Genomic DNA, 916,820 nt, shown 5'->3' on the forward strand with positions numbered 1-916,820 from the left:
GCACCACCTTGACGTGCTTCGACACTTCCTGGCTGAGCAGGTAGAACGCCACGCAGTCGTGGCTGACCATCGGCTCGCTCATCGCGGCGATCGCGCCGTCGAGCGCGGGCAGCATGCGATCGGTGCCGATGCGGATCTGGTGGTGGTCGGTGGCGAACCTGTCGGCGATGATGTCGGAGTAGTGGAACTCGTCGCCTTTGACCCCGCCCACCGACTCGAAGCCGATCGAGAAAGTCTTGAGGCCCTGCTGCCCGGCTTCGGCGAGCAGCCCGACGATGAGGCTGGAGTCGACACCGCCCGACAGGAGACAGCCCACCGGCACGTCGGCGACCAGGCGGCGTTTGACGGCGAGCCGCAGCGACTCCAGAACCGCGTCCTCCCAGTCCTGTTCGGACCAGCCGGAGCGTTCCTCGGCGCGGCTGAAGTCCGGCTCCCAGTAGGTGGTGGTGGTGCGCGTGCCGTCCGGCTCGATCGCCACCAGCGAGGCCGGCGGCACCTTGCTGATACCGCGCAGGATGGTGCGGGGCGGCGGCACCACCGAGTGGAACGTCAGGTAGTGGTGCAGCGCCACCTGGTCGATGCGGGTGTCGATACCGCCGCCGGCCAGCAACGCGGGCAGTGACGACGCGAACCGGATCCGGTGGGAGTCCTCGGTGATGTAGAGCGGCTTGATGCCGAGACGGTCGCGGCCCAGCAGCACCCGCCCGCTGTCACGCTCGACGATGGCGAAGGCGAACATCCCCTTGAGATGGTCGACGAACCGGTCCCCCCAGTGGTGGTAACCCTTGAGCAGGACCTCGGTGTCGCTGTGGGAGAAGAAGCGGTAACCGTGGCCGTGGAGTTCGTCGCGCAATTCTTCGTAGTTGTAGATGCAGCCGTTCCAGGCGACCGACAGCCCGAGTTCGGAGTCGACCATCGGCTGCGCGCCCGCCTCGGAGAGATCGATGATCTTCAGGCGTCGGTGCCCGAGTGCGACCCTGCCCTGCGACCACACCCCTGCGGCGTCCGGCCCGCGGGGCACCATGCAGGCGGCCATCGCCGCGACAGCGCTGATATCTGGGGTTCTTCCGTCGAGGCGTACCTCGCCGGTGGCTCCACACACCTGTTCGACCCTACTCCAGTGTCGGCGGTTCCTCGATCTGACTTCGCGGCCACGCTACAGGCCCCGGAGCGCAGGTCTGATACCCGGACATCCCCTGTTGAAACCCCGCGAATCGGTGACCCCGGCTGAGAGGCGCGGCGCACCCGGGGTGGGTCCGACGGCAGCGACGGCGCGCACCATCGGCAATAATCGGTGTCCTATTGGTCTGGCGTCCTACCTTTGAACGTGGCATTTTGGGGGAACCGTGGGGGAACGGCCGCAGCCGACACCCGCGCCAATGGTCGGGTGACCGTCGGGTTCGGCACGAAGAGAGCGGGAGTACTGATGAGCGTTCGGGCGAAGAGGCGGCAGCACTGATGGGCGGCGCACCGGGGATGCTGTCGAAGGCAGACCTCGAACGCAGGGTCGCGGACGGGGAGATCGACACGGTGATCGTCGCGTTCTGCGACATGCAGGGCCGACTCACGGGCAAGCGGATCTCGTCGCGACTGTTCGTCGAGGAGGTCGCCGAGCACGGCGCCGAGTGCTGCAACTACCTGCTGGCCGTCGATGTCGACATGAACACCGTCGACGGGTATGCGATCTCCAGTTGGGAAACGGGCTACGGCGACATGGTGATGACGCCGGACTTCAGCACGCTGCGGCTGCTGCCGTGGCTGCCGGGGACGGCGTTGGTGATGGCGGATCTGTCGTGGACCGACGGCAGACCGGTCACGCAGGCGCCGCGCACCATCCTGCAGCGTCAACTCGACCGCCTCGCCGAACGCGGCATGGGTGCGATCGCGGCCACCGAGCTCGAGTTCATGGTGTTCGACACGCCCTACCGCGAGGCCTTCAAGACCGACTACGCCGGGCTGGTGCCGGCCACCGACTACAACATCGACTACGCCATGCTGGCGTCGACCCGGATGGAGCCGCTGCTGCGCGACATCCGTCTCGGGATGGAGGGCGCCGGGCTCTACTGCGAGGGGGTCAAGGGGGAGTGCAACCTCGGGCAGCAGGAGATCGGATTCCGCTACGACGAGGCGCTGGTGGTCTGCGACAACCACACCATCTACAAGAACGGCGCCAAGGAGATCGCCGACCAGCATGGCAAGAGCTTGACGTTCATGGCGAAATACGATGAGCGCGAGGGCAACAGCTGCCACATCCACATTTCCTTCCGCGGCATCGAGGACGGTGTCGCCAGCGTCCCGGTGTTCTCCGATCCCGACGACGAGCTCGGCATGTCCAAGATGTTCCGCAGCTTCGTCGCCGGCCAGCTGGCCACGCTGCGGGAGATGACGCTGTTCTACGCGCCGAACATCAACTCCTACAAGCGGTATGTCGACGGCAGCTTCGCGCCGACCGCGGTCGCCTGGGGAATCGACAACCGCACCTGTGCATTGCGGGTGGTCGGCCACGGCCAGGGCATGCGGATGGAATGTCGGGCCCCGGGCGGTGACGTCAACCAGTACCTGGCTGTCGCGGCGCTGATCGCCGGCGGACTTCACGGCATCGACCAGGAGCTCGAACTGCCGGATGCGGTGCAAGGCAACGCCTACACCAGTGGCGCCGAGCGGCTTCCGACGACGATGACCGAAGCGGTGGAGCTGCTGGACAATTCGCGGATCGCGCGGGATGCGTTCGGTGACGACGTCGTCGACCACTACCTCAACTACGCCCGCGTGGAGCTCAAGGCGTTCAACGCCGCGGTGACGGATTGGGAGAGGGTGCGTGGCTTCGAACGGCTTTGACGTCGGCACCGATCGGCCGGTCATCGGGCTGACCACGTATCTGCAGCCCGCCCAGACCGGAGTATGGGACGTGCGTGCCAGTTTCCTGCCGGCCATCTACTTCGAGGGGGTCGGGTTGGCCGGCGGCATCTCGGTGCTGCTGCCGCCGCAGCCGGTGGACGCGGGTATCGCCGAGCGCGTGCTCGACGGTATCGACGGCCTGATCGTCACCGGCGGGCGCGACGTCGACCCGGCGGCCTACGGCAGCCCCCGGCATCCCGCCACCGACGAGCCCGTCGCCGACAGCCGCACCCGGGACGCCTTCGAGTTCGCCCTGGTCGAGGGGGCGCTGCGCCGGGGTCTGCCGGTTCTCGGCATCTGCCGGGGAGCACAGGTGCTCAACGTCGCGCTCGGCGGCACGTTGCACCAGCACCTGCCCGACGTGCTGGGACACGCCCACCACCAGCAGGGCAACGCGGTGTTCAGCACCTCGACGATCGTGACGGTGCCCGGGACGCGGGTCGCCTCGCTCGTCGGAGACAGCACCGACGCCCAGTGCTACCACCACCAGTCCATCGACAGGATCGGTGACGGCCTGATCGTCAGCGCCTCCGACGCCGACGGCGTGATCGAAGCCGTCGAGGTCGACCCGCGGCGGTACCCGCACAGCTGGGCGGTGGCGGTGCAGTGGCATCCCGAGGAGCGCCTCGATGACCTTCGGCTGTTCGCGGGGCTGGTGGCCGCCGCGACGTCCTACGCAACCCACAAGATCCGGAAAGTGAGCCTATGACCGCCAGCGATGTGATCAACCCCGCGACCGAGGAGGTGCTGCGCACCGTCGAGCAGACCGACGAGTCCGGGGTCGATGACGCGGTGGCCCGAGCCGTCGCCGCCCAGCGGGACTGGGCGGGGCGGGCCCCCGCCGACCGCGCCGCGGCCCTGCGGGCGTTCGCGGCCGTGGTGGACGCGCACGTCGAGGAACTGGCCGCTCTCGAGGTCGCCAACTCCGGGCACCCGATCGGTAACGCACGGTGGGAGGCCGGGCACGTCCGCGATGTCCTGCAGTACTACTCCGCGACGCCGGAGCGGCTGTCCGGCAAGCAGATCCCCGTTGCGGGTGGACTCAACGTCACGTTCAACGAGCCTCTGGGGGTTGTCGGGGTGATCACCCCGTGGAACTTCCCGATGACGATTGCGTCATGGGGGTTCGCCCCGGCGCTGGCAGCCGGCAACGCCGTGCTGGTCAAACCCGCGGAGTGGACCCCGCTGACGACGATCCGGCTCGGCGAACTGGCCCTCGACGCCGGGTTGCCCCCCGGTCTGTTCCAGGTGCTGCCCGGCAAGGGATCGGTGGTCGGGGAGCGCTTCGTCAGCCACCCCGATGTCCGCAAGATCGTGTTCACCGGATCGACCGAGGTCGGTACCCGGGTGATGGCAGGTGCCGCCGCACAGGTCAAACGGGTCACCCTGGAGTTGGGCGGCAAGAGCGCCAACATCGTCTTCGACGACTGTGATCTGGAGCAGGCCGCGGCCACCGCACCCTACGGGGTCTTCGACAACGCCGGCCAGGATTGTTGTGCCCGCAGTCGGATCCTGGTGCAGCGCAACGTGTACGACCGATTCATGGAGTTGCTGGAGCCCGCGGTCAAGGGTGTCGTGGTGGGTGATCCACGTGAGGGTGGCACCGAGATGGGTCCGCTGGTGTCCGAGGCGCACCGGAACTCGGTGGCGGGGTTCGTCGGCGAGGACGCGCCCATCGTGTTCCAGGGTTCCGCACCGACAGGTCCGGGATTCTGGTTCCCGCCGACGGTGCTGACACCGCCGCGCAACGACCGCACCGTCACCGAGGAGATCTTCGGTCCGGTGGTCACGGTGTTGCCGTTCGACGACGAAGCCGATGCCATCGCACTGGCCAACGACACCGTCTACGGACTGTCGGGGTCGATCTGGACCGACAACCTGTCGCGGGCTTTGCGGGTGTCGCGCGCCGTCGAGGCCGGCAATCTCTCAGTCAACTCGCACTCGTCGGTGCGGTACAACACGCCGTTCGGCGGCTTCAAGCAGTCCGGGCTGGGCCGTGAGCTCGGTCCTGACGCGCCGCTGTCGTTCACCGAGACCAAGAATGTGTTCATTTCGGTCCAAGCCGACGAGGAAGGTGCCTGATGGATCTGACCGAGCGACTGAAGGACAAGGTCGCCGTGATCACGGGCGGCGCCAGCGGCATCGGTCTGGCGACTGCGAAGCGGATGCAGTCCGAAGGCGCGATCGTTGTGATCGGGGACGTCGACCCGGCCACCGGCCAGAGCGTCGCGAACGACCTCAACGTGACCTTTGTGCAGGTCGATGTCTCGGACCAGGTCGCGGTCGACCACCTGTTCGACACCGCGGTCCAGGTCCACGGTGGCGTCGACATCGCGTTCAACAACGCGGGCATCAGTCCGCCGGAGGACGACCTGATCGAGAACACCAGCGTCGACGCGTGGGACCGGGTGCAGGACATCAACCTGAAGTCGGTGTTCTTCTGCTGCAAGGCCGCACTGCGGCATATGGTCCCGCAGCAGAAGGGGGCGATCGTCAACACCGCGTCGTTCGTCGCCGTGATGGGCTCGGCGACGTCCCAGATCTCCTACACCGCGTCCAAGGGCGGGGTCCTGGCGATGTCGCGGGAACTCGGTGTGCAGTACGCGCGTCAGGGGATCCGCGTCAACGCGCTGTGCCCCGGACCGGTGAACACGCCGCTACTCAAAGAACTGTTCGCCAAGGATCCCGAACGCGCCGCCCGCAGGTTGGTGCACGTGCCGGTGGGCCGGTTCGCCGAACCCGAGGAACTCGCCGCCGCGGTGGCCTTCCTCGCCAGCGACGATGCGTCGTTCATCACCGGGTCGTCGTTCCTCGTCGACGGCGGCATCAGCTCGGCCTACGTCACGCCGTTGTAGGGCGGCGTTCACCGATGTCGGCAGCACCGGACGCGAGCGACAGAGCTGGATCCCCCGAGGGAGCTGATGCCAGTGACGCGTTGCTGCGCCCGGTGCGGCCGCTCAACGCGTTCGAGGACACCGTCGAGAGGTTGCTGCAGACGATCCGGCTGGGGGTGCTGCACCCGGGTGAATCGCTGCCGCCGGAACGGGAGCTGGCCGCCCGGCTCGGTGTCAGCCGCGACACCGTCCGCGAGGCGATCAAGTCGCTGGCCGACGCCGGGTACCTGGTGTCCCGCCGTGGGCGTTACGGCGGGACCTTCCTGGCCGACGCGCTGCCGGCGCCCAGCGCCGAGGAGGTCCGGTTCACCCGCGCCGACATCGATGACGCGCTGAAACTGCGGGAGGTGCTCGAGGTGGGCGCCGCGCGGTTGGCGGCGGGCCGGACGCTGACCGCCACCGAGCGGGAGGCGCTGTGGAACCGGCTTTCCGATGTCCGCGGGTCCGAGCCCGAGGCGTACCGGCGGCTGGACTCCCGGCTGCACCTGGCGATAGCCGAGGCGGCCGGAGTGCCGTCCCTGATGCCGCTGGTCGCCCAGAACCGGATGCGGCTCAACGAACTGCTCGACCGGATCCCGCTGCTGGCACGCAATATCGAACACTCCGACGAACAGCACGAGGCGATCGTGATGGCGATCCTGGCCGGTGATGCCGAGAGCGCGGCGCAGACGATGACCGCGCACGTCTGGGCCTCGGCGGCGCTGCTGCACGGCTTCCTCGACTGAATGCCGCTGCGCGAGGGTGCGCGTCTGCACCTCGACACGCCGTGAATGCCGGCATTCTCCGCACGCTCGCCGAGGACTACATTTGGCGGTGTGGAGGATCCGTCGGTGATCGAGCTGGCGTCGTCGGCACTGTCCGACGTCGACACGGCCGGCTGGGCCCAACGTTTCGACCTGCTGTCCGACCCGCATCGCCTGGAGATCCTGCTGAGCCTGCACCGGGCGCCGGGAATCTGCGTCAGCGATCTCGCGGCTGCGCTGGGGCGTTCGGAGAACGCGGTGTCGCAGGCGCTGCGAGTGCTGCGCACGCAGGGCTGGGTGGCGAGCACCCGCAGCGGCCGCTCGGTCAGCTACCGGTTGGCCGACGACATCGTCCACGATCTGCTGCACTGGATCGGCGCCAGGCATGCCGGTCACGGTCACCGCTGACCGTTCGGGCAGGGTGAAAGCTGTTCATCTGCTCAGCTAGACAGGTGATCAGATGGCGGAATAGGCTCGTCGGGTGATCGTCCACCACCACGCCATGCACATGAGCGACGGCATCGTCGACGCCCCGACGTCGGTGGCGTTCGGCGCGATCGCGGTGATCACGCTGGCGATCTGCGTCTGGAAGGCGCGCACCGAACTCGACGAGCGCACCGTGCCGCTGGCCGGTCTGGTGGCGGCCTTCATCTTCGCCGTCCAGATGGTCAACTTCCCGATCCTGCCCGGCGTCAGCGGCCACCTGCTCGGTGGCGCGCTGGCGGCCATCCTCGTCGGGCCCTATACCGGTGCGCTGTGCATCGCGATCGTGTTGGTGGTGCAGTCCCTGCTGTTCGCCGACGGTGGCGTCACCGCTCTGGGGATGAACATCGTGAACATGGCGGTCATCGGGGTGGCGGCCGGGTACGGCCTGGCGGTGGCGCTGTACGCAGTGGTGCGCCGCCGGTCCGCCGAACCGTCGGTGCGCACCATCGGGGTCGTCGCGTTCGTCGCCGCACTCGTCGGAACCGTCTGCGCAGCAATGGGATTCGTCCTCGAATACTCGATCGGTGGAGCCGCCCCGGCGTCCATGGGCACCGTCACCGGCTACATGTTCCTCACTCACGTCCTGATCGGTCTCGGTGAAGGCGCCATCACCGCCGTCACCGTGATGGCGGTGGCGCGGGCGCGTCCCGACCTCGTCTACCTGATGCGGCGCCAGCGAGCGGAGGTTCCGGTATGACGCAACGCAGATGGTTCTGGGTGGCGTTCGCTGCGGCCACCCTGCTGATCGCCGGGGTGGTCTCCTACTTCGCGAGCTCGAGCCCCGACGGCCTGGACTCGACGACGTTGCGCGGCTGCGAGGTGGTCGAGACCAGTGTCGGCAAAGAGTTGACCGGGGACTGCATCGCCCGCCACGCCGGCGAGCACGACCTCGCCGACTCGCCCTTGGCTGATTACGCGCTCGGCGGTCGCGAGGGCACCGGCGGCGTCGCCGGTGTCATCGGCGTGCTCGTCACCGTGGGGATCGCCGGTGGCGGCTTCTGGCTGATCGCGCGCACCCGCCGCAGCACCAGCGAACCGGGCGTGTCCGAGCCGAGCAGGCGATAGGCGTGGGCGCCGGAGCCCACCCGCTGTACCGGCACGGCACCTCGGCGGTGCACCGGGCGCCGGCCGAGGTCAAGATCGTCTGCCTGCTGGTTTTCGTGCTGGCGGTTGTCGCGACTCCTCGGGAGATGTTCTGGCCGTACGCGGTGTTTGCGCTGATCGTGGTCGCCGTGTGGCAGCTGGCCCGGATCCCACTGCGTTGGATCCTGCCCCGGATGCTGATCGAGGCGCCGTTTCTGGTGCTGGCGCTGCTGCTGCCGTTCGCCGAGGGCGGCGAGCGGGTCGAGGTGGCGGGAATGCAACTGTCGGTGACCGGGCTGTACGCGGCATGGGGCATCGTCGTCAAGGGCACCCTGGGTGTGGCTGCTGCGCTGACGCTGGCCGCCACCACGGCCGCGGCCGAGTTGCCCGCAGCGCTTAGCCGACTCGGCGTGCCCGCGATGGTCACCTCGGTGCTGGTGCTGATGATCCGCTACATCGACCTGCTCGCCGCCGAGGCGAGCCGGATGCGGATGGCCCGGATCTCGCGGGGAGACTCACCGCGTGCCCTGCACCAGGCGCGTGCCATCGCCACCGGTATCGGCGCGCTGTTCCTGCGATCCTACGAGCGGGGAGAACGGGTGTATCACTCGATGCTGTCGCGAGGCTTCGACGGTGGAGTTCCGGACCTCGCGGTGATCGGTGCGCCGCCCCGGGCGGTACCGGGCCAGTGGGTGTCCACGATGATCCCGGCCGCCGCCGCGGTGACGGTGTCGGTGGCGGCATGGGTGCTCCGATGACGCCGGCCGCGGTACAGGTCGATGCCCTGCGCCACGTCTACCCGGACGGTCATGTGGCCCTCGACGGTGTCGACCTCACCGTGGCGGCGGGTGAACGCGTCGCGGTGCTCGGGCCCAACGGTGCAGGTAAGACCACGCTGATGCTTCACCTCAACGGGGTGCTCACCGCCTCCTCGGGGTCGGTGCGCATCGGCGGAACCCCGGTGAACCGCAAGAACCTGCACGACATCCGCCAGCGCGTCGGCCTGGTGTTCCAGGACCCCGACGATCAGCTGTTCATGCCGACCGTCGCCCAGGACGTCGCGTTCGGCCCTGCCAACTTCGGTCTGCGGGGCCGGCAACTCGCCGACCGCGTGGCACGGGCACTGGCCACCGTGTCCCTGACCGAGGAGGCCGATCGCAACCCCACCCACCTGTCGGCGGGACAGCGCCGCCGTGCCGCACTGGCGACGGTGCTGGCGTGCGATCCGCAGATCCTGGTCCTCGACGAACCGTCGGCCAACCTCGATCCGGTGGCCAGACGTGAACTGGCCGAGACTCTTTCGGCGCTGGAGTCCACGATGCTGATCGTCACCCACGACCTGCCCTACGCGGCTCAGCTGTGCAACCGTGCGGTCGTGGTGGACCACGGGGTGGTGGTCGCCGACGGCGCCATCAACGAGATCCTGGCCGACGAGACGTTGCTGGCCGCACACCGTCTCGAGCTGCCGTGGGGCTTCACGGTCCGTCACTGAATTGCTTTCCGCCGGAACTGTATTCCAGGCGGGAAATCGCGAGAAGGGCCCTGCTGGAATACCGTTCCGGCGACGGGCAGTCAGTGACGCCGTGGTGGGGGCCAGGGAGGCTCCCCACACAGCGCCAGCAGGGCGTTCTCGACCACTTCGGGCAGCGCAGGATGAATCCAGTACTGGCCGCGCGCCATGTCCTGCGCCGGCAGGTCGAAAGCCATCGCCTGGATGATCGGCTGGATGATCGACGACGCCTGGTGCCCCATGATGTGCGCGCCGAGCAGCAGTCCGGAGTCGTCGTCGACGATCAGCTTGGCGAACCCGGTGGCGTCCTCCATCGCCCAGCCGTAGCCGACGTCGCTGTAGTCCTGCACCTTGGACAGGATGCGGTAGCCCGCCGCGCGTGCCTCGTTCTCGGTCAGCCCGACGCAGGCGATCTGTGGCTCGGTGAACACCGCCGAGGGGACGTTCTGGTGTGTGGCCCGCATCAGATTGTCGGTGTCGTCCCAGTCCTGCAGCAAGTTCTGCTTGACCACCCGAGCTTCGTGATTGGCGACGTGCTTGAGCTGATAGGGCGAGCTGACATCACCGAGAGCGAAGACGTTTCGCGCGGTGGTGCGCTGGAATTCGTCGACCACGACCAGCCCGTCCTCCACTTTGACACCGGCGTGGTGCGCTTCGAGTTGATCACCGTTGGGGACCCGGCCGGTGGCCACCAGCAGCGTGTCAGCGTGCAGCGTCGAACCGTCATCGAGGGTCAGGGTGACCCCGGTGTCGTCAGAAGTGCCGTGCACGATGTTGCGGCGACTGCGGATCTCCCACTTTCTGCTCGCGATGTCGGTGAACCGCTCGCACACGGTGTCGTCGCAGTGGCTCAGCATCGTGGTACCGCGCAGCACGATCGTCACCTTGGTCCCCAGCGACGAGAAGATGTGGGCGAACTCGGCGGCCACAAAACCACCGCCCACGATGACGAGGTGCTCGGGCAGGTCCGAGATCCGCATGATGGTGTCGCTGGTGTGATATTCGACGCCGCAGTCGGCGATGGCCGGCGGCACCGTCGCCCGCGCGCCCGCGGCGATCACCACCTGATCCGCGCTGAACTCGTCGCCGTCGTCGGTGCGCAACCGATAACCGCCCCCGGGGGTCGGCGCGGCGAAGCGGGTGTGGCTGGCGAACACCTCCACGTTCGGTGAGGAGCGCCGGTACTGTTCACCCCCGCTGGCCAGGGGGTCGATGCGGCCGAACACCCTCGAGACGATGTCTGGCCAGCGGACGCTGTCCACATGTGCGTCGACACCGAAACGGCTCGATTCACGCGCTTGGTGCGCCACGCCCGCGGTGTAGACGAACATCTTGGTCGGCAGGCACCCGACGTTGAGGCAGGTGCCGCCGAAGACGCCCTTCTCGCAGATGGCCACCCGCTTGTCGAGGTAGCGCTCGTCGAGGATCGAGTTACCCGAACCGGTGCCGATGATTGCGATATCGAAGTCAGCCATGCCCGTCAGGTCTCCTCGAATGGTGTTGGTGGCGCCGGATTCTCGGCGCGGTGGTCGGTCAGGTACCAGTGCAGCCAGCGGTCCAGCTCGGCGTAGGCCAGGTGCCTGGACTCGGGCACCGACAGGAATACGTCGTGCTTGGCGTCGACGATCGGCACGATCGAGGTGCGGTGGCCGATGCAGCCCGCCCACCGGGCGATCTGCGCGACATCGAGAACAGCGTCACCACGCTGGATCGCGGCCGGGTCGCTGACTTCCCGCACACTGCGATCCGAACGCAGGATCAGGTTCGGCACGCCGACGTCCAGACCGCGGTGCAGCCTGGCCTGCCCGCGTCTGATCGCGTGGATCCAGCCCACGGTGACCGGAAAACCACCAACCGGTTTCCAGCTCAGGTTGTAGTCGAAGTCACCGTCGTAGTCGCGGTGCAGCGTGGTGCCGTAGCCACCCTCGGTGGGCCGACGGACCACTGCCCGCTTGCGCAGTCGCCCCAGGGCCAGCAGCGCCGCCGAGGTGGGCGCTGTCCGAAGGACCGGGTGCCCCTGCAGATCCAGCCAGGGGCTGTTGAGGATCAGCCCCGACACGCCTTTTGCCGGTGCCGCGGCCGCACGGCGACGATCCAGCCACAGCGACACCACCAGACCGCCCGCCGAGTGTCCGTAGACCAGCACCGGAGCGTCAGACTCCGCAGCGATGGTGTCCAGCGCCTGCTCCAGTTCGGCGTCATAGCGGGCCAGGTTCGTGGTGAAGTGCGGAGTCTGGCCCTCCCGGTGGGATCGCCCGCATTTGTGCAGGTCGAGCGCATAGGACGCAAAGCCGTGGGACGCGAAATGATCGGCCAGCTCGGTGTTGAAGAAGTAGTCGGTGAACCCGTGCACCATCAGCACCGCCCGCGCCGCCGAGGGATTCGGCTCCCCACGCCGCACCAGCGTCGCTTCCAGTTCGCCTTCCCCGTCCGGATCGGGGCCGAGGGCGAAAGTCCGCTGCCAGTATCCGGCCAGCACGTCGGGCTCCCATCCAGACACGACAGCCACCTTATGTCGAAACCGACCGCCCGAGAGCAGTGCGGGCAGTGGTCGCCCCGCTGGCGGCATCCGTGTCGGGATAACCTGAACCCTGGTAAGCCGTGAGGGGACGGGCCACGACCACGAAGGACCGACAAGACAGTGTCTGAACCACAGAAGACCGACGTCCTGCTGGTAGGAGCGGGCATCATGAGCGCCACGCTCAGCGCGCTGCTGCGTTTGGTGGAGCCGAACTGGTCGATGACGTTGGTGGAACGCCTCGACGGCGCGGCCGCAGAGAGCAGCGATCCGTGGAACAACGCCGGCACGGGCCACTCGGCCTTGTGTGAGTTGAACTACACCCCGGCCCGGCCCGACGGGTCGATCGACATCACCAAGGCCGTCCACGTCAACGAGCAGTTCCAGGTGTCCCGGCAGTTCTGGTCCTACGCCGTCGAGAACGGCGTGCTGCCGGACGTACGCAGCTTCCTCAACCCGATTCCGCACGTCAGCTTCGTCTCGGGCGAGGACAACGTCGATTACCTCAGGCGGCGCTACGAGGCGCTCGTCGGCAACCCGCTGTTCGCCTCGATGGAGTTCATCAACGACCGCGACGAGTTCACCCGGCGGCTGCCGTTGATGGCCGAGAAGCGCGACTTCTCCGAGCCTGTCGCGCTGAACTGGACGCAGGACGGTACCGATGTGGACTTCGGTTCGCTGTCGCGACAGCTGATCGGCTTCGGCGCCCAGCAGGGGATGGACACGCTGTTCGGCCACGAGGTCCGCAACCTGAGCCAGAACTCCGATGGTTCGTGGACGGCCAAGGTGGTCAACCGGCGCACCGGTGCGACACGGCAGTTCAACGCCAAGTTCGTCTTCGTCGGCGCGGGCGGCAACGCGCTGCCGCTGCTGCAGAAGGCCGGCATCAAGGAGGCCAAGGGCTTCGGCGGCTTCCCGGTCGGTGGGCAGTGGCTTCGTACCGGCAATCCTGAGCTGACGGCCAAGCATCAGGCCAAGGTGTACGGTCTGCCCCCGCTGGGCGCCCCGCCGATGTCGGTCCCGCACCTCGACACCCGGGTGATCAGCGACAAATCCTGGCTGCTGTTCGGTCCGTTCGCCGGCTGGTCGCCGAAGTTCCTCAAGCAGGGCAAGGTCACCGACCTGCCGCTCTCGGTCAAGCCGGACAACCTGGTCTCGATGCTGGGTGTCGGGCTCACCGAGATGGGGCTGTTGAAGTACCTGATCGGCCAGCTGCTGCTCAGCGAATCGGCCCGGGTGGAGAATCTGCGTGACTTCGCGCCCAGCGCAAAGGATTCCGACTGGGAGCTCGACATCGCCGGACAGCGCGTCCAGGTGATCCGGAAAGCGAAGGGCAAGGGTGGTGTGCTCGAGTTCGGCACCACGGTGCTCACGGCCGCCGACGGCAGCATCGCCGGGTTGCTCGGCGCGTCGCCGGGCGCGTCGACCGCGGTGCCCGCGATGTTCGACGTGATGCAGCGTTGCTTCGGCGACCGCTACCAGAGCTGGCTGCCCAAGCTCAAGGAGATGGTCCCGTCGCTCGGTACCGAACTGTCCGGCGAGCCTGCGCTGTTCGAGGAGGTGTGGGCGCACGGCACCAAGGTGCTCAAGCTGGACAAGCCGGCCAGTGCCGTTCCGGCCGTCGCAGGCGACGGGGCCAGCGCGGGCACCGAGCATTCCCCGACCGCAGCGACCGCATGACGGTGACCGCCGAATGACGGTGGCGCTGCGGCGCAGCTGGGCCAAGGATCTGGATGCCGCAACGCTGTATGAATTGCTCAAGCTGCGCGTTGAAGTGTTCGTCGTCGAGCAGGCCACCCCGTACCCCGAGTTGGACGGCCGTGATCTGCTGGCCGAGACGCGGCATTTCTGGCTGGAAAGTCCTGAAGGAGTAGTGATCTCGACGTTGCGGCTGATGGAGGAGCATCCCGGCGGCCACAAGGCGTTCCGGATCGGGCGGGTCTGCACCAAACGCGCCGACCGCGGCCACGGCCACACCGCCCGGCTGTTGCAGGCCGCGCTGGCGGAGGTGGGTGACCACCCGTGTCACATCAACGCGCAAACCTACCTCGAGGAGATGTACGGCAGGCACGGGTTCGTGCGCGAGGGTGAGGAGTTCCTCGACGACGGGATCCCGCATGTGGCGATGGTGAAGCCATGACCAGTTCCCCACAGACAGAGGCGATCTACCCGTTCAGTGCGGTCGTGGGCCACGACCGTCTGCGGCTGGCGCTGGTGTTGTGCGCGGTGCGGCCCGACATCGGGGGAGTGCTGATCCGCGGCGAGAAGGGCACTGCGAAGTCGACCGCCGTGCGAGGTCTGGCGCAGGTGCTCACCGAGGCGTTCGAGGCGTCCGGCGATTTCGGCGGCCAACTCGTCGAGTTGCCGATCGGTGCCACCGAGGACCGTGTCGTGGGATCGCTGGACCTGCAGAAGGTGTTGAGGGACGGCGAACACGCGTTCTCGCCGGGCCTGCTGGCGCGCGCTCACGGCGGCGTGCTGTACGTCGACGAGGTCAACCTTTTGCACGACCATCTGGTCGACGTCCTGCTCGATGCCGCCGCGATGGGACGGGTGCACATCGAACGCGACGGCGTCTCGCACAGCCACGAGGCGCGCTTCGTGCTGATCGGCACGATGAACCCCGAGGAGGGGGAGTTGCGTCCGCAGCTCCTGGACCGGTTCGGGCTCACCGTGGACGTGGCGGCCTCGCGTGACGTGGACGTGCGGGCCGAGGTGATCCGAGCGCGGCTGGCCTATGAGGCCGACCCGTCGGGGTTCGCCGAACAGCACGCCGCAGCCGATACCGAGATTGCTGCGCGCATCGCAAAGGCCCGGGCACTGCTGCCCCATGTGGTGTTGCCTGACAACGAATTACGCCGGATCGCCGCGCTGTGTGCGGCCTTCGACGTCGACGGGATGCGTGCTGATCTGGTGGTGGCGCGCACGGCTGTGGCGCACGCCGCGTGGCGGGCCGCGGCGAGCGAAGCGCCGGGGGATGGCACGGCGGCGAGCGAAGCGACGGGGGAGATCACGGCGGCGAGCGAAGCGACGGGGGATGTCACCGTCGACGCGCAGGACATCCGGGTGGCCGCCGAACTCGCGCTGCCACACCGGCGTCGACGCGATCCGTTTGATGATCCGGGTCTGGATCCGGGCCGCTTGGACGACGCGATGGAACAGGCGGGCGAGTCCGCAGACGATGCGCCCGCGTCCGATCCTGATCCGGAGCCGGACCCGCCTGGCGGTGGGGAAGCGCTCCCCGACGGCGACGGGCAGTCCTCACCCCAGGGTCCGACGTCGTCGAACAGCTCGAACTCCAGTGCTCCGCCCTCGGTGCCTGATTCGAGTGCTCCGCCCTCGGTGCCCAATTCGAGTGCTCCGCCCTCGGAAGCCTTCCGGACCAAGGCCCTCGTCGTACCCGGCGTCGGCGAAGGCGCACCCGGACGGCGGTCCCGTGCCCGCAACCGCACCGGCACCGTGGTGTCGGCAGCGCACGACACCGACGCCGGGCACGGACTGCATGTGTTCGCCACGCTACTGGCGGCAGCGGGACGCCAGGCGGCGCCCGGGCGACTGCGCCCGGCGGCCGGGGACGTCCGGCGCGCGGTGCGGGAAGGACGCGAAGGCAACCTGGTGATCTTCGTCGTCGACGCGTCGGGTTCGATGGCCGCCCGAGATCGCATGTCGGCGGTCGGCGGAGCCACCCTGTCCCTGCTCCGGGACGCCTATCAGCGTAGGGACAAGGTGGCGGTGATCACCTTCCGGCAACAGGACGCCCAGGTGTTGCTACCGCCGACGTCGTCGGTGCACATCGCCAGCCGCAGATTGGCCAGGTTCGACACCGGGGGCCGGACCCCGCTGGCGCAGGGCCTGCTGGCGGCCCGCGACATGGTGGTGCGCGAGCGGGCCCGCGACCGTGCCCGCCGCAGCCTCGTGGTGGTCCTCACCGACGGCCGGGCAACGGGCGGACCGGACCCGGTCGGCCGGGCCCGGATCGCGGCGGCGCGACTGGTCGCCGAAGGTGCCGCTGCCGTCGTCGTCGACTGCGAGACGTCCTATATCCGACTGGATTTGGCCGTCGATCTGGCCCGGCACCTGAAGGCCCCGTCGGTGCGGCTCGATCAGCTGCGGGCCGACAACCTGACGGCGCTGGTGAAGGTGCAGGCCGACAGGGGCGCGGCATGAAGTATCAGAAGGGATGACGGGATGCCTCAGGGTCAGCCACTGACGGTGCCCCGCGACGGTCTGACCACCCGGGCGCGGCGCAACGCGCAACTGCTCGCCGTGCACACCGGTCCGGGGAAGGGCAAGTCCACCGCCGCGTTCGGCATGGCGCTGCGGGCCTGGAATCAGGGCTTCGACATCGCGGTATTCCAGTTCGTCAAGAGCGCGAAGTGGAAGGTCGGGGAGGAATCGGCGCTGCGCGAACTGGGCCGCGTCCACGACGAGCGCGGGGTCGGTGGTCCGGTCGAATGGCACAAGATGGGCGCCGGCTGGTCCTGGTCCCGCAAGACCGGCACCGAGGACGACCACGCCGCCGCAGCCGCCGACGGGTGGGCCGAGATCGCCCGCCGACTGGGCGAGCAGCGCCACGACTTCTATGTGCTCGACGAGTTCACCTATCCACTGAAGTGGGGGTGGGTCGACGTCGACGAGGTGGTCGAGGTGCTGCGGTCCCGTCAGGGAATCCAACACGTGGTGATCACCGGCCGCGACGCGCCCCCGGCCCTGCTCGACGCCGCGGACCTGGTCACCGAGATGACCAAGGTGAAGCACCCGATGGATGCCGGCCGCAAGGGTCAGAAGGGCATCGAGTGGTGAACGCGTGGTGAGCACGCCGGCGGTGGTGATCGCGGCGCCGGCATCGGGCAGCGGGAAGACGACCGTGGCCACCGGGCTGATGGGGGCGCTGCGCCAGGCGGGTCGCCGGGTCGCGCCGTTCAAGGTCGGCCCGGACTTCATCGACCCGGGGTACCACGCTCTGGCCGCCGGCCGGCCCGGACGCAACCTCGACCCGGTGCTCGTCGGTGACCCGCTCATCGGTCCGCTCTACCGGCACGGCAGCGACGACGCAGACATCGCCGTCGTCGAGGGCGTCATGGGCCTGTTCGACGGACGCATCAGTGACGCCGCCGACGCCGGCGGCGTCGCGCGAGGCTCCACCGCCCACGTCGCTTCGTTGCTCGGCGCACCGGTGGTGCTCGTCGTCGACGCCCGCGGCCAGAGCCACAGCGTGGCGGCGTTGTTGCACGGCTTTGCGACCTTCGATCACACCGTCCGCCTGGCCGGGGTGATCCTCAACCGCGTCGGGTCGGCGCGCCACGACCAGGTGCTGCGCCAGGCGTGTGCACAGGCCGGGGTGACGGTGCTGGGGTCGATCCCGCGCGCCGACGAGCTGGCCGTGCCGTCGCGCCACCTCGGTCTGGTCACCGCCGTCGAGCACGGCCGCCGCGCCGGCGACGCTGTCGATGCGATGACCTCGCTGGTCGCCCGCCACGTCGACCTGGACGCGGTGGCGGCCATCGCGGCCAGCAGGGTCACCGGCGAGCCGTGGACGCCGCCGCAGACCGAGCCGGAGAACGAACCGGTGATCGTCGCGCTGGCGGCGGGCAAGGCATTCACCTTCGGCTACACCGAACACGGTGAACTGCTGCGCGCGGCGGGGGCGCACGTCGTGGAGTTCGACCCGCTGCACGATCCCCTGCCCTCGGGCGCATCCGCGCTGGTGCTTCCCGGTGGATTCCCCGAGCAGTTCGGCACCGAGTTGTCGGCCAACGATCTGGTCCGCGGGCAGATCAACAGGCTCGCCGCCGCCGGCGCCCCGGTACACGCCGAATGCGCAGGGCTGACCTATCTCGTCGACGACCTCGACGGGCACCCGATGTGCGCAGTGCTGCCGGGCTCGGCGGTGTTCACCCAGACCCTGACACTCGGGTACCGCGACGCGGTCGCGGTCGCCGACTCCTCGCTGCACGCCGTCGGGGACCGGGTGGTGGGCCACGAATTCCACCGGACCACCGTGCGCTTCGCCGGCAACCCCGATCCGGCGTGGCGCTACCGGGGCCGGGCGGGCAAAGCAGTCGAGGACGGCGTGGTCCAGGGCGGAGTGCATGCCGGCTACCTGCACACCCATCCCGCCGCCCACCCGCAGGCGATCACCCGCTTCGTCGCCGCGGCCTCGACATCTAGGCTCGCCGGGTGGTGAGCACGCGTGGGCAACTCCCGGACGACGGCCAGGGGGAGAGCCAGGAGACTTCCCAGAACGCCTACCTGGTCGGTCTGCGGCTGACGGGCAAGAAGGTCGTCGTGGTGGGCGGGGGAACGGTGGCGCAGCGGCGCCTGCCCCTGTTGGTCTCCAGCGGCGCCGACGTGCACGTCATCACCATCGCCGCCACCCCGGCTGTCGAGGCTCTCGACGGGATCACGTTGACGATGCGGCCGTTTCGTGACGGCGACCTTGACGGCGCGTGGTACGCCATCGCGGCCACCGACGATCCGGTCGTCAACGCGGCGGTCGTCGCCGAAGCCGAGCGGCGGCACCTCTTCTGCGTGCGTGCGGACGTGGCGCGCGAGGGCACGGCGGTCACGCCCGCGTCCTTCGAGTACGAGGGGCTGGCGGTGGGCGTGCTGGCCGGCGGTGAGCACCGGCGCTCGGCGGCCATCCGCTCGGCGATCCACGAGGCGCTGCAGCAGGGACTGATCGCGGCGGACACCTCGGCGGCGCCCGGCGCCGTCCCCGGCAGCGTGGCGCTGGTGGGCGGCGGTCCGGGAGACGCGGAGCTGATCACCGTGCGGGGGCGGCGCCTGCTGGCGCACGCCGACGTCGTCGTCGCCGACCGTCTCGCGCCGCAGGAACTGCTGGCCGAGCTGGCGCCCGAGGTGGAGGTGATCGATGCCGCGAAGATCCCCTACGGCCGGGCGATGGCGCAGGACGCGATCAACGACGTGCTCATCGACCGGGCCAAGGCGGGTAAGTTCGTCGTCCGGCTCAAAGGCGGTGACCCGTTCGTGTTCGCCCGCGGATACGAAGAGGTCATCGCGTGCTCGGAGGCGGGCATCCCGGTCACCGTCGTTCCTGGTGTGACCAGTGCCATAGCGGTTCCCGCGCTCGCCGGCGTTCCCGTGACCCACCGGGGCATCACCCATGAGTTCGTGGTGGTCAGTGGGCATCTCGCGCCCGACCATCCCGAATCGTTAGTGAATTGGGATGCGCTGGCCGCGATGAGCGGCACGATTGTGCTGCTGATGGCCGTCGAGCGGATCGAACTGTTCGCCAGCGTGCTTCTTGCGGGCGGCCGACCAGCGCAGACGCCGGTGCTGGTGGTGCAGCACGGCACCACGTCGGCGCAACGAACGCTGCGCGCCACGCTCGCCGACGCGCCGGAGCGGATCCGGTCGGAAGGCATCCGGCCTCCCGCGATCATCGTGATCGGGTCCGTCGCGGGCTTCGCTGGCTAAAGGATTCTTAAGAGTACTGTAAGGTAACTCGTTATGACGGCTCTCAATGACGCAGAGCGTGCCGCCATGCGACGTGATGCCGAGGGGAAGGGGCGACGGGTTTCAAAACGCGCCCATAACCGAGCAGCGCCCGACGCGCTCCCAGGATCCGGCACCGGTGACGGCGCCCCGCCGCGGTACGGCAAGACCCCCGCCTGGCTCCCCTCGCGCCGGTTCTTCGCTGCGGTCATCGCCATCGGCGGTATGCAGCTGCTGGCCACGATGGACAGCACGATCGCGATCGTCGCGCTGCCGAAGATCCAGGACGAACTCAGCCTGTCCGACGCCGGCCGCAGCTGGGTCATCACCGCCTACGTGCTGACGTTCGGCGGCTTGATGCTGCTCGGTGGCCGCCTCGGTGACACCATCGGCCGCAAGCGCACCTTCATCGTCGGCGTCGCGCTGTTCACCATCGCCTCGATCCTGTGCGGCATCGCCTGGGACGAGGCCACCCTGGTGGTCGCCCGGCTGTTGCAGGGCGTCGGCGCCGCCATCGCCTCACCCACGGGTCTTGCGCTGATCGCGACGACGTTCCCGAAGGGGCCGGCGCGTAATGCCGCCACAGCGGTCTTCGCCGCGATGACGGGCGTGGGCTCGGTGATGGGTCTGGTGATCGGCGGGGCTTTGACCGAGGTGTCCTGGCGGCTGGCCTTCCTGGTCAACGTGCCCATCGGCCTGCTCGTGATCTACCTGGCCCGCAAGACGCTGCGGGAGACCAACAAGGAGCGGCTCAAGCTCGACGCCGCAGGCGCGCTGCTGGCCACCCTGGGCTGCACGGCCGCGGTGTTCGCCTTCTCGATGGGACCTGAACAGGGCTGGCTGTCGGCGGTGACGCTCGGCTCCGGCGCCGCGGCGCTGGCCTGTATGGCCGCATTCCTCTATGTCGAACGCACAGCGGAGAACCCGGTGGTGCCGTTCGAGTTGTTCCACGACCGCAACCGGGTGGCCACGTTCGCCGCGATCTTCCTCGCCGGCGGTGTGATGTTCACGTTGACCGTCCTGATCGGCCTGTACGTGCAGGACATCATGGGCTACAGCGCACTGCGGGCGGGCATCGGCTTCATCCCGTTCGTCATCGCGCTCGGCATCGGCTTGGGCCTGTCGTCTGCGCTGGTGTCGAAGTTCCCGCCGCGGCTGCTGGTGATCGCCGGCGGCGTGCTGGTGCTGGCCGCGATGCTGTATGGCTCCACGCTCGACGCGGGCATCCCGTACTTCCCGAACCTGGTGCTCCCGATCACGGTCGGCGGCTTCGGTATCGGCATGATCGTGGTGCCTCTGACCGTGTCGGCCATCGCCGGTGTCGGGTTCGACCAGATCGGGCCGGTGTCGGCGATCGCGCTGATGCTGCAGAGCCTCGGCGGGCCGGTCGTACTGGCGATCATCCAGGCCGTCATCACGTCGCGCACGCTGTATCTGGGCGGCACCAACGGCCCGGTGAAGGACATGACCGCCGCCCAGCTGCACGCGCTGGACCAGGGCTACTCCTACGGCTTGCTGTGGGTGGCTGCGGTGGCGGTGATCGTCGGCGGGGCCGCGCTGTTCATCGGGTACACCGCCGAACAGGTGGCACACGCGCAGGAAGTCAAGGACGCGATCGACGCCGGAGAGCTCTAGCTGCGGATTCGGCGCGCTGGGCGACCGTGACGGTGCGCCGGCGCGCCCGATTCACCCGCATCAGTAAGGTTGTCCGCTGTGATCACCCGCATGTCCGAGCTGTTCCTGCGCACGCTGCGAGACGACCCCGCCGACGCCGAGGTGCCGAGCCACAAGTTGCTCATCAGGGCCGGCTACGTGCGTCCGGTCGCTCCCGGCCTGTACAGCTGGCTGCCGCTGGGGCTGCGGGTGCTGCGCAAGATCGAATCCGTCGTCCGCAGCGAGATGAACGCCATCGGCGGACAGGAGATCCTGTTCCCGGCGCTGTTGCCGCGCGGTCCGTACGAGACGTCGAACCGGTGGACCGAGTACGGCGACGGTGTCTTCCGGCTGAAGGACCGCCGCGGCAACGACTACATGCTCGGCCCCACGCACGAGGAGTTCTTCACGCTGACCGTCAAGGGCGAGTACTCGTCCTACAAGGACTTCCCGCTGCGGCTCTACCAGATCCAGACGAAGTACCGCGACGAAGCGCGGCCACGCGCGGGAATCCTGCGCGGCCGCGAGTTCATCATGAAGGACTCGTACTCGTTCGACGTCGACGACGAGGGGCTCGAGAACGCCTATTACGCCCATCGCGACGCCTATCAGCGGATCTTCGAGCGCCTGGCGGTGCGCTACGTGATCGTGTCGGCGGTGTCGGGCGCAATGGGCGGCAGTGCCTCCGAGGAGTTCCTGGCAGAAAGCGACGTGGGGGAGGACACCTACGTCCGCTGTCCCGAATCCGGCTACGCCGCCAACGTCGAAGCGGTGATCACCGCCAGGCCGGATTCCATCCCGTTCGACGGGCTGCCCGAGCCGGTGGAGTACGACACCGGTGACACGCCGACGATCGCGACGCTCGTCGAGTGGGCCAACGGCGCGGGCCTCGGCCGCGACGTCACGGCCGCGGACACGCTCAAGAACGTGCTCCTCAAGGTGCGCCAGCCCGGCGGGGAATGGGAGCTGCTCGCCGTCGGCGTGCCCGGTGACCGCGACGTCGACGACAAGCGCCTCGGCGCCGCACTGGAACCGGCGGAGTACTCGATGCTCGACGACGCCGATTTCGCCAAGTATCCGTTTCTGGTCAAGGGTTACATCGGCCCGAAGGGGCTGCTGGCCAACGGTGTTCGTTACCTGGTGGACCCGCGGATCGTCGACGGGACATCCTGGATCACCGGTGCCGACAAGCCGGGTCGCCACGTGGTCGGGCTGGTCGCCGGGCGCGACTTCACCCCCGACGGCACCATCGAGGCCGCCGAGGTGCGCGAGGGTGACCCCTCACCCGACGGCGCGGGCACCCTGGTGGCGGCGCGGGGCATCGAGATCGGACACGTGTTCCAGCTCGGTCGCAAGTACACCGATGCGTTCACCGCCGACGTGCTCGGTGAGGACGGCAAGCCGGTGCGCCTGACGATGGGCAGCTACGGCGTCGGGGTGTCCCGGTTGGCGGCGGTGATCGCCGAACAGCACCACGACGAGCTCGGGCTGCGCTGGCCTTCGTCGGTCGCGCCGTTCGACGTGCACGTGGTCATCGCCAACAAGGACGCCGACGCGCGCACCGGGGCCACCCAACTCGCCGCCGACCTCGACGGCCGGGGCCTCGAGGTGCTGCTCGACGACCGGAAGTCCTCACCTGGGGTGAAGTTCAAGGACGCGGAACTGCTCGGGGTGCCGTGGATCGTGGTGGTGGGCCGCGGCTGGGCCGACGGGGTGGTCGAGTTGCGCGACCGGTTCACCGGTGACAAACGCGAGGTCCCGGTTGATGCGGCGGTCGGCGACATCGTCGCCGCCGTCACGGCGCCCCGCGGATAGCGGGAGCTACTCGGTTCCGCCGGGGAACGCAACGGTGGTCGCGGTGTCGCCGCGGATGCGCCGCCAGCGTGCCGCGGTGACCGCACACTCGGTCAGCGCCGTGACGCCGAAGGCCCGCACCGTCTCATCGGTCGCCTGTTCCACGACGGCCCGCCAGGCGGTGGCCGCGTCCTGCTCCATCGTCACCGCGAGATTGGCGGCGTCGGCGGGCGTGTCGACCTCCATCGGCATCGAGTACCCGGCCGCCGGCAGCGGGGGAGCCACCTCTCGTTCCTCGAGGATCGTGATGGCCGCCTCGCGCCTGGTCCGATGCTCATCCATCGCATCGGCCACCAGGTAGTTGCGGTCGAACGTGGAGTGCGCCGACACCAACCCGTAGCCGTAGATGGTGGCGTGCTCGGTGGCGACCGCGTCGAACAGCGCGCCCTCGGCGGCATCGTCCGGCCGTGTCGGCAGTGCGGGCTCGGAGGTCGGTGAGGTCGGTGAGGTCACGGTGCCCCGCCGATCGGTGTCAACGCCACGCTGAAAGCTGCCGTGCACGCAGCGCAGATCGACGCGAGCAGCCCGGCGCGATAGCCGGACAGCGCGGCGGCGGCCTGTGCGGCACTGTCGGCCGACACCCGCAGCGCGCCGATCACGTCCTCGACGGTGGGCTCGGGCAGCACGGTGGACGACGCTGACGCCGACGTCGTCGTCGTGGTGGTGACACTCGTGGTCGGGGCGTGGCCCGTCATCCGGACGATCTCCTCACCGAGCGCTTCGGCGTGTGCCGCCCGCTCGGCGGCGACCTCGGTCAGCGCGTCCGCGACGGAGCCACGCGCGGTCGCGGCGACCTCGGTGGCCAGCCGGCTGTCGGCCCGGGCGCGGTCCAGCGCGGTGGTGAGTTCGTCCAGATCCGGTGGGGGTGGGGCGGTGCCGCAGGCCACCGACGTCGTCGTGGTCGCCGCGAACAGGGCCAGAGCCGCCGCACCGGCCAGCACGCGTCGTCGGCTGACGATCGGCGGACGGCTCGGCACGAGCAACATCCTGCCATTGCCGGGGCGGCGGCTTGGGGGCGTCATCGGTGTCGCATCGATTTACGTCATTCGGGTCGAGGACGCTGGCGTATCGTGGAGTGTCGGGTCCGGGGACCGTGTTCACACGAAACCCCTGCGAACCGTGTCCGGACAACTCAAGACGAGGAGCTCACCGTGGCGGAGCGGTCTACGGCACTGCCGTCGCAACGACAGGTGATCGAACTGCTCGACGGGGAGTTCGCGCGCACCGGATTCGACATCGAGGACGTGGTGATCGACACCGCCGCGCGTCCGCCCCGGATCACGGTGATCGCCGACGGTGACGACGGCCTGGACCTGGACGCGGTGGCCGAACTGTCCCGGGCGGCCTCGGCGTTGCTCGACGAACTGGACACCGCGCCCTACGTACTCGAGGTCACCTCGCCGGGCGTGGAGCGCCCGCTGACCACAGAGAAGCATTTCCGCCGGGCTCGCGGCCGCAAGGTGGAACTGACGCTGTCCGACGGATCGACGCTGACGGGACGGCTGGGCGCGGTCCGCGGATCCACCGTCGACCTCGTGTTGCGCGAACGCGCCCGCGGGGAGTTCGTCGTCCGCGACATCGCTCTCGGCACCATCACCAACGCTGTTGTCCAGGTGGAGTTCTCGCCGCCGAATCCGCACGAGCTGGAACTGGCGGGCCAATCCGGAAAGGAGGCCTCAACGTGAACATCGACATGGCGGCCCTGCACGCCATCGAGGCCGACAAGGGAATCACCGTCGACGTCGTGGTCGACACCATCAAGTCGGCACTGCTGACCGCATACCGGCACACCGAAGGTCATCAGGCCGACGCGCGGATCGACATCGACCGCAAGACCGGCATCGTCAAGGTGATGGCCCGCGAGACCGACGCCGACGGCAACCTTCTGCACGAATGGGATGACACCCCTGAGGGTTTCGGCCGCATCGCGGCCACCACCGCACGCCAGGTGATCCTGCAGCGGCTCCGCGACGCCGAGAACGAGAAGAACTACGGCGAGTTCGCGGCCCGCGAGGGCGACATCGTCGCCGGGGTCATCCAGCGCGACTCGCGGGCGAACGCCCGCGGCCTGGTGGTCGTCCGGATGGGCAGCGAGACCAAGGGATCCGAAGGCGTCATCCCCGCCGCCGAACAGGTTCCCGGCGAACGCTACGAGCACGGGGACCGGTTGCGCTGCTACGTCGTCGGGGTGTCCCGCGGTGCCCGGGAACCACTCATCACCTTGTCGCGCACCCATCCCAATCTGGTACGCAAGCTGTTCTCGCTGGAGGTCCCCGAGATCGCCGACGGTTCGGTGGAGATCATCGCGGTGGCCCGGGAGGCCGGCCACCGCTCCAAGATCGCCGTCACGTCCCGGATGCCGGGCCTCAACGCCAAGGGCGCCTGCATCGGCCCGATGGGGCAGCGGGTGCGCAACGTGATGAGTGAGCTGTCCGGCGAGAAGATCGACATCATCGACTTCGACGAGGACCCTGCCCGATTCGTGGCCAACGCCCTGTCGCCGGCCAAGGTCGTCTCGGTGTCGGTCATCGACGAGGCTGCACGCGCCGCCCGGGTGATCGTTCCGGACTTCCAGCTGTCACTGGCGATCGGCAAGGAAGGGCAGAACGCCCGCCTGGCGGCCAGGCTGACCGGTTGGCGCATCGACATCCGCAGCGACGACGACGCGTCGGTGGACCCGGCCGCCCGTCCGCCGGGTCGGCCCCAGCCCAATCCGGGCGCTGCGCACGGGGCCGTGGGCGAGCGCTGACGCGCCGCGCCCGCCGGCTTTCGGTACCGATTTTCTTTTCGGTGCTGCGGTGACGGTAGACTCAGCTGTGATCCAGCGCGAGACATCGGCTCGGATGCAGAAAAACACCGTCGAACCTCCGGGTGGACCAGTGCGGACCTGCATCGGATGCCGAAAACGAGAGCTGGCCGTCGAATTGCTTCGAGTTGTTGCTGTCGATGGCGGGGATGGCCCTGGGAATGACGCCAGTGCCGTGACCGTTGACGCAGCAGGAACGCTCCCGGGGCGTGGTGCGTGGCTGCATCCCGACCCCGAGTGTCTTCAAGCGGCAGTTCGTCGGCGGGCGTTCGGCCGAGCGTTGCGGATCACCGGTACACCGGACATCACCGCGGTGACCGAGCGTTTCCCGGACTCGGGGGCACTCGATCCACGGCGGCAACAGGACAGGTAGCGAAGAACATGAGCACACCGTGAAGTCTCGATGACCATGCGTCATAGCTAAACCGAGGCGCGGCGCCCACCACCGCTGTCGCCTCCCAGACAGGAGATGTAGTGGCAGGTAAGGCCCGCGTGCACGAGTTGGCTAAAGAACTCGGTGTCACCAGCAAGGAAGTTCTCGCCCGACTGAACGAACAGGGCGAATTCGTCAAATCGGCGTCGTCGACGGTCGAGGCGCCCGTCGCCCGCCGGCTGCGTGAGTCGTTCGGCGGCTCGAAACCCGCAGCCGAAAAGGTCAAGAGCGACGGCAACGGTTCCGCCGTCAAGCCCGCTGCGCCCAAGCCGGCAGCACCCAAACCGGCTGCGCCGCCGGCCGCCCAGGAGCCCGCCGCGCCGCCGGCCCCCGCAGCGCCACCCGAGGCGCCCCCGGCACCGCCCACACCTGCTGCGCCCGCAGCCTCCGCGTCGCCGGCCCCGCCGACGCCCGGTCCGGCGCCGACCCCGGGCCCGCGTCCCGGTCCGGTGCCCGGCGGAGCCCCCAAGCCCGCACCGCGCACCCCGCGCGTCGGCAACAACCCGTTCTCATCGCAACAGCCGGTCGAGCGGCCGGCACCGCGACCCCAGGCCCCTCGGCCAGGAGCCGGCCCCGGCGGTCCGCGCCCCGGCGGCGGCCCGCGTCCGGGAGCAACCCCCGGCAACATGCCGCCCCGGCCGGCAGGTGCCCGGCCGACCCCGGGCGGCGGCCCACGACCCGGCAGCGGTCCACGACCCGGACCCGGCGCCCGCGGACCCGGAGCTGGTGGTCCCGGCGGTCGTCCCGGTGGTGGCGGCGGCGGTAACTACCGCGGCGGCGGCCCCGGCGGTGGCGGCGGCGCACCCGCAGGAGGCGGCGGTTTTCGCGGCCGTCCCGGCGGTGGCGGTCGTCCCGGTCAGCGCGGCGGAGCCGCAGGTGCGTTCGGTCGTCCCGGCGGGGCCCCCAAGCGGGGCCGCAAGTCGAAGCGGGCAAAACGCGCCGAGTACGAGAACATGCAGGCACCGGTCGTCGGCGGCGTGCGGTTGCCACACGGCAATGGTGAGACCATCCGGCTGGCCCGTGGCGCATCGCTGATGGACTTCGCCGAGAAGATCGACGCCAACCCGGCCTCGCTGGTTCAGGCGCTGTTCAACCTCGGTGAGATGGTCACCGCCACCCAGTCGGTGGGCGACGACACCCTGGAGTTGCTCGGCAACGAGATGAACTACAAGGTCCAGGTCGTCTCACCAGAGGACGAGGACCGCGAACTGCTGCAGTCCTTCGACCTCACCTACGGCGAGGACGAGGGCGGCGAGGAGGACCTCGAGTTCCGCCCGCCGGTGGTCACCGTCATGGGTCACGTCGACCACGGCAAGACCCGGCTGCTGGACACGATCCGCGACGCCACCGTCCGCGAGGGCGAGGCCGGCGGCATCACCCAGCACATCGGCGCCTACCAGGTGCTCACCGAGCTGGACGGCAGCGAGCGGCTGATCACCTTCATCGACACCCCGGGTCACGAGGCGTTCACCGCCATGCGTGCCCGCGGTGCGAAGGCCACCGACATCGCGATCCTGGTGGTCGCCGCCGACGACGGCGTCATGCCGCAGACGGTGGAGGCGATCAACCACGCGCAGGCAGCCGATGTGCCGATCGTCGTCGCCGTCAACAAGATCGACGTGGAAGGTGCCGACCCGGCCAAGATCCGCGGCCAGCTCACCGAGTACGGCCTGGTGGCCGAGGACTTCGGTGGCGACACGATGTTCGTCGACATCTCGGCCAAGCAGGGCACCAACATCGACGCCCTGCTGGAAGCGGTGATCCTGACCGCCGACGCGGCCCTGGACCTGCGCGCCAACCCGGACATGGAGGCCCAGGGTGTGGCCATCGAGGCACACCTGGACCGCGGCCGCGGACCCGTCGCCACCGTGCTGATCCAGCGCGGCACCCTGCGGGTCGGCGACTCGATCGTCGCCGGCGACGCGTACGGCCGGGTTCGACGGATGGTCGACGAGCACGGCGAGGATGTCGCGGAGGCGCTGCCGTCGCGGCCGGTGCAGGTCGTCGGCTTCACCTCGGTGCCCGGCGCGGGCGACAACCTGTTGGTGGTCGACGAAGACCGCATCGCCCGGCAGATCGCCGACCGGCGCAGTGCGCGCAAGCGCAACGCGCTGGCTGCCCGCAGCCGCAAGCGGATCAGCCTCGACGATCTGGACGCAGCGCTGAAGGAAACCAGCCAGCTGAACCTGATCCTCAAGGGCGACAACTCGGGCACCGTGGAGGCGCTCGAGGAGGCCTTGCTCGGGATCGAGATCGACGACGAGGTGGAGCTGCGCGTCATCGACCGCGGTGTCGGTGGCGTCACCGAGACCAACGTCAACCTGGCGTCGGCGTCGAACGCCATCATCATCGGGTTCAACGTGCGCGCCGAGGGCAAGGCCACGGAACTGGCCAACCGCGAGGGCGTCGACATCCGGTACTACTCGGTGATCTACCAGGCGATCGACGAGATCCAGAGCGCGCTCAAGGGCATGCTCAAGCCGGTCTACGAGGAGAAGGAGCTCGGCCGCGCCGAGATCCGGGCGATCTTCCGGTCGTCGAAGGTCGGCAACATCGCCGGCTGCCTCGTCCAGTCGGGCATCATGCGGCGTAACGCCAAGGCGCGCTTGTTGCGCGACAACACCGTGGTCGCCGAGACCGTCACGATCTCGTCGCTCAAGCGGGAGAAGGACGACGCCACCGAGGTGCGCGAGGGTTACGAATGCGGTCTGACGCTGACGTACTCCGACATCAAGGAGGGCGACGTCATCGAAGCCTACGAGCTCGTGGAGAAGGCCCGTGACTAGGAGGCGAGCACCATGGTCGACGTAGGACGGGCGCGCCGGCTGTCCAAGCGCATCGGCACGGTTGTCGCCACGGCCATCGAGTTCGAGATCAAGGATCCCCCGTTGGCCTTCGTGACCGTCACGGACACGAAGGTCACGGGAGACCTGCACGACGCCACCGTGTATTACACGGTGCGCGGCGAGACGCTGGCCGACGAACCCGACTACGCTGCCGCGGCGGCGGCGCTGGAGCGCGCCAAGGGCACGCTGCGCAGCAAGGTCGGAGCCGCGACCGGGGTGCGCTTCACGCCGACGCTGGCGTTTGTGCTCGACAAGGTGCCGGAAACCTCCGCGCACATGGAGGAACTGCTGGCGCGCGCGCGGGCGGCAGATGAGGATTTGGCGAGAGTTCGGCAAGGAGCCAAGCACGCCGGCGACGCGGACCCGTACCGTGTAACCGGGGTGGAGGACACGGCAGACCTGGGGCCGGACTCTGAGGACACGGGTGACCGCAACAGAGACAGTGACCGCAACAGAGACGGCGACTGACGCGCTGGTGACCGGTGCGCGCGTCGACGCGCGCGGCGCAGCTGAACTGCTGGCGGCGGTCGGTTCCGTCAGCGTGGTCTGTCACGTCTTCCCCGACGCCGACACCATCGGGGCGGGGCTGGCGTTGGCGCTGGTGCTCGACCACGCGGGCAAGGATGTCGCGGTCAGCTTCGCCGAGCCGGCCCAGTTGCCCGAGTCGCTGCAGTCGCTGCCCGGCGGCCATCTGCTGGTGGCGCCCGAGGCGCTGAGTCCGGACGCCGACCTGGTGATCACCGTGGACATCCCCAGCGTGAACCGGCTCGGCGCGTTGCGTGATCACGCCGCGCCCGGGCGTCAGGTGCTGGTCATCGACCACCACGCCTCCAACCAGATGTTCGGCACCGCGAACTACGTCGACCCGTCGGCCGACTCGACCACCATGCTGGTGGCCGACCTGCTGGACGCCTGGGACAAGCCGATCGACCCGGATGTCGCGCACTGCCTGTACGCGGGACTGACCACCGACACCGGCTCGTTCCGGTGGGCCAGTGCCCGCGCGCACCGGCTGGCCGCACGTCTGGTCGAGCTGGGCGTCGACAACGCGGCCATCAGCCGCACCCTGCTCGACACCCACCCGTTCGCGTGGTTGCCCATGCTGTCCCGGGTGCTGGGATCGGCGCGGCTGGTGGCCGACGCTGCCGGCGGTCGCGGTCTGGTGTACGCCGTCGTTCCCCACGGTGAGTGGGCCGGCGCCAGACCGGAAGAGGTGGAGAGCATCGTCGACATCGTGCGAACCACCGAGCAGGCCGAGGTCGCGGCGGTGTTCAAGGAGATCGAGCCGGGCAACTGGTCGGTGTCGATGCGCTCGAAGTCGATGGACCTCGCATCGGTCGCCAGCGCATTCGGCGGCGGCGGTCACCGTCTCGCCGCCGGTTACTCGGCCGTCGGACCCGCCGACGACGTGGTGTCGGCGCTCGTCAGTTCCCTTGGCTGATCCCGTCAGCGGCTCCGTCACCGGTGCGCACGGAGAACCTGTGCCGGCGGCGACCGGCCGTCGCATCGCTGCCCTGGCTTTCCCGGCGCTGGGTGTGCTCGCCGCCGAACCTCTCTACCTGCTGTTCGACCTGGCCATCATCGGGCGCCTCGGCGCGGTCGATCTGGCCGGTCTGGCCATCGGCGCGCTGGTCATGGGTGTGCTGAGCTCTCAACTGACGTTCCTGTCCTACGGCACCACGGCACGCGCCGCGCGGTTCTACGGGGTCGGTGACCGGGCCGCCGCCGTCGGGGAGGGAGTGCAGGCGACGTGGCTGGCCCTCGGCATCGGCACCACCATCGTGGTCGCCGTTCAGGTGGGCGCGGAACCGTTGGTTTCGGTGCTGGCCGGCGGGTCCGGCGGCGGCGAGATCGCCGCGGCGGCGCTGCCCTGGGTCCGCATCGCCAGCCTGGCGGTGCCCGCCATCCTGGTCGCCGCCGCGGGCAACGGCTGGATGCGCGGCGTGCAGGACACCGTGCGCCCGCTGCGCTTCGTGGTATTCGGGTTCGCGGTCTCGGCGGTGCTGTGCCCGCTGCTGGTGTACGGCTGGCTCGGTGCCCCGGAACTCGGGCTCGCCGGATCGGCGGTGGCCAACCTGATCGGCCAGTGGCTGGCCGCCGGGCTGTTCTTCAGGGCACTGTTCGTCGAGAAGGCCCCGCTGCGGCTGCAACCGCCGGTGCTGCGCGCCCAGGTGGTGATGGGCCGCGACCTGGTGCTGCGGACCCTGGCGTTTCAGGCGTGCTTCGTCTCCGCCGGTGCGGTGGCCGCCCGGTTCGGCGCGGCCGCCGTGGCAGCCCATCAGGTCGTGCTGCAGCTGTGGAGTTTCCTTGCCCTGGTGCTCGATTCGTTGGCCATCGCGGCGCAGTCACTGGTCGGTGCGGCCCTCGGAGCGGGGCAGTTGGCACACGCGAAGTCGGTGGCGTGGCGGGTGACGATCTTCTCCACCGTCTCCGGCCTCGCCCTGGCGGCGATGTTCGCGCTGGGCTCCTCGACGCTGCCCGGGGTCTTCACCGACGACCGGTCGGTGCTCGACGAGATCGGCGTGCCTTGGTGGTTCCTGGTGGCTCAGTTGCCGGTCGCCGGAATCGTCTTCGCGATCGACGGGGTGCTGCTGGGGGCGGGGGACGCCAGGTTCATGCGTAACGCGACACTGGTCAGCGCCCTGGTCGGCTTCCTGCCGTTGATCTGGTTGTCGCTGGCCTACGGGTGGGGCCTGCTGGGAATCTGGGCGGGACTGAGCACCTTCATGGTGCTGCGCCTGGTCTTCGTCGGCTGGCGGGTGCTCTCCGGGCGCTGGCTGGTGCCCGGCACCGGCTGAGTCCCCCGAGCGTCAGGGCCTCGTGCCGCGCACCACCCAGACGTCTCGGCGGCCGACGCGGTCACCGCGCACCTGCACGTCGACCAGGCCTGCGGTGCGGCACAGCTCCGCAAAGGACTGCGCCTGCTCGGCGGTCCAGCCATGGCTGGCGAACCCGGTGGCGTTCGGCGGCGACTGGCGTTCGACGGCAAGCAACCGGCCGCCGGATGTGAGCACGCGGTGCGCCTCGGCGAGTGCCCGGGTGACGTCCTGCCAGTGGTGCACCGTGGCCAGCGACCACACGACCGTCGCCGAGGCGTCAGGTACCGGCAGGGCCTCCGCGGTGCCCTCGGCCCACGTGATGTCGGTAGCTGCGCGGGTGACCACCCTGGCCAGCCGCAACATCGACGTCGCCGGGTCGACGCCGGTGACCGCTGCGCCGCGGCGCGCGGCCGTCCTGGCCGCCGTTCCGGGACCGCAGCCGATGTCGACGACGCGGTCGGTGGCGCTGACCTGGGCGAGGTCGGCGGCCAGTCGGGCGTTGCCGCGGCCCGTGAGCAGGAAGATCACCCCGAACAGCGTCCCGGTGACACCGGTGAAGCCGGGGTGATCGCCATGGTGGTTGACCGCCGGAGTAGTCGAATCATCGCTCATGGAATAGACCTTGCCCGTTCAAGGCGGGTTGAAGTCAAATGGCGTGATGGACGTGATTTCGATCGGCGAAGCCGCGTCGCGGTTGCAGATGACGCCGTCGGCGTTGCGGTACTACGACGACCGCGGCCTGGTGCGCCCGCGGTCGAGGCGATCCGGCAGACGGATGTACGGGCTCGAGGAGCTGCGCCGGCTGGCGTTCCTCAAGATCGTGCACCGGCTGGGCCTGCCGCTGGACACCGCGGCCGCCGTGCTCGACGACCCGAGTGAGCAGTGGCGCGACACAGTTCGCCGGCAGATCGACGAACTCGACCGGGTGATCGCGCAGGCGCGCGCCGCGCAGCAGTTCCTCACCCACGCGTTGCACTGTCCGGCCGAGCACCCGGCCCGGCAGTGCGCCACCATGACCGGGGCCCTGGACCGACTGCTCGACGGCATGAGCGTGGAACAGCTTGCCGCCGAGCACACCCCGGACGAATGAGCGGGTGCGCCTGCGCCTCAGCGCACCTGTGAGCGGCCGCGTTCGATGACCGAGCTGCGGCTGGCGGCGATGTCGTCGCCGGACGCGCTGCTCATCCATGCGCGGGCGGCGTCGGCCTCCAACCACAGCGCCGCGCCGTTCTGGGCGTCGTCGATGTGGTGGTAGGAGGCCAGCAGCGCCCGGACCGCCCGCTGGTTGTTGCCGACGATCGAGGTGGCGATCTGGCGGGCGGTGTCGAGCAGGTCGCCGTGCGGCACCACCTGGGTGACGAGTCCGGCGCGCAGCGCATCCTCGGCAGACAGATAGTCGCCGGTCATGCTCATCCGCCGGGCCATCCCGACGCCCACCTTCTGCGGCAACCGCACCGACAGCCCCCAGGTGGGCAGCAGGCCGACCCGGGCGTGGGTGTCGGCGAAGCGGGCCGCCTCCGAAGCGATCAGGATGTCGCAGTAGAGCGCGATCTCCAGACCGCCGGTCACCGCCGCCCCGTTGATGGCGCCGATGACGGGTTTGGTCATCGCCGGCCATTTGGGTGAGATGTCGGGAAGGTCGGTGGTGTCGCCGAGTTCCTTGAGGTCCAGGCCGGCGCAGAAGACCGGGTCTGCTCCGGTGACGATGACGACGTCGACGGTGTCGTCGGCCTGGGCCTCGCGCAGCGCGCCGAAAAGCCGGGTGCGCAAGGCCGACGACAGCGCGTTACGGGCACCGGGTCGATTCAGCGTCAGCGTCCGGATCCGGTCGCGGGTGTCGACCAGCAGGATGTCGGTGCCGGGGTCTGCGGGGGTGCTCATCCGCTCACCGTATCGGCCGCGGCGTTCGGGCCTATCGTGGAGGTCATGTGTCGAAACATCACCGAGCTCCGTGGGCTGGAGCCGGCCGCGACAGCCGAGGAGATCGAAGCCGCGGCGCGCCAGTACATCCGCAAGGTCAGCGGTATCACCCGGCCCTCGGGAGCCAACGTCGAGGCGTTCGAGTCTGCCGTCGCCGAGGTCACGGCCACCACGGCGCGGCTCCTCGCCGACCTGCAGCCGCGCCGGCAACCGCCGAAAACCGTTCCGCCGCTTCGTCGTCCCGAGGTGCGCGCCCGCCTCGGGCTCGGATGACTGCCACGCTGACCACTCTGGCCCTCAAGGAATGGAGCGCTGTCGTGCACGCGCTGCTCGAGGGCAGGCAGACGGTGCTGCTGCGCAAGGGCGGCATCGGCGAGAAGCGTTTCGAGGTTGCGGCGTCGCGGTTCCTGCTGTTCCCGACGGTGGCGCACAGCCACGCTGAGCGGGTGCGCCCCGAGCACCGGGAGTTCCTCGGGCCCGCCGCGGCGGACAGCACCGAGGACGAGGTGGTGCTGCGAGCGGGGGCCCGGGTCGTGGCCGCGGTCGAGGTCGGTCAACCGGACAGGCTGGACGACATTGCGCCGCTGCACATCTGGACGGCCGACTCGGTGCGCGCCGACCGCCTCGACTTCAGGCCGCGGCACCGGCTGACGGTGCTGGTCGTCTCCGCGGCGCCGCTGGCCGAGCCGGTCCGGCTGGTGCGAACCCCGGACTACCGCGGCTGCTCGAGTTGGGTGCAGCTGCCGGTAGATCCCGAATGGGGCGCGCCGGTGCACGACGACGCGGCGCTGGACGAGATCGCCACCCGGGTGCGTCGTTCAGTCGGCTGAGGGTGGCCGCTTTCCGGCGGGCAGGATCAGCCGCGAGGAGGCGCCGAGATGCACGGTATGCCGCGCCGTGGCCAGTCTGGTCCCGGTGGCCGCGGATTCGCCGGTGCCGAGGTTGCGCAGAAAGCGTGGGTGCGAGCCGCCGGCGATGAGCACGCGGATGCGGGAGCCGGCTGGAAACGTCCGGGCGAGGGCGTCGAGTTCGATGCGCACGGTGCCGGAATCGGGGGCTGCGGCGAGGTATCCGTCGCTGACGTTGCGTGAGCCGCCGTGCTCGTCGACCTGACTGATCCGCACGAACAGGTCGTTGTACGGGTTGGCGCAGGTGTGTTCGAGCTCCAGCACCGGCGTCCCGACCACGTACAGATCGTCCGGCAGCGGGTCACCGGTGAACGTCAGGACGTCGGCGCGGCGTGCCAATGACGTGTCGTCGCGGTAACCGCCCACCGGGGACAGCAGTCGGCCACCGACGGTGGGTGTCGGGTCGGCGGGGTTGTAGACGAACGTCGCGGTGTCCGGGGCGGGCGCAGCGCCGGACAGGGCGCCGCCCGGCTGCAGGTACAGCACCTGTTCGGGCATCGGCGGCGGCCAGTCGGCCAGTTCGAGCCAGCCCCGGCCGTCGAGGTGGATGCGTACCGGTGCCTGCCGCTGTTCGGGCGCACCGGCCAGGTGGGTGTCGAGCCAGTCCAGCGATTCGCGGATCGCGGACGGGGCGGCCTTGGTCATCATGTGTCCGTGTGTCCACGGACCGATCGTCATCGCGGTGGTGACGCCGCGGGCACGGAGTCGTCGGTACTGCTCGAGGGTCTGCTCGAGGAACAGGTCCTGCCAGCCGGACAGCAGCAGCACCGGGATCTCGGCCCGGTCCAGCGCGTCGCCCAGGTGCAATCTGGTCCAGAACGGATCGTCGGCCTGCGGGTGTTCCAGCCACGACTCGAACCATGGGGCGCCGTCGCCGAGGAGCGTGCGGCTGGACTCTGCGAGCGGCAGGCCCAGCGCGGCCTTGCTCACCAACCGCTGCGCCCGGGCCTGGTGCAGCAGCACACGCAACCGCTGCGGGTCCTCCTGGCGGGCGACCAGATCGCTCCAGCCGAGGAAGTCGTTGAGGCCGAAAGATCCTTCGCCCCAGCGGGGCCCGCTGACATCGTGCGGGCCGACGGTGATCACCGCCGCCGTCATCTCGGGCGGCGGATCGGCGAGCAGCGCCCACTGGGTGAACCCGAGGTACGACAGCCCCAACGTGGCGAATGTGCCGGTGAACCAGGGCTGGGTGCGCAGCCAGGCGACCGTGTCGGCGCCGTCGTCGATCTCGTGCACCATCGGGCTGAATTCGCCGCCGGAGCCGAATGTTCCGCGCACGCTCTGGACGAGCACGTGATAGCCACGCGCGGCGTACACCGAGCCGTACAGTGCAGCGAAGGGCCAGCCGCGGCCGTACGGTCCGCGGACCAGCAGCGTGCCTGCAGGCGTGTCGGTCTGCGGCGCGTAGTGGTCGGCGATCAGGTCGACGCCGTCGCGCATCGGAACCCGCAGCCCGCGGTCCACGACGACGTCGGTGCTCGGCGCGGGCAGGCGCAGCAGCTTGCTCAGCGCGCTCCCGGGGAACTTCGGACGACTCCGCGGCTGCGGGGCCGTGGTCGAGGCTTCAGCGGTTCGGCTCACCTCCGACACGCTACGCAAGCGGGGACTCGCCCTGTTCGATCGCGTGCACGACCTTGGTCATCAGCCAGCCGATCGCCCGGGTGGCGTCTTCGGCGTCGACACCCCACGCGCCCACCAGTTGCTCGTAGGCGGGCACGTTCCACAACACGTCGAGCAGTCCGGCGACCGTGCGCCGTTCGGCGTCGGTGAACTGGGGAGCCGATGTGGACACCGCTCTGCGCAGCGCTTCGCGACGACGCTCGTCGACCGTGACGAACGCCGGATCGCGGGTGGTCTGAACCGACTGACGAACCGAGAAGCGTTGCAGTGACGCAAAAACGCGGGCCGTCATCTCCTCGAGATCGCCGAGGCCGACGTCGTCGTAGCAGACGCCGGCGTCCTCCTCGAGCCGGTGCATGACGGCGTCGTGCAGATGGCGCTCGGTGGGGAAGTGGCGGTAGACGGTGCGTTCGCTGACGCCGGCGCGCGCGGCCACGGCCCGGAACGTCAGTTCCCGCCAATCCCAGCTCTCGAACTCGTGCACCAAGTCGGCGGCCGCGGACACGATGTGCTCGCGGGTCTGCGCGGCCTTCTGCTCGCGGGCGCGGTTGTCATAGCGGCGGCGGGAGGCCGTCGGGGCCATCATTGACGACTCACTCATATTGATGACAGTGTACTGTCACCAATCTGATGTGGAGGTGCCGCCAGTGCCAACACCGGGCGAGTTGCTTGCCGCAGCGGTCGAACGAACCGGACTCGACGATTTCGGTGACGACTCGTTTCGCGAGGGCCTGGAGATCCTGACCGGCGCGCTGTCCCGCGAGGCCCGCCTCAACGCACGCGGCCAAGCGTTCGTCTACGGCCGCATCGGCCTGCACCTGTGCCAACGGTTGCAGGTCGAGGACTGGTACCGCCGCCATCCCGAGATCGGCGACCAACCGATCGTCGCGCCGCTGTTCGGCCTCGGCCTGCCCCGCACCGGCTCGACGGCCCTGTCGTTTCTGCTGGCGCGGGACCCGCACATTCGCTACCTGCGCAGCTGGGAGGCCGCCCAACCCTGCCCCCCGCCGTCCACCGTGCCCGGCGACGACCCGCGGATACCGCCGGAGTTGCGCCCGGCGGTCGCCGGCAGCAGACATCACGTCCCCCACGACATCCAGGGCCCGGCGGAGTGCCTGGACCTGATGGCGCTGGACTTCAAATCGCAGATCTTCCAGGCGTTCGCGCAGGTGCCCACCTACTCCGAGTGGTTGCTCGAGCGTGCCGACTTCACCTCGACGTACCTCTACCAGCGTCGGGTACTGCGGCTGCTGCAGTGGGGCCGGCCGACCCGCCCATGGCGGCTGAAGTCACCGGCCCACCTGCTCTCTGTGCACTCCCTCGGCCGGGTCTTCCCGGACGCGCGCTTCGTGATGACCCATCGTGACCCGACCGACGTGCTGGTGTCGGTGGCCGACGTGTACGCCGACATCGTCGGCGGGTTCAGCGACGACGTCGACCACCGCTACCTCGGTGAGCTCAACGTCATCCAGTGGTCCACGGGCGTCGACCGGACCCTCGCCTTCCGGAGGGCAGGCCGCGACGATCGCTTCTACGACATCGACTTCCGTGCGATGCAGGATGATCCGATCGGTCAGGTGCGCGGTCTGTACGACTGGCTCGGCGAACCGGTGACCGAGGAGTTCGAGAACGGGATGCGGGAGTGGTGGGACGACAACGCCCAGAAGCGCGAACCGCACCCGAAGGCCGAGCCGCAGGTGTTCGGCCTGGACCTGCCCACGATCCGGCCCCGATTCGCCCGGTACGTGGACACCTACTTGGGGAGCTCGGATGCCGATTGACCTCACCGGCGGGATCGACCCCGGACGCGAGTATGTGTTCGCCCGCAGGCCCGACAACCCGGAGATGCGGGACTCGGTCAGTTTCTGGGTGCTCGACGACCGCGGCGAGCTGGGCCTGCCGCGGATCGGCATCGAGGCGGTCGCGTCGAACTGGGACGCGCACCAGATCCAGGTCAACGTCGCCTTCGCCGACGGCCGGGTGTACCGCCTCCGTGACGACGCGGCCAGCAGATCGCCGTTCGGCGCCGGCGGCGCACCCACCGTGTTGGGTGCCGGTCCACTGGTCTTCACCTGCGTCGCACCGTTCGACGAGTGGACGGTGAAGTTCGACGGCCGGGCGGTGCAGACGTCGTCGGCGGAGCTGGTCGCCGGACGCAAGACCGATCCCTCGGTCGACCTGAGCTTCGAGGTCGAGGCCACGATGGCGGTGCCGCCCTGGGTGCAGGGCACCCTGCAGGCCGACGCGGGTTCACAGCTGGCGACGTCGATCGTCGGCGACATGATGGGCGGCCCGCGCTACGAGCAACTGTTCCGGGCCACCGGATCGATGGAGGTGGCCGGGCGCCGGCAGGACTTCTCCGGCAGCGGACTGCGGATCCGTCGCCAGGGTGTCCGCCGGCTCGAGGGCTTCTGGGGCCACTGCTGGCAGTCGGCTCTTTTCGGCAGCGGCCGGGCGTTCGGCTACATCGCGTATCCGCCCCGTCCCGACTCCGCGCGTGTCGGTCTGCGGCACTCCGCGCCGACGTTCAACGAGGGGTACCTGTTCGACGGCCACGGTGACCTGATCGCGGCGCGGGTCGTGCAGGCGCCGTGGCTGACCCGACTGCAGCCCACCGGCGAAGACGTCTCGGTGGTGCTGGAAACCGAACGGGGCACCGTGCGGATCGCGGGGGAGACGGTGCTCTCGACGCACGACATCACCGACCCGGCCGAGGTGCCACCCGAGGCGCTGGCCAAGATGGCGAACTGGACGTTTCCGGCGCTGCAACAGGCCGGGGTGCGCTACCGCTGGGACGGCGAAGAGGCGATCGGCATGCTCGAACGGTCCAGCCCGATGGACCGGATCATCCGCGATTGAACTGCGGTCAGTAGATGTAGAACGGGCTGAGCTCGTGGGCCTTCTGCAGGTTGGTCTGCATGCAGTCCGGGTCGGGCTCGGAGTACACGGGCGCGTAGAACAGCGACTGCTGGATGACGCCGTAGCTGGTCTGGAACGCGACCATGCAGGTGATCCAGTTGCGGTTGTTCCAGTCCGTGGGCTTCATGATCCAGTACTGGGCCGCCCGGTGGCCGTTGATGTCGAGTTCGACGGCGTCGGCGGGCAGGGTCTGTTCATAGGTGCGCCACACGAACGCCTCGACCGCCATCTGGTAGTTGCCGGCGTCGTAGCGGCAGCGCAGGCTGTCTTCCGGGGTCGGCGGGGTGAACGCCAGACCGACCCGCTGGATGACGTCGAGCGGGATGTCGCGGCAGGGGTCGAACGGATCGGGATCCACCACCTCGACGACGGGCGACTTGATGGTGGTGGACATGTTGGTCAGCGGCGCACCGGTGGCTCTGAGCTCCACCCGTTCGGCTGTGAGCGGGGCGGCCGGGTTTGCCTGCCAGACCACCACAACCGCCGCGACCAGCGCACACAGCGCCGAGAGCAGCCGCAGCTTGGCGACCATCGCACCCCCTGATCTCGTGGCGGTGGACTCCGCCGGTTCGGTCCGACCCTGCCGGGAGTGTAGCGGGCGCGGTGGCCCGCCGGAACGGAAACCTAGAACAGGTTCTAGTTGCCGGGAAGTCCCCCACGGCGGGGCACCAGTAGGCTGACCTGTTGTGACCAGTGACGACCGACGGCCGACTTTGTGGGCCGTCAGTGACCTGCATACCGGCCACACCGGCAACAAGCCGGTGACCGAGTCACTGCACCCGGCCTCGCCCGACGACTGGTTGATCGTGGCCGGCGACGTGGCCGAGCGCACCGACGAGATCCGCTGGGCACTGGATCTGCTGCGCAAGCGGTTCGCGAAGGTGATCTGGATACCGGGCAACCACGAGCTGTGGACCACCTCGCGGGACCCGATGCAGATCTTCGGCAAGGCCCGCTACGACTACCTGGTCGACATGTGCGACGAGATGGGGATCGTGACCCCCGAGCACCCGTACCCGGTGTGGACCGAGGAGGGTGGCCCGGCGACCATCGTGCCGATGTTCCTGCTGTACGACTACTCGTTCCTGCCGCAGGGCGCGGGCACCAAAGCCGAGGGTCTGGCGATCGCCAAGGAGCGCAACATCGTCGGGACCGACGAGTACCTGTTGTCGGCGGAGCCGTACTCGACGCGCGACGCGTGGTGCCGGGACCGCGTCGCCTACACCCGAAAGCGGCTCGAGGAACTGGACTGGATGATGCCGACCGTCCAGGTCAACCACTTCCCGATGGTGCGCGAACCCTGCGAGGCGATGTTCTACCCCGAGTTCTCGCTGTGGTGCGGAACCACCGCGACCGCCGACTGGCACACCCGCTACAACGCCGTCTGCTCGGTCTACGGACACCTGCACATCCCACGCACCACCTGGTACGACGGGGTCCGGTTCGAGGAGGTCTCGGTCGGCTACCCGCGGGAGTGGCGGCGCCGCAGGCCTTTTCGCTGGCTACGCCAGATCCTGCCCGACCCGAAATACACCCCGGGCTACCTCAACGAGTTCGGCGGGCACTTCCAGATCACCCAGGAGATGCGCGAGCACGCCGAGAAGATGCAGCAGCGGATCAGGAGCGGCCGGGAATGATCTCGGCGACCCTGCTCGCCGGGGTGCTGCCCGGCTCACTGGACGCGTTGGCGGCCGCGGAGCTGTACACCGATCCCACGGAGCTCGCGCCGCTGCCCGAAGAGGAACCGCTGATCGCGCGGTCGGTGGCCAAGCGGCGCAACGAGTTCATCACCGTGCGGTACTGCGCGCGCCAGGCGCTCGTCGACCTCGGGATGGAGCCGGTGCCGATCCTGAAGGGCGACAAGGGCGAACCATGCTGGCCCGCGGGCATCGTCGGCAGCCTGACGCACTGTGAGGGGTTCCGCGGGGCCGCCGTGGGGCGTCGTGAGGCCGTCCGCACGGTCGGTATCGACGCCGAGCCGCACGACGTACTGCCCAACGGCGTACTCGACGCGATCAGCCTGCCGGTCGAACGGCACGAGCTGCAGGCCATGCCCACCGGCGTGCACTGGGACCGGGTGCTGTTCTGCGCCAAGGAGGCGACGTACAAGGCGTGGTTCCCGCTGACCCACCGGTGGCTGGGCTTCGAGGACGCCCACATCCGATTCGACGTCGACGGGTCGGGGCATGCCGGAACGTTCACCTCACAGATCCTGATCGACCCGGCCGCCGAGTCGGGTCCACCCCTGACCTCGTTGGCCGGGCGGTGGTCGGTGCGCAACGGCATCGCGTTGACGGCGATCGTGCTGTGAACCTCGGTGGCCTCGTCGTGGTGGACAAGCCCGGCGGGCTCACGAGCCACGACGTGGTGGGCCGGTGCCGGCGGATCTTCAGCACCCGCAGGGTCGGGCACGCGGGCACGCTCGACCCGATGGCGACCGGCGTGCTGGTGGTCGGGGTGGAGCGCGCGACCAAGATCCTCGGGCTGCTGACGGCGACCGACAAGTCGTACTCCGCGACGCTGCGGCTGGGGCAGACCACGTCCACCGAGGACGCCGAAGGCGAACTGCTGCAGTCGGTGTCGGCGGCCGATGTGACCGACGCGCAGATCGAGACTGCGGTCGCAGCGCTGCGGGGCGACATCGACCAGATCCCGTCGGCGGTCAGCGCGATCAAGGTCGACGGCAAGCGCGCCTACCAACTGGTGCGCGACGGCCACACCGTGGAGCTGAAGCCGCGCCGGGTGCGGATCGACCGCTTCGACGTGCTCGGCGTGCGGCGCAGTACCGACCCCTCCGGTGTCGTCGATGTCGACGTCGAGGTGGACTGTTCCAGCGGCACCTACATCCGCGCGCTGGCCCGCGATGTCGGTGCCGCCCTCGGCGTCGGCGGGCATCTCACCGCGCTGCGTCGGACGCGTGTCGGTGCGTTCGGCCTCGACCAGGCACGCACCCTCCAACAGCTCGCCGAGGCTCCGCAACTGTCCTACGGCATCGACGAGGCCTGCCTGCAGGCGTTTGCGCGCCGCGACCTCACCGACGCCGAGGCCGAGGACGCGCGCCACGGACGCCCGCTGCCGCCGGCCGGCCTCGACGAGGTGTACGCCGCGACCGCGCCGGACGGCAGCGTCATCGCGTTGCTGCAGGACGGGGAAACCCGCACGAAGTCCGTCGTGGTGGTGCGTCCGGCGACGCTGTAGGCGTTTCGCCGCCGAACGCACGGTTTATGACGGAATCAGGGGGCGGTTTCCATCAGAAACCGTGCTTTCGCGACGGGATTCAGGCGTACAGCGTCTCGAACTGTTCGATCGATTTCTCGATGTCGCCTTTGACCGCGCGGACCGCGGCGGTGCCGATCGGACCGAACAGCGGGGCCCCGCCGAGGTCCATCCGTACCGTGAACGTGCAGCCGTCGCCGGTGGAGGCGACCTTCATCGACAGCTTGTACCGGGTGCCGCCCACGCCTTCGCCGCTGATCTCCAGGGCCGACGGCGGGTCGAACCTGCGCACCGTCCAGGTCACGCGGTTGCGCATCCCCTTGGCTCCGGCCACCCCGACCACCGTCGTGCCCACGTCGAGCTCTTCGGGCAGCTCCGAGCGCCATCCCTGGTGCATGGTCATCCAGTCGCCGAGCGTGTCCAGGTTGGAAGCGTGCTGCCAGGCCTGCTGCGCCGGCATCGGCAGGGACCGCGACAATTCGAGTTTCGCCATGACCGCAGAGCTTAAGCCGTCCCATGGTCAGGACCCGACGAACAGATGGCTACTCGCCGCGCTCCACCAGGGGACCACCGGGGGCGTTGTGCGGATTCGGGGTGAACCGGACGTCGGGAATCATTTCGCTCGGGTTCCGTCCCCATGCCTGCTCCAGGGCCCGCAGCGAGCCTGACAGGGCGGTGCCGGAGAGCCAGCCGTTGTCGAGCGCGCTCAGAGTCAGATCCACGGTGATCGAGGCGTTGATGTAGTCGCCCCTGACCACCTTGCCGATGTTGTCGATCGGGAACGGGTTGGTCACAAGGAAACTCAACGTCTCGACGAGCAGCGGAGCCGAACGTGCGAGCTCGCGAAGCGGACGACGTAACGATTCGAGATTGGCATGGATATCGTCGTTGATCCCCTTCAGACTCGATGTCGCAGCGGCACTGAGCCTGCCCAGCGCGGTGATGGCCTCGCCGATACTGTCCCGGCTGTCAGCGAAATATTCCACCAGCGGCGGAATCTGGGTCAGTACGGTGTCAAGGGTGCTGGCTCGGTTGGCCATGATCGACAACAAGTCGTTGGTCGAGTCGATCGCGCGGGTCACATCGGCTCGCTGCCGGTCGAGCTCGGCGGTGAAAGTGTCCAGTCTGCCGAGGAACTCGCGAATCCGGTCGGCCCGGCCGGTCAGCGCCGCGTTGACTTCGGTTTGGATGGTCTCAAGGTTGTGAATGCCACCGCCGGTGAGGATCGTGGAGATCGCCGCCAGGGTTCGCTCCGTCGTAGGGAACGCCGTTGCGCGGGGCAGCGGAATGGTGTCGCCGTCGCGCAACGGCGTGGGCGACGGGCGCGCGGGGGGCGTCAGTTCGAGGTGCTGGGTGCCGAGAAGCGTGGTCTGCCCGATCGTGGCCGACGCATTGACGGGAAGCATGACATCGGGTTCAAGGTCGACTGTCACGGTGGCGACCCAGTTGATGAGTTCGATCCCGCGGATTCGTCCGACGTAGACGTCGGCAACCCTGACGCGACTGTTGACGTTGAGGGCCAGTGTGTCGGGCATCTGGACATACACCGTCACATGACTGCTGCGGGTACCCGGCCCGCCAGGAAGCGGCACTCCCGCGATTCCCTGCCACGATCCGCAGGCCGACAGGGTGACGGCGACGGCGGCAAGGGCCATCCAGCGTGATAACCACACGATGGAAACATAGACATATGTCGTCTTTTTGTCTAGGTTGTTCGTGATGCCAGGCTGAGAGTCGGGTCACGCGCTGCGCGACAGTTGCAGACAGTCCAGAATGTATTGCGCAGATGGCCGCGAGGCCCCAACGTGGGTGTGGCGCGCGGTTTAATCATCGGACCTAGTAGGCGTTTCACCACCTATTTCGTCTCGTCCATAAGGTTCGTCGCTGCCACTGGGAACGGCCCGGACATCTCCCGAAACTGGCCCTTGACCACAGGCGGACGCTACTTTAGCGTCAATTACATTCACTTCAGTATGACAATTTCGCCCCGACGGAGGATCAATGCCGAACCCTGTCCGCCCACCCCAACCGACGGAACCTCCGGCGAAAGGGGCCACTGCCGCCTCCCACCCGCCCGGAACGATGCTGCAGGCGGTGCGGTACGGGGGTATGGCCCTGGCCCTGGCCTTGGCCGCTGCGTTGACCACCGGCTACGGGGTCGCCGCGGCCGATTCGTCGACCTCGCAAAGTTCCGGCACCTCTCAGGCGGCGTCGGACGCGAAGCACCGTGACACCGATGCCGGCGGCGGTGACCGAAACGATGCCTCCGATGCCTCCGATGCCTCCGATGCCTCCGATGACTCCGATGGCTCCACGGCCTCGGCGGGGAGTGCGCGGGCGAACCCGGCCAGTCGCGAAGACGATGACGGATCGGACGAGTCGGCGGAGCATGAGGCCGACACCGATGGTCTGGAAGCTGAGGCCGAGGTGTCAGGGAACGCCAGCACCAAGTCAGCTCAGTCGGATTCCGTCGTCACCGAGGTCGTCACCGACGTCGGATCCGACGAGGAGCAGCGGGGCGTCGCGGACGTCGAGGAGTCGCAACAGACGACCGAGGCAGTGGCGCCCACAGGGACTGAAGCGTCGGTCGACGAGGTGGTGCTGAACCCTGCATCGTCCGCGCCGACGGAGTCCTGGACCTCCAGCGAAACGCACAGGGACGTGCCCGCGATCGGAGTGTCGTCCCTCGCTCCCGAGCCGACCCGACAGCCGGCCGAGTCGCCGGTCGCCTGGACGCTCCTCGCATGGGTGCGGCGCAATTTTTTCAACCAGGCACCGGTCGTCCACTACAACCCGTCGAGCAATGTCCAGAGTTCGCTGGGAGTCGTCACCGGTAGCCTCGGCGCAACGGATCCCGAGGGGGACACGCTCAAGTACATGATCACGAGCAAGCCGCAACACGGCACGGTAGTCGTCGATCAGGCCGCCGGAACGTTCACCTACACACCGAATCTCGAGTACGCGCAAGCAGGCGGAACGGACGTATTCGTGGTGCGTGTCACCGACGGCAAGCTGAACCTTCTACATTTCCTGCGGCCCGACTTCGGCATCCCGCGGGTGAAGGTCGGCGTCGACGTAGCATCGATACTTCCCAGCGCCGACCGGTTCATCGTTCCGCTGCCCGATTCCGTGGACCAACCGCAGAATCCTGTGTATACGGCCGACGGCAAAGCGATCGTCTTCAGGGCCACTCCGGCTGGGGCCTCGCGTTCGGAGATCTACCGCGTCAACCCTGACGGGACCGCACCGCAGTGCTTGACCTGCGGTCTGGCGCCGGAACTCACCACTAACCTGTCGAAGCCTTTTGTGTTCGACGATGGCAATAGGATCCTCCTGAGTTCGGGAACTCAATCCGATACCGGCGGGGAGACTGCCGACCACTACGTGCTCGAATGTTCGGGCGGAGTCAATACCTGTGGTTCCGGGACAATGTTGGTCAAGATCACGGTACCTACCAATGTCCCGGCGAATGTTGTTGTCATTCAGAGGCAGCGGGAACTTCGCGTAGCTCCCGATGGACTGCATGTCGGGTTCACCCAACTCCTCGGTTCCGGCACAGTAGCCCAGTTGGTGTCCAGCGTGGGCAGGCTGGAACGCACCGAGACCGAATACCTCATCGTCGACGCGCACGTCGTCTATGTGGGAGGTGAGCTGAAGAACTTCACCTCGGATGGCAAGGGTGTGATTGTCACCGACTTCTCCGGCAGGTACGAGGCGGGTAACGCCGACAACGTCCTGGTGAATCTCAGCGAAGGAACCGTCGCCCGGCTTACCGCGAACCTCGACTATGACGAATCGGTTGACGTGTCCCCGAATGGGCAGTGGTTGGCCGTCGGAAGTTCACGGACGCTGGACTACCTGACACCGATGTCGCAGGTCGTACGGCCGACATTCGTGCCCGCCTACGTGGTCTTCCCGACGTTCCAGGCCAAGAAGGGCTCACTCAACCAAGCCTGGGTCGTTTCTCGTGACGACGAGTTGGCAGGCGAGAACGGCATTTATCTCGGTGACACGACAGGACTGTACAACTCGGTGCCGGTCGCGAACTGGAGTCCCGACGGCGCCCAGATCGCGTTCTGGGAGCGCAGCAAGACAGACCCGGCCGATACTCGACTGGTGCTCGCCACGCTGCGCAACATCGACGGGGGGACGCGAGCCCTCGACGTATCCACACCTGACGTGTCGGCATGGGCGACCCCGCTGTCGTCGGTGAGCGTCAAGGCCACCCCGACGGAGCCGTCCCGCCCCGGCAAGGTTGGTGGCAGCGCGGTGGTGACATCAGTCAAGGCGGGCAACATCACCACCATGACCGTGGTCTATACCGACTTCGAGGACGAGCAGGGCTTCATCCTCAACGGGACGGAGACGACCGTCGCCAATGCCACGTTGACGAACATCACCTACAACGCGCACATCGTGGTGACTGGCAGTGACGGAAGTGAGCGCGGCTACCTGACGGCCGAGAACGTCAAGATCGTCAACCAACTGAGCATGACCGGGGTGATCGAATCCTCGGTCGACGGTAACCAACTGGTGATGGGAACACCAGTGGTGTGAGCGGATGACTCCAGGCGACCTGCTGCACGAGTTGGCCTGTTCCAGCTAGGTCAGTGACGGCGCAGCCCGGACCACGGTAGCGGTGCGCCTGTGCAGGTTCGACGCCATCGTCGGTGTCATGCACAGGTGAAGGTATGTGCGGCACCGAACCTCCGCGGCCTACCTCGCCGGTCCTCCATCGATCGGTGTGATCAGCGGGTACTCTGAACCGACTTGCGGGTCTGGGACTGGGGAAAGGCGCTTCTGGATGGCAACGGGAGTCGAGCGCACCACCGGGCGGCGCACTCAAGCCGAGCGCACTGCCGCGATGCGCACCCGACTCCTCGACGCCACAGTCGAGTGTCTGGTCACATACGGGTACGCGGGGACGACCACCCCGCGGATCGCCGATATCGCCGGCGTGACCCGTGGTGCTCAAGTCCACCACTTCCGGTCCAAGGAAGATCTGGTGGTGGCTGCCGTCGAACATCTTGCCCAGCAGCGCGTTCAGGTAGCCATCCGCCGACAGGGCAAGGTCTTCAGCAGTCCCGACCCGGTCGCCACCGTGCTCGACTTCCTCTGGGAGGCACATCAGGGGGACATGTTCGTGGCCACGATCGAGTTGTGGGTGGCCTCCAGGACCGATGATGTCCTGGCCGAACAGGTTCGGCGGGTCGAGCCATTGGTCAACAGCACGCTGATCACCGCCATCGCCCAGCTCCTGCCGGAGCATGCCGCTCAGCGTGCTGTCCGCAACGCGATCTACACCGCCATGGATGCACTCCGCGGAATTCTGGTCATCAGTTTCGTCGATCGCGACGGCACGGAGGCGCGTCGACGCTGGGATCGAGCGTGCGAGTACCTCGCCGGGGCGCTCTCGGCGGCCTTGCGCAGCGCCGAGACCGAGTAACGCAACTCAACATCCACATCTGCTCTCCGCCCACTCTTGTATTGCCGCTTGTATAAATACAGTCCGGCAGGTATGTTTGTTTTCGGCGGACGGTCGCCCGAGAGGAGATGTGGTGGCGAACAGGGTCTTTGTAATCGGCGTCGGAATGACGAAGTTCGAGAAGCCCGGCAGTCGAAAAGGTTGGGACTACCCCGACATGGCGCGCGAGGCCGGAACCAAGGCGCTAGACGACGCCGGCGTCAACTTCTGCCAGGTCGAGGAGGCCTATGTGGGCTACGTCTATGGCGAGTCGACATCGGGGCAGCGCGCTGTCTACGAATTGGGCATGACCGGCATCCCGGTGGTCAACGTCAACAACAACTGCTCGACCGGTTCGACCGCGCTCTACCTGGCTGCCAAAGCCATTCGGGGTGGTCTGGTCGACTGCGCACTGGCATTGGGATTCGAGAAGATGCAACCCGGTTCGTTGGGATCGACATATGACGACCGTGCGCAGCCGATGGAGAAACACTTCCTCGCCCTGGCCGAGATATCGGAGGTGCTGTTTCCGCCCGCGCCGTGGATGTTCGGCGCGGCGGGACGGGAGCACATGAAGGAATTCGGCTCGACTGCAGAGCATTTCGCCAAGATCGGGCTCAAGAACCACAAGCATTCGGTGAACAACCCGTACGCTCAGTTCCAGGACGAATACAGTCTCGACGACATTCTGGGGTCACGGATGATCTATGACCCACTGACAAAGCTGCAGTGCTCCCCGACCTCCGATGGATCGGGGGCGGCGGTGCTGGCCTCCGAGGAATTTGTCGACAGGAACGGACTGTCCGAACACGCGGTGGAGATCGTCGGGCAGGCGATGACCACCGACTTCGTGAACAGTTTCGACGGCACCTGTAAGGCGCTTATCGGACATCACATGAATGCTGCTGCAGCACGAAGTGTTTACGACCAATCCGGCCTCGGGCCGGAGGACTTCCAGGTGATCGAATTGCACGACTGTTTCTCGGCCAACGAGCTGTTGCTCTACGAGGCACTGGGCCTCTGCGGTGAAGGCGAAGCGCCGAAGCTGATCGACACCGGCGACACGACCTACGGCGGCAGGTGGGTGGTCAATCCGTCAGGTGGACTGATCTCGAAGGGACATCCGCTCGGTGCCACCGGGCTCGCTCAGTGTGCCGAGTTGACCTGGCAACTGCGCGGAGACGCCGACAAGCGCCAGGTCGGCAACGTCACTGCGGCGCTGCAGCACAACATCGGTCTCGGCGGCGCCGCGGTCGTCACCGCATACCAGCGCGCCGAACGTTAACGCAACCAACAACATCCATCGAAAGGAAAATCATGGGACACATCGAGGCCACCCGCGAACTGAGCGCCGAGCCCGAGGAGCTGTGGGCGATCATCTCCGACCCGCAGACATGGGACAAATGGTTCACGGTGCATGACAAATGGATCGAGGAACCGCCGGCCACGCTGACGCCGGGAGCGCGTCTGATCGCCAAGATCGTGATGCTCAACATGGCGAACAAGATCGAATGGTCGGTCAAGTCTGTCGACGGCCCCACCGAGCTGGCGTTGGGCGGCACCGGAATGGCAGGTGTCAAGGCTGACTTCGTGTTCACCATCGAAGCGCTGGAGCGCGGATCGAGGTTCACCGTCAGCGGTGACTTCGAGGGGGCGTTGGTCAAGGGTGCCCTCGCCAAGGCTGTTGAGAAAGACGGGATGCGCCAGTTGGACAAGACACTCACCCAGCTCGATGAGCTCGCGTCGGCGACGGTGTGACGGTGACCGACACTGTTGCCGAGCTGGCTGAGCCGCTCGCATTCGATGACAGCGGTCTGGACACCTGGACCGAGGACGACCACTTCGAGGTGACGCGCGAGCGTATCGCCGAATATGCCGCGGCCACCAACGATCCGATCGCGGCGCACCGGGCGGGTGACGTCGCTCCGCCGGTGTTCGCGATCGTGCCGGTCTTCGAGTCGATGATGATGCCGACTGTCGACGTGCTGCCCGTCGAACTCGTGCCGCGGGTAGTTCACGGTGAGCAGGACTTCTTCTTCCACCGTCCCATCCGTCCTGGCGACAAGCTGGTGTCCAGGGGCAAGATGATCGGCTACGAGGGTCTGGAGAACGGCACCCGCGCGGCGATCCTCGTCGAGTGTCGAACCGAGGACGGCGAACTGGTCAACGAGCAGTACGTCACCTGTTTTGTCCGAGGCTTCGACGCGGGTAAGAAGATCGGTGACCTCAGCCCCTCGCACAAGTTCGATGATCGTCTGCGCAGCCGGAATCCGGTCGCGGAGGTCCTCCAGCATGTCGACACCGATCAGACCCTCCGCTATTCGCCGGCCTCGGGGGATCCGATGCCGATTCATCTCGACGAAGAGGTGGCTCTCGACGCCGGCCTTCCCGGGATCATCGCCCACGGTCTGTGCACCATGGCGTTCACCTCGTGGGCGGTGCTCACCGAGGTCGCCGGCTCCGATGTCGGCCGGCTCAAGCGACTTGCGGTGCGCTTCTCCCGGATGGTCATCCCCGGCGACGATCTGCACACCCGGATCTGGCGGAGTGGATCGGCGAACGGCACCACGACCTACGCCTTCGAAACGACCCGCGGAGCGGGCGGCACCGAGAAAGCGATCACCGACGGCCTGGCCGAGATCGCCGACTGATCACACACTGTCAAAGGAGACATCGACCAATGGGAATTCTTGAAGGACGGGTGGCCGTCATCACCGGCGCCGGGCGGGGAATCGGGCGCGAACACGCGCTGTTGTTCGCGAGCCAGGGTGCGGCGGTGGTGGTCAACGACCTCGGCGGGAGCAACGACGGCGACGGCGCGGATGCTGGACCCGCCCACGAGGTGGTCGCCGAGATCACTGCAAACGGGGGACGTGCGGTGGCCAACACAGACAACATCGCCGACTGGGCGGGCGCTCAGGGTTTGGTACAGCAGGCCGTCGAGGAGTACGGCCGGCTCGACGTGCTGGTCAACAATGCCGGGATCCTGCGTGACGCGTTCATCGCAGGCATGGCCGAGTCGCAGTGGGACTCGGTGATCAACGTGCACCTCAAGGGGCACTTCGCCATGCTGCACCACGCGGCCGAGTACTGGAAGGTCCAGTCCAAAGCAGGTGAGCAGCCCTCGGCGGCTGTGATCAACACGGCTTCCGGCTCCGGACTGACGATTCCCAATGCGGGCCAGGCGAATTACGGTGCCGCCAAGGCGGGTATCGCGGCGTTGACGTTGATCGCCGCCGAGGAACTGGAACGTTACGGCGTCCGGGTCAACGCGATCGCGCCGATCGCCCGCACCCGACTCACGTTGGCGACGCCGGGGATGGGCGCGTTGATGGGTGAGCCGACCGACGGCGAACTCGATCTGTTCGCGCCGGCGAACATCTCGCCGCTCGTCGCGTATCTCGCCAGCGGTAAGTGCCCGGTCACCGGTCAGGTGTATGCCGTTCAGGGCGGGGCGATTTCCCTGCTGAAGGGCTGGCATGATGTCGAGACGATCGAGACCGACGAGGTCTGGGAAATCGACGACATCGCCACCCGGCTGCCGGGAGCTTAGCGATGTTCGAATGGTCGGACACCGACATCATCATGCGTGACGCCGTGCGCGAGTTCATCGCGAAGGAGATCCGGCCGCACCTCGACGGACTGGAGAGCGGCGAGTTGACGCCCTATCCGATCGCGCGAAAGTTGTTCAGCGAGTTCGGGCTCGATGTGATGGCCGCCGAGGCGGTCAAGTCCATGCTGGACAAACAGCGAGCGCGCCAGGAAGGCGGCAGCGCCGGCGCCGACAGCGAGAAGAAGAGCAGTGGTCTGGGGGACATCGGCCCGCAGGCGTCGATGGCGGCTGTGCTGGTCTCCGAGATCGCCGGAGTCAGCATCGGACTGCTGTCGACCATCGGGGTGAGTCTGGGCCTGGGTGCGGCCACCATCATGAGTCGGGGAACCCTCGCGCAGAAGGAACGGTGGCTGCCCGACATCATGACCCTCGACAAGATTGCCGCCTGGGCGATCACCGAACCCGACGCCGGCTCCGATGCTTTCGGTGGGATGAAGACCACTGTGCGCCGGGACGGGGACGACTACATCCTCAATGGGCAGAAGACCTTCATCACCAACGGACCGTTCGCCGACGTGATCGTCGTCTACGCCAAGTTGGCGGATGGGGCCACGGGTGACATCGACCCGCGCCGGCGACCCGTGCTGACCTTCGTCCTGGACTCGGGGATGACCGGGCTGGTCCAGGGCAAACCGTTCAAGAAAATGGGGATGATGTCCTCACCGACCGGTGAGTTGTTCTTCGACAATCTCCGGATCACTCCCGACCGGCTGTTGGGTGAGACAGAACAGCACGACGGCGGTGACGGGCGCGACAGTGCGCGCGCCAATTTCGCCGCCGAACGGCTCGGAATCGCCCTGATGTCATTGGGCATCATCAACGAGTGTCACAGGCTCTGCCTGGACTACGCCAAGACCCGCACGTTGTGGGGCAAGAACATCGGCCAGTTCCAGCTGGTCCAGCTCAAGCTGGCGAAGATGGAAGTCGCCCGGATGAACGTCCAGAACATGGTGTTCCAAACCTTGGAGCGGCTCGGCGATGGCCGGTTGCCCAGTCTGGCCGAGGCGTCGGCGATCAAGCTGTACTCGTCGGATGCCGCGACCGAGGTCGCAATGGACGCCGTGCAACTGTTCGGTGGCAACGGCTACATGGCGGAGTACCGCGTCGAGCAGTTGGCGCGGGATGCCAAGTCGCTGATGATCTATGCGGGGAGCAACGAGATCCAGGTCACCCACATCGCCAAAGGCCTGTTGGCCGGATGATCACCGAGACCCGGTCCCGCTTCGGCGGGACCGGGACCCGAGTGCTCGCCGTGCCGGGCAGCGGACCAATTATCGTCTGCCTGCACGGGTATGCCGACTCCGCAGACACCTGGCGCCCGGTGCTGCAACGGCTCGCCACCGCGGGCCGGCGCGCCCTCGCTGTCGATATGCCTGGGTTCGGCCGGGCAGGTGCGCGTGCTCCCGGGCCGCTGGTCGAGCAGTTCGACGCCTTCGCCGGCGCCCTGCTCGACGACGTCGGTCCCGCAGTGCTGATGGGTAACTCGTTGGGGGCTGCGACGGCCGTTCGCGCGGCCACCCGCCGTCCCGAGCGGGTGGCCGCCCTCGTCGCGCTCGACGATCCGCTCAATGCTCGGCACTGGCTGGCACGGCTGGCCCGGACCCGGCCGCTGCCCGTGCAGCTGTGGAACGGGGTCGGCAGGATTCCGGTGCCCGCACCGGCGGTGAAGTGGGCCACCCAGGTTGCCGCCAAACGCGTGCTGTACGGGCCCGGCGCGGCCGTCGACCCGGTTGTGCTCGGCCACTGGGCGGACTCGCTGTCCGGGCCGTCCGCGCTGGCGACGCTGGGACGCTATGCATTCCAGTACGCGGTGGAGACTGCGGGCGGCCATCGCGGGATCCGGGTGACATGCCCGACCCTGATCGTGCACGGCGCATGCGACCGAATCATTCCCGTGCAGGCCAGTCGTACGCTTCACCGCCAGATTCCGGGCAGCGACCTGGTGGTGTTGCCGAGATCCGGGCACTGTCCACAGCTGGACGATCCGGACGAAGTCGTCCGGCTGACGCTGCGACTGATGGAGGGGATCGACTGATGATCGACCGTGAAACCCTGCGCCGGGCACAGCACATGATTGCGGCTGGGGTCGTCCTGGTTCGGCGCGGGATGGTCGACCCGCGTGAACCGCATCATGCGATCAGGGCCGCACGGGCGCTGCGGCGTTACGGAGCATTCGGCGGGCTGACCACCTATACCGCCGAGAAGTACGGGGATTCACCGGCCGTTACCGACGACACGGGCACGCTGACTTATCGCGAGCTGGAGGAGCGCTCCAATGCGCTCGCGCGGGCCCTGCTCGCGGAGGCCGGCCCGAATCCGGTGGTCGCGTTGCTGCGCCGGGGCAGCGTCGACTTCGTGCTGGGTCTCGCGGCCGCCAACAAGGCCGGGGCACGGGCGGTTCTGCTGAACACCGGCTTCGCCGCACCACAACTGGCTGATGTCTGCACGAGGGAAGGCGTCACCGCCATCCTGGCCGACGCGGAGTTCGCCGACGACCTCACCGCGCTGGCCCCGCACGTTCGTCGGCTGATCGACGGCGAGATCTCGGAGTCGGCGGCGAGTCTGTCGATCGAACCCGTTGCGCCGCCCCGACAACCCGGTGGTCTGGTCCTGCTGACCAGCGGCACCACCGGCACACCGAAAGGGGCTCCGCGAAGCCGAATCAGTCCGCTGCAGTCCGCGCAGCTGCTCGACCGGATCCCGTGGCCACGCGCCAGCACGTACTGCGTGGCGGCTCCCTTGTTCCATGCCACCGGTCTGGCGACCTGTTCGGTGGGTTTGGCGCTCGGGAATCGGGTGGTGCTGAGTCGGCGCTTCGATCCCCGCGCCACGACGGCTGCCGTCGATCGGTACGGTGCGGAAGCGCTCATCCTGGTGCCGACGATGCTGACGCGCATTCTCGACTTCGTCGCCGAGGGTGGTGACTCCGTTGACCTCTCGTCGCTCAAGGTGATTTTCGCCGCGGGCTCGTCGCTGTCACCCCAGCTGTGTCGGCGGACCGCGGACAGATTCGGCGACGTGCTCTACAACTTGTACGGCTCGACCGAGGTTGCCACCGCCGCCGTCGCGACCCCAGACGAACTCAGACGGGCGCCCGGCACCGTCGGACGGCCCCCGGTCGGGTGCAGCATCGCCGCCTACGACGATCAGGACCGGCCGATCACCCGTGCTGGTGCGGTCGGGACGATCTACGTGTCGAGCGGGCTGAGTTTCGCCGGATACTCCGATGGCGGACAGAAGAAGTCGGTCGACGGATTGTTGTCCAGCGGTGACACCGGACATTTCGACATTGACGGATTGTGGTTCATCGACGGCCGTGACGACGACATGGTCGTCTCGGGCGGGGAGAACGTGTTCCCGCTCGAGGTCGAGAACCTGCTGACCGAACTGCCCGGCGTGCTGGAGGCGGCCGTGATCGGCATGGATGACCCCGATTTCGGAAAGCGCTTACGCGCCTTCGTGGTGACCAAGACCGACGCGGACATCGACGCCGATCGAATCCGGGCGGCGGTGCGTTCGCGGCTGGCGCGGCACAAGGTCCCGCGCGATGTGATCTTTCTCGATGCCCTGCCTCGCAACGAAACCGGGAAGGTTCTCAAGACCGCTTTGGCCGATATGGATGGGTGCTGAGGTGGCGCCTCACTGGCACGAGAAATGCACGTGCGTACCTCTCAGGTCCATCCCGATCCTCGAGTCCGAGGGAAGTCCGCGGTACCAGCATCAGGGTGTGCAGCAACCGCGTCACATGCTCGCTGAGTGCCGCACGGGACGTTTCGTCGAGATCGTGGAGTCCCAGCGAGGTATCAATGAGCGCGGAACCCATGTCAAGCGTGTCGCGGCTGTCAGTGATCACGAAGGGCAGCAGTATCTCCGGGTTGATCCGCAGAATCGCGCTGAGCGGCCCGTGCTGCCGCAGCGACCGGTAAGCCTGCGCGAACCCGTGTACGAGTCGTTCGTCGGCATCTTCGTAATCGGAAGCCGCGCGCGTCACAGCGTCGGTGAGGCGGGCGAGGTCCTCGGCCACCGCGGCGGCGAGAAGCGCATCGCGGCCGGGAAAGTATGTGTACAGGGTCGCCCTGCCCACCTTCGCACGGCGGGCTACCTCGTCCATGGAGAGCTTGCGCAGGCCGGTCAGTTCGGCCAGGTCCCGGACCGCGTCGACGATCCTCGTCCGCGCGTCTGGGCTCTCTGCGGGATCGGCTCGCGGTCGGCTCATGTGCACAGATTAGGTCCGCTCGCGATCCGGCCGGATCGTGCCCCGTCGGCAGGAGGCCCACGCCCGTGACATCGAAGAACAACCTGGCCGGCCGCGTCGTCGCCATCACCGGCGGTGCGCGAGGCATCGGAGAGGCCACCGCGCGGGCCTTCGTCGGCGCGGGGGCCAAGGTGGTCATCGGCGACCTCGACGAGGACCTGGCGCGACAAACGGCGGCCCGGATCGGGTGCGTGGCCGCCCGTGTCGACGTCGCCGACGACGTCAGCGTCGAGAAGTTCCTCGCCACAGTCGAAGGCCACGTCGGTGCGCTGGACGTGCTGGTGAACAACGCAGGCATCATGCCCGTCACGCCGATACTCGACGAGTCGGCCGAATCGGTCCAGCGCCAGCTCGCGGTCAACGTCGCCGGCGTCATCTACGGCACTCAGCACGCCGCGCGCCGGATGGCGGCCCGCCGCCGCGGCCACATCGTCAACGTCGCGTCGGCGGCGGGCAGGATGGGATTCGGCGGAGTCGCAACCTACAGCGCCAGCAAGTTCGCGGTGGTCGGGTTCACCGAGGCCGTTGCTCTCGAGCTGCGGCTCAGCGGCGTCGACTTCACGTGCGTGCTGCCCGGCGTCGTGAACACCGAACTGACCAGCGGGCTGCGCGACCACTGGCTGCTGCGGTCGTGTGAACCCGAGAAGGTCGCCGCGGCCGTCTTGTCGGCGGTGCAGCGCGGCAGGCGCACCGTCTATGTGCCCGCACAGCTACGGGCGGTGTCGTTGGCCTACGGGTTGCTCCCGAGCTCTGCGCGTACCCGGGTCATGGCCACCCTGGGGGCAGACCATCAGTTGCTCGACGCCGATTCCGGTGCCCGCAGCGGCTACGAACACCGCATCGAGGCCGATTAGCCGTCCCGCACCCCAGGTTCGCGACTGTCATCTTTTACATTCACTTCCGAACGTAAAATTGCCGCTTACCCTGCCCTCGACATTCTGCGCGGACGGTGCCGCGATCGCTGCATTTCAGCTGCTGTATGACCTTAGAAGAGGGCCGCGTTTCCCGGAACTGAATCATCGCGACGTCGGGCGTTGCGATGATTGCGCAGCAACCGCCATTGACTAGATACAGCGCGAACAGTATGTTAATTGCGATCTATGTCACACAATCCACGCAGAGTGACTGAGGCCTCTCGGGAGGCCCCTGCCGGCTCATCTAAAAGGATCGGACCCAAAGACCATGGTTGAGTGCCCAGAACCCGCCGCCGTGAATTCGGACCCCTCGGAGGAGCCGGCGCTAGGGGTTCCTGCCACATCCACATCCACATCCCCGTCCGGGGTCGGCAGCCCTGTTCCGAGTGTGAACGTCGCGCAGTTGGGCAAGCGGGCGGCTCAGGTCGGTGGACTGGCGGTCGCGGCCTACGTCATGACAGCCGTGGCCGCAGGCCATGGCGTGGCCGCGGCCGATACCGGAATGTCCGGTGATGCGGGCAACGCCGGTTCCGTCGCTTCTTCGGCACAGCGTGACACCACAGCAGCACGCGACGGCGATGCGACGTCCTCATCGGCGAAGGATCGAGCCGATGCCGCTCGATCCGAGCGACGGAAATCCGACGCCGATTCAGCGAACAGCCGCGAGGCCGACGCGTCGGCATCGCAGGACGCCAATGAGGCCGAGGCCGCCACCGACGGCGAGTTCGACGACGCGTCCACGATCAACACAGATGACGGCCCCGCCGAAGAATCGGAGACCGATGTCGACCCGTCCGACCAGGGATCGTCGACAGATCCCGGCACCGACTCTGCGGACATGTCGACGGGCGTCGTCGACGATGATCCCACGGACACGGCGACCAGCGCCGCTGTCGGGCCCACAGATGACGGCTCGGCCCAAGAATCGGAGACCGATGTCGACCCGTCCGACCAGGGATTGTCGACGGATCCCGGCATCGACTCTGCGGACATGTCGACGGGCGTCGTCGACGATGATCCCACCGACACGGTGACCGTGCCCGACACGGAAACGATCGAGTTGCAGCCTGCAAGCGCCGCGTACGTGTCGACGGTCGGTACGGCGTCCAGCGCCGCCGTCGGTCCCAGTCCCGCCTCGCTGCCACATGCACCTCTGCAAACCGCAGCGGATTGGACCCTCCTCGGTTGGATGCGACGGACGTTCTTCAACCGGCCGCCGACCGTTGAGTACGACATCAGTCTCAACGCCCAAGATATGAGCAACGGCGTTATCATCGGGAACATCGGCGCGGTGGATCCGGACGGAGATCAGTTGTCCTACAAGCTGATTGCAGGGTCGCCGTACGGGACTGTGGTCATCGACCAACTCACCGGGGATTTCACTTTCACGCCTACCTTGTCGTTCGCGCGCGCCGGAGGTACGACTGCGTTCACCGTGCGGGTCAGCGACAACCGGTTTCATCTGCTGTCCTATCTGTTCTCGCCGGACCGCGGCAGTCCAATAGCGCGGATCGCTGTCCCCGTCGTGTCCGTGGCCGACCCCGCGTCATCACCAGCCCTGGAAGCGTTCGAAGTTGAGAAGGTGATCGAGTTCGAACTCCCGGACGGAGTCAAAGTCACCGGTGCGGATCTCAGCCCGGACGGCGAACAGATCATCCTCGAGGTAGAGGTCGCCGACGGCAGCACGCAGATTGCCGTGACCAATCTCGATGGCGGCGACTACCAATGCCTTTCCTGCGGTTTGGTCCCCAATGCCACCAAAATCAAGGCGCTATACGACAACCAGAGAATCTGGTTCGCAAGCACGAACGGACAGCAGTCCGCCGACGACCCGCTCGGGGGAGCCGGAGCGATCACCTACATGGTGCTTGAGTGCGGGACGTCGCTCCACTCATGTGGTCAGCCCACGGTCAAAAAAGTGACGTTCCCGTCGGACCGAGGGCTGCGGCGTCTGCTGCCCACTCAAAATCGAGAGGCCAAACCCGACCCGTACGGCGAGTACGTGACGTGGACCGAGGTCTCGTTCTTCACCGGCCCGCGGATGAGTATCGCGAAGCTGGTACCCACCGACGGAGGCTACGAACTCGTCGAGCAACGGGTCTTCAGCCCACAGTGGTACGAGGACACGAACTACGCCGTGGACTTCGCCAACGCCACGCGCTTCTACGAGGGAGCGAGTTGGAATGCTGGCGGGCGCTACCTGAAGTATCAGACCACCAGCGACGGACTGAACTACGACATCTATCTGTTGGACACGGCCACAGGTGAACGCCGCCAGCTCACCACCGACCTCGACTACAACGAGTCCGGTGCTATGTCTCCGGATGGCATGTCGATGTACTTCAGTTCGGCGCGCGGCCTGGATCGCATGGATGTGTTCACCGCCTTGGTGCGTCCGTCGCTGCTCGACGTGGTGGCATTCCCGCAGATCGGGCGGGTCAGCTTGTGGAACAACCGGCGTTCCATGAACGAGCCCTGGTTGATGAACCTCGAGGCAGGCCAACAGGTGGGCGGCTATTCGGGTCAGCCGATCATCATCGACCCAGACTGGACGATCCGTGGGTGGAGCTGGTTCCCCGATTCCACCCGCGCCCTGATCAACGAGCAGCAGCGCCCAGACACAGTGACAGCTGGAGCGCCCGACACTCCATGGCGCATCAGCATCATCAGCTTTCCCTCCCGGACGGCAACGACCCCGCTCCCGCCGGTGCACCAAGACCCCGAGGCGATCGCCACGTGGTCGGTGCCTGTCAAGGATTACAAGCCGATGATCGGCCGCACGGAAACCCGAGTCCTCAAGGGGACGCACTCCGGAACGGCGACGCTTCGATACAGCGGCATCTTCGCCCTCGGCACCTACTCCGTGACCTACAAGGACTATTCGGACGATGGCAAGACCTTCATCAACGGCACCGAGAAGGTCAAGATCAAGAACCCGATGGGCAACTCCGTCTGGAGCGCCGATCTGACCAGCACCGGTGAACGTACCGGCTACCTCACCGGCAAGATCAATATCGGCAAGAGCAACGAGTTTTCGGGCGAGGTGTCCTCCGAGATCAATGGCGTCACGTACAGCGGAATCCCCACCCAAACTGACTCCCCGGTTATCGGCCAGCCCCAGCTCGCGATTTCGTCGTCCGGCGACCGGGTCCAAGTGACGGCCACTGTGGCCGAGGATGGGCAGCCCCGACCCGTCCGCGGGGTAGCGGTGACCGTTGGTTCTGTGACGACGACCACCGACGAGCAGGGGTACGCCCAGATCGCGTTATCCCCCGGCGACACCATCACTGCTGTCGCCGGCGGCTTCCAGACGGCCAGTCAGCAGGTGCCGTCCCTGTGATTGCAGGCTCGCCGTAGGGCACGGGCGTCGAATGTTTCCGGGGTGAATCGCCACCATCCGCTCGCGCCTGGCCCGCTCGACGAACTGCCCGCTACGCGACGACCCAGATCGCCTGCGCTGCAGGGCTTCCCAGGTCCACGGTGGTCTGGCTGTCGTCATCGACGGCGGGATCGCCCGGGTTCTGCACGGTCACCGAGATCATCCCGGCGAAGTCGCGGCGGGCCACCACCCGCAACCGGGAGTCCAGGCTGATCCCGACGGTGTCGAAGTACCGCAGCATCTCCGGGTCGGCATCGGAGATCCGCGCGACCGTGCCCGCGTCACCGTCCTCACACACCGACAGCTGACGGGCGGGCGGGGTGGGAACCTGACCGTCGGCCGCCGGGATCGGGTCACCGTGCGGGTCCCGGGTCGGGTAACCCAGCTTGGCGTCGATCCGGTCGAGCATCCGGTCGGAGACGGCGTGCTCGAGCACCTCGGCCTCGTCGTGCACCTCATCCCAGCCGTAGCCGAGTTCGCGCACCAGGAACGTCTCCATCAGCCTGTGGCGGCGGACCATCGCCAGCGCAGCTCGCCGTCCGGCGTCGGTCAGGGTGACGGCCCCGTACTTCTCGTGATCCACCAGGCCCTGGTCGGCGAGCTTGCGCACCGATTCCGAGGCGGTGCTGGCCGACACCCCGAGGCGTTCGGCCAGCAACTTCGTGCTGACTTTCTCGTGCGACCACTCCTGAGCGGTCCAGATGACCTTCAGATAGTCCTGCGCCACCGTCGTCAGGTCGCGGGGATCGCTGGCCGCGCTTGCAGGACTCACAAGCACAAAGTTTAGGCAATCATCACCTGATCTGGTGGTGCTGATGGTCTGGGGTTGCGGTCGGGTCGTAGGCTAACGGCGTGCAGCGCTGGCGGGGGCAGGACGAAATCCCCACCGACTGGGGCCGATGTGTGGTCACCATCGGCGTGTTCGACGGTGTCCATCGTGGTCACCAGGAGTTGATCAGCCGTGCGGTGAAGGCGGGGCGGTCGCGGGGGATCCCGACGGTTCTGATGACGTTCGACCCGCACCCGATGGAGGTCGTGTTCCCGGGCAGCCACCCGGCACAGCTGACCACGCTGACCCGGCGGGCCGAGCTGGTCGAGGAGATGGGCATCGACGTCTTCCTGGTCGTGCCGTTCACCGCCGACTTCATGAAGCTCACCCCGGAGCGCTACATCCACGAATTGCTGGTGGAGCGGTTGCACGTGGTCGAGGTCGTGGTCGGGGAGAACTTCACGTTCGGCAAGAAGGCGGCAGGCAACGTCGATCTGCTCCGCAAGGCGGGGGAGCGGTTCGGATTCGCCGTGGATTCGGTCTCCCTGGTCGCCGAACACCACCGCGACGAGACCGTCACCTTCTCGTCGACCTACATCCGGTCCTGTGTCGACGCCGGTGACATGGTCGCGGCAGCCGAGGGGCTGGGACGGCCGCACCGGGTCGAGGGCGTCGTCGTCCGTGGGGACGGCCGCGGCAAGGTGCTCGGTTTCCCGACCGCCAACGTCGCCCCGCCGATGTACTCGGCGATCCCGGCGGACGGCGTGTACGCAGCCTGGTTCACCGTTCTCGGCCACGGTCCCGTCGTCGGCACCGTGACCCCCGGCGAGCGGTATCAGGCCGCGGTGTCCGTCGGCACCAACCCGACCTTCTCCGGCCGCACCCGCACCGTCGAGGCCTTCGTGCTCGACACCGCCGCCGACCTGTACGGCCAGCACGTCGCCGTGGACTTCGTCGCCCGGCTGCGCGGACAGGAGCGGTTCGATTCGGTGACCGATCTGGTGGCGGCGATGGGTGCCGACACCGAACGCGCGCGCACCATCCTGTCCGCCCGGTAGCGATTGGCGGCGCGCCTGTCGGCGCTGCTAAGCTCCGTGCCGACCTGGCGTGTGCTGCAGTTCGCGGTGGCTGCGCCTGTCGGGGATCCTCACGGATCCACCGGCATCTTGATCGCGGACCGAGTTTGATGGAGTTGTATTCGTGGCGCTCACTGCCGAACAGAAAAAAGACATCCTGGGCCAGTACGGCCTGCATGACACCGACACCGGTTCCCCCGAGGCGCAGGTCGCGCTGCTGACCAAGCGGATCATCGACCTGACCGAGCACCTCAAGATGCACAAGCACGATCACCACTCGCGTCGCGGGCTGCTGTTGCTGGTCGGCCGCCGCCGCAGGCTCCTCAAGTACGTCGCTCAGGTCGATGTCGAGCGCTACCGCTCGTTGATCGAGCGTCTCGGTCTGCGTCGCTGACGCAGCACCCCACCCGCAGTGCGGTGACCGCGTCGGCATGTCCGGCAGCGGCCCCGGATTAGGGATTACTCGCACCCCGGGATGTACGATGGGTGCGTTCGCCAGTCGGCGTGTCCGAGTGGCACAGACGGCATGGCACGAACAAGTGGGTGTGGTCTTCGCGATCCGCGTGTACCGCCCCCGCGTGACACGACAGGTACCGCCCGATCGCGCGGTCTTCGGTAGTGGCTGCCGGATGTACTCCGGCCGCTTCGATCGACGGCCGTCGACGCATCCGAGCCGGTCTCGGGGTCTCCTGAGGTTGTCTGCAACTGACGCATTCAACGCGCAGTGTTCACGCGAAACAGCTGAATGATGACCAGAGAGGCCATACGGACGTCTATGTCTGTAGTTGAGATTGAAGACGGCGTGTTCGAATCCACCGCCGTGATCGACAACGGGAGCTTCGGCACCCGCACCATCCGCTTCGAGACCGGCCGGTTGGCCCAGCAGGCCGCCGGCGCCGTGGTCGCCTACCTCGATGACGAGACCATGCTGCTGTCGGCCACCACCGCCAGCAAGAACCCGAAGGACCACTTCGACTTCTTCCCGCTCACGATCGACGTCGAGGAGCGGATGTACGCCGCGGGCCGCATCCCGGGCTCGTTCTTCCGCCGCGAGGGCCGCCCGTCCACCGACGCGATCCTGACCTGCCGCCTCATCGACCGGCCGTTGCGCCCGACCTTCGTCTCGGGGCTGCGCAACGAGATCCAGGTCGTCGTGACGGTGATGAGCCTCGACCCCAAGGACCTCTACGACGTGCTGGCGATCAACGCCGCGTCCGCGTCCACCCAGATCTCCGGCCTGCCGTTCGCCGGCCCGGTCGGCGGGGTGCGCGTCGCGCTCGTCGACGGCACCTGGGTGGCGTTCCCGACCGTCGAGCAGCTCGAGAACGCCGTCTTCGACATGGTCGTCGCGGGCCGCAAGGTCGGCGACGACCCGAACGACACCGCGATCATGATGGTCGAGGCCGAAGCCACCGACAAGGTCATCGAGCTCATCGGCAACGGCGCCGTGGCCCCCACCGAGACCGTCGTCGCCGAGGGCCTCGAGGCGGCCAAGCCGTTCATCGCCGCGCTGTGCACCGCGCAGCAGGAGCTGGCCACCGCCGCGGGCAAAGAGACCCGTGAGTACCCGGTGTTCCCGGAGTACCAGGACGACGTGTTCTACGCGGTGTCCTCGGTGGCGACCGACGAGCTGTCCAAGGCGCTGACCATCGCCGGCAAGGACGAGCGCAACAACCGCACCGACGAGATCAAGGTCGAGGTGCTCGAGCGGCTCGCCGACACCTATGCCGGTCGCGAGAAGGAGATCGGTGCGGCGTACCGCTCCCTGACCAAGAAGTTGGTCCGGCAGCGCATCCTGACCGATCACTTCCGCATCGACGGCCGCGGTGTCACCGACATCCGGGCGCTCTCGGCCGAGGTGGCCGTGGTCCCGCGGGCTCACGGCAGCGCGCTCTTCGAGCGGGGCGAGACCCAGATCCTGGGGGTCACCACGCTGGACATGGTCAAGCTGGCGCAGCAGATCGACTCGCTGGGGCCGGAGACGTCCAAGCGCTACATGCATCACTACAACTTCCCGCCGTACTCGACCGGTGAGACCGGTCGCGTCGGCTCGCCCAAGCGTCGCGAGATCGGTCACGGCGCCCTGGCCGAGCGCGCGCTGGTGCCGGTGCTGCCGAGCGTCGAGGAGTTCCCGTACGCGATCCGTCAGGTGTCGGAGGCGTTGAGCTCGAACGGTTCGACGTCGATGGGCTCGGTCTGCGCGTCGACCATGTCGCTGCTCAACGCCGGTGTTCCGTTGAAGGCGCCGGTCGCCGGTATCGCGATGGGCCTGGTGTCCGACGATGTCGAGGTCGACGGAAAAACCGAGCGACGCTTCGTCACCCTCACCGACATCCTCGGCGCCGAGGACGCCTTCGGCGACATGGACTTCAAGTGCGCAGGCACCAAGGAGTTCGTCACCGCCCTGCAGCTCGACACCAAGCTCGACGGGATCCCCTCCCAGGTGCTGGCCGGCGCCCTGGCCCAGGCCAAGGACGCCCGGATCACGATCCTCGAGGTGATGGCCGAGGCCATCGACGCGCCGGACGAGATGAGCCCGTACGCACCGCGGATCACCACGATCAAGGTGCCGATCGACAAGATCGGCGAGGTCATCGGGCCCAAGGGCAAGATGATCAACTCGATCACCGAGGAGACCGGCGCTTCGATCTCCATCGAGGACGACGGCACGGTGTTCGTGGGCGCCTCCAACGGCGAGGCCGCCCAGGCCGCGATCGACAAGATCAACGCGATCGCGAACCCGCAGCTGCCCAAGGTCGGGGAGCGCTTCCTCGGAACAGTGGTCAAGACCACCGACTTCGGTGCGTTCGTGTCACTGCTGCCGGGACGCGACGGCTTGGTGCACATCTCCAAGCTGGGCCGCGGCAAGCGGGTCAACAAGGTCGAGGACGTCGCCAAGGTGGGCGACAAGATGCGGGTGGAGATCGCCGACATCGACAACCGCGGCAAGATCTCGCTGGTCCTCGTCGCCGAGAGCGATGCGTCCGACGCACCCGCCGATATCCCGGTTGATGCAGCGACCGCCAGCAGCTAACTCGGGGGCGCTGCGCCGGGGGCGCCGCAACGACGACTCATCCCTGACCGTGCGCCGCACGGATCTGCCCGGTGGCCTGCGAGTGGTCACCGAGCGCATCCCGCACGTGCACTCGGCGTCGGTCGGGGTCTGGGTCGGCGTCGGCTCCCGCGACGAGGGCCGCAGTGTCGCCGGTGCCGCGCACTTCCTGGAGCACCTGTTGTTCAAGGCGACGCCGACACGGACCGCGGTGCAGATCGCCCAGGCGGTCGACGCCGTCGGCGGTGAGCTCAACGCGTTCACCTCCAAAGAGCACACCTGCTACTACGCGCACGTGCTCGACTCGGACCTGGAGCTGGCCGTCGACCTGGTAGCCGATGTGGTGCTGCGGGGCCGGTGCTTCGCCGAGGACGTCGACGTCGAGCGCGACGTCGTGCTCGAAGAGATCGCCATGCGGGACGACGATCCGGAGGACACGCTCGGCGACCTGTTCCTGACCGCGATGTTCGGCGAGCACCCGGTGGGCCGTCCGGTGATCGGCAGCGTGGAGTCCATCTCCACGATGACTCGCGCGCAGCTGCACTCGTTCCATGTCCGCCGCTACACGCCGGACCGGATGGTCGTCGCGGTCGCCGGGAACATCGAACACGACGAGGTCGTCGCGCTGGTCCGGGAGCACTTCGGCCCGCGGCTGGTGCGCGGCCGGTCCCCGCTGGCGCCGCGCAAGGGGTCCGGACGGGTCCCTGGCCGCCCGTCGCTGCAACTGGTGGGCCGGGAGGCCGAACAGACCCATCTGTCCCTCGGGGTACGGACCCCAGGACGGCACTGGGATCACCGCTGGGCCCTGTCGGTGCTCAACACCGCACTCGGCGGCGGGTTGAGTTCGCGTCTGTTCCAACAGATTCGGGAGACCCGCGGGCTGGCGTACTCGGTGTACTCGACCGTGGACACGTTCGCCGACAGCGGTGCGCTGTCGATCTACGCCGGGTGTCTGCCTGACAGGTTCGACGAGGTCGTGCGGGTGACGACCGACGTGCTGGCCGAGGTCGCCCGTGACGGGATCACGGCCGATGAATGCCGAATCGCCAAGGGATCGATGCGCGGTGGGTTGGTGCTGGGCTTGGAGGACTCAGGCTCTCGGATGAACCGGATCGGCCGCAGCGAGCTCAACTACGGCCATCACCGCAGCATCGCCCACACGTTGGAGCAGATCGACGCGGTCACCCTCGAGGACGTCAATGCCGTTGCGCGACTTCTGCTCACGCGCCCATTCGGCGCCGCGGTCCTCGGTCCGGTCAAAGGCAAGAGGTCGCTGCCCAAGCCGCTGCAGACGATCCCGCGCTGATCCGTCGGCAACGAAAGCGGCATGATGGGACGATGGACGCACCCGACCTCTGGCGTGCCAAAGGCGGTTCGGAGCATCTCTTGTTCGACATGGGTGCCGGGCTCGGAGTCTGCAACGTAATCGGTTTGGGTGACCCCGATGTCCACCTGGTCGACGGACGGTGGACGATGTTCCTCGGCGGATTCACCACCGGTTTCACGGTGCGGATCTTCACCGCCCGGCTGCCGACCGGGCATGAACTCGACAGCAACGCGTGGTCGCTGAGCACTGTGCCCGGCCACCGGCGGTGGGCCCGGTCCCTCTTCCGCCCGCCGCGATTCGGCGCCTGGGACAGCCACGGAACACACACTCCCTCCTATGTTCTCGGGCGCGACAGCGTCGGAAACCCGCTCGAACGGATCTACTACGCAGGCCGTGGCACTTGGCACAATGGTGGCCCGCGCAGCAGATACTCGATCGGTGTCGCCGAACGTCGGGACGGCATCTGGCGGCGTCGGGACCAGCCGGTGCTCGTCGGTACGGCTGAGCTGCGCAGCGTCTTCGAGCCTCTGGTCCGCTACGAGGACGGGCTGTGGCGGCTGTGGTTTCAGTGGGCTCCGCACGAGGTGGGAAGGGGCGAACAGCCTGAGTACCGGTTGTGCTACACCGAGAGCCGCGACGGCCTTGCCGGGTGGAGTACGCCGGTGGTGGTCTTCGACAGCGACGAGGGGTACTTCGACAATGCCGTGCACGCCGGCCGCTCCGGCGTCGACATGCTGCTGGCTCGTGGATCGAACCTCTACGGGACCGAACCGTTTCCAGCACAGGGTCTTTGGTGGGTGCGTAGCACGTCGCACAGCGGGGCGCGGAAGAGCTGGACTGAGCGTCCGGTGCAGCTTCTGGACGCTCAGTCGGATCCACCCGCTTGGCTCGAGCGCGGGGCGTTCGGCCCTGACTTCCGTTTCGGACGTCGACCTGAAGACGCAACCACGATGTATGTGTTCACGAGTGGAACCGCCCCTGCTCCGCGTTGGTGGCCGACTGCGCATCGTAGGCTTCTGCGTGGCCGGCTCCCACCTGTACCCGCGCCGTTCTCGCTCGGCGTGGGCAGGTTGACGATTCCGAATGCCAGAGAGGTATGGCAGTGAACCCGACTGTATCCAGACGGCACCTTCTGCTCGGCGGCGCGTCCCTGGCCGCGTTGGCAGCATGTTCGAGTCCGGCCGCGCCGGCCGATCCTGTCGACCCCAACCCGCCGGTGCCACCGACCGATGAGCGCATCGAAGCGTTCGAGCGGCAGCACAACGTCGTCGTCGGTCTCTCGGCTGTCGAGCTGCCGAGCGGCCGGTGGCTGGCGCACCGCGGTAAGGAACGCTTCGCCATGTGTTCGACGTTCAAGGCCTACGCCGCAGGCGCTGTGCTGCAGCGGGCCGACCGGGCTGAGCTCGCGCTCAACGAGGCCGTCAACATCGAACCGGCCGACATCATCACCCACTCACCGGTCACCGGGACACGGGTCGGCGCGACCATGACGCTGGCCGAGCTGTGCCAGGCGACGCTGCAACAGAGCGACAACGCCGCGGCGAACCTGCTGTTGCGGGTGCTGGGCGGCCCGGCGGCGATCACCACGTTCGCGCGCAGCATCGGCGACGACCAGTCCCGGCTGGACCGCTGGGAGACCGAGCTCAACTCCGCCGTTCCCGGCGACCCGCGGGACACCACCACGCCGTTCGCGGTGGGGGCCGGATACCGCAACCTGCTCACCGACGACGTGCTGTCGACCGACGGACGCCGCCGACTCGAGGACTGGATGTTGGCCAACCAGACCTCGAGCATGCGGTCCGGCTTACCCGCCCGATGGACCAGCGCTGACAAGACCGGCAGCGGTGGCTACGGCACCACCAACGACGTCGGGATCGCCTACGGACCCGAGGGGCAGCGGCTGCTGCTGGCGATCATGACGAGGTCGGCGGCCGACGACCCGGACGCGCCGAACCAGCGTCCGCTGATCGGTGAGCTGGCCGCCCTCGCGGTGGCCGACCTATACCAGCGGCAGTGAGTCGTCGCGCCGCAGCACGAAGAAGTACGGCGCCCGGATGCCGCGCAGATCCATCGCGCCCAGGACGGTTTCGGATCCGGCGGAGTCGTCGAGCAGCCGGAACACGTCGTTGATCGGCAGCTGGTCGTAGATCATGGTCGCGGTGTCCACGTCGCGGTAGCGCGTTGTGCGCAGCCGGGCCTTGGGTCCGCGTGCCGCAAGGGCGGGCTTGAGCGTGGTGATCGCCCCCGCGAAGTTCTGTCGCTTCAGGGCCGGGATCTTGGTGGCCAGGCCGAGGCCGCCGAACGCCAGCGCGGGGTTCAGCGCCCACAGCGCGGCGCCGTCGCCGGTGGGGAACAGCAGCGGGTGAACGGTTTCGGAGTCGAGAAACGCTTTGCCCCACCACCCGCTGGCGGCGAGCATGCCGTCGAGCGGATGGCCGGTGGGCAACTCGGCGCCGTGCCACTGACCGATCATGAACTCCGGTGCGACGGTGGGGCAGGAGTCGAACAGGGCCAGCGCATCGGCGGTGGTGGTCGGGGCGTTGGGAAGGACGTCGGTGAGCGAAAGCATGCCCACACGTTACTTGACAGCTGTCAAGTCAGGCACACTGTATCGGTGCGACCCGACGGCCCCTGTCCCTGCGGAACCTGCGATCCCTTCGGCCGGTGCTGCCTGCCGCTGCACATCGGCGAGCGGCCCGCGCAAACGGCCGAACAGCTGATGCGGTCCCGCTACAGCGCCTACGTCGTCGGCGACACCGAGTACGTGTGGCGGACGTGGCATCCGCGCACCCGTCCGGAAGACATCGGGCACGGCGCGGTGACGTGGTCGCGGCTCGAGATCGCCACCGTCGCCGGTGGCGGCGAGGGCGACGAACTGGGCGAGGTGGAGTTCCGTGCCCACCATCAACACGGCGTCATGCACGAACGGTCGCGGTTCGCCCGGCGCGCCGGGCGGTGGTTCTACGTCGACGGGGACGTGAGCGACTAGCGGACCGACGTCAGTATCCGAGGGCCGTTTTCGGTGATGGCGATGGTGTGTTCGGAGTGCGCGGTGTTCGAGCCGTCCGCCGATCGCAGGGTCCAGCCGTCGCCATCGATCACCAGACGATCACTGCCGCGCGCCCACCACGGTTCCAGGGCCAGCGTCAAGCCCGGCCGCAGCAGCAGGCCGCGTCCACGCCGGCCGCGATTGGAGACATGGGGATCCTCGTGCATGGTGCGGCCCAACCCGTGGCCGCCGAACTCGGCGTTGACCCGGAACCCGGCCTCGGTGGCGACCTCGCCGATCGCGGCGGAGATGTCACCGAGGCGACCGCCCGGCACCGCGGCGGAGATGCCCGCGTCGAGGGCACGTCGCGTCGACTCGATCAGCGCGGTATCGGCGGCCCCGTCACCTTCTCCGGCAGCGTCACCCACGACGACGGTAACCGCGGAGTCGGCCACCCAACCGTCGATCGACACCGCGAAGTCCAGGCTCAACACGTCACCATCGCGCAGCACGTAGTCGTGCGGCATGCCGTGCAGCACAGCATCGTTGACCGACAGGCAGATGACGTTGCGGAACGGCCCGCGACCGAACGACGGGGCGTAGTCCCAGTAGCACGATGTCGCGCCGCGGTCGTCGACCAGTGCGCGGGCCCGGTGCTCGAGCTGCATCAGGTTCACTCCCGGCTGCGCCTGGGCCGACAACGTCGCCAGCGTCTCCGCGACGAATTCACCGGTCACCGCCATCTTGTTGATCTCCGCGGCAGTCTTGAGCTCGATCACGCCTGGTCTCCGTTCACCCGTCGGTATTTTTATACCGTTGCCACGGTACCAGCGCCGGTATTTGTATACCGACTATGCTGGCGGCATGGTGCGTGTACCTCTGAGTCCGGAACAGGTGCGAGCCGGGCAGCGTCTCGGCGCGCTGATCAGAACAGCCCGAGCCGGTCGCGATCCCGAGGTGATCGCACGGGACGCCGGGATCTCCCCCGAGACACTGCGCAAGATCGAGGTCGGCCGGATGCCGAGCCCGAGCTTCGGGACGGTGGTCGGGCTGTGCGGTGCCCTCGGACTTCCCGTGCAGGAGGCCGTGGATGCCTGGGGCGGAGCCGACGACCGGCCGGTGGCCATCTAGGCCGTCGGTCAGGCCAGCAGGCCCGCCGGATCGGTGTACGGCAGCTCGAGGTCGGTGGCCACCTGCTCGGACAACAGCGCCCCCTCGTGGGTCGAGAGTCCTTTCGCCAGAGCGCTATCGGCGCGGCAGGCGCTCTTCCAGCCCTTGTCGGCGAGCTTGAGGACGTACGGCATGGTGGCGTTGGTCAGCGCAAAGGTCGACGTCCGCGGCACCGCGCCCGGCATGTTGGCCACGCAGTAGAAGACGGTGTCGTGCACCGGGAACGTCGGGTCGTCGTGGGTGGTCGGGCGTGAATCCTCGAAGCAGCCGCCCTGGTCGATGGCGATGTCGACCAACACTGCACCCGACTTCATTTGAGCGACAGTCGAATTGGTGACCAGCTTGGGCGCCTTCGCGCCAGGCACCAGGACGGCGCCGATCACGAGATCGGCCGCCTTGACCGCATCGTCGAGGTCGAGCGTCGACGAGTAGCGGGTCTCGATGGCGCCGCCGTACTCGGCGTCGATCTTGCGCAGCGTGTTGACATTCAGGTCGAACACCGTGACGTGGGCGCCCATACCCCAGGCCACCGCCGCGGCGTTGTCGCCCGCCATCCCGCCGCCGATGACGACGACCTTGGCCGGGGCGACGCCGGGGACGCCGCCCATCAGCACCCCGCGACCGCCCTTGGTGCGCATCAGGTGGTAGGCGCCGACCTGCGCGGACAACCGGCCGGCCACCTCGGACATCGGCGCGAGGAGAGGGAGTGCCACCGACCCGTCCGATCCGGTGGTCTGCACGGTCTCGTAGGCGATCGAGGTGGTCCCGGAGGCCAGCAGTGCGTCGGTGCACGGCCTGGATGCGGCCAGATGCAGGTAGGTGAACAGCGTTTGTCCCTTGCGCATCCGCGAGTACTCGGCCTCGATCGGCTCCTTGACCTTGAGCAGCAGCTCTGCCTCGGCCCATACCTCGTCGGCTTCGGTGACGAGCTGCGCTCCCGCGCGCTTGAAGTCTGCGTCCGAGATCGCCGATCCGTCGCCGGCACCGGACTCGATGAGGACCTCATGACCGCGGCGGACCAGCTCGGCGACCCCCGACGGGGTGATCGCCACGCGAAACTCGTTGTTCTTGATCTCGGTCGGGATGCCGACACGCATGATCGCTCCTCAAAGTATTGGTTGTTGGTGCTAATTGTGAAGAACTGCCGGGGTCTGTGCAATAAAGTCGACTATCTTTCGATACTCTTCGCTCGTGAGTGAATATTCATCACAGCCTGCCGATCGGCAGCCGCGGTCCCCGAAGGATGTTCGGCCGGCCGTGATCGATGACGTCGACCGGCGGATCCTGACTGCGCTGCACGCCGACGCCCGCATGTCCAACAGCGCGCTGGCCGAGCTGGTCGGTATCGCCGCGTCGACCTGCCACGGCCGGGTGCGCCGGCTGCAGGAGTCCGGCGTGATCCGGGGCTTCTACGCGGACATCGACCCGGCCGCCATCGGTCTGACCCTGCAGGCGATGATCTCGGTCAGCCTGCAATTCAACGCGCGAAGCAAGATCCGCAACTTCATCCAGCACATCCGCCGGATGCCCCAGGTGATGGACGTGTATTTCCTGGCAGGCGCCGACGACTTCATCCTGCACGTGGCCGCGCGCGACACCGACGACCTGCGGTCGTTCGTCGTGGAGAACCTCAACGCCGACGCCGATGTCGCAGGCACGCAGACATCGTTGATCTTCGAGCACCTTCGGGGGGCGTCGCCGTTGTGACGCGTTGTCAGCCGACCAGTTCGGGGTGGAACGTCGTGACCATCCGCCGGATCCCGTCACGCCAATCGACAGTGGTGCCGCCGGTGAGCTCACGCATTCTGGTGGAGTCGGTGGGTCCGCCGCGCAGGGCCTGGGCGCTGTCCTCGAACACGGGTTCTCGGCCGACCATCGAACCGATGTATCGGGCCCACTCCTGCAGGCTGACTTCCTGTTCGCCGCACCAGTTGACGGTGGTGGCCGGTACCGACGCGGCGTCGAGCAGCTTGGGCAGCGTGGCGATGATGTCGTCCTCGTGGATGGGGTTGTAGCGCGCCGGCCCGCCAGGTGGAACGGGGATCGGGACCCCGTTCAGCAGCATCTCCATGTGGTAGAACGGCCAGCCGCCGTGGTCGCCGTAGGGCACGTTGAGGCGCGCGATGACCGTCGGCACGCCGAGGGCTCGCGCCATCGACCGGGCCACCACCTCACCGGCGATCTTGGAGATGGAGTAGGTGGGGAACAACGACTTGTGGTTGTCGCCGAGCGCGGTGGACTCGGTGCGCGGTTCGTCGTCCGGCGGGTCGTACACCGCCGCCGACGAGCACTGCAGGAACGCTTTTGCATCGGAACAGTGCGCCATCAGCAGGCCGACGGATTCCGCGTTGGCCCCGAGGTCCTTGTCCCAGCGCCCGCTCTTGGCCACCGCCAGGTTCAGCACATAGTCGAAATCGCGGGGAATGCCGGAGAAGTCACCGGCAGCCAGATTGACCGTCTCGCAACGCACCCCGGACTTCTCCAGCTCTTCGCGGGCGGCGGCATCGGTGAAGCGGGCGATGCCCCACACCTCGTTGTCGGCCACCAGCGCTTTCGCGACGGGGGTTGCCACCTGGCCCGACGCGCCGGTGATCAGGATCTTGTAGCCGCGCATGGGGTGGCGCTACGCAGCTGTCAACGTGACGTTGTACAGGTTGACCGCCACGTCGCCGGGCAGGATGTCGACGAACGTCGGGGCGTCGCGCAGTGCGCCGCCGGTGGCGATGATGTTGGCAGGAAATGTTCCGGCACAGGGGAAGTTGCTGCATCGTAACCAGTACCCCGGAGCGCTCTGATAGGGCTGCATGCTCGGTGACTGGTCGACGCGGTAGCGCCCGGGCGGGATGAACGTCGTCGCCCAGCCCTCGCGCGGTTGGGTGCTGACGCCGAAGACGCCGTTGCTTCCGTAGCTCACCGGTGCCGCCCCGGCGGGTGCGACCAGGATGCCCGCCGACGCCAACGCGCCTGCAGCGGCCAGTGCCGAGACGATGCTGTTCATACCCAGAAGCGTAGAGGTGTCGTCGCGGATCTTTGCCGTCTTCGGGGGAGAGGTATCTCGCGAGGCCCACAGTGCGGTCTGGCGCGCACGTTAGGGTTAGGCCATGCGAGTCGGAGTGCTGGGCGCCCACGGCAAGGTCGGCGCGACCATGGTGCAGGCAGTGCAGGATGCAGACGATCTCACATTCTCTGCAGGGGTGGACGCCGACCAATCGCTGTCGGTGCTGGTGGAGGCCGACACCGAGGTGGTCATCGATTTCACTCATCCCAGCGTGGTGATGGACAACCTGAAGTTCCTGATCGACAACGGTATCCACGCCGTCATCGGCACCACCGGCTTCACCGATGAGCGCATCGCCGAGGTGAAGGGCTGGTTGACGGCCAAGCCCGAGGTGGCGGTGCTGATCGCGCCGAACTTTGCGATCGGCGCGGTGTTGTCCATGCACTTCGCGCAGCAGGCAGCGCGGTTCTTCGAGTCCGTAGAGGTCATCGAGCTGCATCATCCGCACAAGGCCGATGCCCCGTCCGGGACGGCCGCCCGTACCGCGAAGCTCATCGCCGCAGCACGAAAAGGCCTGCCGCCCAACCCCGATGCCACCAGCACCGGTTTGGACGGCGCGCGTGGGGCCGACGTCGACGGCGTCCCGGTCCACTCGGTACGCCTCGCCGGGCTCGTCGCACATCAGGAAGTTTTGTTCGGCACGCAGGGTGAGACGTTGACGATCAGGCACGACAGCATGGACCGGACGTCGTTCGTGCCGGGAGTGCTGTTGGCCGTGCGAAAGATCCGCGAGTTCCCCGGGCTGACGGTGGGTCTCGAGCCCCTTCTCGATCTGACATGAGTGACGGAGCGCGCGCGCTACGCATCCAGCTGCTGATCGCGTTCATGTGCGTTGCGCTCGTCGTGTACTTCGTGATGCTCGGTCGCGCCGCGTTCGTGTTCATCTCCTCTGGGCGGCCTGCGGCGATCGGGCTGGGCGTGGCGATCCTGATCCTGCCGGTCATCGGCAGTTGGGTGATGGTGGCGACGTTGCGGGCCGGGCTGGCGCACCAGCGCTTGGCACGACTGGCGCGAGACGAGGGGATGGAACTCGACGTCAGCGAACTGCCCCGCAGGCCGTCCGGCCGTATCCAGCGAGACGCCGCAGACGCTCTTTTCGCGACGGTGCGCGACGAACTGGAATCCGACCCCGACAACTGGCGGCGCTGGTATCGATTGGCACGCGCGTACGACTATGCCGGTGATCGCACCCGGGCCCGGGAAGCGATGAAGAGGGCTGTCGAGATGGAGGCATCGTGAGCAAGACGCTCCTGATCGTTCACCACACACCGTCACCGCATTGCCACGAGATGTTCGAGTCTGTGCTCGCCGGTGCGACCGACCCTGACATCGACGGCGTGGAGGTCATCCGTCGACCCGCCCTGACGGTCTCGCCCGCCGAGTTGCTGGAGGCTGACGGCTACGTTCTGGGCTCTCCAGCCAACCTGGGCTACATCAGTGGCGCTCTCAAGCACGCCTTCGATCAGTCCTACTACCAGCTGCTCGATTCCACCCGCGGCCGACCATTCGGTCTGTATCTGCACGGCAACGAGGGCACCGAGGGCGCCGAGCGCGCGGTTTCGTCCATCACCAACGGGCTGGGGTGGGCACAGGCCGCGCAGACGGTCATCGTGGCAGGCAAGCCTGACAAGTCTGACCTGGAAGCGTGCTGGGAACTCGGCGCGAGCGTCGCTGCGCAATTGATGGGATAGACCATCCCACCGGAATGTGGCTTGTGTTTCGATCGAGGGTGGGTTCAGTTGAACTGATGGGAGAAGTCGACATGGCGGTCCTGGTGAACGCCGATAACTTCGTGCGAGCGGAGACGCACCGGATGTTCGGGGACATCCAGCGCGACGCGGGCGGGGTCGGACGTTTCCGGCATAAGCGGGTACCGGCGCCGATCGACGAGCAGACCGTCATCCGGTTGAACCGGGACACGCTCTACAGCTTCGCGATCGTCGATCTGGCGAAGCCGGCCTGGCTCTCATTGCCCGAGTGCGGAGGCCGATACATGTCGGCAATGGTGGTGAACGAAAATCACTTCATCAATGTGATCCTTCATTCTCCGGTCCGTCACCAGTTGACCCGAGAGTGCTGTGGGTCGCGTTACGCATTGGTGGCGGTCCGTACTCTGGTCGACCCGCGCGATCCCAGCGACGTTGCCGCGGTCGGTGCTCTTCAGGACCGGATCTCCCTGGAGTCGAATTCGTCGGAGGCATTCACCGGTCCGGAGTACGACACCGTCACTCTCGACAAGACGCGCGCCGCCCTGCTCAGCTTGGCGAGCGGCTTGACGGGCTTTGAGCGTGCATTCGGCAGGTCGGAAGACGTCGATCCGATTCGCCACCTGATCGGCACTGCCGCTGGATGGGGTGGCCTCCCGACGTCGGAGGCAGCCTACGTCGGCGTCGACCCCGGCGTGGCGCCTGGCGATTACGAGCTGACGTTCAAGGACGTTCCGGTCGACGCGTTCTGGTCTGTCTCGGTGTACAACGCCGACGGCTTCTTCGAGCCGAATCCTCATGGGCTCTACTCCGTCAACAGTGTCACCGGGGCACCGAACGAGGACGGGTCGATCACCGTGTACTTCAGCGCCGGGTCCGGGGCGGCTGACATGCCGAACTGCATCATCACACCGCCAGGTTGGAACTATCTGATTCGGCTCTACCGCCCACGCGCGGAGTTCTTCAGCGGAGCATGGACGGCGCCTTCGCTGCGGCCGATCACCGGATCTGGGTCGACCAGCTGAGACGAAGGCTCGGCCCCCTGGCCGCAGCGACAGATTGACGGAGGGAAACACATGCCGGGAATCGCCGAACTCGCCCTGGGCGCCGCGCCGATCGCCGGGGGCGCGTTGCTCGGAGCGGCCGCGGGCAACATCAAGCCGCCCGACATGCGCGGACTGATCAGCAAGGATCTCGATCTGCTCGCCCGCATCCCAGCGGAGCAGGAGGACCGCCGGGCCAGGCTGCAGCGCAGCATCGATCAGCGCATCGACGACCTCATCGCCGCGACCGACAAGAGCAGGCAACTGCGCGAAGCGGCGTCGAGCTACACGGGGCTCGGCGGCTGGCGCGACGTCATGGTGCTGGTGGCCACCCTGTTGTTCACGGTCATCTGGTGGCACATCGACCACAGTCGATCGAACTGGATGTTGATGTTCATCGTGCTCGTGGCACTGAACATCGTCGTTGCGGGCTACGTGCTGCGCGACGTCCGCAACGCGTTCCGCCGCAAACGCCCCGGCGGCTCAGGCGCGCACTCGCCTGCGTCCTGAGGTTCTCCGGGGCCGGGTCCGTCACCGCGGCAGGTGCGCAGCAAAAAACGTGGTCGTCGCGTCCCAGTGGCGCCGCGCCGCCGCCTCGTCGTACGGAGCGTTGTCCGGCACCGCGAACCCGTGCAACGCGGGGTAGAACTCGATCGTGTGCTCGACCCCTGCCGCGGTGAGCGCCTGGTCCAGGGTCTCGCCGTCCTCGGCGGTGAACGACCGGTCGTCCTGAGCGGCCCCCACATAAACCGCCGCCCGCATCCGGTCGGCGAGCAGGTGCGGGCTCCCGGGATCGTCGGCTGCGAGCCCGCCGCCGTGGAAGGACATCGCCGCCGCGACCCGCTCGGGAACACTGCCGGCGACCACCAGGGAGGTGCGGCCGCCCATGCAGTACCCGGTGGTTCCGAACGACGTTCCGCTGACCTCAGGCCGCGCCGACAGATAATCGAAGAACGCCGTTGCGTCGGCCACCATCCTGTCGGTGGTCACCGTGGAGATCATCGCGAACAACCGCGCGCGTTCGGCCTGGTCCTCGAACACCGTGGCCATGCTGAACGGCGCCCACTCACCCTCGCGGTAGTAGACGTCCGGCACCAGCACGGCGTATCCATGACCGGCGAGTTCGTCGGCCATCGCGGAAAAGGTGGGGCGCACGCCTCCCGCGTCGGGGTACATGACGACGCCGGGCCAGGGCCCGTTCCCGTCGGGGGTGTGTAGGGAGACAGGGCAGGAGCCGTCGGCGGTCGCCACGGCATCGTTGATCGTCGGCATGGTTGTAGTTCTACTCCGGCCGGGCCACGTAAGCTGGGCGCGTGCCGATCGCCACCCCGTATGAGGATCTGTTGCGCCGGGTGCTCGACACCGGGATCCCGAAGTCCGACCGCACCGGCACCGGGACCCGCAGCCTGTTCGGTCACCAGCTGCGCTACGACCTCGGGGCCGGGTTTCCGCTGATCACCACGAAGAAGGTGCATACCAAGTCGATCGTCTACGAGCTGCTGTGGTTCCTGCGCGGTGACTCGAACGTCCGGTGGCTGCAAGAACGCGGTGTCACGATCTGGGACGAATGGGCGTCCCCCACAGGAGATCTCGGCCCGGTGTACGGCGTCCAGTGGCGGTCCTGGCCGACGCCGTCGGGTGCCCACATCGACCAGATCAGCGCAGCTCTGGAACTGCTGAAGTCCGACCCCGACTCGCGACGCAACATCGTCTCGGCGTGGAACGTCGGAGAGATACCGCAGATGGCGCTGCCGCCGTGCCACGCGTTCTTTCAGTTCTACGTGGCACAGGGCCAACTGAGCTGTCAGCTCTACCAACGCAGCGCCGACCTGTTCCTGGGGGTGCCGTTCAACATCGCCAGCTATGCGCTGCTGACCCACATGATGGCCGCGCAGGCCGGCCTCGGTGTCGGCGAGTTCATCTGGACCGGAGGAGACTGTCACATCTATGACAACCACGTCGAGCAGGTCACCGAGCAACTGTCGCGGACTCCGCGTCCCTACCCGGAACTCGTTCTGGCGCATCGGGATTCGATCTTCGACTACACCTACGACGATATCGTCGTGAAGAACTACGACCCACATCCGGCGATCAAGGCACCGGTGGCGGTATGAGGACTGCTCGCAGGTCCGAATCATGGAGGACTGCTCGCAGGTCCGAATCATGAGGACTGCTCGCGGGTCCGGATCATGACGGCGACCCTCAACCTGATCTGGGCGCAGTCCAGCTCCGGGGTCATCGGCCGGGACAACACCGTTCCGTGGCGGGTGCCCGAGGACCTGGTCCGCTTCAAAGAGCTCACCATGGGCCACACCGTCATCATGGGCAGGCTGACCTGGGAGTCACTGCCGACAACTGTGCGCCCGTTGCCCGGCCGCAAGAACATCGTGGTGACACGGCAGCCCGGTTACCTGGCCGAAGGGGCGCAAGTCGTCGGCTCCCTCGAGGACGCGCCGCTCGACGACGCCTGGGTGATCGGTGGTTCGCAGATCTACGGTCTGGCGCTGCCGCTGGCGAGCCGATGTGAAATCACCGAGGTCGACCTCGATCTGCACAGGCAGGACGACGACGCGTTGGCGCCGGTCCTCGACGAGTCCTGGGCCGGCACCGAAGGGCCCTGGCAGGACAGCTCCTCGGGGTTGCGTTACCGGTTCTACAGTTATCACCGCATCCCCGAGTCGTAGCCGCGACGTCGCATTCTGTCGGTGCGGTAGGCGACGATGTCGTGATGGCTTCCTCTGCCCCCGCTCGCGGGGCGACGCTGACCGCCGCCCAGGCACGCCGGATCGCCGTCACCGCGCAGGGATTCACCGAACCCAAGCCGGGTGGCCCGGTCACCCGGGCGCACCTGCGCAGGCTGACCGACCGCATCCAGGTGCTGCAGCTGGACTCGGTGTCGGTGGCGGTACGAGCGCACTACGCACCCGTTTTCAGCCGGCTCGGTCCCTACGACCGTCAGGTGCTGGACCGGGCGGCGTGGAGTCACTCGGCGCGCTCACCGCGGCTGCTCGTCGAGTACTGGGCGCACGAGGCCGCGCTGATGTCGGTCGACGACTGGCCGCTGCTGCGCTGGCGCATGCGGGAGTACCGCCATGGCCGGTGGGGAACCGAGATCGTCAAGCGCAACGCCCGGCTCGCCGACGACATCGTGGCCGCGGTCGCGGCCCTGGGTCCGTCGACCGCCGCTCAGATCGAGGCGCACCTCGAGTCCGCACCCCGCGGGCGCAAGGGGCCGTGGTGGGATCGCAGCGACACCAAGTGGGTGGCCGAGGCGCTGTGGTCGGCAGGGGTGCTGACGACGGCGACCAGGGTCGGGTTCGCCCGTCACTACGATCTCACCGAACGGGTGCTGCCTGCCGAGGTGGTGGCACGGGACGTCGACGAAGCCGACGCCATCCGGGAGCTGACGCTGCGGGCGGCCACCGCGCTCGGCATCGGCACCGAAGCCGACCTGCGCGACTACTTCCGGCTCGCCGCCCGGCAGGTGAAGCCGGCCATCGCGGATCTGCTGGCCTGCGGGGAGATCGAGCGGGTCGACGTCGCGGGCTGGGCGGCGCCGGCCTATCTGCGCGCCGGCCAGATCATCCCGCGCAAGGACCGGGGGACGGCACTGCTGTGCCCGTTCGACCCGCTGATCTTCTTCCGTCCCAGGATCGAGCGGCTGTTCGGGTTCCATTACCGCATCGAGATCTACACGCCGGCTCCCCGGCGTCAGTTCGGCTACTACGTGTGGCCGTTGATGGTCGACGGGCAGCTCGTCGGCCGGGTCGACCTCAAAGCCGACCGGATCACCAGCACCCTCCACGTCGGCGGCGCGTTCGCCGAGGACGGGCACCGGCATTCGCAGGTCGCCGCGGCGCTGGCGGGGGAGCTGCGTGCGATGGCGAGCTGGCTCGGGCTCGACGACGTCAGCGTCGGTGAGCGCGGCGACCTCGTGACGGAGTTGCGCCGCAGTCTTGGTTAAGTGGTGCCCGTAGGGAAAGGATGGTGCCCATGGACTTTCTCCGCACGCCCGACGAGCGCTTCGAACAGCTGCCGGATTTTCCCTTCGCGCCGCACTATGTCGAGCTGGGCGCAGACCTCGCGGGATTGCGGATGCACTACCTCGACGAGGGGCCGCCGGACGGGGAGGTGGTGTTGTTGCTCCACGGCGAGCCGTCCTGGAGCTATCTGTACCGGAAAATGATCCCGGTCCTCGTCGACGCCGGGTTGCGCGCCGTCGCGATCGACCTCGTCGGGTTCGGCCGCAGCGACAAACCGACCCTCCGGGAAAGCTACACCTACCAAGCGCATGTCGACTGGACCTGGGCGGCCATCGAGGCCATCGGCCTGACCGACATGACGTTGGTCTGCCAGGACTGGGGTGGACTCATCGGCCTGCGCCTGGTGGGCGAGCACCCGGACCGGTTCGCCAGAGTCGTGGCCGCCAACACCGTGCTGCCCACGGGAGATCAGCCTCCCGGTGAGGCGTTCCTGGCATGGCGACGGTTCAGCCAGGAGAGCCCGGAGTTCCCCGTCGGCAAGATCATCAACAACGCCTGTGTGTCGAATGTGCCCGCAGACGTGATGGCGGCCTACGACGCGCCGTTCCCCGACGATTCCTACAAGGCCGGCGCACGGCACTTCCCGATGCTGGTACCGACCAGCCCCGACGATCCCGCGTCTGCGGCGAACCGGGCCGCCTGGGAGTCGCTGCGCCGTTTCGACCGGCCTTTCCTGTGTGCGTTCTCCGACTCCGACCCGATCACCCGTGATGCCGCACCGATGCTGCGCAAGCTCGTCCCGGGAGCCGCCGGGCAGCCCCTGGTGACGATCGAGCAGGCCGGCCACTTCCTGCAGGAGGACAAAGGCCGCGAGCTCGCCGAAGTCGTGGTGGATTTCGTCAACGCCAACCCGCGTTAGGCGATGCAGGTCGGGCTTCCGAGATGACGCAGCGCTGATTCGCGGGCACACTTCGGTATGGTTGCGCTGACGTGGACGCGCGCCGGTCAGGAATGTGCACGTTCGGACGGGGTCGCTGATGGGCTGGTGGCAGACCGACCAGTTCGACTGGTTCACCATCTATCTGCGTGACCGCGGGCTGCAGTTGCGGTGGCGTCTTGCCGTCTTCGTCTTCACGGTGTTCCTGGGTGCGGTTCCCCTGTTGCTGCTCGCCAGCCCTGCCGGGCCGGACACCGCCCTGCGGAGGGGCTTCGCGATCGCCGCTGCGGTCTCGGCGTTCGCGGTATCGACGTTGTGGTTGCTGCGCTGGCCGTCCCGCACCCAGTCGCTGATTTACAACGCTGTCTGCTCGGGTTGCATCGCCGCAGGCTGCCTCGTGGTACCGGACCCGTACGGCGGGTTGATGGGATGCACGCTCTTCGCGGCCGTCGGTGGGTTCCTGGCCTACTTCCACGCCTTGGCACATGTGCTCGCGAACTTTGTGGTGGCCATGGGCTGTGCCGCCATCACCGCCACCAGGATGTTCGTCGACACCGGGGACGGCGTTCTGGTGGTCGCGTCGTTTCTGCTCGTGATCGGTCTGAACATCGGGGTTCCGTTCGGGATCTACTCGGTGGTGCACACGTTGCGAGTGGATCTGAGGAACTCCGACCGCGATCCGTTGACCGGACTGCTGAACAGGCGCTCGTTCTACAACGCGGTCCAGGAGCTCCTGGTGGCAGTGCAGGGTACGGCAGGCCTGCACCTCAACGTCACGATGGTCGACCTCGACGACTTCAAGAAGCTCAACGACACCAGGGGGCATGCAGTCGGCGATCAGGCGCTGGTCGGTGTCGGCGTCGTTCTTGCCGAGAACTGCAGTCGAGGCGCGGTTCTCGGCCGGCTGGGCGGCGAGGAGTTCGTCATCGCCGACACCGCCACCGCTGCGGAGCATGCCGCGGCGGCCGAACGCATCCGCGCCGGCATTGCCGCGACGCCCTACCGGATCACCGCCAGCCTCGGAACCTGCAGCGCGGCTCTGCCCGTGGATGTCTCGGACAGCGTCGCCGACTTCATCGAGCAGCTGATCCGGGTGGCTGACGAGACGATGTACCGGTCGAAACGTGCCGGCGGCAACCGGTCCCAACGCCGTTATCTCGATCAGGCCGAATGCCCCTAATTCAGTGGAATGACGTTGTCACCCTTGGTTTCCTGATACTGCGTCGACAGCGCATCGTAGCGGCCGCGGATGACGTGGCGCTGCTCGCGCAGTCGGGTGCGTAGCGGTTCGGGCTCGCCGTCGATCAGGTCGCCGATCGCGTATGCCGTCCAGTACTCATTGGTGCGGCGGTACCCGCCGGGGTCCAGGCCGAACACCTCCTTGAGGATCGCGAGGTCGTGGGGGATCGCGAAGCTGTCCCGAGAATCCTCGTGACTGTAGAAGTAGTAGTAGTTGTCGAAGCCCGCCCAGGTGATGGCCGACATGCACAGCGTGCAGGGCTCGTGGGTGGTCAGGAACACCAGATCGCGCGTCGACGGCCGCGCCGGCAGCTCGTAGAACTGCCGCAGCGTGTTGATCTCACCGTGCCAGAGCGGATTGTCGGTTTCGTCGTTGGTGCCCGCGATGACCAGTGAGAGGTCCGATTTGTGCAACAGCGCCGCGCCGAACACCTTGTTGCCGTCGGCGACGGCGCGCTCGGTGAGCGGAAGGACGTCGTGTTCGATGACGTCGAGCAGTCGGGAGGTGAGCGTCACGGCCATGGCCAACACTAACGCGGTCGGTCGTCACCCGCCGCCGACGAACCCGTCCTGTAGCACGGCGAACGCGCGGTCGAAAAGCGCGACCAGATCCTCGTCGTCCCCGGCCGCCCACGCCGAGATCGCCACGGTCATGGCCCCCAACACGGCGGCGGCCTGCACGGTGACGGCGTAGTTCGGGGCGGCCAAACCCGCTCGGCGTGCCAGAGCTCGCGCGATGAGGTCCCGAGTCTGTTCCTGGGCCAACAGGTTCCGGCTCCGCAGTGCCGGAGTGTCGAGCACCAGCCGGGTCCGGATCAGCAACGCGTCCCGGTCGGTCGCCAAGATCGCGCGCAATCCTTCGCGTAACGCGGCCCCGACGGCGGCCAGCGGCGGTTCTCCGGGTGGGCGCGTCGCGATGAACTCTTCGAGCAGCGGATCGTATTCGTCGTACTCGACCACTGCTTCCTTCTGCGGGAAGTGCCGGAAGAACGTCATGTGCGAGACGCCTGCCGAGGCGGCGATCTCGTCGACAGTGGTTGCATCGAAGCCTTTTTCGGCGAAGAGCGCAAGTGCGTGGTCCTGGATGAGGCGACGGGTCCGCGCTTTCTTGCGGGCGTGCCAGGTCGTCTCGGTCACGACACCGGCGTCCGCTCCCCGAGTGCCTCATCGAGCCACGCCTCGAGGGCCCCGTGACTGGTTCCACGCCACGCCAGGTGTCCGTCCGGCCGAATCAGGAGGGTGTCCTTTTGTCCGTGGAGTGCAGCAACCTCGCCCAGGCGGGCCTTCGCCACCTCGGCGATGCTCCGGTCACCCAGCACAGCCCACCCGGGACCGAGCACCTGATAGAGCCGAACCGCACGGCCGTCGTCGGTGAGGCAGGCGCGGTCACGCACCCGGTCACCGGCCCGGAGTCCCGGCAGCAGCCGCAGATGTCCGGCGCCGAGCGGCCCGCGCCGGTAGGAGACCTGCAACTGCGAACTCTTGTCGGTCATGAACTGCTGGATGGGGCGACGATTGAGCAAGGGCACGGCCACCCGGTTGCGCAGCAGTCGCGACAGGCGCCCTTGGCCCACCACGATCCGCGTGACCCCACTGGTCGAGGTGAGCACATCCTCGGCCACGGGTCGCCGCTCGGCGGCGTAGGTGTCGAGCAGCCGGTCGGCAGCGCGGCCCGAGATGACGAGGCCAGTTTGAATGCGAGGTTCTCGGCGTCACCTATCCCGGTGTTCATCCCCTGACCGCCGAACGGGCTGTGGATGTGGGCGGCGTCGCCCGCGAGCAACACCCGGCCGGTGCGGTAGCTGTCGGCGAGCCTGCGGTGGATGCGGAACGTCGACGTCCATTCCGTCGAGCGCACCGTCGCTCCGGCTTCCTCTGCGAGGTGGCGTGCCAGGGTCTCGACGATCTCGTCCTGGGTTTGATTCTCGTGACCCTCGGGCGCCAGGGCCATCAGCCGCCAGAGGTCCTCGCCGGGCAGCGGGAACGCGGCCAGCATGGTGTCGGCGCGCATCCAGGTCTGCACGCCGTCACGCGGCCGGTCGAGGTCGGCGTGGACGTCGGCAAGCAGGAAACGCTCGATGATCGGTACCCCCGGGAAGCCCACGGCCATGCACCGTCGGATCACGCTGTGGGCACCGTCGGCGCCGACCACCCAGGCAGCGTCGACGTCGGAGCCGTCCTCGAGGTGCACGGTGGCGCCATTCGACGACGCGGTGACACCGCACACCGCCCGGCCCCATTCGACGGTCGTCCCCAGGGCGGTGAGGCGCTCGCGCAACGCACCCTCGATGTCGGCCTGCGAGATCAACAGCGCGCGAGGTCCGCCGAGACGGGTGGACAGGCCGACGGGAAAGCTCGCCAGAGCCCGACCGTCGACATTGACGGTCACCCGTCGAATCGGCAGGCCACGGTCGGGGATGCCGCCGAGTGCGCAGAGTCGGTCGAGGACTTCGACGCCGCGGGGTTGCAGGCCAAGGGCGCGCGAGGTGACAGCGGCGTGTGGCGCCTTGTCGAGCACCCGTACCGCGATCCCGGCAGAGCGAAGGGCGCAGGCGAGGGTCAGGCCGGTGGGGCCGGCCCCCACCACGACGACGTCGGTGTGCACGCTCGCCTCCCGGATGTTAGTAGCTAACATGTTACTCACTAACACACAGTTGTCCAGCGAACCCCGGTGCGGTCCGCCGAATCGGCGTCGTCGCCGGATAGGGTTGGGCCCGTGGCCGAGATCGCGCCGCTGCGTGTGCAGCTGATCGCCAAGACGGAGTTCTCGGCACCGGAGGACGTGCCGTGGGACACCGACGCCGACGGCGGCGCCGCGTTGGTGGAATTCGCCGGCCGCGCCTGTTATCAGAGCTGGTCGAAGCCCAATCCCCGCACCGCCACCAATGCGTCCTATCTGCGTCACATCATCGACGTCGGGCACTTCTCGGTGCTCGAGCACGCGTCGGTGTCGTTCTACATCACCGGCATCTCGCGCTCCTGCACCCACGAGCTCATCCGGCACCGGCACTTCTCCTACTCGCAGCTGTCCCAGCGTTTTGTGCCCGAGCACGAGTCGCAGGTGGTGGCACCACCGGGAATCGAGAACGACCCGGAGCTGGAGGAGATCTTCACCGCCGCCGCCGATGCCGGCCGCGCCGCCTACGCCGAGCTTCTCAGCCGCCTGGAGGCCAAGCTGATCGGCGACCAGCCCGCCGGCGGCGCTGCGGTGCTACGACGCAAACAGGCCCGTCAGGCGGCCCGCGCGGTCCTGCCCAACGCCACCGAGACACGCATCGTGGTCACCGGCAACTACCGGGCGTGGCGGCACTTCATCGCGATGCGGGCCAGCGAGCACGCTGACGTGGAGATCCGACGGTTGGCGATCGAGTGCCTCCGCCAACTCGTCGGTGTCGCCCCCCAGGTGTTCTCCGACTTCGAGATCACGGTGCTCGCCGATGGCACAGAGGTCGCGACCAGCCCGCTGGCAACCGAGGTGTGAGCCGACAATGCAGTCGTGGCGCGGCGAGCCGAGGAGGTAATCTTGGTGCCCGTGAGTACCAGCGGTTTCGACGCCAGCGCCCGATTGGGCACCCTGTTGACCGCGATGGTTACTCCGTTCAAGCCCGACGGTTCGCTGGACACCGACACCGCCGCCCGGCTGGCCACCCGGCTGGTCGACGAAGGCTGTGACGGACTGGTGGTCTCCGGCACCACCGGAGAGTCGCCTACCACCACCGACGACGAGAAGGTCAGGCTGCTGCGCACCGTGCTCGACGCCGTCGGTGACCGCGCGCGGGTCGTCGCCGGAGCCGGCACCTACGACACCGCCCACAGCGTGCGCCTGGCCAAGGCGTACGCCGCCGAAGGCGCACACGGCCTGCTCGTGGTCACGCCGTACTACTCGCGACCGCCGCAGTCGGGTCTGATCGCCCACTTCACCACCGTCGCCGACGCGACCGAGCTGCCGATGATCCTCTACGACATCCCGGCGCGCTCCGTGGTCCCCATCATGTGGGACACCATGCGCACCCTGGCCGAGCACCCCAACATCGTCGCGATCAAGGACGCCAAGGGCGATCTGCACGGCGCCGCTTCGATCATCGCCGAGACCGGGCTGGCCTACTACTCCGGTGACGACGCGCTGAACCTACCCTGGCTGGCGATGGGCGCGGTCGGGTTCGTCAGCGTGTGGGGCCACGTCGCGGCCAGTCAGCTACGGGACATGTTGACGGCCTTCACCTCCGGTGACATCGCGACCGCCCGCAAGATCAGCGTCACGCTGGCGCCGCTGAACACCGCCCAGACCAGGTTGGGCGGGGTCACGCTGTCGAAGGCGGGTCTGCGACTGCTCGGCTTCGACGCCGGTGAGCCGCGCCTGCCCCAGATGCCCGCCGACGACCAGCAGATGGCAGCACTGGCCGTCGACATGCGCGCCGCGGCGGTGTTGCGGTAGTGGACACCGAGCTCGCTGCGCCGGAGCCGCTGGCCGCCGGAGGTCTGCGGGTGACCGCCCTGGGCGGCATCAACGAAATCGGCCGCAACATGACCGTTTTCGAGCACCTCGGGCGGTTGCTGATCGTCGACTGCGGGGTGTTGTTCCCCAATCATGACGAACCCGGCGTCGACCTGATCCTGCCCGACATGCGCCACATCGAGCACCGGCTCGACGACGTGGAAGCGCTGGTGGTGACACACGGGCATGAAGACCACATCGGTGCGATCCCGTTTCTGCTCAAGCTGCGGCCCGACATCCCGGTTGTCGGTTCGAAATTCACGCTCGCCCTGATCGGCGCGAAATGCCGCGAGCACCGCATCAAGCCGGTGTTCGTGGAGGTGGCCGAGGGGCAGCGCTCCACCCACGGGGTGTTCGAGTGCCAGTACTTCGCAGTGAACCACTCCGTCCCCGGATGCCTGGCCATCGGAATCCACACCGGCGCAGGCACGGTGCTGCACACCGGTGACATCAAACTCGACCAACTGCCGCTCGACGGCAGGCCGACGGACCTGCCCGGGATGTCGCGGCTCGGCGATGCCGGGGTGGACCTGTTCCTCTGCGATTCGACGAACTCGGAGATCCCCGGTGTCGGGCCCTCGGAGAGCGAGGTCGGACCCGCACTGCACCGTCTGATCCGCGGCGCCGAGGGCCGGGTGATCGTGGCGTGCTTCGCATCGAACGTCGATCGGGTGCAGCAGATCATCGACGCCGCAGTGGCATTGGGACGCCGGGTGGCCTTCGTCGGCAGGTCGATGGTGCGCAACATGGGCATCGCCCGCGAACTCGGCTACATCACCGTCGCCGACGACGACGTCCTCGACATCGCCGCCGCGGAGATGATGCCGGCCGACCGGGTGGTGCTCATCACGACCGGTACGCAGGGCGAGCCGATGGCCGCACTGTCGCGGATGTCGCGCGGCGAGCACCGCAGCATCACCCTGACCGCCGGCGATCTCATCATCCTGTCGTCCTCGCTGATCCCCGGCAACGAGGAGGCGGTGTTCGGCGTGATGGACGCGCTGGCCAAGATCGGCGCTCGCGTCGTCACCAACCAGCACGCGCGCGTGCATGTTTCGGGCCACGCCTATGCCGGCGAGCTGTTGTTCCTCTACAACGGCGTCCGGCCACGCAACGTGATGCCCGTGCACGGCACCTGGCGAATGCTGCGCGCCAACGCGGCCCTGGCCGCTCGCGCAGGGGTGCCGGAGGACAACATCGTGCTGGCCGAGAACGGCGTCAGCGTCGACCTGGTGTCCGGCAGGGTGAGCATCGCCGGCGCGGTGCCCGTCGGCAAGGTATTTGTCGACGGACTCGTCACCGGGGACGTCGGTGATGCCACGTTGGGGGAACGGCTGATCCTGTCCTCGGGGTTCATCGCGGTGACCGTCGTCGTGCACCGCGGCACCGGCAAGCCCGCGGGCCCGGCGCACCTGATGTCGAGAGGCTTCTCCGAAGACCCGAAGGCGCTGGAACCTGCGGTCCGCAAGGTCGAGGCCGAACTCGGCAACCTGGCCTCGCAGAACATCACCGACCCGCCCCGGATCGCGCAGGCGGTCCGTCGCGCTGTCGGCAAGTGGGTGGGGGAGACCTACCGGCGGCAGCCGATGATCGTGCCGACCGTCATCGAGATCTAGGCCGCCTGGAGCCGGTAGCCGACACCCCGCAGCGCGACGATCCAGTCCGGGCCCAGTTTTCCTCGCAGGTAACGGATGTACACGTCCACCACGTTGGAGCGGGCATTGTCGGCACCCCACACCTGGCGGCGTATCCGTTCGCGGGTGAGGATCTCTCCGGGATGCCGGAGGAACATCTCGGCCAGCGCGCATTCGGTCACCGAGAGGTCGACGAAGTAGTCGCCGACATAGGCGCGTCGGGTCTTCAGGTCGAGCCGCAGCTTTCCGAACGTCAGAAGCGGGTGATCAACCGGCCGTGGGGGATTGAGCCTCCGCCGCACCTGGCCGAGCAGCTCCTCGAATCGGAACGGCTTGCCCACATAGGCGTCGGCCCCGGCGTGCAGCGTCGCCGCCGTGGCGGCGACGTCGGTCCGCGAGGTGAGCATCACGATGGGAAGTGATCGCCCCTCGGCCCGCAACAGGCGCACGATCTCGAAGCCGCCGCACCCCGGCAGTTCGGCGGCGAGCACCATCAGATCGAATCTGCCGCTGCGGGCACCCGAACAGGCCGCCCTGCCGTCGGTGGCCACCTGCACTGAGAAGCCCTGAGCAGTAAGGCCTTTCTGAATAACTGAACGAACTCGAGGGTCACTCTCGGCGATCAGTATCGTAGCCATCGTGATCCCCCACCCCGCATCCTCCCCGATTCCCTGGACGACTCCAGGGTCGTCTGTGACGGGCCGGCCGGTAAGAGTCGAGGGGACGCGTCTGGGAGGGTCTAAAGTCCCCGATCGGGCAGTGCCTTGTTCTCACCGCTCGGCGAGCACCGACCACTCGATGCTCGATGCCGCCACCGAGCGCTGCGTAGGACGGATGTAGGTGTCGCGGAAGTAGCTCGGCCCGGCCTGCTCGACCAACCGCCAGCCGCAGTCGGCCAGCAGTTCACCGACCTCCTCAGGCACCAACCCCGATTTCCACACCTGCCGGCGTCCCCGGAACCGGCGGTACACCGCGTCGGCCCCGTACAACCGGGTGCCGTCGATGAAGTCCTGGCGGATGTAGGTGAAGATGAGCCGGCTGCCGGGCGCCGCGGCGCCGAGCTGTCGCAGGGTGGCGCGTACCGCCTCCGGGGTGAGGTACTGCGTGACGCCCTCCCAGATGAAGAACGTGCGCCCGTCGGGTTGGTAGCCGTGCGCCTGCAGCGCCGGCAGCAGCGCGTCCCGCTCGAAGTCGACCGGCACCAGATGTACTGACGGGGGCGTCGCGCCGAGTGCCCGGTGCACGACCGCGGTCTTTCGGTCCACGTTGACCGGCTGATCGACCTCGAACACCGGCAGGTCGCTGTGCCGGGCGATCCGATAGGCCCGGGTGTCCAGGCCGGCCCCGAGGACGACGACGGTGTCGAACTCGATCACCGGGTCGGAGAGGCGCTCGTCGATGTAGCGCTTCCGGCAGGCGATGCTCGCCCACAGCCCGGGACCGGACCGGTTCGACGCGGCGACGGCGGCTCGCCGCACCGCACCGAACCGGGTCAGCCTCACCAGCAGGCGCAGCCGCGCGGGCAGAAAGGACGCCGCCAGATCGTCGTCGACCAGGCGGCGCTCCGGCGGCTCCTGCTGCTCGATGGCCGACAGCACGATCGGCCCGACAGCCGTCTGCGCTGCCGGATTCCGCGGCTGCCTCATCGTCTCAACGCTTGTTCACGTACCCCGCGTCGACCGGCAGTGTGACGCCGGTGACGTAGCGGGCGGCGTCCGACACCAGCCAGAACACCGCGTTGGCGATGTCCTCAGGTTCCAGTGCCTGCACCGGCAGCGCATTACCCATGTCCGGCCCGCCCTGACTGTCCTGCGCCACCCCTTCGAGCCACGACCGGGTGAAGTCGTTGTCGATCATCGGGGTGTTGACGCCCGCCGGATGCACCGAGTTCACCCGAATACTGTACTGCGCAAGGAAATTCGCGTACAACCGCATGATGCCGACCATGCCGTGTTTTGCGGCCGCATAGCCCACGGAGCCGCCGACCGGCGCCCCGATCCCGACCAGGCCGGCCACCGAACTGATGAACACGATCGAGCCGCCGTTGCCGAACTTGATCATCGGCTTCATGGCCACGTCGACGGTGTTGTACACGCCGGTCAGGTTGACGTCGATGACGTCCTGCCATGCGTCGGCGGCCGCCATCGGAGCGATTCCCGCATTGGCGACCACGATGTCGAGGCGGTTGCCGAGCTTCTCGGTCCCCTCCCGAAGCGCGGTCTTGACGGCATCGCGGTCCCGGACGTCGGCCTGGCTGGCCACGATGCGCGCCCCCGTCTCCTCGACGAGCTCGACGGTGGCGGCCAGGTCGTCGGGAGTCGCCAACGGGTAGGGCACCGAGTCGATCTGGGCACAGAGGTCGACGGCGATGATGTCGGCGCCTTCCGACGCCAGCTTGACCGCATGCGCCCGCCCCTGGCCCCGCGCGGCACCGGTGATGAACGCGACCTTGCCTGTGAGTTCAGCCATGGTGCCCCGTCAAGGCCGCAGCCGGCCCTTGGCCGGGTCTCCGGCGACGACGGGTTGCAGCATCTTGATGTCCGGCGCGCCGTCGAGGTGTTCACCGATCGTTCCGAACAGTGTCGCCACCGCCGGTGCCGTGCTGTGTGCCGTCAGCGCGTCGCTGTCGGCCCACTGCTCGACGAACACGAAGGTGCCGTCGGCTTCGTGCAGCGAATACAGGTCGCAGCCGGGCTCGCTGTGCACCGCTTCGATGGCCTGTTTACAGGCGTCCCGCACGGTGTCCACGGATTCGGGCTTGGCTTTCATGGTGGCGACGACGACTATCGGCATTGGGGCGGCTCCTCGATCTCGACACTGAGTTGGACAGGTGTCCACCCTATTACGCAGGCGTCCGAACCGGCGGTATCGGTGTGTGCTGCAGCCCCTCTGCCAGGATTTCCGCCACCCAGGGGAATCGACACCAATCCGTGACCCGTGTGGCAGATGGTGCATATGAGGCGCTTGGGACTAGGCTTGGGGGCATGGCGAGTAAGACCGCGGCCCGATCTGCTGCCCGTCCGACCAGGTCAAAGACCAGTTCGCGGGGTGGGTCGCGGCCGGCGTCGCCGCGTCGTGCCCCCGTCCGTCGCAAGCCGTCAGCGGTCTCGGCCGCAGGCACCGCGGTGGGTCGCGGCGCCCGCGCCGGCTGGCTGATGCTGGCCAGGGGAGCGGGCAGCACGGCCCGCTCGGTGGGCCGGGCGCGGGATCTGGAACCCGGACACCGCCGTGACGGGGTCGCGCTCGCTCTGCTGGGCCTCGCCGTCGTCGTCGCCGCCAGTTCGTGGTTCGACGCAGCGCGCCCCGTCGGCGAGTGGATCGATACGTTCGTGAGGGTTCTCATCGGTGCAGCCGTGGTGCTGGTCCCGATCGCTCTGGCCGCGCTGGGGGTCGGTCTGATGCGCACCGAGCCCGATCCGGAATCGCGGCCGAGATTGATCCTCGGCACCGCGATGATCGTGTTGCCGGCCCTGGGCCTGTGGCACCTGTGGTCGGGTTCACCGCAGGCCCCGGCCGCCCGTGAGGATGCCGCCGGCTTCTTCGGCTTCGCGATCGGCGGCCCGCTCTCCGAAGGCCTGACACCGTGGATCGCCGCTCCGCTGCTGTTCCTCGGCGTGCTGTTCGGGCTGCTGCTGGTGACCGGGACGACGATCCGCGAGGTGCCCGAGACGGTGCGCGCGATGTTCCCGACCCGGTGGCGCAGTGAGTACGAGGACGACTACGACTACGACGACGACGGCTACGAGTCAGACAGCGGCTACGAGTCAGACAGCGCCGAGTCCGAGGATTTCTCCGACGGCTATTACGACGACCCGGAAGGTTACCGGCAGGACGAGGCCCCTTCGTGGCCGTCGGCGCAGTCACCGGCACCGCTGGCGCTGACTGCTGGGCCGGCCGGCACGCCGATGGACAACTATCCGATCGACGACGACGCCCCCACCACCCCCGAACCGGCCGCGAGGACGCGCAAGAAGAAGGCGCCGAAGCCCCCGGAGATGCAGCTGGACCGGGTGGTGGACGGGCCGTACGCGCTGCCGTCGCTGAGCCTGCTCACCGCGGGTGACCCGCCGAAGGTGCGCAGCACCGCCAACGACAAGATGATCGAGGTCATCGGCTCGGTACTGACCCAGTTCAAGGTCGACGCCGCGGTCACCGGATGCACACGCGGGCCGACGGTGACCCGGTACGAGGTGGAACTCGGGCCCGGCGTCAAGGTCGAGAAGATCACCGCGCTGCAGAAGAACATCGCCTACGCGGTGGCCACCGAGAGCGTGCGCATGCTGGCGCCGATCCCGGGAAAGTCGGCCGTCGGCATCGAGGTGCCCAACACCGACCGTGAAATGGTGCGCCTCGCCGACGTGCTCACCGCTCCGTCCACCCGTCGTGACCACCACCCGCTGGTGATCGGGCTCGGCAAGGACATCGAGGGCGATTTCATCTCGGCCAACCTGGCCAAGATGCCGCACCTGCTGGTGGCCGGTTCGACCGGTTCGGGCAAGTCGAGCTTCGTCAACTCGATGCTGGTGTCGCTGCTCGCCCGCGCGACCCCGGAAGAGGTCAGGATGATCCTGATCGACCCGAAGATGGTGGAACTGACGCCCTACGAAGGCATTCCGCACCTCATCACGCCGATCGTCACGCAGCCGAAGAAGGCCGCCGCCGCGCTCGCCTGGCTGGTCGAGGAGATGGAGCAGCGGTACCAGGACATGCAGGCCAACCGGGTCCGCCACATCGACGACTTCAACAAGAACGTGCGATCCGGCGTCATCACCACCCCGCTGGGCAGTGAGCGCGTCTACAAGCCGTACCCGTACATCGTCGCGATCGTCGACGAACTCGCCGACCTGATGATGACCGCGCCCCGCGACGTCGAGGACGCCATCGTGCGCATCACCCAGAAGGCGCGCGCGGCGGGCATCCATCTGATCCTGGCGACCCAGCGTCCGTCGGTCGACGTCGTCACCGGCCTGATCAAGACGAACGTGCCGTCGCGGCTGGCGTTCGCGACGTCGTCGCTGACCGACAGCCGAGTGATCCTCGATCAGCAGGGCGCCGAGAAGCTGATCGGGATGGGCGACGGGCTGTTCCTGCCGATGGGCGCCAACAAGCCGATCCGGTTCCAGGGTGCCTACATCAGCGACGACGAGATCTACGCCGTCGTCGCCGCGTGCAAGGACCAGGCCGAACCCGAGTACACCGAAGGTGTCACCACCGCCAAGCCCGCCGGAGAGCGCACCGACGTCGACCCCGACATCGGTGATGACATGGACGTGTTCCTGCAGGCGGTCGAGTTGGTGGTGTCCAGCCAGTTCGGCTCGACCTCGATGCTGCAGCGCAAGCTGCGGGTCGGGTTCGCCAAGGCGGGCCGATTGATGGACCTGATGGAGACGCGCAACATCGTCGGTCCGTCGGAGGGGTCCAAGGCCCGCGAGGTGTTGGTCAAGCCCGACGAGCTCGCCGGCACGCTGGCCCTGATCCGCGGCGGAAGCGACGCCACCGGCACCGACGACGCCCCCGACTTCTAGCGCCGGAACGGTATTCCAGCAGCGAAATGCCGAGTCGGGCCCGCCCTGGAATACCGTTCCGGCGGGGGTGGGCTCACAGCGTCAACAGCATCCGGGTGTTGCCGAGGATGTTCGGTTTGACGTAGGAGAGGTCCAGGAACTCCGCGACACCCGTGTCGTAAGAGCGGCGCATCTCGTCGTAGACCTCCGCGGTGACCGGCGTGCCGTCGATCTCGGTGAACCCGTGCCTGCCGAAGAACTCGACCTCGAAGGTGAGCACGAAGATCCGCTCCAGCCGCAGTTCGGCGGCCACGGCGAGCAGTCGGTCGACGATCGCGTGGCCCACACCGCGGCCCCTGACCTTGGGGTGCACCGCTACGGTGCGCACCTCGCCGAGGTCGGACCACAGCACGTGCAGGGCCCCGCACCCGATCAGCTCGTCCTGCAATTCGGCGACCCAGAACTCCTGCACCGATTCGTACAGATTCACCAGGTTCTTCTCCAGCAGGATCCTGCCGGCATAGATGTCGACGAGGGTCTTGATGGCGGGCACATCCGAGGTTCGGGCACGCCGCACGACGAGTTGACCGGTGGACTCATCCGGACCTGCGCTCACACACCGAAGAGTATCGGTTCCGGCAACCAGTATTCTGTGGCGGTGCCGGGCCAACCACATACCGACCCTGTGGTTCCGCGCGCTCGGGTCGCGAACCTCGCAAATGCCCTCACCGGGGTCCGGATGGCGCTGGTGCCGGTGTTCCTGGTGGCCCTCTTCGTCGGCGATGGTCACGAAACATATTGGCGGGTGGTTGCATTCGTGGTGTTTGCGGTCGCGGTCATCACCGACCGGCTCGACGGGGCACTGGCCCGCAGCTATGGCATGGTCACCGAATTCGGCACGCTGGCCGACCCGATCGCCGACAAGGCCCTGATCGGTGCCGCGCTCATCGGGCTGTCCATGCTCGGTGACCTGCCGTGGTGGGTGACCGTGGTGATCCTGTCCCGCGAGCTCGCCGTGACGTTGCTCCGGCTGGCGGTGCTGCGGCGCGGCATCATCCCGGCGAGCAGGGGCGGCAAGCTCAAGACACTGCTGCAAGCCGTCGCCATCGGTCTGTTCGTGCTGCCGCTGTCCGATGGCTGGCTGACCGGAGCCTGGGTGCTGATGCTGGCCGCCGTGGTGCTCACCGTGATCACCGGCATCGACTACTTCGTCTCGGCGTACCGGGATTCACGGGCACGACCCGCTGGTCACTGACGCCGCGCGCGCACCGGCGATTGCCGGTGCGTTTCGGGAACCATCCCGGTGACACCGAGCGTTGGGCTAGGTAGCCAAGCAGGACGCCAGCCAAGCGAACAGGAGAACGCGATGACGGCATTGCTGCGCGAAGTGATCGGCGACGTGCTGCGGCGCTCCCGGGTCGAGCAGGGACGCACCCTGCGTGAGGTGTCGGATTCGGCGCGCGTCAGCCTCGGCTACCTCTCCGAGGTGGAGCGCGGGCGCAAGGAAGCATCAAGCGAGCTGATCAGCGCGATCTGCGGCGCGCTGGACGTCCCCCTTTCCCGGGTGCTGTCGGAGGCCGGCGACGAGCTGGCGCTCGAGGAGTCCCGCGCCGAGGTCAGCACGGTCGCCGCGTCACCGGAACCGACCCGGGCCGCAGGCATCGACGTCACCACCAAGGTGGTCATCCCGCAGGTCGTGTCGATGGCGGTGGCCTGACGCCGGTGACCTGACCGATCAGGTGCGCAAAAGACCCGCAGGGGTGTGGTGATCTGCGCGGAACCGATAAGTTGGGTGCTGGGCACTTTCACCGCACAGCTGACACAGTTGCACATACACACAGACATCCAGAGACAAAGGCGGAGCGAACCGATGGCCAATCCGTTCAGCAAGGCATGGCGCTACCTGATGGCGCTGTTCAGCTCGAAGGTCGACGAGTACGCCGATCCCAAGGTGCAGATCCAGCAGGCGATCGAAGAAGCCCAGCGCCAGCACCAGGGCCTGACGCAGCAGGCGGCCCAGGTGATCGGGAACCAGCGTCAACTGGAGATGCGGCTCAACCGCCAGCTCGCCGACATCGAGAAGCTGCAGGTCAACGTCCGTCAGGCGTTGACGTTGGCCGACCAGGCGACCGCGGCAGGCGATGCCGCCAAGGCCACCGAGTACACCAACGCCGCCGAGGCGTTCGCGGCGCAGCTGGTGACCTCCGAGCAGAGCGTCGAGGATCTCAAGGGTCTGCACGACCAGGCACTGCAGGCGGCCGGCCAGGCCAAGAAGGCCGTCGAGCAAAACGCCATGATGCTGCAGCAGAAGATCGCCGAGCGCACCAAACTGCTCAGCCAGCTCGAGCAGGCGAAGATGCAGGAGCAGGTCAGCTCGTCGCTGCGGTCGATGAGCGAGCTCGCGGCTCCCGGAAACACGCCGAGCCTCGACGAGGTGCGCGACAAGATCGAACGGCGCTACGCCAACGCGATCGGCTCCGCCGAGCTGGCGCAGAACTCGGTGCAGGGCCGGATGATGGAGGTGCAGTCGGCCAGCGTGCAGATGGCGGGTCATTCCCGGCTGGAGCAGATCCGCGCGTCGATGCGTGGTGAGCAGCTGCCCGCCGGCACCCCAGCCACTCCCGCGTCACCCGCCCAGAACCCGGCCACCCCGGCCACCACCTCCGACCCGACACCGGAAAACCCGCTGTCACAATGACTGTGACGAAAACTGCCGAGTGAAAAGATGACTGCACGCACCAGCAGACCGCAGGCCTGGCGTTCGATGGCGCAACGTGGTGTCGACACCGCCGCGGAGTGGTCGGACCTGCTGGCCGACAAACTCAACGCCGCAGCCGACCCGCGGGCGAAGTTGCTGCGCAAGCGGCGCTGGGCGTTGCGGCTCGGGGTGTTCCTCACGGTCTCGGCACTGTTCTGGGTGGCGGTGACGGCGCTGCTGGCGTCGTGGAGCACGCCGGTGTGGGCGCTGTTCATCCCGGCACCGATCGCCGTCGGTGCAGCGTTCCTGGCGACCCTGGCGTTCCTGCGCTACCGCTGGTTGCGAGGCGAACCACTGCCGGCGCAGCGGAACCGGACAGCACGCCGGCTGCCGCCCTGGGGGTCGGCCGCGCGGCCGCCGATGGCGGCCCTGGCAGCTTCCGAACGTGGGTTGGCCTCGCTGCTCGGAGTGCTGGAGCGGGGCCGGATGCTGCCCGCCGACGAGCTGCGCGAGATCCGGCTGGCTGCCGAGCAGACGGTGGCGACGATGGCGGCCACCGCAGGCGAGGTGGTGTCGATGGAACGGGCCATCAGCTCGTCGCCGCAGTCGCGTGCCCACCTCGCACCCACCATCGCCGCGTTCCGGACCCAACTCGATCGCGGCGCACATCAGTACAACGAGATGGTCTCCGCAGCAGCGCAACTGGTGTCGGCCGCGAACTCGGGGTCGATGTCGAGCTCGCCGATGTCGCAGCGCCGTTACCGGGACGAGCTGGTCTCGGCGACGGACCGGCTGTCGGGCTGGGCGCAGGCGTTCGACGAGCTGGGACGGCTCAGAGGGGCCTGAGCGGCGGGGCTCAGAAGGTGGGCCGCAGTGACGGAAACACCGCGGCGACCACGGCCCGCAACGGAGCCTTGACCAGGGCATCGAAGAAGTCGAAGTAGTCGCGCCACAGCGTGATCTTGCCGTCGTGCACCTCGAAGGTGCCGCACACCCAGAACTGCAGCCGCAGTGGCCCGATGATCAGCGCGTCGGTGCGCTCGGTCAGTACCACGCTGCCGTTGCAGGCGATCCGGTGGAACTTCACCGCGAAACCCGCCTTGCCCTGACCACTGCGCAGCAACTTCATCACCCGGGCACGACCGCGGATCGACGGCAGGCCGACGTTCTGCCAGATCAGCTCCGGCGCCGCCAGCGACTCCACGACGTCGAAGTCCTCGTCGGCCAGCGCGAACAGGAACGTTTCCACGGTGTGTGCGTTGGCTGCTGTTGTCGTGTACGGCGTCGTCAGTACCTCGTCAGTCATCGTCTGAGCCTAACGGCGGATGCTGTGGCAGGGTAGCCCGCATGCGCGTCGCGGTGGTCGCTGGACCCGATCCGGGACATGCCTTTCCGGCCATCGCGCTGTGCCTGCGGTTCCTGGCAGCCGGCGACGTCCCGACCCTGTTGACCGGCCGGAAATGGCTGGACGTGGCCCGTGCTGAGGGAATCGACGCGGTCGAACTCGGCGGGCTGGATCCCACGTCCGGTGACGACGATGCCGATGACGGTGCGAAGATCCATCAACGGGCGGCCCGGATGGCGGTGCTGAACACCCAGCGCATCGCCGATCTGGCGCCGGAGGTGGTGATCTCCGATTCGATCACCACCTGCGGTGGGCTGGCCGCCGACCTGCTCGGTCTGCCCTGGATCGAGTTGAACACCCACCCGCTGTACCGACCCTCGAAAGGGCTGCCGCCGCTGGGCAGCGGGCTGGCCCCCGGCACCGGTGTGCGCGGCCGGATGCGCGACACGGTACTGCGGGCGCTGAGCGCACGCTCATGGCGCGCCGGTCTGCGCCAGCGCTCGGCGGCGCGGGTCGGGATCGGGCTGCCCGCCCACGATCCCGGCCCGCTGCGGCGCCTGATCGCCACCCTGCCTGCCCTGGAGGTGCCCCGCCCGGACTGGCCCGACGAGGCGGTCGTCGTGGGCCCGCTGCATTTCGAGCCGACGACGTCGGTGCTTCCCCTGCCCCCCGGCGATGGACCCGTGGTGGTGGTGGCCCCCTCCACGGCCACCACCGGAGCGAAGGGACTGACCGAACTGGCCCTGGAGACACTGATACCGGCGCAGGTGCTGCCGGCGGGAGCGCGGGTGGCGGTGTCGCGGCTCGAGGGCCCCGAGGGGGACCTCCCACCGTGGGCGGTGGTAGGTCTCGGCCGACAGGACGAACTGCTGTCGGCGGCGGACCTGCTGATCTGCGGTGGCGGCCACGGAACCGTCGCCAAAGCACTGCTCGCCGGCGTGCCGATGGTGATCGTGCCCGGCGGTGGCGACCAGTGGGAGATCGCCAATCGTGTTGTACGCCAGGGGAGTGCGCAGCTCATCCGGCCGCTGACCGAGGCTGCGCTGGCTGCCGCGACTCGCGAGGTGCTCGCCACGCCGCGCTACCGCGAGGCCGCCCGCGAGGCCGGTGCCACCGCCGCGCAGGTCGCCGATCCGGTACGGGTGTGCCATGAAGCAGTGCAGGCGTCAGCGTAAGTTGGTCGTGTGCGGCTGACGGAATTCTCAGAGCTCGTCGAGCACCAGTTCGGTGCGGCGCGGGCCTCGTCGCTGTTGCTCGACCACGTGCTGACGAGCCTGGGTGGCCGCACCGGCGCGCAGGCCATCGAGGACGGAATCGACCCGCGCGAGGTGTGGCGGGCGTTGTGTGCCGACTTCGACGTGCCCCGCGATCAGTGGTGAGTCACCCGGCGCGGCCGGACCATGACGTCTCCTCACCGCCCGCCGCGGCGACACGGCTGGCTGCTGTGCGGCTACCCGTGTGACCGACGTCACAAACCGTGTCGCGCGGACTGTGCCGCTGACAGCGCGGCGTTGGCCAGCGTCAGCGTCGCACTGGTGGCCGCTTCGAGATCGGCGACCTCGTCGGCGGTCAGTGCCCCACAGATCCAGTCCCAGTGCGCCGCCACCGTCTGCCCGGGCATCGGTGCCGGCGCCAACGACGCACCGTCGCGGCGCCACCGCACCCGCTCGGCCACGGGCCCACCGAGGCCGAGCGCGCCGGCGGTGAAGATCAGCGGACGCGACACGATCACGGCGTGCTCGTCGTCCACGGTCTCGACGACGCCCCAGCGGATCCGGCAATCCTGCATCACCTTCACCGGTGTGCGGGGGTCACGATGCAGAAAGCGCGCCCACGGGTAGACCACGAACACGTGAAAACTGTGATTGGCCAGGGCATTCTGCGGCGACACGGCATCGAGCAGGCCGGTGACCTGACCGGTGAACGCCGTCCGCAACGTGGCCAGTAGCGCTTCCGCGTCGACTGCGGCCAGCAACGGCCCGCCCACCCAGTAACTGCGCACGATCTGCTCATCGAGCGGGTCGTGCTGACCCACTGCCGCGGCGAGGGCATCGAGATAGGGCCAGGCGCCGTCGAACTCGCGGGCGTAGTCGGCCAGGTCGGTGGCGCCGGGGCCGGACAGCGCAACGGTATCCGGCGGCCCGCAGTACCCGAGTTCGTTGGGCGGGAACGCATACCTGGCGAACATCGCGTGACCGGGATGATTCCGGTGGCTGCCCGCCGCCATTCAGCAGATCCGCGGAAGTTGTTCGCCGACGGGCAGATCCACCACCCGGGTGCCGCCCAGCGCGGTACGCGCCACCACCATGCCCGGGTGCTCGGCGACGCAGCCGCCGATCACCGCGGCGCGCCCCCCGAACGGATGGCCGTGCATTGCGGCGAGCACCCCGTCAGCATCCTCGGGGGAGACGAAGGCGATCAGCTTGCCCTCGTTGGCGACGTAGAGCGGATCGAGCCCCAGCAGCCCGCAGGCATCGCGCACGTCGCCGGGAATGGGGAAAGACCGCTCGTCAAGCGAGATCCCGACACCCGCAGCCCTGGCGATCTCGTTCAGCGTCGCCCCGACACCGCCCCTGGTGGGGTCGCGCAGCGTGTGGATGTCGGCGCCGGTGTCGATCATCGCCGCCACCAACCCATGCAGCGGGGCGCTGTCGCTGGCGACGGTGGTCGCGAACTCGAGGCCCTCCCGGCAGCTCATCACCGCCACGCCGTGCACGCCGATGTCACCGCTGACGATCACCACATCGCCGGGACGGGCCCGCTGCGCACGGATGTCGGCACGGCGGTCCACCAGGCCGATGCCCGCGGTGTTGATGTACACGCCGTCACCGTGGCCGGAGTCGACGACCTTGGTGTCACCGGTGACCAACTTCACCCCGGCCGCCAAGGCGGCGGTGCCGACGGCGTGTGCGACGCGGGCGAGTTCGGCCAGCGGCGTGCCCTCCTCGAGGATGAACGCGGTCGACAGCGCGACCGGCTGCGCACCGGCCATCGCCAGATCGTTGACCGTGCCGTTGACGGCCAGATCACCGATGCTGCCGCCGGGGAAGAACAGCGGTTTGACCACATAGGAGTCGGTCGAGAACGCCAGCCTTTCGGCGCCCACCTGCAGCACCGCGGAATCACCCATCTGGGCGTCGGCCGCCGAACCGAACGCCGGCAGGAACAGGTGCTCGATCAGCTCGGCGGACATCGCCCCGCCGCCGCCGTGCCCCATCAGGATGTTGGGTGCGTCGCGCAGCGGCGCGGGACACACCCAGGCCTCCATGTCGATGGTCGCCGGCTCGGCGGCCGAGACTTCGGAGTTCGCCTCAGGCATGCGTCACCTCCAGCCGCCGGTAGAGGTAGTAGGCGGCGCAGGCACCCTCGGACGAGACCATGGTGGCGCCGAGCGGATTGCGCGGAGTGCACAGCGTGCCGAAGGCCGAGCACTCGTGCGGTTTGATCAAGCCCTGCAACACCTCTCCGGAACGGCAGACCGCGGACTCCTCGGTGTGGATGTCGGTCACCGCGAACCGGTGCTCGGCGTCGAAGTCGCGGTAGTCGGCCGACAGGCGCCAGCCGCTCGAGGGGATTGTCCCGATACCGCGCCAGGACCGGTCGGTCACCTCGAACACGTCCCACAGCATCGCCCGTGCCGCGGCGTTGCCTTCCGGGCGCACCGCACGCGGGTACGCGTTCTCCAACTCGTGGCGACCCGATTCCAGTTGCAGCACGGTGCGCCGGATACCTTCGAGGATGTCCAGCGGCTCGAAGCCGGTCACCACGATGGGGATGGCGTACTTGTCGCACAACGGCGGGTACTCCTCGGTCCCCATGACCGAGCAGACATGGCCGGCGGCCAGGAACGCCTGCACCCGGCAGGTGGGAGACTCCATGATCGCGGCGATGGCCGGCGGCACCAGGACGTGCGAGACCAGTAGTGAGAAGTTCTCGATGCCAAGCCGTTTGGCCTGGTACACCGTCATCGCGTTGGCGGGCGCGGTGGTCTCGAAACCGATTCCGAAGAACACCACCTGTTTGTCCGGATTGTCCTTGGCGATGGTGAGCGCGTCCAGCGGCGAATACACCACCCGCACATCGCCACCCTCGCTCTTGATCCGGAACAGGTCCTTCCCGCTGCCCGGGACCCGCAGCATGTCTCCGAACGAGCAGAAGACGACATCGGGCCGGGAAGCGATCTCCAACGCCTTGTCGATGATCTCCAGCGGTGTCACACACACCGGGCAACCCGGCCCGTGGATCATCTCGATCTCGTCGGGCAGCAGTTGGTCGATACCGTGGCGGATGATCGAATGCGTCTGTCCGCCACAGACTTCCATGATCGCCCAGCGTCTGGTGGTCGCCGCCCGGATCTGATCGATCAACTTGCCCGCCAGTTCGGGATCACTGAACTCGTCCAGGTACTTCATCGTGTCTCCTCGGGATCGGTCAGCCCTGCCTGCTGCGCGGCCAGTTCGAACCCGTCACCGAACTCCTCGTCGAGCACCCCGAGACGTTCGAACTCGGCCAGCGTCTGGATCGCCGATTCCTCGTCGAGACGCTGAATCGCGAAACCGACATGCACCACCACGTATTCGCCCACCTGGGCGTCGGGTATGTACTGCAGGCAGACGTCCTTCTGGACACCGCCGAAGTCGACGACCGACATCAGCGTGCCGTCGCGGTCCTCCATCCGCAGAATCTTCCCGGGTACCGCCAGACACATGAGCTGCCCTGCCTTTCCTACTACCCCGAGTTCCCGACCATCAACTGACCCAGCGCGATGCCGCCGTCGTTCGGGGGAACCCGGCGGTGGGTGATGACCTCGAAACCGTTTTCGCGGAGCGCCGTGAACGTCACCGCGGCCAGCAGCGCGTTCTGGAACACCCCGCCCGACAGTGCGACCGTGTTGGTGGCGCCCGCGTATTCGGTGGCGAGATCCACGATCAGCCGGCCGACCGCGGCGTGGAACCGGGCGCCGATCACGCCCGCAGGTACACCGTCGCACACATCGTCGACGACCGCGCGCAGCAAGGGTGCGGGATCGATCTGTGCCGGTGCCGTGGCGAGGTCGACGTGGAAGCGGTACCGAAGCGCGCCGGGGTCTGCGGCGCGGGACAGCCCCTCCAGTTCGATGGCCGCCTGCGCTTCGTAGTCCACCACCTGGCGCACACCGGCGAGCGCGGAGACCGCGTCGAAAAGCCTTCCCATGCTGGAGGTCGCTGCGCATCCCAACCCGGTCTCGAGTTGGTGCCTCAACACCCCGCGCTCTTCCGGCGGGCAGGCGTTCACCGGCGGTAGTTCCTCGGCCCACGCCACCCCCGCAGCCCACAGGTGCGCCAGCGCCATCCGGTAGGGCCGCAGCACGCTGACGTCGCCACCGGGCAGGGGAACGTACTTGAGGTGGGCCATCCGCCGGAAGCCTTTGTAGTCGGCGAGCAACACCTCACCGCCCCAGATCGCCCCGTCCGGACCGTATCCGGTCCCATCGAACGCGAAGCCGAGCACCTCCTGCACCCCGTCGAGACCGTGTTCGGCCATCACCGCGGCGACATGAGCATGGTGATGCTGCACCGAGCGCACCGGCCGGCTGGCGGCGTTGCGGTGGGCCCACGCCGTCGAGCGGTACCGCGGGTGCGCGTCGGCGACGACGATCTGCGGGCGCACCCCCGTCAACGTGCTCAGGTGCGCCGCCGCGGCGTCGAAGGCAGACAGTGTGGCCACATCGTCCATGTCACCGATGTGCTGACTCAGCCACGCGTACCGACCGTCGGCAAGGCCCATGGTGTTCTTCAGGTCCGCACCGACCGCCAGCGTCGGCGGGACGGACACCGGCAGGGCGACCGGCAGCGGAGCGTACCCGCGTGACCGGCGGATCGGGATCTCCATACCGCCGCCCAGCGGCCGCACCACGGAATCGTCGCAGGGCACCAGGATCGGCCGGTCATGCATCAGCCAGCCGTCGGTGAGATGCGAGAGTCGTTGCACCGCATCGTCATCGCGATAACAGATCGGTTCACCGCCGAGGTTGCCCGACGTCATCACCAAAGCCAGCGGACCCGGCCCGTCACCGGGCAGCCCCAGCAGCAGCGTGTGCACCGGCGTGTAGGCCAGCATCACACCGAGGTCGGGGTTGTGCGGCGCCACCGACTCGGCGACGGGAGCCGACGGTGACCGGGCCATCAGCACGATCGGTCGCTGCGGACCCGCCAACAGTCGTTCGGCGTCCTCATCGAGCACGCAGAGCCTGCCTGCCGCTGCCACGTCGGCGACCATCACCGCAAAAGGCTTGTCGCCGCGGCGTTTGCGCCGGCGCAGCTCCGACACCGCAGTGTCGTTCGCGGCGTCGCAGGCCAGGTGGTAGCCCCCGATGCCCTTGACGGCAAGGATGCCGCCGTCGCGCAGCAGCTGCCGGGCGCGGCGCAGCCCGTCCTCGGCTGCGCTGCGGCGGCCCTGCGCGTCGAGGTAGGACAGGGTCGGGCCACAGTGCGGGCAGCACACCGGTTGGGCGTGGAACCGACGGTCGGCTGGATCGGCGTATTCGGCCGCGCAGTCCGCGCACATCGGAAAGGCCGCCATCGTGGTGGTCGCGCGGTCGTAGGGGACCGCGGCGATGATCGTGAACCGCGGACCGCAGTTGGTGCAGTTGACGAACGCGTGCCGGTAGCGGCGGTCGGCCGGATCGTGTTGTTCGGCCTCGCAATCGGCACACATGGCCACGTCGGGGGAGACCAGGGTGCGCCCGCCGTCCGAGCGGGAGGTGTCCTCGATCCGGAAGCCGGTGCCGCCGACCGCGGGAATGTCGCGAACCTCGACCGCGTCGATGACCGCGAGCGGCGGCGGCTCTGCCCGCAACCGGTCCAGGAAACCGTCGATGTCTGCGGGTTCGCCTTCCACCTCGATGACGGCGCCCGCACTGTCGTTGCGCACGGAGCCGGACAGGCCGGCCGCCGCGGCACTGGTGTAGACGAACGGCCGGAAGCCGACACCCTGGACCACACCGTGCACGCAGATTCGTCGCCGGCACCGACTGCTCATGGCGGATCCTCGGCCCCGCTGCCCATCAACTTCAGCCCGGTCAGCGCGGCGGCGGCGCCGGCCTCGTCGGTCTTCTCGACGACGAAGCCCATGTGGATGACCACCCAGTCACCGGCGGAGAACGTCTCCTCGGGCAGCATGCCGATGTTGACCTTGCGTGGCTCGCCCGCAACGTCGACGAGGGCGAGTTGTCCGCCGTATCCGTCGAGCATGTGGATGACCCGTCCCGGGATCCCCAGGCACACCGGTCAGCCCCCCCGCGCCGCGAGGCGCGCCGGCAGCCCGGCGAGCACCTCTTCGACGGCCCGCACCGCGTCCGGAACGGCGGCAGCGACCACGTCGGAGAGGCCGATGCCCTCGTCGATGCAACCGACCTCACAACCGATCACCACCGTGTAGGGCGGGCTGCCGCCGAGCGCGTTCAGGCTGGCGAACACGGCCGCCGGATCCATCGCGTGGGCGTCCATGCCGGTTGCCGCCGAAAGAGTGTCATGGTCAGCCTCGAAGACGTGCAGGGTGCCGGGCGCGCCGCGGTCGGGCAACGCGTCGACGAGCACCAGGGCGTCGTACCCGTCGAGCAGATCGTAGGCCAGATGCATGCCCCGGATCCCGTAGTCCGTCGCGCGGACGGCCGGGTCGGTGAAGCGCGGTGCCCCACGGCGAAGCACCTCCGGCCCGAATCCGTCGTCGGAGCAGAAGATGTTGCCGATACCGGCCACCAGGGTGATAGACGTGATGACTCCGCTCCGCTACATCCGGCGCATCTTCAGGTAGCGCTGCGCGTCGGGTATCGACCGAACGCCGAGCGTCACCGCCAGTACAACTACCACCGCGACCACCGCCGTGGCGGTCCAACCGACTACCTCCATGTCGAACTCCTTTCCGGGATGAGATCCTGAGCGTCGAGAGGTTCGACCTCGTCAGGTGCGAAATACAGGTAGCGGCCATACCATTCGTGCAGGTCTGCCGCCGGGTCGTCCTCGATCACCACGCCGACGTGGGTCTCACCGTCGACGGTCTCGTGCACCGAGGTCACCCGGGCGACCTTGTCCGCGTAGAACAGATCCTGGGCGTCGGCGCGACGGGTGGGCCGCAGCCGCACCCGGCTGCCGCAACTGACACGGACGCCGTCCACCAGCACGGCGTCCACTCCGGGGTTCACCGCGTTGTCCGCCAACGGGTCCCACCAGTCGACGCCGTCGGGGATCTGGGGGATGAGGCCTGCATCCCCGGCTGTGGCGTGCGGATCACGCAGCACGCCATGCAGGTTGAGCAAGGCCTCGGGGGACATCGTGTCGCAACGGTCGATGATCGCGGCGGCCCGCGGGTCGGTGGCTCGGGCCTGGTCCTTTTCCTGGTCGGTCATCGTCATGATGCGCAAGGTGAGGATCTCGTCGATCTCGGTGGAGTCGTAGAGCGCCCCGTCGCTCTGTTCGGCGATCTCCGGGTGGTCGTAGAGGATGATCGGTGAGATCAGCATCAGGTCACGCGCGCCGGCCGGGCCGGCCAGCACCGGGAAGCAGCGGTGGCGCCGGCAGCGCGCCACCGCGTCGGCGGCATCCGGTGGCGGTTCGAGCAGCGAGACGAACTGCCCGCCCTGTACTTCGGTCAGCGCGTGGGTGCCGATCAGCGACGCGGCGATCGCGTCGTCCTTGTCGGTGGCGGACGGGGCGAGGTTGTGGATCGTCACGCTCACCCTGGTCAATCCGCCGTCCGGCTCGGCGGTCAGGGTGAGTTCGGCACGTAGTTCGCGCCGGGTGCGCACCAGGCGACCGGCCTCCACGTTCTCGACGTCGGTGCCCGCGGGGATCACCAGCGGAAGTCGCAGGGTGCCGTCGATGTCACCGAGAAGGATCGGACCGAACGGGATCTCGTGTTCGATCGCCTCGTCCCACCGCAGCCAGGATCGGTCACCGGCGATCAGCTCGTCGACGGCCTCGAAACCACCGTCGTCGGTGGCGCGTTCGACTGCGCGGTGCTGCAACTGCAGGAAGCGCACCACCACCGACAATGCCGCCGCGCCGCCCGGCTGGATCAGCACATCAGCCGACAGCGTGCTGTTCTCGCCGATGCCGCGCTGTTCGGCGTCCTGCGGACCGAGGACTCCGAACTGCCAGCGGGACTGGTTCTTGGCCGACGTCGCGCGGTACGGATAGAGCAGGTACCCCTCGTAGAGCACGGCGTCGGCGACGGCGCGGGCCCGCACCCAGTCGGCGCTCATCGCACGTCCTCGCTAGCCCGCGACAGCAGCGCCATGATCGCCTCGTCGTGGGACAGCAGTGCGTGCGCAGACCGGTAGTCGGCGAGCGCGTCGACGGTGTCGCGGTCCAGTCGCAGCCAACCGGTGTTCGGGAAGTGCTGGTCGATCAGCTCCCGCCACACCGACACCGGCATGTGGTGGCGGTCTTCCCGGTCCCACGGCACCTGTAGGACCGAGAAGCCACGGCTTCCCTGAACAAAAACGGTGCCGCTGAACAGGAACTGCAGCGGCACCGTTCCGTCCCGAAGGGCATGCAGGTACTTCGCGGAGGACACTTCGAAGTCGTAGGTACACGGCAGCGGCAGATCGACCTGGGTCGCCCCGGTGAACCCGGGCACCATGGCGGTGGTGTGCTGCCACAGGAACGTGTGCTGAGTGGTGGCCCATCGGTCGCGGGTGCCGAAGAGATCGGCCAGGCCGTGGGCCTCCTCGTCGGAGTAGCTGCGCCGCAGCGGATCTATCCGAACCTGGCAGCGCAGCGCGATCGCGTGGATCGGTTCGTCGCCGATCGCGGCGATGCCGACCCGGGCGGTGAGGACAGGTGTGACCGCGTACGGTTCCGGCGCCACGTCGAGCACCGCAAACGTCACCTCCGTCCCCGTCACGGGGTGACCACCTTGCTGCGGGCCGCCACGGTGGCGAAGAACTCCTCCATGTAGCCGCGCGCCTGCTGGCCACCGTCGAAGCCGCGCCACAGCATCCGCAGCCGGCCGACGAACTCGTAGCACGCGTCGATCGGCAGCAGATGGCAGACCGGCGGTGCGGTGTCCTGGTCGGGGACCCGGACAAGCAGCGCCTCGGTGTCGTCGGCCAGGAGGCCGACCCGCGCGTCGGCGGCGCGAAGGTCGTTCCAGGACTCCAGATCCAGCTCGGACTCGGTGGCCCCGGCCGGGCCGGGGTAGAACGCGACGGTGCGGTCGAGGTGGGAGTTGCGGAAGAAGAACGCGACCCCGACCGGAATCTGCAGTGCCTCCCACCGGCGGCGGTCCAGCGCGAATTCGGGGAACGCCAGGTAGCGGTCGGGCACCGCACGGTACCGCAGCGTCGCCTGCTGGTCGGTGAACAGCAGATAGCACCCGCGGCAGACGCACATCAGTTGGCGGCCCTCGACATTGACCACGTGCTGGTGTTCGTCGGCGATGCGTTCGGCGCACATCTCACAGCACTCGCCGGCGGCGGGCGGCGCCGTGCGGCTCCCGCGGATGCGGGCCAACACGTCGTAGGCGCTTGCCGAGCTCATCAGGCCACACTCTCGGCCGAGGAGCGGGGCAGCGCCATCGACAGCACGCCGTCACGCACCAGCACCGGAACCGGATCCAGATGGGCCGCGCCGCCGGAGCTGCCGTCGATCGAGGCCCCGGCGTGCACGACGTCGAAGTGCGCACGGCAGCTGGGGCATCGCAACACGACATCGGTGGAGGCCATTCGGCGGTGCAACACCGCGCCCGCCAAGGACGCACCACAACCACCGCAGCGGTCCCGGTAGGCGTACACGTCGTCGCCGACACGGCAGGCCAGCACGGTCGTGTCCGCGACCCGGAAACCGCCCACCTCACCGGGTGACAGTTCGGCCAGTTCGGGGACCGCATGCCAGGTGGCGGGTGCGTGCCCGGCGGCGTGCACCCGGTCCAGCAGCGACTGCGCGGGGATGACGGGTGCGGACGACGCGGTGTCTGTCTGCAACTGCTGGGCGACGACCTCGATCGAGGACACCTCCGGTGCGGCGGCGCGCACCGCGTCCTCGACGGCCAACTCGAGTGTGACGGCCGACGACGGGCAGCTCTTGCAGCTGCCGGAGAACTGCAGCCGGACCGTCTGATCTCCCGGGGTACCACCGACGTCGAGCAGGTGCACGTCGCCGCCGTGCGACCCGAGGTATGGCCGCACGGTGTCCAGGGCGTCGCTGATCCGGCGCTCGACCGAATGCGGATGCAGACCGTGTACCAACAACAGGCTGGCGACCAGGTCGTCGGCGACGAGATCGTCGGCCAGCTCGGGGCAGGCCTGCGCCGCGTGCCCCATCAACCGCGCCAGCGCCGCGCCGTACAGGTCGGTGACCTCCCGCACGAGGTGCTCGGCGCGTTCCCGGGCGGCAGCACCGCCCGCTGCGCTGGCGTCGAGCAGCGCCTGTATTCGATCGCCCGCCGTGCGCCACTGCGCCTCTACCACGGATTCGTCCACGGGTGACGGTCCCGACGGGCCCATACGTCATTCCCCGGTGACCGACTGAGTCGGGGAGTGGAGCAGGTCCAGGCTCTTGCCGTCGCCCAGATACATGTGCACCCCGCACGGCAGACACGGATCGAAGCTGCGCACCGTGCGCATGATGTCGATGCCCTTGAAGTTCTCCCGGCTGTTCTCCTCGAAGATCGGCTGCCCCTGCACCGCGTCCTCGTACGGACCTGGGGTGCCGTAACTGTCGCGTGGATTGGCGTTCCACGGTGTCGGCGGGTACGGGTGGTAGTTCGCGATCTTTCCGTCGCGGATCACCATGTGGTGCGACAACACCCCCCGCACCGCCTCGGTGAAGCCGCAGCCGATGCCCTCCTCGGGCACCTCGAACTTCTCCCACGTCTTGGTGCGTCCGGCGCGGATCTCGACGAGCGCCTTCTCGGCGAAGTGCAGCGCGCTGGCTGCGGCGTAGGCCTGGAAGTAGGTGCGGGCCCGATTGCGTTCCAGTGTGTTGCTGCCGTAATGCGGGATCTTCCATTCGAACTCGACGGGCCCCATCAGCGCGGTCTTCGGCAGGTTGATCTGCACGCTGTGGCCGGTGGATTTCACGTAGCCGATGTCGACGAGTCCGGCCAGCGCGGTGGACCACAGCCGGGCCAGCGGGCCGCCGCCGGTGTCGAGCGCCAGGTGATCCTTGCCGTCGAACCAGCGCGGAGACATCACCCAGCTGTAGTTGTCGTCGAAGTCCCGCTTCTGCGGTTTGGGGTTGGTGTGCTGGTTCCACGGGTGGCGCCGATCCACCGGATTGCCCAGCGGGTCGGTCTTGACGAACATCTCCTGGTCTTCCCAGTCGTCGTAATACGAACTGCCCAGCAGGATCCGGATACCGAGGTTGATGTCCACCAGCGACGTGGTGACCAGCTTGCCGTCGACCACCACCCCGGGGGTGACGAACATCTTGCGGCCCCAGTTCTCCATGTCCTTGTAGGCGAAGTTGCAGTGTTCGGGATCCTGGAACGAGCCCCAGCAGCCGAGCAGCGTGCGCCGCAGGCCCACCTGGTCGTATCCGGGCAGCGCCTCGTAGAAGAAGTCGAACAGGTCGTCGTGCATCGGCACGACCTTCTTCATGAACTCGACGTAGCGCATCAACCGGGTCATGTAGTCGGTCATCAGCTGGATCGTCGCAACCGTGCCGACGCCACCGGGGTAGAGCGTGGAGGGATGTACGTGCCGCCCCTCCATCAGGCAGAACATCTCCCTGGTCCAACGGCTGACCTGCAGCGCCTCCCGGTAGAAGTCTCCGGTGAACGGGTTGAGCGCGCGCATGATGTCGGCGATGGTCCGGTAGCCGTGCATGTCGGCATGCGGGGACTGGGTGTTCTCCGCCTTGGCCAGCACACTCGGGTTGGTCTCGGCGACCATCTTCTCGCAGTAGTCGACCCCCACCAGGTTCTCCTGGAAGATGTTGTGGTCGAACATGTATTCCGCGGCTTCGCCGAGGTTGACGATCCATTCGGCGACGTGCGGCGGCTGTACCCCGTACGCCATGTTCTGCGCGTAACAGGAGCAGGTGGCGTGGTTGTCGCCGCAGATCCCGCAGATGCGACTGGTGATGAAATGGGCGTCGCGCGGGTCCTTGCCCTTCATGAAGATGGAGTAGCCGCGGAAGATCGACGATGTGCTGTGGCACTCGACGACCTCCCGGTTCTCGAAATCGATCTTGGTGTAGATGCCCAGGCTGCCGACGATCCTGGTGATGGGATCCCACGCCATCTCCACCAGTTGGCCGGGATCGCGCTTCACATGGGACGGCTCGGGGATGATGGTGGTCATCGAGATCTGCTTCTTTCGTCTAGAGGCGCTGCACGAGAAGAGGGTTCGACACCCGGCGCCGCCGAGGACGCCCGGGGCGCGGCCGCTACCAGGTGCGAGTCGCTCCGCTTTCGAGTTTCGGCCCGGGGTGGCGCCACTTGGGCTCTTTGTCCACCGTTTTGCCGGTGATCTGGCGCAGGCTGCGGATGACCGAGCCGTACAGGCCGGATGCCGCCGTCGACACCTTGCCGCCGGGCGGCTCGTCCATGAAGGGCATGAACTTGTCCGGGAAGCCGGGCATGGTGCACCCGATGCAGATCCCGCCCACGTTCGGACAGCCGCCGATGCCGTTGATCCAGCCGCGTTTGGGCACGTTGCACTTGACGACCGGACCCCAGCAGCCAAGCTTCACAATGCATTTCGGCGAGCCGTATTCGGTGGCGAAGTCGCCCTGTTCGTAGTAGCCGGCGCGGTCGCACCCCTCATGAACAGTCTGACCGAACAGCCACTGCGGCCGGAGTGCCTCGTCCAGCGGGATCATCGGTGCCTGGTCGGTCGCCATGTACAGCAGGTACGTCAGGGTCTCCGAAAGGTTGTCCGGGTGAATCGGACAGCCGGGCACGCACACGATGGGGATGCCGGCCTTGCTCTTCCAGTCCCATCCGAGATAGTCGGGGACCCCCATGGCTCCGGTCGGATTGCCCGCCATCGCATGGATTCCGCCGTAGGTGGCGCAGGTGCCGACGGCGACGATCGCGGTCGCCTTGGGTGCGAGCCGGTCGAGCCACTCGCTGGTCGTCATCGGCTGTCCCGTCGCCGGGTCGTTGCCGAAACCGCACCAGTATCCTTCGTCGTGAAGCTGCTCGTTGGGGATCGATCCCTCGACGACCAACACGAACGGTTCCAGTTCGCCTCTGTCTGCTTTGAAGAACCATTCGAGGAAGTCGTCAGCACCTCCGTTCGGGCCACACTCGAAATCGATGAGTGGCCAGTGCACGGCGATCTTGGGTAGCCCGGGGAGGGCGCCCAGGGCGATCTCCTCGATGCTGGGTTGGGTGGCGGCAGTCAACGCCACAGAATCGCCGTCGCAACTCAATCCGGCATTGATCCACAGCACGTGGATCAGTGCCTCTTCCGCTTTGACTGCAGCCTCTGTCGGCATGTGTCACAGCTTTCCGAGCTCCGGGCTGGGGAGCCCTGCGCCAAAGGAGTCGACCCTCGGCCCGCTTGTGTGGCGCTAACTCTTGGGTCTACTCCGGCGAGTTTGTCTTGTCAACGGAATGCAGTGACATCTGCCCGGTTTGGGGTCGGTTCGCCAATAGTCCGACCCAGGCGTACCAGTCGGCGACACCAGCACCTGTGGTCGCGGACAGCGGCAGAATATTGACGCCGGGGTTCAGCGACCGCGCATAGCCGGCGCACGCCTCGAGATCGAAGTCCACATACGGCAGCAGGTCTGTTTTGTTGACGACGACCAATCCCGCGGCGGCGAACATGTGGGGGTACTTCAGCGGCTTGTCCGCGCCCTCGGTCACCGAGATCACGACGACCTTGCTGTTCTCCCCGAGGTCGAACATCGCGGGGCAGACGAGATTACCCACGTTCTCGATGAACAACAGCGAACCGGGTTCCGGGTCGAGGGTGTCGAGGGCGCGCCGCACCATGTCGGCGTCCAGGTGGCAGCCCGCCCCGGTGTTGATCTGGACCGCACGGGCGCCGGCGTCCCGGATCCGGTTCGCGTCGAGCAGCGTCTCCTGGTCACCCTCGATGACCGCAATCGGGCGTTGTCCCCCGAGATCGCGGATTGTGCGTTCGAGCAGGGTGGTCTTTCCCGCGCCGGGCGAGCTCGTCATGTTGAGCGCGAGGATGTCGCGGTCGGCCAACCGCCGGCGATTCTCCTCGGCGACCAGATCGTTCTTCGCCAGGACCTTCTGCTCGAGGGTGATCGTCTCGGTGTGGACGTGGTCGTGCGGATGGTCATGGTCGTGCGGATGGTCATGCGGATGGTGGTGGCCGGCCAACGTGATGACGGCCTCGTCTGCGCCGCAGCCACAGGTAGCGCACATGGTCAGCTCACTTCCATCGACAGGATCCGCAGGTCCCGGCCTTCGAGCACCTCGACGTCGGCACTGCCGCAGGGGCACAACAGGATCGGATCGCTCAGTTCGAAACGGGTGGCACAGCTTCGGCACTGCGCGGCCCCGGGCCGGACGTCGACCTCGAGGATGGCGCCGTCGGCGACGGTTCCCTCGACCGCGAGGCCGAAACAGAACTCCATCGCCTCCGGCACGATCGCGCACAGTGCGCCGACTTCGAGTTTGACGCTGTGGACGCGTCGCCCGGCGGCGTGCTCGCATACTGCCTCGACGACGCTCTGCGTGATCGCCATTTCGTGCATGTCACCCCGTTCTGGCCGGGTGAACCCACGATAGGCCGGTCTCCGGCCGGGTGTCCACGAATCGGCCCATGGCCCGTCAAGCGCTACGCGGCCCACCGCTCGCCAGCACCCGGCGCAGGAAGTCGATCTGGTCGGTCTTGACCTGCGGGTCTGAGTAGATGTCGAAGTGGTCGTAGGGGTACCGGCGCAGTTCGCCGAGTGGCGCCCGGTGCGCGGCCTTCGCCGTGGGACCCGGTGGCGTGGTGGTGTCGTTGTCACAGACGCACACCAGCAGTGGCATCCGGAGCCGCGAGGTCTTGCGCCCGGGCCGGTAGAACGGGAAATGCAGCATCAGTCGTGTTGCGAACGCGTTGCGCCACAGTGAATCCCCGCCCACGATGGCTTCATAGCCGGGCTTGGTGCCGGGGGAGGTCATGGCGGCGACGGTGCCCGGGTCGCCAACGGCGGGCGCCAGCCGGGGAGGGCGCCCGCGCCAGGCGCCCAGTTGATCCCGCACCGCGGCGACGGTGAGCGCCGCCGAGGTTCGTGGCGGCACCTGCCGCAGGGCGGCGATGGAGTCTGTGAAAGGAGCCTGCGAGATCACCGCTGCGATCCGGGGATCGTCGGCGGCGACGGCCAGCACATGGCCACCGCTGAACGACGATCCCCACACCACGATCCGATCCGGGTCCATGCCGTCCTGACGGCGCGCCCATTCGACGACGGCGTGGTAGTCCTGCTGCTGGCGGTGGATGTCGAGCAGCTGGCGAGGCTGGCCGGTCGAGGCGCCGAAGTGCCGGTAGTCGAACAGCACCACGACGTACCCGGCGTCACGGAACGCCTCGGCGTACGGAGGCAGCCCGTCGTCGCGGGTGCCGCAGAAACCGTGGGCCATGACGATGCAGGGGGATCGGCCCTGGTCTTGCGGCCGGTAGAGGTAGGCGGCGAGCTGCTCGCCGCGGCTAGGGATCCGGACGTCCTGTGCTGCCGTCATGCCGACAACGTAGTCCGTCGGCGTGTCTGCTTGAATCGAACACCTGTTCGTCTACTGTGGGGAGCGTTCGACGCAGTGACTTGTCGGTGCCCTGATCTAACGTCACGGCCAACCGACCGAGAACCGGTCAACAACGACTACCGGAAGAGGTATCACCATGGCGCAAGCGCCCGACCGCGAGAAGGCCCTCGAGCTGGCTCTCGCCCAAATCGAGAAGAGTCACGGCAAGGGTTCGGTGATGCGGCTCGGCGACGAGGTCCGCCAGCCGATATCGGTCATTCCGACGGGGTCGATCGCGCTCGACGTCGCACTGGGCATCGGTGGACTGCCGCGCGGCCGGGTCATCGAGATCTACGGACCGGAGTCCTCCGGTAAGACCACCGTGGCGCTGCACGCTGTCGCCAATGCGCAGGCCGCGGGCGGGATCGCGGCGTTCATCGACGCCGAGCACGCGCTTGATCCCGATTACGCCAAGAAGCTGGGCGTCGACACAGACGCTCTGCTGGTGTCCCAGCCGGACACCGGTGAGCAGGCGCTGGAGATCGCCGACATGCTCATCCGGTCCGGCGCCCTGGACATCCTGGTCATCGACTCCGTCGCCGCACTGGTTCCGCGGGCCGAGATCGAGGGTGAGATGGGCGACAGTCACGTCGGTCTGCAGGCTCGGCTGATGAGCCAGGCGCTCCGCAAGATCACCGGAGCGCTGAGCAACTCGGGTACCACCGCCATCTTCATCAACCAGCTCCGCGAGAAGATCGGAGTGATGTTCGGGAGTCCCGAAACGACCACGGGCGGAAAGGCTTTGAAGTTCTATTCGTCCGTACGCCTGGACGTGCGCCGTATCGAGACCCTCAAGGACGGCACCGATGCGGTCGGCAACCGCACCCGGGTCAAGATCGTCAAGAACAAGGTGTCGCCGCCGTTCAAGCAGGCCGAGTTCGACATCCTCTACGGCAAGGGCATCTCCAAGGAGGGCTCGCTCATCGACATGGGGGTCGAGCAGGGCTTCATCCGCAAGTCCGGGTCGTGGTTCACCTATGAGGGTGAGCAACTTGGCCAGGGCAAGGAAAACGCCCGCAACTTCATGATCGAGAACCCCGAGATCGCCGCCGAGATCGAGAAGAAGATCAAGGAGAAGCTCGGCATCGGCGCCGTGGTGACTGACGATGCAGTGGCTGATGACGCGCTTCCCACCCCCGTCGACTTCTGAGTCGCCGGCAGAGTCGCCGTCACGGGAAGAGCAGGCCAGGTCGCTGTGCCTGCGCCTGCTCACCGTGCGGGCACGTACCCGGGCCGAGTTGGCCGGGCAGCTGCAGAAGCGGGGTTATCCCGACGACGTGAGTGCGCAGGTGCTCGACAGGCTGGCCGACGTGGGGCTGGTCGATGACGAGGACTTCGCCGAGCAGTGGGTGCGTTCCCGGCGGATCAACGCCGGCAAGGGCAAGCGGGCGTTGGCTGCCGAGTTGCGCACCAAGGGCGTCGACAACGAGGTGATCACCGCCGCGCTGGCCGGCATCGACGCGGGCGCCGAGCGGACCCGTGCCGAGGAACTGGTGCGGGACAAGCTGCGGCGGGAAAAGCTCGGCGACCCCGAGGACAGGGATGCGGAGAACAAGGTGATACGCCGGCTTGTCGGGATGCTCGCTCGTCGTGGATACGGGCAGTCGATGGCCGTGGACGTGGTGACCGCGGAATTGGCGAACGAGAGGGAACGTCGCAGGGTGTAGTGCCGCCTAACCGGCATGGACGCTACGCGCAGCGGTGCCGATATCGGATGTCAGACTCCGAGTGAGTATCAACCGCACCGCGATCACGGCGACGGTGGACGCGATTGCCGCCCAGGACAGGTCGGCGCTCAACCGCAGCAGCCCTGCGGCGACGAACAGGTCCACCATCGCGCGCAGCGCGACCAACGGTCGGCCGAACACCGCCAGGGCCCCGAAGCCGAGCAGGATTCCGGCAAGAGCAAGGCACCAGGACGCGGTGATGATCGGGCTCATCGAGCCGGGGGTGGTTCCGTGGTCGGGCGCGGAGACCCGGAACGTGACCGGGCCAGCTCGATTTCGCGCTGCTCCTGGGCGATCTCACGGTTGAGGAAGTAGTTCAGGATCGTCCGGATGGCCGCGATCGCCGCCAGCTTGCCGATCTCCTCGAACGACGGCGAGATCGCTGTCCGCAGCACGTCGGCGGCCAGCTGGAATTCCAGGCCCAGCACCAGGAACCGGGCCAGCGACAGCCGCACCGCCGAGAACTGGTTGATGTCACGCCGTGCCAGCGCGATGGCGAACTTCGTGATGGCGACGATCGCCCCGATCATGATGACGATCGCGCCGCAGCCCTCGATGAGGCGCACCATCAGGTCGACCATGTCGCGCAGCGCCGACTCGGGCAGCACCTCGAACGCGTGGAAAGACTGGATCATCGCAGGTTCGGGTGCACACGGCGAGGGTCACTCGACCTTCGCACCGGGCACGCCCTCCTGTTCGATCTCATCGGGGTCGAGCGCCGCGCCGCCACGCCGCGCTCTTCGCATGCGCTTCTCCAGCCAGGTCGCGAACCACGACAAGGCGAAGTTGACGCTGATCATCAGCACGGCGATGACGATCAACGCCGGAATGTAGTTGCCGTAGGACGAACCGACGACGGTGCCCTGGCGCACCATCTCGACGAACGTGATCTGGTAGCCGATCGCGGTGTCCTTGAGGACCACCACCAGTTGCGAGATCAGCACCGGCAGCATCGACGTGACCGCCTGGGGGAGCAGGATCGCCCGCATCGTCTGCCCGGACGTCAACCCCAGCGCCGAGGCCGCCTCACCCTGCCCGCGGGGCAGCGCGCGCACCCCGGCGCGGACGATCTCGGCGATGACGGCACCGTTGTAGAGCGTCAGGCCGGTGATGACGCCGGCCAGAGCCAGGTACTGGGACTGGAAGACGCCGTAGAACGCGTACAGGAAGTAGGCGAAGATCATCATGATCAGCACCGGCACCGCGCGGAAGAACTCGACGAACACCGACGATGCCCAGCGGATGCCGGTGTGCTTCGACATCCGGCCGACGCCGAGCAGGAAGCCCAACACCAGCGCCAGAGCGATCGATACCGCCGCCGCCGTGAGCGTGCCCCGGACCCCCGGCAGGACGTAGGTGGTCCACAGGTTGGCCGTCAGGAACGGTTCCCACTTCGCGGCGGTGAGCTGCCCGTTGGCGTTCAGCCGCGTGTACACGGCCCACGCCACCGCGAGGACGATGACCGCGGTGACCGCACTGATGATGTGATTGCGCACCCGGGCGCGCGGTCCGGGTGCATCGAAGAGAACCGACGCGCCGCTCACCGTGTCCATCCGTTCGTCGCTGCAGCGCCCATCATGCCTGCGACACCGCCATCCGTTTGCCCAGCCAGCCGAAGAACAACCCCAACGGCAGCGTCAGGATGACGAACCCGAGCGCGAAGATCCCGCCGACCACCAGCACCGCCGCGGTGTTCTCGATCATTTCCTTCATCAGCAACGCCGCCTCGGCCACGCCGATGGCCGACGCGATCGTGGTGTTCTTCGTCAGGGCGATCAACACCGACCCCATCGGGATGATGACAGCGCGGAAAGCCTGCGGCAGCAACACGATCGACAGGTTCTGCCCGAAGGTCAGGCCAAGGGACCTGGCGGCCTCGGCCTGACCGAGCGGCACCGTGTTGACCCCGGAACGAACGGTCTCACACACGAACGCCGCGGTGTAGACGGTCAACCCGAGCATCGCCAGCCGGAAGCTGCTGTCCTCGATGAACGTCGGCGACTGCCGGCCGGCCAGCGTGACGCCCAGCGTCTGCGCCAACCCGAACGAGCAGAACAGGATGATCAGCGTCAGTGGGGTGTTTCGCACGGTGTTGACGTAAGTCGTGCCGATCCAATTGAGCATCGGCACCGGCGCCAGCCGCATCGCGGCCAGCACCGTGCCGATGACCAGCGCACCGATCGCGGAGAACACCGTCAGCTGGATCGTCGTCCAGAACGCGCCGAAGATCTCTTCGCGATACTCGGTGAAAACCTCCACTGAAGAATCCCCTGGTTACCCAGCCGACCTCAGTTGTCGAGCGGCGGCGGAGCCGGCGCGGTGATGCCCGCGGGGCCGAGGTTCTTGTCGAACGCCTCTTTCCAGGCGCCGCTTTCCTCCATTTTCGTCAACGCGTCGTTGATCTGGGTGCGCATCTCGGCGTCGTCCTTCTTCAGGCCGATGCCGTAGCGCTCCTCGGAGAACTGCTCACCGACGATCTTGAAGGCGCCGGGCGACTGTGCGGCGTATCCGGCGAGGATCACCTCGTCGGTCGTCACGGCGTCCACCGCGCCGTTCTTGAGGGCCTCGATGCAGGCCGAGTAGGTGTCGTACTGCTGCAGCTGCACGCCCGGGTACTCGTCCTTGATCTTCTGCGCCGGCGTCGAGCCCGACACCGAGCAGAGAATCTTGTTGTTCTCCAGCGACGCCGCCCCGGTGATGTCGTTGCTGTCCGACCGCACCAGCAGGCTCTGCCCGGTGATCAGGTAGGGACCGGCGAACGCGACCTTCTCCTTGCGGGAGTCGGTGATCGAGTAGGTGGCGGCGATGAAGTCGACCTGACCGTTCTGGATCAGGTTCTCCCGCTGCGCCGACGGGGCTTCCTTCCATTCGATCTGCTCGGGGGTGTAGCCCAGCTCGCCGGCGACGTAGGTCGCCACGTCGACGTCGAAGCCGCTCATCGTGCCGTCGGGGTTCTGCATGCCGAGACCGGGCTGGTCGAACTTGGTGCCGATGACGATGTTGTCGCTGTCACCGCCGCCACCGCCACCGCACGCGGTCGCGACCAGCGGGAGTGTGACCGCGAGTGCGACTGCGCCCAAGACTCGCTTGGACAGTGATATCTGAGACATGGCAACCATTCTCGGTGTTCCTTTCGCCGGGGCGGATGGTGTTGAAGCGGTGGTCAGTGGTGCAGGATCTTGCCGAGGAAGTCCTTGGCACGTTCGGTCTCGGGGTGGTCGAAGAACTGCACGGGCTCTGCGTCCTCCAGGATCGCGCCGTCGGACATGAACACCACGCGGTTGGCGGCCCGTCGTGCGAATCCCATCTCGTGGGTGACGACAAGCATCGTCATCCCCTCGGTGGCCAGCGCGACCATCACCGACAGCACCTCGTTGATCATCTCCGGATCCAGCGCACTGGTCGGCTCGTCGAACAGCATCACCTTCGGGTCCATCGCCAGCGAGCGGGCGATCGCGACCCGCTGCTGCTGACCGCCGGACAGCTGAGCCGGGTACTTGTCGGCCTGGTTGGCGATCCCGACCCGCTCGAGCAGGCTCATGGCCTTCTCTCGTGCCGCGGCCTTGGGCGTCTTGCGGACCTTCATCGGTGCCAGCATCACGTTCTCGACAATTGTCTTGTGCGCGAACAGGTTGAACGACTGGAACACCATGCCGACATCGGACCGCAACTGCGCCAGCTTGCGGCCCTCGTCCGGCAGCACTGTGCCGTCGATGGCGATGGTGCCCGAATCGATGGTCTCCAAACGGTTGATGGTTCGGCACAACGTGGACTTGCCGGAGCCGGACGGCCCCAGCACGACGACGACCTGCCCTTTGGCCACCTCGAGGTTGATGTCCTGCAGGACGTGGAGCTCGCCGAAATGCTTGTTGACCGACTTCATCGAGATCATCGGCACAGCAGGGGCGCTCTCCATGGGTGCTGACCTTACCCAGGGAATGCTCAGCTTGCCCGGAACTCGGCAATCCGCCCGGATCGCCGCGGGTGGGCGCGCGTCCCCGCGGCGGTTCAGCGTGCCGATGGCCGGCCGTAGGATGGGGCCGTGACTTCCACGGTGACGCAGCTGGCGAACGGGGCCCTTCCTGATCGCCGTACCGGTCGCGCCACTCGCACCTACCAGGTGCGAACCTATGGCTGCCAGATGAACGTGCACGACTCGGAACGGCTCGCCGGGCTGCTCGAAGCGGCCGGGTACCGGCGCGCCGACGACGGCATCGACGCCGACGTCGTGGTGTTCAACACCTGCGCGGTCCGCGAGAACGCCGACAACAAGCTGTACGGCAACCTGAGCCATCTCGCGCCCCGCAAGCAGGCTGACCCGCACATGCAGATCGCTGTCGGCGGATGCCTGGCCCAGAAGGACCGGGACACGGTGCTGCGCAAAGCCCCGTATGTGGACGTCGTGTTCGGCACCCACAACATCGGTTCGCTGCCCGCTCTGCTGGACCGTGCCCGGCACAACCGGGTGGCGCAGGTCGAAATCGAAGAGTCGCTGCGCGAATTCCCCTCGGCGCTTCCCGCCAGTCGCGAATCCTGTTATGCCGCATGGGTTTCGATCTCGGTCGGCTGCAACAACACCTGTACGTTCTGCATCGTCCCGGCGCTGCGGGGCAGAGAAGTCGACCGCCGGCCCGATGACGTGCTCGCCGAAGTGCAATCCCTGGTCGACCAGGGTGTGCTGGAGATCACGCTGCTGGGCCAGAATGTCAACGCCTACGGTGTGTCGTTCGCCGACCCGGGCCAACCCCGTGACCGGGGCGCGTTCGCCAAGTTGCTGCGCGCCTGTGGACGGATCGACGGACTGGAGCGGGTTCGCTTCACCTCGCCGCACCCGGCGGAATTCACCGACGACGTCATCGAGGCGATGGCCGAGACGCCCAACGTGTGCCCGACCCTGCACATGCCGCTGCAGTCGGGTTCGGACACCGTGCTGCGGGCGATGCGGCGGTCCTACCGCGCAGAGAAGTACCTGGGCATCATCGAACGGGTCCGGTCCGCGATCCCCCATGCGGCGATCACCACCGACGTGATCGTCGGATTTCCCGGTGAGACCGAAGCGGATTTCCAGGCCACGCTCGACGTGGTGGCCGCGGCGCGGTTCTCCAGTGCGTTCACCTTCCAGTACTCCAAGCGGCCCGGCACCCCCGCCGCCGATCTCGAGGGGCAGATCCCCAAAGACGTTGTCTCCGAGCGCTATCAACGACTGATCGAACTGCAGGAGCGGATCTCGCTGGAGGAGAACACCGCTCAGATCGGCCGGACCGTCGAGGTGCTGGTGGCCACCGGCGAGGGCCGTAAAGACGCCAGCACCGCCCGGATGTCGGGCCGGGCGCGCGACGGAAGGCTGGTGCACTTCGCCGCGGGCGACGTGGCCCGGGTCCGTCCGGGCGACATCGTCGTCACCACGGTCACCGGCGCCGCCCCGCACCATCTGATCGCCGACGCCGGTGTGATCGAGTATCGCCGCACCCGGGCGGGTGACGCCCATGCCGCGGGGGAGAAGCCCCGCACCGGAACCGGGCTCGGGATGCCCGGTGTCGGTCCGCCCGCCGCCACGGCCACGACGACCGGATGTGCACGATGAGCGCAGAACCCCGAGGCGGACCCGAGTTCGAGGCCTTCAAGGGTGACCTTGAAGCCGCCGAGCGGCGAGTCGCACGCGAGATCGATCCCGGTGCCCGGGCATTGGTCATCGCCGTGCTGGTGTTCATCCTGATGGTGACGATGTTGCTGCCGCACACCGGAGGCGCCAGGGGACTCGACGCGCTGATCGGGTCCGACGCGGCCGTCAGCGACGGCGTCGCGTTGCCGTCGCGGGTGTTCACGTGGTTCGTGCTGGTCTTCGGCGTCGGTTTCTCGATGCTGGCGTTGGTGGCCCGCCGGTGGGCGCTGGCATGGGTCGCGCTGGCCGGGTCGACGGTCGCGTCCTTCGTGGGCCTGCTGGCGGTGTGGTCGCGTCAGACCGCGCCCGAGCCGTACCCCGGCCCCGGGATCGGACTGGTCGTGGCGTGGCTGGCCGTGATCGTGCTCGCCTACAACTGGGCACGGGTGGTGTTGACCCGCACAGCGCTGCAGCTGGCTACCGAAGAGGATCGCCGCCGGATGGCCGCCGACCGTCAGAACCGGGGCCTGCTCGACGACTTCGGCGGCGACGGGCAGGCCGGCCCAGAGAACCCGGACCGCGGCTAGCGCTTCTTGGTCAGCGCGTCAGCGGCCGCGTCGGCCCACTGCCGCCACTGCTCGGCGCTGGCCCTGGCCTGCTCGGCATCCTTGCTGCGGCCGGCGGCCGCGGCCTTCTCCGCCTGGCGTTCGAACTGCTCGGCACGTACCCGGAACTGGTCTGCCCGCGCCTGTGCCTCGGGGTCCACGCCGCCGGTCGGGGTGTCACGAATCTTCTTCTCCACCGCGCGCAACCGCCGCTCCAGGTCTGCGCTGCGTTCCCGCGGAACCTTGCCGATGGCGTCCCACTTGTCCCCGATGGCACGCAGCGCTGCCCGCGCCGCGTCCGGGTCCGAACTGTCGAGCTTCTCCGCCTCGGCGAGCAACGCCTCCTTGGCCGCGGCGTTGGCGCGGAATTCGGCGTCGCGTTCGGCGTTGGCCGCATTGCGGGCGGAGAAGAACTTGTCCTGGGCGGACTTGAACCGGTGCCACAACGCGTCGTCGACGTCCTTGGCGGCACGACCCGCCGCTTTCCACTCGGTGAGCAGCTCGCGGAAGGTCGCCGACGTCGGACCCCAGTCGGTGGAGTCGCACAGTTCCTCCGCGCGCACGCACAGCGCTTCCTTGGCCTGCTTGGCGCCGACGCGCTCCCGGTCCAGTTCGGCGAAGTGCGAACCACGGCGGCGATTGAACGTCTCGCGGGCCGTCGAGTAGCGCTTCCACAACGCGTCGTCGGTCTTTCGGTCCAGGCCGGTGATGGTCTTCCACTCGTCGAGGATGGCCCGCAACCGGTCGCCGGTGGCTTTCCACTGCACCGAGTTGGCCGCGAGCTCCTCTGCCTCGGCGGCCAGCGCCTCTTTCCGGGCGGTGTGCTCGGCACGGGCCTGTTCGCGTCTGGCCTTCTCCTGGGCCGTGGCGCTCTCGGCGTGCTCGACGATCGCCTGCAGCCGCGCGGCCAGGGAGTCGACGTCACCCAGCACGTGGGCCTCCGGAAGGCTCTCTGCGAGGGTGGTCGCGGCAGAGCGGATCTTGCGGGCCTCGCCGGATCCCGACGCCAGCCGCTGCTCCAGGAGCATCACCTCGGTGTGCAGATCATCGAAGCGGCGACCGAAATGCTCGTAGGCGGCTTCGGTGTCACCGGCCTGCCAGGACCCGATCCTGCGCTCGCCCGCAGCGGTGAGCAGCCACACCGTGCCGTCGGGGTCGACCCGTCCGAAGCGGTGGGGATCGCTTGCCGGGACCGGGCTGACCGTCGTGACTTTGGGCGGGGCGACCGGCCCCGGCCGTATCGCACCAGGCCGGGGGCCCATCGAGCCCGGTCCCGGCCGGACAGGCCCCGGCTTGGGTTTGGGGGCGTCGTGCTCGAACTCCTGGGAACCGCCCGGCTCGGTGATCGTCATATCCGTTACCTCGTGCCCTCCGCGCGGACACCCGCGCACCTGCCGCGCTACGCGGCGCCTACCAGCTGACTCAGCGTCGGAGCCCTCGAAGTCTCCAAAGCGTCCGAAGCCTCCGAAGCGTCCTAAGCGTCCGAAGCCATTGAAACAGGTCATCAGGCGCTGCGCCCATGGCTTGGCGTGCCAGGTCTCTAGGCTCGGGACGAAAACCCGGGAGGTGGTGGATGGCCAAGGCGGATATCGCTGCACTGCTGGCCCTGGCCGCCGCTTTCTTCATCGCGGTCGGTGATGTCATCCATCAGCGCTCCGCGCACGAGGTGACCGATCAGAACGTCGGCCACCTCACGCTGTTCTTGACCCTGCTGCGCGACCGCCGATGGTGGTTGGGCAGTGGCGTGGCCGGCGCCGGGTTCGCGCTGCAAGCCGCGGCACTGGGGCTGGGCTCGGTGCTGTTGGTGCAGGCCGTGCTGGTGACCGCGCTGTTGTTCGCGTTGCCGATCAGCGCCCGGCAGTCACACCGGCGGGTCACCCGGTGGGAATGGGTGTGGGCGGTGCTGCTCGCCGGCTCGGTGATCGTCATCGTGACCGTCGGCAATCCGACCGCCGGCGACTCGCGCGCCTCACTGGAGACCTGGCTCGGCGTGGCCGCTGTACTCGGGCCGGTGCTGGCGTTGTGCCTGCTGGGCGCCAGGCTGTGGTCCGGCCCGGCCAGCGCGGTGCTGCTCGCCGTGGTGTCCGGGGCGTTGTGGGGGTTGTTCGCGGTGCTGACCAAGTCCGTGGTGGACCGCCTCGACGTGACCAGCTGGACCGGTGTCGAGGCGCTGCTGCTCACCCCCGAGCTCTACGCGTGGGCCCTGGTGGCGGTGGCGGGCACCGCCATGCAGCAGGCGTCGTTCCGGGCCGGGGCGCTGACCGCGTCGTTGCCGACGATGACGGTCACCGAGCCGATCGTCGCGTGCGTGCTCGGCGTCGTGGTGCTCGGCGAGACGCTGCGGCCGGGCGAGGCGGGGTGGTTCACCCTCGTCGTCGCGGTGGCGGTGATGGTGGCCGCCACTGCCGCTCTGGCCCGCGGCGAAGCCGCCACCCGGGAACCCGTCTGACCCGGGTGGCCGTCGGTCTGACCGGTTGACTGTCAGGCCGAGGGCTAGGTTTGACGGCGTGCTGAGCACTATCGCGATCGTGCCGTCGGCGCCGGTGATGGTTCCGCAACTCGCCGGGTCGGCCGCCTCCGAGACCGCGGACCTGCGTGCCGCCGCACTGTCGGCGGCGGCGGCGCTGCCGCCGCGGTGGCTGGGGATCGGCGCCGCATCGTCGGACCGGGTCGCCGGTCCCGAGTCGGCCGGGACGTTCGCCGGTTACGGCGTCGATGTCCGGGTGGGGCTGTCGCCCGAGGCCGTCGCCCTCGGCGCCGCGCCCGCCCGGTTGCCGCTGTGCGCGTTGATCGCCGGCTGGCTGCGCGGACTCGCCGCCCCGGCGGCCAGTGCCCAGGTGCGCGCCTACGACAGCGGTCACGATCTCGATACCGCGCTGGACTTCGGCAGGCAGCTGCGCACGGAACTCGACAGCACCGCCGATCCCATCGGAGTGCTCGTGGTCGCCGACGGCGCGAACACGCTGAGCCCACCCGCGCCCGGCGGCTACCAGCCGGACTCGATACCGGTGCAGGCCGTCCTCGACGAGGCCCTGGCCGCGGGTGACTGTGCCGCGCTGACCCGGCTGCCCGAGCGCATCGTCGGCCGCATCGCCTACCAGGTACTGGCCGGGCTCACCGAGCCGGCGCCCGCGTCGGCGAAAGAGCTCTACCGCGGAGCGCCGTACGGTGTCGGCTACTTCGTCGGCCTCTGGCACCCGTGACCGCCCCGCGCCCACTGGCGATCGTGGGCCCGACCGGCACCGGCAAGTCAGACCTGGCACTGGCCATCGCCGAGGCGCTCGGTGCCGAGATCGCCGCCGAAGTGGTGAACGCCGACGCGATGCAGCTGTACCGCGGGATGGACATCGGCACCGCGAAGCTGACGGTCGCCCAACGGCGGGGCATTCCGCATCATCAACTCGACGTGCTCGATGTCGTCGAGACCGCGACCGTCGCCCGCTATCAGCAGGACGCGGCCGCCGACATCGAGGCGATCGCCGCGCGCGGCGCCCTTCCGATCGTGGTCGGAGGGTCGATGCTCTACATCCAGTCCCTGCTCGACGAGTGGACGTTTCCGGCCACCGATCCGTACGTGCGGGCGCGGTGGGAGCGGCGCCTCGCCGAGGTCGGGGTGGCTCAACTGCATCGCGAACTGTCCGGGGTGGACGCGGCAGCGGCCGAGGCGATCCTTCCCACCGACGGCCGCCGCATCGTGCGCGCGCTGGAGGTCGTGGAGCTCACCGGCGAACCGTTCGCGGCGTCGGCCCCCCGGATCGGCGCCCCCCGGTGGAATGCCGCCATCATCGGGCTGGATTGGGACACCGAGGTTCTCGATCAGCGTCTGGCACACCGGACCGACAAGATGTTCGCCGACGGCCTGGTCGACGAGGTCACCTCGCTGCTCGGCCGGGGTCTGCGCGACGGTGTCACCGCGTCCCGGGCGCTCGGCTACGCACAGGTCATCGCGGACCTCGACGCAGGCGGTGACGGCTCCGCGGCCCGGGAGCCGACGTTCGTCGGCACCCGTCGCTACGTGCGCAGGCAGCGGTCGTGGTTCCGCCGCGACCACCGCATCACCTGGCTGGACGGCGCCGCCCCCGGAAACCTCGACCGGGCGCTGCAGCGGTGGCGCGACGTATCCTGAGCTGGTGAAGTTCGCCAAGGGGCACGGCACGGAGAACGACTTCGTGCTGATTCCCGACCTGCAGGCCGCGATCGAGTTGACGCCGGTCGCGGTCGCTGCGCTCTGTGACCGCAGGCGCGGGCTCGGCGCCGACGGGGTGTTACGCGTCACCGTCGCGGGTGCCGCATGCGAGGCGGGGGTGCTCGACGAGCTGCCCGAGGGCGTGGCGGCCGAGGACTGGTTCATGGACTACCGCAACGCTGACGGGTCGATCGCGCAGATGTGTGGCAACGGGGTGCGGGTCTTCGCCCACTACCTGCGGGCCGAGGGCCTGGAGTCCCGGCGGGAGTTCGTCGTGGGCTCGCGGGCCGGTGCCCGCCCGGTCGAACTGCACGCCGCCGATGCGATCCGGGCCGACGTCACCGTCGACATGGGCAAGGCCACCGCGCTCGGCAACGGTTCGGCGGTGGTCGGCGGGCGCCGCTTTAACGGCCTGGCCGTCGACGTCGGCAACCCCCACCTCGCCTGCGTCGATGACTCGCTGACCGATGCCGACCTCGCCGCACTGGACGTCGCCGGCCCCGTGACCTTCGACACCGCGCAGTTCCCGGAGGGGGTCAATGTCGAGGTGCTGACCGCCCCGGCCGACGGTGCGGTGACCATGCGGGTGCACGAACGAGGGGTGGGAGAAACACGATCCTGCGGCACGGGAACCGTCGCCGCGGCCTACGCCGCTCTGCAGCACCAGGGCCTGTCGACCGGCACCCTGCGGATACGCCTCCCCGGAGGCGAAGTCACGGTGACCGTCACCGAGGGCGCCAGCTACCTACGGGGTCCCTCGGTCCTGGTCGCCGCCGGCGAACTGTCCGACACGTGGTGGCGAGCGCAGTAATTCAGATGCACGAACACACCCAAAAGGGGCAACATCTCCAAGTACATGACTGAACCCACGATCCCAAGCTCCGGTGAGCTCGCCCTGGAAGACCGGGTGGCGCTGCGCCGGGTAGCCGGGCTGTCCACCGAACTCGCCGACGTCACCGAGGTCGAGTACCGCCAGCTGCGACTGGAGCGCGTGGTGCTGGTCGGGGTGTGGACCGACGGCACCGCCGCGGACGCCGACGCCAGCCTCGCGGAGCTGGCCGCGTTGGCCGAGACGGCAGGTTCGGAGGTGCTCGAAGGTCTCATCCAGCGTCGCGACAAACCGGACCCGTCGACCTACATCGGGTCCGGCAAGGCCGCTGAACTGCGCGAGGTGGTGCTGGCGACCGGTGCCGACACCGTCATCTGCGACGGTGAGCTCAGCCCGGCGCAGTTGAACGCGCTGGAGAAGGCGGTGAAGGTCAAGGTCATCGACCGCACCGCGCTGATCCTGGACATCTTCGCCCAGCACGCAACGAGCCGCGAAGGCAAGGCGCAGGTCGCCTACGCGCAGATGGAGTACATGCTCCCGCGACTGCGAGGCTGGGGTGAGTCGATGTCCCGTCAGGGTGGCGGCGCCGGCGGCAGCGGCGGCGGTGTCGGAACCCGCGGACCGGGTGAGACGAAGATCGAAACCGACCGCCGCCGGATCCGCGAGCGAATGGCCAAGCTGCGCAGGGAAATCCGCGACATGAAGCAGGTTCGCGATACGCAGCGCAGCCGTCGGCTCGGCAGTGACAAGCCCTCGGTGGCCATCGTCGGTTACACCAACGCCGGAAAGTCCAGTGTGCTCAACGCGTTGACCGGGGCCGGTGTGCTGGTCGAGAACGCGTTGTTCGCCACCCTCGAGCCGACTACTCGCCGTGGCGAATTCGCCGACGGTCGGGAGATCGTGCTCACCGACACCGTGGGCTTCGTCCGTCATCTGCCCACCCAGCTCGTCGAGGCGTTCCGGTCGACCCTCGAGGAGGTCGTCGACGCAGATCTGCTCGTCCACGTCGTCGACGGCTCCGACGTCAACCCGCTGGCGCAGGTCAACGCGGTGCGGCAGGTCGTCAACGATGTGGTGGCCGATCGTGACGGTCAGATGGCTCCAGAGTTGTTGGTGGTCAACAAGATCGATGCAGCCGGGGACTTGGCGCTGGCGAAGTTGCGGCGGGCCCTGCCTGACGCGGTGTTCGTCTCTGCCCGCACCGGTGAAGGATTGGACCGCCTGCGGGCCCGGATGGCGGAGATGGTGGCGCCCCGCGATGTAGTGATTGATGTCACAATCCCTTACAGCCGAGGAGATCTCGTCAACCGGGTGCACGCCGACGGGCGCGTCGATGCCATGGAGCACACTGCTTCTGGCACCAGGATCAAGGCGCGGGTGCCGATCGCGCTGGCGGCCGGGCTCGCCGAGTTCCCGACGTTCTGACCGCCACAGATGCGTATGTGGTTGGTGGTGCGGTAGGCTCGTCGTGAACGTCGGCTGCGGACAGCTCATCACCATCTCTTCGAGCACACCGCCCGCTCCTGGAAACGCTGACGACCGACTACCCACTACGGCGAAACCGCCACTGTGTGCGCACTTCCGCTGGACGGTTCCCGTCGCGGTTGCCCGGGCACACGCTGCCCGAACAGGCCGGAAAGGCACACACACATGACCCCCCAATCCTTTGCTGACCTCGGCGTGCCCGCATCGCTGGTACAGGCACTCACCGAGCGCGGCATCACAGAACCGTTCCCGATCCAAGCCGCCACCCTGCCCGATGCACTCGCCGGACGCGACGTGCTCGGCCGCGGAAAGACCGGCAGCGGCAAGACGCTGGCGTTCTCGCTGCCGCTGGTGGCGACGCTGACCGGGCGCCGCAGTCAACCCTCGCGGCCCACCGGGCTGATCCTGGCTCCCACCCGGGAACTCGCCACCCAGATCACCGCCGTGCTGCAGCCGCTGGCCGCCGCGTCCGGCCTGCGCGTCACGACGATCTTCGGCGGTGTGTCGCAGAGCAAGCAGGTCAGTGCGCTGCGCTCCGGTGTCGACATCGTGGTGGCATGCCCCGGCCGCCTCGAGGATCTGATGCGGCAGAAGCTGATCCGTCTCGACGACGTCCGCACCACGGTGCTCGACGAGGCCGATCACATGGCCGATCTCGGCTTCCTCCCCGGCGTCACGCGCATCCTGGCGGCGACTCCCGCAGGCGGCCAGCGGCTGCTGTTCTCCGCGACGCTGGACAACGGCGTCGACAAGCTGGTGAAACGATTCCTGAGCAATCCGGTGATGCACTCGGTCGAGGAGGCCGACGAAGTGCCCGCCGTGATGACCCACCACGTGTTTCACGTTGGGGGAGCACAGCAGAAGAAGGATCTCGTGCACCGGCTGGCCTCCGGGACCGGACGCCGGATCCTGTTCATGCGCACCAAGCACCAGGCGCGCAAGCTGGCCAAGCAGCTCACCGAATCGGGGGTTCCCTCGGTGGACCTGCATGGCAACCTCTCGCAGCCGGCGCGGGACCGCAACCTGGCGGCCTTCACCACCGGCACCGCGCGCGTACTGGTCGCCACCGATATCGCCGCCCGTGGTGTCCACGTCGACGGGGTCGAACTCGTCGTGCACGTCGACCCGCCGATGGAACACAAGGCCTACCTGCACAGGTCGGGACGCACCGCTCGGGCGGGCAGCGACGGCGACGTCGTCACCGTCGTGCTACCCGAGCAGCGCAGGGACACCCAGCAGCTGCTGCGTCGCGCAGGTATCACCGTGCGGCCTCAGGAAGTCACCGCCGACTCCGATCCAGTGCACGCGCTGGTCGGTGAGATCGCACCACTGCGTGCGGCGCCGAAAGTGGTTGCCCCGGTAGCCAGAGCTGCCGGACCGAAGCCCGACCGTGGCCCCGACCACCGCCGCGGTACGCCCGCCCGGGGCGCGCACGGCAACCGGCGACGCGGTACCCGCGGCGCCGGTGCGCGGGGGCGTGCTCAGACGACGTCCTGACCCGCGGGTCACCGGATGACCGGTGGCTCCTCGGTGCGGCCGGGCCCCGGCTCCGAGCCGACCACGACGGACGCTCTGCGGCCCGTTCGGCGTCGGCCAACCATCCGGTTGGATGGGGTACGTTGGCGGTAACAGCCCGTACCAACCACGGAGGGATTCCCCATGGGCGTCGTCGCCTACGACCGCACGCTGTTCGAGCCCGAACACGAACTGTTCCGCGAGTCCTTCCGCGGTTTCCTGGAACGTCATGTCGCGCCGTTCCACGAGGAGTGGGAAAAGGACAAGATCGTGGACCGGGGTGTCTGGCTGGAGGCCGGCAAGCAGGGCTTTCTGGGCATGGCGGTGCCCGAGGAGTACGGCGGCGGGGGCGTTTCGGACTTCCGGTACAACACCGTCATCACCGAGGAGGTGACCGCGGGGCGGTTCAGCGGGCTGGGATTCAGCCTGCACAACGACGTCGTCGCCCCGTATCTGACCAGGCTGTGCGCCGAGGAGCAGAAGCAGCGCTGGCTACCCGGGTTCTGCACCGGAGAGTTGATCTCCGCGATCGCGATGACCGAGCCGGGCACCGGAAGTGACCTGCAGGGCATCAAGACCAGAGCGGTCAAGGACGGCGACCACTACATCCTCAACGGCGCCAAGACCTTCATCACCAACGGCATCCACGCCGACCTGGTGATCGTGGTGGCCCAGACCGACCCCGACAAGGGCGCGCTGGGGTTCTCGCTGCTGATGGTCGAGCGCGGGATGGAGGGCTTCGAGCGGGGCCGTCATCTGGACAAACTCGGCCTCGACGCCCAGGACACCGCTGAGTTGTCGTTCACCGACGTCAAGGTGCCTGCGGAGAATCTGCTCGGGGAAGAAGGCCAGGGTTTTGTCTACCTGATGCAGAACCTCCCGCAGGAGCGGATCTCGATCGCCATCATGGCGGCCGCGGCGATGGAGGCGGTACTCGGTCAGACGGTCGAGTACGCCAAGGAGCGCAAGGCCTTCGGCAAGCCGATCGGCAGCTTCCAGAACAGCCGTTTCGTGCTGGCCGAGCTGGCAACCGAAGCCACGGTGGTGCGGATGATGGTCGACGAGTACATCCGCCTTCACCTCGACGATCGACTGACTGCTGAGCAGGCCGCGATGGCCAAGTGGTATTCCACCGAGAAGCAGGTGCATTTGATCGACCGGTGCCTGCAATTGCACGGCGGCTACGGATATATGCGGGAATATCCGGTGGCGCGCGCCTATCTGGATGCGCGGGTTCAGACCATTTACGGGGGAACCTCCGAGATCATGAAGGAGATCATCGGGCGCAGCCTCGGGGTATGAATACCGGCATCCGAAGTGGTCCGGCGATAGTGCGCAACTGCATATTCTTTTTGTTGAACCGGCGAGGGTCCTTGGTAATCGGCGTCCGCTGACGCAAAGTGAACGGACGCGGTACTTTCGCAGGACTTTTTGAAGCACGGCTTCGAGGGTCTTGCTGAGCACCTGTCGCCGACCGCGGGGAGGATGAATGATCCGGCAGCCCATGCTGCGCATACGTGTGGTCGGTCGCGCAGCGATCGGGTTGTTGGGGGTCGCCACGGCGCTCCTACTCGCGCCCGCCGCGCTGGCACAGCCCGAGGTCGAGGCCGGCGACGCGATCACCGCAGCCTGGCAGGCCAACGGTGGCGACGCCGGCCCGCTGGGGCCGAAGTCGGGCGACGTGTACCCAGCCGGTGAAGGCTTCGTGCAGAACTTCGCGTCCGGCAAGATGTTCTTCACCCCCGATACCGGCGCCCACTTCATGCAGGGCGCGATCCTGGAGAAGTACGAATCGCTGGGCGGGCCCGCCGACAGCGACCTGGGCTTCCCCGAGATCGACGAAGGCCCGGGCCGGGCGGCCGGCAGCCGCAACAGCACGTTCAGTGCCCCCGACAATCCGGTGATCTTCTGGACACCGGAGACGGGCGCGCGGGTGGTCCGTGGTGCGGTCAACGCGGCATGGGACGAGCTGGGTGGGTCGTCGGGGGTACTCGGTGTGCCCGCCGAAGACGCGACTTACGACGGTGCAGTCGTCACACAGCGGTTCACCGGCGGCGAGATCTCCTATGACGCCCGCGCCAAGACGTTCACCACGGTGCCGCCTGAACTGGCCGACCAGCTGACGGATCTCGACATCCCCGACGATCCGGTGTCGGCGATCAACGCCGCCCGCCGCGCGGCCGGGGGGCCGCTGGGTCCGCTGGGTGCCGCCGAGGGTGAACCGTATCCGATCGGTGCGGACGGCTTCGGTCAGGACTTCGTCAACGGCAAGATCTTCTACAGCCCCGCCACCGGCGCGAACGTGGTGACCGGTCAGGTGCTGGCCAAGTACGAGAGTGTCGGCGGCCCGGAAGGCGACCTCGGCTTCCCGGTAACCAGCGAGGTGGACGGCGGCGTGGCCCCGGCGAGCCGGATGAGCACATTCGCCGCCGAGGACGAACCGGTGATCTTCTGGACGCCGGACCACGGCGCGGTGATCGTCCGCGGCCCGATGAAGGCTGCCTGGGAGGAGCTCGGCGGCGCCACCGGCGAACTCGGCCCGCCCGTGGCAGACCAGACCCAGAACGGGCAGGTCATCACCCAGCGCTTCGGCCAGGGCGCTGTCTCCTGGAACACCGAGACCAGATCGTTCAGCACCGAACCGGGTAATCTCGCGTCGCAGTTGACCGACATCTCGGTGTCCCAACAGCAGGCGCCGCTGGCACCTCCGCAGGCAGCCGACACCGGCGAGGCCACGTTCCGGTGGACATGGTGGTGGTTGCTGGCCGTTGTGCCGCTGCTGCTGCTGGCGGGTCTGGTGGCCCTCGTCGTGGTCCGGAAGCGACGTCGCGACGACGACGACGACATCTTCGGGCCCGGTGCCGGATCGGTTTCCGACGACGACGGGGACTTCGAACCTGCCCGGTCGGGCGGTGACTACCAGGACGAGGTCGGCCGGGAGGACACGCTGTTCGGTGACCGATATGCCCGTGAAGGCCTCGGCTCGCTGTCGTCAGGTGTCCCTGCCGCATCGGCCCCGTCCGACGACTTCCCCTCGGGGCCGCTGAGTTTCTGGGGCGCACCTGTGGGAGCGCCGCGTGAGGCCGAAGGCGAGGCCGGGCAGTCGGACGTCGGGCAGGAAGACCCCGACTCCGTGGACACCGCGCCGACCCGCGTTCCGGACGCCGCCGAGGTCTTGCCGGAGACCGCGCCGTACGACGAGTCGCCGGAGACCGCGCCGTACGACGAGCCCCCGGAAGCAGCGCCGTACGACGAGCCCCCGGAAGCAGCGCCGTACGACGAGCCGCCGGTGGTGGCCGACCGGGAACCGTTGGTCGCGTTCGACCGGGAACCGTTGGTCGCGTTCGACCGTGATCCGATGACCGACACCGGTCGCCACGCGCGGATCGACTTCGACGAACCTGCCCCGGCCGCAACCGCGTTGCACCTGCCCCTCGACGATCCGAACGAGATCCCTGAGGGCTATCCGATCAAGGCAGACACCGAGTCGGGCCTGTACTGGGCGCCCGGCAGCGACGACTACGACGAGGCGCCGGCCGAGATCTGGTTCGCCAGTGAGGAAATGGCCCGGACCAACGGATTCGTCCGGGGGGACTAGGCAGGCCTCAGATCTTGCGGATGACGGTGACGACCTTGCCCAGCACGGCAGCATCGTTACCGGGGATCGGGTCGAACGCCGGGTTGTGCGGCATCAGCCACACCTGACCCTTGGTGCGCTTGAGCGTCTTCACGGTGGCCTCGCCGTCGATCATCGCGGCGACGATGTCGCCGTTTTCGGCGTCGCTCTGTTGCCGGACGACCACCCAGTCGCCATCGCAGATCGCGGCGTCGACCATGGATTCGCCGACCACCTTCAGCAGGAACAGCGAGCCCTCGCCGACCAGTTCGCGCGGGAGCGGGAACACGTCCTCGACGGCTTCCTCGGCCAGGATGGGACCGCCGGCCGCGATCCGTCCGAGAACGGGCACGAAGGTGGGCTCGGGCAATGCGTCGGACCCTGACACGTCGGTGGTCACGATCGGCGGGGCGCTGTCTTCGGGGCTGCGCACGTCTACTGCGCGGGGGCGGTTGGCATCGCGCCGCAGGAAGCCCTTGCGCTCGAGGGTGCGCAGCTGGTGGGCGACCGAAGAGGTCGACGTCAGCCCGACCGCGTCGCCGATCTCCCTGATACTCGGTGGGTAACCGCGAGTGGTCACCGACGCGCGGATGACGTCGAGAATCGTTCGCTGCCGCTCGGTCAGTCCCGCTTCACGTGGCCGGAGCTCGCTCGCGCCGGCCGAGCTGTCGCTGCTGTCATCGGTCATGAGCCCGAATGTAACCTGGACCGCCGCGATAATCAAACATGTGTTCGAGGCGTGTCGTCGGCCCGCGTGCCCCCGTTCCCGGTGCCGGAAGCGAGCCGGCGGACATGTCGGTGGGGTGCGTTAGCGTTCGCAACAGTTCGATCACGTGTTCTATTCATCGAACACATGATCGACTATGGTTCGAACACAAGAGCGAAGGCCACCCGATCGAAAGGGCAGACAGATGACGATCCTCCACACTCGTGAGGCCTGCAACGACCTCGATGCCGAAAGTGCCGTCCGCGGCGGGTGCCGTGCGGTGCAGGGCGCCGTCGTCGAGAGGCCGCGGGTCCGGCCGGGCACCGCGTCGCGCAGGCCGGGTTCCCCGGGTGCCCGGCGGTCAACGCCGTCGCTGCGGCCCGGCGGGGCGCCGTTGCGCTACCGCGGTACCGGGGTGCTCGTCTCGCGGGCCTCCCATCGGCGGCGGCCGATCACCCCCGCGACCACTGTGGTGCTGGCGTTGATCGCCGGTGTGATCACGATCTGGCTGGGCCTGGTGGCCCAGTCGGGCGGTGTGGTGGGCAGCGATGCCGTGATTCCGGGCAGGCTGGCGGTGGTTCAGGTGCACACCGGGGAGTCGCTGCAACAGGTCGCGCAGCGCGTGGCGCCCGATGCCCCGGTCAACGAGGTCGTCGACCGGATCCGCGAACTGAACGAACTCGACTCGGTGACGCTCGCCGCCGGGCAGACGCTGATCGCGCCGGTCGCGTGATCCGCGGCAGCTCCGAATGCTCTGTCGCTCAAGTGCACTGAGGAGCCGTCTCGTGAAGTATGCCCCAATCGGTCCGCCCTCGGGCCGGCCACGGATCACGCAGGTACGCTCAAAGGCGTTCGAAGCGGTTGTCCGTCGGTGCGGCGAAGGAGCGGTGATGCACTGTCCGTTCTGCCGTAATCCCGATTCCAGGGTCGTCGATTCCCGCGAGACCGACGAAGGGCAGGCGATTCGCCGGCGCAGGTCGTGCCCCGAGTGTGGGCGCCGGTTCACCACCGTCGAGACCGCCGTGCTCGCGGTGGTCAAGCGCAGCGGCGTGACCGAGCCGTTCAGTCGGGAAAAAGTCATCAAAGGTGTGCGCCGAGCCTGTCAGGGTCGCCAAGTCGACGACGACGCACTCAACCTGCTGGCACAGCAGGTCGAGGACGCGGTGAGAGCGACGGGCTCGCCGGAGGTGCCCAGTCATGAGGTCGGCCTTGCCATTCTCGGCCCGTTGCGCGACCTCGACGAGGTGGCCTATCTGAGATTCGCCTCGGTCTATCGGTCGTTCTCGTCTGCCGAGGATTTCGAGCGGGAGATCGAGGCATTGCGTGCGCATCGAAACGTGGCCGCGCATGGCCAACCCGCTCAGTCGATCTGACGTATCCCGTCGTCGGCGACCCGTCCGGCGACCTGCACCCAGCCTTCCGCGCTCCACGTGGTGTGGATGATCGAGCCCTGGCCCTGAAGGATGGTCAGGTCGCGATTGAGGTACTCGGTGATGCGGACCGCGGCCGCGCCGGTCGCCTCGTCCTCACGCACCCCGAGTCTGGGGGCGAACATCCTCGCTCTGATCGTGCTCGAGGGCTCGTCCAGCCAGGTCCACAGGTAGTGCTCGACCTCGTCGCCGTAGTCGTCGGGGTCGGCCGCGGACAGGTCGTCGACCGTGGCGAGGTCGTAGATCGAGAAGTCCGGTGCCCACTCGGCGCGGGCACTGACCGAGGTCAGGTCGTCGGTGTAGGCCACCTGCACGATCCCGGCCGGCACCTGCAGGGTCCGTACAGGTGTGCCCCTGGTCTTGAGCCACCAGGATGCGCCCACGGTGGGGTGGCCGGCGAACGGGAGTTCGGTGGTGGGGGTGTAGATGTGCGCGTGCGCGGTGCTTCTGCCCGCATCGGGAAGGGAGACGAAGATGGTTTCGCTGTAGCCCAATTCGGTCGCGATGCGTTGCCGGTCAGCCGGGTCCACCGCGGCCGAGTCCACCACGCCGAGCGGGTTGCCGAACCGGCCCTGCTGGTCGGTGAACACCCGCAGCACTGTGACGTCGATGGCCATGTTGCCGATGCTACGTGCTGGCAACCGTGACGAACCGGTGATCTGTCGTCGCGAAGGTCAGGTGGCGCTGCGTTCGTCGACACCCATTGCGTCCAGCACCGCCACCCGGGTGTCCACCGAACCCGAGATCGCGCCCTCGGTGATGCCTGCCCGCAGCAGACCGCGAAGGTAATCCTGGTCGTAGACGGCGGGTTCGGTGGAATCGATGAACTTCTGCACGACCTCGACGAAACGGTCCGGGTCGTCGTGGAACGGGAAATGCCCTGAACCCTCGAAGATCTCCAGCTGTGAACCCGGCATCGCGGCATGTGCCATCTCGGCGTGGCTGACGGGGATGACCGAATCGCTTCTACCCCAGATCAGCTGCACCGGAACCGATTGCGTCAGGTAGCAGCGATCGAGCATGGTCACCACCTGACCGCGCCAATCAACCACCGCGCGCAGCGTACGGGCGAAGGCCGAGGATGCGGTGGGCTCGGGCAGGTCGGCCAGGATGCGCAGCATGTTGGGGATGTCGCGGCCCATCCCGGTGGACCCGAACAGGGTGCCGCTGGCGCGGCCGACGAGCTGCAAGGCGGGCAGCACCATCGGAAGCCGCAGCAATGCCAGCGCCTCACTGCCCATGGGCAGCGACGCGATCCGCAGCGCGATGTTCACCTCCTTGGTGACGCCACCGGCCCCGACCAGGATCAATCGGTCCACCAGCTGCGGGAACTGGTAGGCGAACTGCATCGCCACGCCGCCGCCGAGTGAGTGACCGATCACCGTGACGCTGTCGATGTCGAGCACGCTGAGCAGGTCCCGCATGCCGTTGGCGTAAGCGGCCACGGAGTAGTCCGCCCGAGGTTTGTCGGATTTTCCGTGGCCGAGGAGATCGGGGGCGATGACGGTGTACCGCTGCGCGAGCTTGGCCTGCACAGTGCTCCAGGTGGTGGAGTTGTCACCGATGCCGTGGATCAGAAGAATCGCCGGACCGGACCCGGCCATCCGGAACGCCCTGCGGTAGCCGTGGATGGTCCGGTAGTGCAACGCCGGGGTGCACTCCCGTACGGGGCGCAGGTTGGGTTTGCGGTCTGTCACAGCGCAAACCCGCTGATGACGGTCATGTCGCCCACTTCGTCGTCGGGACCGATGGCAGCTACCTCGGCTAGGGACTACCGGTGGGATCGTCCCCGTCTTTCCTGTCATTCTCACCGGTCTGCTGGGCGAGGAATCGCTCGAACTCGGCGCCGAGTTCATCCCCGCTGGGCAAATCCTCGTCGTGCGCCAGAAGAGACCGGTTCTCCTGGGCGGCAACGAATGCATCGTACTGGCGCTCCAGCGCCTCCACCACCTGAGCGACCTCCGGGCTGGCGGCGACCTGCTCATTGATCTTGTCGTGGACCTCGGCGGCTGCCTGGGACAGCGCGGCCGTCGGGATCTGCAGCGAACCACTTCTGGCAACCTCCGCCAGCAGCGTCTCCGCAGCAGCGGGATAGTCGGTCTGCGCCAGGTAGTGGGGGATGTGCACGGTGTACCCGACGACCTCGTGTCCGTGCTGAGCCATCCGGAACTCCAACAGGCTCGACACGCTGCCGGGGACCTGGACCTCGCCGACCCAGGGTTGGTGGCCGGCGATCAGCTCCTTGTCGTTGGAGTGCGCGGTCATCGTGATAGGCCGGGTGTGTGGAACCGCCATCGGGATCGCGCCCAGCCCGATCACCCGGCGCACCCCCAGCCGCTCGGACAACAGCCGCACGGCGGTGATGAAGCGCTCCCAACGCAGGTCCGGTTCGAGGCCGGCGAGCAGCAGGAACGGCGTCCCCACGCTGTCGTGCAGCGCGTAGAGATTCAGTTCCGGCTCGTCGTAGTGGGTGAAGTGGTCGGTCTTGAACGTCATCAGTGGCCGCCGGGACCGGTAGTCGAGCAGTTCGTCGATCGCAAACGACGCCACCAACTCGGTGTCGAGCGTGTCCTTGAGGTGTTCGGCAGCCAGCTTGATCGCCCGGCCGGCGTCGGAGAATCCCTCCAGTGCATGGATCAGCACCGGTCCGCGGCCGTCGGCGGCCGCGAGCTGGGGGGCGGGGAACTCGAGCTCGTACATGCCCGTCTGCTCAGGTTGGTACTGCTGACCTGGATTGTCTGTGTTCTCGGCCATCTCTTGCCTCCTTGCCACTGTGGTCGCGACAGTGGGTGTCGTTCGCACTGTGTCCTACCAGTGTCGTCCTACCAGTGTCCCGCACGTGGGGTTCCCCGCCACGGCGGTATACCCCCGTCATCCTTTTGTTCGAACGCGCTCACACCGATGTGACATTCCGCATCCCGGTGGACGGGGCCGGCCCGGCTCAGGATCGGAACTGGTGCAGAGCACGTAGCTTGTTCATCACGTCCAGTGCCGCGACCTTGTAGGCCTCGGAGAACGTCGGATAGTTGAACACGGCATCGACGAGGTATTCGACGGTGCCGCCGCAGCCCATCACGGCCTGGCCGATGTGCACCATCTCGGTGGCGTTGGTGCCGAAGATGTGGACCCCGAGCAGGCGCAGATCCTCGGTGGAGACCAGCAGCTTGAGCATGCCGTAGGAGTCGCCGGCGATCTGGCCGCGAGCCAACTCGCGGTACCGGGAGACACCGACCTCGTAGGGCACCGACCCCTTGGTGAGGTCCACCTCGGTCGCCCCGACGTAGGACACCTCGGGGATGGAGTAGATCCCGATCGGCTGGAGTTCGGTCATGCCTTTGCAGGGCTCGCCGAACGCGTGGTAGGCGGCCAGTCGGCCCTGGTCCATGGACGTCGCCGCCAGGGCCGGGAAACCGATGACGTCGCCGACGGCGTAGATGTGGTCGACCTTGGTCTGATAGTTGTCGTCGACGAAGATGCGACCGCGGTCGTCGGCCTCCAGGCCGGCGTTCGGGAGGTCCAGGTGGTCGGTCTGGCCCTGCCGGCCCGCCGAGTACATGACGGTCTCGGCGGGGATCTGCTTGCCGCTGGCCAGCGTCGTCACCGTGCCCGCAGATCCGACGTCGACGGCGGTGACCTCCTCGCCGAAGCGGAACGTGACGGCCAGGTCGCGCAGGTGGAACTTGAGCGCCTCGATGATCTCGGGATCGCAGAACTCCAGCATGTTGTCACGCTTCTCGACGACGGTGACCTTGGTGCCCAGCGCCGCGAACATCGAGGCGTACTCGATTCCGATGACTCCGGCCCCGACCACGACCATCGAGCCGGGGATGGACTTCAGGTCGAGAATCCCGTCGGAGTCCAGCACGCGGTTCTCGTCGAACTCCACGCCGAGCGGGCGGGCTGGTTTGGTGCCCGTGGCGATGACGACGTAGCGGCCGCTGACGGTGACACGTTCGGCGCGTCCGGGGTCGTCGACATGGATGGTGTGCGCGTCGATGAACCGGGCGTGACCGACGTAGAGCTCGATGCGGTTGCGCATCAGCTGCGAGCGCACGACGTCGATCTCCCTGCCGATGACGTGCTGGGTGCGCGCCAGGAGGTCGGCGGGGGTGATCTTCTCCTTGACGCGGTAGCTGGCGCCGTAGAGCTCGCGCTGGCTCATGCCGGTGAGGTAGACGACGGCCTCACGCAGCGTCTTCGACGGAATGGTGCCGGTGTTGACGCACACCCCGCCGAGCATCAGCCCGCGCTCGACAACGGCGACCGACTTGCCGAGCTTCGCCGCCGCGATGGCCGCCTTCTGCCCTCCCGGGCCGGACCCGATGACGACGAGATCGTATTCCTGCGTGGAACCCATGGCACAAGATCTACGCCGGTTACCGCCGTCTCGCATGTCGGCCGGCGTCAACTCCAGGTGAACTCTCACCGCTCGGGCGAACACCGATCCCCAATCGCGATTCCATCCACAGTTCGGGTCCGCCACACCGTCGACAGCGCCTCGCCGTCGGCAGGTGTTGCCAGGTTTGCGGTATGTCCACAACACATCGCCCCGATAACCCGCTCGACCGACCCGGCGCCCTGATTGCGGCGTTGCCCGCTGTCCTCGGGTTCGTCCCCGAGAGATCGCTGGTGCTGGTGACCGCTGCCCACGGTGAGATGGGCGCGGTGATACGCGCCGAACTCTCCGAAGGCGCGGACTGCTCGCTGGGGCACCTCGCGGAATTGGCGGCCGCCTCGCGAGCGGAGATCGCGATCGCGGTGATCGTCGACGACGAGGGCGCCGCCTGCCGGATGTGCGCCGACGAGTACCGGGAGTTGGCCCACGAACTGGCCGTCGAGCTCGCGAGATGGAACGTCGAACTGTCCGCCGTGCACGTTGTCGACAAGGTCGCCGCCGGTGGCCGGTGGTACTGCGCGGACGGGTGCGGCAGCACAGGAGTGGTCGAGGACCCGGCGGCATCACCCATCGCCGTGGCTGCCGTGCTGGACGGTCGGCGTCTGTACGCCCGCCGCTCGGAGTTGGTCGCCGTGGTCGCCCAGGTCGATCCCGAACGCAGCGCGACACTCGCCCTGGCCATCGACGCGGCCGGCGAGGTGGACCCCGATCGCCCGGACTCGCAGGCGAGAAGCGACATCGAGCACGCTCTGGCCTGCGCCGATCAACTCACCGAGGGCCGCCCGTTGGCCGATGGGCAGCTCACGCGGCTGGGCTTGGCGCTGACCGATCCGCGGGTGCGCGACACCCTTTATGCACTGGCCGTCGGAGACCATGCGGGCGCGGCCGAATCGTTGTGGGCCGACCTCGCCCGGCTGCTGCCCGAACCGTGGCGAGCCGAAGCGCTGGTACTGCTGGCGTTTTCGGCCTATGCGCGGGGGGACGGGCCGCTCGCCGGGATCTCACTGGATGCCGCGCTGGCGTGCTCGCCGAAGCACCGGATGGCCGGCATGCTCGACCAGGCTCTGCAGTCGGGGATGCGGCCAGAACAGATACGCGAACTGGCCCGCACCGGCTACCGCCTGGCCAAGCAGCTCGGAGTGCAGCTGCCGCCTAAGCGGCTCTTCGGCCGGCGGGCGGGCTAGCTTGCGTACCGGGTCAGACCTTCTCGACTTTCACCGTGTGGGCCATCTCATGCGGGAGTTCGACTTGCTCGTGCCCTGGGATGACGATCATCACGCCGCCGTGGTTGTTGACCTCGACCGTCACGCGGGCGTTGGGCACCACACCGGCGTCCTTCAGCCGCGCGATCAACTCGGCGTCGCCCTGGACATGTTCGGTCAGCTGCCGCACCACTACCGCCACGGGCATCCCGGCGGGCAACTCGGTCAGCCGAACCAGGCTGATGGTCTCGTTGATCAGGTCATCGCCGACACCGAGCTCCGACAGCCCCGGGATCGGGTTGCCGAACGGGGACGTGGTGGGGTTGTTGAGCACCTGGACCAGCCGGCGCTCGACGTCCTCGCTCATCACGTGCTCCCACCGGCACGCCTCGGCATGGACTTCTTCCCAGGGCAGTCCGATGACATCGACCAGTAGCCGCTCGGCAAGACGGTGCTTACGCATCACCGCGACCGCCAGACCGCGACCCTTGTCGGTCAGCTCCAGGTGGCGGTCGCCGGCGACGTGCAGCAGTCCGTCGCGCTCCATCCGCGACACGGTCTGGCTGACGGTGGGTCCACTCTGATCGAGACGTTCCGCGATCCGCGCACGCAGCGGGATGACGCCCTCTTCCTCGAGGTCGTAAATGGTTCGCAGGTACATCTCGGTGGTATCGACCAGATCGTTCATTCGCACACCCTCCGTCTGAGCCGAGTCTACCGGTCGACCCGCTGAACAGCGGTGCTTCATATGGCGACACGGGGTTGGACAACAGCGACGCCAGAAAGCCCGCCGAAAATTCCGGCGGGCTTTCCTCGTGGTCTTGCTAGGTGGTCCTGCTAGCTGGCGTAGGAGCGCAGCCTGTCTGCTCGCTCTCCGTTGCGCAGCTTGGCCATCACCTCGCGCTCGATCTGGCGCACCCGTTCGCGGGAGAGCCCAAACAACTTGCCGATCTGATCCAGCGTGCGGGGCTGGCCGTCGTCGAGGCCGAACCGCAGCCGGATGACCTGCTGTTCGCGCTCATCCAACGTCGTGAGCACGTACCGGATGTCGGTGTGCAGCAATTCGGAGATCACGGCGTTCTCCGCGGACATCGCCTCGGCGTCTTCGATGAAGTCGCCCAACGGAGCCTCTTCGTCGCTGCCGACGGGCATGTCCAGGCTCACCGGATCACGGCTGTGCGAAAGCAGATCGGCGATCTTCTCCGCGGGGATGCCCGATTCCTCGGCCAGCTCCTCGTCGGTGGCATCGCGACCCAGGTTCTGGTGCATTTCGCGCTTGATCCTGGCGAGCTTGTTGACCTGCTCGACGAGATGAACCGGGAGGCGGATGGTGCGGCTCTGATCGGCCATGCCCCGGGTGATCGCCTGGCGGATCCACCACGTGGCGTAGGTCGAGAACTTGAACCCCTTGGCGTAGTCGAACTTCTCCATCGCGCGGATCAGCCCGAGGTTGCCCTCCTGGATGAGGTCGAGCAGCGGCATGCCGCGACCGGTGTAGCGCTTGGCCAGCGAGACGACCAGACGCAGGTTGGCTTCGAGCAGGTGCCGCCGCGCCGCCTCGCCATCGCGCACCACCGCCGCAAGGTCGCGCTTGCGGCTGTCGCCGAGCCGCTTGCGGGTGTCGAGTAGGTGCTGCGCGTACAGGCCCGCCTCGATCCGCTTGGCGAGTTCGACCTCGTCGGCCGCATTGAGCAGCGCGGTCTTGCCGATGCCGTTCAAGTAAACGCGCACCAGATCTGCGGCTGGGCTCTGGGCATCCAGATCTTGGTCGAAGCGACTGCTGGTGGCATTTGCCATTACGGCCTCCTGATCGGGTCGAACTTTCAAGAGCTACAACGCTCTGTGAGTTCAAAGAGTTCCCAACCTCACCGCGACTCACACCTGCTGAGCTGCGGTTTTCACCGCTTCACCTGAGAATGTGCTGAGAAGTGAACCCGGCGGTGCTCAGCGGGGAACGTCGCGGTGGAGATCGTCGGCTTCGTACCCGGAGTGCTCGGTCTCGGCGTGTGGCCACACCGACGCCGGTCCCTCGAGCGAGGGGCGCTCGGCAGTCGGGAACAGCGGGATGCGGCGCTTCGAGTCGTACCGCCGGGGTTCCTCGGCGCGTCGCGGCGGACGGTCGTTGGCGATCAGCACCGCCATCCACGGCAGCGGGATCGACAGGACGATGATCCCCAGCGAGATCAGGCCGTTGTGCCAGATGCCGTAAGCCGCCGCGGCGAGAATCAGGGCAGGGATACGGAACGACATCAGGGTGAGGTACTTGCGTACCCGGGCGCGGTGCTGTTCCTCGTGAGCGAGTGCGGCCCGGGTGATCAACACGGGCCGGCCGTCGTCGTCGAAACTCAGCTCTTGGCCTTGTTTCATGACTCCACTGTTGCACATCGGCGCCCGGTGTGCCGGTGACGTTTCTTACCGATCTGTGGCGAGGCAGAATGGTGACATGCAAACCCAGACCATCGAGCGCACCGACACCGACGAACGCGTCGACGACGGGACTGACGACGACACTCCCAAGGTCTTCCACTACGTCAAGAAGGACAAGATCGCCGAAAGCGCCGTGATGGGCACACACGTCGTCGCACTGTGCGGCGAGGTGTTCCCGGTGACCCGCTCGGCGAAGCCCGGTTCGCCGGTATGCCCGGACTGCAAGCAGATCTACGAGCAGCTCAAGAAGTAGCGGCGTCGCCCTTGGCGACCGCCGCGGGCGCGTCGCCTGTGGGTGTGTCGATCTGTTCGGGGACGTCGTCCGGTTGCGCGGTCGGTGCGCCGCTGAAGGCACTGGCTTTGGCTTCCAGCCACCACCGCAGACGTTTGGCGTGGGTCGGCTGAGCCGGCCATTCCTCCTCGATGGCCGCGTTGAGTTCCGCGCCGAACATGACGGCGAAACCGAGGAAGAACGCGAACAACAGGAATGCGATCGGGGTTGCCAGCGCCCCGTAGGTGTAGCCGGTGCTGGTGATCCAGGTCAGGTAGACCCTTAGCGCCCACGTCGCCACCAGGAACACCACCGCGGCCAGCACGGAGCCGTACACCAGCCGATGCGACGGCAGTGGCTTGGGCAGTGATACCCGGTAGAGCAGGTTCACCGCGACCACAAGCGCCAGGAACAGCACCGGGTAGTAGCCGTACCGCAGGAAGTGGTCCCAGCTGTCGGGGATGAACTCGGCGATCTTGCGCGGGCCCAGCGCCAGGAACGGGGCCGTCACGATGGCCCCGACCAACATCACCACATACAGGCCCAGTGCGTAGAACCGTTGCCGCACGGGATGTCGGAGCGGCGTCTGGCCGTGGGCCTCGGTGATCGAGTCGACGAACGCCGAGATGGCCGACGAGCCCGCCCACAGCGAGATGACGAACCCGAGCGAGACGACCTCGCCCCGGGCGCCCCTGATGATGTCGCGCACCGTCGGCTCGATGATCTCGGTGACCACGTTGGGCGAGAAGAACCGCCCGGCGGTACTGACCAGTTGGCTCTGGATCATCGGCAGGGTGTCCGGACCGAACATCGGAGCGACATAGGCCAAACTGCCCAACATTCCCAGCAGCAGCGGCGGCAGTGACAGCGCGCACCAGAAGGCAGCCTGCGCTGACTCCGCGAAAATCGAGTCGTCCCAACTTTTTGCCAAAGTCCGGCCGGCGATGTGCCGGAAGTGGTGGCGTGACGGCCTCGGCCGGTCGGGTGGCAATGCTGACTGGTCACTCATGACCAGTCCAGCATCGCCGATGTGCCGCTACGGCTCCAACTGGCTTACTTCCAGGACCGCCGCCAGCTCGACCAACTTGGCCTCGTGTTCGTTGGCATGGTGTTGGCAGAACAGCAACTCGGCGCCCGACGGAAGCTTCGCCCGTACGCGGGCCGCGGCGCCACAACGGTCGCAGCGGTCAGCCTTGGTCAATGCGGGACTGGTCAGCGTTGCGGTCATGGCACCTCCATAGGATGTGGCGACGTTCTTCTACTCTGTCAGACGCTTGGGGTTCCGGCCTTGTTCCCCGGGGGTTTACGGGTGTGTCGTGTCTCACGGATGTATGTGTTGCGACAGATAGGGGCTGACGGTATGACCGACGACCTCGTCCATCTGTGCTCTGCGCCGCAGTGGGACGCGGCCCGCCGGTCGGGAGAACTACGGCCCGATTCGCTGGACGCGGTGGGCTTTGTGCACCTGTCGACACCGGATCAGGTCCATCTGCCCGCCAACCGTCTCTACACCGGCCGGACAGACCTGCTGCTGCTGCGCATCGACGCCGCACGTCTCTCCTCTCCGGTCCGCTGGGAACCCGGGGCTCCCAGCGATCCCGCGGGGATGGTGTTCCCGCATTTGTACGGCCCCTTACCGGTAGCAGCTGTGATAAGCGTCACGTCCTACCCGTGCGGGCCCGATGGTTCGTTCCCGCCACGCGGGTCCTGAAAACCAGCGTGATCGATCGCTCTGTGACGCACCAGTTTTGGTCACTGGTTTGCGGGTTCTTGTCGGCACGGAGTGCGGAACCCACATCGGTGGTCGGATTGTGACTCAATACACTGACCACTCGTGGGCATACTGTTCGGCTTCGCACCGTGGATCGTTTACTGGATTCTCGTCGGCAACGTTCCCTTCGTCACCGCGGTGCTCGTCGCGTTTGCGATGGCCGTAGCGGCACTCGTGGTCTCCAGGCTCGGTGGGTCCCCTGGGCGGACGCTGGAGATCGGTGCTGTCGCAACGTTTTTCCTGCTGACGGTGCTTACGTTCACGGTGAGCCAGGACTTCATGGAACGGTGGATACAGCCGCTGAGTACCGCCGGGATCTTCGTGGTGGCGTTGGTCAGCGTGCTGATCGGCAAGCCGTTCGTCCGCGAGTTCGCCGTCGTCGGTCAGCCCAAGGAAGTGATCGACAGCGAGCCCTTCGCCCGCATCACCTCGCTGCTGACCTGGATCTGGATCGCGGCGTTCGGTGGCATGGCGCTGTCGTCGGCGATCCCGCCGATCGTGCAGGGCGATGCGACGATCCTGGACACCCGCACGCCGCTGTCGTTCGTCTGCTACTGGGTGGTGCCGTTCACGTTGCTGGGGGTGGCGGCTCTGCTGACGCGGGTGCTGCCGGACCGGATGGTGCCGGCGGCGGACGAAGTGGTCCGCAAGACCACCTTCGTCGCGTTCGCCGAGGCGGAGATCGATCAGCTGATCTACCTCGCCACCGAGCACGCCAACCGCGAAGTCGGCGCGGGCAAGGAGGCCTACGACATCCGGATCGGCAGCAAAGGCATTCCGCTTGTCGGAGACGAGACGCGCGAATCCTGGCCCTCCTCGTACAAGGTGCGCGAGCGCAGGCGCTGACCCGCCACGGGCCGCCCGGTTGCGGTCCGGCATTGTCACCGGTCTTTGCGATATTCGCAGCGTTCCGGACGTCGTTGTGGGGTGGACGGCCGTGGCCGCGAAGCCGGCCGTTCGCCGATCCGGCTCAGCTACCGGGACTTCCGGGTCCAAGTGCGGCCTCAGCTAATTCAAGGCGCAACACGGTACACCATTCGGGCAGGGTAATTGACTGAGGTGCCGATTTGCTGTGTTAGATTCCGGCGAATCCGGAGACCGAGCAGACCAGGGGGAACTGCGCATGGCTCAACGCCGCCGCACCGCAGACGATGTGACCGACCGCAGCGCTGGCGCAGGCCGGGGAGCCACCGCCCACCGCTGGGTCGCAGCCGGTGCAGGGGGCGTGGCCGCAGTCGGTATCGGGGTGTTGCTGTCCACCCAGGCGGGGACGCCGGCGGCCCCGGTCCGCGCCGTCGAGCTGGCTTCCTTCGATGCGTTGTTGGTGCCCCAGACGCCGGTGTCCGACGAGCTGTGGTGGACAGTGTCGGGCGCGCCGGGCAGCCAGCGCACGTCGAGCGGGGCGGACTCCCGGTCGGCGGTGGTCCCGATGATCGGCGAGGGTGGCTGGCTCGTCGGCGACGGCATCGACGCTGCCGCCGACTGTGCAGGCGCTGCCTGCAACGGCGGAAACGGCGGGCTGCTGTGGGGCAGCGGTGGTGACGGGGCCAACGGCGGCCGGGGCGGCAACGCCGGGTTGTTCGGCGGCGACGGGGGCCGCGGTGGTGACGGCGCGCTGCCCGGGCAGGCCGGCGGGAACGGCGGTAGCGCCGGATTGCTCGCCGGTGACGGGGGCGACGGTGGCCACGGAGCAGACGGTGCCGAGGGCATCGCGGGCGGGAGCGGCGGAGCCGGCGGTGCAGCGGGCTTGCTGTTCGGCGACGGCGGTGCCGGTGGCGACGGCGGCAACGGCGGCAAAGGACTCGACGGCAGCAATCCGGCCGCCAGCGGCAGCGCCGCGACCGGCAACCCGAGCTTCCTGGGGCAGACGGGGCTGCTGCACTCCAACAACGTCGTCGACGGCATGCTCATCGGCCGAATGGGTGGCCGCGGAGCCGACGGCGCGGCCGGCACGAACCAGTCCGGTGGTCAGGGCGGCCAAGGCCAGGGGGTGACCCCGTGGTTCGCCGCTCTACACGACTTCAGCGTCAGCGGCGCGGGCGGCGACGGTGGTGATGGCGCAGGCGGTGGGCTCGGCGGCGACGGCGGCGACGCCGGTCTCGCCCAGGGTTTCTCGCCCACCGTCGCGGTGTTCGGGTCCAACGGTGGTGCCGGCGGCAACGGCGGCATCGGCGCCCGTGGCGGCGACGGCGGAGATGGCGGGGACGTCAAGGTCGGTCCGACCCTGGGCTTCGGCGGGCCCGGCGGTGCGGGCGGCGCCGGTGGCGCGGGAGCGGCCGGCGCACTCGGCACCAGCGGTGGGGACGGCGGTGCAGGTGGCCGCAGCGGACGGCTCACCGGCAGCGGCGGAGCCGGCGGTTCCGGGGGAGCGGGCGGCACCGGCGGTGACGGCGCGGTCGGTGGTGACGGTGGCACCGGCGGTGACGGTGGCGCCGACATCTCCGATCCCGGCAGCGGGACGGTGAAACCAGGTCAAGGGGGTCGCGGCGGATTCGGCGGCGACGGGGGCGACGGTGGTGATGGTGGCCCCGGCGGCGCCGCCGGTACGGGTGGCGCCGGGAGCGCCGAGGGGCCGGCTGGTCGCGACGGTGAGCGGGGAGCGACCGGCGGCGGGGGTTCGGGCGGCTTCGGCGGCAGTGGCGGCAACGGTGGTGCAGCCGGCGACGGCGCTTCGGGTGATCGCGGAACCGCGGGCGGTTCGGGCAGCGGGCCGGCGGGCAGCAGCGGCGGTGCCGGCGGACAGGGTGGCAGCGGCGGCAACGGAAGCCGCGGTTCCGCCGACAGCTCCGACTGAACCGGGCTGGCTCAGACGGGCTGCCTCAGATGGGCTGCCTCGACGATCGATGTCGGGTCGCGGTCCTCACCACGCGATCGAGCCGGAAACCGGCCTGTGCCAACAACTTTGCGCATTCTCCCTGCGTGCGTGCGTGCGTGCGTTCGTTGCGCAGGATCGTCAGCGCCGTCTCGTCGTGCCAGTCGTGGATGACGCTCTCGAGGACATAGGCGTCGCCGCCGTCGGGCACGCCCGACATGAACGGTCTGCCTAGTCGAGGTAGTCGCGCAGCACCTGGGAGCGGCTGGGGTGGCGCAACTTCGACATGGTCTTCGACTCGATCTGCCGGATGCGCTCGCGCGTCACCCCGTAGACCTGGCCGATCTCGTCGAGGGTGCGCGGTTGTCCGTCGGTCAGGCCGAAGCGCAGCCGGACCACGCCCGCCTCGCGTTCGGACAGCGTCTCCAGCACCGACTGCAGCTGATCCTGCAGCAGCGTGAACGACACGGCATCCACGGCCACCACGGCTTCGCTGTCCTCGATGAAGTCGCCGAGCTGTGAATCGCCCTCGTCGCCGATGGTCTGGTCCAGAGAGATGGGCTCACGCGCGTACTGCTGGATCTCCAGCACCTTCTCCGGCGTGATGTCCATTTCCTTGGCGAGTTCCTCGGGCGTGGGCTCACGACCGAGATCCTGCAGGAGTTCACGCTGGATGCGGCCGAGCTTGTTGATGACCTCGACCATGTGCACCGGGATGCGGATGGTGCGGGCCTGATCGGCCATGGCCCGGGTGATCGCCTGGCGGATCCACCACGTCGCGTAGGTGGAGAACTTGTAACCCTTGGTGTAGTCGAACTTCTCCACCGCGCGGATCAGGCCCAGGTTGCCCTCCTGGATGAGGTCCAGGAAAGCCATCCCGCGACCGGTGTAGCGCTTGGCCAGCGACACCACCAGGCGCAGGTTCGCTTCGAGTAGATGGTTCTTGGCGCGGTCGCCATCGCGGCAGATCCACTGGTAGTCCCGGCGCTGTGCCGTCGTCAGCTTCTCGCCGCGCTCGGCGAACTCGGTCATCAGCTGCGTGCAGTAAAGCCCCGCCTCGATGCGCTTGGCGAGCTCGACCTCTTCCTCGGCGTTGAGCAGCGCGACCTTGCCGATCTGCTTGAGGTAGGCGCGTACCGAATCGGCCGAGGCCGTCAGCTCGGCGTCTTTGCGGGCCTGCCGCAGCGCCTCGGATTCCTCTTCGTCCCAGACGAAATCGCCGGAGGCCTTGTCCTTCTCCGTGGGCTCGGCGATCCCGTCGTCCTCGGCGTCGTCGACCTTGGCGGCCTTGCCGGCCGCCTTGGGCGCGGCCTTCGTGACGACGTCGGCGTCGTCGGACGCCTCGTCGGTGTCGGGTTCGTCATCGGAGGCGTCGTCGTCGACGACGATGTCCTCGAGGTCGATGTCGGTCTCGTCGACCTCGAGCTCGTCGCCGGGCTCGACGACCGCGTCCTCGGTGCTGTCGGAGTCGACCAGGTCTCCGTCGACGCCCTCTGCTGCGGGGGCGGTCGACTTCTTGGCGCGGCCACGGGAGGCCGGCGCGTCGCCCTTGGCCGCACGCGGCTTGGTCGTCTTGGCCGCAGCGCCCTTCGCGGCCTTCTTGGCGGGCGCGGACCCGTTCGCCGACTTCGCCGGCGCGGCCTTTTTGGCGGGGGTCTTGGCGGCGGTGCGCTTCACCGGCTCATCGGTTGCCGGGCTTGCCTTTGTCGCTGCCACGTACACCCTTTCGGTCGTGCTGGTTCCGGCGCGCACACGTGCGCCACCGAAAAGTGTCGGCTATGTCGAATGTCGGCGTTGATCTCAACTCGGGATGCTTCGCCGCTACTCGGTAGGCGGCCGCCGTCGACCATTGTAACGACAGTGTGGGTCGGCGCTGCGCCGAGCGGCAAATTTGACGCCGCCACACCGGGTTCCAGCGGGGTTACTTGTGAGTAGCGGTGACGTCGGTCTCGGCCGCCATCGCGGCACCGACGATGCCCGCGGTGTTCTGCAGTGCCGCCGCGACCACCGGGGTCCGGTTCTCGAGCAGCGGAATCCATTTGTGGGCCTTGCGGCTGATGCCGCCGCCGGCGATGAACAGGTCCGGCCAGATCGCGTTCTCGATCACCACCAGCACTTTCGTGACTTCTTCCGTCCAACGCTGGTACGACCATTCCTTGCGGTCCTTGACCGAACTGGCGGCGCGGTGCTCGGCCTCCTTGCCGCCGACCTCGAGGTGGCCGAATTCGGTGTTGGGCAGCAGCACGCCGTTGTGTATGACCGCCGAGCCGATCCCGGTGCCGAACGTCAGCAGCACGATGACTCCCGTGTTGTCCCGGCCGGCACCGAATTTCTCTTCGGCGAGTCCGGCCGCGTCGGCGTCGTTGAGCACCGTCACCGACCGCCCGCCCAACGCCCCGCCGATGACCTCGCGGGCGTCGGCGCCGATCCAGGCCTTGTCGACGTTGGCGGCGGTCCGCACGATCCCGTCGGTCACCACCCCGGGATACGTCACCCCCAGCGGTCCCTGCCAGTCGAAATGCGCGACGACCTCGGCGATGGTCTCGGCGACGGCCGTTGGCGTCGCCGGCTGGGGGGTGAGTACCTTGAACCGCTCACCGATCAGGGACCCCGTGTCCAGGTCGACGATGCCGCCCTTGACGCCGCTGCCGCCGACGTCGACGCCGAAACCGCGGCGAGCCCCGGAACCGGATTCGGTACCGGCTGGACCGGAGGATTGAGTGGCGGTCATGCGAGCTCCTCTGCGCGGGTGCGCTTGACACACTATCGGCTCGCCTATCGGGACGCGGGTCGGTCCTGCATCCCGAATCGTCTGCGGTCGCCGGGTGTGTTGCGATGGGTGGGTGACCGAGGACACCGCCCCTGTGCAGCTTCGTTCGTTGGCCGAGCAGTTGGCGTCGGAGGCGGCGGCGTTCGTCAGGAAGCGCCGCGTGGAGGTTTTCGGCGCTGGTGGCGGCGGTGCGTCGGCGGCGCATGCGGTGCGCTCGAAGAGCACGGCGACCGACCCGGTCACCGTCGTCGACACCGAGACCGAACGGCTGCTGCGGGGCCGGCTGGCCGAACTGCGCCCGGGGGAACGCATCCTCGGCGAGGAGGAGGGCGGGCCCACCGGTGGGGCGGACGGGGAGCTGACCTGGGTGCTCGACCCCATCGACGGCACGGTGAACTTCCTGTACGGGATCGAGGCGTATGCGGTGTCGGTCGGTGTGCAGCGCGGCGGCGCCTCGGTGGCCGGGGCGGTCGCGGACGTCGCGGCCGGCGCGGTGTACTCGGCGGCGCTGGGACACGGTGCCCGACTGCGCCGTGACGGGGTGGTGACCGAGCTGCGCTGCAGTGCGGTGACCGAACTGCCGATGGCGCTGGTGGGCACGGGCTTCGGCTACCGGCCCGAAGTCCGCCGCCGGCAGGGCCAGATCGTCGCCGAGCTGCTGCCGCAGGTGCGTGACCTGCGCCGGATCGGTTCGTGCGCGTTGGACCTGTGCATGGTGGCCGCGGGCAGGCTCGACGCCTACTACGAAGACGGTGTCCATGTGTGGGACTGGGCGGCGGGGGCGCTGATCGCCGGCGAGGCGGGGGCAGATGTGCGGTTGCCGTCGTCGCTCGACGGCCCCGGATTCGTGGTGACCGCGGCTCCGGGGATCAGCGCGGCGTTGGACGCTGCGCTGGCGGGCTGCGGCGCGTTGTAGGTCGCGATCGCGACCCCTCACTCACGGGTGGGCCCGCTCAACACGCTCCGGTGTGGATCTTGGACAGCAGTGCCGGGTCGGCGGGCTGGGTCGCTTCGGGCAGCAGGCTGGCGAGCACGGCGTCGATGTCGTCACCGCGGCTCAACTCGGTGAAGTCGGTGCCCAGAGCGAGGTCGACGGTGTCGTCGGTGCGCTCATCCTGGAACAACTCGGTGCAGGGCGCCACCAGCCAGACCGCGGCCGCAGCGGCCCGCCCGGACGGGCCGAACCGGATCTGGCCCTGGCAGGCCAGCCGTGCCGTCTCGTATATCGGGTCGTTGTCGGCCTCGGGATCGGCGAACCCGAGGTCACGCAGCGCTCCCGCGACCTCGGCTGCCTGCCCGCCCTGCCCGCTGGCGTTGAGCACCCGGACGTTGGTGTCGGCGAGCTTGGCGGGGGTGACATCGGTCATCTCGGTGCGGGGAACCTGTTCGCCGAGTCGGGGTGTGAACGCGTCCGGATCGGCAGGCGTGGGCGGCGGATTGCAGACTGCTGCCTCGCGGACGTCCGGTGGCCGCGACAGCGCGATCATCCACACGAGGGCGGTCACGACAGCCAGGGATGCGAACAGCACGATCCCGGGCAGGAAGCTGCGGCGGCGAAAAGGCCGTCCGTGCTTGTCGAACGCCGTTCCGTCGGTGATATGCGCGACCACGTTGTGCACTCTAAGCGCAGCCGTCCGCGGCGCTCCGACCGGCGCGGATGAAGATGTGATGCATATCACATTAGAACCGGAGGCAATCCGGGCACGAATCATTTGGCGGATGCGTTCGACGCTGGTACAAAGCACTGCTGCACTAGCTCCACGGAGGGGACACAGATGGCCACTGACTACGACGCCCCACGGCGCACCGAGACCGATGACGTTTCCGAGGACTCACTCGAAGAACTGAAGGCTCGGCGCAACGAGGCCCAGTCGGCGGTGGTCGACGTCGATGAATCCGAGTCCGCCGAATCGTTCGAACTGCCCGGCGCCGATCTGTCCGGCGAAGAGCTGTCGGTGCGGGTGATCCCGAAGCAGGCCGACGAGTTCACCTGCTCGAGCTGCTTCCTGGTCCATCACCGCAGCCGGCTGGCCAGCGAGAAGAACGGCCAGATGATCTGCACGGACTGCGGCGCCTGAGGTCAGGAGGCCAGTGCGGCGAGCACCTTGTCCGGGTGCCGGGCACTGATCAACCAGTACGGGGTGGGGTCGTCGGGATCGTCGAGGACCAGCAGGGCCATCGGACCGATCCACGCCCGGTGCACGACGTAGGCGGCCGGGTCCAATTGGCGGCCCAGCGCCGCCGACTTGGCCGAGCGGGGCACCTCGGCGGAGCGCGCGACGACGCTCACCGGCAGGTGGGCGCCGCCGATCCACAGTTCGGTCTCTCCGTCACCGCTGGTGACGCGCAACTCGGTCCTGCCGAGCCACAACAGCACGACGACTGCGACCGGCAGCAGCACCGCGAACGGCAGCCAGTTGGGCAGCGCCTTGACCCCCTGGTTGACCTCCAGCGCGATCAGCGCGGCCAGGCCCAGGCCGGGCAGCCACCACCACCACGGGACCCACAGGCGTTCGCGGTAGCGAACGGTTTGCGTGGTGGCGCGCGTGTCGGACACGCGGCCAAGAGTAATCTCTGACGTCGTGTCCACCTCTCTGGCGGTACTGCGACTGGATCGCGACCTGCCGCTGCCCAGCCGCGCCCACGACGGTGACGCGGGAGTCGATCTCTACAGTGCCCAGGACATCGAACTCGGGCCCGGTGAGCGGGCTCTCGTGCCGACAGGCGTCGCGGTGGCGATACCGTTCGGCATGGTCGGGCTGGTGCATCCGCGTTCGGGCCTGGCTGCCCGCGTAGGGCTTTCGATCGTCAACAGTCCCGGCACCGTCGACGCGGGCTACCGTGGCGAGGTGAAGGTCTCGCTGATCAACCTCGACCCCCGGACCCCGATCGTCGTCCGTCGTGGAGATCGGATAGCCCAGTTGCTGGTGCAGCGAGTGGAACTGCCCGAACTGATCGAGGTGACGTCGTTCGACGAGGCCGGCTTGGCCGACACAACCCGTGGTGACGGTGGCCACGGTTCCTCCGGCGGACATGCGAGTTTGTGAAATGGCATTGAAGAGACAACGTAACGACAGCTCCGACGCCCCTGAGGGCACGGCCGCCGATGCCGGCGAGGAGCTCGAAGGCCCGTTCGACATCGACGACTTCGACGATCCGGCGGTCGCGGCGGTGGCCCGGCTCGACCTGGGCTCGGTTTTGATCCCGATGCCCGAGGCCGGCCAGGTGCAGGTCGAGCTCGGCAACACCGGCGTGCCCAGCGCCGTCTGGGTGGTGACCCCCAACGGCCGCTTCACGATCGCGGCGTACGCGGCGCCCAAGTCCACCGGCCTGTGGCGGGAGGTCGCCTCGGAGCTGGCTGACTCGCTGCGCAAAGACGTCCCCAAGGTCAGCATCGAGGACGGTCCGTGGGGTCGCGAGGTCGTCGGAGTGGGCGCCGAGAATGCCGGTGTGGTGCGCTTCATCGGTGTGGACGGCTACCGCTGGATGATCAGATGTGTCGTCAGCGGCCCCCACGAACGGATCGCCGCGCTGGCCCAGCAGGCACGGGATGCGTTGGCCGACACGGTCGTTCGCCGCGGGGACACGCCAATGCCGGTCCGCACCCCGTTGCCGATACAGCTGCCGGACGCCATGGCGGCGCAGCTGCGCGCCGCCACCGAACAGGCCGCTGCGCAGCAGGCGGCGGCGTCGGGCCAGCCCCAACCCCAGCAACAGCAGCCGCCCGAAGAACAACAGCCGCCCGAAGAACAACAGCCGGAGGCCCGGCGCGGCACCCAGGGGTCGGCGATGCAGCAACTGCGCACCACCATCACCGGCACCGGGGGATAGCCCGGACCACTCCGCGCCGGAACGGTATTCCAGCAGGTCAGCATTCGCTTTTTCGCGCCTGGAATGCAGTTCCGGCGGCTTACGGGGCTCGTCTGGGTCGGGCCGGATCGTCGGCGTCCCGCAGCGCGGCCAGACACTGCGCTCCCAGGACGCCGGGATCGGTCCCGATCTCGTCGAGGGTCACGGTGCGCAGCGCCGCACGCGGGGCCGCCGACACCCATTCGATACCGACCTCCAGCGGATGCACTTGGTCATCGTCGGCCGACACCACCCCCATCGGCGCGGTGAGTGCCTCGAGATCGCCGACGGTCGGCGCGACATATCGGGCCGCCGCCTCCATCGCCTCGGGCAGCGCGGGCCACTGCCCGACCCATGATCGGGTCAACTCCCCGGCCAGCCACGCCGGGCTCGACGCCTGCATCTGCGCGGTGGCCGACACCAGGCCGTCGCGCCGCAACACCTCCGCGGAGTAGCGGGCCGCCAGCGCGGCGGGCGCTCCGTCGGGCACGCCGGTCCACGCCGGCAGCGCGGCCAGCACCGCAACCACCCGGCCGGGATGGGACAACGCCCACGCCGCCGCGACGGCGGCGCCGATCGACACACCGCCCACCGCAATCGGCTGCTGACCGGCCGCCCGCGCCGCGCTGTCGAGTTCGTCGCGGTACCCGTCGAGCAGTCGGCGCGGCTGCGGCGGCGGGGTCACGACAACCGCCCCGACCTCGTGAAGCGAAGGGGAAAAAGCCCGGTAGACGAAGTCGTCGTCGGAGCCTGTGCCAGGAAGCAGAACGGTGGTGACACCGCGCAGATCGACCGCCATCACATGATCGTGCCCGCTGCCGGAATCCCCGGCGTGGCGGGGCCGGGCCCACGTGGCAAATCGGAAGCAAGAGGTCTACCGTGGCGTTTGATTGGGTGTACCACAATCGATCGACAAGGTCAGGAGAAGCCATGGCCACGGCCGAGGGGTATCTGCGGCGGCTCACCCGTCGGTTGACCGAGGACCCCGAACAGCTCGACGTGCAGGAGCTCAGCGACGAAGCCGCGAGCACCGGCGCGCAGAAGGCGATCGACTGTCACCGCGGCCAAGAGGTGACCATGGTCGGCACGCTGCGCAGCGTCGAATGCAACGGCAAGAGCTGTGCGGGCGGCGTCAAGGCCGAACTGTTCGACGGCACCGACTCGGTGATGCTGGTGTGGCTCGGGCAGCGCCGCATCCCCGGCATCGAGTCCGGGCGCACCCTCAAGGTGCATGGCCGGGTCGGCAAACTGGACAACGGTTCCAAGGCGATCTACAACCCCCACTACGAGATCCAGAAGTGAGCGCCCCCGGTACCGAACCGGGCGAGGCCTCAGCACCGCGGGGAGCGGCCGTCCTCGCACAGATGGGCGGCGTCAGCGGGCTGATCTACTCGTCGCTGCCGGTGGTGGTGTTCGTCCCGGTGTCCTCGGCGTTCGGGCTGATGCCCGCCATCGGCGCCGCCCTGGGGGTCGCGACGCTGATCCTCGGATGGCGGCTGTTCCGCCGGGACTCGGTGCAACCCGCGATCTCGGGTTTCTTCGCGGTCGGCGTCAGCGCCCTGATCGCCTACCTCGTCGGGGCCTCCAAGGGGTATTTCCTGCTCGGCATCTGGATGTCGCTGTTCTGGGCCGTCGTGTTCACCACGTCCGTCGTCATCCGCAGGCCTGTGGTCGGCTACATCTGGGGGTGGGTCAACACCCACGACCGGCGGTGGCGCGACGTACCCCGAGCGGTGCGCGCCTTCGATGCCGCGACGCTGGTGTGGGTGGTGGTGTTCACCTCACGGTTCGTGGTGCAGAACCATCTCTACGACGCCGACCAGACGGGCTGGCTGGGGGTGGCCCGGATCTCGATGGGCTGGCCGCTGACGGCCGTGGCAGCGCTGGTGACCTACCTGGCGATCAGAGCCGCCCAACGCGCGCTGCACGAGCACGACACCACCGACGACCTCGACACGGCGTCCGAACCCGACGACTCGGTGCAGAAGCCGCGCTGAAGCTCACCGCAGCCGCGGGTGCAGGAGCAGTTCGCGCAGTTCGTCCTCCACTTCGGCGACCGCGACGAACAGCAGTTCGTCGCCGCCCTCGAGCGGCTCGTCGCCTTCGGGGACGATGACGCGCGGACCCCGCAGGATCGTCACCAGTGCCACATCGCGGGGCAGCTCGAGACGCTTGACCGGCTTGCCGCCCCAGGGGGTGTCGTCGGGCAGCGTGATCTCGACCAGATTGGCCTGGCCCTTGCTGAACTCCATCAGCCGGACCAGATCGCCGACCGACACCGCTTCCTCGACCAGTGAGGCCAACATCCGCGGGGTGGACACCGCGACGTCGACGCCCCACGCCTCGTCGAAGAGCCATTCGTTGCGGGGGTCGTTGACCCGGGCCACCACCCGGGCAACGGCGAACTCGGTCTTGGACAGCAGGCTGACGACGACGTTGGCCTTGTCGTCGCCGGTGGCGGCGATCACCACGTCGAATTCCTCGAGCTTGACCGATTCCAGCAGGCTGAGCTCACACGCGTCACCCAGGCGCCAGTGCGCGGCCGGGATGGCGTCGACGTCGATGTGATCGGGGTTGCGCTCGAGCAGCGTGACCTCGTGGGATTCGACGAGTTCCCGCGCGATGGAGCGCCCGACGGCACCCGCCCCGGCGATGGCGACCTTCATGCGTTGTCCGAATCCTCGCTCGGGGGCAGTGCCGCGATGGCCAGCGCCTCGGCGATGTGCCCGGAGACGGCGGCCAGGTACACCTGGTCGCCGGCCTGGATGACGGTCTTGGCCTCGGGCAGCAACCCGGCGCCGAAGCGGATAATGAACGACACCCGGCCCGCGGTGGCGGCTTCCAGTTCGGTGACCCGGTGCCCCATCCAGCCCTCGTGCAGGGCCAGCTCGGTGACCCCGACGTTGCCGGTGGGGTCCCGCCACTTGGTGGTCTCGGTCTCGCGGGTGAGGACGTTCAGCAGCCGGTCGGTGGTCCAGGGCACGGTGGCGACGGTGGGGATGCCGAGCCGTTCGTAGACCGCGGCGCGCTTGGCGTCGTAGATGCGGGCCACGACGCGGGCGACGCCGAACGTCTCACGGGCCACCCGTGCGGAGATGATGTTCGAGTTGTCGCCCGACGACACCGCCGCGAAGGCGGCAGCGTCCTCGATGCCCGCGCGCAGCAACACGTCACGGTCGAAGCCCATGCCGAGCACCCGTTGTCCGGAGAAGTCGGGGGAGAGCCGGTGAAAAGCCGTGCCGTCCCGGTCGATCACGGCGACGTCGTGGCCGATACGGGCCAGGCTGTCCGCAAGGGATGCGCCCACCCGGCCACATCCCATGACCACTACACGCACCTGACGGTCCCTTCCGGCCGGAGCCAGCTGTGGCTCACCCAAACTGCTGTTGCAGACCTGCGCACTCCGAACGCTACCGCGATCGTCGTGTGGGCCTACTCTTGGCTCTCGTGTCCAAGCTTTCTACCGCCGCACGGCGGCTGGTGCTGGGCCGGCCCTTCCGCAGCGACAACCTGTCGCACACCCTGCTGCCCAAGCGGATAGCACTGCCGGTCTTCGCCTCCGATGCGTTGTCCTCTGTGGCATACGCACCCGAGGAGATCTTCCTGGTGCTGTCGGTGGCGGGGCTGGCCGCCTACTCGATGGCGCCCTGGATCGGCCTCGCGGTGGCGGCGGTGATGTTCATCGTGATCGCCAGCTACCGGCAGAATGTGCACGCCTACCCGTCGGGTGGTGGCGACTACGAGGTCGCCAACACCAACCTCGGGCCCACGGCAGGACTCACCGTGGCCAGCGCGCTGCTGGTGGATTACGTACTGACCGTCGCGGTGTCGATGTCGTCGGCGATGTCGAACATCGGCTCGGCGGTGCCGTTCGTCAACGAGCACAAGGTGTGGTTCGCGGTCGCCGCGATCCTGCTGCTGGCCTCGCTGAACCTGCGCGGAGTGCGGGAGTCGGGGACCGCTTTCGCGATTCCCACCTATGCGTTCATGATCGGCATGTACACGATGCTGGTCTGGGGGTTCTTCCAGGTCTACGCACTCGACGAGCCGTTGCGTGCCGAATCTGCCGAGTTCGAGTTGACCTCCGAGCACGGCGACATCCTCGGCTTCGCGCTGGTGTTCCTGGTCGCGAGGGCGTTCTCGTCGGGCAGTGCCGCTCTGACCGGCGTCGAAGCGATCAGCAACGGCGTTCCGGCGTTCCGCAAGCCGAAGTCGCGCAACGCCGCGACCACCCTGCTGGGGCTGGGCATCATCGCGATCACCATGTTCATGGGCGTCATCATGCTGGCCAAGGCGACCGGCGTGCAGATCGCGGAACGGCCCGGCGAACAGCTCGTCGGCGCGCCTGAAGACTACGAGCAGAAGACGCTGGTGGTGCAGCTGGCCGACGCGGTGTTCCACAGCTCCCCGGTCGGGCTGTTCCTGATCGCCGGTGTCACCGCACTGATCCTGGTGCTTGCGGCCAACACCGCGTTCAACGGATTTCCGGTACTCGGCTCGATTCTCGCGCAGGACCGGTTCCTGCCCCGTCAGCTGCACACCCGGGGCGACCGGCTGGCGTTCTCCAACGGAATCCTGTTCCTGGCCTTCGGTGCCATCGCCTTCGTGGTGGCGTTCCAGGCTCAGGTCACCGCCCTGATCCAGCTGTACATCGTCGGGGTGTTCGTGTCGTTCACGTTGAGTCAGATGGGCATGATGCGGCATTGGACCCGGCTGCTGCGCACCGAGACCGACGCTGATGCCCGCGGCCGGATGAAGCGCTCCCGCGCCATCAACACCGTGGGCTTCCTCTGCACCGGCACCGTGCTGATCATCGTCGTCGCCACCAAGTTCCTGGCGGGTGCCTGGATCGCGATCCTGGCGATGGGTTCGCTGTTCGCCATCATGAAACTCATCCACAAGCACTACGCGTCGGTGAGTCGCGAGCTCGAACTGCGCGCCGCCGAGGCCGAGGACATCGTGCTGCCCAGCCGCAACCACGCGATCGTCCTGGTGTCCAACGTGCATCTGCCGACGCTGCGCGCGCTGGCCTACGCCCGCGCCACCCGTCCCGACCTGGTGGAGGCCATCACCGTCAGCGTCGACGACGCCGAGACACGCGCACTGGTGCACAAGTGGGAGCAAAGCGACATCAGCGTGCCGCTGAAGGTGATCGCGTCCCCGTACCGGGAGATCACCCGCCCGGTGCTCGAATACGTCAAGCGGGTCAGCAAGGACTCGCCGCGCACCGTGGTCACCGTCTTCATCCCCGAGTACGTGGTCGGCCACTGGTGGGAACAGTTGCTGCACAACCAGAGTGCGTTGCGACTGAAGGGCAGATTGCTGTTCGAGCCCAACGTCATGGTGACCTCGGTCCCGTGGCAGCTGACGTCGTCGGAGCGGTTGAAGAAGCTGGAACCGCAGTCGGCCCCAGGCGATGCGCGCAAGGGGTTCCTGGATTGAGCATCGATTCCGCTCCCACCGAACTCACGCTGACCACCGGGGCTGCGGCCAACGGCGGCAGCTGCGTGGCGCGCCACGACGGCAGGGTGGTCTTCGTGCGGTACGCGCTGCCGTCGGAGAAGGTCAGGGCCCGGGTGACGGGCGGTGCCGGCGCCCACGGGTCCTACTGGAACGCCGACGTCGTCGAGGTGCTCGAGCCGTCGGCCGACCGGATCGAGTCGCTGTGTCCGATCGCCGGGGTGGGCGCCGCGGGATGCTGCGACCTCGCGTTCGCCGACCCGGCCGCCGCGCGTCGGCTCAAGGGTGCGGTGGTGGCCAACCAGCTTGCGCGCCTCGGCGGGTACCACTGGCGCGACGAAGACGATGCCGCTGCGTCGCCGGTGGGTGAGCTCGGTGCCACGGGATGGCGGACCCGGGTGCGGCTGGGCACCTCGGCAGACGGCCGGGCGGGCTTTCACCGCTATCACAGCGCCGAATTGGTGCACCGGCTCGACTGCGCGCAGCTGCCGCCGGGCATGCTCGCAGGGATCGCCGAGACCCGGTGGCCCGCGGGTTCGGGGGTCCATGTCGCGGTTGACGACGAGGCCGCCCGCCACGTGGTGGTGTCCGGCTCGCGGGGTGCGCGCAAGACCACGACGGTGGCCGAGGGTGGCTACGAGGCGGTGCAGCGGGTCGGTGGGCGCAGCTGGCGGGTGCCGGTGACGGCGTTCTGGCAGGCGCACCGCGACGCACCGAACCTTTACAGTTCGGTAGTCGCCGACTGGGCCGCGATGGAGCCGGGGATGACGGCGTGGGATCTCTACGGTGGCGCAGGCGTTTTCGCGGCGGCGCTGGCCGACAGGGTCGGGGACACCGGCCGGGTGCTCACCGTCGACACGTCGCGGGGTGCCTCCCGCGCGGCGCGTGCCGCACTCGCCGACCTGAGCTGGGTGGAGGTGCTCACCGACTCCGTGCGGCGGGCACTGACCGGGCAGCGCAGCCGCGCCGACGTCGCGGTGCTGGACCCGCCGCGCGCCGGGGCAGGGCGCGACGTGATCGATCTGCTGGCAGCGGCCGAGGTGCCGCGCATCATCCATATCGGTTGTGAAGCAGCATCTTTCGCGCGGGACATCGGGCTCTACCGGGGGCACGGGTACGCCGTGGAGAAGCTGGAGGTCTTCGACTCGTTCCCGCTCACCCACCACGTCGAGTGCATCGCGGTGCTCACCCGGTGAGTCGCCGCCGCTACGGATCGTCCGCTTCGAGTCCGTCGACTGCCTGCTGCATTCGTTCCAGCACCTCGCGCATCTCCTCGATGGCTTCTTTGAGCTCGGCTGCCGACGTTGCAGGCTCTCCGGGGCCGGGTGTCGGCACCGCCGCCGGTGGTGCTGCTTCCGGCGCGGGCAGATCTCGTGGTGGCGTGGCCGACGGCGGGGGGGCTGACGCGGCGTCGCCGCCGGGCGCGGTGGCCACCCGGCCGGTGCCTGGCCCGAACACCTGGTCGAGCGCCTCGGCCAACGTCGGTCCGTAGCCCACCCGGACACCGCCGTCTCCGGGTTCGCGGAAGCTGACCAGCACCCGGGAGAGTTGCGGGAAGGTCGAGCTGTTCGGGTTGGTCGAGATGCGTTCCGTGTACAGCGGTTCCACATACAGCACGCCGCCGTCGGCGATCGGCAGGGTCAACAGATTGCCGTAGTGGATCCGGTTCGATCGTTCGAGCAGTGTGCGCTCCGAGGCCACCCTGGTATCGGAGATCATCGAGTTCTGGATCTGTTGCGGTCCCTGGGTCAGGGTGTCGGTCGGCAGACGCAGCACGGTGAGCTTGCCGTAGTCTTCGGGGTCGGAATGGGCCGAGATGTACGCGGACAGGAACTCCCGGTTGTAGCCCACCATCGCTGTAGCGAGTCGGAAGGACGGCTCGGCCGTCTGCTCATCCCCGACGAGTATGTAGAACGGTGGTTGGGCCGGGTTCGCGTCATCGGTCGGATCGCTCGGCACCGACCAGAACGCGTTGGTGGTGAAGAACTCTCGCGGCTCGTTGACGTGGTATTTGGCCAACAGCTCGCGCTGGATCCTGAAGAGATCCTCGGGATAGCGGAAGTGGGCGCGCAGTTCATCGGAGATTTCGTCTTCGGCTTTGACGCTCCCGGGCAGCGAACGCATCCACGCGGCCAGAACCGGATCGTCGGTATCGAACTGGTAGAGCGTCACGGTGCCGTCATAGGCGTCGACGGTCGCCTTGACCGAATTGCGGGCGTACGAGACCTCTGCGCCCGCGCGTACCACGCCGCTGTCGGTAATGGCCGGGGCCTCGAGTGCCATCCGCTGGGCGTAGGGGTAGGAGTCGAGGGTTGTGTACGCGTCGATGATCCACAGGACTCGGCCGTCGACCACGGCGGGATAGGCGTTGCCGTCGGTGGTGAGCCACGGCGCCACGCGCTGCACCCGTTCTTTCGGGTCACGGTGGAACAACACTTTGGACTCCGAGCCGATCGCCCGGGAGAACAGGATGTTGCGTTCGGCGAACCTCGCCGCGAACACGCTGCGATTCAACCAGTTGCCGATCGAAACTCCGCCGGCGCCGGTGTAGGTGTAGGTGGAGGTATCGGTGTCGTACTCGCGCGGTGGTGAGTCCGGAGCCCCGCCGACGATGGCGTAGTCGGGGTCGGTTCTGGCGATGACCTCACCGAAGTAGATCCGGGGTTGGTCCACGGGAATGACCTGGTCGCCCGATGCCTGCGTGGCGATGTCGCTCACCGCATAGATCGGGTAACCGCTGTTGGTTTCGGATGCCTCGGCGGCATCGCGCACGGCGGCGTTGACCCGGTTCGCCGGGGCGGCGACAAATCCGTTGCCGTGCGTGTAGACGGTATGACGATTGATCCAGTCGGTCTGGTTGCCGGTCAAGCTGTCCGGAGAGAGTTCACGAACCCCGACGATGTAGTCCTGCAACTGACCGTCGATGCGGTACCGGTCGATGTCGAGAATGTCAGGGAAGCTGTAGAAGTTCTTGAGTTGTTGCTGCTGGGTGAACGTCCGCGACAGGATGTCGGGGTCGAGTAAACGCGTTTGGGCGATGGTGGTCCGGTCTGCCGGCACTTCCTGCGGGGGCTTGGTGCCGATGCCTGGATAGGCCCGGTACTCGACGGCGTCCCCATCGAGCCGGAACGCCTGTCGGGTGGCGTCGATGTTGCGCTGGATGTAGGGCCGTTCGACGTCGGCTGCATTGGGACGCACCGAGAACTGTTCCATAAGCATCGGCCACACGCCGCCGACGAGTATGGACGACAGCACCAGCAGTGCCGTGGCCATCGCGGGTATCCGCATGTCGCGCAGAAAGACAACGGCGAAGAACGAGGCGGCGCACAGCACGGCGATGGCCAACAGCACGAGGCGTGCGGGGAGTACCGCGTGGATGTCGGTATAACCCGCGCCCGTGAACGTCGGTTCCTTTCGGCCGCCGGTCAGCAGTTCGTAGCGATCGAACCAGTAGGCCACCGCCTTGAGCAGCACCACGAGGCCGGCGAGCACAGCGACCTGGATGCGCGCGGACTGGGTGAGCGTTCCCTTGCCCTCCGCCACGCGGAAGCCCCCGAACAGGTATTGGGTGACCAGGTTCGCGACGAGTGCCAACACCGAGGCGACGAGCATCCAGCTCAGCACCGACCGATAGAGCGGCAGATCGAAGACGAAGAAACCGATGTCGTGGCCGAATTCCGGGTCGACGATGCCGAATGCGCCGCCGTGCAGAAACAACTGCACAGTCGCCCAGTTCAGCTGCGCGATCAGCCCACACAGCAGGCCCAGACCGCCGGCGATGCCGAGGGTGACCAATATCGGCCGAGTCATCAGGGCGGTGCGGTACGGCGTCAGCGGATCCTGAGGCTTGCGCTCGGGGACAAACACCGGGCGCGAGCGGTAGGCCAATACGATGGCGATCGCCACGCAGCCGCCGACCAACACCGCCACGGCCGCGAAGGTGGCCAGCTTGGTGAGCAGCACGGTCAGCCACACTGATCGGAAACCGACCTCCCCGAACCACAGCCAGTCGACGTAGAGGTCGAGAACCGGTGGGCCGACCAGAAGCAGAACAAGAATCACAGCGGCCGCGATCGCCCAGATTCGACCGCGTTTGGAAAGCTGCGGTAACTGGCCGGGCGACGGTGTCGTCATCTCCACGCTCCGAATCGCATCGGATGCCGTCGATCCGGGCGTCCCGCGGCATCGTTGCGGTCAGGCTCCCGGTAGCTCACCGACTGCACGGAACCCGGCTCGGAGAGTACGTGGGTGGGAGATGACTTACATTGATCGTAATAGGTGTGCCGGGAAGTCTGGTCGGCGCGTTTTTGTCGAGCCTTGAGCACAGAGGGGTCCCTACCATGCCTGCCGACCGTGTCCCGCCAGTGAACAAACCGGCGCTCTTTGCGCGCGGTTCCTGGTCGGAGACCAGTCGCGTCACCACCATCCTGCGCAAGGAGACCGTCGGTGGCGTCATCCTGCTGGTGGCCGCGGGCGCGGCGCTCATCTGGGCGAACACCCCGTGGTCGGAGAGCTACTTCGCGCTGCGGGACCTCGAGATCGGCGGTGAGCCGTTCGGCCTGCATCTGAACCTCACCGTCGGTGCGTGGGCGGCGGACGGGTTGCTGGCGATCTTCTTCCTCGTGGTCGGGCTGGAACTCAAACGCGAGTTCGTCGCCGGGGACCTGCGCGACCCCAGTCGCGCCGCGTTGCCGATCGCCGCGGCAGTCGGCGGCATGGTGGTGCCCGCCCTGATCTTCGTCCTGGTCAACCTCAACACCGGAGACGGCGCGCTGCGGGGCTGGGCGATTCCGACTGCGACCGACATCGCGTTCGCGGTGGCCGTGCTGGCGGTCATCTCGACGCACCTGCCCTCGGCGTTGCGCACGTTCCTGCTGACCCTCGCCGTCGTCGACGACCTGCTGGCGATCACCGTCATCGCCGTGTTCTACACCGTGGACATCAACGCGGTCGCCCTCGCGCTGGCACTGGTGCCGCTGGCACTGTTCACGGTCTGTGTGCAGCGCGGGGTGCAGGCGTGGTGGGTGCTGATCCCGCTCGCCCTCCTCACCTGGGTACTGGTGCACGAGTCCGGCGTGCACGCCACGGTGGCAGGCGTGCTGCTCGGCTTCGCGGTGCCGGTGCGGCGGTCGGCGCGGCGGCGCGGCGTCGAGGTCGAGTCCGGGATGGCCGAGTACTTCGAGCACCGCATCCGTCCGGTCTCGGCAGGGATCGCGATCCCGGTGTTCGCGTTCTTCGCAGCCGGCGTGAGCATCGGCGGCCTGAGCGGACTCACCAGCGCCCTCAGCGATCCGATCGCGCTCGGCATCGTGCTGGGTCTGGTGATCGGAAAACCAGTCGGCATCCTGGGCGTCACCCGGGTGATGGCCTCGGTGACCCGCGCGACGCTGGACGCCTCGTTGCGCTGGGTGGATGTGCTCGGCATGTCGATGCTCGCCGGCATCGGGTTCACCGTGTCGCTGCTGATCGGCGATCTGGCATACGGACTGGGGTCCGATCGTGACGAATTGGTGAAGGTCGGCGTGTTGTGTGGGTCACTGCTGGCAGCGATGCTCGCTGCTGTCGTGCTTCTCACCAGGAACCGCGCCTACCGGCGCATTCACGTCCAGGAGACCGCCGACGCCGATCAGGACGGAGTGCCCGACATCTACCAATCTCGGCAGGACTGAAGGTGCCGGCCGTGCGTAGACTGGCCGAATGCTTGAACAGATCCGCGGTCCCGCTGATCTGCAGCACCTGACGCAGGCGCAGCTGGACGAACTGGCCCGAGAGATCCGCGACTTCCTGATCCACAAGGTCGCGGCCACCGGCGGGCACCTGGGACCGAACCTCGGCGTCGTGGAGTTGACGTTGGCGCTGCATCGCGTCTTCGATTCCCCTCACGACCCGATCCTGTTCGACACCGGTCATCAGGCCTATGTGCACAAGATGCTCACGGGCCGCGCCCGGGACTTCGACACGCTGCGCAAGAAGGACGGCCTGTCGGGTTACCCGTCGCGGACCGAGAGCGAGCACGACTGGGTGGAGTCCAGCCACGCCAGTTCCTCGCTGTCCTACGCCGACGGCTTGGCCAAGGCGTTCGAGCTGAACGGGCACCGAAACCGCCACGTCGTCGCCGTGGTCGGTGACGGGGCGCTGACCGGCGGCATGTGCTGGGAGGCGCTCAACAACATCGCGGCTTCGGGCCGGCCGGTGGTCATCGTCGTCAACGACAACGGCCGCAGCTACGCGCCCACCATCGGCGGCTTCGCCGAGCACCTCGCCGGTCTTCGGTTGCAGCCCGGCTATGAGCGGGCGCTCGAAGAGGGCCGCAAGGCGGTGCGCGGTCTGCCGATGATCGGCGAGTTCTGCTACCAGTGCATGCACAGCGTCAAGGCGGGCATCAAGGACGCGTTGTCGCCCCAGGTGATGTTCACCGATCTGGGCCTCAAGTACGTCGGCCCGATCGACGGTCACGACGAGCACGCGGTGGAGAGCGCGCTGCGCCATGCCCGCGGTTTCAACGCCCCGGTTGTCGTGCACGTCGTCACCCGCAAGGGCATGGGTTACCCGCCGGCCGAGAACGACGAAGACGATCAGATGCACTCGTGCGGTGTCATCGACCCGGAGACCGGTCTGGCCACGACGGTTCCCGGCCCCGGCTGGACCTCCACGTTCGCCGAGGCGTTGATCCGACTGGCGACCAAGCGTCGCGACGTCGTGGCGATCACCGCCGCCATGCCCGGGCCCACCGGGCTCAGTGCGTTCCGGGACCGGTTCCCGGACCGGTTCTTCGACGTCGGTATCGCCGAGCAGCACGCGGTGACGTCGGCCGCCGGGTTGGCGATGGGTGGCATGCATCCGGTGGTCGCGATCTACTCGACGTTCCTCAACCGGGCGTTCGACCAGATCATGATGGACGTCGCACTGCACAAGCTCCCGGTGACGATGGTGCTGGACCGGTCCGGGGTCACCGGACCCGATGGTGCCAGCCACAACGGCATGTGGGACCTGTCGATCCTGGGCATCGTGCCAGGGATGCGGGTCGCAGCGCCCCGCGACGGCGCCCGGTTGCGCGAGGAACTCGCCGAGGCGCTCGACATCGACGATGGTCCCACCGCGATTCGCTTCCCGAAAGGCGATGTAGGCGAAGATGTTCCGGCGGTCGAACGACGTGGCGGAGTCGACGTGCTGGCGGTACCGGCCGACGGTCTGTCCGACGACGTGCTCCTCGTGGCCGTCGGGCCGTTCGCGAAGATGGCGCTCGGGATCGCCGAACTGCTGCGCAACCAGGGCATCGGCGTGACCGTCGCCGATCCGCGGTGGGTGCTGCCGGTGCCCGCCGAAATCGCCGCGCTGGCGGCCGACCACAAGCTGGTGGTGACCCTCGAGGACAACGGTGTGCACGGCGGGGTCGGCTCGGCCGTGTCGGGTGCGCTGCGGCGGGCCGAGGTGGACGTTCCGTGCCGCGACGCCGCACTGCCCCAGCAGTTCTTCGACCATGCGTCCCGCGGAGAGGTCCTCGCGGCCGTCGGCCTCACCGAACGCAACATCGCCCGCCAGATCACCGGGTGGGTGGCTGCGTTGGGCACCTCGGTCAGTGAGCGGGAGATCAGCCAGCAGCTCGACTGACCCAGCAGTTCGACTGACGCGGCCTTACCCACCCTGTCGGTCTGGGATGCGGTGGGCCGGTGCGGTTGCCGGCGTCGCAGTTGCGGTGACCGGCGCGTCCGAGGAGCGCCGAGCGCGACCATCGATCACGATGGTGATGGGAAGTTGACGCGCCGCCAGGTTGACCGCATAGAGTATCCAATATCAGCTGAAAGCGAGAGCCGATGCCACCGCGCACCGCCGCCAAGCGCTCCGAACCCGAGGGCGCAGATCGAGCCATTCCCGCCGGGTACTCCGGTGACGCCGTCCGGGGACGACGATCGGACTTCGTGCGGCCCAAAACCGCTCAGCAGGCGGTGGCCGAGGCGCTGCGGCACGACATCACCACCGGCAAGCTGGCCCCGGGGAGCTGGATCGTCCAGGAAGCCGTCGCCGAGCAGTTCGGCATGTCGCGCATTCCGATCCGGGAAGCGCTCAAGACTCTCGAGGCCGAGGAGTACATCACCTACGTGCCGCACAGCGGCTATCGGGTCACCAAGCTCAGCCTCGACGACCTCGTCGAGGTGTTCACGCTGCGGACCATCCTCGAGGAGGCGCTGATCCGCGACGCGATGCCGGGTGTAACCGACGAAATCGTCGACGAAATGCGTTCGTGCAACGCAGAAATGGACGCCGCGCAGGCTGCCGGTGACCCGATCGCGGTCGGGGTGGCCAACCGCCAGTTCCACTTTCTGACCTTTCACGCCAGCTCGATGGCACGCACCAAGCGCATCGTGACGCAGCTGTGGAACACCGCCGACGCCTACCGGCCGCTGTACCTTCCCCTGCTCGACATGCCGAAGGTCTGCAAAGAGCACACGCTGATGATCAATGCGATGGCCGAGCGCGACGTCGAACGCATGGTGAAGCTCAACCACGAGCACCGGGCGCACGCCCTGGCGCCGATCCACCAGATCTTCGACGAGGAATCCACCGCCTCGGCATGACTGTGGTCGACAGATTGCTCGCGCTGGGGATGGTGATTCCGGAGCCACCGTCCCCGAAGGGTGCGTATTTCCCCAGCCGCCGCTGCGGTGATCAGCTGTGGGTATCAGGCGCCACGGCCCGCAGGGAGGGCGCGCCGGCGCTGCGCGGCATCGTCGGCGCCGACGTCGACACAGAGCAGGCCCGCGAGCAGGCCGAGCTGGCCGCGCTGAACCTGCTCGGGGCGATCGACGCGGCCGTCGGCCTCGACGCGGTGACCGCGGTCGTGCAGTTGCGCGGATACGTCCGCGCAGTGCCTGATTTCGACACCCACCCCGCGGTGATCGACGGAGCCTCCCGGGTGCTGCTCGAGGGCTTCGGCGAGGAGGTGGGGGCGCACGCACGCACCGCCATCGGTGTCGCCTCGCTGCCCGGGGGTGCCTGCGTGGAACTCGATCTGGTGGTCAGCGTCGCTGCGGGCGAGCGCTGAGACGATCCAGCCACCGACCGATCGCCAGGCCGAGTGCGACACCGGCGAACCCGTTGAGCAGCAAGGTGATCCACTCGGGCCCGGGAGCGCGGTCGCAAGCCCGCGGCCGACCCGGCGCGACCACCGGAGCGGGCCGGTCCTCGCCGACGATCGTGGCGTTGAGCTGGTCGACGAACTGTCCGATGATGCGGTTGCTCACCGGCACGATCGCACCCTTGCCGAACTGGGCGATGCGGCCGCCGAGCTCGAGGTCGGTGGTCACGGTGACCACCGACCGGGTGCCGTCGTCGCGGGCCACCAGCCGGACGGTGGCCTCGGTCGACCCGTTTCCTCTGCGGTCGCGGGCGTTGCCCCGCACGATCATCTCCCTGGCGGCGTCGTCCTGTCGCACCAGGGTCGCCGTGCCCGCCAACGTCATTCCGATGGGGCCGACCTTGACGGCGACGTGTGCGTGGAAATCGTCGCCGTCGCGGTGGTCGAGTGCTGCACCCGGAATGCACCCCACCACCGTGGGGATGTCGGTGAGTACCGCCCACGTGGCGTGCAGCGGTGCATCGACCGCGAACTCGTTGACGAGTTGCATTGCTGTCTCCCGGGCGGTCAGCGGTTGTGGATCGAATGTCCTCACCATACGATTGGATACGATATACATCAATCGTCGACATGGCCCGAGGAGGCTGCTGGATGCTGAGCATGGGCGTAGGACTGTTTCCCACCGAACCGACGGCAGCGATGTGCTCCTACGTCCGACTCTGCGAGGACCTCGGGTATGACAACGTCTGGTTCGGTGACTCCCAGAACATCTGGCGTGAGTCGTCGACCGTGATGGGTGCGGCCGCGGTCGGGACCGAGCGCATCGTGTTCGGCACCGGGGTGACCAACGCGGTCACCCGCCATCCGTCGCTGCTCGCCTCGACCTGGGCGACCCTTGCCGAGTTCACCGGCGGTCGGGTCGCTCTCGGGATCGGCACGGGCGACTCCTCGCTGCGCACGATGGGCCTCAAGCCGCTCAAGCTCGCCGAACTCGAGCGCTCGATCGAGGACCTGCGGGCGCTGCTGCGCGGGGACAAGGTCGCCGAGGCGTCCAGTGGCGCCGAGTACCACCTGAACTACCTGAGCGGTCCGCTCCACGTACCGGTCTACATCGCCGCGTCCGCACCCAAGATCCTGGAGATGTCGGGACGCATCGCCGACGGGGTGATCGTGTTGGTCGGCACCGCACCGCACTTCATCGAGGCGGCGCTGCAGACAATCGAGCGCGGCGCCAAGAGCAGCGGCCGAACTCTCGCCGATCTGCACATCGTGCTGTGGACGCCGACTGCGATCGGTGACGACAGCACCGAGGCGCGCGACCTGGTGCGCGCGCACGTCTCGCGCGTCGCGATCCGCCCGTTGCCCGCCAAGGTCGACCCCGCCCTGGAGAAGGCCATCGACCGGATCCGAGAGCAGTACAACTACTACGAGCACATGAACCCCGAGGCCGCGCACGCCGATCTGGTGCCCGATGAGCTCGTCGATCTGTTCGCGCTGGCAGGCACGGCGACCGAGTGTGCGCAGCGGCTGAAGGAAATCGAGTCGCTGGGCGTCGACCAGGTCTCGATCGTGCCGTTCGTCAGGCCGGGGCAGAGCCGCGAGGGCACCATCCGCACCTTCGCCGACATCGTCCGCGGTCGCCTGGCGTGACGGTGCCCGGCGTGCCGAACCCGTCCGCACATCCCGCGCCGGGCAGCGCCGTGCCGGGGGCGCCGCCGGCGTTGAAGCGGTCACTGACACCTGCCGATGGCGTGGTCGATGCCCTGTCCGATGCCGATGCCGATGCCAGCAGGGCTGCCGAAACCGCTGCACCGCAAAGCAATTCAGGACGGATCGCTGGTTCCGGGCTACACGCCGCGGCGGCGATGGCCGGGGTGGCGGTGGGACTGGAGATCGCCGGGATCATTTCACGTCGACGTAACAACTAGCGGTTGACGCAGATCACACCGCTTCCTATAGTTGGATCCAATATCCACTCAACGCCCGGAGGCTTTTCTGATGTCAAGGTTCCCGAAGGTCATCGGCGCACTCGCCGCCGCATCCGCGCTTCTCGTCAGTGCCACCGCGTGTGCCGACGAGTCCTCGGGGCCCACTGAGGGCGGTGGCGCCACCACCGACACGTTGAGCATCTCCGCGACCGGCGTGGACAGCCTGCCATTCATGGCGATCCTGCAGGCGGGGATCAACAAGAAGTGGTTCGAGGAGGAGGGGTTGAAGGTCGACCTCTACTCCGGCGGCGGGGGTGGCAACACCCTGCGCGTCGTCACCAGCGGCGACGCCGACATGGCGATCGCCGGGAACAGCTCGGTGATCCTGGCTGCGCAGCAACCGGATTCGAACCTCACGGTGATCGCCCCATGGTTCCAGATCAACGATTTCTCCTGGATCAGCCCGCCCGGTCGGACCATCGAGGGCGCCACGCTCGGCTTCAGCTCGGCAGGGTCGTCGACGGAGCTGTTGGTCAAGGGCCTCGAGCAGGAACTCGGGCAGGGCGTCAAGGCGCAGGCCGTGGGCGGAATGGGCGACAACTGGACCGCCGCCCGGGCCAATCAGATCACCGCGGGGTGGGCGATGCAGCCCTTCATCGCCGAGAAGCAGGCCACCGAGAACGCCGAGATCCTGGTGAATGCCCGCGATGTGCTCGGTGACCTGCCCGCAGACCTGGTCGCGGTCAACTCCAGCTACGCCGAGGCCAACCCGGAGAACATCAGGACGTTCTTCCGGGTGGCCGACCGGCTCAACGAGTGGGTGGTGTCCAACCCGGACGAAGCCGGCGCCGAGATCGGGCCGCTGGTGGGCGTTTCGCCCGAGGTGATGCAGACCGCGCTCAAGAACAGCCCGGACCTGGCCAAGGGATACTCGCTCAAGGTCGACACCGAGGGCCTGACCAATCTCTCCGAGCTCATGGTCGCCGCCGGCCAGATCGACGAGCCTGTCGACTGGGCCACCGTGCTCGACCAGCAGTACCTTCCCGAGGACGACCGGGCGAGCTTCTGAGCACACGCCACGAACCGTCCCAACCCAGCGACGAGAGGTAGCGTCTTGGACCCGCAAGGCATCGAGATGACCGGCGTGGCAGTGGTTTTTGACACGGCAGCGCGCCGGATCACCGCGGTCACCGGCATCGACCAGACCGTGCCGCACTCGAGCTTCGTCTCGATCGTCGGGCCCAGCGGGTGTGGCAAGTCGACCCTGCTGGCGGTGGTCGCCGGGCTGCAGAAGGCCACTGCCGGCACGGTCAGCGTGGCGGGTCGGCCCGTCACCGGACCCGACCCCAAGATCGGCATGGTGTTCCAGGAGGACTCGACGTTGCCGTGGCGCACCGTCGAGGAGAACGTTGCGTTCGCCATGGAGATGATCGGGACCCCGAAGCCGGAACGGCGCAGACGGACCACCGAGGCCATCGAACTCGTCGGGCTCGGGGGATTCGAGAAGTCCTACCCGTCCCAGCTCTCCGGTGGAATGCGCCAACGTGTCGCGCTGGCGCGGACGCTGGCGGTGCAGCCCGAGGTGGTGCTCATGGACGAGCCGTTTGCGGCGCTCGATCAGCAGACCCGGCTGTTTCTCGGTGCCGAGGTGCGTCAGATCTGGGCCAGGACCAAGCAGACCATCATGTTCGTCACCCACGACATCTCCGAGGCGATCCTACTGTCGCAGCAGGTGTGGGTGATGTCCTACCGGCCCGGCACCATCATCGACGTCGTCGACATCGATCTGCCGGACGAGCGTGACGCAGGTGTGGTGTCCACCCCGCGTTTCAACGAACTGCACAACCGGGTCTGGGGCTCGCTGCAGGCCGAATCGATGCGCGGGTTCCAGCAGCAGGAGACGGCGAAGAAGTGACCGCCGCGTCCACGAAGTCCTTCGCAGCAGCCGACGACCTGCCCACCGAGACGGTGTCGTCGTCCGGGGAGCCGCCGCGGCCACCCCGGCGTGGGCACCGGTTCGGCACGCTGGCACTCAGCGCCGGCTCGACGCTCGCGCTCATCCTGCTGTTCATCGCTCTCACCGAGATCGGCTCGCGCGCCGGGTGGTGGAACGACCATGTGCTGCCCGCCCCGTCGGTCATCTTCGCAGAACTCGGCGGCCTTCTCACCGAACCGCAGTTCTGGCTGGATGCCCGCCGCACCGGCATCGAGGTCGCGGCAGCGATCCTGTTCGGCTGCCTGCTGGGGTTCGCCGCCGGACTGCTGTTCTGGAAGATCCCGCTGCTGGGCCGGGTGTTCGAGCCCTACCTGGTGTCGTTCTACGCCGTGCCTCTTGTGCTGTTCTATCCGGTGATGATCGTGCTCGTCGGCATCAACGCGATGTCGGTGATCATCCTGGCCACGATCATGGCGGCCATCCCGATGGCGCTCAACACCGCCGTCGGACTGAACCAGATGCCGCCGGTGTACATGAAACTCGCCCGCTCGTTGCGCACTTCGCCGCAGCAGACGCTGTTCGCCATCGCCATTCCCGCCGCCGGACCGTACATCGTCGCCGGCCTGCGACTCGCGGTCGTGTACGCGCTCATCGGCACCATCGCGATGGAGTTCACCACCGCGCAGGCCGGACTCGGGTACCGCATCCGCTATCTGTACGAGATCTTCGACAACATCGCGATGTTCGCCTACATCGTCGTCGTGCTGCTGCTGTCATGTCTGCTGACGGTCGCGCTCGCGGCGGTCGAGCGGGTGCTGTTGCGTGGGAGGAACGCATGACTGCCACACTCCCGGTCGAGCCCGACACCGAACACGCTGCGCCGAGCCGGTTCTCGGCGCGCAACATCCTGGGCAACCAGTTCGTGGGCGCCAGCCTGCTCGCCGTGCTGGTGGCCATCGCCTGGGAGGTGGTGTCCGGTTTGACGTTTGTCATCCCGTCACCGGTGCAGACCCTGACCGTGCTGTTCGAGAATCTCTCCGACCCTGCCTATCTGTTCGACCTGCGGGTGACCGCGCAGGCGGTGGCGATGGCGTTTGTCGTCGGCACGGCCGTCGGCGGCGGGATCGGTCTGCTGCTGGGCCTGTCGAGCAAGCTGCGCCTGATCTTCGAGCCTTTGATCATCATGCTCAACGGCATCCCGAAGATCGTGCTGTACCCGGTGCTGCTGCCGATCTTCACCCTGTCAGGGTCCAAGGTCGTGATGGGTGTGCTGTTCGCGCTGTTCCCGGTGCTGATCAATGTGTCTACGGGCGTGCAGGAAATTCCGAAGGTGTACTGGAAGCTCGCGCGCTCGGTCCGCGCCAACGCGTGGCAGACGCTGGTGCACGTCATCTTCCCGGCCATCAGGCGGCCGCTGCTCACCGGAATCCGGCTGGCCGTCAGCCTCGCGGTCGTCGGCGTGGTGCTCTCGGAGTTCTTCGCGACCCGCCGCGGACTGGGCCGGGTGGTGCTGCAGGCCTACGGCCACGGTGACTATCCGTCGATGGTGGCGACCATCATGCTGCTGATCACGATCTCGTTCGGCATCTCGATCGCGTTGTGGCAGTGGGAGAAGCGAATCCATTGACCGCCGACGCATCGAAGCCGGGTACCGGCCGGGAATGGGTCGGTAGCTCGGTGCGGCGGCGGGAGGACGACCGCATGCTCGGCGGGAACGGCAGGTTCCTTGCCGACCATGCCGCCGGCGCACAGCACGTCGTGTTCATCCGGTCCGCGCAGGCCCATGCCAGGATCACCGGTGTCGACACCTCCGCCGCCGACGGGATGTCCGGCGTGTACGGCATCTTCGGCGCCGCCGATCTCGGCCTGGAGGGCGCTCCGATCCCGCTGCTGACCACCCCGGATCCCGGTTTCACCGCGGCCACCGCGCTGGTGCTCGCCGAGCAGCGGCTGCCGATCCTCGCCTCGGACCGGGTGCACTACGTGGGTCAGCCGATCGCGGTCGTCGTCGCCGAGAACCGCTACATCGCCGAGGACGCCGCCGAGAACGTCGTCGTGTCCTATGAGCCGCTGCCGCCGGTGACCGACGCACTGGCCGCACTCGAGCCGACCAGCGCCACGCTGTTCGAGCACCTGCCCGACAACCAGGCGGCCGCCCTCGAATACGACTTCGGGGACCCGGGCCACGCGTTCCAGAACGCCGACCACGTCGTCGAGGGAACCTACCGGATGGAACGTCATGGTGCGGTGCCGCTCGAATGCCGCGGTGTACTGGCCCAATTCAACGACCACGAGGACCGGGTGGAGGTGCACACCTCGACCCAGGTCCCGCACATGGTGCGCAACGCGATCTGTGCCGTCACCGGCTGGGGCCGCGACGCGGTCAAGATCAGCGTGCCCGACGTCGGGGGCGGCTTCGGCACCAAGGCCAACGTCTACGGCGAGGAGATCGTGCTCGCCGTGCTGGCCGGGCACACCGGTCGGCGGCTGATCTGGGTCGAGGACCGTCAGGAGCACCTGGTGGCCAGCGCTCAGGCCAGAGACCAGCTTCACCGGGCGCGGCTGGCGGTCGATGCCGACGGCCGGATCCTGGCGTGGGACGTCGACTTTGTCGTGGACATCGGGGCGGGCAGCCTGTGGGTCGCAGGCATCATCGCCAACACCGCGGTCCACCTGATGGGGCCCTACCGGGTTCCCGCCGTGCACGTTCGTGGCCGTGCTGCCTTGACGAACAAGACCCTGGTGGCGCAGTACCGCGGCGCGGGCAGGCCCGAGGCCACGTTCTCGCTGGAGCGCAGCCTCGACGCCGCGGCCGCGGCGGTCGGCATCTCCTGCGCGGAGATCCGCAGACGCAACCTGCTGACGGCCGACGACATGCCCTACCACCGGCCGCTCCCGTACCGCGACGGAGTGCCGATCGCCTACGACGGCGGCGATTACCTGGCCTGCCTGGAGTCGGTGATCGGCGTGCTGCCGCGGTCAGAGCTCGACGTGTGTGCCGTCGAACACCCCGATCACCGCATCGGTTACGGCCTGTCCTGCTACCTGGAGGCCACCGGCCGCGGACCCCACGAAACGGCGCGGGTGCGGCTGCTGCCGTCCGGCCGCGTCGAGGTGACCGCCGGCGCGGCATCGGCAGGCCAAGGCCACGAAACCGTGTTCGCGCAGGTTGCCGCCGACGCCCTGGGCATACCGCTGGGACAGGTGCGCTACGTCGCCGCCGACACCGAACGGCTGCCCGAGGGGGTCGGCACGTTCGCCAGTCGCTCGGCCGTTCTGGCCGGGTCGGCGGTGCACCAGGCCTGCGGCGAGCTGGTAGACCTCGCGTCGCGCCGGGCCGCGGAGCTGATGGGGGTCGAGTCCGTCGCCTACCGCGCCGGCCGCTTCACGGCGGGGGACCGGGCCGTCGGCTGGGACGATCTGGCCGCGGCCGGACGGGTGGGGGGTGCGCGCGAGCGCGGTGCGCCGCTCGACGTCACGACCGTCTACCGGGTGGCCACCGTGACGTGGACGATGGGCGTGCATGCGGTGATCCTCGGGGTGCACCGCCGTACCGGAATCGTGAAGGTGTTGCGCTATGCGGTGTCTCACGAGGGCGGCCGCGAGATCAACCCGCGCATCGTCGAAGGCCAGATCGTCGGCGGTGTAGCCCAGGGTATCGGCGGGGCGCTGTTCGAGGCGTGGCGGTACTCGCCGGCGGGTGAGCCGATGTCGACGACGTTCGCGGCCTACCACCTGCCGCTGACCACCGACATGCCGGAGGTGACCGTGACCCACCTGCACGTCGACACCCCGACCAATCCGCTCGGCGTCCGCGGGGCGGGGGAGAGCGGCACCATCGCGGTGTACTCCGCGGTGGCCGCCGCCGTCGACGACGCGCTGGGAAACGGCTTCCACGTGACCAGCACCCCCGTCGCCACGGGTGAGCTTTGCCGGGCACTGGCGGGAGTGGGAGCGTGAAGCCCGCCGAATTCGGCTACCACCGACCCGATTCGGTGGCAGAGGCGCTCACGCTGTTGGCCGAGGATCCCGAGGCCAAGCTCCTGGCAGGCGGTCAGTCCCTGCTGACGCTGATGAACCTGCGCCTGGCCCGACCTTCAGCGGTCATCGACATCGGCCGGCTCACCGAGTTGAGCAGGATCTTCGACGACACCGAAGACCTTGTGCTGGGCGCCCTGGTCACCCACCGCACCGTCGAGGTGGACCCGTTGGTCACCGCGCGCGCGCCGATGCTTTCCGACGCGGCGCGCCACATCGGACACGTCGGGATCCGTAACCGCGGGACCCTCGGCGGGTCGGTGGCACATGCCGATCCTGCGGCCGAGATGCCGCTGGCCACACTGGTTCTCGGTGCCACCTTCCATGTGGAATCGGCGTCAGCGGGACGCCGACAGGTCACCGCCGACGAGATGTTCGTGTCGTTCTTCACCAACTCGCTGGCCCCCGACGAGATGCTCACCTGGATCTCGGTGCCGGCGATCAGGCCCGACCAGGGCTGGGGTTTTGTCGAATACGCGCACCAGCACGGAGATTACGGTCTGGCCGGAGCGGGTTGTCTGCTCACGCTGGATCCGGACGGCAGGGTCGCGGGCCTGCGTGCCGGGGTGCTCAGCGTGGCGGACCGGCCACTGTTGTTCGTCGGCGACGATGCCGTCGGGCAGCTCCCGTCGGAAGGTTTGTGGCAGGAGTTGGCCGGTGGCTGGGCGGCTCGGATCGAACCGACCGCAGACGACGTCGACTACGCGCGCAGGCTCTGCGCGGCCGCTCTGGAGGAGGCGCTCACGGATGCCGCTCGACGCGCCCGCGCGCAGTCAGGGGGATCCGATGCCGAATGATGCGACGACGGTGACGGTCTCGGTCACGGTGAACGGTACCCTGATCAGCAGGACGGTGCCCGCACGGCTGACCCTGGCCGACTTCCTCCGCGACGAGCTGGGCCTGACCGGCACACACCTGGGATGCGAACACGGGGTGTGCGGCGCGTGCTCGGTGTTCGTCGAGGGCCGGTCGGCGCGTGCCTGTCTGATGCTGGCGGTCCAGGCGGACGGCTTGCGGGTCGACACCGTCGAGGGGCTGGATCAGTTCGAGGAGGCCGCGCGGCTCAGGCAGGCGTTCTCCGAGCGCGGCGGGTTGCAGTGCGGCTTCTGTACGCCGGGATTCCTGGTCTCTGCTGTCGAACTGCTGCGCGATCCGGACGCAGAGAAGCCGCTGACTGCGGACTCGGTCCGAGAGGCGTTGTCCGGCAACATCTGCCGCTGTACCGGATACCAGGGAATCGTGGCCGCGGTGCTGGACGCGGTAGGCGCACCCGCGGACGGTGCGGACGGTGCGGACGGTGCGGACTCCTGACGGCGCGCCGGCGGTGTCCACGTCGGCGCGCCGCCGGCGTGCCACCCGGATGCTGCAGCCCGTTGGCGCGCCCCGGTGGGGAATGGCTGCGTGGCTGGCGCTCGGGCTCGGCGCGATTCTCGGCGCCACCACGGCACTCGGTCATGCCGAGTGGGGCTCGGCAGTGGGCCTGGGGTTGGTGCTGACGGCGGTTCCGTCGCTGCCGCTGACGTGGCGTCCGGCCCTGTCCACGATGGTGATCCGCGGGTGCGCGGTGCTGATCGGCGCCCTGGTGGCGATGCTGACGACCGGACACCCCGCGGTGCTCGCTGTGGCGACGGTGGCGACCGCGGTATGTGGGGCCGCGCTCGCGCGCGTGGGTCCGACCGCCGGGCTGGCTGTGGTGCTGATCGCCGTCGACCTGCCCGCGACGTCGGTGGGATACGACCCGGGCCGGGTCGCTGCGACGCTGGCGCCCTACGCGATCGGCGTGCTGGTCGTGCTCATCGCGTGGGGCGGGTGGTTCGGGTGCGCCGCGGCCCTGCGGCGGGCCCGCGGTGAATCGCCGGTCGCCGAGACAGCGGCGACGGCCTGGCGGGAACCGTGGCCGCACGTTCTGCGGGTCGGTGTGGCGGTGGCTGCGGCTGTCGCGCTGGCCGGCCTGTTACCCGAGGATCTGGTCGGCGGACACTGGCTCGTCACGAGTGTGATCCTGACCGTGCAGCCCACCGCCGGCGGGACCGGAATGCGCCTGGCCCAGCGGCTCTCGGGCAACACGGTGGGCGCTCTGATCGCCGCGGTGCTGCTCGGTGCCCACCCGTCCATCCCCGTCGTCGCGGCGCTGACCGTCGTCCTCTTCACGCTCGCGATGGCGTTGCGCCCGGTCAACTACACCTGGTGGGCGGTCACCGGTCCGCCGGTGCTGTTGGTGATCAGCGAGTATCCCGAACTGTTCCCCTGGTACGAGGGAGGCGTGCGCCTGGCGATGAATCTGGCCGGCGCGGCGATCGTGCTGGTGGTGGTGTTCGGCGTTCCGGCATTGACCCGCATCGCTTCTCGCAGCGGGAGGGGCGATTTCACCGAACACGATCAGTCGGATAGTGTATACAAAATCCAATCAGGGAGGTCTCAGTGACGACGCTGCTCGTGGAGGACATCGGCCTCCTTGTGCCCGGCGACTTCACGGTCGCACCGGTCCGCGACACCACCCTGCTCGTGGAGGACGGGGTGATCGCCGGGATCGGTGTGGACGTGGCGGCGCCCGACCAGGTGCTCTCGGCGGGCGGGCTGACCGTGATCCCCGGGCTGGTCGACGGTCACATCCATCCGACCTTCGGGGAGTGGACCCCGGCCCAGAACGCCGTCGGCTGGATCGGCAACTATCTGCACGGCGGCACCACGTCGATGGTGTCCGCCGGCGAATTGCATATTCCCGGGCTGAGTTTCGACGCGCTGACCCCGGAACTCGTCCTCAGCATCGCGATCACCTCGAAGCACACCACCGGACGGATGCGGCCGTCGGGGGTCAAGGTCAACGCCGGCACGGTGCTGCTGGTGCCGGGGATGTCCGAGGAGCACTTCGACCGGGCCCACCGGGAGGGCATCGATCAGCTGAAGTTCATCTTCTACGACTGGAATCGCCTGGGCGACGGTGAGGCGCAGCGGTACGTGCAGTGGGCTCACGAGCGCGGGATGACCGTCAAGCTGCACTCCGGCGGGGTCTCGCGGTCCGGTTCGAGCCGGGTCGCCGGCGCCGACGTCGTGATCGCGGTCGAGCCGGACGTGGTCGGCCACATCTCCGGCGGCCCGATCCCCCCTCCCGACGCCGACATCTCCGCCATCATCGCCGGCTTGCCCGACACCTACGTGGAGGTCTGCAGTTCCAACAACTACCGGGCCACCACCGTTGTCGTCGACGAACTCACCCGGCGGGGCCGGCTCGACCGGTTGACCCTCGGCACCGACACCCCCGGCGGGACCGGTGTGATCCCGCGCGGCATGTTGCGCAACATCTGCTACCTGGCGTCGGTCTGCGGCGTCGATGCGGCGACGGCCGTGGCCGCGGCCACCGGGCAGACCGCACGCGCGCACCGGCTCGACACCGGTGTGATCGCCGAGGGCATGCCGGCGGATCTACTTGTCCTGGGCCCGATCACGGGCTCGACCGCCACCGACGCGCTGGAGTCCTTCGCGCTGGGTGATCTGCCGGGTATTGCCACGGTGCTGGTCGACGGGGTTCCACTCGTCGCCACCCGCAGCGAGCAGACGCCGCCCCCGAGCCGTTCGGTGACCTGGCGGGGCGCTGACCCGCGACCGGCACCCGCCCGACCGGCCCCGGTCGGCGCTCACGCCTCCGGATGCTGCTGACCCACCCCCGACGACGTCAGGAGACGCCATGTCCCGCCAGCCCGCCCCGCACACCGGACCGATCACCCCGGATGTGCTACTGCGAGTCGACAGCCTGCTCGACGACGAGGAACGCCAGATCCGCGACACCGTGCGCGCTCTGGTGAAGAGCCGCATCGCCCCGGACATCGCGACCTGGTACGAGGACGGTGAGCTGCCCGTGCGGGAACTGGCCGCCGAACTCGGAGACCTCGGGTTGCTCGGGATGCACCTGCAGGGCTACGGATGTGCCGGAACCTCGGCGGTCGCCTACGGGCTGGCCTGTCTGGAGCTCGAGGCCGGTGACTCCGGCATCCGCTCGCTGGTCAGCGTGCAGGGTTCGTTGGCGATGTTCGCGTTGCACGCCTACGGCAGCGAGGAACAGAAGCAGCAGTGGCTGCCCGACATGGCGGCAGGACGCAAGATCGGCTGCTTCGGCCTCACCGAACCCGACTTCGGCTCAAACCCGGCCGGAATGCGTGCCCGCGCAACCCGGTCCGGAGATGACTGGATTCTCAACGGCACCAAGATGTGGATCACCAACGGGTCGGTCGCCGACGTGGCGATCGTGTGGGCGCGCACCGACGACGGTGTGCGCGGATTCGCCGTTCCCACCGACGCTCCCGGCTTCACCGCGCACACCATCAAGTCGAAGATGTCGCTGCGTGCGTCGGTGACCAGTGAGCTCGTGCTGGAGGACGTGCGACTGCCCGACAGCGCGCGACTGCCCGGCGCCACCAGCCTGCGGGCACCGCTGAGCTGCCTCAGCGAGGCGCGGTTCGGCATCGTGTTCGGAGCGGTGGGCGCCGCCAGGGACTGCCTGGAGACCGCTCTGACCTACTCCCGGTCCCGCATGCAGTTCGACCGTCCGATCGGGGGCTTTCAGCTGACCCAGCAGAAGCTCGCCGACATGACGCTCGAGTACGGCAAGGCATTGCTGCTTGCGTTGCACCTCGGCCGCGCCAAAGACGCCGACGGATTGCGGCCCGAAGAGGTCAGCCTGGGCAAGCTCAACAATGTCCGGGAGGCCATCACGATCGCCCGCACAGCCCGCACGATCCTGGGCGCCAGCGGCATCACCGGCGAGTACCCGGTGATGCGCCACGCGAACAACCTGGAATCGGTGTTGACCTACGAAGGCACCAGTGAGATGCATACGCTGATGATCGGGCAGGCCCTCACGGGCACTGCCGCGTTCCGCTGACATCGGGGAGTTGCCATGGCCGAACCGATCGACGAACACTTCACCGCGGCTGTCTCGTCGCTGACGGCGCCGTCTGTTTCCGACGTCGCTGTCTTACAAGGGGTCTCGGCGCAGGACTGCCTCGACATCTTCGATGCGCAGCTCGGTAGCCGGCACCTGGACCTCGCCGCGCGTTGGCTTCGGTCGCGCAACTTGGGCTTCTACACCATCGGATCGGCCGGACACGAGAGCAACGCCGCCGTCGCCGCTGCCCTGCGGGTCACCGATCCGGCGTTGCTGCACTACCGCTCCGGAGGTTTCTTCCTGGCCCGAGCGCGGCAGGGCAGCGGTGGCGACGTGCTGCGGGATGTGCTTCTCGGCATGGTCGCCGCCACGGAGGAACCGATCTCCGGGGGCCGGCACAAGGTCTTCGGTAGGCACGACCTCAACGTCATCCCGCAGACATCGACCATCGCGTCGCACCTGCCCCGGGCTGTCGGCGTCGCGTTCTCGATCGCCCGCGCCCGCAAGCTGGGAGTCGAATGCCCGTGGCCGGCTGACGCGTTGGCGGTGTGCAGCTTCGGAGACGCATCGGCGAACCACTCCACGGCGGTCGGGGCGATCAACACCGCGCTGCACAGCTCCTACCAGGGTATGCCGATGCCGCTGCTGTTGTTGTGCGAGGACAACGGCATCGGGATCAGCGTCAAGTCGCCCCAGGGGTGGATCGCGCGCACCTACGGCGACCGTGCCGGCCTGCGCTACTTCGCCGCCGACGGCACGGACCTGCCCTCGGTGCTGACAACAGCGGCCGAGGCGGCCGAATACGTCCGGGTGCAACGCCGTCCGGCGTTCCTGCACCTGCGCACCGTGCGGCTGATGGGGCACGCGGGTTCGGATTTCGAGCGCGGCTATCGCAAACCCGACGAAATCACCGCCGACTACGACCGCGACCCGGTGCTGTGTACCGCACGCCTTCTCGTCGGCGCGGGTGTGCTGACCCCGTCGGAGGTCCTGGAGCGCTACGAGGCCAAGCGTGCCGAAGTTCTCGCGCTGGCAGGCGAGGTCGCCGAACTCGCCCAACTCGACAACGCCCATGCGGTGATGTCTCCGCTGCGCCGTACCCTCGACGAGGCCACCGCGGCGACCCAGACGGCGCCCGTTCCGGGCGCCACCGCCGACGGCACGGCGCTGACCGTCGCCCAGGCCATCAACCGCGGTCTGCTCGACGTGCTGACGAACCATCCCCAGGCACTGGTGTTCGGCGAGGATGTCGGCCGCAAGGGCGGCGTGTACGGCGTCACCCGCGGCCTGCAGGCCAAGATCGGGACGGCGCGGGTGTTCGACACGCTGCTCGACGAGCAGGCGATCCTGGGTCTGGCGTTGGGCGCCGGGGTGTCCGGACTGCTACCGATTCCCGAGATCCAGTATCTCGCGTATCTGCACAATGCCGCCGACCAGATCCGCGGCGAGGGAGCCACGCTGCAGTTCTTCTCCGATCGGCAGTACCGCAACCCGATGGTGGTGCGCATCGCGGGCTACGGATACCAGAAGGGCTTCGGCGGGCACTTCCACAACGACAACTCGATCACCGCCATCCGGGACCTGCCCGGCGTGGTCATCGCCTCACCGGCGCGCCCCGACGACGCCGCCGCGATGATGCGGTCCTGCGTCGCCGCCGCGCAGTCCTCGGGAATCGTGTGCTTGTTCATCGAGCCCATCGCGCTGTATCACACCCGCGATCTCTACGACGACGGCGACGAACTCTGGCTGGCACCGGATTCCGGCGCGATGGTGCCGCTCGGTCGGGCCCGGACCCACGGCGACGGCCGGGATCTGACGATCCTGACGTTCGGCAACGGGCTGCGGATGAGCCTGCGGGTGGCACGTCGCCTTCTCGCCCTCGACATCAGGGCACGCGTGGTCGACCTGCGCTGGCTGGCCCCCCTCCCGTTGCAGGACATCCTGGCCGAAGCCGACGCGACGGGGCGGGTGCTCGTCGTCGACGAGACGCGCGAGAGCGGCGGTGTCGGTGAAGGGATCGTGACCACACTGGTCGACCATGGGTACCGCGGTGCGCTGGCGCGGGTCGCCGGCTACGACAGCTTCATCCCGCTCGGCGATGCCGCACTGGAGGTGTTGCTGTCGGAGGAGACCATCGAGGCCGCGGCGATCAAGCTGGTGCGGACAGCGCCTCGGTGAGCACCGGCACCGCCAGTTCGCGTTGCCACTGCCGGGCGTTGCACTCCCGCAGGAACACGTCGACCGCGGCCGCGATGTCGTCGGCGCCTTCCCAGTCCCAGCACAGTCGCCGCACGGTATCGGGAGACAGCACATTCTCCGCGGGAACGGAAATCCGTTGTGCCAGTTCGGTCAGACCAGATCTCGCCGCCTCCAGCCGGGCGGCCGCCTCCGGCTTGCGCCGCGCCCACCGCGATGCCGGCGGCGGGCCGTTGGATGCTTCAGAGGTGCTGGGCAGATCGGTGGTGACGCGGGCGCGGGCCAGCGCCTCCAGCCACATCTGGGCGCTGCGCCGCTGTTTGGGCCCGCCGAACACCGGCAGCGCGGTCAGTTTCTCCACGCTGTCCGGATTCACCGTCGCGGCGTTGATGATCGCGCTGTCGGGCAGGATGCGCCCCGGGGCAATGTCTCGGCGGCGGGCGACCTGGTCCCGGGCGGTCCAGAGCTCCCGCACCGCGGCCAGGGTGCGGGCGTCGCGGACCTTGTGGATCCCCGACGTGCGCCGCCACCGGTCGCGCCGGGTGGGGGTGGCTTCGAAGGTCCGCAGGAACTCGAATTCCTGTCTGGCCCAATCAGATTTGCCCTGCTCGGAGAGCACCGCCGCGATCGCGTCCCGCAACTCGACGAGGACCTCGACGTCCAGCGCCGCGTAGTTGAGCCAGTCGGCGGGCAGCGGCCGCTTCGACCAGTCCGCGGCGCCGTGACCCTTGGTCAGCTGCAGGCCGAGTAACCGCTGCACCATCGCAGCTAGGTTCACCCGGTCGTAGTTGGCGAGCCGGCCGGCGAGTTCGGTGTCGAACAGCGTGGTCGGACGCATCCCGATCTCGGCGAGGCACGGCAGGTCCTGATCGGCGGCGTGCAGAATCCACTCGTCGGTGGCCAGCACCTCGGCCACCGGCGCCATCACCGCGACAGGGTCCCCGCCGTGCATGACCGGGTCGATCAGGACGGTGCCCGACCCGGCCCGGCGGATCTGCACCAGATAGGCGCGGTTGGAGTAGCGGAAACCCGACGCGCGTTCGGCGTCCACGGCGAACGGTCCGGTGCCGGCGGCCAAAGCTCTTGCTGCCCTGGCGATTTCATCGCGGCTGACCGATACCTCAGGGACGCCGTCCCGCGGTGCCAGCAGCGGCGTGGCGTCGGGCTCGGCCTGTTCGGCGTCGCCGGACACCTCTGATGCTCGGGGTTCCGCGGGGGAACCGACAGTCTCGGGTTCGGACATGTGCTCAGGCGCGGGTGCGGGAGCCCAGATCGGTCACCCCGTCGGGCGGCAGACCGGCGGCGTGCTCGAGGACCTCGCAGAAGGCTTCCACGTGGGGACCGAGTTCCAGCGTCGTCGCGGTCCAGGAGGCGCGCAGCTCGAGCTGATGGGCGCGGGGTGGCCCGGAGATGTCTCCGTAGCGCACCGAGGTGGTGGCGGTGACGGTGCCGCCCAGCGCCGTGACGTGCTCGGCCCGCTCTCCGAGTGCGTCGACCAGCCAGCTCCAGGCGACTTCGGGCAGCAACGGGTCGACGGCTTCACTGGAGTCCAGATCGGCCTGGATGTAGGCGACCAGGCGCATGGTGCCGTCCCACGCCTCCGCGCCTTCGGGGTCGTGCAGCAGAATCAGCCGGCCGAAGGCGTCGCCCTCGGAGCGTTCCGGGATGATCGCGGTCTCGGCGTGCCTGACCTCGGCGCCCAGCGCGTAGCTGAACGGCGCCAGCCGCTGAGGCGGCCGGATCGGGCCCAGCTCGATCTCCGGTCGCACGGTGGTGGCGTTCATCGCCGCCACCGCTTCACGGAACTGAGCCGGTTCGGCGGTGGTCACGGCGTCTGACGGTAGTCCATTTGTCCAGCTCTTGGTGCAGGCGCGCCGATCAGGAACCGGACAGGCCATGGCAGCATGGGTGTCGATGAACACGCGCCGCGAGCTGCCTGAATCGCCCTACCTGGCCGCCGTCGCAGGCCGCAAACCCCACCGGGTGCCGGTGTGGATGATGCGGCAGGCGGGGCGGTCACTGCCGGAGTACCGGGCGCTTCGCGCCGAGAACACGATGATGCAGGCCTGTTTCGATGCCGACCTGATCACCGAGATCACGCTGCAACCGGTGCGCAGGCACGGCGTCGACGCCGCGATCCTGTTCTCCGACATCGTGGTGCCGCTGCGGGCCGCCGGGATCGCACTCGACATCGTCCCCGATGTCGGACCGGTGATCGAGCACCCCATCCGTACCCGTGCCGACGTCCGCACCGTCGCTCCGCTGGACTCCCAGCAGGTGGCCCCGGTGGCCACGGCGATCGGCCAGCTGACCGCCGCGCTCGGCGACGTGCCGCTGATCGGCTTCGCCGGCGCCCCGTTCACCCTGGCGTCCTATCTCGTCGAAGGCGGTCCGAGCCGCAACCACGAGCACACCAAGGCGATGATGCTGGGCGAGTCCTCGACCTGGCATGCACTGATGACGGCGCTGACCGACGTGACGATCGCGTTCCTGCGAACCCAGCTCGACGCCGGCGTGGACGCCATCCAGGTGTTCGACTCCTGGGCCGGCACGCTGTCGCTGGCCGACTACCGCTCCTACGTGCTGCCGCACAGCACGCGGGTGTTCGAGTCACTGGCCGGATACGGCGTGCCGATGACGCACTTCGGCGTCGGTACCGCCGAGCTGCTGGGCGCGATGTCGGAGGCGGTCTCCGGGCGGGGAGTGCCCGCGGTGGTCGGGGTGGACTGGCGGACATCGCTGACCGATGCCGCCGCCCGGGTGCAGCGGGGCTGCGCGCTGCAGGGGAATCTCGACCCGGTGGTGCTGATGGCGGGCTGGCCGGTGGTGCAGCGCGCCGTACGCGCCGTCGTCGAGGACGGAAGGCGCGCAGTGGACGCCGGCGCCGTCGGGCACGTGTTCAACCTGGGCCACGGTGTGCTGCCCGCTACCGATCCCGAGGTGATCACCGACGCCGTTGCACTGGTGCACGAGCTGTGATGTCGACCAGGCATCGCCAGTACTGCGTTGTCGGGGGCGGCATCTCGGGTCTCGTCGCGGCATACCGGCTGCGGGTGGCTGTCGGGCCGGACGCGGCTATCACGGTGTTCGATCCCGCCGACCGGCTCGGCGGTGTGCTGCGCACCGAGCGGATCGGCGGCCAACCGGTCGACGTCGGCGCCGAGGCGTTTGTGGCGCGCAGGCCGGAAGTGCCCGCGCTGCTGGCCGAGTTGGGGCTTGCGGGCAAACAGATCACCACCACCGGTGCGCGCCCGCTGCTCTACAGCCAGGGCCGACTGCATCCACTGCCCACCGACACCGTCAACGGCATCCCGTCCCGTCCCGAGGCACTGTCCGGTCTGGTCGACGACGCCACGATCAGGTGGATGCTCGACGAACCCCGGCGCCCTTTCAGCTGGCGTCCCGGCGCCGACCCGGCGGTGGCCGACCTCGTCGGCGAACGCTTCGGCGAGCAGGTGGTGGTCCGCTCGGTCGATCCTCTGCTGACCGGGGTGTACTCCGGTTCGTCGGCGACCATCGGCATCCGCGCGGCGGCCCCGACGGTCGCCGCGGCGCTGGATCGTGGCGCCCGCTGCTTGACCGACGCCGTGCGCACCGCGCTGCCCCCACCGCTGACCGGGTCGGTGTTCGGCGCGGTGGACGGGGGTTACACGGTGCTGATCGACGAGCTGGTGCGCCGCTCCGGGCTGCGCTGGGCTCAGGTGGCCGTCGGCAGCGTGGACCGCGCGTCGGGCCGATGGGAACTGACCGACGACGAAGGCACCCGATGGCCCGCCGACGCGGTGGTGCTCGCGGTGCCCGCGCCGCGGCTTGCGGCGCTGGTGTCCGAGCTCGCCCCGCGCAGCGCGGCGGCTGCGCGCAGCATCCCGGTGGCCTCGGCGGCGGTGGTGGCGCTGGCGTTGCCGGGCGGAACGCCGCTGCCCGAGCAGTCCGGAGTACTGGTCGCCGGCCCGGGGCGGTTGCGCGCCAAGGCCGTGACGCTGTCGTCGCGCAAGTGGGGGCGGCGCGGGAACTTCGAGATGGTGCGGCTGTCGTTCGGACGGTTCGGTGACGCCGCCGAAACCCACGCTGCGCGTGCCATCGGTGACGAGGAGTTGCTGACATGGTCCGGGCAGGACCTCGACACGCTGTTCGGCATCTCGGTCGAGCCGGTCGAACACCGGGTGGCCCGCTGGATCGACGCGATGCCGCAGTACGGGCCGGGCCACGCCGACGTCGTCGCCGAACTGCGTGCCGGCCTGCCCCCCGGGCTGGCGGTGGCCGGCGCGTACCTGGACGGGATCGGGGTGCCTGCCTGTGTGGCGGCCGCGACGCGGGCGGTGGCCGGGCTGGTGGTCGCCGGAGGCTGAGCGACGCGGGATGTGACCGGGGGCGAGCGAAGCGACGGGGGATGTGACCGGGGGCGAGCGAAGCGACGGGGGATGTGACCGGGGGCGAGCGAAGCGACGGGGAGTGTGCCCGTGGCACGATGGGCGCATGGCCAAGCTCGACTACGACACCCTCAACTCCACCATCCGCTACCTGATGTTCTCGGTGTTCTCCGTGCGGCCGGGCGCGCTGGCCTACGACGACGACGCACGGGCGGCCGTGGTGGACGAGACCGCCACGTTCCTCAAGCAACAAGAGGACAACGGCGTGGTGGTGCGCGGTCTCTACGACGTCGCCGGGATGCGCGCCGACGCGGACTTCATGATGTGGACGCACGCCGAGAACGTGGAGGCGTTGCAGGCGACGTACTCGGATTTCCGGCGCACCACCGCGCTCGGGCGTGCGTCGACGCCGGTGTGGAGCAATGTCGCGCTGCACCGGCCGGCCGAGTTCAACAAGAGTCACATCCCGGCGTTCCTGGCCGGTGAGGAGCCGGGTGCCTACATCTGCGTCTACCCGTTCGTCCGGTCACTGGAGTGGTATCTGCTGCCCGACGACGAGCGGCGCCGCATGCTGTCCGAGCACGGGATGGCAGCGCGCGGCTACAAGGACGTGCGGGCCAACACGGTGCCCGCGTTCGCGTTGGGTGACTACGAGTGGCTGCTGGCATTCGAGGCCCCGGAGCTCCACCGGATCGTCGACCTGATGCGCGACCTGCGTGCCACCGACGCTCGCCGGCACGTGCGCGAGGAGACACCGTTCTACACCGGGCCGCGGGTGTCGGTGGAGAAACTGGTCACCGCGCTGCCGTGACTATTTGCTGAGAAGCGGCCACCGCGGCCGTTGACCAATGGTTAGGCTAGCCTGCCGCCTGCCTGTTGTTCCCGCTGTCTGGCCCTCTTCGACGCGTAACCGCTCTATGACGTTGACGTCAAAAAATGCCCTGGCCGCTGTGCAGGTTGCTAGCATCGTCCGGTGCCGAACCCCAGACCGGTGGTGGCAGCCCTCTTCGCCGTGGGTGCCGGCTTCTCCGTGTTGCAACTGACCAGCTGGAGCACTCACCCGACGGTCCGGTTCGGCGCCGATCTGGTGATGTCGGCGTTCGCGCTGTTCGCCGTGGGATGTGCGTTGGCAGCCGCCCGGCGGGCGCAGGGCAGGCGCCGCACAGCATGGATCTGCATGGGCGTGGGTGCCGGTGGCTTCGCCGCCGGCCAACTGGTCTGGGGCTACATCGGCCTGGTTCACGGGACGCTGCAATTCCAGTCGGTCGCCGACGTGGGGTACGCCCTGCTGCCGGTCGGCGCCGGTTTGGCGCTGCTGTTCTTCCTGGGCGACCACCCACGGTCGATGAGGCTGCGGGTGCTGCTCGACGGCGTGATCGTGGCCGGTGCCCTCTTCGGAGCGATGTGGGTGACACTCCTGGACAGCATCTACACGGTCAGGGTGCAGGACGCATTGTCGATGGCGCTGACGCTTGCCTATCCCGTCGCCGGGATCGCGCTGGTCACCATCGCGCTGCTGTTGCTGGTCCGCGTGCCGTCCGAGGACCGGTCGATGATGGTGATGCTCACGCTGGGCCTGGTGTTGATCATGATCGCGGACACCGCGTACGCGTATGTGACAGCAGTGGAAGGCCAGTACTACGAAGCGATCTCGCTCGGGTACGCCTGGGGTTTCCTGGCCATCGCGGGAGCGGCGATGCTCGACGGGCGGACACGGCCGATGTCGGTACGGGCCCGGCCGCGGGTACCGTCGCGCGCATCGATGTCGTTGCCGTTCGTGCCCGTCACGATCGCCGTGGCGTTGTGTGCTCCGGTCCTGGTCCCGACGCTGGGCGCGCTGTACATCGTGGGGATCATCACGGTGTTCGCGGTGATGATCCGTCAGCTCCTGCTTCTCACCGAGAACCGCCGCCTGCTGGCAGAGGTTTCGGACCAGTTGATGCGCGACCCGCTGACCGGGCTGGCCAACAGGACCCTGTTCCAGGATCGGCTGGAGCACGCGATGCACCTGCACCGCAGTGAGCGCCTCTCGGTAGGGGTGCTGCTGATCGACCTCGACGACTTCAAGCTGGTCAACGACAGCCTGGGGCATCCGGCGGGAGACGCCATGCTGGTCCGGGTGGGGGAGCGGCTGGCCGCGACGGTGCGGGCCGGCGACACCGTCGCCCGTCTGGGCGGCGATGAGTTCGCGGTGCTGATGGAAGGTGATGCTGCGGCGACCCGGGAGGCGGCGCAGCATGTCGTGCACGCCTTCGACCGGTCCTTCGACATCGACGGGCAGGACCTTCTGGTGCGACCCAGCGTCGGGTTGGCGGTGGCAGGATTCACCGACGCGGCGCTCACGGCCGACGAACTGCTCAAGCGGGCCGATGTCGCGATGTACACGGCCAAACGATCCCGGTCCAGGCAACTCGTCGCGTACGCGCCGGACATGGAACTGCACCGTGGCCTCGAGTGTGTTTCGCCGGCGGCCGACCCGCAGCGAAACGGTGCGGTCGGGGGAGGCTCGGCGCGGCTGCTCGGCGAGTTGCGGCACGCCATCGAACACCGAGGTCTGAGCGCGGTGTACCAACCGAAGTTCGAGGTTCGCACCGGGCGGATCGTGGGGGCAGAGGCGCTGGTCCGCTGGCCGCACCCGCGGTACGGGCTACTCGTTCCGGACGAGTTTCTTCCGCTGGTACGTGAGCACGGCCTGATGGAATCGGTGACGTCGGTGATGCTGGACCTCGCGCTGGACGACGCGGCCGAGTGGTACGCCAACGGCGTCGGGGTGCCCGTCGCTGTGAACGTGTTCGCCCCGTCCATCAGCGACACCGATCTGCCGGCGCAGATCATGCGGGCGCTGGAACGTACCGGGCTGTCGCCCGACACACTGACCGTCGAGATCACCGAGGACGTGCTGCTCGAGAACATGGCCGAGACCCGCTCGGTGTTCGCCAAGCTGCGGGACTGCGGAATCCGCATCGCGATCGACGACTTCGGCAGCGGTTACTCGGCACTGTGGTACCTGCGCGAGTTCCCGATTGACGAGGTCAAGCTCGACCGGGAGTTCATCACGCCCATCCTGACCCAGCCGACGTCGGCGGCGATCGTGCGAGCCGTAATCGACCTGGCCCACGTGCTGGGGGTGACGCCGGTCGCCGAGGGGGTCGAGGACGCCGAGACCGCAGCCGAGTTGCTCGCCTACGGCTGCGACATCGCCCAGGGTTTCCACTACAGCCGGCCGCTGGACCCCGAGGCGATGTTGGCGCTGTTGCGGTCCACGCGGCAGGCATGCGACACGGGGGAGCCCGTGTGCGCCGACGACTACCCGGCTGAGGGCTTCAGGCGCAAAGAGATCGAGTTGATGCAGTAGCGCTGGTCGGTCGGTGTCGGGTAGCCCTCACCTTCGAAGACGTGTCCGAGGTGGCTGTGACAGTTGGCGCACACCACCTCGACGCGGTGCATGCCCAACGAGTCGTCGGAGCGCAGGATCACCGCGTCGGTATCGGCCGGGTCGAAGAAAGAGGGCCAGCCGCAATGGGATTCGAACTTCTCGGTGCTGCGGAACAGTTCGGCGCCGCATGCGCGGCACTCGTAGACACCTTCGGTCTTGGTGTCGGTGTACTCGCCGGTGAAGGGTCGCTCGGTGCCAGCCCGGCGCAGCACCGCGAACTCCTCCGGGTTGAGTCGCTCGCGCCACTGGTCGTCGCTCAGCACCAGTTTGGGGCCTGTCGCTGTCATGGCTCCGAGGTTACCCGCCGGGTCTGGCCCCGGTGGGGGTGAGCGGGGTGACCCATTGCGGGTCGATGCCGTCGTCGAGTCGGTCGTCATCCCTGGCATCGAGATAGCGGAACAGCAGCACCACGAACACCACGATCGACAGCAACGACCAGCCGTAGGTGATCTTCAGGTATTCCAGCGCGCGTCCGGTCGTCGGCCAGTGTCCGAGCAGCCAGCGGTCCATCGTGGTGAAACCGTAGATCGCCAACCAGGCCACCCAGCTGCGGATCGCCGAGTTCGGCAGTACCACGGTCATCAGGAACGGGAACAGCATCATCGAGTAGTAGCCCTGGCCCAGTGAGAGCACCAGCCACGACGTCAGCAGCAGCACGCCCGACGAGGTCAGCATCCAGAACAGCGGATCGCGGGTGCGGTAGTACCGGTACAGCAGCCACAGCGACGCCGCGCCGAGCACGGCGAAGGCCACGCGCAGCAGCATGATCAGCCACATCGGCAGCCCGTAGTACACCCCGTTGCCCAGGATCGAGCTGTTGAAGTAGTCGCGGGTGGACATGATGTACGGCAGCGTGCGGGTGACAAAGCTCATCGGGTCGCTGATCAGCGGCCAGGCCGCGGCATTGAATACGGCCGGGACGGCGAACGCGGTCACCAAAGCCCGCCACTGTCGGTTGAGCAGCGGTAGCAACAGCAGTGGCGCCAGCAGCGGTTTGACCACCAACGTCAACCCAATGGCCACGCCGGCCCACCATTCGTGGCTCCGGTTCTTGTCGAGCAGCCACCGGAAGAACAGCACCTCCAGCAACAGGATCGGCCCGTTGATGTTCGCGAAAACCAGGGTGTTGGTGACGTTCTCGGTGCAGAACATCGCCAGCAACAACGCCGGCGCGGCCACCGAGGCGAGGGTGTAGTTGAACAGCCGCAGCAGAAAATAGGCCGCGAGCACGATGGCGAGCGTGTTGAAGAAGATGAACCAGTACCGCGACGCCTCGACCGGCAGATAACCGAACGGCGCCATGATCAGTGTGCCGCCGGGCGGGTAGAGGTAGTGCGGGTCGACGTGGTTGAAGTTCTCGTTGTAGATGTCCAGGCCGAGCTTGAAGTTCACCACCGCCCGGTAGACGGGCGCGAAGTCGTCGGTGATGTAGCCGTTGGTGGCGAGCACGAAGCTGCGGTGGATGACCGACAGGATCGCCAGCGGCCACAGGATCGACCGCAGCACCGACGCGGTGCTCGGGGGAGAGGTGCGGGGCCGGAACGGGCCCATTACAAGATCACGCACGTGCGCACCGTACCCGACGATCCGGGGCGCCCCGCGGCGACATGGCCTACGTCAGGCCGGGCAGTACGTGTCGGTCGGTGGCAACTCGCCCGAATCGAGGTAGGCGATCACCGGGGGCAGCGCGCACGGCGTGTAGATGCTGGCGCCGTGGCCGATGCCCTGCCACATGACCCTCCGGTTGGACGATCCGGCGTTGATCGCGGTGGCCGCGACGGCGGCGACGCCTTCGTTGCCGACGATGGGATTGTTCTGCACGCCGAGCAGCAGTGTCGGGATCTCGAGACCTGTCGGTTCGGCCGGTGCGCTGCCGCTGGGCCAGTTCAGGCACTTCACCATGTCCAACGCGCCGACCCTGCCGAACTGTGGATACAGGTCGTCCCAGGCGACGACGAGTTCACGAACCCGGTCGGGGGTGGGCCGGTTGAGGGCGTCACTGCACTTGTTGACGAACTGGCCGTCGGTCTGGCGCAGCGACTCCGCCTGGTTGATCAGATCGTTCAGTCTGCTGGTATTGCCGGAGCGGGCGTCGGCGATCGCCAGGGCCAGTTCGTTTCCGGCATCCACCCTCTCGCCCTGCGGATAGCCCAGCGCCGTGGAGATGGCGGCGGCGACGCCGGCCACCGAGGCGCCCCCGGGACCGCGGCCCTGCGCCGCCGATTCCAGCACCGCGTCGACGGCGGCCTTGGGGTCGGCGCCCAACGGGCAGCCCGCAGCGGCGCACTGGGTGGCCCACGCATCGAGGGCGGCCTGCTCGCCCTTCACCCGCTGCTCGGTGGCGGCCTCGGCGGCGATCCCGAGAGGCAGTGGCGAATCCAGGACGAGCCGGGCCACCTTGTTCGGGTGTGATCCCGCGTAGGCCAGCGCCACCTGGGCGCCGTTGCCGACGCCGAGCAGCGCCAACGCGGGCACGTCCCAGGTGGTGCGCAGGCGTTCGAGGTCTTCGGCGGCGTGCGCGTTGTCGTAGGCCGAATCGCCGGGAGCGATGGTGTCGGTGCAGTTCGTGGTGGCTGTGACGGTGACCGCGCGGAGGTTGGCCACCGGGTCGTCACCGGTCTGGAACTGGGCCTGCTCGAACATCTCCTGGCGGTCGTAGAGGTCGCGGCAATCCAGCGCGCCGGACATGCCGATGCCGCGGCGGTCCACCGACACGATCGGGTTGCCGGCCAGCACATCGGTACCCGCCCGGGACAGCCACACCGGAAGCTGAACCGACGACGGCAGATCCGATCCGGTGGTCATCACCAGCGGTCCGGCGTCGGCGGGCGTCTGTGCGGATCTGGCGCGCACCACCCCGATGCTGACGGTCCCAGTGGCCCCGTTAATGGGGTCGAGGTCGGCGTCGTAGCTGGCGCACTCCAGCGAGACGCCGGGGACCGGGTCGAGCTCGGCGTCGCTGAACAGCCGCGACGTGCATTCCCGCCACGACAGCTCGTTCTTCGGGGCTTCGATTCCCGGCGGCCCGTCCGACGGCGGGGCGGGCGGGGCCTGCCCCTGGGGGCCGGCCCCGGAGTCGGTGGCGTAGCGCGGGTTTGCCGCGAGGCCGGGTGAGCAGCCTGCCAGTACGAGTGACACCACCGAGACCACCACCGCAAGCACGGAGCCTCGAGTGCCCGGGGCACGCAGCAGACGACGCATGCCGACCACAGTACTGACCGGTATCACTGAGCTGCGCCGGAGCGCGCCGGTCCGGACCGGCTGTAGCGCAGGTAGAGATAGCCGTCGTCGTCGGTGAGCGCATGGCGCAGCCGCATCGCGGTGTGTACCTCTGCGGGCCCGGTCACGATGCGCTGCGACGCGCCACCGACGAGCACCGGGGCCACCGTCAGGCACATCTCGTCGAGTACCTCCTCGGCGGTGAACATGCCCAAAACCCCGGGGCCACCCTCGGTCAGCACGCGCCTCAGCCCCCGCTCGGCCAGCAGCGCGAGTGCGGTGCGCAGATCCACCGAGTCGGGCCGGTCGCCGGAGGCGTCGAGGACCTCGGCGAGCCCACCGAGGCGCGTTTCGGTGTCGGAGACCGCGTCGGTGCTGGTCAGGATCAGCGGCGTCACCTCGGTGTGCCGCAGCAATCGCGCGTCGTGCTCCAGGTGTCCAGACCGGGTCAGCACCGCGATCGGCGGCACCTCGGCCTGGCCGCGGTCGCGCCGGGACTGCCGCTGCGACGCGCTGAGCTGCACCCCCGCGTAATTCTCCACCCGCGCGGTGGACGCACCGACCACGATCACGTCGGCGACCGCGCGCAGTGCCACGAACACCGCCCGGTCACCGGCCGCGCCCAGCGCCCCGGACTTGCCGTCGCTGGTCGCGCCGCCGTCGAGGGAGGCGATCATGTTGCCCCGCACCCAGTACGACCGCAGGTCGGACGGGTAGGCGTAGAGCTGCGCGAGTCCACCCGGGCCGAGCTCGTCGATCCGGCCCAGCACTGTGAACTGCGTCCCGTCACCGTCGCCGGACATACGAAGAATCACAGCACGCCGTTAAGGTGCCTGCATGCACGGGTCCAGCGATGTGGGGCGTCTGGTCGATCGACGGCCCAGTGTCACCCCGGAGCGGCTGATCGCCCAGCTGATCCCGCCGCCCACCTTCGCCGACGTCAGCTTCGACAGCTACAAGCCGGATCCGGCCGAGCCTTCCCAGGCTGCGGCGGTGCAGGCGTGCAGGCGGTTTTGCGAGCAGGCGGTGCAGCGGCGGGCCGGCAAGAAGAAGCTGTTCGGCAAACGTGAGGTGCTGCCCGGGGCGGGGGTGTATCTCGACGGGGGATTCGGTGTCGGTAAGACCCACCTGCTGGCGTCGTCCTACTACGCGGTGTCCGGTCCTGCGGAGTTCAAGCGGGCCTTCGCCACGTTCGGCGAGCTCACGCAGCTGGCCGGGGTGTTCGGGTTCGTCGAGTGCATCGACCTGCTCTCCGACTATGTGCTGGTCTGCATCGACGAGTTCGAGCTCGACGACCCCGGCAACACCACGTTGATCTCGAGGTTGTTGTCGGCGCTCGTCGAACGTGGTGTGTCGATCGCGGCCACCTCCAACACGCTGCCGGAACAGTTGGGGGAGGGCCGGTTCGCCGCCCAGGACTTCCTGCGGGAGATCAACACGCTGGCAGCGATGTTCACCACCGTGCGCATCGAGGGTCCGGACTACCGCCATCGTGACCTTCCGCCGGCGCCGGAGCCGCTGAGTGACGCCGAGGTCGCCGAGCGGGCGGCGACGGTTCCCGGTGCGACGCTCGACGAGTTCGACGCGCTGTGCGCGCATCTGGCCACCATGCACCCGTCGCGTTATCTGTCGCTGATCGAAGGGGTCTCGGAGGTGTTCATCACCGGCGTTCGCCCCATCGACGACCAGAGCGTCGCGTTGCGGTTGGTGTCGCTGACCGACCGGCTCTATGACGCCGGAATCCCGGTGGTGGCCTCAGGTGCCAAGCTGGACACCGTGTTCAGCACCGAGATGCTGGCCGGCGGGTTCCGCAAGAAGTATCTGCGCGCCACGTCACGGCTGTTGGCGCTGACCGCCGCCGGTCAGGCCGGGCGGACCATCACGTAGTCCTGCTCGACGGCGGTGCCCAGCCGAAAGGACTTGGTCCCGCAGACCGTGAACCCGTGTTTGGCATAGAAGCGTTGGGCGCGCCGGTTCTGCTGGTTGACGCCGAGCCACACCCCCGCCGCAGCCAGTGTCTCGGCCTTCGCCAGCGCCGCCGACATCAACGCGGCGGACACTCCCACCCCGTGGGAGTCGGGCAGCACGTACATCTTCGACAGCTCGACCGCCGGGCGTAGCGTGACCGCGCGCAGCACGTCGGGGTCGTCGGGCACACCGCGAATCATCATGGCGTAGCCCACGATCCGCCCGGCCGAGGTGGCGGTGAGCAGCACCCGGTCGGGGTCGGCCAGGTAGTCGCCGAAGCGTGCCGGGCTCAGGTTCCCGGCGACGAAGGCCGCGATGTCGTCCGCGGTGGCCGACGGGGGGCAGGCGAGCGGGAAGGTGCGGGCGGCGACGTCGGCGAGTTCGGCCAGCCGCGATGAGGTGGCCGACTCGATCTCAACGGTCAAGCGTCAGGCCACGTTCCACTGCGCCAGTCGGGTGCCGGTGATCTTGTCCAGCAGCACGACATTGGACACCAGGTCGCGGTAGCAGTCCCACCACACCCCGCCGGTGAACGTCTGGCCCACCCGGGCGTTCTGCATGCCGAACTGCAGGGCATCGGGGGAGTCGCTGTTGCGCGGCTCGTAGGCGTCGGCGGTCGGGGTCACCCCGCGGAACTGGTAGGTGATGGCCATCGCGTAGGGCGTGGGCACCTGCACCGGCGTGATCGTGATGTCGGCGCGGTAGACCTGGTAGCGCGGCGCCCGCGGCGGATAGCCGAAGCCCGGGGGTACCGGCGAGGGCAGGATATTGTTGACGGTGACATCGGCGACCAGGCCCTCGAACTCGACGCGCAGTGGCTCACCCAGTCGCCCGATCGGGATCTTGGCCGCCGACGCCGACGGTGCCAGCACAGTTCCGAGCGCTGCCATGGTGGCGATCAGCAGCACAAGCCAGCGACGCATGTTGTGGGTCCCCTCGTAGGCGTGCTTCGCATGATCGCACACCCGGCGACGGGGGTGGTGGCGGTTCGCGGTCAGGACACCTTGCCTCGGGTGTTGCCTCGGGTGGCTGAGATCAGTTCGTGGTGAACGCTTCCAGGGCAGCGAGCAGTTCACGTTCGAAGCGTTCCCAGTCGATGGCGATGCCGTGCAGCGTGCCGTCCTCGTCTTCTTCCTCGTGGAGCGCCAGCAGCAGGTGCTCGGTGCCGACGTAGTTGTGGCCGAGCCGCAGGGCCTGGCGGAACGTCAGCTCGAGCGCCTTTCTGGCGCGCGCGTCGAACGGGATCAGGGCCGGGACCTCGGCCACTCGCGGTGGCAGGGTGATCGCGGCTGCGGCCGTGGCGAGGTCGATTCCCTGCCCGGCGATCAGGCGTGCTGCCAGACCGGTCGGGTCGGCGAACAGGCCGAGCACCAGATGTGCAGGCTGGATCTCGGGGTTGCCGGCGGCGTGAGCCTTGTTCTGCGCCTCGACGATGACGTTTCGGGCCCGGGGGGTGAACCGGCTGAAGCCGTCGTTGGGATCCATCGCCGCGGCGTTGGTGGGGGTCTTCGGGACGAAACGCTTCTGGGCCGCCTGCTTGGTGACGCCCATGCACCGGCCGATCTCGGTCCACGACGCGCCCGATCTACGGGCCTGGTCGACGAAGTGGCCGATGAGGTGGTCGGCAACGTCGCCCAGGGCCTCGGCGGCCAGAACGGCGTCGGTCAGCTGTTCGAGGGGTTCGGCGTGGACGTTCCTGATGACCTCGATGAGGTCGTCGAGGCGGACGGGATTGCGGATCTTGGCGGCATCACTCATGCGTCAACTCTAGGTTGACGGATGGCTTCGGTCAACCATCGGTTGACGGTCAGCCGCGGGGGTAGCCCCGCCGGGCAGTTCGGTCGAGAATCCCCAAGGTGGCGCGTAGCGCACCTTCGGACACGACAGGGAAGATGTCGGCGTCGCGCCAGTGCTGGTCGATGTCGGACCAGTCGTAGAACGAGGTCACCAGGGTGCCTTCCTCGGCCGGCTGAAGGCGGTAGCCGTAGACGTGGCCGATCTGCGGTTTGATCTGACCCAGGATCGTCCACGCGATCAACGTGTCCTGCTCGTACGCGCTGATCTGCACCGTCACGTCATAACGACCCAACGGAAAGTCGTTGAGGGCCTCGCGGTCCATGTGCACCACGAAGGTGTCACCGACAGCGCGAACGGGTTGACCGTCGGCGTCCTGCAACATGCCGGTCGCGTCGATCGCGACGTGGCCGTGCGGGTCGCACAGGACAGCGAAGATCTCGGCGGCGGGGGCGGGGATGGTGCGTGACACCTCGATGCGGTCGGTCATGGTCCCGATCGTGTCAGGCCGGGCAGTGGTATCGATCACTTGGGGGTTTCGCTGTGCGCGAAGTCTGGGAACTCGACACCTCGATGAGGCCGGACAGCCGAGGGACCACAACCACGCAACCGCGGTTGCTGCGCCGGGCGTTGGATTTCATTCACGACAACGCGCAGTACGAGATCACGATTCGCGACATCGCGTCGGCGAGCGACGTGACCCCGCGTGCCCTGCAGTACGCGTTCCGAGAGCATCTGGGCACAACACCACTGGAGTATCTGCGGCGGGTCCGGCTGGAACGGGCCCACCGCGAGCTGCAGTCGGCCGATCCGGCTCTCGACACCGTGACCTCCATCGCGGGCCGGTGCGGGTTCAGTCATCCCGGTCGGTTCAGCAGCGCCTACAAGCAGGTTTTCGGTACCGAGCCCAGCCGTACGCTGCGCAGTTGCTGAGCGTCAGAGCGGGGTGAAGCCGGCGCTGGTGAGGATTCCGGGCTGCCAGCCCTGAGCGCCGACGCACAGCAACGGCCGGCCGTCGGGGGCCTGCGCGGCGGCTTGGGGCTTAGGGCACCGCGCACCGATTTCCTGGACACCGTGCAGTTCGTACGCGATCTGCCAGAACCCGGTGTACACCGGCGGCCACTGGTTGGGGATCCAGCGGCACTGCAACGCTTCGCCGCCCTTACCCCGGCCGAAGGTGAACCGTTCCATGTTGGTGCAGGGCGCGGTGAGTCGGGCGTCGTAGATCATGCCGGGGACGTCGGTGGCGTACCGGCCCGGATTGTCGGGGTACATCGGACCCGGCTCGGCTACCGCTGTCGGCGCTGAGCACACGGCGGCAGCGGCGACGGCGGTCGCCGCGAGAATCTCGCGAATCATGTCCTACCCCTGGGTTGTCTGAACCATGCTGGCGTACCGCGAACATTAGCGCTTGCCGCGGGGTCGTCGTCAGGTTTCCAGAGCAGCAAACACGATCTCGGCCCGCCACCCGGGGGGTTGGTGGCGGGCCGAGCTTATCGGGGTTGTCTGTTGTGCTGATAGCGAAGTTACGACCCGAAGCTGAGAACGACCTAATAGATAGATCACTACTTGGAAACAGATCCCAGCGGCCGCTATCCGGTCGGTAGCGGAGCGCCGGCGTCCGCGACGTCTGATTCCGACCCGACGACCGACGCCGCGGCGGCCGGACTGAATCGAGGCTGGAATGCTGCAGGAGTCGACGTGAAGTCGTAGGGGCCGCGCATGGCCTGTACCGGGCGGCAGTAGGCACACAGGCCGACCCCGAACCTGGGATAACCGCAGGCGGGGCAGATGCCGAGGGTGTCCGTGTCGATCTTGTCCTGCATGGTCGTATCGCTTTCGTGCACGTTGCTGACGGAAAGATTGTGACCGAACGGTTACCCGCATACTGCGGTATTAACCCCGTCGTCAAGGGGGATTTCTGCCGGGACGTCAGTTCTTTTTGTCACCTTTGCCGTTGTTGCCCTTGTTCCCGTTGCCCCTCTTGTCGCGGTTGCCCAAGCCGGGAGGCTGCACCCCCGCATCGGACGGTTGAACGACCGGTGTCGGCGCCGACGGGGGAGCCAGGGTGTTCGCGGTCGGCTGTGGTGGAGGCGGTGTGCTCGGTGGTGCGGGCGCCGGCTCGGAGGTGGTGCTCTCGCTGACGGGCTGGGCGGGGACGGTGGTCGGTGAATCCAGCGCCACCGCCAAGGCTGTCACTGCCAACGCGGCGACGACGCCTGTTGCGGCGAGAACCCGCTTCGTCTTCCGGTTCCGGTGGACGTCACCGGGCAGTGGCTGACCAGGATGCATCGGTACAGCGAATGCCGTTGCCGTGGAGGATGGTTCGAGAACCTTGGTGGCGGGCCGGGGTGCTCCGCCCGAACCGGCGGGCGGCACCGGTACCCGGCCGTGCAGGGCGGCACGCATGTCGTCGGCGGTGGCGAAGCGCAGGCCGGGCTCGCGGGACATGCTGCGTTCGATGAGCGCTGCCAGTTGCGGGTCGACATCGGGGCGCGCTGCGCGAAGCGGCGGTGGAGTGTCGTAGAGGATCGCCTTGGCCAGGGCGCCGACGTTCTCGTCGCGGCCGAACGGGTGCCGACCGGTGAGAGCTTCGTAGCCCACGACACCGACCGCATACAGATCGTCGGCCACCGAAGCGGGCGCCCCAGAAAGCCTCTCGGGGCTCAGGTACGCCATGGTCCCGATGATCTGACCCGTCATGGTGTACGCCGCCCCACCGGTTTTCGCGATGCCGAAATCGGCCAGTTTGTATCCGTCGCCGTCGGCGGCGCGAAGGATGTTGCCCGGTTTGATGTCGCGGTGCAGTATCTGCTGGGCGTGCGCCGCGGCCATCGCGCCGAGGATGTTGTCGAGCATCAACCGCACCCTGGCCGGCGGCAGCGGTCCGTGCGCGATCTCGTCGGCGAGGGTCGCGCCGGGCAGCCGTTCCATGACGATGAACGGGGTGCCGTCGTCCTCACCGCTGTCATGGACCGCGACGATGTTCGGATGGTTCAGCGAGGCTGCAGCCAGGGCCTCGGCGAGGAACCGGTCCCGGTTGTCGGGCTGGGCGTCCAGACCCGGATGCAGCAGCTTCACCGCGACCGGACGGTCGAGCCTGGTGTCCCAGCCGTCGTGGACCTCGGCCATCCCGCCACGTCCCAGCATTCCGCGTAGGTCGTAGCGGTCCACCAACAGCCGTCCCTCTGGCACGGAAGGAGAATAGCCCCGGGGCTGGGCCGCTAACCCTGCGCCGGTGATGCAGCTATCGGACGGCGAGCGCTACGGCGTATTCGGCAGCCCAGCCGGGCTGGATGAGCTCGAGCGCTTCGAGGAGCAGAAACCCCGGCCGGAAGGCGTAGGCCGGGTGACGTTCCATCGCCGAGAGGTGCTCCACCTGGTCTGCGGTGAGGTGCTGGGCCAGCGAACGCCAGCCGTCGCGCAGGTCGCCGGCGCTCAGAGGTGGGGTGAAAGGCATGGCGCGTGTCCTTCGGTGAGATGGATCTCCACCTTGGCATCTGCCACCGACAAAACAGCCGCGCCGCTACTCGCAGGCGACACCGTCGTCGTCCCCGTCCAGTCCCGAGCGGTACCCCGGCTGGCCGACCAGCAGGGGAGCGGCGCCCGCGGCGCGCGCGTCAGCGCAGGTGTCGTAGTGGGTGCCGGCCGGTCGCGTGGCAGCAGGCGCGGTGTGGGCCGGCGTCGATGTGGTGTCACCAAAACAGGGCGGGCCCCACAGGCCACGGCCGGCAGCTCTGGCTTCGCTTTCCGCAGCCTGGATCGTGTCATGTCGACTGACGGGGTTGCCGCCGTAGACGTAGGACCGGGCGGTGCCGGCGCGCGCTGCCTCGACCGAATAGTCCCATCCGTCGCCTCGGACCAGGTAAGCCAACGTGCGGCCGTAGCTGTCGGTCCGGTCTTGTGTCGGGTCGAGTTCCAGCGCGACGCGCTGCCCGAGCAGAGTCGCTCTCGCGAACTCCGTCGCTTCCGGGCCCCAGCACCCGACGGTGTAGCCGGGCTTGCTCGTCTCGGGTGTGTCGATGCCGAGGACCCGCACGCGGAGGCGGCCGCGGTTGTCATCACGGATGTCGATGGTGTCGCCGTCGACGACCCGGAGCACGTCGGCTGTGGTGTTGACCGGATCGGCGGACGCCGTCGCCGGCGCGAGAAACCCTGAAACCGCGAGCACCATCGTGGCGAAAGGAAGGAAACGAAGGAGTTTTCTCAAAGTGTTCTCCACTATGAGGTGGGGCCGCGACCGTTGCCACTGCCGCCGGCCGGTCGCAAACCCAGGAATTGGTGCAGGGTATGAAAGTCGAGTGACTGTGGCGAGCCAACTGTAGTTTGTGGCGAGTGCTACGGAACCATCGCTACCTCGCATCAGTACCTTCCCGATGACGGTGATGGACTGACCGTCGGAGTGCTGTTTAACGTCGGCACGCACCATGTTCCGTTCTCACCCGACGAACTTTGACTTGGATAGCCACGTTCCGAGGGGGCGGGTCGGCACCACCTGGGTTCGGAGCAAGGAAACGCGCCCCATGGTGTCAGTTCCTCATGCGCGCGAGGCCTCACCGTTGATGTCGGCCATTCCAGCGCATGTCGGTTCGGGAAGATGTGTCGCACTCTGAAAACCCCACCGCAGTGCGTGCGCCAAACTGCTCACGTACTCCTGTTCGAGGGCGTCGTTGTGCTGGCGTTTGATCCAGGAAGGATGCTTTGCGCAAAGTAGATAAGGCCCTCTGGGTCGCCTACCAGTTGGAACGCCGAAAGGCCACGGCGATACCCGCGCAGAGGGATAAAAAAATGACAGAACACGTTGGGCATCTTTACCGAGACCGATAACCAGTCGCGGACGAACGAGCTCAAGCTCACGATGCAGATACGAGGAGCAATTCACGATCTCGTGGTCGTGCGACCTTCGGTTCTTGGGTGGGTGACAATGCACCACGTTGCTGATAAAGGTTTCATCCTTGGCGCGGCCCGCGAGTCGCAGAATCTGGTTCAGCAGACTTCCGCTTCCTTCAAAGAACGGCTCCTGCGGCTTCATGCACTGCTTGCAGAGGCTTTGTCCAATGATCATGACCGGTGAATGCAGATCGCCCCAGCCGGGCGCCGCCTGGGTTACACCTGCCTTGTTCATGCCGTCGCAACGCCGACAAGCTCGAATCTCGTTGTCTAGCAGGTTTTTTCGCTGACGACGAGAATCATCGTCGCCCTCCAAGGTCGTCATCCGCTTGTGGCTCCTCCTCGATTTTCTGCGGGCATCGAATACACCATGGCATGGCTGGCCCCGCGGGTGTAGCGGATCGTTGGCACTCGCCCGCCGCGGATGTGCATCCGGCCTGAATCTCATAGCGCTGCAGCGGTAGGACACCCGCAACAGCTCGTGGCATTCGGCTTGAGGCGGTGGTCGTCGATTGCGCGAATTACTCCAGCGGGGTCGCCGTGGTGTCGAACAGGTAGACCGCCACGACACTCGCACTTCCGGGTATGTCGAGAATTGTCGGCACGCCCGATTGGGTGATCGTGGTGTCGACAACATGTTCGGTCCCGGTCATGTCGCAGATCACGCTGTCGCATTGTTTGAGGAAGCCCGAGCCATTCACGCCTTCTACGCGGTACCGGCCTGGCGCTATCACTTGGGTGAGTCCTCCGCGCGCCTGACCGACCGCATAGGCACCGTTGGGACCGTACTGGAACGCGACCGGAGTCGCCGGTTCCGCCGTGGGGGACGGTGACGACCCTCCTGGCGCTGGGGCTGCGGACTCCGTCACGGTCACGGTCACGGTAGCCGGTGCAGTTACCGTCACCGTCGAGGCGAGCGGGTGGGAACCCGTTCCGGTACATCCCGCCACGGCCACGGCCATTGCTGCCAGGGCAGCGGTCGCAATCTTCTTCATCAATGTTCTTCCCTCTCCGAGAACCTTTGGGAGCGCGGAAGACCAAGGACGGGCTAGTCCGCGAGGTACAGCGAGTAGTGTCCCGGCCCGGTCTCATAGCAGTACGAGTAGCCGTAACCGGAGGCGTTCGCCTGTCGAGCCGCAGCCTTGCACGCCACCTGGTTCGTCCCGAAGTCGATGTAGTCCGCGTGCGCAACTCCCGCTCCCAATATCGAGGCCGCCAGCAATGCGGTCGTCGCCAGCACGGCTTTCATCGTCATGTCACTTCCCCCTCGCTCGTCAAGGATGCGGAACCGGCAGACTTGCAGGTCCGCACCAATCGTCCTAACTCTCTGTGAACAATCCGCTCAGAATCAAGTTGATCAACAGAGCACTGTTGATCACTCGGGAGTCGTCGTGGAATCCGACGGCGAAGAACTCGGGTTCGACGGCGTACGGGCTGGGCCAGTTCTTGGACACGACGTGGGACGATGTCGGTGGCGCGTTCACTTCCGATCCGGCGCAGCAACTCGACTACGTGTTCCGGTACCTCAAGCAGCGGTACAACGGATCACCGCTGGAGGCGTTGAACTTCCACGACCAGAACAACTGGTACGACGTCGGTGGCTGGCTGCCGAAGGGTGTCAGTTTGGCGATCAACAACACCGGTGATCGCGAGCCGGTGCTGACCCATGATCAGGGCAAAGCTGTGCAGGCGATGGCCAAGCAGGTCACCAAGCCGCAGCCGACACCGCGCCCGCAGGTGCCGGACGCGCAGACCAAGATCCCGCAGCAGCAGCCGCGGGTGCCGATGAAGCAGCTGCCAGCGCCGATCGCTCAGGAGCCGCCGACCGGGCCGCCGCCCCCGGTGGCTCAACAGCCTCCGCAACCCGCACAGTCGGGCCCCGCGATCGGGCCTGGCGCCGCAGGCGGACAGCCGCCGCTCGGCATCGTGGCCCCGCCGTCCGGTCTCGATCACACGCTGCCGTGGATCAACCAGGGCATCGCGTCGACAGCCTCTGTCGCGGGCAACCTCGCCGCCACCGCGGCATCCATGGGCGCCGGCGCCGCCGGAGCGGGACCGCTCGGCGGCATTGCGGCATCGATGATCGCCGGCGGCGCCCAACAGATCGGCAAGGTCGCCACGAACGTCGCCAACGTCGTCTCGAGCGCACTCGTCGGCTCAGTACCCGGTTTGTTCACCGACACCCCGTCGGGGCAGGTGATGCGCGCCGAGCAGAACCGGCCATCCACCGCCACAGTGCGCGGCGGCGACACCTAAACGTGACCGGTTGTGAGCCCGCGGTGATCAGCAGAGAGACCAGATGCACCAAAGCCTGGAGCGGCAAGCACGATTGGCGACCACCCGCGGATGATGAGCAACCAGACAGGCGCGCGGCAGCGTCAAACCCACAACGAGAAGGGGCAAGGGCGCACCATCACGGCAGTGACACTCTGCCCAGTACGCACCTGCGCCAGCCGTGCGCCGACACCGCTGCACCCTGCTGGAGTTAAATGCGCAGCCGTGCACAACAACATCCTGATTATCCTGTTCGTCACCAGCGCCGCGATGGAGATCGTTGGCATCCTCGCGACCGGCAAGAGCTTCATCCGCGACGTCCCCGACCACCCCGGCGTCAAGCACATCCACATCCCATCAGGCTGGCAGGCAGTGCGTGGCCCGGGCATCATCGTGCTCGGCATCCTCGTTGGTTGCGCGGGCAACATCGTGGCGCTGCTCAACTAGTCAGTGAACCGGACGTCGAGCGGAACGACGACCCACTCCGTCTCGGCCGCACCCTCAAGGCGGAACGTGTAGACGTATCGGCCCGGCACATCATGCTGCGCCATCGGCTGGAGCGTCAGCGCGACAAACATCGTGCCCACCGGGACCGGCTTCTCCAGCTTGAGGGCAGGCTTCGCCTCCTGGCCGTTCGGTGCGAGCACGTCCATGAACATCGTGAAGTGCTTTCCGGCGTCGTCACCCGCGACGTCGCACACCAGCACAAGCCACGATTCGTCGACGGGTAGCCGCACCGACGACCAGCCTGCGTTGCGGATGTCCATGCCCCCGCTGGGCGACGGCTCGACGTGGTCACAGAAGAACGCACCGCGAAGCCGCACGGCCCCAACGCTACCGCGCCAAAGGGGAGGGGCGGGAGGCCCCCGGCGGGGGTCTGCGGCCTGCCGCAACGCACTGGTGATACGCCAGGCGTAGGTATGAACGCAGGGGTGATAACGGCTGGCGGAATGCCGTCGAGGACCGGGACGCCGGCCACGCTCATCGCTTCCGAGGCGGACTCATGACCGCCGCAGAGTCCGGCCTGATTCGCGCCGGCGGATTCGTGGTCCTGTCCGGTTCGGCGCTGCGAGCGGCGCGAGACTGTGCCCTGATCGCCGTCAAACACCGCAAGCTGTCCGGCGTTCCGTATCAGACCTACGAGGCCTTGGCGTGCGAATTCGCCGCTGCGACGGCCGCAGCCGGTCACTCGGACGTCCGTTCGCCGGCCGTCAGCAAGGCTGTCGCCGTGAACCAACCAACCGTGCCGCTCGCCGACGCAGCTGAACGCCTGGGCATCTCGGACCGGCAAGCTCGCCGACTGGCGCCGCAACTCGGCGGCCGCAGGATCGCCGGCCGCTGGTTTGTCGACGAACTCGCCCTCCGCGAACACCTCGGCGGCCAACAGTGAACCGGCAAGAGCACGCCCGAATCATCGCCTCGCTGACCGACGACGAACTGAAAGAACTCACCGAACGGGCAGCGAAGCTGCCCGCACCGGAAGAGGGCGAAGTCGAACGGCAGTTCCTCCAAGCCCTCTCCGAATCTGCGCACCCGCGCGAGTGGATGGCCGAACTCGCCAACCTATTCGGCTCAGCCGAGCCCGAAAACGACGGAACCAACCCCACCGACGATTCACCCGACGCGACCCTCACCGACGAGGAAAGCGCCGCAGCGTTCCTGCGCGGCATCGCAAACCGATCCACCCAACCCCGTCGAAACCCATAGTCCCCGAGAGGAACCCACACCCATGCAAATCACGCCCCGCTTCTACGTCACGCAAATCCGCAACGCCGCCCACACCATCGGCGTGCCACTACCGCCGACCCTCACCAAGCAACTCGACCAAGCCGACGCGCTCGTCCACGCCGCCGAAACGATGGTCGGTATCAGCGGCGACCTCAACAGCGCCATCCTCGACGCCCTCGAAGCTGGCCGCGACTACCACAACGACCCGGCCGTGCAACGCAACGCACTCGACCGCATGATCGCCAACTTCCAGTCCCACGGCGTCACTGAAGCCGCCCAGGCCCGCGCAATGAGCCGACGCCGAGCCGCCCTCGTCGAGCACGCCGACGACATCCTCGCGGCGTGGGCAGACGCCATCGAACGGCATTCAGCTGCCCTCGCCGCAGCCGCGGCCAAACTGCCGACCCACGACCTCGCCGACACCGCGACGATCATCGCCGCCGGACTCGACGCCGTCCAACATTGGAACGACGCGCAGCACGCCATCAGGTCTGGGTCGCCGCCGCGTCAGGGTTCGCCGCGTTCGCCGCCGCTGCCCGCGTCGACACCGGGCAGCGGTATCTCATCTTCACCGATTCCGATGCCGCCACCGTCAAGCCCACGGTGGCGACCGGACGCCACGTCGACGCCTGGACCCTCGCATGCCACGGCGTGCCGCTCCATCTCGCCACCCTCGAAACCTTCACCGCACGCGTAGCTGCACACCAAAACGACGACCAGGACGTCGACGTCGCCTAGCAGTGACGGACGCAGCGATGCACCACACAGACACCTCGCGGCCAGTGCGCGCAGAACCATTCCCGGCGCTCCGCCGCAGCGCCAGGCCGCGACGACCAAACCCAACCCACGCATGAGCCGCTCAGCACCCAGGGGGGGTGACCCTACCCCCGGTACCTCGCCGCCCCCCGAGGCATAGGCACCGCCCCCTCCGCCTCATTTTTTTCACACGCGAGCAGAAGGAATTTCCGACTTGACCGAACGCAGATTGCGCGCCGTGACGCCGGATGAGAAGGCGCCGGCGAAGCGGACTCCGCGGAAGGCCGCGCCGATGTCGGTTGTCGATGCTGCAAGGAGTGGTGATCGTCGAAAGCTGCTCGTCGCGTTGCAGTATCGGATCGCGAAGGCCATCGACGATCCGAAGACCGCGGGTCCGGCGTTCGCGGCATTGATCAAGCAGCAGCGCGATATCGCGGCCGAAATTCACGCGATCGACCTCGCTGCCGCGGGGAGCATGTCGAGAACAAGTCCGGAGTCAGTGGTTGCGACGACGCCCGACGAGCCGTGGGACGAGTCGCAGATCTAAGCGAGTGTTGTGGGGGCAGTCGGCAGGCCGGTAGACGGCGGCGCAACCGCCAACTGCATGCCTAACTCCTAGTCGCGGTGGAGGTCCCCTACAGGAGGACCACACGCGACTAGGATCCGCAGACGAATTCATTCAACCCCATGAAAAGGCAGTCTTGATGCCCGACGAAATCGTTACCGCCTTCGAAGCGGGGAAGAGGCGGGCTGGAAACGCTAGCGTGTTCGAGGCACCGCCCGCGCACGAGCGTGGGAAGCAAATGGTTCGGGAGGCTAGAGAGCCTCAAGATTATCTAGCAGCTGCCGAGCAACTCGGGTTCGCCTACCAAATCGCCGGGAACTACGGATTCACTGGAGAGCAATTCGACATCCTCGACGTCATGGGCTCGATCTATGCGCGTTACCCCTCAATGGATGGGGATGCAGCGAGCGTTGAGGCATCAAAATGGATGCGGCGCGCTGGACGCGGGTTTGTCGACATCGGTGAGATGGGCAGTGCCGCTATCCCCTTCACAAACGCAGCCGTGGCGTTGCTAGAGAAATCAAGTATTACGGAGAGCGAGTTCAGACTCATTAAGAGTCTAATTGACTTGGGATTCGAACATAAGCAGCCCGGTTCCGTCGATTGGGGCTACTCGGAAGCCGCACTCGGCATGTATTATGATCGGCTCAAATCTTCATCTACGTCTGACAGAATCGCCAATCTCGAAGCATCAAAGGACGCGTACGACCGGGCCGCACAGATCTTTCAAACTTATGGCGAAACTGTGTCAGTCGCCTCTCAGTCAATGATATCTCGCGTAGAGATGAATCTATATCGGGAGCGTCTAAACAAAAAGATCGCAGATGCGCTTCTAGAGCACGTAACTGAACTACCTGTAGCAGCGCAAAGATGGGCGCCAGAAATGCCCAATATGATCGCCGACAGCATTCGGAAGAATCCGACAAGTTATGGTTATGAAACTGTTCCGGACTGGCTTCTGGAGCTTACAGATTCCTCGCCAGCCGAAGAAGACGCTGACATGTTGAGAGCGGCGCGTGACAGGCTATTGTTGGCGGTTGAAGGTGATAATGAGTCGGACTATACGGCGCGGTTGGGCTGTCGCTGGCAAGCGGCAGAAATCGATGTAAATCTGCTGCCAGCCGGCGAGGCTTATCAAAATATGCTTAACCTGATTACCGACTATGCAAGCGAATTCACCCCGGAGCAACTGATACGCCGCGGATCCTACGTTACAGGCATGGCTCGATACGTCGGAGAACAACCCCCTGTCGACTTATTGCTTGCTATCGCCGATGCGTTCGGAGAGATCAGCAGGCAACGTGACGCAAAGCGGCTTGAAATGTTCCTGCGCGAGAATCCTGCGCATATGCGCTTCGTTGCGTGCGACCTTTGTGAACACGGATTGTGGGACAGCGCTATCTCCGTGATCGAGAACTCGCGCGTGCTTCTTTACTCGACGCACGCACAAGAGTCGCGCGAGTGCGACCTCCCGTCAACTGAGCCAACTGACCCACCATCATGGGTGTACGTCATGCATTCTCCTAAGGGAACATACGTAATCGTCGGACCGGAGGACCAGCGAGGATCGGCGTCCGGCGTCTTTGTCGAAGACATCGATGGCGCCACGCTCTCGGACTTACATTTTTCCTTCGCCGATGAGTCAGTCGGTCTGATGCACGCCCAAGTCGGTGGAATGCCGAACCATTTGACAGCCGCGACGGCGAGAGCCTTTGAAATTTTAGCGCCGCTTTCCGCGGCAATACAAAGCATGATTCCTGAAAACCGGGGAGTATGTCTCATTCTTGGTGGACTATACGTGACGCTACCTGTGAGCGCGGCGCTATGTGTTGACGACTCGGTACACTACCCCTTCGTTGTAGTCGTTCCGAGCAGAACGCACACCGTTTCTCGGCGGTACTCACTGCCTCTAGACACCGAATTCTCCGCAACCGCAATGAGTGTTCAGACTACGTCTTGGATTCCAGATATGCCCGTTCTTACGTACCCCGATTCCGAGATCAACTCGTTGGACCACTTCCTGTCCACCGCTGGCGCTCAGGTATCGGTGGTCAATCAGGCCAGCGTCGCTGATTTCGCCGCCGCTCTCCCGCAGAGTAATCTTATTCATTTTTCTGGTCATTCAATTGCAACGGTATTCGAGCCCGAGTTCGCGTCTATGCTGTTTGAGGATGGCCCATGGGCCGTTACATTCATTCTGGCGCACAAACCAATACGCAATCTTCTTCTTGCGACGATAAGTTCGTGCCAGTCGGGTCACCAATCCACTACTGTGTTGGCGGATGAATTCTTAGGAATAAATACCGCTCTTCTGTATCGTGGCTGTCGAATCACGTTAAGCACTTTATGGCCGATATTCGATGTAGTGTCATACATCGTAACCAGCCGTTTTTATTCAGAATTAACGCATGAGGCTGAAGTGCACATCGAATCCTTATTCGAGTCATTGTCAAGGACGCAAATATGGGTGCGTACGTCGACTGCAGGCGAGATATCCGATTTTCTGAGGACGAATGGTCTAGACGTCCCTGCCATGCTGGAGAATTCTTCGGCAGAGGCTATCCTCTTCGACCATCCGCGAGTCTGGGCGGCCTATTATCTCTCGTCCCGATGCCTTTGATCTGCTACCGGACAAGCACATAACCACCAGTCTGGCGCCGACTGTCAGTTCCGGTCGAAAAGTGAGCATGTAGTTCCGGTTGAAAAGTGAGCACTTCACCTTTCGATTGGAGAGTGATCACTGTGGAGGATTGGGCGGAGATTCGCCGGCTGTATCGGTCGGAGAAGCTGTCGCAGGCTGCGATCGCGCGGCGGCTGTCCTTGTCGCGAAACACCGTGGCCAAAGCGCTGCAGGCGGATGTACCACCGCGCTATGAGCGAGCGCCGGTGCAGACCTCGGCCTGGGCACAGATCGAACCGGCGGTGCGTGCACTGCTCACCGACTTTCCGACGATGCCGGCGACGGTGATCGCCGAGAGGGTCGGCTGGATTGGTGGGCATTCCTGGTTCGCCGAGAACGTGACCAGGATCCGCCCCGAGTACGCGCCGCCCGATCCGTGCGATCGGTTGGTCCATCTGGCCGGCGAGCAGGTCCAGTGCGACCTGTGGTTCCCCGGCCAGCTGGTTCCCGATCACGCCGGTGTGTTGCGGTCGTTTCCGGTGCTCGTGATGGTCGCTGCCCACTCGCGGTTCATCGCCGCGATGATGATTCCGTCGCGGGTCACCGGGGATCTGCTGGCCGGGATGTGGCAGCTCATCGCCCGCGATATCGGCGGTGTGCCGCGGAGCCTGTTGTGGGACAACGAGTCCGGGATCGGTCAACGCCGCCGCCTAGCTCAAGGGGGTGGCCGGGTTCTGTGGGGTGCTGGGCACCCGGCTGATTCAGGCCCGACCCTATGACCCCGAAACCAAGGGGGGTGGTGGAGCGGGCCAACGGCTATTTGGATACCTCGTTTCTGCCCGGGCGCACCTTCGCCTCGCCAGAGGATTTCAACGCTCAGCTGCACGACTGGCTGAGCTCGTATGCCAACCGGCGCATCCACGCGGGCACCCGGATGATCCCCGCGGATGCACTGGTCGCGGACCGGGTAGCGATGGCCGGCCTGCCGCCAGTGGCCCCGGTGACCGGCACGACGGTGACCACGCGGCTGGGCCGCGACTACTACGTCAGCCTCGGCGGCAACGCCTACTCGGTGCATCCGGAGGTGATCGGCCGGATGATCACCGTGCGGGCCAGTCTGGACCGAATCATCGCACTGTGCGGTGATCGCGTGGTCGCTGATCATGAACGACTCTGGGGAACAGCAGGATTAGTATCTGAGCCGGAACATGTGGCCGCTGCGGCGGTGCTACGCGAGCAGTTCCGCACCCGCCCGGCTGCCGGCGCTCATCTGGATGTCAGCGTCGAAGTCGCCGATCTGAGTGCCTACGACGCGATCTTCGGAACCGGGGAGGTCGCCTGATGGCCACCACGAAACGCACCCCAGCTCCAGGTGAGGCCGACAAACTGATCGCTCATCAGGCCCGGCTATTGAAGGCCCCACGGATCGCCACGCACTATCACCGACTCGCCGAGCAAGGCCGTGCGTCGAACTGGTCACTCGAGGACTATCTCGGGCAGTGCTGGCGGTGGAGTCCAATGCCCGTGCTGAATCCGGTGCCCGACAGAGGATCCGATACGCGGGTTTCCCGGCGATCAAGACGATCACTGATTTCGACTTCACCGCCCAACCCGCTGTGGACCGCGCGCAGATCGCTCGACTGGAGGGCGGAGGCTGGCTGGCCGAAGCCCGCAACATCGTCCTGCTGGGCCGCCGGGCACCGGCAAAACCCACCTGGCGACTGCCCTGGCGATCGCTGCGGCACACGCTGGACATCGGGTCGCTTTCGCCCCGGCCACCGGCTGGATCACCCGCCTTGCCGAAGCGCATCGCATCGACCGCCTCGACGCCGAACTGCGCAAGATCTCCCGATACGGACTCATCGTCATCGACGAGGTCGGCTACATCCCATTCGACACCGAGGCCGCCAACCTGTTCTTCCAACTGGTCTCGACGCGATACGAGAAATCCTCGATCATCCTGACCTCTAACCTGCCGTTTTCGAGGTGGGGACAGGTCTTTGGTGAAGCCACCATCGCCTCGGCAATGATCGACCGGATCGTCCACCACGCCGATGTCATCGCCCTCAAAGGCGCCAGCTACCGCATCAAACACACCCCGATCGAGTCACTGCCCTCCGTAGAAGTCGATCGTCAGGCAGACTCAACCCCGTAAACCTGCTCACTTTTCGACCGGAGCAGGCTGCTCAGGATTCGACCGGAGCCGACACCGACGATGCGCTATCTTAATGACCGTGCGTTGGTATGCTCGTCCCGACGGCGAGAGCCACCAGCTGAGGGTCACTCCGAGACTGTGGTCGATGGAAAAGTCTGATCATCCAAATCAGATTCAGCTGCGAGCATTCCTCGACGACGCCGCTCTGCTCTTATCCTCGTCTGCAATCGGTGGCCCTTGCGCACTCCGACTTGATGTGGGACTGCCGGCGGCTGTGGATCTCCTGGACAAGAGGGATCTCGACAACTATGCGAAGCCTTTGGCTACTCGCCTCAGTAACGATCGTCTGGTGTCGATTTGGTGTACCAAGCAACACGCTGAGCGATCATTCGTGAGACTCGAAGCTGCCAAAGCGCGACCCTTGCCGCCTACCGACCTTCTAGTTGTGACAACGACAGCGTCATGGGACGGTCACGCCGCGCAAGAGCAGATCGCTGAGGCGACCGCGGATCGAGCACAGTTGCCAGAGGGTCCAGTCAGGCTAGATCTGTCGTTTGTTGTCGGCCCAAGCAGGAACTGGTTGAACCTGTGGAAGCCGACGATCGACTCACTCGGCGCGCTACTTGGGAACGATCATCCATTCCGCCCATGGAACCCGCGGGACGGCAGGGTCACCGAGTTGGCTATGCACCGAAGCGTCGACCCCTCTCTCGGATATAACGTCACAATCGGCGTATCGGCGACACCCGCCTAATATGCGTGATTCAAGGTGAGTGTTATTCGCGAGTCTATCGCCAGAAGCGGTAGACCCTTCCGCGTGGGCGGCATGGGGCAATTGCTCAACTCCAGGTTCTAAGTGCAGCGCGGCAACCACCGATAAATGTTCCAGCTACCAGAATGCTTCTCCACTGCCGTGACGGTCGCTCGCGGTTCGGCACCCTCTGTCAGGGACTAAGGCAACTTCATTGATCCGTCAACCCCTGTCCACGATGTACCGCTTAATAATGCGGAGCAACGACTTTCGGTTGCTCTGCTTGGCAAGCACTTTCGTCGATATCTATCCAGGCGTACGCGTTGACGCCCGGATTTGCAATCAACTTTGGTGAGAATTTGCAGTCAAAGCCATGAATGTGCCCTGTAATCAAGCGAATAGCGTCCTTCAGAATCTCGAAGTCGACAACAACTGGTAGTGATCGCACGATGCCCAGTCGCCAAGGTTCGTCTCCAGCTTTGACGGCCACTGCCTGTATCGCATGTCTGTCGTCTGGCGTGTCGATGTAGGTCTGGAGCGTGTCGAGTCGGTACTGCTCGATATCTGCAGGAGGGTCCGCTCCGGACAACGGTCGGACTTGCCAGTCTCCGAAGATTTTCAGCAGGTCTGGAGACTCTTTGAACCGAGGGTCATCGACTTCACATTCAACCTTGATGCTGTTGAAGAGGTCGCACGTCTGATCGAGCGCCCGACGTTGCCGCCTCCTGAGTAGTCCAACGTCTCCCCTCAATACGGCGCCGAGCTGTTCCAAGAGTTGAGACATCATTGCTATCGCTTGATTCCGTTGTGCGAGCGCTGCGGAGTGCTCCGTCCCAGGAAGTGGAACGGCCAGATACGCGAAACGCGGCAATATTCGCGTCGCAGTGCCCGCAACCTTGACCGTCCGTTCCTGCCCAACAGTTAAAAGCTCGAGCGCTTTCTGGTTTAACCCAGTTCGGCGTTTGGCAATCTCGTCGGGAACTGCACCGAGTTGTGTGCCTGGCGGAATGATTGGCTGGAGCAGGCGGCCGTCCACAACGTAGGTCATAAGGTCTTGCGCACTGCCGTAGAACTCACGATTCGCTTTGATCTGGAGCTCGCGCAACCATTCGTCCCGACCTCGTCTGACGGTCAATAAGTGCGTCGCGATCGCAACGACTAAGCCCGAGACAAGGCCGGTGATGCCGAGAGGCGCTAGTTGGTCGACCCAGGCGGGCATGCCGGATGCGGCGTCGCTCACGCTGTTCGTGGTTGCGTTGATGTCTAGACCAGCAAAGTCAGAGTTCCCCATCGGATGACGAGGCTACGGCAGGCAGACGCCAATGTCCGGACCAAACAACGATGCCCAGGCGAGTTAAGCGGATCCGGTTGGGCACGTATTGGGCATGCAGCCCCGGCCGAATGTTAAAAATAGCCTTTGATCTCTAGTAATGCTGGTGCGCGATACTGGGATTGAACCAGTTTCATTGGAGGGCCGGTGTGGAACTGTCTGACCAGCCAAGAAAGCCTCTGAACTGGCGACACGTCCGACAGTAACGCTGGAGCTAAGCGGAAGCAAGTGCCGTCTGATGTAGTTTCTTATTGCGCGTTTATTGCGCGGATCGGAGACGACAGTGACGCAGAGCAAGGCGCGACAGCGCCGCAAGTTCGGTCGCATCCGCCAATTCCACTCCGGTCGCTGGCAAGCCAGCTACACCGGCCCCGACGCCAACGTCTACATCGCGCCAAAGACATTCGACGGCAAGGTCGACGCTGAGGCATGGCTCACCGACCGACGGCGGGAGATCGACCGTGAGTTGTGGTCACCCGCCAGCGGCCAGGAGGACAGGCCCAGCGCGCCGTTTGGTGAGTACGCCGAGGGCTGGCTGAAGCAACGGGGCATCAAGGACCGCACCCGCGAGCACTACCGGAAGCTGCTCGACAACCACATCCTCGAGACGTTCGGCGGTGTCGAGCTGCGCGACATCACTCCAAGTGCCGTGCGCCGTTGGTACGCCACAACGGCGGTCGGCACGCCGACGATGAGGGCGCACGCCTACTCCCTGCTGAGGGCGATCATGCAGACCGCCCTGGCCGACGATCTGGTCGACAGCAACCCGTGCCGGATCTCTGGCGCTTCATCCTCTCGGCGAGTGCACAAGATCCGGCCCGCCACCCTTGCCGAACTCGAGATCATCACGAAGGCGATGCCCGACGCCTATCAAGCGTTCATCCTCATGGCCGCCTGGTTGGCGATGCGATTCGGTGAAATCACCGAGTTGCGCCGCAAGGATGTCGACCTCCGCGACGAGGTGGTCCGCGTCCGCCGCGCGGTCGTGCGCGCTGGTGACGACTTCAAGGTGACCACCCCGAAAAGCGATGCAGGCGTCCGCGACATCTCCATACCACCGCACCTGGTGCCGGTCATCGAGGACCATCTCGACACCTACGTCGGCAAGGGCCAAGCAGCACTACTGTTCCCATCGGTCGGAGACCCCGAGCGGCACCTAGCGCCGTCGGCGCTGTACCGAATGTTCTACAAGGCTCGGAAGGCGGCGGGCCGAGACGACTTGCGGGTGCACGACCTCAGACATTCGGGCGCCGTCCTCGCCGCGTCGACAGGTGCCACACTCGCGGAACTGATGGGCAGACTGGGGCATTCGTCCCCGCAGGCGGCTCTCCGTTATCAGCATGTCGCCGGCGGCCGCGACAAGCAGATCGCAGCCCTATTGTCGAAGATTGCCGCAGGCGAGAAGTGAACGAAGAACAGTGGGAGCGGGAGTGCGCTGCGCAGACCTCTTACCTGGCGGCCCAGCTCCGAGCCTTGGACAAGCGACCCATTCAGCGCCGAAAAGCTTTTGTAGAGCATGAGATACGTTGCGCTGGGTGCGGCGATCCAGTTGTTCAAGTCCTAGCATTGGATCCGTACCGAGTACTTCGGTATCGCTCTGTAGAACTCAGCCGCGAATCGCTTCCCGCCGATATGAATCCGCGGGCACGGGCGGAGGCGATGGCAAGGCGGAAGCGTTCAATCAGGCTCGACCGTGACTGGCTTTTCTTTCCCATCGCAGAGGGAGACGCTGAACCCGGTAGGCAGCTCGTCCAAGGCTCTTGCCGCTGTCGTGGGCAGCACAATTTCACGCTCGCCGGGATCCTCCAGCGCGAAGGCAACCGGTCTACATCACGCCCGACACGCCACTAACGCTGGAGTAGGGCGGAATCGAGCGGAAGCACGTTACGATGGGTGTTGGTCATATGCCGCAGAGACGGCGGACGCTCGCAAATTAGGACGGGCCAGCGAGCCAGTTCCCGAAGGGGACGGCTCCGTAATGACCAAATCAGGAACGATTAGCGCCCGTCGTTGGGCATCGATTCAAGAGTCCGCTGAACACCTCGGTGTCACCGATCGGACCATCAGACAGATGATTGCCGACGGGCGCCTCCGCGGCTATCGCTCAGGCGGTCGGCTCATCCGCCTTGACCTCAACGAGGTCGACGCCGCGATGCAGCCATTCGGCGGCGCGGCATGAAGACAAAAAGAAACGGCCCCGCCACCAACGGAGCCGCTCCCAGAGACCTCAACACCTCTGACAGAGATCTTACGCGCCTGCTCGGGCTTCAACGTCACGAACCGCTGACGCCCGAAGATCGTGCCGACCTGGACCTGATCATCGCTGCGGCTGAGCGTGGATTCCGGCTTTCGACGCGTTGCCTGGATTGTGGGCACTGGATCACCGCGCCCAGCAGCGTGCGCCGGCACCGCGGCCCCGTGTGCGCCTCGAGGGCGGTGGGTAAGTGAACATGTCGGCGATCGCCATCGAGTACGCCGTCAACGGGTGGGCAGTATTCCCACTTCGCGGTAAGGCCCCGGCGTACAAGCAGATTCACCCTGAAGGGCTGGAACGGCAGACCTGTAAGGGCCAGTGCGGCCGCATCGGTCACGGTCTCTACGACGCGACGACTGACGCCGAGCGGGTCGCTGAGTTGTGGTCGGGCCGCTACGGCGACTGCAACATAGGCGCCCGAGTCCCGGAATCCATGTTCGTCCTCGACGTCGATGATCTCGACGGCCTAGCCGAACTCGAGTCGTCCTACGGCGTGCTTCCGGCGACTCTGACAACGATCTCCGGTCGGGCCGCTGGCGGACGACATCTGTACTTCCGCCGCCCGCAGGGCAAGCTCTCGCATCGGCGACTGCCCAAGGGGCTGGAGATCAAGACCTCAACGGGCTACACCGTGCAAGCACCATCGATCCACCCCGACACCGGTACGCGGTACGAACGCATCGATGCCCCGGTGGCTGCGCCGCCGAGCTGGCTCGTGGCGCTTTTGCGCCCGCTCGTCCCGGCCAACATATGCCAAACGAAACCGCTCTACGGCCTTCGTGGCGGCCCTTCAATCGCCGACGAGTTCGCGGTAAAAGCATCCTGGGCGACGATCCTGGGGGTACACGGCTGGCAGTGCCTCGATGCTGACCCTGACGGCGACGGCGCGCGTTGGCTGCATCCCGCGGCCACATCAAAATGCTCGGCGACGATCCGCAATGGATGCCTGTTCGTCTACTCGCCGAACACGGCTTTCGACGTCACCGAACCCGGAAACCCAAGCGGATACACCAAGTTCCGCGCCTACGCAGTGCTGGACCACGGCGGCGATATGCGCGCCGCCGCGCGGGCATTGCAGGGGGTACGCCAGTGATCGACGCGACTGAAGTCGAACCAATGCCCGAACCTGACGGTGCTGAACTGCTCGATGACATCGACGGTTTTCTATCCCGGTTTGTCGTGTACCCCGGAGAATGCGAACGCCGGGCACACACTCTGTGGATCGGCCACACCCACCTCATGGACTGTTGGGAATCCACACCACGAATCGCGTTCCTGAGCCCCGAGCCGGGAAGCGGTAAGTCTCGCGCCCTTGAAGTCACCGAGCCGCTGGTGCCTCGACCCGTCCACGCCGTCAACACCACATCGGCCTACCTGTTTCGCAAAGTGTCTGACGATGGCGGGTTACCCACGATCTTGTACTACGAGATCGACACCGTGTTCGGCCCCAAAGCCAAAGAGAACGAGGACATCCGCGGCCTGCTCAACGCCGGACACCGAAAAGGCGCCGTAGCGGGCCGCTGCGTGGTGCGCGGCAAGATCATCGAAACCGAAGAACTGCCGGCCTATTGCGCCGTCGCGTTGGCCGGCCTCGACGACATGCCCGACACCTTGATGACTCGTAGCGTAATCGTCAGGATGCAGCGCCGCGCACCCGGCGAGAAGGTCGAACCGTGGCGGCTGCGCGTCAACGGACCCGAAGCCGAGACGCTTCGGCAACGCCTCGAGGCATGGTCGGCCACGGTCGCACCCAGGGCCGTCGGCAGCTGGCCCACCATGCCTGCGGGCATCCAGGACCGTCCCGCAGACGTGTGGGAAGCGCTGCTCGCGGTCGGCGATCTGGCCGGAGGGCACTGGCCAGACACTGCCCGGCGTAGCGCTGTAGCGCTTGTAGCGGCATCCATGCGGAAGGCACCCACGATCGGTGTGCTGCTTCTCAAAGACCTCCTGACCATCTTCAAAAAGCACGAACAGCCCTACATCGGTAGCGGATCCGTACTTACAGAGTTGAACGAGGTGGAGGAGTCCCCGTGGGCGTCGTTCAAGAAGAACGGTGACCCCATCGACGCCCGCGCCCTGGCGCGCCATCTTCGCAGGTACGGCATTGAATCCCACGATCAACGCATCGGTGACGGCAAGGTCCAGAAGGTCTATTTCCGCGCCGAGTTCGAGCAAGCCTGGGCCAGGTATCTGCCCGACGACGAACCCGGGGACGAACAGCCTCTAGGTGACCCGCCCCATGAATCCGCTACATCCGCTACAGCGGCGACATTGCAGGTCACCGCCCACGCACCGTTGGTCACCGGACCCGGCCGCTGCACGGAGTGCGGCTTTCACACCGAAACGCAGGGCCACCACGATCGCTGCCAGGCAGGTGCGGCATGAAGCGCGCCGTCATCCGGCAGCGCCGCACCCTCGCCGACGGACGCCGACTCGTCCAAGTCGCCTGTCCCATCTGCGGAGTTCGCCACTGGCTGCCCGCCGACACCACAACCCACCAATGCCCGCGCCGCCCCGGCGTGTTCGCCCTCAACCCCGAAGGAAAAAACCGATGACCATCCAACCCCACCACTCCCGACTCGCTCGACGACATCGACCTCCTCACAGCGTCGGCCACCGAGATCCTGCGACGCCGCATCGACGAGATCGACCGCGAACGCGGCCACCAACCCGAGTTCCTCGCGATGGCCCGCGAGGACGCCGACACAGCGCGAGAAGAGGCGCTGGTCGCTGAGCCGTGGGCCGACTGCTGGAAAGCTCTGCCGATGACCGACGCGGACACCGGCGAACTCACCGGGATGATGGCGATACCCACGATCGACGGGAAAGAGCTGTGGGGCGCCCGGGCGGCGTTCGACTTCCTCGATGCCGGCGATGACCGGGAAGCGGTCGAGGAAGTGTTGAGCCGCTACTTCTCGGCACTCGACGGCAACATCGAGCACCTGTTCTTCGTGTTCTCTGCAGCGTTGTGCACGATCGCCGAGCACGTCATGCCGCCCATGCTCGACAAACTGGAACAGGAAGCGTCTGACTATCGCTCACGGATCCTGCTCGCCGACGCCGCTGCCAACGCCTGGCGCACACGGGCTTCTGACGACCTGCGTGGCCGAGATGACCACGAAGGTGAGGACTCGTGACATGAACCTGTCTGAAGACGAAACCCAGGCGGCGCTGTACTGCGTCACCGAACTTGTCGACCGCCGACGTCGCGCCGGTGTGCCCGTCCCGAACTGGATGACCAAGCTGGGAATGCGGCTCAAACTCGCCAGCCTCATGTCCCCCAGCGGACATGAAAGCGGTTGCAGTGAAACAGAATCAGAGGCAGACAGATTGATCGGCACAAGCGAGGCAGCGACCATCCTGCAGATGACAGAACGACACACCCGGCGGATCGCCTCCGATCTCGACGGCGAATACATCGCCGGCCGCCTGGTCTTCAACCTATTCACAGTCACCGAATACGCCCAGGAGAAGCGGAATGGCCGATCTGGCAGAAGCATTCGAGCAGCATCTTAAAAGCCTCTCGGATCAGGAATGGGAAGCCCTCACCGAGAGGGTCCGCCCCAAAAGCAATCCATCGAAGGGGGCCGGCGGTAGAGCCGAAGCCCAACGCCGCTCCGCACGAAAGGCGACAGCACGATGACCACGAAAACCATGCAAGCGCGCCTCGATGCGCTCGAACTCGAACTACTCCCCAAGGACTACTTCACAGCCCAAGAAGTCGCAGCACAAGCACACCAGCGGTTGAGCACCCTGCCCGGCCCGCCCGCAGCCGACCCTGCCCTCGCACCCCTGGCCACCGGGATGATCAGCGACGAATGGCTGGACCAGGTCGTTGCGCAGAAGACAGCCACGCCGCTCTGGGAGATACGCAGAGGCGCACTGCTTTCAGTCCTCAAAGAGGCCAACGGCCGCTCTGAGTACCTCTACAATGAAAACCGAGACCACTTTCTCGCCGCGCTACACGAGGAGCTGCAGACCTTCCTCGGCCATGCCGAGAAGGTGGTCGACGACCTCGGTGACTGCGCCACCGCAGCAGAGGCCATCGCCAACGACCGCACTGCGCAATGGAAACGCCTCACCGAACTCACCAACGACTACGCCGTACTGCGTGAACACCAGATGCGCCACGTTGACCCCAGAACACGCTTCGACTGCGCACCCCCCGACGGCGGCGAGGACCACGCATCCGATCTCTACCTCAAGAACCTCGACGACATCTGGCCGCTGTGGAAAACCCCCGGGGTCGAGACAGCGCGATTCGTCCACGTCAACGGAACCAAACCCCGCTTCGAACCATGGCCGTCCGACCCCACGCAACAGCTGCGCTGGCTCGTCACCTCAGCAGCCGAACCGTGGATCCCGACCAGCAGCGAACTGACACAACACCTCAAGGACCGACAGGACCGCGCCAACCCAATCGCCAAAGTCCGCTCCGGACGCCCCGACCTGCCAGCACCGAGACAGACATTCAACGGCAGCTTCCTCGGCGGACGCTGACCACCCGACAACCAACGAGAGGTCAACTCAATGCCCGACACCTTCGACACCGACCCCGACATACTGCCGCCGCTCACCAAAGCCATCCGCGCCACCTGGCCCGGAGCAACCGGAGCGACCGCAGCAGTGGGCGCAGTCCCGAACACCAGGGCGATCCGGGCGATCCTCGACGCCGTCCACAGCCTCGAGAACCGCGTCATCGACCTCGAAACTCCCTGAAGCCAAGCGACGGCTAGGCGTCAAACCCGACTAGGAAGGGGCAAGGACATGCCACGACGACGACCCGCAACACGTGCCGACCATGTACCTGCGCCGGCCGTCGCTTACCAACCGGGGACACCCTCCCCCCGGGGGTGCCCGACTAGACCCCGGGTCAGGTCGCTCGCGTTGTGCTCGGGTCTGGGGTTTTTCGACCTGCACGCTGACCCGACCTCTCAGTTGGGGGGTTTCCGCAGGTGAAAATGCATTTTTGGTGTCCAGTGGTGCCGTGCGGGTGGTGCGGGAAACGGGTAGGGAATCGGGCTTCAGGGCCGCAGCGGCGGTGGTGCTCGAATGCGTGTCGGATGAAGTCCTACCGGGCGCACAACCGAGGACGGGTACCGCCACGCGCCACGTGGGCAGCGAGCAATACCGCGTGATGCCGGGTCTATGGTGAGCCGCGTCGTATTCTGCTTGGCGTGGCTGATTCCGTGACTTACGACGAGTCTCCGCGACCACGCGTGCTGCTTCATGGATTCGACGACGATTCGATCGTGGAAGGTCTCGCACCGACCGTTGCGCATCTCGATGCGAATGGGTTGAAGAAGTTCCGTCCAGATAGTTGGGATGCCATCGTCTCTGTCGACACACCCAACGGGCGGGCCGGGCATCTCAGAGTGCTGCAGTTCGGCGGAGCGCCACTATGTTTCAACGATCAACGACGACGCCTCCGGTTGGAACGGACTGTGGGATTCGAAGTCATACTGACGGAGGCTGTCCCGGAGTCGCTGCGAGATGAGCTTAAAGAGGTGGTCAGGTTTGTGCGCGCGGCCCCCCTTCCGCGAGACGTCATCCAAGCAGAGACGGACGCGACTGAATACTTCATCCCGCTTATCACAGACGCTGATGGTCGGGCATTCGCGGCGATCTACAAGCCCGCCGGTCCGATCCCTGTCGTCGAGGAAGTTATCTACCTCCCCGGCGGATTCGCGCCAAGTCGGAGGTGGGTCGCTCTGGCCTTCGAGCGGTGGTCTGAGTCATCTGTAGACGCGTTCCCCGCGGTCGCGGATTGGACTCAACGATCGGAGTGGATGACAACTGATGAGCGAGCCGCACTTGGTGTTGTGGACGATGCTCAGCGCGAGCTCATCCATACCACCGCACGTCTTGAATCGGAATTGGCTGATGCCCGCAAGCTACTGGAAAGCCGGCATGCTGACGCTGATCGCAATGAGCGGCGACTGCTGACCGCTACAGGTGATGACTTGGTGGACGCTGTAGCGGAGGCGTTGCGGCAGCTAGGGTTTGAGGTCGACGACCGCGATGCTCAAGGTGCAAGGCATAAGCTGGAGGATCTGCGAGTGGTGGACGGCGGTTGGCTCGCTCTCGCTGAGGTGAAAGGCTATAACAAGGGCGGATCGACGAGTGATCTACTGAAGTTAAGCCGCTTCGTCCGGACCTACTTCAAGGAGGCTCAGCGCTTTCCGGACGCGAAATGGTATGTCGTTAATCAGCATCGCGTGCGTGATCCGTCGGGTAGACCGGAACTACTCCGTGGCCAGGACGGTGACGTCGAGGAGTTCAGTGCTGATGATGGCTTGGTGCTTGACACCCGTGAATTGTTCACGCTTTTACAGGCGTGTGCGGATGGTCGCATTGATCGGTCAGACGCCCGCGAGTTGCTGAAGTGTGCCCGCGGACGGTTCCAGGCGCCGGCTGTGTAGTGAACAGCTCTGTTGTGGATCTGCGAGAAGATGATCCCGAATCGGGAGATGGAGCAGCGTGATCCGCCCGCTCTAATGCTGCTGCCGCAGCGTTTCTTGGGTAGGCGATGGGCCGGTGAAACAACTTGTACGCCTAGTCTCGGTCCCGTGCCCGTTTCAGGATCGTTCTCCGAACTGCGTCAGGATGGCAAAGCGTATCGAGCAGGTATAGGTAGGGCAGGAACACAAGGTCGTCGGGCATCTCGCCGGTGTGATGCGCAAGCAGACGCTCGGCGACGACGTCTTTCTCGTTTTGAGGTTGCCGAAGCCCACCAAAGCCGTGGGTGGCGTTGCGGTAGAGCTTCAGCAGCATGGCCACGGCTCTCGGTGGCTCCCGATGATGTCCCTGGCCGCTGCCCGGGATTCGTACAACAACGTTCTTGTCGCCCCGCTGTTCACGAAAGAAGAACCCGTCCCGCACTCCGCCAAGAGCTTCAACGGCCCTATCCGCCAGAGGCATCAGCAGCGTGGCAACCACATCCGGCATCTTGCTCCGCACCCGGTCGGCAGTGTCCTTTGCGTGGTCGTACCTGCAGAGCCTGTCGAAATCGCAGTCGATGATTCTGTCCGCGAAGCTATCTAACAGTGTGTTCATGAGGGCGCGCTGCGCAGCATAGTTGCGACTCAGAGTTTGTATCGCGGTAGTAAGTTCGAAGACCTGGCCGAAAGTAAGCAACCAATGTTGGTGTTCGTAGGGGTCGTAGATTCCCTGCTTATTGCTGAAAGTCGTTGGATCGCAGAGATACCCGAACATTTGATTGAGACGGTTAGTCCACCAAGTGATAGCGACTCTGCACGTCTCGGGGGACAGCTCAACTTTCGAGACAGGCTCGTCTCTACCCTCGGCCGGCAGTAACTGCATTGGTTCCATTGGTGTGTGGCGGTATCCTGCGATCCCAGTTCCCAGATTGAAGAGGATCGTCGCTGGGGGGCGCCCGGCGGGGATGCACCAGAATCCCGGAGCGAGGCAGCCGAGCAGCGGGCCGAAGTAGTGGGACGCACTGATGATGCCGTGGAACCATTTTGTCGATGATGCGAAGTAGCCGCCCTCGTCGCCGAGGCCGGCGATTGTGTTAACGGCATCAGTATCTTGGTCGAACCGAAACAGGATGGCAGGAAGCCGGACTCGATGAACGAGCAGGTCTGTTGCGATCAGCAAGTGCGCCGACAGACCAGCGAACAAGAGTTCGTTGGTTGCGCCGACGGCGGCTGTACTGAGCATTGCGCAAGCCTGCTCGACTGCTTCGATCAGTTCCTTGTGAGTCGAACATTTCAGAACGCTGGCCTGGATGCTGTGAAAATGCGCGGCGATGTCTGATTCTCCAGACATGCGCTCGGCAAGTTGTCTGTCCATCTCGGCGAACCTTGCGACGGTCTCGGGGTCGTCGAGATGGGGGGAGGATATCGGCATGTTATTCAGGTGGTCGAAGCGGTTGCTGAACTCGGTGTCGTCGGCTAGGAGGTGATGGCTGATGAATAGCTTGTCGTTGTTCGGCCAGACCTTCCATCGATTGTTACCGAGCGGTCGGCCGTGCAGGCCAAGATAGTCAAGGAAGCCGCGGGGATCCCCGCCGAAGAGCACGCCCGGAAGGACGAGCTCAACCTCTTCCCTTGGCATGTACCCGACTATCCGCCGCTGATGATGTTGCCGCCGGCGCCGCCGAGGGCGCCGAGGGCGACTTGAGAGAAGGCTCCGCTGAGCCACAACGCGGCCCGCTTCAGGTTGTTGCGGTCCTCAGGGTCGCGCGCCTCGTCTTCGCCAGCGTTTTCTAGCGCAGCTACAAGCCGTTCGAGGAGGTTTTCGGGAGTCGGCCACGCACCGGCGACTCGAAGGGCTTCACCAGTTGGCGCCCCGACGTACCAGAATTCACCGTTAGCTTGGACCTGTTTTCCGGCCTCTTGGAGGAAAGGCTGGGCATACAGCGCTCGCAAGGCACGCTGGACATCGGCCTTGGGCATACGCGTTAGGCGGTAGACGTAGTCCACGTCGATGTTGGCCTCCCCGGTCGCCATGAAGATCCTCACGACGGCCTTCAGGACCGGAAGGTCGCGGGTTGTCCAGATGTCGTCCATAGGGGCAGTATCTCCAGGCCGCGTTGTGCGGCGCAGGAAGAACGTACAACAAGCTGAGGTCCTGCCGGGCGCAGCACTTCCTGCGATTCATCCCGGAATCTGACACATTACAGATATTCTGTTATTGTTGGCGAACATAAAGGGGATGCTGTTATGTCTGAACTGCCGGGGAAGAACCCTTACAGGCCTGGTGCGGCAACCGCACCACTGCACCTCGCTGGACGTGATCACCAAATCAACAGATTCAAGAAAATCCTCGGCGGCGCTCCCGAACTTCCAGCCAATCTCCGTCTCACGGGGCTGCGGGGTGTCGGCAAGTCGGTGCTACTGAAGGAGTTGGAAACCACCGCGCAGGGCCAGAACTGGGCGGTGGCTCGACGACAGCTGGAGCCTCGGCACAACACTGAAAGTGAGTTGCGCGATCTAATCGTGGCGGTTGCGTCCGCAACCGAACGGAAGATGTCGCGAACTCGGGCCTTGCGCGCCAAAGTGACCGACGCATGGACCGCGAGCAGGGGGCTTCTGAATGTGACGGTTGAGGACGTCACTTTCAGCCTCGCTGGCGCAAGCAGTGCCGAAACCGAGCTCGCACAGGTTCTATTCAAGACAGTTGAAGCCGCCGTGAAGACAGGTCATGAAGGTTTCGCCCTACTGTTGGATGAGGCTCAAGTAGTCAGAGATGACAAAGACCGCGACGGCGAACATCCACTTTCGATGCTCGTAGCGACCGTCAACGTCATTCAAGAGGCCGGGTTGCCGATCTCGTTGGTGCTCTGCGGCCTGCCTACGCTGCGAGCGAACCTTCAGCGGGCACGGACCTACTCAGAACGAATGTTCAAAGGTGAACATATCGGGGCTCTCGATGGTAATCCCGGACCCGCTCGCGATGCGTTCGTGGTGCCATTGGACGGCACCGTAATCTCGGCAGATGAGGCACTTATCTCGCGGGTGCTCGAAGAAGTCGAGGGATATCCGTTCTTTATCCAGCTATGGGGTGCGGAGTTATGGGAGGCGGCGGCCGCCGCCAGAACCAACCGGTTCACCACTGACATGCTCGCCGCCATTGAGGATGGAATCTATGAGCGCTTAGACGAGGAGTTCTATGTGGGTAGGGTTGAGACCCTAACCCCAGCCGAGCAGGACTTGCTCATGCAATCCGCGAGATGCTCGTACCCGCCATTAAAAACCTCAGATCTTCGGGGCATTAGCTCGAAGAGTGACGCAAACATCAATGTTCTGATGGGCCGTCTGACTGAACAGGGCGTGCTTTATCGAATTCAGAAGGGGCAGTACGAGTACACCGCGCCGAAGTTCGCGGAGTACCTGCGGAGACGCGTCGACGCACTGGGCAAGTAGGCCAACCGGCAACGGCGGGAACACCGTGGCTGAGCAGCATTTCCAAGGCCGTCCCCGTTGTTTCTCGGGTCGTGGATCTGGTGACGGCGGCACATGCACCGGCGGCAAGTGGCAAGTCCCTGCTCGATGGGTGTTCGCTGACGCGATCGATCCCTGAGGCGGTTGTGGCACGCCCATGGTGCCGAAACAGGGCGATGCAAGTGCGCCCGGACCAGTCGTGAGGCCCTTGCTTATTGGGTGCGGAAGGTGCGGAAGGACACGTGGTGGGTGTCCTCGAGCCCGTACCCTCTGCACGATGGGGGAACGATCTCGCTGGAGGAAAGCCGCGCTGATCGCGGCGCCTTTCTTGGTCGTCGGGGCGTGCGTAGCGGCGTTCATACCGCGCGCCGATCCTGACCCGATTGTCGAGGACGGCACCTACGAGGTTGGATGCTTCGGCTGCGAGGTGTCTGCCGGCACATGGGAGACAGTTGGCGAGCACCGCTCCAATGGGATGTGTCTCTGGATCAAGCGCAGCAGCCCGCAGGTGTCGCGGAGTAACGAGCTCGACCGCGGCCAGGTGGAGCCCGGACGGCGGGCGACGGTGGAGTTGAGGAGCGGCGAATGGTTCACGACGATGGGGTGCCGACCGTGGGAGCGGGTCTCGTAGCGGGACGAGAACGGGCCCCCGACCACCCCGTGAGGGCGGCCGGGGCGGATGGGGCATGGCCGGTGGACATCAGGTGAGGCGCGGCCCTAGCGGCCCTAGGCGGGCTTGCGGTACCTGGAGCATTCTTCGTTCCAGCAGAACGGCCCCTCGCGGGTGAGCTCCCGGCCCCGTGGGCTGATCTGCGATTGAAAACTGTGTCAGTTCCGGTCGAAAAGTGAGCAGGTAGTTCCGGTTGAAAAGTGAGCACTTCACCTTTCGATTGGAGAGTGATCACTGTGGAGGATTGGGCGGAGATTCGCCGGCTGTATCGGTCGGAGAAGCTGTCGCAGGCTGCGATCGCGCGGCGGCTGTCCTTGTCGCGAAACACCGTGGCCAAAGCGCTGCAGGCGGATGTACCACCGCGCTATGAGCGAGCGCCGGTGCAGACCTCGGCCTGGGCACAGATCGAACCGGCGGTGCGTGCACTGCTCACCGACTTTCCGACGATGCCGGCGACGGTGATCGCCGAGAGGGTCGGCTGGATTGGTGGGCATTCCTGGTTCGCCGAGAACGTGACCAGGATCCGCCCCGAGTACGCGCCGCCCGATCCGTGCGATCGGTTGGTCCATCTGGCCGGCGAGCAGGTCCAGTGCGACCTGTGGTTCCCCGGCCAGCTGGTTCCCGATCACGCCGGTGTGTTGCGGTCGTTTCCGGTGCTCGTGATGGTCGCTGCCCACTCGCGGTTCATCGCCGCGATGATGATTCCGTCGCGGGTCACCGGGGATCTGCTGGCCGGGATGTGGCAGCTCATCGCCCGCGATATCGGCGGTGTGCCGCGGAGCCTGTTGTGGGACAACGAGTCCGGGATCGGTCAACGCCGCCGCCTAGCTCAAGGGGTGGCCGGGTTCTGTGGGGTGCTGGGCACCCGGCTGATTCAGGCCCGACCCTATGACCCCGAAACCAAGGGGGTGGTGGAGCGGGCCAACGGCTATTTGGATACCTCGTTTCTGCCCGGGCGCACCTTCGCCTCGCCAGAGGATTTCAACGCTCAGCTGCACGACTGGCTGAGCTCGTATGCCAACCGGCGCATCCACGCGGGCACCCGGATGATCCCCGCGGATGCACTGGTCGCGGACCGGGTAGCGATGGCCGGCCTGCCGCCAGTGGCCCCGGTGACCGGCACGACGGTGACCACGCGGCTGGGCCGCGACTACTACGTCAGCCTCGGCGGCAACGCCTACTCGGTGCATCCGGAGGTGATCGGCCGGATGATCACCGTGCGGGCCAGTCTGGACCGAATCATCGCACTGTGCGGTGATCGCGTGGTCGCTGATCATGAACGACTCTGGGGAACAGCAGGATTAGTATCTGAGCCGGAACATGTGGCCGCTGCGGCGGTGCTACGCGAGCAGTTCCGCACCCGCCCGGCTGCCGGCGCTCATCTGGATGTCAGCGTCGAAGTCGCCGATCTGAGTGCCTACGACGCGATCTTCGGAACCGGGGAGGTCGCCTGATGGCCACCACGAAACGCACCCCAGCTCCAGGTGAGGCCGACAAACTGATCGCTCATCAGGCCCGGCTATTGAAGGCCCCACGGATCGCCACGCACTATCACCGACTCGCCGAGCAAGGCCGTGCGTCGAACTGGTCACTCGAGGACTATCTCGGGGCAGTGCTGGCGGTGGAGTCCAATGCCCGTGCTGAATCCGGTGCCCGACAGAGGATCCGATACGCGGGTTTCCCGGCGATCAAGACGATCACTGATTTCGACTTCACCGCCCAACCCGCTGTGGACCGCGCGCAGATCGCTCGACTGGAGGGCGGAGGCTGGCTGGCCGAAGCCCGCAACATCGTCCTGCTGGGCCCGCCGGGCACCGGCAAAACCCACCTGGCGACTGCCCTGGCGATCGCTGCGGCACACGCTGGACATCGGGTCGCTTTCGCCCCGGCCACCGGCTGGATCACCCGCCTTGCCGAAGCGCATCGCATCGACCGCCTCGACGCCGAACTGCGCAAGATCTCCCGATACGGACTCATCGTCATCGACGAGGTCGGCTACATCCCATTCGACACCGAGGCCGCCAACCTGTTCTTCCAACTGGTCTCGACGCGATACGAGAAATCCTCGATCATCCTGACCTCTAACCTGCCGTTTTCGAGGTGGGGACAGGTCTTTGGTGAAGCCACCATCGCCTCGGCAATGATCGACCGGATCGTCCACCACGCCGATGTCATCGCCCTCAAAGGCGCCAGCTACCGCATCAAACACACCCCGATCGAGTCACTGCCCTCCGTAGAAGTCGATCGTCAGGCAGACTCAACCCCGTAAACCTGCTCACTTTTCGACCGGAGCAGGCTGCTCAGGATTCGACCGGAGCCGACAAACTGATCGGCTCTTTGCACGCGCTGCAAATGTCGCCGGTCTCGTAGTACTTCTCTCCCAGGCTCATGGGTTGACGCTATAGAGGGAGATCGACGACTGTCGTCGATCTCGGCGAGTTGGGCTCGGCCCGCTACCCGAGGGGACTGGGTGACGGGCCGAGCGGAGCAAAGGGTCCCATTTCAAATGCGAGCCCTGATTACGTCGAGGCCAACTCGCCAGGAGGAGGACTCGGGCGCACCAATTTCAGTACCGGCGCCAGTGGGCGGTCCTGAAGCATGCCCGCCGCATATCGGCCGAGAACGCCGACGACCGCCGCGACAAGGGGTTCGGGCCACGTCTCGACGGGGTAGGCGTCGAGCTGGTCCGCGAGGACGCTGCGTAGCCGCCAGAGTTCCGCTTCATCTGCGGTGCTCATCGGGCCACCCGCATGATTCGGTCGAGGTGTTCGCGTAGCGCGGTGACGTCGGCCGCGGTCATCTGGTCGACGGCACTGGACACCTCGAGTAGCTGGGTGAGCAGTTGGGTTCGGTTCTCTTTGAGTAGCCAGTCGTGGCGCACTCGCAGGCAGTTGATGCACCACCCGTCTTCGGTCCACCACAAGCCGGTCTCGACGTCGAGGTTCTCATGTTGGGTTTGCTCCGGGTCGGTCATCTGCGTGGGCGCCACGCCCTCGCTCGGAGTCGCGCCTGGGCGAGGTGAGTCGGGCAGCGGGACCATCTCGCCGCACATCGCCGGGAACTGCTTTTGGCCGGCTGCGCGTGCTTGGTCCTCGGCCGACTTCCACCACTTGTGAGTCACGAAGGGGTTGCGCGGGAACTGCGCGAAGTACTCTTCGCGGAGCCGCTCGCGGTCTGGCGGATACTGGCCGTTCCATTGGCCGCCGAGGGCGTAACGCTGGTATTCCTCGGCAAAGTCGCGCAGGTAATCCTCTTCGTGCTCTATGAGCGCGTGTCGGGTTCTGGTGCCGCAGTGCGAGCACTTGAGCGTGCCGGTGTGGAACCAGCCTCGCGGGTCGGAGAACAAGCCGCCGCCCCTGTTCTCGTCAGTCGGACCGAGGGAATAGTTCTTGCTGACGGTGCGAAGTTGTCCGCACGTGCAGCAGAGAGCCTGTTGACGCGGAGTCTCCGGAAGTGGATGCACCATCCGAATGCGCCGCGAGTGCGGATGGTCCAGCGCGTGCCCGCGGCCCCGGTGGCTTCGGCAGGGCTGGCCGGGGTCGGCGTGACAGAACGGGCAGCGGTGGTTGAGGGCGGGGTGAGGTTCGGTGGCTTGCGTTATTTGATTCCCCTCTGCGGTTGCGTCCTGCACCGGGGCCTCTATTGCGCGTTTGTTGCGCAGAGACGACGAAGGCCCGGTGAAAACCGGGCCTGACCTCGCCAAACAATGGTGCGCGATACTGGGATTGAACCAGTGACCTCTTCCGTGTCAGGGAAGCGCTCTCCCGCTGAGCTAATCGCGCCGGTACATACTCGGAGGTGGAGACGGGAATCGAACCCGTGTGCACGGCTTTGCAGGCCGTTGCCTCACCACTCGGCCACTCCACCGCTGGGTTGATGCCACTGCACCTTCGAGCGGATGACGGGATTCGAACCCGCGACCCTCACCTTGGCAAGGTGATGCGCTACCAACTGCGCTACATCCGCGCGCCACGGGCGAGATCGTCGCCCGTCGCGAAGCAGAACGATAGTCCACCCGGTCAGGGGTACACAAATCCCTTGCTCTCCCGCGCGTTGGCGGTCAGAACAGCGTGTAGGCCTGCTGCGACAACGTGAATCCGTGGCCGTCGGAATTCGAGCACCGCATGCCCGACGGTTCGCTGTTGCAGCTCATGCCGCCCCCGGCCTGGAACTGGCCGTATTCCAGGGCAGGGCCACTGCCCAGCGCGGTGTCCCCGGCACAGACGAAACTGGCGGGGCCATAGGGGCCGAGGGAGATGCCCTGCCCGTAGTCGGTGAAGTCCGGGCAGTCGGCCGGGCGTGGAGGAGGCGACCAGTCCCGGGTGGCGATGTCACAGCGGAGCAGGTCCTCGGCCATGATGCAGCCGATGTTGCCGCTCGGGGAGGTGAACCCCACGACCTCGGCCGACGCGGCTGGGGCGCTGAACAATGCGGCTGCCGTCGCTGCGGCGAGCACCAGTGGTTTCATCGGTCGTTGCTCCTGCCAGAAGGACTGAGTCCGAATTGAGTTGCGACGCTTGCCGTAGTGCGCCCGCTTCTCGGACACTACCGGTGAAATGCCTGATAGGCGCGGTGTTGCCGGAGATTGCCACCCGACGGATTCCGGGTTCGAGGGCACTGCGTGTTAGTCTTCTGCCTCGTTCGATTCGTTCGAGTTCCGGTCTCGTAGCTCAGTGGGAGAGCGTCCGCCTCACACGCGGAAGGTCGCTGGTTCGATACCAGCCGGGACCACCACCGGTCGCCGCAGCCCGATGGTCGATTTCTGTCGGCGAACCGTAATTCACCGCCCAGCCCCGAACGGCTCGAGTAGCTGATCGACGGGGGCGTGGTCATCGGTCAGAACCTGCGTCGATCCGATCCAGTCGTGCATCTCGACACCGGCGACCGTCGTCCACCCGATGGCCTGCGCGTCGAGCGCGTCCATGATGGCCTGCAGGTCGATTGCTCGGTCGGCGGCTACCACCACGAAGTTGCCGCCGCGCGCCGAAGTCGGGTCCGCGCTCAGATCGGCGGGTTCGCCCAGCACCGCGACATGGTCGAATACCTCTGTCGCAGTAGCAACTTCGGCGCGGACGAACCCCAGTTCGGCGTGATCGATCAGGTTGGCCACGTAAAGACCGCGGTGGGTGAGCACCCGCCGTACCTCGGTCAACGCCTCCATCGTGGTCAGATGCCAGGGCACACTGACGCCACCGAACGCGTCGCCGACGATCAGGTCTCGGCTGCCGGAATCGAGTCGCTCGAGGCCGCGTCGGCCGTCTTCGACGCGGATGTTGATCCCGGTGCCCGCCAAGTCGCCGAATTCGTCGCGGTCGAGCCTGACCACTCCGCCGTCGATCTCCGAGACCAGGCTGTGGGTTCCGGGCCGGACACTGGCGAGGTAGCGAGGAAAGGTGAGTCCGCCGCCGCCGATGTGGTACGCCGCGAGCGGTCCCCGATCCGGGAATGTCGCCTCGACCGCCGCGGCGATGGCGCGGACGTAGTCGAACTCCAAGACGGTGGGATCGGCGGTGTCGACGTAGGAGTGGCGTAGCCCGTCGAGCATCAGGATGCGTCCGCTGTCCCGGTCCGGGTCGGCGACGACCTGGGCGCAGTGGTACTTGGTTTCGGCGTCGCAGCCCCCCGGTGCGACGGTGCTGGCGAGCGCGCCGATCAGCAACGCAACGACCAACGCGGCGGCTCGGGACCGGACCCACCCCTTCGTCCGCCACTCGACTGCGGCGGCACCGGTCACCAGCAGGACTCCCAGGCCCACCAGGATGGCGCTGACCGGCAGGCGCGAGATCAACACGAATCCGGTGATCACGGTGCCGGCGATGGCGCCCACCGTGCCCACTCCCGACAGCTTGCCGACAACCGTCCCGGTCTCGGCGAGGTTGGACAGCCGGATTTTTGTCACCACCGGCGTGACCGCCGAAAGCAAGGCGCCCGGCGCCAGAATGGCCAGGGAGGCAACCAGGATGAGCAGCGGCGGTGCCCACTCTGCCGCCATCCGCACCAGCGCCGGGCTGAGCGCCACGACGACCCCCGAGACACCCAGTGCCGGCGCGATGAGCCGGCGCGGATCGACACTGTCGGCGAACCGTCCGCCGGCCCATGAACCGAGGGCGATCGCGGCCAGCGCGATGCCGATCACCAGGGTGCTCGTCTCGAGCGTGAGGCCGAGGTAAGGAGCCAGCAGTCGCAGCGCGGCGATCTCGACGACCAGCACCGCCGCCGACGACGCGAACACCAGCACCGCCGCGGTACGGGGCCCCATGATGATCACCGGGGCCGCAGCGGGCGGTGCCGGGACCTGCTCCTCGAAAGGCGACGGCGGCGGTTCTGTCACGTGCTCAATCCTGCCAAGGGGACCGCGGCGCCTCGACAGGTGGCAGCTGGAACGCTCAGCTGTCCGGGACGTTGAACACCAGGCAGAACGTGTGTCCGGCGGGGTCGCGGAACACCCGGAAGTCTTCCTCGCCCTCGGCGCCGGCCACCCGGGTCGCACCCAGCGCAAGCACGTCGCGTTCGGCCTGATCGACGTCGTCGACCTCGATGTCGAGATGAAACTGTTGAGAGCCGCGCGGGTCCGGGAACGTCGGCGGCTCGTGGTCGGGTGAGAGCTGAAACGCCAGTCGGTGACCGGCCGGATCGTCGAGCGTCACCCAGGTTTCGTCCTCGGCGGTCACGCTGCCGCCTATCACCTCGACCCAGAACTCGGCGAGCCCCCTGGGGTCGGTGCAGTCGACGACAACGGTGCGCAACGTTCCGATCATGACCTCCACATTGCCGGGAATGCGGACCGCGAAACAGCCCTCGGCGCGCGCAAGCTCCTGCTCTCCGGTGCCTCCCGAACCCGAACCGCAATTAGCATGGGCCGGTCGTCGGCAGCAGAACCGGCTGGGCTGCGAGACCTTGGTCTGCCGAGATGAGGAGGGCCCATGACCGGAACGTCGAACAGGCGCGAGTTCCTGCGCGGCGGTCTGATCGCACTGGCCGGCTTGGGCGCGGTGGCGTGCGCGGATCGGTTGCCTGCCCGATCGGCAGGGCGGGAGCCGCAGTTCACCGAGTACTACCGGGTGTTCACGGATGTCGAGTACGCCACCCCGGTCGGACGGGCCCACCTGCTGGATGTGTACGTGCCGTTGGAGGCCGCATCTGCGGTGCCCGTGGTGATCTTCCAGATGGGATCGGCCTTCGAGAACGACGACGTCAAAGGAACCGCCGTCCCCGACGACGCTGACGGCATCGCGGACACCCGGGCGAGAGGCATGATCGACGCACCGCAGCTGGCGGTCGAGTGGGCGCCGCAGGGATACGCGGTCGTCGGCTTGAACGTGCGCAGCAGTAGCCAGGCGAATTTCCCCGCGCAGGTGCACGACGTCAAGGCGGCGATCAGATTTCTGCGGGCCCACGCCGCCGAATTCGGCCTGGACCCCGACCGCTTCGCCACAATGGGCAACAGCAGCGGGGGATGGGTGGCGACGATGGCTGCACTGACCTCGGGGGTCGCCGAACTCGAGGGTGACCTCGGTTATCCGGAGCAGTCGAGCGCGGTCAGCGCGGTGATCGATCTGTTCGGCCCGACCGACTTTCTCCAGATGGACGCCCACCGAACGCCCGACGGGCAGGTCCACGACGCCGCGGATTCGCCTGAGTCTGTGTTGATGGGCTTCCCCATTCAGTCCGATCCGCTCGCGGTCGAGAAGGCCAACCCCGCAACCTATGTGCGCGTCGACAGCCCGCCGGCGTTCATCACCCACGGCGCCGCGGACCCGTTGGTGCCCGCCAATCAGTCCGAGATCCTGTTCGAGGCCTACGCCGGTGCCGGGGCGACCGCGACCTTGGTGCAGCTGCCCGGGGTCGGGCACACCGATGCCCATCTGTTCGACCGGGACTACTCACCGGGCCGGGTGGTCCAGCACACCACCGGCGGCATCACGACCAGTGGCACCGAACCCGCTCCGACTTTCGACGCGCTGCGCGACTTCCTGGCCACGCACCTCGGCAGCTGACCGAGCGCCGCCGTCACCACCACCCGGTCGCCACGGCCATCTGGCGACCGAGCTCGTCGGCCAGGGTGCGCATATAGGTGGCGGACAGGTGGTGGGCGTCGTGATACACCAGGATGTTTCCCTCGACGACCCGGCACTGTTCGGCGTTGCACACCGCATCGCTGAGATCGAGAGGATGTAGCAGCGGATACTGCGCGGTCAGCGCCAGGGTCGGGTTGACCTCGGCCAGACCGGCAGAGCGCGGCACACCGCAGCTGACGGCGGTGCCGCCGCGCGACAGGCAATCGGCCGGGTCGCGGAGCCTGCCGTTGCGGATCAGCCACGGGGTGTCCCGGATGCCGAGAATGCGGATTCCATTGGCAGAGAGCATGTCCCAGATACCCAGGTAGCCCTCGGGAACCACATCGCCCGGGCCGTCGAGGTTGGGCCGCGTTGTGGTCGTGAACACGAAGTCGGGCCGGTCGGCGATCAGCTTGGCCGTCGCCTTCTTGCTCCAGTGGTGGCACTGCGGATACGGCTTGTCGGAGATGGCGATCGTCGGCGCCAGCTCCGTGGTCAGCGCACATCCCATCTTCAGATAGGTGACCACCCGGAAATGGTGCCGGACTCCCAGCAGGTCCAGGGCGGTGATCCAGTGCTCGGCGTGCGAGCCGCCGGCCAGCGCGATGGTGCGGGTGGCGTCCGGGTCGCCGTAGATGCAGTTGACGATTGCGGGGTTGAGGAAGTCGCTGATGCATCCGTCGGTCGTGCTTGCCGGCACGTCGTCGTCGGCTTCCAGCGCGGTGGGCCGCATCGGCAGATCGGGAACCCTCACCCCGTCGATCAGAGCCCGCGCTCCCGGATAGTCCCGCACCGGCAGGTTCGCGAGTTCGTGTCCGTTCGCCCGCTGCAGGACGACGTGTTCCCGCCAGCCGAACGAGGTCACCGTCAGGGCCACCGCCACCAGGGCCACCGCCGACCCGAGGGCCAGCGTCGGCCGCAGCAGCCGACCCCACAGTGGCGTCGCCAGATCCGGCGTTGCGGTCTGCGAGCGTGGATAGCGGAGCGGATTCTCGACGAACTGGGTGGTCAGATACGCCAGCAGAGCGGAAACGCCCAGCACGGCAAGCCCTTCGAGGAACCCCACACCGTTTCTGCCGGTGTGCACCAGCCAGAAGATCAGCACCGGCCAATGCCAGAGGTACAACGAGTACGCGACTGCGCCCAGCATCAGGAACGGACGCGCGGACAGTATCCGCAACGGCAGTACCGGCGCCCCGGTGCGAGCCGAACCCGCGGCGATCACCAACAGCGTCGCTCCGACCGGAACCAGCGCCCACGGACCGGGGAACTGTTGGGCTCCGTCGATCAACGCGCCGCAGGACAGGATCGCCGCGATCCCGGCCGTCGCTGCCGCCGTGCGCGCCCACAACGGCAGCCTCAGCTGTGACAGGAACATCGCGGCGAGCACCCCGACCAGCAGTTCCCATGCCCGGGCGAAGCTGTTGTAGTAGGCCGCGGCCTGGTTCTCGGAACCGATGATGATGGCGAAGACGAACGACGCTACGGTCAGGGCGCCCAGGAGAACTGCCAGCACGGGTTTGAGGCGTGCACCGAGCATCGGTCGCAACGCGTAGCTGAGCAGCAGCGTCAGCGCCAGCACAGCGATGTAGAACTGCCCTTGCACCGACATCGACCAGATGTGCTGCAGCGGGCTGATGGCCTCACCCGCGCGCAGATAGTCCGAGGACGAGATCGCCAGATACCAGTTCTGGTAGTACCCGAGGCTGGCCAGGCTCTGGTCGGCGAAGGCCTCCCAGCGAGTCTCCGGCTGTAGGACAACCGTCAGCACAGCCGACACACCGAGGACGACGACGAGCGCGGGAAGCAGGCGTCGGGCCAGGCGGCGGATATGCGGCACCGGCGACAACGACGACCCGGGCGCCAGCGCGCTGCGCAGCACCATGCCCCCGAAGAAATACCCGGACAACACCAGAAAGACGTCGACACCGCCGGATACCCGCCCGAACCAGACGTGGAACACCGCCACCAGCGCGATCGCCAGACCCCGGAGCCCGTCGAGATCGTCGCGGCGGCCACCGGCAGGCGTCGCCGGCTGCGGGGCGGCCGTCACGGGGGACGCCACCGCTTCGCGCACCATGCCGGACACGCTCACCGCCTCACTGACCAGGGACTACATGACTATGGCCTGGACACACCCGGCTCACGTGGTCAGTAATTTACCCAGAGGGGGCGGCTGATGCCGCCTCGGCCGCATCTGCCGGCAACGCGGGGTGCAGCCCCACCTCCTGGGTTTTCACCACGAAGTACACCGTCTGACCTGGCTGAAGGTCCAGGTCGGCGGCCGATGCCGCGGTGACGTCCGCGGCCAACCCGGTGCCGCCGTCGGGCTGATCGGCACCGCGAACCCGGACGGTCGTGCCATGGACGTCGAGTTCGGCGATCGTCACCGCAAGGGCGTTGCGGGGGCTGCCGTGCGGCAGGGAAAGGTGCACCGCCACCGCGCTCGGCCGGAACAGCGCGATGGCCGCGGTGCCCGGGGTGACGGTGCCGCTTCCGGAGATGTCGGTGCCCCAGGCGGTGCGCAGCGCGCCCGACCGGGACATCACGCCGGGGATCAGGTTGATGCCTGCGATGCGGGCGCCGAAGTCGCTGCGGGGTGCGGACAACACCCTGCGGACCGGTCCGGCCTCGACCACCCGTCCGTCCTCGACGACGGCGACTTTGTCGGCGATGGCGAGGGCGTCGAGCAGGTCGTGGGTGACGATGATTGCGGTGCGGCGGCCGTCGCGCAGGACCTCGCGCAGTAGCCGCCGCAACGCCGGAGCCGCGGTGACGTCGAGGGCCGCCATCGGTTCGTCGAGCAGGAGCAGTCGCGGGTCGGCCGCCAGGGCGCGGGCCACCGCGACACGTTGCGCCTGACCTCCCGACAGCTGCGCGGGCCGCCGGCCGGCCAGATCGACGGCGTCGACGGCCTCCAGCCAGTGCTGCACCGCACGCCTTGTGGCCGAACGGGACGCACCACGGCAGCGCAGCGGATAACCGACGTTGGCGGCGACGCTCATGTGCGGGAACAGCATCGCTTGTTGCGAGAGCATGGTGACCCCGCGGGAGTGGGCGGGCACGAAGGTCCCGGTGCTGGTGTCGGTCACCACGGTGCCGTCGAGTTCGATCCGACCCCGATCGGGCCGCAGCAGGCCGGCGATCATCAGCAGCAGGGTGGACTTGCCGACACCGTTGGGGCCCAACACCGCGAGCACCTCACCGTCATCGAGCACCAGGTCGAAATCGACGCCCCGCTGCTGCAGGCCGGCCCGGACGTGCACGCCGCTCACAGCGACCCCGTCAGCCGGCGACCGGCCGACGCGAGGACGATGATTGCGGCCACCGCGATCAGCAGCAGCGACAGCGCGACGGCAGCGTCGGCGTCGGTCTCGCGTTGCAGGTAGATCTCGAGAGGCAGCGTCCGGGTGACGCCCTGCAGTGAGCCGGCGAATGTCAGCGTCGCCCCGAATTCACCGAGTGAGCGGGCGAATGCCAGTACTGCGCCCGACGCCAGCCCGGGGAGCACCAGCGGCAGCGTCACAGTGCGCAACACCGTGGTGGGGCGGGCCCCCAGCGTGGCGGCGATGTTGTCGTAGCCCGAACCTGCCGAGCGCAGCGCCCCTTCCAGGCTGACGACCAGGAAAGGCAGCGACACGAAGGACTGGGCCAGCACCACCGCGGTGGTGGAGAAGGCGATCTGGATGCCGAGGACTTCCAGGTGCTGCCCGATCAGGCCCTGCCGGCCGAAGGTGTACAGCAGGGCGATGCCGCCGACCACCGGCGGCAGCACCAGCGGCAGCAGCACCAGGGCGCGCAGTACCGACTGGCCGCGGAATCGGCCACGGGCCAACACAAGCGCCATCGGAACTCCGACGAGTACACACAGCACGGTGCTCGCTGTCGCCGTCTTCAAGCTCAGAATCAGTGCGGCCCTAGAGGATTCGGACGTGATCAACGGGATGAAGTGCTCCCAGTCGATCGTGAGCAGAATGGCGACCAACGGCGTGATCACGAACAACGCGCCGGCCAGCGCGGGCGCATAGATCCAGGCCGGGAGTCCGACCTGGACCAGGCCGTCTGTCTGGCGGGCCGTGCTCACGGTACGGCGAATCCCGCCGCTCCCAGGACCTCCCGACCGTGCGGGCCGGTCACCAGGTCGATGAAGTCCTGCGCCGCTTGCGGGCGGGACGATCCGGTGAGCAGCGCGATCGGATAGTGGTTCACCGCGTTCGCGGACTCGGGGAACGGGACCGAGGTCACCATCTCGCCGGCACCGGCGGCGTCGGTGACATACACCAGTCCCGCGTCCGCCTGGCCGGAGGTGATCTTGCCCAACACGTCGGTGACGGAGGATTCCTCACTCACCGGCGACAGGGTCACCCCCGTGGCATCCTCGGCCCTCTCGGCCGCCGCCCCACACGGCACCTGTGGCGCGCATACCACCAGCTGTGTTCCCGGCCTGGCCAGATCAGCGAAAGTGCTTATACCGGAGGGGTTCCCGGGCGGTGTGACGATGGTCAGCGTGTTGGCGGCGAAGGCCGCGGGATCGCCTTCCACCAGGCCCGCATCGACCGCCTTGGTCATGTTGTCGGTGTCGGCGGAGGCGAACACGTCCGCAGGAGCGCCCTGGACGAGCTGTGCGACGAGGTCGGAGGAACCGGCGAAGTTGAACGTCACCGTCGTCGCGGGGTTCTCGGTTTCGAATCGACTGCCCAGCTCGGTGAACGGGGATTTCAATGACGCCGCGGCGAAGACGACGATCTCGTCGGAGGTTCCGCTCGGCGACGACGAGCAACCCACTCCGGTGGCCGCTGCGCACAGCGCCGCGGCCACCCCGACGACAACCCTCACGATCCGCCCGCCGGTGTCTCGATGATCACCGTGGTCGCTTTGACAACCGCCTCCGCGACGACGCCGGGCTCGAGGCCGAGCTGGGTTGCCGACTCGGAGCTCATCAGGGACACGACGGTGAACGGACCGCACTGCATCTGCACTTCGGCCATCACCCGGTCCGCGGTCACCTTCGTGACCAGGCCCACGAATCGGTTGCGCGCGGAGCTGCCGACGCCGAGGAGGTCGGGGAGCGGTGACGCGTGCTCGCGGGCGAACCCGGCCAGCACGTCGCCGGCGATCACCTTGCGGCCGGCTTCGTCTTTCTGCGCGGTCAGGTCGCCGGAGTCGATCCAGCGCCGCACAGTGTCGTCGCTGACCCCGAGCAGCGCAGCGGCCTCCTTGATCCGGATTGCCGGCACCATCGCGCGTTCCTTCCGTAAACACGTACAGAATGAGTCATTCTATCCGTATCCGCGGAACTTCCGAGCTCGGGTCTAATCGTCGTCGTCCAGCACCGAGAACGGCTCGGTCGGGGTCTCGACCACCATCAGCTGCGCGGCCGACTCCGACGGCACCACGTTGCGGGTCAGGGCCTGCAGGGCGCGTTCGGTACCCACGTCGCGGCCGGCCTGCTCGGAGAGCAACCAGCGCACCTCCAGCAGGTCGCAATACGCCTGGATCGGCGTCCCGGTACCGCCGACCGCCGCATGCGCGCGGTGCATGGTCGGCGTGGCCACCTCCATCACCCACAACTGCCCGGCGGTGCGTTGGTCCACGTCGTGACCGGCCTCGCGGCAGAGCTGGCTCTGGTAGGCCTGCAGATCACCGAGAAGGATGCGCGCCTGCCCTTCGCCGACGTCGAGACCGGTCAGCCGCTGCAGCTGCGTGGCGTGGTAGCGGCGGTCGCCGACCGCCACGTGCAGCCGGACCTGGTCGGCGGCCCCGGTCGGGTCATCGGCGACCGGTTGCATCGACACCTCGTCGACGGCGAAACCGAGCTCGTTGAGTTTGCGGATGGTTCCCTCCACCCGGTACCGGTCGGCGAAACCGAAGGTCGGCTCGGAGTGCAGCAGCTCCCACAGCCGCTGATAGCGCGTCCTGATGTCGAGCGCTTCGTTGATGAATCCCGGTTCCAGCTCCGGCTTTTCGAGCTTTGCCGCCACATCCAACAGGCCGGCCGCGACGTTCTCCACGGTGATGTCGACGTCGTGCGTGCGCTGCCCGTCGGACAGCCGGGGATGCACCTCGCTGGTCTCGGCGTCGACGAGGAACGCCTGCAGCACCTGGCCGTCGCGGGAGAACAGCGTGTTGGCCAGCGAACAATCGCCCCAGAAAACCCCGTGGCGGTGGAGTTCGACGAGCAGCGTGGCCATGGCGTCGAACAACCGAGCCCGGTGTTTGGGTGCGTCGGCGGGCAACCGCATGAACAGCCGCCGGTACTGCCATGATCCGACCAGGTAGCGGGTCAGCAGGATCGCGGTGTCGAAGTCCGGCTGGAACACCAGCCCCGCGGGCCGCACGGAGTTCAGGGACATCTCCTCGAGGCGGCGCAACACGTCGTACTCGCGTGCCGCTATCCGCGGGGGGAGCTCCTTGAGCGCCCACAACTCGCCGTCGGAGTCGACGAACTTGACCAGGTGCCTGCTCGGTCCCACCGCGATCTCGCGCAGTGGGACCTCCGGTGCCTTCCAATCCGCCAGAGGACGGTCCCACGGCAGCGCGAGCAGTCCCGGACATGGTGCCCGAAGTCGCAGCTCGGGAGCCGCCATCGCAGTTGAGGCTCCGTAGCTCAGCCGTTGGAGGCTGCGTGCCGCCCGCGCGACTCGGACTCGGGCTCCTCGCGTGAGCGCTCGGGGGTGACCCGGGTGAGGTTGTCTCCGGTCTGCGGGTCGAACAGGTGCAGCCGTTCGACGTCGAGCCACAGAGTGGCCTTGTCGCCCGAACGCACCCGGCTCAGCGGGTCCAACTCCACACAGATCTGCGTGCGCAGTTGCTCGCTGTCGAGCTCGCTGGCGAGTTCGGCGAGCTGCCCGGAGATCTCCGCGGTGGCCTCGAAGGGCACGAACGCGTACTGCTCGTTGCCCAGCCATTCGGTCACGTCGATCTCGACATCAAAAGTGACTCCGCGCGAGCGCTTGTCGGTGTCGACGAACTCGGCATCCTCGAACGCGCCGGGACGGATCCCGGCGATGTAGACCTTCCCGTCCTCGACGACCCCGCGCCACTCGTCACGCAGCGGGATCCTCGCGAACGGCAACTCGATCTCGTTGCCCTCCACCTTCGCGGGCACGAAGTTCATCGGGGGAGAACCGATGAAGCCGGCGACGAAGAGGTTGACCGGCTGGTCGTAGAGTTCGCGCGGGCTGGCGACCTGTTGCATGATGCCCTTTTTCAGCACCGCGACCCGGTCGCCGAGAGTCATGGCCTCGGTCTGGTCGTGGGTGACGTACACCGTTGTGACACCGAGGCGGCGCTGCAGCCGCAGGATCTCGGTGCGCATCTGGCCGCGCAGTTTGGCATCGAGGTTGCTCAACGGCTCGTCGAAGAGGAACGCGTCGGCCTGGCGGACGATCGCCCGTCCCATCGCCACCCGCTGGCGCTGGCCGCCGGACAGATTGGCCGGCTTTCGATCGAGGTGCTCACCGAGTTCGAGGGTGTCGGCTGCTTCAGTGACCAGCTTGCGGATCTCGTCGTCGGAATGCTTGCCGGACAGCCGGAGTGGGAACGCGATGTTCTCGAAGACCGTCAGGTGCGGGTAGAGCGCGTAGTTCTGGAACACCATCGCCAGGTTGCGGTCGCGTGGGGCCTTGTCGTTGACACGGGTGTCGCCGATCAGCATGTCGCCGGAGGTGATGTCCTCCAGGCCCACGATCATCCGCAGCAGCGTGGACTTCCCGCATCCGGACGGCCCGACGAGGATCACGAACTCGCCGTCGGCGATGTCGAGGCTGACGTCGTTGACGGCCGGGAAGCCGTCGTCGTACTTCTTGACGATGTTGCGCATCGTGATTGCTGCCATGGGTTATCCCTTCACTGCTCCGGAAGTCAGGCCGGCGACGATGCGCCGTTGGAAGACGAGGACCAAGATGACGACGGGGATCGTGACGATCACCGACGCGGCCATGATGTAGGGCACCGGCGACTCGAAGTACGACGCACCCTGGAAGAACGCCAACGCCGCCGGCACCGTGCGGGCGCTGTCGGTCGATGTCAGCGAGATGGCGAACAGAAAGTCGTTCCAGCAGAAGAAGAACGTCAGGATCGCCGTGGTGAACACCCCCGGCGCCGCCAACGGCACGATCACCTTGCGGAAGGCCTGCCACGAGGTGGCGCCGTCCACCTGCGCGGCATGTTCCATCTCCCAGGGGATCTGGCGGAAGAACGCCGACATCGTCCATATCGACAGCGGCAGCGCGAAGGTCAGATACGGGATGATCAGACCCAGCCAGGTGTCGTAGATCCCGAGTCCGCGCCACATGTCGAACAGCGGGCCCACCAGAGCTGCCTGCGGGAACATCGCGATGCCCAGGGCCAGCGACAGCAACACCTTCTTGCCCCGGAAGTCCAGACGCGCAATGGCATATGCCGCGAACATCGCGATGACGACCGAGATGAGCGTGGCGATGACCGCGATGCCGATCGAGTTGATCAGCGCCCTGGTGAACAGCGGGTTGCTGAAGATCTGGGCGAAATTGTCGAGGGTGAATGTGCTGGGCAGGAAGGTCGGATTGCCCGAGACGATGTCCGAGGGTGGCTTGAAGGCCAGGCTGATCATCCACAGCATCGGCGCGAAGCTGTAGATGACGATGACGATGCCTGCGATCGTCCACCACTTGGTGCTCTTGGTCACTGGTCACCCCTGACTTGCGAGAGGTCGGTTTTGAAGATCTTGATGAAGATCCAGGCGATGAGCACCACCGACAGGAACAACAGCACCGAGACGGCCGACCCCATACCGAGATTCACCAACGTGACGTTCTGCCGGTAGGCCAGGAACGAGATCGTCTCGGTGTTGTTCGCGCCCGCGGTCATCACGTAGGGGTTGTCGAAGATCCGCCACGCGTCCAGGGTGCGGAACAGCAGCGCCACCATGATCGCGGCCTTCATGTTCGGCAGCGTGATCTTCCACAGGCGCTGCCATGCGGTGGCGCCGTCGACCTTGGCGGCCTCCTGCATGTCCTCGGGGACCTGCACCAGGCCGGCCAGCAGCAGCAGCGAGATGAACGGTGTGGTCTTCCAGATCTCCGAGAGGCAGATGACGAAGATGGCCGACCACCGGTCGCCGAACCAGTCGAATTCCGACAGGTTCAACCACTGGTTGACGAACCCGGAGTCGATGGCGAAGGCGTAGCGCCAGATGAACGCCGACACGACGGTGACGATGCCGTACGGGATGAGGATCGCCGTGCGCAGCGGTCCTCGGCCCCGGACGATGCGCAGCATCACGAAGGCGAACCAGAACCCGAGCACGAGTTCCACGGCCACCGTGACCACCGTGATGGCCAGCGTGGTGACGAAGTCGTTCCACCACAGCGGGTCGGTGAGGATCACCAGGTAGTTGCTCAACCCGACGAAGCTGCGGCCGCCAGGATCGGTGAGGCGGAAGTTGTACAGCGACAACACCAGTGCGTAACCCAGCGGATACGCGGTGACCAGCAGCATCACCACATACGACGGAAGGGTCAGGTAGAAGCCGAGCCGGCGCTCACCCTTGACACGCTCGCTGGCAGCGCCCTTGCCGGGATCCTTCTGGATCGGGGCATCCTGAACGGCCGTCACAGCAGCCGCCTCCCCGCCAGCACGTCAGCCATGAACTCGTCTGTCCTTTCCGGTGTTTCAGCCGTCACCGAGGCCGGCGGGTGCCACGTTTTCTGAATTGCGCCCGAGATGTCGGTGTAGAACGGCGTCTGGGGCCGGGGCCCGCCCTCGGCGATGGATTCGCGGATCAGGTCGGCGTTGGCGTACTCGGCGCGGATGTCCGGGTTGTCGTACGAAGCCGCATACGGCGACGGCTCGCTCTCGTCGAGCATGTACTGGGTGGCCTTGGGCTCAGCGTTGATGCATTCGACCAGAGCCAGCGCCAGATCCGGGTGCTCGGTGAACGCGCCGATACCGAGGTTTGCGCCGCCCAGTGGCGGGGCGCTGGGGCGGTCGGGAGACACCCTGGGGTACCGGGTCCAGCCGATGTCGTCGACCACCTCTTGTGGCAGCGTGCCCTCCTCGGCCGCGCTGCGAGCCGCGGCCAGGACGTAGGGCCAGTTGACCATGAACATGCCCTGTTCGGACTGGAAGTTGGCTCGGGCCTGTTCCTCCGACGCATTCGACAGGTCGGCGGGAGCCGCGGGAGACCGTCCCAGGTTGCCGACGATCTCGGCGGCTTTCTCTCCGGCCGGGCTGGCCAGCGAGGGCTTGGCGTCGCGGCCGGCCTCGACGTCCTCCAACAGCGCACCGCCGCCGGAGAGCACCAGCGCGTTGATCAACACCGTGTAACCCTCGTAGCGCTGCGCCTGAACGGCGACCTTCTTCTGTTGGCCTACAGCTGCTTTGACCATCTCGTCCCACGTGAACGTCGGTGAGGCGGGATCGACCCCGGCGGCCGCCGCGGCAGACTTGCGGTACCAGAGCAGTTGGGCGTTGGACTTGTAGGGCGCCCCGTAGAGCGTGTCCTTCCACATACCCGTCTCGATGGGGGCGGGCAGCATTCCCGCGGTGAGCCGGCTGGCCTCTTCACCGGTGTACGGACGAAGGAAGCCGGCGTTGGCGAATTCGGCGGTGAACACCACGTCCATGCTCACCAGATCAATGGAGGAATCACCGGCGGCCAGGCGGCGAACCATCTGCTCGCGCTGGGCGGTGGCGGTGCTGGGCAGCGACTCGATACTCACCTGGTAGGCGCCCCCTGAGGCGTCCGCGCATTCCTGGGCTCGCGCCACGGAGCCACCGTTGTCGGGCAGGATGTACCACGTCAATGTCGGCGGGCCTCCCTGACTGCCGCACCCGGACAACAGTGTTGCCGCCACCAAAGGCGCGCTGGCCAGGGCGGTTGCCCGGCGGCGTCGCCCCCGGGCGAACTGAATTCTCTTCATCACGTCCTCGTCCAAGAAGCCTGCAACGACGCCCGAGTCCGGATGAGGGCCAGGGCAGCACATTCGGTACGCGAAGAGTGTGTCACAGTTCACAACGTTGAGGGGACAGTGGTCTCAGCGCGGCGGGGCGGTGGATCCGCGGACGACCAGCCGGGTAGGGAGCGTCGTCACCTCCGCAGGCGCCTGCACGGCGTCGGGATCGAGGTGTGCGAGCACCTGACGCGCTGCGATCTGCCCCTGTTGGCAGACCGGTTGCGCGACCGTTGTCAGGTCGCTCAGGTCGGCGGACGGGTGGTCGTCGACCCCGATCACCGAGATTTGGTGCGGGACAGAGATTCCTGATCTCCGCAGGGTGCGCAGCGCGCCCAGCGCGATCTCGTCGGAGTGGCAGAAGACCGCGGAGGGCAGCTCCGGGCCGCTCAGCAGGGTTTCCATGCCCCGCGCGCCGCCGTCGATACCCCATTCCACGGTCACCACGGTCGAGTCGCCCAAGCCTGCCTCGCTGACCATCCGGTGAAATCCGCGGATCCGGGCCTCGTTGGTGGCCCAGGGGATTCCCTCGTTGTCACCGGCCTGGATCATCGCGATGTCGCGGTGGCCGATGCGCAGCAGATGCCCGACGGCTTGTTGTGCGGCCAGCTCGTCGTCGATGCCGACCCACGGCTGACCGTCGCGGGGGTGGTGCCCGCCGACGAACACCGTGGGAAGTCCGAGCTGGGTGAGCCGGGACCGCTCGCGGGTGGTCAACGGGACGGAGACGACGACCACCGCGTCGACCTTGCGGCGCAACGGAAGCGCTTCGAAGAACCGGTGGCGCGCCGGATGATCGGGCAGCGCGCAAAGCACCAGATCCACCCCCACCGCGTCGAATTCGCCGGCGATCCCGGCGAGCACGGTCGAGTAGAACCACGCGTCGACACGGGGGACCACGACGCCGACGCGGCCCGTGGGCCCGCCCGACAGCCGTGACGCTTCGGGCGAGACCACATAGGCCAGTTCGCGCGCCGCCGTGAGGATTCGCTCCCGGGTGGCGGGGGAGACGCCGCTCTCGCCCCGCAGCGCACGCGACACCGACGCGATCGAGACGCCCGACCGCTGTGCGACGTCGGTCATGTTGACCGCTTGTTTCGGGATCATCGAACCCGACGATAGCGCAACGTAAGTACTTACGTACTCGCAATACGGATTGACAATATGCGTGTCTATCGGGACTCTGGGGACGTAAACGCTTACGCAATGAACCCGAGGAGAACCGTGCCCGTCGCAGCCCCGTCGTGGTGGCAGACCGCCGTCGTCTACCAGGTCTACATCCGCAGCTTCGCCGACGGCAACGGCGACGGCATCGGCGATGTCGCCGGGATGCGCGCTCGGCTGCCCTACCTGTCGCAGTTGGGTGTCGACGCCATCTGGATCAATCCCTGGTATCCCTCACCGATGGCCGACGCGGGCTACGACGTCGCCGACTACCGCGACATCGAACCTTCCTACGGCACATTGGACGAGGCGCAGGCACTGATCGCCGAGGCGCACGCGCTGGGGCTGCGGGTGCTGCTCGACATCGTGCCCAACCACACCTCCGATGAGCATGCATGGTTCCGCGCTGCGCTCGCCGATGAACCCGGCGCCCGGCAGCGCTACCACTTTCGGCCCGGTCGGGGTACCGCCGGCGATCTGCCGCCCAACAACTGGCAGAGCGTGTTCGGGGGGCCGGCGTGGACAAGAATCGGTGACGACTCGGGCTCCCTGTGGTACCTGCATCTGTTTGCGCCCGGCCAGCCCGACCTCAACTGGGACAACGACGAGGTTCGTCGCGAATTCGAGGACATCCTGGCGTTCTGGTTCGACCGCGGCGTCGACGGCTTCCGCATCGACGTGGCGCACGGCCTGGTCAAAGAAGCGGGGCTGCCCGACGAGGGTGGCGTCGCCGACACCTCGCAGACCCTCGTCGAGCACCGCGAGGGACATCCCGCCTGGGACCAGGACGGCGTGCACGAGGTCTACCGGGGATGGCGGTCGGTGGCCGAACGCTATTCGCCGGAGCGGATCTTCATCGCCGAAGCCTGGGTTCCCAGCAATGAGCGGCTGGCCCGTTACCTGCGGCCCGACGAGCTGCACACCGCCTTCCAGTTCGACTTCCTGCGCGCGCCGTGGCGGGCCGAGTTGCTACGTGCTGTGGTCGACGACGCCATCGCCGCCGCGGCCACGGTCGGTGCCCCGCCGACCTGGGTGCTGTCCAACCACGATGTGACCCGAACGGTGACGCGGTTCTCCCGCTCGCAGCCCACCCACCTGGTCGGAGCGGACTGGGAGCGCGGGCGGTGGGGTGATGAGGATCCTGACCACGTCCTGGGGCGCAGACGTGCCCGCGCGGCGGCCCTGCTGCAGCTTGCACTGCCCGGCACCGCGTATGTGTACCAGGGTGAAGAGCTGGCGCTCGAGGAGATCGAGGACCTGCCCGACGAGGTGCGCCAGGATCCGACCTGGGCCCAGTCCGGTTTCACCGACGTCGGCCGTGACGGGTGCCGAATCCCGTTGCCGTGGACCGCGACATCGGTGCCGTACGGATTCGCGACCGCCGAGGGCGCCGCGACGTGGCTGCCGCAGCCGGCGCACTGGGCAGAGCACAGCGTCGAGGCGCAGGACCGTGATCCTGACTCCACGCTCAACCTGTACCGCGCGGGACTGCGGTTGCGCCACTCGCTGTGGCGCGATGCCGGCGACGTCAAGTGGCTGGACGTCGCCCCACAGGTGGCGGCGTTCGAACGTGGCGGCACCCAGTGCTGGGTCAACACCGGTGACACCGACGCCCGGTTGCCGGAGGTGGCAACGGTGGTGCTGTCGTCAGCGCCGGGCGTCGACCGAGTGTTGCCCCCGGACACGGCCGTGTGGCTGACGTTTGCCGAGCCCCGCCGATAGGGGGCTGATGAGAGGTCTTTGTGCCCTCTTGCTGACTGCCTCGGTGGCGCACCCTGGATGCACACCAACTTCGAAGGGGTGGCGCGATGAGCGGTCACTTTGCCGACCTCGACACCATCCGGTCTGCGTTGTCGCTGGCAGGCCGTGCTCCGTCGGTGCACAACTCCCAGCCCTGGCAATGGCGGCTGGGTCATGACAGCCTGCACCTGTACGCGAACCGCGAACTGCTGCTGCCCCACACCGATCCCGATGCCCGGGATCTCATGCTCAGCTGCGGAGCTGCGTTGAATCACTGCGTGGTGGCGTTGGCCGCACTGGGCTGGCAGACCAAAGTTCATCGATTTCCCCGCCCGGACGAGTCCGACCACCTCGCCGCCCTGCAGATGCACCCCTATCCACCCGCCGACCTCGACGTGGCGCTGGCTGCGGCGATTCCGCGCCGGCGCACCGACCGGCGCCACTACAGTCCCTGGCCGGTACCACGGGGTGACGTCGCGCTGATGGGTGCGCGGGCGGCCCGGGCCGGGGTGACACTGCGTCGGGTCGATGATCTCGACGGACTCAAGAGGGTGGTGAACCAGGCCGCGTTCCAGCACGGCACCGACAAGGAGTACCTTGCCGAATTGGCCACCTGGAGTGGTCGTTACGCCTCGACGGCCGGGGTGCCCGCAAAAAGTGTGCCTGGATCCGACGGAACCGGACCGATTCCGACGCGGACGTTCGCCGGCGGTGTGCTGGAACAGGTCCCGAACACCGATCCCGAGGACGAACACGCCGTCGTCGTTGCGCTCGGCACGGTTGACGACGAACCGTTGTCCCGGCTGCGTGCCGGTGAGGCGACCAGTATTGTGCTGCTGACGGCCACGGCGCTGGGTTTGGCGAGCTGCCCGATCACCGAGCCGTTGGAGATCGCCGCGACCCGGGAAGTGCTGCGCAGCGACGTCTTCGGCGCCGAAGGACATCCACAGATGCTGCTTCGGATCGGGTGGGCTCCGGTCAACGCTGATCCGTTGCCTGCGACGCCGCGCCGTGCACTGTCGGATGTCGTTGTGCGGCTTGATGGCTCGCCGCTGCCGTGAGCCGGTGATCTCTCAGGCGGGCCCCCCGGAACCCGGGTGGTGCTGCCGGTCGAGCCTGGACACGAACACCGCCGCCTGGGTGCGACGTTCCATCCCGAGTTTGGCCAACAGTCGGGAGACGTAGTTCTTGACCGTCTTCTCCGCGAGGAACATCCGCGCAGCGATCTGTTTGTTGGTCAGACCCTCACCGAGCAGGTCGAGAAGCACCCGCTCCTGGTCGGTCAGACCGGAAAGAGGATCGGAGCGGTCACCCTCCCCGCGGAGCCTGGCCATCAACGCGGCCGCCGCGCGGTTGTCGAGAAGGGATCGTCCGGCGCCGACTTCCTTGATCGCCTTCGCCAGTTCCATTCCCTTGATGTCTTTGACCACATACCCGCTGGCCCCGGCCAGGATCGCATCGAGCATGGCTTCATCCGACGTGAACGAGGTGAGCATCAGGCAGCGTAGTTCGGGCAGCCGGGAGAGCAGATCGCGGCACAGTTCGATGCCGTTGCCGTCAGGGAGACGAACGTCGAGAACGGCGACGTCGGGTTGCAGCGCCGGGATCCGTGTCAGCGCTTCACCCACCGAACCGGCTTCACCGACGACATCGAGTTCGGGGTCGCTGTTGAGCAGGTCGATCAGGCCGCGCCTGACGACTTCGTGGTCGTCGACCAGGAAAACGGTCACCATGTTGCGATGTCACACCTCTCCGGGCACTGTTCACAGTGCGTTGTGCGGTTCACAGACCAGTATCGAGCAGTCGCTGTCTCGTAGCGCGGCATTGCCGGGCGGACCGACGAGCGCAGCCACGCCACCCGCTCGTCCGCGACCGGCGACCACGAGTTGGATCGAGTCGGCGTGTGCGGCGAGGTAATCCAAGATATCGCCACGGCTGGGTACCGACGTGATGTCCAGATCGGGGTAGCGGTGCTGCCATTCGGCCAACCGCCGCTGGGACCGGGAGTCGGAAACGCCCCCGACGGGCGCCAGGACCCGGACTGCAGCCTGGCGCCGCCGTGCTTCATCGAGGCCACGCTGCAGCACCGTGTCGCCCTCGGCCGCGTCGCCGATCTCGATGACCACCGCGCGGTCGGTGGCGCTGTCGTGGGGACGATGCGTCCGCACGATCGCCACCGGGCAGCGGGCGGCAGCCGACAGCGCTGCCGCGGTGGACCCGATGCGCCCGCGGGTGGCGTGCTTGAGGCCCCGCGCCCCCACACACAGCAGCACCGCGGATTGTGCCGCTCCCAGCAGCGCCTCGACCGGTCGCCCCTCGAGGATTTCCATGTCGACCTTGACAGGACGCTCGGTCGCCTCGACCGCAGCAAGGGCCGAGCGCACCGCGGCCTCGGCCGTCGCGACTCGGTGGGCTTGTTCGTGCACATCGATGGTCATCTGCTCGGTCGGTTCGATCACGTGGACCAATCGCAACGGAACACCGAGCGCGATCGCTTCGTCGGTCGCCCACAGGGCGGCCTCGACCGCAGCCGCGGAGCCGTCGACGCCGACCACGACACCGGATGTTCGGCTCTGATCCATCACTCTGGCCCCCTGCGCAATTGAAGTACCTGTTCAACCGGGCGGCGCGGAGTCGGGGGAGGTGTGGCGTCCAACGACGGCGCGAGGCCCACCCGCACAAGTGCTTGCGGGATGCCGCCGCCCGGGAGGAGTGAGGCGATGATGTCGCGACCCGTCGGGACCTCGGTGATGTGGCTGAAGGTGCACGTGGACAACCCCGCTGCCGCAGCATCCAGCAGGACTGCGGAAAGCACTTCACCACAGTGCAATACGCTCCTGCTGGAGTCTTCCTCGGTCGAAATCGCCAGGATCTTCGACTGGTCGTGGTCGACCTCGGTGCGGCGCTCGGCCTGCACGACAACGGGAAACGTTCTTCCGACATCGACGCGGTCGCTTTCGGCCGCCGAGACCAGAGAACTCCGCGGGATGCCCTCATCGGTCACGAAACCGGCAGTCCACCAGGACAACTCGGAATGGTATTCGGCGTCGTGGATACGCAGTGCCTCGACCAGATCGGAGGCCTCGGCCACCGAGCTGCGGAACTCGTCGGCAACGACGTCCACCCGGACCCCACCGCGTGCCGTGTGCTCCTCGAAAGTGCCTGCCAGGTCATCCCAGCCCGGCGGCGGACCCAGCGGGAGCCGGTCGCTGCGCCTCAGCAGGATCGCATCGGCTCGGCGCCTGTGCTGGTCCGAGACCGCGGCTGGGGTGAACTCGATCGTCGCGAGGTGTAGGGGGTCGGCCGGGTCGGGAAAGCGTTGCACCGCAGCCTCCCAACCGGAAGCGGACATCGCCACGCGGAAATGATCAAGAACGGCGCCGCAGCTGATGAGGGCTTCTCGGCCGGTCGAGTCGGCCGACCGGACCAGGCGGGCCGGGTCGGCGAACAGTTCGACGGTGTTGTCGGTGGCAATCCAGCGCCACGGCTGACTGTTGTGCAGTGAAGGTGCCCTGCAGGCCAGCTGCAGCGCGTCGACGATCACCTCGCAGCGAGGGTGTGTCGCGGGCATCGGGCCTCCGTTCGGTGCACTGCCAGCATTGCCCGAACTCAGCTGGACCCGACAGGGCCAATAGTCCTCAACCGGCGGGCGATCAGGCATCAGCGCCTGTGATGCTCAGCTGCCCGGCAACACCACTGCGTGCGCTCGGCCGACTAGTCCACCGATGACTGCGCGTCCTCGACCAGGTTGGTGGCGACCTTGATCAACGGCACGTTCGAATCCTGTGACAGCTTGCGCAACAGCTCGAACGCCTGGACGGCGTTCACGCCGTAGCGCTCCATGACCATGCCCTTGGCCTGGCCGATGATGTCGCGGCTGGACAACGCCCGGCGGAACTGCTCGTCGCGTCGCGCCGAGTTCCATGCCACCGACGAGTGCGCTGCAAAGACCCGGCCCAGGTCACGCGAGTCGGCGGTGAAGGCGCCGGGTTGCTCGGAGAAGACGTTCAATGCGCCGACCGTCTCACCTGCGATGAACATCTGAAACGCCATGATCGACCGAATGGGGGTCTCGGCCAACGCATCACGGCGGTACTTCGGGAAGCGTTCATCGGTCTCGAGGTCGACAACGTGGATGATCTTCTCGTCCCACGCCGCCGTCAGGCAGGGGCCCTCCTGATGGCGTTCCTGGATCTTGTCGAGAAGCAGCGGCCAGTGGTGCGATGCCGCCGGGGTGTCGACCTTCTTGACACTGCGGGTGAGGGTGATCCCGGCGTACTGCGCACCTGGGATCTCCACGGCGGCATGTTCGGCCAGCTCTGCCACCACGGTGTCGGAATCGGTGTCTGGCCTGCTGTGCAGCCCCTGCACCAGCTCAGCGACACGCAGATGCGCAGCCTCCAACCCGGCTTTATCGTTCACCGTCACCGTCCGTTTGGTATCGAGCCGCCTTATCGGTGTTCAGGATACCTGTGACCACCGCAAATGGCCCCATGCATGACGATTTCGAGTCTGTGACCGCGCGGGGGCCGATCACAGGGCGCGGAGGTAGCGATCGGTGACCCGGCGCTGCACCAGCGAGGTGACCGGGGAGCCCAACCGGCTCCACCACGTCGCATGCCGCGAGAACGCGATCACCTCGGCGATGACGGTGTCGGTGGCCGGGTCGTAGCGGACCAGGAACAGTTCCTCACCGGATTCAGCGTGGCCGGGAAGCGTCCCGTAGGCGAAACCGCGGCGGTCGGGCTCGTCGACGACGTAGACGACCCGGCACGGCGCGACAACCGGTCCGAGGTGGACCAGCACCTCGGCGCCGACTGCGGCGACCGGCGCCGTCGCCTCCACCCGCAGCCCCGCGCCGCGCAGCATGCCCCAGCGCATCCCCCGGGCGGCGGCCTCGGCGAATCGGTCCCGGCCGCGACCGATCACCGACGACTTGTGCAGGTGGTGGTATCCGGACGGCATCGGACCCGCGGTCGCCCCGACCTCGGCGTAGGTCAGCGGCTTGCCGGCCAGGGCGCTCAGTTTCACAGATGTCAGCTTGTCACCGTCGGCGTAGCGTCGTCCCCGTGACTCGACCTTCTCCCTCGGCGACCTCACTGTGAACCGACGCCGAATTCGACACGTTGAGCAAAGCCGGGGCAGCCGACACATGAGCCAACCAATACGGTAAGCGGGTGAGCGCCCACGAATCCGTCGATGTGCACGCAGGTGGGGGATTCAATCCGCCGGAACCCACCCGTGGTGGGGGACCGGACTACGGGCGATTAGTCGAGGCCGTGCGTTCGCTGCAGGACCATGCGCGCGCTGCCGACGCGCCCGACGAGGTGATCACCGAAGCCGCCGACCTGCTCGAGAAGGCCTCGCAGCTGCTCGCGCCATACGACGCCGACGAATGGTCGTCCCCGTCGGGACGCCGGATGGACCTGCCCAACCGCGGCAACATCCTGCAGGTGCCGACGGAGTTGCACGTCACCGACGACGGCCGGGTCGCAGGCACCGCCCTGTTCCGCCGCTACTACCTCGGTCGCAACGGAGCCGCCCATGGTGGCGCCGTCGCGTTGCTGTTCGATTCGCTGCTCGGATTCACCGCGTTCAAACTCAGCCGCAGCCGCGCGCAGCGCACCGCGTTCCTGCACGTCGACTACCGCAACATCGCCCCGGTGGAAAAGCAGCTCCGGGTCGACGCCGGCATCGACTCGATGGAGGGTCGCAAGATCTTCGTCTCCGGCCGGATCCTCGACGGAGACGACGTGGTCGCCGAAGCGCACGCCCTGTTCGTCACGTTGAAAGCCGGTCAGCCGTGAGCGACGGGCGGCTGGTGCTGCTGACCCGGCGGTGGGCGCGCTGGCGCGACGGTCTGCGGGAACGGCGCGTCGCCGACCTGGTTTACCGCGTCACAGTCGGGGTGGTCGGTCTACTGGTCCTCGCCGTCGGCATCATCGCGATCCCTTACCCCGGCCCGGGCTGGGCGATCGTGTTCGTCGGCCTGGCGATCCTGGCCACCGAGTTCGACTGGGCACGCAGACTGCTGGCCTACGCCCGCACCCGCTACGACGCCACGATGGACTGGTTCAAACGCCAAGGCCTGTGGGTGAAGGTGCTGGGTGCGGTGTTCACTTTCGCGATCACTGTGCTGACGTTGTGGGTCATCGGTGCGCTCGACTGGGCAGGGGAATTGGTGAACATCGAGCACAAGTGGCTGGATAGTCCTATTGGTATCGGGGTGTGAGGGTAGGCCCCGATAGCATGGTCGCGGTCAGCGGCCCGACCGCCGCCCGACACACCACCGATTTTCTCGAGAGTTTGGAGAGCCCGCGATGAGCGCCCCCGCCAGCACCGCCCCAGCAGCCCCGATCCGGGTCGCTGCCGGGACGACCGCAGGGCAGGCGGTACGTGACGCCGGCTTGCCGGCCAGGGGAGCGTCCGACGCCGTGGTCGTCGTGCGCGATGCCGACGGGCGACTGCGCGACCTGTCGTGGGTGCCCGACGTCGAGGTCGAGGTCACACCCGTGGCGGCCGACACCGAGGACGGACGAAGCGTCATCCGCCATTCGGCCGCCCACGTCCTCGCCCAGGCGGTGCAGGCGCTGTTCCCCGACGCCCGGCTCGGCATCGGTCCCCCGATCACCGACGGGTTCTATTACGACTTCGAGGTCGCCGAACCGTTCACCCCGGAGGATCTCGAGGCGCTCGAGAAGCGGATGCGCCAGATCGTCAAGGACGGCCAGCTGTTCTCGCGGCGGGTGTACGAGTCCAAGGACGCCGCCCGCGAAGAGCTCGCCGGCGAGCCGTACAAGCTCGAACTCATCGACGACAAGTCCGGTGACCCCGACGTCATGGAGGTCGGTGGGGACGAGCTGACTGCTTACGACAATCTCAATCCCCGTACCCGCGAACGGGTTTGGGGTGACCTGTGCCGCGGCCCGCACATCCCCACCACCCGCTACATCCCGGCGTTCAAGTTGACCCGCAGTTCGGCCGCCTACTGGCGTGGCGATCAGGACAACGCGAGCCTGCAGCGCATCTACGGCACGGCGTGGGAGTCGCAGGAAGCACTCGACCGGCACCTCGAACTGCTCGAGGAGGCTCAGCGTCGCGATCACCGCCGCCTCGGTGCGGAGCTCGACCTGTTCAGCTTTCCCGACGAGATCGGATCGGGTCTTCCGGTCTTCCACCCCAAGGGCGGCATCGTGCGGCGCGAGCTGGAGGACTATTCCCGCCGCAAGCACATCGAGGCCGGGTACGAGTTCGTCAACACCCCACACATCACCAAGGCGCAGCTGTTCCACACCTCCGGGCACCTCGACTGGTACGCGGACGGGATGTTCCCGCCGATGCACATCGATGCCGAGCTCAACGATGACGGCACTGTCCGCAAGCCCGGACAGGACTACTACCTCAAGCCGATGAACTGCCCGATGCACTGTCTGATATTCCGGGCGCGGGGCCGGTCGTATCGCGAGCTTCCGTTGCGCGCCTTCGAGTTCGGCGCGGTCTACCGGTACGAGAAGTCGGGTGTGGTGCACGGCCTGACCCGGGTGCGTGGGCTGACGATGGACGATGCGCACATCTTCTGCACCCGCGATCAGATGCGCGGCGAGCTCGCCTCGCTGCTGCAGTTCATCCTCGACCTGCTCAGCGACTACGGCCTGCAGGATTTCTACCTGGAGCTCTCCACGAAGGACCCGAAGAAGTTCGTCGGCTCCGATGAGATCTGGGAAGAGGCCACCAACACCCTCGCGCAGGTGGCCGCCGAGTCCGGTCTGGAACTGGTTCCCGATCCGGGCGGTGCGGCCTTCTACGGCCCGAAGATCTCGGTGCAGGCCCGCGACGCGCTCGGCCGCAGTTGGCAGATGTCGACCATCCAACTGGACTTCAACTTCCCCGAGCGCTTCGAACTCGAGTACACCGCCGCGGACGGCAGCCGGCAACGTCCGGTGATGATCCATCGCGCGCTGTTCGGCTCCATCGAGCGGTTCTTCGGCATCCTCACCGAGCACTATGCGGGCGCGTTCCCGGCCTGGCTGGCGCCGGTGCAGGTGGTGGCCATCCCGGTCGCCGACGGCCACGTCGACTACCTCGACGACGTGGTGACCAGGCTGCGCAAGCACGGCATCCGTGCCGAGGTCGACGCCAGCGACGATCGGATGGCCAAGAAGATCGTCAACCACACCAATCAGAAGGTGCCGTTCATGCTGCTCGCGGGCGACCGCGATGTGGAAGCGGGCGCGGTGTCGTTCCGGTTCGGTGACCGCACGCAGATCAACGCAGTTCCGTGCGACGTCGCGATCGCGGCCATCGTCGACTGGGTGGCGCGCCGGGAGAACGCCACGCCCACCGCGGAACTCGTCGTCCTCGGCTCGGACGGCCCTGTTGCAGGCGAGGGGTGACGTGGATCCGGAGGACACGATCGTAGACCGCGGCGTCGGCGACCCGGACCACCTGCAGCGGCTGTGGACGCCACACCGGATGTCCTACATCGCCGAGGCGCCGATGAAGACCGGTCGCGCCACCACCACCGAGCCGTTCAGCGACATCCCCACGATGTCCGACGAGGACGGCCTGGTCGTGGCCCGGGGCGAGCTGGTCTACGCCGTGCTCAATCTGTACCCGTACAACCCTGGTCATCTGATGGTGGTGCCCTACCGCCGGGTGTCCGAGCTCGAGGATCTCACCGTCGAGGAGGGCGCCGAGCTGATGGCTTTCGCGCAGAAGGCGATCCGGGTCATCAAGGCGGTTTCGCAGCCCCACGGGTTCAACGTCGGCCTCAACCTCGGTCACTCGGCGGGCGGCAGCCTGGCCGAGCACCTGCACATGCATGTGGTTCCGCGGTGGGGCGGTGACGCCAACTTCATCACGATCATCGGGGATTCCAAGGTCATCCCGCAGTTGCTGCGGGACACCCGCCAGCTGTTGGCCACCGAGTGGGAAAACCAGCGGTGAGTGACTTCTACCTGATGACCCGCGCGGCGTACGCGAAGCTGTCGCGGCCGGTGGCCAAAGGGGCGCTGCGCCTGGGGTTGACGCCCGACAGCGTGACCATCCTCGGCACCGCGGGTGCGGTGCTGGGCGCGCTCACGCTGTTCCCGATCGGGCAGCTGTTCGCGGGTGCGTTCGTCGTCGCGTTCTTCGTCCTCGCCGACATGCTCGACGGGGCGATGGCCCGCGAACGTGGTGGCGGCACCCGCTTCGGGTCGGTCCTCGACGCCACCTGCGACCGGATCAGCGACGGCGCGGTGTTCTGCGGGTTGCTCTGGTGGGCGGCGTTCGGACTCGAGAATGCCGCGCTGGTGGTCGCCACGATGATCTGCCTGGTGTCGTCGCAGGTGATCTCCTACATCAAGGCCCGCGCGGAAGCCAGCGGGCTGACCGGCGACGGCGGCATCATCGAGCGACCCGAGCGGCTGGTGATCATCCTGCTCGGTGCCTGGCTGTCCGATCTGCCGTTCGTCCCGCTGCCGTGGGTGCTCGACGCCGCGATGTGGGCGCTGGCGGTGGCCAGCGTGGTGACGGTCGGGCAACGGTTGCACAGCGTGCGGACCTCGACGGGGGCGATGGATCGGCTCACGGTCACCGACAGCGGTGAGAAACCCGAGTCCGGGGAACAATGACGAAGCACCCGGCCGGTGCCAACACCGATCGCGGCGCCTTTCTCAGCCCCCCCGGCTCCTGGGGTGGCCATCTCGCCGACTGGGGTTATGCGACCGGGTGGCGGTTGGTCCGCGCGGCTCCGGAGGTCGTGGCGCGCAATGCGTTCGGTTTCGGCGCCCAACTCGCGGCGCGTAACGGCGGTCCCGACCAGTTGCGCAGGAACCTGGCCCGGGTGATCGGGGCGGCTCCCGAGCAGGTGCCGGATGCGCTGATCCGTGCTTCGCTCGCCTCTTACGCCCGATACTGGCGGGAGGCGTTCCGATTGCCGTCGATGGATCACGCAAAACTGGGCGCACAACTGAGTGTCCAGGGCATCGACCTGCTGTGGACGGCGTTGGAGCAGGGCCGCGGGGCGGTGCTGGCGCTGCCACACAGCGGCAACTGGGACATGGCCGGGGTGTGGCTGGTGCAGAACCACGGCACCTTCGCCACCGTCGCCGAGCGCCTCAAGCCCGAATCGCTCTACCACCGCTTCCTGGCCTACCGGGAGCGGTTGGGATTCGAAGTGGTGCCGTTGTCGGGAGGCGAGAGGCCGCCCTTCGAGGTGCTCTGTGACCGGCTCCGCGACAACGGCGTGGTGTGCCTGATGGCCGACCGTGACATGACCCGCACCGGAGTGCAGGTGAACTTCTTCGGTGAGGCGAGCCGGCTGCCCGCAGGCCCGGCCAGGCTGGCCGTCCAGACCGGGGCGGCGCTGTTTCCGGTGCACTGCTGGTTCGAGGGCCAGGGCTGGGGCATGCGGGTCTACCCGGAGGTGAACACTTCGTCGGGCGACCTGGTGGCCATCACCCAGGCGTTGGCGGACCGGTTCGCCGTGAACATCGCCGCGCACCCGGCCGATTGGCACATGATGCAGCCGCAGTGGGTCGCCGACCTGTCGGAGGAGCGCAGGGCCCGGTTGGAGGCCACCTGATGCGCATCGGCATGGTCTGCCCGTACTCGTTCGATGTCCCCGGCGGCGTGCAATCGCACGTGCTGCAGCTCGCCGAGGTGATGCACCGCCGCGGCCACGACGTCAGCGTGCTGGCGCCGGCCTCGGCCGGCGTGCACGGCTCCCTTCCGGACTACGTGGTGTCCGGGGGCAGGGCCATCCCGATCCGCTACAACGGGTCGGTGGCCCGACTGCGTTTCGGACCGGCCACCCATCGCAGGGTCAAGAAATGGCTCCAGCAGGGGGAGTTCGACGTCCTGCACCTGCACGAGCCGAACGCCCCCAGCCTGTCGATGTTGGCGCTCAACATTGCCGAGGGGCCGATCGTCGCGACATTTCACACCTCGACGACGAAGTCACTGACGCTGTCGGTGTTCGAGCCGTTCCTCCGGCCGATGCACGAGAAGATCGTCGGCCGGATCGCAGTCTCGGATCTGGCTCGGCGCTGGCAGATGGAAGCTCTGGGCAGCGACGCCGTGGAGATTCCGAACGGAGTGGATGTCGGGTCGTTCGCGACGGCGCCACGGCTGCCGGGATACCCGCGTGCCGGCAAGACCGTGCTGTTCCTGGGGCGTTTTGATGAACCCCGCAAGGGGATGGCGGTGCTGCTCGGTGCGCTGCCCGCGCTCGTCGAGCGGTTCGCCGACATCGAGATCCTCGTGGTGGGCCGAGGCGACGAGGCCGAGCTGCGCGCCGCGGCGGGCCCGCTGGCCGATCGGCTGCGGTTCCTGGGCCAGGTCGACGATGCCGGCAAGGCCTCGGCGATGCGCAGCGCAGACGTGTACTGCGCACCCAACACCGGCGGGGAGAGCTTCGGCATCGTCCTGGTGGAGGCGATGGCCGCCGGGACCGCAGTCGTGGCCAGTGACCTCGACGCGTTCCGGCGGGTACTCGCGGACGGCGAGGCTGGGCGGTTGGTCCCTGTCGACGACCCTGCCGGGCTGGCCGCCGGGCTGATCGAGGTTCTCGCCGATGACGTCGTCCGGCAGCGCTACATCGACTTCGCAGCGGTGTCGGTGCAGCGCTACGACTGGTCGGTCGTCGGCGAGCAGATCATGCGGGTCTACGAGACGGTCGCAGGATCGGGCACGAAGGTGCAGGTGGCGGGTAATCGAGAAGCCACGGGGAGAACAACTTGATTCCGTGGGTCACCGCGGTCCTGATCGCTGTGCTGGTCGCGGCCGTTCTGGTGGTGGGTGTCTGGGCGTTCCAGACCGCAAACCGTCTCGACAGGTTGCACGTGCGCTACGACCTGTCGTGGCAGGCACTCGACGGGGCGCTGGCCCGCAGAGCGGTGGTGGCACGAGCGGTCGCCGTCGACGCCTACGGCCGGGGACCGGAAGGCAGGCGCCTGGCTGCGCTTGCGGACGCCGCCGAGAGGGCGCCGCGGTCAGGCAGGGAAACGGCCGAAAACGAGCTGTCCTGGGCGCTGGCCCAGGTTGATCCGGCGTGGCTGCCTGTGGCGTTGATCGCCGAGCTGGCCGACGCGGAGGCGCGCGTGCTGCTGGCGCGCCGCTTCCACAACGACGCCGTCCGCGACACGCTGGCCCTGCGCGAACGCCCCGCCGTCCGCATTCTGCGGCTCGGTGGGACCGCCGCATTGCCAACCTATTTCGAGATCTCCGAGGGCGGCGAGGTGTCGCCCCGTGAGACGGTGCCTGCGAACCGGCGGACATCTGCACGTGTGGTGCTGCTCGACGATGACGGCTCCGTGCTGCTGCTGCGCGGCTCCGATCCTGCGGTCCCCGCCAGTGCCGCGTCGGCCCCCCGGTGGTGGTTCACCATCGGAGGCGCTGCCCAGGTCGGGGAGTCGCTGGCGCAGACGGCGGCCCGCGAACTCGAGGAGGAGACCGGGCTGAAGGTGACCGCCGAGGATCTGGTCGGTCCGGTGTGGCGTCGCGACGCCGTCATCGACTTCAACGGCTCGGTGATCCGCAGTGAGGAGATCTACTTCGTCCACCGGACGAGGCGGTTCGAGCCGTCCGAATCGGGGCGCTCCGGCCTGGAGCGGACCTACATCACCGACCACCGGTGGTGCGATGCGACAATGATCGACGAACTGGTCGCCGGTGGTGAGACGGTGTACCCGCTGCAGTTGGGCGAGCTCCTGGGCGAGGCGAATGCGCTGGCCGACGCATCGGACGTGGCGACCGAGAGGCCGTTGCGGCCGATCCGGTGACGGCGGCTCGTCACGGCGGCGTACACCGGATCAATGGATTTGCCGCCGCCCTTAGACTGGATCAGTAGCGATTGAAGGAGATCACGGTGGAATCCGAAATGCCTGGGGAAGGCCTGGGGGCACCGCCCGCCCGCGGGACTGCGCGGGTCAAGCGCGGTATGGCCGAGATGCTCAAGGGTGGCGTCATCATGGACGTCGTCACCCCGGAGCAGGCCCGCATCGCCGAGTCCGCCGGTGCGGTGGCCGTGATGGCGCTGGAGCGCGTCCCCGCCGACATCAGGACGCAGGGCGGGGTGTCGCGGATGAGCGACCCCGACATGATCGAGAGCATCATCGATGCGGTCACCATCCCGGTGATGGCCAAGGCGCGTATCGGTCATTTCGTGGAGGCGCAGATCCTGCAGAGCCTGGGCGTCGACTACGTCGACGAGTCCGAGGTGCTGACGCCCGCCGACTACGCCAACCACATCGACAAGTGGAAGTTCACCGTGCCGTTCGTGTGCGGGGCCACCAACCTGGGCGAGGCGCTGCGGCGCATCACCGAAGGCGCGGCGATGATCCGTTCCAAGGGTGAGGCCGGCACCGGCGACGTCTCCAACGCCACCACCCACATGCGCAAGATCGGTGGCGAGATCCGTCGTCTCACGTCGCTGTCCGAAGACGAACTATACGTCGCCGCAAAGGAATTGCAGGCACCCTTTGACCTGGTGGTCGAAGTCGCCCGGGCCGGCAAGCTGCCGGTCACACTGTTCACCGCGGGTGGCATCGCCACCCCGGCGGACGCGGCGATGATGATGCAGCTCGGCGCGGAAGGCGTGTTCGTCGGCTCGGGCATCTTCAAGTCCGGCGACCCGGCGCAGCGCGCGGCTGCGATCGTCAAGGCCACCACGTTCCACGACGATCCCGACGTGCTGGCGAAGGTGTCCCGTGGGCTGGGGGAGGCCATGGTCGGCATCAACGTGGAGGGCATCGCAGCCCCGCATCGGCTCGCCGAACGCGGCTGGTAGAACTCAACGGTGGCGATCGAAGAGATCCTCGATCTGGAGAAGATCGAGGTCAACATCTATCGCGGCGGCGTTTTCAGCCCGGAGTCCGGTTTCCTGCAGCGCACGTTCGGCGGCCATGTCGCGGGCCAGTCGCTGGTCTCCGCGGTGCGCACCGTCGACCCGAAGTTCCAGGTGCACTCCCTGCACGGGTACTTCCTGCGCGCCGGTGACGCCCGGTCGCCGTCGGTGTACACCGTCGAGCGGATCCGCGATGGCGGCTCCTTCTGCACCCGCCGGGTGACCGCGATCCAGCACGGCGAGACCATTTTCTCGATGTCGGCGTCGTTCCAGACCGACCAGAGCGGCATCGAGCATCAGAACACGATGCCCGCCGCTCCACCGCCCGACGACATCCCTGACTTCAAGTCCGCCAGCAAGGTGTTCGACGACGCCAGTTTCCGCCAGTTCGACGAATGGGACGTGCGGATCGTGCCCCGCGAACTCCTCGGGGTACGTGAGGGCAAAGCCTCTCAACAGCAGGTGTGGTTCCGGCACCGCGACCCGTTGCCGGACGACCATGTCCTGCACATCTGCGCGCTGGCCTACATGAGCGACCTGACGCTGCTCGGCTCGGCTCAGGTCAACCACCCCGAGGAGCGAAAGCACCTGATGGTGGCGTCGCTGGACCACGCGATGTGGTTCATGCGCGCGTTCCGCGCCGACGAGTGGCTGCTCTACGACCAGTCGTCCCCATCGGCCTGCGGTGGGCGGTCGTTGACCCAGGGCAAGATCTACAACCAGTACGGCGAGATGGTTGCGGCGGTGATGCAGGAGGGGTTGACCCGCTACCCCCGCGATTTCACGCCGGGACGCGGGTGAGCACTCGAATCGGTGTGCTCGCGTTGCAGGGCGACACCCGTGAGCACCTCGCGGCGTTGCGGGCCGCCGGAGCCGACGCGGTCACGGTGCGCCGGGGCGGTGAACTCGACTCGGTGGAGGCGCTGGTGATTCCGGGCGGTGAGTCCACCACGATGAGCCACCTGCTGCGCGAGTTCGAACTCCTCGACCCGTTGCGGGCCCGACTGGCCGACGGCATGCCCGCCTACGGATCGTGTGCCGGGATGATCCTGCTCGCCAGCGAGATCCTCGACGCCGGGGTGGCCGGCCGGGACGCCGTACCCCTGAAGGCGATAGATATGACGGTGCGCCGCAACGCTTTCGGTCGTCAGGTTGACTCGTTCGAGGACGATATCGCCTTCGACGGGCTCGACGGGCCGGTGCACGCGGTGTTCATCCGGGCGCCGTGGGTCGAACGTGTCGGATCCGAGGTGCAGGTGCTGGCACGCGCCGCCGACCATGTCGTGGCGGTGCGGCAGGGGCGCACCCTCGCCACGGCGTTTCATCCAGAGGTCACCGGTGACGGCCGGGTGCATGCGCTGTTCGTCGACATGGTCACCGGCCGCGCCTGAGGCGCGAAATCAGCGGATCGGCAGGCCGGTGATGGCACGCCCCATGACCAGGCGCTGGATCTCGCTGGTCCCCTCGAAGATGGTGAAGATCTTGGCGTCACGGTGCATCCGCTCGACGGGGTACTCGCGGGTGTAGCCGTTTCCGCCGAGGATCTGGATCGCTTCGTCGGTGACGTAGACCGCCGTCTCGCTGGCCACCAGTTTGGCCATCGAACCTTCAGCGGAGGTGAACTCCTTGCCGTTGCGGGCCATCCACGCGGCGCGGTAGACCAGCAGTCGGGCAGCGTCGACGCGGGCCTTCATGTCGGCGAGCTTGAACGCCACCCCTTGGAAGTCGCCGATCTTGCGCCCGAACTGCTCACGCTCGCAGGCGTAGTCGCGGGCGTACTCGTAGGCGGCCCGGGCCACCCCAACCGCCATCGCGCCGACGGTGGGCCGGGTGCGCTCGAAGGTCGCCATCGCCGCCTGGCCGGCCGCCTTCTTGCCCTCGCGCACCTTGGCGATCCGCTCGTCGAACTTCTCCTTGCCGCCGACGATCAGCCGGCCGGGGATGCGGACGTCCTCGAGCACCACCTCGGCGGTGTGAGAGGCGCGGATGCCGTGCTTGAGGAACTTCTGGCCCTGGCTCAGCCCCGGGGTTGCCGGCGGGATGATGAACGACGCCTGGCCCCGGGTGCCCAACTCCGGATGTACCGACGCGACCACGACGTGGACGTTGGCGATGCCACCGTTGGTGGCCCACGTCTTGGTTCCGTTGAGCACCCACTCGTCGGTGGCCTCGTCGTAGCGGGCCCGGGTCAGGATCGCGCCGACGTCGGATCCGGCGCCGGGCTCCGACGAACAGAACGCGGCGACCTCGGGTTCATCGATGCTGCCGAACATCTGTGGCACCCATTCGCCGACCTGCTCCGGGGTTCCGTTCGCGGCCAGCGAGGCTGCGGCGAGCCCGGTGCCCAGGATGGCCAGCGCAATGCCGGCGTCTCCCCAGAACATCTCCTCGAACACGACGATCAAGCCCAGGCCGGAAGGCTCGGCGACCTGCTCGGCGAACAGGTCCATGGAGTACAGCCCGACCTTGGCCGCCTCCTGGATGATCGGCCACGGCGTCTCTTCGCGTTCGTCCCACTCCGCTGCCGCGGGACGGACCACGTCGGCGGCGAACTCGTGCACCCAATCGCGGACGTGGGTCAGGTCGGGGGACAGCTCCAGGGAGAACGTCATGGGCAAGAATCTTACTTCGCAGTAAGTTCGTTGCCTGTGGACTGTGACCGAAGGAACACCGCGGGCTTTCACTCGAGGACCGGAAGCAGCAGCCGTGACGATGAGCGAACAGTGTTCAGGCTGCTAGTCCCGACACTCGCGTGCCGGAAGTTCATGATCGCCGGAGTGGCCGGATCCTGGTCGTCGCTGGTCAGCACCAGACGCACCCGGTGGCCGGCGGCGAACCGGCGGGCATTGGCCACCAAAGGGATTCGATAGGTGAGTGGTTCGCCGACCGGGACTGCGACGGCCTCAGTGCAAGGCAGCACGGGAGCGCCGTCCCGACTCGCCGCCTCGTCGACAGTTCGCAGGCTCGCGCGCAGCCAGCCGGCGGTGACATCGGTGACCTCGCCGTCGGGCGCCACATCTTGCAGCGTGGCCATCCACGCGGTGTCCATCGCGGTTGCCGACGCCACCAGGCGGACCTCGATGCCGCCGGCCACATCGAGGTCGGCGGGCAGTGCCGCAGAGGTCCACGTGAGCATGGACGGTGGATCGATCGGGCTGGCCTTCGCACGGTTGAGTCCGGAGCCGAGCGTCAGGTACTCGCGCTCCCCGGGCCGGCCCTCTTCTTCGGAGAGTTCGCCGTCGGCGCGCAACGCCAGTTGGCGGTGGGTGGACGCAGGCGGCCAGGAATCGGCGCTGCGCCAGTCGTCGACGCCGGGCAGCACATACCGGACCGGCGGACCGTCCATGATCCCGGTGTCGACGCCCTTGAGCCAGTGGTCGTACCAGGCGAGCGCCTCGGTGTGCAGACTTTCCCACGGCCAGGTGAGGCCGAACTTGCCCAGTAACGCCATCCGCACATTCGGGTTGTCCGCCAGGGCATTCCACGCAGTGAACGTCGAAGGGAGATGCAGGGGCACATTCTCCCAATCGCAACCGAGGTAGACCGGGATGTCGATGTTCTTCAACAGCGGCAGCAGGTTGCGGGCCTCCCACCACTCGTCGCGCAGCGGGCGTCTGACCATCGTCTCCAGCCACAGGTCGTCCCAGGGGTGCGGACTGTGCGGAAGCTTGAGCAGCTCACGCATCATCGTGACGGCGCCTTCACCGTTCATGGTGGCGAACTTGCGGTGCACCCGGGGGGTGTTGAGGATTCGGCGGGCCACCGCGATCACCGGGTTGCGCCGCCAGAAGGTGTCGCTGCGGTCCGATGTCAGCCCCATCATCGCCAGGAACGGGGTGACGAACGACGTACTGGCCAGGCCGTGGTGCGAAGCCGCCTCGTAGAGATCCGCCGTCACCGCGAGGGGGAAGATGGCTTTGAGATGGGGTGGCCGCTCGACGGCGGCCTCCAGTTGCGCCATGGCGAAGTAGCTGATGCCGATCATGCCCACGTTGCCGTCGCACCACGGTTGCGATGCTGCCCACTCGATCAGGTCGTACATGTCGCGGCGTTCCTGTGGGTCGAAGAATCCGAAAGTGCCACCGGAGCCGCCGGTGCCACGGACGTTGGCGATCACATGGACATATCCGCGCGGAACCCAGAAGTCGGTGGCGCCGGCCTCGATGAACCCGGCGGGCGCCCCGAGATCCTGCATCTGGCGGGGGTAGGGCGACGCTGCGATCAACGCCGGGTATCTGCCGTGCGAATCGGGGCAGTGGACGTCGGCGAGCAGGGCCACCCCGTCACGCATCGGCACTGCGGCGTTGTTGATGTGACGGATCCCGTACCGGGGCCGGCTGAGATTCCGAAACTCACGACCTGTCGTCTGCGGGCCGTTGAGCACACGTTCGTGGTTGGACATAGTTTCACGGTACGATGAAACTAGTTTCAACGCAACGTGAGATTCACGCTAGGATGAAACATGTGCCGAAGAAGTCGATTAACCCGGGTCCGCGGGACGACCGCGGTGTGCTGGCCGCGCAGATCCTGAACACAGCCCGCGCGGCTTTCGCCGAGACCGGATGGGCGGGGACCACGTTGCGTGCCGTCGCCCGCGGCGCCGACGTAGATCCAGCGCTGGTCTACCACTATTACGGGTCCAAGGAGCGCTTGCTCGATGCCGCGACGACGCCGCCGCCAAAGTGGCTGGACGACGTGGCCAAGACCTGGGCGACACCGGTGGGCGGGTTGGGTGGCGCGCTGCTCCGCGCCATGTTCGCCGCCTGGGCGGATGACGAGGTGGGCCCGGTGTTGCGCGCAGTGCTGCAGACGGCCGCACACGAGCAGACCACCCGGGAGAAGCTACGGCTGATCGTCGAGCGAAGCCTGATGGGCGTTTCTGAGATAGGCGTCGACGAGCGCGATCGGCTGGTGCGCAGCGGACTCATCTCGTCACAGATCATGGGCCTGGCGATGATGCGCTACGTGTGGAAGATAGAGCCCGTCGCATCGATGACCGAGGACGAGATCGTCGCCGCTGTTGCCCCGAACCTCCAGCGCTACATCCAGGGCGACATCTCGGCGCGGGTGTGACTACGCCCCAGCGGCGTCGACGTAGACTCGTCGGGTTGCCACCGACTGAGACGAGCGAGGTAGTAGCTGCATGAGCGGCCATTCCAAGTGGGCCACCACCAAGCACAAGAAGGCCGTCGTCGACGCGCGCCGCGGGAAGATGTTCGCGAAGCTGATCAAGAACATCGAGGTCGCCGCCCGGGTCGGCGGTGGCGACCCGGCAGGCAACCCGACGCTCTACGACGCCATCCAGAAGGCCAAGAAGAGTTCGGTGCCCAACGACAACATCGAACGCGCCCGCAAGCGGGGCAGCGGTGAGGAAGCCGGCGGCTCGGACTGGCAGAACATCACCTACGAGGGCTACGGACCCAACGGCGTCGCTGTCCTGGTGGAGTGCCTGACCGACAACCGCAACCGCGCCGCGGGTGAAGTCCGGGTCGCGATGACCCGCAACGGCGGGAACATGGCAGACCCCGGTTCGGTGGCCTACCTGTTCTCCCGTAAGGGCGTCATCACGCTGGAGAAGAACGGCCTCACCGAGGACGACGTGCTCACCGCGGTGCTCGAAGCCGGCGCCGAGGATGTCACCGATCTCGGCGACAGCTTCGAGATCATCTCGGAGCCAACCGATCTGGTTGCCGTTCGAACTGCGTTGCAGGAAGCCGGAATCGATTACGACTCCGCCGAGGCGAGCTTTCAGCCCTCGGTGACCGTGCCCGTCGACCTCGAGGCTGCCCGCAAGGTGTTCAAGCTCGTCGACGCGCTGGAGGACAGCGACGACGTGCAGGACGTCTACACCAACATCGACATTCCCGACGACGTCGCCGCCGCGCTCGACGAGGACTGACAGCCCGGCGCGATCGGAAGCAGCGGCCCATGGCGAAGGTGAGAGACCTCGACGGCGCGGGGTGGACGGTGCGTCGCTGGTGGTGGCGGACGCTCCCATGGGAGACCGGCTTCGCGACCCTCGACATGGTTCTGCTTCTGATCGCGCTGCCGCTGATGGTGATGTGGCCGTTCTGGCTGATGGCCAAGTGGCTGGGGGTCCCGTGGACCATCGTCGTCGAATGCGACGGCGTCGAGGTCGACCGCGAACGGGTGCGCGGCTGGCGTGGTTCCAGACAGCGCATCAGCGAACTGGTCGAGTGGGCCCGGGCACAAGGGGAGGCCGACGATGGCGGCCGATGGGACGTGCAGCATACGGCCGTCGAGCTTCGTTGACTGCCGACCTCGGCGCAGCGGGACCGCCGGTTCTGTGGCCCGCGGGCCCGGCGAGCGCCGACTCACCGCGGAAGTCGCTCGTACCGCCCGACGGTGACCATAGACCCTAGGGCCCGCGGCCAACCTGCCGCACAGTGGCACCTATGGCCGTTGCCGATACCGAACCACTAGTCATCGATTCGATGATGCCGACCTACGACACCGCGATTGCCGAGCATCTGGTGGTCGCGGCGGACCCAGCGCAGACCTTCACGGCTGCCAAGGACCTCGATCTGCTCACCGTGCATTCGCCACTGCTGGACGTGTCGATGTGGCTTCGGGCCCTGCCGGCCCGCATCACCGGAAAGGCCGCGCCGCGAATGCCCGAACTCTTGATCAGGGAGGACATGGGGCTGCCCGGGTGGACGTTCCTCGGTGAACAGCCGAATCGCGAGATCGCCTTCGGCGCAGTCGGCAAATTCTGGCAGCCCACGATCGAATGGCGAGATGTCGCCGTTGCCGACTTCGCGGGCTTCAACGAACCCGGCTGGGGCAAGATCGCTGCGAACCTCTCCGTCCGGCCCTATGGCACCGCCACGCTGCTCAGCTACGAATGTCGCACGCTGACGACCGATTTCGCGTCGCGCCGGCGGTTCCTTCGCTACTGGCGACTGGTCCGGCCGTTTGTCGGGCACATCATGCGGGCCACGCTGGGACAGATTGCCGCCGACGCCGTTGCGTCCGCGGCGACAGGTGTATCAGCGGTGAGCCGCGACCGATGAGCCGCATTCTTGTCGCGTACGGATCACAACGCGGCGGCACCGCCGGTCTGGCCGCCATGATCGGTGATGCATTGACCGACGCCGGCCACCAAGTCGTGGTGTCCCCGGCGAGCGAGATCGCCACCCTCGAGGGCGCAGATGTGGTGATCGTCGCCGGGGCGCTGTACGCAAACCGGTGGCACCGCGACGCCAGGCGTTTCGTGCGGCGGAATCGCGCTGCACTCAGCGATTTGCCGGTGTGGCTGGTCAGCAGTGGACCCCTGGATGATACTGCGGCACAAGGCGACATCGCGCCGACTCGACAGGTCCGAAAACTCATGGCCCGCGTCGGCGCCCGTGGGCACGTGACGTTCGGCGGTCGTCTCAGCCCGGACGCGAAGGGATTCCCTGCGAGCGCAATGGCGAAGGCCAGCGCTGGCGATTGGCGTGACGCCGCACAGGTGCGTGAATGGGTGGCGTCGATCGCCGGGCACCTGGACGTCGCCCGCCGCTCGATCTGAGATCGGCGCGTGTCCCTGCCCGGGGTCGTCGGCGGCAGCCGCTAAGCTCTCGAACAGATGTTCTGACGAAGGGGCTGACGTGCGGGTGATGGGAGTCGACCCCGGGCTGACGAGGTGCGGCCTGTCGGTCATCCAGAGCGGCAAGGGCCGTCAGGTGATCGCGCTCGATGTGGACGTGGTGCGCACCCCGGCCGAGCACCCGCTGGCGCACCGTCTGCTCACCATCAGCGACGCCGTCGAACACTGGATGGACACCCACCGACCCGACGTGATCGCCGTCGAGCGGGTGTTCGCGCACCAGAACGCCTCCACCGCGATGGGCACCGCCCAGGCCGCCGGGGTGATCGCGCTGGCCGCGGCCCGGCGCGACATCGACGTGCACTTCCACACACCCAGTGAGGTCAAGGCTGCGGTCACCGGCAACGGACGGGCCGGCAAAGCACAGGTCACCGAGATGGTCACCAGAATCCTCACCCTGCAGCAGAAGCCGACGCCTGCGGACGCCGCCGACGCACTGGCGCTGGCGATCTGCCATTGCTGGCGGGCCCCGATGATCGCCAGGATGGCCGAGGCGGAGGCGATGGCGGCCGAGCAGCGCCGCAAGTACCAGGCCACGCTGAAAGCCGCCAAGGGTCACGCGAAACCGGTGCGGATGTCTCGGAGCGGTACATGATCGCCGCGGTGCGAGGCGAAGTCCTCGATATCGCCCTCGACCACGCCGTCATCGAAGCCGCCGGTGTCGGCTACAAGGTGATGGCGACCCCCGCGACGCTGGCCGGTCTGCGCCGCGGCGCCGAGGCCCGGCTGATCACCGCGATGATCGTCCGCGAGGACTCGATGACGCTGTACGGCTTCGCCGACGCCGATGCCCGCAATCTGTTCCTCACCCTGATCGGGGTTTCCGGCATCGGCCCGAGCATTGCGCTCGGAGCCCTCGCGATGTACGACGGCCCCACCTTGAGGCAGGCGATCGGCGACGGTGACGTCACCGCGCTGACCCGAATCCCCAAGGTGGGCAAGAAGACTGCTGAGCTGCTGGTGCTGACGCTGCGGGACAAGGTGGGGGTGGTGGCGTCGACGGGCCCCGCCACGGCCGGCGGCCACACCGTGCGCGGGCCGGTCGTCGAGGCACTGGTCGGGCTCGGGTTCGCGGTCAAGCAGGCCGAGGAGGCCACCGACAAGGTGCTCGCCGACGACCCCGACGCCAACCAGTCGAGCGCACTGCGCTCGGCGCTGTCCATGCTGGGTAGGAAGTGATGGGCCGGTTCGACGAGGAAGACCACGAGGACACCAGCGACCGCGAGGTGTCCGCCGCGCTGACGGTCGGCGAGGGTGACATCGACGCCAGCCTGCGGCCCCGATCGCTCGGTGAGTTCATCGGCCAGCCCCGGGTCCGCGAGCAGCTGCAGCTGGTGCTCGAGGGAGCCAAGAACCGTGGCGGCACCCCCGACCACATTCTGCTGTCCGGGCCGCCCGGTCTGGGCAAGACGTCGCTGGCGATGATCATCGCCGCCGAGCTGGGCACCTCGCTACGCGTCACGTCCGGACCTGCGCTGGAGCGTGCCGGGGATCTGGCGGCGATGCTGTCCAACCTCGTCGAGCACGACGTGTTGTTCATCGACGAGATCCACCGGATCGCCCGGCCCGCCGAGGAGATGCTCTACCTGGCGATGGAGGACTTCCGCGTCGACGTCGTCGTCGGCAAAGGCCCCGGCGCCACGTCGATTCCGTTGGAGGTCGCGCCGTTCACCCTGGTCGGCGCCACCACCCGGTCGGGCGCGCTGACCGGCCCGCTGCGTGACCGCTTCGGGTTCACCGCGCACATGGATTTCTACGAGCCGGCCGAGCTCGAGCGGGTGCTGGCCCGCTCGGCAGGCATCCTCGGTATCGAGTTGGGTGCCGACGCGGCATCCGAGATCGCCCGCCGGTCCCGCGGTACGCCCCGCATCGCCAACCGGTTGTTACGCAGGGTCCGCGACTACGCCGAAGTGCGCGCTGACGGCGTCATCACCCGGGACATCGCCAAGTACGCGCTGGCGGTCTACGACGTCGACGAACTCGGCCTGGACCGGCTGGACCGCGCGGTGCTCTCGGCGCTGACGCGCAGCTTCGCCGGCGGCCCGGTCGGAGTGTCGACGCTCGCCGTGGCGGTAGGGGAGGAAGCCGCGACCGTCGAGGAGGTGTGCGAGCCGTTTCTGGTACGGGCCGGCATGATCGCGCGCACGCCGCGCGGCCGCGTCGCCACCGCCCAGGCCTGGACGCACCTGGGAATGACACCGCCCAGCGGAGCCACCGGGCTGGGCCAGGCCGGGCTGTTCGAATGACAGGACCGAGTCGGGAGATCGAGCGATGTTGACCGGTGGCTTGATCGCGGCGGTGCTCGCGGCGTTGCTCCACGTCTACATTTTTGTGCTGGAGTCGTCCCCCTAGGAAGCTGGGGGCACCCCCAGACGTGGACGACGCCTCGAACCCGCGCGGTTTTCGGTACGACCGAGGAAGAGGCCCAGGCCACCAAGCTGCTGGCCTTCAACCAGGGCTTCTACAACCTGTTCCTGGCGATCGTCACCGTGGTGGGGGTGACAATCGTCGTCGGCGGCTCCCAGTCAGTGGGCATCGCGCTCGTGTTCGCGGGAGTGGGTTCGATGCTGGCCGCCGCCGTGGTGTTGCTCGCTTCGTCGCCGGACAAGGCGCGCGCCGCCGTGAACCAGGGGTTGTTGCCACTCGTCGCCATTGTGCAACTGGTGGTGGGAGTGGCGTTGTAGCCGGGTGCACCGGCCCGTTGGTCTCAAACCGGTAAATCCACGCCGTATCGGGGTTATCTGCGTTCGCTGTCGGGTACCCGTCCTCCACTCAAGAGGAGGAATCATGATCGGATCGAAGCATCCGGACAGTCCCCGGGGCGGCCGGATGAAGATTGCCCGTAGCCGCGGCGCGGCCAGCGGGTTCTTGCTGATACTGCTGGGTGCCTGGGGTGCGCTGATCCCGTTCGTGGGTCCGTACTTCGACTTCGCGTTCAGTCCGGACCGGCCGTGGGCGTGGACCACCGGCCGAGGCTGGCTCGAGGTTTTGCCGGGTGTGGTGGTCGTGGTCGGCGGACTGATCCTGTTGGCGTCCCGCAACCGCGCGACCGCGATGCTCGGTAGCTGGCTGGCTGTCGCCGGCGGTGCGTGGTTCGTGGTGGGTCGTGCGCTGGCAGGTCCACTCGGGCTGGGCGACGTCGGCACGCCGGTCGCCGCGGCCGAGACCAAGCAGGTGTGGCTCGAGTTGACGTACTTCTACGGACTCGGCGCGCTCGTCGTGTTCCTGGGTGCGCTCGGGCTCGGCCGCCTGTCGGTGCGCAGCGTCCGCGACGTCGAATACGCCCAACGGCCACTGGAGTCGCCCGACCACGGTGTGTCGACCGACCCTGCAGTCGGCACCCACACCGGCCCGCAGGACGTGGCGGCCGAAGACGCATCAGGCGGTGCCGTCACCTCGGGTCACAGGGCCGACCACAAGGCCACCGGCGAAGGCGGCCGCAGCTGGCGCAACATGTTCCGCCGCGGCGACCGCAGTGACCGCACGCTGAGTCACCACTAACGCGCTGCCATCGAGGTTCCCGGCCGCACTTCCGAGAGGGTGCGGCGGGGGAGCCTCGAGGCGGTGCGCTCCCGCGGTGTCAGCGGATGTCGGCGAGGATGCCCGCGATCACGTCGATGCCCTCGAGCAGCAGTTCGTCGCTGATCGTCAACGGGGGCAAAAACCGCAGCACGTTGCCGAACGTCCCACACGACAGCACGATCACCCCGGCACGGTGCGCCGACGCGCACAGCTTCTTGGTCAGCTCCGCGTCGGGTTCGGTGGTGCCCGGCTCGACCAGTTCGACGGCGATCATCGCACCACGCCCGCGGACGTCGCCGATGCGCTCGTCCTCGGCCTGCATCCGGCCCAGCTTGTCCTTCATCAGCGTCTCGATCTCGGCCGCGCGCTGCACCAGGCCCTCGGCCTCGATGGTCTCGATCGTCGCCAGTGCGGCCGCACATGCCACCGGGTTACCGCCGTAGGTCCCGCCCAGGCCGCTGACGTGCGGTGCATCCATGATCTCGGCCCGCCCGGTGACCGCCGACAGGGGCATCCCGTCGGCGATACCCTTCGCGGAGACGATCAGGTCGGGCACTATGCCTTCGTGTTCGCAAGCGAACATCGCGCCGGAGCGCGCGAACCCGCTCTGCACTTCGTCGACGATGAACACCACGTCGTTGGCGCGGCACCAATCCAGCACGGCCTGCAGGAAGCCGTCGGCGGGGACGATGAAGCCACCTTCACCCTGGATCGGTTCGATGATCACCGCGGCGAGGTTCTCGGCACCGACCTGCTTGTCGATGACATTGATCGCCCGCTTGGCGGCGAGTTCGCCGTCGGTGGCCATCTCCTTGCCGAACTCGGCGTCGCGGAACGGGTAGGACATGGGGGCGCGGTAGATCTCCGGCGCGAACGGGCCGAACCCGTGCTTGTAGGGCATCGACTTCGCCGTGAGCGCCATCGTCAGGTTGGTCCGGCCGTGGTAGGCGTGGTCGAACGAGACGACGGCCTGCCTGCCGGTGTAGGTCCTGGCGATCTTGATTGCGTTCTCGACGGCCTCCGAACCGGAGTTGAAGAGCGCCGACCGCTTCTCGCCGGTACCAGGGGTGAGCCGGTTGAGTGCCTCGGCGACGGCGACGTACCCCTCGTACGGGGTCACCATGAAACAGGTGTGGGTGAACTTGCCCACCTGGTCACGAACGGCCTCGACGACCCGGGGTGAGGAGTTGCCGATGGTGGTGACCGCGATTCCCGAGCCGAGGTCGATGAGCCGGTTGCCGTCGACGTCCTCGACGATGCCGCCGAACGCCCGCGCCGCGTACACGGGCATGGTGTTGGCCACTCCGCGCGCGACCGCGGCGCTCTTTCGGGCGATCAGCTCGGTCGACAGCGGGCCCGGGATCTCGGTGGCGAGGTGGCGGCTCTGCTCGAGGGTGCTCAACTGGAAACCTCCTGGGTGCCCGTACGGAAACGGAAGAATTGGACTGCCGCGGTGGGTTCGAGCCTAGTCGCAAGGTGCTTGGATCCGTCGAGAACCAACACTGCTCGTACCGGGAAGATCAGTGACACGGCACCGCGGCAACGGATTTCGTCGCACTGTCGCCTGGGATCGCTCCCGCCGGCCACCGGCGACCCGGCTGCGGGGGCGCCGAAGCCGACCCGGGGACGTGGGCGCGGTCGGCCGCAATGGCACACTGGTCAACAGCTTCTTCATAGATGCGGCCCCCACCCGCGGGTTCGGGAGCCGTGACCGCGAGACCGATACGAAAGACACGGCTGCCATGGATCTGGTCATCTTCCTCCCACTGCTCATCGTCATGGGCGCGTTCATGTACTTCGCGTCGCGCCGCCAGAAGAAGGCCATGCAGGCCACCATCGACCTGCACAACTCGCTGGAGGTCGGTGACCGCATCCACACCACCTCGGGCCTGCAGGGGACCATCACCGCCCTCGGCGACGAGTACGTCGACCTGGAGATCGCTCCCGGCGTCGTCACCACCTGGATGAAGCTGGCCGTGCGGGACCGCATCGTCGACGGAGCCGACGAGGTCGACGACGTCGAGGATGACGACTTCGACGAGGCCACCGAGATCACCGAGAGCCGGAACACCAAGACTGACAGCTGACACTCAGCGCCAGCACGTAGTCTTTGTGAGCCTCTGCGCCCTGCGCGGTACCTGACGAACTGATCTCTAGGAGACCCTTACACGTGGCATCGTCCTCGACGCCGGTGCACCCTGCCCGCTACCTGGCTGTGTTCCTGGTGCTGGTCATCGGCGCCTACCTGCTGGTGTTCTTCACCGGGAACAAGGAGCCGGACCCCAAGCTCGGTATCGATCTGCAGGGCGGCACCCGGGTCACGCTCACTGCGCGCACCCCGGACGGCTCACCGCCCACCCAGGATGCGCTGAACCAGGCACAACAGATCATCAGCGCCCGCGTCGACGGCCTGGGCGTGTCGGGTTCGGAAGTGATCATCGACGGCCAGAACCTCGTGATCACCGTGCCCGGCAACGACGGCAGCGAAGCCCGCAGCCTCGGGCAGACGGCGCGGCTGTACATCCGGCCGGTGATCCATGCCATCCCGGCCGAGGGCGCCGGACCGCCGCAGGAAGCACCCCTGCCCGGCATGCCACCGCCGGGCGCGGTCCCGGGTATGCCACCCGGCGCGGTCCCGGGCATGCCACCCGGAGGGGCCCCGGGCGCGCCTCCGGGCGCTGCACCGGGAGCACCCCCTGCCGAAGCGCCCCCGACGCCGCAGCCCCGTCCGTTCCCCGCGCAACCGGCACCGAGCCCGTCACCCGGGCCAGAGCCGGCCCCGGGCCCGGAACCCGGGCCACTGCAGAACGACGACGCGCCGCTGGCCGAACGGATCCAGGACGAGAAGCAGCTGAGGCAGAGCTCCGAGCAGGCGATCCAGATCCTGGCCATGCAGTTCCAGGCGACCCGCTGCGGTGAAGAGGATGTCCTCTCGGGCAATGACGACCCCAATCTGCCGTTGGTGACCTGCTCGGTCGACGGTGACGAGGTCTATCTGCTGGACAGCTCCATCATCAGCGGCGAGGGGATCGCCGACGCCACTTCCGGACTGGACCAGCAGCGTGGCGAGAACGTCGTCGACGTGGAGTTCAAGAGTGATGCCGGAGACGTGTGGGCCGAGTTCACCGCGGCCAACGTCGGCACCCAGACCGCGTTCGTGCTGGACTCGCAGGTGGTCAGTGCCCCCCAGATCCAGGAGGCCATACCGGGCGGCCGCACCCAGATCACCGGGCAGTTCACCGCTGATTCGGCGCGGGAACTGGCCAACGTGCTGAAGTACGGTTCGCTGCCGCTGTCGTTCGAGTCCTCGGAGGCCGAGACCGTGTCCGCCACCCTGGGCCTGTCTTCACTTCGGGCGGGACTGATCGCCGGCGCGGTCGGTCTGGCTGCGGTGCTGCTGTACTCGCTGCTCTACTACCGTGCGCTGGGTCTGCTCGTCGCGCTGTCTCTGGTGGCGTCGGGCGCGATGGTCTTCGCGATCCTGGTGTTGCTCGGCAGATGGATCAACTACACCTTGGACCTGGCCGGCATCGCGGGTCTGATCATCGGCATCGGGATGACGGCCGACTCGTTCGTGGTGTTCTTCGAGCGAATAAAGGACGAGATACGCGAGGGCCGCTCCTTCCGGTCCGCGGTTCCGCGAGGCTGGGCCAGGGCGCGCAAGACGATCCTGTCCGGCAACGCCGTCACGTTCCTGGCCGCTGCAGTGCTCTACTTCCTGGCAGTCGGCCAGGTGAAGGGCTTCGCGTTCACCTTGGGACTGACCACGATCCTCGACGTCGTCGTCGTGTTCCTGGTGACGTGGCCGCTGGCCTATCTCGCGTCCAAGTCCACGACGATGGCCAAGCCGTCCCTGAACGGATTGGGAGCCGTCCAGCAGATCGCACGCGAACGCCGAGCGGCGGCACACGCCGCGGGACGGGGATAGCAGATGGCGGCACGGCACAACCGCGGTGAGACGGCCACATCGAACGCAGTCGAGGCACCGGACCCCGAGTTCGCAGTGGGCGACGTCCCCAAGCACGGCTTCTTCGTCCGGCTCTACACGGGTACCGGCGCGTTCGAGGTCATGGGCCGGCGCAAGTTCTGGTACGCCGTCACCGCTGTCATCGTCGCCATCTCTCTCGGGGCGATCCTGTTGCGGGGCTTCACCTTCGGTATCGACTTCGAGGGTGGTACCAAGGTTTCGCTGCCGCGTGGTGACGGGCAGGCCACCACACAGCAGGTCGAGCAGGTCTTCAGCGAGACGATCGGCAAGGCACCCGAGTCGGTGGTGGTGGTCGGCAGCGGTGGAACGGCGACATTCCAGATCCGCTCGGAGACTCTGAGCAACGAGGAGACCGAGGAACTGCGCACCGCGCTGTTCGAGCAGTTCCAGCCGCGGGGCGCCGACGGTGAGCCGAGCAGGCAGGCGATCAGCGATTCAGCGGTCTCGGAGACCTGGGGCGGCCAGATCACCCAGAAAGCCCTCATCGCTCTGGTCGTGTTCCTCGTCCTGGCGGCCATCTACATCGCCGTGCGCTACGAGCGCTACATGGCGATCGCCGCGCTGACCACCCTGGTGTTCGACCTGCTGGTCACCGCCGGCGTCTACGCGCTCGTCGGATTCGAGGTCACCCCGGCCACCGTGATCGGGTTGCTGACGATCCTGGGGTTCTCGCTCTACGACACCGTCATCGTGTTCGACAAGGTCGAGGAGAACACCCAGGGCTTCGAGCACACGACCAGACGCACCTTCGCAGAACAAGCCAACCTGGCGGTCAACCAGACGTTCATGCGGTCGATCAACACCAGCCTCATCTCGGTGCTGCCGATCGTGGCACTGATGGTCATCGCGGTGTGGCTGCTGGGTGTCGGCACCCTGATGGACCTCGCTCTGGTCCAGTTCGTCGGTGTGATCGTCGGAACCTACTCGTCGATCTTCTTCGCCACCCCGCTTCTGGTGAGCCTGCGCGAACGTACCGAAGTGGTGCGCAAGCACAACACGAAGGTCTTCAACCGGCGCCAGACCGCGGCGGCGAAGTCGGCCGACGCCGAATCGCACACCGATGGCGCGGACGAGCGCACCGACGCCGAGCCGGCATCGGTCGCGGCCCCGGCCGTGCCCGCGCCACTGCCGCCGGACAAGCCGGCGCCGGGTGCCCGCCCCGTCCGGCCCACCTCCAGCAGGACCGGACGACCGTCGGGTAAGCGAAGCCCCGGAAAGCGTTAGGGGCGGTAGGTCCGATGACCCACCGCCCCCGCCCGCGTCGCACGACACTGCTGTCCGCGGTACTGGCAGTGGTGGGTGCCCTGGGGCTCACGTCGTGCTCGGAGAGCCCCGCGGATTCCATCGACTACGTCGTCGACGGGAAGCTGACCACCTACAACACCAACACCGTCGCCGGCGCGGCGTCCGGCGGTCCTGCGGCCTTCGCCCGGGTGCTGACGGGGTTCAACTACCACGGCCCGGACGGCCAGGTGGTCGGTGACCACGATTTCGGCAGCATCTCGGTGGTGGGCCGGACACCACTGATCCTCGACTACGAGATCAAGGCCGAGGCGGTGTACTCCGACGGGAAACCCATCACCTGCGATGACATGGTGCTGGCATGGGCGTCGCAGTCGGGAAGGTTCCCCTGGTTCGACGCGGCCAACCGGGCCGGCTACACCGACATCGCCTCCATCGACTGTGCGCCGGGGCAGAAGAAGGCGCGGGTGTCCTTCGCGCAGGACCGTCCGTTCACCGACTACGGTCAGCTGTTCGCCGCGACATCGCTGATGCCGTCACACGTCATCGCCGACGAACTCGGTCTCGGCGACGGCGGGGTGACCACGGCGTTGCTCAACAACGACGGGCCGGTCGTCGAGCGCATCGCCCAGGCCTGGAACACCACCTGGGACCTGGCCCCTGACCTGGACCTGGATCGTTTCCCGTCGTCGGGGCCCTACAAGCTGGAATCGGTGACGGCAGAAGGCGGCGTGGTGCTGGTCGCCAACGACCAGTGGTGGGGTGCCCCACCGATCACCGGCAGGGTCACCGTGTGGCCCCGCAGCGCCGATCTGCAGGACCGGGTGAACGAGGGCGCCTACGACGTCGTCGACATCACCGCCGGATCGTCGGGCACGCTGAACCTTCCGGACGACTACGAGCGGACCGATGCGCCGTCGGCGGGCGTCGAACAGCTGATCTTCGCCCCGCAGGGCCCGCTGGCCGCGGTTCCCGCGCGCCGGGCCCTTGCGTTGTGCACCCCCAGAGACGTCATCGCCCGCACCGCGTCGGTGCCGGTCTTCGACTCGCGCCTCAACGCCGCAACCGAAGATGCCTACGGGGTGGCCGAGACCCCGCCGGAGGCCGGGCAGTTCGTCGCCGCGAATCCCGACGCCGCCCGCGACGCACTGGGCGGTCAGCCCCTGATGGTGCGCATCGGCTACCAGACACCGAACGCCCGACTGGCCGCAATGGTGGGGTCCATCGCGAACGCGTGTGCGCCGGCGGGGATCACCGTCGAGGACGTCGCAGACGAGGAGATCGGACCGCTGTCATTGCGCGACAACGAGATCGATGTGCTGATTGCGAGCGTCGGCGGAGCGGCGGGCAGTGGCTCGTCGGGGTCTTCGATCATGGACGCCTACAGCCTGCACAGCGGCAACGGGAACAACCTGCCCCGCTACACCAACGAGCGCATCGACGGGATCATCTCGACGGTGGCTGTGATCTCCGACCCCAAGGAGCTCGCCCGGCTGCTCGGCGAGGGAGGTCAGATCCTGTGGACCGACATGCCGACCCTGCCGCTGTACCGTCAGCAGCGGACACTGCTGACGTCGACACAGATGTATGCGGTGAGTAGCAATCCGACGCGATGGGGTGCGGGGTGGAACATGGACCGATGGCAACTGAGCCAGTGAGTACCACAGGGGTGGCGCAGGTCATCGCCTCGCTGCTGCGTGAAGTGCCCGACTTTCCCGAGCCGGGTATCCAGTTCAAGGATCTGACCCCGGTGCTCGCCGATGCCGGCGGTCTCGCCGAGGTCAGCCGAGCGATCGCCGAGCTCGCCCGCGGCGCGGACCTGGTGGCCGGTGTGGATGCCCGCGGATTCCTGCTCGGCGGCGCGGTCGCCCTCGAGCTGGGCATCGGCGTGCTGGCGGTTCGAAAGGGCGGCAAGCTGCCGCCGCCGGTGCTGACCGAGACCTACAGCCTGGAGTACGGCACCGCGACGCTCGAGGTTCCAGCCGAGGGAATCGAGTTGGCGGGACGCAAGATCATGGTGATCGACGACGTGCTCGCGACCGGCGGGACACTGACCGCCACCAACCGGTTGCTCACCGCCGCAGGAGCGGAGGTGATCGGGGCGGTGGTGATGTTGGAGCTCGCCGCCCTGGGGGGTCGTGCGGTGCTGGAGCCGTTGCCGGTCACCAGCCTCTACACCGTCTGAGCGGATATCCTGCGGAGAGCACAGCATCGGAGGTGAGCATGGCCAGCGAGGACCCCCGCCCGCCCCAGGCCGCGCAACCGCCGGCCGGCGTGGGTGTGCAGAGCCCCGAGACCCAGCCGATGGAGCTGCCCAAGGCCGATCCGTCGAAGGTGCCGACCAGTGCCTCACGGCGGGTACGGGCCAGGTTGGCGCGCCGGATGACTTCCCAGCGCAGCACCGTCAACCCGGTGCTCGAGCCCCTGGTCGCCCTGCACCGCGAGATCTACCCGAAGGCGGACCTCACCCTGCTGCAACGGGCCTACGAGGTTGCCGAGCAGCGCCACGCCGACCAATTACGCAAATCCGGGGATCCGTACATCACCCATCCGCTGGCCGTCGCCAACATCTTGGCCGAGCTCGAGATGGACACCACCACGCTGATCGCGGCGCTGCTGCACGACACCGTCGAAGACACCGGCTACACGCTGGAGGCGCTCACCGAGGAGTTCGGCACCGAGGTCGGCCACCTCGTCGACGGCGTCACCAAGTTGGACAGAGTGACGCTGGGCAACGCGGCCGAGGGCGAGACCATCCGCAAGATGATCATCGCGATGGCGCGCGACCCGCGGGTATTGGTGATCAAGGTTGCCGACCGGCTGCACAACATGCGCACCATGCGATTCCTGCCCCCGGAGAAGCAGGCCCGCAAAGCCCGCGAGACGCTGGAAGTGATTGCGCCACTGGCGCACCGGCTGGGCATGGCGACGGTGAAATGGGAACTCGAGGATCTTTCGTTCGCAATTCTGCATCCGAAGAAGTACGAGGAGATCGTGCGCCTGGTCGCCGGCAGGGCGCCGTCGCGCGACATCTATCTGGCCAAGGTGCGGGCCGAGATCAACGCCAGGCTGACCGCATCGAAGATCAGCGCGGTGGTGGAGGGCCGGCCCAAGCACTACTGGTCGATCTACCAGAAGATGATCGTCAAAGGGCGCGACTTCGACGACATCCACGATCTGGTGGGCGTGCGCATCCTGTGCGACGAGATCCGGGACTGTTACGCCGCCGTCGGCGTGGTGCACTCGCTGTGGCAGCCGATGGCGGGGCGCTTCAAGGACTACATCGCCCAGCCCCGTTACGGGGTGTACCAGTCGCTGCACACCACCGTCGTGGGGCCTGAGGGTAAGCCGCTGGAGGTGCAGATCCGCACCCGCGATATGCACCGCACCGCCGAGTACGGCATCGCTGCGCACTGGCGCTACAAAGAGGTCAAGGGACGCAACGGGTTGCCGACCGGCCACGCCGCCGCCGAGATCGACGACATGGCCTGGATGCGTCAGCTGCTCGACTGGCAGCGGGAGGCGGCCGACCCCGGGGAGTTCCTCGAGTCGCTGCGCTACGACCTTGCGGTGCAGGAGATCTTCGTCTTCACCCCGAAGGGCGATGTGGTCACCCTGCCCGCCGGTTCCACGCCGGTGGACTTCGCCTACGCAGTGCACACCGAGGTCGGGCACCGCTGTATCGGCGCCCGGGTGAACGGCCGGCTGGTGGCGTTGGAGCGCAAGCTCGAAAACGGGGAACTGGTCGAGATCTTCACGTCCAAAGCGCCCAACGCGGGCCCGTCGCGCGACTGGCAGATGTTCGTGGTGTCGCCGCGGGCCAAGGCCAAGATCCGGCAGTGGTTCGCCAAGGAGCGCCGCGAGGAAGCGCTGGAAGCCGGCAAGGACGCGATCGCCCGGGAGGTGCGCCGCGGCGGACTTCCGTTGCAGCGGTTGATGACCGGCGAATCCATGGGCGCGTTGGCGCGGGAGCTGCGCTATCTCGACGTCTCCGCCCTCTACACCGCGGTCGGCGAGGGGCACGTCTCGGCGCGACATGTGGTCCAGCGACTCGTCGCCCAGCTCGGTGGTGACGACGAAGCCGCCGACGAATTGGCAGAACGCTCCACGCCGGCGACCATGCCGATGCGGCAGCGCAGCACCGACGATGTCGGGGTCGCGGTGCCCGGAGCGCCGGGGGTGCTGACCAAGCTCGCCAAGTGTTGTACGCCGGTGCCGGGCGACAACATCATGGGGTTCGTGACCCGCGGTGGGGGAGTCAGCGTGCACCGCACCGATTGCACCAATGCCACGTCGCTGCAAGACCAGTCAGAGCGCATCATCGACGTGCAGTGGGCACCGTCTCCGTCGTCGGTGTTCCTGGTGGCGATCCAGGTGGAGGCGCTCGACCGGCACCGGTTGCTCTCGGATGTCACCCGGGTGCTGGCAGACGAGAAGGTCAACATCTTGTCGGCGTCGGTGACGACGTCCAACGACCGGGTGGCGATCAGTCGGTTCACCTTCGAGATGGGCGACCCCAAGCACCTCGGTCACGTACTCAACGTGGTCCGCAACGTCGAGGGCGTCTACGACGTCTACCGCGTCACCTCGGCGGCCTGAGGGGCCCGATTTCCCGCACGTCGTCATCGAGGTCCTTCCCATGCCCGGCCTCGGAAAGCACAGACACCAATGCAAAGCGATTCACCGGCGAGACGCCTCGCCTCAAGAGAGCCGGTGGTGCGTCGGGTGCTGAGCGTGATAACCCGGCCTGCCCGGCCCAGTAAAAGGGGTTGGACGCGGGCTAGTTGATGTTGTCGACGATTTGTTTGGCGATGTCGACGAGTTTGGTGTTGGAGTCTTGTGAGAGGCGGGTGAGCAGTTCGAATGCTCGGACGGCATCGACATTGAACTGGTTCATGAGGATGCCCTTGGCCTGCCCGATGAGGTCGCGTGAGGCAAGTGCGCTGCGAAACTGGGCGTTCCGGCGAAACATGCTCCACGCCAACGCGGTATGGGTGGCGAAGATGATGCCGAGCTCGATGGATTCCTGCTCGAACGCGCGAGGATGTTCCGAGTAGAAGTTGAGCGCAGCCAGAATGTCGTCGTTGACGAAAACTTCGAAGGCGAGCACCGATCGCACTGGAGTCTCGGCAAGTGCGTCAATGCAGTAGAGGGGCCAACGTTGCTCGGTTTTCAGGTCGTCGATGCGGACGGTGTGGTGCTCCCAGGCCGCCGAGAGGCACGGGCCTTCCTGGTGACGCTGCTGAATTTCATCAAGCGTCTTCGCGTACGGATGGGTGGCCGCTGCAGTGCTGATTCCCTGGGTACGGCTAGCCACGGTCATCCCCACGAATTGCGTGCCGGGGACGTGGCTGGCGGCTTTGGCGACAAGCTCTTCCAGCCCCGATGCCATCGGGGACTCGCTGCGCTGCTGCTCACCGACCAACGCGGCGAGTTGAGCAACGATTTCGTTGTGCTCAACCTCTGACATGAACACAACTTCCCCCTCGGCGGCGAACTGCATCAGACACTACAGTCCGAGCGCGCTGATGGTCCGAAGACGGAATCCGACGATCAAGGCTCCACATTCTCTCGGTTGCGGCTTTCCTTTTCGGTGGCGGCGTGGTGATGGGTCTCAGCAGTGTCCTGGTGGCGGGTGCCTTGGCCTCCGCTGGCTTGGGGCGGCCCCATTCGTGGCCCTGGGCCACTCTGTCGTGTAATTCGGCGGCGTCTGCAGCGTCGTAAGAACGTGGCGTGTCGGCGCACAAAGGGTCGTCTGATTCGTGGGTCGCGCCGTGCGCTGGCGGTGAGACGCCGACATCTCAGCAGATCATCGCCTCGTTCTCGCGGCCGAAGCGGACCCGCGTTTGGGCGGGGATCGATGCACTGTCGTGATTGTCGTCGCGGCCACGGACCGCCAGCAGTCGCGCCCACCGGGCCTGTACCTGCTCGCGATGAGCGTGCGTGGGGACAGCGTCGGCGGTGGTGTCGGTGCTGGCCTCGGCCACGAGCGCCCGGGCGAGGTCTTTGGCCGCGATGCCGGTTTCGTCGACTGCGGCGCGGAATTCGTTGTCGGCGGCGGTGTGCGAGCATCCCCGCAGACCCATCAACAGGCCGACTGCGACCGCGGTCTGCTGGCGCGCTTCGAGATCCTCGACGAGGCCCTCGATGATCGAGCGCTGCTCGAGGACGACCTCGGGGAGATCCTCGCCGCCGCCAGTTCCACACTCGGTGGGCGGCAACTGATCGGCGGCGTACTCCTCGTCGCGACGACTGCCGGTGATGAACTCATCGATGGCGGCGGCGACCTCGGCGGGCGCTTCGACGTGCGGGAAGTGACCCAGACGCGGCAGGACGGTCAAGGTGCTGTTCGGGCGTGCCTCATGAACCGCGTGGCCGTGGTCGACGGGGATGATGGGATCCTGATCGCCCCAGATCACCAAGGTGGGGGTCTCGGCGCGTAGCCGCAGTCGGCTCAGCGCGCTGACCGACTGGCCGCGGTAGTCGACCACCGAGCGCAAGGTGCGCAGGAAGGCCGACCGGGTGGGCGGATCGGAGAGCGAACTGTAGGCCTGCCAGCTCTGCTCGGCTTGTGGCGAACCCAGCCGTGTCGCGCGCAGCCATGAACGGATTCGGTTTCCGATCGCGAGGACCACATTCGGTGCGATGAGGGGTAGCACGAACTCCGCACCCGGCGCGGAGAGCAGCCGCAGGATCCAGCCCACGTCGGGTCCCAGGCCGCCGCTGCTGACCAGGACGAGGCGTTGGCAGTATTCGGGGTGTTGGTAGAGGAACTGCATCGCGACTCCACCGCCCAGCGAATGCCCGACCAGCGTGACCCGGCTGATGTCCAGCTCGTCGAGCAGGTCTCGTAGGCCTGCGGCGAAGGCGCCCAACGAGTAGTCGCTGCGGGGCTTGTCGGAGCGTCCGTGGCCGAGCAGGTCCGGGGCGATCACCCGGTAGCGGTGCGCGAGCAGGGGAATGATTTGCTGCCAGGAGTCGGAGCTTCCGGCCATGCCGTGCAGCAGTACGACGACCTCACCGCTACCGGCTTCCCGGTAAGCGATCCGCTCACCGTGCATCTCGACATACTCGAAGTCGGTCCTGGAAGTTGCGTAGGTCATTGTGAGTGGGTTACCTCCGCAGACGTGCTGAAACGCATCCGGTGCGGCGATCACGTCACACCGACCCCATGACGCCCTGTTTCCGGCTCCCGACATCGGGTATTCGAGGATCGAGCCTTCGGCCCGTCGAGCCTTCGGGCCAAGAGTTGCTGGTCGGTGGGCTCGGGGATGGACTCATGATGAGATTTGAGCTTTGCGTTCCCAACGTGCGATTCGGGCGTTGACGATGCCGGCGATCGAGGAGCAGTTGCTCGCCGCGATGGGTGGGCAACGGGGTGTCGGGGCCGCCGATCGGCTCTGTGAGGCCTGCGTGGGGCTGTTGGACATCGACGCGGCGGCGGTGTCGCTGGTGTTCAGCGGCACCAATATCGGCACCTTGGGCGCCAGCGGTCCGGCGGCACGGATGTACGACGAGGAGCAGTTCACCCACGGCGAGGGACCGTGCTTGGACGCGGTGGCCCACAAGGCGCCGGTGGTCGTCGTCGATCTCGCCGATCCCGCCGAAATCCGGTGGCCCGCCTACGGTTCCGCGATGCTGGCCCGCCAGATCCGCGGGGTGTACGCGATGCCGATCACGGTAGCCGGCCAGTGCGTCGGCGCCCTGGACCTATTCCAGACCACGCCCACCATGCTGACAGCCGAACAGATCGCCGGAGTCACCGTGGCCGCCGAACTGGCTCAAATGCCGATGCTGGACCTGCTCGAGCAGAACCAGCACGACGCCGCCGCCACACCGGGCAGCGCCGCCTGGGACGAACTGAACACTCTGACCCGTGCGGAGGTCAGCCAGGCCACCGGCATGCTGATGGCACAACTCAACATTTCGGCCCCCGTGGCGCTGGTGCGGCTGCGGGCACACGCTTACGCCAGCGGCCGCAGCGCCACCGAAATCGCCCGCGACATCCTGGAACGCCGCCTGCGACTGGACCCACACTGATGCGCCACCACCGCGTCACCGCCGTAGGCGAGGCGACGGGCGCAGGAGGGACACACCCATGAGCGACACAGATCGGGAAACCCGCGTCCTGGACGCGGTGGTCTCGCTGGTGGACAGCCTGCTCGACGACTTCGACGTCGTGGAACTGCTCACCGACCTCACCGAACGCTGCACCCCGCTGCTCGACGTCGAGGCGGCCGGCCTCCTGCTGGCCGACCCACGCCACCACCTGCACTTGATGGCCGCGACCTCCGAGCGCTCCCGCGAGCTGGAGTTGCTCCAACTCCAAGCCGACGAAGGCCCCTGCCTGGATTGCTACGCCACCGGCCAACCCGTCACCGTGGCCGACATTTCGGAGGAACGCGAGCGTTGGCCGCAGTTCGTGCCCGCCGCCACCGACGCCGGATACGCCTCCGTGCACGCCGTCCCCCTGCGCGCCGCCGGCACCGTACTCGGCGCACTCGGATTGTTCGGAACCCAACCTGGCGACCTCAACGACGCCGACCTACTGGTCGCCCAAACCCTGGCCCACGTCGCCTGCGTGGCCATCCTGCAAGACCACGCCCCCACCCCCACCACGGTCCTGCCACAACTACGCGCGGCGCTGGCCAGCCGGATCGTCGTCGAGCAGGCCAAAGGCTACCTGCGCGAACACTTCGACATCTCCGTCGAAGACGCCTTCACCCTGCTACGCCACCACGCCCGATCCCACGGCGAGCACCTCACCGAGACCGCCCGCAACCTGATCAGCGACACCGAAGCCCGGTCGCCCATCCTCGCAGCCATGGAGAGCGTCCCTGCGCAACATTCTCACTGACCCGCGACCGCAACGCCTGACGCGGCCGGTGTTCTTTGCTTCGAGCGCGGGTCACTGCCGATGTGGGTCAACTGGTTCAGGCAGCTAGGGCGGTGTTGACCGAGGAAGTGTCGCGCTCTGATGGAGGTGTCGCCGGCGGCCAGGTCAGTCCAGGGCGATCGACTCGACGTTGACGTCAAGCTTCGGCGGGCCGTCCGGGCCGCCGTCGATCGTCCCTTCGGCCGCAACCTTGTCCAACGTCTGCAGGCCGGTCTCGTCGATGGTGCCGAACACGGTGTAGTTCGGCGGCAGCTGCGAATCGCCGAACACCAGGAAGAACTGGCTGCCGTTGGTGCCCGGACCCGCGTTGGCCATGGCCAGGGTGCCCCGCGGGTAGACCACAGGCTGCATCAAGGCCGGATCGTCGGGCTGGTACTGATTGGTCGGGTACTCGTTGGCGAACTGGTATCCGGGACCGCCGGTGCCCGCGCCTGTGGGGTCGCCACACTGCAGAACCTTCAGTGATTCGCTGGTCGTCAGCCGGTGGCACGGGGTGTCGTCGAACCAACCCTGCTGGGCCAGGCTGGCGAAGCTGTTGACTGTGCACGGGGCCTTGCCGTTGTCGAGTTGCAGTCCGATGTTGCCCTGGTTGGTCGCCATGCTGGCGCTGACCTGTGCGGGCTCGGTCGGCACCCGGCCGGCGCGCGGCGCGTCGTTGGGCTTGCTGGCCTCCTCCGCGGACTGCGGATACTGGCAGTCGCTTCCCAGGCCCTCGGGCGGCTGGAACGGGGGCAGCCCACCGGCCTGTGCCGGCTCGGGCGCGTCCAGCGGCGACGCCTCCGAGGTGGTCGCGGTGGTGCCGGACGTCGACGCGGTCTGCTGACCGGAATCGCGGTTGGTCAGGACGATGGTCGCCACCACGGCGCCGATCACCACGACCGCGGCCGCGGCCGAGCCGATGATCGTGTACATACGGCGTTTGCGTTCGTTCTCCGCCCGTCGCTCGAGTTGTCGTTCGAGCTTGCGCTTGGCTGTCTCACGCCGTTGTTCGTTCGTCGGCACCGCCGGTTCCTCCTCGCGTTCGATCCGGTCGGCACCGAGTGTGCCAGCTGTTGTCCACGACGGGCGCCGCGACCCTCGTGAACAGCGACGGGAACCGGCCATGGGAAGCTGGAACAGTGTTGATCACCGGATTCCCGGCGGGCGTGTTGGCGTGCAACTGTTACGTGCTCGCCCCCAAGGCCGGCGCCGACGCCGTCGTCGTGGATCCCGGTCAGCGGGCGATGGGGCCACTGCGCCGGATTCTGGACGAGAACCGCCTCACCCCGGCGGCGGTGTTGCTGACCCACGGCCACATCGACCACATGTGGTCGGCGCAGAAGGTGGGCGACACGTACGGCTGCCCTGTCTACATACATCCGGAGGATCGATTCATGCTCACCGACCCGATCAAGGGTTTCGGGCCGCGGATCGCGCAGATGGCCTTCGGCGCCATGTTCCGCGAGCCCAGACAGGTGATCGAACTCGATCGCGACGGCGACAAGATCGAACTGGGCGGCGTCACGGTGGCGGTGGACCACACCCCGGGACACACCCGGGGTTCTGTCGTGTTCCGGGTCGACGGTGGTGTCGGCGCGGGTCCGGGCGCGGCGGCCTTCACCGGCGACACGCTGTTTCGCCAGTCGGTGGGCCGCACCGACCTGCCCGGCGGCAGCGGTCGTGATCTGCTGGCATCGATCGTGACAAAACTGCTGGTGCTCGACGATGACACCCTGGTATTACCGGGGCACGGCGAGCGCACCACCATCGGCGACGAACGTCGTGCCAACCCGTTTCTCGAAGGTTTGAATCCGTGACTGACCGTGGTCCTTCTGTCTCCTTTCAGGCGCCCAAGGGCGTTCCCGACTATGTGCCGCCGGAGTCGGCGGAGTTCGTCGCTGTGCGTGGCGGCCTGCTCGCCGCGGCCCGGCGGGCCGGGTACGGCGACATCGAGTTGCCCATCTTCGAGGACACCGCGCTGTTCGCGCGGGGTGTGGGGGAGTCCACCGACGTGGTCTCCAAGGAGATGTACACCTTCGCCGACCGTGGCGAGCGTTCGGTCACGCTGCGACCCGAGGGAACTGCGGGCGTCATGCGCGCGGTGATCGAGCACGGTCTGGATCGCGGGCAGCTGCCGGTCAAACTCTGCTACGCGGGCCCGTTCTTCCGCTACGAACGTCCCCAGGCCGGCCGGTACCGCCAGCTGCAACAGGTCGGTGTGGAGGCGATCGGTGTCGACGACCCCGCCCTGGACGCGGAGGTCATCGCCGTCGCCGACGCCGGTTTCCGCTCGCTCGGACTGGACGGGTTCCGATTGGAGCTCACCTCCCTCGGCGACGACAGTTGCCGCCCGCAGTACCGGGAACTGTTGCAGGACTTCCTGTTCGGGTTGGACCTGGACGAAGAGACGCGGCGGCGTGCCGAGATCAACCCGCTGCGGGTGCTCGACGACAAACGCCCGAAGATGCAGGAGCTGACCGCCGACGCCCCGGTGATGATCGACCACCTTTCCGATGCGGCCAAGCAGCACTTCGAGACGGTGCTGGCGCACCTGGACGCGTTGGCGGTGCCGTACGTGATCAACCCGCGGATGGTGCGCGGGCTGGACTACTACACCAAGACGACGTTCGAGTTCGTGCACGATGGTCTGGGAGCGCAGTCCGGTATCGGCGGCGGCGGCCGCTACGACGGTCTGATGCAGCAGCTGGGCGGCCGGGACCTGTCCGGCATCGGGTTCGGCCTCGGTGTCGACCGGACGGTGTTGGCGCTGCGCGCAGAGGGAAAGAAGGTCGGTTCGGCCGGTCGGGTCGACGTGTACTGCGTGCCGTTGGGGGAGCGGGCCAAGCTCGAGCTGGCGGTTCTGGCGGCGGCACTGCGCGGGGCCGGCGTGTGCGTCGACATGGCCTACGGCGACCGGGGACTCAAGGGAGCCATGCGTGCCGCCGACCGGTCAGGCGCGTCGCTGGCTTTGGTCGCCGGTGACCGCGACATCGAGGCGGGCACCGTCGGCGTGAAGAACCTGGCCAACGGCCAACAGGAGGATATCGCCGCGGATGCCGTTGTGGCCGAACTGCTTCCGCGCCTCACCTGACCTTCATTTCGGCGAGCGCGCGGGTCTGTACGTAGACGCGCCGGGTACTGCCGTGCAAAACGTCGCGCTCACCGACGGTGACGGTGCTGTCAGCGCGACGTCGTGAATCTGCGTGCCACCGCGCCCTGCGCCCCCGCGGCGACGAGGGTGAGCGCTCCGACGGCGCCGAGCGTGATCGTCCACATCCGGCGGTCCTCGAGGTCCTTTTCACACAGCCGGACGTAGTTCGGGTCCACGAGCACCTCGCCGAAGACCGGGACGTTCGCCTCACTGGCGTCGTCATTGGCGCGGGCGGCGGACAGGTCGGGAGCGATCGCGCTACCGCACCTGACGACTTCGCCTTCGCCTGCGGTCACCGACACGGGAACAACCAGGCCCACGATCCCGACGAGCAGAGCCACGGCGCCCGCGGCCACGATTATCAGTCGCACCTTCATGCGGACACTGGTACCCGCAGTCGGCACCTTGATACCCGGACGGCCCTGATCACCGGATTTGTGCTTTTTGACGGTATGGCCCGGCGGCGCTCGGGTACTTCTCGGCATGAGCACCAGACGGTTGGCTGTCGCCATGGGGGCCATGGCCTTGGTCGCCGCGGGCTGCGCGAGCGGCTACGAAGCGCTGGGCACCCGCACCGCGCAGGTGTCGATCAACGGCACCGAGGTCGCCGAGAACCCACGGATCCGATGCGAGCAGGTCCAATGGGTCTGGTTCATCAAATCGCTGGAGGAGACGCCGGGCTTCAGTGCCCAGGTACGGACCGGCGAGACGGTGGTCGCCCGGTTGGTGCGCATCGAAGACCTCGGCGGTTTCACCGGAAGTTCCTGGAATGCCGACATCACCGGTCCCGCCATCCCCGTCGGTGTCGAGGCCGATGCCGAGGTGGCCGACGGAGCGTTCACCATTTCGGGGACCGCCACAGGGTTCTACCAGGATGACCCCGCGGAATCCGCGACCGCCGAATTCGAGATCCGGACGGACTGCTGAGGGAGATCACTGCGACTGGATGGGACACGCTTCCACCGGTACCGGCAATGTCACGTCGCCGGCTTGCTCGAAGCGGAACGTGACGTCGGTGTTGGTGGCCGGCCTGAGATCCGGGTCCAGTCGATCCAGTAACACCGCCGGCCGGCTCGCCTCGTCATTGCCCGGCTCCACCTTCGGCTCGCCGAAGCTGACGGTGGACTTGGGCGGAATCTCCACGGCGCCGACGATGCGGGCCTGCTCGGCGGCGCTCGTCGACAAACCGAGGAGCCGCTCGGTCTCCGCCGGACGGTTGTTCGTGACGGTGAAGCGCATCGCGCCCCCGGCGTTGAGTTGGATCTCGCAGTAGCCGGGAACGTACGTCGGCACTATGTAGGCGTTCTCCACGCTCGTGTTCTCGGTGTGCGAGCCCGAACCGCGGTTGGATGAATCCAGCACGACGTCCTCACCGCACCCGCTGACACCGATGGCCAACGCCGGTGCCGCTGCCAACGCGGTTCCGCTTCTCCAAAACTGTGACGCCCTCATTGTCTCCCTTCGTGGCGGCGTGACGCGGTACGCACTCGCCCGCCTGCCCGCTGTGTCTGGCTGCCGAGAACCCATGGTTCGCACGACAGGTTCCCCACCGTGCGTCGTTGATACCCGCTGCAGATGGCAACGTCGGTTGCCTACCCCGGCAACCTAAGAGCCGGTTGTGGGATTCGTGCAGATCGGATGAGCTTCGCGGGTCTCGTGACGTCCGTGACCGGGCAGTTATTGCGATTAGGCAACGATTGTGGCCCGGTCAGGTTTTTGCACCTCATCGGGGTAGGCGGACTGCAGACCGATCCACCGCACGGAAGAGCCGCCACCACATTTCTTCCGCGCCGCCGAAGGAGGCCACCATGGACGTCGCGGAGCGCAACTGTGTGAAGACCGGAGATCCCGACCCCCGAGACCCCGACTGGTCTGCCGTCGAGGACCTGTTCGAGCGGCTGGCGGCATGCTCCACGCCCGGCGAGCGCTGTCGGTGGCGCCAGCGGATCATCACGGAGTGTCTGCCGCTTGCCGACCACATCGCCTACCGCTTCGTCGGTCGTGGTGAACCTTCAGACGACCTCATCCAGGTCGCCCGGATCGGCCTGGTCAAGAGCGTGGATCGGTACGTGCCCGCCAAGGGGCGCTTCATGGCCTTCGCGGTGCCGACGATTCGCGGCGAGGTGCGACGGCACTTTCGCGACGGCACGTGGTCGATGCGGGTGCCCCGCAAGGTGCAGGAGACTCAGCTCAGGATGCGCCACGCGGTCGACACACTCTCACAGCGGTTGAACCGCTCACCGACGAACCCCGAAGTGGCTCGAGAGCTCGGCGTGGACGACGAGGATGTGGCCCAATCCCATTCCGCACATTGGGCGTACCGCCCGCTGTCGCTGGATGCGCCCCGTCCGGCGGATGACAGTTCGGAGCCGACCGGTATCGGCGCGACGCACGGGGTGGACGATCCAGGCTACGAAACGGTGGAGAACCTCATGGTGCTTCGCGAGGCCATCGCCGAACTGGACCCGCGGCGCCGGGCCATTCTCGGGATGCGGTTCTTCCAGGGGCTGACCCAACGCGAGATCGCCTTGCGCCTCGACATTTCTCAGGTGCAGGTATCGAGGCTGCTCGACGGAACGTTGACCCGGCTTCGGGACCGGATGGACGACGGCGTCGCCGCGCCGGCCGCGGAGGCCGCGTGAATCATCAGCTCGCCAACAGCCCGGCCGCCGTCGGCTCTGACCGCCGTGTCGCAAAGTAGTTGAGCGGCATGTGGTTCGACGAATGGGCCGATGTCGCCAGGGTGCTGCTCGTCGGTGCCGCCGCCTACGTCACGCTGATCGTGGTGCTACGGATCTCCGGGAAGCGCACGCTGGCCAAACTCAACGCGTTCGATCTGGTGGTGACGGTGGCGGTCGGTTCGACGCTGGCCACGATCCTGTTGAACTCGGATGTGTCCTTCGCAGAAGGGGCCGCGGCATTCGCGTTGCTGGCAGCGCTGCAGTTCCTGGCGGCGACGGTGTCGTCCCGGGTGAAGGCCGGTCGTTCGGTGTTGACAGCGCGGCCGACGGTCCTCGTGTCACAGGGCGTCCTACTCGACGGCGCATTGCGCCGTCAACGGGTCAGTGTCGACGAGATCCACCAGGCGATCCGGTCCTCCGGACAAGGCGACATCAGCCAGATCGCCGCCGTGGTGCTGGAGACCGACGGTTCCCTGAGCGTCATCGGCGGCGACAAGATCGGCGACTGGTCGGCGTTGGAAGGGCTGTCGGACATCCCCGCGCCGCCACAGCGCTGAGGCCACGTCGACGTCTCAGGTGGGCGCCCAGCGGCGATCCAGTGCCTCCCGGACATGGTGGGCCAGTTGCTCCAACATGCGGCGGTCGACGCGATCGACATCCTGCTCGGCGGCCGCCCTCTCCAGACGCAGGAGTCGATCGGCGATCGCCTGCCGGTGTGCGGGCAGCACCACCACCCAGGCGAGTTCACGCAGCATCGACAGCAACCTCGCCAGCACCGCGGGATCGGACGCGCCGTAGAGCTGCGGCTGGTCGCAGACCAGGTCGAGCAGGTCGGGTAGGTCAGGCCGGGCCACCACCACACGCGGTACGTCGTCGTCGTCCCGTAGGGTCCGGCGTCCCAGGCGGTAACCGGCGAGCTCGCACAATGTCGCGCTGCACGAATTCAGCCCGTGCACCGCGGTGGTCGGGTCGTTGATCCCCGGACTGAGCGCGCGCACGACCACGTCGACCAACTGGCGGAGCCCGTAGGCGATGTCCTGGGTGGCGGTGCGCTCGATACCGGTGCTCAGCGCGCCGGCCACCCGCTTGCGTACCGCGTCCAACTGCTCTTCGTCGAGCGAGCCGGTCGCCGACCAGCAGAACGCCACCGGAACCCCCGCCAGGACGTCGGACCCGACCGGGCGGTCGAGCCAGATGACCGCGTCGTTGTCGACCGCCGCCGCCAGCAGCGCCTGCTCGTCGACCTCGACGAGGAATCCCGACGAGCGCGCGGTGATCAGCCCCGCCCCCGGGGGCGGGGACGGCGCCGATGCGTGGTCCGGGTGTTCGTCCAGTGGGTCGAGCACCCGGTGGGTGGTGTCCTTGATGTCGGCGCAGACGTGCTCGAGCATCGTCTCGATCCGGATCTGGCGGACCAGATGACCGAGAAAGAGGACCAGCGCCAGCACGCTCGCCATCGCCAGCAGGTAGGCCAGCGTGACGGCGATCTGGGGGACGAACTCCGCACCCCCCTCGCTGTCGTTGCGGACGGTACGCAGAACTGTGAGCGCGTAGACGAACGTTGCGAGGAACAACGCGAGCGTGCGCTGAACGAACCGATCCGATGCGAACGTCCGCAGCAGCCGTGGCGTGTACTGACTGCTCGCCAGCTGCAGCGTCACCACCGTCAACGAGAACGTCAGCGATGTCACGGTGATCAGCGACGTGGCGACCGCCCCGAGAACCTCCCGCGCCGCGTCTGCGCCGCCGCCGAAGATGTAGTCCGCCAACCGCGGCGGCATGCTGTCGTCGAGCGCACCGTCGAGTTCTGGTACGGCGATTCCGGCAAGGAACGCGAGCACCACGCCCAGGGCGGGCACCGGCCACAGCCGGCTTCGCCAGCCCTCGACGAATGCCGTACGCCGCTGCCGTACAGCCTCGACGATGCTGCCCCCGCCGCCGCCGTTGCCGCTCATCGGCGTCGACGTTCGACGATGTCCAGACGGGTCATCGGCGTCGCGGTGCGTGCCGATTCCGGGCAACTTTGATACGCATAGGGTGATCCAAGTACCCGAGACACCCAGCGGCATACCTTTTGGCGGAGTTCGTGCGCCGCTGTGGCCCTTGCCCCGACACCAGCATGGGAGTCTTTGACACGTGGAACTCGACATAGTGCTGGCCGCGGTCGGCGTGCTCGGGGTCGTGGTCGCGACGATGTCGGCGAAGATGCGCAGCCTGCCGATCTCGGAGCCTCTGCTCGGCCTGGTCGCCGGTATCGTGCTGGGACCGCAGGTCGTTGGCGTGTTGACGATGCCCACGCTGGCAGCCGAGCAGTCGCTGCTCCACGAGGTCAGCCGAGTACTGCTTGCGATTTCGGTGATGGCGGTCGCGTTGCGCTATCCGTTCGGCGAGATCCGGCGGCACATTCGCCCGGTGCTGATCCTGCTGCTGCTCGTTCTGCCGGTGATGGCCATGGTGTCGGCGGGGCTGGGGTGGGCGATCCTCGGCATGCCGCTGGCGGCTGCCGCACTGTTCGGGGCGGCGATCAGTCCGACCGACCCGGTGCTGTCATCGAGTGTGGTCACCGGCGAGGCCGCCGAGCGTGTCCTACCGGCCCGTGATCGCCAACTGCTTTCCGTCGAATCGGGCTCCAACGACGGCCTGGCGCTGCCTCTTGTTCTGGTGGCGGTCACGATGGCCGGTGCGCTCACGCCGGGTGGTGCGCTCCTCGAATCGGCATGGCAGGTGGGCGGCGGCGTGGTACTCGGCGTGGGGATCGGCTGGCTGGGTGGGCACGCACTCCGGCTGGGAGCGCGTCATGGCGCCACCGCCAGCGCGCCGGCGTTGTTCTTCACCGTGGTGCTGGCTTTGGGCATCCTCGGAGCCGCCGGTCTGCTGCACCTGGACGGCATCCTCGCTGTGTTCGTCGGCGGTGTCGCGTTCAACATTGTCGGCACCGGCCGCGAGCGGGCCTCCGAGGACTCCGTCGACGAGGCGATCAACCGGTTTGCGGTGCTGCCGTTGTTCGTCCTGTTCGGCGTTGCGTTGCCCTGGCAGCAGTGGGTCGAACTCGGGTGGCAGGGCGTGGCGTTGTTGCTCGCGGTGCTGTTGCTGCGCCGCATCCCGATCGTGCTGCTGATGAAGAGGCCGCTGAAGCTGCGGCCTCCTGACGCGCTGTATCTGGGTTGGTTCGGCCCCGTCGGGGTGGCGGCGTTGTTCTACCTGACGATGGAGGCGGAGCGGCTCGGGGCGAACGAGCAGGTGCTGGCTGCCGGGTCACTTGTCCTGGCGGGCAGCACGATTGCCTTCGGTCTCACCGGCGTGTTCGGCCGCGAACTCTATCGTCGTGCGACGGCTCAGACAGATTCGCTCGATCGGTGACGCACGGCCCACCATTGAGCCACGACGATCGCGCCGGCGACGGCGACCGTGATGCCGAGCGTGAGTGGATCGGTGCGGAACTTCATCACCACGAACGGCGCGAGCACCAGTAGGTCGAGCCCGATGGCCACCGCCGGCACCCAGATCTTGGCATCGACCTCGTCCTTGAGGTGGCGGATGATTCCCCAGTGGATGGCGATGTCCATCGACAGGTACAGCAACGCCCCGAGGGAAGCGATCTGGCTCAGGTCGAAGGCCGCCGCGGTCACGATGGCCAGCGCCGCCGTGATGAGCAGGGACTGTCTGTTCACCGAGCCCGGCAGGGCGGGAACCTGGCCCATCTGACGAAGCATGTCGTAGAGCCGGGAGACGGCGAAGAGGCTGGCGACCAAACCGGACAGGGTGGCGACGACGGCGATCGCGACGGTCAGCCACACTCCCCACCGCCCGAACAGCGGTGCGGCGGCCTCGGCGAGCGCGTAGTCCCGCGCCGCGATGATCTCCGATACCGACAGGCTGCCGGCCACCGCCACCGCCAGCAGCAGGTAGATCGCCGTGCACAACGCGATGGCGATCACGATCGAGCGGGCGATGTTTCGCCGCGGGTCGCGGACATCGTCGCCCTGGTTGGTGATCGTGGTGAACCCCTTGTAGGCGAGGATGCACAACGCGGTGCCGGCCAGGAACCCGATCCAGCCATGGTCGGGCGGCGGCTGTCCGTCCCCACCGGTGAAAAGTCGGGAGAACGCGGAGACCCCGGTCGCGGCGATGCCGGCGACGGCCAGGACGGCGATGCCGACGAGCTTGATCAGAGCGGTCGCGGTGGCAGAGGTTTCCACCAACTGGTTGCCCACAAGATTGACCGTGGTCGCAGCCACGATTGCCGTGACCGCGAGGACGGGTACCCACACCGCCGAGCCCTGCAGCCCGAACGGCTGCAGAAGGTAGGTGCCGAACGTACGCGCGAGCAGACTCTCGGCGAGCACCATCGACACGTACATGAACAACGAGAACGTCCCGGCGATCACCCCCGGCCCGTAGGCGGCCTTGAGCAGCATCGCGATCCCGCCGGACGAGGGATTCTCGCTCGAGTACCGGGTGTAGGAGTACGCACTGAACGCCACCACCACCGCAGCAGCGAGGAAGGCCCAGGGCACCCAGGAGCCGGCGAGCTCGGCGACCTGGCCGACCAGCGCGAAAATGCCTGCGCCGATCATCACACCGGTTCCGAGGGCGACCGAACCGGTCAGAGACAACTTCTTGGCCGGACCGTCGGTCACTTCGTGAGCCTGTCCAGTGTCCGCATGTAGGGTTCACGCTCGGCCGCCGTCAGCGGGGGAGCGAAGGCGACGACGATCGTGTCCGTCCGGTACAGGCCGCGCGGCGCGGCATGACGTGCGGCGTCTTCGGCCGTCGGGAACGTCTTGATCCTGAGGGTGTCGGTGACGACGGACTGAAAGCAGCCGACGGCCCGGCATTCCGTGGCCGTGTCGTCGAGCGGATTGGGCACCGCCAGACCAGCGTCGGCCAGCGCATTGACCATGCTGCGCGCCGTCCACGATGTGCTGTCCCGATGGGCCAGCGGGCCGGCGGTTGTGCTGGACGGCGGCGTGGTCGATCCGGCGGGTGCGGTTGGCTCCGGTGCGGACGGTACGCATCCGGCGGCGGTGAGAGCCCCGGCGGTGAGCCACACGGCAGCCACGGACGGCGACCGGCCGCGGCGCCCGCCTCGCCGTTGTGTCGGCCGTGGTCTCGCTGCCGTCGGTCTGATGATCGGCCGCTCCTCCTCGCACGTTCGGGGGCATCCTCTCCATCGCGCCGTACCCGGGAAACGCAGAGCACAAACCCTGAACGTCGACCTTGCCGAATTCGGACGCGAGCGTGCGCATTTGCACAGAATTCAGCGGCGTGTCGCGTGCAGACATGCGCGCTCGCGGAGAAGGGAAGAGGCTAGATGGCCATGGCGGCGCGCACGTCGTCCTCGGACGACGAACCGCCGGTGCCGCTGGAGGTGACCCGGCCGGCCTCGATGATGTAGTACTGCTGCGAGGACTCCAGCGCGAAGCCGATGTGCTGTTCGACCAGCAGTACACCGAGGTCCCCGCGCGCGGTCAGCGCGGTGATGGCTTCCTCGATCTCGCCGACCACCGACGGCTGAATACCTTCGGTCGGCTCGTCGAGAATGAGGCATTTCGGCGTCGTGATCAGCGCACGCGCGATCGCGAGCTGTTGGCGCTGACCGCCGGAGAGCAGGCCGGCGCGCCGGGTCAGCAGCTCCTTGAGGGCGGGGAACAGATCGAGTTGCTCGTCGATCAGCGCCTTTCCGTTCTTGCGCCCGTCGGCGACCACCTGGAGATTCTCGGCTGTGGTCAGCTGCCCGAACGACTGCTGGCCCTGCGGGACATAGGCCAGCCCGCGGGCCACCCGTGCGGACGGGCGCAGTTTGGTGATGTCCTGATCTTCGAACAGCACCTTGCCCGAAGTGCACTTGAGCAGGCCCACCGCTGCGCGAAGCAGTGTCGTCTTTCCCGCACCGTTGTGCCCCATCACCGCGGCTACCCCATCGGTGGGCACCTCGATGCTCACTCCGTGGATGACCTCGGAGCGGCCGTACCCACTGTGCACGTCGACCAGTTGCAGCATCTAGGAAACCTCCGTCTGTTCACCGGTCTGGCCGCGGGCTGCTTCGGCGCCGGCGGCGGCCGTTCCCAGGTAGACCTCTTGGACCTTCGGGTTTGCCTGCACCTCCGCGACTGACCCCTCGGCGATGACCTGCCCCCGCGCCAGGACCGTCACCGAGGTGGCGAACGCCCGCATGAAGTCCATGTCATGCTCGACGACCACGACGGTGCGTTCAGCACCGATGCGGCGCAACAGGTTTCCCGTCTCCTCCCGCTCTTCGTGGCTCATACCGGCGACGGGCTCGTCGAGCAGCAGCACGTCGGCGTTCTGCACCAGCAGCATGCCGATCTCCAGCCACTGCTTCTGGCCGTGGGCCAGCACGCCCGCGGGTTTGTCGGCCAGCGCGCTGAGCCCGGTCGTGTCCAGGGCCTGTTCGATCACGGGCAGCACACCGTGGCGCCGCCGCAGCAGCGTCCACGGTGACCGGCCGGCGCCGGCGGCGATGTCGAGGTTCTGGAGCACGGTCAGTTGCTCGAACACGCTCGCGGTCTGGAATGTGCGGCCCACGCCGCGACGCGCGATCTGGTGGACCTTCTTCCCCAGCAGTTCCACCCCGGACTTGCTGACCGAACCGGAGGCGCCCACCAGCCCGGTGATGGCGTCGATCACCGTGGTCTTACCGGCCCCGTTGGGCCCGATCAGGAACCGCAGATCGCCTTGGAAGAGCGTGAGGTCGACGTCGCTGACTGCTTTGAATCCGTCGAAATCGACTGTCAGACCGCGTACTTCGAGGTACTGGGTGCCCATGCCGACATTGCCGCCGGCTTTCGGTCCGCGTTCGGGAGAGATGGCCTCGGCTTCGGTCATGGGGCGGCTCCCACCTTTTCTGCGTCGGGTTCCTTCTCGGGTTCGGTGGCGACGCTGTCCTTGGCCTTGCGTCGCCGCCTGAACAGCACCGCCAGACCCGCGAAACCGGCGGGGAAGAACCCGACGACGACGATGAACAACAGGCCCTGCGCGTAGGTCCACTCCGACGGAAACCGTTCGGAGAACAGGGTTTGCGCCCAAGCCACCCCGATGGCTCCCAGCACGGGACCCAGCAGTGTGGTGCGTCCTCCGATGGCGACACCGATGAGGAACGCAATGGAGGGCAGGATGCCGACCTGCGACGGGGCGATGAAGCCGACGATCGGCGCGAACAGGGCACCGGCGATGCTGGCGAACAGTGCGGCGACGGTGTAGGCCACCACCTTGATGTTGGCGGGGTCGTATCCGAGGAAGCGCACCCGTTCCTCGCCGTCGCGCACTGCGACGAGCAGCTCACCGTAGCGGCTCTGCATCAGCTGGCGCACCACGGCCACCACGATCAGCAGGACCGCGGCTGCGATGAAGTACAGCATCCGCCGGTTCGCCGGGTCGCTGAGTGTGAAGCCGAAGAACGTGCGGAACCGGTTGAGGCCGTTGCTTCCTCCGAGGCTGGTCTGGCCGACCAGCAGGATGGCCAGCGCCGCAGCCAGCGCCTGCGACAGTATCGCGAAGTAGGCGCCCTTGACCCGGCGTTTGAACACGCCGAACCCCAGTGCCGCGGCGATCGCCGCCGGAACCAGCACGATGGCGAGCAGGGTGAACGCCGGAGAGGCGAAAGGCGCCCAGTAGCCGGGGAGTTCGCGTACGCCGGCGATCTGCATGAAGTCGGGCACATCGTTGCCGAACACCTGCGCGTCGGCGATCTTGAGGTGCATGCCCATCATGTAGCCGCCGAGGCCGAAGAAGACGCCCTGGCCCAGAACCAGCATGCCGCCCCGGCCCCATGCCAGGCCGATGCCGACCGCGACGATCGCGAAGCACAGGAACTTGCCGAGCAGGCTGAGCCGGAATTCGGAGAACACCACCGGTGCCACCCCGAACAGCAGTACCGCGGCGATCCCGAAGCCCGCCCAGGTCTGCCAGCGTCCGATGAGGGTCCTCACACCAGACTCCTTGTCCTGACGGTGAACAGGCCCTGCGGACGGGCCTGCAGGAAGATCACGATGATCACGAAGACGATGACCTTGGCCAGCGACGCGGTGGTGTTGAACTCGATGAACGAGTTCAGGAAGCCCAGCGTGAAGGCCGCGATCACGGTGCCCTTGATCTGGCCCAGTCCGCCCACCACGACCACCAGGAACGCGTCGATCAGGTAGCTCTGACCGATCGTCGGGCTGGTGGAGCCGATGAGCGTCAACGCCACGCCTGCCACAGCGGCCAGCCCGGATCCGATGAAGAACGTCGTGATGTCTGTCTTGCGCGACGAGATGCCACTGGTTTCAGCAAGATCGCGGTTCTGCACGACGGCGCGGATCCGCCGGCCCATCGGGCTGGTCTTGAGCACGGTGGCCAGCACCGCGACGCAGACGACGGCGAGCACCAGGATGAAGATGCGGGTCTTGGGCACGACGGCACCGAGGATGTCCACGCCGCCCGACAGCCATTCCGGGGCCACCACATTGACTGCGGGTGCTCCGAAGATGTCACGCGCCACCTGCTGCAGGATCAGCCCGACGCCGAAGGTCACCAGCAAGGTGTCCAGGGGGCGGGCGTACATCCGCTGGATCAGTGTGACCTCCAGCAGAGCGCCCATCGCGCCACCGATGAAGAAGCCGAGGACCAGCGAGATCAACAGCGAGGCACCGGCACTCGACACCACCTGCTGTATCACGTACGCGGTGTAGCAGCCCGCCATGATGAACTCGCCGTGCGCCATGTTGATGACGCCCATCTGGCCGAACGTCAGCGACAACCCCAGTGCGGCCAGCAACAGGATCGAGCCGAGGCTCAATCCTGTTGCCAGCTGCCCGATCAGGACATCCATATCAGCCGGAGAGGCCGGCGGCCCACGGGTAGGACTCCAGGAACGGATCCGGCTCGATCGGGCCGGGGGACTCCCAGATGGTGTAGATCAGGCCGTCGGGGCGGATCTCCCCGATGCGGGCGGTCTTGGTGATGTGGTTGTTCTCACCGTCGATCGTGACCAGGCCCTCCGGTGCGTCGAACGTGACCCCGCCCGCGTTTTCCTGCACCGCCGCGACGTCGAACGACTGGGCCTTCTCCACGGTGTTCTTCCACAGGTAGACCGAAACGTAGGCTGCCTCCATCGGATCCGAGGTCGGCTTGTCGGCGCCGAACTTGGCCTTGTAGGCCGCGACGAACTCGTTGTTCACCGGTGTGTCGATGGTCTGGTAGTAGTCCCAGGCCGTCAGCTGACCCTCGATGTTCTGCACACCGATGCCGCCGACCTCTTCCTCGGCGATGGACACCGACACCACCGGCATGTCCTGCGGGGTCAGGCCGACATTGCGGTACTCCCGGAAGAACGCCACGTTGGAGTCGCCGTTGAGGGTGTTGAACACCGCGTCGGCGTCGGCGCTGCGGACCTTGTTGACGATCGTGGAGAAGTCGGTCGAGCCCAGGGGGGTGTAGTCCTCGCCCTTGATCTCCATGCCATTGGCCTCGGCGTATGCCTTGATGATCCGGTTGGCGGTCTGCGGGAAGACGTAGTCGCTGCCGACCAGGTACAGCGACTGGACGCCCTGCTCCTTGAGGTAGTCCAGGGCCGGCACGATCTGCTGGTTGGTGGTCGCACCGGTGTAGAAGATGTTGGGGGAGGACTCCAGGCCCTCGTACTGCACGGGGTAGTAGAGAAGTGAGTTGGCGCTCTCGAACACCGGCAGCATCGCCTTGCGGCTCGACGACGTCCAGCCCCCGAACACGGCGGCCACACAATCGCTGCTGATCAGCTTCTCGGCCTTCTCGGCGAACACCGTCGGCTCGGACGCGCCGTCCTCGGCGACCACCTGGATCTGCTTGCCCATCACCCCGCCGTCGGCGTTGATCTGCTCGACCGCCAGATCGATGGCGTTGCGGACGGTCACCTCGGAGATCGCCATGGTGCCCGACAGCGAGTTCAGCGCTCCCACCTTGATGGTGTCACCGGAGGTGTCCACACAGGATTCTGCATTTGCTGAATCGGTTTCACTTGCCCTGCTGCCGCAGCCTGCCAACAGCAGGCTGGCTACCGCTACGACACTTCCTGCGGTGAGTGCGGATCGTCTGAAGGAAGTGCGTCGGGGGTTTTCCATGAACGGCCTTTCTTGCTGTCGACAGCGTTCATTCGCTGATGAGGCGTCGAGTCGGAGTAGCTTCGGGACACAGTTCGCGCCGAGGCGACCACACCGAGCGGGTGTCGAATCGGGACGTTAGAACGCCTGTGTTTCTGAGAAATGTCTGCGTGTGACGAACAAATTAACGTGCGGACAATCCGGCACTTGGTTTGCCGTTAACCCAGCCCGGCGTCGGAGGACTGTCCTGTGCGTAACGATCCGGTACCGTCCGGCGATGTGACCATCATGCGAACAGCCACAGCCAAAGTAGGGGCGGCGCTCGGGGTGTCACTGATGGCGGCGGCCGCATCCATTGCGGTCGGCCCGGTGACGGCGAGTGCGCAGCCCGACGGTCAGCAGGTCCGGTACACGCTCACCTCGGCGGGCGCCTACGAGTTCGACCTGTTCTATCTGACGTCTCAACCGCCGAGCATGGAGGCCTTCAACGCCGACGCCTACGCGTTCGCCAAGCGCGAGAAGGTCAACCTCGCCCCCGGCGTGCCGTGGGTGTTCGAGACCACGATGGCGGATCCGCAGTGGGCGATTCTGACCGTGAGCAGCACCACCCGCGGTGGACAGGCCGCGCCGAACGCGCACTGCGACATCGCGGTCGATGGTCAGGTGCTCGTCGCGCACGACGACCCCTACAACGTGCGGTGCCAGCTGTCGAAGTGGTAGCCCTGCGGCTACCGCGCATTCAGCCCTGACAGGGCCGGCGGCAGCGGGTCCCGGTGCAGCACTCCCAGACGTTGGGTGGCCCGGGTGAGCGCGACATACAACTCGGCCGCGCCGCGTGGTCCGTCGGCGAGGATCCGTTCCGGCTCCACCACCAACACGGCGTCGAACTCCAGACCTTTGGCTTCCGCGGGGGTGACGGTGCCCGGCACACCGGGTGGCCCGATCACGATGCTGGTGCCTTCCCGGGCTGCTTCTTCTGCGGTGAACTCGTTGATGGCAGTGCCCAGTTCGCTCTCCTCGACCTGACGCGACCATGGCTGGACGCCTGTTGCGCGAACCGAGTCCGGCGGCCTGACCCCCGGTGCGAACTCGGCGAGAACCGCGGCGGCGACGTTCATGATCTCCGCGGGGGTGCGGTAGTTCGTCGACAGCGGCCGGTAGATCCAACGGCCGGGCACATAGGGCTCGAGCATGGTGTCCCATGACGTGGCGCCTGCGGCCGACCGGCGTTGCGCCAGATCGCCCACCACGGTGAAAGACCTGCTCGGGCAACGTCGCATCAGCACCCGCCAGTCCATCTCGGAGAGTTCCTGGGCTTCGTCGACCACGACGTGCCGGTAGGTCCAGTCCCGATCCGCGGCGGCCCGCTCGTCGAGTTCACGGTTGTCGCGCTCGGTGAAGCGGTCGGCGAGGTCCTCGGCGTAGAGCATGTCGGTGGCCAGCAACTGGTCCTCGTCCTCCATGAGATCTTCCCGGCTGACCATGAGTTCCAGCACGCCTTCGGCGAACTCGGCCTCGGCCCGACGTTCTCGCTCGGCCGCCTGATCGGCGGTCTTGTCGCGACCCAGCAGGTCCACCAGTTCATCGAGCAGCGGCACGTCCGAGACCGTCCAGCGCTCGCCCTGCGCGCGAAACAGCGCGGGGTCGGCGCCTGCGGCCCGTAGCCGCTCGTGCGACGAGTAGAGCTCGCCGAGAAGGGTTTCCGGCGTCAGCGTCGGCCAGAGTTGGTCGAGCGCCGCCGCGAACCCGGCGTGGTCGCCGAGCTCGTCGACCAGTTCGGCCCGCAGATGTTCCCATGCGGCACGGTCCTCACGGGTCAGCCACCCCCGGCCGATCTTGGCGATCGCCCGTTCGGTGAGCACCCATGTGATGACGTCGGTGAAGACCGCGCGGGCGTCGTTGTGGGGCTGCTTGCTCGCGCGGGCCTCCTGGATGGCCCACTCGGCGGTCTCGGCGTCGATACGCACCGAGGTGTCGGCCAGTTCGATCGGAAGAGGGCTCTCGGGGACCCGTTGCCGGTCGGCGATCGCCGCGTCGAGCACGTCGAGCATCGTGCGCGAACCCTTGAGCCGTGCGGCCTCGGGTGGATCCTCGTCCGTCGCCCGCAGGCCGGGCACCAGGTCGCCGACGGTCAGGAACACCACATTGGATTCGCCCAGCGACGGCAGGACCCGCCCGACGTGGTTGAGGAAGGCCGGGTTGGGTCCGATCACGAGTACGCCGTGGTGCTCGATCCGTTGGCGCTGGGTGTAGAGCAGGTACGCCACCCGGTGCAGCGCGACGACGGTCTTGCCGGTCCCGGGGCCGCCTTCGATCACCAGCACCCCCTGATGGTCGAGGCGGATGATCTCGTCCTGCTCGGCCTGGATGGTCGCGACGATGTCGCGCATCCCGTCACCGCGGGGCGCGTTGACGGCGGCGAGCAGGGCGGCGTCGCCCGAGCCGCCGCGCTCACCGTCACCGGGACGGCCGAGGGTCTCGTCGGTGTAGTCGAGGACCAGCCGCCCGCGGGTGTGGAACTGCCTGCGGCGGCGCATGTTCTCCGGGGAGGCGCCGGTGGCGACGTAGAACGCGCGGGCCGCCGGCGCCCGCCAGTCCAGCAGCAGGGTGTCGTAGTCGTTCTCCTCGTCGAGGAGGCCGATCCGGCCGATGTACAGCCGTTCCCCCGCGAGGCTGTCCAACCGGCCGAAGCACAGCCCGCTGTCGGCCACATCCAGCCGGGACATCTGCCTGGCCAGCGCGCGGACCTCGGCATCGCGTTCCACCAGCGTCTGCCCGCTGCCGCGCAACACCGACTTGTAGCGGTGTCCCACCCGCGCGCGCTCGGCGTCGAGCCGCTCGTAGAGCCCGGCGATGTAGCGCTTCTCGGACGCCAGTTCGGCGGCGTGGTCCTGAAGGTCTGTGTGTTCCTGAGTCGACATGTGCCCCTCAACCTACGGAAGGCGCGACTGCTCCTTCTCCTACGACCATCCTCCTTGACGCGTAATCGAACGTGTGTTCGCATAGGGTATGCGATGGGATCGTCAGGGCGTCAGCGTGGACGACGGTGCACTGCCAGGACTGCAGCGCATCGGCTTCGTCCGCAGGGTACGCACTCCTCAGTTCGAGAACATCACCTTCCACGAGGTGCTGTGCAAGTCGGCGTTGAACAAGGTCCCGGGAACGGCTGACCACCTGCCCTTCGAGTACACCGTCAATGGGTACCGCGGTTGCTCACATGCGTGCCGGTACTGCTTCGCCCGGCCCACCCACGAGTACCTGGAATTCGACTGCGGTCGCGACTTCGACACCCAGGTGGTGGTGAAGACCAACGTCGCCGAGGTGCTGCGCCGCGAGCTCCATCGACCGTCGTGGGGGAGGGAAACCGTTGCGCTGGGGACGAATACGGATCCCTACCAGCGGGCCGAGGGCCGCTACGCGTTGATGCCCGGGATCATCGCTGCGCTGGCCGACTCCGGAACGCCGTTTTCGATCTTGACCAAGGGCACGTTGCTGCGCCGGGACCTGCCGCTGCTGACCGAGGCGGCCCGCCGGGTCCGCGTCGGCGTGGCGGTGTCGCTGGCCGTGGGTGATCCGGAACTGCACAGCCGGGTCGAGGCGGGTACCCCGTCGCCCCAGGCGCGCCTCGGGCTGATCTCGGCGGTGCGGGCGGCAGGCCTCGACTGTCACGTCATGGTGGCGCCGGTGTTGCCATGTCTGACCGATTCGACCGAGCACCTCGATGACCTGCTCGGCCGCATCGCCGCGGCCGGCGCCACCAGCGCGACGGTGTTCGGACTGCATCTGCGAGGGTCGACCCGCGGGTGGTTCATGGACTGGTTGGGGCGGACCTACCCCGAGTTGGTCGGCGAGTATCGCCGGTTGTATCGGCGCGGCGCCTACCTGCCGCCGGAGTATCGCCACGAGCTCGGAACCCGGGTCTCCCCGCTGCTCACCAAGCACCGGTTGATGCGCGGCCCACAGCGCAGCGCACCGGCACGGGCAGTGCCCGCACCGGTGGTGGCTGCACAGCAGACGTTGTTTTGACGGCCCCTGCAGGGCCGTTGGATGCGTACCGGTGATCAGGTCGCGGCGGCGACGCTGAACGGTTGCTCGGTCCGGGCGGCGAGATATTCCGGGCGGGGGCTGTCCGCCCGGAACGGGGCGCACAGCCGGTTCTCCACCGAGTTGAACACCAGGAAGATGTTGGATCGCGGGAACGGCGTGATGTTGGACGCCGACCCGTGCATCATGTTCGAGTCGAACCACAGGGCGTTGCCTGCGGGGCCGGTCACCTGGTCGATCCCGAACTGGTCGGCGGCTGCGGTCAACGTCGCCCGATCGGGCACCCCGATCTCCTGCTTGACCAGCGACGCCTGGTGGTGGTTCTGGGGCGTCTCACCGACACACGGGTAGAACGTCTTGTGCGATCCCGGCATGACCATCAGAGCCCCGTTGTAGGTGAAGTTCTCGGTCAGCGCGATGGAGCAGGACACCGCACGCATCAGCGGCATGCCGTCTTCTGCGTGCCAGGTCTCGAAGTCGGAGTGCCAGTAGAAGCCGCCGCCGGTGAATCCGGGCATCAGGTTGATCCGTGCCTGGTGCAGGTAGACGTCGCTACCCAGTAGTTGGCGCGCCACGGGCAGCACGGTGTCGAGCGTGACCACTTCGGCGATCAGGTCGCTGAGCAGATGCGGCTGGAAGACCGAACGGATGCCGCCGGAGGACTCACGGATGATCCGCGGGTCGCTGTCGTCGGCGCGTGCCCCGATCTGCTGGAGTTCGTCACGAACCGGCGGTAGCCAGTTCTCCTCGACGGTCCGGGGCCGCACCAGGTACCCGTTGGCGGTCATCGAAGTCAGGTCCGCGTCGGTGAGCGGCCCGTCGGACTCCTGGCCCCACACCGTCGGCTCGCGTCGTGCGATCGGCTCGACGGCATGCGGCAGCCGGGTGGGGTAGTGGTCGTGGCAGCGGTCGGTGCCGTCGGCGCTCATCGGATCGCCGCCGCGGGTGGGTAGGCTCCGCTCTCGTCATGCACCTCCTGCCCTGTGACGGGCGGATTGAACACGCACAGCATGCGCAACTGGGTGTGGCAGCTGACGCGGTGCCGCTCGTGGCCGTTGAGCAGGTACATCGATCCGGGAGCCAGCGGATGCTCCTCGCCGGTCTCGTGGTTGGTGAGGGTGCCGGTGCCTTCGACCACCCACACGGCCTCGACGTGATGCTGGTAGTGGAACTCACTCACCGAGCCGGGCTCGATGGTGGTCTCGTGGAACGAGAATCCGACGCCGTCATCGGCGAGGATGATCCGTTTGGACCGCCAGTGCTTGGCCGACACGTCACGTTCGGTGCCGGTTATCTCGGCGGTGGTACGCACGATCAAAGTCGCGTCTCCTTTCGGTCAGGTAGAGGGTGGGTCAGGACAGGGTCGCTGCGACCGATTCTGCCAGGATGTCGATGCCCTTATCCAGATCTTCCACCGTCGTGGTCAGCGGCGGGAGCAACTTGACCACCTCGTCACGGGGGCCACTCGTCTCCATCGTCACGCCGCGGTCGAACGCCGCCCGGCACACCTCGCCGGCCTGGGAGGCTTCGGCGAACTTGAGCCCTTGGGCCATCCCGCGCCCGCGGGCGCTGACACCTTCGTGGGTCTGCGCGATGGCCTCGAGGCGATCCCTGACATGCCGACCCTTGGACTCTGTTTCATCTGCGAAAGAGTCTGAGGCCCAGTAGGTCTCGAGCGCCTTGGTGGCGGTGATGAATGCCGGGTTGTGGCCACGGAAGGTTCCGTTGTGTTCACCGGGCGTCCAGACGTCCAGTTCGCGCCGGAACAGCGTCAGCGCCATCGGCAGGCCGTAGCCACTGATCGACTTGGACAGCGTCACGATGTCCGGCACGATGCCGGCTTCCTCGAAGCTGAAGAACCGTCCGGTGCGTCCGCACCCCATCTGCACGTCGTCGACGATGAGCAGGATGTCTCGGCGTCGGCACAGTTCGGCCAGTGCTTGCAGCCACTCAGCGCGGGCCACGTTCAGGCCACCCTCGCCCTGCACCGTTTCGACGATGACGGCCGCAGGGTGGTTGAGCCCACCGCCGGAATCGTCGAGCACCCGCTCGAACCAGTGGAAGTCCTCTGTCGCTCCGCCGAAGTAGTTGTCGTAGGGCATCGGGGTCGAATGGACCAGCGGGATGCCGGCGCCGGCGCGCTTCATCGAGTTCCCGGTCACCGACAGTGCTCCCAGGGTCATGCCGTGGAAAGCGTTGGTGAAGTTGATGATCGACTCGCGGCCGGTCACCTTCCTGGCCAGCTTCAGGGCGGCTTCGACGGAGTTCGCCCCGGTGGGGCCTGGGAACTGCACCTTGTAGTCGAGGCCGCGTGGCCGCAGGATCAGCCGCTCGAACGTCTCGAGGAAGTCGGTCTTCGCCGAGGTCGCCATGTCGAGAGAGTGCACGATCATGTCACTGGCGAGGTAGTCGAGCAGAGGCTGCTTGAGGGCAGGGTTGTTGTGGCCGTAGTTCAGGGCCCCTGCGCCGGCGAAGAAGTCCAGATAGCGCCGGCCGGCGATGTCGGTCAGCCAGGAGCCTTGCGCGACCGCCATCGTGGTGGGCCAGCTGCGGCAGTAGCTGCGCACCTCGGATTCCACCGAGTGGTACACCTCGGGGAGGTCGGCATCGGTCATGGGTGGGTTGAGCTCTGAGATCGACATAAGTCCCTTCACAGATCTGAGTTGTCGAGATTCGCGGTGATCGGACCGATCTGCAGGATCGGTTCGGCTTCGTGCGCCTGATCGGCATCGAGATGCTCGGCCAGGAATCGTTCGTGTTCGCTCATCGGCACACCGTGCCGTCGGGCGAAGGCACCGAACAACGCGCGCGAGGCTGTGTTACTGGGAGCGACTGTCGCCTCCACAGTGACGGGGTGACCATGGCGGTCTGCGCGGACCCATCGGGTCAGCGTGTCGAGCATCGTGCCCGCCAGGCCGGCACCCTGCGCGGATGCGGCTACGGCTACCTGCCAGACGAACAGCACTTCCGGCCTGGTCGGCGGATGGTAGCCGGTGATCAACCCGCACAGCTCACCGTCGCGGTCCGCCACGATACATGTGTCGGCGAAATCGGTGGCCATCAACAGGTATGCGTAGGTGGAGTTGAGATCGAGAACCCCGGTCTCGGCGACCAGACGGTGCATCGCGATCGCGTCCGCGTCGGTCGGACGACGCAGATACCGCTGCCATGAATCAGGCTGTCCGGCTGAGTTGTTCACACCGCTTGGGCGCGCATTCGGACTTTTCAGTCCAGCGCGCGGCGCACGCACATCCACTTGGTTTTGTTCACCACCGAACAAGTATCGAGTTTCGTCAGTCACGTCATCGGTGGTTCGACCGTATTTCAGCAAATGGGCAGAAGCAAGCAGCGGCAACGCCGAACTCGGTGGTCGAGAGGTCGCCGCCAGGGGTCTCACCTGCCCTGATGCCGGTCCGGACGCGACGATCTATGGTTTCGGTGCTGTTACCGAATTGTTATCGACCGTTGTGCCGCGAGCCGGGCGCAAGTCCGACATTGCCTGCCGCGCAACGCTTGTCCGAACCATTAGCGAACTTATGTCGACTATGACCCGGATCACATCCCCGGGCAAACACAGAGCCGTCGCTGTGAGTTGCGCTACGGCAGATGCCGGTGGTCCGGTTCAGGTGACGGCTACTGGCGGCCGCGTTTGACCTGATTGAAGGGAACGCCCCGGTCGGCCGCGGGCTCCCGGGGAAAGCCGAGGATGCGTTCGCCGATGACGTTGCGGGCCATCTCCGAACTACCGCCGCCCAACGACCCCGTCTGCCGGGACAGGTAACGGACGCCGACGCTGTCCATGAGGCCTGCGAGGTCCCCGCCTTCGTCGACCACACCGGCAGTGCCGGCGATGGCCAACGCCGTGTCGATCTCCAGTTCGGTGGTTTCGGCGTGGAAGAGCCGGATCAACGTGCCCGCGTTCGGCGGTAGCGAGCCCTCCGCGATGGACTGCGCCACGTGGGCGATGAGCTGCTCCTTGACCGCGCGGCGCACCAACGCACGACCCGCGAGGTCCTGGACCCGCTGATCGTCGGCCTGTCCGGTGATCTCGGCCAGTTCGACATGGTCGGGTGGCATCTCATGGGCGTTCTCTGCGCCGGATCCGCTGGCGAACTCCGACCCGCCCCCGACCGCGCGGCGCTCGTGAAAGAGCTGCCGAGAGGCCACTTCCCAGCCCTTGTTGACTTCACCGACAACTGCGTCGTCACCGAGTTCGAGTCCGTCGAAGAACTCCTCGCAGAACTCTTCGGAACCGTTGACCTCTTTGATCCGGCGCATCGTGATACCGGGGGAGTTCAGCGGCACCAGGAACATCGTCAGTCCCTCGTGCTTGGGCAGGTTCCAGTCGGTACGGGCCAGCAGCAAGCCGTAGTCGCCGGCGAACGCGCTGGTGCTCCACGTCTTGGCACCGTTGACCACCCACTTGCCGTCACGGCGGTCGGCGCGGGTGATGACGCCGGCGAGATCGGATCCGCCGCTGGGCTCGCTGAGTAGTTGCACCAGGATCTCGTCGCCGCGGATGGCGGCCGAGATGCGGTCGCGCTTCTGCGCCTCGCTACCCATGTCGAGGATCGTCGCGGCGCAAATCGTGAACGTGGGCACATTGAGGATCAGCGGCATCTCGTAGCAGCGGCACTCGGCATCGAAGGCCTTCTGGTAGGAGTAGTCCAGGCCGAGCCCGCCGTACTCCCGCGGGAAGCAGATCCCGGCGAAACCGCCCTCGTACAGCCGCTTCTGCAACTCCTTTGCGCGTTCCCAGGATTCGGCCTCGGCGCGCACCGCGAACGGTGGATGGTCGGGGTCGATGCGCGGCATGTTCGCTGCGAGCCAGGTGCGGGCGCGGGCCGCGAAGTCGGCGACCGATTCGCTGGTCCCGGTCGAGAGTGCGGTTTCGGTCATGCTGAGGGCTCCATTCGTTGCTGCTCCTCGCGGCTGCGGTTGGCGCTGGTGAGTGCGAACACCGCACGGTGATGGTCCTCGGGCGACCCGAACATCGCCCGGTACAACGCGACTCGGCGCAGGTAGAGATGCAGGTCGTGTTCCCAGGTCACGCCGATCCCGCCGTGTAGTTGGACGCAGTCCTGCAGCATCGCCGGAGCACGATCTGCGACATAGGCTTTCGCGACGCTGACCAGCATCTGGGCCTCCGGCGAGCGTGCCGCGACCGCGGAGACCGCCCCCTTGGTGGTGGCCCGACACGCCTCGAACCACATCTTCATATCGGCGGCCCGGTGTTTGAGGGCCTGGTAGGACGCCAGCGGGCGGCCGAAACTGTGGCGGTCGAACAGCCACTGATTGGTCATCGTGAGGACGGCGTCGAGGATCCCTACGATCTCTGCGCACTGCAGCATCAGCGCGACCTGGCGTTGCCGCTCGATGATTGCCGGAGTCTGTTCGGCACCACCCACCACTGCCGACTCGTCGACCTGGACACCGTCGAGTTGCACTCGCGCGTAACGTTTCACCATGTCGATCGAAGCCTGCGGCGCGACCGTCACCCCGGCGGCGTCGGTCGGCACCAGGAACTGTCTGACCCGGCCCTCGCATTCGGCGACCACCAGTACCGCGCCGCTCTCGGCTCCGGCTTCGACGCGGTCCTTGACGCCGTCGATCCGATAACCCGCCCCGGTGCGGGTTGCGGTGGTGGCGACGTGCGCTGGGGCGAAGCCCCGCGTGGGCTCGTACACCGCCCAGGAGGCCACGGTGTCTCCCGACACCAGGGCCTCGATCGCTGCTTCGTGTCCGCTCGGCGCCTCGATCAGGCCGGCGAGGACGATGCTGACCGGATGCAGCGGCCCCGGTGCGACGGTGTGCCCGATCTGCTCGGCGACCATGGCGAGGTCGGCGACCCCGTCGCCCGAGACGCTGCCGCCACCGAGTTCCTCGGGCACCAGCAGGCTCGTCCAGCCCAGTTCGGCTGCCCGCCGCCACCATTCGTCCTGGAACGAGACGCCGGAGGCATGCAGGCCACGCACATGGGTCAGCGATGCCTGCTTCTCCAGGAAGGTCGCAGTGGTGGAGGCGAACAGCATCTGTTCCGGGTTGGCGACCGTCATGTCTGTTCCTCGCAATTTCGTGGGCGGATGTCAGGTCAGGACGAGGGCGGGAACGTCGGGCTTGTAGACCTTCTTGTTCTCGACCTTGAACAGATCGACCATGTTGCCGCCCATCACCTTTCGGACGCCTTCTTCGTCGAGCCCATGGGCCACGAGATCATCGACCAGGTTGATCGGGTCGGCGAGGCCCTCCGGATGTGGCCAGTCCGAGCCGAAGATCACGCGGTCGATGCCGCACAGGTCGGCCATCTGCTTGAAATTGTCCTCCCAGAACGGTGCGACGTACACGCAACGTTTGAACGCCTGGATCGGGTCCTCCGGGAACTCGTTGGGCATCTTCATGAAGACGTCCTTGAACTGGTAGAACAGGTAAGGCACCCATGACGCGCCGTTCTCGACCGAGAGGATGCGCAGGTCGGGGTTGCGGGTCAACGCGCCGTGGCACACCAGCGCGGCCATCGTGTCCTCGATGGGCCGCTTGCCCATGGCGACCATCCGGAACGAGGTCGGCTTGAACGGCTTGAACTCGTCACCGGGCTCCCAGTCGTTGAGGTACTCGGCGTAGCCGCTGTCCGAGGCGTGCATCGACACCGGGATGCCGGCCTTGACGCAGGCGTCCCAGAAGGGGTCGAACTCGGGCAGGCCGAACGAACGGCTGCCCCGGTAACCAGGCACCGGCGCCGGCCGGACCAGCACGGTCTTGGCCCCGCGCTCGACACACCATTCGAGTTCCTCGATCGCGCGGTCGACGATGGACAGGTTGATCACCGGGGTGGAGAAGATCCGGTCCTGGTAGTTGAATTGCCAGGTCTCATACATCCACCGGTTCAACCCGTGGACGATGTCGAGAATCGCTTCGGGGTCGTCCTTGAGACGCTCCTCGACCAGGCTGGCCAGCGTCGGGAACATCAGGGTGTAGTCCAGGCCGAGCGCGTCGAGCACCTCGAGGCGGGCCTCGGGATTGCGGAAGGCCGGGATGGCCTTCATCGGCTTGCCCATCACCTCGCGGTAACTCTTGCCCCCGCTGCCGTGCCGGAAGTACTCCTCCTGTGCACCCGGGCGCGCGACGACCTCGAAGGTCGGGTTGGGGATGTAGTCACTGATCGTGTTGCGGACGACGATTTTGGTCCGCCCATGGACATCGATGTAGTCGATGATGCCCTTGCGGTGATCGGGCAGAAACTCGGTCAACGCCTCTTTGGGCTCGTAGAAGTGGTTGTCGGCGTCGAACACCGGATAGTCGAGATTGCGAGACGGCATGATGCGGGCTCCTGACATGGCGTGTATGCGAGAACCGGTAATGACATTACCGGTCCGTGGTAACGACATTACCACGCTCGGATGTAACGGTGCCAGTAGTGCTGTGGCGTTGTTATTGCAGTTCAGAGGGCCGGCGCGTCAGGCTGCGGAGGCAGAAGGTGTGCAGGTGGCCGCCGTCGATCGGGATGCCGTTCAGCTCGGCGCCCAGGTCGCGCAACCGTAGTGCGCCCAGCACCGTCTGCATCATGATCGCGGCGTCGGTGTCGACATCGAGGTCGACGCGGAACACCCCCTCGGCGATGCCGCGGCGCAGGATGTCGGCGAACAATGTGTGCAGCGGTGACAGCACCTTGGCGAACTCCCGGGGCCGGGTCTCCAGCAGGTGGTCGTTGTAGTAGGTCAGACCCCGGTTGATGCTGTCCTGGGTGGTGGATTCGGCAGGAGCACTGATGCGCTCGATCAGCCGCCGCAACGCGTCGGCACTCGACAGCGCATCGGTCTCGGCGCGCCACTGCAGGGTCGCATCGGCCATGATCTTCTCCACCAATGCCAACAACAGTTCGTCTTTGGTGGCGAAGTGCTGGTAGAAGGCCCGCAGGGAGGTCTTCGAACGTTCGACCACCTCCAGGACGGTGAAGTCGGTGCGGCCGGTCTCGCCGAGGATCGCCAGCGCCGAACCCATGAAGCGGGTGGCGCGGGATTCGGAGTTCGCCGCCATCGTTCACCGCCCTCCTGCTCGCCGTCAGCTGATGGTAATGACGTTACCGCTATCGGCGAACCTCGGTTACTGTTCCCACGACCGTTACTTCAGGGGAGGCCCACCGACAATGACAACTGATTCGGCAGACGCGCAGTGGACAGTGCAGGAACTGCTCGATCTCTTCGACGCCGCACCGGGCTCGGAGGGCACGTTCACCGCGCAGACCGGCCCCGCCGGTGAGGACGAACGGCAGGTGGTCGAGGGCACCCAGGTGCTCGCACAGTCGATTGTGGCTGCTGCCAAGCGGTTTCCGGAGAAGTCGGTGCGGTCGGTGTACTCGGTGTTCGCCCGTGCCGTCATGGTCGGCGCCGGGCCGGTGGAGCTCGATGTCGACGTCGTCAGCGAAGGCCGTTCCACCGCAACGGCGGTCGTGACCGCCAGGCAGAACGGCAAGCGTTGCATCACCACGACGGTGCTCGCAGACGTCCCCACCGACGACGTCATCCGGCACCACCTGCCCCGGCCCGACGTGGCCCCGCCCGAGAAGGCGAACGTGTCTGCGATGCCGATGGTCGGCCGCGAGCTGCGACTGGTCGACGTCGAGGATGTGAACAGTCCCGACGAGGTCGGGCCACCCGAGTTGTACGCCTGGCTGCACTACGACCCGATTCCGGCGCGCGACGACCTGGCAAAGGCGCTGATCGCCTATTTCACCGGCCACCTCGGCATCTCCACGACCATGAGAGCGCACGCCGGCATCGGAACCAGTCAGGCGCACCTGACGGTCTCGACAGCTCCCATGACGGTGTCGGTCAGCTTCCACGAGCCGGTGCGCTGGGACGACTGGTTGCTTTATACCCACGAGAGCACCCAGGTGGGCGCAGGAATGTCCTATGTACGCGGGGCAGTGCACACCCGGGAAGGCGCGCTGATCGCGTCGTTCACCCAGGATGCGCTGATCCGCCCGCTGCGCAGGACCGACACCTCCATCAAGGAGCAGTCGCGTCTCTGACGGGTGCCGGCGGTCAGGCGGCCAGCGACGAACGCAGCACGTCGAGCGGTAGACCACCCAGATCCAGTGCCCGGCTGTGGAACTCCTTGAGTGGGACACCTCTGGCCTGTGTCTCGGTACGCAGCTGCTGCCAGATGCGCTGTCCGATCGCGTACGACGGGGCCTGACCCGGCCAGCCGAGATAGCGGTCGAGTTCGAATCGCAGATTCTCGTCGGCCATCGCACTGTGCGATTTCAGGAACGTCCACGCCCGCTCGGCATCCCAGATTCCGCCGTCCGGGGCGGTCAGGCCACAATGCACACCGATGTCGATGACCACCCGTGCGGCCCGGAACCGTTGGGCATCAAGCATTCCCATTCTGTTCCCGGCATCGTCGAGCCACCCGAGTTCGGCCATCAGCCGTTCGGCGTAGAGCGCCCACCCCTCACCGTGCCCGGACACCCAACACCCCAGCCTGCGCCACCGGTTCAGTTGATCGGCCAGCACCACCGCCCGACCGATCTGCAGATGGTGGCCGGGGACACCTTCGTGGAACACCGTGGTCGTCTCCTGCCATGTGTGGAACGTGTCGACACCGTGCGGGACCGACCACCACATCCGGCCGGGGCGGGACAGGTCCTCCGACGGCCCGGTGTAGTAGATGCCGCCGGTGTGCGTCGGGGCGATCCGGCACTCCAAATTGCGCAGCGGTTCGGCGATGTCGAAGTGGCGATCGGCCAACGACTCGACGACACGGTCCGAGAGGTCCTGCATCCACTGCCGCAAGGCTTCGGTGCCGTGTACGGCATAGCGTGGCTCGCTGTCGAGCCGCCGCAGCGCTTCCTCCGCCGAGGCACCGGGATAAAGCCGGTCGGCCGTCGAATCCTGTTCGGCCACAATGCTTTCCAGCTGCTCGAGACCCCACTGGTAGGACTCGTCCAGGTCGACGGCGGCGCCGAGGAAAGACCGCGACAGCACCCGGTAGGCGTCTCGCCCGCACGCATCCGTCTCCCGGGAGTAGGGGCCGACATCCTCGCGCAACACCTTGGCCAGCGAGGCGTAGGCATCGGCGGCGTCCTCGGCGGCCTGGTGCAATTCGGCGCGCAGCACCTCGTTGCCCGGAGCGGCATCGGCGACCATCGAGACGAACAAGCGCTGGATCTGCCCGGATTGCTCGATCCCACGGCGCACTTGGCGGGCGGCGGGGGCATGCCCAGCCGCCGCGGCTGCGCGCAGCGATTCGGCGTACCCGGCGACGCGTTGCGGAATCCGCGACAGCCTGCGGTTGATCACCGTCCAGTCGTCCTCGGTGTCGGTGGCCATCAGGTCGAACACATCGCGCATCGTCTGCAGCGGTGAGTCGATGACGTTGAGTTCGCCGAGGTCGAGCCGGGCGTCGTGGATGTCGAGCAACACCCCGAGCCGTTCCCGCATCGCCGCGGCAGTGACCACGTCGACGTCGTCGACCGGGTGCGCGGCATCGAGTTCCCGCAGCGCCAACCGGGCCGCCTCGGCACGTGCGGTGACTCCGTCGGGGGAGTAGTCGGTGATCTCGTCGTCGTGGCCGGCGATGCCTGATTCGGTTGCCGCGCAGGGGTCCAGGGCCGCCGATGTCTCGAGGTAGCGCTCGGCGACGCTGTCGACGGCGGTGGCGGTCCTAGCCAAGGTTGTTGGTGGCGAACGTGTCACACTTGGCGGGCTCTCCGGTCTGATATCCGACGGTGAACCACTTCTGCCGCTGTTCGGAGGAGCCGTGGGTCCATGATTCCGGAGTGACCCGACCGGTGGCGGCCTCCTGGATGCGGTCGTCCCCGACGGCTGATGCGGCCGACAGCGCGTCGGCGATGTCGCTGTCGCTCAACGGTTTCAGGAATGTCACGTCGGTACCCTCCTGCTTGGTGATCGCGGCGTAGTGCGCCCACACGCCCGCGTAACAATCGGCTTGCAATTCGGTGCGGACGCCGCCGCCGGTGGGCCCTTCGGGGTCCTGCTGGGCACGACCGAGCGTGCCCTGGAGATTCTGCACGTGATGGCCGAACTCGTGGGCGACCACGTATTCCTGGGCGAACGGTCCACCGCTGGAACCGAACTGGCTGACCAAGGTGTCGAAGAACCCGGTGTCGAAGTAGGCGGTCTGGTCGACAGGGCAGTAAAACGGTCCCATCGCGCTGCTCGCGGAGCCACAACCCTCGGTCTGGACACCGTCGGTGAAGATCTCGACGCTCGGCCGCCTGTACCCGGGCATCAATTGCGCCCACACCCCGTCGAGCGAGTTCCCGGTCGCCACCACGCGGCACTGCACGATGTTGTTGGCGTCTTCGCCCGTGCGGCACTGGCTGAGATCGAACCCGGGTGTCTCGACCCCCTGGGTGTCCATCTGTTGTGGCGGGACCACAGTGCTGGGATCAACGCCCAGGAACAGCGCGACCACGACGATCAGCAATCCGCCCAACCCACCGCCGACGGCAATGCCCCGGCCGGGTCCGCGACCGCCGCTGCTGCTGGACGTGGTGCTGGTATCGATCCGCATGCCTTCGTTGAAGGTCATCGCACTACCTCTTTTCAACGCCGGGCGCGCCCGGCCCCAAGTCGGGTCAAGCTTCGCACACTACGATTTGTCGCGTGGCAGTCGTTGCCGGACAAGGCGCCGTGATCAAGACCGCATCAGGGGATCTGCGCGGCGACACCGAGGGAAGCATCGGTGTCTGGCGTGGCGTGCCCTACGCCGCCCAGCCGGTCGGGCAACGTCGATTCCTGGGCCCGGGTCCTCTCGAGCCGTGGTCGGGGGTCCGTGACGCACTCGAGCACGGCCCCTTGCCACCGCAGACGAAATCATTTGTCGGCGGCGGCCGCGACGACCCCAAGGTGCGCGACGAAGCCTGCCTCACCCTGACCGTGTGGTCGCCGGACACCACGGGTTCGCTGCCGGTGATGGTGTGGATCCCCGGCGGGGCATTCGTCTACGGCGCAGGCCAGTTCCAGCTGTACAACGGGTCGAGGCTGGCCGCCAACGGCAACGTCGTCGTCGTCAACGTCACCTACCGGATCGGGGTGTTCGGCGGGTTCGAGCTCGGGGACCTCGGTGAGGGATTCGACGACAACCTGGCGCTGCGCGACCAGATCGCGGCGCTGCGCTGGGTGCGCGACAACATCGCCGCGTTCGGTGGGGATCCCGACCAGGTCACGGTGTTCGGTGAATCCGCAGGCGCGACGTCGGTGCTGGCATTGCTGGCCAGCCCGATGGCGACCGGACTGTTCCACCGCGCGATAGCCCAGAGTCCGGCGTTGCCGCTGATCGCCGACCGGGAGCTGCGCGCGGCCCGCGCCCATGAGTTCCTGGCCCGTCTCGGGGTGCGCGTCTCCGAGGTCAAGGGACTACCGCAGCGGCAACTTCGCCGGGCCGCGGGCGCACTGCAACTGAAGAGCGCGTCGACGACACCGACATTGGCCTACGGGTTGACGCACGGCACGGATCTGCTGCCCCGCCACCCGCTCGACGCCGCGCGAAGTGGCCACCTGGCCCGGATGCCGTTGATCATCGGCACCAACAGCCACGAGGCCTCGATGTTCGCCTGGACCAAGCCGCCGATGCTGCCCACCACGCAGGCGTCGGTGGACGCGTACTTCGCCCGCGTCGCCCCCGAAGCCAAAGAGCTTGTTTTGCAGGCATATCCGACGTTTCCCCGGCGGCGCGCCCTGATCGACCTGGGATCCGACGTGATGTTCGGCGGACCGGCCTGGTCGTTCGCCGACGCATACAGTGCGCATGCCCCCACCCGCATGTACCGCTTCGACCACTTCGGCATGAGCCTGCGCATGCTGGGCCTCGGCGCCACCCACGGCAGCGAGATCGTGCACGTCCAGCACAGCTACGCGTCCTTCGTCGGCCGCAAACTGCATCCACTCGCCCGGCGACTGCAGCCTTCGGTTGGACGCCGGATGCAGCGTGCCTGGCTGGACTTCGCCCACGCCGACGGGATCGACGAGGCGGACTGGCCGCTCTACGAGACCGGACGCCGACGCACCCGGCTCATCCTGACCGCCCGGGATGTCGTCGCCGAGGATCCCGACGCAGTCCGGCGGACGGCGTGGGCGCTCGTCTACTAGGACCTGGAAAACCGCTCGTCGGTATAACGGCGGAGGTTGTGCAAGAACCGCTGGAACATCCAGCCCATCACGGGCTGTCCGGCGAACAGGCCGAGCCGGCCGGCCAGGCCCCGGGGCTTCATCGCCATGATCCAGGTCAGGTGACAGCCGTCGGCCGTCGGCACCACGCGGTAGTCCTCGGCGAAGGCCGCCACCGCATCGGTTGTCGCTTCGTTGAATCGAAACGCCATCCGCGTGAACGGTTCCCAGGCCAGGAACTCCTCGTCGCCGGTGATGCCACCGCGCATGTCGACCGTGCGGGTGGTGCCCACCCCGCGAGGTTCGGGACTGGTCCACGTCACGTCGGTGATGACCGTCGCCCACTGCGGCCACGAGGTCTCGTCGGCGAGGACCTCGAACAGCTGCTCCGGCGTGACGGCCAAGTCGACGGTGCTGACGAAGCGATACGGAGCGCGATCGACAAAATCCAGGTCGACGCGTTCACAGGGGTGACGCTGAGCCATCGGACCGGGCCTTTCGTCGCTGCACCGCTTACCGGACAGATCACGATAGCTGTCTGGTCAGGCCTGCGGACGTCGCCCCTTAGACTGAGCAGTCGTTTGAGAACCCCGACTCGAGGAGTACTTCGTGCTGCGCACCCGCACCGCCGGATCGTTGCGCGCCGCCGACGCCGCCCAGACTGTGACGCTGGCCGGTTGGGTGGCGCGCCGTCGCGACCACGGCGGCGTCATCTTCATCGACCTCCGCGACTCTTCGGGGGTGGCGCAGGTGGTGTTCCGCGAGGGTTTGGAGGAGGGACAGGTGCTGGCGCAGGCGCACCGGCTGCGCTCGGAGTTCTGCGTCACGGTCACCGGCGTCGTGGAGGTCCGGCCGGAGGGCAACGCCAACCCCGAGATCGCCACCGGTGACGTCGAGGTCAACGCCACCACGCTGACGGTCCTGAGCGAGAGCGCCCCGCTGCCGTTTCAGCTCGACGAGACCGCAGGTGAGGAGGCGCGGCTGAAATACCGGTACCTCGATCTGCGCCGCGAGGGGCCGGGGCAGGCGATTCGGCTGCGCTCCAAGGTCAATGCCGCCGCGCGGGGCGTGCTCGCCGCACACGACTTCGTCGAGATCGAGACCCCGACGCTGACCCGCTCCACCCCGGAGGGCGCCCGCGATTTCCTGGTGCCCGCCCGGCTGCAGCCAGGGTCGTTCTACGCGCTGCCGCAGAGCCCGCAGCTGTTCAAGCAGCTGCTCATGGTCGCAGGCATGGAGCGCTACTACCAGATCGCGCGGTGCTACCGCGACGAGGACTTCCGCGCCGACCGCCAGCCTGAGTTCACCCAGCTGGACATGGAGATGAGCTTCGTCGACGCCGATGACGTGATCGCGGTGTCGGAGGAAGTGCTGCGGGCGGTGTGGTCGACGATCGGCTACGACCTGCCGCTGCCGTTGCCGCGGATCAGCTACGCCGAGGCGATGCGCCGGTTCGGTTCGGACAAACCCGACCTGCGATTCGGACTGGAGCTCGTGGAGTGCGCCGAGTACTTCGCCGACACCCCGTTCCGGGTGTTCCAGGCTCCCTATGTCGGCGCGGTGGTGATGCCGGGCGGGGCCTCGCAGCCGCGCCGGACCCTCGACGGCTGGCAGGAGTTCGCCAAGCAGCGCGGGCACAAGGGGCTGGCCTACGTGCTGATCGGTGACGACGGAGAGCTGGGCGGACCTGTCGCCAAGAACCTCTCCGACGCCGAGCGTGACGGACTGGCCGCACACGTCGGCGCCAAACCGGGGGACTGCGTGTTCTTCGCCGCCGGGTCGGCCAAGTCGGCACGGGCACTGCTGGGGGCCACCCGCATCGAGATCGCCAAGCGCCTCGACCTGATCGACCCGACCGCCTGGGCCTTCACCTGGGTGATCGACTGGCCGCTGTTCGAAGCGGCCGACGACGCGACCGCGGCAGGGGACGTGGCCGTGGGGTCGGGGGCATGGACGGCCAGCCACCACGCGTTCACCGCGCCGGCGCCAGAGTCGGAGGCGACGTTCGACACCGATCCCGGCTCCGCGCTCGCCGACGCCTACGACATCGTCTGCAACGGCAACGAGATCGGTGGCGGCTCGCTGCGCATCCACCGCCGCGATGTCCAGGAACGGGTGTTCGCGATGATGGGCATCAGCAAGGACGAAGCCGAGGAGAAATTCGGATTCCTGTTGGATGCCTTCACCTTCGGTGCGCCACCGCACGGCGGCATCGCCTTCGGCTGGGACCGGATCGTGGCGCTGCTGGCGGGGCTGGACTCGATCAGGGAGGTGATCGCGTTCCCGAAGAGCGGCGGCGGGGTGGATCCGCTGACCGACGCGCCTGCGCCGATCACCGCACAGCAGCGCAAGGAATCCGGAATAGATGCCAAGCCGGAAAAGCTGGAGAAGTCATGACCGAACCGGACAAGGACAAGCTCGTCGCGGACACCGCGGCGCTCGACGACTTCAACCGCGCCATCGTCGAGGAGTTCCGCGCCAACGGCGGTAAGGTCGGCGGCCCGTTCGAAGGTGCCACTCTTCTGCTGCTGCACACCACCGGCGCCAAGACGGGCAAGACCCGTCTTTCGCCGCTGGCCTACCTCACCGTCGACGAGAAGATGCTGATCATCGGGTCGTACGCGGGTGCGCCGAAGGATCCCGCCTGGGTGCACAATCTGCGCGCCAATCCGCGGGCGTACATCGAGGTGGGCACCGACGCTTACGACGTGGACGTGCGCGAGCTTCCTGCCGACGAGCGCGACGCCACCTACCCGAAGATCATCGAGCTGGCGCCGGTGTTCGCCGAGTATCAGGCAAAGACGGCACGGGCCATCCCACTGTTCGAACTGACCCGAACCTAGCCCGCCCAACCGCCGGAACGGTATTCCAGCAGGGCGTCTCTCGACTTTTCGCTGCTGGAATACCGTTCCGGCGAGGGTCTGGGTATAGGACCGGAGACCCAGAGTATTGTGAACGCCATGACAGTGCTGCAGGGCCGCCTGGTCGACCGGGACGCCTGGTCGGCGGTGGGCCAGTGTCCGATCGAGAAGACCATCGAACTGCTCGGTGCCAAGTCGGCGATGCTCATCCTGCGCGAGGCCTATTACGGCACCACCCGCTTCGACGACTTCTGGCGCCGCGTCGGCGTCACCAAGGCTGCGGCCTCCGCGCGCCTGTCCGATCTGGTCGAGGCAGGCCTACTGGAGCGGCGACCATATCGCGAACCGGGCCAGCGAAGCCGCGACGAATACGTGCTCACCCCGGCCGGAGTGGACTTCATGCCGGTGGTGTGGGCGATGTTCGACTGGGGCCAGCGGCATCTGCCTGCGCCGGCGCCGCTTCGGCTCACGCACGAGGGCTGTGGAGCCGACACTGCCGTGGTGCTGCGCTGTGAGGAGGGCCACGTGGTGCCGCTCGATGGACTCGGGGTCCGGATCCGCCGGTAGGGTTCGGTTCAACCGGCGGGCTTCACAGACGTGACGCGACCTGCATCGCCGTCCCGGTTGTGATGGGATTTGACGTTATGGGTATCAAGGTGGCGCTGGAGCACCGCACCAGCTACACGTTCGACCGCCTCATCGAGGTCTATCCACACGTGGTCCGCCTGCGCCCAGCGCCGCACTCACGTACCCCCATCGAGGCCTACTCATTGCAGGTCGAGCCCGCCGACCACTTCGTCAACTGGCAGCAGGACGCATTCGGCAACTTCATGGCCCGGTTGGTCTTCCCGACCCGCACGCGCAGCCTGACCATCACCGTCGGGTTGATCGCCGACCTGAAGGTGATCAACCCGTTCGACTTCTTCATCGAGGATTACGCCGAGTGCGTCGGCTTCGAGTACCCCAAGGCGCTGGCCGAGGATCTCAAGCCCTACCTCCGGCCGGTCGACGAGCACGGCGAGGCGTCCGGGCCGGGTGACCTCGCCGAGGCGTGGGTGCACAATTTCTCTGTCGCCCGCGGCACCCGGACGATCGATTTCCTGGTCGCGCTCAACCGGGCGGTGAACGCCGATGTCGGCTACAGCGTCCGGATGGAACCGGGCGTGCAGACACCGGATTTCACGTTGCGGACGGGGATCGGGTCATGCCGGGACTCGGCGTGGCTGCTGGTGTCGATCCTGCGCCAGATGGGTCTGGCGGCCAGATTTGTCTCCGGGTACCTGGTCCAGCTGACTTCCGACGTGGAAGCGCTGGACGGGCCGTCGGGCCCGGCAGCGGACTTCACCGATCTGCACGCCTGGACCGAGGTGTACATCCCGGGCGCCGGGTGGATCGGCCTGGATCCCACCTCGGGCCTGTTCGCCGGCGAGGGTCACATCCCGTTGTCGGCCACGCCGCATCCCGAGTCGGCGGCACCCATCACCGGCTCGACCGAACCGTGCGAGACCACGCTGGAGTTCACCAACGTGGTCACGCGGGTGCACGAGGATCCGCGTGTCACGCTGCCCTACAACGACGAGTCATGGGCGCAGATCCAAGCTCTCGGGGCACGGGTCGACGACCGCCTGGCCGCCGGTGACGTCCGGCTCACCGTGGGCGGCGAACCCACCTTCGTCTCGATCGACAATCAGGTCGACCCGGAGTGGACCACCGACGCGGACGGTCCGCACAAGCGCGAACGAGCCTCGGCCCTGGCGGCGCGGCTGAAGGCGTTGTGGGCGCCCCAGGGGCTGGTGCAGCGCAGTCAGGGCAAGTGGTACCCGGGAGAGCTGCTGCCGCGCTGGCAGATCGGGCTGTTCTGGCGCACCGACGGAAAACCACTGTGGACCGACGAAGCGCTGCTGGCCGACCCGTGGGCCGAACAGCCGCAGGCTCCCTCGCTCGATCCCGACACGGCCCGGCAACTCCTCGCCGCCATCGCCGAAGGGCTGGGGCTGCCCGACAGCCAGGTCCGCCCGGCGTTCGAGGACCCGCTGAGCAGACTGGCGGATGCGGTGCGCCAACCCGAGGGGGACCCGGTCGCCGGGGAGGACGACCTGGCCTCCGACAGCCCGCGGGCCCGCGCGGCACTGTTGGCTCGTCTCGAGTCCGCGGTCACCGAACCCGCGGCGTACGTACTCCCGTTGCATCGCCTCGAAGACGGGTCGGCCTGGGCCAGCGCCGACTGGAGGTTGCGTCGGGGGCGCATCGTGCTGCTCGACGGTGATTCGCCCGCGGGCCTGCGGCTGCCACTGAAGTCCATCAGCTGGGAACCGCCGCCGGTGACCTTCGACGCCGATCCGATGGAGTCCCGGCCGCCGCTGCGGGACCCCGCCGCCGAGACCGAGGACGACGCGGCGGTGGTCGAGGATGCCGACCCGATGCCGACCACCGCCCTGGTCGGCGAGGTCCGCGAAGGCGTCCTGTATGTGTTCCTGCCGCCCACCGAGGAACTGGACGACTTCGTCGACCTGATCCATCGGATCGAGGCCGCCGCGGCCAAGGTCGGCTCCCCGCTGGTGGTCGAGGGATACGGTCCGCCGACAGATGTCCGGCTGCAGTCGATGTCGGTCACGCCGGACCCGGGCGTCATTGAGGTCAATGTGGCGCCGACGTCCAGCTTCGCCGAGCAGCGCGAGCAACTGGAAGGGCTGTACGCCCAGGCTCGTCTGGCACGCCTGTCCACCGAGGCCTTCGACGTCGACGGCACCCACGGCGGCACCGGGGGAGGCAACCACATCACCCTCGGCGGTATCACCCCCGCCGATTCGCCGCTGCTGCGGCGTCCCGATCTGCTGGTCTCGCTGCTGACGTACTGGCAGCGTCATCCGTCACTGTCGTACCTGTTCGCCGGCAGGTTCATCGGCACGACATCGCAGGCGCCGCGCGTCGACGAGGGCCGCCCGGACTCGATCTACGAACTCGAGATCGCCTTCGCCGAGATCGCGCGGCTGTCAAAATCCGAAGGTGGTCCGAGGCAGGATCATGGTCGCTCCGCAAGCGTCCCTCCGGATCATGGTCGCTCCGCAAGCTCCGCTCCGTGGATTCCCGACAGGGCCCTGCGCCATCTTCTCACCGACATCACCGGCAACACCCATCGTGCCGAGTTCTGCATCGACAAGCTCTACAGCCCGGACAGTCCCCGCGGCAGGCTCGGACTTCTCGAGCTGCGCGGGTTCGAGATGCCGCCGCACTACCAGATGGCCATGGTGCAGTCGCTGCTGGTGCGATCTCTGGTCGCCTGGTTCTGGGACGAGCCGCTACGCGCCCCGCTGATCCGCCACGGCGCCAACCTGCACGGCCGGTACCTGTTGCCGCACTTCCTGATTCAAGACATCGCGGAGGTGGCCGCGGACCTGCGGGCCCACGGCATCGATTTCGACACCAGCTGGCTGGATCCGTTCACCGAGTTCCGGTTCCCGCGCATCGGGACCGCGGTGTTCGGGGGCGTGGAGATCGAGTTGCGCGGCGCCATCGAGCCGTGGAACGTGCTGGGCGAGGAGTCCACGGCGGGCGGCACCACCCGCTACGTCGACTCCTCGGTCGAACGGATCCAGGTCCGGCTGATCGGCGCCGACCGACAGCGCTACATCGTCACCGTCAACGGCCACCCGATCCCGATGCTGGCCACCGACAACCCCGACGTCCAGGTAGGTGGGGTGCGTTATCGAGCCTGGCAGCCGCCCAGCGCGCTGCACCCGACGATCACCGTCGATGGGCCGCTACGGTTCGAACTCGTCGATTCCGCATCCGGGGTGTCCCGGGGCGGCTGCACCTACCACGTCTCCCACCCGGGTGGACGGGCGTACGACGCCCCGCCGGTCAACGCCGTCGAGGCCGAGTCGCGGCGTGGTCGCCGCTTCGAGGCGAGTGGTTTCACGCCGGGCAAGGCCGACCTGACCGGTCTGCGGGAGAAGCAGGCACGTCAGTCGACCGACGTGGGCGCGCCGGGGATCTTGGATCTGCGGCGAGTGCGTACCGTGCTGCAGTAATGGCACTTCCCGCAACAGGTCCGGCACCCCGGTCGGGCGCCGGGTCCCTCGACTTCGACAACCCGCTGGCGCCCTACCGCACCATGCGGGCCCAGCCGGCACTGTTCGACGTCCAGCCGACCCTGCGGGACCCGGGACCCGGTTACGACGAATTCGTTGACGAGGCAGGCGAGGTCCGGCCCGCCTGGCAGGAACTCGCGGACTGTCTGAACGAGCGTGGCCGCGGCGGACTCGACCGACTGCGGGCCGTGGTGCGCAGCCTGGTGGACAACGACGGCATCACCTTCATCCAGGTCGATCACAACGGCGAGGCGATCACCAACGGAGACGGCACGGCGGTGCCCGGGCCCTGGCAGCTCGACGCACTGCCGCTGGTGATCTCCGCCGCGGACTGGGACACACTCGAAGCCGGGCTGGTGCAGCGTTCGAGGCTGCTGGATGCCGTCCTGACCGACCTGTACGGGGAGCGGCGCTCGGTCACCAGCGGCGTGCTGCCACCCCAGCTGTTGTTCGCCCATCCCGGCTATGTGCGGGCCGCCCGAGGCATCGAGGTACCGGGCCGCCACCAGCTTTTCCTGCACGGATGTGACATCAGCCGGTCCTCGTCGGGCGAGTTCCTGGTCAACGCCGACTGGACGCAGGCGCCCTCCGGGGCCGGGTATGCGCTCGCGGACCGGCGTGTTGTCGCGCACGCCATCCCGGACCTCTACGAACAGATCGGGCCGCGCCCGGCCTCGCCGTGGGCCCAGGCGCTGCGGCTGGCCCTGGTCGACGCCGCCCCCGAATCGGCCGAGGAGCCGGTGGTGGTGGTGCTGAGCCCGGGCATCTTCTCCGAGACCGCGTTCGACCAGGCCTACCTCGCCAGTGTGCTGGGCTTCCCGCTTGTCGAGAGCGCCGACCTGGTGGTCCGCGAGGGCAAACTGTGGATGCGGTCCATGGGCACGCTGAACCGGGTGGACGTGGTGCTGCGCCGGGTCGACGCCGACTTCGTCGATCCCCTGGACCTGCGTGCGGATTCCCGGCTCGGGGTGGTGGGACTGGTCGAGGTGCTGCGCCGGGGCGCGGTGACGGTGGTCAACACCATCGGAAGTGGGGTGCTGGAAAGCCCTGGGCTACTTCGATTCCTGCCCGAACTGGCCGAGGAGTTGCTAGGCGAGACGCCGCTGCTGCAAACCGCGCCTGTCTACTGGGGCGGCATCGACGTGGAGCGCTCCCACCTGCTGACCAACCTGTCCTCCCTGTTGATCCGACCGGTCACCGGGGGCGAACCCATCGTCGGCCCGGAACTGTCGGCGGCGCAGCTCGAGGAGCTGGCGGCCCGCATCGAAGCCGACCCATGGCAGTGGACCGGGCAGGAGCTACCGCAGTTCTCCTCGGCCCCTTCCGATTACCGCCCCGGCGGGCTGTCGTCTGCCAGCGTCGGGATGCGGTTGTTCACGGTGGCTCAGCACAGCGGCTACGCGCCGATGATCGGTGGTCTGGGCTATCTGCTGGCATCGGGGTCCGCCGCCTACCGCCTCAACACCGTTGCGGCCAAGGATATCTGGGTTCGTACCCCGACGCGGGTGACGGCGGAGGTGGCGACGGCACCGCAGGTCGAGGTGCCCGAGGAGACCGTGGTCGCCGAGCTGCCGTCGTTGGTCACCTCGAGTCCGACGCATGCGATCAGTTCGCCCCGTGTGCTGTCGGATCTGTTCTGGATCGGCCGGTACGCCGAGCGCGCGGAGAACATGGCCCGGCTGCTGACGGTCACCCGCGAGCGCTATCACGAGTATCGCTATCGGCGCGCGCTGGCCGGCAGCGAATGTGTGCCGGTGTTGCTTACGGCACTGGGCCGGATCACCGGGACTGATACCGGCGCCAGCGGGGACTATGCCGAGTTGGTGGCGACGGCGCCGACCACGCTGTGGTCACTGACCGCCGATCGCTACCGCCCCGGTTCGCTCGCCCAGTCCGTGGAGCGTCTCAGTCTGGCCGCCCGGGCGGTCCGGGACCAGATGTCCAACGACACCTGGATGGTGCTCTCCGCCCTCGAGCGCGCGCTGCTGCACAGCCCCGAGACCCCGCCGGATTCTCGCGCCGAGGGTGATGCGTTCCTGTCGTCGACGAACACCCTGACGCTGGCGGGCATGCTCGCGCTCTCCGGGGTGGTCGCCGAATCGATGGTGCACGACGTCGGTTGGACGATGATGGACATCGGCAAACGGATCGAGCGCGGGCTTGCACTCACCGCGCTGCTGCGGGCCACGCTGACCAAAGCCCGGCTACCCGATGCAGAGCAGACGATCACCGAGTCGACCCTGATCGCGTGCGAATCGCTGGTGATCTACCGCAGGCGCAATCCCGGCACGGTCAGCATCGCCGGGGTCGCCGAACTGGTGTTGTTCGACGCGGACAACCCGCGATCGCTGGTCTACCAGCTGGAGCGGCTGCGCACCGACCTCAAAGCGCTGCCCGGCGCATCGGGGTCGTCACGGCCGGAACGGATGGTCGACGAGATCGCCACCCGGCTGCGCCGCATCGAGCCGGCCGAGCTGGAGGAGGTCACCTCCGAGGGGGCACGCGACGAACTCGAGGGACTCCTCACCGGGATCCATCGTGACCTGCGTGAGTTGTCGGGCGTCATCACCGCCACCCACCTGTCGCTGCCCGGCGGCATGCAGCCGCTGTGGGGTCCCGACGCTCGACGGGTGATGCCGTGACCGCGTTCCCGGACGGTCCCACCGCATCGGTGACGAGCCGGTGCTACGAGGTCACCCACCGCACCGAGTATCGATACTCCGATGTGGTCACCAGTTCCTACGGCCGGGGCTTTCTCATCCCACGGGACTCGGCGCGCCAGCGATGCCTGTTCCACGAGTTGGTGATCGAACCGGAGGCCGCCGACAGCTCCACCAGCCGTGACGCGTACGGCAACCTGAGTGCGTACTTCCATGTCATCGAGCGGCACCGCAAACTCCGTATCACCAGCCGTTCGGTCGTCGAGGTCGACGCGCCGCCACCGGACCTCTACCAGGGCCCGTCGGCGGTGGCGCCCTGGGAGATCGCCCGCCCGGTCGGCACCGACGGGGCACTGGCCACCGAGTTCACGCTGGACCTGCAACCCCCGGAGATCACCGAGGAACTGCGCGCCTACGCGGCACCGAGTTTCACGGCCGGTCGGCCGCTGATCGAGGTGCTGCGCGACCTGACGTCGCGGATCTACACGGACTTCACCTATCGGTCGGGATCGACGACGGTGTCCACCAAGGTGAGCGAGGTTTTGGCGGCCCGAGAAGGGGTATGTCAGGACTTCGCGCGGCTCGCGATCGCCTGCCTGCGTGCCAACGGTCTGGCCGCCAGCTACGTCTCCGGTTATCTGGCGACCGACCCTCCGCCCGGGAAGGAACGCATGGTGGGTATCGACGCGACACACGCCTGGGCATCGGTGTGGACGCCTCAGAACCTGTGGCTCGGCCTGGACCCGACGAACAATCAGATGGTTGACGAGCGCTACGTCACAGTGGGGTTCGGTCGTGACTACGCCGACGTGCCCCCGCTGCGCGGAATCATCTACACCGACTCGGAGCGCAGCGTCATCGACGTCGCCGTCGACGTGGCGCCCTGCACCGGGGGAGTGCTCGATGCGTGACTTCAACTGTCCCAACTGTGGTCAGCGGCTGTCCTTCGAGAACTCGGTGTGCCTGAATTGTAAGAGTTCGCTTGGGTTTTCGCTCGACGATATGGCGCTTCTGGTCATCGCCCCGCCCGCCGAGAGCGAGCACGCCGGCGCGGTCGACGAGAGTCAGTACCGGCTGTGCGCGAATCTGCATCTGGCCGAGTGCAACTGGCTCGTGGAGAAAGGGCCGGTCGCCAGGCTCTGCGCGTCCTGCGCGCTGACCCGCACCCGGCCCAACGACGCCGACACCGTGGCACTGGCGTCGTTCGCTGCCGCTGAGAAGGCCAAGCGCAGACTGATCGCCGAGCTCCACGAGTTGAAGCTGCCGATCGTCGGCCGCGACCAGGATCCCGAGTACGGGCTGGCGTTCGACCTGCTGTCCAGCCACTTCGAGAAGGTCTTCACCGGCCACGACAACGGCGTCATCACACTCGATCTCGCCGAGGGCGACGATGTCCACCGCGAACAGCTGCGCATCTCGATGGACGAGCCGTACCGCACGCTGCTCGGCCACTTCCGCCACGAGATCGGGCATTACTACCAGTATCGGCTCATCGGGACCTCGCCTGACTACCTGCAGCGCTACCACGAGCTGTTCGGCGATCCCAACGCCGACTACCAGGCTGCGCTCGACCGGCATTACAGCCAGGGGGCACCCGCCGGCTGGGAGAACGACTTCGTCTCCTCCTATGCGACGATGCACCCGGCTGAGGACTGGGCCGAGACGTTCGCCCACTATCTGCACATCCGTGACACCCTCGACACCGCGGCCGCGTTCGGGATGGCCGCCGCCAGTGCCACCTTCGAACGCAAAGTGCTCGGGCCCAGTGGGTTCGACACCATGATCGAGATGTGGCTGCCGCTGGCGTGGGCGCTGAACATGGTGAACCGCTCGATGGGCAAGGACGACCTCTATCCGTTCGTGCTGCCCCCGGCGGTGCTGGAGAAGATGCGGTTCATCCACACCGTCATCGACGAGATCACCTCCAGCCCCGCCAAACTCGCCGAGGTCGGCGCGCCGGTGCAGGACCAGGGCCAGCAGCTGAGTTAGGCGTCGAGGGCCGGTGCCCATGGCGGCGATCAGGTCTTCGGTCGTCGAGTCATCATAGAAGGGATAGCCCTTTTTCGCCGACCCGGTTGGCAGTCAGCTTGTCGGACAACCTGTCACGACGACTCAACGGCATGGGCGATCTCCGGCTCCACCAGCGTGATGGTCCCCGCGGCGCCGTCGACGCGCACTCGGGCTCCGGTGTGCAGTCGTGTCAGCACGTCGGCGATCCCGGCCACCGCGGGGATACCGTACTCCCGGGCCACCAGCGCACCGTGTGACACCACCCCGCCGACCTCCATCACCAAGGCCCCGGCGAGCAGGAACAGCGGGGTCCAGCCGGGATCGGTGCTGGCCGCGACGATCACCTCGCCCGCCTGCAGGTTCGCACCCACCGGCGAGTCCAGCACGCGGACAGTGCCTTCATGAATCCCTGGCGACAGAGGGGTGCCGATCAGCACCTGCGAGCTCGGGGAGGGCCGCGCTGCGGCCGACCCGTAGACCACCTCCCCGTCACTGGTCAGTACGCGCGGGACCAGGCGACGGCCCAGCTCGCGCTGGAACGTGCGACGGTTGCTCCGGGTGAGTGCGCGGACGTCGCGCGGCTGACCGGCCAGGGCGGCGCGCACGTCGGCACCGTCGAGGAAGAACACGTCGTCGACGTCATCGAGCAGGCCCCGGTCGACCAATGTGACAGCACACCGTTGCAGGGTGCGCCGGCCGAGGGCCATCGCGCGCACCATGTCGAACTTGGGTCGCTCACGAAGCCCGCCGAGCTCACGGTGGCGGCCGAGCAAGCTTCTCAACACCGCGGCACGCAGCGGGCCCTTCGTCCGGCGGACGTCGGAAACCAGTGTCGCGGCAGCTGTGGCGGCCTGCTCCGCGCCGGTCTCGAAGGTGTCCAGCGCACCAGAATGCAGATATCCGTCGATGAGCTCCATCACGTACGTCGGGTCGTCGGAGAGCCGGGGCAGACCCAGATCGATCTCGCGATCCGGGGCGCGATGTCCGAAGGTGGTCAGGAACTCGACCATTCCTGGGCTGGTCGCGCTCGGCTCGACGCCGGCGGCGGCGTGTTCGCGCGCCATTGCGGCGAGCGCGGCACCCATGGCAATTGTCGGGTCGTGCGGCAGCCACCGCAGCAGCGGCTCGAACCCCTGCGTCGAACCCAGCCAGCGACGCACCAAGTGCTCGATGACGGCTCGTGTCAACCACTCGCCGTACGCAGCGGCCAGCTCGCCCAACAACATGTCACACGTCGCCGCAGGCAGACTGCGTTCGACGAAGTCCAGCTGTTCAGTGGGCGACGACAGGCCGTCGGCGTGCCGCTCCAGACGCTCCAGTACCTCGTCTGCGCCCGCGATCAGGCGGCGACGCGAGCGGGCCGGAACGGCTACCGAGGCCACCACACCCGACAGCATGGACGGGATCCACACGACGAGCCCGCGCGGAAGGGCCGACCTGCCCGAAGGCGCCAGACGATCGCGGTTCTGCGACAACCACTTCCGCAATGCCGCACTCCCGGTCGGATCCTTCAGCCCGAAGTTGGCCACCATCCGCGCCGCCAACCGGGGCCGCTGCAGGACGGGTGTGGCGTCGAGGAACACCCGGTACGCCACGATCGGCAGCCAGTCGGGTGGGCGGTCGATCTCCCGGGGACGTCGACCCGAGGCCCAGAACCGGAACCAGCCGCTGACCATCGCCCGGAAGAACGTGTTACCCGCCGGGGTCATCGGCTCGGCGATGCCCTGGGCGAACAGCATGACCGGCACATACACCCGCAGACCGGACCCGGTGACAGGTGGCACAGGGAACAGCGACGTGATCGGCCGGGATTGCAGCAGCCAGAAGCGTTCGCCGTGCATGGCCCACTCGACATCCTGTGGCACTCCGAAGATCCGGGCCGCACGCAACCCCAGATCGACCAGGGTGTCGAGTTGTTCGGGTGTGAGCAGCGCGCGTCGTGGGCCCGATATCATCCGGCGGGTGGGCGCGTCGACGATCCAGCGGTCCGGCGTTGTTGCGCCGCTCACCACCGCATCACCGAGCCCGGCTGCAGCCTCGATAACCACGCGATCGCGCCGCCCCGACATCGGATCCGCGGTGAACAGCACGCCGGCCACCTCGGCGGGCACCATGGGCTGCACCACGACCGCAACCGAGAGGTTCTCGTGTCCGATGCCCTGGTGGTCCCGGTAGGCGATCGCGCGTGGGGTCCACAGTGACGACCAACATCGGCGCACTGCTTCGCATAGGGCTTCCGCGCCAACGATATTCAGTTCCGTGTCCTGTTGGCCGGCGAAGCTGGCCTCGGGCAGGTCCTCGGCTGTCGCCGATGAGCGGACGGCCACCGGCGGCCGACCGAGCGCGTTATGGGCGGCCACGATCTCAGCGCGCAGCCCGTCAGACATCGGCACGGATTCGAAAGCCCGGCGCAGACGCGTGGACGCTGCGGCGACGGCATCCGGGTCGGTGTCCAGGTCGGCCATCTCCCGCCGGATCAGGGTGTCGAGCTGATGGTCACGGACGAACTTGCGGTAGGCCGCGGTCAGCACCACAAAGCCCGGTGGTACTCGCAGACCGGCCTGCAGCAGCACGGCGAGGTTGGCGCCCTTGCCGCCGGTACGACCGGGATCGGTCGCCTCGGAATCGGTCAGCTGGCAGATCATCGCGGCGGTCATGGTTGGCGAACGTACCGATCTCGCGCCTCAGCGCGCCAGAGCCGAAAGACCCTGGCTCGTCATTATCTTTCGCCCATCAGTCTCTGCATCACCCGGTGGGCACCGATGACCACTTTGGCCCGATCCGGATCGTTGCGCCGTGCCACGTCGTCGGCATTGCAGCCGGCGATGAACACCGGACCTTGGGGGAGTTGTTCGAGTCCCTCCTTCGCGACGTCGGCCGGATCGGCGACACGCATCCCGGGCACATCGAAGTTCAGTCCGACGCGCTCCATCGCCGGGGTGCGGGTCACCCCGAGGACCAGCTCCAGCACGTGGACGCCGTAGTCGCGCAACTCGAGCCACAGCCCTTCTGCGAAGATTCGCCCGAACGCCTTCACCCCGCCGTAGACGGTATGCCTGTCGGAGCCGAGGTAGCCCGCCATCGACCCGACCATCAGAATTCCGCCGCGACGGCGGTCGCGCATCAAGCGCCCGTAGTGCTGCACCAGCGCCAGCATGGTCCCCACGTTCAGATCGAGCACGCTCCCGAAGTCGGCCAGGTCGCCGTCGAGGAAGCGTTGGCTGCACGTGTTGGCGCCCGCGTTGTAGATCAACAGTCCGACTTCGAGATCCGAGGTCTCGTCGATGATGCGGTCCACCGCGGCGGGGTCGGTGAGGTCGAGAGCCAACTCCCGCACTTCGACACCCTGGGTGCGACAGTCGGCCGCGGTCTGCTGCAGCGGTCCCGACTTGCGGGCGATCAGCACCAGATTCAGCCCCGCGCCGGCCAGCAACCGGGCGAACTCCGCGCCGACACCTTCCGATCCGCCGGCTATCACTGCCCAGGGGCCGTAGCGGGTCAGTTCGGTGCGCACTGAAGACGGTGAATTCACCAGGTCATCCTGCCACTGGCCTACCGGCCGGACGCCGCGGATCGGTCGGCACGCAGGAACGCCCGCCCGCGCGGGGATAACCGGTAGCCGACGTCGAGGCTAACCGTCAGCCCCAGGCTCTTGAGCTGCCGAACCCGGCGCTTGAAGCGCGGCACGTCGATCCCGAGCGTCGCCGCCAGATCGGGAGCCCGACGCGCCTCGTTGGCGGCGATGAGCTCCAGATAGGCCCGCGTCCACGGCTCGGTGGCGGCGTCCCAACGGTCCAAGCGGGCCGCGATCTGCGCGACGTCGTAGTCGGTGAGCGTCTCGGTGGCCGCCAGGTCCGGACGCTCGTCCGGAGCGAGGTAGGACACGTCGATCACATAGGTGTGCGCGGCTGGGCGGCGGTCGAGTTCTGCCTGCGCGGTCTTGGCGTCCGGGTAGCCGGCGGCGCGTGCCTGGGCGGCGGAAACCCGGTAGCTCCCGGGGTGTTCGGTGACCCTGTCGACGCGGATCGTTCCGACCTGGGTGCGCTGGGTGCCGCCCGGCTTGGCGCGCGGCGCATCCCAACGGCGCAGCACCATGGTGATGCTGCCGTCCGCGATTCCTTCCGCGGTGGCACGATTCAGCAACACACGGCGATGCTAGGCCTGCGGCCGTCCGCTCAGAAGACGATGGTCTGATTGCCGTGGCGGATGATTCGGTCTTCGCAGTGCCACAGCACCGCACGTGACAACACCGCACGTTCCACGTCGGCACCGAGGCGAATCAGGTCACCGACGTGGTGGCGGTGGTCCACTCGCACTACGTCCTGCTCGATGATCGGGCCCTCGTCGAGCGTTTCCGTGACGTAGTGGGCGGTCGCGCCGACCAGCTTGACGCCGCGCTCTTTGGCGCGCCGGTAGGGAGCCGCGCCGATGAAGGCGGGCAGGAACGAGTGATGGATGTTGATCAATGGGCAGCCGACGGCTTCCAGGAACGGGGGACTGAGGATCTGCATGTAGCGGGCAAGCACGATCAGGTCGACGTTGCCACTGAGCAGATCGAGCTGACGTTGCTCGGAGCGTGCCCGAACGTCCTGGGAGGCAGGAACGTGGAAGAACGGCACCCCGAACGCGGCCGTCTGATCAGCCAGGTCGGGATGGTTGGAGATCACCATCTCGATCGACATGTCGAGTTCACCGCGACGGTTTCGCCACAGCAGGTCCAGCAGGCAGTGGTCCTCCTTCGACACCATGATCGCCACCCGCTTGGGTGTGGACGCCTGGGTGAGCGCAAAGTCCATACCGAACCGCACGGCTACCCGCGCAGCGAACTCATGTGACAACGCGTCGCACGCGGCGGGCAACCCGGGTAAGTGAAATATGGTGCGCTGCACGAACGTTCCGCCGGACTGCTCGGTCGAATGCTGATCCAGGGAGATGATGTTGGCCCCGGCCAGGGCCAGGAACTCGCTGGTGGCAGCCACCAGTCCCGGACGGTCGCCGCAACGCAACAACAACCGGCCGACATCGGTCCTTACATCGCCACCACCTGATGGTTCCATGTCCGTCGCCTCCGGTCGTCGAATGTCCACCCCTGCAACGCCACTCGGGGGCGCCGGCACAAGCCGACGCCCCCGAGTGTGCCGAACGGCAGGGGCCTCTCACCGGCCCCTGCCGACCGATCTGTTAAGACGAAGCGCCATCGGCCCCATCAGCGCCGCTGGTACCGCCGGCGCCGCTGGAACCGGTTCCTCCGGTGCCGCCGGTGCTCCCGGTGCTCCCGGTGCTGCCGCTCGCGCCGGTGCTTCCGGTTGCGCCGGTGCTGCCGTCGTCGCCGTCCGTGCCGTCGGCCCCGTTGTGGGCGCCGTACCCGGCGTCACCACCGGTGCCGGCTGCTCCGCCTGAGCCACCCTCGCCGCCGAGGCCACCGTCCGCGCCGTCGCCGCCGAGGCCACCGTCGCCGCCGAGGCCGCCTTCGCCGCCTTCGCCGCCGGGGCCGCCGGTTGCGCCCGATCCCCCGGTTCCACCGGTGCCGCCTTCGCCGGTGCCGCCTTCGCCGGTCCCTGCGCCGCCGGCGCCGCCGACTCCGCCGTTGCCGCCGTCGTCGCCGTCACCACCGGTTCCGCCGGTGCCACCGGTTCCGCCGGTGCCACCGTCACCACCGGCCTCGCCTGTTCCGCCGGTGCCGCCTGTTCCGCCGGTGCCGCCTGTTCCGCCGACGCCACCACCGCCGAACAGTCCGCCGGTGCCGCCGTTACCGCCGGCGCCTGCCGGAGTGCCCGCACCACCTGTGCCCCCGACACCAGTGGCGTCTGAGCCATCGGTCCCGGTTCCGCCGGTTCCGCCGGTTCCGCCGGCCTCACCCGCAGCGCCGATTCCGCCGTCGCCGCCGTCGCCGCCGTCGCCGCCGGACCCGACGCCGTTGGTGCTCACGCCTGCGCCACCCGCGCCGCCGGCTCCACCGTCGGTGACGCCTGTTCCGCCGTTGCCGCCGTCACCGCCGTCACCGCCGACGGCCACTCCGTCGATTCCGGTGGTCGATGATGCGCCGCCGGCACCGCCCGCTCCACCGTTGGCGCCCGGGGTGCCGTCGCCACCTGCCGCGCCGGTACCGCCGGTCGCCAGGAGTGCGTCACCTGCGACAGCGCCGCCGGCACCGCCTGCTCCGCCGGGGTTGCCGTCAGATCCGGGAAGTCCGTTGCCACCGGTGACCGTGTCTGCGGCACCTGCGAGGCCCTCCGCGCCGGCCGGTCCGCCCGCGGCCGGGTTGACCCCGTTCGCGCCCGTGGAACCATTTTCCCCGGTCGCTCCCGTCTCGCCGTCGACAGCGGTGCCGGTGCCGGTCTCGCCTGTCGTGCCAAGCGTCCCGTTGCCGCCGTTTCCGCCGTTTCCGCCGTGGCCGACGAGTGCGAACGTCCCGGCATTGCCGCCGTTTCCGCCTGCCGCGGAGGTGCCGCCGTCGCCGCCGTTGCCGCCGTTGCCGAAGAACAAGCCGCCCTGGCCGCCGCTACCGCCTATCTGGCCCGCGGCGCCGGAACCACCGACACCGCCGTAGCCGATCCACAGCCCGCCGTTGCCGCCGTTGGCTCCTGAGCCCAGAGCGCCGTCCTCACCGTTGGAGACGAAGATGTTGACAATCGGGATGTAGCCGAAGACGCCGATGAGGTCATAGAACGGTGCATTGACGGCCCACGTGTGGCCGGGGTCGCACGGGCAGTCTTCGACAATGGCCAAGGCCAGTGCATTTGACGTGAGCGCGAGGGTGTTTCCTGCCCCGAGAAGCCCGACACCTGGCACGCATCCCGCAACAGCGGGGTCGCACTGGCTGGACAACGGTGCCAGTGGCGCGGGGAGGGTCGGCGCGGCCGCTGCGGTACCCGCCGAACCGAGCGCAAAAACCGCGCCTGCTCCGGCTGCTGCAATTCCCGTGGCACATGGGTACACGAAATTTCTCATGTCGAGCTCCTGTCAATTTCTGCTGATCGGGCGTGTGCCCGGATGAATCGGTGGGTGGAACTGGTGACAATTTGTTGATTCGTGACTCCGGGTGCGCCCCCCTCGAAGCACGCCCAGCGAAATGATTGCCCCCCACGTCGTCAAGGGAGAGCGACGTAAAGCTGAATGGTCGATCGGTGCCTCAAAAGCGCATGAAAGGGCAGCGATTGACGATGAAAGCGATAGACGATAAATGCAACGGTGGGCAATTACGACGTAGACGCGGCCGAAATGCCGTGCGAACTTCGTGTGTCATGCGGAGTGTATGAAGGTCCGCACCGTGCTTGGCGACTTCACGTCGCCGTCGCCCCCTTGCGAGCTGAAGACCATCCCTTAGGCCCCAGCCAGATCGAAAAGATCCTCGAGGAGGATCCGTGTATGAACGGACAGTAGGCTTTGCTGGAGGATGTGTCAAGCATCACGTCACGCCTCGCGAGCGAATCCTCGTGGGTGCGCCCGCCGCGCGATTTCCCGGCGTGCCGGCGAGCTGGCCATTGCTGCGGTGTCGCGGAAAAGCTTGACGCCGACCGCCTGATCGAGCAACCGTCGACTGGGTCACCCGGGTGGCCGGCGCCGGTGCGCCCCGGGGTCCGTGGGGGCGATAGATGCCTGCGCGACTGGGTATCTTAAGTGCTGTAAGAGTTGCCTTTTCGACGATGGACGAAAATTGCGAGTGCTCACTGGCGTCTGCGGTGAGGCCCCGACCTCCGGCGACGGTTGACGCATCCGTCACCGGGAGCGATTTCCAGCAACGAACGGTCCGCGCCCGGCGTGGACGCTCGGTTTCGCCCATTTCCGAACCGCTCGCCTGGCACGCCTCAGCAATATCGAAATCTGGTCCGTCACCGAAGTGACATATTTGCCAGATGGCCGTCGTGGTTTTGGTCCCAGTCGCCGTGCTCATGTACGGAAGGGGGCGAGTCGCAGGCGTCGCGGCCATCTCTGTCCTCAAGCCACACAATGAGAAAGCCAGACAGTTTGGGCCGTTGGGGCCCCGGCTCGGACATGCCGGATATTCGTCGCAGAATGCCGTCTGTTTCACCTGCCATCCAAATGAGTTGCGGAGGACATCCCGGGAGGCAGTTCACAAGCAACACGCGGGGACGGTGGTCGCTGCCGGCGGCGCTCTTCCCTACGATCACCGGGTGGCTGATCGCTATGGATCCGACATCCTGGCCGACAATCCGCATCGCGCCCGGCGGCCCCGGTCCACCGAGCAACCGGTGGAGATCGGCATGGTGGTCGAGGACGCGCAGACGGGCTTCGTCGGTGCCGTGGTGCATGTCGAGTACGGCCGAATGCAACTCGAGGACCGGCACGGCCGTACCAAACCGTTTCCGGTCGGACCCGGATACCTGATCGACGGCAAGCCGGTCATCCTCACCGCTCCCAAAAGGCCGATCCCGACGGAGCCGGCCCGCACCGCGTCGGGCTCCGTTGCGGTGGCCGGCGCACGGGCGAAGGTTGCACTGGCCAGCCGCATCTATGTCGAAGGCCGCCACGACGCGGAGTTGGTCGAGCAGGTGTGGGGCGAGGATCTGCGGATCGAGGGCGTGGTGGTCGAGTACCTCGGCGGCGTCGACGACCTGGCCGGCATCGTCTCCGACTTCCGCCCGGGGCCCGGGCGGCGCCTGGGGGTGTTGGTCGACCATCTGGTCGCAGGAAGCAAGGAAGCGCGGATCGCCGACGCCGTCCGCCGCGGTCCGGGCGGGCCCCACACGCTTGTGGTGGGCCATCCCTTCATCGACATCTGGCAGGCGGTCAAACCGGCCCGGCTGGGGATCGCGGCGTGGCCGACGATCCCGAAGGGCCAGGACTGGAAGCACGGCATCTGTACGGCGCTGAACTGGCCCCACCGCGACCAGACCGACATCGCCGCGGCCTGGCGGCGGATTCGCGGCCGGGTGCGGGACTGGACCGACCTGGAGCCGGAGTTGATCGGCCGGGTGGAGGAGCTGATCGACTTCGTGACCCAACCCGCGCAGTGAGGCCGTGGTAAGCAGAAGGCGTGTCCGACAGCCTGTTCGATGTGCCCGGCCGGGAGACGGACGGCGGCGCCGCTGACGCAATCGGGGGCGGGGCGTCGTCGCCGCTGGCGGTGCGGATGCGTCCGGCCTCGCTCGACGAGGTGGTCGGACAGGAGCACCTGCTGAAGCCGAACTCTCCGCTGCGCCGGTTGGTCGAGGGTTCCGGCGCGGCGTCGGTGATCCTGTACGGCCCCCCGGGGACCGGCAAGACGACGCTGGCCTCGTTGATCTCGCAGGCGACCGGCCGGCGTTTCGAGGCGCTCTCGGCGCTGTCCGCGGGGGTCAAAGAGGTCCGTGCGGTCATCGAGACGGCCCGGCTCGGCGCCGTCCGGGGTGGCCAGACGGTGCTGTTCATCGACGAGGTGCACCGGTTCTCCAAGACCCAGCAGGACGCGCTGTTGTCCGCGGTGGAGAACCGGGTGGTGTTGCTCGTCGCCGCCACCACCGAGAACCCGTCGTTCTCCGTGGTGGCTCCGCTGCTGAGTCGCTCGTTGATTCTGCAGTTGCAGCCGCTGACCGCCGAGGACATCGCCACGGTGATCCGCCGTGCCATCGACGACGAGCGCGGCCTCGGCGGGCGGGTCCGGGTCGCCGACGACGCGGTCGACCTGCTGGTGCAGCTGTCCGCGGGTGATGCGCGCCGAGCGCTGACCGCGCTGGAGGTCGCCGCTGAAACAGGTGACGAGGTGACTGTCGACATCATCGAGCAGTCATTGGACCGGGCGGCGGTGCGCTACGACCGCGACGGCGATCAGCACTACGACGTCGTCAGCGCGTTCATCAAGTCGATCCGGGGTTCCGACGTCGACGCAGCGCTGCACTATCTGGCGCGCATGCTGGTGGCGGGGGAGGACCCGCGGTTCGTGGCCCGGCGCCTGGTGATCCTCGCGAGCGAGGACATCGGGATGGCTGATCCGTCGGCGCTGCAGACCGCCGTCGCTGCCGCACACACCGTGCAGTTGATCGGCATGCCGGAAGCGCAACTGACGCTGGCGCACGCCACTGTGCATTTGGCGACGGCGCCCAAGTCCAACGCCGTGACGACGGCGCTCGGTGCGGCCATGGCCGATATCCGGGCGGGCAAGGCGGGTCTGGTGCCCGCCCATCTACGCGACGGGCACTACTCGGGCGCCTCGAAGCTCGGCAACGCCATCGGGTACCGGTACTCGCACGACGTCCCCGACGGGGTGGTGGCACAGCAGTACCCGCCGGACGAGTTGGTGGGGGTTGACTACTACCGGCCCACCGCGCGTGGCGTCGAGCGGGAGATCTCCACCAGGCTGGAGAAGCTGCGCGCCATCATCCGTCGCAGCCGCTGACCGCAGAATTCAGGCAGGGACTCGCGGGCTCCGCAGAGATCGAAACCCGACTTTTGCAGGCGCGCACCCGCACTTTCCCTGCAAAAGTCGGCTCTGGACGGATCGACCCCTTGACGCGCGATGGCGGCTGACCTACTTTGTTGATCAATCTATTGGTTGATCAAATAGGAGGTTGATTATTGGCGAGTGATGGAAACGCCGAGGTCCGGCTCGATCGGGCCTTCACGGCGCTCGCAGATCCCGTTCGCCGCGCGATGGTCGCGCGGCTGTCGCGAGGGCCTGCGACGGTCAACGAGCTGGCCGCGCCGTTTTCCATCACCAAGCAGGCGGTGTCCAAGCACATCCAGGTGCTCGAGCACGCGGGTCTGGTCACCCGGTCCAGAGACGCCCAGCGTCGACCGGTTCATCTCGAGGCAGCTGCCCTCGAGGAGCTGACCTCGTGGATCGACCGCTACCGACTGGACGCCGAACGCAACTACCGCCGGCTGGACGCGCTGCTCGCGCAGCTTCCGCCGGAGACCGACATGAAAGGGAAGGCACGATGACAAACGCACTCGACCTGGTGGCACCGGTGGACACCCTGGCCATGGAGTTCACCCGGGACTTCGACGCGCCCGTGGCCGCGCTGTTCCGTGCCCACGCCGAACCGGAGCTGGTGAAGCGCTGGCTCGGTCCGCACGGTCTGGAGATGAACATCACGGAGTGGGACTTCAGAAGCCACGGCGGCTACCGCTACTCCCACGCAGACGAAAACGGCGAGTACGCCTTCAACGGCACGTTTCACACCGTGCGCGCGAACGAATTCATCTTGCAGACCTTCGAATTCGACGGCGCGCCCGACATGGTCAACATCGAGTACCTGTGGTTCGAGGACCTCGGCGGCGGGCGTTCCCGGCTGCGCGGTCGCTCGATCTGCCCCAACGTCGAAGCCCGCGACGCGTTGCTGTCATCCGGCATGGAGGGTGGCATGACCGACGGATACGAGAAACTCGACCGGTTGCTGGCAGACCTCTGACGTACAAAGTGATCCCGGCCGGTCGGGGCTCCAGCCGGGATCACGTGGGGGTGCTCGGTGACGTCAGCGGGGAATGCCGGAACGTCGACCGCCGCCGACGCCGCTGCTACGGCGACCCATGAGTGCGGCCACCAGCGCCACACCGATCACGGCGACGACGACCTGGACGAACAGTTCGAGCCAGTCCACGCCGCTGGTTGCCGTGGGGATGCCGAGTGCTCCGGCCAGTGCGGTGCCGATCAGCGCCGAGACGATACCGACCGCGATCGTCAGCAGGATGCCGATCTTCTGCTTGCCCGGGAGCACCAGTCGGGCGAGAGCACCGACAACTGCGCCGATCAAGATTGCGGTGATGATGCCGGTGACGGTCATGTTCTCCTCCGAGGGTTCGATTGCGGCAGAAGTACCCTCGCCGGATCGGCGATAAACGCGCGCGTCAATCAGTGGATCGGCTCGTAGGCTGAAACCGATGAAAACCGAAGTGCTCGACATCGACACCACCGACCGCCGCATCGTCGATCTGACCGCCGCGGTGCAGACGTTCTGCGCATCCCAGGACCAGGGCTCCGGCGGATTGTGCAACGTGTTCGTCCCGCACGCGACAGCGGGCCTGGCGATCATCGAGACGGGCGCCGGCTCCGACGACGATCTCATCGACGCGCTGCATCGGCTGCTGCCCCGTGACGACCGGTATCGGCATGCACACGGGTCCCCGGGGCACGGCGCCGACCACGTGCTCCCCGGCCTGGTGTCTCCGTCGGTGACGGTGCCGGTGGCCGACGGAGAGCCGTTGCTGGGCACCTGGCAGAGCATCGTGCTGGTGGATCTGAACTCCGACAACCCGCGTCGCTCAGTGCGGCTGAGCTTCGTCAAGGCTGCTTCCTGAAGGCGTAGCCGGGGCGACCGGTACTGTGGGGCGTCGAGTATTCGCAGGTGACGGCCAATCAGCTGGTCGGCTCCACTGACTAGGACTGAGGACAGCAGCACGTGCAGACACACGAGATCAGGAAGCGGTTCCTTGATCATTTCGTGAAGGCGGGCCATACCGAAGTGCCCAGCGCTTCGGTGATCCTCGACGATCCCAACCTGTTGTTCGTCAATGCCGGCATGGTCCAGTTCGTCCCGTTTTTCCTCGGCCAGCGCACGCCGCCGTGGGACCGTGCGACCAGCGTGCAGAAGTGCATCCGCACCCCGGACATCGACGAGGTGGGCATCACCACCCGGCACAACACCTTCTTCCAGATGGCGGGCAACTTCTCGTTCGGCGACTACTTCAAGGCCGGCGCCATCGAGTTGGCGTGGACGTTGTTGACCAACCCGGTGGATCAGGGTGGCTACGGCTTCGACCCCGAACGGCTCTGGGCGACCGTCTATCTGGACGATGACGAGGCGGCTGCGCTGTGGCAGGACATCGCCGGGTTGCCGCCGGCCCGGATCCAGCGCCGGGGGATGGCCGACAACTACTGGTCGATGGGGATCCCCGGACCGTGCGGTCCGTCGTCGGAGATCTACTACGACCGCGGGCCTGAGTACGGAATCGAGGGTGGTCCGGAGGCCAACGAGGACCGCTACATCGAGATCTGGAACCTCGTGTTCATGCAGAACGAACGGGGCGAGGGCACCTCCAAGGACAACTTCGAGATCCTCGGCCCGCTGCCGCGCAAGAACATCGACACCGGGATGGGCATCGAGCGGGTTGCCTGTCTGCTCCAGGGTGTGGACAACGTCTACGAGACCGATCTGCTCCGCCCGGCCATCGATCTGATGGCTGACCGCGCGCCCCGGGGATACAGCCAGGGCAACCACGGTGACGACGTGCGCTACCGGATCATCGCCGACCACAGCCGCACCGCCGCGATCATCATCAGCGACGGCGTCAGCCCCGGCAACGAGGGCCGTGGTTACGTGCTGCGCCGGTTGTTGCGGCGCATCATCCGCGCCGCGAAACTCCTCGGTGTCGACGATCCCGTGATGGCCGACCTGATGACGGTGGTACGCGACGCGATGGGTCCGGCGTATCCGGAACTGGTCAGCGACTTCGACCGCGTCCAGCGCATCGCAGTGGCCGAGGAAACCGCCTTCAACCGCACGCTGGCCTCGGGCTCGCGGCTGTTCGACGACGCCGCGCGGGCCACGAAGGCTTCGGGTACCGACGTGCTGTCGGGCACCGACGCGTTCACCCTGCACGACACCTACGGCTTCCCGATCGAACTGACCCTGGAGATGGCGGCCGAGGCCGATCTGCGGGTCGACGAGGAGGGCTTCCGCGGCCTGATGGCCGAGCAACGCCGCCGGGCCAAGGCAGACGCCGCAGCGCGCAAGCAGGCGCACGCCGATTTGTCGGCCTACCGCGACCTGGTTGACGCCGGCCCCACGCAGTTCACCGGCTTCGACGAATTATCCACCGAAGCAAGGATTCTCGGGATATTCGTCGATGGCAAGCGGGTGCCGGTGGTGGCGCACGAGCCAGGCACCTCGGAGTCGCGGGTCGAGTTCGTTCTCGATCGCACGCCGTTCTACGCCGAATCGGGCGGCCAGATCGCCGATGAGGGCAGCATCGGCGGGACCGGCGCCTCGGAGACGGCGCGCGCAGCCGTCACCGACGTCCAGAAGATCGCCAAAACGCTGTGGGCGCATCGCGTCACCGTTGAGTCCGGCGAGTTCGTCGAGGGTGACACCATCGTTGCCGCCGTTGATCCCCGCTGGCGTCATGGGGCGACCCAAGGGCACTCCGGGACGCACATGGTGCACGCTGCCCTGCGACAGGTGCTGGGCCCCAACGCCGTCCAGGCCGGCTCCTTGAATCGTCCCGGCTATCTGCGTTTCGACTTCAACTGGCAGGGTGCGCTGACCGAACAGCAGCGCACCCAGATAGAAGAGGTCACCAACGAGGCCGTCGAGGCCGACTTCGAGGTGCACAGCTTCATCACCGATCTGGAGCGGGCCAAGGCAATGGGTGCGATGGCACTGTTCGGTGAGGCCTATCCCGACGAGGTCCGGGTCGTCGAGATCGGCGGGCCGTTCTCGTTGGAACTGTGCGGCGGAACCCATGTCCGCAACTCCGCGCAGATCGGGCCGGTCACGATCCTCGGCGAGTCGTCGGTCGGGTCCGGTGTCCGGCGCGTCGAGGCCTACGTCGGTCTCGATTCGTTCCGCCATCTGGCCAAGGAGCGCGCGCTGATGGCGGGTCTGGCGTCGACGTTGAAGGTGCCCTCGGACGAGGTGCCTGGTCGGGTCGCCAACCTGGTGGAGCGGTTGCGCGCCGCGGAGAAGGAACTCGACCGGCTGCGGATGGCCAACGCGCGCGCCGCGGCGGCGAATGCGGCCGCCGGCGCCGAGGAGATCGGTAAGGTCCGGGTCGTGGCGCAGCGGATGGCCGGCGGGATGTCGGCGGGTGACCTGCGTTCACTCGTCGGTGACGTCCGCGGCAAGCTCGGAAGCGGTCCGGCGGTGGTTGCGCTGCTGGCTGAGGGTGACGACGACGCCGTGCCGTACGTGGTGGCGGTCAATCCCGCGGCGCAGGATCTCGGACTACGGGCCGACGACCTCGTCAAACAGCTGGGTGCAGCGGTCAACGGACGCGGCGGGGGCAAAGCAGATCTCGCGCAGGGATCCGGTAAGGGGGCAGCGGGTATCGACGCGGCCCTGGCGGCGGTACGTGCAGAGATCGCCCGGAGATAGCCTGGTGGATCACCCCGACGACCCCGAACACCAGGACCGTCTGCCGGACCGGCCGGGGGACCCGAACTCGTCCCCGGATCCGGGGCGCGGCCGGCGCATCGGTATCGACGTCGGCAGCGTCCGCATCGGGGTGGCGGTCAGCGACCCCGACGCCATCCTGGCGACCCCGGTGGAGACGATCGCCCGGGACCGTCGCTCAGGCAAGCACCTGCGACGGCTGAGACGGCTGGTCGACGACCATCAGGCGGTGGAGGTGGTCGTGGGTCTGCCGCGCACGCTGGCCGACCGTGCCGGCTCGTCGGCACGAGACGCCGTCGAGCTCGCTGATCGGCTGGCCGACCAGATCTCGCCGGTTCCGGTGCGGCTGGCCGACGAGCGCTTCACCACGGTGACTGCGCAACGCTCGTTGCGGGAGGCCGGGGTGCGCGCCAAGGGGCAACGATCGATGATCGATCAGGTTGCGGCGGTGGGGATTCTGCAGAACTGGTTGGACCAGCGGCGGGCGGCGCTGACCGCACACGGAGAGGTCGGGGATGGTTGACGATTGGCCAAGCGAACGTGCCGAGCCCGTCGCGGTGGGCCCGCCGCGGCGTCGGCGCACCCGCCGGGACCGCATGCAGGAAGCCCGGACGCTGCGCAGACGGCGGGTCGGTGCGGCGGCGGCGCTGGTGATGCTCGTGGTGGTGGTGGTCGTCGCGGTGTTCCTCGGATCCAGGATGTGGAACTCGCTGTTCGGCGGCTCGAGCGGCGACTACGCCGGTGACGGCGTCAACGACGTGGTGATCCAGGTGAACGAGGGTGACTCGACCACCGCGATCGGCAACACGTTGCAGGAGCAGAACGTCGTGGCGACGTCCGAGGCGTTTGTCAGCGCGGCGTCGGGCAATGACGCCATCTCGGCCATCCAGCCGGGTTTCTACAAGGTCCGCACCGAGATCCCGGCGGCCAGTGCCGTCGACCGCCTCGCCGATCCGGCGAACCGGGTCGGCAGGCTGGTCATCCCGGAAGGCCGCCAGCTCGACGACATCCGCGACGTCGGGACCGACGCGGTCACCGACGGCATTCTCACCTTGATCTCCGATGCCTCGTGCGTGGATCTCGACGGTGACCGAACCTGCGTATCGGCCGACGACCTGCGGAACGTCGCCGGTACCGCGGCACCGTCCGCGCTTGCGGTGCCCGGATGGGCGATGAGCACGGTCGACGCCCTGGGTTCCGATCACCGGCGGCTCGAGGGGCTGATCGCTCCCGGCACCTGGAACATCGACCCGTCGGCCGAGCCGCAGGACATCATGGCCACGCTGATCGCCGCCAGCGCGGGGCAGTACGAACAGAGCGGGTTGCTCGATACCGCGGCCACGCTGAACATCTCGCCGTACGAGGTGCTCACGGTCGCGTCGCTGGTGCAGCGCGAGGCCCTGCCGCAGGACTTCTCAAAGGTGGCCCGGGTGATCTACAACCGGCTTGCCGAACAGCGCACGTTGGAGTTCGACTCGACGGTGAACTACCCGCTGGACCGCGTCGAGGTGGCGACCACCGACGGGGACCGCGGACGTGCGACCCCGTGGAACACCTATGTCCGGCCGGGACTTCCGATCACCCCGATCTGCTCACCGGGTCTGCCCGCCCTCGTTGCCGCCGAGCAGCCCGAACCGGGGGACTGGTTGTACTTCGTGACGGTCGACATGCAGGGCACGACGTTGTTCACCCGCGAGTACGAGCAGCATCTGGCCAACATCGAAGTGGCGATCAGCAACGGCGTCCTCGACTCGGCGCGATGAGCAGACAGCGGCGATGAGCGCTTGCGCGATGAGCAGACAGGACCAGTGAGCGCACGGCGGGCTGCCGTGCTCGGTTCCCCGATTGCGCATTCGCGTTCCCCGTTGCTGCATCTGGCGGCGTACCGGGCGCTGGGCCTGGACGGCTGGACCTACGACCGCATCGAGTGCACCGGTGAGCAACTGCCCGGCGTGGTGGGCGGATTCGGTCCGGAATGGGTCGGGGTGTCGGTGACGATGCCGGGCAAGTTCGCCGCGCTGCGGTTCGCCGACGACGCCACCGCCCGCGCGAGGATGGTCGGGTCGGCCAACACCCTGGTGCGCGCACCGGCGGGCTGGCACGCCGACAACACCGACGTCGACGGGGTGGTGGGCGCGCTGGCCGGCGTGCCCTCGTCCGACCGCGCGATGGTGGTGGGTTCCGGCGGCACCGCACCCGCGGTGATCGTCGGCCTCGTCGAGCTCGGCGCGCGACACATCACGGTGGCCGCACGCAACGCCGGGAAGGCGGCCCCGCTGGTCGAACTCGCGATCCGCTGCGGCGTTCGGGCGCACTGGTGTGATGTCGGCGACGCGCAGTTGGCGGACATCGTCGCCGGCGTGGACGTCGTGGTGAACACCGTCCCGGCCGACGCGGCGGCGCACTATGCCGCGGCGCTGTCGCGGACCCCGGTGTTGCTCGACGCGATCTACGACCCGTGGCCGACCCCGCTGGCCGTGGCGGTCCGGGCGGCCGGCGGCCAGGTGATCAGCGGACTGCAGATGCTGCTGCATCAGGCGTTCACCCAGGTTGAGCAATTCACCGGGCTACCCGCGCCCAAGGAGGCGATGCGGGCTGCGCTCGATGCCGCGACCTGAGCCTTTTGGTGCATCTGACCGTCCGGCGGCGGTCCTAGCCTGGACAGGTGGGGCAGGCCTTGAAGGCGCTCGCTGTCGCCGGTGTGGCGGGCTGGTTGGTGGCGCTGAGTTGTTTCGACGTCCGGCAGCGCAGACTTCCCAATGCGCTCACACTGCCCGGCGCGGCGACGATTCTCGTCGCGGCCTCGCTCGCCGGTCACGGTGTGGACGCTGCTGCAGGGGCGGCGGCGATGTTCGCCGTCTACGCCGCGGTGCATCTGGTGGCGCCACAGGCGATGGGTGCTGGCGACGTGAAGCTCTCGATCGGGCTCGGCGCCCTCACCGGGTCGTTCGGTGTCGACGTGTGGCTGGTGGCCGCCCTCGGGGCGTCCGTTCTGACCGTTCTGCTGGGGGTGGCCGCGCTGGTCCGCGGTGACCGCTCGCCGCTGCCGCACGGGCCGTCGATGTGTGTAGCTGCGGGGGCGGCGGTGACCCTCGCCCTGCTGTAGCCCTCGCGCAGTTTCGGGACGGTGACGCCGCCGTGCGAAAATGGGACGCGTGTTGCGATGGACTACAGCAGGCGAATCCCACGGCCGCGCGTTGGTGGCCATGGTCGAGGGCATGGTCGCCGGCGTTTCGGTGACCTCGCAGGACATTGCCGCACAGTTGGCGCGGCGCCGGCTGGGCTACGGTCGCGGCGCGCGGATGAAGTTCGAGCAGGACCAGATCACCCTGCTCGCCGGGCTGCGTCACGGCCTCACCCTCGGCGGGCCGATCGCCATCGAGATCGGCAACACCGAATGGCCGAAGTGGGAGACGGTGATGGCGCCCGATCCCGTCGACCCCGCCGTGCTGGCCGACAGCGCCGCCCGCAACGCGCCGTTGACCAGGCCACGCCCCGGACACGCCGACTACGCGGGCATGCTCAAGTACGGCTTCGACGACGCCCGTCCGGTGCTGGAACGTGCCAGCGCCCGCGAGACCGCCGCCCGGGTGGCTGCGGGTACCGTCGCCCGCGCGTTCCTCAAGCAGGCCCTCGGCGTCGAGGTGCTCTCACACGTCATCTCCATCGGTGCGTCCCAGCCCTACGACGGTGCGCCGCCGCAGGCAGCCGACCTGGCTGCGATCGACGACAGCCCGGTGCGCGCGTTCGACGAAACCAGCGAGGCATCGATGATCGCCGAGATCGAGGCCGCGAAAAAAGACGGCGACACCCTCGGCGGCGTGGTCGAGGTGGTGGTCCACGGCTTGCCCGTCGGACTGGGTTCGTTCACCAGCGGCGACAACCGCCTCGACAGTCAGTTGGCAGGCGCGGTCATGGGCATCCAGGCGATCAAGGGCGTCGAGATCGGCGACGGCTTCGAGACCGCGCGTCGGCGCGGCAGCGTCGCCCACGACGAGATGTACCCCGGCGCGGACGGCGTGATGCGGTCGACCAACCGCGCCGGCGGCCTCGAGGGCGGCATGACCAACGGCCAGCCCGTGCGGGTGCGTGCGGCGATGAAGCCGATCTCCACCGTGCCCCGCGCGCTGGCCACCGTCGACATGGCGACCGGCGACGAAGCGGTCGCCATCCACCAGCGCTCGGACGTGTGTGCGGTACCGGCGGCCGGCGTCGTCGTCGAGACGATGGTCGCCCTGGTGCTGGCTCGCGCCGCGCTGGAGAAGTTCGGCGGTGACTCGCTGGCGGAGACGCGCGCCAACATCGAGACCTACCTGCGGGCGTTGGCCGATCGCGAACCGACAGTGGCCGTGCGGGCATCGGGCTGATGGCCCCCAAAGTGGTTCTGATCGGGCTTCCCGGGTCGGGTAAGTCCACCATCGGCCGTCGTCTGGCCAAGACGTTGGACGTCGCGTTGCTCGACACCGATGCGGCGATCGAGGAGACCACCGGGCGCACCATCGCCGACATCTTCGGTACCGACGGGGAGGCGGAGTTCCGCCGCATCGAAGAGCGTGTCATCCGCGAGGCCCTGGCCACCCATGACGGCGTGCTGTCGCTGGGCGGCGGCGCCGTGACCACCGCGGGCGTCCGCGAAGCACTGTCCGGGCACACCGTGATCTATCTGGAGATCAGTGCCGCGGAGGGGGTGCGCCGCACCGGGGGGACCACCGTGCGGCCGTTGTTGGCCGGCCCGGATCGCAGCGAGAAGTTCAAAGCGCTGATGGCAGAACGTGTTCCGCTCTACCGGCAGGTGGCCACGTTGCGGGTGAACACCAACCACCGGAACCCGGGTGCGGTGGTGCGCTTCATCGTCGCCAAACTGGACAACCCGGACTCTCCCAAGCCCAAACCCGATCGTCGTCGCCGGCGTCCGTCATGGCGGCGCGCGCCGCTGTCGTTGAGCACGCCGCCGTCGACGGAGGCACCGCCGAGTCCCGCGGCTGTCGCTGCCAGAAAGGCCGGCGGCTCCTCCTGTTCCAGAAAGGACGTTGAGTGACTGAGCCGGTGACGGACCCCGTGATTGTTCACGTACGTACAGATCCGCCGTATCCGGTTCTCATCGGGACGGGTCTTCTCGGCGACCTCGCGCGGATCCTCGACGGCCGGCACAAGGTGGCGATCCTGCATCAGCCGGTGCTGGCGCAGACCGCCGAGGTAATCCGGGAGCACTTGTCGGACAAGGGGATCGATGCACACCGGATCGAGATCCCCGACGCCGAGGCCGGCAAGGAGTTGCCGGTGCTCGGGTTCATCTGGGAAGTGCTCGGACGGATCGGTGTCGGCCGCAAGGACGCCATCGTCAGCCTGGGCGGCGGGGCAGCCACCGACGTCGCCGGTTTCGCCGCGGCGACGTGGCTGCGCGGCATCGACGTCGTGCACATCCCGACCACCCTGCTCGGCATGGTCGACGCCGCGGTGGGAGGCAAGACCGGGATCAACACCGACGCGGGCAAGAACCTGGTGGGCGCCTTCCACCAGCCGGCGGCGGTTCTCATCGACCTGGCCACACTGGAAACGCTGCCACGCAACGAGATCGTGGCCGGGATGGCGGAGATCGTGAAGGCCGGTTTCATCGCCGACCCGACGATCCTCGACCTCATCGAGGCGGACCCGGAGCTCGCCGTCGATCCCAACGGCGCGGTGCTGCCGGAGTTGATCAGACGCGCGGTGGCGGTCAAGGCGGAGGTGGTCGCGGCCGACGAGAAGGAATCGCAACTGCGCGAGATCCTCAACTACGGGCACACCCTGGCCCATGCCATCGAGCGCCGCGAGCGTTACCAGTGGCGGCATGGCGCCGCGGTATCGGTGGGTCTGGTGTTCGCCGCTGAACTGGGCCGGCTGGCCGGGCGGCTCGACGACGCGACCGCCGAGCGGCACCGCGCCATTCTCGGCTCGCTCGGGCTGCCGGTCTCCTACGACGCCGACGCGCTTCCGCAGCTGTTGGAGGCGATGGTCGGCGACAAGAAGACCCGTGCCGGGGTGCTGCGCTTTGTGGTGCTCGACGGCCTGGCCAAGCCGGGGCGGCTGGAAGGCCCCGATCCCTCGTTGCTGGCCGCCGCCTACGCCGAGGTCGCCCGGACTTAGTCGCGCTTGTCGACGGGCCGGGTCTCGTCGTCGGCGACGGCGACCGGCGACGTCTGCTGATCGGCCTCGGTCGCGGTGGACTGGGGCCGGTAGTCGGCGTCGGCGCGGTCGTCGCGCACGGCGGCGAACACATCGGTGTCGGCGCGGTCATCGTCGCTCTCCCGGCGTCGCCCCTGCTGCGGAGCTTTGCGGTCGACCAGCCAGTGGCCGAGTGCGACGCCGATGATGGCGCAGATGAACACCAGCAGCGCCGTGAACGCCGCAAAGGTCGTCACCTCGTTGATCAGGCCCTCGACGTACAGGTTCTGGTAGAACACGCCGATGAACCAGGCCACCGCACCGCTGACCACACCCGCGAACAGCCCGGCCAGCAGCCACGTCATCGCGAGGTCTGGGCGCCGGTCGGGATCGGGATTGGCACGGGCATCGGAACGCCCGTCGGCATAGCCCCATATCAGCGCGACTACGGCGAACAGGACGACCAGCGTCAGGCTGATCAATCCCGCCTTGGTCTCCCACGCGTTGATCATCGCTCCCTGGAGTAACCGAACGATCACCATCAGGGCGGCGAACACCAGTCCGCGCAGCAACCACTTACTCATGAGGCATCACCTTAGCGAGTAGCGTCACCGCCTGTGACTATTTCTCAGCGCCGCGACCGGTTGCGTCAGCGTCTGGCGGCTGCGGAACTGGACGCCCTTCTGGTGTCGAACCTGGTCAACGTCCGATATCTGTCGGGATTCACCGGTTCGAACGCCGCCCTGCTGATCCTCGCCGAGGACGAAACGCCGGTACTGGCCACCGATGGGCGCTACCGCACCCAGGCTGCTCAGCAGGCACCCGATGCCGAAGTGGTCATCGAGCGGGCGTGTGGTCCGCATCTGGTCGGCCGGGCGGCCGAGTCGGGCACGGTGCGCACGGTGGGCTTCGAAAGCCACGTGGTGACCGTCGACGGGTTCACAGCACTGACCCGCGCGGCCGGCGAGCGCTGTGAGCTGGTCAGCGCCGCGGGGATGGTGGAGAGTCTGCGCGAAGTCAAGGACGCCGGCGAGATCGCGTTGCTCCGGTTGGCGTGCGAGGCGGCGGACGCGGCGCTGAAGGACCTGGTGGAGCAGGGTGGCCTGCGTCCGGGACGCACCGAGAAGGATGTCCGGCGCGATCTGGAGGCGTTGATGCTCGACCACGGCGCCGACGGCGCGTCGTTCGAGACGATCGTCGCGACCGGGCCGAACTCGGCGATCCCGCATCACCGCCCGACCGACGCCGTGCTGGCAGCCGGCGACTTCGTCAAGATCGACTTCGGCGCGCTGGTGTGCGGTTACCACTCGGACATGACGCGTACGTTCGTGCTTTCTCCCATCGCCCAGTGGCAACACGACATCTACGACCTGGTCCTCGCCGCGCAGCGGGCCGGGCGGGAGGCGCTGGCCCCCGGGGTTGCGCTCAGCGCCGTCGACGCGGCATCACGGTCGGTCATCAGTGATGCCGGGTACGCCGAGAACTTCGGGCACGGCCTCGGCCACGGAGTCGGGCTGCAGATCCACGAAGCGCCGGGAATCAACGCCTCGGCCGCCGGTACACTGCTTGCTGGCTCCGCCGTGACCGTGGAGCCAGGTGTCTATCTGCCCGACCGTGGCGGTGTCCGAATCGAGGACACGTTGGTCGTGGGCAGTGACTCCCATAAGACCCCCGCCTTGCTGACCCGGTTCCCCAAGGAACTGGCGATCCTCTGATAGCTAGGAGAACAACCCACCGTGGCATCGACCGCAGACTTCAAGAACGGGCTCGTCCTGCAGATCGACGGCCAGCTCTGGCAGATCGTCGAGTTCCAGCACGTGAAGCCGGGCAAGGGCCCGGCCTTCGTGCGGACCAAGCTGAAGAACGTGATCTCGGGCAAGGTCGTCGACAAGACCTACAACGCCGGGGTGAAGGTGGAGACGGCCACGGTGGACCGCCGGGACGCGACCTACCTGTACCGCGACGGCTCTGACTTCGTGTTCATGGACAGTGAGGACTTCGAGCAGCATTCACTGTCCGAGTCGCTCGTCGGCCGGGCCGCCGGGTTCCTGCTGGAGAGCATGCCGGTGCAGATCGCTTTCCACGACGGTGTGGCGCTGTACCTCGAGCTGCCGGTGACGGTCGAGGTCTCGGTCGCCTCCACCGAGCCGGGCCTGCAGGGCGACCGGTCCAGTGCCGGCACCAAGCCGGCAACTCTGGAGACCGGCGCCGAAATCCAGGTCCCGCTGTTCGTCAACACCGGTGACAAGCTCAAAGTGGATACGCGGGACGGTAATTATCTGGGAAGGGTCAATGCCTGACCGGAAGGGCGACCGGGGCCGGCACCAGGCCCGTAAACGCGCCGTAGACCTGCTGTTCGAGGCCGAAGCACGTGGGATCACCCCCGCGGAGGTCGCCGAGTCGCGAAATGCGTTGGCGCTGAGTCAGTCCGACGAAGTTTCGCCGCTCAACCCGTACACGGTGACGGTAGCGCGCGGTGTGACCGAACACATGGCGCACGTCGACGACCTAATTTCGGCGCACCTTCAGGGCTGGTCCCTGGAACGACTGCCTGCGGTTGATCGAGCGATTCTGCGCGTCGCGGTGTGGGAGTTGCTGCACGCCGAGGACGTCCCCGAACCGGTGGCGGTCGACGAGGCCGTCGAGCTGGCCAAGCAACTGTCCACCGATGACTCACCCGGTTTCGTCAACGGCCTGCTCGGGCAGGTCATGCTGGTGACGCCGCAGATTCGAGCCGCCGCCGCCGCGGTGCAGGGCGGCCGAGAAGGCAGTCTCGGGTCCTGAGAGATGGCGACTCCGCAGGACTGGGCTCCCTACACCAGCGTCAGCGAGGCGGCGAGGGTGTATCTGCGCGACCCTGACCTGGCGTTGGATCAGTTGCGTTCTGTCGTCGAATCGGCTGCGATCAGGTCGTTTGTCATGTCGCGCGGGTTCACCGAGAAGGTGTGGGGTGAGGCGCTGTGGCAGGAGGTGCTCGCCACCGACGGACACCGACTGATCATGTGGCGTGCTGACGACGACGTGTCCGGTCCGCGCGACGCGGGTGAGCCGCACCGAATCCTGATGGCGTCGGTGCGGTCGATCCTGTTGTCCACACTGACCGATCAGGTGTTGTCCACCGAATACGAGGTGCTCGGCGACGGCACCCGGCGCCTGTCCGAGGTGAAGCTGCGGATCTACACCCAGTTGGTCACCAGGACGCGGCAGAAGTCGGCGACCGATGCCGACATCTATTGTGAGTCTTTCCGTTTCGTGAAGTCGGTCGACAACGGAGGTCTGGCGCAGATGCAGCGACTACTCCAATTCGGCAGGGTGCTGTCCCGCTCGATGTAGTCAGTACTCCGGCAGTGTGATGGAATCCGCGCTGCCGAACCAAAGCCGGGCGGCGATCGGGCGAAACGGCCAACGCTGCATCCATTTCATCACTGCGGCGTTGGCGGCGATGTCCCTCTCGGTCATCGGGGCGAAACGATCCATGGTGTTGGGCAGGTCCTGACAGGTGTCGACATAAGGCCGCATCACTGTCTGGTACCTGCCGAGTGCTGCGTCAATGCCCTCCCTGTCGAGGTCCTCGGCTGCGCCGAGCTCGCCTGCCAGCACGTACGCACCGACGAGCGCTAGGCTGGTGCCCATGCCGGATAGCGGGGATGCGCAGTAGCCGGCGTCACCCACCAGTGCCACCCGCCCTGCAGACCAGGCAGGCATGTGCACCTGTGCGAACGAGTCGAAGTAGAAGTCGTCGGCTGCTTGCGCCGCCGCCAGCAGCGAGTCGCACTGCCACCCCTTGCCTGCAAACCGTTCGACCAGGATTGCTCGTTGGGCATCGGTGTCGCGTCGGTCGTAGGTCAACGGCTCCGACTGGAATGCCAGACCTGCCTTGGCGATCCGCGGATCGTGTGACGGTCGCATGGAAGCGTTGAGGCCGCCGGGAGCTTGGTAGAGCAGGTACCACCCGTCCAGTCCCACGGTGTCAGGTGCAGAGAACCACGCGTTGTAGCCGCCGATCGGCCTGATGAAATGTTCCTCCGGCCCGAATGCCAACTGCCGCACCCCGGAATGGGGACCGTCGGCACCGACCACCAGATCTGCGACGAGGTGCGACCCGTCGGACATGGTGACGTTCACCCCGTCAGGGTTCTGCGTGAGGTCGGAAATTCTTGTGCTGAAACGGTAGTCGGCGTGCTTTCTGGTGGCCTGGAACAGGCCTGACACGAGGTCGCCGCGCAGGATCTCGAGCTTGGATACCAGACCGCGGCCTCCGAACGCCGTCACCGACATCTCGGCACGTCGGCTGCCATCCGATCGCACCCACGCGGCGCCACGTTGGTCCAGTGCATGGGACTGCATGACGCCCATCAGTCCCATCTTCTCGATGACATCCCCGCCTGCCCCACGCAGGTCCACGGTCTGACCGCCCGGTCGAATTCCCGGTGCGATCTCCGTGACGACGACGCGATAGCCGTTTCGGGTCAGCCAGAAAGCAAGCGACGGTCCGGCTATACCGGCGCCGCTGACGAGCACTAGCGGGGCGGCCATACTCCGAAATTAGTGCGCCGGTCGAACTCCCGTCGGCACTACGTGATTATGCGGCGTCGAAGGTGACGAGGTCGATGCTGAGTTGGCCTTCGAGGAGGCTGATTCGGCGTCGGAGCGGTGGTCCGGGTAGTGGTGGGGCGGTGGACTGGTAGACCGCTCCGGTGGGGGTGCGGTATTCGGCGCGGTGCTCCCCATCAGCCTCGGTGGTGGTTACTTGCCAGCCGGGGGCTTCTTTGGCGTAGTTGCAGGCCTCGCAGTCACCGAGGCCGTTGCGGGCGCTGGTGGGGCCGCCGTCGCGGGCCGGGGTGGCGTGGTCGCAGTGCCGGATCGGGGCATCGCAGTACGGGGTCCGGCATGTCTGATCCCGCAACTGCAGGAACCGTGCCAACGCTTTGGGGAAGATCCTGGCCCGCGATTCCATCGCCACCAACTGCCCGGATTTGGGATGCCGGTAGAGCCGGCGCAGCGTGGCTTTGATCTTGGTGTCGGTGGCGGCGTCGCCGGTCAGCCCGGCCGGGATCGGACCGAACCCCGCCAGCCACGCCGGCTGTTCATCGTCGCCGGCCAGGGTGGTGTCAGCCATCACCATGTTCAACGCCACCGGCACCGGCTGCGCCGCGGGACGCCCGGTGATGCGTTGGTAGGCGGTGTCGGCCATCACCTGCCCCCGCGACCGCCCATCGAAGGTGGTGTCGGCTTCGCGCTTCAGGGTCGCGTACATCGCGACGCCTTGTGCTACGGGTAGCAGGAACGTCACGTAGGTCATGGTGTCCGGGGCCGGGCGGATCCACACGCTGCGGTCGGCGGCGGCTTTGGCCGCCCGCGCCACCACCGCCGCGGCGTCCAGGCGGGCGGCGATCCTCTTGGCCTCGGCCTCGACCCGGCCATTACCCCAACCGACCAGACGCGCGGCGTCGGCGCACAGTTCGGCGTCCAACACCCGGCGATGCTCAACGCTCAAACAGGGGGAGTGTTTGACGATCAGGGTGGCCCGCCATTCCGAGAGGATCCCGGTTTCCAGCGCCGCCAACGTGTGGGGCATCTCGTGCACCAGCGCCTGGGCGAACCCGAGATGGCGGTTCCCGCACGTCGGGGACTCCCGACGCGCCAACGCCACCTCCGACGCCAGGCCTCTGCGCCGGCGTGCCGGCACCGTAGCGGCCTGTTCCGCGGCGCGGCGTTTGGCCGCCCACAACGCCGTCACCCGCGCCTGCGCCGCCGCGGCCACACTTTTCAGCTTCTCCAGCTGCTCGACCTGCGCCCGCAGCTCAGCCTCACCGGCCCCGGATCCACATAGAACACACGTTCGAACACACACCCAAACTAAGCCACCCCACCGACATGGCCAGCGCTACAAGTCGAGTGCCTCGTAGGTCCGTCGGACGAACTTCGGTTGGGCGCTCTGCAGTTTCGCCAGCGAGGTGTTGCCGGCGATCGCGGCGGCGGCATCAACGGTCAGGTTGGGCAGATTCTGGATGAGATACACCAGGATGACATCCGCTGACGGATCGGCCTGCCACCACGTTCCATAGGCCCCCGGCCAGGAGAAGCTCCCCAACCCGCCCGGCCCGAACAACTGACGGGACTTCGCAGGATCGGTCACCACCGACAGGTTGAGGCCGAAGCCGCGGCCGATCCAGAACGGCGCGCCCAGGAAATCCTGGCGCTTCTGCTCATCGGTGAGCCGGTCTGTCCGCATCGACCGCACCGATTCCTCCGACAGGACCCGGACGCCGTCGAATGTGCCACCGGCAAGCAGCATCTGGGCGAAGCGCAGGTAGTCGTCCGCGGTGGACCAGAGTCCTGCGCCACCGGTGCAGAACGGCGGATCGACGATGGGTGCAGGCCCCATCACGTCGTGGCGCAGGGTGTTGTCGCTGTCGAGGCTGTACATCGTGGCGGCCCGGCGGCGCCCGGCGGACCCGACACTGAAACCGGTGTCCGACATCCCCAGCGGCCCCAGGATCCGTTCGTCGAGCACCTCGCTGAGCGGTTTCCCTTCGATCCGCGACAGTGCGATACCCAGGACGTCGGTGGCGTGGCTGTAGGTGAGCCGCTCGCCCGGCTGATGGGCGAGGGGAAGCACGGCGAGCTCTGCCAGCCAACGATCCTGATCCTGGCGGGTGGGCAGCTTGCGGTAAGCGTCCGCGAGCGGTCCGAGCACCGAGAACATGTACGCCAACCCGCTGCGATGCGTCATCAGGTCCTCGACGGTGATGTGGCGCTGGGCCGGCACGGTGCGGTCCAGCGGACCGCGGGGTTCCGCCAGCACCCTCATGTTCTCGAGCTCCGGCAGCCACGTCGCCACCCGATCGGTCAGCGCCAACTTGCCCTGCTCGATCAGCGACATCGCCGCGGCCACCGTCACGGGCTTGGTCATCGAGGCGATCCGGAAGATGGTGTCGCGCTGCATCGGCAGTCGGGCGTCGACGTCCCGGTAGCCCAGTTCGTTGACCTGCAACACCTCGCCGGCGTGCCAGACCAGCGTGACAGCACCCGCCAGCAGACCCGCGTCGATCGCTTCGACGATGGAGGCGTTGTTGCGGTCGAGGTTCATCGCGTCAGATTAAGTCAGCGGCACAGCCTCCGAGGAACGTGGCTCTGTCGCCCACCCTCTCCGCGGGTGCTAGGCTGCCCGCAGTTTTCGACATCCTTTAACGATCCGTCCCGTGAGGCGGAGAAGGAGGTCCGGCTCCCCGTGGGCTCGCCAGATCAGACCGGCTCTACCGACCGGGAGTTGATGTCCGCAGCGGACGTCAGCCGAACCATCGCCCGCATCGCCCACCAGATCATCGAGAAGACCGCACTCGACGGATCCGACGGCCCCCGCGTCATCCTGCTGGGAATCCCGACCCGCGGCGTGACGCTGGCCACCCGGCTCGCGCGCAACATCGCCGAGTTCAGCGGAGTCGACGTCGCCCACGGAGCCCTGGACACCACGCTCTACCGCGATGACCTGATGAGCAAGCCTCCCCGGGCGTTGGCGACCACGTCGATTCCCGAACGCGGCATCGACGGTGCGCTGGTGGTGCTCGTCGACGACGTGCTCTACACGGGCCGGTCGGTGCGCTCGGCGCTGGACGCCCTGCGCGACCTGGGTCGCCCCAAGGCAGTGCAACTGGCGGTGCTGGTGGACCGCGGCCACCGCGAGCTTCCTATCCGGGCCGACTACGTCGGAAAGAACGTGCCCACCTCGCGCGCCGAGAATGTCAAAGTCCGCCTCACCGAAGACGACGGGCACGACGGCGTCCGGATTGCACCCTACGGAGGTCCCGCGCGGTGAAACACCTTCTGGCAGCGGCCGACCTCAGCCGCGACGACGCCACCGCGATCCTCGACAACGCCGACCGGTTCCGCGAGGCGCTGCTCGGACGCGAGGTCAAGAAACTGCCCACCCTGCGGGGACGCACCATCATCACGATGTTCTACGAGAACTCCACCCGCACCCGGGTGTCGTTCGAGGTGGCCGGAAAGTGGATGAGCGCCGATGTCATCAACGTCAGCTCGTCGGGATCGTCTGCGGCCAAAGGGGAGTCGCTGCGCGACACCGCGCTGACGCTGCGGGCCGCCGGCGCCGATGCGCTGATCATCCGGCATCCGGCCTCCGGCGCCGCACAGCAGCTCGCCGCATGGACACTCGACGAGGATGGCGGGCCGGCTGTCATCAACGCCGGTGACGGCACGCACGAACACCCCACCCAGGCGTTGCTCGACGCGTTGACGATCCGGCAACGGCTGGGAACCATCGACGGCAAACGGGTGGTGATCGTCGGCGACGTCCTGCACAGCCGGGTGGCCCGATCCAACGTCGCACTACTGCACACCCTCGGCGCGGAGGTGGTGCTCGTCGCACCGCCCACGTTGTTGCCCGTCGGTGTAGAGGGCTGGCCGGTGACGGTGTCACACGAACTCGACGCCGAACTCCCGCTCGCCGATGCGATGCTGATGCTCCGGGTGCAGGCCGAGCGGATGAACGGCGGGTTCTTCCCGTCCGCACGTGAGTACTCGGTGCGCTACGGCCTGTCCGAGAAGCGCCAGGCCCAGCTGGCCGAACACGCCGTGGTTCTGCATCCGGGTCCGATGCTGCGCGGTATGGAGATCGCGCACTCGGTGGCCGACTCGTCGCAATCGGCCGTGCTGCAACAGGTCTCCAACGGCGTACACATCCGGATGGCGGTGTTGTTCCACCTGCTCGTCGGTGCGGAAGAGGAAGCGATCAGCGCATGACAGTCCTGCTCAGAGGCGTGCGCCCGTACGGCGAGGGCGACGGTGTCGACGTGCTCGTCGACCACGGCCAGATCGAGGCCATCGGCGCCGGTGTGGCAGTCCCCGACGGCGCCGAGATCATCGACGCCGACGGCCAGATCCTGCTGCCGGGGTTCGTGGACCTGCACACCCATCTGCGCGAACCCGGTCGCGAATACGCCGAGGACATCGAAACCGGTTCCGCTGCAGCTGCTCTGGGCGGATACACCGCGGTGTTCGCGATGGCCAACACCGATCCGGTCGCCGATTCCGCGGTGGTGACCGACCACGTGTGGCACCGCGGTCAGCAGGTGGGCCTGGTCGACGTGCACCCGGTCGGCGCGGTGACCGTCGGCCTCGAGGGCAAACAGCTGACCGAGATGGGGCTGATGTCCGCCGGTGTCGGGCGGGTCAGGATGTTCTCCGACGACGGCCTGTGTGTGGACGACCCGCTGGTGATGCGCCGCGCGCTGGAGTATGCGACGGGCCTCGGAGTGCTGATCGCCCAGCACGCCGAGGAGCCACGCCTGACCCGCGGTGCGGTCGCCCACGAGGGTCCGAACGCCGCCCGCCTCGGTCTGGCGGGATGGCCGCGCGCCGCAGAGGAGTCGATCGTCGTCCGCGACGCGCTGCTGGCCCGCGATGCGGGAGCCCGGGTGCACATCTGCCACGCGTCGACCGCGGGCACCGTCGAGCTGGTGAGGTGGGCCAAAGAGCAGGGGATATCGATCACCGCCGAGGTCACGCCGCATCATCTGCTCCTCGACGACACCCGGCTGTACACCTACGACGGCAGCAACCGGGTTAACCCGCCGCTGCGCGAGGCCAGCGACGCCGTCGCACTGCGCCGAGCCCTTGCCGACGGTGTGATCGATTGTGTGGCCACTGATCACGCACCGCACGCCGCTCACGAGAAATGCTGTGAGTTCGCCAATGCCCGCCCTGGCATGCTGGGCCTGCAGACAGCGCTGTCGGTGGTGGTCGAGACGATGGTGGCGCCGGGGATGCTGACGTGGCGCGACGTCGCCCGCGTGATGAGCGAGGGTCCGGCACGCATCGTCGGGCTTCCCGATCAGGGACGACCGTTGGAAGTGGGGGAGCCGGCGAACCTGACCGTGGTCGATCCCGGGGCGAAGTGGACGGTGCGGGGTCCGGAGTTGGCCAGCCGCTCGGACAACACACCGTACGAGGACATGGAGTTGCCGGGGGTGGTGACGGTGACGATGCTGCGCGGCAAGCTCACCGCGCGCGATGGAAAGAGCCCGGTGTGAACACCCCGACACTGGTCGCCTCGCTGGTGATGGCCGGGGTGGTGGCGCTTCTGATCGCGGTGCTGATCCAGGCGATGATCCGCGGGTGGCGACGCCGGGTCGAGCGTCAGGCCAAGATCGTGGGCACGCTGCCGGCGCTGCCCGACACCGTCGGTCCGGTGGTCGTCGCGGCCACCAAGGGGCTCTACGTCGGCAGCACGCTGGCCCCGCACTGGAACGACCGGGTTGCCGCCGGAGATCTCGGATTCCGGGCGAAGTCCGTTCTGACCCGCTACCCCGAAGGGATCATGTTGCAGCGCACCGGCGCCGGCCCCATCTGGATCCCCGACGACGCGATCGTCGACATCCGCACCGAGAAGTATCTGGCGGGCAAGGCGCTAACCCATGACGGGATCCTGGCGATCCGCTGGCGGTTGCCGTCGGGCGTCGAGATCGACACCGGCTTCCGCGCCGACGACCGTCGCGACTACACGAAATGGCTTCCGGAGGAGGTCGCATGACCGCACACAAAGCATTCCTCGTGCTCGAGGACGGCCGGATCTTCACCGGCACCGAGTTCGGGGCGACCGGCCAGACGCTGGGGGAGGCCGTGTTCTCCACAGGTATGTCGGGCTACCAGGAGACGTTGACCGACCCCAGCTACCACCGCCAGATCGTGGTGGCGACCGCGCCTCAGATCGGCAACACCGGATGGAACCTCGAGGACGGCGAAAGTCGCGGCGACAAGATCTGGGTGGCCGGCTACGCGGTGCGTGATCCGTCACCGCGGGCGTCGAACTGGCGCGCGACCGGAACGCTCGAGGACGAACTGGTGCGACAGGGCATCGTCGGCATCGCGGGAATCGACACCCGCGCGGTGGTGCGCCACCTGCGCAGTCGCGGGTCGATGAAGGCGGGAGTATTCAGCGGGGCCGCGCTCGCCGACGCCGAGGAGTTGTTGGCGCGGGTACGCAATCAGGCCGCGATGCTCGGCGCTGATCTGGCCGGCGAGGTCAGCACCGACGGCAGCTACGTCGTCGAACCCGATGGGCCACATCGGTTCACCGTCGCCGCTCTGGATCTCGGCATCAAGACGAACACCCCCCGCAACCTCACCAAGCGGGGAGTCCGCAGTCACGTGCTGCCGTCGTCGGTGAGCTTCAGCGAGATCGCCGCGCTGCGCCCCGACGGCGTGTTCCTGTCCAACGGCCCGGGCGACCCGGCCACCGCAGACCACGTGGTCGCGGTGACCCAGGAGGTGCTCGACGCCGGGATCCCGCTGTTCGGCATCTGCTTCGGCAACCAGATCCTGGGCCGCGCGCTGGGCCGCTCCACCTACAAGATGACGTTCGGACACCGGGGGATCAACATCCCGGTGATGGATCACGCCACGGGACGGGTGGCGATCACCGCCCAGAACCACGGCTTCGCCCTGGAGGGAGAGGCCGGCGAGGAGTTCGACACGCAGTTCGGACGCGCGATGGTCAGCCACACCTGTGCCAACGACGGTGTGGTGGAAGGAATCAAATTGGTCAGCGGGCGGGCGTTCTCGGTGCAGTACCACCCCGAGGCAGCCGCGGGTCCACGCGACGCCGAGTACCTGTTCGATCAGTTCGTCGACCTGATGGCGGGGGAGAAATGACGCCCGAGCCGCGCCGGAACTGTATTCCAGCAGGCGTCTTCTCGCACGTTCGCTGCTGGAATGCAGTTCCGGCGATCAGTAGGAGTAAGTAGATGCCGCGTCGCACAGATCTCAACCACGTCCTGGTGATCGGCTCCGGACCGATCATCATCGGACAGGCCTGCGAGTTCGACTACTCGGGCACCCAGGCCTGCCGGGTGCTGCGGGCCGAGGGCCTGCAGGTCAGCCTCGTCAACTCCAACCCCGCGACGATCATGACGGATCCGGAGTTCGCCGACCACACCTACGTCGAGCCCATCACCGCCGACTTCGTCGAGCGGGTGATCGCCCAGCAGGCCGAGCGCGGCAACAAGATCGACGCGCTGCTGGCCACCCTCGGCGGACAGACCGCGCTCAACACCGCTGTCAAGCTCTACGAGAACGGCACTCTCGACAAGTACGACGTCGAGCTGATCGGCGCGGACTTCGAGGCCATCCAGCGCGGTGAGGACCGGCAGAAGTTCAAAGACATCGTCAGCAAGGTCGGAGGCGAATCCGCCCGCAGCCGGGTCTGTTTCACGATGGACGAGGTGCGTGAGACCGTCAAGGACCTCGGCCTGCCGGTGGTGGTGCGGCCGAGCTTCACGATGGGTGGGCTCGGATCGGGCATGGCCTACTCCGCAGAAGACGTCGACCGGATGGCAGGCGAAGGTCTGACCGCATCGCCGTCGGCGAACGTCTTGATCGAGGAGTCAATCTACGGGTGGAAGGAATACGAGCTCGAGCTGATGCGCGACGGCCGCGACAACGTCGTCGTGGTGTGTTCGATCGAGAACGTCGATCCGATGGGCGTGCACACCGGCGACTCGGTGACCGTCGCCCCGGCGATGACACTGACCGACCGTGAGTACCAGACCATGCGCACGCTGGGCATCGACATCCTGCGTGAGGTCGGTGTGGACACGGGCGGCTGCAACATCCAGTTCGCGGTCAACCCCGTCGACGGCCGGCTCATCGTCATCGAGATGAACCCCAGGGTGTCGCGCTCGAGTGCGCTGGCGTCCAAGGCCACCGGATTCCCGATCGCCAAGATCGCCGCCAAGCTGGCGATCGGCTACACGCTCGACGAGATCGTCAACGACATCACCAAGGAGACCCCCGCCTGCTTCGAGCCGACGCTGGACTACGTCGTGGTCAAGGCGCCGCGGTTCGCCTTCGAGAAGTTCCCCGGTGCCGACGCGACGCTGACCACCACCATGAAATCGGTCGGCGAGGCGATGTCGTTGGGCCGCAACTTCGTCGAGGCGCTCGGCAAGGTGATGCGCTCGCTGGAGACGAAGCGGACCGGCTTCTGGACAGGTCCCGACCCCGAGGGGGGCGTCGCCGACGTCCTGGAGCGGCTGCGCACCCCCACCGACGGCCGGCTCTATGACATCGAATACGCGCTGCGGCTGGGGGCCACCGTGGAGCAGGTGGCGCAGGCCTCCGGTGTGGACCCATGGTTCGTCGAGCAGATCGCCGGCCTGATCGCGTTGCGCGCCGAGGTGATCGACGCGCCGGTTCTGGAGGCCGAGCTGCTGCGCCGCTGCAAGTACCACGGTCTGTCTGATCGCCAGATCGCCGCACTGAGACCGGAGTTGGCAGGGGAGATGGGGGTGCGGTCGCTGCGCGGCCGACTGGGCATCCACCCGGTGTTCAAGACCGTCGACACCTGCGCCGCCGAGTTCGAAGCCAAGACCCCATACCACTACAGCAGCTACGAACTGGATCCCGCCGCAGAAACCGAGGTCGCGCCGCAGGCCGAGCGGCCGAAGGTCCTCATCCTCGGATCCGGCCCCAACCGCATCGGGCAGGGCATCGAGTTCGACTACAGCTGTGTGCATGCGGCGACGACGCTGAGCCATGTCGGTTTCGAGACGGTGATGATCAACTGCAATCCCGAGACGGTGTCCACCGACTACGACACCGCAGACCGGCTCTACTTCGAACCGTTGACCTTCGAAGACGTCCTGGAGATCTACCACGCCGAGCAGGCGTCGGGCCGCGGCGGACCGGGCGTGGTCGGTGTCATCGTGCAACTCGGAGGCCAGACTCCACTGGGTTTGGCCGAACGCCTCGAAAAGGCCGGGGTGCCGATCGTCGGCACCAAGCCCGAAGCCATCGATCTGGCCGAAGACCGTGGCCGGTTCGGCGAGGTGCTCACCAATGCCGGTCTGCCGGCGCCGAAGTTCGGCATGGCGACGAGCTTCGACCAGGCCCGCAAGATCGCCGCCGACATCGGCTACCCGGTGCTGGTCCGGCCGTCCTACGTCCTCGGCGGGCGCGGCATGGAGATCGTCTACGACGAAGAGACCCTCGAGGGCTACATCACCCGCGCCACCGAACTGTCCCCCGAACATCCCGTGCTGGTCGACCGCTTCCTGGAGGACGCGATCGAGATCGATGTGGATGCACTGTGCGACGGCAGCGAGGTCTACATCGGTGGCGTCATGGAGCACATCGAGGAAGCCGGCATCCATTCCGGCGACTCCGCCTGTGCGCTTCCGCCGGTGACGCTGGGCCGCAGCGACATCGACGCGGTGCGACGCGCCACCGAGGCCATCGCGTTCGGTGTCGGGGTGGTGGGCCTGCTCAACGTGCAGTACGCGCTCAAGGACGACGTGCTCTACGTGCTGGAGGCCAACCCGCGGGCGAGTCGTACCGTGCCGTTCGTCTCGAAAGCCACCGCCGTCCCGCTGGCCAAGGCCTGCGCCCGGGTGATGCTCGGCGCCACCATCGCCCAGCTGCGCGAGGAAGGGCTGCTCGCCCGCACCGGCGACGGTGGCAACACTCCGCGCAACGCTCCGGTCGCGGTGAAAGAGGCCGTCCTGCCGTTCCATCGGTTCCGCAAGGCCGACGGCAGCCAGATCGACTCACTGCTGGGCCCGGAGATGAAGTCCACCGGCGAGGTGATGGGCATCGACCGCGATTTCGGCAGCGCCTTCGCCAAGAGCCAGACCGCGGCCTACGGTTCGCTGCCGGTCAGCGGCACGGTGTTCGTCTCGGTGGCCAACCGCGACAAGCGTTCCCTGGTGTTCCCCGTCAAGCGCCTCGCCGATCTCGGATTCCGGGTACTGGCCACCGCGGGAACCGCGGAAATGCTGCGGCGCAACGGTATTCCGTGTGGTGAAGTGCGCAAGCACTTCGAAGAGCCGAGCCCGGACCGGCCCGCTCTCTCGGCGGTCGACGCGATCCGCGCCGGTGAGATCGACATGGTGATCAACACCCCGTACGGCAACTCCGGGCCCCGCATCGACGGTTACGAGATCCGTTCGGCCGCGGTGTCGATGAACATCCCCTGCGTGACGACTGTGCAGGGGGCCTCGGCGGCGGTCCAGGGCATCGAGGCCGGCATCCGTGGCGACATCGGTGTGATGTCGCTGCAGGAACTGCACAGCACGTTGGGGTCGTGACGATGGGCGGGTTCGGTGACCGCCTGTCGGCTGCGATGTCGCAACGGGGTCCGTTGTGCCTGGGGATCGACCCCCACCCGGAATTGCTGAGTGCGTGGGGGCTCGGAGCGGACGCCGAGGGCCTGGCGCGGTTCAGCGACATCTGTGTCGCCGCGTTCGAGGGCTTCGCCGTCGTCAAGCCGCAGGTGGCCTTCTTCGAGGCGTACGGGTCGGCGGGCTACACCGTTCTGGAGCACACCATCGCCGAGCTGCGGCAGCGTGGTGTGCTGGTGCTCGCCGACGCCAAGCGCGGAGACATCGGTACCACCATGGCCGCCTACGCGAAGGCCTGGGCAGGAGACTCGCCGCTGGCGGTCGACGCGGTGACCGCCTCGCCGTATCTGGGCTTCGGGTCGCTGCAGCCGCTGCTGGACACGGCGCTCGAGCGCGACCGAGGGGTGTTCGTGCTGGCCGCGACATCCAACCCGGAGGGCGCCTCGGTGCAGCGGGCATGGGAGCCCGGGGCCGCGGGTCGCACGGTGGCCCAATCCATAGTCGACGCCGCGGCGGCGATCAACGGCGCGGGGCGGTTCGGACCGGTCGGTGTGGTCGTCGGAGCGATGTTGACCGACCCGCCCGAAGTCGGCGGGCTCCACGGCCCCGTGCTGGTGCCAGGGGTGGGCGCCCAGGGCGGCCGGCCCGACGCGCTCGCGGGGTTCGCGGGGGCGCTGCCGGGGCAGTTGCTGCCCGCGGTGTCCCGGGAAGTGCTGCGGGCCGGACCGGACATCGCCACGCTGCGTACAGCGGCGCAGCGGATGCGCGACGCCGTCGCCTACCTCAGCCCTTGACCGGCGCACTCGCCGCGACACGCCCGAGACGCGGTGACCAGCGAAAATTTCTCTGTGCGGCGACTCCCGCGGGGTGCTGCGCCGGCCCGTTACGGTCCTGGCGAACCGCGATCGGCGGCCACGCTCGGCCAATACCCTTGATATGCAGGGATTTCAGCCGAATTCGCGGCTGTCGGGACGCTTCAGCGATGCTTCGGCCCGCAGGGGGCGGCTGCGCGTCAGCGCCCTACACGCTGGGCTTTTGGGCTGGCTACCGGGGGGTGGGGTTAGCTTTCGTCAGCCCGCGTGGGTACGGTCGTGCACGCTGGCTGGTTCTCGGACCAGCCGAGACAAAACAGATGATGGTGAGAGACGGAGGAACCCGTGGCCCTTCCCCAGTTGACCGACGAACAGCGCGCGGCAGCGTTGGAGAAGGCTGCTGCCGCTCGTCGAGCGCGTGCCGAACTCAAGGACCGGCTCAAGCGTGGCGGCACCAACCTCAAGCAGGTTCTCAAGGACGCCGAGACCGATGAGGTCTTGGGCAAGATGAAGGTCTCCGCGCTGCTGGAGGCCCTGCCCAAGGTCGGCAAGGTCAAGGCCCAGGAGATCATGACCGAGCTCGAGATCGCCCCGACCCGCCGGTTGCGCGGCCTGGGTGATCGTCAGCGCAAGGCCCTGCTGGAAAAGTTCGACTTCACGTCCTAGGCGATCAGTGAACGCCGGCCGAGGGGCCGGACGGTGCCGATGAGTGCCCGCGCGAAAAAGCTCGCGCGATGACACGCGTCGTCGTGCTGTCCGGTCCCTCCGCCGTCGGGAAGTCCACAGTGGTGCGCTGTCTGCGCGAGCGGCTTCCCGACCTGTATTTCAGCGTCTCGGTCACCACCAGGGCGCCACGCCCCGGTGAAGTCGACGGGGTGGACTACTTTTTTGTCACCGACCAGCAGTTCCAGCACCTCGTCGACGAGGATGCCCTGCTCGAATGGGCCGACATCCACGGCGGGCTGCACCGCTCCGGGACGCCCGCGGCGCCTGTCAGGGCTGCCGCCGCGGCCGGCCGGCCGGTCCTGATCGAGGTCGATCTGGCCGGGGCCAGGGCCGTCAAACGGGCCATGCCGGAGGCCACCACGGTGTTTCTGGCCCCGCCCAGCTGGGAGGTGCTGGAGAGCCGGCTGTCCCAGCGCGGGACCGAATCGCCTGAAGTGCGGGCCCGCAGATTGCAGACCGCCAGGACGGAGCTGGCCGCCCAGGGGGACTTCGACGAGGTCGTCGTCAACGGTCAATTGGAATCTGCCTGCGCGGAATTGGTATCCTTGCTGGTGGCCCACACGCCGGTGCCGCGCGATCAAGCCTGATCGCCGCCCAGCACACGTCAGATCTGCATCAACTCAGAACCGCCAGGAGACCTTCTTCGTGAGCACCCCGCACGCCGACACGCGGCTGGCAGCCGTGGACATCGATCCGTCTGCCGCCAGCGCCTACGACACGCCGCTGGGCATTACCAACCCGCCCATCGACGAGTTGCTGGATCGCGCGTCGAGCAAGTACGCGCTGGTGATCTACGCCGCTAAACGCGCACGTCAGATCAACGATTACTACAACCAGCTCGGTGACGGGATCCTCGAGTACGTCGGCCCGCTGGTCGAGCCCGGTCTGCAGGAGAAGCCGCTGTCGATCGCGATGCGGGAGATCCACGGCGACCTGCTGGAGCACACCGAGGGCGCCGAGTAGGCGGGACACCGCCGGTGCAGCGCAAGCGGATCATCGTCGGCGTCGCCGGCGGGATCGCCGCTTACAAGGCGGCCACGGTCGTGCGTCAGCTCACCGAGGCCGGCCATTCGGTCCGGGTCGTTCCGACCGACTCCGCGTTGCGGTTCATCGGTGCCGCCACCTTCGAGGCGCTGTCGGGTAACCCCGTTCACACCGGCGTCTTCGAGGACGTCCACGAGGTGCCCCATGTCCGCTTCGGCCAGTCGGCCGACCTGGTCGTGGTCGCCCCGGCCACTGCGGACCTGTTGGCCCGGGCCGTCGCGGGACGCGCCGACGATCTGCTGACCGCCACCCTGCTGACGGCACGCTGCCCGGTGCTCTTCGCGCCTGCGATGCACACCGAGATGTGGTTACATCCCGCGACCTGCGAAAATGTGGCCACGCTGCGCAGGCGCGGGGCGATCGTGATGGAACCGGCCTCGGGCCGGCTGACGGGAGCCGACACCGGCGCGGGCCGACTCCCCGAGGCCGAGGAGATCAGTACGCTCGCCCATCTGCTCCTCGACCGGGGCGACGCGCTGCCCTACGACCTGGCCGGCGTCAAGGTCCTGGTGACCGCCGGCGGCACCCGCGAACCGATCGACCCGGTCCGCTTCATCGGCAACCGCAGTTCGGGCAAACAGGGTTATGCGATGGCCCGGGTGATGGCCCAGCGTGGTGCCGAGGTGACGCTGATCGCCGGAAACACGGCCGGCCTCATCGATCCGGCCGGCGTCGACGTGGTCCATGTCGGTTCGGCGGTCCAACTGCGAGACGCCGTCTCCAAGCGCGCCCCCGACGTCAACGTCCTGGTCATGGCCGCCGCCGTCGCCGACTTCCGGCCCGCGCACCTGGCGACCAGCAAGATCAAGAAGGGCCCGGACGCTGCGGGCGACCCCACGATCGAGCTGGTTCGCAACGACGACGTCCTGGCCGGGGCAGTGCGCGCCCGCACCGACGGCCAGTTGCCCCACATGAGGGCCATCGTCGGGTTCGCCGCGGAGACGGGCGACGAGAACGGCGACGTGCTCTTCCACGCCCGCGCCAAACTCAAGCGCAAGGGCTGCGACCTGCTGGTGGTCAACGCAGTCGGCGACAACCGCGCCTTCGAGGTCGATCACAACGACGGCTGGTTGCTGTCGGCGGACGGCGCCGAGGCGGCGTTGGAGCACGGTTCGAAGACATTGATCGCCAGCCGTATTGTGGACGCGATCGCGGCATTCCTGCGCACCGGCAGGGGGTAGGCCGGGCACGAGGTCGCAGTACGTGCTTGGGTGCAGGAGGCAACGCGATGGAGCGCAACGGGCGGGACCATCGCCACGACATACAAGAAGGGATCGACCGTGAGTGAAGCTCGGCTGTTTACCAGTGAGTCGGTGACCGAGGGGCACCCCGACAAGATCTGTGACGCCATCAGCGACTCGGTGCTGGACGCACTGCTCGCCGACGACCCCAGGTCGCGCGTCGCGGTCGAGACGCTGGTGACGACCGGGCAGGTGCACGTCGTCGGTGAGGTGACCACGACCGCCAAGAACGCCTTCGCCGACATCACCGACACGGTGCGTGAGCGGATCCTCGAGATCGGCTACGACAGCTCCGACAAGGGTTTCGACGGTGCGACCTGCGGCGTCAACATCGGCATCGGCAAGCAGTCGCCCGACATCGCCCAGGGCGTGGACACCGCGCACGAGACCCGCGTCGGCGGCGGCTCGGATCCACTGGACCTGCAGGGCGCCGGCGACCAGGGTCTGATGTTCGGTTATGCCATCGCCGAAACGCCGGAACTGATGCCGCTGCCGATCGCGCTCGCGCACCGGCTGTCCCGCAAGCTGACCGAGGTCCGCAAGGACGGCACCCTGGCCTACCTGCGTCCTGACGGCAAGACCCAGGTGACGGTCCAGTACGACGGCAACAAGCCGGTGCGGCTGGATACCGTGGTGCTGTCCACCCAGCACGCCGACGGCATAGACCTGGACGAACAGCTGTCCCCGGAGATCAAGCGGCACGTGATCGATGCCGTGCTCGCCGAGCTGGGCCACGACACCATGGACACCACGGCGCCGCGACTGCTGGTCAATCCGACCGGCAAGTTCGTGCTCGGGGGTCCGATGGGAGATGCCGGGCTGACCGGCCGCAAGATCATCGTCGACACCTACGGCGGCTGGGCCCGGCACGGTGGCGGCGCCTTCTCCGGCAAGGATCCGTCCAAGGTGGACCGTTCGGCGGCCTACGCGATGCGCTGGGTGGCCAAGAACGTCGTCGCAGCCGGCCTCGCAGAGCGTGTCGAGGTTCAGGTCGCTTACGCGATCGGCAAGGCTGCACCAGTCGGCCTGTTCGTCGAGACCTTCGGCTCCGAAACCGTGGACCCGGTCAAGATCGAGAAGGCCATCGGCGAGGTCTTCGACCTGCGGCCCGGAGCCATCGTGCGCGATCTGGATCTGCTGCGTCCCATCTACGCACCGACGGCGGCGTACGGCCACTTCGGCCGCACCGACATCGAGTTGCCGTGGGAGCAGCTGAACAAGGTCGACGACCTCAAGAGCGCGGTCTAGGCCGAGCGACCCGAGAAGGCGTCCTTCGGGACGTCAGTATCCTGCTGGGGAAATGGCGAGAGATCACACGGTCGGCACGACACGCATCAGTCGTGGCCTGAAGATGGCTCTTCGCGGGCGGCGTGACCCGGCGCCGCTCGCGGGTCAGCGCAGCCGTAGCCAGAACACGATGGGTGACCTGCACACCCGCAAGGTCCTCGACCTCACCATCCGGCTGGCCGAGGTGATGCTGTCGTCCGGCTCGGGTACCGCGGACGTGGTCGCGACCGCTCAGGACGTCGCGAGGGCCTACCGGCTCACCGACTGCGTCGTCGACATCTTCGTCACCACGGTGTTCGTCTCGGCACTGCCGACCGCCGACAGTCCGCCGATCACCATCGTGCGGTCGGTGAACGCCCGCTCGACCGACTACACACGGGTGGCCGAACTCGACCGGCTGGTCGGCCGGATCACCACGGGCGGCGTGACGGTCGACGAGGCGCACGAGGCGATGGACGAGCTGTCGGAACGGCCACATCCGTATCCGCGCTGGGTGGCCACCGCCGGCTGGGCGGGTTTTGCCCTCGGCATCGCGATGCTGTTCGGCGGCAACTGGCTCACCTGCCTGCTGGCCGCGCTCACCGCGGCGACGATCGACCGGGCGGGCCGGTTGTTGAACAGGATCGGTACCCCGTTCTTCTTCCAGCACGTGGTGGGCGCGATGATCGCGACCCTGGTCGCGGTGGCGGCCTACTACTTCGCCGGCCAGGGGCCCACCGCGCTCGTCGCGACCGGGATCGTGATGTTGCTGGCGGGGATGACGCTGGTCGGCGCGATGCAGGACGCGGTGACCGGCTACATGCTCACCGCCGTCACCCGGCTCACCGAGGCGATGTTCCTGACCGCGGGAATCGTCGTGGGGATCCTGGCCGGCCTACAGGTCGCGGAGCTGCTCGGCGTCGTGATCGAGCTGCACGTCGACGCCACCGAGACGTTCATCATGCCGAACCGGCCGCTTCCCATCGCCCTGGCGGTGGTCGGCGCAGGGCTGGCGGGAGCCTCCCTGACCGTGGCGAGCTACGCCCCGTGGCGGTCGGTGGTCACTGCGGGGCTCACCGCCGCGCTCGCCGAGCTCGTGCTGATCGGTCTGGGCACCGCAGGTTTCGGCCAGGTGGTGGCCAGCGGCATCGCCGCGGTGGGTGTCGGCGTGATCGCGACGCTGATCTCGATTCGCCGTCAGTCGCCGGCGCTGGTGACCGCCACCGCAGGCATCATGCCGATGCTGCCCGGCCTCGCCGTCTTCCGGGCGGTGTTCTACCTCGCGGTCGACGAGGAGTTCACCGACGGCATGAGACAGCTGATCGCCGCGGCCGCAGTGGCACTGGCCCTGGGCTCGGGTGTGGTGCTCGGTGAGTTCATCGGCTCGCCGCTGCGCTACCGAGCGGGCCGGATCGGCGAGTTCCTGCGTGTCGAAGGCCCGCCCGGGTTGCGCCGAGCCGTCGGTGCCGTGGTCGCGCTCCAGCCGGCCGATTCGGCTGCACCGACACGATCGGGCAGCCAGCATGCGTCCAGCATCGCGCTGGAGCCGGCGCTGGGGGAGGACACCGAAGCCGACGCCGACGACGGCGGTGAGTCGGACAGCCAGATCGAAAGCCGGGAAATCTAGGACACGAACCGGTAGTCGTGATCGGGAAGAAAGCCAGGCTCAGCTGGTGATGGTGCGGGCAATGACGTTGCCCGCGAATTCGATTTCGTCATCTCCGACATCCAAGTGCGTCACCGCGCGCAGCATCCCTGGCCGTGGGACGGCTGAGACCAGGACACCCTCGGCTGCGAGTTGGCTGCGAAGCGCTTCTGGCGTCCAACCGATGGCGTGTGTGTCCAGCAGAACCACATTGGTTTCGACACGACCGCTCACCATGCCGGTGCCCTGCAGGATATCGGCGAGCCGTTGCGCCCGGTGGTGATCATCCGCCAGGCGCCGCACGTGATGATCCAGTGCGTACAGACCCGCCGCCGCTAGCATTCCTGATTGGCGCATCGCGCCGCCGAGGCGCTGTTTGAGACGCCGCGCGTCGCGAACGGCGGCGGCGGGGAGCGCCAGTAGTGCCCCCATCGGGCATCCCAGTCCCTTCGAAAGGCAGAGGGTCACGGAATCCGAGCCTGCCGCGATTCGAGCAGGAGGCACATCGCTGTACAACGCCGCGTTGAGCAGTCGGGCACCGTCCAGGTGGGCGCGGATTCCACGGCGGGCTGCAGTCGCGAGCATCTGGTCCAACCGCTCGAGTGGCCATACCCGGCCGCCAGCATTGCTGTGACTGTTCTCCACTGAAACGACTGCGGTGCGGGGTGTCTCGGCTCCGCCCTCGGCAATAGCGGCCGTCAGTTGGATGTCGTCGAACGTACCGTCAACAGTGCTGATCGGCTGGAGCATGAGGCCGGCGAGGGCGGCGGGGCCTCCGGCCTCACTTTTGATCAGGTGCGCGTCGGCCGAAGCGACGACGGCGTCGCCTGGTCGCGCCCATAGCTGCAGGGCGATTTGGTTTGCCATCGTCGCCGACGGTACGAACACCGCGGCCTGCGTGCCGAGCAGGTCGGCGACGCGGCCTTCCAGCTCGGTCGTCGTCGGGTCCTCGCCTTTCTGCTCGTCCCCGACCACCGCGCTGGCAATTGCGGCACGCATGCCGTCGGTAGGTTGAGTGACCGTGTCGGTGCGTAGGTCAATCACCGGGAAGTCGCCACCGTGTCGGAAAGGCCGTGTACTCGTCGGTACGGTCTGATCACCTCTACAGCGAAGAGCTCGAGTTGCTCAAACCACTCCTCGACAGTATCGACACAGAAGGTTGTGCAGGCCAGATGGTCGGCCCCCATCTCCGCGAGCCGTTCGACACGCTCGTAGACGGCGTCATAGCCGCCGATGAGGTTGTTATGCAGAGATTTCGCCGGATCGCGGCCGTCGAACGCCAGCGATCGACGATGCTGCACCATGCCTGTTGACACGTAACGGCGTTCAGTAGCCTCGTGGTTACGGCCGATCAGGCACGACAGCTGCGGCGCCACAGTCAGCGAATTGGCATCACGCCCGGCGGCCTCGGCGCGTTCGCGAAGCGTTCGAATCCACTCGGCCAACTCGTCGAACGGTCGCCAACCCGGGATCCATCCCGTCCCATATCGGATGGCGCGATCGATACCGCGAAGCTGATGGCCACCCACCAGCACCTGAACCTCGCCGTCATACCCCTTGGGCGCCAGCTCGAGTGACTCCACCGCGTAGTGCTGCCCGTGATGGCTGACCGTCGGTTCGCGCATCAAACGGCGCAGTAGGGTTAGGCCCTCCTCAAGCATCTCCCCACGGTGTGCGCCCACGAGATCGGGCCGCGCGGCCGCATACTCCTCGGGGTAAGCACCGATTCCCACGCCGAGTAACAGTCGGCCTTTACTGATCTGGTCGAGGGTAGCCGCCTGGCGGGCCAGTGTGACGATATCCCGCATCGGCAACACCAGCACCGCGGTGCCGACTTGCACCCGCTGTGTGACCGCTGCCGCGGCGGTGAGAACGGTGAGCACTTCGTAGAAGTTCGGCGTCGCCCCGTGATTTTGACGGACATAGTTCTGTGGGGCGTAATGATCGTTTCCCCACACTGAGTCGTAGCCGAGCTCTTCTGCCCGGCAGGCGGCCTCGATGAAGTGCCGTGGCTCGAAGAACGGGATCGGGTTGATCAGGCCCTCCATTCCGGTCGGCATTCCAACTCCGAATTTCATCTTCGCGACACCTCCGATTGTTGTTGCGCCAACTCCGCGAGTCCGGCTACATCGTCGACCTGGTGCGCGGTGATGCCTTCGTTGATCTTGCTTCCCAGTGATTTCAGCCCAGTCGACGACGCCACGAGGACGACCTCATCGGATCGCCGCCGAGTGCCGTCACGAATATGGCGTGTCAGCGCCGCCAGCCCGGCGGCTGCAGCGGTCTCGAGTAGCACGCCCTCGGTGCATGCCGCGAGGCGCGCCGCGTCGGCGAGTTCGTCTTCGCTGACGGTGTGGACCGCGCCGCCGCTGTCTCGGATCGCCTGCAGCGCCTGAAAGGTGCTCTGCGCAGCGGAGATCGAAGTTGCTGACGTTGGGTGGTCGATTTCGGCGAGTGGCACGGTGTCGGACCCCGATGCGAGGGCGGCGGACACGCTGCCGTATATCTCACCGCCGCAATGTTCGGGAACCCCGGCGGCCAGGCCCATCTCGACCAACTCGGCGAACGCTCGACGGCTCCCGGCCACTGCGTCGCCGTAGCAGATCGGAAAGTACATCGCATCGGGCGCACTGCGGCCCAGTTGTTCCCATGTCTCATAGGCGATCGGCTTGTATCCGTCGATGGCGTATGGGTTGTTGCCGACGGGTGGGTCGGAGTAGTTCGACATCGGGTACCAGCCGTACTGTTCGACCGCCTCACCGACCAGGCGCCATCGATCGCGCTTGGTATCGGCTATCGCGATGTGCGCTCCGTAGCCGGCCACGAAAGCGGCCATCAATGGGTCTACCCCCCGCGCAAACACGACCACGCCGGTCAGTCCGGCTCGTCGCGCATGTGCTGCGGTCGCCGCGGCCGCATTCCCCGTTGAGGCTGTCACCAGCACGCCGATGCCGAGTGACCGTGCGTGGTGTGCCGCGATCGCCGCCGCCCGGTCTTTGAACGACCAGGTCAATCCGCGGGACTCATCCTTGATCCAGAGCCGATCCAGCCCAATCGCCGCCGCCAGACGTGGCGCGGGCAACAACGGGCTCGGCGCGGTGGCCGCGGCCGCCGAGTCGTCGGGTTCGATTGGCAACAGGGCGCGGTAGCGCGCGATTCCGCCCAGCGGTCCGGTCAGATCAGCGATGAAGCGTTCCCCCGCGGCGGTCAGGTCGTAGTCAGTTCTCAGGTTGGCTGCGACGCCGACTGCCCGGCACCGTTCACAGCCGCGGCCGTGTGGCGCCGGGTCGCCCTCGGCGCCACAGCGGATGCAGACGAGTGGCAAGCGTCCGGAGATCACAGTGTCTCGAAGGTTCTGGGCAGCTGGCTGAGCGCCCGCCAGCCCGCGTCGGTCACCACCACCATGTCCTCGATTTGGACTCCGCCGAAACCGAATTCGTAGTAAGGCGTTTCGACGCAGAGCACCATCCCCTCTTCGATGACGTGCGGGTCTCCGGGCGCCAGCAGCGGCGCGTCGTAGCCGCCGACGAGTCCGATGCCGTGTCCGACGTGTGTGCGGTCATAGTGGGGGATGCCGGCGCGTCGTGTCTCGGCCACAGCCGCCGCGAACACATCGGCGGTGCGGACCCCGGGGCGCAGCATCTCCAGCGCCGCAGATTGGCCGGCGATCACGGCGTTGGCGTAGCTCCGCGATTTCTCCGAGGTTTCGCCGAGGCCGAAACATCGCGACAGATCGGACTGGTACCCGCCGTAGATGGCCCCGACGTCGAAGCGAAGGATGTCCCCGGGCGCCAACGCTGAGCCGGGCAGGTTCGCGTTCCCGAAGACCGTCGCGGTGCCCACGGACACCGAGTCGACTCGAAGCAACCCGCCTTCTCGCGCGACCGCCACCCGGTACTCGGTGGCCAACTCGGCCTGGGTGATGCCGGGCGCCGCGATCGCGACGGTGGCCAGGATCGCCGACTCAGCGATCCTGGCGGCTTCCTGAAGCCTGGACACCTCCAGCTCGGTCTTACGCATTCGCAGTCGGGGCAACACGGCCGTCGCGTCGCACACTTCGTGGTCCCTCAAGGCTGCGGTCACGGCGGGCTCGTTCGCCGGCGCCACGTCCATACCGATCTTGGCCCTCTGCAGGTCGAGGTCGGCCGCAGTTCTGGCGATCATCGCGGTCCTGTCGAGTTCGGGTCTGCGATTGCGGTGGGCGGACGCGACAAGGAGCTGGGCCTCATCGAGGTGCGCACCGGTTGCTTCTTCCCGGAAGAAGTCCCCCCAGGCGTGGTGCGCGAGCCCGGGCGCCAGGTCTTCGATGAGGTAGTCGAGCTCGGCCGCGGGCGTCAGCAGAACCGGTCGCGCCGGGTCGTCGCGGCGCACCACTGCGACGCTACGACCGGGCTTGCCGAACCTGGTCAGATAGCGGACATTCGCCGCAGTTGTGGCCACCAGTGCGTCCAGTCCGGCCTCGGAGAGAGCGGCGGATAGGCGGTTGGGGTCGTAGAGGAGCCCGGTCACTGCGCCGTCTCCGGACCGCTCAACCGGCGCCTTAGCTCGGTGAGGGTCTGAGCCAACAGCGCCAGTGCCTCGCGCAGCGACTGACCGGGCGCTCGCAACAACCAGAATCCGATATCGGTCACTTCGACCTCGTCGAGCACGGCGGACACCCTGTCCACCAATTGGTCCGGGGTTCCCGCCCAGCAGAAGGTGTCGATCATGCTGTCGGGCACAAGATCTGCCACTGCCTCCAGTGCGTCATAGTTGCGTGTCGCAATGATCTCCTCGAGCTCTTCGGGTACCGAAAGTCCGGCGTCGGTGACGAATCGGCGGTCAGGGAAACTCATCCACAGCAGCTTGGCCACCATCAGGCGGCATCCTTCGCGGGCACGTTCGGCGTCGGTGTGGACACAGGTGTCCACGCGTGCCATGGTGCGCAGTGCGGCGTCCCCTCGGCCGTGCGCGGCAGCGCCGCGCAGAACGTGGGACAGCGACCGAGCCAGCCCAGCAGGACTTGCCTGGCTGGCGATCATCACGCCCTCCGCAGCGCCTCCGGCCATCTCCAGCATGCGCCGCCCCCGACTGGCGATCCATAGCGGGAGATGTTGGTCAGGAACAATTTTCAAGTTCGCCGCACGCAGTGTGAAGGCCGCGGTTTGTCGTGTCACCGTTTCTCCGGCGAGCAGGCCGGCGATCGACTCGTAGGCGGCGCGGGTGGTTTCCGTCACTGCCGAACGGGACAAGCCCATCATCGGCAGCCCCGATCCGCCGGCGCCGACCGCCAGCGTGACGCGCCCGTCGGCGAGCTCGCTGACGGTGGCGAGCGTTTGGGCGGTGAGGGCCGGATTGGCCGCGTAGCCATCGGCGACCGCGCCGCCGAGAGTGATCGAAGTGGTCCGCGTCGCCGACACCGTCATCCGCACGAACATGTCGCGAAAGAACCGCTCGTTGGAATGCCAGAGTGCGTCAAAACCCATCCGTTCGGCTTCGGCGGCCAGGTCGCCCCAGTCGCTCATGTGGACGTCGGCAACCGAATGTGAGGGGAACCCGAGATGAAAGCCGGTCATCGGGCGCTCGCAGCCTTTGTCCGCCAACGGAAGACTCGGCGGGACACGGTGCGGAAGACCAGCAGCTCAACGAGGACCATGACCACGGTGAAGCCCAGCGTCCAGGCGATCACCGCTGCGGGACGGTTGTAGGAGAAGTAGTACTCGATGCGTTCGCCGATACCCGATCCGGCGGACAGCGCCTCTACCAGCACCACCAGTTTCCAGCCCATCGCGAAACCGAATCGGGCCGCCGACAGCAAGGCCGGCGCCAGCTGCGGCAGTATCACGTGCCGGAATCGCGTGACAGACCCGAGGCGGTAGACCGTCGCCATCTGGAAGAGCCCCGAGTCCAAGGCTTTGCTGCCGTCGTAGACGAACGTCACCATGAACGGGGTGACGGCCAGAGTGAGCGCGACCAGAGTGGCCAGCTCACCCAGTCCCAGCCACAGCGTCGAGAACAGAATCGTCACCGGGCCCGGTAGGGCCAGCCCGATGAACACGACGGGGTGGGCCAAGGCTTCGACATAGCGGTTGCGGGCCATCGTCACTCCGATGGACAACGCGATGGCGAACCCGGTGGTCCAGGCGATCAGGATGCGACGCAGGGTGGTCAGCATCGATTCGTAGAAGTCCGGTGACGCCACCGCCGCTGCGAACTCCTCGACGACCGCGGCTGGGGAGGGCAGATGTGGCAGCAAACGTCCCGCGCACAGCCACCAGATCAGCAGACCGATGCCGACGGCCACCAACTCTGGCGGTGGTCGGCGGAACCCGGCCGGTGGCGCCGTGCGGTCGGCGGTCTCGGTGCGATGCAGCACGCTGGTCACGCCGCACTCCCGGAGTTGTCGTCGGTGGTCCAGTACTGCAGCACAGAGTCGATCATGTTGCCCTCCACCTGGGCGATGGCCGCGGACTCGTAGCGGCGGGGGCGAGGGATGTCGATCGTGACCCGTTCGAGCACCCGTCCTGGGCCCGGCGCCATGACGTAGACGTGGTCGGCCAGGAACACCGCCTCGCGGATGGAGTGCGTGATGAAGATGAACGTCTGGCCGGCCTTGGCCCACAGTTCGAGCAGTTTGCCCCGCAGCGAGCGGCCGGTGACTTCGTCCAGCGCCGAGAACGGCTCGTCCAGCAGCACGCAGGCAGGTTCGATGGCAAGTGCGCGCGCGATCGCGACACGTTGTCGTTGTCCGCCGGAAAGGCTCCCGGGCCAGTTCTCGGCGAACTGCCCGATCTCACACAGGTCGAGGTATCGATCGGTGCGTTCTCGCCACTCTGCGCGGGGGACATCGGCTGCTTTCAACGCCAACTCGATGTTCTTTCGGACGCTCCGCCAGGGCAGCAGGCGAGGATCCTGGAACAGGTAGCCCAGGCGCGGCCTCGGGACCTGCTGGTCGACGCCATCGACCACCAGCGGTGTGCCGTCGATCGTCACGGTGCCCACCGTCGGCGTGGCGAGACCAGAAAGAATGTTCAGCAGAGTCGATTTCCCGCAACCGCTGGGGCCGACGATGCAGGCGAACTCGCCGTTGGCGACGCGCAGGCTGACATTCGACAGGGCGGGTACGGCGCTGCCGGGGTAGGAGTACGACAGATCGGTGATGGTCAGAAAATCGGTCATGAGGCTGAAAGACGCTCCTTTGGAGGGCTTGTCATGATCGCCGGCCCTCACGTCGAGGTGGCGGTCGGCTGTGCGCGTAGGGATCGACGAGTGGGCGCACGCCACCGGAAGACTCGTCGTTCGATCGGACGCAGGATCAAATACTCGACCGTGGTGATCATCACGATGAAGAACAGCGTCCAGACTATGAGCCGGTCGAGCTCGAAGTACCCGTAGGCGCGCTTGTACTCTGCGCCGACGCCGATCTGCTGGGAGAACAGTTCGGCGATGACGACGATCTTCCAGCCCAGCGCGTGGACATTTCGGAATGCGCTGAATAGATACGGCGCCATTTCGGGCAGGGCGAGGTGGCGGATGCGGTCGAGCGGCCCGAAGCCGTAGATCTGTGACATCTCGGTCAGCCGGGGGTCCAACGCCTTGACGCCCTCGTTGAGGCTGACGACTACGAAGGGGAACACCACGATCGCCACGGACATGCAGACGCCGAACTCGGCGAGCCCGAACACCATCAGGCTCAACAGCGCCACCACCATGCTGGGAGCGGTGATGGTGACGTAGACGGCGGGACCGAAGAACCTGTTCCACCAGGAGCTGATCTGCATGAGCAGCGCAACCACCACGGCAGCGGTGTAGCCCATCGCCAACCCCAGAATGAGTCGGCGCAGCGTCGCCCACAGATCCTCGTAGGTGGCCGCCTCGCCTAGCAACAGGCCGGCGGTCTGCACTGTTTGAGTTGGTGACGGGAGGAAATCGGTCGCCTCCCAGAACAACTGCCAGGCCATGAGCAGCACCGCGGCCGCTGACAGCATCAGCAACGCCCGCGGTGCCGGCTGCAGCGGTCGATCAGCAGAAGTCATCGGTAGCTACTCTTCGGAACCGGGCAGCCGGGTGACGGCGCCCTCCGGCGCCGAGGTGAGTCCGCCCAGGCCCGCCGCTGCGGCCTTCTCGATGAACATCTCCGCCGCCGCGACGTCCTCCTCGGTCCAGCGTTTGGTGAAGTACTCGCTGGTCTCGATGAGTTCTTCGAACCCTGCTGCGACGTCTTCGCTTTCGATGCCGATGAGATCGCCGAGCTCACCCGTGGTGACTCGGGTGGGGTCGGCGGTGATCCAGTCATAGGCGTCGTTCCACGCGTTCTGGACACCCGCGGCGAGTTCGGGATTCTCGTCGATCCAGCTGTCGCGGGCCATCGCGGTGAGGTTCCACGACCGGCCGCCGGCCGCTGTCTCCCATTCCTGCCACCCCGGGCCCCACACCGGACGCATTCCGTATTCCTTGGCCGCGATGATGGTGTTCGGCTCGGCGGTGAAGACAGCTTCGAGGTCGCCGCGATCGAGTAGTCGCAGGAGGGCGGCCTCCTGCGTGAGCTGCAGATCATACTGCTCTTCGATGTCGAGCTCGGAGAACTCCTCGAGCATCACCAGCGCCGCGGTCATGCCGCCTGAGTCGAGACCGTCGTGCCCGACGCGCATGCCGATCAGGTCCTGCTCGGTTTGGTACGGAGAGTCGCCGCGCACGACAAGGGCGACGTCCTGCACCGCCATCGGAAAGTACGTGGTGACGTCATTGCCCTGGCTGCGCAACAGCGCGGCGGTGAGTGGGTCCCCATCGAACGACACATCGGCGTCGCCCTGGAGGAAGAACTGCGCAGAGGCGTCGCTGGACACCTCGAAGTTCTCCGCGGTGAAGCCGTTGGCCTCGTCGAACCCCTGGTCCTTGATGATCTTGAGCGCCATCGAGCTCAACCCGCCCTCGAGTCCTTGTAGCCGGACGACGGGGGCACCCTGGTCGGGTGGCGCCGGTTCGCTCGAACTGCAGGAGGAGAGGACGAGCCCGGTCGCCACGCCGGCGGCGAGGGCGATCGTTAGACGGCGACTGAGATGGCGGGATGTCATGGTGTGTGCCTCCGAAAGGTAGGACATGAGGTCTCATATATGAAACCTCATGTTTGAGGCATCAGGTGTTTCTGTGCGGTAAATTGTTTTCACGCCCATGCACGCTTCGAGAGGGAGTCCGCGGTGTCATCGTCCTCACTGCCGAAATCCGTCGTGAACAAGACGCTGGGCGTTCCGGCGCTCGGCCCGAGTCCAATTCGCACCGCTTACACCACGGTGACCGACCGTCTACGCAAGGCCATCATCTCGGGCGAGCTGCCCGGCGGGACACGGCTGGTTCAGACCGAACTCGCGCAGAGCCTGTCGGTCAGCGTGACCCCGGTTCGAGAGGCGTTGCGCAACTTGATGTCTGAAGGCTTGGTCGACTACAGCCCCTTTCACGGCGCCACCGTGCACCGCACGTCACGCGCCGAGTTGGAGGACATATACGAGTTGAGATCAGTGCTCATTCCGCTGGCGGTACGAGAAGGCATCAACAACATCACGGCTGAGGAGCTGGACACGGCCGAGGAACTGGCCCGCCGAATGGAAGCCGAGGCCGACCCGATTGCGTGGGTCGAGCTAAATAGGGAGTTCCACAAGGTGTTCTATGTTGCAAGCCAACGGCCAAAGGTCTACGAGTTGTTGGTCACGCTCGCCGATTTGTCGTCGCTTTACGTCGGGCTGTCGATCAGTGGCGACGCCGAGCGTAGAGCTCGCGGGGACGACGACCACGCCAAAATTATCAGGACCTACCGCGCGGGGGATGTGAAGGCCGCGACCGAGATCACTCTGGTGCACAATCTGGACACCCTCGAGGTGGCCCGGGCGATGCTGGACGAAGCGTCTGGTGGACGATCCGACAAAGCTGCGGAGATCTAGGACAGGAACCGGTAGTCGTCGATCGGGAAGCGGCGGCTGCGCCAATAGGCCTCGACCGTGCTCGTGGGCCGCAGCGGAACGTCGCCGTGCTGGTCGAAGTAGTAGCTGTTGGCCAACCGGCAGCTGTCCTGCCAGAAGATCTGACGATGCCGCTTGCGCATCATCTCGGCGAAATAGCGGTCGTTGGCCTCCGGGCGCACTTCCACCCGGGTGGCCTGTCGTCGGCGCGCGGTGTCGAGGCACCTGACGATGTGGTGGGTCTGTGCCTCGATCAGCGCGAAGTACGACGAGCCGACGTAGCCGTACGGGCCGAAGACGGTGAAGAAGTTCGGGAACCCCGGGACGCTCACCCCTTCGTAGGCCTGCAGTCGGTGCTCTTCCCAGAACCGACTCAGCGAGCGTCCCCCCGGGCCGGTCACCGGGAAGGTGGGCCCCGAGGGTTTGTCGTCGAGTGCCGAGAACACCTTGAAGCCCGTCGCCAGAATCAGCACGTCGACCTCGTGCAGGTTGCCGTCGGCGGTGGCGACACCCGACCCGGTGATCTTGTCGATGGGCTCGGTCACCAGGTCGACGTTCTCGCGGTTGAACGTCGACAGGTAGGTGTTGTGGAAGCCGGGGCGCTTGCAGCCCACCGCATAGCGGGGCGTCAGTTTGTCCCTGACGGCCGGGTCGGCGACCTGCTTGCGCAGGTAGGCCCTGCCCACCGCGTCCATCCGCTGCGCCAGCGGGTTCACGGTGAAGTACTGTGCGGCCAGCGGGAACGTGAACTCCACGTAGGCCTGGCTGAGCAGCCGCTGCAGGGTCCTGCCGAGCGGCAGCCGCATCATCCGCCGCGCCGCGCCGGGCAACGGGACGTCGAACTTCGGGAAACACCAGATCGGTGTGCGCTGAAACACCGTCAGGCGCTCGACGATCGGCGCGATCTCGGGTATCACCTGCACCGCGGAGGCGCCGGTACCGATGACGGCGACGCGTTTGCCCGCCAGCGCCTGGTCGTGATCCCAGCGCGCGGTGTGCACGGTCGCTCCGGCGAACGAGTCGACGCCGGGGATGTCAGGCGAGTTGGGGACGGTCAACACTCCGCTGGCGTTGACGAGAAATCGGGCGGTGACGGTCTCGGCCGTCGCGGCGCCTTCGAGCCGGATGCGCCAGAACCCTTGTGAATCATCAAAATCTGCGCTCAGCACCTTGGTGCCGAAGCGGATCTTCGGCCGCAGACCGTACTTGTCCACGCAGTGTGCAGCGTAGGATTGCAGCTCGTCCCCGGGTGCGTAGGTGCGCGACCACGAGTTGCTCTGCTCGAACGAGAACTGATACGAGAACGACGGAATGTCCACGGCAATACCGGGATAGGTGTTCCAGTACCAGGTGCCGCCGGGACCGTCGCCGGCCTCGGCGATGAGGTAGTCACCCATCCCCGACCGGTCCAGTCCGATCGCCGTCCCGATGCCGGAGAACCCGGCACCGACGATCAGGACCTCGTGGTCGGGCGACATGGACTCACACTAGCGCGGCCCGCAGCGCGCGGAGGCCGCGTTCGGCAGCCTCCGTGGCCGCCGGCACCACACCGGCGTAGGCGACGTATCCGTGCACCAGAGACTCCGCGTGGTGCAGTTCGACAGGAACTCCCGCCTCGGCGAGCAGTTCGGCGTACCGGATCCCGTCGTCGCGCAGCGGGTCATGGCCGGCCACCGCGATGTAGGCCCCCGGAAGTCCCGACAGGTCGCCTCGCGCAGGTACGAGCGTGGCCGGCGGTTCGCTCAAGTCGGCGTCACCGACGTACCAGCGGGTGAAGCCCTTGCACGCCGCCAGGGACAGGATGGGCGCGTCGGCGTTCTCGGTGAACGACGACAGTGAGGTGTCGAACGTCGTGGAGGGATACCAGAGCAGCTGAAACCGCAACGGGGTACCTGCATCTCGCGCCAATTGCGCGACCACGGCGGTGAGGTTTCCACCGGCGGAGTCGCCCGCCGCGGCCACCCGGGCGGGATCGACGCCGAGCTGTCCGGCATGCGAGAACACCCACCGGGTAACCGCCCACACGTCGTCGACGGCGGCGGGGTAAGGATGCTCGGGTGCCAGTCGGTAGTCGACAGACACCACCACTGCCTCGGTGGCGGCCGCGTGCAGCCGGGCTGTGCCGTCGTAGGTGTCCAGATCGCCGACCGACCAGCCGCCGCCGTGGATGAAGACCACCGCGGGCAGCACCGCTTTGTCTGACGGCGGACGGTAGACGCGTACGGCGATCGGTCCGGCCGGCCCGTCGACGCTGCGGTCCTCGGCTGTCACCTCGGGATGCAGCGGCGTGCGGGGGAGTTCAGCGAAGCGCCGGCGGGCCTCCTGCGGACCGCCGTCGGTCGTCAGCTGGAACGGAACAGCCTCGAGCACCTTCTGCAGGACGTCATCCACGGACATGGAAAACACCGTACGCAGCCGGTCGCGGGCAGCTGAGGTAGGACCCCATGACGGTGCCCTGTCCCGGACAATGGAGCAGCGGGAACGGAATTTCCAGAGGAAGAGGGACTGCGGTGAGGATGCTGCGACGCCATCGTGGGTCGGCCGACGGACGGGCTGCTGGGCGACCGATCTCGCTCGCGCCGCTGACGGTTCTGGAGCTCAGTCCTCCCGAGCTGGTCGCCTGTGCCGCCGAGGCGGGCTATGACGGCGTCGGGCTGCGGCTCATCCGCGCAACCGCCGAGGAGCCGGTCCGGCCGACCATCGGCCGCACACCGATGATCCGGGAAACGCGCCGGCGCTTGGACGACACCGGGCTGTTCGTGCTCGACATCGAGGTGCTGCGGTTGCGCCCCGACACCCGCGTGCGCGACGATTTCGGCCCGTTCCTGGAGACCGGGGCGTACCTCGGTGCCTCACAGGTTCTGGTGACGGGCAACGATCCCGACCATTCGCGGCTGGGCGACAATCTCGCCCAGCTGGCTCACCTGGCCCGCGACTTCGGTGTGGTCCCCAACCTCGAGCCGATGCCGTGGACCGAGGTACGTGACCTCGACGAGGCAGCGAGGATCCTGCAGCGCTGCGCCGGTAGCGGGGCCGGGGTCCTCGTGGACGCCATTCACGCCGGGGTCCTCGTGGACGCCATTCACTACGACCGCGCGCTGACCACCACCGCCGATCTCGCGGCGCTGCCCCCGGAATGGGTGCACTACGTCCAGATCTGCGATGGGGTGCTGCCTCGCCCGACATCGGTGGAAGAGTTGCGCTTTCAGGGCCGCAATGCCCGCCTGCTGCCCGGGGAAGGTGGCATCGACATCGTGGCCATGCTGCAGGCGCTGCCGTGCGTCCCGGTCAGCGTCGAGGCGCCGGTCCGATGGCGAGCGCCGGCGGGGGTGCGGGCCCGGGCGGCGTTGCGTGCGGCCCGCGACGTCGTTTCGCGGGCGGACGCCGGGCGACTACGTTTGTCGGCGTGACCTCGCGTTTGGTCGAGAATTCGGTACAGCATCGCCGTGGGCCGGTGCGCACAGCGGTCGGTGTTGTCGGTCTGGCTGCCGCGGCAGGTGCGGGCATCGGGGTGGCGGCGCACTTCTTCGGTCCGGTCAGCACGGTGGTGACTCTGCTGGCCTCGTTCAGCCCGTTGTTCGCGGTGCTGGCGGCGTTGTCCGCGGTGCTGTTGGCCGTTGCCCGGCATCGGGTTGCGGCCGCGGCGGCGCTGCTGGTGGCGGTCGTCGGCGTGGCCGCACAACTGCCGCTCTACCTCGGCGATGCGCCGTCGGAGACGACGCCGGGGCCGCAGCTGCGGTTGTTGCAGGCCAACATTCGGCTAGGTGAAGCCGACCCGCACGCACTGGCCGCACGGGTACGCCGTGACCACGTCGACGTACTGACCGTCGCGGAACTGACGGAGGCCGCCGTCGGCCGGTTGGCGGCCGCAGGGCTGGAGCGCACGCTGCCGTTCACCTATCTGCGGCCACGCGAAGGCGGTGGGGGAGAGGGCATCTACTCACGACACCCGCTGTCGGAGCGGCGAATGCTGCCCGGGCTGCGCCACACCAACCTGCGCGCCACCGTCGACCTGCCCGGTGCCGAACCCGTCGCCGTGTACGCGCTGCATCCGTTGCCGCCCTATCCCGAGCCGGCCTGGCGCTGGGCGGTCGAGCTCGACCGGATCGGTGCGATTCTGGCCGCCGAGGGTCTTCCGTTGGTCGTCGGTGCCGACTTCAACTCGACCTACGATCACGAGCGGTTCCGCAATCTGCTCCGCGCAGGTGAGCGGGACGGGGCACCGCTGCTCGACGCGGCCGAGTATCTGGGATCGGGCATCGTCGCCACCTATCCGGCGGACCGGGGGTTCCCCGCTGTGCTGGCGATCGACCGGATCCTGACCCGCGGCGGCACGCCGACGTCCTTCGAGCGTGTCGACCTACCGGGGTCCGACCACCACGGTGTGCTGTCGGACGTATTGCTGACACCGGCGGATCAGCGCTGAACCCTGGCCTCGGCGACAAGATCGACGACGCGGCCGACATGGGGCGCCCGGACCACCGAGTCGTGGTCGCAGTTGACCCGACGGACGGTGAGTTCCCCGGGGAGCACCAGCGGCCACACCCGCTCGTCGTCCCGGTTGAAGCTGCTGAGTACCAACAGCGTTCGTCCGCCGTAGGGACGTGGTCGGTGCAGGCGGCCCACCCGGACACCGACTTCGCGCAGCGCTTCGGTCTTCCGCTCGGGGGTGTTCTCCACCAGGCCCGCCACCGGCAGCAGCAGCCGTCGCCGCCACAGCCGGCCGCGACTCATCGCGGGTTCTTCCAACAGGGCCGACGCGATCACCCCGGGTAGGGTCTTGCGTGCGTGGCGCACCGTTCTGGTCGGAAGAAACGGATCAAGCATCGCGACCAGTTCGACGTCGTGGCCCATCGCCTCGAGGCGGTTGGCCACGTCGATCGCGATGAAAGCCCCCAGCGAGTGACCGATGAGCGTGTACGGGCCCTGCGGTTGCAGCTTGAACAGATCGCGCAGGTGTCGTCGAGCGGCGCGGGCCACCGTCCAGTCGGGGAAACCACGGTTCTCCAGTCCGTGGGCCTGGAACGCGACGACCGCGGCGGCTGCGTGGACACGATGGGCGAAGGCAGCGAAAGACAGCGCCGACGCTCCTGCGCCCGCGAAGCAGAACAGGGTCTCGGTGGTGGATCCGGTCGGCGGTCGCAACAGCACTGTCGTCGACGCGATCTCACCCGTCGGGTCTGTCGTGCGTCCTTCGCGGCGGGCACCGACGATCTCGGCGAACTGAGCCACCGTCGGAGCGCCTGCAAGATCCGCCGTGGTGAGGCGCAGGCCGTGACCGCCGCCGAGTTGGCCGAGCATCTGCTGGACATTGAGCGAATCCCCGCCGAGTGCGTAGAAGTTCTCGGTGCGCCCGACTTCGTCGAGACGCAGCACGTTGGCCCACACCGCGGCGATCTGGGTCTCCAGCCCCGGCATGGCAGGTTCGATGGCTCCGCGGGTCGGGACGGGCAAAGCCAGGCGGTCGACCTTGCCGCGTTCGTTTCGCGGAAGAGCTTCGAGCATCACGATGTTGGTGGGCACCATCCATGCGGGCAGCCGGGTGTGCAGTTGTGCTCGGAGATCTGCGACGGCGGGGCTGCGTTCTCCCGGCGCCGGTGCGACATATGCGGTCAGGACCCGGGTTTCGGCGACCGCGTCCGCGACCACCAGCGCTTCGCGTATTCCCGGGCATTCCAGCAACGTTGCCTCCACCTCGGCCGGTTCGACCAGGTAGCCGCGGATCTTGACCGCCGCGTCCATCCTCCCGAGGATCGTCAGGACGCCGTCGGCGGTGATCCGTGCGCGGTCATTGGTGACGAAAGTCCGGCTGCCGTCCGGGTTCTCGACGAAGCCCGTGGTAGCGGCGCCGGGGTCGAGGTAGCCGGCGGCCAGATACGGCGAGGTGACCGTCAGGCGTCCGTGCCCGTCGATGTCGAGGGTTTTGTGAGGTGTCGCCACGCCGGCGGGAACGACTCCCGCCGGAATGTCATCGCCGGGCCGGATGTCGTGGTGGGCGATCCCGAGCGTTTCCGATGAGCCGGCCCAGTTCGTCAGCACCGCGTTCGGCGCCACGACACGGGCGCGCCGGATGACGTTGCCGTACAGCGGCTCTCCGGTGGTGACGATGCGCCGTAAGCTGTCCAGCACCCGGGTGCCGGCGACCTCGGTCAGTGACTGCAGGAACGATGGGGTGCACATCACGATGTCGGCCTCGGTGATCCGCGAAAGCGCGACGTCGGGAGTGCAGTTGCGCGGTTCGATGACGATGACCTCGGCGCCCGACAGCAGTGAGCCGATGAGCACGTTGAGACCGGCGGCGAAGCTCACCGGCATGCAGAGCGCCACCCTGCGGCCCGCGGTGATCCCGAATCGGTCGCGGTGCAACACCCAGTCGCACAACCAGGTCCCGTTGACATGCAGCACCGCTTTCGGTTCACCCGACGAACCGGAGGTGAACTGGATGCTGGTGATCGCCTGGACGTCCGGGACCGGCATCGGCGCTCGGCCGTCGACCCCGCCGGCGGGCGGATCCGGCAGGTCCTCGGTGACGACGGTGTCGACATGGTAGCCGCGCTCGGCGAGTGCGCCGACGATGTGTGCGACGCGGTCCCGGGGGAGGCCGGTGTCGAGCGGCACCAGCGGCGCGCCGGCAGCGAAGCAGCCGAGCATCACAGCTGCGGTATCCGGGTCGAGGTCGCGGATCAGCGCTACCGGCGCTTCCGGGCGTGGCCGGTTGTGCAGTGCAGCAGTCCACTTCGAGGCAGCACGGGCGAGGTCTCGGTAGCTGACGGAGTCGTTCTCGGTGCGCAGGGCAACGTGGTCGGCGCGCTGTTCGGCGACCTCGGCGAACCGTTCGCTGACCGAGCGATGTCGGACGGAGTCGTCGACGACGGGAGCCTGCCGCGTGGTTGTTGCCGTCCCGGCATTGACGGGCTCCGGGCGGGGGGTGCTCACGGCGCTACGGAGCAGTGCGACCGTCGGGCCCACCAGGATGAGCGTGCACATCATCTCGGCCGCGAGGTAGGTGTAGCCGACGGCGTTGATTCCCCAGTGGGGCAGGGTCACGATGACGCCGGCCACCACGACGATTCCGAGCATGACCTGTGCGGTCACCGCGAGGCGGAGCCTGCGCCGGAGCCGGGCCAGTGCCGTGTAGATCGTCATCAACGCCACCGAGGGCAGGGTGAAGGCCATGATGCGGATCAGCGTCGTACCGTGCTCGGCGTAGTCCGGCCCCAGAATGCTGAGGATGAGCGGCGCGGCGACGAGCAGGGCCAGGCACCCGGCCACCGCGGCACCCCCGCAGAGTAGTACGAATCGCATTGTGCACGAACGCAGATCGGCGCCCGGTGTGGACGCGGTTGCGACGAACGGCGCGGCGGTGGCACCGATCAGGATTCCGAGCGTGTTGACCACCAGCCAGCACATCGAGAAGTAGGCGTTCATCTCGGTGCCAAGCTGCGCAACCACGATCAGCGGCACCAGCAGCGGCACCGTGACGTGGACGGCGTTGATGGCATACGAACTCGCGAAGAACTGGAAAAGATCCCGCCGCGGCGGCAGATCGGGGGGTCCCTCGCGGCGCGCAATCTCACGCCTGATGACCACGACCGCGATGATCGCGGTGATGACGGCGGCGGGCGCCACCCAGGACCAGACGATGGCGGTGCCGGTGGCCAGCGGGATCAACGCGGCCACCGCGACCAGCTTCGCTGTGGACTGCCCGATGTTCTTCGTGGCGATGGTGCGCGGCCGACCCAGGCCGATCAGGATCTGGTCCTGCAACGCGTAGAACGCCAGCACCGCGACAAAAAGCGGGAACAGAAGCGCCTCAACCCAATTCGAGAACAGCTGGGAGCGGGGCCCGACGACCACGAACACCGTCCCGAACAACAGTGCGGTACACGCGGCGAACCCGATTCCGCGGCGCACCAGATGCGAGGTGTCGGCACCGGCCAGGGGCAGAAAGCGCTCGTAGAGGCTGCCGAGGCTGAAGTTGGCGAGGATCGCGATGAGGGAGGCCGAGGAGATGATCGCCGATGCGCGGCCGACCTCGGCGGTGTCGTAGCCACGTGCGGCCACGGTCCAGAATACGAATCCGAGAATCCCGGTGGCGGCACTCGAGGTCATGACGGCGGCGATGTCGATTCCGAGCGCGCCGCCCTGTAGGCGTCGGGGGGCTGGCCCTGCCGTGCTCGTCCGGGTGGCGCTCACCGCGGCGCCCGTACCGGCGCCGTCAAGGGCGGTGGCAGGGCCTGTGGTCGGCATGTCGCGTGAGTTCCTAGGGGAGGGTCGGGCCCGCCATGAGCGCGGTTGAGTGGGGTCGTCGGCGACCGCTCGGATGACGATACTAACCACACCAGAATTTGGTTAGGCTACCCATAGTTGTGATGCTGGTCATAGCCGGCGGCGTAGGCGACATAGCCTGCCCTAACTTCGCTATGGTCGCATCTGATTCCCAGCAGGCGCACTCATAGCAAATTGCTGCCACCACGCCTATGACGTCGCACGCGCGTCTGAAAACGTCTAGACAAGGAGCTTGTGACTTGACGGAGATTGTTCCCGACTCCGGTGTGCGCAACAGAAGCGATATCAGCAAATTCCTTCACGACATCGACGGTGACGCTGTGGGCACCTCGTCCGGGCAGGGTGCCGAGGGTGTGGATGCCGAGACCTCGACTGCCGATCACACCGACCGGCCCACGGTCAGCGTGGTGCTGCCCGCCCGCAACGAGGCGCTCAACCTGCCCTATGTCGCGCAGCGGATGCCGCCCGTCGACGAGATCGTGGTCATCGACGGCGGGTCGGTGGACGGCACCGCCGATGTGGCGCGCAAACTGTGGCCCGAGGCCACCGTGATCGAGCAGACCCGGGCCGGCAAAGGCAATGCGTTGGCCTGTGGGTTCCGTGCAGCCACCGGAGACATCGTGGTCATGATCGACGGGGACGGCTCCACCGACCCGGCGGAGATACCGATGTTCGTCGAGGCGCTCGTCGCCGGTGCGGACCTCGCCAAGGGCAGCCGATTCTCCCGCGGTGGTGGCAGCGACGACATCACACAGTTCCGTAGGGCCGGCAACAAGGGGCTGAACTGGCTGGTGAACCGGCTGTTCCACACCGAGTTCAGCGATCTGTGCTACGGCTACAACGCGTTCTGGCGACGGAACCTCGACTGCCTGGACCTACCCGCGATCGAACTGGCGGACCCTCAGTGGGGTGACGGGTTCGAGATCGAGACCGTGATCAACGTTCGTGCGGCACGCAGTGGATGGTTGATCCGCGAGGTGAGCAGTTTCGAGGGCAAGCGGCTCTACGGACGCAGCAATCTCAACGCGGTCACCGATGGAATCCGGGTGCTGCGCACCATAAACCGTGAACGACGTCAGCGCCACGCAGGTCGCGCGGCTGCCACCGTCGGCGGGTTGCGGTGACCGTCCAGCACACCACGCTCGACGATGCAGTCACCACCGCGGTCTCGGTCAGCGTGGTGATCTGCTGCTACACCATGGGGCGCCGGCAGAATCTGGACGCCGCCACCGCCGCGGTGCTGACCCAACTGCGCCCCGGCGACGAGTTGATCGTCGTCGTCGACGGAAACGATCTTCTGTACCATGATCTGCTGTCCACTCACGGGCAACAGATGACGGTCCTGCAGAACGCGTTTCGCCGCGGTCTGTCGGGTGCCCGGAACACCGCCCTGAAGCGGGCTTCTCGCGAGGTGGTCGTGTTCCTCGACGACGACGCCGTGCTCCATCCTGCGGCCCTCGACGGGGTCAGAACGGCCTTCGCCGACTCCGGGGTCACGGCGCTGGGCGGCGCCGTCCATCCGCAGTGGCACTCGGGTGGTGAACCCCCGTGGTTCCCACCGGAATTCCGGTGGGTGGTCGGATGCGACTACCGGGGACTGGCGTCGGACGGGGCGGCGATCCGCAACCCGATCGGGGCGGCGATGGCGGTTCGGCGCCGCGACCTGGACGGCATCGGCGGCTTCTCCGACCGGCTCGGACGTGTCGGGGCCCTGCCCACGGGCTGTGAAGAGACCCTGATGGGCATCGAGTTGAGCAGGCGCAACCCGCGGGCGCGCATCATCCGGCACGCCGCATTTGCTGTGTCACATGCGGTGCCCAGTGACCGAACGACGTTGTCCTACTTCGTCCGTCGGTGCTTCAATGAAGGCCGGAGCAAAGCGATCCTGACTCGGCTGTGCGGTAGGCAGGCGTCGCTGCGCAGCGAACGTGCTTACACGACCAGGACGCTTCCCGCGGGAATCTGGCATGCCCGCAGGCGTCCGTCGCGGATGCTGGCGCTCGGTGCGGGGCTGCTCGTCACCACCACCGGGTATCTCGTGGGTCTGGTCCAGACGACAAAACAGGGGGATGTTCGATGGTCAGAGTCCTCGGCTACCTGAAGGATGCCCGGGTCACCGGGTGGGTGTCGTTGACGACCCTGGTGTTCTTCGCTGCCGAATGGGTGGTTTCGGCGACGTGGCGCGGTTACTACGGATATCGCGAAGACCTGCTGGGTCCGCTCGGGGTGGCCTTCTGCGGGCCGCAGGGAAACTGGCCGTGCAGCGAGCTCTACCGGGTGATGAACGTCGCCCTGGTGCTGACCGGTCTGGCGATCGTCTTCGTGGCCGCGAGCCTGCTCGTGCAGCGCGTGACCGAACGCGGCCACGCGACCCTGCTGATGGTCGCCGGGTTCGGGCTGGCGGCCTCCGGGATGATCACCCATCAGGTGAGTTATACCTGGAGCCTCACAGCCACCACGGTTTTCACCACCCTGGGCTCGGTCAGTGTGCTGTTCATCGCGATGGGGTCGACAACCGAGATGTCGGCCGAACGGCGGGGCGTGGCCGTGATCGCCGGGATCGTCAGCCTCGTCGGCTACTTCAGCTACATCGATGGGCACGACTTCTTCGGGGCGGGCGGGGCGCAGCGGATGGCCGTCTACGGGATCCTGGCGGCCGTGATCACCCTGGGCACTGCCGGGTTGCGATCGGCGCCGGTTCAGAATGCCGAGACCCCGGAGCTCGTGGAGGAGAAGCGGTGATGCGCGGGCCATCTCGACCCCGCTGGCTTCGCGCCGCCGGCGCGGTCGGCGTTCTGGTGCTGTGTGGTTGTTCGCTGCCGCTGACGGTGGGCCACGCCGAGCCGACCGGACCACGTGTCGTATTCGCCGACGAGTTCGACGGACCCGCAGGCACGCCGCCGTCGTCGTCCTGGCGGATCCAGACCGGCGGCGGTGGCTGGGGCAACAACGAACTACAGGTATACACCGACAGCACGGACAACGTCAGCCTCGACGGCGCAGGCAACCTCGCGATCACCGCGCGCGGTGTGGCGCTGGATCAGATCACGTCGGCCCGGATCACCACTCAGGGCAGCGTGGAGTTCACCTCGGGGCGCGCCGAGGCGCGAATCGCACTTCCGGCGGGGGCCGGTCTACATCCGGCATTCTGGTTGCTCGGCAGCGACATCGACCGGGCCGGCTGGCCCGCTGCCGGCGAGATCGATGTCATCGAGACGCTCAACGACGCCGCCGAATACCACACCGGTGTCCACGCGCCTCGGCAGGGAACACCACGGGGGCAGGAGGTTTCCGCGTCCGGTCCGGCTCCCTTCCCACTGGCCGGTCAGTTCCACACGTACTGGATCGAACGATCACCCGGGCGGATCGTCACCGGGATCGACGACCTGACGTTGTTCACGGTCACGCCTGCGGATCTCGCGGCGGACAGCACCTGGGTGTTCGACGCCCCGTTCTTTCTGCTGCTGAACCTCGCGGTGGGCGGTTCGTGGCCGGGCCCACCGGATGAGTCCACGCCGAACCCCTCGACGATGCTGGTGGACTGGGTGAGAGTGACCGCCTCATGACGCAACTCACCGTCCTCGACCCGGCCATGCCACCGCATTCACAGCCCACCTGGCCGCATGCCCGCTGGATCGGCATGCTCGACCTCGACGACTCTGTGCACGACGCCGACGACGAGCTGGAATTCGTCGCCCGGCACGCGGAGGGCTATCGGGACGCGCGAGTGCTGGTGCGCCGACAACGGCAGCCGATCGCATTCGTCGACGCCCCCGTCGTCGACGGTCGGATATCGATGCGGGTGCCGCCGCTCGACGAGGTGGACGCCCCCGGGGCGCCGGCCGTGTCACCGCCGATATCGGTGGTGGTATGCACTCGGGATCGCCCGGACCAGCTCGCGGACGCACTGCAATCCGTTCTGGCGCTGGACTATCCGGACTTCGAAGTGGTGGTCGTGGACAACGCGGCACGTACCGACGCCGCCGCGAAGGTGGTCGAGCGCATCGCCGATCCGCGCGTTCGGCTGGTGGCCGAGCCGATTCCTGGTCTGTCCACTGCCCGCAACACCGGGTTACGGGCCGCTCGCCACCGTTTGGTCGCGTTCACCGACGATGACGTCGTCGTCGACCGGCACTGGCTTTTTGGCATTGTCGGCGGCTTTGCGCGCTCACCGCGCGTGTCGTGCGTGTCGGGTCTGGTTCCCAGCGGCGAGTTGCGTACGGCCGCACAGGCTTACTTCGACAAGCGGGTCTCCTGGGCGGTGTCGCTGCGGCCGCGCCTGTATGACGTGGCTGCGCCGCCGCCCGATCAGCCGCTGTTCCCTTTCCAGATCGGGCGGTTCGGCACGGGAGCGAACTTCGCGGTCAAACGGGACCGCATCCTCGAGCTCGGCGGCTTCGACGAGGCGCTCGGAGCGGGCACTGCGGCGCAGGGCGGCGAGGACCTGGACATCTTCTTCCGCGTCCTCACCAGCGGTGACCTCTTGGCGACCGAACCCTCGGCGATCGTCTGGCATCGCCATCGAAGCGACAACGAGGCCCTGCTGTCCCAGGCGCGGGGCTACGGTCTGGGACTGGGCGCGTGGTTGACCAAGGTGGGTCTGGACGCTGCCCACCGACGGCTGGCGGCCACGGTGATCGGGAAGCTGGTTGTCGGGATGGTCCGGCGGCAGTCTCGGACGTCCCTGCGCACCGACGTGGGCTACGGCGCGATCATGACCTCGCTGACCCTTGTCCGCCCGGACGTGCCGGTATCGGTGGGCCGCACCGAGGTGCTCGCTGTGCTCGGCGGCCCCAGGGCGTTGTGGCGTGGCAGAAGGCGAAGTGCGAAACCCCGTCCGATGGCCGACAGGCGATGACCGCAACACTGGAAGCGGCGGTCGGTGGCGTTCCCCCCGAGACCGCCGGGGCGGCACCGGCGCGCCGCCTGCTACCGGTGGGCTCGGTGCGGATGGCCGACCTCGCCGGCGCGGGGGCGGCTGCCGGCGTGATCGCGTTGCTGGACCTCCCTGCCGGCCTTCGGGCGGTCAGCTTGGCACTGTTCATCGCCGTCGGACCCGGTGCGGCGGTGCTGACCTGGGTTCGTATCCCGCGGCGGGCACTTCTGGGCACCGTGCCGGTGCTGGGTACCGCGATCGTCACCCTCATCACCATCACCGCGATGTGGTCCTACCGGTGGAGTCCACCCGACATGCTCTGGGTGCAGGTGGTGGCGGTCGCCGCCAGCAGCGCACTCTGGTACTACCACAGCGGTACCAGCCCGCTCGACGCGCCGCGGCAGTGGCGTCGGCGCACCGTTGTCGCGTCGACGCCCTTGCCGCGCAAGGGCTTTGTCCGGCGGCATCTGTCGCTGTTGCTGAGCGGCTCGGCGGTGGCGCTGTGGGTCGCGGCGGTCCCCGGTCTGCCCGGGGTCGACGCGAGCTATTACGGCCTGTTGTTCTCCGGCGCCGGACCACTGCTGGCCGGGTGCATCGTGCTGTGCACCTGGGCGCTGTTGGTCGCGGTCCGCGACCGGCTGCTGCTGCCAACGGCGGTGGCGATCGCCGCGGCGATCGTGGTCGCCCGGGTCACGACCTTCGTCGCTACCGAGGTGCCGCTCTACGACTGGACCTACAAGCACCTGGCAGTCGTCGACTACGTGATGGTGCACGGCCGGATCGCACCCGACGGCACCGACATCTACACGCAGTGGTCGGCGTTCTTCGTGTTCTGGGCGTGGTTCTGTGAGGTCACCGGTGTGGCGCCGATGGCTGTGGCGCATGTGTTTGCGCCGGTGACGCACGTGCTCATCGCCCTGATCGTCTACACCGCTGCCCGGGTCCTCGGACGGTCCCGGCGCACGGCGCTGACCGCGGCGTTCATCGCCGAGATCACGAACTGGGTCGGGCAGGACTACTTCTCCCCGCAGGCCTGGTCACTGGTCCTGGCTTTCGGCATGCTCGTCCTGCTGCTGACGTCACCGCGCAGTCCGGCCTGCGGAGTGTTGAGCATCCTGGTCTTCGCGGCGATGGTGCCCACCCACCAGTTGACGCCGTTCTGGGCACTGGCCGCGGCGTTTCTGCTGTGCCTGTTCAAGAGAGCCCGACCGCGGTGGGCGGCGGTGGCGATGGCGGCGATCGCCATCAGCTACCTGCTGCTGAACCTCGAAGCGGTGTTGCCGTACGGACTGCTCTCCGGTGGCAGCCCGATCAGCAACGCCGCGAGCAATGTTCTGACGTCCGGGTTGCCCGCCAAGGATTTCACCTCCGCGGTGGTGCGGACGCTGTCGGTCGTGGTCGTGCTCACCGCCTTCGGGTGTGCCGTCTGGTCGTGGCGCCGCAACCGGCCGGCGTTCGTGGCGTCGGTGCTGGCGTTCAGTTCGTTCGGCCTGCTGCTGGGGCAGAGCTACGGCGGCGAGGCCATTTTCCGGGTCTACCTGTACTCGCTGCTCGGCTGTGCGCTGCTGATCGCTCCGGCGGTGGTCGGCGCTGTCGACCGACTGCGGGGACGGGGCCGGCGGATGCTCTGGCCCGGCGTCGCCGTGCTCGGTATGACGGGCGTGTCGGTGGCCGGTCTGCACGGCTATGTCGCGTTGTGGCCCATGGTCTTCGAGACCCGTGCGCAGGTCGAACTGATGGACCGCATCACCGACGGAGCCGACGTGCGCACCCGTCTGGTGACGCTGCGACTGGGAGGGATGCCGACCCGGATCAACGCCAGCTACGCGGAGGTCACCCGGTACAACCACTACTTCGACTCGACCATCGGTTTCGATCTGTGGGACTACCGGGATCCGAACCTGCCGGAACTGAAAGCGTCGTTCCCCACACCCGAGGATTTGAAGACGCTCGACGACTACGCGCAGTACGACGCCTTCCGGGCCTACGTGTTGTTCAGCGAACAATCCAACAAGGCAGTGCGGTACTACGGTGATTTCCGTCCCGAGGCCGTCGAGATCATGCAGGACGCGCTGCGAAGGTCGCCGAACTGGACGGTGTTCTATGAAGACGGTGACACCGTGGTGTTCCGGACCGCCCACGACTGGGATGTGCCGCCGCAGACCACCGCCGACGGCAGTGGCTGAGGTTCACCTTGCCTTGCGGGGTGAGATCAGCGAACGTGCCTGCTGTGCAACCGAATCGAGCGCAGCGCCGACCCGCCGGGCGTCGAAGAGCGAATCGTGAAATGCCGCCGTCAGCCACACCGCACCTGCTGCGGTGGACGTCGTGACGGTCATCCCTGACGGCTCGGCCGGGTCGCTGGCGACCAGGATCCGGGCCGCGGTCGGTTCGCTGAACAGCCACCCGGTGCGCGGGACGTCGCCGATGCTGGAGTGCAGCAACCGCAACCGGGGTCGAGGGGGCGCCAGCCATTCGGGGTGGTGCCCGGCGCGTAACGCGGCCCGGGCCTTCAGCGTGCTCACCACGAGGTTGGCCACGGGCCGCGCCATTCGGTTGGCTGCCACCATCTCGGCATGCAATCCGCGCGGGCCGGCTCGGTGATCGAGGGTGAACTCCAGGCCCGCCGAGAAGGTCGCCAGGGTGCTGTGCCCCGTGGGCAGGTACGGGCGGACATCGAAGGGAACGGTCACCGTCGGATCGACGTCGAATCCGGCATCGGTGAACGCCTGGTGCAGCGCGCAGGTGTAGACGGCGAACATGCTGACACCGGGCAGTACCGAATCGCGCAGGCGGCGCAATTCGGCGACGGTGTCCGCCGGAATCTGCCCGACGTATGTCGCGGGACGCGGCAGGATCCCGCTTGGTTCCGGCGAGCCGGAGCCGGCCGGCACCGCCGCGGTGCCACGTCGATACTGCCGCCACAGCGGCCAGAGGCGTTGCGGCCCAAGGCCGAATGCTCTCAGGACGGCTTCCGGCAGCGGAGGTACCCGATGTCGATAGGCGGCCCAAACAGCCGGGTCGGCGGGATCCACGCTTCCCAGGAGCACTGCGATGAGCATGTCCAACAGGGGTACCTCGCCCAGCCCGTGGCTGAAGTCGATGGCCAGATGGTCGCCGGCGGCCAACACCCGGATGCCGTCGCCCGGGCATTGCCGCAGGGGCGTCAGCAGCGTGACGGGGTCCGATGCGGCCGCACGAACGGTGGAGCTGACGGCATCACCGACGCTGTTGGGGGCGTATCGCCAGCGGGTGCTGGTGGTCGAGGGACGCAACCCCACCCGCGTCACCGGACCGACGGCGGCCATCGCCGCAAACCGCGCGATGAGCTCCTTTGTGGGCGGTATCCGCACGGGTCCGACGATCACCGCGGACCGGCGGTGGCTGTGCGCCACGTCGAGCGTCGCGACCCGAACGGTGTCCGGCTGCCGGCGGCGCAGGGCTTGAACCATTTGCCTCAAGAACCTATCAGAGCGCCATATTCGCAGGTGTCGACGAATCTGCCGAAGGGGGACAAGGACAATCGCGCGAGGACGCGACCCGATTTAGTAGGTTCTGACCATGACCACCACCGACCGCGGCAGCACCGTCGCCGCGCAGTCGCGTACCCGGGTGCTGTGGTCGGCCGGGGTGGCCGTGGCGGCCGGCTACGGGCTGTTCCTGATCGTCACGGCCGTCCGACTCCCGGCGGGCGCCGAGCTCACCGGCCAGTTCGGCCTGCAACCCGCGGTCAAGGCCCTGACCGCGGTACTGCTGGCAGGCGCCGCGCTCGGCCATCCCGTCACGCGGGAACGTCGGTGGCTGGTGGGTGCGCTGCTCTTCTCGGCTGCGGGTGACTTCCTGCTCGCGATGCCATGGTGGGCGCCCTCGTTCGTACTGGGTCTGGCGGCATTCCTGGTCGCCCACCTGTGCTTCCTGGCGGCGCTGCTGCCGCTGGTCGCCCCGACACCTGCCCGCATCGTCGCGGTGGCGCTGGTGGCCGTGGCCTGCGTCGCGCTGCTGGTGTGGTTCTGGCCGCGGCTGCTCGCCGAGGGCATGGCGGTGCCGGTGACCCTGTACATCGCGGTGCTGGGCGCCATGGTGGGCGCCGCGCTGCTCGCCGACCTGCCGACACCGTGGACGGCGCTGGGTGCGGTGTGCTTCGCGGTGTCGGACGCGATGATCGGCATCAGCAAGTTCGTGCTGGCGCCGGAGAACACCGAGGCGCTGGCGGTGCCGATCTGGTGGGCGTACGCCACCTCGCTGCTGTTGATCACCGCGGGATTGCTCTTCGGTCGTGCGTCAGGACCGTCTGCTAGACCTGCGGGGTGACGACTACCCGGCATGTCGCCGAGCACGAACCGGTCGCTCGGGTGTTGCCGATGCTCTCGGTGCCCCACCTGGACCGCGAGTTCGACTATCTGGTGTCGGCCGACCAGTCCGACGACGCACAGCCGGGAGTGCGCGTACGGGTCCGCTTCCACGGCCGGCTGGTCGACGCGTTTGTGCTCGAGAGACGTTCGGAGACCGACCATGTCGGCAAGCTCGGCTGGCTGGACAAGGTGGTCTCGGCCGAGCGTGTGCTCACCCACGAGGTCCGCCGGCTGGTCGACGCGGTCGCCGCCCGCTACGCGGGCACCCGGGCCGACGTGTTGCGGTTGGCCGTGCCGCCGCGGCACGCCAACGTGGAGAAGAAGCCGCCGGCTCACCTCGAGCACTTCGTCACCCCGGAGCCCGACACCGCGGGCTGGTCTGCCTACAGCGGGGGTGCGCAGTTCATCGCCGCACTGCAGGACAGCCGCGCGGCGCGAGCCGTCTGGCAGGCCCTTCCCGGCGAGTCGTGGTCACATCGGCTGGCCGAGGCCGCGGCGGTGACCGTGGGCACCGGTCGCGGCGTGCTCGCGGTGGTACCCGATCAGCGCGACGTCGATCTGCTCCACACCGCCGCGGTCGCCGAGGTCGAGGAGTCCCGGGTGGTCGCGCTGTCAGCGGGGCTGGGCCCGGCGGAACGTTACCGGCGCTGGTTGTCGGTGCTGCGCGGTGACGCGCGGCTGGTCATCGGCACCCGCAGCGCGGTCTTCGCCCCGGTGGCGGATCTCGGGCTGGTGATCATGTGGGACGACGGTGACGATTCGCTGGCCGAGCCGCGGGCGCCCTATCCGCACAGCCGCGAGGTCGCGATGCTGCGCGCTCACCAGGTCCGCTGCGCTGCATTGCTCGGTGGGTACGCACGCACCGCTGAAGCGCAGGCGCTGGTGCGCAGCGGGTGGGCACACGACCTCGCGGCGCCCAGGCAGGGGCTGCGGGCACGGGCGCCGCGGGTGGTCGCGCTGGAAGACAGCGCCTACGCGCAGGAACGAGATCCGGCCGCACGCACCGCGCGGCTCCCCTCGGTGGCACTGGATGCGGCGCGCACGTCCCTCGCCGCCGGTTCACCGGTGCTGGTGCAGGTTCCCCGGCGCGGTTACGTGCCTGCGCTGGCGTGTGGACGGTGCCGAACCATCGCCAGATGCCGGCACTGCACCGGTCCGCTGTCGTTGCCCGGTCGCGACGCCCCTGGTGCGGTCTGCCGGTGGTGCGGCCGTGAAGAACTGGCGCTGCGCTGCGCCCGGTGCGGTTCCGAGGCGGTTCGGGCCGTCGTCGTCGGAGCCCGCCGAACCGCCGAGGAACTGGGGCGGGCGTTCCCGGGGACTTCGGTCGTCACCTCCGGGGGTGACGCCGTGGTCGAGTCGGTGGCGGCCGGGCCGGCCCTGGTGGTCGCGACACCGGGCGTCGAGCCGGCTGCGACCGGCGGGTACGGCGCAGCGTTGCTGCTCGACGGTTGGGCGCTGCTCGGAAGACAGGATCTGCGCGCCGCCGAGGACACGTTGCGGCGGTGGATGGCGGCAGCGGCGCTGGTACGCAGCCGCGTCGAGGGCGGTGTCGTCGTGGTCGTCGCGGAGTCGGCGCTGCCGACGGTGCAGGCCCTGATCCGGTGGGATCCGATCGGCCACGCCCAAACCGAACTCGACTCCCGCGCCGAGGTCGGCCTGCCCCCGGCCGTGCACATCGCCGCGGTGGATGGGACCCCTGCGGCGGTGACGTCACTGCTGGATGCGGCCGAACTGTCGGAACCCGGTGAGCGGATCGGGCCGGTGGATCTGCCGATCGGAGCTCGCAGACCGCCGGGGGTGCCGGCCGACCTGCCGGTCAGCAGGATGTTGGTACGGGTGCCGCGCGACGGTGGGTTGGCGCTGGCTGCTGCGCTGCGGCGGGCCAGTGCGGTCCAGAGCGCGCGCCACGATCAGGAGCCCGTCCGCGTACAGATCGACCCGCTGCACATAGGGTGATCTTGACTACACCCGACAGGAGGCGGCATGGGGCGTCTGCTCAGGTGGCTGATCCCGGTGCTGCTCGTCGGGTTCGGGTTGTTCTGGCCGGTGATCTTCCAGGGCGGAACCGACTCCGGCGCGGCCCCTTACGACCCGGTGGTGATCACCGACTACGACGTCGACATCGCGGTGGACACCGCTGGCGACATGACTGCGGTGGAGACCATCACCACCGAGTTCCCCGGCGGACGCCACGGCATCTTCCGGTACTGGGACGTCGCCAACCAGAACGACCCGCGGGTGCGGCAGAAGCCGATGGTCAACTCCGTGCTGCTCGACGGCGAGCGGGTGCCGTACCAGATGCTGTGGGAGGACGGCCAGCGGTTCCGGGTGGCCAAGATCGGCGATCCGGACCGCACCCTGAGCGCCGGCACCCACGTCTTCGAGATCCGCTACACCATCCCCGGCGTCCTCGACCCCGGTGACACCGGCGCCGACAAGCAGTTTGCCCAGACCGTCGGCAGCACCGCCGAGTCGGACGCGGAAGCCTCGGTCTTCTTCTGGAACGTCATCGCCCCGTCCTGGAACAACCGCATCGAACGCGCCGACATCACCGTCACCCTCCCCACAGCGGTCGGCACGGCCCAGTGTTCGGTCGGCCTCGGTATCGGTCGGGCCTGCGACGACCTCACCGTCAGCGGCAACACCGTGACCCTGTCGGCCACCGCGCTCCCGCCCCGGACCCCGGTCACGCTGCGCGCCGGCGTAGACCTGCCGGCGCCCGAACGGCAGAACCTGCCGTGGCCGCACGCCTGGGACGAGGTTCTGGGCCAGTCGGTCGGCGGGGTGATCTGGGTGGGTGTGCTGACCGTGCTGTTCGGGCTCGGCGGGCTGGGCTGGTACCGGATGACGCTGGAACGCTCACCGGGCTTCCCGCTGCAGTACGCGCCCCCACCGGGGCTGGGTCCGGTGCAGATCGAGTACATCCGCACCGAGGCGATCCCCAAGAACGGTCTCACCGCGACGTTGTTCTACCTTGCCGAGCGCAGGCTGATCAGCCTGGAGCAGGTCAACGACAAGCACTGGAAGGTCCGCGGTATCGGTCAACCCGGCCAATGGGCGGGCATGGACCCGGTCAGCCTGGCGGTCGCCAAGCGGCTGAAGGTGACGAAGCCGGGAACGGTGTTCGAGGCGAAGAAGACGGTCAAGTCGGGGGAGCGGCTCAGCAAGGCCAAGGCTGACATGACCAAAGCGGTGCAGAAGTGGGCCACCGTCAACCGGCTGATGGTCAAGCGCAACAGAGAACTCTGGGTGCGCGTCGCCAACGCCGTAGCCTTCGTCCTGATGATCTGCGCATGCTTCTTGTGGGGCTTCCCGGCGACCATGTGGGCGTTGCCGTTCGCGGCGTTCTTCGTGCTCTCGGCGGGATCGTGGAATCCCGGCGTCGGCACCAGGCGCACCGCTGCGGGCCGGGAGCTGTGGTCGCGTGCAGGCGGATTCCACCGCATGCTGGCCACCGACTCGGCCGAGGCCAGGTTCGACTTCGGCGCAAGGAGAGACCTGTACACCGCCTACGTGCCGTTCGCCGTCGCCGCGGGAGCCGCCGCACTGTGGGCCAAGAAGTACGAGGCGTACACCGGTAGCGCTGCGCCGCAACCGGATTGGTACAGCTCGTCGTCCTCGTCGACGGGCTGGGGGCTCAGTGGAGGGTCCGGTGGTCCGGACTTCGACAGTTTCGAATCGGCCCTGTCCTCCTCGATCGGCGCCTACACCGCCTCTCAGTCGTCCTCTTCGTCGGGCGGCGGCGGTTCCAGCGGCGGCGGGGGCGGCGGCGGAGGCGGCGGAGGTGGTGGATCGTGGTGACGTTCCTGTTGGTAGTGGCGCTGATCGTGGCGGTGCTCGTCCTCCTCGGATTCGTGTTGGGCTACAACAAAATTCGTGCCGCAGACGTCCGGGTCGCCGAGGCGCTGTCGGGTATCGACGTCGAGCTCACCCGACGGGCCTCGCTGATTCCCAGCTTGGTGCACACCGTGCAGACGTTCGCCACCCACGAGAAGGGCCTGCTGGAGCACGTCACCAACGCCCGTGCTGCGTTGGCCGCGGCGACGACGGGCAACTCCGTGGCACAGCGCAGCGCCGCCGAGACGGAGCTCGACAGCGCCCTGGTGCCGCTGCTTGCGCTGGGGCAGAGTTACCCGCAGCTCAACTCGTCGCAGAACTTCCTCGACCTCCAGCAGAACCTGGCGGACACCGAGAACAAGCTGGCTTTCGCCCGGCAGTACTACAACGACGCGGTCGCCACCCTGAACCGCTCACTGAGCACCATCCCGTGGATGTTCGTCGCCCCGCTCACCGGGGTCGGCGAGCGGGAGTACTACCAGACGCCTCGATAGGCCCGCGACGGCGTCCCTACACTGGCTCGGTGCGCGTTGTCTTCGCCGGTACCCCCGACCCCGCTCTTCCGTCCCTGCGTCGGCTCATCGACTCGCCACGGCACGAGGTGGTCGCTGTGCTGACCCGGCCGGACGCCGCCGCGGGGCGGCGCGGACGCCCGGCGCCGTCGCCGGTGGCGCAACTCGCGCTCGACGCCGGCATCGCGGTGCTGCGACCCGCGCGCCCCAACACCGCCGAGTTCGTCGCCGAACTTGCCGAGTTGGCGCCGGACTGCTGCGCGGTGGTGGCCTACGGCGCGCTGCTCGGTGACGACCTGCTCGCCGTGCCCGCCCGCGGCTGGATCAACCTGCACTTCTCGTTGCTGCCTGCGTGGCGCGGTGCGGCCCCGGTCCAGGCGGCGATCGCCGCGGGCGACTCGGTGACCGGTGCCACCACGTTCCAGATCGAACGCAGCCTGGACTCGGGGCCGGTGTACGGGGTGGTCACCGAGACGATCCGGCCCACCGACACCGCCGGGGCCCTGTTGGACCGGCTGTCGGTCTCAGGTGCAGCCCTGCTGGAGTCGACCCTCGACGGGATCGCCGACGGCATCCTGACCGCGGTGCCGCAGCCCTCCGAGGGCGTCACCGTCGCACCCAAGATCACCGTCGACGAGGCCCGGATCCGCTGGGAGCTGCCCGCTCATGTCGTCGAGCGTCGGATCCGCGCCGTCACCCCCCAGCCCGGTGCCTGGACCATGATCGGTGATCTGCGGGTCAAGGTGGCGCCGGTGTCAGTTGTTCACGACGAGCCGGAACCGTTGCAGCCGGGGCAGATTCGGGTGACCCGTGACGGTGTGCGGGTGGGCACCGGATCGACGCCGGTGCAGCTGGAGCGGATCCAGCCGCCCGGCAAGAAGTTGATGCCGGCAGCGGACTGGGCCCGCGGTGCCCGCCTGGACGAGAGCGAACACGCTCGGTGACCGGGCCAGGCAAGCGGCGCCCGGCACGGCGCCAAGAGCTCGACCCGGCCCGCCGGGCGGCCTTCGACGTGTTGCGAGCCGTCTCCGAGCAGGACGCCTACGCCAACCTGGCGCTGCCGGCCACGCTGCGGGAACGCGGCCTGCACGGCCGGGACGCCGCGTTCGCGACCGAGCTGACCTACGGCACCTGCCGCACCAGGGGCCTGCTGGACGCGGTGATCGCGCACGCCGCGGGTCGCCCCATCGACAGGATCGATCCGGTGTTGCTCGATCTACTTCGGTTGGGCTCCTACCAGTTGCTGCGCACCCGGGTCGAACAGCATGCCGCGGTGTCGACGACCGTGGAACAGGCCGGTATCGAATTCGACACCGCGCGCGCAGGTTTCGTCAACGGGGTGCTGCGGACGATCGCCCGCAGGGACGAGGGCAGCTGGGTCGACGAGCTCGCCCCGTCGATGTCGGCCGATCCGGTGGGCCATCTGGCGTTCGTGCATGCCCATCCGCGCTGGATCGCACAGGCTTTCGCGGATGCTCTGGGCAAAGACGCCGGAGAGCTGGCCGAGCTGCTGGCCAGCGACGACGCGCGCCCCGAGGTGCATCTCGCGGCCAGGCCCACGGCGCTGACCGCAGCAGAGCTGGCAGCGCAGGTGCACGGCACGGTCGGTCGGTATTCGCCCTACGCGGTGCATCTCAGCGGTGGGGACCCGGGGTTGCTCGCCGCGGTGCGCGACGGGGTGGCGCTGGTGCAGGACGAGGGCAGTCAGCTGGTGGCGAGGGCGTTGACGCTGGCGCCACTGGACGGCGCCGACGGTGGCCGGTGGCTGGATCTGTGTGCGGGACCGGGGGGCAAGACGGCGCTGCTGGCCGCGATGGGGCAGGCGGCCGGTGTCGAGGGCGTCCGGGTCACCGCGGTGGAACCGGCGCCGCGGCGCGCTGATCTGGTCGAGGAGAACACCCGGGGTCTGCCGGTCGACGTGGTCCGCGTCGACGGCCGCGAGCCGGGCTTTGCGCCGGGCTTCGACCGGGTGCTCGTCGATGCTCCCTGCACCGGTCTGGGAGCGCTGCGGCGGCGTCCCGAAGCCCGCTGGCGCCGCCAACCCGGCGATGTCCCCGCGCTGGGCCGACTGCAACGCGAGCTGCTGGCCTCGGCGATCCGGCTGACCCGGCCCGGCGGCGTGGTGCTCTACGCGACGTGTTCGCCGCACCTGGCCGAAACGGTCGGGGTGGTCGCCGACGCCCTGCGCCGACACCCGGTGCACGCACTCGACGCCAGGCCGCTGTTCGACCCGGCCGAAAACCTGGGGACCGGCCCCTACGTCCAGCTCTGGCCACACCGGCACGGAACCGACGCGATGTTCACGGCCGCGCTGCAAGTAGGCTGACGTCCATGTCTGCCGTGCCGTCAGCCCCGCTGATCGCCCCGTCGATTCTGGCCGCCGACTTCGCCAGGCTGGCCGAGGAAACCGCGGCGGTGCGCGGCGCCGACTGGCTGCACGTGGACGTCATGGACAACCATTTCGTGCCGAACCTGACGCTCGGTCTTCCCGTGGTGGAGTCGCTGCTGAAGGTCACCGACATTCCGATGGACTGTCACCTGATGATCGACGACCCGCAGCGGTGGGCGCCGCCCTATGCGGAGGCCGGCGCGTACAACGTGACCTTTCACGCCGAGGCCACCGACGATCCCTGCGCAGTGGCCCGGGATATCCGGGCCGCGGGCGCCAAGGCAGGGCTGGCGATCAAGCCGGGCACCCCGGTGGAGCCGTACCTGGAGATCCTCCGGGATTTCGACACCGCGCTGATCATGTCCGTGGAACCGGGTTTCGGCGGTCAGAAGTTCATCTCCGAGGTGCTGCCGAAAGTCGGAACACTGCGCCGCCTCGTCGACGCGGGCGAACTGACGGTCATCGTCGAGATCGACGGCGGCGTGAACGACGACACCATCGAAGAGGCCGCCGAGGCCGGGGTCGACTGCTTCGTCGCCGGCTCGGCGGTCTACAGCGCCGAGGACCCCGCTGCCGCGGTGGCGGCGCTGCGCAGCCGGGCCGCGGCCGCATCCAAACATCTGACGCTATGAACCTCGACGCCGCGATGCGGGCGGCCATCGAGCAGGCCGACCGGGTCAAGGGGCGTACCTATCCGAATCCGCCTGTGGGCGCGGTGATCCTGGACAGTGAGGGCGAGGTGGCCGGTGTCGGGGCCACGTCGCCGGCCGGTGGACCCCACGCCGAGGTGCTGGCGCTGCGCCGCGCCGGTCGGCGGGCGATCGGCGGGACCGCAGTGGTCACCCTGGAGCCCTGCAACCACGTAGGGCGCACCCCGCCGTGCGTCGACGCCCTTGTCGAAGCGCAGGTTTCGTCGGTGGTCTACGCCGTAGCGGACCCGAACCCGATTGCCGCAGGCGGCGCCGGCCGGCTTGCCGAAGCCGGCATAGAGGTCACCGCCGGAGTGTTGTCCGAGTCCGTCGCGGGCGGACCGCTGCGGGAATGGTTGCACAAGCAGCGCACCGGATTACCGCACGTCACATGGAAATTCGCCACCAGCGTCGACGGCCGCAGTGCCGCTGCCGACGGGACGAGCCAGTGGATCACCAGCGAGTCCGCCCGCGCCGACGTGCACCGCAGGCGGGCCGCCGCCGACGCGATCCTGGTCGGCACCGGCACCGTGTTCGTCGACGACCCGAAGCTGACCGCCCGGCTTCCCGACGGCAACCTGGCCGACAACCAGCCGTTGCGGGTGGTGGTCGGGATGCGCGAGATATCGCCGGATGCTCAGGTTCTCAACGACGACACCCGGACGATGGTGATCCGCACCCGCGACCCGCACGAGGTTCTCAAGGCGCTGGCCGACCGCACCGACGTCCTGCTCGAAGGCGGCCCGACGCTGGCGGGCGCCTTCCTGCGCGCAGGTCTGATCGATCGCATTCTGGCCTACGTGGCGCCGATCCTGCTGGGGGGACCGATCACCGCCGTCGACGACGTCGGCGTGCTCAGCATCGCCCATGCCCAGCGCTGGCGCTTCGACGGGATGCAGCCCCTGGGGCCGGACGTGCTGCTCAGCCTCACGCCCACCTAGCAGCTGCTACGAGGCGGCGAAGACGTCCACAAGGGTGTCGCAGAAGGCCGGCAGATCGTCGGGATTGCGGCTGGACACCAGCGTGCTGGGTCCGTTGGTGCAGGTGACCACCTCCTCGTCCACCCAGTTGGCGCCGGCGTTGCGCAGATCGGTCTGCAGGCTCGGCCACGACGTGATCGACCTGTCGCGGACCGCGTCGGCCTCGATCAGGGTCCACGGACCGTGGCAGATCACCGCGATCGGTTTGCCCGCTCCGAGAAATCCTTTGATCAGATTCACCGACGCGGGGTGCGTACGCAGGTTGTCGGGGTTGGCCACCCCGCCTGGCAGCACCAGGCCGGCGTAGTCGCCCACCGCCGCGTCCTGCGCGGCCTTGTCCGCGTCGAAGGTGTCGGCGGCGGTCAGGTGGTTGAAAGCCTGGATCTTGCCCGCTTCGGTCGAGATCAGCTCCGGCAGACCCCCGGCCTGCTCGACCGCCTTCCACGGCTCGGTCAGCTCCACCTGTTCGACGCCCTCGGTGGCGACCAGGAACGCAATCCGCTTGTTGTCCAATCGTTTCCCTGTTGGTTCCGTCATGTTCATCCCTCTCCTCAGTGTCGGGTTTCACACCCGATACCCGGGGCGGTGGACGGTCAATCAGGGCGATCCACTCGTAAACTGGCCACAACGCCGTCAAGACGGGGCGGGAATATCGCGCTTTCACCGGTGAGTTGCGCAAGGTGAGCACGAACAAAGGACAACGAGCATGACTGCACTGCAGGACTGGCTCCGCATCAGCCCGGTCGACCCCCGCGACATCAAGGCCGTCATCCGTGACACCTGGCGGCAGCTGACGTCAGGGGAGTCCGGGCCGGCGGATGAGCCTCAGCTGATGGGCCGCGGGCTCGAGCGCTGCTGAGGGTGGCCCGTGATCTCCGGTTCACCGGGGTCGGGTTCCTCGGCGTGCTCGTCGCGGGCGCTGATCAGCAGACCCAGCACCGCGCCGACCACACACACGATCGCGGTGATCGAGAAGATCTCGGCGTACTGCAGCACGTAGGCCTCCCGTACCCGGGCGGCCTCGGCGCTCAGCCGTTCGGCGAGGGTGTTGCCCCCGGTGCTGGGGGGCAGGCCGGCCAGATGCTGGTTGAACCGGTACAGGCCCCAGGCGCTCAGCGCCGCGATACCGATGAGCATGCCGATCATCCGGGCGACCACCACCGCCGCCGAGGCGATGCCGTGCTGAGCGGCCGGAACCACGCGTAGCGTCGCCGAGGTGAGCGGACCGATCACCAGGCCCAGCCCGAAACCGGCGATGGCCAGGTCGGTGTCCAGCGTGGGCAGCGTGACGAATCCGAGGTCGTGGCGCGCCGCCAGCAGATCGACGGGCCACTTGGAGATCAGCAGGTAGCCCCCGGCGGCGATGAGCAGGCCGGCGAACGCGATGATCCGGTCGCCGACCCGGGTGGCCAGCCAGCCTCCGAGCAGTGCGCCGATGGGCAGCGCGATCAGGAACCGCAGCAGCAGGAACGCTGCCTCGTTTTGGTCCTGGCCGAGGACTCCCTGACCGAACAGTTCGACGTTGACCAGCGTGACCATCAACGCAGCCCCAGCCGTCAGCGACGCGCCCAGCGCTGCCAGGAACGGCCGGAAGTGCACCCCGGCCGGTTCCAGCAGGCGGGTGCGGGCGAACTTCTCCCAGACGAAGAATCCGACGGTTGCCACCGCCGCGGCGATCAGCACCGGCGGGCCCCAGCTCGGCAGCACGTTCCTGCCGTCGGGTGCGGGGTTGTACAGCCCGATCACCGCCAGTCCCAGCGCTACGGCCAGCAGCAGGCCGCCGACCACGTCGACCTTCTGGGGGTCCTCGCTCTTCTGGCGTCCGGGCAGGCTGAAGTGGATCATCACCATCGCGATCGCGGCCAACGGCACGTTGACCCAGAAGACCGACTGCCAGTGGCCGAACAGCCACACCAGGGTGATGCCGTAGATCGGGCCGAGCACGCTACCGAGTTCCTGGGCGGCGCCGACACCGCCGAGGACGGCCGCCCGGTTACGCGCCGCCCACAGGTCGGCCGCCAGCGCCAGGGTCACGGGAAGCAGCGCGCCGCTGGCGGTGCCCTGCACGATGCGGCCCAGGACCAAGATCGTCAGATCGGTGGACAGTGCGGTGATCACCGATCCGAGAGCGAAACCGGCCAGGCTGACCTGGATCAGCGTCTTGCGGCCGAAACGGTCCGACGCCCGGCCCAGCAGCGGCATCGCGGCGATGTAACCGAGCAGGTAGCCGGTGATGATCGGGGTGACCCGCTGGATCTGATTCACGCCGATGCCGACGTCGCGCATGATGTCGGTCATGATCGTGACGACGACGTAGGTGTCGAGGGCACCGAGCACCACTGCGAGGCTGCCCGCGCTGATCGCGATGCGGCGGCTGGTCCGGCCCGACTTCACGGCCGGCCCGGTGGCCGGGGGCGAAGCGTGCATCACACCGCGGGTTTGTCGACGGTGACCGGCTCGCCCCACTTCGACAGCGTCATCGTGACGCTGTTACCCGGGCTCGGTTCCAGCCGGGCCTGCATCAGCTCGTTGTCGCCGTCCTCGGCGATCCAGGCCGTGCCGGGCACCGGGCCGGTCGCGGCGATCTGCGGGGCGATCTTGTTGACGGCGTCGGCGGTGACGTTGCCCGTGATGCGCACCGTGTCGACGCCCTCGATGGTCTCGCGACCGTCGGACCGGGCCTCCGAGAAATTGGCCAGCACGTTGGCCAGCCCGGCGTCAGGACTGAGGATGGCCGCGACGTCGTAGATGTCGGACGCGGGCCCGAAATTCGACAGGCTGCCCCCCGAGGTGATCGCGGCATAGAGGTCACCGTCGGAGACCACGAACTGGACACCCTCGAGCCGCTGGCCCAGGAAGATGATGTCGGCGGTGCCCTTGGCGGCGACCGCCGGCGTCTGCGTGAGATCGCCCACCAGGGATTCGACCGGCAGTTCGGCAATCTGGCCCTGCACCGAGAGCTCGAGGTGCGCGCTGGTCTGGCCCTTGGTGGTTTCGCTGGACTCCTGCAGCAGGGTGGCGGCGTCGGGCAGTTCGGTGCCGGAATCCTCCGACGATGAGCCGGAGCACCCGGCAACGAGGGCGACGATGGCCACGAGCGCGGCGAGTATCACCAGAAGGCGGGTCTGCATGCCAGCATCGTAGTGGGTACCGGCGTGTGGACGTGCCGCCCGGCCCCGTGGTGTGAGGGCAATCATGGCTTCCGAGCTGCACTTTCAGTACATCTCGATGAACCGATCACCGGACGGGCCTCTAGGCTTGCATCGTGTTCACCGGAATCGTCGAAGAGTTGGGCGAAGTCGTCGGCAGGGACAACCTCGGCGACTCCGCACGGCTGGTCATCCGTGGTCCGATCGTGACGTCCGACGCCGGGCACGGGGACTCCATCGCGGTCAACGGCGTGTGTCTGACCGTCGTCGACGTTCTGGCCGACGGTTCGTTCTCGGCCGACGTGATGGATGAGACGCTCAACCGGTCGAGCCTGCGCGGCATCGATGTCGGGTCGCGGGTGAACCTGGAGCGGGCCGCGGCGCTCAGCAGCAGGCTGGGCGGCCACATCGTGCAGGGTCACGTCGACGGGACCGGTCACGTCCTGTCGCGTTCCCCGTCGGAGCACTGGACCGTGGTGCGAATCGCGCTACCTGCCGAGCTGTCCCGCTACGTCGTGCAGAAGGGATCGATCACCGTCGACGGCGTGTCCCTGACGGTGTCCGGGCTGGGGGACGACTGGTTCGAGATTTCGCTGATTCCGACGACGTTGGATCTGACGACTCTCGGGCGGGCGGAGGTCGGAGCCCCGGTGAACCTCGAGGTCGACGTCATCGCCAAATACGTCGAGCGATTGCTGGCGGCAAAAGACGGCTCCACCAGAGACTAAGGGCCCATTTCGTGTCATTTCCGGTAAGCGCACCGGTGCAGGTCTAACATATTTGGTGTGCCCGCTGACTCCGCTGTGGACCTTGCTGGACTCCTGCCGTCCTGGCGGCTCGCATTGCAGGCCGATCGCAAGAGCAAGCAGACCGTCGAGGCGTACGTGACTGGCGTGCGGCTGTTCCTGGAGTGGTGCGCCAGCAACGGCCACCCGGCTGTTCTGGACCGCCCCACGGTGCGCTCGTGGGTCACGGCGATGCTCGACGGGGGAGCGGCACCGGCCACCGCCAGGACCCGTCAGATGGCGCTGAAGCGGTACTCGGCCTGGCTGCTGGAGGAGGGCGAGACTGACGTCGATCCGATTCGCGACCTCAAGCCGCCGAAGCTCGACACCAAGGTGGTGCAGGGCCTGACCGACGAGCAGTGCGCCGCGCTGGTCAAAGCGTGCCAAGGCAAGGAGTTCGTCGACCGGCGGGACGAGGCGGTGGCCCGCCTGCTCATCGAGACTGGTATGCGGGCCGGTGAGGTCCTGGGCTTGACGGTCGAGGACGTCGACGTCCAACGCGGCCTAGCTGTCGTCCGTCGCGGCAAGGGAGGCAAGGGGCGCATCGTGCCGTTCGGACCGCAGGTGGCTCGCAGCATCGACCGATACCTCCGCCTGCGCCGGACGCACCGCCTGGCCCACACAGACGCCCTGTGGCTCGGAGGGGGTGGTCAGCAATTCCGGTACCACGGGCTGGACACCACCATGAAGCGCCGCGCTGCTGCCGCCGGTATGCCGCACTTCAATCTGCACAGGTTGAGGAACACTGCCGCCGCCAGGTGGTTGGCCGCAGGCGGCTCCGAGAACGGTCTAATGGCCGTCGCCGGGTGGTCCTCCCGGCAGATGCTCGATCGGTACACGCGGGCCTCGGCCTCCGACCGCGCCGCTGCCGAGTCGCGAAAACTCGATCTGGGCAACCTCGGCGTCTGACCGACACGCCCGACAGCAAGACACGCCGAGCCTTCATTACGGAGTGTTATGACCCTGCGGCACAACGCTTGTGGCGCACAGCGTTGTCGCGCTAGTCTCCGAAAGAACCGAGCGCCCTATGCGCACGGTGGAGTTCTAGGCCGGAGGCGGCGAGTGCCGCTGACTACATGTCTGGGACTGGCAACGGTTTGACCCCACAGTGAGGGGCCGACTGCTGCCAGATGCACATCTGCACCACACCCGTGGTGCCCGTGTTCCTGGAGATGTCCCGATGTCCTACGACCCCACCAGTTGGAAGTCCGAGCGCGCCCGCCTGGCCCACCAGGTGCGCATGGGTGCACCCAAGTCCGAGATCACCGAGGCAAGGCGCAACTATCGCGCTCTGCGCCTGGCCGACCACATCGAGAAGTGGTTGGCCGCAGATCCGCCACTGAACGATGAGCAGCGCACCCGCATCGCCGAGTTGCTGACTGCTGGCGGTGCTCGGTGAGTGGCCTTACCCCCGCCGAGCGCACTATGCGGGCACAGCTTGGTGCTCATGCACAGTGGGCGCGCACCGAGGACCGCACGGCTCGCACCGCAGCCGCACGCAGCGGGTTTTATAAGCGGTTCGAGTCACAGGTCGATCCCGACGGGGTGCTGGCACCTGAAGAGCGCGCCAAGAGGGCCGAGAACGCCCGGAAGGCCTACATGCTCAAGCTCAGCATGGCCAGCGCTAGGTCGCGCCGCCGTCGCGCCGGAGGTGCCCAGTGAGTACACGGCGCCCGATGACCCAGCACGCCCCCGACGCCCCCGACGGCCACGACGTGATCAGCCCCGGCGTGCGTCTCGGCGCACCATTGCACCCTCTTCATGTCGGAGGGCTGGTGGATGACTGAGATTGTAGAACGCCCCGGTGATGTCACCGAGGCGCTCCAAGAGGCCGGGAAGCCTGATAGTGAGCATACCCCCACCCGGTATCTTTTTGCCGAGCTGCTGACGGTGCTGGGTCACGCCGATGACTACCGCCACGACCAAGTCGCTGTGTGCTGGGATCGCCCAGGCCGAAAGCCCTTCACCTCAGAACTGCACACCGTCGAGACCGCACCCAGGTTCGTCGAACAACTGTTGGCTCAGACCGGCGGCACGGTGAACGTCTGGTTCGGGGTCAACCCGGTCAACTCTCATGTGACCCGTGGTCGCGGCACCGTCAAGGACATCGCTCGAATCGCCGCGCTGTATGCCGATGTCGACGTCAAGCCGGGTGCCTGCCCGGACCTCGAAACCGGCTATGGCGTGATCGAGGACCTGTCTGTCGTTCTCGGACATCGACCGGCAGCGATCATCCACAGTGGGCACGGGCTGCAGCCCATTTGGCCGGTGGACCGGGAGTCCGCCGAGAAGTTGACCAACCCGGAATCACAGAAGTTGGCCCGCCGATTCGGGCGTCTCGTCGCCGACATCGCCGACAAGCGGCATGTGGCGCTCGACAACGTGAGTGACCTGACCCGCGTGCTGCGGGTCCCAGACACGATGAACGTCAAGGACCCGGAGCACCCTGCGCCCACGCGGTGTGAAGCCGACACCGGCACGGCGCTGACGGCAGAGGACATCGCGCAGGCCCTCGACGAGTACGGGTTGCCCGAGATCCAATCGGACGCCGCGTTCACCGGCGCGATGATCAGTGCACCCGACGGGTGGGAGTTCGGCGACTCTGATTGTCAGTACGTAGTGAACATGGTGGTGCCGTGGGGTGAGGAGTCCGACAAGCCAAGAGGCGGACGGCACCAGTGGGCCATGAACAAGGCCGTACGCCTGGCGGCTGCGCACCGGCTGGGTTGCATTACCGAAGACGGCTTGCGTGCGTCCGTGGAGCACCTGGCCCAGTGTCTGGAGCACTGGTGCAACACCGTCGGTGACCCCCGAGATCTGCAACCCGACGAGATCGACGGCGCGTACCGGTGGGCCACGGAGAAGGTGTCCACGCTCACCGACGAGCAGACCCGCAAGGAACTCGGCAACCACGAGCACCAGAGCAACGACGTCGACACCGCAGCACCTGCCGACAGGGCGCCTCTCCTCTACACGGATGTCGCTGGCTTGCTCGACGGTGGTCTGCCCGAGGCACCGCGCCCCGGGGTTCTCAAGCGTGTCGACGGGGTGCCGCTGTTTTACCGGGGTGAGGTCAACATCCTGTTCGGCGACCCTGAGCACGGTAAGACATGGGTGGGTCTGGCCGCATGCGCTCAGGTGCTGCAAGCCGGAGGCCGCGTCTTGGTGGCCGACCTCGACCACAACGGTGCCCCGGCGATCATCAGCCGCCTCCTGCTGCTGGGTGCGCCCGTCGAGGCCCTGCGAGATCCTGAACAATTCCGGCACTGCGCACCGGTCGAGGTGGCCCGTGTCATGCAGATGGTCGACGATTGCACAGCGTGGTGCCCCGAGGTCATCCTCGTCGACTCCACCGGCGAGCTGCTGCCGATGTTTAGTGCCTCCAGTGACAACGGTGACGACTTCACCAGGGTGCACAACAGGGTGTTGCAGCCGCTGGCCGCGACCGGCGGGGCTGTGCTGCTGGTCGACCACCTCGCCAAGGGCAAGGAGTCGCGTGACATCGGCCCCGGCGGCACCATGGCGAAGCGCCGCACCGTCGGTGGGCTGTCCCTGCGCGTAGTACGGGAACACCCCTACACCAAGACCGGCGGGGGCAGGTCCCGGCTGCTAGTGAACAAGGACCGCCACGGCGGAGTCCGGGATCACTGCACAGCGGCACGGCCCAGGGACAACGGCGAGCAGCTCGCAGGGACGTTCACCCTCGACCCCACGGACGGGGATGTGGCGCGGTGGCGCATCACCCCGGAGTCGGACTCCGCGACGACCGGGGAGTTCCGGCCCACCGGGTTGATGGAGAAGGCCAGCCGGGTGATCGAGGCACACCCCGGCGAGCTGACCCGCGACAAGATCGCCAAGCAGGCCGGTGGACGCAAACGGCACTCCCTGAACGCGATCGACCTCCTAGTGTCCGAGGGCTTCGTGACCAAGAGCTCGGACAGGTACCCCCGGTACACCACGCTTCGTCCTTACCTGCAGTCGGAGGACCCCAACTCCGAGCAACACCTCGAACTCGGCGATCGGCTCCGCCGTCATGCCGACGGGGAGGTGCAAGGCGATGACTGAAACCCCTTGTCGTTCCCCGTTCCCGAGTCGTTCCCGGTCGTTCCCAGGAACGCCCAAACCCAGTCGTTCCCTCGTTCCCCCCCCCTATAGGGGGAACGACTATGGGGAACGGCTGCGGAACTACTCAACCAAGGATCAACGGGAACGGCTTATGCCCACGCCCGTGGGCTGTGGGCGAGAGTCAGATCAGCCCTGCGCCCAGGAGGTGCTGCGATGAGCTGGCTGCTGTTCTCCGTCCTATACCTCGGCGGGATGTCCATTCCCGCCGTCTGGCACGTCTTTCTACGAAGAGGAGGTCAATGAGTTGACCGACGAGATCCACCTGCCACCGACCGATGTGGTTGCACCAGCCCAGGCATCACGCCTGAGGTGGCCCAGTGGTTGCACGAGAACACCGGCAAGCCGATCACGGTGCACTGGCCCGGCGAGGTCATCGAGTTGCTCGACACCACACGCCAGACCGTTTACGCAGCCCGCGCGGCTTGATGGCGCACCGTGTTGTGGCCTACCGCACACGCCCTGTTCTACGGCAGCGCCGTCACCTAGTGGGTGCGCTATAGCCTTCGCCGCACTGAAAAAGTCAACTCCAAACTCCGGTTGGGGCTGCAGATCCTTTGGCGAGCCGTATTCCGATCTCGGAGAACCGGCGAAGTGTCCTACCGAACCGGTACCGTCTGGGCTTGGGCGCCCACGAGGAGGAACATGCAGCGCATGGGCGCAAACCCGGTCTTACGGCAGCGATGACTGTGGCTCGGTCGTCCAGGTAGTGTGTCAACGCCGCTGAGCGCGCTCGCAACACAAGGGGACTCGCAATACCAGGGGAACTGACGATGAAGAAGCTTTTGATCTCGACGCTGGCGGCTCTCGGGGTCGCGCTGGCGGGTGCGCCGGTGGCCGGGGCGAGTGAAAACGCCTTCGTGAAAGCGATCGACTCGCTCGACCACTACGCCATCGAGTGCGCTGGTTGCGCCAAGGATGCTCTCGACGTCGGGTACCGGGTGTGTCAGGCCTTCGACGCCGGTGGTGACACTGCCGCGATCCAGGAGGTTCTGAACTCCTACAACGGGGACGACTCACCGAATCGGCATTACTACGCCACTCTGTTCGCGCAGTACTCGGCTTACGAGCTGTGTCCCCAGCACAACGGAGAGATCGGGACGATCTGATGACCGACTCCGAGATCCTCGCCAAGTGGCGGACCAAGAACCAGAACCCTTACCTCTCTCTGAGCACCGCCAAGGCGCTGGAGAAGCTGGAGCGCCGGTTCGGCCACCTGAAAATTCAGCCACAGGGTGCAGAAAGGCCCCGCTCAGGGATAGGGCCGTCCCGTTCGGGCATTTGATCAAGCCATGACACCCACCGGCCTGCCCTGTCCCAGCAGACGCCCCGGCCCTCACGAGGGCGACGCTACGAGTTTCGAGGGGCCTTTGCGGCTCTACTCGTACCAGCTGCCGCCCTTTTCGTTGGGGCCTTCTTCGCCGGTGACTTCTTGGAAGGTCTCTTGGCTGGCTGCGAGAGGGACTCGCCACGCTTGGGCAGCTCGACGCCGACCAGCTTGGCGGCGCGCTCGCCGACCGCGCGGGTCTGGGTCGCCACGTTGCCCAGCGCCTCCTGGGTTAGGTCGGTGTATCCCTCGACCCGGCTTGCGGCCTCTTCCAGCGCGGGCTGGGTGCGCAGGTGCTCCAACGCGGCCTCGCCCCGCTCGATGAGCTTGTTGTAGGTGGTCTGCGCGGCGTCTGCGTAGCCCTCGGCGAACCTGCGCAGCTCTTCAGAGGTGAGCCGGCGACGGATGTCGTCGACCTGCGTCGGCAGTTCTTCCTGCAGCTTGTTGATGCGGGCGCGGCTCGCCTCGGCGCGGGCCTCGGCGTCGGTGCGGGCGTCGCCGGCACGCTCACGCAGCGTCGCGACGATCTCGTTGACACGCTCCAGGGCAAGGTCGGCAGCACCGACGGCGGCGAGCAGCGGGGCCTTGAGGTCGTCAATGCCGAGCTTGTCGTCTCTAGCTGAGATCCGCGTGCGGATAGATGATGCTGATGACGGGCGTGACGCTGCCTGGTTGGCCATGGCGCTGAGTTGCGCTGCCGATTGCGCGTTGACCTGGGCCATCCAGTCGTCGTGCTTCCCTTCGGCCAACTTCTGTGAAGATAGGGCGAGGTGCTGCAACGACGCACCCGCAGGTGAGGTCATGTCGACTTTGCTCACTACCAGTCCACCACCTCTAAGTATCCCCTGCTCAAGGACTGTCCGGTCTTTCGTGACCTTTGCCACCAGTCGTCCCAATACCCCCGTAATTCATGATAGCTCTGTAAGCGAGGGTCTCCGTCTGGATACTTGACGATGCCATAGGCATCTAGCCGAAGTAGCCGCCCGACATCAGGATGTATCTGGCGTGCCCATTTTTTGCCCGGATTTGTCCAGTCACGGATGGCTGCAGGATCGGGGGTACTTGCTGCGCCGTCGATGAGTGCAGTGAAGTCAATATCTCCGGGCTGGTCTTTATCGGAGACGAAACTCCCGCCGACCCAGTAGGCCGACACCACCAAACCGCGCTTGGCCTGCTGGCGCCGGTAGATGTCCAGGTCCTCAACCAGCTCCTCGCGGAATCGATTCCCCCTCACAAACTTTCTCTCGAATTGCCGCCGGGTGCACGTGTAGCGAGCTGGTGGCAGTACCGAATATCCGTCTGGGCCTGGTTGAAGCGACGGCAACGGAGGTCGCCGAGACCTTCTGGGCATCGCCATGCGGCCATTATCTCTGGTCAGTCGGCGGTTGACGGGCCTTCTGTCTACGTTGGGTCATGCTCAAGCAATTTTCTCCGCAGAGTCCAGGTAGCGGTACACCGTGGCGCGGGAGACGCCCAGCATCTTGGCGATGTCGGTGGCGTTGATGCCCTTCTCCCGAAGGCTGCGCGCCTTGGCCGCGTCGGCGTCGTCGACCTTGCGGGGACGGCCACCTTTGCGTCCGTTCGCGGCTGCGGCGACAAGGCCGGCGCGAGTGCGCTCGATGATCGTGTCGCGTTCCAGCTGGGCGAACGCGGCCATGATCGTCAGCATCGCCTTACCCATCGGGCCGTCAGTGTGAAGGCCCTCGGTCAGGCTGCGGAAGCCGACGCCGCGAGCGGTCAACTCCTCGACGACGGCGAGTACGTGCTGGGTATTACGCCCGAGCCTGTCGAGCTTCCAGACCGTGAGGACATCCCCTTCGCGGAGGTGGTCCAGGCATGCGTCAAGCTGCACGCGGCTCGACGTCGAGCCACTCACTCCGTGGTCGGTAAAGACGCGAGCTGCCCCAGCATCGCGGAGCGCGTCGAGTTGAAGCTGGGGGTCCTGGTCGGTGGTGCTGACCCGCGCGTACCCGATGATCGCCATTCCCGCCCCTGTCTCACAATCCCGTAATGCACTGGGTTATGAGAATACTGGTTATGAGACGGGTTTTCAAGACAGTGAACCGCACGTTGCGCCTGGGGCTGCCCGATCCCGCAAGCGAGTCGTCGCGGTCTCATCAACCCATCGTTTTCGAGACAGTGAGATCGTCGTCAAGTTAAGGCCCAGAACCAGCCCGTGAAGGCGGGGTTGCCAATGTCGATCCATTTGCACTCTGTGAGACCCAGAGTTCCGCGCACAATAGCGCCGGGGGCGTTACACCGGTACCCCGCTGACGGACCCGAAGGATCAATCTCCGAGGGTGGCGTCGGCGGCCTTGGCGTGTAGTCGGGATTGGGGATGTCATCTGGTGTGAGTGACCACTGGTAACCGTCTGTGTACTGCATCCGCGCACAGTAGTAGGGGGTACCACTCGGCCCGGTGCCGATGCCGTTCGGGTCGTCACACCATTCGCCGAGGGCACCCGCCGGTGGATACTCTGGTGCTGATGGCGTCGTCGGCTGCGGGGGACGGGGCGGGCTGCTTGTTGAGCTGACCGGTGGCGGCGCAGAGGTCATGGGCGTCGTTGTCGGCGCGGTCGACACGGTTATCGCCACACTGGATGTGGTGCTGGGATCGGCTACCCGATCACCTTGATTCGCCCAGGGTCGCCACAAGGTCACACCAACAGTCAGAAGCCCGAGGACGATAACGACGGCCACGGCAGCCCACACGAGCGAGTAGCGTCGCCCGCCCGGCGGGGCGACCGGTTCAACCGCGACGGAAGACTCTTGAGTGGGTGCTGTCGGGGATGCCCCAGGGCCGGCGACGGTCGCCGTCGCGAACTCGCGGGCGAAGTCCTGACAGCAGGCGAACCGATCATCGCGACTCTTGGCCAACGCGGCAGCCAGAACTGGATCGAGCGAAGCAAGTTCGGGTCGTATGTTGGCGAGGGCAGGCGCTGGTGCGTTGAGGTGGCGGCTGATGACCACTGCTGGGTTCGAATTCGGGAAGAGTTGCGATCCGGTCAGCAGGTTGTAAGTCGTCGCCGCCAGAGCGTATTGATCAGCCCGACCGTCCATTGGCTCACCCATGAGCTGTTCCGGAGAGGCGTAGGCGACCGTGCCCACGGTCATATTGGTTGTCGTGATGCCGCTGGTGTCATCGAGCGGACGAGCGATACCGAAGTCGGCGAGGAAGACCGTCGGCTCATCGGTGTCGAGGTCGGCGACAATGATGTTGGCAGGCTTGACGTCGCGGTGCAGCAGGCCCTTTTTGTGAGCGTAGTCCAGCGCGCTGGCAACAGCAGTCGTGATGCGCATGACGAGGTCGGTCGGCATGCCTGCCGGATACTTCTGTTCCAGAAGGTGGCCCGCGTCAGTTCCGTCGATGTAGTCCATCGCGATCCAAAGCTGACCGTCGTGTTCACCCCGGTCATGAATCGCGACGATGTGGGGATGCCGCAGACCGGCAGCTAGGTCAGCCTCGCGGATGAACCGTTCTCGAAAGGAAAGATCGCTGGATACATCGTGGCGGAGGATCTTCAGCGCCTCCTGGCGGGGCAGGCGCGGGTGCTGGACCAGGTAAACCTCACCCATTCCGCCGGAGCCGAGCAACCGCAGAACCCGGTACCCGGCGAACGTGTTCCCGATCCGCAGCGGCATGGCGAGATGTTAGCTGCTGCGCTGGACACACTCCGGCCTGTTCTGGCTGCAGCGGCCCGCCGAGTACCCCACTTCGGTACCGTCACGTCATGTCATCGGCGACGACCGCCTCTGAGGATTTCCGTAGTGTTGTCCTTCGTGGCCGCAACGTGGCCTCCTTCAAGTTCGCGTTGGCGAAGTCAGTCCTGTCGTTGGCCGAGGTGGGTAAGACCTCAGCGCCATTGGAGGAATTGGCGGTTCCCTTCAGCCAGGAGTTGTGCGCGCACATCAAGGATGTGGACACACAGTCCACGTCGTCCGGGAGCCGGTTCCTCGATGCTTGCCGTCACTACAACCAGGGCATCATCAACCACGACGAACTCGTCACCACCACGGCGCTGCTCGGTTTCGGTGATGTCATCAACGCCTTCCACAAGGTAGGGGACGGGGATGTCGGCACCCGTTTCTTTTACGACGAGCGCAAGCAGTCCCTGCGCGGTATTCGGTTCACCGACGAGCTGCTCTCCCTGGCCTCTGACGCCGATGCGAAGGAGCCGTTGGAGGCCGAGGCGGAGTCCCGATGGCGGTTGGTCGAGAGCACCTGGCACGAGAAGCGATCGACCGGCTCGACGCTGCGGGTGGTCTACGACCGGCCCTCTGAGATGATCGTGCGCGGCATGCTGGGCCACCGCAGGTCGATCACCTGGGTGCGTCCAGGCCTGAGCGGATACCAGTCCAGTGCCTGCTTCTACTGCGGTGCGCCGGTGACACCCCTTCTGGGCCTTGAACACTCCGCCGACGTGGACCACTTCTTCCCGCACTCGCTGATGGCGCGGGGCGTGTTCATCGACCTCGACGACGTCTGGAACCTGGTCCTGGCGTGCTCTGCATGCAACCGAGGACCGGCGGGCAAGTTCCACCGGCTCGCGCACGGCGACTTCCTCGAACGACTGTGGAGGCGCAACGAGACGCTGATCTCCAGTCATCATCCGCTGCGCGAGGCGGTGATCGCGGTGACCGGCAAGACACCAGAGGCCCGGCTCGCCTTCCTGCGGTCTGTCCAGACCCGCGCCACCGAGCACGCCCGAGCAGACTGGAGGCCACCACCGTGACGGACGGCAAGCTTGTTCGCGACCGGATACCAGAGATTATTCGTGAGTCCGGCAGGCATGCAGATGTCCGGTACGTTTCGGGCAACGACCGGTTGGCCGCCCTAGCAGCGAAGCTGCGGGAGGAGGCAGCCGAAGCCGCTGGCGCAGTCGCCGACCGTAACGCGCTCGTTGACGAGCTGGCCGACGTCACTGAGGTGATCTCTGCGCTCATGTCCCTGCACGACATCGCGCAGCAAGAGGTGATCGACGCGGCAGCGCGGAAGGCAGCGTCTCGTGGCCGGTTCGATACCGGTGCCTGGCTTGTCAGCGCGATTCCAGCAGCGATCCGCCGGTACAGCACCGCCGACGTCGACGCCCAGCGCGTGCAGTGGATTCCCGACCGATGGACCGCCACGTTCACAGGTCATGAGCACGCCCACGCCGACCTGCGAGCGCATTCAGAGGAGGCGGGCGGCATCGCCCGAGACTTCATCCATAGCCATGCTGGAGGCGACCCGGTCGAGCTGTTCCTGATGGCGATGGCCTGGGGCTACCGACCGAAGGACTACGGCCCCGCACGCACGCAGGCCGTGCTGCGGGCCGACGGTGCCGAGGAGAAGATCGCGGCGATCGTGCAGGCGACGCGAGACGACGGCGCAGCGGCTGGCTGGCGGGCACTGCTGGTCACGCACAAGATCACCGGTTTCAACATGGCTTTCGGCACCAAGCTGCTCTACTTCGCCGGGTACACCACCGAGCACAGACCGCGCCCTCTCGTCCTGGACGCACGTGTGCGTGCCGCGCTTCAGAATCTCGCTCCTGGCACAGTGCCCGCACGAGGACTGGTGCGCGAAGCCGACTACATCCGCTACCTCAACCTCGCAGAAGAGTGGGCATCTGACCCGGCGTGGCAGCAGGCTCCCGATGTCGTGGAGTTCGGCCTGTTCGCCGGGTGACTCCGCTTCAGTCTCGATACCCGACCGAGATTTGCCACTCGCAGGCGTAGTCGCGCTCAACGATCTCGCGAATGACTTCAGTGCCGTGCTGATGCTCCGCGAGGCGGGTCCCAATCCCAGCCGGGCAGTTCCTCCAGCCGTTCGGTGCGCTCGGGGCTGAGCTGCGCCCGGCGTCTTTTGATCCGCGAGGAAATCGATGTCTGACAATTCCCACAAAACTCAACGCTGACCCAGATGGCGGTTAATGACGATTCACCGAGTACCTCAGATGCTCGACTGAATGCGCGTTAGCCCTGATCAGGGGTTTGCGATGGATTGCCAGTACCCCGAATAGCCACTCCTCGCCGGATCTGGGTGTCAGCATTTGCGGCTTCTCTACAGGGCGAAATCCCATTGCTCCTGTCTGGCCGGCCCTACGCGCGCCCAGTGAACATCGAAAGGCCTGCAGAGGCCGAGGAGGCTCCCCGGTGCTCCGACTGCGACGCGCCTTTCGTCTGGGGCGCATCTGTGCCGTGGGTGGCGCTGTGCCTCTGCGAGTTCAGAAACCTCTGATGGCTCCGGTCAGGCACTGTCCAATTGGTCAGGGCAGTAAATCATTACTGCGGCAGCCGTTGCCTGACCAACCGTCTGCCGGTCGTTCGCATCTTGGTACTTCTCGTAAAGCGGTATGTAAGCATCCGATTGTCTGCCGCCGGATCGCAGCACGCTGCAGAAGTATTCTCCGATTTGGATGACTGCTTCTGCGTCGTCGTTCCCCGAGAGTTGCCCGCCGAGAGTCATGTAGTACTGAAGAAAGGCCTCGTCCTCGTCGTCTATGGCCTTCGCTGAAGGTGTGCCGAGCGACATGGAAAGCAACAGGCCAGCCGCAACCACGATTCTGGTCATCATTAACGCATCGTGCCAGACCGTGTGAATGATTACCCGTTGTTGGCAACCTGCAGAGCAGACGCCATTCGCGTGGCGAGGCAGGAGGCGACTTTCCGGCATCAACGGTGTCGACGACAGCTCGTGCTGCCGGGCACTCGGTGACAGAGGGCTACTACTGCGCATAGCTTGCGGAGAGAGGGACGGCCTACTTGATGTCAGCTTCCTCGACGGGCACCAACATCAGCACCCTGGTTGTCTTCCCGGTCGTCGTGTCAGTGACCGCGAACCTCCAGGTGTCCTCGCCGAGGGCTTCACGGGGGATCGGTTCACCGTTGCGCGTCAGCTGATACGTCGGGCCAGTGAATGTGCGATTGGGGACCGGAGTGGAGCCAAAGCCCCGCTCGCTGACATGCATCAGCAGAACGTCGCCAGAGTCGGCCTTCTGAGCAATGTCGTCGCCTGAGTCGATCTCCGTGACCCCGACGATCTTGAAGCCGTACCCCGACCCTGTGTGATCTCCACCCACCGTTGCCCTCCCCGTGCGTCTGCTCCGGCAAGAACGCTACGTGGCATCCCTGAGAACCAGCCGGGCCGACATACCCGTCCGGCCCTCCGGCAGGTTGACGAGGCTTTTGCAGGGTCTGACCTTAGGCTCGAACTGTGCCCACGGAAGTCGTCGTCGCGATAATCGCGGTGTGCGGCGTGGTCCTGACCCAGGTGGTCACCTACGCAATCAGCCGCCAGAACGCCAATGATCTGCGGGCGAACATCGACCGCGAAGTCGACATCATCGGCAAGCTGCAACCAACCTCCGACGAGGCCAAGAAGCTGGAAGCTCACGTCAGGGCCAGCATCGGCAAGCTCATCCACCGCGACGAGCGCCGCGAGCAGCTCGTCGACATTATCTGGACCTTCGCGCCACTGTTCCTGGTCAGTAGCATGCTGTTGGGCCTGCAATGGTGGCGACAGCGCGGTGTGCCGGAGGTGATTGGCCCTGGTGTGGCCGTCGTGTACTACGGACTGTTCGCGTTCTGGGTGCTGTTGGCGCTGCGATACCTCTGGCAATCCGCCCGCTTGATTTACTCGCTCGCCAAGATTTTGTTCGGATACATGCGCTTGTCGTGGACGTGGGTTCGGATCAGCCGCATGTGGATACGCTCGGTCTTCCTGAAGCGCAGGAACCGCAAGACGAAGGAGCGACTTGGAGCTGTCATCGACATCGCCCAGGATCTGCTCGACACCTTGGACGAATATCCCGACACTGGCGACGAGGGTATGCGGGCAGCAAGAGAGCAGGCAGGAGAGAAAGCAGCGCGCCGACTCGCCGATGTAGGCATCACGCTCAAGTCGAGGCCGATCCCGCACTACTGAGCCCATTCGCGTAGCTCACCACCCTCAGTGAGAGTTATGGCGGCACCCACACCAACACGGAGTGCAGCAGCGCTGCCGCCACAAACCACGCCAGCAGCCTCACGGTGTGACTCCTCTCATTAACGAGGCACGGAGGTGGCCTCACCCCTTCCGAAACGCTCGGAGCCAAAATTGCGGCGTCTTCGGTTGCGGCTCGCCTAGACCAGCTCGACGAGGCCGGTCGTGGACCGTCGCCACCGGTTGCCGCTGGCGTCGGTGAACTGCACCTTGGCGACGACATGCGAAGGGGAAACGTTCGGGTTGCTGTAGTTCCCCTCGCCATCGAGACCGCCACCCGCGAGTAGCTCCTCTGCGGTGACGTTCTCCGGTGGAAAAGAGACGGGGAGTCCCCCAGGCGCACGTTCAGGCTTGACTATTGGGACCACTGCACCCGGCAGGCCGACGAGTGTCATACTCTGCGCCCCTGGCCCCCCAACGTATTCTGCCGACTCCAGCGCCACATCCAGAATTGGCTGCTGTCCGTTGTCCTCGACGTGGACGATGAAGTAAGGGGGGTTGTTGTGTTGCCCTGGATACGGCCCATCCACCTCTAGTAAGACCAGACGCGCCTGGGCGCGGTCGGTGGCGAGCTGTTCGGCCTGCCGGTCAGTGCGGGCGCGGGTGGCGATAAACAGCGCCGCGAACGTGGCACCCACCGTAGCGATAGCCGACAGCGAGGCAGTCCACCCCGCGCCCGTATCGAACCGCTGGAGGATGAACGCGCCCACGCCTATCCCGACGACCCATAGGACGGCCTTCGCGCCCGAGAACACCAGTCTGTGCACGTACCGAGATTACGAACCCTATAGAACCAAGGCGACCGCGCCGCGCCGGGTGGCGAGGCTCTTGATGGCTTCGTACTTGAGGAGCAGGCCCACAGCTTCATTTCAGAGGTTGTGTCGGTGCGCAGCCATAGCATCGGAGCATGGGCGACTGGGGTCTGGCGGTGATCGCGCTGAGTGTGTCTGTTGTGTCGGTAGTTGTCGCAGTGTGTTCTGTGGTCTACGCCCGCCGGTCGGCCAGTGCCTCGGTCCGGTCTGCGGATGCAGCAACGCGGTCGGCGGACGTCGCCGAACAGGCTGAGATCCATCGACAACACGGCTGGCGCATCGAGGCCTCTGCGAATGACTCGGTCAAGTCATTTGCATTGCGTAACGTCGGCACGATCAACGCGCGCAACGTGACCCTTGAGGGAAACTTCTTTCAGGTGAGGTTCCGTCGGATTGATGAGTATGACGACGGACCCGTGCACATAGCGGCTGGACAGGCCCGACTGTTGGAGATGAGGCATTCTTTCAGCCGCAGCGGCGGCGAGGTTCACATCACCTGGATACCTGATCTGCCAGATGCAGAGCCGATGACGTGGACTGAGGTGCCACCGGCGGCCCCCGCTGCTGAGCGTCCACGCGCAATACGAGCGCGGCGAGATCTGCCTGGTCCCCCTCGGGTTCAGTAAATGGCCGCCCCCGCCGGTACACGCATCAAGCCGACCGACTCGATCTCGCTCAGGTCGAAGATATCTCGCGCTCTTGGGTCAACGCCGACCAGCATCGCAGCAGTACAAGCGCACCGCTTGCTCGCCTCTAATCGCCAAGTATGTCGAGCGGCTGCTGGGCGCCCGGGATGGCAATCCCAGCGGGTAGACCTCCCGCAAGACATCCCGGCAAGCGGATCGAGCTCCTCGCGGGCACCGTCCGCAACGCCACTGAGTGCGCACCTGTCACACTTTGCTCGTTTCGCAACACGCCGAATGTAGCAACGCGTCAGAAAGCCTCGCCAATCAATTGACGATGACGTAATCTCCTTGCCTGGCGGGGGTGACCAGGCAAGGAGTTCGTTGTGGCCAAGCATCGTAAGGTCTCAGCTAAGCAAAACAATCAGGCTAAGCGCTTAGCGGTCGTTGCGTTTCTGGGTCTGGTGGTCGCCTCGCCCGGGCTCGCGGTCGCGTCCGCCGAAGCCACCGAAGGCGCGTCTGCGTCGTCCGGTGCCGATTCCGGCACGAAGCCCGATGCGGGTCCGAAGGCTGATCGGGACGCTGAGGGCGACGATGCAGGCGGTGAAGATGCAGGCGGTGAAGATGCAGGCGTCGACCAGGACGTCGACGGTGACGAGGACGTCGACGGTGACGAGGACGTCGACGGTGACGAGGACGCCGACGGTGACGAGGACGAGGACGACACCGATGAGGCCGACGAACCAACCGATCCGGAATCCGCCGGAGAGGAGACGGTCGACGGGGACGACACCGATCCCGAGCCGACACCGGATCCCGAGACTGCCACCCAGACGGCCGCGCTGAGAAGTAACGACCCGAGCCTGGTGGCGGACGAGCAAACCGCGTCGACCTCCGTCGTCATCGAGCCGGAAGCGAAGACTCCAGATAGTGATGAGCCTGCGGCGGAGGCGCCGAGCACGCTGATGGTCACCACTGCCGATGTGCCTGCAGAAGAGGACACGAAGTCGCCGTGGGACTTCCTGCCCGAGTATCCGGAGATCGCGGGCGTCACCAAGACCGAGGTGGCCGCTGTCGTCTTCATCGCCGCGGCGGCCGCCACCGTGGTGTCCATTCCGATCGCGCCGCTGTTGACGATCCCGCTGCTGCTCGTCACCGTTGCCGCCTGGACACGGTTCGAGGAGCTCGGCACCAACCATCACGCACCCACCGCAGAGGTGGTCGGCACCGTCCGGGCTCTCGGCCTGGTCACCGGCACGCTGATCGGCGACGACGAAGACGGTGACCCGGTCAACATCACCTTGGCGACCGGGCCGGCGAACGGCAACGTGGAGATCATCGGCAGCCCGTTGCTGGGGGGCTTCCAGTACCTCTACACCGCGAACAACCCGCTCACCCTCGGGGAGATCGACGACTCGTTCACCATCACGATCGACGACAAGGGAGGCTGGCGCAACCACCCGCTGGGGATGCACACGGTCACGATGACGATCGACGTGAAGTCGGGTGCGGTGATCAACAGCTTCCCGGTTTTCACCCAGCAGGCGACCATCGTCAGCGTCGACCCCGACACCCAGCAGATGCAGGGCACCTTCGCTGCCACCGATCCTGACGGCACGCCGCTGACGTTCACCGGTCTCGCCGTGTCGTCGCTGTTGGGGACGACCGTCCAGGTCAGCTCCGACGAGGACGGCAACGGCACCTTCACCTACACCCCGTCGGATGCCGCCATTCAGGCTGCGGCGCTCGACATACTCGGCGTCGGCGATCTGATCACGATCACCGCAACCGATGCCAACGGCGGCTTCGCGATCAGCACGGTCACCGTTCACCTCGTCCCCCCGAACAGCCCGCCCCTCGTCGTCCCCGTCGGGACGGCGATCCCCGACATCGTCAGCGGAGTCGCAACCGGATCCGTGCTCGGCACCGATCCCGACGGCGACGACCTGCACTACAGCGTGACCGGGTACGGGGGAGGCCAGTCGGCCATCCTCGGCAGCGGCAGCATGGTGGTCGTCGACTCCGACGGCAAGTGGACCTACATCCCGTCGCTGGACGGTGGCGATCCGATCCTGGGGATCATCGACGACAGCTTCAGGATCTATGTGACCGACGGCCGCGGCGGAGAAGCCTCCACCCTCATCGGCCTGATCACCCACGAGCTCAACATCGACTACGACAACACCGTCGTCAGCGGGGGAGTGACTGGTGGGCTGTCGATCCCGTCTGCGATGTCCGGTCTGCTCACCTACAGCCTGGGGGCAGGTGCCCCTGCAGGCGTCACCGTCAACCCCGACGGCACGTACGCCTACACCGGCACCTCGCAGACGAGTTTCTCGATCGTGGGCACCAACACCGACGGTGCGTCGTTGACCGTGGCCAATGTCACAGTCACGCCCAACCAGGCGCCGACGCTGACCACCAAGGGTCTGAACATCACACTCACCCCCGGGAAGACCGAGGTCTGGACCGGCGTGACCGTCAATGACCCCGACGGTGACAGCCTGACCTGGACCTACTCTGCGTCGAACGGGTCCGTCAGCTTCTCCCTACCGGTCGACATCACCGACCCCATCAGCGGTTCCAGGACCAGCAGTCGGACCGTGACCTACAAGTCGAACGGTGGCAGTGACGGCAGTGCTTGGCCGATCCAACTGCCCTCCAACGGCCCCTCTGACACGATCTACCTCACGGTCACCGACTCGAAGGGGCTGTCGACGACGTTCACGCTGTCCTATCCGGCGTGAGGGGCCACTGTCCCCGTTCCATCGTCACCCAAACCGCCGGGCAATAACCGGTCTCCACTTGTGGTTCATACTGAGAGGCACTGACGACAGGGTTCCGCGCCGGGACCGGCAAGGGTGGTGGAGATGACGAGGCTTGATTCGGTCGAGCGGGCGGTGGCCGATATCGCCGCAGGCAAGGCCGTGGTCGTCATCGACGACGAGGACCGGGAGAACGAAGGCGATCTGATCTTCGCCGCCGAGAAGGCCACTCCCGAACTCGTCGCGTTCATGGTCCGCTACACGTCCGGGTATCTGTGCGTTCCGCTCGACGGCGACATCTGCGACCGGCTCGGCCTGCTGCCGATGTACGCGGTCAACCAGGACAAGCACGGCACCGCCTACACCGTCACCGTGGACGCGAAACTCGGTGTCGGGACCGGCATCTCGGCCTCGGACCGGGCGACCACCATGAGGCTGCTGGCCGATCCGACCAGTGTCGTCGACGACTTCACCAAACCCGGGCACGTGGTCCCGCTGCGCGCCAAGGACGGCGGGGTGCTGCGTCGTCCCGGCCACACCGAGGCGGCCGTCGACCTGGCCCGGCTCGCCGGACTGCAGCCTGCCGGCGCGATCTGCGAGATCGTCAGCCAGAAGGACGAGGGCGACATGGCGCAGACCGATGAGCTGCGCATCTTCGCCGACGAACACGACTTGGCCCTCATCTCGATCGCCGACCTGATCGAGTGGCGGCGCAAGCACGAAAAGCACATCGAGCGGGTCGCCGAGGCCCGCATCCCGACCCGCCACGGTGAGTTCCGGGCCGTCGGATACACCAGCATCTACGACGAGGTCGAGCACGTCGCGTTGGTCCGTGGCGACATCGCCGGCCCCCACGGGGACGGTCACGACGTGCTGGTGCGGGTGCACTCCGAGTGCCTGACCGGTGACGTGTTCGGCTCCCGCCGTTGCGACTGCGGGCCACAGCTCGACGCCGCGCTGGCCATGGTGGCCCGCGAAGGTCGCGGGGTGGTGCTCTACATGCGAGGCCACGAGGGCCGGGGGATCGGCCTGATGCACAAGCTGCAGGCCTACCAGCTCCAGGATGCCGGTGACGACACCGTCGACGCCAACCTCAAGCTGGGGCTGCCGGCCGACGCCCGCGACTACGGGATAGGTGCCCAGATACTCGTCGACCTCGGCGTGCGGTCGATGCGTCTGCTGACCAACAACCCAGCCAAGCGCGTCGGGCTGGACGGGTACGGCCTGCACATCATCGAGCGGGTGCCACTGCCGGTGCGGGCCAACGCCGAGAACATCCGATACCTGATGACCAAGCGCGACCGGATGGGCCATGACCTGGTCGGTCTGGAGGACTTCGACGAGGCACTGCCCGGAGAGTTCGGTGGCGCAGTATGAGCACCCACAGTGGAGGGGCGAAATGAGTCCTGCGGCCGGCGTCCCGGACCTCCCCGAGCTCGACGCCTCTGACATCACGTTGGGCATCGTCGCCAGCACCTGGCACGAGACGATCTGCGACGCGCTCCTCGAGGGTGCGCGAAGAACGGCGGCAGGCGCGGGGATCGCAGACCCGACGATCGTGCGGGTGCTCGGCGCCATCGAGATACCGGTGGTGGCGCAGGCGTTGGCCGCGACCCATGACGCCGTGGTGGCGCTCGGCGTGGTGATCCGCGGGGAGACACCACATTTCGACTACGTCTGCGATGCCGTCACGACCGGGCTGACGCGGGTGTCGCTGGACGCGTCCACACCCGTCGCCAACGGAGTGCTCACCACCAACACCGAACACCAGGCGCTCGACCGCGCAGGGCTGCCGACATCGGCCGAGGACAAGGGCGCCCAGGCCGCCGCGGCCGCACTGTCGACGGCGCTCACGCTGCGCCGGCTGAGCTCGTGAACACTGCCGGCAAGGACACCTGGGACGTCCAGGTCAAGCCACACCTGACACCGATCTTCGCCTACGGCGCGGCGCTGGTGATCCTGGCCGCCCACGTTGTTGTCGGGGTGCTGCTCAAGGCGTCGTCCACCGGGGTGATCTTCCGCACCGCCGACCAGGTGGCCATCGCGATGGTCGGCGCGGTCATCGCGGCCTTCGTGTGTCTGCTCGCGCGGCCTCGGCTGCGGATCGGACCCTCCGGGGTTGCGGTGCGAAACCTCTTCGGATACAAGCTGTTCCCCTGGAGTGAAGTCAGAGGCGTGTCGTTTCACCCAGGTGCGCGCTGGGCGCGGCTCGATCTCCCCGACGACGAGTACATGGCGGTGATGGCCATCCAGGCCGTCGACAAGCGAAGAGCCGTCGAGTCGATGGAGCGGGTGCGTACCGCGCTGCGTCGCTACCAGCCCGACATCAATTCGACCCACCCATGACCACGCCCTCGCGACGCGGGTCGGCGCCACCGATCCAGCCGGACGTGCCGCGGACGAGGGCGGACAGCCCGCTGGACTGATCGCCGACGTCCACCTGGTGGCCGAGTTCGCGCAGCCCGCGTACCAACGGATCGTGGTCACCGTCGTCCGAGGCGTCGATCGACGGGTGCTCGCCGCCGACGTTCGTCTTCGGGGAGTTGGCCGCGCCGAAGTCGACCGAGGAGACCGCCTGCTGCGGATCCAGGCCCCAGTCCAGGATGCCCACAACGGTTTTCACGACGAACTGGATGATCGTAGCCCCGCCGGGCGAGCCGGTGACGGCGTACAGCCGACCGCGGGCACCGGCGGCGCCCGGTTCGAAGATCAGTGTCGGCGCCATCGTGCTGCGGGGGCGTTTGCCCGGCTGCAGGCGGTTGGCCACCGGCACCCCGTCCGGGCCGACCGGCTCTGCGGAGAAATCGGTCAGCTGGTTGTTCAGCAGGAATCCGTCGACCATGTGGAACGCGCCGAACGCCGACTCGATGGTCGTCGTGAACGACGCCGCATTGCCCTGCCGGTCGACCACGCTGATGTGGCTGGTGCCGTGCTCCGGCGGTGCCGGCACGGGGGCGATGGGGGGCCCGAACTCGCCAGGCTGCGCCGTGCCCATCGTGCGGTCCGGCGAGATCAGCGCCGCGCGTCCCACCAGGTAGTCGCTGCCCAGCAACGTGGCGGGGGACCCTCCGGGAAGCGGCACGAAGTCCGTGTCGGCGACATAGCGGTCCCGGTCGGCGTAGGCGAGTCGCTCGGCTTCGGAGATCAGGTGCACGCCCATCACAGTGGGCCGGCCACCGTTGAGGTCGACGTCGGTTGGTTTGTGCTGGTCCATCGGGAAGTGCTCGAGCATCCCCAGGGTCGCGGCAACGGCGATGCCGCCGGAGGACGGGGGCGGCATGCCGCAGATCTGTTTGCCTCGGTAGCCCGTGCACAGCGGTTCGCGCATCTTCGTTCGGTAACCGGCCAGATCCTCGACGGTGATCAGGCCCGGGGTGCGTCCCCCCGAGGTGTCGGCCACCGCGGCGACGATGTTGCGGGCGATCTCGCCGGTGTAGAACGCTTCCGGGTCGGAGGCGATGGCGCCCAACGTTTTTGCATACGCCGGATTGGTCAGGACGCTCTGCGCGGATTTCGGGGAGCCGTCGGGTTCCAGGAAGTACGCTGCGGCGTCCGCGTCGAGCCGCAGCTGCGGTGCGGCATCGGCGATGGCGGCCGCGAGCCGGGGGCTGATGTCGAAGCCGTCGTCGGCCAGCGCCACGGCGGGAGTGAACAGGTCGCGCCACGGTGTCTCGCCGTGTTCGGCATGCACGTCGGCCAACATCCGCACGACGCCGGGCACGCCGATGGAGCGGCCGGAGGCGCGGGTATCAGGTTGCGGGTCCGTCTTGTCGGCTTCGGAGACCCACCGCAGATAGTTCTCGGTCGCCGCGGCCGGGGCCACCTCACGTCCGTCATAGGCCTGCACGGCACCACCGGCGGCGTCGTAGTAGAGCAGGAACCCGCCCCCGCCGAGTCCTGAGGACTGCGGTTCGACCAGCCCGAGGACCGCTTGCGCGGTGACGATCGCATCCGCGGCGGTGCCGCCGTCCCGCAGCACCTGACACGCGGCCTGCGTGGCGAGCGGGTTCGCGGTGGCCACCGCGAAGCCGGTGGCGGCGACGGTGGTCATGTCCGTGCGGTATCCCGTGGCGGTCTCGGGTGCTGCCGTGGTGTCCCGGTTGCCGGGCTCCGTCGACGACTCCGCCCGCGGTGCCGGGGTGCCGTTGGCGACGATGTCACACGGACCTGCCGGGGGCGGGGCGGCGCTCTGGTCGCCTGCGCATCCGGCAAGCACCAGCACCACCGCCAGCAGCGGCCACCCCACCCGTCGCGCGGACCAGAACCGCATCATTCGACGGTAGTCGATCGGCCGCGTCGGGACACCGCAGTAACCTGGGTTGCGTGCCCGATCCAGCGACGTACCGACCCGCTCCTGGATCGATTCCCGTCCAACCGGGTGTCTACAGGTTCCGGGATCCGCACGGCCGGGTCATCTATGTCGGCAAGGCCAAGAGCCTGCGCAGCCGGCTCAACTCCTATTTCGCCGACATCGGCGGCTTGGCTCCGCGCACCCGGCAGATGGTGCGCACCGCGGCGGGTGTCGAGTGGACGGTTGTCAACACCGAAGTGGAGGCGCTGCAACTCGAGTACAACTGGATCAAGGAGTTCGACCCGCGGTTCAACATCCGGTACCGCGACGACAAGTCCTATCCGGTGCTGGCGGTGACCCTCAACGAGGAGTATCCCCGGCTGATGGTCTACCGCGGCCCGCGGCGCAAGGGCGTGCGGTACTTCGGCCCGTACTCGCACGCCTGGGCCATCCGCGAAACCCTGGACCTGCTCACCCGGGTGTTCCCGGCCCGTACCTGCTCGGCGGGAGTGTTCAAGCGGCACACCCAGATTGACCGCCCATGTCTTCTCGGCTACATCGACAAGTGTTCGGCGCCGTGCATCGGCCGCGTCAGCGCGCAGGAGCACCGGCGGATCGTCCTGGACTTCTGCGACTTCCTCGCGGGCAAAACCGACCGGTTGGTCCGTGAGATGGAACAGCAGATGAACGCCGCGGCCGCGGATCTGGACTTCGAGCGCGCCGCCAGGCTGCGCGACAACATCTCCGCGATGCGGCGGGCACTCGAGAAGCAGGCGGTGGTGTTGGGTGACGGCACCGACGCCGACGTCGTCGCGTTCGCCGACGACGAGTTGGAGGCGGCGGTCCAGGTGTTCCACGTGCGGGGCGGACGGGTCCGCGGGCAACGCGGATGGATCATCGAAAAGTCCGGGGAACCGGGCGAATCCACTCCGGAATACCTGGTCGAACAATTCGTGACGCAGTTCTACGGAGACCAGGCCGAGCTCAGTGGTGCCGGCGCCGCCGGAACAGACGAAGCCACCAATCCGGTGCCGCGCCAGGTTCTGGTCCCGGTGCTGCCGGGCAACTCCGAGGAGCTGGAGACCTGGTTGTGTCAGCTGCGGGGGTCGCGGGTGTCGCTGCGGGTGCCGCAGCGCGGGGACAAACGGGCCCTGGCCGAGACGGTGCGGCGCAACGCGCAGGACGCGCTGGCGCAGCACAAACTCAAGCGTGCCGGTGACTTCACCGCGAGAAGTGCTGCGCTGCAGAGCATTCAGGAAGCTCTCGGTCTGGAAGACGCGCCGTTGCGCATCGAGTGTGTCGACATCAGCCACGTACAGGGCACCGACGTGGTCGCGTCGCTGGTGGTGTTCGAGGACGGGCTGCCCCGCAAATCCGACTACCGGCACTACGCGATCCGCGACGCCGCAGGCGATGGCCGGTCCGACGACGTGGCCTCGATCGCCGAGGTGACCCGCCGGCGGTTCCACCGTCATCTGCGTGATGTCCAGGAGCGCGCCGACGATCAGCTGGAAAACGATCCTCGCACGAGCGCCCGTCCGTCCAGGTTCGCGTACCCGCCGAACCTTTTTGTCGTCGACGGTGGTGCCCCCCAGGTGAACGCGGCCGCCGCAGTTCTCGAAGAGTTGGGCATCACAGACGTCGCGGTGATCGGGTTGGCGAAGCGGCTGGAGGAGGTGTGGGTGCCGTCCCACGACGCATCACCGCAGGAGCCCGTCATCTTCTCCCGCAACAGCGACGGGCTGTATCTGCTGCAACGGGTGCGTGACGAAGCCCACCGGTTCGCGATCACCTACCACCGCAGCAAGCGGTCCAAGCGGATGACGGCCTCGGCGCTGGATTCGGTGCGGGGTCTGGGTCAGCACCGCCGGAAGGCGCTGGTCACCCATTTCGGGTCGCTTGCCAGGCTGAAACAGGCGAGCGTCGAGGAGATCACCGCGGTCCCGGGCATCGGTGAGACAACAGCGCGGGCGGTGCTGGACGCGCTGGGCGGGGTCGGCCCGGAGGCCGTTTCGGAGGCGCCCGCGGCGGTTATCGGCAATGATCAGGACAGCAGGGCATCGGGATGACAGAGCAGGGAATGCACGAGGAACTGCATGACGGCGGCAACCCGGAAGACGCCGAGCCGGGTATCGACGTGGTGCTCGTCACGGGCCTCTCGGGCGCCGGTCGGGGCACTGCGGCAAAGGTGCTCGAGGATCTCGGCTGGTACGTCGCCGACAACCTGCCGCCCGAACTGATCGCGCGGATGGTCGAGCTGGGGCTGGCCGCGGGATCGCGCATCACCCAGCTCGCCGTGGTGATGGATGTGCGGTCGCGGGGCTTCACCGGCGATCTCGACTGGGTGCGCTCCGACCTGGCGACCCGCAACATCACCCCGCGGGTGCTCTTCCTGGATTCCTCCGACGACATCCTGGTGCGCAGGTACGAGCAGAACCGCCGCAGTCATCCGTTGCAGGGCAACCAGACACTCGCCGAGGGCATCGCCGCGGAACGGTCGATGCTGGCTCCGGTGCGGGCCGCCGCCGACCTGGTGATCGACACCTCGGCGTTGTCGGTGCCCGCTCTGCGGGAGAGCATCGAACGCGCCTTCGGTGGCGAGACCGTCGACCACACCAACGTCACCGTGGAGTCCTTCGGCTACAAGTACGGCCTGCCCATGGACGCCGACACCGTGATGGACGTCCGGTTCCTGCCCAACCCGCACTGGGTCGACAACCTGCGGCCGCACTCCGGCCAGCACTCCGACGTCCGGGACTACGTACTTGGCCAACCCGGCGCCGTGGAGTTCCTCGACTCCTACCATCAGCTGTTGGACGTCGTGATCGACGGCTACCGGCGGGAGGGGAAGCGCTACATGACCGTCGCCATCGGCTGTACCGGCGGCAAGCATCGCAGCGTGGCGATGGCCGAGGCGCTGGCAGCCCGGCTGGAGCGCGGCGCGGCGTTGACGGTGCGGGTACTGCACCGGGATCTGGGGCGCGAATGAGGTTCCCCGCACGCGAGGAGGACAGATGAGTTTCTCCGCACGCGAGGAGGACAGATGAGTCCCCGCATCGTCGCTCTGGGCGGCGGACACGGGCTCTATGCCACGCTGTCGGCGGCACGCCGGATCAGCCCGCACGTCACCGCTGTGGTCACCGTCGCCGACGACGGTGGTTCGTCCGGCCGGTTGCGCAACGAGCTGGGTGTGGTGCCGCCGGGTGATCTGCGAATGGCGTTGGCGGCGTTGGCTTCCGACAGTCCGCAGGGCACTTTGTGGGCGACGATCATCCAGCACAGGTTCGGCGGCAGCGGCGCCCTGGCCGGCCATCCGATCGGCAACCTGATCCTGGCCGGACTGCACGAGGTCCTCGCCGACCCGGTGGCGGCGCTCGACGAACTGGGCCGGGTGCTCGGCGTCAAGGGCCGGGTGTTGCCGATGTGCCCGGTGGGGCTCGAAATCGAGGCCGACGTGGTGGGTCTGGAGTCCGACCCCCGCATCGGCCGCGCGATCCGGGGCCAGGTGGCGATCGCCACGACCGTGGGCAAGGTGCGCCGGGTCCGGCTGCTGCCCGGCGACCCGCCGGCGACGAGGCAGGCCGTCGACGCGATCATGCACGCCGACCTGGTCGTGCTCGGGCCGGGTTCGTGGTTCACCAGCGTGATTCCGCACGTGCTGGTGCCGCAGTTGGCGGCGGCGCTGCGAGCGACGCCCGCCCGCCGCGCCCTGGTGCTCAACCTGGTGGCCGAGCCGGGGGAGACGGCGGGGTTCTCGGTGGAGCGCCACATCCACGTGCTGGCCCAGCATGCGCCGGACTTCACCGTGCACGACATCATCGTCGATTCCGCCAGCGTGCCCAGCGACCGCGAGCGGGACCAGTTGCGCCGCACCGCCACCATCCTCGACGCCCACGTTGAGTTTGCTGCCGTTTCCAGACCTGGTACACCTTTACATGACCCGGCGAGGTTGGCCGCGGCGCTCGAGGGGGTACGCAGGCGCGGCATGGCACCAACCGACACAGCCCAGGCGCCCCAGCAGCCGACTGTGCCCGCACCGACAGTGAACGGACCGAGAGGTGACGACCCGTGGCGATGACAGCCGAGGTCAAGGACGAGCTCAGCCGGTTGGTGGTCAATTCGGTGAGTGCACGCCGGGCCGAGGTGGCCTCACTGCTGCGGTTCGCCGGTGGGCTGCACATCGTGTCCGGGCGGGTGGTCGTGGAGGCCGAGGTCGACCTGGGCATCATCGCCCGCAGGCTGCGCAAGGACATCTACGACCTGTACGGCTACAACGCGGTGGTGCACGTGCTGTCCGCGAGCGGTATCCGCAAGAGCACCCGGTATGTGGTGCGGGTCGCCAAGGACGGGGAAGCGCTGGCCAGGCAAACCGGTCTGCTCGACCTGCGCGGCCGGCCGGTGCGCGGGCTGCCCGCCCAGGTCGTCGGCGGAAGCGTCGCCGACGCCGAGGCTGCTTGGCGGGGCGCGTTTTTGGCGCACGGATCGCTCACCGAGCCTGGGCGGTCGTCGGCGCTGGAGGTCAGCTGCCCCGGCCCGGAGGCCGCCCTGGCGCTCGTGGGTGCGGCCCGGCGGCTGGGGGTCGGCGCGAAGGCACGCGAGGTGCGCGGCAGCGACCGTGTCGTGGTTCGAGACGGCGAGGCCATCGGCGCATTGCTCACCCGGATGGGTGCGCAGGACACCCGGCTCACCTGGGAGGAGCGCCGGATGCGCCGCGAGGTGCGGGCGACGGCGAACCGGTTGGCCAACTTCGACGACGCCAACCTGCGGCGGTCCGCGCGGGCCGCGGTGGCTGCGGCCGCCCGCGTGGAACGTGCGCTGGAGATCCTCGGCGATACGGTGCCCGACCATCTCGCCGCCGCGGGCAGTCTGCGCGTGGCGCACCGGCAGGCGTCCCTGGAGGAGCTCGGCCGCCTTGCCGAGCCCCCGATGACCAAAGACGCTGTGGCGGGGAGGATTCGGCGGCTGCTGTCGATGGCCGACCGCAAGGCCAAGCAGGACGGTGTCCCCGACACCGAGTCGGCGGTGACCCCGGACCTGCTGGAAGACGCCTGACATGAGGGTGGGTGTGGCCTATCCGGACCCGCCGTTCAACGCGATGCCGGGCGACACCGGCCTGGACATCGAGCTGATGGCCGAACTCGCCCGCGCGCTCGGTGAGTCCGTCGAGTTCGTCGGCTACGAGGGTGCGGATTTCGACGGGATCTTCGCGCGTCTGGAAGCCGGCGACTACGACTGCGTCGCCGCGGGCACCACCGTGACACCGGCCCGCGAAGCCAGGGCGGGGTTTCTCCCGCCGTATCTGATCTCCGGGCAGGCCCTGGCCGTCGACACCGGCCGGCTGCCACAGGTGCACTCGATCGACGACCTCGACGGCCTGACGATCGGGGTGCAGCGCGGCAACACCAGCGAGCCGATCGCCGAGCGCCTCGTCGCCGAGGGTAAGGCCGCGCGGGTGCGGGTCTACGAATACGGCGACATCGAGGCGGCGGTGCGTGGCCTGGGCAACGGCGAATGTGATGCGGTGATGAAGCTGGCTCCGGTGCTGACCGAGCTCGTCAAGTCGCTGCCCGGTGTCGACGTGGTGCAGCAAGGCCTTTCGGTGGAGCACATCGCGATCGCGGTGGCGCCCGCCGACCAGGCGCTCGCGGGCAGGCTGCGGGTCGCCCAGGCCGAGCTCGAAGAGGACGGCACGCTGCAGCGGATTCGACGCAAATGGCTGGGAAGCCCGTATGTCGACCAGAGCCTGGGATCGCTCTGAGACGTCGGGGACAGGCCGCGCGCAGCGGGAAGGGCACCGACTAGGCTGAACGCCGAGCGATGCCGAAGAGTTCAGTGACGAAACAAGAGGAGAAAGACGTGACGATCCGGGTAGGCGTGAACGGCTTCGGCCGCATCGGACGCAACTTCTTCCGCGCGCTGGATGCGCAGAAGGCCGAAGGAAAGAACAGCGACATCGAGATCGTGGCTGTCAACGACCTCACCGACAACGCCACGCTCGCCCACCTGCTGAAGTTCGACTCGATCCTGGGCCGACTGCCCTACGACGTCAGCCTCGAGGGCGAGGACACCATCGTCATCGGCGACACCAAGATCAAGGCGCTCGAGGTCAAGGAGGGCCCGTCCGCCCTTCCCTGGGGTGACCTGGGAGTCGACGTCGTCGTCGAGTCGACCGGCATCTTCACCGCCCGCGCCAAAGCGCAGGGCCACCTCGACGCGGGCGCCAAGAAGGTCATCATCTCCGCGCCCGCCAGCGACGAGGACATCACGATCGTGCTCGGCGTCAACGACGAGAAGTACGACGGCAGCCAGAACATCATCTCCAACGCGTCGTGCACCACGAACTGCCTGGGCCCGATGGCCAAGGTGCTCCAGGACGAGTTCGGCATCGTCAAGGGTCTGATGACGACGATCCACGCCTACACCCAGGACCAGAACCTGCAGGACGGTCCGCACAAGGATCTGCGCCGGGCCCGTGCGGCGGCGCTCAACATCGTGCCCACCTCGACCGGCGCGGCCAAGGCGATCGGTCTGGTGATGCCGGAACTCAAGGGCAAGCTGGACGGATACGCGCTGCGGGTGCCGATCCCCACCGGTTCGGTCACCGACCTCACCGTCGAGCTGGCGAAGGCCGCTTCGGCTGACGAGATCAACGCCGCGATGAAGGCGGCCGCCGACGGCAGGCTCAAGGGCATCCTGAAGTACTACGACGCGCCGATCGTGTCCAGCGACATCGTCACCGATCCGCACAGCTCGATCTTCGACTCGGGTCTGACCAAGGTCATCGACGACCAGGCCAAGGTCGTCTCCTGGTACGACAACGAGTGGGGCTACTCCAACCGGCTGGTCGACCTGGTCGGCCTGGTCGGCAAGTCGCTTTGAGGGCGAGCGAAGCGACGGGAAAGTAGGTAGACAGCGATGGGCATCAAGTCGCTCGACGACCTTCTCTCAGAGGGAGTGACAGGGCGGGGCGTGCTGGTGCGCTCCGACCTCAACGTCCCGCTCGATGATGGCTCGATCACCGACCCCGGCCGCATCATCGCATCGGTTCCGACGCTGAAGGCGCTCAGCGACGCCGGGGCGAAGGTCGTCGTGACCGCGCATCTGGGCAGGCCGAAGGGTGAGCCGGACCCCAAGTTCTCCCTGGCCCCGGTCGCTGCGGCGCTGGGCGAGAGGCTGGGCCGGCACGTCCAGCTCGCCGGTGACGTCGTCGGGTCCGATGCGCTCGCCCGCGCCGAGGGGCTCACCGACGGTGACATCCTGCTGCTGGAGAACATCCGTTTCGACGGCAGGGAGACCAGCAAGGACGACGCCGAACGCCTCTCGCTGGCCAGGGCGCTCGTCGAGCTGGTGGGTGAGGACGGTGCGTTCGTCTCCGACGGTTTCGGTGTCGTGCACCGCAAGCAGGCCTCGGTGTACGACGTCGCCACGTTGTTGCCGCACTACGCGGGCACCCTGGTCGCGGCCGAGGTCAAGGTTCTCGAGCAGCTGACCAGTTCCACAGAGAAGCCGTACGCGGTGGTTCTCGGCGGATCCAAGGTTTCCGACAAGATCGCCGTCATCGAGAACCTGGCCACCAAGGCCGACAGCCTGGTCATCGGTGGCGGTATGTGCTTCACATTCCTTGCCGCACAGGGACTCTCAGTCGGTAGCTCGCTGCTCGAAGAGAGCATGGTCGACACCTGCCGCAAGCTGCTGGACACCTACGGCGACGTGCTGCACCTGCCGGTCGACATCGTCGTTGCGGAGAAGTTCGCAGCCGATTCCCCGGCTGAGACCGTGGCCGCAGACAAGATCCCGGACGGCAAGATGGGACTGGACGTCGGACCGGAGTCGGTGAAACGGTTCACCGCGCTGCTGTCCAACGCCAAAACCATCTTCTGGAACGGTCCGATGGGGGTCTTCGAGTTCCCGGCGTTCGCGGCCGGCACCAAGGGGGTGGCCGAAGCCATCGTCGCCGCCACCGGCAAAGGCGCCTTCAGCGTCGTCGGCGGTGGGGACTCGGCAGCCGCCGTGCGCCAGCTGGGCCTGCCCGAGGACGGCTTTTCCCACATTTCCACCGGTGGCGGCGCCTCGCTGGAATACCTTGAGGGCAAAGAGCTGCCCGGCATCCAGATCCTGTCGGACTGAACTAGGAGACTCTCGTGTCGCGTAAGCCGTTGATCGCCGGCAACTGGAAGATGAACCTCAACCATTTCGAGGCGATCGCGCTGGTGCAGAAGATCGCTTTCTCGTTGCCGGACAAGTACTTCGACAAAGTCGATGTCACCGTGATCCCGCCGTTCACCGATCTGCGCAGCGTCCAGACGCTTGTCGACGGAGACAAACTGCGGCTCACCTACGGCGCGCAGGACCTCTCGCAGCATGACTCGGGCGCCTACACCGGTGAGATCAGCGGCGCGTTTCTGGCCAAGCTCGGCTGCACGTTCGCCGTGGTCGGGCACTCCGAGCGGCGGACCTACCACAACGAGGACGACGCGCTGGTCGCGGCGAAGGCGGCGGCCGCGTTCAAGCACGGGTTGACGCCGATCATCTGCATCGGTGAGCACCTCGACATCCGGGAAGCCGGCAACCATGTCGAGTACAACCTCGGTCAGCTGCGCGGCTCGCTGGCCGGGTTGTCGGCCGACCAGATCGCCGAGGCTGTCATCGCCTATGAACCGGTGTGGGCGATCGGCACCGGACGGGTGGCCAGTGCGGCCGACGCGCAGGAGGTGTGTGAAGCGATTCGCACCGAACTCGCCGCGCTGGCGTCTGTCGACGTCGCTGCCGGGGTGCGGATCCTCTACGGCGGTTCGGTCAACGTCAAGAACGTCGGTGAGATCGTCGGTCAGGCCGACGTCGACGGTGCGCTGGTCGGTGGGGCGTCGCTGGACGGTGAGCAGTTCGCGACTCTGTCCGCCATCGCGGCGGGCGGCCCCCTTCCCTAACCCGCAGCCCTGGGGCACATCCCGCGCCCTGTAGTCTGGCGGCCATGGAATTGGCCCTGCAGATCATCCTGGTCGTGACCAGTGTGCTGGTCGTGCTCCTGGTACTGCTGCACCGCGCCAAAGGTGGCGGTCTGTCCAGCCTGTTCGGCGGCGGCGTGCAGTCCAGCCTGTCCGGCTCCACAGTGGTCGAGAAGAACCTGGACCGGTTGACGCTGTTCGTCACCGGTATCTGGGTGGTGTCCATCGTCGGCACAGCTCTCCAGATCAAGTACGGCTAGGTCTCGACGTCGCCGGCGCCCCACCCTGCACGCCGGCAACTCGCCGCCGATACTGGACGCATGACTGAGGTTTCTGACCCGACGTCCGACGCTGCCCTGGAACCCATCGGAGCCGTGCAGCGGACCAAGGTGGGCCGGGAAGCCACCGAGCCGATGCGTGAGGACATCCGGCTTCTCGGTGCCATCCTGGGCGACACTGTGCGCGAGCAGAACGGTGACCAGGTTTTTGATCTCGTCGAGCGGGCCCGCGTCGAATCCTTCCGGGTGCGCAGATCCGAGATCGACCGTGCCGAGATGGCCAAGCTGTTCGACGGTGTTGATGTCCATCGGGCCATCCCCGTCATCCGCGCGTTCACACATTTCGCACTGCTGGCCAACGTGGCCGAGGACATCCACCGCGAGCGCCGCAGAGCGGTCCACGAGGCTGCTGGAGCGCCACCGCAGAACAGCAGCCTGGCCGCCACCTATCTGAAACTCGACTCGGCCGAACTCGACGCGGGAACCGTTGCCGACGCGCTCGTCGGTGCACTGGTCTCGCCGGTCATCACCGCCCATCCCACCGAGACTCGGCGGCGTACGGTGTTCGACACCCAGCACCGCATCACCGAGTTGATGCGGCTGCGCCTGCACGGCCATGCCACCACCGAGGACGGCCGGGACGTCGAGCGTGAACTGCGGCGACACATTCTCACGCTCTGGCAGACCGCGTTGATCAGGCTGTCCCGGCTGAAGATCCAGGACGAGATCGAAACGGGACTTCGCTACTATCCGGCCGCCTTCTTCGAGGTGATACCGCAGGTCAACGCCGAGGTCCGGGCCGCGTTCCAGGCCCGCTGGCCGGGTGGCGAACTGCTGGAGGCGCCGATCCTGCGCCCGGGGTCGTGGATCGGCGGCGACCGCGACGGCAATCCGAACGTCACGGCCGAAGTCGTCCGGCTGGCGACCGGCCGTGCCGCCTACACCGCGCTCGCGCATTACTTCGTCGAGCTGACCGCGCTCGAGGAGGAGTTGTCGATGTCGTCGCGGCTGGTGCACATCAGCGACGCGGTGGCCGCACTCGCCGAGGCCTGTCACGAACCAGCCCGCGCCGACGAGCCCTACCGGCGGGCGCTGCGGGTGATCCACGCCCGCCTGACCGCGACGGCGCAACAGATACTCGACCGCCAGCCCGAGCACGAACTCGACCTCGGCATGCAGGCCTACCGCACGCCCGCGGAGCTGCTGGCCGACCTCGATGCCGTCGACAATTCGCTTCGCGGCAACGGCAGCGCCGTTCTCGCCGATGATCGGTTGGCTCGGCTTCGAGAGGCGGTGCGGGTCTTCGGGTTTCATCTGTCCGGCCTGGATCTGCGGCAGAACTCGGACGTGCACGAGGAGGTCGTCGCCGAGCTGCTGTCGTGGGCCGGGGTGCACGCCGACTATGCCTCGCTGAGTGAATCCGAACGCGTCGAGCTGCTCGTCGGGGAGTTGTCCACCCGTCGGCCGTTGACCGGTCCCGACGCCGAGCTGTCCGAGCTCGCGCGCAAAGAACTCGACATCATCGCCGCGGCCGCACGGGCCGTCCACGTCTTCGGGTCCCAGGCCGTGCCGAACTACATCATCTCGATGTGCCAGTCGGTGTCGGACATGCTCGAAGCGGCGCTGCTGCTCAAAGAGACCGGGCTGCTGGACGCATCCGCTGAGCGCCCCTACGCACCTGTCGGGATCGTTCCGCTGTTCGAGACCATCGATGACCTCCAGCGGGGATCCTCGATTCTGGAAGCGGCACTTGATCTTCCGTTGTACCGAGCGGTCGTCACCGCACGCGGTGACAGCCAGGAGGTGATGCTCGGCTATTCGGATTCCAACAAGGACGGCGGCTACCTGGCCGCGAACTGGGCGTTGTACCGCGCCGAGCTGGACCTGGTGGAGTCGGCGCGCAAGACCGGGATCCGGCTGCGGTTGTTCCACGGTCGTGGTGGCACGGTCGGGCGCGGTGGTGGCCCGAGCTACGACGCAATCCTCGCGCAGCCGCCGGGCGCGGTGAAGGGCTCGCTGCGGCTCACCGAGCAGGGCGAGGTGATCGCCGCGAAGTACGCGGAGCCCCGGATCGCGCGCCGCAATCTCGAGACCCTGCTGGCCGCGACCCTGGAAGCCACCCTGCTCGACACCGAGGGTCTGGGGGAGCTGGCCGAACCGGCGTACGAGGTGCTCGACGACCTGGCGGGGCGCGCGCAACGGGCCTACGGCGAGCTGGTGCACGAGACGCCGGGGTTCGTCGACTACTTCAAGGCGTCGACACCGGTCAGCGAGATCGGGGCGCTCAACATCGGCAGCAGGCCGGCGTCGCGCAAGCCGACCACGTCGATCTCGGATCTGCGGGCCATCCCGTGGGTGCTGGCGTGGAGCCAGTCGCGAGTGATGCTGCCCGGTTGGTACGGCACCGGCACCGCCTTCGAGGAGTGGATCGCCGACGGCGACGACGGTGAAGCCCGGCTCGAGGTGCTGCAGGACCTGTACCGACGCTGGCCGTTCTTCGCGACGGTGCTGTCGAACCTGGCGCAGGTGCTGGCCAAATCGGACCTCGGGTTGGCTGCGCACTACGCCGAACTGGTGGAGGACGAAGCGCTTCGGAGACGGGTGTTCGACAAGATCGCCGACGAGCATGAGCGCACGATCCGGATGCACAAGCTGATCACCGGGCACGACGATCTCCTGGCCGACAACCCGGCGCTGGCCAGGTCGGTGTTCAACCGGTTCCCGTACCTGGAACCGCTGAACCATCTGCAGGTCGAACTGCTGCGTCGCTACCGCTCAGGCGACGAGGACGAGCTGGTTCAGCGTGGCATCCTGCTCACCATGAGCGGGCTGGCCACCGCGTTGCGCAACAGCGGGTAGCGATCACAGACCGGCGCTGCGGCGGACCTTGTTCACCGCGCCGCGGACCGCCTGTTCGGTGGCCGCCAGCGGGAAGATGACCGACTCCCCGATACCGACGATCCGCTCGACCCGAACGACGATGCCTTCCATCCGGTCGACCACCGCGTTCAGCCGGGGCGCCAGTTCGTTGATTCGGCTGATGGTGTCGTTGAACCGCTCCAGGGTGGCGTCGAGGTTGCCGGTGGACTTGTTCAAATCTTCGAGGGTCTCGGCCAGGCCTTCGAGGATGGTGTCGACCTGCTCGACGGTGACGTCGGCGTTCAGCGCCGCCTGGGCGAGCTTCCTGATCCGCTCGCCACCGGTCCGGACTGCTGGTCTGCCACCTTTGTCTGCCATGTCGGCCAGTATGACGCGTGCCATCGGAGAGTCCGATATGTTCCCCCATGATGACGGCTCGCAGGGTTGCGCTGTTCGCGACGTGCTTCAACGAGGTGATGTGGCCAGAGACGCCCAAAGCAGTTGTGCGGCTGCTGCGCAGACTCGGCTGCGACGTCGACTTCCCGGCCGGACAGACGTGTTGCGGGCAGATGTTCACCAACACCGGCTACGCCGAGGAGGCCATCCCCGCGGTGCGCAACTTCGCCGCCACATTCGCCGGGTACGACGCCGTCGTCGCACCGTCGGGTTCCTGTGTCGGGTCGGTGCGCCACCAGCACGGCGCCGTCGCGCGGCGCGCGGGCGACGCGCGACTGCAGGCCGCCGTCGCGGAGTTGTCACCGCGGGTCTACGAGCTCTCGGAGTTCCTGGTCGACGTCCTGGGCGTGACCGATGTCGGCGCCTACTTCCCGCACCGGGTGACCTACCATCCGACCTGTCATTCGCTGCGGATGCTGCGGGTCGGTGACCGTCCGCTGCGGCTGCTGAGAGCGGTGCGCGGGATCGACCTCGTCGACCTGCCGGGTGCCGAGCAGTGCTGCGGCTTCGGCGGTACCTTCGCGATGAAGAACGCCGACACCTCGGTGGCGATGGGCGCCGACAAAGCCAGAGCGGCACTCGATACCGGAGCGGAAGTCCTTGTCGGCGGCGACAACTCGTGCCTCGCTCACATCGGTGGGGTGCTGTCGCGGCAGCGCAGCGGAATGAGGGTCATGCACCTGGCCGAGATCCTCGTCAACACCGGGGGTGCGGCGTGAGCGACCGGCCGCACGTCGGGGTCACCGAGGCGTTTCTGGGTCTTCCGCAGTTCCAGACCGCGGCGAGGACGGCGCTGGCCGATCCGGTGCTGCGCCGCAACCTCGCGCACGCCACCGGCACCATCCGTGCCAAACGCGCCGCGGCCGTCGACGAGCTCGACAACTGGGAGGAGCTGCGGCTCGCCGCGGAAGCCATCAAGGACGCGGCGCTGCACCGCCTCGACGAGCACCTACAGGCGTTCGAGGCAAATGCCACCGCCGCCGGGGCAACCGTGCACTGGGCCCGGGACGCCGAGGAGGCCAACCGCATCGTCGTCGATCTGGTGCGGGCGCAGGGGGCCGCCGAGGTCGTCAAGGTCAAGTCGATGGCCACCCAGGAGATCGAACTCAACGAGGCGTTGGCCGCCGCCGGGATCGCTGCGTGGGAGACCGATCTGGCCGAGCTCATCGTGCAACTCGGTGACGACTGGCCCAGCCACATCCTGGTGCCGGCGATCCACCGCAACCGGGGCGAGGTACGGGAGATCTTTCTGCGGGAGATGGGCAAAGTCGGCCGTGCGGCACCGGACGACCTGACCGACGAGCCGCGGCGCCTTGCCGAAGCGGCCAGGCTGCACCTGCGGGAGAAGTTCCTGCGGGCCCGGGTGGCGGTGTCGGGCGCCAACTTCGCGATCGCCGATACCGGCAGCCTGGTGGTGGTCGAATCCGAGGGCAACGGCCGGATGTGCCTGACGCTGCCGGAAACGCTGATCTCGGTTGTCGGCATCGAGAAGGTGCTGCCGTCGTGGCGCGATCTCGAGGTGTTCCTCCAAGTGCTGCCCCGCAGCAGTACCGGTGAACGGGAGAACCCCTACACGTCGGTGTGGACCGGTCCGGTCGCCGGCGACGGCCCGCAGAACGTCCACATCGTCCTGCTGGACAACGGCCGGACCCGGGTGCTGGCCGACCCGCAGGGTCGCGCTGCGCTGCGCTGCATCCGCTGCTCGGCCTGCCTGAACGTGTGCCCGGTCTACGAGCGCACCGGTGGCCACGCCTACGGCTCGGTGTACCCCGGTCCGATCGGGGCGGTGCTCACCCCACAGTTGCGCGGCACCGGCAGCGACATCGACAAGTCACTACCGTTCGCCTCCAGCCTGTGTGGGGCCTGCTTCGACGTCTGCCCGGTGCGTATCGACATCCCGTCGATGCTGGTGCACCTTCGGACCCGGGTGGTCGACGAACGCCGCGGGGGAGTGCCGTCCGGTGAGCAGCTTGTGATGACCGCGGCGAGCTGGACGTTCGCCGGACACCGACGGTGGGCAGCTATGGGCAGGGCGGTGACGATGGCCGGTAAAGCGTTGCGCAGCAAGCGCTCAGGCGGCAGACAGGTCCTGCGCCGACTGCCGTGGCCGGTGGGTGCCTGGTCGGAGGCACGCGACGCGCCGATACCGCCGGCGGAGTCTTTCCGCAGCTGGTGGCAGCGAACCGGCGGCGGCGATGAGTGAGGCGCGCGCCGAGATCCTCGGGCGGGTCCGGGCGGCGCTGGCCGACCGTCCCGCGGCGCAAAAGGTGCCGTGGACCTACGGGCAGGCTGTCGGCACCGGTGGCATCGATATCGTCGCCCGATTCGTGGACCGCGTCGCCGACTACCGTGCGCAGGTGGAGCGGGTCGACGAGTCAGGTACCGGCGCGGCGATCGCGGCGGCGGTGCGGGGGTTCGAGCGGGTGGTCGCCGATCCGGCAGTGCAGGATGCCTGGCCGGGCGCCGCCGAGTGGATCGTCGACGACGGACTCGGTGCCTACGACCTCGACCGGGTTGATGCGGTGGTGACCACCGCGACGGTCGCGATCGCGAACACCGGCACGATCATCCTCGACCACGGAGCGGGTCAGGGGCGGCGGGCGCTGAGCCTGGTTCCCGATGTCCATGTGTGTGTCGTACATGCCGGTCAGATAGTCGACGACGTTCCCAAAGCGGTTGCCCAGCTAGTCAACTCGGGACTACATACCCGACCGTTGACGTGGATCAGTGGCCCCAGCGCGACCAGTGACATCGAACTCGACCGCGTCGAGGGTGTCCACGGTCCCCGCACACTGCATGTTTTGGTCGTCGACTAGATGGAACCGACCAGGCGTCGAAAACGTGTGACTTACAGGCCGTCTCGACAATGTGAACCCGATCCCCGGGCAGTCGGCACAGGCTTGGCAGCGCGCGTCACACAGTGCGCCGCCGGTGGGATGTGGTGCCGTCGGTAGCCGCTCGAGTCAGATCTGCCCGGGCATCCCGGTGCCCACGGTCGGCATTGTGGGCATCGGTGCGATTGCAGGGGCTGCAGGCATTGCCGGCGGTGCGATCGGCGCCATGGGTGGCGGTGCGATGGGTGCCATGGGTGGCGGTGCGATGGGTGCCATGGGTGGCGGTGCGATCGGGGGCGCCGCCGGCGGAGGCGGCAACATCGGGGCCGCGGGCGGCGGCGGAGGCGGGGGTGGAGGCGTTGGCAGGCCGTACGGGCCTCCTGCGCACACCGGGTTGGTGGGCTGGGTGATGCAGCCGGGATCTGCAGGTCCGGTGGGAATGTCGTACGGGCCGCCCAGGCACGGGGCGACCGTGGGCATCGCGGCGCATCTGGGGTCATCCGGGCTTGTCGGAAGGCCGGAGTCGGGGCCCGGGGGAGGCGGCGGTGTTGCGGCCGCCGGAACGGTGACACCCGCCGCGGCCAAGCCTACGAGTGCTGCCGCCACCGCGGTTCCCGTGATCGCACCGCGGACCCTCGAAGCCATGTGCCGACTCATCTCTCGCTCCCCAGGTAGGAATGCTGCTCACCATGCATTGCCATTTGCTGTCATGGCGTGTCGTCGCCGATCTTCGCATGATCCATTCCTCTTCGAGGACGATTTTGACGAAAGTCATTCGCAACGAGGCATCGGCTCAGCTGAGAAGTTCTCCCAGCTAGCAGCACCTTCGGCGCGGCGCTCGCTACGGACCCCGAATGAGTGCGAAGCTCTTCGGGACGCCTCGCTGCGACGGTGAGCGAATATTCGGCTAATTGTCGCCAATATCTATTTGATTGCCCGCCGGCCAATTCACCCATTCGCCGGAATTGCATTCCAGCAGGCTCGTACTCGCAACATTTCTGCTGGAATGCAGTTCCGGCGCAAGGTGGTCAGAGCTTCGACGCGGCTTCCTCGTCGAGCAGCCACACGGTGGCCTCGCGCCCCACCGCGCCCGCCGAAGGGACGTCGACGGGATCAGCGCCGCCGACCGCCGCGGCCACCGCGTCGGCCTTCCCGGCTCCGGACACCACCAGCCAGACCTCCCTGGAGCGCTTCACCGCCGGCAGCGTCAACGTGATCCGGCGCGGAGGTGGCTTGGGGGAGTCCGTCACGCCGACGACCAGTCGCTCGGTCTCCCGCACCGCCGCGGTGTCGGGGAACAGTGAGTTGATGTGGCCCTCGCCGCCCATGCCCAACAGGTGGACGTCGAACTCGGGCCCTGCTTCGAAGCTCTCGTCCAGCAGTTGGGCGTATCCCTGTGCGGCCGCGTCGAGATCATCACCGAACTCACCGTCAGTGGCCGCCATCGCGTGCACGTTCGTGGCCGGGATACCGACCTGATCGAGTAGCGCTTCGCGAGCCTGCTTGTCGTTACGCTCGTCGTCATCGGCTGGGACGAAACGTTCGTCGCCCCAGTACACGTGCACCTTGTCCCAGTCGATCTCGTTGCTGCGCTCGCCGACACGTCTGAGCAGCGCAATGCCGGTCCCGCCGCCGGTCAGCACGATCGCCGCCACACCACGCGCGGCGATCGCCTCAGTGATCGCACCGACCAGGCGATCACCGGCCGCGGCCACCAACTCGGCACTGTCGGAGTAGGTTTCGATGATCGGCTTCATACGTACTGCACCTTGTCCATTCCGGCCAGCGCCTCGTGGTAGATCTCATCGGCATCGAGTCGGCGCATGTCTTCAGCCAGACACTCCCGGGTCTCTCTGCGGGCCAACGGAACCAGCGTGTCCGGTTTACCTGTGCGGGTGATGGTCGCGGTGATGCCCTCCTGTGGGCGACTGAGCGTGATGGTCTCACTGGAACGAGCCAGTTCGACTTTGAGATCGCCGACGGCACGACGCACCTGCCCGTCGATACGGCTTGCCAACCAGCCGGCCAGGATATCGAGTGCGGGTTCGGTCTTGAGCCCCGAAACCAGCGCCGAGACGACCGGCTCGTGCGGTGCCTGATCCAGCGCCGAGGTCAGCAGTGCCCGCCAGTAGGTGATTCGGCTCCAAGCCAGGTCGGTGTCTCCCGCTGTGTAACCCCCGAGACGGCTCTTGATCGCCTCCAACGGGTCTGGACCGTTCGTCGCATCCGTGATGCGTCGAATCGCCAACTTGCCCAACGGATCTTCGGCGGGAACGGGGGGAGCGACGTCAGGCCACCACGTCACCACCGGGGTGTCGGGCAGCAGGAACGGTGTGACCACACTGCTGGCGTGGCGGGCCAGCGGGCCGGACAGACGCAGTACGACGACCTCGTTGGCGCCGGCATCCCTTCCGACCCGCAGCTGAGCATCGAGCCGGGCTTCGTTGGCGAGCCGGTCGCCGGGAGTCACCACGATCACCCGGCAGGGATGCTCACGGCTGGCCGCGTTGGCCGCTTCGATCGAATCCTCCAGCAGCGCTTCGGTATCCGGTGCGATCACCAAGGTCAGAACCCGCCCGAGCGTGATGGCACCGCCCTCCTCGCGGAGCGCCACGATCTTCTTGTTGATGACATCGGTGGTGCTGTCCGGCAGGTCGACGATCATAGTCCTCTGTTCCTCGCGCAAGCCCTCGTCACGGCCTTCTCCATTCGCGGCCGGACCGCTGCAACATCTCGAACGCCGATTCGGGACCCCAGGTGCCGGACTCGTAGGTGTCGGGTGTGCCGTGGGACTCCCAGTACTCCAGCGCCGGATCCAAGATCTTCCAGGCCAACTCGACTTCCGCGTTGACCGGGAACAACGACGGCTCACCCAGCAGCACATCGAGGATCAACCGCTCGTAGGCCTCCGGTGAATCCTCGGCGAACGCCGAGCCATAGGAGAAGTCCATGCTGACATCGCGGACCTCCATTTTGTTGCCCGGGATCTTGGAGCCGAACCGCAACGTGATGCCCTCGTCGGGCTGTACCCGGATCACCAAGGCATTCTTGCCGAGTTCTTCGGTCATGGTGGCGTCGAACGGCAGATGCGGTGCACGTTTGAAGATCAAAGCGATCTCGGTCACCCTGCGGCCCAAGCGCTTACCGGTGCGCAGGTAGAACGGCACACCCGCCCAGCGCCGAGTGTCCACATCCACTGTGATCGCGGCGAACGTCTCTGTCGTCGAGGTCTTGGAGAAGCCCTCTTCGTCGAGCAGGCCGATCACCTTCGCTCCGCCCTGCCAGCCTGCGGCGTACTGGCCCCGCGAGGTGTTGAGATCCAGTGGCTCGGCCAGCTGGGTCGCCGAGAGCACCTTGATCTTCTCGGCCTGCAACTCCGACGGATGAAAGCTGACCGGTTCTTCCATGGCGGTGAGCGCCAGCAGCTGGAGGAGATGGTTCTGGATCACGTCACGTGCTGCGCCGACGCCGTCGTAGTAGCCGCCGCGGCCGCCCAGCCCGATGTCCTCGGCCATCGTGATCTGCACATGGTCGACGTAGTGGGCGTTCCAGATCGGCTCGAACATCTGGTTCGCGAAACGCAGCGCCAGGATGTTCTGGACGGTCTCCTTGCCCAGGTAGTGGTCGATGCGGAACACCGACGACTCGGGAAAGACGCTGTTGACCAAGTTGTTCAGATCCTCGGCGCTCGACAGGTCGTGGCCGAAGGGCTTCTCGATGATCACCCGGCTCCAGCACCCGTCCGGCTTCTCGGCGAGCCCGGACCTGGAGAGCTGCTCGAGCACTTGGGGGAACGCCTTCGGCGGGATGGACAGGTAGAACGCGTGGTTGCCTCCGGTGCCCCGCTCTGCGTCCAGCGTGCGCAGGGTTTCGCTCAGCTGATCGAACGCACTGTCGTCATCGAACGTGCCCTGGACGAACCGGAAGCCCTCGGCCAGCCGGTCCCAGACTTCTTGGCGAAACGGGGTGCGCGCATGCTGTTTCACAGCGTCGTAGACGACCTTGGCGAAATCCTCGTCGGCCCAATCGCGTCGGGCGAAGCCGATGAGCGAAAAGCTCGGTGACAGCAGACCACGGTTCGCCAGATCGTAGATCGCGGGCATCAGCTTCTTGCGCGCGAGATCGCCCGTGACGCCGAAGATCACCACCCCGCAGGGGCCGGCGATCCGCGGCATGCGCTTGTCGCGCTTGTCCCGCAACGGGTTGTGCCACGGCTGGCTCATAGCTGGCCGGTCACTTCTTTTCGTCGAGCTGGCCCTGGGTGGCGTCGAGCAGTTCCTGCCACGACTTCTCGAACTTCTCCACGCCCTCGTTCTCGAGCGCCAGGAACACGTCGGTGAGGTCGATCCCGACCGCGGCGAGCTTGTCGAACACCTGCTGCGACTCGGCCGCGCGCCCGGTGACCGTGTCCCCGGTGACGACCCCGTGGTCGGCAACGGCGTCCATGGTTTTCTCCGGCATCGTGTTGACGGTGTTGGGCGCGACCAACTCGGTCACGTACAGGGTGTCCGAGTAGTCCGGGTTCTTGACTCCGGTGGATGCCCACAGCGGCCGCTGGACCCGTGCCCCCTTGGACTTCAGCGCCTCGAAACGGTCGCCACCGAGGAATACCTCCTCGTAGGCGGCGTAGGCGAGTCGCGCGTTGGCGACGCCCGCCTTGCCGCGCAGCGCCACCGCGTCGTCGCTGCCGATGTCCTCGAGTCGCTTGTCGATCTCGGTGTCGACGCGGGAGACGAAGAAGGACGCCACGGAGTGAATTCGCGAGAGGTCGTGGCCGGCGGCCGCCGCACCCTCCAGCCCGGCGAGGTAGGCATCCATCACGGCACGGTGGCGCTCTACGGAGAAGATCAGGGTCACGTTGACCGAGATGCCCTCGGCGATCACCGCGGTGATGGCGGGCAGGCCGGCCTCGGTGGCGGGGATCTTGATCAGCAGGTTGGGCCGGTCCACGATCTTCCACAGCTCGACGGCCTGCAGGATCGTCTTGTCGGAATCGTGGGCGAGTCGCGGGTCGACCTCGATGGACACCCGGCCGTCCACGCCGTCGGACAGTTCGTACTGCTTGGCGAGCACGTCGCAGGCGTTGCGAACGTCGTCGGTGGTCACCGTCCGGATGGTGGCGTCGACGTCGGCGCCCCGGTCGGCGAGCTCTTTGACCTGCGCGTCGTAGGCGTTGCCCTTGGACAGCGCTGCCTGGAAGATCGACGGGTTGGTCGTTACGCCGACCACCGACTTGGTGTCGATCAGTTCCTGCAGGTTGCCGGTCTGGAGCCGGTCACGGGACAGATCGTCCAGCCACACCGATACGCCTGCGGCGGCGAGAGCGGCCAGGTTCGGGTTCTGAGTCATGTCATTTCCTTAGTTAGTTGGCGATGGTGCGCTCCGCGGCGGCCACCACTGCCTCCGGGGTGAAGCCGAACTCGCGGAACAGGGTCTTGTCGTCGGCGGATTCGCCGTAGTGCTCGATGGAGATGATCTCGCCGGTGTCGCCGACGAGCTTGTACCAGCTCTGCGCGACGGCGGCTTCGATGGCCACCCGCGCCGACACGGTGGGCGGCAGCACGCTGTCGCGGTATTCCTTGGGCTGCGATTCGAACCACTCGATGCACGGCATCGAGACGACGTAGGTCGAGATGTTCTTGCCCTCCAGTATCTTTCGGGCCTCGACCGCCACCTGCAGTTCCGAACCGGTGGCGATCAGGATGACGTCGGCATCCTCGGCGGGTTTGCCTCCGCCGAGTACGTAGCCGCCCCGGGCCACGCCGTCGGCGCTGGTGCCGTCGAGTACGGGTACCCCTTGCCTGGTCAGAATGAACCCGACCGGACCGCTGCCGTTGCCGCGCGCGATGATGCTGCGCCACGCGTAGGCGGTCTCGTTGGGGTCACCCGGGCGGACCACCGACAGGTTCGGGATCGCCCGTAGCGCGGCGAGGTGCTCGATCGGTTGGTGGGTGGGCCCGTCCTCGCCGAGACCGATCGAGTCGTGGGTCCAGATGTAGATGGTGTCGATGTCCATCAGCGACGCCAACCGCACCGCGGGCCGCATGTAATCGGAGAACTGCAGGAACGTGCCGCCGAAGGCCCTGGTCGGCCCGTGCAGCACGATGCCCGACAGGATGGCGCCCATGGCGTGCTCGCGGACACCGAAATGCAGCACCCGCCCGAACCAGTCCGCGGTGAAGTCGTCAGTGGAGATCGAGGGCGGCCCAAAGGATTTCACACCCTTGATGGTGGTGTTGTTGCTGCCCGCGAGGTCGGCTGACCCGCCCCACAATTCGGGCAGTTTCGGCGCCACGTCGTTGAGCACCTGCCCGAATGCCGCGCGGGTCGCGACGGCTTTTGATCCCGGCTCCCAGTAGGTCAGGTCCGAGTCCCAGCCGTCGGGGAGCTCCTGGGCCAGCAGCCGGTCCAGCAGCTTCTTGCGCTCGGGCTCGCGTTCGGCCCAGGCGTCGAACTCGGGCTGCCACTTCTCGTGTGCCTCGCGGCCACGGTCGACCAGCTTGCGGGTGTGCTCGATGACTTCGTCGCGCACCTCGAACTTCTTGTTGGGATCGAAGCCGAGAACCTTCTTGGTGGCCGCCACCTCGTCGTCGCCCAATGCGGAGCCGTGCACTCCGCCGGTGTTCATCTTCGTCGGCGCGGGATAACCGATGATCGTGCGCACGGCGATGAACGACGGCTTGTCGGTCACCGCGCGGGCGGCCTCGATGGCTTCTTCGATTCCGGCGACGTTCTCCCCGCCCTCGATCTCCTGGACATGCCAGCCGTAGGCCCGATAGCGCGCCGCGACGTCCTCGGAGAGCGCGATGTTGGTGTCGTGCTCGATGGAGATCTGGTTCTTGTCGTAGAAGACGATCAGGTTGCCGAGCTGCTGGGTGCCTGCCAGCGACGAGGCCTCGCTGGTGATGCCTTCCTCGATGTCACCGTCGGAGGCGATGACGTAGATGTGGTGGTCGAACGGGCTGGTGCCCGGTGCGGCATCCGGGTCGAACAACCCCCGCTCGTAGCGTGCTGCCATGGCCATCCCGACCGCCGAGGCCAGGCCCTGGCCGAGCGGGCCGGTGGTGATCTCCACGCCCCTGGTGTGCCGGAACTCCGGGTGGCCCGGGGTCTTCGACTTGAACGTCCGCAGCGACTCGATGTCGGAGAGTTCGAGACCGAAGCCGCCCAGATACAGCTGGATGTACAGCGTGAGGCTGGAATGGCCGCACGACAGGATGAACCGGTCGCGGCCGAGCCAGTGCACGTCGCTCGGGTCATGGCGCATCTGCCGCTGGAAGAGGGTGTAGGCCAGCGGGGCCAGGCTCATCGCGGTGCCCGGGTGGCCGCTGCCGACCTTCTGGACAGCGTCCGCGGCCAGCACGCGGACGGTGTCGACCGACTGGGTGTCCAGATCGGTCCAGTCATCCGGGTGGTTCGGTCGGGTGAGGGAAGCGATCTCTTCCGTCGTGGTCACGAGGCGCACTCCTTGGATAGGCGGGGGCGTGTCGGTCCGCATCAACCACCCTAATGGGGAACGGCGTGCCGACGCAGAGGTCATCCCGGTCTGTGCGAACCGACCCTGCAATTACGGGGATCGGCACCCGCGGTCTACCATCGTGTGTAGTAGACGCCCGTGGCGTGGCACGCTGTTCTGTTGAGGAGTTGGTTGCGTGAGGATTCGCGAAGGCCACCTCGTCAGTGACTCCACCGAGGGGGCAGCGGGATCCTCGCACCGATTCCGCACCACGCTGCTCGGCTATCTCGCGCTGACGAAGCCCCGGGTGATCGAGCTGCTGCTGGTCACCACCATCCCGGCCATGCTTCTCGCCGGACGGGGCACCGTCGACCCGTTGCTGATCGTGAACACCCTGTTCGGCGGACTGCTGGCGGCCGCGGGTGCCAACACCCTGAACTGTGTCGCCGACGCCGACATCGACAAGATGATGAAGCGCACCGAGCGCCGGCCGCTGGCGCGTGCCACGGTGCCCCGGGGCCACGCCCTGGTGTTCGGCTTGGCGCTGTCCGTCGCCTCGTTCTTCTGGTTGTGGTGGACGACGAACCTGCTCTCAGCGCATCTGGCGGGCGCCACCATCGCGTTCTACGTGCTCGTCTACACGCTGTTGTTGAAGCGCCGCACCTCGCAGAACGTGGTGTGGGGTGGAGCGGCCGGTTGCATGCCGGTGATGATCGGCTGGTCCGCCGTGACGGGCACGATCCAGTGGCCGGCCCTGGTGATGTTCCTCATCATCTTCTTCTGGACGCCGCCACACACCTGGGCCCTGGCCATGCGCTACAAGGAGGACTACCGGGCGGCCGGCGTGCCGATGCTGCCCGCGGTGGCCACCGAGCAGCAGGTCACCAAGCAGATCCTGATCTACACCTGGCTGACCGTCGTTGCGACCCTGGTGCTGGCCCTGGCCACCGGCTGGCTGTACGCCGCGGTGGCGATCGTGGCGGGCACCTGGTTCCTGGTGATGGCACACCAGCTGTACTCCGGTGTGCGGCGCGGTGAGGCGGTCAAGCCGCTGAGACTGTTCCTGCAGTCGAACAATTACCTCGCCGTGGTGTTCCTGGCGCTCGCGGTCGATTCCGCCCTGGCGTTGCCGACCCTGTTCACGGTCTAATCCCGGTCCCAGGCACTCCGACGGCCCATTTTCGTTCGGCCGCGGTGCTTCTTCTCCGCGATCCGTCGTTCCTTCGAACCCCTCGTGGGTTTGGTGGGCCGGCGCACCGGCGGGGGCGCGGCCGCTGCGGCGCGCAGGACACGGGCCATGCGCTCGCGCGCGGCGACGCGGTTCTGGAGTTGGGCGCGATGCTCGCTGGCCGTCACGACCAGCACGCCGTCGATGAGACGGCTACCCAGCCTGGCGAGCATCCGGTCGCGCAACCACTCCGGCACCGAGGACGAGCGGGCGAGGTCCAACGACAGTTCTACCCGGCTGTCGGTGGTGTTCACACCTTGTCCGCCGGGCCCGGAGGATCTGGAGAAGCGTTCGCTCAGATCGGACGCGGGCACCACCAGGGTGCGCGTCACGATCAGATCCTCGGCCACTCTGAAAGGGTAGAACCCAGCCGCTCAGGCCCGGCGGATTCAGGGGATCAGCACCACGGATCCGACGGTCTGGCGGCCCTGCAGATCACGATGGGCCTGTTCCGCGTCGCGCAGGGCGTAGCGGTTACTGACGGTGACGGTCAGGGTGCCGTCGGAGATCGCGGTGAGGAGTTCGCCGGCCCGCCAGGAGAACTCGTCTGGAGTCCGGGTGTGGTGTGCCAGGTTCGGGCGGGTCAGGAACACCGACCCGGCGGCGTTGAGCCGCTGGGGGTCGAACGGCGGAACCGGTCCGCTGGCCGCGCCGAACAAAGCCAGCGTGCCGCGCACGGCGAGGCTGGCCAGGCTCGCCTCGAACGTCGAGGCGCCCACCCCGTCATAGACCGCGGCGACACCGTTGCCGTCGGTGAGCCCGCGGATCCGGTCACCGAAATCCCGCGGGTCGTCCGGGTAGTCCAGCACCTCGACCGCGCCGGCCTGCCGGGACAGCTCGGCCTTGTCGGGCGTCGACACCGTGGTGATCACCGAGGCGGCGAGACTGGTCGCCCACTGGGTGAGGATGAGTCCGACGCCGCCGGCGCCGGCATGCATCAGCACCGTGTCACCCTGTTGCACCGGGTACGTCGACTTGATCAGATAGTGCGCGGTCATGCCCTTGAGTAGCGCCGACGCCGCCACATCGGGCGCCACACCGTCGGGCACATAGGCAACAAAATCTGCAGGCGCCAAGCAATATTCGGCGTAAGTCCCGAGTCCCTGGGCGGTCACCACCCGGTCGCCGACGGTCAGCGCCGCCACGTCGTCACCGACGGCTTCGATGGTTCCGCAGACCTCGATGCCCACGATGAACGGCACGTCCCTCGGGTAGAGGCCCGAGCGGAAGTAGGTGTCGATGAAGTTGACACCGACCGCCTCGGCCTTGATCAGCACCTGGCCGGGGCCGGGTGAAGGCAGCGACCTCTCGACGTAGGACAAGACTTCCGGCCCACCGGTCTGGGCGACTTCAATGGCGTACATGTCCACCATCTTGCCTGCTCGGTAAAGTCGATCGGGTCATGAAGCCCGCCCGCCCCGACGTCTTCCACCCGAGGATCGTGCTCGCCGGCTGTCCGGCGCTGCCCGACGGCGACGGCGACGACGCCGACCTGGTGCGGGCGCTTCGAGATCGCGGACTGCATGCCCGCTGGTTGTCCTGGGACGACCCGGCCGCCGTCGACGCCGATCTGGTGATCCTGCGCGCCACGTGGGACTACACCGAAAGACTCGACGAGTTCCTGGCCTGGACCAGGCGAGTGCCCCGACTGCTGAACGGGCCCGCGGTGGTCGCGTGGAACACCGACAAGCGCTACCTGGCCGACCTCGCCGCTGCCGGGGTGCCGACGGTTCCCGGCGACTTCTTCGCGCCGGGGGAGCAGGTACGCATCCCGCACGGGGAAGTGGTCGTCAAACCGTCCGTGGGCGCGGGTTCTGTTGGTGCTCTGCGCTTCTCGGACCCGAACCAAGCCGTCGAACATGCCGCCGCACTACAGGCCGCCGGTCAGGGTGTCCTGGTGCAGCCCTATGACCCGCGGGTCGGCGACGGTGAGACGGCGCTGGTGTTTCTCCGCGGTGTGCAGTCCCACGCATTCACCAAGGGGCCGATCCTGCCACCGCCGGGGCACGCGCCGCTGCTGGACGCCTCGGGAACCTTCGCCGAGGAACGGCTCGGTCGTGCCGACCCGGACTTCGAGCTCTGGGACGTCGGCCATGCAGCGCTGGCGGCCGCGGCCACCCATCTGGGGATCGATCCCACCGCCCTGCTCTACGCCCGCGTCGACGTCCTCGGCGGCGCGGACGCGCCCACCGTGCTCGAACTGGAGCTGGTCGAGCCGTCCCTGGGTTGGTGCCAACTCGGCCAGACCGAGCGGCGGCTTCGGCAGCGGCAGTTCGCCCTCGGGGTCGAGTCAGCTCTCGACGAGTTCGGACTCGGTCCGTTCTCGCATCGACGCCCATAGCGCCGCGGTGGCCGCCGTGCAGGCGGCCGCTCCGGCCACGTGCACTGCCACCAACGCGGCGGGCACACCGGTGAGGAACTGCACCGTGCCGAGGGCGCCCTGGGCCACCACCAGGACCACCAGCACGCTCAGCCTGGTCAGCACCGGCCGGGGAGCACGCACTGCCAGCAGCGCGAAGCCCAAGCCGACCAGCAGTGACAGGTATGCCACCAACAGCGACGAGTGCATGTGCACCAGCGTGGTGATCTCCACTTGCAGCCGTGGCACCGGCCTTTCGAGGCTCTTGTCCCCGGCGTGCGGACCCGCCCCGGTGACCATGGTGCCCGTCACCAGGACTGCAGCCAGCGCCAGCCCGGACAGCACGGTCAACTGACGCAGCGGTTTCACCACCCGGGCCACCGGCACTGCGCGGTCGGGCTGACCCACCTTGACGTACAGCAGCGTGGCCACCCAGACCATCGTCATCGAGGCCAGCAGGTGGATGGCCACCGTCCACCACAACAGCCCGGTCAACACGGTGATCCCGCCGATCACCGCCTGCACCACCGTCGAAACCGGCATCAGCCAGGCGTAGACCAGCACCTCGCGACGGCGGCGGGCCCGGGTGAGCACGATCACCGCCGCGGCGGCGGTGAGCACCACGAGGAAAGTCAGCAGCCGGTTGCCGAACTCGACGGCCTGGTGAAGGCCGGGCACCTCGGCGTGTGGCACCGGGGTGAAGCTGCCGGGGAAGCATTGCGGCCAGGTCGGACAGCCGAGCCCGGAGGCGGTGACGCGGACGATCGCCCCGGTCACGGCGATGCCGCCCTGGGTGAGGATCACTGCCGCCGCGACGAAGCGCTGAACGCGCAGGCTCGGTTCGGGAAGCAGGTCGACGAGCCCGACGAAAAGCTTGGGCAGAGTACGTCCGGCGGGCACGCTCTGATGGTAGAGCCTTGGGAACTACATTCCGTAGTAGGGGCGTACCACCGGGGTCAGCACCTCGTCGACGAGTTGCACCACCAATTCGTCGGTGATGGGGTCTCCGGTGATCAACAGGCGGTGCCAGAGCACGCTCTGACCGAGTTCGCGAACCACCTCGACGGGACAGTCCGGCCGGACCTCGCCGCGCTCGACGGCCCGGGTCAGCAGCGCGGTCATCTGGTCCTTGCGCCAGCCCATGACGTCGGTGCGAAACGTCGATTCCAGGTCCGGATCAGCCGTCACCGCCATGACCACCGACCGCATCAGCGCAGCCCGTTCACCGGTGAACAACGCTGCCCATGCGCGCAGCACTGCGAGCATGTCACCGCGGAAGCTGCCGGTGTCGGGACTCGGGATCGCCGACGCCGCGATGCCGAGCAGGGTGTCCCGAATCAGTGCCCGGCGATCGGGCCAGCGCCGGTACAGCACGGGCTTGCTGGTGTGGGCGGCCGCTGCCACGGCCTCCATCGTCACCCCCTCGGGGCCACGCTCGCTCAGCAGCTGCAACACCGCCGAGCGGATCGCGTCCTCGAGCTGCGCACCCCGTCGTCGAGTCACCAGCCACCCTCTCAGATAGAAACGCTTGCGTATCTTATGTTCGGGACGTACGGTCAACCATATAAGAAACTAAATCGTATCTTGGAGGTTGACATGCCATTGCCCGTGCTGCATCCGCTGCGAACGGTCGACACCGCGCGGGTCGCATACTATGAACTCCCGCACCGCCGTCGACGAATCACCATCGACCACCGTCCGCTACGGGGGGTGACACCGGGACTGCTGCTCGATTGGTTCACCCACCTCGGCGGGACGATGACCTACGGCGGGCAGACCGTCGAACGCTACCTCGCATGGCACCCGATCGACCACATCCGCTGGGAGTTGGCGCGCCCGGCGCCCACTGGCGGCGCCGCCGAGGGCGCGCGGTTCCACATAGTCGAAGCGTTCGGTGCCAAGCCTGAATTCACTTCCGACGAGATCGCCCGAGTCGAGAAACTCGACGAGACCGGCATTCGGCTTGTGCTCCGTGTCGCGGGGATTCCGGTCTTCCAACTGGAGCACGCCTGGTCGGCGGGGGATGACGGCGCACACTACGTCTCCGTGATGGATCTCGGTACCCGCTCACCGATGTTGGGTCCAGTGAACCGCCTGATTCGCAGTCGATTCGACGACGACATGGCCCACGCCTGGGTGAAACACAACATCGAGGAAGTCGGACAACTGGAATACCTGCTGCCGCTACTGGACTCGTCAGGTGAAGCGGAACCAGCGCAGCGCGCACAACGCGGCGACGGCACCCCATGCCGCGAGCACGGCGAGGCCGAACCAGTCCATTGACAGCAGCATCGCGCGCGACAGCGCCTCGGTGAGGGCACCCGAGGGCGTCAGCCGCGCCACCCACTGCACGGCGGTGGGCACCATGCCGCCCTCCAAGGTGAGCGCTCCGAGCCCGGCGAACACGAACCAGAGCAGGTTGGCGACCGCGAGCACGATCTCCGCGCGCAAGGTGCCGCCCAGCAGGAGGCCCAGCGCGGCGAAGACGACGGTGCCCATCGCGATGATCGCGGCGCCCAACGCCAGCCCGGCGATCGGTGGCCGCCAGCCCAGCGCCACGCCGATGACGCCGAACAGGATCGCCTGCAGGAACACCACGGCGACGACGGCCAGGGATTTTCCGGCGATGATCCCCCACACGGGCAGAGCCGTGGCGCCGAGCCTCTTCAGCGCGCCGTAGCGGCGGTCGAAGGCCACCGCGATCGCCTGCCCGGTGAACGCGGTCGAGATGACCGCCAGCGCCATGATCGCGGGAACGAAGGTGGCAGCCCGGTCGTCCCCGAACGAGCCCAGCGGCAGCAGGGTGAGGCCCACCAGCAACGTGATCGGGATGAACATCGTCAACAGCAGCTGTTCGCCGTTGCGCAACAGCAAGCGCAGTTCCAGCCCGAACTGTGCGTTGAGCATCTGCGGCACCGCCGCCGGCCGGGGGTCGGGGGTGAACGTCCCCGGAGCGAACCGATTGGTCTCGATCGTCATTTCCGTAGCTCCCGGCCGGTGAGTTCCAAGAACACGTCCTCGAGGCTGCGCTGCTCGACGCGCATGTGGGTGGCCAGCACATCCAGACGGGCACACCACGCGGTCACGGTGGCCAGCACCTGAGGATCGATGTGGCCTTCGACGAGGTACTCACCCGGCGAGGTCTCGACGGCCCGGTAACTCTCCGGCAGCGCCGCGACGAGCAGGCTCAGATCCAGCATCCGCGGTGCCCGGAACCTGAGCTGGTTCTCCGCGCCGTTGCGCATGAGCTCGGCCGGGGTGCCGGTGGCGACAGCGACGCCGCGGTCGATGATCAGTATCCGGTCGGCCAGCTCCTCGGCCTCGGGCAGCTGGTGTGTGGTCAGCACCACCGTCACCCCGTCGCGGCGGAGTGCATCGATCAACTCCCACACCACGATTCGTGCGTGCGCGTCCATGCCCGCGGTCGGCTCGTCGAGGAACACCAGTTCGGGACGGCCTACGACGGCGCAGGCCAGCGACAGTCGCTGCTGCTGGCCGCCGGACAGCCGACGGTAGGTGGTGCGGGCGGACTCGGTCAGCCCGAGGGTGTCGAGAAGCCACTGCGGGTCCAGTGGATCGGCGGCGTAGGACGCCACCAGGTTCAACATCTCTGCAGCCCGGGCCGCCGGATAGGCACCCCCGCCCTGCAGCATCACACCGATACGCGCCCGCAGCTCGGCGTTGTCGGCGACGGGATCCAGACCGAGGATCTCGATCCGGCCTTCGTCGGGCTTGAGGAAGCCCTCGCACATCTCCACCGTGGTCGTCTTGCCGGCGCCGTTCGGGCCGAGCAGCGCAAGGATCTCGGCGGTCTGGACGTCGAGGTCGAGCTCGGAGACGGCGGTCGTCGGTCCGTACCGCTTGCTGACGCCGCTCAGCAGCACGGGGACAGCACCGGAGCGGGAGGTCACGAAGACTCAGCGTAGGCGTCGGACTTGGCAGTCGGTGGCTCCGGTGGTGGCGGCGGCTCCTGGGGCGGCTCGGGAATGGGCCGCCAGGGCAGCCGGCGGTAGGTCAGCGCGATCAGCACGAGCACGATCGCGGCGCTCGCGAGCGTCGCCATCACGATCTGGAACAGCGCGAACCGATCGCCGTTCGCGGTGGGGCCGAAGATCCCGACCACCAGGGTGGCGGCGATCGCGGTGGCCCGGAAGCCGGGCCGGGTCGCCCAGGCGGCCAGCGGAATGATCGCCCAGAGCAGGTACCACGGCTGCACGACGGGGAAGAGCAGCACGGTGGCGCCCAGAGCGACGCCGAGACCGCCGACCGGGTGCAACCGGCCGCGCAGCACGGCGAACAGCAACCAGGTGACGATCACCGCGATCAGGCTCACACCGATCAGACGGGTCAGCGCCAGCACCGCGGTGGTGTGGTCTCCGAGGCCGAGGAGGATTCCCACCTGGCCGGTACCCAGCGCCAGCAGCGTCGGCGGCGACATCCAGCTCCGGACGACGTTGGCGGTGCCGAGGGTGAACAGCCACCCGAACCCGAGCCCGCTCGCCCAGCCGATCACCGCCATCACCGCCAGCGACAGCGCGGTCAGCGACCCCCCCGCGATGAAGAACGCCTTCACGGTGCCGCCCCACCGATGCGCCAGCGCCATCGCGACGAAGCCCAGGGCCAGCAGCGACGGCAGCTTCACCTGCGACGACATCGTGATCAGCACGGCACCGGCGAGCAGCATGGCCATCGGGTACCAGCGCGCCCACTGCCGGGAGCTGCGCGGCCAGGTCCACGGCCGCGGGATCAGCGGTGCCGCCGCATCGATGCCGCGCAGCGCGAACTCGGTGCCCGCCAGCATCAACCCCAACATCAACGCCTCGTTGTGGATGCCGGCGACCAGGTGCATGAACAGCAGCGGATTGGCCGGCCCCAGCCAGAGGGCGCTCACCTCGGCGACCCCGCAGCGGCGGGCCAGCCGTGGCGTCGCCCACACGATCAGCCCGACGCCGAGCAACACCACAAGCCGGTGGAAGAGCACAGCCTCGACGATGTTCTCGCCGGTCAGAGCGGAGATACCGCGTCCTATCCACAGGAACAGCGGCCCGTACGGCGCCGGTGTCTCCCGCCACAGGCTGGGCACCGACAGCGTGAAGAAGTGGTCCAGGCCCAACCCGGTGGCCGGACCGACGCGGTACGGGTCGTCACCCTGTAGCGAGATCTGGCTCTGGGCGAGGTAGGAGTAGACGTCCTTGCTGTACATCGGCGGCGCGATGAGCAGCGGCAGCGCCCACAGCAGCAGCGTGCGGTCGAGGTCGCTGCGGGTCATCTTGCGCTTGCCGAGCGCGAACCGGCCCAACATCAGCCAGGCCAGGGTCATCATCACCGCACCGGTGGTCGTCATCGTCAGCGAGACGGTCTGGATTCGGGAGGGCAGGTTGAGCAGCCGGACGCCGAACGTCGGGTCCTGGACCACGGGGCGGGCGCCCGCGCCGAGGGCACCGATCGCCATCAGCACCGTGCCCGTCGCCCCGAACAGCCGGGTCCGGCGCAGGGCGATAAGCTCAGGGTCGATCAGGGGGCTGCCGACGGTTCGCTCGTCACCGTGCCAGCCGGCGATCGAGGTGCTGAGGGAGCGTAGGCGGGCAGCCACGAACGCAGCGTAGCGGTCGGATATTCCCGGCAGCCCGTGGCAAGTCGGTGTGAGCATTGCAACAGCCCCTGATAAGGGTGCCCTTGCTAGACCCGATTTCGGAATTGCGTCACACTGGTGTTGTGAAAATCCGTTCGCAGGTGACACGCGCGACTGCATTGCAGTCGGCGTCATCGCACGCTGCCGACGGGGACTCGCACGGCGACACCAGGGGCGCCATCATCCGGCTCCTGCTGGAATCCGGTCCGACCACCGCGAGCAGCATCGGGGAGCACCTGGGATTGTCCGCGGCGGGGGTGCGCAGACACCTCGATGCGCTCATCGACGCGGGGGAAGCCCAGGCCCACGCCGCGGCGGCGTGGCAGCAGGAGGGGCGCGGCCGCCCGGCCAAGCGCTATCAGCTCACCGCCGCGGGCCGCGCCAAGCTCGAGCACACCTACGACGACCTCGCCTCCGCCGCCATGCGCCAACTGCGCGAACTCGGCGGTGACGAGGCCATCCGGACCTTCGCCCGCAGGCGCATCGACGCCATCCTCGCCGATGTCCCACCGGTGGCCGGCACGGCTTCCGGCGACGGCGTCGAGGGCGCCGCAGACCGGATCGCCGACGCGCTGACCGTTGCCGGGTATGCCACCACCACCACCCGGGTGGGCGGCCCGGCTCAGGGTGTGCAGATCTGTCAGCACCACTGTCCGGTGTCGCACGTCGCCGAGGAGTTCCCCGAGCTGTGCGAGGCCGAACAGCAGGCGATGGCCGAGGTGCTGGGTACCCATGTGCAGCGGCTGGCGACCATTGTCAACGGCGACTGCGCATGCACCACCCACGTCCCCCTCGGCCCGGTCAAGGCGTGACGGGGCTGTAAGCGCAAACCGAAGCACCTCCGGCACGCAGCCCGAGCCGGAGCCACAACTAGAGCAAAAGGAGTGTGTCGTAGTGACACTCACACCGGAGGCCAAGACCACACCGGCGACTCCACTGACCCAGGAAGAGACCATTGCCTCCCTGGGTAAGTACGGCTACGGCTGGGCGGACTCCGACGTCGCCGGAGCCGCCGCGCAGCGAGGGCTGTCCGAAGCGGTGGTGCGCGACATCTCGGCGAAGAAGAGCGAGCCCGAGTGGATGCTCGACATCCGCCTCAAGGCGCTGCGCACCTTCGGCAAGAAGCCGATGCCGAACTGGGGTTCTGACCTCGAGGGCATCGACTTCGACAACATCAAGTACTTCGTCCGTTCCAGCGAGAAGCAGGCTGCCACTTGGGACGACCTGCCCGCCGACATCAAGAACACCTACGACAAGCTCGGCATCCCCGAGGCGGAGAAGCAGCGCCTGGTGTCCGGCGTCGCCGCGCAGTACGAGTCGGAGGTCGTCTACCACTCGATCCGCGAGGATCTGGAGGCTCAGGGCGTGCTCTTCCTGGACACCGACACCGCGCTGAAGGAACACCCGGAGATCTTCAAGCAGTACTTCGGCACGGTGATCCCCGCCGGTGACAACAAGTTCTCGGCGCTGAACACCGCGGTGTGGTCGGGCGGTTCGTTCATCTACGTACCGAAGGGCGTGCACGTCGACATCCCGCTGCAGGCGTACTTCCGGATCAACACCGAGAACATGGGTCAGTTCGAGCGGACGCTGATCATCGTCGACGAAGACGCCTACGTGCACTACGTCGAGGGGTGCACCGCGCCGATCTACAAGAGCGACTCGCTGCACTCGGCGGTCGTCGAGATCATCGTCAAGCCCGGTGGCCGGTGCCGCTACACGACCATCCAGAACTGGTCGAACAACGTCTACAACCTGGTCACCAAGCGGGCCCGCGCCGAAGCCGGCGCCACCATGGAATGGGTCGACGGCAACATCGGCTCCAAGGTCACCATGAAGTACCCCGCGGTCTGGATGACCGGTGAGTACGCCAAGGGTGAGGTCCTGTCGGTGGCTTTCGCCGGCGAAGGTCAGCACCAGGACACCGGCGCCAAAATGCTGCACCTGGCGCCGCACACCTCGAGCAACATCGTGTCCAAGTCGGTGGCGCGCGGCGGCGGCCGGGCCTCATACCGTGGCCTGGTGCAGGTCAACAAGGGAGCGCACGGATCGAAGTCCAGCGTGAAATGTGATGCGCTGCTGGTCGATACGATCAGCCGTAGCGACACCTACCCGTACGTCGACATCCGCGAGGACGACGTGACGATGGGCCACGAGGCGACGGTGTCGAAAGTCAGCGAGGATCAGCTGTTCTACCTGATGAGTCGCGGCATGACCGAAGACGAAGCGATGGCGATGGTGGTGCGCGGGTTCGTCGAGCCGATCGCCAAGGAACTGCCGATGGAATACGCGCTGGAGCTCAACCGGCTGATCGAGCTTCAGATGGAAGGCGCCGTCGGGTGACCCAGAATCTCACCGACACCGTCGAAGGCGGCAACAGGAAGGGGTCGACGCTCGCCGGCGCCAACAAGGGCGAGCTGTTCGCCTCGTTCGACGTCGATGCGTTCGAGGTTCCGGGCGGTCGCGACGAGCTGTGGCGGTTCACCCCGCTCAAGCGGCTACGGGGCCTGCACGACGGGTCCGCCGGATCGAACGGGCGGCCCACCGCGACCGCGCAGATCGAGGTCAGCGAGCGTGCGGGTGTCACGGTGGAATCCGTGAGTCGCGGCGACGAACGACTCGGCCAGGCCGGCACACCCGCCGACCGTGTTGCCGCTCAAGCGTTCTCGTCGTTCACATCGGCGACCGTGGTGACCGTGGCGCGTGACACCGAGGTTGCCGAACCCATCGAGATCACCGTCACCGGCCCCGGCGAGGGTGAGGTGGCCTACGGGCATCTGCAGATCCGGGTCGAAGAACTTGCCCGGGCCATCGTCGTCGTCGACCTGCGCGGCAGTGGAACCTACGCCGACAATGTCGAGATCATCGTCGGCGACTCCGCCGGCCTGGGTGTCATCTGGATCGCGGACTGGGCCGATGACATGGTCCACGTCAGCGCCCACCACGCCCGGTTGGGCAAGGACGCCGTGCTCGGACACGTCAACGTGACGCTCGGTGGCGAGGTCGTCCGCACCTCGGCGACGGTGCGTTTCACCGCACCCGGCGGCGACGCTCAGATGCTCGGCACCTATTTCGCCGACGACGGCCAGTTCTTCGAATCGCGCCTATTGGTCGACCATGCGCAGCCGAACTGCAAGTCCGACGTGCTCTACAAGGGTGCGTTGCAGGGTGACCCGGACTCGACCAAGCCGGACGCGCACACGGTGTGGATCGGTGACGTCCTGATCCGCGCCGAGGCCACCAACACCGACACCTTCGAGGTCAACCGCAACCTGGTGCTCACCGACGGGGCGCGGGCCGACTCGGTGCCCAATCTGGAGATCGAGACCGGCGAGATCATCGGAGCCGGACATGCGAGTGCCACCGGCCGTTTCGACGACGAGCAGTTGTTCTATCTGCGTGCCCGCGGTATCCCGGAGGCACAGGCCCGCCGCTTGGTGGTGCGCGGGTTCTTCAACGAGATCATCGCCAAGATCGCCGTGCCTGCGGTGCGGGAGCGACTCACCGAAGCAATCGAAAAAGAACTAGCAATCACTGAATCGAGAAGTTCGTAGCCATGACCACATTGGAAATCAAGGACCTCCACGTCTCCGTCATCTCGGCCGACGACGGGGACATCCCGATCCTCAAGGGTGTCGACCTCACCGTGAAGTCAGGGGAGACCCATGCGGTCATGGGCCCCAACGGATCCGGCAAGTCGACACTCTCATACGCCATCGCGGGCCATCCGAAGTACACGGTCACCTCCGGGTCGATCACCCTGGACGGCCAGGACGTGCTGGAGATGAGCATCGACGAACGAGCCCGCGCCGGACTGTTCCTGGCGATGCAGTACCCCATCGAGGTGCCCGGCGTCTCGATGTCGAACTTCCTGCGCACCGCGGCAACCGCGGTGCGCGGCGAGGCTCCCAAGTTGCGGCACTGGGTCAAAGAGGTCAAGGGCGCGATGGGCGAGCTCGACATCGACCCTTCCTTCAGCGAGCGCAGCGTCAACGAGGGTTTCTCCGGTGGTGAGAAGAAGCGCCACGAGATTTTGCAGCTCGGGCTGCTCAAGCCGAAGATCGCGATTCTCGACGAGACCGATTCCGGTCTGGACGTCGACGCGCTGCGGGTGGTCAGCGAGGGCGTCAACCGTTATGCGCAGTCCGAGAACGGCGGCGTGTTGCTGATCACCCACTACACCCGGATCCTGCGCTACATCCAGCCCCAGTTCGTGCATGTGTTCATCGGCGGTCGGATCGTGCAGTCCGGTGGACCGGAACTGGCCGACGAGCTGGAGGAGAACGGCTACGAACGCTTCACGCAGGCTGCATCGGCCTCCTAGGAGGTGTCAGAGATGACGACATCGTTCGACCGCCCGCTGGACGTGGAGAGGATCACCCGGATACGGGCGGACTTTCCGATCCTGCAACGGGTGATGCGCGGCGGATGTCAGCTGGCGTATCTGGATTCCGGGGCGACCTCGCAGCGTCCCGTCCAGGTTCTCGACGCCGAACGCGAGTTTCTGCTCCATTCGAACGGTGCAGTGCACCGCGGTGCTCATCAGCTGATGGAGGAGGCCACCGACGCCTACGAGCAGGGGCGCGACGATGTGGCGGCGTTCGTGGGCGCCGACTCCGATGAGTTGGTGTTCACCAAGAACGCCACCGAGGCCATCAACCTCGTCTCCTACGCCATCGGCGACGACCGTTTCGCCTCCGCGATCGGTCCGGGCGACGTCGTCGTCACGACCGAGTTGGAGCATCACGCGAACCTGATCCCGTGGCAGGAGCTCTGCCGACGCACGGGTGCCGAGCTGCGCTGGTACAGCGTGATTCCCGACGGACCGGATGCCGGCCGTATCGACCTGGACTCCCTCGTGCTCGACGAGCGGGTGAAACTCGTTGCGTTCAGCCATCATTCGAATGTGACCGGCGCGGTGCTGCCGGTGGCCGAGCTGGTGCGGCGGGCGAAGGCGGTCGGTGCGCTGACCCTGCTCGACGCCTGCCAGTCGGTGCCCCATCAGCCGGTGGATCTGCATGCCCTCGATGTCGACTTCGCCGCGTTCTCCGGCCACAAGATGCTGGGTCCCACCGGTATCGGTGTGCTCTACGGCCGCGGTGAACTGCTCAACGCGCTGCCACCGTTTCTGACCGGCGGCTCGATGATCGAGACGGTGACCATGGAGGACACCACCTACGCGCCGGCTCCTCAGCGGTTCGAGGCGGGCACGCCGATGACTTCACAGGTGGTGGGGCTCGGAGCGGCCGCGCGGTATCTGCAGGACATCGGGATGGCCGCGGTCGAGCAGCACGAGGCCGAGTTGGTCGCCGCCGCGTTGGCCGGGCTGTCGGGTATCGCCGGCGTGCGGACCATCGGCCCCGCCTCCATGGAGGATCGGGGTTCGCCGGTGTCGTTCGTGGTCGACGGTGTCCATGCGCACGACGTGGGTCAGGTTCTCGACGACGACGGTGTGGCGGTGCGCGTCGGCCACCACTGCGCCTGGCCGCTGCATCGCCGGTTCGGCATCGCTGCGACGGCGCGGGCATCCTTTGCGGTGTACAACACCCTCGACGAGGTGGACCGGCTGGTGTCGGGCGTGCGTCGGGCTGTCGAGTTCTTCGGGAACTGACGATGCGGCTGGAACAGATCTACCAGGAAGTGATCCTGGACCATTACAAGCGTCCGCACCACCGCGGTCTGCGGGAGCCTTACGGCGCCGAGGTGCATCACGTCAATCCCACCTGCGGGGACGAGGTCACGCTCCGGGTGGCGTTGTCGGAGGACGGAGAGACGGTCCACGACATCTCCTACGACGGTCAGGGCTGCTCGATCAGCCAGGCGTCGACCTCGGTGCTGACCGAGCAGGTCATCGGACAGACCGTCGGGGACGCGCTCAAGACGGTGGCTGCATTCTCCGAGATGGTGTCGTCGCGCGGCCGGATCGAGGGTGACGAGGACGTGCTGGGCGACGGTGTGGCGTTCGCCGGCGTCGCGAAGTACCCGGCGCGGGTCAAGTGTGCGTTACTGGGATGGACAGCGTTCAAGGCCGCGTTGGCGGAGGCCAGCGAATCAGACGGGGCGCTGGCGGAGGCCAGCGAATCAGACGGGGCGCTGGCGCAGGCGCGCGTGTCAGACAGTCGTGAGGAGATTTTATGAGTGATACGGCAGTACCAAATGACGAACTGCTCGCCGATATCGAGGAGGCCATGCGCGACGTCGTCGACCCCGAACTCGGGATCAACGTCGTCGACCTCGGCCTCGTGTACGGGGTGGGCGTCGAGGACGGGGACGCCGGTCGGGTCGCGCTGATAGATATGACCCTCACCTCGGCTGCGTGTCCCCTGACCGATGTCATCGAGGATCAGTCGCGCAGTGCACTGGTCGGTGCCGGCCTGGTGAACGAGATCAAGATCAACTGGGTGTGGAATCCGCCGTGGGGTCCGGACAAGATCACCGACGACGGACGCGAACAGCTTCGGGCGCTGGGCTTCACCGTCTGACCACGCTTGCGGCCGCGGTGATTATTCCGTTGGCCTGATCGTCGGCACAACCACGGGCGGCGCGCTTCGGCGCGCCGCTTTTTGCCCATGCCGCTTCCGGCAATCGGCCGCGGCCGAAGCGTCTCGCCACCGTTGCGCGAAAGCTGTTCGCCTGCGGTGCCCTTGTCCCTGGCTGCTATAGCCATGCGTGCTGTCAGCTAACTCATGGCGCTACGCTGACATGTGCAATTGGTGCCGAGTGTGTCACCAGTGTGGTGTCCGAATACCGAACTCCACTTTCTCTTTTTTGGGAAAGCAAGCACATTTGATGTTGATTCGATAGCGTTTGCTGCACACGCCTCGCTACCAGCGGAGAGGAGACGGCGATCCCCCGAAGACACTGATAGTGAACGATAGACAGGCGGTCAAGCTCATTGGCCGACCAAGAATTGTATTCGCTCTTCTGTGCCGCTGAGGCGGTGGCGTATTCATGCTCGCTTCTCCTTTTGATTACCTGCCGAAGAAATGGATGTGGTGATGGGTAATAGGCGGTGCAATCGATCACGAGCAGCAGTCGGCAAATCCTGGTTGGCCGGAGGCCTGATGGCGGCCGGCCTGGGGGCGGCTGTGGTCACCGGTGCCGCGACCGCGGCAGCCGGTCCCGCGGATCCGGGTGCGACAGGGTCAACCAGCTCGTCGGACAGCGACACAGCGGGTTCCGGCGCCACACGCGTGACCGATGCATCGACGACAAGCGATGGGGCAACGGCTGATTCGCGTCGGAACCGGGCGGACAAGCGGGCCGACAAACGGGCGGACCCAGGGGACGCGCCGTCCGACGACAGGTCCGAGGCCGATGCCGAGGCAGCGGACAAGGAAGCCGAGGCAGCGGACAAGGAAGCCGAGGCAGCGGACAAGGAAGCCGAGGCAGAGGCCGAGGACGCCGGCACGGAGGAGGAACCCGGCACCCAGGCCGTGGACTCCGATGATGTGGACACCGAGGTCGTCGACATCGCGGATTCGGCCGCCGAAGACGCCGAGGGTTCCGCCGACGTCGCCGCTCCTGCGTTGGTCCGCAAGGACACCGACGACACCGACGACACCGAGGTCACCGACGATCGTGGCGCCGACGAGGACAGCGACGCGGCAGCCAGTGCCGAACCCGACACAACCATGGACAAGATCGCCGCGGTCACCGTTGCGCCGGAAGCTCCAGAAGCGTTCACCGCTGCTGCGGTCGAGACCGATGCGGCATTGATCGCCGCGGCGACGAGCACCAAAGTGACCTTCAAGTCGATGATGCGCGACTGGCTGTACTCCATCGGAATCCGCAGCGCCAAGCTGGGCATCGACGACGGCGGTGCGCAGGTGCCGGGGTTCATCGCGAACTGGTGGCTCGGGGTACGCGCGCGGATCTACCGCGACGTGGTCATCCCGGCACCACCAGAGCCAACAGAGCCGTCAGAGCCGGACCAGCCCACGCTGTGGGAGACCAACTTCACCGACATGGACGAGGCGTTGCGGTACTGGGGTCTGCAGACCGGGCGGTGGGGACAGCCTGCGGGCGAGAACCAGTACTACACCGACGGCGACAACGTCTACATCGACGCCGACGGCAACCTCGTCATCGAAGCCCGCAGGGAGCCCACCCCGGATGGGCTCGGCGCGCCGCACAACTACACCTCGGCGCGCGTGGTGACCTTCGGCAAGCAGTCCATCGGCGTGGGGACCCGCGTCGTGGCCCGTATCCAGATGCCGGTCACCCAGGGCACGCTGCCGGCGTTCTGGTCGGTCGGCCTCGAACCGGGCCACGAATACGACTGGCCCCGCCAGGGGGAGATCGACATCGTCGAGATCCCGGGGTTGGGCACCCCGGCAGCCCGCAGAGGATGGACCGGCAACATCCACGGACCGTCGGATGCGGACAACACCGTCGACGTCAAGCTGCACCACGTCGGCGCGGACCTCGGGGTGGACCTGTCACAGGACTTCCACGAGTACGGCATGGACTGGTACTCCGACCGCATCGTCTGGCATGTCGACGGTGTAGAGGTCGGAAGGGTCACCCAGGCCCAGTACGAGGCACTCGGGGGCGACTGGACACCGTTCTCCGGCGCCTGGGACCACTATCTGATCCTCAACGTCGCCGTCGGCAATCCCTGGACCGGCGATCCTGACCCGTCGGCACCCTTCCAGGCTCAGATGAAAGTCGACTGGGTGAAGACCTACACGTTGTAGCGAGCGCTGGACGGGTACATGCTGGGAACAGAGCCCAAGAACCCGACGTTAGGAATGACGTGGCTACCCAAGACCTGACTGCTGAACAGTTCAACGACACCATCAATGACAACGAAATCGTGCTCGTCGATTTCTGGGCGTCGTGGTGCGGGCCGTGCAAGCAGTTCGCGCCGACCTTCTCGGCGTCGTCGGACAAACACCCCGATGTGGTGTACGCCAAGGTGGATACCGAGGCCGAGCAGCAGCTGGCCGCTGCCGCCGACATCCGCTCGATCCCGACCTTGATGGCGTTCAAGAAGGGCAAGCTGGTGTTCAACCAGGCCGGCGCCCTGCCGCCGGCAGCGCTGGAGGATCTGGTCCAGAAGGTCAAGGAATTCGACGTCGACGCCGCGATGGCAGCCCAGGACGACGGTGAGGCGCCCGGTCAGCAGTAGCGCCTGACCCGACGCCCGATACCGTGCAGGCGTGACCGAAGATACGCCTGCGCAGTTCGTCCTGGTAGACCGTCCGCGCCCACATATCGCGCTGGTCACGCTCAACCGGCCCGAGCGGATGAACTCGATGGCCTTCGACGTCATGGTCCCGCTCAAAAAGGTCCTCGACGAGCTCAACTCCGACAACACGGTGCGCGCGATCGTGCTGACCGGCGCGGGGCGCGGGTTCTCTTCGGGGGCCGATCACAAGTCGGCCGGGTCGGTGCCCCATGTCGACGGCCTGACCCGACCGACCTTCGCGCTGCGCTCGATGGAGGTTCTCGACGACGTCATCCTGGCGTTGCGCAAGATGCACCAACCGGTCATCGCGGCGGTGAACGGCGCGGCCATCGGTGGGGGACTGTGCCTGGCACTGGCCTGCGACATCCGTGTCGCGGCCAGCGGCGCCTACTTCCGCGCGGCAGGCATCAACAACGGGCTGACCGCCAGCGAACTGGGCCTGTCGTTCCTGTTGCCGCGCGCGATCGGCACCTCGCGGGCCTTCGAGATGATGCTGACCGGGCGCGATGTCACCGCCGAAGAAGCCGAGCGGAGTGGGTTGGTGTCGCGCGCGGTTCCCGAGTCCGAGCTTCTCGAGGTGTGCTTCGACATGGCGGCGCGGATCGCGTCGTTCTCGAGGCCGGGAATCGAGTTGACCAAACGCACACTGTGGAGTGGACTGGACGCCACTAGCCTGGAAGGGCACATGCAGGCCGAGGGTCTGGGACAGCTGTACCTTCGTCTGCTCACCAGCAACTTCGAGGAAGCGGTCGCCGCGCGTGCCCAGCGGCGCGCCCCCGCCTTCACCGACGACAAGTAAGTAGGGACATCAGCGTGATCACCGCAACGGACCTCGAGGTCCGCGCCGGGGCGCGCACCCTGCTCTCGGTCGACGGGGCGGCGCTGCGTATCCAGCCCGGCGACCGTATCGGTCTGGTCGGTCGCAACGGGGCCGGCAAGACCACCACCATGCGCATTCTGGCCGGGGAGGGCGAGCCCTACGCAGGGACCGTCACCCGGGTCGGAGAGGTCGGCTACCTGCCGCAGGACCCCCGCGAAGGTGACCTCGACATGCTGGCCCGCGACCGGGTGCTGTCGGCGCGCGGTCTGGACACCCTGCTCACCGATCTGGAGAAGCAGCAGGTGCTGATGGCCGAGGTGGCCGACGACGACGCCCGTGACAAGGCGATCAAGCGCTACGGAGTACTCGAAGAGCGGTTTGCCGCCCTGGGTGGGTACGCCGCGGAGAGTGAAGCCGGCCGGATCTGCGCCAGCCTCGGCCTGCCCGAGCGCATTCTGACCCAGCCGCTGCGCACGCTGTCGGGTGGCCAACGTCGCCGCGTCGAGCTCAGCCGCATCCTGTTCGCCGCGTCGGACACCGGCTCTGGATCGGACACGACGTTGCTCCTCGACGAGCCCACCAACCACCTCGATGCCGACTCCATCGGGTGGTTGCGCACCTTCCTGCAGAACCACACAGGTGGCCTCGTGGTGATCAGCCACGACGTGGACCTGCTCGCCGACGTCGTGAACCGGGTGTGGTTCCTCGATGCGGTGCGTGGTGAGGCCGACGTCTACAACATGGGTTGGCAGAAGTACCTGGATGCCCGTGCCACCGACGAGCAACGCCGGCGTCGGGAACGTGCCAACGCCGAGAAGAAGGCGTCGGCGCTGCGCACCCAGGCGGCCAAGATGGGCGCCAAGGCCACCAAAGCCGTTGCCGCGCAGAACATGCTGAAGCGGGCCGAGCGGATGATCGCCGAGCTCGACGACGAGCGGGTGGCCGACAAGGTCGCCAGAATCAGGTTCCCCACGCCTGCGGTGTGCGGTCGAACCCCGTTGGTGGCCAAGGGTCTGACCAAGGTATTCGGCTCCCTGGAGGTGTTCACGGGCGTCGACCTGGCGATCGACAAGGGATCTCGGGTGGTCATCCTCGGACTCAACGGTGCGGGTAAAACCACGCTGCTGCGAATCCTTGCGGGAACCGAGTTGCCCGATGCGGGGGTGATCGAGCCCGGGCATGGCCTCAAGCTCGGCTACTTCGCGCAGGAACACGACACGATCGACGGGTCGGCCTCGGTCTGGGAGAACATCCGCCATGCCGCCCCGGACACCGGTGAGCAGGACCTCCGCGGCCTGTTGGGTGCGTTCATGTTCAGCGGCGCGCAACTCGACCAGCCCGCAGGCACCCTCTCGGGCGGCGAGAAGACACGATTGGCGCTGGCCGGTCTGGTCGCCTCGACGGCAAACGTGTTGCTGCTCGACGAGCCGACGAACAACCTCGATCCGGCGTCGCGCGAACAGGTCCTCGACGCACTGCGCAGCTACCGGGGCGCGGTGGTGCTGGTGACCCACGACCCCGGGGCCGCCGAGGCGCTGGACCCGCAGCGGGTGGTGCTGCTGCCCGACGGCACCGAGGACTTCTGGTCCGACGAATACCGCGACCTGATCGAGCTCGCCTGATCTTTCGCGTGTCAACAGTTCCCGCGCCGGGTATGCCTAGGCATCAACCGCGGGGAGGCGCCGATGAAGCAGGACAGCAAGACCAGGGAACAGTTGATCAGCGAGCTCCGCCACGAATACGAGCGCGGCGCGAGTATCCGGTCACTGGTGGCATCAACCGGCCGTTCGTACGGCTCGATTCACAGCATGCTGCGCGAATCCGGCACCGCCATGCGCAGCCGCGGCGGCCCCAACCATCGCGGCCGCCGGTGACGGTTCACCGTTGCCGGACCGAGTCCTCGACCAGATCCAGCACGGCGCCGAGCCTCTCGGGATCGTCGCCGGAGGCCAGTCGCGCCACCAGCCCGTCGAGCACCAACTCGAGGTAGGTGCGCAGCACCTCGGCGGGTACGTCGTCACGCAGCCGGCCCGCCTGCTTCTGGCGCCGTAGCCGCTCGGTGGTGGCCGCCGACAGTTCGGCGGAGCGTTCCGCCCAGCCCCGGCTGAAGGCAGGGTCGTTGCGCAGCTTGCGTGCGATCTCCAGCCGGGTGGCCAGCCAGTCGAACTGTTCCGGCGCGGCGAGCATCTCCCGCATCACCTGGATCAGGCCCTCCCGCGTCGCCACCTCGGCCATCCGCTCGGCGTCCTCGCGGGCCAGTTCGAAGAACAGCGTGTCCTTGTCGCGGAAGTGATGGAAGATCGCGCCGCGCGACAGCCCGATCGTCTGCTCGAGTCGTCGGACTGTCGCCCGGTCGTAACCGTGCTCGGCGAAGCACCGCCGGGCACCGTCGAGAATCTGACGACGACGTGCCGCCAGGTGGTCGTCGGTTACCCGGGGCACCTGCTACGACTTCAGCATGTTGCGCAGCACGTACTGCAGGATGCCGCCGTTGCGGTAGTAGTCCGCCTCGCCGGGGGTGTCGATGCGGACCACGGCGTCGAACTCGACCTCTCCACCGTCCTGCTTGGTGGCCTTCACGTGCACCGTCCTAGGGGTCTGGCCCTCGTTGAGGTCCTCGATCCCGGTGATGTCGAAGGTCTCCGTGCCGTCCAGCTTCAGCGAGGCCGCCGACTCTCCCTCGGGGAACTGCAGCGGGATCACACCCATGCCGATCAGGTTGGAGCGGTGGATGCGCTCGAACGACTCGGTGATCACGGCCCGGACGCCGAGAAGGCTGGTGCCCTTGGCCGCCCAGTCGCGCGACGAGCCCGACCCGTACTCCTTGCCGCCCAGCACCACCAGCGGGATGTTCTCGGCAGCGTAGTTCTGCGCAGCGTCGTAGATGAACGCCTGCTCGCCGTCCTTGGTGAAGTCCCGTGTGTAACCGCCGGACACGTCGTCGAGCAACTCGTTCTTGAGCCGGATGTTGGCGAACGTGCCGCGAATCATCACCTCGTGGTTGCCGCGCCGCGAACCGTAGGAGTTGTAGTCCTTGCGGTCCACCCCGTGCTCGTCGAGATACTGTGCCGCCGGAGTGCCCGGCTTGATGCTGCCGGCGGGGGAGATGTGGTCGGTGGTCACCGAATCACCCAGCAGGGCAAGCACTCTGGCGCCGCTGATGTCGGTGACCGGAGCCGGTTCGGCAGGCATGCCGTCGAAGTACGGTGGCTTGCGTACATACGTGGAGTCCTCGGCCCACTCGAAGGTGTCGCCGGACGGGGTCGGCAGGTTGCGCCACCGGTCGTCGCCCTTGAACACGTCGGCGTAGTTCTTGGTGAACATCTCCTGGTTGATCGCCGAGGCGATGGTGTCGGAGATCTCCTTCTGCGTCGGCCAGATGTCCTTCAGGTGGACGTCGTTGCCGGTCTCGTCCTTGCCCAGCGGGTCGGCCTCGAAGTCGAAATCCATGCTGCCCGCCAGCGCGTAGGCGATCACCAACGGCGGCGACGCCAGGTAGTTCATCTTCACGTCGGGGTTGATACGGCCCTCGAAATTGCGGTTGCCGGACAGCACCGCGGTCACCGACAGGTCGTTGTCGTTGATCGCCTGGCTGATCTCGTCCGACAGCGGTCCGCTGTTGCCGATGCACGTGGTGCAGCCGTAACCGACCAGGTAGAAGCCGAGCTTCTCCAGGTAGGGCCACAGCCCGGCCTTGTTGTAGTAGTCGGTGACGACCTGGGATCCGGGCGCCATCGTGGTCTTGACCCAGGGCTTCGACGTCAGGCCTTTCTCCACGGCCTTCTTGGCCAGCAGCGCCGCGCCGATCATCACCTCGGGGTTGGAGGTGTTGGTGCAGGACGTGATCGCGGCGATCGCCACGGCGCCGTGGTCGATCACGAAATCGCCGCGGTCGTCGGAGTGCACCTTGATCGGGTTGGTGGGTCGGCCTTCCGCGCCTGCGGCGGCGGAATGTAGTGGCGGGGTTCCGCCGTTGGTGAAGGACAGCGACACCGGGTCGCTGCTGGGGAACGTCTCGTCGACGGCTTCGTCGAGCTTCGAGTACTCCGCCTGCCCCGCCTCGTCACCGACGTAGTTGTGAATGTCCTTGCGGAACGCCGACTTCGCGTCGTCGAGCGCGATGCGGTCCTGGGGACGCTTCGGACCGGCGATCGACGGCACCACGTCGGACAGGTCGAGCTCGATGTACTCGGAGAACTCGGGCTCGCGGCTCGGGTCGTGCCACATGCCCTGGGCCTTGGCATACGCCTCCACCAGCGCCAGCTGCTCCTCGCTGCGGCCCGTCATCCGCAGGTAGTCGATGGTGACCTCGTCGATCGGGAAAATTGCTGCGGTGGAACCGAATTCGGGGCTCATGTTGCCGAGAGTGGCGCGGTTGGCCAGCGGCACCTCGGACACACCCTCGCCGTAGAACTCGACGAACTTGCCGACCACGCCGTGCTTGCGCAGCATCTCGGTCACGGTGAGCACCACATCGGTGGCGGTGACGCCGGCGCGGCGCTCGCCGGAGAGCTTGAAGCCGACGACGCGCGGGATCAGCATCGACACGGGCTGTCCCAGCATCGCGGCCTCGGCCTCGATCCCGCCGACGCCCCAGCCCAGCACGCCGAGTCCGTTCTCCATGGTGGTATGAGAGTCGGTGCCCACGCAGGTGTCGGGGTAGGCGACCCCGTCGCGGTTCATCACGACCGACGCGAGGTACTCGATGTTGACCTGGTGCACGATGCCGGTTCCCGGCGGCACGACCTTGAAGTCGTCGAAGGCGCCCTGACCCCACCGCAGGAACTGGTAGCGCTCACCGTTTCGCTCGTACTCGATCTCGACGTTGCGCTCGAACGCGTTGGCGGTGCCGAACAGGTCGGCGATCACCGAATGGTCGATGACCAGGTCGGCCGGCGCCAGCGGATTGACCTTCTGCGGGTCCCCGCCGAGATCGCCGACGGCCTCGCGCATCGTGGCCAGGTCGACGATGCAGGGCACCCCGGTGAAGTCCTGCATGATCACCCGTGCCGGGGTGAACTGGATCTCGACGCTGGGGTCGGCCGACGGGTCCCAGTTCGCGATGGCCTCGATGTGCTCCTTGGTGATGTTGGCGCCGTCCTCGGTCCGCAACAAGTTCTCGGCGAGCACCTTGAGGCTGTAGGGGAGCTTCTCGGTGCCCGGGACCGCGTCGAGGCGGTAGATGTCGTACTTCTGGTCTCCGACCTCGAGCGTGTCGTGCGCGCCGAACGAGTTCAGGGATGAATTCTTGCTGCTCACATCAACTCCCGCTTTGGATCATCGCCGCGACGGGCTGTGTCAGCGGCGCTTGTAATCGTAACAGTACGCTTGTCCTACAAGGCAAGAAGGGTGTTTCGGTCGTCCGGCTCCAGTCTTGTACCCACGCGCGCGTGGTGCCACCCGGATGCCATGACCAAATCCGCAGGGTCGTGTCGCCGTCGCGACCGGCGGACGGTCGCGTACGGTGCTGCTGTGACCGGACCGCACTCGATTCCGCTCTGGGTCCCGCATCTGCCGGCGTACATCCCGCCGGAGGTGGACATGGAGCGGGTGCAGGCCGACGTGGCCGACGACGGGGTCAGCGTGCCCCCCGGGGATGAGCCCGACGTGCCCGCGTTGCGACAGGTCGTCGCCGACGCGCGCAGCGAGGGCATCGACCTCAAGATCGTCGTGATCGACCTCAACCCGCCGATCGACACCCCGCTTCGTGACATCGCGACCGAAGTCGGTACGGCCAACCCCGGCTCGACGGTGCTCGCGCTCAGTCCGTCCTTCGCCGGGACCTACAGTCCGGAGTTCGATCGGGTGACGCTGGAAGCCGGTCAGGACGTCGCGAAGACCGGCGACGCCGTGCAATCTTCGAAGAACTTTGTCGGCGAGTTGACCGACTCCCACTTTCCTTGGACACCATTCACGATTGTCCTTGTTCTGGCAGTTGTAATGGCCGTTGTAGCTACCCGAATACTGCAGATCCGTGGCAAACGGCAGTCGGAGTCGGGCGCAGCATCCACCAGCTCTGATTAAGGGTTGACAACACTCACGCAAATTCAAACGTCACTGTTTGATAACACCAATTGCAATTACATTGTTGTAATTTGTTACTAAAGTTTCTTTAGCGTCAGATGTGACGTACGGTGCAATCGGTGCCTGATGTTGCGGATGTGGTTGATGTGACTTCTCTGTCCGAGGCGCCCGAAAATGTGCCGACACGCTCGCGTGGAGCCTTAGGAGACCTGAGTCGAATGAGACGCATCCCTGGCGGCGCCTCCGCTACGCGGTTGTGCGCGGTGGCCCTGGCCTCCGGCATGGTCCTGACGACCCCCGGACTGGCCCAGGCGCAGCCTGCCAACCCGGACAGCCTTTCGACGTTGGTGACCGCCGTCGCCGACGTCAACCAGCAACTGCAGGATCTCGGTGCCGCGATCCAGACCCAGCAGGAGAGCGTCAACAAGGCGATCCTGGATGTGAAGACGGCGCGGGACGACGCCGCGGCCGCCCAGCAGGAGGTCGAGGCCAGCGCTCAGCGCGTCGCGGACGCCAACACCGCGATCGAGGCCGCCCAGCAGCGGTTCGACAAGTTCGCCGCCGCGATGTACGTCAGTGGCCCGTCGGGTTCGTATCTGAACGCGGCAGACCCCGTCGACATCCTCAACACCGCCGCCGCCGGTCAGACACTGTCCATCAGTTCCAAGCAGGTGATGGCCAACCTGCAGCGGGCGCGTACCGAGCAGGTCAACAAGGAGTCGGCAGCCAGGCAGGCCAAGCAACAGGCCGACGACGCGGTCAAGGCCGCCGAGTCCAGCCAGCAGACCGCGGTGACCGCACTGACCGACGTCCAGCAGACCTTCAAGGCCCAGCAGGTCGAGCTCGACCGGCTCGCCGCCGAGCGGGCGACGGCCCAGGCCAAGTTGAAGGAGGCGCGCGCGGTGGCCGCTCCCACCGGCCGGGCCACCGCAGGTGCCGAGGCGCCTGCGGCCGCGCCCAGCGGCAAGCCCGACCCGGGTCGTGCCGCTGCGGACTGGGACGTCGACCCCAGCACCGGAAACCGCGAGACCGCCTGGGACATGACCCTGCCCCAGATCCCGAGCGCCTTCGTCAGCGGCGACCCGATCCAGATCATCAACGCGGTGATCAAGATCATCACGACGTCGCTGGAGGTCACCGCCAGCCTCGGCCGCAAGTTCCTGCAGAGCATCGGGTTGCTGCCGACCGAGACCGGCATCACCAACGGCGCCATCCCGGCGGTGGCCGGTCCGCAGGCCACCGAGTTGGTGATCCGACGCGGCATGTCACAGCTGGGGGTGCCCTACTCGTGGGGCGGCGGCAACGCCGCAGGACCCAGCCGCGGCATCGACCGGGGCGCAGGCACCGTCGGGTTCGACTGCTCGGGGCTGATGCTCTACATGTTCGCCGGTGTCGGCATCAAGCTCGACCACTACTCGGGCTCGCAGTACAACGCCGGCCGCAAGATCCCGTCGTCGCAGATGCGCCGCGGGGACATGATCTTCTACGGGCCCAACGCCAGCCAGCACGTGGCGATGTACCTCGGCAACGGGCAGATGCTCGAGGCGCCCTACACCGGATCGGTGGTCAAGGTCTCGCCGGTGCGCACCAGCGGCATGACCCCGTACGTCACCCGAATGATCGAGTGGTGATCACACTGCGCCGCCTGGTTCTCGTCCTGCTCACCGCCGGCGCGTTGCTGTTGGCGCCGGTCGCCCCGGCGTCCGCGCAGCCCGCGGCCGGCCAGTGGGATCCGACGCTGCCCAAGATCCTCAGCGCGGGAGCGCCGGGTGATCCGTTGTCCATCGCCAACGCGTCGCTCGCCGCGACCGCACAGGCCACCCAGGTCACGATGAACCTGGGCCGCAAGTTCCTGCAGAGCATCGGTCTGGCGCCCGCGGACGCGCCTGCCGGCGTCGCGCCGGGAATGGTGCGGGGTCCGGCAGCCGTCGAGTACGTCATCCGCCGCGGCGGCTCCCAGATCGGCACTCCGTACTCCTGGGGTGGCGGCAAGCCGAACGGACCGAGCACCGGCGTCGACTCCGGGGCCAACACCGTCGGCTACGACTGCTCCGGTTTCACCCAGTTCTCCTTCGCCGGGGTCGGGGTGCTGATCCCCAAGTACTCCGGAGACCAGTACAACGCCGGCCGCAAGGTCCCGGTGAACCAGGCCAAGCGCGGAGATCTGCTGTTCTGGGGTCCCGGTGGCACCCAGCACGTGGCCATCTACCTCGGTGGCGGCAAGATGCTCGAATCGGCGAGCAGCGTGGGCAGCGTGAGTGTGAACCCGCTGCGCACCGCGGGACTGCAGCCGTATGCCGTCCGCGTCATCGAATCCTGAGTGTGGCCTGAGTTAAACCTGAGCACCACTGGTGAATACCGGCGCGCAGCGCCTCTCACCCCGGGCAGCGTCGACGGATACAGAAGCAACTGGAATAGTTGACGACGAGCGCGCGGCCACAACCGGCCGGCGCCGCACAGACCACCATGTACTGCGCATGTGGAAGGAACGTTGATGACCTCACCGAGTGGGCCGCCTCAGGGCGCTGGAGGATATCCCGGGCAGGCGCCGGCACAGGGCTACTCCGCGGGTGCTCACGCCGCTCCGAACTCCAACGGTGGGCTGCAACACGAGGTGCACACCCTCGAGCGGGCGATCTTCGAGGTGAAGCGGATCATCGTCGGCCAGGACCTGCTGGTCGAGCGGATGCTGGTCGGGCTGCTGGCCAAGGGCCATGTGCTACTCGAAGGCGTGCCCGGCGTGGCCAAGACACTGGCGGTCGAGACGTTCGCCAAGGTGGTCGGCGGCACCTTCGCCCGTATCCAGTTCACCCCTGACCTGGTGCCCACCGACATCGTCGGCACCCGGATCTACCGTGCGGGCAAGGAGGAGTTCGACATCGAACTCGGCCCGGTGGTGGTCAACTTCCTGCTCGCCGACGAGATCAACCGCGCCCCGGCCAAGGTGCAGTCCGCACTGCTGGAGGTGATGGCCGAGCGCAAGATCTCGATCGGCGGCAAGACCTTCCCGCTGCCCAGCCCCTTCCTCGTGATGGCGACCCAGAACCCGATCGAGCAGGAAGGCGTCTACCAGCTACCCGAGGCGCAGCGCGACCGCTTCCTGTTCAAGCTCAACGTCGACTACCCGTCGCCGGAGGAAGAGCGCGAGATCATCTACCGGATGGGCGTCAAGCCGCCGGAGGCCAAGGCGATCCTGTCCACCCAGGACCTGCTGCGCCTGCAGGACGTCGCTGCGAACACGTTCGTCCACCACGCGCTGGTCGACTACGTCGTCCGTATCGTCACCGCCACCCGCGAGCCGGAGAAGTTCGGCATGCCCGACGCCAAGGCCTGGATCGCCTACGGCGCGTCACCCCGTGCCTCGCTGGGCATCATCGCCGCGTCCCGCGCGCTGGCGCTGATCCGCGGGCGCGACTACGTGATACCGCAGGACGTCGTCGAGGTCATCCCGGATGTGCTGCGGCACCGCCTGGTGCTGACCTACGACGCGCTCGCCGACGAGGTCTCCTCCGACACGGTCGTCAACCGCATCATGCAGACAGTCGCGCTGCCCCAGGTGAACGCCATCCCGCAGCAGGGTCATTCGGTCCCACCCGGGGTCCCGGCTGCGGCAGCCGCAGCCGGCGGCCGCTGACCCGGTAAGCGGCCCACTAAGTGACGTCTCCTCCCGATTCTCCAGGCGCCAAACCCTCCGGTCGCAGCGTCGATCTGCCCTCGCTGCAGCGCGGCGAGATCCGCGACCCGGCTTTGACGGCAGCGTTGCGCAAGCTCGAGCTGACCGTCCGGCGAAAGCTCGACGGGGTGCTGCACGGTGACCACCTCGGGCTGCTGCCCGGCCCGGGTTCCGAACCGGGGGAGTCGCGGATCTACCAGCCCGGCGATGACGTCCGCCGGATGGATTGGTCGGTGACGGCGCGCACCCAGGCGCCGCACGTGCGTCAGATGATCGCCGACCGCGAGTTGGAGACCTGGCTCGTCGTCGACGTGTCGGCCAGCCTGGACTTCGGCACCGCCGGTTGTGAGAAGCGCGACCTCGCCGTCGCGGCCGCGGCGTCGATCGCGTTCCTCAACAGCGGCGGCGGCAACAGGCTGGGCGCGATCATCTCCAACGGCGAGACCACCCGCCGGGTGGCCGCGCTGTCCGGCCGGGTGCACGAGCAGGAACTGCTGCGCGCGATCGCCACCACGCCGCGGGCGCCGGTCGGGGTCCGCGGCGATCTGGCCGCGGCGATCGACGCGCTGCGCAGGCCCGAGCGGCGCCGCGGCATGGTGGTGATCATCAGTGACTTCCTCGGTCCGGTCGACTGGATGCGCCCGCTGCGGGCCATCGCCGGCCGCCACGAGGTACTCGGCATCGAGGTCCTCGACCCCCGCGACGTCGAGTTGCCGGCCGTCGGCGATGTCGTCCTGCAGGACACCGAGACCGGGCGCACCCGCGAGTTCACCATCGACGAGCAGCTGCGGACCGACTTCGAGCAGGCCGCCGCCGCACACCGTGCCGAGGTGGCGCGCACGCTCCGGCGCTGCGGTGCGCCGTTGCTGTGCCTGCGCACCGACCGGGACTGGATCTCCGATGTGGTCAGGTTCGTCGCCGGTAGGCGGCGCGGCGCACTGGCCGGTCGATGAACAGCGCACCGACACGCGCGGTCACAAAAGAAACAACGAAATGACAAGTAGCACATGACTTTACCGTTCTTCGGGCCGATGTCGCTGTCCGGCTTCGAGCACCCGTGGTTCTTCCTGTTCTTCCTGGTGATCATCGGGCTGATCGCGCTCTACGTGGTCGTGCAGCTGTCCCGACACAGGCGGGTACTGCGGTTCGCGAACATGGAGCTGCTGGAAAGCGTGGCGCCGAAGCGGCCGAGTCGATGGCGCCACCTCCCTGCGACGCTGCTGATCCTGGCGTTGGTGTCGTTCACCGTCGCCATGTCCGGCCCGACACACGACGTCCGCATCCCGCGCAACCGTGCCGTGGTGATGCTGGTCGTCGACGTGTCACAGTCGATGCGTGCCACCGACGTCGCGCCCAACCGGTTGGCTGCCGCGCAGGAGGCGGCCAAGCAGTTCGCCGACCAGCTCACCCCTGGCATCAACCTCGGACTGATCTCCTATGCCGGCACCGCGACCGTGCTCGTCTCGCCGACCACCAACAGGGAGGCGACCAAGAACGCGATCGACAAGCTGCAGCTCGCCGACCGGACCGCGACCGGCGAGGGCATCTTCACGGCGCTGCAGGCGGTCGCCACGGTCGGGGCGGTCATCGGGGGTGGGGACGAACCCCCACCGGCGCGCATCGTGCTGATGTCCGACGGCAAGGAGACCGTGCCGTCCAACCCGGACAACCCCAAGGGTGCCTACACCGCGGCCCGGACCGCCGACGATCAGGGTGTGCCGATCTCGACGGTGTCCTTCGGGACGCCCTACGGCTATGTCGAGATCAACGACCAGCGTCAGCCGGTCCCGGTGGACGACGAGATGCTCAAGAGGATCGCCGACCTCTCCGGAGGAGAGGCGTTCACGGCATCGAGCCTCGAGCAGCTCAAGGAGGTGTTCACCAACCTTCAGGAGCAGATCGGCTACGAGACGATCAAGGGTGACGCCAGCGTGGGTTGGCTGCGGCTCGGTGCGTTGGTGCTCGCCGCGTCGGCCCTGGCCGCGTTGCTGATCAACCGGCGCCTACCCGACTAGAAATATCCCTGTGTCGCTGCTCCCACCTGCCGTATGGCGATTTCTTGTGAACGAGCGCCAGGCATTAGGTTGGCGGGCATGACTGCGGACGCTGCCACCGAAGAACCCGCCGACACCGCCGCTGAAACCACCGGCGCCCGCCCCGCATTCGTCGCCCGTTCGGTCCTGGTGACCGGCGGAAACCGGGGTATCGGCCTGGCGATCGCGCAGCGCCTCGCCGCCGACGGCCACAAGGTGGCCGTCACCCATCGTGGATCGGGGGCGCCCGACGGGCTGTTCGGTGTGCAGTGCGACGTCACCGACAGCGAGGCCGTCGACCGCGCCTTCAAAGAGGTCGAGGAGCATCAGGGGCCGGTCGAGGTGCTGGTGTCCAACGCCGGCATCTCCCAGGACGCCTTCCTGATCCGGATGACCGAGGAGCGCTTCGAGAACGTCATCGATGCCAACCTCACCGGGGCGTTCCGGGTGGCCCAGCGAGCGTCGCGCAGCATGCAGCGCAAACGTTTCGGCCGGATCATCTTCATCGGTTCGGTGTCCGGGATGTGGGGCATCGGCAACCAGGCCAACTATGCGGCCGCCAAGGCAGGCCTGATCGGTATGGCCCGCTCGATCTCGCGGGAGCTTTCCAAGGCCGGTGTCACCGCCAACGTCGTCGCGCCCGGCTATATCGACACCGAGATGACGCGCGCTCTCGACGAGCGGATCCAGGAGGGTGCGTTGGACTTCATCCCGGCGAAGCGCGTCGGCACCGCCGAGGAAGTCGCCGGCGCGGTCAGCTTCCTCGCGTCGGAGGACGCGAGCTACATCGCCGGTGCGGTGATCCCCGTCGACGGCGGCATGGGTATGGGCCACTAGAGCAGAACAGACAAGGTCTCTTCACCAGACAAGGACTCTCCACCAGACAAGGACTCTTCACAGTGAAACTTCTTCAAGGCAAGCGGATCCTCGTCACGGGGATCATCACCGATTCGTCGATCGCGTTCCACATCGCCAAGGTCGCCCAGGAAGCCGGCGCCGAGCTGGTGCTCACCGGGTTCGACCGGATGAAGCTGATCCAGCGCATCGCGGACCGGTTACCCAATCCGGCGCCGCTGCTGGAACTCGACGTCCAGAACGACAAACATCTCGACACCCTGGCGGACCGGGTGAGCGAGGTGATCGGTGAGGGCAACAAACTCGACGGGGTGGTGCACTCCATCGGGTTCATGCCGCAGACCGGGATGGGCATCAACCCGTTCTTCGACGCGCCTTACGAGGATGTCGCCAAAGGCATCCACATCTCGGCCTACTCCTACGCGTCGCTGGCCAAGGCGGTGTTGCCCATCATGAGCCCCGGTGGCGGCATCGTCGGCATGGACTTCGACCCCACCCGCGCGATGCCTGCATACAACTGGATGACGGTGGCCAAGAGCGCGCTGGAATCGGTCAACCGATTCGTCGCACGCGAGGCCGGACAGGTTGGGGTGCGATCGAATCTTGTTGCGGCAGGCCCGATCCGGACCCTGGCCATGAGTGCGATCGTCGGCGGCGCCCTCGGCGACGAGGCCGGGGCGCAGATGCAGCTCCTCGAAGAGGGGTGGGATCAGCGCGCGCCGCTGGGCTGGAACATGAAAGACCCGACACCGGTGGCCAAAACGGTGTGTGCCCTGCTGTCGGACTGGCTGCCGGCCACCACGGGCACCATCATCTTCGCCGACGGAGGGGCGAGCACCCAGCTCCTGTGATGGACTTTGACGCGCTGCTGCTGCTGTCGTTCGGTGGTCCGGAGGGGCCCGACCAGGTCATGCCGTTCCTCGAGAACGTCACCCGGGGCCGGGGCATCCCCCGGGAACGGCTGGCTGCTGTCGCCGAGCACTACCTGCACTTCGGTGGGGTGTCGCCGATCAACGGAATCAACCGCGAGCTGATCGTCGCGATCGAGGCGGAGCTGGCCCGCCGCGGGCTGGAGCTGCCCGTCTACTTCGGCAACCGCAACTGGGAGCCCTACGTCGAGGACACAGTCGCGCAGATGCGCGACAACGGCATTCGGCGTGCCGCGGTGTTCTCGACATCGGCCTGGGGCGGCTACTCCGGCTGCACGCAATACCAGGAAGACATCGCGCGCGCCCGGGCGTCGGCCGGTTCCGACGCACCTGAGTTGACCAAACTTCGCCAGTACTTCGATCACCCGCTGCTCGTCGAGATGTTCGCCGACGCCATCCGCGACGCCGCGGCGACCCTGCCCGAGGCGGTGCGCGCCGACGCCCGGCTCGTCTTCACCGCGCATTCGATCCCGTTGCGGGCTGCCTCGCGCTGCGGACCAGACCTTTACGAACGCCAGGTCGCCCACACCAGCGCGTTGGTCGCGGCAGCCGCGGGATACCCCGACTACGACCAGGTCTGGCAGTCTCGATCCGGACCGCCGCAGGTGCCATGGCTGGAACCCGACGTCGGTGACCACCTCGCCTCGCTGGCGCACACCGGCACCGAGGCGGTGATCGTCTGCCCGGTCGGTTTTGTCGCCGACCACATCGAGGTGGTCTGGGATCTCGACAGTGAACTCGCCGAACAGGCAGCCGACGCGGGGATCGCCTTCGCGCGGGCGACGACGCCGAACGCGCAGCCCCGGTTCGCGCGACTGGTGGTCGACCTGATGGACGAGATGCGTCTGGACCGGCCTGCGGCCAGGGCCCGGGGAAGCATCGGGGAGCGCGAGGTGCCGGGTTACGGGTGCAGCGTCAACGGCGCCCTGTGCACCCCGGCGTGCTCGGCCGAGCGCTAGTCGCGCCAGGCGGATCGAAGGATCGACGCGACCGCGGCCAGTCGAGCCGACCGGACCACCGAGGACAGCGGACGTAACGCATCGCTGGCGAGTTGGACCTCCGAGGAGCTCTGCAATCCGCTCGGGATCAGTCCGGCGCTGACGGCGATGATCGCGTCGACATGAGCCGCGTTCTCGAGAACCCGCACCGCCCGCGTGGGCGCATGGTCGGGGATCCGATGTGCCTGGGTGGATTCCAGCACCTGCTCGACCATCCTGCGCGGGTCGGCGACATCACCGCCCGGGGCTTCGGCGCGCAGCGCGCCGAGCGCATCGGCCGCCGCGCGCACCGCGTCGCGCAGTGCGTACTCCGCCGTGCCGAGGTCGAGGTCCTCGGGTAGCGGCAGCGCGGGCAGCGAGTACACCGTCCACGACAGCGCAGACAGTTCGGGTTCGAATTCGTACTCCTCGCCGTCGGGGGTGTCCGGGTACTCCAGGTCCGGGACCAGCCCGATCGCCGACTCCGGTGATCCGACCATGATCGCCTCACCGGCGGTGATGGCGTCGCGGCCGAACTGGGTGCCCGGCGGCAGCCCGCGGACGTCGCCGGGGACCGGCAACGCGAGCACGATCGAGGGCGGTGTCCCCGCCGGCCGTGCCGCCGTGCGCATCGTCTGCAGCAGAGACACCGCCCCCGCATCATCGAGATCGGGCCACGACAGGCCGGTGCGTTCGGCGGCCACCGAGTCATATGCTGTCACCGAATGCTTTGATGTCCATTGGGATAACGCATCCAGGACATCATCGGGCGCGGCGGCACCGGCGAGCCAGGCATTGGCCCACACCGACAGCGAAACACTGGGACACCACATGATGCAGGCAGTGTAGTTGTTGGGTCTGGTTGTTACCTGCTGACACCGTCGGCGCCGCGCTAGGCTCGTGTCATGCCCGTTCCGCTGATCTGGCTGATCGCAGCACTGGCCCTCGCCGGAGCCGAGGCGCTCACCGGTGATCTGTTCCTGCTCATGCTCAGCGGTGGGGCACTGGCCGCAGCCGGCTCCAGTTGGCTGCTCGCGTGGCCGGTCTGGGCCGACGGTCTGGTGTTCCTGCTGGTGTCGGTCCTGCTGCTGGTGGGGGTCCGCCCGGCGATCAAGCGGCGGGTGCAGTCGGGCAAGGGTCTTCTGGATCCCGCCAAAGCGCTGGAGGGCAAGAGCGCGCTGGTGCTCGACCGGGTGGCGCGCCACGAAGGTCAGGTCAAGCTTGACGGCGAGATCTGGACGGCGCGGCCCCACGTCGAGACCGACGTCTACGAAGCCGGTGACCAGGTGACCGTCGTGCAGATCGACGGGGCCACTGCGGTCGTCGCCAAGATCGTCTAGAGAAGGAGTCCGTTGTGGACGGTGCTGTCGCAGGGTTGGTCCTGCTGGCCGTTTTGGTGGTGTTCGCCGTGATCGTCGTGGCGAAATCGGTGGCGCTGGTACCCCAGGCCGAGGCCGCGGTGATCGAACGTCTGGGCCGCTACAGCAAGACAGTGTCGGGGCAGCTGACGCTGCTGTTGCCCTTCATCGACAAAATCCGGGCGCGGGTCGACCTGCGCGAGCGGGTGGTGTCGTTCCCCCCGCAGCCGGTGATCACCGAGGACAACCTGACCGTGAACATCGACACGGTCGTCTATTTCCAGGTCACCAACCCGCAGGCGGCGGTCTACCAGATCAGCAACTACATCGTCGGCGTCGAGCAACTGACCACCACCACACTGCGCAACGTGGTGGGCGGTATGACCCTGGAACAGACTCTGACCTCCCGTGACTCGATCAACGGCCAGTTGCGCGGGGTGCTCGACGAGGCCACCAACCGATGGGGTCTGCGGGTGGCCCGCGTCGAGCTACGCAGCATCGACCCGCCGCCGTCGATCCAGGACTCGATGGAGAAGCAGATGCGCGCCGACCGGGAGAAGCGCGCAATGATCCTGACCGCCGAGGGCCACCGGGAAGCGTCCATCAAGCAGGCGGAAGGGCAGAAGCAGTCCCAGATCCTGGCGGCCGAAGGTGCCAAGCAGGCCGCGATCCTCACCGCCGAAGCCGACCGGCAATCGCGCATGTTGCGGGCCCAGGGTGAGCGTGCCGCCTCCTACCTGCAGGCCCAAGGCGAGGCCAAGGCGATCGAGAAGACCTTCGCCGCCATCAAGGCCGGCCGCCCCACCCCGGAGCTGCTGGCCTACCAGTACCTGCAGACGTTGCCGCAGATGGCCCAAGGCGAGGCGAACAAGGTGTGGCTGGTGCCCAGCGATTTCGGTACCGCGCTGCAGGGTTTCACCAAGCTGCTGGGCGCACCGGGCGAGGACGGGGTGTTCCGCTACACGCCGTCGCCGGTCGAGGAGAACCTGCCGAAGCCGGAGGACGACTCGGCAGAGGTGGCCGACTGGTTCAACACCCAGACCGATCCGGAGATCGCCCAGGCCGTCGCCGAGGCGGTGGCCGAGGCACGCACCCCGGTGGCCGGTCTCGACGGGCCACGCCAGTATCCGCCGCTCACGCAGCAGTCGCAGCCGGACGTGACCGACTACTCCCGACAACAGGCACCGCCGCCCCGTCAAGGCAGCTCGGATCAATGAGTGCGCTGACCTCCACACGGACGTATGCGGTGCTGGCGGCAGTTCAGGCCGGCGACGCCGTCGCGTGTGCCGTGCCCATCGCGCCGATCGAGAAGGCGTTCGACGATGTGGGCCTGGCGCCGGAGCTGCGCCCGATCATCCCGTTCGTGAAGGCGGCTGCTGCCGTCGGCCTGGTATCGGTGTACCGGTTTCCGGCGCTGGCCCGTCTGACGACGTTCATGCTGACGGTCTATTTCGTGCTGGCCGTGGGGTCCCACATCAGGGCCAGGGACTGGAGCCCCGGGATGGCGGCGGCGTCGTCGTTCCTCGCGCTGTACGCCACGATGACGGCGAAGGGCCCCTCGGTCAGCCGGCGCTGATCGCCGGCTCGGTCGGTTCGACCGGCTCGTCGGGCCGGACCTCGGGTCCGCGGTTGCGGCGGTCTGTCCGGATTTCGTAGATCAGCCCGGCGACGCCGATGCTCGCGGTGCACAACGAGACCACGAACAGCAGGGGACTGACGTTGCCGGTGAGGGCGTCACCGAGGATGACGACGGCCGCAGTGCCAGGTAGCAGACCCGCCGACGTCGCCAGCGTGTAGGGCACCGCGCGTACCGCCGATGAGCCGGCCGCGTAGTTCAGCACGGAGAACGGGACGACCGGGATCATCCGGACCGACAACACCGTCGGCCAGCCGCGGTCGGCGAGCCTGCTGTTCACCGCCTCCAGGCGTGGGTGGGTCACCAATCTGTCCAGCTGCCAGCCTGCCGCCCGCACGAGCAGCAGTGCGATGACCGCGCTGACGGTGCTCGCGAGCACGGCCAACGGCACCCCCAGATACGGGCCGAACAGCAGACCCGCCGACAGTGTGAACACGGTGCGCGGGAACGGGAACACCGTGACGACGATGTGCGCGCCCAGGAAGGCCAGCGGGAACCACGGACCCACCGAAGTGGCCCAGTCCCGCAGTTGCACGGCGGTCGGCAGCGGCACCAGCGCCGCGATTGCGACGAGGATCACAATCGCGGTGAGGATGGCGGCGAACCGGCGAGGAGGAAACGTCCTCAGCGTGGTGAGCACCGCCGCACGGACGGTGCGCAGCGTGCTGACGACGGAGTTCACGTCTTCCAAGAGTACGGGGCGAGGCGTCGAACCGGCGCTCGGACAGGCCCTGCGCCCGTCTTCCCCGGCCGGACCGGGGCACGCCGGCGTGATGCCCATCATTTAGCCTGATGGCTGTGCAGAAACCCAGCGCCGGCACTGCCGGGGGCGTAGTGGATTCCGATCTCGACCGATGGCGGTCCGCCGTGGCGGGTGTGCTGGCGAAGACAACACGGCGTGATCCTGCCGATCTGCCCGCCGAACCGGAGCGGCTGCTGGACTCGCCCACCTACGACGGGTTCCCGATCCGGCCGCTGTACACCAGCGCCGACGAGCTGACCGAGCCGGAACTGCCGGGCCGGTGGCCGTTTGTCCGCGGTGGCGACGCGCTGCGCGACGTGAAGTCCGGCTGGAAGGTCGCCGAGGTCTTCCCCGCCGACAGTGCCACCACGGATGCCACCGTGGACGCCACCGCAGACAACGGCAACGGCTCGCTGCTGCTCGGGCTGACCGAGGGGGTGAGCGCGCTGGTGCTGCGCGTCGGTGAGGTCGACGGCGTTGTCCGTCCTGCAGACCTGGACCGGTTGCTCGACGGTGTCTTTCTCGACCTCGTCCCCGTGGTGCTCGACGTCACCGGCGACGGGCCGACCTACCGCGCCGCGGCCGACGCGCTCCTGGACCTGCTGACCGGACTCGACGACGACCAGCGGTCCCGGTTGTCGGTGGATCTCGGCGCCGACCCGCTCACCGCGATATGGGCCGGCCGGCCGGCGCCCGGCCTCGACGACGTGATCGCGACCGCGGAGAAGGTCGCCGGGTACGACGGGCACGTGCGGACCATCACGGTGGACGGTCCGGTCTTCCACAACCTCGGTGCCAATGCCTCGTGGGAGCTCGGTGCGGCCGTCGCCGCCGGGGTGGCCTATCTGCGAGAGCTGGTCGACGCGGGTCTGTCCGCGGCCACAGCGTTGCGCCAGATCAGCTTCCGGTTCGCCGCCGATGACGACCAGTTCACCACCATCGCGAAACTGCGTGCCGCCCGGCAACTCTGGGCGCGGGTCGCCGACGTCGTCGGGGAGCCGCACGCCGGTGCGGCGACCGTGCATGCGAGCACGTCGTTGGCGATGATGGCGCAGCGGGATCCCTGGGTGAACATGTTGCGCACCACGGTCGCGGCCTTCTCGGCGGGCGTCGGCGGGGCCGACACCGTGCTGGTGCACCCGTTCGATGTGGCGATCCCCGGTGGGTTTCCCGGCACCGCGCGCAGCTTCGCGCGGCGCATCGCCCGCAACACGCAGCTGCTGCTGCTCGAGGAGTCCCACATCGGCCGGGTGCTCGACCCCGCGGGCGGATCGTGGTTCGTCGAGGATCTCACCGCCCGGCTCGCCGAGCAGGCCTGGGCACACTTCCAGGAGATCGAGGCCCAGGGCGGTTTCGCGTCAGCCGGTGAACACCTCACCGGGCGCATCGCGGAGATCGCCGAGCGTCGGGCCGGGGACATCTCGCACCGGCGCACGGCGCTGACCGGCGTCAACGAATACCCGAACCTGGCGGAAGTTCCGCTGCCGCAGGGTGATCCGCTGCCCTCGGTGCGGCGGTACGCCGAAGGGTTCGAAGCGTTGCGGAACCGCTCGGACGTCCACCTCGAGAAGACCGGCGCCCGCCCGAGCGTGCTGCTGCTACCGGTGGGACCGCTGGCCGAGCACAACATCCGAACGACTTTCATCTCGAATCTGCTGGCCTCCGGGGGAATCGAGGCGGTCAACCCCGGGCCGCTGGAGGCCGCCGGTGTCGACCAGGCGGTGCGGGATGTCGACGGCGCCGAGATCGCCGTCATCTGCGGCACCGACCGCCGGTACGCGAACGAGGCGTCGGCGGTGGTCGAGGCCGCACGGCAGGCCGGCGTGCGCCACCTACTGCTGGCCGGACCGGAGAAGGCGGTCGCAGACGCCGACTCGAAACCCGACGGCTACCTGACCGCGAAGATCGATGCGGTCGCGACGCTCTCGGACCTGCTGACCCGATTGGGGGCATGACATGACCGCATCTGATGTCGCCGGCAACCCGGCTCCGGTATCCGATGTCGCCGGCAACCCGGCTCCGGTATCCGATGTCGCCGCCATCGGCAGCTTCGCCGACGTCCCGCTGCACGGTGAGCGCACGCCGACGGCGCCGACGTCGGCCGATGTCGCCGAACAGGTTTCGGCTGCCGCCGCGGCGCACGGGTACACCGCCGATCAGCTCGACTGGGCCACCCCGGAGGGCATCGACGTCAAACCGGTGTACATCGCCGCCGATCGCGACGAGATCGTGGGACAGGGCTATCCGCTGGGCAGCCTGCCCGGGGAGCCGCCGTTCGTGCGCGGCCCCTACCCGACGATGTACGTCAACCAGCCCTGGACGATCCGGCAGTACGCCGGGTTCTCCACCGCCGCGGAATCCAACGCGTTCTACCGCCGCAACCTGGCCGCTGGGCAGAAGGGCCTGTCGGTGGCCTTCGATCTGGCGACCCACCGGGGCTACGACTCGGATCACCCACGGGTGGCCGGGGACGTCGGCATGGCGGGCGTGGCGATCGACTCCATTCTCGACATGCGCCAGCTGTTCGACGGGATCGACCTGTCGGCGGTGAGCGTGTCCATGACGATGAACGGTGCGGTGCTGCCGATTCTGGCGTTGTACGTCGCGGCCGCCGAGGAGCAGGGCGTGCCGCCGGAGAAGTTGGCCGGGACCATCCAGAACGACATCCTCAAAGAGTTCATGGTCCGCAACACCTACATCTATCCGCCGAAGCCGTCGATGCGGATCATCTCCGACATCTTCGGCTACACCAGCGTGAAGATGCCCAAGTACAACTCGATCTCGATCTCCGGCTACCACATCCAGGAGGCCGGTGCTACTGCGGACCTCGAGCTCGGCTACACGCTGGCCGACGGGGTCGAGTACCTCAAGGCAGGGCTGGACGCCGGGCTGGACATCGACAAGTTCGCGCCGCGGCTGTCCTTCTTCTGGGGCATCGGCATGAACTTCTTCATGGAGGTCGCCAAGCTGCGTGCGGGCCGGCTGCTGTGGAGCGAGCTCGTCGCGCAGTTCGACCCCAAGAACCCCAAATCGCGGTCGCTACGCACGCATTCGCAGACCTCCGGTTGGTCGCTGACCGCACAGGACGCGTTCAACAACGTCGCACGGACCTGTGTCGAAGCGATGGCTGCCACCCAGGGCCACACCCAGTCGCTGCACACCAACGCGCTTGACGAGGCGCTGGCACTGCCGACCGACTTCTCAGCGCGCATCGCACGCAACACCCAGCTGCTGCTGCAGCAGGAGTCCGGAACCACGCGGCCCATCGACCCGTGGGGCGGCTCGTACTACGTCGAGTGGCTGACCCATCAGCTGGCGACACGTGCCCGCGCACACATCGAGGAGGTCGCCGCGCACGGCGGCATGGCCCAGGCCATCGACGCCGGAATTCCCAAGCTGCGCATCGAGGAAGCCGCCGCGCGCACCCAGGCGCGCATCGACTCCGGTCAGCAGACGGTGATCGGCGTGAACCGTTACCAGGTCGACGAGGATCACGAGATCGAGGTCCTCAAGGTCGAGAACAGCCGGGTCCGGGCCGAGCAGATCGCCAAGCTCGAACGGCTGCGCGCTGATCGCGACGACACCGCGACGCAGGCCGCGCTGGCCGAACTGACCCGGGCGGCAGGTGAGACCGGCGTCTCGGGAGCCGATGGGCTGGGCAACAACCTGTTGGCCCTGGCGATCGACGCGGCGCGGGCCAAGGCGACGGTCGGGGAGATCTCCGCCGCGCTGGAGAAGGTCTACGGCAGGCACCAGGCCGAGATCCGGACCATCGCCGGGGTGTACCGAGACGAGGTGGGCATGGCCAGCAATGTCAGCAGCGCCACCGAGCTGGTGGAGAAGTTCGCCGAGGCCGACGGCCGCCGGCCCCGCATCCTGGTCGCCAAGATGGGGCAGGACGGCCACGACCGCGGGCAGAAAGTGATCGCGACGGCGTTCGCCGACATCGGCTTCGACGTCGACGTGGGCTCGTTGTTCTCCACGCCCGACGAGGTGGCGCGCCAGGCTGCCGACAACGACGTGCACGTCGTCGGGGTGTCCTCGCTGGCGGCCGGCCACCTGACCCTGGTCCCCGCACTGCGGGATGCGCTCGCCGAGGTGGGCAGACCGGACATCATGATCGTGGTCGGGGGAGTGATCCCGCCCGGCGACTTCGACGAGCTCTATGCAGCGGGAGCCACGGCCATCTTCCCCCCGGGCACCGTCATCGCCGACGCGGCGATCGGCTTGCTGGGCAAGTTGGCCGAACGCCTCGGCTACACGCTGAACTAGATGAGCCCATCCGCCGGTGAGCTGGCCGCGGCAGTCCGCGAGGGTGACCGCTCGGCGTTGGCCAGGGCGATCACCCTGGTCGAGTCCACCCGCGCCGATCACCGCCAGAAGGCGCAGGAGTTGCTCCTGGAGCTGATGCCGCAAGCGGGCAGTGCCGTGCACGTGGGCATCACCGGTGTGCCCGGGGTGGGCAAGTCGACCAGCATCGAGGCGCTCGGCATGTACCTGATCGAGCAGGGGCACCGGGTCGCGGTTCTGGCGGTGGACCCGTCGTCGACCCGCACCGGCGGCTCGATCCTGGGCGACAAGACCCGGATGGCGCGCCTGGCGGTACACGACGACGCCTACATCCGGCCGTCGCCGACGTCCGGAACACTCGGCGGTGTCGCCAAGGCGACCCGCGAGACCATCGTGTTGCTGGAGGCCGCAGGCTATGACGTCATCCTCGTCGAGACGGTGGGCGTCGGCCAGTCCGAGGTGGCGGTTGCCAACATGGTGGACACGTTCGTGTTCCTCACGCTGGCCCGCACGGGCGATCAACTGCAGGGAATCAAGAAGGGCGTGCTCGAACTCGCCGACATCGTCGTCGTCAACAAGGCAGACGGTGAACACGCCGTGGAGGCCAAGGCTGCAGCCCGGGAGCTCGCCGGCGCTATCCGCCTGATCTACCCTCGCGAAACACTCTGGCGCCCACCGGTCCTGACCTTGAGCGCGCTGCACGGCACCGGGCTGACCGAGCTCTGGGACACGGTGCTCAAGCACCGTGAGGTGCTCACCGAAGCGGGCGAGTTCGACGCCCGGCGGCGGCAACAGCAGGTGGATTGGACCTGGTCGATGGTGCGTGACACGGTGCTGGATCGGGTGCTGTCGAGCCCGGGAGTACGCCGGATCCGGGCCGATGTCGAGCGCCAGGTGCGCGACGGCGAGCTCACTCCGGCGCTTGCTGCACAGCAGATCATCGACGCCGCCGAGCAGCCACCGGCTCCCCGGAATTAACGAATCGATAACTCCTGGGTTCTTTGCCGCGCAGCGGGGTAAATTCAATATTGTGACGGCCGTCAACAGCCGGGAGCGCAGCGCGGCGTTCCCCGAAGGGTCCGACGGCGCTGCCCTGCCACGAGGCGTGCAGGGCGCGGCGGACCCGAATTTCGGTTGCGCGGTGCGGGCGTTCTCACAGTTGTTCCCGTGGCGGCGCCTCGGCGGCGGGGCGTTGGCCGTCTATCTCGACGGCGAACCGGTCGTCGACGTGTGGACCGGCTGGTCCGACCGCCAGGGCACCCGGCACTGGGACGCCGACACCGGCACGATGGTCTTCTCCGCCACCAAGGGGGTGGCCGCCACAGTCATCCACCGGCTCGCCGACCGCGGCCTCGTCGACTACGACGCGCCCGTCGCCGACCACTGGCCCGAGTTCGGCGCGAACGGCAAGTCGAAGATCACGGTCCGCGACGCACTGCGGCACCGGGCCGGCCTTTCCCAGCTCAACGGGGCGGTGAAGGGTGATCTGGTCGATCATCTGCGGATGGAGGAGCGGCTGGCCGCGGCCCCGGTCAGTTGGCTGCACGGCAGGCCCGCCTACCACGCGCTGACCTTCGGCTGGCTGCTGTCCGGGCTGGCGCGCGCGATCACCGGCAAGGGGATGCGCGAGCTGATGCGGACCGAGGTCGCGGCACCCCTGAACACCGACGGGCTGCACCTGGGCCGCCCGCCCGCGCACGCGCCGACGCACGCCGCGCAGATCATCGGTCCGCAGAGCGCGCTGCAGAACCCGATCTTCAACCTGGTCGCCCCCCGACTGGCCGCGCTGCCCATCTCCGGCGGATTCGGCGCGATGTACTTCCCGGGCGTGAAGGCGTTCGTCCAGGGCGACATCCCGATGCTCGACAGCGAGATCCCCGCGGCGAACGGCGTGGCCACCGCTCGTGCGCTGGCCCGCATGTACGGAGCCATCGCCAACGGCGGCCGCATCGACGGGGTGCAGTACCTGTCCCGCGAAACCGCCGCCGCACTCGTCGGCCGGCCGAGCCTGCGACCCGACCACACCATGGTGCTGCCGCTGGCGTTTCACCTGGGGTATCACAGCCTGCCGTTCCCGGGAGTGCTTCCCGGGTTCGGTCATGTCGGGCTCGGCGGCTCGCTGGGATGGGCCGACCCGGAGTCCGGTCTGGCGTTCGGTTTTGTGCACAACCGGCTGCTCACCCCACTCGTGGTCGCGGACCAGGCCGGGTTTGTGGCAACCGCGGCGCTGCTCCGCCGCGGGGCGGCCCAGGCCCGTAAGAACGGCTACCGTCCGGTGCGGGAGTTCGGGGCGCCGTTCGCCGACCAGACCCGGACGGCGGTCTGACTCAGCTGGTGGCGCGGGTGAACCACTTCGTCTTGATCCGCCACGAATACGCCGACGTCAGCGCGAAGCCGGCGCCGCAGGCGCAGGCGAATATCCACACCAGGGTGCTGCCCTGGACGGTCTGCAAAGGCGTGACGAACGCGGTGACGATGCGCACCACGCAGGCCGCGATGCCCATGCCGCACGCGAACAGGTAGATGTTCGCGATCTGTCGCGAGCGCGGATCGACACGCAGGATCAGCAGCGCGCGCGAGCCGTATACAAGCAGGTAGATCAGCATGCCGCACAGCATCAGCCAGTAGACGTTCAGCCAGATGTCGGTGGGCACGTCGAAGAAGTCAGGGCGGTAGATCGCTGCGCCGTTGCCCAACCAGAAGGCCGCCAGCAGCAGCGGTATGCACACCGTGGCGGGCCGTTCGACGAATTGCTTGAACCGTCGGTGCATCGCGTGGTCCTGTTCGAGCCTGCCCAACGCGTTGTACACGACAGCCGACGCCGCGACGATGTAGGCGTCGTGGCCGAGGTAGTCCTCGAGGTTCCATTTGCCGGTCAACGAGTGAAGCCAGACGCCCAGGGTTTCAGAGGCCAGCGGTGACATCAGCAGCACCGCGAGGCCCTGCAACGCGATGTTGAGGGTGGCGGCCACCTCCCACCGGCAGGACCAGGTGACACGACGGATCCACAGGCTCCACAGAATGCACAGGAGCGTGATCGCGATGAGTGTCGCCAAACCCATTTCCGGACCTGCTCAGAGGGGCGGCGCGTCGAGGCGGGGGGCCAGCTCGGAGAGCTTCGGTCGCTGCCGGACGGCTGGTTTGGTCGTAGTGTTTTGAAGGGTCGTAGTGTTTTGAAGGGTCGTAGTGTTTTGAAGGGTCGCCACTGCCGAGTCGGCTGACTCGGCGGCCCTGACGTAGTTCCACACTTCCTGGCGACTCATCAGGCCGAACTGGATCTGCAGGTCGGGGTAGCTCAGCGCGAAGCGGTCGGCCACCCGCCGTAGCTCCTCGGCGTTCGGGTAGTCGCTTTCCTTGATCCGCCGGTAATAGGTGCTGCTGGAGACGCCGAGCGCGTCGAAGAGATCCTTCGCGTCGATCTCCCCGTCGAGGAGGTAATCGAGCAGGGCTTTGAGCTGTCTGCCGTTCTCGTCGGTGCGTGGCACGAGAACACAATAAACCGAATTCCCGGGCCGGGGCAGCCCCTGCGGGCAAACAGATGACACCGCCTTAATTGACACAGTCGTCACGGTTTTGGGAGTGGTCTCCCAATTCTGGGACATTCGCGCTACGGTGAGCGACATGGTCGCTCCTTACATGGCCGACGAGGTCAGCCCCTTGGTCACCACTGTTGCGGCACCTCTCGAGGTGTTCGATCATCCCGTCATCGAGGGACATGCCCCGCGATTCGAGATTTTGAGAATGACACCGACGAGCGAATTCGCAGACGAGGTCGACGGCGCCGCGGAATGGCTCGGTATACCGGTGGAGGAAATCCTGCTCGCCGCGCTCGGCCGAGCGCTCGGCCGGACCCGCGGCGAAGGGGAGGTGGCTGTCGACGTCGTCACCGGTCCGGCACCTACGCACCGCGCGGTGTGGCTGATCTGTTCGGACGCCGCACCGATGGGGCCCACGGAGATGTTGCAGGGTGCCCACACCGCACTGGCCGCGGCAGCAGGCAGGGCGGCCATCCGGTGCGAGGTCCTGCTCGATGTCACCGCCGAGGCGACCGACTCCGGCGGCGGCCACGCCCTCGGACTGCACGTGCACCGCGCCGGTGGAGCGTTGCACCTCGACTGGCGCTACGACACCACCAGATTCGACGCATACAGCATCGAAGAGGTGGCCGAACAGTTTCCGCTCGCATTGATCGAGATCACCTCCGACGCCGCGGCGCCGTTGTGAATCGCCGGTGATTCCGCAGGCCCGCTAGACTGTGGGCCACCAGCGTCGATCCGGCCATCACCGGGGAGCTTTCGGAAGAACGGCGCGCCGCGCTCAGTAGAACCGAACGGGTGGGCCCGTGATCGCCTCCGTTGAGCGGCGCACCCCGGGTGCGCAAGCGGGGTGGTACCGCGGCGCTCGCGCACCGGCGCGACGTCGTCCCCGTGCCTGAACCATCGGCACAGGAGACGTACGCACGTGACCGCCTACCCGAAGCCGGCCGCCGGAGCGCCCAGATTCCCGGCGCTGGAAACCGACGTGCTCGAGTACTGGGCGAACGACAACACCTTCCGCGCAAGCATCGAACGTCGCGACGACGCGCCGGAGTACGTCTTCTACGACGGCCCGCCGTTCGCCAACGGGCTTCCGCACTACGGGCACCTGCTCACCGGATACGTCAAGGACATCGTGCCGCGGTACCGCACCATGCGCGGCTACAAGGTCGAACGCCGCTTCGGCTGGGACACCCACGGCCTGCCCGCAGAGCTCGAGGTGCAGCGCCAACTCGGTATCACCGACAAGGCCCAGATCGAGCAGATGGGCATCGAGAAGTTCAACGACGCCTGCCGCGCGTCGGTGCTCAAGTACACCGGCGAGTGGCGGTCCTATGTGACCCGCCAGGCGCGCTGGGTCGATTTCGACAACGACTACAAGACACTCGATCTCGGCTTCATGGAGTCGGTGATCTGGGCCTTCAAGCAGCTGTGGGACAAGGGTCTGGCCTATGAGGGCAACCGGGTGTTGCCGTACTGCTGGAACGACGAGACGCCGTTGTCGAGCCACGAGCTGCGGATGGACGACGACGTCTACCAGAGCCGCCAGGACCCGGCGCTCACGGTGGGCTTCCGGGTGGCGGGAGGGCCGCGGGAGGACCTCCTGGGTGCCTACCTGCTGGTATGGACGACGACACCGTGGACGCTGCCGTCCAACCAGGCCGTGGCCGTCAACCCCGACGTCGACTACGTCGTCGTCGAAGCGCCCGACGGACGGCGGTACGTGCTGGCGGCGGCCCGCCTCGGCGCCTACGCCCGCGAGCTCGGCGACGAGCCGCAGGTCGTGGCCACCGTGTCCGGCCGGGACCTCATCGACGTGCACTACGTCCCCCCGTTTCCGTACTTCATGAACTCGGCCAACGCGTTTCGGGTACTGCCCGCCGACTTCGTCAGCACCGAGGACGGCACCGGGGTGGTTCACATGGCGCCGGCCTACGGCGAGGACGACATGGCCACCGCGCTGACCGCCGACATCGAGGCGGTCACTCCCGTCGACGCCAAGGGGCGGTTCGACAACACCGTGCCCGACTACGCCGGACAGCATGTGTTCGACGCGAACCCGCAGATCATCCGAGATCTGAAGAACGGCACCGGGCCCGCGGCGCACAACGGCGCGGTGCTGCTGCGTCATGACACCTACGAGCACTCCTACCCCCACTGCTGGCGGTGCCGGAACCCGCTGATCTACCGGGCGGTGTCCTCGTGGTTCATCAAGGTCTCCCAGATCCGCGACCGGATGGTCGAACTCAACGCAGAGATCACCTGGTACCCCGAGCACGTCAAGGACGGGCAGTTCGGCAAGTGGCTGGCTGGTGCCCGCGACTGGTCGATCTCGCGAAACCGGTACTGGGGCACTCCGATTCCGGTGTGGATGTCCGACGATCCGGCCCACCCGAGGATCGACGTCTACGGCAGCCTCGACGAACTCGAGCGCGACTTCGGGGTACGCCCGACCAACCTGCATCGGCCCTACATCGACGAGTTGACCCGGCCCAACCCCGACGACCCGAGCGGGCGCTCGACGATGCGCCGCATCGAGGACGTCCTCGACGTCTGGTTCGACTCCGGGTCGATGCCGTATGCGCAGGTGCACTACCCGTTCGAGAACCAGGACTGGTTCGACACGCACTTTCCCGGCGACTTCATCGTCGAATACATCGGTCAGACCCGCGGCTGGTTCTACACCCTGCACATTCTGTCCACGGCGCTGTTCGACAAGCCCGCGTTCCGGACCTGTGTCGCGCACGGCATCGTGCTCGGCAACGACGGCCAGAAGATGAGCAAGTCGCTGCGCAACTACCCCGACGTCACCGAGGTGTTCGACCGCGACGGCTCCGATGCGATGCGCTGGTTCCTGATGGCGTCGCCGATCCTGCGGGGTGGCAATCTCATCGTCACCGAACAGGGCATCCGCGAAGGTGTCCGCCAGGTGCTGCTGCCGCTGTGGAACGCCTACACCTTCCTGGCGCTCTACGCGCCCGAGAAGGGCAGCTGGCGTACCGATTCCACGCATGTGCTGGACCGCTACATCCTGGCCAAGCTGGCCGCGCTGCGCGACGAGCTGACCGCGTCTTTGGACGTCTGCGACATCTCGGTGGCCTGCGACCAGCTGCGTCAGTTCACCGAGGCGCTCACGAACTGGTACGTGCGGCGTTCGCGTGCGCGGTTCTGGGAAGAGGACCGCGATGCGATCGACACGCTGCACACCGTCCTCGAGGTGACCAGCAGGTTGGCCGCCCCGCTTCTGCCGCTGATCTCCGAGGTGATCTGGCGGGGACTCACCGCAGAGCGGTCGGTGCACCTGACGGACTGGCCGGAGGCCGACGCGCTGCCTGCCGACCCGCAACTGGTCGCCGACATGGATCTGGTGCGGGAGGTGGCCTCGACCGGATCGTCACTGCGCAAGGCCAAGAAGCTGCGTGTCCGGTTGCCGCTGCCGAAACTGACTGTGGCGGTGCAGGACCCGCGCCGGCTCGAGCCGTACCGGGACCTGATCGCCGACGAGCTCAACGTGAAGTCGGTCGAGCTCACCGATGACATCGCCGCGCACGGCCGGTTCGAGCTCGCGGTCAATGCCCGCGCCGCCGGTCCGCGCATCGGCAAGGATGTGCAGGCTGCCATCAAGGCGGTCAAGGCAGGGGAGGGCGTGCTCAGAAGCGACGGCACTCTGGAGGCCGGGCCCGCGGTCCTGCTCCCCGAGGAGTTCAGCTCCAAATTGGTCGCGGCGGACCCGGACTGGACGGCGGCGCTACCCGATGGAGCCGGTCTGGTGGTGCTGGACGGCGCCGTGACCCCGGAGCTGGAAGCAGAGGGCTGGGCCAAGGACCGCATCCGCGAGCTGCAGGAGTTGCGGAAATCCAGCGGTTTCGACGTGTCCGACCGGATCTCGGTGGTGCTCTCGGTGCCTGGGGAGCAAGAGGATTGGGCGCGAACCCACCGAGACCTCATCGCGCACGAGATCCTGGCGACGAGCTTCGAGTTCGGTGAACCTGACGGATTCACCGAGATCGGCGATGGCGTCCGGGTGGCGATCGCCAAGGCATGATCTGACGCTGAGCGTGAATCCAAGGTTGTGATCACGCCGCGATTGCGACCGTGAGTTCACTGTCGCGGTCTACGGGGCGTCAACTTCGGTGACGCGGGCACCCTGTCCGGCGAAGACGACGACGTCACCGGAGCGCAGTTGCCTGCCGCGGCGGGTTTCGACGTCGCCGTTGACGCTGACCAGACCGTCGGCGATCACCGACTTGGCGTCGGCGCCGGAGTCGATGAGGCCCGCCAGCTTGAGGAACTGTCCGAGGCGGATCGAGGCATCCCGGATCGGGACGTCGGAAGCCTCGGCGTCCGGGTGTGCCATGCAGGTGAGGCTATCGCGCACCGCATAGCATCGACAGCTGTGGGCGCGCGATGGGTGCTGCACCTGGACATGGATGCGTTTTTCGCGTCGGTGGAGCAGCTGACCCGGCCCACTCTGCGGGGGCGGCCGGTGCTGGTGGGCGGGCTCGGCGGCCGCGGTGTGGTGGCCGGCGCCAGCTACGAGTCGCGGGTCTACGGCGCCAGGTCGGCGATGCCGATGCACCAGGCGCGCCGTCTCGTCGGGGCGGGCGCCGTGGTGCTGCCGCCGCGCGGGGTCGTGTACGGGCTGGCCAGCCGCCGTGTCTTCGAGACGGTGCGCACCATGGTGCCGGTGCTCGAGCAGCTGTCGTTCGACGAGGCGTTCGGGGAGCCGACCGAGCTGGCCGGCGCTCCGAGCGCCGAGGTGGCGTCGTTCTGCGAGGCGCTGCGTGCCGAAGTGACCGCCGTGACCGGTCTGGTCGCATCCGTCGGCGCGGGCTCGGGTAAGCAGATCGCCAAGATCGCCTCCGGTCTGGCCAAACCCGACGGCATCACCGTGGTGGCCCGCGACGAGGAACACGCGTTGCTCGACGGGCTGCCCGTACGCAAGCTCTGGGGCATCGGGCCGGTGGCGGAGGAGAAACTGCACCGGCTCGGCATCGAGACCATCGGCGGTTTCTCGGCGCTGTCGGACGCCGAGGTCGCGAACATCCTCGGACCGACGGTCGGCCCGGCGCTGCACCGGCTGGCGCGCGGCATCGACGACCGGCCGGTCGCCGAGAACGCCCCGGCGAAACAGATCAGCGCCGAGTCGACCTTTCCCGAGGATCTGACCACGCTCGACCAGCTCCGCGACGCGGCGGTGCCGATCGGTGAGCACGCCCACCGCCGGCTGCTCAAAGACGGCCGGGGTGCGCGCACCGTCACCGTCAAGCTGAAGAAGTCCGACATGAGCACGCTGACCAGGTCGGCGACCCTTCCGTACGCGACCACCGACGCCGCGACACTGAACGCCACCGCGCGACGACTGCTCCTCGACCCGGTCGAGATCGGCCCGATCCGCCTTGTCGGAGTTGGGTTTTCCGGCCTGTCCGAGGTCCAGCAGGAGTCGCTGTTCCCCGATCTGGAGTTGATGGCAACCGAGGAGATCGCCCGTATCGGTCTGCCGGAGCCGCTCGCCGAAGCCGGACCGACGGCGCCGGCGTGGCGGGTCGGCGACGACGTCGCACACACCGACTTCGGGCACGGCTGGGTCCAGGGCGCCGGACACGGCGTAGTGACCGTGCGCTTCGAGACGCGCAGCTCCGGCCCCGGGCAGGCGCGCACCTTCGCCGGCGACGACCCCGCGCTGACCCGCGCCAACCCGGTGGACAGCCTGGACTGGCCGGATTTCCTCGCCGAACTCAACCGGTCCCAGAGCGCGACCTGACGCCTCGCGAGCCGGTCAGCCCCAACGCTGGAAGACCGCCGGAGCCGGTGAGCCGGCGGCGAGCGCGGCCATCAGCAGCACCCGTGCCTGCGGCGGCCCGAGCCGCGGCACCACGAACGCCCCGGCGTCGGCCAGCGCGCGTCCCGGTCCGTAGCCGGGGCTGACCCGCCCACCGGGAACTCGGGTCGACACCGCGACCGCGACGCCGTCGCGGCAGTGCCGCCGCACCCCGTCGATCAGCGCGGCGCCGGCATTGCCGGAACCCAGGGCCTGCAGCACGATGCCGCGGGCGCCGGCCGCCACGCACGCGTCGAGTGCGGCGGTGTCGGCCCCGGGATAGGCCGCGACGATGTCCACCCGCGGCGCGTCCGCGGCCGTCAGGGCGCCGAGGAACGGGCGGTCCTTGACCGGACCGAGAACGCGCCCGGCGAAAGCCTGTGATTCGCCGGTGGCGACCTTGCGCAGACCCAGCGGCTCGAACACGGTGCCCGCGAAACTCACCACCGCGCCCACCCCGCGGCCCTGCTGACCGGCGGCGACGGCGAGCGCGTCGCGCAGGTTGGCCGGGCCGTCGGCGTCGGGTGCATCGGCACTGCGCTGGGCACCGGTCAGCACCACCGGCGCCTCCCCGCCGTAGGTGAGGTCGAGCCACAACGCGGTCTCCTCCATCGTGTCCGTGCCGTGGGTGACCACGATCCCGTCCGCATGATGGGTGGCCGCGGCCGACCGGATCGCCGCGCCCATCCGGTCCCAGTCCGGCGGGGTCAGCTGCGAGCTGTCCACCGACATGGCGTCGATGACCTCGACGTCGAGCCCTTCGGTGAGGTCGGCTCCGGTGAGGGTGGGGCGAAGTACGGCGTCGGCGTCCGCACTGGTCGAGATCGTCCCACCGGTGGCTATGACGACGAGGCGAGGCATGGGTGGAATTGTTCACCACCGGCTCTTTGCGATGATGGTGGGCGTGACTGATGAATCATCGAGTGCGGCCGAGCCGGTGGCCGGCGACGAGCCGGCTCAGCCGTCTGCACCACGGCGGCTGCGCCTGCTGCTCTCCGTGGCGGCCGTGGTGCTCGTGTTGGACATCGTCACCAAGGTGCTGGCCGTGCGGCTGCTGACGCCCGGGCAACCGGTGTCGATCATCGGTGACACCGTCACGTGGACGTTGGTGCGCAATTCGGGTGCGGCGTTCTCGATGGCCACCGGCTACACGTGGGTGCTGACCCTGGTCGCCACCGGTGTGGTCTTCGGGATCATCTGGATGGGACGCAGGCTGGTGTCCCCGTGGTGGGCGATCGGCCTCGGGATGATCCTCGGTGGCGCGATGGGCAATCTCGTCGACCGTTTCTTCCGGTCGCCCGGACCGCTGCGCGGCCACGTTGTCGACTTCCTGTCCATCGGATGGTGGCCGGTGTTCAACGTCGCCGACCCCGCGGTGGTGGGCGGGGCGATCTTGCTGGTGGTGTTGTCACTGTTCGGGTTCGACTTCGACACCATCGGGAGGCGCCAGCCGGAAACCGAGTCCGAAGACTGATGACCACACGTTCCATGCCGGTCCCGGAAGGGCTGGCGGGCATGCGGGTGGACGCGGGCCTGGCCCGGCTGCTCGGGCTGTCGCGTACCGCGGCGGCAGCGCTGGCCGAGGAGGGCGACGTCGAACTCGACGGCGCCCCGGCGGGCAAGTCGGACAAGCTGACCGCAGGGGCCTGGCTCGAGGTTCGACTGCCCGCGCCGCCCGCGCCGGTGGAGAACACCCCGGTCGACATCGAGGGGATGTCGATCCTGTACTCCGACGACGACATCGTGGCGGTCGACAAGCCGCCGGGAGTGGCCGCGCACGCCACCGTCGGCTGGCACGGACCCACCGTGCTGGGCGGTCTGGCGGCCGCCGGCTTCCGCATCAGCACCTCGGGCATCCACGAGCGCCAGGGCATCGTGCACCGGTTGGACGTCGGCACGTCGGGGGTCATGGTCGTCGCCCTGTCCGAGCGGGCGTACACCGTGCTCAAACGGGCGTTCAAACAGCGCACCGTCGAGAAGCGGTACCACGCCCTGGTGCAGGGGCACCCCGATCCGTCCAGCGGCACCATCGACGCACCGATCGGCCGCCACCGCGGCCACGACTGGAAGTTCGCGGTCGTCGACGGGGGCCGGCACAGTGTCACCCACTACGACACGCTGGAGGCGCACCAGGCTGCGAGCCTGCTCGACGTCCACCTCGAGACCGGGCGAACCCACCAGATCCGGGTGCACTTCGCCGCACTGCACCACCCGTGCTGCGGTGACCTCACCTACGGTGCGGACCCGAACCTGGCCAGGAAGCTGGCGCTGGAACGGCAGTGGCTGCACGCCAGATCGCTGGCGTTCGTGCATCCGGCCGACGGCCGCCGCGTCGAGATCACCAGCCCGTACCCGGCCGACCTGCAGCACGCGCTGGACATCCTGCGCAATCACGACCTGTGAGATCCGGGCTGCTGTTCGGCGTCGGCGCCTACGGCATGTGGGGGCTGTTCCCGGCTTTCTTCCCGCTGTTGAAACCTGCCGGCGCGGTCGAAGTGCTGGCCCACCGGATCATCTGGAGTTTCGTCCTGATGCTCGTGGTGGTCGCCGTGGTCCGCCGGCTGGGTGATCTCAAGGCGATCACCGGACGGAACTGGCTGCTGTTGACGGCGGCCGCAGCCCTCATCTCGGTCAACTGGGTGATCTACGTCTACGCGGTGAACAACGGTCACGTCGTCGACGCCGCGCTCGGATACTTCATCAACCCGCTGGTGTCGATCGCACTGGGGCTGCTGATCTTCCGGGAGAGGCTGAACCGCTGGCAGCTGAGCGCGCTGGCAATCGCGGTCGTCGCGGTGGTGGTGCTGACGGTCAACGTGGGGGCGCCGCCGGTGATCGGTCTCGGTCTTGCGTTGTCCTTCGGCCTCTACGGCGCGGTGAAGAAGCTGGTGCCCACCGACCCCAGGGTCAGCGTCGGCGTCGAAGCCGCGATAGCCGCGCCGTTCGCGGTGGCGTACGTGGCCTACCTGCAGGTCACGGGTCAGGGAACGTTCACCGGCCACGGTGCCGGGCATGCCGGGTTGATGGTGCTCGCGGGCGTGCTCACGGCGCTGCCGCTGTTGCTGTTCGCCGCCGCCGCGCAGCGGCTCGCGATGGTTTCGCTGGGTCTGTTGTTCTACATGACCCCCGCGATGCAGCTGTCGTGGGGCGTGCTGGTCGGCCACGAACCGATGCCGCCCGCGCGCTGGTTCGGGTTCGCGTTGATCTGGGTGGCGCTGGCGGTGTTCACCGTCGATGCGGTGCGCCGCGCGCGTGTCGTGCGGCGGTCCGCTGAGCCGTCCTCGGTGTGATATTTGCGAAAGTATCGATTGACCGGTTACCAGCTATGCAATAGCGTTTGCTCGTGGAGCCCGGACCCCTGACCCCGCCCCGAACGCGGGGCCGCGGCCGTCCGGTGGGCTCGGACTCTGAGGCCACGCGGGTGCAGATCCTCGATGCCGCCCGTGCGGTCATCGCCGAGCGTGGCTACCACGCGGCGACGTTCCAGCAGATCGCGCTGCGCGCCGGCGTGAGCAGGCCGACCCTTCACTACTATTTCGCCACCCGCGACGAGGTGTACGAGATCCTGCTCCGCGACGCCTACACGCGGGTCGCGGAATGTGCCGTGGCCGCTCAGGGGGAGAGCGGGCTGCAGAATCAGTTGACGGTGTTCATCGAGCAGATGCAGCGGTTGGTCCTGCCCGATGCCGCGGCGATGCAGTTCCTGGTGACCGCCCGGCTCGAACACCACCGCGGCCGGCCCCGCACCGACGCGGCCGACGCCGTGGTCGCCTCGGTGCACGGCTTCTACCACTCGATAGTGATGCAGGCGATCGCGCACGGCGAGCTGGCAGCCGATTCCGATCCGCGCGCGGTCGCGGACATGCTGGCGGCGCTGTTCTGGGGGATGGGCTTCTACGCCGGCTTCGTCGACGCCACCGGGGCCACCGAGATTGCCAGGCAACTGCTCCGGATGTTCGAAACCGGGTTGCTGGACCAGCGGGTCGGCGCGCCGGTGCAAGCCTGATCCGAACAACGCGAGACACGCACTGCGACACGCCGCGCGCTGTCGGTGGCCGGTCATAGACTGGCCACCCTATGAGCGGTTCAGACTGGCGGTCCTCAGGGTCTTTTGTTCACCTGCACAACCACACCGAGTACTCGATGCTGGACGGCGCCGCGAAGATCAGCCCGATGCTGGCCGAGGCGCAGCGGCTGCAGATGCCCGCGGTGGGGATGACCGATCACGGAAACATGTTCGGCGCCAGCGAGTTCTACAACAAGGCGACCGAGGTCGGGATCAAGCCGATCATCGGCGTGGAGGCCTACATCGCCCCCGCGTCACGATTCGACACAAAGCGTGTGCTGTGGGGCGACCCGAGCCAGAAGGGTGACGACGTCTCGGGCAGTGGCGCCTACACCCACATGACGATGGTCGCGGAGAACGCCACCGGGTTGCGCAACCTGTTCAAGTTGTCGTCGCTGGCATCGTTCGAGGGTCAGCTCGGTAAGTGGTCACGGATGGACGCCGAGGTGATCGCCGAGCACGCCGAGGGGATCATCGCCACCACCGGCTGTCCCTCGGGTGAGGTGCAGACCCGCCTGCGGCTGGGCCACGAGCGCGAGGCGCTGGAGGCCGCGGCGAAGTGGCGGGACATCTTCGGCCCGGAGAACTTCTTCCTGGAGCTGATGGACCACGGCCTGTCCATCGAGACCCGGGTCCGCGAGGGGCTGCTCGAGGTCGGCCGCAAGCTGAACATCCCGCCGCTGGCCACAAACGACTGCCACTACGTGACCCGCGACGCGTCGCACAACCACGAGGCGCTGCTGTGCATCCAGACCGGCAAGACGTTGTCGGATCCGGCCCGTTTCAAGTTCGACGGCGACGGATACTTCCTCAAGTCCGCCGCCGAGATGCGCGCGCTGTGGGATGACCAGGTGCCCGGTGCCTGCGACTCGACCCTGCTGATCGCCGAGCGGGTGCAGCCCTATACCGAGGTGTGGCAGCCGGTCGACCGGATGCCGGTGTTCCCGGTGCCCGAGGGGCACACTCAGGAGACCTGGTTGCGCCACGAGGTTGCGGCCGGGTTGCAGCGCAGGTTCCCCGGCGCGGTGCCGCAGGAGTACACCGACCGCGCCGACTACGAGATCAAGGTCATCTGCGAGAAGGGCTACCCGTCCTACTTCCTGATCGTCGCCGACCTGATCGGCTATGCCCGTTCGGTGGACATCCGGGTGGGCCCGGGCCGCGGGTCGGCTGCCGGATCGCTGGTCGCGTACGCGATGGGAATCACCAACATCGATCCGATCCCGTACGGGCTGCTGTTCGAGCGGTTCCTCAACCCCGAGCGGGTGTCGATGCCAGACATCGACATCGACTTCGACGACCGGCGCCGCGGCGAGATGCTGCGGTACGCCGCCAACCGGTGGGGCAGCGACCGGGTGGCCCAGGTCATCACGTTCGGCACCATCAAAACCAAGGCGGCGCTGAAGGATTCGGCCAGGGTGCACTACGGCCAGCCCGGCTTCGCCATCGCCGACCGGATCACCAAGGCGCTGCCGCCGCCCATCATGGCCAAGGACATCCCGCTGTCGGGGATCACCGATCCGGCCCACGAGCGGTACAAGGAAGCCGCCGAGGTCCGGGCGCTGATCGACACCGACCCGGACGTGCGGACCATCTACGAGACCGCGCGGGGCCTCGAGGGTCTGGTCCGCAACGCGGGTGTGCACGCCTGTGCGGTGATCATGAGCTCCGAACCGCTCATCGACGCGATCCCGCTGTGGCGCCGCCCGCAGGACGGTGCGGTGATCACCGGCTGGGACTACCCGTCGTGTGAGGCCATCGGCCTGCTCAAGATGGACTTCCTCGGCCTGCGGAACCTGACGATCATCGGCGACGCGATCGAGAACATCAAAGCCAATCGCGGCATCGATCTGGACCTGGACACCGTCCCGCTGGACGACCCCGCGGCTTACGAACTGCTCGGGCGCGGTGACACCCTCGGAGTTTTCCAGCTCGACGGCGGACCGATGCGCGACCTGTTGCGTCGTATGCAGCCCACCGGCTTCGAGGACGTCGTCGCCGTCATCGCGTTGTACCGTCCCGGGCCGATGGGGATGAACGCCCACAACGACTACGCCGACCGTAAGAACGGGCGGCAGGCCATCAAGCCGATCCACCCGGAGCTCGAAGAGCCGCTGCGCGAGATCCTGTCCGAGACCTACGGCCTGATCGTCTACCAAGAGCAGATCATGCGGATCGCGCAGAAGGTTGCCGGCTACTCGCTGGCCCGAGCCGACATTCTGCGCAAGGCCATGGGCAAGAAGAAGCGGGAGGTTCTCGAGAAGGAGTTCGAGGGCTTCTCCGAGGGCATGAAGGCCAACGGATTCTCGGCGGCCGCCGTCAAGGCGTTGTGGGACACGGTGCTCCCGTTCGCCGACTACGCGTTCAACAAGTCGCACGCCGCCGGCTACGGGCTGGTGTCGTACTGGACGGCCTACCTCAAGGCCAACTATCCCGCCGAATACATGGCGGGGCTGCTCACGTCGGTCGGCGACGACAAGGACAAGGCCGCGGTCTACCTGGCCGACTGCCGGCGGCTCGGCATCACGGTGCTACCGCCTGACGTCAACGAGTCGGCGCAGAACTTCGCCTCCGTGGGAACCGACATCCGCTTCGGGCTCGGCGCGGTCCGCAACGTCGGCGCGAACGTCGTGGCGTCGCTGATCAACACCCGCAACGAGAAGGGCAAGTTCACCGACTTCTCCGACTACCTCAACAAGATCGACATCGGGCCGTGCAACAAGAAGGTGACCGAATCGCTGGTCAAGGCCGGGGCGTTCGATTCGCTGGGCCACCCCCGCAAGGGCTTGTTCCTGGTGCACACCGACGCCGTCGACTCGGTGCTCGGGACAAAGAAGGCCGAGGCGATGGGGCAGTTCGACCTGTTCGGAGGGGCCGACTCCGGCGCTGGGGACTCGGTGTTCACGATCAAGGTGCCCGACGAGGAGTGGGACGACAAGCACAAACTCGCGCTCGAGCGCGAGATGCTGGGCCTCTACGTGTCAGGTCACCCGCTCAACGGGATCGCTCATCTGCTCGCCGCCCAGGTCGACACCGCCATCCCGGCCATCCTGGACGGGGACGTCGCCAACGACACGCAGGTCCGGATCGGTGGGATTCTCGCGTCGGTGAACCGCCGGGTCAACAAGAACGGGCTGCCGTGGGCCTCGGCTCAGCTGGAAGACCTCACCGGCGGTATCGAGGTGCTGTTCTTCCCGCAGACCTACTCGATGTTCGGTGCCGAGATCGCCGACGATGTCGTAGTGCTGGTCGGCGCCAAGGTGGCGATTCGCGATGACCGAATCTCGCTGATCGCCAATGAGCTTGTCGTTCCTGACTTCTCGACCGCCCAGGCGAATCGTCCGGTCGCGGTGAGCCTGCCCACCCGGCAGTGCACGGTCGACAAGGTCAGCGCGCTCAAGCAGGTGTTGGCACGTCATCCGGGCACCGCACAGGTGCATCTGCGACTGATCAGCGGGGAGCGCACCACGACCCTGGAGCTGGATCAGTCGCTGCGGGTCACCCCGTCCTCGGCATTGATGGGCGACCTGAAGGCGCTGTTGGGCCCCGGCTGCCTGGGCGGTTGATCGGGCGGATCACCGAGACGTCGACTCGGACGATCGCGCTGTCCGGCCACAATGTGCGGCTGCGGATCCGCCGCAGCTTCTCGCGCAGCGACAGGTTCCGGTGCACGTTGGTCACTCCGGGGACCTTCAGCATCGGCACGGTGTTCCACTGCCAGCCGTAGCGCCGGCGCAGGGCGCTGTTCGCCGATTCAGCGTCGTCGCCGGAGAGCAGTGTGGCCCGACCTCGCATGGTGGGGCTGCCTTCGAGTACCCGGCCGCGGTGGTCGCAGGCGGTGAGTTCGACGTCGGGTCGAGCGAGAAGCCGGCGAGTCTTCGGGCCGATCTTTGTGCGGAACACCAACGACGAGCCGTCGAGGCAAAACCAGATCGGGGTGTCGACGGCCGTGCCGTCTCGACGGTAGGACCGCAGGAGGAGGTATCTGGCTTCGGATAAGGCGTCGACGGTGTCCACGAGGATCAGCGAACCACTTAGAGTTGACTTCAAGTCAAGGGTTCGAGGTGTAATGAAGGCTCACACGATCGGGGACATCGCGCGCCGGGCGAGAATCGCGCCGACGACGTTGCGCTATTACGAGAAACTCGGCCTGATCACGCCGTCGGCGCGGGTTGGTGGTCAACGCCGTTACGACGATTCCGTGCTGACGCGCCTCGAAGTCATCCGGTTGTGCAAGTCCGCGGGATTCACCTTGGCCGAGATCCAGGTCCTCTATGCCGACGAGATGCCGGGGCGACCCGCCAGTCGGGCGTTGGCCGAGGCGAAGCTGATCGAGATCGACGCGCGTATGGCGGAGTTGGCCATGGCGAGGAAGACCGTCGAGTGGGGGATGCGCTGCACGTGTCCGTCTATCGACGCATGCACATGCGGAGTTCACCGACCCGAGCCCGGTTGATCTCGACGCTCAGCGTGAGGAGCCGGCCAACCCCAGGACGAGCCAAACCAACGTGCCGACGCCTGCGCCGCTGAGGACCGCGGTGGCGGCGGTGGTGGTCGCCACCATGACCACCGCGAACACCAGCAGACCGACCAGCAGGGCCAGCACCTTGTAGGCGGGCCACGGCACCCCGGCAACCGACACCGTCGAGGCCGGATGCGTCACGGCCTCGCGGAACTGTTCGGCGGTGGTCATAAAAATGACGATAGCTCGTACGAAAGGTTTCGGCTAGCCGAAATCCCGATTGTGGACGAGCGATTTGGCTAGTCCGGCTAGCTGTCGGACGTGCCGGCTGAATCCGTTTTTGCTGCGGTGCGCTGCGGTGGCACCATTGTGCGGTGTCCGCTGAGCTGAGCCAGAGCCTTCGCATCGATCCCGAGGCGCCGTTGCGTGCCTCGGATGTCGACGAGGCAGCCCGGCGAATTTCCAGCGTGGTGTCCCGCACGCCGTTGCAGCTCAGCGATCGGTTGTCGGCACTGACCGGTGCGCAGGTCTACCTGAAGCGCGAGGACCTGCAGGAAGTGCGCTCGTACAAGCTGCGGGGTGCCTACAACCTGTTGATGCAGCTGAGTCCCGAAGAGAAGGCCGCCGGGGTGGTGTGCTCGTCCGCCGGCAACCATGCCCAGGGTTTCGCCCTGGCATGCCGGTCGATGGGGGTGCACGGGCGCGTTTACGTTCCGGCCAAGACGCCGAAGCAGAAGCGCAACCGGATCCGCTATCACGGCGGCGACTACATCGAGCTGATCGTGGGCGGCAAGACCTACGACATGGCGGCCGAGGCTGCCCGCGAGGACGTCGCGCGCACCGGCGCGACGCTGGTACCGCCGTACGACGATCTCCGCACGATGGCCGGCCAGGGAACGATCGCGGTCGAGGTCCTCGACCAACTCGGCGGCGAGCCGGACCTGATGATCGTGCCGGTCGGCGGGGGCGGGTGCATCAGCGGGATCACCACCTACCTGGCGGAGCGGACGACCACGACCTCGGTCCTCGGGGTGGAGCCGGCCGGTGCAGCGGCGCTGGTGGCCGCGCTGGCCAGCGGAACGCCGGTGACACTCGAGCACGTCGACCAGTTCGTCGACGGGGCGGCCGTCGCCCGGGTGGGGACGCTGCCGTTCGCCGCGCTGTCGGCGGCCGGGGACATGGTGTCCATCACCACCGTCGACGAGGGTGCGGTGTGCACCGCGATGCTCGACCTGTACCAGAACGAAGGCATCATCGCCGAACCGGCGGGCGCGCTGTCGGTGGCGGCGCTGCTCGACGCCGACATCCAGCCGGGCTCGACGGTGGTCTGCCTGATCTCCGGCGGCAACAACGACGTGTCCCGCTACGGCGAGGTCCTCGAGCGCTCCCTGGTGCACCTGGGGCTCAAGCATTACTTCCTGGTCGATTTCCCGCAGGAGCCCGGCGCGCTGCGCCGGTTCCTCGATGAGGTGCTCGGCCCGAACGACGACATCACGTTGTTCGAGTACGTCAAGCGCAACAACCGCGAGACCGGCGAGGCGCTCGTCGGTATCGAGATGGGGTCGGCGTCGGATCTGGAGGGGCTGATCGCGCGGATGCAGACCTCGGAGTGCCACGTCGAACTGCTCGAGCCGGGTTCGCCCACGTACCGCTATCTGACCTGATGGCGGCCGGTTGCCCATACTGCGGCGTGGATGACTGTGAGACGAAGTTCCACGCATGCCTGGACCGGGACTTCTCCGACCCGGAATACGGTGTGGTGCACCATCTGACGGTCAGTACATACATGCTGCAACACGGTCGCTACACCGATGAAAATGTGCACGCCATGGCTGAATTCGTCCTGGCCTACCTCGACGAACCCCCGAACCAACACGCCCGCAGTGAGATTCGGCAGCGTTCTGATGGTTCGCGCCGCATCATCCGGCGCGGCGAGGAGTCCCGGTCGCTTGTCCTGCGCTGCCAGGACTCGATCGGCGACGTCGATTTGTCGACACCGGAGAACTATCGGACCTCGGTTCGCCGCTGGGCAGAGGCGGTGGCCCGGGCCGCGCGGGGGCCGTCGCGGGTGTCGGACTAACCGGGTCTGCGGACGATCGCGACAGAATGGCCGGCAAGCCGGGTGCGGTCGCCGCCGGTCTCCGGTTCCTCCCAGGCCAGCACTACCTCGCCGGTGACGGGAACGTCCACCGGCAGGTCGCCGAGATTGCATGCGATGGTGAAGTTGCCGCGGTGCATGACGATCCACCGCCGATCTTCGTCGTAGGTGATCTTCAGGTGATCCAGCCAGGGATCGCCGAAGTCGGACTCGCTGCGGCGCAACGCGATCAGGCTGCGATAGAAGGAGAGCAGCCGGGCGTGCTCACCGTCGCCGACCTCGTCCCAGTTCAGCTTCGAGCGCTCGAACGTCGCCGGGTCCTGTGGGTCGGGGATCTCGTCGGCGTCCCAGCCGTGCTCGGCGAACTCCTTCTTGCGGCCCTCCGCTGTTGCCCGGGCCAGCTCGGGTTCGGGATGGGAGCTGAAGAACTGGAACGGCGACGACGATGCCCACTCCTCACCCATGAACAGCATCGCCGTGTAGGGGGAGCCGAGCGCGAGTGCCGCCTTGACCGCGAGCTGGCCGGTGGTCAGGTTCTGCGACGGCCGGTCACCGATCGCACGGTTGCCCACCTGGTCGTGGGTCAGCGTGTAGGCCAGCAGGCGGGTGGCCGGGATCGTCGCGGTGTCCAGTGGCCGTCCGTGCCGACGGTGCCGGAACGACGAGTAGGTGCCCGCGTGGAAGTAGCCGTGCTGGAGGGTTTGTGCGAGCGTCTCGAGGGTGCCGAAGTCGCCGTAGTAGCCCTGTCGTTCACCGGAGACAGCGGAGTGGATCGCGTGGTGGATGTCGTCGTCCCACTGGGCGGTCATGCCGAGACCACCCTGGTCGCGCGGCGTGATCAGCCTCGGATCGTTCATGTCGCTCTCGGCGATCAGCGACAGCGGCCGCCCCACTTCGGCTGCCAGCGCATCGGTCTCGGCCGACAGCTCCTCGAGTATGTGGATGGCCGTGGTGTCCACCAGGGCGTGAACCGCGTCCAGCCGCAGCCCGTCGGCGTGGAAGTCACGCATCCAGCGCAGCGCACAATCGAGGATGTAGCGGCGCACCGGGTCGGCGTCGGCGTCGGCGATGTTGATCGACTCGCCCCAGGGGTTGCTGCCCGTCGACAGATAGGGCCCGAACTCGGGCAGGTAGTTCCCCGACGGGCCGAGGTGGTTGAACACCGCGTCGATCAGCACACCGAGCCCGCGGGCGTGGCAGGCGTCGATCAACCGGATCAGTGCGTCGGGGCCACCGTAGGGTTCGTGCACCGCGTACCAGAGGACCCCGTCGTAGCCCCAGCCGTGCGTTCCACCGAACGCATTGACGGGCATCAGCTCGACGAAGTCGACGCCGAGATCGAGCAGGTGTTCCAGCTTCTCGATCGCCGAATCGAATGTCCCCTCGGCGGTGAACGTCCCGACGTGCAGCTCGTAGATCACCGCGCCCTCGATGGAGCGCCCTTGCCACCCGTCGTCGGTCCACGCCTCAGGCGAGGGATGCCACAGCTGCGAACGTTCGTGCACGCCTTCGGGCTGGCGCGGCGACCGAGGATCGGGCAACACTTTGGGGCCGTCGCCGACGACGAATCCGTAGCGGGCGTCGGCAGCGACGTCGGCAACCGCGTGCCACCAGCCGTCGTGGGTGCGCGTCATCGGGTGCAGCGCACCGTCGACGTCGAGGCGGACCCTGTCTGGTCGCGGCGCCCAGACGGTGAACTCGTGCTCAGCCATCGGCGCGCACCAACAATGCCACCGGCAGTGCGCCGAACAGCTCACCCGCCGGAATCTCGCCGGCGTGTGTCGAGCCGCTCAGGAGATCGTTCCAGTGTCCGTCGGGAAGCGCCAAGGTGGTCTCACCCCAACCGTTGTCGGCCAACCGGACCGTCCAGCGGCTGACGGCGACCAGCACGTCCTCACCGCGCAGGAACGCCACGATGTGTTCGGCGGCTTCGCCGTCAGCCGGCACCGGGCGGTACCCGCCGGACAGAAAGGTGTCGGGTCGTTGCTGTCGCAACTGCAACGCCGCGCGCACCACCCGCATCTTGGGATGCGAGTCGGCCGCCATCTCGTCGCGGCGCAGCGAGTAGTCGACCGGGCGTCGATTGTCGGGATCGACCAGGCTGTCCTCCCAGAGCTCGGTGCCCTGGTAGACGTCCGGAATGCCGGGCGCGGTCAGCGCGACGAGCTTCTGGCCCAGCGCATCTGTGCGGGCATGCTCGTCCAGTCTGGCCAGGGTTGCGGTCAGCTCCGCCGCGACCGGTCCGTCCAGCACCGCGTCCAGCCAGTCGTGCACGGCAGCCTCGAACTCCACGTCGGGCTCGTTCCACGTCGTGTGCAGCGCGGCTTCCCGGATGGCCTTCTCCGCGTAGCCGTGAAGGCGTTGGCGCAGTTCGGTGCTCACGGTTCCGTCTGTAGGCCAGACACCGTAGATGTTCTGCCACAGGAACAGTCCGGTGAGCGGGTCGGGGGATGGGGTCGTCCGTTCCCAGCCCTGGATCAGCTCGCTCCACAGCGAGGGAACCTGCGACAGTACCCCGATGCGTGCGCGCACGTCCTCGCCGCGTTTGGTGTCGTGGGTGGTCAAGGTGGTCATCGCGTGCGGCCACAGCGCTGCGCGGTCCGCGGCGCGCCGGTGGAATTCCGCGGCACTGACGCCGAAGTACTCCGGTTCGCCGCCTACCTCGTTGAGCGACACCAGCCTGGCGTCGCGGTAGAAGAGGCAGTCCTCCATCGCCTTCGCGGTGGCCGCTCCACACAGCTGCTGCAGTCGCACGCCCACCTCCGGGTTGCGGGTCGTGGCGGCCATCAAGAGCGCGAGCGGGTCGGCGAGTTCCGGCTGGGCCGAGGCGGTCTCGGCGACGGCGACCGGCAGTACCGACGTGAGCGTCAGGTAATCCGAGCGGTAGACGCCGATGTTGCTCAGCAGGGCGGCCACCGCGTCGGGGAGCAGGTCGTGGTCACGTCCGGTGGCGGCGACGACCGCCCGGCGCAGTCGCCGCAACTCGCTGGCCAGCGTTTCGGTGACGGCTTTCACCTTGAGTCCGCGGGCGGTTTCGGCAGCCGCCGCATGGTCGCCGCCTGCTGAATCCACCAGGGCAGTCAGCGCTTCGGCACCGGACGGGTCCACGAACAGCCCACCCGCTTCGCGCAGCGCGTCGTACCCGGTGGTGCCTGCTACGGGCAGGCTGGGATCCAGCGGCTCGTCGACCGCGAGGATCTTCTCGACGACGATCCAGGCCTGCGGCCCCGCAACTTCTCGCAACCAGGTCAAATAGCCTGCAGGATCGGACAACCCGTCCGGATGGTCGATGCGGATGCCGTCGACGAGGTTCTCGGCGAACCACCGGCGCACCTCGGCGTGGGTGGCGTCGAAGACCGCGCGGTCCTCTTGGCGCAGACCTGCCAGCGAGGTGATCGAGAAGAAGCGCCGATAGCCGCAGGATCCGTTGCGCCAGCCGATCAGCTTGTAGTGCTGGCGATCGTGGACCTCGGCGCCGGTGCCCTCTCCGGTGCCGGGCCAGATCGGGTACTCCAGGTCGCCGAGTCGGAGCACCTCGCCGTCGACCACCAGGTCGGCGACGTCGTCGTCAGAACCCAGGACCGGCAACACGATTCGGCCGTCGGGGTCCAACGTCCAGTCGATGTCGAAGTACGAGCTGAAGGCCGACTCCCTGCCGTAGGTCAGCACGTCCCACCACCACCGGTTCTGCCGGGGCACGTCGACGCCGACATGGTTGGGCACGATATCAACAATGAGGCCGATCTTCCGACTGTGCGCAGCGTCGGCGAGCCGTTGCAGACCTTCTGCGCCGCCGAGTTCGGCCGACACGGTGGTGGGGTCGGTGACGTCGTAGCCGTGGCTGGATCCCTCGGCCGCGGTGAGGATGGGTGACAGGTAGAGGTGGGAGACACCGAGTTCGGCCAAGTAGTCGACGAGGTTCTCCGCGTCGGCGAAAGTGAACGCTTCCCCGCTGGCGGGGCCGCGCATCTGCAACCGGTACGTCGACAGGATTCGCATCTGTCAGGCGGTCTTTCGCAGGACGAGCAGGGAACGCGGTTGCACCGAGATCTTCTCTCCCGCGGCAACCACCAGTTCGGTGCTACCCGTCGGGTCGGCGGTGTCCAGGTCGGCCGTCCACTGCTGCGCATAGTAATCGGCCCGCGGTGCGACGAAGTCTTCCACTTCGTCATGAGAGTTGAAGCACAGCAGGAAGGAGTCGTCGGCGACGCGCTCGCCGCGCTCGTTGGGGGCCGGGATGGCCTGCCCGTTGAGGAACACCGCCACGCACTGTCCGAGTCCGGCCTCCCAGTCCTCTGCGGCCATCTCGTTGCCGGCCGGGGTGAGCCAGGCGATGTCCCTGGCCTGGGTACCGGTGCGGATAGGTTTGCCCTCGAAGAAGCGCCGGCGCCGGAACACCGGGTGGTCCCTGCGGAACCTGACCACCTTGCGGGTGAACTCCAGCAGGTCTGCGTTGGTCTCGCACAACGACCAGTCCATCCAGGACAGCTCGGAGTCCTGGCAGTAGACGTTGTTGTTGCCCCGCTGGGTTCGGCCGATCTCGTCACCGTGCGCGATCATCGGGGTGCCCTGCGACAGCATCAGCGTGCCCATGATGTTGCGCATCTGCTTGGCCCGCAGATCGAGGATCGACCGGTCCTGCGTGGGCCCCTCCACGCCGCAGTTCCAGGACCGGTTGTGGCTCTCACCGTCTCGGTTGTCCTCGCCGTTGGCCTCGTTGTGCTTCTCGTTGTAGGACACCAGGTCGTTGAGGGTGAAGCCATCGTGGCAGGTGACGAAGTTGATGCTGGCGCTGGGCCGTCGACCCGTCGCCTCATAGAGGTCCGACGACCCGGTCAGCCGGGATGCGAACTCACCCAGGGTTGCGGGCTCGCCCCGCCAGTAATCACGCACAGTGTCGCGATACTTCCCGTTCCATTCGGTCCACAAACCTGGGAAGTTCCCGACCTGGTAGCCGCCCTCGCCGATGTCCCAGGGCTCGGCGATCAACTTGACCTGGCTCACCACCGGATCCTGCTGGACGAGATCGAAGAACGCCGACAGTCGGTCCACGTCGTAGAACTCCCGAGCCAGGGTCGCGGCCAGGTCGAACCGGAACCCGTCGACGTGCATGTCGAGCACCCAGTACCGCAGCGAATCCATGATCAGTTGCAGCGTGTGCGGATGACGTGCGTTGAGACTGTTGCCGGTGCCGGTGAAGTCCTTGTAGTACCGGTTGTCGCCGTCGAGCAACCGGTAGTAGGCAGCGTTGTCGATGCCGCGGAAGTTGATGGTCGGCCCGAGATGGTTGCCCTCTGCGGTGTGGTTGTAGACCACGTCCAGGATCACCTCGATGCCCGCCTCGTGGAAGGCGCGCACCATCGTCTTGAACTCGGCCACCGCGCCGCCGGCATGCTTGTTCGCGGCGTACTGGTGATGGGGGGCGAAGAAGCCGAAGGTGTTGTAGCCCCAGTAGTTCCGCAGACCCAGCTGGAGCAGTCGATGATCGTGCAGGAACTGGTGCACCGGCATCAACTCGATCGCGGTGACGTTCAGCGATTTCAGGTGGTCGATGATCGCGGGGTGTGCCAGCCCGGCGTAGGTTCCGCGCAGTTCCTCGGGAACGCCCGGGTGCGCCTGCGTCATCCCTTTGACGTGCGCCTCGTAGATGACGGTCTCGTGGTAGGGCGTGCGGGGAGCGCGGTCGGACCCCCACTGGAAGAACGGGTTGATAACCACACTGGTCATGGTGTGCCCGAGCGAGTTGACCCGCGGCGGCTCACCCCCGCTGGCCAGGTCGTCGGCCCGCAGATCGTAGGAGAACAGCGCCTGGGTGAACTCGAATTCGCCGTGAAAAGACTTGCCGTACGGATCGAGTAGCAACTTGCTCGGGTCGCAGCGATGCCCGGACGACGGACTCCACGGGCCGTGTACGCGGTAGCCGTAACGCTGCCCCGGGGTCACCGTCGGTAGGTAGCAGTGCCACACGTAGCCGTCGACCTCCTCCAGGTCGATCCGGTGCTCGCGGCCGTCCTTGCCGATCAGGCACAGTTCCACCCGGTCGGCGACCTCGGAGAACAGCGAGAAGTTGGTGCCCGCGCCGTCATAAGTGGCGCCGAGGGGATAGGAGGAACCTGGCCAGACGGTCGGTGTGGACGCCGGTCCGGAGGGTGGCATCAGGCCCGCCACCAGCCGGTGACGGTGGCGATCTGGCGGCCCAACTCACCGGTCATGGTGCGCATGTAGGTGCTCGAGATGTGGTGAGAGTCGTGATACATCAGCACATTTCCCTCCACGGCTCGGCAATGATCGGGGCGACACACCGCGTTACTCATGTCGAGCGGATTGAGTAGCGGAAACTCCGCCACGTAGTCCAGTGTCGGGTTGTGATCCGACAGTACTTCGGATCGTCCGATCCCGCACGATGTCGCGTCGCCGCCGTCGGCCAGACAGTCTGCGGGGAAGAACGGCTCCCCGTCCCGCACCAGCCACGGTGTGTCCCGCATCGCGAGGATGGGAATGTCGTTCTCGGACAATGTCTCCCAGATTCCCAGGTAGCTGGACGGCATGACGTCGCCGGGCTTGGTGTTCCACGGGCGGGTCGAGGTCGTGAAGACGTAGTCGGGCTTGTCCGCGATGAGCATCGGCATCACCCGCTTGTTCCATTCACGGCACCGCGGGTACTCCCGGTTGTCGCCCATCACCAGCGGCCTCTCCGCCGTCGTCAGCGGGCAGCCCATCTTCAGGTAGGTGACGACCTTGAAGTGGTGTTGCCTGCCCAGCAGATCCAGCGCGGTGATCCAGTGTTCGGCATGTGAACCGCCCGCCAGGGCGATGGTGCGCGACGCGTTCTCGTCTCCGTAGGTGCAGTTGATCACGCTTGCGTTCTCGAAGTCGCTGATACATCCGTCGATGGTGGTTTGCGGTATGTCGTCGTCGGCCTCGAGCACCGTCGGGCGCATCGGCAGCTTGGGCACCCTGGCGTTGTCGACCAGCGCGCGTGCGCCGGGATAGTCGCGCAGCGAGAGGCCGGCGAGCTCGCCACCGTTCGCGCGCAGTACGGTCACGTGCTCGCGCCAGGTGAACGACATCGCGGTCAGCGCCACCCCGAGCAGCGCGACGACGGACCCGAGCACGATCGTCGGCCGACGCAGCCGGCGCAGGGCCACCGAGGACTTCGGCGGTGCGGCAGCAGGTGCGACCGCTGAGGAACTGCGGGTGCGTAGCGGCTCCTCGACGTAACGCATTGTCAGCCAGGCCAACAGGGCTGAAACCGACAGCACTGCCGCGCCCTCGAGGAAGTTCACACCCGTACCACCGGTGTAGGCCAGGTAGAAGATGAGCAACGGCCAGTGCCAGAGATACAGCGAGTAGGCCATGCTGCCCAACGTCAGGAACGGCGCCGACGCGAGCAACCGGTTGGGCGCGGGCAGTCGGCCGCGGGTGTGCGGATCGGCGTGCCGGTTCGCCGCGGACAGGATGAACAGCAGCGTGGCGCCCACCGGGACCAACGCCCACGGCCCGGGGAACTCTTTGACGCCGTCGATCAGCGCGCCGCACGACAGGATCGCCGCGAGCGCCACCACGGCGGCCACCGTGCGCAACCACATGGGGCAGCGCACGTGCGGAACCAATGCTCCCACCAGTGCGCCCAGCAGGAGCTCCCAGGCACGCGCGAAACTGCTGTAGTACGCCGTGGCCTGGTCGGTGTTGTGCGCGATGATCGCGTACACGAACGAGGCGATGGTCAGTGCGGTGAGCAACACCACGAAAGTCGCCCGCATGTGCCTGCCCAGTACGCGCCGGAACAAGAAGGCGGACAACAGGATCAGGACCAGGAACGAGATGTAGAACTGGCCCTGCACTGACATCGACCAGATGTGCTGCAGCGGGCTGACCGCCTCGCCGGCACGCAGGTAGTCCGACGCGGAGCGGGCGAGTTCCCAGTTCTGGTAATACCCCAGGCTGGCCAGGCTCTGATCGGCGAATGTCTCCCAGCGTGTCTCCGGCTGGATCAGCACGGTCAGCACCGCTGAGGCGGCCAGCACCACGACCAGGGCGGGCAGCAGTCGGCGGACCAACCGGGTGACCTCCCGGACCGGCCGCAAAGCCACCCCCGGGGTCAGTGCGCCGCGCAGCAACCGGCCGCCGAAGAAGAACCCGGACAGGACCAGGAAGACGTCGACGCCGCCGGACACCCGCCCGAACCACACGTGGAACACCGCCACCAGCGCGATCGCGATACCGCGCAGCCCGTCGAGGTCGTGGCGATAGAAGCCGGAAGTCTGCGCCACCGTACGGGGCACCGCGGCAGGCGGGATCACTCCCGGAGCGGTCGCGGGCGCCGGCCGGGCGGGGGCGAGGGTCATCATGGTCGACGGTTAATCTACCGAAGGTGCCTGCGATGACGCCCGCCGAGATCAGCGCTGTTGATGCCGCCCACATCTGGCATCCCTACAGCCCCATCGGGGCCGACGCACTGGCTCCGACGGTGGCGGTGGGTGCGCGCGGCGCCTGGCTGACCCTGATCCACGAGAACAGACCTGTTGAGGTGCTCGACGCGATGGCGTCGTGGTGGACCGCGGTGCACGGCCACGGTCATCCGGTTCTCGACGCCGCGATCACCCGGCAACTCGCGACGATGAACCACGTGATGTTCGGCGGGCTCACCCACGAGCCGGCCGCCCGGCTGGCAGAGCTGCTGGTGGAGGTCACGCCAGAGGGGCTGGAGACGGTGTTCTTCAGCGACTCCGGCTCGGTGTCGGTCGAGGTCGCGGTCAAGATGGCGCTTCAGTTCTGGCGCAGCACCGGGCGCGGGGACAAGCGACGGCTGATGACGTGGCGCGGCGGCTATCACGGTGACACCTTCACACCGATGAGTGTGTGCGATCCGCAGGGCGGCATGCACGAACTGTGGACCGGGCAGAACTCGCTGCTGGCAGACCAGGTGTTCGCCCCGCCGGTGCCGTCGGCCTACGACCCCGATTACAGCGCCGCCTTTTCCCGGCAGCTCGCCGAGCACGCCGACGAACTCGCGGCGGTCATCGTCGAGCCGGTGGTGCAGGGCGCCGGCGGTATGCGATTCCACGACCCGCGCTATCTGGTCGACCTGCGACGGGCCTGTGACGAGCACGGCGTGCTGCTCATCTTCGACGAGATCGCCACCGGATTCGGCCGTACCGGGGTGATGTTCGCTGCCGACCACGCCGGTGTCTGCCCTGACATCATGTGTGTCGGCAAGGCTCTCACCGGCGGTTACCTGACCCTGGCCGCGACGCTGTGCACACGGCTGGTCGCCGACACGATCAGCTCCAACCCGCCGGGGGCGCTGATGCACGGTCCGACGTTCATGGCCAACGCACTGGCATGCGCGGTGAGCGTCGCCTCGGTGGAGTTGTTGATGTCCGGCGACTGGCAGTCGCAGGTCCGCGCGATCGAGACGGGGCTGACCGACGGACTGTCCGAGGCGGCGATGCTGCCCAACGTCGTCGACGTCCGGGTCCTCGGCGCGATCGGGGTGCTCGAGTTGGACCGGCAGGTGGACCTGCGCATCGCCACCCCGGCCGCCATCGAGCACGGCGTGTGGCTGCGGCCGTTCCGCAACCTCGTCTATGTGATGCCGCCGTATATCTGCAGCACCGCCGAGGTCGACCAGATCACCTCGGCGATGGTCGGTGTCGCGCGTGCTCTAACCTGAACGGTGTTCAAGAGTGCTGAGCGAGCCCGAGGAGCGCCTGTGACCCGCGTCGGTCTGTCCCCGCTGGCCTGGCTCGACGAGGTCGAGACGCGGCGCCGTGCGGCCGGGTTGCGACGCTCTTTGCGCGCGCGGCCTCCAGTCGGCGCCGAGCTGGACCTGGCCTCCAACGACTACCTGGGCCTCTCCCAGCACCCTCGGGTGCTCGACGGCGGCGTGGCCGCGCTGCGCACCTGGGGCGCCGGGTCGACCGGGTCCCGGTTGGTCACCGGCAACACCGAACTCCACGAGAGCTTCGAGAACGCGCTGGCGGAGTTCGTCGGCGCGGCCTCGGCCCTGGTGTTCTCCTCCGGGTACACCGCCAACCTCGGAGCGGTGGTGGCGTTGTCGGGACCGGGGTCATTGCTGGTGTCCGATGCGCTGTCCCACGCCTCTCTGGTGGACGCGTGCCGGTTGTCGCGGGCCCGGGTCGTGGTCACCCCGCACGCCGACGTGTCCGCGGTGGACGCCGCGTTGGCCGAACGCACCGAGGAGCGCGCGGTCGTGGTGACCGACTCCGTCTTCTCCGCCGACGGCGTGCTGGCGCCGCTGCGGGCGCTGCACGAGGTGTGCCGGCGCCGCGGAGCGCTGCTGATCGTCGACGAAGCCCACGGCTTGGGGGTGCGCGGCGACGGTGGCCGTGGCCTGCTCCATGAGCAGGGCCTGGCCGGCGCCCCGGACGTGGTGATGACGACGACGCTGTCCAAGGCCCTCGGCAGCCAGGGTGGCGTGGTGCTGGGTCCCGTGGCTGTTCGCGACCACCTGATCGATGCTGCCCGGCCGTTCATCTTCGACACCGGGCTGGCACCCGCAGCCGTCGGCGCCGCACACGCCGCGCTGCAGGTGCTCGTCGACGAGCCGTGGCGTGCGCAGCGGGTGCTCGACCACGCCGCCGCGCTGGCGTCGGTGTGCGGCGTCGGCGAGGTTCCGCCCTCGGCCGTGGTGTCGGTGATCCTCGGCGAGCCGGAGGTCGCGCTGGCCGCCGCCGCCGCCTGCCTGGAGCGCGGAGTGCGGGTCGGGTGCTTCCGGCCCCCCACAGTGCCCGCGGGCACCTCCCGGTTGCGATTGACCGCTCGCGCCTCCCTGACCGACGAGGAGATGGTGTTGGCGCGCGCCGTGCTCACCGACGTGCTGTCACCGACGTGAGCGTCCTCGTCGTCACCGGAACCGGGACCGGCGTCGGCAAGACCATCGCCACCGCGGCTCTGGCCTGCCACGCCAGGTCCGCCGGTGTCGACGTCGCGGTGTGCAAGCCGGTGCAGACCGGAACCGAAGACGGCGACGACGATCTCGCCGAGGTGGCCCGTCTGTCCGGGGTGCTCGAATTACATTCTCTGGCAAAGTTTCCCGAGCCGCTGGCACCGCAGGCCGCTGCTGCGCGGGTCGGCTCGGCACTACCGAGCAGAACGTCGCTCGTCGACATGGTCACCGCCGTCGACCGGCCGGGCAGGCTCACCCTCGTCGAAGGTGCGGGTGGTCTGCTGGTCCAGATCGGTGCCGACGGGGTGACGCTGCGCGACATCGCGGCCGATCTCGGCGCGCCGGTTCTGACGGTGGTCGCTCCGGGTCTCGGCACCCTCAATCACACCGCGCTGACGCTGGAGGCCCTGGCGGCCAGGCGGATCGTCGTCGCGGGCCTGGTGATCGGTGCGTGGCCGGCCGAGCCGGGCGTGGCCGAGGTGGGCAACAGAGACGAGCTGGCAGGGCTGGCGCCGGTGCGCGCCGTGCTGCCCGACGGCGCCGGGTCGATGACGGCGCAGCGATTCGAGTCCGTCAGCGCGGCGGCGTTCGACCGATCGTGGGTCCGGAGCCTGGTCGGCTGATGGTGCACTCGGTGGAGATGTTGTTCGACGCCGAGACCGAGGCGGCAGTCGAGCGCATCTGGCACGACATGATGGCGCTCGGCATTCGCAGCCAGGCCGCCCACCGGTCGCCCAGCAACCGCCCCCACATCACCGTCACCGTCGCCGAACAGATGGCCGACACCGTCGACGCCGCCTTGCGACCGGCCCTGGCCCGGTTGCCGTTGGAGTGCCGGATCGGGGCGCCGATGGTGTTCGGCGTCCGCTCGATCACGCTGGTCCGCCTCGTGGTGCCCTCTGCCGAACTACTGGACCTGCAGGCGGACGTCCACCGGATCTGTCTTGCGCACATGCCGGACGGTCCTCTTGCGCACACCGAACCGGGACAGTGGACACCACACGTCACGCTGGCGCGGCGGATGCCGCCAGATCAGTTGCCGCAGGCGTTGGCGTTACCGGTGGGCGCCGAGATCCGCGGTCGCATCACGGGGTTGCGGCACTGGGACGGCAACACGAAGGTCGTGCACCCGATCGGCTGACCGGTCACACGTCGGCGCGGCTGTGTGCGGCGATCCCGTCGACGAGCAGGCTCAGGCCGAACGCGAACCGGGCGCTGGGGTTCTGGGTCCAGACGGTCGAGGAGACGTCGGCACCCGCTGCGTCCCACTGCATCCGGGACTGCTCGTCGGCGGTGAAGCCGAGCACGTAGTAGACGACGGAGCGGGCGGCCAGCTCCGCGTTCGCCGATGTCACACCGGCTTCGGCCGCGGCGGCGCCGAGCTCGGCGAGAACGTCGCCCATCACCTCCGACTGGCCGGCGGCGAAACTGGCCGACACCAGCTCGGCGGCGTCGGTGTGTGACAGCAATGCATCGCGGAGCCGGCCGCAGATGCCGACGATGCGGGCACTCCAGTCGCCCGGCTCCCCGCGCACCGGCTCCAGGATGCGGTCGGCCACCGCCCCGAGGAGCTGCTGCTTGTTGGCGAAGTGCCAGTACAGGGCACCGGGGGTGACGGCCAGCTCGCGGGCCAGCCGCCGCATCGAAAGGTCGGCGATGCCGTAGTCGTCCAGCAGCGCCGTCGCCGCGTCGACCACGTCACGTTTGTGGAGCTGCACACCGGTACCCTAACCTGAACGGTGTTCAAGTGGGCGACAGATAGGGCTGGCGAGTGAGCGACATTCTGGCAGTGGCACGCGAGCAGGTGCTGGAACGGGGCGAAGGCCTCGATCAGGACCAGACCCTGCAGGTGCTCCAACTGGCGGATGAGCGTCTCGACGACCTGCTGGCGCTGGCCCACGAGGTGCGGATGGCGTGGTGCGGTCCGGACGTCGAGGTCGAGGGCATCATCAGCCTGAAGACCGGCGGCTGCCCCGAGGACTGTCACTTCTGTTCGCAGTCAGGGCTTTTCGCATCTCCGGTGCGCAGCGCATGGCTCGACATCCCGAGCCTGGTCGAAGCGGCCAAGCAGACGGCCAAGACGGGCGCCACCGAGTTCTGCATCGTCGCCGCGGTACGCGGTCCCGACGAGCGGTTGCTGGCGCAGGTCGCCGCCGGCATCGAGGCGATCCGCAACGAGGTCGACATCCAGATCGCCTGCTCGCTCGGCATGTTGACCCAGGATCAGGTCGAGGCGCTCGCGGCGATGGGCGTGCACCGGTACAACCACAACCTCGAGACCGCGCGGTCGTTCTTCACCAATGTCGTGACCACCCATTCATGGGAAGAGCGTTGGGGCACGCTGCAGATGGTCCGCGAGGCCGGCATGGAGGTGTGCTGCGGAGGCATCCTAGGCATGGGGGAGACGCTGGAGCAGCGTGCGGAGTTCGCCGCCAACCTCGCCGAGCTCGACCCGCACGAGGTGCCGCTGAACTTCCTCAACCCGCGTCCGGGCACCCCGTTCGGCGACCTCGACGTGCTGCCCGCCTCCGAGGCCCTCAAGGCGGTGGCCGCGTTCCGGCTGGCGCTGCCGCGCACGATGCTGCGCTTCGCCGGGGGCCGGGAGATCACGCTGGGTGACCTCGGGGCCAAGAAGGGCATTCTGGGCGGCATCAACGCCGTCATCGTCGGCAACTATCTGACGACGTTGGGCCGGCCCGCCGAAGCGGATCTGGAGCTGCTCGACGACCTGCAGATGCCGATCAAGGCGCTCAACGCCAGCCTGTGATGGACACCGTCGTTTCACCCGAGGGCGAGCTGCCGGCTCCGGTCGGTGCAGGCGTTTACAACGTGTACACGGGTGAACCCGCAGGCAGCGTCGTGCCGACCACGGCGCAGTTGGGGCTGGAGCCGCCCCGCTTCTGTGCCGAATGCGGCCGCCGGATGATCGTTCAGGTGCGTCCGGACGGCTGGTGGGCGAAGTGCTCGCGGCACGGCCTGGTCGATTCCAAGGATCTGGAGCTCTACCGGTGACCCTCCCGAGCCCGGAGCCGAGGGTGTCGCGGACGCGTGCCGCGCTGACCGTCGTGGTCGGTGCCGTGGCGGCAGGTGCCCTTGTGGGCGGCTTGTGGGCGTGGCTGGCGCCGCCGATCCACGGCGTGGTGGCGCTGACCCGCTCCGGTGAGCGGATCACCGCGTCCCTGGGCAGCGAGTCGGACCATTGGTTCACCGCGGCGTTCATGTTCGTCGGAATGCTCGCGGTGGTGGCTGTGCTCGGGGCGGTGCTGTTGTGGCAGTGGCGCGCTCACCGCGGACCGGTGATGGCGGCGGCGCTGACGGTCGGTGGTGTGGCCGCCGCGGTGGTGGCAGCGGCGGTCGGGGCGTCGCTGGCGCGCCTGCGGTATGGGGTCGTCGACGTAGCAGCGGCACCGGTGTCCGAGGAGAGCCGGGTGCACTACGTCGTCGAAGCCCCGGCGGTGTTCTTCGGCCATTCTGCACTTCAGATCGCGGCTACGGTGCTGCTCCCCGCCGCGGTCGCGGCGCTGGTGTATCTGCTTGGCGTCACCGCGACCCCGCGCGACGACCTGGGTGCCTGGCCGCCGGTGGAGTACCCGCTGCCGACTACCGGTCGAATCGGGACAGGGGCTGACGTTCCACCCGTCGCCCCGTCAGCACCTTGGCCGTGATCACGCCGAGGGTGAGCATCCCGCGGTAGGTCGACGGGTTGAGCAGCGTCGGCCACTTCGTGCGGGCGATGTGCGCACGCAGCGGCCGTCCGGCGAAGCGGTCTCGCAACCAGCGCAGCGTCATCGGCGCGGACATCGGGTGCAGCAGCATGTGCTCGCTGAACATGTCGCGGTGGTAGGTGACGCGGGCGCCGCCGCGGGTGTAGGTCTCGATCAATTCGTCGATGTCGTCGACGGAGATGATCCGGTCATGGACGGCCTGCACGATGAGCACCGGTGTCTTGGGGGTGGCGGTGCCGAGTTTGATGCGGTCGAAGACATTCTGGACCTCCGGCGTCAACAGGATCTCCTCGAGCGGCCGGTCGACCAGATCGGCCATGTCCTTTCCGGCGAGCCGGAGCAGGGCATGCGCCGTGGTCATCTTCTCGATCCGCGCGAGCATCGCCTTGCCTTCGTCGGTGGCGTGCTCGGAGATGATGCGGTCCAGGTCGGGGTAGATGTGGGTCAGCGCCGCGACGACCATCGCCGGCAGTCCTGAATACACACTGCCGTTGAGACGCTTGAACGTATGACCGAGGTCGCCGACCGGCGAGCCCAGCACCGCGCCGACGACGTTGAGCTCCGGGGCGTAGCTGTCCTGCACCTCGGCGGCCCACGCAGAGGCCAACCCACCTCCGGAGTAGCCCCACAGCCCCACGGGCGCCCCGGGTGCCAGCCCCAGCGGCTCGTGGTTGATCGCCGCGCGCACCCCGTCCAGCACGTGATAGCCGGGTTCGTGGGGAGCTCCCCAGCTACCGGCGGTGCCTTCGTGGTCGGGGACCGAGACGGCCCAGCCCTCGGCGAGCGCCGCAGCCACCAGCAGGAACTCGAACTGTGCCAGTGAGCCGATCGCCTTGGCGCCCCTGCGCAGGGCGTAGGACGGAAAGCACCGCCCCGCCACCGCGTCGATGGCGCACTGATACGACACGATCGGCAGAGGGCCGTCCATGGCCCGTTCGGTGGGGACCACCACGGTCGTGACCGTGGTCTGCGGCTCGCCGTTGAGGTCGGTGGTGCGGTACAGCAGCTGGGTCGCGTGGAATTTCTGCGGGATGAAGCCGAGAAAAGCGACCTCGACGTCGCGGGACCGCAGCACCGTTCCTGGCCGGGCGTGTTCGTAACCGGCCGGCGGCCGGTAGAACGAGTCGTAGGCGGGAACGACCGGGCGCGCCTTGGGCTGAATGGGTTCATGGGGAGCCTGGCCGATCCACTGCGCTCCGGTGGACCGCGCCACGCTGCCGAGTTCCATCCAGGCATTGTTGCTTAAGAACGTGTTAAGAAGCCAGCCGACTCACCCCGGGGGCCGTAATGCCGCGAATTCGTCGGTGACCCGGTAGCGCGAGTCGGTGAACCGGTACAGCGCCGCCGGCCGGCCACCGCTGCGGCCCGATCGCGCGGTGGTGCCGGTCCTGGTGATGACGCGACGACGCTCGAGCACCCGCTGCAAGTTGGTGGCGTCGACTGGGTGGCCGAGCGCGGCGCTGTAGATGTCCCGCAGCGTCGAGAGAGCGAATTCCGCTGGGGCGAGAGCGAATCCGATGTTGGTGTAGGAGAGTTTGGCGACCAGACGGGTGCGGGCGTGCTCGACCATCGGGCCGTGGTCGAACGCCATCGGCGGCAGATCGCCGACCGGGTGCCATCGCGTGTCGGCGGGCAGCTCAGGGGTAGCGGGGGAGGGCACCAGACCGAGGAACGTGGACGCGATGGTCCGCCGGTGCGGCACCCGGTCCGGGTCGGAGAACACCGCGAGTTGCTCGAGGTGCGCCAGTTCACGTAGGTCCACCTTCTCGGCGAGCTGACGCCGGACCGAGCTCGTCATGTCCTCGTCGTCGCCGAGCCGCCCCCCGGGAAGGGACCATTTTCCGCGCTCCGGGCTCAGTGCGCGCTGCCACAACAGCACGTGAAGTGCGGGTTTGTGTCCGGCGCCGGACGCCTGGCCCTGTCGGACCTGGAACACCGCGGCCAACACCTCGTGGTCGGTGCTAGTATGAACCATGTTTTCGATTATAAGTCGAAAACCTCGGCGAAGTGAAGGAGGCGACGATGACGGTGACCGAACAGTTGTCCGCTGACCATCTGATGAGCCAGATCGTCGACGGGCCGGGGGGTTTCTCCGGCGTCGACGGCGACGCGCAATGGGCCGCCGAGGTGCGCCGTCTCGTGGAGCTTCGCGGTGCCACCCTGCTGGCGCACAACTACCAGCTGCCTGCCATCCAGGACGTCGCCGACCACGTCGGCGACTCGCTGGCGCTGTCGCGCATCGCCGCCGAGGCGCCCGAGGACACGATCGTGTTCTGTGGAGTGCACTTCATGGCAGAGACCGCGAAGATCCTCTCGCCGGCAAAAACCGTACTGATTCCCGACCAGCGGGCAGGTTGCTCGCTGGCCGACTCGATCACCGCCGACGAGCTGCGCGCGTGGAAGGCCGAGTATCCGGACGCCGTCGTCGTCTCCTATGTCAACACCACCGCCGCGGTGAAGGCCGAGACCGACATCTGCTGCACGTCGTCCAACGCCGTCGATGTGGTGGCCTCGATCCCGGCCGACCGCGATGTGCTGTTCTGCCCCGACCAGTTCCTCGGCGCGCACGTGCGTCGGGTCACCGGCCGGAAGAACCTGCACATCTGGGCGGGTGAGTGTCACGTGCACGCCGGCATCAACGGTGATGAACTCGCCGATCAGGCCCGCACCCATCCCGACGCCGAACTGTTCGTGCATCCGGAGTGTGGTTGCGCCACGTCGGCGCTCTATCTTGCCGGCGAAGGCTCCTTCCCCCAGGACCGGGTCAAGATCCTGTCCACGGGCGGAATGCTCGACGCGGCCCGGGAAACGGGCGCCCGTCAGGTTCTGGTGGCCACCGAGGTCGGGATGCTGCACCAACTGCGCCGGGCAGCGCCGGACGTCGATTTCCGGGCGGTCAACGAGCGGGCCTCGTGCAAGTACATGAAGATGATCACCCCGGCGGCGCTGTTGCGGTGTCTGGTGGAAGGCGCCGACGAGGTCGACGTGGACGTGGATGTCGCGGCGGCCGCGCGTCTGAGCGTGCAGCGGATGATCGAGATCGGTCAGCCCGGCGGTGGCGGGGAATGACCGCCGGGTGCGGCGGGGCCGGTCTGTGGAGGCAGCGCGCCGACGTCGTCGTCATCGGCACCGGTGTCGCGGGCCTCGCCGCCGCACTGGCGGCGCATCGCCATGGGCGCAGGGTGGTGGTGCTGAGCAAGGGCGGTGACACCGCCACGTTCTACGCCCAGGGCGGCATCGCCGTCGTGCTGCCCGACGCCTGCTACGGCAACGGTGACTCCATCGACGCCCACGTCGCCGACACCCTGGCCGCCGGCGGCGGGCTCTGCGATCCGGAAGCCGTTCGTTCGATCGTCGCCGACGGCCACCGTGCGGTATCCGACTTGGTCTCGGACGGTGCATGTTTCGACGAATCGGCACCGGGTCGGTGGGCGTTGACCCGAGAGGGTGGGCACTCCCGCCGACGCATCATCCACTCGGGAGGAGATGCGACGGGAGCCGAGGTGCAGCGCGCGCTGAACAACGCGGCGGCCACCCTCGACATCCGCAGGAACCATGTCGCCGTGGAGCTACTGGTGGAGTCGGGCGCCGTGACGGGGGTGCTGGTGCTCAGCGACGACGGCCCCGGCGTCATCCACGCCCCGTCGGTCATCCTCGCGACCGGGGGACTGGGGCACCTCTATGAAGCGACCACCAACCCGGTGGGATCGACCGGCGACGGGGTGGCGCTGGCGATGTCCGCCGGCCTGGCTGTCGGTGACCTCGAGTTCATCCAATTCCACCCGACCATGCTCTTCGACGGGCGCGGCAGTGGCCGCCGTCCCCTGATCACCGAGGCGCTCCGCGGCGAAGGCGCGAAACTGGTAGACGCCCGCGGACATTCGATCACCGAAGGGGTGCACCCGATGGGAGATCTGGCACCCCGGGATGTGGTCGCGGCGGCGATCGAGACCCGGCTGACCGAGTCCGGGGATCGGTGCGTTTACCTCGATGCCCGCCATGTCACGGACGTCTCGACGCGGTTCCCCACCGTGACCGCGGCCTGCCTGGCGGCCGGCATCGACCCAGAGCGCCAACCGATCCCGGTCGTTCCGGGTGCCCACTACAGCTGCGGCGGTGTCCTGACCGATGTCTCCGGACACACCGAGATCGCCGGACTGTTCGCCGCGGGCGAGGCGGCGCGCACCGGGATGCACGGTGCCAACCGACTGGCGTCCAACAGCCTGCTCGAAGGCCTGGTGGTCGGCGGCCGTGCCGGTGCTGCCGCAGCCCGCCATGCTCAGGTCGCCGGCGTGGGTCGGGTGGTGACCCCGGAACTGCCGGTGCGCTCCGTCGTGGCCCGCGCCGACCTGCAGCGGGCCATGACCCGCCACGCCTCCGTCGTCCGCAACGGGGATGGGTTGAGACGGTTGCTCGACCTGTTGGCGGCGGCCACACCGCGGGTCATCAAGTCGCGCAATGACTTCGAAGAAGCAGCGCTGACGGCCGTCGCGGGGGCGGTGGCCACCGCGGCGTCGGCCCGTACCGAATCGCGTGGCTGTCATCACCGCTCGGATTTCCCCGACACCGATCCGGCGCAGGCGTCCAGCGTGCTGCGCGGCGGTGCGGTCGGCAGGCTCGCGCAGGCGGCGGTGAGTTGCTGATGGCGCTCACCGAGGACGAGCTCACCGAGGCCCGCGCTGTCATCACCCGCGCGCTGGAGGAGGACCTGCGCTACGGGCCGGATGTCACCACTGTTGCCACGGTGCCTGCCGACGCGTGGACCACAGCGTCGGTGGTGGCCAGGGAACCGGGCGTGATCGCAGGCTCGGAGCTGGCGCTGATGGTGTTCGACGAAGTGCTCGGCGCCGGCAGCTACCGGGTCAAACACCGGGTGCCGGACGGTACCCGGCTGGACGCCGGCGGCGCGGCGCTGACCGTGCACGCCCCGACGCGAGGCCTGCTCACCGCTGAGCGCACGATGCTGAACCTGGTGTGTCACCTGTCCGGTATCGCGACCACCACCGCGGCGTGGGTGGACGCGGTATCCGGAACGGGCGCCCAGATCAGGGACACCCGCAAGACCCTGCCCGGTCTGCGGGCCCTGCAGAAGTACGCGGTGCGGGTCGGCGGCGGCGTCAACCACCGCATGGGGCTAGGTGACGCGGCGCTGATCAAGGACAACCATGTGGCCGCGGCCGGGTCGGTGGTGGCCGCCCTGCGCCAGGTCCGCGCCGCTGCCCCGGATCTGCCCTGTGAGGTGGAGGTCGACTCGCTGGAAGAACTCGACGAAGTGCTCGCCGAAGGTGTGGAGCTGGTGCTGCTGGACAACTTCCCGGTGTGGCAGACCCAGATCGCGGCGCAACGGCGCGCTGCGCGATCCCCGGACACGAAACTGGAGTCCTCGGGCGGGCTGTCGCTACCGAACGCCGCGGACTACGCGGGAACAGGGGTGGACTACCTCGCGGTGGGGGCGCTCACGCACTCAGTGCAGGTGCTCGACCTGGGGTTGGATCTATAGCGTGACCGATCCGTCGCCACGGAGCGGCCTGCTCTACACGGCTTTGGTGCTGGCCTTTCTGTCCCTGGGTGTCGCAGCGGTCGCGCTGCTGCGCCCCATCGACACGCGGCCGGACTACACCGACGCGCAGCGCAGCGAGGCCGAGACTGCGATCTGTGCGGCCTTCCAGACCGTCCGCGCGGGGGTGCAGACCAACACCAACCTCGAGCCGCCGGGCGGCGCTGACGACATCGGCGGTGCGCTCGCGGTCGCCGCCAACGCCCGGGTGGCGCTCTACGACGGCGGCCAGTACCTGCTCGCCCGTCTGGACCCGGCCACCCCCGACGAACTCGCCGACCAGATCCGGCGGTTCGGCAACCAGCTGATGGACATCGGCGCCGCCGCGACCGCGGGGGTGCCCAACACCGATCCGGCGCAATCCCGCCGACTCGAGGATGCCGAGGCCACCAGCGCTGTCATCAACGCGCTGTGCCGGTAGCGGTCAGCCGAGAAGGTCGAACCGCCGATCAGGCAGTGGCCGGTCCCCGCCGCAGCAGCGCCAGCACCACGGCCGCCGTCGCGAACAGGCCGGAGAACACCCGATTGAGCGCCGTCTGCTGCCTTGGAGTTCGTAGCCACGCCAGCAGGCGCACCGACAGCGCGGCGTAACACCCCATCACGACCAGGTCGACGGCGACCATCGTGACCCCGATGGCGAGGTACTGGGGCACCAGCGGCGCCGTAGGCACCACGAACTGCGGCATCACCGCCAGAAAGAACAGCAGCCCTTTCGGGTTCGTGGCATTCACCAGAAACCCTCGCGCCAGCAGCGACGTGCGCCCGCCGTCGGCGGCTCGGTGCACCCGGGCGTCGAGGTCGAGTGCGGCGCTGCGCCACTGCCGGACCGCCAGGTAGGCCAGATATGCCACACCCAGCCACTTGATGACGGTGAAGGCCAGTATCGAATTCATCACTGCTGCGCCCAACCCGACTGCGACGAGCGTCAGCTGGAGCATGAGCCCCGCTTCGAGGCCGACGATGCTCCAGTACCCCCTCCTGACTCCGTGCGTCAGGCCGGTGGCCATCGACTGGATGGCGCCGGCGCCCGGCGACACCGCGATCACGATGGCGGCGCCGAAGAACGCCAGCCACATCTGCCAGGCCATGCCGTGGAGTGTGTCAGGTGGAGTCAAGCGATCTCGGCGACGAAGACCCCCGAGCGTTTGGCAAGGCCCTGGGCGATCCGGGGCAGCGAAGGGTCGACAGTGCCTGCAGGGAGCACCCGCGGGTCGACCAGGTGCAGGGTCTTCTTGCCGATCTGGATGTCTGCTTCGCCCGCGGCCAGCACATTCTTGACCCAGTTGGTCTTGCCATGCGCCAAACCGATCGCCAGAACCTGTCCTTTTCGGTACGGCGTGACGATCGTCTCGTAGTCCTTGCCTGACGTACGGCCACGGTGCTTGATCACAGCGAGGCCGGGCATCCGCCTGGAGAGCGGTCGAAGTAGCGGGTTGATGTACTTGATCTGCAGGTTCTCCAACCAGGGCGGGAAGATCATTGGTACGCCCGGTGCGTTGTTGGGGTGCTCACGCTTGGTGGGTCGATCGGACATGACGCCTCCGATACCGATTTGTGCTGCTCTGGGACAATGGTCAGCGTGAATGTATCCCCAGGGCTCATGCGGCGCATCGATCTGCGTGGGACCACGCTGCCGGTGGCCCGACTCCGGGGTGCCCTGCCACGCGGCGGCGTCGACGTCGACAGCGTCGTTCCCAAGGTCAGGCCCATCGTCGATGCGGTCGTGCAGCGGGGTGCCGTGGCGGCCCTGGAATACGGTGCGTCCTTCGACGGGGTCCGGCCCCCGCAGGTCCGGGTGCCCGCCGAGCAGCTCACCGCGGCGCTGGCCGAGCTGGACTCCGATGTCCGGACCGCGCTCGAGGTGGCCATACACCGGGCCCGGGCAGTGCACGCCGACCAGCGCCGCACCGACACCACCACCACGCTGGCGCCCGGGGCCACCGTGACCGAACGTTGGGTGCCCGTCGAGCGGGTCGGTCTGTACGTTCCCGGCGGAAACGCCGTCTATCCGTCCAGCGTCGTGATGAACGTGGTGCCCGCGCAGACGGCCGGGGTGGAGTCGCTGGTGATCGCCAGCCCGCCACAGGCGGCGAATACCGGATCCTTCGAAGGTCTGCCGCACCCGACGATCCTGGCGGCCGCCGCGCTGCTCGGGGTCGAGGAGGTGTGGGCGGTCGGTGGCGCGCAAGCCGTCGCGCTGCTCGCCTACGGCGGCACCGACACCGACGGCGTCAGCGGGGCAAGCGGAGCGCCGGGAAATGGCACCGAGCTCGCCCCAGTGGACATGATCACCGGACCCGGCAACATCTACGTCACCGCGGCCAAGCGGATCTGCCGGTCGCAGGTCGGCATCGATGCCGAAGCCGGCCCGACCGAGATCGCGATACTGGCCGACCACACCGCCGACCCGGTGCACGTCGCGGCGGATCTGATCAGTCAGGCCGAGCACGACGAGATGGCCGCCAGCGTTCTGGTCACCGACAGCACCGAACTGGCCGATGCCACCGACGCCGAGCTCGCCCGCCAGCTGGAGACCACCGTGCACCGCGAGCGGGTGACGGTCGCGCTGAGCGGGCAGCAGTCGGCGGTGGTTCTGGTCGACGACATCGACAGCGGGGTACGCACCGTCAATGCCTACGCCGCCGAGCATCTGGAGATCCAGACCGCCGACGCAGCCGACGTCGCGAACCGGATCCGTTCCGCCGGAGCGATTTTTGTCGGCGCCTGGTCACCGGTGAGCCTGGGGGACTACTGCGCGGGGTCCAACCACGTGCTGCCCACCGCCGGGTGCGCCAGACACTCCAGCGGTCTGTCGGTGCAGACGTTCCTGCGTGGGATCCACGTCGTGGACTACACGGAGGCGGCGCTCAAGGACGTCGCAGGCCATGTGGTCACCCTGGCCAACGCCGAGAACCTGCCCAGCCACGGTGAGGCCGTGCGGCGGAGGTTCGAGCGGTGATGGCCGAGATCACGCTGGACGACCTGCCGTTGCGCGACGATCTACGCGGCAAATCGCCCTACGGCGCACCGCAGTTGGCCGTCCCCGTTCGGCTGAACACCAACGAGAACCCCCACCCGCCGACACCGGCGTTGATCGACGACGTCGCCGACTCGGTCCGCGCGATCGCCGGCGAATTGCACCGCTATCCCGACCGCGATGCGGTGGCGCTGCGTACCGACCTCGCCGGCTACCTCAGTGCCCAGACCGGGACCGCGGTGGGCGTCGAGAATGTTTGGGCGGCAAACGGTTCCAACGAGATCCTGCAACAGCTGTTGCAGGCGTTCGGAGGTCCGGGCCGCAGCGCGATCGGCTTCGTGCCGTCCTACTCGATGCACCCGATCATCTCCGACGGCACTCAGACTGCCTGGCTGGTGGCCCACCGCGGCGACCATTTCAGCCTCGATCCCGGAGTGGCCGCGCGGGCGATCAAGGAGCACAACCCCGACATCGTGTTCGTCGCCAGTCCCAACAACCCGTCGGGGCAGAGCGTCTCCACCGATGATCTGCGCCAACTGCTCGACGCCATGAACGGCGGCGTCATGATCGTCGACGAGGCCTACGGCGAGTTCTCCTCCCAGCCCAGCGCCGTCGGCCTCCTCGACGAATATCCGGCCAGGCTCGTCGTCACCCGCACCATGAGCAAGGCGTTCGCCTTCGCCGGGGGCCGGCTCGGGTACCTGATCGCGGCGCCGGCCGTCATCGACGCGATGCTGCTGGTGCGGTTGCCCTACCACCTGTCGTCGGTGACCCAGGCCGCGGCCCGCGCGGCGCTGCGCCACGCCGACGACACGCTGGGAAGCGTCGCGACGCTGATCGCCGAACGCCACCGGGTGTCGGAGGCGTTGACCGCCATGGGTTTCCGGGTGATCCCAAGCGACGCGAACTTCGTGCTGTTCGGCGAGTTCGCCGACGCACCCGCCACCTGGCAGCGTTACCTCGACGACGGCGTGCTGATCCGCGACGTCGGGATCCCCGGATACCTGCGCACCACCATCGGTCTGGCCCACGAGAACGACGCGCTGCTGGCCGCCAGCGCCCGAATAGGAGCACCGTGACACACCCCGAACCCGTCCGCGCCACCCGTCGCGCCAGGGTCGAACGCAAGACCAGAGAATCCGACATCGTCGTCGAACTCGACCTCGACGGCACCGGCAAGGTCAGCGTCGAGACCGGGGTGCCGTTCTTCGACCACATGCTCACGTCGCTGGGCAGCCACGCCAGCTTCGACCTGATGATCAAGGCCGTCGGTGACATCGAGATCGAGGGCCACCACACCATCGAGGACACCGCCATCGTGCTGGGTCAGGCCCTCGGGCAGGCCTTGGGCGACAAGACGGGGATTCGCCGCTTCGGCGACGCGTTCATCCCGATGGACGAGACGCTGGCTCACGCCGCCGTCGACGTCTCCGGGCGGCCCTACTTCGTGCACACCGGTGAACCGGAGTACATGGTGGAGTTCACCATCGCCGGATCCAGCGCGCCGTATCACACCGTGGTGAACCGGCACGTGTTCGAATCGCTGGCCTTCAACGCACGGATCGCGCTGCACGTGCGAACGCTGTACGGACGCGACCCGCACCACATCACCGAGGCCCAGTACAAGGCGGTGGCCCGCGCGCTACGCCAGGCGGTCGAGTACGACGCCCGCGTTTCGGGTGTGCCATCGACCAAAGGCACGCTGTGACAAAAAAACTCGTCGTACTGGACTACGGATCGGGCAACCTGCGTTCGGCGCAACGGGCGTTGCAGCGTGTCGGTGCCGACGTCGAGGTGTCCGCCGACCCGTCGGCGGCGATGGACGCCGACGCCCTCGTGGTGCCCGGCGTGGGAGCCTTCGAGTCGTGCATGACGGGGCTGCGCAAGATCGGCGGCGAGAAGATCATCGCCGACCGCCTGGCAGCCGGACGCCCGGTGCTCGGGGTGTGCGTCGGCATGCAGATCCTGTTCGCGCGCGGCGTCGAGTTCGGCATCGAGACCACCGGCTGCGGACAGTGGCCCGGCGCGGTCGTCCGGCTCGACGCCCCGGTGATCCCGCACATGGGATGGAACGTCGTCGATGCCCCCACCGGCAGTGTGCTGTTCGACGGGATGGACGCCGACACCCGCTTCTACTTCGTGCATTCCTACGCCGCGCAGCTGTGGGAAGGCGATCCCGACGCGCTGCTGACCTGGGCGACCCACGAGGTGTCGTTCCTGGCTGCGGTCGAGAACGGCCCGTTGTCGGCCACCCAGTTCCACCCCGAGAAGAGCGGTGACGCCGGTGCCCATCTGCTGTCGAACTGGATGAAGGCGCTAAATTGACCAGCGTGAACGCCACGGTGAATGCGACCACCCCCACGCTGATCCTGCTGCCCGCCGTCGACGTGGTCGACGGACGTGCGGTGCGTCTGGTGCAGGGCCAGGCCGGCAGTGAGACCGAGTACGGCTCGGCGCTCGACGCCGCGATGACCTGGCAGCGCGACGGCGCCGAGTGGATCCACCTGGTGGACCTCGACGCTGCGTTCGGCCGGGGGTCCAACCGCGAGCTGCTCGCCGAGGTGGTCGGCAGGCTGGACGTGGCGGTCGAGCTGTCCGGGGGTATCCGCGACGACGAGTCGCTGGCGGCGGCGCTGGCCACCGGTTGCGCGCGCGTCAACCTGGGTACGGCGGCGCTGGAGAACCCGCAGTGGTGTGCCAAGGTCGTCGCAGAGCACGGCGAACGCGTGGCGGTCGGGCTCGATGTCAAGATCGCAGCAGGGGAGCACCGGCTGCGTGGTCGTGGCTGGGAGACCGACGGCGGCGATCTGTGGCCGGTGCTGGAACGTCTTGACCGCGAGGGATGTTCACGCTTCGTCGTCACCGATGTCACCAAGGACGGCACGTTGAACGGACCGAATCTGGACCTGCTGGCCAAGGTCACCGAGCGCACCGACGCGCCCGTCATCGCCTCCGGCGGGGTGTCGAGCTTGGACGATCTGCGCGCGATCGCCACCCTAACCGGCCGCGGAGTGGAGGGCGCCATCGTCGGGAAGGCCCTGTACGCAGGAAGATTCACGTTGCCGCAGGCGCTGGCCGCGGTCAACACGTGACCGTGGACCTGGCCCCGCTGCTCGCCACTGCGGCCGAGGTGCTCGATGCCGCGTCGACGCAGTTCATCGCGGGCCACCGCGCCGACTCCGCCGTCGCCAAGAAGGGCAACGACTTCGCCACCGAGGTGGATCTCGCCATCGAACGCCGGGTGGTTGCCGAGCTGACCCGGTTGACCGGCATCGGGGTGCACGGCGAGGAGTTCGGCGGTGAACCGCTGGATTCGGAGTTGGTGTGGGTGCTCGACCCGATCGACGGGACGTTCAACTACGCAGCCGGGCTGCCGACGGCGGCGATGCTGTTGGGTCTGCTCGCCGACGGCGAGCCGGTGTTGGGGCTGACCTGGTTGCCGTTCACCTCGCAGCGCTACACCGCCATGGTCGGGGAACCGGTGCGCTGCAACGGCGAGGTGCTGCAGTCGCTTGCGCCTTCGGAACTTTCGGACTCGGTGGTGGCCATCGGCACCTTCAACATCGACTCGCGCGGTCGTTACCCGGGCCGGTACCGGATGGCGGTCCTGGAGGGGCTGAGCCGCGAGTGCTCGCGACTGCGGATGCACGGCGCGACGGGAATCGACCTGGCCTACGTCGCGGCCGGCGTCCTTGGCGGTGCAATCAGTTTCGGCCATCACGTCTGGGACCACGCCGCCGGGGTGGCGCTGGTGCGGGCCGCCGGCGGTGTCGTCACCGACCTCGCCGGCCGGCCGTGGACGGTGTCCTCGCCATCGGCGCTGATGGCCGCGCCGGGCGTGCACGAGCAGATGCTGGAGATCGTGCGAGCCGTCGGGGAGCCGGAGGACTACGCGTGAGGGCCGCCAGTGACGTTGCCACCCGGGTGATTCCGTGCCTCGACGTCGACGACGGACGTGTGGTCAAGGGAGTCAACTTCGAAAACTTGCGTGATGCAGGTGATCCCGTCGAGCTCGCTGCCGCCTACGACGCCGAGGGCGCCGACGAGTTGACGTTCCTCGACGTGACGGCCTCCTCGTCGGGCCGGGCCACCATGCTCGAGGTGGTCAGACGCACCGCCGAGCAGGTGTTCATCCCCCTCACCGTCGGGGGTGGGGTCAGAGCGGTCGAAGACGTCGATGTCCTGCTGCGGGCCGGGGCCGACAAGGTCGCCGTCAACACCGCGGCGATCGCGCGGCCGGAGTTGTTGTCGGAGCTCTCCCGGCAGTTCGGCTCGCAGTGCATCGTGCTGTCGGTGGACGCCCGCACGGTCCCGATGGACCAGAAGGGCGCGGTGCCCACAACGTCGGGCTGGGAGGTGACCACCCACGGGGGGCGCCGCGGCACCGGCATCGACGCGATCGAATGGGCGGCGCGTGGCGCCGAACTCGGCGTCGGCGAGATCCTGCTCAACTCGATGGACTTCGATGGCACCAAGGCCGGTTTCGACCTGAAGATGCTGCGTGCGGTGCGCGGGGCGGTGTCGGTTCCGGTGATCGCCAGCGGCGGAGCCGGCGCGGTGGAACATTTTGCACCCGCTGTTGTTGCAGGTGCCGACGCCGTGCTGGCCGCCAGCGTGTTCCACTTCCGGGAACTGACCATCGGCCAGGTGAAGGCGGCGATGGCGGCGGAAGGGATCGTGGTGCGGTGACTCTGGACCCGGCAGTCTCGAAGCGGCTCAAGCGCACCGCCGATGGCCTGTTCACCGCGGTGGTGCAGGAGCGCGGCACCGGTCAGGTGCTGATGGTGGCGTGGATGGACGATGACGCGCTGGCCCGCACGCTGGAAACCCGCGAGGCCACCTACTTTTCGCGGTCCCGCGGAGAACAGTGGATCAAGGGCGCGACGTCAGGTCACACCCAGCATGTGCACTCGGCGCGGCTGGACTGCGACGGAGACACTGTGTTGCTCGAGGTGGATCAGGTCGGCGGCGCCTGCCACACCGGTGACCACACCTGCTTCGACGCGGATCTGCTGCTGGGGCCGCAGGATCAGGCGGACTGACGCTGCCGCAGCACCTCGAGCGCCTTGTCGGCGTGGGTGTCCATGCTGAACTCGCTGGCGATGACCGCGAGCACGGTGCGGTCGGTGTCGATGACGAACGTGGTGCGCTTCACCGGCATCAGCTTGCCCAGCAGGCCCCGTTTCACCCCGAACTGCGTGGCCACCACCCCGTCGGTGTCCGACAGCAGCGGGTAGTCGAAGCTCTGCTGCTCGGCGAACTTGGCCTGCTTGTCGACGGCGTCGGCGCTGATGCCCACCCGGCTGGCGCCCACCGCGGCGAACTCGGCCGCCAGGTCGCGGAAGTGGCAGGCCTCCTTGGTGCATCCCGGCGTCATCGCCGCAGGATAGAAGAACAACACGATCGGTCCGCTCGCCAGCAGTTCGGTCAGCGTCCTCGTCGTCCCTGTCTGGTCGGGTAGTTCGAAGTCGGACACCTGGTCACCCTGCTTGATGCGGTCCATGGTTCCTACCGTACGTCTGGGAGGATGACACCGTGCAGACGACCGCCCACCTCGTGACGACCTCGCGTGAGGACTTCCGAGCGCTGGCCGCCGAACACCGGGTGGTCCCGGTGACGCGCAAGGTGCTCGCCGACAGCGAGACACCGCTGTCGGCCTACCGCAAGCTCGCTGCGAACCGTCCCGGGACGTTCCTGCTCGAGTCGGCGGAGAACGGTCGGTCGTGGTCGCGCTGGTCTTTCATCGGTGCCGGCGCCCCGTCGGCGCTGACCGTCCGCGACGGCGAGGCAGCGTGGCTGGGTGTCACCCCGAAGGACGCGCCCTCGGGAGGCGATCCGCTGGATGCGCTGCGCCAGACGCTGACGCTGCTGGAGACCGCGGCGCTGCCCGGACTGCCGCCGTTGTCGTCCGGCCTGGTCGGCTTCTTCGCCTACGACCTGGTGCGCCGGCTCGAGCGACTCCCCGAGCTGACCGTCGATGACCTGGGCCTGCCCGACATGTTGCTGCTGCTGGCAACCGACGTCGCCGCGGTCGACCACCACGAGGGCACGATCACGCTGATCGCCAACGCCGTCAACTGGAACGGCACCGACGAACGCGTCGACTGGGCCTACGACGACGCGGTGGCCCGGCTCGAGGTGATGACCGCCGCGCTGGCCGAACCGCTCAAATCGACGGTGGCCACGTTCAGCAGGCCCGCGCCGCAACATCGCTCGCAACGCACCGTCGAGGAGTACACCGAGATCGTCGACAAGCTCGTCGGCGACATCGAGGCAGGCGAAGCCTTTCAGGTGGTGCCGTCACAGCGGTTCGAGATGACGACTCCCGCGGATCCTCTCGATGTCTACCGGATGCTTCGGGTCACCAACCCCAGCCCGTACATGTACCTGCTCAACGTTCCCGATCATGATGGGGGACTGGACTTCTCGATCGTCGGGTCGAGTCCCGAGGCGCTCGTCACCGTCAAGGAAGGGCGCGCGACGACCCATCCGATCGCCGGTACCCGGTGGCGCGGGGACAGCGAGGAGGAGGACCTGCTGCTGGAGAAGGAGCTGCTGTCCGACGAGAAGGAGCGCGCCGAGCACCTGATGCTCGTCGACCTCGGCCGCAACGATCTGGGACGGGTCTGCACGCCCGGGACGGTGCGGGTGGAGGACTACAGCCACATCGAGCGCTACAGCCACGTGATGCACCTGGTGTCGACGGTGACCGGGCTGCTCGCCGACGGCAGGACCGCCTTGGACGCCGTGACGGCGTGTTTCCCGGCCGGCACGCTGTCAGGCGCGCCCAAGGTGCGGGCGATGGAACTCATCGAGGAGGTCGAGAAGACCCGTCGCGGCCTCTACGGCGGCGTACTGGGCTACCTCGACTTCGCCGGCAACGCCGACTTCGCGATCGCGATCCGCACCGCACTGATGCGTGACGGCACGGCCTACGTGCAGGCCGGCGGTGGTGTCGTCGCCGATTCCAACGGTCCCTACGAATACACCGAGGCTGCCAACAAGGCGCGCGCGGTGCTCAGTGCGATCGCCGCCGCCGAGACGCTGAGCGAGCCGTGATCCGGGTCGCGCAGCTGTCCCTGGTGCTCGCCGCGGTGGGCCTGTGGGTGGCGTCGCGGCTGACGTGGGTCCAGATCACCTCGTTCGACGGTCTCGGGCATCCCAGAACCGCCGATCTGTCCGGGGCGGTGTGGTCCACGGCGCTGATCCCGCTGGCCCTGCTGGTCGCCGCGGCCGGGGTGGCCGCGCTGGCCGTCCGCGGGTGGCCGTTGCGGGTGCTGGCGGTGTTGGTGGCGGCGGCCAGCGCCGGAATGGGCTATCTGGCGATCAGCCTGTGGGTCGTCGCCGACGTGGCGGTTCGTGCCGCTCAGCTGGCGGAGGTGCCGGTGGCGGACCTTCTCGGCACCCAGCGGCACTACGGCGGTGCCGTCGTGACGCTGGTCGCCGGGGCGCTGTCGCTCCTCGGATCCGTGCTGCTCATGCGGTCGGCGTCCGGGGCGCGAACCGAGCCGGCGCGTTACACGCGCCGTCCGGCCGCCCGGGCCGATGAGCCGGCGGCTGCGATGTCGGAGCGGATGCTCTGGGACGCCCTCGACGAGGGCTCCGATCCGACCCGGGACCCGGCTGATCCGGACAACAAGGGGCGGTGATCGACAGTGGCGTGGTGGCGACTACCCTTCGTTAGGAATCAGATGGCAGTCAGGGGAAGGGAAGCGACACCTATGGGTTCGGCGTCCGTGCTCGACTCCATCCTCGAAGGAGTCCGTGCCGACGTTGCTGCCCGTGAGGCGGCCGTCAGCCTGGCCGAAGTCAAGGAGCAGGCGAAGGGCGCGCGCAAGCCGCTCGACGTGATGGCTGCCCTGCGCGCCCCGGGCATCGGGGTGATCGCCGAGGTGAAGAGGGCCAGCCCGTCGCGCGGTGATCTTGCTCCGATCGGTGACCCCGCGGAGCTCGCCCGAGCCTATGAGGACGGCGGCGCCCGGGTGATCAGCGTGCTGACCGAAGAGCGCCGGTTCAACGGGTCGCTCGACGATCTGGACGCGGTGCGTGCCACGGTGTCGATTCCCGTGTTGCGCAAGGACTTCATCATCCGGCCGTACCAGATCCACGAGGCACGCGCGCACGGCGCGGACATGCTTCTGCTGATCGTCGCGGCGCTCGAGCAGCCGGTACTGGTGTCGCTGCTCGAGCGCACCGAATCGTTGGGCATGACCGCATTGGTCGAGGTGCACACCGAAGAGGAGGCGGACCGGGCGTTGCAGGCCGGCGCCTCCGTGATCGGTGTGAACGCCCGCGACCTGAAGACGCTCGAGGTCGACCGGGACTGCTTCGGCAGGATTGCGCCCGGCCTGCCCAGCAATGTCATCCGGATCGCCGAGTCGGGGGTACGTGGCACCGCGGACCTGCTCGCCTACGCCGGTGCCGGCGCCGACGCAGTTCTTGTCGGCGAAGGGCTGGTCACCAGTGGTGACCCGCGGAGCGCTGTCGCCGACCTCGTCACCGCCGGTACGCATCCGTCGTGCCCGAAAACCTCGCGTTAAGTGGCTGAGAACGCCGGCCCCGAACTGCCGCGCGCCAGTGCGGCCGTGGCCGAACCCACCACCCACGACCCGGACGCCCGGGGGCACTTCGGTGCCTACGGCGGAAGGTACGTCCCCGAGGCGTTGATGGCCGTCATCGAGGAGGTGACCGCCGCCTATGAGAAGGCGCGCGGTGACCAGACCTTTCTCGATGAGCTCGATCGCCTCCAGCGGCATTACACCGGACGGCCGTCACCGGTGTACGAAGCAGAACGCCTCAGCGAGCACGCGGGCGGCGCCCGGATCTTCTTGAAGCGAGAAGACCTCAACCACACCGGTTCTCACAAGATCAACAACGTGCTCGGGCAGGCTCTGCTCGCCAAGCAGATGGGCAAGTCCAGGGTCATCGCTGAGACCGGAGCCGGTCAGCACGGGGTCGCCACGGCGACCGCCTGCGCGCTGATGGGCCTGGAGTGCGTGATCTACATGGGTGCGGTCGACACCGCGCGGCAGGCGCTCAACGTGGCCCGGATGCGGCTGCTGGGTGCGTCGGTGGTGCCGGTCGAGTCGGGGTCCAAGACCCTCAAAGACGCGATCAACGAGACGTTCCGGGACTGGGTCACCAACGCCGACGACACCTACTACTGCTTCGGCACCGCGGCCGGCCCGCATCCGTTCCCGATGATGGTGCGCGACTTCCAGCGGGTGATCGGACTCGAGGCCCGGGCACAGATGCTCGATCAGGCGGGTCGGCTGCCCGACGCGGTGGTCGCGTGTGTGGGCGGCGGATCCAACGCGATCGGGATCTTCCATGCATTCCTCGACGACCCCGCGGTCCGGCTGATCGGCTACGAAGCGGCCGGCGACGGCGTCGAGACCGGCCGTCACGCGGCGACGTTCACCGGTGGGTCGCCGGGAGCGTTCCAGGGGTCGTACTCGTATCTGTTGCAGGACGAGGACGGTCAGACCATCGAATCACATTCGATTTCTGCCGGTTTGGACTATCCGGGTGTCGGCCCCGAGCACGCGTTGCTCAAAGATGTAGGTCGAGCGCGATACGAACCGATCACCGACACCGAGGCGATGGACGCGCTGTCGTTGCTGAGCCGGGCAGAGGGGATCATCCCGGCCATCGAGTCGGCGCACGCTGTCGCCGGAGCGTTGAAGCTGGGCTCTGAACTCGGTGCCGGGTCACTCATTCTGGTGAACCTGTCCGGACGTGGGGACAAGGACGTCGAGACGGCGGCCAAGTGGTTCGGGCTGCTCGAAGGTGGAACCTGATGAGTCGGCTGGCCAGCCTCTTCGACGCGTGTCGCGATGAGAACCGGTCCGCCCTGATCGGGTATCTGCCCACCGGTTTTCCCGATGTGGAGACCTCCATCTCGGCGATGACTGCGCTGGTCGAGTCCGGATGCGATCTGATCGAGGTCGGCGTCGCCTATTCCGACCCGGGTATGGACGGACCCACCATCGCCGCGGCGACAGAGGCGGCGTTGAGCGGTGGGGTCAAGGTGCGCGACGCACTCACTGCGGTCGAGGCGATCAGCAACGCCGGTGGCCGCGCGGTGGTGATGACGTATTGGAATCTGGTGTTGCGCAAGGGAGTGGACACCTTCGCCCGCGATCTGGCGTCGGCCGGAGGGCTCGGGATGATCACGCCTGACCTGATCCCCGACGAGGCCGAGGAGTGGATCGCGGCATCGGAGGCGCACGACCTGGACAGGATTTTCCTGGTGGCGCCGTCGTCGACGCCGCAGCGGCTGGCCGAGACGGTGCAGGCTTCCCGCGGGTTCGTCTACGCGGCTTCGACGATGGGTGTCACCGGCGCACGTGACGCGGTGTCGAACACCGCCCCCGAACTGGTCTCCCGCGTCAAAGCGATCTCGGACATCCCGGTCGGTGTCGGTCTCGGTGTGCGCTCCCGTGAGCAGGCCGCCGAGATCGGCGCCTATGCCGACGGGGTCATCGTCGGTTCGGCGCTGGTGTCCGCCCTCAAAGACGGGATCCCGGCACTGCGGTCCTTGACCGAGGAACTCGCTGACGGCGTGCGCCAGAGGATCACCGCGTGACCACGACGGTCCTCGCCTACATACCGAGTCCGTCTCAGGGGGTCTGGCAACTCGGGCCGCTGCCGCTGCGCGCCTACGCGCTGTTCATCATCGCCGGGATCATCGCCGCGTTGGTGATCGGCGACCGGCGTTGGGTGGCCAGGGGAGGCGAACCAGGGGTCATCTACGACGTCGCGTTGTGGGCGGTGCCGTTCGGTCTGATCGGTGGCCGGGTGTACCACGTGCTCACCGACTGGAGTACTTACTTCGGACCCGACGGAGCAGGTTTCAGTGCCGCGCTGCGGATATGGGATGGCGGCCTCGGTATCTGGGGCGCAGTCGCCTTCGGTGCGTTCGGCGCCTGGATCGCCTGCAGGCTGCGCGGGATACCGCTGCCTGCGTTCGGCGACGCGATCGCGCCGGGAATCATTCTCGCCCAAGGGATCGGGCGGCTGGGCAACTACTTCAACCAGGAACTCTACGGTCGGCCGACGACGCTACCGTGGGGTTTGGAGATCTACGAGCGACGCAACGCCAACGGCGTGCTCGATTCCCTGAACGGGGTGTCGACGGGCGAGCTCATCGCGGTTGTCCATCCGACGTTCCTGTACGAACTGCTGTGGAATCTGCTGGTCTTCGCGGCGCTGATCATCATCGACCGCAGGTTCAGGATCGGACACGGCCGGCTGTTCGCGATGTATGTCGCGGGGTACTGCGTGGGCCGGTTCTGTGTCGAACTGATGCGCAGCGACCCCGCCACATTGATCGCGGGTGTTCGCGTCAATTCGTTCACTGCGACGTTCGTTTTCATCGGCGCGGTCGTGTACATCATGGCTGCGCCCAAGGGCCGCGAAGATCCTGCGACGCTGCTGGGTAAACCGCGCGGGAAAGCCGACGAAGACACCGTTGCCGAGGACTTGGTCAAGGATGTCGCCGTCGCGGCGTCCACGACCGGCGTCGTCGCTGCGGCCAAGGTCGCTGCCGAGGAGGACGAAGAGCCGACTGCCGAGGACGCTTCGGAAGCTCATGAAGTCGCCGCCGAGGGCGAGACTGACGCCGGTGCGGACGTTGAGGGCGACGCTGAAGAGTCCGAGACTGTGTCCGACGAGTCGGTGGGTGAGGCTGTTGGTGGTGTGGGTTCCGTTGAGGGTGACGAGGCCAGCGAGGCTGCCGAGGGTGCTTCGGAGGCTCATGAGGCTGCGGTCGAGGGTGAGATTGAGGCGGAGGCGCTAGCTGCCGAGGTCGACGCTGAGGAGTCCGAGGCCGACGCGGACGTTGAAGAGTCCGAAGGTGATGGCGCCGAGGCGGTTGCCGAGGACGAGGCCGACGCTGAAGAGCCTGAGGCTGAGCCCGCGTCTGATGTCCCGGTGGGTGAGGCTGTTGGTGGTGTGGGTTCGGTTGAGGGCGACGAGGCTGGTGAGGCTGCCGAGGGTGCGTCGGAGGCTCATGAGGCTGCGGTCGAGGGTGAGATTGAGGCGGAGGCGCTAGCTGCCGAGGTCGACGCTGAGGAGTCCGAGGCCGACGCGGACGCTGAAGAGTCCGAAGGTGATGGCGCCGAGGCGGTTGTCGAGGACGAGGCCGACGCTCAAGAGCCTGAGGCTGAAGAGTCCGAGACTGTGTCCGACGAGTCGGTGACCGCGGCTGTTGGTGGTGTGGGTTCGGTCGAGGGCGACGAGGCCAGCGAGGCTGCCGAGGGCGCTTCGGAGGCTCATGAGGCTGCGGTCGAGGGTGAGATTGAGGCAGAGGCGTTAGCTGCCGAGGCTGATGCCGAAGAGTCCGAGGCCGATCCGGACTCGGCCGTCGCTGAAGAGCCCGAGCCTGATGTCCCGGTGACTGCGGCTGTTGGTGGTGTGGGTTCGGTTGAGGGTGACGAGGCCAGCGAGGCTGCCGAGGGTGCTTCGGAGGCTCATGAGGCTGCGGTCGAGGGTGAGATGGAGGCGGAGGCGCTAGCGCTAGCTGCCGAGGTCGACGCGGACGCTGAAGAGTACGAAGGTGATGGCGCCGAGGCGGCCGAGGCGGTTGCCGAGGACGAAGCCGACGCTGAAGAGCCCGATTCTGATGGCCCGGTGACTGCGGCTGTTGGTGGTGTGGGTTCGGTTGAGGGTGACGAGGCTGCCGAGGGTGCTTCGGATGCTGCAGAGGCTGCGGTCGAGGGTGAGGCTGACGCCGAGGCATTTGTCGCTGAGGTCGACGCCGAAGAGTCCGAGGCCGACGCGGACGCTGAAGAGTCCGAAGGCGATGGCGCCGAGGACGAAGCCGACGCTGACGAGGCCGACGCCGAAGAGCCCGAGGCGGATGCCGAGTCAGTGATCGAAGACGGTGATGGCATTGCGGTCGAGGGCGCTTCTGTAGCTGAGGCACTGGAAGCCGAACCTGACGCAGACGAGGAAGCGGCCGAGGACTCCGGCGAGGCGGCTGTCGACGATGTCGAGGACGCCCCGGATTCACCCGACCCAGACCAGCTCGCAGCGGAAGGCGCTTCTGTTGCAGAGGCGTTGGCAGCTGATGTTGAGCCCGAACCCGACGACGGCGACGCCGATACTGCCAGTAGATCCGGTTCGCCGACCAGCTTCGAGACTGCTTCTGGCAGTAACTATCGCCCGTCGGGTGGCAGAGTCCGCCAGTGGATGCGTCGACGCAGGAATCGCTGAGTCACGGCATTGCTGGGGAAATGGCGATGATCCCCAAGGCGTAAAGGGTTGCAGCGGTTCGTGACACGGGAATCTGTCACATGGCGGTGGCATAATCGAATGTATGTTCGAGTCCACCGAAGCTCCAGAACTCATCGACGTGATGGGTTCGGCGCTGCGCAGGGAGTCGGCCGCTGTAGCTGAGCGTTTGGCCGCAGTCGCTGCGTTGTTGCGGCGCCGTCGTGAGGAATATGTGGAGGCGGAGCTCTGGCTCACCGATGTGGTCGAGGCGGTGGCCGCCGAGGTTTCGGCCGCGCAGAACATCAGCCGATCGAGAGCGAGAAGTCAGGTGCAGATGGCGGAGCATCTGCATCAACGGCTACCGCGTGTCGCCGAATTGTTCGCGCGCGGAGATATCGATCTGCGAATGGTGCACACGGTAATCAACCGAACCGACAACGTCGAGGACGACGTGATAGCCGTCGTCGACGACGCATTGGCGCAGCGGGTGAGCAAGTGGATGCGGTTGTCGACTCGCAAGCTGCGCGACCGGCTCGATTTATGGGTGGCGAAATTCGACCCGGCGGCCGTACGCGTGCCGCCGGTTGCCAAGGACAACCGGTATTTCGACATCGAGCCGCATATCCCGGGCCTGGCTTTCGCGGGTGGCGTACTCAACGCACTGGACGCGGCCGCCCTGGACCAACTCGTCATCGAGATTGCCGGCACGGTATGCGCCGATGATCCGCGGACTATTTCGCAGCGGCGCTCTGATGCTTGTGGTGCGATCGGGCGCAGAGAGTCGACGCTGAAATGCCAGTGCGGATCCCCGGCCTGCCCGGCCGTGCAGACCCGCGAGAAAGCGACCCAGCTTGCCATCCACGTCCTCGCTGAGCAGGCCACTCTCGACGGGACCAGCGACAATCCTGGTTATCTGTCAGGCTTCGGGATCCTGCCCGCCGAAGAGGTGCGTGAAGCCGCCAAATCGAAGGCAGCTGTATTCAAACCGGTGTGTCTGCCCGGCGCGGACCGGGAAGCGGGATATCGCCCGTCAGCTCGGTTGAAGGACTATCTGCAGTGGCGTGACCTCACGTGCCGATTTCCGGGCTGCGATGCGCCGGTCGCGCGGTGCGACGTGGACCATACGAAGCCTTGGCCGTTCGGCGTCACGCATGCATCAGGGTGTAAGCATTATTGCCGGACGCATCATCTGATCAAGACCTTCTATACCGGTGAGAACGGCTGGAGTGACGAGCAACGTCCTGACGGCACCATCGAGCTCAGGGCACCGACCGGACACGTCTACACCACCGAAGCCCACGGCGGCCAGCTGTTTCCCGCCCTGGCGGTGCCCACAGCTTCGCTGCCAGAGGTCGAAGTCCCCGAGCAGTCGGCCAACAGGTCAGCGATGATGCCGAGGCGCATCAGAACCCGCGAACAGGACCGCAGGGACCGCATCAGCCGCGAGCGTCGACAACGCGTCGAAATCGATGCCGAGCAAGAACGCCAGCACCAGGCGTGGCTCGCCGCCACTTACGAACCGCCACCCTTCTGAGCGGCGAGCGGTTCTGGCATGCTGTTGTCATGACGGAGCCCCAGTTCAGTGGCAATGACGGTGGCAACTCGTATCCACCACCGCCGCAGCAGCCGGGTTATCCACCGCCGGGCCAGTACCCGCCGCCGGCAGGGCAGTACCCGTATCCCTATATGGACCCGGGCGCGCCCTACGGCCGCCATCCGATGACTGGTGAACCGCTGTCGGAGAAGTCCAAGGTGGTCGCCGGGCTGCTGCAACTGCTGGGGCTGCTCGGTCTGGTCGGCATCGGCCGGATCTACCTCGGCTACACGGGCTTCGGCATCGCCCAGCTCGTCGTCGGACTGATCACCTGCGGTATCGGTGCGGTCATCTGGGGGATCATCGACGCCATTCTGATCCTCACCGACAAGGTGCGGGATCCGGACGGACGACCCCTGCGTGATGGCACCTAGCAGCACGTCCAACCCCACCAGGGTCTACACCGCGCTCGGCACCGGCGCAGTGGCGGCCGGCGGCCTCGCGTATGTGGGCCTCGGTGATCCGCACAGCACGAGTTTTGTGTTCCCGCCCTGCCCCTTCAAAGCGCTGACCGGATTGAACTGCCCGGCATGCGGTGGGCTCCGGATGACCCACGACCTGCTGCACGGCGATCTGGCCACCGCGTTCGTCGACAACGCTTTCCTGCTCATCGGCCTGCCGATGCTGTTGGTCTGGGTGCTGGTGCGCCGGAGTCGCGGAAAACCAGCGCTGAACGTTCCCACGTTCGTTGTGATCATCGCCGCAGCGGTGACGTGGACCGTCGTACGCAATCTCCCTGGGTTTCCGCTGGTCCCGACAGTTCTCGACGGGTAGCCACCGCGCTGCGCTGATACACTCGATCAACGGGCCGGTGCAGTCCCTGACCAGGAATTTCAGGACTGCGGAGGCCCATGTCCATGCTGTTTTCGGCATTGCCCGAACCCCAAGGCTTGTACGACCCCGACAACGAGTCGGACTCCTGTGGTGTCGCGATGGTGACCGACATCCGGGGGCGGCGGTCACATTCCATCGTGACCGACGGCCTGGTTGCCCTGGAACATCTCGAGCACCGCGGAGCGGCAGGGGCCGAACCCAATAGCGGTGACGGTGCCGGCATCCTCATCCAGCTCCCGGTCGATCTGCTTCGCGAGGTCGTCGAGTTCGAACTCCCGGCTCCCGCCGCCGACGGCGCGAATACCTTCGCTGCCGGGATCTGCTTCCTCCCCCAGGAACCCGGTGCTCGCACCGCCGCCCGCGACATGGTCGAAACCATCGCCGCAGAGGAGGGTCTCGAGGTTCTGGGATGGCGCGACGTTCCTGTCGACCCCGACGGTGCCGAAGTCGGCGTCACCGCACTGGGCTGCATGCCGCACATGTCGCAGCTCTTCGTCTCTGCACCCGAACACAAGCTCGGCGGCGTCGACCTCGACCGCCGGGTGTTTCCGATGCGAAAGCGTGCCGAGCGCAACGGCGTGTACTTCCCGTCGCTGTCGAGTCGCACCATGGTCTACAAGGGCATGCTCACGACGATGCAACTGCCCCAGTACTTTCCGGACCTTCGTGACGAGCGCTGTGTCAGTGCGATAGCGATCGTGCACAGCCGCTTCTCGACGAACACCTTTCCGTCCTGGCCGCTGGCTCACCCGTTCCGGTTTGTCGCCCACAACGGTGAGATCAACACGGTGCGCGGCAACCGCAACCGGATGCACGCCCGCGAGGCCATGCTGGGCAGCGCACGCATTCCCGGTGACCTGGGCAGACTTTCGCCGATCTGCACACCCGAGGCGTCCGACTCGGCGTCCTTCGACGAGGTTCTCGAGCTGCTGCATCTCGGCGGCCGCAGCCTTCCCCACGCCGTACTGATGATGATCCCCGAGGCGTGGGAGAACAACACCGCAATGGACCCCGCCGAGCGGGCGTTCTGGCAGTTCCACGCCTCGCTGATGGAACCGTGGGACGGCCCCGCCTGCGTCACGTTCACCGACGGGACGTTGGTCGGGGCGGTTCTGGACCGCAACGGATTGCGGCCGGGACGCTGGTGGCGCACCCTCGACGACCGGATCATCCTGGCCAGCGAGAGCGGTGTGCTCGACGTGCCTTCCGCTCAGGTCGTGGCGAAGGGACGTCTGCAGCCGGGCAAGATGTTCCTGATCGACACTGAGGCGGGACGCATCGTCTCCGACGACGAGGTCAAAGAGCAGCTCGCCGCGGCCGAGCCGTACGGGGAATGGCTGCACGCCGGGCTGCTCGACCTCAAGACGTTGCCCGAGCGAGCCCGGGTTGCACCCAACCATGAGTCGGTGGTTCGCCGACAGGTCGCCTTCGGCTACACCGAGGAAGACCTGAGGATTCTGCTCGCGCCGATGGCGGCGTCGGGGACCGAGCCCCTGGGGTCGATGGGGACCGACACCCCGACCGCGGTGCTGTCGCAACGCTCCAAGCAGCTCTATGACTACTTCGTCGAGCTGTTCGCCCAGGTGACCAACCCTCCGCTGGATGCCATCCGCGAAGAAGTGGTCACCTCGATGTCACGGGTCATGGGGCCCGAGCACAACCTGCTCGAACCGGCGGCGGCTTCCTGTCGCCAGATCGTCCTGCGCTGGCCGGTCCTCGACAACGACGAACTCAACAAGATCGTCCACATCAATCACGACGGAGAACAGCCGGGCCTGCGCACCGCGGTCCTGCGGGCTCTCTACGACGTCGAACGCGGTGGCGAGGGCCTTGCTGAAGCCATCGAGGACCTGAGGCTGCGGGCCTGCGATGCCATCGCCAAAGGTGCTCGGACACTGGTGATCTCAGACCGGGACTCGGACCACACCAAGGCCCCGATTCCCTCGTTGCTCGCTGTGTCGGCTGTGCACCACCACCTGGTGCGCACCAAACAGCGCACCATGGTCGCCCTCGTCGTGGAGACCGGCGACGCCCGCGAGGTCCACCACATCGCGATGCTGATCGGCTTCGGCGCCGCAGCGGTCAACCCGTATCTGGCCTTCGAGTCCATCGAAGACCTCATCCGTGAGGGCGAACTCACCGGCATCGAAGTCGCCACCGCGGTGCGCAACTACCTCAAGGCGCTCGGCAAGGGTGTCATGAAGGTGATGAGCAAGATGGGCATCTCCACGGTCGCCTCATACACCGGCGCGCAAGCGTTCGAGGCAGTGGGGATCGACAAAGCCGTCATCAGCGAGTACTTCAGCGGCACGCCTTCTCAACTCGGCGGCGTCGGCCTCGACGTCATCGCCGAAGAGGTCAAACTGCGTCATCGCCGTGCCTATCCGGAGAACCCCACCGAGCGGGTGCACCGGCGGCTGGAGGTCGGAGGCGAGTACGCATTCCGGCGCGAGGGTGAACTGCACCTCTTCACACCTGAAGTGGTTTTCCTGCTTCAACATTCGACGCGCACCGGCCGCTACGAGGTCTTCCAGAACTACTCCGACGAGGTGAACCGGTTGGCGCGGGAAGGCGGCGCGCTGCGGGGGCTGTTCGAGTTCCGGAATGACCTTCGCCCACCCGTGCCGTTGGAGGAGGTCGAGCCGGTCGAATCCATCGTCAGCAGGTTCAACACCGGGGCGATGAGCTACGGCTCGATCTCCGCCGAGGCCCACGAGACGATGGCCGTCGCGATGAACAAGCTCGGCGGCCGGTCCAACAGCGGGGAGGGCGGCGAGGACGTCGACCGCCTGTACGACCCGACGCGCCGTAGCGCGGTCAAACAGGTCGCCTCCGGTCGCTTCGGAGTGACCAGCGACTACCTCGTCAACGCCTCCGACATCCAGATCAAGATGGCTCAGGGTGCCAAACCCGGTGAGGGCGGGCAACTCCCGGGCTACAAGGTGTACCCCAACATCGCCAAGACCCGGCACTCCACCCCGGGCGTCGGGCTCATCTCGCCACCGCCGCACCACGACATCTATTCGATCGAGGACCTCGCTCAGCTGATCCACGACCTGAAGAACGCGAACTCCGAGGCCCGCATCCACGTCAAGCTGGTCAGCTCGGTGGGTGTGGGCACTGTCGCGGCCGGGGTGTCCAAAGCGCACGCCGACGTGGTCCTGATCTCCGGTTATGACGGCGGCACCGGTGCGGCCCCCCTGACCAGCCTCAAACACGCTGGAGCGCCATGGGAGATCGGGCTGGCCGACACCCAGCAGACCCTGGTCCTCAACGGCCTCCGCGACCGGATCACCGTGCAGTGCGACGGCGGCATGCGCACCGCACGGGACGTGATCGTGGCGGCTCTGCTGGGCGCCGAGGAGTTCGGCTTCGCGACCGCGCCACTGGTGGTCGCCGGGTGCATCATGATGCGGGTGTGCCACCTGGACACCTGCCCGGTCGGTGTCGCCACGCAGAACCCGGAACTGAGGGCGCGGTTCAACGGCAAGCCGGAGTTCGTGGAGAACCTCTTCCGGTTCATCGCCGAGGACATCCGAAAGTACCTGGCCGAACTGGGTTTCCGCAGCATCGACGAAGCGGTGGGACACGCTGAGGTTCTCGACACCGCCCTGGGCGTGGCGCACTGGAAGAGCAAGGGCCTGGATCTGACCCCGATCTTCGCGGTCCCCTCGGACGCTGACGGTGCCCGGTTGACGCAGCGCAGGAGGGTGCGGGACCAGGATCACGGCCTCGACCACGCTCTGGACCGCACGCTGATCCAGCTCGCCGAAGGGGCACTCGAGGATGCGCATCCGATGCGGCTGGATCTGCCGGTCCGCAATGTCAACCGCACGGTGGGGACGCTGCTCGGCAGTGAGGTCACCCGGCGGTACGGGGCCCAGGGGCTCCCGGACGACACCATCCACGTGACCCTCACCGGCTCGGCCGGTCAGTCCCTGGGTGCGTTCCTGCCGCCGGGGATCACCCTCGAGCTCATCGGTGACGCCAACGACTATGTGGGTAAAGGGCTCTCGGGCGGGAAGGTGATCGTCAAACCCCAGGATGACGTGCTGTTCCTGCCGGAGGACAACGTCATCGCCGGCAACACCCTGCTCTACGGCGCGACCTCGGGGGAGGTGTACCTACGTGGGCAGGTCGGCGAACGGTTCGGCGCCCGCAACTCCGGAGCGCTGGCTGTCGTCGAAGGTGTCGGTGACCACGCCTGCGAGTACATGACAGGTGGTCGCGTCGTGGTGCTCGGCCGGGTCGGCCGGAACATGGCCGCGGGTATGTCGGGTGGGATCGCGTTCGTCCTGGGCATCAACCCCAAGCGGGTGAACACCGACATGGTGGAGCTGCAACGCCTCGACCCGGAGGACCTGGTGTGGTTGCGTGCGGTGATCGCGCAGCACGCGTGCTACACGGGCAGCACGGTGGCGGCGTCGGTGCTGTCGGACTGGCCAAGGCGCAGTGCACAATTCACCAAAGTCATGCCGCGCGACTACCAGCGCGTGCTGCAGGCGACCCGGATGGCGAAAGCCGAGGGCCGCGACGTCGACGCTGCGATCATGGAGGCGAGCCGTGGCTGATCCACATGGATTTCTCGAGGTGCACCGGGTCGAGGCGACCAAACGTCCGGTCGACGAGCGGGTCGGTGACTGGCGCGAGGTCTACGAACAGCAGGATCCCCACCAGCGGGCCGGCGAGGTGTCCCAGCAGGCCCGTCGCTGCATGGACTGCGGTATCCCGTTCTGCCACTCCGGTACGGCGGGGTGCCCGCTGGGCAACCTGATCCCCGAATGGAACGACCTGGTCCGGCGGGGCCGCTGGGACGCGGCCAGCGACCGACTGCACGCCACCAACAACTTCCCGGAGTTCACCGGCCGGTTGTGTCCCGCCCCGTGCGAAGCCGCGTGTGTGCTGTCGATCGCCGAAGAGCAGACCGGCGGCAGCGTGACGATCAAACGGATCGAGCAGACGATCGCCGATCAGGCGTGGATGGACGGCATCATCGCGCCGCAGCCGGCGGCGATCTCCACCGGCAAGCGTGTCGCGGTCGTCGGCTCCGGTCCCGCCGGTCTCGCCGCAGCTCAGCAGCTCACCCGGGCCGGGCATGACGTCACGGTCTACGAGCGGGACGACCGGATCGGCGGGCTGATGCGCTACGGCATCCCCGAGTACAAGCTCGAGAAGGCCACCCTCAACCAGCGTCTGGCCCAGATGCGCGCGGAGGGAACACGTTTCGTCACCGACTGTGAGGTGGGTGTGGACCTGCCCATCGAGCAGCTGCGCGCCCAGCACGACGCCGTGGTGCTGGCGATCGGAGCGCTGCGGGCCCGGGACAACGACGTCGAGGGACGCGACCTGGCCGGTGTGCACCTGGCGATGGAGCATCTGGTGCCCGCCAACAAAGAGTGTGAGGGCGACGGTGAAAGCGAGGTCTCCGCAGCGGGCAAACACGTCGTGATCATCGGCGGCGGCGACACCGGCGCGGACTGCCTGGGCACCGCGCACCGGCAGGGCGCCGCATCGGTGACCCAGCTGGACTACAACCCCGAACCGCCGGAGCTGCGGGACGACTCGAGGTCACCGTGGCCGACCTGGCCGATCGTGCTGCGGACCCGTCTGTCGCCGGCCCACGCCGAAGGCGGCGACCGTCGCTACCAGGTGGCGGTTCAACGGTTCCTCGGCGATGAGCAGGGCAACGTCCGGGCGGTGGAGATCGCCGAGGTCAAGGTCGAGCGCGACGAGACCGGACGACGCCACATCGTGCCGGTCGGCGACTCACTGGAGATCCCGTGTGAGCTGGCACTGCTGGCCATCGGGTTCGACGGTGTCGAGCACATGCCGCTGTTGGAGGGTCTCGGGCTGGAGCTCAACCGCCGCGGTGCGCTGCCGTGCGGGCAGGACTGGCAGACAGACGCCCCCGGCGTGTTCGTGTGCGGGGACGCCCACCGCGGCGCGTCGCTGATCGTGTGGGCGATCGCGGAGGGCCGAAGCGCCGCGCACGCCGTCGACAGCTACCTGATGGGGGAGTCGGACCTTCCTGCGCCGGTCAGGCCCGGTGCGCTACCGCTGGCCGTCGTCTGAATCGATCAACGACTATGCTCAACAGCCGTGAATAGACGCGGAAAGATCGTCTGTACGCTGGGCCCCGCCACCGCCTCCGAGGAGGCGGTCAAGAAGCTCGTGGAGTCCGGGATGGACGTCGCCAGACTGAACTTCAGCCACGGTGACTACAGCGACCATGAGGCCAACTACAAGCGGGTCCGGACTGCCTCCGATGTGACCGGACACGCCGTCGGGATCCTCGCCGACCTGCAAGGACCGAAGATCCGGCTGGGCCGATTCGCCGATGGGCCGGTCGTGTGGGCCAACGGCGAGACGGTGCGGATCACCGTCGAGGACTTCGAAGGCAACCACGACCGGGTGTCGACGACCTACAAGCGCCTGGCCCAGGACGCCAGCCCGGGTGACCGGGTCTTGGTCGATGACGGCAACGTCGGTCTGGTCGTGGAGCACATCGACGGCAACGACGTGGTCTGCTCGGTCACCGAGGGCGGCAAGGTCAGCAACAACAAGGGCATGTCGCTGCCCGGGATGAGCGTCTCGGCCCCGGCACTGTCGGAGAAGGACATCGAAGACCTGGAGTTCGCGGTGCGACTCGGTGTCGACCTGGTGGCGCTGTCGTTCGTGCGTTCGCCCGCCGACGTCGAACTGGTCCACGAGGTGATGGACCGGGTCGGCCGGCGGGTCCCGGTGATCGCCAAGCTCGAGAAGCCGGAAGCCATCGACAACCTCGAGGCGATCGTTCTGGCCTTCGACGCGATCATGGTCGCTCGCGGTGATCTGGGTGTGGAACTCCCGTTGGAGGAAGTTCCCCTCGTGCAGAAGCGTGCCATCCAGATGGCCAGGGAGAACGCGAAACCCGTCATCGTGGCCACCCAGATGCTGGAGTCGATGATCGAGAACTCCCGTCCCACCCGGGCCGAAGCGTCCGACGTCGCCAACGCCGTGCTCGACGGCGCCGACGCGGTGATGCTCTCGGGTGAGACCTCGGTGGGCAAGTTCCCGTTCGAGACCGTCAAGACGATGGCCCGGATCATCAGCGCGGTCGAGGACAACTCGGTGGCGGCGCCACCACTGACCCACGTGCCGCGCACCAAGCGCGGGGTGATCTCCTACGCCGCCCGCGACATCGGCGAACGCCTCGATGCCAAAGCGCTGGTCGCCTTCACCCAATCCGGTGACACGGTTCGTCGGCTGGCCCGGCTGCACACGCCGCTGCCGGTGCTGGCGTTCACCGCGCTGCCCGAGGTGCGCAGCCAGCTGGCGCTGACCTGGGGCACCGAAACATTCATCGTTCCGCACATCGAGACCACCGACGGCATGATCCGTCAGGTCGACAAATCGATGCTGGAGATGGACCGCTACCGGCGCGGGGACCTGGTGGTCATCGTCGCGGGCGCTCCGCCGGGCACAGTAGGCTCCACGAATCTGATCCATGTGCACCGGATCGGGGAGGACGACGTCTAGACACAGGGGGTAGTGCGTGCAGGAGTCCGAGCCGGCCGCTGATTTCGACGAGCTGCTGGCGATACTGCACCTGCAACGACTCGACGACGACACCTTCACCGGCGCCCATCCGAGCAAGAACCCCATCCGCACCTTCGGCGGTCAGATGATGGCGCAGGCGTTCGTCGCCGCCGGCCGCACCCTTGCCCACCCGCTGACGCCCAGCGCGCTGTCCGCGCATTTCATCGCAGGCGGCGACCCCACGCTCGACCTGGAGTTCCATGTCGTGCGGCTGCGCGACGAACGCCGTTTCGCCAACCGGCGCGTCGACGTCATGCAGAAGGGGCAGTTGCTGACCACCGCGCTGGTGTCCTACCTGGCCGGTGGCCGCGGTCTCGAACACGGTGCCGAAGTACCGTCGCCGGAGGATCCCGACGAACTGCCGCCGATCGACGAGTTGCTGCGCGGTTACGAGGATGTGGTGCCGCACTTCGCGAACGCGCTGCGCCCCATCGAGTGGCGCTACACCAACGACCCGGCCTGGGTGATGCGTGACAAGGGTGACCGGCTGACCTACAACCGGGTCTGGATGAAGGCCCGCGGCGTGATGCCCGACGATCCGGTGTTGCACGGCGCCGCGCTGGTGTACTCGTCGGACACCACGGTGCTCGACTCGATCATCACCACCCACGGATTGTCGTGGGGTCATGACCGCATCTTCGCCGTCACCACCAACCACTCGGTGTGGTTTCACCGGCCGCTGCGGTTCGACGACTGGGTGCTCTACTCGACGAGGTCACCGGTGGCTTCGGACTCCCGCGGTCTGGGGACCGGCCACTTCTACGACCGCTCCGGTCAGCCGCTGGCCACCGTCGTGCAGGAGGGAATCGTGAAGTACTTCCCGCCCAGGTCGAGTGCGCGACCTACGGCGTCGGGGTGACCGTGACGGAGAACTGGTCCTCCACCCGCTGGGTGAATTCGTTGGCGCAGTCGTCGATGGCCTGCTGATCGGAACCGGCCCGGGTCACACAGTCGATGTAGTCACCGCCGCCGACCTCGTTGAAGCCCCACACAGCGAAGGCGATCGCGGCGATGGACACCAGGATGCTCAGCGCGCCCAGGACGATCCCGGCGACCGCGATGCCGCCGTTGGTGGCCTCGCCGCGCTTGACCCGGCCCCGGCCCAGGAACCCGAGGATGATCGCCACGACTCCGAGGACGATGCCGCCGAAGACGGTGAACAGGCTGACGATCGCGACCACGAGTGACGCCACACCGAGGCCGTTCTTCGGCGCCGACGGGGCAGGTGGGGGATAGCCGCCGTACGAGCCGTAGGGCGGTGGCGGCGGGTAGCCGCCCGGGTACGCGCCGTACTGCGGAGGTGGAGGCGGCGGTTCGCTCATGCCGGTGAGATTACCCGTTGAGCAGCGAGGTCGACGGTGGTACAGACGGCTTCGCCGGGCAGGCGCTCGGGCAGGCAGTGGGTGGCCACGACCACGGTGCGGTCCGCGGGGAACATCGCTCCGGGAGTGAGGAGGTCGACCAGGATCTGGTCGGCATCGGAGCTGTCGAGGTGCTCGGTGGGTTCGTCCAGGAGCACGGTCGGCGCCGTCGACAGCAGCGCCCGCGCCAGCAGCAGCCGCCGACGTTGCCCCGCGGACACTGCCGCCGCGCCCCCGACGAGGACTGTGGACAACCCGTCGGGCAGCCCCTGCAACCACGTCCCGAGTCCGCTTTTGTGCAGTGCATCGCGTAGTTCTTCGTCGGAGGCGTCGCCGCGGGCGACGAGCAGGTTGTCGCGCACCGTGGTGGCGAACAGGTGCGCGTCCTCGGCGAAGAACACGCCCAGCGGGACGGTGCCGGGCAGCAGCCCCGCCGTCTGCATCAGCAGCGTGGTTTTGCCGCATCCGCTCGGTCCGACCACAGCGACCCGGGAGCCGGGCGTCAGCTCCAACGGCGCCACCACCGGGCGGCGACCGTCATCGGCGGGTCCCTGCAGTGCCAGCAGTCGCTGGGCCGCGATGCGTGCCCGGGTCAGCGCCATGGCCGCGCCGGGCAGCGCCGCAGTGGCTTCGAACGCCGACAGCGGCAGCAGCATCAGGATCGCGACGGTGGTCGGGGCCACAGCGTTCGACAGCCCGATGCCGGCGACCAGCGCACCGATCACGCTGACCCCGACTGCGGCGGTGGGCGCCGCAGCGGCTACCGCGGCGGGAGCGGCGGCACGGTCGATGGCGCGTCCCCACCGGCGTTGCTCGTCAGCGGACTCGGCGAGGACTCCGGCGAGCCGGCCGCTCACCCGCAACTCGGGGGCGTGCTCGAGGGCGAGCATCGCCGCGGTGTCCCGCCGCGCGTGATGCTCGACCGCCACCCTCTCGGCCGCCGCGGCGGCCCGCGCGGCCACCGCCGGCGCGAGTACCCCTGCGATCACCAGGCAGCCGCCCAGCACCACGGCCGCGCCCGCCGAGATCACGGCGATCACCCCGACGGCCGCCACACCGAGAACGGCGGCGACGCAGATCGGCACCACGGCGCGCACCAGCACGTCGGACAGGTCGTCGACGTTGGAACCGACCCGCGCCACCAGGTCACCGCTGTGCCGTCGCATGACGGCGTCCACCGGGCCGCCGGCGAGCCGGCTGAAGAGCTGCTCACGCGCGGTGCCCGCGGCGCGCAGGGCGGTGTCATGGGACGCCAGCCGCTCGCAGTAGCCCAGCACGCCACGCGAGATGCCCAGCGCGCGCACCGCCACCACGGCGACCGTCAGATGCAGCACCGGCGGCATCTCCCACGCCCTGGTGATCAGCCATGCGGCCACCCCGGCCAGCGCCAGCGCGCTGCCCAGCGATCCCACCCCGAACGCGACGGCCATCAGCACCCGGGGCAGTCGCGGCCGCAGCAGGGTCCAGGCCCGGGCCTCAAGACGCGACACGGACGGCTCCCAGGTCGATGACGTCGTCGCCGATCGCCAGCACCGGTTCGCGGTGCCCGACGACGACCACGGTGGCGCCGCCGGCAGCCCGTCGGGTGATGGCGCGCAGCACCCGATCCTCGGTCGGCGCGTCGAGGTGAGCGGTGGGTTCGTCGAGGAGCAGCACCGGTGCCGTGGAGCCGAGCACCCGAGCCAGCCCGAGCCGCTGCCGCTGGCCCAACGACAGCCCGACGCCTCCGCGTCCGATCACCGTCTGCAGCCCGTCGGGGAGTCCGGCAACGACGTCGTCGAAGCACGCCGCCCGGCAGGCCGCCATCAAATCGGGCAGCGGGCCGAACAGTTCCAGGTTCTCCCGCACGGTCCCGGGGATCAGCACAGGCCGCTGGGCCAGCCACCCGATCTCCGACCACCATCGCTGCAGATCCAGGTCGGCTACGTCAACACCGTTGACCCGCACGCCTCGCGCGGGTTCCAGCCCGAGGATCCCCTGCAGCAGCGTGGTCTTGCCGATTCCGTTCGGGCCGGTCAGCACCGTGACCCGCCCGGGCAGCGCCGCCCGATCGTCGATCTGCACCGTCACCGGCTCTACCACCACCTGCTTGCCCGCAGGCGCCGGGGCGGCCGTGTCGATGAACTCAAATGCGGCCTCCACCGCGGTTTTTCCGTCCTGAGACGAGTGGAACGCCGCACCGACGCGGCGCAGCGGCCAGAACACTTCCGGCGCGAGCAGCAGCGCAGTCAGGCCGGCCACCAAGGTCATGTCGCCGTACACCAGTCGCATGCCGACGCTGACCGCCACCAGCGCCACCCCGAGCGTCGCGAGCAGTTCGAGCACCAGCGCTGAGAGGAACGCGATCCGCATCGTCGCCATCGCCGAACGCCGATGCGCCTCACCCAGTTCGGCGATGCGGGCCACCGACCCCTGCGCGCGACCGAGCGCGCGCAGCGTGGGCAGACCGGCCACCAGGTCGAGAAGGCGGGACTGCAGCGTCGACATCGCGGTCAGCGCCGCCGCGGACCTCTCTGCGGTCGCCAGGCCGATCAGCACCATGAAGATCGGGATCAGCGGCAGCGCGATCAGCACGATCACCGCCGACTGCCAGTCGTACAGTGCGATCACCGCGGCGGTGGCCGGTGTCAGGATCGCGGCGAGGAACAGCGACGGCAGATATGTCGTGAAATACAACCGCAATCCGTCCAGCCCGCGGGTCACAACGACGGCGGCGTCGTCACGGCGGCGCGCGAGCTCACGCGGCGGCAGGGCGGTGGCGATGGTCAGCACCTGGTCGGTCAGATCGGCGATCACCGAGCTGGCGCCGCGCTGCGCGAGCCGGCCCTGCACCCACTGGACCAGGGTGCGAACCGTCCACAGCGCCGACAGGACGACGATGGGGCCGAGGTGCTGGTCGAGCTCACGGGAGGCGGGGTCGGTGATGACCCGGGCGACGATGCCGGCGAGCACCACCGCCGACGAAATGGTGCACGCCGCGGTCAGCACGCCGCACACCGTGGTGGCGACCAGGAAGCGACGCATCGCGCCAGAGACCCGCCACAGCCGCGGGTCGATAGGGGCTCGCGTGTTCTCTGTCAGGACCGGCGCCTCGACAATCCGATGGAGGCCGGTATGCCGTCGGCGCTGATCCGCTTGCGGAACACCCAGTAAGACCATGCCTGGTAACCGATCACCAGGGGGAGCAGGGCCAGCGACGCCCAGGTCATGATGCGCAGCGTGTACGGGGTCGATGAACCGTTCTCGATGGTGACGTTCCAGTCAGGGTCCAGCGTCGAGGGCAACAGGTTCGGGTACATCGAACCGAAGATCAGCACCGCCACCGCGGCGATGACGAGCACCATCGACGCGAAGGCCCAGCCTTCCCTGGTGCCGCGCCACACCAGGGCCACCGACGCCAGCAACGCCAGCACCGCCACCCCCAGCGCCAGCCACGTCCACGACTTCCCGTAGTCGAGCTGGGTCCACAGCCCGAACGCGCCGGCGAGCACGATCGCCGGGATGGACAACCCGCGGCCGAACCGCAAGGCATCGTCGCGAAGGACGCCGGAGGTCTTCAGCGCGATGAACACCGATCCGTAGAACGCGAACAACGAGGCGGTGGCGAGTCCGCCGAGTAGCGTGTACGGGGTGAGCACGTCACCGACACCGGCGAGGGACTGTCCGTCGGCGTCGATGGGAAGGCCGCGCAACAGGATCGCGAACGCCACCCCCCACAGGATGGCAGGCAGCCACGAACCCAGTGCGATGCCGATGTCAGCCCACCGCCGCCACTGCGGATCGTTGATCTTGCCGCGCCACTCGATTCCGACGATCCGCAAGATCATGCCGAAAAGGATTGCCAGCAAAGGAAGATATAGCGCCGAGAACAGCGTGGCGTACCAGTTGGGGAACGCTGCGAACATCGCGGCGCCGGCGGTGATCAGCCACACTTCGTTGGCGTCCCAGACGGGTCCGATGGTGTTTAGTACCGCGCGCCGGCGGTCGTCGGGTTCACCTTCTCCGCTCGAGCCCAGGGGTGCCATCAACATGCCCACCCCGAAGTCGAATCCCTCGAGCACCAGGAAGCCGAGGAACATCACGGCGATCAGATAGAACCACAGTTCGTGAAGTGGCACGGATCTCTCCTAGTAGGCGAACGACAACGGCGCGACGTCGTCCTTGTCGGGCGGTGTCGGCGGGGCGGGCTCTGAGTCGTGCTCCTGCGGGCCTTCGGTGACGTATCGACGCATCAGGTAGAACCACACCACCGCCAGCGCGCCGTAGAGCAGCGTGAAGAGCCCGAGCGAGAACAGCACTGTTCCGGCGGCGTTGTTGGACACGCCTTCCTGCACCGTCATTCGCACCATCTGGTCGCCCGTCGGGTTGGGCACCACCACCCACGGCTGCCGGCCCATCTCGGTGAAGATCCAGCCCGCGGAGCTCGCGAGGAACGGTGTCGGGATGGTGAGGATGCCCATCGTGCCGTACCACCGCTGGTCGGGTATCCGGCCCCGCCGGGTGAGCCACAGCGTCAACAGCGCGAACGCCACGGGAACCAGCAGTAGTCCGATCATCGCCCGGAACGCCCAGTAGGTGACGAACAGGTTGGGCCGGTAGTTCCCCGGTCCGAATTTCTGCTCTGCCTGCTGCTGGAGGTCCTCGACTCCTTCCAGGGTGACCCCCGAGAATTTGCTCTCGGCCAGGAACGGCAGTACGTAGGGCACCTCGATGACTCGGGTGATGCTGTCGCAGTTGTTGTGCGTGCCCACGGTCAGGATCGAGAAATCGGGGTCGGTTTCGGTGTGGCACAACGATTCCGCGGACGCCATCTTCATCGGTTGCTGAACGAACATCAGTTTGCCCTGCACGTCTCCGGTGGCCAGCAGGCTGATCGCGGCGAACAACGCGACGACGCTGCCGAGGATCGCCGCAGGGCGGTACATGGTTTGCGCCTCGACCCCCTCTCCGGCGCGGGAGCGGACCATCAGCCACGCGCAGACCCCCGCCACGAACGCGCCGGCGGTCAGCAGCGAAGCCCCGATGACGTGGAGGAACGCCCAGATCGCGGTGTTGTTGGTCAGCAGTGCACCGAAGTCGACGAGCTCGGCCCGACCGGACTCCGGATTGAATCTGGCGCCGACGGGATGCTGCATGAACGAGTTCGCGGCGATGATGAAGAACGCCGACGCGTTGACGCCGAACGCGACGATCCAGATGCATGCCAGGTGCACCAGCCGCGGAAGCCGGCTCCACCCGAAAATCCACAACCCGATGAAGGTGGACTCGAAGAAGAACGCGATCAGACCTTCGAAGGCCAGTGGCGCTCCGAAGATGTCACCGACGAACCGGGAGTACTCGCTCCAGTTCATGCCGAACTGGAACTCCTGCACGATGCCGGTGGCCACCCCGATCGCAAAGTTGATCAGGAACAGTTTCCCGAAGAACCGGGTCAAGCGATACCAGGCCGGGTTTCCGGTCGCCACCCACACGGTCTGCATGACCGCGATGAGAGGAGCCAGCCCGATCGTGAGCGGAACGAAGATGAAGTGATAGACGGTGGTGATACCGAACTGCCATCGAGACACGTCCAGTGCGTCCATGCGCCACTCCCAGGGCTCTACCGATCCACCTACTACATCTACGACAGAGTGTAGTAGCTATTCCGGCCAGGGGCGCTAGGGGCTTTTGGCCTCTTTATTCAGGCGATGAAGCCGCAACTTCTTCTTTCGGTTCCATCGGCCCGTCCGGTCGGTCCGACCCGGTCATCTTCTTGCTCGCCGCGCGGATGCCGAAGGCCGAGACCACCTCGAACACGCCGATCACGATGAGCCAGATGCCGACGACCATGGTCAGCGTCGCCAGCGACTCGAACGGCGAGGCCAGCAGGATCACCCCGGCGATCAGACTGATCACGCCGATGAAGACCTCCCACCAACGGCCGGGGAGAGTGGGATCGCTGATCGCCGACACCGCGGTCGCCACGCCACGGAAGATGAAGCCGATTCCGATCCAGATGGCCAGCAGCAGGATCGATTCCTGCAGGCTGCGGAAGCACAGGACCGCCAGGATGAGTGCCGCTGCGCCACTGACGAACAGCAGCACCCGGCCGCCGGCCGACACGTGGAGGCTGAACGCGAAGAACACCTGCGTGATACCGGTGATCAACAGGTAGGCGCCGAAGAAGATGGCAGCGACGACGATGGTGATGCCGGGCCAGGCCAGCACCATCACACCGAGGATTACGGCGAGCACCCCGGAAAACAGTGTGTTCTTCCACAGATGCTGCAACATGCTTGGGGGAGCGGCGGTTTCCATGCGCGAAGTGTCGCATACCGCCAGGGGGCCCCAGCCTGATTTCGCAGTACGGCTGTGATGTCTCAATGCGGTCGTTAATGTCTCGTTACCGGCGCTGCGCGTCGGGTCATCGGTCGTTAACGTCCTTGGCTGGGAAATGCGCGGGGACCCAGGCGCATGACGCTGACGACCCGAAGTAGAAAGTAGAGGCAACCGTGTTGGGTGAAATCCAAGACCGCCGGCCCAGGTTCTGGCGTATCGCGGCGGTGTTCGCCGCCACCGGCGCCCTGGCCCTTTCGGGTTGTTCGAGCAGCTCCGACACCAGCGATCCGTCGTCGCCGACCGAAGCCCCACAGGCCGAGACCGTCGACGCGATCGCACAGACCGTCCCCGAGGACATCCGGTCGGCGGGCACGCTGATCATCGGGGTGAACATCCCCTACGCCCCGAACGAGTTCAAGGATCCCGACGGCAAGATCGTCGGATTCGACGTCGACCTGATGAACGCGATTGCTGGCACCCTGGGGCTGACCCCGGAATACCGCGAGGCCGACTTCGCCAAGATCATCCCTTCCATCCAGGGCGGCACGTTCGACGTCGGGATGTCGTCGTTCACCGACAGCAAGGAGCGCGAGGAGCAGGTCGACTTCGTCACCTACTTCTCCGCGGGCACCCTGTGGGCGCAGCCCGTAGGTGGTGGCATCGATCCGGAGAACGCGTGCGGCAAGCGGGTCGCGGTGCAGGCCACGACGGTCCAGGAGACCGACGAACTGCCCGCCCGCAGCCAGAAGTGCACCGACGAAGGCCAGCCGCCGATCGAGATCGTCCCGTTCGACAGCCAGGATGCCGCCACCAACGCCGTGGTCCTCGGTCAGGCCGACGCGATGTCGGCGGATTCGCCGGTGACGCTGTATGCGATCAAACAGACCAACGGCAAGCTGGAGCAGGCCGGCGAGGTCTTCGATTCGGCGCCCTACGGGTGGCCGGTGGAGAAGGGCTCTCCGCTTGCCCAGTCGCTGTTGCAGGCGCTCGAGCATCTGATCGAGACCGGCACCTACGAGGAGATCGCGGCCAACTGGGGTCTCGAGGAGGGCATGATCGACAAGCCGGTCATCAACGGCGCGGTCTCCTGACCCGCCCGGGACCAGACACATGACCGATGTCGGCAAGCCGCCGGAAGCCATCGATGCCGTCCCGTTGCGTCACCCCTGGCGGTGGGTGGCGGCGGGCGTCATCATCGTGCTGGTCGGGCTGTTCCTGTACGGAGCCGCGACCAACCCGGCCTACGGGTGGTCGACCTACTCCGAGTACCTGTTCAACGAGCGGGTCCTGCTCGGGGTGTTCAACACCCTTCAGCTGACCGTCTACTCGATGGTGATCGGCATCGTCCTCGGGGTGGCGCTGACCGTGATGCGGCTGTCGTCCAACCCGGTGCTGGGCGCGGTGTCGTGGGTCTTCCTGTGGATCTTCCGCGGCACCCCGGTGTACGTGCAGTTGGCGTTCTGGGGGCTGTTCCCGACGATCTACCAGAACCTCCAGCTCGGGGTGCCGTTCGGGCCGTCGCTGTTCCAGTTCGACCTGCAGGCGCTGTCCATTCCGTTCGCGCTGGCGATCGTGGGACTGGCGCTGAACGAAGCCGCCTACATGGCCGAGATCATCCGTGCGGGCATCACCTCGGTGCCGGAAGGGCAGATGGAAGCGTCCACGGCGCTGGGCATGTCCTGGAGCATGGCGATGCGGCGCACGGTGCTGCCCCAGGCGATGCGGGTGATCATCCCGCCGACCGGAAACGAGGTCATCAGCCTGCTCAAGACCACGTCGCTGGTCACCGCGGTGCCGTACTCGTTCGACCTGTACAGCATCGCCACCCGGGAGATCGCCGCGCGGACCTTCGAGCCGGTACCACTTCTCATGGTGGCGGCCACCTGGTACCTCATCATCACCAGCGTTCTGATGGTCGGACAGTTCTACCTGGAACGGCACTTCTCCCGGGGTGCGTCCCGCAAGCTGACCACCAAGCAACTCGACGCGCTGGCCAAAGCGCAAGGAGGTGATGGCATGTGACCGCATCCGAATCGTCGAGGCCGATGGTCAAGGCCGAAGTCGTCTGCAAGGACTTCGGTGCCCTCAAGGTGCTCAAGGGCATCACACTCGAAGTGCAGAAAGGGCAGGTGCTGGTGTTGGTGGGACCCTCCGGGTCCGGCAAGTCCACCTTCCTGCGCTGCATCAACCACCTCGAAACCGTCACCGCGGGAAGGCTTTACGTCGACGGCGACCTGGTCGGATACCGGGAGCGCGGTGACAAGCTGTACGAGATGAAGCCGGGCGACGTCGCCAAACAGCGCCGTGAGGTCGGAATGGTGTTCCAGCACTTCAACCTGTTCCCGCACCGCACGGCGCTGGGCAACATCGTTGAGGCGCCCGTCCGTGTCAAGGGCGTCAAGAGGAGCGTCGCGGTGAAGCGGGGCAAGGACCTGCTGGAGCAGGTGGGGATGGCCGACAAGGCGGACGCCTACCCCGCGCAGTTGTCGGGCGGTCAGCAGCAGCGGGTGGCGATCGCGCGCGCTCTGGCGATGGATCCGAAGCTGATGCTGTTCGACGAACCCACTTCGGCGCTGGATCCCGAACTCGTTGGCGAGGTGCTGGCGGTGATGAAAACCCTCGCCTCCGAGGGTATGACGATGATGGTGGTCACCCACGAGATGGGCTTCGCGCGCGAGGTCGCCGACGAGGTGGTGTTCATGGACGCCGGCGTCGTGGTCGAGCGTGGGGACCCCGTCGAGATCATGGCCAACCCGCAACACGAACGGACGAAAGCGTTTCTCTCCAAGGTGATGTGACGCCTGACCCGGCCACACCGCTGTGGCGGGCCGCGCAGGTGTTCCGACTGCTCAGTTGCTTCTACGCGCTGGGCTTTCATCTTCTGAGCAGCCCGGACCTGGAGCATCCGGCGGCGGGTTGGGTGCTGTTCGCGGGGCTGATCGGGTTCAGCATCGCGTCCGCCGCCGCCTATCTAGAGGGCTTCGGGCGCCGTCCCGCTTGGGTGCTCACCGAGATCACCGTCGTGGTGGCGCTCATCTTGACGACCGAACTCGTCGCCTCCGATCAGTGGGTGGCGGACAACCAGTCCTTGCCGACGACACTGTGGGCGACCAACGCCACCATCTCCGCTGCGATCCAGTTCGGTCCGATCGGCGGGATGTTCACCGGTCTGCTGGTGATGGCGGCCAGCGCGGCGTTGAAGGGATACGTCCACATCGACCTGAGCCGAAACGCCACGATAGTCATCGAACTGGCGGTCGGACTGGCGGTCGGGATGGCGGCTCAGACAGCCCGGCGTGCGCATGCCGACCTGGAGCGTGCCGCCCGGCTTTCGGCGTCGCTCGAGGAGCGGGAACGGCTGTCCAGGCAGGTTCACGACGGCGCCATCCAGGTGCTGGCGTTGGTGGCGCGCCGGGGGCGGGAGATCGGCGGTGAGACTGCCCGACTGGCCGAGTTGGCCGGTGAGCAGGAACGTGCCCTGCGCCGACTGGTCAGTGCACGGGAAGCCGGACCGCCGGACGCGGCGACCTCGGACCTCGGGGCGCTGCTGCGCCGCCGGGCCTCCGACCGGGTGTCGGTCAGTGTGCCTGCCGATCCCGTTCTGCTCGACTCCGCGGTGGCGGACGAACTGTTCGCCGCGGTGTGCAACGCGCTCGACAACGCCGAGTTGCACGCCGGGCCGGCCGCCCACACGTACGTTCTCCTGGAGGACCTCGGTGATTCGGTGACGGTCAGCGTGCGCGACGACGGCGTCGGCATACCTGCCGACCGCCTCCAGGAAGCTGTCGACCAGGGCCGGGTCGGGATCGCGAAATCGATTGTGGGACGTATGAACTGGTTGGGTGGCCGGGCCGAGCTGAACACCGGTCCCGGATCCGGGACCGAATGGGAGTTGACAGTGCCGCGGAGTTCCCGGTGAGCGGGGGTGCGACGACAGTCATGGTCGTCGACGACCACCCGATCTGGCGGGACGCGGTCGCCAGGGACCTCGCCGCCGACGGTTTCGACGTGGTGGCGACCGCAGACGGGGTGGCCTCGGCGAAACGGCGCGCGGCGGTGGTAAGGCCGGAAGTGGTGGTGATGGACATGCGGTTGGCCGACGGCGACGGTGCACAGGCGACGGCCGAAGTGCTCGCGGTGTCCCCGTCCTCACACATCCTGGTGCTCTCGGCGTCCGATGAGCGTGACGACGTCCTCGAGGCCGTGAAGGCGGGTGCCCTCGGGTATCTGGTGAAGAGCGCCTCCAAGCAGGAGCTCGCCGACGCGGTCCGGGCCACCGCTGCCGGGCGGGCTGTTTTCACCCCCGGGCTGGCCGGCCTCGTGCTGGGCGAGTATCGCCGGATCGCCAGGGACTCCGCCGGATCGGCCGAGCCGGCGGTGCCGACCCTCACCGAGCGCGAGACCGAGGTGCTGCGCTACGTCGCCAAAGGGCTGACCGCCAAGCAGATCGCATCCCGGCTGTCGCTGAGTCACCGCACGGTGGAGAACCATGTCCAGGCCACGTTCCGCAAGCTGCAGATCGGCAACCGGGTGGAGTTGGCGCGCTACGCGATCGAACACGGCCTCGACGAGTAGCAGAGTAGTTGTACTCATCCGTAGTCGGGTTCCCGCTGCGACGATGACGGCATGACCGAACCGCACGCCGCTGTGATCAACCGGCTCTCCGGGGAGTTCGCCGCGATGTCCCACCAGTTCGCCAGGGTGTCCGCCGATCTCGCCGCGCTGGATCGGATTCTCGCCGGGGGCCCGGCGGTCCCGGCGCCGCCGGCGCAGTACCGGCCCCGCTACCAAGCGCCTGTGCCGCCCTTGCCACCCCCGCCGCCCATGCCACCCCCGCCGCCCAGGCCGCCGCAGCCGCCACGGGAGCGTTCGCAGGGCTGGATCGGCAAGCTGCTCGCGGTCGCCGGCGTCGCGGTCACGCTGGTCGGCGTCGTGCTGCTGTTGGTGCTCGCGGCGCAGGCCGGGATCCTGCGCCCCGAGTTCCGGGTCGCTGCCGGAGCCATGCTGGCGGCGGGCCTGGTCGGCGCGGCATGGTGGCTGGACTCCCGGCCCGGTGGGCGCGTCGGGGCGATCGCGCTGGCCGCCACCGGCATCGCCGCGGCGTACATGGATGTCATCGCCGTCACGACGATCTACGGCTGGGTCTCCGCGCCGGCGGGACTCGTCCTCGCCGTGGTGATCGCCGGCGGCGGTCTGGCCCTGGCACGCCGGTGGGATTCCGAACATCTCGGCCTGCTGGTGGTGGTGCCCTTGATCGGTCTGGCGCCCGTCGTCACCGACGGTGTCACCCTTCTGCTCATCGGGTTCATGCTCGCCCTGTCCGCGGTGTCGGTGCCGGCGCAACTGGGTAGGGACTGGATCTGGTTGCACGTCGCACGGATCGCCGCCATGGTCTTGCCCCTTTTGGCGGCGCTCGGAGCGCGCGCCTTCGACTCGGGTGAGGACCTGTCGCTGGCTGCGGCGTGCGCGATCGCGGCGGTGGTGAGCCTCGGCGCTGCGTTGATCCTGCTTCCGGGTACGGCCAACCGCACAGCGATGGCGTTGCTGACCGTGGCCGGGGTGACACCGGTGTTGGGTGTGGTCCTCGCGGTGGACCACGTCATCGCGGCGTTGATGGCCGGTGCGTTGTCGGCGGCACTGCTGGCGATCGTGCTTGTCGGGGAACGCTTTCCGGGGGTGCCCGGTGTGGTGCGGCGGGTGTTCTCCGCGACGTCCGCGGTCGCCGCTCTGATCGCCGTCACCGTGGCGTTCGACGGCCCGGTCGCCGCCCCGGTGCTGCTGGCGATGGCCGTGGTGGTGGCGGTGGCGGGGCGCAGTGACCATGTGGCGCGTTGGGCGGCGACCGGCTTCGCGATCGTCGGCGCCGCACTGCAGTCCGGGTACGCGCCGCCGAGCGCGCTGCTCGAGCCGACCGTGCTCGCCACCGCCTCGGCCATTTCGACGTTGGTCTCCAGCATCCTGCTGGCCGCGTGCGCGGTGGTGATCGTGTGGTCGTGGAGAACCACGGCGCACGCGCTGTGGGTCGGTGCCGTCGTGGTGATCGTCTATGCCGTCACGTTGTTCACCGTCACCGCAGGCACCCTGGTCGGCGGTGACGACGACCTCGGCTTCTACGCCGGCCACATGGCGGCGACCATCTGCTGGATCGTGATGGCGGCGGGGTTGTTCGGTTACGCCGCTCGCCGGCCGCGCACCGAGCGCTCGGTGCCGATCGCCGGGGGATTGGGGCTGGTTGCCGCCGCGATGGCGAAGCTGTTCCTGTTCGACCTGGGCACCCTGGACGGCATCTTCCGGGTCGCGGTGTTCATCGTCGTCGGGCTGATTCTGCTGGGCATGGGTGCGGGCTACGCCCGCCTGCTGGAGAAACAGGACCACGCTATGACGCAGATCACCCCATAGATTGGATCGATTCCAGATTATGGTTCGTTGGGTTGAGTATGGCTACAACAACGAACGTGCGTAGGACAGAGGCCGAGATCGCGGGCTTCCAGGCTTCACCGGAACTCAGCGCCGCGCTGCAGCAGGTGCTGGTCGACCTCATCGAGCTGCACCTGCAGGGTAAGCAGGCGCACTGGAACGTCGTCGGCACCAACTTCCGCGACCTGCACCTCCAGCTCGACGAGGTCGTCGACTTCGCCCGTGAAGCCAGCGACACCGTCGCCGAACGGATGCGGGCACTGGACTCGGTGCCGGACGGTCGGTCGGACACCGTGGCGGCGAGCACCTCGTTGCCGGAGTTTCCCGCCTACGAGCGGAGCACCGGCGAGGTCGTCGACCTGATCACCGGTCGCGTTTATGCGGCGGTGGACACGCTGCGGTCGGTCCACGACACGGTGGACGCCGAGGATCCGAGCACTGCGGACATCCTGCACCAGCTCATCGACGGACTGGAGAAGTTGGCGTGGCTGCTGAAGTCGGAGAACCGGAAGGTGTGACGACCTGGGCCCGGTGGCCGACCAGGTACCAGGTGCGCATCATGCCCTTGCCCTTGATGTCGACGTGGCCGCGCTCCTCGAGCACAAACGAGTCGTGCAGCCGCTCATAGACGTTGTCGGGCACCTGGATTCGTCCTTCGACGTCGGTGGTCTCCATGCGGGCCGCGACGTTCACCGCGTCGCCCCACACGTCGTAGAAGAATTTCCTGGCGCCGACGACGCCGGCGACGACGGGCCCTGCGGCCATGCCGATGCGTAGCGGTACGTCGCGGCCCTGGGCGTCCTTGAGGTCGGCGACGGCGTGGGCCATGTCCAGCGCCAGCGATGCCAGCGCCTCCAGGTGGTCAGCGCGGGGGATGGGCACGCCGCTGACCACCATGTAGGAATCGCCGCTGGTCTTTACCTTCTCCAGGCCGTGCTGGTCGACGAGTGCGTCCAGGTCGGTATAGAGCCGGTCGAGGAACCGGACGAGCTCCGCGGGCGCGGTGTCGCTGGCGCGTTTGGTGTAGCCGGCGATGTCGGCGAACAGAATCGACGCGTCGTCGTACTTGTCGGCGATGACGGTGCGCGACGGATCCTTCAACCGGGCGGCGATCGTCGCGGGCAGGATGTTGGCCAGCAGCTGTTCGGAGCGCTGGTATTCGGCTTCCATCGCCGCTTCCGCCCGTTCGATCTCGCGCAGCGTGTACCAGATGGTGGCGATGATCATCACTGCCGAAGTGGCCACCGCGGTGATGAACCCGGCGGTCAACGTCCACGGTGGTCCCAGCCCCCGGTTGTGCGGCACGGTCAGCTCCAGCGCGACCGTCATCGCCACCCCGATGGCGGCGATCACCGCGGTCAGCACGATGCGCTCGATGCCGAGGATCAGCACCGCCAGTGATGCGGCGACCAGGGTGTAGAACTGCAGTCCCGAGCCGGTCCCGATGGTGAAGCAGATGAAGCCGACCGATACGTAGGCGAACCCGACGAACGTCAGGGGTGCGACCAGCTCGCCGAAGCGGCACAGTCGCGGGATCGCCAGGAAGACCAGGCCGCAGAACAGGTTGACGGCCCCCAGCCACCACAGCGCTCCGCCCATGGCCAGCTGGAACACCCCGAAACCGATCGAGACCGCGGCCGCGATCCAGCCGGCGATCTTGAGCACCCGCAGCCGGCGCCCGATCCGGTCGTCGCGGTGGTGGCTCGGAGACCAGGCGCTGTTGCCCAGCGCCACGTCGGGGACACATACGGGTCGCACCTTGACCACTGCCGGAGCCTATCGCCCGACGGCCTTTGACCTGTGCGTTTTGCGGTGCCCTCGGTGAGATTCGAACTCACACTGCACGGGTTTTGAAATGGTGTTTTCAGTAAAACCCCAGGTCGTGGGTGTTTGGTGCCAATGGTGGCGAGTGGTGGACGGGGGAGTGTTTTGGCTGATCAAAGCACTCATTGTCCGTTTGTCACCGGTGGTCGCTAGGTGGCGCAGCGTAGTGCCGTGCGGACTGTGTGCGGACTGGCGCTGACTCTGTGCGGACTGGGTTAGGCGGGCGCAGGGTACACGCGATGTACGTTAAAACTGTTGCAGCACAACGTATCTAGCCGTTGACGGGCCTCGCTGCGGGCTGTACCGTTCCGCCCAATGACGCACACACTGGCCATCAACCATCCGGCACTGACGGAGCTTCGCGCGTCCACCCGCACAACCACAAACGAGGCGCTCGCCCGCGCTATCGGCGTAGACACGTCCACGGTGTCGCGTGTCCTCGCCGGTACGGCAGCACCCGGTCCCAGGTTCATCGCGGGTGTGCTGCTGACGTTCGGCACTGCCCGTTTCTCCGACGTGTTCACTATTCGCAACGCGGTGGACTAGCGATTGAGTGGCGCGGGTCCGGGTGGAGGCCAGTCAACCCCACCCGGACCCTAAAGTCCACGCCGTTGGCTGTTCCTTGCAGCAACCACGCGGGCCCAAGCCGCTAAGAAGTGCCGGTAAATAAAGAAACCCGGCAGCGGCCCGCCTGTTCGTTCCGCTATCGGGCGCGTTCCCGATATCGGTTAAGGACGTGAAGCTCCGACGTGCTCCACTGCGCTGCGTGATTAGCGGAGTACGTGACGCGGAACGGTCCCATTGTCTGTTCGTCTGTGATCTGCGACGGGTCCGCGATAAGCCGCGCTGACGCGGTCAAGATGACAGCCCTCAAGTCGGCGGTCGGAACGCCATCGACGAAGCCCCGCCCGCGTGTGTAGCTGGCCGCGAGCGCCGCGACGACGTTGAGTACAGCCGTGGCCTGCCCAGCGTCAATGTCGCGCCCCACCAACGCCGTCAAATCACTAGCTGTCGGCGCGGCCACGACTACGGTCCAGCCGGAACCGTCAGCAGTGTTACAGCCTTGGGCTGCAACAGTGCCGTGTCGAAACGGCTCACGACGCGGATGCCGACGCTGTCGTAGTCGCCCCACGTCTCCGTCAGAATCTTGACCTCGGAGTCAACGTCGCGGGCCACGATGACCTTGGAGAAGTCAACGACGGCAACGGTGTCCGCTGGCACGTTGTTCGTGATGATGACAGGCAGGCCGAACAGGTTGTACCGGCTGGCCGCGTACGCCGCTGCGGGATCGAACAGGTAACGCGCATCGGTGCTGCCCACCTTGAGCTTGCGAAACTGCGTGAACGTCGCACTTCGCATCGCAAGGTGAGAAGGCTGAACATAGTTGCCGAGGGCGGTGTCGATACCGTCGATCAGTGAATCGGGGTCCGTGAGGTCCAGGTCGCCGGTCGCGATACCCGAAGCCTTGAGGATGCCCTCAACGCTGTCAGAGGTGCCCACGCCGTTCCACAGAGCTGCGTCGAGCGCGTTCGCAATGTCGGTGATCAGACGGGTACGCAACGTCGCCTCAAGCGCCACGACAGACTGCCGAAGAAGCTCATTGGACACCCGGACGAGGACCTTAAGGCCCTTAAGCGCTGACGGTAGAAGCGTGACCTCGTCAAAGGTCACGTCGCCGTCGCTGATCTGCCCACCGGCTGCCACGAAAGCGGCGGTCGCGCCACCAGAGATGCGCGGCACCCGCAGCGGGTTCGGGGTATCCACGATCTGCGGACCAGCCGCCAAGAAAGTTGAAGCCTGCTCCAAAGGTCCGACCAGAATGTCGGCAACCTCGTTAGTGAGCAGCGTGCCATTACCGCTAGGAATTTCAATAGCCATATTCTTTTGTCCTTATTCAATTGTTTATTAAGTTGTGTTTAGAATACTCGTCACCGGGACGGGTTTTGATCAATTGCGCACCTGGCGCGTTTAGCCGCTTACCGCTTCAAGCTGATAAACGACCACCCCAAAATCGTGACCTGTCAAAGGGTGGCAACCGTCCCACAACGCTGGACTAACCACCGTGAATGTCTGCCCGTCCGTCCGGGTTACGCGGTCACTCTTGCGGAGGTCCACACCCTTAACGGCGTACAGCTCCGCGCTGCCCTTGCTGGACTCTGCGCGCTGGTTTCGGGTCCGGGACCACGTTCCCCACGACAGCGCACCTGAGATTGAGTGTGTGCCCGTGGTTTCCCGGTTGCCCAAGCTGTTGGTACTGCCACGGGTCACGGTGAGGGTTTCCCCAATCATCGTGCACTCTTAAGCAATCTCAACAGGCTGACGCCGGTTTCAGCGCCACCACGGGCACCCTGCCCGGCGTCACCTTTAACGACGCGCTTAGCCATGTAAGGCCGGTCGCTAAGCAGCGCATCGAGCGCTGCACTTAGCTTGCTGTCGTCGTCCAGGTGCCCGGCGTCGAATGCGAGATCGTCGGGGTTCTCCAACCGTGCTGTTGCCGTGACCAGTTCGCGGTGGAGACGCCTAGCCAATGTCTCGGCGCGTTGCTCAGCAGCCTTCACGTGCTCTCGGAATCCCGCTGATTCTTTACGCAATTCCTCAACATATTCGCGAGGGAATGTGTCACTGCCGGAACCATCGGCTTTGTCGTCTGGCTGCGATTCTGCCGCACCATTAACTGTTTCGACGGGCACCGTATCCGGCTGGTCTAATTCGTTGGAGTCTGCGCCATCTAGGCCAGAATTATCGTCACTCATTTTAAGCAGCCTCTCGATTATTCAATGCAGCAGTCGCGGCGTTTCCGGCCTCAGTAGCTTGGCGTCCGTAGAAGATGCCCATAGGGGATTCGTTTTGTTCCTCGCTGGTGCGGCTAGCCGATTCCCGGGCAATCTCGTCTTCGGCGTAACCCAACCGCCGCAATGCGCCCGACCTACTCAAGATGCCCGCCTGCACCAACTTGGTGACCGCGTCCGCTTCGGCAGCGACAGACGTGCTCGACGGGTCACGCCACAGCACGGACACGTTCACCGACGCCACGTCAACGCCGTCGCGGATCGCGACCATCAGCCGGGCTACCTGCTCCCAACTCCTACCGAACACGGCCTGGCGCTGCTCTGCGCGTGCCGTCAACGCCGACTCGCTGGCGCGGATCGCCTCGCTACTCGACGGGTTCTCGGTCGTGATGCCCACCATGTGCGCCGGAAGCGCAGACACGGCCATGATCTGCTGTAGCCAGATACGGGACGCTGCCTCGTAGCCCTTGAGGTCAGCGCCGGGAAGCTGCCCGAACTTCGCCTGATCGTTCTCGCTGAGCATGGCCCGGTTGCCCTCCGGAATCGGGTTAACCGTCTCCATCACCGGCTGGCCGTCTCCGTCCAGAACAGGAACATTGTTCCCGTCCAGCTTGGGAACCTCGATTAGCTCAATACCGGTCGCCCAACGCCGTGGTCGCGCCGTGAACTCCTGCGCTACAGCCAAACCCGCCAACGTCGAGTTGAGCCCGTCCACCAGCGGAACCAAGTCCTCAATCTCTGACCGGCCACAGCCAAGAATCCGGGCCGCATTACAGAAGCTCACGACCGGGACCACCTGCAACGGGTGCTCGATGACCTCCACAAGCTCAAACCCCGACGACGCCGTACCCGCCGTACGGGCCTTCCAATGCTCGATACGGTCACGGGTATAGACCACCGCGAACGTCTCCGTCTTGGAGCGCCAGCGCTTAACCGCCGATTCGATCTCACGGGTCGCCGGGTCGCGGATGACCGCCACCTGCTGCGGCGACTCCACAGTCACCAGAGGCGAACCGTCCTGACGCGCCCACACAATCGCGTAGGCATCGCCGAACGTCAAAGCTTCACGATGCAGAATCGTGCCCATCTGGTCCAGATCGTTAGCCACCCAGTCGGCCCACACGTCCGCACCCTTAAAGCCGGTCACCCTTAGCCGTTCGGCAAGCGATGTGACTGCCAGTCCGGGAATGTTCGACACGATCCGGTTAAGTGCCGGTAGAGCGATACGCGCCTCGGGGCTGAGGTAAGCAAGCTTCTGTTTGCCGCTGGCGTATTGATCCAGTTCAGCGTAACGATGCTGCGGACCATCCAGCGTCTGTAGTAGCTCCACAAGTAGGTCAGAACTCATATTTAGTTGTCTCTCTTAAGGTTCAGGCGAACGAAACGGTTCGCTTACGCGGTTTCTGTTGCGTAGCAAGCCATGTCGCCCGGCTATGCGCCATCATCAACGCTGTTGCAAGATCAATCTTTGGAGCATGCTTAGACCGTGAAGCCTTAGCAAGCCTTAGACCTTTGTCGGTTTCCAGCACAGTCGCCGCCAAGACGTGCCGCCTAAGGTCCGAGTCACCCGAGTGCGTGAAACGTGCATTCACGCCGCCGCTGTGCAGATCGTTGGTTGCCGCTGTCTGACGTGCTGGTGACTGCCGGAACTCCACCATTGGCAGCCCCTCCGACTCCAACACCTGAGCGCTACGGGTCCACAGGTACGGATCGAACGCCACTTCCCGGACCCGCCACCGCATAGCGGCATCCCGGATTACCTGTTCCACGTCGAGCACGGGCACCCGCCAACTGTCATCGCCGGCTGGCTTCTCCCACACCGCGAGTTTGTCGAAATGGGGTGTCGCAGCCACCGTGCCGACAACTAGCGCCGTCGAGTCATCGCTGAGGCTGCCGTCCAGGGCGATAACCACATCCACACCGTCAGCAATAGTTTGTCCGCTGCACAGCCCGTCCCACGTATCGGCGCCATAAAGTGCGTTTTCGACCGGACCCACGAACTGACACAACCTCGCCCTACGGAAATGCGCTTCAGTCATCTTTGGCGGCAACAGTGCCCGCATGGCGTCGCGGTGCAAATAGTCATCAAGCGCCGGGTTCGCCAGTTCCCAACAGTGCTCACACGACGCCGGGTGATCCTCAAATCCTGCTGCGCCGAACTCCCTGTAGACCTGGCTGGTGTCCTCCGGGTGCGCAAGGGAGTAAGCCCGTAGCCGGGTTAGCACGTTGTCCTCGTTAGGTCCGGGTGTCCCGATGCCGATAAGCGTCGAGCGCTCGCGCTTGCCCTGCGCCAGGGCGATAACTTCCCATGTTTCCGGAGCAACGCGACCAATCTCGTCAACGATTGCCAGCGAGTAGTCCAGCCCCTCAAGGCTGGCCGGTGAGGCCGGAAGACAGGTGAACGATGCGCCGCGCGACGGCACGACAAGACGGTCCTTGAACGCCTGCACCCGGCTACCGAGGTGGTCGTTCAGTTCCACCATTCGGGCCGCAACACCGAACACGATGCCTGCCTGACGTTCATCGACCGCCGCAACGATCACCGTCGCGCCTTCGCCACCGGTAATCAGTTCATACAGACCGAGCGCGGCGACAAGGGTTGATTTGCCTTGCCCGCGTGGCAGGCACCACCCGGCTACGCGGGGCTGCGGTTCAGCGTCCAGCACTGTGCCGATCAGTTCACGCTGCCACGGACGTAGCACCAGCGGGACCACGCGCCGCGACTCACGGACCATGAGGAATTTTTTGCAGAACGCGGCGAATGCCGCTGAGCCGCCCGACCGTGGCCGAAACGGCAACCCACTGTCATCGACGGCCCGTTTGGGACCAGCTTTCACGTTAAACTCCCGTCGATGACTAATTGGCAGATGTATGCAGTTTTAGTAGCAGCTATCACCACTGCCTTCGGCTTCGGCTACTTTCTACACGGTGCTCGCGCGCCAATACGAGAACGCCAACGCGAACTACGGAAGCAATTCCGTGATGTTCTCCATGACCTGTCAAACCAATTTAATTCTTACCATTGGAGCGGCGAAGCCGACCCCCTCGTACTTCAACAAGCCTCCGGCAAACTAGAAATTATCCGAAATGAAGGCCTTGTATCTCCAAGTGACCGACATATTGAATACCTGCACACTGTTGTCAATGGTTTGGCGCTTTCATTCCGAGACGATAAGCAGTTGAATGAAATGCTGGGCAAGTTATTGATTGAACAAGAGGATCCAACGGAGGTGATCGTTCGGATGCGGGCAGGCCAAAGGCAGGCATTCGAAGAATTAGCGACGATGGTGAAGGAATACCGCCGCGCCACCACTAAAATGGATAATGGAAGTAAATTAATATATTTTCGGTACAGGTTTATCCCACCATATTTGCAGTGGAAATTTTGGCAAAATTGGCAAAATTGGCAAAATTGGCGAGACTGGCGAGACTGGCGAGACTGGCGAGAGTAATGGCCTTCGCGCTGGTAGTACGAGAGGAGGGCCGAGCCGCCTCGGGGTTTGCCCCCCGGTTTGGCTAGGCCGTCTTGTCGAGCAACCTTAGGTATTGACGACCACGACTGGTCAGCCTGTATGCAGTCTTTAAGTCGCCTTCGCTGTAGTCCTGAAACGGCGGGTCTTGGATATCGAACTGAGTTCCATCGTGTCCTTCGATCAAACCTGCTCGACCTATCGCGCCTAAAGCGTTCGCCGTCTCAAGGGTGTACTTGCTCTGAATGTCAACGCGGAACGGTTCCGGAGTTGCAAACCTACGTAAGACTTCCTGCTGCTTAGGGGTCAGGTGGTTTGAGACAAGGAACTCGACGGCACGAATATCGCGTTGTTGCTCGTCTAGTTCGTCCTTTATCTCACGCATCGTCAGGCCGCCGCCCGGAAACGTCACGCTCTCGAACGTTCTCCAGAACCACGGAAGCGCGCCGATGGCGAAAAGAACTACCACCCAGACATCGACGGACCAACCGTTGTGTTTGAGTTGGAGCACCAGTAACAAGCCCGCGACGAGGGTTATTAAGGTCAGCGCAACCCCTTCGAAGGTGGACTTAGGTTTCATCGGCTCCCCCCGAGTATCTCATCAATCTTAGGGCGGGACTGACCGCGAGCGGTGCAAGCGGCGTTGGCGCGCGCCTAACGTGGCGAGAACTTGCTGGCGCTCTTGATCAGTGCATCTTTCGCCTCGGGCAGCGTTGCACAGCCGGCAGAGCACCCGGCAATTCGGTTCGTCGCGCGCTAGGTCGGGCCGCTCACTTAGCGGGATGATGTGATCCACGGTTAAATCCGTTGTCGCTAAGCATTTCTCGCAGAATGGGCTAAGTCGTCTTAGCTTCTGGCTTAGCTTGCGCCATCGCCAATCAGTGGCGGTTCTTCCCTTACGTCCGGGTGTTGCCGGTCGCTTAGGTTGGCAGTCGCCGCACCTGCTGCCCTTAGGTATTAACGTTGAGCACCCTAAGCATGGGCGCTGCATTACCAGTCGCGTGGCGGTCGGCCAGCAACATAGTCGGCGTGGCCGATCAGTAGCTTGCCCACCTTTTCGGCGAGGTCCAACGGCATTGCCAGCGTGAACCGCTCATCGCCTTCGATGGCGTGCAGCGCGATGTGGGTGATTGTCTCGTCGCTGTCGGCGGCCTGGCGTCCAAAGCTGAACTCGTAGTGATCAGCGGCAATCGTCGTCTCAGTCATTGTGGTCCTGTTCTAGTTGTTCTGCCGCATCGACCAGCGCATTTGATATCGCTAAGGCGTCGGCTGCGGTGAAGTTGATTGTGTGTTCGCGTCCCTTGCCGGATGCTCGACCGAGCTTGATCCGGTTGTCCTCGGTTCTGATTCGGTACTGGGGGCCGCGCCCGCTGGCTGGCGGTATCCATACCGGCGTCACCGGGGTTCCCACCGGGCTTGTGCCGGTGTCACCGCGCGTGAATTGACTTCGGTTAGCGCGTCGGTAAGGGCTGTCCTTAGTTCATGTGCCTGTTCTGTGTTTAGGTGCGCTGTTTGTCCGTCTACCGTGATTGTGTATCCGGTTGTTCGGCGCAGGATTGCTACGGCCATTGTTCCCCCTTCAACGACTAATGCCCGGACCACTCCGGTGCAGAAAAGTGGTCCGGGCATCGCCGGTATGTGTCGCCCTACAGTTCGTAGGCTGGCAAGCCGTCGCGTTCGCGAACGTCATTAGCGAGCATCATCAACAGCTTCGCCATTGTCGCTGCGTCGGTTGCCGATAGCGGCAGCGTGAACTGACCGCGCCTGTCGTGTGCCTGAATGCCGATCATCGGCAGGTCGGGATCGTCCTCGACGCGGCCAGCAACGACCCGCAGGTATGTCGGCTGAATGGTGTACGCAGGCAACGTGTTTAGTGCCATGCGCGCCTCTCTCTCTTGGTTGTGAACCGCCTAAGCGGCGGCGCGTTTGCTCTCAACTGGCTTCCAGCCGACAACTGAATCGGACCCGGTAAACCGTGGCTCGTCATATCGGCTGGCTGACCACGGGAACGGGCCAGAACCCCTCAAACGGGGCTTGAGGTTAGTTGGTCGTAGCAGCTTCGCGTCTGCGGCGGCGACATACTCGGCGTCAACAATCCACGCCAGGTTGTCGGCTGCGCAGTTCTGCATATCGCCGTCGATGTGCCGTACGCAGACGCCCCGAAGAGGGACGTAGCCGGGCCGTGGATGAAACGCCAACAAGGCTGCTTGCGGCAACCCCAGGAACTCAACCGCCACAATTTCGTCCACAAATACCTCGCCGTGTTGCCCGTAGGCGGGCGGTATTGGCCCAGCGTAATTGTCGCCCAGGTCGATGACCGGCATCGATCCCGTTGGCGTCTTACGACGGCGGTGTTTGAATAGATCGGCGATAGTGTTGACTTGCCACCCCTTCGCGCCCCTCACGTCTTTGCGTTCTTTGGTTTTTGTGAGTGTTTCTGTGGTGACGTTCGTCGGTAAAGTGCCCTTTAGATTTAGCATATCTTACGACCCCCCGGAATTGCGCATCGTTTTTCTGCGTGATATAGCGAACTGCGGGAATGCTCGCATTGTTGCCATTTCGGTCGTCAACTAAGCTGCGAACTTAGATTCGAACCACGCCTCAATGTCGGTGCGTTTCCACACACGCCGACGCCCAACCTTTGCCGATACCGGCAGCGCGCCCATACGCTCCCAATATCTCACCGTGTCGATGCTCCGACCGCTGTACTTGGCGATGTCGGCAGCGTTCATAAATGCACAATTTTCGGACATGAATTACCCTTTGTGGTTCCGGCTGGCGCAAAATTGATCCCCCCACCGGGTTTGGGATACCGGGCACGTAAGACTGTGCAATCGGGCGGAGCGTAGTCCGTGGAACGCTCTATGCCACCGGTGAAAAATACATTACCACCAGTGGACGCGTATTCACGCTTTATGCAGAACGGCAGGTCTTGCGTATGCGCAGCCGATTTAAATGAATGGTCGAATCAACCAGCAACAATAGCAACGCCGCCGCGTTGCGTATGTGCATATATTCACTTACTTCGCTGGCTGCGTAGCCTTATCCATCGCCGCCGCCAACCGGTCCCAGTCGCCGTCGAGCATGTGGCTGTAGATATTCGCGGTAGTCGAGACGTTCCGGTGTCCCAACAGCTTGGACGCGGTGACCACACTCCCGGTCTCGCTGATCGTCAGTGAGCCTGCGGTGTGGCGCAAGGTGTGCGGCGTGACGCCCTCAAGTCCAAGCTTCGCCGTGGCGCGGTCGAATCGGATACGGAACCACCCAACCGACATAGCGCCGCCATCCGGACCGGGGAACAGAAACTCGGACGGGTCACGCCCCTTGATCAGCGCGGCAAGCTCGCCGGTCAGCGCCGTCGTCAGAATCGGCACGCTGCGCTTCTGGTGAGTCTTGGTGTCACCCTCTACGCGGCCCTGGCCGCGTACACCGGTTATCGACTTGTCAACCATGATGCGCCGCTTACCGGTGTCAACGTCGGCCACTCGGAGCGCCGCGCACTCACCGAACCGCAAGCCCGCATACGCCAGCAGCCGCACCATCGTGGCGAGAGCTTCTGGCGTGGTTCGCGCAGCCTCGGTGTCGCTGCGGTGCCTGACGGTCGCCTCGGCGTTCGCCGTCTCGTCGGCGAGCTGGCGCACCTGGTCATGACTAAGGGCTGTGCCCTTACTCTGCGGCTTACTTGGCAGCACGATGGCATCGGCGGGATTCGCCGCTATGTACTTCGACCGGATCGCGTAGGTGAGCACCTGGTGTATCACCTGGTGAGCCTGGATCACGCGGGCGGGGGAGAGTCCAGCGTTTTCGGCGTCATGCCTCTTATGTCTGCGCGCTGCCGGGTCGGTGGACAACCACGTAACCCATGCCTGTAGCCGTTCGTGGTCGATATCGCGGAGCGGTTCGTCTCGCCATTTCGGCAGGATCACCACGTCGAGCAAGCCCCGGTAGCCCGCGACAGTCTTAGGTGCGCGCTTAGCCGCTTCCTTAGTTCTTAGCCACGCCTCGGCCATTACGCCGAACGTCACCGCTGACCGCTGCGGATCGGCGTACGTGCCGGTGTTGATTGCCGTCTTTTGTGCATCTGCGTGCTTATCGGCGTCGGCACGTCGGTCGAACGTCTTCGTGCTTTCCTTGCCGTCCTGGTCAACCCACCGGGCAAGCCAGCGCTTGCCTTGGCCGTGACGAACAGTGCAGACCGTGTTGCCGGTGCCGGGTGTCTTGGTGTGTTTGGCGTCCGTGCACCACACCGGGCCTGCGGACTGGTCCGCAGGCCAAAACACCTGCTCGCCGCGTCGTGCTGTCCGGTGCCAGCGATCCTCAACACCTGCGCGAACACTGCGTTTGGCCGTCGTCATGGTCCGCATCCTAATGGCTTCCTGCGGACTGTGTGCGGACTGTGTGCCGTTGCGGGCTGGTCGGGTGAATCGCCTACCTGCTCTGACCTGGTATTTCTGGTGCCCTCGGTGAGATTCGAACTCACACTGTACGGGTTTTGAATCCGTTTCCTCTGCCAGTTGGGATACGAGGGCATCGGCGCTCTCGCCGGAAAGGGCAAGTTCACGCGGCCTCCCACCATAGAGGATGGCCCCGCGGTCGCCCATCCGGCCCGCGACGTCCACAATGTGATCCATGACCGGGTCACAGACAGGCTCACCTGTCCCAGCCGTCAAACCGCACCGAGTGCTTGTCGCCGAGGACGAGGCTCTCATCCGGATGGACTTGGCCGAGATGCTGCGCGAAGAAGGCTACGAGATCGTCGGTGAGGCCGGCGACGGGCAGGAGGCCGTCGACCTGGCCGAGTCGCTGCGGCCCGACCTTGTGATCATGGACGTCAAGATGCCGCGCCGCGACGGTATCGACGCCGCGTCCGAGATCGCCGCCAAGCGGATCGCCCCGATCGTCATCCTCACGGCGTTCAGCCAGCGGGAGCTCGTCGAACGCGCCCGTGACGCCGGCGCGATGGCCTATCTGGTCAAGCCGTTCAACATCAGCGACCTCATTCCGGCCATCGAGGTGGCCGTCAGCCGATTCGGCGAGATCGCGGAGTTGGAGAAGGAAGTCGCGAACCTGTCCGATCGCCTGGAGACGCGCAAGCTCGTCGAGCGCGCCAAGGGCCTGCTGCAGGCAAAACAGGCCATGACCGAGCCAGAGGCCTTCAAGTGGATCCAGCGGGCCGCGATGGATCGGCGCACCACGATGAAGCGGGTCGCCGAGGTGGTTCTGGAGACGCTGGAACCCGAGTCGCCCTGAAATTCACCCGCTCGTACTACGGGGGAGTTAACTTGTTCTCCGTGAGGTCACGAATTGGTCACGAGGGCTTGCAGGGATCTCACGTCCCGCCGGCAGCCGATAGCGTCGTGCCAGCGCCTTGCAGGCGCTGGCAATAGTCGGCAAATGACATATTCAGGAGCATTCTCGATGACACATCGAACTCTCGCTCGTGCCTTCGCCATCGTGGGGATCGCGTCGCTCGCGTTGACCGCCTGCTCGAGCGATTCGGGGGAGGACACCTCTGCTGCCGGCGAGGAGACGACAACCGAGGAATCCGCCGAGGTGGTCTCCACCGACTGCGAGCCCCCCCAGGCCACCCCGGGGGCGGCACCGGTCACCACGCCGCTGAAGATCGGCACCCTGCTGCCCGAGACCGGCACCCTGGCGTTCCTCGGCCCGCCCGAAGTCGCCGGCGTCCAGGTCGCCGTCACCGAGGTCAACGATGCCGGCGGCGTGCTCGACCAGCCGGTCCAGCTGATCACCGGAGACTCCGGGGACACCACGACCGACACCGCCAACGTCACGGTGGACCGCCAGCTCGCCGACGGGGTCAGCGCCATCATCGGCGCCGCGTCGTCCGCGGTGTCGCTGAAGGTGATCGACAAGATCTCCAGCGCCGGGGTGGTGCAGTTCTCTCCGGCCAACACCTCCGACCAGTTCGTCTGCTACCCCGACAAGGGCATGTACTTCCGCACCGCGCCGACCGATGTGCTGCAGGCACAGGCGCTGTCGCAGTTGATCACCCAGGACGGCGCACAGCGGGTGGTGATCATGGCGCTCAACGATCCGTACGGCACCGGTCTGGCCGCCAACACGGTCGAGGACCTCGAGGCAGCGGGCATTCCGTCGGACCAGATCAAGACGATCGTCTACGACCCCAACGCCCAGTCCTTCAACGCCGAGGTCGACCAGGCCAATGAGTTCAGCCCCGACGCGGTGGCGGTGATCGGCTTCGAGGAGAGCGCCAAGATCCTGAGCCGGATGCACGAGGTCGGCATCGGACCGTCGGACGGAATGCTGGTGTACGGCACCGACGGCAACATGGGCAACGCCCTCGGCGAGGGCGTCGCCCCGGGCCTGCTCGCGGGCATGAAGGGCACGACACCGCTGACCGACATCGGTCCTGATTTCGAGAACCGGCTCAAGGCAGCTGATCCCGCGCTCATCGACTTCAACTACGCCGGTGAGTCCTACGATGCGGTGGTGATCACGGCGCTGGCCGCCGAGCAGGCCCAGTCCACGGCGGGTGTCGACATCGCGGCCAACATCATCGGGGTGACGCGCGACGGCGTGAAGTGCACGACGTTCGCCGACTGCCGGGACCGGATCCGGGCAGGTGAGGACATCGACTACGACGGTGTGACAGGCGAATTGGCGTTCGGTCCCGCGGGGGAACCGTCCGTCGGCTCGTACGGCAGCCTGGAGTTCGGACCGGACAACACGCTGCAGACCACGGACTACATCATCGTCAACGAGGCCTGAGCGTCCTTGGCCGGCAGCCCGAGTCAGGTCTCGCGGTTGCCGGCCAGGGTGCCCAGGTAGAGCTCGATGACCTTGGGATCGTTCATCAGGTTGCTGCCGGTGTCGGTGTAGGCGTTGGTGCCCTGGTCCAGCACGTATCCGCGGTCGCAGATCTGCAGGCAGCGCCGCGCGTTCTGCTCGACCATGATGATCGAGACCCCGGCGGCGTTGATCTGCTTGCAGCGGATGAACACCTCGTCCTGAAACATCGGTGACAGCCCCGCCGAGGGCTCGTCCAGCAGCAGCACCGTCGGTTCCATCATCAGCGCTCGGCCGATCGCCACCATCTGGCGCTCGCCGCCGGACAGTGCGCCGGCCTTGACCTTCCGCCGCTGTCCCAGCAGCGGGAAGAGCTCGCTGACGACCTCGAACCGTTCGGCGAACTTCGACCGGCGCAGATAGATGCCCATCTCCATGTTCTCCTCGATCGTCAATGAGGGGAACACGTTCCGGTTCTGGGGCACGTAACCCAGCCCCTTGGTCACCAGCACGTGGGCAAGCGCCGAGGTGATGTTGTCGCCACGAAGGGTCACCGATCCCGACCGCACCGGGATGAGGCCGAACAGCGCCTTGAGGAGCGTGGACTTGCCCGCTCCGTTGGGGCCGATGATGCCGACGATCTCGCCGTCGCGCAGAAAGAAGTCGCAGCCGCGCAAGATGTCGACCTCGGGGACGTAACCGGCCACCAGGCGGTCGGCCCGCAGCAGTGAGCCCTCCGCCAGGCGTGCGTGCTCCTCGGGCGTAGCTGCCAGCTCGGCCGGCGACAACTCGGTCTGTCGGTCCGCTGCCTCGCTCATCGCTTCTCACCGTCGTTGTCGATTTCGGCCAGGACCGCCTGCTCGAGGTGCTGCGCCAATTCCGCGGTCGCGCCGACGGGGTTGCCGTGCTCGTCGAATTCGAGGGCCTGATCGTGGTGGCTGCCGAGATAGGCGTCGACCACCGCGGAGTTGTCGGCCAATGCGTCCGGTGGTGACTCGGCGATGATCGAGCCCTGGGCCATCACCACCACCCAGTCACTGATGTCGCGGATCACGTCCATGTCGTGTTCGACGAAGATCACCGTCATCCCTTCCTCGCGAAGGGATTTCACGTGTTCGAGCAGGCTCTGGGTCAGCACCGGGTTGACCCCGGCCATCGGTTCGTCGAGCATCACGACCTTGGGGTCGCTCATCAGAGCCCGCGCCATCTCCAGCAGCTTGCGCTGTCCGCCCGACAGCGAGCCGGCCATGTCCTCGGCCTTGGTGTCCAGCTTGAACCGGTGCAACATCTCGTACGCACGTTCGGTGATCTGCGCCTCCTGGCCACGCCAGGTCATCGGCAGCAGCGACGACAGGATCCGTTCGCCGATCTGGTGCTGCGCGCCGAGCCTGACGTTGTCGAGCACCGACATCCGCGCCAGCGCCTTGGTGAGCTGGAACGTCCGCACCACCCCGCGGCGCGCCACCTGGTGGGGGTGCATCTTCCCGAGGTTTTCGCCGTCGATCTTCCAGCTGCCGGTGTCGGGCCGGTCGAATCCGGTGAGCAGGTTGAACAGCGTCGTCTTGCCCGCCCCGTTCGGCCCGATCAGCCCGGTGATGGCGCCGCGCTGCACCTCCAGATGGTCGACGTCGACGGCTTTGAGGCCGCCGAAAGACCGGGAGACGCCGTCCACCACCAGGATCGGGTCGGGTTTGGGGGATCCCGGTTCGGCCGGGGTCGCGGCGAACAGGGCGGCACGCTCGGCGGCGGGCACGGGCGACTCATCGGCCATCGAACTGCAACTCCCGTTTTCGTCCCAGCAGTCCCTGCGGCCGGAACACCATCAGCACGGCGATCAGGATCCCCAGCAGGATGAAACGGGTGGCGCCGACCTGCGCATCGGTCAACGGCAGCAGCGGATCCGGGCCCGCGATCGCCTGGCGCAGCACGGCGTCCGGCACCGCGAGCAGGAACCAGAACAGCATCGCGCCCACCACCGGACCGAACACCGTGGCGGCACCGCCGAGCAGCAGCGCCCCGAACGCGTAGAAGGTCTGCGCTGTCGAGTAGAAGTCGGGGTGGATCGACTTGGTCTGCAGCGCATTGAAGACCCCGCCCATGCCGCCGATCACGCCGCCGAGTACCAGGGCCTGCAGCTTGTAGACGAACACGTTCTTGCCGAGTGCCCGGGCGGCGTCCTCGTCCTCGCGGATGGCGCGCAGCACCCGGCCCCAGGGGCTGTGGGAGAGCAGGTACACGAAGAAGCACAGCACCAACACCAGCGTCCAGCCCACCAGCATCGCCCAGACGTCATCGCCGACGAAGTTCACACCGAGGATCGAGTACTGCTTGCTGGAGTCGAACGGGCTGAACCGGGTGAACGGGTCGGCGAAACCGTACAGCCCGTTCGTCGACCCGGTCACCGAGTCCGACGCCGTCGACCGGAATATCAGTCGCAGCACCTCCGCGGCGGCGATGGTTGCGATGGCGAGATAATCGGCGCGTAGGCGCAGCGTCGGAATGCCCAGCACGATCGCCAGGGCACCGGCCGCCAGCAGCCCGACGAGTATCCCCACCCAGAGGGGCTGCTGGTAGGTGACGGTCATGATGCCGACGCCGTACCCGCCGAGCAAGGCGAAGCCGATCTGTCCGAAGTTCAACAGACCGGTATAGCCGAAGTGCAGGTTGAGGCCGATGGCGAGCAGCGCGTAGAAGATCGCCGACGGTCCGATCAGCTGCGCGAACGATGCCTGCAGGGCAGAGACGAGATCCATGGATCACCCGATCCTTTCCCGCGAGCCCAGGATTCCCTGTGGCCGCGCGACGAGGATGAGGATGAGGATGAGCAGGCCCCCGATGTACTTGAGGTCGGGGTTGATCACCAGGGTCGACAGCTGCACCAGCAGACCGACGATGAGGCATCCCAGCAGCGCGCCGTAGGCGGTGCCGAGGCCACCGAGGATGATTCCGGCGAACATCAGCAGCAGCAGCTTGAATCCCATCTCCCATTGAGCCCGTCCACCGAGCTCTGAGAGTGCGAGCAGAATTCCGCCGAGGGCGGCCAGGCCGCCGCCCAGGCACCACACGAACACGATCACCCGCTCGACGTTGATCCCGGACGCCGCGGCGAGATCTTTGTTGTCCGAGACCGCCCGCATCGCCTTGCCGATAGGGGTCTTCTGCAGCATCACGGCCACGGCTACCAGGACCACCACACTGATCGCCATGGTCAGCAGGTTGGTGTCGGTGATTGCGATCGGGCCCCACTGGCGCTCAGCACTGACGGTCGAATCGGCGAACGGCTGGGTTCGGTCGGAGAACAGCGCCAGCACCAGGTAGCGAAGGGTGATCGCCAGCCCGATGGACACGACCAGCTGCGGGATCAGGCCCACCCGCCGCCGTCTCAGCGGATGCCAGATGCCGGCGTTGTTCAGCCATCCCACACCGATACCGGCGATGATGCCCAGTACCGCCGCACCGACCAGCGGAACGCCGAAGGTGACATTGAACATCCAGGTGAACACCGCGCCGAGGGTGACGAGCTCACCGTGGGCGAAGTTGGTGAGCCCGGTGGTGCCGAAGATCAGGCTGAGCCCGATGGCGGCGACGGCGATGACCAGACCGAATCGCAGGCCGTCGATGGTGAGCCGGATGACGCGCTCGTAGAGCGGCGTCTCCATCGAGGTGCGGACCTCGCCGAAGATGAACACCACCGCGTTCGTACGACCTGCGATGACGTCGCGGGTCACCGCGCTCTGCACGCTGACGCCGTCCGGCAGACTCTCGGGGTCGACCTCGAAGGTGTAGGTGCCGACCGGGAGTTCGACGTTCCAGCGTCCACTGTCGTCCGACGTCGCGGTGTCGGCTTCCTCGCCTGCCTCGTTGATGATCCGTACCACTGCGCCGGCCACCGGTTCGCCTGCGTCGACGAGTCGTCCTGCGACCGGCGCGGTCTCGGTGTCCTGGGCCGCGGCGACGCCGGCACCCAGGAACGCGCCCAACACGACGAAGACGACCAAGAGCAGGCCCCGTGAGGCGACACGAGCACACCGGCCCACTAAGGCAACTCCTCCGTCGCTGGAAAATCGCTCGATTCGTTTCGGGCGACTGTATAGCGTCCGTGAGCATGTGGCCGGGTTCTGGATGTCCGGCGCGTATCGATTGTGTTTCCAGGCTCGATCAGGTTGGCGGGATTTTGATGACAGATGTCACTGCTGCCACTGTTGAGCCCGTTCGTTCGGCGGAATGCTTCCAGTCATGACGCTGCTGATCGTGTTCGGAGCGATGCTCGTCCTGCTGACGATTGCGGCACTGGCGGGCAAGGTCCCCGACACCCACCGCGAGGTCACCCAACACGGCGACTTCGAGTTCTGAACGCCGGGATTCCGTCCGCCGGGCCGACACCCGCAGGTTGGGTTATCCCCACCCACCTCCGTGTCGCGTTGCTATGTTCTACCCGGGGCCACGGCCCATGCCGCGGTGGTCCGGGGAGGAGAGTACGTGCGCTGTCGAGGGGTACGTGGCGCCCTTGCGCTCGGTTCGGCAGCGTTGATGGCACTCGGGTCCACCGCCTGCGGCGGATCGCCTTCCGTGCCGGGGACGTCGCCGGAAGACCTGACCATTGAGGCGCAGGTCCAGATCGATCGCACCGGTGCAGCTGTCGAGGAGATCGACCGCCCTGATCCGGCCAGTCCGGCCGGCGACGGCAACGCCGTCTGTCCGCCGCTGTCGATCGCGATGGCAGGAGAACTCGGCGGACCCGACCCGGCGATGGGCACCGGGGTCATGAACGGCATCCAGCTGGCCGTCGACCAGCACAACGAGGCCAACCCCGCATGTCAGGTTCAGCTGAAACCCTTTGACACCGAAGGGGACCCGGCCAAGGGTGCCGAGGTGGCCGGCCAGATCGTCGATGACGCCTACACCGTCGGGGTGGTGGGGCCGGTGACTTCCGGTGAGGCGCTGTCCGCTGGTGCGGAGTTCGATCGCGCCGGCCTGGTCGCGGTGACCCCGTCGGCCACCAGCCCGGCGTTGAGCGAACAGGGCTGGCGGACATTCTTTCGCGGGGTGGCCGGTGACGAGGTGCAGGGACCCGCGGTCGCCGACTACATGACCGGCACCCTCGGCCACCGCAAGGTGTGCGTCGTCGACGACGGTTCCGACTACGGCCTCGGGCTCGCTTCGATGGTGCGCGAAACCCTTGGCGCCATGGCTGATTCGGCATGCAACATCGCGGTGAGGCCCGACGACGCCAACTTTTCCGACATCGTCACCCAGATCACCTCTGCGGCTCCGGATTCGGTGTTCTTCGCCGGCTACTACTCGCAGGCCGCGGCGCTCGTCGCGCAGCTGCGTGACGGCGGGTTCGGGGGTGCCTTCGTGGGCGCCGACGGCGTGAAGAACGCGGCGTTCGTCGAAGAGGCGGGTTCAGCGGCGAGCGGCGCGGTGTTGTCCTGCCCGTGCAGCCCCGCTCCGCCCGACTTCGTCGACGAGTACAGCCGCGCGTTCGACGAGCGGCCGGCCGCCTACAGCGTGGAGGCCTACGACCTGGGCACGATTCTGCTCAAGGGGATCGATTCCGGGGCGATCACCCGTCCGGCACTGCTGCAGTTCGTCCGGGACTACGACGGGCAGGGAATTGCCCGCCGCTACCGGTGGACTGCCACCGGTGAGCTGGAGAACGCGCTGATCTGGATCTACCGGGTGGTCGAATAGCCTTGTGCGCCAATACTTCCGGGTGAATCTCCTAGCGCGCGACGATCACCGAGGAGCCATGGCCGAACAGGCCCTGGTTGGCGGTGATGCCGACCTTGGCGTCCTCCACCTGACGCCCCGTGGCCTGGCCCTTGAGTTGCCAGGACAGCTCGCAGACCTGCGCGATGGCCTGGGCGGGGATCGCCTCGCCGAAGGAGGCCAGACCGCCTGAGGCGTTGACCGGGATCCGGCCGCCGATGGTCGTCGCACCACTGCGCAGCAGGCCCTCAGCCTCACCCTTGGCGCACAGCCCGAGGTGCTCGTACCAGTCGAGTTCGAGCGCGGTGGACAGATCGTAGACCTCGGCCAGACTCAGATCCTCGGGCCCGAGGCCGGCTTCGGCATAGGCCGCGTCGAGGATCTGGTCCTTGAACACCCGCTCGGGCGCCGAGACCACCGCGGTGGAGTCGGTGGCGATGTCGGGCAGTTCGGGCAGGTGCTGGGGGTATCGGGGGGATTGCAGGCTGACCGCGCGTACTGACGGCACGCCGGCCACGTTTCCGAGGTGCTTCTCCGCGAACGACCTGCTGGCCACGATCAGCGCGGCGGCGCCGTCGGAGGTCGCGCAGATGTCGAGCAGGCGCAGCGGATCGGACACCACGGGGGAGGCCAGCACGTCGGCGATGGAGGCTTCCTTGCGGTAGCGGGCGTTGGGGTTGTTGAGGCCGTGGCGCGCGTTTTTGACCTTCACCTGCGCGAAGTCCTCGAGGGTGGCGCCGTAGAGATCCATGCGGCGGCGGGCGAGCATCGCGAAGTACACCGTGTTCGTCGCGCCGATGAGGTGGAAGCGCTGCCAGTCGGGGTCGTTGCGGCGCTCACCGCCGACCGGCGCGAAGAAGCCCTTCGGGGTGGTGTCGGCGCCGATGACCAGCGCCACGTCGCAGAAGCCGGCGAGAATCTGCGCGCGGGCGCTCTGCAGGGCCTGCGAGCCGCTGGCGCACGCTGCGTAGCTCGAAGTGACGGGGACGCCGTTCCAGCCCAGCTTCTGGGCGAACGTGGCGCCGGCAACAAAGCCCGGGTAGCCGTTGCGGATGGTGTCGGCGCCGGCGACCAGCTGGATCTGGCGCCAGTCCAGCCCGGCTTCGGCCAGCGCAGCCCGCGCTGCGACCATGCCGTACTCGGTGAAATCACGCCCCCACTTGCCCCAGGGGTGCATACCCGCGCCCAGGATGTACAGCGGTTCCGGCGCGGCGTTCATGCGATTCTCCAGGCGTAGACGATCCGCTCGACGCCGTCGTCGTCGACGTAGAGGGTCATGGTGGTCAGTTCCATCTCCATGCCGACTTTCAGGTCGGCGGCCAAGGTGCCTTCGACGACCTTGCCGAGCACGATCAGGCCTTCGTCGGCCAGCTCGACGGCCGCCACCGCGAACGGTTCGAACGGATCCGGGGACGGGTACGGCGGGGGCGGGGCGTACCGATTCTCGGTGTAGCTCCATAGCCGGCCGCGACGCGACAGCGGCACCTGTGCGAGCTCGTCACCGTCACACGCAGGGTTGGGACAATTGTTGGCACGTGGCGGGAACACATAGGTCCCACACTGACCGCACTTGCCGCCGATCAGGTGGGGAACACCTGTCCCGTCGGTGGCGAACCACCCCTCGACCGCGGGCTGCACCGAGACTTCAGAAGCTGACACGCGGTCAGCGTACCCAGTCCGACCGCAGAACTGAAACATGTTCCAGTTCCATCGCGGGGTAGCCGCGGCGTGGCGCTATGCCGCCGAGTCGATCAGGATGCCAAGCAGCCCGGCAGCGTTGTCGCGCATCAGGTTGTGGGAGCCCTCGAGTTCGTGGACACGCCAGTGCGGGTCATCGCGCACCCGTTCGTAGGACCGGCGAAGCGGTGATTCTCCAGGCCACCCGAGCGCGTAGGCGAAGTCCCGGTGCCGGAATCTGTTGATGGCGCCGTCCAAGCGGATCGGCTGCAGCAGCGACGCCAGCGGATGGGCTGTGGCACGCGGGTCGAAGAAAGCCATCGGACGCACGCCGTACCCGGTGTCGTCGACGTCGAGATACCACCGCCGCATCTCTTCATCGACGATGTCCCAGCATGATTCGCCATCCCGCGGGACGACTGCGTCGATGTACACCAGTGAGTCGATGCGCTCGGGCATCCGATCCGCCACCGCGGTGACCACCATTCCGCCGTAGCTGTGTCCTGCCAGGACGGCGTTCGTGACGCGGTGCGCGCTCAACTCGGCCAGCACGTCGGCGATGTGCGTCTCGAGGTTCACCCCGGCATGGCTGAGATGAGACCGTTCGGCGATCCCCGTCAGGGTGGGTTGTAGCACCCGGTGCCCGCGGGCCCGGAGGTCGTCGGCGAGATCGTCGAAGCACCAGCCACCGTGGCAGGCACCGGGGATGAGGACGAAGTCGGTCATGTCTTCACGGTGGCCGTGCCCCGCGCATAAGTCCAATAGCAATTTGCGAGTGGTCCCATAACCTCTGGTTATGGAAAGACGTCAGCTGGAGTATTTCGTCGCGGTCGCCGAGGAACGCAGCTTCACCCGGGCTGCGCACCGCGAACGGGTGGCCCAGCCGGCCGTCAGCGCGCAGATCCAGCGCCTGGAGCGCACGGTCGGGCAGGCGCTGCTGCACCGCTCGGCCGGCCAGGTGCGGCTGACCTCGGCCGGGGAGGTACTGCTGCCGCATGCCCGGGCGGCGCTGGCCGCGTTGCGCGACGGGCAGTCGGCGGTCGACGAGGTGACGGGCCTGCTTCGGGGCGTGGTGTCCATCGGCACGGTGACCGCGCACCCGGTCGACATCGCCCGGTTGATGGCCGAGTTCAACGCTGATCATCCGGCGATCGAGATGACCGTGGTCGCCGACACCTCCGATGTGCTCGTCGACAAGCTCGCCGACGGCCGGTTGGACGCCGCCATCGTCTCCATCGGCGTCGACGAGAGCCCGCCCGGACTGGAGTACCAGGTGATCACCGACGAGGCCATCGAAGCGGCGGTGGCCCCGCGGCACGTGTTGGCCCGGCGTAAGACGCTGCGGTTGGCCGAGTTGAGCGATCACCGGCTCATCTCGCTGCCCGTCGGCACCGGGTTGCGCTCCAGGCTCGACGCTGCCTGCGCCGCAGCGGGATTTCGCCCGCACATAGCGTTCGAGGCCACCAGCCCGGTCGAACTGGTCGAGATGGCCCGGTACGGACTGGGAGTGGCGATTCTGCCGCAGTCGATGGCCCGGGACCGGACAGACCTGCACGCGATGCATCTGGCACCCGAACTCCGGGGACGACTGGTCTGGGCGTGGCGGCGAGACCTGACGAGCCCGGCGGCACGTCGGTTGTGTGAACGGGCCCGAGGGATGATCACCTCCGGGGTAGTCGCGGCCCCGGTGTCGTAGGCGGTGCCTAGAGTGAACCCGTGAGCCCAGCCAAAACCGCATCGGACCGGAAGGCCGGCGCTGAAGTCGCCGATCAGGCCGGCGCAAAACCGACTCTGATGCTTCTGGACGGCAACTCGCTGGCTTTCCGCGCGTTCTACGCGCTGCCCGCCGAGAACTTCAAGACCCAGGGCGGGCTCACCACCAACGCGGTCTACGGCTTCACCGCGATGCTGATCAACCTGCTTCGCGACGAACAGCCCAGCCACATCGCGGCGGCGTTCGACGTGTCCCGGCAGACGTTCCGGCTGGAGAAGTACCCCGAATACAAGGCAGGCCGGTCCGCGACGCCTGACGAGTTCCGCGGCCAGATCGACATCACCAAGGAAGTGCTGGGCGCGCTGGGCATCACGGTGCTCGCGGAGGCCGGATTCGAGGCCGACGACGTGATCGCCACGTTGGCCACTCAGGCCGAGGACGAGGGCTACCGGGTGCTGGTGGTCACCGGTGACCGCGACTCGTTGCAGTTGGTCAGCGACGACGTGACCGTGCTCTACCCGCGCAAGGGTGTCAGCGAGCTGACCCGGTTCACTCCCGAGGCCGTCGTGGAGAAGTACGGACTCACCCCGCAGCAGTATCCCGACTTCGCGGCGCTGCGCGGGGACCCGAGCGACAATCTGCCGGGCATTCCCGGGGTGGGGGAGAAGACCGCGACCAAGTGGATCGCCGAATACGGTTCGCTGCAGGCACTTGTCGACAACGTCGACAAGGTCAAGGGCAAGGTCGGCGATGCGCTGCGCGCCCATGTGCCCAGCGTCGTGCTGAACCGAGAGCTCACCGATCTGGTCAAGAACGTGCCGTTGGCGCAGACACCGGACACGCTGCGAATGCAGCCGTGGGACCGCGACCACATCCACCGACTGTTCGACGATCTCGAGTTCCGGGTGCTGCGCGACCGACTCTTCGACACCCTGGCCTCGACGGACCCCGAGGTCGAGGACGGGTTCGAGGTGCGCGGTGGCGCGCTGGAGCCGGGAACGCTGGCGGGGTGGCTGGCCGAGCACAGTCACGGACAGCGATTCGGGCTGGCCGTGGTGGGCAACCACCTCGCGTTCGACAGCGATGCGACCGCAGTGGCGATCGTCGCCGCCGACGGCGACGGGCGCTATGTCGACACCTCGGCACTGGACCCCGACGACGAGGCTGCGCTGGCGTCGTGGTTGACCGACGCCGGTGCGCCCAAGGCGCTGCACGAGGCCAAGCTCGCGATGCACGACGTGCAGGGCCGGGGCTGGACCCTCGCCGGTGTCACCTCGGACACGGCGCTGGCCGCCTACCTGGTTCGTCCCGGTCAGCGCAGCTTCGCCCTCGACGACCTGTCGCTGCGTTATCTCAAGCGTGAGCTCCGAGCCGACAACCCTGAGCAACAACAGCTTTCGTTGCTCGATGACAGTGACGGGGTCGACGACCAGGCAGTGCAGACATTGTTGTTGCGGGCCGGAGCGGTCAAAGACCTCGCCGACGCCCTCGACGAGGAACTGGCCCGTATCGACTCCTCGGCGCTGCTGGAGAGCATGGAGTTGCCGGTCCAGCGGGTGCTCGCCCAGTTGGAGGGCGTGGGCATCGCCGTGGATCTCGACCGGCTCTCGGAGCTGCAGAGCGAGTTCGCCGGCCAGATCCGCGATGCCGCGGAGGCGGCGTACGCGGTGATCGGCAAGCAGATCAACCTCGGATCCCCCAAGCAGCTCCAGGTGGTGCTGTTCGACGAGCTGGAGATGCCGAAGACCAAGCGCACCAAGACCGGCTACACGACGGATGCTGACGCGCTGCAGTCGCTGTTCGACAAGACCGGGCACCCCTTCCTGCAGCATCTGCTCACCCACCGCGACGCCACCCGGCTGAAGGTGACCGTCGACGGACTGATCGGGTCGACGGCCGCGGACGGCCGGATCCATACGACGTTCAACCAGACGATCGCCGCGACCGGCCGGCTGTCGTCCACGGAACCGAACCTGCAGAACATCCCGATCCGCACCGAAGCGGGCCGGCGGATCCGCGACGCGTTTGTCGTCGGCAACGGATACACCGAACTCATGACGGCTGACTACAGCCAGATCGAGATGCGCATCATGGCGCATCTGTCGCAGGACGAGGGCCTGATCGAGGCATTTAACACCGGTGAGGACCTGCACTCGTTCGTCGCGTCCCGAGCCTTCTCCGTGCCCATCGACGAAGTCACGGCCGAGCTCCGGCGGCGGGTCAAGGCGATGTCGTACGGGTTGGCTTACGGGCTGAGCGCGTACGGGCTGGCTGCCCAGCTGAAGATCTCCACCGAAGAAGCCAAAATCCAGATGGAGCAGTACTTCGACAGGTTCGGCGGGGTCCGCGATTACCTTCGCGACGTCGTCGACCAGGCGCGCAAGGACGGCTACACATCGACGGTGTTCGGCCGCCGGCGGTATCTGCCGGAGCTGGACAGCAGCAACCGCAACGTGCGCGAGGCAGCCGAGCGCGCGGCGCTCAACGCGCCGATCCAGGGCAGCGCGGCCGACATCATCAAGGTCGCGATGATCAATGTCGACCGCGCGATCAGCGACGCCGGACTGGAGTCGCGAATGCTGTTGCAGGTGCACGACGAGTTGCTGTTCGAGGTCGCCGACGGCGAGCGGGAGACCCTCGACGCGCTGGTGCGCGAGCACATGGGCGGCGCCTATCCGCTCAACGTGCCCCTCGAGGTGTCGGTGGGATACGGCCGCAGCTGGGACGCCGCGGCGCACTGAGCATGCCCGACACGCCACTGCCAGAGGAGCAGGTCCGGTTCGTCGCCCGGTTGGGAGCCGCCATGGGCGCTGCCAACTATCCGGTCACCCTGGTGCGGCAAATGCTGGAGCGGGTGTCGTCGAATTACGGGGCCCGCAACGACTTCATCGCGCTTCCCAACCACGTCCAGGTGGTGGGGCACGCCGGTGGCTCCGGGTCGATCGTGAAGGCAGCCCACCTCGACCGGGACCTCCGCTTCGATCAGATGTTTCCGCTGGCGCCGTTGATCGCCGATGCGATGGCGGGCCGGGTGAGCCCGGCCCGAGGCGAGGCCAGACTGGACGCCGTCCTGGACAAGAAGCCGCCACGCCGGGCATGGGCGTCGGTGCTCGGATATGCGGTCCAGAGCGTGGGCTTTGCGCTGCTGCTGGAACCGACGCCGTTGAACGTGTTGGTCGCCGGTGGTCTCGGGGTGGTCGTGGGGTTGTTCTGGACGACTGGGCAGCGAGTGCCGGGCCTGGCCCCGTTGGTGCCAGTGCTCAGCGCCTTCGTCGTCACCGCGGTCTGCATTATCGGCGCCCGCGAGCTCGGCATGGACCACGTCGGGTTACGCGCCTTGATCCCGCCGCTGGCGATGTTCCTTCCTGGTGCGGCGATCACGCTGGCGGTCATCGAGCTCACCGCCCGCGACGTCATCTCCGGGTCCAGCCGGCTGATCGCGGGGTTCGTCCAGATCGCCCAGCTGGCCTTCGGCATCCTGATCGCCTCACAGATGCTGCAGACCGATGACACCCAGTTGACCTCGGACGCGATCAACAAGATCGGGCCGTGGGCGCCGTGGCTCGGCGTCGCCGTCTACTCCGCAGGGGTGATGCTGTTCCTCGCGCCGCCTCGCTCGTTCCTGCCATGGCTGCTACTGATCACCTATCTCGGCTACTCCGCCCAGTATCTCGGTGACCTGCTCCTGGGCAGCTACGTCAGCGGATTCTGCGGTGGTGTGGTTCTCACCTTCGCTGCCCTGGCGATGACGCGACTGCGCGGGTCGCCGCCGGCCATCACGATGATCCTGCCGGGTTTCTGGTTGTTGGTGCCCGGATCGATGGGGCTGATCGGTATCACGGAGTTGTTCGGAGCGGACGGAGACTCGGCTCTGCCCGCCACACTGATCTCGATGGTCTCGGTGTCGTTGGGCATGCAAGCCGGGCTGGTGCTCTGGCAGCTGGTCCGGCAGCGCAGCCGACCCGCTTCCGCCTTCAGGAGCTGAGCGATCCCTTGCGACCCCCGACCACGGCGCCCGACGCCGCCAGCACCGCGATACCCACATAGTCGACGAGGTGTTGAGACGTTGGCTGGGATCTAGGGACCCGGTGCACGGTAACCCGCCATCCGGGCCAGCGCGGGTGAGGTAGCTCGCGCGGCGTACACCGCGTGGGTCTCCTCGGCCATCATCGCCGCCACGCGCTGGTCACCGAAGCCGCGGTCGATGCGATCCCGCACGAACGCCAGCTCAACGACCTGGTGAGCGAACGTCTTGACCGATTCGCCCGCTGTTGTCCCGCCGAACCTGGTGGCCTCGGCGACGGCCAGCTTGCGGGTGCGGATGGATCCCAGCCAGCTCGCCTCGTTGGCGGTGACCACCCCCGCGGCCACCATGCCTGGCAGTTTGGCGGCGACGATGCGCTGTTCGCGGCGCCTGCTGCGGACGGCCAGCGCGATGGCCAGGCCGAAAACCGGCATCATCCAGAACACATAAACACCGAAGTACGCTCCTGCGCCCAGCAACGTGGACCCGTTCCACATCGCGTGCAGGATCACCGCCCCGGCGTAGCCGCCCAGGATGCAGCCTGTTCTGGCGATACCGCTGCGCTGGTGCATGGCGTACCACACACCGATCGCAAACAGAGTGGTGAACAGCGAGTGCGCGAACGGCGACATGACCAGTCGCAGCGCGGCGGTGACCAGCGAATCGGCCAGCGACTCGCCGTTGGCGATGTAGAGGATGTCCTCCAGCCAGGCGAAACCCGCCCCGACGAGCCCTGCGTACACCAGGCAGTCGGTCAGCGAGTTCATCTCGCGGCGACGGGCACCGGTCATCATGAGCAGCAGGAACAAGCCCTTTGCCGCCTCTTCGGTCAGCGGGGCGCCGACAACGAGGGTGAGCGGGCTGACCCCCTCCGACTGCCCGCTGTCCGCGCCGGCGTTGAGCCAGGCCTCCAGGAATATCTGCAGCACAGCGGCGATGACCACCGCCGCCGACGTGCCCCAGACGAACGCGAATACCAGCAGTCTCGGCGGTTCGGGCTCCCACCGGTCCAGCCACAGGTAGGCCAGGACGACCACCGTCATCGCGATGCTGGACAGCACGAATCCGACCGCGGTACCGAGCGGATTGAGCGCGGTCAGCGCAATGACAATGAGACCGGCGACGGTGCCGAGGGCGATGATCGCCCCTAGCGGCGCGCCGACCTGGCGGATACGACCTCCGTACGGCGCAGGAATCCGGTGGGGCGGCCCCGGTGCGCCGGTGTGAGACACCTCAGCAGGGTAGCCGCTTGCGGAACCGGGTTTGTCCTGCATGTGCCCCGTCGAGTAACCTCGACATGCACCTGTGTGCGCATTCGTCGCGGGTGCAAGCCAAGAAACAAAAAACTGTCCCTACGATCACCCTGTCCGGAGCAACCCACCACATGCCAAGTCCCTCCGTCACCTCGCCGCAAGTAGCCGTCAACGACATCGGCTCGGCTGAGGATTTTCTCGCCGCCATCGACAAGACCATCAAATACTTCAACGATGGCGACATCGTCGAAGGGACCATCGTCAAGGTCGACCGCGACGAAGTCTTGCTCGACATCGGCTACAAGACCGAAGGCGTCATCCCTTCCCGCGAGCTGTCCATCAAGCACGACGTCGACCCCAATGAGGTTGTGTCCGTCGGCGACGAGGTCGAAGCTCTGGTCCTCACCAAGGAGGACAAGGAAGGCCGCCTGATCCTGTCCAAGAAGCGCGCTCAGTACGAGCGCGCCTGGGGCACCATCGAGGAGCTCAAGGAGAAGGACGAGGCCGTCAAGGGCACCGTCATCGAGGTCGTCAAGGGCGGCCTGATCCTCGACATCGGCCTGCGCGGCTTCCTGCCCGCGTCGTTGGTCGAGATGCGCCGCGTCCGGGATCTGCAGCCGTACATCGGCAAGGAGATCGAGGCCAAGATCATCGAGCTCGACAAGAACCGCAACAACGTGGTCCTCTCGCGTCGCGCGTGGCTCGAGCAGACGCAGTCCGAGGTGCGCAGCGAGTTCCTCAACCAGCTCACCAAGGGCGCCATCCGCAAGGGCGTGGTGTCCTCGATCGTCAACTTCGGCGCGTTCGTCGATCTCGGCGGTGTCGACGGTCTGGTGCACGTCTCCGAGCTGTCCTGGAAGCACATCGACCACCCGTCCGAGGTGGTTCAGGTCGGCGACGAGGTCACCGTCGAGGTCCTCGACGTCGACATGGACCGCGAGCGGGTTTCGTTGTCGCTCAAGGCGACTCAGGAAGACCCGTGGCGCCACTTCGCCCGCACCCACGCGATCGGTCAGATCGTGCCGGGCAAGGTCACCAAGCTGGTCCCGTTCGGCGCTTTCGTCCGTGTCGAGGAGGGCATCGAGGGTCTGGTGCACATCTCGGAGCTCTCCGAGCGTCACGTCGAGGTCCCGGACCAGGTGGTCCAGGTCGGCGACGACGCGATGGTCAAGGTCATCGACATCGACCTGGAGCGTCGCCGGATCTCGCTGAGCCTCAAGCAGGCCAACGAGGACTACACCGACGAGTTCGAGGCGTGGAAGTACGGCATGGCCGACAGCTACGACGACGCGGGCAACTACATCTTCCCCGAGGGCTTCGACGCCGACACCAACGAGTGGCTCGAAGGCTTCGAGAAGCAACGTGACGAGTGGGAGGCGCGGTACGCCGAGGCCGAGCGCCGCCACAAGATGCACACCGCGCAGATGGAGAAGTTCGCCGCGGCAGAAGCAGAAGAGGCGGCACGGCCGGCCTCTGCTGCCAACGGTTCGTCGCGTTCGGAGGAGCCGTCGGGCGGTGGCGGGTCGCTCGCCAGCGATGCCCAACTGGCTGCTCTGCGCGAGAAGCTCGCTGGCAACGCCTAGTTCGCAACGCTAGTTCACAACGACCGACGGCCCCGGCTCATCACGAGCCGGGGCCGTCGTCGTCGGGTCGGCCTGACAGACTGGTGCCGTGCTGCGAATTGGATTGACCGGTGGAATCGGGGCAGGAAAGTCCACAGTGTCCGCAACGTTCAGCGAACTCGGGGCGATCGTCGTCGACGGTGACGTCATCGCCCGCGAGGTCGTCGAACCCGGCACCGAGGGGTTGGCGAGTCTGGTCGAGGCGTTCGGCGACGACATCTTGTCGCCGGACGGTGCGCTGAACCGCCCCGCACTGGCCGCGATCGCGTTCAGCGACGAGGAGAAGCGCGCCACGCTGAACGGAATCGTGCATCCTCTTGTGGCCCATCGACGTTCGGAGTTGATCGCGGCGGCAGACGATGAAGCTGTGATCGTCGAGGACATCCCGCTGCTCGTCGAATCGCAGATGGCGCCGATGTTCCCGCTGGTCATCATCGTCCACGCGGACGTCGACCTGCGGGTGCAACGCCTGATCGAGCACCGCGGTTTCACAGAGGAGGATGCTCGCGCGCGCATCGCCGCTCAGGCCGACGAGCAACAGCGCCGCGCAGTCGCAGATGTGTGGCTGGACAACTCCGGGACCGCCGCAGAACTCGTCGAGCAGGCACGGGCGTTGTGGCGTGCGCGGATCCGGCCATTCGCGGACAACCTGCATGCGGGACGGCGGGCGCGCGCCGAGCCGCGTCTGGTGCCCGCAGATCCGCAGTGGCCGGCCCAGGCCCAGCGGGCGGTGGCGCGGCTGAAGACCGCGTGCGGCCACCGGGCGTCGCGGATAGACCACATCGGCTCCACTGCGATCGCGGGCCTGGACGCCAAGGACGTCATCGACATCCAGGTCACCGTCTCCTCGCTCGAGGTCGCCGACGAACTCGCCGACGCGCTACTCGGAGCCGGCTACCCGGTAACGTCCGTCACACACGACGTCGGCAAGCCCGACGCCCGCAGCACCGTGGCGGAGTTCGATCACCGCGACGACGAATCACTGTGGCGGAAACGACTGTTCGGCTCTGCCGATCCGGGGCGACCGACCAATGTTCACGTGCGGGTGGACGGCTGGCCCGGTCAGCAGTTCGCGCTGTTGTTCGTGGACTGGTTGACGGCCGATCCGCAGGCGCGGTCGGACTACCTGGCGGTCAAGCGCAGGGCCGCAGAACAGCGGCACGCCGACACCGGTGCGTACGCCGATGCGAAGGAACCGTGGTTCCTCGACGCGTACCGCAGGGCATGGCAGTGGGCTGACGACACGGGGTGGCGGCCCGGAGCTTAGGCCGGTGGGAGCTCAGCCTCGACCGGCGGAGCGGGCACTGTGGGGTCGACGGGGGCGATGTCGTCGATCCCGCCCACCGGTGCTTGACAGGTCAGCGAGCCGTAGTCCGGGTCGTCGCGCTGCGGGGTCACCCTCGGCGCGATGAAGTCGTCGGCCTGGGCGACCACAGCGTTGTCGACGAGGATCTCGCAGTGCAGATTCGCCGAGTACGGCCAGTCGATCGACAGCCGCAGATTCGCGGTCTTCGACTCAGGAAGCACAGTGTTGACCTCGAACACCCGGCCGGGAACCATCGTCGGGGTGGCGAGCTGCAGCTGGTCGCCCTCGGCCCGGTAGGTCACCGTCGCTCCTCGCGACACCCCGTCCACCCGCGCGCGGTAGGTGATGTTGTGCAGCACCTCCGGGGCCGGTGCGGACTCGACCTCGGTGGGGGTCTGCGGTGTCGGCTGGGCCCCTGCCGTAGCTGGAGACCACTGCGCGCAGGCTCCGGCCACTGCGACGGCTGCCACTGTCAGCAGGCTGCGCTTGGCGACGCTCATGTCCCCCGACATTACCGCCGTCGACTCCGGGGGAGCACGTGCACTGTCGTTGTCATCATCAAGATCATCGTATTGATGCGCCGGCCCGTTACCGCCGGGGCCGCGGTCAGCGCTGTTGACAGTGCGGACACCAGAGGCTGGCACGCCCACCGATCCGGGTACGTCGCAGCCTGGTGCCACACCGCGGGCAGCTCGGGTCCGGGTCGTTTCTGACGCCGGTCAGCCAGCGAGGCAGGCCAGGCACACAACCATGGCGCACAGCGGCGTCCAGTACCCGCTTCATCGCCTGGTGCAGGCGACGCAGGGCGCCGTCGTCGAGTTCGCGCACCGGCAGTGACGGCGCCACCCGGGCCCGCCAGCAGATCTCGTCGACGAGCAGGTTGCCGAGACCGGCGATCACCGACTGGTCCATCAGCGTGGATTTCACCGATCCCCGGCGGTGCGCCAGCAGCCCACGGAACCCGCGTAGGTCCACAGCGAGGGCGTCGGGTCCCTGTTCGCCCAACACCGACGCCATCTCGTCGGGCCCGCGCGCCAGCCAGACGCCGCGCAGCTTGCGCTGGTCGGCGTAGTGCAACGCGCCCCGGTCCAGCCGGACTACCAACCGGTCGTAGCGGTCCCGTCCACCGTCGTGGACGAAGTGTGGACGTCCCGTCATGCCGCTGTGCACGAGCAACGTCGGCCCATCGGTCGGCAGGATCAGCCACTTGCCGTGCCGGTCCGGCGCGCCGAAGCGCTGGCCGGACAGCGCCTTGGCCAGTGACCTCGCCGTGGTGTTCCGCAGCACTCCGGCGTCGGCGACGTCGACTCCGCGCACCCGGCGGCCGGGTAGCGACAAGGCCAGGTCGCGGCGAAATCCCTCGACGTCAGGCAGCTCAGGCATGCCACTCCGCGAGCATCATGCACCTGGTTTACCCGGGCGGCAGGACGCCTATTCTGCTCGCCATGTCAGGTCGATGCCGATGCCGGCCAGCCAGCGATGGAGGTCGTAGTCGTGGCCGGCGAGCGCGTCGACCGTGGCGACGGCGGTGCGAATCGCCTGCTCGCCGGTCTCCGGGGTGAGCAGGCCGTGCCGGACGGCGGTGATCAGTTCGTCGACGTCGTCGAGCGTAACCGCGACGCCGCTGCGGACCACCAGGTCCAGGTAGTGGTCCTCGCTGCGCCACTGGTCGGGCCCCGGGGTGTAGCGGCCCACGTCGAGGTAGAAGTCCTGGTCCCGTTCGTGGCCCGGGTTGAAGTGGAAAACCGTCGCGCGCAGATCGAGTGCGGGCAGCAGCCAGGACTCGATGTAGTGGAACTGGGCACGCCCCGGGGTGGGCCGGGCCATGTACAGGCCCCACGGCCGGACCGTATAGCGGTCCACCGACCGCACGACACCTTTCGGATCGGTGTTGGTGCGGGCCGGGATGTCGAAGATCTCGTGCTTGGGAGGATGGATGCTGCTCAGGATAAGCCGGGGTCGACGGTCGGGAAAGGCCGACGCCGTAGGGTTGTCTCGTGGAGTTGCTGCTCGGAATCGACATGGGGACGGGAAGCACCAAGGGCGTCCTCGTGGACACGACGGGCACGGTCATCGCCTCGCAGACCATCCCGCACGGGATCGACCTGCCCCGCCCGGGGTGGGCCGAGGTGGATCCCGACGCTGTGTGGTGGCGAGAGATCTGCGCCATCAGCGCGGCGCTGGTGGCCCAGGTACCTGCCGGCGCGAGGCTGGCCGGCATGTGTGTCAGCGGGGTGGGACCTTGTCTGCTGTTGTGTGACGCCGACCTACGCCCGTTGCGGCCGGCGATCCTGTATGGAATCGATACCCGCGCCCATGCCGAGATCGACTCGCTGACAGCGGAACTGGGCGAGCAGACGATCTTGGATCGGGCAGGGACGCTACTGTCGAGCCAGGCGGTGGGGCCCAAGATCGAGTGGGTGCGAACCCGAGAGCCGCGGGTGTTCGAGGCGGCAGCGAGGTGGTACGGCTCGAACTCCTATATCGCCGCCAAGCTGACCGGTGAGTACGTGATGGACCATCACACCGCCAGCCAGTGCGCCCCGCTCTACTCCACCCGCGATTTCGACTGGAATCACGACTGGGCGCTGCGAATCTGCGGACATCTTCCGCTTCCGCGGCTTGTCTGGCCCAGTGAGATCGTCGGCCGGGTCACCGCTGATGCCGCACGCGAAACCGGCCTGCCATTCGGTTTGCCGGTGGCCGCGGGCACCGTCGATGCCTACGCCGAGGCTTTCTCGGTGGGTGTCCGCCGACCGGGCGACCAGATGCTGATGTACGGCTCCACGATGTTCTTGGTCCAGGTGATCGACGAGTACCACAGCGACCCGACGTTGTGGACCACCGCAGGCGTGGAGCCCCGCAGCCTGGCCCTGGCCGCCGGCACCTCGACTGCCGGCAGCCTGATCGGCTGGCTCCAAAAGCTCACCGGCGGGGCATCTCTGGAAGAGCTGACCGCTGAGGCGTTGCGGGTGCCCGCCGGTAGCGAGGGCCTGCTGATGCTGCCCTACCTGGCGGGCGAACGGACGCCGGTTTTCGACCCGAAAGCCCGCGGGCTCTTGGCCGGTCTGACGTTGCGCCACGGCAGAGGGCATCTGTTCCGCGCGGCGTATGAGGGAATAGCGTTCGGGATCCGGCAGATCCTCGAACGGTTCGACGACGCGCATTCCGGAGTGCGCACGGTCGCCGTGGGCGGCGGGCTGAAGAGTCCGGTGTGGGCGCAGGTGGTCAGCGACGTGACGGGACGATCACAGCTGGTGCCCGAGCAGGCGATCGGGGCCAGCTACGGCGACGCCCTGTTGGCTGCAATCGGTGTCGGCTTGGTGCCCGCCGACACGGACTGGGCCGAGATCACGCGCGAGATCAAGCCTGATCCGCGCAATCAGGCCGTGTACGAGCAGCTGTACGGAACGTGGGCAGAGCTGTACCCGGTCACCCGCGAGCAGATGCACCGCCTGGTGGAGGTCGATCCTGGCTGACCTCGGTCAGCCCATCGTGTAGCCGCCGTCGATGGCGATCTCCACGCCATTGATCATGCTGGCCGCCTCCGAAGCCAGAAAGACCACCGCGTCGGACACTTCATGCGGAACGGCGAAGCGGCCCAACGGTATTCGATTAATCATCGGAGCTGACTTGATGGGGTCACCCCACACGCGCTGGCCCATCTCGGTCAATACCACGGTCGGACACACCGAGTTGGCGCGGACGCCGTGCGGGCCGAGCTCGCGGGCCAGGACTTTGGTCGCCATCACCAGGCCCGCCTTCGACGCGCAGTACGCGTAGTGGTCCGGCAGCGGTGCCAGCGCTGCCGCCGACGCCACGGTGACGATTGCGCCGCCGGTACCCTGGGCGACCATCTGCGCGCCGACCTGTGCCGCCAGCAGTGCCGGCGCGCGGAGGTTGACCGCGATCGTGGCGTCGAACAACTCCGGGTGGGTTTCGACCGCCGGTTCGGGGTGGGAAACGCCGGCGTTGTTGACCAGGATATCGAGACCATCGAACGCCGCGCGAGCCATCCCAGCAAGGATGGAGGCGCCATCGGGATCGGCCAGATCGACTGCAGCTGAACGCACTTCAGTACCGAACTCGTCACGCAACGCGTCCCCCGCGCGCGCCAGCTCGCCTTCATCCCGGCCACTGAGCACCAGACGGGCACCGGCGGATGCGAACGCGTGCGCGATGTCGGCGCCGATGCCCTTCGTGGCGCCGGTGATCAGCGCGCGCTTGCCGTCCAGTCGTTGTGCGCCGGCGTATCTGGTTGCGACGGCGTTGGTCACGAAACCTCCTTGGCCGAATCGATCTCGGTGAGCAGTGCTTCCGCGGTGGCGGGATCGGTCACCAGCCTGTTGAAGTACCCGCCGCGGGCGCCGGCGGTGATGGAGCTGATCTTCTCCCGGCCGACCGCGACGGCGATCGTCACCGGTATGTGTCGCAGCATGTCGAGCTCGACCGCGATCAGGCGCTCCGCGCCATCGAAGGGGACGGGCTCCCCGTCACGGTCGTAAAAGCGTGAACAGACGTCGCCCACCGCGGCCCGCAGCGACGTGGAACCCGTCGGCACGAACTGAGGGATGTCAGAGCGGGTCAGGGGCGGAGCGCCGACTCCCATGAGCGCACACCGGGCATGCGGCCATTGGTGCACCACCCGTTGGATGCTCGGGTCTTCGAACAGCGACCGGTAGAGCCCGGGTCCAGGGAGCGCGGGAGCGAACAGATAGTTCGCCCGACCGCCGACGCGGTTGGCGACGAGTCGGGTGATCTCGTTGGTCTGGTACCACTCGTAGGGCTGATCGTTGCCGCCCACGGTCGGCGCCACCACCACTCCCGGCAGCGGGGTCAGCTCGTGTTGGGCGAGCTCGTAGACGGTCCGGCCGGAGGACACCAACAGCACATCGCCTGGCAGCAGGCCGGCTTCGCTGAGCGCGCGCCCGGTCACGGGAGCCAGCGCCCGCCCCATCACATCGATCACGGTGCGGCCCGGCCCGGGCACCGGCAACGGCGCCGACAGGTAGACCGTGTGAAGGTTGAGCGCGCGCGCAAGCCGATCCGCCAACTCGGTGGGGCGGGCCTCGGTGGGGGGCACCACCTCGATGCGCACGATGCCCTGCCGCTTGGCCTCAGCCAACAGCCGACTCACCGTGGCCCGACTGGTCCCCAACTGCTCGGCGACCTCGGCCTGGGTGGCGTCGTCCTCGTAGTACAGCCGAGAAGCCGCGTACAGCAACGGCGGTGGAAAGTGGCTGCCCTCCGGGTCGGCCGCGGCGACACCGTCAGCGGTAGCTGCGGTGGGGGTGGGCTCGGCCGACCGGGGCATGCAGAGAGTATGGCATTGAACATCTGTTCTGGAAAGAATCCAGTTGCACATTCGTTCTGGACAATTGTGCATAGGCTTCGATACTGTGACAGCGACCACACATGGAGGTATGCGCATGAGCGCCCGTATTCCGGAGAAAATGCAGGCTGTCGTCTGTCATGGGCCGCACGACTATCGACTCGAGGAAGTGGCCGTGCCCCGGCGGGGCCCCGGTGAGGCCCTGATCAGAGTCGAGGCGGTCGGAATCTGCGCAAGCGACCTGAAGTGCTATCACGGGGCCGCGAAGTTCTGGGGCGACGAAAATCGGCCGGCGTGGGCCGAGACGATGGTCATCCCGGGCCACGAATTCGTCGGCAGAGTCGTCGATCTCGACGACGAGGCAGCCGCCCGCTGGGGGATCACCGTCGGTGACCGAGTGGTCTCTGAGCAGATCGTTCCTTGCTGGGAGTGCCGGTTCTGCAAGCGCGGTCAATACCACATGTGCCAGCCGCACGACCTGTACGGATTCAAGCGCCGCACTCCGGGCGCAATGGCCAGCTACATGGTCTATCCAGCAGAAGCGCTGGTACACAAAGTATCCGGCGATGTAGCCCCACAGCACGCCGCATTCGCCGAGCCGCTGTCATGTTCATTGCACGCGGTGGAGCGCGCACAGATCACCTTCGAGGACACCGTTGTGGTGGCCGGATGCGGTCCGATCGGGCTGGGCATGGTGGCCGGTGCCCGCGCCAAGAACCCCATGCACGTCATCGCGCTGGACCTGGCGCCTGACAAGCTCGAGCTGGCCAAGGGGTGCGGTGCAGACATCACCATCAACATCGCCGAGCAGGACGCGCTCACGATCGTCAAGGACCTCACCGGCGGATACGGCGCCGACGTGTACCTGGAGGGGACCGGCCATCCGTCCGCCGTTCCGCAGGGACTCAACCTGTTACGCAAGCTGGGCCGCTACGTCGAGTACGGCGTTTTCGGAAGCGATGTCACGGTGGACTGGAGCATCATCAGCGACGACAAGGAACTCGACGTGCTGGGCGCGCACCTGGGTCCGTACTGCTGGCCGGCTGCGATCAAAATGATCGAATCGGGTGTGCTGCCGATGGACCAGATCTGCACCCACCAACTTCCGCTCGCCGATTTTCAGAAGGGGCTGGACCTGGTGGCCAGCGGCAAAGAATCGGTCAAGGTCTCACTGATCCCCGCGTGAACGAAGGGCAGCAGATGAAATTCTCGAATGCAGCACGCGGGCAGCAGTTCTCGCGAAGGAAAATGCTCACCGCGATGGGTGTCGCCGGTGCCGCGGCGGCCAGCGTTCCGGTGTTGAGCTCGTGCGGTGTCGGCGGCGGCAAGAGCGCACCCAACGGCGCCAACGCCGTCACCGGAAGCTTCGACTGGCGCAAGGCCGAGGGATCTACGATCAACATCCTGCAGACGCCCCACCCCTACCAGCTCTCGTACCAGCCGCTGCTCGAAGAGTTCACCGAGCTCACCGGCATCAATGTCAACATCGATCTGGTTCCCGAGGCCGATTACTTCACCAAGCTCAACACCGAGTTGGCCGGAGGGTCCGGCAAACACGACGCATTCATGCTCGGCGCGTACTTCATCTGGCAATACGGGCCACCGGGGTGGATCGAGGATCTCGACCCCTGGCTGCGCAACAGCGCAGCGACCAGCGCGGAGTACGACTTCGAGGACATCTTCGAAGGGTTGCGCACATCCACCCGGTGGGATTTCACGCTGGGTGAGCCGCTGGGCACGGGCGGTCAATGGGCCATCCCGTGGGGCTTCGAGAACAACGTGGTGGCCTACAACAAACGGGTTTTCGACGAGCGGGGCATCACCAGGCTGCCGGACAATCTCGACGACTTCATCCAGTTGGCCGTCGATCTGACCGACCGTTCGGCCAACCGCTACGGCATCTCCACCCGCGGGTCGAAATCGTGGGCCACGATCCACCCCGGCTTCATGACGCAGTACACCCGCGAGGGCGCGGTCGACTACACCTGGAACGGCTCCGAACTGGTGGCCGAGATGGACAGCGACAAGGCGATCGAGTTCACCAAGAAGTGGATCGAGATGCAACACCAGGCAGGGCCCACGTCTTGGACGACCTACGACTATCCCAATGCCACCGGCGATCTCGGCGACGGCACCGCGATGATGGTGTTCGACGCCGACAGCGCCACATACCCGAAGAACAAGCCGGGTGCGAGCAAAGAGGCCGGCAATCTGGCTTGGTATGCCGGACCAGCCGGACCTGACGGCAACTACAAGACAAACTTGTGGACGTGGAGTTGGGCGATGAGCGCCAACTCCCGCAACAAGCTGCCGGCGTGGTTGTTCATCCAGTGGGCGACCGGCAAGGAGTCGATGAACAAAGCCGTCGAGGGCGGCACGTACGCCGACCCGGTCCGGCAGTCGGTGTTCGACACCACGTTCAAACGTGTCGCCGCCGACCAGTTCGGCTACCTGGAGGCTTTCGAGACCGTCATCGCCGAGTCGAAGATCCAGTTCACCCCGCAGAAGAAGTTCTTCGACACCACTCAGAACTGGGCGGTGGCGCTGCAGGACATCTACGGCGGCGATGATGCGGCTACGCGGCTGCGCAGCCTCGCCAAAACCAACACGTCCAAGGTCAATCTCTAGGAGCCGAGGAACTCATGACAACTCAGACTTCCAAGGCCCCGTCGGCGTCTTCCGACCGACCGCCCCCCGCCCGCCCGGCCGAGCTGCCCCAGGTTCCGACCTGGCGGCGCAAGCTCCGGCCCTACCTACTGTCGGTGCCCGCGGTCGTGATCGTGATCGGCATCCTGTATCCGTTCGCGGTCGGTGCGTACTACGCCTTTCTGAACTACGCGGCAGTCAACCCGGATCCGCATCTGGTCTGGTTCGACAACTTCGCTTCAGTCCTGGGCGACCAGGTGTTCTGGAAGAGCGTTCAAGTCACCACCACCTTCGCCGTGGCGGCGACGTTCATCGAAACGGTGCTGGGCGTCGGCCTGGCCCTGCTGCTCAACCGGTCCTCGATCATCGGCAAGATCTTCGAGAAGGTGCTCATCCTGCCGCTGATGATCGCACCGGTCATCGCGGGCGTGATCTGGAAGCTGATGTTCAACCCGCAATTCGGCGTGCTCAATCATGTACTGGGACTGGGCAACACATTCGACTGGTTGTCCGCGAGCAACGCACTGTTCTCGGTCATCCTGGTCGACATCTGGATCTTCACGCCGTTCGTCGCGATCCTGGTGCTCGCCGGGATGCGATCGTTGCCCCGTGAGCCGTTCGAGGCGTCGGAAGTCGATGGTGCTGGGTGGTTTTATATGTTCCGCAAGCTGATGCTGCCGATGCTGTGGCCCTACATCCTCGTCGCCGTCATCTTCCGGTTCATGGACAACCTCAAGGTCTTCGACCACATCTATGTGCTGACCGCCGGCGGGCCGGGGGTGGCCACCCGGACGTTGCAGATCGGCGCTTTCGAGGACTCGATCATCAACCTGGACTACTCGCGCGGCAGCACGTACATGCTGCTGCTGTGGGTCATCGTGTTCATCACGGCGCGCTACCTGGTGAGCGTGCTCGGAAAAGCGCAGCGCCGCGCTGCCGGAGCGGAGTCGTAGATCATGGCAATGAAGCTGTCCCGCCCCGAGCTCCAGCCCGGGCAGAAGCGGTGGTCCATCGGCGCGGTCGCCGCCGACGTCGGCCTGGTGTTCTGGTTCCTCTTCTCGCTGTTCCCGATCTTCTGGATGCTGATGCTGGCCCTGAAGAACGCGGAGCAGCAGACCACCACCTATTTCTCGTTCAGCCCCACGTGGTCCAACTTCGCCACCGTGCTCTCCGAGCGGGGCACCCAGATGACGAGCGTCGATTTCAAGGCCTCGCTACTGACCAGCCTGCTCAATTGTGGTGGTGCGGTGCTGGTATCGCTGATCATCGGCATCCCGGCCGCCTACGCGGCGGGTCGCTGGCAGTACAAGGGTTCCAACGACCTGATGTTCACCATCCTGTCGTTCCGCTTCGCGCCCGAACTCATGGTCATCGTGCCGCTGTTCGTGATCTACAACCAGATCGGGCTGTTCGACACCAAGGTCGGGATGATCTGGGTGCTGCAGCTGGTCACCATGCCGCTGGTGGTGTGGATCCTGCGGTCCTACTTCCAGGATCTGCCGGAGGACCTCGAGCAGGCGGCGCTGCTCGACGGCTACACCCGCCGTCGGGCGTTCTTGATGGTTGCGCTGCCGATCGTGCGGCCGGGCATCGCCGCTGCGGCGTTGCTGGCGTTCATCTTCGCCTGGAACAACTACGTCTTCCCGCTCATCCTGGCCGACAGCAACGCCGGCACGGTGACCGTCGCCATCACCAAGTTCCTCGGCGGCGGCGGGCAGGCGTATTACAACCTCACGGCCGCCGCGGCGCTGATCGCGGCGCTGCCACCACTCGTCCTCGCACTGACCATCCAGCGGTACCTGGTGCGGGGCCTGTCATTCGGGGCGGTGAAGGCCTGATGGCCACAGTAACGATTTCCAACGTCACCAAGACCTATGGCCCGGCGTCGAAGGGGGTGACGGCGGTAGACGACCTCTCACTGGAGATCGCCGACGGCGAGTTCTTCGTCATCCTGGGCCCCAGCGGTGCCGGCAAGACCACCACGTTGAAATCCATCGCCGGTTTGGTCGACATCGACTCTGGCGCGGTGTCGATCGGTGGCGTCGACATGACGGGGGTGGAGCCCTACCACCGCAACGTCGCGATGGCGTTCGAGAGCTATGCGCTCTACCCGCAGAAGACGGTCGCCGAGAACCTCGCATCTCCGCTGAAATCCGGTCGCAGCGGGAAGTACTCGGCTGCCGCACAGGCCGAACGCATCGATCAGGTCACCACCACCCTCGGTATCAACGCACTGAAGAACCGGCTCCCGCGGGAATTGTCCAACGGACAGCGTCAGCGGGTGGCGCTGGGCCGGGTCCTGGTACGCCCGGCCGATGTGTACCTCCTCGATGAGCCGTTGAGTCACCTCGATGCCAAGCTGCGCGCAGCGATGCGCGCCGAACTCAAACAACTCGGTGCGATGTCGAACACCACCACCGTCTACGTGACTCACGACTATCAGGAAGCACTGGCGCTGGGTGACCGCATCGCTGTTATGCGGGAAGGCCGGTTGATGCAGATCGGCGCACCCGACGAGATCTGGCGCCGACCGGCCGACACCTTCGTCGCGCGTTCACTCGGTCAGCCCGAGATCAACCTTCTCGATGGCGTGGTCGACGACGGCCGGATTCGCCTGGGCGATGGCTCGCTGGACGTCCCGCTGCCTGCAGGGGTGCCGTGCACCAGGGGCGACCAGGTTCGAGTCGGGCTGCGTCCCAGCGACATCCATGTCACCAGCAGGGAAGGATCACTGCGCGGCCGGGTTCTGCTCGCCGAACGACTCGGCCGCGACATCGAATTGACCGTCGACATCGCAGGTGCGCAGCTCATCGTGCTCACCTCGGGCCGGCACGGCGTGGGCGAAGGCGACGACGTGACCATGCGCATCGCCGAAGCCGATGTGCACGTGTTCACGCCGGGCGACGGCGACACCCCCCGGCTCGGTGACCAGACCTTGGAGGCAGTGCAGTGAGCGTTACCATCGACAAGACCGCCCAGCGCCTGACCCTGCATGATCTGGTCAAGACGTACGCGTCGCGAAGCCGTGACAGCGTTACGGCGGTCAAGGGCATCAACCTGGAGATCGAACCGGGCGAGCTGATCGCCCTGCTGGGGCCGTCGGGCTGCGGCAAGACCACCACACTGCGCATGATCGCCGGACTGGAGACCGTCACCAGCGGTTCGATCAAGATCGGCGATCGGGAAGTGTCTCAGCTGCCCGCGGCCAAGCGCGGAATCGGGGTCGGCTTCGAGAGCTACGCGCTGTATCCGCCGATGTCGGTCCGCGACAATCTGCTGTACGGCTTGAAGGCCCGCAAGGTCAGGGGCGCCGAGAAGATGGTCGAGGCGATCTGCGAGCGGCTGGAGATGAACGATCTGCTCAACCTGCGCCCAGCGGCGCTGTCGAGCGGCCAGAAACAGCGGGTCGCGCTGGCGCGAGCACTGGTCCGCAACCCACCGGTGTTGTTGCTCGACGAGCCGCTCAGCCACCTGGATGCCTCGGCGCGCAACCGGGTACGCCGCGAACTCAAGGTGCTCCAGCGCGAGTTCGGCTACACCACCATCGTGGTCACCCACGACCAAGTCGAAGCGCTGTCGCTGGCCGACCGGCTGGCCGTCATGGACGGTGGTGTGGTCCAGCAGTTCGGCACTCCGGACGAGGTTTTCGACGATCCGGCGAATCTGTTCGTCGCCGGGTTCGTCGGTGAGCCGGCGATCAACGTGCTGCCCGGCACCGTCCGGGTCCACGATGGCCGCGCGCGCGTCGAGATCGGCTCCGCCGCCGGCCTTTTCGAGACATCGGTCACCGGTGTGGCCGACGGGACCCGGGTGACGGTAGGGGTGCGACCGCAGGACTGCACGTTGTCGGCAAACGCCGGTGGCGACGGAGTGGCCGTGACGGTGGCGTACTTCGAGCATCTGCTGGAGTTCGGGTTGGCGACCGGCACGGTGCCCGGGATAGAAGAGGGCGTCGTGGTACAGACCCCCGCAGAGCAGGACTATCAGCCCGAGCAGCAGGTGACGGTGACCGCGTCGGCCGAGCGGGTGTATCTGTTCGACACCGACACCGGAGAGCGGCTGCGATGACCAAGCTCTACAACGATCCGGCCCGCTTCACCGAGGACATGCTGGCCGGCTTCCTGGACGCCAACGAAGGGTATGTCGCCGGGGTGCCCGGAGGCGTCGTCCGTGCCCACCGCACCCGGCCGGGCAAGGTGGCCGTCGTCATCGGCGGCGGGTCGGGTCACTATCCCGCGTTCTGCGGCACGGTCGGTTTCGGCTTCGCCGACGGAGCGGTCGTCGGCAACATCTTCACCTCGCCCTCGGCGGAGGAGGCGGCTTCGGTCGCCAGAGCAGCCCACGGCGATGCCGGCGTGTTGCTCACCACCGGCAACTACGCCGGCGACGTGATGAACTTCGGGCTCGCGGTGACGCAGCTGCGCAGCGAGGGGATCGAAGCCCACTACTTCGCGGTGACCGACGACATCGCCAGCGCTCCCCGAGGCGAGGAGTCGAAACGACGCGGTATCGCCGGCGATTTCACCGTGTTCAAATGTGCTAGCGCCGCGGCGGAGGACGGTCTCGACCTTGCGGGAGTCGTCCGGGTCGCAGAATCGGCGAACGCCGCGACGCGCACGCTCGGGGTCGCGTTCGACGGGTGCACGATGCCCGGGGCGGACCACCCGCTGTTCACCGTTGCCCAGGGCATGATGGGCGTCGGTCTGGGCATTCACGGCGAGCCCGGGGTTGCCGACGAGCCGATGCCGTCCGCGGCCGCGCTGGCGCAGAAGCTGGTCGACGGGGTACTCGCCGACCGGCCGACGTCGAAGTCCACGCGGATCGCGGCGATCCTGAACGGCCTGGGCCGCACCAAATACGAAGAACTGTTCGTCGTGTGGGGGACGGTCGCCACGCTGCTGCGTGAGCGCGGCTACGAGATCGTCGAGCCCGAGGTCGGTGAGCTGGTCACCAGCCTCGACATGGCCGGGTGCTCGCTGACGGTGATGTGGCTCGACGACGAGTTGGAGCGGTACTGGACCTCACCCGCCGACACGCCCGCCTACCGCAAGGGTGCTGCCACGCAGACCGGCGCGGACGCCGCAGCTGAGCTGCGGACGGCCGACCAGTTGCGCCCCGACGTGACGTCGCAGGCTCGCGCGGAGTTGGCCGACGACGACGGACGCCGAGGCGGTCGGTTGGTCGCGCGTGCGCTGCAGGCGATGGCTGCGATGCTCGCCGACGCCGAGGACGAGCTGGGTCGCATCGACGCCGTCGCCGGTGACGGCGACCACGGCAGGGGCATGGTGAAGGGCTCGACCGCGGCGGCGGAGGCTGCGGCGCGAGCGGCGGGGACCGGTGCGGGCCAGGGCTCCGTCCTGGTCGCCGCGGGTAAGGAGTGGGCGGCCAAGGCCGGCGGAACGTCAGGAGTGCTCTGGGGTGCGCTGTTGTCCGCGGTCGGCACCCGACTGGGTGACATCGGCCGCCCCGGCTCCGCGGCCGTGGCGGCGGGAATGCGCGACGGTTACGACGCGCTGGTCGAACTCGGCGGGGCCGCTCCGGGAGACAAGACGATGCTCGATGCGTGTCTGCCCTTCGTCGAGGACCTGCAGCGGCGGGTGGCCGCGGGGGAACAGTGGCAGGACGCATGGCAGGCCGCGACGGACGTCGCCGCAGAGGCGGCACGGGCGACCGCCGACCTGCGACCCAAGGTGGGACGGGCGCGACCGCTGGCCGAGCGCAGCGTCGGCACACCGGATGCCGGCGCGACCTCGCTGGCGATGTGCCTGCGCACGGTCGCACAGACATTCACATCGACGACATCGACCGCGAAGGGAAAGTGATCGCCATGCCGTCCGGCCTGCGGATCGTCGTCGGAGCTGACGACGCCGGGTACGAATACAAGGAAGCGCTCAAAGGTGACCTGCTCGCCGACGAGCGGGTCGTCGACGTCGCCGATGTCGGGGTCGGCTCGGAGGACAACACGGCGTATCCCCACGTCGCGGTAGCTGCGGCGCGGATGGTCGCCGAGGGAAAGGCCGACCGCGCCCTGCTGGTGTGCGGCACCGGTCTCGGGGTCGCGATCAGCGCCAACAAGGTGCCCGGTGTCCGCGCGGTCACCGCACACGACGGCTTCTCGGTGGAGCGGTCGGTGTTGTCGAACAACGCCCAGGTGCTGTGCTTCGGGCAACGGGTGATCGGCCTGGAGCTGGCACGCCGCCTCGCCCGCGAATGGCTCGGCTACGAGTTCGACCCGCAGAGCGCGTCGGCAGGCAAGGTCGACGCCATCGATGCCTACGAATCGGCTGCGGCTGCCCGATGACGGACCGGCGGGCCGTTAGATGTCGGTGCCAGGTTCTACCCTGGTGGTATGGCTTTCGCGACTGAACATCCGGTGCTGGCGCACTCGGAGCATCGCCCCGTCGATGCCATTGTGCGTGCAGGCGGCAAGTTCCAGGTCGTCAGTGAGTTCGAACCTGCCGGAGACCAGCCCGCCGCCATCGACGATCTCGAGCGTCGGCTGAAGTCGGGCGAACGCGACGTGGTGTTGCTCGGCGCCACCGGCACCGGTAAATCGGCCACCACGGCTTGGCTCATCGAGCGGCTGCAGCGTCCGACGCTGGTGATGGCACCGAACAAGACGCTGGCCGCGCAGCTGGCGAATGAACTACGGGACATGTTGCCGCACAATGCCGTCGAGTACTTCGTGTCCTACTACGACTACTACCAGCCTGAGGCGTACATCGCCCAGACCGACACCTACATCGAGAAGGACAGCTCGATCAACGACGACGTCGAGCGGCTGCGGCACTCGGCCACGTCGAGCCTGCTGTCCCGGCGTGACGTGGTGGTGGTGGCGTCGGTGTCGTGCATCTACGGCCTCGGCACCCCGCAGTCCTACCTGGATCGGTCGGTGGAGCTCAACGTCGGGGACGAGGTGCCGCGCGACTCGCTGCTGCGGCTGCTGGTCGACGTGCAGTACAACCGCAACGACATGGCGTTCACCCGGGGGTCGTTCCGGGTACGCGGTGACACCGTCGAGATCATCCCGTCCTACGAGGAACTCGCGGTGCGCATCGAGTACTTCGGCGACGAGATCGAGGCGCTGTACTACATGCATCCGTTGACCGGTGACGTCGTCCGCAAGGTCGACTCGTTGCGGGTCTTTCCGGCCACCCACTACGTCGCCGGTCCCGAGCGGATGGCCCAGGCGATCTCGTCGATCGAGAAGGAGCTGGAGGAACGCCTGGCAGAACTCGAGGGGCAGGGCAAACTGCTCGAGGCGCAACGGCTGCGGATGCGGACCAACTACGACGTCGAGATGATGCGCCAGGTCGGGTTCTGTTCGGGCATCGAGAACTACTCGCGGCACATCGACGGGCGCGGTCCAGGCACCGCTCCGGCGACCTTGATCGACTACTTCCCCGAAGACTTCCTGATGGTCATCGATGAGTCCCACGTCACGGTGCCGCAGATCGGCGGCATGTACGAGGGCGACATGTCGCGCAAACGGAACCTGGTGGACTTCGGCTTCCGGCTTCCTTCGGCGGTCGACAACCGACCGCTGACCTGGGAAGAGTTCGCCGACCGGATCGGGCAGACCGTTTATCTCTCGGCCACCCCGGGTCCCTACGAGATGAGCCAGTCGGGCGGCGAGTTCGTCGAACAGGTCATTCGCCCCACCGGACTGGTCGATCCGCAGATCGTGGTCAAACCGACCAAGGGGCAGATCGACGACCTGATCGGCGAGATCCGAAAGCGCACCGCGGCCGACGAACGCGTGCTGGTGACCACGTTGACCAAGAAGATGGCCGAGGACCTGACGGATTATCTGTTGGAGATGGGCATCCGGGTGCGTTACCTGCACTCCGAGGTGGACACGCTGCGCCGCGTCGAACTGTTGCGGCAACTGCGGCTGGGGGAGTACGACGTGCTTGTCGGCATCAACCTGCTCCGCGAGGGTCTCGACCTGCCCGAGGTGTCGCTCGTCTCGATCCTGGATGCCGACAAGGAAGGCTTCCTTCGTTCGGCACGCAGTCTGATCCAGACGATCGGCAGGGCGGCGCGCAACGTGTCCGGCGAGGTCCACATGTACGCCGACAAGATCACCGACTCGATGCGGGAGGCTATCGACGAGACGGACCGCCGCCGTGCCAAGCAGATCGCGTACAACGTCGAGCACGGCCTCGACCCGACACCGTTGCGCAAGAAGATCGCCGACATCCTCGATCAGGTGTATCGCGAAGCCGATGACACTGAAACCATCGACGTCGGCGGGTCGGGCCGCAACGCGTCCCGGGGCAGGCGTGCTCAAGGTGCGCCCGGCCGTGCGGTCAGCGCGGGGGTCTTCGAGGGCCGCGACACATCGAGCATGCCGCGTGCCGAGTTGGCCGATCTGATCAAGGATCTCACCGAGCAGATGATCACCGCGGCCCGCGATCTGCAGTTCGAACTCGCTGCGCGCTTCCGCGACGAGATCGCCGACCTGAAGAAGGAACTCCGAGGGATGGACGCCGCCGGCCTGAAGTGACTTGATCTCAACTGCTGTTGAGGTCCTACGGTTTGGTTCGTGACCGACACCGCGGCCGAAGCCGCCGGCAGCTGGCGTGAGCTCCTGGGGCCGAGGTATCTGGGCGCCTCCGCGGTGCTGGCCGGCGGGGTCGCGCTGTACGCGACCAACGAGTTCCTCACCATCAGCCTGATGCCCAGCGCTGTCGCCGACATCGGTGGTGCACGGTTCTACGCCTGGGTGACGACGGTGTATCTGGTGGGTTCGGTGATGGCCGCGACGACGGTGCATCCGGTGCTGATGCGGTTGGGCCCGCGGTGGGCGTATCTGTTGAGCCTCAGCGTGTTCGGGGCAGGCAGCCTCGTCTGCGCCGCCGCTCCGGGCATGGAGGTGCTGCTCGTCGGCAGGACCGTCCAGGGCGCGGCCGGGGGCTTGCTCGCCGGATTGGGATACGCGGTGATCAACACCGCACTGCCGAGTGCGCTGTGGACCAAGGCGTCCGCTCTGGTATCCGCGATGTGGGGTGTCGGGACGCTGGTGGGCCCCGCGGCAGGGGGCCTGTTCGCCCAATATGGTTCGTGGCGTTGGGCGTTCGGCGCTCTGCTGGTGGTGACCACGACGATGTCGGCCTTGGTGCCGGTCGCGCTGCCGAGCGGCCGTGACCCAGCGGGGGCGGCCGCTTCGGGGCGGATCAGGATCCCGGTGTGGTCGCTGCTGCTGCTCGGCGCGGCCGCACTGCTGGTCAGTGTGGCGGGCATACCGCACGACCCGCGAGCCACGGCGACGCTGGTGGTGGCGGGGTTCGCACTGGTCGGATTGTTCGTGGTGGTCGACCGCAGGCTGACCGTGTCCGTCCTGCCTCCCAGCACGTTCGGCAGGGGACCGTTGAAGTGGATCTACCTCACGTTGGGCGTGCTGATGGCCGCCACGATGGTGGACATGTATGTGCCGTTGTTCGGTCAGAGGCTCGCGCACCTGACACCGGTTGCAGCGGGGTTTCTCAGCGCCGGGCTGGCCCTCGGCTGGACGTTCGCCGAGATCACCAGCGCCTCCCTCGGCCGGCAACGTGTCATCGTCCGCACCGTCGCGATCGCCCCGGTGGTGATGGCCACCGGTCTGATGCTCAGCGCATTGACTCAGCGTGAGAATGCCTCGCCGATCCTGGTCGCGGTGTGGGCGGCCGGTCTGGTGGTCAGCGGCGCCGGCATAGGGATCGCGTGGCCGCATCTGTCCGCGTGGGCGATGAGCAAGGTCGACGACCCCGCCGAGGGCCCGGCGGCCGCCGCGGCCATCAACATCGTGCAGGTGATCTCCGCAGCGTTCGGCGCCGCGTTGGCCGGGGTCGTCGTCAATCTCACAGACTCCGGTGACGCCGGCGCCGCCCGCTGGCTGTTCGCCTCCTTCGCCGCGCTGGCGGCGCTGGCCGTGGTGGCGTCGACCCGGAGTGGACGATCTACGGAGCCCACCGCCGGGCCGCTGAGGTCGCTGGCATGATGTGGCTTCCAGATCTCGGCAGGGAGGCGCAGTGATGAGTAGCGACGTCGCGGACGGCGATCTGGTCGCAGGGGTACCCCGGCGACGAATCGTGATCGCCTCGATGGTGGGCACCACCATCGAGTTCTACGACTTCTACATCTACGCCACCGCAGCCGTGTCGGTGTTTCCGCACCTGTTCTTCCCGAAGAGCGATTCGACGACTGCGTTGCTGGCCTCACTGGCCACCTTCGGGCTCGCGTTCGTCGCACGCCCGGTGGGCTCGGTCGTGTTCGGGCATTTCGGAGATCGCGTGGGACGTAAGGCAACCCTGGTCGGCTCGCTGTTGCTGATGGGCATCGCGACGTTCGCGATCGGACTGCTGCCCACCTACGCCCAGGTGGGGATCGTCGCCCCGGCGCTACTGGCGGTCCTGCGTTTCTCCCAGGGACTTGCGCTCGGCGGTGAGTGGAGCGGCGCAGCGCTGCTGGCCACCGAGACGGCCAGGCCCGGCAAGCGAGGCTGGGCGGCGATGTGGCCGCAACTCGGAGCACCGTTCGGCTTCCTGCTGGCGAACGGTCTGTTCCTGGCGCTCATCTTCTGGCTCGGCCACCGCACCGCGGAGCCCGACCTGGACGGGGCATTCATGACCTGGGGCTGGCGCATCCCGTTCCTGTTGAGCGCGGTGATGGTGGCCATCGGCCTGTACGTGCGCCTGCGGCTGATGGAGACGCCGGTGTTCACCCGCGCGGTGGAACGGGGCGAGAAGGTCAAAAGCCCGCTGGCCGAAGTCTTCCGCTCGAGCTGGCGTCAGCTGATCATCGGCACCTTCGTGATGCTGGCGACGTACACCATGTTCTACATCGTGACGACGTGGGCGCTGAGCTTCGGCACCGGGAAACGACCGCCGGAGGGCTCCGGACTCGGATTCGGCTACGTCGACTTCCTACAACTGCAGCTGATCGCCGTGCTGTTCTTCGCGGGCATGCTGCCGCTGTCGGGTTGGCTCGCCGACCGCGTGGGCCGTCGCCGTCTGCTGTTGGTCGTCACGGCGGGAATCATGGCCTACGGCGCGCTGTTCGCCCCGCTGCTGGGCTCCGGCGACACGTCGTACGGCACCATGCTGGTCTTCTTGATCATCGGGATGACGTTGATGGGCTTCACCTTCGGGCCGATGAGTGCGGTGCTGCCCGAGTTGTTCCCGACCAACGTGCGGTACACGGGGTCGGGGATCTCCTACAACGTCGCGAGCATCCTCGGTGCTGCGGTGGCACCGTTCATCGCCACCTGGCTCGCGACGCAGTACGGCGTGGGCTGGGTCGGCCTCTACCTTTTTGTCGCGGCGACGTTGAGCCTCATCGCGATCCTGGTCATGCGGGAGGGCAAGGACGCGTCGCTGGATACCGAACCTCGAGATGATGCGCTGCGCTAGGGATTATCGGCACAGCGCGTCAATTATCTCGAAATTGCGACACAGATCGGCAACTGTTGGATCACCGTTGCATTGCCGCCGGGTGCACATTTGCTGGAATGTGTCAACGTTGTCGCGTGCGAACGCCACGGGTAGTCCGTTTCCTCAGTGTCGCGGTGGTAACCGCCTCCATTCTGAGTCTCTCCGCCGTCAACGCTCCCGTAGCTGCATCGGATTCATGCCCTGACGTCGAGGTGGTGTTCGCGCGCGGAACGAGCGACCGGGCCGGCGTCGGCTTTGTCGGAAAAGCGTTCATCGACTCGCTGAAATGGAAGCTGCTGGGCAAGCGCGTCTCCACCTACGCGGTCGACTACCCCGCCAGCTGGAACTTCTCGAAGTCCACGTCGGCCGGTGCGCTGGACGCCAACAAGCACGTGCAGTACGTGGCAGGGATCTGCCCGAACACCAAGATCGTGCTCGGCGGGATGTCCCAGGGTGCGGGCGTGATCGACCTCATCACCATTGGCGACCGGACGATCTGGTTCTTCAAACCTGCGCCGCTTCCCGACACCATGGTCGATCACGTCGCCGCCATCGCGGTGTTCGGCAATCCGTCCCGTGACGTGCCCACGCTCGGCCCGCTCACCGAGATCAGCCCGCTCTACGGGCACAAGACCATCGACCAATGCGCCACCGGCGACCCGTATTGCTCCCGGGGCATCAACTTCTTCGCGCACTTCGCGTATCCATGGAATGGAATGGTCAGCGAGGCAGCAGAATTCGTCGCCGGCAGGATTCTCAACAATGAGACCTGAGCCTTGCGGTTTTCAGGGAAGCGGCTCTGAGCGCTCGCCGCGGTGCTCGCGGTCACGTCCCACCTCTGAAGGTGATGTTGGCGGTGCTGACGTGCCCGGATCCTGGGCGAATACCGCCCCGGTGTGGTGATTCGCACCCATGTTCGCCTGATGCCGGGTTAGGGTCTGTGGCGTTGCAGCTGACACTGGGAGGATATCGATGAGCGCCTATCAAACCGTTGTGGTCGGCACGGACGGGTCGGATTCGTCGTTGCGTGCCGTGGACCGCGCCGGTCAGATCGCCGCCGGTGCCAACGCGAAGGTCATCGTCGCGACGGCCTACTTCCCGCAGAGCGAGGATCAGCGAGCGGCTGACGTGCTCAAGGACGAGGGCTACAAGATGTCGGGCAATGCCCCGATCTACGCGATCCTGCGTGAGGCGCGGGACCGTGCCAAGGCCGCGGGTGCGGTGAACATCGAAGAGAAGGCCGTCGTCGGTGCGCCGGTCGACGCACTGGTGGACCTCGCCGAAGAGGTGGGCGCGGACCTACTGGTGGTGGGCAACGTCGGGCTGAGCACCATCGCCGGTCGTCTCCTGGGCTCGGTGCCCGCCAACGTCGCACGGCGGTCCAAGACCGACGTGCTGATCGTGCACACCTCCTGACCGGAGCCTTTTGAACGGACACCCCGGGCCGGCGTCGAGCCGACCCGGGGCTTCGCGGCGCGTCAGGTGTTGGATGCCTTCGCGATGCTCGCGATCGCCGCGTCGAGCGTGGCGTTGAACTCCTCGTCGCTCTGCTGTGCGGTCAGGCCCTCGGTGAGGGCGCGGGAGAAGCTCGCGATCACGCCGTGGTTCCTGGAAAGCTTGTCGCAGGCGTCGTCGCGGCTGTAGCCACCGGACAGTGCGACGACGCGCAGCACCTTCGGATGGTCGACCAGCTCGCGATACAGGTTGTCGACGTCGGGGAGGGTCAGCTTGAGCATGACCACCTGATCGTCGGCGAGGCCGTCGACGCCATTGAGCAGGGCCGCCTTGAGCTGTTCCTCGGCCTTGCCCTTCTCCGGGCTGTGGATGTCCACCTCGGGCTCGATGATCGGTACCAGCCCGGCTGCCAGGATCTGGCGGCCGACCTCGAACTGCTGGTCGACGACGGCGGCCAGACCTGCTCCTGGGAGCTTGATCACAGACCGCATCTTGGTGCCGAACACGCCCTTGTCGCGAGCGCGGGCCAGCAACTCGTCGAGGCCTGGGATCGGTTTCATCACCTGCGCGCCGTCCTCCTCGGCGGCGAGGCCCTTGTCGACCTTCAGGAACGGCACGACCTGCTTGACGTTCCACAGGTAGTCCGAGGTCGAGCGCCCGTCGATCTCGCGGTCCATCGTGTCCTCGAACAGAATGGCGCCGAGGACCCGGTCGCCGGTGAAGCTCGGGCTGGTGATGATGCGGGTGCGCATCTCATGCACCAGGTCGAACATCTGCTCGTCGTTCGAGTACGCGTCCTCGGCGATGCCGTAGAGCTTCAACGCCTTGGGTGTGCTGCCGCCGCTCTGATCCAACGCCGCGATGAACCCGCCACCGCTCTGGACCTTGCTGAACTGATCGTTGTTCATGTTCTCTTTCGTGTCTCCCATGTCTTCCGGTTGTCCGTCTCTCCCGCTACCAACCACGCTCGCGCCATTCACCCAGATGCGGGCGTTCGGTCCCGAGCGTCGTGTCATCGCCGTGCCCTGGGTACACGACGGTCTGATCATCGAAGACGTCGAACACCTTGCTGGACACATCGTCCAGCAGCTGCTCGAAGTCACCTTCTTTCCAGGTCTTGCCGACGCCGCCGGGAAACAGGCAGTCACCGGTGAACAGGTGTACCCGATGATCGGTGGCGGGCCCGCTCAGCGCCAGCGCCACCGAACCGGGGGTGTGCCCGCGCAGGTGGATGACGTCGAATGTGAGTTCGCCGACCTTGACGGTGTCGCCGTCCGAGAGCAGCACGTCGGGGGTGACCGGAAGGGGTTCGGCGTCCAACGGATGCGCGGCGGTCGGGGCGTGGGTGGCGCCGGCGACCTCCGCGAGCCCCATCCAATGATCCTGGTGCTGATGGCTGGTGACGATCAGCGACAGCTTGGGCGCGTACCGCTCGATCAGTTCCAGCAGGATCGCGGCGTCGTTGGCGGCATCGATGAGTAGTGTCTCGCCGGTCTGGGAACAGGTGATGAGGTAGGCGTTGTTGTCCATGGTTCCGACGGACACCTTGATGATGAAGGCGCCGGGAAGGGTGCGGCGGGCTGCCGTCTGAGGTTCGACGTGGCCCGTGTAGTTGTCGTCGACGACGGTCATGGTGACTCACGTTACTTCCCGGCTCCTGCCGCCTGACGGGGGCTTGGCCAGCTTTGTCGGAGGGGCCGCATAGCATGAATCCGTGCGACGTCTGCCGGGCTGTGTCAGGCCGGGAACCGGGTATGCGCGAGTAGATCGTTGGGAAGGACGGAGTTGGCTGACCGCCTGATCGTCAAGGGTGCCCGAGAGCACAATCTGCGTGGCGTCGACCTCGACTTGCCGCGCGACGCGATAATCGTGTTCACCGGACTGTCGGGATCCGGCAAGTCGTCGTTGGCGTTCGACACTATCTTCGCCGAGGGGCAGCGCCGGTACGTCGAGTCGCTGTCGGCCTACGCCCGGCAATTCCTCGGGCAGATGGACAAACCGGACGTCGACTTCATCGAGGGCCTTTCGCCCGCGGTGTCGATCGACCAGAAATCCACGAACCGCAATCCGCGCTCGACGGTGGGCACCATCACCGAGGTTTACGACTACCTGCGTCTGCTCTACGCCCGCGCGGGCACCCCACACTGCCCGGTGTGCGGCGAGCGCATCGCCCGCCAGACGCCCCAGCAGATCGTCGACCAGGTCCTCGCGATGGACGAAGGGCTGCGGTTCCAGGTGCTGGCCCCGGTGGTCCGCACCCGTAAGGGAGAGTTCGTCGACCTCTTCGACAAGCTCAACACGCAGGGCTACAGCAGGGTGCGGGTCGACGGGGTGGTGCACTCGCTGTCCGATCCGCCGAAGCTGAAGAAGCAGGAGAAGCACGACATCGAGGTGGTCGTCGACCGGTTGACGGTCAAGGCGAGCGCCAAGCAGCGTCTCACCGACTCGGTGGAGACCGCACTGAACCTGGCTGACGGCATCCTCGTGCTGGAGTTCGTCGACAGAGAAGACAACCACCCGCACCGGGAGCAGAGGTTCTCGGAAAAACTTGCCTGTCCGAACGGGCACCCGCTGGCCGTCGACGATCTGGAGCCCCGGTCGTTCTCGTTCAACTCGCCCTACGGTGCGTGCCCGGAGTGCGTCGGACTGGGCAACAAGAAGGAGGTCGATCCGGACCTCGTGGTGCCCGACCCCGACCTCACCCTGGCCGAGGGTGCCATCGCCCCCTGGTCGATGGGGCAGACCGCCGAGTACTTCACCCGGATGCTGTCCGGCCTGGGCGACCAACTCGGATTTGATGTCGACACCCCGTGGAAGAAGCTGCCCGCCAAGGCGCGCCGGGCGATTCTCGAAGGCTGTGACGAGCAGGTCCACGTGCGGTACAAGAACCGCTACGGCCGGACCCGCTCCTATTACGCGGACTTCGAGGGCGTCATGGCGTTTCTGCACCGCCGCATGGAGCAGACCGACTCCGAGCAGATGAAAGAGCGCCTCGAGGGCTTCATGCGCGACGTGCCCTGCCCGGAATGTGAGGGCACCAGGCTCAAGCCGGAGATCCTCGCGGTGACGATGACCGCCGGGGATTTCGGCGCGAAGTCGATCGCTGAGGTCGCCGAACTGTCGATCGCGGAGTGCGCGCAGTTCCTCAATGCACTGACCCTGGGAACCAGAGAGCAGGCCATCGCCGGGCAGGTGCTCAAAGAGATCCAGTCGCGGCTGGGATTCCTGCTCGACGTCGGGTTGGACTATCTGTCGTTGTCGCGCGCGGCGGCGACGCTGTCCGGCGGTGAGGCGCAACGCATCCGGCTGGCCACCCAGATCGGTTCCGGCCTGGTCGGGGTGCTCTACGTGCTCGACGAACCCTCGATCGGCCTGCACCAGCGAGACAATCGGCGGCTGATCGACACCCTGGTGCGGTTGCGGGATCTCGGCAACACCCTCATCGTCGTCGAACACGATCTCGACACCATCGCCCACGCCGATTGGGTTGTCGACATCGGTCCGGCAGCCGGGGAACACGGCGGCCAGATCGTGCACAGCGGTCCCTATGAGGATCTGCTGAAGAACCCGAATTCGATCACCGGCGCCTATCTTTCGGGTAAGGAGCAGATCGAGGTCCCGGTCCTGCGCCGGCTCGCCGATACCAAGCGCCAGCTCACGGTCGTCGGTGCGCGCGAGCACAACCTGCGCCAGATCGACGTGTCCTTCCCCCTCGGGGTGCTGACCTCGGTGACCGGTGTCTCCGGGTCGGGTAAGTCGACGCTGGTCAACGACATCCTGGCCTCTGTGCTGGCGAACAAGCTCAACGGGGCCCGGCAGGTGCCGGGCCGGCACACCCGGGTGACCGGTCTCGACAAGGTCGACAAGCTGGTCCGTGTGGACCAGTCACCGATCGGCCGGACGCCGCGGTCCAACCCGGCCACCTACACCGGGGTGTTCGACAAGATCCGCACCCTGTTCGCGGCGACCACCGAAGCCAAGGTCCGCGGCTATCAGCCCGGGCGGTTCTCCTTCAACGTCAAGGGCGGGCGGTGCGAAGCCTGCTCGGGTGACGGCACCATCAAGATCGAGATGAACTTCCTGCCCGACGTGTATGTGCCGTGCGAGGTGTGCCACGGCGCCCGCTACAACCGCGAAACCCTCGAGGTGCACTACAAGGGCAAGACGATCGCCGAGGTGCTCGACATGTCCATCGAGGAGGCGGCCGAGTTCTTCGCCCCGATCACCTCCATCCACCGGTACCTCAAGACGCTGGTCGATGTCGGCCTGGGCTACGTGCGGCTGGGTCAGCCGGCACCGACACTGTCGGGTGGTGAGGCGCAGCGCGTCAAGCTGGCCTCGGAGTTGCAGAAACGTTCGACCGGCCGCACGGTCTACATCCTCGACGAGCCCACCACCGGTCTGCACTTCGAGGACATCCGCAAGCTGCTGATGGTCATCAACGGCCTTGTCGACAAAGGCAACACGGTCATCGTCATCGAGCACAACCTGGACGTCATCAAGACCTCGGACTGGATCATCGACATGGGGCCAGATGGTGGATCGGGTGGCGGCACCGTGGTGGCGACGGGCACACCCGAAGACGTCGCCACCAACGTCGACAGCTACACCGGTCATTTCCTGGCCGAATCGTTGGGCGTGGCGCGGCCCAAGCCGCGTAAGGCCCGGCGCAAGGTCAGCGCGTAGCATCGCGAGCGACGGTGCCTGTGCCGGTGATGATTCGGCCGACCACGGCCGATGACATCGACGCCATCGGTGCGATCTACGCGGAGTACGTGGACTCCGGTGTCGCGACGTTCGAACTCGTTGCTCCCGACCGGGAAGAACTGCTGCGCAGGTTCGGCGCGGTCGCCTCTGCCGGATTGCCTTACCTGACAGCGGTTCTCGACGGTGAGGTCGCCGGCTACGCGTACTGCGCACCCTGGAAGACGCGTCCGGCCTACCGGCATACCGTCGAGGACTCGGTGTATGTGGCGCCTCATGCTGTCGGCAGGGGAGTCGGTGGCGCGCTTCTGGACGCCGTGCTCGACGCGTGCCGCCAAGAAGGCATCAGACAGGTCATCGCCGTCATCGTCGATCACGATGCGGATGCGTCGCTGGCGCTTCACCGTCAGCGTGGTTTCACCGACGCCGGGCGCCTCTCGGCGGTCGGGTTCAAGCACGGCAAGTGGCTCGACACCCTTCTGCTGCAGCGCAGCCTAGACAGCCCGGCAGGCCGGTGATGGGAACCGGGGCCTGACCCGCACCCCGTCCAGCCAGTCGGTGAGCGCGTCGGCGCGCGCGGACAGCTCCCGGGCGGCCCGGCGCCCGACATCCTCGAGCAGCACCAGCTCCACGCGACCGTCGCCGTCCTGTCGCCACGCACCCACCACGCGGCCGTCGACCCACACGGTGGGGCCTGCGTTGCCATTGCGGTCGAACACCCGGCCACGGTGCGGTCCTAGGTACCAGTCCCGGTCGAACCAGCCCATGGGCGTGACGTCGAGGCCGGGCAGCAGCGCACACCACGGCGCCACCTCGGGTTCGGGCTCGTCGTCTCCGGGCAGTACAAAACCCGGTGTGCCGTCCATGTCGACCTCGACGGCATCGAGGTCGCGCAGCGCCTGGCGTGCCCAGCCGAGGGTGTTGCCGAACCACCACTTGACGTCGGTGACGGTCGCCGGTCCGAATGCGTACAACCACCGTCGGACCAGTTCGGCCCGCGCGGTCTCCGGTGCGACGGCTGGCGTGGGCGCCAACCAGTCACCGGCCGCCACCCAGCGCGGTCGCGACGTGGTCCACCCACCGTCGTTGGGGCCGCGGACGATGTCGCCGCGAGCCGAGAGCAGCGTCAGCACCCTCGGTGCCAGGTGTCCCTCGCCGCCCCAGGTCCTGCCGGGGGCCGGGTCATACCTGCCGGTCAGCTCGGGCAGCGCCTCCCGCAGCTGCTTCGCGGTGCAGGGACCGTTGCGCCGCAGGTGCCCGAGCACGGCTACGGAGGCGGCATCCAGCCAGGCCTCCCCGTCGGCGGCCACTGCCGCCCCCTCGACGTCGGCGACGAGGCGGCGACGCTCGTTGGCCGCCACCCGGTCACTGGCTGCCGACTGCACGGACGGCAGATCCTGGGGGCACACCACCCACAGGGTGCGTCGCATCGCCAGATGCTTGACCAACGTGCGGTCGTCGTACAGTGCCGCGCGGATGGCGTCCACCGAACAGTCCGGAACCCTGGCCCACAGTGACAGATACGGTGTCGCCGGGTCGGTGGCGTGCAGCCCCACCAGCGTGCCGGTCAGCGTCTCTGCGGAGACCGCGCCCAGACCGCCGGCCAGTTGGTGACGCCTGGCGAGCCGGGCGCGCCGTTCGGCGACGGTGAAAGTCCTCATCGATGACGAAACCTACCGCCGGGGTCTGACTAGTGGGCGTCGTCGTCGCGGTCGGTGGCCATGGACTGGCGGATCTGAGCGAGTCGCTCTGCGGCGGCCTTCTGGCGCGCGTCGTACTGGTCCTCGAGACTGCGGCCCTCCGGGGTCTCCGCTGCGAGCTCCGCCGATCCGATGGATGTCGAGAACCGGGTCTCGATCTTCTCGCGGACCGACTCGAACGTCGGCACACCGTCGGCGGTGTAACCGGTGTCGACCGGTTCGGTGCTGGGTTCGTCCGGCATGCGCCCCAACCTACTCCGAGGCGGTCTGACGCGGTTTGGCCAGCGGGAAAGGCAGGGTCTCGCGGATGCTTCGGCCGGTGATCAGCATGACGACGCGGTCCACGCCCATGCCCAGGCCGCCGGTTGGCGGCATGGCGTACTCCATGGCCTGCAGGAAGTCCTCGTCGAGTTCCATCGCCTCGGGGTCGCCGCCGGAGGCCAGCAGTGACTGCTCCTGCAGTCGGCGGCGTTGCTCGACCGGGTCGGTCAGCTCGCTGTAGGCGGTGCCGAGTTCGACCCCCCAGGCGACCAGATCCCAACGCTCGGCCACCCCGGCGATGCTGCGGTGCGGCCGTGTCAACGGGGACACCGACGTCGGGAAGTCCTTGTAGAACGTGGGTTCGGTGGTGCGGTCCTCGACCAGGCGCTCGTAGAGCTCGAGCACCACTGCGCCGGTATCCCAGTGCGTGAGGTACGGAATCCCGGCGGCGTCACACATCCGCCGAAGCGTGCCGAGATCGGTGTCCGGCCCTACCTCCTCACCCAGCGCCTCCGACACCGCGCCGTGCACGGTCTTGACCGCCCACTGGCCGGAGATGTCGACCTGCTCGAAGGATGTCCCGCCTGCGTTGTTGAGGCGGGGCCGCAGGAACACCTGCGCCCCGTTGGCGGCCTGGGCGGCGTTCTGGATCAGCTCCCGGCAACCGTCGATCCACACGGTGTAGTCGGCGTGTGCCTGGTATGCCTCCAGCAGCGTGAATTCGGGGTTGTGGCTGAAGTCGACACCCTCGTTGCGGAAGGCGCGCCCCAGCTCGAACACCCGCTCCACGCCGCCCACGCACAACCGCTTCAGGTACAGCTCGGGGGCGATGCGCAGATACAGGTCGAGGTCGTAGGCGTTGATGTGGGTGAGGAACGGCCTTGCATTGGCGCCGCCGTGGATCTGCTGCAGAATCGGGGTCTCGACTTCCAGGAAGTCTTTGGCGACAAGGGTTTCGCGGATCGCGTGCAGGACCGCGCTGCGCGCCTTGACGAGCTCGCGGGCCTCGGTGTTGACGGCGAGATCGACATAGCGGGCCCGCACCCCCGCTTCCTGGTCGGTCAGCCCCTTCCATTTGTCGGGCAGCGGCCGAAGGCACTTGCCGTTGAGGCGCCACCGGGTCACCAGCACCGACCAGGTGCCGGAACGGCTGCGTCCCATGGTTCCCGACACTTCGATGAGGTCGCCCAGATCGATCGTGCGGGTGACGTCGACGGTGCTGCCCTCGGCGAGCGTCGAGTTGTCGAACAGCAACTGGGTCTCCCCGGACCAGTCCCGTAACTGGGCGAACAGCACGCCGCCGTAGTCGCGCAACCGCAGTACCCGGCCCGCCACCGTCACCGCGGCGCCGTCCCGGGAGGCCAGCGCCTGCCCGACGGTGTGGCTGGGCGGGCGGCCCACCGGGTAGGCGTCGACGCCGGCGTCCTCCAGGGACCGCAATTTGGCCATCCGCACCCGGACCTGCTCGGGCAACCGGGGCCGGTCGTCGTCGGCAGGCAGATCGGTCTGCAGGCTGGCATCGGGCGCGGTGCCGTCGCTGTGCAGCAAGCCGGTGTCCACCAGCACCCCGGGGGCCGTGATGTGGTGACCGGTGTGGGGTTGCTCGTGGCGTCGCGAAAAGGGCAGTGTCAGAAAGCCTTCCGCGATCACCGAGGCCACACCGACGCGGGGCACCAGCCGGGCGTCGTCGTAACAGGCGAACCGCGGTACCCACTCGGGCCGGTACTTCATGTTCGACCGGTACAGCGTCTCCAGTTGCCACCACCGGGAGAAGAACACCAGCAGCCAACGCCACAACCGCGCCACGGGTCCCGCGCCCAGCTGGGCTCCCTGCTCGAAGGCGGAGCGGAACATTGCGAAGTTCAACGAGACCCGGGTGACGCCGATGTCCTCGGACTGCATGCACAGCTCGCTGACCATCAATTCGATTGTGCCGTTGGGGGATCGGGGTGAACGTCGCATGAGGTCCAGGGATGCTCCGTTGCTGCCCCACGGCACCAGCGACAGCATCGCGACCACCTGATCGTTCTGGACGGCCTCGACCAGCAGGCAGTCCCCGTCGGCGGGGTCACCGAGGCGGCCCAGAGCCATCGAGAAGCCGCGTTCGTCGTCGGTGTCGCGCCATTCATCCGCGCGCGTGATCACCTGAGCCATCTCGTCGGCGTCGATGTCGCGGTGTCTGCGGATCCGCACGCCGGCCCCGGCGCGCCGGGCGCGGGTCACCGCTTGGCGCACCGCCCGCATGTCGGGTCCGGACAGCCGGAAGTCGTCGGGGTGCAGGATGGCCTCGTCGCCGAGCTGCAGGGCGTTGAGGCCTGCAGCTCGGAAAGCCTGCGCCGCCGTCGAGCTGGCCCCCATCACGCCGGGCGCCCATCCGTAGGCCTGACACAGCGCCAACCAGGCTTCGATGGCCTGCGGCCAGGCTTTCGGATCGCCGACGGGATCGCCGCTGGCCAGGCACACGCCAACCTCCACGCGGTAGGTGATGGCGGCTCGGCCGTTCGGGGCGTACACCACCGCCTTGTCGCGGCGGGTGGCGAAGTATCCGAGCGAGTCGTTCTTGCCGTACAGCTCGAGCAGTCCGCGGATGGCCGACTCGTCCTCGCCGGTGAGCGCGTTGTCGGCACGCTGCGACTGGAACAGTACGATCGCCGCCGCCATCAACGCGAGCGCACCGAACAGGCCGAGCGCTGCGTTGACCAACCCGTGCGGCTGCTGCCCGTCGAACGCGGCGGCGTCGAGGCCGGCGAAGGCGACGACACGGTTGGCGGCGTAGAGCAGCCGGTAGCCGCGTTCGAGTGTGCCGGGGAACAGTTCCAGCAGAAGCCAGCCGACCAGGATGCCCAGCCCCATGCCCACGAAGAGCGTTGCGGCCGCCTTGATCAACGCCCCGCGCCTGACCCTGGCCCAGAACTGGCCCCGGGCCAGCACGAGGAAGGCGATGGCGGCGACGTGGAAGACGAGGCCGATGATCTCGCCGAGCTCTTCGAGGACCGACTCGTCACCGGTGACCAGGTCACCGATGTTCACCACGATGGCGGCGACCATGTAGAGCACCAGGATCCACCAGGCGATGCGTTTGCGGGCTGCGAGCGCGGCGGCCAGCAGTGCCAGCACGAACGCCCACGCGAAGCTGGTGTCCGGGAAGTTGAAGATGTAGTCGTTGACGAACTCCCGCGGCGCCCTGATCACCGACCGGACCAGCGGCGAGATGCTGGCCAGCAGGGACAGCGTGGCGATGACGCCGACTATCCAGCCGGCCGCGGCCGGTACCCAGCCGAACCCGGACGTGGCACGGACCCTCGTGGGGGTCGTTGAGGTCATAGGGCGCGAGGATATTCGCTCGTCAGGCGACCCGTGCGGATGTTCGGCCACCTCGAGTGGCGTTACCAGACCGGGCCGGTGTACTTCTCTCCCGGACCGTGTCCGGGCTCCTCGGGTGCGGCACTGGCCTCGCGGAACGCCAACTGCAGTGTTTTGAGCCCGTCGCGCACCGGTCCGGCGTGCGGCCCCAGGTACTCGGCCGACGCCGTGACCAGCCCGGCCAATGCGGTGATCAGCCGGCGGGCTTCGTCGAGGTCGCGGTGGGGGCTCTCGTCCGGATCCGCCTCCGACAGACCCAGCTTCTCGGCGGCCGCGCTCATCAGCATCACCGCGGCGCGGGTGACGACCTCGACCGCGGGGATATCGGCGAGATCGCGTGCCGGCGGGACGGCCTCTGCAGCGCGTGTTGGATCATCGGTCATGCCTGCTAGACTTGCACGCGCGACCGTCCCGGCTGACGCCAGGGACAGTAAGTGGAGTCCCACTCCCACCGCTGGCCACCGATGCATTCGAAGGTACAGCGGTCCGGTCACAGATGTCATCGACGTCTGTGCTGGTCGGCACTGGGCCCTGCGATGAGCAGGGCTTATCTGTTCTTCGGGGCAGAGTGTCGCGGCGTGGGGGGCTCCTGAGGACAACTAGGAGGCCCCATCAGCACTGAGACCCGCGTCAACGAGCGCATCCGCGTACCTGAAGTTCGCCTGATCGGACCGGGCGGTGAACAGGTAGGCATCGTGCGCATCGAAGATGCACTCCGCGTCGCCGCGGACGCCGATCTCGATCTCGTCGAAGTAGCACCGGACGCCAAGCCGCCAGTCTGCAAGATCATGGACTACGGCAAGTTCAAGTACGAGACGGCCCAGAAGGCACGCGAGTCTCGCAAGAACCAGCAGCAGACCGTCGTCAAGGAACAGAAGCTGCGTCCCAAGATCGACCCGCACGACTACGAAACCAAAAAGGGTCACGTGATCCGCTTCCTGGAGGCGGGCTCGAAGGTCAAGGTGACGATCATGTTCCGCGGACGTGAGCAGTCACGGCCCGAACTGGGCTACCGGCTCCTGCAACGCCTGGGCGCCGACGTCGCCGATTACGGCTTCGTCGAGACGTCCGCCAAGCAGGACGGTCGCAACATGACGATGGTGCTGGCACCGCACCGCGGCGCGAAGACTCGCGCCAAGGCGGCGCAGGATGCGGACGGCCCGGCCCGACGGCCCGGCGAAGCGCAATCCACCGCCAACCCAGACACCACCCAGCAGAACTGAGGAATCATGCCCAAGGCCAAGACCCACAGCGGCGCTTCCAAGCGTTTCCGCCGTACCGGAACAGGCAAGATCGTGCGCCAGAAGGCCAACCGTAGGCACCTGCTCGAGCACAAGTCGAGCAAGCGCACCCGGCGGCTCGAGGGCCGCACCGAGGTGGCCGCCAATGACAAGAAGCGCATCGCGAAGCTGCTGAACGGCTGACATTTTCGGCCAAGCCTGAACGACCCGAATGAGATAGGAAGACCCAATGGCACGCGTGAAGCGCGCAGTCAACGCGCAAAAGAAGCGGCGCACGATCCTCAAGGCCTCCAAGGGATACCGCGGCCAGCGGTCCCGGCTGTACCGGAAGGCCAAAGAGCAGCAGCTGCACTCGCTGACCTATGCCTACCGTGACCGCAAGGCGCGCAAGGGGGATTTCCGCAAGCTGTGGATCACCCGCATCAATGCGGCTGCTCGCGTCAACGGCATCACCTACAACCGACTGATCCAGGGGCTCAAGGCCGCCGGAGTCGAGGTCGACCGCAAGAACCTCGCGGAGCTCGCAGTCAGCGACGCGGCCGCTTTCACCGCCCTGGTGGAGGTCGCCAAGGCTGCGTTGCCCGCCGATGTGAATGCGCCGTCATCTGACGCAGGCGAGGCTGCCTGACCCTCACCGAGCGTTCCGCCCGAGTGACGGCCGCAGCTAAGCTGCACCGTCACGTCGGACGCCGCCGCGCCGCACGCTTCCTCGCCGAGGGATCCAACCTCGTCGAGGCCGCGTTGCGGCGCGGAGTCGTTTCAGAGGTGTTCGCCACCGAGAGCGCCGCTGCCCGATTCAGTGCTCTCCTTGCCGGCGCGCCGGTCCACGTGGTCACCGACAAAGCCGCAAAACTCCTGTCGGACACGGTGACTCCGGTCGGCCTGGTTGCGGTGTGCTCGATGCCCGACACCGGACTCGACGACGTGCTCGGGTTGGACCCGACACTGGTCGCGGTGCCGGTCGGAATCTCCGAACCCGGCAACGCCGGGACGTTGATCCGCGTCGCCGACGCGATGGGCGCCGATGCCGTCGTGCTCGCCGGTGACAGTGTCGATCCCTACAACGGCAAGTGCCTGCGCGCATCGGCCGGCAGCATCTTCTCGATTCCGGTGGTGAGCGCCCCCGATGCCGCAGGCGTGGTCACGCGGTTGAAGGATGCCGGGATGCAGGTGCTGGCGACAGCGCTCGACGGTCAGCTCAGCCTCGACGACGCCGACCTGTCCGGACCGACGGCGTGGCTGTTCGGCCCAGAGGCCCACGGGCTATCACCGCAGATCGTCGACCTGGCGACGGCCGGAGTGCGAATTCCGATGTCCGGCAGCGCCGAAAGCCTCAACGTCGCCGCGGCCGCGGCGATCTGTTTGTACGAGAGCGCACGCGCGGCCCGGCGGCGATAGACGGACCGAGCCGTTGCTCGGAGCCGGCTGCTACGGGTTGGACTTGAGGAGCCGTTCGGACACGGTGAGCATCAGCTTCCTGGGCGTGACCCGGTATCCGGAGGCCAACAGCCTGTTGCGCCAACCGGAAACCACGGTCGGGGAGGAGCCGTCGAGGGCGGCGAAAGCGGTGTCGACGACCTGCTCGGAGGTCTGCCGTCCGTCGGTGAGGAAATCCTCGCCGGTGCGTGCGAAGAACTCGGTCTCCGTCGCTCCCGGGCAGAGCGCGAGCACCCTGACCCCAGTGCCCTTGGACTCCTGCCAGAGGGCTTCGGTGTAGGAGAGCACAAAAGCCTTCGTCGCACCGTAGACGGCCATCCCGGGGGTGGGCTGGAAACCTGCGGTCGAGGCCACGTTGAGCACCACTCCGTGCCGCCGTTGTGTCATCGGCGGCAGGAAGCGCGCGGTCAGGTCGACCAGGGTGCCGCAGTTCAATTGGATCTGGCCGGCATTGGATTCGGGATCCTGGTCGACGAAATCGCCGTGCAGGCCGACGCCTGCGTTGTTGACGAGGACGTCGACGGTCCGGCCGAGTTCGCGCACGCTGTTCTGAAGTTCGGCCCCTGACCCCGGGACCGCCAGGTCGGCGGCTATGACATCGACGACGATGCCGGGATGCGCGGCGACGAGCACGTCGCGCAGTCCTGCCAGTCTGTCTGCCCGCCGCGCGACCAGTATCAGGTTCGCGCCGCGGCGTGCGAACTGAACGGCGAATTCCTCACCGATCCCGCCGCTGGAGCCGGTGATCAGTGCGGTGTTGTTGCTGAAGTCCACCGGTCGCTCCTGGGCTAGTAGGCGTGAGTCGAGGCTAGTCGCTCAGCAGACCCCTGGCTACGTGCGTGATCTGCACCTCATTGCTGCCTGCGTAGATCATCAGCGACTTGGCGTCACGGGCGAGTTGTTCGACTCGGTACTCGGTCATGTAGCCGTTGCCGCCGAACACCTGCACCGCCTCCATTGCGACGTCGGTCGCCGCCTGCGAGCAGTACCACTTGATCGCCGAGGCCTCGGCGAGTGAGATGGCGGTTCCCGTCTGTGCGGCCTCGATGACCCGGAACAGCATGTTGCGCACGTTCATTCGTGCGACCTCCATGGTGGCGAGCTTGAGTTGGATCAGCTGGAACTGGCCGATCTCCTTGCCCCACAGGGTTCGGGTCTTCGCGTAGTCGACGCACAACCGCAGACACTCCTCGATCACGCCGAGCGCCATCGCCGCCACGCCGATGCGCTCGGCGGAGAAGTTCGACCGGGCGCTGTCGCGACCTGAATCGCCGGTGTCGTCGCCTTCGGTCTCGCCGAGCAGGCGGTCACGGCCGAGCCGGACGTCGTTGAAGAACAGTTCCCCGGTGCGCGATGAGTGAATGCCCATCTTGCGGAACGGTTTCGATTGCACGAAGCCGTCCATGCCGCGATCGAGGACAAACGTCAGCACTTTGCGGTTGCGCGGGTTTGAGGTGGACGAGCGCTCGCGCGAGGACCCGGATCCTGCGTCGCCTTCATTCAGCTTCGCGTACACCACCACGACATCGGCATCGGGACCATTGGTGATGAACGTCTTCTGGCCGTTGAGGATGTAGCCGTCTCCGTCCCGGACCACATAGGACTTCATGCCGCCGAACGCGTCGGAACCGGAGTCGGGTTCAGTGATTGCCCAAGCTCCCACCTTGTCGTAGGTGACCAGGTCGGGGAGCCAGCGCTCCTGCTGGGCCAGTGTCCCGCGCCCCATGATGGTCGGCACGGTGAGGCCCAGGCTGACGCCCATCCCGGTGACGACTCCCATCGACACCCGGCACAACTCACTGACCACCACGAAGCCCATGCCCGCTGAGCCGCCGTCGCCGCCGAACATGCCTGCGGAGGCGGGCTTGTCCGTCGCGGCACCTCCTCCGTCCCGCAACCGGGCAAGGCGCTTGTCCAGCGAATCGCGCGCCATGTCGGCGATGCCGAACGTCGCGAATAGCTTGCGGATGATGGGGTAGGGCTCCATCTCGCCGCTCTCGAGCGCGTCGACGTGGGGGCGGATTTCCTTGTCGACGAATTCGCGCACGGCGTCGCGCACGGCGATGTCGACGTCAGACCATTCGAGCATGTGTTCAGGCTGCCTTACCGCGGCCACGTGCAGGTCGGATGCCGGCCAGGGAAAAGGTGGTGTGCACGAGTGAGCCGACTCGGTCGAGCAACGACTTCTGCGGGGGAACGTAATGCACGGGCCTGTCCCGGTGGTCCCGTGGGGGCGCCATGAATGCCGGCGCCTCGACCAGCGGAGCATCCGCCGGCGCCCGGCCCTGGGCGCGACGGTAGGCGGCGACAGCCCGTGGATGCAGCCGCACCTCGTCAGGCACCGCGACGAACGCGAGCTCGACCATCTTGCCGAACAGCCGCAGCAGGACCTCGTCGCCGGCGGTCCAGCGCATTCCCGCCCGTTCGCGCACTGCGGGATCAAACAGTCCCGCCGCGATCCAACGTTGCGCCCCGACCATCGGCTTGAACATCTGATCCCACAACGGTGTCGGCATCAGCACGAATCTGGGCTTGGGGATACGGATGGAGAAGATGTCCATCGTGGCCTGGTTCATCTCGAGCTCGTCACGGCAGGTGCGGTCCCAGTAGTCCTGGAACGCTTCCCAGGATTCGGGGACCGGGCGCATGCTCATCCCGTACATGCGATACCACTGCACGTGCTCGTCGAACAGCTGACACTTCTCGGCCTCGGTCAGCCCGCCGCAGAAATACTCCGCGGTCTTGATGATCAGCATGAAGAACGTCGCGTGGGCCCAGTAGAACGTCTCGGGATCAAGTGCGTGATAACGCCTTCCGGCGGCGTCGACACCCTTGATCGTCTTGTGGTAGCTCTTGATCTGCGCTCCGGTCTGCGCCGCCCGGTCGCCGTCGTAGACCACGCCCATGATCGGGTACACCGAGCGGGCAACGCGCTGCAGCGGTTCGCGCAGCAGGATCGAATGGTCCTCCACGCCGGCGCCGAGGTCCGGGTACATGTTCTGGATCGCGCCTATCCAGACGCCGAGCATGCCTGTCCGGACGTCACCGAAGTACTTCCACGTCAGCGAATCAGGGCCCAGGGGGGTGCCGTCTGCCGTCGTCGCCATCGCCATTGATCGCACCTCATCACGATAGGCGTGACAACAATCGTTGTCTACGACTCTCCGGCGTGGCCGCCACAGTGTTACGGACGCGGCACCGCGCTGCCACACTGTCGTGACCTGCCGGTTTATGAGCGTGTCCGGGCTCGATTAGGGTAGGCGGTGTGGACGAGGACCCGCCGGGTGAACGCGACGGCGGACGCTCGTCAGGGCCGATCGGCTGGCTCAGGGACGCCAACCACAGTGCGAACATCATCTCGTTGCTCAGGCGCGCCCGCCGCGCACTGCCCGGCGACCCCGAGTTCGGTGATCCGTTGTCCGTCGACGGGGTCGGCGGGCCGCGGGCTGCAGCCCGGGCCGCCGGCCGCATCCTGGAGCGCGAAGCGGTGTCCCGTGAGGTGAGTCTCGGCGCCCTCCAGGTCTGGCAGGCACTGACCGAACGGGTCTCGGGCCGTCCCGCCAACGCGGAGGTGACGTTGGTGTTCACCGATCTGGTCGGCTTCTCGGCGTTCTCGCTCAGCGCCGGCGACGGTGCCACGCTCAAACTGTTGCGTCGTGTCGCCCAGGTGGTCGAGCCGCCGCTTCTCGAGTCGGGCGGCCACATCGTCAAACGCATGGGCGACGGGATCATGGCGGTGTTCGCCGATCCCACCACCGCGGTGCGCGCGACGCTCGCCGCTCGCGAGGCACTCAAATCCGTTGAGGTGGAGGGCTACACACCACGAATGCGGGTGGGAGTCCACACCGGACGTCCACAGCGCCTCGGGTCGGACTGGCTCGGCATCGATGTGAACCTGGCCGCGCGGGTAATGGAACGTGCCACCAGAGGCGAGCTCATCATCTCGGAGGCGACGCTGCAGCGGATCCCGCCCGAGGAGTTCGACAGCCTCGGGGTGACGGCGAAGAAGCTGCGCAAACAGGTCTTCGCACCCAAACAAGAGGGGGTGCCCGCCGACTTCGCCATGTACCGGTTGCGCGCCCGCCGGGTGCCGCCCGGCGAAGCTCACGACGACTGACCGCCCGTCGGCGCATAGCGACAACGACGAAGGGGCACCTCCTGGTGGGGGTGCCCCTTTCTTTGTCTGTTGGGTTACTTGATGTCGATGAAGACGACGTTGCCGGTGGTTTGGAGGACCTTGTCGTCGCCTTGGGCGTCCCAGACGTATTCGCGGATGGGTTGGCCTTGGCGGATGGAGACGATCTCGGCGTTGTCGAGGGCGGTGGAGCCTTGGCGGTTGACGATGACGCGGTTGCCGTCGGCTTCGAGTGCGGCGATGGTGTCGGTGGCGCTGGTTCCCGACGGGGCGGCTTTGGGGGGCCAGGGTCCGGCGGCGGCGGGTCCGGCCAGTCCGATGATGGTGGCGGTGAATCCGGCGGCGATGGCGGTGATGGTGGTGGCGGCGGTGAGGTTTTTCATGGTCTCTGCTTGTCCCTGTGTGTTGGGTCGCAGCCGTGGAGCGAATCTCGCGGTTTCGACGTTCTGTGTTGCCTTCTTTTTGTGGTTCTGATGGCTTAAACCGGCAGGTCAGGGGTTTAATTCCGGTGGCAGGAATTGAACGGCCGCTGGCAGGAACCGGCGCCTGATTGCCCGCCGGGACTGCGTTTCGCGCGGGAATCTCGGGAGGGGCCGTGCTGGAATACCGTTCCGGCGCCGGTGGGTGGGTAGTTGGCGTGCTGTTAGGTGATGCGTGGGGGCAGTACCACGGTGTCGCCGGTGACGTCGATGGTGACCTTGCCGCGCAGTGCATAGGAGCGTCTGTTCTCCAGGAGTTCGTGCGCTTCGCCGGTTCGGGCGAGCGGAAGGGTTGCGCCGATGACCGGTTTGACCAGGCCGCGTTCGACGAGGGTGGTGAGTGCGTCGAGCTTTCCGCGGTTTTGTCGGGTGAAGACGAAGTGGTAGGCGGCGTTTTTTCCCCATGCTTCGATGAGGTTTTGCGGTTGGGTGATGTCGACGATGCTGACTACGCGTCCGGCATCGGCCAGTGTCAGCGGGCTTCGGGTGAGCGTGTCGCCGCCGATGGTGTCGAAGACGACATCGACGCCGTTGCCTTGGGTCAGCTCGGCTACCGCGTCGATGTAGTCGGTCGTGGTGTAGTCGATTGCGGCATCGGCTCCCAGGGAGCGCATGAATTCATGGTCGGCGGGTTTGGCGGTGGTGATCACGCGTGCGCCGATTGCGTTGGCGATCTGGATGGCGATGGTGCCGACGCCGCCTGTGCCGCCATGGATGAGGATCGTCTCGCCGACGGTGAGTTGAGCTCGGCTCACCAGGGCTTCCCAGACTGTTCCGCCGACCAGGGTCAGGCTCGCTGCTTCGAGGTGACTGAGGTTCTGCGGTTTGCGGCCGACGAGTTCGACGTCGGCGATGTGTTGCTCGGCGTAGGAGCCGGGGCCGCCGAAGATCCGGGGGGTGTAGTACACCTCATCGCCGGGGCGGAACTCGGTGACGTGGGATCCGATTTCCTCGATCACCCCGGAGATGTCATGGCCGATGATCGCCGGCAAGGCCACCAGATCGGCGTAGTCTCCGCGGCGGATCTGATAGTCCAGCGGGTTGACCGCGCTGGCATGCACGCGCACCCGCACCTGACGGGGTCCGACCTGCCCAACGGCGACATCGCGTAACTCGAAGGCATCGACCCCTCCGAAACGGGCCAGTACAACAGCTTTCATCAAATCAGTCATCTCGTTCACAGCTTTCTCTTCAAGTTCCAGGATGCGCAACGGCGCCGAGCGGTTCTTCTCTCAGTGTTGCGCGCACCATCCACCCACTCCAGTGGCGGTGATACCAATATCTGCGAGGAGGGTGGCACGCCCGTCGCGCGGCGCTCGCGCCGACCCGGCGGTACGCATTGGGGTGAGGTCACGGCGTGTTTCATCGCAATCTGCCGTCGTGATCACCGGTGTGGGGGTGCATGTTCGGCGGGGATGACGCCGAATCGGCCGGCCTGATAATCCTCGTAGGCGCGGACGACCTCCTCGCGGGTGCTCATCACAAAGGGCCCGGACTGAACCACGGGTTCTCGGATCGGCTGACCGCCGAGCAGCAGGACCTCCAGGTTCGGCTCCGCGGCGGGTTGGCTCTGCTGGGCGGCAAGGGTCAGTGCGTCCCCGGCGCCGTAGACGGCGAGTTGACCTTTTCGGATGGGTTGCGCGGTTGCACCAACGGTGCCGTTGCCGGCGAGCACGTAGGCCAGCGAGTTGAAATCGGCCTGCCACGGCAATTCCATTCGCGCACCGGGACTTACGGTGGCGTGCACGACGGCGATGGGTGTGTAGGTCGTGCCCGGACCGGTGTAACCGGCGATGTCGCCGGCGATGACCCGAAGTAGTGCGCCGCCGTCGGCCGAGGACAACAGCCGAGCTTGCTTAGCGCGGATGTCTTGGTATCGAGGTGTGACGAACTTGTTGGCGCGGGGCAGATTCACCCACAGCTGGACACCGTGAAACATCCCGCCGGAGAGGACCAATTGCTCCGGTGGCTTCTCGATGTGCAGGATTCCCTTACCCGCGGTCATCCATTGGGTATCGCCGTTGGTAATCGTTCCACCGCCGCCATGCGAGTCACTGTGCTCGAAGGTGCCATCGATGATGTAGGTGACGGTCTCGAAGCCTCGGTGGGGATGCCACGGGGTGCCCATGGGCTCACCCGGCGCCCAATCGATCTCGCCCATCTGATCCATATGGATGAACGGGTCCAAGTCGGTGTGCGACACCCCAGCGAAAGCGCGTCGCACCGGGAACCCGTCTCCCTCGAATCCGGCCGGTGCGGTGGTGACCGATCGCACCGGCCGTTGGGTGTAGGTGGCTGGATTCGGTACGGGGACGCGGGGCAAAGTGAGCGTGTCCGCGGTGATCGCCGGCATGTTTGTTCCTCTCAGTTGGTGTGAAGGCGTGGAAATCGAGACGGAGTCAGCGACCAGCGCGGCTGCGACTGCGACTGCGAGCGCTGAACTCATTTCGGCAGTGTGGAAGACGGTGCGACGAGAACGTGTCAGGCCACAACCCGATGCTCATCCCGGAAGTACCCGCGGTCAGCGGCGACGCCAGCCAACAGGACGCGCAGCTGGGATCGACCGCGGTGGATCCGTGACATGACGGTGCCCAGCGGCGTGCTCATGATCGCGCTGATCTCCTTGTAGGCAAGTCCCTCGACGTCGGCGTAGTACACCGCCATCCGAAACTCTTCGGGCAAGGCATCCAGTGCGTTCCTGACGTCGTCGTCGGGCAATGACTCCAAGACCTCGACCTCGGCGGAACGCAGGGCTGTTGGTGAACGTTCCACGTCGGCGGCCAGCTGCCAGTCGTGGATCGTGTCGGCGGGCACCTCATCGGGCCGGCGCATCCGCTTGCGGTACCGGTTGATGTGGGTGTTGGCCTGGATGCGAAAGAGCCACGCTTTGAGATTTGTCCCCTGCTGAAAGGTCCTGAAACCGGTGTACGCCCGCACCATGGTCTCCTGCACCAGGTCTTCTGCGTCGGCGCGCTGTTGGGTCATTCGCATGGCCCCACCAAAAAGCTTGTCCAAGAGCGGGATTGCGTCACGCTCGAAACGCGCCGCCACTTCAGCGTCGGTTTCGTCCGGGACCGGGTTGGGGTGGCCGTTGATGGTTGGAGGTACAGCGGGTTCGAGGTTGATCATGGCGGTCTCCTAGTGCTGTTCGGTAAGTGTGAGCAGCGGCATTGCGAGGGCGGGCGCGAGGTGATTCTGGAGTGCCACGACGGCTCGCAACGGTCGCAGATGGATCGACAGCGAGGCGACCTTGCCTTCGGCGTTGATGCCGATCAGATCCACGCCGTCGATCTCGGTGGTGCCGATCTTGATATTAGTTACAACTGCGAAATGCCCATCGCCTGCGATGATTTCGGTGACGATGAACTCGTCGAAGACATCGAGGAGCTGAGCCACGACATGCGCGACCTTCTCGCGGCCGACGACTGGCTCAACGGCGATCGGGCTCTCGAGAATCACATATTCGGCAAGTTCAGCTGCTGCGCTCGTGGCATCGCGTGCCTGCACAGCTGCCAAGAACGCCGATAGTCCTGCAGGAATCTCATCCATGGTGATCGACTTCCGTTGTTTCCAGGTTTTGCTGGAGATGTGTGTGCTGCGGATCGAGTCGGCGGAACCGGCTTTCTCCGTGCCACAAGGTTCGCAGCGCCGAGGGCGCCTTCGCGTCGGTGAAAGTCCCTTACGTAGTTCTCGGCCGCTACCGTTGTGGCGAACGATGTCACCAGCGGGTCGCAGCCGAGCCATCGGCGTGCGCACGAAGCCGTGTGGGGATCTACAACGCTCGACCGGAACACGATGTCCGCTCGACAAGAGTTCCAGCTGTCAGCGCACTCCCTGGAACACGATTTCAAGAATGGCGTCGATGTATCCGGGTTCGAGTGGCATCGAATGAAACAGCCGGTACTCGACGACTCCGTACAGCAGGTCGCGCAGAGTCTGCCAGTCGGCGTCGGCGCGCATCTCGCCGCGCTGCATTGCCAGGGCGGTCCGGGCGCCGAAGTCCGCAATGTTGGGTTCGATGATCTGGTCGAAGAGGGTGCGCAGGAGGTCGGGGTCGGACTGGCCGGCGGCGATCAGACCCCGATATGCAGGTCCGAAGCCGGTGGTTGTGATCACCTCCAGGATCCCTGTCAGCTGGGTCCGGATGTCGGCGACGATGTCGCCGGTGTCGGGGATTGCCACGACGGTGCCGAGGCGCTCGGTCGCAGCTTCGAGTATCACCGCACCTTTGGAGGGCCACCAGCGGTAGATCGTCTGCTTGCTCACGCCTGCCTGCCTGGCGATCGCCTCGATGGAGATGTTGTCGTACCCGAGCTCGCCGATCATCGAGATGGACGCGTCGAGGATGGCCCGACGCGATTGTTCGTTGCGGCTTGCTGGCATGCCGGACACCGTAGGAGACAGGCGCCTACGAAGCAATACGGTCCGGTTCGTATTGACGGGAAGCGGACCGTCTCGTATCGTTTCCGGTGGCTGGTGCGGCGCTCCTGGCCAAAGCCTTGGAACGCTCGGATCAGCACGGATAGGCGCCTCCGCAGGAAAGGAAGCCTCCCGTGTCCGTCGAACTGATCGATTCAGAAGACGCTCGGCTCATGCTTCTCGGGGTCGACGCGTCGCCGGTCCTGACCCGAGCGCTGGTCGAGCATCGACCTTCCGCGACGGAGGCCCCGCGTTGACGATGGTGGAGCTGCCGCCGGCACGGGTGGAGGAGGGACTCGGCCGAGCCCGGACTCAGCAGAAAGCCGCCGACCTGCTAGGGCGACGCGCAGAGCGTGACGCGATCGGCCAACTCCTCGCCGAGGCGCCGGCGGGACGCAGCGGGGTGGTCGTGGTGCGCGGGGAAGCGGGCATCGGAAAGTCTGCGCTGCTGCAACACGCCCGCGACACCGCGGCCTCATTGGGAATCCGGGTGGGATCCTCGGTCGGCGTGGAGTCGGAGACGCAGTTCGCATTTGCCGGCTTGCACCAGCTGTGTGCGCCGCTACTCGACCGCACAGAGACGCTGCCAGACCCGCAGCAGGCCGCACTCAGCGTGGCGTTGGGCCGTCAGGGCGGCGCCGCACCGGACCGCTTCCTGGTCGGGCTGGCCGTCCTCAACCTCCTCGCCGAGAAGGGGCCGCTGCTGTTGCTCGTCGACGACGCCCAGTGGCTGGATCAGGCGTCGGCGCAGGTTCTTGCGTTTGTGGCGCGGCGGGTGGTGGCCGAACGGCTGGTGCTGATGTTCGCGGTGCGCGACCCCTGCGAAACCGGTGGAAACCCCCTGGTCGGCTTGCCCGAAGTGCGACTGGCCGGACTGGGCGAGGCCGATGCTCGGGCGTTGTTGACCACGGCTGTTCGCGCACCGCTCGATCGTGGGGTCCGCGACCGGATCGTCGCCGAGGCACGCGGTAACCCGTTGGCGCTGCTGGAGCTGCCCAGCAGCGCGCAGTTGGCCGGTGGGTTCGAACTCCCCGACGTCATGAGCGTCCCGCGCCGCATCGAGGACAACTTTCAGCGGCGCTCGGCAAGCCTGCCGACTGAGACGCAGCAGCTGATGTTGGTGGCTGCCTCGGAGCCGACCGGCGATGTGGCGCTGCTGTGGCGCGCGGCCAACCATCTGGGGATCTCGCCTGAGGCCGCCGTGCCCGCGGAAACCGCAGGACTGCTTGAGATTGACACCCGAGTTCGGTTTCGCCATCCACTGGTGCGCTCAGCGGTCTACCGTGCCGCCACGTCCCCGGAGCACCGTCGGGCCCACCACGCCCTGGCCGCTGCCACCGATCCGCAAGCCGACCCGGATCGCCGCGCTTGGCACCGCGCGCAGTCGGTGCTGGGCACTGACGAAGAGGCCGCCGCGGAACTGGAGCGTTCGGCTGATCGCGCGCTGGCCCGCGGCGGGTTCGCCGCCGCGGCTGCGTTCCTTCGACACGCGACCGATCTGACGCCCGGCCCTGCTCATCGGGCGAGACGGGCACTGGATGCCGCCAACGCCAAGCACTGTGCCGGTGCGCCCGAGGCTGCCCTGGAACTGCTGGAGAGTGTGGACGCCGCGCAACTGGATGCGCTGCAACGCGCCCGCCTGGAACTGCTCCGAGCCCAAATCACATTCCACCTGACCCAAGGCAGCGAGGTGCCGGGGATGCTGTTGCGCGCCGCTCAGATGTTGGCTCCGCTGGATCCCTCGCTCGCTCGTGAGACCTACCTGCAGGCCTTCGACGCTGCCACCTTCACCGGGAGCCCGGGTATCGACCCGGGCCTGCCGGAGATTGCCGAAGCTGTCATGGCCGCACCGGCGCCGCCGGGGCCGCCAGGACCGGCGGATCTGCTGCTCGGCGGGTTGGTGGCCGTTCATACCCATGGATTCGAAGCCGGTGCGCCCGTCCTCAGGCAGGCTCTGGAAGCGTTCCGCGAGCACGTGTTCCCGGTCGAGACCGCCCAAGCCGGCGACGCCGGGAACTGGCTGTGGCTGGCGACGCGGACCGCTATCGGGCTGTTCGAGGACGAGCTGGTCATCGTGTTGTCCGACCGCTACGTGCGACTCGCGCGCGAAGCCGGCGCCCTCGCCACGCTGCCGGCTGCGCTGGTCGTCTCGGCGTGTGCGCGGGTCTACACCGGTGAGCTTGCTCTCGCCGCCGAGTTGGCGGACGAGGCCGCGGCGCTATCACATGCGTCGGGTGCGCTGCCTACGAGCATCGCGCACACGTACGTGGGTGCGTGGCGTGGGGTTGATGTGGAGGCCACCGACCGGGACGACACCGGTGACGTCGAGGCGAAAGAACGCCCGCGGGGTATCGAAGCCACGGTGTCCATGTGTGCGATGGCGGTGCTCCACAATGGCCGCGGTAACTATCCGGCAGCGCAGAAAGCCGCTTCTCAAGCATGTGACACGGACGAACCGTCGATCAGGTGGCAGGCGCTCCACGAGCTCGTCGAGTCGGCGGCCCGCGCCGGCGATCCGGAAACGGCTTCTCGCGCAACGGAAGAGCTCAGCATGAGAGCCCAGGTCAGCGGTACCGAATGGGCGCTCGGTGTCGCTGCGCGCTCACGTGCGCTGACCTGCACCGGATCCGACGCAGAAGAGCACTATCGCGAAGCGATCGAGCGGCTGGGAAATTGCCGCATGGGCGCGTTCCTGGCCCGCACCCACCTCGTCTTCGGCGAGTGGCTACGCCGGGAAGGCCGCCGCAGCGACGCACGCGAACAACTCCGCACCGCGCACGCGTTCCTGTCGGAGATGGGCGCAGAGCCGTTCGCCGCCCGGGCCGCCCGCGAACTGCGTGCCACCGGCGAGCATCCACGCAAGCGAACCGCTCAACCCACCGACGGGCTCACCGCGCAAGAACTGACCATCGCACGACTCGTTGCGACCGGGGCGACCTCCCGCGAGGTCGGTGCGCAACTCTTCCTGAGTCCACGCACCATCGAAGCCCACCTGCGAAACATCTTCCGCAAACTCGGCATCACCTCCCGCAGACAACTCAAAGAGCTGCCCCTGCCCTGACCGGAGAGATCGGGATATGCTCTCACCGAGCACCCCGAGAAACGCTGTCCAACAGAGACTCTCGGTGCAATACCGGCATCGTGCAGGTCCATCTCAGTTCATACCAGGAAAAACACAACATTCATTCGGTGCTTGTTGTGGACTCGAGGAGGTTCGATGACTCTGACGCTGAGCGAAGCTCGACGGATGTGGCAGTTGGATCGACGCCGAACGTCGCGTTGTACCGGCTGCGTGTCGTCAGTGGATAGCTGACTGCGCCGTCTCGAATGACAAAAGGGGCGCCCCGGGGGGAGGGGCGCCCCTTTTGTGGTTTCGGGGGTTACTTGATGTCGATGAAGACGACGTTGCCGGTGGTTTGGAGGACCTTGTCGTCGCCTTGGGCGTCCCAGACGTATTCGCGGATGGGTTGGCCTTGGCGGATGGAGATGATCTCGGCGTTGTCGAGGGCGGTGGAGCCTTGGCGGTTGACGATGACGCGGTTGCCGTCGGCTTCGAGTGCGGCGATGGTGTCGGTGGCGCTGGTTCCCGACGGGCGGCTTTGGGGCCAGGGTCCGGCGGCGGCGGGTCCGGCCAGTCCGATGATGGTGGCGGTGAATCCGGCGGCGATGGCGGTGATGGTGGTGGCGGCGGTGAGGTTTTTCATGGTCTCTGCTTGTCCCTGTGTGTTGGGTCGCAGCCGTGGAGCGAATCTCGCGGTTTCGACGTTCTGTGTTGCCTTCTTTTTGTGGTTCTGATGGCTTAAACCGGCAGGTCAGGGGTTTAATTCCGGTGGCAGGAATTGAACGGCCGCTGGCAGGAACCGGCGCCTGATTGCCCGCCGGGACTGCGTTTCGCGCGGGGAATCTCGGGAGGGGCCGTGCTGGAATACCGTTCCGGCGCCGGTGGGTGGGTAGTTGGCGTGCTGTTAGGTGATGCGTGGGGGCAGTACCACGGTGTCGCCGGTGACGTCGATGGTGACCTTGCCGCGCAGTGCATAGGAGCGTCTGTTCTCCAGGAGTTCGTGCGCTTCGCCGGTTCGGGCGAGCGGAAGGGTTGCGCCGATGACCGGTTTGACCAGGCCGCGTTCGACGAGGGTGGTGAGTGCGTCGAGCTTTCCGCGGTTTTGTCGGGTGAAGACGAAGTGGTAGGCGGCGTTTTTTCCCCATGCTTCGATGAGGTTTTGCGGTTGGGTGATGTCGACGATGCTGACTACGCGTCCGGCATCGGCCAGTGTCAGCGGGCTTCGGGTGAGCGTGTCGCCGCCGATGGTGTCGAAGACGACATCGACGCCGTTGCCTTGGGTCAGCTCGGCTACCGCGTCGATGTAGTCGGTCGTGGTGTAGTCGATTGCGGCATCGGCTCCCAGGGAGCGCATGAATTCATGGTCGGCGGGTTTGGCGGTGGTGATCACGCGTGCGCCGATTGCGTTGGCGATCTGGATGGCGATGGTGCCGACGCCGCCTGTGCCGCCATGGATGAGGATCGTCTCGCCGACGGTGAGTTGAGCTCGGCTCACCAGGGCTTCCCAGACTGTTCCGCCGACCAGGGTCAGGCTCGCTGCTTCGAGGTGACTGAGGTTCTGCGGTTTGCGGCCGACGAGTTCGACGTCGGCGATGTGTTGCTCGGCGTAGGAGCCGGGGCCGCCGAAGATCCGGGGGGTGTAGTACACCTCATCGCCGGGGCGGAACTCGGTGACGTGGGATCCGATTTCCTCGATCACCCCGGAGATGTCATGGCCGATGATCGCCGGCAAGGCCACCAGATCGGCGTAGTCTCCGCGGCGGATCTGATAGTCCAGCGGGTTGACCGCGCTGGCATGCACGCGCACCCGCACCTGACGGGGTCCGACCTGCCCAACGGCGACATCGCGTAACTCGAAGGCATCGACCCCTCCGAAACGGGCCAGTACAACAGCTTTCATCAAATCAGTCATCTCGTTCACAGCTTTCTCTTCAAGTTCCAGGATGCGCAACGGCGCCAAGCGTGTGGCGGTGGGTCTCGTGACGCCGGTGCTGGCGTCGGCGGACAGCTGACTGCGGCGTCTCGAATGACACAGGGGCGCCCCGGGGGGCGCCCCTGTTGTGTCTGGGGTGGGCTACTTGACGTCGACGAAGACCACGTTGCCGGTGGTTTCGAGGACCTTGTCGTCGCCCTGGGCGTCCCAGACGTATTCGCGGATGGGCTGGCCTTGGCGGATGGAGACGATCTCGGCGTCATCTAGGGCGGTGGAGCCCTGGCGGTTGACGATGACGCGGTTACCGTCGGCCTCGAGTGCGGCGATGGTGTCGGTGGCGCTGGCTCCGGAGGGGGCGGCTTTGGGGGGCCACGGTCCGGCGGCGGCGGGTCCGGCCAGCCCGATGACGGCGGCGCTGAATCCGGCAGCGATGGCGGTGATGGTGGTGGCGGCGGCGAGGTTCTTCATTGTTCTCTTCTCTCCCTCTGTGTTGCTGATTTGTTGGTTCTGATGGCGTAAACCAGCAGCTCAGAGGTTTAATTCCGGTGGCAGAATATGAACGACCGCTGGCAGAAATCGACGCCCTGACACCCCGGCGGGGTGTCAGCAGGGAGTCAGCGGAACTCGTCGGCGGAGGCTTCGATCCAATCGGACCGCCAGGACTCCGGCGGATCCTCGAGCAGCTCGCCGGGCATCAGCCAGTCGTAGATCTCGGCGTAGGTGCGAGAACGCTGACCCTCGACGCGACGGTTGAGCATCGCGGGAGACAGCTCGTGGAATCCGGCCAACCCCATGGACGCCACGATCTGAGCGGCACTGGCCACGGTGGCGCGTTGGAAGTTGAACACTCGCATGGTTTTATCGGGGACATCGAGTGCTCTGGTGCGCGCCGGGTCTTGGGTGGCCACCCCGGTCGGGCAGTGGTTGGTGTTGCATTTGAGCGCCTGGATGCAGCCGACCGCGAACATCATCGCCCGCGCCGACAACGTGAAGTCAGCGCCCTGGCAGACACGACTGACGATGTCGACGCCGCTGGCCACCTTGCCCGACGCCCCAACCTTGATCTGGCCCCGCAGCCCGGTGCCCACCAGGCTGTTGTGCACCAGCATCAGCCCCTCGGTCAAGGGCATGCCGACGTGGTCCTCGAATTCCTGTGGCGCCGAGCCGGTTCCGCCTTCAGACCCGTCGACGATCACGAAGTCCGGCGCGATCCCCGTGGCGAGAATGCCCTTGCAGACCGACAGGAACTCCGAGCGTGCGCCGACACAGAGTTTGAATCCCACCGGCTTGCCGCCCGAGAGTCTGCGCAGCGTCGCGAGGAACTCCGCGAACTCGACCGGGGTGCGGAACGCGCTGTGCGCAGGTGGCGAGATCACCGTTCGTCCCACCGGGACGCCGCGGGTGGCGGCGATCTCCGCGCTGACCTTCGCGCCCGGCAGTACTCCACCCAGACCCGGTTTGGCTCCCTGCGACAGCTTCACCGATACCGCTTTGACCGAGGGAAGCCGCGCCTTCTCGGCAAAAGCCGCCGGGTCGAAGTGGCCGTCGTCGTCTCGGCATCCGAAGTACCCGGAGCCGATCTCCCAGATCAAGTCGCCGCCGCGCAGGTGATACGGGCTGATCCCACCCTCACCGGTGTCGTGGGCGAACCCGCCGCGTGCGGCTCCCGCGTTGAGTGCCTCGATGGCGTTGGCGGACAACGCCCCGAAGCTCATGGCCGATACGTTCAGCAGCGCGATGTCATAGGGCAGGGTGCAGTGCGCCCCGCCCAGCCGGACGCGTGGATCCAGGTCATCGGCGAACCGCGCCCGCAGTGAGTGGCGCAGGAACTCATAGCCGATGGCGTTCACGTCGCGCTCGGTGCCGAAAGGCTCATCACCCTTGGTGCCCGCGGCCCGTTCGTAAACCATGTCGCGGGTCTCCCGGTCGAACGGCGAGGCCTCGGTGTTCGACTCGATGAAGTACTGGCGGATCTGTGGCCGGACCGCCTCCATCAGCGGGCGGGCGCGTCCGAGGATCGGATAGAGGCGGAATACGGTGTGCCTCGTCTGCAGCAGATCCCACGTACCCAGCGCGGCCACCGCCAGCAGAATCACCGCGGGCACGGCCCACCATCCGTCACGGGTGGCTGTCAACGAGATGGCCGTGATCGCGAGCATCCACACGCCGCCGACGATGAGGGGCCGGATCAGCACGGCGTGAGGGTATCGCGCCGGCCGACAAACGCACGCGAAGTACGCCGAAGCCATCGCCTATGATCGCCGGGTGGCTGAGCAGCCAGTAGACCTATCAGACGATGCGCTGGCCGACGCGGTCAGCGCGGCCAGGCATGCCTTCGACCAGGCGGCCGACCTGGATGCGCTTGCGCGCGCCAAAACCGAGCACCTCGGCGACCGGTCGCCGATCGCCCTGGCGCGCCAGGCCCTGGGGTCCCTGCCCAAAGCCGACCGCGCCGACGCCGGCAAACGGGTCAACGTGGTCAGGGCCGATGTCCAGCGCGGTTACGACGAGCGTCTGGCGGTACTGCGCGCCGAGCGCGACGCCTCCGTTCTGGTCGCCGAGAGAATCGACGTCACGTTGCCGTCGACCCGGCAGCCGATCGGCGCGCGGCACCCCATCACGATCCTCGCCGAGCGGATTGCCGACACCTTCGTCGCGATGGGCTGGGAGTTGGCCGAAGGCCCCGAGGTCGAGACCGAGCAGTTCAACTTCGATGCGCTGAACTTCCCGCCGGACCATCCGGCCCGCAGCGAGCAGGACACGTTCCACGTGGCGCCGGACGGCTCGCGACAGGTGTTGCGTACCCACACCTCACCTGTGCAGATCCGGGCACTGCTGGAGCGGGAGCTGCCCGTCTACATCATCTCGATCGGGCGCACCTTCCGCACCGATGAACTCGATGCCACCCACACCCCGGTCTTCCACCAGATCGAGGGCCTGGCCGTGGACAAGAACCTCACGATGGCCAACCTGCGCGGCACGCTCGACGCCTTTGCACGCTCGGAGTTCGGACCCCAGGGCCGCACCCGGTTCCGGCCCCACTTCTTCCCGTTCACCGAGCCGTCGGCCGAGGTCGACATCTGGTTCCCGAACAAGAGGGGCGGACCCGGCTGGGTGGAATGGGGCGGCTGCGGCATGGTGAACCCGAATGTGTTGCGCGCCTGCGGCATCGACCCTGAGGTGTACTCGGGATTCGCCTTCGGTATGGGTCTGGAGCGGACCTTGCAGTTCCGCAACGGCATCCCCGACATGCGGGACATGGTCGAAGGTGACGTGCGCTTCTCGCTGCCGTTCGGGGTGGGAGCCTGATGCGCCTTCCCTACAGCTGGCTGCGCGAAGTCGTCCAGGCCGGCACGCCGGGTTGGGACGTGTCCGCGGAGGAACTCGAACACGCGCTGATCCGCATCGGCCACGAGGTCGAGGAGATCATCCCGGTCGGCCCTGTCAGCGGACCGCTGACGGTGGGCCGGGTGGCCGTGATCGAGGAACTCACCGAGTTCAAGAAGCCGATCCGCGCGGTCAAGGTCGATGTCGGTGCCCAGAACGTCGCGGGTGAGCCACGCGACATCGTCTGTGGTGCCACCAACTTCGCCGTCGGCGACCTGGTCGTGGTGGCCCTGCCGGGAACCGTGCTTCCCGGCGACTTCACCATCACCGCGCGCACGACCTACGGCCGCACCTCCGACGGGATGATCTGCTCGTCGTCGGAGCTGAACCTGGGCGCTGACCATTCCGGGATCCTGGTTCTGCCGCCGGGTACCGCCGAGCCGGGCACACCCGCTGCCGAGGTGCTCGGGTTGGACGACGTGGTGTTCAACCTGGCGATAACCCCGGACCGCGGCTACTGCCTGTCGGTGCGGGGATTGGCACGAGAGATCGCCAACGCCTACGACCTCGACTACGCCGACCCGGCCAATGTCCCGCCGCTGCCTGTCGACGGCGAGGCGCTACCGGTGACGATCGAGCCCGGCACCGGCGTGCTGCGTTTCGGGTTGCGGCCCGTGACCGGCATCGACCCGCAGGCGGTGTCGCCGTGGTGGATTCAGCGTCGCCTGCTGCTCAGTGGCATCCGGGCGATCTCGCCCGCGGTGGATGTCACGAACTACGTGATGCTGGAGCTGGGTCACCCCATGCATGCGCACGACCGCGGCCTGATCACCGGCGGGTTCCGGGTGCGTTTCGCCACCCCGGGGGAGACGGTCGTCACCCTCGACGACGTCGAACGTCGCCTGGACCCCGCCGACGTGTTGATTGTCGACGACGCCGCCACAGCCGCCATCGGCGGCGTGATGGGTGCCGGCACCACCGAGGTCCGCGAAACCACCACCGACGTCCTGCTGGAAGCCGCCGTGTGGGATCCAGCCGCGGTGTCGCGCACCCAGCGGCGTCTGCACCTGCACAGTGAGGCCGGCCGCCGCTACGAACGCACCGTCGACCCCGCCGTGTCCGTGGCGGCACTGGACCGCTGCGCCGCACTGCTCGCCGAGATCGCAGGCGGGACGGTGGAACCCACACTCACCGACTGGCGAGGCGACCCGCCCGCCGACGACTGGTCGCACCCGCCGGTGAGCATGGCCGTCGACCTCCCCGACCGCACCGCGGGGGTGGCGTACCCCGCCGGTGCCGCGCAGAAGAGGTTGACCCAGGTCGGTGCCGACGTCGTCCTCGACGGCGACCGACTCACGGCCAAGCCGCCGAGCTGGCGCCCCGACATCCGTCAGCCCGCCGACCTGGTCGAGGAAGTGATGCGGCTGGAAGGGCTCGATGTCATCCCGTCGGTGCTGCCGCCGGCGCCGGCCGGGCGCGGTCTCACCCCGGACCAGAAGCGCCGCCGGGCGATCGGGAAGTCGTTGGCGCTCAACGGCTACGTCGAGATCCTGCCCACGCCGTTCCTCGGCGGTGACGTCTTCGATCAGTGGGGTCTGCCCGCCGACGACGAGCGCCGCCGCACCACCCGGGTGCTCAACCCGCTGGAGTCCGATCGCCCCGAGCTGGCCACCACGTTGTTGCCCGGGCTGCTCGAGGCGTTGGCGCGCAACGTGTCCAGGGGTGCGACCGACGTGGCGCTGTTCGGTGTCGCACAGGTGGTCATCCCCACCTCGGACACCCGTGCCGTCGAACGCATTCCGAACGATCGCCGTCCCACCGATGACGAGATCGCGGATCTCGACGCGTCGCTGCCCCGGCAACCGCGGCATGTCGCCGCGGTGCTCGCCGGCCTACGCGAGCCCGCGGGTCCGTGGGGTCCGGGCCGCCCGGTGCACCCCTCCGATGCGTTCGAGGCGGTGCGCATCATCGGCCGGGCCTGCGGGGTGGAGTTGACGTTGCGACCGGCCCAACACTTGCCGTGGCACCCCGGTCGCTGTGCGGAGGTGGTCCTCGGCAACCAAGAGGATGCCGTGGTCGTCGGCCACGCCGGCCAGCTGCATCCCGCGGTGATAGAACGCTGCGGTCTGCCGAAGGGCACCTGCGCGCTCGAGCTGGACCTGGACATGGTGCCGATCACCGACACGCTGCCGGCGCCGTTGGTGTCACCGTTCCCCGCGGTGTTCCAGGACGTCGCGCTCGTCGTCGACGACGACGTCGCGGCCCAGAGTGTCGTCGACGCAGTGCGCGCGGGCGGGGGCCGCCTGCTCGAGGACGTCCGGCTGTTCGACGTCTACACCGGCCCGCAGATCGGCGAGGGACGAAAATCGCTGGCACTGGCGCTGCGGTTCCGCGCGCCCGATCGCACCCTCACCGAGGAGGAGGCCAGCGCCGCACGCGACGCGGCGGTGGCAGAGGCGGCGGCCCGGGTCAACGCCGTTCTACGGTCCTGACCTCGGGTGATCATCCGTGACGAACGCGAAACCGATATCGGGGCCATTCGCGCTCTGACCACTGCGGCTTTCGCCGATGTGCCGCAGAGTCGTCAGACCGAAGCTGCCATCATCGACGCGCTGCGGGCAGCAGGGGCTCTCACCCTCTCGCTGGTGGCGGTCGATGAGAGCGACCAGGTCGTCGGCCACGTGGCGGTGTCGCCGATCTCCCTGAACGGCGACACCAACTGTGGCTGGTACGGCGGCGGCCCGCTGTCGGTGCGGCCCGAATTTCAGCGCAGCGGCATCGGCACCGCGCTGGTGCGGGCCGCGTTCGACCGACTGCGCGAGATCGGGGCGCGGGGTTGCGTGGTGGTGGGCGATCCCGATTACTACCGTAGGTTCGGGTTCACCAACGACGTGTCGTCGTTGGTGGTGCCTGAGGTGCCGCCCGAGAACGTCCTGACGCTGTCCCTGCACGACGACATCCCCACCGGGACGGCGGCGTTTCACCCGGCCTTCGCCGCCCAGGATTAATGAGTTTGCAACTTTCTGCATAATCATGCACCATCGCTGCATGACATCCGTCGCCGTCGCCGGTGCCAGTGGCTATGCCGGGGGAGAGATCCTTCGGCTGCTCCTCGGGCACCCCGCCTATGACTCCGGCCGGTTGACGATCGGGGCACTCACCGCGGCCGCCAGCGCAGGCACCGCGCTGGGCGAGCACCACCCGCACCTGCTGCCGCTGGCATCGCGGACGCTGGAGCCCACCGAACTCGACGTGCTCGCCGGGCACGACGTCGTGTTCCTGGCGTTGCCGCACGGACATTCGGCGGTACTGGCCGAGCAACTGGGACCGGACACCTTGATCATCGACTGCGGTGCCGACTTCCGGCTCAGCGACTCCGCCGACTGGGAGCGGTTCTACGGCTCCGAGCATGCCGGCAGCTGGCCCTACGGCCTGCCGGAACTGCCCGGCGGGCGGGACCGGTTGCGGGACGCCAAGCGCATCGCCGTGCCCGGCTGCTACCCGACCGCCGCACTGCTCGCGCTGTGGCCTGCCCTCGCCGCGAACCTGATCGAACCTGCGGTCACCGTCGTCGCCGTCAGCGGTACCTCCGGTGCAGGCAGGGCCGCCAAGGTGGATCTGCTCGGCGCGGAGGTCATCGGATCGGCACGCGCGTACAACATCGGTGGCAAGCACCGGCACACCCCCGAGATCGCCCAGGGGCTGCGTGCGCTGACCGAAGGCGAGGTCACCGTGTCGTTCACCCCGGTACTGATCCCCACGTCACGAGGCATCCTGGCCACCTGCACCGCGCGTACCTCCGCACCGGTCTCGGAGCTGCGGGCCGCGTACGAAAAGGCGTACGACGACGAGCCCTTCGTCTACCTGCTGCCGGACGGCCAATTGCCGAAGACCGGCTCGGTGATCGGCAGCAATGCCGCACAACTCGCGGTCGCGGTCGACGAGGACGCGTCGACCTTCGTCGCGATCGCCGCCATCGACAATCTCGTGAAAGGCACCGGTGGAGCAGCCGTGCAGTCGATGAACCTCGCCCTGGGATGGGCCGAGACCGACGGACTGTCGACGGTGGGGGTGGCGCCGTGACCCGGCTGCTGCGCACCCAGGGCGTGACGGCGCCGGCCGGATTCCGCGCGACCGGAATCGCCGCCGGCCTGAAGGCCTCCGGTGCGCTGGATCTAGCGCTGGTGTTCAACGAGGGCCCCGACCACTCCGCGGCGGGGGTGTTCACCCGTAACAAGGTGAAAGCCGCGCCGGTGCTGTGGTCTCAGCAGGTGCTGACCACGGGCCGGCTGCGGGCGGTGGTCCTGAACTCCGGTGGCGCCAACGCCTGCACCGGCCCCGCGGGTTTCCAGGACACCCACGCCACCGCCGAGGCCGTGGCCGCCGCGCTGTCGGACTGGGGCACCGAAACCGGTGCGATCGAGGTCGCCGTCTGCTCGACCGGGCTCATCGGTGACAGGCTGCCGATGGAGAAGGTGCTGGCCGGAGTCGAAGAGATCGTGCATGAGATGGCAGGCGGCCTCAGCGGCGGCGAAGAGGCCGCTCGTGCCATCATGACAACCGACACGGTACCCAAACAGGTTGCGCTGCATCATCAGGACAAATGGACCGTGGGCGGGATGGCCAAGGGTGCCGGCATGCTGGCCCCGTCACTGGCCACCATGCTCAGCGTCATCACCACCGACGCCGTCGCCGACAGCGCCGGGCTGCAGCGTGCGTTGAAGCGCGCCGCCTCCCGCACGTTCGACCGACTCGACATCGACGGGAGCTGCTCCACGAACGACACCGTGCTGCTGCTGTCTTCCGGTGCCAGCGAGATCACGCCCAGCCAGGACGAACTCGACGACGCCGTGCTGGCTGTCTGTGACGACCTGTGCGCCCAGCTGCAGGCCGATGCTGAGGGCGTCACCAAGCGCATCGTCATCGCCGTCACCGGTGCGGCCACCGAGGACGACGCGCTCACGGCGGCGCGGGTGGTGGCCCGCGACAGCCTGGTCAAGACCGCGCTTTTCGGGTCCGACGCCAACTGGGGACGGGTGCTGGCCGCGGTCGGGATGGCACCGGTGGAGCTCGACCCCGAGCGGATCACCGTGTCGTTCAACGGCTTCCCGGTCTGCGTCGACGGGGTCGGCGCACCGGGGGCGCGTGAGGTCGACCTGTCGGGCGACGACATCACGGTCACCGTCGCCCTGGGCGTCGGATCGGCGTCCGCCGAGGTCCGTACCACCGACCTCTCGCACGCCTACGTCGAAGAGAACTCGGCCTACAGCTCATGAGCCCCACGACCGCCGAGCAGGCTGCGGTGCTCGCCGGGGCACTGCCTTGGCTCAAGGCGCTGCACGACAAGATTGTCGTGGTGAAGTACGGCGGCAACGCGATGACCGACGACACGCTCAAGGTGGCGTTCGCGGCCGACATGGTATTCCTGCGGAACTGCGGTATCCACCCGGTCGTGGTGCACGGTGGCGGGCCGCAGATCAGCGCCATGCTCAAAAAGCTGGGCATCGCAGGCGATTTCAGAGGCGGGTTCCGCGTCACCACCCCCGAGGTGCTCGACGTGGCCCGGATGGTGCTCTTCGGCCAGGTGGGCCGGGAGCTGGTGAACCTGATCAACGCGCACGGCCCCTACGCCGTCGGCATCACCGGTGAGGACGCGCAACTGTTCACCGCGGTGCGCCGCACCGTGCTGGTGGACGGCGTCGCCACCGACATCGGTCTCGTCGGCGACGTCGCGCGGGTCAACACCGACGCCGTGCTGGACCTCATCGACGCCGGCCGTATCCCCGTGGTGTCGACGATCGCCCCCGACACCGACGGCGTGGTCTACAACGTCAACGCCGACACCGCGGCGGCAGCATTGGCCGAGGCGCTCGGCGCCGAGAAACTGTTGATGCTCACCGACGTCGAGGGCCTCTACACCAACTGGCCCGATCGTGGCTCACTGGTCAGCGAGATCGACGTCGCGGCACTGACACAACTACTTCCCACCCTGGAGGAGGGCATGGTGCCCAAGATCGAAGCCTGCCTGCGCGCAGTCGGTGGCGGCGTCCCGAGCGCACATGTCATCGACGGCCGCGTCGAGCACTGCGTGCTGGTCGAGTTGTTCACCGACGGGGGAGCCGGCACGAAGGTGGTCGGCACGTGACCGCGGGGACCCCGCTGCTGGACCGGTGGTCGGCGGTGATGATGAACAACTACGGCACCCCGCCGCTGGCGCTGGCCAGTGGCGACGGCGCCGTGGTCACCGATGTGGACGGCAGGTCCTACGTCGACCTGCTGGGTGGCATCGCCGTCAACGTCCTCGGTCACGGCCATCCCGCGGTCATCGAGGCGGTCACCCGCCAGATGAGCACGCTGGGGCACACGTCCAACTTGTACGCCACCGAACCGGGGGTGGCGCTGGCCGAAGCGCTCGTCGGGCTCCTCGGTGCTCCGGCCCGGGCGTTCTTCTGCAATTCCGGCACCGAGGCCAACGAGGTCGCATTCAAGATCACCCGGCTGACCGGCCGGACCAAACTCGTTGCCGCGCAAGGCGCATTTCACGGCCGCACGATGGGCTCGCTGGCTCTGACCGGTCAGCCGTCCAAACAGGCGCCGTTCGCCCCGCTGCCAGGAGACGTCACCCACGTGCCCTACGGAGACGTCGAGGCGCTTGCCGGTGCTGTCGACGGCGACACCGCCGCGGTGTTCCTCGAGCCGATCATGGGGGAGGGCGGCGTCGTCGTGCCCCCCGCCGGTTACCTGGCGGCGGCCCGCGACATCACCGCCGCGCACGGTGCGCTGCTGGTGCTCGACGAGGTGCAGACCGGGATCGGCCGCACCGGGGCATTTTTCGCCCATCAGCACGACGGGATCACACCCGACGTCGTGACCCTTGCCAAGGGGCTCGGCGGAGGGCTGCCGATCGGCGCCTGCCTGGCGGTCGGCGCGACGGCCGAACTGCTCACCCCTGGCCTGCACGGCAGCACGTTCGGGGGCAATCCGGTCTGCACCGCCGCCGCGTTGGCGGTCCTGAGGGTGCTCGCCGACGAGCGACTGGTCGAACGCGCCGACGTCCTGGGCAAGACCATCAGTCACGGCACAGAAGCGTTGGGCCATCCTCTGATCGACCATGTCCGCGGTCGCGGCCTGCTGCTCGGCATCGTGCTCACCGCCGAGGCGGCCAAATCCGTCGAGAGCGCCGCGCGCGAGGCAGGCTTCCTGGTCAACGCGGCGGCACCCGACGTCGTCAGGCTGGCGCCGCCGCTGGTGATCACCGACGCCCAGGTCGACGGTTTCCTTGACGCGCTTCCCGCCGTCCTGGATCAGGCAGGCACTGAGTTGGAGGGCAAATGACCCGGCACTTCCTGCGCGACGACGACCTGACCCCCGAGGAGCAGGCGGAGGTCCTGGCGCTGGCCGCGGAGCTGAAGGAATCTCCCTTCTCCCGTCGCCCGCTGGAAGGGCCCCGCGGCGTGGCGGTGATCTTCGAGAAGAACTCGACACGCACCCGATTCTCGTTCGAGGTCGGCATCGCGCAGCTCGGCGGGCACGCCGTGGTGGTCGACGGTCGCAGCACCCAGCTGGGCCGGGAGGAGACGTTGGAGGACACCGGGCAGGTGCTCTCCCGCTACGTCGACGCCATCGTGTGGCGGACCTTCGCCCAGGAGCGGCTCACCGCGATGGGTACCGGATCGACCGTGCCCATCGTCAACGCGCTGTCCGACGAGTTCCATCCGTGCCAGGTGCTGGCCGATCTGCAGACGCTGGCCGAACGCAAGGGTGCACTGAAAGGGTTGCAGCTGGCCTACTTCGGTGACGGCGCCAACAACATGGCGCACTCGCTGATGCTGGGCGGCGTCACGGCCGGCGTTCACGTCACGATCGCCGCCCCACGCGGCTTCGAGCCGCACCCGATGTTCGTCGCCGCGGCCGAGGCGCGGGCCGTGCAGACCGGCGCCACCGTCACGCTCATCGACGACCCGGTGCGGGCGGCGACGGGTGCCGACGTGCTAGTGACCGACACCTGGACCTCGATGGGCCAGGAGAACGACGGGCTCGACCGGGTCCGCCCGTTCCGGCCGTTCCAGCTCAATGCCGGGCTTCTCGGACATGCCGACTCGGAAGCCATTGTGCTGCACTGCCTCCCGGCGCACCGCGGACACGAGATCACCGACGAGGTGATCGACGGACCGCAGAGCGCGGTGTGGGACGAGGCGGAGAACCGGTTGCACGCCCAGAAGGCGCTGCTGGTGTGGTTGCTCGAGGCGTCGCCGTGACCAGCGCTGCGACCCGTGCTGGGCGGCAGGCCAGGATCGTCGCGCTGTTGTCGGCGTGCTCGGTGCACAGTCAGACCGAGCTGGCGGCGCTGCTGGCCGACGAGGGGATCGACGTCACGCAGGCGACGTTGTCGCGTGACCTCGAGGAACTCGGCGCGGTCAAGCTGCGGGGCGCCGACGGCGGCGTGGGTGTCTACGTCGTCCCCGAGGACGGCAGCCCGGTGCGCGGCGTCACCGGTGGCACCGAACGGGTGTCGCGGCTGCTCGTCGACCTGTTGGTGTCCACCGACGCCAGCGCCAACCTCGCCGTGCTGCGCACACCCCCGGGCGCCGCGCACTACCTTGCCAGCGCCATCGACCGGGCGGCACTACCGTACGTGGTCGGCACGATCGCGGGCGACGACACCATCCTGGTGGTTGCCCGGGAACCGATGACCGGCGCCGAACTCGCCGCCACGTTCGAGAACATTTCCCGAGCCTGAAGTAACTGAAGAAGGAGTTTGTTATGTCCGAGCGCGTCATCCTGGCGTATTCCGGCGGTCTGGACACCTCGGTGGCGATCAGCTGGATCGGCAAGGAGACTGGTCGCGAGGTGGTTGCGGTCGCCATCGACCTCGGGCAGGGCGGCGAGGACATGAACGTCGTGCGGCAGCGCGCCCTGGATTGTGGTGCCGTGGAGGCGGTGGTGGTCGACGCGCGGGACGAATTCGCCGAGCAGTACTGCCTGCCGGCGATCCAGTCCAACGCCCTCTACATGGACCGTTATCCGCTGGTGTCGGCGTTGAGCCGGCCGTTGATCGTCAAGCACCTGGTGACCGCCGCCCGCGAGCACGGTGGCGGCATCGTGGCGCACGGCTGCACCGGTAAGGGCAACGACCAGGTGCGCTTCGAGGTCGGGTTCGCCTCGCTGGCACCCGATCTGGAGGTTCTCGCCCCGGTCCGCGACTACGCGTGGACCCGGGAGAAGGCGATCGCCTTCGCCGAGGAGAACGCCATCCCGATCAACGTCTCCAAACGCTCACCGTTCTCCATCGACCAGAACGTGTGGGGCCGGGCGGTGGAGACCGGTTTCCTCGAACACCTCTGGAACGCGCCGACCAAGGACGTCTACGACTACACCGAGGATCCGACCGTCAACTGGAGCAGCCCGGACGAGGTGGTCGTCGGGTTCGACAAGGGTGTGCCGGTGTCCATAGACGGGCGCGCGGTGTCGGTCCTGGAGGCCATCGAGGAACTCAACCGCCGCGGGGGAGCGCAGGGAGTCGGCCGGCTCGACGTGGTGGAAGACCGGCTCGTCGGGATCAAGAGCCGCGAGATCTACGAGGCCCCGGGTGCCATGGTGCTGATCACCGCCCACACCGAACTCGAACACGTCACGCTGGAGCGCGAACTCGGCCGGTTCAAGCGCAACACCGATCAGAAGTGGGGCGAACTGGTATACGACGGCCTGTGGTATTCGCCGCTGAAGACCGCGCTGGAGTCGTTCGTCGCCCACACCCAGGAGCATGTCTCCGGTGAGATCCGGCTGGTGCTGCACGGCGGGCACATCGCGGTGAACGGGCGCCGCAGCGCGGAATCCCTCTACGACTTCAACCTGGCCACCTACGACGAGGGTGACACCTTCGACCAGTCCTCGGCCAAGGGCTTCGTGCACGTGCACGGATTGTCGTCGAGTCTGTCCGCCCGCCGGGACCTGGCCCAGTGACCGCGAGCGCGCGTGTTTGCACGGCAACACGCCGCAGACTGCGTACAAAACTGCACGCTCGGGCGGCATTGAGGACGTGCTCATGAGCACCAACGAGGGCTCACTCTGGGGTGGCCGGTTCGCCGACGGCCCCTCGGATGCTCTTGCCGCACTGAGCAAGTCGACACACTTCGACTGGGTGTTGGCCCCGTACGACGTCGTGGCGTCCAAAGCGCATGCCCGGGTGCTGTTCCGGGCCGGGCTGCTCACCGAGGAGCAACGCGATGCGCTGCTGCTCGGGTTGGACAGCCTGGGGTCTGATGTCGCGGACGGCAGCTTCGGCCCCCTGGTCAGCGACGAGGACGTGCACGGGGCGCTGGAGCGCGGGCTCATCGACCGGGTCGGCGCGGAGCTCGGCGGCAGGCTGCGTGCCGGCCGTTCGCGAAACGATCAGGTAGCCACGCTGTTTCGGCTCTGGCTTCGCGACGCGATCCGGCGGGTGGCCGACGGCGTGCTCGAGGTGGTGTCGGCGCTGGCGACGCAGGCCGCCGCACATCCGACGGCGATCCTGCCCGGCAAGACCCATCTGCAGTCCGCCCAGCCGATCCTGCTGGCCCATCACCTGCTGGCGCACGCCCACCCGCTGCTGCGCGACGTCGACAGGTTCGTCGACTTCGACAAGCGCGCCGCAGTGTCGCCCTACGGGTCCGGCGCTCTGGCCGGCTCCTCACTGGGCCTGGATCCCGACGCGATCGCCGAGGAACTCGGTTTCGACACCGCCGCGGAGAACTCCGTCGACGCCACCGCCTCGCGCGACTTCGCCGCCGAGGCGGCGTTCGTGCTGACCATGATCGGCGTCGACCTGTCCCGGCTGGCCGAGGACATCATCCTCTGGAGCACCACGGAATTCGGCTACGTGACGCTGCACGATGCGTGGTCGACGGGCAGCTCGATCATGCCGCAGAAGAAGAACCCCGACATCGCCGAGCTGGCCCGCGGCAAGTCGGGCCGGTTGATCGGCAACCTGACCGGGCTACTGGCCACGCTCAAGGCCCAGCCGCTGGCCTACAACCGCGATCTGCAAGAGGACAAGGAACCGTTGTTCGACTCGGTGGCGCAGCTGGAGATGCTGCTGCCCGCCATGGCCGGTCTGGTGGCCACCCTGCGCTTCGACACCGATCGGATGGTCGAACTGGCCCCGCAGGGTTACACCCTGGCCACCGACGTCGCCGAATGGCTGGTACGGCGCGGAGTCCCGTTCCGGGTGGCGCACGAAGCCGCAGGTGCCGCCGTGCGGGCCGCTGAGACCCGCGGCGTCGGCCTGGAGGAACTCGCCGACACCGAGCTGGCCGGCATCCATCACGAGCTGACCCCCGATGTCCGCGAGGTCCTCACGGTCGAGGGCTCGGTGAACTCCCGCGACGCCCACGGGGGCACCGCACCCGTCCAGGTCGCCAAGCAACTCGGCGCGGTGCGTGACGCCGCCGACAGGTTGCGGATCAGGCTTCGGCGATAGCGGACGTCACACGTCCTCGGCTGCGGCCAGCCAGTCCTCTTCCAGCGAATCCTTGCGCGCGAGCAACTCGTTGAGCTCGGCGTTGAGTTCGCCGGCGCGGACGTGGTCGGCGGCCGCGTCGGCCATCGAGTCGTGCAGCGACGCGATCCGGTCGTCGAGCTTGGCCAGCTGGTTCTCGATCCGCGCCATCTCCTTGCCCAGCCGGCGATCCCGCGCTGCCGCGGTCTCACCGCGTGCCGGCGCTGGTTTCGAGGACGTCGGGTTGTCGGCCGCGGCTCGGTCGGCGAGGTACTGCTCGATGCCGCCCGGCAACAGGTCGCAGCGCCCCCCGCCGGTCAGCGCGTACGTCACGTCGCTGACCCGTTCCAGGAAGTACCGGTCATGGGTGACGACGATCAACGTGCCCGGCCAGCCGTCCAGGTAGTCCTCGATGACGGTGAGGGTGTCGATGTCCAGGTCGTTGGTGGGTTCGTCGAGCAGCAGCACGTTGGGTTCGTCGAGCAACAAGCGCAGGAACTGCAGCCGGCGGCGCTCACCGCCGGACAATTCGGCGATGCGGGCGATCAGCTTGTCACCGACGAAGCCGAAATCCTTCAGCAGCGTGTCCGCGCTGATCTCCCGGCCGCCGGCCAGTTCGGCGATGCGGCGGTGATCGGCGACGGCGTCGATCACTCGCTGTCCGCCGTCGATCTCACCCAGCGCCTGGCTGAGATAGCCGATCCGCAGCGTCAGGCCCCGCTTGACGGTTCCGGCGGTCGGCGCCATCTCGCCGGCGAGAAGTCGCAGCACCGACGTCTTCCCGCTGCCGTTGACGCCCACCAGTCCGATGCGCGCCCCCGGTCCGATCGACCAGTCGATGCCGTCGAGCAGGGTGCGCGGTGGGTCACCCACCTCGAGGCGGACCCGGTGCAGGTCGAACACGTCTTTGCCAAGCCCGGCCGTGGCAAAGCGCTGCAGCACCAGCGAGTCCCGCGGCGGCGGTTCGTTGGCGATCAGCTCGTTGGCCGCCTGGATGCGGAACTTCGGCTTCGAGGTCCGTGCCGGCGGTCCCCGCCGCAACCACGCCAACTCCTTGCGCATCAGGTTCTGGCGCCGGGCCTCGGTGCCGGCCGCCACCCGCATGCGCTCGGAACGAGCCAGCACGTAGGCGGCGTATCCGCCGTCGTAGGCGTCGACGACGCCGTCGTGGACCTCCCAGGTTTTGCTGCACACCGCGTCGAGGAACCAGCGGTCGTGGCTGACCACGATCAGCGCCCGGGACGGCTGGGATCGCAGGTGACCGGCCAGCCAGCCGATCACCTCGACGTCGAGATGGTTGGTGGGCTCGTCGAGAATCAGCACGTCGTGGCCGGCCAGTAGCACTTCCGCCAGCGCCACGCGGCGTCGCTCACCGCCGGAGAGGCCGGCCACCTCGGCGTCGAGGGCGATCTCGGCCAGCAGGTTCTCGACAACAGCGCGGGTGTCCGCGTCGGCCGCCCAGACGTGATCGGGGCGGCCACCTGCAACCACCCCCCGCACGGTGGCGCCCGCGGGAAAGTCGTCGGCCTGGCGCAGGTAGCCGACCGACAGACCGGAGGTGTGGGTGACCCGGCCCGAGTCGGGATCGCCGACACCGGTCAGCACTTTGAGCAGCGTGGTCTTGCCGTCGCCGTTTCGGCCGACCACACCGATCGCGTCACCCTCCTCGACGCCCAGGCTGACTGCGTCGAGCAATGTGCGGGTGCCGTAGCCGACCGTGGCCCGTTCGAGGTTGATCAGGTTTGCCATCAGCCGCCGATGATATGCGGCACCGACACATTGCTTTGCACTTGCGGTTGCGGAGCGTTAACCCACAGTTCGGAATACTCATCTAGACATCTAGATGCCAGCCGAAACGGCCAATAGATGGGATACCGATGTCTGCACGCCGCGTGATCGCAAGTGCCATGGCCCTGCTGACCGCTGCGGCGGTAGGGGCGGGTTGCAGCAGTGGTGACACCGCGCAACCCGACCAGCCGCCCACGTTACGACTCGCGGTCACCGATCTGCAGGGCCTCGAGGAACTGCAGCGCGAGTTCGGGGCCTTCGAGGAAGAGTTCGAGAAGCAGTCCGGGATGGAGCTGGACTTCTTCGCGGTCAACGACCGCACCGCCGCCGCGGCCGCGCTGGCCGCCGACCGTGTCGATGTGGTTTTCACCGGCCCGGCCGAGTACGTCGTCATCCACGAGAAGACCGGCGCCGAACCGATCATCGCGATCGAACGGGACGGCTACCGGTCCAGCATCTACACGCGCGCCGACAGCGGCATCACGAGTCTGGACCAGTTGCGGGGCGGCACGATCGCGATGAGTGACGTGGGATCCACCAGCGGCCACCTCGGCCCGTCACAGATACTCGTCGACGCCGGCTTGGACCCCACCACCGAACTCGAGGTCCTCACTGTCGGCGATGCCGTGCACCAATCGCTTGTGCGTGGTGACGTCGATGCCGTCGGCGTCGGCTACCACGACTACGAGGAGTTCATGGCGTCCGAGGAGGATCCCACCCAGTACCGGGTGCTGGCCGAGGGGCCGGTGCTGCCACCCGACCTGCTGATGGCGCGTGAAGGTCTCGACGAGGAGACGGTTTCCACCATCCGGGACACCTTCACCGAACATTTCGACACCCTGTTGCCCGCCATGCTGGAAGGCAAGGACAACGCGAAATACGAGAACGCCAAGCTGGTTTCGGTGACTGATGCGGACTACGACGAAGTACGTTCGATGTACCAGGCTGTCGGTGTCAACGACTTCTCCGACTTTCTCGGCGACTGAGATGGCAGCTCCAGCCGGAGTCTCTGCCGACGCAGCCAGCTCCCGCAGTCGCTCGGAGGCGACCACTGCGATCGACGTCACCAACCTCACGGTTCGCTACCGGCGCAACTCCGCCGCCGCGCTGTCAGGGGTCGACCTGCGCGTGCCCGACGGCCAGACCGTTGCGCTCATCGGGACGAACGGTGCCGGGAAATCCACGTTGCTGCGCTGTCTCGTCAGGCTCATCGAGCCGGCAGAGGGCACCATAACCATCACCGGAAGGCCGGTCACCGGCGCCTCCCGGCGGGCGCTGCGCAGCATTCGTCAAGATGTCGGGTTCGTGTTCCAGCGGTTTCAGCTCATCCCGCGTCTGAGTGTCTTCCACAATGTGGTGCACGGTGCGATGGGACGCCGCAGCTCCCGGTGTGCCTGGCCGCTGACCAGCCCCGACGATGTCCGTAGTGAGGCCATGGAGTCACTGCGCCGGGTAGGGCTCGACGGCTACGCCGATCGCCGGGCCGAAACCCTCAGCGGGGGACAGCAGCAGCGGGTGGCCATCGCCCGCATGCTGATGCAGCGCCCGCAGTTGATCCTTGCCGACGAACCGGTGGCCAGCCTGGATCCAGTTTCGGCGAAGTCCGTCCTGGACTTGTTGGCATCGGTGGCGGCCGAACGGGGTGTCACCGTGGTGATGGCGTTGCACCAAGTCCAGTTGGCCCTCGAATACGCCGACCGAGTGGTGGGATTGCACGACGGCGTAATGGAGTTCGACAACGCTGCGGCCGATTGTGATGCAGCACAGCTGGATGCCGTCTACCGGGCGGCGCCACGGTGACCAAGACCGCCGGGACGCTGCGGGCCGGTGTGCCGCGGCGAGTCGGCCGGCCCAGCCTGATGACCCTGGTCATCCTGCTGGTGGTCGGCGGGCTGTTGGCCCACGGCTGGACCCAGGGCGTTGCGGTCCGTCCCGATTCCCTGATCTCCGGTGTGCTGCGACTGGGGGAGTTCGGCGATGATGCGATCCCCCCCGACGTGAGTCGCCTCGCACCCATCCTGAAGTCGCTGCTCGTGACCGTCGAAATGGCCCTGCTGGGGACCTTCATCGGGGTCGTTCTCAGCCTGCCTGTGGCCGTGTTCGCGGCACGGAACACGACCCCGCACTGGTCGTTTTACGCAGTGAGCCGAGCGGTGGTGACGGTGAGCCGGACCATTCCCGACCTCGTCTGGGGCCTGATCTTCGTGATCGCCGTCGGGTTGGGACCAGAGGCGGGCGTGCTGGCCATCGCGGTCGACGTGATGGGATTCTGTGGACGGTTCTTCGCCGAGAGCATCGAGGACATCGAGCCGGGTCGTATCGAGGGGCTCCGGGCAGTGGGGGCGTCCCGTTTCGGGATCCTGGTGGGCGGCGTGTTCCCGGCATGCCTGCCCTCGTTCGTCACGACGTCGATGTTCGCGCTGGAGTCTTCGGCACGCTCGTCGGTGGTGCTCGGACTGGTGGGAGCAGGGGGCATCGGCATCGAGCTGGCCACCTCGATGACTCTGCTGCGGTACGACGAGGCGGCCACCATCATCCTGTCGATCCTGGTGGTTGTTGTTGCATTCGAACGGGTTTCGGCTGCCATTCGGCGGCGCGTCCTGGGTGGAGTAGAGGTGTAGATGAGTAGTCTCACAGAAGTGATAAACCGGTTCTCCGACCGTCCTGTCTACCGGCAACTCAGTGATCTGCTGGAGGCTCGACTGGTCGAGCAAGGGCGTCCTGGCGACCGCCTGCCGAGCGAGTCGGAGTTGTCGCAGCAGTTCGACGTCAACCGTCTGACAGTTCGACGGGCGCTCAATGAACTCAGCCAACGTGGGCTGATCGAAACAGTGCACGGCAGGGGGTCGTTCGTCGCCACGCCACTGGTTCGGTACAGCATCTCGGCCGGCCGCGACGCCAGCCTCACTCGAACGATGCGAGAACTCGGCCACGACGTCGCCATCCGGCTGCTGTCGGCAGACAGGGTCGGTTCCCAGGCTCTGCAAACCGCATTGAGCTCCACGGGTGACGTGTGGGTGTTCAGGACCCTGAGAATGGTCGACGGTCAACCGTGGTCGTACTCAGAGACTTCCATCGACGTAGAACGTTTCCCTGGCTTGGCCCAGGACTGGACCGGGGAGACCTCACTGTTCGAATTCCTGCTCGACACCCATGGGGTACGAATGCGCCGCGCGCACCGCAGTTTCGCTGCAGGGCTTGCTGATCCGGTCGAGGCCGAACTTCTCCAGATCCGGGTCGGCGCTCCGGTACTGGAGATGAAGGGTCTCAACATCGATCAGAACGGTGACCCGGTCGCCCTCGTCGCGCACCGTTTCCGGGGAGATCGGGTTCAGCTGACCGTGGATCTGCCATGACGCCCGAACAGCGATACGAGGCGCTCGCAGCCGCCGACGCCCGGGCACTCGAGGCGCTCGCCGATCGCATCCTCGCCGCCGGGGTCCAGGTGTCGGTGGCCGACGGTCCGGAGTCGGTGAGCGCTCCGGTGCGAGTCTGCATGCCCGGGTCTCAGGGCAACACCGTGGTTCTCGGCCATGTTGCGCTGACCCGCTGCAGCGTGGTGGTGAATGGGACCCGGGGCGACGGCATCCGTCCCGGCTGCGACTTCCCCGGAGCGGTGGCCGCCGCGGTATGCGACGCCGAGAGTGAACGGGGTGGCGCACTGACGACCGACGTCACCGAACTGTGCATGGCCACCCGTCGTGAGGTAGCCGACCGCCGGAGCGAATGGGCCGATCTGGTCGCGATGACCAGGCTGGACGTTCCGTGAGCTGGGACACGGTCCATGACGCCCGCACGGTCTTCCTGGCATGTATGCAGGCATTGTGTTCACCTGGCACTGCCGTAGCCATCCCGGGTACCCCCGGACTCGCCGGGGATACCGGCCTCGACGGTGCCGCAGCCATCCTCCTGGCGCTGCTGGATGAAGGTCTGACACTGGGGGTTTCAGGATCAGCGGCAGCACATCGCACGGCTGCGAGAGTGTGCGAGCTCACCGGGGCCACCCGCACGGACATCGATCGAGCGGACTGGGTACTCGTCGAGGGCCCCGCAGCCGAGGCGATCGCGCTTGCCCCGCGCGGAACCGCGTTCGCCCCGCAGGCCGGTGCCACGATCGTGATCGCCGCGGCGGGAGAGCCGCTGCCGATGTCGGTCGTCGGTCCTGGAGTGCAGGGCGTCGCCCGAACGGCGGTGGCACTCGACGCCCTGGCCGCACGGGCGTTCACCGCGGCGAACGCTGACTCACCGTGTGGCGTCGATCTTCTCGTGGTCAACGGCAGCCAAGTCACCGGCCTGCCTCGAAGTGTGAGGGTGAGGACCGACTGATGTACGCCAGCATGCAGGAGAATCCCGCCCTCGACGCAGCGCGCCGTCTCGCCCGCCGAGCCTCTCTGCCGACGGGCGATGGACTGAACATCACCCTTCTCGAAGAGCAGGTGTGCGCGGAGGCAGGACTTTGGGAAACTGCGGTGGCCCGGCGCGCACTCGGACAATCCCGAGGTGACACCGCCCACGCCGTGTCGATGCTACGAGTCTGGGCCGCAACCCAACCGCACGTGCCGGCGCTGCCCGTTGATGCGGGGGAAGTCGTGGTGCTCAGACGGCTGAGCTCAGCGTATCCGCAGATATCTGGTGGTCAGTGGCTCGGCTTGGCCCCCGATCTTGTTTCGCGGCAACTACATTGGTCCGACCCCCCGGCTGAGGAGACCCCGGAGCCCGTGGCCGAGCGGACCGCTGAGGTGCCGACGCACGCAGGAACCCCACGCGTCCGAGATCTGATCGAGGCCGCCCGCATGGTGGCAGAACCGGCCGAGGGAGACGGCGACGACCCGGCGCGAACCGTCCTGACTCCGCCGTTGTCCCGAGTGAACCGGATGGCCATGCTGGCGCGCGGCGAGACCGGCGCACTGGTTGCGCTGGCCGCGCTGATTTTGGGACGGCGACAGGAGGCGGTCATGGTCGAGCTGCGGGTAGCAGTCGCGGCTGTCCGGACACCACATCCGCGGACGGGACGACCGTGCCTGATCGCCGAGGTTCCGATCACCGAGGTCGAGGTCGTCGTCGATGCCGATGTCGACGGCAGGCCCGGACTCGCCATGGGTTGGGGCGCGACACTGGGAACCGTGGAACGACGGGCGATCTCGCTGGCTCTGCTCGATGCCGCGATGCGAGCGGACGGTGAGCTGGACGAGGTGTTGCCCCTGGACGAGCAGACCGTCGTGGCGGCCGCGGACGGCCCAGCCACCGCAGGCTTCGTAGAACACGTCCGGCTGCCGCACTATGCCACTTTTGCGGCATACATCTCAGGTGTGACGGGGTGACGACGTGACTCGCGATTTCCCACCAAGCGTTGCGGGCCTTGCGGCTGCGCACGGGCGGCCGGAGGCTTATGCCTATCTCGATGAGGGCACCAAACGCAATGTGCGCCGGGCCATCCTGAAGGCGCTCGCGATTCCTGGCTGGCAGGTCCCGTTCGCGTCCCGCGAGATGCCGGTGGCGCGGGGCTGGGGCAGCGGCGGGCTGCAGGTGACGCTTTCGGTGGTCGGACCGACCGATGTCGTTAAGGTCATCGACCAGGGCGACGACCACTCGATGAATGCGGTCGGGATGCGCCATCTGATCAGTACCACCGCACAGTGCGCGGAAACCACCAGCACCTCGGCGGCGACCATCATCCAGAGTCGTCACCGCATTCCCGAACTGCCCCTGCGCGGCGACCAGCTACTGGTGCTGCAGGTACCGCACCCCGAACCGCTACGCCGGGTGGTTGCCGACGACATCACCGCACTGCGTCACCATTCCGAGCGCGACTACACCCCCGCCTGGCTTGATCTCTACGATGCCCAAGCCCGGCTCGGCGGTCCCCGTACGGCCGCGGATCACCCGGTGCTGGTGGCGGGGTCACAGCTGATGAGTCCCAGCCCGGTGCCACGTCACGACGTGCTGCGGATGAACCACCGTCCACACCCCATCCTCCTGGGCGCAGGTCGCCGAGCCCGGCTCACGGCGCTACCGCCCTACACCTCGGTGGAGCCGTTGGCGTTCGCCGACATCCCGATCGAGCCGGAAGCTGCCGGTGGACCATGCGGCCGCTGCGGCAGTGTGGAGACGTTCCGTGTTCCCGGCGAATCTGGCTGGTGCTGCAGTGATGTGGATGGCTGCGAGGCGCGCAGGTCGGCGTGCGGCCGATGACCTCACACGCCGTCGAGACCCAGCCGCAGATGCGCCCGCTACTGCCGCCCGAACCGCTCGTTTCCGTCCGTGCTGTCACGCGTCGCTTCGGCAGCGGGTGTCTACGTTGCGTAGAACTCACCGGGGAGGTCTCCGGCACCAACGTCTGCCGTGAGTGCGGTTCCGTGGTGGCCGTCCACGACGCGTCGTTCGATGTGGGCCCGCGCGAGGTCCTCGGCGTCGTCGGCGAATCCGGATCCGGCAAGACCACGCTGCTGAGGTGCCTTCACCGCGATGTGGTCCCCGAGACGGGGACGATACTGGTCGCTGGGCAGCCGGCCGACCGCTCCACGGTGATGATGGTGCACCAGAATGCGCTCGCTGCAGGGTTGCATCCACACCTGGCGGCGGAGTCGAACGTCGCCGACCGGCTCCTGGGAAATGGTGAGCGCCACTTTGACGAGGTTCGCCGGCGGGTGGGCGGGCTACTCAACGAACTCGGATTGCATTCCGGCCGGCACACCGATGCACTGCGAACGTTCTCCGGCGGAATGCAACAGCGCGTTCAACTCGCGCGCGCCCTGGTCGACCCGCCGCAGTTGTTGCTTCTCGACGAACCCACGACGGGGTTGGACCCCTCGGTGCAGGCGGATCTGCTCGACGTGTTCCAGCGGGTCACCGAGGCGCTCACCTCCGCCACCGTCGTGGTGTCACATGATCTCGCGGCGGTCCGGGTCCTGGCTTCGCGCATCCTCGTCCTACACCACGGACGCATTGTCGAAGAGGGCATCTCCGAACAGGTGTTGGAAGACCCGCAGCACCCCTACACGCAGCTACTCGTGTCATCGAGGCTGACATGACGCCGACAGCCGACGTGCCCGAGGTCGTCGCACACGGGGTGACGAAGCGCTTCGGGTCGGCTCATCAGGTGCTCGGCGGCATCGAGTTGACGGCGCTCGCGGGCACCATGACGGTCGTGCTGGGTGCGCCCGGCGCCGGCAAGTCGACGCTCATTCGATGCTTGGCCGGTGTGTACCTCCCAGATGCCGGCGGGGTGACCTATCGCGTCGGCTCCGAGGCGGTCGACCTCGCCAAAGCGGACGCCCGAACCGTGGCCTCGATGCGAGCGCACCACATCGCGTCGTTCGACGAACTGATGGCTGCGGCGCCGCGTTTGCCTGCCGCGGAAGCGGCCGCCCGTGCCGCGCGGTCTGATCGCGCGGCGACCATCGGGACGTTCACCCGATTTCGAGTGGACGACCTGGCGTCGGTGCCCATCGGACGACTCAGACCCGCGGACCGACTCACTGTCGCGCTGATGGCGACGTTGAGTACCGACCGGCCGTTCGTGCTCCTCGACTCACCGGAGAGGTTCGCAGACCCAAAGGTGTTGACGGGCTGGCTGCGATGCCTCACCGACCGCGGAGTCGCTGTCGTAGCGACAGGCACGCCGGACAGCACGCTCGCCGCGGCCGCCTCGGCCGTCGGCCAACTATCGGAAGGAAGAATCGAATGGCACAGACGGTGATCGACGGGGTGACACTCGTTCCCGGCGGCGGCAGACCGGTGATTCCCCATGCCGCGGTGGTGCTCGACGCCGATGGCGTGGTCGTCGAGATCGGCGAAGCCGGCACGCCCGGCGACCTTCTGCTGGTGCCCGGCGCTGTCGACCTGCATCTGGACAACCTCGTTCAGCGCCGCCGGCCGCGGGCCACGGTGTCGCTGGATCACGAGGCGGTCATCTCGGTGCTCGACGCCGAGTGTGCCGCTGCAGGCATTGCGACCGTGTGCATCGCAGCCAGGTGCGAAGACTCGCCCCGCAAGGGCATCTCCATCGACGATGCGGCCGTTCTTGCCGCCGTGCTGGAATCACTCGGGCCGGTCCTCTGCTGTGACTGGCGGATTCATGCCCGCGTGGAACTCACCGATGACGCCGGCGTCGAGTCGCTGGAGACGGTGTTGTCGAAATCCTCTCGAGTGTCCCTGATCTCGATGATCGAAACATCGGCGCAGCGAAGCAGATTCGGGTCCCTGGCCGAGACCCGCGCGTTCTACGCCCAGGACTGGGGGATATCCGAAACTGAAGTGGAGGACGTGTTCAACGTCGACCCGGCGGCGCTGTCGCTGACCGCTGAACGCCGTGCGGCGGTGGCCTCGCTGGCCACCGAGCGAGGTATCGCGTTGGCCAGTCACGACGACCGGACCCCGGAACACGTCCAGCAGGCTTTCGACCTCGGTGCCCGCGTGGCGGAGTTCCCGCTGACGATGGAAGCGGCGCGACATGCACATGAACTGGCAATGCACGTCGTCCTGGGTGCGCCCAACGCGATCCGTGGCCGGTCGACTTCGTCGGGCAACATTCTGGCCGGTGCTGCTGTCGCCGCCGGCGTCTGCGACGTGCTGTGCTCTGACTACCTGCCGTCATCGCTGCAGACCGCACCCCATGTGCTGGCCGATCAGGGAGACGCGCCATTGGCTACGGCCATCGATCTGATCTCCGGGAATCCGGCAGCGGTTCTGGGGTTGGCGCCGGTAGCGATCGAGGTCGGCCGTCCTTTGACCGCATCACTGCGGCAGTTCCAGCCCGGCCGCGGTGATGCCACCTCGCACGTCGGCGTGGCTTTGTGGCGTGCGGGCAGATTGGTGTTCGGCCGCGATTCCCACCAGTTCGGGATCGCCTTGACCACCGCCTAGCGGGCGCTGACCCACCCCGCCGATCGCGGCGGACCGTGATCACCGCTGTGTCATGATGACCTCGGCAACGGTGGTGTTGGAATCCGTGGGAGGGAAGTTCGGCGTGGTGGACCTCTCGGCGATCACCGGGCCTGTGGGGCGTCTTGTGGCCACCGCGCAGAACGGTCTCGAGGTACTGCGCTACGGCGGGCTGGAGACCGGCGCGGTTCCGTCGCCATTCCAGATCATCGAGAGCGTCCCGATGTACCGGTTGCGGCGCTACTTCCCGCCCGACAGCCGTCCGGGTGCCAAGCCCGCCGGACCTCCGGTGCTGATGGTGCACCCGATGATGATGTCGGCCGACATGTGGGACGTCACCCGCGACGAGGGCGCGGTCGGGATCCTGCACAAGGCCGGGGTCGACCCGTGGGTCATCGACTTCGGCTCGCCGGACAAGATCGAGGGCGGTATGCAGCGCAACCTCGCCGACCACGTCGTGGCGCTCAGCGAGGCCATCGACACGATCAAGCTGGTGACCGGCCGCGACGTCCACCTTGCCGGCTATTCGCAGGGCGGGATGTTCGCCTATCAGACCGCCGCCTACCGCAGGTCCAAGGACCTGGCCAGCATCATCGGATTCGGCTCGCCCGTCGACACCCTCGCCGCGTTGCCGATGAACCTGCCCGCGAGCCTCGCACCGGCCGCCGCGGACTTCATGGCCGATCACGTCTTCAGCCGCATCGACATCCCCGGCTGGCTGGCGCGCACCGGGTTCCAGATGCTCGACCCGATCAAGACCGCCCAGTCGCGGCTGGACTTCCTGCGTCAGCTGCACGACAGGGAAGCCCTGCTGCCGCGCGAGCAGCAGCGCCGCTTCCTGGCATCCGAAGGATGGATCGCCTGGTCGGGTCCGGCCATCTCCGAACTGCTCAAGCAGTTCATCGCCCACAACCGGATGATGACCGGCGGCTTCTCCATCCACGGTGACCTGGTGACGTTGTCCGACATCGATTGTCCGGTGCTCGCGGTCATCGGAGAGGTCGACGACATCGGCCAACCGGCTTCGGTGCGCGGCATCAAACGGGCCGCCCCGCAGGCCGACGTGTACGAATTCCTGATTCGTGCAGGCCATTTCGGCCTGGTAGTCGGTTCGAAGGCGGCGACCCAGACCTGGCCCGCCGTCGCCGCGTGGGTGCGTTGGCTCGACGGCGGCGGCGAGATGCCCGAGGGTGTGTCGCCGATGCCGCTGCAGCCGGCGGAGAACACCGAGAGCGGCGTGTCGTTGACCTCACGGGTGGCGCACAGCACCGCCGCCGCCACCGAGATGGCGTTCAGTCTGGCCCGCTCGGCGGCCGGTGCACTGGTTGCCGCGAACAAATCGGCACGCACGCTCGCCGTGGAGACCGCTCGCACGTTGCCCCGGCTGGCGCGACTGGGTCAGGTCAACGATCACACCAGGATCTCGTTGGGCCGCATCATGTCCGAGCAGGCGCGGGACGCACCCCAGGGGGAGGCGCTGCTGTTCGACGGCCGGGTGCACACCTATGAGGCGGTCGACCGGCGGATCAACAACGTCGTGCGGGGCCTGATCGGGGTGGGGGTACGGCAGGGCGCCCGCGTCGGTGTGTTGATGGAGACCCGGCCCAGCGCGCTGGTGGCCATCGCGGCCCTGTCTCGGCTGGGCGCGGTCGCGGTGCTGATGCCGCCAGACGCCGATCTGGCGACGGCGGCCCGCCTCGGGGCGGTCTCGGAGATCATCACCGACCCGAGCAACCTCGACGCCGCACGGGCTCTGCACATGCGCGTGCTGGTGCTGGGCGGCGGTGAAGCCCGGGACCTGCACCTCGCTGACGACGCCGACGTCGTGGACATGGAGAAGATCGACCCGGACCAGGTGGACCTGCCGGGCTGGTATCGACCCAACCCGGGCCTGGCGCGCGACCTGGCGTTCATCGGGTTCAGCACCATCAGCGGTGAACTGATCGCCCGCCAGATCACCAACTACCGGTGGGCGCTGTCGGCGTTCGGCACCGCCTCGGCCGCCAACCTCGGCCGCAGCGACACCGTCTACTGCCTCACGCCGCTGCACCACCAGTCGGGGCTGCTGGTCAGCCTCGGGGGTGCGGTCGTCGGTGGCGCCCGTGTCGCGTTGTCGCGCGGTCCGTGCCCGGAACGGTTCCTGCAGGAGATCCGTCAGTACGGCGTGACCGTGGTGTCATACACCTGGGCAATGCTGCGGGAGGTCATCGACGATCCGGCGTTCTCTCTGACCGGCTCCCATTCGGTCCGGCTGTTCATCGGGTCCGGAATGCCCGCGGGCCTGTGGAAGCGCGTGGTGGAGGTGTTCGGCCCCGCACAGGTCGTCGAGTTCTTCGCTACCACCGACGGCCAGGCCGTGCTGGCCAACGTCGCTGGCGCCAAGATCGGCAGCAAAGGCCGGCCGCTGCCCGGCGGCGGCGAGATCGCGCTGGCCGCCTACGACCCCGAGGACAACCTGATCCTCGAAGACGACCGGGGGTTCGTCCGACTGGCCGAAACCGACGAGGTCGGCGTTCTGCTGGCGCACCCCCGCGGCCCGGTCGATCCGCTGGCCTCGGTCAAACGGGGGGTGTTCGCGCCTGCCGACACCTGGGTGTCCACCGAGTATCTGTTCCGCCGTGACGAGGACGGGGACTACTGGCTCGTCGACAACCGTGACGCGGTCATCCACACCGCTCGCGGACCGGTGTTCGCCGCGACGGTCAACGACGCGGTCGGTCGGCTCGGTTCGGTCGACATGGCCGTCACCTACGGTGTCGACGCCGGTGAGCTGCTCGCGGTGACGGCGCTTGCGCTGCGGCCCGGTGGCAGTGTGCCCTCGGCAGACCTGTCAGAGGCGCTGGCCGAACTGCCGGTGGGCGAGGCACCGGACATCGTGCACGTGGCCCCGGAGATGACGCTGTCGGCGACGTACCGTCCGCTGGCCGGCCCGCTGCGACAGCAGGGCATCCCGAAGGCCTCGCGTAACGCCTGGTACCGCGACCCCGATACCCATCGGTACAAGCGGTTGACCGCTGCGGTGCGAAGCGAGATCGTCGGCAGTCAGGAGTGATGCCCGGCGGCGGTCGCACTGTTAGGCTCGCGCTGGCTGTTTTTCCACGAGGAGGATCGATGTCACCACGAATCTGGCGCCGCTCGACGGCGACCGCGCTGGTAGGCGCAGCGCTGGTCGGCGGCCTCATTTCGGGTGTCGCTGCTCCGGTCGCGGGCGCCCAGCCCGCCCAACCTGCCGAGCCGACCACCGAGAACAGGGCGCCGGTGTCGCCCGACCAGATCCTGATGATGATCTCCCAGGAGTATCAGACGGGCTCCGGCGGCGGCCAAGTGTCCAAGCTGATCGAGCAGGTGATCACGCTGCGATCGCGCGGGATTCGACCCTCGATCTCCAGCACCCGGGCGCTGGCGGCGGGCCTCGAGGCGCGGCCCAACCAGAAACCTCTGATCGACGCGCTGCAGGCGACGCTGGTCGACCAGCGCAAGCAGTTCTCCCGGCAGGGCGTGCAGGCGCCCGCCCCGGGCGCGCCGCCGGTGGCCACGCCGGGTAGCCCGCATGCGCCGATGGGGCCGAGTTGGGGTGGGGGCAACCCGATGATCCGAGACGACGCACCGATCTTCCCGATGCCCGGTCGCTGAGAGTTGGACGCCCAACTCCTCTCGATCCTGGTCTGCCCCGCCGATCGGGGCCCGCTCCTGTATGTCGACGGGCAGCTCTACAACCCGCGTCTGCGACGCAGCTACCGCATCGACGACGGCATCCCTGTCCTCCTCGTCGATGAGGCGGTCACAGTCGACGACGACGAGCATCACCGGCTGCTCGCTGCGGCCGGGTCGTCTTAGGCCAGATTCGGCAGGTCGCCGGTCAGGTACCTCTGGAGGTTCGGCGCGACGGTGTCGACGACCTGTTGCACCGGAAGCGATTTGAACGGCTCGAGCTCCAGGATGTATCGGGCCATCACGATGCCGACCAACTGCGACGCCACGAACTGCACCCGGATCCGCCCACTCCCCGGTGGATCGTCGACGCGGCTACCCACCTCGGCGGTGATCACGTCCTGCAGGAAAGCCCGGAACAGTGAGACATCGGAGACGTTGCTCCCGGCCAGTATCGACCGCAGGGTGGCGATGAAGCCCTTGCCCAGCTCAGAGTCCCAGATCGGTAGCAGCAACGACGGCAGCACCCGGCCAATCTGCTCGACGGGCACCTCACGCAACGGTCCGATGATCGTCATCGGGTCGATCGGGATCTGGATCGCCGCGGCGAACAGCTGGGTCTTGGTACCGAAGTAGTGGTGCACCAGCGCCGGATCCACGCCCGCACCGGCAGCAATGGCCCGGATCGAGGTGTTGTCGATTCCGTTGCGCGCGAACAGGTCACGTGCGCTCGAGAGAATACGATCGCGGGTGTCCGAGGCGCCAGGTGGCCGCCCGGGACGCTTACGCTCCGGATTGGTCGTCAATCTGTCTAGGGTGTCCTTCGCCGTAGGGTCGCAGCGGCCAGGCCGAGGGAGAGCACCGCGAACCCGATGACCACCACGATGTCTCGCATGGCGACCGACGTAAGCTCCGGGTGTGCACCGACCTCCTGTAGCGCCTCAAGAGCGTAGCTGGCCGGGAGCACGTTGCTGATCCACTGCAGCCATTCGGGGAGTTGCCCACGCGGGACGATGATCCCGCACAGCAGCAGTTGGGGCGCGATGACCAGTGGCATGAACTGGACGGCCTGGAACTCGGTGCGCGCGAATGCACTGCACAGCAGGCCGAGTCCGACACCGAGGACGGCGTTGGCGATCGCGATCAGGAACACCCACGCGGGACTGCCTGCGGTGTCGAGTCCGAGAAACCAGAACGACACCACACACGCCAGGGTGGCCTGCGCGGCCGCGGCGACGGAGAACGCGGTGCCGTAGGCCGCAAGCAGGCCGAGCCGACGCAGCGGGGTCGTCAGGATTCGTTCGAGAGTTCCGGACACCCGTTCCCGCTGCATCGTGATCGAGGTGATCAGGAACATCACGATCAGCGGGAACACCCCGAGCATGATCAGGCAGGCGGAGTTGAACGGCGACGGCTCACCGGGCCGGCGAGGCACGTCGGCGAACATGAAATACAGCAGCGTGATGATCAGGCTCGGGACCAACAGGATCATCGCGACGCTGCGGTGGTCGCCGGCGAGCTGACGCAGGATCCGGGTGGTCGTCGCGAGATAGCCGCGCGGGTTCAGCGCGCTCAGGCTGCTCCTGCTGCGGTGCCGCGCCGGATGATGGACAGAAACGCTTCCTCCAGTGACTGGCATCCTGTGTCCTCTCGCAGTCGGGCCGGTGAGCTCTGGACCAGTACCTGCCCGTCACGCATGAGCAGCAGGTCCTCACAGTGGTCGGCCTCGTCCATGACGTGACTGGACACCAGCAGCGTGGTGCCGTCGCGCGCCAGCCGATCGAACCGCTCCCAGAGGTCAGCCCGCAGGACCGGGTCCAGCCCGACGGTCGGTTCGTCGAGGACCAACAGGTCGGGGTGGGCGACCAGGGCGCATGCCAGTGAGACCCGGGTGCGCTGACCGCCCGACAGGTTGCCGGCCATGGCTTTGCGGTGGTCCTCCAGCCCGACGGCGGAGATCGCGTCGTCGACGTCGTGGGCGCCGGAGCCGCAGGGCGCGGCGAAGTAGCGGACGTTGTCCAGGACCCGCAGATCCGAGTAGATCGTCGGGTTCTGGGTGACGTAGCCGACGCGCTGGCGTAGGTCCGCGGACCCCGCCGGGCTGCCCAGCACCGTCACCGATCCGGCTGCGACGATCTGGGTGCCGACGATGCTGCGCATCAGCGTCGTCTTTCCGCAGCCCGACGGGCCCAGCACACCCGTGATCACCCCGCGCGCCACTTTCACGCTGACGTCGTCGAGTGCCACACGGCCACCACGGACGACCCGCAGATCCCTGATGTCGACAGCGTCGGGGGGCGCGCCGCCCAGTAATTCATCGTCCGATGAAGTCATCATCAAATGAATATGCGCTGTGGTCGAAGAGGTGTCAATACCGGTCCGTAAAGTGACGGCGATGGCAGTCGAGCGTCTGGCGGTCGACCCGCTGGCAGCCGCGCACCTGCTGCTGGGTTCGGTGCTCTTCGGCCGCCAGGTCAGCGCGGTGATCGTCGAGGTGGAGGCGTACGGGGGACCGGCAGACGGCCCTTGGCCCGACGCCGCAGCGCACTCGTTCCGGGGCCCGGGGCCGCGCAACGCGGTGATGTTCGGCCCGCCGGGATCGCTCTACACCTACCGCAGTCACGGCATCCACGTGTGCGCCAACGTGGTCTGCGCGACGGACGGGGTCGCCGGTGCGGTGCTGCTACGAGCTGCGGTGATCCAGTCCGGTGCCGAGACCGCCCGCGTCCGGCGGGGGGAGCGGGTGAGTGCGCCCGGGTTGGCGCGCGGCCCGGGCAACCTGTGCTCGGCACTCGGGATCACCATGGAGGACAACGGGACCGACCTCTGTGATCCGCACGCTGAGGTCCGGCTCGAGCTGGGTGAGGGGCAGACCGGCATGACGGGGCCCAGGGTCGGCGTCAGCAAGGCCGCCGACAGACCGTGGCGGATGTGGCTGGCAGGACACCCGGAGGTGTCGGCGTATCGGCGCAGCCCTCGGGCACCGGCTCCCGGCCGGAGTGACTAGTACGGAAGGATCAGAACCCGTGACTTCTGCGGCTTCCATCCTCGACGAACTGGAATGGCGTGAGCTCGTCGCGCAGTCCACCGACCGTGCGGCACTGGCTACAGCGCTGGCCGACGGCCCGGTGACGGTGTACTCCGGTTTCGACCCGACCGCGCCGAGCCTGCACGCCGGACATCTGATCCCGCTGCTGACGCTGCGGCGCTTCCAGCGGGCCGGTCACCGACCCATCGTGCTCGCCGGCGGGGCCACCGGGATGATCGGGGATCCGCGCGACGTGGGCGAACGCACTCTGCAGACCGCCGACACCGTCGCCGAGTGGTCGGGACGCATCCGCGGTCAGTTGGAGCGCTTCGTGGAGTTCGACGACTCGCCCACCGGGGCCGTGGTCGCCAACAATCTGGCCTGGACGGGTGAACTGTCCGCGATCGAGTTCCTCCGAGACATCGGCAAGCATTTCTCGGTGAACGTCATGCTCGACCGGGACACGGTGCGGCGCAGGCTCGACGGCGAGGGGATCTCCTACACCGAGTTCAGTTACATGCTGCTGCAGGCCAACGATTTTGTGGAGTTGCACCAGCGCTACGGGTGCACGCTGCAGATCGGCGGGTCCGATCAGTGGGGCAACATCATCGCCGGTGTGCGACTGGTCCGGCAGAAGGCCGGCGCCACGGCGCACGCGTTGACCACGCCGCTGGTGACCGACTCCGAGGGCAAGAAGTTCGGCAAGTCCACCGGCGGCGGCAGCCTGTGGCTGGACCCCGACATGACCAGCCCGTACGCCTGGTACCAGTACTTCATCAACACCGCGGACGCGGACGTGATCCCGTACCTGCGCTGGTTCACCTTCCTGTCCGCCGACGAGATCGCCGAACTCGAGCAGGCTACTGCCGATCGCCCGCACGAACGGGCGGCCCAACGGCGGCTCGCCCGGGAACTCACCGACCTCGTGCACGGCGATGCGGCGACGGCGGCGGTGGAACACGCCAGCCAGGCTCTGTTCGGCCGCGGGGAACTCGGCCAACTCGACCAGGCCACGCTGTCCGCAGCGCTGCGCGAGGCGTCAGTGGCCGAGTTCGTCGCCGGTGGTCCGGCCACCATCACCGATCTTCTGGTCGCCAGTGGACTGTCGGCGAGCAAGGGCGCCGCGCGGCGGACCATCGCCGAGGGTGGTGTTTCGGTCAACAACGTGAAGATCGCCACAGACGACTGGGTTCCGCAGCAGTCGGACTTCCTGCACGGCAAGTGGCTGGTGCTGCGCCGGGGCAAGCGGAATATCGCCGGCGTCGAGCGCGTTGAATGACTCACCGCACCGAAAGCTGTGGTCACAGGCTTGAGCAGTCGTCCGGGAACAATCCCGGGCGCAGCGTCGTTGAGCTTGTTCAGGAGTCGACGCACCACACGGTGCGCGCGCAGGGGCGAGGTTGAAAAACACGCCCTAGCAGGCCATTTGACTCTCAGTTTTCCCTCACGTAACTTGTTGAAGTCGTCGCAGCGCGGGCCCAGCCCGCAGAGCGCGACGGCCTCCCAGAGGGAAAGCACCACTTCGGTGGTTTCCTGACCGTCCGCACTACCAGAACGCGGCTTTAGCCGCGGGTTCGGTGGCGCGGCTGGGCGGGTGTGTTGTTTGAGAACTCAATAGTGTGTTTGGTGGTTTTTGTTTGTTTTTTGGTCATGCCTGCATTTTCCCGTTTGGGGGTGTGACTGTTTTTTGGATGCCAGTTTTTGGTGTCTGTTTGTTAGGTCAGGCTTGTTCTGATTCGGATTCTGCTTGTGCCTGTGGGTGCGAGAGGGTTTTGTTTGGAGAGTTTGATTCTGGCTCAGGACGAACGCTGGCGGCGTGCTTAACACATGCAAGTCGAACGGAAAGGCCCTTCGGGGTACTCGAGTGGCGAACGGGTGAGTAACACGTGGGTGATCTGCCCTGCACTTTGGGATAAGCCTGGGAAACTGGGTCTAATACCGAATATTTCCTGCTGGTTGCATGACTGGTGGGGGAAAGCTTTTGCGGTGTGGGATGGGCCCGCGGCCTATCAGCTTGTTGGTGAGGTTATGGCTTACCAAGGCGACGACGGGTAGCCGGCCTGAGAGGGTGACCGGCCACACTGGGACTGAGATACGGCCCAGACTCCTACGGGAGGCAGCAGTGGGGAATATTGCACAATGGGCGCAAGCCTGATGCAGCGACGCCGCGTGAGGGATGACGGCCTTCGGGTTGTAAACCTCTTTCAGTAGGGACGAAGCGAAAGTGACGGTACCTGCAGAAGAAGGACCGGCCAACTACGTGCCAGCAGCCGCGGTAATACGTAGGGTCCGAGCGTTGTCCGGAATTACTGGGCGTAAAGAGCTCGTAGGTGGTTTGTCGCGTTGTTCGTGAAAACTCACAGCTTAACTGTGGGCGTGCGGGCGATACGGGCAGACTGGAGTACTGCAGGGGAGACTGGAATTCCTGGTGTAGCGGTGGAATGCGCAGATATCAGGAGGAACACCGGTGGCGAAGGCGGGTCTCTGGGCAGTAACTGACGCTGAGGAGCGAAAGCGTGGGGAGCGAACAGGATTAGATACCCTGGTAGTCCACGCCGTAAACGGTGGGTACTAGGTGTGGGTTTCCTTCCTTGGGATCCGTGCCGTAGCTAACGCATTAAGTACCCCGCCTGGGGAGTACGGCCGCAAGGCTAAAACTCAAAGAAATTGACGGGGGCCCGCACAAGCGGCGGAGCATGTGGATTAATTCGATGCAACGCGAAGAACCTTACCTGGGTTTGACATGCACAGGACGCCGGCAGAGATGTCGGTTCCCTTGTGGCCTGTGTGCAGGTGGTGCATGGCTGTCGTCAGCTCGTGTCGTGAGATGTTGGGTTAAGTCCCGCAACGAGCGCAACCCTTGTCTCATGTTGCCAGCACGTAATGGTGGGGACTCGTGAGAGACTGCCGGGGTCAACTCGGAGGAAGGTGGGGATGACGTCAAGTCATCATGCCCCTTATGTCCAGGGCTTCACACATGCTACAATGGCCGGTACAAAGGGCTGCGATGCCGTGAGGTGGAGCGAATCCTTTCAAAGCCGGTCTCAGTTCGGATCGGGGTCTGCAACTCGACCCCGTGAAGTCGGAGTCGCTAGTAATCGCAGATCAGCAACGCTGCGGTGAATACGTTCCCGGGCCTTGTACACACCGCCCGTCACGTCATGAAAGTCGGTAACACCCGAAGCCGGTGGCCTAACCCCTTGTGGGAGGGAGCCGTCGAAGGTGGGATCGGCGATTGGGACGAAGTCGTAACAAGGTAGCCGTACCGGAAGGTGCGGCTGGATCACCTCCTTTCTAAGGAGCACCACAAGACTCAGTGCCCGCCCACATCGTGTGGGGGTTCGGGATTGTCTGGGCGATTCTGTGGATGGCCCTTCGCCTGTAGTGGGTGGGGGTCTGGTGCATAAAGTTAGACAACAAGCAACTGACCAGGTCGGGAGGATCCTTTCGGGGGTTCGATTCCTGGTCGAGAATGACTGCCGGACACACTATTGGGCTTTGAGACAACAAGCCCGCGGGTCTGCCTCTGTTGAGGGGTGGATGCCGGCCTTTGCTTCCCGGGTTTGTTCGGGGGTGGGGGTTCTTGTTGTTGCCCTGCTTTGGTGGTGGGGTGTGGTGTTTGATTTGTGGATAGTGGTTGCGAGCATCAAGAGGCACAGCCTTTTTGGGGTTGTGTTCTTGGATGTAATGCAAATTTTTCTGATACCCGCACATGGTGTCTGCTCTTTCGGGGGTGGGTGTGGTGTGTGGGTGATGACTCATTTTTTTGGTTTTGTGTTGTAAGTGTTTAAGGGCGCATGGTGGATGCCTTGGCACTGAGAGCCGATGAAGGACGTGGGAGGCTGCGATATGCCTCGGGAGCTGCCAACCGAGCGTGGATCCGAGGATGTCCGAATGGGGAAACCCGGCGCGAGTGATGTCGTGTCACCCGTACCTGAATACATAGGGTGCGGGGGGGAACGCGGGGAAGTGAAACATCTCAGTACCCGTAGGAAGAGAAAACAAAAGTGATTCCGTGAGTAGTGGCGAGCGAAAGCGGAGGATGGCTAAACCGTGTGCATGTGATACCCGGCGGGGGTTGTGTGTGCGGTGTTGTGGGGTCTGTGTTCTTTCCTCCGCCGAGGAGAGCAGCAGTTATAAAATAGTGTGTTAGTCGAAGTGGCCTGGGATGGTCTGCCGTAGTGGGTGAGAGCCCCGTAGGCGAAAACACGTTATCTGCTGTCACAGGTTCCCCGAGTAGCAGCGGGCCCGTGGAATCTGCTGTGAATCTGCCGGGACCACCCGGTAAGCCTGAATACTTCTCAGTGACCGATAGCGGATTAGTACCGTGAGGGAATGGTGAAAAGTACCCCGGGAGGGGAGTGAAATAGTACCTGAAACCGTGCGCTTACAATCCGTCAGAGCCCTCCTTCGTGGTGGGGTGATGGCGTGCCTTTTGAAGAATGAGCCTGCGAGTCAGGGACATGTCGCGAGGTTAACCCGTGTGGGGTAGCCGTAGCGAAAGCGAGTCTGAATAGGGCGTATCCACACAACAGTGTGTGGTGTAGTGGTGTGTTCTGGACCCGAAGCGGAGTGATCTACCCATGGCCAGGGTGAAGCAGCAGTAAGATGTTGTGGAGGCCCGAACCCACTTAGGTTGAAGACTGAGGGGATGAGCTGTGGGTAGGGGTGAAAGGCCAATCAAACTCCGTGATAGCTGGTTCTCCCCGAAATGCATTTAGGTGCAGCGTCGCAGTGTTCGTGTCGGAGGTAGAGCTACTGGATGGCCGATGGGCCTCACAAGGTTACTGACGTCAGCCAAACTCCGAATGCCGACACGGTGTAATGCGGCAGTGAGACGGCGGGGGATAAGCTCCGTGCGTCGAGAGGGAAACAGCCCAGATCGCCGGCTAAGGCCCCTAAGCGTGTGCTAAGTGGAAAAGGATGTGCAGTCGCAGAGACAACCAGGAGGTTGGCTTAGAAGCAGCCACCCTTGAAAGAGTGCGTAATAGCTCACTGGTCAAGTGATTGTGCGCCGATAATGTAGCGGGGCTCAAGCACACCGCCGAAGCCGCGGCAGCACACTTGTTGTGCTGGGTAGGGGAGCGTCCTGCATCCGGTGAAGCCACAGAGTGATCTAGTGGTGGAGGGTGTGGGAGTGAGAATGCAGGCATGAGTAGCGATTAGGCAAGTGAGAACCTTGCCCGCCGAAAGACCAAGGGTTCCTGGGCCAGGCCAGTCCGCCCAGGGTGAGTCGGGACCTAAGGCGAGGCCGACAGGCGTAGTCGATGGACAACGGGTTGATATTCCCGTACCCGTGTGTGGGCGTCCCTGATGAATCTGTTCTGCTAACCGCCCAAATGGTGGATCACCAATCCCTTTCGAGGGTGCGGGGTTCGCCGGCTGCGCGGGACCCGGATGGGTAGTAGTCAAGCGATGGGGTGACGCAGGAAGGTAGCCGTACCAGTCAGTGGTAATACTGGGGTAAGCCTGTAGGGAGGAACCTAGGTAAATCCGGGTTTCACATATCCTGAGAGGTGATGCATAGCCGATTGAGGCGAATTCGGTGATCCTATGCTGTCGAGAAAAGCCTCTAGCGAGCACACACGGCCCGTACCCCAAACCAACACAGGTGGTCAGGTAGAGAATACCAAGGCGTACGAGTGAACTATGGTTAAGGAACTCGGCAAAATGCCCCCGTAACTTCGGGAGAAGGGGGACCCCCGTACCGTCAACACCCTTTGCGGTGGGCAGCGGTGGGGGGTGGCACAAACCAGTGAGAAGCGACTGTTTACTAAAAACACAGGTCCGTGCGAAGTCGCAAGACGATGTATACGGACTGACGCCTGCCCGGTGCTGGAAGGTTAAGAGGACCCGTTAACCCTTCGGGGTGAAGCGGAGAATTTAAGCCCCAGTAAACGGCGGTGGTAACTATAACCATCCTAAGGTAGCGAAATTCCTTGTCGGGTAAGTTCCGACCTGCACGAATGGCGTAACGACTTCTCAACTGTCTCAACCATAGACTCGGCGAAATTGCATTACGAGTAAAGATGCTCGTTACGCGCGGCAGGACGAAAAGACCCCGGACCTTCACTACAACTTGGTATTGGTGCTCGATACGGTTTGTGTAGGATAGGTGGGAGACTGTGAAGCGGCCACGCCAGTGGTTGTGGAGTCGTTGTTGAAATACCACTCTGATCGTATTGGGCTTCTAACCTCGAACCGTCTATCCGGTTCAGGGACAGTGCCTGGCGGGTAGTTTAACTGGGGCGGTTGCCTCCTAAAAAGTAACGGAGGCGCCCAAAGGTTCCCTCAACCTGGACGGCAATCAGGTGTTGAGTGTAAGTGCACAAGGGAGCTTGACTGCGAGACGTACATGTCAAGCAGGGACGAAAGTCGGGACTAGTGATCCGGCACCCCGAGTGGAAGGGTGTCGCTCAACGGATAAAAGGTACCCGGGGATAACAGGCTGATCTTCCCCAAGAGTCCATATCGACGGGATGGTTTGGCACCTCGATGTCGGCTCGTCGCATCCTGGGGCTGGAGCAGGTCCCAAGGGTTGGGCTGTTCGCCCATTAAAGCGGCACGCGAGCTGGGTTTAGAACGTCGTGAGACAGTTCGGTCTCTATCCGCCGCGCGCGTCAGAAGCTTGAGGAAACCTGTCCCTAGTACGAGAGGACCGGGACGGACGAACCTCTGGTACACCAGTTGTCCCACCAGGGGCACCGCTGGATAGCCACGTTCGGACAGGATAACCGCTGAAAGCATCTAAGCGGGAAACCCCCTCCAAGACCAGGCTTCTCACCCATTCAGTGGGATAAGGCCCCCCGCAGACCACGGGATCGATAGACCAGACCTAGAAACCTAGCAATAGGCGCAGGGAACTGGCACTAACCGGCCGAAAACTTACAACAACAACAAAACCTCGCAACCACACCACGAATGCCCCAAACACGCATTCACACCCCACCACCAAATAACACCTCCACCCCACAACACGGGGTGGCACTCAAAAACGAGTGAAAATAAAGTTACGGCGGTCCATAGCGGCAGGGAAACGCCCGGTCCCATCCCGAACCCGGAAGCTAAGCCTGCCAGCGCCGATGATACTACCCACACGGGTGGAAAAGTAGGACACCGCCGAACACACATTAAAGCCCTTTGCCCCCCAAACACAATTGGGGGGCAAAGGCATTTCTATCGATAATCACCATCCTGGATCTGGTCGATTTCAAGTCGCGATTTGAGATTGCCGAGCCCGACATCGGCGCGCCTGCCCATCACCCATCTGGCGAGGGGCAACGCTGTGTTGCGGGCCAGGGCGGTCCCATTGCGGCTCCACATGCTCCACCGGACTTCACATGAACTCGGTTCGACTTCACTGAATTCCATCTCCATGCGTGGCAGTAACAACGGCAGGTCACCTTCCGTGGCCACCCTGTGAGGGACGTTGATATCGACCACGCGGATCGCCACCCTCCGCTTGCCCCTCAGTGGCATGGCGACAGTTTCCAGATACTGCTTGCCCCGAGTCGGGAACGGCAGGTCGTCGTCCGCGGCGATGCCGATCACGCCAGGAAACCAGTCGCCGAAGTTCTCTAGATCCGCCGCATAGTCAAATGCCTTCGCGCGCGAGCACCCAATAGTGACGACAGAATTGGCCAGCAGATACATCCCGCCTCCTCGTTGATGTCCAACCGCGGAAGGTTAGGCTGTAGACCTAGGTCAACAGTCAAGCGGTCAAACCTCTATGCAGATCAGCGAACTAGAAGAATGCACCGGCGTGAGTCGTCATGCCCTGCGCTATTACGAACGTCGCGGGCTTCTCGGCGAGGTACCCCGCACCCATGGCAACTATCGGGAGTATCCGGAATCCCTAGTCCAGCAGATCAAGCTGCTGCGCAGCATGCAGTCTCTGGGGTTCTCCCTGACCGAGATCCGGCAAGTGCTCGACGGACTGCGCGCCCACGACATCGACTGCGCCGACGGCGCCCGATTGCTGGCTGCCAAACGTATGCGCGTTCGAGAGCAGATCGCCGGTCTGACAGAAGTCAGTCGAATACTGCTGCAGGAACAGAAGCGCCTGGAAGACACCGCGCGCCGGCATGGGAAGTACGTCCAATAGGTGTCCCGCTACGCTTATGCCTGCACGCATCAATGCGAGCAGCCAAATAGGAAAGGGCCTACGTGCCGCAGGACACCCAGGGCGGTCGCGGCGAACGGCGCACTCAGCGCGACTCGAGCGCCGGCGGCCAGCGACCGGGCCGTGATCAGCGATCGGCGCCGCGCGTCTCCGGACCGCAGCGCGCCCGTCGTGCCCAACCCCGACCGACAGCTGATTCGGCCCGCGACGCCGGGCCGCCGATTCCCGCCGAGATCGACGCCAAACAACTCTCGCCGGAGATCCGCGGTGAGCTCACCACGCTCGACCGCGGGACTGCAGACGTCATCGCCCGTCACCTGGTGGCCGCCGGCGAACTCCTCGACGACGATCCCGAAGCCGCACTCGAACACGCCCGCGCCGCCCGGGCACGCGCCGGCCGGATCGCCGCGATCCGCGAGGCGGTCGGCATCGCGGCCTACCACTGCGGCGACTGGGCACAAGCACTGGCAGAACTGCGGGCAGCACGCAGAATGGGCAGCCGTTCGCCGCTGCTGGCCCTGATCGCCGACTGTGAGCGCGGTATCGGTCGACCCGAACGCGCGATAGAGCTCGCCCGCGGCGCGGAAGCCACCGAACTCAGCGGCGACGACGCCGACGAACTACGGATCGTGGTGGCCGGCGCCCGCTCCGACATGGGCCAGCACGAGCAGGCGCTGGCCATTCTGGCCTCGCCGGCGCTGGATCCGTCGCAGACCGGCCAGACCGCTGCCCGGCTGTTCTACACCTACGCCGAGACGCTGCTGACCCTCGGCCGTGCGCAGGAGGCGTTGGAATGGTTCCTCAACGCTGCCCGGGCCGACGTCGAAGGGGTCACTGACGCCGAAGAGCGGATCACGGAGCTGTCCTGAGGTGAGTACTCTTGCGCAGCAGCATGATTGCCTGCTGCTTGACCTCGACGGCACGGTGTTCCGCGGTCACCAGCCGACGCCGGGTGCAGTGGAGACCCTGGCTGTTGTCGAGTCGCGGATCCTGTATGTCACCAACAACGCCTCCCGCGGCGCCGCTCAGGTCGCCGAGCACCTTCGCGAACTGGGTTTCACCGCGGAACCCGACGATGTCGTCACCAGCGCCCAGAGTGCCGCACGCATGCTGGCCGACCAGCTGCCGGGCGGGGCGAAGGTTCTGATCGTCGGTACCGAAGCGCTGGCTGCCGAGGTCACCGATGTAGGCCTGGCGCCGGTGCGGCAGTGGTCGGACGACCCGGTGGCCGTGGTCCAGGGGCACTCCCCGGAGACCGCCTGGGCCGACCTCGCCGAGGCAGGACTGGCGATCAGATCCGGGGCTCTGTGGATCGCCGCCAACGTGGACAAGACGCTGCCCTCGGAGCGCGGCCTGCTGCCGGGCAACGGCTCGATGGTGGCTGCGCTGCGCACCGCCACCGACCGGGAACCCCAGGTCGCCGGCAAGCCGGCGCCGGCACTGATGGCAGATGCCCTGTCCCGCGGCGATTTTGACACCCCACTGGTGATCGGTGACCGTCTCGACACCGACATCGCCGGTGCCATCGCCGCGAAACTGCCCAGCCTGATGGTGATGTGCGGGGTGAACACCGCCAAGGACGCGATCTGGGCGATCCCGGAGCAGCGACCAGACTACATCGCCGAAGACCTCCGGGCCCTCACCGGGGACTCCGCCATGTTGCGCGTCGGGCCGCACCCGGGATGGCACGTCGATATCGACACCGGCACGGTCACGGTGCGGGCCACCGACCAGGATCCCGGCGATGCGCTATCGGTGATCCGGGTGATCGCCGATGCCGTCTGGAAAGCCGACACCGGCCGCCCGACGACGATCTCGGCCGGTGACGACACGGCGCGACTGGCCCTGCAGCGCTGGTCGCTGGCCCCGGCTGCCGACGGCAGCGGTGCGCTAGCGTGAACACCGACATGACCGACGATCCCGACGCGATTCGCGCCCAGGTGGCCGAACTCCTGGGCGAGCAGGCGGAGGTGGGCGAAGCCGACCTCGACGCCGTTGCTGCGCGCCTGGAGGAGGCGCACGAACTGCTGCTGCAGGCGTTGGAATCGGTCGAGAAGGGCTGATCCGCGTGACGCGGCGCGCTCGTGTGGACGCCGAGCTGGTACGACGCGGTCTGGCCCGCTCGCGCCAGCAGGCCGCGGAACTGATCGGCGCGGGCCGCGTCAGCATCGACGGGATGCCCGCGGCCAAGCCGGCGACGTCCATCGCGTTGAGCGCCAACCTGACCGTCGTGGACCTCGGCGAGCAGTCGTGGGTGTCCCGCGGAGCACACAAGCTGCTCGGGGCCCTCGAGGCCTTCGGTATCCCGGTCGACGGTCGGCGGTGTCTGGACGCGGGCGCATCGACCGGCGGGTTCACCGAGGTGCTGCTCGACCGCGGGGCCGCTGAGGTGGTCGCCGTCGACGTCGGTTACGGGCAGCTCGCCTGGGCGCTGCGTACCGATCCGAGGGTGACGGTGATGGAACGCACCAACGTACGTGACCTCACCGCCGACACGATCGGTGGGCCGGTGGACTTGATCGTCGCCGACCTGTCGTTCATCTCCCTGGCGACCGTGCTTCCGGCGCTGACTGCATGTGCCTCCCCGGGCGCCGATATCGTTCCCATGGTGAAGCCACAGTTCGAGGTCGGTAAGTCCCGGGTGGGCGCCGGCGGGGTGGTGGCGGACCCGGCGCTGCGCGCCGACGCGGTGCGCTCGGTGGCACGCCGCGCCGCCGAACTGCGCTGGCACGCCGTCGCCGTCGCCGCCAGCCCGTTGCCCGGGCCCGCCGGCAACGTGGAGTATTTCCTGCACCTGCGTGCCGAAACCGACCGAGCGCTGCCGGCGGATTCGCTTGACGGCGCGATTCGGCAGGCCGTCGAAGAGGGGCCGCAATGACGCACGAACGTACCATTCTGCTTGTCGTGCACACCGGCCGCGAGGAAGCCACCGAGGTGGCGCGCCGCGTCGAGAAGGTGCTGGGCGACAACGGAATCGCGCTGCGAGTACTCTCCGCCGAGGCGGTCGACCGCGGCCCCGTCCACCTCGCGCCCGACGACCTGCGGGCCCTCGGGGTGGAGATCGAGGTCGTCGACGCCGACCCACTGGCCGCCGAAGGCTGCGAACTGGTGCTCGTGCTCGGTGGCGACGGTACGTTCCTGCGGGCCGCCGACCTCGCCCGCAACGTCGAGATTCCGGTGCTCGGGGTGAACCTGGGCAGGATCGGCTTCCTCGCCGAGGCCGAAGCGGACTCCATCGACTCGGTTCTCGAACGCGTCATCGCACGCGACTACGTCGTCGAGGACCGTATGACGCTGGACGTGGCGATCCGGGTCGGGGGAGAACTCCTCGACCGCGGCTGGGCCCTCAACGAAGCCAGCCTGGAGAAGGGCCCGCGGCTGGGGGTGCTCGGCGTTGTCCTCGAGGTGGACAGGCGACCGGTCTCGGCGTTCGGGTGCGACGGCGTGCTGGTGTCCACCCCGACCGGGTCGACGGCGTATGCGTTCTCGGCCGGTGGCCCGGTGCTGTGGCCAGACCTGGAAGCGATCCTGGTGGTACCCAACAACGCCCACGCGCTGTTCGCCCGGCCGATGGTGACCAGCCCGGAGGCCTCGATTGCGATCGAGATCGAGGCGGACGGCCACGATGCGTTGGTGTTCTGCGACGGCCGACGGGAGATGGTGCTGCCGGCAGGGGGCAGGCTCGAGGTGACCCGCTGCGGCACGCCGCTGCGCTGGGCGCGGCTGGACAGCGCGCCCTTCACCGATCGGCTGGTGCGCAAATTCAGGTTGCCGGTCACCGGGTGGCGCGGACCGTAGTGCTATCCGAGATCCATATCGAGTCGCTGGGCGCCATCAGCGCTGCGACCGCCGAGTTCGACGGCGGGCTGACCGTGCTCACCGGCGAAACCGGTGCGGGCAAGACCATGGTGGTGAGCGGGCTGCATCTGCTCGGCGGTGCCCGCGCCGACCCCACGAAGGTGCGCTCGGGCGCGGCCCGCGCGGTGGTGGAGGGCCGGTTCGTCACCGACGACCTCGGCGAGGCGGTGACCACCAAGGTCGACGAGATCCTGGACTCCTCCGGGGCCGAGCGCGACGACGACCGCAGCGTCATCGCCGCCCGTTCGGTCAGCCGCGACGGGCCGTCGAGGGCGTATCTCGGCGGCCGCAGCGTGCCGGCCAAGTCGCTGAGCGGATTCACCAATGAGTTGTTGACGCTGCACGGCCAGAACGATCAGCTGCGGCTGATGCGGCCCGACCAGCAGCGCGCCGCGCTGGACCGCTACGCCGACGTCACCCGGCAACTGCACCGGTATCGCGCCGTTCGTGACCAGTGGCTCGCCGCCAGACGCGACCTCGACGACCGCCGCCGCCGCGCCCGCGAGCTGACCCAGGAGGCCGACCGGCTGCACTTCGCGCTGAACGAGATCGACGTCGTGGCCCCCCAGCCCGGCGAGGACGACGCCCTGGTCGGTGACATCCGCCGGCTGTCGGAACTGGACTCGTTGCGCGAGGCGGTGCAGACGGCCCACGCGGCGCTGTCCGGCGCAGTCGACGAGGGGCCGGCCGATGGCTTCTCCGCCGCGGCCGCGGTCGGGCAGGCGCGCACGGTGCTGGAGGGCACCGACGACGCCGCGTTGGCGGCGCTGTCCGAACAACTCGGCGCGGCCCTGACGGTGCTCGTCGACGTCTCCGCCGAGCTCAGCCACTTCCTGTCCGAATTGCCCACTGACGCAAGCTCGTTGGAGACCAAGCTGGCGCGGCAGGCCGAGCTGCGGACGTTGACGCGCAAGTACGCCGCCGACATCGACGGCGTGCTGGCCTGGGCGCGGGAGTCGCGGGAGCAGCTGGCCCAGCTCGACGTGTCCGAAGAGACCCTCGCAGAGCTGGAGCGCCGCGTCGACGGGCTGCAGGCCAAGGTCGTCGACGCCGCCCAGGAGCTGACGAAGGTCCGGGTCAAGGCAGCCAAGGGGCTGTCCAAGGCCGTCACCGCGGAGCTGGCCGGGCTGGCGATGGTCGGTGCGGACTTCACCATCACCGTCGGCCCGCTCGAAGCGCGTGTCGACGACACCGCCCCGCTACCGCTGCCGTCGGGCACCACCGTGCACGCCGGCCGCGACGGTGTGGACGCCGTCGAGTTCGGTTTCGCCGCGCACCGCGGCACCGACCTGCTGCCGCTGAACAAGAGCGCCTCCGGCGGTGAGCTCTCCCGGGTGATGCTGGCGCTCGAGGTGGTGCTGGCCGCCTCGACCGAGGGCACCACGATGGTCTTCGACGAGGTCGACGCCGGCGTCGGCGGGCGGGCCGCCGTCCAGATCGGCCGGCGGCTGGCCCGGCTGGCCCGCACCCACCAGGTCATCGTCGTGACCCACCTGCCCCAGGTCGCCGCCTACGCCGACGTGCATCTGGTCGTCGAGGGTGACGTCGGCACCAAGGGCGACCGCGCAAAATCCAGCGGGGTGCGCCGCCTCGACGACGACAGTCGCGTCGCCGAACTGGCCCGGATGCTGGCCGGGCTGGGGGAGTCCGACAGTGGCCGAGCGCACGCCCGCGAGCTTCTCGACGCCGCCCGGGGAGAGCGCGAGCAGGTCTCCTAGCCGTGTGACGGATGTGAAAAGAAGTAACTAATGGGGCTGGTGTTACGGCGCGCCTCCAACGCATAACTGGCCTTCCTGGACAGAATCCCCCCATGAAGATGTCTGCGTTGCTGTCCCGTAATGCCAGCTCACGGCCGGGGATCACCGGCACCGCCCGAGTTGACCGTGACATCGACCGGCTGCTGCGGCGCGTCTCACCCGGCGACATCGTCGTCATCGACGCCCAGGATCTGGATCGGATCACCGCGGACGCGCTCGTCGAGGCGAACGTCGCAGCAGTGGTCAACGCCTCGGCGTCGATCTCGGGCCGCTACCCCAACCTCGGACCCGAGGTGCTCGTCGTCAACGGCATCATGCTGGTCGACAACACCGGCCCGGAGGTCTTCAAGAAGGTCAAGGACGGCGCCCGCATCCGGATCAACGAGGGCGGCGTGTACTCCGGTGACCGCCGCCTGATCCTCGGCACCGAACGCACCGACGCCGAGATCCACGAGCTGATGCAGGAAGCCAAGGGCGGCCTGGTCGCGCACCTGGAAGCCTTCGCAGGCAACACCATCGAGTTCATCCGCAGCGAGAGCCCGCTGCTGATCGACGGCATCGGCATCCCCGACATCGACGTCGACATGAACGGCAGGCACGTGGTGATCGTCGCCGAGGAGGACCACGCCGCGGCCGACCTCAAGGCGCTCAAGCCCTTCATCAAGGAGTATCAGCCGGTGCTCGTCGGTGTCGGGACCGGCGCCGACATCCTGCGCAAGGCGGGCTACCGCCCGCAGCTGATCGTGGGGGACCCGGACAAGATCAGCACCGAGGTACTGCGCTGCGGCGCTCAGGTGGTGTTGCCCGCCGATGCCGACGGGCACGCCGCAGGACTGGAGCGGATCCAGGATCTCGGCGTGGGCGCGATGACCTTCCCCGCCGCCGGCTCGGCGGCCGATCTGTCGCTGCTGCTGTGTGACCACCACGGCGCCTCGCTGATCGTCACCGTCGGACACACCGCCAGCATCGAGGAGTTCTTCGACCGGACCCGGCAGCGCAGCAACCCCTCGACGTTTTTGACCCGACTGAAGGTCGGCGAGAAGCTGGTCGATGCCAAAGCCGTTGCCACGCTGTACCGGAGCAGGGTGTCCGGCGGCGCGATCGCGTTGCTGGTGCTGGCCATGCTGATCGCGGTGATCGCCGCGCTGTGGGTGTCACGTGCCGACGCCGCGGTGCTGGAGTGGCTGGCCGAGTACTGGAACCGGGCCATGCTCTGGGTGCAGGGCCTGGTCTCCTAGAGGTGATGACGTGATCTCCCTGCGTTCGCATGCGATCTCGCTGGCCGCGGTCTTCCTGGCGCTGGCCATCGGCGTGGCCCTCGGCTCGGGGCTGCTGTCCAACACGGTGCTGTCCGGGTTGCGCGCCGACAAGAGCGAGATGCAAACCCAGATCGACTCGCTGACCGAGGACAAGAACGCTCTGAACGAAAAGCTCAGTGCAGCTGAGGATTTCGACGCGCAGATGGCGCCGCGCATCCTGCGCGACAGCCTCGCAGAGAAGTCGGTGGTCCTGTTCCGTACCCCCGACGCCGCCGACGGTGACGTCGAGGCGCTGACCCGGCTGGTGGAGCAGGCCGGCGGCCGGGTGACCGGCGACATCGGACTGACCCAGGAATTCGTCGACGCCAACTCCGCGGAGAAACTGCTCTCGGTGGTCAACTCGCCCATCGTTCCCGCCGGGGCGCAGTTGAGCACGGGGTCCGTCGACCAGGGCTCGCAGGCGGGTGACCTGCTGGGCATCGCGCTGCTGGACAATCCGGACCCGGCGGTGCCGGCGGTCGACGACGCGTCGCGCGACACCGTGCTGGCCGCGCTGCGCGACACCGGCTTCGTGACCTACGGCACCCAGCGCATCGGCGCCGCCGACACCGCGCTCGTGGTCACCGGCGGAGCGCTCGCCGACGATGCGGGCAACCAGGGCGCCACCGTCGCCCGGTTGGCCGCGGGGCTTGCCCCGCACGGCGCGGGTACCGTTCTGGTCGGACGTGACGGTTCGGCGTCCGGAACCGCCGCCGTTGCGGTGACCAGGTCAGACGCCGCGCTCAACAGCGCTGTCAGCACCGTCGACGACGTCGACCGCGAACCCGGCCGGATCACCGCGGTGCTCGCACTGAGCGACCTGATCAATGGTGGGAACCCGGGCCAGTTCGGTACCGGGCCGGGCGCGAGCGCCGTCACCGTCGCGCCGTAGCACCGCGCGGCGCCGCCCCGCGTGTCAGCGACGGCTTGTCGGTGTCGGTGTTAGGGTGAGATTCCGTGGGTCGGCAGGCCCCTCATCGGACTCGATCTTCATCTGGGTCCCACCGAAACTAAGCCCTGCCCATCGTCACGGAGGTTGCTCTTGCCAGGCCGGATGAATCAGCTACGCAAGCACCCGCAGACCGCCACCAAACACATCTTCGTGACCGGTGGTGTGGTGTCGTCGCTCGGTAAGGGCCTCACGGCGTCCAGCCTCGGTCAGTTGCTGACCGCGCGCGGGCTGCAGGTGACGATGCAGAAACTCGACCCCTATCTCAACGTCGACCCCGGCACCATGAACCCGTTCCAACACGGGGAGGTCTTCGTCACCGAAGACGGCGCCGAGACCGACCTCGACGTCGGGCACTACGAACGCTTCCTCGACCGCAACCTGTCCGGCTTCGCCAATGTCACTACGGGCCAGGTGTATTCGACGGTGATCGCCAAGGAGCGGCGCGGGGAGTACCTCGGCGACACCGTTCAGGTCATTCCGCACATCACCGACGAGATCAAGCGGCGAGTCCTGGCGATGGCCGAACACGACAGCCAGGGAAACCGGCCCGACGTGGTGATCACCGAGATCGGCGGAACCGTCGGTGACATCGAGTCGCTGCCCTTCCTGGAGGCTGCCCGCCAGGTGCGTCACGAGGTGGGCCGGGAAAACTGCTTCTTCCTGCACTGCTCGCTGGTGCCCTACATGGCGCCCTCCGGGGAACTCAAGACCAAGCCGACCCAGCACTCGGTGGCCGCGCTGCGCAGCATCGGCATCACGCCCGATGCGCTGATCCTGCGGTGTGACCGCGACGTGCCGGAACCGCTGAAGATCAAGATCGCGCTGATGTGCGACGTCGACATCGACGGCGTCATCTCCACTCCCGACGCCCCGTCGATCTATGACATTCCCAAGGTGCTGCACCGCGAGGAACTCGACGCCTACGTGGTAAGGCGGCTCAATCTGCCGTTCCGCGACGTGGACTGGACCCAGTGGAACGACCTGCTGCGCCGGGTGCACGAACCACGGGAATCGGTCCGCATCGCGCTGGTGGGCAAGTACATCGACCTGTCCGACGCCTATCTGTCGGTGGCCGAGGCGCTGCGGGCCGGCGGGTTCGCCCACCATGCCAAGGTGGAATTGCGGTGGATCGCCTCCGACGACTGCGAAATCGACGGGGAGGCCGCCGCCGCGCTGGCCGACGTCGACGGCGTTCTGATCCCGGGCGGCTTCGGCATCCGCGGTATCGAGGGCAAGATCGGCGCCATCCGCTACGCACGCAAGCGTGGCCTGCCGGTGCTCGGCCTGTGCCTGGGCCTGCAGTGCATCGTGATCGAGGCGGCCCGGTCGGTCGGCATCACCGACGCCAACTCCGCCGAGTTCGAGCCCGCGACACTCGACCCGGTGATCTCCACGATGGCCGACCAGCGGGAAGTGGTCGCCGGCGAGGCCGACCTGGGGGGCACCATGCGGCTGGGTGCCTACCCCGCCCACCTGCAGCCGGATTCCATCGTGGCGCGGGCCTACGAGGCGACCGAGGTCTCCGAACGGCACCGGCACCGCTACGAGGTCAACAACCTCTATCGGGACCGTATCGCCGAGAGCGGGTTGCGGTTCTCGGGGACCTCCCCCGACGGCTACCTCGTCGAGTTCGTCGAGTACCCGCCCGAGGTGCATCCGTTCATCGTGGGCACCCAGGCGCACCCGGAGCTCAAGAGCCGGCCCACCCGGCCGCATCCGCTGTTCGCGGCGTTCATCGGCGCCTCGCTGGCGTACAAGAACGAGGAGCGGTTGCCGGTCGAGATTCCGGAGCGTGCGGAGGCGCCGGCCAACGGCGCCGAGCACGCCCTCGAAGACGTCCCGGCCCGTGGCTGACGACGACTGCGGCGACAACAGCAGCAGTCACGAGTTCTCCGTCGCTGCGTCGGAAACGCTGTACGTCGGGAAGATCTTCGCGCTGCGCGCCGACGAAGTCCGGATGCCCGGCGGCAACACCGCCCGCCGGGAGATCGTCGAGCACTTCGGGGCGGTGGCCGTCGTCGCGATCGACGACGACGGCCGGATCGTGCTCGTCTACCAGTACCGGCACGCGTTCGGCAGGAGGCTGTGGGAACTGCCGGCCGGGCTGCTCGACCTGGGTGGCGAACCCCCGCACGAGACGGCGGCGCGCGAACTGGCCGAGGAGGCCGGCCTGGCTGCCCAGACCTGGCACACGCTGGTCGACCTGGATTCCGCACCGGGCTTCAGCGACGAGAGCGTGCGGGTGTTCCTGGCCACCGGGCTCAGCGATGTGGACCGCTCGCAAGTGCACGACGAAGAAGCCGACCTGACGGTGGAGCGTCTCGCGCTCGGCGACGCCGTGACGAAGGTCTACTCCGGTGAGATCGTCAACTCGATTTCGGTCGCCGGGATCCTGGCCGCCCATGCGATGCCGCCCGTGGACCGCCTGCGCCCGGTCGACGCGCCCTGGACCGACCGGCCCGCCGCGTTCGCACGCCGGAAGGGGCACGGGTGACCACCCACTCGCTGTCCTTCGGTTCGGCCCTCGACGAACAGTTCCGCGGATACCTCGACCACCTGGCGATCGAGCGGGGGGTGGCGGCGAACACGCTGAGTTCCTACCGCAGGGATCTGCGGCGGTACGCCGAACACCTCGACTCCCGGGGGATCGATGATCTGGCGAGCGTGGCGGAGATCGACGTCAGCGAGTTCCTGGTGGCTCTGCGCCGCGGTGACCCGGACAACGGGGTGGTGCCGTTGTCGGCGGTTTCGGCCGCGAGGGCACTGATCGCGGTGCGCGGCCTGCACCGATTCGCCGCCGCCGAGGGAATCGCTGCGATCGACGTCGCCCGCGAGGTGAAACCGCCGACGCCCAGCCGTCGGCTTCCCAAGAGCCTGAGCATCGACGAGGTGCTGGCCCTGCTCGACGGCGCCGGCGGCGACAGCGAAACCGACGGTCCGCTGACGCTGCGTAACCGTGCGCTGCTGGAACTGCTGTACTCGACCGGCGCGAGGATCTCCGAGGCGGTGGGCCTCGACCTCGACGACGTCGACACCCATGCCCGCTCGGTGCTGCTGCGCGGCAAGGGAGGCAAACAGCGCCTGATCCCGATCGGCCGCCCGGCGGTCGCCGCGCTGGACGCCTATCTGGTGCGTGGGCGCCCGGAACTCGCCAGCCGCGGCAGGGGCACGGCAGGTATCTTCCTCAACGCCCGCGGCGGGCGGTTGTCGCGGCAGAGCGCCTGGCAGGTGCTTCAGGACTCCGCCGAACGCGCGGGCATCACCGCGACGGTGTCCCCGCACGTGCTGCGGCACTCCTTCGCCACCCACCTGCTCGACGGTGGTGCCGACGTCCGCGTCGTGCAGGAACTGCTCGGCCATGCGTCGGTGACCACGACGCAGATCTACACCATGGTCACCGTGAACGCGCTGCGCGAAGTATGGGCGGGCGCCCATCCGCGAGCCCGCTGACCGCGGTTCAGCCCAGATACTCCGACTCGAGCACCAGGTCGGGCATCAGGGACTGATATTCGAGGTGGGTCTTGTGCTCGACGGTGTTCCACAGCGTTCCCTGATGTTCGCGCATGTAGGCGCGGTACTTCGGCGCCCCGGGCAGCCCGACGTTGTCGGCGACCACGATCGATCCCCGGTGCAGCCATCCGCGGTCGAGCACGCTGCGCAGATCCGACAGGTAGGCACGCTTGTCGTGGTCGATGAACAGCAGATCCAGACTGCCCGGCGTGAAGCCGTGTTCGCCGGCCAGGCTGTCCAGGGTGCGGCCGCCGTCCCCGAGCGTGCCGACGACGCAGCTGACCCGCTCGGCGACGCCCGCGTGCGCCCAGATGCGCCGTGCCACTTCGGCGTTGGCGGCAGAGAACTCGATCGAGCAGATGCGCGCCGACGGTGCGGACCGGGCGATGCGCAACGCGCTGTAACCGCAGTAGGTGCCCAGTTCCAGCACCAGGTTCGCGCCCGCGCGCCGCACCGCGGCGTCGAGCAGTCGGCCCTTCTCGTCGCCGATGTTGACCAGCATCGCCTTCTCGTAGGCGAACCGGTCGATCGCGGCCAGGACGTCGTCGACGTCGCCGCGGGCGGCGTGGGCCTCCACGTAGTCGGCGCAGGCGGCCTCGCGGCCGTCCCCGATCTGACCGGTGCGGAGGAACGACGGCATCCCCAACGCGAGGCGCCACGTCGACCACCGCAGGAAGGGCAATCGTCGTTTGAGGCTCATCACATCAGCCTAGGCAGCCGTCGCGGACATCCGATAGCAGTCTTGCCTGCGGGTCTGCCTCATCAGCACGAAGCTCACCGTTAAACTTGCCCGGATGTCCGCCAAGCCGCTGCGTTGCCCGACCAGCCCAGGTCCGGCATGACCGACGACGCGGACGGCGCGGTCGCCGAGCCGACACCGGGTCTGACCGGCCGGCTGCCGCGGCCGACCCCCGAGCCCACTCCGCGAAGCACCCACGGACCGGCCAAGGTCGTGGCGATGTGCAATCAGAAGGGCGGCGTCGGCAAGACCACCTCCACGATCAACCTGGGCGCCGCCCTCGCTGAGTACGGCCGTCGGGTGCTGCTGGTCGATCTCGATCCGCAGGGCGCGCTGTCGGCAGGGCTCGGGGTGCCGCACTACGAGCTCGACAACACCGTGCACAACCTGCTGGTGGAGCCGCGGGTGTCGATCGACGAGGTGCTGCTGAGCACCCGGGTACCCGGGCTGGACCTGGTGCCCAGCAACATCGACCTGTCAGCGGCCGAGATCCAGCTGGTCAACGAGGTGGGCCGGGAACAGTCCCTGGCGCGCGCGCTGTATCCGGTGCTGGACCGCTACGACTACGTGCTGATCGACTGCCAGCCGTCGCTGGGCCTGCTCACCGTCAACGGCCTCGCCTGCAGTGACGGGGTGATCATCCCCACCGAATGCGAGTACTTCTCGCTGCGCGGTCTGGCCCTGCTGACCGACACCGTCGAGAAGGTGCACGACCGGCTCAACCCGAAGCTGTCGATCAGCGGGATCCTGATCACCCGCTATGACCCCCGCACCGTGAACTCCCGCGAGGTGATGGCCCGGGTGGTGGAGCGGTTCGGCGATCTGGTCTTCGACACCGTCATCACCCGGACCGTGCGGTTCCCGGAGACCAGCGTCGCCGGTGAACCCATCACCACCTGGGCGCCGAAATCGGCTGGTGCCGAAGCGTATCGAGCGCTGGCACGTGAGGTCATCGACCGGTTCGGCGCGTGAGCGAGACACCGCCCACCGAACAGACCGAGGATTCAGGCTCCGCCCCGGCCGGCTTCCAGGTCCGGCTGAGCAACTTCGAGGGTCCGTTCGACCTGCTGCTGCAGCTGATCTTCGGCCATCGGCTCGATGTCACCGAAGTGGCGCTGCACCAGGTCACCGATGAGTTCATCGCCTACACCAAGGCGATCGGCCCGACCCTCGGGCTCGACGAGACGACGTCGTTCCTGGTGGTCGCGGCGACCCTGCTGGACCTCAAGGCCGCGCGGTTGCTGCCCGCAGGCGAAGTCCACGACGAAGAGGATCTGGCGCTGCTCGAGGTACGCGACCTGTTGTTCGCCAGGTTGCTGCAGTACCGGGCGTTCAAGCACGTCGCAGTGATGTTCGCCGAATTGGAGGCCGCGGCACTGCGCAGCTATCCGCGGGCGGTGGCGCTGGAGGACCGCTACGAAGACCTGCTACCCGAGGTGATGCTCGGTGTGGACGCGGAACGGTTCGCGCAGATCGCAGCGACGGCGTTCACGCCGCGGCCGGTGCCCACGGTGGGCACCGACCACCTGCACCAGGTGTCGGTTTCGGTGCCTGAGCAGGCAGCCAACTTGATGTCGCTGCTGCAGAGCCGGGGCGTCGGCGAGTGGGCGTCGTTCTCCGACCTGGTAGCTGACTGCGAGGTGCCGATGGAGATCGTCGGCCGGTTCCTGGCGCTGCTCGAACTGTACCGAGCCAGGGCGGTAGCATTCGACCAATCAGAACCGCTTGGTGTGCTCCAGATTTCGTGGACCGGAGAGCAGCCGAGCAGCCCACAACTGGCGACCGCCGACGCGGGATAGACAAGACAGATGGCAGACGAAACCTCAGATCCTTCGGCCGAGCATGTGCTCGACACCGAACCCGACAGCACCGAACCCGACAGCACCGAACCCGACAGCACCGAACTCGATGAAGCCGAACTCGGCTCGGTGCTCGAAGCGTTGCTGCTCGTCGTCGACACCCCGGTCTCCGTCGACGCGCTGGCTTCGGCGACCGATCAGCCTGCGTCCCGGGTGGCCGATACCTTGCACGCGATGGCCCGTGAGCTCACCGCCCGCGACAGCGGCATCGAACTGCGCGAAGCCGGCGGGGGATGGCGGATGTACACCCGCGCGAAGTTCGCGCCGTACGTCGAGCGGCTGCTGCTCGACGGGGCCCGCTCGAAGCTGACCCGCGCGGCGCTGGAGACGCTGGCCGTCGTCGCCTACCGGCAACCGGTCACCCGGGCCCGGGTCAGCGCGGTACGCGGGGTCAACGTCGACGCGGTGATGCGCACGCTGCTGGCCCGTGGGCTGGTCACCGAGGCCGGGACCGACGCCGATTCCGGTGCCGCCGCATTCGCCACGACGGAACTGTTCCTGGAACGGCTCGGACTAAGCTCGCTGGCCGACCTTCCCGATATCGCACCGCTGCTGCCCGACGTCGACGTCATCGACGATCTCAGCGAAAACCTCAGTGACGAGCCACGTTTCATGAAACTCAACGGCGCTCCCAGTCACGGGGCAGCGGTTTCCTTCGACGTGGACCGGGAGTGATGATGGCCGACGACGACGGCGTGCGTCTCCAGAAAGTGTTGTCCCAGGCGGGAATTGCTTCCCGACGTGTCGCGGAGCGGATGATCCGCGACGGCCGGGTCGAGGTGGACGACAGGGTGGTCACCGAGATGGGCACCCGGGTGGACCCGGGCCTGTCGGTGATCCGGGTCGACGGCGTCAGGATCACCGTCGACGACACGTTGGTGCACCTGGCCATCAACAAACCCGTCGGCATGCACTCCACGATGTCCGACGATCGCGGCCGCCCCTGCGTCGGCGACCTGGTGGAGCACCGGGTGCGGGGCAACAAGAAGCTGTTCCACGTCGGACGGTTGGACGCGGACACCGAAGGGCTGCTGCTGCTGACCAACGAAGGTGAGCTCGCGCACCGGCTGATGCACCCGTCGTACGAGGTGCCCAAGACCTACCTGGCGACCGTCACCGGCTCGGTGCCGCGCGGTCTGGGGAACAAGCTGCGCGACGGGATCGAGCTGGACGACGGCCCGGTGCGGGTCGACGATTTCGCGGTGGTCGACGCGGTGCCGGGCAAGTCGCTGGTGCGGGTGACGTTGCACGAGGGCCGCAAGCGCATCGTGCGCCGGCTGCTGGCCGAAGTGGGTTACCCGGTGGTGGAACTGGTCCGCACCGACATCGGCCCGGTCACGCTCGGCGATCAGCGGCCGGGCAGCATCCGGGTGTTGACGCAGAAGGAGATCGGCGAACTGTACAAGGCGGTGGGCCTGTGAGCCGGGCACTGGTGATAGCGATCGACGGTCCGGCTGGAACCGGAAAGTCGTCGGTGGCAAGGGGTTTGGCGCAGTCGCTGCGGGCCAGATACCTGGACACCGGCGCGATGTACCGGATCGTCACGCTCGCGGTGCTGCGGGGCGGCATCGACCTCGGCGACGCGGCGGCCATCGCGGCGGCCGCCGACGGTATCGAGCTGGCGGTGGGCCACGATCCGGGCCAGGACCGCTCGTATCTGGCGGGCGAGGACGTCTCCGCGGAGATCCGCGGTGACGCCGTGACCAGGGCGGTGTCCGCGGTATCGGCGGTGCCCGCGGTGCGCACCCGACTGGTCGCCCTGCAGCGCGCGCTGGCACAGGGGCCGGACAACGTCGTCGTCGAGGGACGCGACATCGGCACCGTCGTGCTGCCCGACGCCGACGTGAAGATCTTCCTGACCGCCTCACCCGAGGAACGGGCCCGTCGCCGCAACGACCAGAACGTCGCCGCCGGGTTGCCCGGCGACTACGACGGGGTGCTCGCCGACGTCAAACGGCGTGACCACCTGGACAGCTCGCGCGACGTGTCGCCGCTGCGCGCGGCCGAGGATGCGCTTGTCGTCGACACCAGCCACATGAACCAGGCCGAGGTGATCGCTCATCTGACGGACCTCATCCACGAGAAAGCCGGGGTTCACCCATGAGTGACGGATCCGACGACACCTGGGTCGACGAGAGCGACTGGGAACTGGGGGCCGAAGAGGTCGCCGAAGCTCTCGAGGAGGCGGCCTCGCCGCCGCCGGTGGTCGCGGTCGTCGGACGGCCCAACGTCGGGAAGTCCACGCTGGTCAACCGGATCCTGGGGCGTCGCGAAGCGGTGGTGCAGGACGTTCCCGGGGTGACCCGCGACCGGGTTTCCTACGACGCACTGTGGTCCGGGCAGCGGTTCGTGGTCCAAGACACCGGCGGTTGGGAGCCCGACGCGAAGGGGCTGCAGCAGCTCGTCGCCGATCAGGCCTCGGTGGCGATGCGCACCGCGGACGCGATCATCCTCGTCGTCGATTCCATCGTCGGCGCCACTGCGGCCGACGAGGCCGCCGCCAAGTTGCTGCAGCGCTCCGGCAAGCCGGTGTTCCTGGCCGCGAACAAGGTCGACACCGATCGCGGCGAAGCCGATGCTGCCGCGCTGTGGTCGTTGGGGCTGGGGGAGCCGCATTCGGTCAGCGCGATGCACGGCCGTGGCGTCGCCGACCTGTTGGACGTTGTCGTCGCGGCGCTGCCGACCGTCTCCGAGGTCGGCGGCGGTGGTGGCGGGCCGAGGCGGGTGGCGTTGGTCGGCAAGCCGAACGTCGGCAAGTCCTCGCTGCTCAACCGGCTCTCCGGCGACGAGCGGTCGGTGGTGCATGACGTCGCGGGCACCACGGTGGACCCGGTCGACTCGCTGATCGAAATGGACGGAAAGCTGTGGCGCTTCGTCGACACGGCGGGTCTGCGACGCAAGGTCGGCCAGGCCAGCGGCCATGAGTTCTACGCCTCGGTGCGGACTCACGGCGCGATCGACTCCGCCGAGGTGGTGATCGTGCTCGTCGATGCCTCACAGCCGCTGACCGAGCAGGACCAGCGGGTGCTGAGCATGGTCACCGAGGCCGGGCGGGCGTTGGTGCTCGCGTTCAACAAGTGGGATCTGGTCGACGAGGACCGCCGGTTCCTGTTGGACCGCGAGATCGACCTGCAGCTGTCGCAGCTGCAGTGGGCGCCCCGGGTCAACATCTCGGCCAAGACGGGCCGGGCGGTGCAGAAGCTGGTGCCGGCGCTGGAGACCGCGCTGGCGTCGTGGGACTCCCGCATCTCCACCGGGCCGCTCAATACGTTCTTCAAGGAGATCGTCGCCGCCACCCCACCGCCGGTTCGCGGTGGCAAGCAACCGCGGATCCTGTTCGCCACCCAGGCCACCGCGCGTCCGCCGACGTTCGTCCTTTTCACCACCGGGTTCCTGGAGGCGGGATACCGGCGCTTCCTGGAACGCAAGCTGCGCGAGACGTTCGGCTTCGAGGGCAGCCCCATCCGGATCAACGTCCGGGTCCGGGAGAAGAGGGGCGCTCGGACCCGCACCCGGTGACCCCGGCGCACCTGATTCGCTTGTCTAAGGTGATCGGGTGCCCGTCGTCGACATGGTCCTGATCGCACTGGCGGGTGTGGGAGCCGGCGCCATCAACGCCATCGTCGGATCCGGCACGTTGATCACGTTCCCCACGCTGGTGGCGCTGGGCTTTCCGCCGGTGACGGCCACGATGTCCAACGCCGTCGGGCTGGTCGCCGGTGGGGTGTCCGGCACGTGGGGTTACCGCCGCGAACTGCGCGGTCAGCGCAGCAGGCTGGTCTGGCAGCTCCCGGCGTCGATCGCCGGTGCCGGGGTCGGTGCGTGGCTGCTGCTGCATCTGCCGGAGAAGGTCTTCATCCAGGTTGTGCCGGTGCTGTTGATCGCGGCGCTGGCGCTGGTGGTGGTCGGCCCGCGGATCCAGGCGTGGGCACGCCACCGGGCCGAGGCGGCCGGGCGGTCGGTGGATCACGTGTCGGCGGGTCGGATGACCGCGCTGGTGGCCGCGACGTTCGCCGTCGGGGTGTACGGCGGGTATTTCACCGCAGCCCAGGGCATCATGCTGATCGCCGCGATGGGAGCGCTGCTGCCCGAGGACGTGCAGCGGATGAACGCCGCCAAGAACCTGCTGTCGCTGGTGGTCAACATCGTGGCTGCGGTGGCCTACACCGTGGTGGCGTTCGACCGGATCAGCTGGGCCGCGGCCGGGCTGATCGCGGTGGGGTCGCTGGTCGGCGGTTTCGTCGGCGCGCACTACGGTCGCCGGCTCTCGCCGAACGTGCTGCGGGCCGTGATCGTGGTGGTGGGATTGATTGGGCTGTACCGGTTGTTGACCGTGTAGTCTGTCCCAGGTCTGGTGATCTCTGGAGTGAGGAATGTCGATGGCTCAACTGGTGCATATCGCGCCGGCGCCGTCTGACGTGTCCGCGCTGGAGCCCTTCTGGCCGTCCCGCAGGTTGATGGCCTTCGACGAGTGGTGTTGTCCGCGTCCCTGACGCGCACCCATCCGTCCGTTGCGGTCACCTCGTGGTGACCACATTCTCCGAAGGCAGCCATGCGTTCGCTTCTCATGTTCACGCTCGTCGGCGCGGGAGCGCAGCTCGTCGACGGCGCACTCGGTATGGCGTTCGGTGTCACCGCGACGACGCTGCTGGTGCTCTCCAGCGTCGGCGCGGCACAGGCCAGCGCCGCGGTGCACCTCGCCGAGGTCGGCACGACGTTCGCGTCGGGGTTGTCGCACTGGAAGTTCAAGAACATCGACTGGGTTCTGGTCGCCAAGCTGGGCGCGCCGGGAGCGGTGGGCGCGTTCGTCGGGGCGACTGTGCTGTCGTCGCTGTCCACCGAGCACGCCGCACCGCTGATGGCCGCGATCCTGGTGGCGATCGGCACTTATGTGCTGCTGCGATTCTCGTTGCGCACCCCGCTGACGTTCGGGACGCGGGGCACCAGCCACAGCACCAAGTTCCTGGCCCCGCTGGGCCTGTTCGGCGGGTTCATCGACGCCTCCGGTGGCGGAGGCTGGGGCCCGGTGACGACGAGCACGCTGCTGTCGCAGGGCAAGACCGCGCCGCGGACCGTGATCGGCTCGGTGAGCGCCTCGGAGTTCCTGGTATCGGTGGCGGCCTCGCTGGGCTTCCTGATCGGGCTGCGTCAGGAGTTCCTGCAGAACTGGCCGGTGGTGGTGGGCCTGATGGTCGGCGGCGTGATCGCCGCGCCGTTCGCCGCCTGGCTGGTCAGCCGCGTCAGCCCCGCGCTGTTGGGCAGCGCCGTGGGCGGTGTGATCGTGCTGACCAACAGCCAGAAGCTGGTGCACTTCTTCGACATCCACTGGCCGTGGTCGACGGTCATCTACTCGCTGATCGTGGTCGTGTGGGTGTCGCTGGTCATCTACGCCTGGCGGGTCTCGCGGGCACCGCGGTTCGTGCCCGAGAACGGCGACGTCGCCGCAGGCGAGACCGACTCAGAAACGGTCACGCGCTGATTCCTGCTCGACGACCGCCTCGAGGTCGTTCAGTCGTTCCATGGACGAGACCACCCGGCGGGTGCGGTGGTTGCGGGCCAGCAGGTCGCGGTGACGGTGGCTGAACGCCCAGTAGCCGGCGGTGAAGGGGCACGCATCGTCGCCGAGGCGCTTCTTCGGGTCGAAGTCGCAGTCACCGCAGTGGTCGCTCATCTTGTTGATGTACGCCCCGCCTGAGGTGTAGGGCTTGGTGGCCAGCAGGCCGCCGTCGGCGTGCTGGCTCATCCCGACCACGTTGGTGGGCATCACCCAGCGGAAGCCGTCGACGTACGCGGTGGCGAACCAGTCGGTGAGCTCGTCGGGACGGTAGCCGCGTTGCAGGGCGTGGCTGCCGAGCACCATGAGCCGCTGGATGTGATGGGTCCAGCCACGGTCGCGGACGCCGGCGAGGGCGTGGCGCAGGCACTGCGCGGTCACTGCGTCGGCGTCCAGATCGGTCCACCAGGCCGGCAGCGGTGTGCGGGCATTCAGTTCGTTGTTTCCTGAGGTGTAGTCCGGGCCGAAATGCCAGTAGAGATGCCACATGTATTCGCGCCAGCCGAGGATCTGCCGGATGAAGCCCTCGACCGCGGCCAACGGCGCCGTCTTGTCGCGGTAGGCGCGCTCGGCCGCGTCGACGGCGTCCAGCGGGTGCAGCACCCCGAGGTTGAACGGGACCGACAACAGCGAATGCGCCATCGCCCAGTCGTCGCCCATGATGGCGTCCTCATACCGGCCGAACACCGGCAGACGATGGTCGATGAAGCGGGTCAGTGCCCGTTTGGCCTCGGTGGGGGTGACGGCGAACAGTCGCGGCCCGTCGGCGCCGACGGTGTTGAGGTCCATCCGGTCGAGGTCGCGGCGGACCGCGTCGTCGATATCGTCCTCGCGGGGCTTGTAGGGGGCGGGGACGTCGAGGGTCTTCTGCTTCTTCGGTGGGGGTTCGCGGTTGTCCTCGTCGTAGTTCCACCGGTTGCCGACGGGGTCTTTGCCCTCCATCAGGACGTCGAACCGGCGGCGCTGGTCGCGGTAGAAGTCCTCCATCCGGAAGTGGGTGCGGTCACCGGCCCAGTCCCGGAAGTCCTTCCGCGGGAGGGCAAATGTCGCGGTGGGGAGAACGTCGGCGACAAGACCGTCCTTGCGAAGCCGGTGGACGAACTTCTCCGCGGCGTGCGACGTCGGTTCGTGGACGAGGACCGGCCGGTGGAACCGGCGCAGCGCGTCGGTATAGGTGTCGGCGTTGATCAGGGTCGCGCGGTCGCCGAGGTCGCGGTGCGCGTGCCGCAGCGCCGACAGCACCAGGTGAAGTTTCTGGCGGTGGTAGCGGCGCTTGGTCAGCGCCGAGGTGGCCTCGACCAGCAGCACCTCGCGGTGGGCATGCTCGCCGCCGTGGACCGCCGGACCGAGTTGGTCGGCGAACAGCCACAGGGGAGTGTCGTCGCTCATCACCCCGAGGGTAGGCGTGGGCCACGACACCGGCCCCGCGGTTGGGATCCGGGTGATGGCCTGAGGTAGGCTTTCGACCGCCTGCCGGCGATCCCGGCGGCACCACGGGCTGTGGCGCAGCTTGGTAGCGCACTTGACTGGGGGTCAAGTGGTCGCAGGTTCAAATCCTGTCAGCCCGACCAAGAGAAGGTCTTTGACCTGCTCTTATCTGAAGCGTGAAGATCGAACGGAGATTCGACACGTCGAAATTTGTCACAAATTGTCACAGGTTCGGTTCGGTGTCACCAAACGCAGGTTCGATCACTCGCAGTGCGCAGTCTCCAGCAACGTGCACTGCCATTCAGCTCTAGCAAGCAACTCGTCGAACGTCACGATCTCAGGTTCGTACAAATTGCGACGATACAGCTCGAACGATTCGTACTTTGGCCTGTGAACACCGTTCGTCCACGTAGTTGGTCTAACGAACCCGCGATGAGGAACGAGCGGGGTCGAACCACGTAGGTATGTTCTCCTGTCTCGAATCCGTCGGTATCTCGCTCCGCCAAGCGGCCTTGGATGTCCCGAGTTGCGAGATGCACCGTCTGTTGAAGCTGGACAATGCCGCCGGTCAGTTCCGCCGACGGCGACCAGCATCCCGACCGATATTCCGTGTGAACGAGCGCCGTTCGGTGATGCTTGATTTCGGCGAAAATCATCGAGCGTATTCGGCCGTTCGTGCGCATCAGAGCGTCCGATCGCTTTCCCGGACCGCCAATCGAAGAGCCGGTAACGACTTGCTCTAAGCGCTCAGGACTCCACTGTGTCATTAGCTGACCGGCCAAGTTTGCGCCTAACAGCCATGGCTCTGCCTCAAAGAGTCTCTGCCACACCTTCTCTTGGCTGCCATGCGCTGCGGCGGCCTGATCGAAGTAATCCTCATCCTCAAGGAGTTTTCGGAATTCGCCGACGACTTCGCGTCGCCGCGAGATCGCGATTACGTCTTCGGCGCTTGTGTCGAGCTCAATTAGCCGACGGACGGACTCTGGGTCCCTACCGTATAGCGCAGCCATAGCTTCAGGATCATTGAAAAAGTCCTGAAGGACATGGTCATCGATCCGAACCGACGTCGAACCTTCGACAGGGACGCTGTCGAGCAACTTCACAACGTCAATCAGGCTCGCCGCACCTTCGCGGTCGAGGTCGAGAAGCACCTCTAGCTTTCCCGGCGCCCGATTCGACGGAACCTTCTGCAGGACAAGGCGCCGAACGCTACCCGCCTCGCGGGCGACTTGAATCTGTATCTGCTTGCGCCCCTTGGGTGTTGTTGTCGCCAGATGCTCCTCGATCGTCGTCACCGCATCTGTTACTAGCGGCTCGTCGCATGGGATTTCGTCAAAGACCTTAGTTATGAAGCGCGCTGGCTGACCATGGTCGCGGGACGCGGGAAGGCTCAGGTTAAAACTCCGCGCAATATAGGTGCGGTGAGGAAGCCTTCCTTGGGCCCAGGTGATCTCGTTCGCGGGTTCAGGTAGCGCGAAGAAATCGTTTGAAGTCACCGATTACCTCCGACCTGGAGTTACTGCTTGACGGACCACAGTCTAAATCGGCGGGGTGTCACCCCTTAAGCATGCGCTTGACTGGGGTAGCGCTACCGACTGTCAGCCGCGAAGTCGTCTTTGTCTCGGTACTCCGTGGCCAAATTCTGGAAGCTCCGCGCCGCCAGCGCAAGCGCCTCGGGCTGGGCGTGCACATACGTCCGCATCGTGAACGACACATCTGCATGGCCAAGCCACGCGGCCACGAGTGCGATCGGCACACCCTGTAGATGCATGAGCGTGGCGCAGGTATGCCGAGCGTCGTGGAGACGAATTTGAGGCACGTCGAGGTTGCGGATGGCCGCTTGCCACAGGGTGCTCATTGTCGACGGGTGGTACGGCTCGCCGGCCTCGTTGCACACGACGTACCCCTGATCTGAGTAGGCCTCACCCAATGCGAGTTTCTCCGCGGATTGCCGGTTGCGGGCGGCGGTCAGTTCGGCCAGGAGCGCGTCCGGGATCGGCAGTACTCGGCCGGCGTGGGCAGTCTTGGGTTCGTCTTGATCCAAGGCACGGCCGCCGACGTCGACGCGGGTGGCGCCGATACTAATTGTCTTGTTGCCGAAGTCGATGTCTGCCCAACGCTGACCGGCGATCTCGCCGCGACGGAGGCCGGCGAGTGCGAGATGCCAGGCGTGCCGATTGCGGTCGTTCGCAATGCCGTGCAAGACCGTCTGCACCTGCTCGGGCGTGAACGTCTGAAGCTTCTTGGCCTTCCCCGGCACTCGGTCGACAAGCGACGCGACGTTTCTCGTCAAGCGGCCTTCGGCAACAAGCTGATCGAGCACCTGGGACAAGGCGCCCAGCATGTAGTTGCAGGACCGCGCACTCCACGCCTTGCGGGCTTTTCCGCCCGGCCGGACAAGGGTGCCCTCGCGAAGCTTGACAAGTAACTCGTCGATATGGCGGCGGGTCAGATCCCGCACGGCCAGTTCGCCCAGCTCGCTGCGTACCGGCTGAAGGACGTATTCGTAGCCCGCAGCAGTTGTGGGACGAATCCTGTGGCGAGATTCAGCCAGTCGGCACAAGCGTTTTCGGTGGTGAGCATGGATGGCTGGACGTAGGTACCCGCGTTGACTTGGCCCTGAATCTCGGCAAGGGCGGCGCGGGCTTCTTTTTCAGTGCGGTAGCGGCGGCGCAGCTGCTTGCGCTTACCGTCGACAACACCGGTGTCGACAGTCAGCTGATAGCGCACCACAGGCTTGCTGCCGGCGCGCCGAGCCAGTTCAACGCGTCGGATCTGCGGCGGCAGCTGCCGACGGTCAGCCATCGCAGCCACACATTACGAGGCGGCCTCTGTATGGGCAGCGGTGAAGCGGTGGATCTCGGCTGATATAACACGGCGCGCAGCCCCGATCTGCACCCAGGCGAGCTCGCCGGCGTCGAACAGCCGGTAGATGGATGAGCGCGAGATGCGAAGAGCGCCAGCTGCTTCTGAGACTGTCAGCAACAAACTGCCGTTGATGAGTCTCCCGGTGAAGGCATTATGATCAGTGGCACCGGGGGAGTCGTGATGGGTCATAAGGTCCCCTCGTGTTGTGTGGTATTCCACCACTGTATTTCGACCCCGTGACGACTTTGTGCAGAATTTTCTGAGCGATCCACGCTCCGCTACGACCGATTTTGGCGCCGGGAGTGCCGCCTGGGCGGAACGCGTCGGGCTCCAGCTCAGCAGGATTCCAGGTGTTGTGGCTGCGCGTTAGTCGCTGATTTTGACCGTCCGAATCGCCTCGGCCACATCACTGATAATTCGGCCCACGGACAGGCCGCTCCGCTGCGCCGAATGCTCAGCCAAGGTGGCCGCCACATTCGCCAGGCCCGTGATGATGTCCGGCGCGACCGCTGCGAATGCCTGGTCTGACGCAGTCGCACCGCCGGGAACTAAGTGCATTACCTCTTCAGTTGCAGCCAAGATGTTCGTCTGCGCGTCTGTGCTTCCCGTCGCAGCTCGCACCACGTTCAGAGCGTTGAGAGCGTGGGTTCGTTGCCCCCGGGTCCACACCGGCCCCACATCGTTCTTGAGTAACTCCAGCAGGCGTTCACGCGCGAGTGTTGACGCACGTGAACCCCGTTGCGTTGCAGCACGTTCGACCGCCTCGTATTCCACGTCGCTCAATCGCACCTGCAGAACCTTGCCGCGCGCCTGCCTTGGCCGCGAATCTGCGGTGTCGTCCGAGTTTTGTTCACCTTCAGCGTCATCGACGTTCGGTTCTAGCGCGTCGTCCCATTCATCCATTGTGTTCACCTTCCGGTCGTAGCGGCATCGGATGACCGCCATACAGAAGTGTACTACACGCATAATACAAATAGGGTCATTGGTGATTCCGCGCGATCAATACGTTGTCGGCGCATGTGGGGCACTGCATCGGCATCGCGAACCCGTTGAGGAACCAATCGCAATTGCTCATGATTGTTCACTTGCCAGGACGGGCCTTCGGTCGCACGGCACACGGTCGTCATGACCCTCATTGTTTACGCCACAGCGGGTTGGCAGGGCCGGCGCTTGGTGCCGCCTTTTCGTCGGCCGGCTACGAATCCCTGACCAGTAACTGCACTCGTTTCTGGGGCATCATGACGCGAGAGCGAATGACAGAAGCGGCGCCGCGAACTTCGCGTCACGACGCTGCTGAGCTGTCAATATTGCGTCCCGTACCACCTCAAACGGTGGGTTCATCAGGTCCGCAATGAACTCATCCTCCGACAAGTCTCCGGGGATGCGGTACCGCCAGGTTGGGAATGGTTCGTCGAAGTCACCGCTGAGCGTTAGAAGTGATCCGCGCCAATGTAGGTCTTTGCGCACCGACTCCAACATCCCCGATGAAGGTGGCGATTCGTAGACGCGCTGAGCCTCAGCCTCAGTAAGTCGAACAAGCAGACTGAACGTGATGTCGTCGTCCTCGTCATATACCCACCGAAGGACAGCACCCTCTGGGAGGGGTGTTAGGAACGACAGCGGCGAGACCCAGATCTGCTTGTACTCGGTGGGTGGACGTTCGCCAACCCACCCCCACGGATCGTGGTCGCCGGTTGTCACCTCACCATTCTCCTGCCTGAATCACTCTCGTGCCAGCTCCTGCAGTGTGACACGGTCCTCCCGAGCCCACCAAGTGATGTGCAGCTCAGGGTCGTTATCCAGGATCAGCGCTCGGATGTCGGCATGGTCGGGATTGCCTGGAAACGGCGATGCGTATGGCAAGTAGCCAGCGGCAACCAGTAGGGGGACACCGAAAAATCGAACACGATCCTTCGCCACCGCTGGGCGTCTAAAACAGAGAGGAACAGCCTCTGCCGGGCTGTGTCGCCCCGCCTGCACCGATAGGGACAACTCACGATGCCATTGCGGTTGTTCTTTGAACTTTCGGCCCCCAATTTGAGTAAGCCACCGGAAGCTGGCTGGGGCGAATTCGTCGTAGTAGCGATCGGTAGCGGCCAGTCGCCACGTGGGCTCAGACATCCGCAGATTCCGCGGCGCGATCGCGGTCCAGTCGGAGAATCCGCCCACCGGATTCAGGACGTGCGCTTCGCGCGCCCTTCGGCATGTGAGCATGACGGATACCGGCGACCCACCTTGAATCGATGTGAGACATGGGCATCAGTATGTCGGTGCCATCGCGATTGTCGTCTGTCATATCGCCTAACAGTGATGAGATGTTGCACGCCCCCAAGGTGGAGCCCGCCCGCGCTACTCAACAGTGTGGTCGAATCACCCTAAAGCTGACAGGTCGGCCACAGGCAATCAGTTGACGCTCGACGGCGCCCAGTCCGACCGTCGACCATCATAGCGCTCAGTCCGTCGGCGAATTGAAATCTGCTGCATTCGCTTTCGTAGTCGCCGATTGAAATCTCCCAGGGCTCCCACACCTCCAGATCGCTTCCCTTCCTTCTCTCCATGTTCCCCCACATTCCAACGCCACGCATGAATCACTACTTCACCAAACATGTTCCTTCCCAATACCATTGCCCCTGAATCGCTCTCCGATCAGCCACAAATCTCTGCATGGCACATTTGCACAGCGGTGCGAGAATGGTTGTGGCGCAGTAAGTGCCGCAAGGTTCTGGTATCGGGTGGTGAGTTTGGTGTTGACAATCGCCAAGCTGAAACGGTGGTCGATCAATTACTACATCGACACCGCCGAGGCCGCTGAACGTGCCACGAAGGATCAGGCGCGTGCCGGTGGCGGGTTGGGGGAGTACTACTCCGAGCATGAGACCCGCACTCCGGTGTGGCTGCTGGCCGGTGACACCCATGCGACTGCCCGCCTCGTCGGACTCACGGACGTACAGCGAGCCGGTGAGGCCGCGGACGGGGAGGTGGTTGCTCGTTGGCTCGATGACGGGGTCGCGCCCAGCGGGGCGCACGGGCGCGCGTTCGGTGCGCGCGGTGTGCATGGTTTCGATCTGACGTTCTGCGCGCCGAAGAGTGTGTCGCTGGTGCGCGCACTGCGTACCGATGAGGTTGTTGCGAAGGCGATCGCCGACGCGCACACCACCGCGCTGGCTGAGGCGATGGAGTATCTGAGCGCACATGCCGGATACACGCGGGTGCACAACCCGCACACCGGAGAGAAAGACCTTGTGCGCCTACCCGGTCTGGTCGCGGTGGCCTACCAGCATGAGACGTCCCGGTGTGGGGACCCGCACCTGAACACCCACGTGATCGTCCCCAACCGCCAAGCCCGCGCCGACGGCCAGCTGGTGTCGATCGACGGCACATCGCTGTATCACGAGGCCCGCGCCGCCGGAGTCATCTACCAGGCCACCCTGCGCCGCGAACTGCACCTGTCCATGAGTTTCGAGTGGGCGCCTGTCGATACCTCGACCGGGATGGGCGGAGCTGGCGGGGGTGGATCGCGACACCATTACCGCGTGGTCGCGGCGTTCCACCGCGCTGCGGGAATGGGCCGCCGGAAACCTCACGATCGTGGATGGCGAGTTGTCGGCGGCGCAGCTGGCGACCGCGCAGAAAGCGACGCGGCCGAATAAGCCCGAAGAACTGAGCTGGGGTGATCACATTGGTGATCGCCTGTTCTTGTGCTTGCCGGGTGGCTTCGGCGAGCATGTCGGGTTCGGGGTCCATACCGACCGCTTCGGCAACATGGGCTGCCAAAGGGAGCGTCAATTGACCGGTACCGCAGCCAGATCGAGCAGGCGACCGGTGCCGTAGAGGCCCAGACGCTGAATCAGATCGTCAAGTACCGCTCGCGGATACCCTGGCCGGTAACGCGCACAATGCCAGGCGGTCCCCGCGAACAGACCCCCCCCTCCGGGCCCCCGTTGCTGCCTTCAGTGGCGTTCATCGTGTTCCCACTCGACCGCCTTTGCTGGCCAACTGTCGACATCGACGACGCGCATCTCGACGGCCCGTACATGCCTCGATTGAGCCCCGCGCGACCCGCATGGACGCCGAACGGGCCCCGCGGGAAGCCGTCATCCTGTTGCAGCCCATCGTCGGCTTGGATCCGTCGATCCGGGGCCCTGCGTGCCCGCATGATTACCCAATGACGAAGCGCACGGAATACTTCTTCGCGCTATACGAGGGCTCCCGCGCTGAGCCCGGCGACCCCAACCGTAAGCCGACCGTCGCTGGCCCCCTCGCGAAACTGTGAATGCGCGGGTATCGGTGCATGCTGTGTGCTCGCGTCAACAGTTCGCCGGCGATGCAGCGCGACGTCGTGGCGCGTGCCGAGGCGGAGCGGCTGCGCGCTACCTCCACCAATCCAGCAGCCTGAACTCGTTGCCTCCACGCATCTCGACGTTTTCGCGGCCGTCGATGAAGACCGCAGGCATGTCCCACAGGGTTGGACTCTGCTCGTAGATGTGTGGTGGCCAAGTCAATTCTGGCCGCCAGAAGATCGCGGGCATCCACCACGCCGCCAGAGTTGGGCCCTGGTGGTCGTCGTGCTGCAAGCCTCGTGACGTGACGCCGATGATGTGGCCGTTGACATCGAGTACCGCGCCACCGCTCATACCGCCATGGGAGCCGCTCAGAACCTCGATTGTCGGATACGGTGCCAGCACCGTGTCGTGAATCGGGTGGCTGAATTCGCCAGCTGTCCCTTTCGATACGTACATCATGCCGGGTAGTGAAATGTGGTCGTCGACCGAATCCGCTGGTAGCGAGGGGTCAAAGCGGAAGCCCACGACTGTCACCGCTTCGCCGAGCGGTGGAATTCGGGTAGTGAGGGGTAGCACTCGAAAGTGCCGGCTCGCTGGTACGTCTGAAACCAGACGTAGACCAAGAAGTTGGAGGTCACCCGAGCCGGTCGAATCGGAAGCCGTCGCGTAGCACTCCCAGATGTCAGCTCCGCCATCGGAACGCAATCCGAAGCAATAGGGCTTTGCTTCACCGCGTTGTATTGCTTCCATGTGATCGGTGAATACGTGCTCTGCCGAGAGTGCAAGCCCGAGGCCGATCTTTACCGCAGTGCCGTCGACGGCGATTGTGTCGCCGTACTTGAAGCCGACGGCTAGGAGTGCGCCGTCGAAGATATCCCAATTGGTAACGCTCAGCGGCGCAGCGCCGGCTTCGACAGAACCCGCGTCGACCGGGGAGACGAACAAGGTGGACCCGGCCGGCTGGTCGGCGAGAGCATCGCCTGATGTGACTGCGCTGAGATGCCTATGGCCTTGCTCGGGACCGTCCGCCACGGCGCGATCGTAGCGCCGGCGTGGGCGCCTGTCAGACAACGACCTCCACGCCGGCGCCCCATTGTGCGAGAGCTACGAGGGCCCAGCGGCCATCATTGCCGCTTGTATCCACGATGACCAACGGGTCGGCTCGGCAACCGAGTGCAGACCCCCGACACCCCCATCTCCGAGAATGTTGGGTAAGGGGTGGGGGGCGACTTGCGCCTTGGTAGTCACGTTTTCCCGCGCTTGAGCATCTGCCGCGCGAGCCGCGACGCGCGCACGCTGTCGGGCACATGCTGCCCGCACGCATTCAGCGGTCCACTGACGCTTCTCGCTGCTCTTACGACGGTGCCGCAAGGAAGGCGTTAATGGATTCATACATGGCGATGGTTGCGGCTCGCTTGTCCTCGTCAATTCCCGAACCAGTCCAGAGACCTGGCTTCGCGGGTGTAGACCTTTCAGGCTTCGACCTAATGTCGTCCGCGGGGAGCACTGCCACATGGTAGCTAGGAAACGCTGCCTTGCATTTGTCCGCGTCGGAAGCCTTGTCGCCGTCGAAGACTGCCACCACCTTCTCGTATCCGAGGCTCGCCAAAAGTCCACAGATTTTAGATATGTTCCCTGATCCACCCGCGCCCCAGCCGTAGAACGAACCAGCCAAGCTCATATCAATTTCGGCACCAATTTTTGGGAAAAAGATGACGTCCTCTTGACCCTCGGTGATGATCACACCGTCCTCCACGAAAAATACCTCGCTGGCATGTAGGTCGAGAACGTGTGGAGCGTTATCGTTCTTGAGAAGCGTTATCAACGATTTGGCCGCATCGCGCGCCGCCTGACGCAGACACACACCTTCCTTAGGCCGTTTGTACGCACGGACTATTTCTGCTCCGTTGCCTATGTCAAACCAGTTCACAAAATACGGCGAATGTGTGGTGTAGATGACCTGAGCTTCGGCCGACCTCTCCGAGATGATTTCTCGGAGGCGGCGCTGGTATTGCGGATGCAGCGATAGTTCTGGCTCATCAATTGCCACAACGGATTTCGGGTCGAGATCGTACAGTGCCGACAACACCGAGAAGAGGCTCACGATGCCCTCGCCAACGCCTTCACTGCTGTGATAGTGGTCGTCAGTATCGAGGATAAATTTGATGAAGTATTGGCCCGTGTCGTGCTGATCGATTGTCCACTTTGGTGGCGTACCTCCCAGTACCCGACCTAGTAGCGCGTTGAACTTTTCGCGATCCGGCTGGCCCTCGGCAGCAATTTTAAAAATACGGCCGGTAAACGCAGAATTTAGTTGTTGTAGGCGATTCTCCGACGACGCGGGCGAGTTCCGATTGTAGCTTGTTCTATCGGTTGGCTCGTAGAGGCTAAAGTATGGATTAAACCCGCGACGGGATTGAACGATCCCAATGTCCATCTCTCCTGGCTGAATTTCTCGACGGGTGAATGATGTTTGTGCCCCTCCGGCTTGAACGGTCTCAAGGATGTTTACTCGGTGGTCCACAAATTCTGCCGTAAGACGAACAATCGAGTTGGAATACGAGTTGCGCTTGCCTAGGGCGTAGGTCGTCGGCTGGGTGGCGGCGAGTGCTGTTAGCGCTTCGATCACGGTAGACTTGCCGCTGTTGTTTGGGCCAACTACCACGGTTAGTCCACTTCCCGGAGTGCCATTGGGGATCGCGAGGTCAATGCGCTGCGGGTGTCGGAATCCACGGAGCCCGTCAATCGTCACTGATCGGATGTGTTCCATGCGTGCTTCGTAGCAGATCTAAGGCGTGCAAGGGCGATCCGAGGAACCTGGTGCGTCCGTGTCTTGAATGTGGCGTCGGGCCGCCAACGACTTCGGCGACGCGCGACGAGGTTTAGTCGATTAGTCACCTGGCGGTAAATGGTGAGCCGAACATGGCAAAGGCGGATGTCACCCGCAATGACTTCAAGTCAACCCATCGTGCCAAGAGTGTGTCAAGTCTCGCAGAAACAGGCTGTTAAGCGTTAGACGTCAGGGAACGTGTGCAGCGCCCTGAACTGGACGTATCCGGATTAGGCACAACCAACGATACGTCGTGAATGCAGCAATTCGCCATTTACACACCAGCGGTCGTCGCCTCGGCATGTACCACCGAAACAGTGCCCGATCAACGAGGCCGGCTGCGATAGGCCACGACTCGTTGACAACAGTTTTGACGACAACGCTGACGACAGTTGCGCGCTCAACTACGCCCACGACACCGTGTTCAGACCGCTAAACGGCCCGTTCACGGCGTCTGCCCAGTCCTGGCAGTGTGGAGACTAGAAGTTTCAGCAAATAGAGCGTGCCTCCTAGTAGCCGATGGCACGGGCGCACAGGTTGTCACGACGTTGTCACAACTAGGTTCGAATGCGGGGAGTTGATAGGGGACGGGTTGAGACGGTTTCGGCTGGTTGTACTGCATTGAGAGCCATTGCGAGACAATGTAATCCGGCCCATGTCCGACTGGGGGTCAAGTGGTCGCAGGTTCAAATCCTGTCAGCCCGACCAAGAAAAGAAACTCGCCGGCGAAGCCGAGCGAGTTTTTTCATGGTCGGGGGCAAGCCGGACTGCATCGCCGCTCGACGTCGCACGCCGGTCTCATGCCCGAGCCGCCCGAGTCGGTGCGGCGGCGGATCGGCGGCTGACCGCCCTAGACGGTATGAGGGCTGACTCGAGGCCGAAGGCCTCGGGCTGCAATCGGACGTGGGTTGCCGGTGACGAGTGAACACTCGCACTGGTAGAGCCACAGTTGCAGATCAGGAGGCCTCCGGTGAGTTTCAACGGTACGAGTGTCGGGTTGGACGTGCATGCGCTTTCGGTGGTTGCGCATGCATTTGATGAAGAGACGGGTCGGGTCGAGCGGGCGCGATTGTGTCCCGATCACGGCGAGATCCTGGACTGGTTGCACAGACTGCGAGGTCCCTTGCGGGTGGCCTACGAGGCCGGGCCGACGGGGTTCGGGCTGGCCCGGGCATTGACTGATGCCCAGATCGACTGCGTGGTCGCGGCACCGTCGAAGTTGATCCGCCCGGCTGGGGATCGGATCAAGACCGATGCCCGCGATGCCGCGCACCTGACCCGGCTTCTGCGGTTGGGCGAAATAACCGCGGTCACGGTTCCCGAGGCTGAGGTGGAGGCGGTGCGCGATCTGGTGCGGGCCCGCGAGGACGCCCGCGCCGATCTGATGCGGGTGCGGCACCGGCTGTCCAAGCTGCTGTTGCGCCAGGGCCGGGTGTACTCGGGCGGGAACGCCTGGACCGGGGTCCACGAAACCTGGCTGCGGCGGCAACGATTCGATGACCCCCATACCAGGGCGGCCTTCGACCATCACTTTGACGCGGTCCTGTCGGCGACTGCGGCGAGGGATCGTCTCGACGAGCAGATCGTTGCGGTCGCGGCCTCATCGCGATGGTCTGATCCGGTTGATCGGCTGGGGTGTTTGCGTGATCTCCGCATTAACCGGGCTGGCGTTGTCGGTGGAGATCGGTGATTGGACCCGGTTCACCGGTGCCTCGATCGGCGCCTACGTCGGATTGGTGCCCACCGAATACTCCTCGGGGGCCTCTCGGGTGCAGGGTTCGATCACCAAGGCCGGCAATGCCCATGTCCGGCGGTTGTTGATCGAATCGGCCTGGCACCACCGGGCGGCGTACCGCAATCCCGGTCCTGCGATGCGAGCCCGCTGGGCCAAGGTCGACCCCGCGCTCAAGGACCGCGGCCATGCCGGCAACCGACGCCTGCACCAACAATGGTGCCGATTCAACGAACGCAAGAAGCCTCACGTCGTGGCCAACGTCGCGGTCGCCCGTCAACTGGCCGGTTGGTGCTGGTCGCTGGCCACGCTGGCCTAAGCGTGGCCGTCCAAACTTGATTGGAGTCGGTCGGTCGACGGCGAGGTAGGCGAACTGGATCTGCGTTACAGCTATGAGCAACAACAGCATTCGATGAATGTTGATGTGACGCCCGTCCCTAGAGAGCAGCCACCGTTCGCGCCGAACCATCGTCTTGCGGTATCCAACCCGCGTATATCAGTCTGACACCCACCGTCGTTGATCAACGACCGCCGCGACACCGACTGACCCCGATCAAACGAAAGCCGCCCCGGCATCAAAACCGGGGCGGCTTTCACCTGCCTATTGACAAACGATGCCTACATATCAGCTGTACTGACCACGGACGTTGGTGACGGCGTGGTGAGGTGACAAGACGAAGACCTCCGAGTGAAGTGCGAACTGCCTAGGAACGCACCAACTCACCTCGGAGGTCTTCGTGTCTCACCGTAATGCCCCTTTGTCCGAAACCGGTCGCCTGCGGTTGGCTCGTTGCGTCGTCGATGATGGCTGGTCTTTGCGTCGGGCTGCCGAACGTTTCCAGGTGTCGGTGTCCACGGCCTCGCGGTAGGCGGGCCGCTATCGCGAGCAGGGTGAGTCGGGGATGGCCGACCGCAGCTCACGACCACACCACAGCCCCAATCGCACGCCTACACGCACTGAGCGGCGCATCATTGGCGTGCGCGTCACTCGGCGGTGGGGGCCAGCCCGTATCGGCTATCTGCTCGGGATTCATCCCTCGACGGTGCATCGGGTGCTGAGCCGCTACCGGATCGCCACGCTGCGCTGGCTCGACCGCGCGACCGGACGCGTCGTTCGCCGAATGGAGTCCGCATGCTGCGGAGACCTGGTGCACGTCGATGTCAAGAAACTCGGCAAGATCCCCGCCGGCGGCGGCTGGCGCATGGTGGGCCGTACGAAGGGCAACCGCAACGCCAAGACCGACAAGAGCAGCGGGGTGACCAACAAGTACGGCAACCCGGTCCGCGGCTACCACTTCATCCACACCGCCATCGACGCGCATTCGCGGCTGGCCTACTCCGAATTACTCGCCGACGAGGGCAAGGACACCGCCGCCGGCTTCTGGCGGCGTGCCAACGCCTGGTTCACCGACTGCGGCATCACCGTTCGAAAGGTGTTGACCGACAACGGGAACTGTTATCGATCGCACGTCTTCCGCGATGCCCTCGGCGATATCGACCATCGTCGCACTCGGCCCTACCGGCCGCAGACCAACGGCAAGGTGGAGCGCTTCCACCGCACTCTGGCCGACGAGTGGGCCTATGCGCGGCTCTACACCAGCGACGCGCAACGCCGCGACGAATACCCGCGCTGGTTGCACACCTACAATCACCACCGCGGCCACACAGCACTCGGCGGTCAAGCACCAGCCAGCCGTGTACCTAACCTCTCAGGTCAGTACACCTAGTTCGCCAGCGCGGCGCGCAGGTCGTCGGGAATCGGCATCGGCGTCGTCAGCCCGGCCGCCGTGCGCCCGGTGTTGCCCTCGGGGTATCGGCCAGCGATTGAGCCAGGGGCGGCAACGATGATCCGCACCACCTGACCGAGAGCCTCTTGACGGTCGCGCTGGCGTACAGCAAGGGCGAACATCGCGATGTGGTTGCCGGTGTGCAGCCACGGGTCGGGCTGGGAGACGATGTGCGCCCGTTCGAGGTGGTGCCACCGGGCGTCGTCGTTGACCGCGCATCTGGCCGCTGCCATCTCGGTGCGATAGACCGCGCGCGCCTGGTCGGTGATACGACTCATCGGTGCCTCTCCCTAGTCGTCGTCACAGCAGTCGTAACCCGCACGGGCCGGCGCGGACGTGGCGGAAATGGGCGCACAGCAAGTACGGCCCTTCAAGGCGTTGACGCCCTCGCGCACGGCGACGGCGGCGATGACCAGACCGGCGATGGGGTCGGCCCATGACCAACCGAACAGGCTGTTGAGGGCCAGGCCGGCGAGCAGCGCCGCCGACAGGTAGGTGCACACCAGCGTCTGCTTCGAGTCCGCCACCGCTGACAGTGAACCGAGTTCGCGCCCGGCTCGGCGCTGGGCGTAGGAGAGCACCGGCATGATGACGAGGCTGAGCGCCGCCAAGGTGATGCCGATGGTGGAGTGTTCGGCCTCACTGACGCCGAGCAGTGCGCGGATGGCGTCCACGGTGACGTAGGTGGCGAGTCCGAAGAACGAGAACGCGATGATGCGGAGCGCAATCTTCTCGCGCGCCTCGGGGTCGCGCCCGGCGAATTGCCACGCGACGGCCGCCGCCGAAGACACCTCAATCACGGAATCGAGGCCGAACCCGATGAGCGCGGTGGACGACACCCTCACGCCCTCGGTGATGGCCACGATGGCCTCGATGACGTTGTAGGAGATCGTGGCGGCGACGAATAGCCGGATGCGGCGGGCCAGCAACGCGCGGCGGTTGTCGGTGAGCGCCCCGGCGCGCACCGGGGAGGCCATCAGCCGCACCCGCAGATGGTGCCGTCGGGTCCGACGCACTGGCAGTGGGGGTCAACGGCGAGAACCAAGCCCATCAGATCGTCGAGGGCGTGACCGATGCGCGCGTCGGCCAACTCGTACCGGGTGCGGCGGCCTTCCGGCACGGCGACCACCAGGCCGCAGCCGCGCAGGCACGCCAGGTGGTTGGACAACATTTGTCGGGAGACGCCGATGTGGTCGGCCAGGTCAGCGGGATAGCTCGGCGCGGCGTTGAGGCTGAGCAGGATGCGGGTCCGCGTAACGTCCGATAGGGCGTGACCGAAACGAGCCAGCGCGTCGGTGTGAGCGAGTGTCTGCACCTCTTCAAAGTACACCGGAACGTGTATTCAGAAAACCCTTTACTGTTGCGACTTGACCTTCGAGTCGCGCGTACATGCGTCCCCGGCGGCGTGTTCGTCGCCGGCTCGCTGGCGTGGGGCATGGCGTTCGACGGCTTCCGGCCGGACCGCTGCGACGTTATTCAGCCAGCCAGCCGCTCGCAGAGTGGGGAGGTGCACTGCCTGTGACCTGTGGCGTGCCTCGGGGCCATCCGCCTAATTGGCGCGAGACGCGAGGGCAACATGATGGACACGATGCCGCGATTGGATCTCGCTGACAGTTCGATCTCGTTGATGAGGACACATGCCAGCAAAACCGTTCCACCTCGGATGGTTCCAGACTTTCCAGGCCAATGAGTGGAAGACTCCGTACACGCTCTCGGAGGGGGTTCCGTTCACAGGGGACTTCTACGTCGAGCTGGCCCAGGCGCTCGAGCGGGCCTGCTTCGACTTCCTGATGCTGGAGGACACCGTCGGGATCCCGCGCGGTCTGGAAGGCACCACGGCTCGCGCCCTTGAGAACGGAGACTCCTGTCCGAAACAGGATCCGGTGCCGCTGGCTGCGAAGGTCGGCGCGTTAACCCGGCAACTCGGCATCGTCGCGACGATGTCCACGACGTTCTACCACCCGTATGCGTTGGCGCGCTTGGCATCCACCATGGATTCGCTCACGAGTGGGCGCTTCGGCTGGAACGTGGTCACCAGCGCCAAGGACGAAGCGGCCCAGAACTACGGCCTCGATGAGATGCCGGAGCACGATCTGCGCTATGAGATCGCCGACGAGTTCGTGGAGCTCGTCAACGCGCTGTGCGACAGCTGGGAACCGGGAGCGATCGTGCGTGATCGCGAGAACGGGATCTACATCGATCCCGCAAAGGTCCACGACGTCGACTTCGTCGGCAAGCACTTCAAGTCGCGGGGTCCCCTGACGTGCGTCCGCTCACCGCAGGGGCGCCCCGTCTATCTGCAAGCCGGCGGGTCCCCCGCGGGGCGGGCATTCGCCGCCAAGCACGCTGATGCGATCATCGCCTGGGCGACGGGAGTCGAGGGGATGAAGGAATACCGAGCCGACATCCGCGAGCAGGCCGCCGCCGCTGGGCGCGATCCCGATGACGTGAAGGTGATGTTCCTGTTCTCCCCGATCCTCGGCGAGACCGAGGCGGAGGCGCGAGCCAAGATCAAGCCGATGAGCGAGGAGGAGATCCCCGCGCGGCTCAAGGCGTTGAGCTCGAACTTCTACGCGGACTTCACCAAGATGGATCTTGACGAGCCGGTCCCGTACTTCGTCACCCGCGGCGAACAGGGATCACTCGCCGGGTTCGCCCAGTGGGGAACCGGCAAGACGCTGCGCCAGTGCATGCAGGCCCGATCAGCAGGCGGCGCCAGCTCCTTCGAGGCCATCGGTACACCGGACCAGGTCGCCGACATCATGGCGGCCGCGATGGAAGAGGTCGGCGGCGACGGATTCCTGTTCCCCGGGGATGGGGGCTCACTGACTCGTCACAGGATCATCGAGATCTGCGACGGGCTGGTGCCGGCGCTGCAGGCGAGAGGCCTGACCCGGACGAGCTATTCACACACCCTGCTGCGGGACAACCTGCGGGCGTTCTGAGCCCTGATCCACCGAGGGTGATCGGATCGGCGATTCCGGTGCACGGGGCAGACCGGCGCCCTCTACTTGCCGTACTCGGCGCAGGCGTTGATCCGCTTGAAGTCATCGAGATCGACCATGACCGCCGCGAAACACGGTGCCCCGTCCCGCATGGCTTCGGCCACCAATTCCTCTGCCGCCCGGTAGAACCCGCGGCGGTTGCTTAGCCGACATTCGGGTGACGCCTTCAGTTGGGTTGTGCCGCAACCTTTGTCAGCTCAGGAACGCTGCCGGCGTCGATGGGTTTGCCGAAGTAGTAGCCCTGCCCGATATCGCAGCCGTGGTCGCGGAGCCAGGCCGCGGTGACAGCGTCCTCGATACCTTCGGCGACGACCGTGCTGTCCAGATCATGCGCGAGCTCGATGACTGCCCGGACCACCGCCGCGGCCCGATTGTCGGTCGTCACCGATGCGATGAAACGGCGGTCCATCTTGATCTCGTCGATCGACAGGTCGCGCAGATAGGACAGCGCCGAGTAACCGCTGCCGAAGTCGTCGATCGCCACCCGTATGCCCTGCGTGCGGAGCTGCCGCAGCACCGCGGTCACCACGTTGAGCTCAGTCAGGACCATGTCCTCGGTGATCTCCACGGTCAGCAACCCGGGCGGTAACGCGCGTCGTTGCAGTGCGTTCCCGAGGGTGTCGGGGAGCCGGGGGTCGTGCAGATAGGGCGCAAACAGATTCACCGCGACGGGCATCTGCCCGCCGGCAGCGGCCCAACGGGCCGCGTCGTCGAGGACCCGGTCGAGCACGAGATCGGTCACCGGTCGCATCAAACCGTGTTGGCGAACCAGCGATATGAACGCATCCGGACGAAGCGTCCCCAACTCCGGATGCGGCCACCTCAGCAGCGCCTCGACCCCCACCACGCGCCCGGTGTGCAACCCGAACTTCGGTTGGTACACCACATTGAGCCCGCCCGTGTCGACCGCACGGCGCAATTCGCCGAGCAACCGCACCTGCGCCGCGCCCTCGGTGTGGGTGCGGCCGGCGTCGTTTCCGGACCACTCCAGCGCCGCCGGGTCGGTGATGTTCATGTCCGCGGTGAAGGTGTGCACCCGCGACGAGCGGGACCGCTTCGCGATATACATCGCAGCATCGGCGCGCTTGACCAGTGTGTCCGGTGCCAGGTCCGGCTCGTCCTCGGGAGCCACCGCGACACCGACGCTCGGCCGCATCAACAGGTTCTGCCCGTCGACGACAAACGGCTTGTTGAACGCCTCGATCACCTGCTGCGCGAGCAGATGTGAATCGTCCACCTCGCTTTCCAGAAGCACGGAGAACTCGTCACCGCCGACCCGGGCCACCGTGTCACCGGGGCGCACACATTCGGAAATGCGCTCACCGGCAAGCACCAGCAAACTGTCGGCGGTCGGATGGCCAAGGCTGTCGTTGACCAGCTTGAAGTCGTCGAGATCCAGCGACACCACCGCGACCGAACGGTTGTCGCGCAACCTCAGCATCATCGCGTGCGCGAGCCGATCGTTGAACAACGTCTGATTGGCCAGCCCGGTCAGCGGATCCTTCAACGCCTGATCGGCCGCCGCCAACAGCAACCGCCGGTTCTCCCAGGCCGTCACCGACTGCCGCACGCACACGGTGGCGATGATGAACGGCACGATGACCCGCTCCAGCCCGGTCATGACGATGGTCGGTCCGATCGTCCCCGCCAGCAGCAGCGGGACGTACGGCAGCCACAGCGACGAATTGGACGGGACGGATACTGTGGTTGGCGAGGTGGGCGGCCTGGCATGAAGACTGAGCCGCGCCGCACCGGCGAACATGACCAGGACTGCGATCCAGCCGACATCGATGAGGGTGCCGGAAACGTAGTGGTCGTTGGCGACCATGTAGGCGAAAGCGCTGTCAGTGATCAGGCCGAGTCCGAGCGCGAAGGCAAGTATGTACAGCACGACGCGCTGGCGCGCATCAGCGCGGACGAGCACCGCGATAGCGACGGAGACGGCCACCACGTCCGCCGCCGGGTAGACCAACGCGACACCGAGCGCGAGGCCGTCGTCGCGGTAGGTCTCGTAGACGTCCCTCAGCGCGAGGATCCATACAAGCAGAAACAAGCACAATGCCACCGTCGCGCCGTCGAGCACGATGCGCAGTCGCGATTGGTGCCGCTCTGCGAACTGAGCCATCGCCACGGCGGCCAGCACCGGGAAAAGGAGATAGAAGACGTCTGCCGGCGATGGGAACGGGCTGGTATGCAGCACGTACTCGCTGAGCACCCAGATCAGGTCGCCGATCGCCCAGGCTCCCAGCGCCGCCGCCATCGTCGTCCATGCCGCGCGGCTTCGGCCTCCTGCCGACCGAGCAGCCAGGAACGCGCAGACAGTGGCATACGTCGAGAACGAGAGGGCGGCGAAGTCGGAGACCACGGGAGTCCATGCCGCACCGTCGCCGACCACGAGTAGCACCGCCAGTCCGACGGCCAGCCCGACGGGGGCGGCCGTCGATGGTTTCACCCGAGGCGGTTGTCGGCCAATGCCCACAGTTCCCATGCCTTACTGCTCAAACTCTGAGCGTTCTGGCAAATATATGCGCAACGGCCGTAGGAAGGAAATTCCGGCATCTGAGAAATTTTTCCCAGGCACGAGCTGGCGTGAACCGAAACAGGCCCGACGGCAGTCCCGTGCTGGCGAACTCGCCGCCGAGTATTCGCGCAGAGGTCAGTGGAGCCTGCGCTTCCCTGACGAAGTCGCCGATTTGCCGGACCTGCTGCCACATCGAGCGTAATTTACGGCGCAGCACGCCTCGGGGTGGTGAAACACCGAAGGTGCGCCGCTGCAGACGATCACCGGAAGGAACCCCATGGGCTACGCCAGGCACATCGGTCGCGTCGGAGCATTGGCGGTGACACTCGGGGTCGGGGTTGCCCTGGCATCACCGGGCGTCGCCTACGCCGAGCCGTCGACCTCGTCCTCTTCGTCGACCAGCGATACGTCGTCGACCAGTGCCTCATCGTCGACGGATGGCGCTGCCCGGACCGACAAGCGATCGGTCGACAGAGCCGATCGCGATGACTCTGATGATTCGGAGGCCTCCGGCCAGAACTCCACGTCGGACACCGACGCTGACGCTGACGATGACGAGGACACCACCGCCACCGACGAAGACGAGTCCGGCGGAGACGAAGCCGACGGAGACGAAGGGGCCAAGCAGGACCCGGGGAGCGATCGCCGGGCCTCCACCCGGTCAGCGGCCACCGAGGATGACAGCCTCCCGGCGGAGTCCGGCGAATCGCTGCAGGAGCCGCAATCGCTCGCAGCGGAAACCGAACAGGCCGCCGAATCCGCCCCGGCGACGTTCAAATCCCGCCCGGTCGCCGCGGTCGTGCCCGCCGTCGCGGCGGAGCCTGCAGCGGCACCGGAGCCGAGCTCAACGGTGGTGCAGGTGGCCTCCGCTGCGGCCTCACCTGCGCTGCAGCCGCTGGCGGAGCCGGCCCCAGAAGCGCCGCTTCACACCACGGCAGTGATGGCGGTGCTGGCCGCGGTACGCGATGAACTGGAGCGCAACACTCTGCGGCGCAGCGCGAACATGGTTGCTCCCCAAGCGGTTTCACTGTTCGCCGATCCTTCGCCCAACGTGCTGCTGATCGGCGTGGACGGAGCGAACCTGAGCCGGGTTCTCGACGACCCCACGAACTCGAACTTCTTCGGCCTGATCCAGGACGGCACCACGGCGCCGGCCAGCATCGCCGGGCACACCACCATCTCAAATCCTTCTTGGTCGTCCATCTTGACCGGCGCGTGGGGAGAGAAGACAGGGGTGATCAACAACATCTTCACCCCGTGGACCTACGACAACTGGCCGACCGTGTTCAACCAGCTCGAGACGCTCAACCCGGACATCGCGACCACGGCCATCGCCAACTGGAACGTCATCTCCGCCATCGCCGCCGCCGGTTCCGCCCCCGCAGACACCGTCATCAATGTGTCCCAGATCCCGGGGGACACCAACTGGTTGCTGACCGACGACGCTGTCGGCGACGCCACGGAAGCCGCGATCGCCGCGGCCGACGCGGACATCCCGAACTTCCTGTTCAGCTACTTCGTCGGCGTCGACGAGAACGGGCACCTCTACGGCGGGGCGTCACCGCGGTACGCCGAGGCGCTCAACAACTTCGATCGGAACCTCGGGGAGATCCTGCAGGCGGTCAGCGACTGGGAGGCACTCACCGGCGAGCAGTGGACCGTGATCATGGTGACCGATCACGGCCACCAGCCGCAGAAGGGCCTCGGCCACGGCTTCCAATCACCCGATGAGACATCGACTTTCGTCATCGTGGAGAACCCGGACATCTTCGCCGTCGGCGCCATCAACCTGCAGTACGAGATCGTCGACGTCACCCCCACGGTGGTGACGCTGTTCGGTGGCGTCCCAGCGCCCGACGCCGACGGTGTGTCGGTGACCGACCTCGGCGACAGCAACGTCGTCCCGGTCAATGACGACGACGCCCTTCGGGGTGCGCTCCAAGACGTCATCGACATGTACGGCTATCCCGACATCGGGACCCAGATCGCTCTGGGCGTGCGCACCGTGTTCGCGTCGGTGCCGTACTTCGTCGACGAGATCACCATCGGCCTCACTTCCGCGCTGCAGGGGATCGCCGACCTGGAGATCTTCCTGATCAGCCCGCTGGCCGCGTTGGCGATCGTGCCGGTGCAGTTCATCGGCGATCTCGTCTACGTGGCGACGAACGTGGTGGCGCAGATCGTGGCCCGGCTGACGGGGGTGACCGGTGCGAGCATCTTCCCGCTGTGGCCGCCGGCCCCGCCGTCGTTCCCCTCGACACCGGAAGAGGCCACGATGCTTGATGCGCTCATGGTCTGCGGGTCACCGGGATCGGCTCAGCCGGCGTGGTGCGGCGACGCCCTGTCGGCCTGAATCAGTACGGCGGCTTGGGCTGCATGGAGCCGATGTAGTACTTCTCCTCGCCGGTCGGGTACCCGCCGCCATTGGTCGCGATGTGGACGTGGTCGAAATGGTTCAGGGTTTCCGAGCCGTAGTCCGCGGTCCAACTGGGGGCGCCGATGCCGGGGTAGTAGCCCTGGCGCCAGATCACGTGGAGTATCCCCCAGCGCCGGGCGTTGGCCAGCGCCAGCCCGGCGATCTGGTTGCCGAGTTCGATGCCCTCTTCGGTGCCGTGGTTCGGGATCATCACGTCGATCGCCAAACCGTTGGGATGCCACTTCAGCGGGTCCTGCCGGAACCCGCCGATCGTGGTGATCTCGGGAAACATCATGCTGATCGCCCGGGCCGCCCAGATGGTCTTGACCTGCAGGCCCGCCTCCGGCGTCACACCGGCCGGTAGCGCAAGGTCGAACACCCGGGCGTCGACCGGGGCGCTGGCCGCCATCAGCTCGGCCGCCGCGGGAGCAGCGGGGGACGGGCCCGGAGCCGGCTCGGGCTGCGGACTGGCCGTGGGGGCCGAGGGGTTCTCGGCGCAACACGCTGGGTCTGAGCCCTGGGCGGAGATCATCGCGGCCGAGACCACCAGGGAGGCGGCGATCGCCAACCATCGGCCTCGGCCGTTGGCTAACAGATTTCTGCCCACAGACAGCACCATAGAGTGTCGCGTGCGACGCGTGTGGCAATCACGGTCAACTTTTTGCTGCAGGTCCTCGCCGATCCGTTCAGACCTGCCTGAACAACGTCTCAGTTGGGCAATCACCCGTGCTGGATGGCAGACCCACCATAGGGTTGGGCACGCCGTCCCCGAGGAGGCCCGCGACTCATGAGTGGATGGCTGGTCACCGCGATTCCGTCCTGGCTGCTTCTGATCGGTCTGGTGGTTCTCCTCGCCGGCGGCGCGGTGCTGATCCAGCGAACCGTCCGCCGGCGGTTTCCGGCACTGGCGGCGGGGGACCACAACGACGTCACCAAGTTCACCTACGGCTTCATCGGCTTCGTCTACGCGTTCTTCATCGGCTTTGTCGTCTCATCGATGTGGAGCCAGATCAACGCCGCGGACGGCAACGCCCGCGCAGAGGGCGCGGCCGCAGTGCAGATGGCCCGGGATGCAACGGTGTTCGCCACAGCGGACGCTGCGCGGGTCCGGGAGAGTCTGCTGGCATACGAACTGGCTGCCATCGCCGAGTGGTCCGCAGGCGACCATCGATCCGCCGATGCCGACGCTGCGCTCGCCGGTGTCTACACCGCCTACGGCCAGGTCCAGGCCGACACCGATCTGCAGAAGGTCCTGCTCGCGAAGTCGCACTCCAACCTCGACACGATCAGTCAAGCTCGAACCGTGCGGATCCTGGCAGCACGGGAAAACACCGGACCGCCGTGGCAACTGTGGACCATCATCTTGCTGACCAGCGCGATGGTGCTCGGGACCGTCATCATCTACGGAGTCGAACGCCCCCGCCTGCATTACTCGATGGTGGCCGTCGTCGGGATCATCGTGGCCGCCAACCTCTTTCTGGTGCTCGAGTTGGCTCACCCGTTCATCGGTGCGGTGGCGACATCGCCGGCACCACTGCACGAAGCGGTCCGGGTGCTGTCGGGACCGGGTACGTAGAACGCGAAACCGCCGTGCACCGCACCCCGGAAACCTAGGCTTCCCCTCATGCCGATCGACCGTGCCGCGCTCGTCGCGGGCAGCATCCGCCTGGCCTCAGGTATCTCGTTTCTCGTCGACCCGCTGCGGGCGAACCGCCTCTGGGGCGACTCGCAGCAGCCGACGCCGTCGAGCCAGTTGCTGCTTCACTCGATGGGCTACCGCGACGCTCTGATCGGGGGGCTGCTCGCCACGGCGGCGCTACGGGGCAAGGACACCCGGGGTTGGTTCCTGGCCTCCGGCGGCGCCGATGCCGCCGACCTGCTCGGCGGCTCCCGGGTGCACGACGGCCTGACCCGCGGCCAACAGATCATCGGTCTGGGCGGCGCGGTCGTCGGAATCGGGGTCGGGCTGTGGGGCGCGACGCGGCGGCGGCCCACCCCGGCATCCGTCGCTGCCCAGACCCGCTGAGCGCCGCTTCCGAAGCCGCTCCCGACGACGCCGTCGGCGGGGCTGCTGCGCTACGTTGGTACCCACTCACAGATCACAGTGACTGACGCGGAATGCCCTCGAACCACACCGTACTGACGCCGGGAGAAAACACCACATGAGCGCCGAGCAGCCGACCATCATCTACACGCTGACCGACGAGGCGCCGCTGCTTGCGACCTACGCCTTTCTGCCCATCCTCCGGACCTTCGCCGACGCAGCCGGCATCGATGTCAAGACCACCGACATCTCCGTCGCGGCGCGCATCCTCGCCGAGTTCTCCGACTACCTGACCGAAGAGCAGCGGGTGCCGGACAACCTCGCGGAGCTGGGCCAGATGACCCAGCTGCCGGACACCAACATCATCAAGCTGCCGAACATCAGCGCCTCGGTGCCTCAGCTGCTGGCCGCCATCAAGGAGTTGAAGGCCAAGGGCTACGACCTGCCGGACTACCCCGGAGAGCCGAAGTCCGACGAGGAAAAGGTCATCAAGGAGCGCTACGCCAAAACTCTGGGCAGCGCGGTGAACCCGGTGTTGCGGGAAGGCAACTCGGACCGCCGGGCGCCCAAGGCGGTCAAGGAGTACGCCCGCAAGCACCCGCACAGCATGGGTGAGTGGTCCCAGGCGTCGCGCACCCACGTGGCGACCATGAAGCACGGCGACTTCTACCACGGCGAGAAGTCGATGACGCTGGACAAGGCGCGCAAGGTCAAGATGGTGCTGACCACCAAGTCCGGCGAGACGATCGTGCTCAAGCCCGAGGTGTCGCTGGACGAGGGCGACGTCATCGACAGCATGTTCATGAGCAAGAAGGCGCTCTGCGAGTTCTACGAAGCAGAGATGGAAGACGCCTACAAGACCGGCGTGATGTTCTCGCTGCACGTCAAGGCGACGATGATGAAGGTCAGCCACCCCATCGTCTTCGGGCACGCGGTCAAGGTGTTCTACAAGGACGCGTTCGCCAAACACCAGAAGCTGTTCGACGAACTGGGCGTCAACGTCAACAACGGCCTGTCCGATCTCTACAGCAAGATCGAGTCACTGCCGGCGTCGCTGCACGAAGAGATCATCCGGGACCTGCACGCCTGCCACGAGCACCGGCCCGAGCTGGCCATGGTTGATTCCGCCCGCGGGATCTCGAACTTCCACTCACCCAGCGACGTCATCGTGGACGCCTCGATGCCCGCGATGATCCGGCTGGGCGGCAAGATGTACGGCGCCGACGGCCGGACCAAGGACACCAAGGCCGTCAACCCGGAGTCCACCTTCTCCCGGATCTACCAGGAGATCATCAACTTCTGTAAGACCCACGGCCAGTTCGACCCGACGACCATGGGCACCGTGCCCAACGTCGGCCTGATGGCCCAGAAGGCCGAAGAGTACGGCTCCCACGACAAGACGTTCGAGATTCCCGAGGAGGGCGTCGCCGACATCGTCGACATCGACACCGGCGAGGTGCTGCTGACCCAGAACGTCGAAGAGGGCGACATCTGGCGGATGCCGATCGTCAAGGACGCGCCGATCCGGGACTGGGTGAAGCTGGCCGTCACCCGTGCCCGCGACTCCGGTATGCCGGTGGTGTTCTGGCTGGACACCGAACGTCCGCACGAGGCCGAGCTGCGCAAGAAGGTCAAGACCTATCTGAAAGACCACGACACCGAGGGCCTGACCATCCAGATCATGCCGCAGGTGTGGGCCATGCGGTACACGATCGAGCGGGTGATCCGCGGGCAGGACACCATCGCCGCGACCGGCAACATCCTGCGCGACTACCTCACCGACCTGTTCCCCATCCTGGAGCTGGGCACCAGCGCCAAGATGCTGTCGATCGTGCCGTTGATGGCCGGTGGCGGGCTGTACGAGACCGGCGCCGGCGGCTCGGCGCCCAAGCACGTCCATCAGCTCCAGGAAGAGAACCACCTGCGGTGGGACTCGCTCGGCGAGTTCCTCGCCCTCGGTGCCAGCCTGGAGGATCTGGGCAACAAGTTCGGCAACGAGAAGGCGACGCTGCTGGCCAAGACCTTGGAGGCCGCGACCGGAAAACTGCTGGACAACAACAAGGGGCCGTCGCGTAAAACCGGTGAACTCGACAACCGCGGCAGCCAGTTCTACCTCGCCATGTACTGGGCGCAGGAACTCGCCGAGCAGACCGAGGACAAGGAGTTGGCCGACCATTTCGCCCCGCTGGCCAAGGCTCTCTCGGACAACGAGGACACCATCGTCGCCGAACTCAACGAGGCTCAGGGCAAGCCCGCGGACATCGGTGGCTACTACTACCCGGACCGCGAGAAGACCACGTCGGTGATGCGCCCGAGCAAGACCCTCAACGAGACTCTGACGACCTCGGGGGGCTGATCGCAGCCCGCCAGCAATCCCACATTTGGGACACGTCGCCGCATTTTCCCTGTGACGCGCGTAACATCCGTCGAACACTCGCCGATAGAGAGCAAATAACGGCAGTCGACGTCTGGGAGTGGCTATGCGTCTGGTACTTGGTGTCTCACTGACCGCATCGAGTGCGGTGTGGGTGCTCGTCGACACCGTCAACGGCAAGATACTGGCCGAAGAGGTGGTCAACCTCGACTCTGTGGACGAGATTGCCAGGGCCACCGCTCGCAGCGTGCAGGCGTTCGACATGCAAACCGAGCACGATGTCGAGGGTGTCCGGATGACCTGGAGCGACGATGCGCGCCAGCACGGCATCCGGCTCAGGACGAAGCTGCGGCTGTTCGGCTTCGAGATCGTGGAAAGCGTGTCGGAGGACGCAGCGCGCGAAGGCCGCAACAAGACCGCCCGCCACCTCGCCCCGCACCTTGCTCTGGCCTACGGAGCTGCCCGAGCAGACCTCCACGGCGACGACGGCCGAGGGGTGCTGCGGCGACTCGCCGGACGGGTGCCCATCCGGGTGGCCGCCGCGGTGTGTGCGGTGGCGCTGGTCGGAGTGGGCTTGTCGGCGTTTGTCACCATGTCGCCGTCCGACCCGCCGGTCAGCACGGCAGCTGAAGCCACCCCGCCGCAACCCGAACTTCCGGTCCAGCCGATCCGGCCGGCACCACCGGCACCCGCGGCCGCCCCGCAGGCCGCCGCGCCGCAGGACATCGCTCCACAAGCCGTTTCTCCGACGGAGGTTCCGGAACCGTCGGCCACGCCCGAGCCGGTGGCCGCGTGGCAGCCGGCCACCACCGAGGCCCAACCTGAAGTCGCCGTGGCCGCCCAGGACACGGCAGAAGCGTTGACGGATCCGACCGTGCCTGCGGCTGCAGCCGCGGTACAGGCGACGACCCCGACCGCCGTCGGGGTGCCGCACCTGCCCGGCGCGCGGCCGGTCGTCGGGCCGGCCCAGGCGCAACCCGCGCCGGCAGCGCCCCGCCCTGCCCCGGTCGCGCCCAAGCCGGTCAACAACCTGGCACCGCCGCCGCCGCCGCTGCCGCCGGTGCTGTCCAGCCTCTTCGACGCACTGCCCTGACCTGTGGGGCGTCCTCGCCGAATCTGGTAGTTCTACTCATCCGCCGCGCCGGGCAGCCAGGCATGCTGGCCGCATGGCACTGAACCCTCCCAGGCGTGACCGCGCCGTCGACGTCGCCAGGCTCGCCGCGTTGCTGGTCGTGGTGTTCGGGCACTGCGCGCTGCTGCTGGCCACCATCGACAGCAGCGGTGTCCGGATCGGCAACCTGATCGGCGAAGTCCCCGCGGTCGCCCCGGTCACCTGGATCGTCCAGGTGATGCCGTTGTTCTTCCTGGCCGGTGGTGCCGCCGGAGCCTACGGTTACCACGCCGGGACACCGTGGGGCACCTGGCTGTTCACCCGTGCACAACGGCTGTGTCGCCCGCTGTTCTGGTATCTGGCGGCATGGTCGGTGGGCCTGCTCGTCGTGCGCCTCACGCTGGGCGTCGACTCCGCCCGAGCCCTCGGGCGGGAGAGCGTGGCGCTGCTGTGGTTCCTCGGCGTGTACCTCGTTGCGCTGGCCTTCGTGCCTGCGCTGACGCGGCTGCGTAGCGAAGGCGCCGTAGCGATCGTGCTGGTGGTCCTTCTCGCCGCGGCGGCGATGACGGACAGGCTTCGGTTCGCTGTCGACGCGCCGCAGGCCGGGGTCACGAACTTCGTCATCGTCTGGTTGATCCCGGTGCTGGTCGGGGTTGCGTATGCGCGCCGGCTGATCGCTGCACGGGCGGCGGTCGTGGTCGCGGTCTCGGCGTTCGCCGTGCAGGTGGCGCTCGCCACAGCTGGTCCCTACGAGGTCTCGCTGGTGGTCACCGGGGCGGAACGGATCTCCAACACCGCGCCGCCCACGCTGCTGCTCGCACTGCACTGCACCTGGATGTCGTTCGCGTTCGTCCTGATGGCGGGGGTGCTGCAGCGGTGGGCCGAGCGGCCGCGGGTGTGGCGGTTCGTCGCGGCCGGCAACGGGGGAGCGATGACCCTGTACCTGTGGCACATTCCCGCCATTGCGATCGCCGCCTTCGGCCTGCACGCCGTCGGTCTGGACGCCTATGACGTGGCGGCTCCGGACTTCTGGAGCCTGCTCGGGCTGCGGGCCTTGGTGTTCGCGGTGGTGATGGGCGTGCTGTTCCAGCTTCTCGCGCCGCTGGAGCACCGCCGCCTGCCGTGGTGGGATACCCCTGCCGCGGCCACCGGCGCCCGCGCCACCGCTGCCGGCGCGCTGATCTGCGCCGCCGGTGTCGCGCTGGTGATGATGGCGAAATTCGGTCTGAGCGGGGCGTCGGGGTGGACGGCTCTGGGCTGCTTCGCCGCCGCCGCGGCCGGTGCCCGGTTCTGCGCCGGCGCCGGCGCGGTCAGCGACCGGAGGGCACCGAGATCAGTCGGCTCCCGGCAGCCTTGATCGGATCCGGCAGCACGCGGGCGACGGTGCCCATGACCTTCGAGGGGATGGACGCGGCGACGACTTGGCGGTCTCCCCGCATCAGCGCCTCGAATCCCTGCTCGGCCACCTCGGCAGGATCATCCTTGGGCATGATGCCGACCGGGGTGTCGAGCATCTTGGCCCGGGCGAAGAAGTTCGTGTCCGTGGGTCCCGGCAACAACGCCGTCACGGTGATGGAGGTGTCACGCAGCTCGTCCTGGAGCGCCTTGGCGAACGACTGGACGAAGGACTTCGACGCGTTGTACACCGTCTGATAGGAACCGGGCATCATCGACGCCACCGACGAGGTGAGCAGCACCCTGCCCTCGCCCCGGTTGGCCATGTCCCGCAGCACCAGCTTGGCCAGATGCACGGTCGACCGCACGTTGAGGTCGACGATGCTCAGGTCGTCTTCGAGTTCGCTCTTCAAGAACATGTCGCCTCGTCCCAGCCCGGCGTTGAGCGCGGCGGCGGACAACTCCCGTCCGCCGTCGACGGTGCTCTCGAACAGGTGCTGCACACCCTCGGCGCTTCGCAGGTCCACCTGGACCGGTTGCACCGCCACTGCGAACTCGGACAGCTTCTCGGGGACACCGTGGATACCGTCGTCCTCCGCGGCGACCACCAAGTCGTAGCCGTTGCTTGCGAATTGGCGAGCGAGTTCGAATCCGATACCGCTCGATGCCCCGGTGATGAGTGCCAGCTTTGTGTGTGTCATCCACTCGCCATACCCGGACCTGCGCCGGCCCAAAGCCGCTTTTCGTGTTCGGGATGACACGAGAACTTTTTCGGCGCAATACTTGATCCCGTCCAGAAAACGCGCCAAGATTGAGGACGATGTCCGAACATCCCGACTATGCCGACGCATTGAAGTCGGCTGCACTGCGCGTCACCCGCCCCCGGATGGCGGTGATGCACGCGGTGGAGCGGCACCCGCACGCAGACACCGAGGTCATCATCGATGCTGCACGTGAACAAGTTCCGGACATCTCGCGGCAAGCGGTGTACGACGTGCTGAACGCCCTGACCACCGCCGGTCTGGTGCGCCGGATCCAGCCCGCCGGATCTCTGGCCCGTTACGAATCCCGGGTGGGTGACAACCACCACCACATCGTCTGCAGATCATGCGGACTCATCGCCGACGTCGACTGCGCGGTCGGCGAGGCGCCGTGCCTGACGCCATCTGACGACCTCGGTCTGCTGGAAGGCTTCGACGTCGACGAAGCCGAGGTCATCTACTGGGGGCTCTGCGCCGACTGCTCGCCCTCACATGTATCCCGATCACACCCGTGATCACAGCCCCATCACCACTGAATTGGAAACGAAGGGAAACATAGTGTCCTCCGATACGTCCGACAGCCGCCCCCCGCACCCCGACAGCGGGACCGCCAGCAACAGCGAGAGCGAGAACCCGGCGATCGATTCGCCCACCCCGAAGTCCCACGCCCCGTTGCGAAATCAGGACTGGTGGCCCGAACAGGTCGATGTGTCGGTGCTGCACCGGCAGTCGGCCAAGAGCAACCCCCTCGGCGAGGACTTCGACTACGCCGAGGAGTTCAAGAAGCTCGACGTCGAAGCGTTCAAAGCGGACATGGTCGCGCTGATGACCGAGTCGCAGGACTGGTGGCCCGCCGACTACGGCAGCTACGCCGGCCTGTTCATCCGGATGAGCTGGCACGCCGCCGGCACCTACCGGATCTTCGACGGTCGCGGTGGCGCCGGCCAGGGCAGTCAGCGGTTCGCCCCGCTCAACAGCTGGCCGGACAACGCGAACCTGGACAAGGCCCGTCGGCTGCTGTGGCCGATCAAGCAGAAGTACGGCAACAAGATCTCCTGGGCCGACCTGATCGCCTACGCCGGAAACGCCGCGCTGGAGTCCGCGGGCTTCAAGACCTTCGGCTTCGCGTTCGGCCGTGAGGACATCTGGGAGCCCGAGGAGATCCTGTGGGGCCAGGAGGACACCTGGCTGGGCACCGACAAGCGCTACAGCGGCGAGCGGGAACTCGCCGAACCCTTCGGCGCGACCACCATGGGCCTGATCTACGTCAACCCCGAAGGCCCCGAGGGCAAACCGGATCCGCTGGCCGCCGCCCACGACATCCGCGAGACGTTCGGACGGATGGCGATGAACGACGAGGAGACCGCCGCGCTGATCGTCGGCGGCCACACCCTGGGCAAGACCCACGGCGCCGCGGACGTCAACGTCGGCCCGGAGCCCGAAGGAGCTCCCCTCGAGGAGCAGGGTCTGGGCTGGAAGTGTCCGTTCGGCACCGGCAACGCCAACGACACCGTCACCAGCGGCCTGGAGGTCGTCTGGACCGGCACGCCGACGCAGTGGAGCAACGGCTACCTGGAGATCCTCTACGGCAACGAGTGGGAGCTGACCAAGAGTCCCGCCGGGGCATGGCAGTTCGAGGCCAAGGACGCCGAGGCCACCATCCCCGACCCGTTCGGCGGCCCGCCGCGCAAGCCCACGATGCTCGTCACCGACGTCTCGATGCGTGTTGATCCCATCTACGGTGAGATCACCCGGCGCTGGCTCGACCACCCCGAGGAGATGAACGAGGCGTTCGCCAAGGCCTGGTACAAGCTGCTGCACCGCGACATGGGTCCGGTCACCCGCTACCTCGGTCCGTGGGTCCCGGAGCCGCAGCTGTGGCAGGACCCGGTGCCTGCGGTCGACCACGAACTCGTCGACGAGCAGGACATCGCGACGCTGAAGGCCAAGGTGCTCGAGGCCGGCCTGTCGGTGCCGCAACTGGTCAAGACGGCATGGGCGGCGGCGTCGAGCTTCCGCGGAACCGACAAGCGTGGCGGCGCCAACGGCGCCCGGCTGCGTCTGGAGCCGCAGCGCAACTGGGAGGCCAACGAGCCGTCCGAACTCGACAAGGTGCTGCCCGTCCTGGAGAAGATCCAGCAGGACTTCAACAGCGCCGGCAGCAAGAAGGTGTCGCTGGCCGATCTGATCGTGCTGGCCGGATCGGCGGCGGTGGAGAAGGCCGCCAAGGATGCGGGGCACCAGATCGAGGTGCCGTTCGCGCCCGGGCGCACCGACACCACGCAGGAGAGCACTGACGCGGAGTCATTCGCGGTGCTCGAACCCCGCGCCGACGGCTTCCGAAACTTCGTCCGGCCGGGCGAGAAGGCGCCGCTGGAACAGCTTCTGGTGGAGAAGGCGTACATGCTGGATCTCACCGCTCCGGAGTTGACGGTGCTCATCGGCGGGTTGCGTGCGCTGGGAGCCAACCACGGTGGATCCAAGCACGGCGTGTTCACCGAGAAGCCGGGCACCCTGACCAACGACTTCTTCGTGAACCTGCTCGACATGCGCACGCAGTGGAAGCCGTCGAAGGCGACGGAGAACGTCTACGAAGGCGTCGACCGTACCTCCGGTCAGCCCAAGTGGACGGCCACCGCCAACGATCTGGTTTTCGGATCCAACTCGGTGCTGCGCGCGATGGCCGAGGTCTACGCGCAGGCCGACAACACGGACAAGTTCGTGGCGGACTTCGTGGCGGCCTGGGTCAAGGTGATGAACGCCGATCGCTTCGATTTGCGTTGAGACAGAACAGCCCCCGGCTGTAGCCGCCCTCTACCGTGCACGGTGTGCGGTAGAGGGCGGTGCCCTGTCGCGTGCCCCGGATGTCGCAGTCGTTCGGTAGGGTCCAGCCCGTGAATCCGAGTGTCACCGACAAGTCCGGTCCCGCCCAGAAATCCGTGACCGCCCGTCTGGCTGCGGAACTGGCAGTGGCAGAGCGGCAGGTGGATGCGGCGGTGCGGCTGCTGGATGAGGGGTCGACGGTCCCGTTCATCGCCCGCTACCGCAAGGAGGTGACCGGCAGCCTCGACGACGGTCAGTTGCGCACGCTCGAGGAACGCCTCGGATACCTGCGCGAGCTCGACGACCGGCGCACCGCGGTGCTGGCGTCGATCAGAGAACAGGGCAAGCTCACCGAGGCGCTCGAGGCCGCGCTGCTGGCCGCCGACACCAAGGCCCGCGTCGAGGACATCTATCTGCCCTACAAGCCCAAGCGGCGCACCAAGGCCCAGATCGCCAGGGAAGCCGGGCTGGAACCACTGGCCGACCAGCTGCTGGCCGACCCGTCCTCGGTCCCCGAGGACCTGGCCGCCGGCTTCGTCGGCGCCACCGTCGCCGACGCCGCCGCCGCGCTCGACGGTGCGCGGCACATCATCGTCGAGCGTGCCGCCGAGGATGCCGAACTCGTCGGCGCGCTGCGAGAAAGGTTCTGGGAGAACGGCTCGGTACGAACCCGGCCGTCCTCGGATGCCGCCGAGACCGGGCCGCACCACCAGAAGTCGCAGAAGTTCCGTGACTACTTCGACTTCGCCGAGCCGCTTGCCACCATTCCGTCACACCGGGTGCTGGCAGTGCTGCGCGGTGAGAAGGAGCAGGTCCTCACCCTGAGCCTCGACGGCGGTGAGGACGAGGTGTACCTCGCGATGGTCGCAAGGGCACTCGGGGTGGATCTGGGGTCGCCCGGTGCCGCCACACCGTGGCTCGCGAACACCGTCGGCTTCGCGTGGCGCACCCGGCTGTCGGTCTCGGCATCGGTGGACGCCCGGGTCCGGCTGCGGCTGCGCGCCGAGGAGGACGCCGTCGCGGTGTTCGCCAAGAACCTCAAGGACCTGCTGCTCGCCGCCCCGGCGGGCAACCGTCCCACGCTGGGCCTGGATCCCGGCTTCCGGACCGGCGTGAAGGTCGCCGTCGTCGACGGGACCGGCAAGGTGGTCGACACCTGTGCCATCTACCCCCATCCACCGCAGAAGCAGTGGGCGCAGGCCAAGGCCACGCTGGCCGCGCTCGTCGCCCGCCACGGCGTCGAGCTGATCGCGGTGGGAAACGGCACCGCATCGCGGGAGACCGACGCGCTGGCCGACGAGCTCATCGCCGACATCCGCGCCGCCGGTGCGCCGGCACCCGCCAAGGCGATGGTCAGCGAAGCCGGAGCGTCGGTGTACTCGGCCTCGGCCTACGCGGCCCACGAACTACCCGATCTCGACGTCACACTGCGGGGCGCGGTCTCGATCGCGCGGCGGCTGCAGGACCCGCTGGCCGAGTTGGTCAAGATCGAGCCGAAATCGATCGGGGTCGGGCAATACCAGCACGACGTGACGCCCGGCATCCTGGCCCGCAGCCTGGGAGCCGTGGTCGAGGATGCCGTCAACGCCGTGGGCGTGGACCTCAACACCGCGTCGGTGCCACTGCTGGCCAGGGTGTCGGGCATCACCGAGTCGCTGGCCGAGGCCATCGTCGCCCACCGCGACCAGACCGGCCGGTTCCGCGACCGTCGAGCGTTGCTGAAGGTCCCCCGGTTGGGCCCCAAGGCATTCGAGCAGTGCGCCGGCTTCCTGCGGATCCGCGACGGGGACGATCCACTGGACGCCTCCGGCGTGCATCCCGAGGCCTACCCGGTGGTCCGGCGCATCCTGGACCGTTCCGGGATCACCCTGGCCGAGATCATCGGCGACACCCGCGCATTGCGTGCACTGCGGCCGGCCGAGTTCGCCGACGACCGCTTCGGCATCCCGACGGTGACCGACATCCTGGCCGAACTCGAGAAGCCGGGTCGCGATCCGCGCCCGGCGTTCACCACGGCGACTTTCGCGGCCGGGGTCGAGAAGATCGCCGATCTCGAGGTGGGCATGACGCTCGAGGGTGTGGTCACCAACGTCGCGGCATTCGGGGCGTTCGTCGACGTCGGTGTCCACCAGGACGGACTGGTGCATGTGTCGGCGATGGCCGACCGCTTCGTCTCCGATCCGCACGAAGTGGTGCGATCCGGCCAGGTGGTGAAGGTCAAGGTGCTCGACGTCGATGTCGAGCGACAGCGGATCGGGCTGTCCCTGCGCCTGAACGACACCCCGGCACGTGGGGCGGGCGGCGCACGGTCCGAGCGCAAGCCCGCACCCCGTCGCGACACCAAGCCGACAAAAGCGAAGCGCGCCAACAAGTCTGACCGCAGTTCGGCGGGTGCTGCCGGGGGTGCGATGGCGCAGGCGTTGCGGGACGCGGGTTTCGGGCGGTGAACCCGGCGGCACGGCGCTCACAGGTCACGGCGATGGCCGTGGTCGGGGCGCTCGTCGCGGTCGGCGGTTGCACCCGCAGCGTGCAGGAGGCGACGCCCCGGCCGGCCCCGGTGGCCGCGCCCATCTCGGAGCTGCAGGTCGCCGACCTGCTCAGTCCGCAGGTCGCGGGGGAGGACGGGAATCTGTTCCTCACCGCCGAGCCCGAACAATGCAGCGGACTGGCGCAGGAGGTGGACCCGCCGTTTCTCGACTCGCATCGTCCCCTCGCCACCGACGGTGGCCATTGGACCACCGACGACGCGTCGGTGTTCGTCGAGGAGATGGTCGCCGTCTACCGTTTCGACTTCGATCCGGCCGCTGCGCTCGACGAGGTGCGTCAGACCGTCGAGGCCTGCCGTGACACGCCGCTGACCGTGACGACGATGCAGGGGCGCACATATGTGTTCGAGGTGCGCGCCGCCGCTGCCGACAGCCCGCAAAGCAGTGTGCTCTGGTCGCTGCGGGCCGCCGACTGGAACTGTGACAACACTTTCGTCGCCGCGCACAATGCGGCGGTCGAGATCACCACGTGCGGCTCAATCGGCGGGTTCGACGTCGCCGGCCTCGCCGTCGAGGCGCTGGAGCGGATCAACACGCTGGCCAACACCACCGCCTAGTTCCGCGCGGGAGGTGTCTTTGAGGTCGACGCCGGATCGACCCAGCCGGCGGGCCCCCGTCACCAGGGCGGCCGCGGTGCGCGCCGCGCGCTGGTACCCGAGTCCGTCGGGCGGGTGGATGTTGGAGATGCAGTTGCGGTCGGCGTCGGTGCGGCCGGGCCGCGGGAGATGCGTGAGGTAGATGCCGAGGCTGTCGGCGACGGACAACCCCGGCCGTTCTCCGATGATCATGATGAGCGTGCCGACACCCAGCGCGGCACCGATATGGTCGCCGAGCGCCACCCGGGCCTGGGTGGCGATCACCGGCGGTGCCAGCCGATAGTGGCCGTCGAACTCGGCGGCCAACGCGGCCAGCAGCCCGACCCCGTGGTCGGCCAGCGCGCGCGGCGACAACCCGTCACCCAGCACGACGCCGACGTCGGCGCCCTGCCCCGGCTCCGGGGTCGGCAGACCTGTCAGGTCCGCCGGCGTGCGGCCCAGGTCGGGCCGGCGCAGGTACTCGCTGCGGTTCTCTGCCCGGCTGCAGACGTGCAGCGGGGTCCCCAGGCCCAGTGCCGCGACATCGTCGCTGAACTCGCCGGAGTCGAGCGGGATGTGCACGGCGTCACGGGCGGCCGAGTGCGCGGCCTTGAACTCGAGCACCCGGTGCGACGGCAACGCGTTTCCGGCACGCCCCAGCCCGATGCGTGCCTGCGTGGTGCGGCGCAGCGGAGCCCACACGTCCTCGGCGGGCGAGCGGTCCCGACCGGTCACGGCCCGGCCGCCAGCCCGAGCAACGGGGAGCCGCTTGGGTCCACCGGCAGCACCCGCCCGTCGCCGTCGGCCATCCCCAGCTGCGCCAACCAGGCCTCGAATTCGGGGGCCGGCCGCAACCGCAGCGCCTTGCGCACATACAGCGCGTCATGGAACGACAGGCTCTGGTAGCCGAGCATCACGTCGTCGGCGCCGGGCACGGTGATGACGAACGCCGCGCCCGCGACACCGAGCAGGGTGAGCAGGGTGTCCATGTCGTCCTGGTCGGCTTCGGCGTGGTTGGTGTAGCAGACGTCGACACCCATGGGCAGGCCGAGCAGCTTGCCGCAGAAGTGGTCCTCGAGACCCGCCCTGATGATCTGCTTGCCGTCGAAGAGGTATTCGGGCCCGATGAAGCCGACGACGGTGTTGACCAGCAACGGATCGAGCGCACGCGCCACCGCGTAGGCCCTGGTCTCCAACGTCTGCTGGTCCACCGGCCTGCCGCCGACACCGAGATGAGCGCCCGCCGACAGCGCCGACCCCTGTCCGGTCTCCAGGTACATCACGTTGTCGCCGACGGTGCCGCGGCCCAGCGAGCGTCCGGCTTCGTTGGCCTGCGCCAGCATCGGCAACGTGATGCCGAAGCTGGTGTTCGCGCCCTGGGTGCCGGCGATCGACTGGAACACCAGGTCCACCGGGGCGCCGCGGTCGATCAGCTCCATCGTGGTGGTGACATGGGACAGCACACAGGACTGCATCGGGATCTCGAAGCGCTGCCTGATGTCGTCGAGCAGGTGGAGCAGGTCCGCGGTGTGCTCCGGGGAATCGGTGGCCGGGTTGATCCCGATCACCGCGTCTCCGCAGCCCATCAACAGACCGTCGAGAGTCGCCGCGGCGATGCCACGAGGATCGTCGGTCGGGTGGTTGGGCTGCAGCCGGGTGGCCAGAGTCCCCGGTACGCCGATCGAGGTCCGGAACGCCGAGCTGACCGTGGTGGCGGCGGCGACGGAGATCAGGTCCTGGTTGCGCATGATCTTCGACACCGCGGCCACCATCTCCGGCGTCAAGCCCGGTGCCACCGCCGCGATGTGTTCCGCACTCTGCGGTTCCGACGCGGTGGCGAGCAGCCAGTCACGCAGCCCACCGACCGTGAGGTGCGAGACCGCCGAGAACGCCTCCCGGTCGTGGCTGTCGATGATCAGCCGGGTGACGTCGTCGGTCTCGTAGGGGACCAGCTCCTCGGTGAGGAACGTCGACAACGGCAGATCAGCGAGGATCCATGCAGCAGCAGCTCTTTCGGCATCGGTGGCGGCTGCGCAGCCCGCCAGTTCGTCGCCGGATCGCAGCGGGGTCGCCTTGGCCATCACCTCGACGAGGCTGTCGAACTGGTAGGTGTGGCCCGAGACCTGTTGGCTGTAGGTCACCTCACCTCAGCTCGTCCTCGGCCGCGGCCAGTGCGGCGAACTCCTCGTCGGGGGAGTTGGCGACCAGATGGTGCCGGCTGTACAGGCCGAAGTAGGCCATGAACCCGGCGAACACGATCAGGCAACCCAGCGCGGCGACGTAATCGACAAGGAACGTCGCGATGACGGCGATCACTGCGATCACCAGGGCGAACCCGGTGGTGAAGACGCCGCCCGGGGTGCGGTAGGGGCGGTGCATCTCGGGCGCCCGCTTCCGCAACACGATGTGGCTGACCATCATCAGCACGTAGCTCAGAGCCGCTCCGAACACCGCCATGTTCAGCAGCAGGGCGCCCTGGCCGGTCAACGACAGCGCGAACCCGATGAGGCCGGGCACAACCAGCGCCAGGGTCGGCGCCTTGCGCGAGTTGGTCACCGACAGCACCTTCGGCAGATAGCCGGCGCGCGACAGCGCGAACAGTTGCCGGGAGTAGGCGTAGATGATCGAGAAGAAGCTCGCGATCAGTCCGGCCAGGCCGATGTAGTTGACGACCTTGGCCATCGTGCCGTCGCCCAGCGCCTCGACGAGTGGGTTGCCGGACTCCGACATGGCGGCCGCCCCGCCTGCGCCGGTGGTCAGCACCAGCACGGTCACGCAGGTGACCAGCAGCACGGCCATCGCGGCGATGATGCCCCGCGGCACGTTGCGCTCCGGGTTGGCGGCCTCCTCGGCGGCGAGCGGAACACCCTCGATCGCCAGGAAGAACCAGATGGCGAACGGGATCGCCGCCCAGATGCCCAGCAGGCCGTAGGGCAGCCACGCGGAGGCTCCGGCGGCGTCGGTGACAGCGATGTCGGTGAGGTTGGTCGAGTCGAATTGGCCGATCGCCGAGATCGCGAAGACGACCAGACCGACCAAGGCGATGCCGGTGATCACGAACATCACCTTCAGCGCCTCGCCGACCCCGGACAGATGGATGCCGATGAACACCGCGTACACGAACAGGTAGATCCACCAGCCGTCGGTGATCCCGAACAGGTTCAGCGATTCGACGTAGGCGCCGATGAACGTGGCGATGGCCGCGGGGGCGATCGCGTACTCGATCAGGATCGCGGTACCGGTGGCGAATCCGCCCCAGGGGCCGAGCGCCCGGCGGGCGAAGGTGTAGCCACCGCCTGCCGCGGGCAGTGCCGACGACATCTCGGCCATGCCGAGCACCAGGGCCAGGTACATGCCGGCGATGATCACGGCGGCGATGGCCAGGCCGCCGAATCCGCCTTCGGCGAGGCCGAAGTTCCAGCCCGAGTAGTCCCCCGAGATGACGTAGCCGACACCGAGGCTGGCCAGCAGTACCCAGCCGGCGGTGCCGGATTTCAGTTGCCGCTTCTGCAGATAGGCTTCCGATTCCCGATATTCCTCGACGCCGCGCCTGGGATGCGTGCTGTGTTTGTCGCCACTCATCTGATGAGACTCCCGTTCGAAGGTGTGAGTGATCACACTATGCCCCACGAAGCGCCGTTGGCGTTGCATTCTTCGCCGAAAATTGTTGTGTCACAACAAATTAGCGGGCGAAGCGCGAGCAGGGCTGCCCGGAGCGACGACGTCGTCGCGCTCGGCGGCGCGCGGTTCGCGCGTGTCGGCGATACGCTCTCGCCGAATCTGCCGAGCATCCGGGCTGAAGATCTAAAGGTCGTTCTGACAACCTTTAGCGGGAGCCTATTGGCTCTGCTCGAGGTTGTCCAGTCCTGTCCTGCTGTAACAGCGGTCTTCGGGCGTTCGATAGATCGCACATACCGGTTTGCAGACTTCGAAGGGGTCGCCGTGCGCGCAGTGCTGGGACTGTCTGTGACTGCTGACGAACTCGCCTGGGTGCTCGTCGACTCCGCCGAGGGTTCCGTGCTCGACCACGACGCCCTGCCGTATGACGCCGAGCGCGGGATCGCGGACGCGGCGGTACGCGGCGCCCAGGCCATCGCGCAGGCGTGCGGTTACCAGCTCGACAGCGTCGCACTGACCTGGAGCGAGGACGTCACCCGCGAGGGTTTGCGGTTGCGGTCGCGGCTGGGCTGCCTGGGTTTGCGTGACGCCGAAGCGGTTCCGGTGGCGACGGCCACGGCGCTCGGTCGGCGGGCCGGCGACGTGGCGCTGCGGCTGTGCCCGGCTCACGGCGCCGCGCTTTCGGTGCTCACCTCCAGTGAGGCAGTGAATCCCCCTGTGGCAACGCCGGTTACCGAGCGCCGCGGCGCCCGCCGGCGACGAACGGTTTCGGCGGTGCTCGGCGTGGCCGCCGCGGCGATCGTCGGGGTGTTGTTTCTTTCCGCCGGCGCGGCGCCACCGGTCGAGCCCGCAGGGTCCGCGGCCGAACCCGCCGCGCCGTCCTCGGACTCGGGGTGGGTATCGGTTCCGTCCGGGCCGGCGCCCGAGGTGGTGCGCAAGGTCGTCGCCGCCACCCCGTCCTATTCCGAACCGCAGGCCACCGTGCCGGTTCAGACCTACGCCCCGGTGGCGGCCGCGACCGCGGCGGCACCCGAACCGCCGGCGGCGCCCACGCCGGAGCCCGCCGAACAACCGCATCTGACCGGAACGCAGACCGCTGTCGGCCCGACGCCTGGTCCGGACGCGCCGGTTCCGACGCCGCCGACCGACGCCGAGATGACAGAATTGGTCAATGTGTTCACTGCGTTGCCCTGAACGCGTACGGTCGACCCGTGACACCGGTATCTCAGCTTGCCCTTGCCCCTGATCATCTCGTCGGACTGGCACGCGACATGCGCGAGCTGGTGCGAGGCGAGGCCGCGGAATCCGAGCGCAATCGCACGATGACCGCCGCGACCGTCGAGGCGATGTGGTCCACCGGTCTGATGTCGGCCTTCAATCCGACCGCAGCGGGCGGGTTCGAGCCGTCGTTCGCGGAGATGATCGAGACGTGGATCGAAATGGCCTGGCAGGACGGATCGTTCGGTTGGGTGGGGATCGCCAACCTGCCGTCTGCGTTCGCCGCCGCCACCTATCTTCCCGACGACGGCTTCGCCGAGGTGTTCACCGCCAACAACAACCACGTCACGATGGGCGGTCAGTTCTTCCCGAACGGGCAGGGCGTCGCGGTCGACGGCGGCTACCGGCTGACCGGGTCGTGGAGTTTCGGCTCGGGCACCGGACATGCCGAGTACGTCGCGGCCGGGTTTCTGCCGATGATCGACGGCGAGATCCGCTGGGTCAGCGAGGGCGTGCCCGACATGCAGGTGGCCGTCGTCCCGCGAAGCCAGGTCACCTTCAAGGACGGCTGGCATGTGCAGGGGCTCAAGGGCACCGGGTCCTACGACTACGCCCTCGACGATGTGTTCGTCCCGCAATCGCGCACGTTTGCGTTGTTCACCCGCGAACCCAAGCGAGGCAGCTCACCGGCGACCCGGATGGGGATGATGCCGGTGACCGCGGCAGGTCATGCCGCGTGGGCGCTCGGGGTCGCCAAGAGCATGCTCGACGACGTGGCCGAGCTGGCGGAGACGAAGTTCCGGATGAGCGATATGGCTGCACTGGCCAGCCGTCCCACGTTCCAGAAGGGCCTGGCGCACCATGTAGCGGCCTGGCGGGCGGCGCGGCTGCTGGTCCTCGACGCGTTCACCACGGCCGAGGCGGCCGTCGCCGATGGCGGCGAGCTCACCCCGACGTTGCGTGCGGACATGCGGGTGGCGGCGGTGTTCGCCACCGACACTGCCCGGGGTTGTGCCGAGTGGGCGCACCTGGTCGCAGGCACCTCGGCGATCCGCGAGGGCAGTCGCCTCGAGCGGGCGTTCCGTGACATCTACACCGGCACTCAGCACGCCTTCATCAGCGAGAAGGTGGCGATCGACGCAGCGCAGGTCTGGCTGGGCATCGTCGAGGACCAGTTCGGTCTGTGACCGGCCGGGTGGCCGGCCGTCGCGATCAACGCGCGACAGGCCAGTGCCACACCGACATGTCGCCAGGCGGATAGTTCATGCACACGTCGGTGGCGTGGGCCACGACGCCTTTGTTGTTGAAGAAGATCTTCGCCCAGTTGCCCCAGCGCGTCGCCACCTGCTCGTAGTAGACGTTGGTCGCGGTGTTCTCGGAGTACTGGCGGCGTCCCACCGGATCGAGCGAAAAGAACCAGTGGATGCGGTCGAACGCAGCCTGCTGGACGTCGGCAGGCCGGTTGCTCCGGTCCATCATGTACCGCTCGTAGTACACCGGGCTGGTGTCGCGCACCGCTGCCAGATACTGCTCGACATCACAGGTCGTGTGGATGATCCGCCGGGGGACCGGATAGTCGTCGGTGGAATCGGCCGCCGCCGGGCCGGCGGTGCCCAGAAACATCGCGGCTGCTCCGAGGAACCCGAGGCTCACCCGCGCGACGCGACTCTTCAGTCCGGTCATCTTCACTCCCTGCCTCATCGTTCGGTTTGGCATCGCTCGGTTTGGCATCGTTGCGCTCATGATCAGCCGCCGCCCGTTACCGGGTTCGACGTCAGCATCAGGAAGCCGCCGTTGATCCACACGCCCCAACGCCCGCCCCAGGCCGAGTTCCACACCACGGGCTGCCCGTTCCAGGACTCGGCGGGCTTCGGCGGTGCCCAGGCGGGTGGGGGTTCGCCGTGGACGGGGGCCGGCGGCGGAGCCGGCTGTGCGCTCGCGACGCTCGAGTGCATCATTCCGAGGGCCAGCCCGCACGCGACCACCGCGCCACCGACCGCAGTCCTGATCAAAGTCATTGCGTCATTCCTGCGTCACCGCTGAGCCTGCTGGAGGACCGGCAGCCTGTCGGGGCAGTACGTGCGCAGTCCGGCGGCGAGGAACTGCCACGCCTGCTCGGTGGTGGCGTTCTTGTCCAACTGGTTGTGGACGAAGTCAGCCGCCTCGTATGCATCGGCGTCGACGTTGGTGGCGAGACGTTTACAGGTGATCTTGCCGATCCAGGCGTTGTAGTCCTTCTGACCGTAGATGCCGTACGTGTGCAGTTCGTCGGCGAACGCGGTGTCGGGGTCGGCCGCCGCGGGCGCGGCGAACCCGAGCCCGAAGGCCACCGTCGCGATTCCTACCAGTATCCGCTTCATGGCCTCGCTCCCTCTGCTGGATCTGTCTGCAACCGTTGAGGTTTCGGCCACGGTGCCGGCACCGGCCTGGTGCGCACCCGTTGCGGCCACCAGAACCACGGCCCCATCAGCGCTGCGATGGCCGGGGTCATGAACGCCCGGATCACCAGGGTGTCGAACAACAGACCCAACCCGATCGTGGTGCCGACCTGGGCGATCACCGTCAGCTCGCTGACCGCCATCGACATCATGGTAAACGCGAAGACCAATCCAGCGGCGGTTACCACCGTGCCACTGCCGCCCATCGCGCGGATGATGCCGGTGCCCACCCCGGCGTGGATCTCCTCCTTGAGCCGTGACACCAGCAGCAGGTTGTAGTCCGCGCCGACGCCCAGCAGCACGATCACGGCCATCGCGAACACCATCCAGTGGAGCTCGACGCCGATGATGTGCTGCCAGATCAGGATCGAGAGGCCGAACGACGCCCCCAGAGACACCACCACCGTGCCGACGATGACCGCGGCCGCGACCACGGCGCGGGTGATGATCAGCATGATGATGAAGATCAGGCACAGCGCGGAGATGCCGGCGATCAACAGGTCGTAGTTGTTTCCGCTCTGCATGTCCTTGAACGTGGCCGCGGTACCGCCGAGATAGACCTTGGACCCTTCCAGCGGAGTGCCCTTGATGGCCTCTTTCGCGGCGGTCTTGATCGCCTCGATCTTCTCGATTCCCTCGGGGGTCAACGGGTCACCCTCGTGGGCGATGATGAACCGCACCGCGTGCCCGTCGGGGGACAGGAACTGCTCCAAGCCGCGCTGGAAATCCTTGTTCTCGAATATCTCCGGCGGCAGGTAGAACGAGTCGTCGTTCATCGAATCGTCGAACGCCTCGCCCATGGCGTCGGCATCCTCGGACATCGCGGCCATCTGGTCCTGCTGACCCTTCTGGCTCTGGTACATCGTCAGCATCATCGTGCGCATGGTCTTCATCGTGTCGACCATCTCGGGCATCAACGCGACCATCTGCGGCATCAGCTCGTTGAGACGCCGCATCTCCGGCAGGATCTCTTTGAAGTCGTCGGTCATCACGTTGATGCCGTCGAGGGTGTCGAACACCGAACGCATCGCCCAGCACACCGGGATGTTGTAACAGTGCGGTTCCCAGTAGAAATAGTTGCGGATCGGCCGGAAGAAGTCGTCGAAGTTGGCGATGCTGTCGCGCAGCTCGGCGATGTCGAGGTACATCCCCTCCATCTTCTGCACCATGTTGTTGGTGATCGCCGCCATCTGCCCGGTCAGGTTCGACATCTTCTCCATGGTCGCGATGGTGTCGGCCATCTCGTCGGCCTGAACCAGCATGTCGGCCATCCGGTCCTGCATGTATTTCTCGTTGAGCCGCTGGGTGGTGCCCTGCATGCTCATCTGGAACGGGATCGACGTGTGCTTGATCGGTTTGCCGTCCGGGCGGGTGATGGCCTGGACCCGCGCGATCCCCTCGACGCGGAACAGTGCCTTGGCGATCTTGTCGATCACCAGGAAGTCCGCCGAGTTGCGCAGGTCGTGGTCGCTCTCGACCATCAACAGCTCCGGGTTCATCCGGGCCTGGGAGAAGTGTCGGTCGGCCGCGGCGTATCCGGCGTTGGCGGGAAGGTCGGCCGGCAGATAGTTGCGGTCGTTGTAGCTGGTCCGGTAGCCCGGCAGAGCGAGCAGGCCGACGAGGGACAGCGCGATGGTCCCGACCAGGATGGGGCCGGGCCAGCGCACCACCGCGGCGCCGACCTTCCGCCAGCCCCGAACGCGCATCGTGCGTTTGGGCTCCAGGATCTTGCCGAAACGGGTGACCACGCTGATCATCGCGGTCATCAGGACGACACCGGCCAGCACCACGACGAACATGCCGATCGCCAGCGGGACGCCCATGGTCTGGAAGTACGGCAGCCGGGTGAAGCTCAGGCAGAACGTCGCGCCGGCGATGGTCAGACCGGAGCCGAGCACCACGTGCGCGGTGCTCTCGAACATCGTGTAGAACGCGGTCTCTTTGTCCTCACCCGCTTCGCGTGCTTCCTGATATCGCCCGGTCAGGAAGATGGCATAGTCGGTCGCCGCGGCTATCGCGAGCGTCACCAGCAGGTTGGTGGCGAACGTGGAGAGGCCGATGATCTCGTGATAGCCGAGGAAAGCGACCACCCCGCGGGCGGCGGTCAGCGACAGCACGACCATCACCAGCGTGACGAGCACCGTGACGATCGACCGGTACACCAGCAGCAGCATCACGATGATGACCGTGAACGTCGTCGCCTCGATCAACCGCATACTGCGGTCGCCGGCGATGTGCTGGTCCGCCGCCAGCGCCGCAGGCCCGGTGACGTAGGCCGTCACCCCCGGCGGCGGTTCGAGGCTGTCGACGATGTTCTGAACCGACTCCACCGACTCGTTGGCCAGCGCCTCGCCCTGGTTCCCGGCCAGCTTGACCTGGACGTAGGCGGCTTTGCCGTCGGTGCTCTGCGAGCCCGACGCGGTCAGCGGGTCGCTCCAGAAGTCCTGCACCGACTGCACGTGGGCGGTGTCGGCCTCGAGTCGATCGACCATCTCGTCGTACCAGGCGTGCGCCTCGTCGCCGAGGGGTTCCTCGCCCTCGAAGACGATCATCACCGAGCTGTCCGAGTCACCTTCCTCGAACAGTTCGCCGACCTTCTTCATCGAGATCATCGACGGGGCATCGTCGGGGCTCATCGAGACGGCCTGCATCTGGCCGACGGTTTCCAGCTGCGGCACAACGATGTTGAGCGCGACGATGAGCCCCACCCAGCCGAGGATGAGAGGAACCGCGAACGTCCGGATCATCCTGGGGATCAACGGGCGGGACCGCTGCCGGGCGGGCGGGAAGGCATCCGTGGGCGCGTCGTTGACCGGGGTACTCATGCGGACTTCACGAAGCAGAAGGTCTGGGCGTTCAAGCCGTCAGTCGTCCTCTCGTCCTCGAGCTCGTCGTCGACGTAGATGCGGCACGTGATGGTGCTGCTGTCTCCCTGGGCGACGATGTTGGGGGCGGCCGACGGCTCGGTGGTGCTCAGCGTGAGCGACCACGGCAGCGCCGCGCCGTCCACCCGCTGGGGCTTGGCGTCGAGATCGAGGTAGTTGATGTCGGCGTAGGATCCGTCCCCGGAGATCTCGTAGCGGACCTCTTTGGGGTCGAAGGGTTCAGGCAGGTCCGCGAAGTTGCGGGGCGTCTCGATGATGCCCTCAGAGCCGAAGAAGGTCCGGATCCGCGACACGGTGAGCCCGGCAACCACCACCACGACCACAATGAGCAGCGGCAGCCAGACGCGTTTGAGGACACCGATCACGTCCGCTGCACCCGACCCTCAACACGCAATTTCGACCCCATGGTTTTGTGACTGAATGTTCTGCCGATCGTAACTTAGCCGGTTTAAGTTCTCACCCAGCCACAGGTTAGCTCAAGCGATTGTGGCGCTGCTAACTGTTTGACCGCAGCGCGGGCCAGGTCACTGGATCGGGCCCGGCCACCCTTGACCGCCGGTCGCGCCCGCTGCTAGACATGGCCACAGCTTAATGCTGAGCGGTCGCCCAACGGCCCCTGTCGACCGCAGCCCGACGAGGAGCGTGCGCGATGGCGGATTCAGCACAGTCGACCGTGGCGGCCGGCGCCGCCCACGCCGATCCGCCGGTGTACTACGACCCCTACGACGTCGGGATCGTCGCCGACCCGTACCCCACGTACGCGCGGCTTCGCGACGAGGCGCCCCTGTACTACAACGACCGCTACGACTTCTGGGCGCTGTCCCGGCATGCCGACGTCGAGCAGGCGCTGTCGGACTGGCAGACGTTCTCCAACAGCCGCAGCGACATCCTGGAGCTGGTCAAATCCGATTTCGACATGCCCCAGGGCGTGATGATGTTCGAGGATCCGCCGGTTCACTCGATGCTGCGCGGGTTGATGGGGAGGGTTTTCACGCCGCGACGGATGGCCGAGATCGAGGACCAGATCCGGCGCTACTGCATCAACTGCCTCGATCCGCTGGTCGGATCGGACGGATTCGACATCATCGCCGAGCTGGCCGCGATGATGCCGATGCGGGTCATCGGCATGCTGCTGGGGATCCCGGAGTCAGAACAGATATCGGTGCGCGACGCCAACGACGCCAACCTGCGGACCCGGCCGGGCGCGCCGATGAAGGTGATCAACCCGGACAAGATCGCCGACGGCAGTATTTACGCCGAGTACGTGCAGTGGCGGGCAGCCAACCCCTCTGATGACCTGATGACCGCGCTGCTCGAGGTCGAGTTCGACGACGAACACGGCAGGCGGCGCAAGCTGACCCGCACCGAGGTGCTGCACTACACCCAGGTGGTTGCAGGGGCGGGCAACGAGACGACCGGCCGGCTGATCGGCTGGCTGGCCAAAGTGCTGGCCGAGCATCCCGACCAGCGCCGCGAGTTGGTTGCCGACCGGTCGCTGTTGCTGCGGGCCGTCGACGAGACACTGCGGTTCGAACCCACCGGCCCGCACGTCGCCCGCTATCTGGCCCGGGATTTCGAATACGCCGGACGAACTGTTCCGGCCGGGTCGGCGATGCTGCTGCTGTTCGGTGCGGCCAACCGCGACGAGCGCCGCTACCACCGGCCCGACACGTTCGACATCCACCGCGACAACATCAGCCACGTCACCTTCGGCAAGGGCGTGCATTACTGCCTGGGCGCGAACCTCGCCCGCCTCGAAGGCCGGGTCGCGCTCGACGAGCTGCTCAACCGGTGGCCCGAGTGGGACATCGACCACGAAACCGCGCGGCTGGCCCCGACGTCCACGGTGCGCGGCTGGGAATATCTGCGCGTGCTGGTCTGAGCGGCCTAGGCCTCCGGGGAAGCGGTGCCCTCAGCAGACTCTGGAGCGTCGGGCGCATCGAGCACGCTGACGGCGATGCCGTAGGGCAGGAACCGGACGCGGCGGGCGGGGTCGGTGTTGTTCTTGTTCGCCCGCAACGCGTCCAACTCGGTGGGATACACCTGGTCGATGTGGGCGCCCCCGTCGTCGTCGACGGTGTAGATCGCCCAGACGCCGTCTCCGGTCTCGCCGGTGGTTTCCGGCTGGGTGCGGGGCCGCGCGCCCCGGGTGAACTCGTCGAACAGCACCGACCAGCCGGCGCGTTCGCCGGAGGTGTTCACGAACCTGCCGAGACCGTCGAGCGCCTCCCGCAGCCCTTCACCTGCCTCGCGGACGACGCGGTCGAAATCCTCGGGGTCGAAACCGAACGGCCCTCCGGAAGAACTGCTGCTCATGGTGGTCCCTCCTGAACGGCTGTGCCCACGCACAGCGGATAGTGACCAGTGTGCCCGTGTGAGCTGAAGTAGTCGACTGCCGTACAGAAGAAGTGGTAGGCAACCATATGCCCATCACACGAGCGGACCTGTTGGCCACTGCGCAGCGATCGCTGAGCACGGCCGCAGCACACGACCGCGACGGCTGGATCGGGATGTTCACCGCCGACGGCCGGGTCGAGGATCCGGTGGGTTCGGCACCACACCGGGGCCACGTCGCCATCGGGCACTTCTACGACACCTTCATCGGGCCCCGCGTGATCTCCTTCCACCCCGACGTGGACCTGGTGGTCGGCACCACCGTGGTGCGCGACCTCGAGCTCGAGATCCAGATGGCCGCCACGCTGACCATGCGGGTGCCCACCTTCATCCGCTACGACCTGCGCGACGATCAGGACGAACTGAGAATCGCCGCGCTGTCGGCGTACTGGGAGCTGCCCGCCATGATCGGGCAGTTCGTCCGCGGCGGGCTCGGGGCCGTTCCCGCCGGGCTCGGGCTCGGCAGAACCATGTTGGCCAACCAGGGCCTGTCCGGCAGCCTCGGCTTCCTCACCGGATTCCGCGGGCTCGGCACCGGCGGCAAGGCGCTGGTAGCCCGCTTCCTCGACGAGGCCTGCGGCGGCGACGAGATCGGCGTGCGGCGGCTGGCTGCCGACATCCCGATCACCCGCGGGGATTCCACCGCGATGACCACCTCCGACCTGGTCAAGCACCTGGCCGGCGGGGCCTGGAGCAAACTGATCCGGTCAGGACGCGCCGTCGCGGCACGCGTCGACCACGACGGGGGCCGCACCGTGGTTGTCGCGGACCTGCGGTCGGACAGGGTCGCGATCGGCCGGATCCGGATCTTCGGTGAGAGCGCGCGGCCGTGAGCGCCGGCGCGCGAACGGTGGCCCGCCGGCGCGCGACGGACATCCCGGATTCGGCCACGTTGTCGCGCTCCGCGCCGCGGGCGTGAGAACGTAGCAGCACCATGGAATCTGCTGATTACGTCACCTACGAGGAGTTCGGGCGCCGGTTCTTCGAAGTCGCCGTGACCGAGGACCGCGTGGGCGGGGCGATCGGCGCGATCGCCGGTGACGCCTTCGAGATGGGCCCGATCGCGCAGGGCCCGGGCAAGATCGCCAAGGTGACGGCCCAGGTGCGGATTCTGGCGCCCCGGGTCAAACGCGAGGTCGGCGATTCGATCACTTTCGGCATCCGCATCCCGTTGGAGATCGACATGGTCGTCGACCTGCGGATCGACAAACCCAAATTCATGGTCTTCGGTGAGATCTCGCTGCGCGCCACCGCCAGGGCTGCCGAACCTCTGCTGCTGATCCTCGACGTGGAGAAACCGCGCGCATCCGACATCTCCATCCACGTGACATCCAAATCGCTGCGCGCCGAGGTGGTTCGCATCGTCGGTGGCGTGGACGCCGAGATCAGACGGTTCATCGCCGCCCACGTCGCCGGTGAGATCGACAGCCCCGAGTCGGTCCAGGCCAAGGTCATCGATGTCGCCGAGCGTCTCGACGCCGCCTGGACCGGCATCTGAAACGGCCCGGCGGTCACCCGCTCCACTGCGAGAGCAGCGGTCGCCGGGGGTCGCGGCCCGCACCTCCGGAATGGCCGCGCAGGCGTCGCCACAGCCACGGCGCCAGCATGTTGCGCGTCCACAACATCTGGGAAAACATCTGCGAGTACGAGCGCGACCGCAGGGACGGCAGGGCCGCCGCGGGATCCCGCGCCGCCCAGTCATGGCTGCTGCCGGGCAGCCCGAGAGCCTCGGCCGCAGCAGCGGCGAACAGCTCGTGGCCCCTGCTGGACCCGTGGACCCGGTCCGGACTCCAGATCTCCGGCTGGGTCATCGACGGCGCGTGGTAGAGGTCCACCAGCCGAAACCCGTACCGGTGGGCGGCATCACGGATCTCTGCGTTGATCCGCAGCACCCGCCCGGCGAGCAGGCGCCCGATCGGCAGGATCCTGGCCACGTCGGGGAACGTCGTCGTCACCACCGTCGCCCCCGATTCGGCCAGGCCCAGATGCAGATCGTCGAGATGGGCCAGCGCGCGGTCGAATCCGGGCCCGGGCCGGGTCACGTCGTTCATCCCGACACAGACGGTGATCAGATCCGCACCCATGGTTATCGCCTCGGGCAGTTGATCGTCGAGCACATCACGGATCTGTTTGCCGCGCACCGCCAGGTTGGCGTACTGCAGGCCGGGACGGTGGGTGTCGAGCAGCGCGGCCAGCCGATCGGCGAAACCGACCAACCCGACAGCGTCGTCACCGTCCCACAGTCCCTCGGTCTGGCTGTCGCCCAACGCGACATACCGCGAGTACCGGTGCACAGCTGGCACTGTAGCCGTGCACTACCGCGGCCGCCTCCGGCTATCGTGCAACCCGTGGACGAAGTGCACACATGCCCAGGCTGAGCGCGGGACTGCTGCTCTACCGCGACACCCACGGCCCTCTCGAGGTGCTCCTCGGCCACCCGGGCGGCCCGTTCTGGGCGCGCAGAGACGAAGGCGCCTGGTCGATCCCGAAAGGTGAGTACGCCGAGAGCGAGGATCCGTGGACAGTCGCGGTGCGCGAGTTCACCGAGGAGATCGGGAAGCCGCCACCGGCCGGGGACCGGATCGATCTCACCCCGGTCCGTCAGCCCGGCGGAAAGATGGTGACCGCGTTCGCCGTCCGTGGTGACCTCGACCTCGAGGGTGCCTGCAGCAACACGTTCACGCTGGAATGGCCCAAGGGCTCGGGAAACGTCAGGGAGTACCCGGAGATCGACCGGGTGGCGTGGTTCGCCGTGCCGGTGGCTCGGGAGAAGCTGTTGAAGGGGCAGCGCCCGCTGCTCGATCAACTCCGGGATGCGCTCGGACACGACGGACCGCAGGTGTCTCGATCGCGTTGATCGTCAAGGCGCGGCCGTGGATCCGCCAGCCCCGGGGCGTCCGCGCATACTCGTCGTCATAGCGCAGGTGCCACACCACATCCGTGGCCGACGTCCCCGTGACCGTCCAGTGGTGGGCGATACAGGTGATCCGGCCCAGCCCGCAGTCGGCGTGGTCGCCACGGGCGTACACCTCGCCGACGATCGCGTGCTCGGTCCGGGTGACCTGTGCCAGCGCCGACATCGCGGTGCGCACACCGTCGCGCCCGTGGTGCAGGCGCACCGGCTCCAGGGAACGCGGGGGATCGGGGAGGCGCAATTCCGCTGTGTCGGTGAACAGTTCGACGACTTCTGCGAACCTGCGATCGTCGACCGCGGACGCGTACAGATGGACCAGGTCGCTCAGCGCGAGCCGATCGGCCACCGCCAGGTTCACGGTGCCAGGCCCAGGCGCGCGGCGCACCCGGAGAGCATGTCACGGGCCTCGTCGATATCGGTCACTGCGGGCATCGCCAGCACCACCCGGTCCGCACCGTTGGCGGCGAGCCTGGCCGCGCGTTCGGCATCGATCTTTCCCACCTGGTGTCCGACAGTCACTTCCAGCGCTGCGCCGTCGCGTCCGACACGGGTGGCCTCGTCGCGCATGACGGAGACCAGTTCCCCCAGCCGCTCCGGGCCGACACCCAGCGGCTGGAATCCGTCACCGTATCGGCCCGCACGCAGCGCGGCAGCGCGGCTGTGCCCGCCGATGTGAACCGGAAGGTGCGCACGGGGTCTCGGACGGCACACCGCGTCCTGGAACGCGAAGAACTCGCCGTGATGGCTCACCCCGTCGGTGGGACCTTCCCACAACATCCGCATCACCTGGAGTTGCTCGTCGCTGCGCCGGCCGCGGCTGGCGAACTCGGCGCCGCATGCCTCGACCTCCTCCTTGAGCCATCCGACGCCGACACAGAGCCGCAACCGCCCGCCGGAGAGCGCATCCACCGTCGCAGCGCGCTTGGCCAGCACCACCGGGTGGTGGTTGGGCAGCACCAGCACGCCGGTGGCCAGCCCCAGACGGTCCGTGCGGCCGGCCAGAAACGCCAGTAGGTCGAGGGGATCGGGAACCGGGCACCGCGGATCGATATCGACCCGCCCGGACGGGTCGTACGGATAGACGCTGGTGTAGCGGGAGACCATCACGGTGTGTTCGGCGACGACGATCGACTCGAACCCGCAGGCCTCCAAATGCCGGGCGAACAACGTCATCCAGTCGGGGTCGTCGGTGAGCCCGGACGCCAACGGTGCGAACACGGCGAATTTCATTCCCACCGGCGCCTCTTCCTACAGGTCCAGGGTCAGCGAGGATTCGCCGGCCGCCCGGGAGACGCAGGTCAGAATCAGCCCTGCGGCGCGCTCCGGGGCCGTCAGCAGTGTGTCGCGATGGTCGGGCTCGCCGGCGAGCACCCGCGTCCGACAGGTGCCGCAGAACCCCTGCTGGCACGAGTACGGGGGGTTGACCCCGGCCCGTCGCAGTGCCGCCAGCAACGTCTCGTCCGCGCCCACCCCGACGGTCTCACCGGTGCCGGCCAGGGTGACCCGGAACGGACGGCCGTCGACGACCGGTGCTGCGGCGAACCGTTCGAAGTGCAGCTCGATGTCGTCGCGGCCCACCAGGGCCGCCCGAATGGCCGTCAGCATCGGGGCGGGTCCGCACGCATACACCGCAGTGCCATCGGGGCAGTCGCCGAGCAACTCCTCCGCGGTGGGCAGACCGTCGCTGTCGTCGGTGCGGATCGCGGCGGCGTGGCCGAATGCCGCGACCTCGTCGAGGAACGGAAGACTGTCGCGGCTGCGGCCGGTGTAGACCATCGACCAGTCGACCTGCAGCCGGCGTGCAAGATCGAGCATCGGGAGGATCGGCGTGATGCCGATGCCGCCGGCGATGAACCGGAACCGCCGCGCCGGCGAGCCGCGGCCGGGAACGGTGAGCGGAAAGGCGTTGCGCGGGCCGTGGGTGTGCACGCTGGCCCCCTCGGGCAGCGCGTCGTGGACCTCCACCGACCCGCCGCCCCCGTCGGGAATGCGTCGCACCGCGATGCGGTAGTGGTCATCCGACGACGGGTCTCCGCACAGCGAGTACTGCCGGACCAGACCGCTGGGCAGGTGGACGTCGAGATGCGCACCGGGATACCAGCGGGGAAGCGTCCGGCCGTGGGCGGCGGTCAGAGTCAGCTCGATGACGTCCTGGTCATGGGCCACGACGCGGCGCCGCGCCACGTTCAGCGTCATGGTGTCGGCGCCACCGCTCGGAGGCCGGATCCGCCGCACCGCCGCAGTGCTCGCGAAGATGCCAGACAGCGCCGCGCCCGCCAGACCCAGCGTCGGGTCGTGCCTGGTGCGGCCCGACGCGCTGGGCGGGGTCTTCAGGTATGTCTGCCGGTAACGTTCGAACACCGGCATCACATGTGGGCCGCGCGCGCCGCGGGGGAGGTCGCGAGGTATGCGACGGCCTGTGCGGTGGAGCCGAGTTCCTCCGGCGAGTAGCCGGGCCGGAAGTACGCCAACGTGTTGGTGCCGAACAGCGCGCGGTAGCGGGGCAGCAACCCGAGCTTCGAGTCACGCATCCGGAGCCGGTTGAACTTCCACCAGCTGGTGGTGGCCGTGGGATCGTTCTTCACCAGGTACCACGCGGCCCGCTGGAAGAACACGAACAGCATGACCGCCGCGGTGGCCATCGCCCGCACCCGGCTGAAGTAGCTGTCGTGGAAGTACATCGCGACGTCGTGGGCCACGCTCCGGTGCTCGACCTCCTCGCTGCCGTGCCAGCGGAACAGGTCGACCAGCGTCGGGTCGGCGTGATGGTCGTCCCAGGCGCAGTTGAGCGAGAAATCGCCCATCACCGCGGTGTAGTGCTCGATGGCGGCGATCAGCCACAGCCGCTCGCAGAGGTGGTTCAGCCGCCGGGCCGGGTCTGTGGTCTCCGGCGGGGCCAGCACCTCGGTGAAGACGTGCTCGACCTGGGCGAGGATCGGTGCCGGGTCGACCCCGTGCTCGACCATGAAGGTGTGCAGGATCTTCTCGTGCACGTCGGCGTGGGTGGCCTCCTGGCCGATGAAGCCGCGAATGTCGTCCGCCAGCTTGGGGTCCTTCACCAGTGGCAGCGCTTCGTTGAAGGTTTCGACGAACCAGCGCTCACCGGCCGGCAGCACCAGGTTGAGCACGCTGACCACATGGGAGGCCACCGGATGGCCCGGGATCCAGTGCAAAGGGCTGTCCGCCACGTCGAAGTGCACCTTACGAGCCTGGATCTGTACCGGACCTGGATCGATCTCGTCTTCGCATCGGCGTGGACGCAACATCTGCGGACTCCTGTTCGTCGTCACTCTTCGCGAGTTTACGACGTCGGGGTCCGGTTAGTGGGAACGCGGGTCCCGGATAGCTGTCCCGGGGTGCGGGATCAGCCGAGTGGTTGGCCGGGGATCGGGGGACCGCCCTGGATCTGCGGGGGGGCGCCGGCGACGGGTCCTCCCGCTCCCGGGGCGCCGGCGATCGGCACCATCGGCGTCGGGGTCACCGTCGTGACGCCGTTGGCGCCGACGGTGGGGCCACCGGTCGGACCCTGAGCTTTGATGATGTCGGCCGCTTCCTGCGTGCAGTCGAGATTCAGCAGCATCCGGCCGCCGCTGGTCATCTTCTGCGAGTCCACCAGGCAGTTGAACTGCGGGAGCACGCTGCCGGTCGATCCGCCGAAGTACGCCTTGACTCCCTGGCTCTTGAGGATCGCCAGCGCCCGGCCGTACTGCTCGCCGGTCACGTTGTACGGCGATTGCTGCGAGGGCTGGGAGATCGCCACGCCGGCGCCGATCAGCGCGGCTGTGCCGGCGGCGACCAGCCCACCGCTGAGCACAACAACCTTTTTCACGACGAGCTTCCTCACGACAACAAATCTCCTCGGCTCGGGTGGTGCGGTGCGAACATATCGCAGCGGTGTCGAATGTGAAACCGCTGCAGAAGTCCCAGGCGTTACACCCGGGCGTCACACCGGGGGCTTGACCGCGGCCCTCATCGCCTCACACAGCGCTGCGGCACGCGGATCGGTGAAGACCGACTCGAGCAGGATCTGGTGCCCGTCCGGGTCGCCGAGCGGAACCCGCCAGTTCGGATACTCGTCGGTGGTGCCCGGCTGGTTCTGGGTGCGCACCTCGCCGACGGCGTCGGCCAACGACAGCGCCAGCAGCCGAGACGGGGTACGACCGAGGTAGCGGTGCAGCGCCAGCACCACGGCGTCCATGTCGGTGTCCTCGCCGGCGTCGTCACCGTCGAGCAGCCCGACCCGGCGCAGCTCGGACATCCAGGCCCGCTGCTGGGCTCTGTCGCCGGCGAGCTCCTCGTCCGCGGGCCGGGTCAGCAGCCCAAGCTCGTCGCGCAGCCGGACGTGTTCGCCGGCAAGGTACCCCCTGGTGGGTGGCAGATCGTGGGTCGTGACGGCCGACAGGCAGTTCTCCCGCCACCGCTCCGCGGGCAGCGGTCCGCCGGCGCCGTCGCGGTCCAGCTCGAACCACAGGATCGACGTGCCGAACAGGCCGCGGTCGCTCAGGTAGTGGCGGACCCACGGTTCCACGGTGCCGAGATCCTCTCCGACGACGACTGCGCCCGCGCGTTGCGCCTCCAGCGCCACGATGCCGATCATCGCCTCGTGGTCGTAACGCACGTAGGTGCCTTCCGTGGGCAACACACCCTCGGGGATCCACCAGAGCCGGAACAGCCCGATGATGTGGTCGATGCGCACCCCGCCCGCGTGCCTCAGGATCGCCGCGACCAGCGCCCGGAACGGTTCGTAGGCCGTCTCGGCGAGCTGGTCCGGACGCCACGGCGGCTGCGACCAGTCCTGCCCGAGCTGGTTGAACTCGTCCGGCGGGGCGCCCGCGGTGACCCCGAGCGCCAGCACGTCCTGCAACGCCCAGGCGTCGGCGCCGTCGGGATCCACCCCGACGGCGAGGTCGCCCATGATGCCCAGTTCCATCCCCGCCTGCACCGCGCCGGACTGCGCGGCCCTGAGCTGGTCGTCGACCAGCCACTGCAGCCAGCGGTGGAAGTCCACCGCCGAGGGGTGCTGTTCGACGAACGCGGCGACCTCTTCGGAGCGCGGGTGCCGCAACGCCTCCGGCCACTGGTGCCAGTCGTTTCCGTGGCGTTCGGCCAGCGCGCACCAGGTGGCGAAGTCGTCGAGGCTGCGCCCCTCCTTCTCCAGGAACGCCTGGTAGGCGATCTCGCGGCCGGCCGAGCGCTCGACCTGGTAGATGCTCGCTAGCGCGTCACGCTTGGCCTTCCAAGCCCGGTCCCGGTCGATCTGTTCGCAGCGATCGGCCCGCATCTGCACCGCTGCCTGCACCTTGCGGATCCGGCCGCGGTGCCGGACGAAGGCGAACTCGGGCACAGCTGCGACCCGCAGGTACATCGGGTTGACGAAACGCCGCGAGGTCGGCAGGTACGGGGACGGTTCCATCGGTGCCGCGGGCGCGGCCGCGTGCAGTGGATTGACCAGCACGAAACCCGCGCCGTGGCGGGCCGCTGACCAGACCGCCAGGTCGGTGAGATCGGTCAGATCGCCCACCCCCCAGGAGTTCCGGGAACGGACGCTGTAGAGCTGGGTGGCCAGACCCCAGGCGCGACCCGGCCCGAGGCGGGGTGTCTCCAGCGACGACGGCGACACGATGACAGTGGTGCTGACATCCGACGAGCCGATCTGCAGGTACAGCCGGTGATAACCGATCGGCAGGTCGGCGGGCAGCTCGAAGCTCGCCTCACCGACCAGGCGCCCGTCGAGATCGAATGGCGCCCTGTTGTTCTCGAGCTGCCGCACTCCGGTGCGCACGCTGCCGTCTTCCAGTCGCAACCACAACCTCGCCGGGTCACCGTGGGTCACGTGAACCCAGAACGGTGTGGCGACGCGGTTGCGGCCGACGATCACCGGGGGAAGTGGGCGGGCCCAGTGGGCACGGTCGTGTGCCGCGATCGCCGCCGCCCGGTCCTCTTCTGTCCCCGCGGGCACCCCGAGCGCGTCTAGGACGGCGACCAACGTGGTCGGCGCGACGGTGACGGGCCGGCCGGTCCAGTCGGTGTAGCCGGTCGCGACGCCGTACCGGTCGGCGAGTTCGATCAGCGAGTCGGGCAGGTCGACGTCCGCGGCGGCAGCAGGCATGCCGCCAATCTTGCCCCGTCAGCCGCTATCACGGAGACCGGGTTTGGGTAGGGTCGCAGACCATGGCGGCCGAAACCCTCCAGGGCGGCCAGGTGCGCAATGGCCGGGCTCGCCTCGCAGTGGCAGCATTGTTCCTGACCAACGGCGCGCTGTTCGCCAACCTGCTGCCCAGGTTCCCGGAGATCAAGTCGGATCTGGCGATGTCGAACGCCGTCTACGGCGGGGCGGTGGCCGCCTTCTCCGCCGGGGCGCTGCTCGCCGGGCTGACCGCCGCAGCGTTGATCCGGCGTTTCACCTCGGCTCGGGTCGCAGTGGTCACCACGGTGGCGCTCGCGGTGTTCCTCACACTCGCTGCGCTGGGGCCCTCGCCGCTGATGTTCGCCGCGGCCCTGTTCGTCGCCGGTTCCTGTGACGCGATCACCGACGTCGCCCAGAACGTCAACGGGCTTCGGCTGCAACGTGATTACGGGCGGTCCATCATCAACTCGCTGCATGCGGTGTGGGCCGTGGGTGCGATCACCGGCGGTCTGATGGGCGCGGCCGCGATCGCACTGCACATCCCGCGGGCGGTACACCTGGGCGTCGCCGGGGCGGTCTTCTGCGTTGTGGTGGCCGTCGCGTACCGGCATCTGCTGCGCGGCCCCGACCACGACAACCGCCCCTCGCAGCGCCGTGCTGACGGAAGCCGGGTGGGCGCGGCGGTGTACCTGTCGCTGGCGGCGCTGGTGGGTATCGCGATCGTCGGCGCCACCGTCGAGGACTCCGGAAGCTCTTGGGCCACCTTGTATCTGCGCGACAGCCTGGCTGCGCCGGGCCCGGTGGCGGCGATGGGGTACGTCGCGCTGGTCGGGTTCATGTTCCTCGGCAGGCTACTGGGCGACGGTCTCGTCGACCGGTTCGGCGAACGCGCCGTAGCGCGTGCCGGCGGCCTGATCACGGCGGCGGGCATGGGGACCGCCCTGGCCTTTCCGACGGTGCCGGGCACGATCGCAGGTTTCGCGGCTGCAGGGCTGGGGGTCGCCACGGTGGTACCGGCCGCGATGCGCGCCGCCGACGAGTTGCCGGGTCTTCGCGCCGGCACCGGGCTGACCGTGCTGACATGGCTGATGCGGGTCGGGTTCCTCGGCGCACCACTGATCGTCGGTGTCATCGCCGATGTGACCAGCCTGCGGGTCGGGCTTCTCATCGTGCCGGTCGCCGGTGGCACGCTGATCTTGCTCGCCGGGGTGCTCAGCACCCGGCGACGACGCTGAGCTGCTATTCGAGCGCGCCTCTGGCCATCGGGGTCAACACCTCGTGCGCGAAGCGGCGCAGTTCTCCGTCGTCTGCGAAGTCCGGGTCGGACGGCGGCATCGACAGGTACGTGAAGAACAGGCGAGCGAAGACATCGGCCACCCAGCGCACCGGTTGCGCCGGGGTTCCGGGTGACTCACCGTGCAGGTAATTGGCGATGAACGCCGACCCCATCGCGATCAGCTCTGCGGACTCCGCCGGGGGACCGGGGTCGACATGCGGGGCCCGACGCAGGATCGGGTGGACCCGGGCGAAGCTCACCGCGGCGATGAACGCATTGGCGACCCCCTCGTCGGGGTCGGTGGTGGCCTCGATGGCGTCGGCCACCGCGGCCAGAAACCGCTGGGTCTCCCGGCGGACCAGCGCCGCGACCAGGTCGTCACGGCGTGGATAGCGCCGGTAGGCCGTCATCCGGGAGACTCCGGCCTTGCGCACGACCTCCTCGACGGTGATGCGGTTCAGGCCGACGGATGCGGCCTCCGTGAGCGCGGCATCCAACAGTCGGCGGCTGGTGCGGTCCGCGGATTCGTCGTTCCCGTGGTCGCCGAAGAGCCTGGCGGCGCCGCCGACGACGACGACCAGTTGGGGATCGATCACCGGGTCAGCACCTCCGGCGCCGGCGCGCCGGCGGCCCGGGCACGCGCCAGCAGCACGTACCGGGGTGTCCCGAAGGCCCATCGGTGCATCCGCGCGTCGAGTTGCAACACCGGTTCGTAGAGGGCGCGGCTCAGGGCGGCGGGACGGTCGTGCCCGGTCAGCTCGCGCGCCCACCTGGGTGCTCGGATCATGCCGGCGTGCACCGCGAATCGGCCGACCCCGCGCTGGATCGGCCCAGGCAGGTCGGACAGGAACGGCGAGGCGGTCAGGAAGTCGAGGAAGGCGCGCGTCTGGGCCGTCACGGCCAGCTTGGGGCGCAGCCGCGCGACGAATCTCTCGAGCTCGGCCACACTCGCCGGCACGTCCTGCCCGCCGCCCAGTCGCCCGATCGTCGCCTGCTCGGCGAGGTATCGGTCCCGCTCGTCGGCAGACAGCACCCTGTTGGTGCGTTCGAAGGTGCGCATGATCATCCACGGAATGCAGACGTGCACCCAGGTGATCAGCTCGGGGTCGAGCGCACGGTAGGGGACCCCGTCCGGGCGGGTCCCGTTGACGAACGAATGGATGTGGCGGACGCGCTCGATCAGCGCGGTGGCCGCGGCAGTGTTCCCGAACGTGGTGGCCAGCACGTAGCCCAGCGTGGCGCGGGCCCTGCGGAACGGGTCGTCGCGAAAGTCCGAGAGGTCCTCGACGCCCGCGACGACCGAGGGGTGGAGCACCTCCAGCACGATCGCCGCGAGGCCTGCCTGGGAGACGGCCGCAAGATCGGCGTGCAGCTCCCACGACATGCTGCCGGGCCCGATCAGGCCGGGGTCACCCGACGGGCCGCCGTAGATCGCGGCGTCGTCGTGCCGGCCGGCCTGGCGCTCGAAGCCGTCGACGATGCGGCTGCGCAACGGATGCATCAGAACCCCTTTGGTATGAATGTTACAAACCCACTCCTGTATATACCAAAGCCGCTTGCCGCGGCGGTGGATTTTCCGGGTCCCACGGCACACCCCGGCTTACGCTGGCGTGCATCTCGACGGATCCGCTCACTGGTACAGTTACGTACCAAGAACTGACCAAAGGAGTTCGACATGACCACGGAGGCCACGCCCCGCGACACCGCAGGTGGACGGCCCGTCGTGGAGACCACCAACGGTCCCGTCCGCGGCGTGGACGACGGCGTGGTCAAAGCCTGGAAGGCGGTGCGCTACGCGGCCGCACCGGTCGGCGACCTGCGGTGGCGGGCACCTCAGCCGCCGGTTGCGTGGTCGGAGCCCGCCGATGCGAGCCGGGTCGGGCCGGTGTGTCCGCAGCCCACGGATCCGAGGATCCCGATCGACCTCGGAGCCCCGCAGGGTGACGATTTCCTGACCCTCAACGTGTGGGCGCCGGCGGGCACCCAACCCGGCGACGCCAAACCGGTGATGGTGTGGGTGCACGGCGGCGCCTACATCCTCGGCTCGGCCAGTCAGCCGCTCTACCATGGCCGCGCCCTCGCTGCCGGCGGTGACGTCGTGGTCGTCACCGTCAACTACCGGCTCGGGGCGCTGGGCTTCCTGGAGCTGTCGACTCTGGGCGCCGACAGCGAGCGATTCGCCACCAATGTCGGCCTGCGCGACGTGCTGGCCGCGCTGGGCTGGGTGCGCGACAACATCGCGGCGTTCGGCGGTGACCCCGAACGGGTCACGTTGTTCGGGGAGTCCGCCGGAGCGGGAATCGTGACCACGCTGCTGGGGAGCCCGGCGGCGGCCGGGCTGTTCAGCGCCGCGATCGCCCAGAGTTCGCCGGTCACCTCGACCTACGACTCCGGGCGCGCCCGCGGGGTGGCCGAAAGGTTCCTGGAGGTGCTCGAGGTCGGGCCCCGGGACCTCGGCCGCCTGGCGGATCTGAGCACCGAGGCGATCGTGGCGGCGTCGCGGACGGTGTTCGACGAAGTGCCCGTGCGCACCCCGGGCAGGCTGGCGTTCGCGCCGATCGTCGACGGCGACCTGGTTCCGGACTATCCGGTCAGCATGGCCAGGAAGGGTTCGACCCATCCGGTGCCGCTGATCATCGGCACCAACAAGAACGAGGCCGCGCTGTTCCGGTGGATGAAGTCGCCACTGATGCCCATCAAGCCGGAGTCGATCAAGGCGATGTTCGCCGAGATCGCCGCCGAACAGCCGGGCCTGCAGCTGCCCGACGAGACCCGCTTGGGCGGCACCTACCGCGGCCGGCGGACGGTCAAAGGCCTCGGGTTGGCCAGCGACCTCGGTTTCCGGATGCCGTCGATCTGGTTCGCCGACGGTCACCGTGCCGTCGCGCCGGTGTATCTGTACCGCTTCGACTTCGCCACCGCGATGCTGCGGCTGCTGCGCCTGCACGCCGCCCACGCCACCGAACTCCCGTTCGTCTGGGGAAATCTCGGCGCCGTGCGCAGGGACCCGATGTTCGCGCTCGGTGGCCGCAAGGTCGGCGAGGCGGTCTCGCAGCGGATGCGTGCCCGGTGGACAGGCTTCGCGACACACGGCGAGCCCCGCGGGCCGGCCGGTGAACCGGCTTGGCGCCCTTACGGTGCCGACGACCGCGCCACCCTGGTCATCGACAAGCAGGATTCGGTGGTCGACGACCTCGACGCCGACGTGCGGCGCGCCTGGGGCGACGACGTCCTGAGCTTCCTGTAGAGATCCGAGTTCCCGGAGGTGCCGCCATGGAGTTCCTCGATGTACTGCCGCCGCAGATGCGCGACCCGGTGCTGTTCGCGGTCCCGTTCTTCCTGCTGCTGCTGATCATCGAGTGGACGGCCGCCCGCAAGCTCGAGCACCTGCCGAGCTCCGGCGATCCCGGGCGCGCCGGGCCCGGCGCCCACCTCGCGCGCGACTCCTGGGCCAGCATCTCGATGGGGCTGGTGTCGATCTTCACGATGGGTGCGTGGAAGTTCCTGGCACTGCTGGGTTATGCGGCGATCTACGCCTACCTCGCGCCGTGGCATCTGTCGGCCACCCAGTGGTACACGTGGGTGATCGCGATCGTCGGCGTGGACCTGCTCTTCTACGCCTACCACCGCACCGCGCACCGGGTCCGGTTGATCTGGGCCACCCACCAGGCCCACCATTCCAGCCAGTACTTCAACTTCGCGACCGCGCTGCGGCAGAAGTGGAACAACAGCGGGGAGATCCTGATGTGGATTCCGCTGCCACTGTTGGGTGTTCCGCCGTGGATGGTGTTCGTGAGTTTCTCGTTCAGCCTGATCTACCAGTTCTGGATCCATACCGAACGCATCGGTAAGCTCTGGCGCCCAATCGAATTCGTGTTCAACACGCCCTCGCACCACCGGGTGCACCACGGAATGGACCCGCAGTACCTGGACAAGAACTACGGTGGCATCCTGATCGTCTGGGATCGGCTGTTCGGCACCTTCCAGCCCGAGCTGTTCCGGCCGCACTACGGGTTGACCAAACCCGTGGACACGTTCAACATCTGGAAGCTGCAGACGCGCGAATACGCGGCCATCGGCCGCGACGTGCGGGCCGCCCGCAGAATTCGCGACAAACTCGGCTATATTTTCGGCCCGCCCGGGTGGCTGCCCGTGGGCGCGGCCCGGGCCGGCGACCAACCGCCGGCCTACGTTCCCCGATAGCGTGAACGATCGGCGACACAGCCCGTGGGCACGCCGTAGTGTGCGCAGAGTGGAGACGGTTTTTGATGCTCGCGTCGACCCCGCACTGGTAGATCGTTCGCTGGCCGAAAGTGCACTCGGCTCGGTGTGGCTGGACATCGCCCGCCCGGAGTTCCCCACACCCTCGGGTCCACTCACCTGCGACCTGCTGGTGATCGGCGGCGGCTACACCGGCCTGTGGAGCGCGCTGCACGCCGCGCGCCGGCACCCGGACAGGCGGATCGTGCTGATCGAGGCCGACCGCATCGGCTGGGCGGCCTCCGGGCGCAACGGCGGCTTCGTCGACGCCAGCCTGACCCATGGGTTCGAGAACGGAAAATCCCGCTGGCCCAACGACATCGACACGCTCGAGGCGATGGGCATGGAGAACCTCGACGGCATGCAGACCGAGATCGCCGAACTCGGCCTCGACACCGAATGGCAGCGCACCGGGATGCTGACGGTGGCCACCGAACCGCATCAGGTCACATGGCTCGAGGAGGCCTCCGCCGACGGGCAGGGACAGCTGCTCGATGAGCCAGGGGTTCAAGCCGAAGTCCACTCACCGACATATCTCGCGGGTCTCTACAGCCCTGACACGTGCGCGATCGTCAACCCCGCCAAACTGGCGCTGGAGCTGGCGCGGGCCTGCCGCGATCTCGGTGTCGAGATCTTCGAGCACACCACCGCGCACCGGATCGACTCGGGCGGCGCCGCGCTGCGGGTGCACACCGACGGGCCGGCGGTCACCTGCCGTCAGGTGGTGTTGGCGACCAACGTGTTCCCCAGCCTGCTCAAGCGCAACCGGCTGTTCACCGTGCCCGTGTACGACTACGTGCTGGCCACCGAGCCGCTGTCCGAGGCGCACCTCGAGCGCGTGGGCTGGCAGCGACGGCAGGGAATCGGCGACTCCGCCAACCAGTTCCACTACTACCGCCTGACGATGGACAATCGGATCGTCTGGGGCGGGTATGACGCCGTCTACCACTTCGGCCGGCACGTCAAAACCGACTACGAGGACCGCCGGGAGACCTACCGGCGGCTGGCGGCGCATTTCTTCATCACCTTCCCGCAACTCGACGACGTCCGGTTCAGCCATCGATGGGCCGGACCCATCGACACCAACACCCGATTCTGCGCCCACTGGGGCCTGGCCCGTGAAGGCCGCGTCGCCTACGTGAACGGGTTCACCGGGCTGGGTGTGGGCGCCACCCGGTTCGCCGCCGACGTGTGCCTGGACCTGCTGGACGCGACGCAGACGCCCCGCACCCGGCTGGAGATGGTGCGCAAGAAGCCGTTGCCCTTTCCGCCAGAACCCCTTGCCAGCGTCGGCATCCAGGCCACCAGGTGGTCGCTGGACCGGGCCGACCATTCCGCGGGCCGGCGCAACCTGTTGCTACGGGCGTTGGACGCCGCCGGGCTCGGCTTCGATTCGTGAGCCCCGGGGCAGGTCGTGCGGTCGCGGCGCGCCCCGACATGTAACGCTGACATGTAACGCCCCTTTTCCGGATTGCGATGAGCCTGTTACATAAGCCGTGACAGCGGGTATCACCGGCCGGGAGAGCGAGGGGGCGCCATGCCTGTTCAGCCGTCAACACGATCGGCGCGTCGATGGCTGGCGTTCCTGCTGGCGGTGGCCGCCCCGCTGCTGGCCATCCTGCTGACGTCGGCGCCCGCACCCGCCCAGCCGGGCGTGGTCGTCCACCCCGGCATGGAGATCCACCAGGATTCGGTGCTGTGCACCCTCGGCTACGTCGACCCGCAGACGCGGGTGGCGTTCACCGCGGGGCACTGCCGCGCCTCGGGCACGGTCTCGGACAAGCAGGGCAATTTCATCGGCAGGCAGGGTTCGTTCCGGGACAACACCCCCGACGGCACCACGATCGACACCAACCACCAGATCGCCGACTGGCAGGTGATCCACCTGGCTCCCGAGGTCGCCGTGAACAACGTGCTGCCCAGCGGACGGGTGCTGGTCACCGATCCCGCGGTGCTGCCGGTCGTAGGTATGCCGATCTGTCACTTCGGGGTGGTGACGGGGGAGAGCTGCGGGACGATCGAGGCGGTCAACAACGGCTGGTTCACGATGGCCAACGGCGTGGTGAGCCGCAAGGGTGACTCCGGAGGCCCCGTGTACACGCCGATGCCCGACGGACGCACCGTGCTCATCGGAATGTTCAACAGCACCTGGGGCACGCTGCCGGCGGCGGTGTCGTGGCAGGTCACCAGCCAACAGGCCCGCGAGGACACGATCTCCTCGGCGTCGGCCAGCCTCGCCGCACCTCCCGCGCTGCCCTAAACGCGAAGCTCGAACACCGGGATCGACGGCGCCACCTCACGCCTCTCGGCGGCCGTCGAGGCCGGGGTGAGACCGCCGACATGGCCTTTGACCTGCCAATACCACCGCTCGAGGTAGCGCTCCAGCAGTTCGGGCTTGACCTCGTCGGTCAGCTCGACCGCACGGCGGCGGCGTGAACGCCACCGCGGTCCCATCTCGACGGCTCCCGCGGCGCGGACGTTGCGCGCCCACTGGGTGTTCCCCCGCGGGGAGACCAGGTACTGCCGACCGTCGACGGACAACAGATTAACCACCACGCCTCGTGTTCGGCCGGTGCTGCGGCCTCGCACCCGCAGGGCGGTGCTGCCCGCGATGCTCACCCCCAGTTCGGCGAGATGCCGGATCGCTTCGTTGAAGATCCGGGCGCCGAGTCCCGGAACGTCGTAACGCAGTTTCATGTCGTCACGCTGTCTCATCGAAATTCCCTTCCATCGGAGAAAAGAGAGCAGTGCTCTCTCCACCTAGGCTGTCACGCCGCGCCTCCGAAATCAAGAGCAGTGATCTCGTTTTGTGCCACACTGGACCGGTGGGCAAGCGACAGGACTCCCGCGACCGGACCGAACGCCGCATCGTCGAACTGGGCCGGCGCCACCTGGTGACCGAGGGCGCGGCCGGGCTGTCGTTGCGCGCGATCGCGCGCGACCTGGGGATGGTGTCCTCGGCCGTGTACCGCTACGTGGGCAGCCGCGACGAGCTCCTGACGCTGCTGCTCGTCGACGCTTACACCGACCTCGCGGACGCGGTCGAGCACGCCCGCGACGCCGCACCGGATTCCTGGCGCGAGCAGCTCCTCGCGATGGGGCGGGCGGCCCGGTCGTGGGCCGTCCGGGAGCCGGCGAGCTGGACCCTGCTCTACGGAAGTCCGGTACCCGGGTATCACGCCCCTCGAGAGCAGACGGTCGCACCGGGCACCAGGGTGGTCGGCGCACTGTTCGGCGTCGTGGCGACAGGCGTCGCCAACGGGGAGGTTCCCTCGTCGGAAACCGGGGCGAAGACCGCCGCGTCGAAATCCACTGTGCCACCGTCGTTGTCATCGGATTTCGACCGGCTGCGCGCCGAGTTCGACTTCGCGGTCGATGACACGGTGGTCGCCAAGTGCCTGGTTCTGTGGGCGACCCTGGTCGGCGCCATCAGCCTGGAGGTCTTCGGACAGTACGGATCCGACACCTTCACCGATAATGCGGTGGTGTTCGACACGCAACTGAGCCTGGTGGTCGAGATGCTGGCCGGTCAGAACGCCTGAGTCCCGGATGGACTGACGACGAACCCGTGCTCCCCGTAGCGGCGATCCGGCGGATCGGGTGTGTCGCTGGGCCAGGATGCCGGCTTTTCCGCCCGGCAGGCCAGGGCGTCGTCGCTCGGCACCGCGCACACCACCCCGTTGTCGGGCGCGATCTTGGTTCCGGTTGGCAACAACGGATATATCGCGTCACCGACTTCGGTGCCGGACCGGCCGAACTGCGCTGGACGGGTCAACGAGACCGAGACCATGTCGAGCTCGGCTTGCGCGCCGGGTAGTGGTCCCTGGCAGAACACCCCGAGTTCGGCGATCAGGCTGAGTTGGCACCGGAGCCCGCTCGGCGTCCGGAAGGCCCACCCCGAGGTACTCGGATGAGCGCCCTGAACCCGATAATCGCCGAGATCGATCGGCGGGTACGCGCCGACATCGGGAAACGACGGCGGGGTCGCCTGCGCGGACGGTCCGCCGAGGGTGGCGGCAGCGATGACGGCCGCCCCGACGGCTACGGCCGCTTTCGGCAGTGCGGGCATCACCATGTGTTGGTCATCGGAGACGCTGCGCCATCCGTTAACAGCGACCGAACTAGAACACGTTCTAGCCAGCACGGCCCCGGGTCGATATTCTCGAGGAGATGCTTGACCAGACACCTGTCCAGATCGCGTGGGTGACCGCCGACCTCGCAGCCACCGAGAAGGCGCTCACCGCGCTGTTGGGCGCCAAGAGGTGGACCCGGATGCCGGGCGTGCACTTCAGCCCCGACGCGTGTACGTATCGCGGGCGACCCGCCGATTTTGTCGCCGACATCTCGTTGAGCTACGCCGGCGACACCCAACTGGAAGTGATCGCCCCGGTGACCGGCCACAGCGTGTACACCGAGTTCCTCCAGCGCTGCGGCCCCGGGCTACACCACATCTGCGTCGAGGCCCCCGATGTCGAGCGGTTCGAGGCCGCCGTCGACGCGGCCGAACGTGACGGCGCACCCGTCGTCATGTCGGGCACGATGCCCGGCGGCATGCGGTTCGCCTACGTCTCGGCCGAGAACTCGGGCGTGCCCTACATCGAGATCGCCCACATCCCGCCACAGATCCACGCCCTCTTCGACCACATCAAACAGGAGCAGAATTGACCATGCAGCACATCCCGGAAACCGTGAGCGTGGATGAGGTCACGTCCTGGTCCGAGGAGACCGACGTGGTGGTCCTCGGGTTCGGCATCGCCGGCGGGTGCGCAGCCGTGAGCGCCGCAGCCGCGGGAGCCCGCGTCCTGGTGCTGGAGAAGGCCGCCGCAGCGGGCGGGACCACATCGATGGCCGGTGGGCACTTCTACCTCGGCGGCGGGACGGCCGTCCAGCAGGCCACGGGTCACGACGATTCCCCCGACGAGATGTACAAATACCTGGTGTCGCAGTCACGCGACCCAGAGCACGACAAGATCCGCGCCTACTGCGAGGGCAGCGTGGAGCACTTCGACTGGCTCGAGGCGCTGGGTTTTGAGTTCGAGCGCACGTTCTACCCCGGCAAGGTCGTCGTCCCGCCCGGCACCGAGGGGCTGTCCTACACCGGCAATGAGAAGGTGTGGCCGTTCTGCGAGCAGGCCAAGCCCGCTCCGCGCGGACACTCCGTGCCGGTCCCCGGCGAACTGGGTGGCGCGGCGATGGTGATCGACCTGCTGCTCAAGCGCGCCGCCGAGCTCGGGGTGCAGATCCGCTACGAAACCGGAGCGACCGCGCTCGTGGTCGACGACGACGGTGCGGTAGCGGGGGTGCGTTGGAAGCACTTCACCGAAACCGGTGAGGTGAAGAGCAAGTCGGTCATCGTCGCTGCCGGGGGCTTCGCGATGAACGCCGAGATGGTGGCTGAATACACTCCGGCGCTCGGTCAGGAGCGTAAGACGAAACACCACGGCATGGCGGCCCCCTACATCCTCGGCAACCCGAACGATGACGGCCTCGGCATCAAGCTGGGGGTCTCGGTGGGCGGCGTGGCCACCAACATGGATCAGCTGTTCATCACCGCCGCCGCGTACCCGCCGGAGATCCTGCTGACCGGGGTGATCGTCAACTCCGACGGGCAGCGGTTCGTCGCCGAAGACTCCTATCATTCGCGCACTTCGGCTTTCGTGCTGGAACAGCCCGGCCAGTCGGCGTACCTGATCGTCGACGAGGCCCACATGCAGATGCCCGAGATGCCGCTGATCAAGTTCATCGACGGTTGGGAGACGGTCGCAGAGATGGAGTCTGCGCTGGGGATTCCGGAAGGAAACCTCGCCGCGACCCTGGACCGCTACAACCGCAACGCCGCCGACGGCCAGGACCCGGACTTCCACAAGCAGCCGGAATACGTTGCGGCACAGGATCATGGCCCGTGGGCGGCTTTCGACCTGACTCTGGGCCGGGCGATGTACTCCGGTTTCACGATGGGCGGGCTGAAGGTGTCCATCGACGGGGAGGTGCTGCGCGAGGACGGCAGCGCGGTCCGCGGGCTGTACGCCGCGGGCGCGTGCGCGTCCAACATCGCCCAGGACGGCAAGGGATATGCGAGCGGCACGCAGCTGGGAGAGGGGTCGTTTTTCGGGCGGCGGGCGGGAGAGCACGCAGCGCGGCCCCAGCAGTAGGCGCTACACGCGCGTCGGTTCCTCACCGACATCCCCGAGATGCCAACGGCCTTCGCCGAGCAGTTGCAGCTGGCGGGTGTGGTGCTGTTCGACGGTGCTGCGGTGGCTGACGCTGACCACGATGGTGTCCGGGAGCTCGCTGCGCACCAGCCGGTAGAGCATCAACTCCAGACCCTCGTCGAGCGCTGAGGTCGATTCGTCGAGGAACACCGCCTGCGGCTTCGTGAGCAGGATCCGAGCGAACGCGATCCGTTGTTGCTCACCGGGGGAGAGCACCTTGGCCCAGTCCTGCTCCTCGTCGAGCCGACCGGCCAGGTGCGGTAGCGCCACCCGTTCCAGCACCGCGCGCAGATCGTCATCAGTGATCGACCCGATCGCGTTGGGATACGACACCACCGCGCGCAGATCGCCCAGCGGCACATACGGCATCTGCGACAGGAACATCGTCGCGTTGTCCTCGATCGGATAGCTGATCGAACCCGAGGCGAACGGCCACAACCGCCCCAGGCTGCGCAGCAGTGTGGTCTTTCCGGTGCCGGAGGCGCCGGTGATCACCAGGGCATCGCCACGTTGCAGCGACAGGTCGAGTGGATCGATCAGCCGGCGTCCGTCCGGGGTTCGCACCTCGACGTCGTCGAGCTGGACCCCTCCGTCGGCGGAGTTCTCCGCGTTGAGGGACGGCAGCGCCCGGCCCTCCTCGTTGGCGATCACGAGGCCGTGCAGACGGATGATCGCGGCGCGGTAGCCGGCGAAGTCGTCGTAGGCGTTGCGGAAGAACGACAGCCCGCTGAGGATCTCGCGGAACGCGCTGGCGGTCTGTGAGAGCTGGCCGAGGGTGATCTCGCCGTTGAAGAACCTCGGGAACTGCACGATGTAGGGAATCAGTTCCTGCGCCTGGCTGATCGAGAGGTTCCATCCGAGGAAGCCGGCCATCCGGTTGACGTATCTCTTGTAGTTGTCCACGATCGGCGCGAAGAGCCTCCGCAGACCGGTGCGCTCGGCGATCTCACCGCGGTAGAACGCCACCGCCTCGGCAGCGTCACGCAGACGCACCAGGGCGTACCGGAAAGCGGCGTTGAACTTCTCGTTGCGGAACGCCAACCCGATGATCGGGCGGCCGATCCAGAACGCGACGACCGTGGCGAACAATATGTATGCCAGGCCGATCCAGAACATCGCCTTCGGCAGCTCCACGCCGACGAACGGCAGGGTCACCGGCCCCGACAGATTCCACAGGATCGCGGTGAACGAGATCATCGCGGCGATCGACGAGATGGCGCCGAACAGCAGTGTGGTTCCCGAGGTGTTGTTGGGCCGGTTGGGCAGCGGGCCGACACCGGCGGTGAAGATGTCGATGTCCATCTGGATGCGCTGGTCGGGGTTGTCAATGGTGTCGTCGATGAACCGCGAACGGTAGTAGGCCTTACCCTCGAGCCAGTCCCCGGTCAGCTGGTCGGTGAGCCAGGCCCGCCACCGCAGCATGAACCGCTGTGTCGCCAACAGGTCGATCATGATCGTGGCGACGTTGATGACCGCCAGCACCGCGAACACCGTCATCGACATCCAGAAGCCGTCCCGGCCGGATTCCCGGACGGTGTCATCACCGGCTCCGACCCCGGCCGCGATGACCTGGAAGCTGGTCATCATGTCGTTGCCCTGGAAGCTGAACAGCACCGACAATCGGACGCTCGCGATCACCAGCAGCAGGATGCCCGCCAGCCACAGCCACACGACCACGCTGTCGCGGCCGGTGAAATAGCCACGGGTGACCCGCCAGAACTGGCGGCCCCACTCGGTGTACCGGGCGATCAGTACCAGCGCCACCAGGGTCGCGACGGCGGCGTACGCCCAGCCTTTGGCGATCCATGCCAACGAGGTCCAGACCTCGTTGTCCCAGTTCAGCGTTGGGGTGAACGTTTCCATTCGGGCAAACTACCCTGACCGTCGGCCCGCAGCGTGGTGGAGCGCGCTAACCCGAGGGCGCGAGTCGGCCCAGCCGCCATTCCCCGTCCCCGACGAGTTCCAGCCGCTGGTCGTGAAACTGTTGGACCGTCGCCCGGTGGCTGACGCTCACGATGACGGTCTGCGGCAGCTCCGCACGGACTGCGCGGTACAGCATCTGCTCGAGGCCCTCGTCCATCGCCGATGTCGTCTCGTCGAGAAACACCGCCGAGGGCCGGTTCAGCAGGATGCGGGCGAACGCGATCCGCTGCTGTTCGCCCACCGAGAGCACCTTGGTCCACTCCTGCACGTCGTTGAGCCGGATCACCAGATGCGAAAGCGCGACATCGAACAGTGCCTGTTGAATGGCCCGGTCGTCGACCACCCCCGAGCCGCGGGGGTAGGCGACCACGGCCCGCAGGTCACCGATCGGCAGATAGGGCAGTTGGGGTACGAACATCGCGTCGTCCCGGCCGTGCGGGAGTCGCACCTGTCCCGTCGCGAACGGCCACAGCCCGGCCAGGCTCTGCAGCAGCACGGACTTGCCCACCCCCGACGGGCCGGTGATCAGCAGCGTCTCGCCGGCGTCGAGGTGCATGTCCAGAGTGCGCACCAGCGGCGTCCCGTCCGGCTTGCGCACCTCGACGCCCGCCACCTCCAGTGCGCCGGCCGCCGACCCTTCGGTCCGGACCGAGTCGAAGTCGGCGGCCCGGACGTTCTGCTCGGCCAGCCCGTCGAGACGGATGATCACCGCGCGGTAGCTGGCGAACTGGTCGTAGGCGTTGCGGAAGAACGACAACGAATCGTGGATCGCGCCGAACGCGATGGAGGACTGCCACACGTCGCCGAAGGACAGCCGGCCGGCGAACAACCCCTGTGCCTGGACGAGCCAGGGCAGCGGGTTGATCGCCTGGCTCATCGAGACGTTCCAGCCGAAGAACAGCATCATCCGGTTGAGCCACCGGCGGTAGTTGTCCATCACCGAGTCCAACCGCCCCTTGAGCAGCGAGCCCTCCGCGGACTCGCCGCGGTAGAGGCCGATCGCGGCGCCGCCGTCACGCACCCGGACCAGCGCGTAGCGGAACCCGGCGTTGCGCTTCTCGTTGAGATAGCTGAGGCGGATCAGCGGGCGGCCGATCGCCACCGCGACGACGGTGCCCACCAGCACGTAGACCAGCACGATCCAGAACAGCGCCCGGGGCAGGGTGAGGCCGGCGAGCGACACCGGTTCCGACAGCCGCCACAGGATCGCACCGAACGTCAACACCGACAGCACGGCCTCCACCGCACCGAACAGCAGCGTGTTGCCCGAGGTGTACATCGGGTTGTTCGTCTGGCCGCCGACTCCGGTGGTGAACACGTCGATGTCCTGCTGGATGCGTTGATCCGGGTTGTCGATGGGCCTGCTGGAGAACTGGGCGCGGTAGTAGGCCAGGTCACCGAGCCAGTCGCCGATGAACCGGCGGCTCAGCCAGATGCGCCATCGCATGATGAAGCGCTGCATGACGTACATGTCGAGCAGCAATCGGACGATGAAACAGCCGGCCAGCACGGCGAACACCACCATCGTCGCCCAGAACCCGGCGACACCGCTGGCCCCGGCCGCTTCGGAGGTCCCGCCCTGGAAGGCGATCTGCAGCGCGGTGAACAGGTCGTTGATGTAGTAGGTCAGCAGTACGTTGATGCGGACCGCGACGACCACCGACAACAGCAGGAAGGCGACCAGCAGCCACACCGTGACGCTGCGTCGGCCCGTGAAGTAATCGCCTGTGACACGCCAGAATTGACGCCCCCACTCGGTGAAACGGCCCAGTGCCAGCAGCACGATCAGCAGACAGAACGCCGTGAGTACGAACGTCGTCGCGACCCAAAGCGCAGAGTTCCACAGCTCGCGGCTCCAGTCGATGGACGGCTCGAACGTCGGCTCGAAAGTCTCGGTCTCCAAGCCCTCACCTCCCCCCGCCGGCCAGCCTGCCTGCGGCGAAGCTACCGCAGCCCACCGCGGCAGACCGGCATTCCGGTCGGCTCGAGCCCGGCGTGGACCGGACACGCCCGCCCGGCCTACGGGTCGACGGCGGTCGCGGGCCGCGTACCTTGAACATGTGGCTCGGACCTCTACGAAATCGTCGTCGAAACCCAGGACAGGACGGATCTCCAACCGATTCTGGAAGCTGCTCGGCGCCAGTACCGACAAAGACCAGACGCAGTCGATGGAGCTGGTCCACCGGTCCGCCGACTACGACGAGAAGGCCGCGGGACTCGATGACGAGCAGCTCCGCAAGGCCGCCCGGTTGCTCGAACTCGACGACCTGGCCGACTCCGCCGACATTCCCCAGTTCCTGGCCATCGCCCGGGAGGCCTCGGAGAGGACGACGACGCTGCGTCCCTTCGACGTCCAATTGCAGGCCGCGCTGCGGATGCTGGCCGGCGACGTCGTCGAGATGGCCACCGGTGAGGGCAAGACTCTCTCCGGCGCCATCGCGGCCGCCGGCTACGCGCTCGCGGGCCGCAGCGTGCACGTCATCACCATCAACGACTACCTGGCCCGCCGGGACGCCGAGTGGATGGGCCCGCTGATCGAGGCGATGGGCCTGACCGTCGGCTGGATCACCGCCGATTCCACCGCCGCCGAACGCCGCCAGGCCTACCAGTGCAACGTCACCTACGCCTCGGTCAACGAGATCGGCTTCGACGTGCTGCGTGACCAACTGGTCACCGACGTCGACGACCTGGTGTCGCCGCACCCGGAGGTGGCCCTCATCGACGAAGCCGACTCGGTGCTCGTCGACGAGGCGCTGGTGCCGCTGGTGCTGGCCGGCACAAGTCATCGCGAGACCCCGCGCGTCGAGCTGATCAGGCTGGTCGGCGAGCTCGACGAGGGCAAGGACTTCGCCACCGATGAGGACAACCGCAACGTGCACCTCACGGAGGCGGGCGCGCTCAAGGTCGAGGCGGCCCTCGGTGGCATCGATCTGTACTCCGAGGAGCATGTCGCGACCACGCTCACCGAGATCAACGTCGCGCTGCACGCCCACGTCCTGCTGCAACGCGACATCCACTACATCGTGCGCGACGACGCCGTACACCTGATCAACGCCTCCCGCGGACGCATCGCCACGCTGCAGCGGTGGCCCGACGGTCTGCAGGCCGCCGTGGAGGCCAAGGAGGGTATCGCCACCACCGAGACCGGCGAGGTGCTCGACACCATCACCGTGCAGGCCCTGATCAACCGATATCCCCGGGTCTGCGGGATGACAGGCACCGCGCTGGCCGCCGGCGAGCAGCTGCGCCAGTTCTACAAGCTCGGGGTGTCACCGATCGCACCCAACACCCCCAACATCCGCGAGGACGAGACCGACCGGGTGTACGTCACCGTGGCCGCCAAGAACGACGCCATCGCCGAGCACATCGCGGCCGTCCACCAGACCCGCCAGCCGGTGCTGGTGGGCACCCGCGACGTCGCCGAATCCGAGGAACTGCACCAGCGTCTGGTCAAGGCCGGCGTCCCCGCGATCGTGCTCAACGCCAAGAACGACGCCGAGGAGGCCGCCGTCATCGCCGAGGCGGGTGCTCTGGGTGCGGTCACCGTGTCGACCCAGATGGCCGGCCGCGGCACCGACATCCGGCTGGGCGGTTCGGACGAGGCAGACCACGATGCCGTCGCCGAACTCGGCGGGCTGCACGTCATCGGCACCGGCCGCCACCACACCGAACGGCTCGACAATCAGCTGCGCGGTCGCGCCGGCCGCCAGGGCGACCCTGGCTCATCGGTGTTCTTCTCCAGTTGGGAAGACGACGTCGTGGTGTCTCACCTCGAACCCAACAAGCTGCCGCTGGAATGCGACGAGGACGGCCGGGTGGTGAGCCCGAAGGCCGCGACGCTGCTCGAACACGCCCAGCGCATCGCCGAGGGCCGGCTGCTCGAAGTCCACGCCACCACCTGGCGCTACAACCAGCTCATCGCCCAGCAACGGGCGATCCTCGTCGAGCGCCGCGACACCCTGCTGCGCACCGCGACGGCGCGCGACGAACTGGCCGAGCTGTCTCCGACCCGTTATGAGGAGCTCAGCGAACGACTCGGCGACGACGCCGAGGAGAAGTTGGAGAAGATCTGCCGGCTGATCATGCTCTACCACCTCGACCGCGGCTGGACCGAGCACCTGGCGTACCTGGCCGACATCCGGGAGAGCATCCACCTGCGGGCCCTCGGCAGGCAGAATCCGCTCGACGAGTTCCACCGGATGGCGGTCGACGCGTTCGCCTCGCTGGCCGCCGATGCCATCGAAGCCGCCCAGCAGACGTTCGACACCGCACCGTCGATCGAGGACGAGCAGGGCGTCGACCTTTCCAAGCTGGCCCGGCCGACCTCGACTTGGACGTACATGGTGCACGACAACCCGCTGTCCGACGACTCGATGTCCGCACTGAGCCTGCCCGGCGTGTTCCGCTAGGTTTCACAGATGGCCAGGGCCGCGGGCGATTCGGCAGGCGGGGACGCCGCGACCGGGGACGTGCTGCCGCAGGATCGGGTACTGACGGTGCCCAACATCCTGTCGGCCATCCGGTTGGCGCTGGTACCGGTCTTCCTGTACCTGCTGCTGGCCGCCGACGCGACGGGCTGGGCGGTGGCCGTGCTGATGTTCAGCGGCGCGTCGGACTGGGCGGACGGCAAGATCGCGCGGCTGGTGGACAACCAGTCCTCGCGGCTGGGCGCGCTGCTCGATCCGGCGGTGGACCGGATCTACATGGTGGTGGTGCCGATCGCGCTGGCTGTGGCCGGGGTGATCCCGTGGTGGATCGTGGCGCTGCTGCTCGGGCGGGACCTGGTACTGGCCGCGACCCTGCCGCTGTTGCGCAGCCGCGGCCTGGCGGCGCTTCCGGTCACCTACCTCGGCAAGGCGGCGACGTTCGCACTGATGTCCGGCCTGCCATTGGTGCTGCTCGGCCAGTACGACGCACTGTGGGCCCGGGTGGTGCTGGCGTGCGGGTGGGGCTTTCTGATCTGGGGCATGGCCCTGTATCTGTGGTCGGGGATCCTCTACCTGATCCAAGTGGGCATGGTGATGCGAACCGTGCCGACAAGAAGTGTGCCGACAACAACGATGCCGACGGGGACGTCTGACCCATGAGCGACGCCGGGGGGCGAATAATCAACTCATGAACACCTTGGGGGGGTTCGACCCCGACTCGGGACGGAACACCCACGAGGCGGGCCGACCGACGCTGATCCCGGTGCCGTCGCTGCTGCGGTCGTTGCTCTCCGACCACCTCGACCCCGGATATGCCGCAGCGGCGACCGCCGAGGGGCGACGGGGCAAGGCCGCCGAACGGACCTGGCAGGTGCTTGCGGCGGCGGTGGTGGTGGCCGTGTTCACGCTGGCGTGGTCGCAGGGGCAGACCACCGCGCCGGGGGTGCGCGAATCACAGCAGGTGTTGGCTGGCAACGTGCGTTCTGCCGAGACGCAGGCAGCGCAGCTCGCGGACCGGCGCGACCGCCTGGCTGCCGAGGTGGACGCAGCACGGCGCAGCCGTCTCGATGGTGATGCCGCCGGCCGCAGGCTGCTCGCCGACCTCGACCAGGCCAACGCCGCCGCTGCGGCGATCCCGGTGATCGGGCCGGGGCTGACCGTCACGGTCACCGACCCGGGCGTCTCACCCGATCTCACCGACGTCTCCGAACAGCGGGTCGACGGGAGCCCGCAGGTGATCCTCGACCGCGACCTGCAACTGGTCGTGAACTCGCTGTGGGTCAGCGGCGCCGAGGCCATCTCGGTGGGCGGGGTGCGCATCGGGCCGAACGTGACGATCCGTCAGGCCGGCGGCGGCATCCTGGTCGACAACCAGCCGATCACCAGTCCCTATGTCATCCTCGCGGTGGGCCCGCCGCATGCGATGCAGGACACGTTCGACCGCAGCGCCGGCCTCCGGCGGCTGCGACTGCTGGAGATGTCCTACGGCGTCGGGGTCGCGGTTGCCGGTGGTGACGGCCTGGCCCTGCCGGCAGCGTCGGTTCGGGACATCAACTTCGCCCGACAGAGTGGACCCAATTGATCGGAATCCTCGCCCTCGTCGTCGGCATCGTCCTCGGTGTCGTCTTCCATCCCAGTGTTCCCGACGTCGTCGCGCCCTACCTGCCGATCGCGGTGGTCGCGGCCCTCGACGCGGTGTTCGGTGGGCTGCGGGCCTACCTGGAACGGATTTTCGACTCCAAGGTGTTCGTCGTGTCGTTCGTCTTCAATGTCCTGGTGGCCGCGCTGATCGTGTACGTCGGCGACCAGCTGGGTGTCGGCACCCAGCTGTCCACCGCGATCATCGTGGTGCTCGGTATCCGGATCTTCGGCAACGCCGCCGCGCTGCGGCGCAGGCTGTTCGGGGCGTGAGGCGGCGATGAGCGCTTGCGCGAAGAGCAGAGGACCCCGGTGAGTACCGAGCATCCGCAGCACGCCGCCGAGTCCCATCACGGCCGCCACGAGCTGCACGCCGGTGGCGCGCCGGGCAGGGTGTCCCGCGGGCGCTCACAGGTCGTCTTCGGGGTGCTGGCCGTGCTGCTGTGCCTGCTGCTGGGTGTGGCGATCGCCACCCAGGTCCGCCAGACCGAGTCGGGGGACTCGCTGGACACGGCCCGCCCGGCAGACCTGCTGTTGTTGCTGGACTCGCTGCAGCAGCGCGACGCCGCGCTGAACACCGAGGTGGCCGAGCTGCAGCGGACGCTGGCCCAGCTGCGGGCAACCGGCAGCAGCGATCAGGCGGCGATCGAGAACGCCAGCGCACGGCTCGCGGCGTTGTCGATCATGATCGGTACCGTGCCCGCCACCGGGCCGGGGGTGACGCTGACCATCGAGGATCCCGCGCGGGGCGTCTCCTCCGAGACGATGCTCGACGTGATCAACGAGTTGCGTGCGGCCGGCGCCGAGGCGATGGAGATCCGCGGCGGACAGCGCGGTGAGCAGGTCTCAGTGCGGGTCGGAGTCGACACCTGGGTGGTGGGCACCCCGGGCGCACTGGTTGCCGACACCACGACGGTCAAGCCACCGTATTCGGTTCTCGCCATTGGCGATCCGCCCACATTGGCGGCCGCGATGAACATCCCGGGCGGCGCGATGGACAGCATCGAGCGCGTCGGCGGCAGGATGGTGATACAACAATCCGACCGAGTCGACGTCACCGCCTTGCGGCAACCGAAACCCCGCCAATACGCTCAGCCCGTCAAATAGACCAGAACCAGAGGAGCGCCGTGAGCGAGATCCCCGCCGAGCTGTCCTACACCGCCGAACACGAGTGGGTGCAGCGAACCGGCGACGACACGGTGCGCGTGGGTGTCACCGACTTCGCGCAGTCCGCACTGGGAGACGTGGTGTTCGTCCAGCTGCCCGACGTGGGAACCGAGGTCACCTCCGGCGAGTCTTTCGGTGAGGTGGAGTCGACCAAATCGGTATCCGACCTGTACGCCCCCATCACCGCGAAAGTCGTTGCGGTCAACAGTGATCTGGACGGCAACCCGCAGCTGGTCAATTCCGATCCGTACGGCGCGGGCTGGCTGGTCGAACTCCAGGCCGACAGGGGAGCGCTGGAGGCCGGCCTCGGGGAGCTGATGGACGCGGAGGGCTACCGCGGCCACGTGACCGACTGAAGTGTTGTTAGGGTCGAGCAGACGGGATCGCAACGCGCGGATCCGGCAGTGGTGGACACAACTGAGTCCACTGCGCGGTACGGTCGACACCAGCGGCGCGACGGCTGGGAGTTCCGGCCGGATATCGCCACAGCAGCCAGTGAGGAGCAGCGGGTGACGGACAAGGACTTGAACTCTGGGGCTGACTCTGACGAGGTCACCGTGGAGACGACATCGGTGTTCCGCGCCGACTTCCTCAGCGAACTGGACGCACCACCGGCTCCAGGCGGCGAGAGCGCGGTTTCCGGGGTCGAAGGACTACCGGTCGGTTCGGCACTCCTGGTCGTCAAGCGCGGCCCCAACGCCGGGTCGCGGTTCCTGCTCGACCAGCCCACCACCTCGGCCGGTCGGCACCCCGACAGCGACATCTTCCTCGACGACGTCACCGTGAGCCGCCGGCACGCCGAGTTCCGGCTCGAGAGTGGCGAATTCCAGGTCGTCGACGTGGGCAGCCTCAACGGCACCTACGTCAACCGGGAACCGGTGGATTCGGCAGTGCTGGCCAATGGCGACGAGGTGCAGATCGGAAAGTTCCGCCTGGTGTTCCTCACCGGGCCGAAGGGCGACGACGGCGCCGCCGGCTGACTGGCCGCCGCAACCGACACCACGATCACCGCACGACGACCCGATGACACAACCCGACGCCGCCGGACTCAGCGGGATGTCCATCGGTGCCGTCCTCGACCTGCTGCGCAGCGACTTCCCCGACGTGACGATCTCCAAGATCCGCTTCCTGGAAGCCGAAGGCCTGGTCACCCCGGAACGCACCGCGTCGGGGTACCGGCGGTTCACCGCCTACGACTGTGCCCGCCTGCGGTTCATCCTCACCGCCCAGCGTGACCAGTACCTGCCGCTGAAGGTCATCAAGGCGCAACTCGACGCGCAGCCCGACGGTGAGCTGCCGCATGCCGGGTCGGGGTACGGGACGCCGCGCCTGACAACTGTCGCCGACGGCGCCGTCGACACCTCGGCGGGCCGTGCCGCGGTCGCGCCGACGCAGGCCCGGTTGAGCCGCGACGACCTGCTGGAACGTTCCGGCGTCGACGACGGTCTGCTCACCTCGCTGGTCAAGGCGGGGGTGATCACACCGATCTTCAAGGGCGGCAGCACCGTCCTGTTCGACGAGCATTCCGTCGTGATCGCCCAATGTGCCCGCGCCCTCGCCGACTACGGCGTGGAGCCGCGGCATCTGCGGGCTTTTCGGTCCGCTGCCGACCGGCAGTCCGATCTGATTGCCCAGATCGCGGGTCCGGTGGTCAAGGCGAACAAGGCGGGTGCGCGGGACCGGGCCGACGATCTGGCGCGCGAGGTGGCGGCTCTGGCCATCACGTTGCACACGTCGTTGATCAAGTCGGCCGTACGCGACGTTCTGGATCGCTGAGGACTAGACTCGCGGTGGCGGGTTCTCGATGAATTCGTGGCACCCGGGCAATACTCGGCTCGGATTGAATTGAGCAGCACACCGGTGCGGAGGGCAGGCACAGATGGGTGAGGTTCGTGTGATCGGCATTCGGGTCGAGCAGCCCCAGAACCAGCCCGTTCTGCTGCTGCGGGAGTCGAACGGTGACCGCTACCTGCCGATCTGGATCGGCCAGTCGGAGGCCGCCGCCATCGCGCTGGAACAGCAGGGCGTCGAGCCCGCTCGACCGCTGACCCACGACCTGATCCGCGACCTCATTGGCGCGCTTGGCCATTCACTCAAAGAGGTCCGCATCGTCGACCTGCAGGAGGGCACCTTCTACGCGGATCTGATCTTCGATCGCGACATCAAGGTGTCGGCACGTCCGTCGGATTCGGTGGCCATCGCGTTGCGGGTGGGTGTTCCCATCTACGTCGAAGAGGCGGTCCTCGCGGAGGCCGGGCTGCTGATCCCCGACGAGGGTGACGACGAAGCCGGCGGCGCCGTGCGTGAGGACGAGGTCGAGAAGTTCAAGGAGTTTCTCGACAGCGTCTCGCCCGACGATTTCAAAGCCACCTAGCGCGCACTTCCGCGGCCGGGATGGTCACGGATGCGTCTCGTCGGACTCGACACGCGGGCGGCGTTTCCGCCGGGGCCGAATCGGGCAGCCATACTTGGTCGCGACGGGCAGTCAGGACAGGCCCCCAAGCGTATGCTCAAACACAGTTCGGACCGGGGTTCACGTGCGCCTCGTAGGTCAGGGCGCGGGTTTATGGCGAGAGGATTCGACAAGTGGGAGACACGCCACGCCAGGAGGAACTGGACCTGACCACCGGCGCCCCGCCGGCGGAAAGCTCCTCTCGGGTGGTCTCCGAGCCCGTTCAGGGCGGTCTGTTCCCCGACGATTCGGTTCCCGACGAGCTCGTCGGGTACCGCGGGCCCAGCGCCTGCCAGATCGCCGGGATCACCTACCGCCAATTGGACTACTGGGCTCGCACCTCCCTGGTGGTGCCGTCGATCCGGGGCGCGGCGGGGTCGGGCAGCCAACGGCTGTACTCGTTCAAGGACATCCTGGTGCTCAAGATCGTCAAGCGCCTCCTCGACACCGGCATCTCGCTGCACAACATCCGCGTCGCGGTCGATCACCTACGCCAGCGCGGTGTGCAGGATCTGGCCAACATCACGCTGTTCTCCGACGGCACCACGGTCTACGAGTGCACGTCGGCCGAGGAAGTCGTCGACCTGCTCCAGGGCGGGCAGGGAGTGTTCGGCATCGCGGTGTCCGGAGCGATGCGGGAACTCACCGGCGCGATCGCCGATTTCCCCGGTGAGCGTGCCGACGGCGGTGAGTCGATCGCCGCGCCGGAGGACGAACTGGCGTCGCGTCGCAAGCATCGCGACAGAAAGATCGGCTGACCGGACGCCCGCCCCCCGGTCGGCGGATCCGCCGCCCCGGCGATCCTCCCGGTAGACTCAGGCGCGCATCGCCCTTACGCGGGAGAGTTCCGTGGCCGCCAGCCACGGGCGCCGAAGGAGCAACACCTCTCCGTCAACCTCTCAGGCCCCAGGACCGCGTGAGGCCCCGATGCCTCTGGAAAGCGGTGGTTCCCGCCCTCGGATGATCCTGGGGGTCCGGCCCACCCGCCCATGGGGAAAGGTCACGGCGGCTGAAGTCTCAGCCGTCCGGCCGAATCTCTCAGGCGCCCGGTACGGGTCGACGACAGAGGGGGAGGAGCCCCGTTCGCATGCGCTCCTCGCGCCCGCGGCAATCGTCGGGAGATGTCAGTCATGTCCGATACCACCTCCGAACTCGGTTTCGTCGACCGGCACATCGGGCCGGATGCCCGGGCCGTGGCCACGCTGCTGGGCACGATCGGCGTCGCCTCGCTCGATGAACTCGCCGCCAAGGCGGTGCCCGCCGCCATCTTCGACCCGGTGACCACAGACGGCATCGCTCCGGGGCTGGAGCTGCTGCCGCCGGCGGCCACCGAGGCCGAAGCACTGGCAGAGCTGCGCGCGCTGGCCGACTCGAACACCGTCGCGGTGTCGATGATCGGCCAGGGCTACTTCGACACCCTCACGCCACCGGTGCTGCGACGGAACATCCTCGAGAACCCGGCCTGGTACACGGCGTACACGCCCTATCAGCCCGAGATCAGCCAGGGCCGACTCGAGGCACTGCTGAACTTCCAGACGATGGTCACCGACCTGACGGCTCTGGAGGTCGCCAACGCGTCGATGCTCGACGAGGGGACCGCCGCCGCGGAGGCGATGACGCTCATGCACCGCGCGGCGCGCGGGTCGAGCAACCGGATCGCCGTCCACAACGACGTCTATGCGCAGACCGCCGCGATCCTCGCGACCCGTGCCGAACCGCTGGGAATCGAGATCGTCACCGCCGATCTGCGCGACGGCCTGCCCGACGGCGACTTCTTCGGCGTGATCACCCAGCTGCCGGGCGCCAGCGGCGCCGTCGACGATTGGAGCGGACTGGTCGGTCAAGCGCACGAACGTGGCGCCCTGGTGGCCGTCGGAGCTGATCTCCTGGCGTTGACACTGGTCACCCCTCCCGGTGAGATCGATGCCGACGTCGCCTTCGGCAGCACCCAACGCTTCGGCGTGCCAATGGGATTCGGCGGTCCGCACGCGGGTTATCTGGCGGTGCAGTCCAAGCACGCCCGGCAGCTGCCCGGCCGGCTGGTGGGGGTGTCCAAGGACGCCGACGGGTCGCCGGCGTACCGGTTGGCATTGCAGACCCGCGAACAGCACATCCGCCGGGACAAGGCCACCAGCAACATCTGCACCGCGCAGGTGCTGCTGGCCGTGATGGCAGCCATGTACGCGAGCTACCACGGCGCGGCCGGCCTGACCGCCATCGCGAACCGGGTGCACCGCCATGCCGGTTCGCTGGCCGCCGGTCTGGCCGCGGCAGGCGTCGAGGTGGTGCACGACTCGTTCTTCGACACGGTGCTCGCACGGGTGCCGGCACGCGCCCGCGAGGTGCAGGCGGCGGCCAAGGAACACGGCATCAACATCTGGGTGGTCGACGACGACCACGTCTCGGTGACCTGCGACGAGGCGACCACGGGCGACCACGTCTCGGCAGTGCTGGACGCCTTCTCCGGGTCGGCCGGCGACCGCGCGGATTTTGTGGGTGCCGACATCGCCACCAGGACCTCGGAGTTCCTCACCCATCCCGCGTTCCACAGGTACCGCACCGAGACCGAGATGATGCGGTACCTGCGCTCGCTTGCCGACAAGGACATCGCGCTGGACCGAAGCATGATTCCGCTCGGTTCGTGCACGATGAAGCTCAATGCGGCTGCCGAGATGGAGCCCATCACCTGGTCCGAGTTCGCCCGCCAGCACCCGTTCGCGCCGGCCTCGGACACCCCGGGCCTGCGCCGGCTGATCGCCGACCTGCAGTCCTGGCTCAGCGGTATCACCGGCTACGACGAGGTCTCGCTGCAACCGAACGCCGGATCGCAGGGGGAGTACGCGGGTCTGCTGGCGATCCAGGCCTACCATGCGGCGCGAGGGGACACCGGCCGCGACGTCTGCCTGATCCCGTCCAGTGCCCACGGCACCAATGCCGCCTCCGCCGCCATGGTCGGGATGAAGGTGGTGGTCGTCGCGTGTCGGGCGAACGGTGACGTCGACCTCGACGACCTGCGCGCCAAAGTCGCCGAGTACGCAGATCGGCTGTCCGCGTTGATGATCACCTACCCGTCCACGCACGGGGTGTACGAACACGACATCGCCGACATCTGTGCTGCGGTGCACGACGCGGGTGGTCAGGTCTACGTCGACGGCGCGAACCTCAATGCGCTGGTCGGCCTCGCCCGCCCGGGCCGCTTCGGTGGCGACGTCAGCCACCTGAACCTGCACAAGACCTTCTGCATCCCGCACGGTGGCGGTGGCCCCGGCGTCGGCCCGGTCGCCGTGCGCAGCCACCTGGCCCCGTACCTGCCTGGGCACCCCCTGGCCGCCGAACTGGCCCACGAGCGCACGGTGTCTGCAGCCCCCTACGGATCTGCGTCGATCCTGCCGATCACGTGGGCCTACATCCGGATGATGGGCGCCCAGGGCCTGCGTGCGGCCTCGCTGGTGGCGATCGCATCGGCCAACTACATCGCCCGCCGACTCGACGAGTACTACCCGGTGCTCTACACCGGCGAGAACGGCATGGTCGCCCACGAGTGCATCCTCGACCTGCGGACCATCACCAAGACCACCGGCGTCACCGTCGACGACGTGGCGAAGCGGTTGGCGGATTACGGTTTCCACGCGCCGACGATGAGCTTCCCGGTGGCGGGCACCTTGATGGTGGAGCCCACCGAAAGCGAGTCGTTGACCGAGATCGACGCGTTCTGCGAGGCGATGATCGCAATCCGGGCCGAGATCGATCAGGTCGGGTCCGGCGCGTGGCCGGCAGAGGACAACCCGCTGCGCGGGGCACCGCACACCGCGGAGAGCCTCCTGGTCGCCGAGTGGAACCACCCCTACACCCGGGAGCAGGCGGCCTACCCGCTGGGCGCGTCGTTCCGGCCGAAGGTCTGGCCACCGGTACGCCGCATCGACGGCGCGTACGGCGACCGCAACCTGGTCTGTTCGTGCCCGCCGGTGGAGGCGTTCGCCTGACACCCGACCGACGGGTGGACACGGCGCCTGACGATAGAGTGACCGCATGACCGGAGGTGCGCAAGTGACTGCGGAGACTCAGCCGAAGCTGTTCATCTTCCCGCATGCCGGGGGGTCGGCTCAGTACTACGTGCCGTTCGCCAAGACGTTCACCACCGACATCAAGCGGGTGGCCGTGCAGTACCCGGGGCAGCGAGGCAAGCAGGACTTCGCGTCGTTCACCAGCTTGCCGGCGCTGGCCGACGAGGTCTGCAAGATGGTCTCGCCGGACAAAGAAGGCGGCGTCGACGGCCCGCCGATCGCCTTCTTCGGCCACAGCATGGGAGGACTGCTGGCCTTCGAGGTCGCCCGCCGCTTCGAAGCCGCCGGCAGGCCGATCGCCGCGCTGTTCGTCTCGGCGTGCGCCGCGCCGGGAAGAGTCGGTTACGACGACATCCCCGAAGACGACGAAGGCCTCCTGGCCGCGGTCAGCACGCTGACCGGCGCCAGCCCGGAGTTCATGCAGAACCCCGAGTTCGCTGCGTCGATCCTGCCCACCCTGCGGGGGCTCAAGGCGATCGCGAACTACAACTGTCCCGCCGAGGTGACGCTGTCCTGCCCGATCCACGTGTTCTACGGAGACGACGACGAGATCGCCACCGCCGAGAAGGTGACGCCGTGGTCGGAGCGCACCACAGCGGCGTTCACCATGCGGGAGTTCAAGGGCCACCACTTCTATCTCAACGACCATCTGGGCGCCCTGGTACCCGAGGTCGAGCAGAAGATCTGGGATCGCATCGCGCGTCCGGCGTGAACACCGGGTGTGGTGTTCACCACACCCGGTGACGTCGCTGTGACCGGCCGTGAGCACACGCGCGCACACAGAATCGCGGCCTGCTGTGCCCGCTGGAAGAACCCAAAACCCCTGGTTCTTACCGAAGAGTCAGGAAAAAACTCGACACGACGGTGCAATCTCCGCAAACCCTTTACGTGCGCGTCAAGACGATGGGAGCACTGTTTTCGACCGCCCTGGCCACGTGCTCGCGTACCGGGCATCCGCAGGCCGGAGCAACGGGAAACCGGGGGACTAGGTGGGGCGTTCCACGACCTGGCAAAACTGACATGCCGGCTCCGGGAATAAATTGCGTACTGGCGTTTGCACACTGCCGGCGAAATCCGCCCCAAACAGCCCGCTTCCCTCTGGCAAGCAATTCGTGGTCTAATCCTTCCTCGGATTAGACGACATTATTGACGGCTCGGTGTTAGCCTTCGGGTCGAGCGGGGGGATGCGCGGCCACGGGCTGCGGATCGGTTTGCCATCCACGGCAACGTAGCCGGGACGCAGAAATATTGATGAAAGGACGTCGCCATGCCGTTGCTCGAGTCGACCATTCCTGGCTTGCTCGCGGATCGCGCGCGGACCCAGCCCGATGACGTTGCCTATACCTTCATCGACCACGACGTCGATCCCGCAGGATTCGCCGAGAGCCTGACCTGGTCCCAGATGTACCACCGAGTCCAGGTCGTCGCAGAGGAACTGCTGCGCCACGGCTCCAAGGGTGACCGCGCCGCCATCCTGGCGCCGCAGGGTCTGGAATACATCATCGCCTTCTACGGCGCCATGACCGCCGGCTTCATCGCCGTGCCGCTGCCGGTGCCCGCGATGGGCCAACTCGACGAGCGGGTCAACGGCGCGTTGCGCGACTGCCAGCCGGTCGCCGTCCTGACCACCTCCGCCGTGGTCGGCGAGATCATGAACTACGTCGGCGCCCAGCCCGGCGGGGTGGCCCCGGTGGTCGTCGAGGTCGACGCGCTGGACTTCGACTCGCCGCGCGAGGTCGAGGTCAACGTCGGGCCGCTGCCCAAGACCGCCTACCTGCAGTACACGTCGGGCTCCACCCGTGCGCCCGCCGGCGTGATCATGACCCACCGGAACGTGATCGCCAATCTCGACCAGATCTTCACCGACTACATGGAGCACCGCGGCGGGGTGCCGCCACAGGACACCACGATGGTCTCCTGGCTGCCCTTCTACCACGACATGGGCCTCATCCAGGGTGTCTTCGCGTCCCTGCTGTGCCCGCCGGACGGCCCGAACGGATCCTGGGGCCGGCCCGCGGTGCTGATGAGCCCGGTGGCGTTCCTGCAGAAGCCTGCCCGCTGGATCCAGCAGCTCGCGCTCAACACCCATTCGTGGTCGGCTGCGCCGAACTTCGCGTTCGAGCTCTCGGTGCGCCGCACCACCGATGCCGACCTGGAGGGCATGGACCTCGGGGGCGTGCTGGGCATCATCAGCGGCAGCGAGCGGATCCATTCCCAGACCATCCGGCGCTTCAACGAGCGCTTCGCGAAGTTCAACATGCCCGACACCACCGTGCGCCCCTCCTACGGCCTGGCAGAAGCCACGCTGTACGTGATCTCGGCGCCCTCCGGGCACTCGCCCGCGACGGTGCGGTTCGACTACGAGAAGCTGTCCGCCGGGCACGCGAAGCGCTGCGGTGTCGAGGGCGGCTCGGAGCTGGTGAGCTACGGCGCCCCGAGGTCGTCGACCGTACGCATCGTCGACCCCGAGACGCGCCTGGAGAACCCGGACGGCCGGATCGGCGAGATCTGGGTCCACGGCGAGCAGGTGGCCACCGGCTACTGGCGCAACCCGCAGGCGACCGAGCGCACGTTCGGCGGCGAGATCGTCGACCCGTCGCCCGGCACCCCGCAGAACACCTGGCTGCGCACCGGTGACCTCGGTGTCATGTCCGAGGGTGAGATGTTCATCATCGGCCGCATCAAGGATCTGCTGATCGTCGACGGACGCAATCACTATCCGGACGACATCGAGGCGACCATCCAGGAGATCACCGGCGGCCGGGTCGCGGCCATCTCGATCCTGGACGACACCAGCGAGCAGCTGGTCGCGGTCGTGGAGATGAAGAAGCGCGGCAACTCCGAAGACGAGGCGCTCGACACGCTGCGCGCAGTCAAGCGCGAGGTCACCTCGGCGATCAAGAAGTCCCACAGCGTTCGGGTGTCCGACCTGGTGCTGGTGGCGCCGGGCTCGATCCCGATCACAACCAGCGGCAAGATACGGCGCTCGGCCTGCGTGGATCGCTACCGCCAGGACGAGTTCAGCCGTTTGGACGTCACTACATGACCTCTGCTTTCGACGAGGATTCTCTTCGGAACTGGTTGGTCGACTATCTCGTCACCAATATCGGTTGCAGCCCCGACGAAATCGATTTCGACGCACCGCTGAACGACCTTGCGGTCGGCTCCAGCGATGCGGTGGTACTCACCGGTGAGCTGTCGGAACTGCTGGGCCGCACGGTGTCCCCGGTGGAGTTCTGGCAGTACCCGACGATCAACGCCTTGGCCAAGTTCCTCACCGGCGGTGAGGTCGACGCGGTCGCCGACGCATCGCCCACGCACCGCTCCTCGACCGAGGAGTCGATCGCGGTGATCGGTCTGGGGTGCCGGTTCCCGGGCGACATCCACGGCCCGGACGAGCTCTGGGAGTTTCTCTCCGAGGGTCGCTCGGCAGTCGGTGAGGTGCCGTCGTGGCGATGGGAGTGGTTCGACGACGGCTCTCCGGAGGGGGCCGCGGCGATGGCCGGCACCACCCGGTGGGGCTCGTTCCTGTCGGACATCGACCAGTTCGACGCGGAGTTCTTCGACATCTCGCCCAACGAGGCGGACAAGATGGATCCGCAGCAGCGGCTGCTGCTGGAGGTCGCGCACGAGGCCATCGAGCACGCCGGGATCCGGCCGGATTCACTGCGTCACACCCAGACCGGCGTATTCACCGGCGCCTGCCTCGGCGAGTACGGGGTCTTGGCGTCGATGGACCTCGCCCAGGTCAACGCCTACTCCGGCACCGGAGGCGCGCTGAGCGTCATCTCCAACCGGGTGTCGTACTACTTCGATCTACGGGGCCCCTCGGTCACCGTGGACACCGCCTGCTCCTCGTCCCTGGTGGCGGTGCACCTGGCCTGCCAGAGCCTGCGTACCGGAGATTCGGATCTGGCGCTGGCGGCCGGGGTGAACGTGCTTCTGTCGCCGGCGGTCACCCGCAGCTTCGACGAGGCCGAGGCGATGTCGCAGTCGGGGCGCTGTCATGCCTTCGACGCCCGCGCCGACGGTTTCGTGCGGGGTGAGGGCTGCGGGGTCGCGGTCCTCAAACGGCTCTCCGACGCCGAGCGCGACGGGGACCGGATCCTGGCAGTGGTGCGCGGCTCGGCGGTGAACCAGGACGGCCGGTCCAACGGCCTGATGGCGCCGAACCCGGCTGCCCAGATGGCGGTGCTGCGCACCGCGTACACCGCGGCCGGGGTGGAGCCGCGCGAGGTCGACTACGTCGAGGCCCACGGCACCGGAACCCTCCTGGGTGACCCGATCGAGGCGCGTGCGCTGGGCACGGTGCTCGGTCGGGGGCGCGCCGCCGACGCACCGTTGTTGATCGGTGCGATCAAATCCAATCTCGGGCACACCGAGGCGGCGGCGGGCATCGCTGGTTTCGCCAAGACGGTGCTGGCCCTGCAACACGGCCGCCTCCCGGCCAATCTCGGCTACGAGACCCCCAACCCGCACATCCCGTTCGACAAGCTGCGACTCAAGGTCGTCGCCGAGCCCACCGACTGGGCGGCGACGGGCCGCCCGCGCCGCGCGGGTGTGTCGTCGTTCGGCTTCGGCGGCACCAACGCCCACATCGTGCTCGAGCAGGCGCCCACCGCGACCATCGACGCCGGCGCCGACATCGACGCTGACGGTCCGTCGATGACCACGCTGGTGGTCTCCGGCAAGACGCCGCAGCGCATCGCGGCGACGGCGGCAACGCTGGCCGAGTGGATGGCCGGCGCCGGGGCATCCGCGACGCTCCCGCAGATCGCGCACGCGCTGAACCATCATCGTGGCCGGCAGGCCAAGTTCGCCACGGTCTGCGCCCGGGACCGGGCGGACGCGCTGGCCGGTCTGCAGGCGCTGGCCGCGGGACAGCCCGCGCCCGGCGTCGTCGGCCCGCGCGACGGTTCCTGCAAGCCGGGGACGGTGTTCGTCTACTCCGGCCAGGGTTCCCAGTGGGCCGGCATGGGCCGGCAACTGCTCGTCGACGAGCCGGCGTTCGCGGCCGCGGTGGCGGAGCTGGAACCGGTGTTCGTCGAGCAGGTCGGTTTCTCCCTGCACGAAGTCCTCGCCGGTGGCGAACCGGTGAGCGGCATCGCCAGGATTCAGCCGGTTCTGGTCGGCGTGCAGTTGGCTCTCACCTCGTTGTGGCGCTCCTACGGGGTCCACCCCGACGCGGTGATCGGGCACTCGATGGGTGAAGTCGCCGCGGCTGTGGTGTCGGGTGCGCTGAGCACCGCCGACGGGCTGCGCGTGATCGCCACCCGGTCACGGCTGATGTCGCGTTTGTCCGGCCAGGGTGCGATGGCGCTGATCGAGCTCGACCCGGAGGCCGCTGCCGAGCTCCTCGTCGACTACCCCGAGGTCACTCTCGCCGTCCACGCCTCGCCGCGCCAGACGGTGATCGCGGGACCGCCCGAGCAGGTCGACACGGTGATGGCCGCAGTCGAGGCCATGGATCGGTTGGCCCGTCGCATCGAGGTGGACGTCGCGTCCCATCACCCGACCATCGACCCGATCCTGCCGGACCTTCGCGCCGCGTTGCAGGACCTGGCGCCCGCGGTCCCGACGATCCCGCTGATCACCACGACCCGGGACCACGACGGACCCGAGCCGGTGTTCGACGCCGACTACTGGGTCGACAACCTGCGCAATCCGGTCCGCTTCCACCAGGCGGTGGTGGCCGCGGGGACCGAGCACGGAACTTTCGTCGAGGTCTCGCCGCACCCGCTGCTCACCTACGGCATCAGCGACACGCTGGGGACCACGCATCACCAGGCGGTGCCCACGCTGCTGCGGGACACCGACGAGACACTGACCTTCCACACCCACCTCAACAGCACCTACACCAGCCAGCCGCCCGAGACCGTGCACGCGCCCGAGCCGCATCTGGCGCTGCCGCCCACCCCCTGGGCGCACACCAGGCACTGGGTGCCGGTGCACAAGCCGGAACATCGTGGCGGATCGGCGCCCCGGCCGGGAACGCTGCTCGGCGAACGGTCCGCAGTCGCCACCACGCCACCCACCCACCTGTGGCAGGCGCGGCTGGTGCGGGAGGCCAAGCCGTATCCGGGTTTCCACCGCATCCAGGGTGTCGAGGTGGTGCCGATGTCGGTGCTGCTGCGCACGTTGTCGGTCGCAGCCGCCGAGTGCGGCGCGTCCAGGCTGTCGGGGCTGCGGTTCGAGCACCCGATCGTCGTCGGCCAGCCGCAGGTGATCCAGGTCGTCGTCAGCGGCGAGACCATCACGGTGTCGTCCGCCCCGTCGGCGGACGCCGCCGCACACCGCTGGGTCCGCCATGTCTCCGCGGTCCTCGGTTCGGACACCGCAGCCGACGAACCGGCGACGCAAGCCGGTGAGGTCCGGGGCGCCGAACGCGGCTATGACCGCTCCACCGTGGACGCGCTGCAGGCCAAGTGGGGCATCGAAGGCCAGCCGTTCCCGTGGTCGATCCAGGCCTGCGAAGCCACACCCGGTGGACTGCGCGCCGACGTCGACGTTCCCGACGCCTCGTCGGTCGCGCTACTCGACGCCGCCGTGCAGGTCGCCCGCCTCGCCGACATCACCGACGAGCGCCTCCTGGTTCCCGCAGGCGCCGAGAGCGTGTCGGTGACCGGTGAGCTCACCGACACCCACGCCGTGGTGACGGTGCGTCCCCGCTCCGACAGCGGTAACGACCTCGTCATCGACGTAGAGGTCACCGTCGCCGACGGCAGCGCCCATGTCGACATCCGGGGGCTGCGCTATGTCGACGTGCAGGCCGGACCCGCGCAACCGACCTCCGCCCCCGCTGACCCGCGCACCGTCGCGCACGCCCTCGACTGGCAGCCGTGGGTCCAGGACACCGCCGGGCAGCAGCCGGCGACCGGCACCACCCTGGCGGTGCTCGGTCAGGGCGACACCGCGATCGCTCTGCGGGACGGGCTCGTCGACGCGGGGTACTCGCCGGCCGACGAGGCCGAAGCGGCCTGCGTGCTCTACGTTCCCGACGCCGGGCCGGACGGCAGCGCCGAAAGCGACTTCGAGTGCGCGGCGCGGCTCACCGAGGAGGTGGCCGACCTGGTCCGCCGCCTGGCCGGCAGGAACCACAGCGTCGAGCCCCGGCTGTGGATCGTCACCGAAGGGGTCCGCGACGCACAGTCGGCGCAGGCGCTGCGTCAGAGCTGCCTGTGGGGCGTGGCCGGCGTCATCGGCGCCGAGGAGCCGCAGCTGTGGGGCGGGCTGATCGACATCGCGGGCCCGGCCGGCCTCGGCGCGTGCGCTTCGGCGATGGCCACCGTGCTGCCCGCGCCGGCGAAGTCGATCCTGGTTCTCGACGACGGCCAGTTCCTGTCCCCGACGTTGGCCGCCCTGGCGGAGCAGCCCGCGGACAGCCCGCACGAGGCCGTGCGGTGCCGCCCCGACGCCGCCTACCTGATCACCGGTGGCATGGGAGCCCTCGGGCTGCTCACCGCCGACTGGCTCGCCGACCGCGGGGCCCGTCGCCTGGTCCTGGCCGGGCGCACCGCACTGCCGCCGCGCCGCGAGTGGCAGACGCTCGACGGCGACGCACGGCACAAGGTCGACGCGATCAGGGCACTGGAGAAGCGCGGGGTCTCGGTCGAGGTCGCGACGCTCGACATCGCCTCCCGCGAGGCGCTCACCGCACTGCTCGCCAAACGCGATGACGAGGGCGCGCCACCGATCCGCGGCGTCATCCACACCGCCGGGCTCACCGAGAGCCAGTTGTTGACCGACATCTCCACCGACCGACTGCGGCGCACCATGTGGCCGAAGGTGGCAGGCGCCGAACTGCTCGACGAGGTGTTCCCCCCGGACAGCGTGGACTTCCTGTACCTGACGGCCTCGGCCGGCACCGTGTTCGGGGTTCCCGGTCAGGGCGCCTACGCGGCGGGCAACGCCTACCTCGACTGTCTGGCCCGCGGCCGGCATGGTCGGGGTGGCCACACCGTCAGCCTCGACTGGGTGGCCTGGCAGGGGCTCGGCTTCGGCTCCGACGCGCAGGTCGTCGTCGACGAACTGCAGCGGTTCGGGTCGCGGCCGATCCGCCCGGACGAGGCCTTCGCCGCCTGGGAGTACGTGAGCACGTTCGACGTCGCGCACGTGGTGATGGCGCCGATGCAGTCGGCCGACGACGCGGCTTCGGCCGAGTCGGCGACCGGCCCGACGCAGGTGCCCGTGTGGTCACAGATGTCGGCCGCCGAGGTGCACACCGTGCTCGAGGACGGGCTGCGCACCATCATGGCCAAAGAGCTGCGGATCCCGGAGAGCGAAGTCGAGACGGACCGGCCGTTCGCCGAGATGGGTCTGAACTCGGTGATGGCGATGTCGATCCGCCGTGAGGTCGAGCAACTGGCGGGGGTGGAGCTGTCGGCGACGATGCTGTGGAACCATCCGACCATCGCGTCCCTGGCGATCCACCTGGCCGACAAGGTGGCACCCGACACGGAGTCCGGTCACCGGGACGACGCGGTCGACGACTCGTCCGACAGCCTGTTGGACAGCTTGTTCGACAGTATCGAATCCAACTGATGCCCCCCACCACACTCGATTTCTCGAATTCACCCGGCACGCGAGAACATGGACATGTCGGGAGTCGATTCGAAAGGATTCACTGATGCCGCCCTCTGATGCCTCGATCCCTGCGGTGCTCGCCGACCGCGCCCGGCAGCAGCCCGACGACATCGCGTACACATTCGTCGACTACGAGGCCGACCCGGCCGGGGTGTCGGAGAGCCTGACCTGGTCACAGGTGCACGAACGCGCCCAGATCGTCGCGGAGAAGCTGGCGAAGGTCGGTTCCCCTGGAGACCGTGCGGTGATCCTGGCGCCTCAGAGCCTCGAGTACATCGTCGGGTTCCTGGGCGCCATCCAGGCCGGCTTCGTCGCGGTCCCGCTGTCGATGCCCCAGACACGCCATCACGATGAGCGCGTCACCGGCGCGATGAAGGACTCGGAGCCGGTGGTGGTGCTGACCACCTCGGCGGTCGTCGACGACGTCCGCCGATACGGCCAGGCCGACCCGGCGCAGCGGCCGCCAAAGTTCCTCGAGGTCGATTCGCTCGACTTCGACTCCCCGCCCAAGCCCGCACCGCAGGCGTCGCTGCCCAAGACGGCCTACCTGCAGTACACGTCGGGGTCGACCCGTAGCCCCGCCGGCGTGGTGGTCAGCCACCGCAACGTCGTCGTCAACGTCGAGGAACTGCTCGGTGACTACTACGAGAACTACGCCGACGGTGCCCCCGCGGACACCACGATCGTGTCGTGGCTGCCCTTCTACCACGACATGGGTCTGATCGTCGGCGTGTTCATCCCGATGCTGCTGGGCAGGCCCGCGGTGCTGATGAGCCCCGTCGCGTTCATGCAGAAGCCGTCGCGCTGGATGCAGCAGCTGGGTTCGAACACCAGCGCTTTCACCGCGGCCCCCAACTTCGCCTTCGAGCTGGCGGTCAAGCGGACCCGCGACGAGGACATGGCCGACAAGGACCTCAGCGGCGTTGTCGTGATGATCAACGGGGCCGAGCGCGTCCACGGATCCACGGTGCGCCGGTTCAACGAGCGCTTCGCGGCGTTCGGGCTGCCCGACTGGGCGATGCGGCCGTCGTACGGTCTGGCAGAGGCCACCGTGTACGTCGCCGCGTCGCACGGCGGGCGGCCGCCCACGTCGGTGCGGTTCGACGTCGAGAAGCTGTCGGCGGGCCATGCGGAGCGGTGCGACGATCTCGAAGGCACCGAGCTGATCGGCTGCGGTGCGCCGCGCTCGACCACGGCGCGGGTCGTCGACCCCGAGACCTGTGTGGAGAATCCCGCCGGCAAGATCGGCGAGGTCTGGCTGCACGGTGACCATGTGGCCGGTGGCTACTGGCACAACCCGAAGCTGAGCGAGCTATTCGCCGCGCAGCTCGCCGACGGCAGTCCGAAGGGTCCGTGGCTGCGCACCGGAGACCTCGGGGTGATGTTCGACGACGAGCTGTTCATCGTCGGTCGGATCAAGGATCTGCTGATCGTCGACGGCCGCAACCACTATCCCGATGACATCGAGGCCACCGTCGCCGAGTTCACCGGCGGTCGTGTGGCGGCGATCTCTGTTCCCGACGACGCCACCGAGAAGCTGGTGGTGATCGCGGAGCTGAAGAAGCAGATCGAGCCGACCGCGGCGGGCCGCGAATGGACAGAAGTGCTGGAATCGGTCAAGCAGCAGGTCACCTCGGCCATCTCGATGACCCACAGTGTGCGGCTCGCCGACCTCGCGTTGGTCGGGCCCGGCTCGCTTCCGTTGACGACCAGCGGCAAGGTTCGCCGCGCGGCATCTGTCGAGCTGTACCGCAACGACGGTTTCAGTCGTCTGGACGTCACTACATGACCTCTGCTTTCGACGAGGCTGCTGTTCGTCGTTGGTTGGTCGACTACCTCGTCACGAACAACGGCTGCAGTCCGGAGCACATCGATCGCGGGGCGTCGATGCACGACCTCGGGGTGGGGTCGCGGGACGCGGTGGTCCTCACCGGCGTGTTGTCGGAGTTCCTGGGGCGCACCGTGTCCCCGGTGGATTTCTGGCAGTACCCGACCGTCGACGCGCTGGCCAAGTTCCTGACGGGCGGCGAGGTCGAGCCCGTCGTGAACGCCTCCGACCACGAGCGTCCCGCCTCGATGGACGAACCGATCGCCGTCATCGGCCTCGGTCTGCGGCTGCCCGGCGGAGCCGACCTCGACGGCAACGTCGAAGGCCCGGACGCGTACTGGGACTTCCTCACCGAGGGGCGGTCCTCGGTTCGCGAGGTGCCCGAGGAGCGCTGGTCGTGGTTCGACGACGGCACACCCGAGGGCGCTGCGGCGCTGGCCGGTACCACCAAATGGGGTTCGTTCCTGCGTGACATCGACGCATTCGACGCGGAGTTCTTCGAGATCATCCCGCGGGAGGCCACCCGGATGGACCCGCAGCAGCGGCTGCTGCTGGAGGTCACCCACGAAGCACTGGAACATGCGGGTATCCCGGCGGATGCGCTCGCCGAGAGCCGCACCGGTGTGTTCGCCGGAGCCAGTGCCGGCGATTACGCGCAGCTGGGGTCGACGGATCTGAGCGGGGTGGACGCCTGGTACGGCACCGGTGGCGCGATCAGCATCATCGCCAACCGGGTGTCGTACTTCTTCGATCTGCGTGGCCCGTCGGTGACCATCGACACGGCGTGCTCGTCGTCGCTGGTGGCCATCCACCTCGCAACGCAGAGCCTGCGCACCGGCGATTCCGACCTCGCCCTGGCCGCCGGTGTGAACCTGCTGCTGTCGCCGGCGGGCACGCGCAGCCTCGACCAGGCCGAGGCGATGTCCCGGTCAGGCAAGTGCCACGCCTTCGACGCCGCCGCAGACGGTTTCGTCCGCGGCGAGGGCTGCGGGGTCGCGGTGCTCAAGCGCCTCTCCGATGCCCAGCGCGACGGGGACCGGGTACTGGCGGTGATCCGCGGGTCGGCGGTCAACCAGGATGGGCGCTCCAACGGTCTGATGGCGCCGAACCCGTCCGCTCAGATGGCGGTGCTGCGTACCGCGTACTCGACGGCGGGGGTGGATCCTCGCGAGGTCGACTACGTCGAGGCGCACGGCACCGGCACCCTGCTGGGCGATCCGATCGAAGCGCGCGCGCTCGGCACGGTGCTCGGTAAGGGTCGGGCACCCGACGCCCCGCTGCTGATCGGCGCCGTCAAGTCCAACCTCGGTCACCTGGAGGCCGCGGCGGGCATCGCCGGCTTCGCCAAGGCCGTGCTGTCCTTGCAGCACAACAAGATCCCGGCGAACCTGGACTACCGGAACCCGAACCCGCACATCCCGTTCGACAAGCTGCGACTGAAGGTTGTCGACGAGCACACCGATTGGGCGCCGGCCGGCAGGCCGCGGCGGGCGGGCATCTCCTCCTTCGGGTTCGGCGGTACCAATGCCCACGTGGTGATCGAGCAGGCGCCGGTGACGGTGCCGTCGCCCGCTGCCGATGCACCCGCGGTAACGACCCTCGTGGTGTCAGGAAAGACACCCGAACGCATCGCGGCGCAGGCGGCGATGGTGGCCGACTGGATGGCCGGCCCCGGCGCCGAGGCCTCGCTGAGCGAGGTGGCGCACACCCTCAACCATCACCGCTCGCAGCACGCCGCGTTCGCCACCGTCGTCGCCCGCGACACCGCGCAGGCGGTCGCCGGGCTTCGGGCCCTGGCGGCCGGACAGTCGGCCCCCGGCGTGGTCGGCGCAGCATCGGGCAGTCCCAAGCCGGGCACCGTGTTCGTCTACTCCGGGCAGGGATCGCAGTGGGCCGGCATGGCGCGGCGGCTGCTCACCGACGAGCCGGTGTTCGCCCAGGCGCTGGCCGACATCGAACCGGTGTTCGTCGAGCAGGTCGGCTTCTCGCTGCGCGACATCATCGCCGGCGGGGAACCGGTCAGCGGCGACGCCCAGGTGCAACCGGTGCTGATGGGTCTGCAGCTGGCGCTGACCGAGCTGTGGCGTTCCTACGGTGTGCATCCCGACGCGGTGATCGGCCATTCCATGGGCGAGGTGACCGCGGCCGTCGTCGCCGGAGCGCTCACCCTCGCCGACGGCCTCAAGGTGATCGCGCAGCGGTCCGCGATCATGTCCCGCCTCGCCGGGCAGGGCGCCGTGGCGCTGCTCACCCTCGATGCCGACGCCGCCGCCGCCGCGATCGCCGACCACCCGAGCGTCGAGATCGCGGGTCATCTGTCGCCGCGACAGACCGTGGTCGCGGGCCTGCCCGACCAGGTCGACGCCGTCATCGCCGCGGTCACCGCACAGAACACCTTCGCCCGCCGGGTCAACATGGTGGTCGCGTCGCACACCGCGCTGATGGACCCGGTGCTTCCCGACCTCCGCTCCGCGCTGGCGGAGGTGGAGCCGAGCATCCCCACGCTGCCGTTCCTGTCCACGGTCACCGATCCCGCGTCGTCGCCGGTTCTGGATGCCGACTACTGGGTGGACAACGTGCGCAGGCCGGTCGAGTTCAGCCGGGCCATTACCGCCGCGGCCGCAGACCACGGCACGTTCATCGAGGTCAGCCCGCACGCCGTGCTGGGGCAGCCGATCCACGACACGCTCGCGGGGGAGCCGGGTCACCTGATGCTCGCCACGCTGGCGCGCGACACCGACGACACCGTCGCGTTCCATGCCAACCTCAACGCCACCCACACCTCCCGGCCACCACAGACCCCGCTCGGCGCCGAACCGCACACCGTGCTGCCCACCACCCCATGGCAGCGCACCCGGCACTGGGTCGACGTGCGGCCACGGCGCCGGGTCGGCGGCGGGGCCACCGGCGCCCTGCCCGCGGACAGCACCGTCCCGCCCGAGTGGTTCTGCGAACTCACGTGGCCGGTCAAACCCCTTGCCGCAACCCCGGACCCGGATCTGGGCGCTGCCGGCAGCAGCTGGCTGGTGATCGGCGACGATGCGGTGGCCGACCAGCTGGCCACGCTGCTGGGAGAGCGCTCATCGGTCACCTCGGCGCCCGCCGACGCGGCACCCGCTGCCCTCGCCGAGGCCGTCACGAACGCCGGCCACGTGCTGTACGCGCCCCCGGTGAGCGACGGCGACGAGCTGGGTTACGAAATCTTCGAGAGGGGCCGAGCCGTCGCCTCGGCGGCCGCCGCGAGCGGGCGGGGGCCGAAGCTGTTCCTTCTGACCCGCAACGCGCAGCCACTCGCGGAGGGGGACCGCGCGAACCCTGCGCACGCAGTGCTGTGGGGCCTGGGGCGCACGCTGGCCCTGGAGCACCCCGAGATCTGGGGCGCGGTCGTCGACGTCGACGAATCGGTACCCGCGGTGGTGGCGGCCCGGTGGGTGGCCGCCGAAGCCCACGCCGGTGACGGTGAGGACCAGATCGTGTTCCGGGCGGGCACCCGCCGGGTGGCGCGGCTGGTCCACGCGCTGCCGCCGGCCGCCACGCCAGAGGCCGAAGCACTGGACCCCGACGGGGCACATCTCGTCATCGGCGCGACCGGCAACCTCGGCCCGCAGATCATCGAGCAGCTCGCGGCGATGGGCGCGCGGACCGTCGTCGCGGTCTCCCGGAACCCGGGCAACCGCCTCGACGAGATCACCGCCCGGTTGGCGCCCCGCGGCACCACGGTGGTCGCCGCAGCCGCCGACGCCGCCGACGAGACGTCGCTGAGCGCGCTGTTCGACCGGTTCGGCGCTGACCTGCCGCCGCTGGCGGGGATCTACCTCGCTGCGATGAGCGGCGGCCCGGTGACCCTGGCCGAGATGACGCACGACGACGTGGTCGCGATGTTCCGGCCGAAGATGGACGCGGTGGCGGCGCTGCACAAGCTCTCCCTGGGCCACCCGGTGCAGCAGTTCGTGCTGTTCTCGTCGATCTCCGGGGTGCTCGGCTCCCGCTGGCTGGCGCACTACGCCGCGACCACCACCTACCTGGACACGTTCGCCTACGCGCGGCGCGCCGCCGGGCTCCCCGCCTGCGCCGTCAACTGGGGGCTGTGGAAGTCCCTGGCCGACGTCCAGACCGGGTTCGAGCGTCAGGCGACGGCGGAGTCGGGTCTGGAACCGATGGACGACGCGGTGGCGATCACCGCGTTGCGGTCCTTCGTCGGCCCCCAGGCGCCTGCCCGGGCCACGGTCGTCGCCGCCGACTGGCCGAGGTTGGCGACCGCCTACCGCACCCGCGCCGAGCTGCACATCCTCGACGACCTGCTCAACGACGAGACGGTCGACGGGACCGTCGCGCTGTCGTCGGACACGAAGTTCCGGCAGCAACTGCGGGAGTGCGAGCCCGACCAGCGCGTCGACCTGCTCGCCGACCACGTCACCGCCCAGGTCGCCGCCGCGATGGGCCGGACCTCCGCACACACCCTGGATCCGACGGTCGGGTTCTTCCAGTTCGGCATGGATTCGCTGATGAGCGTAACGTTGCAACGTTCGCTGAGCGAAAGTCTTGGTGAGGTCCTGCCGGCCTCGGTGGTGTTCGACTATCCGACCGTCGAAGCCCTCACCGGTTATCTGGCCGCCATTCTTCCTGAGATAATCGAGACCGCCGGTACCGACAACGGGGTCGCAACCGTCTACAACGTCACGGAAGACGCATACGACGACCTGGCCGAAGACGAACTCCTCGCCAGACTGTCCGAAAGATTGAGTTAGAGCGACATGACCCAGACATCGCCAGCATCGCCGGATCGCCGCGCGATCATCACCGAGGCGCTGCGCAAGATCGACGACCTCAACGCGCGGCTGGAGATCGCGGAGAAGACGGAGACCGAGCCGATCGCCGTGGTCGGGATCGGTTGCCGCCTGCCCGGTGGTGTCGGCAATGCCGACGAGTTCTGGAAGTTGCTCGAAGGTGGCGTCAGCGGTGTCATCAGAGTGCCGGCCGACCGATGGGACGCCGACGAGTTCTACTCGCCGGACTATTCGGTGCCCGGCACCATCTGCAACCGCGAGGGCGGTTTCCTGACCTCGTGGCAGCCCGACGAGTTCGACGCCGAGTTCTTCTCGATCGCACCGCGCGAGGCCGCCGCGATGGATCCCCAGCAGCGGCTCCTGCTGGAGGTGGCATGGGAGGCGCTGGAGAACGCGGGCATCAACCCGCGGACCCTGCGCGGGTCGGCGGCCGGCGTGTTCGTCGGGATGACCACCAACGACTACTACCACTCGGTGGTCGGCAAGCTGGCACCCGAGGACATCGACCCCTACATCCCGTTCGGCAACGCGCCGAACTTCGCGGCCGGCCGGCTGTCGTACTTCCTGGGGATCCGCGGGCCAGCGGTGGTCAGCGACACCGCGTGCTCGTCGTCGCTGGTGTCGATCCACCTGGCGTGCCAGAGCCTGCGCCGCCGGGAGAGTGACCACGCGCTCGCCGCAGGCGTCAACCTGATCTTGAGCCCGGAGAACAACATCGCGTGCTCGCGGTGGGGGATGTTGGCCCCCGACGGCCTGTGCAAGACCTTCGACGCCGATGCCGATGGCTACGTCCGCAGCGAGGGCTGCGGCGTGGTGGTGCTGAAACGACTGACCGACGCGCTGCGTGACGGCGACCGGGTGCTCGCGGTGGTCCGCGGTTCCGCCGTGAACCAGGACGGCGCCAGCAGCGGCCAGACCGTTCCCAACGGCCCGGCCCAGCAGGAGCTGATGCGCAAGGCGCTGGAGACGTCGCGGCTGGCGCCCTCGGACATCGACTACATCGAGGCGCACGGCACCGGCACGGCGCTGGGCGATCCGATCGAGCTGGACGCGCTCAGCGCCGTCTACGGCGACCGCCAGGACTCCGCGCCGCTGGTGCTGGGTTCGGTGAAGACCAACCTGGGTCACCTGGAGTCGGCGGCCGGTGTCACCGGCTTCATCAAGACCGTGCTGAGCGTGCACCACGGCTTCATCCCGAAGCAGCTGCACTTCAAGCAGCTGACCCCGCAGGCAGGCGAGGCCGCCCGGAAGTTCCGGATCGCCGCGGAGCCGATGGACTGGCCTGCCCTGACCCGCCCGCGCCGCGCAGCGGTGTCGTCCTTCGGCGTCAGCGGCACCAACGCCCACATCCTGCTCGAACAGGCACCTGAGACCGAAGTGGTTGCCGCGCAACCGGAACCGCCGGTCAGCACGCTGATCGTCAGCGGCAAGACCCCGGCCCGGATCGCTTCGCAGGCCGGCCGCCTCGCCGATTGGCTGCAGACCCCCGACGGCGAGGTGGCAAGCCTTGCCGACGTCGCGGAGACCCTGAACCATCGCCGGGCCCAGCACGCCAGGTTCGCCACCGTCGCAGCGAGTGACCGCGAGCAGGCGATCGCCGGGCTGCGCGCCCTGGCCGGCGGCTATCCCGCCCCCGGCGTCGTCGGCCCCAACGATCCGTCCCTCGGGTCGGGCACCGTGTTCCTGTACTCGGGGCAGGGCTCGCAGTGGGCAGGCATGGGTAAGCGGTTGCTCGCCGACGAGCCGGCGTTCGCCGCGGCCGTGGACGAACTGGAACCCGACTTCGTCGCGCAGGTCGGCTTCTCGCTGCGCGATGTGCTGACCTCAGGCGAAACCGTGGTCGGCATCGACCGCATCCAGCCGGTGCTGGTCGGGGTGCAGCTCGCGCTGACCGCGCTGTGGCGCTCCCACGGCGTGAAGCCCGACGCCGTGATCGGACATTCCATGGGTGAGGTGACCGCCGCGGTGGTCGGCGGGGCACTGAGCCCGGCCGACGGCCTCAAGGTGATCGCCACCCGGTCGCGGCTGATGAAGCGGCTGTCCGGTCAGGGCGCGATGGCGCTGCTCGAACTCGACGCCGCAGCCGCCGAGGAACTGATCGCCGACCACCCCGGATTGACCGTGGCCGTGTACGCCTCGCCGCACCAGACGGTGATCGCCGGACCACCCGACCAGGTCGACGCCGCCATCGCGGTCGTCGACGCCCAGGAGCGGCTGGCGCGTCGGGTCGACGTCGACGTGGCGTCGCACCACCCGATCATCGACCCGATCCTCGACGACCTCCGCACCGAGCTGGCGGACCTGACGCCGACCACCCCGACCATCCCGATCATCGTCACCACCGACGAGCGGCCCACCGACGGGACATGCGTTTTCGACGCCGCGCACTGGGTGGCCAACCTGCGCAACCCGGTGCGGTTCGCGCGCGCGGTGGCCACCGCGGGCGCCGACAACGCGACCTTCGTGGAGGTCAGTCCGCACCCGCTGCTCGGCTACGCGATCAAGGACACGCTGGCCGGCCTCGCCGGAGGCGAGGATCCGGGTCCCGCCAAGCATCTGAGCCTTGCCACGCTGCAGCGCGACGCGAACGACACCGTGGTGTTCCACACCAACCTCAACGCCACCCATACGGTGCGCCCGCCGAAGGCGCCGCACCGTGCCGGCCCGCGGGTGCAGCTGCCGGCCACGCCGTGGCATCACACCCACCACTGGATCCAGACCGCGAAGAAGCCGGTGCCGTTGCAGCACAACGGCGCCGCAGTGTCCTCGGCGCCTCCGGACGGGGGCTTCCACAAATGGTTCCACCGGCTGAGCTGGCCGGTGCGCGAACTGGCTTCCGCCGGATCTGCTGGCTCCTGGCTGGTGCTGTCCGACGAATCCGGCAGCGGCCTCGCGGAGCTGCTGGGGCCCACGTCACAGGCGCTGCCGCTGTCCGCTCTGACCGACGACGGCCCCCTGCGCAGCGCTCTGGGCGGCGTGGACCACGTGGTGTATGCACCCGGCGCGCCGTCGGGACGTCTCGACGCCGCCGCGGCCTACGGCGTGTTCGATGAATTGCGGCGACTGGTCGTCGCGCTCGCCGCTGTCGAATCCGCACCCAGGCTGTTCGTGGTCACCCGCAACGCCCAGCCGGTCGCCGAGGGCGACCGGGCGAACCCGGCGCACGCGGTGCTGTGGGGCCAGGGTCGCACCCTGGCGCTCGAGCACCCCGAGTTCTGGGGCGGCCTCGTCGACGTCGACGACACCGTTCCGCCGGAACTGCTAGCGCAGTACCTGAAAGCCGAGGCGGCTGCCGAGGCCGACCAACCCGACGGTGACGACCAGGTCGTCTACCGCAGCGGGGAGCGGCGGGTGCCGCGCTTGCAGCCGCATCCGCTGCCCGCTGCCGAACTGACCAGGCTGGAGAGCGGCACCAGCCACCTGGTGGTCGGGGCGACCGGCAATGTCGGGCCGTACCTGATCCGCCAACTCGCCGAGATGGGCGCCTCGACGGTGGTCGCGGTGTCCCGGCGCGGCACCGGGCTCTCCGAGCTGGCCGCCGAGCTGGCCACAGGTGGGACGACGTTGGTCGAGGTCGCCGCGGACGCCGCCGACGAGGCCGCGATGACCGCGGTGTTCGACCGTTTCGGCGCCGACCTGCCGCCGCTGGACGGGGTTTACCTCGCGTCCCTGGCCGGCGGTGAGGCACTGCTCACCGAGATGACCGACGACGACGTGAACCCGATGTTCCGGTCCAAGATCGACGCCGCGTCGGTGCTGCACAAGCTGACGCTGAAGACGCCGGTCCGGCGGTTCGTGCTGTTCTCGTCCATCACCGGCCTGCTCGGCTCGCGGGCGGTCGCGCACTACACCGCGGCCAACGCCTTCGCCGACGCGTTCGGCTACGCGCGCCGGGCGCTGGGCCTGGCGGCCACCGTCGTCGACTGGGGTCTGTGGAAGTCGTGGTCGGACGCGCAGCCGCAGATGAAGGCGGCAGGCCTGGAACCGATGCCCAACGACGTCGCGATCCGGATGCTGCCCGCCGTGCTCAGCCCCGACGCCGGGGTGAACCTGGTGGTGGCCGGCGCCGACTGGCCCCGGCTGGCCGACGCCTACCGGATGCGTGCCGCGGTCAAGGTGCTCGACCATCTGGTGGCCGACCCCAGCAACGACACAGCCGACGCCGGCGACCTCGATTCGCTGCCTGCGCCGGCGTGGGGCACGGTGCTCGGTGACCCGGTCACCGGCACGGCGCACGATCACCTGTGGCGTGCCCGGCTGCTGCCCGAATCGCGTCCGTACCCGGTGGCGCACCGGGTACGCGGTGTCGAGGTGGTGCCGGTTTCAGTGCTGCTGCAAACCCTTTCGGCAGCCGCGGCACAGTGTGACGGTTCGACCGTCGTCGGGGACATCCGGTTCGAGTACCCGATCGTGGCCGACCGGCCCAAGGCCGTCCACGTGGTGGCCGACGCGACCTCGCTGTCGGTGTGGTCGAGTTCGGGTCCCGACACCCCGGAGCAGCGTTGGACCAGGCATGCCGGCGCCGAATTGAGCCCGGCGCCGGGGGACACCCCGCACGGCGATCAGAGCGCCGGGGCCGAGAAGTTCGACGGGGCGTCGATCGCCGCCCTGCAGCAGGCGTGGGGCGTGGAGGGTCAGCCGTTCGCGTGGACGGTCGCCGAATGCGCGACCACCGCCGCAGGGGTGCGCGCCGACGTGGCGCTGCCCGAGCCGACTGATTCGGCGGTGTCGGTTTCGGCGGCGCTGATCGACGCCGCCGTGCACGTCGCCCGCCTCGCCGACGCCGCCAACGATCAGCTGCTGCTGCCCGCAGCTGTCGAGAGCATCGGCGTGGCCGCCGGGCTGACGGCCGGACACGGCGTCATCGAGGTGTACCGGCGCGACGCGGACACCGACGGGCTCGTCGTGGATGTTCTCGTCAAGGCCGCCGACGGTTCGACGAGCGTGGACATCCGCGGGCTCGCCTACACCGCGGTGGAGTCGATCTCATCCAAGTCCGACCCGGCTGCCGACGAAATTGCCTCGGCAACAACCGAAGTCGTCGACTGGTCGGCGATGGGCCGCAAGGAGACGGTGGACGAGCTGCGGGTGCGGCTGCGCGCGATCCTGGCCCGCGAGCTCGGCATGCCGGAGGACGCGGTCGACGTCGACATGCCGTTCCCGGAGCTGGGGCTGGACTCGATGATGGCGATGAACCTGCTGCGCGACGCGAAGGCGCTCGTGCGCATCGACCTGTCCGCGACGATGTTGTGGAACCACCCGTCGATCTCGCAGATGTCGGACTTCGTCGCCGAACTGCTGGCGCCGATGCAGCAGGCCACCCACGAACCCGCCGAACCCGAGGGTCCCGAGGACAGCTCGGACTCGTTCAGTGTTCTCGACGAGTTGTTCGACAGTATTGAATCCGAAGTCGATTCGGCCACGGCCGGTAGTGAGGGCGCTATCTGATGAAGACAACCTTCGACAGGATCTCGGGCATGACCGCCGAGCAGCGCGACAAGCTGGCGGAGCAGTTCGAGAAGGCGTCCCGCGTCGCGGGGGCCGAACCGATCGCGGTGGTCGGCATCGGTTGCCGCCTGCCAGGTGGGGTGACCGGCCCCGACAGCTACTGGGAGCTGCTGGAGAGCGGCACCAACGCTGTCATCGAGGTGCCCGCCGACCGCTGGGATGGCGACGCGTACTACGACCCGGACCCGATGGCTCCGGGCCGGATGCCCACCAAATGGGGCGCCTATCTCGACGACATCACCGGTTTCGACGCCGAGTTCTTCGGCATCACGCCGCGGGAGGCCGCCGCGATGGACCCGCAGCAGCGGGTGCTGCTCGAAGTGGCCTGGGAGGCGCTGGACAACGCCGGCATCGCGGCCAACCGGGTCCGTGAGCTACGCGCCGCGGTGATGATGGGTGTCTACTACAACGAATACCAGAGCTCGTCGGCCGGCAACCCCGACACCATCGACGCCTACTCGGCCACCGGCAACGCGCACAGCGTGACCGTCGGCCGGATCTCCTACCTGCTGGGGCTCAAGGGCCCGGCGGTCGCTGTCGACACCGCGTGCTCGTCGTCGCTGATCTCGATCCACCTGGCCTGTCAGAGCCTGCGGATGCGCGAGAGCGATCTGGCGCTCGCCGGAGGTGTCAGCCTGAGCCTGCGCCCCGAGACCCAGCTGGCGCTCGCCAAGTGGGGCATGTTGTCGCCGCGCGGCGCCTGCCATGCATTCGATTCCCGCGCCGACGGTTTCGTCCGCGGCGAGGGTGCCGGCGTGGTGGTGCTCAAGCGCCTGACCGACGCCGTCCGCGACGGCGACCGGGTGCTGGCCGTGGTCCGCGGCTCGGCCGTCAACCAGGACGGCCGCTCCAACGGCCTCACCGCACCCAACGCGCCGTCGCAGCGCGAGGTCATCAGCCGGGCACTGCGCTCGGCGGACGTCCCCGCCGCGACGGTGAACTACGTCGAAACCCACGGCACCGGAACCGGTCTGGGCGATCCCATCGAGTTCGACGCGCTGGCCGCGGTGTACGGCAAGGGCGACGTGCCGTGTGCGCTCGGCGCGGTGAAGACCAACATGGGCCACCTCGAGGCGGCTGCCGGCGTCGCCGGTTTCATCAAGACCGTGCTGACGCTGCAGCATGCGAAGATCCCGCCGAACCTGCACTTCGAGAAGTGGAACCCGTCCATCGATCCGTCGGGGACACGGCTGTTCGTGCCGACCGAACCCGCCGCGTGGCCGGCCGGTGAGAACCCGCGGCGCGCGGCGGTCTCCTCGTTCGGCATGGGGGGCACCAACGCCCACATCGTGCTGGAGCAGGGCCCTGACGTGGTGCCTGCCGCGGCCGCGTCAGCCCCGTCGGTGACGACGCTCGTGGTGTCCGGCAAGACGCCGACCCGGCTGGCGGCGTCGGCCAAGGCGCTGGCGGACTACCTGGAACGCGACGGCGCCGAGGTGTCGCTGGCCGACGTCGCCTACACCGTCAACCATCACCGCAGCCGCTACCCGACCATCGCCACGGTGTGCGCCCGTGACCACGCCGACGCGGTCACGGGGCTGCGGGCGCTGGCCGCGGGTCAGCCGGCCCCCGGTGTGGTCGCGCCTCATGACGCCAAAACCGGGTCGGGGACGGTGTTCCTGTATTCCGGGCAGGGCGCGCAGTGGGCCGGTATGGGCAAGTCGCTGCTGGGCGCCGAGCCTGCGTTCGCCGCGGCCGTCGACGAGCTGGAACCCACCTTCGTCGACAAGGTCGGTTTCTCGCTGCGCCAGGTGCTCGAGGCCGGCGAGCCGGTCGTCGGGATCGACCGGATCCAGCCGGTGCTGGTCGGGATGCAGCTGGCGCTGACCGCGCTGTGGCGGTCCTACGGCGTGGAACCCGACGCGGTGATCGGGCACTCGATGGGTGAGGTGACCGCCGCGGTCGTGGCCGGTGCGCTGACCCCCGCCGAGGGCCTCGACGTGATCGCCACCCGCACCCGGCTGATGAAGCGCCTGTCGGGTCAGGGCGCGATGGCACTGCTGGAGCTGGACGCGACGGCCGCCGAGCGCCTCATCGCCGACCGCCCTGACGTCACGGTGGCGGTGTACGCCTCGCCGAAGCAGTCGGTGATCGCGGGCCCGCCCGAGCAGGTCGACGAGCTCGTGGCGATGGTGGATGCGCAGGGCAAGCTGGCCCGCCGCATCGAGGTGGACGTGGCCTCGCACCACCCGACGATCGACCCGGTGCTGCCCGAGCTGCGCGACGCCCTGTCCTACCTGGCCCCGGCGGCACCGAAGATCCCGCTGGTGTCCACAGTGGCGTACGCCGGTTCGGCGCCGCTGTACAGCGCCGACTACTGGGCGGCCAACCTGCGCAACCCGGTGCGGTTCAGCCAGGCGGTGCACGACGCAGCCGCCGACAACAGCAATTTCATCGAGATCAGCCCGCACCCGTTGCTGACGCACGCCATCAGCGACACCTTGAGCGCCCAGCCGACGAACCGGGCGTTCCACGTCGGTGCGACCGTCAACCGCGACCACCCCGAGGTGCTGGCGTTCCATTCGCAGCTGGCCGCGGTGCGGCCCCCGACGACAGCGGTTCCGGAAGGGACCGAGGGCCGGGTGGCCGACGTGCCGCCGACGGTGTGGCAGCACGAGCCCTACTGGATGGTGGACCGCTCGGCCGGGCGGGAGTTCTCCGGCGCGCACCCGTTGCTCGGGTTGCACGTGGAGCTGCCGGCCGGCAACGGCCACGTCTGGCAGTCGGATGTGGGCCTGGACGCCCATCCCTGGCTGGCCGACCACATCGTGCACAGCCTGCCCGTCATGCCTGGCGCCGGCTTCGTCGAGATCGCGTTGGCTGCCGGCTGCGAGGCATTGGGCCTGCCCGCCACCGGCGTCGAGGTCGAGATCGAGGTCGAGCAGATGCTGCCGCTCGACGAGCACACCAGGCTGACCACGCAAATCGTCGCCGACGAGGACGGCGCCCAGCGCGTCGAGATCCACTCTCGGTCCGAGGCGGGCACCTGGACCCGGCACGCGGTCGGCAAGGTCCGGGCGGCAGCAGAACCGGCCGCACCCGCCAGGCTGACGGCCACGACGGGGGAGGGCACGCCGGTCTCGCCGTCGGACTTCTACACCGCCCTGCGCCGCACCGGTGCCCATCACGCCCACGCGTTCGCCGCGCTGACCCGCATCGTGCGCGGCACCGGAACCGCGGACACCGAGATCGTGTTGCCCGACGAGGCGACACCGCACCGGGGCATCGTGTTGCACCCGGTCCTGCTGGACGCCGCGCTGCAGGGGCTGGCCGCCGCGATGGGTGACGAGGTTCTTTCCGACGCCACCGATGTCACGTTCCTGCCTGTCGGGTTCGGGTCCATCCGGGTCTTCGGCGAGCTCGGCCGGCGGGCAAAGTGCCGTGCCGAACTGGTCGGTGTCGCCCAGGACAGCGGCGACGCGACGGGTCGGGTGACCCTCACCGACGACACCGGTGCCGTACTGGCCCTCGTCGACGGTGTGCACCTCAAACGCATCCAGCGGCGCACCGTGCCGTTGCCGTTGTCGCAGAAGATCTTCGACACCAGATGGGTCGAGTCGCCCGTGGCCCCGGGTGGTGCGAAGACCGGCAGCTGGCTGGTGCTGGCGGACGGCGCTTCGGCGCTGGCGACCGCACAGGACTTCGCGACGCGATTCGGTGGCCCGACCCATCGGGTGATGACCGCCGACCTCGGGGACGAATCCGCGGTGCGGGAGGCGTTCGCCGCGGCGACGGCGGATCCGGACCTGCCACCGGCCGGCGTGATCGTGATGGTCGACCAGCCCGAGTTCGACGGAGACGACGCCGCTGGCGGCTTGGCGCATGCGCGCGACCTGATCTGGGGCATCGCGGGCACGGTGCGCGCGATCGTCGGCAGCTGGCACGGCAGGCCACCGCGGCTCTGGCTGGTCGGCCGGGGCGGCCTGGTCGTCGGACAGAGCCCGGAAGCCACTGCGGGACCCGGCAATCCGGGCATCGGCAGCCTCAAGGGTCTGGTGCGGGTGCTGGCCTACGAGCACCCGGATCTGCGGGCGACGCTGCTCGACGTCGGCAGCGACGCTGATGTGGCCGCGATGTTGACGTCGGAGATCGACAGCGACGGCAGCGCCGCACACACCGAAGACGTCATCGCCTGGCGCGGCGGCACCCGGTACGTGGAGCGACTCTCCCGGGCCACACTCCCCGCCGCCGGCGGGGACGTCGTGGTCCGCGGAGACGGCTCCTACATCGTCACCGGCGCGCTCGGCGGGGTCGGCATGGCGGTGGTGCGGTGGTTGGTCGACCACGGCGCGGGCCGCGTCGTCCTCAACGGCCGGGGCGCCCCCTCCGAGGAGGTGCAGGCCGAACTCGATCGGCTCGCGGAGCGCACCCAGATCGTCACTGTTCTCGGTGATGTCGCGCAACCGGGTGTCGCCGAGCGGCTGGTCGCCGCCGCCGAGGACACCGGGATGGCGCTGCGGGGGCTGATCCACTCCGCGGCGGTGCTCGACGATGAGCTCGTCATCGGCCTGACCCGCGAGAGCCTGGACCGGATCTGGGTGCCGAAGGTCGCAGGCGCGCTGCGGCTGCACGAAGTCACCGTCGGCGCCGACCTCGACTGGTGGGTGGGGTTCTCCTCGGTCGCGTCGCTGCTCGGTTCACCCGGCCAGGCGGCGTACGCGTGCGCCAACGCATGGCTCGACGCGCTGGTCGAATGGCGCAGGGCAGCAGGCCTTCCCGGTATCGCGATCAATTGGGGTCAGTGGGCCGAGGTCGGCCTGGCCAGTTCGCTGCGCTTCTCGGTCCTGGATCCGATCACCCCGGCCGAGGGTGTGGACGCACTCGGAGGGGTACTGGCCGCGGGCTTCTCCCGCGTCGGTGTCGCCCGGCTGCGGTTGGACCGGGCCGCGGCGGCGTTCCCCGAGATCCACCAGATCGGTTTCTTCGCCGACTTGGCGGCCGCGCTCGGCAACGATGACGACGACGAGGACTGGGGCGGGGCCGAGGCGCTCAAGGAGATGGACGCCGCGGAGATCAACCGGGTCGTGCTGGCCCGGCTGCGCCGCCGCATCTCCGCGGTGATGGGCTATTCGGACGACAGCGCCGTCGACACCGGCCGCCCGCTGACGGAGATGGGGCTGGACTCGCTGATGGCCGTGCGGATGCGCAACACCATCCGCGGGGACTTCGGTGTGGAGCCGCCGGTCGCCCTGCTGCTGCAGGGTGCCTCCCTGACCGATGTGGCGCTCGACCTGATCCGCCAGCTCGGGCTTGCCGAGGAAGACAGCTCCGAACGCCCCAACGCTCTGCGTGACCGGGCACAGCAGCGTGCGGCAGCACGTCAACGAGCCGCATCGCGGCGGAAAGTGGGACCACGATCGTGACGAGCAGTACAGGGAGTTCGCCGGCCGGGGACGTCCCCGACAACTCGATTGCCGTCATCGGCATGGCCGGACGGTTCCCGGGCGCGGACTCGGTGTCGGCGTTCTGGCGCAACCTGCGCAACGGGGTGGAGTCGATCGTCGACCTCTCCGAGGACGAACTGCTCGCCGCGGGTGTCACCGAGCGTTCGTTGGCCAACCGGTCCTATGTGCGCCGTGCGGCGCTGCTGTCCGGCATCGAGGAGTTCGACGCGGAGTTCTTCGGCTTCACGCCGTATGCCGCCCGCACCCTCGACCCACAGCACCGGCTTTTCCTGCAGTCGATCTACCACGCCCTCGAGGACTCCGGGTACGACCCGGCCGATCTCGAGGCCACCGTCGGTGTGTTCGGAACCAGTTCCACCAGTGGTTATCTGCTGCACAACCTGATGTCGAACTACGACCCGATGATGGTGATCGGGCAGGGCGCCAGCTTCGAGATGGTGAACCTGTCGCTGTCCAACGACAAGGACCACCTGGCGACCCGGGTGGCCCACCAGTTCAACTTCCGGGGACCCGCACTGTCGGTGGCCACGGCCTGCTCGTCGTCGCTGGTGGCCGTCCACCTGGCGTGCCAGTCGATCCTCAACGGCGAGTGCGACATCGCGCTCGCCGGCGGCTCGTCGCTGCGGATCCCGCACCGGGTCGGCTACTGGTACGAACAGGGAACGATGGTGTCGCCGACGGGGCACTGCCGCCCGTTCGACGTCCGCTCCGACGGCACCATCTTCGGCAGCGGTGTCGGCGTCGTCGTTCTCAAGGCGTTGGCGGACGCGCTCGACGACGGTGACCGGATCCATGCGGTGATCCGTGGTTCGGCGCTGAACAACGACGGATCCACCAAGATGACCTATGCCGCGCCCAACGCGATGGGCCAGGCCGAGGTCATCGCCGAGGCACACGCGGTGGCCGGGGTCGACGCGTCGTCGATCAGCTACGTCGAGACCCACGGCACCGGCACCCCGCTCGGCGACCCGATCGAGATCGAGGGGCTGCGCCAGGCATTCGACCTTTCCGACGAAACCCGCAGCGGGCCTTGTTATCTCGGTTCGGTCAAGTCCAACATCGGCCACCTCGAGACCGCAGCCGGTATCGCCGGCCTGATCAAGGCGATCCTGTGCCTGGAGCACCGGGCGATCCCGGCGACCCTGCACTACACCAGCCCGAACCCCGAATTGCACGTCGACCGCGGACCCTTCCGGGTGCGCGGTGCGGACGGGCCGTGGGAGGCCGAGGGGATTCGGCGTGCCGGAGTCAGCTCGTTCGGTGTCGGTGGCACCAATGCGCACATCGTTCTCGAGGAAGCGCCCACGGCGTCCGACCGGGCCCCGGTTGCCTCGCCCCCGCGCCCCCAGGTGCTGGTGCTGTCCGCGAAGACCCAGGAGTCGCTGACCCAGGCGCGTGCCGCGCTGGCCGACGAACTCGCGGCCACCTCGGAGGCCGACGGATTCCGTCTCCCCGACGCCGCCTACACGCTCACCCGGCGACGCAAGGAGCCGATCAGGCTCGCCGCCGTTGTGCACGATCAGCAGGACGCGACGGCGGTGCTCGGCGCCGCCGAGACCGACAACGTGTTCATCGGAGCAGGGGAGCCCGACTGGGACAGTTCCGAGGGTTCCGGCGACAGGGTCGCGTTCCTGTTTCCCGGCCAGGGTTCCCAGCACATCGGGATGGCCCGCGGTCTGCACGACAGCGAACCGGTCTTCGCCCGGCACTTCGACGAGTGCGCCACCGCATTCAGCGACGAGATGGGCTACGACCTGCGCGCGGAGATCTTCGACGGCGTCGGACGCAACCTCGAGCACACCGACCGTGCCCAACCGGCGTTGTTCACCGTCGAGTACGCGCTGGCCAAGCTGATCCAGTCCTACGGCGTGCAACCGTCGATCATGGCCGGCCACAGCATCGGCGAGTACCCGGCGGCCACGCTGGCAGGCGTGTTCGACCTGGACACTGCGGTCAAGGTGGTGTCGATGCGGGCCCGCCTGATGCACGCCGCGCCTCGCGGTGTCATGGTCGCCGTCGCGCTGAGCCCGGAGGCGATCGCCGAGCACCTCACCGCCGACGTCGATCTGGCCACCATCAACGACCCCGGCAGCAGTGTCATCGCCGGCAGCGAGGAGGCCATCCGGACGTTCCAGGCCGCCCTCGCCGAGAAGGGCATCGTCGCCCGCCGGGTCCGCACGTCACATGCGTTCCACTCGCGGCTGATGGATCCGGTGGTCGGTGAGTTCACCGCATTCCTGTCCCGGATGACGTTGCGCGAACCGCAGATCCCGTTGCTGTCGAACATCACCGGCACCACCATGTCGGCCGCCGAGGCGACGAACCCGAGCACCTGGGCACGCCAGATCCGGGCCACGGTGCGGTTCGCCGACGAACTGGACATGCTGCTGACCGACCCGGATCGGGTGCTGGTGGAGGTCGGTCCCGGTGGCACGCTGACGTCCTCGGCGGGGCGTCATCCGCGGTGGTCGTCACGGCACCGCGCGGTACGGCTGATGCGTCACCAGGCGCAGAACCGCAGCGACCACGACACCTTCCTGCTGGCACTCGGCCAGCTGTGGGCGGCGGGCGTCGACGTCGATCTGAACACCGCCCAAGGATCCGACGACAATCCGACGTTGGTGACGCTGCCGGGCTACCCCTTCCAGAAGCAGCGCCACTGGGTGGAGCACAACGCCGGTGCGGCATGGCTGGCCGGTGGCGCCGGCGCCACCGGCGTCACCGACGCAGGTATCGCGGCCGGGACTGCACCCGCCACGGCCAGCGGAAAGTCGCAGGTGGAGACCGCGATGCTGCGCATCTGGTCGCAGTGCCTCGGGCTCTCCGACATCGACCGCAACGCCAACTTCTTCGAGCTGGGAGGAGATTCGCTGATCGCGATCAGCGTGGCGATGACCGCCGGCCACGAAGGGCTCGACCTCACCCCGCAGGATCTCTACGAGAACCAGACGGTGGCCTCGCTGGCCAAGGTACTGACGGCGCGCTACGCCGAGGGCGGGCTGGCACGCCAGAGCCTCGACGACGCCGTCCATCCGCCGGTTCCGCCCAACGTGGCCTACTTCCTCGAGCACGGGCTGCGCGACGTGGGCCGCTGGCGGACCCCGGTGATCCTGCACCTGCGCTCCGATGTCGGAGAGGAGGACGTGAAGGCGGTGCTCACCGCCCTCACCTCGGTGCACGACGCGCTGCGGGTGCACCTCGTGGAGCGTGCCGGCACCTGGGACCAGCACATCGCAGAGCCGGGCGAGTTCGCCGAGTTGGCAACCCGGCAGCTGCCCGACGGTGTCGAGTCGGGCAGTCCGCAGGAGCGCGAGGCGGTGCAGGCGATCCTGGAGGAACAGCTCGGCGAGCACCAGCTGTTGAGCTCACCGCTGACCGCGACGTTCATCCGCGGTACCGGCGGCGGGCCGTCGTACCTGACGTTGGGCGTGCACGGCATCGCCGGCGACGACGTGTCGCGGGACGTGCTGATCACCGACATCTTCACCGCGTTCAACCAGCGGATGTCCGGTGAGGAGATCGTGCTGGCTCCGGTGGCCACGTCGTGGCGGGAATGGTCACAGCGGTGTGCCGCGCTGGCCAGCCATCCGGCCGTGCTGGACAGCCGCGACTACTGGCTCGAGGCCGCCGCGAAACCGTCGTTGCGCGTCGCCGGGCCCGAGGCCGCCGAGGCACCGGGAACCGACGACCTGGTCCGGTTGTCCTCGCCGCTGTCGACTGCCGACACCGGCGAGGTCGACGATGCACGCCGCCGGCTTCGGCTGCCGATCGAGGAGATCCTGCTCGGCGCCCTGGGGCGCACCTTCGCGGCCGCGATCGGCGAGGGCACCGTCGCAGTCGACATGGGCGGCCGGGGACGGTCGGTGCTCAAGCCGGACGTCGACCTGCAGCGCACCGCGGGCTGGTTCACCACCATCCACCCGGTGGCACTGACCTGCGCATCGACCCAGCAGACCAGCGCCAAGCAGCTGCTCGAGGACGTCCGGGACACGTTGAAGGCGGTGCCGCACTACGGCATCGGATACGGCCTGCTGCGGTACATGTACGCCCCGACCGCCCGCGTGCTCGGCGCCGACCGCCCCGCCGACATCCTGTTCTCGCACATCGGGACGATCCCCGACGCGCCGGCCGACCAGCCCGAGGACGCACCGGTGCGCTTCGACTCGGACACGGCGATGCCGATCCGCGACGTGCTGCCCGGCCTCGGCCATGCCTTGGAGCTGCGCGTGTTCCGCGTCGCGGGGGTGCTGCATCTGGACTGGTGGTACGACAGTCGCCGACTCGGCCCCACCGATGTGGAATCCTTTGCCCGTCAGTACTCGACGGCGCTGCTGGACCTCGTCCGGGACGCGCTCGCCGAGGAGGACGTCGATTCGGCAGACGGCGAGCTGGCTCTGGTCGACCTGTCGTGATCACAACCTGGTAGGAGGGGCGCATGGTCAGCTCTGACAAGGCGGTGATCGTCGCCGGGATCAAGAAGTCCTTCGGTGAGGTCGCTGCGCTGCGCGACGTCAGTTTCGAGGTGGAACGCGGCGAGGTGCTGGGCCTGCTCGGCCCCAACGGCGCGGGGAAGACGACGACGGTCAACATCCTGTCGACGCTGATCACCCCGGACAGCGGGCGCGCCCTGATCGCCGGGCACGACGTCGTCAGCGATCCCGCCGGCGTGCGGCGCTCGCTGATGCTGACCGGCCAGCACGTCGCCCTCGACGACCTGCTGACCGGCCGCGAGAACCTGCTGATGTTCGGGCGTCTGCAGGGTCTGAAGAAGAAGCTCGCCAAGGAGCGTTCGCAGGAACTGCTCGAGCAGTTCGACCTGGTGGACGCCGCGGATCGCCCGGTGGGCAACTACTCGGGCGGCATGAAGCGCCGAATCGACATCGCCTGCGGGCTGGTGGTCCGGCCCGAGGTGGTGTTCCTCGACGAGCCGACCACCGGGCTGGATCCGCGCAGCAGGCAGGCCATCTGGGAGCTGGTCACCGACTTCAAGGACGCCGGTATCGCCACGCTGCTGACCACGCAGTACCTCGAGGAAGCCGACCTGCTCAGCGATCGCATCATCGTCATCGACAAGGGCACCGTCATCGCCGAGGGCACCGCCGACCAGCTCAAGGAGCACACCGGCGGCACCTACTGTGAGATCGTGCCGCGCGATGCGCAGGACCTGCCCGCGATGATCTCGGTGCTGGGCCCGATGCTGCCCGACACGATCCGGGCGACGCTGTCGGAGACCTCCGACCGGATCTCGATGCCGGCGCCCGACGGACCGAAGTCGCTGATGGAGGCACTGCACCGGCTCGAGGACGCCGACATCGAGCTGATGGACATCGCGTTGCGCCGGCCCTCGCTCGACGAGGTCTTCCTCGCGCTCACCGGCAACACCAGCCGGGCCCGGCAGGACCGCACAGATGACCTCGAGGCAGCGGACGCATACGCGTGATCGACCAGTCCACGGTTCCGCACGCCGCCCGGCCCGCGGTGTCCACCGTCCAGCAGTGGTGGGTGCTCACTGCCCGCATGATCACCCCGACGCTGCGCAACGGGGAGCTGGCCACCCAGGTCATCGGTTCGATCGTCTTCACCATCGGCTACTACCTGCCGCTCAAGCAGCTGATGGGCGCGGTGCAGCCGTTGAGCAACTACGCCCAGTACCTGACCCCGCTGATCGTGTTGCAGGCGATCTGGTTCGCCGCGGTGTCGGCGGCATTCCGATCGGCGACCGACTCGGTGCAGGGCATCAACCGGCGGTTCCGGGCCATGCCGATCGCCTCGCTGACCCCGCTGGCCTCCCGGATGACCGCGAGCATGTACCGCTGTTGTATCGCGCTGACGGTGTCGGTGCTCTGCGGCTACGTCATCGGGTTCAGGTTCCACGAGGGCGTGCTGTACGCGGCCGGGTTCGTCGGTTTCGCGTTGCTCATCGGTGCGGCGCTGGCGTTCATCGGCGATTTGATCGGTATCGCCACCGAGAATCCTGAGGCGACCGCACCGCTGATGCTGGTCCCGCAGCTGACGCTGGGGTTGGCCTCGGTCGGCCTGCAGCCGGTGGAGAACTTCCCCGAGTGGATCCAGGGATTCGTCCGCAACCAGCCGCTGTCCCAGTGGGTCTACGGCTTGCAGGCGTTCGCCGGTGACAGCACCGACGCCGCGCCCGAGGTGAGCTGGTCGGTGCTGGCCCCCGGGCTGGCGTGGGCGGTGGCCTGCATCGTGGTGGCGGTGTCTTTGCACACCGTGGTGTCCCGGAGACGCCGCTCATGACGGTCGCTGCTCAGCCGTCTGCGGCGCAGGCGCCTCACAGGCCCGGTGGCCGGCACCGGATGCAGCGGGTGTGGGAGAACTCACCCAGGCGGTTGATCCCGCAGACGTGGGTGCTGACCGCGCGGATCCTGCGTCGCTGGAGCCGTGACCCCGCGACGCTGGTCCAGTCGCTGGTCATGCCCGCGGGCTTCCTGGTGGCGCTGGACATCGTGCTCGGCGACGGCATCGAGGCGGTCACCGGCAACAGCGGCCTCTACGGCCAGGTACCGCTGGTGGCGCTGGTCGGCGGGATGACCGGCGCCATCATCGGGGCGGTCAACATCATGCGTGAGCGTGAAGTGGGTCTGCTGTCGCGGTTCTGGGTGGTGCCGGTGCACCGCGGGGCGGGCCTGCTCGCCCGGCTCACCGCCGACGTGGTCCGCATGGTGGTGATCACCCTGGTCGTCCTGGGTGTCGGGGTGGCACTGGGATTTCGCTTCGAACAGGGGATCCCGGCGGCCATCGCCTGGGTGTTCATGCCCGCGGTCTTCGGGGTCGCACTGTCTGCGGCGGTGCTCACGCTGGCGTTGTACTCGTCGAACACGATCGTGCCGCAGGCCACCGAGATCATCATCGCCATGCTGATGTTCTTCTCGATCGGGTTCGTGCCGCTCGACCAGTACCCGGACTGGCTGCAGCCGATCGTCGAACACCAGCCCGTCAGCTACACCGTCGAGGCGATGCGCGGCCTGGCCCTCGAGGGGCCGATCGCCGAGCCGGTGATGTGGACGATGGTGTGGTCGGCGGGCATCTTCGCCGTGTGCCTGGTGCCGTTGGCGATCGGGTACCGCAAGGCCAGCAAGCGTGGCTGACCGCCATCTACGGTGACCGACAGACCGTTTCCGACCTCTCAGGGAGCTCCGACAAACATGTTTCCTTCTTCCGGTATCCGCAAGCTTGCGCGCAGCGAGGAGATGTTCGCCGAGACGCACAACTTCGTCGGGCTGGGCGCAGAGGTGAAGGGAACCGTCGACGCCGACGCGATGTCCGACGCTTTCGACGCGCTGCTGCAGGCACATCCGGTGTTGGGCGGGCATCTGGAGCAGGATCCCGACGGACGCTGGGAGATCGTCCTCGACGACCTGATGCATCCCGGGATCGAGGTGGTCGAACTCGCGGGCGACGCACCGGCGCCGCCGCTGATCTTCGACCAGACGGCGTCACTGGTGCACCTGCGGCTCACGCTGCGCGACGGGCAGGCGCAGCCGACGCTCTACATTCACCACAGCCTCGCCGACGGCCACCACCAGTTCAGCCTCGTCGAGGAGTTGTTCTCCACCTACACCGATCTGGTCACCACCGGGGCCGCCAAGCCGGTGACAGTCCACTCCGCGCCGGACCCGCTCGAGGTGATCCTGGCCAACCGGGGCGTGGAGAAGAAGACCAGGTCCGGTCTGGAGCGTCTGCTGGCCGCCATGTTCGCCTACGATCTGCCGCCGTCACGGCGCGCCCCGTCAGAGGTCAACCCGGTGCTGCCGCAACTGGTCCCGATGGCCTACTGCAAGCTCTCCGAGCGGGACACCGAGAACATCATCGCGTTCTGCCGGGCCAACAAGCTCGGTCTCAACAGCCTGTTGTCGGCGACGGTGCTCACCGCTGAATGGCAGCTGCGAAAAACCCCGAACATCCCGGTGCCCTACGTCTATCCGGTCGACCTGCGCTACCTGCTGTCGCCACCAGTCTCGGCGACGGAGTGTACGAATCCGGTGGGCATCGCAACCTACCTCGCCGAGATCGAGTCCGGCACCGACGTCGTCGACCTCGCGCGCGACATCAACGACACCTTCAAGAAGGACATCGCCGAAGGGGTGATCCAGCAGAGCTTCCTGCATTTCAGCCCGCAATACGTCGGCAACCCGCCCGGCCTGCCCGATGTCGTGATGTTCACCGACAACGGCATCGTGCCGCCGATGCGCACCCCGCCGGACATGGAACTGACGGGCAGCCACGGGGAGCTGTACTTCGCGGTGAGCTCCGGCATCGAGATCTACACCAGCAAGATCTTCGCGGGCCGTCTGATGATCGAGTACCACTCGCACGGACCGGAACCCGAGAAGTCGGTGCAGGCGATCGAGGCGCTGCTCGTCGGCGTCGCGGCGCGACAGGCAGCCGACGGTGTCAGCTGACGGGCCCGAACGCGTAGCGGTGGTACTGCAACGCCGTGCGCACCGGCGGTACCGCGCGCACTGCGCGACCGAGCGCACGGAACGGCCTCGACGCGCGGCCCGCGGTACTCGCGTCGAACAACGTCGCCGCGGCCAGCAGCCGGGTGCCCGGCACCTGGTCGAGGATGTCACGGGGACTGTTGACCGCCCAGAACAGTTGGGATCCGGTCCGCCGCACCAACGTCTGGGTCTTCTGCGACCGGATGCCGACCCAGTTGTAGAAGTCGATCTGCAGCTCGCCCGAACCGAAGCGGTCGACGACGCCGCGCAGCAGGGCGATGCCTTCCTCCTCGGTCAGGTACATGCTGATGCCCTCGGCGAGGAACAGCACCGGGCGGTCCGCCGGAATCTGGTCGAGCCACGACAATTCGGTCGCCGGGGTGGGGAGCAGATGATAGTTCGGCCTACTGGGGTAGATCTGCTCGCGCAACGCGATCACATCGGGGAAGTCGACGTCGTACCACTGCACCTCGGGGCCGGGGTCGATCCGGAAGACCCGGCTGTCCAACCCGCAGCCCAGATGCACGACGGTGCACTCTGGGTGCACGGCCAGGAACTGGCGGGCCCAGATGTCGTACTGCGCGGTGCGCACGGTGACCAGCGGAGCCCACTTGCCGCTCACACCGAGCTCGCGCCAGTCGTAGTCGATGCGGTCGATGGCCTCTTTGGCGAACCGGTCGCCGAGCACCGGGCGCTCGAAGTCGGCATCCAGTGCTTTGAGGTACAGGGTCGTCAGCATCGTCTGCGCGGGGCCGGTGAGATCGATGGAAACCTTCTCGGTCATGCACCAGAGGTTATGCGCAAACGCCTCTGCGGGACAATCAGCGTGGCACCACCGCCTGACACAGGCGCCGGGCTCACAGCGAAAGGAGCAGATGTGTATTCAGCGGACGTGCCCGAGGGGTGTCACCGATGACCGACGTTGCGCGCAGGGTGTTGTTCGTCTACTACTCCTACACAGGTCAGACGCAGAAGGTGCTCGACGCCGCCGCCGAGGCGCTGCGCCAGCGCGGATGCGAGGTGCACATGGCACCCATCGAGTTCATCGATCCCCGGTACTCCGAACGGTTCTCGCGCTTCCCGATGCGCAAGGTGTGGCCGGACATGTTCAGCGTGCTGCCCGCACAGAACCGGGGTGAGACGGGTGAGATCCGCACGCCCGATGCGGTGCGCGACGGAGCCTACGACCTGATCTGCCTGGGTTCGCCCACCTGGTGGGACACCGTGAGCATGCCGTTGCGCTCGTTCCTGAAATCCGCCGAGGCCGCGCCACTGCTCGACGGGACACCCTACGCGGTGTTCGTGGTGTGCCGTCGCAAATGGCGGGGCAACCTGGAGGCGGTGCGCGAACTGGCGGACAAGCAGGGCGGCCGCTTCGCCGACAGCATCCACTTCGGTTATCCCGGCGGGGAACTGACCTCGCTGCTGTCACTGGCGAGCTATCTGGGGTCGGGGGAGTACCGCGAGCGCTATCTCGGCCTCAAGCTTCCGCCCACCAATATCAGTGACGGACAGGTGGATCAGGCCCGCAAGTTCGCGGGCAAGTTGGCGGATCGGTTGTTCGGTGGGCGCGATGCCACGCCCCTTTGACGTCGACACCGACTCGCCGGCCACCGTCGAGGAGATCTGTTCCGCCTTCGCCAACGAGACCTACTGGCAGGCCAGGATCGCCGAGTTCGGCGGCGGTGCCACCACATTGGACGCGCTGTCGGTCGAGTCCGACGGCACCATATCGGTGGCCACCACCCAGGATCTGCGCCACGACGTGCTGCCCGGTGTGCTCGCGAGGGTGTTCACCGGCGGCCTGGAGGTCGTCCGCACCGAGACCTGGCGACCGGCCGGTGAGGACCGGGTGACCGGGGAGGTCACCCTCGCTGCCTCCGGCGTGCCGGGGTCCGGGGCCGGCAGTGCGCTCATCGCCCCGCGACCGGCCGGATCGGGCATGTCGTTGTCGGGAACCATCGAGGTCAAGATCCCGCTTGTCGGCGGCCGGATCGAGAAGTACATCTGTGATCAGATCGCCGTCGAGATTCCTGCGCTACAACGCTTCACCTCGGATTGGATATCAAGCAATGCCTGACACGCCCGATCCCGACGGCCGCCACACCTACATTCCGGGCGAGGTACCGACGACCCCGGAAGCTCTTGGCCGCCTTGACATGCCGTTGATCGACGCGATGATGACCCAGCGTGCGGTCCGCCGTGTCTACCCGGACCCGATCGACGACGCCATCGTGATGAAGTGCCTGGAGGTGGCCCTGCACGCACCGACCGGGGCCAACGGGCAGAACTGGGAGTTCATCGTGGTGAAGGACTTCGAGACCAAGAAGAAGCTCGCCAAACGGTACCGCCAGGCATGGAATCTTTACTACCAGACCGTCATTCGCCGCGCCGCCAAAAAGGACCCGTCCATGGCCAAGACAGCCCGCGCGGTCCAGTGGCAGGTGGACCACTTCACCGAGGTTCCGGTGCTGATCGTGGCGTGCCTACGGCTGGGCGCCAAGGACGGTCGTGTCCCGTTCGTGCCGATGCCGCATGCTGCGCTGTCCGGCTTCTTCGGGTCCATCTACCCGAGCGTGCAGAACCTGTTACTGGCGGCGCGGGCGATGGGGCTGGGCGCCTCGTTGATCACGCTGCCGCTGTGGAGCGTTACGTCGACGCGCCGCACGCTCGGCCTACCGGTGTCGGTGACCCCGTGCTGTGTGGTGCCGCTGGGCTGGCCACGCGGCCGCTACGGGCCGACCACCCGCAGGCCGGTCGCCGAGGTGATGCACTTCAACACCTACGGCAACCGACCGTGGATGGGCACCGACTGAGGGCGCCCACCACAGATCCGGTCAGTCCTTGCTGTCGCCACCGGACTTGCTGTCGCCGCCGGAGGACTTGCTGTCGCCACCGGAGTCGCCGGACGACTTGCTGTCACCACCGGACTTGCTGTCACGCGACGAGTCCGAGTCCGTCGAGTCGTCAGCCTTGCGGTGCTTACCGCCCGTGCTCGTCGAGGTGTCGGCCTCGCTGCGATCCTTGACGTCTTCGTCGTCCGCGGCTTCTCCGGCTTCCTCGGTGGCGTCCTTGACGTCTTCGTCGGCGTCCGCCTCGTCCTCCGCGGACTGCTCTTCGGCAGAGTCCGCATCGTCTTCGTCCGACAGCGCGTCGGTGGCCTCCTCGACCTGAACGGATTCGAACTTCTTCTTCAGATCGTCGGTGGCCTTTTCCACGATGGAGACCTGCGCGGCAGGGGTTTCCGTGGTGGCGGCCTCGAGCGACTCGTCGACCGGCGCCACGACAGAGTCGAGCGCACGCAGGCCGGCAGCCGGGGAGAGGTCGACCGCTTCGTCTTCGTCGGCGGCCACTTCGCTCACCTCGGCGAGCAGAGCAGTCCGGTCGTCGGTGACCGATTCCTCGACCTCCTCTTCCGGGGCCGGAATGAAGAGTTTGAAGAACTGCTCGATCTCGCGGACGGCGACCCAGTCCGGCAGATGGCCGGTGACCTGCAGAGCGGCCCCGAAATTCGCCACGGCAGTGACGATCTCGTACCACGTGACGGTCTCGATACCCGTCGGCTCGGCCGTCAGTGAGGCCCAGACCGAGCGAATCGGCTCAGCCGGGTCCAGCTTCACCGTCTGGCCGGACCACTCGGTCTCGACGCCGTCGATCGGGTTGACGACGGTGGGGAAGGTGTAGCCGTCTTCGCTGTAGAACTCGCTCATCGGGACCTTGAACATCCGGTCGAGCATCCCGGGCAGGTCCTCGCACTCGTACGCACAACCCGCATACATCGGGAAGTTCGCCGTGACCCACCAGTCCAGGTGTGTCCCCCACGGCTCCGAGAACGCCGGGAACGGGATCAGCGTGTTGATCATTTCCCGGAACATGGCGGGGTTGGCGGGATCCCAGCCCCAGACGTTGTTCGGGTGCGAGTCGTTCCAGCTGCCACTGATCACCAGGGCGCTGGCCAGTCGATCCAGTGCCGCGACCATGTTGGCCGGTGCGCTGAAGGCCTGCTCGATCATGTTGATCGGCACGTACGCCAGCGACGACGCGGTCAGGCTGACGTCCTGCTCGACTACACGGGCGGTGCTCTGTGCCGGCGGCTCGACGGGCGCGACGGCGATCACGCTGGCTCCCACCAGTGCGACGCCGGTGGTGATGACCGGTTTCACAGCTACTCGCATGACATCCATCTCTTCGGGCAGTTACTTCGAATGACCGCATGACCATACCCTGACCCAGACCACAGAGCTCGCCGGTTCGGCAAACTTTCACAATCGGACACCCGAGGATCGGCCCCGGAGCGCGGCCGCGAGGCCAGTCGGCCGTTTGACCAGCGCCGGAGCCACCCGGGCGGGTGTGGCGCCTGTCGCCGAGCCCGCGAGGGACGACGACGCCAAAATTGACGCGCGCGCGAAATATGCTGCCATCGGCTTGTTTCCGGCACCGGACGTGCGCTGGCCGGCCGCTCGCCGGAGCAAGCCGCGGGTCGACCGGCGAGTCGGCCGACAGCTGCGGACTGCGGTCAGCTGTCGGTCAGCGGAGCGGGAACTGCACCTGCCGACACATCAACCCCGGATTCGAGCAACCGCCGCAGGGGAGAGGCTCGGTTGCCGCGCCGGTCACCGGCCCAGGCGTCGGCGCCGTCATCGGCAAACCGCAGGGCGAGTGCTCAGAGCTTCTTGAGTCCCCGGAGCACCGCGTTGTAGGGCAACGTCGCGGCCACGCCCTTGCGCAATTTGGGGTTGAGCTGGCTGCCGTTGATGACGAGCAGGTACCGCAGCCCGTGATCGCGCCACTCGGCCACCTGGTCGAGCACCTCGTCGGCCGTCCCGTGGAAGCAGATCTCCTTCATCAGCGACGCCGGCACGCGGGCGGTGTAGGACAGCGCGGTCTGCTGGTCGATCATCTGCGGAACGAGGTCCTGCACGCCGGAGAAGTCCGACCCGAGGGGATGCTCGACCCCGTGCCTCGCCCACGCTTCCGCGGGCGCCGCCAGGGCCACGGACTTCACGATCACCGAGTCCAGCGCCTCGTCGACGTCATCGCGGGTGCGGCCGGCCACCACCGTGCGGTTGACCGCCGGGGTGATCGACATCGGGTCCCTGCCGTTGTCCGAGGCGGCGGCGCGCACCCCGTCGAGCGCACGCGCATAGTCGGCGGGCCGCGAGATCACGAAGGGCACCCAGCCGTCCGCATACCGCCCGGTGGCCCGCAACATCCTAGGGCCGTGAGCAGCAACCCAGATCTCGGGCCAGCGGCCCTTGTACGGCGGAAGGTCGAACACCGCGTGCCGCAGCGGGAAGTAGGCCGACTCCCGTGTCACCGGTTCGCCACCCGACTCCCACAGCGCCCGGATGGTCGCGAGCGCTTCGACGAACCTGGCGACCGGTTTGGACCATTCCACCCCGTACGGTTCGTTGCCCTCACGTTCCCCGACGCCGATGCCGAGGATCGCGCGGCCACGCGTGAGCAGGTGCAGCGTCGCTGCGGCCTGCGCGGTGACCACCGGGTGGCGGCGGCTGGCGTCGGTCACGCAGACCCCGAAGCGCAACCGCCGCAAGCGGTTGCGCGCAGCCAGATGACCGAGCATCGTCCACGGCTCCAAGATGGCGTCGACCTTAGGAACCAGCCGCGCGGCAGGGCCGAGATGTTCGGGCGTGGCGATGGACCGGGGCACCAGGGAGTTGATGTGGTCGCCCACCCAGAACGAGTCGGCACCGGTCGCTCTGGCGGTCAGCATCGCGGCGGACGGCAACAGCGTCGGTGAGATCCGGGTGTTCACGATCCCGTCGAGCAGGCCGAAACGGAACCTGGGCGCAGCAGCCCGCGAGCGGATCGTCATGGTACGGACGGTACTACCGCCGAGCGGCCACAACCCGGATGGTAGGTTCAGCCTGCTCGTTCCCCGCTCGGGACCCTCCGTCGAAAAGGTTGCGCCACCTGTCATGTCACCTGCTGCACTCGAGGTGATCGACAAGGGCTCCACCAGCCCCGCGCATCCGGTCCCACTGTTGTTCGTCCACGGGGCCTGGCACGCGGCATGGTGCTGGGACGAACACTTCCTGGACTTCTTCGCCGACAAGGGCTACCGCGCTGTGGCGCCCAGCCTGCAGGGGCACGGCAGCAGCGCGGCCACGAAGTCGTTGCGCGCGCTGTCGATAGCCGATTACGTCGGCGATGTCGCCTCGGTGGCCGACACCCTGCCCACGCCTCCGGTGGTGATCGGTCACTCGATGGGTGGCTTCGTCGTCCAGAAGTTCCTGGAATCCCGAGACATCCCTGCCGGGGTACTGATGGCTTCGGCGCCGCCGCGGGGTTACCTCGGCTCCGGCATCCGTTGGCTGCGCCGCCACCCCTGGCACTTTCTCAAGCTCTCGGCGTCGGGACGGTCGTTGGCCTACGTCAGCACGCCGGAACTGGCGCGGGAGCGGTTCTTCTCGCCGCACACCCCCGACGATCTGGTGGCGTCCTACGCTGCGCGGTTGCAGGAGGAGAGCGCCCGGTCGGGCGTCGACGGCCTCATCGCGCTTCCACGACCCAAGCGGGTGAGTACCCCACTGCTCGTCCTGGGGGCCGGGCTGGACGGCGCCGTCACCGCGGCGGAGGTGCGTGCCACCGCCCGCGCGTACGGCACCGAGCCGGAATTCTTCCCTGACCTGGGCCACAACATGATGCTCGAGCCCGGGTGGCGAGCAGTGGCCGAGCGTATCCATTCGTGGCTCGGGGACCGCGGCTACTGAGGCAGCCGTCGCCAGGTCGTGGTGCCGCTGCGACGGGTGTTAACACCCGTGACCGGTCCGCCGATAGGTAATTGACGCCGCCAGCAAAAGCGTCTGCCGAGCGGAAGGGGTAGCGGAGCATGTTGCTGGCGTGGGCCTGGGTGCAGTGCTGCACCTGGTCTGGTTCACTGCTCGAGCGCGTTCGTCACCAGTGCGTCACCTGGCGTTCGCACGTGTTAGCTGTAATGCCACTCCACGCAGCATTGTGCTGGAAAACGGCCGCAAACTCGAATCACACTGTCATTGCTTGCGATGCGGTGAGATGCCAGCGGCAACATGGAGGACCACCACACCTCGGCGTGCGACAGCGAAGGAATTCTGGCAGTCTGAACAGCAATTGTGGTTTTCTCTGAGAGTTAGCGGCGATCATCGATTTTTTGCACAGCAATTCCTTGCGTTCGCCAGGAATGTGATAATCTCCGCACACCTCGACCCGTGATCGGATCGACATCACTTTGCAACCTTCTGGAAGGCTGGCACATGCACTCAGCGCTTCGTCCGTACGTGACCACGGGCATTGCACTCGTCGGGACGGGCGCCATCGCCCTCGCCCCCCTCGCGCCACCGGCGCAGGTCCAGGGAACCCCCACGATGAGCAAGCAGGTCAGCCAGCAGGTCACGCTGTCGGCCAAGGTGATCACGATCAACCCGTCACCCGACGCGGTCGACATGTCCGAGCAGCTCGGCGGCAGCTACTGCCCGGACGCCAACACCTGTGTCGAGCTCGAGTACATGCCGATCTGGAGCTTGCCGGGTCAGTACACCCTCGGCGTTGACGCGCTCAGGGACGCGCTAACCGGCTACCCCGGCGAGGACATCACCATCTTCGGCTTCAGCGAGGGCGCCACCGTCGCGTCGCAGTGGCTCGCGGCCCACCTGGAGGATCCCGTGGCCTACCCGGCGCCGGAGAACCTGACCTTCGTCGTCATCGGCAACCCGACCCGCAAGTACGGGGGTTCCGGCGTGCCGTGGGGCCAGCAGTGGCCGGAGGACAGCGGCTTCAACGTCATCGACGTGATGAACCAGTACGACCCGACGGGCGACCTACCCGCGAACCCGTTCAACATCCTGGCAACCCTCAACGCCACCATGGGGTTCTTCACCAACCACCTCGGCAACGGCTACACAGACGTCGACATCGACGACCCCGCCAACAGCCGCTGGGAAGAGGACGGGATCGAGTACGTCTTCGCCCCGAGCCCGAACCTGCCGCTGCTCGAGCCGCTGCGCGCGTTCGGCCTCGATGAACTCGCCGACGAGCTCGACGCGCCGTTGCGCTACATCATCGAGCAGGGCTACAACCGCGACGATCGCATCACGCTGCCGGACTACGATCCGCAGCCGTCGCCGTTCAACATCCCGATCAACCTCGTCGAGATGTTCGCCAACGTCCCGGCGAACATGGTCGCCGGCACCAACCGGTTCGCCAACGCGATGCGGGACAGCGGCAGCTGGTGGGTCTACACGCCGGTCAACGTGCTGGGCTGGGACCCGGCCAACCCCGAGATGACGCGGGCGTTCGTCGACTTCCTGCTGCCCATCCCGTCGCTGTCCACCCCGATCGGTATCGCGGCCGACTACTGGGCCAGGGCGAACCTGCCGATGAACGAAGGCTGCACCGGCACGGGCAGAACACAGTGCCTCAACCCCAACGATCTCACCGACCAGATGTTCAAGGTGATGATCTGGGATCTGTACAACCCGGACGGCTACACCTTCGACGGCCCCATCACCCCGCCGGTCAACCCGGTCAGCGAGAACGAGGGCTACTGGGGCCAGGAACTGGGCGAGGACGGCGAGCCCGTCGAGTGGTACGGGGAGACCATCTACCTCGAGCCGTTCGCCGAACTGACCTCGTTCTGGGAGTACCTGAACGCGCCGCCGGAGGGCATCGAGACACCGTCGCTGAGCGACCACCTCGGCGCCGCCCAGAACCTCTTCGAGGCGTTGATGGTCACCTGGTACCCGTTCGTGCCTAAGAGCCAGATCTGGAACCCGAACGAGACATTCTTCGCCCACCTGGTCCGGCCGTTCGCCAAGATTCTGTGCCCGGACTGCAACGAGGTCGACCCGTTCATGCCCGCCGACTGGGAGGTCGGCACGGACATCCCGGCGGGTGCCTACATCCCGCCGTCGGTCAAGGATCTCTACGACCCGGAGACCGGCGAGTACATCGGCGAACCCATCGAAGACGCGGAAGATTCCTCCGAGTCGCAGTCGATTCTGGCGTCGCTGTTCTCCACTGAAGAGGCCGAGGCCACCGAGGAAGAGGCCACCGACGAGGCCGAGACCGAGGAGGCGACCGACGTCGTCTCGACCGCGGTGCAGAACCTGCGCGAGAAGTTCGAGCAGGCCCCGGCCGCCGAAGAGGAGACGCCGGCTTCCGAGGACGTGACCGAGGAGGTCAGCGAAGAGGCCCCGGCCGAGGAAGACGTGGATGACACCGCTTCCGAGACTCCGGTGGACACCGACGACGACGCCGAGGAGCAGAGCGACGGCAAGACCGACAGCGGAGCCGATTCCGACCCCAAGCCGGAAGCTTCGGACGACGCGTCCGAGGACAAGGACGCCGCCGACGACGCCAAGGACGATGCCAAGGACTCCGGTGAGGAAGCCGGCGGCAAGCACCGCAAGGGCGACGACAGCGACTCCAAGAAGTCCGAGAGCAAGTCCGACAGCAAGTCGGAGAGCAAATCCGACAGCAAGTCCGACAGCGGCTCCGGCAGCGACAAGAAGAGCTCGGCCAGCAGCAATTCGGGCGGCGGATCCGATGACTGAGAAGGCCCGTAGTATCGCCCCGTGACTACGGAGCAGTATGACGCTGTCATCGTCGGTGCAGGATTCGGTGGGATGGGCGCGGCCATCCAGCTCAACCGGCTGGGCTACCGCAACATCGCGATCCTCGACCGCGAGGACGATCTCGGTGGAACGTGGCACGTCAACCGTTACCCAGGGTTGACGGTTGACGTCCCGTCCACGACGTACTCCTACCGGTTCGAGCCCAACCCGTACTGGTCGCGGTTGTACGCGCCTGGCTCCGAGCTCAAGACCTATGCCGAGCACGTCGCCGACAAGTACGACCTGCGGCGCTACATGCGCTTCAACACCGTCGTCGACGGTGCCCGGTGGGATGAGGACGCCCAGGTCTGGGTGGTGTCGCTGGCCGGCGGCCACACGCTGCACACCCAGTTCCTGATCCTGGCCACCGGCTATCTTTGCCAGCCCAAGAAGCCCGACATCGAAGGCATCGACAGCTTCGCCGGCACCGTGCTGCACGCCCAGGAGTGGGACGACTCGTACGCGTTGAAGGGCAAGAGGGCGGCGATCATCGGCACCGGCTCGACCGGTGTGCAGCTGATCCCGAAGCTGGCCGACGAGGTGGCGGAGCTGACCGTCTACCAGCGCACCCCGATCTGGGTGATGCCCAAACTCGACTTCGGATTCGGCCCCACAGCGCAGCGACTGTTCGCGAAGTTCCCTGCGACACAACGGGTTCTGCGAGTGTCGAGTGACCTGTTCATGGACATCATGGTGACGCTGGCGATGTGGCGGTTCCGCCAGTTCCGTCCGGTGAACCGGATCGCGGCCACCATCGGGCGCCTGCACCGCTTCCTGGCGATCCGCGACAAAGAACTGCGCCGCAAGCTGACCCCGGGATACGACTTCGGGTGCAAGCGCCCGACGCTGTCGAACGTGTACTACCGCACGTTCAACAAGTCGCACGTACATCTGGAGACCGCGGGCATCGAACGCATCGAGCCGGACGGCATCGTGTGCAAGGACGGCACCAGACGCGCCGTCGACACCTTGGTGTTGGCGACGGGATTCGACGTCTGGGAATCCAATCTGCCTGCCATCGAGGTCGTCGGCAGACAGGGCCGCGATCTCGGAAAATGGTGGCGGGAGAACAAGTTCCAGGCCTATGAGGGCCTCACTGTGCCGCTGTTCCCGAACCTGCTCACCCAGGCCAGCCCTTACGCGTGGGTGGGCATGTCCTGGTTCGACACCGTCGAGTACCAGATGCGCCACATGGACCGGTTGTTCCGTGAACTGCAACGCACCGGAGCCCGGACGTTCGAGGTCACCGACGAAGCCAACGCACGGTTTCTGGACCGGATGCTGACCTTGCTCGACGACTCGGTGTTCGTGCTGGGCAACTGCGCGAACTCGCGGTCGTACTGGTTCAACAGCACCGGGGAAGCCCCGCTGTTCCGGCCGACCACGGTGCGCCAAGCGGTCAAGGAGCAGGAGCACTTCCCGCTCAGCGACTACGCGATAGCCTGACCTGACACGACGTCGTGGGCAGAAGCGTCAACAATCCACTCGAGCACCAGCATGAAGGGGTGACGACATGGCAACGGCCACCACGGAGCCAGTGCGGCTGCCGCCGGGCCCGCGGGTCCCGAAGCTGATCCAGGGCGCCGCCGTGCTGGCCCTGCGCTACGGTTCGATCGCCGCGCTGGGCCGGCGTTACGGTTCGACGTTCACCCTGCAGCTGCCCGTCTTCGGCGAGACGGTGGTGATCAGCGATCCGGTGCTGGTGAAGGATCTGTTCAGCACGAGTCGGGACTTGGTCGGGCGGCCTCAGAACAACCTGGGCGGCGATGTCCTCGGCCCCGGTTCGATCTTCAACCTCGAAGGTGACGAGCTGCTGGCCCGCCGCAAGCTGCTGCTGCCGCCGTTCAACGGCAAGAACATGCGCGGTTACGAGACGATCACCGAGCAGGAAGTGCTCCGGGAGATGCAGTCGTGGCCCGAAGGGGTCGAGTTCGAGACGCTCGAACCGATGATGCGGATCACGCTCAACACCATTCTGCGCGCCGTGTTCGGCGCCGAAGGCGACGAACTCGACGAGCTGCGGGTGCTGATCCCTGCCGCCGTCGAGTTCGGTTCCAAGATCGCGCTGCTGCCCTCGTTCGTTCGTAGGGATCTCGGGCCGTGGAGCCCCGGCGGAAAGTTCGCGCAGTACCGAAGCCGGATGGACGAGGTGTGCCGATCGCTGATCGCCGACGCGCGGTCGGATCCGAACTTCACCGAGCGGGGCGACGTGCTGTCCCTGCTGCTGCAGGCCCGTTATGACGACGGCTCGTCGATCCCGGATCCCTACGTCGTCGACGAGTTGCTCACCATGTTGGTGGCCGGGCACGAGACCACCTCGACCCAGCTGGCCTGGACCATCGAGCGCATTCGCAGACATCCCGAGCTGCTCCGCCGGCTGACCGAGGAGGTCGATGCGGGCGGATCAGAGCTGATGCAGGCCACCATCGCCGAGTCGCAACGGACCCGGCCCGTGCTGACCGCCGCGCTTCGCCGGGCCAGAACCCGTATTCGCCTGGGGGAGTGGGTGATTCCGGAGGGCGATACCATCATGGCCAGTACCCAGCTGGCGATGGCGGCCGCGGAGAGCTTCCCCGACCCGGAGGTGTTCGACCCGGACCGGTTTGTCGGCAAACCCCCGAATCCATTCGCCTGGATACCGTTCGGCGGCGGCATGATGCGGTGCATCGGCGCCTCGTTCGCCACGATGGAGATGGACATCACGCTGCGCACCATGCTGCGTGAATTCCGGCTCGAGCCCACCGACGAAGCCGACGAGAAGCCGCACAGCCGCGGTGTCACGGTGACGCCGGGGCGCGGCGGTCGCGCTGTGGTCCACCGGCGCAAGCACGCCGTGCCGCAGCAGGACGACTCGGTTTCGGTGGCCGAGAGCAACGGCTAGAACCGGTACTGCAGGATCCTGGCCTTGCGGGCGATCGCCGGGATCCGGTGCGCCAGCCGTCCGGCCAACCGTAGGCCCCGCGGGAACAGTTCGGCTTCCGGCCGGTGCATGGCGCTCGCCTCCTCGACGAGTGTGAGGTTCGCGTTCCACTGCTCGGGCCGGTGGGCATCCTTGAAGCCGGGGAAGTTCCACTGCCGGTGTGGCGAGTTCGCCTTGCTCGAGGTGGTGAGCCGGCCCATCAGCTGGTTCATCCTGCCGACCGGGCCGTAGTCGTTGAACGCAATCACCCCAGTACCGAAGTGGTCAGTGATCCGCCGCAACAGGCCGATCACCTGCGGCTCCTCCAGGAACGCGAACAGTCCGTCGGCGAACAGCATGGTCGGCCGCCCTGCCGGGATGCTGTCGACCCAGCCGGGCTCGAGCAACGAGGCCGCGACGGGTCGAGCGCGGTCACGGGGTGGCAGCAGCGACTCGCGCAACGTGATCATGCGGGGGAGGTCGACGCTGAACCAGTCGACGCCCGGCGGCGGGTCGACGCGGAACACCGCGCTGCTCAACCCGGCACCGAGGTCGACCACCACCGCATCGTGGTGCTCGGCGACAAACCCGCGGATGCGCTCGTCGAGCATCTTCGCGCGCAGCGCAACCAAGGCCACCACGCTGGGGGTGGCGCCCAGACCGGCGAAGTCGTAGTCGATCCGGCCGACGGTGGCGCCGGCGTGCGGGTCACCCAGGATCCGGCGTGCCGCCTGGCTGTCGAGCGCACGCGCATACTCGGTGAGCAGCGCAGTCTGTTCGATGGGTTCGAGCCCGCTGACATCCATTCCGCCAGCAAAGCACACGTCCCGCGGCCCCGTACACCGGGGCTGGATTCACCGGCGTCTGAAGCAATCTCGCAGTCCCCGAGTGCTATTCGTCAGATTTCCCCGAGTCCTTCGAGTCCGAGTCCGCAGAAGTGTTGTCGCTGGAGGACCGGGAGTCCCGGCTCGAGGACTTGGTCTGCGAGTCGTCCGCCGAATCCTTCGACCTCGTCACCTTCCTGGACGGCTCGTCGTCGTCGTCGGAATCGGACTCCGGCTCGGCTTCGGTCGAGGGCTCAGGGTCGCTGTCCTCGTCGACGCTCTCGTCGACGTCCTTCCCGGAACCGGCATCGGTAGCAGGCTCCTCGACGGCGTCCTCGGCGTCGGAGGCGACGTCCTCCTCGATTCCACCGGACTGTGAATCCTCTTCGGCGGGCTGCGACTCCGCTACGGCGCCGGCCTCCGCCGCGGGCGCGCTGCGCTGCATGCTGGTCGCCATCAGCGCTGCTTGTGGTTCAGGTTCCGGTTCCGGCTCTGGTTCCGGAGCGGGGAGTCCGGGTGCTGCCGGCAGGTAGTACCTGTCGTACGCGCGGTCGACGATCTCCTTGAGCGGTCCGTTCAGTGCATCGGCCAACCCGGTGAGGCCGAGTAGGCGTAGTGGCCGCAGCAGCGGCAGGTCTTCGGTCGGCACGAAGACGTAGGTGATGTTTCCCTCGGTCCAGACGTAGTTCGCCGGACTGTAGATGTCGACCTCTTCGTAATCCTGGTGGGTGAACATGAAGCCTGCGCTGGCGTTCAGCAGCGCGAGCAGGTTGAACGGGTTGTCGGGGAAGTCCGAAGCTGCGTCGTACTCCCGCGACACATCGAGAACCTTGTAGTCCGTCTCGGGGAATGTGTCGAAGTCCCGATCTGCCCCACCGTATTTGCGCGTCGGATTGCCCATCAACACGAAACTCAGCTCTTCCGGTGACGGAACGCCCTCCTGTCCCGCGTTCTCGTCGAGCCAGCGCTCCGCAGCCCGTGCGCCCTCGCTGTATGCGAAGACGATCTGCTGGCCGGTGGTGCCGTCGCTGAGTGCAGCGGTGAGATTCTCTACACCGACCGACTTGGACAGGTACGAGTAGAGCACCTGCTGGCAGGTCCGCGGCGACTCGCACATGACACCTTGGAGATCGTCGTCATTGCCGTTCGGGATCAGGCTCAGGGTCAGCACTCGTGCCGGCCCCTGTGGGAACAGTTCGAACTCCGCCGCAGCGTGGGCAGCGGGCGTTGGGGCGCCTACCGCCACCCCCGCGAGGGGCACGCTTGCCACGGCCGCCGCGGCCAACCACTTCGCCAGGCTCTTCTTGCGCCTGGTGCCCTCAACCGCTGTGCTCATTGCCTGCCCCCATGATTTAGCTCCCCCGCTAGTTTGCTGACTGCTGTGATCCTACGCCCGCACCACGGTGTTGCGGTGCAATTGTATGGCCGGTGTTCCGCGTTTCTCGGAACTGAAGTCCGCATCGAACGCTGCTCGGGCACGAACTGTCGACGTGGGACACAAAACCGACCGTCAGGTTTGCTGGCCGGGGGACTGCCGCCGGGGGCTAGCGGATCCGGTCTGCCACGAAAGTCGTGGCCTGGTCCACCATTCCGTTCTTGATGTAGGAGAAGTGCGCCGCGAAGTTCATGCCCGTGGAACAGAACGGGTCGTCGAGGCCACACAGGTCGATCGTCTTGGGGCCGTAGGCGCTGCTCAGCTCGGGCAGCGGGCCACCGCCGCGGATGTCGCGCAACGGGTTTCCGAAGACCGCGACCGCCGCGACGTGGTCGGCGAGGTGGGGTGGCATCGGGGTCGGGGTGAAACGCCCCAGCGGCTTCGGGTCCACGGTGATCAGATCGATGACCCCTGCCCCCTGGGAATTGCCTCCGAGGACGAGCTTGGTGCCCGGACAGGCGTCCGCCATGTACTGCACCCGGCCCGCTGCGTCCGCGGCGCCGGCCGGCGCTGAGGTGTCGAAATCGAAGCTTGCGGGATAGTTGACGCCATAGGCTCCCACCGATCTTTCGGGGGCCTTGGCTCGGAGGGAGTCGACGAACGCGTCCCCGAGCCAGCCCAGCCCCGCCGGCGCGCCGGTACCGCGAGCCCAGATCACCTCGACGTCAGGGCAGGGCTGGGCCGACGCCGTGGGCATCGTCGCTGTCTGCATCATTGCCGTCGCCGCCAACAGGGCTCCGCCGAGCACACCGGGAATTCGTCGCACGCGCATGTGTCCATGCTGACACACCCACGGATAGTCGCCGGTCAGGACATGTGGCAGCGATACTCAGGCGATCACGTAGTCGGTGAGCGGAAAGGTGTCGTTCTCCCGGTTGGTCTGGTTGGTCGACGCCGGCCGCACCAGAGTCTCACCGGTCGGGCTGAAATAGTACGACCGGGACCGCGCACAATCGCCACGGCGGAACACCGTCTTGTCCAACAGGTGTGACATCCGGTCACGGAAGCGCGCGTTGGCCTCCTCGGTCACCTCAAAGGTCGTCGCGTTGCGACGTTGCACCTCACCGAACAGCCGATCCATGTGGCGCATCTGATATTCCACTGTGTTGAAGAACGACAGTCCGCTGGATGCGTACGGTCCCGCGAGGCTGAGGAAATTCGGGAAAGCCGGGATCGACAATCCCTGGTAGGCCTGGAACCCGTTGTCACGCCACCACTTCCCGAGGTTCCGGGCGTCACGACCGATGATCTCGATCGCCGGGATGTTGGCCTCCCACAGGTCGAATCCGGTGCACAGGACCAACGTGTCGATCTGGGTCTTCGTGCCGTCGCACGCCACGATGCCGTCGGCCTCGATCCGTTCGATGCCAGACGCCTGAAGGTGCACGTTCGGCTTGGTGAACGTCCGGTAGTACGAGTTCGAGTACGTCGGCCGCTTGCAGCCGAATTCGTACTCCGGCGTCAGCTTGGCCCGCAGTTCCTTGTCCCGGATCGACACGAAGCGAAGGGCCTGTGAGACATAGGAGGCACCGGTGTTCAGCGACCGGAAGTACTTGAAGTTCAACACCGACAAGATCATCATCACTTCGAGGTTGATGTCGGAGGTGAACCGGAACGCGCGCTGCAGCAGAGGTAACCGGGCAAACAGCTTGCGCAACCGCACCGGAATCGGGAAGTCGATCTTGGGCACGACGTGGATCGGCGTCCGCTGGTACACCGTCAGCTCCGCGGCGTTCTTCGTCAGCTGGGGGATCAACTGCACCGCCGTGGCCCCGGTGCCGATCAGCCCGACCCGCTCTCCGGCGGCCGAATAACTGTCGTCCCAGTCCATGCTGTGCACGATCCGGCCGGCGAACTCTTCGATGCCGGGGATGTCGGGTTTACGCGGCTGCGAGAGATAACCCGTGGCGGTGATCAGGAACCGAGAGGTCAGTGTTTCTCCGTCGGACAGCGCCACCAGCCACTGTTGAGCGTCTTCGTCCCAGTGAGCTCCGTCAACCGGGCTGTTGAAGCGCATGTGCCGGCGGAGGTCGTACTTGTCGGCGACGTGCTCGGCGTACGCCTTCAGCTCGGATCCCGGCGCGTAGAGCCGCGACCAGTACGGGTTCGCCTCGAACCAGTACGAGTAGGTGGGCGACGGGATGTCGACGGCAAGCCCGGGATAGTGGTTGACGTGCCACGTCCCACCCAGGTCGTCCTCGCGATCCAGGATCAGGATGTTGTCGTAGCCCATCTTCTTGAGCTGGATCGACGCCCCCATTCCGCCGAAACCGGCGCCCACGACGATCACGTCGAACTGCGGTACACCCATGGGATAACGCTACCTCACAGCAAATCGAGCAACATTGCCTGGATCTTAGGACGCCGCGGCCGCCACCGCTGGGCGGACCGGGTGACCCGACGCCGCGAAGCCCCGGCGCGGGGAGCCGGGGCTTCGTGGTCTGTCGTGCGCAAATGTTACTCCGTGCTGTCGGAATCCGCCGATCCCGAGTCGTCCGCGGCCGAATCGTCGGACTCGGAACGCTTGACCTCCTGGTCGTCGTCGTTCTTTGCTTCCTCAGTCTCGGCGGCTTCTGCCTCGGCAGCTTCTGCGGCTTCCGCCTCCGCAGCGGCTTCCGCCTCGGCAGCTTCTGCGGCTTCCGCCTCAGCGGCCTCCTCCTCAGCAGCCTCAGCAGCCTCAGCTTCGGCAGCGTCGGAATCCTCGTCCTCGGTCACGTCCACCTCGACCTCGGCGTCTTCCTTCACCGCCACCTCGTCAACGACCGCCTCGACAGGCTCAACCGCTTCCGCCTTGCGCGACACGTCGGTGACGGGAGTGGAGGCTTCCTCGGCTTCCTGGGCCTCCTCCACCTCTGCGGCTTCCTCGACGACCGCCGGAGCTGCGAGTGTCCGCAGGGCAGTGGTGGGAGCGTCGTTGCGGATGTAGGCCTTGTCGATCTTGGCCTTCAGTTCGGCCTCGCGCGACGCCAGGAAGGGGAGCAGCTGCACCAGCGGCAGCTTCGCGGTGGGCACCAGGTAATGGGTGGTGGTGCCACCGAGCGAGTTGACGTCCACCGTGATGTTCTCGACCGGGACCGAATCCAGATCCGCGAACATCACCGGGATGTGAACGAAGATGCCGCCGGCGATCGCGTTGAGCACGGCCGTGAAGTTCCACCAGCGATCCGGGAAGTCGGCCATTCCGTCGTACTCGCCGGTGACCACGGAGATGTCGTAGGCAGTCTCCGGTGCCGGCTGGTAGGTGTAGTCGTAACGGGGGTTGTACTTCGCGTCCTTGATCAACTCCTGGCGGCTGGAGTCGGCCACCACGATGAACTTGATCTGGCTGGCGTCCGGCGCATCGGGATCGGCGGCCATCAGCCGCAGAACCTCGTTGACCACAAGCGATCCCGCGGACAGCCCGACCACGGTGACCTGCTCGTCCGGGGCGCTGAGCCGGTCCAGCGCGGCCGCGATCTGGGCGTCCAGGTTCGTGATGCCCACGTCGATCGACTGCCCCAGGGTCAGATCGCCGCTGCCGGTGTAGGGGCCCGCCTCGGCCGGCCAGTTGACGCTGACCCGCTCCTGGCCCTGCAGGTCACCGCCGAGCAGCTGGGACATGACCAGATCGTGCAGAGACGGCGTCGAAAGACCACCGATGACGAGCGCAGAGCTACTTGCCCACGCCCCGGTCGCGGTCGAGACCGCCACGGCTGCGGAAGCAATGAGGGTGCCGCAGGCAACGCCTGCCCGGCGAATAGTGGTGCGCATAGGAACTCCCCGATAGACACAAATGAAGTGGTTAGCCGTGATCGGCTGAACTGAGCATATTGCGTCCAAGAACTCATCGGGCAGCAAAACATTGAGAATTCCAATTGACGCGGATTTGGCAAACTACCTTTATATTGCTGTAATCCATTATTTATAACAACTCTACATTGGTAGAGCAGATGTGGAAGCTGTCCGATTCAATAACCTACGCTTCCGTAGATTATTAGATAACTGCTGTACAAAGGGCATAAAGTCGACACCTGACTTTTCAGTAGGAAATGTGCCCCTCATTAATTACATGATTGTAATTTATATGAATCGCCGCGTGACTTACCGTACCCGTTTTAGTTGCTGGCAGCTGCCACGCAAAAAATAATTTGTGGTCCGTACCACCCGCTGCAGCACATCTTTACCAGCAGGCAACCATCGCCTGAACAAAGCCATCACAACGTGGACACTTGTCTGGAACGAGATCCGCCCGATACCCGTGCGTAACTGACTCCGCAGTAAGAAAGACGGGCTGCGCGGCAAACAACCGGCGTCGCCGGTTCCGGTGCAGGCCGGCGGCCTGGGCCTCGAACTCCGTCGGCCTCGCCGACACCCGGGCCCGACGTCCGTCGACCGTCGGCTCACAGCAGATAAAACCCGTTGGCGCCCTAAAGAATCCGGCGCCCGCATCGCACGGATCGACACCGCACCGCGGGCACCACCGACACCGTCGATGCAGCGGTAGTGAGTCGATCTTGATAGCCACAACGAGCCATCAGGCTCGAACGAAGAGGATTTCGGCCATTAGGTGTTTGCTGTTAGGACACGCCAGTCGAGCAAACCTGAGGTAATGTGCCTCGAGTCGGGGAACCTGCAGTACTCGGATCACTCCCGAGCAACGCTGTGCACGAGCGCGCGCCACACTTGGCAGCCGAGCGGCCGGCCTGTCCGCAGAGCCGGTTTGTTCGAAAAGTGGTGCGACAGCTCGCTCCGCAGCATGTCTCGAAGTGGCGACGGAACCGCCTCACCCGGCAGCACATATCGGGGCGGGGATTCCCGCGTGACACGAGGAGAGAGCACGTGAAGCAGGCACTGAAGGGGGCTCTCGTCGCGGCGGCGTTGCCATTCGCCACGTTGCCGGTTGCGTTCGGCGGCAGCGCAACCGCCGCGGCAGCCGGGCTGACACCCGAAGGTGCTGCAACGGTGCTGACACATGGACCGGCCCCGTGGGACATGCCTCAGTACCTCCAGGGCGCCGGTTGCGCAGCCCCCAGGAACTGTCAGGAAGTCCTGTACTGGTGGATCATCAGCACCACTACGTACGAGATCGGCGTCAACGAGAACCTCGTGAACCTCGACTACGCCATCAACCGTGCCGACGGCCCGAAGATCGTCTACGCGTTCAGCGGTGGCGCGAGGATAGCGACGGCATGGCTGACCGAACGGGCCGAAGACAGCGACGTCGCCGCAGACGATCTCTCGTTCCTGCTCATCGGCAACGGAACGCGTAAGTACGGCGGGGCCAGCACCTGGACGCTGGGGGACGTGATCACGGCGCCGCCGACCCGCTACGCAGTGATCGACGTGGCACGCGAGTACGACCCGGTCGCCGATTTCCCGACCAACCCGTTCAACCTGCTGGCAACGGCCAACGCTCTGGCCGCGTTCAACATCATCCACATGAACTACCGGGACGTGGATCTCGACGACCCCGACAACTATGTCTGGACCGAGGACAACACCACGTATGTTTTTGTCCCCACCGAGTACCTGCCTCTGCTGCAGCCGCTACGCAACCTCGGTCTCGATGAGTTGGCCGACCAGTGGGAAGGCCCATTGCGGGCGATCATCGACAGTGCCTACTCCCGGCCTTACCTGCCGGCGGAGCCCCAAGGCGAACAGGGCTCCGACGCGCTGCGGTCTCTGTCCGACGAGTCGTCGAGCACTGCGGTCACGTCGCTGACGCTCGACTCCGACGCCACGGTCACCGAGGACGTCACGGTCACCGAGGACGTCACCGACGCCGCCGAGAATGCAGCGGAGCCTTCCGAGCGCTCCGACGATTCCGGGGATGCGGTGAGCACTGTCGAGACGGACCAGGAGGCCGTGTCCGAGGAGCCGACCGCCGAAGCCGGCGGATCCGACCCCGACACCGGATCGACCGACACCGAGCCCACCGAGACGGAGTCGACCGACACTGAGCCCTCGGAGCAGCCCGACGAAACCGACGAGGTCGCCGACGACATCGACACTGAGACCGGCGAGGACTCCGCCGACTCCGACAAGCCCGCGGGTCCCAAGCACCGCGCGCCGCTCAACGGCACCAAGAAGACGACGGCGGGCAACCGCACCGATTCCACCGACGCCGATTCCGGCAGCGATGCCGGCAACAGCGATGCCGGCGACTCGGATCGAAAGTCCGACAAGGCCTCCGACAACAACAGTTCTTCCTGACGCAGACCCATGCGGCCGCGCCGAACACAGGCGGGTGGTCCGACGGCTATCCTTCCCGGGTGGCAACCAACGACAAGTCCGCGCTGGCCGGGAAAGTCGCTTTCATCACCGGTGGCGCGTCCGGGATCGGCGCCGCGCTGTCATCACAATTGGTGGACGCGGGCGCGCAGGTGTGGATCGCCGACCGCCAGTTCGAGGTGGCGGGCCAGCTCGCCGAGCGGCTCGGCGGCAGCGAGTCCGGGGTGCACGCGGTCGAACTGGACGTCCGGGACCCGGAAGCGTTCGAGCAGGCCGTCCGTGCGACGGTGCAGACATCCGGGCGCATCGATTACCTGTTCAACAACGCCGGCATCGGCATCGGGGGCGAGGTCGACACCCTGACGCTCGACGACTGGAACGACATCATCGACGTGAACCTGCGCGGAGTCATCCACGGGGTCGCCGCTGCCTACCCGATCATGATCTCCCAGGGCAGCGGTCACATCGTCAACACCGCATCCATGGCGGGCTTGATCACCACGTCGGCACAAGGCGGTTACTCCGCGACCAAGCATGCCGTCGTCGCTCTGTCCAAAACGATGCGCGTGGAGGCCGCCACCCACGGTGTGCAGGTGTCGGTGTTGTGTCCTGGGGTGGTGCGCACCCCGATCCTGTCCGGCGGCGAATACGGCCGCAACAAGTCGGTCAGTCGCGAAGACCAACTCAAACTGGGTGAGGCTCTGCGCCCCATGGACCCGGGCGACTTCGCCGAACGCGCACTGCGGGCGATTCGGCGCAATCAGGCGATCATCGTCGTGCCGCGGTGGTGGAAGGCGCTGTGGTACCTGGAGCGGTTGTCGCCGGCCCTGTCGATGCGGACCGCCGGTGCCGCGCTGCGCCGTACCCGCCAGGTGCAGTCAGGCGTGCCGCTTCGCTAATCGCCGCGCCTTTCGCGGGCTGAGCGCAGCCCGTCGGATGTCGCCGTTGTAGTGGGCGAGTACCCGCCTGTCCATCACCCGCCGCCACAACGGTGGGAGCAGCGCCACCACCACCATCGTCGCGTAGCCCGCCGGCAGTTGAGGGGCCTCCTCGGCGTGACACAGCGCCTGGTAGCGACGCCGAGGGTTCGCGTGATGGTCGGAGTGCCGCTGTAGGTGGAACAGGAACACGTTGGAGATGATCGAGTTGCTGTTCCAGCTGTGCGACGGGCGCACGTGCTCGTAGCTGCCGTCCGGGCGCTGCTGTCGGCGCAGCCCGTAGTGCTCCAGGTAGTTGATCGTCTCCAGCAGGAAGATCCCGACGGCGGCCTGCCCGATCAGCCACGGCAGTACCTCGACGCCGAAACTCACGGCCAGGACCGCGAACAGCGCAACCGTCATCAGCCAGGCGTTCAGTGCGTCGTTTTTCAGCGTCCACGGCGACAGGCCGCGCCGTGCGAGCCGACGGCGCTCGATCGCCCACGCGGAGCGCAGACTTCCGATGATCGACCGGTAGTGGAACAGGTAGATGTTCTCGCCCATCCGCGCGCTCGCGGGGTCCTCGGGCGTAGCGACGCGGGCGTGATGGCCCCGGTTGTGTTCGACGAAGAAGTGGCCGTACCCGGTTTGGGCGAGGGCCACCTTGCTGAGCCACCGCTCCGATTCAGCGCGCTGGTGTCCCATTTCATGGGCGGCGTTGATCGCGACGCCGCCGATGCCGCCGACGGTCAGCATCAGGCCGAACTTGTCGAGACCGCTGAGCGTGACTCCGCCGCCGCCGCTCCAGAACCAGCAGGCGAGCAATAGCGACAGATACTGGGCGGGCAGGTAGAGATAGATGGCCCACCGGTAGAAGCGGTCATGCTCCAGCCGGGCCAGCGCGCTGTCGGGCGGGTTCTCCGCATCCGGCCCGACGACATAGTCCAACACCGGGATCACCAGAAGCATCAGCGTGGGACCCGACCACCAGAAGACGCCCCACCCGGTCGCCGTGACCGCCGCCCACGACATCGGGACGAGCGTGGGGATGACCAGACCGAGCAGCCACACATAGCGCTTGCGGTCACGCCAGCCGCGGGCGGACACGCGATTACCCCCGGTGCCCGCCTTGGACTGTTGTCGTGTCGGCATCGTTCTCTGCGCTACCCCTCTTAGCTGGCGCCGGCTGATCGTCGCGGCCCCAAACGCGACGAAGTTGTATCGCTGTCATACCATCGGCGCATGTGACGGGCAATACGGCCGCCGAACCTCTGATCATATTGTGACGCCCCATCTGGGCCTGGAGCGGCTTGCTGGGCGGCTGCTCAAGCCAGCGGCGTCCAAGCCTTGTCGGCCCTCAGACGCGGTCTCCGCCCGCTGAGAGGCGGGCCATTACCGTAGGCGCGCCAGCGTCACGGGTCGACGACTGACGTGCGCCCAGTATAGATCGCCGGGCGGGTCTCGCCGATGCGACACGTCAGGACGTCATGTCGGCGATCGCCGATGCCAGCTCCGGACTCGCCGAGGTCTCCAGATTCTGGTAGCTGCCCCCGGTGATCTGGGTAACCGATTCCCAGGTGGCCCGGTCCGCGTCGTCACCGAAGTCGATGACGTTGACCGCCACCGGGCGGGCAGGGTCGAACGCGCCCCTGATGTACTGCTGTAGGCCCTCGGCGCCCAGCGACTGATCGGTGTGCGGCCCGGCGGTGATCACGAGCACCGAATTCTGCTGGCCTTCTCGGTAAGCGGCCGATGCGTCGGTGTAGACCAGCCGCAGCGTGGTGAACGAGACCGCGCCGCCGTTCGAGGCCGTCTGCCCGTTCAGCGCTGCGGTCAGGGCCTCGGATCGGGGCTGACCGGCGACCGGTTCGGACAGTGCGCCGACGCTGACCACCGACCGCCCTGCGACACCGTCGAACGTCCACAGACCCACACCGGAGTCCCCGGGCAGGACCTGCACCCGTGCCCTGAGCGCGTCGGCCACGTTGGCCAGTCGCGACTTGCCGCCTTCGTCCGCCGGCATCGACTGGTCGAGCATGACCGTCACGGTCGGGCTGGCAGCCGGCGTGGTCAGGGTGTCGGCGATCGTCGCCCGCAGCGCATTGTCGCCGACGTCCAAGGCTGCCGCGACCGGAGCGAAGTCGACGACGTCACTGGGGGGTGGTGCTACGCCGTCCACGCGGAACCCGGCTGTGGCGAGGTCGCCGAGTTGCTCGGGTTTGCGGATGAACCGGGCGAACTCGCTGGCAGCGGTCACCTGCTCCTGGGTCAGCCAGTCACCGGCGAGCAGCACGGTGGGGAAGTCGGCCATCGCTGTCGGGCCCGGTGGCAGCCACGCGGCCAACTTGGCGGTCGCGTCCGGCAGAGCCGACGCACGCTCGAAGAGCTGCTGCTCGGTCGTGACCACGGCGTGAACCGGCGCGGTAGCCGGATCGGGTGCGTTCACGAGGGCGTCCATCGCGGTGGCTGCGGTCGGGTCGGCGAGTTCGGGCGCGGCGCCGATCAGCGTGCTGACCGCACCCAACCCTGCGCTGGCGGGAGCGCCGGTCGGCGCGGCGGCGGCCGCCACCGCCTCGGCCGCCAGATATGCGGCGTCGCTGTCCTGGGTCAGCGGCATCGCAGCGCGCAGCCCGCCCCAGCCCGGCATCCCGAGACCGTCGAGCGAGGCGGGATCTGCCTGCAAGCCGGGCAGCGTTCCCCAGTTCTGTTGACCCAGGGCTTCTTGCAGCTGCGGCGGCACCGCGAGCACAACCGGCGAGGTGACCAGGGACCGGCTGTCACTGATGGTCGCGGCACCGGCCGCGGCCTCCAACCGGGCCTCCGACACCGAACTCGCCGGGATCCACAGCGCCGGTCGCTCACCGAGGTCGGCCGGCCAGTCTGCGGTGAACCCGTTGACGACCTGGTCGGAATCGGCGGACTCGACCGCCACCCTGACACACCGGTCGCCGACGGGCGCGGCGGTCTCGTTGTAGCGCTCCGCCAGCGCGGCGATCGGTTCGGTGATCGCCGGGTCCGTGACGACGGCGACGGCGACCTCACCGTCGACGCACCGCGCCGCGGCGACGTCGGATCGGTTCGACAACGCATCTCCGAAGAAGCGCCACAGGATGACGACACCGACGACCACGACCACGCTCACCAGCGCGACGATGACGCCGATGCTGACGCCTCGCCGACTCGGCGTCACCGAGCGATGGCTACCGGTCCACTCACCGCCGTCCCAGTCGCCGCCGTGCTGCGGGCCGGCAGACCGTGGCGGGACCGGGTCGTCGCGGTAGGCGTCAGAATCGAAATCCCGTTCCGTGGGCTCGAAGCCGTCGTCGACCCCGAACCGCTCGGTCCGTTCGTCTTCGGGCTCCTGGCCGGCGGAGTCCTCTGGGTCGGGAAGGCTATGTCTGCCCATGCCGGCCCGTCCCGCCCGTCCTGCCTCCGCAGGTGTCCGGTCGCTCGGTCAGTCCTGATCGCACAACATCAACCAACGTTGCCAGCCGCCTTGAACTCTCGGCGCCTGCGGTGCAGGATCGGCTCGGTGTAGCCGTTGGGCTGTTCACCGCCGGACAGGATCAGCTCCTGTGCCGCCTGGAAAGCGATGTTGTCGTCCGGGTCGGTGGCCATCGGCCGGAACTCCGGGTCCGCGGCGTTCTGCTCGTCCACCACCGCGGCCATCCGCCGCAGGCTCGCCTTGACGTCCTCTTCGGTGATCACTCCGTGGCGCAACCAGTTCGCCAGCAGCTGACTGGAGATGCGCAGCGTCGCACGATCCTCCATCAACGCCACGTCGTGGATGTCGGGGACCTTCGAACAACCCACCCCGGCGTCGATCCAGCGCACCACGTAGCCGAGGATCGACTGACAGTTGTTGTCGACCTCCTCGCGGATCTCTTCCGGGGCCCACGCCAGTTCCTTGGCCAGTGGGATCGTCAACAGCTCGTCGAGCGAAAACCGCTTCTCGCCCTCGAGGTCCTTGTGCACCGCGAACACATCGACCTCGTGGTAGTGCATCGCGTGCAACGTCGCAGCCGTCGGCGACGGCACCCAGGCGGTGGTGGCACCGGCCTTGGGCTGGCCGATCTTCTGCTCGACCATGTCGCCCATCAGCTCGGTCATGGCCCACATGCCCTTGCCGATCTGCGCCCTGCCGGAGAAGCCGGTGGCCAGCCCGATGTCGACGTTCTGGTTCTCGTACGCGCCGATCCAGGGCTGGGACTTCATCGCGCCCTTGCGGATCATCGGACCCGCCTGCATCGAGGTGTGGATCTCGTCGCCGGTGCGGTCCAGGAAGCCGGTGTTGATGAACACCACCCGGTCGGCAGCGGCCTTGATGCAGGCCTTGAGGTTCACCGTGGTGCGGCGTTCCTCGTCCATGATGCCCACCTTGATGGTGTTCTGCGGCAGGCCGAGCACGTCTTCGACGCGGCTGAAGAGCTCGCAGGTGAACGCCACCTCATCCGGGCCGTGCATCTTGGGCTTGACGATGTAGATCGAACCGGTGCGGCTGTTGGCCAGCGGTCCGTTCGCGCCGTCGTTGTCGGAACCCTGCCGGAGTCCGTGGATGCCGATCAGGCTGGTGAACAGCGCGTCCTGGATACCCTCGGGAACCTCTGCGCCGTCCTGACCGTCGGCGTCGAACACCATCGCGTCGTTGGTCATCAGGTGGCCGACGTTGCGGACGAACATCAGGCTGCGGCCGGGCAGTGTGAGCTCGCCGCCATCGGGGGACTGATAAGTGCGGTCCTCGTTGAGGACTCGGGTGAACGACTTGTCACCCTTGGCGACTTCCTCGCTGAGGTCGCCGCGGTTGAGACCGAGCCAGTTGCGGTAGCCGAGCACCTTGTCGTCGGCGTCGACGGCGGCCACGGAATCCTCGAAGTCCATGATCGTGGTGACGGCCGACTCCAGCACGAGGTCCTTGATCCCGGCCGCGTCGGTGGAGCCGATCGGGGAGTCCGGGTCGATCAGGATCTCGACGTGCAGTCCGTTGTTGACCAGCAGCACAGCGTCGGGGTTCGCGGCATCGCCGAGGTAGCCGACGAACTGCCCGGGTTCGGCCAACCCGATCCGCTGCCCGTCGCCGAGGGTCACCGAGACCTGACCGTCGTCGACTGCGAGCGAGGTGATGTCGGCCCAGGAGCCCGACGCCAGCGGCACCGACCCGTCGAGGAACCGACGGGCGTAGGCGATGACCTTGTCGCCTCGAACCTTGTTGTATCCCTGGCCCTTTTCTGCGCCGTCCTCCTCGCCGATGACGTCGGTGCCGTAGAGCGCGTCGTAGAGAGAGCCCCAACGGGCGTTCGCCGCGTTCAGGGCGAACCGCGCGTTGAGGATCGGCACCACCAATTGTGGGCCCGCGGTGGAGGCGATCTCGGCGTCGACGCCCGCGGTGGTGATCGTGAAATCCGCCGGTTCGGGCTGCAGGTATCCGATGTCGGTGAGGAACCGCTGGTACTCGTCGGCGTCGAAGGGACCGATGACCCGGGCGCGATGCCACTTGTCGATCTGCGCCTGCAGGTCGTCCCGGCGGGCGAGCAGGTCCTCGTTCTTGGGTGTCAGATCGGCCACGACCTTGTCGACGCCGGACCAGAAGGTGTCGGGGTCGAGGTCTGTGCCGGGCAGCGCCTCACTGTTGATGAAGTCGTACAACACGGGGGCGACGCGCAGGTTGCCCACCTTCACGCGTTCGGTCATGGTTCCTCCCTCGCCTGCACGTGCGCCTCGGGGGCGCACCTGCCTTGTGCAATCGGTATGCAGCAATGTCGATCCAGCTTACCCAGCGGTAACAGGGCTAATACCCCGTGGCGTCGTCCAGCAGCGCTGTGCAGCGTTTCAACAGCCCGGCCCGCAGTGGTGCGGCCCGTTTGCTGATCGCCTCCTGGGCCCGAGCGTATTCACGCCGACCACCGGCCGTTTCGACGGCGATCGGCTCGAACCCGAACCCCCGCAGATCGTAGGGGCTCGCCCGCATATCGAGCACCCGCGCCTCTGTGGCGAGCTCCAGGCAGTCCAGCACCAGCCCGGATTCGATGAGCGGCCCGAGCTTGAACGCCCACTTGTACAGGTCACTGCACAAGCAGCTGGCGCACACATTGCATCACTGTCGGGCCCCTGCACAATTCGGCACCCTACTGGGCAGAGGCCCCGTGTGACTCAGCGGTCAGCCAGCTTCTCGATAGCGCGCAGTACCTTGTGCCAGTCCTCGAATTTCAACGGGGGTCGATAATGGCCGATTGGTGGCGCTTCGGTCCATGTAATTGGTTGTGCCCCAGGAAGATCGGGCGTCCAGGTGATGTGCACCTCTCCGCCGCGCTCATCCACTTGCACCGTTGAGAAGAAGTGTGCTTGGCCTGCCGCAATGTCTACCGGCGTGCGATCACGGTTGAAGCCGATATCCCTGAAGTCACCAGCTAACGAGACGTTGCGGGCATTGACGGTTCCGACGTTCCGCAGAACATAGACGCTTTCGGGGCCGATCACGCTCTGGATTCTGGGTTCGATGCGCCAGCCATAGTGACGCCCAGCCTCTACAACCTCGGCAAGATCGGCAGAGCGTTGAGCTGCCTCCGCAGCAATCTCTGCATGGTTTACGGCTTCTCGCGCTGCTTGGGCTTGCTGGCGTCCGAATATCACTGCAGCTGCTGCGACAACTACAGAGAGGACCGAAACAACGAGCGCAGCAACTGCCATTCACGCACCATATCGCGTGTTTGTGCTGCACCCATGCGCCCCGGCAGGAGGATCTTGGCGTCGTGCCGCCATAGTGTTGTCACATGGGAGATGGCGAGCTCGAACGCCGATTGAGTGCCCTTGAGCGGCGTGCCGCCGCAGACAACGAGGCCCGGCGGCGTGCGTGGAGGCCAGCGGCGTCTTCGATGGAGGCTTTCGCGCTGAAGGTGCTGGGCGGCTGGGAAGTGCTCAAATCGGATGTCAATTGGGCGTACTTCCACGCGGTGGGCCGAGAGGGGCCGCCTGCGAGGTCCGACAAGCTACCCGCGACCATCCGGCAGGTGGCTGAAATGCACAACGTGCGATGGCCCCACGAGCAATGGTCATGGGTCTGTGGCCAGGCGGGCGAGGTGCGGCACAAGCTGGCGCACCTGCTGTACGTCACCGAGGTGGACAACGACTCGTCGCCACCCCACCGCAAAATGGCCTTCATGCGCCTAGGCAAGCCCGGCGAACCGCGCAAGGTTAACCAGCGCCCTGGCGAGCTGAGCTTCCGTGATGACGTTTGGTCACAACAGAGTTCGCAACTGGACGCGGTAACGGAGCAAGACCTAGGGCTGGCGCTGGAGCAGATCAAGTGGCTCGATGACAGCTGCAGGTACATGCAGCGCTTCGGCCAGTTCCTCAACGGCGATGATCCGTGGCCCGATGACAAGCCGCTGCCCAGCTGGGAGCGTGACCTGCTGGTGTGGTGGTTCGACGACTGGGGCCACCCAGAAACAGCCGAGATCCGCGCTGGCCAACTGCGTGCGATACCCCTTGGGAAGCAGTAGCGGCTGGCCGCTACGTCACCGGCACGCCCCACCCATCGCAGCCCGGCACCCGCACCGTGCAGAGGTAGTGAAAGTCCATCAGGGCGTAGTCCTGGTGCGCCTCGCTCCACCGAGCGGTGCCGCCGCCGTCGATGCGCACGCTGTCAGGGAATAGGTATTCGTCCTCGCCCAGGCGTGACACCACGTCCCGGGTCGCCTCAGCCTTTGCCTGGCGCAACTTGCCGGGGCCGAGCGTGTTGGGCACCGTCACGACGCCCCTGCGGGTCTCACACATGCCGCTATCGTCCCGCAGCAGCGCGGCCCCCGTCCATGGCGGCACGCCGCCAGCGTTCACTTTTATGGTGAACGGCCCTGCTGCGCCGAAATCACCCGGTGACCGGCGACGGCCCACGGCTGACTACGCCCCGCACGGTCATTGCGTCATGCCGCCATGCCCCTTGTTTGGCGTTCACCTTGACCAGGGGGGGCGGCAGCATCCGGGCGGCTCCTGCCGTCGAGAAGGCCGTCCAACTTTGACACCGGGTACACCCCCGGCGGCGTCGTGCTGGGTTGCCTGGCGGTGCCGTGCTGGCGCTGTGGTGCCTGCTGGCGCACCTTTGCTGAGCGCGGGTGTGCCGGGCTGGGTCGTGCTGCGCCGCTGAGAGTGGCGAGACCTGCAACGTCCTGGGTCTGGCTGCGGCGCAGCACGACGGTGGTGGGGTGGTGCGGGGCCGCGCGCCTGGTGCCGGGGCCAGGTCCGCAAGGCCCTGGGGCACTCCCAAGCGCCGGGCGCAGCTTGGCCCCGCACCACCCGTCTCGCCCGTGGCCGCTGAGGCCAAGCCACGGGCAAGTCTCACTACGTCGTCGGCATGGTGTTCACGATGGCCGGCTCGACGTGCAGCACGCCGTACATGAACGTGGCGCGCAGTGCCCGCCGGTCCACCAGGTCACGCACGGCGGCCTCGGTTATGGCCATGCGCTTGGCGGCATCGCCCACGGTGCACCAGTCGCGGTCGTCCAGGTCGATCATCGGTGCTCCCGCACCCAGCGGCGACCGGCGGCCAGCGCGGCCCGCTGGGTCTTGTACAGCCCGGCGCTGGTGGTGCTGGTCGCCCACGGGGAGCGCCAGCACCACCGCCAACCGTCGCCGTGGCGCTCGGCTGTCACGCCATCTGCTGCAGCCACGTGGTTACTCGGCGGCCAGGCTGCAGATGTAGAACGACGCGGGCCGGGTGATGCCGATGCCGTACCGGCCCTCGGCGCGTGCCACGAACTGGTTCTTCGTGAACAGCACGCCGCTCATGTCCACGTCGATGCGCAACGACTCCCGCACCCCGATGAGCACCTTGGACCAGTCGGCCAGCAGCGCCGTGCCTGCCGGGATGCTGGGGCACACCACGCGGGTGATCTCTGCGGGATCGCCGAAGACATTGGCGCTGCGGTGCTGCCCGTCAGCAAACCCGTCCAACAGGAATCCACCGCTCGCGCCCCAGCGCGTGAGATCGAGCGTCTCGGCGTCTGCCGGATTCAGCACCAGGGCGTTGCAGGCGTCACCTGCGGTTTGCGCCGCAGTGAGGGCCTTGCGGATGGTGGTCGCCGGGTCGGTGGCGAACGCGACCGGGGTGGTGCCGCTGGCCGACAAGATGCCGGTGATGCTCTCCCCGGTGCCATCACCTGCGATGACCTGCGTTTCCAGGGCGGCGATAACGCCGTCGCCGAGTTCGTCGTAAAGCCACGCTTCCAGGCCCGGCACGTCCATCAGGAGCCGTTGGGGTGTGGGCTCTGAGAGGTGAGCGATGACGCGGGCCCGATCCTGCACAGCCTCGACCGTGAGCACGCTCGTGGGCTTGGTGGCGTTGTCGGCCACCACGTCGGCGTTGTTAGTGCGCACGCTCTGCACGAAGTACTCGAATGCGTTGCCTTCCAACTGAATTCGGTTGACCAGCAAGTCCACCAGGCGGGTGGGCCGGGCCTTGGGCGTCACACCGACCGGCAGCAGCTGCGGCACATCGACGCTCCCGCTGGTCATCGCCCTGGTGGTCGCAACGCTGTCCTCGCCGCCCAGCCTCTGCAGCGCGGCAGCTGCGCGGGCCTCCCAGGTGCCGCCGCCGTTGGCGTCCAGCCGCCCGCTGGCCTGCCGGACTCGCATGGCTTCGTCGTTATCGAGGCCAGCGCGGCGGCACTCTGCCGACGCCTCACCGACCAGTTCGTCCAGGGCGGTGATGTCGTCGGTCAGCTGGCGGTGTGCGGTGGTCTCACTCTCGGTGAGGTTGTCGCGGCCCTCCCGCTCGGCGCGGTCGATGATGGCTGTGCGGCGGGCGCGGGCCTCGTCGCGCAATCGGGCCAGGCGGTCGCGGTTCTCTCTCAACCCGGGCATCGGGCGTTCCTTTCAGATGGGTGTGCCGCCGGGCGCGAATCCACGCGCTGCAGCGCAGGGGTCAGTCACGTGATGGGGTGGCTGCCGTGCGGTGGCCCCGTCACCGGCTTGCCGAGGAAGCGTCTGCGTTGGCTGGCCGTGGCCCGGTCCTGCCTGCGCTCTGACGCTGGGGTGACCGTACACCGCCCCACCGACAACGGTCCAGAGGTACCGCGTGTGTCTCCTGTTCCCGAATGTGTATAGCGCGCTGCACAATTCAGCTGTTGTTCTCGTCGCCGGGTGGCGGCGTGCCGCCAGGTGGTGGTGAACCGATGCCGGGGCCGGTGGCCTTGCCGGTGGACAAATCGGACCAACTTGGCAAGCCCGTCAGGTCTGCCTCGGGGCGGCCCTCGCGCGCCCGCCGCGCTTCCTCTGCCGCGATGGTCTGGAACTCCGCATCGGTGCGACCCTTGGCGTACGCCCGGTCCAGGTGTTCCCCGGCCATCGCGGTGGCGGCGTGCCGCAGCCACCCCCCGGCCTCGGTCGGCTCGGCGTGCTCGTTAATGTGCCGCGCTAGCACGTCCAGCTCTACGTCAGTCAGGTCGGTCAGGCTGCCGTCCCCGGCCTCGCGGCGGCCCAATTCGGCGGCGGTGTGCCACCACCACGCGGTTGCCCAGCGGGCGACCCCGGGTGACTTGGATTCGCCCATGATTGCCAGCTCGCCTGCCAGATCCTGCAAGCCGGTGATGGACAGGCTGCGCAGCACGCTGCGCAGGTCGGGTGGGGTGTTGTTCTCGCTCACGGGTTGTGTCCTTTCTTCGGTGGAACCGTGAAAACCAGCCACTGCCCCTGCGGGCGGGCGGCTATGCGGTGGGTGCCGCAGCACTCTGCGGACTCTGTTGGGCACCGCCCCAGCTGGGCGGCTTTGACGGCCTCTTCCACGGTGGCAAAAAACGACATCTGCCAGCGGTGGCCCTCGCTGTCGCTGCACAGCAGCGCTGCGGTGTCGGTGGGTGCGGGCCAACGTCCTCCGCGAAGCTCACCCATCGCCACCGCCTGAAAGGGCTTGCTGTGCAGCGCGCTTCGCGGCAGCGCCGCCCGCAGACGCGGCCTGGCCGTCTACCTCCCCAGCGTTCGCCAGCAGCCCGCGCGCGAAGTGCGGCCAGTCCGTGGCAGCGGCCCAGGACTTCGACCAGAGCCGCCACGTCTGCTGCAACACGCGCCGGGCGGTGCGCAGCCGGTACGCCGGGATGACGTGGGTCCGCTCGCCGAGTTCATCGCATGCGAGGTGCACGAGCCGCCAAGGCACCGGCTGGGGGCCGTGCCGGGCGGCATCCTCGCCGGGGTGCGCCCGCCGCCAGCTGTCGATCTGGACAGACCGCGCGAGGGCGGCGGCGGTGTTGACGGCGGCGTGCCCTCGGTGTTCGCCGTCGATGATCCCCCCGCAGGCCATGCACTGCAGCTGTAGCGCCACGGGCGGCCACGGAACCGGAGGCGGCCCGGCGGCGGGAGCTTCGGGCGGTTCGGCGGCCACCCCTGCAGCGGGTACCGGCCCGGCAGCGAGGTCTGATGGGCGGGGCGCGCTCACCGGTCAACCTGGTGGGGCGGCGGGACTATCTCCGTGATCTCGGTGCCGTCGAGCGGGTCGTACACCTTGCGGCTGACGGGGGTGCGGTCGCTGTAGCTGCCTGTCCCGGTCGCCGCGTTGGCCTGCTCCAGGGCGGCGTCCAGGGTGGCGGCTACCCGGTCGAGCGCAGCTCGCGATACCCGCACCGCCGCCCCGGAGGCCTGAGGCCGGGACCAGGCCTCGGTGTCGGCGCGCGCCTCAGCCACCACGGCGGCGGCGTGCTTCACCGCATCCAGCAGCCGGTCGAGGTCGCCTCTGGGCACCCCGTGCGGCGTGGCCCCGAATCGCCGGGCGGTGCAGCCGCACCCGCACGTCGCGATGAGGTTCTGATGATCCTCGGCGGGGTGGCCGCAGATCAGACACGTGGTCATGGATTCTCCTGTGCTGCAGTCGCTTTCATGTGCTCTAAGCGTGCGCGGACGGCGGCCAAGCGGGCAGGCTGCCTGTCGTGGGTGGGCTGCCGGGCCGGGGTGGTGCCGCCGCAATCGGCGCAGGTGTTCATCTCGCCTGTCCCGCCCGGGACACCCGCCTTAGTGGCGGCATGGCGCAACGCGGTTGCACCCCTGCAGGTTTGGCGGCATGGCGCATCGGCGCTGCAAGCGTGTGGAGGCACCCGGCGGGCACAGCCACCCCGGCGGGCTCCTGAGCGGCTACTGGCGTTGACGCTGGGCAGCGCAGCGGAGTCCACCCGGTTCACTGCGCGCCCTCAGCGGCCAGGTGGTCGAGGTCTCGGGCGATCCAGTCGGCCACCATTGCGGCGGCATCCTCCATCGACCCGCCGTTGGCGTGCTCGTACTCCACAGCCACCATGCAGGCCAGCCGCGTCGCCATCTGCCGCAAGCAGTGCGTGCAGTCGTCGATTTCATCGAGCACCAGGTCGGTGTCGGCAGCCAGTCGGGCCCCGTCCTTCGTAATGCACGCCAGCACCATGCGCAGCTCACGGGTGTGATCGAGCATCGGTTCCTCCCACAGTCGCGATCCGAACACCGAGGTGGGCGCATTTCTCGGCGGGCTCCGCTGGCGTGCCGTCAGCATCGAGAACCCAGCCACCCTCGTCACACCACTGGCACGCCGCCATCAGCGCCTTGGCTTCGGCGCGCAGCCGAGCCTCGTGCTCGCGGTCCCAGATGCGCCGCTTCTCGCGGTGCTGCTGGCACGCGCCGCACTTCTCGCGGGTACCGCGAGGATGCTCAGGACAGAATCTCGGCGGGGGGTCGTCGTTAGCTGCTGCCGTTGAGGGGGTGCTGTCATCACGCACGTCCGGCGCGCCCGCGCTCTCTCTCTTTGTCTCTACTGTCTCTATATAAGGTGCATCGGGCGTTTTCGCCCCGGTACCAGGGCGTTTTCGCCCTACACCCCGGGCGTTTTCGCCCTCCCATAGGGCGCTTTCGCCCGTTGGCTGTTCAGCGCCATTTTGGGCCAGGGCGTTTTCGCCCGATGGCAGGTCAGGGTGGTAACCCCACGTCTGGTCCTTACCGGGGTGGAATCTGTTTGCTAGCAAGACTCCTTGAGCCTTGAGGGCCAATAGCGCCCTCTTCACCGCATCCCGCTTCAGACACACCTCACCAGCGATGGTCTCGTAACTCGCACACCAGTATCGGCGGCCCTGGCCGTCGTGCTCAAAGTCACCCGGCCCGCCGTGCTGGCAGCGGAAATCGATGTGAGCCAACACGTACGCGTCGCGCACCCCGAACTGCTCGACCCAGCCCGGCGGCACCTTGACGAACGGCGGCCTGGCGGTCACCGGGCATCACCGACCCGAAATGCGGCGCGGATGATGGCGGCCTGGTCGGGGGAGAGGGGCGGCGCACACTCAAGGCCCCGGCGCACGTGCTCGCGCCAGCGGGCATCGCGCTCGTTGTCCGTCTCGCTGGTAGTGGTGCTGGTCACGGTGCATCACCGCCGTTGACCAGCTTCAGAACCTCATCGAGGTCCACCCGCAGCAGACGAGGGCCTACGCGCCAGGCGCGTAGGTGGCCGCTCTTGATCCAGCGGTAGACGGAGTTGGGGTGAACGTGTGCCTCGCAGGCGGCCTCAGCGGGTGTACCGAGGCGCGGCGGTGCAGACGGTGCCGGGCGGGATCGAGGGGGTGCAGGGCGGGCCATGGAGGCGACCTCCGGTGAGCTGGGCGCGAATCATCGCGACCCCTCATCGGGAGGCTCAGTCGGGTGTCACCACCCGCGCTGCGTAACCACAAGTTACCACTAGGCCCCGATGTTCCCGAGAGGCAATACGCGGCCCCACGGGTACTAGCGGCCCTGTAGCCCTTGCAGCGAGATGGCCGTCACCTGGTGCACCGCCAAGGCGTCAAACTGCTGGGAGAGCTTGTCGCCGCCACGGCGCACCTCGTACCCGCACTCTGGGCATCGCAGCCGCCACCGCATGCCGGGCACGGGGTTCCGATCGGCACCCGCCAGCGCCGAAGCGCGCCGGACTTGGGCCAACGGCTGCTCGGCATCGTGGCCCCGCAGCCGCACGACTGAGCCGTCCGGTGCGATGTGCTGCATCGCCGTGGGGTCGGGCTCGCGGGCCTGGCCTCCCCAGCGCGCCGAAAACGGGGCCATATGCCACCCCACCCCCTCGGCGTGGCTGAACTCGCCCAGCACCACCACGTCCTCAGGGAGTTGGGTGCCCGGGCCGCCCACCAGGTCACCGACCGGGGTGCCGTGGGCGGCGCAGTACAGCGCGATGCACACAAACAGCAGCGGGTCGTCGTCAGTCACTGCGCCCGTCCCTCCACTCGATGCGCACCAGGTCGGGGTCGAACGCGCGCCCCCGGCCCGAGGGCAGGATGGTGACCGCGACCAGGGCCTCGACGATGGCGCGGCGGCGGTCAAGGCTCAGGGCGGCCAGCGCGCTGCGCACGTCATGTGCGCCGATCACGGTGTCAAATACCCGCGCGCGGTTGGAGTCCAGCATCTGTGAATCCAGCTGCGCCAGTTGCTCTTTGATCCGCACCGTTGCCGCCTTCAACTGGCTGGCTGTCAAGTCGCCGTCCGCGAAGTCGGTGGCCAGCTGGTCCATCCGCACGCGCAATGCCCGCGCCCGGTCGCGCAGCTCAGCCGTGCCGTCGTGCTTCTCGGCCAGCAGCAGCTCGGCGGCATCCGGCATCTCCAAGCGGCCCACCACCCAGTCAGTCACCAGCTCGTCGACCTTGGCCAGGCTGCGACTGAGGTGGTAGCCGGATTTGCAGGTGTAGACCGGGCCGGACTGCGAAATGCTCGAACCCATCGGGTGCCCGCACTTGCCGCACAGGGCGAGCCCCGAGAGCAGGTGCTTGCGGCCCCGCGTCGCACCGTAGCGGCGCTTCGGGTCGGCCAGCACCGCGCACACCCCCTCCCACACGTCGCGGGTCACCAGGGCGGGCCAGCTGGCCGGGCCGACCACCTCGCCGCCGTAGGAGCGCAGGGCGGCATTGCGTGGGTTTATCAGCAGCTGCCGTACCTGCGCGCCGCGCCAGATGCTGCCCTTCGGGGTGGTCGCGCCCCGCTCATTCCAGGTGGCCGCGATGGCGTGCAGGGCATCGCCAGCCAACACGGCTGTGTAGGCCTCGCGCACCAGCTGCGCCTCCACCGGGTGGGCGGCGATGGTCTTGCCGGTGGGGGACCAGTCGGCGTCGTCAGCGTCAGGCACGCCGTCCGCGCCGATCAGCTGGAACCCGAAGGGCCGCGACGGCCACCAGGCACCCCCACCCTCAGCCCGCTGCTTCGCCGCGCGCTTCTGCCGCCAGGATTTCTGCTCCATCTCCATGCGTGAGAAAACGCCGCGCATGCGCGCGTTGCCGCGCCCGGTGGGGGTGGAGAGGTCGAAGTCGCCGCCAATGGTTGCCAGCGCCAGGCCGTACTGGTCGGCCAGGTCGATGAAGTCCTCAAGCTCGCGGGGCACCCGGTGCAGGCGGTCGGCGTCCCAGGCCACTACCGCGCCGATGGCACCGGAGCAGATGTCGGCGAGCATCTGGCCGTACACGGGGCGGGCCTTGCGCCCGTTGGCGCTGGTGTCGTTCTCGGCGTACTCGACGGGCTCCCATCCGCGCTGGTGGCACAGCCTGAGGCAGTCGTCACGCTGCCGCGAGATGGCCAGCTCGTCGCCGTGCCTGTCCAGTGATTCCCGCAGGTAGACCGCCGCTTTCATGGTTATACCCTAGCAAAATGTACAGGTCCATTCCGGCGTGCACGCATCCCGGCTGCTCCGTGGCGACCTGAGAGTCCCGGGTCAGATGAGCGGCGTTGCGTCGCGCCGCCGGCTCGGTGAAGAACCGGTATGCGTCGAAGTGGCTGCAGCGCAACGGCATTGCGTCGACCACAGCGTCCGTCCCGGCGGCACCGAGACGCAGCGGCACACCCGGGTGGCGCACCGCGGGAGTCCGGTACACCATCGCCCATTCGTGCAGGCCGAAGCAGTTGAACCGTGCCGGCCGCGACGCCACCGCGCCCAGGAGATCCGCGATGAACCTCACAGTGCCCGCGCGCGCATGAAGGTGGTCACGGCTGACCGTGACGCCGTCGCGGTGCCGGGTGTACCCGGAGCGGTCGAGGTAGCGATCCGCAGCCACTCCGCTGAGAACGGTGCCGTAGCCGGGATGCCAGATACGCAACTGGCGGGGTCGCAGGCTGTAGTAGGTGAACAGGAAGTCGAACACCGGGTGCGGCTGGCCGGCCCGCCTTCGCTCCAGGTGCGGCCCCAGGAGTTCGTCGGTTCGCCGGCGGTGGGCGGCGGCGCGTTCCAGCCAGTCGTCAGACACCGCGGCGAGCCGCGAATCAGGCACCGCGGCGAGCCGCGAATCAGGCACCGCGGCGAGCCGCGAATCAGACACCGCGGCGAGCCGCGAATCAGACACCGCGGCGAGCCGCGAATCAGACACGATGGGTGCCGTCGCGGACGGTCCCCACCAGGTCCTCGACGAGATCTTCGAGCGCCACCACCGCGGTGACCGTGCCGTCGGCCGCGGTGACGAGCGCCAGATGACTGTTGGTGCGGCGCAGCCGGGACAGCGCGTCGGGCAGCGGAAGCGAGGCGGGAACCCGGGGCAGTGGTCGCACCATCGCCGAATCCACGATCGTGGCCTCGTCATACGGTTCGTTGACCATCGGCAGCACGTCTTTGATGTGCAGATAGCCGATGAACGCCCCCTGGGGATCGGCGACCGGGAACCGGGAGTAACCGGTCTCCGTCAGGGCCTGCTCGAGGGCGCCGACCGTCGGGCCGGAGCCCGCCCCCGCCACGGGGACCGCCCGGATGCGGTGCAGCGGTATCGCGACGTCGTCGACCACCCGGTTGCGGATCTGCAGGGCGCGGGTCAGCCTGGTGTGCTCCTCGGGATCGAGCAGCCCTTCCGACAGCGACTCGGCGATCATCTCCGACAGCTCCACGGTCGACACCGTGACGTCGAGTTCGTCCTTGGGTTCCACACCGAACGCGCGCAGCGTGACGTTGGCGCACCAGTTGTAGAACGCGATGAATGGCCGGGCGGCACGGATGTAGACCAGATAGGCCGGGATCAGCAGCATCGCGGTGGACTCGGGTCCGGCGATTGCGATGTTCTTGGGAACCATCTCGCCGAGCAACACGTGCAGCGTCACCACGATGGACAGTGCCACCAGAAACGACACGGTGTGCAGCAACGCGTCCGGGATGCCGAGAAGGCCGAACGGCTTCTCCAGCAGATGCGCGACCGCCGGCTCGGCGACCCGACCCAGCAGGATCGAGCACACGGTGATGCCCAACTGCGCGCCCGCGAGCATCAGCGACAGATTCTCGCCGGCCCTGATCACGGTGACCGCACTCTTCTTGCCCTGCTCGGCCAAAGCCTCCAGTCGATCGCGGCGCGCGGAGATCAATGCGAACTCCGAGCCCACGAAAAATGCGTTGGCGGCCAACAGCAGCACCGTCAGCAGGACGCCGAAGACGTCTCCCATCAGCTCGCCCCGTCCACGTCGCCGCGGTGCCCCAGCTCGGTGAGCTCGAGCAGGTCGATCCGGCGGCCGTCCATCCGCAGCACCGTCGCCAGCCAGCGGATCGGGTCCTCGACGGAACCGTCCGGGTTGAAGGCGGTCAGCTCCACCGATTCGCCTTCTTCCGGGATGTGGCCCAAGGTCTCGAGGACCAGACCGCCGATGGTCTCGTAGTCGCCTTCCGAAGCGCGGAACGCCGTGCTCTCGGCCACCTCGTCGATGCGCAGCAACCCCGAGACCTGCCAGCCGCGTCCGGCGGCGACCACGTCGGGCGGTTCGTCGTCGTGTTCGTCGCGCACGTCCCCGACGATCTCCTCGATGAGATCCTCCACCGTGACCATGCCCGCCGAGCCGCCGTATTCGTCGACCACCAGCGCCGTCTGCAGGCCGTTGGCGCGCACCTCCGACATCACCGCGTCGCCGTCCAGTGTGGACGGCACCTTGGCGACGGGCTGCACGATGTCGGCAAGCCGAGTGGAGGAACGTTGCCCGTAGGGCACCGCGAACACCTGCTTGACGTGAACCACACCGATCGTCTCGTCGAGGTCGCCCCGGATGACGGGGAAGCGTGAGTGCCCGGTCCGCACCGCCGCCTCGCTGAGGTCGACCACGGTGTCGTCGGCTTCCAGCGTGTCGATCTTGGACCGTGGTGTCATCAGCTCCTCGGCGGTGCGCTCGCCGAACTGCAGCGAGCGGTCCACCAGGACGGCGGTCACCGGGTCGAGCGAGCCGCTGCGCGCCGACGTCCGCACCAGCGACACCAACTCCTGGGGCGACCGTGCGGAGCGCAATTCCTCCGCAGGCTCGATGCCCATTCGTCGGAGAATCCGATTAGCGGTTCCGTTGGTGAACCGGATCAGAGGCGTGAACGTGAACGAGAAGAACAGTTGGGGCGCCGCCGACCAGCGCGCGGTCGGCACCGGCCGGGCCACGGCGAGGTTCTTGGGCACCAGTTCGCCGAACACCATCGAAATGGAGGTGGCGAGCAGGATTGCCAACGTCAGGGCCAGTCCGCTGACGAACTGCTCGGGGACCCGGACCGCGGTCAGCCCCGGCGCGATGAGCCGCGCGACGACGGGCTCCGCGAGATACCCGGTGGCCAGTGTGGTGATCGAGATACCCACCTGCGCTCCGGACAGCTGGGTGGACAGCGTGCGATGCGCCTTCTGGACGAGTTGGTCGCGGCGGTCACCGGTGCGGACGTTGGCCTCGACGGTGCTGCGCTCGAGCGCGGTCAACGAGAACTCGGCGGCAACGAAGACCGCCGTGCCCGCGGTGAGCATCATGAATGCCAGCAACGCGAGAAGCGACATGACCGGACTCATGGCAGTGCTCCCGCGGCCGGGGCACCGGGGAGCAGGTCGATCGAACGACCGGGGACGCCGGGTCGGGTGCCCGGCCGACTAGAGGACGGCTCGGCCTCAGCGGGCTCTTGGCCCGGCCGCTGGGCGTTTAAGGCCGGCTCGGATGGGCCTCCATCCAGTGCCTGCGGCACCTGGTCCCTTTCGTTTTCGCGCGGACGATTCGCGGCAGCGCTGAGCGGCCGGATTCGACTGATGGTCCACACATGCTAGCCGAGTCACCGGGCATTTCTCGCCCGGCCGCCGTTCAGTAAGCCTAACCTCACCCAATGGTAGGTTCGGTGCCAGATCACAGGTGTGCCGACTGCACGCTACTCACCTACAGATGGAGCCCACTTGATGTCGATGTCGATATCCCGTGCCGCCGGCGCGCTCGGAATCGTGGCGGCGATGCTCGCGTTCACCGCCTGCGGGTCGCAGTCCCAGCCCGAGGACGCCGACAAGATCGTCGTGTACTCGGGCCGCAGTGAAGAACTGGTCGCCCCGCTGATCGAGCAGTTCACCACCGACACGGGTATCGAGGTCGAGGCGCGCTACGCCGGTTCGGGGGAAATGGCCGCTCAGCTGCTGACTGAGGGGGACCGCTCGCCCGCCGACGTGTTCCTGTCGCAGGATGCGGGTGCGCTGGGCGCGGTGTCCAAGGCCGGGTTGCTGGCGCCGATCGATGCGACGACGCTCGAGGCCGTCGCCCCGCAGTACTCGGCGGCGGACGGCACCTGGGTCGGGGTATCCGGCCGCGCGCGGGTCATCGTCTACAACCCGACCCTGGCGCCGAACCCGCCCGACACGATCGACGGACTGCTTGCCCCGGAGTGGAGGGGCAAGATCGGGTTCGCCCCCAGCAATGCCTCCTGGCAGGCCTTTGTCACCGGTCTGCGGGTGATCCGCGGTGACGACGGCGCCGAGCAGTGGTTGCGGGCGTTCGAAGCGCAGGACCCGCAGGCCTTCGAGAACAACATCGCCGTGCGCGACGCAGTCGATGCCGGCCAGGTCGCGCTCGGCCCGACGAATCACTACTACCTCTACGAGCTGATCAACAGCAAGGGCGCGGACGCCGTGACCGCGGAGAACCAGTTCATGGCCGCGGGGGATCCCGGCGGCCTGGTCAACGTCGCCGGCGTCGGGGTGCTCAAGTCGGCGCCGAACCCCGAGGGGGCCCAGGCGTTCGCGGCATACCTGGTGGGCGAGTCCGCACAGCAGTACTTCGCCGAGGAGACGACGGAGTATCCGCTCGCGGCCGGCGTCGCCCCCTCGGCCGACATGCCACCGCTGAGCGACCTGCAGCCGCCCGCCGTGGACCTCTCGCAGCTCGACGACATCGAGGCGACTCAGGAGTTGTTGGTCGAGACCGGCTTGTTGACGAACTGACCGGGCTCCGGTGACCGTGGGTCGCAGCCGGCCGCCCGCGCTGCTGTTGGTGCCCGCCGCCCTCGTGGCGGCCGGCACGCTGATCCCGCCGGTCTATCTGGCAGCCCGGGCATTGGAGCGCGGCTGGCCCTTTGTCGTCGAGGAGTTGGTCCAGCCGCGCACCGCGGCGCTGGTCGGTCGGTCGCTGCTGCTCGTCGTCGTGGTCACTGCGGCGTGTGTGGTACTCGGGGTGGGGCTGGCGGTGCTGGTCACCCGCACCGACATCAAGGCCAGGCGCGCACTCGCCGTCGCCCTGACCCTGCCCCTGGCGATGCCGAGCTACCTGCTGGCCTACCTGTGGGTTTCCGCCTATCCCACCATCGCCGGGTTCTGGGGAGCTGCTCTGGTACTGACCCTGGTCAGCTATCCGCTGGTGCTGCTGACCACGATGGCAGCTCTGGCACGGGTCGACCCGGCGCAGGAGGAGGTGGCGCGGTCGCTGGGGCTCGGCGGACTCGCGGTGCTCTTCCGAGTGACGTTGCGCCAGGCGCGCGCCGCGATCGCCGCGGGCGCTCTGCTGGTCGGCCTGTACGTGCTCAGCGACTTCGGTGCCGTCGCCGCGATGCGCTTCGAGGCATTCACGTGGGTGATCTACGGGGCGTACCGCTCCGGGTTCAACCCCGCGCGGGCAGCGGTGCTCTCGCTGGTGCTGATGGCGTTCGCGGTGGCACTGGTGCTCGCCGAGAGCCGGGCCCGGGGGCGCGCCGCGTCATCCCGGATCGGTGGTGGCGCGCCCCGCCCTGCGCCGTTGAACCGTCTCGGACGCTGGAGTTGGGTCGCGCTGCTGGCGCCGGTGGCCGTACTGGCCGCCGCGATCGTCGTTCCAGGCGTGACGCTGGCCGATTGGCTTCTGACGGCGGGACCGCGGTGGGACGTCGCGGAATGGTTCGCCGCGCTCGGATCGACTGTCTGGCTCTCGGTTGCCGCCGCGGTGGCGACCACCGCCGCGGCGCTGCCGCTCGGCGTGCTCGCCGCCCGCCACCGCGACCGGGCGACGCGTGCGTTGGAGGGCGCCAGCTATGTGGCGCACGGGTTGCCGGCGATCGTGATCGCCATCTCCATGGTGTCGCTCGGCGTCCTCCTGCTGCGTCCGATCTACCAGCGCGAACCACTGCTGATCCTTGCCTATACGGTTCTGTTCGTGCCACTGGCGATCGGATCGGTCCGTACGGCGGTGGAGGCTGTCCCCACTCGTCTGGAGGAAGTGGCCCGTTCGCTGGGCCGCACACCACAGCGGGCCTTCGGTGCGGTGACCGCGAAGATGGCACTGCCCGGCATCGCAGCCGGCGCGGCGCTGGTGTTGCTGACCTGCATGAAGGAGCTACCGGTCACCCTGCTGTTGCACCCGACCGGCACCGACACCCTGGCCACCCGGCTGTGGAACTACAGCACGGTCAGCGACTACGCCGCCGCGGCGCCCTACGCGGCGGCTCTGCTGGTGTTCGCCGCCGTCCCGACAGCGGTGCTGGGACTGTGGAGCACCGATGCAGGCGGTGTGCGCAGTGACTGACTTGGACGGGCCCGCTGTTGCGGCTCAAGGCATCTGCAAATCTTTCGGCGATCGTCAGGTGTTGTCCGACGTGGACCTCGATCTGCCCGAAGGCACCATCACCGCGGTGCTCGGCCCCTCTGGTTGCGGCAAGACCACGCTGCTGCGGATCCTCGCCGGCTTCGAGGACCCCGACGCCGGAACGGTGCGCATCGCAGGGGAGACGGTGGCGGGTGGGTCGACGACCGTACCGGTGCACCGTCGGCGGGTTGGTCTCATGCCGCAGGAAGGTGCGCTGTTCCCACATCTGAGCGTCGGGCAGAACGTCGCTTTTGGTATGGACCGGGCTTTCGGTATGGATCGGGCCTCCCGCAGGCAGCTGGATGCGCGGGTGGCGCACTGGCTGTCGGTGGTCGGTTTGGACGGCCTTGCCGAGGCCCGACCACACGAGATCTCCGGCGGACAGCAACAGCGGGTGGCGCTGGCGCGTGCGCTGGCCGCGGAGCCTCGGGTGCTGCTGCTCGACGAACCGTTCGCCGCGCTGGACGCCGGCCTGCGGGTGCGGGTCCGGGAGGACATCGCCGCGATCTTGCGAGCCGCCGGCACCACCGCGCTGCTGGTCACCCATGACCAGTCCGAGGCGCTGTCGCTGCCCGATTCGGTGGCACTGTTGATTGACGGGTCGATCGCCCAGCACGGCACACCCGCCGAGATCTACGCCCGCCCGACCAGCCTCGCCAATGCCCGCTTCGTCGGCGCCACAATCGAACTGACAGGATCGGTGGATTCGGGCGTGGTGCGCACCGCGCTGGGTGCGCTGCCCGCCCGCCTGCCGGTACCCGATGGCCCCGCCGTGGTGGTGCTGCGGCCCGAGCAGCTGCGGTTCGGCACCGCGACCTCCGGAGAACCCGCCCGAGTGACGGCCTGCCGGTTCTACGGCGCGGACACCGTGGTCCATGTCGAGCTCACCGACGGCAGCGCGGTCTCACTGCGCAGCCCCGGGGAGTGCGGGCTGGCGGTCGGGTCGGCCGTCACCGTGGAGGTCGCAGGCGATGTGCTCGCCTATCCGTCACCAACCGGTCGGCAACGGGTGGCCCTCGGCGAACCCCGCCGCTGACTGCACCCCGATCACTGCCTTGGCGTGCAGTTCGGCCAACGTGGCCGCGCCGACATAGGTGCAGGTGCTGCGCACCCCGGAGGTGATGTGGTCGAGCAGGTCCTCGACCCCGCCCCGGGTGGGGTCCAGGCTCATCCGCGAGGTGGAGATACCTTCCTCGAACAGCGCTTTGCGCTCCCGGTCGAACGCACTGTCGGCCGCCGTGCGAGCAGCCACCGCGCGTTTGGATGCCATGCCGTAGCTCTCCTTGTACGGTTGGCCCGCGCGGTCGCGCATCAAGTCCCCGGGCGACTCGTAGGTACCGGCGAACCACGAGCCGATCATCACGTTGGACGCGCCCGCGGCCAGCGCCAGCGCCACGTCACGAGGGTGTCGGACGCCGCCGTCGGCCCACACATGCCCACCCAGTTGTCCTGCCGCCGTTGCGCATTCGAGGACCGCAGAGAACTGCGGGCGGCCGACACCGGTCATCATCCGGGTGGTGCACATGGCGCCGGGACCGACGCCGACCTTGACGATGGACGCACCGGCGTTGAGCAGGTCACGAGTGCCCTCGGCGGAGACGACGTTGCCCGCCGCGAGCGGCAGACCGAGATCGAGCGCCGCCACCGCCTTGATCGCGTCGATCATCTTGGCCTGATGACCCAGCGCGGTGTCGACGACCAGCACGTCCACACCGGCCTCGGCAAGCGCGGTGGCCTTGGCCGCGACATCGCCGTTGATGCCGACCGCCGCGGCGATCCGCAACCGGCCCGTCGCGTCGACCGCGGGGGTGTAGAGGCCTGCGCGCACCGCACCGGTACGGGTCAGGACGCCGGCCAGCGTCCCGTCGGGCTCGGTCAGCACCGCCACCTCGACCGGGGCGTGCTCGAGTAAGTCGAAGACCTTGCGCGGGTCGGTGCCGACCGGGGCGGTGACAAGATCGGTGGCGGCGACGTCCCGAACCCGGGCGAAGCGGTCGACACCGGTACACACAGCCTCGGTGACCAGACCGATCGGACGGTTCTCGAACACCACCACGGCTGCACCGTGTGCCCGCTTGTTGATCAGCGCGCAGGCGTCGGAGACCGAGGCATCCGGGGCGAGCGTGACCGGGGTGTCCACCACCAGGTCGCGACTCTTGACGAAGTCCACCGTCTGCTCGACCGCCTGGATAGGCAGGTCCTGCGGTAGCACCACGAGCCCGCCGCGACGGGCGACGGTCTCCGCCATCCGCCGTCCGGCGACCGCTGTCATGTTGGCGACGACCACCGGGATCGTGGTACCGGTGCCATCGGCGGTCGACAGGTCGACGTCGAATCTCGAGGCGACGTCGCTCGGCCCCGGGACGACGAACACGTCGTTGTAGGTCAGGTCGTACGGCGGCCTGTGGCCGTCCAGGAACTTCATGTGGAACTGCGCCTCTCCGGCCTCGGATCTACGCCTCGACCTCGCTGCGGTCTCCGCTCCACAGGGTGTGGAACCGTTCGGCCCGGTCGGTGTCGATGCGGCCGTAGGTGTGGGCGCCGAAGAAGTCCCGCAACCCCTGCGTCAGGGCCGCGGGCAACCTCTCGGTGCGCAACCCGTCGTAGTAGGACAGCGCCGAGCTGAAGCCGGGGATCGGGATACCCAATTCGGTGGCCGTCACCACCACGCGGCGCCAGCTGTTGATGGCGTTCTCGACTGCATCACGAAAGTACGGGTCGACCAGAAGAGTCGGGGACTCAGGATCAGCGTCGAAGGCGTCCTTGATCCGGTTGAGGAACTTCGCGCGGATGATGCAACCACCGCGCCAGATGGTGGCCATGTCACCCGGGGTGATGCCCCAGTCGTTCTCGGCGGAGCCCGCCTGAATCTGGTTGAAGCCCTGGGCGTAGGCGATGATCTTCGAGGCGTACAGCGCCTGACGGATGTCCTCGGTGAACTGCTCGGCGTCGGTCGGCTGCTCGCTCAGGTCTCCGGACGCCAGTCCGGTGGTGGCCTTGCGCTGCGTCACCGAACCGGACAGTGCGCGCGCGAAGACCGCTTCGGCGATACCGGTGACGGGAACACCGAGATCCAGTGCGGATTTCACCGTCCACCGGCCGGTGCCCTTCTGTTCGGCTTCATCGAGGATCAGGTCGACCAGTGGCTGTCCGGTCTTGGCGTCGGTCTGGCGCAGCACCTGCGCGGTGATCTCCACCAGGAAGCTGTCCAGGTCACCGGTGTTCCACTCCTCGAACACGTCGGCTATCTCTGGGGCGGACTTGCCCAGTCCGTCCCGCAGCAGCTGATAGGCCTCGCCGATCAACTGCATGTCGGAGTACTCGATGCCGTTGTGCACCATCTTGACAAAATGTCCTGCGCCGTCGGGCCCGATGTGGGTGCAGCACGGAACACCGTCGACGTGGGCGGAGATCTCCTCGAGCAGCGGTCCGAGGCTCTTGTAGGACTCGGCGGGGCCGCCGGGCATGATCGAGGGGCCGTTGAGCGCACCTTCCTCGCCGCCGGAGATGCCTGCGCCGACGAAGTGCAGCCCGCGGTCACGCATCGCCTTCTCCCGGCGGATGGTGTCGGTGTAGAGCGCGTTGCCGCCGTCGATGATGATGTCGCCGGGTTCCATCGCTTCGGCGAGCTCGTCGATGACCGCATCCGTCGGCGCCCCGGCCTTGACCATGATGAGCACCCGCCGCGGTTTCTCCAGTGCGGCAAGAAATTCCGGGATGGTCTCACTGCGCACGAAGGTGCCGTCGGATCCGTGCTCGGCCAGCAGCGCGTCGGTCTTGGCGATCGAGCGGTTGTGCAGCGCCACCGTGTAGCCGTGCCGGGCGAAGTTGCGTGCGATGTTCGACCCCATCACGGCCAGACCGGTGACACCGATCTGCGCCGTACCGGCGGAGGTGGGGGACTGCGACGAGCTCATAGACGAAACCCTTTCGATCTCTCGTGACGACACAGCTACTGGTCATCCAACACCCCGCGGGGGTGGGACGCTCACGCAAGAAACAGTCGATGAAGCTCGTTGAGCCACGGCACCGCCAGTGCGACGGTGGGTATGACGAGCACCGCAGCCGCCGCGAAGTACGCAGCGGCGGCGAGGATCCGGCTGTTCGGCTTACCCCCGAGGCGGCGCACCCGCACCACCGTCGTCGGCCCGCCGGCGGCCAGAGCGCCTCGCGGGGTGGGTCCGGCCGCACACGCGACCAGCGCCCGGGCCAGCGGGGTCGGGCCGGTGGTGCGCACCGCGGCGTCGTCGGCGAGCGTTTCGATCAGCAACCGCACCGCGGTCAGCGCGTTGGCGCTGCGGACGAAGCGCGGGAACGCGGCGTGCACCGCGGTGAACATCTCCAGCACGAGGTCGTGGCGGGCCCGCAGATGGGCGCGCTCGTGGGTGAGGATCGCGGTGACCTCGTTGTCCGCCAGCGTGGTCAACGCGCCCTCGCTGACCACGACGCGGCTGCGGACCCCCGGCAGGCAGTACGCCAGCGGCTCGGCCACATCCAGGATGCGCAGCCCCACGCCGGCCAGGGGTCGGGGGTAGTGGCTGCACAGATGAGGTGCGCTGAGGTGTGAGGCGCCGACCAGGTCGACGACCATCCGGTGATGTGCGCGTCGGCGCCGGGTGGCGACAGCGACGTTGAGCACGGACACGATCAGCCGGGCGCCGATCATCAGGGTGAGGGCGAAGACGGTCACGTAGGCCGTCCACAGCGGCCACCCGAGGGCGGCTATCTCGCTGGTCAGGGTGGCCGTGGGGCGCCCGTCTTCACCGGGCACGAACAGCCGGCTGGCGATGGCGATTCCGGCGGAGAAAGCCGAGAGCACCGCGGCCAGGGCGATCGACTGCCACAGCACGATCGCCGCCCGGGGCGCGCGCAGCGGCCAGCTGGCTCGCGCCAGCATCGCCGGCACCGGCCCCGACAGGAGCAGAGCGACGATGGTGAAGGCCAGCGCGGACACGCTGTAAGTGTCTCTCAGTCGGTACCCGAACCGCCAGCGGGTGGGTGGTGACGTTCTTTGTCCTCGAGTTCGGCCAGCGCACGGCGGAGTGCGGCCGCCTCACCGGCACCGACCCGCTCGACGAAATGCACCAGCGCGGCCTCCCGACTGCCTGAGTCGGCGGCCTGGTCCAGCGCGTCCACCATCAGCCCGGCGACCAGTTCGTCGCGGCCGTGGGTGGGGGCGTAGCGATGCGCGCGGTCATCGCGGTGCTGCACGACCAGATTCTTCTTCGCCAGCCGCTGCAGCACGGTCATGATCGTCGTGTACGCAAGGTCGCGGTGCGCTGCCAGCGCTTCATGCACCTGGCGCACGGTCTGTGGCTCGTCCGCGAACCACAGGTGGTCCATCACGGACCGCTCCAGCTCCCCGAGCCGTGTCACCTTGGCCATTTTGTGTTCATCTCCTACCAGCAGTAGCTCAAAGCGTACTACGGGATTACTACCGCGTGTCGTATCCGTTCCGCGCCCAGCTCGCGGGTCCGAAAGAGCCCGGGCGGCACAGGCCGGTGGAGCCTCCCTCGCCCTCCATTATCTGCCCTTTGTGAGTCCGATCACAGGGGGTAGCCCGCATCCGCCTCAGCACTATAGTAAGGCTAACCTAACTCAAGGCTTACTCAGATTGGAGGTGCCATGACGGTCGTTATCGACGATCCGCTCATCGCAGGGATGTCGATCGGCAGAACACTGCCGATCCACGAGTCCAGCCGGCGGCTCCGCGAGCTGTATCGCGAATGTCCCCGGGTCTACGGCGTGGCAGTGATGGGCGACCTGTCCCGACGGCGGTGGTGGCCGTTGGCCGAGGTCCTGACCTCCGACCGTCTGCAGACGATGTTCGATGCCGGGGTCGCCGAGACCGAGAGCCGGGCAGCGGTCGCGCAGCAGCTCGCCGCGACCTTCGCCCACGTGGTCGTCGGCCGGGTCATCCCCCTTCTGGTCCTCGAGGGCCGCGCCTGGGACACCGGGCTGGAGAACCTGTGGGTGCACGTCGATTCCGAGGGCGCCATCGACTGGGTCGGCGTCGTCGATCCGACGGTTCGCGGACTGCCCGATGACCCGTTCCTCTCCGACCGCACGAAGATCGGCGTCGGCCGGTCCGCCCAGGACGGGATCGTCGCGCTTCCCAGCGAGGCGGCGTTGACGACGTGGGTCGCCCACCGTAGCCATCGCGCCCTGGCGCCCCTGTTCCTGAAGCTGGCCGGCGTCAGCGGCGGGGCGATCACGGTGGCGTCGATGTGGCACATCGTCGGCGGTTCGGTCGTCGGCGCGGCGACCCAGATACCGCTGCTGGCGGGGTCGAGCGAGGTGGTCAGCATGCGTCGCGGACAGGCGGTGCTGGACGCCTTCGTCGGCTTCGGGCTGCCCGTGCGCGGAACCTCGCGGATGAGTTCGGCGAAAGCCTTGATTAATTAGGGCAGCCTTGCCTATGCTCAAGGGCGGTTGAAGAACCGAACCACCGGACCGAGCCGGAGTCCTGAGGGCTGCAGAGACCCCCGGTCCACACGAAGGACGGACCCCACGCACCGCGTGGGGTCCGTCCGCATTCCCGCGGGCCCACGGGACGTCGATCTCCGGTCCCCTCGCGGAAGCGCGCGCGGGGGTGCGTGTAGACACAAACCGTGACGACTGACCTTCCCGGCCTCGGTGACGGATTCGACCGCCTGCTCGGTCTGACCTATCTCGACATGACCCCCGACGGCGGGCGCGCGCAACTGCAGATCAACGACGAACTGCTCCAACCGCACGGCATCGTGCACGGCGGCGTGTACTGCTCGATCGTCGAGAGCCTGGCCAGCGTGTCGGCCTCGGTCTGGCTGGCTGCCAACGGGGGCGGCCGCGTCGTCGGCGTCAACAACAACACCGACTTCCTGCGCGCCGTCGGCGCCGGCATCGTGACCGCGGCGTCCACCCCGATCCACCGCGGACGTCGCCAGCAGCTGTGGTTGATCACCATCTCCGGCGACGACGACCGCCTGCTGGCACGCGGTCAGGTGCGGCTGCAGAACCTTCCCGCCGAGTAGCCGCGCTGCCGACTGCCGACTGGCGTGGCAGGATCGCGAACTATGCGTTTGACCCCGCATGAACAGGAACGGCTGCTGATCTCGTATGCAGCCGAGCTGGCCCGCCGACGCCAGGCTCGTGGCCTGAAGCTGAACCACCCCGAAGCCGTCGCGCTCATCACCGATCACATCCTCGAGGGTGCTCGCGACGGCCGTACCGTTGCGGAGTTGATGGTCAGCGGACAAGCCGTGCTGGGTCGCGACGACGTGATGGTCGGCGTGCCCGAGATGCTCGACGACGTCCAGGTGGAGGCGACGTTCCCGGACGGCACCAAGCTCGTCACCGTCCACCACCCGATCTCGTGAGGCAGGAGTGACGTGATCCCAGGTGAGGTCGTCTACGGCGAGGGCGCCATCGAGATCAATGCCGGTGCCCCCCGACTGGAGTTGGAGATCCTCAACACCGGAGACCGACCCGTTCAGGTCGGCAGCCACGTGCACGTGCCGCAAGCCAACGGGGCGCTGCAGTTCGACCGGGTAGCCGCACACGGACACCGGTTCGACATCCCGGCCGGAACTGCTATCAGGTTCGAACCCGGTGTCGCACAACGCGTCGCGCTGATCCCGCTGGCCGGCAGCCGCGAAGTCCACGGCCTGAGCCTGAATCCGCCCGGCAGATTGGACACATCCGATGAGTGAGCTGTCCCGTTCCCGCTACGCGGCCCTGTTCGGTCCGACCACCGGCGACCGGATCCGGTTGGCCGACACCGACCTGCTCATCGAGATCACCGAGGACCGCAGCGGTGGGCCCGGCCGGGCAGGGGACGAGGCCGTCTTCGGCGGCGGCAAGGTGCTGCGCGAGTCGATGGGACAGTCGCGTGCGACGCGCGCCGAGGGAGCACCCGACACTGTCATCACCGGCGCGGTGATCCTGGACTACTGGGGAATCATCAAGGCCGACATCGGCATTCGCGATGGCCGCATCAGCGCGATCGGCAAGGCAGGCAATCCCGACATCATGTCGGGTGTCCACCCGGACCTGGTGGTGGGACCGTCGACGGAGGTCATCGCGGGCAACGGCCGAATCGTCACCGCCGGCGCCATCGACTGCCACGTCCACCTGATCTGCCCCCAGCTGATGGAGGAGGCCCTCGGAGGTGGCATCACGTCGATGGTCGCCGGCGGCACCGGGCCCGCGGAGGGCAGCAAGGCCACCACCGTGACTCCGGGCGCATGGCACCTGGCCCGGATGCTCGAGGCCCTCGACACCTGGCCGATGAACATCGCGCTGCTCGGCAAGGGCAACACCGTCAGCGCCGAGGCGATGTGGGAGCAGTTGCGGGGCGGCGCGGCAGGTTTCAAGCTGCACGAGGACTGGGGTACCACGCCCGCCGCGATCGACGCGTGCCTGACCGTCAGCGAGGCCGCCGGCGTGCAGGCCAACATCCACACCGACACCCTCAACGAGGCCGGGTTCGTCGAGGACACCCTCGCCGCGATCAAGGGCCGCTCGATTCACGCCTACCACACCGAGGGCGCCGGGGGCGGGCACGCACCGGACATCATCACGGTCGCAGGCCAACCGAACGTGCTGCCGAGTTCGACCAACCCGACCCGCCCACACACGGTCAACACGCTCGACGAGCACCTCGACATGTTGATGGTGTGTCATCACCTCAACCCCGGTGTGCCAGAGGATCTCGCGTTCGCCGAGAGCCGGATCAGACCGTCGACCATCGCCGCCGAGGACCTGCTGCACGACATCGGAGCGATCTCGATGATCGGCAGCGACGCCCAGGCGATGGGGCGCATCGGTGAGGTCGTGATGCGGACCTGGCAGACCGCCCACGTGATGAAACAGCGTCGCGGTTCGCTCGAGGGGGACGCAGGCGCCGACAACAACAGGGCCCGCCGCTACGTGGCGAAGTACACGATCTGCCCGGCCGTCGCGCACGGCCTCGACCACGAGATCGGCTCGGTCGAGGTCGGCAAGCTCGCCGACCTGGTGCTGTGGGAGCCGGCGTTCTTCGGGGTACGACCCCATGCCGTGCTCAAGGGCGGGATGATCGCCTGGGCGGCGATGGGGGACGCGAATGCCTCCATCCCGACCCCGCAGCCGGTGCTGCCGCGGCCCATGTTCGGCGCGGCACCCGCGGCCGCGGCCGCCACCTCGGTCCATTTCGTCGCGCCGCAGGCGCTCGACGACGGCCTCGCCGACCGGCTGGCGGTCAACCGCCGCCTCGTCGCCGTGGGCAACGTGCGGAAGGTGGGCAAGGCGCAGATGCCGCTCAACGACGCGACACCGCACATCGAGGTGGACCCCGACACGTTCACGGTGCGTATCGACGGCCAGGTCTGGCAGGAGCAACCGGCGACCGAACTGCCGATGGCACAGCGATATTTCCTGTTCTGATGTCGAACCTGACCACCATGCTCGCGTTGTCCGACTCACGGCTGCCGACCGGGGGCCACGTCCACTCCGGCGGCATCGAGGAGGCGGTGGCCAGCGGTCTGGTGGTCGATCTCGCCACCCTGCGCGCGTATCTGCGCCGCCGGATACGCACCAGTGGACTGGTCACAGCGTCGGTGGCGGCGGCAGTGCACGGCGGCACGCTCTCGGCTGTCGCCGGCGAACGCGGCGACGCCGAAACCGACGCCCGCACACCGGCTCCCGCCGCCCGTCAGGCATCTCGGGCCCAGGGGCGCGGGCTTGTCCGGCTGGCCCGCCGGGTCTGGCCCGACCACGACTGGGCTACCTTGGGCGCGACCCCACACCTCGCCGTGGCCGCGGGTGCGGTGGGCGCGGCAAGCGGTCTGGCGTCCGAGCACACCGCGCTGTCGGTGGTCTACACGACGATGACGGGGTCGGCGACCGCCGCGCAGCGGCTGTTGGCGCTCGACCCCGGTGACGTGGCTGCGGTCACGTTCGAACTCGCGAACCTGTGCGAGCAGACCGCCGCGGAGGCGACGAAAGGGCTCGCCGATCTCTCCGATCCACTGCTGGACGTTCTCGCCCAGCGCCACACCGACCGCGAACGTCCACTTTTCGCGTCCTGAGAAGCAAGGTCCGACTGTGCCTCCCATGCCCCCGCATTTCCTGTCCTCCGATGCTGTCGGCCAGCCGCACGTGCACACCGACCGTCCCCGCCGCGAACGCCTGCCGGGCGAGCCGCTGCGCATCGGTGTCGGTGGCCCCGTCGGCTCCGGCAAGACGGCACTGGTGGCCGCGCTGTGCCGGCAGCTCCGCGACGAGCTGTCGCTGGCGGTGCTGACCAACGACATCTACACCACCGAGGACGCCGATTTCCTGCGCCGCAACGCGGTGCTGCCCGATGACCGGATCGCCGCCGTGCAGACCGGTGGCTGTCCGCACACCGCGATCCGTGACGACATCACCGCCAACCTCGACGCCATCGACGACCTCATCGCGGCCCACGGCAACCTCGGCGGACTCGATCTCATCCTGGTGGAATCAGGCGGGGACAATCTCACCGCGACGTTCTCCTCCGGGCTGGTGGACGTGCAGATCTTCGTCATCGACGTAGCCGGGGGAGACAAGGTGCCCCGCAAGGGCGGACCCGGTGTCACCTACTCGGATCTGTTGGTGGTCAACAAAACCGACCTCGCGCCGCTGGTGGGCGCCGATCTGGACGTGATGCGCCGCGACGCGGCCATGGTCCGTGGTGAGCGTCCCACGGTGCTGATCTCACTGACCGCCGACCCGGCCGCCACAGCGGTGTTGGGCTGGGTGCGTGAGCAACTCGACGTCCCGCAGGCGGTGTAGATGCGTTCGGAGGTGGTGGTCGTCGCGCGGCGGGACCGCTCACCGCATCTCGAGTCCAGGGGCGGGATCGCCGCACGCCGCACCGAGCGCGACACCGTGCACCTGGTGTCGTCGGCGGCGACGCCACTGGGTGGCGACTCGATCCACATCCGGCTGGTGGTGGAAGCCGGTGCCCGGCTGCGGCTGCGCACTGCGGCGGCGACGGTCACCCTGCCCGGAGCAGCCACCACCGAATCGCATGCGTCCTGGACGCTGGAGGTCGCCGGCGAGCTCGACCTCGACCCGCTGCCGACGATCGTGGCGGCCACCTCACACCACTTCGTGACCACCCGCCTCAACCTGGCCGACAGCGGCCGTCTCCGGCTGATCGAGAAGGTACAGATCGGCAGAACCGGTGAACGCCAGGGTTTCTGGTCAGGCTCGCTGAGCGCCGACGTCAACGGGAGGCCCCTGCTGCGGCACCGCGTCGAACTCGGCAACAGTTCCGTCGCCGACGACGAGATCGCCGCCCCGGGAGCGAGTATCAGCGAACTGCACTACCCGTGCAGCGACGTCGAAGCCGCAGGGGTCACGCTGGCGCTTGCCGGGGGAGGGTGCCTGTCGACCTGGCAGGGCGAGCGGCTGTGACTAACTTGCGGCCTTCTCTGTGTCCTGAACCGACGCAGCGATCTCCTCGAGTTCCTCGATCCGGGTGCGGGCGTAGGCCTGCTGCTCGGTGATCGTCAACTGGCCGCGGTTGCGGCCCAGGAACGTCACCGTCCACGACAGCATCGTGACGATCTTGGTCTTGAAGCCGACCAGATAGATCAGGTGCAGGAACAACCAAGCCAGCCAGGCGATGAACCCGCCGAACTCCAGCGGACCGATCTTGGCCACCGCGCTGAACTTCGACACCGTGGCCATCGATCCCTTGTCGAAATAGCTGAAGGGTTCACGCTGCGACGGGTCGGCGCCCTTGAGTCCGGCAACGATGGCCTTGGCCGCGTATTTGCCGCCCTGGATGGCTCCCTGCGCCATCCCCGGCACCCCTTCGACCGCTGCCATGTCACCGACGACGAACACGTTGGGATTGCCCGGGATCGAGAGATCCGGAAGCACCTTGACCCGTCCTGCCCGGTCGAGTTCGACGCCGGACTGGTTGGCCAGATCACGGCCCAGCGGGCTGGCGGACACACCGGCCGACCACACCTTGCAGGCGGACTCGATGCGACGCAGCGTGCCGTCGGGGTCCTTGACCGTGATGCCGTTCCGGTCGACGTCGGTCACCATGGCGTTGAGCTGGATGTCGACGCCCATCTTCTCCAGCCGGGCTTGTGCCTTCTTGCCGAGTTTCTCACCCATCGGGGGCAGCACCGCGGGGGCGGCGTCGAGTAGGATCACCCGCGCCTTGGTCGAATCGATGTGCCGGAACGTGCCTTTGAGTGTGTGATCGGCCAGTTCTGCGATCTGCCCGGCCATCTCGACGCCTGTCGGGCCCGCTCCCACGACCACGAACGTCAGCAGCTTCTCCCGACGGGCCGGGTCACTGGACCGTTCCGCCTGCTCGAAGGCCCCGAGAATGCGCCCCCGCAGTTCCAGTGCGTCGTCGATGGACTTCATGCCGGGTGCGAACTCGGCGAAGTGGTCGTTGCCGAAATAGGACTGGCCCGCGCCGGCAGCGATGACCAGGCTGTCGTAGGGCGTGACATAGGTGTGGCCGAGCAGTTCGGAGCGCACGGTCTTGGTCTTGAGGTCGATGCGGGTCACGTCGCCGAGCAGCACCTGCGCGTTCTTCTGGTTGCGCAGGATCACCCGCGTCGCCGGGGCGATCTCGCCCTCGGAGATGATGCCGGTCGCGACCTGGTACAGCAGCGGCTGGAACAGGTGATGGGTGGTGCGGGCGATCATCTTGATGTCGACGTCGGCTCGCTTGAGGTGCTTGGCGGCGGTCAGGCCACCGAATCCCGAGCCGATGATGACCACTTTGTGCCTGTCGGACGCAGTAGCTCCGGGATGGCTCATCATTTCTCCTTGGCGGGATCTGCCTGTTCAGTTCAACGAATACGTTAGCCGCCGGGCTTCCGGCGGGCGCGGTGAGATGCCCCACCGGCCAGGGTTCAGCCGGCCACCAGAGGCTTGAGGGCCTCTCCCAGTGCGGTGATGTGACCGGGCTGGTAACCCTGCAGGCTGGTGGGCAGGTTCATGATCACCGCGTCGATGCCGACGTCGAAAACCTTGGTCTTGAGCTGTTCGGCGATCGACTCGGCACTGCCGACCACCATCCTTTGGCTCATCTCTGCCGGGATGACGTCGGCGGTGACGTTCTCGTCGACCATCGCGGTCACCAGCATGCTGGTCTCCAGCGTGGCCGGATCCCGTCCGATGTCATCACACCTGGCCTTGACGACGTCGAGCTTGGCGGCCAGTTCGTCGAAACCGGCGATCACGTTGAGGTGGTCGAAATGCCGGACCGCCAGCGGGATCGTCTTCTTCTCGCCGCTGCCACCGATCATCAGCGGGATGTGTTCGCGGAAACGGGGATTGGCCATGGCTTCCTCGACCCGGTAGTACTTGCCGGTGAACGAGGGACGCTCACCCGCGATCATCGGCAGGATGATCTGCAACGCCTCGTCGAGCTTGTTGAACCGGTCGGTGAAGGTGCCGAACTCGTAGCCGAGCTGATCATGCTCGAGCTCGAACCACCCGGTCCCGATGCCCAGGATCGCGCGTCCCTGGCTGATCACGTCGAGTGTGGTGATGGCTTTGGCCAGGAGCGTCGGGTTGCGGTAGGTGTTGCCGGTGACCAGGGTGCCCAGCTGGACACGCTCGGTGGCGGTGGCCAGGGCGCCCAGTGCGGTGTAGGCCTCGAGCATCGGCTCTTCGGGGCTGCCCAGCATGGGCAATTGGTAGAAATGGTCCATCACGAAGACCGAGTCGAAACCTGCCGCCTCGGCTTCCTGCGCCTGCGCGATCACGGTGGGGAACATCTCGGCGACGCCGGTGCCATAGGAGAAGTTGGGGATCTGGAGTCCGAGTCGAATCGTCACTCCGTCGAGCCTAGCCAGCCCCCGCCGATTGTCGACCCCGCGTTCCGCGACGTCCCGGTACTACCCGAAGTTCGCCAATGCGCCATGGCTGACGTGCAGCGTCTGACCGGTGATGTGACGGGCGGCAGGGGTCGCCAGGAACAACGACAGCCGCGCGATTTCGGAGCTGACCGACGGCGGTGTGGCGTCCAGTCCGTCGTATCCGGGTTCGACCCCGCGCCCGGCGGCGACCGCGTTCACCGTGATTCCCCGGGTGCCGAAGTGATGCGCCTGCCCGGCGGTCCACTCGGAGACCGCGGCCTTGACCGCGGCGTCGGCACTGCCCTCGCGCACCGGGTCCGGGATCACGGTGACGACCGAGCCGCCCGAGCGAAGATGGTCGCCGAGAACCTGCACCGTCAACACGGCCGATACCAGGGTGTTGTCGAAGATGCTGCGCCATTCGTTGAAGTGGTCGGTCAGCGTGTAGGTGCGCGGGTCGCCACCGCCGCGCTTCGGGACCGGTACGTTCACGATGGTGTCCAGGTGGGCCGGCAACTGGCCCTGCACCGCCGCGACCGACGCCGGATCGGTGTTGTCGAACACGATCGCGCGGGCGTCGCTGGCGTCCAGCTCCTTCACCGCGACGTCGAGCTCGTCGCGACGGCTTCCCGCGAGAACCACGGTGTGGCCGGCGTCGCTGAAACTCGCCGCGATCGTGCGGCCCAGATCCGTGTCGCATCCTGTGACCAGAACATCCATCGTCGGCCCCTCCTGTTGTGTTCAACGCTGAACCCCAGCGAGTGCCGCCAATGTTACTGGACAGTAGCTAGCCGATGAAACCCGACGCGCCGCGAGTTCCGCGGTGCGCACGACGCCGCGGGTAACAGCTGGGCACGGCACCGCGATCTACGGAGAAGAGTCACCTCGACACCAGACCCGACAGAACACAGGCCACCCCGCGCCACGCGCGGGGTCCTTCGGCTGTCAGCAACCAGGTGACTGACGCCCATACAGGGCATTCAATGTACGCAGCAATGTCTCAGTTTGGCATTCAATGACCAATTCGCACTTGCGTCACGGCTGTAACACGGTAGTTTCTTCCCCATGGTTCAGCCGGACGCGAATGCTCACCGCCGTAGCGGGTTTCCGAAGTCTATCGGGCGCGCGGCGCTGACGAGTGCCACCACAGCGGCTTTGATGGCAGCGTTGACTCTGCCGGTGGCACACGCGCAGCCCGCACCGCCGCCACCACCACCGCCCCCGACGGTCGTCGACGGCGCCCCGCCGCCGGCCGACCCCAACGCACCACCGCCTCCGCCGGCCGACCCGAACGCACCGCCGCCTCCGCCGGCCGACCCGAACGCACCGCCACCTCCGCCGCCCCCGCCGCCGGCGGACCCGAACGCGCCACCGCCTCCGCCCCCGCCGCCGGCGGACCCGAACGCGCCACCACCCGCCGATCCTGACGCCCCCGCGCCCGAGCCGGGACGTGTCGACAATGCTGCGGGCGGTTTCAGCTACGTCGTGCCCGCAGGCTGGACGGTCTCTGATGCCACCCAGCTGTCGTACGGACAGGCGCTGCTCACGAAGCTGCCGCCGGAAGGTGCGCCCCCGGACGCGCAGCCGCCCAACGACACCAGCGTGCTGCTCGGCAGGCTCGATCTGAAGCTCTTCGCAGGTGCCGAGACGGACAACACGAAGGCCGCCCAGCGCCTGGCCTCGGACATGGGCGAGTTCTTCATGCCCTTCCCGGGCACGCGGGTCAACCAGAAGACAGTGCCGCTCGATGCCGGGGGAATGACCGGTGTCGCCTCCTACTACGAGGTGGATTTCACTGACACCGCCAAGCCCAACGGCCAGATCTGGGCCGGAGTGGTGGGCGCACCGACCCCCGCGGGGACCCCCCGTGGTCAGCGCGCACCGGAGCGGTGGTTCGTGGTGTGGCTCGGCACCGAAGCCAACCCGATTCCCCAGGAAGAAGCGGTGACCCTGGCCAACTCGGTCCGGCCGTGGACACCTCCGCCGCCTCCGCCGCCGGCGGACCCGAACGCACCGCCGCCACCGCCGGATCCGAACGCACCGCCGCCGGATCCGAATGCTCCGCCGCCGCGGCCGGAGGTCGGGGTGCCGGTTCCGGTCGACCCGAACACGGCGCCGGGGATGTTGCCACCCGCATAGCGGACCCCGGTCGGCACGACCGTCGTTCGTTCACGTTTCCGGTGCATTCCCAAAGCCGAACCGTTACCCGTGAGGCGTATACCTGGGTCTAGTCCGGTCGCGTCCGCGCCGGGCTGACCGGCAAGCGGCAGGAGATTCCAATGGAAATCGTTGCAGCCACCGAGTTGCTCGCACGCTCGTCGACCCTGACGAGCGTGGGATGGATCGGATACATCATCATCGGGGCGATCGCCGGCTGGATCGCCGGGAAGATCATGAAGGGCGGCGGTTCCGGAATCCTGATGAACATCGTCATCGGTGTGGTCGGCGCCCTGCTCGGCGGTTTTCTGTTGAGCTTCTTCCTCGACACCGCCGGTGGCGGTTGGTGGTTCACCCTCTTCACCGCGATCCTGGGCTCGGTGATCCTGCTGTGGATCGTCGGCATGGTGCAGGGGAGGAGCAAGGTCTGACCGCGACCTGGGCACGGCGAGGGCGGTGAGCCGCACCACGATGCGGGCCTGGCAGGTGCGGCGGCCGGGTCCGATGTCGTCCCGGCCGCTGGTGCCCGCCACCGTGGCCACCCCGCAGCCCGGCCGCGACGAGTTGCTCGTCGCCGTGCTCGCCTGCGGTGTCTGCCGGACTGATCTGCACGTCACCGAGGGTGATCTCCCGGTTCACCGCCATCAGGTGATCCCCGGACACGAGGTGGTCGGAGAAGTCGTCCAGATCGGTGCCGACGTGCCGCCGCGGTTCGCGGTGGGGGACCGCGTCGGGATCGCGTGGCTGCGCCACACCTGTGGGACCTGCGTCTACTGCACGCGTGGCCAGGAGAACCTGTGCCCGCAATCTCGCTACACCGGCTGGGATGCCGACGGCGGCTACGCCGAATTCGCGACGGTCCCTGCGGCTTACGCGCTCCGACTGCCCTCCGGCTATCCGGATGCCGAGCTTGCGCCGCTGCTGTGTGCGGGCATCATCGGCTATCGCTCGCTGCTTCGCGCCCAGCTACCCGCCGGAGGCAGGCTCGGCATCTACGGGTTCGGCGGGAGCGCGCACCTCACCGCCCAGGTCGCGGTGGCGCGAAGCGCCGAGGTGCACGTCATGACCCGCGGTGACCAGGCCCGCGAGCTCGCCTTGGCGCTGGGCGCCGCTTCCGCCCAGGGTGCGGACGACCCGCCGCCGGTACCGCTGGACGCCGCGATCCTGTTCGCTCCCGTCGGCGAACTCGTGTTGCCCGCCCTGGAAGCGCTGGACCGCGGCGGCACCCTCGCGATCGCAGGCATCCACCTCAGCGACATCCCGCCGCTGAACTACCAGCGTCACCTGTTTCAGGAGCGGCAGGTCCGGTCGGTGACGTCCAATACCCGGGACGACGCTGCGGCGTTCCTGGACTTCGCAGCCCACCATCGTCTCGAGGTCACCAGCCCGCAGTACCCGCTGGACCGGGCCGACGACGCACTCGGTGATCTGAGCAGTGGGCGGATCTCCGGAGCCGCGGTGCTGATCGTCTGACCTCAGGTCAGATGCCACACCAGGGCGGCGGCCAGCGCACCCAGACCGTTCAGTGACCAGTGCAGTGCGATCGGTGCGATCAGGCTGCCGCTTCGGCGACGCAGCCAGGCGAAGACGAAGCCGGCCGCGGCAGTGGCCACGACGGCCCCGAGAACACCCACCACGGTGCCGAAAACGCCGCCGCCGAGAATCCTGGTGAAGCCGACGTTGCTGGCCGTCAGACCCATCGACGTGGCGATGTGCCACAGCCCGAACAGCAGCGAACCGGCGGCGGCGACGCCGCGCCAGCCCCACGCCCGGTCCAGCGCACCGTGCAGCACCCCCCGGAAAGCCAGTTCCTCGGGGATAACCGTCTGCAACGGGATGATGATCATCGAGGCGATCAGCGCCCCCGACAGCGTGGCGTAGTTGTTGTTGAGGAACATCGGGCGTGTCCACGGCAGCAGCGCACCGACGGCGATCACCGTCCCGACGAGGGCGACCGCCGCGAGCGCGTAGCCGGCGCCAGACCTCCAGTGCTCCCGGGCGAGCCCGAGTTCCGCCCAGCCCAGGCCGCGCGAACGGACCAGCAGAACGAGTCCCACCGCGGCCGCGGGCACCACGGCAATGCTGGCCCACGGCGTGGTGAAGTGCGCGATCAAATTGGTCAGCGCCAGCACCACGATCACGACCGCCACGTCGGCGTAGATCCGGAAGTGGTGCAACGCAGACAGCTGAGCCACCAAGGGGTGGGGCTCTGCAGGCGCGGCGACCGTGCTGGCGTCAGTCATATCCGGTCAAGGGTACCGGCCAGGACCGGCCGTACCGATCAGCTGTGACCGACCTGACCACTGGGCTACTCGTTGTCGCCGCCTGTGTCGGCGGCAGCGGCGACGGCTTCGGTGTCCACGCCGGCCTCCTTCGCTGCCGGCCAGACCCATTCCTTGACCTCGGGGATGTCATCGCCGCGCGCGCGGGTGTACTCCCGGGCGGCGATCCGCTTGTCGGCCATCTGCTGGCGCAGCGTGGCGCAGGTCGATCCCAGTGTCGGCACGCGGTCGATGACGTCCATGACCAGGTGGTAGCGGTCCAGGTCGTTGAGCATCACCATGTCGAAGGGAGTGGTCGTGGTGCCCTCCTCCTTGTACCCGCGGACGTGCAGGTTGGCGTGGCCGGTGCGCCGGTAGGTGAGCCGGTGGATCAGCCACGGGTAGCCGTGGTAGGCGAAGATGATCGGCTTGTCGGTGGTGAACAGCATGTCGAACTCCCGGCTGGACAGGCCGTGGGGATGCTCGGTGCTGTCCTGCAACCGCATCAGGTCGACGACGTTGATGAAGCGGACCTTGAGGTCGGGCAGGTGGGTGCGCAGCAGATCGACGGCAGCGAGCGCTTCCAGCGTCGGGACGTCGCCGGCGGCCGCGAGAACCACGTCGGGGTCGGCCCCGAGCACTTCGTTGCCCGCCCATTCCCAGATGCCCAACCCGCGGGTGCAGTGGGCAATCGCCTGTTCCATCGTCAGGAAGTTGGGTGCGGGCTGTTTACCGGAGACGACGACGTTGACGTACTGCCGCGATCTGAGGCAGTGGTCGTAGGTCGACAGCAGGGTGTTGGCGTCCGGCGGCAGGTAGACGCGCACCACGTTCGCGCTCTTGTTGACGACGTGATCGATGAAGCCGGGATCCTGATGGGAGAAACCGTTGTGATCCTGCCGCCAGACATGGCTGGACAGCAGATAATTCAGGCTAGCGATGGGGCGCCGCCACGGGATGTGATCGGTGACCTTCAACCACTTGGCGTGCTGGTTGAACATCGAGTCGATGATGTGGATGAACGCCTCGTAGCAGTTGAACATGCCGTGGCGGCCGGTCAGCAGATAACCCTCGAGCCAGCCCTGGCATTGATGCTCGGAGAGCACTTCCATCACCCTGCCCGCTCGGGCGAGGTGCTCGTCGACCTCGGACCCGAAGAACTCGGCATTCCACTGCTTGTCGGTGGCGTCGTACACGGCCTGCAGCCGGTTGGACGCCGTCTCGTCGGGTCCGAAGATGCGGAAGTTGTCGGGGTTGAGCCTGATCACCTCGGTGAGCCACTGGCCCAGCACCTTGGTGGCCTCGGCGATGGTCGCACCCGGCTCGGGCACGTCGACGGCGAAGTCGCGAAAGTTCGGCAACCGGAGGTCCTTGAGAACCAGACCACCGTTGGAGTGGGGATTGTCGCTCATCCGCAGCTGGCCCTGCGGCGCCAATTCGGCGATGTCGGCCAACAACCGGCCGTCGGCGTCGAACAGTTCGTCGGCCCGGTAGGAGGCCAGCCAGTCGGCGAGCACCGCCAGGTGTTCCTCGGTGTCACGGGCGTTGCCCAGCGGTACCTGGTGAGCGCGCCAGGATCCGGTCGTCTTCTTGCCGTCGATGTAGTCGGGTCCCGTCCAGCCTTTCGGCGTCCGGAAGACGATCATGGGCCAGCGCGGCTGGAAGTCCTCACCTGCGGCGGCCCTGGCCTTGATCTCGGCGATCTCGTCGAGCACGTCATCGAGCAGCGCGGCGAACCGGCGGTGGGCGTCGGCATGGTCCGGTCCGGCTTCAGCGCCGTCGGGAACCTCGAAGAAGTACGGGTTGTGTCCATAGCCGACCATCAGGCTGCGCAGCTCGTCTGCCGGAATCCGGGCCAGCACCGTCGGGTTGGCGATCTTGTAGCCGTTGAGGTGCAGGATCGGCAGCACCACCCCGTCCTGGTTCGGGTTCGCGAACTTGTTGGAGTGCCAGCTGGTGGCCAGCGCCCCGGTTTCGGCCTCGCCGTCGCCGACCACCGCCGCGACCAGCAGGTCCGGATTGTCGAACGCGGCGCCGTAGGCGTGTGACAGCGCGTAGCCGAGTTCGCCGCCCTCGTGGATCGAGCCCGGGGTCTCCGGGGCCACATGCGAAGGGATCCCGCCGGGGAAGGAGAACTGTCGGAACAGCCGGCGCATCCCTTCGGCGTCCTGGGTGATGTCGGGGTAGATCTCGCTGTAGGTGCCCTCCAGGTAGGTGTTGGCCACCAAACCGGGTCCACCGTGGCCCGGGCCGGTGACATACATCGTCGACTGCTCGCGCTCGTTGATCGCGCGGTTGAGGTGGGCATAGAGAAAGTTCAGGCCGGGAGTTGTGCCCCAGTGCCCGAGCAGGCGCGGTTTGACATCGTCACGAGTCAGCGGAGTCCGCAGCAGTGGGTTGTCCAGCAGGTAGATCTGGCCGACCGACAGGTAATTGGCGGCGCGCCACCACCGGTCGAGTCGGCTCACCATCTCATCGCTCAGCGGGCTCCGGTCGACGGTCTTCGGCTCGGTCGAGGCAGTCATGTCTCCATCCAACTCCGCATAGGGGTGTCTTCCAACCCGTACCCGATGGCGCGGGCGTTAATCTTTCGCGCACCGCTATCGTGAGCAGTCATCCACGGCGGCAGAAGGGCAGGCGGCGATGGTCGGAGAACCGTTGCTGGCATCGCTGCGGGTGCTCGACCTGTGCTCGGGTGCAGGTGACGCCGTCGGCCGCATCCTTGCCGATCTCGGTGCCGACGTGCTCAAGATCGAGCCACCCGGCGGCAGTCCGGCGCGGGACCGCGCACCGACGGTGGCCGGGGCCGGTATCGGGTTCGCGCTGGACAACGCCAACAAGCGTTGCGCCGTGCTCGATCCGGGCGCGCCCGCCGACCGGCGAGCGCTGATCGAGCTCGCCGGCGACGCAGACATCGTGATCGATTCGCAGAACCCTGGCGCCGCAGCGGCATTCGGCACGTCCAGCAGGGAGCTGTCGCAGCTCTTCACCCATCTGGTCACGATGTCGGTCACCGATTTCGGCGTCTCGGGCCCCTACGCCTCTTGGCGCGCCACCGACGCGGTGTGCTATGCGATGTCGTCGGCGCTGTCCCGTACCGGGCCGACGGCCGGCACGCCGGTGTTGCCACCGAACGGCGTGGCTTCCGCCACAGCAGCGGCGCAGGCCGCATGGGCGGTTCTGGCGGCCTACTACGACCGGTTACGTTGCGGGAAAGGCGAGTTCATCGACTTCTCGCGCTTTGAGGCGGTGGTCCAGGCGCTCGACCCGCCTTTCGGTTCCGAGGGACAGGCCGCCGTCGGGCTGAAGGCTCCCACGGAGTTGTGGCGCGGCCGCCCGCGCAACCAGCAGATCTACCCGATCTTCGAATGCCACGACGGCCACGTACGGATCTGCCTGTTGTCAGCGCGCCAATGGCACGGCATGCGGGCCTGGCTCGGCGAGCCGGAGCAGTTCTCGGACCCGCGGTTCGACACCATCGCCGCCCGCTATGCCGCCTCGCGGGAGCTCAACGCGGCCATCGCCGAGTTGTTCGCCCCGCAGACCATGGCTTCCCTGGTCGCTGCGGGCCAGACCCGTGGAGTGCCGATCGCTGCGGTGCAGACTCCTGCAGAAGCGTTGTCGGAAAAGCATTTCCGAAGTGTCGGCGCGTTGTCCGACGTCGCCCTGACACCACGGACGTCGGTGACCATCCCGGTGGGCCCTCTGGTGATCGACGGTGCCCGCCACGGGTACCGTCGCGGTGCACCCGCCATCGGTGCCGACGCCCCCGAGTGGCGGGCCCAACGGCCGGCCGACGAGCGCCCGATCGACAGCCCGGCCGGCGGACCGTCGCGGCCCTTCGACGGCATCCGGATCCTCGATCTCGGCGTCATCGTCGCCGGCGGCGAGTTGGGCCGACTGTTCGCCGACCTCGGCGCGGAGGTCATCAAGATCGAGAGCCCGGCCTACCCCGACGGCCTGAGGCAGTCCCCGCCGGGCAAGCCGATGAGCCGGTCCTGGGCGCTGACGCACCGCAACGAGTACGGCTTGGGCCTGAATCTGCGACAGCGGTCCGGGGCCGAACTGTTCAGCCGGTTGGTGACGGCCTCCGATGCGGTGTTCGCCAACTTCAAACCGGGCACGCTGGCCTCGCTCGGATTCTCCTACGACCGGTTGCACGAGCTCAACCCCGGCATCGTGCTGGCCGAGAGCAGCGCATTCGGGGATCGCGGGCCCTGGAGTTCGCAGATGGGCTACGGCCCACTCGTCCGGGCCTGCACCGGCGTCACCCGGTTGTGGACGTCGCCCGACGCCGAGCCGGACACGTTCTACGACGCCACGACGATCTTCCCCGACCACGTGGTCGGCCGCCTCACCGCGATCGCCGCTGCCGCCGTGCTGATCCGGCGGCGACGCACCGGTGTCGGTGGCCACGTGCACATCTCACAGGCCGAAGCAGCGATCAACCAGCTCGCGCAGGCCTATGTCGGCGAATCGTGCAGAGCTGCCGGCTTCGAGGTGGCCACCGACGACTCCGTCGACGCGGTGTTCCCGTGCGCCGGCGACGACGAGTGGTGCGTGATCTCGCTGCGCGAGACGTCACACCGCGACGTGGTCGCCGGCGTGATCGGTCGCTCGGCGCTTCCCGAGGACCGCGCCGAGCTGATCGCTGCGGTGTCGCGCTGGACCGGGCCACGGGACAAGGGCGCGGTCGTCGCGCAACTGCAGGACCTCGGCGTCCCCGCCGGTCCGATGAACCGCGCGGCCGATGTCGCCGCCGATCCCCAGATCGCCTTCAGGCAGCTGTTCAGCGACATGACCCATCCGCTGCTGGACGCCCCGGTGCTCGCCGAGACCGCGCCGGCCCCGTTCACCCGCATCCCGCGCGCCGATCTGCGGCCCGCGCCCATGCCCGGCGAACACACCCGGATGATCTGCCAGAAGGTGCTCGGCCTCGACCCTGAGGAGATCGACGGGCTGATCGCCGACGGCGTGCTGTTCAGCCATGAGAACACGACCTAGGAAGGCCACCTTCATGTCACTGGAGCCCAGGACCCCGGTACTCGTCGGCTACGGCCAGGTGAACCAGCACACCGAGAACCCCGGCGTCGAACCCATCGACCTGATGGAGGCGGCCGCACGCGCCGCGGCCGACCCGCGGGTGCTCGAGTCGGTCGACGCCGTCCGCATCGTCAACCTGCTGTCATGGCGCTACCGCGATCCGGGACTGCTTCTTGCGCAACGCATCCGGGCTGACAAGGCGGACACCCGGTGCACCGGTGTCGGCGGCAACGTGCCGCAGACGTTGGTGAACCTGGCCTGCCTGGACATCCAGCAGGGCCGGGCAGACGTGGTGCTGATCGGCGGCGCGGAGACCTGGCGCACCCGGAGCCGGCTGCGCGCGGCCGGTCAGAAGCCGGACTGGACACGCCAGGACGATTCGGTGCCCGTTGCTCCCGGTTCCGATGACGGGGTGCCGATGGCAGGGCCCGCGGAGATCCAGATCAACCTGGACCGGCCCGCCTACGTCTATCCGATGTTCGAGCAGGCGCTGCGGATCGCCGCGGGTGAGACGCCCGACGAACACCGCCGCCGCATCGGCGAGCTGTGGTCTCAGTTCAGTGCGGTCGCCGCGGCGAACCCGCACGCCTGGAGCAGGGAAGCCCTCAGCGCAGAACGGATCTGGCAGCCGGCACCGGACAACCGGATGATCAGTTGGCCCTACACCAAGTTGATGAACTCCAACAACATGGTCGACCAGGGGGCAGTGCTGATCCTGGCCTCGGCCGAGAAAGCCACCCACCTGCAGATCCCCACGGAGCGTTGGGTGTTCCCCTACGCCGGAACCGACGCGCACGATACCTACGCGATCGGCGAGCGGGCGGAGTTCTGCACCTCGCCGGCGATCAGGATCGCCGGGAAGCGGGCACTGGAACTCGCGGGTACTCAGATCGACGAGATCGACCTGGTCGACATCTACTCCTGCTTTCCGTCAGCGGTTCAGGTCGCCGCCGCGGAACTCGGGCTTCCCATAGGGGATCCCGGCCGATCCCTGACGGTCACCGGCGGCCTGACCTTCGCGGGCGGCCCGTGGAACAACTACGTCACCCACTCGATCGCCACGATGGCCGAGCAACTGGTGTCACAGCCGGGTGCTCGCGGTCTGGTCACCGCCAACGGCGGCTACCTCACCAAACACAGCTTCGGCGTATACGGCACCCAGCCGCCGGAACACGAATTCCGTTGGGAAGATCTGCAACCCGCTGTCGACCGGGAGCCCACCCGCACTGCGCTGGTGGGCTGGAGCGGCGTCGGCACGGTCGAGTCGTGGACCACCCCCGTCGACCGGGATGGCCGGCCCGAGAAGGCGTTCCTCGCCGTGCGGACGCCTGAGGACGCCCGCGTGCTCGCCGTGATCAGCGATTCGGCCGACGCCGAGGCGACCGTGCGTGACGACATCGCGGGTGCCGCGGTACGCGTCCACGACGACGGCACCGCGGCCCTGGTGTGACTACAGCAGGCCGAGCGCCGCGACCGCGTCGCGTTCGGCGCGCAGCTCGGCGACCGAGGCGTCGATCCGGGCGCGGGAGAACGGGTTGATGTCGAGCCCTTCGACGATCTCCCACCGGCCACCGACGGCGCGGCACGGCAGCGAGCACACCAGTCCCTCGTCGATGCCGTAGGCACCGGGAGACGGCAGTGCCACCGACGTCCAGTCTCCGTCCGGGGTGCCGTGGATCCAGTCGTCGACGTGGTCGATCGCGCCGTTGGCCGCCGACGCCGCCGAACTCGCACCGCGTGCCTCGATGATCGCGGTGCCGCGGCGTGCCACCGTGGGAATGAAATCGTCTGTCAGCCAGTGGGTGTCGGCGGCGTAGTCGGCGCCGGACCGCCCGCCGACCTGCGCGTGGAAGATGTCCGGGTACTGGGTGGGGGAGTGGTTGCCCCAGATCGTCATCCTGTTGATCTCGGTGACCGGAACCCCTGAGTGCCGGGACATCGCGGCGACCGCCCGGTTGTGATCCAGGCGGGTCAACGCGGTGAACCGGTCACGGGGGATGTCGGGGGCGTGCGCTGCGGCCACCAAAGCGTTGGTGTTGGCCGGGTTTCCGACCACCAGCACCCGGACATCGGCACCGGCGCCGGCGTTGAGCGCCTTGCCCGCGGTGGCGAAGATCTGCGCGTTGGCCTCCAGCAGGTCGGCGCGTTCCATTCCCTTGGTGCGCGGCCGCGATCCGATCAGCAGCGCCACGTCCACCCCGTCGAATCCGCGGACCGGGTCGTCGTAGATCGCGGTGCCGGCCAGTAGCGGGAACGCACCGTCGTCGAGTTCCATCACGACGCCCTCGGCGGCTCGCACCGCGCCGGGCAGCTCGAGCAGCCGCAGCGCGACCGGGGTGTGACGGCCCAGCATCGCGCCGGCGGCGATCCGGAACAGGGCCGCGTAACCGATCTGCCCGGCCGCTCCCGTGACGGCGACGGTGACCGGAGCGGGAGACGCGGACGGCGGTGGCGATGTCACGGGTCTCAACCTAGACAACCTGCGGTCAGGGCGCGTCGGCAGGCACGTCGGTGTAGCTCATCGTGTGGCCGTCGGACGAGAAGGTGAATCCCTTTCCGCTGAGCTCGGACAGGCATGAGATGCCGGAGCTTTCCTGGACGTTGCAGCGGAAGCCGGCGACGGCCAGGATCCGGTTGAACGGCAGCACGACCGCGGGGCCCGGGTCCAGCCCGAACTGCGGCGCCGACTCGGCGGAGAACTGCGGGTCGCCCGTCCGGTCGACGACGAGGACGTTCGGAGCCACCGGTTCGCCGTCGGGGTCGGGAACCTCGTCGGGTGCGCCGGTGATCGGCAGGGCCGACGTAGGCGCCTGGGCGCTCTGGCAGCCTGCCCGGGTGCGCGGCAGCACCGCGCACTCCCAGCGCCCGCTGGGACTGGTGAAGTAGTACCCGGTGGCCCCGTCCACCTCGGCTGCGTAGTCGAACGCGTTGACCAGGTGCGCGTTGCTCGGCCGGGTGGTGCTCACGGCGGATGTGGGAGCCGGGCTGGCGGCCGGCGCGCCGTCGTCGGTGTTGACCACCACCGACCCGGCGGCGCACCCGCAACTCAGCGTCGTCATCAGCGCGCCGAGGGCGGCCAATCTCATGGCATGCATGGTGTCGAGTGTGCCGGGTGGTGGAGCCCTCGACGATCATCCCAGCATTTTTTCGCGAAGTTCACGGTCCGTCGAGACCCGCACCAGCGCTGCGGCCAGCGCAGCGCTGCTTCGAGGTGCCAGCGACGCCAGCGTACCGGGTTCGTCGGGCAAGCCCAGGTCGGCCGCGGCTGCGGTGGCCCGGTCGTCGAAGTGCGGCCGCGCCCAGGTCCAGATGTCCTGGATCTCGCGCAGGAAGATGTCGGCGCCGGTGTCGCCGATTCCCTTGAACTGCTGCAGAAGTCGCTTCGTCTCAGCGGCATCGCGGCCACTGGCAACAGCGAGCCGGCGGAGATCACCGCCGTAGTTGTCGGTGACGGCGGCGGCGATCTCGGCTGCTCTGGTGGCCGAACTCTCGTCGTAGCGCACGTAGTGCGCGCGGCCGAAGGCGCCGATCAGTGCAGACCGCTCGGCGTCCTGCACGGCCCGCGCTGTTCGCAGCCCGGCCCGGTTCATCTCGCGCGCGGCGCGCACCGCGATGTGCGCGTCGATCGGCTTGCTGGCCAGCATGCACAGCATCAGTAGCTGAAACAACGGCATCGGTTTGTCTCGCAGCCGGATCCCGGCCTCCTCAGCGAACGTCGTCCCGGCATCGGCCAGTAACCGTTCGACCACACGCTGATGTCTCTGTGATGACATTGGAGAGGGCTTACCCGAAGTGCCGGGCGGAAAACCCGCACCCACTCTTTCTCGGCGAGCAGACACAAACTCGCACGAAATCCCGGAAGATTGTGCGAGTTTGCGTCTGCTCGCGGCTGTCAGGCCGCGACGGTCGCGGTCTCGGCGGCCGGTTCCAGCGCCAGCACGACGATCTCGGCGACGTCGGTCATCGGCTTCACCTCGAGCGCCTCCAGCACCTCGGCCGGCACGTCGTCGAGATCCGGCTCGTTGCGCTGCGGGATGAAAACGGTTGACAGTCCGGCACGTTGGGCGGCCAGCAGTTTCTGCTTCACCCCGCCGATCGGCAGCACCCGGCCGTTGAGTGTGACCTCGCCGGTCATCCCGACGTCGGCACGCACCTGACGCCCGGTGGCCATCGACACCAGCGCGGTCACCATCGTGACACCCGCCGAGGGACCGTCCTTGGGCACGGCACCAGCGGGGACGTGGACGTGGATCTTGCGGTCCAGGGCCTTGGGGTCGACACCGAGTTGTTCGGCGTGCGCGCGGACGTAGGACAGCGCGATCTGCGCCGACTCCTTCATCACGTCACCCAGCTGGCCGGTGAGCACAAGACCGGGGTCCCCTTCGGTCGACCCGGCCTCGATGTACAGCACGTCACCGCCCAGACCCGTCACCGCCAGACCGGTCGCCACC

847 protein-coding genes, 6 tRNA genes, 3 rRNA genes, 15 pseudogenes and 1 riboswitch (2 of these 872 only partly in view) are annotated in these 916,820 nt (G+C 67.4%); of the genes and pseudogenes, 514 read left to right on the top strand and 357 right to left on the bottom strand.

The window, feature by feature from the left end:
- Positions 1-1,102: the 5' portion of an N-acetylglutaminylglutamine amidotransferase gene (locus tag G6N53_RS15035; protein WP_163889605.1), read on the bottom strand. The gene continues 704 nt to the left of window position 1, outside the view; 1,102 of the gene's 1,806 nt are visible here — the first part of the coding sequence; its start codon is at positions 1,100-1,102; its stop codon lies beyond the left edge, outside the window.
- Positions 1,103-1,458: 356 nt separating this feature from the next.
- Between G6N53_RS15035 and G6N53_RS15040 the strand changes: the two genes are divergently transcribed.
- From G6N53_RS15040 to G6N53_RS15085, 10 genes are all read left to right on the top strand, one after another.
- A complete protein-coding gene (locus G6N53_RS15040) occupies positions 1,459-2,838 on the top strand; it encodes a glutamine synthetase family protein (protein ID WP_163889607.1) in 1,380 nt (459 codons plus the stop codon).
- On the top strand, positions 2,819-3,607 hold the full coding sequence (locus G6N53_RS15045; RefSeq protein WP_205390383.1) for a gamma-glutamyl-gamma-aminobutyrate hydrolase family protein: 789 nt from the start codon (positions 2,819-2,821) through the stop codon (positions 3,605-3,607). Before G6N53_RS15040 ends, G6N53_RS15045 begins: the two co-directional genes overlap by 20 nt.
- The gene (locus G6N53_RS15050) at positions 3,604-4,980 is read left to right on the top strand and encodes an aldehyde dehydrogenase family protein (RefSeq protein WP_163889610.1); all 1,377 of its coding nucleotides are present in this window, start codon (positions 3,604-3,606) and stop codon (positions 4,978-4,980) included. The genes G6N53_RS15045 and G6N53_RS15050 overlap by 4 nt, the downstream gene beginning before the upstream one ends.
- The gene (locus G6N53_RS15055; protein WP_205390559.1) at positions 4,977-5,753 is read left to right on the top strand and encodes a 3-oxoacyl-ACP reductase; all 777 of its coding nucleotides are present in this window, start codon (positions 4,977-4,979) and stop codon (positions 5,751-5,753) included. The genes G6N53_RS15050 and G6N53_RS15055 overlap by 4 nt, the downstream gene beginning before the upstream one ends.
- A 14-nt stretch (positions 5,754-5,767) precedes the next feature.
- Complete coding sequence (locus G6N53_RS15060; protein ID WP_163889614.1) at positions 5,768-6,517, top strand: FadR/GntR family transcriptional regulator; 750 nt, start codon at positions 5,768-5,770, stop codon at positions 6,515-6,517.
- 45 nt (positions 6,518-6,562) lie between these two features.
- A complete protein-coding gene (locus tag G6N53_RS15065; protein ID WP_163889616.1) occupies positions 6,563-6,943 on the top strand; it encodes an ArsR/SmtB family transcription factor in 381 nt (126 codons plus the stop codon).
- 94 nt (positions 6,944-7,037) lie between these two features.
- Positions 7,038-7,718 (top strand): energy-coupling factor ABC transporter permease, encoded by a 681-nt coding sequence (locus G6N53_RS15070; protein ID WP_163895912.1) that lies wholly within the window; start codon positions 7,038-7,040, stop codon positions 7,716-7,718.
- Positions 7,715-8,086 carry a PDGLE domain-containing protein gene (locus G6N53_RS15075; RefSeq protein ID WP_163889618.1) on the top strand — a complete coding sequence of 124 codons (372 nt, stop codon included), beginning with the start codon at positions 7,715-7,717 and terminating at the stop codon, positions 8,084-8,086. Before G6N53_RS15070 ends, G6N53_RS15075 begins: the two co-directional genes overlap by 4 nt.
- A 2-nt stretch (positions 8,087-8,088) precedes the next feature.
- On the top strand, positions 8,089-8,862 hold the full coding sequence (gene cbiQ, locus G6N53_RS15080; RefSeq protein WP_163889620.1) for a cobalt ECF transporter T component CbiQ: 774 nt from the start codon (positions 8,089-8,091) through the stop codon (positions 8,860-8,862).
- A complete protein-coding gene (locus tag G6N53_RS15085; RefSeq protein WP_163895914.1) occupies positions 8,859-9,596 on the top strand; it encodes an energy-coupling factor ABC transporter ATP-binding protein in 738 nt (245 codons plus the stop codon). Before cbiQ ends, G6N53_RS15085 begins: the two co-directional genes overlap by 4 nt.
- An 80-nt stretch (positions 9,597-9,676) precedes the next feature.
- Here the strand turns inward: G6N53_RS15085 and mtr are convergent, their stop codons facing one another.
- A complete protein-coding gene (gene mtr, locus G6N53_RS15090; protein WP_163889622.1) occupies positions 9,677-11,089 on the bottom strand; it encodes a mycothione reductase in 1,413 nt (470 codons plus the stop codon).
- A 5-nt stretch (positions 11,090-11,094) separates the two neighbouring features.
- Entirely contained in the window at positions 11,095-12,114 is a 1,020-nt protein-coding gene (locus G6N53_RS15095) for an alpha/beta hydrolase (RefSeq protein ID WP_163889624.1), read from the bottom strand.
- Between the two features lie 141 nt (positions 12,115-12,255).
- On the opposite strand from G6N53_RS15095, the gene mqo reads away from it, so the two are divergent.
- From mqo to G6N53_RS15135, 8 genes are all read left to right on the top strand, one after another.
- Positions 12,256-13,812: a malate dehydrogenase (quinone) gene (mqo, locus tag G6N53_RS15100; protein WP_163889626.1), complete on the top strand. Its 1,557-nt coding sequence runs from the start codon at positions 12,256-12,258 to the stop codon at positions 13,810-13,812.
- A gap of 13 nt (positions 13,813-13,825) precedes the next feature.
- Positions 13,826-14,272, top strand: a complete 447-nt coding sequence (locus G6N53_RS15105) for a GNAT family N-acetyltransferase (protein WP_163889628.1) — start codon at positions 13,826-13,828, stop codon at positions 14,270-14,272.
- Positions 14,269-16,299 (top strand): VWA domain-containing protein, encoded by a 2,031-nt coding sequence (locus G6N53_RS15110; RefSeq protein ID WP_163889631.1) that lies wholly within the window; start codon positions 14,269-14,271, stop codon positions 16,297-16,299. Before G6N53_RS15105 ends, G6N53_RS15110 begins: the two co-directional genes overlap by 4 nt.
- Positions 16,300-16,320: 21 nt before the next feature.
- Positions 16,321-16,935, top strand: a complete 615-nt coding sequence (gene cobO / locus G6N53_RS15115; protein WP_163889633.1) for a cob(I)yrinic acid a,c-diamide adenosyltransferase — start codon at positions 16,321-16,323, stop codon at positions 16,933-16,935.
- A gap of 7 nt (positions 16,936-16,942) precedes the next feature.
- Positions 16,943-18,319: a cobyrinic acid a,c-diamide synthase CobB gene (locus tag G6N53_RS15120; RefSeq protein WP_163895916.1), complete on the top strand. Its 1,377-nt coding sequence runs from the start codon at positions 16,943-16,945 to the stop codon at positions 18,317-18,319.
- Positions 18,313-19,572, top strand: coding sequence for a uroporphyrinogen-III C-methyltransferase (cobA, locus tag G6N53_RS15125; protein ID WP_371870827.1), 1,260 nt, complete (start codon positions 18,313-18,315; stop codon positions 19,570-19,572). Before G6N53_RS15120 ends, cobA begins: the two co-directional genes overlap by 7 nt.
- Positions 19,573-19,605: 33 nt before the next feature.
- Entirely contained in the window at positions 19,606-21,225 is a 1,620-nt protein-coding gene (locus tag G6N53_RS15130; RefSeq protein WP_163889635.1) for an MFS transporter, read from the top strand.
- A gap of 78 nt (positions 21,226-21,303) precedes the next feature.
- Positions 21,304-23,058 (top strand): proline--tRNA ligase, encoded by a 1,755-nt coding sequence (locus G6N53_RS15135; RefSeq protein WP_163889637.1) that lies wholly within the window; start codon positions 21,304-21,306, stop codon positions 23,056-23,058.
- Positions 23,059-23,064: 6 nt separating this feature from the next.
- On the opposite strand, the gene G6N53_RS15140 is transcribed toward G6N53_RS15135, so the two are convergent.
- The gene (locus tag G6N53_RS15140; protein ID WP_163889639.1) at positions 23,065-23,550 is read right to left on the bottom strand and encodes a ferritin-like domain-containing protein; all 486 of its coding nucleotides are present in this window, start codon (positions 23,548-23,550) and stop codon (positions 23,065-23,067) included.
- The gene (locus G6N53_RS15145) at positions 23,547-24,083 is read right to left on the bottom strand and encodes a hypothetical protein (protein ID WP_205390561.1); all 537 of its coding nucleotides are present in this window, start codon (positions 24,081-24,083) and stop codon (positions 23,547-23,549) included. Before G6N53_RS15145 ends, G6N53_RS15140 begins: the two co-directional genes overlap by 4 nt.
- Before the next feature lie 165 nt (positions 24,084-24,248).
- On the opposite strand from G6N53_RS15145, the gene rimP reads away from it, so the two are divergent.
- The 7 genes from rimP (at position 24,249) to G6N53_RS15180 (ending at position 31,980) form a co-directional block, all read left to right on the top strand.
- On the top strand, positions 24,249-24,782 hold the full coding sequence (gene rimP / locus G6N53_RS15150) for a ribosome maturation factor RimP (protein WP_163889643.1): 534 nt from the start codon (positions 24,249-24,251) through the stop codon (positions 24,780-24,782).
- Entirely contained in the window at positions 24,779-25,846 is a 1,068-nt protein-coding gene (nusA, locus tag G6N53_RS15155) for a transcription termination factor NusA (RefSeq protein WP_163889645.1), read from the top strand. The genes rimP and nusA overlap by 4 nt, the downstream gene beginning before the upstream one ends.
- Before the next feature lie 94 nt (positions 25,847-25,940).
- Positions 25,941-26,276: a YlxR family protein gene (locus tag G6N53_RS15160; protein ID WP_237166747.1), complete on the top strand. Its 336-nt coding sequence runs from the start codon at positions 25,941-25,943 to the stop codon at positions 26,274-26,276.
- A 101-nt stretch (positions 26,277-26,377) separates the two neighbouring features.
- Positions 26,378-29,122, top strand: a complete 2,745-nt coding sequence (gene infB, locus G6N53_RS15165) for a translation initiation factor IF-2 (protein ID WP_163889647.1) — start codon at positions 26,378-26,380, stop codon at positions 29,120-29,122.
- Positions 29,123-29,134: 12 nt separating this feature from the next.
- Positions 29,135-29,650 carry a 30S ribosome-binding factor RbfA gene (gene rbfA, locus G6N53_RS15170; protein ID WP_163889649.1) on the top strand — a complete coding sequence of 172 codons (516 nt, stop codon included), beginning with the start codon at positions 29,135-29,137 and terminating at the stop codon, positions 29,648-29,650.
- Positions 29,607-30,623, top strand: a complete 1,017-nt coding sequence (locus G6N53_RS15175) for a DHH family phosphoesterase (RefSeq protein WP_371870828.1) — start codon at positions 29,607-29,609, stop codon at positions 30,621-30,623. Before rbfA ends, G6N53_RS15175 begins: the two co-directional genes overlap by 44 nt.
- Positions 30,616-31,980: an MATE family efflux transporter gene (locus G6N53_RS15180; protein ID WP_163889651.1), complete on the top strand. Its 1,365-nt coding sequence runs from the start codon at positions 30,616-30,618 to the stop codon at positions 31,978-31,980. The genes G6N53_RS15175 and G6N53_RS15180 overlap by 8 nt, the downstream gene beginning before the upstream one ends.
- A gap of 12 nt (positions 31,981-31,992) precedes the next feature.
- On the opposite strand, the gene G6N53_RS15185 is transcribed toward G6N53_RS15180, so the two are convergent.
- On the bottom strand, positions 31,993-32,613 hold the full coding sequence (locus tag G6N53_RS15185; RefSeq protein ID WP_163889653.1) for a class I SAM-dependent methyltransferase: 621 nt from the start codon (positions 32,611-32,613) through the stop codon (positions 31,993-31,995).
- Positions 32,614-32,659: 46 nt separating this feature from the next.
- Here G6N53_RS15185 and G6N53_RS15190 point away from each other — a divergent pair, with 46 nt between their 5' ends.
- Positions 32,660-33,091, top strand: a complete 432-nt coding sequence (locus tag G6N53_RS15190) for a MerR family transcriptional regulator (protein WP_163889655.1) — start codon at positions 32,660-32,662, stop codon at positions 33,089-33,091.
- 17 nt (positions 33,092-33,108) lie between these two features.
- Here G6N53_RS15190 and G6N53_RS15195 read toward each other — a convergent pair whose 3' ends face one another.
- Positions 33,109-33,882 (bottom strand): enoyl-CoA hydratase, encoded by a 774-nt coding sequence (locus tag G6N53_RS15195; RefSeq protein WP_163889657.1) that lies wholly within the window; start codon positions 33,880-33,882, stop codon positions 33,109-33,111.
- 45 nt (positions 33,883-33,927) lie between these two features.
- On the opposite strand from G6N53_RS15195, the gene G6N53_RS15200 reads away from it, so the two are divergent.
- Together G6N53_RS15200 and G6N53_RS15205 are read left to right on the top strand one after the other, a co-directional pair.
- The gene (locus G6N53_RS15200; protein WP_163889659.1) at positions 33,928-34,194 is read left to right on the top strand and encodes a DUF2277 domain-containing protein; all 267 of its coding nucleotides are present in this window, start codon (positions 33,928-33,930) and stop codon (positions 34,192-34,194) included.
- On the top strand, positions 34,191-34,751 hold the full coding sequence (locus G6N53_RS15205; protein ID WP_163889661.1) for a DUF1802 family protein: 561 nt from the start codon (positions 34,191-34,193) through the stop codon (positions 34,749-34,751). Before G6N53_RS15200 ends, G6N53_RS15205 begins: the two co-directional genes overlap by 4 nt.
- Here the strand turns inward: G6N53_RS15205 and G6N53_RS15210 are convergent.
- Both G6N53_RS15210 and G6N53_RS15215 read right to left on the bottom strand, forming a co-directional pair.
- Complete coding sequence (locus tag G6N53_RS15210; protein WP_371870829.1) at positions 34,740-36,410, bottom strand: CocE/NonD family hydrolase; 1,671 nt, start codon at positions 36,408-36,410, stop codon at positions 34,740-34,742. The genes G6N53_RS15205 and G6N53_RS15210 overlap by 12 nt on opposite strands.
- Before the next feature lie 10 nt (positions 36,411-36,420).
- Positions 36,421-37,050: a TetR/AcrR family transcriptional regulator gene (locus tag G6N53_RS15215; protein WP_163889664.1), complete on the bottom strand. Its 630-nt coding sequence runs from the start codon at positions 37,048-37,050 to the stop codon at positions 36,421-36,423.
- A gap of 46 nt (positions 37,051-37,096) precedes the next feature.
- On the opposite strand from G6N53_RS15215, the gene G6N53_RS15220 reads away from it, so the two are divergent.
- Both G6N53_RS15220 and G6N53_RS15225 read left to right on the top strand, forming a co-directional pair.
- Positions 37,097-38,230, top strand: coding sequence for a sulfotransferase family protein (locus G6N53_RS15220; RefSeq protein WP_163889666.1), 1,134 nt, complete (start codon positions 37,097-37,099; stop codon positions 38,228-38,230).
- Positions 38,220-39,308 (top strand): DUF7064 domain-containing protein, encoded by a 1,089-nt coding sequence (locus tag G6N53_RS15225; RefSeq protein WP_163889668.1) that lies wholly within the window; start codon positions 38,220-38,222, stop codon positions 39,306-39,308. The genes G6N53_RS15220 and G6N53_RS15225 overlap by 11 nt, the downstream gene beginning before the upstream one ends.
- Positions 39,309-39,315: 7 nt before the next feature.
- Here G6N53_RS15225 and G6N53_RS15230 read toward each other — a convergent pair whose 3' ends face one another.
- Entirely contained in the window at positions 39,316-39,900 is a 585-nt protein-coding gene (locus G6N53_RS15230; protein ID WP_163889670.1) for a DUF3558 domain-containing protein, read from the bottom strand.
- Positions 39,901-40,054: 154 nt separating this feature from the next.
- On the opposite strand from G6N53_RS15230, the gene pptH reads away from it, so the two are divergent.
- From pptH to truB, 3 genes are read left to right on the top strand one after another with little or no spacing between them, the layout of a single operon-like run.
- Complete coding sequence (gene pptH, locus G6N53_RS15235; RefSeq protein WP_163889672.1) at positions 40,055-41,005, top strand: ACP phosphodiesterase PptH; 951 nt, start codon at positions 40,055-40,057, stop codon at positions 41,003-41,005.
- Positions 41,002-41,679, top strand: coding sequence for a 4'-phosphopantetheinyl transferase PptT (gene pptT / locus G6N53_RS15240; RefSeq protein WP_163889674.1), 678 nt, complete (start codon positions 41,002-41,004; stop codon positions 41,677-41,679). Before pptH ends, pptT begins: the two co-directional genes overlap by 4 nt.
- Positions 41,676-42,566, top strand: coding sequence for a tRNA pseudouridine(55) synthase TruB (truB, locus tag G6N53_RS15245; protein ID WP_163889676.1), 891 nt, complete (start codon positions 41,676-41,678; stop codon positions 42,564-42,566). The genes pptT and truB overlap by 4 nt, the downstream gene beginning before the upstream one ends.
- Before the next feature lie 79 nt (positions 42,567-42,645).
- Here the strand turns inward: truB and G6N53_RS15250 are convergent, their stop codons facing one another.
- Complete coding sequence (locus tag G6N53_RS15250) at positions 42,646-43,077, bottom strand: type II toxin-antitoxin system Rv0910 family toxin (protein ID WP_163889678.1); 432 nt, start codon at positions 43,075-43,077, stop codon at positions 42,646-42,648.
- Between the two features lie 49 nt (positions 43,078-43,126).
- Positions 43,127-44,239: an MCE family protein gene (locus G6N53_RS15255; RefSeq protein ID WP_163895927.1), complete on the bottom strand. Its 1,113-nt coding sequence runs from the start codon at positions 44,237-44,239 to the stop codon at positions 43,127-43,129.
- 346 nt (positions 44,240-44,585) lie between these two features.
- Between G6N53_RS15255 and G6N53_RS15260 the strand changes: the two genes are divergently transcribed.
- From G6N53_RS15260 to G6N53_RS15300, 9 genes are all read left to right on the top strand, one after another.
- Positions 44,586-47,141 (top strand): Ig-like domain-containing protein, encoded by a 2,556-nt coding sequence (locus tag G6N53_RS15260; RefSeq protein ID WP_163889680.1) that lies wholly within the window; start codon positions 44,586-44,588, stop codon positions 47,139-47,141.
- A 247-nt stretch (positions 47,142-47,388) separates the two neighbouring features.
- Complete coding sequence (locus G6N53_RS15265) at positions 47,389-48,030, top strand: TetR/AcrR family transcriptional regulator (RefSeq protein ID WP_163889682.1); 642 nt, start codon at positions 47,389-47,391, stop codon at positions 48,028-48,030.
- Positions 48,031-48,142: 112 nt separating this feature from the next.
- The gene (locus G6N53_RS15270; RefSeq protein ID WP_163889684.1) at positions 48,143-49,333 is read left to right on the top strand and encodes a lipid-transfer protein; all 1,191 of its coding nucleotides are present in this window, start codon (positions 48,143-48,145) and stop codon (positions 49,331-49,333) included.
- Between the two features lie 32 nt (positions 49,334-49,365).
- Entirely contained in the window at positions 49,366-49,806 is a 441-nt protein-coding gene (locus G6N53_RS15275) for a type II toxin-antitoxin system Rv0910 family toxin (RefSeq protein ID WP_163889686.1), read from the top strand.
- Between the two features lie 2 nt (positions 49,807-49,808).
- Entirely contained in the window at positions 49,809-50,699 is an 891-nt protein-coding gene (locus G6N53_RS15280) for a MaoC/PaaZ C-terminal domain-containing protein (RefSeq protein ID WP_163889688.1), read from the top strand.
- 29 nt (positions 50,700-50,728) lie between these two features.
- On the top strand, positions 50,729-51,601 hold the full coding sequence (locus tag G6N53_RS15285; RefSeq protein WP_163889690.1) for an SDR family oxidoreductase: 873 nt from the start codon (positions 50,729-50,731) through the stop codon (positions 51,599-51,601).
- 2 nt (positions 51,602-51,603) lie between these two features.
- On the top strand, positions 51,604-52,863 hold the full coding sequence (locus G6N53_RS15290; protein ID WP_163889692.1) for an acyl-CoA dehydrogenase family protein: 1,260 nt from the start codon (positions 51,604-51,606) through the stop codon (positions 52,861-52,863).
- Positions 52,860-53,696 (top strand): alpha/beta fold hydrolase, encoded by an 837-nt coding sequence (locus tag G6N53_RS15295; RefSeq protein ID WP_163889694.1) that lies wholly within the window; start codon positions 52,860-52,862, stop codon positions 53,694-53,696. The genes G6N53_RS15290 and G6N53_RS15295 overlap by 4 nt, the downstream gene beginning before the upstream one ends.
- Positions 53,696-55,291 (top strand): AMP-binding protein, encoded by a 1,596-nt coding sequence (locus tag G6N53_RS15300; protein WP_163889696.1) that lies wholly within the window; start codon positions 53,696-53,698, stop codon positions 55,289-55,291. The genes G6N53_RS15295 and G6N53_RS15300 overlap by 1 nt, the downstream gene beginning before the upstream one ends.
- On the opposite strand, the gene G6N53_RS30250 is transcribed toward G6N53_RS15300, so the two are convergent.
- Positions 55,257-55,877: a TetR/AcrR family transcriptional regulator gene (locus tag G6N53_RS30250; RefSeq protein ID WP_163889698.1), complete on the bottom strand. Its 621-nt coding sequence runs from the start codon at positions 55,875-55,877 to the stop codon at positions 55,257-55,259. The genes G6N53_RS15300 and G6N53_RS30250 overlap by 35 nt on opposite strands.
- Before the next feature lie 65 nt (positions 55,878-55,942).
- On the opposite strand from G6N53_RS30250, the gene G6N53_RS15310 reads away from it, so the two are divergent.
- On the top strand, positions 55,943-56,770 hold the full coding sequence (locus G6N53_RS15310) for an SDR family oxidoreductase (protein WP_237166529.1): 828 nt from the start codon (positions 55,943-55,945) through the stop codon (positions 56,768-56,770).
- A 507-nt stretch (positions 56,771-57,277) separates the two neighbouring features.
- Here G6N53_RS15310 and G6N53_RS15315 read toward each other — a convergent pair.
- A complete protein-coding gene (locus G6N53_RS15315) occupies positions 57,278-57,823 on the bottom strand; it encodes a hypothetical protein (protein ID WP_163889702.1) in 546 nt (181 codons plus the stop codon).
- On the opposite strand from G6N53_RS15315, the gene G6N53_RS15320 reads away from it, so the two are divergent.
- Entirely contained in the window at positions 57,822-60,170 is a 2,349-nt protein-coding gene (locus G6N53_RS15320) for an Ig-like domain-containing protein (RefSeq protein WP_163889704.1), read from the top strand. The genes G6N53_RS15315 and G6N53_RS15320 overlap by 2 nt on opposite strands.
- A gap of 91 nt (positions 60,171-60,261) precedes the next feature.
- On the opposite strand, the gene mntR is transcribed toward G6N53_RS15320, so the two are convergent.
- Positions 60,262-60,981 (bottom strand): manganese-binding transcriptional regulator MntR, encoded by a 720-nt coding sequence (gene mntR, locus G6N53_RS15325; RefSeq protein ID WP_163889706.1) that lies wholly within the window; start codon positions 60,979-60,981, stop codon positions 60,262-60,264.
- A gap of 80 nt (positions 60,982-61,061) precedes the next feature.
- Here mntR and G6N53_RS15330 point away from each other — a divergent pair, with 80 nt between their 5' ends.
- The 6 genes from G6N53_RS15330 to bla all read left to right on the top strand — a co-directional run bounded on the left by G6N53_RS15330 (position 61,062) and on the right by bla (position 68,450).
- Positions 61,062-62,036, top strand: a complete 975-nt coding sequence (locus G6N53_RS15330) for a bifunctional riboflavin kinase/FAD synthetase (protein ID WP_163889708.1) — start codon at positions 61,062-61,064, stop codon at positions 62,034-62,036.
- Between the two features lie 142 nt (positions 62,037-62,178).
- Positions 62,179-62,448, top strand: coding sequence for a 30S ribosomal protein S15 (gene rpsO, locus G6N53_RS15335; protein WP_159233691.1), 270 nt, complete (start codon positions 62,179-62,181; stop codon positions 62,446-62,448).
- Positions 62,449-62,829: 381 nt separating this feature from the next.
- The gene (locus G6N53_RS15340) at positions 62,830-65,088 is read left to right on the top strand and encodes a polyribonucleotide nucleotidyltransferase (RefSeq protein WP_163889710.1); all 2,259 of its coding nucleotides are present in this window, start codon (positions 62,830-62,832) and stop codon (positions 65,086-65,088) included.
- A complete protein-coding gene (locus G6N53_RS15345) occupies positions 65,066-66,412 on the top strand; it encodes a M16 family metallopeptidase (protein ID WP_163889712.1) in 1,347 nt (448 codons plus the stop codon). The genes G6N53_RS15340 and G6N53_RS15345 overlap by 23 nt, the downstream gene beginning before the upstream one ends.
- A gap of 32 nt (positions 66,413-66,444) precedes the next feature.
- The gene (locus tag G6N53_RS15350) at positions 66,445-67,539 is read left to right on the top strand and encodes a hypothetical protein (protein ID WP_163889715.1); all 1,095 of its coding nucleotides are present in this window, start codon (positions 66,445-66,447) and stop codon (positions 67,537-67,539) included.
- A complete protein-coding gene (bla, locus tag G6N53_RS15355; protein WP_163889717.1) occupies positions 67,530-68,450 on the top strand; it encodes a class A beta-lactamase in 921 nt (306 codons plus the stop codon). Before G6N53_RS15350 ends, bla begins: the two co-directional genes overlap by 10 nt.
- Here bla and G6N53_RS15360 read toward each other — a convergent pair.
- Positions 68,433-69,002 (bottom strand): DUF4334 domain-containing protein, encoded by a 570-nt coding sequence (locus G6N53_RS15360; protein WP_163889719.1) that lies wholly within the window; start codon positions 69,000-69,002, stop codon positions 68,433-68,435. The genes bla and G6N53_RS15360 overlap by 18 nt on opposite strands.
- 45 nt (positions 69,003-69,047) lie before the next feature.
- On the opposite strand from G6N53_RS15360, the gene G6N53_RS15365 reads away from it, so the two are divergent.
- A complete protein-coding gene (locus G6N53_RS15365; protein WP_163889721.1) occupies positions 69,048-69,422 on the top strand; it encodes a YchJ family protein in 375 nt (124 codons plus the stop codon).
- Here the strand turns inward: G6N53_RS15365 and map are convergent.
- Positions 69,419-70,201 carry a type I methionyl aminopeptidase gene (map, locus tag G6N53_RS15370; protein WP_163889723.1) on the bottom strand — a complete coding sequence of 261 codons (783 nt, stop codon included), beginning with the start codon at positions 70,199-70,201 and terminating at the stop codon, positions 69,419-69,421. The genes G6N53_RS15365 and map overlap by 4 nt on opposite strands.
- Before the next feature lie 85 nt (positions 70,202-70,286).
- On the opposite strand from map, the gene G6N53_RS15375 reads away from it, so the two are divergent.
- Positions 70,287-70,553 carry a helix-turn-helix domain-containing protein gene (locus tag G6N53_RS15375; protein ID WP_163889725.1) on the top strand — a complete coding sequence of 89 codons (267 nt, stop codon included), beginning with the start codon at positions 70,287-70,289 and terminating at the stop codon, positions 70,551-70,553.
- 8 nt (positions 70,554-70,561) lie between these two features.
- Here G6N53_RS15375 and ald read toward each other — a convergent pair whose 3' ends face one another.
- The gene (gene ald / locus G6N53_RS15380) at positions 70,562-71,689 is read right to left on the bottom strand and encodes an alanine dehydrogenase (RefSeq protein ID WP_163889727.1); all 1,128 of its coding nucleotides are present in this window, start codon (positions 71,687-71,689) and stop codon (positions 70,562-70,564) included.
- 94 nt (positions 71,690-71,783) lie between these two features.
- Between ald and aldR the strand changes: the two genes are divergently transcribed.
- Positions 71,784-72,299: an HTH-type transcriptional regulator AldR gene (gene aldR / locus G6N53_RS15385; RefSeq protein WP_163889729.1), complete on the top strand. Its 516-nt coding sequence runs from the start codon at positions 71,784-71,786 to the stop codon at positions 72,297-72,299.
- A 7-nt stretch (positions 72,300-72,306) separates the two neighbouring features.
- Here the strand turns inward: aldR and G6N53_RS15390 are convergent, their stop codons facing one another.
- Together G6N53_RS15390 and G6N53_RS15395 are read right to left on the bottom strand one after the other, a co-directional pair.
- Entirely contained in the window at positions 72,307-73,206 is a 900-nt protein-coding gene (locus G6N53_RS15390; RefSeq protein ID WP_163889731.1) for an NAD-dependent epimerase/dehydratase family protein, read from the bottom strand.
- 9 nt (positions 73,207-73,215) lie between these two features.
- The gene (locus G6N53_RS15395) at positions 73,216-73,590 is read right to left on the bottom strand and encodes a hypothetical protein (protein ID WP_205390384.1); all 375 of its coding nucleotides are present in this window, start codon (positions 73,588-73,590) and stop codon (positions 73,216-73,218) included.
- 103 nt (positions 73,591-73,693) lie between these two features.
- On the opposite strand from G6N53_RS15395, the gene dapB reads away from it, so the two are divergent.
- The 5 genes from dapB to G6N53_RS15420 all read left to right on the top strand — a co-directional run bounded on the left by dapB (position 73,694) and on the right by G6N53_RS15420 (position 76,909).
- Positions 73,694-74,431 (top strand): 4-hydroxy-tetrahydrodipicolinate reductase, encoded by a 738-nt coding sequence (gene dapB / locus G6N53_RS15400; RefSeq protein WP_163889733.1) that lies wholly within the window; start codon positions 73,694-73,696, stop codon positions 74,429-74,431.
- Positions 74,428-74,889, top strand: coding sequence for a tetratricopeptide repeat protein (locus G6N53_RS15405; RefSeq protein WP_163889735.1), 462 nt, complete (start codon positions 74,428-74,430; stop codon positions 74,887-74,889). Before dapB ends, G6N53_RS15405 begins: the two co-directional genes overlap by 4 nt.
- Entirely contained in the window at positions 74,886-75,341 is a 456-nt protein-coding gene (locus G6N53_RS15410) for a flavodoxin family protein (protein ID WP_163889737.1), read from the top strand. The genes G6N53_RS15405 and G6N53_RS15410 overlap by 4 nt, the downstream gene beginning before the upstream one ends.
- Before the next feature lie 71 nt (positions 75,342-75,412).
- Positions 75,413-76,381, top strand: coding sequence for a DUF1214 domain-containing protein (locus tag G6N53_RS15415; RefSeq protein WP_163895931.1), 969 nt, complete (start codon positions 75,413-75,415; stop codon positions 76,379-76,381).
- A gap of 51 nt (positions 76,382-76,432) precedes the next feature.
- Positions 76,433-76,909: a hypothetical protein gene (locus G6N53_RS15420; protein WP_163889739.1), complete on the top strand. Its 477-nt coding sequence runs from the start codon at positions 76,433-76,435 to the stop codon at positions 76,907-76,909.
- A gap of 21 nt (positions 76,910-76,930) precedes the next feature.
- Here G6N53_RS15420 and G6N53_RS15425 read toward each other — a convergent pair whose 3' ends face one another.
- Positions 76,931-77,671 carry a dienelactone hydrolase family protein gene (locus G6N53_RS15425; protein ID WP_163889741.1) on the bottom strand — a complete coding sequence of 247 codons (741 nt, stop codon included), beginning with the start codon at positions 77,669-77,671 and terminating at the stop codon, positions 76,931-76,933.
- A gap of 41 nt (positions 77,672-77,712) precedes the next feature.
- Between G6N53_RS15425 and G6N53_RS15430 the strand changes: the two genes are divergently transcribed.
- From G6N53_RS15430 to G6N53_RS15450, 5 genes are all read left to right on the top strand, one after another.
- Positions 77,713-78,513, top strand: a complete 801-nt coding sequence (locus G6N53_RS15430) for a thymidylate synthase (RefSeq protein ID WP_163889743.1) — start codon at positions 77,713-77,715, stop codon at positions 78,511-78,513.
- A 75-nt stretch (positions 78,514-78,588) separates the two neighbouring features.
- Positions 78,589-79,083: a dihydrofolate reductase gene (locus G6N53_RS15435; protein ID WP_163889745.1), complete on the top strand. Its 495-nt coding sequence runs from the start codon at positions 78,589-78,591 to the stop codon at positions 79,081-79,083.
- A 44-nt stretch (positions 79,084-79,127) separates the two neighbouring features.
- Positions 79,128-80,363 (top strand): winged helix-turn-helix domain-containing protein, encoded by a 1,236-nt coding sequence (locus tag G6N53_RS15440; RefSeq protein WP_163889747.1) that lies wholly within the window; start codon positions 79,128-79,130, stop codon positions 80,361-80,363.
- Positions 80,364-80,392: 29 nt separating this feature from the next.
- Entirely contained in the window at positions 80,393-81,301 is a 909-nt protein-coding gene (locus G6N53_RS15445; RefSeq protein WP_163889749.1) for a haloalkane dehalogenase, read from the top strand.
- 94 nt (positions 81,302-81,395) lie between these two features.
- On the top strand, positions 81,396-82,499 hold the full coding sequence (locus G6N53_RS15450; RefSeq protein ID WP_237166531.1) for a GGDEF domain-containing protein: 1,104 nt from the start codon (positions 81,396-81,398) through the stop codon (positions 82,497-82,499).
- Here the strand turns inward: G6N53_RS15450 and G6N53_RS15455 are convergent.
- Genes G6N53_RS15455 through G6N53_RS15465 form a run of 4 tightly spaced genes read right to left on the bottom strand, consistent with a single transcriptional unit; the run spans position 82,496 to position 85,193 of the window.
- Positions 82,496-83,080 carry a tRNA-specific adenosine deaminase gene (locus G6N53_RS15455; RefSeq protein WP_163889751.1) on the bottom strand — a complete coding sequence of 195 codons (585 nt, stop codon included), beginning with the start codon at positions 83,078-83,080 and terminating at the stop codon, positions 82,496-82,498. The two genes, G6N53_RS15450 and G6N53_RS15455, sit on opposite strands and share 4 nt — an antisense overlap.
- Positions 83,081-83,104: 24 nt before the next feature.
- Positions 83,105-83,695 (bottom strand): acyl-CoA-like ligand-binding transcription factor, encoded by a 591-nt coding sequence (locus G6N53_RS15460; RefSeq protein WP_163889753.1) that lies wholly within the window; start codon positions 83,693-83,695, stop codon positions 83,105-83,107.
- Positions 83,692-84,051 (bottom strand): aromatic-ring hydroxylase C-terminal domain-containing protein, encoded by a 360-nt coding sequence (locus G6N53_RS29900; protein ID WP_205390385.1) that lies wholly within the window; start codon positions 84,049-84,051, stop codon positions 83,692-83,694. The genes G6N53_RS15460 and G6N53_RS29900 overlap by 4 nt, the downstream gene beginning before the upstream one ends.
- Positions 84,048-85,193 carry an FAD-dependent monooxygenase gene (locus G6N53_RS15465; RefSeq protein WP_205390386.1) on the bottom strand — a complete coding sequence of 382 codons (1,146 nt, stop codon included), beginning with the start codon at positions 85,191-85,193 and terminating at the stop codon, positions 84,048-84,050. Before G6N53_RS15465 ends, G6N53_RS29900 begins: the two co-directional genes overlap by 4 nt.
- An 81-nt stretch (positions 85,194-85,274) precedes the next feature.
- Here G6N53_RS15465 and thyX point away from each other — a divergent pair, with 81 nt between their 5' ends.
- The 3 genes from thyX to G6N53_RS15480 are packed head-to-tail and all read left to right on the top strand — an operon-like array spanning position 85,275 to position 88,669.
- Complete coding sequence (gene thyX, locus G6N53_RS15470) at positions 85,275-86,039, top strand: FAD-dependent thymidylate synthase (RefSeq protein ID WP_163889755.1); 765 nt, start codon at positions 85,275-85,277, stop codon at positions 86,037-86,039.
- A 45-nt stretch (positions 86,040-86,084) separates the two neighbouring features.
- Positions 86,085-86,993 (top strand): 4-hydroxy-tetrahydrodipicolinate synthase, encoded by a 909-nt coding sequence (dapA, locus tag G6N53_RS15475; protein WP_205390387.1) that lies wholly within the window; start codon positions 86,085-86,087, stop codon positions 86,991-86,993.
- Positions 86,993-88,669 carry a ribonuclease J gene (locus tag G6N53_RS15480; protein WP_163889759.1) on the top strand — a complete coding sequence of 559 codons (1,677 nt, stop codon included), beginning with the start codon at positions 86,993-86,995 and terminating at the stop codon, positions 88,667-88,669. Before dapA ends, G6N53_RS15480 begins: the two co-directional genes overlap by 1 nt.
- On the opposite strand, the gene G6N53_RS15485 is transcribed toward G6N53_RS15480, so the two are convergent.
- The 4 genes from G6N53_RS15485 to G6N53_RS15500 form a co-directional block, all read right to left on the bottom strand.
- Entirely contained in the window at positions 88,666-89,325 is a 660-nt protein-coding gene (locus G6N53_RS15485) for a response regulator transcription factor (protein WP_163889761.1), read from the bottom strand. The genes G6N53_RS15480 and G6N53_RS15485 overlap by 4 nt on opposite strands.
- A gap of 132 nt (positions 89,326-89,457) precedes the next feature.
- Entirely contained in the window at positions 89,458-90,333 is an 876-nt protein-coding gene (locus G6N53_RS15490; protein ID WP_163889763.1) for an SAM-dependent methyltransferase, read from the bottom strand.
- Between the two features lie 4 nt (positions 90,334-90,337).
- A complete protein-coding gene (locus G6N53_RS15495; protein WP_163889766.1) occupies positions 90,338-91,156 on the bottom strand; it encodes a mycofactocin-coupled SDR family oxidoreductase in 819 nt (272 codons plus the stop codon).
- Positions 91,157-91,165: 9 nt separating this feature from the next.
- The gene (locus G6N53_RS15500; RefSeq protein ID WP_163889768.1) at positions 91,166-91,480 is read right to left on the bottom strand and encodes a putative quinol monooxygenase; all 315 of its coding nucleotides are present in this window, start codon (positions 91,478-91,480) and stop codon (positions 91,166-91,168) included.
- A 191-nt stretch (positions 91,481-91,671) separates the two neighbouring features.
- Here G6N53_RS15500 and G6N53_RS15505 point away from each other — a divergent pair, with 191 nt between their 5' ends.
- Positions 91,672-94,212, top strand: coding sequence for an FtsK/SpoIIIE family DNA translocase (locus G6N53_RS15505; protein ID WP_205390388.1), 2,541 nt, complete (start codon positions 91,672-91,674; stop codon positions 94,210-94,212).
- A gap of 73 nt (positions 94,213-94,285) precedes the next feature.
- Here G6N53_RS15505 and G6N53_RS15510 read toward each other — a convergent pair whose 3' ends face one another.
- Positions 94,286-94,768 carry an amino-acid N-acetyltransferase gene (locus G6N53_RS15510; protein ID WP_370333379.1) on the bottom strand — a complete coding sequence of 161 codons (483 nt, stop codon included), beginning with the start codon at positions 94,766-94,768 and terminating at the stop codon, positions 94,286-94,288.
- Between the two features lie 81 nt (positions 94,769-94,849).
- On the opposite strand from G6N53_RS15510, the gene pgsA (G6N53_RS15515) reads away from it, so the two are divergent.
- The 4 genes from pgsA (G6N53_RS15515) (at position 94,850) to pspM (ending at position 97,735) form a co-directional block, all read left to right on the top strand.
- The gene (pgsA, locus tag G6N53_RS15515; protein ID WP_163889773.1) at positions 94,850-95,446 is read left to right on the top strand and encodes a CDP-diacylglycerol--glycerol-3-phosphate 3-phosphatidyltransferase; all 597 of its coding nucleotides are present in this window, start codon (positions 94,850-94,852) and stop codon (positions 95,444-95,446) included.
- 111 nt (positions 95,447-95,557) lie between these two features.
- Complete coding sequence (gene clgR, locus G6N53_RS15520) at positions 95,558-95,908, top strand: transcriptional regulator ClgR (protein WP_163889775.1); 351 nt, start codon at positions 95,558-95,560, stop codon at positions 95,906-95,908.
- 153 nt (positions 95,909-96,061) lie between these two features.
- Positions 96,062-96,889, top strand: coding sequence for a phage shock protein PspA (gene pspA, locus G6N53_RS15525; protein WP_163889777.1), 828 nt, complete (start codon positions 96,062-96,064; stop codon positions 96,887-96,889).
- 27 nt (positions 96,890-96,916) lie between these two features.
- Complete coding sequence (gene pspM / locus G6N53_RS15530) at positions 96,917-97,735, top strand: phage shock envelope stress response protein PspM (protein ID WP_163889779.1); 819 nt, start codon at positions 96,917-96,919, stop codon at positions 97,733-97,735.
- Positions 97,736-97,745: 10 nt separating this feature from the next.
- Here pspM and G6N53_RS15535 read toward each other — a convergent pair whose 3' ends face one another.
- Positions 97,746-98,195 (bottom strand): limonene-1,2-epoxide hydrolase family protein, encoded by a 450-nt coding sequence (locus G6N53_RS15535; RefSeq protein WP_163889782.1) that lies wholly within the window; start codon positions 98,193-98,195, stop codon positions 97,746-97,748.
- A gap of 41 nt (positions 98,196-98,236) precedes the next feature.
- Between G6N53_RS15535 and G6N53_RS15540 the strand changes: the two genes are divergently transcribed.
- Both G6N53_RS15540 and G6N53_RS15545 read left to right on the top strand, forming a co-directional pair.
- Positions 98,237-99,409 (top strand): glycosyltransferase, encoded by a 1,173-nt coding sequence (locus G6N53_RS15540; RefSeq protein ID WP_163889784.1) that lies wholly within the window; start codon positions 98,237-98,239, stop codon positions 99,407-99,409.
- Positions 99,410-99,418: 9 nt separating this feature from the next.
- Positions 99,419-99,613 (top strand): DUF3046 domain-containing protein, encoded by a 195-nt coding sequence (locus G6N53_RS15545; RefSeq protein WP_159229410.1) that lies wholly within the window; start codon positions 99,419-99,421, stop codon positions 99,611-99,613.
- Between the two features lie 89 nt (positions 99,614-99,702).
- Here the strand turns inward: G6N53_RS15545 and G6N53_RS15550 are convergent, their stop codons facing one another.
- The 17 genes from G6N53_RS15550 to G6N53_RS15625 all read right to left on the bottom strand — a co-directional run bounded on the left by G6N53_RS15550 (position 99,703) and on the right by G6N53_RS15625 (position 114,869).
- Positions 99,703-100,422 (bottom strand): DUF6390 family protein, encoded by a 720-nt coding sequence (locus tag G6N53_RS15550; protein WP_163889786.1) that lies wholly within the window; start codon positions 100,420-100,422, stop codon positions 99,703-99,705.
- A 39-nt stretch (positions 100,423-100,461) separates the two neighbouring features.
- The gene (gene hypE / locus G6N53_RS15555) at positions 100,462-101,553 is read right to left on the bottom strand and encodes a hydrogenase expression/formation protein HypE (protein WP_163889788.1); all 1,092 of its coding nucleotides are present in this window, start codon (positions 101,551-101,553) and stop codon (positions 100,462-100,464) included.
- On the bottom strand, positions 101,546-102,646 hold the full coding sequence (gene hypD, locus G6N53_RS15560; RefSeq protein ID WP_163889790.1) for a hydrogenase formation protein HypD: 1,101 nt from the start codon (positions 102,644-102,646) through the stop codon (positions 101,546-101,548). The genes hypE and hypD overlap by 8 nt, the downstream gene beginning before the upstream one ends.
- Entirely contained in the window at positions 102,643-102,942 is a 300-nt protein-coding gene (locus G6N53_RS15565) for a HypC/HybG/HupF family hydrogenase formation chaperone (RefSeq protein ID WP_163889792.1), read from the bottom strand. The genes hypD and G6N53_RS15565 overlap by 4 nt, the downstream gene beginning before the upstream one ends.
- Before the next feature lie 20 nt (positions 102,943-102,962).
- Positions 102,963-105,254, bottom strand: a complete 2,292-nt coding sequence (gene hypF, locus G6N53_RS15570; protein WP_163889794.1) for a carbamoyltransferase HypF — start codon at positions 105,252-105,254, stop codon at positions 102,963-102,965.
- A complete protein-coding gene (locus G6N53_RS15575; protein ID WP_163889797.1) occupies positions 105,251-105,499 on the bottom strand; it encodes a HypC/HybG/HupF family hydrogenase formation chaperone in 249 nt (82 codons plus the stop codon). The genes hypF and G6N53_RS15575 overlap by 4 nt, the downstream gene beginning before the upstream one ends.
- A gap of 3 nt (positions 105,500-105,502) precedes the next feature.
- Positions 105,503-105,991, bottom strand: a complete 489-nt coding sequence (locus G6N53_RS15580; RefSeq protein WP_163895934.1) for a hydrogenase maturation protease — start codon at positions 105,989-105,991, stop codon at positions 105,503-105,505.
- A 12-nt stretch (positions 105,992-106,003) separates the two neighbouring features.
- Positions 106,004-106,123, bottom strand: coding sequence for a DUF6893 family small protein (locus G6N53_RS30630; protein WP_371870830.1), 120 nt, complete (start codon positions 106,121-106,123; stop codon positions 106,004-106,006).
- Complete coding sequence (locus G6N53_RS15585; protein WP_163889801.1) at positions 106,114-107,475, bottom strand: hypothetical protein; 1,362 nt, start codon at positions 107,473-107,475, stop codon at positions 106,114-106,116. Before G6N53_RS15585 ends, G6N53_RS30630 begins: the two co-directional genes overlap by 10 nt.
- Entirely contained in the window at positions 107,472-108,119 is a 648-nt protein-coding gene (locus G6N53_RS15590; RefSeq protein ID WP_163889803.1) for a DUF6084 family protein, read from the bottom strand. The genes G6N53_RS15585 and G6N53_RS15590 overlap by 4 nt, the downstream gene beginning before the upstream one ends.
- A complete protein-coding gene (locus G6N53_RS15595; protein WP_163889805.1) occupies positions 108,116-108,754 on the bottom strand; it encodes a DUF5947 family protein in 639 nt (212 codons plus the stop codon). Before G6N53_RS15595 ends, G6N53_RS15590 begins: the two co-directional genes overlap by 4 nt.
- Positions 108,754-109,719 (bottom strand): NifU-related iron-sulfur-binding protein, encoded by a 966-nt coding sequence (locus G6N53_RS15600; protein WP_163889807.1) that lies wholly within the window; start codon positions 109,717-109,719, stop codon positions 108,754-108,756. Before G6N53_RS15600 ends, G6N53_RS15595 begins: the two co-directional genes overlap by 1 nt.
- A gap of 3 nt (positions 109,720-109,722) precedes the next feature.
- On the bottom strand, positions 109,723-111,519 hold the full coding sequence (locus G6N53_RS15605) for a nickel-dependent hydrogenase large subunit (RefSeq protein ID WP_163889809.1): 1,797 nt from the start codon (positions 111,517-111,519) through the stop codon (positions 109,723-109,725).
- Between the two features lie 85 nt (positions 111,520-111,604).
- Positions 111,605-112,660 (bottom strand): NADH-quinone oxidoreductase subunit B family protein, encoded by a 1,056-nt coding sequence (locus tag G6N53_RS15610; RefSeq protein ID WP_163889811.1) that lies wholly within the window; start codon positions 112,658-112,660, stop codon positions 111,605-111,607.
- An 88-nt stretch (positions 112,661-112,748) separates the two neighbouring features.
- A complete protein-coding gene (gene hypB, locus G6N53_RS15615; protein ID WP_163889813.1) occupies positions 112,749-113,564 on the bottom strand; it encodes a hydrogenase nickel incorporation protein HypB in 816 nt (271 codons plus the stop codon).
- Between the two features lie 2 nt (positions 113,565-113,566).
- Positions 113,567-113,896: a hydrogenase maturation nickel metallochaperone HypA/HybF gene (locus G6N53_RS15620; protein WP_163889815.1), complete on the bottom strand. Its 330-nt coding sequence runs from the start codon at positions 113,894-113,896 to the stop codon at positions 113,567-113,569.
- A 76-nt stretch (positions 113,897-113,972) separates the two neighbouring features.
- Positions 113,973-114,869: an alpha/beta hydrolase gene (locus tag G6N53_RS15625; protein WP_163889817.1), complete on the bottom strand. Its 897-nt coding sequence runs from the start codon at positions 114,867-114,869 to the stop codon at positions 113,973-113,975.
- A 157-nt stretch (positions 114,870-115,026) separates the two neighbouring features.
- Here G6N53_RS15625 and recA point away from each other — a divergent pair, with 157 nt between their 5' ends.
- Complete coding sequence (gene recA, locus G6N53_RS15630; protein ID WP_163889819.1) at positions 115,027-116,079, top strand: recombinase RecA; 1,053 nt, start codon at positions 115,027-115,029, stop codon at positions 116,077-116,079.
- Positions 116,048-116,596 carry a recombination regulator RecX gene (gene recX, locus G6N53_RS15635; protein WP_163889821.1) on the top strand — a complete coding sequence of 183 codons (549 nt, stop codon included), beginning with the start codon at positions 116,048-116,050 and terminating at the stop codon, positions 116,594-116,596. Before recA ends, recX begins: the two co-directional genes overlap by 32 nt.
- Positions 116,597-116,602: 6 nt before the next feature.
- Here the strand turns inward: recX and G6N53_RS15640 are convergent, their stop codons facing one another.
- Genes G6N53_RS15640 through G6N53_RS15665 form a run of 6 tightly spaced genes read right to left on the bottom strand, consistent with a single transcriptional unit; the run spans position 116,603 to position 120,548 of the window.
- Complete coding sequence (locus G6N53_RS15640) at positions 116,603-116,869, bottom strand: hypothetical protein (RefSeq protein WP_163889823.1); 267 nt, start codon at positions 116,867-116,869, stop codon at positions 116,603-116,605.
- Complete coding sequence (locus G6N53_RS15645) at positions 116,866-117,291, bottom strand: DUF1622 domain-containing protein (protein WP_163889825.1); 426 nt, start codon at positions 117,289-117,291, stop codon at positions 116,866-116,868. Before G6N53_RS15645 ends, G6N53_RS15640 begins: the two co-directional genes overlap by 4 nt.
- Before the next feature lie 27 nt (positions 117,292-117,318).
- Positions 117,319-118,209: an amino acid ABC transporter permease gene (locus G6N53_RS15650; protein WP_163889827.1), complete on the bottom strand. Its 891-nt coding sequence runs from the start codon at positions 118,207-118,209 to the stop codon at positions 117,319-117,321.
- Between the two features lie 22 nt (positions 118,210-118,231).
- Positions 118,232-118,915, bottom strand: coding sequence for an amino acid ABC transporter permease (locus G6N53_RS15655; RefSeq protein WP_163889829.1), 684 nt, complete (start codon positions 118,913-118,915; stop codon positions 118,232-118,234).
- A 29-nt stretch (positions 118,916-118,944) separates the two neighbouring features.
- A complete protein-coding gene (locus G6N53_RS15660) occupies positions 118,945-119,766 on the bottom strand; it encodes a glutamate ABC transporter substrate-binding protein (protein WP_163889831.1) in 822 nt (273 codons plus the stop codon).
- A gap of 53 nt (positions 119,767-119,819) precedes the next feature.
- Positions 119,820-120,548, bottom strand: a complete 729-nt coding sequence (locus G6N53_RS15665; RefSeq protein WP_163895936.1) for an amino acid ABC transporter ATP-binding protein — start codon at positions 120,546-120,548, stop codon at positions 119,820-119,822.
- 249 nt (positions 120,549-120,797) lie between these two features.
- Here G6N53_RS15665 and miaB point away from each other — a divergent pair, with 249 nt between their 5' ends.
- Both miaB and G6N53_RS15675 read left to right on the top strand, forming a co-directional pair.
- Entirely contained in the window at positions 120,798-122,240 is a 1,443-nt protein-coding gene (gene miaB / locus G6N53_RS15670) for a tRNA (N6-isopentenyl adenosine(37)-C2)-methylthiotransferase MiaB (protein WP_237166750.1), read from the top strand.
- On the top strand, positions 122,228-122,845 hold the full coding sequence (locus G6N53_RS15675; protein WP_370331925.1) for an Rv2732c family membrane protein: 618 nt from the start codon (positions 122,228-122,230) through the stop codon (positions 122,843-122,845). The genes miaB and G6N53_RS15675 overlap by 13 nt, the downstream gene beginning before the upstream one ends.
- On the opposite strand, the gene G6N53_RS15680 is transcribed toward G6N53_RS15675, so the two are convergent.
- A complete protein-coding gene (locus G6N53_RS15680) occupies positions 122,842-124,215 on the bottom strand; it encodes a DUF349 domain-containing protein (RefSeq protein WP_163889835.1) in 1,374 nt (457 codons plus the stop codon). The genes G6N53_RS15675 and G6N53_RS15680 overlap by 4 nt on opposite strands.
- Positions 124,216-124,436: 221 nt before the next feature.
- On the opposite strand from G6N53_RS15680, the gene G6N53_RS15685 reads away from it, so the two are divergent.
- From G6N53_RS15685 to G6N53_RS15720, 8 genes are all read left to right on the top strand, one after another.
- Complete coding sequence (locus G6N53_RS15685) at positions 124,437-125,312, top strand: DMT family transporter (protein WP_163889837.1); 876 nt, start codon at positions 124,437-124,439, stop codon at positions 125,310-125,312.
- A gap of 58 nt (positions 125,313-125,370) precedes the next feature.
- The gene (locus G6N53_RS15690; RefSeq protein WP_163889839.1) at positions 125,371-126,066 is read left to right on the top strand and encodes a class III extradiol ring-cleavage dioxygenase family protein; all 696 of its coding nucleotides are present in this window, start codon (positions 125,371-125,373) and stop codon (positions 126,064-126,066) included.
- Positions 126,063-126,989 (top strand): tRNA (adenosine(37)-N6)-dimethylallyltransferase MiaA, encoded by a 927-nt coding sequence (gene miaA / locus G6N53_RS15695; RefSeq protein ID WP_163889841.1) that lies wholly within the window; start codon positions 126,063-126,065, stop codon positions 126,987-126,989. The genes G6N53_RS15690 and miaA overlap by 4 nt, the downstream gene beginning before the upstream one ends.
- Before the next feature lie 4 nt (positions 126,990-126,993).
- Entirely contained in the window at positions 126,994-127,860 is an 867-nt protein-coding gene (gene dapF, locus G6N53_RS15700; protein WP_163889843.1) for a diaminopimelate epimerase, read from the top strand.
- 45 nt (positions 127,861-127,905) lie between these two features.
- Positions 127,906-129,303: a GTPase HflX gene (hflX, locus tag G6N53_RS15705; RefSeq protein ID WP_163889846.1), complete on the top strand. Its 1,398-nt coding sequence runs from the start codon at positions 127,906-127,908 to the stop codon at positions 129,301-129,303.
- Between the two features lie 225 nt (positions 129,304-129,528).
- Entirely contained in the window at positions 129,529-130,860 is a 1,332-nt protein-coding gene (locus tag G6N53_RS15710; RefSeq protein ID WP_163889858.1) for a DEAD/DEAH box helicase, read from the top strand.
- A 162-nt stretch (positions 130,861-131,022) separates the two neighbouring features.
- Complete coding sequence (locus tag G6N53_RS15715) at positions 131,023-132,180, top strand: acyl-CoA dehydrogenase family protein (RefSeq protein ID WP_163889860.1); 1,158 nt, start codon at positions 131,023-131,025, stop codon at positions 132,178-132,180.
- Between the two features lie 187 nt (positions 132,181-132,367).
- Positions 132,368-134,476, top strand: coding sequence for an LGFP repeat-containing protein (locus tag G6N53_RS15720; protein WP_163889862.1), 2,109 nt, complete (start codon positions 132,368-132,370; stop codon positions 134,474-134,476).
- A gap of 7 nt (positions 134,477-134,483) precedes the next feature.
- Here G6N53_RS15720 and lexA read toward each other — a convergent pair whose 3' ends face one another.
- Positions 134,484-135,182 (bottom strand): transcriptional repressor LexA, encoded by a 699-nt coding sequence (gene lexA, locus G6N53_RS15725; protein ID WP_163889864.1) that lies wholly within the window; start codon positions 135,180-135,182, stop codon positions 134,484-134,486.
- Positions 135,183-135,405: 223 nt separating this feature from the next.
- On the opposite strand from lexA, the gene G6N53_RS15730 reads away from it, so the two are divergent.
- Positions 135,406-135,933 (top strand): LysM peptidoglycan-binding domain-containing protein, encoded by a 528-nt coding sequence (locus G6N53_RS15730; RefSeq protein ID WP_163889866.1) that lies wholly within the window; start codon positions 135,406-135,408, stop codon positions 135,931-135,933.
- A 157-nt stretch (positions 135,934-136,090) separates the two neighbouring features.
- Positions 136,091-136,573, top strand: coding sequence for a transcriptional regulator NrdR (gene nrdR, locus G6N53_RS15735; RefSeq protein ID WP_163889868.1), 483 nt, complete (start codon positions 136,091-136,093; stop codon positions 136,571-136,573).
- Here nrdR and G6N53_RS15740 read toward each other — a convergent pair.
- From G6N53_RS15740 to sthA, 4 genes are all read right to left on the bottom strand, one after another.
- A complete protein-coding gene (locus G6N53_RS15740; RefSeq protein WP_163889870.1) occupies positions 136,561-137,247 on the bottom strand; it encodes a PhzF family protein in 687 nt (228 codons plus the stop codon). The two genes, nrdR and G6N53_RS15740, sit on opposite strands and share 13 nt — an antisense overlap.
- 57 nt (positions 137,248-137,304) lie before the next feature.
- The gene (locus tag G6N53_RS15745; RefSeq protein WP_163889872.1) at positions 137,305-138,327 is read right to left on the bottom strand and encodes an alpha/beta fold hydrolase; all 1,023 of its coding nucleotides are present in this window, start codon (positions 138,325-138,327) and stop codon (positions 137,305-137,307) included.
- 67 nt (positions 138,328-138,394) lie between these two features.
- Positions 138,395-139,384 carry a proteasome assembly chaperone family protein gene (locus tag G6N53_RS15750; protein WP_163889874.1) on the bottom strand — a complete coding sequence of 330 codons (990 nt, stop codon included), beginning with the start codon at positions 139,382-139,384 and terminating at the stop codon, positions 138,395-138,397.
- A gap of 187 nt (positions 139,385-139,571) precedes the next feature.
- Positions 139,572-140,987, bottom strand: coding sequence for a Si-specific NAD(P)(+) transhydrogenase (gene sthA, locus G6N53_RS15755; protein ID WP_163889876.1), 1,416 nt, complete (start codon positions 140,985-140,987; stop codon positions 139,572-139,574).
- Between the two features lie 173 nt (positions 140,988-141,160).
- Here sthA and G6N53_RS15760 point away from each other — a divergent pair, with 173 nt between their 5' ends.
- The gene (locus tag G6N53_RS15760; protein ID WP_163889878.1) at positions 141,161-142,210 is read left to right on the top strand and encodes a DUF4192 domain-containing protein; all 1,050 of its coding nucleotides are present in this window, start codon (positions 141,161-141,163) and stop codon (positions 142,208-142,210) included.
- 13 nt (positions 142,211-142,223) lie between these two features.
- On the opposite strand, the gene G6N53_RS15765 is transcribed toward G6N53_RS15760, so the two are convergent.
- The 3 genes from G6N53_RS15765 to G6N53_RS15775 all read right to left on the bottom strand — a co-directional run bounded on the left by G6N53_RS15765 (position 142,224) and on the right by G6N53_RS15775 (position 144,595).
- Complete coding sequence (locus G6N53_RS15765; RefSeq protein ID WP_159229473.1) at positions 142,224-142,916, bottom strand: iron-dependent transcriptional repressor DtxR; 693 nt, start codon at positions 142,914-142,916, stop codon at positions 142,224-142,226.
- 149 nt (positions 142,917-143,065) lie between these two features.
- Positions 143,066-144,025, bottom strand: a complete 960-nt coding sequence (locus tag G6N53_RS15770; protein ID WP_163889880.1) for a sigma-70 family RNA polymerase sigma factor — start codon at positions 144,023-144,025, stop codon at positions 143,066-143,068.
- Between the two features lie 147 nt (positions 144,026-144,172).
- On the bottom strand, positions 144,173-144,595 hold the full coding sequence (locus G6N53_RS15775) for a DUF3099 domain-containing protein (protein ID WP_371870831.1): 423 nt from the start codon (positions 144,593-144,595) through the stop codon (positions 144,173-144,175).
- A 76-nt stretch (positions 144,596-144,671) separates the two neighbouring features.
- On the opposite strand from G6N53_RS15775, the gene G6N53_RS15780 reads away from it, so the two are divergent.
- The gene (locus G6N53_RS15780) at positions 144,672-144,908 is read left to right on the top strand and encodes a DUF3039 domain-containing protein (RefSeq protein WP_159229478.1); all 237 of its coding nucleotides are present in this window, start codon (positions 144,672-144,674) and stop codon (positions 144,906-144,908) included.
- Here the strand turns inward: G6N53_RS15780 and G6N53_RS15785 are convergent.
- Together G6N53_RS15785 and G6N53_RS15790 are read right to left on the bottom strand one after the other, a co-directional pair.
- A complete protein-coding gene (locus G6N53_RS15785) occupies positions 144,898-145,935 on the bottom strand; it encodes a YihY/virulence factor BrkB family protein (RefSeq protein WP_163889884.1) in 1,038 nt (345 codons plus the stop codon). The two genes, G6N53_RS15780 and G6N53_RS15785, sit on opposite strands and share 11 nt — an antisense overlap.
- A gap of 27 nt (positions 145,936-145,962) precedes the next feature.
- On the bottom strand, positions 145,963-146,154 hold the full coding sequence (locus G6N53_RS15790) for a DUF7455 domain-containing protein (RefSeq protein ID WP_163889887.1): 192 nt from the start codon (positions 146,152-146,154) through the stop codon (positions 145,963-145,965).
- Between the two features lie 132 nt (positions 146,155-146,286).
- Here G6N53_RS15790 and G6N53_RS15795 point away from each other — a divergent pair, with 132 nt between their 5' ends.
- The 3 genes from G6N53_RS15795 (at position 146,287) to G6N53_RS30440 (ending at position 149,491) form a co-directional block, all read left to right on the top strand.
- Positions 146,287-146,637: a DUF952 domain-containing protein gene (locus G6N53_RS15795; protein WP_163889889.1), complete on the top strand. Its 351-nt coding sequence runs from the start codon at positions 146,287-146,289 to the stop codon at positions 146,635-146,637.
- Positions 146,638-146,760: 123 nt separating this feature from the next.
- A complete protein-coding gene (locus tag G6N53_RS15800) occupies positions 146,761-147,543 on the top strand; it encodes a hypothetical protein (RefSeq protein WP_163889891.1) in 783 nt (260 codons plus the stop codon).
- 277 nt (positions 147,544-147,820) lie between these two features.
- A complete protein-coding gene (locus G6N53_RS30440; RefSeq protein WP_163889893.1) occupies positions 147,821-149,491 on the top strand; it encodes a hypothetical protein in 1,671 nt (556 codons plus the stop codon).
- 25 nt (positions 149,492-149,516) lie between these two features.
- On the opposite strand, the gene G6N53_RS15810 is transcribed toward G6N53_RS30440, so the two are convergent.
- The 3 genes from G6N53_RS15810 to ppgK form a co-directional block, all read right to left on the bottom strand.
- Positions 149,517-149,729, bottom strand: a complete 213-nt coding sequence (locus tag G6N53_RS15810; protein ID WP_205390391.1) for a methyltransferase — start codon at positions 149,727-149,729, stop codon at positions 149,517-149,519.
- Positions 149,730-149,740: 11 nt separating this feature from the next.
- Positions 149,741-151,225: an RNA polymerase sigma factor gene (locus G6N53_RS15815; protein ID WP_237166532.1), complete on the bottom strand. Its 1,485-nt coding sequence runs from the start codon at positions 151,223-151,225 to the stop codon at positions 149,741-149,743.
- A gap of 205 nt (positions 151,226-151,430) precedes the next feature.
- Positions 151,431-152,240 carry a polyphosphate--glucose phosphotransferase gene (ppgK, locus tag G6N53_RS15820; protein ID WP_163889897.1) on the bottom strand — a complete coding sequence of 270 codons (810 nt, stop codon included), beginning with the start codon at positions 152,238-152,240 and terminating at the stop codon, positions 151,431-151,433.
- A gap of 112 nt (positions 152,241-152,352) precedes the next feature.
- Between ppgK and G6N53_RS15825 the strand changes: the two genes are divergently transcribed.
- Positions 152,353-153,195: an inositol monophosphatase family protein gene (locus G6N53_RS15825; protein WP_205390392.1), complete on the top strand. Its 843-nt coding sequence runs from the start codon at positions 152,353-152,355 to the stop codon at positions 153,193-153,195.
- Between the two features lie 37 nt (positions 153,196-153,232).
- Here G6N53_RS15825 and cei read toward each other — a convergent pair whose 3' ends face one another.
- On the bottom strand, positions 153,233-153,889 hold the full coding sequence (cei, locus tag G6N53_RS15830; protein ID WP_163889901.1) for an envelope integrity protein Cei: 657 nt from the start codon (positions 153,887-153,889) through the stop codon (positions 153,233-153,235).
- Positions 153,890-154,054: 165 nt separating this feature from the next.
- Here cei and G6N53_RS15835 point away from each other — a divergent pair, with 165 nt between their 5' ends.
- Complete coding sequence (locus tag G6N53_RS15835; RefSeq protein WP_163889903.1) at positions 154,055-154,357, top strand: DUF4193 domain-containing protein; 303 nt, start codon at positions 154,055-154,057, stop codon at positions 154,355-154,357.
- Between the two features lie 2 nt (positions 154,358-154,359).
- On the opposite strand, the gene G6N53_RS15840 is transcribed toward G6N53_RS15835, so the two are convergent.
- A complete protein-coding gene (locus tag G6N53_RS15840) occupies positions 154,360-154,836 on the bottom strand; it encodes a DUF3093 domain-containing protein (protein ID WP_163889905.1) in 477 nt (158 codons plus the stop codon).
- 25 nt (positions 154,837-154,861) lie between these two features.
- Between G6N53_RS15840 and dut the strand changes: the two genes are divergently transcribed.
- A complete protein-coding gene (dut, locus tag G6N53_RS15845) occupies positions 154,862-155,326 on the top strand; it encodes a dUTP diphosphatase (RefSeq protein WP_163889907.1) in 465 nt (154 codons plus the stop codon).
- A gap of 1 nt (position 155,327) precedes the next feature.
- Positions 155,328-156,110 carry a DUF3710 domain-containing protein gene (locus G6N53_RS15850; protein WP_163889909.1) on the top strand — a complete coding sequence of 261 codons (783 nt, stop codon included), beginning with the start codon at positions 155,328-155,330 and terminating at the stop codon, positions 156,108-156,110.
- A 79-nt stretch (positions 156,111-156,189) separates the two neighbouring features.
- Here G6N53_RS15850 and G6N53_RS15855 read toward each other — a convergent pair whose 3' ends face one another.
- On the bottom strand, positions 156,190-156,927 hold the full coding sequence (locus tag G6N53_RS15855; protein WP_163889911.1) for a serine aminopeptidase domain-containing protein: 738 nt from the start codon (positions 156,925-156,927) through the stop codon (positions 156,190-156,192).
- A gap of 131 nt (positions 156,928-157,058) precedes the next feature.
- Between G6N53_RS15855 and G6N53_RS15860 the strand changes: the two genes are divergently transcribed.
- Together G6N53_RS15860 and G6N53_RS15865 are read left to right on the top strand one after the other, a co-directional pair.
- The gene (locus G6N53_RS15860; protein ID WP_159229502.1) at positions 157,059-157,430 is read left to right on the top strand and encodes an OB-fold nucleic acid binding domain-containing protein; all 372 of its coding nucleotides are present in this window, start codon (positions 157,059-157,061) and stop codon (positions 157,428-157,430) included.
- Positions 157,427-158,125 (top strand): DUF3159 domain-containing protein, encoded by a 699-nt coding sequence (locus G6N53_RS15865; RefSeq protein ID WP_163889913.1) that lies wholly within the window; start codon positions 157,427-157,429, stop codon positions 158,123-158,125. Before G6N53_RS15860 ends, G6N53_RS15865 begins: the two co-directional genes overlap by 4 nt.
- A 3-nt stretch (positions 158,126-158,128) precedes the next feature.
- On the opposite strand, the gene G6N53_RS15870 is transcribed toward G6N53_RS15865, so the two are convergent.
- Positions 158,129-158,794, bottom strand: a complete 666-nt coding sequence (locus tag G6N53_RS15870; RefSeq protein WP_163889915.1) for a potassium channel family protein — start codon at positions 158,792-158,794, stop codon at positions 158,129-158,131.
- Positions 158,791-159,465: a potassium channel family protein gene (locus G6N53_RS15875; protein ID WP_163889918.1), complete on the bottom strand. Its 675-nt coding sequence runs from the start codon at positions 159,463-159,465 to the stop codon at positions 158,791-158,793. The genes G6N53_RS15870 and G6N53_RS15875 overlap by 4 nt, the downstream gene beginning before the upstream one ends.
- Before the next feature lie 101 nt (positions 159,466-159,566).
- Between G6N53_RS15875 and G6N53_RS15880 the strand changes: the two genes are divergently transcribed.
- Positions 159,567-161,570: an APC family permease gene (locus tag G6N53_RS15880; RefSeq protein WP_205390565.1), complete on the top strand. Its 2,004-nt coding sequence runs from the start codon at positions 159,567-159,569 to the stop codon at positions 161,568-161,570.
- Entirely contained in the window at positions 161,567-162,784 is a 1,218-nt protein-coding gene (locus tag G6N53_RS15885) for a class I SAM-dependent RNA methyltransferase (RefSeq protein WP_163889922.1), read from the top strand. The genes G6N53_RS15880 and G6N53_RS15885 overlap by 4 nt, the downstream gene beginning before the upstream one ends.
- 10 nt (positions 162,785-162,794) lie before the next feature.
- Here the strand turns inward: G6N53_RS15885 and G6N53_RS15890 are convergent, their stop codons facing one another.
- On the bottom strand, positions 162,795-165,722 hold the full coding sequence (locus G6N53_RS15890; protein WP_163889924.1) for a UPF0182 family protein: 2,928 nt from the start codon (positions 165,720-165,722) through the stop codon (positions 162,795-162,797).
- 206 nt (positions 165,723-165,928) lie between these two features.
- Between G6N53_RS15890 and nhaA the strand changes: the two genes are divergently transcribed.
- From nhaA to G6N53_RS15910, 4 genes are all read left to right on the top strand, one after another.
- Positions 165,929-167,257, top strand: coding sequence for a Na+/H+ antiporter NhaA (gene nhaA, locus G6N53_RS15895; protein WP_163889926.1), 1,329 nt, complete (start codon positions 165,929-165,931; stop codon positions 167,255-167,257).
- Positions 167,258-167,285: 28 nt separating this feature from the next.
- Positions 167,286-169,199, top strand: coding sequence for a 1-deoxy-D-xylulose-5-phosphate synthase (gene dxs / locus G6N53_RS15900; protein WP_163889928.1), 1,914 nt, complete (start codon positions 167,286-167,288; stop codon positions 169,197-169,199).
- A gap of 203 nt (positions 169,200-169,402) precedes the next feature.
- Positions 169,403-170,164, top strand: coding sequence for a GntR family transcriptional regulator (locus tag G6N53_RS15905; protein ID WP_163889930.1), 762 nt, complete (start codon positions 169,403-169,405; stop codon positions 170,162-170,164).
- Positions 170,161-170,631 (top strand): RidA family protein, encoded by a 471-nt coding sequence (locus tag G6N53_RS15910; protein WP_163889932.1) that lies wholly within the window; start codon positions 170,161-170,163, stop codon positions 170,629-170,631. The genes G6N53_RS15905 and G6N53_RS15910 overlap by 4 nt, the downstream gene beginning before the upstream one ends.
- Here the strand turns inward: G6N53_RS15910 and G6N53_RS15915 are convergent.
- Positions 170,606-171,259: an SRPBCC family protein gene (locus G6N53_RS15915; protein WP_237166533.1), complete on the bottom strand. Its 654-nt coding sequence runs from the start codon at positions 171,257-171,259 to the stop codon at positions 170,606-170,608. The two genes, G6N53_RS15910 and G6N53_RS15915, sit on opposite strands and share 26 nt — an antisense overlap.
- Positions 171,260-171,315: 56 nt before the next feature.
- Between G6N53_RS15915 and G6N53_RS15920 the strand changes: the two genes are divergently transcribed.
- The 13 genes from G6N53_RS15920 to G6N53_RS15980 all read left to right on the top strand — a co-directional run bounded on the left by G6N53_RS15920 (position 171,316) and on the right by G6N53_RS15980 (position 185,626).
- Positions 171,316-172,314, top strand: a complete 999-nt coding sequence (locus tag G6N53_RS15920; RefSeq protein ID WP_163889935.1) for an LLM class flavin-dependent oxidoreductase — start codon at positions 171,316-171,318, stop codon at positions 172,312-172,314.
- An 11-nt stretch (positions 172,315-172,325) separates the two neighbouring features.
- Positions 172,326-172,592, top strand: a complete 267-nt coding sequence (locus G6N53_RS15925) for a hypothetical protein (RefSeq protein WP_237166534.1) — start codon at positions 172,326-172,328, stop codon at positions 172,590-172,592.
- 70 nt (positions 172,593-172,662) lie between these two features.
- A complete protein-coding gene (locus G6N53_RS15930; RefSeq protein WP_163889937.1) occupies positions 172,663-173,661 on the top strand; it encodes an ABC transporter substrate-binding protein in 999 nt (332 codons plus the stop codon).
- 45 nt (positions 173,662-173,706) lie between these two features.
- Positions 173,707-174,507, top strand: a complete 801-nt coding sequence (locus G6N53_RS15935; RefSeq protein WP_163889939.1) for an ABC transporter ATP-binding protein — start codon at positions 173,707-173,709, stop codon at positions 174,505-174,507.
- On the top strand, positions 174,504-175,367 hold the full coding sequence (locus G6N53_RS15940; RefSeq protein ID WP_237166535.1) for an ABC transporter permease: 864 nt from the start codon (positions 174,504-174,506) through the stop codon (positions 175,365-175,367). The genes G6N53_RS15935 and G6N53_RS15940 overlap by 4 nt, the downstream gene beginning before the upstream one ends.
- Positions 175,364-176,155 carry an ABC transporter permease gene (locus G6N53_RS15945; protein ID WP_163889941.1) on the top strand — a complete coding sequence of 264 codons (792 nt, stop codon included), beginning with the start codon at positions 175,364-175,366 and terminating at the stop codon, positions 176,153-176,155. The genes G6N53_RS15940 and G6N53_RS15945 overlap by 4 nt, the downstream gene beginning before the upstream one ends.
- Positions 176,134-178,488, top strand: coding sequence for a xanthine dehydrogenase family protein molybdopterin-binding subunit (locus tag G6N53_RS15950; protein ID WP_237166536.1), 2,355 nt, complete (start codon positions 176,134-176,136; stop codon positions 178,486-178,488). The genes G6N53_RS15945 and G6N53_RS15950 overlap by 22 nt, the downstream gene beginning before the upstream one ends.
- Entirely contained in the window at positions 178,485-179,363 is an 879-nt protein-coding gene (locus G6N53_RS15955) for an FAD binding domain-containing protein (RefSeq protein WP_163889943.1), read from the top strand. Before G6N53_RS15950 ends, G6N53_RS15955 begins: the two co-directional genes overlap by 4 nt.
- A complete protein-coding gene (locus G6N53_RS15960) occupies positions 179,353-179,877 on the top strand; it encodes a (2Fe-2S)-binding protein (RefSeq protein ID WP_163889945.1) in 525 nt (174 codons plus the stop codon). The genes G6N53_RS15955 and G6N53_RS15960 overlap by 11 nt, the downstream gene beginning before the upstream one ends.
- Complete coding sequence (locus tag G6N53_RS15965) at positions 179,864-180,991, top strand: FUSC family protein (protein ID WP_163889947.1); 1,128 nt, start codon at positions 179,864-179,866, stop codon at positions 180,989-180,991. The genes G6N53_RS15960 and G6N53_RS15965 overlap by 14 nt, the downstream gene beginning before the upstream one ends.
- Positions 180,988-182,223, top strand: a complete 1,236-nt coding sequence (locus tag G6N53_RS15970; RefSeq protein WP_163889949.1) for an amidohydrolase family protein — start codon at positions 180,988-180,990, stop codon at positions 182,221-182,223. Before G6N53_RS15965 ends, G6N53_RS15970 begins: the two co-directional genes overlap by 4 nt.
- A gap of 28 nt (positions 182,224-182,251) precedes the next feature.
- Positions 182,252-183,445, top strand: coding sequence for an acyl-CoA dehydrogenase family protein (locus G6N53_RS15975; protein WP_163889951.1), 1,194 nt, complete (start codon positions 182,252-182,254; stop codon positions 183,443-183,445).
- Between the two features lie 15 nt (positions 183,446-183,460).
- Complete coding sequence (locus G6N53_RS15980) at positions 183,461-185,626, top strand: thiamine pyrophosphate-dependent enzyme (RefSeq protein WP_163889953.1); 2,166 nt, start codon at positions 183,461-183,463, stop codon at positions 185,624-185,626.
- On the opposite strand, the gene G6N53_RS15985 is transcribed toward G6N53_RS15980, so the two are convergent.
- Positions 185,598-186,887: an HRDC domain-containing protein gene (locus G6N53_RS15985; RefSeq protein WP_163889955.1), complete on the bottom strand. Its 1,290-nt coding sequence runs from the start codon at positions 186,885-186,887 to the stop codon at positions 185,598-185,600. The genes G6N53_RS15980 and G6N53_RS15985 overlap by 29 nt on opposite strands.
- A 4-nt stretch (positions 186,888-186,891) precedes the next feature.
- Complete coding sequence (locus G6N53_RS15990) at positions 186,892-187,428, bottom strand: DUF3000 domain-containing protein (RefSeq protein ID WP_237166751.1); 537 nt, start codon at positions 187,426-187,428, stop codon at positions 186,892-186,894.
- A 130-nt stretch (positions 187,429-187,558) separates the two neighbouring features.
- On the opposite strand from G6N53_RS15990, the gene hemE reads away from it, so the two are divergent.
- From hemE to G6N53_RS16010, 4 genes are all read left to right on the top strand, one after another.
- On the top strand, positions 187,559-188,623 hold the full coding sequence (gene hemE, locus G6N53_RS15995; protein ID WP_163889959.1) for a uroporphyrinogen decarboxylase: 1,065 nt from the start codon (positions 187,559-187,561) through the stop codon (positions 188,621-188,623).
- Positions 188,623-189,993: a protoporphyrinogen oxidase gene (locus tag G6N53_RS16000; RefSeq protein ID WP_163889961.1), complete on the top strand. Its 1,371-nt coding sequence runs from the start codon at positions 188,623-188,625 to the stop codon at positions 189,991-189,993. Before hemE ends, G6N53_RS16000 begins: the two co-directional genes overlap by 1 nt.
- A 127-nt stretch (positions 189,994-190,120) precedes the next feature.
- Positions 190,121-190,825 (top strand): hydrogen peroxide-dependent heme synthase, encoded by a 705-nt coding sequence (hemQ, locus tag G6N53_RS16005; RefSeq protein WP_163889963.1) that lies wholly within the window; start codon positions 190,121-190,123, stop codon positions 190,823-190,825.
- Positions 190,826-190,987: 162 nt separating this feature from the next.
- Positions 190,988-193,369: a putative bifunctional diguanylate cyclase/phosphodiesterase gene (locus tag G6N53_RS16010; RefSeq protein ID WP_163889967.1), complete on the top strand. Its 2,382-nt coding sequence runs from the start codon at positions 190,988-190,990 to the stop codon at positions 193,367-193,369.
- Here G6N53_RS16010 and msrB read toward each other — a convergent pair.
- From msrB to G6N53_RS16030, 4 genes are all read right to left on the bottom strand, one after another.
- Positions 193,321-193,737, bottom strand: a complete 417-nt coding sequence (msrB, locus tag G6N53_RS16015; protein WP_163889969.1) for a peptide-methionine (R)-S-oxide reductase MsrB — start codon at positions 193,735-193,737, stop codon at positions 193,321-193,323. The genes G6N53_RS16010 and msrB overlap by 49 nt on opposite strands.
- Positions 193,738-193,747: 10 nt before the next feature.
- On the bottom strand, positions 193,748-195,001 hold the full coding sequence (aftC, locus tag G6N53_RS16020) for an arabinofuranan 3-O-arabinosyltransferase (protein WP_163895946.1): 1,254 nt from the start codon (positions 194,999-195,001) through the stop codon (positions 193,748-193,750).
- A gap of 66 nt (positions 195,002-195,067) precedes the next feature.
- Positions 195,068-196,651, bottom strand: coding sequence for an alpha/beta fold hydrolase (locus tag G6N53_RS16025; RefSeq protein ID WP_163889971.1), 1,584 nt, complete (start codon positions 196,649-196,651; stop codon positions 195,068-195,070).
- Positions 196,652-196,674: 23 nt separating this feature from the next.
- Positions 196,675-197,472, bottom strand: coding sequence for a pyrimidine reductase family protein (locus tag G6N53_RS16030; protein WP_163889973.1), 798 nt, complete (start codon positions 197,470-197,472; stop codon positions 196,675-196,677).
- Between the two features lie 34 nt (positions 197,473-197,506).
- On the opposite strand from G6N53_RS16030, the gene zapE reads away from it, so the two are divergent.
- Positions 197,507-198,556: a cell division protein ZapE gene (zapE, locus tag G6N53_RS16035; RefSeq protein WP_163889976.1), complete on the top strand. Its 1,050-nt coding sequence runs from the start codon at positions 197,507-197,509 to the stop codon at positions 198,554-198,556.
- Here zapE and G6N53_RS16040 read toward each other — a convergent pair.
- From G6N53_RS16040 to G6N53_RS16055, 4 genes are all read right to left on the bottom strand, one after another.
- Positions 198,532-199,062, bottom strand: coding sequence for a GNAT family N-acetyltransferase (locus G6N53_RS16040; protein ID WP_163889978.1), 531 nt, complete (start codon positions 199,060-199,062; stop codon positions 198,532-198,534). The two genes, zapE and G6N53_RS16040, sit on opposite strands and share 25 nt — an antisense overlap.
- A 3-nt stretch (positions 199,063-199,065) precedes the next feature.
- Positions 199,066-199,560 (bottom strand): hypothetical protein, encoded by a 495-nt coding sequence (locus G6N53_RS16045; RefSeq protein ID WP_163889980.1) that lies wholly within the window; start codon positions 199,558-199,560, stop codon positions 199,066-199,068.
- A gap of 112 nt (positions 199,561-199,672) precedes the next feature.
- Positions 199,673-200,395, bottom strand: coding sequence for a Clp protease N-terminal domain-containing protein (locus G6N53_RS16050; RefSeq protein ID WP_163889982.1), 723 nt, complete (start codon positions 200,393-200,395; stop codon positions 199,673-199,675).
- Positions 200,396-200,444: 49 nt separating this feature from the next.
- Positions 200,445-200,921, bottom strand: coding sequence for an SRPBCC family protein (locus G6N53_RS16055; protein WP_163889984.1), 477 nt, complete (start codon positions 200,919-200,921; stop codon positions 200,445-200,447).
- Between the two features lie 83 nt (positions 200,922-201,004).
- On the opposite strand from G6N53_RS16055, the gene G6N53_RS16060 reads away from it, so the two are divergent.
- A complete protein-coding gene (locus tag G6N53_RS16060) occupies positions 201,005-201,364 on the top strand; it encodes a helix-turn-helix transcriptional regulator (RefSeq protein WP_163895948.1) in 360 nt (119 codons plus the stop codon).
- A 3-nt stretch (positions 201,365-201,367) separates the two neighbouring features.
- Here G6N53_RS16060 and G6N53_RS16065 read toward each other — a convergent pair whose 3' ends face one another.
- The 8 genes from G6N53_RS16065 to G6N53_RS16095 form a co-directional block, all read right to left on the bottom strand.
- A complete protein-coding gene (locus tag G6N53_RS16065) occupies positions 201,368-201,790 on the bottom strand; it encodes a hypothetical protein (RefSeq protein ID WP_163889986.1) in 423 nt (140 codons plus the stop codon).
- A gap of 233 nt (positions 201,791-202,023) precedes the next feature.
- Complete coding sequence (locus G6N53_RS16070; RefSeq protein ID WP_163889988.1) at positions 202,024-202,278, bottom strand: hypothetical protein; 255 nt, start codon at positions 202,276-202,278, stop codon at positions 202,024-202,026.
- An 85-nt stretch (positions 202,279-202,363) separates the two neighbouring features.
- The gene (locus tag G6N53_RS16075) at positions 202,364-203,581 is read right to left on the bottom strand and encodes a serine/threonine-protein kinase (protein WP_163895950.1); all 1,218 of its coding nucleotides are present in this window, start codon (positions 203,579-203,581) and stop codon (positions 202,364-202,366) included.
- 97 nt (positions 203,582-203,678) lie between these two features.
- Positions 203,679-203,891, bottom strand: a complete 213-nt coding sequence (locus G6N53_RS16080; RefSeq protein WP_163889990.1) for a hypothetical protein — start codon at positions 203,889-203,891, stop codon at positions 203,679-203,681.
- A 66-nt stretch (positions 203,892-203,957) separates the two neighbouring features.
- Positions 203,958-204,605 carry a thermonuclease family protein gene (locus tag G6N53_RS16085; protein ID WP_163889992.1) on the bottom strand — a complete coding sequence of 216 codons (648 nt, stop codon included), beginning with the start codon at positions 204,603-204,605 and terminating at the stop codon, positions 203,958-203,960.
- Between the two features lie 363 nt (positions 204,606-204,968).
- Positions 204,969-205,646, bottom strand: coding sequence for a uracil-DNA glycosylase (locus G6N53_RS16090; RefSeq protein ID WP_163889994.1), 678 nt, complete (start codon positions 205,644-205,646; stop codon positions 204,969-204,971).
- Positions 205,647-205,842: 196 nt separating this feature from the next.
- Positions 205,843-205,974, bottom strand: coding sequence for a hypothetical protein (locus tag G6N53_RS30445; RefSeq protein WP_264063017.1), 132 nt, complete (start codon positions 205,972-205,974; stop codon positions 205,843-205,845).
- Between the two features lie 395 nt (positions 205,975-206,369).
- Positions 206,370-206,576 (bottom strand): hypothetical protein, encoded by a 207-nt coding sequence (locus G6N53_RS16095; protein ID WP_163889996.1) that lies wholly within the window; start codon positions 206,574-206,576, stop codon positions 206,370-206,372.
- 74 nt (positions 206,577-206,650) lie between these two features.
- On the opposite strand from G6N53_RS16095, the gene G6N53_RS29905 reads away from it, so the two are divergent.
- Complete coding sequence (locus G6N53_RS29905; RefSeq protein ID WP_205390393.1) at positions 206,651-207,577, top strand: lytic transglycosylase domain-containing protein; 927 nt, start codon at positions 206,651-206,653, stop codon at positions 207,575-207,577.
- A gap of 93 nt (positions 207,578-207,670) precedes the next feature.
- Positions 207,671-208,042, top strand: a complete 372-nt coding sequence (locus tag G6N53_RS16105) for a hypothetical protein (RefSeq protein WP_163889998.1) — start codon at positions 207,671-207,673, stop codon at positions 208,040-208,042.
- Here G6N53_RS16105 and G6N53_RS16110 read toward each other — a convergent pair.
- Positions 208,039-208,419, bottom strand: coding sequence for a hypothetical protein (locus G6N53_RS16110; RefSeq protein ID WP_163890000.1), 381 nt, complete (start codon positions 208,417-208,419; stop codon positions 208,039-208,041). The genes G6N53_RS16105 and G6N53_RS16110 overlap by 4 nt on opposite strands.
- A 179-nt stretch (positions 208,420-208,598) precedes the next feature.
- Between G6N53_RS16110 and G6N53_RS16115 the strand changes: the two genes are divergently transcribed.
- The 7 genes and pseudogenes from G6N53_RS16115 to istB (G6N53_RS16145) all read left to right on the top strand — a co-directional run bounded on the left by G6N53_RS16115 (position 208,599) and on the right by istB (G6N53_RS16145) (position 215,419).
- A complete protein-coding gene (locus tag G6N53_RS16115) occupies positions 208,599-208,985 on the top strand; it encodes a hypothetical protein (RefSeq protein WP_163890002.1) in 387 nt (128 codons plus the stop codon).
- Positions 208,982-209,302, top strand: coding sequence for a hypothetical protein (locus G6N53_RS16120; RefSeq protein ID WP_163890005.1), 321 nt, complete (start codon positions 208,982-208,984; stop codon positions 209,300-209,302). The genes G6N53_RS16115 and G6N53_RS16120 overlap by 4 nt, the downstream gene beginning before the upstream one ends.
- Positions 209,303-209,324: 22 nt before the next feature.
- Positions 209,325-210,020 carry a hypothetical protein gene (locus G6N53_RS16125; protein ID WP_163890007.1) on the top strand — a complete coding sequence of 232 codons (696 nt, stop codon included), beginning with the start codon at positions 209,325-209,327 and terminating at the stop codon, positions 210,018-210,020.
- A gap of 288 nt (positions 210,021-210,308) precedes the next feature.
- Positions 210,309-210,626 (top strand): hypothetical protein, encoded by a 318-nt coding sequence (locus G6N53_RS16130; RefSeq protein WP_163890009.1) that lies wholly within the window; start codon positions 210,309-210,311, stop codon positions 210,624-210,626.
- A gap of 157 nt (positions 210,627-210,783) precedes the next feature.
- Positions 210,784-213,264, top strand: a complete 2,481-nt coding sequence (locus G6N53_RS16135) for a CHAT domain-containing protein (RefSeq protein WP_163890011.1) — start codon at positions 210,784-210,786, stop codon at positions 213,262-213,264.
- Between the two features lie 122 nt (positions 213,265-213,386).
- Positions 213,387-214,606, top strand: a pseudogene (gene istA / locus G6N53_RS16140) (IS21 family transposase).
- Positions 214,606-215,419 (top strand): annotated as a pseudogene (gene istB / locus G6N53_RS16145) (IS21-like element helper ATPase IstB). The pseudogenes istA (G6N53_RS16140) and istB (G6N53_RS16145) overlap by 1 nt, the downstream one beginning before the upstream one ends.
- A gap of 998 nt (positions 215,420-216,417) precedes the next feature.
- Here the strand turns inward: istB (G6N53_RS16145) and G6N53_RS16150 are convergent.
- Positions 216,418-217,461, bottom strand: coding sequence for a hypothetical protein (locus tag G6N53_RS16150; protein WP_163890013.1), 1,044 nt, complete (start codon positions 217,459-217,461; stop codon positions 216,418-216,420).
- Between the two features lie 322 nt (positions 217,462-217,783).
- On the opposite strand from G6N53_RS16150, the gene G6N53_RS16155 reads away from it, so the two are divergent.
- From G6N53_RS16155 to G6N53_RS16195, 10 genes are all read left to right on the top strand, one after another.
- The gene (locus G6N53_RS16155; RefSeq protein ID WP_163890015.1) at positions 217,784-218,908 is read left to right on the top strand and encodes a tyrosine-type recombinase/integrase; all 1,125 of its coding nucleotides are present in this window, start codon (positions 217,784-217,786) and stop codon (positions 218,906-218,908) included.
- A gap of 570 nt (positions 218,909-219,478) precedes the next feature.
- Complete coding sequence (locus G6N53_RS16160) at positions 219,479-219,679, top strand: excisionase family DNA-binding protein (protein WP_163890017.1); 201 nt, start codon at positions 219,479-219,481, stop codon at positions 219,677-219,679.
- The gene (locus tag G6N53_RS30635) at positions 219,676-219,948 is read left to right on the top strand and encodes a DUF6011 domain-containing protein (RefSeq protein ID WP_353961936.1); all 273 of its coding nucleotides are present in this window, start codon (positions 219,676-219,678) and stop codon (positions 219,946-219,948) included. The genes G6N53_RS16160 and G6N53_RS30635 overlap by 4 nt, the downstream gene beginning before the upstream one ends.
- A 2-nt stretch (positions 219,949-219,950) precedes the next feature.
- On the top strand, positions 219,951-220,847 hold the full coding sequence (locus tag G6N53_RS16165; RefSeq protein ID WP_163890019.1) for a bifunctional DNA primase/polymerase: 897 nt from the start codon (positions 219,951-219,953) through the stop codon (positions 220,845-220,847).
- A 23-nt stretch (positions 220,848-220,870) separates the two neighbouring features.
- Positions 220,871-222,139, top strand: a complete 1,269-nt coding sequence (locus G6N53_RS16170; RefSeq protein WP_163890021.1) for a DUF3631 domain-containing protein — start codon at positions 220,871-220,873, stop codon at positions 222,137-222,139.
- 299 nt (positions 222,140-222,438) lie between these two features.
- Complete coding sequence (locus G6N53_RS16175) at positions 222,439-222,891, top strand: hypothetical protein (protein WP_163890023.1); 453 nt, start codon at positions 222,439-222,441, stop codon at positions 222,889-222,891.
- A gap of 1 nt (position 222,892) precedes the next feature.
- On the top strand, positions 222,893-223,270 hold the full coding sequence (locus G6N53_RS16180) for a hypothetical protein (protein WP_163890025.1): 378 nt from the start codon (positions 222,893-222,895) through the stop codon (positions 223,268-223,270).
- A gap of 123 nt (positions 223,271-223,393) precedes the next feature.
- A complete protein-coding gene (locus G6N53_RS16185) occupies positions 223,394-224,254 on the top strand; it encodes a hypothetical protein (protein ID WP_163890028.1) in 861 nt (286 codons plus the stop codon).
- 30 nt (positions 224,255-224,284) lie between these two features.
- Positions 224,285-224,473 carry a hypothetical protein gene (locus tag G6N53_RS16190; RefSeq protein ID WP_163890030.1) on the top strand — a complete coding sequence of 63 codons (189 nt, stop codon included), beginning with the start codon at positions 224,285-224,287 and terminating at the stop codon, positions 224,471-224,473.
- A 458-nt stretch (positions 224,474-224,931) separates the two neighbouring features.
- Positions 224,932-226,176: a hypothetical protein gene (locus tag G6N53_RS16195; protein WP_163890032.1), complete on the top strand. Its 1,245-nt coding sequence runs from the start codon at positions 224,932-224,934 to the stop codon at positions 226,174-226,176.
- A 133-nt stretch (positions 226,177-226,309) separates the two neighbouring features.
- Here the strand turns inward: G6N53_RS16195 and G6N53_RS16200 are convergent, their stop codons facing one another.
- Positions 226,310-227,833, bottom strand: coding sequence for a hypothetical protein (locus tag G6N53_RS16200; RefSeq protein WP_163890034.1), 1,524 nt, complete (start codon positions 227,831-227,833; stop codon positions 226,310-226,312).
- Positions 227,834-227,841: 8 nt separating this feature from the next.
- On the bottom strand, positions 227,842-228,288 hold the full coding sequence (locus G6N53_RS16205) for a hypothetical protein (protein WP_163890036.1): 447 nt from the start codon (positions 228,286-228,288) through the stop codon (positions 227,842-227,844).
- A 153-nt stretch (positions 228,289-228,441) separates the two neighbouring features.
- Between G6N53_RS16205 and G6N53_RS16210 the strand changes: the two genes are divergently transcribed.
- The 4 genes from G6N53_RS16210 to istB (G6N53_RS16225) all read left to right on the top strand — a co-directional run bounded on the left by G6N53_RS16210 (position 228,442) and on the right by istB (G6N53_RS16225) (position 232,601).
- A complete protein-coding gene (locus G6N53_RS16210; protein ID WP_163890038.1) occupies positions 228,442-229,644 on the top strand; it encodes an ATP-binding protein in 1,203 nt (400 codons plus the stop codon).
- Positions 229,645-229,939: 295 nt separating this feature from the next.
- Entirely contained in the window at positions 229,940-230,293 is a 354-nt protein-coding gene (locus G6N53_RS16215) for an Rv1352/Rv1906c domain-containing protein (RefSeq protein WP_163890040.1), read from the top strand.
- 275 nt (positions 230,294-230,568) lie between these two features.
- Complete coding sequence (gene istA / locus G6N53_RS16220) at positions 230,569-231,786, top strand: IS21 family transposase (protein WP_163895952.1); 1,218 nt, start codon at positions 230,569-230,571, stop codon at positions 231,784-231,786.
- The gene (istB, locus tag G6N53_RS16225) at positions 231,786-232,601 is read left to right on the top strand and encodes an IS21-like element ISMyma9 family helper ATPase IstB (RefSeq protein ID WP_163890042.1); all 816 of its coding nucleotides are present in this window, start codon (positions 231,786-231,788) and stop codon (positions 232,599-232,601) included. The genes istA (G6N53_RS16220) and istB (G6N53_RS16225) overlap by 1 nt, the downstream gene beginning before the upstream one ends.
- A gap of 250 nt (positions 232,602-232,851) precedes the next feature.
- On the opposite strand, the gene G6N53_RS16230 is transcribed toward istB (G6N53_RS16225), so the two are convergent.
- From G6N53_RS16230 to G6N53_RS16255, 7 genes and pseudogenes are all read right to left on the bottom strand, one after another.
- Complete coding sequence (locus G6N53_RS16230) at positions 232,852-233,070, bottom strand: hypothetical protein (protein ID WP_163890044.1); 219 nt, start codon at positions 233,068-233,070, stop codon at positions 232,852-232,854.
- The gene (locus tag G6N53_RS16235; RefSeq protein ID WP_163890046.1) at positions 233,067-233,678 is read right to left on the bottom strand and encodes a hypothetical protein; all 612 of its coding nucleotides are present in this window, start codon (positions 233,676-233,678) and stop codon (positions 233,067-233,069) included. The genes G6N53_RS16230 and G6N53_RS16235 overlap by 4 nt, the downstream gene beginning before the upstream one ends.
- Positions 233,679-233,774: 96 nt before the next feature.
- Positions 233,775-233,963, bottom strand: a pseudogene (locus G6N53_RS30745) (zinc finger domain-containing protein); the annotation flags it as partial.
- 76 nt (positions 233,964-234,039) lie between these two features.
- Positions 234,040-234,114 (bottom strand) — tRNA-Val (locus G6N53_RS16240).
- 14 nt (positions 234,115-234,128) lie between these two features.
- Positions 234,129-234,199 (bottom strand) — tRNA-Cys (locus G6N53_RS16245).
- A 26-nt stretch (positions 234,200-234,225) separates the two neighbouring features.
- Positions 234,226-234,298 (bottom strand) — tRNA-Gly (locus G6N53_RS16250).
- 94 nt (positions 234,299-234,392) lie between these two features.
- Entirely contained in the window at positions 234,393-234,800 is a 408-nt protein-coding gene (locus G6N53_RS16255; protein WP_163890048.1) for a DUF6636 domain-containing protein, read from the bottom strand.
- Positions 234,801-234,991: 191 nt separating this feature from the next.
- Between G6N53_RS16255 and G6N53_RS16260 the strand changes: the two genes are divergently transcribed.
- Positions 234,992-235,066: transfer RNA gene (locus G6N53_RS16260), tRNA-Val, on the top strand.
- A 46-nt stretch (positions 235,067-235,112) separates the two neighbouring features.
- On the opposite strand, the gene G6N53_RS16265 is transcribed toward G6N53_RS16260, so the two are convergent.
- Both G6N53_RS16265 and G6N53_RS16270 read right to left on the bottom strand, forming a co-directional pair.
- Positions 235,113-236,663, bottom strand: a complete 1,551-nt coding sequence (locus tag G6N53_RS16265) for a fused MFS/spermidine synthase (protein WP_237166537.1) — start codon at positions 236,661-236,663, stop codon at positions 235,113-235,115.
- Between the two features lie 55 nt (positions 236,664-236,718).
- Positions 236,719-237,090: a VOC family protein gene (locus G6N53_RS16270; protein ID WP_163890051.1), complete on the bottom strand. Its 372-nt coding sequence runs from the start codon at positions 237,088-237,090 to the stop codon at positions 236,719-236,721.
- Between the two features lie 165 nt (positions 237,091-237,255).
- On the opposite strand from G6N53_RS16270, the gene G6N53_RS16275 reads away from it, so the two are divergent.
- On the top strand, positions 237,256-238,329 hold the full coding sequence (locus G6N53_RS16275) for an alpha/beta hydrolase (protein ID WP_163890053.1): 1,074 nt from the start codon (positions 237,256-237,258) through the stop codon (positions 238,327-238,329).
- Positions 238,330-238,342: 13 nt separating this feature from the next.
- Here the strand turns inward: G6N53_RS16275 and G6N53_RS16280 are convergent, their stop codons facing one another.
- The 11 genes from G6N53_RS16280 to G6N53_RS16330 all read right to left on the bottom strand — a co-directional run bounded on the left by G6N53_RS16280 (position 238,343) and on the right by G6N53_RS16330 (position 250,430).
- Complete coding sequence (locus G6N53_RS16280) at positions 238,343-240,469, bottom strand: acyltransferase family protein (protein WP_163895956.1); 2,127 nt, start codon at positions 240,467-240,469, stop codon at positions 238,343-238,345.
- Between the two features lie 79 nt (positions 240,470-240,548).
- A complete protein-coding gene (locus G6N53_RS16285; protein WP_163890055.1) occupies positions 240,549-241,664 on the bottom strand; it encodes a sulfate/molybdate ABC transporter ATP-binding protein in 1,116 nt (371 codons plus the stop codon).
- Positions 241,661-242,473, bottom strand: a complete 813-nt coding sequence (locus tag G6N53_RS16290) for an ABC transporter permease (protein ID WP_163890057.1) — start codon at positions 242,471-242,473, stop codon at positions 241,661-241,663. Before G6N53_RS16290 ends, G6N53_RS16285 begins: the two co-directional genes overlap by 4 nt.
- Positions 242,470-243,174 carry a molybdate ABC transporter substrate-binding protein gene (gene modA / locus G6N53_RS16295; protein ID WP_371870889.1) on the bottom strand — a complete coding sequence of 235 codons (705 nt, stop codon included), beginning with the start codon at positions 243,172-243,174 and terminating at the stop codon, positions 242,470-242,472. The genes G6N53_RS16290 and modA overlap by 4 nt, the downstream gene beginning before the upstream one ends.
- A 47-nt stretch (positions 243,175-243,221) precedes the next feature.
- Positions 243,222-243,626, bottom strand: a complete 405-nt coding sequence (locus tag G6N53_RS16300) for a TOBE domain-containing protein (RefSeq protein ID WP_163895958.1) — start codon at positions 243,624-243,626, stop codon at positions 243,222-243,224.
- Positions 243,627-243,701: 75 nt separating this feature from the next.
- The gene (locus tag G6N53_RS16305) at positions 243,702-244,976 is read right to left on the bottom strand and encodes a DUF4032 domain-containing protein (protein ID WP_163890061.1); all 1,275 of its coding nucleotides are present in this window, start codon (positions 244,974-244,976) and stop codon (positions 243,702-243,704) included.
- A gap of 20 nt (positions 244,977-244,996) precedes the next feature.
- Positions 244,997-246,226: an ABC transporter ATP-binding protein gene (locus G6N53_RS16310; RefSeq protein ID WP_163890063.1), complete on the bottom strand. Its 1,230-nt coding sequence runs from the start codon at positions 246,224-246,226 to the stop codon at positions 244,997-244,999.
- Positions 246,227-246,229: 3 nt separating this feature from the next.
- Positions 246,230-247,057, bottom strand: a complete 828-nt coding sequence (locus tag G6N53_RS16315; RefSeq protein ID WP_163890066.1) for a carbohydrate ABC transporter permease — start codon at positions 247,055-247,057, stop codon at positions 246,230-246,232.
- Positions 247,054-247,986, bottom strand: coding sequence for a carbohydrate ABC transporter permease (locus G6N53_RS16320; RefSeq protein ID WP_163890067.1), 933 nt, complete (start codon positions 247,984-247,986; stop codon positions 247,054-247,056). The genes G6N53_RS16315 and G6N53_RS16320 overlap by 4 nt, the downstream gene beginning before the upstream one ends.
- The gene (locus G6N53_RS16325; RefSeq protein WP_163890069.1) at positions 247,983-249,293 is read right to left on the bottom strand and encodes an extracellular solute-binding protein; all 1,311 of its coding nucleotides are present in this window, start codon (positions 249,291-249,293) and stop codon (positions 247,983-247,985) included. Before G6N53_RS16325 ends, G6N53_RS16320 begins: the two co-directional genes overlap by 4 nt.
- Before the next feature lie 114 nt (positions 249,294-249,407).
- Complete coding sequence (locus tag G6N53_RS16330) at positions 249,408-250,430, bottom strand: LacI family DNA-binding transcriptional regulator (RefSeq protein WP_163890070.1); 1,023 nt, start codon at positions 250,428-250,430, stop codon at positions 249,408-249,410.
- Positions 250,431-250,529: 99 nt separating this feature from the next.
- On the opposite strand from G6N53_RS16330, the gene G6N53_RS16335 reads away from it, so the two are divergent.
- Both G6N53_RS16335 and G6N53_RS16340 read left to right on the top strand, forming a co-directional pair.
- A complete protein-coding gene (locus G6N53_RS16335) occupies positions 250,530-252,209 on the top strand; it encodes a glycoside hydrolase family 13 protein (protein ID WP_163890073.1) in 1,680 nt (559 codons plus the stop codon).
- A gap of 86 nt (positions 252,210-252,295) precedes the next feature.
- Positions 252,296-253,288 carry an Acg family FMN-binding oxidoreductase gene (locus G6N53_RS16340; RefSeq protein ID WP_163890074.1) on the top strand — a complete coding sequence of 331 codons (993 nt, stop codon included), beginning with the start codon at positions 252,296-252,298 and terminating at the stop codon, positions 253,286-253,288.
- A 12-nt stretch (positions 253,289-253,300) separates the two neighbouring features.
- Here the strand turns inward: G6N53_RS16340 and dosR are convergent, their stop codons facing one another.
- From dosR to G6N53_RS16365, 5 genes are all read right to left on the bottom strand, one after another.
- Positions 253,301-253,960, bottom strand: a complete 660-nt coding sequence (dosR, locus tag G6N53_RS16345; protein ID WP_163890076.1) for a hypoxia response regulator transcription factor DosR/DevR — start codon at positions 253,958-253,960, stop codon at positions 253,301-253,303.
- A 30-nt stretch (positions 253,961-253,990) separates the two neighbouring features.
- Complete coding sequence (locus G6N53_RS16350; RefSeq protein WP_163890078.1) at positions 253,991-254,809, bottom strand: universal stress protein; 819 nt, start codon at positions 254,807-254,809, stop codon at positions 253,991-253,993.
- Entirely contained in the window at positions 254,809-255,798 is a 990-nt protein-coding gene (locus tag G6N53_RS16355; protein WP_163890081.1) for an Acg family FMN-binding oxidoreductase, read from the bottom strand. Before G6N53_RS16355 ends, G6N53_RS16350 begins: the two co-directional genes overlap by 1 nt.
- A gap of 143 nt (positions 255,799-255,941) precedes the next feature.
- Positions 255,942-256,649 carry a GAF and ANTAR domain-containing protein gene (locus G6N53_RS16360; RefSeq protein ID WP_163895960.1) on the bottom strand — a complete coding sequence of 236 codons (708 nt, stop codon included), beginning with the start codon at positions 256,647-256,649 and terminating at the stop codon, positions 255,942-255,944.
- A gap of 111 nt (positions 256,650-256,760) precedes the next feature.
- Positions 256,761-257,258 carry a DUF1990 domain-containing protein gene (locus tag G6N53_RS16365; protein ID WP_163890083.1) on the bottom strand — a complete coding sequence of 166 codons (498 nt, stop codon included), beginning with the start codon at positions 257,256-257,258 and terminating at the stop codon, positions 256,761-256,763.
- 146 nt (positions 257,259-257,404) lie between these two features.
- Here G6N53_RS16365 and G6N53_RS16370 point away from each other — a divergent pair, with 146 nt between their 5' ends.
- From G6N53_RS16370 to pdxT, 11 genes are all read left to right on the top strand, one after another.
- Positions 257,405-258,034, top strand: coding sequence for a PaaI family thioesterase (locus tag G6N53_RS16370; RefSeq protein ID WP_163890085.1), 630 nt, complete (start codon positions 257,405-257,407; stop codon positions 258,032-258,034).
- Positions 258,031-258,459, top strand: coding sequence for a TIGR02611 family protein (locus G6N53_RS16375; protein WP_163890087.1), 429 nt, complete (start codon positions 258,031-258,033; stop codon positions 258,457-258,459). The genes G6N53_RS16370 and G6N53_RS16375 overlap by 4 nt, the downstream gene beginning before the upstream one ends.
- An 88-nt stretch (positions 258,460-258,547) precedes the next feature.
- A complete protein-coding gene (thrS, locus tag G6N53_RS16380) occupies positions 258,548-260,620 on the top strand; it encodes a threonine--tRNA ligase (protein ID WP_163890089.1) in 2,073 nt (690 codons plus the stop codon).
- 1 nt (position 260,621) lies between these two features.
- Positions 260,622-261,173, top strand: coding sequence for an ATP adenylyltransferase (locus G6N53_RS16385; RefSeq protein WP_163890091.1), 552 nt, complete (start codon positions 260,622-260,624; stop codon positions 261,171-261,173).
- Positions 261,170-261,841 carry a phosphatidylinositol phosphate synthase gene (gene pgsA / locus G6N53_RS16390; protein ID WP_163890093.1) on the top strand — a complete coding sequence of 224 codons (672 nt, stop codon included), beginning with the start codon at positions 261,170-261,172 and terminating at the stop codon, positions 261,839-261,841. The genes G6N53_RS16385 and pgsA (G6N53_RS16390) overlap by 4 nt, the downstream gene beginning before the upstream one ends.
- Positions 261,838-262,794 carry a phosphatidylinositol mannoside acyltransferase gene (locus G6N53_RS16395; RefSeq protein ID WP_163890095.1) on the top strand — a complete coding sequence of 319 codons (957 nt, stop codon included), beginning with the start codon at positions 261,838-261,840 and terminating at the stop codon, positions 262,792-262,794. The genes pgsA (G6N53_RS16390) and G6N53_RS16395 overlap by 4 nt, the downstream gene beginning before the upstream one ends.
- Positions 262,794-263,951: a glycosyltransferase family 4 protein gene (locus G6N53_RS16400; RefSeq protein ID WP_163890097.1), complete on the top strand. Its 1,158-nt coding sequence runs from the start codon at positions 262,794-262,796 to the stop codon at positions 263,949-263,951. Before G6N53_RS16395 ends, G6N53_RS16400 begins: the two co-directional genes overlap by 1 nt.
- Complete coding sequence (locus tag G6N53_RS16405; RefSeq protein WP_163890099.1) at positions 263,948-264,991, top strand: NUDIX hydrolase; 1,044 nt, start codon at positions 263,948-263,950, stop codon at positions 264,989-264,991. The genes G6N53_RS16400 and G6N53_RS16405 overlap by 4 nt, the downstream gene beginning before the upstream one ends.
- Positions 264,992-265,089: 98 nt before the next feature.
- Positions 265,090-265,998, top strand: a complete 909-nt coding sequence (gene pdxS, locus G6N53_RS16410) for a pyridoxal 5'-phosphate synthase lyase subunit PdxS (protein WP_205390568.1) — start codon at positions 265,090-265,092, stop codon at positions 265,996-265,998.
- Between the two features lie 9 nt (positions 265,999-266,007).
- Complete coding sequence (tesB, locus tag G6N53_RS16415) at positions 266,008-266,856, top strand: acyl-CoA thioesterase II (protein ID WP_163890103.1); 849 nt, start codon at positions 266,008-266,010, stop codon at positions 266,854-266,856.
- Positions 266,853-267,446 (top strand): pyridoxal 5'-phosphate synthase glutaminase subunit PdxT, encoded by a 594-nt coding sequence (gene pdxT, locus G6N53_RS16420; RefSeq protein WP_163890105.1) that lies wholly within the window; start codon positions 266,853-266,855, stop codon positions 267,444-267,446. The genes tesB and pdxT overlap by 4 nt, the downstream gene beginning before the upstream one ends.
- Before the next feature lie 9 nt (positions 267,447-267,455).
- Here the strand turns inward: pdxT and G6N53_RS16425 are convergent, their stop codons facing one another.
- Complete coding sequence (locus G6N53_RS16425; protein WP_163890107.1) at positions 267,456-268,667, bottom strand: acyl-CoA dehydrogenase family protein; 1,212 nt, start codon at positions 268,665-268,667, stop codon at positions 267,456-267,458.
- 68 nt (positions 268,668-268,735) lie between these two features.
- Entirely contained in the window at positions 268,736-270,457 is a 1,722-nt protein-coding gene (locus G6N53_RS16430) for a CocE/NonD family hydrolase (RefSeq protein ID WP_163890109.1), read from the bottom strand.
- A 53-nt stretch (positions 270,458-270,510) separates the two neighbouring features.
- On the opposite strand from G6N53_RS16430, the gene G6N53_RS16435 reads away from it, so the two are divergent.
- The 10 genes and pseudogenes from G6N53_RS16435 to G6N53_RS16480 all read left to right on the top strand — a co-directional run bounded on the left by G6N53_RS16435 (position 270,511) and on the right by G6N53_RS16480 (position 277,168).
- Entirely contained in the window at positions 270,511-271,128 is a 618-nt protein-coding gene (locus G6N53_RS16435) for a TetR/AcrR family transcriptional regulator (protein ID WP_163890111.1), read from the top strand.
- Between the two features lie 70 nt (positions 271,129-271,198).
- Positions 271,199-271,954 (top strand): YebC/PmpR family DNA-binding transcriptional regulator, encoded by a 756-nt coding sequence (locus G6N53_RS16440; RefSeq protein ID WP_163890113.1) that lies wholly within the window; start codon positions 271,199-271,201, stop codon positions 271,952-271,954.
- 29 nt (positions 271,955-271,983) lie between these two features.
- Entirely contained in the window at positions 271,984-272,328 is a 345-nt protein-coding gene (locus G6N53_RS16445; RefSeq protein ID WP_237166539.1) for a hypothetical protein, read from the top strand.
- 143 nt (positions 272,329-272,471) lie between these two features.
- Entirely contained in the window at positions 272,472-273,089 is a 618-nt protein-coding gene (locus tag G6N53_RS16450) for a hypothetical protein (RefSeq protein ID WP_163890117.1), read from the top strand.
- Complete coding sequence (locus G6N53_RS16455) at positions 273,086-273,589, top strand: flavodoxin domain-containing protein (protein WP_163890119.1); 504 nt, start codon at positions 273,086-273,088, stop codon at positions 273,587-273,589. The genes G6N53_RS16450 and G6N53_RS16455 overlap by 4 nt, the downstream gene beginning before the upstream one ends.
- Positions 273,590-273,668: 79 nt before the next feature.
- On the top strand, positions 273,669-274,262 hold the full coding sequence (ruvC, locus tag G6N53_RS16460; protein ID WP_205390394.1) for a crossover junction endodeoxyribonuclease RuvC: 594 nt from the start codon (positions 273,669-273,671) through the stop codon (positions 274,260-274,262).
- Positions 274,259-274,846 carry a Holliday junction branch migration protein RuvA gene (gene ruvA / locus G6N53_RS16465; RefSeq protein ID WP_163890121.1) on the top strand — a complete coding sequence of 196 codons (588 nt, stop codon included), beginning with the start codon at positions 274,259-274,261 and terminating at the stop codon, positions 274,844-274,846. Before ruvC ends, ruvA begins: the two co-directional genes overlap by 4 nt.
- Positions 274,846-275,913 (top strand): Holliday junction branch migration DNA helicase RuvB, encoded by a 1,068-nt coding sequence (ruvB, locus tag G6N53_RS16470; protein WP_163890123.1) that lies wholly within the window; start codon positions 274,846-274,848, stop codon positions 275,911-275,913. Before ruvA ends, ruvB begins: the two co-directional genes overlap by 1 nt.
- Positions 275,914-275,938: 25 nt before the next feature.
- Positions 275,939-276,351: pseudogene (locus tag G6N53_RS16475) on the top strand (DUF1304 domain-containing protein).
- Positions 276,352-276,454: 103 nt separating this feature from the next.
- Positions 276,455-277,168, top strand: coding sequence for a hypothetical protein (locus G6N53_RS16480; protein ID WP_163890124.1), 714 nt, complete (start codon positions 276,455-276,457; stop codon positions 277,166-277,168).
- Between the two features lie 79 nt (positions 277,169-277,247).
- Here G6N53_RS16480 and gabT read toward each other — a convergent pair whose 3' ends face one another.
- Positions 277,248-278,591, bottom strand: a complete 1,344-nt coding sequence (gene gabT / locus G6N53_RS16485; protein ID WP_163890126.1) for a 4-aminobutyrate--2-oxoglutarate transaminase — start codon at positions 278,589-278,591, stop codon at positions 277,248-277,250.
- A gap of 340 nt (positions 278,592-278,931) precedes the next feature.
- On the opposite strand from gabT, the gene yajC reads away from it, so the two are divergent.
- The 6 genes from yajC to G6N53_RS16515 all read left to right on the top strand — a co-directional run bounded on the left by yajC (position 278,932) and on the right by G6N53_RS16515 (position 287,018).
- Positions 278,932-279,276, top strand: coding sequence for a preprotein translocase subunit YajC (gene yajC, locus G6N53_RS16490; RefSeq protein ID WP_163895965.1), 345 nt, complete (start codon positions 278,932-278,934; stop codon positions 279,274-279,276).
- 83 nt (positions 279,277-279,359) lie between these two features.
- On the top strand, positions 279,360-281,117 hold the full coding sequence (gene secD, locus G6N53_RS16495) for a protein translocase subunit SecD (RefSeq protein WP_163890128.1): 1,758 nt from the start codon (positions 279,360-279,362) through the stop codon (positions 281,115-281,117).
- Between the two features lie 3 nt (positions 281,118-281,120).
- Positions 281,121-282,401, top strand: a complete 1,281-nt coding sequence (secF, locus tag G6N53_RS16500; RefSeq protein ID WP_163890130.1) for a protein translocase subunit SecF — start codon at positions 281,121-281,123, stop codon at positions 282,399-282,401.
- Between the two features lie 14 nt (positions 282,402-282,415).
- Complete coding sequence (locus G6N53_RS16505) at positions 282,416-284,077, top strand: ABC transporter substrate-binding protein (protein WP_163890132.1); 1,662 nt, start codon at positions 282,416-282,418, stop codon at positions 284,075-284,077.
- Positions 284,059-284,604, top strand: coding sequence for an adenine phosphoribosyltransferase (locus G6N53_RS16510; RefSeq protein ID WP_163890134.1), 546 nt, complete (start codon positions 284,059-284,061; stop codon positions 284,602-284,604). Before G6N53_RS16505 ends, G6N53_RS16510 begins: the two co-directional genes overlap by 19 nt.
- Positions 284,605-284,642: 38 nt before the next feature.
- A complete protein-coding gene (locus tag G6N53_RS16515) occupies positions 284,643-287,018 on the top strand; it encodes a RelA/SpoT family protein (RefSeq protein WP_163890136.1) in 2,376 nt (791 codons plus the stop codon).
- Positions 287,019-287,199: 181 nt separating this feature from the next.
- On the opposite strand, the gene G6N53_RS16520 is transcribed toward G6N53_RS16515, so the two are convergent.
- Positions 287,200-287,922, bottom strand: a complete 723-nt coding sequence (locus tag G6N53_RS16520) for a GAF and ANTAR domain-containing protein (protein ID WP_237166540.1) — start codon at positions 287,920-287,922, stop codon at positions 287,200-287,202.
- Positions 287,923-288,661: 739 nt separating this feature from the next.
- Positions 288,662-289,522, bottom strand: a pseudogene (locus G6N53_RS16525) (alpha/beta fold hydrolase); the annotation flags it as partial.
- 259 nt (positions 289,523-289,781) lie between these two features.
- Here G6N53_RS16525 and G6N53_RS16530 point away from each other — a divergent pair.
- Complete coding sequence (locus G6N53_RS16530; protein WP_237166755.1) at positions 289,782-290,459, top strand: GAF and ANTAR domain-containing protein; 678 nt, start codon at positions 289,782-289,784, stop codon at positions 290,457-290,459.
- A 58-nt stretch (positions 290,460-290,517) separates the two neighbouring features.
- Positions 290,518-291,276: a GAF and ANTAR domain-containing protein gene (locus G6N53_RS16535; RefSeq protein ID WP_163890140.1), complete on the top strand. Its 759-nt coding sequence runs from the start codon at positions 290,518-290,520 to the stop codon at positions 291,274-291,276.
- Between the two features lie 144 nt (positions 291,277-291,420).
- On the opposite strand, the gene G6N53_RS16540 is transcribed toward G6N53_RS16535, so the two are convergent.
- Complete coding sequence (locus G6N53_RS16540) at positions 291,421-292,317, bottom strand: peptidylprolyl isomerase (RefSeq protein WP_163890142.1); 897 nt, start codon at positions 292,315-292,317, stop codon at positions 291,421-291,423.
- A gap of 116 nt (positions 292,318-292,433) precedes the next feature.
- Here G6N53_RS16540 and G6N53_RS16545 point away from each other — a divergent pair, with 116 nt between their 5' ends.
- Complete coding sequence (locus tag G6N53_RS16545) at positions 292,434-293,111, top strand: MBL fold metallo-hydrolase (RefSeq protein WP_163890144.1); 678 nt, start codon at positions 292,434-292,436, stop codon at positions 293,109-293,111.
- A complete protein-coding gene (gene hisS / locus G6N53_RS16550) occupies positions 293,108-294,385 on the top strand; it encodes a histidine--tRNA ligase (protein WP_163890146.1) in 1,278 nt (425 codons plus the stop codon). The genes G6N53_RS16545 and hisS overlap by 4 nt, the downstream gene beginning before the upstream one ends.
- 89 nt (positions 294,386-294,474) lie before the next feature.
- Here hisS and G6N53_RS16555 read toward each other — a convergent pair whose 3' ends face one another.
- Positions 294,475-294,822 carry a hypothetical protein gene (locus tag G6N53_RS16555; RefSeq protein WP_163890148.1) on the bottom strand — a complete coding sequence of 116 codons (348 nt, stop codon included), beginning with the start codon at positions 294,820-294,822 and terminating at the stop codon, positions 294,475-294,477.
- Between the two features lie 106 nt (positions 294,823-294,928).
- On the opposite strand from G6N53_RS16555, the gene G6N53_RS16560 reads away from it, so the two are divergent.
- Positions 294,929-295,372: a lipoprotein LpqH gene (locus tag G6N53_RS16560; protein ID WP_163890151.1), complete on the top strand. Its 444-nt coding sequence runs from the start codon at positions 294,929-294,931 to the stop codon at positions 295,370-295,372.
- Between the two features lie 6 nt (positions 295,373-295,378).
- Here G6N53_RS16560 and G6N53_RS16565 read toward each other — a convergent pair whose 3' ends face one another.
- A complete protein-coding gene (locus tag G6N53_RS16565) occupies positions 295,379-295,861 on the bottom strand; it encodes a copper chaperone PCu(A)C domain-containing protein (RefSeq protein ID WP_237166541.1) in 483 nt (160 codons plus the stop codon).
- 392 nt (positions 295,862-296,253) lie between these two features.
- Here G6N53_RS16565 and G6N53_RS16570 point away from each other — a divergent pair, with 392 nt between their 5' ends.
- On the top strand, positions 296,254-297,087 hold the full coding sequence (locus G6N53_RS16570; RefSeq protein WP_163890155.1) for a SigB/SigF/SigG family RNA polymerase sigma factor: 834 nt from the start codon (positions 296,254-296,256) through the stop codon (positions 297,085-297,087).
- 68 nt (positions 297,088-297,155) lie between these two features.
- Positions 297,156-297,683, top strand: a complete 528-nt coding sequence (locus G6N53_RS16575; protein ID WP_163890157.1) for a DUF421 domain-containing protein — start codon at positions 297,156-297,158, stop codon at positions 297,681-297,683.
- Positions 297,684-297,698: 15 nt separating this feature from the next.
- Here the strand turns inward: G6N53_RS16575 and G6N53_RS16580 are convergent, their stop codons facing one another.
- Positions 297,699-299,081 (bottom strand): DUF2254 domain-containing protein, encoded by a 1,383-nt coding sequence (locus G6N53_RS16580; RefSeq protein ID WP_163890159.1) that lies wholly within the window; start codon positions 299,079-299,081, stop codon positions 297,699-297,701.
- A 181-nt stretch (positions 299,082-299,262) separates the two neighbouring features.
- On the opposite strand from G6N53_RS16580, the gene G6N53_RS16585 reads away from it, so the two are divergent.
- A complete protein-coding gene (locus tag G6N53_RS16585) occupies positions 299,263-300,486 on the top strand; it encodes a cation:proton antiporter domain-containing protein (RefSeq protein ID WP_163890161.1) in 1,224 nt (407 codons plus the stop codon).
- On the opposite strand, the gene G6N53_RS16590 is transcribed toward G6N53_RS16585, so the two are convergent.
- The 7 genes from G6N53_RS16590 to urtA form a co-directional block, all read right to left on the bottom strand.
- Complete coding sequence (locus G6N53_RS16590; protein ID WP_237166542.1) at positions 300,462-301,766, bottom strand: APC family permease; 1,305 nt, start codon at positions 301,764-301,766, stop codon at positions 300,462-300,464. The two genes, G6N53_RS16585 and G6N53_RS16590, sit on opposite strands and share 25 nt — an antisense overlap.
- Positions 301,763-302,029, bottom strand: a complete 267-nt coding sequence (locus G6N53_RS16595) for a hypothetical protein (protein ID WP_163890163.1) — start codon at positions 302,027-302,029, stop codon at positions 301,763-301,765. The genes G6N53_RS16590 and G6N53_RS16595 overlap by 4 nt, the downstream gene beginning before the upstream one ends.
- 407 nt (positions 302,030-302,436) lie before the next feature.
- Positions 302,437-303,129: an urea ABC transporter ATP-binding subunit UrtE gene (urtE, locus tag G6N53_RS16600; RefSeq protein WP_163890165.1), complete on the bottom strand. Its 693-nt coding sequence runs from the start codon at positions 303,127-303,129 to the stop codon at positions 302,437-302,439.
- Positions 303,130-303,975 (bottom strand): urea ABC transporter ATP-binding protein UrtD, encoded by an 846-nt coding sequence (urtD, locus tag G6N53_RS16605; RefSeq protein ID WP_163890167.1) that lies wholly within the window; start codon positions 303,973-303,975, stop codon positions 303,130-303,132.
- Positions 303,972-305,078, bottom strand: coding sequence for an urea ABC transporter permease subunit UrtC (gene urtC / locus G6N53_RS16610; RefSeq protein WP_163890169.1), 1,107 nt, complete (start codon positions 305,076-305,078; stop codon positions 303,972-303,974). Before urtC ends, urtD begins: the two co-directional genes overlap by 4 nt.
- A complete protein-coding gene (gene urtB, locus G6N53_RS16615; protein ID WP_163890171.1) occupies positions 305,075-305,959 on the bottom strand; it encodes an urea ABC transporter permease subunit UrtB in 885 nt (294 codons plus the stop codon). Before urtB ends, urtC begins: the two co-directional genes overlap by 4 nt.
- 1 nt (position 305,960) lies before the next feature.
- A complete protein-coding gene (gene urtA / locus G6N53_RS16620; RefSeq protein ID WP_163890173.1) occupies positions 305,961-307,226 on the bottom strand; it encodes an urea ABC transporter substrate-binding protein in 1,266 nt (421 codons plus the stop codon).
- A 267-nt stretch (positions 307,227-307,493) separates the two neighbouring features.
- On the opposite strand from urtA, the gene G6N53_RS16625 reads away from it, so the two are divergent.
- Positions 307,494-307,925, top strand: coding sequence for an Rv2576c family protein (locus tag G6N53_RS16625; RefSeq protein WP_205390395.1), 432 nt, complete (start codon positions 307,494-307,496; stop codon positions 307,923-307,925).
- A gap of 8 nt (positions 307,926-307,933) precedes the next feature.
- On the opposite strand, the gene helR is transcribed toward G6N53_RS16625, so the two are convergent.
- Positions 307,934-310,126, bottom strand: coding sequence for an RNA polymerase recycling motor ATPase HelR (helR, locus tag G6N53_RS16630; RefSeq protein WP_163890178.1), 2,193 nt, complete (start codon positions 310,124-310,126; stop codon positions 307,934-307,936).
- 88 nt (positions 310,127-310,214) lie between these two features.
- Here helR and G6N53_RS16635 point away from each other — a divergent pair, with 88 nt between their 5' ends.
- Positions 310,215-311,231, top strand: coding sequence for an Rv2578c family radical SAM protein (locus tag G6N53_RS16635; protein ID WP_163890180.1), 1,017 nt, complete (start codon positions 310,215-310,217; stop codon positions 311,229-311,231).
- A gap of 35 nt (positions 311,232-311,266) precedes the next feature.
- On the opposite strand, the gene thpD is transcribed toward G6N53_RS16635, so the two are convergent.
- From thpD to G6N53_RS16675, 8 genes are all read right to left on the bottom strand, one after another.
- Positions 311,267-312,178 carry an ectoine hydroxylase gene (gene thpD / locus G6N53_RS16640; RefSeq protein WP_163890182.1) on the bottom strand — a complete coding sequence of 304 codons (912 nt, stop codon included), beginning with the start codon at positions 312,176-312,178 and terminating at the stop codon, positions 311,267-311,269.
- Entirely contained in the window at positions 312,175-312,567 is a 393-nt protein-coding gene (locus G6N53_RS16645; protein ID WP_163890184.1) for an ectoine synthase, read from the bottom strand. Before G6N53_RS16645 ends, thpD begins: the two co-directional genes overlap by 4 nt.
- A gap of 34 nt (positions 312,568-312,601) precedes the next feature.
- Entirely contained in the window at positions 312,602-313,864 is a 1,263-nt protein-coding gene (ectB, locus tag G6N53_RS16650) for a diaminobutyrate--2-oxoglutarate transaminase (protein WP_205390396.1), read from the bottom strand.
- A gap of 35 nt (positions 313,865-313,899) precedes the next feature.
- Positions 313,900-314,448, bottom strand: a complete 549-nt coding sequence (ectA, locus tag G6N53_RS16655) for a diaminobutyrate acetyltransferase (RefSeq protein WP_237166543.1) — start codon at positions 314,446-314,448, stop codon at positions 313,900-313,902.
- 434 nt (positions 314,449-314,882) lie between these two features.
- On the bottom strand, positions 314,883-316,148 hold the full coding sequence (locus G6N53_RS16660; protein WP_163890189.1) for an acyl-CoA dehydrogenase family protein: 1,266 nt from the start codon (positions 316,146-316,148) through the stop codon (positions 314,883-314,885).
- Positions 316,145-317,305 carry an acyl-CoA dehydrogenase family protein gene (locus G6N53_RS16665; RefSeq protein WP_163890191.1) on the bottom strand — a complete coding sequence of 387 codons (1,161 nt, stop codon included), beginning with the start codon at positions 317,303-317,305 and terminating at the stop codon, positions 316,145-316,147. The genes G6N53_RS16660 and G6N53_RS16665 overlap by 4 nt, the downstream gene beginning before the upstream one ends.
- Positions 317,306-317,335: 30 nt before the next feature.
- Positions 317,336-318,565 carry an amidohydrolase family protein gene (locus G6N53_RS16670; protein ID WP_163890193.1) on the bottom strand — a complete coding sequence of 410 codons (1,230 nt, stop codon included), beginning with the start codon at positions 318,563-318,565 and terminating at the stop codon, positions 317,336-317,338.
- Between the two features lie 112 nt (positions 318,566-318,677).
- Positions 318,678-319,283, bottom strand: a complete 606-nt coding sequence (locus tag G6N53_RS16675) for a TetR/AcrR family transcriptional regulator (protein WP_163890195.1) — start codon at positions 319,281-319,283, stop codon at positions 318,678-318,680.
- 109 nt (positions 319,284-319,392) lie between these two features.
- Here G6N53_RS16675 and G6N53_RS16680 point away from each other — a divergent pair, with 109 nt between their 5' ends.
- Positions 319,393-320,277, top strand: coding sequence for an acyl-CoA thioesterase (locus G6N53_RS16680; RefSeq protein ID WP_163890197.1), 885 nt, complete (start codon positions 319,393-319,395; stop codon positions 320,275-320,277).
- Between the two features lie 13 nt (positions 320,278-320,290).
- Here the strand turns inward: G6N53_RS16680 and G6N53_RS16685 are convergent, their stop codons facing one another.
- Complete coding sequence (locus G6N53_RS16685; RefSeq protein WP_163890199.1) at positions 320,291-321,922, bottom strand: DUF885 domain-containing protein; 1,632 nt, start codon at positions 321,920-321,922, stop codon at positions 320,291-320,293.
- Positions 321,915-322,805, bottom strand: coding sequence for a KPN_02809 family neutral zinc metallopeptidase (gene ypfJ, locus G6N53_RS16690; RefSeq protein WP_163890201.1), 891 nt, complete (start codon positions 322,803-322,805; stop codon positions 321,915-321,917). Before ypfJ ends, G6N53_RS16685 begins: the two co-directional genes overlap by 8 nt.
- A gap of 74 nt (positions 322,806-322,879) precedes the next feature.
- On the opposite strand from ypfJ, the gene G6N53_RS16695 reads away from it, so the two are divergent.
- Entirely contained in the window at positions 322,880-324,364 is a 1,485-nt protein-coding gene (locus G6N53_RS16695) for a carboxylesterase/lipase family protein (RefSeq protein ID WP_163890203.1), read from the top strand.
- On the opposite strand, the gene G6N53_RS16700 is transcribed toward G6N53_RS16695, so the two are convergent.
- Positions 324,361-324,867, bottom strand: coding sequence for an SRPBCC family protein (locus G6N53_RS16700; RefSeq protein ID WP_163890205.1), 507 nt, complete (start codon positions 324,865-324,867; stop codon positions 324,361-324,363). The two genes, G6N53_RS16695 and G6N53_RS16700, sit on opposite strands and share 4 nt — an antisense overlap.
- Positions 324,868-324,991: 124 nt before the next feature.
- Here G6N53_RS16700 and aspS point away from each other — a divergent pair, with 124 nt between their 5' ends.
- The 7 genes from aspS (at position 324,992) to G6N53_RS16735 (ending at position 335,983) form a co-directional block, all read left to right on the top strand.
- Positions 324,992-326,779 carry an aspartate--tRNA ligase gene (gene aspS, locus G6N53_RS16705; RefSeq protein WP_163890207.1) on the top strand — a complete coding sequence of 596 codons (1,788 nt, stop codon included), beginning with the start codon at positions 324,992-324,994 and terminating at the stop codon, positions 326,777-326,779.
- The gene (locus tag G6N53_RS16710) at positions 326,776-327,225 is read left to right on the top strand and encodes a nitroreductase family deazaflavin-dependent oxidoreductase (protein WP_163890209.1); all 450 of its coding nucleotides are present in this window, start codon (positions 326,776-326,778) and stop codon (positions 327,223-327,225) included. Before aspS ends, G6N53_RS16710 begins: the two co-directional genes overlap by 4 nt.
- 117 nt (positions 327,226-327,342) lie before the next feature.
- Complete coding sequence (locus tag G6N53_RS16715; protein ID WP_163890211.1) at positions 327,343-327,810, top strand: winged helix-turn-helix transcriptional regulator; 468 nt, start codon at positions 327,343-327,345, stop codon at positions 327,808-327,810.
- 77 nt (positions 327,811-327,887) lie between these two features.
- Positions 327,888-331,274 (top strand): transglutaminase family protein, encoded by a 3,387-nt coding sequence (locus G6N53_RS16720; protein ID WP_163890213.1) that lies wholly within the window; start codon positions 327,888-327,890, stop codon positions 331,272-331,274.
- Positions 331,274-333,976 (top strand): circularly permuted type 2 ATP-grasp protein, encoded by a 2,703-nt coding sequence (locus G6N53_RS16725; RefSeq protein WP_163890215.1) that lies wholly within the window; start codon positions 331,274-331,276, stop codon positions 333,974-333,976. The genes G6N53_RS16720 and G6N53_RS16725 overlap by 1 nt, the downstream gene beginning before the upstream one ends.
- Complete coding sequence (locus tag G6N53_RS16730) at positions 333,973-334,905, top strand: transglutaminase family protein (RefSeq protein WP_163890217.1); 933 nt, start codon at positions 333,973-333,975, stop codon at positions 334,903-334,905. The genes G6N53_RS16725 and G6N53_RS16730 overlap by 4 nt, the downstream gene beginning before the upstream one ends.
- On the top strand, positions 334,898-335,983 hold the full coding sequence (locus G6N53_RS16735) for a zinc-binding metallopeptidase family protein (RefSeq protein WP_163890219.1): 1,086 nt from the start codon (positions 334,898-334,900) through the stop codon (positions 335,981-335,983). The genes G6N53_RS16730 and G6N53_RS16735 overlap by 8 nt, the downstream gene beginning before the upstream one ends.
- Positions 335,984-336,096: 113 nt before the next feature.
- On the opposite strand, the gene G6N53_RS16740 is transcribed toward G6N53_RS16735, so the two are convergent.
- The 5 genes from G6N53_RS16740 to G6N53_RS16760 all read right to left on the bottom strand — a co-directional run bounded on the left by G6N53_RS16740 (position 336,097) and on the right by G6N53_RS16760 (position 342,733).
- The gene (locus tag G6N53_RS16740; RefSeq protein WP_163890221.1) at positions 336,097-338,661 is read right to left on the bottom strand and encodes a PEP/pyruvate-binding domain-containing protein; all 2,565 of its coding nucleotides are present in this window, start codon (positions 338,659-338,661) and stop codon (positions 336,097-336,099) included.
- Positions 338,662-338,723: 62 nt separating this feature from the next.
- Entirely contained in the window at positions 338,724-339,536 is an 813-nt protein-coding gene (locus G6N53_RS16745) for an SDR family NAD(P)-dependent oxidoreductase (RefSeq protein ID WP_237166544.1), read from the bottom strand.
- 20 nt (positions 339,537-339,556) lie between these two features.
- Complete coding sequence (locus G6N53_RS16750) at positions 339,557-340,150, bottom strand: hypothetical protein (protein ID WP_163890223.1); 594 nt, start codon at positions 340,148-340,150, stop codon at positions 339,557-339,559.
- Positions 340,151-340,179: 29 nt separating this feature from the next.
- A complete protein-coding gene (gene purU, locus G6N53_RS16755) occupies positions 340,180-341,061 on the bottom strand; it encodes a formyltetrahydrofolate deformylase (RefSeq protein ID WP_163890225.1) in 882 nt (293 codons plus the stop codon).
- Positions 341,062-341,185: 124 nt separating this feature from the next.
- Positions 341,186-342,733: a PE family protein gene (locus G6N53_RS16760; RefSeq protein WP_205390397.1), complete on the bottom strand. Its 1,548-nt coding sequence runs from the start codon at positions 342,731-342,733 to the stop codon at positions 341,186-341,188.
- A gap of 1,406 nt (positions 342,734-344,139) precedes the next feature.
- Between G6N53_RS16760 and G6N53_RS16765 the strand changes: the two genes are divergently transcribed.
- The 4 genes from G6N53_RS16765 (at position 344,140) to G6N53_RS16780 (ending at position 347,355) form a co-directional block, all read left to right on the top strand.
- Positions 344,140-344,982: a DUF3097 domain-containing protein gene (locus G6N53_RS16765; protein WP_163890229.1), complete on the top strand. Its 843-nt coding sequence runs from the start codon at positions 344,140-344,142 to the stop codon at positions 344,980-344,982.
- Between the two features lie 20 nt (positions 344,983-345,002).
- Positions 345,003-346,340 carry a replication-associated recombination protein A gene (locus G6N53_RS16770; RefSeq protein WP_163890232.1) on the top strand — a complete coding sequence of 446 codons (1,338 nt, stop codon included), beginning with the start codon at positions 345,003-345,005 and terminating at the stop codon, positions 346,338-346,340.
- Between the two features lie 179 nt (positions 346,341-346,519).
- The gene (locus G6N53_RS16775; protein WP_163890234.1) at positions 346,520-346,885 is read left to right on the top strand and encodes an ArsR/SmtB family transcription factor; all 366 of its coding nucleotides are present in this window, start codon (positions 346,520-346,522) and stop codon (positions 346,883-346,885) included.
- Positions 346,882-347,355, top strand: a complete 474-nt coding sequence (locus G6N53_RS16780) for an SRPBCC family protein (protein WP_163890236.1) — start codon at positions 346,882-346,884, stop codon at positions 347,353-347,355. Before G6N53_RS16775 ends, G6N53_RS16780 begins: the two co-directional genes overlap by 4 nt.
- A 63-nt stretch (positions 347,356-347,418) precedes the next feature.
- Here G6N53_RS16780 and G6N53_RS16785 read toward each other — a convergent pair whose 3' ends face one another.
- Complete coding sequence (locus tag G6N53_RS16785; RefSeq protein WP_163890238.1) at positions 347,419-347,727, bottom strand: GlsB/YeaQ/YmgE family stress response membrane protein; 309 nt, start codon at positions 347,725-347,727, stop codon at positions 347,419-347,421.
- A 97-nt stretch (positions 347,728-347,824) separates the two neighbouring features.
- Here G6N53_RS16785 and G6N53_RS16790 point away from each other — a divergent pair, with 97 nt between their 5' ends.
- The 9 genes from G6N53_RS16790 (at position 347,825) to aroB (ending at position 357,180) form a co-directional block, all read left to right on the top strand.
- Positions 347,825-348,241, top strand: a complete 417-nt coding sequence (locus G6N53_RS16790) for a secondary thiamine-phosphate synthase enzyme YjbQ (protein WP_163890240.1) — start codon at positions 347,825-347,827, stop codon at positions 348,239-348,241.
- 101 nt (positions 348,242-348,342) lie between these two features.
- Complete coding sequence (gene alaS, locus G6N53_RS16795; protein WP_163890242.1) at positions 348,343-351,036, top strand: alanine--tRNA ligase; 2,694 nt, start codon at positions 348,343-348,345, stop codon at positions 351,034-351,036.
- Positions 351,037-351,040: 4 nt separating this feature from the next.
- Complete coding sequence (gene ruvX / locus G6N53_RS16800; RefSeq protein WP_163890244.1) at positions 351,041-351,577, top strand: Holliday junction resolvase RuvX; 537 nt, start codon at positions 351,041-351,043, stop codon at positions 351,575-351,577.
- On the top strand, positions 351,570-352,817 hold the full coding sequence (locus G6N53_RS16805; RefSeq protein ID WP_163890246.1) for an endolytic transglycosylase MltG: 1,248 nt from the start codon (positions 351,570-351,572) through the stop codon (positions 352,815-352,817). Before ruvX ends, G6N53_RS16805 begins: the two co-directional genes overlap by 8 nt.
- A 45-nt stretch (positions 352,818-352,862) precedes the next feature.
- Positions 352,863-353,672 (top strand): shikimate dehydrogenase, encoded by an 810-nt coding sequence (locus G6N53_RS16810; protein WP_205390398.1) that lies wholly within the window; start codon positions 352,863-352,865, stop codon positions 353,670-353,672.
- Between the two features lie 47 nt (positions 353,673-353,719).
- Complete coding sequence (locus G6N53_RS16815) at positions 353,720-354,160, top strand: prepilin peptidase (protein WP_237166545.1); 441 nt, start codon at positions 353,720-353,722, stop codon at positions 354,158-354,160.
- 49 nt (positions 354,161-354,209) lie between these two features.
- Complete coding sequence (aroC, locus tag G6N53_RS16820; protein WP_163890248.1) at positions 354,210-355,421, top strand: chorismate synthase; 1,212 nt, start codon at positions 354,210-354,212, stop codon at positions 355,419-355,421.
- Positions 355,421-356,092: a shikimate kinase gene (locus tag G6N53_RS16825; protein WP_163890249.1), complete on the top strand. Its 672-nt coding sequence runs from the start codon at positions 355,421-355,423 to the stop codon at positions 356,090-356,092. Before aroC ends, G6N53_RS16825 begins: the two co-directional genes overlap by 1 nt.
- 8 nt (positions 356,093-356,100) lie before the next feature.
- Positions 356,101-357,180: a 3-dehydroquinate synthase gene (gene aroB / locus G6N53_RS16830; RefSeq protein ID WP_163895980.1), complete on the top strand. Its 1,080-nt coding sequence runs from the start codon at positions 356,101-356,103 to the stop codon at positions 357,178-357,180.
- Here the strand turns inward: aroB and G6N53_RS16835 are convergent.
- Positions 357,177-357,782 carry a B-4DMT family transporter gene (locus G6N53_RS16835; RefSeq protein ID WP_163890250.1) on the bottom strand — a complete coding sequence of 202 codons (606 nt, stop codon included), beginning with the start codon at positions 357,780-357,782 and terminating at the stop codon, positions 357,177-357,179. The genes aroB and G6N53_RS16835 overlap by 4 nt on opposite strands.
- Before the next feature lie 33 nt (positions 357,783-357,815).
- On the opposite strand from G6N53_RS16835, the gene G6N53_RS16840 reads away from it, so the two are divergent.
- From G6N53_RS16840 to G6N53_RS16855, 4 genes are read left to right on the top strand one after another with little or no spacing between them, the layout of a single operon-like run.
- Entirely contained in the window at positions 357,816-358,913 is a 1,098-nt protein-coding gene (locus G6N53_RS16840; RefSeq protein WP_163890251.1) for an aminopeptidase P family protein, read from the top strand.
- Positions 358,914-358,934: 21 nt separating this feature from the next.
- On the top strand, positions 358,935-359,498 hold the full coding sequence (efp, locus tag G6N53_RS16845; protein WP_163890252.1) for an elongation factor P: 564 nt from the start codon (positions 358,935-358,937) through the stop codon (positions 359,496-359,498).
- On the top strand, positions 359,491-359,982 hold the full coding sequence (nusB, locus tag G6N53_RS16850; RefSeq protein ID WP_163890253.1) for a transcription antitermination factor NusB: 492 nt from the start codon (positions 359,491-359,493) through the stop codon (positions 359,980-359,982). Before efp ends, nusB begins: the two co-directional genes overlap by 8 nt.
- A gap of 3 nt (positions 359,983-359,985) precedes the next feature.
- The gene (locus G6N53_RS16855) at positions 359,986-360,531 is read left to right on the top strand and encodes a hypothetical protein (protein WP_163890254.1); all 546 of its coding nucleotides are present in this window, start codon (positions 359,986-359,988) and stop codon (positions 360,529-360,531) included.
- Here the strand turns inward: G6N53_RS16855 and G6N53_RS16860 are convergent, their stop codons facing one another.
- From G6N53_RS16860 to G6N53_RS16870, 3 genes and pseudogenes are all read right to left on the bottom strand, one after another.
- A complete protein-coding gene (locus G6N53_RS16860) occupies positions 360,532-361,734 on the bottom strand; it encodes an FAD-dependent monooxygenase (protein WP_163890255.1) in 1,203 nt (400 codons plus the stop codon).
- A gap of 46 nt (positions 361,735-361,780) precedes the next feature.
- Positions 361,781-363,048, bottom strand: a pseudogene (locus G6N53_RS16865) (DUF222 domain-containing protein).
- A 37-nt stretch (positions 363,049-363,085) separates the two neighbouring features.
- Positions 363,086-364,291: a serine hydrolase domain-containing protein gene (locus tag G6N53_RS16870; RefSeq protein WP_163890257.1), complete on the bottom strand. Its 1,206-nt coding sequence runs from the start codon at positions 364,289-364,291 to the stop codon at positions 363,086-363,088.
- Positions 364,292-364,432: 141 nt separating this feature from the next.
- On the opposite strand from G6N53_RS16870, the gene pyrR reads away from it, so the two are divergent.
- From pyrR to G6N53_RS16935, 13 genes are all read left to right on the top strand, one after another.
- Positions 364,433-365,017 (top strand): bifunctional pyr operon transcriptional regulator/uracil phosphoribosyltransferase PyrR, encoded by a 585-nt coding sequence (pyrR, locus tag G6N53_RS16875; protein ID WP_163890258.1) that lies wholly within the window; start codon positions 364,433-364,435, stop codon positions 365,015-365,017.
- Positions 365,014-365,961 carry an aspartate carbamoyltransferase catalytic subunit gene (locus G6N53_RS16880; protein WP_163890259.1) on the top strand — a complete coding sequence of 316 codons (948 nt, stop codon included), beginning with the start codon at positions 365,014-365,016 and terminating at the stop codon, positions 365,959-365,961. Before pyrR ends, G6N53_RS16880 begins: the two co-directional genes overlap by 4 nt.
- A complete protein-coding gene (locus tag G6N53_RS16885; protein ID WP_163890260.1) occupies positions 365,958-367,250 on the top strand; it encodes a dihydroorotase in 1,293 nt (430 codons plus the stop codon). The genes G6N53_RS16880 and G6N53_RS16885 overlap by 4 nt, the downstream gene beginning before the upstream one ends.
- On the top strand, positions 367,247-367,750 hold the full coding sequence (locus G6N53_RS16890) for a PH-like domain-containing protein (RefSeq protein WP_163890261.1): 504 nt from the start codon (positions 367,247-367,249) through the stop codon (positions 367,748-367,750). Before G6N53_RS16885 ends, G6N53_RS16890 begins: the two co-directional genes overlap by 4 nt.
- Positions 367,747-368,871 carry a glutamine-hydrolyzing carbamoyl-phosphate synthase small subunit gene (carA, locus tag G6N53_RS16895; protein WP_163890262.1) on the top strand — a complete coding sequence of 375 codons (1,125 nt, stop codon included), beginning with the start codon at positions 367,747-367,749 and terminating at the stop codon, positions 368,869-368,871. Before G6N53_RS16890 ends, carA begins: the two co-directional genes overlap by 4 nt.
- A 92-nt stretch (positions 368,872-368,963) precedes the next feature.
- The gene (gene carB / locus G6N53_RS16900; RefSeq protein WP_163890263.1) at positions 368,964-372,302 is read left to right on the top strand and encodes a carbamoyl-phosphate synthase large subunit; all 3,339 of its coding nucleotides are present in this window, start codon (positions 368,964-368,966) and stop codon (positions 372,300-372,302) included.
- A 2-nt stretch (positions 372,303-372,304) separates the two neighbouring features.
- Positions 372,305-373,129: an orotidine-5'-phosphate decarboxylase gene (gene pyrF / locus G6N53_RS16905; RefSeq protein WP_163895982.1), complete on the top strand. Its 825-nt coding sequence runs from the start codon at positions 372,305-372,307 to the stop codon at positions 373,127-373,129.
- Positions 373,130-373,492: 363 nt separating this feature from the next.
- Positions 373,493-373,813, top strand: coding sequence for an integration host factor, actinobacterial type (gene mihF / locus G6N53_RS16910; RefSeq protein ID WP_048631544.1), 321 nt, complete (start codon positions 373,493-373,495; stop codon positions 373,811-373,813).
- A 68-nt stretch (positions 373,814-373,881) separates the two neighbouring features.
- Entirely contained in the window at positions 373,882-374,460 is a 579-nt protein-coding gene (gene gmk / locus G6N53_RS16915; protein WP_163890264.1) for a guanylate kinase, read from the top strand.
- A 58-nt stretch (positions 374,461-374,518) separates the two neighbouring features.
- Positions 374,519-374,836 carry a DNA-directed RNA polymerase subunit omega gene (gene rpoZ, locus G6N53_RS16920; RefSeq protein ID WP_163890265.1) on the top strand — a complete coding sequence of 106 codons (318 nt, stop codon included), beginning with the start codon at positions 374,519-374,521 and terminating at the stop codon, positions 374,834-374,836.
- 14 nt (positions 374,837-374,850) lie between these two features.
- Positions 374,851-376,098: a bifunctional phosphopantothenoylcysteine decarboxylase/phosphopantothenate--cysteine ligase CoaBC gene (coaBC, locus tag G6N53_RS16925; protein WP_163890266.1), complete on the top strand. Its 1,248-nt coding sequence runs from the start codon at positions 374,851-374,853 to the stop codon at positions 376,096-376,098.
- 99 nt (positions 376,099-376,197) lie between these two features.
- Positions 376,198-377,406 (top strand): methionine adenosyltransferase, encoded by a 1,209-nt coding sequence (gene metK, locus G6N53_RS16930; RefSeq protein ID WP_163890267.1) that lies wholly within the window; start codon positions 376,198-376,200, stop codon positions 377,404-377,406.
- Between the two features lie 52 nt (positions 377,407-377,458).
- Positions 377,459-379,051 (top strand): threonine/serine exporter family protein, encoded by a 1,593-nt coding sequence (locus G6N53_RS16935; RefSeq protein WP_163890268.1) that lies wholly within the window; start codon positions 377,459-377,461, stop codon positions 379,049-379,051.
- A 39-nt stretch (positions 379,052-379,090) separates the two neighbouring features.
- On the opposite strand, the gene G6N53_RS16940 is transcribed toward G6N53_RS16935, so the two are convergent.
- Genes G6N53_RS16940 through G6N53_RS16980 form a run of 9 tightly spaced genes read right to left on the bottom strand, consistent with a single transcriptional unit; the run spans position 379,091 to position 388,149 of the window.
- A complete protein-coding gene (locus G6N53_RS16940; RefSeq protein ID WP_205390399.1) occupies positions 379,091-380,113 on the bottom strand; it encodes a threonine aldolase family protein in 1,023 nt (340 codons plus the stop codon).
- Positions 380,110-381,147 carry an LLM class flavin-dependent oxidoreductase gene (locus G6N53_RS16945; RefSeq protein WP_205390400.1) on the bottom strand — a complete coding sequence of 346 codons (1,038 nt, stop codon included), beginning with the start codon at positions 381,145-381,147 and terminating at the stop codon, positions 380,110-380,112. The genes G6N53_RS16940 and G6N53_RS16945 overlap by 4 nt, the downstream gene beginning before the upstream one ends.
- Positions 381,144-382,409 carry a threonine synthase gene (locus tag G6N53_RS16950; protein WP_163890271.1) on the bottom strand — a complete coding sequence of 422 codons (1,266 nt, stop codon included), beginning with the start codon at positions 382,407-382,409 and terminating at the stop codon, positions 381,144-381,146. Before G6N53_RS16950 ends, G6N53_RS16945 begins: the two co-directional genes overlap by 4 nt.
- Entirely contained in the window at positions 382,406-383,578 is a 1,173-nt protein-coding gene (locus tag G6N53_RS16955) for a M24 family metallopeptidase (RefSeq protein WP_163890272.1), read from the bottom strand. Before G6N53_RS16955 ends, G6N53_RS16950 begins: the two co-directional genes overlap by 4 nt.
- Positions 383,575-384,624, bottom strand: coding sequence for an LLM class flavin-dependent oxidoreductase (locus G6N53_RS16960; protein WP_163890273.1), 1,050 nt, complete (start codon positions 384,622-384,624; stop codon positions 383,575-383,577). Before G6N53_RS16960 ends, G6N53_RS16955 begins: the two co-directional genes overlap by 4 nt.
- A complete protein-coding gene (locus G6N53_RS16965; protein ID WP_163890274.1) occupies positions 384,621-385,433 on the bottom strand; it encodes an ABC transporter permease in 813 nt (270 codons plus the stop codon). The genes G6N53_RS16960 and G6N53_RS16965 overlap by 4 nt, the downstream gene beginning before the upstream one ends.
- Positions 385,430-386,227, bottom strand: a complete 798-nt coding sequence (locus tag G6N53_RS16970) for an ABC transporter ATP-binding protein (RefSeq protein WP_163890275.1) — start codon at positions 386,225-386,227, stop codon at positions 385,430-385,432. The genes G6N53_RS16965 and G6N53_RS16970 overlap by 4 nt, the downstream gene beginning before the upstream one ends.
- A gap of 47 nt (positions 386,228-386,274) precedes the next feature.
- Positions 386,275-387,084 (bottom strand): ABC transporter permease, encoded by an 810-nt coding sequence (locus tag G6N53_RS16975; protein WP_163890276.1) that lies wholly within the window; start codon positions 387,082-387,084, stop codon positions 386,275-386,277.
- 6 nt (positions 387,085-387,090) lie between these two features.
- Positions 387,091-388,149 (bottom strand): ABC transporter substrate-binding protein, encoded by a 1,059-nt coding sequence (locus G6N53_RS16980; protein WP_163890277.1) that lies wholly within the window; start codon positions 388,147-388,149, stop codon positions 387,091-387,093.
- 96 nt (positions 388,150-388,245) lie between these two features.
- Here G6N53_RS16980 and G6N53_RS16985 point away from each other — a divergent pair, with 96 nt between their 5' ends.
- Positions 388,246-388,983 carry a GntR family transcriptional regulator gene (locus G6N53_RS16985; RefSeq protein ID WP_163890278.1) on the top strand — a complete coding sequence of 246 codons (738 nt, stop codon included), beginning with the start codon at positions 388,246-388,248 and terminating at the stop codon, positions 388,981-388,983.
- Here the strand turns inward: G6N53_RS16985 and G6N53_RS16990 are convergent.
- Both G6N53_RS16990 and G6N53_RS16995 read right to left on the bottom strand, forming a co-directional pair.
- Positions 388,980-390,479, bottom strand: a complete 1,500-nt coding sequence (locus G6N53_RS16990) for a flavin-containing monooxygenase (protein WP_163890279.1) — start codon at positions 390,477-390,479, stop codon at positions 388,980-388,982. The genes G6N53_RS16985 and G6N53_RS16990 overlap by 4 nt on opposite strands.
- A 4-nt stretch (positions 390,480-390,483) precedes the next feature.
- On the bottom strand, positions 390,484-391,398 hold the full coding sequence (locus G6N53_RS16995) for an alpha/beta hydrolase (RefSeq protein WP_163890280.1): 915 nt from the start codon (positions 391,396-391,398) through the stop codon (positions 390,484-390,486).
- 119 nt (positions 391,399-391,517) lie between these two features.
- On the opposite strand from G6N53_RS16995, the gene G6N53_RS17000 reads away from it, so the two are divergent.
- Together G6N53_RS17000 and G6N53_RS17005 are read left to right on the top strand one after the other, a co-directional pair.
- Positions 391,518-392,411 (top strand): sugar phosphate isomerase/epimerase family protein, encoded by an 894-nt coding sequence (locus G6N53_RS17000; RefSeq protein ID WP_163895984.1) that lies wholly within the window; start codon positions 391,518-391,520, stop codon positions 392,409-392,411.
- On the top strand, positions 392,408-393,427 hold the full coding sequence (locus tag G6N53_RS17005) for an endonuclease/exonuclease/phosphatase family protein (RefSeq protein WP_237166546.1): 1,020 nt from the start codon (positions 392,408-392,410) through the stop codon (positions 393,425-393,427). The genes G6N53_RS17000 and G6N53_RS17005 overlap by 4 nt, the downstream gene beginning before the upstream one ends.
- On the opposite strand, the gene G6N53_RS17010 is transcribed toward G6N53_RS17005, so the two are convergent.
- Positions 393,418-397,251 carry an alpha/beta fold hydrolase gene (locus G6N53_RS17010; protein WP_237166547.1) on the bottom strand — a complete coding sequence of 1,278 codons (3,834 nt, stop codon included), beginning with the start codon at positions 397,249-397,251 and terminating at the stop codon, positions 393,418-393,420. The two genes, G6N53_RS17005 and G6N53_RS17010, sit on opposite strands and share 10 nt — an antisense overlap.
- 392 nt (positions 397,252-397,643) lie before the next feature.
- Here G6N53_RS17010 and G6N53_RS17015 point away from each other — a divergent pair, with 392 nt between their 5' ends.
- From G6N53_RS17015 to G6N53_RS17040, 6 genes are read left to right on the top strand one after another with little or no spacing between them, the layout of a single operon-like run.
- Positions 397,644-398,414 carry a glycosyltransferase family 2 protein gene (locus G6N53_RS17015; protein WP_237166757.1) on the top strand — a complete coding sequence of 257 codons (771 nt, stop codon included), beginning with the start codon at positions 397,644-397,646 and terminating at the stop codon, positions 398,412-398,414.
- Entirely contained in the window at positions 398,411-399,391 is a 981-nt protein-coding gene (locus tag G6N53_RS17020; protein WP_237166548.1) for a glycosyltransferase family 2 protein, read from the top strand. The genes G6N53_RS17015 and G6N53_RS17020 overlap by 4 nt, the downstream gene beginning before the upstream one ends.
- Positions 399,367-400,032: a hypothetical protein gene (locus G6N53_RS17025; RefSeq protein WP_163890283.1), complete on the top strand. Its 666-nt coding sequence runs from the start codon at positions 399,367-399,369 to the stop codon at positions 400,030-400,032. The genes G6N53_RS17020 and G6N53_RS17025 overlap by 25 nt, the downstream gene beginning before the upstream one ends.
- On the top strand, positions 400,032-400,856 hold the full coding sequence (locus G6N53_RS17030; RefSeq protein WP_163890284.1) for a glycoside hydrolase family 16 protein: 825 nt from the start codon (positions 400,032-400,034) through the stop codon (positions 400,854-400,856). Before G6N53_RS17025 ends, G6N53_RS17030 begins: the two co-directional genes overlap by 1 nt.
- Entirely contained in the window at positions 400,853-402,148 is a 1,296-nt protein-coding gene (locus G6N53_RS17035; RefSeq protein WP_237166549.1) for a glycosyltransferase family 2 protein, read from the top strand. Before G6N53_RS17030 ends, G6N53_RS17035 begins: the two co-directional genes overlap by 4 nt.
- Positions 402,145-404,352: a hypothetical protein gene (locus G6N53_RS17040; RefSeq protein ID WP_237166550.1), complete on the top strand. Its 2,208-nt coding sequence runs from the start codon at positions 402,145-402,147 to the stop codon at positions 404,350-404,352. Before G6N53_RS17035 ends, G6N53_RS17040 begins: the two co-directional genes overlap by 4 nt.
- Before the next feature lie 3 nt (positions 404,353-404,355).
- On the opposite strand, the gene G6N53_RS17045 is transcribed toward G6N53_RS17040, so the two are convergent.
- Positions 404,356-405,618 (bottom strand): hypothetical protein, encoded by a 1,263-nt coding sequence (locus tag G6N53_RS17045; RefSeq protein WP_163890286.1) that lies wholly within the window; start codon positions 405,616-405,618, stop codon positions 404,356-404,358.
- A gap of 109 nt (positions 405,619-405,727) precedes the next feature.
- Here G6N53_RS17045 and G6N53_RS17050 point away from each other — a divergent pair, with 109 nt between their 5' ends.
- Genes G6N53_RS17050 through ribD form a run of 8 tightly spaced genes read left to right on the top strand, consistent with a single transcriptional unit; the run spans position 405,728 to position 414,886 of the window.
- Positions 405,728-406,477: a lysoplasmalogenase gene (locus tag G6N53_RS17050; RefSeq protein WP_163890288.1), complete on the top strand. Its 750-nt coding sequence runs from the start codon at positions 405,728-405,730 to the stop codon at positions 406,475-406,477.
- 50 nt (positions 406,478-406,527) lie between these two features.
- Complete coding sequence (locus G6N53_RS17055; protein ID WP_163895995.1) at positions 406,528-408,474, top strand: primosomal protein N'; 1,947 nt, start codon at positions 406,528-406,530, stop codon at positions 408,472-408,474.
- A 27-nt stretch (positions 408,475-408,501) separates the two neighbouring features.
- Entirely contained in the window at positions 408,502-410,319 is a 1,818-nt protein-coding gene (locus G6N53_RS17060; protein ID WP_163890290.1) for a DUF2207 domain-containing protein, read from the top strand.
- Complete coding sequence (locus G6N53_RS17065; protein ID WP_163890292.1) at positions 410,313-410,849, top strand: LemA family protein; 537 nt, start codon at positions 410,313-410,315, stop codon at positions 410,847-410,849. The genes G6N53_RS17060 and G6N53_RS17065 overlap by 7 nt, the downstream gene beginning before the upstream one ends.
- 29 nt (positions 410,850-410,878) lie before the next feature.
- The gene (gene fmt / locus G6N53_RS17070) at positions 410,879-411,811 is read left to right on the top strand and encodes a methionyl-tRNA formyltransferase (RefSeq protein WP_163890294.1); all 933 of its coding nucleotides are present in this window, start codon (positions 410,879-410,881) and stop codon (positions 411,809-411,811) included.
- The gene (locus G6N53_RS17075; RefSeq protein ID WP_163890297.1) at positions 411,808-413,193 is read left to right on the top strand and encodes an RsmB/NOP family class I SAM-dependent RNA methyltransferase; all 1,386 of its coding nucleotides are present in this window, start codon (positions 411,808-411,810) and stop codon (positions 413,191-413,193) included. Before fmt ends, G6N53_RS17075 begins: the two co-directional genes overlap by 4 nt.
- A 5-nt stretch (positions 413,194-413,198) precedes the next feature.
- Complete coding sequence (gene rpe, locus G6N53_RS17080) at positions 413,199-413,888, top strand: ribulose-phosphate 3-epimerase (RefSeq protein ID WP_205390401.1); 690 nt, start codon at positions 413,199-413,201, stop codon at positions 413,886-413,888.
- Positions 413,885-414,886: a bifunctional diaminohydroxyphosphoribosylaminopyrimidine deaminase/5-amino-6-(5-phosphoribosylamino)uracil reductase RibD gene (gene ribD, locus G6N53_RS17085; protein WP_163890299.1), complete on the top strand. Its 1,002-nt coding sequence runs from the start codon at positions 413,885-413,887 to the stop codon at positions 414,884-414,886. Before rpe ends, ribD begins: the two co-directional genes overlap by 4 nt.
- Before the next feature lie 6 nt (positions 414,887-414,892).
- Here ribD and G6N53_RS17090 read toward each other — a convergent pair whose 3' ends face one another.
- Complete coding sequence (locus G6N53_RS17090) at positions 414,893-415,462, bottom strand: type 1 glutamine amidotransferase domain-containing protein (RefSeq protein ID WP_205390402.1); 570 nt, start codon at positions 415,460-415,462, stop codon at positions 414,893-414,895.
- 169 nt (positions 415,463-415,631) lie between these two features.
- Here G6N53_RS17090 and G6N53_RS29910 point away from each other — a divergent pair, with 169 nt between their 5' ends.
- Entirely contained in the window at positions 415,632-415,784 is a 153-nt protein-coding gene (locus G6N53_RS29910) for a hypothetical protein (RefSeq protein WP_205390403.1), read from the top strand.
- Here G6N53_RS29910 and G6N53_RS17095 read toward each other — a convergent pair.
- Together G6N53_RS17095 and G6N53_RS17100 are read right to left on the bottom strand one after the other, a co-directional pair.
- A complete protein-coding gene (locus tag G6N53_RS17095) occupies positions 415,751-417,352 on the bottom strand; it encodes an MFS transporter (RefSeq protein ID WP_163890301.1) in 1,602 nt (533 codons plus the stop codon). The genes G6N53_RS29910 and G6N53_RS17095 overlap by 34 nt on opposite strands.
- Positions 417,352-418,056, bottom strand: a complete 705-nt coding sequence (locus G6N53_RS17100) for an LppX_LprAFG lipoprotein (protein WP_163890303.1) — start codon at positions 418,054-418,056, stop codon at positions 417,352-417,354. Before G6N53_RS17100 ends, G6N53_RS17095 begins: the two co-directional genes overlap by 1 nt.
- 134 nt (positions 418,057-418,190) lie before the next feature.
- Between G6N53_RS17100 and G6N53_RS17105 the strand changes: the two genes are divergently transcribed.
- The 8 genes from G6N53_RS17105 to G6N53_RS17135 all read left to right on the top strand — a co-directional run bounded on the left by G6N53_RS17105 (position 418,191) and on the right by G6N53_RS17135 (position 424,266).
- Positions 418,191-418,802, top strand: a complete 612-nt coding sequence (locus G6N53_RS17105) for a riboflavin synthase (protein WP_205390404.1) — start codon at positions 418,191-418,193, stop codon at positions 418,800-418,802.
- A gap of 57 nt (positions 418,803-418,859) precedes the next feature.
- Positions 418,860-419,768 (top strand): tyrosine-type recombinase/integrase, encoded by a 909-nt coding sequence (locus tag G6N53_RS17110; protein WP_163890305.1) that lies wholly within the window; start codon positions 418,860-418,862, stop codon positions 419,766-419,768.
- A 271-nt stretch (positions 419,769-420,039) separates the two neighbouring features.
- A complete protein-coding gene (locus G6N53_RS17115; RefSeq protein ID WP_163890307.1) occupies positions 420,040-420,258 on the top strand; it encodes a hypothetical protein in 219 nt (72 codons plus the stop codon).
- A 26-nt stretch (positions 420,259-420,284) separates the two neighbouring features.
- Positions 420,285-420,521, top strand: coding sequence for a hypothetical protein (locus G6N53_RS17120; protein WP_163890309.1), 237 nt, complete (start codon positions 420,285-420,287; stop codon positions 420,519-420,521).
- On the top strand, positions 420,518-420,646 hold the full coding sequence (locus G6N53_RS30450) for a hypothetical protein (protein WP_272870966.1): 129 nt from the start codon (positions 420,518-420,520) through the stop codon (positions 420,644-420,646). Before G6N53_RS17120 ends, G6N53_RS30450 begins: the two co-directional genes overlap by 4 nt.
- Positions 420,639-422,924: an AAA family ATPase gene (locus tag G6N53_RS17125; RefSeq protein WP_163890311.1), complete on the top strand. Its 2,286-nt coding sequence runs from the start codon at positions 420,639-420,641 to the stop codon at positions 422,922-422,924. Before G6N53_RS30450 ends, G6N53_RS17125 begins: the two co-directional genes overlap by 8 nt.
- An 830-nt stretch (positions 422,925-423,754) precedes the next feature.
- On the top strand, positions 423,755-424,090 hold the full coding sequence (locus G6N53_RS17130; RefSeq protein WP_163890313.1) for a DUF732 domain-containing protein: 336 nt from the start codon (positions 423,755-423,757) through the stop codon (positions 424,088-424,090).
- Positions 424,090-424,266, top strand: a complete 177-nt coding sequence (locus G6N53_RS17135; protein WP_163890315.1) for a hypothetical protein — start codon at positions 424,090-424,092, stop codon at positions 424,264-424,266. The genes G6N53_RS17130 and G6N53_RS17135 overlap by 1 nt, the downstream gene beginning before the upstream one ends.
- Positions 424,267-424,331: 65 nt before the next feature.
- On the opposite strand, the gene G6N53_RS17140 is transcribed toward G6N53_RS17135, so the two are convergent.
- The 4 genes from G6N53_RS17140 to G6N53_RS17155 all read right to left on the bottom strand — a co-directional run bounded on the left by G6N53_RS17140 (position 424,332) and on the right by G6N53_RS17155 (position 427,950).
- The gene (locus G6N53_RS17140; protein WP_163896004.1) at positions 424,332-424,934 is read right to left on the bottom strand and encodes a heparin-binding hemagglutinin; all 603 of its coding nucleotides are present in this window, start codon (positions 424,932-424,934) and stop codon (positions 424,332-424,334) included.
- Positions 424,935-425,125: 191 nt separating this feature from the next.
- Positions 425,126-425,665: a DUF6932 family protein gene (locus G6N53_RS17145; RefSeq protein WP_371870832.1), complete on the bottom strand. Its 540-nt coding sequence runs from the start codon at positions 425,663-425,665 to the stop codon at positions 425,126-425,128.
- Positions 425,666-425,725: 60 nt separating this feature from the next.
- Positions 425,726-426,292, bottom strand: a complete 567-nt coding sequence (locus G6N53_RS17150) for a recombinase family protein (RefSeq protein WP_163890319.1) — start codon at positions 426,290-426,292, stop codon at positions 425,726-425,728.
- A 167-nt stretch (positions 426,293-426,459) separates the two neighbouring features.
- On the bottom strand, positions 426,460-427,950 hold the full coding sequence (locus tag G6N53_RS17155; protein WP_163890320.1) for a serine/threonine-protein kinase: 1,491 nt from the start codon (positions 427,948-427,950) through the stop codon (positions 426,460-426,462).
- Between the two features lie 89 nt (positions 427,951-428,039).
- Between G6N53_RS17155 and G6N53_RS30265 the strand changes: the two genes are divergently transcribed.
- Positions 428,040-429,041 (top strand): HNH endonuclease family protein, encoded by a 1,002-nt coding sequence (locus G6N53_RS30265; protein ID WP_163890323.1) that lies wholly within the window; start codon positions 428,040-428,042, stop codon positions 429,039-429,041.
- Positions 429,038-429,976, top strand: a complete 939-nt coding sequence (locus G6N53_RS17165) for a nucleoside triphosphate pyrophosphohydrolase (protein WP_237166552.1) — start codon at positions 429,038-429,040, stop codon at positions 429,974-429,976. Before G6N53_RS30265 ends, G6N53_RS17165 begins: the two co-directional genes overlap by 4 nt.
- Before the next feature lie 561 nt (positions 429,977-430,537).
- Here G6N53_RS17165 and G6N53_RS17170 read toward each other — a convergent pair.
- Both G6N53_RS17170 and G6N53_RS17175 read right to left on the bottom strand, forming a co-directional pair.
- Positions 430,538-430,864, bottom strand: a complete 327-nt coding sequence (locus tag G6N53_RS17170) for a DUF732 domain-containing protein (protein ID WP_163890327.1) — start codon at positions 430,862-430,864, stop codon at positions 430,538-430,540.
- 184 nt (positions 430,865-431,048) lie between these two features.
- Positions 431,049-431,369, bottom strand: coding sequence for a hypothetical protein (locus G6N53_RS17175; protein ID WP_163890329.1), 321 nt, complete (start codon positions 431,367-431,369; stop codon positions 431,049-431,051).
- A gap of 134 nt (positions 431,370-431,503) precedes the next feature.
- On the opposite strand from G6N53_RS17175, the gene G6N53_RS17180 reads away from it, so the two are divergent.
- A complete protein-coding gene (locus G6N53_RS17180) occupies positions 431,504-432,214 on the top strand; it encodes a hypothetical protein (protein ID WP_163890331.1) in 711 nt (236 codons plus the stop codon).
- 197 nt (positions 432,215-432,411) lie between these two features.
- Here G6N53_RS17180 and G6N53_RS17185 read toward each other — a convergent pair whose 3' ends face one another.
- Positions 432,412-433,038 carry a hypothetical protein gene (locus G6N53_RS17185; RefSeq protein ID WP_163890333.1) on the bottom strand — a complete coding sequence of 209 codons (627 nt, stop codon included), beginning with the start codon at positions 433,036-433,038 and terminating at the stop codon, positions 432,412-432,414.
- Positions 433,039-434,170: 1,132 nt separating this feature from the next.
- Between G6N53_RS17185 and G6N53_RS17190 the strand changes: the two genes are divergently transcribed.
- From G6N53_RS17190 to G6N53_RS17205, 4 genes are all read left to right on the top strand, one after another.
- Positions 434,171-436,453, top strand: a complete 2,283-nt coding sequence (locus G6N53_RS17190; protein WP_163890335.1) for an Ig-like domain-containing protein — start codon at positions 434,171-434,173, stop codon at positions 436,451-436,453.
- Positions 436,454-436,576: 123 nt separating this feature from the next.
- Entirely contained in the window at positions 436,577-437,848 is a 1,272-nt protein-coding gene (locus G6N53_RS17195; protein ID WP_163890337.1) for a bifunctional 3,4-dihydroxy-2-butanone-4-phosphate synthase/GTP cyclohydrolase II, read from the top strand.
- Positions 437,849-437,870: 22 nt separating this feature from the next.
- Positions 437,871-438,347 carry a 6,7-dimethyl-8-ribityllumazine synthase gene (gene ribH, locus G6N53_RS17200; RefSeq protein WP_163890339.1) on the top strand — a complete coding sequence of 159 codons (477 nt, stop codon included), beginning with the start codon at positions 437,871-437,873 and terminating at the stop codon, positions 438,345-438,347.
- Positions 438,344-438,817 (top strand): PH domain-containing protein, encoded by a 474-nt coding sequence (locus G6N53_RS17205; RefSeq protein ID WP_163890341.1) that lies wholly within the window; start codon positions 438,344-438,346, stop codon positions 438,815-438,817. The genes ribH and G6N53_RS17205 overlap by 4 nt, the downstream gene beginning before the upstream one ends.
- Here G6N53_RS17205 and G6N53_RS17210 read toward each other — a convergent pair.
- A complete protein-coding gene (locus G6N53_RS17210; RefSeq protein ID WP_205390405.1) occupies positions 438,798-440,744 on the bottom strand; it encodes a gamma-glutamyltransferase family protein in 1,947 nt (648 codons plus the stop codon). The two genes, G6N53_RS17205 and G6N53_RS17210, sit on opposite strands and share 20 nt — an antisense overlap.
- Before the next feature lie 50 nt (positions 440,745-440,794).
- Here G6N53_RS17210 and uvrC point away from each other — a divergent pair, with 50 nt between their 5' ends.
- The 10 genes from uvrC to ppc all read left to right on the top strand — a co-directional run bounded on the left by uvrC (position 440,795) and on the right by ppc (position 452,844).
- Positions 440,795-442,831: an excinuclease ABC subunit UvrC gene (uvrC, locus tag G6N53_RS17215; protein WP_163890344.1), complete on the top strand. Its 2,037-nt coding sequence runs from the start codon at positions 440,795-440,797 to the stop codon at positions 442,829-442,831.
- The gene (rapZ, locus tag G6N53_RS17220) at positions 442,828-443,751 is read left to right on the top strand and encodes an RNase adapter RapZ (RefSeq protein WP_163890346.1); all 924 of its coding nucleotides are present in this window, start codon (positions 442,828-442,830) and stop codon (positions 443,749-443,751) included. The genes uvrC and rapZ overlap by 4 nt, the downstream gene beginning before the upstream one ends.
- A 54-nt stretch (positions 443,752-443,805) precedes the next feature.
- On the top strand, positions 443,806-444,840 hold the full coding sequence (locus tag G6N53_RS17225) for a gluconeogenesis factor YvcK family protein (protein WP_163890348.1): 1,035 nt from the start codon (positions 443,806-443,808) through the stop codon (positions 444,838-444,840).
- Positions 444,837-445,814, top strand: a complete 978-nt coding sequence (gene whiA / locus G6N53_RS17230; protein WP_205390572.1) for a DNA-binding protein WhiA — start codon at positions 444,837-444,839, stop codon at positions 445,812-445,814. Before G6N53_RS17225 ends, whiA begins: the two co-directional genes overlap by 4 nt.
- Position 445,815: 1 nt before the next feature.
- Positions 445,816-446,520, top strand: coding sequence for an ABC transporter substrate-binding protein (locus G6N53_RS17235; RefSeq protein ID WP_163890352.1), 705 nt, complete (start codon positions 445,816-445,818; stop codon positions 446,518-446,520).
- Between the two features lie 98 nt (positions 446,521-446,618).
- Positions 446,619-447,641 carry a type I glyceraldehyde-3-phosphate dehydrogenase gene (gene gap, locus G6N53_RS17240; protein ID WP_163890354.1) on the top strand — a complete coding sequence of 341 codons (1,023 nt, stop codon included), beginning with the start codon at positions 446,619-446,621 and terminating at the stop codon, positions 447,639-447,641.
- 36 nt (positions 447,642-447,677) lie between these two features.
- On the top strand, positions 447,678-448,889 hold the full coding sequence (locus G6N53_RS17245; protein WP_163890356.1) for a phosphoglycerate kinase: 1,212 nt from the start codon (positions 447,678-447,680) through the stop codon (positions 448,887-448,889).
- A gap of 14 nt (positions 448,890-448,903) precedes the next feature.
- Positions 448,904-449,689 (top strand): triose-phosphate isomerase, encoded by a 786-nt coding sequence (gene tpiA / locus G6N53_RS17250; protein ID WP_163890358.1) that lies wholly within the window; start codon positions 448,904-448,906, stop codon positions 449,687-449,689.
- A gap of 44 nt (positions 449,690-449,733) precedes the next feature.
- Positions 449,734-449,967: a preprotein translocase subunit SecG gene (gene secG, locus G6N53_RS17255; RefSeq protein ID WP_159229020.1), complete on the top strand. Its 234-nt coding sequence runs from the start codon at positions 449,734-449,736 to the stop codon at positions 449,965-449,967.
- A gap of 60 nt (positions 449,968-450,027) precedes the next feature.
- A complete protein-coding gene (gene ppc, locus G6N53_RS17260; protein WP_163890360.1) occupies positions 450,028-452,844 on the top strand; it encodes a phosphoenolpyruvate carboxylase in 2,817 nt (938 codons plus the stop codon).
- Between the two features lie 3 nt (positions 452,845-452,847).
- Here the strand turns inward: ppc and G6N53_RS17265 are convergent, their stop codons facing one another.
- A complete protein-coding gene (locus tag G6N53_RS17265) occupies positions 452,848-453,222 on the bottom strand; it encodes an ATPase (protein WP_163890362.1) in 375 nt (124 codons plus the stop codon).
- Positions 453,223-453,272: 50 nt separating this feature from the next.
- Here G6N53_RS17265 and G6N53_RS17270 point away from each other — a divergent pair, with 50 nt between their 5' ends.
- Genes G6N53_RS17270 through G6N53_RS17280 form a run of 3 tightly spaced genes read left to right on the top strand, consistent with a single transcriptional unit; the run spans position 453,273 to position 456,116 of the window.
- Positions 453,273-454,019: a (Fe-S)-binding protein gene (locus tag G6N53_RS17270; RefSeq protein WP_163890364.1), complete on the top strand. Its 747-nt coding sequence runs from the start codon at positions 453,273-453,275 to the stop codon at positions 454,017-454,019.
- Positions 454,016-455,503, top strand: a complete 1,488-nt coding sequence (locus tag G6N53_RS17275) for a lactate utilization protein B (RefSeq protein ID WP_163890366.1) — start codon at positions 454,016-454,018, stop codon at positions 455,501-455,503. The genes G6N53_RS17270 and G6N53_RS17275 overlap by 4 nt, the downstream gene beginning before the upstream one ends.
- Entirely contained in the window at positions 455,496-456,116 is a 621-nt protein-coding gene (locus tag G6N53_RS17280; RefSeq protein WP_163890368.1) for a LutC/YkgG family protein, read from the top strand. Before G6N53_RS17275 ends, G6N53_RS17280 begins: the two co-directional genes overlap by 8 nt.
- A gap of 147 nt (positions 456,117-456,263) precedes the next feature.
- On the opposite strand, the gene G6N53_RS17285 is transcribed toward G6N53_RS17280, so the two are convergent.
- The 6 genes from G6N53_RS17285 to tkt form a co-directional block, all read right to left on the bottom strand.
- Positions 456,264-456,779: a hypothetical protein gene (locus G6N53_RS17285; protein WP_163890370.1), complete on the bottom strand. Its 516-nt coding sequence runs from the start codon at positions 456,777-456,779 to the stop codon at positions 456,264-456,266.
- Positions 456,780-457,162: 383 nt separating this feature from the next.
- Positions 457,163-457,891 (bottom strand): 6-phosphogluconolactonase, encoded by a 729-nt coding sequence (gene pgl / locus G6N53_RS17290; RefSeq protein ID WP_163890372.1) that lies wholly within the window; start codon positions 457,889-457,891, stop codon positions 457,163-457,165.
- On the bottom strand, positions 457,888-458,799 hold the full coding sequence (gene opcA, locus G6N53_RS17295) for a glucose-6-phosphate dehydrogenase assembly protein OpcA (RefSeq protein ID WP_163890374.1): 912 nt from the start codon (positions 458,797-458,799) through the stop codon (positions 457,888-457,890). Before opcA ends, pgl begins: the two co-directional genes overlap by 4 nt.
- A gap of 28 nt (positions 458,800-458,827) precedes the next feature.
- On the bottom strand, positions 458,828-460,357 hold the full coding sequence (zwf, locus tag G6N53_RS17300) for a glucose-6-phosphate dehydrogenase (RefSeq protein ID WP_163890376.1): 1,530 nt from the start codon (positions 460,355-460,357) through the stop codon (positions 458,828-458,830).
- A 10-nt stretch (positions 460,358-460,367) separates the two neighbouring features.
- Entirely contained in the window at positions 460,368-461,483 is a 1,116-nt protein-coding gene (gene tal / locus G6N53_RS17305) for a transaldolase (protein WP_163890379.1), read from the bottom strand.
- 13 nt (positions 461,484-461,496) lie between these two features.
- Positions 461,497-463,590, bottom strand: a complete 2,094-nt coding sequence (tkt, locus tag G6N53_RS17310; protein ID WP_163890381.1) for a transketolase — start codon at positions 463,588-463,590, stop codon at positions 461,497-461,499.
- Between the two features lie 196 nt (positions 463,591-463,786).
- Between tkt and G6N53_RS17315 the strand changes: the two genes are divergently transcribed.
- The gene (locus G6N53_RS17315) at positions 463,787-464,740 is read left to right on the top strand and encodes a heme o synthase (protein WP_163890383.1); all 954 of its coding nucleotides are present in this window, start codon (positions 463,787-463,789) and stop codon (positions 464,738-464,740) included.
- Here G6N53_RS17315 and arfB read toward each other — a convergent pair.
- Complete coding sequence (gene arfB / locus G6N53_RS17320) at positions 464,737-465,168, bottom strand: alternative ribosome rescue aminoacyl-tRNA hydrolase ArfB (RefSeq protein ID WP_237166554.1); 432 nt, start codon at positions 465,166-465,168, stop codon at positions 464,737-464,739. The two genes, G6N53_RS17315 and arfB, sit on opposite strands and share 4 nt — an antisense overlap.
- 39 nt (positions 465,169-465,207) lie before the next feature.
- Positions 465,208-466,182, bottom strand: coding sequence for a quinone oxidoreductase family protein (locus G6N53_RS17325; RefSeq protein ID WP_205390406.1), 975 nt, complete (start codon positions 466,180-466,182; stop codon positions 465,208-465,210).
- Positions 466,183-466,220: 38 nt separating this feature from the next.
- Between G6N53_RS17325 and G6N53_RS17330 the strand changes: the two genes are divergently transcribed.
- A complete protein-coding gene (locus G6N53_RS17330; protein WP_163890387.1) occupies positions 466,221-467,159 on the top strand; it encodes an ATP-grasp domain-containing protein in 939 nt (312 codons plus the stop codon).
- On the opposite strand, the gene G6N53_RS17335 is transcribed toward G6N53_RS17330, so the two are convergent.
- Positions 467,109-468,077, bottom strand: a complete 969-nt coding sequence (locus G6N53_RS17335; RefSeq protein WP_237166555.1) for a COX15/CtaA family protein — start codon at positions 468,075-468,077, stop codon at positions 467,109-467,111. The genes G6N53_RS17330 and G6N53_RS17335 overlap by 51 nt on opposite strands.
- Positions 468,078-468,101: 24 nt before the next feature.
- Positions 468,102-468,680 carry a TetR/AcrR family transcriptional regulator gene (locus tag G6N53_RS17340; RefSeq protein ID WP_205390407.1) on the bottom strand — a complete coding sequence of 193 codons (579 nt, stop codon included), beginning with the start codon at positions 468,678-468,680 and terminating at the stop codon, positions 468,102-468,104.
- A gap of 93 nt (positions 468,681-468,773) precedes the next feature.
- Here G6N53_RS17340 and G6N53_RS17345 point away from each other — a divergent pair, with 93 nt between their 5' ends.
- A complete protein-coding gene (locus G6N53_RS17345; protein ID WP_163890389.1) occupies positions 468,774-469,460 on the top strand; it encodes a hypothetical protein in 687 nt (228 codons plus the stop codon).
- Here the strand turns inward: G6N53_RS17345 and G6N53_RS17350 are convergent.
- Genes G6N53_RS17350 through mptB form a run of 3 tightly spaced genes read right to left on the bottom strand, consistent with a single transcriptional unit; the run spans position 469,374 to position 472,770 of the window.
- Positions 469,374-470,156 (bottom strand): ABC transporter permease, encoded by a 783-nt coding sequence (locus G6N53_RS17350; RefSeq protein ID WP_163890391.1) that lies wholly within the window; start codon positions 470,154-470,156, stop codon positions 469,374-469,376. The genes G6N53_RS17345 and G6N53_RS17350 overlap by 87 nt on opposite strands.
- Positions 470,153-471,088, bottom strand: a complete 936-nt coding sequence (locus G6N53_RS17355; protein ID WP_163890393.1) for an ABC transporter ATP-binding protein — start codon at positions 471,086-471,088, stop codon at positions 470,153-470,155. The genes G6N53_RS17350 and G6N53_RS17355 overlap by 4 nt, the downstream gene beginning before the upstream one ends.
- Positions 471,085-472,770 carry a polyprenol phosphomannose-dependent alpha 1,6 mannosyltransferase MptB gene (mptB, locus tag G6N53_RS17360; protein WP_163890395.1) on the bottom strand — a complete coding sequence of 562 codons (1,686 nt, stop codon included), beginning with the start codon at positions 472,768-472,770 and terminating at the stop codon, positions 471,085-471,087. The genes G6N53_RS17355 and mptB overlap by 4 nt, the downstream gene beginning before the upstream one ends.
- A 56-nt stretch (positions 472,771-472,826) precedes the next feature.
- Between mptB and G6N53_RS17365 the strand changes: the two genes are divergently transcribed.
- The 12 genes from G6N53_RS17365 (at position 472,827) to G6N53_RS17420 (ending at position 484,696) form a co-directional block, all read left to right on the top strand.
- Positions 472,827-473,621, top strand: a complete 795-nt coding sequence (locus tag G6N53_RS17365) for a helix-turn-helix transcriptional regulator (protein WP_205390408.1) — start codon at positions 472,827-472,829, stop codon at positions 473,619-473,621.
- An 82-nt stretch (positions 473,622-473,703) separates the two neighbouring features.
- A complete protein-coding gene (sufB, locus tag G6N53_RS17370; protein WP_163890399.1) occupies positions 473,704-475,152 on the top strand; it encodes a Fe-S cluster assembly protein SufB in 1,449 nt (482 codons plus the stop codon).
- Positions 475,149-476,363, top strand: a complete 1,215-nt coding sequence (gene sufD / locus G6N53_RS17375) for a Fe-S cluster assembly protein SufD (RefSeq protein ID WP_163890401.1) — start codon at positions 475,149-475,151, stop codon at positions 476,361-476,363. Before sufB ends, sufD begins: the two co-directional genes overlap by 4 nt.
- A gap of 2 nt (positions 476,364-476,365) precedes the next feature.
- On the top strand, positions 476,366-477,133 hold the full coding sequence (sufC, locus tag G6N53_RS17380) for a Fe-S cluster assembly ATPase SufC (RefSeq protein WP_163890403.1): 768 nt from the start codon (positions 476,366-476,368) through the stop codon (positions 477,131-477,133).
- Positions 477,134-477,145: 12 nt separating this feature from the next.
- Positions 477,146-478,420: a cysteine desulfurase gene (locus tag G6N53_RS17385; RefSeq protein ID WP_163890405.1), complete on the top strand. Its 1,275-nt coding sequence runs from the start codon at positions 477,146-477,148 to the stop codon at positions 478,418-478,420.
- 2 nt (positions 478,421-478,422) lie between these two features.
- The gene (sufU, locus tag G6N53_RS17390) at positions 478,423-478,947 is read left to right on the top strand and encodes a Fe-S cluster assembly sulfur transfer protein SufU (protein WP_237166556.1); all 525 of its coding nucleotides are present in this window, start codon (positions 478,423-478,425) and stop codon (positions 478,945-478,947) included.
- Positions 478,944-479,291 carry a metal-sulfur cluster assembly factor gene (locus G6N53_RS17395; RefSeq protein ID WP_163890407.1) on the top strand — a complete coding sequence of 116 codons (348 nt, stop codon included), beginning with the start codon at positions 478,944-478,946 and terminating at the stop codon, positions 479,289-479,291. The genes sufU and G6N53_RS17395 overlap by 4 nt, the downstream gene beginning before the upstream one ends.
- 582 nt (positions 479,292-479,873) lie before the next feature.
- On the top strand, positions 479,874-481,508 hold the full coding sequence (locus G6N53_RS30270) for a glycoside hydrolase family 16 protein (protein WP_237166557.1): 1,635 nt from the start codon (positions 479,874-479,876) through the stop codon (positions 481,506-481,508).
- Between the two features lie 59 nt (positions 481,509-481,567).
- Entirely contained in the window at positions 481,568-481,942 is a 375-nt protein-coding gene (gene trxA / locus G6N53_RS17405) for a thioredoxin (protein ID WP_163890409.1), read from the top strand.
- A 31-nt stretch (positions 481,943-481,973) separates the two neighbouring features.
- Positions 481,974-482,801 (top strand): enoyl-CoA hydratase, encoded by an 828-nt coding sequence (locus G6N53_RS17410; RefSeq protein WP_163890412.1) that lies wholly within the window; start codon positions 481,974-481,976, stop codon positions 482,799-482,801.
- A 14-nt stretch (positions 482,802-482,815) separates the two neighbouring features.
- On the top strand, positions 482,816-484,444 hold the full coding sequence (locus G6N53_RS17415; protein WP_163890414.1) for an ABC-F family ATP-binding cassette domain-containing protein: 1,629 nt from the start codon (positions 482,816-482,818) through the stop codon (positions 484,442-484,444).
- Between the two features lie 63 nt (positions 484,445-484,507).
- Positions 484,508-484,696, top strand: coding sequence for a helix-turn-helix domain-containing protein (locus G6N53_RS17420; RefSeq protein ID WP_163890416.1), 189 nt, complete (start codon positions 484,508-484,510; stop codon positions 484,694-484,696).
- Positions 484,697-484,700: 4 nt separating this feature from the next.
- Here the strand turns inward: G6N53_RS17420 and G6N53_RS17425 are convergent, their stop codons facing one another.
- On the bottom strand, positions 484,701-485,264 hold the full coding sequence (locus tag G6N53_RS17425; RefSeq protein ID WP_163890418.1) for a TetR/AcrR family transcriptional regulator: 564 nt from the start codon (positions 485,262-485,264) through the stop codon (positions 484,701-484,703).
- Between the two features lie 3 nt (positions 485,265-485,267).
- Positions 485,268-488,081 carry an aconitate hydratase gene (locus G6N53_RS17430; protein WP_163890420.1) on the bottom strand — a complete coding sequence of 938 codons (2,814 nt, stop codon included), beginning with the start codon at positions 488,079-488,081 and terminating at the stop codon, positions 485,268-485,270.
- Positions 488,082-488,294: 213 nt separating this feature from the next.
- Here G6N53_RS17430 and G6N53_RS17435 point away from each other — a divergent pair, with 213 nt between their 5' ends.
- The 9 genes from G6N53_RS17435 to G6N53_RS17475 all read left to right on the top strand — a co-directional run bounded on the left by G6N53_RS17435 (position 488,295) and on the right by G6N53_RS17475 (position 497,295).
- A complete protein-coding gene (locus G6N53_RS17435) occupies positions 488,295-488,846 on the top strand; it encodes an Rv1476 family membrane protein (RefSeq protein WP_205390409.1) in 552 nt (183 codons plus the stop codon).
- A 218-nt stretch (positions 488,847-489,064) separates the two neighbouring features.
- Positions 489,065-490,477 carry an NlpC/P60 family peptidoglycan endopeptidase RipA gene (ripA, locus tag G6N53_RS17440; RefSeq protein ID WP_163890422.1) on the top strand — a complete coding sequence of 471 codons (1,413 nt, stop codon included), beginning with the start codon at positions 489,065-489,067 and terminating at the stop codon, positions 490,475-490,477.
- Positions 490,477-491,166 (top strand): NlpC/P60 family peptidoglycan endopeptidase RipB, encoded by a 690-nt coding sequence (gene ripB / locus G6N53_RS17445; protein ID WP_205390573.1) that lies wholly within the window; start codon positions 490,477-490,479, stop codon positions 491,164-491,166. The genes ripA and ripB overlap by 1 nt, the downstream gene beginning before the upstream one ends.
- Before the next feature lie 174 nt (positions 491,167-491,340).
- Entirely contained in the window at positions 491,341-492,480 is a 1,140-nt protein-coding gene (gene moxR1 / locus G6N53_RS17450) for a chaperone MoxR1 (RefSeq protein ID WP_163890424.1), read from the top strand.
- Positions 492,481-492,500: 20 nt separating this feature from the next.
- Entirely contained in the window at positions 492,501-493,472 is a 972-nt protein-coding gene (locus G6N53_RS17455; protein WP_371870834.1) for a DUF58 domain-containing protein, read from the top strand.
- 54 nt (positions 493,473-493,526) lie between these two features.
- Positions 493,527-494,534 (top strand): VWA domain-containing protein, encoded by a 1,008-nt coding sequence (locus tag G6N53_RS17460; protein ID WP_163890426.1) that lies wholly within the window; start codon positions 493,527-493,529, stop codon positions 494,532-494,534.
- 78 nt (positions 494,535-494,612) lie between these two features.
- Positions 494,613-495,389, top strand: coding sequence for a 3-oxoacyl-ACP reductase FabG1 (gene fabG1, locus G6N53_RS17465; protein ID WP_163890428.1), 777 nt, complete (start codon positions 494,613-494,615; stop codon positions 495,387-495,389).
- A gap of 62 nt (positions 495,390-495,451) precedes the next feature.
- Complete coding sequence (inhA, locus tag G6N53_RS17470) at positions 495,452-496,258, top strand: NADH-dependent enoyl-ACP reductase InhA (RefSeq protein WP_163890430.1); 807 nt, start codon at positions 495,452-495,454, stop codon at positions 496,256-496,258.
- Positions 496,258-497,295 (top strand): ferrochelatase, encoded by a 1,038-nt coding sequence (locus tag G6N53_RS17475; RefSeq protein ID WP_163890432.1) that lies wholly within the window; start codon positions 496,258-496,260, stop codon positions 497,293-497,295. The genes inhA and G6N53_RS17475 overlap by 1 nt, the downstream gene beginning before the upstream one ends.
- On the opposite strand, the gene G6N53_RS17480 is transcribed toward G6N53_RS17475, so the two are convergent.
- Positions 497,292-498,146 (bottom strand): Rv1486c family protein, encoded by an 855-nt coding sequence (locus tag G6N53_RS17480; protein ID WP_163890434.1) that lies wholly within the window; start codon positions 498,144-498,146, stop codon positions 497,292-497,294. The genes G6N53_RS17475 and G6N53_RS17480 overlap by 4 nt on opposite strands.
- Positions 498,147-498,218: 72 nt before the next feature.
- Between G6N53_RS17480 and G6N53_RS17485 the strand changes: the two genes are divergently transcribed.
- From G6N53_RS17485 to G6N53_RS17495, 3 genes are read left to right on the top strand one after another with little or no spacing between them, the layout of a single operon-like run.
- Positions 498,219-498,653: an NfeD family protein gene (locus G6N53_RS17485; protein WP_163890436.1), complete on the top strand. Its 435-nt coding sequence runs from the start codon at positions 498,219-498,221 to the stop codon at positions 498,651-498,653.
- A gap of 14 nt (positions 498,654-498,667) precedes the next feature.
- On the top strand, positions 498,668-499,888 hold the full coding sequence (locus G6N53_RS17490) for an SPFH domain-containing protein (protein WP_163890438.1): 1,221 nt from the start codon (positions 498,668-498,670) through the stop codon (positions 499,886-499,888).
- A complete protein-coding gene (locus G6N53_RS17495) occupies positions 499,885-500,247 on the top strand; it encodes a DoxX family protein (RefSeq protein WP_163890440.1) in 363 nt (120 codons plus the stop codon). Before G6N53_RS17490 ends, G6N53_RS17495 begins: the two co-directional genes overlap by 4 nt.
- Here the strand turns inward: G6N53_RS17495 and G6N53_RS17500 are convergent.
- Complete coding sequence (locus G6N53_RS17500) at positions 500,234-500,989, bottom strand: TVP38/TMEM64 family protein (protein ID WP_163890442.1); 756 nt, start codon at positions 500,987-500,989, stop codon at positions 500,234-500,236. The two genes, G6N53_RS17495 and G6N53_RS17500, sit on opposite strands and share 14 nt — an antisense overlap.
- A 110-nt stretch (positions 500,990-501,099) precedes the next feature.
- On the opposite strand from G6N53_RS17500, the gene mutA reads away from it, so the two are divergent.
- The 4 genes from mutA to lipL are packed head-to-tail and all read left to right on the top strand — an operon-like array spanning position 501,100 to position 507,665.
- Positions 501,100-503,004, top strand: coding sequence for a methylmalonyl-CoA mutase small subunit (gene mutA / locus G6N53_RS17505; protein ID WP_163890444.1), 1,905 nt, complete (start codon positions 501,100-501,102; stop codon positions 503,002-503,004).
- Between the two features lies 1 nt (position 503,005).
- A complete protein-coding gene (gene scpA / locus G6N53_RS17510) occupies positions 503,006-505,321 on the top strand; it encodes a methylmalonyl-CoA mutase (protein ID WP_237166558.1) in 2,316 nt (771 codons plus the stop codon).
- Positions 505,322-506,317: a methylmalonyl Co-A mutase-associated GTPase MeaB gene (gene meaB, locus G6N53_RS17515; RefSeq protein WP_163890446.1), complete on the top strand. Its 996-nt coding sequence runs from the start codon at positions 505,322-505,324 to the stop codon at positions 506,315-506,317.
- 52 nt (positions 506,318-506,369) lie between these two features.
- The gene (gene lipL / locus G6N53_RS17520) at positions 506,370-507,665 is read left to right on the top strand and encodes an esterase/beta-lactamase LipL (RefSeq protein ID WP_163890448.1); all 1,296 of its coding nucleotides are present in this window, start codon (positions 506,370-506,372) and stop codon (positions 507,663-507,665) included.
- Between the two features lies 1 nt (position 507,666).
- On the opposite strand, the gene G6N53_RS17525 is transcribed toward lipL, so the two are convergent.
- Complete coding sequence (locus tag G6N53_RS17525) at positions 507,667-508,401, bottom strand: hypothetical protein (RefSeq protein ID WP_163890450.1); 735 nt, start codon at positions 508,399-508,401, stop codon at positions 507,667-507,669.
- Between the two features lie 12 nt (positions 508,402-508,413).
- Positions 508,414-508,824, bottom strand: a complete 411-nt coding sequence (locus G6N53_RS17530; RefSeq protein WP_163890452.1) for an XRE family transcriptional regulator — start codon at positions 508,822-508,824, stop codon at positions 508,414-508,416.
- Between the two features lie 136 nt (positions 508,825-508,960).
- Here G6N53_RS17530 and G6N53_RS17535 point away from each other — a divergent pair, with 136 nt between their 5' ends.
- Positions 508,961-509,563: a hypothetical protein gene (locus G6N53_RS17535; RefSeq protein WP_163890454.1), complete on the top strand. Its 603-nt coding sequence runs from the start codon at positions 508,961-508,963 to the stop codon at positions 509,561-509,563.
- 237 nt (positions 509,564-509,800) lie between these two features.
- Positions 509,801-512,920, top strand: a complete 3,120-nt coding sequence (gene ileS / locus G6N53_RS17540) for an isoleucine--tRNA ligase (RefSeq protein ID WP_163890456.1) — start codon at positions 509,801-509,803, stop codon at positions 512,918-512,920.
- Positions 512,921-512,989: 69 nt separating this feature from the next.
- Here the strand turns inward: ileS and G6N53_RS17545 are convergent, their stop codons facing one another.
- Positions 512,990-513,232, bottom strand: coding sequence for an RNA-binding S4 domain-containing protein (locus G6N53_RS17545; protein WP_163890458.1), 243 nt, complete (start codon positions 513,230-513,232; stop codon positions 512,990-512,992).
- A gap of 39 nt (positions 513,233-513,271) precedes the next feature.
- On the opposite strand from G6N53_RS17545, the gene G6N53_RS17550 reads away from it, so the two are divergent.
- On the top strand, positions 513,272-514,639 hold the full coding sequence (locus G6N53_RS17550; RefSeq protein WP_163890461.1) for a DNA polymerase IV: 1,368 nt from the start codon (positions 513,272-513,274) through the stop codon (positions 514,637-514,639).
- Positions 514,640-514,654: 15 nt separating this feature from the next.
- On the opposite strand, the gene G6N53_RS17555 is transcribed toward G6N53_RS17550, so the two are convergent.
- Complete coding sequence (locus G6N53_RS17555) at positions 514,655-515,557, bottom strand: asparaginase (protein ID WP_163890463.1); 903 nt, start codon at positions 515,555-515,557, stop codon at positions 514,655-514,657.
- Positions 515,558-515,600: 43 nt separating this feature from the next.
- Between G6N53_RS17555 and lspA the strand changes: the two genes are divergently transcribed.
- From lspA to dnaE, 5 genes are all read left to right on the top strand, one after another.
- Positions 515,601-516,170, top strand: coding sequence for a signal peptidase II (gene lspA, locus G6N53_RS17560; RefSeq protein ID WP_163890465.1), 570 nt, complete (start codon positions 515,601-515,603; stop codon positions 516,168-516,170).
- Entirely contained in the window at positions 516,170-517,099 is a 930-nt protein-coding gene (locus G6N53_RS17565; RefSeq protein WP_163890467.1) for an RluA family pseudouridine synthase, read from the top strand. The genes lspA and G6N53_RS17565 overlap by 1 nt, the downstream gene beginning before the upstream one ends.
- The gene (rarD, locus tag G6N53_RS17570) at positions 517,096-517,986 is read left to right on the top strand and encodes an EamA family transporter RarD (protein WP_163890469.1); all 891 of its coding nucleotides are present in this window, start codon (positions 517,096-517,098) and stop codon (positions 517,984-517,986) included. The genes G6N53_RS17565 and rarD overlap by 4 nt, the downstream gene beginning before the upstream one ends.
- Positions 517,987-518,039: 53 nt before the next feature.
- The gene (locus G6N53_RS17575) at positions 518,040-518,702 is read left to right on the top strand and encodes a TetR/AcrR family transcriptional regulator (RefSeq protein WP_163890471.1); all 663 of its coding nucleotides are present in this window, start codon (positions 518,040-518,042) and stop codon (positions 518,700-518,702) included.
- 71 nt (positions 518,703-518,773) lie between these two features.
- Positions 518,774-522,328 carry a DNA polymerase III subunit alpha gene (gene dnaE, locus G6N53_RS17580; protein ID WP_163890473.1) on the top strand — a complete coding sequence of 1,185 codons (3,555 nt, stop codon included), beginning with the start codon at positions 518,774-518,776 and terminating at the stop codon, positions 522,326-522,328.
- A 13-nt stretch (positions 522,329-522,341) separates the two neighbouring features.
- Here dnaE and G6N53_RS17585 read toward each other — a convergent pair.
- A pseudogene (locus G6N53_RS17585) lies at positions 522,342-522,785 on the bottom strand (PPOX class F420-dependent oxidoreductase); the annotation flags it as partial.
- Between the two features lie 46 nt (positions 522,786-522,831).
- Here G6N53_RS17585 and G6N53_RS17590 point away from each other — a divergent pair.
- On the top strand, positions 522,832-523,218 hold the full coding sequence (locus tag G6N53_RS17590) for a MerR family transcriptional regulator (protein WP_163890475.1): 387 nt from the start codon (positions 522,832-522,834) through the stop codon (positions 523,216-523,218).
- A 9-nt stretch (positions 523,219-523,227) separates the two neighbouring features.
- Here the strand turns inward: G6N53_RS17590 and G6N53_RS17595 are convergent, their stop codons facing one another.
- A complete protein-coding gene (locus G6N53_RS17595) occupies positions 523,228-523,455 on the bottom strand; it encodes a hypothetical protein (RefSeq protein WP_163890477.1) in 228 nt (75 codons plus the stop codon).
- A 143-nt stretch (positions 523,456-523,598) separates the two neighbouring features.
- Between G6N53_RS17595 and ilvA the strand changes: the two genes are divergently transcribed.
- The gene (gene ilvA, locus G6N53_RS17600; RefSeq protein WP_163890479.1) at positions 523,599-524,888 is read left to right on the top strand and encodes a threonine ammonia-lyase IlvA; all 1,290 of its coding nucleotides are present in this window, start codon (positions 523,599-523,601) and stop codon (positions 524,886-524,888) included.
- Positions 524,888-525,304: a DUF5946 family protein gene (locus tag G6N53_RS17605; protein ID WP_264061966.1), complete on the top strand. Its 417-nt coding sequence runs from the start codon at positions 524,888-524,890 to the stop codon at positions 525,302-525,304. The genes ilvA and G6N53_RS17605 overlap by 1 nt, the downstream gene beginning before the upstream one ends.
- Here the strand turns inward: G6N53_RS17605 and treZ are convergent.
- Genes treZ through sucT form a run of 4 tightly spaced genes read right to left on the bottom strand, consistent with a single transcriptional unit; the run spans position 525,301 to position 533,673 of the window.
- Complete coding sequence (gene treZ, locus G6N53_RS17610) at positions 525,301-527,034, bottom strand: malto-oligosyltrehalose trehalohydrolase (RefSeq protein ID WP_163890483.1); 1,734 nt, start codon at positions 527,032-527,034, stop codon at positions 525,301-525,303. The genes G6N53_RS17605 and treZ overlap by 4 nt on opposite strands.
- Positions 527,027-529,321 carry a malto-oligosyltrehalose synthase gene (gene treY, locus G6N53_RS17615; RefSeq protein WP_163890485.1) on the bottom strand — a complete coding sequence of 765 codons (2,295 nt, stop codon included), beginning with the start codon at positions 529,319-529,321 and terminating at the stop codon, positions 527,027-527,029. The genes treZ and treY overlap by 8 nt, the downstream gene beginning before the upstream one ends.
- Positions 529,322-529,324: 3 nt before the next feature.
- Positions 529,325-531,478, bottom strand: coding sequence for a glycogen debranching protein GlgX (glgX, locus tag G6N53_RS17620; protein WP_163890487.1), 2,154 nt, complete (start codon positions 531,476-531,478; stop codon positions 529,325-529,327).
- Positions 531,478-533,673 carry an acetyltransferase SucT gene (sucT, locus tag G6N53_RS17625; protein ID WP_163890489.1) on the bottom strand — a complete coding sequence of 732 codons (2,196 nt, stop codon included), beginning with the start codon at positions 533,671-533,673 and terminating at the stop codon, positions 531,478-531,480. Before sucT ends, glgX begins: the two co-directional genes overlap by 1 nt.
- A gap of 23 nt (positions 533,674-533,696) precedes the next feature.
- Here sucT and G6N53_RS17630 point away from each other — a divergent pair, with 23 nt between their 5' ends.
- The 4 genes from G6N53_RS17630 to G6N53_RS17645 are packed head-to-tail and all read left to right on the top strand — an operon-like array spanning position 533,697 to position 537,375.
- Positions 533,697-534,998: an adenosylmethionine--8-amino-7-oxononanoate transaminase gene (locus G6N53_RS17630; protein WP_163890491.1), complete on the top strand. Its 1,302-nt coding sequence runs from the start codon at positions 533,697-533,699 to the stop codon at positions 534,996-534,998.
- Positions 534,999-535,037: 39 nt separating this feature from the next.
- On the top strand, positions 535,038-536,180 hold the full coding sequence (locus G6N53_RS17635; protein ID WP_163890493.1) for an 8-amino-7-oxononanoate synthase: 1,143 nt from the start codon (positions 535,038-535,040) through the stop codon (positions 536,178-536,180).
- The gene (bioD, locus tag G6N53_RS17640; protein WP_163890495.1) at positions 536,177-536,857 is read left to right on the top strand and encodes a dethiobiotin synthase; all 681 of its coding nucleotides are present in this window, start codon (positions 536,177-536,179) and stop codon (positions 536,855-536,857) included. Before G6N53_RS17635 ends, bioD begins: the two co-directional genes overlap by 4 nt.
- Complete coding sequence (locus G6N53_RS17645) at positions 536,857-537,375, top strand: 2'-5' RNA ligase family protein (RefSeq protein WP_163890497.1); 519 nt, start codon at positions 536,857-536,859, stop codon at positions 537,373-537,375. The genes bioD and G6N53_RS17645 overlap by 1 nt, the downstream gene beginning before the upstream one ends.
- A gap of 4 nt (positions 537,376-537,379) precedes the next feature.
- On the opposite strand, the gene G6N53_RS17650 is transcribed toward G6N53_RS17645, so the two are convergent.
- Positions 537,380-537,952 (bottom strand): TetR family transcriptional regulator, encoded by a 573-nt coding sequence (locus G6N53_RS17650; protein ID WP_163890499.1) that lies wholly within the window; start codon positions 537,950-537,952, stop codon positions 537,380-537,382.
- Between the two features lie 53 nt (positions 537,953-538,005).
- Here G6N53_RS17650 and bioB point away from each other — a divergent pair, with 53 nt between their 5' ends.
- The 3 genes from bioB to G6N53_RS17665 are packed head-to-tail and all read left to right on the top strand — an operon-like array spanning position 538,006 to position 539,899.
- Positions 538,006-539,001: a biotin synthase BioB gene (bioB, locus tag G6N53_RS17655; RefSeq protein WP_163890501.1), complete on the top strand. Its 996-nt coding sequence runs from the start codon at positions 538,006-538,008 to the stop codon at positions 538,999-539,001.
- Positions 539,001-539,246, top strand: coding sequence for a biotin synthase auxiliary protein BsaP (gene bsaP, locus G6N53_RS17660; protein ID WP_163890503.1), 246 nt, complete (start codon positions 539,001-539,003; stop codon positions 539,244-539,246). The genes bioB and bsaP overlap by 1 nt, the downstream gene beginning before the upstream one ends.
- A complete protein-coding gene (locus G6N53_RS17665; RefSeq protein ID WP_237166559.1) occupies positions 539,243-539,899 on the top strand; it encodes a DUF2567 domain-containing protein in 657 nt (218 codons plus the stop codon). Before bsaP ends, G6N53_RS17665 begins: the two co-directional genes overlap by 4 nt.
- On the opposite strand, the gene G6N53_RS17670 is transcribed toward G6N53_RS17665, so the two are convergent.
- Together G6N53_RS17670 and G6N53_RS17675 are read right to left on the bottom strand one after the other, a co-directional pair.
- The gene (locus G6N53_RS17670) at positions 539,835-541,187 is read right to left on the bottom strand and encodes a lipase family protein (RefSeq protein ID WP_163890507.1); all 1,353 of its coding nucleotides are present in this window, start codon (positions 541,185-541,187) and stop codon (positions 539,835-539,837) included. The two genes, G6N53_RS17665 and G6N53_RS17670, sit on opposite strands and share 65 nt — an antisense overlap.
- Positions 541,188-541,229: 42 nt before the next feature.
- Entirely contained in the window at positions 541,230-541,907 is a 678-nt protein-coding gene (locus tag G6N53_RS17675; protein ID WP_371870891.1) for an NUDIX hydrolase, read from the bottom strand.
- A 110-nt stretch (positions 541,908-542,017) separates the two neighbouring features.
- On the opposite strand from G6N53_RS17675, the gene nadA reads away from it, so the two are divergent.
- Genes nadA through G6N53_RS17695 form a run of 4 tightly spaced genes read left to right on the top strand, consistent with a single transcriptional unit; the run spans position 542,018 to position 545,937 of the window.
- The gene (gene nadA / locus G6N53_RS17680) at positions 542,018-543,028 is read left to right on the top strand and encodes a quinolinate synthase NadA (RefSeq protein ID WP_237166760.1); all 1,011 of its coding nucleotides are present in this window, start codon (positions 542,018-542,020) and stop codon (positions 543,026-543,028) included.
- Entirely contained in the window at positions 543,025-544,602 is a 1,578-nt protein-coding gene (locus G6N53_RS17685) for an L-aspartate oxidase (RefSeq protein WP_163890513.1), read from the top strand. Before nadA ends, G6N53_RS17685 begins: the two co-directional genes overlap by 4 nt.
- Positions 544,602-545,459, top strand: a complete 858-nt coding sequence (gene nadC, locus G6N53_RS17690; protein ID WP_163890515.1) for a carboxylating nicotinate-nucleotide diphosphorylase — start codon at positions 544,602-544,604, stop codon at positions 545,457-545,459. Before G6N53_RS17685 ends, nadC begins: the two co-directional genes overlap by 1 nt.
- A gap of 1 nt (position 545,460) precedes the next feature.
- On the top strand, positions 545,461-545,937 hold the full coding sequence (locus G6N53_RS17695) for a hypothetical protein (protein ID WP_163890517.1): 477 nt from the start codon (positions 545,461-545,463) through the stop codon (positions 545,935-545,937).
- A gap of 28 nt (positions 545,938-545,965) precedes the next feature.
- On the opposite strand, the gene G6N53_RS17700 is transcribed toward G6N53_RS17695, so the two are convergent.
- On the bottom strand, positions 545,966-546,604 hold the full coding sequence (locus G6N53_RS17700) for a LysE family transporter (RefSeq protein ID WP_163890519.1): 639 nt from the start codon (positions 546,602-546,604) through the stop codon (positions 545,966-545,968).
- A 23-nt stretch (positions 546,605-546,627) separates the two neighbouring features.
- Positions 546,628-547,050, bottom strand: coding sequence for a nitroreductase family deazaflavin-dependent oxidoreductase (locus G6N53_RS17705; protein WP_163890521.1), 423 nt, complete (start codon positions 547,048-547,050; stop codon positions 546,628-546,630).
- 36 nt (positions 547,051-547,086) lie between these two features.
- On the opposite strand from G6N53_RS17705, the gene hisD reads away from it, so the two are divergent.
- The 8 genes from hisD to hisI are packed head-to-tail and all read left to right on the top strand — an operon-like array spanning position 547,087 to position 553,535.
- A complete protein-coding gene (gene hisD / locus G6N53_RS17710) occupies positions 547,087-548,475 on the top strand; it encodes a histidinol dehydrogenase (RefSeq protein ID WP_205390410.1) in 1,389 nt (462 codons plus the stop codon).
- Positions 548,475-549,572, top strand: coding sequence for a histidinol-phosphate transaminase (locus G6N53_RS17715; protein WP_163890525.1), 1,098 nt, complete (start codon positions 548,475-548,477; stop codon positions 549,570-549,572). The genes hisD and G6N53_RS17715 overlap by 1 nt, the downstream gene beginning before the upstream one ends.
- Entirely contained in the window at positions 549,569-550,201 is a 633-nt protein-coding gene (hisB, locus tag G6N53_RS17720) for an imidazoleglycerol-phosphate dehydratase HisB (RefSeq protein WP_163890527.1), read from the top strand. The genes G6N53_RS17715 and hisB overlap by 4 nt, the downstream gene beginning before the upstream one ends.
- Positions 550,198-550,818 (top strand): imidazole glycerol phosphate synthase subunit HisH, encoded by a 621-nt coding sequence (hisH, locus tag G6N53_RS17725; protein WP_163890529.1) that lies wholly within the window; start codon positions 550,198-550,200, stop codon positions 550,816-550,818. Before hisB ends, hisH begins: the two co-directional genes overlap by 4 nt.
- 5 nt (positions 550,819-550,823) lie before the next feature.
- Complete coding sequence (gene priA, locus G6N53_RS17730) at positions 550,824-551,585, top strand: bifunctional 1-(5-phosphoribosyl)-5-((5-phosphoribosylamino)methylideneamino)imidazole-4-carboxamide isomerase/phosphoribosylanthranilate isomerase PriA (RefSeq protein WP_371870836.1); 762 nt, start codon at positions 550,824-550,826, stop codon at positions 551,583-551,585.
- Positions 551,582-552,391, top strand: a complete 810-nt coding sequence (locus G6N53_RS17735; protein ID WP_163890531.1) for an inositol monophosphatase family protein — start codon at positions 551,582-551,584, stop codon at positions 552,389-552,391. The genes priA and G6N53_RS17735 overlap by 4 nt, the downstream gene beginning before the upstream one ends.
- On the top strand, positions 552,388-553,182 hold the full coding sequence (gene hisF, locus G6N53_RS17740; RefSeq protein ID WP_163890533.1) for an imidazole glycerol phosphate synthase subunit HisF: 795 nt from the start codon (positions 552,388-552,390) through the stop codon (positions 553,180-553,182). Before G6N53_RS17735 ends, hisF begins: the two co-directional genes overlap by 4 nt.
- Positions 553,179-553,535 (top strand): phosphoribosyl-AMP cyclohydrolase, encoded by a 357-nt coding sequence (gene hisI / locus G6N53_RS17745; protein ID WP_163890535.1) that lies wholly within the window; start codon positions 553,179-553,181, stop codon positions 553,533-553,535. The genes hisF and hisI overlap by 4 nt, the downstream gene beginning before the upstream one ends.
- On the opposite strand, the gene G6N53_RS17750 is transcribed toward hisI, so the two are convergent.
- Positions 553,523-553,996, bottom strand: a complete 474-nt coding sequence (locus G6N53_RS17750) for a peroxiredoxin (RefSeq protein ID WP_163890537.1) — start codon at positions 553,994-553,996, stop codon at positions 553,523-553,525. The genes hisI and G6N53_RS17750 overlap by 13 nt on opposite strands.
- Positions 553,997-554,028: 32 nt before the next feature.
- On the opposite strand from G6N53_RS17750, the gene G6N53_RS17755 reads away from it, so the two are divergent.
- From G6N53_RS17755 to G6N53_RS17815, 13 genes are all read left to right on the top strand, one after another.
- Positions 554,029-555,552, top strand: coding sequence for an anthranilate synthase component I (locus G6N53_RS17755; protein WP_163890539.1), 1,524 nt, complete (start codon positions 554,029-554,031; stop codon positions 555,550-555,552).
- Positions 555,549-556,142 (top strand): TIGR02234 family membrane protein, encoded by a 594-nt coding sequence (locus G6N53_RS17760; protein ID WP_163890541.1) that lies wholly within the window; start codon positions 555,549-555,551, stop codon positions 556,140-556,142. Before G6N53_RS17755 ends, G6N53_RS17760 begins: the two co-directional genes overlap by 4 nt.
- Positions 556,143-556,214: 72 nt before the next feature.
- A complete protein-coding gene (gene trpC, locus G6N53_RS17765) occupies positions 556,215-557,033 on the top strand; it encodes an indole-3-glycerol phosphate synthase TrpC (protein WP_163890544.1) in 819 nt (272 codons plus the stop codon).
- A complete protein-coding gene (trpB, locus tag G6N53_RS17770) occupies positions 557,034-558,293 on the top strand; it encodes a tryptophan synthase subunit beta (RefSeq protein ID WP_163890546.1) in 1,260 nt (419 codons plus the stop codon).
- Entirely contained in the window at positions 558,293-559,081 is a 789-nt protein-coding gene (gene trpA / locus G6N53_RS17775) for a tryptophan synthase subunit alpha (protein ID WP_163890548.1), read from the top strand. Before trpB ends, trpA begins: the two co-directional genes overlap by 1 nt.
- Positions 559,078-561,711 (top strand): prolipoprotein diacylglyceryl transferase, encoded by a 2,634-nt coding sequence (gene lgt, locus G6N53_RS17780; RefSeq protein ID WP_163890550.1) that lies wholly within the window; start codon positions 559,078-559,080, stop codon positions 561,709-561,711. Before trpA ends, lgt begins: the two co-directional genes overlap by 4 nt.
- Before the next feature lie 103 nt (positions 561,712-561,814).
- Positions 561,815-563,245, top strand: coding sequence for an HNH endonuclease signature motif containing protein (locus G6N53_RS17785; RefSeq protein WP_163890552.1), 1,431 nt, complete (start codon positions 561,815-561,817; stop codon positions 563,243-563,245).
- A 29-nt stretch (positions 563,246-563,274) separates the two neighbouring features.
- The gene (locus tag G6N53_RS17790; protein ID WP_163890554.1) at positions 563,275-563,679 is read left to right on the top strand and encodes an NINE protein; all 405 of its coding nucleotides are present in this window, start codon (positions 563,275-563,277) and stop codon (positions 563,677-563,679) included.
- The gene (locus G6N53_RS17795; protein ID WP_163890556.1) at positions 563,669-564,079 is read left to right on the top strand and encodes a DUF2752 domain-containing protein; all 411 of its coding nucleotides are present in this window, start codon (positions 563,669-563,671) and stop codon (positions 564,077-564,079) included. The genes G6N53_RS17790 and G6N53_RS17795 overlap by 11 nt, the downstream gene beginning before the upstream one ends.
- A gap of 83 nt (positions 564,080-564,162) precedes the next feature.
- A complete protein-coding gene (gene gltB, locus G6N53_RS17800; protein WP_205390576.1) occupies positions 564,163-568,710 on the top strand; it encodes a glutamate synthase large subunit in 4,548 nt (1,515 codons plus the stop codon).
- Positions 568,703-570,211 (top strand): glutamate synthase subunit beta, encoded by a 1,509-nt coding sequence (locus G6N53_RS17805; protein ID WP_163890560.1) that lies wholly within the window; start codon positions 568,703-568,705, stop codon positions 570,209-570,211. Before gltB ends, G6N53_RS17805 begins: the two co-directional genes overlap by 8 nt.
- A 27-nt stretch (positions 570,212-570,238) precedes the next feature.
- The gene (pyk, locus tag G6N53_RS17810) at positions 570,239-571,657 is read left to right on the top strand and encodes a pyruvate kinase (RefSeq protein WP_163890562.1); all 1,419 of its coding nucleotides are present in this window, start codon (positions 570,239-570,241) and stop codon (positions 571,655-571,657) included.
- Between the two features lie 16 nt (positions 571,658-571,673).
- Positions 571,674-572,576 (top strand): acyl-CoA thioesterase II, encoded by a 903-nt coding sequence (locus G6N53_RS17815; protein WP_163890564.1) that lies wholly within the window; start codon positions 571,674-571,676, stop codon positions 572,574-572,576.
- On the opposite strand, the gene G6N53_RS17820 is transcribed toward G6N53_RS17815, so the two are convergent.
- The 6 genes from G6N53_RS17820 to G6N53_RS17845 form a co-directional block, all read right to left on the bottom strand.
- Complete coding sequence (locus tag G6N53_RS17820; protein ID WP_163890566.1) at positions 572,560-573,039, bottom strand: DUF4190 domain-containing protein; 480 nt, start codon at positions 573,037-573,039, stop codon at positions 572,560-572,562. The two genes, G6N53_RS17815 and G6N53_RS17820, sit on opposite strands and share 17 nt — an antisense overlap.
- Positions 573,036-574,508: an ATP-binding cassette domain-containing protein gene (locus G6N53_RS17825; protein WP_163896033.1), complete on the bottom strand. Its 1,473-nt coding sequence runs from the start codon at positions 574,506-574,508 to the stop codon at positions 573,036-573,038. Before G6N53_RS17825 ends, G6N53_RS17820 begins: the two co-directional genes overlap by 4 nt.
- A gap of 46 nt (positions 574,509-574,554) precedes the next feature.
- On the bottom strand, positions 574,555-576,102 hold the full coding sequence (cydD, locus tag G6N53_RS17830; protein ID WP_163890568.1) for a thiol reductant ABC exporter subunit CydD: 1,548 nt from the start codon (positions 576,100-576,102) through the stop codon (positions 574,555-574,557).
- 53 nt (positions 576,103-576,155) lie between these two features.
- Positions 576,156-577,196: a cytochrome d ubiquinol oxidase subunit II gene (gene cydB / locus G6N53_RS17835; protein ID WP_163890570.1), complete on the bottom strand. Its 1,041-nt coding sequence runs from the start codon at positions 577,194-577,196 to the stop codon at positions 576,156-576,158.
- 9 nt (positions 577,197-577,205) lie between these two features.
- Positions 577,206-578,660 (bottom strand): cytochrome ubiquinol oxidase subunit I, encoded by a 1,455-nt coding sequence (locus tag G6N53_RS17840; protein ID WP_163890572.1) that lies wholly within the window; start codon positions 578,658-578,660, stop codon positions 577,206-577,208.
- A gap of 94 nt (positions 578,661-578,754) precedes the next feature.
- On the bottom strand, positions 578,755-579,375 hold the full coding sequence (locus tag G6N53_RS17845; RefSeq protein ID WP_163890574.1) for an HdeD family acid-resistance protein: 621 nt from the start codon (positions 579,373-579,375) through the stop codon (positions 578,755-578,757).
- 194 nt (positions 579,376-579,569) lie between these two features.
- On the opposite strand from G6N53_RS17845, the gene G6N53_RS17850 reads away from it, so the two are divergent.
- From G6N53_RS17850 to G6N53_RS17880, 7 genes are read left to right on the top strand one after another with little or no spacing between them, the layout of a single operon-like run.
- Positions 579,570-580,487 carry an ABC transporter substrate-binding protein gene (locus tag G6N53_RS17850; RefSeq protein WP_163890576.1) on the top strand — a complete coding sequence of 306 codons (918 nt, stop codon included), beginning with the start codon at positions 579,570-579,572 and terminating at the stop codon, positions 580,485-580,487.
- A gap of 19 nt (positions 580,488-580,506) precedes the next feature.
- Positions 580,507-581,418 (top strand): amino acid ABC transporter permease, encoded by a 912-nt coding sequence (locus G6N53_RS17855; RefSeq protein WP_163890578.1) that lies wholly within the window; start codon positions 580,507-580,509, stop codon positions 581,416-581,418.
- A gap of 23 nt (positions 581,419-581,441) precedes the next feature.
- Positions 581,442-582,194, top strand: coding sequence for an amino acid ABC transporter ATP-binding protein (locus G6N53_RS17860; RefSeq protein WP_163896035.1), 753 nt, complete (start codon positions 581,442-581,444; stop codon positions 582,192-582,194).
- Positions 582,191-583,315 carry a MacS family sensor histidine kinase gene (gene macS / locus G6N53_RS17865; protein ID WP_237166560.1) on the top strand — a complete coding sequence of 375 codons (1,125 nt, stop codon included), beginning with the start codon at positions 582,191-582,193 and terminating at the stop codon, positions 583,313-583,315. Before G6N53_RS17860 ends, macS begins: the two co-directional genes overlap by 4 nt.
- Before the next feature lie 20 nt (positions 583,316-583,335).
- Complete coding sequence (locus G6N53_RS17870; RefSeq protein WP_205390577.1) at positions 583,336-583,971, top strand: LuxR C-terminal-related transcriptional regulator; 636 nt, start codon at positions 583,336-583,338, stop codon at positions 583,969-583,971.
- A gap of 51 nt (positions 583,972-584,022) precedes the next feature.
- A complete protein-coding gene (locus tag G6N53_RS17875; protein WP_163890582.1) occupies positions 584,023-585,795 on the top strand; it encodes a DUF2339 domain-containing protein in 1,773 nt (590 codons plus the stop codon).
- A gap of 38 nt (positions 585,796-585,833) precedes the next feature.
- On the top strand, positions 585,834-586,331 hold the full coding sequence (locus G6N53_RS17880) for a Dps family protein (protein ID WP_163890584.1): 498 nt from the start codon (positions 585,834-585,836) through the stop codon (positions 586,329-586,331).
- Here the strand turns inward: G6N53_RS17880 and G6N53_RS17885 are convergent.
- Complete coding sequence (locus G6N53_RS17885) at positions 586,273-587,571, bottom strand: adenylate/guanylate cyclase domain-containing protein (protein WP_163896039.1); 1,299 nt, start codon at positions 587,569-587,571, stop codon at positions 586,273-586,275. The two genes, G6N53_RS17880 and G6N53_RS17885, sit on opposite strands and share 59 nt — an antisense overlap.
- A gap of 381 nt (positions 587,572-587,952) precedes the next feature.
- On the opposite strand from G6N53_RS17885, the gene G6N53_RS17890 reads away from it, so the two are divergent.
- Positions 587,953-588,183, top strand: coding sequence for a helix-turn-helix domain-containing protein (locus G6N53_RS17890; protein WP_163890586.1), 231 nt, complete (start codon positions 587,953-587,955; stop codon positions 588,181-588,183).
- A 480-nt stretch (positions 588,184-588,663) separates the two neighbouring features.
- On the opposite strand, the gene G6N53_RS17895 is transcribed toward G6N53_RS17890, so the two are convergent.
- From G6N53_RS17895 to G6N53_RS17910, 4 genes are all read right to left on the bottom strand, one after another.
- On the bottom strand, positions 588,664-589,515 hold the full coding sequence (locus G6N53_RS17895) for a phage major capsid protein (protein ID WP_163890588.1): 852 nt from the start codon (positions 589,513-589,515) through the stop codon (positions 588,664-588,666).
- A gap of 407 nt (positions 589,516-589,922) precedes the next feature.
- Positions 589,923-590,390: a hypothetical protein gene (locus tag G6N53_RS17900; protein WP_163890590.1), complete on the bottom strand. Its 468-nt coding sequence runs from the start codon at positions 590,388-590,390 to the stop codon at positions 589,923-589,925.
- A 1-nt stretch (position 590,391) separates the two neighbouring features.
- Positions 590,392-591,774, bottom strand: coding sequence for a phage portal protein (locus G6N53_RS17905; RefSeq protein WP_163890592.1), 1,383 nt, complete (start codon positions 591,772-591,774; stop codon positions 590,392-590,394).
- Between the two features lie 22 nt (positions 591,775-591,796).
- Complete coding sequence (locus G6N53_RS17910; RefSeq protein WP_163890594.1) at positions 591,797-593,263, bottom strand: terminase large subunit domain-containing protein; 1,467 nt, start codon at positions 593,261-593,263, stop codon at positions 591,797-591,799.
- Positions 593,264-593,278: 15 nt separating this feature from the next.
- Between G6N53_RS17910 and G6N53_RS17915 the strand changes: the two genes are divergently transcribed.
- Positions 593,279-593,878, top strand: a complete 600-nt coding sequence (locus G6N53_RS17915) for a hypothetical protein (RefSeq protein WP_163890596.1) — start codon at positions 593,279-593,281, stop codon at positions 593,876-593,878.
- A 64-nt stretch (positions 593,879-593,942) separates the two neighbouring features.
- Here the strand turns inward: G6N53_RS17915 and G6N53_RS17920 are convergent, their stop codons facing one another.
- The 8 genes from G6N53_RS17920 to G6N53_RS17955 form a co-directional block, all read right to left on the bottom strand.
- Positions 593,943-594,476, bottom strand: coding sequence for a hypothetical protein (locus tag G6N53_RS17920; RefSeq protein WP_163890598.1), 534 nt, complete (start codon positions 594,474-594,476; stop codon positions 593,943-593,945).
- A gap of 27 nt (positions 594,477-594,503) precedes the next feature.
- On the bottom strand, positions 594,504-594,887 hold the full coding sequence (locus tag G6N53_RS30640) for an HNH endonuclease (protein ID WP_353961923.1): 384 nt from the start codon (positions 594,885-594,887) through the stop codon (positions 594,504-594,506).
- Complete coding sequence (locus tag G6N53_RS17930) at positions 594,887-595,102, bottom strand: hypothetical protein (protein WP_163890602.1); 216 nt, start codon at positions 595,100-595,102, stop codon at positions 594,887-594,889. Before G6N53_RS17930 ends, G6N53_RS30640 begins: the two co-directional genes overlap by 1 nt.
- Before the next feature lie 440 nt (positions 595,103-595,542).
- Positions 595,543-595,776 carry a hypothetical protein gene (locus G6N53_RS17935; RefSeq protein ID WP_163890604.1) on the bottom strand — a complete coding sequence of 78 codons (234 nt, stop codon included), beginning with the start codon at positions 595,774-595,776 and terminating at the stop codon, positions 595,543-595,545.
- A gap of 30 nt (positions 595,777-595,806) precedes the next feature.
- Positions 595,807-596,376 (bottom strand): HNH endonuclease, encoded by a 570-nt coding sequence (locus G6N53_RS17940; RefSeq protein WP_163890606.1) that lies wholly within the window; start codon positions 596,374-596,376, stop codon positions 595,807-595,809.
- 90 nt (positions 596,377-596,466) lie between these two features.
- Positions 596,467-596,649 carry a helix-turn-helix transcriptional regulator gene (locus tag G6N53_RS17945; protein ID WP_163890608.1) on the bottom strand — a complete coding sequence of 61 codons (183 nt, stop codon included), beginning with the start codon at positions 596,647-596,649 and terminating at the stop codon, positions 596,467-596,469.
- Positions 596,650-596,916: 267 nt separating this feature from the next.
- Entirely contained in the window at positions 596,917-598,251 is a 1,335-nt protein-coding gene (locus G6N53_RS17950) for a tyrosine-type recombinase/integrase (protein WP_163890610.1), read from the bottom strand.
- Between the two features lie 97 nt (positions 598,252-598,348).
- Positions 598,349-598,425 (bottom strand) — tRNA-Leu (locus G6N53_RS17955).
- A gap of 100 nt (positions 598,426-598,525) precedes the next feature.
- Between G6N53_RS17955 and G6N53_RS17960 the strand changes: the two genes are divergently transcribed.
- Entirely contained in the window at positions 598,526-599,146 is a 621-nt protein-coding gene (locus G6N53_RS17960) for a two-component system response regulator PdtaR (RefSeq protein WP_163890612.1), read from the top strand.
- A 168-nt stretch (positions 599,147-599,314) separates the two neighbouring features.
- The gene (locus tag G6N53_RS17965) at positions 599,315-600,649 is read left to right on the top strand and encodes an ABC transporter substrate-binding protein (protein WP_163890614.1); all 1,335 of its coding nucleotides are present in this window, start codon (positions 599,315-599,317) and stop codon (positions 600,647-600,649) included.
- Positions 600,650-600,672: 23 nt separating this feature from the next.
- On the opposite strand, the gene G6N53_RS17970 is transcribed toward G6N53_RS17965, so the two are convergent.
- Genes G6N53_RS17970 through G6N53_RS17985 form a run of 4 tightly spaced genes read right to left on the bottom strand, consistent with a single transcriptional unit; the run spans position 600,673 to position 604,704 of the window.
- Positions 600,673-601,485, bottom strand: a complete 813-nt coding sequence (locus G6N53_RS17970; protein WP_163890616.1) for an ABC transporter ATP-binding protein — start codon at positions 601,483-601,485, stop codon at positions 600,673-600,675.
- Positions 601,482-602,438, bottom strand: coding sequence for an ABC transporter ATP-binding protein (locus tag G6N53_RS17975; RefSeq protein ID WP_163890619.1), 957 nt, complete (start codon positions 602,436-602,438; stop codon positions 601,482-601,484). Before G6N53_RS17975 ends, G6N53_RS17970 begins: the two co-directional genes overlap by 4 nt.
- The gene (locus tag G6N53_RS17980) at positions 602,428-603,420 is read right to left on the bottom strand and encodes a branched-chain amino acid ABC transporter permease (RefSeq protein WP_163890620.1); all 993 of its coding nucleotides are present in this window, start codon (positions 603,418-603,420) and stop codon (positions 602,428-602,430) included. The genes G6N53_RS17975 and G6N53_RS17980 overlap by 11 nt, the downstream gene beginning before the upstream one ends.
- Before the next feature lie 3 nt (positions 603,421-603,423).
- Positions 603,424-604,704 (bottom strand): branched-chain amino acid ABC transporter permease, encoded by a 1,281-nt coding sequence (locus G6N53_RS17985; RefSeq protein ID WP_163890622.1) that lies wholly within the window; start codon positions 604,702-604,704, stop codon positions 603,424-603,426.
- 442 nt (positions 604,705-605,146) lie between these two features.
- Between G6N53_RS17985 and G6N53_RS17990 the strand changes: the two genes are divergently transcribed.
- On the top strand, positions 605,147-606,361 hold the full coding sequence (locus G6N53_RS17990) for a branched-chain amino acid ABC transporter substrate-binding protein (RefSeq protein ID WP_163890624.1): 1,215 nt from the start codon (positions 605,147-605,149) through the stop codon (positions 606,359-606,361).
- A 31-nt stretch (positions 606,362-606,392) separates the two neighbouring features.
- Here the strand turns inward: G6N53_RS17990 and G6N53_RS17995 are convergent, their stop codons facing one another.
- Genes G6N53_RS17995 through G6N53_RS18005 form a run of 3 tightly spaced genes read right to left on the bottom strand, consistent with a single transcriptional unit; the run spans position 606,393 to position 608,782 of the window.
- Positions 606,393-607,598, bottom strand: coding sequence for a lipid-transfer protein (locus G6N53_RS17995; RefSeq protein ID WP_163890626.1), 1,206 nt, complete (start codon positions 607,596-607,598; stop codon positions 606,393-606,395).
- On the bottom strand, positions 607,595-608,077 hold the full coding sequence (locus G6N53_RS18000; protein WP_371870838.1) for a Zn-ribbon domain-containing OB-fold protein: 483 nt from the start codon (positions 608,075-608,077) through the stop codon (positions 607,595-607,597). The genes G6N53_RS17995 and G6N53_RS18000 overlap by 4 nt, the downstream gene beginning before the upstream one ends.
- Before the next feature lie 36 nt (positions 608,078-608,113).
- Complete coding sequence (locus G6N53_RS18005; RefSeq protein ID WP_163890628.1) at positions 608,114-608,782, bottom strand: alpha/beta fold hydrolase; 669 nt, start codon at positions 608,780-608,782, stop codon at positions 608,114-608,116.
- Positions 608,783-608,852: 70 nt separating this feature from the next.
- Between G6N53_RS18005 and G6N53_RS18010 the strand changes: the two genes are divergently transcribed.
- The 3 genes from G6N53_RS18010 to G6N53_RS18020 are packed head-to-tail and all read left to right on the top strand — an operon-like array spanning position 608,853 to position 613,755.
- A complete protein-coding gene (locus tag G6N53_RS18010; protein WP_163890630.1) occupies positions 608,853-609,752 on the top strand; it encodes a LysR family transcriptional regulator in 900 nt (299 codons plus the stop codon).
- 20 nt (positions 609,753-609,772) lie between these two features.
- On the top strand, positions 609,773-612,511 hold the full coding sequence (gene polA, locus G6N53_RS18015) for a DNA polymerase I (RefSeq protein WP_163890632.1): 2,739 nt from the start codon (positions 609,773-609,775) through the stop codon (positions 612,509-612,511).
- A 2-nt stretch (positions 612,512-612,513) separates the two neighbouring features.
- Positions 612,514-613,755 (top strand): threonine/serine exporter family protein, encoded by a 1,242-nt coding sequence (locus G6N53_RS18020; protein WP_163890634.1) that lies wholly within the window; start codon positions 612,514-612,516, stop codon positions 613,753-613,755.
- 92 nt (positions 613,756-613,847) lie between these two features.
- Here the strand turns inward: G6N53_RS18020 and G6N53_RS18025 are convergent, their stop codons facing one another.
- Positions 613,848-615,026, bottom strand: a complete 1,179-nt coding sequence (locus tag G6N53_RS18025) for a PrsW family intramembrane metalloprotease (protein WP_237166563.1) — start codon at positions 615,024-615,026, stop codon at positions 613,848-613,850.
- Between the two features lie 152 nt (positions 615,027-615,178).
- Between G6N53_RS18025 and rpsA the strand changes: the two genes are divergently transcribed.
- Positions 615,179-616,630 carry a 30S ribosomal protein S1 gene (rpsA, locus tag G6N53_RS18030; protein WP_163890638.1) on the top strand — a complete coding sequence of 484 codons (1,452 nt, stop codon included), beginning with the start codon at positions 615,179-615,181 and terminating at the stop codon, positions 616,628-616,630.
- An 88-nt stretch (positions 616,631-616,718) separates the two neighbouring features.
- Positions 616,719-617,936, top strand: a complete 1,218-nt coding sequence (gene coaE / locus G6N53_RS18035) for a dephospho-CoA kinase (protein WP_163890640.1) — start codon at positions 616,719-616,721, stop codon at positions 617,934-617,936.
- On the opposite strand, the gene G6N53_RS18040 is transcribed toward coaE, so the two are convergent.
- The 3 genes from G6N53_RS18040 to G6N53_RS18050 form a co-directional block, all read right to left on the bottom strand.
- The gene (locus G6N53_RS18040; protein ID WP_237166564.1) at positions 617,933-618,475 is read right to left on the bottom strand and encodes a hypothetical protein; all 543 of its coding nucleotides are present in this window, start codon (positions 618,473-618,475) and stop codon (positions 617,933-617,935) included. The genes coaE and G6N53_RS18040 overlap by 4 nt on opposite strands.
- A 106-nt stretch (positions 618,476-618,581) precedes the next feature.
- The gene (locus G6N53_RS18045; RefSeq protein WP_163890642.1) at positions 618,582-619,358 is read right to left on the bottom strand and encodes an Fpg/Nei family DNA glycosylase; all 777 of its coding nucleotides are present in this window, start codon (positions 619,356-619,358) and stop codon (positions 618,582-618,584) included.
- A 48-nt stretch (positions 619,359-619,406) separates the two neighbouring features.
- Complete coding sequence (locus G6N53_RS18050; RefSeq protein ID WP_205390579.1) at positions 619,407-619,913, bottom strand: ribonuclease FAU-1 family protein; 507 nt, start codon at positions 619,911-619,913, stop codon at positions 619,407-619,409.
- A gap of 59 nt (positions 619,914-619,972) precedes the next feature.
- Between G6N53_RS18050 and G6N53_RS18055 the strand changes: the two genes are divergently transcribed.
- Entirely contained in the window at positions 619,973-621,454 is a 1,482-nt protein-coding gene (locus G6N53_RS18055) for an FGGY-family carbohydrate kinase (protein WP_163890644.1), read from the top strand.
- Between the two features lie 6 nt (positions 621,455-621,460).
- Here G6N53_RS18055 and G6N53_RS18060 read toward each other — a convergent pair whose 3' ends face one another.
- Complete coding sequence (locus tag G6N53_RS18060; RefSeq protein WP_163890647.1) at positions 621,461-622,252, bottom strand: SDR family NAD(P)-dependent oxidoreductase; 792 nt, start codon at positions 622,250-622,252, stop codon at positions 621,461-621,463.
- Complete coding sequence (locus tag G6N53_RS18065) at positions 622,249-623,289, bottom strand: sugar-binding transcriptional regulator (protein WP_163890649.1); 1,041 nt, start codon at positions 623,287-623,289, stop codon at positions 622,249-622,251. The genes G6N53_RS18060 and G6N53_RS18065 overlap by 4 nt, the downstream gene beginning before the upstream one ends.
- A 115-nt stretch (positions 623,290-623,404) precedes the next feature.
- On the opposite strand from G6N53_RS18065, the gene eltD reads away from it, so the two are divergent.
- The 13 genes from eltD (at position 623,405) to G6N53_RS18130 (ending at position 638,783) form a co-directional block, all read left to right on the top strand.
- On the top strand, positions 623,405-624,493 hold the full coding sequence (gene eltD / locus G6N53_RS18070) for an erythritol/L-threitol dehyrogenase (protein WP_163890651.1): 1,089 nt from the start codon (positions 623,405-623,407) through the stop codon (positions 624,491-624,493).
- 14 nt (positions 624,494-624,507) lie between these two features.
- A complete protein-coding gene (locus G6N53_RS18075) occupies positions 624,508-625,935 on the top strand; it encodes an extracellular solute-binding protein (protein WP_237166565.1) in 1,428 nt (475 codons plus the stop codon).
- A gap of 14 nt (positions 625,936-625,949) precedes the next feature.
- Positions 625,950-626,906: a carbohydrate ABC transporter permease gene (locus G6N53_RS18080; protein ID WP_163890653.1), complete on the top strand. Its 957-nt coding sequence runs from the start codon at positions 625,950-625,952 to the stop codon at positions 626,904-626,906.
- Between the two features lie 3 nt (positions 626,907-626,909).
- Positions 626,910-627,791 (top strand): carbohydrate ABC transporter permease, encoded by an 882-nt coding sequence (locus tag G6N53_RS18085; RefSeq protein WP_163890656.1) that lies wholly within the window; start codon positions 626,910-626,912, stop codon positions 627,789-627,791.
- Positions 627,791-628,906 carry an ABC transporter ATP-binding protein gene (locus tag G6N53_RS18090; RefSeq protein ID WP_163890658.1) on the top strand — a complete coding sequence of 372 codons (1,116 nt, stop codon included), beginning with the start codon at positions 627,791-627,793 and terminating at the stop codon, positions 628,904-628,906. The genes G6N53_RS18085 and G6N53_RS18090 overlap by 1 nt, the downstream gene beginning before the upstream one ends.
- Positions 628,903-630,021 (top strand): ABC transporter ATP-binding protein, encoded by a 1,119-nt coding sequence (locus G6N53_RS18095; protein ID WP_163890660.1) that lies wholly within the window; start codon positions 628,903-628,905, stop codon positions 630,019-630,021. The genes G6N53_RS18090 and G6N53_RS18095 overlap by 4 nt, the downstream gene beginning before the upstream one ends.
- Complete coding sequence (locus G6N53_RS18100) at positions 630,018-631,775, top strand: dihydroxyacetone kinase family protein (protein ID WP_163890662.1); 1,758 nt, start codon at positions 630,018-630,020, stop codon at positions 631,773-631,775. The genes G6N53_RS18095 and G6N53_RS18100 overlap by 4 nt, the downstream gene beginning before the upstream one ends.
- A 5-nt stretch (positions 631,776-631,780) precedes the next feature.
- Positions 631,781-632,254: a ribose-5-phosphate isomerase gene (locus tag G6N53_RS18105; protein ID WP_163890664.1), complete on the top strand. Its 474-nt coding sequence runs from the start codon at positions 631,781-631,783 to the stop codon at positions 632,252-632,254.
- Positions 632,255-632,302: 48 nt separating this feature from the next.
- Positions 632,303-634,462, top strand: coding sequence for an excinuclease ABC subunit UvrB (gene uvrB / locus G6N53_RS18110; RefSeq protein ID WP_163890666.1), 2,160 nt, complete (start codon positions 632,303-632,305; stop codon positions 634,460-634,462).
- 39 nt (positions 634,463-634,501) lie between these two features.
- Entirely contained in the window at positions 634,502-635,935 is a 1,434-nt protein-coding gene (locus G6N53_RS18115) for an MFS transporter (RefSeq protein ID WP_163890668.1), read from the top strand.
- A 34-nt stretch (positions 635,936-635,969) separates the two neighbouring features.
- A complete protein-coding gene (locus G6N53_RS18120) occupies positions 635,970-637,346 on the top strand; it encodes an MFS transporter (protein WP_163890671.1) in 1,377 nt (458 codons plus the stop codon).
- Positions 637,347-637,444: 98 nt separating this feature from the next.
- Positions 637,445-638,140 carry a cutinase family protein gene (locus tag G6N53_RS18125; RefSeq protein ID WP_163890673.1) on the top strand — a complete coding sequence of 232 codons (696 nt, stop codon included), beginning with the start codon at positions 637,445-637,447 and terminating at the stop codon, positions 638,138-638,140.
- Positions 638,141-638,339: 199 nt separating this feature from the next.
- Entirely contained in the window at positions 638,340-638,783 is a 444-nt protein-coding gene (locus G6N53_RS18130; RefSeq protein WP_159231417.1) for a universal stress protein, read from the top strand.
- Positions 638,784-638,845: 62 nt separating this feature from the next.
- On the opposite strand, the gene G6N53_RS18135 is transcribed toward G6N53_RS18130, so the two are convergent.
- Entirely contained in the window at positions 638,846-639,730 is an 885-nt protein-coding gene (locus G6N53_RS18135; RefSeq protein WP_163896048.1) for a fructose bisphosphate aldolase, read from the bottom strand.
- Between the two features lie 46 nt (positions 639,731-639,776).
- The gene (locus G6N53_RS18140; protein ID WP_163890675.1) at positions 639,777-640,454 is read right to left on the bottom strand and encodes an MBL fold metallo-hydrolase; all 678 of its coding nucleotides are present in this window, start codon (positions 640,452-640,454) and stop codon (positions 639,777-639,779) included.
- A 153-nt stretch (positions 640,455-640,607) separates the two neighbouring features.
- Here G6N53_RS18140 and uvrA point away from each other — a divergent pair, with 153 nt between their 5' ends.
- Positions 640,608-643,508 (top strand): excinuclease ABC subunit UvrA, encoded by a 2,901-nt coding sequence (uvrA, locus tag G6N53_RS18145; RefSeq protein WP_163890677.1) that lies wholly within the window; start codon positions 640,608-640,610, stop codon positions 643,506-643,508.
- Positions 643,509-643,537: 29 nt separating this feature from the next.
- Positions 643,538-644,044, top strand: coding sequence for a GNAT family N-acetyltransferase (locus G6N53_RS18150; protein ID WP_163896050.1), 507 nt, complete (start codon positions 643,538-643,540; stop codon positions 644,042-644,044).
- Here the strand turns inward: G6N53_RS18150 and G6N53_RS18155 are convergent.
- The 4 genes from G6N53_RS18155 to G6N53_RS18170 all read right to left on the bottom strand — a co-directional run bounded on the left by G6N53_RS18155 (position 644,021) and on the right by G6N53_RS18170 (position 649,233).
- The gene (locus G6N53_RS18155) at positions 644,021-645,187 is read right to left on the bottom strand and encodes a winged helix DNA-binding domain-containing protein (protein ID WP_163890679.1); all 1,167 of its coding nucleotides are present in this window, start codon (positions 645,185-645,187) and stop codon (positions 644,021-644,023) included. The genes G6N53_RS18150 and G6N53_RS18155 overlap by 24 nt on opposite strands.
- A 29-nt stretch (positions 645,188-645,216) precedes the next feature.
- The gene (locus tag G6N53_RS18160) at positions 645,217-645,468 is read right to left on the bottom strand and encodes a hypothetical protein (RefSeq protein WP_163890681.1); all 252 of its coding nucleotides are present in this window, start codon (positions 645,466-645,468) and stop codon (positions 645,217-645,219) included.
- 10 nt (positions 645,469-645,478) lie between these two features.
- Positions 645,479-648,811: a bifunctional lysylphosphatidylglycerol synthetase/lysine--tRNA ligase LysX gene (gene lysX, locus G6N53_RS18165; protein ID WP_163890683.1), complete on the bottom strand. Its 3,333-nt coding sequence runs from the start codon at positions 648,809-648,811 to the stop codon at positions 645,479-645,481.
- Between the two features lie 62 nt (positions 648,812-648,873).
- Positions 648,874-649,233, bottom strand: a complete 360-nt coding sequence (locus tag G6N53_RS18170; RefSeq protein WP_163890685.1) for a DUF1844 domain-containing protein — start codon at positions 649,231-649,233, stop codon at positions 648,874-648,876.
- A gap of 228 nt (positions 649,234-649,461) precedes the next feature.
- On the opposite strand from G6N53_RS18170, the gene infC reads away from it, so the two are divergent.
- From infC to G6N53_RS18190, 4 genes are read left to right on the top strand one after another with little or no spacing between them, the layout of a single operon-like run.
- Positions 649,462-650,073: a translation initiation factor IF-3 gene (gene infC, locus G6N53_RS18175; protein ID WP_163896052.1), complete on the top strand. Its 612-nt coding sequence runs from the start codon at positions 649,462-649,464 to the stop codon at positions 650,071-650,073.
- Positions 650,074-650,079: 6 nt separating this feature from the next.
- Positions 650,080-650,274, top strand: a complete 195-nt coding sequence (rpmI, locus tag G6N53_RS18180) for a 50S ribosomal protein L35 (RefSeq protein ID WP_159231399.1) — start codon at positions 650,080-650,082, stop codon at positions 650,272-650,274.
- 46 nt (positions 650,275-650,320) lie between these two features.
- Positions 650,321-650,719, top strand: a complete 399-nt coding sequence (gene rplT, locus G6N53_RS18185) for a 50S ribosomal protein L20 (protein WP_163890687.1) — start codon at positions 650,321-650,323, stop codon at positions 650,717-650,719.
- A 23-nt stretch (positions 650,720-650,742) separates the two neighbouring features.
- The gene (locus G6N53_RS18190; RefSeq protein WP_163890689.1) at positions 650,743-651,489 is read left to right on the top strand and encodes a TrmH family RNA methyltransferase; all 747 of its coding nucleotides are present in this window, start codon (positions 650,743-650,745) and stop codon (positions 651,487-651,489) included.
- A gap of 30 nt (positions 651,490-651,519) precedes the next feature.
- Here G6N53_RS18190 and G6N53_RS18195 read toward each other — a convergent pair whose 3' ends face one another.
- Genes G6N53_RS18195 through G6N53_RS18205 form a run of 3 tightly spaced genes read right to left on the bottom strand, consistent with a single transcriptional unit; the run spans position 651,520 to position 654,635 of the window.
- Complete coding sequence (locus G6N53_RS18195; protein ID WP_163890691.1) at positions 651,520-652,302, bottom strand: SDR family NAD(P)-dependent oxidoreductase; 783 nt, start codon at positions 652,300-652,302, stop codon at positions 651,520-651,522.
- Between the two features lie 34 nt (positions 652,303-652,336).
- Positions 652,337-653,617, bottom strand: coding sequence for an acyl-CoA dehydrogenase family protein (locus G6N53_RS18200; RefSeq protein ID WP_163890693.1), 1,281 nt, complete (start codon positions 653,615-653,617; stop codon positions 652,337-652,339).
- A 4-nt stretch (positions 653,618-653,621) separates the two neighbouring features.
- Positions 653,622-654,635: an oxygenase MpaB family protein gene (locus G6N53_RS18205; protein ID WP_371870893.1), complete on the bottom strand. Its 1,014-nt coding sequence runs from the start codon at positions 654,633-654,635 to the stop codon at positions 653,622-653,624.
- 158 nt (positions 654,636-654,793) lie between these two features.
- On the opposite strand from G6N53_RS18205, the gene G6N53_RS18210 reads away from it, so the two are divergent.
- Positions 654,794-655,645, top strand: a complete 852-nt coding sequence (locus tag G6N53_RS18210; protein WP_163890695.1) for an adenylate/guanylate cyclase domain-containing protein — start codon at positions 654,794-654,796, stop codon at positions 655,643-655,645.
- A gap of 74 nt (positions 655,646-655,719) precedes the next feature.
- Here G6N53_RS18210 and G6N53_RS18215 read toward each other — a convergent pair whose 3' ends face one another.
- From G6N53_RS18215 to G6N53_RS18240, 6 genes are all read right to left on the bottom strand, one after another.
- Entirely contained in the window at positions 655,720-656,046 is a 327-nt protein-coding gene (locus tag G6N53_RS18215; protein WP_163890697.1) for a hypothetical protein, read from the bottom strand.
- A gap of 260 nt (positions 656,047-656,306) precedes the next feature.
- Positions 656,307-657,314: a zinc-dependent alcohol dehydrogenase family protein gene (locus G6N53_RS18220; RefSeq protein WP_163890699.1), complete on the bottom strand. Its 1,008-nt coding sequence runs from the start codon at positions 657,312-657,314 to the stop codon at positions 656,307-656,309.
- A 212-nt stretch (positions 657,315-657,526) separates the two neighbouring features.
- On the bottom strand, positions 657,527-658,495 hold the full coding sequence (locus G6N53_RS18225; protein WP_163890701.1) for a pirin family protein: 969 nt from the start codon (positions 658,493-658,495) through the stop codon (positions 657,527-657,529).
- Positions 658,496-658,623: 128 nt separating this feature from the next.
- Complete coding sequence (locus G6N53_RS18230; protein ID WP_163890703.1) at positions 658,624-659,271, bottom strand: sigma-70 family RNA polymerase sigma factor; 648 nt, start codon at positions 659,269-659,271, stop codon at positions 658,624-658,626.
- A gap of 9 nt (positions 659,272-659,280) precedes the next feature.
- The gene (locus tag G6N53_RS18235; protein ID WP_163890705.1) at positions 659,281-659,691 is read right to left on the bottom strand and encodes a nuclear transport factor 2-like protein; all 411 of its coding nucleotides are present in this window, start codon (positions 659,689-659,691) and stop codon (positions 659,281-659,283) included.
- Positions 659,692-659,964: 273 nt separating this feature from the next.
- Entirely contained in the window at positions 659,965-660,525 is a 561-nt protein-coding gene (locus tag G6N53_RS18240; protein ID WP_163890707.1) for a TetR/AcrR family transcriptional regulator, read from the bottom strand.
- Positions 660,526-660,820: 295 nt separating this feature from the next.
- Here G6N53_RS18240 and G6N53_RS18245 point away from each other — a divergent pair, with 295 nt between their 5' ends.
- Positions 660,821-663,622, top strand: coding sequence for an ATP-binding protein (locus G6N53_RS18245; protein ID WP_163896056.1), 2,802 nt, complete (start codon positions 660,821-660,823; stop codon positions 663,620-663,622).
- 319 nt (positions 663,623-663,941) lie between these two features.
- On the opposite strand, the gene G6N53_RS30455 is transcribed toward G6N53_RS18245, so the two are convergent.
- The 4 genes from G6N53_RS30455 to G6N53_RS18265 form a co-directional block, all read right to left on the bottom strand.
- On the bottom strand, positions 663,942-664,265 hold the full coding sequence (locus G6N53_RS30455) for a hypothetical protein (RefSeq protein ID WP_163890709.1): 324 nt from the start codon (positions 664,263-664,265) through the stop codon (positions 663,942-663,944).
- A gap of 261 nt (positions 664,266-664,526) precedes the next feature.
- Positions 664,527-665,534 carry a zinc-dependent alcohol dehydrogenase family protein gene (locus G6N53_RS18255; RefSeq protein WP_163890699.1) on the bottom strand — a complete coding sequence of 336 codons (1,008 nt, stop codon included), beginning with the start codon at positions 665,532-665,534 and terminating at the stop codon, positions 664,527-664,529.
- Between the two features lie 162 nt (positions 665,535-665,696).
- On the bottom strand, positions 665,697-666,023 hold the full coding sequence (locus tag G6N53_RS18260; RefSeq protein WP_163890711.1) for a hypothetical protein: 327 nt from the start codon (positions 666,021-666,023) through the stop codon (positions 665,697-665,699).
- 146 nt (positions 666,024-666,169) lie between these two features.
- A complete protein-coding gene (locus tag G6N53_RS18265) occupies positions 666,170-667,747 on the bottom strand; it encodes an FMN-binding glutamate synthase family protein (protein ID WP_163896058.1) in 1,578 nt (525 codons plus the stop codon).
- 73 nt (positions 667,748-667,820) lie between these two features.
- Between G6N53_RS18265 and pheS the strand changes: the two genes are divergently transcribed.
- The 11 genes from pheS (at position 667,821) to argH (ending at position 680,340) form a co-directional block, all read left to right on the top strand.
- Entirely contained in the window at positions 667,821-668,864 is a 1,044-nt protein-coding gene (gene pheS, locus G6N53_RS18270; protein WP_163890713.1) for a phenylalanine--tRNA ligase subunit alpha, read from the top strand.
- Positions 668,864-671,374 carry a phenylalanine--tRNA ligase subunit beta gene (gene pheT, locus G6N53_RS18275; RefSeq protein WP_163890715.1) on the top strand — a complete coding sequence of 837 codons (2,511 nt, stop codon included), beginning with the start codon at positions 668,864-668,866 and terminating at the stop codon, positions 671,372-671,374. The genes pheS and pheT overlap by 1 nt, the downstream gene beginning before the upstream one ends.
- Positions 671,375-671,380: 6 nt before the next feature.
- The gene (locus G6N53_RS18280) at positions 671,381-671,890 is read left to right on the top strand and encodes a GNAT family N-acetyltransferase (protein WP_163890717.1); all 510 of its coding nucleotides are present in this window, start codon (positions 671,381-671,383) and stop codon (positions 671,888-671,890) included.
- A 25-nt stretch (positions 671,891-671,915) separates the two neighbouring features.
- The gene (gene argC / locus G6N53_RS18285) at positions 671,916-672,965 is read left to right on the top strand and encodes an N-acetyl-gamma-glutamyl-phosphate reductase (protein WP_205390412.1); all 1,050 of its coding nucleotides are present in this window, start codon (positions 671,916-671,918) and stop codon (positions 672,963-672,965) included.
- Positions 672,920-674,158: a bifunctional glutamate N-acetyltransferase/amino-acid acetyltransferase ArgJ gene (gene argJ / locus G6N53_RS18290; protein ID WP_163890721.1), complete on the top strand. Its 1,239-nt coding sequence runs from the start codon at positions 672,920-672,922 to the stop codon at positions 674,156-674,158. Before argC ends, argJ begins: the two co-directional genes overlap by 46 nt.
- Entirely contained in the window at positions 674,155-675,027 is an 873-nt protein-coding gene (argB, locus tag G6N53_RS18295; protein WP_163890723.1) for an acetylglutamate kinase, read from the top strand. Before argJ ends, argB begins: the two co-directional genes overlap by 4 nt.
- Positions 675,024-676,217: an acetylornithine transaminase gene (locus G6N53_RS18300; RefSeq protein ID WP_163890725.1), complete on the top strand. Its 1,194-nt coding sequence runs from the start codon at positions 675,024-675,026 to the stop codon at positions 676,215-676,217. The genes argB and G6N53_RS18300 overlap by 4 nt, the downstream gene beginning before the upstream one ends.
- Positions 676,214-677,140: an ornithine carbamoyltransferase gene (gene argF / locus G6N53_RS18305; protein WP_163890727.1), complete on the top strand. Its 927-nt coding sequence runs from the start codon at positions 676,214-676,216 to the stop codon at positions 677,138-677,140. The genes G6N53_RS18300 and argF overlap by 4 nt, the downstream gene beginning before the upstream one ends.
- Positions 677,137-677,622 (top strand): arginine repressor, encoded by a 486-nt coding sequence (locus G6N53_RS18310; protein WP_159231371.1) that lies wholly within the window; start codon positions 677,137-677,139, stop codon positions 677,620-677,622. Before argF ends, G6N53_RS18310 begins: the two co-directional genes overlap by 4 nt.
- Positions 677,623-677,645: 23 nt before the next feature.
- Complete coding sequence (locus tag G6N53_RS18315) at positions 677,646-678,845, top strand: argininosuccinate synthase (protein WP_163890729.1); 1,200 nt, start codon at positions 677,646-677,648, stop codon at positions 678,843-678,845.
- 82 nt (positions 678,846-678,927) lie between these two features.
- Positions 678,928-680,340, top strand: a complete 1,413-nt coding sequence (gene argH, locus G6N53_RS18320; protein ID WP_163890731.1) for an argininosuccinate lyase — start codon at positions 678,928-678,930, stop codon at positions 680,338-680,340.
- Between the two features lie 6 nt (positions 680,341-680,346).
- On the opposite strand, the gene G6N53_RS18325 is transcribed toward argH, so the two are convergent.
- Positions 680,347-682,107, bottom strand: coding sequence for an ABC-F family ATP-binding cassette domain-containing protein (locus tag G6N53_RS18325; protein ID WP_163890733.1), 1,761 nt, complete (start codon positions 682,105-682,107; stop codon positions 680,347-680,349).
- A 128-nt stretch (positions 682,108-682,235) separates the two neighbouring features.
- On the opposite strand from G6N53_RS18325, the gene phnD reads away from it, so the two are divergent.
- The 14 genes from phnD to G6N53_RS18395 are packed head-to-tail and all read left to right on the top strand — an operon-like array spanning position 682,236 to position 694,866.
- A complete protein-coding gene (gene phnD, locus G6N53_RS18330; protein WP_163890736.1) occupies positions 682,236-683,132 on the top strand; it encodes a phosphate/phosphite/phosphonate ABC transporter substrate-binding protein in 897 nt (298 codons plus the stop codon).
- Position 683,133: 1 nt separating this feature from the next.
- Entirely contained in the window at positions 683,134-683,946 is an 813-nt protein-coding gene (locus G6N53_RS18335; RefSeq protein WP_163890738.1) for a phosphonate ABC transporter ATP-binding protein, read from the top strand.
- Entirely contained in the window at positions 683,943-684,767 is an 825-nt protein-coding gene (gene phnE, locus G6N53_RS18340; RefSeq protein ID WP_237166567.1) for a phosphonate ABC transporter, permease protein PhnE, read from the top strand. Before G6N53_RS18335 ends, phnE begins: the two co-directional genes overlap by 4 nt.
- Positions 684,768-685,502, top strand: a complete 735-nt coding sequence (locus G6N53_RS18345; protein WP_163890740.1) for a GntR family transcriptional regulator — start codon at positions 684,768-684,770, stop codon at positions 685,500-685,502. It begins immediately after the preceding gene.
- Positions 685,499-685,915, top strand: coding sequence for a phosphonate C-P lyase system protein PhnG (locus G6N53_RS18350; protein WP_163890742.1), 417 nt, complete (start codon positions 685,499-685,501; stop codon positions 685,913-685,915). Before G6N53_RS18345 ends, G6N53_RS18350 begins: the two co-directional genes overlap by 4 nt.
- Entirely contained in the window at positions 685,912-686,472 is a 561-nt protein-coding gene (locus G6N53_RS18355; RefSeq protein ID WP_163890744.1) for a phosphonate C-P lyase system protein PhnH, read from the top strand. The genes G6N53_RS18350 and G6N53_RS18355 overlap by 4 nt, the downstream gene beginning before the upstream one ends.
- Positions 686,472-687,467 (top strand): carbon-phosphorus lyase complex subunit PhnI, encoded by a 996-nt coding sequence (locus tag G6N53_RS18360; protein ID WP_163890746.1) that lies wholly within the window; start codon positions 686,472-686,474, stop codon positions 687,465-687,467. Before G6N53_RS18355 ends, G6N53_RS18360 begins: the two co-directional genes overlap by 1 nt.
- 4 nt (positions 687,468-687,471) lie before the next feature.
- Positions 687,472-688,338, top strand: coding sequence for an alpha-D-ribose 1-methylphosphonate 5-phosphate C-P-lyase PhnJ (locus tag G6N53_RS18365; protein WP_163890748.1), 867 nt, complete (start codon positions 687,472-687,474; stop codon positions 688,336-688,338).
- Positions 688,335-689,177, top strand: coding sequence for an ATP-binding cassette domain-containing protein (locus G6N53_RS18370; RefSeq protein ID WP_163890750.1), 843 nt, complete (start codon positions 688,335-688,337; stop codon positions 689,175-689,177). The genes G6N53_RS18365 and G6N53_RS18370 overlap by 4 nt, the downstream gene beginning before the upstream one ends.
- Entirely contained in the window at positions 689,174-689,845 is a 672-nt protein-coding gene (locus G6N53_RS18375) for an ATP-binding cassette domain-containing protein (RefSeq protein WP_163890752.1), read from the top strand. The genes G6N53_RS18370 and G6N53_RS18375 overlap by 4 nt, the downstream gene beginning before the upstream one ends.
- Positions 689,830-691,011 carry an alpha-D-ribose 1-methylphosphonate 5-triphosphate diphosphatase gene (locus tag G6N53_RS18380; RefSeq protein WP_163890754.1) on the top strand — a complete coding sequence of 394 codons (1,182 nt, stop codon included), beginning with the start codon at positions 689,830-689,832 and terminating at the stop codon, positions 691,009-691,011. The genes G6N53_RS18375 and G6N53_RS18380 overlap by 16 nt, the downstream gene beginning before the upstream one ends.
- Positions 691,012-691,063: 52 nt before the next feature.
- Positions 691,064-694,081, top strand: coding sequence for an acyl-CoA synthetase (locus G6N53_RS18385; protein ID WP_237166568.1), 3,018 nt, complete (start codon positions 691,064-691,066; stop codon positions 694,079-694,081).
- A 59-nt stretch (positions 694,082-694,140) separates the two neighbouring features.
- Entirely contained in the window at positions 694,141-694,662 is a 522-nt protein-coding gene (locus G6N53_RS18390) for a hypothetical protein (RefSeq protein WP_163890756.1), read from the top strand.
- A gap of 3 nt (positions 694,663-694,665) precedes the next feature.
- On the top strand, positions 694,666-694,866 hold the full coding sequence (locus G6N53_RS18395; protein WP_163890758.1) for a Trm112 family protein: 201 nt from the start codon (positions 694,666-694,668) through the stop codon (positions 694,864-694,866).
- On the opposite strand, the gene G6N53_RS18400 is transcribed toward G6N53_RS18395, so the two are convergent.
- Genes G6N53_RS18400 through G6N53_RS18410 form a run of 3 tightly spaced genes read right to left on the bottom strand, consistent with a single transcriptional unit; the run spans position 694,863 to position 697,017 of the window.
- Positions 694,863-695,486 (bottom strand): TetR/AcrR family transcriptional regulator, encoded by a 624-nt coding sequence (locus G6N53_RS18400; protein ID WP_163890760.1) that lies wholly within the window; start codon positions 695,484-695,486, stop codon positions 694,863-694,865. The genes G6N53_RS18395 and G6N53_RS18400 overlap by 4 nt on opposite strands.
- 5 nt (positions 695,487-695,491) lie before the next feature.
- Positions 695,492-696,319, bottom strand: coding sequence for an ABC transporter permease (locus tag G6N53_RS18405; RefSeq protein ID WP_163890762.1), 828 nt, complete (start codon positions 696,317-696,319; stop codon positions 695,492-695,494).
- On the bottom strand, positions 696,253-697,017 hold the full coding sequence (locus G6N53_RS18410) for an ABC transporter ATP-binding protein (protein WP_163890764.1): 765 nt from the start codon (positions 697,015-697,017) through the stop codon (positions 696,253-696,255). The genes G6N53_RS18405 and G6N53_RS18410 overlap by 67 nt, the downstream gene beginning before the upstream one ends.
- A gap of 58 nt (positions 697,018-697,075) precedes the next feature.
- Here G6N53_RS18410 and G6N53_RS18415 point away from each other — a divergent pair, with 58 nt between their 5' ends.
- From G6N53_RS18415 to rrf, 5 genes are all read left to right on the top strand, one after another.
- Positions 697,076-697,687, top strand: coding sequence for a DNA-3-methyladenine glycosylase (locus G6N53_RS18415; protein ID WP_163890766.1), 612 nt, complete (start codon positions 697,076-697,078; stop codon positions 697,685-697,687).
- A gap of 19 nt (positions 697,688-697,706) precedes the next feature.
- Positions 697,707-698,987 (top strand): tyrosine--tRNA ligase, encoded by a 1,281-nt coding sequence (tyrS, locus tag G6N53_RS18420; protein WP_163890768.1) that lies wholly within the window; start codon positions 697,707-697,709, stop codon positions 698,985-698,987.
- A gap of 494 nt (positions 698,988-699,481) precedes the next feature.
- Positions 699,482-701,002, top strand: a 16S ribosomal RNA gene (locus G6N53_RS18425).
- Positions 701,003-701,485: 483 nt separating this feature from the next.
- Positions 701,486-704,601: ribosomal RNA gene (locus tag G6N53_RS18430) — 23S ribosomal RNA — on the top strand.
- Between the two features lie 118 nt (positions 704,602-704,719).
- Positions 704,720-704,833 (top strand): 5S ribosomal RNA (gene rrf, locus G6N53_RS18435).
- Together the 16S, 23S and 5S rRNA genes form the textbook arrangement of a ribosomal RNA operon.
- Positions 704,834-704,884: 51 nt before the next feature.
- Here the strand turns inward: rrf and G6N53_RS18440 are convergent.
- Positions 704,885-705,361, bottom strand: coding sequence for an SRPBCC family protein (locus G6N53_RS18440; RefSeq protein WP_163890770.1), 477 nt, complete (start codon positions 705,359-705,361; stop codon positions 704,885-704,887).
- A 76-nt stretch (positions 705,362-705,437) separates the two neighbouring features.
- Between G6N53_RS18440 and G6N53_RS18445 the strand changes: the two genes are divergently transcribed.
- From G6N53_RS18445 to xerD, 12 genes are all read left to right on the top strand, one after another.
- Complete coding sequence (locus tag G6N53_RS18445; protein WP_163890772.1) at positions 705,438-705,812, top strand: MerR family transcriptional regulator; 375 nt, start codon at positions 705,438-705,440, stop codon at positions 705,810-705,812.
- Between the two features lie 62 nt (positions 705,813-705,874).
- Positions 705,875-706,699 (top strand): tetratricopeptide repeat protein, encoded by an 825-nt coding sequence (locus tag G6N53_RS18450; protein ID WP_163890774.1) that lies wholly within the window; start codon positions 705,875-705,877, stop codon positions 706,697-706,699.
- 1 nt (position 706,700) lies between these two features.
- The gene (locus tag G6N53_RS18455; protein ID WP_163890776.1) at positions 706,701-707,729 is read left to right on the top strand and encodes an HAD-IIA family hydrolase; all 1,029 of its coding nucleotides are present in this window, start codon (positions 706,701-706,703) and stop codon (positions 707,727-707,729) included.
- On the top strand, positions 707,726-707,893 hold the full coding sequence (locus tag G6N53_RS18460; protein ID WP_163886477.1) for a hypothetical protein: 168 nt from the start codon (positions 707,726-707,728) through the stop codon (positions 707,891-707,893). Before G6N53_RS18455 ends, G6N53_RS18460 begins: the two co-directional genes overlap by 4 nt.
- Before the next feature lie 5 nt (positions 707,894-707,898).
- On the top strand, positions 707,899-708,708 hold the full coding sequence (locus tag G6N53_RS18465) for a TlyA family RNA methyltransferase (RefSeq protein ID WP_163890778.1): 810 nt from the start codon (positions 707,899-707,901) through the stop codon (positions 708,706-708,708).
- A complete protein-coding gene (locus tag G6N53_RS18470; protein ID WP_163890780.1) occupies positions 708,705-709,628 on the top strand; it encodes an NAD kinase in 924 nt (307 codons plus the stop codon). The genes G6N53_RS18465 and G6N53_RS18470 overlap by 4 nt, the downstream gene beginning before the upstream one ends.
- A complete protein-coding gene (gene recN, locus G6N53_RS18475) occupies positions 709,628-711,406 on the top strand; it encodes a DNA repair protein RecN (protein WP_163896064.1) in 1,779 nt (592 codons plus the stop codon). Before G6N53_RS18470 ends, recN begins: the two co-directional genes overlap by 1 nt.
- Positions 711,407-711,498: 92 nt before the next feature.
- On the top strand, positions 711,499-712,683 hold the full coding sequence (steA, locus tag G6N53_RS18480; protein ID WP_159230945.1) for a putative cytokinetic ring protein SteA: 1,185 nt from the start codon (positions 711,499-711,501) through the stop codon (positions 712,681-712,683).
- Positions 712,684-712,693: 10 nt separating this feature from the next.
- Complete coding sequence (locus G6N53_RS18485) at positions 712,694-713,635, top strand: copper transporter (protein WP_163890782.1); 942 nt, start codon at positions 712,694-712,696, stop codon at positions 713,633-713,635.
- A 162-nt stretch (positions 713,636-713,797) separates the two neighbouring features.
- Positions 713,798-715,549, top strand: coding sequence for a CTP synthase (pyrG, locus tag G6N53_RS18490; RefSeq protein ID WP_163890785.1), 1,752 nt, complete (start codon positions 713,798-713,800; stop codon positions 715,547-715,549).
- A complete protein-coding gene (locus tag G6N53_RS18495) occupies positions 715,542-716,189 on the top strand; it encodes an NUDIX domain-containing protein (protein WP_163890787.1) in 648 nt (215 codons plus the stop codon). The genes pyrG and G6N53_RS18495 overlap by 8 nt, the downstream gene beginning before the upstream one ends.
- Complete coding sequence (gene xerD, locus G6N53_RS18500) at positions 716,186-717,145, top strand: site-specific tyrosine recombinase XerD (protein ID WP_237166569.1); 960 nt, start codon at positions 716,186-716,188, stop codon at positions 717,143-717,145. The genes G6N53_RS18495 and xerD overlap by 4 nt, the downstream gene beginning before the upstream one ends.
- A gap of 7 nt (positions 717,146-717,152) precedes the next feature.
- On the opposite strand, the gene G6N53_RS18505 is transcribed toward xerD, so the two are convergent.
- Positions 717,153-717,905: an O-methyltransferase gene (locus tag G6N53_RS18505; protein ID WP_163890789.1), complete on the bottom strand. Its 753-nt coding sequence runs from the start codon at positions 717,903-717,905 to the stop codon at positions 717,153-717,155.
- A gap of 138 nt (positions 717,906-718,043) precedes the next feature.
- Here G6N53_RS18505 and G6N53_RS18510 point away from each other — a divergent pair, with 138 nt between their 5' ends.
- From G6N53_RS18510 to G6N53_RS18545, 8 genes are all read left to right on the top strand, one after another.
- Positions 718,044-718,916, top strand: coding sequence for a ParA family protein (locus tag G6N53_RS18510; RefSeq protein ID WP_163890791.1), 873 nt, complete (start codon positions 718,044-718,046; stop codon positions 718,914-718,916).
- Positions 718,913-719,743 (top strand): segregation/condensation protein A, encoded by an 831-nt coding sequence (locus tag G6N53_RS18515; RefSeq protein ID WP_163890793.1) that lies wholly within the window; start codon positions 718,913-718,915, stop codon positions 719,741-719,743. Before G6N53_RS18510 ends, G6N53_RS18515 begins: the two co-directional genes overlap by 4 nt.
- Positions 719,744-719,752: 9 nt before the next feature.
- The gene (scpB, locus tag G6N53_RS18520) at positions 719,753-720,478 is read left to right on the top strand and encodes an SMC-Scp complex subunit ScpB (protein WP_163890795.1); all 726 of its coding nucleotides are present in this window, start codon (positions 719,753-719,755) and stop codon (positions 720,476-720,478) included.
- A 2-nt stretch (positions 720,479-720,480) separates the two neighbouring features.
- Positions 720,481-721,224 (top strand): pseudouridine synthase, encoded by a 744-nt coding sequence (locus G6N53_RS18525; protein WP_163890797.1) that lies wholly within the window; start codon positions 720,481-720,483, stop codon positions 721,222-721,224.
- Complete coding sequence (gene cmk / locus G6N53_RS18530) at positions 721,221-721,907, top strand: (d)CMP kinase (protein WP_163890801.1); 687 nt, start codon at positions 721,221-721,223, stop codon at positions 721,905-721,907. Before G6N53_RS18525 ends, cmk begins: the two co-directional genes overlap by 4 nt.
- Positions 721,904-723,322 carry a ribosome biogenesis GTPase Der gene (der, locus tag G6N53_RS18535; RefSeq protein WP_163890803.1) on the top strand — a complete coding sequence of 473 codons (1,419 nt, stop codon included), beginning with the start codon at positions 721,904-721,906 and terminating at the stop codon, positions 723,320-723,322. Before cmk ends, der begins: the two co-directional genes overlap by 4 nt.
- Positions 723,323-723,374: 52 nt before the next feature.
- Positions 723,375-724,142, top strand: coding sequence for a sulfite exporter TauE/SafE family protein (locus G6N53_RS18540; protein WP_163896068.1), 768 nt, complete (start codon positions 723,375-723,377; stop codon positions 724,140-724,142).
- Between the two features lie 213 nt (positions 724,143-724,355).
- Positions 724,356-725,282, top strand: coding sequence for a sulfite exporter TauE/SafE family protein (locus G6N53_RS18545; protein ID WP_163890805.1), 927 nt, complete (start codon positions 724,356-724,358; stop codon positions 725,280-725,282).
- On the opposite strand, the gene G6N53_RS18550 is transcribed toward G6N53_RS18545, so the two are convergent.
- Positions 725,262-726,746, bottom strand: a complete 1,485-nt coding sequence (locus tag G6N53_RS18550) for a cryptochrome/photolyase family protein (RefSeq protein WP_163890807.1) — start codon at positions 726,744-726,746, stop codon at positions 725,262-725,264. The two genes, G6N53_RS18545 and G6N53_RS18550, sit on opposite strands and share 21 nt — an antisense overlap.
- Positions 726,747-726,851: 105 nt before the next feature.
- On the opposite strand from G6N53_RS18550, the gene G6N53_RS18555 reads away from it, so the two are divergent.
- Positions 726,852-726,928 (top strand) — tRNA-Pro (locus G6N53_RS18555).
- Between the two features lie 186 nt (positions 726,929-727,114).
- Here G6N53_RS18555 and G6N53_RS18560 read toward each other — a convergent pair.
- The 6 genes from G6N53_RS18560 to G6N53_RS18580 all read right to left on the bottom strand — a co-directional run bounded on the left by G6N53_RS18560 (position 727,115) and on the right by G6N53_RS18580 (position 731,354).
- Positions 727,115-728,281, bottom strand: a complete 1,167-nt coding sequence (locus tag G6N53_RS18560; protein WP_237166570.1) for a Shedu immune nuclease family protein — start codon at positions 728,279-728,281, stop codon at positions 727,115-727,117.
- Positions 728,282-728,373: 92 nt separating this feature from the next.
- Positions 728,374-729,246, bottom strand: coding sequence for a tyrosine-type recombinase/integrase (locus G6N53_RS18565; RefSeq protein ID WP_237166571.1), 873 nt, complete (start codon positions 729,244-729,246; stop codon positions 728,374-728,376).
- Complete coding sequence (locus G6N53_RS30280; RefSeq protein ID WP_237166572.1) at positions 729,234-729,590, bottom strand: Arm DNA-binding domain-containing protein; 357 nt, start codon at positions 729,588-729,590, stop codon at positions 729,234-729,236. Before G6N53_RS30280 ends, G6N53_RS18565 begins: the two co-directional genes overlap by 13 nt.
- Positions 729,591-729,602: 12 nt before the next feature.
- Positions 729,603-729,842, bottom strand: coding sequence for a helix-turn-helix domain-containing protein (locus G6N53_RS30645; RefSeq protein WP_163890808.1), 240 nt, complete (start codon positions 729,840-729,842; stop codon positions 729,603-729,605).
- A 177-nt stretch (positions 729,843-730,019) separates the two neighbouring features.
- Positions 730,020-730,556: a hypothetical protein gene (locus tag G6N53_RS18575; RefSeq protein ID WP_163890810.1), complete on the bottom strand. Its 537-nt coding sequence runs from the start codon at positions 730,554-730,556 to the stop codon at positions 730,020-730,022.
- Between the two features lie 333 nt (positions 730,557-730,889).
- A complete protein-coding gene (locus G6N53_RS18580) occupies positions 730,890-731,354 on the bottom strand; it encodes a hypothetical protein (RefSeq protein WP_163890812.1) in 465 nt (154 codons plus the stop codon).
- Positions 731,355-732,397: 1,043 nt separating this feature from the next.
- Here G6N53_RS18580 and mobF point away from each other — a divergent pair.
- Positions 732,398-733,322: pseudogene (gene mobF / locus G6N53_RS18585) on the top strand (MobF family relaxase); the annotation flags it as partial.
- Positions 733,323-733,343: 21 nt separating this feature from the next.
- On the opposite strand, the pseudogene G6N53_RS30650 reads toward mobF, so the two are convergent.
- The 3 genes and pseudogenes from G6N53_RS30650 to G6N53_RS18605 all read right to left on the bottom strand — a co-directional run.
- Positions 733,344-733,448: pseudogene (locus tag G6N53_RS30650) on the bottom strand (class I SAM-dependent methyltransferase); the annotation flags it as partial.
- Between the two features lie 575 nt (positions 733,449-734,023).
- On the bottom strand, positions 734,024-734,968 hold the full coding sequence (locus tag G6N53_RS18600; protein WP_163890816.1) for a trypsin-like peptidase domain-containing protein: 945 nt from the start codon (positions 734,966-734,968) through the stop codon (positions 734,024-734,026).
- A 322-nt stretch (positions 734,969-735,290) separates the two neighbouring features.
- The gene (locus G6N53_RS18605; protein WP_163890818.1) at positions 735,291-736,706 is read right to left on the bottom strand and encodes an ATP-dependent nuclease; all 1,416 of its coding nucleotides are present in this window, start codon (positions 736,704-736,706) and stop codon (positions 735,291-735,293) included.
- Positions 736,707-737,736: 1,030 nt separating this feature from the next.
- Here G6N53_RS18605 and G6N53_RS18610 point away from each other — a divergent pair.
- Positions 737,737-738,817: pseudogene (locus tag G6N53_RS18610) on the top strand (IS110 family RNA-guided transposase).
- 418 nt (positions 738,818-739,235) lie between these two features.
- Positions 739,236-740,225, top strand: a pseudogene (locus G6N53_RS18615) (IS481 family transposase).
- Here G6N53_RS18615 and G6N53_RS18620 read toward each other — a convergent pair.
- From G6N53_RS18620 to G6N53_RS18630, 3 genes are read right to left on the bottom strand one after another with little or no spacing between them, the layout of a single operon-like run.
- Positions 740,222-740,563: a DUF3703 domain-containing protein gene (locus tag G6N53_RS18620; protein WP_163890821.1), complete on the bottom strand. Its 342-nt coding sequence runs from the start codon at positions 740,561-740,563 to the stop codon at positions 740,222-740,224. The pseudogene G6N53_RS18615 and the gene G6N53_RS18620 overlap by 4 nt on opposite strands.
- Positions 740,564-740,575: 12 nt before the next feature.
- Entirely contained in the window at positions 740,576-741,262 is a 687-nt protein-coding gene (locus G6N53_RS18625; RefSeq protein WP_163896071.1) for a cation efflux transmembrane domain-containing protein, read from the bottom strand.
- A complete protein-coding gene (locus G6N53_RS18630) occupies positions 741,262-741,600 on the bottom strand; it encodes an ArsR/SmtB family transcription factor (protein WP_163890823.1) in 339 nt (112 codons plus the stop codon). Before G6N53_RS18630 ends, G6N53_RS18625 begins: the two co-directional genes overlap by 1 nt.
- Before the next feature lie 84 nt (positions 741,601-741,684).
- Here G6N53_RS18630 and G6N53_RS18635 point away from each other — a divergent pair.
- Both G6N53_RS18635 and G6N53_RS18640 read left to right on the top strand, forming a co-directional pair.
- Positions 741,685-741,807, top strand: a pseudogene (locus G6N53_RS18635) (hypothetical protein); the annotation flags it as partial.
- Between the two features lie 115 nt (positions 741,808-741,922).
- A complete protein-coding gene (locus tag G6N53_RS18640) occupies positions 741,923-743,230 on the top strand; it encodes an NtaA/DmoA family FMN-dependent monooxygenase (RefSeq protein WP_163890825.1) in 1,308 nt (435 codons plus the stop codon).
- A 62-nt stretch (positions 743,231-743,292) separates the two neighbouring features.
- Here the strand turns inward: G6N53_RS18640 and G6N53_RS30460 are convergent, their stop codons facing one another.
- Together G6N53_RS30460 and G6N53_RS18650 are read right to left on the bottom strand one after the other, a co-directional pair.
- The gene (locus G6N53_RS30460) at positions 743,293-743,460 is read right to left on the bottom strand and encodes a diguanylate cyclase domain-containing protein (protein ID WP_163896073.1); all 168 of its coding nucleotides are present in this window, start codon (positions 743,458-743,460) and stop codon (positions 743,293-743,295) included.
- The gene (locus G6N53_RS18650; protein WP_308206920.1) at positions 743,457-745,742 is read right to left on the bottom strand and encodes a putative bifunctional diguanylate cyclase/phosphodiesterase; all 2,286 of its coding nucleotides are present in this window, start codon (positions 745,740-745,742) and stop codon (positions 743,457-743,459) included. Before G6N53_RS18650 ends, G6N53_RS30460 begins: the two co-directional genes overlap by 4 nt.
- Before the next feature lie 346 nt (positions 745,743-746,088).
- Here G6N53_RS18650 and G6N53_RS18655 point away from each other — a divergent pair, with 346 nt between their 5' ends.
- Positions 746,089-748,164: an alkaline phosphatase family protein gene (locus tag G6N53_RS18655; RefSeq protein ID WP_163890830.1), complete on the top strand. Its 2,076-nt coding sequence runs from the start codon at positions 746,089-746,091 to the stop codon at positions 748,162-748,164.
- A gap of 1 nt (position 748,165) precedes the next feature.
- Here G6N53_RS18655 and G6N53_RS18660 read toward each other — a convergent pair whose 3' ends face one another.
- Positions 748,166-748,846 (bottom strand): VldE C-terminal domain-containing protein, encoded by a 681-nt coding sequence (locus G6N53_RS18660; protein ID WP_237166574.1) that lies wholly within the window; start codon positions 748,844-748,846, stop codon positions 748,166-748,168.
- Positions 748,847-749,014: 168 nt separating this feature from the next.
- On the opposite strand from G6N53_RS18660, the gene G6N53_RS18665 reads away from it, so the two are divergent.
- The 5 genes from G6N53_RS18665 (at position 749,015) to G6N53_RS18685 (ending at position 755,113) form a co-directional block, all read left to right on the top strand.
- Positions 749,015-749,803 carry a bestrophin-like domain gene (locus G6N53_RS18665; RefSeq protein ID WP_163890834.1) on the top strand — a complete coding sequence of 263 codons (789 nt, stop codon included), beginning with the start codon at positions 749,015-749,017 and terminating at the stop codon, positions 749,801-749,803.
- Positions 749,804-749,851: 48 nt separating this feature from the next.
- A complete protein-coding gene (locus G6N53_RS18670) occupies positions 749,852-750,253 on the top strand; it encodes a DUF4267 domain-containing protein (RefSeq protein WP_163890836.1) in 402 nt (133 codons plus the stop codon).
- Positions 750,254-750,389: 136 nt separating this feature from the next.
- On the top strand, positions 750,390-752,627 hold the full coding sequence (locus G6N53_RS18675; protein WP_163890838.1) for an NADP-dependent isocitrate dehydrogenase: 2,238 nt from the start codon (positions 750,390-750,392) through the stop codon (positions 752,625-752,627).
- 124 nt (positions 752,628-752,751) lie between these two features.
- On the top strand, positions 752,752-753,738 hold the full coding sequence (locus tag G6N53_RS18680; RefSeq protein WP_163890840.1) for a DUF7159 family protein: 987 nt from the start codon (positions 752,752-752,754) through the stop codon (positions 753,736-753,738).
- A gap of 73 nt (positions 753,739-753,811) precedes the next feature.
- A complete protein-coding gene (locus G6N53_RS18685) occupies positions 753,812-755,113 on the top strand; it encodes an acyltransferase family protein (RefSeq protein WP_163890842.1) in 1,302 nt (433 codons plus the stop codon).
- Here G6N53_RS18685 and G6N53_RS18690 read toward each other — a convergent pair.
- Positions 755,067-755,852 carry an SDR family NAD(P)-dependent oxidoreductase gene (locus G6N53_RS18690; protein WP_163890844.1) on the bottom strand — a complete coding sequence of 262 codons (786 nt, stop codon included), beginning with the start codon at positions 755,850-755,852 and terminating at the stop codon, positions 755,067-755,069. The genes G6N53_RS18685 and G6N53_RS18690 overlap by 47 nt on opposite strands.
- Positions 755,853-755,971: 119 nt before the next feature.
- Between G6N53_RS18690 and G6N53_RS18695 the strand changes: the two genes are divergently transcribed.
- From G6N53_RS18695 to G6N53_RS18710, 4 genes are all read left to right on the top strand, one after another.
- Positions 755,972-756,427, top strand: coding sequence for a Fur family transcriptional regulator (locus G6N53_RS18695; protein ID WP_163890846.1), 456 nt, complete (start codon positions 755,972-755,974; stop codon positions 756,425-756,427).
- 43 nt (positions 756,428-756,470) lie between these two features.
- Positions 756,471-758,696 carry a catalase/peroxidase HPI gene (katG, locus tag G6N53_RS18700; protein ID WP_163890848.1) on the top strand — a complete coding sequence of 742 codons (2,226 nt, stop codon included), beginning with the start codon at positions 756,471-756,473 and terminating at the stop codon, positions 758,694-758,696.
- 110 nt (positions 758,697-758,806) lie between these two features.
- A complete protein-coding gene (locus G6N53_RS18705) occupies positions 758,807-761,182 on the top strand; it encodes a Tex family protein (protein ID WP_237166575.1) in 2,376 nt (791 codons plus the stop codon).
- Between the two features lie 32 nt (positions 761,183-761,214).
- The gene (locus tag G6N53_RS18710) at positions 761,215-761,838 is read left to right on the top strand and encodes a sensor domain-containing protein (RefSeq protein ID WP_163890852.1); all 624 of its coding nucleotides are present in this window, start codon (positions 761,215-761,217) and stop codon (positions 761,836-761,838) included.
- Here G6N53_RS18710 and eutC read toward each other — a convergent pair.
- The 3 genes from eutC to eat are packed head-to-tail and all read right to left on the bottom strand — an operon-like array spanning position 761,758 to position 765,438.
- The gene (eutC, locus tag G6N53_RS18715; protein ID WP_163890854.1) at positions 761,758-762,591 is read right to left on the bottom strand and encodes an ethanolamine ammonia-lyase subunit EutC; all 834 of its coding nucleotides are present in this window, start codon (positions 762,589-762,591) and stop codon (positions 761,758-761,760) included. The two genes, G6N53_RS18710 and eutC, sit on opposite strands and share 81 nt — an antisense overlap.
- Positions 762,588-763,997: an ethanolamine ammonia-lyase subunit EutB gene (locus tag G6N53_RS18720; protein WP_163890856.1), complete on the bottom strand. Its 1,410-nt coding sequence runs from the start codon at positions 763,995-763,997 to the stop codon at positions 762,588-762,590. The genes eutC and G6N53_RS18720 overlap by 4 nt, the downstream gene beginning before the upstream one ends.
- Before the next feature lies 1 nt (position 763,998).
- Positions 763,999-765,438 (bottom strand): ethanolamine permease, encoded by a 1,440-nt coding sequence (gene eat / locus G6N53_RS18725; RefSeq protein ID WP_163890859.1) that lies wholly within the window; start codon positions 765,436-765,438, stop codon positions 763,999-764,001.
- Between the two features lie 39 nt (positions 765,439-765,477).
- Between eat and G6N53_RS18730 the strand changes: the two genes are divergently transcribed.
- Complete coding sequence (locus G6N53_RS18730) at positions 765,478-766,668, top strand: DUF7159 family protein (protein WP_494337352.1); 1,191 nt, start codon at positions 765,478-765,480, stop codon at positions 766,666-766,668.
- A gap of 77 nt (positions 766,669-766,745) precedes the next feature.
- A complete protein-coding gene (locus tag G6N53_RS18735) occupies positions 766,746-767,879 on the top strand; it encodes an acyl-CoA dehydrogenase family protein (protein WP_163896075.1) in 1,134 nt (377 codons plus the stop codon).
- A 25-nt stretch (positions 767,880-767,904) separates the two neighbouring features.
- Here G6N53_RS18735 and G6N53_RS18740 read toward each other — a convergent pair whose 3' ends face one another.
- The 5 genes from G6N53_RS18740 to G6N53_RS18760 form a co-directional block, all read right to left on the bottom strand.
- Positions 767,905-768,375, bottom strand: a complete 471-nt coding sequence (locus G6N53_RS18740; protein WP_163890863.1) for a DUF5078 domain-containing protein — start codon at positions 768,373-768,375, stop codon at positions 767,905-767,907.
- Positions 768,376-768,437: 62 nt separating this feature from the next.
- A complete protein-coding gene (locus tag G6N53_RS18745; RefSeq protein WP_163890865.1) occupies positions 768,438-768,710 on the bottom strand; it encodes a hypothetical protein in 273 nt (90 codons plus the stop codon).
- Positions 768,711-768,725: 15 nt separating this feature from the next.
- Positions 768,726-769,052, bottom strand: coding sequence for a DUF732 domain-containing protein (locus tag G6N53_RS18750; protein WP_163890867.1), 327 nt, complete (start codon positions 769,050-769,052; stop codon positions 768,726-768,728).
- Positions 769,049-771,955 (bottom strand): MMPL/RND family transporter, encoded by a 2,907-nt coding sequence (locus tag G6N53_RS18755; RefSeq protein WP_163890869.1) that lies wholly within the window; start codon positions 771,953-771,955, stop codon positions 769,049-769,051. Before G6N53_RS18755 ends, G6N53_RS18750 begins: the two co-directional genes overlap by 4 nt.
- Positions 771,952-772,380, bottom strand: coding sequence for an MmpS family transport accessory protein (locus tag G6N53_RS18760; RefSeq protein ID WP_163890871.1), 429 nt, complete (start codon positions 772,378-772,380; stop codon positions 771,952-771,954). The genes G6N53_RS18755 and G6N53_RS18760 overlap by 4 nt, the downstream gene beginning before the upstream one ends.
- Positions 772,381-772,664: 284 nt before the next feature.
- Between G6N53_RS18760 and G6N53_RS18765 the strand changes: the two genes are divergently transcribed.
- A complete protein-coding gene (locus G6N53_RS18765; RefSeq protein ID WP_163890873.1) occupies positions 772,665-773,897 on the top strand; it encodes a cytochrome P450 in 1,233 nt (410 codons plus the stop codon).
- Positions 773,898-773,902: 5 nt separating this feature from the next.
- On the opposite strand, the gene G6N53_RS18770 is transcribed toward G6N53_RS18765, so the two are convergent.
- Positions 773,903-774,331, bottom strand: coding sequence for an Rv0313 family protein (locus G6N53_RS18770; protein ID WP_163890875.1), 429 nt, complete (start codon positions 774,329-774,331; stop codon positions 773,903-773,905).
- Between the two features lie 107 nt (positions 774,332-774,438).
- On the opposite strand from G6N53_RS18770, the gene G6N53_RS18775 reads away from it, so the two are divergent.
- A complete protein-coding gene (locus tag G6N53_RS18775) occupies positions 774,439-775,242 on the top strand; it encodes a ketosteroid isomerase family protein (RefSeq protein WP_163890877.1) in 804 nt (267 codons plus the stop codon).
- Between the two features lie 101 nt (positions 775,243-775,343).
- Entirely contained in the window at positions 775,344-775,907 is a 564-nt protein-coding gene (locus G6N53_RS18780) for a hypothetical protein (RefSeq protein WP_163890879.1), read from the top strand.
- 13 nt (positions 775,908-775,920) lie between these two features.
- On the opposite strand, the gene G6N53_RS18785 is transcribed toward G6N53_RS18780, so the two are convergent.
- Positions 775,921-776,703: an SGNH/GDSL hydrolase family protein gene (locus G6N53_RS18785; RefSeq protein WP_163890881.1), complete on the bottom strand. Its 783-nt coding sequence runs from the start codon at positions 776,701-776,703 to the stop codon at positions 775,921-775,923.
- Positions 776,704-776,774: 71 nt separating this feature from the next.
- Between G6N53_RS18785 and G6N53_RS18790 the strand changes: the two genes are divergently transcribed.
- Positions 776,775-777,266, top strand: a complete 492-nt coding sequence (locus G6N53_RS18790) for an NUDIX hydrolase (protein ID WP_163890883.1) — start codon at positions 776,775-776,777, stop codon at positions 777,264-777,266.
- A 22-nt stretch (positions 777,267-777,288) separates the two neighbouring features.
- On the opposite strand, the pseudogene G6N53_RS18795 reads toward G6N53_RS18790, so the two are convergent.
- From G6N53_RS18795 to malQ, 6 genes and pseudogenes are all read right to left on the bottom strand, one after another.
- Positions 777,289-777,708: pseudogene (locus G6N53_RS18795) on the bottom strand (nuclear transport factor 2 family protein); the annotation flags it as partial.
- A complete protein-coding gene (locus tag G6N53_RS18800; protein WP_163896077.1) occupies positions 777,678-778,553 on the bottom strand; it encodes an LLM class F420-dependent oxidoreductase in 876 nt (291 codons plus the stop codon). The gene G6N53_RS18800 and the pseudogene G6N53_RS18795, both read right to left, overlap by 31 nt.
- 18 nt (positions 778,554-778,571) lie before the next feature.
- Positions 778,572-779,690 carry a PDR/VanB family oxidoreductase gene (locus G6N53_RS18805; RefSeq protein WP_163890885.1) on the bottom strand — a complete coding sequence of 373 codons (1,119 nt, stop codon included), beginning with the start codon at positions 779,688-779,690 and terminating at the stop codon, positions 778,572-778,574.
- On the bottom strand, positions 779,690-780,589 hold the full coding sequence (locus tag G6N53_RS18810) for a metal-dependent hydrolase (protein ID WP_163896079.1): 900 nt from the start codon (positions 780,587-780,589) through the stop codon (positions 779,690-779,692). The genes G6N53_RS18805 and G6N53_RS18810 overlap by 1 nt, the downstream gene beginning before the upstream one ends.
- Before the next feature lie 98 nt (positions 780,590-780,687).
- On the bottom strand, positions 780,688-781,152 hold the full coding sequence (locus G6N53_RS18815; protein WP_163890887.1) for a hypothetical protein: 465 nt from the start codon (positions 781,150-781,152) through the stop codon (positions 780,688-780,690).
- A 114-nt stretch (positions 781,153-781,266) separates the two neighbouring features.
- Positions 781,267-783,432 (bottom strand): 4-alpha-glucanotransferase, encoded by a 2,166-nt coding sequence (gene malQ, locus G6N53_RS18820; protein ID WP_163890889.1) that lies wholly within the window; start codon positions 783,430-783,432, stop codon positions 781,267-781,269.
- 62 nt (positions 783,433-783,494) lie between these two features.
- On the opposite strand from malQ, the gene G6N53_RS18825 reads away from it, so the two are divergent.
- Positions 783,495-784,685, top strand: coding sequence for an MFS transporter (locus tag G6N53_RS18825; RefSeq protein WP_163890891.1), 1,191 nt, complete (start codon positions 783,495-783,497; stop codon positions 784,683-784,685).
- A gap of 4 nt (positions 784,686-784,689) precedes the next feature.
- Here the strand turns inward: G6N53_RS18825 and G6N53_RS18830 are convergent, their stop codons facing one another.
- Together G6N53_RS18830 and G6N53_RS18835 are read right to left on the bottom strand one after the other, a co-directional pair.
- Positions 784,690-785,322, bottom strand: coding sequence for a TetR/AcrR family transcriptional regulator (locus G6N53_RS18830; RefSeq protein WP_163890893.1), 633 nt, complete (start codon positions 785,320-785,322; stop codon positions 784,690-784,692).
- Complete coding sequence (locus tag G6N53_RS18835; RefSeq protein ID WP_163890894.1) at positions 785,319-786,227, bottom strand: oxygenase MpaB family protein; 909 nt, start codon at positions 786,225-786,227, stop codon at positions 785,319-785,321. Before G6N53_RS18835 ends, G6N53_RS18830 begins: the two co-directional genes overlap by 4 nt.
- Before the next feature lie 174 nt (positions 786,228-786,401).
- Between G6N53_RS18835 and G6N53_RS18840 the strand changes: the two genes are divergently transcribed.
- The 4 genes from G6N53_RS18840 (at position 786,402) to G6N53_RS18855 (ending at position 791,246) form a co-directional block, all read left to right on the top strand.
- Positions 786,402-787,973 (top strand): carboxylesterase/lipase family protein, encoded by a 1,572-nt coding sequence (locus G6N53_RS18840; RefSeq protein ID WP_163890896.1) that lies wholly within the window; start codon positions 786,402-786,404, stop codon positions 787,971-787,973.
- Between the two features lie 26 nt (positions 787,974-787,999).
- Positions 788,000-788,929, top strand: coding sequence for a sterol desaturase family protein (locus tag G6N53_RS18845; RefSeq protein WP_163890898.1), 930 nt, complete (start codon positions 788,000-788,002; stop codon positions 788,927-788,929).
- A gap of 49 nt (positions 788,930-788,978) precedes the next feature.
- The gene (locus G6N53_RS18850) at positions 788,979-790,385 is read left to right on the top strand and encodes an NAD(P)/FAD-dependent oxidoreductase (protein ID WP_163890900.1); all 1,407 of its coding nucleotides are present in this window, start codon (positions 788,979-788,981) and stop codon (positions 790,383-790,385) included.
- A 138-nt stretch (positions 790,386-790,523) separates the two neighbouring features.
- A complete protein-coding gene (locus tag G6N53_RS18855; protein ID WP_163890902.1) occupies positions 790,524-791,246 on the top strand; it encodes an Rv1815 family serine proteinase in 723 nt (240 codons plus the stop codon).
- Here the strand turns inward: G6N53_RS18855 and G6N53_RS18860 are convergent.
- On the bottom strand, positions 791,243-791,683 hold the full coding sequence (locus tag G6N53_RS18860; RefSeq protein ID WP_163896081.1) for a nitroreductase/quinone reductase family protein: 441 nt from the start codon (positions 791,681-791,683) through the stop codon (positions 791,243-791,245). The genes G6N53_RS18855 and G6N53_RS18860 overlap by 4 nt on opposite strands.
- 128 nt (positions 791,684-791,811) lie before the next feature.
- Between G6N53_RS18860 and G6N53_RS18865 the strand changes: the two genes are divergently transcribed.
- The gene (locus G6N53_RS18865; protein ID WP_163890904.1) at positions 791,812-792,528 is read left to right on the top strand and encodes a TetR/AcrR family transcriptional regulator; all 717 of its coding nucleotides are present in this window, start codon (positions 791,812-791,814) and stop codon (positions 792,526-792,528) included.
- Here G6N53_RS18865 and G6N53_RS18870 read toward each other — a convergent pair.
- Positions 792,516-793,055: a hypothetical protein gene (locus G6N53_RS18870; RefSeq protein WP_163896083.1), complete on the bottom strand. Its 540-nt coding sequence runs from the start codon at positions 793,053-793,055 to the stop codon at positions 792,516-792,518. The genes G6N53_RS18865 and G6N53_RS18870 overlap by 13 nt on opposite strands.
- 101 nt (positions 793,056-793,156) lie before the next feature.
- Between G6N53_RS18870 and G6N53_RS18875 the strand changes: the two genes are divergently transcribed.
- Positions 793,157-793,651, top strand: a complete 495-nt coding sequence (locus G6N53_RS18875) for a VOC family protein (protein ID WP_163890906.1) — start codon at positions 793,157-793,159, stop codon at positions 793,649-793,651.
- Positions 793,652-793,653: 2 nt separating this feature from the next.
- Entirely contained in the window at positions 793,654-795,138 is a 1,485-nt protein-coding gene (locus tag G6N53_RS18880; protein ID WP_163896085.1) for an FAD-binding protein, read from the top strand.
- A gap of 3 nt (positions 795,139-795,141) precedes the next feature.
- Here the strand turns inward: G6N53_RS18880 and G6N53_RS18885 are convergent, their stop codons facing one another.
- Together G6N53_RS18885 and G6N53_RS18890 are read right to left on the bottom strand one after the other, a co-directional pair.
- Positions 795,142-797,061: an ABC transporter ATP-binding protein/permease gene (locus G6N53_RS18885; RefSeq protein ID WP_163890908.1), complete on the bottom strand. Its 1,920-nt coding sequence runs from the start codon at positions 797,059-797,061 to the stop codon at positions 795,142-795,144.
- Between the two features lie 46 nt (positions 797,062-797,107).
- The gene (locus G6N53_RS18890; RefSeq protein WP_163890910.1) at positions 797,108-799,024 is read right to left on the bottom strand and encodes an ABC transporter ATP-binding protein/permease; all 1,917 of its coding nucleotides are present in this window, start codon (positions 799,022-799,024) and stop codon (positions 797,108-797,110) included.
- Between the two features lie 157 nt (positions 799,025-799,181).
- Here G6N53_RS18890 and secA2 point away from each other — a divergent pair, with 157 nt between their 5' ends.
- The 23 genes from secA2 to G6N53_RS19005 all read left to right on the top strand — a co-directional run bounded on the left by secA2 (position 799,182) and on the right by G6N53_RS19005 (position 845,403).
- Positions 799,182-801,530, top strand: a complete 2,349-nt coding sequence (gene secA2, locus G6N53_RS18895) for an accessory Sec system translocase SecA2 (protein WP_163890912.1) — start codon at positions 799,182-799,184, stop codon at positions 801,528-801,530.
- 9 nt (positions 801,531-801,539) lie between these two features.
- Positions 801,540-802,208, top strand: a complete 669-nt coding sequence (locus tag G6N53_RS18900; protein WP_163890914.1) for a CDP-alcohol phosphatidyltransferase family protein — start codon at positions 801,540-801,542, stop codon at positions 802,206-802,208.
- Positions 802,209-802,236: 28 nt separating this feature from the next.
- Positions 802,237-803,130 carry a DUF881 domain-containing protein gene (locus G6N53_RS18905; RefSeq protein ID WP_163890916.1) on the top strand — a complete coding sequence of 298 codons (894 nt, stop codon included), beginning with the start codon at positions 802,237-802,239 and terminating at the stop codon, positions 803,128-803,130.
- Positions 803,127-803,459 (top strand): small basic family protein, encoded by a 333-nt coding sequence (locus G6N53_RS18910; RefSeq protein WP_159229958.1) that lies wholly within the window; start codon positions 803,127-803,129, stop codon positions 803,457-803,459. The genes G6N53_RS18905 and G6N53_RS18910 overlap by 4 nt, the downstream gene beginning before the upstream one ends.
- A gap of 39 nt (positions 803,460-803,498) precedes the next feature.
- Positions 803,499-804,293 carry a DUF881 domain-containing protein gene (locus tag G6N53_RS18915; protein WP_163890918.1) on the top strand — a complete coding sequence of 265 codons (795 nt, stop codon included), beginning with the start codon at positions 803,499-803,501 and terminating at the stop codon, positions 804,291-804,293.
- Between the two features lie 20 nt (positions 804,294-804,313).
- Positions 804,314-804,709, top strand: coding sequence for a glycine cleavage system protein GcvH (gene gcvH / locus G6N53_RS18920; protein WP_163890920.1), 396 nt, complete (start codon positions 804,314-804,316; stop codon positions 804,707-804,709).
- A 153-nt stretch (positions 804,710-804,862) separates the two neighbouring features.
- The gene (garA, locus tag G6N53_RS18925; protein WP_163896087.1) at positions 804,863-805,333 is read left to right on the top strand and encodes a glycogen accumulation regulator GarA; all 471 of its coding nucleotides are present in this window, start codon (positions 804,863-804,865) and stop codon (positions 805,331-805,333) included.
- Positions 805,334-805,376: 43 nt separating this feature from the next.
- Entirely contained in the window at positions 805,377-806,129 is a 753-nt protein-coding gene (ftsR, locus tag G6N53_RS18930) for a transcriptional regulator FtsR (protein ID WP_163890922.1), read from the top strand.
- 103 nt (positions 806,130-806,232) lie between these two features.
- Complete coding sequence (locus G6N53_RS18935; protein ID WP_163890924.1) at positions 806,233-806,727, top strand: bifunctional nuclease family protein; 495 nt, start codon at positions 806,233-806,235, stop codon at positions 806,725-806,727.
- A 212-nt stretch (positions 806,728-806,939) separates the two neighbouring features.
- Positions 806,940-807,563 (top strand): MerR family transcriptional regulator, encoded by a 624-nt coding sequence (locus G6N53_RS18940; protein WP_163890926.1) that lies wholly within the window; start codon positions 806,940-806,942, stop codon positions 807,561-807,563.
- A gap of 69 nt (positions 807,564-807,632) precedes the next feature.
- Positions 807,633-807,730: riboswitch (glycine riboswitch) on the top strand.
- Between the two features lie 205 nt (positions 807,731-807,935).
- Positions 807,936-810,788 carry an aminomethyl-transferring glycine dehydrogenase gene (gene gcvP / locus G6N53_RS18945; protein ID WP_163890928.1) on the top strand — a complete coding sequence of 951 codons (2,853 nt, stop codon included), beginning with the start codon at positions 807,936-807,938 and terminating at the stop codon, positions 810,786-810,788.
- Positions 810,789-810,834: 46 nt separating this feature from the next.
- Entirely contained in the window at positions 810,835-811,581 is a 747-nt protein-coding gene (locus G6N53_RS18950) for a thioesterase II family protein (protein WP_163890930.1), read from the top strand.
- A gap of 555 nt (positions 811,582-812,136) precedes the next feature.
- Positions 812,137-813,915 (top strand): AMP-binding protein, encoded by a 1,779-nt coding sequence (locus G6N53_RS18955; protein ID WP_163890931.1) that lies wholly within the window; start codon positions 812,137-812,139, stop codon positions 813,913-813,915.
- Positions 813,912-819,410, top strand: a complete 5,499-nt coding sequence (locus G6N53_RS18960; RefSeq protein ID WP_163890932.1) for a type I polyketide synthase — start codon at positions 813,912-813,914, stop codon at positions 819,408-819,410. The genes G6N53_RS18955 and G6N53_RS18960 overlap by 4 nt, the downstream gene beginning before the upstream one ends.
- An 85-nt stretch (positions 819,411-819,495) precedes the next feature.
- Positions 819,496-821,241 carry an AMP-binding protein gene (locus G6N53_RS18965; RefSeq protein WP_205390413.1) on the top strand — a complete coding sequence of 582 codons (1,746 nt, stop codon included), beginning with the start codon at positions 819,496-819,498 and terminating at the stop codon, positions 821,239-821,241.
- Positions 821,238-826,028, top strand: coding sequence for a type I polyketide synthase (locus G6N53_RS18970; RefSeq protein ID WP_163890933.1), 4,791 nt, complete (start codon positions 821,238-821,240; stop codon positions 826,026-826,028). The genes G6N53_RS18965 and G6N53_RS18970 overlap by 4 nt, the downstream gene beginning before the upstream one ends.
- Positions 826,029-826,034: 6 nt before the next feature.
- Positions 826,035-831,515, top strand: a complete 5,481-nt coding sequence (locus G6N53_RS18975) for a type I polyketide synthase (protein ID WP_163890934.1) — start codon at positions 826,035-826,037, stop codon at positions 831,513-831,515.
- Entirely contained in the window at positions 831,515-836,938 is a 5,424-nt protein-coding gene (locus G6N53_RS18980) for a type I polyketide synthase (protein ID WP_163890935.1), read from the top strand. The genes G6N53_RS18975 and G6N53_RS18980 overlap by 1 nt, the downstream gene beginning before the upstream one ends.
- Positions 836,932-841,392, top strand: coding sequence for a type I polyketide synthase (locus tag G6N53_RS18985; protein ID WP_371870895.1), 4,461 nt, complete (start codon positions 836,932-836,934; stop codon positions 841,390-841,392). Before G6N53_RS18980 ends, G6N53_RS18985 begins: the two co-directional genes overlap by 7 nt.
- A gap of 23 nt (positions 841,393-841,415) precedes the next feature.
- The gene (locus tag G6N53_RS18990; RefSeq protein WP_163890936.1) at positions 841,416-842,420 is read left to right on the top strand and encodes an efflux ABC transporter ATPase subunit, DrrA-related; all 1,005 of its coding nucleotides are present in this window, start codon (positions 841,416-841,418) and stop codon (positions 842,418-842,420) included.
- Positions 842,417-843,238: an ABC transporter permease gene (locus G6N53_RS18995; protein WP_163890937.1), complete on the top strand. Its 822-nt coding sequence runs from the start codon at positions 842,417-842,419 to the stop codon at positions 843,236-843,238. The genes G6N53_RS18990 and G6N53_RS18995 overlap by 4 nt, the downstream gene beginning before the upstream one ends.
- A complete protein-coding gene (locus tag G6N53_RS19000; RefSeq protein ID WP_163890938.1) occupies positions 843,235-844,089 on the top strand; it encodes an ABC transporter permease in 855 nt (284 codons plus the stop codon). The genes G6N53_RS18995 and G6N53_RS19000 overlap by 4 nt, the downstream gene beginning before the upstream one ends.
- A 57-nt stretch (positions 844,090-844,146) precedes the next feature.
- Complete coding sequence (locus G6N53_RS19005; protein ID WP_163890940.1) at positions 844,147-845,403, top strand: phthiocerol/phthiodiolone dimycocerosyl transferase; 1,257 nt, start codon at positions 844,147-844,149, stop codon at positions 845,401-845,403.
- Here the strand turns inward: G6N53_RS19005 and G6N53_RS19010 are convergent.
- Positions 845,396-846,226, bottom strand: a complete 831-nt coding sequence (locus tag G6N53_RS19010; protein ID WP_163890942.1) for a class I SAM-dependent methyltransferase — start codon at positions 846,224-846,226, stop codon at positions 845,396-845,398. The genes G6N53_RS19005 and G6N53_RS19010 overlap by 8 nt on opposite strands.
- Positions 846,227-846,354: 128 nt before the next feature.
- On the opposite strand from G6N53_RS19010, the gene G6N53_RS19015 reads away from it, so the two are divergent.
- The 3 genes from G6N53_RS19015 to G6N53_RS19025 are packed head-to-tail and all read left to right on the top strand — an operon-like array spanning position 846,355 to position 848,258.
- A complete protein-coding gene (locus G6N53_RS19015) occupies positions 846,355-847,032 on the top strand; it encodes a flavodoxin family protein (RefSeq protein ID WP_163890944.1) in 678 nt (225 codons plus the stop codon).
- Positions 847,016-847,522 (top strand): DUF2505 domain-containing protein, encoded by a 507-nt coding sequence (locus G6N53_RS19020; RefSeq protein ID WP_163890946.1) that lies wholly within the window; start codon positions 847,016-847,018, stop codon positions 847,520-847,522. The genes G6N53_RS19015 and G6N53_RS19020 overlap by 17 nt, the downstream gene beginning before the upstream one ends.
- Complete coding sequence (locus tag G6N53_RS19025) at positions 847,515-848,258, top strand: nitroreductase family protein (RefSeq protein ID WP_163890948.1); 744 nt, start codon at positions 847,515-847,517, stop codon at positions 848,256-848,258. Before G6N53_RS19020 ends, G6N53_RS19025 begins: the two co-directional genes overlap by 8 nt.
- A 21-nt stretch (positions 848,259-848,279) precedes the next feature.
- On the opposite strand, the gene G6N53_RS19030 is transcribed toward G6N53_RS19025, so the two are convergent.
- Positions 848,280-849,617: a hypothetical protein gene (locus tag G6N53_RS19030; protein ID WP_163890950.1), complete on the bottom strand. Its 1,338-nt coding sequence runs from the start codon at positions 849,615-849,617 to the stop codon at positions 848,280-848,282.
- A gap of 488 nt (positions 849,618-850,105) precedes the next feature.
- On the bottom strand, positions 850,106-851,176 hold the full coding sequence (locus G6N53_RS19035; RefSeq protein WP_370329359.1) for an LLM class flavin-dependent oxidoreductase: 1,071 nt from the start codon (positions 851,174-851,176) through the stop codon (positions 850,106-850,108).
- Between the two features lie 205 nt (positions 851,177-851,381).
- Between G6N53_RS19035 and G6N53_RS19040 the strand changes: the two genes are divergently transcribed.
- The 4 genes from G6N53_RS19040 to G6N53_RS19055 all read left to right on the top strand — a co-directional run bounded on the left by G6N53_RS19040 (position 851,382) and on the right by G6N53_RS19055 (position 857,934).
- Positions 851,382-852,176 carry an alpha/beta hydrolase gene (locus G6N53_RS19040; RefSeq protein ID WP_163890953.1) on the top strand — a complete coding sequence of 265 codons (795 nt, stop codon included), beginning with the start codon at positions 851,382-851,384 and terminating at the stop codon, positions 852,174-852,176.
- A 543-nt stretch (positions 852,177-852,719) separates the two neighbouring features.
- On the top strand, positions 852,720-854,993 hold the full coding sequence (locus G6N53_RS19045; protein ID WP_237166576.1) for a PE-PPE domain-containing protein: 2,274 nt from the start codon (positions 852,720-852,722) through the stop codon (positions 854,991-854,993).
- A 21-nt stretch (positions 854,994-855,014) separates the two neighbouring features.
- Positions 855,015-856,499, top strand: a complete 1,485-nt coding sequence (locus G6N53_RS19050; RefSeq protein WP_163890957.1) for a flavin-containing monooxygenase — start codon at positions 855,015-855,017, stop codon at positions 856,497-856,499.
- 67 nt (positions 856,500-856,566) lie between these two features.
- Positions 856,567-857,934: a cytochrome P450 gene (locus G6N53_RS19055; RefSeq protein ID WP_163890959.1), complete on the top strand. Its 1,368-nt coding sequence runs from the start codon at positions 856,567-856,569 to the stop codon at positions 857,932-857,934.
- Here the strand turns inward: G6N53_RS19055 and G6N53_RS19060 are convergent.
- The 5 genes from G6N53_RS19060 to G6N53_RS19080 all read right to left on the bottom strand — a co-directional run bounded on the left by G6N53_RS19060 (position 857,931) and on the right by G6N53_RS19080 (position 863,961).
- Positions 857,931-858,758 carry a class I SAM-dependent methyltransferase gene (locus tag G6N53_RS19060; RefSeq protein WP_163890961.1) on the bottom strand — a complete coding sequence of 276 codons (828 nt, stop codon included), beginning with the start codon at positions 858,756-858,758 and terminating at the stop codon, positions 857,931-857,933. The genes G6N53_RS19055 and G6N53_RS19060 overlap by 4 nt on opposite strands.
- Before the next feature lie 85 nt (positions 858,759-858,843).
- Positions 858,844-860,112 (bottom strand): PE-PPE domain-containing protein, encoded by a 1,269-nt coding sequence (locus G6N53_RS19065; protein WP_163890963.1) that lies wholly within the window; start codon positions 860,110-860,112, stop codon positions 858,844-858,846.
- A gap of 208 nt (positions 860,113-860,320) precedes the next feature.
- On the bottom strand, positions 860,321-860,983 hold the full coding sequence (locus G6N53_RS19070) for a cutinase family protein (protein WP_163890965.1): 663 nt from the start codon (positions 860,981-860,983) through the stop codon (positions 860,321-860,323).
- Positions 860,984-861,040: 57 nt separating this feature from the next.
- On the bottom strand, positions 861,041-862,522 hold the full coding sequence (locus G6N53_RS19075) for a flavin-containing monooxygenase (RefSeq protein WP_163890966.1): 1,482 nt from the start codon (positions 862,520-862,522) through the stop codon (positions 861,041-861,043).
- A gap of 146 nt (positions 862,523-862,668) precedes the next feature.
- A complete protein-coding gene (locus tag G6N53_RS19080; protein ID WP_163890968.1) occupies positions 862,669-863,961 on the bottom strand; it encodes a PE-PPE domain-containing protein in 1,293 nt (430 codons plus the stop codon).
- 1,068 nt (positions 863,962-865,029) lie between these two features.
- Between G6N53_RS19080 and G6N53_RS19085 the strand changes: the two genes are divergently transcribed.
- Together G6N53_RS19085 and G6N53_RS19090 are read left to right on the top strand one after the other, a co-directional pair.
- Positions 865,030-866,403, top strand: a complete 1,374-nt coding sequence (locus tag G6N53_RS19085; RefSeq protein ID WP_163890970.1) for a PE-PPE domain-containing protein — start codon at positions 865,030-865,032, stop codon at positions 866,401-866,403.
- 59 nt (positions 866,404-866,462) lie between these two features.
- Positions 866,463-867,320 carry an SDR family NAD(P)-dependent oxidoreductase gene (locus G6N53_RS19090; protein ID WP_163890972.1) on the top strand — a complete coding sequence of 286 codons (858 nt, stop codon included), beginning with the start codon at positions 866,463-866,465 and terminating at the stop codon, positions 867,318-867,320.
- On the opposite strand, the gene G6N53_RS19095 is transcribed toward G6N53_RS19090, so the two are convergent.
- The 5 genes and pseudogenes from G6N53_RS19095 to G6N53_RS19115 all read right to left on the bottom strand — a co-directional run bounded on the left by G6N53_RS19095 (position 867,300) and on the right by G6N53_RS19115 (position 874,022).
- Complete coding sequence (locus G6N53_RS19095; RefSeq protein WP_163890973.1) at positions 867,300-868,490, bottom strand: alkane 1-monooxygenase; 1,191 nt, start codon at positions 868,488-868,490, stop codon at positions 867,300-867,302. The two genes, G6N53_RS19090 and G6N53_RS19095, sit on opposite strands and share 21 nt — an antisense overlap.
- 325 nt (positions 868,491-868,815) lie before the next feature.
- Positions 868,816-870,744: a vWA domain-containing protein gene (locus G6N53_RS19100; protein WP_163890975.1), complete on the bottom strand. Its 1,929-nt coding sequence runs from the start codon at positions 870,742-870,744 to the stop codon at positions 868,816-868,818.
- Between the two features lie 68 nt (positions 870,745-870,812).
- Entirely contained in the window at positions 870,813-873,026 is a 2,214-nt protein-coding gene (locus G6N53_RS19105) for a malate synthase G (protein ID WP_163890976.1), read from the bottom strand.
- A 97-nt stretch (positions 873,027-873,123) separates the two neighbouring features.
- Positions 873,124-873,399: pseudogene (locus tag G6N53_RS19110) on the bottom strand (3-methyladenine DNA glycosylase); the annotation flags it as partial.
- An 86-nt stretch (positions 873,400-873,485) separates the two neighbouring features.
- Positions 873,486-874,022 (bottom strand): hypothetical protein, encoded by a 537-nt coding sequence (locus G6N53_RS19115; protein WP_163890978.1) that lies wholly within the window; start codon positions 874,020-874,022, stop codon positions 873,486-873,488.
- 83 nt (positions 874,023-874,105) lie between these two features.
- Here G6N53_RS19115 and G6N53_RS19120 point away from each other — a divergent pair, with 83 nt between their 5' ends.
- A complete protein-coding gene (locus tag G6N53_RS19120; protein ID WP_163890980.1) occupies positions 874,106-874,834 on the top strand; it encodes a hypothetical protein in 729 nt (242 codons plus the stop codon).
- Between the two features lie 10 nt (positions 874,835-874,844).
- Here the strand turns inward: G6N53_RS19120 and G6N53_RS19125 are convergent, their stop codons facing one another.
- From G6N53_RS19125 to G6N53_RS19200, 17 genes and pseudogenes are all read right to left on the bottom strand, one after another.
- Positions 874,845-875,153 carry a hypothetical protein gene (locus G6N53_RS19125; RefSeq protein WP_163890982.1) on the bottom strand — a complete coding sequence of 103 codons (309 nt, stop codon included), beginning with the start codon at positions 875,151-875,153 and terminating at the stop codon, positions 874,845-874,847.
- Between the two features lie 516 nt (positions 875,154-875,669).
- Complete coding sequence (locus G6N53_RS19130) at positions 875,670-875,843, bottom strand: hypothetical protein (protein WP_163890984.1); 174 nt, start codon at positions 875,841-875,843, stop codon at positions 875,670-875,672.
- Positions 875,840-875,980, bottom strand: a complete 141-nt coding sequence (locus G6N53_RS19135; protein WP_163890986.1) for a hypothetical protein — start codon at positions 875,978-875,980, stop codon at positions 875,840-875,842. Before G6N53_RS19135 ends, G6N53_RS19130 begins: the two co-directional genes overlap by 4 nt.
- A gap of 22 nt (positions 875,981-876,002) precedes the next feature.
- Complete coding sequence (locus G6N53_RS19140; RefSeq protein ID WP_163890988.1) at positions 876,003-877,190, bottom strand: phage major capsid protein; 1,188 nt, start codon at positions 877,188-877,190, stop codon at positions 876,003-876,005.
- Positions 877,191-877,446: 256 nt separating this feature from the next.
- On the bottom strand, positions 877,447-877,971 hold the full coding sequence (locus G6N53_RS19145) for a hypothetical protein (protein WP_163890990.1): 525 nt from the start codon (positions 877,969-877,971) through the stop codon (positions 877,447-877,449).
- Positions 877,968-878,216, bottom strand: a complete 249-nt coding sequence (locus tag G6N53_RS19150) for a hypothetical protein (RefSeq protein ID WP_163890992.1) — start codon at positions 878,214-878,216, stop codon at positions 877,968-877,970. Before G6N53_RS19150 ends, G6N53_RS19145 begins: the two co-directional genes overlap by 4 nt.
- A complete protein-coding gene (locus G6N53_RS19155; RefSeq protein ID WP_163890994.1) occupies positions 878,209-878,757 on the bottom strand; it encodes a hypothetical protein in 549 nt (182 codons plus the stop codon). Before G6N53_RS19155 ends, G6N53_RS19150 begins: the two co-directional genes overlap by 8 nt.
- A complete protein-coding gene (locus G6N53_RS19160) occupies positions 878,754-879,167 on the bottom strand; it encodes a hypothetical protein (RefSeq protein WP_163890996.1) in 414 nt (137 codons plus the stop codon). Before G6N53_RS19160 ends, G6N53_RS19155 begins: the two co-directional genes overlap by 4 nt.
- Before the next feature lie 322 nt (positions 879,168-879,489).
- Positions 879,490-879,753, bottom strand: a complete 264-nt coding sequence (locus G6N53_RS19165; protein WP_163890998.1) for a hypothetical protein — start codon at positions 879,751-879,753, stop codon at positions 879,490-879,492.
- On the bottom strand, positions 879,734-880,540 hold the full coding sequence (locus G6N53_RS19170) for a hypothetical protein (protein ID WP_163891001.1): 807 nt from the start codon (positions 880,538-880,540) through the stop codon (positions 879,734-879,736). Before G6N53_RS19170 ends, G6N53_RS19165 begins: the two co-directional genes overlap by 20 nt.
- Complete coding sequence (locus G6N53_RS29915; RefSeq protein WP_205390414.1) at positions 880,537-880,686, bottom strand: hypothetical protein; 150 nt, start codon at positions 880,684-880,686, stop codon at positions 880,537-880,539. The genes G6N53_RS19170 and G6N53_RS29915 overlap by 4 nt, the downstream gene beginning before the upstream one ends.
- Positions 880,683-880,901 (bottom strand): helix-turn-helix domain-containing protein, encoded by a 219-nt coding sequence (locus tag G6N53_RS30655; RefSeq protein ID WP_163891003.1) that lies wholly within the window; start codon positions 880,899-880,901, stop codon positions 880,683-880,685. Before G6N53_RS30655 ends, G6N53_RS29915 begins: the two co-directional genes overlap by 4 nt.
- A 144-nt stretch (positions 880,902-881,045) precedes the next feature.
- A complete protein-coding gene (locus G6N53_RS19180) occupies positions 881,046-881,519 on the bottom strand; it encodes a hypothetical protein (RefSeq protein ID WP_163891005.1) in 474 nt (157 codons plus the stop codon).
- Complete coding sequence (locus G6N53_RS19185; RefSeq protein ID WP_163891007.1) at positions 881,512-882,927, bottom strand: recombinase family protein; 1,416 nt, start codon at positions 882,925-882,927, stop codon at positions 881,512-881,514. Before G6N53_RS19185 ends, G6N53_RS19180 begins: the two co-directional genes overlap by 8 nt.
- A gap of 19 nt (positions 882,928-882,946) precedes the next feature.
- Positions 882,947-883,561 (bottom strand): annotated as a pseudogene (locus G6N53_RS19190) (3-methyladenine DNA glycosylase); the annotation flags it as partial.
- 88 nt (positions 883,562-883,649) lie between these two features.
- Positions 883,650-884,711, bottom strand: a complete 1,062-nt coding sequence (locus tag G6N53_RS19195; RefSeq protein WP_163891009.1) for a hemolysin family protein — start codon at positions 884,709-884,711, stop codon at positions 883,650-883,652.
- Complete coding sequence (locus G6N53_RS19200) at positions 884,711-886,072, bottom strand: hemolysin family protein (RefSeq protein WP_163891011.1); 1,362 nt, start codon at positions 886,070-886,072, stop codon at positions 884,711-884,713. The genes G6N53_RS19195 and G6N53_RS19200 overlap by 1 nt, the downstream gene beginning before the upstream one ends.
- Positions 886,073-886,447: 375 nt before the next feature.
- Here G6N53_RS19200 and G6N53_RS19205 point away from each other — a divergent pair, with 375 nt between their 5' ends.
- The 3 genes from G6N53_RS19205 to G6N53_RS19215 are packed head-to-tail and all read left to right on the top strand — an operon-like array spanning position 886,448 to position 890,121.
- The gene (locus tag G6N53_RS19205) at positions 886,448-887,476 is read left to right on the top strand and encodes an iron ABC transporter substrate-binding protein (RefSeq protein ID WP_163891014.1); all 1,029 of its coding nucleotides are present in this window, start codon (positions 886,448-886,450) and stop codon (positions 887,474-887,476) included.
- 10 nt (positions 887,477-887,486) lie between these two features.
- Positions 887,487-889,025, top strand: a complete 1,539-nt coding sequence (locus G6N53_RS19210) for an ABC transporter permease (RefSeq protein ID WP_205390415.1) — start codon at positions 887,487-887,489, stop codon at positions 889,023-889,025.
- Positions 889,000-890,121, top strand: a complete 1,122-nt coding sequence (locus G6N53_RS19215) for an ABC transporter ATP-binding protein (protein WP_163891016.1) — start codon at positions 889,000-889,002, stop codon at positions 890,119-890,121. Before G6N53_RS19210 ends, G6N53_RS19215 begins: the two co-directional genes overlap by 26 nt.
- Here G6N53_RS19215 and G6N53_RS19220 read toward each other — a convergent pair.
- From G6N53_RS19220 to G6N53_RS19235, 4 genes are all read right to left on the bottom strand, one after another.
- Positions 890,074-891,510, bottom strand: a complete 1,437-nt coding sequence (locus G6N53_RS19220; protein ID WP_163891018.1) for a GuaB1 family IMP dehydrogenase-related protein — start codon at positions 891,508-891,510, stop codon at positions 890,074-890,076. The genes G6N53_RS19215 and G6N53_RS19220 overlap by 48 nt on opposite strands.
- A gap of 28 nt (positions 891,511-891,538) precedes the next feature.
- The gene (gnd, locus tag G6N53_RS19225; protein ID WP_163891021.1) at positions 891,539-893,002 is read right to left on the bottom strand and encodes an NADP-dependent phosphogluconate dehydrogenase; all 1,464 of its coding nucleotides are present in this window, start codon (positions 893,000-893,002) and stop codon (positions 891,539-891,541) included.
- Positions 893,003-893,073: 71 nt separating this feature from the next.
- On the bottom strand, positions 893,074-894,039 hold the full coding sequence (locus G6N53_RS19230; RefSeq protein WP_163891023.1) for a M56 family metallopeptidase: 966 nt from the start codon (positions 894,037-894,039) through the stop codon (positions 893,074-893,076).
- Between the two features lie 14 nt (positions 894,040-894,053).
- Complete coding sequence (locus G6N53_RS19235; protein ID WP_163891025.1) at positions 894,054-894,470, bottom strand: BlaI/MecI/CopY family transcriptional regulator; 417 nt, start codon at positions 894,468-894,470, stop codon at positions 894,054-894,056.
- 240 nt (positions 894,471-894,710) lie between these two features.
- Between G6N53_RS19235 and G6N53_RS19240 the strand changes: the two genes are divergently transcribed.
- From G6N53_RS19240 to G6N53_RS19275, 8 genes are all read left to right on the top strand, one after another.
- Positions 894,711-895,490: an iron reductase gene (locus G6N53_RS19240; RefSeq protein ID WP_163891027.1), complete on the top strand. Its 780-nt coding sequence runs from the start codon at positions 894,711-894,713 to the stop codon at positions 895,488-895,490.
- Between the two features lie 206 nt (positions 895,491-895,696).
- Positions 895,697-896,098 carry a PaaI family thioesterase gene (locus tag G6N53_RS19245; RefSeq protein ID WP_163891029.1) on the top strand — a complete coding sequence of 134 codons (402 nt, stop codon included), beginning with the start codon at positions 895,697-895,699 and terminating at the stop codon, positions 896,096-896,098.
- 42 nt (positions 896,099-896,140) lie between these two features.
- Positions 896,141-896,443, top strand: a complete 303-nt coding sequence (locus tag G6N53_RS19250; RefSeq protein ID WP_163891031.1) for an urease subunit gamma — start codon at positions 896,141-896,143, stop codon at positions 896,441-896,443.
- 12 nt (positions 896,444-896,455) lie between these two features.
- Entirely contained in the window at positions 896,456-896,776 is a 321-nt protein-coding gene (locus G6N53_RS19255) for an urease subunit beta (RefSeq protein ID WP_163891034.1), read from the top strand.
- On the top strand, positions 896,769-898,490 hold the full coding sequence (locus G6N53_RS19260) for an urease subunit alpha (protein ID WP_163891036.1): 1,722 nt from the start codon (positions 896,769-896,771) through the stop codon (positions 898,488-898,490). The genes G6N53_RS19255 and G6N53_RS19260 overlap by 8 nt, the downstream gene beginning before the upstream one ends.
- On the top strand, positions 898,490-899,134 hold the full coding sequence (locus tag G6N53_RS19265) for an urease accessory protein UreF (RefSeq protein ID WP_163891038.1): 645 nt from the start codon (positions 898,490-898,492) through the stop codon (positions 899,132-899,134). The genes G6N53_RS19260 and G6N53_RS19265 overlap by 1 nt, the downstream gene beginning before the upstream one ends.
- Positions 899,135-899,159: 25 nt before the next feature.
- Positions 899,160-899,861, top strand: coding sequence for an urease accessory protein UreG (ureG, locus tag G6N53_RS19270; protein ID WP_163891040.1), 702 nt, complete (start codon positions 899,160-899,162; stop codon positions 899,859-899,861).
- On the top strand, positions 899,862-900,488 hold the full coding sequence (locus tag G6N53_RS19275) for an urease accessory protein UreD (protein ID WP_163891042.1): 627 nt from the start codon (positions 899,862-899,864) through the stop codon (positions 900,486-900,488). It begins immediately after the preceding gene.
- On the opposite strand, the gene G6N53_RS19280 is transcribed toward G6N53_RS19275, so the two are convergent.
- The 3 genes from G6N53_RS19280 to G6N53_RS19290 all read right to left on the bottom strand — a co-directional run bounded on the left by G6N53_RS19280 (position 900,489) and on the right by G6N53_RS19290 (position 903,628).
- On the bottom strand, positions 900,489-901,862 hold the full coding sequence (locus G6N53_RS19280) for a type II NADH:quinone oxidoreductase Ndh (protein WP_163891044.1): 1,374 nt from the start codon (positions 901,860-901,862) through the stop codon (positions 900,489-900,491).
- Positions 901,863-901,957: 95 nt separating this feature from the next.
- The gene (locus G6N53_RS19285) at positions 901,958-902,887 is read right to left on the bottom strand and encodes an LLM class F420-dependent oxidoreductase (RefSeq protein ID WP_163891046.1); all 930 of its coding nucleotides are present in this window, start codon (positions 902,885-902,887) and stop codon (positions 901,958-901,960) included.
- Between the two features lie 60 nt (positions 902,888-902,947).
- A complete protein-coding gene (locus tag G6N53_RS19290; protein ID WP_163891048.1) occupies positions 902,948-903,628 on the bottom strand; it encodes an SDR family oxidoreductase in 681 nt (226 codons plus the stop codon).
- 345 nt (positions 903,629-903,973) lie between these two features.
- Between G6N53_RS19290 and G6N53_RS19295 the strand changes: the two genes are divergently transcribed.
- From G6N53_RS19295 to G6N53_RS19305, 3 genes are all read left to right on the top strand, one after another.
- The gene (locus G6N53_RS19295; RefSeq protein ID WP_163891050.1) at positions 903,974-905,047 is read left to right on the top strand and encodes an APA family fibronectin-binding glycoprotein; all 1,074 of its coding nucleotides are present in this window, start codon (positions 903,974-903,976) and stop codon (positions 905,045-905,047) included.
- Positions 905,048-905,187: 140 nt separating this feature from the next.
- Entirely contained in the window at positions 905,188-905,496 is a 309-nt protein-coding gene (locus tag G6N53_RS19300) for a GlsB/YeaQ/YmgE family stress response membrane protein (protein ID WP_163891052.1), read from the top strand.
- Between the two features lie 40 nt (positions 905,497-905,536).
- On the top strand, positions 905,537-906,538 hold the full coding sequence (locus G6N53_RS19305) for a zinc-binding alcohol dehydrogenase family protein (protein ID WP_163896095.1): 1,002 nt from the start codon (positions 905,537-905,539) through the stop codon (positions 906,536-906,538).
- 2 nt (positions 906,539-906,540) lie between these two features.
- Here G6N53_RS19305 and G6N53_RS19310 read toward each other — a convergent pair whose 3' ends face one another.
- Both G6N53_RS19310 and G6N53_RS19315 read right to left on the bottom strand, forming a co-directional pair.
- Positions 906,541-907,308, bottom strand: coding sequence for a CPBP family intramembrane glutamic endopeptidase (locus G6N53_RS19310; RefSeq protein ID WP_163891054.1), 768 nt, complete (start codon positions 907,306-907,308; stop codon positions 906,541-906,543).
- 65 nt (positions 907,309-907,373) lie between these two features.
- Positions 907,374-909,851, bottom strand: a complete 2,478-nt coding sequence (locus tag G6N53_RS19315; RefSeq protein ID WP_163891056.1) for a phosphoketolase family protein — start codon at positions 909,849-909,851, stop codon at positions 907,374-907,376.
- A gap of 118 nt (positions 909,852-909,969) precedes the next feature.
- On the opposite strand from G6N53_RS19315, the gene G6N53_RS19320 reads away from it, so the two are divergent.
- Positions 909,970-912,330: a CaiB/BaiF CoA-transferase family protein gene (locus G6N53_RS19320; RefSeq protein WP_163891058.1), complete on the top strand. Its 2,361-nt coding sequence runs from the start codon at positions 909,970-909,972 to the stop codon at positions 912,328-912,330.
- Between the two features lie 13 nt (positions 912,331-912,343).
- Positions 912,344-913,819 (top strand): acetyl-CoA acetyltransferase, encoded by a 1,476-nt coding sequence (locus G6N53_RS19325; RefSeq protein ID WP_163896097.1) that lies wholly within the window; start codon positions 912,344-912,346, stop codon positions 913,817-913,819.
- On the opposite strand, the gene G6N53_RS19330 is transcribed toward G6N53_RS19325, so the two are convergent.
- The 4 genes from G6N53_RS19330 to lon form a co-directional block, all read right to left on the bottom strand.
- Entirely contained in the window at positions 913,820-914,830 is a 1,011-nt protein-coding gene (locus tag G6N53_RS19330) for a malate dehydrogenase (RefSeq protein ID WP_163891061.1), read from the bottom strand.
- A gap of 25 nt (positions 914,831-914,855) precedes the next feature.
- Entirely contained in the window at positions 914,856-915,455 is a 600-nt protein-coding gene (locus tag G6N53_RS19335) for a hypothetical protein (protein ID WP_237166577.1), read from the bottom strand.
- A gap of 45 nt (positions 915,456-915,500) precedes the next feature.
- A complete protein-coding gene (locus G6N53_RS19340; protein WP_163891065.1) occupies positions 915,501-916,142 on the bottom strand; it encodes an endonuclease in 642 nt (213 codons plus the stop codon).
- Positions 916,143-916,261: 119 nt separating this feature from the next.
- Positions 916,262-916,820, bottom strand: the 3' portion of a protein-coding gene (lon, locus tag G6N53_RS19345; RefSeq protein ID WP_163891067.1) for an endopeptidase La. The gene runs 1,763 nt beyond the window's last position; 559 of the gene's 2,322 nt are visible here — the last part of the coding sequence; its start codon lies beyond the right edge, outside the window; it ends in the stop codon at positions 916,262-916,264.

The organism is Mycolicibacterium hippocampi (assembly GCF_010723735.1).
Classification (GTDB): Bacteria; Actinomycetota; Actinomycetes; order Mycobacteriales; family Mycobacteriaceae; genus Mycobacterium; species Mycobacterium hippocampi.

What these genes read in the sequence shown, in the direction of transcription:
- G6N53_RS18735 (WP_163896075.1), top strand. Translation starts at nt 766,746, where the DNA reads ATGCGCGAGCTGGTGCGAGGCGAGGCCGCGGAATCCGAGCGCAATCGC.
- G6N53_RS16025 (WP_163889971.1), bottom strand. Translation starts at nt 196,651, where the DNA reads ATGCGTCGTCTGCTGCGTGCCCCGGGCACTCGAGGCTCCGTGCTTGCG.
- G6N53_RS15345 (WP_163889712.1), top strand. Translation starts at nt 65,066, where the DNA reads ATGCAGCGACCGCCAGCAGCTAACTCGGGGGCGCTGCGCCGGGGGCGC.
- G6N53_RS16680 (WP_163890197.1), top strand. Translation starts at nt 319,393, where the DNA reads ATGACAACTGATTCGGCAGACGCGCAGTGGACAGTGCAGGAACTGCTC.
- G6N53_RS17825 (WP_163896033.1), bottom strand. Translation starts at nt 574,508, where the DNA reads ATGGCCGTCGCGTTCGGGGTGGGATCGCTGGGCAGCGCGCTGGCGCTG.
- G6N53_RS15375 (WP_163889725.1), top strand. Translation starts at nt 70,287, where the DNA reads ATGGTGCGTGTACCTCTGAGTCCGGAACAGGTGCGAGCCGGGCAGCGT.
- G6N53_RS19335 (WP_237166577.1), bottom strand. Translation starts at nt 915,455, where the DNA reads ATGAGATTGGCCGCCCTCGGCGCGCTGATGACGACGCTGAGTTGCGGG.
- G6N53_RS19095 (WP_163890973.1), bottom strand. Translation starts at nt 868,490, where the DNA reads ATGCCGACACGACAACAGTCCAAGGCGGGCACCGGGGGTAATCGCGTG.
- sthA (WP_163889876.1), bottom strand. Translation starts at nt 140,987, where the DNA reads ATGGGTTCCACGCAGGAATACGATCTCGTCGTCATCGGGTCCGGCCCG.
- G6N53_RS17040 (WP_237166550.1), top strand. Translation starts at nt 402,145, where the DNA reads ATGACCGCAACACTGGAAGCGGCGGTCGGTGGCGTTCCCCCCGAGACC.
- G6N53_RS18080 (WP_163890653.1), top strand. Translation starts at nt 625,950, where the DNA reads ATGACAACTCAGACTTCCAAGGCCCCGTCGGCGTCTTCCGACCGACCG.
- G6N53_RS17420 (WP_163890416.1), top strand. Translation starts at nt 484,508, where the DNA reads ATGAAGCAGGACAGCAAGACCAGGGAACAGTTGATCAGCGAGCTCCGC.
- G6N53_RS19235 (WP_163891025.1), bottom strand. Translation starts at nt 894,470, where the DNA reads ATGGCCAAGGTGACACGGCTCGGGGAGCTGGAGCGGTCCGTGATGGAC.
- G6N53_RS16995 (WP_163890280.1), bottom strand. Translation starts at nt 391,398, where the DNA reads ATGTCCGTGGATGACGTCCTGCAGAAGGTGCTCGAGGCTGTTCCGTTC.
- G6N53_RS19295 (WP_163891050.1), top strand. Translation starts at nt 903,974, where the DNA reads ATGGTTCAGCCGGACGCGAATGCTCACCGCCGTAGCGGGTTTCCGAAG.
- G6N53_RS15785 (WP_163889884.1), bottom strand. Translation starts at nt 145,935, where the DNA reads ATGAGTGACCAGTCAGCATTGCCACCCGACCGGCCGAGGCCGTCACGC.
- G6N53_RS18000 (WP_371870838.1), bottom strand. Translation starts at nt 608,077, where the DNA reads ATGTTTCAGTTCTGCGGTCGGACTGGGTACGCTGACCGCGTGTCAGCT.
- G6N53_RS17960 (WP_163890612.1), top strand. Translation starts at nt 598,526, where the DNA reads ATGACCGGGTCACAGACAGGCTCACCTGTCCCAGCCGTCAAACCGCAC.
- G6N53_RS17685 (WP_163890513.1), top strand. Translation starts at nt 543,025, where the DNA reads ATGACCGCCGGGTGCGGCGGGGCCGGTCTGTGGAGGCAGCGCGCCGAC.
- G6N53_RS15860 (WP_159229502.1), top strand. Translation starts at nt 157,059, where the DNA reads ATGGCCACGGCCGAGGGGTATCTGCGGCGGCTCACCCGTCGGTTGACC.
- opcA (WP_163890374.1), bottom strand. Translation starts at nt 458,799, where the DNA reads ATGATCGTCGACCTGCCGGACAGCACCACCGATGTCATCAACAAGAAG.
- G6N53_RS16715 (WP_163890211.1), top strand. Translation starts at nt 327,343, where the DNA reads ATGACAGTGCTGCAGGGCCGCCTGGTCGACCGGGACGCCTGGTCGGCG.
- G6N53_RS18040 (WP_237166564.1), bottom strand. Translation starts at nt 618,475, where the DNA reads ATGAGCGTCGCCAAGCGCAGCCTGCTGACAGTGGCAGCCGTCGCAGTG.
- G6N53_RS18775 (WP_163890877.1), top strand. Translation starts at nt 774,439, where the DNA reads ATGCCCATCACACGAGCGGACCTGTTGGCCACTGCGCAGCGATCGCTG.
- G6N53_RS18835 (WP_163890894.1), bottom strand. Translation starts at nt 786,227, where the DNA reads ATGCATCCGTTGCGCAGCCGCATCGTCGACGGCTTCGAGCGCCAGGCC.
- G6N53_RS16115 (WP_163890002.1), top strand. Translation starts at nt 208,599, where the DNA reads ATGACCGCCGCAGAGTCCGGCCTGATTCGCGCCGGCGGATTCGTGGTC.
- msrB (WP_163889969.1), bottom strand. Translation starts at nt 193,737, where the DNA reads ATGACAGCGACAGGCCCCAAACTGGTGCTGAGCGACGACCAGTGGCGC.
- G6N53_RS17285 (WP_163890370.1), bottom strand. Translation starts at nt 456,779, where the DNA reads ATGGCTTCGAGGGTCCGCGGTGCGATCACGGGAACCGCGGTGGCGGCA.
- G6N53_RS15765 (WP_159229473.1), bottom strand. Translation starts at nt 142,916, where the DNA reads ATGAACGATCTGGTCGATACCACCGAGATGTACCTGCGAACCATTTAC.
- G6N53_RS18090 (WP_163890658.1), top strand. Translation starts at nt 627,791, where the DNA reads ATGGCCACAGTAACGATTTCCAACGTCACCAAGACCTATGGCCCGGCG.
- G6N53_RS16515 (WP_163890136.1), top strand. Translation starts at nt 284,643, where the DNA reads ATGGCCAGCGAGGACCCCCGCCCGCCCCAGGCCGCGCAACCGCCGGCC.
- G6N53_RS17035 (WP_237166549.1), top strand. Translation starts at nt 400,853, where the DNA reads ATGACGCAACTCACCGTCCTCGACCCGGCCATGCCACCGCATTCACAG.
- G6N53_RS16595 (WP_163890163.1), bottom strand. Translation starts at nt 302,029, where the DNA reads ATGGTCAATGCGCTGGCCGACGCTGGTCTGGCGGTGCCCAATCCGCTC.
- G6N53_RS19160 (WP_163890996.1), bottom strand. Translation starts at nt 879,167, where the DNA reads ATGACCACGTGTCTGATCTGCGGCCACCCCGCCGAGGATCATCAGAAC.
- G6N53_RS15535 (WP_163889782.1), bottom strand. Translation starts at nt 98,195, where the DNA reads ATGACTGACGAGGTACTGACGACGCCGTACACGACAACAGCAGCCAAC.
- G6N53_RS19060 (WP_163890961.1), bottom strand. Translation starts at nt 858,758, where the DNA reads ATGGATGTCAGCGGGCTCGAACCCATCGAACAGACTGCGCTGCTCACC.
- G6N53_RS17930 (WP_163890602.1), bottom strand. Translation starts at nt 595,102, where the DNA reads ATGACTGAGACGACGATTGCCGCTGATCACTACGAGTTCAGCTTTGGA.
- G6N53_RS30455 (WP_163890709.1), bottom strand. Translation starts at nt 664,265, where the DNA reads ATGAAAAACCTCACCGCCGCCACCACCATCACCGCCATCGCCGCCGGA.
- G6N53_RS15990 (WP_237166751.1), bottom strand. Translation starts at nt 187,428, where the DNA reads ATGAACGCCACCACCGTGCGACCGGAGATCGAGCTGGGCCCGATCCGG.
- G6N53_RS18935 (WP_163890924.1), top strand. Translation starts at nt 806,233, where the DNA reads ATGGGTGAGGTTCGTGTGATCGGCATTCGGGTCGAGCAGCCCCAGAAC.
- G6N53_RS18625 (WP_163896071.1), bottom strand. Translation starts at nt 741,262, where the DNA reads ATGGCCTCCCCGGTGCGCGCCGGGGCGCTCACCGACAACCGCCGCGCG.
- G6N53_RS17705 (WP_163890521.1), bottom strand. Translation starts at nt 547,050, where the DNA reads ATGTCCGATCGACCCACCAAGCGTGAGCACCCCAACAACGCACCGGGC.
- G6N53_RS15160 (WP_237166747.1), top strand. Translation starts at nt 25,941, where the DNA reads ATGCAGAAAAACACCGTCGAACCTCCGGGTGGACCAGTGCGGACCTGC.
- G6N53_RS19215 (WP_163891016.1), top strand. Translation starts at nt 889,000, where the DNA reads ATGCAGGCGGTGTGCGCAGTGACTGACTTGGACGGGCCCGCTGTTGCG.
- rbfA (WP_163889649.1), top strand. Translation starts at nt 29,135, where the DNA reads ATGGTCGACGTAGGACGGGCGCGCCGGCTGTCCAAGCGCATCGGCACG.
- G6N53_RS15720 (WP_163889862.1), top strand. Translation starts at nt 132,368, where the DNA reads ATGATCCGGCAGCCCATGCTGCGCATACGTGTGGTCGGTCGCGCAGCG.
- G6N53_RS16170 (WP_163890021.1), top strand. Translation starts at nt 220,871, where the DNA reads ATGCCCGAACCTGACGGTGCTGAACTGCTCGATGACATCGACGGTTTT.
- G6N53_RS18975 (WP_163890934.1), top strand. Translation starts at nt 826,035, where the DNA reads ATGACCCAGACATCGCCAGCATCGCCGGATCGCCGCGCGATCATCACC.
- G6N53_RS15710 (WP_163889858.1), top strand. Translation starts at nt 129,529, where the DNA reads ATGACCCCCCAATCCTTTGCTGACCTCGGCGTGCCCGCATCGCTGGTA.
- G6N53_RS17995 (WP_163890626.1), bottom strand. Translation starts at nt 607,598, where the DNA reads ATGAACGCCGCGCCGGAACCGCTGTACATCCTGGGCGCGGGTATGCAC.
- G6N53_RS16075 (WP_163895950.1), bottom strand. Translation starts at nt 203,581, where the DNA reads ATGCTGGGACGTGGCGGGATGGCCGAGGTCCACGACGGCTGGGACACC.
- G6N53_RS15290 (WP_163889692.1), top strand. Translation starts at nt 51,604, where the DNA reads ATGTTCGAATGGTCGGACACCGACATCATCATGCGTGACGCCGTGCGC.
- G6N53_RS16575 (WP_163890157.1), top strand. Translation starts at nt 297,156, where the DNA reads ATGTGGTTCGACGAATGGGCCGATGTCGCCAGGGTGCTGCTCGTCGGT.
- G6N53_RS18750 (WP_163890867.1), bottom strand. Translation starts at nt 769,052, where the DNA reads ATGAAGCGGATACTGGTAGGAATCGCGACGGTGGCCTTCGGGCTCGGG.
- G6N53_RS17565 (WP_163890467.1), top strand. Translation starts at nt 516,170, where the DNA reads ATGACCACACGTTCCATGCCGGTCCCGGAAGGGCTGGCGGGCATGCGG.
- G6N53_RS17010 (WP_237166547.1), bottom strand. Translation starts at nt 397,251, where the DNA reads ATGCCGACCACAGGCCCTGCCACCGCCCTTGACGGCGCCGGTACGGGC.
- G6N53_RS16960 (WP_163890273.1), bottom strand. Translation starts at nt 384,624, where the DNA reads ATGACCGGCTTTCATCTCGGGTTCCCCTCACATTCGGTTGCCGACGTC.
- G6N53_RS16425 (WP_163890107.1), bottom strand. Translation starts at nt 268,667, where the DNA reads ATGACGTTCTCCCTGGAGCTGTCCCCCGACCTGACCCACGTCCGCGAT.
- G6N53_RS16935 (WP_163890268.1), top strand. Translation starts at nt 377,459, where the DNA reads ATGGCGAGAGATCACACGGTCGGCACGACACGCATCAGTCGTGGCCTG.
- ectB (WP_205390396.1), bottom strand. Translation starts at nt 313,864, where the DNA reads ATGACCGATGCCGACCTCCCCGAGGTGTACCACTCGGTGGAATCCGAG.
- G6N53_RS16835 (WP_163890250.1), bottom strand. Translation starts at nt 357,782, where the DNA reads ATGAGTAAGTGGTTGCTGCGCGGACTGGTGTTCGCCGCCCTGATGGTG.
- G6N53_RS15750 (WP_163889874.1), bottom strand. Translation starts at nt 139,384, where the DNA reads ATGGCCGAGAACACAGACAATCCAGGTCAGCAGTACCAACCTGAGCAG.
- G6N53_RS15740 (WP_163889870.1), bottom strand. Translation starts at nt 137,247, where the DNA reads ATGGCCATCGACGTCACAGTGCTGCGGGTGTTCACCGACCAGCAGGGC.
- pptT (WP_163889674.1), top strand. Translation starts at nt 41,002, where the DNA reads ATGATCTCGGCGACCCTGCTCGCCGGGGTGCTGCCCGGCTCACTGGAC.
- G6N53_RS16580 (WP_163890159.1), bottom strand. Translation starts at nt 299,081, where the DNA reads ATGAGCGGCAACGGCGGCGGCGGGGGCAGCATCGTCGAGGCTGTACGG.
- G6N53_RS16990 (WP_163890279.1), bottom strand. Translation starts at nt 390,479, where the DNA reads ATGTCGCCCGACCACGAGGTCCTGATCGTCGGTGCCGGGTTCTCCGGC.
- G6N53_RS18135 (WP_163896048.1), bottom strand. Translation starts at nt 639,730, where the DNA reads ATGAACAACGATCAGTTCAGCAAGGTCCAGAGCGGTGGCGGGTTCATC.
- G6N53_RS18540 (WP_163896068.1), top strand. Translation starts at nt 723,375, where the DNA reads ATGGTCCTGATCGCACTGGCGGGTGTGGGAGCCGGCGCCATCAACGCC.
- G6N53_RS15465 (WP_205390386.1), bottom strand. Translation starts at nt 85,193, where the DNA reads ATGTTAGCTACTAACATCCGGGAGGCGAGCGTGCACACCGACGTCGTC.
- G6N53_RS15645 (WP_163889825.1), bottom strand. Translation starts at nt 117,291, where the DNA reads ATGATCCAGTCTTTCCACGCGTTCGAGGTGCTGCCCGAGTCGGCGCTG.
- G6N53_RS19340 (WP_163891065.1), bottom strand. Translation starts at nt 916,142, where the DNA reads ATGTCATCACAGAGACATCAGCGTGTGGTCGAACGGTTACTGGCCGAT.
- meaB (WP_163890446.1), top strand. Translation starts at nt 505,322, where the DNA reads ATGAGCCCATCCGCCGGTGAGCTGGCCGCGGCAGTCCGCGAGGGTGAC.
- G6N53_RS16325 (WP_163890069.1), bottom strand. Translation starts at nt 249,293, where the DNA reads ATGAAGAGAATTCAGTTCGCCCGGGGGCGACGCCGCCGGGCAACCGCC.
- G6N53_RS16805 (WP_163890246.1), top strand. Translation starts at nt 351,570, where the DNA reads ATGGTTGACGATTGGCCAAGCGAACGTGCCGAGCCCGTCGCGGTGGGC.
- G6N53_RS18415 (WP_163890766.1), top strand. Translation starts at nt 697,076, where the DNA reads ATGGCAGTCGAGCGTCTGGCGGTCGACCCGCTGGCAGCCGCGCACCTG.
- G6N53_RS16440 (WP_163890113.1), top strand. Translation starts at nt 271,199, where the DNA reads ATGAGCGGCCATTCCAAGTGGGCCACCACCAAGCACAAGAAGGCCGTC.
- G6N53_RS15665 (WP_163895936.1), bottom strand. Translation starts at nt 120,548, where the DNA reads ATGATCTCGATGAAGTCGGTCAACAAGCATTTCGGCGAGCTCCACGTC.
- G6N53_RS17605 (WP_264061966.1), top strand. Translation starts at nt 524,888, where the DNA reads ATGGCGGCCGGTTGCCCATACTGCGGCGTGGATGACTGTGAGACGAAG.
- ald (WP_163889727.1), bottom strand. Translation starts at nt 71,689, where the DNA reads ATGCGTGTCGGCATCCCGACCGAGATCAAGAACAACGAGTTTCGCGTG.
- G6N53_RS16200 (WP_163890034.1), bottom strand. Translation starts at nt 227,833, where the DNA reads ATGCCAAGGGAAGAGGTTGAGCTCGTCCTTCCGGGCGTGCTCTTCGGC.
- G6N53_RS19055 (WP_163890959.1), top strand. Translation starts at nt 856,567, where the DNA reads ATGGCAACGGCCACCACGGAGCCAGTGCGGCTGCCGCCGGGCCCGCGG.
- G6N53_RS18020 (WP_163890634.1), top strand. Translation starts at nt 612,514, where the DNA reads ATGCCCGACACGCCACTGCCAGAGGAGCAGGTCCGGTTCGTCGCCCGG.
- G6N53_RS15420 (WP_163889739.1), top strand. Translation starts at nt 76,433, where the DNA reads ATGCCGGGAATCGCCGAACTCGCCCTGGGCGCCGCGCCGATCGCCGGG.
- G6N53_RS19265 (WP_163891038.1), top strand. Translation starts at nt 898,490, where the DNA reads ATGTCGAACCTGACCACCATGCTCGCGTTGTCCGACTCACGGCTGCCG.
- treY (WP_163890485.1), bottom strand. Translation starts at nt 529,321, where the DNA reads ATGCGAATCCTGTCGACGTACCGGTTGCAGATGCGCGGCCCCGCCAGC.
- G6N53_RS18225 (WP_163890701.1), bottom strand. Translation starts at nt 658,495, where the DNA reads ATGCCGGCGATCACCGCGGACACGCTCACTTTGCCCCGCGTCCCCGTA.
- G6N53_RS16335 (WP_163890073.1), top strand. Translation starts at nt 250,530, where the DNA reads ATGAACCCGAGGAGAACCGTGCCCGTCGCAGCCCCGTCGTGGTGGCAG.
- G6N53_RS16505 (WP_163890132.1), top strand. Translation starts at nt 282,416, where the DNA reads ATGACCCACCGCCCCCGCCCGCGTCGCACGACACTGCTGTCCGCGGTA.
- G6N53_RS18065 (WP_163890649.1), bottom strand. Translation starts at nt 623,289, where the DNA reads ATGCCCCGGTCGGCCGAGCCCACCCCCACCGCAGCTACCGCTGACGGT.
- G6N53_RS17280 (WP_163890368.1), top strand. Translation starts at nt 455,496, where the DNA reads ATGAGTGAGGCGCGCGCCGAGATCCTCGGGCGGGTCCGGGCGGCGCTG.
- G6N53_RS15650 (WP_163889827.1), bottom strand. Translation starts at nt 118,209, where the DNA reads ATGGACACGGTGAGCGGCGCGTCGGTTCTCTTCGATGCACCCGGACCG.
- G6N53_RS16555 (WP_163890148.1), bottom strand. Translation starts at nt 294,822, where the DNA reads ATGAAGGTGCGACTGATAATCGTGGCCGCGGGCGCCGTGGCTCTGCTC.
- G6N53_RS16675 (WP_163890195.1), bottom strand. Translation starts at nt 319,283, where the DNA reads ATGGCGGCGAACTCCGAATCCCGCGCCACCCGCTTCATGGGTTCGGCG.
- G6N53_RS15980 (WP_163889953.1), top strand. Translation starts at nt 183,461, where the DNA reads ATGGCCGAACCGATCGACGAACACTTCACCGCGGCTGTCTCGTCGCTG.
- G6N53_RS16670 (WP_163890193.1), bottom strand. Translation starts at nt 318,565, where the DNA reads ATGCCGTCTCGCAATCTCGACTATCCGGTGTTCGACGCCGACAACCAC.
- G6N53_RS18350 (WP_163890742.1), top strand. Translation starts at nt 685,499, where the DNA reads ATGACGCCCGAACAGCGATACGAGGCGCTCGCAGCCGCCGACGCCCGG.
- sucT (WP_163890489.1), bottom strand. Translation starts at nt 533,673, where the DNA reads ATGATGACCCTCGCCCCCGCCCGGCCGGCGCCCGCGACCGCTCCGGGA.
- G6N53_RS18655 (WP_163890830.1), top strand. Translation starts at nt 746,089, where the DNA reads ATGGGCTACGCCAGGCACATCGGTCGCGTCGGAGCATTGGCGGTGACA.
- G6N53_RS15360 (WP_163889719.1), bottom strand. Translation starts at nt 69,002, where the DNA reads ATGCTTTCGCTCACCGACGTCCTTCCCAACGCCCCGACCACCACCGCC.
- G6N53_RS17170 (WP_163890327.1), bottom strand. Translation starts at nt 430,864, where the DNA reads ATGATGACCAGAATCGTGGTTGCGGCTGGCCTGTTGCTTTCCATGTCG.
- urtB (WP_163890171.1), bottom strand. Translation starts at nt 305,959, where the DNA reads ATGGATGTCCTGATCGGGCAGCTGGCAACAGGATTGAGCCTCGGCTCG.
- ypfJ (WP_163890201.1), bottom strand. Translation starts at nt 322,805, where the DNA reads ATGACCTTCAACGAAGGCATGCGGATCGATACCAGCACCACGTCCAGC.
- G6N53_RS17330 (WP_163890387.1), top strand. Translation starts at nt 466,221, where the DNA reads ATGAAGCCCGCCCGCCCCGACGTCTTCCACCCGAGGATCGTGCTCGCC.
- G6N53_RS19200 (WP_163891011.1), bottom strand. Translation starts at nt 886,072, where the DNA reads ATGAGTCCGGTCATGTCGCTTCTCGCGTTGCTGGCATTCATGATGCTC.
- argH (WP_163890731.1), top strand. Translation starts at nt 678,928, where the DNA reads ATGAGCACCAACGAGGGCTCACTCTGGGGTGGCCGGTTCGCCGACGGC.
- sufU (WP_237166556.1), top strand. Translation starts at nt 478,423, where the DNA reads ATGCGGCTGGAACAGATCTACCAGGAAGTGATCCTGGACCATTACAAG.
- G6N53_RS18010 (WP_163890630.1), top strand. Translation starts at nt 608,853, where the DNA reads ATGGAAAGACGTCAGCTGGAGTATTTCGTCGCGGTCGCCGAGGAACGC.
- dosR (WP_163890076.1), bottom strand. Translation starts at nt 253,960, where the DNA reads ATGGTGACCGTTTTCCTGGTCGACGACCACGAAGTCGTCAGGCGCGGC.
- dapB (WP_163889733.1), top strand. Translation starts at nt 73,694, where the DNA reads ATGCGAGTCGGAGTGCTGGGCGCCCACGGCAAGGTCGGCGCGACCATG.
- G6N53_RS16975 (WP_163890276.1), bottom strand. Translation starts at nt 387,084, where the DNA reads ATGACTTCTGCTGATCGACCGCTGCAGCCGGCACCGCGGGCGTTGCTG.
- G6N53_RS15440 (WP_163889747.1), top strand. Translation starts at nt 79,128, where the DNA reads ATGGCTTCCTCTGCCCCCGCTCGCGGGGCGACGCTGACCGCCGCCCAG.
- G6N53_RS15550 (WP_163889786.1), bottom strand. Translation starts at nt 100,422, where the DNA reads ATGTTCGCCAGGTATGCGTTCCCGCCCAACGAACTCGGGTACTGCGGG.
- gcvP (WP_163890928.1), top strand. Translation starts at nt 807,936, where the DNA reads ATGTCCGATACCACCTCCGAACTCGGTTTCGTCGACCGGCACATCGGG.
- G6N53_RS17880 (WP_163890584.1), top strand. Translation starts at nt 585,834, where the DNA reads ATGGCTACAACAACGAACGTGCGTAGGACAGAGGCCGAGATCGCGGGC.
- G6N53_RS15910 (WP_163889932.1), top strand. Translation starts at nt 170,161, where the DNA reads ATGACTGTGGTCGACAGATTGCTCGCGCTGGGGATGGTGATTCCGGAG.
- G6N53_RS30655 (WP_163891003.1), bottom strand. Translation starts at nt 880,901, where the DNA reads ATGGCCCGCCCTGCACCCCCTCGATCCCGCCCGGCACCGTCTGCACCG.
- G6N53_RS18620 (WP_163890821.1), bottom strand. Translation starts at nt 740,563, where the DNA reads ATGAGTCGTATCACCGACCAGGCGCGCGCGGTCTATCGCACCGAGATG.
- ureG (WP_163891040.1), top strand. Translation starts at nt 899,160, where the DNA reads ATGCCCCCGCATTTCCTGTCCTCCGATGCTGTCGGCCAGCCGCACGTG.
- G6N53_RS17100 (WP_163890303.1), bottom strand. Translation starts at nt 418,056, where the DNA reads ATGCAGACCCGCCTTCTGGTGATACTCGCCGCGCTCGTGGCCATCGTC.
- G6N53_RS18765 (WP_163890873.1), top strand. Translation starts at nt 772,665, where the DNA reads ATGGCGGATTCAGCACAGTCGACCGTGGCGGCCGGCGCCGCCCACGCC.
- G6N53_RS17890 (WP_163890586.1), top strand. Translation starts at nt 587,953, where the DNA reads ATGACGCACACACTGGCCATCAACCATCCGGCACTGACGGAGCTTCGC.
- G6N53_RS18315 (WP_163890729.1), top strand. Translation starts at nt 677,646, where the DNA reads ATGTCCGAGCGCGTCATCCTGGCGTATTCCGGCGGTCTGGACACCTCG.
- G6N53_RS19205 (WP_163891014.1), top strand. Translation starts at nt 886,448, where the DNA reads ATGTCGATGTCGATATCCCGTGCCGCCGGCGCGCTCGGAATCGTGGCG.
- G6N53_RS15810 (WP_205390391.1), bottom strand. Translation starts at nt 149,729, where the DNA reads ATGTCGGGCGTGCCCGACGGCGGCGACGCCTATGTCCTCGAGAGCGTC.
- G6N53_RS15285 (WP_163889690.1), top strand. Translation starts at nt 50,729, where the DNA reads ATGGGAATTCTTGAAGGACGGGTGGCCGTCATCACCGGCGCCGGGCGG.
- G6N53_RS16560 (WP_163890151.1), top strand. Translation starts at nt 294,929, where the DNA reads ATGAGCACCAGACGGTTGGCTGTCGCCATGGGGGCCATGGCCTTGGTC.
- G6N53_RS17145 (WP_371870832.1), bottom strand. Translation starts at nt 425,665, where the DNA reads ATGGCGATGCCCAGAAGGTCTCGGCGACCTCCGTTGCCGTCGCTTCAA.
- G6N53_RS17045 (WP_163890286.1), bottom strand. Translation starts at nt 405,618, where the DNA reads ATGGTTCAAGCCCTGCGCCGCCGGCAGCCGGACACCGTTCGGGTCGCG.
- G6N53_RS18875 (WP_163890906.1), top strand. Translation starts at nt 793,157, where the DNA reads ATGCTTGACCAGACACCTGTCCAGATCGCGTGGGTGACCGCCGACCTC.
- G6N53_RS17055 (WP_163895995.1), top strand. Translation starts at nt 406,528, where the DNA reads ATGCTCTCGGTGCCCCACCTGGACCGCGAGTTCGACTATCTGGTGTCG.
- ruvB (WP_163890123.1), top strand. Translation starts at nt 274,846, where the DNA reads ATGGGCCGGTTCGACGAGGAAGACCACGAGGACACCAGCGACCGCGAG.
- G6N53_RS19290 (WP_163891048.1), bottom strand. Translation starts at nt 903,628, where the DNA reads ATGGATGTTCTGGTCACAGGATGCGACACGGATCTGGGCCGCACGATC.
- urtE (WP_163890165.1), bottom strand. Translation starts at nt 303,129, where the DNA reads ATGCTGCAACTGGTCGACGTGCACAGTGGGTACGGCCGCTCCGAGGTC.
- G6N53_RS19130 (WP_163890984.1), bottom strand. Translation starts at nt 875,843, where the DNA reads ATGATCGACCTGGACGACCGCGACTGGTGCACCGTGGGCGATGCCGCC.
- G6N53_RS16435 (WP_163890111.1), top strand. Translation starts at nt 270,511, where the DNA reads ATGAAACATGTGCCGAAGAAGTCGATTAACCCGGGTCCGCGGGACGAC.
- G6N53_RS19315 (WP_163891056.1), bottom strand. Translation starts at nt 909,851, where the DNA reads ATGACTGCCTCGACCGAGCCGAAGACCGTCGACCGGAGCCCGCTGAGC.
- G6N53_RS16310 (WP_163890063.1), bottom strand. Translation starts at nt 246,226, where the DNA reads ATGGCAGCAATCACGATGCGCAACATCGTCAAGAAGTACGACGACGGC.
- G6N53_RS15350 (WP_163889715.1), top strand. Translation starts at nt 66,445, where the DNA reads ATGGACGCACCCGACCTCTGGCGTGCCAAAGGCGGTTCGGAGCATCTC.
- G6N53_RS15250 (WP_163889678.1), bottom strand. Translation starts at nt 43,077, where the DNA reads ATGGCGAAACTCGAATTGTCGCGGTCCCTGCCGATGCCGGCGCAGCAG.
- G6N53_RS18860 (WP_163896081.1), bottom strand. Translation starts at nt 791,683, where the DNA reads ATGAAACTGCGTTACGACGTTCCGGGACTCGGCGCCCGGATCTTCAAC.
- G6N53_RS18385 (WP_237166568.1), top strand. Translation starts at nt 691,064, where the DNA reads ATGATGACCTCGGCAACGGTGGTGTTGGAATCCGTGGGAGGGAAGTTC.
- pspM (WP_163889779.1), top strand. Translation starts at nt 96,917, where the DNA reads ATGACTGCACGCACCAGCAGACCGCAGGCCTGGCGTTCGATGGCGCAA.
- G6N53_RS18140 (WP_163890675.1), bottom strand. Translation starts at nt 640,454, where the DNA reads ATGACCGTCGTCGACGACAACTACACGGGCCACGTCGAACCTCAGACG.
- G6N53_RS18640 (WP_163890825.1), top strand. Translation starts at nt 741,923, where the DNA reads ATGCCAGCAAAACCGTTCCACCTCGGATGGTTCCAGACTTTCCAGGCC.
- G6N53_RS19195 (WP_163891009.1), bottom strand. Translation starts at nt 884,711, where the DNA reads ATGGGAGACGTCTTCGGCGTCCTGCTGACGGTGCTGCTGTTGGCCGCC.
- G6N53_RS15715 (WP_163889860.1), top strand. Translation starts at nt 131,023, where the DNA reads ATGGGCGTCGTCGCCTACGACCGCACGCTGTTCGAGCCCGAACACGAA.
- G6N53_RS18745 (WP_163890865.1), bottom strand. Translation starts at nt 768,710, where the DNA reads ATGACTTTGATCAGGACTGCGGTCGGTGGCGCGGTGGTCGCGTGCGGG.
- G6N53_RS15495 (WP_163889766.1), bottom strand. Translation starts at nt 91,156, where the DNA reads ATGGCTGAACTCACAGGCAAGGTCGCGTTCATCACCGGTGCCGCGCGG.
- G6N53_RS15920 (WP_163889935.1), top strand. Translation starts at nt 171,316, where the DNA reads ATGCTGAGCATGGGCGTAGGACTGTTTCCCACCGAACCGACGGCAGCG.
- G6N53_RS15625 (WP_163889817.1), bottom strand. Translation starts at nt 114,869, where the DNA reads ATGACGGCAGCACAGGACGTCCGGATCCCTAGCCGCGGCGAGCAGCTC.
- secF (WP_163890130.1), top strand. Translation starts at nt 281,121, where the DNA reads ATGGCGGCACGGCACAACCGCGGTGAGACGGCCACATCGAACGCAGTC.
- G6N53_RS15415 (WP_163895931.1), top strand. Translation starts at nt 75,413, where the DNA reads ATGGCGGTCCTGGTGAACGCCGATAACTTCGTGCGAGCGGAGACGCAC.
- G6N53_RS15685 (WP_163889837.1), top strand. Translation starts at nt 124,437, where the DNA reads ATGGCCAAGGCGGATATCGCTGCACTGCTGGCCCTGGCCGCCGCTTTC.
- G6N53_RS18575 (WP_163890810.1), bottom strand. Translation starts at nt 730,556, where the DNA reads ATGGATGAATGGGACGACGCGCTAGAACCGAACGTCGATGACGCTGAA.
- G6N53_RS15065 (WP_163889616.1), top strand. Translation starts at nt 6,563, where the DNA reads ATGCCGGCATTCTCCGCACGCTCGCCGAGGACTACATTTGGCGGTGTG.
- G6N53_RS17845 (WP_163890574.1), bottom strand. Translation starts at nt 579,375, where the DNA reads ATGGAAACCGCCGCTCCCCCAAGCATGTTGCAGCATCTGTGGAAGAAC.
- G6N53_RS15780 (WP_159229478.1), top strand. Translation starts at nt 144,672, where the DNA reads ATGCAAACCCAGACCATCGAGCGCACCGACACCGACGAACGCGTCGAC.
- G6N53_RS17060 (WP_163890290.1), top strand. Translation starts at nt 408,502, where the DNA reads ATGGGGCGTCTGCTCAGGTGGCTGATCCCGGTGCTGCTCGTCGGGTTC.
- hypF (WP_163889794.1), bottom strand. Translation starts at nt 105,254, where the DNA reads ATGAGCAGTCGGTGCCGGCGACGAATCTGCGTGCACGGTGTGGTCCAG.
- G6N53_RS17945 (WP_163890608.1), bottom strand. Translation starts at nt 596,649, where the DNA reads ATGTCCGAAAATTGTGCATTTATGAACGCTGCCGACATCGCCAAGTAC.
- G6N53_RS19300 (WP_163891052.1), top strand. Translation starts at nt 905,188, where the DNA reads ATGGAAATCGTTGCAGCCACCGAGTTGCTCGCACGCTCGTCGACCCTG.
- recX (WP_163889821.1), top strand. Translation starts at nt 116,048, where the DNA reads ATGACGCGCTTCCCACCCCCGTCGACTTCTGAGTCGCCGGCAGAGTCG.
- G6N53_RS18380 (WP_163890754.1), top strand. Translation starts at nt 689,830, where the DNA reads ATGGCACAGACGGTGATCGACGGGGTGACACTCGTTCCCGGCGGCGGC.
- gmk (WP_163890264.1), top strand. Translation starts at nt 373,882, where the DNA reads ATGACACGCGTCGTCGTGCTGTCCGGTCCCTCCGCCGTCGGGAAGTCC.
- rpe (WP_205390401.1), top strand. Translation starts at nt 413,199, where the DNA reads ATGTCTGCCGTGCCGTCAGCCCCGCTGATCGCCCCGTCGATTCTGGCC.
- G6N53_RS16395 (WP_163890095.1), top strand. Translation starts at nt 261,838, where the DNA reads ATGACGAAGCACCCGGCCGGTGCCAACACCGATCGCGGCGCCTTTCTC.
- G6N53_RS18230 (WP_163890703.1), bottom strand. Translation starts at nt 659,271, where the DNA reads ATGATCAACCTCGAACCCGCTGTACCTCCAACCATCAACGGCCACCCC.
- G6N53_RS18045 (WP_163890642.1), bottom strand. Translation starts at nt 619,358, where the DNA reads ATGCCTGAGCTGCCTGACGTCGAGGGATTTCGCCGCGACCTGGCCTTG.
- G6N53_RS15610 (WP_163889811.1), bottom strand. Translation starts at nt 112,660, where the DNA reads ATGCCGACAGAGGCTGCAGTCAAAGCGGAAGAGGCACTGATCCACGTG.
- G6N53_RS16105 (WP_163889998.1), top strand. Translation starts at nt 207,671, where the DNA reads ATGAGCAACCAGACAGGCGCGCGGCAGCGTCAAACCCACAACGAGAAG.
- dnaE (WP_163890473.1), top strand. Translation starts at nt 518,774, where the DNA reads ATGAGCGGTTCAGACTGGCGGTCCTCAGGGTCTTTTGTTCACCTGCAC.
- G6N53_RS17795 (WP_163890556.1), top strand. Translation starts at nt 563,669, where the DNA reads ATGGCACCTAGCAGCACGTCCAACCCCACCAGGGTCTACACCGCGCTC.
- G6N53_RS17495 (WP_163890440.1), top strand. Translation starts at nt 499,885, where the DNA reads ATGAGTGCGCTGACCTCCACACGGACGTATGCGGTGCTGGCGGCAGTT.
- G6N53_RS15340 (WP_163889710.1), top strand. Translation starts at nt 62,830, where the DNA reads ATGTCTGTAGTTGAGATTGAAGACGGCGTGTTCGAATCCACCGCCGTG.
- G6N53_RS18800 (WP_163896077.1), bottom strand. Translation starts at nt 778,553, where the DNA reads ATGAAATTCGCCGTGTTCGCACCGTTGGCGTCCGGGCTCACCGACGAC.
- G6N53_RS16535 (WP_163890140.1), top strand. Translation starts at nt 290,518, where the DNA reads ATGAGCGACACAGATCGGGAAACCCGCGTCCTGGACGCGGTGGTCTCG.
- G6N53_RS17025 (WP_163890283.1), top strand. Translation starts at nt 399,367, where the DNA reads ATGGTCAGAGTCCTCGGCTACCTGAAGGATGCCCGGGTCACCGGGTGG.
- cobO (WP_163889633.1), top strand. Translation starts at nt 16,321, where the DNA reads ATGCCTCAGGGTCAGCCACTGACGGTGCCCCGCGACGGTCTGACCACC.
- G6N53_RS17750 (WP_163890537.1), bottom strand. Translation starts at nt 553,996, where the DNA reads ATGGACCGCATCAAGCAGGGTGACCAGGTGTCCGACTTCGAACTACCC.
- G6N53_RS17790 (WP_163890554.1), top strand. Translation starts at nt 563,275, where the DNA reads ATGACGGAGCCCCAGTTCAGTGGCAATGACGGTGGCAACTCGTATCCA.
- urtD (WP_163890167.1), bottom strand. Translation starts at nt 303,975, where the DNA reads ATGACCGAAGCCGAGGCCATCTCTCCCGAACGCGGACCGAAAGCCGGC.
- G6N53_RS30265 (WP_163890323.1), top strand. Translation starts at nt 428,040, where the DNA reads ATGTCATCGGCGACGACCGCCTCTGAGGATTTCCGTAGTGTTGTCCTT.
- G6N53_RS19030 (WP_163890950.1), bottom strand. Translation starts at nt 849,617, where the DNA reads ATGCGAGTAGCTGTGAAACCGGTCATCACCACCGGCGTCGCACTGGTG.
- G6N53_RS16625 (WP_205390395.1), top strand. Translation starts at nt 307,494, where the DNA reads ATGCGAACAGCCACAGCCAAAGTAGGGGCGGCGCTCGGGGTGTCACTG.
- G6N53_RS18335 (WP_163890738.1), top strand. Translation starts at nt 683,134, where the DNA reads ATGGCAGCTCCAGCCGGAGTCTCTGCCGACGCAGCCAGCTCCCGCAGT.
- G6N53_RS16400 (WP_163890097.1), top strand. Translation starts at nt 262,794, where the DNA reads ATGCGCATCGGCATGGTCTGCCCGTACTCGTTCGATGTCCCCGGCGGC.
- G6N53_RS16570 (WP_163890155.1), top strand. Translation starts at nt 296,254, where the DNA reads ATGGACGTCGCGGAGCGCAACTGTGTGAAGACCGGAGATCCCGACCCC.
- G6N53_RS18255 (WP_163890699.1), bottom strand. Translation starts at nt 665,534, where the DNA reads ATGACTGATTTGATGAAAGCTGTTGTACTGGCCCGTTTCGGAGGGGTC.
- G6N53_RS16160 (WP_163890017.1), top strand. Translation starts at nt 219,479, where the DNA reads ATGACCAAATCAGGAACGATTAGCGCCCGTCGTTGGGCATCGATTCAA.
- G6N53_RS18730 (WP_494337352.1), top strand. Translation starts at nt 765,478, where the DNA reads ATGCCCCACGAAGCGCCGTTGGCGTTGCATTCTTCGCCGAAAATTGTT.
- G6N53_RS16735 (WP_163890219.1), top strand. Translation starts at nt 334,898, where the DNA reads ATGCGTGACTTCAACTGTCCCAACTGTGGTCAGCGGCTGTCCTTCGAG.
- yajC (WP_163895965.1), top strand. Translation starts at nt 278,932, where the DNA reads ATGGATCTGGTCATCTTCCTCCCACTGCTCATCGTCATGGGCGCGTTC.
- G6N53_RS18375 (WP_163890752.1), top strand. Translation starts at nt 689,174, where the DNA reads ATGACGCCGACAGCCGACGTGCCCGAGGTCGTCGCACACGGGGTGACG.
- G6N53_RS18325 (WP_163890733.1), bottom strand. Translation starts at nt 682,107, where the DNA reads ATGGCAAACCTGATCAACCTCGAACGGGCCACGGTCGGCTACGGCACC.
- G6N53_RS16065 (WP_163889986.1), bottom strand. Translation starts at nt 201,790, where the DNA reads ATGATTCGCGAGATTCTCGCGGCGACCGCCGTCGCCGCTGCCGCCGTG.
- G6N53_RS17555 (WP_163890463.1), bottom strand. Translation starts at nt 515,557, where the DNA reads ATGCCTCGCCTCGTCGTCATAGCCACCGGTGGGACGATCTCGACCAGT.
- secG (WP_159229020.1), top strand. Translation starts at nt 449,734, where the DNA reads ATGGAATTGGCCCTGCAGATCATCCTGGTCGTGACCAGTGTGCTGGTC.
- G6N53_RS15395 (WP_205390384.1), bottom strand. Translation starts at nt 73,590, where the DNA reads ATGAACAGCATCGTCTCGGCACTGGCCGCTGCAGGCGCGTTGGCGTCG.
- G6N53_RS30635 (WP_353961936.1), top strand. Translation starts at nt 219,676, where the DNA reads ATGAAGACAAAAAGAAACGGCCCCGCCACCAACGGAGCCGCTCCCAGA.
- mtr (WP_163889622.1), bottom strand. Translation starts at nt 11,089, where the DNA reads ATGGCTGACTTCGATATCGCAATCATCGGCACCGGTTCGGGTAACTCG.
- G6N53_RS17915 (WP_163890596.1), top strand. Translation starts at nt 593,279, where the DNA reads ATGACTAATTGGCAGATGTATGCAGTTTTAGTAGCAGCTATCACCACT.
- G6N53_RS17875 (WP_163890582.1), top strand. Translation starts at nt 584,023, where the DNA reads ATGACCGAACCGCACGCCGCTGTGATCAACCGGCTCTCCGGGGAGTTC.
- G6N53_RS15595 (WP_163889805.1), bottom strand. Translation starts at nt 108,754, where the DNA reads ATGAGCTCGGCAAGCGCCTACGACGTGTTGGCCCGCATCCGCGGGAGC.
- G6N53_RS15070 (WP_163895912.1), top strand. Translation starts at nt 7,038, where the DNA reads ATGCACATGAGCGACGGCATCGTCGACGCCCCGACGTCGGTGGCGTTC.
- G6N53_RS15275 (WP_163889686.1), top strand. Translation starts at nt 49,366, where the DNA reads ATGGGACACATCGAGGCCACCCGCGAACTGAGCGCCGAGCCCGAGGAG.
- G6N53_RS15060 (WP_163889614.1), top strand. Translation starts at nt 5,768, where the DNA reads ATGTCGGCAGCACCGGACGCGAGCGACAGAGCTGGATCCCCCGAGGGA.
- G6N53_RS16980 (WP_163890277.1), bottom strand. Translation starts at nt 388,149, where the DNA reads ATGTCCTACCTTTCGGAGGCACACACCATGACATCCCGCCATCTCAGT.
- G6N53_RS16350 (WP_163890078.1), bottom strand. Translation starts at nt 254,809, where the DNA reads ATGGATCAGAGCCGAACATCCGGTGTCGTGGTCGGCGTCGACGGCTCC.
- G6N53_RS17235 (WP_163890352.1), top strand. Translation starts at nt 445,816, where the DNA reads ATGAGGGTGGGTGTGGCCTATCCGGACCCGCCGTTCAACGCGATGCCG.
- G6N53_RS15320 (WP_163889704.1), top strand. Translation starts at nt 57,822, where the DNA reads ATGTCGACGGGCGTCGTCGACGATGATCCCACCGACACGGTGACCGTG.
- rpmI (WP_159231399.1), top strand. Translation starts at nt 650,080, where the DNA reads ATGCCCAAGGCCAAGACCCACAGCGGCGCTTCCAAGCGTTTCCGCCGT.
- G6N53_RS15185 (WP_163889653.1), bottom strand. Translation starts at nt 32,613, where the DNA reads ATGAGCGATGATTCGACTACTCCGGCGGTCAACCACCATGGCGATCAC.
- G6N53_RS17935 (WP_163890604.1), bottom strand. Translation starts at nt 595,776, where the DNA reads ATGGCACTAAACACGTTGCCTGCGTACACCATTCAGCCGACATACCTG.
- G6N53_RS19220 (WP_163891018.1), bottom strand. Translation starts at nt 891,510, where the DNA reads ATGAAGTTCCTGGACGGCCACAGGCCGCCGTACGACCTGACCTACAAC.
- G6N53_RS15110 (WP_163889631.1), top strand. Translation starts at nt 14,269, where the DNA reads ATGACCAGTTCCCCACAGACAGAGGCGATCTACCCGTTCAGTGCGGTC.
- G6N53_RS16785 (WP_163890238.1), bottom strand. Translation starts at nt 347,727, where the DNA reads ATGACCGTCACCGGCATCATCACCGCAATCTTGATCGGCGCAGTTGTC.
- nadA (WP_237166760.1), top strand. Translation starts at nt 542,018, where the DNA reads ATGAGCCAGATCGTCGACGGGCCGGGGGGTTTCTCCGGCGTCGACGGC.
- G6N53_RS30270 (WP_237166557.1), top strand. Translation starts at nt 479,874, where the DNA reads ATGGCGGCCGGCCTGGGGGCGGCTGTGGTCACCGGTGCCGCGACCGCG.
- ftsR (WP_163890922.1), top strand. Translation starts at nt 805,377, where the DNA reads ATGACACAACCCGACGCCGCCGGACTCAGCGGGATGTCCATCGGTGCC.
- G6N53_RS16190 (WP_163890030.1), top strand. Translation starts at nt 224,285, where the DNA reads ATGCCCGACACCTTCGACACCGACCCCGACATACTGCCGCCGCTCACC.
- G6N53_RS18695 (WP_163890846.1), top strand. Translation starts at nt 755,972, where the DNA reads ATGTCCGAACATCCCGACTATGCCGACGCATTGAAGTCGGCTGCACTG.
- G6N53_RS17870 (WP_205390577.1), top strand. Translation starts at nt 583,336, where the DNA reads ATGGTCGTCGACGACCACCCGATCTGGCGGGACGCGGTCGCCAGGGAC.
- G6N53_RS15855 (WP_163889911.1), bottom strand. Translation starts at nt 156,927, where the DNA reads ATGGCGGTCGATCTGCGCGGTGTCACCACCGTTCTGCTTCCTGGCACA.
- G6N53_RS30440 (WP_163889893.1), top strand. Translation starts at nt 147,821, where the DNA reads ATGGCTCAACGCCGCCGCACCGCAGACGATGTGACCGACCGCAGCGCT.
- G6N53_RS16270 (WP_163890051.1), bottom strand. Translation starts at nt 237,090, where the DNA reads ATGATCGGAACGTTGCGCACCGTTGTCGTCGACTGCACCGACCCCAGG.
- G6N53_RS16340 (WP_163890074.1), top strand. Translation starts at nt 252,296, where the DNA reads ATGAGCGGTCACTTTGCCGACCTCGACACCATCCGGTCTGCGTTGTCG.
- G6N53_RS16000 (WP_163889961.1), top strand. Translation starts at nt 188,623, where the DNA reads ATGTCGACCAGGCATCGCCAGTACTGCGTTGTCGGGGGCGGCATCTCG.
- G6N53_RS18770 (WP_163890875.1), bottom strand. Translation starts at nt 774,331, where the DNA reads ATGAGCAGCAGTTCTTCCGGAGGGCCGTTCGGTTTCGACCCCGAGGAT.
- G6N53_RS17820 (WP_163890566.1), bottom strand. Translation starts at nt 573,039, where the DNA reads ATGAGCGAACCGCCGCCTCCACCTCCGCAGTACGGCGCGTACCCGGGC.
- G6N53_RS16870 (WP_163890257.1), bottom strand. Translation starts at nt 364,291, where the DNA reads ATGAACCTCGACCGCAACAACGCCTCCATCGTCGAAGCGATCGACGCG.
- G6N53_RS17895 (WP_163890588.1), bottom strand. Translation starts at nt 589,515, where the DNA reads ATGGCTATTGAAATTCCTAGCGGTAATGGCACGCTGCTCACTAACGAG.
- G6N53_RS15790 (WP_163889887.1), bottom strand. Translation starts at nt 146,154, where the DNA reads ATGACCGCAACGCTGACCAGTCCCGCATTGACCAAGGCTGACCGCTGC.
- ribH (WP_163890339.1), top strand. Translation starts at nt 437,871, where the DNA reads ATGAGTCCTGCGGCCGGCGTCCCGGACCTCCCCGAGCTCGACGCCTCT.
- G6N53_RS18510 (WP_163890791.1), top strand. Translation starts at nt 718,044, where the DNA reads ATGACCGACGACGCGGACGGCGCGGTCGCCGAGCCGACACCGGGTCTG.
- G6N53_RS30445 (WP_264063017.1), bottom strand. Translation starts at nt 205,974, where the DNA reads ATGACCGGGACCGAACATGTTGTCGACACCACGATCACCCAATCGGGC.
- G6N53_RS15680 (WP_163889835.1), bottom strand. Translation starts at nt 124,215, where the DNA reads ATGACGATCACCGAGCCGGGCGGTTCCCAGGAGTTCGAGCACGACGCC.
- G6N53_RS18345 (WP_163890740.1), top strand. Translation starts at nt 684,768, where the DNA reads ATGAGTAGTCTCACAGAAGTGATAAACCGGTTCTCCGACCGTCCTGTC.
- G6N53_RS16855 (WP_163890254.1), top strand. Translation starts at nt 359,986, where the DNA reads ATGGCGACTCCGCAGGACTGGGCTCCCTACACCAGCGTCAGCGAGGCG.
- nadC (WP_163890515.1), top strand. Translation starts at nt 544,602, where the DNA reads ATGGCGCTCACCGAGGACGAGCTCACCGAGGCCCGCGCTGTCATCACC.
- G6N53_RS16125 (WP_163890007.1), top strand. Translation starts at nt 209,325, where the DNA reads ATGCAAATCACGCCCCGCTTCTACGTCACGCAAATCCGCAACGCCGCC.
- gnd (WP_163891021.1), bottom strand. Translation starts at nt 893,002, where the DNA reads ATGAGCTCGTCGCAGTCCCCCACCTCCGCCGGTACGGCGCAGATCGGT.
- G6N53_RS15075 (WP_163889618.1), top strand. Translation starts at nt 7,715, where the DNA reads ATGACGCAACGCAGATGGTTCTGGGTGGCGTTCGCTGCGGCCACCCTG.
- G6N53_RS18970 (WP_163890933.1), top strand. Translation starts at nt 821,238, where the DNA reads ATGACCTCTGCTTTCGACGAGGCTGCTGTTCGTCGTTGGTTGGTCGAC.
- G6N53_RS18205 (WP_371870893.1), bottom strand. Translation starts at nt 654,635, where the DNA reads ATGGCGACGACGGCAGACGGCACCCCCCTGGGCCCTGATTCGCTGACG.
- G6N53_RS19165 (WP_163890998.1), bottom strand. Translation starts at nt 879,753, where the DNA reads ATGCTCGATCACACCCGTGAGCTGCGCATGGTGCTGGCGTGCATTACG.
- G6N53_RS18960 (WP_163890932.1), top strand. Translation starts at nt 813,912, where the DNA reads ATGACCTCTGCTTTCGACGAGGATTCTCTTCGGAACTGGTTGGTCGAC.
- G6N53_RS19105 (WP_163890976.1), bottom strand. Translation starts at nt 873,026, where the DNA reads ATGACCGAACGCGTGAAGGTGGGCAACCTGCGCGTCGCCCCCGTGTTG.
- G6N53_RS17475 (WP_163890432.1), top strand. Translation starts at nt 496,258, where the DNA reads ATGGACTTTGACGCGCTGCTGCTGCTGTCGTTCGGTGGTCCGGAGGGG.
- rapZ (WP_163890346.1), top strand. Translation starts at nt 442,828, where the DNA reads ATGACAGAGCAGGGAATGCACGAGGAACTGCATGACGGCGGCAACCCG.
- G6N53_RS30640 (WP_353961923.1), bottom strand. Translation starts at nt 594,887, where the DNA reads ATGCAGCGCCCATGCTTAGGGTGCTCAACGTTAATACCTAAGGGCAGC.
- G6N53_RS17645 (WP_163890497.1), top strand. Translation starts at nt 536,857, where the DNA reads ATGGTGCACTCGGTGGAGATGTTGTTCGACGCCGAGACCGAGGCGGCA.
- G6N53_RS19065 (WP_163890963.1), bottom strand. Translation starts at nt 860,112, where the DNA reads ATGAGCACAGCGGTTGAGGGCACCAGGCGCAAGAAGAGCCTGGCGAAG.
- whiA (WP_205390572.1), top strand. Translation starts at nt 444,837, where the DNA reads ATGACAGCCGAGGTCAAGGACGAGCTCAGCCGGTTGGTGGTCAATTCG.
- G6N53_RS16860 (WP_163890255.1), bottom strand. Translation starts at nt 361,734, where the DNA reads ATGGCCGCCCCGCTAGTGCTCGTCAGCGGCGCCGGTATAGCCGGACCG.
- G6N53_RS15300 (WP_163889696.1), top strand. Translation starts at nt 53,696, where the DNA reads ATGATCGACCGTGAAACCCTGCGCCGGGCACAGCACATGATTGCGGCT.
- G6N53_RS19240 (WP_163891027.1), top strand. Translation starts at nt 894,711, where the DNA reads ATGACGGTCGTTATCGACGATCCGCTCATCGCAGGGATGTCGATCGGC.
- G6N53_RS16165 (WP_163890019.1), top strand. Translation starts at nt 219,951, where the DNA reads ATGTCGGCGATCGCCATCGAGTACGCCGTCAACGGGTGGGCAGTATTC.
- G6N53_RS18370 (WP_163890750.1), top strand. Translation starts at nt 688,335, where the DNA reads ATGACCTCACACGCCGTCGAGACCCAGCCGCAGATGCGCCCGCTACTG.
- malQ (WP_163890889.1), bottom strand. Translation starts at nt 783,432, where the DNA reads ATGCCTGCTGCCGCCGCGGACGTCGACCTGCCCGACTCGCTGATCGAA.
- G6N53_RS17970 (WP_163890616.1), bottom strand. Translation starts at nt 601,485, where the DNA reads ATGAGCGAGGCAGCGGACCGACAGACCGAGTTGTCGCCGGCCGAGCTG.
- G6N53_RS17130 (WP_163890313.1), top strand. Translation starts at nt 423,755, where the DNA reads ATGAAGAAGCTTTTGATCTCGACGCTGGCGGCTCTCGGGGTCGCGCTG.
- trpA (WP_163890548.1), top strand. Translation starts at nt 558,293, where the DNA reads ATGAGTCGGCTGGCCAGCCTCTTCGACGCGTGTCGCGATGAGAACCGG.
- G6N53_RS16175 (WP_163890023.1), top strand. Translation starts at nt 222,439, where the DNA reads ATGGCCCGCGAGGACGCCGACACAGCGCGAGAAGAGGCGCTGGTCGCT.
- G6N53_RS19115 (WP_163890978.1), bottom strand. Translation starts at nt 874,022, where the DNA reads ATGGCAGTTGCTGCGCTCGTTGTTTCGGTCCTCTCTGTAGTTGTCGCA.
- G6N53_RS18870 (WP_163896083.1), bottom strand. Translation starts at nt 793,055, where the DNA reads ATGCCCGCACTGCCGAAAGCGGCCGTAGCCGTCGGGGCGGCCGTCATC.
- G6N53_RS15265 (WP_163889682.1), top strand. Translation starts at nt 47,389, where the DNA reads ATGGCAACGGGAGTCGAGCGCACCACCGGGCGGCGCACTCAAGCCGAG.
- hflX (WP_163889846.1), top strand. Translation starts at nt 127,906, where the DNA reads ATGACTGAACCCACGATCCCAAGCTCCGGTGAGCTCGCCCTGGAAGAC.
- G6N53_RS19275 (WP_163891042.1), top strand. Translation starts at nt 899,862, where the DNA reads ATGCGTTCGGAGGTGGTGGTCGTCGCGCGGCGGGACCGCTCACCGCAT.
- der (WP_163890803.1), top strand. Translation starts at nt 721,904, where the DNA reads ATGAGTGACGGATCCGACGACACCTGGGTCGACGAGAGCGACTGGGAA.
- G6N53_RS16510 (WP_163890134.1), top strand. Translation starts at nt 284,059, where the DNA reads ATGGCAACTGAGCCAGTGAGTACCACAGGGGTGGCGCAGGTCATCGCC.
- G6N53_RS19325 (WP_163896097.1), top strand. Translation starts at nt 912,344, where the DNA reads ATGTCACTGGAGCCCAGGACCCCGGTACTCGTCGGCTACGGCCAGGTG.
- G6N53_RS17385 (WP_163890405.1), top strand. Translation starts at nt 477,146, where the DNA reads ATGACGACATCGTTCGACCGCCCGCTGGACGTGGAGAGGATCACCCGG.
- G6N53_RS19100 (WP_163890975.1), bottom strand. Translation starts at nt 870,744, where the DNA reads ATGGGCAGACATAGCCTTCCCGACCCAGAGGACTCCGCCGGCCAGGAG.
- G6N53_RS17785 (WP_163890552.1), top strand. Translation starts at nt 561,815, where the DNA reads ATGTTCGAGTCCACCGAAGCTCCAGAACTCATCGACGTGATGGGTTCG.
- miaB (WP_237166750.1), top strand. Translation starts at nt 120,798, where the DNA reads ATGAACGTGCACGACTCGGAACGGCTCGCCGGGCTGCTCGAAGCGGCC.
- ruvA (WP_163890121.1), top strand. Translation starts at nt 274,259, where the DNA reads ATGATCGCCGCGGTGCGAGGCGAAGTCCTCGATATCGCCCTCGACCAC.
- G6N53_RS18505 (WP_163890789.1), bottom strand. Translation starts at nt 717,905, where the DNA reads ATGAGCCTCAAACGACGATTGCCCTTCCTGCGGTGGTCGACGTGGCGC.
- pyrG (WP_163890785.1), top strand. Translation starts at nt 713,798, where the DNA reads ATGAATCAGCTACGCAAGCACCCGCAGACCGCCACCAAACACATCTTC.
- ppgK (WP_163889897.1), bottom strand. Translation starts at nt 152,240, where the DNA reads ATGACCGCCACTCAATCCTCCGGTCCAGCCGGTACCGAATCCGGTTCC.
- G6N53_RS15835 (WP_163889903.1), top strand. Translation starts at nt 154,055, where the DNA reads ATGGCCACTGACTACGACGCCCCACGGCGCACCGAGACCGATGACGTT.
- G6N53_RS16450 (WP_163890117.1), top strand. Translation starts at nt 272,472, where the DNA reads ATGGCCGTTGCCGATACCGAACCACTAGTCATCGATTCGATGATGCCG.
- G6N53_RS18825 (WP_163890891.1), top strand. Translation starts at nt 783,495, where the DNA reads ATGGCGGCCGAAACCCTCCAGGGCGGCCAGGTGCGCAATGGCCGGGCT.
- G6N53_RS17700 (WP_163890519.1), bottom strand. Translation starts at nt 546,604, where the DNA reads ATGGCCTGGCAGATGTGGCTGGCGTTCTTCGGCGCCGCCATCGTGATC.
- G6N53_RS15600 (WP_163889807.1), bottom strand. Translation starts at nt 109,719, where the DNA reads ATGGGCCCGTCGGGACCGTCACCCGTGGACGAATCCGTGGTAGAGGCG.
- tal (WP_163890379.1), bottom strand. Translation starts at nt 461,483, where the DNA reads ATGACTCAGAACCCGAACCTGGCCGCTCTCGCCGCCGCAGGCGTATCG.
- G6N53_RS17225 (WP_163890348.1), top strand. Translation starts at nt 443,806, where the DNA reads ATGAGTCCCCGCATCGTCGCTCTGGGCGGCGGACACGGGCTCTATGCC.
- G6N53_RS16970 (WP_163890275.1), bottom strand. Translation starts at nt 386,227, where the DNA reads ATGACCGATTTTCTGACCATCACCGATCTGTCGTACTCCTACCCCGGC.
- G6N53_RS18685 (WP_163890842.1), top strand. Translation starts at nt 753,812, where the DNA reads ATGGCACTGAACCCTCCCAGGCGTGACCGCGCCGTCGACGTCGCCAGG.
- eat (WP_163890859.1), bottom strand. Translation starts at nt 765,438, where the DNA reads ATGAGTGGCGACAAACACAGCACGCATCCCAGGCGCGGCGTCGAGGAA.
- G6N53_RS16055 (WP_163889984.1), bottom strand. Translation starts at nt 200,921, where the DNA reads ATGACCGACCGCATCGAGGTGTCACGCACCATCCCCGCCCCCGCCGCC.
- G6N53_RS16030 (WP_163889973.1), bottom strand. Translation starts at nt 197,472, where the DNA reads ATGTCCGGCGACGGTGACGGGACGCAGTTCACAGTGCTGGGCCGGATC.
- G6N53_RS19250 (WP_163891031.1), top strand. Translation starts at nt 896,141, where the DNA reads ATGCGTTTGACCCCGCATGAACAGGAACGGCTGCTGATCTCGTATGCA.
- carA (WP_163890262.1), top strand. Translation starts at nt 367,747, where the DNA reads ATGACCGCACACAAAGCATTCCTCGTGCTCGAGGACGGCCGGATCTTC.
- G6N53_RS17350 (WP_163890391.1), bottom strand. Translation starts at nt 470,156, where the DNA reads ATGACGATCGAGACCAATCGGTTCGCTCCGGGGACGTTCACCCCCGAC.
- G6N53_RS15255 (WP_163895927.1), bottom strand. Translation starts at nt 44,239, where the DNA reads ATGGCCCTTGCCGCCGTCGCCGTCACCCTGTCGGCCTGCGGATCGTGG.
- rplT (WP_163890687.1), top strand. Translation starts at nt 650,321, where the DNA reads ATGGCACGCGTGAAGCGCGCAGTCAACGCGCAAAAGAAGCGGCGCACG.
- G6N53_RS16050 (WP_163889982.1), bottom strand. Translation starts at nt 200,395, where the DNA reads ATGAGTGATGCCGCCAAGATCCGCAATCCCGTCCGCCTCGACGACCTC.
- G6N53_RS18125 (WP_163890673.1), top strand. Translation starts at nt 637,445, where the DNA reads ATGTGTCAACGTTGTCGCGTGCGAACGCCACGGGTAGTCCGTTTCCTC.
- G6N53_RS17090 (WP_205390402.1), bottom strand. Translation starts at nt 415,462, where the DNA reads ATGACGGAACCAACAGGGAAACGATTGGACAACAAGCGGATTGCGTTC.
- G6N53_RS18605 (WP_163890818.1), bottom strand. Translation starts at nt 736,706, where the DNA reads ATGGAACACATCCGATCAGTGACGATTGACGGGCTCCGTGGATTCCGA.
- G6N53_RS15975 (WP_163889951.1), top strand. Translation starts at nt 182,252, where the DNA reads ATGTCCCGCCAGCCCGCCCCGCACACCGGACCGATCACCCCGGATGTG.
- pyrF (WP_163895982.1), top strand. Translation starts at nt 372,305, where the DNA reads ATGGGCGGGTTCGGTGACCGCCTGTCGGCTGCGATGTCGCAACGGGGT.
- G6N53_RS18085 (WP_163890656.1), top strand. Translation starts at nt 626,910, where the DNA reads ATGGCAATGAAGCTGTCCCGCCCCGAGCTCCAGCCCGGGCAGAAGCGG.
- G6N53_RS16885 (WP_163890260.1), top strand. Translation starts at nt 365,958, where the DNA reads ATGACAGTCCTGCTCAGAGGCGTGCGCCCGTACGGCGAGGGCGACGGT.
- G6N53_RS19320 (WP_163891058.1), top strand. Translation starts at nt 909,970, where the DNA reads ATGGTCGGAGAACCGTTGCTGGCATCGCTGCGGGTGCTCGACCTGTGC.
- bsaP (WP_163890503.1), top strand. Translation starts at nt 539,001, where the DNA reads ATGGACACCGTCGTTTCACCCGAGGGCGAGCTGCCGGCTCCGGTCGGT.
- G6N53_RS16480 (WP_163890124.1), top strand. Translation starts at nt 276,455, where the DNA reads ATGATCGGATCGAAGCATCCGGACAGTCCCCGGGGCGGCCGGATGAAG.
- G6N53_RS18810 (WP_163896079.1), bottom strand. Translation starts at nt 780,589, where the DNA reads ATGTTGCGTCCACGCCGATGCGAAGACGAGATCGATCCAGGTCCGGTA.
- G6N53_RS15040 (WP_163889607.1), top strand. Translation starts at nt 1,459, where the DNA reads ATGGGCGGCGCACCGGGGATGCTGTCGAAGGCAGACCTCGAACGCAGG.
- G6N53_RS19260 (WP_163891036.1), top strand. Translation starts at nt 896,769, where the DNA reads ATGAGTGAGCTGTCCCGTTCCCGCTACGCGGCCCTGTTCGGTCCGACC.
- G6N53_RS15315 (WP_163889702.1), bottom strand. Translation starts at nt 57,823, where the DNA reads ATGTCCGCAGAGTCGATGCCGGGATCCGTCGACAATCCCTGGTCGGAC.
- G6N53_RS17900 (WP_163890590.1), bottom strand. Translation starts at nt 590,390, where the DNA reads ATGAGTGACGATAATTCTGGCCTAGATGGCGCAGACTCCAACGAATTA.
- helR (WP_163890178.1), bottom strand. Translation starts at nt 310,126, where the DNA reads ATGTCGACTCAGGAACACACAGACCTTCAGGACCACGCCGCCGAACTG.
- G6N53_RS17135 (WP_163890315.1), top strand. Translation starts at nt 424,090, where the DNA reads ATGACCGACTCCGAGATCCTCGCCAAGTGGCGGACCAAGAACCAGAAC.
- G6N53_RS18690 (WP_163890844.1), bottom strand. Translation starts at nt 755,852, where the DNA reads ATGACACACACAAAGCTGGCACTCATCACCGGGGCATCGAGCGGTATC.
- hypB (WP_163889813.1), bottom strand. Translation starts at nt 113,564, where the DNA reads ATGTGCGCTACCTGTGGCTGCGGCGCAGACGAGGCCGTCATCACGTTG.
- G6N53_RS15405 (WP_163889735.1), top strand. Translation starts at nt 74,428, where the DNA reads ATGAGTGACGGAGCGCGCGCGCTACGCATCCAGCTGCTGATCGCGTTC.
- lexA (WP_163889864.1), bottom strand. Translation starts at nt 135,182, where the DNA reads ATGACCGATGACAGCAGCGACAGCTCGGCCGGCGCGAGCGAGCTCCGG.
- G6N53_RS15905 (WP_163889930.1), top strand. Translation starts at nt 169,403, where the DNA reads ATGCCACCGCGCACCGCCGCCAAGCGCTCCGAACCCGAGGGCGCAGAT.
- sufC (WP_163890403.1), top strand. Translation starts at nt 476,366, where the DNA reads ATGACCACATTGGAAATCAAGGACCTCCACGTCTCCGTCATCTCGGCC.
- G6N53_RS19280 (WP_163891044.1), bottom strand. Translation starts at nt 901,862, where the DNA reads ATGAGCCATCCCGGAGCTACTGCGTCCGACAGGCACAAAGTGGTCATC.
- scpB (WP_163890795.1), top strand. Translation starts at nt 719,753, where the DNA reads ATGGCAGACGAAACCTCAGATCCTTCGGCCGAGCATGTGCTCGACACC.
- G6N53_RS18710 (WP_163890852.1), top strand. Translation starts at nt 761,215, where the DNA reads ATGGCCGTGGTCGGGGCGCTCGTCGCGGTCGGCGGTTGCACCCGCAGC.
- G6N53_RS16095 (WP_163889996.1), bottom strand. Translation starts at nt 206,576, where the DNA reads ATGACGATGAAAGCCGTGCTGGCGACGACCGCATTGCTGGCGGCCTCG.
- G6N53_RS17940 (WP_163890606.1), bottom strand. Translation starts at nt 596,376, where the DNA reads ATGCTAAATCTAAAGGGCACTTTACCGACGAACGTCACCACAGAAACA.
- G6N53_RS16520 (WP_237166540.1), bottom strand. Translation starts at nt 287,922, where the DNA reads ATGCAGTTCGCCGCCGAGGGGGAAGTTGTGTTCATGTCAGAGGTTGAG.
- G6N53_RS19185 (WP_163891007.1), bottom strand. Translation starts at nt 882,927, where the DNA reads ATGAAAGCGGCGGTCTACCTGCGGGAATCACTGGACAGGCACGGCGAC.
- G6N53_RS15675 (WP_370331925.1), top strand. Translation starts at nt 122,228, where the DNA reads ATGTGCACGATGAGCGCAGAACCCCGAGGCGGACCCGAGTTCGAGGCC.
- G6N53_RS19035 (WP_370329359.1), bottom strand. Translation starts at nt 851,176, where the DNA reads ATGCTGACCGCCAGAGCGACCGGTGCCGACTCGTTCTGGGTGGGCGAC.
- G6N53_RS17345 (WP_163890389.1), top strand. Translation starts at nt 468,774, where the DNA reads ATGCCATTGCCCGTGCTGCATCCGCTGCGAACGGTCGACACCGCGCGG.
- cydD (WP_163890568.1), bottom strand. Translation starts at nt 576,102, where the DNA reads ATGCGTCGCTTCCTGGTCGCCACCACGGTGTGCGGCGTGCTGACCGCG.
- G6N53_RS16825 (WP_163890249.1), top strand. Translation starts at nt 355,421, where the DNA reads ATGGCCCCCAAAGTGGTTCTGATCGGGCTTCCCGGGTCGGGTAAGTCC.
- G6N53_RS19010 (WP_163890942.1), bottom strand. Translation starts at nt 846,226, where the DNA reads ATGACCGAGAAGGTTTCCATCGATCTCACCGGCCCCGCGCAGACGATG.
- G6N53_RS16780 (WP_163890236.1), top strand. Translation starts at nt 346,882, where the DNA reads ATGACAAACGCACTCGACCTGGTGGCACCGGTGGACACCCTGGCCATG.
- G6N53_RS17125 (WP_163890311.1), top strand. Translation starts at nt 420,639, where the DNA reads ATGACTGAGATTGTAGAACGCCCCGGTGATGTCACCGAGGCGCTCCAA.
- G6N53_RS17965 (WP_163890614.1), top strand. Translation starts at nt 599,315, where the DNA reads ATGACACATCGAACTCTCGCTCGTGCCTTCGCCATCGTGGGGATCGCG.
- steA (WP_159230945.1), top strand. Translation starts at nt 711,499, where the DNA reads ATGAAGATGTCTGCGTTGCTGTCCCGTAATGCCAGCTCACGGCCGGGG.
- G6N53_RS15190 (WP_163889655.1), top strand. Translation starts at nt 32,660, where the DNA reads ATGGACGTGATTTCGATCGGCGAAGCCGCGTCGCGGTTGCAGATGACG.
- G6N53_RS17860 (WP_163896035.1), top strand. Translation starts at nt 581,442, where the DNA reads ATGGTCAAGGCCGAAGTCGTCTGCAAGGACTTCGGTGCCCTCAAGGTG.
- G6N53_RS15205 (WP_163889661.1), top strand. Translation starts at nt 34,191, where the DNA reads ATGACTGCCACGCTGACCACTCTGGCCCTCAAGGAATGGAGCGCTGTC.
- G6N53_RS18245 (WP_163896056.1), top strand. Translation starts at nt 660,821, where the DNA reads ATGGTGGAGCTGCCGCCGGCACGGGTGGAGGAGGGACTCGGCCGAGCC.
- G6N53_RS17195 (WP_163890337.1), top strand. Translation starts at nt 436,577, where the DNA reads ATGACGAGGCTTGATTCGGTCGAGCGGGCGGTGGCCGATATCGCCGCA.
- G6N53_RS16185 (WP_163890028.1), top strand. Translation starts at nt 223,394, where the DNA reads ATGACCACGAAAACCATGCAAGCGCGCCTCGATGCGCTCGAACTCGAA.
- G6N53_RS16305 (WP_163890061.1), bottom strand. Translation starts at nt 244,976, where the DNA reads ATGGCGGCTCCCGAGCTGCGACTTCGGGCACCATGTCCGGGACTGCTC.
- G6N53_RS18390 (WP_163890756.1), top strand. Translation starts at nt 694,141, where the DNA reads ATGTCACCACGAATCTGGCGCCGCTCGACGGCGACCGCGCTGGTAGGC.
- G6N53_RS18470 (WP_163890780.1), top strand. Translation starts at nt 708,705, where the DNA reads ATGACGCACGAACGTACCATTCTGCTTGTCGTGCACACCGGCCGCGAG.
- urtA (WP_163890173.1), bottom strand. Translation starts at nt 307,226, where the DNA reads ATGGAAAACCCCCGACGCACTTCCTTCAGACGATCCGCACTCACCGCA.
- G6N53_RS15500 (WP_163889768.1), bottom strand. Translation starts at nt 91,480, where the DNA reads ATGCCGATAGTCGTCGTCGCCACCATGAAAGCCAAGCCCGAATCCGTG.
- G6N53_RS17155 (WP_163890320.1), bottom strand. Translation starts at nt 427,950, where the DNA reads ATGCCGCTGCGGATCGGGAACACGTTCGCCGGGTACCGGGTTCTGCGG.
- recA (WP_163889819.1), top strand. Translation starts at nt 115,027, where the DNA reads ATGGCGCAAGCGCCCGACCGCGAGAAGGCCCTCGAGCTGGCTCTCGCC.
- G6N53_RS15105 (WP_163889628.1), top strand. Translation starts at nt 13,826, where the DNA reads ATGACGGTGGCGCTGCGGCGCAGCTGGGCCAAGGATCTGGATGCCGCA.
- G6N53_RS15565 (WP_163889792.1), bottom strand. Translation starts at nt 102,942, where the DNA reads ATGTGTCTGGCGGTACCCGGGAAGATTCTGCGGATGGAGGACCGCGAC.
- G6N53_RS16085 (WP_163889992.1), bottom strand. Translation starts at nt 204,605, where the DNA reads ATGGTGCTCGCGGTTTCAGGGTTTCTCGCGCCGGCGACGGCGTCCGCC.
- G6N53_RS18405 (WP_163890762.1), bottom strand. Translation starts at nt 696,319, where the DNA reads ATGCCAGTCACTGGAGGAAGCGTTTCTGTCCATCATCCGGCGCGGCAC.
- G6N53_RS19140 (WP_163890988.1), bottom strand. Translation starts at nt 877,190, where the DNA reads ATGCCCGGGTTGAGAGAGAACCGCGACCGCCTGGCCCGATTGCGCGAC.
- G6N53_RS19120 (WP_163890980.1), top strand. Translation starts at nt 874,106, where the DNA reads ATGGGAGATGGCGAGCTCGAACGCCGATTGAGTGCCCTTGAGCGGCGT.
- G6N53_RS16700 (WP_163890205.1), bottom strand. Translation starts at nt 324,867, where the DNA reads ATGGCTCAGCGTCACCCCTGTGAACGCGTCGACCTGGATTTTGTCGAT.
- pdxS (WP_205390568.1), top strand. Translation starts at nt 265,090, where the DNA reads ATGCCTGGGGAAGGCCTGGGGGCACCGCCCGCCCGCGGGACTGCGCGG.
- pheT (WP_163890715.1), top strand. Translation starts at nt 668,864, where the DNA reads ATGCGCCTTCCCTACAGCTGGCTGCGCGAAGTCGTCCAGGCCGGCACG.
- G6N53_RS18845 (WP_163890898.1), top strand. Translation starts at nt 788,000, where the DNA reads ATGGAGTTCCTCGATGTACTGCCGCCGCAGATGCGCGACCCGGTGCTG.
- G6N53_RS15795 (WP_163889889.1), top strand. Translation starts at nt 146,287, where the DNA reads ATGACCGACGACCTCGTCCATCTGTGCTCTGCGCCGCAGTGGGACGCG.
- G6N53_RS19040 (WP_163890953.1), top strand. Translation starts at nt 851,382, where the DNA reads ATGTCACCTGCTGCACTCGAGGTGATCGACAAGGGCTCCACCAGCCCC.
- istB (WP_163890042.1), top strand. Translation starts at nt 231,786, where the DNA reads ATGGCCACCACGAAACGCACCCCAGCTCCAGGTGAGGCCGACAAACTG.
- G6N53_RS16530 (WP_237166755.1), top strand. Translation starts at nt 289,782, where the DNA reads ATGGGTGGGCAACGGGGTGTCGGGGCCGCCGATCGGCTCTGTGAGGCC.
- nhaA (WP_163889926.1), top strand. Translation starts at nt 165,929, where the DNA reads ATGCCTGCCGACCGTGTCCCGCCAGTGAACAAACCGGCGCTCTTTGCG.
- G6N53_RS16725 (WP_163890215.1), top strand. Translation starts at nt 331,274, where the DNA reads ATGGCACTTCCCGCAACAGGTCCGGCACCCCGGTCGGGCGCCGGGTCC.
- G6N53_RS16945 (WP_205390400.1), bottom strand. Translation starts at nt 381,147, where the DNA reads ATGAAATTCGGAGTTGGAATGCCGACCGGAATGGAGGGCCTGATCAAC.
- G6N53_RS16355 (WP_163890081.1), bottom strand. Translation starts at nt 255,798, where the DNA reads ATGCCCGCGACACACCCTCGCTGCGAGGTGATCGTCGACGCGCTGCAG.
- G6N53_RS19000 (WP_163890938.1), top strand. Translation starts at nt 843,235, where the DNA reads ATGACGGTCGCTGCTCAGCCGTCTGCGGCGCAGGCGCCTCACAGGCCC.
- G6N53_RS15050 (WP_163889610.1), top strand. Translation starts at nt 3,604, where the DNA reads ATGACCGCCAGCGATGTGATCAACCCCGCGACCGAGGAGGTGCTGCGC.
- G6N53_RS17270 (WP_163890364.1), top strand. Translation starts at nt 453,273, where the DNA reads ATGACGGCTCGCAGGGTTGCGCTGTTCGCGACGTGCTTCAACGAGGTG.
- bla (WP_163889717.1), top strand. Translation starts at nt 67,530, where the DNA reads ATGGCAGTGAACCCGACTGTATCCAGACGGCACCTTCTGCTCGGCGGC.
- aftC (WP_163895946.1), bottom strand. Translation starts at nt 195,001, where the DNA reads ATGGGCCCGTTCCGGCCCCGCACCTCTCCCCCGAGCACCGCGTCGGTG.
- G6N53_RS18880 (WP_163896085.1), top strand. Translation starts at nt 793,654, where the DNA reads ATGCAGCACATCCCGGAAACCGTGAGCGTGGATGAGGTCACGTCCTGG.
- G6N53_RS18950 (WP_163890930.1), top strand. Translation starts at nt 810,835, where the DNA reads ATGACCGGAGGTGCGCAAGTGACTGCGGAGACTCAGCCGAAGCTGTTC.
- G6N53_RS15870 (WP_163889915.1), bottom strand. Translation starts at nt 158,794, where the DNA reads ATGAAGGTCGCCATCGCCGGGGCGGGTGCCGTCGGGCGCTCCATCGCG.
- G6N53_RS15660 (WP_163889831.1), bottom strand. Translation starts at nt 119,766, where the DNA reads ATGTCTCAGATATCACTGTCCAAGCGAGTCTTGGGCGCAGTCGCACTC.
- G6N53_RS18075 (WP_237166565.1), top strand. Translation starts at nt 624,508, where the DNA reads ATGAAATTCTCGAATGCAGCACGCGGGCAGCAGTTCTCGCGAAGGAAA.
- hisD (WP_205390410.1), top strand. Translation starts at nt 547,087, where the DNA reads ATGGTCAGCGTGAATGTATCCCCAGGGCTCATGCGGCGCATCGATCTG.
- G6N53_RS18965 (WP_205390413.1), top strand. Translation starts at nt 819,496, where the DNA reads ATGCCGCCCTCTGATGCCTCGATCCCTGCGGTGCTCGCCGACCGCGCC.
- G6N53_RS16445 (WP_237166539.1), top strand. Translation starts at nt 271,984, where the DNA reads ATGGCGAAGGTGAGAGACCTCGACGGCGCGGGGTGGACGGTGCGTCGC.
- G6N53_RS16710 (WP_163890209.1), top strand. Translation starts at nt 326,776, where the DNA reads ATGACCGAACCGGACAAGGACAAGCTCGTCGCGGACACCGCGGCGCTC.
- clgR (WP_163889775.1), top strand. Translation starts at nt 95,558, where the DNA reads ATGACGGCATTGCTGCGCGAAGTGATCGGCGACGTGCTGCGGCGCTCC.
- G6N53_RS15505 (WP_205390388.1), top strand. Translation starts at nt 91,672, where the DNA reads ATGGCGAGTAAGACCGCGGCCCGATCTGCTGCCCGTCCGACCAGGTCA.
- G6N53_RS16135 (WP_163890011.1), top strand. Translation starts at nt 210,784, where the DNA reads ATGCCCGACGAAATCGTTACCGCCTTCGAAGCGGGGAAGAGGCGGGCT.
- G6N53_RS18900 (WP_163890914.1), top strand. Translation starts at nt 801,540, where the DNA reads ATGGCCAGGGCCGCGGGCGATTCGGCAGGCGGGGACGCCGCGACCGGG.
- hemQ (WP_163889963.1), top strand. Translation starts at nt 190,121, where the DNA reads ATGGCCAAGCTCGACTACGACACCCTCAACTCCACCATCCGCTACCTG.
- glgX (WP_163890487.1), bottom strand. Translation starts at nt 531,478, where the DNA reads ATGCCACCCTCCGGACCGGCGTCCACACCGACCGTCTGGCCAGGTTCC.
- carB (WP_163890263.1), top strand. Translation starts at nt 368,964, where the DNA reads ATGCCGCGTCGCACAGATCTCAACCACGTCCTGGTGATCGGCTCCGGA.
- G6N53_RS15455 (WP_163889751.1), bottom strand. Translation starts at nt 83,080, where the DNA reads ATGGCCGTGACGCTCACCTCCCGACTGCTCGACGTCATCGAACACGAC.
- G6N53_RS18780 (WP_163890879.1), top strand. Translation starts at nt 775,344, where the DNA reads ATGGAATCTGCTGATTACGTCACCTACGAGGAGTTCGGGCGCCGGTTC.
- G6N53_RS15295 (WP_163889694.1), top strand. Translation starts at nt 52,860, where the DNA reads ATGATCACCGAGACCCGGTCCCGCTTCGGCGGGACCGGGACCCGAGTG.
- argF (WP_163890727.1), top strand. Translation starts at nt 676,214, where the DNA reads ATGACCCGGCACTTCCTGCGCGACGACGACCTGACCCCCGAGGAGCAG.
- G6N53_RS17030 (WP_163890284.1), top strand. Translation starts at nt 400,032, where the DNA reads ATGCGCGGGCCATCTCGACCCCGCTGGCTTCGCGCCGCCGGCGCGGTC.
- ripA (WP_163890422.1), top strand. Translation starts at nt 489,065, where the DNA reads ATGAGACGCATCCCTGGCGGCGCCTCCGCTACGCGGTTGTGCGCGGTG.
- G6N53_RS16080 (WP_163889990.1), bottom strand. Translation starts at nt 203,891, where the DNA reads ATGCCTTTCACCCCACCTCTGAGCGCCGGCGACCTGCGCGACGGCTGG.
- G6N53_RS18550 (WP_163890807.1), bottom strand. Translation starts at nt 726,746, where the DNA reads ATGAGCGACGACACTCCCCTGTGGCTGTTCGCCGACCAACTCGGTCCG.
- G6N53_RS16720 (WP_163890213.1), top strand. Translation starts at nt 327,888, where the DNA reads ATGGGTATCAAGGTGGCGCTGGAGCACCGCACCAGCTACACGTTCGAC.
- G6N53_RS16280 (WP_163895956.1), bottom strand. Translation starts at nt 240,469, where the DNA reads ATGGTGCGCGAAGCGGTGGCGTCCCCCGTGACGGCCGCCCCGCAGCCG.
- G6N53_RS16045 (WP_163889980.1), bottom strand. Translation starts at nt 199,560, where the DNA reads ATGCGTCGCTGGCTTGTGCTGCTGATCGCCACCATGGCAGCGCTCGGA.
- G6N53_RS16060 (WP_163895948.1), top strand. Translation starts at nt 201,005, where the DNA reads ATGAGGCCGGACAGCCGAGGGACCACAACCACGCAACCGCGGTTGCTG.
- trpC (WP_163890544.1), top strand. Translation starts at nt 556,215, where the DNA reads ATGGGTTCGGCGTCCGTGCTCGACTCCATCCTCGAAGGAGTCCGTGCC.
- G6N53_RS18235 (WP_163890705.1), bottom strand. Translation starts at nt 659,691, where the DNA reads ATGGATGAGATTCCTGCAGGACTATCGGCGTTCTTGGCAGCTGTGCAG.
- treZ (WP_163890483.1), bottom strand. Translation starts at nt 527,034, where the DNA reads ATGGCTGAGCACGAGTTCACCGTCTGGGCGCCGCGACCAGACAGGGTC.
- G6N53_RS16090 (WP_163889994.1), bottom strand. Translation starts at nt 205,646, where the DNA reads ATGACGACCTTGGAGGGCGACGATGATTCTCGTCGTCAGCGAAAAAAC.
- zapE (WP_163889976.1), top strand. Translation starts at nt 197,507, where the DNA reads ATGCACGGGTCCAGCGATGTGGGGCGTCTGGTCGATCGACGGCCCAGT.
- G6N53_RS17525 (WP_163890450.1), bottom strand. Translation starts at nt 508,401, where the DNA reads ATGGGTTTGGCGACACTCATCGCGATCACGCTCCTGTGCATTCTGTGG.
- G6N53_RS30630 (WP_371870830.1), bottom strand. Translation starts at nt 106,123, where the DNA reads ATGGAGGTAGTCGGTTGGACCGCCACGGCGGTGGTCGCGGTGGTAGTT.
- G6N53_RS17120 (WP_163890309.1), top strand. Translation starts at nt 420,285, where the DNA reads ATGCGGGCACAGCTTGGTGCTCATGCACAGTGGGCGCGCACCGAGGAC.
- G6N53_RS15425 (WP_163889741.1), bottom strand. Translation starts at nt 77,671, where the DNA reads ATGCCGACGATCAACGATGCCGTGGCGACCGCCGACGGCTCCTGCCCT.
- G6N53_RS15195 (WP_163889657.1), bottom strand. Translation starts at nt 33,882, where the DNA reads ATGAGCACCCCCGCAGACCCCGGCACCGACATCCTGCTGGTCGACACC.
- G6N53_RS17325 (WP_205390406.1), bottom strand. Translation starts at nt 466,182, where the DNA reads ATGTACGCCATTGAAGTCGCCCAGACCGGTGGGCCGGAAGTCTTGTCC.
- G6N53_RS17460 (WP_163890426.1), top strand. Translation starts at nt 493,527, where the DNA reads ATGACTTTACCGTTCTTCGGGCCGATGTCGCTGTCCGGCTTCGAGCAC.
- G6N53_RS15640 (WP_163889823.1), bottom strand. Translation starts at nt 116,869, where the DNA reads ATGAGCCCGATCATCACCGCGTCCTGGTGCCTTGCTCTTGCCGGAATC.
- G6N53_RS18440 (WP_163890770.1), bottom strand. Translation starts at nt 705,361, where the DNA reads ATGTATCTGCTGGCCAATTCTGTCGTCACTATTGGGTGCTCGCGCGCG.
- lysX (WP_163890683.1), bottom strand. Translation starts at nt 648,811, where the DNA reads ATGACCTCAACGACCCCCACGAGGGTCCGTGCCACGTCCGGGTTCGGC.
- G6N53_RS18525 (WP_163890797.1), top strand. Translation starts at nt 720,481, where the DNA reads ATGGCCGACGACGACGGCGTGCGTCTCCAGAAAGTGTTGTCCCAGGCG.
- G6N53_RS18170 (WP_163890685.1), bottom strand. Translation starts at nt 649,233, where the DNA reads ATGACCGATGATCCAACACGCGCTGCAGAGGCCGTCCCGCCGGCACGC.
- G6N53_RS18805 (WP_163890885.1), bottom strand. Translation starts at nt 779,690, where the DNA reads ATGCCGGTGTTCGAACGTTACCGGCAGACATACCTGAAGACCCCGCCC.
- hypD (WP_163889790.1), bottom strand. Translation starts at nt 102,646, where the DNA reads ATGAAGTACCTGGACGAGTTCAGTGATCCCGAACTGGCGGGCAAGTTG.
- G6N53_RS15145 (WP_205390561.1), bottom strand. Translation starts at nt 24,083, where the DNA reads ATGTTGCTCGTGCCGAGCCGTCCGCCGATCGTCAGCCGACGACGCGTG.
- G6N53_RS15775 (WP_371870831.1), bottom strand. Translation starts at nt 144,595, where the DNA reads ATGAAACAAGGCCAAGAGCTGAGTTTCGACGACGACGGCCGGCCCGTG.
- G6N53_RS15390 (WP_163889731.1), bottom strand. Translation starts at nt 73,206, where the DNA reads ATGCGCGGCTACAAGATCCTGATCACCGGCGCGTCGGGCCAGGTGGCA.
- G6N53_RS18740 (WP_163890863.1), bottom strand. Translation starts at nt 768,375, where the DNA reads ATGACCGGACTGAAGAGTCGCGTCGCGCGGGTGAGCCTCGGGTTCCTC.
- G6N53_RS19075 (WP_163890966.1), bottom strand. Translation starts at nt 862,522, where the DNA reads ATGGGTGTACCGCAGTTCGACGTGATCGTCGTGGGCGCCGGTTTCGGC.
- G6N53_RS18980 (WP_163890935.1), top strand. Translation starts at nt 831,515, where the DNA reads ATGAAGACAACCTTCGACAGGATCTCGGGCATGACCGCCGAGCAGCGC.
- G6N53_RS17595 (WP_163890477.1), bottom strand. Translation starts at nt 523,455, where the DNA reads ATGACCACCGCCGAACAGTTCCGCGAGGCCGTGACGCATCCGGCCTCG.
- hypE (WP_163889788.1), bottom strand. Translation starts at nt 101,553, where the DNA reads ATGCCTGAGGCGAACTCCGAAGTCTCGGCCGCCGAGCCGGCGACCATC.
- G6N53_RS16255 (WP_163890048.1), bottom strand. Translation starts at nt 234,800, where the DNA reads ATGAAACCACTGGTGCTCGCCGCAGCGACGGCAGCCGCATTGTTCAGC.
- G6N53_RS16330 (WP_163890070.1), bottom strand. Translation starts at nt 250,430, where the DNA reads ATGATCCCGAAACAAGCGGTCAACATGACCGACGTCGCACAGCGGTCG.
- G6N53_RS15850 (WP_163889909.1), top strand. Translation starts at nt 155,328, where the DNA reads ATGGCATTGAAGAGACAACGTAACGACAGCTCCGACGCCCCTGAGGGC.
- G6N53_RS17150 (WP_163890319.1), bottom strand. Translation starts at nt 426,292, where the DNA reads ATGGCGATCATCGGGTACGCGCGGGTCAGCACCACCGACCAGGACCCC.
- G6N53_RS15620 (WP_163889815.1), bottom strand. Translation starts at nt 113,896, where the DNA reads ATGCACGAAATGGCGATCACGCAGAGCGTCGTCGAGGCAGTATGCGAG.
- G6N53_RS18990 (WP_163890936.1), top strand. Translation starts at nt 841,416, where the DNA reads ATGGTCAGCTCTGACAAGGCGGTGATCGTCGCCGGGATCAAGAAGTCC.
- G6N53_RS17855 (WP_163890578.1), top strand. Translation starts at nt 580,507, where the DNA reads ATGACCGATGTCGGCAAGCCGCCGGAAGCCATCGATGCCGTCCCGTTG.
- G6N53_RS18100 (WP_163890662.1), top strand. Translation starts at nt 630,018, where the DNA reads ATGACCAAGCTCTACAACGATCCGGCCCGCTTCACCGAGGACATGCTG.
- G6N53_RS19020 (WP_163890946.1), top strand. Translation starts at nt 847,016, where the DNA reads ATGCCACGCCCCTTTGACGTCGACACCGACTCGCCGGCCACCGTCGAG.
- G6N53_RS15435 (WP_163889745.1), top strand. Translation starts at nt 78,589, where the DNA reads ATGACGGCGACCCTCAACCTGATCTGGGCGCAGTCCAGCTCCGGGGTC.
- G6N53_RS17590 (WP_163890475.1), top strand. Translation starts at nt 522,832, where the DNA reads ATGAAGGCTCACACGATCGGGGACATCGCGCGCCGGGCGAGAATCGCG.
- G6N53_RS16790 (WP_163890240.1), top strand. Translation starts at nt 347,825, where the DNA reads ATGAAAACCGAAGTGCTCGACATCGACACCACCGACCGCCGCATCGTC.
- G6N53_RS15215 (WP_163889664.1), bottom strand. Translation starts at nt 37,050, where the DNA reads ATGAGTGAGTCGTCAATGATGGCCCCGACGGCCTCCCGCCGCCGCTAT.
- G6N53_RS15445 (WP_163889749.1), top strand. Translation starts at nt 80,393, where the DNA reads ATGGACTTTCTCCGCACGCCCGACGAGCGCTTCGAACAGCTGCCGGAT.
- uvrB (WP_163890666.1), top strand. Translation starts at nt 632,303, where the DNA reads ATGGCTTTCGCGACTGAACATCCGGTGCTGGCGCACTCGGAGCATCGC.
- G6N53_RS18840 (WP_163890896.1), top strand. Translation starts at nt 786,402, where the DNA reads ATGACCACGGAGGCCACGCCCCGCGACACCGCAGGTGGACGGCCCGTC.
- G6N53_RS15730 (WP_163889866.1), top strand. Translation starts at nt 135,406, where the DNA reads ATGACGATCCTCCACACTCGTGAGGCCTGCAACGACCTCGATGCCGAA.
- G6N53_RS17115 (WP_163890307.1), top strand. Translation starts at nt 420,040, where the DNA reads ATGTCCTACGACCCCACCAGTTGGAAGTCCGAGCGCGCCCGCCTGGCC.
- G6N53_RS17210 (WP_205390405.1), bottom strand. Translation starts at nt 440,744, where the DNA reads ATGATGCGGTTCTGGTCCGCGCGACGGGTGGGGTGGCCGCTGCTGGCG.
- G6N53_RS16665 (WP_163890191.1), bottom strand. Translation starts at nt 317,305, where the DNA reads ATGACGGTCGCCAACCCGGAACAGATGCTGTTCGCCTCCACCACTGCG.
- G6N53_RS16205 (WP_163890036.1), bottom strand. Translation starts at nt 228,288, where the DNA reads ATGGACGACATCTGGACAACCCGCGACCTTCCGGTCCTGAAGGCCGTC.
- G6N53_RS16275 (WP_163890053.1), top strand. Translation starts at nt 237,256, where the DNA reads ATGACCGGAACGTCGAACAGGCGCGAGTTCCTGCGCGGCGGTCTGATC.
- G6N53_RS18545 (WP_163890805.1), top strand. Translation starts at nt 724,356, where the DNA reads ATGCGTTCGCTTCTCATGTTCACGCTCGTCGGCGCGGGAGCGCAGCTC.
- nusB (WP_163890253.1), top strand. Translation starts at nt 359,491, where the DNA reads ATGCCTGACCGGAAGGGCGACCGGGGCCGGCACCAGGCCCGTAAACGC.
- G6N53_RS18665 (WP_163890834.1), top strand. Translation starts at nt 749,015, where the DNA reads ATGAGTGGATGGCTGGTCACCGCGATTCCGTCCTGGCTGCTTCTGATC.
- G6N53_RS18680 (WP_163890840.1), top strand. Translation starts at nt 752,752, where the DNA reads ATGCGTCTGGTACTTGGTGTCTCACTGACCGCATCGAGTGCGGTGTGG.
- G6N53_RS19005 (WP_163890940.1), top strand. Translation starts at nt 844,147, where the DNA reads ATGTTTCCTTCTTCCGGTATCCGCAAGCTTGCGCGCAGCGAGGAGATG.
- gltB (WP_205390576.1), top strand. Translation starts at nt 564,163, where the DNA reads ATGCTGTTTTCGGCATTGCCCGAACCCCAAGGCTTGTACGACCCCGAC.
- G6N53_RS16430 (WP_163890109.1), bottom strand. Translation starts at nt 270,457, where the DNA reads ATGTCCAACCACGAACGTGTGCTCAACGGCCCGCAGACGACAGGTCGT.
- G6N53_RS17920 (WP_163890598.1), bottom strand. Translation starts at nt 594,476, where the DNA reads ATGAAACCTAAGTCCACCTTCGAAGGGGTTGCGCTGACCTTAATAACC.
- fabG1 (WP_163890428.1), top strand. Translation starts at nt 494,613, where the DNA reads ATGACTGCGGACGCTGCCACCGAAGAACCCGCCGACACCGCCGCTGAA.
- G6N53_RS17975 (WP_163890619.1), bottom strand. Translation starts at nt 602,438, where the DNA reads ATGGCCGATGAGTCGCCCGTGCCCGCCGCCGAGCGTGCCGCCCTGTTC.
- G6N53_RS19070 (WP_163890965.1), bottom strand. Translation starts at nt 860,983, where the DNA reads ATGCGCGTGCGACGAATTCCCGGTGTGCTCGGCGGAGCCCTGTTGGCG.
- purU (WP_163890225.1), bottom strand. Translation starts at nt 341,061, where the DNA reads ATGGAACCATCAGGTGGTGGCGATGTAAGGACCGATGTCGGCCGGTTG.
- G6N53_RS18670 (WP_163890836.1), top strand. Translation starts at nt 749,852, where the DNA reads ATGCCGATCGACCGTGCCGCGCTCGTCGCGGGCAGCATCCGCCTGGCC.
- G6N53_RS18260 (WP_163890711.1), bottom strand. Translation starts at nt 666,023, where the DNA reads ATGAAGAACCTCGCCGCCGCCACCACCATCACCGCCATCGCTGCCGGA.
- G6N53_RS19025 (WP_163890948.1), top strand. Translation starts at nt 847,515, where the DNA reads ATGCCTGACACGCCCGATCCCGACGGCCGCCACACCTACATTCCGGGC.
- G6N53_RS15200 (WP_163889659.1), top strand. Translation starts at nt 33,928, where the DNA reads ATGTGTCGAAACATCACCGAGCTCCGTGGGCTGGAGCCGGCCGCGACA.
- G6N53_RS17905 (WP_163890592.1), bottom strand. Translation starts at nt 591,774, where the DNA reads ATGAGTTCTGACCTACTTGTGGAGCTACTACAGACGCTGGATGGTCCG.
- moxR1 (WP_163890424.1), top strand. Translation starts at nt 491,341, where the DNA reads ATGACCTCACCGAGTGGGCCGCCTCAGGGCGCTGGAGGATATCCCGGG.
- dxs (WP_163889928.1), top strand. Translation starts at nt 167,286, where the DNA reads ATGCTTGAACAGATCCGCGGTCCCGCTGATCTGCAGCACCTGACGCAG.
- G6N53_RS17840 (WP_163890572.1), bottom strand. Translation starts at nt 578,660, where the DNA reads ATGGACGCACTGGACGTGTCTCGATGGCAGTTCGGTATCACCACCGTC.
- G6N53_RS18905 (WP_163890916.1), top strand. Translation starts at nt 802,237, where the DNA reads ATGAACACCTTGGGGGGGTTCGACCCCGACTCGGGACGGAACACCCAC.
- G6N53_RS17480 (WP_163890434.1), bottom strand. Translation starts at nt 498,146, where the DNA reads ATGTGGTGTCCCAGTGTTTCGCTGTCGGTGTGGGCCAATGCCTGGCTC.
- G6N53_RS15540 (WP_163889784.1), top strand. Translation starts at nt 98,237, where the DNA reads ATGCGCGTCGCGGTGGTCGCTGGACCCGATCCGGGACATGCCTTTCCG.
- G6N53_RS15230 (WP_163889670.1), bottom strand. Translation starts at nt 39,900, where the DNA reads ATGGTCGCCAAGCTGCGGCTGCTCTCGGCGCTGTGTGCGCTGGTCGCG.
- G6N53_RS18155 (WP_163890679.1), bottom strand. Translation starts at nt 645,187, where the DNA reads ATGAGGACTTTCACCGTCGCCGAACGGCGCGCCCGGCTCGCCAGGCGT.
- mutA (WP_163890444.1), top strand. Translation starts at nt 501,100, where the DNA reads ATGGCTGTGCAGAAACCCAGCGCCGGCACTGCCGGGGGCGTAGTGGAT.
- G6N53_RS18160 (WP_163890681.1), bottom strand. Translation starts at nt 645,468, where the DNA reads ATGCCGGACGAACCCAGCACCGAACCGGTCGACACCGGTTACACCGCC.
- G6N53_RS18410 (WP_163890764.1), bottom strand. Translation starts at nt 697,017, where the DNA reads ATGATGACTTCATCGGACGATGAATTACTGGGCGGCGCGCCCCCCGAC.
- pspA (WP_163889777.1), top strand. Translation starts at nt 96,062, where the DNA reads ATGGCCAATCCGTTCAGCAAGGCATGGCGCTACCTGATGGCGCTGTTC.
- G6N53_RS17395 (WP_163890407.1), top strand. Translation starts at nt 478,944, where the DNA reads ATGAGTGATACGGCAGTACCAAATGACGAACTGCTCGCCGATATCGAG.
- G6N53_RS15490 (WP_163889763.1), bottom strand. Translation starts at nt 90,333, where the DNA reads ATGAGGCAGCCGCGGAATCCGGCAGCGCAGACGGCTGTCGGGCCGATC.
- G6N53_RS16455 (WP_163890119.1), top strand. Translation starts at nt 273,086, where the DNA reads ATGAGCCGCATTCTTGTCGCGTACGGATCACAACGCGGCGGCACCGCC.
- pgl (WP_163890372.1), bottom strand. Translation starts at nt 457,891, where the DNA reads ATGAAGCCGATCATCGAAACCTACTCCGACAGTGCCGAGTTGGTGGCC.
- G6N53_RS16180 (WP_163890025.1), top strand. Translation starts at nt 222,893, where the DNA reads ATGAACCTGTCTGAAGACGAAACCCAGGCGGCGCTGTACTGCGTCACC.
- ppc (WP_163890360.1), top strand. Translation starts at nt 450,028, where the DNA reads ATGACTGAGGTTTCTGACCCGACGTCCGACGCTGCCCTGGAACCCATC.
- G6N53_RS15585 (WP_163889801.1), bottom strand. Translation starts at nt 107,475, where the DNA reads ATGAGCGCCGACTGGGTGCGGGCCCGCGCCGTCGCCGACGCCGTGCTC.
- G6N53_RS18120 (WP_163890671.1), top strand. Translation starts at nt 635,970, where the DNA reads ATGAGTAGCGACGTCGCGGACGGCGATCTGGTCGCAGGGGTACCCCGG.
- G6N53_RS18105 (WP_163890664.1), top strand. Translation starts at nt 631,781, where the DNA reads ATGCCGTCCGGCCTGCGGATCGTCGTCGGAGCTGACGACGCCGGGTAC.
- thrS (WP_163890089.1), top strand. Translation starts at nt 258,548, where the DNA reads ATGAGCGCCCCCGCCAGCACCGCCCCAGCAGCCCCGATCCGGGTCGCT.
- G6N53_RS29900 (WP_205390385.1), bottom strand. Translation starts at nt 84,051, where the DNA reads ATGACCGACAAGAGTTCGCAGTTGCAGGTCTCCTACCGGCGCGGGCCG.
- G6N53_RS19015 (WP_163890944.1), top strand. Translation starts at nt 846,355, where the DNA reads ATGACCGACGTTGCGCGCAGGGTGTTGTTCGTCTACTACTCCTACACA.
- thpD (WP_163890182.1), bottom strand. Translation starts at nt 312,178, where the DNA reads ATGAGCGCCGACGGCACCGACCGCTGCCACGACCACTACCCCACCCGG.
- G6N53_RS15605 (WP_163889809.1), bottom strand. Translation starts at nt 111,519, where the DNA reads ATGACCACCATCATCCCCGAGCCGTCCCATGTGAAGCGCGATCCCGGC.
- G6N53_RS17950 (WP_163890610.1), bottom strand. Translation starts at nt 598,251, where the DNA reads ATGACGACGGCCAAACGCAGTGTTCGCGCAGGTGTTGAGGATCGCTGG.
- eltD (WP_163890651.1), top strand. Translation starts at nt 623,405, where the DNA reads ATGAGCGCCCGTATTCCGGAGAAAATGCAGGCTGTCGTCTGTCATGGG.
- G6N53_RS15985 (WP_163889955.1), bottom strand. Translation starts at nt 186,887, where the DNA reads ATGTCCGAACCCGAGACTGTCGGTTCCCCCGCGGAACCCCGAGCATCA.
- G6N53_RS18150 (WP_163896050.1), top strand. Translation starts at nt 643,538, where the DNA reads ATGATTCGGCCGACCACGGCCGATGACATCGACGCCATCGGTGCGATC.
- G6N53_RS15085 (WP_163895914.1), top strand. Translation starts at nt 8,859, where the DNA reads ATGACGCCGGCCGCGGTACAGGTCGATGCCCTGCGCCACGTCTACCCG.
- G6N53_RS18220 (WP_163890699.1), bottom strand. Translation starts at nt 657,314, where the DNA reads ATGACTGATTTGATGAAAGCTGTTGTACTGGCCCGTTTCGGAGGGGTC.
- G6N53_RS15260 (WP_163889680.1), top strand. Translation starts at nt 44,586, where the DNA reads ATGCCGAACCCTGTCCGCCCACCCCAACCGACGGAACCTCCGGCGAAA.
- G6N53_RS18660 (WP_237166574.1), bottom strand. Translation starts at nt 748,846, where the DNA reads ATGGTGCTGTCTGTGGGCAGAAATCTGTTAGCCAACGGCCGAGGCCGA.
- G6N53_RS17050 (WP_163890288.1), top strand. Translation starts at nt 405,728, where the DNA reads ATGACCACCACCGACCGCGGCAGCACCGTCGCCGCGCAGTCGCGTACC.
- G6N53_RS15930 (WP_163889937.1), top strand. Translation starts at nt 172,663, where the DNA reads ATGTCAAGGTTCCCGAAGGTCATCGGCGCACTCGCCGCCGCATCCGCG.
- G6N53_RS18955 (WP_163890931.1), top strand. Translation starts at nt 812,137, where the DNA reads ATGCCGTTGCTCGAGTCGACCATTCCTGGCTTGCTCGCGGATCGCGCG.
- G6N53_RS15130 (WP_163889635.1), top strand. Translation starts at nt 19,606, where the DNA reads ATGACGGCTCTCAATGACGCAGAGCGTGCCGCCATGCGACGTGATGCC.
- G6N53_RS18885 (WP_163890908.1), bottom strand. Translation starts at nt 797,061, where the DNA reads ATGGAAACGTTCACCCCAACGCTGAACTGGGACAACGAGGTCTGGACC.
- argJ (WP_163890721.1), top strand. Translation starts at nt 672,920, where the DNA reads ATGGGCCGAGACCGACGGACTGTCGACGGTGGGGGTGGCGCCGTGACC.
- G6N53_RS17535 (WP_163890454.1), top strand. Translation starts at nt 508,961, where the DNA reads ATGGTCGCTCCTTACATGGCCGACGAGGTCAGCCCCTTGGTCACCACT.
- G6N53_RS15760 (WP_163889878.1), top strand. Translation starts at nt 141,161, where the DNA reads ATGTCCACAACACATCGCCCCGATAACCCGCTCGACCGACCCGGCGCC.
- G6N53_RS16210 (WP_163890038.1), top strand. Translation starts at nt 228,442, where the DNA reads ATGTCTGAACTGCCGGGGAAGAACCCTTACAGGCCTGGTGCGGCAACC.
- G6N53_RS18005 (WP_163890628.1), bottom strand. Translation starts at nt 608,782, where the DNA reads ATGACCGACTTCGTCCTCATCCCCGGTGCCTGCCACGGTGGCTGGTGC.
- G6N53_RS17545 (WP_163890458.1), bottom strand. Translation starts at nt 513,232, where the DNA reads ATGGCACACCCGGACGCCGAGGCTTCCGACGTCCCGATCCGGGATGCC.
- argC (WP_205390412.1), top strand. Translation starts at nt 671,916, where the DNA reads ATGCACCATCGCTGCATGACATCCGTCGCCGTCGCCGGTGCCAGTGGC.
- G6N53_RS15890 (WP_163889924.1), bottom strand. Translation starts at nt 165,722, where the DNA reads ATGACGACACCGTCGCCCGGCCAGTTACCGCAGCTTTCCAAACGCGGT.
- G6N53_RS17095 (WP_163890301.1), bottom strand. Translation starts at nt 417,352, where the DNA reads ATGCACGCTTCGCCCCCGGCCACCGGGCCGGCCGTGAAGTCGGGCCGG.
- hemE (WP_163889959.1), top strand. Translation starts at nt 187,559, where the DNA reads ATGAACACGCGCCGCGAGCTGCCTGAATCGCCCTACCTGGCCGCCGTC.
- G6N53_RS15485 (WP_163889761.1), bottom strand. Translation starts at nt 89,325, where the DNA reads ATGGCTACGATACTGATCGCCGAGAGTGACCCTCGAGTTCGTTCAGTT.
- G6N53_RS18445 (WP_163890772.1), top strand. Translation starts at nt 705,438, where the DNA reads ATGCAGATCAGCGAACTAGAAGAATGCACCGGCGTGAGTCGTCATGCC.
- G6N53_RS18130 (WP_159231417.1), top strand. Translation starts at nt 638,340, where the DNA reads ATGAGCGCCTATCAAACCGTTGTGGTCGGCACGGACGGGTCGGATTCG.
- G6N53_RS16230 (WP_163890044.1), bottom strand. Translation starts at nt 233,070, where the DNA reads ATGAGCACCGCAGATGAAGCGGAACTCTGGCGGCTACGCAGCGTCCTC.
- G6N53_RS16635 (WP_163890180.1), top strand. Translation starts at nt 310,215, where the DNA reads ATGCGATGGGATCGTCAGGGCGTCAGCGTGGACGACGGTGCACTGCCA.
- G6N53_RS17980 (WP_163890620.1), bottom strand. Translation starts at nt 603,420, where the DNA reads ATGGATCTCGTCTCTGCCCTGCAGGCATCGTTCGCGCAGCTGATCGGA.
- G6N53_RS16215 (WP_163890040.1), top strand. Translation starts at nt 229,940, where the DNA reads ATGGGGGAACGATCTCGCTGGAGGAAAGCCGCGCTGATCGCGGCGCCT.
- G6N53_RS18360 (WP_163890746.1), top strand. Translation starts at nt 686,472, where the DNA reads ATGTACGCCAGCATGCAGGAGAATCCCGCCCTCGACGCAGCGCGCCGT.
- G6N53_RS16740 (WP_163890221.1), bottom strand. Translation starts at nt 338,661, where the DNA reads ATGACCGCCGCGATGATCTGCCAGCTGACCGATTCCGAGGCGACCGAT.
- G6N53_RS18755 (WP_163890869.1), bottom strand. Translation starts at nt 771,955, where the DNA reads ATGAGTACCCCGGTCAACGACGCGCCCACGGATGCCTTCCCGCCCGCC.
- G6N53_RS18790 (WP_163890883.1), top strand. Translation starts at nt 776,775, where the DNA reads ATGCCCAGGCTGAGCGCGGGACTGCTGCTCTACCGCGACACCCACGGC.
- G6N53_RS30645 (WP_163890808.1), bottom strand. Translation starts at nt 729,842, where the DNA reads ATGACCCATCACGACTCCCCCGGTGCCACTGATCATAATGCCTTCACC.
- G6N53_RS18215 (WP_163890697.1), bottom strand. Translation starts at nt 656,046, where the DNA reads ATGAAAAACCTCACCGCCGCCACCACCATCACCGCCATCGCCGCCGGA.
- scpA (WP_237166558.1), top strand. Translation starts at nt 503,006, where the DNA reads ATGACCGCATCTGATGTCGCCGGCAACCCGGCTCCGGTATCCGATGTC.
- G6N53_RS15960 (WP_163889945.1), top strand. Translation starts at nt 179,353, where the DNA reads ATGCCGAATGATGCGACGACGGTGACGGTCTCGGTCACGGTGAACGGT.
- G6N53_RS18240 (WP_163890707.1), bottom strand. Translation starts at nt 660,525, where the DNA reads ATGCCAGCAAGCCGCAACGAACAATCGCGTCGGGCCATCCTCGACGCG.
- argB (WP_163890723.1), top strand. Translation starts at nt 674,155, where the DNA reads ATGAGCCCCACGACCGCCGAGCAGGCTGCGGTGCTCGCCGGGGCACTG.
- G6N53_RS30250 (WP_163889698.1), bottom strand. Translation starts at nt 55,877, where the DNA reads ATGAGCCGACCGCGAGCCGATCCCGCAGAGAGCCCAGACGCGCGGACG.
- nrdR (WP_163889868.1), top strand. Translation starts at nt 136,091, where the DNA reads ATGCACTGTCCGTTCTGCCGTAATCCCGATTCCAGGGTCGTCGATTCC.
- G6N53_RS18200 (WP_163890693.1), bottom strand. Translation starts at nt 653,617, where the DNA reads ATGCTCGAATGGTCTGACGTCGACATCGCCGTGCGCGACGCCGTGCGC.
- phnD (WP_163890736.1), top strand. Translation starts at nt 682,236, where the DNA reads ATGTCTGCACGCCGCGTGATCGCAAGTGCCATGGCCCTGCTGACCGCT.
- G6N53_RS16660 (WP_163890189.1), bottom strand. Translation starts at nt 316,148, where the DNA reads ATGACCGAAACCGCACTCTCGACCGGGACCAGCGAATCGGTCGCCGAC.
- zwf (WP_163890376.1), bottom strand. Translation starts at nt 460,357, where the DNA reads ATGAGCCAGCCGTGGCACAACCCGTTGCGGGACAAGCGCGACAAGCGC.
- G6N53_RS17670 (WP_163890507.1), bottom strand. Translation starts at nt 541,187, where the DNA reads ATGGAACTCGGCAGCGTGGCGCGGTCCACCGGAGCGCAGTGGATCGGC.
- ribD (WP_163890299.1), top strand. Translation starts at nt 413,885, where the DNA reads ATGAACCTCGACGCCGCGATGCGGGCGGCCATCGAGCAGGCCGACCGG.
- G6N53_RS17000 (WP_163895984.1), top strand. Translation starts at nt 391,518, where the DNA reads ATGCTGCGACGCCATCGTGGGTCGGCCGACGGACGGGCTGCTGGGCGA.
- rpsA (WP_163890638.1), top strand. Translation starts at nt 615,179, where the DNA reads ATGCCAAGTCCCTCCGTCACCTCGCCGCAAGTAGCCGTCAACGACATC.
- G6N53_RS15225 (WP_163889668.1), top strand. Translation starts at nt 38,220, where the DNA reads ATGCCGATTGACCTCACCGGCGGGATCGACCCCGGACGCGAGTATGTG.
- G6N53_RS16150 (WP_163890013.1), bottom strand. Translation starts at nt 217,461, where the DNA reads ATGGGGAACTCTGACTTTGCTGGTCTAGACATCAACGCAACCACGAAC.
- G6N53_RS19310 (WP_163891054.1), bottom strand. Translation starts at nt 907,308, where the DNA reads ATGACTGACGCCAGCACGGTCGCCGCGCCTGCAGAGCCCCACCCCTTG.
- G6N53_RS18855 (WP_163890902.1), top strand. Translation starts at nt 790,524, where the DNA reads ATGCCTGTTCAGCCGTCAACACGATCGGCGCGTCGATGGCTGGCGTTC.
- G6N53_RS19305 (WP_163896095.1), top strand. Translation starts at nt 905,537, where the DNA reads ATGCGGGCCTGGCAGGTGCGGCGGCCGGGTCCGATGTCGTCCCGGCCG.
- G6N53_RS19150 (WP_163890992.1), bottom strand. Translation starts at nt 878,216, where the DNA reads ATGGGTGAGCTTCGCGGAGGACGTTGGCCCGCACCCACCGACACCGCA.
- G6N53_RS15770 (WP_163889880.1), bottom strand. Translation starts at nt 144,025, where the DNA reads ATGGCAAATGCCACCAGCAGTCGCTTCGACCAAGATCTGGATGCCCAG.
- G6N53_RS19080 (WP_163890968.1), bottom strand. Translation starts at nt 863,961, where the DNA reads ATGCGCACCACTATTCGCCGGGCAGGCGTTGCCTGCGGCACCCTCATT.
- G6N53_RS15945 (WP_163889941.1), top strand. Translation starts at nt 175,364, where the DNA reads ATGACTGCCACACTCCCGGTCGAGCCCGACACCGAACACGCTGCGCCG.
- G6N53_RS17485 (WP_163890436.1), top strand. Translation starts at nt 498,219, where the DNA reads ATGCCCGTTCCGCTGATCTGGCTGATCGCAGCACTGGCCCTCGCCGGA.
- G6N53_RS17715 (WP_163890525.1), top strand. Translation starts at nt 548,475, where the DNA reads ATGGCCGAGATCACGCTGGACGACCTGCCGTTGCGCGACGATCTACGC.
- G6N53_RS29910 (WP_205390403.1), top strand. Translation starts at nt 415,632, where the DNA reads ATGACTGCACTGCAGGACTGGCTCCGCATCAGCCCGGTCGACCCCCGC.
- G6N53_RS17245 (WP_163890356.1), top strand. Translation starts at nt 447,678, where the DNA reads ATGGGCATCAAGTCGCTCGACGACCTTCTCTCAGAGGGAGTGACAGGG.
- G6N53_RS18675 (WP_163890838.1), top strand. Translation starts at nt 750,390, where the DNA reads ATGAGCGCCGAGCAGCCGACCATCATCTACACGCTGACCGACGAGGCG.
- G6N53_RS17265 (WP_163890362.1), bottom strand. Translation starts at nt 453,222, where the DNA reads ATGGCAGACAAAGGTGGCAGACCAGCAGTCCGGACCGGTGGCGAGCGG.
- G6N53_RS30280 (WP_237166572.1), bottom strand. Translation starts at nt 729,590, where the DNA reads ATGGCTGACCGTCGGCAGCTGCCGCCGCAGATCCGACGCGTTGAACTG.